The organism is Microvirga sp. RSM25 (assembly GCF_044784385.1).
GTDB classification, from domain to species: Bacteria; Pseudomonadota; Alphaproteobacteria; order Rhizobiales; family Beijerinckiaceae; genus Microvirga; species Microvirga tunisiensis.
The window spans coordinates 3,756,753-4,673,608 of record NZ_CP173039.1; the positions used below are offsets into that span (position 1 = coordinate 3,756,753).

Consider the following 916,856-nt stretch of genomic DNA (forward strand, 5'->3'; position numbering starts at 1 on the left):
ATCGAAGCTGATGCGTTCCACCGCGTGAACCCGTGCCACGACCCGACTGAAGATACCTTTATGGATATCGAAACGCGTGGCTAGATCCCGCACGCTTAGAAGGGGCTCTGCCGTCAACTTCACGGTGTCCTGCGGCGTCTCCAAACCAACATCTCCCTTGTCCGGCTCGGCGAGCGGGAAGCGGGCTGGCAGGCTGCGCCCCTTCATGGCGCCGAGTCTAGGGACGGCGCTCAGAAGCGATTTCGTATAGGGATGCTGCGGCGAGGCAAAGATCTGCTCGGTCGTTCCCTCCTCGACTTTCTGCCCCTTGTACATGACGACGACCCGATCAGCGATCTCGGCCACCACACCCATGTCATGGGTGATGAACATCATCCCCATGCCCATTTCCTCCTGCAGCTGGAGCATGAGCCGCAGGATCTGTGCCTGAATCGTCACGTCGAGGGCGGTGGTTGGCTCGTCGGCAATGAGAAGACCGGGTCGGCAGGAGAGCGCCATCGCGATCATCACCCGCTGGCGCATGCCGCCGGACAACTGGTGGGGGTGAGCATCCACCAGCCGCTTGGCCTCTGGAATCCGCACCTTCTCCAGAAGCCGGAGTGTCTCTGCGCGTGCCGCCGCACGGTCCATGTCCTGATGGAGAAGGATTGCCTCGCTGATCTGGTCACCGACGGTGAAGACCGGATTGAGCGATGTCATCGGTTCCTGAAAGATCATGGCGATCTCGTCGCCACGGATCTGCCGGAGATCAGACGCGGCCCCCTGCGAGAGGTCACGCACGGAACCGTCACGGATGCGATAATGCAAGCTGCCGCGGGAGATCCGACCGCCGCCATATTCGAGTAGACGCATGATGCTCAGAGCTGTCACCGACTTGCCGGATCCGGATTCGCCGACTACAGCAAGAGTTTCTCGCGGCCTGATGTCGAAGCTCACACCGTCGACCACGGTAACGGCGCCGGTCTCGGTGGGAAACTCCACCGCCAGATCCCGAACCGACAACAACGCTTCAGCAGCCATCATCCTTCTGAATGCCTCAGTTCGAAATCAATCATGCAATCGCGAGCCTTCAGGAAGCGTTACAATGTTATTGCGCACTGTTTCGCTCTGCAGCCATGCTGTTGGCCGCAAGTTCCAAATAGCGTCGCACTTGCGACACTACATGCCGCCTCTTTTGAGAAGCAAATTCCGAAAATGGGACACGTTATGCATCACTCGCATTATGGAAGATCCACTACATTTAGACATGCCCACCTGATCCCGGGGAGTATCGTCAGGAGATTACGAACCGTGTTGCGTCGTGACGGATCGGAAGAAGTCGGGATCTGGTTGAACGCGCCCCACCTCAAGGCCATTCCAGTTCTTGAGCAAAGGCCAAGCCAATGCCTCAACCTCCGTGCGCTCCCAATCGCTCAATGGCAGGAGGTGCAGGATAAGTGTCGCCATAACAGCAGCGGACGCCCGCGGCGTACCATCATCGATCTTGAGCGCAATACCGCAACCAAGTTCCGGCAAGGCGGCACAATAGACGCCCTCTGCACCGGATTTCACGAAGGCACGCTCCCGCAAAACCTGCATCAGCTTTGTATCGAAGCGATCTGTCCCGGCAACCATGAAGGGATATCGCGCAACCGCACGTCGGATCCGGCGTGCCGCAATCTGGCGCTCGCCGGGCAACCCGACGCCCGTGCCGAACCGCGCGAAACCCAGGGCGAGAGCCGAAAGCGGAATGGCGTAAGTCGGAATTGAGCACCCGTCGGTGCCCCGCACCGCCTCGGTATGAGGAGCGCCAGTTAGATCCTCCAGAGCGCGCCTCACCGTTTGCTGGACCGGGTGTTGCGCCGTCACATAGCCTCTTGGATTCTCGTCAAGCCCGCAGGACAGACAGACGAAACCCGAATGCTTGCCGGAACAATTGTTGTGAAGCGCACTTGGCTGCCCGTCCTGCGCCGCCAGGGCTCGGTTGGCCGCCTCGCCCGTGGGCCAGTGCGCACCGCATTCAAGGCATGACGCGTCCTGCCCTGCTTTGGCCAGGATAGAGGCAGCTGTCGCGGCATGCCTCTCCTCGCCCGAATGAGACGCACAGGTCAGCGCGATCTCCTCGTCCGACAGCCCATACCTGTCGGCGATCCCGCTCTCCACGAGGGGCAGAGCCTGTATCGCTTTGACGGCAGAGCGTGGGTAGATCCAGCGTTCGATATCGCCCAAAGCCAGGATCGGCGCACCATCGGCATCGACGATCGCTACGCTGCCGCGATGGCGCGACTCGATCAGCCTCCCGCGTGTTATTTCAATGAGAAACGGATTGATCATAGGAAGCTCGCCTGTTCAGATGACGGATCTACCCGCCCCAGGTCCGTTCGAGGACCCGGATCCAGTTCTCAGCGCAGATCTTCCGCACGGCTGCATCATCGTATCCCCTGACCTTCAGGAGATTCACGAGGGCCGGGAGGCGGCTGACGTCGCTCAGGTCACTCGGAACCGTCGTGCCATCGAAATCGGAACCAAGGCCGACCCGATCAAGCCCAATTCGGTCGACGAGGTAATCGATATGACGTATGAGTTCGTCGAGCTTGGTGTCTGGATCCTTGCGACCGTCCGCCCGGATGAACATCGTACCGAAATTCACGCCCACGAAGCCGTCCGTGTCCCGGATCGCATCGAGCTGGCGATCAGTCAGATTGCGCGAATGCGGCGTCAGAGCATGAACATTGGAATGGCTTGCTACGAGCGGAGCGTCCGAGAGGGCGGCTACATCCCAGAAACCCTGCTCGTTGAGGTGCGACAGATCGATGAGAATGCGCAATGCATTGCACGCCCGGATCAGCTCTCGTCCCTGATCTGTCAGACCGGGCCCGATATCAGGGAGTGAGGGGAAGCGAAATGGCACGCCGTGGCCGAAAATGTTCGAACGGCTCCAGACCGGACCGATGGAACGTAAACCCGTCTGATAGAGCACGTCGAGCATCTTCAAGTCGGGATCGATCATTTCGGCTCCTTCAATATGGAGCACCACGGCCAGGGCGCCGCTCGCCATAGCGGACCGGATGTCCCGTCCGCTTCGACATATGCGCATGCCACCCTCTGACGCCCGCTCCAGGCGCACCAGGAGCGAGATCAGGTCGAGGGTTGCCGTCTGCGCCTCTGCAAGGGATGGCGGCAGGGCCTGTGGCTTGCCGTCGCTTCCTATCCCATCGATCGATGAGGGGACAAAGACTGCGAACAGCCCGCCCGCGAAGCCTCCTACCCGCGCCCGCGGCAGATCCAAATGACCAGTCGTCCCTTCTTTAAGAAAACCGAGCTCAGGTGCCCCGTTTTCTGATCGCCAGAGACGAAGCAGCACATCATTATGTCCGTCAAAAACCGGTATGAGAGCTTCAGATGTCATGTTCGTCCAACACATTCGGCCGGGATATCATCACCCAGGGAAACTCGTGTAAGACCCCACGAGGCCCTTCGGCCAATTCAATTTTCGACAGAGTTGATACCGGACTTGCATAGGAGGCCAATTTGAACCCCTGTGATGCAAAGCATGCATAGGGAATGCCAATTTCCGAATTTGTCAGGCAAAACGTGCGCCGTATAGGTTCATTGCCCTGGCGAAGGGGCTCCCACCGGCCGCGTGTTCGGGATCGCATGTTTTTCGATGCAACACCGGTACAGAGTCTGGAGTCACCTGAACCAGTTAGAAATCGCGAAGGGCTGCCAGCCTGCGACGGCCGGTTGCGAGCGGCAGCAATAATGGCCTGGAAGGCCGAACCCTTCTTAACAGAGGTGATATGGGATGCTTAATCGGCGAACATTTCTTGCAAGCTCCGCAGCTGCGTCATTCTTCAGCTATTCGGGTCTATCGGCCGCCTTCGCGGACACGCCCAAAGACATTCTTGTCGTAGTGCAGCAGCTCGACAATATGACGAGCCTTGACCCGCACGAGAGCTTCGAGGCTGTGGGAAGCGAAATCAGCAGCAACTGCTATCAGAAGCTGGTCAAGGCAAATATCGACAAGCCTTCGGAGATCATTGGCGATCTGGCCGAATCCTGGGAGGCCGGCGCGGATGGGAAGACTATGACGTTCCGGCTGCGCAAGGACGCCAAGTTCGCAAGCGGACAGCCCGTGACGGCGGAGGACGCGGCCTTCTCGCTGCAGCGCGCTGTGATTATGAACAAGGGTCCGGCCTTCATCATCAATCAGTTCGGCTTCACGAAGGACAATGTTGCAGAACGCGTCAAGGCGGCTGACACCCACACCTTGGTGCTGACGCTGCAGGAACCGACCTCCCCGTCTTTCCTACTCTACTGCCTCTCCGCCAATGTCGGCAGCGTGGTCGATAAAAAGGTCACGATCGAGAAGGCTCAAGCCGACGATCTCGGCAATGGCTGGTTGCGTCAGAATACCGCCGGATCGGGAGCCTGGGTGCTTCGCTCCTGGAAGCCCAGCGAAAGCATCATGCTCGATGCGAATCCGAACGGTCAGTACAAAGGCAACATCAAGCGGATCATCCTGCGGCACATCGTCGATCCTTCTGCGCAGCTCCTGATGCTGCAGAAAGGTGATGCAGACGTCGCCCGCAACTTGACCACCGAGCAGCTCCGCACTCTTCAAGGTGACACCAACTACAACCTCGTCCAATCGGGTGTGGCTTCGCTCATGGTCATTTCCATGAACCAGAAGAATCCCAAGCTTGCCAAGCCACAGGTTTGGCAGGCGATCAAATGGGCTCTCGACTACCAGGGCATCCAGAAGAATATCGTGCCTCTTACGCATATTGTGCACCAGACCATGGTGCCGAAAGGTTTTCCTGGCGCGATCGAAGACAAGCCCTTCCAGAAGGATGTCGCGAAGGCGAAGGCCCTCATAGCAGAGGCGGGTCTGGCTGACGGATTCGAGGTGACGATGGATCACTATTCCGCCCAACCCTACCCGGATATCGCGCAGACCATTCAAGCGAACCTCGCCGAGATCGGCATCCGTGTGAAGCTGATGGCGGCGGAGAACCGTCAAGTTCTGACCAAGATGCGGGCCCGTCAGCATGACCTTATCCTGACGGCATGGGGCTCCGACTATTTCGATCCGAACACCAACGTGGAAGCCTTCTGTGTCAACACGGACAATGGCGAGGAGGCTCGCAACCGCACGCTCGCCTGGCGCTCGACCTGGCAGGACAAGCAGATGACGGATCGCTCTGCCGAAGCGCTCAAGGAGAGCGACCCAACCAAGCGCGTCGCCCTCTATGAGACGCTCCAGCGAGACCACATGGCCAATAGTCCCTTCGCGATCATGCTCCAGGGCATCACGACGGCTGCGTGCCGCAAGGATGTCACAGGCGTACGCCTCGGCACTCTCTCCGACACTCATTCCTATGCAGGAGCACGCAAGGCGTGAAGAAGCGGCTTGGAACGCTGGCGAGTGTCCTCGCCAGCGTCTCTCTCACTCTGTTCGGGCTCGTCGTCATCACCTTTCTGATCGGGCGCGTCATGCCGATCGATCCGGTTATCGCCGCGGTCGGCGATAACGCGCCTCAGGAAGTGGTCGAGAGAGCCCGTCAGGAAATGGGCCTCGACCAGCCTCTCCCGCAGCAATTTCTCTATTTCGTGGGGCAGTTGCTGCATGGAGATCTCGGCCAGTCGATTCTGACGAAGAATTCTGTCGCCAGCGATATCGCGCGGTATTTCCCGGCAACTCTGGAGCTTGCAACGGCCGCGATCATCGTCGCCGCTCTGATTGGGATTCCTCTCGGCGTGTGGGCCGCTGTCCGGCAAGGCACTTGGGTCGACCAGACAATTCGTGTCATCTGCCTCGCTGGCCATTCAGTGCCCGTTTTCGTCCTGGCTCTTTTGTGCCTTCTCGTCTTCTATGCGGTTCTCGAAATTGCGCCGGGGCCTGGGCGGCAGGATATCATCTATCAGGACATGGTTCCCCATGTGACGGGGCTTCTGACGGTCGATTCATTGATTGCCGGCGATTGGGGTGCATTCTGGGATGCTCTGGCGCATATGGTGCAGCCTGTCTGCATCCTGGCTTACTTCAGCATGGCCTATATCACCCGCATGACACGCGCGTTCATGCTGGATGCTCTGCATGGCGAATACGTCATTACCGCACGGGCCAAGGGTCTTTCCCCCGCGGCGGTGATCTGGCGCCATGCCTTCCCGAACGTAGGTGTGCAGCTCGTCACGGTTCTGGCTCTCACCTATGCGGGCCTGCTTGAAGGCGCGGTCGTCACCGAGACTGTCTTCAGCTGGCCGGGTCTTGGCCAGTATCTCACCGTTTCCCTCATGAACGCCGATATGAATCCGGTGATCGGTGCAACACTACTAGTCGGCTTGGTCTATGTCGGCCTTAACCTCCTGGCAGATGCCCTTTACCGGCAACTGGATCCCCGCATACGATGAGCACCGTTCTTTCTCGCGAGTGGCTCTTGGCGGAAACGCCGGAGTCCCGAACCCAAGCCGCATGGGGCCGGCGCTATCGCGCATGGCTCGACCTTCGGGCAAATCCATTGGCGATGATCGGCCTCATCATCATCGTCACTTTCGTCCTGCTGTCGCTGGCAGCTCCCATTCTGGCGACCCATGATCCCGGTGCGCAGGATCTGGCGAACCGCCTTGCCCGCCCCTCGGCGGCGCACTGGCTGGGGACGGACGAGTTGGGCCGTGACATCTACTCGCGTATTCTGTACGGCGGCCGGGTGACGCTCGGCATGGTGGTTGCCGTGGTGGTTCTCGTGGCACCGCTGGGACTCGCCGTCGGTTGCATTGCAGGCTATGCTGGGGGCACCGTCGATCGCCTCCTGATGCGGGTGACCGACATCTTCCTAGCCTTTCCTCGGCTGATCCTAGCGCTGGCATTCGTAGCTGCCCTGAGGCCCGGGGTGGAGAGCGCCATCCTGGCAATCGCTCTGACCGCATGGCCACCCTATGCGCGTCTTGCCCGGGCAGAAACCATGACGATCCGCAACAGCGACTTCATCGCCGCCTGTCGCCTGACCGGTGCTCCGGCCGGACGCATTGTACTCCGGCACGTAGCTCCTCTGTGTGTTCCAAGCCTTATCGTGCGCATTACTCTCGACATGAGTTCCATCATTATCACCGCCGCCAGCCTAGGCTTCCTTGGCATGGGCGCGCAGCCCCTTCCGCCGAATGGGGGGCGATGATCGCGACCACCAAGCGCTTCATTTTCGAGCAGTGGTGGGTTCCAACAATTCCAGGGCTCGCCATCTTCCTGGCTTCCCTCGCCTTTAACTTCCTGGGGGACGGCCTGCGTGATGTCCTCGATCCGAAGCAACGCTGATGCTGGTTGATATCGACAATCTCCGGGTTTCCTTCAAAACCCGGACGGGCACCTTCGATGCCGTGCGTGGCGTGTCGCTTGCCATCGGAACCGAGAAGCTTGGCATCGTCGGGGAGAGCGGTTCGGGAAAGTCGCTGACGGCTCGCGCCCTGATGCGCCTGCTGCCGCAAAACGCGAGCATTACGGCGGATCGGCTGGCTTTCGACGGCATCGACATTCTCAAAGCAGACGAGCGCGCCATGCGCCGCATCCGAGGCAAGCGGGCCGGGTTCATCCTTCAGGATCCGAAATATTCGCTCAATCCCGTCATGACGATCGGCCGGCAGGTGGCAGAAGCCTGGAGGACCCACAAGGGGGCGGGCGCAAGGAGGCCATGGAAGCCGCCATCGGGCTTCTCGATCAGGTGCGCATCCGGGATCCCCGCCGTGTCTACGATCTCTATCCGCATGAGGTATCCGGGGGCATGGGTCAGCGCATCATGATCGCCATGATGCTGGCGCCCGACCCGGCACTGCTGATCGCGGACGAGCCGACCAGTGCTCTCGACGCTACGGTGCAGGCCGAGATCCTGCGGCTGATAGAGGATCTTGTGTCGCAGCGAGGCATGGGCCTGATCCTTATCAGCCATGATCTGCCTCTCGTGTCTCATTTCTGCGATCGTGTCGCAGTCATGTATTCCGGGCGGATCGTCGAGGAAATTTCCGCGGGCAACCTCGCTCAGGCGAAACACCCCTATACCCGCGGCCTGCTCAACTGTCTGCCCTCCCTTATTCATCCCAAAGCGCGTCTCCCGGTTCTGAACCGCGATCCGGCATGGCTCCAATCATGATTGACGTTGATCAGCTGCGTATCCGCTTCGGCAGCAATGAGGTGGTCAAAGGCGTTTCATTTCACGTTCCGACCGGAGGCAGCTTCGGCATCGTCGGCGAGAGCGGCTCGGGCAAGTCGACCGTGTTGCGTGCCGTCGCCGGCCTGAATGCCGAATGGTCCGGAAACATCACGGTCGATAGGCAAGCCATGAGGCCACGCCGCGATCGTGCCTTCTTCCGGAAGGTCCAGATGGTATTTCAGGACCCCTACGGCTCCTTGCACCCCCGCCAGACGATCGACCGCATCTTGAGCGAGCCTCTGCTCGTGCACGGGATTGGCGAAATCGAGGCCCGCATTGAAAGGGTACTGTCCGAAGTCGCATTGCCGACCACAATGCGCTTTCGCTATCCGCACCAGCTCTCCGGAGGCCAACGCCAGCGCGTTGCGATTGCCAGAGCTTTGATTGCTGAGCCGGAAGTCCTGCTCCTCGACGAGCCGACCAGCGCACTCGACGTGTCGGTCCAGGCGGAGATTCTAAACCTGCTCGCCGATCTGCGGGAGCGACGCCGTCTGTCCTACATCCTCGTCAGCCACAATCTCGCTGTCGTTACCCATCTCTGCCCTCGAGTCGGGGTCATGATCGGCGGTGAGATGGTCGAGCAGCTGAGCGCCGAGGATCTGCGTGCAGGAAGCGTCCATCATCCGCATACGTCACAACTGCGGGCGCTCAGCGTCGATCTCGAAGAAGTACCTTAAGAATATCGCCGGTGAGAAACGGCAATCCCCTTCCTGCGAGGAACTGAAGAGTTCAGGAGATGACCATGTCTTTTGCCACGTCGGATTCGCTCTGGTCCTCAGCTGCGGAAACCGCGGCGCGCATCTCCGATGCCTGGAAGCAGGGGGCGGTCCCGGCGGTGCAATCGTGATCTTCGATGAGAAGAATATTCGGGTTGAATCCTGCGGCGGCCTGGAGAGTTTGGCAACCGCGGTTCCGTTCTCCCCCAACAGCGTGGTGCGCTACGCGTCCATAACCAAGCATATTTTCGCCGCGTTGGCCCTGCATCGCGATGACGTAATTGGCCTCGATGATCGCTTGGGCTCCCATCTGCCGGGTCTGCGGGGCCTCATGGCTGATGTGACCGTCGGCCGGGCTCTCGACATGACCGGCGGCCTGCCCGATGTGCGCGACACCCTTTCGTTGTTGGGCCTGTCCGTCCACACCGCGACCGAGGCACAGCCGATCCTGGATTTTCTCTACAGCTTGGAGAAGCTGAATTTTCCCGCCGGGCACGAGATTTCCTATTCCAACACCGGCTACCGCCTCGTCGAAGCGGCGCTGAAGTGCAAGGGTCTGCTGTTCAACGAGATGGTGCAGGAGCGGATCTCCCGCCCTCTCGGGATCGCCTTCCACGCACCCGAATTGTGGTTCGATCCCGTCCCTAACTTGGTTCCAGGCTATTGGCGTTCTGAGCAAGGCTGGCAATTGGGCAATGCCGGGCTACACCTCTCGGCTTCCGGCAGTTTGACCGGAAGCGTGCGCGACCTCGCAATCTGGCTGCAGGCTTTGATGAGTGGTCAGGGACCCGGCGAAGGGTGGATGGAGCGGCTATCCGCGACCCGCTTCCTCGCTGATGGACGCCCGACCCAGTATGGGCTTGGCCTCGCATGGTCGCGGATCGGCAACAACCGCCTCGTCGGCCATGGCGGCGCACATGCCGGCTACAAGAACTACTTCCTTCTCGACCCGCATCGCCGCGTAGGCGTCGCCCTCGTGTCCAACCGCGAGGACACCATGCCGTCGGGGCTCGTCCTTGAGATCATGGCAGCCCTGCTCGGCGAGACGCTCCCCCGCGCAGTGCGCGCATACCAGACGGTCTCTACGCGACCGCCGACGGTCCGTTCTGGCTTGAGATGAAGGATGGCGTTGCGACATTCCTTGGAGCTGGAGAAACTCTCTATGAGGGAGAGGACGGATATTCCGTTTCGCTCTCGGCCCATATGCCCATGCGGCTCCGCTGGACCGGCGAAGCCGTCGAGGGCGAGGTTGGCCATGCTGCGCGCCGTTTCGTTTCCGTCCAACCTGACGACTGCCTGTCACGTGCTCAGGGGCGTTGGGTGTGCCCGGCCTATCACTCAGATTTCGAGATCAAGGGCGACAGGCTCGAGATGGGCATCGGCCCTGCCCGGACGAGCGCGCCATTGGTATCTTTGGGCAGCAACCGGCTTCTCATGGAGGGAAAGGACGGCCCCTGGATGAAGCGCTCCAGTCTCGTTTTCGACGACGGTCGTGCGGGATTATTCCTCAATCGGAGCCGTGTCATTCAATTCGAGCGTGAGGCCTGAGATGGGGGGCGAGATCTCCGCAGTCCGGTCGGAAGACCTCGCCGCTCATCTTACTGTGACGTGGTGCGGGCAAAGTCTATATAGATCTCCCGCAGACGCTTCACGAGCGGGCCTGGCTTGCCTCCGCCCACTGGGGTGCCGTCAATCATCACCACAGGCTGCAGGAAGCTCGAAGCGCTGGTGATGAAGGCCTCTTTCGCATTCAGGGCCTCCTCGACCGAGAAGGCTCGCTCCTCGATACGGATCTGACGCTCCGCCGCCAAGGCGAGCAGCGCCTTGCGGGTGCATCCGGGCAGGATGGCATTGGAGTTCGGGCGAGTGACGATGACGTCATCTGGGGTAACGATGAAGACGGTCGATGACCCACCTTCCGTGACCAGCCCATCCTCAACCATCCAAGCCTCCTGGCAACCTGCTTCTGCCGCAGCCTGCTTCGCCAGAACCTGCGCAAGGAGAGCCACGCTCTTAATATCGCGGCGTGCCCAGCGGATGTCGGGCAGAGTTTTCACCGCGATGCCATTCTGTGCCGCCGGGGAATCAACGATGCTCTTCACCTGAGTGAACATAATGAGACTTGGCTTGACATCTTTAGGGAACGCGAAGTCTCGGTCGGCTGCGCCGCGCGTCACCTGCAGATAGACGACCCCTTCGACCAGGACGTTGCGGGCGATGAGCTCCTTCTGAATTTTCTCGATGCGCTCCAGCGTCTCCGGAAGAGGCAGGGCGATCTCCCCAACCGAGCGAGCTAGCCGCGCAAGATGCGCCTCATTGTCGACCAGCCTGCCAGCGAGAACCGCTGAAACCTCGTAGATCCCGTCTGCGAACAGAAACCCACGATCAAGGATCGACACACGGGCCTCCTCGAGCGGCAGAAACTCTCCATTCACATAAGCAATGCGGCTCAATTTCGTCTTCTCCTTTGCATGGCCGAACCAGCTTCTTCCCGGACCGTGCTGTTTCGATGAAGCCGCCTCTCCATGGCGGCATCGATGGCACGTTCATGAAAGAAAAGCGCCTCGCGAGCATGATCTTTAAGCATTCAAATCGGTCCCGCCCAATTCAGATTTGGAACCATTTCATGCTGGTCGTGCATAGACCGTGAATTCTTCGTAATATTCTTTCACCTGCCATTCACTTGTGCCACATTTGCAAGCTGAGCCGACTTGGATAGGGTGCGGCTGCGAAAACCATCACGCATGTGTCATCCGCGCCCGGAGCAGGGAATGGAAATCAAGTGGCTCGAGGACTTCATCAGTCTTGCTAATACGTTGAGCTTCTCGCGGGCCGCTGAAGAACGCCACGTCACGCAATCCGCCTTCAGCCGTCGCATCAAACAGCTTGAGACCTGGCTGGGGGTTCCTCTGGTCGACCGCGCTACCTTTCCAGCGCACCTCACTCAGGCGGGCCAAGATTTCCTGCCGGTTGCGCAGGAGACTGTGACCAACCTCAATCGGACCCGTAATGACATTCGAGAGAAACAGGGTATCAAAGCCAATACTCTCAGCTTTGCGGCGCTCCACACCCTCTCAATCACGTTTTTCCCGCGCTGGCTCCAAAGCATCGAGCCGCGGTTCGGCGCCCTCTCGACCCGCCTCAGCGCCGACAACAGCAGCATGGAAGGATTTGTGAACTCATTGACTGAGGGGGAAAGCGATTTTCTCCTCATCTATGCCCATCCTGCCGTTCCGGTCATGATCGACGAAGCCCGCTTCGCTTATCGAACCTTGGGACGTGAGAATATCATCCCCATATCGGCTCCGGATTCCGAAGGCCGCCCTCTCCACAGAATCGATGGCTCCGGCAACCCGGTCCGCTATCTCGCTTACGGTCCGGGCGCCTTCTTTGGTCATGCGCTGACAAACCTTTTCGAACACCGTCCGCTGGGCCGAACCCCGGTCTACGAGAACACAATGTCGGAAGGTTTGAAGGCTATGGCCCTCGCCGGTTGGGGTCTTGCCTGGATTCCGGAGAGCATCATCGTGGACGACTTGGCCGCCAAGCGCATTGTGCGAGCCGGAGACCCATCCTGGGATCTTAGTGTCAATATCCGTCTCTACCGCTTTCTTGCAAATGACCGCCCGATCGTTAGACGCTTTTGGAACCTGCTCGAAACCTAATTATCCGGCAAATCGCGGTCCGCAGAAGCAATAGGTAGATTTCCTTCTATCCAGGGAGACTGTCAGGTAAAGCCAAATGATCATGATATAGCTCCCTTCAAAGGGAATGTCGGCATTGGGTCAGACTCAGAAATTCCCCTGCCGTTCTGGAGCGTCCGGTTCTGCATTCTAAGCCGACCTTCAACTTGCTTATGTCTCGTGCCGATCATGCGATTTTCGTTGGTAAAATGGTCGAGGCAAGTTCCACCACTATCCAATGATGAAGCTTGCCACTGCCACAATGCTGCCAGCCGCGGAATTGGCCGGGTGTCCTAAATTGGATTTGTTATCCTTCCACGATTACAGGCACGATGTGCGTACAGCCTCCATCGTGCAAGAACGAGAAGAGTGCGGGGGAATTCGATTTCTGTGCACTTCTTTGCGATCTGATCCGGCGTAGAGTCTTCGAAGTCGCGGACATATATGGTAAGGCCGAGATCGCCCTGCTTGCAAATTGTTGTACGTCATCGCTTATGCTCGCCTTACCATGACAGGTACAGCAGATCGCGTTGGCTTGCGCTCAGCGATGTCCTGCTTTGTCCCGCCGCAGGCGTCGCAGATATTCGTGGGCAAGTTCCAGCGATGGCCGGTCACGCCACCTCTCCATCGATCGTCGGCGGCTGCGAAGGCGGCCTCAGACTAGCGGTTTGCACGGTGCCCTGCGTCGACTGTATGTGCGACAGCTTGCTACCGGGCTCGCGGATCGAGTCGATCAGCTGATTGCGGCGCCACAGCTCCTGCTCGTTGACCACGTTGCCCTCCTGCTGGGTCTTGTAGTCGAAGCCCCAGGCGCGGCGCTCGCCCTCCTGCGCCAACATCAGCGCCCGGGCGTCGGCATCGAACATGGCGCTCATCTTCGCCGCCTAGGTGATGCGACGGCTCAGCGTCAGCGTCTCCTTGCGCTCCAGAATCTTGCCGTTGTCGTCCTTCAGGTCGTGTTCGAGCGGCTTGGCCAGGATCTTCGTGGGCTCGCCGCGCAGCAGGCGCAAGGCGTGCGGCTGCGGAAGAATCCTTGGGTCGTAGGGCTTCGGGCCTGAAACGGCTGAGTATCCCGCTCCCTCCGCCACCTTGCAGGGCTAAGCGCCTACACCTGTTAGAAATTTTTCCTGCTCATTTGCGCGGCCCCAACATAGGTCCCAACAGCACCGCATGTAGCAGTTCAGAGGCTCAACAGGCCGTGTTGGCACTTCCTTGGCGTCGAGTGCTGATCGCGCCTGTTCAAGCAACTGGATTGCCTCAGCCGCACTCACGATTCGTGGCGTGCCGTTCGCGAGCGATAGACGCTCAGATCTATTCCAGATCCATTCCTCGAGTCGCGAGACGACGAGCGGGACAATGCGCTCAACTCCCTTGAAATCATAGTTTTTGCCCCGCGGTTTTGCCTTGATGAACTCCCCTAGGCTCAGCGCCTGTCCGACCTTCTCGTCAAGGCGCGCTTGGCGTCGTTGAAATGTAGAAATCTGGCCGAACTCGTAATCCAGGGGCCGTTCGATAGAGACGCATTCAAAAGCAAAAAGGAAGCAGCCATTGAAACAGGGCATCACAGTCTGAGAAAACCTTATCGGGAAGTCTGCGTTGGCTTTGCTCCGGCGCTAGAGGGATACAGGATTGGCCAACCTGCCGAGGGACATGAGCAGACGTTCCTGCACTCGTATCAGGAAACTCTCCATCTCAGCCTCATGCTTGAACGGTCCCCGTCTACTAGATCTGATGAGATAGAGCGTGCGCGTGATCGCTGGTTCGGTGATGCGTCGGCTCACTAACATCCCCCTCTTCAACTCCTCGATTGCAGTCCCATAGGGCATAATGCTAGCCGCTGCTCCTCGTGAGACAACCGCTTTCATGGCAGATACAGATTGTGCCTCGAAGGGAACATGCACTGGCAAAGACAGGCGCTCCGCGGAAGCCTCGACAAGACGGCGGATGCTGTCCTTTTCCCCTGCCAGCACCAAATCTTGGTTTAGAGCTTCCGAGAAAGTGATTGTTTCACCAGCGGGAGCTTTCGATGGAGCCGCCACATAAACCAGTTCCTCTCTCAGGATCGGCTGCAGGACCAACCCCGGTCGTTCGTTAACCTCATAGGCGAAAGCAAGATCCAGTTCGCCCCGCTCCAGCGCTTCGACGAGAACGAAGCTCAGTTCCTCGCTGAGGCTCAGAAAAACTCCCGGCATAGCCTCGCGGGCGTCCAGCAGCATATCGGAGCCGATCTGAAGCATGATGCTTGGGGTCAGCCCAAGCGCGACCACTTCACGCTCTATTGTGCCGAGCGACTTGATTTCCTGCTGTGTCTCCTGCACCAGCTGGAGAATGGTGTTGGCGCGATCAAACAGGATGCGCCCGGCTTCCGTCGGCAGCACGCCCCGGGAATGTCGGACTAGAAGATCAACCCCGAGTTCCTGCTCCAGCTGTCTGATCTGCAGACCCAACGCCGGCTGCGCAACGTTGAGTTGTTCTGCCGCCCGAGTGATGTTGCCAACCTCGATCACCCTCACGAAATAACGTATTTGCCGAAGATTAATGGCGTTGCCCTCCCCGCTGGCATGGCCGTCCGATGGGCAGTTTCGCCGCAGTCTCCCTGTTGTCAATGGGATGCGCCGAGCATGACTAGATGTATCAAGAGCTCCCATCATACATTCTTGATATGAGAGGCACCTTTTTTTGTCTTTGATCGACAAGGGGCCCGATCGTACCACTGCATTGTGGAATGACGAGGAGTGTCCGTCTTGGCGCAACTGCAATTATCCGTCGCCATCGGCGATTATGACCGGAACCGGCCGCTTATTGACGGCAAGGTCAGCATCGACGGGGTGAGCCCATTGGTGATGACGCTCGACCCAGAAGAAATTTTCTTCCGTGCGTTTCGACACTCCGAATTCGATATCTGCGAGTTGTCCTTCAGCAGCTACACTCTTAAGATTTCACAGGGACGCAGTGCCTATGTCGGCATTCCCGCTTTTCTATCCCGCGCCTTCCGGCATACCTCCATCTACATCAGGACCGATCGCGGCATCCGCGAGCCGCGCGACCTGATTGGCCGTAGGATCGGACTTCCGGAATACCAGCTGACAGCCTGCGTTTGGGCTCGCGCGCTCCTTCAGGACGATTACGGCGTCAATCCTTCGGACGTCACCTGGGTGCGCGGCGGCATCGAGCAACCCGGCCGGCCCGAAAAAATCCCTGTCGAGTTGCCATCAGATATCAAGGTCGTCAGCGCTCCGGAGGAAAAGTCCCTCAACGAATTGCTCGAAGCAGGCGAGATCGACGGCTTCATCGGCCCGCGCGCACCCTCCTGCTACGACCGTGGCCACCCACACGTCGATCGCCTCTTCCCAGATCCCACTGCGGCTGCGGCCGACTATTATACCCGGACAGGCATCTTCCCGATCATGCATATCCTTGGGGTCAAGCGCGAGCTGGCAGAACACCATCCCTGGTTACCGGCCGCCGTACTGAAGGCTTTCGAGCAGTCAAAAGCCATGGCCCTGGTACGTCTCAACGACACCTCCGCCACCAAGGTTACCCTCCCCTTCGTCGAGGAGCAGCTGAAGGCAGCCCGAAAGCTCATGGGAGCCGATTTCTGGTCATACGGTGTCGCGCCAAACCGCAAGGTACTTGAGAGCTTCGTGGCGCATCATCACAGGCAAGGCTTGTCGGCCCGTCAGGTATCGGTGGAAGAGCTTTTCCATCCCTCAACCCTTGAGGCCCACCGCATCTGATCTCCCGTTAAAATCCTGTTCGATCGAGGTTCATGACCATGTCTCACCACGCCCCTGCCATAACTCTGGAGGCATTGAGACTTCCGGAACAGCGGGATCTCTACTATGGCGGAGCCTGGCATTCGCCACGATCCGGCAGGTATGCAGATGTGCGCAGTCCGGCAACAGACGAGTCCTTGGGCCCTGTTGCCGAGGCGAGTGAAGCGGATGCAGCGCTGGCTGTTTCGGCGGCGCAGGAAGCCTTCCGGGAGTGGCGCAGGGTCCCACCCCTGGAACGGGCGAAGCTGCTGCGGCGCCTCAGCCAAGTGCTCCGCGATCATGCCCCGGAACTCGCCATGCTCGATGCGGCTGATTGCGGCAACCCGGTTCGTGAAATGGTGGGCGATGTGATGAACGCTGCCGCCCAACTCGAATTCTTTGCTGGCCTCGTGACCGAGATGAAGGGCGCCTCGGTGCCGATGGGTCCGGATGCGGTCAATTTCTCGATCCGCGAGCCGCTTGGCGTCGTCGTCCGCATCGTGCCGTTCAACCACCCTTTCATGTTCGCCGCCGCCAAATCGGCAGCGCCGCTGGCAGCTGGCAATACGGTCATTATCAAGCCCCCGGAGCAGGCTCCCCTCTCCGCATTGCGCCTTGCAGAACTCGTCGACGGCATCCTGCCTCCGGGTGTTTTCAACGTGGTCCCGGGCGGGCGGGAGGCCGGCGCTGCGCTCGCCAGCCATCCGGACGTTGCAAAGGTCGCCCTCATCGGCAGCATCGCCACAGGCCGTGCCGTCCTCCGAGCCGCGGCTGAGACGATCAAGCCTGTCCTTTTGGAGCTTGGGGGCAAGAACGCCCTGATTGCCTTTCCGGATGCAGACCCGGACGAGGTTGCAGCCGGCGTGGTCGCAGGCATGAACTTCACTTGGTGCGGCCAATCCTGCGGATCGACGAGCCGTGCGTTCATCCATCGCTCGATCTACGAGGCAGTGCTGGATCGGGTGAGAACCCGCTGTGCAGCCTACAGGCCCGGCCTCCCAACAAACCCCTCCACGACCATGGGCGCCATCATCAGCCGTACCCAGTATGACCGCGTTCTCGGCTATATCGAGAAGACCAAAGCCGAGGGCGCGCGGCTTGTCTATGGCGGGAAGACGCCATCTGATCCAGATCTTGCCAATGGATTTTTCGTCGAGCCCACCGTGTTCGCCGACGTCACTCCGGATATGACGCTTGCCCAGGAGGAGGTCTTCGGCCCGATCCTCGTGGTTCTATCCTGGGAAGCCGAAGCTGCGATGATCGAGCAGGTCAATGCGGTGCCTTATGGCCTGACCTGCTCCATCTGGACCAACGATCTCATCCGGGCCCACCGAACGGCTGCCGAGGTTGAGGCTGGGTTCGTCTGGATCAACGAGGTATCGAAGCACTTCCTGGGAACACCGTTTGGCGGCTACAAGCAATCCGGTACGGGCCGTGAGGAATGCCTCGGAGAGTTGCTGAGTTTCACGCAGGAAAAGAACATCCACGTGAACCTGAAGCGGCCGGCCCGAACATAGAGAGACCCTTTGAACAACCCAGAACGAGCCCGGCGCATCACCCGCGCCGGGCCCTTTGTTTGCGTGAATGGATCTACTTCAAGGTCTGGAACAGTTGCGCGAGCTGCTCCTTGGAGAGCGGAGCCTGCAGAACCTTGAGAGACACTGCATCGGCCATGACGGTATCGAGCTCCTCCGCCCGATCGGGATCGAGCATCTCCTTGGGATAGAACTCATCGCGGACCCGCTTAGCGGTTGCCTCGGGGATGCCAACCCACTCTGCGTACATCTTGATGGCTGCAGGATCCGAATACATCCAATTCAGCGTATCGCGATATCCGCGCATGAAACGGGTGAATACATCTCTCCGCTGTTCCAGGGCTGGAGCGTTCGCGATCACGAGGCGAACAGTCTGGTTCCTGAAGCTGGGAACGTCGCTGCCGTGGGCGATGATGCGGATGCGGTTCTGCCCCAGGGCATCGAGGCCGAATGGCGGCGAAGACCATCCTACATCCACCTGATTAGACATGACCTGCGTAAAGGTGCTGCTCGGGGTACCTGTCGCGACCGGCTTCGCCTGAACCTGGAACTGTCGTTGGAAGCCGAGCACGACCAAGTTCGTGGAGGATCCGTTGGTCGAGTAGGCAATCGTCCGGCCCGCAATGTCCTTCATCGACTGAATGGGAGAATCTGAACGAACATACCAGAAGAGGTCTGTCGATCCTGTCGTCTGCGCGCCTAGAGCACGGACCGGAGCACCCTTGGCGAAGGCGCTCATGACGGCGCCGGTGCCCACACCCGTTCCGATATCGACGCTCCCCGAGATCACCGCCTGCTGGGTCTCGCCGCTGCCCTGCGTGTAAAGGATATCAAGCACGAGGCTGTGCCTTTTAAAGATCCCTGCCTTCTGGCCGAGTTCGGCGATGGCGTTTTCCCAATTTCCCCGCTGCCCTACGGCCAGTTTCAAACTGTCTTCGGCCCTTGCAGTTGTCGCGCCCAGAGCCAGGGATGCAAACATAAAGCTTGCAACAATCCTGCGTCGACTGATCCTGTCCATGTTGTTCCTCCCAATTTTTTGTTTGTCCAAGGCGGAGCCGGAGCTCCGTCTCGGATCAATAATGGATCAGCTCTTGGGAGCAGGAATCTGGATCAGCTCGCTCAGCTGCTCCTTCGTCAGCGGAGCGGAAATGTTCTTGAAGGTGACGGCATCCTCCATGAGAGCATCGATGCCCTGGATCTTATCCGGCACGAGCATGGCCTTGGAGAAGAACTCGTCACGGATCCGCTTGGCCAGATCCTCCGAGATATTGTTGAACTGAGCATATTCCTTGATGACCTCTGGCGAGGAGTACATCCAGTCGACCGTCTCACGGTAGGCCTGAATGAAGCGGTCGATCACGTCCTTGCGGCGCTGAAGGGTCTGCACGTTTGTAATCAGGAGGCGGATCGTCTGATCCTTGATCTCGGGTAAGTCATTGCCGCGAGCCACAATCCGGATCTTATTTTGGTCGAGCGCGTCGACACCGAAGGGCGGGGCTGCCCAGCCGACATTGATCTGGCCCGACATGACCTGGGTGAAGGTGCCTGGAGGCCCACCGGTCGCAACAGTCTTCGCCTTCAGATCGTGCTGCTTGATGAGCGCTCGCACGATGGTGTGCGTGGAAGAGCCGTTGGTGGAATACGCAATCGTCGTATCGGCGGCTGCATCCTTGATAGTCTTCAAGGGCGAGTCGGCGCGGACGTACCAGTAATCGGCAGCACCGGTCGTCTGTGCGCCAATGATGCGCACCGGTGCCCCTTTGGCGAAGGCTCCAAACACGCCGCCGGTTCCCGCGGCAACGCCCACATCAACGCTTCCCGAGAGCACGGCCTGCTGGGTCTCGCCTCCCCCTTGGGTATAGAGGATATCGAGTTCGAGCCCATGCTTCTTGAAGATGCCCGCACGCTTTCCAAGCTCTGGCACGGACGTGTCCCAATTTCCGCGCTGTCCCACGGCAAGCTTCACTGTCTCCTGCGCCGCTGATGGCAGGATGCCGAATGCAATCGCCGAAGCGGTTACGGCCGCCATCACCAAAATCTGTCGTCTCTTCATGGCTTTTTCTTCCTCTCAAGCAGGTCGTTTTTGTTTTGAGACGCCCCGGTTGCTGAGGCGGCCGAAGGCGGTGTTAACAACTGCGGCGATCATGAAGACGATGATGAGCATCGCGTACATCTGCGGCATGTTGAACTGTGTATAGCTTTGGATGATCAGGTACCCGAGACCCTGGTTCGACAGCTTCGTCTCCGCCAGGAGGACGCCAATGATGGCGACGCCGAAGCCGAGGCGGATGCCATTGATCATGGGGATCAGCATCGCCGGCAGGTAGATTTTTGTAACCATCTGTGCCGTCGAAGCCCGGAAGCTGCGCCCGACCCGGATAAGCACCTTGTCGATCTGCCTCATGCCCGCCGTCGCACTCAGAGCGACGGGAAAGAAGCAAGACAGGGCGCCCATGGCGATCTTCGAGCCTGAACCAACCCCAAACCACATGATCATGATTGGGAAGAAAATGATCTTCGGCGTCGGGCCTAAATAATAAAGATAGGCCTCATAGGCCCGCGTCATGAAGGCGCTGCCGCCGACAGCGATGCCAACGACGATTCCCGCCGTTCCGCCAATGGTGAGGGCGAAGAATACTTCGAGTGCCGTCACCCAGAGGTTCTGGTAGAAGATCGAGCTAGACAGCAGCTGGATCATGGCCTGCACGATGCGGACGAGCGGCGGCACCACATCCTCGAACAGCAATCCGGAACGAGCCAGTAGCTCCCATGCGGCAAGCAGCGCAAGGATGATGACGATACGAAGGACCGTCACCTGGCTCGAGGCTGCCGTTCTTGTGGCTTGGCGGGTCAGGACGCCGGTCTGAGCCATTTTTCGACCCTCTCCAGTACGAGGAAGAAGCAAACGCTGATTAGGATGACGAAGCAGATGGCCGCGTAGGTGCCCGGCAGGTCGTAGCGCTCAGCCAATTCATTTATGAGTTGGCCCAGGCCACCGAAATTGATCAGGAACTCGACGCCGACCACGTTGATGAGGGCGACGATAAGCCCGAGACGCAAACCGACAAAGATCGTCGGAACGGCTGCCGGGAACTGGACCTTCCAGAATTGCTGGGCTGGCGTCAGGTTGAAGCTGCGGCCGACGTTCAAAAGCGTCGGCCGCACGCCAAGAAGTCCTTCAAGAGTCTTCAGGATCACGGGGGCTAGGCCGGATGCAAACCCCATCATGGCGATCGTCAATGCGCTGCGGCCGAAAATGACGAGAAAGAGCGGGTAGGCCAGCACGAGGGGAGCGGCTGCGAAAGCGGCAATCCAGGTCTCGATCGCCAGGCGAAGGATCCGGCTTCGGTACAGCAGAACACCAAGTGAAACGCCGACAAGAGTGGCAAGGACGCCCGCAATCAATGCCTCCCACATCGTGAGGAGAAAGCGCTGGAGCACGGCCTCTTCCGCAATCACCCGGCCGAAGCTTGCAAGCACGGTCGACGGCAGGGGAACGACGTATACATTGATGGCGCCAATGCGGATGAGAATTTCCACCAGGACGAAAAAGACGATCAATGTGGCGACGCCTGTCAGCTCAGGTCCCAAGCGTCGAGAAAGGCCCTTCGACATTGCCAATCTCCTCTCTTAAGTCTGGGACTCGGCGTCACGCATGCCGCGGCTCGCCTCTTCTCGGAGATCGCCCCAGATCTCCGCGACATAGCGGCCAAAGGCCTCGCTGCTCACCACCTCGGAACTGCGTGGACGCGGCAGGTCGATATCGATAATCCGTTTCACCCGCCCTGGCCGGTAGGTCATCACCACCACTCGGTCGGAGAGCTGAACCGCTTCGGTGATGCTGTGCGTGATAAGCAGCGTGGTCTGCTTTAGCTCCTGCTGAATCTGCAGCACCTTGTCGCCGAGAAGCAGGCGGGTCTGCTCGTCGAGCGCGCCGAAGGGCTCGTCCATGAGCAGGATCTTCGGCTGGAAGGCCAATGTGCGGGCGATCGAGACACGCTGACGCATGCCGCCAGAGAGCTCGGCAGGGTAGCGGCTCTCAAAACCGCGCAGGCCGACCATGTCGATGAAATGCCGCGCCCGCTCGAAGCGCTCCGCTTTCGGAACACCCTGAATTTCTAGGGGGAACGCGACGTTATCGAGCACCGTTCGCCAAGGGAACGTGGATTCCTCCTGGAAGACCATACCGATGGCCGCATGAGGTCCCGAGACCCGCTCGCCGGCGACGGTCACATTGCCTTCGTAGCCTCCGACGAGACCGCCTACGATGTTGAAGAGCGTCGACTTTCCGCATCCTGACGGACCGATGATCGAAACGAACTCGCCTGGTTTGACGCTGAACGACATATGGTCGACAGCAACAAGCGGCCCTTCCGGGGTCTGAAATTGCATGAGAACGTCATTGATGACGAGGGCAGGCTCCACCGGCTGCGCGTCACGCGGAAGGCTCGTCGACATGGTGGCTGGGATCGCGATCATCGTCAGGCGTTCCTTCAAAGAGCTCATTGGCTTGATCGGGTCAAGGCGGCCGTCATGGCTGGCGTGTATCCAGGCTGCACCCGCACATCGACCACCACGACGGATCCTGCTTCGACAGCCTTGATGGCCGCCTCGAAAGTGGACACGAGGTCCTCCGTGCTGTGCACCGGCCCGAATGCGACGGCACCCTGGGCCCGGGCGATACCGGCGACGTCGATCTCGGGATCGGTCATGCGTTGCCCGATCCACTTATTCTCGACAGGGCGACCGCGCATGTGCGCCATCCGCTCCTGATGGACCTCGTCGTTGAAGAAGGATTGGTTGTTGGCGACCACCATCAGGAGGGGGATCCGGTAGTGAACAGCCGTCCAGACAGCAGTGACGCCCATCAGGAAGTCGCCGTCTCCCAGGATGGAAACGGGAAGCCGCCCACTTCCCCGCAGGGCAAGAGCCGCACCGACGGAAATTCCAGGCCCGCCGCCGATGCCGCCGCCCCCATCCGAGCCGACGAAGTCGAGCGGGTGCCGGAATGGCCAGATCGCCCCATTCCACGACAGGGGTAGATGGAGCAGGGAGACATCGCGCGCGCCGCAGGCATGCCTCAGCACCTTGCCCATCTGCTCGACGGCAATCGGCCCCGACGGAAGATCAGATAGTTCCAGAGGATCCGCCTGACGGGCAGCGGTGATCACACCTGACGCGTTCAGGATCTCGAGCATCTCCGGTACAACCGCATCCGGCTCCGCCGCGAGAAAAAGGTCAACCGGCGGCAAGGCTTGATGGTCCATGCTCCAGCCATTGTGGATCTGGTGGTCCACTGACACCTGAATGACAGGAGGCGTCACATTCTCTTCGCCAAAGGCAGCCTTGAGGGTTCCGGAGAGATCCACCCAATCGAGACTGAGGATCACGTCGGCCTCGCGGATGGCCTCAATGGCTTGGGGAACGGCGTAGATGCCGGGTGCGCCGGCATGAAGGAAGTGATCGGTCGGGAACGAAGCCCCGACCTTGAGATCCGTGACCACCCTGGCACCGAGCTGCTCGGACAGCCTGACCCTGTCCTGCCAGGCCTGCTCGTCGCGGGAGACGCGACCGATCAGCATGACCGGTCGTTCGGCCGCACTCAGCATTTCGGCCGCCTCACGCACGAGGCTGCGGGGGGCGGCACTCGCTGCAGCAGGAAGATAGCGGGACGTTTCGATGGGCGGCAGCGGTTCCTCAAGCGCTCCTTCCTGCATCTCCGCATCAAGATTGATGTAAACGGGACCTCTTGGAGCGGTCTGCGTCAGCCAAGCTCCTCGCAGGAGCGCCTCTCGGGCCGCTCCAGCCGAAGCGGGCTGGTCATCCCATTTCACATATGGTCGAACGATCGCTCCCTGGTCACGTGCCGTGTGGATCCAATCAATCCAGGGCCGCCGCTTCGTCGCGTCGACCGGGCCGGTCGCTCCGATGACGACCATCGGCATCCGGTCGCACCAAGCGTTGAAGATCGCCATCGTCGCGTGGAAAAGGCCCACATTGGAGTGGACTGCCGCGGCCATCGGCTTGCCGGTGACCTTCGCGTAACCGTGGGCGATGGCGACCGCATGTTCCTCATGCAGGCAGAGCAGCAGGTTGGGGCGCTGGTTGCCAAGATAATTGACGAGGCTGTCGTGCAAGCCTCGGAAGCTCGCACCCGGATTGATGGCGATGTAGGGAATGTCGAGCGCGCGTAGCGCCTCGGCAACAGCGTCGCTGCCAAACTTGGGACCGCTCACAGGGGTCGGCACAGGCCGCTCCAGGGCGGACGCCGTCGAATAATCGACCGCGTGAGACGCAGCCGTCTTGCTGCCTGCAGAATTCCGCATGCTCGCCAGCTCTCCTTGCTGTTTCCTCTTGGACAGTCGCGTCTATCGAGGCCCTCTTTGCGGGGCGCCGCTTCTGCCTGATGGCCGATAGGATCGTTCGGGAGCTGTCTTGTCCAAAACTTTCTGGCTTGGCCTGTCCAAAGTTTTTTATGCCGGAGCCCTTATGAACGACCTGAGATGGACCGCTTCCACAGTTCCCAGGGACGTTGGATCACTCTGAGATTGACAGCATCGGCCAGCCTGCCCTCCTCCGGGCTAAGCGCCGCAATCGGCCCGCCTTGGCTCAGGATGGTCGCCTGGCTTTGAAGCTTGGCGTTCGTTTCGGTCATTATGGCCCGAAAAACTGCAGCCTCAAGGCTCGGCCCGACCGCGACACTGCCATGTCCTCGCATCAGCACGACAGATTTGTCGCCGAGGGATCGCGCCAGCGCCGCTCCCTTTTGCCAGCTGCCGACCAGCATGTCCGTAGCGCCGAACTCCTCCGCGATGTCGAATACCGGCACGCCCTCCGCCAGAAAAGCGGCGTTGTGATACATCGCGCGCATGGGTGTCTCGACCAGGCCAAAGGGGATCACCGAGGGCGAGTGGCTGTGAACCACGGAGGCGACATCGGCGCGCGCCCGATAGATCGCCCCATGGATGAAGCGCTCCAAGAAGACGCCTCGACCCTGCGGATCGCAGGCCTCGCCATCGAGATTGAATTCCATGATGTCGCCCGCTGTCACGAGCGCCGGCGCAAGCGAGCGCGACATCAGGAACCGATCCGGCGCCGTTGGATGGCGCATTGACACATGTCCAAAGGCATCCAGCACGCCCTGGACCGCGAGGATGCGGCTCGCCGAGGCAACCTCCTCGAAGATAGATGGATCAATGGGACCGCCCGATGCCGGCGGCTCCGAGCCGGACCGCAACGCGTCCGGCGGACCTGCCGCTGCTCCTGTCCAGTAGGAGAAGCCGGCATGGCAGGCGCATCGGATGAGCGGCATGAACTGTTCCTCGAATGCGAGCGGTAGAATGAAGGGGGATCCCATTGGAGGCGAAGCGCCTTATCCATGCCCGAGACCGCGAGCATGTCGAGTCCGACTTATTTCTCAGACCAGGGTAAAGGCTTCATGGACGGCTGACTGCACTGAGCTGACCGATCCGTTTCGACCGAGAGACATGCGGAGGTGACCTGCCAGCTGTGCTCGGAGAGGAGATGCGACAGCGTTTCGCAAAAGCCGGCAAGATTGATCTGCGGTGGTGGCGGTCGTAGGGGATCTTCGGCACGAATAGCCGATCTGCCTGCTATTGTGTCGAATCAACTGAAGGCATTTGCATAGGACCGCCTCATGAAGAAGATCGGCTTTCTCTCATTCGGGCACTGGTCACCCTCACCGCAGTCACAGGCGCGCTCGGCCCGTGATGCCCTCCTCCAATCCATCGACCTTGCCGTGGCAGCCGAGGAGCTTGGCGCGGACGGGGCTTACTACCGCGTCCATCACTTCGCGCGCCAGCTCGCCTCGCCTTTCCCACTGCTGGCGGCGGTCGGCGCGAAGACGAGCCGCATCGAAATCGGCACCGCGGTCATCGACATGCGCTACGAGAACCCTCTCTACATGGCCGAGGATGCGGGTGCTGCCGATCTGATCAGCGGCGGGCGACTCCAGCTCGGCGTCAGCCGTGGCTCGCCTGAGCAGGTGATCGATGGCTGGCGCTATTTCGGCTACGTGCCCCAAGAGGGTGAAACCGACGCCGACATGGGCCGCCGCCACGCAGAAGTGCTCCTGAACGTCCTTAAGGGCGAGGTCTTTGCTGAGCCGAACCCACGCCCGATGTTCCCCAACCCTCCTGGCTTGCTGCGCCTCGAGCCGCATTCGGAGGGCCTGCGCGAGCGCATCTGGTGGGGGTCTGCCTCCAACGCGACTGCGGTGTGGGCCGCGCAGCAGGGCATGAACCTCCAGAGTTCGACCCTGAAGGAGGACGAATCCGGCGAGCCCTTCCACGTCCAGCAGGCCAAGCAAATCCGCCGCTACAGGGAAGCGTGGAAGGACGCGGGGCATGCCCGCAGGCCCCGCGTCTCGGTCTCGCGCTCGATCTTCGCACTCGTGGACGACCGCGACCGGGCCTATTTCGGGCGCGGCAAGGACAACGACCAGATCGGTATCATCGACAACATGCGCGCGATCTTCGGCCGCTCCTACGCCGCAGAGCCGGACAAGCTCGTGGAGGAACTCAAGGCGGACGAGGCGATTGCAGAGGCCGACACGCTGCTTCTGACCGTGCCGAACCAGCTCGGCGTCGATTACAACGCCCATGTCATCGAGGTCATCCTGAAGCATGTCGCTCCGGCGCTGGGCTGGCGATGACGATCGGGTCGTGGATCAAGTCCGCAACCTAATCGGCGCGTTCTTGAGACCGACGCTGGAGGTCTTGAAGAACGGCGGGCGTTTTGCGGGAAAGCAATAATGTCGCCTGCGGGTCAGGCAGTGACGTTCGCCGAATTTTCTGAATGTCTGGTTGGCTGAGGATTGCGGCCCTCCGGCTTAGGTCTCAGGCGTGCCAGGAGAAGACATTCCTGGTGTCCCTCTAGAGCTGACCCTGAACGAGAGGCGCTTGGCTCTGGACGGCTGGCAAAACTTGGTCGGGAGTTCGCAAACCCCACGCCATTTGCGAACTCCGCCACGCGTACATTACGATAGATCTCCGCCTTATGGTGTCAAAATAGTATTATTGTCTGCCATGAATCGTGCTGGCACTCATCTGCGGCGGTAGGTACCGTAATGCGTATATGAGAGCCGAAACGAAAACCGGCCGACTGGGAGCGAGGGTCATTGCGGGATGCTCGCAGACGACCCGGAGGAAACGGACATGGAGCCGGATCTCGAAGTCGTTCAGATAAGGCCTGGCGAGTCATTTTCCGCCTGGTCCCACGGGTATCCCTACCGCACGGTGCGCTGGCACTTTCATCCCGAATACGAACTGCACCAAGTGGCGGCCACCACCGGCAGGTACTTCGTCGGCGATTTCATCGGTGAGTTCAAGCCTGGCAACCTGGTGCTGACAGGACCGAACCTTCCGCACAACTGGGTCAGCGATATCCCAAGGAATGCGAGCGTTCCGCTGCGCTGCCGTATCATCCAGTTCAACGAGGAGTTCATCAGCGGAGCCATGAAGACCTTTCCGGAACTCGCCGCTCTGGCGCCCATGCTGGAATCGTCACGGCGCGGAGTGCTTTTCAACCAAGAGACCAGCCGCCGGCTGACGCCGCTCATGGAAGAGATGATGCATGCCCAGGGTGTGCGCCGCATCGAGCTGTTCATGTTGATCGCCGGCTTGCTGAGCCGGGCACAGGGATCGCGGATGCTGGCCAGCGCCAGCTATCTGCCCGATCCTTCCGGCTACATGTCGGCGGGCATCAACAAGGCGCTTGCCTATCTTCGCGATAATCTGACGCGACCCTTCAATGAGGTTGATCTCGCCACGATAGCGGGCCAGTCAACGAGCGCCTTCTCGCGCGCTTTCCGCCAGCATACCGGCATGTCCTTGGTGCAATATGTGAAGCGGCTGCGCATCAATCTTGCATGCCAAATTCTCATGAGCGACGAGCAGGCTTCGATTACCAGCATCTGTTACGAAGTTGGCTACAACAATCTGTCCAACTTTAACCGGCAGTTCTTGGCCGAGAAGGGTATGACGCCCTCGCGGTTCCGGAGACTTCTGCTCGACAACATCACCACGGATAAGGCGGCAAACGGAGGGCCTCGGGAGGAACGTAACGATTATCAGGAAGATTACGGGAGCGCGCACGCGCGCTCACGAGAGAAAGCGTTTTACTCTGAAATTGGCCATACCAAGGAGCAATACCACAAACGGCCCTAAGCGCCTGGCGTTCTTATCCGCCGACCTTCGCGGGCGAACGCAGCACAATGCCATAGATAATATTCATCAGAGGGAGAAACACGAATGACAAAGTCTTCATGGAAATTCATCGGCTTGGGGGTGCTGGCTCTTTCGCTGCTCGCTGACACGGGCGACGCCATGGCCCAAAATGCGAAGGTTTCCAATGCCACTGTCGCATTCCTCATGCCCGACCAAGCCTCCACCCGCTACGAGGAGCACGACTACCCCGGCTTTAAGGCCGAGATGGAAAAGCTCTGCCCGACCTGCAAGGTGCTGTACCAGAATGCGGACGCCAACGTGTCGCGCCAGCAGCAGCAATTCAACTCCGCGATCTCGCAGGGCGCGAAAGTGATTGTGATCGATCCGGTCGACTCGGCCGCTGCCGCCTCGCTGGTCAAGCAGGCGCAGAGCCAGGGCATCAAGGTGATCGCGTATGACCGGCCAGTGCCCGATGCCAAGGCCGACTTCTACGTCTCGTTCGACAATGAAGCGATTGGCAAGGCGATAGCGGATTCGCTGGTGCAGCATCTGAAGGCCTCCAACGTGACTGCCGCCAGCGGAACGGGTGTTCTGCAGATCAACGGCTCGCCGACGGACGCCGCAGCCGGTCTCATCAAGAAGGGCATCCATGCCGGGCTCGACAGCAGTGGATATCCGATCCTGGCGGAATTCGACACGCCGGAATGGGCACCGCCAAAGGCCCAGCAATGGGCAAGCGGACAGATCACCCGCTTCGGCAAGAACATCCTGGGTGTCGTAGCGGCCAATGACGGCACCGCCGGCGGCGCGATTGCTGCCTTCAAGGCAGCTGGGGTCAATCCGGTTCCGACGGTCACCGGCAACGACGCGACGATCGCGGCGCTGCAGCTCATCATCGCCGGTGACCAGTACAACACGATCTCCAAGCCAAGTGAGATCGTGGCCGCGGCAGCGGCCAACGTGGCGATCCAGTTCCTGGCGGGTGAAACGCCGAAGGCGGAGACGACGCTCTTCAACACGTCCTCGCGGCTGTTTGTCCCGGCAGTGATCACGGCCCAGAACCTTAAGGCCGAGATCATTGACAAGAAGATCAACACGGCCGAACAGCTCTGCGGCGGCCGCTACGCCGAAGGCTGCAAGAAGCTGGGCATCAACTAGCCGGCAAAGTCCGGTCCGGCCGCCTTCCCGCGGCCGGACACTCTCATGGCGTCGGACGGATGCCTTCTGGGTAGGCCACATGATGGACACCAATCAACAGCAAAGCGATGGGCGCGAACGGGTGCTCGGCCTGCGCGGTATCTCGAAGAATTTCGGCGCTGTATCCGCCTTGACCGACATCGATCTGGACGTGCACGCCGGCGAAGTGGTGGCGCTGGTCGGCGACAACGGTGCCGGTAAATCCACGCTCGTCAAGATACTGGCCGGGGTGCACCAGCCGAGTTCCGGGTCGATCACCTTCCGCGGCAACCCGGTGACGCTCGACGACCCGAGCACCGCTCTCCGCCTCGGCATCGCGACCGTGTTTCAAGATCTCGCCCTGTGCGAGAACCTCGATGTGGTCGCCAACATTTTCCTCGGTAAGGAACTCAGCCCGTTCCGGCTCGACGAAGTGTCCATGGAGGTTAAGGCCTGGACCCTGCTCAACGAGTTGTCCGCACGCCTTCCCAGCGTGCGCGAACCGGTCGCATCGCTTTCCGGCGGGCAACGCCAGACCGTGGCCATTGCGCGCTCGCTGCTGCTTGAACCGAAGCTCATTCTCCTCGACGAGCCGACCGCTGCCCTTGGTGTCGCCCAGACGGCCGAGGTGCTGGATCTGATTGAGCGCGTGCGCGACCGCGGTCTCGGCGTGATCATGATCAGCCACAATATGGAAGACGTGCGTGCCGTCGCGGATCGCGTCGTCGTGCTCAGGCTCGGCAGGAACAACGGCGTCTTCGATCCCGACGCATCCAACCAGGAACTGGTCAGCGCCATCACCGGCGCTTCCAACAATTCGGTTTCGCGCCGCGCCAGCCGGCGCCAGGCTCAGAGCGTGCAGACCCGCGCGCCACAAGGGCAAGCACCAGAGGCACGCCGATGACCAAGAGCGTGGAACAGAACTCGCCGGTTGCTCCGATGCTCGACCGCAGGGATGAGCGCGTCAAGCATGCCCAGGGGATCGGCGGCGCAATCCGTGCCTTCCTGGACAGGGTCCGATCGGGCGACCTGGGCTCGCTTCCTGTCGTGGTCGGCCTAGTGATTATCTGGACGGTCTTTCAGAGTCTCAACCCGGTATTTCTGGCGCCGAACAATCTCGTCAATCTGCTGTTCGACTGCTCGACGGTCGGAGTGATCGCACTGGGCGTCGTCTGCATTCTGATCGTGGGCGAGATCGATCTGTCGGTCGGCTCTGTCAGCGGCTTCGCGTCGGCGCTCGTCGGCGTACTGTGGGTGAACCAAGGTTGGCCGGTCGCTGTCGCGATCATCGCTGCACTCGCGTTCGGCGCCCTGATCGGCGCAATCTACGCTTTCCTGTTCAACCACTTCGGCATGCCGAGTTTCGTATCAACGCTGGCGGGCCTTTTGTCCATTCTCGGCCTGCAGCTTTATCTCCTCGGCTCGACCGGCTCGATCAATCTTCCCTACGACTCGCCGCTGGTCAATTTCGGCCAGATGCTCGTCATGCCGGACATCGTCGCCTACATCCTTGCGGCGCTCCCCGGCATCGTCTTTTTCGTGCTGGAGTTCCGAACCGCGGCCCGTCGACGTCAGGCCGGGCTGTCCTCGCCGTTTCTGGGCAGCCTTCTTCTACGCGCCGTCTTCGTTACAGTCGTCCTGGAGTTCATCGTCTATTATCTGAACCTCGACCGCGGCATACCATGGATGTTCGGCCTGTTCGTCGGGCTCGTGGTGGCGATGAATTATGCGCTGACGCGCACCAAGTGGGGCCGCTCGATGATTGCGGTGGGCGGCAACCGCGAGGCCGCGCGCCGGGCGGGTATTAATGTCCGCTATATCTATACGACGGCTTTCATGCTGTGTTCCGCACTTGCTGCCACTGGCGGCATTCTGTCCGCCGCGCGCTTGGCCTCCGCCAGTCAGCAAGCCGGGACCGGTGACGTCAATCTCAACGCCATTGCGGCTGCCGTCATCGGCGGAACGAGCCTGTTCGGGGGGCGTGGCAGCGCCTATTCGGCACTGCTCGGCATCATCGTCATTCAATCGATCGCCAGTGGCCTGACGCTGCTCGATCTCTCCTCATCGCTTCGGTACATGATCACCGGCGCCGTGCTGGCTATCGCGGTCATCGTCGACTCGCTGGCACGCCGTTCGCGCGTATCCCACGGCCGGGCTTGAGCCGATTCAAACAAGAGAGAAAGCTATGGGCGCACAATTATCCGGGAAGGCCGCTGCAATCACCGGAGCGGCATCTGGCATCGGGCTCGAATGCGCCAGGCTTCTGCTGTCCGAGGGCGCACGTGTCGTGCTTGTCGATCGCGACGAGGGAGCATTGAAGACCGTCTGCGCGGACCTCGGCCCCCAGGCGATCCCCTTGAAGATCGACGTCACCGATCCGGAGAGCGTCACCCGCATGATGCCGCAGATCCTGGAGCAAACCGGACAGCTTGACATCTTTCACGCGAATGCCGGTTCCTACATTGGCGGCGAGATCCTGAACGGCGATCCCGATGCCTGGGACCGCATGCTCAACCTCAACATCAATGCCGTCTTCCGGTCTGTCCATGCCGTGCTGCCGCACATGGTGGAGCGTAAGACCGGCGATATCATCGTCACCAGCTCGATCGCTGGTCTCGTTCCAGTGGTCTGGGAGCCGATCTACACGGCCTCCAAGCATGCCGTGCAGGCCTTCGTGCATACGGTCCGGCGACAGGTCTCGAAACACGGGCTGCGCGTCGGCGCCGTAGCCCCAGGCCCGGTGGTCACCGCCTTGATCAAGGATTGGCCCAAGGAAAAGCTCGAGGAAGAATTGGCGGCGGGAGGCCTGTTGCAGCCCACGGAAGTCGCCGAAGCCGTTCTGTTCATGCTGACGAGACCGAGAAATGTCACCATTCGCGACCTCGTCATCCTGCCGCAAAGCAATGACTTGTAACATCCGTCGGATGCGCCACCTGCGACCTCTCTGGATGCCACTGAATGTCTGAACAATCACGGCAAGCCACTTTCTCGGCATCGGCACCGGCAGCGCACGCGCTGGAATTTTCGACGAGCGTGGCACCCTGCTGGCCAAGGCCAAGGCCGGCATCGCGCTATGGCACGAGGGTTGCAGTCGTCCCTGAGTTCCTCGGCAGGAGAAAGACCTAGTCGTTGGCTGAGCCGCGTACTCGGTGCCTCGGGATCACACAGCTATTTCACGAAGCCGCGCGATAGTCCCACGCTCCTTTGTACGACGAGCACGACGGCAAGCGTGATGCCAATCAGCAGGACGGATACCGCAGCGATCATCGGATCGGATCGTGAATCGAGACGCCGGAACATCTCAACCGGCAGCGTCGTCACCTGCGGTCCGGCCAGAAAAAGGGTGATTACGATCTCGTCGAAAGAGACCAGGAAGCTCAGAGCACTCGCCGACAGTACCCCCGGGGCGATCAGCGGAAGTGTTACCCGCCGAAAAGCCGTGAGAGGTGTAGCCCCAAGGGAGGCTGCAGCCTCTTCAAGGGTCACAGGCAAAGCACCCAATGACGTCGCCAAGATGCGCAACGCATAGGGCAGAGTCAGCACGAGATGTGCGAGAACGATACCATGGAACGTGCCAAGAAGACCCGCTGCGGCGAAGACAATCAGAATGGCGAGACCCAGTACGATCGTCGGCAGGAGGAGAGGAGCAGTGAACAGATTGTACAGAATCTCCGACCCCAAGGTCTTCATGCGCACGATGACATAAGCTGCGGGCAACGCGATGACTACGGTAAGAGCGGTTACGATGAGACCGATGAGCACGCTCGTCCGAAATGCGCGCCACATCAACTCGTTTGCCCAAAGTGCCTCATACCAGCGAATACCCCAGCTTGATGGGGGAAACCGCAGCGTATTCTCACCGCTGAAAGATAGGGGAATCACCATAAGCACTGGCACAAGCAGAAACACGAACAGGATCGCAACGAGAAGCTTCAGGGGCCAACTGGTTGTGCTCTCTTCCATCGGATCCTCAGTCTAGAGCTCGAATTGCACGGGTATACACGACAAGCGCCAACCCGAAGATGATCAGGACGAGAATGGACAGGGTACCAGCAGCGGGCCAATTCAAGGTCACGATCGCCTGGTCGTAGATTTCTGTCGCGAGGAGGAAGACTCGTCCACCGCCCAGGATACGCGGCGTGATAAAGGACGACACTGCGAGCACAAAGCAAAGCAAGCACCCCAACGCGATGCCAGGGGCTGTCAGAGGTACGATAATGCGCCAAAATGCCTGGATCGGCCGCGCGCCGAGAGTGAGGGCAGCCTCTTCGCACCGCGGATCAAGCCGGCCGAATCCCGCGAGCAATGCGAGGATCATATAGGGCATCAGGATCTCGGTCAGTCCGATTACGATCCCCGTCTGGTTGTAGATCAGGCGAAGCGGGGTGATCCCCACTGCTCCCAGGGCACTGTTGATGAGGCCCGTATCTGCCAGGACCGCTACCCAGCCATACGTGCGTACGACAGCTGATGTCAGCAGGGGTGAGATCACGAGAACAAAAAGGATAGTTCGCCACGTGCCCTGGGCGCGGTGGAGGTACAGCGCAATCGGATAGGAGCAGAGTAGCGTCAGGAACGTGATCAGAAGGCTCACACCCACTGAGCGAAGCAATGCCTCCATGTAAAATGGATCCTGGACAAGCTTGACCCAGTTCTCAAATGTGAACCCCGGACCAATGCCCCCTCCAGGAAGTGCTTCATTGAACGAGATCCTGAGAAGGTTGATGATAGGTACGAGAAAGACGGCCGCATTGACCAGTACGATGGGAAGCAGCAGCGCTGTGATGACGCCGTACCGTTTTGCCTTGCTAACTTCTGGATTGCCTGAGCTCTTCATCGGTCTCAAGCCGCCTTAGGAAAAGCCAGGGTATCCTCGATGCGCCACAGGAGACTGACCGTCGTCCCTATTGCGTTAGGGCTTCGGGCCGCGGTCGTCGGCTGTTCGACTGACCAGATCATGCCCTCAACATCGACGTCGTACTGGATAAGATCGCCAACGTACGTTGTGCGTCTGATGATCCCTTCAACCCGGTTCAGCGGTGGATCGAAATCCGAGCCAGCGGTGTCCAGCCGAATGCGGTGAGGACGGACCATCACTTCCACGGGTCCGTGCATCGGCCGTGTAAGCTGCAACTCATGGCGACCTACCTTCGCCTTCACTCCACTCGCTGTCCCAGGCAAGCGGTTGATGCGCCCGACAAAGGAAGCGACAAACGGATTGGCGGGGTGTTCATAGAGATCGAGCGGCGTACCCAACTGTTCCAGCCGGCCGGCATTCATGACCGCAACCTTGTCGCACATGGCGAGCGCCTCGGCTTGGTCATGCGTCACGAAAATAGCAGTGATTCCAAGTCGTTGCTGAATGTCCCGAATTTCGGTTCTCATTTCGTCACGCAGCTTGGCGTCCAAGTTCGAGAGGGGCTCGTCGAACAACAAGATAGAGGGTTGGATGACGAGCGCTCTCGCAAGGGCAACCCGCTGCTGCTGCCCACCTGATAGTTCACGTGGCCGGCGTTCCTCCATGCCAGTGAGGCGAACCATGACGAGTGCCTCTTTGACCCGCTGGGCAATTTCAGCCTTGGGAAGGCGGCGCATCTCGAGACCGAAGGCGACGTTGCGCTCAACGGTCATGTGCGGGAACAATGCGTAACTCTGAAAGACGACACCCATGTCGCGCCTGAAGGGCGGCTCCGCCGTCATGTCACGCCCGGCAACCAGAACCCTGCCATTCGTGGCCGTCGCCAGACCCGCGATCATGCGAAGGGTCGTCGTCTTACCGCATCCCGACGGCCCGAGAAGCGCAACCAGTTCACCCTGCGGTACATCAAGGTTCAGGTCGTGGACTGCTGTGAAGCCCACATAGCGCTTCTGGAGTCCGCGCAGGGACAGATAAGCGTCGACATTTGTGGTTTGAGCACCCACGACCTGATCCATTTTTTCGTGTGCCTTCACTTGCCTCGTTAGCGACTCAGGGGGATGACGCGACGGCGCCATTCCTGGGTGACCTGATCCCGAATTTTGGCGACCGCGAGCCAGTCTACATTCAGCACGTTTTCCATCTGCCCAGCCGACGTCCGCTCGAGAGCAGCCGGCGAGACCTGCGCCTTCGTGTTCGTCGGAGCGTAGAACATCGCCTCGGTAAACGCCTTCTGCGCCTCCGGGCTCAACATGTAGTCTACGAACTTCTTCGCAGATGCTGCATTGGGCGCGTTCTTGATGAGAACCACATCGTTGATCTGAAACATCGTCCCTTCCTTCGGAACGGACGCGGCGAGCACGCTGTTGGGCTGATCAGCGAAGACCTGAGCACGGGCATTGTACCCGACACCCATCGCCGCCTGTTGGGCCATGACCATGTTCCACAGATCGGGCTTCGGATCCCAGGTCATCACATGGGGAGCCAGGGTCATCATCTCCTGGATGCCCTTGTCGACGTTTGAGTTGTAGTTCGTTCCGCCTGCCATCTTCTCAAGCATGATCGTCAGCGCCACGCCCAAAATATCCGGCGTCGCATGCAGGGCGATCTTTCCCTTGAGCGCCGGGTCCCACAGCGCACGCCACGAGGTTGGCTTCTCTTTCACAACAGTCTTATCATAGACGAGCACGACGCTGTCGAACGTCATTCCGACGCCATTCACACCAGGCGTCTTGGCGAGAGGGTGCAGGTCTTTGAGGTGCGGGCTGACGCTTTCGTCAATCGGGTCGAAGAGGCCCTCATCCGTGCCGGCTTTCGCCAAGGTGACATCCATCATAGCCACATCGATCTGTGGGGCGCTCTTCTGAGCACGAAGTGCTCCGAGGATCGCGGCAGAATTTCCCGGCGTGATGTAGTTGATCTTGATCTCAGGATTGGCCTTCATGAAAGGCTCGATCACCGCCTTGGTATAAAGATCCTGGAAAAGCCCTACATACCCAGCGAAGTTAACTACGGTTTGGGTTTGAGCTGAGGCCGAGCCGGCAGTAAGTGCAACGGCCAATGCCGCTGTGCCAATTGTCTTCAAGCACCTGATCATTGTCGCTTCTCCCTCCGTTGACCGCGCTCTTACCAGGCGGTCTTCATCATTTTAGCCTCAACTATAGCTGTCGCCCCACTGATGTCAGGCAGCTTTTCTCCAGCTCGAAGACGCTCATGCATCTTCGCCTCCGCCTGCTGCATACCGATCGCCCGGTCTGCGGCCTCTCGAGCAAGTGCTGGAGGAAACACGAGAACCCCATTCTCGTCCGCAAGCACCGCATCGCCAGGATTAACCACCTGCCCTCCGACCGAGATGGGCACGTTCATCGCACCCTCAATGCCGAGAAGTCGGGTCGTGATGGAGGATAGGCCGCGGCACCACATCGGGAGGTCGAAGGTCTGGATTTCGGAAAGATCGGTTGCTGGACCGTCAATGATACCTGCCTTTACTCCGGCAAGTTTCATTGCCAATGTGAGCCCGCCTCCCCAACATGCGTACTTGGTGTCGCCGCACCGATCGATCAGCACGATGTCACCGGGACGAACTAGTTTGGTGGCGTAATGGAGAAGCGTGGAGTCGGCATGAGGCAGTCGCAATGTCACGGCCGTGCCGGCAACTCGTCGGCCGGGGAGCAGTGGCGTAAGGGCTCGATCGATGAAGCCTCGGTAAAGCACATGGCCGATCGTTGCGGTTTCAGCCTTTTCAAGCAGGTCGACCAGCGAAGCATCGATCTGTGGCGGCATGTCGTTTACGGTGAACATCGGAAAGCTCTATGTGAGAGTTGCTGTCTGGGTCTTGTGGCGGCCGACGATGGCCGCCCGACACGCTCTCAGTCGAGCACGTGGTGGTCAGCGACCGGGATGTTGCGGCGTGTCTCTTCGACGAGCGCACGATCAAGCCGCGTCGTCACGAACCCGGGCCGGTCGGAAACCTGCGAAACGATATGCCCCCAGGGGTCAATTGCCATCGTGTGACCCCACGAGGCCTTCTTGCCATCCGCGTACGTTCCGATCTGACCCGTCGCGAAGAAGTATGTTTGTGTCTCGATCGCTCGGGCGCGACAGAGAACCTCCCAGTGATCTTTGCCGGTTTGCAGTGTAAAGGCCGCGGGTAACGCGATGATGTCGGCTTTTGCGTCTCTCAGTTTGCGGAACAGTTCGGGAAACCGCAGGTCATAGCAAATGGCGCAACCAACAGTGAAACCGCCCACTTCATACGTGACGATCTCATCACCGCGCGAGACGGTCTCAGACTCGCCAAAGCGCGTTCCGCCCGGAACGACGACGTCGAAGAGATGAATCTTGCTGTACTTTGCCTTGCTCTTCCCGTCGGGGCCGAACACAACGGTCGTGTTGTAGAAATGGTTGCCGCGTTTCTCGACGACGCTGCCAGCGTGGATTGTCACCTTATGCTTTGCCGCGAGTGAGGACATCAGTCGGAACGAGTCGCCATCCGGGAACTCTTCACCGGTGGCCTGCTGCTGAATGGGATCCGCATTCAATCCGGCGTAATATTCTGGCAGAATGATCAGATCAGGCTTATCGAGTTCCATGGCCTGATCAATGAGCTGTTCCGCCGACCTCAGATTTGCTTCCTTGTCCTCTTGGCTGTTCATTTGCACCTGAGTGACTTTCATGAGCGCGTCTCCTTTGATTAGCGCTTATCATCCCCGTGCGACCGAACAGATCCAGCAAGAAATTGTGATCAAAGCCGATAGAATCTTTTAATAGGCTAATTAGCTGCGAGAATCTGTTTGTGCTTCGAATGTGTCCTCTCAGGGAGATCGCGACAGAATTCAGATGCTACCTCGGCCGCAATCTCTGTTATCAGAGCTGGGAGAAGGTGGTCTTCGGCCTGGAGGTATGCGGCAACGACGGGGATTGGGGGAAAAGGCTGGCGCAGCTTGATGACCCGCAAGGTTCCACTTTGGAGTTCGCTCGTGATTGCGGCCGCCGGAATCGCGGCCACGCCCGCTCCCTTCAAGGCGAGGCGGATCATCGTGCCGAGGGGCGCACAAATCATACGCGTCTCGTCGCCGCCGGCATCGCGGATGAGCTGAGATATTGTTGCATGAGGCTGAGAATCGCGCGGATATGACAACACCCGCAGATGCGCAATGTCTTCCATGTCGAGCGCACTATCGGGCACATCGAGATTGGGGCTCGCGACCCAGACACATGCCAACTCGCACAGCTTCTGGCTGACTACACCAGGGGCGAGTACCGGCCCCATAAGGAGACCCAAGTCAAGAACGCTCTTGCGCAGATGCTCCGCAATCTCGACGCTTGTATAGGAATCGATCATCAGGGCAACTTCAGGAAGTCGCTGACTGACTTGCTCAATGAAGGTTGGAAGCCACGTATAGGCCACTGACTCGATCACACCGATGCGCACCGTTCCCTGCAGTGCCTTTGTATCGCTAATCCTCTTCCTGAACTCGGCCGCTAACTGGACGAGACGTTCGGCTCGCGTGAAGGCATCCACGCCTTGGGGCGTCAGGGTGACGTCGCGGACGTTTCTATCCAACAGCCGGACGCCGAGCTCACGCTCTAGGCTGGCGATACGATGAGAAATCGCGGCTTGGGTTGTGTGCAGCTTCTCGGCCGTGAGGCTGAAGCTTTTCAACCGCGCAACCCACACGAATGTTTCGAGAAAACGTAGATTCAACTTCGCCTACCTTACCCGCATACTCGTAATCGAGAAGGATCATAGCCCTTTGGGCTTTGGTCGGCACGCTCAAAGCTCAGGTGGCGACATTTTTGTATGATACATCATGCAAATGGTATCGCCTTGGTGCTGCTGCAAACAAGCTGGCGGAAGATCGCTTTTCAGACTGCACCATTGCAATCATCGTCAGGGACAATGATGTCTACCCCGGCCGCCAACAGCGCCTCTCCGATAGTCCGTTCCGGTGCCCGCTCCGTCACGAGCCGGTCGATTGCCTCTAAGGGTCCGACCTGGAATAGCCCTGCCCTGCCGAACTTCGACGAGATCTGCAATTACTGTCACGCTGCGCGCTTGAGCAACCATCGCGCGGGCGACTTCCGCCTCGCCGAGGTCGTAATCCATGATGCCTCCGCTCTCGATAGCACCGACGGTCAGGACGGCATGGGCCGCGTGGAAACGCCTGATCTGCTCGACTGTAAGAGCCCCGACGGTCTCACCAACCTCTTCATGATACTCTCCGCCGATGAGGAACGAGCGATGCCCCGCTCCAGCGCGGGCAATGATCCCAACAATCGCAATCGAGTTGGTGATCACCGTCAGGCTTGGGCGCCGGGCCAGTTCCTCAGCAAAATACAGGGTTGTGGATCCTGCATCGATAAACAGCGTGTCGTCAGCACCGAACAATGATGCCGCTTTCCGGGCAATCGCACGCTTCGCCTGCAAATTCGCCTGCAGACGGAGGGCAAATGGGCTTTCGGAGCGGTCGGTAGGCAAGGAAAGTCCCGGCGTCGTTGCCCCTCCGTGCACTTTGCGAATGATGCCGCGTTCGGCCAGCTCCGTGAGATCCCGACGGATTGTCTCTTTGGAAGCCTGCAGAAGGTTCGCCAGCTGATCAACGGTAACTCTATTGCGGTCGCGCACTAGATCAACGATGCGCTCGCGCCGCTCCTTTGACTGCATCTTAGCCTATCCTCAGATTGACCGAATAAGCAGGCTATAATACCATGTGGGCGAATTTTATGCCCGTTCGGCCAATGCCAAATTATTTCCAATCTGACAATAGTCTGTTTGACGTCGTCGTGATCGGTGGTGGAGTGGTCGGTTGCGCGATCGCGCGTCGGTTCACCCTCGAGGGAGCCCGTGTTGCTCTTCTTGAGAAGGCGCCTGACATCCTTGCTGGGGCCAGCAAAGGCAACAGTGCAATCCTCCATACAGGCTTCGATGCTCCGCCTGGCAGCCTCGAACTCGCCTGCATTCAAGCGGGCTACGAAGAGTACATGGCTATCAAGGACGGCCTTAATCTTCCGGTCCTGGAGACGGGCGCAGCGGTTGTTGCATGGACAACCGAGGAACTCGCTAAGCTTGACGAGATTGAAGGCATAGCTCGTCAGAACGGCGTCGGCGACGTTGAGCGCCTACGCGCCGCCGAACTCCTGCAGCGGGAGCCGTATCTATCGCAAAGGTGCCTCGGGGCGGTCCTCGTTCCGCGAGAGCATGCAATCGATCCGTGGTCAGCTCCCCTCGCGTACTTGCATCAGGCGGTCGCCAACGGCGCCAAGGTGTACTTCAACACCGAGGTGCAGTGTGGCTCGTTCGATACCGGCGAATGGAAGCTGCACACGAATGCGGGATCGTTTCACGCCCGTTCGGTCGTCAACTGCGCTGGGTTGTTTGGTGACGTCGTTGACCAGAGGCTGCTCGGTCAATCCGAATTCATGATCAAGCCACGGAAAGGACAGTTTGTCGTCTTCGACAAGGTAGCGACGCGTTACCTGCGCACAATCATCCTTCCTGTCCCCACCGAGCGGACGAAGGGGGTTGTCGTGACGCGTACGATCTTTGGCAACCTGCTTGTCGGTCCGACAGCGGAGGAGCAGGATGAGCGCGAACGTGCCGCGACAGACAGCTCCGTTCTGAAGGCGCTTGTCGAGAAAGCAGCAGAGATCATCCCTGCCCTGCAGGGAGTTCCTGTTACCGCGACCTATGCCGGTCTGCGACCCGCCACTGAGAGAAAGGAGTACAGGATTTCCGTGCATCCTGATCGGCGTTGGATCACGGTCGGCGGCATACGCTCTACAGGACTGACAGCGGCGCTCGGGATCGCTAAGCACGTATTGTCTCTGCACTCTGAATTTGCCGGGCAGCACCAGCCTTCCAGCGACATCATCTGGCCAGTAGTGCCCAATTTGGCGGAGCACCGGCCGAGAGATTGGCAGCAACCCGGACGGGGGGAAATCGTGTGCCATTGCGAGCTCGTCACGCGCCGGGAGATCGAGGCCGCGATGGATTCACCCGTACCGCCGGGGGACCTGTCAGGCCTCAAGCGGCGGACCCGGGCAGGAATGGGCCGATGCCAGGGCTTTTACTGCAATGCTCGCCTCGCCGAGCTTACCCAAAAGCGTCTCGCAGATTCCCTCGCTATTGGAATCACCCATGATTAGCAGCACGCCGATCGATGTTCTCGTTATCGGCGGTGGACCCGCTGGGCTCGCTGCTGCGACCGAACTCCGGGCGAGAGGCGTCGTAAGGGTCGTCGTCGTCGAGCGTGAGAAGCAGGCCGGTGGAGTGCCTCGCCACTGCGGCCACCCTCCTTTCGGGATGCGAGAGTTCAAAAGGGTCATGACTGGCCCTTCCTATGCACGTCGTCTGACATCCATGGCCGAGCGAGCCGGAGTAGAAGTCCTGACGGAGCACACCGTGGTTTCTCTGGAGCCAGGAGGGGCGGTTAACATCTCGAGTGACGAAGGTTCCTTCACGATCAACGCAAGGCGCGTCGTCATAGCGACCGGCGTTCGCGAAACGCCGCGCTCCGCGCGATTGATCTCAGGCGACCGGCCTTTGGGCATCCTCAATACCGGAGCCCTCCAAGCCTATGTGTACCTTCACCGGCTTCTGCCATTCAGAAATCCTGTGATCGTCGGTACGGAGCTCGTCAGCCTTTCCGCGATCCTCACCTGCCTCAAGGCAGGAGCCAAGCCGGTCGCGATGATTGAGAAGGGACATCATCCGGTCGCTCAATGGCCGCTGCATCTTGCGCCTAAACTCTTAGGTATCCCGTTGTACTATCGGGCGGAAATCGCCGACATTCGAGGCAGGAACCGCGTGGATGCTGTCGATATCCGCCGAGAGGATGGGACCATCACCACGCTCTCGTGCGATGGGATCCTGTTCACAGGTGAATTCATACCGGAGGCAAGTCTCATCCGTGCCAGCCATCTGCGCTTGGACGATGGAAGCGGCGGCCCTGAAGTTGATCAGTATGGACGCTGTAGCGATCCCTCGTATTACGCCTGCGGCAATGTCCTCCACCCTGTCGAAACTGCAGGTTGGTCCTTTCGAGAAGGGCAGCGGATTGGAGGTCTCGTAGCGGACGACCTGACTGGGATGCTAGCATCAGGTGGCCGAAGCCTGACCATCCGGCGAGGCCGAGGGATCAAGTATGTCGTTCCACAACGGCTATCCCTACCCATCGGCGCGACGGGGCTGCCAGAGCTCCAACTGCGGGCGACAGGTAAGGTGGTAGCGGACCTCCGGGTCAAGGCAGACGGACGCGACGTGTGGGCACGACGGCTCTCCACCTTCCCGGAACGACGAGTGCTTATCTCTTTGAACGACCTCGAAATCCCAGGTGAGGTGCAGGAGCTGACGGTGACATTCGATAGCGAAGCGGATCGCTCATGACGAGGATTGCTGCGATCGACCAGGGGACTACAAGCACCCGGGTTCTTCTCATTGAGGAGGATGGGACCGCCCAACTCCGCCATGCCGTCCGCCATGAGCAGCACTACCCGCGTCCTGGATGGGTCGAGCACAATCCGCTCGAGATCCTGAAGAACATTCGTGAATGCATCGAAGCGGCAGGCGAGGTCCAGGCCATCGGCCTCGACAATCAAGGGGAGAGCTGCCTCGCTTGGGATGGCATCACGGGAGAGCCCCTCACTCCCATCATCGTGTGGCAAGATAACCGAACAAGTGAGAGGATCGCCAGTCTCCGGGCGGAGGGTGCCGAACAGCTCACTCTTTCGAGAGCAGGGCTGCCATTAGATGCATATTTCTCGGCGTCAAAGCTGGGTTGGATCATGCAGAACATCGATGCAGCCCGGCAAGCGCTCAAGGCCGGGCGGCTCAGGCTCGGCACGACGGATGCATTCTTCCTTGACCGCCTTACCGGTTGCTACGTCACGGACGTGACAACGGCTTCTCGAACATCGTTGATGAATATCGCCTCTGGAACCTGGGACCCAGAGCTGTGTGAGCTATTCGGCGTGCCGGTCGAAGCTCTGCCAGAGATTCGCCCGACCACAGGCGCAATCGGTTTCATTGGGCGTGCTCTTCTCACCGCGTCGGTGGTGGATCAGCAGGCTGCCCTGTTCGGGCACGGTTGTCGTCGTCCTGGCGAAGCGAAGATTACATTTGGAACGGGTGCGTTCGCCTTGGTGCTTACGGGTCCGGACATCATTCGCAAGCCGGACCAGGGTCTGTTGCCGACGGTTGCGTGGAATGTCGGAGGACAAACCCAATTCGCGCTCGATGGCGGCGTCTATAACGCTGGGTCGGCCGTTGAATGGGGTATGCGCATCGGCCTGCTGAATCAGGTCTCCGAGCTAGCCGAGTTCGCGAGCCCCCCTGCCATCTCGCGCGGCCTCGCTTTTGTTCCGGCCCTGTCCGGCCTCGCCTGCCCTCACTGGGATCGCAGTGCTTCTGCTCTTTGGATCGGTATGTCGACCGAGACAACGCGGAGCGACATGTGCCAGGCGCTACTCGAGGGCATTGCACTCCGGACGGCCGAGGTGATTGCGGCGATGGACGAGCATATTGAAATTTCTGAAGCAATCTCTATCGATGGCGGCTTAACGCGCAGTGCCTATTTCGTTCAGTTCCTAGCCGACTGCCTCGCGCGTCCGCTTGTCATTCCTAGCAGCGATGAACTGACCGCGTTAGGGTGTGCCGAACTCGCCTCTCTCGGCTTCGGATGCGGCACCGTTCGACGAGCGGGCGACGTCACGTGCGTGGAGCCTCGGATCGGGAAGCCGGAAGTGTGGCTGGAGACCTTCGCTGAAGCTGTCGCGCGAACTAGGAAATGGCGATGATCAGTATCCGGTGTTTCAGCTGCATTGAAGTCAGCGCTCAATAGTGCTCTTTGCCAATCAGTTAACCTCGCCAAGCTCCGAATCCACTGCGGTCAGCCATTTCTCCGAAGGTTGGAAGCTTACGTTCAACCGTCTTCTCATCGAGGGGGTTTCGGCCCTCGTTGAACAAGGATCAGGCTCGCGCCGCTCGGTCCCGCGCCTGTGCAAGGCTAATGGTATTCGCACTCTCTAGGCCCATTTCGCGAAGCTTGCCCGCACTCTTCCCGCCGGGAGCTTTCCAGCGGAACAGAAAGACCCACCGTCGCCTAGATCCATCAGGAGAGATGGAGAGATAGAAGCCTCCTTCGCCGCTGTGACGCCCGGGAACTTTCAGCGTCGCAATGGCTCGGGCGGAGAGCTTATTGACCACTGGAGCCATCACAGATCATCTGCTAGGCCCTAACGGCGGCCCCAACAAACAGCATGGATTGCACTGGACGACTATGGCCTATTATCGACAGGCCGCGACCCTAACCTTATTAGAATAAAAGAAACTTTGGATGAGGTGGGACATCTAAAGACGGCAGTATAGCGGACGCTCCCTCCGCCATTGTCTAAGAGACTGAAATTCCGGATTTTTCCGCTTAAGGGTCGTGCCCCTAAGCGACGGCAGTCATTAGGCAGCTTCTTGCGAATAATGAGCAACGAGTTCGCGCTTGAGAACTTTACCGCTCGGGTTGATCGGCAACGCGTCGACGAAGACGATGCGCTTCGGCCGCTTGAACGGGGCGAGATCATGACTAGCGCGGCAATGTTGATCGATGGCCTCGGCCGTGAGGTCGGGTGTCCCCTTGACGATGAACGCCGTGACGACGCTGCCCCATTTCGGGTCGGCCAGGCCGACGACCGCAGCCTCCTGCACGCCGGGGCAGCGGTACAGCACGTCTTCGACTTCGCGTGGATAGATGTTTTCCCCGCCTGAGACGATCAAATCGTCGGCGCGGCCGCGGAAGGTGTAAAAACCATCCGCATTCCGGCTGAACAGATCACCGGTGACAAGCCAGCCGCCACGCAGCTTCTTAGACGTTTCCATTGGCCTGTTCCAGTAACCTGCCATCATCTGCGGCCCGCGCACGAGGAGCTGACCAACCTCGCCGACATCGGCAATATTCTCCGGATCGCATTCGTCATTTTGGCCGATGCGGACGATACGGCAATTTGTGATCAAGGTCGGCTTGCCGCAGGATCCCAGATGGTTCAACGCCTCGTCCGGATGAAGCAGGAGCGTGAGGCTCGCCTCGGTCATGCCGTAGCCGTTGTAGATGTTAGGGCAGAAGCGTTCGATCACCTGCTGCATGGTGGTGCTGGCAATGGCGGCTCCACCGGTGGTGATCATGCGCAGGGACGATACGTCGAACTGACTGAAACTGGGGTGGAACAGCATTTCCTGGATTTGAGTCGGAACTGCAAAAAGGGTCGTGATCCGCTCGGCATCAATCGTCTTGAGGGTCTTCAACGCCTCGTAGCGCTCCATGATGACGTTGACGCCTCCCACCATCATGTGCGGGATGAAATAGGCCTGCATCCCGCCCACATGGTAGAGCGGCGCGATATGAAGCGCGACATCGCGATGGGACAGTTTGTATTCCATCGTGCAGTTCTGCGCGATGGCGACGTCATTGGCATGGGAATGCATGACGCCTTTCGGCTTACCTGTCGTTCCAGAGGTATAGACGAGCGCCGACAGGTGTTCCGGGCGGATGTTCGGAGCAACGGAGTCGAAGGGCGGGTGCTGTTCCGCCAGAGTTTCAAAATGAAAATGTCCTTCCGGAATCTCGGCTTTGCTGCCACCATACGCGATATAGGCATGGACGCTGCGGACGGTTTCGCTAAGCCGCAGCACATGATCCTGAAGATTGTGTCCATAAATCAGAACACGGGCACCGGCATCTTGCAGAATATATGCCACTTCACCCGACGCGAGGCGAAAGTTCATCGGCACAGCGACTGCCCCAAGAATCTGACAGGCGAAATATGTCGTGGCGGATGCTTCGGACGTATTCATATAGAACGCCACTCGATCGGTCGGCCTGACGCCCAGTTCGGCCAAAGCCCCCGCGAGACGCAGAATACGCCGATACCAAGCATCGTACGTCCAGCGGCTCTCACCTTGAACCAAGGCCGTTCGGCCCGGATACTTCTCAACGCTTTGCAGAAGAAGACTTGTGATCGTGATCATGAGTAGGCTGCTCTAAAGGGTGGGCTTCAAGGTTGGCAGGTCGGTGGACGCGATGAGGTAGCGCGCCATGTCGGAGGTGCCGCCGACGATCGGTAGCGCGCGCGCATCGCGATAGAGCTGCTCCGCACGGCCATACTCCTTGGTAATGCCATCGCCGCCGAGAATTTGAACGGCCTTGTCGGCACAGAAGACGGCTGTCTCCGTGGCAACGAGCTTCGCCATTGCCGCAGGCTTGGCCAACTCCTTGCCGACGATCCCCGCATCATAAAGTTTGGCGGCACGATAGGTAAGCAGCTCGGCCGCGTCGATGCGCCAGCTCATCTCGGCAATCGTACTCCAGACCAGCTGCTTGGCCCCGAGCTTCTGCCCGAACGCTTCGCGCGTTTGTGCATGCTCCTGCGCGATCTTGAAGGCGGCGCGCGCGACGCCCAGTCCGGAACCTCCGAGGATCGCCCGTTCGAAGTTGAACATGCTGACCATGATGCGGGTCCCCTGCCCCGGCTCGCCCAGCACGTGATCGCGCGGGATGCGCACATCCTTCATCTCCACTTCGCCGACCACGCATCCGCGACGCCCCATGAAGGTATAGCGCCGGGGGAAGGTCAGACCGGGCGTTCCTGAGGGTACGACCACTGCCGACAGGCCCTTGCCTGGCGGGGCGGCGGGATCGGTGACTCCATACACGATGTAGACATCGGCTACACCTGCATTGGAAATGTAGCGCTTGAGGCCATTCACGACCCATTCCTGGCTCGCTTCGTCGAACGTGATCCGTGTCTGCAGACGCGAGATATCGGATCCTGCTGCGGGCTCGGTAACGCCGATTGCCCCTACGCTCCGGCCGCCGACGATGTCACCCAGGTACCGTTCGCGAACCGGCTGCGTCGCGTAGCGATGGAGCGGATAGGCACAGCTCAAAGCCGTTCCGATCGTCGTCTCGAAGGCGTAGTTGATCGCTGCGGCCTCCTCGGACAGGATCGTCGCATGAGTTAGACCGGGCTTCGTCAACCATCCGCGATAGAGATCGCGAAACATGAGCGTGAGATAGCCGGCCTCGCCCAAGGCGCGCACCACCGCCTTCACCGAATCCCAACTGTCTTCATTCTCGATGGATGATGCGCGCGGCTCGAGCTCGCGCACCAGGAAGGCACGCGCCTCGGCACGGAAGCGCCGGTCTTCGTCATCGAGGATGAAGTCCTGCAAATGGTTCATCATGAGGCGCATTCCCCGGCAAGACGTGCGAAAGCGCGGGCAAGCAATGCCGCTGCCCCATCGCGCACGGTGGGCAATAGAAATCGCGCCTGGCGCACGCTCTCGTAGTCGATCTCGGCAGTGATCAGAGCCTCCTTGTCGCCCGCCTGGGCCAACATGCGACCCGTTGGGTCCAGAATGCGCGACCCGCCCCAAAAGGATAAATCGCCCTCCCGTCCGACGCGATTGGCGAGAACGAGGGGAAAACCGTAGGTCATGGCGTGGAAGCGGGCATTGACTGCCCACCCTTCGCTGTTGTCGAAAGCCTCGCCTACGGCCTCGCGGGCGGAGCTGATCGGGGCCAGAAGCAGGCTCGCGCCACTCATGGCTGCCACATGAACAAGGGCCGGGTTCCACAGATCGGCGCAGATCATGACGCAGGCCTGCCAGGATGAACCCATCGGGTGAAGCCGGACGTCCTTTCCGGCCCCGAAGAACTTTCCGTCCTCGAGCCGCCCATAGGTCGCGAGATTTATCTTGCGATAGACGAAGACGACCTTTCCGCCCGACAACCCGAAGGCACTGTTGAAGAACAGCGCGCCGGGCGCTTCTTCGACGCCCCCTACGACGGTCAACATGTCGCCGCTCGCCCGGCTCAGCTCACGCAACGTCGCGTGATCGGGCGTCAGCGCAAGACGTGGCGCTTCGCGCCCGCCGGAATGGCCGGCGAGCGAGAGTTCCGGAAACAGCAGCACCTGAACGCCTGCGGCACGCGCATCGTCGATCACGTCGAGATGCTTGCGACGGTTGGTGTCGAGTTCGCCAAGAGGCGTCTCGATTTGTGCGGCGGCAACTTTGAGAAGCGACATGATAAAGCGAGCTTCTGATGAGACTGGAGCAGAGGCTCCAGTCTCGATGGTCAAATGAGTCCGTTTGACTTCAAGAAATTCGCCGAAACCTCTTCGACGGACTTCTTCTCCACGTCAACGCTCGCATTGAGCTTCGCCATCGTATTGTCGTCGAGCTTCGCCGAGAGGCCGTTCAGCAAATCGGCAAGCTTGGGACTGGCATCAAGCGCCTGCTTGCGCGCCACGGGGGTGAGTGCGTAAGCCGGGAAGAAGTTCTTGTCATCCTTGAGGACCACGAAGTTGAAGGCCGGGATGCGTCCGTCGGTGGCAAAGGCCAGCGCTACGTCCACCTGACGCTCCTTGAGGGCCGAATAGGTGAGCCCGGAGTCCATGCGCTTCACATTCGCCCGACCGAACTCGAACTTGTAGGCTTCCTCCAATGGCTTGAGTCCGTCGGGACGCTCGGCGAACTCCGCGTTGCTTGCGAAGCTCATCTTGTTGCCTCCGCTGACCTTACCGGCGAGATCGCTGATCGACTTGATGCCGTTCTTCTCCGCGACGTCCCGATTCATGACGAGCGCGTAGGTATTGTTGGCACGTGACGGATTGAGCCATACAAGGCCCTTCTGGCCGTCCATGTCCTTCACGCGCTTATAGGTCTCCTCCGGCGACAGCTTGTCGCTGATCTTGTTGTACGTGATCAGCGACGTTCCGGTATATTCCCAATATACGTCGACCTGACCATTCTCTTGAGCTTGGCGAAGCACGGCGCTGCCCATGCCAGCTCTTTTATCGGCTTTGAAGCCCTTTGCGCTCAGAAGCTGAGACGTCATCTCGGCCATCAGCTGCTGCTCGGTGAAATTTTTGCCGCCCACGACCACGGGCGTCTGCGCAAGAGTCGGGCCGAAGCCCAGGGTGGCGAAAGCCAGAGTGGCTAGGACAAGGCGACGGTTGATGAATTGCATAGTAATTCCTCCCTTATAACCCGGGACGCCCGGGCCTGTTATGTCTCCGGCATCACGCCGCGCGGCACGACGAACCGCGTGACGAGAGCGATGACGAAGTCCGTGATGACGGCGAGAATCGCCGTTGGAATGGCGCCGGCCAGCATCATCCCTGGCTCGCTAAGGTCGATGCCGGTGAAGATCAGCTCGCCCAGACCACCGCCGCCGATCAGAAAGGCGAGTGGCACGGTGCCGACATTGACAGTCACAGCCGTGCGAATTCCAGCGAAAATGACGTAAAGGGCATTCGGAAATTCCACGCGCCAAAGGATTTCGCCCGGCTTCATGCCCATGCCTGTCGCGGCTTCGATGAGATGCGGCGGAACTTCAAGCAATCCGATATACGTATTGCGCACAACGGGCAGCAGCGTCATGAGCCAGAGAGCAAAGATCGCCGGCGGTGCGCCGATGCCAAGGACGCTCATCGAGAGGGCCAACACTGCCAGCGTCGGAATGGTAGTGCCGATATTGAGCGTCTGCATGACAGGCTCGGCAATCGAACGAAACGCTTTACGGCTCAAGACAATGCCGATGACCACTCCAACCAGAACCGCCAGGCTACCGGATATTGCCGCCAGCTCCATGTGCTGCACCGACAGGAAGACGATGTCATCCCAGCGCTTGAGAATATCCCTAAGCAGCCCCAGAGCATGCGCAATTGCTAGAGCTGTCCCCGTGGCGGCGACGATGACGAGGCCGCGCACAGGCAAAGTGATTTTGGACAGACGCCCGACCGCAAGCGCAGCCCCTGCTTCTTTGGTCACGCGACAGCTCCCTTCGGAATCGCAGCGGGCTCGATAGCCGGCCGGACGCGATAGGTGTCGCCGAGCCGGTGTGTGATGCTCGCCTGTGTAACGCGGCCGATGAAGCGCCCATCGGCATCGACACAGGCGAGCCAGGTCATGTCATGGGTGAACATCAGTGCTACGGCTGTGCGCAGATCGGCATCAGAGCGGATCACCACGGGCAGAGGGCGAAGTCTGGAAGCAACCGGTCCGATACGGCCGCCCGCCTGCTCGGCATGGATCCAGCCTGTGGGAACTTTCCGGTCGTCGACCACCACCAGGCTTTCGACCCGGCGTTCACGCATGAGCGCATCCGCATAACCAAGATCATCGGTATCGGATACGAAACCCATCCCGTCGTCCCGGACGTCTTCTACGGTAATCAGGCGCAACCGTTTGAGGGTACGGTCCGTGCCGACGAAATCAGCAATGAACTCACTGGCGGGGTGCGCCAAGATTCTATCGGGTGTATCGTATTGTTCCAGTTTCCCGGCTCTGAAGATTGCGATCTTGTCGCCCATCTTCACGGCCTCGTCGATATCGTGACTGACGAACAGAATGGTCTTGCGCAGGGTCTTCTGCATGCGCAGGAACTCATCCTGGATGATCTCGCGATTGATCGGATCGATGGCTCCGAACGGCTCGTCCATGATCATGATCGGCGGATCGGCTGCAAGAGCCCTTGCCACGCCCACGCGCTGCTGCTGCCCTCCCGAGAGCTCACGTGGAAAGCGATGAAGGAAGACCGCAGGATCAAGAGCGACAAGCTCCAGCAACTCAGCTGCGCGGCGCTTGGCCTTCGCATCGTCCCATTTCAGCAGGCGCGGAACGACGCAGATGTTCTCTTCGACGGTCATATTCGGGAATAGCCCGATCTGCTGGATGACGTAGCCCATGCCGCGTCGCACCTCGACCGGATTCATTGTGTCGGTATCGCGTCCCCCGATCAGGATCTTGCCCGAACTTTTCTCGATCAGCCGGTTGACCATTTTCAGCGTCGTGGTCTTTCCGCACCCTGACGGCCCGAGAAGGATGCAGATCTCCCCTTCCGGGACTTCCATGTTGATCCGGTCCGCTGCAACGACGGAGCCAAATTTCTTGGTAAGATCTTCAAGTCTGATCATATCGAAATCCTAGGCTCGCGTCCGCAGGCCGGCCGGAGTGAGCAGTCGCTGAATCCACAGAAGGGCATAATCGGCAGCAATGGCCAGGAGGCTCACGCAGAGAGCACCGGCGATGAGCTGCCTGCTGTCAGTTTGCGAAATCCCGCGACTGATCAGCGACCCTAACCCGCCGGCCCCGATATAGGTCGCGATGGCTGTAACCCCGATATTGATGACGACGGCAATCCGCACCCCCGCCATGATGACCGGCACGGCGATGGGCAACTCGACTTTCCAAAGCCGTTCGATCGCCGTCATCCCCATGCCCCGTGCGGCCTCGCGCAGGGCCGGATCGACATTGTTGATGGCCGTGTAGGTGTTCCGGATGATGGGAAGTTGCGAATAGAGCAGAACCGCGATCATGGCAGGCAGATAACCGATCCCTTGGCCGATGAGCGACAGGACCGGGATCAGCATCCCGAACAGGGCGATGGACGGGATCGTCATCACGATGGCGGCTATGTAGAGAACGATATCAGCCGCCTTCTTACTTTGGGTAATGGCTATTCCAATTGGCACGCCTGTAAGAATGGCAAGCCCAACCGCCAGACCCACGATGGATAGGTGCTGCCCGGTTAAAAATAGGATCGTCTGCGCATTGTCGCGCATGAAAGACAGCGTTTCCATCCCGTAGCCTTGGCGCATTTTTTACGCGCTCTAATCCTAAGGTTCGCACACTTCCCTGGAAGAAACTATTCTGAAGGCGACTTTACATAGTCTGAAACCGTCATTCGCTGCCGGGCTTCTCGGGGGTGGCCTGAAATGCTTGCCGGAAGCAGCGACCGAAATGAGAAGGACTGGTAAACCCGCAACGCAAAGCAATCTCGGTTAAAGGCATGTCTGTTTCGGCCAGGAGGCGCTTTGCTTCGCGCAGTCGAAGATTCATGTAGAAACGTGCCGGTGTCGTGCCCAGATGCCTGCCGAAGAGACGTTCCAACTGCCTCTCTGTGACGCCAGACCGAACAGCGATAAGCCTGATCTCGAGAGGCTGCTCGATGCTCTGCTCCATCATGGTCAAAGCCGTCACCAGGGCGTGGCTTGTGATTCCATAGCGGCCAACGACGTCGATCCTCTGACTGTCGTCGGCCGAGCGGATATGTGTATGAAGAAATTGCTCGGCGACGCCCGCAGCCAAGGAGGAGCCGAATTGACGTGCTATGAAGGTCAGCATCATGTCGAGTCCTGCGATGCCTCCGCCGCAGGTAAAGCGTTTGCGATCGATGACAAATAAAGTGCGGCTCGGCCTGAGATCCGGGAACTCCTCTATAAGATCCTGCGCCATCTCCCAGTGAATCGTGAACTTGTAACCCTTGAGAAGACCCGCGCGGGCGAGGAGAAGACTGGCCGTACTCACGGCTCCGATCTCGCTGCCTAAGCGCTCCTGCTGGCGGAGCCATTTGAACACTGCGGTTTCATGAAATTCTGCCACGTTCAGGCTGGCAACCACCACGACAGCGTCGAACTGCACCGGATAATTCAGTCCCCCATCGGGTTGAAGTCGAAAGCCGCTGCTCGACTGAACCGCTTCGCCTGTGGGGCCTATCAAATGCCAATCGTAGAGGCTGCGCGCTGCAAGCCTATTGGCAGCACGCAAAGGCTCGCTCGCAGCACTGAGTGCCATGAGAGAGAAGCCTGGCAGAATAAGGAAGCCAAACCGACGCGGTGTCTGTTTCTCGTTATTACCAGTCACTTCAGATTTTATTTCTTAGATTTGCCCTGGGGACCTGCCGGTAATTATTGATGAGTAAGTCGTACTCTACAATCCTCTATCTGAAACAAGCTTTCGATTGAAGGAGAAGTCCACGTTTCATCATGCAGCCACTCAGTTCCGCAGGCCCGGGGCTGTCTGGCGGGTGTGCGGAGCGAGTCCTGCCCTGCTTGCGGGAACGTCTCCTCCAGGAATTCGAACACGGTACGGTCGCCCTTCAGCACATTCCTGGCATGCTGGGCGAAGTAACCCAGTAGCCCATCTTCACGCTGCCGATGTGACCGTCCCGTCACTAGGCATGGCAGAGCCCGCTACCAGCCTCGGCAGGAACTGTTTTCATCCCGTCCGGACTCAAGCTTTCCTTGCGACCCTCCAGTCATGCTCTGAACTGCGCTTCAGGATCCAAACCTTCTCTTCGATTCCGGTTCCGCGGGCTGTCCGATACGGCCCGATCCTCAATACTATTTCTTGCGGACCGACCTGTTCAAGAACCGCCGGGACGATGACGCCATCGCTGAATTCCACGAATACCTCCTCCTGACCAATAGCGCCGTCCACTCGGACAATGACCCGGCAGCCAGGGTAGCTGTGTGTGTCGGCAAAACTGAGAAGCATCGTGACGTTCTCCATGAGACTTCCGGTCATTCCTCAATCGATCAACGGGAGCGAGCCAGAGAAGCAGTGACGCTCCGGATGATACGGTGGCGCGTGTCGCCGCAACCTTGCACTCGGCCATTCTCGCATCGAGCAGTTGTTCGGCCCCATGGATACCCCCTTCCGATCTCATTCCATTCGCTGCCGAGCTTTCGTTTCCCAGGGTTTCCTAGCAGGCATTGACTAAATATACGAACAAATATACGAACATGTATCTCCTAAATCGGACCGATCAGGATCGGTTTGGTCAGAGATGCCGGTTTCGTGCCTTTCGGTCTCTGCGAGAGCAGATCCGATGTCGGTCGATACGCGGCAGAACGGATCCGCCACACCCGAGGATACAATGTACTATTTCGGATATTGCACTTGGCTCGACGATGTTGAGATCAAACGTTTCATGCCCGCCGCGACGCCCGTCACGAAAGGCTATGCCGCCAACCATGCGTTGAGGTTTCACGCAGCAGGCGAGCGCACCGACCGAGGCTGGTGCCACTTCTCGAACACGGCCGAAGCCTGGGGAAATAAAGCCCTGGGTGTCGTCTTCGAGCACGATCCCAAGCACTTCGAGGAGGACTACGACGATTTCGAACGGTGCTGCGTCACGGTCTATGGCGACGATGGCAGAACCTACGATTGCTGGACGTACCGGCTCATCACTCCTGGAATCGCCATGCGGCCGCCGAACTTCTATTGGGAGCACATCCCGACGGGAATGAAGCAATGGAATTTCCCGGAAGACTACATTGCCCAGGTCCAAGCCGTGTTTGACGCAGCCGCGCCCTGTCCTCGCGCGGACCGGCCGAACCCTTCGGCCATCCCGGGCCGCAGCGCGGCATCTCGCTGACCTCCTCTGTGGCAGACGACAAGTCTGCCGCTCCTTCGTCGATCCACAAAAAACAGAAGGGAACATCACGATGAAGTTTACAAGGTCACTTCTCAGTCTCGTTGGCGCCGTTGCCTTGCACTGCCTCGGGTCCACCGCGTCCCACGCTCAGGATGCAGCATCGCTCGTTCCGCAGGACATCCGATTGCGCGGCACGCTCAAGGTGGGCTCGCAGCAGACCTTTCCCCCATCGAATTCCGCGAGCCGGGAAAGCAGGTCGTGACGGGCGCCAGCGCGGATCTCCTGGCCGAGATCGCCAAGCGCCTGAACCTGAAGCTGGAATACATCCAGGCCGAATATGCCGCCCTGATCCCGGGGATCGAGGCCGATCGCTTCGATGTCGCGTCGGGCGGCATCAGCGATACGGAAGAACGCGAAGAAAAACTGGACTTCGTCAACTACATGCGCTCGGGAGGAAGCATTCTCGTTCGCAGCGAGGAAGCAGGTCTCTACAAGACGATCAACGATTTCTGCGGCAAGGGCACCGCAACATTGCTGGGCGGCCGCGTGATCATGGCAGCCGTCGAAAAGGCATCGGAAGGTTGCGTGGCCAAAGGCTCACAACCCATTCGCGCCGAACAGCTTCCCTCGGCCCCCGATGCCCGGATGCAGCTCGATCTCAAGCGAGTCGACGGCTATCTTGGGGACTTTCCGGCCCTCGTCTACATGATGTCGCAATTTCCCGGACGCTATAAGATCGTTGGCGACAACTACATCCTCACGCCCTACATCACGTCGTGGGGCTTCGCGAAGAAACGGACCGGCCTGCGGGACGCCGTGCAGAAAGCGACGCAAGCCATGGTGGCGGACGGCACGTACAAGGCCATCATGGCAAAGTGGGGCGTCGACGGCGCGGGCCTGTCGGAGATCTCGATCAACCTGCCGGCCGGCAAGCGCCAGTAATCAGGGCTACGGGTCATGACGATGGTGACGTGACTCACATTCCGACAACGCCGGAACTCCCGATCGTCCATCGCCGGCGTTGGGGTTCGTGGCTTCTCGGTGCAGCGGCCCTCCTGCTCGTCGCGACGATCGTCGCGGCGGGCATCCAGGCCCGGATCCTCGATCTCCCTGTGTTCCTGGACTATCTGTTCAGTCCCCTCATCCTGACAGGCGCGTTCAACGCCGTCATGCTCGGAACCCTGGCTCTTCTCATCGCAACCGCGATCGGCTTCGTGGCGGCTCTCATGCGCGTGAGCGGCAATCCCATTCTCGTCGCGCTCTCGTCGACCTACGTATATCTCTTTCGCGGCACTCCCATGCTGATCCAGTTGATCTTCTGGTTCAATGCGGTGCCGATCATGTTCAAGACGATCACCATCTGGCTGCCGTTCATGGATGCGCCACTCGTGAGCATGCCGACCACCGCCGTCGTGACGCCGTTCATTGCGGCCCTTGCGGGGCTCAGCCTGGCCGAGGGCGCCTACATGAGCGAGATCATCCGAGGCGGCATCCTTGCCGTCGACCAGGGTCAGCGCTCCGCGGCTCGCGCCCTCGGCATGACACAGCGAAAGGTTCTCCAGCAGGTGGTGATCCCGCAGGCCGGCCGAATCATCATTCCGGCAGCCGGCAACCAGTACATCATGCTGCTGAAGTCCACGTCGCTTGCATCGGCTGTCGGATATCTCGAGCTCCTGCGGATCGCGACCGACATCTACTCGTCCAACTTCCGCGTGGTCGAGCTGCTCGCCGTTGCTGCCTTTTGGTATCTGGTCATGACGGCCTTCGCGACCGCATTGCAGACAGCCCTCGAGAAACTCTTCCCGCAGCGCTAAGGACATGATGATGAAAGCCGCCGTTTCTGTCATGGATATCTCGAAGGCGTGGGGAACCTACGCGGCGCTGACGAACGTTTCGTTCGATGTCGCTCCGGGAGAGGTCGTGGCGCTGCTCGGTCCGTCAGGAGCGGGCAAATCGACCATTCTGCGCTGCGTCAATCATCTCGACACGATCACCGGGGGCAGGATCTACGTTCACGGAAGCCTGATCGGGTATAGCGAACGCGAGGACGGGCTCTATGAGCTTTCGGATGTCGAGATCAGCCGGCAACGCCAGTCGATCGGCATGGTGTTCCAGAGCTTCAATCTGTTTCGCCATCTCACGGCGCTTCAGAACGTCATGAGCGGGCCCGTGCATGTGCTGAACATGCCAAAGGGCAAGGCCCGCCAGATCGCTCTCACTCTCCTGGAGAAAGTCGGTCTCGGCCAGAAGGGGGATTCCTATCCGTCCCAACTCTCCGGCGGACAGCAGCAACGTGTGGCCATTGCCCGGGCGCTCGCCATGTCGCCGAAGGTCATGCTGCTCGACGAGCCGACGAGCGCCCTCGATCCTGAACTCGCACAGGAGGTCGTCGTCACGATCAAGGCCCTGGCCGAAGAAGGTCAGACGATGTTGATCGCGACCCATGATATGGGCATCGCCCGGGACGTCGCCGATCGCGTGATCTTCATGGAGAGCGGCAGGATCGTCGAGGATGCCCCCTCGAACCAGTTCTTCACGAGCCCGCGCAGCGACCGGGCCAAGCAGTTTCTCTCCCGTTTCTCGGCTCACTGAGCTATGGGCCTATTGGATCAACCGGATACTGAATCATGAGCAGCAGGAAGTCATCGCCAGGAGATTCAATCGCCACCGACGTGCGCACAAAACTTCGCAGCATGATCCTGGCGGCGGAACTCAAGCCGGGTCAGAGGCTCGTCGAGGAGGATCTGTGCGAGACGCTCGGCGTCGGCCGGACCCCGGTCCGCGAGGGGCTTCTTCTCCTTCAGGGCGAGGGCTTCCTGGCGCGAGAGCGGGGCTGGGTCGTCCAGGACGTCGATCGCAGCAAGGTTCATGCAATCTTCGAGAGCCGGGCCGCGATCGAAGGCGCGACCGCACGACTGGCGGCGCGACACATCTCCCGCGAGACCTGTGACGAGCTGCTCGCCCTGATCGAGGCCATGGAGCCTGCCGGCACGCTCACACGGCCCGAGCTGAACCGGATGAACACCGAGTTTCATGCCCGCATCGTGGAGAGCGCGAACAACATCTTCCTGGCGCAGTTTCATGAGCGCACGCAGTTCTACTATTGGATGCTGCGGGTTCCTATTCTGTTTGCCGAGCACGAGCTCATTCAGATGAACATACAGCATCGCCGCATCGTTCAGGCCCTGATCGATCGTGACGAGGACACGGCCGACAGGGCCGCCCGCGAGCACGTCGAGGCGACAATGGCCATCGTCGAGCCGGCACTCCAATTCTGAAGCAATCCGTTCTTGCGGGCGAAGTCCGGGCTTCCAATCCTCCGAGAAGCGGGACAGACGCTGCCATCGTCGAAAAGGCCGAAGCAATGACACCCTTGTTCAACAAGCTCCACCATGTCTGCATCGTCGTGAACGATCTGGACAAAGCCGTTGCCTATTACGAAGCGCTTGGCGTCGGCCCCTGGTTCGATTACCCGAAATCGGGAACCTACGTGGAGTTCGAGGTTCCGAACAAGGCCGCATCGGATGCGATGCGCTACAAATGCGTCGATCTCGAGAACGTCCAGATCCAGCTATGCGAGCCCGGCCCGCTGGACTCGCCCCAGCGTCGATTTCTCGAGCAGAATGGCGAAGGGGTTTATCATCTGGGCTTCGAGGTCCCCGATCGTGACGAGGCAGAAGCAACAGGCCGAGCTCTCGGCCTCGGCGTGATGGCCCGTGGAAAGCGGACCGACGGCTCGGGCTTTTGCTACTTCGACACGCGGCGCGGCGCGGGTGTCGTTCTTGAGATCCGCAAAACGGCCGGTTCCGACCACCACTGACCCCAGCCCTTTTCGGTCGGTCTCAATCTCGGAGATTCATGACCATGCTGGACCGAATTGGATATCCTGATCGTTGCCTCGGCTGCGTGTTTCGCCCAAAATGGATCTACGAAAGATAGCTGGCCTGTTAGCCACTGCTTCCACTGACAGATGATGCTAACGGTTTAACTTCATACTTAAATTCAACTTGTGATTACAAGCCTTATGAAATCGCGAGCCAGCGCACCGAGGTTTCTTCTCGTCTCCGAATTCACGTGAGAGAGCCTGTCTCCCCACTGCGCGGAATGGCACGGCTCGCCTTCTTGAGCCACAGGGCCGCCTGCTCATGTCGCCAGTTCAGCCGCAAGGCGCATTTAAAGTCGCTGATGGCTTTGTCGTACTGGCGAAGGCCGAGCAGGATCCGCCCGCGGAAGAGGTGAAAGCGGACGGATCGGGAGACGCTGGCACTGATGAACTTAGGCAGGATCAATCGACTGCTCCAGCATCTAACGAAACCGTACAGAGGCATCCTTCGCTGGGTAACGCTATCCCGTTCATTAGGCATTGTTTTTCCAAGGATTTAGGCTGGTTTCAGCCCGTTCGAGTCGGTTAGCGGGATGCCTTTGTTCAAGGTCACAGGAAAAATGGCATAGCTCTTCCGAGGCGGAAATCGGGACAGCGCAAGGCTTGTCGGAAAAACGTACGTATCGTACTTTCCTAAGGGAACGGCTATCCTGGTAGACGCATCGATAGACCCAAACGGTCCTTTGGGCGGCTGTCGAGACGGGCATAATCATGGCGGGTGTTTATTCGGAGATGGAGAAGACGACTCCTCCCGTGGCGGGTAATGGCAATACCGAAAAGCCTGTCGCTCACGATAGCCCTGTAATCGATCTTGTGATCAGGTCGACTGAGCTCGATGAGATGGAGGATCTCACGAGTTCGCTGCTCACTCCCAACAGATTGAGACCGTTAACGAGGAACGGTGCTTTCGACAGTGTGTTCCAAATCCACGGCTTACAGGATTTCTGCACCTTTGTGACCGGCTATGGTTGCTCGGTCGGTGTCAACCTCCAATACGAGCAGACAGATGAGCGGATGGGTTTTATCTTGGCGCCCAAAGGGAAAGCCCGCTTGAGCCTGGACGGGCGCGAATATGAACTGTCCGACCAGCGTGGCATTGCGATGATTGCTGGTGCCCCTAGAACTCTCAACTACCTCGATGATTGCGAGACCTCCGTTCTCGTGATGAACATGCGCAAGATGGCAGATTATTGCGCGAAGCTGCTGGCCTGCGATCTCGATAGAGATCTCCAGTTCGATACCGCGTTTGATCTGAGCAGCGCCAACGGCCAGAGCTGGGTGCGGCTGTTCCAGTATGCCACCGCCGAGCTCGCAAATCCGCATTCGCTGTTCCGAACCATCGCGGCCGCCCGTCAGCAACTGGAGCAGACGGTTCTGACCGGCTTTCTGCTCGGACATTCCCACACCTATTCGGACGCGCTGCTGCGGCCGCAATCCGCCGCCGTGCCCTTCTACGTCAAGCGCGCCGAAGCCTTCATCGAGGCGCACTTTTCCGAGCCCCTGTCCCTGGCCGACATCGCGGCTCATGCCGGGGTGAGTGCCAGAAGCCTGCAGAACGGCTTCCAGAACTTCCGCAACACCACGCCGATGGGATTTCTGCGATCGCTGCGGCTGAAGCGGGCCTATGAGACCCTGCTGCTGTCGGATCCAAGCACCGTCACGATCACCGAGATCGCCTTGCGCTGCGGCTTCGGCCACCTGGGCGAGTTTGCAAGCCTCTACAAGCGCACTTTCGGCGAAACACCACGGCAGACCCTTGCCAGGACCAGGGCACCCTAGAACGTCGCACGATTCCGAAAGGGGTAGACCTGGCGGCGCGCCTCTTCTGTCCAAGCCATAGGCTTTCCAAGCCAGCGTCACGTGTCCCCGGCTGGAGACTTGCGCGATGAGATTCGCGATCGCCAATTGGCCTATGGTGTTGCGCGTGTGAACGGAGACGAGCGCAATCTGCGTCGACAGCATCACAGGCTCCAGGTCAAGCGGCTGTCGTGGAACGCGCGGATTGTCCTCTTACGCGCCGAGCCCTGCCGTGAGGATCCTGCCGGATTTCAGCGTTGCGACCAGCCCTGCCCGTGCACGACGGTGGCACCGCGTTGACGAACAGAACCCCAATCCCTCCGAAAACCTCTTGGCGGCACGAAAAAGCCCCGGCGTCGTGCGCAGCCGGAGCTCGTGTTCGCAAGGAAGGTGTCCTCAGATGAAGAACAGTTCCTTGTGGGTGAACTTCTTCATGGCGTTCTTGTCGAAGGTCGCAAGCTTAATCGCCGCATTCGAGCCGCTCCCGTCGGCATCGTAGGAAAGGGTATACTTCTTCTTATCGAGAACAAAGAAGTCATCCTTATCCTTCGCTTTCGATCCGATCGTGAAGAATTTGCTGGCCAGAGCGGCGGGCTTCATCTCGCTTTCCTTGCCGATGGCCTTGTAAAGAACCTTGTTTGCTTTCAACAGGGAGTTCTCAACGAAGATCCGATCCTCTGCAGCATTGTAAGTCGTGACCTTGTCGGCATTCGCAGTTGAGAAGCGACTGTCGAAGACGAATGTGTCGTAACCGGCATTGCCGCTCAACGTATCCTTGCCTATGCCGCCGGTAAGCCTGTCATCGCCGAGGCCACCCGAGAGAGTGTCCTTGCCGAGCAGGCCCGCAAGCACATCGTTCCCGCCCTCGCCGGACAGCAGGTTGGCTCCGTCGTTGCCCGAGATTGCGTTGGCGGTGGCGCTTCCCGTGAGAGTGATGGCGCTCGTCCCCGCTTTCGCCAGCAGGATTTCCACCTCCGACGCCGCACCGAGCGTGAAGCTCTCCGACGCCGTGACCGTGTCGACGCCTTGCCCCGCCAGCTCCGTCACCATGTCGAGACCGTCCACCACATAGCTGTCGTTGCCGACGCCACCACGTAGATCGTCCCTGCCGGCGCCCCCGTCGATAACGTCGTCGCCCCTCCAGTCGGTGATGGTATCGTCTCCGGCCCCGCCGAGCAGCCGGTCGGCCCCCTCGCCGCCATCGAGCTGATCGCGCCCTGCACCGCCGTCCAAAGTATTGGCGCCGGTATTGCCATACATCGTGTTATCGAGCTCGTTGCCGGTGCCCGAGAAATTCCCGCTCCCTTCGAAGGCGAGATATTCCAGGTTGGCCCCGAGCGTGTAACTGGCCGATGCGAGAACCCGATCGAACCCGGCGCCGGAATCGACGATCACGTCGCCGGCATTGTCGACCCAGTAAAGATCGCTGCCCGCGCCGCCGTCCATGCGATCCGCACCGGCGCCACCATGGAGAGAATCGTCCCCGGTCGATCCCACAAGCGTGTCGTTGCCCGCGTTGCCACGGATGAAATTGTTGAGTTCGTTGCCGGTGCCGCTGAAATTACCCGCACCGGTATAGGTCAGGTCCTCGACATTGCTCGCGAGCGTGTAGAGACTGAAGCCGACAAGAACCGTATCCCGCCCCTCGCCCGCCTCCTCGTGAACGGTGTCGCTGGCATCGATGATGTAGGTGTCGTTCCCCTTGCCGCCCCAGAGATCGTCGGTGCCAGCGCCGCCATTGAGAGTGTTGCTCCCGTCGTTGCCGATAATCGTATTGGCGAGGCTGTTTCCCACAGCGGTGAGATTGGCGGTGCCGGTCAATTCCAGATTTTCGACATTGGCGCCGCGCAGGCTCAGGTTGAAGCTGATGCTTGAGACGATCCGATCGGAGCCTTCGTTGACTTGTTCATGGATGATGTCGAGTTCGCTGTCGACGATATAGGTGTCGTCACCGGTCCCGCCATCGAGCTGGTCCAACCCTTCGCCGCCGACGAGGGTGTCAGCCCCAGCGCCGCCGATCAGGTGGTCGTCACCAAGGCCGCCGAGGAGGCTGTCGTTGCCGTCGCGCCCGTCGAGAGTATTGTCGCCGTCATTGCCGAGGATCGTGTTGGCGAGGGCATTGCCGAAGCCGTCGATATCCGCCGCCCCCTCCAGGGTCAGGTTCTCGATATTGGGAAAGTCTTCGAGGTCGACGGTCGAGGAACTGATGATGGTGTCGTTGCCGCCGCCATTCACCGCATCCTCGTCCTCGATCACGTCGTCGCCGCCGGCGAGGTGATAGACATCGTCGCCCCTGCCGCCGCGGAACGTATCGGCCCCGCCACCGCCGATCAGCGTGTCGTTACCCTCGCCGCCGTCCAGAAAATTGTCATTCTGGTTCCCGGTCAGAACGTTGTCGAGGTCGTTGCCCCAGCCGTTCGTCGCGCCGCCGACCAGGATCAGCTTTTCGACATTGTCTTCCAGCTTATAGGAGAAGGTTGCAATGGTGGTGTCGAAGCCGGAACCTTGAACCGCATCCTCGAAGACTCGATCTCCATCCTCATCGACAAGATAGGTGTCATCCCCCAGTCCACCGCGGAGCGTATCGGCGCCTTTGCCGCCGTCGAGCGAGTTCGCGCCTGCATTGCCGGTAATCTGGTTGTTCTGGTCGTTCCCGATCACATTGGCGTCGCCATCCTGCGGCAGCAGGGCGAAATCCACGTCCGTTGAAACGAGGGTATAGGTGTTTGTAACAGGATCGTGCGTCGCCATGATGAGAATGCCCCCGAAATATTATGATATTTCATATCTTGCCCCTTGGACAGGAACAAGCGGAAAGATGCGCTGCCTGGCGGCAGGACCAGAGGGGAGCGCGCCGTCCTGAGGATCGGCACCTCATACGGAACCGCACGCCCGGATTCAACGATGCGCTCATGATAGAGTGCGCATCGCCATCGATCCCGAAATGTGCGTCCATTTTTTCAGCTCCGACGCTTGAGGAGAGGGCCGCCCGGCACGGCCCGGCATCGCGTCGGATGCGGCAGCCGGCAAGCCCATGGTCTCCGAAAGCCTCGGACCTCACCTGAATCGTACGATCCGAGATGCCCTTTCGTGCCGTCAGGCCGCATCACCAACGACGATCCGGCGCCGGTCGTGCAGTTCGGCACGGCCAGTCCGCAAGTACTCGGACAAGATCGCGAAGGGCAGAGTCACCAGGACAGTCGAACCAAGCAAATCGCGTTGTGCTGGCTTCACGCCTCAGGATCGGCGCTAATGGGATGGCAAGCTCGAGAATGGTGCCCATCGCGCGACAACGATTCATGTCATCCAGACATCTTCCGCGTCCACTTCTTGCGGCCGCGGTAAAAAGAAGACCCCGGCGGTCAAGCCGCCGGGGTTTGCGATCGGATATTTCTCACCCTTAGATGATCTTGAAGTCGTCGAAGGTCAGCTTGAGGCCCTTCTTGATCGTGGCGATCTCGACGGCTGCAGACTTACCCGTGCCATCGGCATCGTAGTAAAGGATGCCCTTCTTCTTATCATAGATGGTGTAGTCCTTGCTGTCCTTGGCCTTCGATCCGGTGACGAAGGACACAGCATTCAGGGCTGCAGGCAATGCTTCCGAACCGGCCTTCCCGAGCTTCGTGAAGATTTTGTTCTCGAGCCAGATCGTGTCGTCCGCGACATTGAAGTCCATGATCTTGTCGAGGTTGGCCGTCTTGCTCGGCTTCTGGTTGAAGACGAAGACGTCCTTGCCCTTGCCACTATACAGCTGATCGTTGCCGGCCTCGCCGTAGAGGATGTCGTCGTCGGCGTCGCCCTTCAGAAGGTCGTTGCCTTTGCCGCCATACAGCTTGTCGTTGCCGGAGCCGCCATAGGCCTTGTCGTTACCCGCATCGCCCTTCACGAGATCCCTGCCGGCCTCGCCCTTCAGGGTGTCGTTGCCGGCACCGCCAAAGAGGCTGTCGATGCCGTCGCCGCCCTGGAGGGAGTCGTTGCCGTTCTCGCCATAGAGCTTGTCGTCGCCGGTGCTACCCTTGATGGTGTCGTTGCCGGTGCCGGAGCCACCTTTGAGGATGTCGTCCAAGAGGCCGCCATTCAGCTTGTCGTTCTTTTTCGTCCCCTTGATGTTCAAGGTGGTCTCGTCCTTGATGCCGATGGTGAAGACCTGCTCGGTCGTGGCTTTGCCGTCGCTCGCCTCGACCTTGATCTGGTGCGACGGGACGTCTTCGAAATTGACGCCCAGTCCTGCCAGCACGAGCTTGTTGCCGTCGATCGCGAAACGGCCCCCGGCATTGTCGAGGAGCTTGTAGGTGAGAGCATCGCCATTCGCATCGGTCGCCGAGAGCGTGCCGACGACATCCTTGCCCGGAACCGCGTACTCGGACAGGAGCGGAGCGTTCAGGCTCAGCGACAGGCCCGTCGGAGCCTGGTTCTGAGTCGGAGGCTGTTTGTTGACGACATCCGTGATCACCTTCAATTGACCGTTGGTGGCAGTCTTGTCGCCATCGGATACCTCGACTGTGAAAGTCGTCTCGACCGTTCCGGAGTTCTGATTAGGCCGGTCGGTGGCATTGAACCGGAGGTTGTCCAGGATCAATTCGAGCTCGCCGGCCGTCCGGTTGACGAACTTATAGACCTTCTGACCGGCGATGCGCTCAGGATTGGGAAGGTTGACGCCGACGAGATCGCCGTCATCCTCATCGAACTTGATCGTCACCGTGAGCTGATCGCGTTCGATGTCGTCCAGGTCGAAGCCGCCGAAGGCATACACAGCGTCGTTGATATCATTGACGTGGAATGTCTTAGGATCCGAGAGGTTGATTGTCGGCGCCCGATTCATCAGGGCCGTCGATACGGTGATCTGATTGTTCTGCGCCGGCGAGCCCTGATGATCGATGTCCCACACCTTGACGGTGAAGTTGGTGTCGACGATACCGCCGTCGCTCCGATTCTTCGCATCGAACTTCAGTTCGTCGAGGATCGCGTTCAGGACGTTCTTCCTGCCCGTGAATTCGTAGACCTTCGTGATCCCATCATCGCTCTTGACGGCGATGACCTGATTGTTCTGGTCACGCAACTCGCCATCATTGCTGGCGAACGAGATCGACATCGTCAGGGGGTCGTCTTCGAGGTCGCCTACCTGGATGTCGTAGAACGCCTTCACGGCTGGCCCATTCGCGGTGGCGCCAATGATTTGTATTCCGCCGTTCACGTCGATCGTCGGCTTCTGGTTCTGTGGCGGTGTCACGTCGTTGACGGTGATCGAGATCGGGGTGGTGCCCGAGGGCAAGGAGCCGTCGGTCGCCTTCACGTTGTAGGTGAAGGTGTGGCTGGCCTCGTTCACAACCTGGATCTTGGTCGCATCCTTGACCCTGACCACGCCCCCGACGATCTCGAAGGCGCCGTCCAAGCTGGTCGTGGTGTTGGTGTCCGCGAACACGAGGCTCGGAGCCGTCCCGTCCGGATCGGTCGCCGTGATGGTGCCCACCTGCGTGCCGTTGCCGGCGGTCTCGGCAATCGCACCGAGCGAGGTGTACTGCGGCGCATTGGGCGCCTCGTTCACGTTCGTCAGGTTGATCGTGAAGTTCTGCGTCGTGGACTGGCCGGTGCCGTTGAGGTCGGTCGCCGTCACGGCCACGACGAAGCTGTTGGTGCCCTCGAAGTTCAGCACCGCCCCGTTCTTGACCAAGATCTGGCCCGTCGTGGCGTTGATGTCGAAGTTGCCGTTGGCCGCCATCGCATAGCGCAGCGCCGCCGTGCCGCCGTTGTCGTCGGCCGTCACCGTGCCCACGACCGTGTTCGTGCCGGAGTTCTCGGCCAGGGCCGCCGTGGTCCCGCCCGTGGTCAGGCGGATGTTCGCCGGCGGCGTGTCCGCCGGCGGTCCCTCAGGCTCAATGTCTTGCATGTAAACGTCAAAGGAGGTCTGTCCAACGAAAGTATTCGGATTGCTAGCGTCTGTATAAAATTTAAAAGTTATAAATTCGAACCTGGCTCCTGTAAGACCTTCATTATAGCCGAAGTCTTCATCCTCATAGTTGAAGTTAGAATTTCCGCCATTGCTAGCAATCAAATAATAGCCCGTGACACCATTGTATGTTCCATACCAAAGATCAAACCGGCCATAATCTCTGACATCGGCTGCGAGCCGCGAAATCTGTAGTCCCGCGACCATTTCTCCTTGAGTGCCTACAATTTGGCCAAGGATGGTGCCTGTTGGAATATTCTCGTCAACGCCGATTTGGAAATTATTTATTTGCGTCTGGTGGGCGTTATTGTGAGAAACCGCCTTGAAGATGATAGACATCCTGTCCCCCTACGAATTGATATAACGTTAAGATACTTCTTAAAGGGAAGAAAGAGCTGATACAAGCCCCCTCTTCCTCAGGTTCAGATCACGAAAAAGAACTCATGCGTAAGCACTGGAGCCGGATTGCTGGCATTGATCCGGAATTGTGCGAACAGGATGGGGGCGTTTGTTCCGGCATTCCCGTTGAAATCGTAATAGAGCTTGCCGGTCGTTGGATCGTAGATGATCCGGTCGTCCGCATCCTGAGCTGTAGTTCCCTCACGGAAGGCGCCCTCGCTGAGCATGCCGACCTCACCGACGTTATTCCCGAAGACGGACCGTGACAGAAGGATCTTGTCTCCCTCGCTGATCTTGAAGTCCATGATCCGGTCCACGTTCCTCGTGCTCGACAATGTGGAGTCGAACACGAACGAGTCCGCTCCTAGACCGCCCGTCAGGATATCGTTATCGATGCCGCCACTCAGGCGATCATTGCCGTTGCTGCCGTTGAGGATGTCGTTGCCGGCACCTCCAGTAAGGGTGTCATTTTCCTGCGTTCCGGTGACGTTCTCCGAGAACGTATCCTCCACGTTGAGGGTGATCACGTGTTCGACTTCCGTATGGCCATCGCTGACCTTGACCGTGAAGGAGACCGTACCGCCGGTAGCGCGAACCTGTTCGAAATCGATCTTCGTGCGGTCCTTGACGCGAACCTCGTTTCGAACGATCTCAAACGCTCCATTCCAATCGGCGCCAGCCTTCATCGTCCAGGTGAGCGCATCCGTGTCGGTTGCCCGGAGGATGCCGACCAGATCTCCGGTGGGCAGATGTTCGCGGACGTATGTCTGACTGAGATGGATGTTCGTCGGAGCCTGATTGTCCCCGTCATCCACCGCGATCGACTTCACGTGGATGTTGGTGTTGCGGGCGGAGGAGTTGCCGTCGCTCACGGTGATGGCGAAGTCTGTGATCACCTGCGATCCGACCGGATCGTTGGGACGGCTCGCGGCGTGGAACTTCAGGCCCTGCACCGCAGCCTGGACGTCGGCGATCTTTCCCGAGACGGTGTAGACTCCGGTCTGAGTGTTGTAGATGCCGCCTCCGAGGAATTGGTCATCGAACCAGCCTTCGCTGGGCGAGTCGAGCGCGATCGTCACCGTGATGTCGGTGCTGTCCGGATCCATGAACTTCACATTCCCGAAGGCTTGCGCGAAGGGCGTAACGACCTTGTCGTCATCGACCGCGATCTGGATCCCGGCCGCCTCGATCGACGGGGATGCTTTGGACGGATCGTCCTTGACGTCCTGGACGTAGACCTTGAGGGCCTCCGTCAATGACCGGTTGGAGCTGTCCGTCACCTTGACCGTCACCTCGTAGTACTTGCCGTAGAAGTCGGTCTTCAGATCGTCCTTTTCCCAGTCGAGCTCCCCGAGGGTCTTGAGGACGACCTGGTTGTTGACAACGGCGAGGACGAAGCGGCTGTCCCTATCCCCCTCATTGCCGTTCTGATCCACGATCTTGTAGGTGAAGGTGTCGCCCACATCCGGATCGAAGGTCTTGAGGATGCCGATCTGCTGGTTGCCCAGGTTCTCGGCCACGAAGTTCGGCTCCAGGGCGATGTCGACCGGGGCGTTGCCGGGATTGGGGTGGTTCCGGCTCGTGGTCACCATGACCTCGTCGGACACGGCCGGGTGCCGGGAATCCTGCACCGACAGGGTGAAGGTGGTCGTGACGGCACCGTTGACGGCGAGATTGTCGGCCGGATTGAAGGCCAGGCCGTGCAGCAGGGCGTCGAGCTGATCCGCATTGCCTGTGAAGATGAAGGTGCGAATGCCCCCGCTGACGGAGCCGAGATAGCCGTTCGTGCCCTCCAACTTGCCGTGGCTGTCGGTGAAGGAGATCGTCAGAGTGAGGTTGTCGTCGTCCTTGTCCGACAGGTCGACCGTGAGGAAGGGCATCACGTTCGCGCCGTTGTCCACCGCATCCGTGGTGTCGTCGCCGATGACGATCGTCGGCGCCCTATTGCCGGGTTCCGGATCCGCGGTGGTGTGCACCTTCACTTCGTCCATCACCGGCGGATGGTGCCCGTCGTCGACGCTGATCTTGAAAGTGGTATCCCCCGCGACCTGCGGGTCGAAGCTCAGCTGCCGCAGCAGGACGTCCAGAGCGTCGGCCTTCAGATTCACGAAACGATAGGTGATGGTCAGGCCATCGGATGACAGCTCACCCTGGACCGTAGTGCCCTTGAGCTGACCCTTCCCTACCGCGAACATGATCGTCAGCGTCAGGTCGTCGTTCTCCTTGTCCGACAGGTCGACCCCGCGGAACAGGTACACCGACGCCCCATCGACCGTCGCGTCCGTCGTCTTCGTCGCGGGAGCGATCCAGAGGACCGGCGCCATGTTGTCCGGGCCGCCCGTGACCTTCGTATTCACCGTCACGTTCCGCGAGGTGTAGGCGAAGTCTTCGTCATAGAGCAAGACGCTGAAGCTAATCGGAACGACAGTGCCTAGTGGACCGAGATTGTTCGCGGGATTGAAGGCCAGGAGCTTGAAGTATTCGGTCACGCGGGCCTGATTGCCCCTCGCCCAGATCGTGCCGTACTCAACGTTGTCCTTATTTATCTCGATATCGGCGAAGTCGGCATCGTTCGGAAGAACGAACTGCCCGCCGTACGGCACATCCATGGCGATGTTCACGAGGATCGAATCACCGTCTATATCGACGAAGGTCAGATCCTTGAAGGGCGCGACAACATCCTTGTCCTCCACGGGCCATTCGGTTTTGCCATTCGGATCGACCACGATGACCGGGGCGATGTTGTCGACGTCGTTCATGAAGATCTTCAGCGTCTGAGACGCGGACCAGTTCCTGCCGTCCCAGGCCGAGACCTTGACCTCGTACCAGCGGAGAGTGCCGTCGGTGTGCGGAGCGTCATCGAATTCGAGGGCGTCGTTGACGTAAAGGCTCCAGGCTCCGTTCTCCTCCTTGAGGTAGAATTTGTCGGTCGGCTCGTCCAAGCGGTACGCGACGATGGGATCATTGTTGAGGTCATGCGCGCCGAGCGAGCTGACGATCTGGTTTACGCCGATATCGTCGTTGACCTCTGTGCTCGGGGTGCCCGTGATCGTGAGGACGATCGAATCGGGCGCGCGGTTGGCTACGACGGACGTGACCGTGATGTTCGGCATTAGCGAGACGCTGGCTCCAGCCTCATCGTGAACGCTGATCCAGAAGGTGACGATATCGGTCGCGTCCCTCGCGTCTCCGTCCCGATCCGCAGGGTTGAACTTCAGCGCCCTCACGGCCGCGAGCACATCCGCCACCGAGCCGGTGAGAGTGATCGGCCCGGAGACCATGCTTCCGTCGGCCTTGATGAAGGCGCCACCGTACTGGCTGTTGGCCGTGATACTGACGGTGATATCATCGTTGGCATTGGTATCGTTGAACGTGATGCCGGTGAAGGGCGTCACCAGATTGACGTTCTCATTGTCGGCGATGGTGAGGTTCGCGGTGGCATTCTCGATCGTGGGAGCGCGGTTCTCCACCTGGGAATTGACCACGATGCTGTCATTCGTGGCGAGTACTGTCTCCGTGGCATCGTCGACGAGAGACAGATGGAAGGAAATCGGCACCGAATTGCCGACCTCGCCGTCCGGGCGGTCCTTCGGGTTGAACTTCACATAAGGCAGAGCGGCGATGGTGTCCTGTATCGACCCCATAAGCTTCAGAACGCCCGGTGTCGTTGCATCGATAAAGTCTTCATACCACCACGGAATCTCGCTGAGATCGAAAGCGCCCTCGTTCGGGTCGAAGGTGATTTTCAGGTAGACGCCAGACTGGCCGCCGTCGAGAATCGTAACATTCGTGAACGGCGAAGCTATGCCGGTATCGAGCACATCCGTTTCCGGATCATCCACCCAGAGATAGGGTGCGCTTTCGACCGTGAACTGATAGGTCGCCGTGACGAAGTCATTTGGATGATCCTTGTCGTAGGTGATGACTTCGAGGGATTGCGGCCCGAGCTCATCCGGGCTCAAGGCTTCCTTCACGGTGATCTGGCCGGTGAACTCGTTGATCTTGAACTTCCCGGACTCCAGCAGGCCGTTCGAGAACTTGTACCTGTTCTGAAGGAAGCTGCTGTTACCGCTGTTCTGATCAGGATCGATGGCCTCGGCCCGGACGACGGATGAGTCCGGCGCCGCATTGATGAAGATCTTGGCCGGCGCATCCTTGAACTGGATCCCGGTGGGAACGTCGTTGGCGTCACGCAGGTTGATCGTGAGCTTCTGAACCGGACCCTGGAGGCCGTTGGGGTCCGTTGCCCGCACGTAGATATTGAGAGCCTGTGCGGTCTCGTAATCGAGATGCGCGTCCGGCGCCAAGGTGATCGCGCCCGTATCCTGATTGATCACGAAAAGGCTGTTGTTGTTGCCGGCTTCCGGCACGAAGCTGTATTTAACAGCTTGGCCTTCCGGATCCTGAGCCTTGATGAAATACGGGAAATTGATCGTATTCTCATCGACCTGAACAGACGTTCCTCCGGTGTCCCAGGTAGGCGCATTCGGCGCACCGTCGACGGAGGCCCTGACGATGATCTCCTCGTTCTTGACGGCTTGGTGAGAGTCGTCCTTCACGGCGATGGTGAAGTTGGTCTGCCTGACCACGCCATCCGACGGATTGAAGAAGACCTTTTGCTGAAGGGCGGCATCCAAGGGAGCCTGCTTGCCGATCAAGGTCCAGGTCCGAACGCCGTTCAGGACGCCGCTGTCAATGACCTGAACGCCGGTAACGGGTTGAATCTCCAGAGTACCGTTCACCTCGAGGAAGGAGATCGTCACCGTCAGAGTGTCGTCGTTCGCATCGAAGAGATCGACGCCGCGGAACGGCAGCGCGAGCTGTTTGTCCTTGACGTCCGTCACCTTCGTATTGTCCGCCACGGTGATCGTCGGAGCCGTATTGCCGTTGGGGCCGCCGGCGATCTCGGTGATGACCTTGATCTGCGAGTTCGTGACCGCGCTCTCGGCATCCTGAAGACCGATCGTGAACTGAGTCGTATTGGCCACCCCGTCCTTGGGGTTGAAGGTCAAGCCGTGCAGGATGGTTTCGAGGGCGCCCGCCTTCCCGGTGAAGGTATAGGTGACCACGCCGTTCAGTTCCGACATTCCTGTGGCGGCATTGGTGTTCAACAATTGTCCGTCCGCGGCACGGAAGGAAACTGTCATCGTCAGGAAGTCATCCTCGTCGTCCCCGAGGTCGACACCGGTGAAGGGCGACACGGGTGCGCCGGTATCGGTCGCGGGGGTCGTCTCGCTGTTCGCGGCGACTTGGATCCAGGGCGCGCTGTTGCTGCCGTCGCCATGAGTCGCGATGACCTTGATCTGGTTGTTGCCGACAGCCTGGTTCTTCGGGTCCTTCACCGTGATGGTAAAGCTGGTCGTCACATCATTGGGATCCGCCGAATCATTGGCGGGATCGAAGGTCAGGCTGTGCAGGACGGCATCGAGCCTATCGGCCTTGCCCGTGAAGGTGAAAGTTCGGATGCCGTTCACAACCGTGCTGGTGCCGGCTTCGGCATTGCCGAGTGTCCCCAGATCGTCGCGGAACGAGATCGTGAGCGTGAGCGTATCGCCGTCGGCATCGTAGAGATCGACGCCCCTGAAGGCGAAGACGGCCGGGCCGTTGTCCGTGGCTTCGGTGACTGCCGTGTCCGCCGCGACAGTGATGACCGGGGGCGTGTTCGTGCCACCACCACCTCCGCCAGCGACTTCCGTGATGACGGTGATCTCGTTGTTGGTAATAGCCTGATGCGCCCAGTCCTTCACCGTGATGGTGAAGTTCGTTGTGTTGGCGAAACCGTCAACCGGGTTGAAGGTCAAAGCCCGCACGAGGTTCTGAAGGTCCTGGGCAGAGCCCGTGAACTTGTAGGTTATCACGTCGCCGACGACGGTCGTTTGGAACGAACCGTTGATGTTTCCGATCTTGCCATGGGAATCGGCGAAGGAGATCCAGAGCTCCAGTTCATCGCCATCCGCATCCGACAGTTCGACGCCGCTGAACGGATTGACGGGCGTGCCCGTATCCGTCGTATGGGTGATTTCCGTGTTATCGATGACGTTGAGCACCGGCGCGGCATTCGAGCCGCCGCCGCCGGCGAGTTCGTTGACGACCTTGATCTGCGTGTTGACGACAGGCTGGCTGTCATTGTCCTTCGCCGTGATGGTGAAGGTCGTCGTGTTGGCGTAGCCGTCAACCGGGTTGAATTTCAGCCCGTGCAGGATCCCCTGAACGACGGAGGCTTTGCCCGTGAAGGTATAGGTGATGATGCCATTCACCGAGCTGCCCGTAACCGGCGAGCCGGTCAGGATACCTTCGCCATCGTTGAAGGAGACCGTCACCGTCAGGGAATCGTCCTCCGCGTCATGCAGGCTGACGCCGGTAAAGGGCGACACGGGCGCCTGGGCATCCTGTGTCGTCGTGATGTCCGTCCCCTGAGCGACCGTGATCGTGGGAGCCTTGTTGTTTTCGCTGTTGCTGGTCGATGTGATGACCGCGATACCGTTGGTTTCGACCGGCTGATGCTTCAGATCCGTCACGCCGATGCGGAAGTACGTGGTGTTGGCGACGCCGTTCCGGGGATCGAACGCCAACTGATCCATCACCGAATTCAGGTAGGCCGCCGATCCTTGCAGGGTATAGGTCCGAATACCGTCTGAGAGGGTGCTGCCAAGGTTGGGGCCGGTGAGGGTGCCGTGATCGTCCACGAACGAAATCATGACCGTCAGTTCGTCGCCCTCGCGGTCCGAAAACTCGACCCCCTTGAAAGGGTTCACCGCAGGGCCGTTGTCTACGGCGCGCGTGACTTTCGTCTCGGGGTCGATCGTGATCGCGGGAGGTGCATTGACGACTACCTGGAGTCCATCGTGCGTGATGAGGGAGAGCCCATCCGACAGGGTCATGTGGAAATGGGTTGCATCCATTTCCCCGTCTTCCTGGTTCCAGATCAACTCAGCCAGCAGGTTCTGAAGATGGCCTGCCGTGCCCTGAAACGTGAAGGTTCGTGTCAGACCGTCTGATGACAGAGTGCCTTCGACACCGCCTGTATTGCCCAGCTTGCCCTGCGCTTCCAGGAACGAGATCGTGAGAGTGAGTTGATCGCCTTCGCGGTCGAAGACCCGGACCTCGGCGAACGCGTTTACCGCAGGGCCATCATCGCTCGCATATACGGTCGGGTGCAACACTTGAAGCTGTGGAGCCGCATTGTCCACTGCCATCACATTGACCTGCGTATTCCTGCCCGTCATTCCCCACTGATCTTCGAGAGTAATGGTAAAGATGGTCGAGGCCGCGATGGCAGGATCAAACCCGATCTGGTGCAGGATATCCTGCAACTGGCTCGGTGTGTTGCCGGTGAAGGTGTAGGTCTTGGTGCCGTTATTGGTCTCGACCTTGGTCGGCAGCACGGGCGTGATCAGATCGCCTCTATCGCTAAGGAAGGCGATCCTCAGCGTCTGAGGGTGCGCAAGGTCGGGACGGTCCAAATCGTCGGGATCCGCCAGTGTGACGCCCGTGAAGGGATTGACGACCTGATTGTGGATCGTGGCGGAGGTGCTTTCCTTGCCCGCCTGGACCGTGATCGTCGGCGTCTCGTTCTCATCGCTGATAGACCAGGTGTAGCTCCCGGAGACCGACGCGTTCGCGTGGAGCGGATCCGTGACCGTGATTCCGAACGAGATTGATTTGAGCGTCGCATAGTCGATGGCGGGGGCACCCTGCTTGATCCTCAGGCCAAGCGTCGGGGAGGAGTTGTCGATCTCGAAATACTGGGCGCCCTGGCCCGTGACCGTGTATTGAAGATTGGGCCGGTCTTCAGCGTCGTCGTCGACAAAGATATCGGCAATTCTCCTACCCGGCTGAGCGCCCTCACGGACCCATTCTCCGAATTCTACGCTTCTCAATCGAAGATTGGACGGATTCTCCTGTTGATCGCGGAGCAGGAGACTGAACGTCGCGTCGGTCGTGGATGCTCCATTCGCACTCCGCGCCACCATATCGATGGGATAGCGGTGGTTAGCATAGGCTTCGTAGTTCAGAGCAGCCGGATCCTTCACCCTGAGGTAAGCGTTGGCCGTCCCGTTGTTGACGATCTCGAATGTTTGCCGATCGAGACTATCCCTGAAGTCCCAGACGAGAAAACCGCCTTCCCGGGACGTTCCGGACAAATTGCCGACAAACGTGCCCTGTTGCGAGTTCTCGTCGATGCTGGTCCCCGAGAAGGCGAGGCCTGTGGGCCCTTCCCAAGCATCCTCCAGTGTAATAAGGAAGGGTTGCTCGCCCTGGTTGTCAAAGAAGTCAGTCGCTAAAACGGTTATGGTGAACTGGTGGTTGGAGCTTGCATATGCTTCGTAGTCCAGTTTGGACGCGTCCTTGACGTACACTTCCCAAGTAGTTGACGCGCCAATCCTCCTCGCGCCGAGAGCTCCAGTCTGATCAAGGACCCCATAGAACTTGATGGGACTTGCATCCTTCGCAGACAAGATGCCGAGGCTGTCACCGGTGGCAAAGCGGCCTTCGGCAAACGTCTTGGGGCCGGCGAAGCTAATCTCCGTCGGCGGATCTTCTTCCCGCTCTGGAGGCGGCGGAGGGGCCGCCGTCACGACCGGCGCATCGCCCGTCGCCAGCGCGGTGTGCGAAGACGAAGCCGCGTGCTCGTCGCTGCGGGGCGCGGAATTCATGGGAGCAAGATCGGATGCTCCCGCCTCCGAGGCCGAGTGCTTCTCAGGCGAGGTCTTTTCAGTCGCGTTCGAGAGGACGACGGGTTCAACCTTGCCGGGCGTCAGGTCGTGACCAAAGGCGCGCGCCTCGGACTGCGCCGGAGCTTTCTGGGCCTTCCCACCGGCGCTCTTGTCGGCAATCGCCTCGTAAGCCTGGATCGACCGCCGCCCTTCATCCGGATCATGCGCCATGGCGAGACCCGGGGCACGGCTCGGATCGTCATCGTTGGGGGCGGGAGGCGTCTCGGTCGCCGACATGTGCGTTGCCGCACCGCCAGTGAGCGTATCCTCCAGCACGTTGCCGATATCGATAGACTCGCCGATGACATTCTCGAAAACGGGCTTGTTCATGGTGACGTCCCCCTTAGCCTCTGCCGCTACGCACACTCGCCCGGACCCAATAGGCCAGGCTGGAATGATCTAATATTACGTAACATATCCCGGCCGTCGAATTAGGCAATGATATAAAGTAAATTTACTTAATCTACCACTGGTTGTTACCGGTGCGCCGCAACTGACCATCAAAGGTTGCCGTAGGGGAGCTGAAAGGTGAGAAGCTCGGCCTAACCGCGATGGGCAAATTCCTGCGGCCGGCAGGCTGAACGGCTTGGATTCCCTGGAAATCTGCGACCTGTCGATCACGGCGGGCCGCTCGTTCGATCCGGTGGCGAGGCTCCGCCCATGACCGCCCGATCGTCCGCGCAGGACGCTACAGATTTGCAAGCAATCGTTTGCTTCGATGCAAACTCGCCAGCCGCTGCGTAGCTAGGGCGGACACAATGCCCGTGCGCATTTGTCCTTTCGGGCATGACAACCCTCCCCGTCATTCCGGGCGGCTCGCACGAGCCAGGACCGGTGGCGCGTCCGGCGCCGCCCCTCTCCCGTTCCGAAGAGAGGACGAGCGCTACACTGTCATCCCCGGCAGCCGCTGTGCGGGAAGGGGATCCACTGAAACGCCCTGCGTTATGGATTTCCGTCCCCTGCGATGGCGGCGCCCTCTCCAGCCGGGACCGACGCCCTCCCTGTCATTCCGATGCGCACCTCCGGTGCGAACCCGGAATGACAGCGGCATTCAAACCCTGCCCGTCATGGCTGGGCTTGTGCCGGCCATCCCGATGCTGAGAGGCGCTGCGCTTGACGGATCGGGATCACCGGCACAGGGCCGGTGATGACGGGAGATGATAACGGGGCGATATGTAATGTTCTCACTTTGTTCTTGACACGATGTTTCACCTGAGCTATATCGTTGCACAGATCTGCTTCTGAGAGGGGCGCGCTCGCGAGGCGTCGCAGTGTGGAAGCAGGCACGGTCCCGTGGCAGGGTTCGCACCCCTGTCGACGGGAGGCCCAGGATGTGGGCGGGTAGTCGGGATCGGTCGCAGGCCCCCGTCGAGCAGACGGACCACGCCTGCGGCGGTTGACTGAGCTTCCCTCTCCTGTCCGCCTAAAAAAGCCGTGCGCGAAGAGGCACTCCGGCTCTTCCATTCCACCATCCCCATCGAGCCGGGCTGCCCTTCGCGCCACCCTCGATCGTCTCAAGCCCAGGGCTTTCGAGCCCTGGGCCGCAGGCCCATGCCTTTGTCCCAACACTCCTTTTTCAGCCATTCATTCTTTCGAGGTTTTGTCATGAGCCGTGTTCAGCACATCCTGTCCCGCATGCCCGATGCCGACGATGCCCTGCGCCGTCTCGCCGATGTGATCCAGGTGCCGGAAACCTGCCGCCGGCGCGCCTGCCGCAACCAGGGGCGCTGCCAGGGCGGCTTCGGGCCACCCTGCTATCTCGAGAACCGCAAGCGCTTCGCCGATGCGGTGCTGGAGGAGATGCAGGAGCACCGCGAGCTCTGGATCAGGCAGCGCGCCAGCTTCGAGGCCGCGCTCAGAGGGCGCTAGAGCTGCTTCCATTTGCGTGGAATCATCTCTCTTCTTCGCTGCGCGGCATTTTTTGAGGCGAACCGGACCACTTCGCCGAAAAATGCTCCGGCGCATCGGGCCCAAAAGCGGATTGCCTTTTGGGGTCGATCCGATGCTCTTTTCCAACCGGCGCATCGTTCGGGGCGAAAACCGGGTCCCCTTTTCGCTACCGCGGCCCTATACGGGTTCGCACGATGCGCTAGAGAAGCCCTCGCCATATCCAAACAGCGGTCAGGACAAAAGAGATGGGGTCTAAGGGCTGGGCGGCCTTCCGCCACAGGGACTTTCGACTGTTCTGCGCAGCTCGGTTCGCCATGGCGCTTGCCGTCCAGGTCCAAACCGTTGCCGTCGCCTGGCTCGTCTACGATTCCAGCGGAAGCGCGCTGAACCTCGGACTGGTCGGGCTCGCCTCGTTCCTACCCACGATGGCCCTCGTGCTCCTGACCGGCCTCGTCGCGGACCGGTACAGCCGGCGATGGATCCTCATTCTGGTCTTCTCGGCGATGACGCTGACCTCGCTCGGCCTTCTCGCGCAGGTCCATGCGGGCGTGCCGAGCCTCCTGCCGATCTACGGCCTTCTGGTGGCGTTCGGCGCCGCCCGGGCCTTCGGCAACCCCGCCGCACAGGCCATCGTGCCGGCCCTCGTGCCTCCGGGCGACCTTGCGAACGCCATCGCGTGGAACTCCTCCGTCCAGCAGGTCGCCACCATCAGCGGGCCCGCGGTCGGAGGCATTCTGTACGCCGTGCACCCGACGGCGCCATTCCTAGGATCGGCCGTGAGCTTCGGACTGGCCGCCCTGCTCATCGCCGCATTGCGCCTGCGCCCTGCCGAGGTCAAACGGGAGCCGGTGACCTGGTCCCGCGTCATCGCAGGCCTCGTCTTCCTGCGGACGAAGCCGCTTCTGCTCGGCGCCATCTCCCTGGATCTCTTTGCCGTCCTGCTTGGAGGGGCGACGGCTCTGATGCCGATCTTCGCCCGCGACGTGTTCCATGTCGGGCCGTGGGGGCTCGGCCTCCTGCGCTCCATGCCGGCCGTCGGTGCCGTCACCATGGCCATCGTCCTGGCGCACTCGTCGCTCCTCGCCCGCCGGGCCGGTCTGCGCATGCTGCAGGCCGTGGGCGTCTTCGGCCTGGCGACGGTGGGGTTCGGATTGTCCACGAGTTTCGGCCTGACGCTGGTGCTGCTCGCCATCCTCGGCGCGGCCGACATGGTGAGCGTCGTCGTGCGTCAAACTCTCGTTCAGGCGGAGACGCCGGACGATTTGCGGGGACGTGTGGCGGCGGTGAATACGGTGTTCATCGGTGCTTCCAACGAACTCGGCGAATTCGAGTCGGGAACGCTGGCCTGGCTGGTGGGGGCCTCCCCGGCCGTCGTGATCGGCGGCATCGGGACGATCATGCTCGCGGCCCTATGGCGATTCTGGTTTCCGGATCTCGCCCAGCGGGATCAGCTCATCCGAAGCGAAGTGACGAGGAGCGGCGAACTTCAGAAGACATAGATCCTTGCGGGACCGTGCCCGTGTCACTTGGATGACGCCGAGGCATCGGCCTGGTGGCGGATCCGCTGAATATAGGAATCGTAGTAATCGTCGAGCCCGAAATCCTTGCCCGCCTCCCGACACAGGAGGATCATCTCAAGGGCCTGCGACCACTCCCGGCATCGATAGGCCGCGAGCATGGCCTCGTTCCGTTCCAACAGCTCGCCGAAGTCAGGGTCGGAGGCCTTGTCTGCGCGTCCGAGCAACGCGAAGATGCGTTCAGGATCCTGCTTGCCCCTGACCTGCAGATGGTCAAGCTCAAGAACGGCGAATTGGGGACCGACGGCCTGAGCGGTCTTCTCCCCGATGATGATCAGAACGCCATATTCCTTCGTCAACCCTTCCAGTCGGGATGCCAGATTGACCGTATCCCCCAGGACAGAATAGTTGAAATGCAGGTCGGAGCCGAAGTTGCCGACGACGCAGACGCCCGTATTCAAACCAATTCCGATCCGAAGAGGCGTCACCAGGTGCCCGTCTTCGGCCTCCCGCTGGCGTTGCGCATTGAGAGCCTCGAGACTCTCCTGCATCGCGAGAGCTGCTTCGCAGGCATTCGCTTCATGGGAAGAATCGGTGAGCGGGGCATTCCAGAAGGCCATGATCGCATCGCCCATGTATTTGTCGATCGTTCCATGATGCTTCACGATGTCCTTGGTCAACGGCGTGAAAAGGCGATTGATGAGAGCGGTCAATCCCTGCGGGTCGTCCTTGTACGATTCCGAGATGGCCGTGAACCCACGGATGTCCGAGAACAAAACGGTCAGCTCTCTTTGCTCTCCGCCCAGGGTTAGCTTCTCGGGCGAATGCGCCAGCTGCTCGATGAGATCGGGTGAGAGATACTGGCTGAAAGCCGATCTGATCCATCGGCGGTCCGCGGACACCGTCATATAATTCGTGCAGATCAAGACCGCGTAAACGAGGAAGCTTGAGGTCAGCGGGAAGGTGTAGTCGATCAGAAGATCGAGATACGCGAAGCAATACCAGGACAGACTCAAGGTGAGAGCGGCGATCATGCCGCCGAGCAGAAAGAGCGGCCCCGCATTCACCTTAGGGGCCAACGCGATGACGATCAGACTCAGCAGCGCTGCCAACATGATCTCGGCGAAGGCCGTGTAGCTAGGTCGGCTCAGGGTCGACCTCGTAAGAGCGCTTTCGAGGAGTTGAGCGTGGAGTTCGACTCCGGGAAGAGCCGCATGAATCGGGGTGACCTTGAGATCGAGAAGCCCGGCGGCAGAGGTCCCGATCAACACCATCTTTCCGGCAATACGGTCGGCGGGAACCCGGCCCTGCAAGAGATCGATGGCGGAGATGTACTTGCTCAGATCGGGGGCTGAGAAATGGATCCAGATTCGCCCCTTGCCATCTGTCGGAATTTCGAAATCGTGCACGCTGACGCTCCGCACACCGCTCAGATCCGTCTTGATGAGAATGACACCTGCCCCGGTGGCCACGCGGAGCATCTCAAGAGACAGAGACGGGACCACCGTTTGGTTTGCCACCGCCACGACCGGGATGCGGCGGACAGTACCGTCTCCTTCAGGGGTGATCGAAAAAAGGCCGTGCCCCTGAGCTGCCTCGTCCAAAACGGGAAGATTCCGCAGCAGATGCGGAAAATCGACCAGAAAAGAGCGAGGATCCGGACCGAGGGTGGCGATGGGTGCCTGAGCCGCTGGCCGTGTCATCGGCGCCGTTCCTGACACGCGATAGCCGGATTGTCCGAGTACGACCTTGGAAGCCTGAATGGCATCGGCGAAGACGGCATCGTTGCCGGGAAGACGTTGGAGCCTCTCCTTCGTGGCATCATCTAATCCCCGGAAGGTCGTCGCGGCAACCTCCGGGGAGCTGCGATCCGGTTCCGGAAAAAGCACGTCGAAGCCGATGACCGTGCCGCCAAGCTCAGTGATCTTCGAGACCATGTCCGCCATGACCGTGCGCGGCCACGGCCATTGCCCTAGAGCCAATAGGCTCCGCTCGTCGATATCCACGATGCCGACGAGATCCTGGCGCTCGGCGCGCGGATAGATAAGTTGATAGATGTCGAAGGACTTTTGGCGAAGGGCTTCGATAGGCCCGGGATCCCAGACGCGCAACGCAAGAAGGCTGACGAGAAGCAGGAGACCGACGATCCGTCCGATCCCGAAACGGCGCAGCCTTTTCAGAAGAGCGATCACAACGATGGTTCCGCTGGACCGCCCGTCCATGCAGTGGCGCATGCTTCCTCGATCGCCAGGATCCTCAATCGCTCCTCTCGAGGGCGATGACACTCGTAGCGAGAAACGAAACCATTCAATGAGTGAAGCATCGTTCCCTCACAGGATGAAGTCTGTCGAGCGGGGCAGAGCGCCTGAGATGGTCAGCTCCGTCGTAAGAACCTCTCCGCTCGCGAAGGTCACAGTCGCCAATACGGTATTGCTATCGCCCACAAGTCTCCTCAGGCCTCCGACAGACCCATCAAGGGCAAGTCCGTTGGGCGTCGAGACAAGATCCTCTGGGCCGATCTCGAGGATTTCAGTACCGTTTACGAAGATGTCGAGATCGGCGACAGTACCGCCTGGAAGCGGTCTTCCGAGCACGGCGATGTCGATCTGATCGGGGGAGGTCAGAAGCGAGGATCCGCCCGTGTTATCGATGTCATCGAGCTGAGAAAGGCTCGCATTCTCGCCGACGCCGAGAGCGGTGATCTTCGCTTCATAGACATCGTTCAGTGTCGCGAGCTCGGCATCAATCAAGCCTTGTCCGTTCCCGTCTGAAAGGAAATACAGGAAGTTCTTCTCCCCTCCCTGATCCAGACCCTGCAACCTGTCGTTAGCCGCTCGCAAGGCATCTGCGAAATTCGTTTCCCCACCTGCATTCAATCCTCTCAGATGGTTCGCGATCGCCTCTTCACCCACAGCTCCAAGGCTGAATGTCGCCGCATTCACGATGCCCCCTGCCGAGGCGTCGGCCGGATCGGCGCTGCCATTGAAAGGGATCACCGTAACCGTGACATCGGCAGGAGAGAATCCCAGCCCTCTAATTCGCTCGGTCAGTGCGATCAAGCTCGCGATTTCTGCATCGAGAATGGTATTGGACCGCCCATCGCCATTGAGATCGCCGACCGGCACCCCCTCGAACGAATCCGATGTGCTTCCTGAAATGTCGATCAGATAAAGGATATTCATCTGCGGTTGCAGAACCGGACCAAGACCAATGACGAGATCGAGGTTCGCGGTTGCGGTTGTCGTCGCTGATGGTGCGTCGATGATGAGCGAGACCGGTTGGTCGTTAAACTCGAGAATTCCACTGCTCAAAGCGGACATATGAGGCGAGGAGAACATCCCCGCGCCACGGACCTGCAAAGTGACATTCGCGGTATCGGCTCCTCCCTTGGCATCGGAAATCGTGTAGGCGAAGGTCACTGTTGCCGTCTCGCCGGTGCTCAGAGTCTGGAAATCGCGACCAGGATCGAAAACAAGATCTCCGGATGAGTTGCGGACGATGGAGCCTTCGAGCGGAGCTGTCCAGTGAACGATACTGACAGAGTCACCATCCACGTCGCGGTCGTTGGCGCGCACGGTCAGGATCCTGCGTCCGCTCTCGTCCATATTGCCGATGCGATCGCTCGCTGCAACCGGGGCATCGTTCCGGCCAGCGATGGTCCAGGAGATCGAAGCTGGAACCCGGATGTTATCATCACTCAGCAAAACGTAATCGACAGTGACGATTTCGGTCTCTCCTTGCCCCAGATGCTGATAGGACGGATGCGAAGGATTCAAAGAAAAACTTCGCGATCCACTAAGATATCTTACACCTGGCGGCAACGAGGCTGGTATGATCACGAGTGGCAGTGCCGTGTCGTCCAACGTGAGACTATCCGGCACCGCATCGAGCCGCGCGAGCGGTCCGTCCTCGACAGCCTTGCCAAACACCGGTGCAGGCTCGGATGTGAGTCCTGGAAGGATCAGGCTGCGGGACAACGTGCGTCCCGTGCCCACAGGAATGACGACGGCGAATTGCGATGGATCGGGCGTGTCGACCGGCTGAGGCAAGTTCACCGGAATGATGGGCGTGTCTTCAAAATCGCTGCTGCCCCTCCTCTGGCGAGGCTCAGGAGCAAACACCTGAAAGAGATCCCGGACGAAATCGCTTTCGCCGCGAATGTCGTCGCCTGACTTCGTGATCTGCGTGATGCGTGGCTCAGAACCGGCCACGGGAGTCAGGAGAGTCGAGGAGCGCGCATCCGACATCGACGCGATCACGCGAAACGGATTGCCCTTCTCCAGCAGCAGGAACGAGCCCACAGTCCCATCTGGTTCGGTGAGAAGCGAGAATCGCGTGGCGCCGCTGAACGAAGCGACCTCCGCCTGTACGGCCGTTCCCCTGATCGCCATGGTTGCAACAGGAGTATCGACCTTGAGGTCGCCTGTCTTGGCGATCCGACCTGCGACAAATCCAATGAGGCCTTGAACGAGGGTGAACAGTGCAGAGTTCGAGGTCGAATCCGCAGCATAGACCATATCGTTCAAAACCATTCGGGCACTGGCAGACAGGCTGAAGACCGTTCCGTCATTGAACTTGATAGACAATGAGGAACTTGCTCCCGTCTGAAGGACGTCACCTTTGGCGACCATGTCACCGACCTGCAGGTCGATCGGCACGCCGTTTCGCAGGACGGTTGCCGTTCCTGATACCTTCTCGACCCGACCGATAGGAGCACGAACCGCAGTTGCCCCTGAGAGCTGGGCATATTGTCCTTGCAGATCGGAGCCTGCCAGCGCCTCGACAGTCTCTCCCGAAAGGCTCGCACCTTCCGGCGTCGTGATGCTCAGACGCCGGTCGCCCCTGAAATAGTCGAGGATCACTGCCGTTGTCTCCTGCCTTGTCAGCAGCAGGTCGGCTCCAGATTTTTTGAAATCGGCGGTGAAAAGGACGTCCTTGTCCGGAAAGACAATGGATGCTTCTGGGTCAGAGCGACTACCCGACGCCTCGGCGGCGTCGATCCAGATGTCGAAAACACTGGCGCCGTCCTGGGACTGGTACACAGCTGAACCCTTGTGTTCAAGGGATGATAGCTCTTTCGCTCATTCATTCCTACCGGAATGAGATCTCAGAGGCTGGAATACTGGCAGCCGACTTTGCTACGGGTGCGAGCATGTCCGGGTGTTCACCGAGCAATCGCTTCTTTCTATTGGCCGCTCTGAAAACCGTGCGTATAGCATGGCAAACACGCCTCTACAGTTCTAAGAAAACTGTCCTGCACTTATATTACAGGACACAACTTGGATGGAGAACTTGCTCCGCAGCTTACGATACCAACCCGATGAAGGTTACGGTCTGTGTGTACGTCACCAAGATCCCGCCATTGAGAAAGGGGAGCGCGACAGGGCTCTAAAGGGCCATGTTCAGGTTCTGATCGGTATTAAAGATTGCGCGATCCAGACTGCTCGTGGACCAGATCACAAACGAGACGGAGCCAGAGTGACTTCTGTTCGGTCAAACCCAGACACGCACCATCCCGTCAACCGAGTTTACAACAATGGATTCCACGCGTTGCTCATAGCAGGAGCGGCTCGATCATCATCCTGCCCTTGGTGATCGAGAGGCAATGACCTTCAAGGCCTTCCGCTTACCGCAGCACCTTACAGGACGAAGTAGCTCTGGCTAAAATCGATGGCATCGTCGAAATGGACTGTAAAATCCGCGATCTTATCGCCATTCACATCACCGGACACATAAGTGTCACTAGACGCTTTCCTGTATTGCAGCTCTCCAGCCTCTCCGCTGAAAGCCCGGGTGCCAATGAACTCGAAGGCTTGGTTCCCTCCTTTGAGTGAATTGGCATCAATCGATGACAGATGGATCTTGTCCTTCTGCTGGACGGAGAAATCGAAGATCGTGTCCCGCCCGGAACTCTTGACGGTCGACTCTCCGACTGACTTGAAGATGAAGGTATCAGTTCCCTCTCCACCCCAGAGGTCGTCAGCTCCAGCCCCACCTGTCAGCTTGTCACTACCGGCACCGCCCTTGATGCGGTCACTGAAGCGGGTCCCGGTATAGGTATCGCTGCCGCTCGACCCGATAAGGTTGTGAGCCTCATCGGCAATCGCCGCATTGAGGATCGCCGGATTGGCCTTCCGGCTCGAACTGGCTCCTCCCATGAGGCCGGAGACCAGAGAGTGGAATTCGGCTCCGGCAATCGCCAACCCGGAGATCTGCACCTGCGCCGAGATATTCGTGATTCGTCCTGCGGGATCCTCAGTGAACTCGCCCGGCTCCTTGTAGCTGTTCCCGAGGGTGCCAAGGCGCACCGTGGTTACGGATCCGCTAACAATATGCTTTGCAAGATCATAAGATATGGAACTGCCGTCGAGAACGATGGCCTTGGTATTTCGGCCGTTCATGTTGTCGAGCAGAACAATCTGGGTTCCTTTGAACTCTCCCGAACCACCGAGAATGTAAGGCCATCCCTCAAATGAAAAATCTTTGAAATAAGTTTTCATATAGCTATTGAAGCTCACACCTTTGTTTGAGCTGCTTGCGGTCAATCTGATGGTCATTGTCATGCCTGCCTCCTCGAAGCAGCGTGGCCCATCCCACGCGTGACGTATCTCTTCTCTGTCCTCAATACAGTTTGACCGACAGAGACGCCTTGGCGTTGAAACCCGGGCTTGGATTCCCGTTCAGGTATTCGGTGTATTGTCGATCGAACAGGTTCTCGATCACGAGGCCCGTTGTCACTCGCTCGCTAACCTTCCAGTTGGCGAAGAGATCGACCACGGCATAAGGATCACCAACGAAACCGAAATCCTCTGCCTGATCCTTGGCGCCGACGAGGGACACGCGGGTTCCGAGCTCGAGCCGGCTGTCGTAAGCGCGAAAGCCGACGGTTCCTGTCAGGCGGTTCGGTGGCACTTTGACGAGATCTTCATTGGTTCGGCTATTCGTGCCGCGAAGAATATGGCCCGCGATTCCAACGAAATAGGAGCCGCCGTCGTAGATCCCCTCGGCTTCGAAACCGTCGATGACCGCCTCGGCGATATTCCGATACTGATAGCCCCCAGGGGCGGGGAAGCGCGTGAAAACCTGTTCGATATAGTCGTCCACACGATTGTGGAAGACACCGAATTTAATGCGCAGACGATCCTCTTCGGCGATAAGATTATCGAAACGCAGGTTGACACCACCTTCGATGTTATGAGCAATCTCAGGCTTCAGATCGGGATTGGGGAAGAAACGTCCGGCGCTGAGCGGCGGCGGATGGAACCCATCAATCAGGGTTTCGGTCAATGCAGGAGCCCGATAGCCCTCGGAATAGCTCGCATAGAACGTGACCGGCTGCCAGGGCGTAATCCCGACTGTGATCTTGGGTGAAAGGCGGCTGCCTTCATTCTCGATATCGACGCCTGTCAGGCGATAGGAATCATATCGTAGGGCACCGATGACTTCGAGCCATTCGGAAAATACGACGCGGTCTTGAAGGAATGCGCCATAGACAAGGCGTTCACCCGAAGGAGTAAGCTGGTCGCTATTTCCGAAGGGATCTTTCGTGTCGACGTTGTCGTTAAACAGATCGCCACCATAGGTTAGCTCGTGCTTAAACGATCCGGTATCGAACTTGGACGTGTTAAAGAGATCGAACCCGGTCGTGCCGATGTCGAAGGTCTTGGCGGCTCCCGCTGTGATACCCTCCAAGGTGGTTTGCTTTACATTCGTCCCGCTGAAATAGACCTTGGCACTTAGGTCCCAAACGGGGGAGTCCGGCGTCCATCGGTATCCTGCCGTCAAGGCATCGGCAACAGCCTGCGTCCGATAGAGGGTCGAAAGGCCGTTTTCAAAGTCGTTCGTAATCCGCAACCCCGATAGCGTTAGCTCTTGATCGGATGCCGGCCGAATCCGGATCTTGAACAGTCCGGAGAGAAGATCCTGCGCCGTATAATCGACCGTGGCTCCATCCCCCGATCTGTAATCCCCGGCATCGCGCCATGTTGCAGCCCCGAGGAGATCGAACATTTCGCTTGGGCGTGCGGCGACCTCTCCATGAAGAAGCGGGGTGTTTCCATTCGTTTCCCAGGTTCCCTTGATTCGTCCGCCGACATGGACTCCATCGGGCAGAACGTCTCCCGCATCGATCGTCGTGAAGCTCACGACGCCACCGATGGCACCCGATCCGTAAATCGACGAGGCCGGCCCGCGGGTCACATCGACAGACTTCATCATCTCGGGATCGAAGTAGAAAGTTCCTTTGGCGGAATGGCCTTCGCGCTGGAAGTTCTGCCGCGCTCCATCGACGAGAACATTTACGCGGCCGAAATCCTGGAGCCCGCGGACGTTGACGCCTATGCCCGGATCCCCTGGAGCCGACTGAGTCGTCACGCTTGGAATCAATCGCAAGACATCAGCCGTGCTGCTCGGCTGAATCTGGGTTTCAATCCGTTCGCGACCGATAACGCTCGATGGCGACAAGGAGTCGTATGCACGCTCACCCGCTTTGGTCGCCGTGACGGTGATGGCATCGAGGTCGATCGTCGTATCGTCGCCCGGCATCACCTCCTGCGCCTCGGCAGGCGCTGTCAGGCTCGCGAAAAGGGTCAGGATCAGGTGTAGTCCAAAACGACCAGGGCGAAGCGAAAACACAGGAGAAGCAGCCTTCGGGCAACGAGCGATCAATCGGAGGACCGGAGGCATGGCTCGCCTCCGGCCTCCAGCGATTAAAGGATGAAGTAGCTCTTTGAGAGGCTGACCCGATCATCGAGGTGGATCGTGAAATCCGCGACCTTGTCGCCATTCACGTCACCGTGGATATACGTGTCGCTCTTCGCCTTCTCGTAGCGCAGTTCTCCGGCCTTTCCGCCAAACGCCTTCGCCCCGATGAAGGAGAACGCCTGATTCCCGCCCTTTATCGCGCTGGCGTCGATGGCGGAGAGGTCGATCTTGTCTTTCTGCTTCGTTGAAAAATCGAATATCGTGTCTCGCCCAGCGCCCGAGACAGTCGTTTCCCTGATCGACTTGAAGATGAAAGTATCGGCGCCAGATCCTCCCCAGAGATCATCTGCTCCCTGACCACCCGTCAGCTTGTCGTTCCCGCTGCCGCCATAGAGATAATCATTGCCGCCATTGCCGGAGATCTTGTCAGCGCCGGCGCCGCCGGACAGTTTGTCCCGACCGATTTTGCCGGTCAGCACGTCGTTTCGATCCGTCCCGACCTTCGATTCCGTGACGTCGCCGACATCGATCTTGATCGCCTGCGTCGCCGACTGGCCAGTCGAGTCCTTTGCTTCGACGGTAATGATGCGGCTCTGCACCTTCTCGTAGTCGAGTGCCTTGGCAAGTGTTAGCTTGCCATCCGTCAGCTTGAAGTAACCACCTGGGTTCCCGATGAGGTTGTAGGTGATGCCCCCTCCCTCAGGGTCGACGGCGGAGAGCGTGCCGACACGGGTTCCCACCTCAGCCGTCTCGGAGATGATGGACTTCGAGATCGAAATGTTCTCCGGGCCCTCGTCGACATTCCGGACGCCGATCGAGAAGTCCCTGAAGATGACATGACCGTCCGCATCGCTGACCTTGAGCCTGATCTTGTGGGACACTGCAGTCTCGTAGTCCAGCTTGCCCTTGAGTTTTAATGACGTTCCGGCGATTCCGAAGAGGCCTCCAGCGTCATCGACGAGGCTGAACTCCAAGGCTTTACCTTCAAGGTCGGTAGCCGAGAGGTTCCCGATATCCTCCCCGATCTTGACGTTCTCCAGGACAGAATTAACGGAGAGGCTCACGTTCCTTGGAGGGGTGCCTGGAAGCTCAACGTCACGGATGGTATCAAGTGTCACATCCGAAAACGTGGCAGCCTCGATATTCTTTAGGGTCGTCGTACCCTTCTCACCCTTCAAGGCGATGGTGTAACTACCGTCCTGCAGCCGCGTGACCGTATAGTCGGCTCTGGCGCCGCTGAAGATGACTTGGTCGTAGTCACTCCCTCCATCAATCGCGTCACTGCCCTCGGTGGCGCCGAACACATCGTCACCGTTGCCTCCACTGATCGTGTCCGCGAACATCGTACCGGTATAAAAGTCGGCTTTGGACGAACCGATGAACTTCTGAGCATAAGTATCGAGCGCGTCAGCGTATATGCCCAAGGCCGTCGGGCTACTGGTGGAGGCGAAATTATGGACCGGGCCACTCACCCTAATTTCCGCAGCACCGGCGGTATCGCCCGGCCCCGCTGGTAGACCATTGAGCAACTCGAGGCCAGTTATCGTCAGTTGTGCGCTACCACCGATGAAGTAGCCATTACTGTCGAAGACGCCAGATCCCCTCACACCATACTCGATAGTGTTGATCGTCCCTCCAACAATGTGGTGAGGCATAAAGCTATACTCAATGTCGCCATGAGAGAGGATATATTTCGAAGCGGCGGTCAGCCCGAAGCCCAGGAACATTTCCTCGCCTTCGAACGCAGTCGAATTGTCGAAAGAGAAGCGGCCTCCACCCGTCGTCCCGGAGACGAAGCCACCACGAATGAAGGCTTCGAAATCCATCCCATCGGCGCCGCTTGCATCGATGGTGATGGCTCCCTGCTGGGCCAAAAGATTGTCGGAGGTGATGGAGGTATCGGAGAACTGGAAGTTCTCGACATGGCTGACCGTATCGGCCCCCTCCGATCCTGTCGTCCGCTCGTCTGTGACCGTGAAGCTGCCGTCACCGTTCTGGACGATGGTATAATCCGAGCGCCGGCCGGAGAAGATGGCGAAGTCATTGCCGTCGCCGCCGTCAATGACGTCACTGCCGCCGCCGCCTCGGATCGTGTCCTCATTCACAGTGGCGACGAAGGTGTCGGCGTGCTCGGAACCGATGATATTCTGCGCGTAGCTGTCCAGCACTGTATTAGCTGAATTGACAAGCGCCGCATCAGTACCGGCTTTGCGCAACGCGTTGTACAGGTTGTAGACGGGGTTGGTAGAAATGTTTCCTGAACCGGGTGCAGAACTGATGTCCCATCCGGAGATCACTAGGCCCGCAGTGACTCCAGTCAGTTCAGCCGGCCCTGCAGCCTGAGCGGTCCCCCGAGTACCGAACGTGATCGAATTGATCGTGCCCGAGATCCCGTGACCTTTATCCGCTCCATAATGAGCGTAGTCGTAGGCGAGATCCTCGCCCTCAATTAGAAGCTGCTTGTTGGTTTCGGCACCTGAAGCATCCTTGTACCGGAAGCCCACCTGGGTGCCGTTCTGGTATCCAAAGGGCGCGGGATCCGCTGTTCCACCGTAGTAGCTCGATGCCCCAGTCTGCAGCCCCTGGAAAAAGGTCGCGAAATAGGTGTCGAGATTGACGCTGCTCGCAGCGCTCGATGCATCGATGGTGATGGTTTTGGAAGTGGGCACGTCAGCTCCCCTTTGCTGTCTCGCATGCCCGCATGAGAGCGGGACTTGGAAATCGGCATGTGGATCGGCAGCGGCGATCCTGCTGGGGAGCAGCTTCTACTTGCAGATTCGAGTGGAGTCTATAGCAGTAGTAAATATTAGAATACATCTAGTCTGTCATATATAGGTAAGATTTAATTATAATTATTCAAAACTACGCCTATATATGGGCGTCTATCCTTATAATTGTAATAATTCTAGGTGATTGCCTCCGTGTTGATCACGGATTTCTTCCGCGGCTCATATCTCGAACAATAGGTTTCTCTCAAGATTCAGATCTTGCTGACGCAGGAGGCTCAAATTGAAGGAGGTGTTGCCCAATAGTTTGTCGGATGAGAGTGTTGCCCATCTCAATCATCTCTCGATGTCGGGCATGGTATTCTCACTGACGGACTGCAGCTTTTGGAGAGGCAACTGCAGTTCCTAAATGGGAATGCACTCGATCCTCTGCATCCAGATCTCGCGCGGGCTTCAAAAGAGTCTTTGGCCGTGCCATGACGAGAGCGGTCGATCATAAAACTTCTATAATCTAAAGCGTCTTAATCTCGGATGAGGTCTGAGGATGATGTGCGCGAGATTGCAATGCGTCAATCGACCAGCCGCCAGCTCCGAATGCGGCGAGAAGCAGAAAGCCGCCTCCAATCGCAAGATCCTTGTTGAAGTGAATGAACTCACTGATGTCCGCGATATTCCTATGAAACAGGATGGCGGTCAGAACGCAGAAGCCCCCTAGGGCTAATGCGGCCAGACGCGTCTGGAAGCCGAAAGCGATCAGCAGACCGCCACCCAGTTCTGTTAAGATGACGAGCGGTAGAAGCATTCCCGGTACGCCATGGTTTTCCATGTATTGTACCGTACCCTCGTAATATCCGATCTTGCTCCAGCCCTCGATAATGAAGATGAACGCCAACATGAGCCTTGCCGCGAATGAAAGCGGCGCCTGAAGCCTGATCATGGTCGTCGTCCTTAACCGCATCGGAGGACTATACAGCTTCCTATCGTCTCATCGAGGAGCGGCTTCTATAGCCTCGGACAGATCGCGGTATTCCTCGCATTCGGTACCACACAATGTCTGGATGACCTGCAACTGCTCTCGCGCAAGATTGAGCTTGCCCTGGATGACATAGGCTTCGCCCAGATACTCCCGCACTTGGGCGTATTGTGGATCCATGGCGACGGACTTGAGATAATAGCCGATACCCTCTTCGGTTTGCCCGAGCTTTCGTGTGATGTATCCGCGGTAATTGAGCGCCTTTGGGGTATCTGGGTTTCGAACCATGTTGAGCACCTCGAGCGCCTCATCGAAACGCTCGGCCCGCGCAAGGGCGAAGGCGTAATCTGTCACTGCCTCGTCCGTCAAAACCTCACTTCGGACTTGGACACATCGACGGGATCTCTGGCTATAAATCTGCCCCCTCGGGCAGGTCATCATGTTGAGGGAGCCAGCATCGCTGTCGCGCCCACCCTGCCGGCCGGCATTTGCATTGCCTCCGCCACCGCCGTCACCTCCACCACCGGCGTTGCCGCCGCCACCTCCCGAGTTCCCGCCCTCGCCTGCAGCCATGGCAGGTGTGAGAACGCATGCGGTACCGATCGATAGGACGAAGGCTCCTGCCAGCAATCCGAGACGGTGCATTGCTTCACTGCGACGTATCATCGTGTCCTCCTGGAATGTTTTAGTCCACTCACTCAGAACATCGGGACCTCGGGCTTCGCTCGGACCCGTCGGTCATTCATGGTTTCTCCTTCTACGAACTCATGTGCATTACGCTCTTTGACGCATTCTGGACGTGCCCCGGTCGACAGAGAGGGATGTCGAATACGATACGACAGCGCCCATTGCCTTCGATCTCGACGCTAGTTCCGTATTCAGCCAGAATGTCCTCCACGATACCAAGACCGAGCCCGCTGGAGCCTGGTTCGGATCGTCCTGGCATACCCCGCTCAGGCCTTTCTCCGTGAGCGTCACCTGAGAAACCGGGGCCATCATCCTCAACGCCGATCCGAGCCTTATCGCCCAGTCTCTCCACTTGGACATTGACGCAGGTCTTTGCCCACTTCCGAGCATTGTCGAGCAAATTGCCCATGACCTCACCGAAATCATGAGGATCCATGTCGACGGCCAGATCGGCAGGAATCCCGGTCCGCCAAATCAGCCGCTCGCCTCGTGGCATGTGCTGCATCAGTCTCAGAAGGCGAGCGATGGTTTCGTCCACTTGCGTATAGGCCCCGCAGCCAATCGATGCGCCACTGGTGCGGGCCCGCGCGACCTCGCGCTCAACATGCGTGTAGATCAATTCCAACTGCTCCTGCATGCATCCTGCGACATCCTGCAGGCCCGCTTGCTCAAGGCGACGCATCTCACCACCGAGGATTGTCAATGGCGTTTTCAACCCATGGGCCAACGCGCCAGCACGGTCCCGAGCCTTGCGCACGAGGCCTTCCTGCCGATCGAGGAGCTTGTTGATGCTGTCGACGAGCGGAGCCACCTCGTCAGGAAAGTGTCGGGTCATACGCCGGATCTGGCCGGTCTGAACCGCATTCAGCTCATGTCCTACGGCCCGCAGCGGACGAAGCCCCAGCGAAAGCTGAACCCAGGCAAAGAGAACAAGAACGGCGGCAATGGGGATGAGGACGCGGGTCACGTCCCATCCGAAGGCCTGACGCAATTCGACAACCTGTCCGTGATCAAGGGCGACGGCAAGACTGACGCGGCGAGGGCCTTGCTCGCTATCCACCGTGACCTCCCGTTCGATCACGTAGAGCTCAGAACCGTCAGGTCCGTCGATCTCGAATGCCTTGTCGCGCTCAGTGCCTTCGCGTGGGCCGGTCGCGGGGAGTTCCTTGTCCCAAAGCGAACGCGAGCGCATGACTGGGCGTCCATCTTCGGAGACTTGCCAATAGGCTCCACCATAAGGCTGGTGATAACGCGGGTCTGTCAGCTTCTGGCTGAGCCCAGTTTCTCCTTCCGTGCCGAAGGCCGTTGCCAGTTCCGTCCAGTGAATGTTGAGATCCTGCTCCACATACCGGAGAACTTGACGTTCGAAGAACACGACAAGAGAAGCGCCCGCGACGGCAATCGTTGCCACGATGGACATGACGGCGACAAGAAGCAATCGAAGCCGTATCGAATTTCGTGTCATGGCGCAGGCGTCTCCATGATGTAGCCGTGGCCGCGCCGGGTTCCGATCGTTTCCGACCCGATCTTGCGCCGGAGACGTGCCACCAAGGCCTCAACCGCATTGCTCTCCGGCTCGTCCGATCCATAAACGTGTTCAACGAGTTCGCTCTGGCCGACGACACGATCCCGGTTATGAGCCAGATATCTGAGCAGGCGAAATTCAAGGGGCGATAGCTCGATGGCCCTGCCATTGAGCATCACCCGCAGCCGCCGCGTATCGATGCGCAGAGCACCAACCTCGATGAGAGGAGTGACATGGCGCCCGACCCGACGCAGCAGGGCGGCCAGTCGAGCAAGGAGTTCCTCCATCTCGAAGGGCTTGGTCAGATAGTCGTCGGCACCGGCATCGATACCCTCGACCCTTTGCAGCCAGGAGCCCCGGGCCGTCAGGACGAGGATCGGAACAGTGCTGGTCCCTTCCCGCAACCGCCGCACCACCGACAGGCCGTCGAGCTTCGGCAGACCGAGGTCCAGGATGAGAGCATCATAATCTTCGGTCGAGGCCCGGAACCAGCCTTCCTCTCCATCCCGGACGATGTCCACGATATATCCGGTGTCAACCAAGGCATGCTGGATATCTCTGGCGATTGCCGGCTCGTCCTCGACGAGAAGAACCCTCATCAGCGTCTCCTGATCTGGAGGATTTGGTTATTACGGGCATCGACGACGACCTCCTGATAGCGGCGATCCCGGGTGAGAATGAGAAATTCATAGCGCCACTCGCCACCCCAGGATTGGCGCAGGTCAACCTCCAGGACCTGACCCGGAACAGCGCGTGAGACGGTCGGAAGCACCGCGCTCAGGGCTAGGGCCCAACCCTGCGATACGGCTTCCCGGGCATTCTCGGAAGAGGTGCTGCCCCATCCGTGAGGAGCTGGCATGTCGTCGCCGCGACCCCGACCGCGCCCACGCCCGGCATCGTCGTCCCCTCCGCGGCCCCGCCCCTGACCTCCTCCGTTGGATCCACGGTCAGAGCCGCTGTCGCCACTGCCTCTGCCGCTGTTATCTCCTCCCCCGTGGCCGCCATCTCCGCCATCGTGGCCTCCTCCGTCGCCCCCTCCACCGCTCCCGCCATCCTTCGCAAACGTGGCCATTGGGCAACCGGCCTCGGCCGCGACAAAAGCCAAGGTCGCCGAGAGCAGGACGATGAGGTGGCGCCGGATCATAGGAACTTCCAAAGCTCCTCAGCATAGCACGCCCAACCTGATATTTCGCTGACGCGCTCCATCAGGTTCGCATGGCCTGCTTCATCCATGCTGCCTTCTCACCGGCGCTCATTGCGCAGCGGATGAAGGGAGAGAGACGATGTTGAAGCGAACCAAGAATGGAGCGGGCATTGTGGTCCTAGGTACGATCCTGGCTTCGTTGACGGCTGCCATCCCGGCAATGGTCATTAGCGCAACACTATCGCCTGCAATAGCGAGAGGCGGCGATGACAATGGAGGGAGTCACGGAGGCGATGATAACGGCGGACGTGGCGACCCGGGTGGCCATGACCGGAGCGGACGCTCCAGCGACGACAGTGGCGGGCGCGGGGGACGTGGCGGAGATGATGGCGGCCGAGGCCAGGGCCGTGGAAGAGGCGATCAGGCCGATTCCCGCGCAGACGATGGCGGGCGGCGCAGCCGCGGGGCAGACGATCGCACACGAGCCGACACTCGGGCGAGAGAACAGACACGGGATCAGCACCAGACCCGGACACGCACCCGCGCGGTGGATGATCTCCTCGAAGTACGACAGGTCCGTGGACGTGGCGCAGACGATGCAAACGCCCTGGATGATAATGGGGGTCGCCTGGATCGCGATAGGCGCTTCGAGCCTGGAGATGATCGCAGGATCAATGGCCGCTAAGGGAACCATGCTATCGACGACCGTGGGATGCCTTCGCTCCCACGGTCGCAAAGATTAGGCCAACGGAGACGGTCTGTTCATCCTGAGACAGACCTCTCCCTAGGAACCGCGTGAGGTCGAATGCTGTGCCCCATCACCGCTGGTTTGGGTTGAAATGCTTCTTCAGCTTGTGTCCGTAGGCGCCGTAATCCTTCTGCAGCGACTCGGTGTTCGCGCCGAAGGCCGTCACCTTCTGCGGGAAGCGCGTCTCGAACATGAACGCCATCGTGCCTTCAAGCTTGTGCGGCTTCAGCTCCACATTGCTGGCCTTCTCGAACGCATCCATGTCAGGCCCATGCGGGAGCATCGTGTTGTGCAGCGACATGCCGCCCGGCACGAAGCCGCCGCCGGTCTTGGCATCGTACACGCCGTAGACCAGACCCATGAACTCGCTCATCACGTTCATGTGGTACCAGGGCGGCCGGAAGGTGTTTTCCGCCACCAGCCAGCGGTCGGAGAAGAGCACGAAATCGATGTTGGCGGTGCCGGGCGTTTCCGACGGCGAGGTCAGCACCGTGAAGATCGACGGGTCGGCATGGTCGTACAAAACCGGTCCCACCGGCGAGTAGCGGCGCAGGTCGTATTTGTACGGGGCGTAGTTGCCGTGCCAGGCCACCACGTCGAGCGGCGAGTGGTCCATCTCGGCCACCCACAGCGAGCCGCCCCACTTTACATACATCTTGGAGGGGGCGTCCTTGTCCTCGTAGGCCGCCACGGGCGTGAGGAAGTCGCGCGGATTGGCCAGGCAATTGGCGCCGATCGGTCCGCGCTCGGGCAGCGTGAAGGCGCCGCCGTAGTTCTCGCACATGTAGCCGCGCGCCGGACCGCCCGTGAGCTCGACCCGGATCTTCACGCCGCGCGGGATCACCGCGATCTCGCCCGGCTCGATGTCGATGATGCCGAACTCGGTCCACAGCCGAAGGGAGCCCTGCTGCGGCACGAACAGCAGTTCGCCATCGGCATTGTAGAAATACTCGTCCGCCATCGAGCGGGTGATGAGATAGACATGTGCGCCCATGCCCGCCTGGCTGCCGGCATCACCCGCCGTCGTGATGGTGCGGATGCCCTCCAGGAACGAGACGGACTCGCTCGGGATCGGGATCGGGTCCCAACGCATGGGCGCGATCGGCACCTCCACCTCGACGGCCGGCGCCGTGCGCCACAGGCCGATATCGGCCTTCTGGAACTGGCCCCAATGGGAGACGGTCGGGCGGATGCGGTAGAGCCAGGAGCGCTCGTTGGTGGTGCGTGGCGCCGTGAAGGGCGAGCCGGAGAGCTGCTCGGCATAGAGCCCGTAGGAGCACTTCTGGGGGGAGTTGCGCCCGATCGGCAGCGCCCCGGGCAGCGCCTCGGTCTCGAAGCCGTTGCCGAAGCCGGACATGTAGCCGGGCTGGATGGCGCTCTGCAGCCGGCCGGCGGCCTGGGTCTGTAAGGACGGGTTCTGGACATTCATGGTCGCGACCTCCTAGAGTTGGTCACGACTGTAACTGTCCATTTTGTAACCAACAACCAATGATCAAACTCGAACTCGAACACTTCCTCCCTTACCGGCTGAACCGGATCGCGGCGGCCGTCTCCCAAGACTTCCGCTCGGTCTATGGTCCGCATCATGACCTGACGATCCCGGAATGGCGGGTGCTGGCGACGCTGGGCCAGTTTGAGGCGATCAGCGCCAAGGCGATCGGCCAGCACTCATCCATGCACAAGACCAAGGTCAGCCGGGCGGTGCGGGCTCTGGAGGAGAGGCGCTGGCTCAGGCGCCGCCCGAGCGAGGAGGACCGGCGCGAGGAGATCCTGTCTCTCACAGCCCTCGGCCAGAAGACTTACCGAGAGATCGTCCCGAAGGCCGTGGCGTTCGAATGCCACATCCTGGACGCGCTCGGGCCGGAAGCCGAGGCGGTTCTAAACGCCTTGGAGCGGCTCGAGCATATATTCAATGTGCGTTGATATCGGGCAGGAAATTGCACAGCGTCGGAACCGTGATGGGCTCCGACGCCGCACTCCCAATAGAGTTGCGCTAGTCAACCCTTAACGCGGCGTGACGTCGAAGCCGAAATATTTCATCGAGAGCTTCTCGATCGTCCCGTCAGCCTTCGCTTCCGTGATGGCCTTGTCGAACATGGCCTTCAGCTCCGGATCGCTCTTGCGCAGGCCAACCGAGCTTCCGCGTCCGAGCATGCCACCCTGGAAGCGTGGTCCCACGAGCGTCATCTCCTCATTGCCAGCTTTCGCGGCAGCGCCGGACAGGTAAGCCGTCGATGCCATGATCAGATCGATGCGCCCCGCCGTGAGATCGAGGTCGTGCTGCTCGGTGGTCTTGTATTCCCTGATTTCGGCCGTACCCTTCAGATACTTGTCGAGGAAGTTCGCCGCAATCGACGAACCCTGTACGCCGATGGTCTTGCCCTTCAGAATCGGCTTCAGCTCCTCGACCGCAGCGGCGGCGCCCGCCTCATTGGTCGCCAGCGAGAAGATCTTGCCGTTCAGGGGCAGATTGGCGAGCGGACCCGACTTCAGCACTGCGAAGGTCTGGCCGGTCGTGCCGTAGGGCTGGGTGAAGGCCATCACCTCTTCGCGCTTGGCGGTCGCCGACATGCCGGCCATGATCGCATCGAACTTGCCAGCATTCAGCGCCGGGATGATGCCGTCGAAGGACTGCGCCTCGATGGTGCACTCAACCTTCATGCGGCTGCAAAGGTCCTTGTAGAGCTCGATCTCGAAGCCATCAAGGCTGCCATCGGGCTTGGTGAAGTTCCATGGCGCGAACGCTCCTTCCGTCGCAACACGGATCTTCGTCCAGGTTTTTTCCTGCGCCATCGCGCTTGTCCCGAGCGCGAGCGTCACGCCGGTGAGCGCGAGTGCCACAATCTTGCTGATGGTCTTCATGGTCTTCCCTCTGTTGATGATGGGCGAGCGTGTCGCGCTTAGACTGTGGGCGGTACTGAAATGCTAGCTGCCGATCCGTTATGCCTGGACTGAGCTTTCCTTCACGGTGACAGGTGGATCGACGTCATCCGGAATCGGGTTGACGAACGGTGTTCCAGCGAGGCGCTCGCGAAAGTCGGCTTTGGCCTCTTCGATCAGACCGGGATTGCGGAGAAGATCAATTGCCGTGCTGGCCATTACCTTCGCGGCATGTTCCATACCCTTGTGGGCTGCGGGCGCTTTTCCTTGTGCCACGAGCTGCCATGAATGACCGGGCGTACCGACGGCGTAGGTGGCGCCACGCATCTGGACGGTCGGAACCACCCAGCTGACAGTGCCGACATCAGTGGATCCCACGAGCGTTCCGTCCCCGCTCTCGGGCGGGAAAATCGTATCGCACAAAGTGACGCCCCTACGCGGCTTCAGCCCAAAGCGCTCAAAGGATGATTTGATGTCTTCATCCGTCAGCGTTTTCTGGATTTCTGCCGCGAAGGCTTTGTCCTTTTCGTCGAAGACAGGAGGCCCTAGCCGCTCCAGGTTCTGGTGCATCAACTGCTCCAGAGGCGTGTTGCCGACGAGGTTGGCATCGCCGCTGACGATCTCGCTGCGGACGCTCGTCTCCGTCATGAGCGCCGCACCCTCGGCAATCTTCTTCACACGGCGGAGCAATCCCTGCATTTCCGGCAGTTCGCGTGCACGGATCAGATAGCGCACCGTCGCGCTGGCCTGCACGACATTCGGCGCTGAGCCTCCTGTATCCGTGATGGCATAATGGATGCGGGCCGTGCTCGGCATATGCTCTCGCATATAGTTGACGCCGACATTCATGAGCTCCACCGCATCGAGCGCGCTGCGACCCAGATGAGGCGAGGCCGCCGCATGGGAGGCCCGTCCGCTGAAGTGAAAATTGATTTCGTTGCAGGCCAGAGAGATCGGATTATTGACACCTGCAAAAGGTGCCGGATGCCAGGATATCGCAATGTCGACATCGTCGAAAACTCCTGCCCGCACCATGAAGCCCTTAGCGGATCCTCCCTCCTCGGCCGGACAGCCATAGTAACGGATGCGTCCCTTGAGACCATGAGCTTCCAGATAATCCTTCACGGCAGTCGCGGCCATGAGTGAGCCGCTGCCGAGCATGTTATGCCCGCAGCCATGGCCGTTGCCGCCTTCGACGGCTGGCTTCTGCTCTGCAGTTCCTGCTACTTGGCTCAGGCCCGGCAGAGCATCGTACTCACCCAGAATGGCAATGACCGGTCCTTCCTCGCCCGCCTCGCCCATGACGGCGGTCGGAATGCCAGCGACGTTGCGGGCGATCCGAAAACCCTGCTGCTTGAGAACGGCTATGTGCTCAGCACAGGAGTGGTGCTCCTCAAAATTGAGTTCCGGCATTTCCCAAATGCGATCGCTGAGGGCAAGGAAGACCTCCCGCTTGGCTTCGACCAACCCCCAGATGTCCGAGGCATTTTTTCCCGACACTCCGTACCCTTCCTCGCGCCATTCCGCTTGAAACCGCTTCTCCTGACGTTTCAGCAAGTGTGGCATTGAATATTCACCAAAATTGGTACCAATATGATGCATGCTTGTTGGGGGGATGCAAGAGCAGGCCTGACGAATCATTTCGCAATCGTCTTGCTTTCTGCCTAAGGAAGTAGCAAAGCCAATCCATGGGACGTGACCACATTACATGACCACGATGGATGCACCCTTGAATAAGGCTTGGATGGCCGTAGCTGATCTGATCGCGCGCGACGTCCGAGCTGGCGCCTTCGCCCCAGGCACGTGGCTGAAGCAGATCGATCTTGAGCACCGTTACGGATTTGGCCGCTCAGATATTCGGCGCGCGCTCGACTATCTTACGCAAAAGCGCTTAGTGCAGCATGTACCCAATCGCGGATACCACGTTGTTCTGCCAGACAGCGATCAGACAGCCCATATTCTCGAGCTCCGCGTCATTCTCGAAACGGCTGCCGTCGACAGCATCGTCGCCAATGCAACCCCCGATGCAATCGAGCGGATAAACACTCTCGCCCGCAAGTTCGACGAGATGATTCTCCACGGCACAGTCCTGGAGCAATACGAGGCGAACCTCGCCTTTCATCGCGAGCTTCTCAGCCTGTGCTCCAATCCCGAATTATCCAATCTCGTGACCGATCTCCGCAGCAGAACATCATCCGCATTGGCTGGGCAATGGAGCACGCGGGTCCGCGTTGAACAATCGAGCCGAGAGCATCATGCCATGATCAAGGCCCTCGCCACAGGTGACGCGCAGCAGCTCAAAGACACGATTACACTGCATATCCGTCAGCCGAAGAGCTAGCGCATCGTGCGAAACCGAAAGTCCGCGTCAGCGAATAGCGAAACCGGTTTTCTGCGCCAAACGAAGCGCCAGCCAAGAAAGGGGCATCGGATGGGCGCCAAAAGTGGCGTCCCATTGGGGCTGATGCTCTAGCGAGCGACTGAATCGGCCTAGCCGTCATACGCCCGCAGCCACAGACCGAATGTCCCGAGCATCAACGAAGGCCTCCAGCGTTTCACCGAGCCTTCCGACGTCCTTCAGATAGGGAAAGGTGTTGTGCCCCGTCTCCAACGCGATGACGTCGGTCCGTGGAAATTCGCTCAATCGGCGCGCCACGGTCATATCGAATGCATTCTGCTTCCCGACTAGGACAGTGATTGAGCTTTTGGAGTTTGAGGACAGTGTAGGAGTCAAGTCCCCGCACTCGATTTGCGTATCTTTCAAGTGCCGTATGCTCAGACTGTTTGGCCTGTTCAGGATATATTCCGGAGCAGAAGCCAGGATGCGATCGGCCCCAATGCTTACGCCGATACCTAGAGCCGGGAAGCCACCCATCGAATGACCCAGGCAGAGAATTTCGTGGTCGGCGAAATTCGATTTCACGTCCTGAAGGAACGCAAGAAGACCCGAATAGGAGGATGCCACTCCCGGAACCCCCGTCTGGTACCATTCATTCAGGCCCGGATTCAGGAAAAGCTTTTTGCAATTGACATTACGCAAGAAGTTTGAATGCGACCGCGTTCCAAGCTTCTGGTTGATATACGCAAAAATAATCAGAAGTTTTTTACGATTGGATTCGGGCTCGAAAATAAGATGGCTCGAATCTTGGATGAAAATCGATTCAGTCCTTGTCGGTTCTTGCAACATCGCAGGATCAATCCTTCACAACTCTCTTCGCCCGTCCTCACCACTCACTTCACTTCCACCGCATGGAGCCTCCAACGCAATAAGCTCCGCCCTTCGCCTCTCATCAGCCGCCGCAGGAGACGAGGTATGCCAACAATCACCATCTAGAGCACCAGTGTCGTGCTGTGATGAGGCCGCACGCGACTGGTCTGCTCACAGTACTCTAAGGTTGTGGACGGCTTCCACTTCGAATCAGGGAGGAAGCGTCGGTATCAAGCGATCGGATCACTCATCTGAGGCTATGCCTCGATAGCGAACAGCATTGCTCCAAGCCTGTTCGATTCGCTTGAGAGTTCGGAACGTGGTTTCAAGGTCGCGAATCTCCGCCTCATTGCGCGCGACGAGTTGATGATAGGTCTTGTCGTTCCGCTTGATCATGTCACACAACTCACGCCCCTTGTCCGACAACCGGATGCGAGCGGATCTGCGATCCCGTTCCGAGGCCGTACGAATGACATACTCGGCTTCGACAAGCCTCTTGAGACTATAAGAGGCGTTCGACCCGAGATAGTAGCCGCGCTCAATCAAATCGCGGACCGACAGTTCGCTCGACCCGATCGTGAACAACATCATCACCTGAGATGGACTGAGGTCATCGACGCCGGCTTCGATTAGATCGGCCCGCACGAGATCGAGCGAGCGCCGATGCAGCCTCTCAACTACACGGACAATCTCGATATGAGTGATGCCTGTTGGCTCCGCCTGAGGAGCCTCAGGGCCTTCCGCGCGGCTCACGTGTTCGTCGCTTCTTCGATACAGAGCCTGCAACGTAGCATGCAAAGTGGGCTCCGGTTCATCCTGCGCGACAATCCAAGGCAAGGAGTTCGATATATTTTGCATGTTATACCCCATTATCAATCAAATAAATTAGTTCGAAATTCGAACTAATTTAATAGTGCTCTTGGCGTCTGAGGCTCATCCAAAGAGTAACTTGGATAAAGTTGACGACCCTTATTGTTGTTTCCTCAGCCAGAGACTTTTTATTGTTCAGAGAATCATACTTTATGGGTAGACGTTCTACCATCTGTGTTTCATAAATCCCTTCGAATAACTTTTAGGCAAAATTTAGATCTGCCGTACCATTGCCTCTTTTGGAGTCACTCCTGCATGAAGAAAACGGCCAATCCGGAAGCTGCCGATCTGATCCACCAAGGGCGCAAGGCATTTGCAGCCGGAGTTGTCTATGCCGCCGCCTTGAGTGCCGTCATCAACGTGCTTCAGTTGACGGTCCCTCTCTTCATGCTGCAAGTGCATGACCGTGTTGTGAACAGTCAGAGCACGGATACGTTGATCATGCTGATCATCGTCTCTGCTATTGGGTTGGCAATTTACTGCATCCTCGACTACGTGCGCGCCCTCACCTATCAGGTCATGGCGAGCAAGCTGATCAGGAAGCTGAACCTCCCGGTCCTGGAAGCTGCGATATCCGCCTCCGTGACGAAGGGCATCTCAAAGTCCGGTCAGGCGATTCGCGACCTCAACGACATCCGGTCATTCATCGTCGGAAGCGCTATCAGCGTTCCGCTGGAGGCATTTTGGGCACCCATCTTTCTTGCCGTCCTGTTCGCTCTCCATTGGCTTTATGGCTTGGTCGCGTTGATTTCGGCAATCATCATCATCTCTCTCTCCTTGTTATCCGATTTCCTGACGCGGAGAGCCGTGAAGCGCGCCAACGAATCCGCCATGCAGAATATCGGCGAAATCAGCGGCACTCTTCGACATGCAGAGGCGATTGAGGCCATGGGCATGCTTCCCGCCCTCTCTGAGCGGTGGCGTCAATCCCAACTGCATACGCAGGATCTTCTGGACGTCACGACCCGCCGAAGTCGCGCCATGGCTTCCGTCACCCGCACCTGTCGATATGCTATGCAGATTGCCGTTCTGTCGGTCGGGGCAATCCTGGTCATTCGGCAGGAGGCCAGCCCGGGATCGATGGTGGCCTCGAGCATCATCATGGGTCGCATGCTCCTACCCTTCGACTCGATGGTCGACGGCTGGCGGCAATGGATCCTCGCCATATCGGCGTGGAAGAATGTAGGCGATCTCATTGAGAACCAAGCGCCCAAGCGCGAAACCAAGCCGACGCCACGGACCCAGGGCGATCTCACGGTCGACCGGCTGGTCTATGCTCCTCCAGGTTCCGATGTTCCTGTTCTCAAGGGGCTGTCGTTCACACTATCGCCAGGCGAAGTGCTCGGCATTGTCGGCCCGTCGGCGGCCGGCAAGTCCACTCTGGCGCGCGCGCTCATCGGCGTGATCAAGCCCACATCCGGCGGCGTCTATCTCGATGGCAACAACGTCTATCTCTGGGAGCGCAGTTCATTCGGCGATATGGTAGGATATCTACCACAGAACGTATCCCTCCTTGACGGGACGATCCGAGACAACATCGCCCGGATGCGGGAAGCCGACCCGCGATTGGTGCTGGAGGCTGCCCGGCTCGCCGACGTTCACGAAATGATCGGCCGTCTGCCGCTCGGATATGATACGCCATTGGGAGATGGGGGGCATGCCCTGTCCGGCGGTCAGCGACAGCGGATCGGATTGGCACGGGCAGTCTATGGCAAGTCGCGCCTGGTCGTGCTCGACGAGCCCAATTCGAATCTCGATACCGATGGTGAGCGGGCGCTCGTGCGCACCATCGAGACCCTGCGCGCCGATGGGGCGATCATCATCCTGATCGCCCACCGCCCCTCCATCATGCAAGCCGCCGACAAGCTCATGGTCCTGCAGGAGGGCAGGATCAGCCAGTTCGGTCCGAGAACCTCGGTCGTCAGCGCGATCACCCCCGGCGAGAAGCCGATTGCTGCCGTGAAAGGAAGCGCATGAAGAAGCGTTCGGACATAGTGGAACGGACTGCGCTCGTGCCTGCCACGTACATGTCGGCAAACATTGGAGCCATGCGGGACCACTTGCGAAAGAAAGACCGAGGTGAGCCGTCGTATCGCGGGCCGGTGATTGCGGGCTTGGCGACGATCTTTCTTGGCCTCGGCGGCCTCACGACATGGGCCTTCTCGGCACATCTGGACAGCGCCGCGATTGCGACCGCAACTGTTGTGGTCGATTCCAAACGCAAGACCATCAGCCATCTTGAGGGTGGCATCCTCAAAACCCTGCTCGCTCATGAAGGCGAGGTCGTGAAGGCAGGGCAGCCGCTGCTGCGCCTTGACGACACAAGGGCAAAGGCCGAGCTTGAGCAGCTGCGCTCCAAACGGATCGGCCTTGAGGCACGGCTTGTGCGCCTGCGGGCCGAGCAGGCCGGCCTGACCGATCTCAGCTTTCCCGACAATCTGCTTCGGGCTGAAGGGCCGACGGCAGAGGAGATCCTGAAAGCCGAACAAAAGTACTTCATGGCCAGGCGCGAGATGTTCAATCGCCGCGTCGACATCCAGCGAAAGACAATCGAGCAGCAGGCGGCAGAACTCCAGGCCGTGAAATCACAAACTGACGCGAACACCCGGCAATCGGAACTGCTCGACCGGGAACTTAGGGCCATCGCGAGCCTCGTCGAGAAAGGCTATGCCCCGCGTCCCCGCCTTACGGAAATGCAGACGCGCGAAAGCCAGCTCCAGGGGGACGCCGGTGAGTTGGTCTCCCGCAAGGCAAAGGCGGAGCAGGCCAAGGCGGCGGCGGAACTTGAGATCCTTTCCCTTGGCAATGACTTTCAGCAGCAGGTCGCGTCAGATATTCAAACAGCTCAGCTCGAGTTGGCCGATACGATCGGACGTATAGACGCCGCAACCGACGTCCTGCGTCGCGTTGAGATCGTCTCTCCGGAGAGAGGAGTGGTGACCAATATCCGCTCCCATACCGTGGGCAGCGTCATTGCCGCCGGTCAATCGATCCTCGACATCGTGCCGGAGAACGAACCATTGATTGTTGAGGCGAAGATCGGTCTGCGGGACGTCGATTCCGTTCATGTCGGCGCACCGGTCCAGATTCGGCTGACCGCCTATAACAGCCGCAGTACCCCGCCTCTCGCGGGGAAGCTGACCTACCTTTCGGCCGACCAGCAGATGGACGACCGCAACAATTACGCCTACTTCGTCGCACGCGCTGAAATCGAGCCGGAAAGCCTTAAAGCTAATTCCAAAACGGTTCTCTACCCTGGAATGCCGGCAGAGGTTCTCATCATTAACCAGCCCAGGCGCGCCATCGATTATCTGCTAGGCCCCATCACCGAAAGCTTCGACCGGGCATTCCGAGAAGAATAAGACGAGCCGAGCCTTTCCAGCAGCTTCAATTATCGACAGCACACCTGCAGCGAGAGGCGAAGGAACGCCTCTCGCCAAACTTATTTCGAATTTAATTCCAAATTCCTTTTAATCAAGAAGTATAATTGAACAATAAAAATACTATATTGAAGAGCATATACTATTAAATTTGCACGAGAAGAGAATACTACTTTTTGATTTACAACTACTATTTATTGCTTTACTTAACAGAACACCGGGACCCACGCAGCACAAGCACCATCCCGGAAATCTCCTTGCGCAAATGGCGCTTCATTTTGGCTCGAACATGCAACCGGGTGCGTAGCGGCTTACCCGGAGCTGACAATAAGGATGAGAGATATGGCGACTATTGGTGGTGGAGCCTCAAGCGATTCCTTGCACGGCACTTCCGGCGCAGACGTGATCTTCGGCAATGGCGGCGATGACCTGATCCTAGGCGGCGGAGAGAGCGATGCAGTCTCGGGCGGGACTGGAGCTGACGTTCTCTTCGGCGGCTCCGGAGATGATTGGATCTCCGGCGGCGCCGATGATGATGTTCTGCTCGGTGGCGTCGGGGCCGACGTCCAACAGGGCGACAGCGGAAACGACATCCTGTTCGGCGGCAACAGCGATGACATCCTGCTCGGTGGCACGGGAGACGACTACCTCCGCGGCGGCAACGGCAATGACATCCAACGCGGCGGCGATGGCAGCGATGTTCTCGAAGGCGGGTCGGGCGATGACCTTCTTCAGGGTGGAGCGGACAGCGACATCCTGCGCGGCGGTTCAGGCACAGATATCCTGGATGGTGGCGCAGGCGACGACGTGCTTCATGGCGGCGCGGGCGGCGACACATTCATCTTCAGTGGCGGCGGTGGCAATGACGTCGTTCTCGACTTCAAGGCCGGCCAGGATATTCTGCAGATCTCCAAGGGGATCAACGGAACCGATATCACATCGGTCGACGATCTCACGGATCGAGTCCAGCAGGTCGGCAGCAATGCGATTGTCGATCTTGGTAACGGCGACACAATCACCCTCGTGAATGTGAACGCCGACGACGTCAACAGCAATCCGAGCGACTATTTCTCGGTTCACTGACCTGCAATTCCACAAAATCATGGATGCCGCGGAGTTCTCCGCGGCATCCCACTGGGACAAGTGGAGACAGAAAAGCGATGGCGGAGCTTGCCGTGCTCACATCACCAGCTGGTGATCTTGCCTCTCCGAAAATTTCATCTCTCGGACGCAACAACGTAGTTCTGCTCACCTGGGATATATCTCACGCCGCGCAGATCCGGTCACTCACGCTAACGACCTGTGACGGAGACATTTGGCCCCTCGCATCCCTGCGTCTGTCTCTACCTAGCGGCGGCACACGCCTCCTCTGGGTCTTTCAGCGCCCCAACGAGGGACAGATCACTGTAGACCTCACCCTTGGCGCGACTGATATTAGGACGGACGTTACCATCGATTCCGAAACGAACATTGCCTTGGTGGACACCGAAGAGCTAATCGACGGCATCGACAGGCATGGTCGCGTGGCTCTCGTCTCCGCTCTGTTCAATGTATGGGGCACTATGTTCCGCCTTCACCGGAACAGGGCTTTCATCGGGATTTTAGGTGATCTCCTTTCGCAGATTGCCCCGACACCTGGCCAAGCTGTCGCCGTCGCGCAGATTGCCGATGACTTCATTCTGACAAGAACCTCGCTCATATCAGGCTTCGGCAAGGTCGATGCGATCTATACGTTCGGCAAGAATGGCCCGACCCGCGTCCATGCGCGGCCCTACAGAGTTCCCAACGAGAAGGATGGACGGGACGTCGTCCATCTCCTGATTGATCGTGCACGGATCCCTTCCGACGAATCCTTCCTCATCTTGATTGGCCCCGGAGGATTGTCCGTCCGGCGTATGTTCAAGACAGATGCACGTCCCCCATCGATTGAGCGGTGGTTCCGCGAGCAGGCGCAAGCAGCATCTGGCTTGCGCGAGCATGTGCTGATGGAAATCGCCGATCGCTCCGCGGCAGGACCCGCCTACGCACTCGAGCTGCAACTGCGCTCACCATTGCGTCCCCGACGAATTTCGAGCAACCTCACGACACCATCGGCCGAAATCGTATCTGCGCTGGCAACGTCTGCAGGAACTCTGGTGACAGGCTGGTATCGCGACCCGGCCGGCCTCTTTGCGGGAATAGAAGCAAGTGGTCCGGACAACTGCGCACAAGATCTGACAGCACATCTTCGCACCTTTCCCGTTGAAGTGGCAGGACCAACGGAAGGGTCCCGTCTCAGCGCCACTGGCTTCGCCGTCCGCGCACGTGCGGCCCCCGGATCCGCACAAATCCTGCAACCGCGCTATTATCTTCGCCTGAAGTCGGGTGCACGATATGCCCTCGTGCCGAAACTCCAACCGCTCGACCCAGTTATCGCTCGCGGGGCCGCCTTGCGGGCGATCCCGGCGCAGCATGTCAGCCAAACCGTTTTGACGCAGGTTCTCAGCCCGGTGATTGCAAACCTTCACGAGCAGGCTCGGGGAAGAATTGGGCGGCCTACGCTCCAGAATATCGGGGCGCCCCTACACCGTCCAAAAGCGTCCGTCATCATTCCTCTCTACAGGAACTTGGAGTTCCTCCGATTCCAAATTGCGGCCTTTTCTACGGATCCGTGGTTTCGAACGAACGCAGAATTGATCTATGTCCTCGACTCTCCAGAGCAAGCTCAAGAAGTCGAACATCTGCTCGGCGGCCTTTATCTCGTCTACGGACAGCCTATCGTCCTTGCTATCATGGAGAAGAACGGTGGCTACGCGCGCGCCAACAATGTTGGCGCATCTGTTGCTCAAGGCGACGTTCTGGCGCTGGTGAATTCCGATGTCATTCCTGCCGCTCCCGGCTGGCTTGAGAAAATGGCGGCACGTTTGAACGGTCGCCGCCGTGTTGGCGCTGTTGGACCGAAGCTCCTATTCGAAGATGGATCCATCCAGCACGCCGGCATGTATTTCTCCCAAGATCACCGCGGATACTGGCTCAATCAGCACTTTCACAAGGGCATGCCTCGCGATTATGCACCTGCGTGCGAGGAACGTATTGTTCCTGCAGTGACCGGCGCCTGCCTCGTCACGTCCAAATCGATTTTCGACTCCGTTGGCGGCTTTACGGAAGACTATGTGGTGGGAGATTATGAAGATAGCGATCTTTGCCTCAAAATAACCATGACAGACCGCAAGATCGCATATGTTCCTGACATCGAACTCTACCACCTCGAACGTAGATCGATGTCTCTCAATGCCGAGTACATGCGCGGAATTGCGTGGCAGTACAATTGCTCTCTTCATACCGAGCGCTGGCGTGATCTCATGATTGCATCGATGCAGGCTGGACGTCCTCGCAAAGGAAGGAATGTCGCAATATGAATGTGCAGTTCGATTTAACGAATGCCTCAAGTACTCTGGATCTTCATGCTGAAGCCGAATCCCGCCTTGACCGATTGATGGAAGAGATTTCTCGAGATGGTTCTCTGCCCGCCCCGCCAGCGGAGAACGTTTTTGTCGGAGATGGCGACTATCGTGCAATCGGCGCAGAGTATCTTGGCCACTTCGTTCGAATTGGCGGTCTCAAACCGTTCGAGTCCGTACTCGACATCGGGTGCGGCATCGGCAGGATGGCCGTTCCTCTGACTCAGTATCTGGATTCGGGAACAGCCTTCTATGAAGGCGTCGATCCCGTGAATGCCGGTATTGAGTGGTGTGTGCAGAACATCACGTCAGCCTATCCGAATTTTCGGTTCTGTCGTGTGGATGTCGCTCACGAACTCTATAACCCGGGGGGCAATCGCCGGCCGTGAGATCGTCCTGCCGTTTGCAGATGCGAAATTCGATTTTGTGGCGATGGTATCCGTCGCAACCCATCTCCCGGAAGCAGAGATCTCCGCTTACGCTCGCGAGATCGCGCGGTTGCTGGCGCCCGGCGGGCGACTGTTTCTGACCGCCTTCATCGTTGCCGCAGGAGACCCGGATAGACCGACGGCTCGCCCTCGATTCACTCCGGGCAATCGGCCTGGCACGTGGTTTGGCGACCCTCTGGCTCCGCTCGGCGCAATCGGCTTCGACGCCGGGATCATTGAAGACATCTTGAAGAAAGCCGGGCTGCAGGTCCAACGCGTCAGCCTTGGCCATTGGCGAGGGATCGAGAGCAGCCACTACCAGGATGTCATCATCGCTGGTAAGCCGGAGTAGGTCATTTGACGACACGCGTACTGGTCGTTGCCCATAATCATCCCAACTTCCACCCTGGCGGGACGGAGATATTCGCCCATGACCTCTTTCGCGAGTACCGCTCGCGTCCGGATGTGGAGGCTCTGTTCCTGGCTGCAACGAATAATCTCCATCGTGAACAACGTCCGGGAACCAGCTTCCAGTCACCGGGAGACGCACCAGATGAAGTCGTCATGTGGTGCGGACACTTTGATGAGTTCAACCTGAGCCAAATAGACAACTATGGAGTCGTCCCTCACATCATCAGTTTACTCGAGGACTTTCGGCCCGATATCGTTCATATCCATCACGTTCTACTCATCGGAGTAGAGTTCATAGCGCTGGTACGTCGCGTTCTGCCAAACGCCCGCATCGTCATGACACTTCATGACTACTACCCGATTTGCGCTCATGAGGGATTGATGATGCGGACTAAGAACAAGGAAAGATGCGACCGCGCGACACCAAATCGTTGCAACGGATGCTTTCCGAACATTGCTGCGGATCGATTTCTCCTGCGCGAAAAGTACATTCAAACGCACTTCAGTCAGGTTCATCGCTTCATTGCTCCGAGTCGATTCATCAAGGAACGCTTCGTAAGTTGGGGTCTCCCGCCAGACTCGATTGAGATTGTTTCCAACGGGCGGCCAGCGGTTGTTCCGGCGGCACATCGATCCCCTATTTCAGGCAGGCGATCCATATTCGGCTATTTCGGCAACCTGAATCCCTGGAAGGGTATCCCAACTCTCCTGAAGGCGGCCCATCGCTTGATTGGGGACGGTTTTGGTGATTTCGAGCTCCGCCTGCACGGAGGGGCACCCTTTCAGTCACAGAAGTTCAATGAGGAAATCGACGCACTCCTGACAGCGACGGATTCTCAGGTCGTGAGGCTCGGGGCATACGGCCGTCAAGATATTTCGAACCTCATGGCTGCTGTCGATTGGGTGGTCGTGCCGTCGATCTGGTGGGAGAATGCGCCCTTGGTAATACAAGAGGCATTCATTCACCGGCGCCCCGTCATCGTAAGCGGCATCGGCGGAATGGCGGAATCCGTTGGAGATGGAATCGACGGTCTGCACGTCCGCCCGGACGATCCGGTTTCCCTCGCCAGTGCCATGCGACAGGCCATAGAGACACCCGATCTATGGCAGACGCTCGTCTCAGGAATCAAGCCGCCGGCCGATATCACAGTCGTCGCGGAGCGCCACCTTGCCCTCTATCATAGCCTTCTTAAAGGCGCCGAGATCATTCAACTGAAGGCAGACGCGGCATGAGCACTGCACAGCACAGTAGCGTAGTGGGCGTACCGGCGACACCAGTCAAAGCGCAGCTTCAAGGTCGCGTGGACGCAATCGAAGGTGGGCGCCTGTTCGGATGGGTTTGGGATCGCTCCCGCCCCACCGAGCGACTTCAGGTGTGTGTCATGCTGAACCAGCAAACCGTCGCATCGACCACTGCTGACATGCCTCGCGTCGACCTGCGTCGCAATGGGATTGGCGATGGCGGTTACGCCTTCGAGCTCGAACTCCCCGGCGCTGCCGCACACGAGGTGGCTGGCTTCTCTGTCATCGCAGTGTCCCCTTCCACCGGCGAGGAGCTCGCTTTGCGCTCTCCCAGCCAGGATGAACGCGCTGCCGAGACCGCTCTTAGTGCGCCGCTGAATCGAGTGCTTGATCGGCTGGAATTGCTCATAGAGGCACAACGGCGATCGCAAGTTCTGCAACGCGAGACCATTGAGGCATTTCGCGGCACTTCCAATCAGATCAAAGAGATCGTTGGCGAGGATGACGGCATCGCTGCAGCCCTCGATGTCGTGCGTTCCAATCAGTCCGATTTGGCCAAGAAGGTATCCGATATCGAAGTTTTCCATATGCGTTTCGACAGGATCCTTTCCGATTTTGGAAGACAGATTGAAGATCTAGGATCGTCGGTCGATCGTCCAATGCGCAGAGCCGTCGCGCTCCTGATTGCTTTCGGGGGGATCTCTGCCGCAAGCGCCGTCGCGGCGCTCGTCGTCCTTCTGCGTCACCCTCCTTGGTGATCTGAAGGCTTGTCAGGCAAGAAGCGAAACGATCATCGAAAGATTTAATAGGAAGCCCATGCAGTCCAATACGCAAATGGTGCAGGAGCTACGCGATCTTCCTCTCGACGGCGAGAGCGCGCTTGTTACTCCGATTGGTGATGACCTCGCGCTGATTGCCGGGGTGGCCGATGCGATGACGGACAATGTCGAAGCTCTGCTGAATGGCGATCCTTCCATGTCCATGAAGGCCGATACGGTCTACTGGGTTCGGAAGGATGCGCCTGCTGAAGCTGCCATTGGCTTTGTGGCCATCGTTCCGATCCGGCTGGCAAGCAAGGTCCGCTTGCGCTCGGTCGTCATGCGTCGCACTGGGCAGCCGATCCGTTACACCTTGATCAGACCGGCGGTACCCCTTCCAATACTGATCCAGAGCATCTCCGTCGATGCCGGGGATCGATCGGCATACATCGTCGACCGGATCGTTCATGCCTTGATCAGCGGGAAAGCCAATCAGAAACGACTTGACGCCGCCCTATCGGTACTGGCGTCGGCAGGATCCAATGATGGTTGGATTGAGGTAATCGGCTCGATTGATACAGGCCAAATCTTCCTGCAGGGTTGGGCCTCCGACCTGCCTTGCGACACGGTGCCCGTTCTTGCAGCGCACGAGGGGCTTCTCGCTGGAGAGTTCAAGTCGGCTTCGGTCCCTCGCAGCGACCTGGGGGAGCACGGCAAAGGTTTCGTGGGTCTGCTCGATACGAGAAAGTCCGCCGTCGATCCTGGCAAGCTCAAGAAGCTCTTCTTTCGTGGAAGGGACAGTTGGCGGACGCTCGATGTCTATGACCGTCGCGTCGTCCTGTCCTCAACCGACGTGCCCGCCCATATCCGGGATGGCTTGACCCACGCAAGCGCGAATGCGGATACGATGCTGACACTGCGACGTGCCGGGGAGCGTTTCGACGGCCGTGACACTGTGTCGGATCTCAAAGTGCCGGTTCGCATCGGTATGGATATGGTCGTTGAAGTGCCAGGCGGAGGAATTCTGGTCGCCGGTTGGATGCTCGACCCGGAGGGCCACGTCGATTCTCTCACTTTGCGTGCCGGTGCAAACAACCAGCGGATCGATCATACCTGGACCCGTCTTCCGCGCGCAGACGTGTCAATGGCATTCCAGCACAACAGCCTTTTCGCCGGACGCCTTGATCCAGCGCGGAATGATTATGGTTTCCTGGCCTTTGTCCCTGGCCCTCCATCCTTGGCAGAGACATCGGTCTATTTCGAGATGGCTATAGGTGAAACCTTTTCCTTTTATCCTCTCACACCTCTCCGGGGCATGTCCCGCCGGTCCCTAGAGAGATTGATCTCACCTCTCGACCCGAGGACCGCAGCCGCCGGAGCCGCAATCGAGCGTCATATCGGTCCGATGATGCAAGCAATGGCCTCGCCTGCACCGAGCGTCGCCGAGATCCGAGACTTCGACTTCGACGATACGGAAAGCGGCAAGGCCCTGGTTATTGGGGCTACCATGGATGCCGAGGAAGTGTCTGTGACGTTGTCTCTTCTGGCGTTGGATGCTGAGACGAGAGAAATGCCGATTATCGTCTCCGCTCCCGTGGAATCTTTCGACAACATTGCGCCAGAGGCGGAACGGCTTTCTCGCTTCTACGGCATCAGGATTCGCGTTATTGGCGCAACAGGCGTGCAGGATACCTGCGATGCATTTGAGGCTGCAGTTCAGGCAACGAAGGCAGAAACGCTGATCTTTCTTGCCGCAGGAGTTCTGCCGCGCCAAGCAGGCTGGATCTCCTTGTTGGAACGCGCCTATCGCAATCGTAGCGGCAGGGCATTGGTCAGTCCCACGATCCTCTACGAAGACAATTCGATCCGCTTCGCAGGCACCTGGCTCGATAATGGAGCACAGAAGCTTGTCGACCGGTATATCGGATACCCACGCGATGTCGTGCAGGGATCGCAACCGACGGAAGTCATCGCGGGCTCGCTCGCGTGCTGCATCGTCTCACGTGAATCTATCGAGTCTGCCGGGGGGTTCACACGGTCCTATCTGAACGTCAGCGAGAAGGGTCGCGATCTCTGCCTGAAGATGAGGCTAGGAGGTACGCCTGCCGTTTGGCTACCGGATGTCGAGATGATCTCAGCAGACAGCGACGTGAGTACTTCGGCACTTCCAATGCACCGTCTGGCTCAGAAGATCGACCGCTGGAGTTTCGACCGGAAGTGGTCGCTCCTCATCAACAACATGAGGTAGTGGAATAATGTCCAAGCACTCTCCCCGCGTTCTCATTGTCTCCCACGGCCATCCGAGCTTCTCTCTCGGAGGAGCTGAGATTGCTTCCTATAATCTCCACAAAGGTCTCAACCGGATAGGCGATGTCGAATCCCGCTTCCTCGCTCGCGTCGGCCACCCGGTCGCCCGTCATAGTGGAACGGCCCTGATGAGCCTTCGACAGACGGAGGGCGAATTCCTTTACCACGCTGACGAATACGACCACTTTCTCATTTCCAACCGCAATACGGAGGAAATCGAGCGTGATTTCCTCCGTGTCCTGAGAGGCCTGAAGCCCGACGTCGTTCACTTTCATCACTTTATCGGCCTTGGTCTCGAGATGATCTATGCCGTTCGCCGGGCCCTCCCGGATAGCGTGATCGTGATCACCTTCCATGAGTTCCTCTCGATATGCAGCCATCATGGGCAGATGGTAAAGACCGGCGGCACCAAGCTCTGTCACAGAGCATCGCCCTCAGATTGCAATGCCTGCTTTCCGGAAATTTCTCCGGCGCGCTTCCTGCGCCGCGAGCATTTTATACGCGGGCTGCTGGACGTTGCCGATTATTTCGTGTCACCCAGTCAGTTCCTCGTCGAGCGCTATGTCGATTGGGGTCTGGATCGCTCACGCTTCATCGTCATCGAAAATGGCCTCGACATTGCCGAACCGGCACCGCAACGAAGCCTTCCTCAACCGGGAGGAAGGCGCTCCCGATTCGGCTACTTCGGACAGATTACGCAATTCAAAGGTGTCGATATCCTTCTCGACGCAGTTACCTGCATCCCCGAGGCCGTCTGGGGAGATGATGCTCAGTTGATGATCTTCGGCGGCAATCTCGATCGGCAGCCGGAGCCATTCCAAGAGAAAATCAGGAAGCTGGTGGAACGTGCAGGGTCACGGGTCCGCTTCTACGGCGCTTATCAGAACACCGAGATGCCGCGCCTGATGCGCTCGATCGACTGGACGATCATTCCTTCCATCTGGTGGGAGAACTCACCGATCGTGATCCAAGAATCTTTCTTTCACGGTCGCCCCATGATCTGCAGCAATATCGGTGGGATGGCTGAAAAGATAACCGATGGTGTCAACGGATTGCACTTCCGGGTCGGCTCATCTCAGGATCTCGTCGATCGCATGACCGAAGCGCTGACTACGCCGCAGCTTTGGGAGAACCTGCGTGCAGGCATCCAACAGCCAATCAGCTACGAAGAATGCGCCCGGCAGCATCTCGACCTCTATCAGGAACTTGCCACGAAAAAGGCGACGTCCGCCTCGGCTGTCGCACTGACGGCCTAATGGAATCGCCGCGAACAAACTTGGAGATACTTCAGTGAAACGTATCCTCGTCATCAGCCCCTCAGGCGAAGTCTATAACCACGACAATGTCCGTTGGTACAGGCACAAGGAAATCCAGCGCAGCATCGATCATTATCACAACATCGGCGACGCGTTCGTTTTCGACTCTTCGCTGAAGCTTCTGAATTACGACAAGCTCGACGCATTGGAGATTGCCAATCCTGATCTCACCCAAATCGACCGGATCAATGCCGAATATGATTACGTATTTCTGCGTGGGTCCAACTATGTTCACAGAGACATGGTATGGAACCAAGCGATCGACGTCCTTAGGAAACTCAAGATTCCCGTTATTGCCTGGGGCATCGGCGCTCAGGCGCCTGTCAAAGGAAAGATCGAGCTATCGGAAGAGACCAAGACCGTCCTTCGCATGATGGCCGATTCCACCACATCCATTGGCGTACGTGGAGCCTATTCGGCGCAGGTCCTCTGGGATCTTGGAATCAAGAACATCCGCATCGTCGGTTGCCCAACCGCGTTCCGCCGGAACAAGCCGGATCTCAACATTCAATTGCCGCCTCTCGAGAGCATCCGGACCGCGGGCGTTACCGTTCGCCGTGAGGTGTCATCCACCTATGCCCGTGACATCAAGCAGTACCTGACGTTCCATCGAGATCTAGTGAAGAACCTGGCGACGCGATTTGACGTGGTGTTGATGGCACAGGGGGAAATCGAGGAAAAGAAAATCGTCCTCGGGACGGCGGAGCAAAGGGAGGAAGCTTTCGCAGCCTTGCGTGCCGACAAGCAGGTCAACGAATGGTATCTCGACGATATCATGGAGAAGCTGCACAGAGAAAGGTTGTTCTACTCGGATGTGGTCGCTGACTATGAGGATCTCGTGCAACAGAAGGATCTTGTTCTTGGATACCGACTCCACGGCAACCTGATGGCGCTCGCAAATGGCGTGCCGTCGATCTACTTCACCTATGACAGCCGGACGACCGAATTCGCCGAGACGTACCAGATTCCAAGCTTTGATGTGTTCTCAGGTAAGGAGTTCAGGCTCGAGGAGTATTGGGACCAGTCGCTCTTCGACAGGTTCAATCGCGCCTATCATCACACATATCGTGAAATGCATCAGTTTCTCGTAGAGAACGGGGCAGACACGAAAATGCTCCCCGTGATGAGACAGCCGGAACTCCGGCAACTGCAGGCGGCTTAGTTGTCTAATCAGGGATATCCATCAAGCTGCGGCATCCCTTTCGCTTTCCCGAAGTCACAGCCAAGAGCAAGAGGTCAGTCATGACTGTATTGGTAACGGGTGGTGCCGGCTATATCGGAAGCCATATGGTTTTGGCGTTGGCCGATGCCGGAAAGGATGTCGTCGTCCTCGACGATCTCAGCACCGGCTTTGAGTGGATGGTCCACTCTTCGGCGACCCTCATTGAAGGGGATGCGGGCGACGAAGCTCTCGTTTCAGATATCATACAGAAGCATGGCATCAAGGCTATTGCCCATTTCGCCGGGTCGATCGTGGTTCCGGAATCCGTCACGGATCCATTAGGCTACTATCTCAACAACACGGTCAAATCGCGATCTCTCATCAGCGCGGCGGTACGGAGCGGTGTCGAGAAGTTCCTCTTTTCTTCGACGGCTGCCGTCTACGGCGACGCCAGACTGAGCCCGATCTCCGAAACGACGCCCCTCAATCCGGTCTCGCCTTATGGTACATCGAAGCTGATGACGGAGATGATGCTGCGGGATGTCGCTCGTGCTCATCCCTTGCGCTTTGTAGCCCTTCGGTACTTCAACGTTGCCGGCGCCGATCCCTATGGCCGAAGCGGGCAAAGCACCCGGCAGGCGACGCATCTCATCAAGGTCGCGACCCAAGCAGCTCTCGGCGAGAGATCTCGGCTTGAGATCTTTGGGAACGATTATCCGACTCCCGACGGCACATGCCTGCGTGACTATATCCACGTCTCGGACTTGGCTCATGCTCATACGCTCGCTCTCGACTATCTCGACGCAGGCGAGGACAGCATCGTTCTCAACTGCGGTTATGGCCGTGGATACTCTGTCCTCGAAGTCGTCGAGGCTGTCAGGCGGGTATCGGGCGTCGACTTTGCCGTGAACCTTTCTGCGCGGCGGCCCGGAGATCCCGCGACGCTGATTGCAAGTGCGGCTCAGATTCACGACGTCTTGAAATGGTCTCCGAAGTTCGATGACCTGGAAGCGATCATCAGCCATGCATTGGCATGGGAGAGCAGCCTGAAGGTTCGCCGAGCGAGAGCAGCTTAATCGGGATCGCAACATTGAGTATCGCGCACTCACACGAGATCGTCCCCTTCAGGACATAAATCCTTTTGGGCGTCGGCACTCCCTATCTCCGAAACCAGCCTTCAGTTGCGCGGGCAACCAGACAGACAATCGATTTCAGGATGGAATCATATGCTAGACGAAATCACTAAAGATAAGACGCTTGATCAGCCCGCTCTAAAGATGGCACAGCCATCTAAGCCTCTGCGGGTTGCAATCCTATGGAAGCACCCATCTCTGGGTCTTTATTCGAACTCGGCTTTTGAAGACCTCTACAATGGCATCGGTCACAACAATGGGAATCTAGCCTTTGTTCATGCCATTGCCAGTCACATTTCCAATCCGGTTAAATTCTTCGGTTGGAGCGCGTCGGCGGAAACCCTGAGAGATAATGCCGATATCATCGTCATTCCGTGTGCCAACCAATTGGGACGCCACACGGATTACGGCAACATGGCGGACAACTTGGAAAAATCCGGCTTGCCGATCGTTGCCATTGGGCTTGGAGCTCAGGCCGACAGCTACGATCAGGACATCCAACTCACAGATGGGACGTACCGGTGGGCCCAGGTCATTGCGCGATCTAATCCGTCCTCGTCGACATCCAACATCTATACCCGCGGCGCCTTCACCAGTTCACAGCTCGATAAGCTCGGCATCCACGGCTCCGTTGCCGGAGGCTGTCCTTCGTACTTTACGAACCAGGAGCCTGGTCTAGGCAAGAAAATCCACAAGCAGTGGTCGCAGCTCCCCCTGCCGCGCTCCATCTCAGTCGCGGCAGGTCACCAGGCGTGGGTGAAGACCCGCAACATCGAACATCAGCTGATCGGGCTGATGATGGACCCGATGTATCCGGGTCAATATGTGGTCCAGTCGATGGGCGAGATGATCAGGGTATCTCGAGGCATTTTCGATGACATCGATCCTCATGCTCTCAAGGAGATCCATAACCACACCGTTCCTCATTATTCCTTCGAGGAGTTCAAGGCGTGGTGCCGGAACTATGTCCGCTCCTTCTACGACGTTCCGGCCTGGATGGACACATTGCGCCGGCATGACTTCACGATTGGATCCCGTTACCACGGGGTGGCCTTGGCTCTTCAGGCCGAGCGCATGGGCTTGACTGTCACAATCGATTCACGAACCCGCGAGCTCTGCGAGAATACGGGAGTTCCGTCCGTCGCCGCATCCGACCTGACCGCGCCGCTCACCCGTTCCAGCTTGAAGAAGATGATCAATTTCGATCCCGATGCATATGACAGGCATCGGAGTGAAGCGGCCTCGAGGTATCTCGACTTTCTAACGGCCAATAGAATCCAACCGGCTTCCTTCATACATCGGATTGCCGCCGGCAAGTGAAATGATGGAGCGTCAAGTCACGGTAGATCCTGTCCCTGTTGTCGACATCATGAGAAACGTCTCCCAAGGCCGCCGGACCGCGCAGAAGGGAGGCGCTGCATCGTGACCTACTTCAGGGATCTCACGAATAAGATCGGACGTTGGAACGCCTTCGCAGGGTCGCTGGTTCTGATGCTTATGATGAGTACGGCAGCGACCTCGGGTGGATCCCTTCACTTTTCAATCTCTTCCGAGGCTGAAGAGGTCTACAGCTATGAGCGTCAGCGATGCGACTGGCGCTCAATCCCCGACTCACCTGCCAGGGCCTATCGCCGCCGTGACGGTTCTGTGGCTCTAATTGCGGCTCACTTCCGGAACAGGGTCCTCGAAGGACCCAACTTTGCCGAGCTTCGCCCCGATTGCTCGATCGTCTCGCAAGGCGAGGAATCTGCCGATCCCTCTGCCTATGATGATCGCTTCTGGGTTCAGAGCCTCATCCCTCTCGGCGACGATCGTATTCTCGGATTGGCGAGCCAGGAGTTCTCCGGACTCCGCCACGACGGGCTTTGCGCCAAGGGACCCGGCAAGCCTGAGTGCTGGTATCTTTCGATTGTCGGATTGGAGGCGAACGAGCGGGATCTCTCATTCAAGCTGTTACCCCGCAACCAACGCCTCATTGCTGGATCGAACAAACCCTTCGACACGGGCGTCAACGCCGCAGGCTTTCTCACGCTCTCGAATACTGTTTTCGATGGAGACTATGCCTATTTCATCGCCTGGACGGAGGATGCCGCAGAACCGGGCGGGCGTGGGAACTGCCTGTTCCGTGCTCCCCGATCCGATCTCGTGACAGGCTGGCGGATGATGAGCGCAGGGCGCTTCGTTTCACCGCCGAACCCTTATCCGTCGAGCGGGGAAGAGCCCGCTCAGGCAAAATGCGATCGTCTCGGCAACGGCGATATAACCGGCAAGGTACGATCTCTCATCTGGCTGGACGCCAAGAACCTCTGGATGGTTGTCTGGTCCACGCGGACGAACGATACGGGCGGTGTCTTTTATGCGACCTCGCCGGATTTGAGGAACTGGTCGTCAGCAGCCCTGCTCGCCCCGTTCGATCCGCCGTGGGGAACCACCGAGAGAAAGACCTACTACGACTATCCCTCGATCATCGATCACGACAGCTCGTCTCCTGTCTTTCAAACAGCCGGAAACACGTTCTATCTGTATCTGACGCGCTTCAACTGGCGGACAAAGCGACCTACCATGAACAGGGACCTGGTGCGCTTCAAGGTGGTCTTGGACCGCTAGAACCCTGAAGCCGTTGGAATGATGCACGCGCCATTGACTGCCGAATGATCAGACAACAACCTGTCGTGGGAAGCCTCGTTACCGGTTTGAACTGCGCCCTTCCGCAACGACGAAGTTGAACAGTTCGTCCCTGGGATCGACACCAAGTCCCACCCCCGTCGGCACAGTGTATTGGCCCTGCGCACAACTCATATCGCCGTCTGTAAAGGCGAGATTGCGATCGAAAACGGAGTGCTGGTACTCGTGATAGGGGATCCGCTGAAGAGCCGAAGAGGTCACTAGGCTTGCCGCCATGAAGATACCGACGCTGATGGATGCGTGCGGGATGGTATTGATGTGGAAGGTCTGCGCCATCCGGCCGATCTGGATGAACTCGGAGATACCGGTATGACCGATCTCAGGCTGGATCACACCCATGCAGCGAGCTTCCAGCCTCGGGCGATATTCATAGACGGTTCGCCACTCTTCCCCGAGCGCCAGGGGCACGCCGATGCTCCGCGCGACCCGAGCCTGTCCTTCCAGGTCTTCCGGCTGGCACGGCGCTTCGGCGAAATAGAGGTTCGAAGCCTCAAGGCGTCGGATGAGGCGCACGGCTTCGGACGCTTCGAACTTCCAGTGCAGGTCGACCATCAGGTCGATGTCGGGTCCGACCGCTTCACGCAGGGCGAGCATCTCCTGCACGATGCCCTCGTCGGACACGACCGCCGCAAACTTGATGCCGCGATAGCCCTTTGCCACCCATTCGACGGCGAGATCGCAACGCTCCTGCAATGTGGCGCGCGGCAGTCCCGACACATAGGCTGGGATCGTGGAATGCCGCCGCCCGCCAAGCAGGGTGGAGACGGAAACGCCGAGGTTCTTGCCGGCCAGATCCCAGAGCGCAATGTCGACGCCCGCCAGGGCATCCACGTAATATCCGCCGAAGAACCCGCGCACCCGCATGAGATCGTAGAGATCCTCGTGGATCACGACGGCGTCTCCGGGATCGCGCCCGATGATCACGGGGCCTAAGACATCGTCGATGATGGCCTTCGTCGCTTCGGGTGCCACGATGCCGTAGCACTCGCCCCAACCAACGCGCCCACTCTCGCCGGTCACCTTGATGAGCAAGGTCATGTCCGTGGAGGGATAGATCGTGCGATTGCCCTTGCGCACGAGGTAACCGCGCTCGTTGATATGCTCCCCCTCTTTCAGCGGGCCGAGATAGGGCACCTCGCGCGGAATCGAGATGATGAAGGTTTCAACCTTGACGATGGCGTCGACCGAGTTGCTCATGATCGATCAGACCGGCCGGTGATGCTTGTAGGGAAGCACGGCCTCCTGAAGGAGAAGCGTCAGCTCGGCACGGTCTCCGTCGTCAAACTTGGGCCCCTTGCCGCGGACGAACGTGTTCCGGATCACGCCGCGTCGACGCAGGACTTCCTTGGTCATGTGCATCCGGAAGATCGCCTGGAAATTCAGAAGAGGCAGAGACGCGGAATAGAGTTTCCGCGCCGTCGCGATGTCTCCCTCACGCCAGGATTTCATCATCATGGCGTGAATGTCGGCCAGTTCGCAGGCCGGCATGGTGCCGGCGGCGCCTCTGGCCATCTCGTCCATCACATAGCGCCCCCCAGCGCCGCCAAAGATCGCATCCACTGAAGCGTTCGCTGCATTCCGGATGCGCGTGAGGTGCTGCCCGCAAGGCGGCGTTTCCTCCTTGACGTAGCGGATCATGTCGACGGCGGAGGCGACCGCCGCCACCTCCTCCGGTGTCAATCCGGCACCAATGGGCTTGGGCTGGTTCTGCAGCATGATCGGCACACCGGCATCGGCGGCCACCTGTTGGAAATACTCGATCTGAGCTTCGATCGAGTTGCCGAGATGTCCGGGCGCCATCACCATTGCCGCGGCAGCGCCGATTTCGGCACCATGGGCGACGTGACGAGCGGCGACAGCGGGATCGGGATCGCTCGCGCCTATAATGATGGGAACGCGATTGTCGATCTCGCGAGCCAGAAGATCGACCTGACGCCGTCGCTCCTCCTCGCTGAGGGTATCCACCTCGCTGGCAACACCAGGATAGACGACACCGTCGACGGAGCTCTCCAGTGCGAACCGGATGATCGCCCTGAAGTCAGTCTCGTCGATGGCTCCATTAGAGCGGAAGGGGGTCGGAAGTACCGGAAATGCACCGGAAAGCGGTGTCGTCATTTGACAGCTCCTGCCGTAACGCCTTGGATGAAATATCGCTGGAGGAAGAGGAATGCGGTCACGATGGGTGCCGATGCCAGGAGGGACGCCGCCATGGCTCCGCCCCAATCCGAGTTGACCTCGTTCAGATAGGTGAGGAGCAGGCCGGGGCCGATGGTGCGCTTGTCGTCGGACACGATGAGAGTCATCGAATAAAGAAGGTCGTTCCACGACCACATGAAAGAGTAGAGGAACACCGTGACGATCGGCGGGATCGAGATCGGAATGACGATCGTATGGAAGATGCGCAGATCGCTTGCTCCATCCGCGCGCGCCGCCTCGATCAGTTCGTCAGGAACCTGCGAGAAGTAGCTGTAGAGCATATAGGTCGAGACCGGCAGGGCGAACACGATGTAGCTCAGGATCAGCCCCGTGCGGGTGTCCAGTAGGCCGATCTCGCTCATGAGCGGATAGATGCTGATCAGAAGTAGCCCGAACGGGAACATCTGCGCGGAGAGCATGAAGAGCATCACTGGCTGACGGCCTGCGAAGCGGTATTTTGCGAAGCTGTAGCCGGCATAGAGCGCCAGGAGAGTGTTGAGGGCAGCGCTCGCCCCAGAGGCAACCAGGCTGTTGAACAGATACATCGGCAACTTGCCCGTCGTCAGCGCGGTCACGAAATGCGTCAGCGTCGGCGCAAGCGGGAACGGTGTCGGAACGATGCTGTAGAGCTCGGCATTCGACTTCACCGACGAGATCGCCAGCCAATAGAGCGGGAAGAACAGGAAGAGGCCTATCAGCCCTAGGAGCAGGCCGAAGACCACCTTGGAGACGGTGCTGGACAGATCAAACATGTCAGGCGCCTTTCACCAGCATGCGCAGGTACAGGAAGGCGGGCGGCAGCAGGGTCGCCACCCAGAGCACGCCGATGGCGGAAGCAAAACCGACATCCCATTGCTCGAAGGCGCGACGGTAGACCTCCACTGAGAGAACCGCGGTTGCGCGAACCGGACCACCCCGGTCAAGGCATAGATCGTATCGAATTGCTGCAGATTGCCGATGACACCGAGCACCACCACGACGATCAGAACCGGGCGGAGGTGGGGGAGAACATGGTCGCGCAGGATCGCCCAGTTATTGGCGCCGTCGACCCTAGCCGCATCGACCTGCTCACGGTCCATGTTCTGCAGCCCGGCCAGGAAGAACGCCATGAAGAGCGGGATCGACAGCCAGATCTTGGTGATGATCACCGCGATCATGGCCCCGGTGGATGTGGAAAGCCAGGCCTGCGGCATATCGATAACGCCGAGTTCCAGCAGGAACGCATTCAGCACACCGTAGCGGCTGTTGAAGATCCAGCCCCAGACGAAGGCGCTCACGGTGCTCGGCAGGACCCAGGGGAGAAGCGACATGGAGCGCAGCAATCCACGGCCACGAAACGGCTGATTCAGGATCAACGCCCAGCCGAGTCCCAGAATGAGGGTCCCTGTGGTCGTGAAGAACACATAGATGGCCGTGGTGACGAAAGCCTGCCAGACGTCCGGCGTTGCGGCGATCTTGGCGAAATTTCCCAGGCCATAGAACCGCGGCGCTGCCGTCTCGAGCGTGTACTCGAACAGGGACAGCGCCAGTGCCTGGAGGAATGGGTAGAGGATGACGAGGCCGAAGGCGATGGCCGCCGGAAGCAGGAGCAGCATGCCGATCCGGCGCTGGCCGGCCTTGAGCCCGCCGCGGACGGCATGCGGGGATACCTGGGCCGGTGCAGGAGCTGATGTGATCTCGGCGGCAACACTCATGGATTCATCACATGCGAGGAAATGAAGGAGAGTTCGGCTGGCCGCACCGGGATGTGCAGCCAGCCGGGAGGATCAGTTCTGCTTGTTGACGTTCGCCATGGACGTCTCGAGGCGCTTGTGCATCGCCTGGATTGCGTCGTCGACGCTCTTCTGACCGAGCAGCGCACCCTGTGCCTCTTCGCCGATGATCTGCGTCAGTTCGGCGGCATTCGGCCAGATTCCAACCTCGTTGCGGCGCGGGTTGCCCGCCGCCTTGGCCCAGGCCGTCAGGAACGCGTCTCCCGTCACCTTCGGATTGGCCCGCGCGGACTTCGTCACCGGCAGAGCGCTCTGCTCGAGCGGAAACTTGGATTGCGCGTCATCCGAGGTCAGATAGGTGATGAATTGGCTGGCCGGCGCGTCCGCTTTCGCCTTGCCATCGGCCGAAAATTGAACCAGCAGATGCCCCCACTGAATGGAAGCGGGTTCCTTTCCGGCAACGGCCACGGGCGTTGCCAGCGGCAGAACATTGGCGTCGAAAGCCGGACCCTGGCCGGAGAAGCTGCGCAGGTGCGTCCTTGCCTGAGGGGCATCGAAGAAGAAGGCCGAAGCGCCCTGGGCCACCAAGCGGCGGGCATCCGGCCGATCGATCTCGGGAGCGGCAAGGCGATCCTTCATCAGGCTGACCATGAAGCCGAGCGCCTGCTTGCCGGCATCGCCGTTGCCGATCTTGACCTTGCCCTGCTCGTCGATGATCTCGCCGCCGAAGGTCCAGGTCCAGATCATGAAGTCGAGAAGGATCGAACCGTTGTTCTTGGTCGCCATGGTGTAAGGCACCGAGTTCGGGACCTTGTCACGAACGGCGACCAGGGCGTTCCGGAACTCCTCGATCGTCGTCGGCGTCTTCGTGACGCCGGCCTTCTCCAGCACCGCCTTGTTGGCGATGAGGCCGATGGAACCGGAGATAAGCGGCAGAGCATATTGCTTGGATCCGATCTGCCCCATGGCAAGAGCATCCGGAGCGAATATCGCAGCCAGCTTGTCCTTGCCATAGACCTCGTTCAGGTCGACGAGACCGGCGACGTTGGCGAAGCTCGGAAGCCAGCGTTCCGAGAGCTGTGCGACGCTCGGCAGAGTCTTGGAGCGAGACCGCAGGAAAATGTTTTTCTGCATATCGCCCCAGGCATAGCCCAGCGGTTCAACCGTGAGCTTGGTCTGCGCTTCGAATCCCTTGAGCAATGCTTCCACGGAGGGCTTGGCGGCTTCCTCCGCATAACTGAAGCTCATGAAGCTGATGTCGGCTGCGTTCGCGGCTTGGCCCGAGAAGCCAAGCCCCGCTGCAAGCATCGCAACCGAAGCGATCGACTTGATCTTTTTCATCGTTCTTCCTCCCGATATGGAGCAAAGACCCCATATTCCCGCGCACATATTTTCCCTTAAGGGCGATTGTGCGCTAGACCGCCCCTGCGTCGACGATGAATGTCTGCGCGGTCACGAGACGCGAGTCGTCGGCAGCAAGCCAGAGCGCCATCCGGGCGATGTCCGGTGGCAGGAGATGTTCCTTGAGGCACTGCACCTCGAGATATTCCGCGAACTTGCCGTGATAGATGCGCTTGGCCCGCTCTACCTGGCGCTCGGTCAGAACCCAGCCGGGAGCGATGGAATTGACGCGGATGTTGCGCTCGCCAACCTCGCGCGCGAGCGATTTCGTCATCCCCATGACGGCGGATTTTGCCGTCGTGTAGAAGATCAGCCCGGCAGCTCCGCGCATCCAGGAGATCGATCCCATATTGATGATGGATCCGCCCCCGGCCCGGGCCATATCGCCGATCACCGCCTGCGCGGCAAAGAACTGGTGGCGCAGGTTCGTCTGAAAGCGCTCATCCCAATATTCGGGCGTCACGTCCTCAAGAGGCATCCGGTCGTCGTTGCCGGCATTGTTGACCAGAACCCGGACCGGTCCGATCCGCTCCGAGAGGGAGCTGATTGCAGAACGAAGTGCCCCGATGTCGCGCAGGTCCACCGCCTCGTGGAGCGGCGGATTGCCGGTCGCCGCTCCAATGCGCCGGGCTGTTTCATCCGCAGTGTCCGGGTTCAGTTCGATGAACCCGACACGGGCGCCTTGCACGCAGAAATGCTCGACCAGGGATGCGCCGATGCCGGACCCGCCTCCCGTGATCAGAACCCCCTTCCCTTTCAGGCTCGGATAGACGGCGCCCTCAACCATCACACGCGGGATGAGTTCAGGATGAATGCTCATGCTGCGTTCCTCGCCATCGGCTTCGCGGAAACCAGCGTCCGTCCGTCCGCCGAGAACACGTGGACTGCATCCGGATTGACCGAGACACCCACATGCTCGCCCTGACGGATCGACCGCTCTCCGTCGAGACGCACGACGATCATCTCTTCCGTGCCTTCAAGCCCCACATACGCATAGGTGTCGCTGCCGAGATGCTCGGTCATGACGATCGTGCCGCTCAGGGCATTGCTGCTCCCGGGCGCGCAAAATTCGAGATGCTCGGGGCGTACACCGATCTCGCTGGGGGCCTCGGGCGGCAGCGTATTCAGCGATACGAGCCCGCCGTGCACTCTCGCCCGGCTCCCTTCGAGTCTCTGCTCTTGGACAGACAGGAAGTTCATTCGTGGGCTTCCGATGAAGCCAGCGACGAAGCGATTGACCGGAGCGTTGTAAAGATCGAGCGGGGAGCCGATCTGCTCGACGCGACCGGCATTGAGCACCACGATCTTGTCGGCGAGCGTCATGGCCTCGATCTGATCGTGCGTGACGTAGATCATCGTCGTGCCGAGCCGCTCCTTCATGCGGGCGATCTCGATCTCGCATCTCGACCCTGAGCGCCGCATCCAGATTGGAGAGAGGCTCGTCGAACAGGAAGATCTTCGGGTCGCGCACGATGGCACGGCCAATAGCGACACGCTGGCGTTGACCGCCCGACAGCTGACGCGGCTTGCGGTCCACGTAATCGGAGATCCGCAGCACCTTCGCCGCCGCTTCGACCCGACGACGGATCTCATCGCGCGGCGTGCCTGCCAGCTTCAGGGCATAGCCCATGTTGTCGGCGACGGACATATGCGGGTAGAGCGCGTAGGACTGGAACACCATGGCGAGGCCGCGCTTGGCGGGTGGCACATCGTTCACCACCTGACCGTCGATCATCATCTGACCCGAGGTGATCTCATCGAGTCCGCAGATCAGCCGCAGCAGCGTGGACTTTCCGCATCCCGAAGGGCCGACAAAGGCGGTGAACTCACCATCCTCGACCGTCATGCCGATCCCTTTCAGCACATCGACATTGCCGAACGACTTGCGGATCTGATGGAGCTCTAGTCTTGCCATGTCGATTGCGCACCCTTGCGATATCTGTCATCCGCCGAAGACGTTCTCGGGCAGTCCCTTGATGCCGGTCTCAATCGCAAAGACGCTGCCCGACAGGGGAGCGTCGGCGATCTGCCCGGCGGACAGTCGAATGCGTGCGGAGGTCACGAACAGCGTCTGCATGTCCGCACCGCCGAACACGCAGCTTGTCGGGCGCGGCACGGGCAGGTTGATGACGCGCTCCACATGCCCGTTCGGGTCATAGCGCGTGACGCACCAGCCATCCCAATGCGCACTCCACACGAAGCCCTCGGCATCGATGGTCAGACCGTCCGGCTTTCCTTCGCTCTCCGGCACGGTCACGAAGACGCGCCGGTTCTCGATGGTGCCCGTCTCGCTGTCGAAATCATAGACGTAGATCGTCTGCTTGGCGGTGTCGGTGAAATAGAAGAGGCGGCCGTCGGGGCTCCAACCGAGACCGTTTGAGACATGGAAGCCACGGTCCATCTCGTGAACCTTTCCATCCGGATCGAGTCGCCAGAGCGAACCCTGGCCCGGCGTCGTATCGATGGCGAGCGTGCCGGCCCAGAGACGGCCGCGGCTATCGCATTTCCCGTCATTGAACCGGTTCCCGGGGCGGTTGATTTCCGGCTGGGCAAGCGTCACGCTCTCGTTCTTCACAGGATCGATTGCCCGCACCTCGCTCTGCATGCCGGCGATGAAGCCGCCACCTTGACGCGGGATGAGGAAGCTCGTGAGTTCGGGCATTGCCCAGGAGCGGTAGGATCCCTTGACCGGATCGCCTACGCAGACGGATGGCGCAAGAATATCGACGAAAAAGAGCTGCTGATCGTCGACGGACCAATGCGGCCCCTCGCCCAGGAAGAGGCTGGCAGGGATGGCACAGCGCACATCGTTTCGGTCGGCGCCGAGAGGTCGCGGGTTGATGGTCAGCGACATCGCCACCTCGCCAATATTGCCGGAAATCCGTCGGGCCGCCTCGATGACATCGCGTCCGAGAGCATGGAGACGCTCGGGCGGCAGCCGAAAGGATGGGCCGATCACGCCGATGGCACCAAGGGGCTTGGCCTCGTGGTCGAGAATGGGCGCCGCAACGGAGCTGATGCCGACATTCTGCTCGTCGATGGAAACCGCATAGCCGCGGGCCTTGGTGAGATCGAGCTGGCTGAACAGCTCGTTGAAATCGGCGATGGTGTGAGGCGTCAAGCGCAGCAGCTCCGCCTCACCCAGGAGCCGCCGCCGGGTCTCAAGTGAAAGATGGGCCAGGATCGCCTTGCCCAAGCCACTGGCATAAGGTTTCGCTCGGCTACCAACGCCATTGCTGAGGCGCACCGGCTGCGGCGCTTCTCGCTGATCGATATAGAGGATCTCATCGCCATCGAGAATGCCGAGGCGCACCGTCTCACCCGTAAGGTCCCGCAGACGCTCCAACTCGGGCTCGGCCGCGCCGCGGAGGTCGAAATCGTCCCAGACCCTGTGCGCCCATTGAAACAGCCGCGAGCCCAGACGGTAGGTCTGATCCCTGCTGTCGAGTTTCAGGAGCCGCTCATCGACGAGCGCTTGGAGGATGCGATGCAGCGTGCCCTTAGGCATGCCGGAACCCTCAAGCAGATCCATAAACCGGGGCGGGGCAGCAGCCGATGCGACAAGCTCAAGAAGCTGAACGCCCCGCGTAAGTGCCTGCACGCCGGGAACCGGCCCGGAAGCGCCGACCTCGGCCTCATCATCGGTTTTCAGCTCGGCCTGCATGCGTCTCATCAAAGCTCCGTCGAAAGGATGAGCCGGTTGCCCAATTGACCCTTCGGGACGGCTCCGATTATGTTGGAACTCAGTTCCAAGTCAACCCGCCTTTCGTTGAAGAGGCTTTTGCGATGAAGATCACGGCCATCCACCATACCCTCGTGCGGGTCCCTTTCACGGAGGACATCCTGTGGGGATCGGGCCGGAGGATCGGGACGACACGGCTCATCTGCCGGATCGAGACGGATGCCGGGATTGTCGGGTGGGGCGAGACGATCTCGCTGATCGCGGCCGTGCCAGCGGTCTTTTCGGACATCATCGCCAAGGTGGGGCTGGGCTATCCCGTTGCCGACGTGGAGCGGCTGCACCGGCACGTCCTGGGTGCCGGCTACTACCACCACAAGAGAGCGGCCGTGATGGCAATCGCGGCGCTCGAGATGGCCATGTGGGATGCTTTGGGAAAGCAAGCCAATCTCCCCCTGTCGAGCCTCTGGGGTGGGCGCTGGCGCAAGGATGTGGAAGCTGCAGCCTATCTGTTCACCAAAGATACCAAGCAGCTGAAGGAGCGGATCGGAAGATTCCTCGATGCCGGATATGAGACTTTCAAGGTCAAGATCGGCTTCGACGAAGCGAGCGACATCCTGCTGGCAGAAGCCTCCCGCAAGGCCCTCGGCGCACGGGCCCTGCGGCTCGACGTGAACGGCGCCTGGACGCTAGGCACCGCCAAACGGCAACTGGAAAAGCTGCGCGGTATCGATCCGGCCTATGTGGAACAACCCCTGGAACTCGACGATCTGGCGGGCCACGCGCTCCTGCGCCAATCCACGTCGGTCCCGATCGCTCTCGACGAGAGTGCTTACACCTTGTCCGACATCGGCAACATCGTGCGCGCCTATGCGGCGGATGTGGTGCTGCTCGATCCGCACGAGGAAGGCGGATTGTGGCAGACGATCAAGGCCGCCGCCATCTGTGAGGCCGTCGGAATCCCTGTGACCCTGCATTCTGGCGCCGAACTGGCCCTGTCCCAGGCGGCCTATATCCACCTCGCGGCGTCGATCCCCAACATGAGCCTCGCCATCGATACGGAACGGGCCTATCTCGGTGGGGACATCTCCCCCACTCCCCCTGCCATGTTGTCCGGACGTTTTCAGGTTCCAGATGCGTCCGGGCTTGGCGTCGAGGTCGATGAGGATGCCGTGCGACGCTACGCAGTCGACAACATCGTCGGTGCCTATCTCGATAGCGAGCGGCAAGACTGGTTTCCCGTCAAGCCTGCCTACTAAAGGGAGTTTCGCGTGTTCCTTGCCATCGAATGGACCTCGGCAGCCTTCCACGCCTTCCTGTTCGCCGCCGACGGAACCCTTCTGGGACAGCGACAGGAAGCCAGAGGCGTCAATCATATCACCGACGGCGCCTTCGAAACCGCGTTGCGCGAGATCGTCGGGGATTGGGGGGCAGAGGCAGGCTGCATCTATCTGTCCGGCATGATCACCAGCCGCAACGGATGGGTTGAGACACCTTACGCGCAAGCGCCCGCCTCGCTGACCGACATCGCTGCACGAACGGTCGTCAGACATATCGATGGCCTGGCGCCTCTCGTCTTTCTTCCAGGCATCTCAGTGCATGATCCTCTCCCCGACATGATGCGAGGAGAAGAGCTCAAGGTCTTTGGAGCGATGGGCCGAAACGGCGGTCTTGTCGCGCTACCTGGAGCCCACACCAAATGGGTGGCGGTCAAGGACGGTCGAATCGAACAATTTGCCACGTATATGTCGGGTGAGATCACCGCGCTGCTCAAGTCGACCTCGCTCGTCGGCAAGTTGATTCCTGCACAATCGGCTGACAACCCGGAAGCCTTTCTGCGCGGTGTCAGGCTTGCCCGGGATCGCCGCATCGGAGGCGAAATCCTGCGCCGCATCTTCTCGGCGCGCAGCTTGGTTCTGTTCGAGGAACTCTCTCCTGCCGATATCAGCGATTATCTGTCAGGCCTGATGATCGGCGCCGAGATCAACGAAGTGATCGGGGAATACAACTTGCCTGACAAGCACGTCACGTTGATCGGCGCACCCGCATTGTGCCAGCGCTATAGCCTGGCGCTTCTCGAGGCAGGATTGACATCGACCGTGGCCGACAATGCCGGTCGCGCGGGCTTTCGAGCCCTTTGCCTAGTTCATTCCTGAGCCACGCGACCATCAGAATCGATTTCGGGAAGATCGGCCATGGTTGGAGCTGAAGCCTGTCACTCAGCCGCAACGGATCTTGCCATCTTTCCTGCCGTTCTCCGCGAACGAAACGAGGCTTTGTGGCGGTCGTCGCGCGAGAAGATCTTGTGATGGAGCTTGTCCACATGGCGCACGGATTGCAGGGCTTCGAGCATCGGCTCGCAGATCAGTCGCTCGCCATAGGGCTCCAGATTGCAAACAGGATCCCAAAGGCCCATCGGTGTCCAGATCTTCGGGTCGTGCCACTCCGGCATTCCCAGGATCGGGTAGAGGCACACGCCCCGCAGCGGCACGCCGTCGAGAAGCAGTTCCTCCGATTCCTGCGCCACCTCTCGCAGCCAGCGGCCGCGGCTGTCGCCAATATGGCTGGTTTCGGTGATCATCATCTCGCCGCCATAGCGCTCCCATACCGAGCGGACGAGTGAGCTCAAGGGCCAACGGCGCGGGTCGTCGTCCGCAAGCGGCGGGATCACCCCATCCGCCTGCGGCGTTCCACCCAGCTCCCACTGATTGGTCCAATAGTAGTTGATCCCCACGATGTCCAAGTGGCTCCGACTGCCGCCAAGCTCCGGCAACAGGCGACCGCAGAGCATGTCCCAGCTCTGGAAGACGAGGCGTTCGTTGAAGTCCCGCGCCTCCTCCTCAAGCTCTGGGCGGTCAACCGGGCGGGCCACGCGGCACAAGGGATCAACATTCACCATGCGCGCGCCAGGACAGGCCGCCCACAGGGCGTCGATGCCTGAAATGGCCGCATGTGTCAGCGCTACCTTGAGGTCCCAGCCACGCCCTGCGACATGGGGCGAGAACAGCCCCTTCTCGCCAGCCGCGTAAGCCATGAACGAGGGTTCGTTTACCGGCGTGAAGGCGCAGATCCCATCCGTGCGCTGGGCGATGTAGCACCCGACGGCATAGCAGTAATCGGCAAATCGTCTTGGGAAATCCTCGCTCCAGAGGTCGAGCCGCTGCGGGTAGCCGTAGTGAAAGAGATCCCAGATAACTTCCACACGGTGACGACGCGCCGCCTCTATGAAGGGCTCGACTGTAGAAAAGTCATAGCGTCCGCGGCCGAGATCCACCAGGGGCCAGCGGATGGTTTCCCGCGCGGCATGAATCTCGAGTTCGGCGAGCTGCCGGTAATCCTCATCGACTGTCCTGTCATGCCCTGTCGCGACCACCTGATCGAACCAATGACCATGCCGGTTGTAGCCCGTGGACCCCTCGAACCCGGCCAGAAAGAAACTTTTGAACATCCCGCTCTCCCCATTGCTCTTCAGAGCCTCGCCGCAGCACGGAACGGGATTTCGGACAGCATGCCGATGCTCTCGGTTCCGCTTCGCACAAGGCGCTGATAGGTATCCACGGCCGAAGTTCGCACCCGGCGCAGCGGATCGGTCTCGTCCGGAACGATGTCCCACAATCCCATCTGGGCAAGATGATCCGTCACGGGACGGCGGCCCTGGCGGTACGCCCAAGTGACAAGTGCGAACATCGGCCACCAGGTATATCCCACCAATGGAATCCCCTCTTCGCGCAACTCCCGAGTGGCCATGACCGATGCATCGAGCCAATCGAGCCGGCGGCGCAGGGAGCCCATTGAGGCCGTCTCCGAGATCATGAGCGGTGCCCGGTAGCGCTCATAGTAGAGCCGCCCGAGACGGGAGATGAGATCGGCGCCGGCATAGGGCATGCGGATTCGGAAGCGCCCGCTAGTGTCCCGCAGCAGCTTCTTCTGCGTGAACATCGGGTAGAGGTTCATGCCAATCACAGGAAGTGCGACGGCGTTGTCGAGGAAGTAGGCGAGATCGGTCTCCCGCGCTCCGTTCTTCAACAGCCACGACCAGAGAGAATGGTGCTCGTCGATCCGCCCCGAGACGAGATCAAGAGCCAGAAAAACGATGTCCTGGCGGCGGCGGGCCTCCTCCTCGAATGCGGGATCGTCGGTATCAAACAGATCGGTAGCATCAACGAAGTACGGCACGATTTCGGGATCGACGCGCTCCAATGCCTTGACGGTTTCCACCATGCCTTTTGCGATGGCCAGCATCAGCGCGACGAAGCCGGGCCAGCTGCGCCGGAACGGCGGCCACCAGCCGAGGCGTCCGCAGTACCAGCCGGTGATGCGGGGCTCGTTGAGCGGGGTATACCAGGTGATCCGCCCCCGAAAGCGCTCGGCGAGACGCCCGGCATACTCGGCGACGAGCTTCGGGTAATCAGGATGTAGAAACGCATTCTCGATCCAGGCGGGTAGCCCGTAATGGACGAGATCGACCTGGGGCTCGACCCCAAGATCAAGCAGCCGTTCTAGGGTCTCATCGGGAAAGGTCCAGTCCCAGGTGTTCCGCTCGGGCTGGATCCGGTGCCAGGGCACGCCATAGCGGGCACAGGGCACACCGAGTTCCGCAATGAGGCCAAGATCGTCGTACCAACGGTCATAGTGGCCGGTCAGCTCATACTCGTCCAGGGTGCGCCCGGTGACCGGGTGCGGGGCCGTGATAAAGGTGTCCTCGATGCCGGCGGACCACCAGAATGCGTCTGGTTCCGTCAGGCGCGGGAGGTGGGATCGAGGCGGGAGCGCTTGGGTCATGCCGAGGCCGCCCCTTGAGCGTCAGTGCTGCCACTGCTGCACAGCTGTTGGGCCGCTGGCGAACCTCGGCCGTCATGTGATCCAAGTTAGGAAACCGCTCGCAGGCGCAAAGGTTGCATCGGATTTGGATCTCAAGAACCTCCCCCTGCCCTCCTGCGTTGGTGAAGTGAAGGGAGTGATCCGGCTTCCTTCGAATGGGAGGTGTGGCCATGCCAACAAGTCCCTTCGATCATCAGCGGCAGCCGGGCTCAAATGTTATTTCTTGTGAGCGAGAGAGCCACAGGGCCGACGGCCGGGATGGAATGCTGTCACCATGTCAGACCCGTACACCTCCCGGCTGGAGATGCTCTCGCGAGCAGCCCAGAGAAGAACGCCTGCAGCTCGTTACTTTACCTGCCGATCACCGGTTCCTGCGAGGACGGTACTGAGTGGAAAACACCATGACCGAGCCGACCACCCGAGCCGACCTCCATCCCCGCCCACAGCTGCGCCGGGAGCGCTGGATTGACCTGTGCGGCCGATGGGGCTTCGCCTTCGACGATGCCGATGAAGGTCTTTCTGAACGCTGGTTCGAACGGGCAGAGACGTTCGAACGCGAGATCTTGGTGCCCTTCGCTCCCGAAAGCAAACTGTCCGGTGTGCACGAGACCGGCTTTCATCCCGTGGTCTGGTATCGCCGCGAAGTGCAGGTGGACGAGGCGGATCGTCGCGAACGGCTCGTCCTTCATTTCGGTGCCGTCGACTACAAGGCCACGGTCTGGGTGAACGGCCGCATGGCGGTCGAGCACGTGGGCGGGCAGACGCCGTTTTCAGCCGACATCGCCCCCCTGCTCATTCCTGGGGAGACCCAGGTTGTCGTGGTTCGCGCCGAGGACGAGCCCCGGGATCTGCAGCAGCCGCGCGGCAAGCAGTACTGGGAGGAGAAGCCCGGCTATATCTGGTATCACCGCACGACGGGCATCTGGCAGCCGGTCTGGCTGGAACCGGTTCCAAAGATTGCAATTGCCGAGCTGCGCTGGACGCCCGATGTCGACCGCTTCGGTGCAGAGCTCATTCTCCGGCTCGACCGTAGACCTCCCGCCGGCTGGCGTGTCCGCGTGCGGCTCATCGGCGACAGGCCGGCGCGCACCCTCATCGACGACACGTATCTGCTCTCGGGGCGCGAGCTGCGGCGCGACATCCTTCTCGACATCAACGATGCTGCGATCCGCCGGCGCCGCACGATACTCTGGGCCCCTGAACATCCCAACCTCATCGAGGCCGTGATCGAACTGATCGATGGGAACGGTACCATCGTTGACCGAGTCGAAAGCTATTTCGGCTTGCGCCGGATTGAGGCCCGCGATGGGCGCTTCATCATCAACGGCATTCCCACTTTTCTGCGGCTCGTTCTGGCGCAGAACTACTGGCCGGATTCGCACCTGAGTGCTCCGGACGCGGATGCGCTCAGGCGTGAAGTGGAGCTGGCGCAATCGCTCGGCTTCAACGGGATCCGCATTCACCAGAAAGTGGAAGATCCACGCTTTCTGTACTGGTGCGACCGGCTCGGCATGCTCGTCTGGAGCGAGGCCGCCAATGCCTATGTGTATTCGGACCGCGCAGCGGAGATGCTGACTCGCGAATGGCTCGAAGCCGTGCGCCGTGACTACAATCATCCCGCGATTATCACCTGGGTGCCACTGAATGAAAGCTGGGGCGTTCCGGACCTCGACCGTTCGGCCCAACAGCGCGACTTCGTGCGGGCCCTTTATCACCTCACCCGGGCACTCGATGCCACTCGGCCGGTGATTGGCAATGACGGCTGGCAGCATGCGGTCGGTGACGTCTTCGGTGTGCATGATTATGCGCCGAACGGCGACATGTTGCGGGAGCGGTACGCCGACCGGCAGACCATCGCGCGCACCTTCCGCGAGGTGCGCCCGCACCATCACCCGCTGCTCGGCGAGGATGTCGAGATCGAGGACCAGCCCATTGTGATCAGCGAGTTCGGCGGGCTTGGCTTCGTGCCACAGGCCAGTGAGGACTGGTTCGGCTACGGCCAGTTCGACAACCCCGACGAACTGCTCACGCGTTATGAGGAACTCGTCGACGCGTTGCTTTCCTCCACCGCGCTGGCCGGGTTCTGCTACACCCAGCTCACTGATACGGCACAGGAAACCAACGGGCTCTTCACCGTGAACCGCGAGCCAAAATTCGATCTTGAGCGTCTGCGCGCGATCAACACCCGACCCTCGAAAGCCGTGCCGAGCGAGATCCTGGATGTTCTCATCAAACAGGAGGTGGAACGGCGGCGCCGTGAGCGCGGGCAGGAATAAAAATCTCAGCAGCGGCCGGGGGATTTGAGCGCTCACGATAAGTAGCAACTTCCGTCGCCGGCGCGACCCGTTGGAACCTTGTCTCAGGGCGCGGGTTTACCTCATACGGCCAAGCTTCCTTTAAGGCAGAAGCGGCCGTAGGTTGCTGAGATGGTGCACGACGACAGCGTTCCGGAGACGAACAAGGATTATGCCATTGGCCTCGGCCGTGCCTTTGGCGGCGCTGTCATCTTTGCCATACCGCTTCTGATGACCATGGAGATGTGGTGGTTGGGGTTCTCGATGGAGCCCGGTCGACTGCTCCTGTTCATGAGCATCAATGTCGCCATCCTGATCGGCCTGTCCTACTTCGCAGGCTTTGAGAAAACCTTCAGCTGGAAGGAGGATGCGATGGATGCCTTTGCTGCCTTCGGCGTCGGCATCCTCACCTCGACAACTATGCTCGCCTTGCTTGCGGTGATCACCTTCGACATGACGTGGAGCGAGATCGTCGGCAAGGTTGCCCTGCAGAGCGTGCCGGCAAGTATTGGCGCCATGCTCGGGCGCAAGCAACTCGGGGGCGGACAGGATACCCGGGCCGAGGAGGAGCGTAAGGCGGAAGCCGGTTATGGAGGAGAACTCTTCCTGATGCTGGCCGGAGCCCTGTTCATGGCCTTCAATGTGGCGCCCACGGAGGAGATGATCCTGATCGCCTATCAGATGTCCCCTTGGCATACATTGGCGCTTGGGGTCCTCTCCATCGTTTTGTTACATGTGCTTGTCTACACGGTCGGCTTCTCCGGCCAGGAGAGTCGACCGGAGGGTGGAACGTTTCGGTCGACCTTCTTCCACTTCACCTTGGCCGGCTATGGCATTGCCCTCCTCATCAGCTTTTATGTGCTCTGGACCTTTGGCCGTACGGAGGATGTGGCGCCGACAGAGATCGCGAATATGGTTGTGGTGCTTGGATTCCCGGCATCGCTCGGCGCAGCAACGGCCAGACTGGTGATATGAGGCAGCGATGGAGCAAAACCGAGCTATCGAGAACGAAAATCATCCTGCCTCCGGGAACCATATTCCTTGGATCGAGTGGCTTGCGTCAGGCTTGGGCCTCCTGATGGCTCTCTGCGTCTTCGGTTTCATCGGGTGGCAGGCACTACACGATGCGACCTCTCCACCCATGATCACTGTCACAGCAATCGAAACGACCCAGGTCACAGGCGGCTACCGTGTCATATTCGAGGCTCGCAATGTCGGCGGCGCGGCGGCTGCGCAGGTGCGGATTGAGGGGGCAGTGCCAGGGAGTGATGGTCCTGAGTTCAGCAGCGTGATCCTCGACTACATTCCCGGTCACTCGGCGCGCAAGGGAGGGTTGTTCTTCACCCTAAACCCACAATCCGAGAAGTTCACGTTGCGGGCCGCAGGCTTCGCCAAGCCCTGAGACGGGCAGATAGCGTTTCATCTGAGGGTGCGCGCCCCAAACTCGGAGACATTCCTTTGGTCGAGACGAGGCAGCTTCGAAACGCTGGGCATACGCCCTGGACAATAAGGCCTCCACCGCAATCGGAACCTAGTGCTCCGCTGGTGATTGCCCTTTACAGATATCCATACACGTCTGAACAGCGGAGCGCCGCCTGAATGCCCATTCCTCTGCCGAACCAGCCTTATCCGGAGCCGACACCGGCGGATCCCAATCCGGCGCCTGTAAGTCCACCCACGCCTCCTGAGGCACCTCAGCCCGAGCCTGTCGGCGTGCCTCCAACGACGCCTGGGGACATCCCGCCGCCAGGTGAGCCTGTCGGAGTGCCGCCCACGTTTCCCCAGGAGATCCCTGTCACGCCTACGATGCCCCAGCCCACCGCCTGATCCGTGCAGGAAGATCAGGCTGGCGAGGCGTTAGACCGATTAATACTTTTCATGCGCTCTGAACGAAGATGCTTCGTTAAAAGCGCTGTGCCGAGTATGGCTTTAGATCGATCTCGCTGGTCATGCCGTCGATCAAGTCTGCGACTAGCAGCGATGTGACCGCTGCCTGTGTCAGGCCATGATGGCCGTGCCCAAATGCGTAAACCACACGGTTATCCCGTCTGGACGACCCTATCACCGGCAGGGAATCTGGAATGGATGGGCGAAAGCCCATCCAGCGTCTTGCATCCTGATCGGCATCGAGGTCGGGAAGAAAGCGCTTGAGCCGCGCGATCATCGCGGATGTGCGACCATGATTGGGCTTGGCGTCCAGCCCCGCGAACTCAACGGCACCTCCGACCCTATCGCCCGTATCGAGAGGTGTCGTGACGAATCCCTCACCTTCGAACATAATGGGTCGATGGAGGCCGAATGAACCCTTGGGATAGGTCGCGTTGTAGCCGCGCTCCGTGTCGAGAGGAATGTGATCCCCCAACATCTTCGCAAGCGGCCGTGACCATATGCCCGCTGCGATGACGACCTTGTCGGCAATGACGGCTTTCGTAGAACCGGCCGTATGGACGTGGATTTCGTTATTCTTCGGCTCCACCCTCAGAGCGCGGGCCGCCACGTGCTGTGCGCTCCGCTCGAGAGCAAGTCTCATAAGATCGGACGCCAAATTGGCGGGATCGGAGATGTGGCATGCTTCCGGATAGAGCACACCAACTTCGACGTTATGGAGCGCCGGCTCCAGTTGTGTGAGATCGTTCCGATTGAGAATATCTATCCCGATGCCCAGGTCGCGCTGGCGATCGAGGGTATCTTTGGCTCGCAGAAAGGGTCCATGATTTTTCCACACGGACAGAATGCCATTCTCTCGCAGATGAGTGCTCAAATCCAGGGAGGAAAGCAGTTTCCTCCAAGAAGGCAGAGCCTCCGTGTTGATGGCTCGTATGGCAGCCATGCTCGTCCTGATCCGCACGGGAGAGGACGCCAGCATGAACCGGATCAGCCAGGGCATCAGGGAGGGCAGATAAGCAGGTCTGATAGTGAGAGGACCCAGCGGGTCCATCAGCCAAGTTGGAAGGTTCCTCCAGACTTTGGGAGACGCCAGCGGCATGATGTCGGTATGAGCGATCCAGCCGGCATTGCCGTCTGTAGGCCGTGCCGTCTGATCGCCCTGATCAATGAGAGTAACCTGATGCCCTCTATCGAGAAGGGCATGAGCGGCCGCGAGGCCGACGATTCCAGCACCGACAATCGCGATCCGCATCGTGCATCCTGTTCAAGGTGAAGATTAGGCTGTCGCTGAAGCTCCGGTCGTTATGCTCGTGTGGCCCGATCCACGACCTGGAACCCCTGCGCGAAAGGGTCGCGATCGTCGATGATAATCGTATTGAAGCCTGTCACCCGCGCCCATCCCTCGATCGAGGGAATGATGGCGTCGCGGTCTCCGACTGTCGCCCGCCCCTCGATGCGTCCGATGAAGGTGGACCCGATGATGCTCTCATGGACAAACGCGTCGCCCTCTCTCAGCTCGCCACGAGCCGCAAGATGAGCCATGCGAGCGGAAGTTCCTGTGCCGCAGGGTGAACGATCGATGGCCTTGTCGCCATAGAACACGGCGTTGCGGGCCGTGCCGTCCTTGGTCTGCGCACGTCCCGTCCACAGAACGTGGGTCAGGCGGTTGATTTCAGGATTCTCGGGATGAGCGATCCGGTAAAACGCATTGAACGCCTCCCGTAGCTTGGGGCTCCAACGCAGGACGTCCGACGGATTGATGTCTGCCAAATCGGAGTACAGTTTCTGCGGCTCGACGATGGCATAGAAGTTGCCCCCATAGGCGACATCCACAGTCAGATGTCCGAGCCCTTCCACTTCGACTTCATAGCCCGTTCCATAGAGAAAGGATGGAATGTTGGTGATGCGGACCCGCTCGATGAAAGGGCCATTCTGTTCGTAGCGGGCTTCTACGACACCGGCCGGCGTATCGAGGCGCAGGAGGCCTGGTGTCTTGGGGTGGATCAAACCGTTCTCAAGAGCGATGGTGACGGTGCCAATCGTTCCATGCCCACACATGGGGAGGCAGCCGGATGTCTCGATGAACAGAATTCCGACATCGCAATCGGGGCGCGTCGGCGGATAAAGAATCGAGCCGGACATCATGTCATGTCCACGAGGCTCGAACATCAAGCCGGTTCGAATCCAGTCGTATTCCGCGAGAAAGTGCTGACGGCGGTCAAACATCGTCTCTCCGCGCAATTGGGGAATACTGCCACCGGAAACCACACGAACCGGATTCCCGCAGGTGTGACCGTCGATGCAAAAAAAGGTGTGACGCGCCATCGCTTCACTCGCTGATCAGAGAGATTGCTAACTACCATAGAAAGGGCGAAGGACATCAAGGTCCTTCGCCGTGAGCTTGTCAGGCGGCAGATTTCAACCCGACATCGGGAAGGGCCGGACGGTGTCTCAGAGCCTTGTCCATAACCGCCTCCACCCCAGCCCGCTCCTGAGCACTCAGAGGAAGGCGCGGAGGGCGCGTCAATTCCGAACCCCGACCCATGATGGCCTCACAGAGTTTAATGCATTGCACGAGGTCGGGACGGGCATCGAGGTGCAGCAAAGGCATGAACCACTCGTACAGCGCCCTCGCCTCCTCATAGCGCCCCGCCTTCGCCAGACGGAACAGGGTTTCGCCTTCCTGAGGGAAGGCATTCGACATGCCGGAGACCCAGCCGGCGGCACCCAGCATCACACTTTCGACGACGACATCGTCGAGGCCCGCGAAGAGGACGAAGCGGTCTCCGACCATGTTCTTCGTATCGGTGAAACGTCGGGTATCGCCCGATGAGTCTTTAAAGCAGACGATCGTTTCGCAATCGGCAAGAGAGGCCAGAATGTCGGGCGTCACGTCATTCTTGTAGATGGGGGGATTGTTATAGACCATCACCGGCAGGTCGGTGGCGCTGGCGACGCCCCGAAAATGCGCGGCGGTCTCATGCGGCTTCGAGGAATAGACCAACGCGGGCATGACCATAACACCATCGAGCCCCACTCGCTCCGCCTCCTTGGCAACTTCTGATGCGAAGGCCGTCGTGAATTCGGCGATACCGGCAATCACCGGCACCCGACCGCGGGAGACATCCTTCGCGGCTTCCATGACTGCTGTCTTTTCGGAACGGCGAAGAGACGTATTTTCCCCAACCGTACCGCAGACGATCAACCCAGAGACGCCATCCCTAATCAACCCGTCGATCACCTTGGCCGTAGCGTCGATATCCAAGTCATAATTCGATTTGAACTGGGTGGTCACTGCTGGAAAAACCCCTTCCCATCCGATTCTAGCCATTCCGCCCTTCTCCCACACTGGACACTGATGCGCATTATTGTAGATTGTATAAAATCTACCTTGTCAAGACAACTCCTGGATGCCGTTATAAGAAGCGGGCCTTCCAGGTTCAGTGATATCCCGACCCATGACGCTCGAAACCAAGCCGGTCTCCAGACCAGCGCAAAAGTCTCTTCAGCATCGAACGATTGCTGCCGCGGTGGCAGAAAACCTGCGGCATCGCATTCTGGACGGTGACTTCAAGGCAGGATTTCCGCTACGGCAAGACGCTCTGGCAAACGAGTTCGGAGTGAGCCGCATCCCCATACGAGAGGCCTTGATGCAGCTCGAAGCAGAGGGACTCGTCAAGATTCACCCTCACCGAGGCGCCATCGTCTCCGAGCTTTCGACAGAAGAGGTCCAGGAGCTTTTTGAACTACGGTCGCTGCTTGAGCCGCGCCTCCTGAAAGCCTCCGCCCGCCATCTGACCCACGACGACTACGAGAAGCTCAATCACATCCTTCAGGAATACAGTGCAGAACTCCGGGCGAACCACGTCAGACGCTGGGGCGAGCTGAATACAGAGTTTCATATGCTTCTGTACCGTCACGCCGGGAAACCTCGCGCATTGGCGATCGTGGCCAACCTCCTTCAGGAATGCGATAGACATACCCGGCTTCAACTCTCTCTCACGGACGGCATGAAGCGCGCCGAGACCGAGCACGCCGAGCTTTTGCGTCTCTGCGAGAGCGGGCGGATCACAGACGCGTGTTCTCTTTTAGAAATGCATATCGAGGAGGTTGGAAGATCCCTGCAGGTATATATCGAGAACCATCAGAGAACTGATACGGCGCTGTAATTGTAGGCACTTACCGCGAATGTTCATTTCACTTTAAATGATCCACTTGGCAGCGGCTTCCAGAACAGAAATTGGAGCTGCTCCTGACGTTCTACCAAGATGTCCAGAACCCATATGACGCTTGCATGATGAGGCGGATGGACCGGAGCGGCGGTGCTCCGGTTCGATCTATGGCTATTCTTCACGGAACGCCTTGGCCATATTGTCTGCGATTGGCTTCGTGAGATACGAGAAGACCGTACGGTAGCCCGTCTGAATGAACCCTTCCACAGGCATGCCCGGCAGCAGTCTCGCTGAGCCGAGACGGTCACGCTCGCCGTCCGCGATGGCGATCCTGACCGGATAGTGGGACATGCCGCTGCGCTCGTCCGTCACGAGGTCAGCGGCAATGCGGATGACGTGCCCCTTGATCTCCGGCGTCGTGCGCTGATTGAAGGCCGACAGCCGCAGGACCGTGTCGAGTCCCTGCCGGAGCTGGTCAATGTCCTGCGGGGCGACCTTCACCTCGATCGACAGCTCGTCGCCCTCCGGCATAACGAGCATCAGCGTCTCGCCGGGCCCGATGACGCCGCCGACCGTGTGCACGGCCGACTGGTGCACGATGCCGTCCTGCGGCGCGCGGATGTCGATGCGCTTCAACTGGTCCTCGGCTGCGACCTTGCGCTCGACGAACTCGGCGATCTTCGCCTGAACCTCGCGCAACTCCGTGGAGACCTCGCTGCGCAGGTCCTGGTCGATCTGCATGATCTGGAGCTCGGTCTCGCTGATCTTTCCCTTGGCTTGCGCAACCGTCGAGATGAGTTGGCCGCGCTCACCCCGGAGCCGCGTCTCCTCGCGCTTCAGCGAGGTCACGCGGGTGATCGGGACGAGGTTCTTCTTCCACAGCTCCTGCACACCCGTCAGCTCCGATGCGATCAGGTCGATCTCGTCCGCCTTGGCCGCGGCCTGCAACTTGGTGCCGTCGATCTGCTCGGCGAGTTGCGCCACCCGTTCCCTGAGCTGCGACTTCTGGCCGGCGCGGGACTCCCGCCTGCTGTCGAACAGGCGCCGTTCGCCGCTCATGAGATCGGCCACCTCAGCATGGTCCGCGCGAGAGACCAAGTCCATGGGGAAGCGGATCGTCTCCACTCCATCCCGCTCGGCCTCGAGCCGGGCCCGGCGGGCGGTCATTTCGTCGATGCTTTTGGCAACCATCGCGAGGTTAGCGCGTGCCACCGTCTCGTCGAGGCGGACGATGACGTCGCCTGCCCTGACATGGTCGCCGTCATGGGCGAGGATCTCGCCGACGACGCCTCCGGTGGGATGCTGGACCTTCTTCACGTGGCTGTCGACCACGACCGTGCCCGGCGCGACGACGGCTCCCGACAGCTCGGTCGTCCACGCCCACCCGCCGAGACCGCCGACGAGAAGGGCGACACCCCCGAGCGCGAGACGGGTATGGCGGTTGATTGAGTGGCGTGCGTTCGATTTCATGGTCACGTTCATGACGCTGCTCCCCGTGCTCAGGCGGACTTGGCCGTGCTGGGCTGATTGACGTTGCTGGCCGGGACCGGACGGAGGACAGAGCTGAGGACCTCCTCCTTGGTACCGAACTTGCGGACCATGCCCTCGTCGAGGACGAGGATGTGATCGACCCCCGCGAGCGCGCTCGGGCGGTGGGCGATCACCACCACAATGCCGCCGCGCTCGCGGACACCCTGGATGGCGCGGGTCAGGGCGTGCTCACCCTCGTTGTCGAGATTGGAGTTCGGCTCGTCGAGCACGACCAGGAACGGGTTGCCGTAGAGCGCGCGGGCGAGGCCGATGCGCTGGCGCTGGCCGCCGGAGAGCGAGGCGCCGCCCTCTCCGACCTGCGTCTCGTAGCCCTGCGGCAGGCGCAGGATCATCTCGTGGACGTCGGCTGCCATCGCTGCTCTGATCACGGTTTCGGGGTTCGGATCGGCATTGAAGCGGGCGATGTTCTGCGCCACGGTTCCGGCGAACAGCTCGACATCCTGCGGTAGGTAGCCGATGTGCTGTCCGAGATCCTCGGGCAGCCATTGCTCGAGCGCCGCGCCGTCGAGGCGGACCTTGCCGCGCCAGGTCGGCCACACCCCGACCATCATGCGGGCGAGCGAGGACTTGCCGGAGGCGCTCGGGCCGATGATCCCCAATCCCATGCCGGCCTTCATCTCGAACGAGACGTCCTGCACCGCGAAGCGCTGGCCCTTGGGCGCGCCTGATCCGGCGTTCTCGACCGACAGCGAGGCCCTGGGGGCCGGAAGCTGGAGCGGTCGCACGTCCGAGCGGTCGTCCTCGAGAGTGGCGCGCAACCGCGACCAACCCTGTCGGGCGGCGACGAAGCCCTTCCAGTTGGCGATGGAGAGCTCGACCGGAGCGAGGGCCCGCGAGACCAGGATCGAGGAGGCGATCATGATGCCGCCCGTAGCCTGGTTGTTGATAACGAGGTAGGCACCGACGCCGAGTACGCCCGATTGCAGCGTCATGCGCATCACCTTCGAGAACGCGCCGAAGCCGCCGGACACGTCCGAGGCCTGCTGCTGGTGGGCGAGATACTGCGCATTCGCCTGGCCCCACATCAGCCCGAGCCGCCCGGCCATGCCCATGGCCTGCACGACCTCGGCGTTGCGGCGGGCGCCGTCGCCAATGCCGTTGCGCAGGGACGCCGCGCTGACCGCCGCCTTGGAGGCCTTGCGCGTCAGCACATCCGTCAGGACCGTGATCGCGACGAGGACCGAGGCGCCACCCACAGTGACCCAGCCGAGCAGCGGATGGAAGGCGAAGCAGATGAACAGGTAGAGTGGGATCCACGGCAGGTCGAACAGGGCCGAGGGGCCGCCGCCCGCGAGGAAGGCGCGGATCTGGTCGAGGTCGCGCAACGGCTGCTGCCCATCGCCTTCGGCCTTGCCCTTGATCGGCGCGGCGACCTGGCACCGGAAGACGCGCTGGCTCAGGTCCTCGTCGACGGCGGCTCCGACGCGGGCGAAGATGCGGCCGCGGAGCATGTCGAACAGGCCCTGGAACAGGAACAGGGCGAGAATGATGGCCGAGAGGCCGACGAGCGTCGGGATGCTGCGGCTCGGCAGGACCCGGTCGTAGACCTCCATCATGTAGAGGGAGCCGGAGAGATAGAGAATATTGATCAGGCCGCTGAGCAGGGCAACCCCGAGCAGGGCACCGCGGCAGGAAGCCATGAGGCTGATGCGGCCCTTGGCGGATGACTGGGACATGGCCGTTTCCTCGGAGGGTAGGAAGGGTAAGGAAGAGTAAGGCCGGATGCCGATGGGGGGTTATCGGCATCCGGTTCCGAAGCACCCGCCGGGAACACTTGGGGGGTACGAAGTTCCCGGCGGGGCACCGATCTCAGACGAACCGCATCAGAAGATGAAGTCGCTATTGTCGAGATCGGATACTGTGACACCCTTGAGGACGAGGATGTCGGTGCCATGGGCGAGCATCACGTCATGGTCGACCTGCACCATGTTCAGGTCGGACAGGCTGTCGACCCCGGACAGGCCCCTTGCATCGATCCGGTCGTGACCGTCGCGGAAGTCGGTGACCGTGTCCGAGCCACCGTTCTTCTGGAAGACGAAGGTGTCGTCACCCGCGCCGCCCGACAGCCGGTCGTTGCCGGCACCTCCCTTGAGCACGTCGTTGCCGGACCCGCCGGAGAGACGATCATTACCGGAACCACCCGACAATTTGTCATTGCCGGCGCCGCCATAGAGCTGATCGTTTCCACTGCCGCCCTCGAGCTGGTCATTGCCGCGACCACCATCGAGCCTGTCGTTTCCGGACCCGCCGTAGAGCTTGTCGTTGCCCGACCCGCCGTAGAGCTTGTCGTGGCCACGCCCGCCGTCGAGCTTGTCGTTGCCGATGCCGCCGTCGAGACGGTCGTTGCCGTCACCTCCGAGCAGCTTGTCGTTGCCCGACCCGCCGTAGAGCTTGTCCTGGCCACGTCCGCCGTCCACCCGGTCATCGCCATCACCGCCGCGGAGCGTCTCGCTGCGCGAGTGGCCCTTCAGGACGAGGTTGGCGGGTGCCTCCGGTTGAGCCGGAGCGACCGGGATCGGATCGCTCGGGGTCGTGGGAGTGACCGGATCCACAGGCTGCTCGGGCTGGACCGGAGTCTCAGGCTGGGTCGGGGTTTCCGGGTTGGCCGGAGTTTCCGGAACCGTCGGCGTCTCAGGATCGACAGGCTGCTCGGGATCGACAGGCTGCTCGGGATCGACGGGAACTTCCGGATTGGTCGGGACCGTAGCCTCGCAAAGGCTCGGCCTGCGACCTTCCTCGCACCGGAAGGTGATCCTGTGGTTGCCACAGGAGACACTGGTGCTGCCGTCCTCGTTCTCCTCCCACTCGTACTCGTCCGGCGTGCGGCCGGGTTCGAGTTCGATCACGTCCTGCTCCCGCAGTGTTCCGACGATGGTGTCGTTGCCTCCGTTGGTGCGGAACACGATCCGGTGTGCCGAAGTGAGCTGGGAGATGTCGACGACATTGTCATCCGACGAGCCGTTGATGGTGATCGTGCTGAAGTTCAGGCTGGTGGGATTGAAGTTGCCAATCGCCTGCACCGTGTCGGCACCGCCGCTGGTGTTGATGGTGATCTCCTCAATGTTGTCGAGCTCGGCGATGATGTTCCCGTTGCGGGTGATCACGATCTCCGTGTCCGGCTTGAGGCCGGCAGCGAGTGCCGCCGGGACGGAGGCGCGGGCATAGACCACGAAGGCCTCGGCCGCGTTGCTGCCCGTGACGACGAAGTGGTCGTTTCCAACACCGCCGTCGACGAAGTCGTGACCGTCGTTGCCGATCTCGAAGCCCAGGAACGTGGAGACACCCCAGGTGACCGTGTCATCGCCTGCTCCGGCGAAGACCAGGTCGTCGCCCTGGCCGCCGGTGAGGGTGCTGTTGGCCCCGTCGCCGATCAGGATGTTGTCGCCGGTGTTACCGTTGATGGCGCCGGCTATGTCCCGAGTGACCGTCACGCTGGCCGTATCGGTCGCATTTGCAGCGCCGGAGCCGTCGTTCGCCGTGTAGGTGAAGCTGCCACCGGCGGTGCCGGTGTCGGTCACGGTGACCGAACCCGTATTGGTCGTCAGAGACGCGGTGAGGCCGTTGACGGCGCTGAGCGCAGTGACATCCAGCGTGGCACCTTCTCCATCGGTGTCGTTGGCCAGCAATGCCCATTCCGGAAGAATGAACGATGCCGTCGTGTAGTTGGTGTACACGCTGTCGTTGTTGGCCGCCGGGGCATCGTTGACAGGCACGACGTTGACGACCGTGGTCGCCACGTTGCTGTTCAGGAAGCCGTCGTTGACGGTCACCTGGACGATACGGTCCACCGCGCTTGGATTCTGCGAGGTGTTCTCGAAGCGGATCGCCTGGATCGCCGCCTGGTAGTTGGCGATGGTCTCGATGCCGGTCAGGATCATCGTGATCTGGCCAGGCACCGAGGAGTCGATCGTGCGGGTGATGTTGCCGGGCAGGTTGGTCGGTGCCGTAAGCACGTCGCCGGCCTGGGCGTTGGTCAGCACGATCCGGGCCGAAACCAGTTCTCCGCTGTCCTCGACGATGCCGGGATTGTTGGCAATCGCGACCTCGTTCTGATCCTCGGTGAAGGTGGTCTCGTAGTTCACTGTGGGAATCGGAGCGGGCCTGAAGAAGTCGACCGTGACGTTGTCGATCTGCACCACGTCATTACTGAGGAAGCTGTTCTCGAATGACGTCGCGACGAACCGGATGGCGGCATTGGCATTGAACGGGCCGGTCAAGTTGAAGGACAGGTTCTCAGTCCCGCCATTCCCGGTGATCCGATCAAGTTCGATGAAGGTAACGCCGTCAGCCGAGAACTGGACCGAAACGTAGTCGTCGTTCTCGAGATTGTCCGGGTTGGCCGAGAAGCTCAGGAGAGCATTCTCGGCTCCGGCCAGGTTGACCGTCCGGGTGATCGTAGCGCCGTTGCCGTCTTCGAAGCGCAGGGCACCGTTGCTCACGAGGATCTGTCCGTTCGAGCTCGTGGCACTGCCGTCGTCGTCGGTTTCGACCCAACCCGGAGTCCAGGTCACCGTACCATCCGTCCCCTGGTAGTTCGAGGGCGAGAAGTCGTCGCGATAGTTCCCCGCGTCAAAGGCGTGGAGCGTCAGCTTCGGCGGGGTCAGAAGGACCTCGCCATCAGCGAACTTCAGCTTCTCGATGTTGAACAGGCGGTCGATGCCGTCCGAGACCCGGTTGTTGCCCGTGGTCGGGTCGGTCTCGACCGTCACCGTCACGTGCTCGACCGTAACGCTGCCGTCTGCGTTGCTCGTGATGACGTAGTTGGCCCGCAGGTCTCCATAGACCGCCGTATCGATGTCGCCCGCCTTGTTGCCGTCGACGATCTCGCGGACGATGCTGAGCTGGCCCGGGTTGAGGGTCGCGCTGAGCATCAGGGCATCGAGGGTCTTGCCGCCGAACTGGGCAACGGCATTGGTAGCCGGGGCTCCGTCGACGTACTGGGACTCCAGGTAGACCTTTCCGGTCATCCCGTCGGCCGTGTAGCTGACGCCGTCCTTGACGATCTTGATGCGGACGTTGAGCCACTTGTCGCCGTCGATGATGTCGTCGCCGGCGAAGCCCTTGATGGTGTCGCTGCCGCCACCGCCGAGGATGATGTCCGCGGCCAGGGAGGTGTCGAGCACGATCAGCTCGGGATTGCCGTTCGCATCAAGGACGGGCCTGTTTTGGGCGTCCACCACCGGGATACGGATGCGGTGCGCCACAAGTTCAGCGAGACCGTTGATGAGGGAGACGTTCTTCTGCAACAGGTCGTTGGAGAAGGACTCGAGCGGTGAGTTCGGCCCCGGGATGGCGGCCGTACCCGTGGCCTCTGCCCTCGTGTTCACCGCCACGACGCGTCCAGTGAGGATGTCGTTGTGCTTCCATCCGGACAGGCCCTCGACGAGGTCGAAGCGGTCACGGAGGATGAACGCCTCCTGGTTGTCGAAGATCGGGATGCCGAGGTCGGAGTTCGCCGCGACGCTGTCGCCCTTGTGGATCGCCCAGTCGAAGCCTGCCATGCCGTTGCTGCGCTGGATGCCCTCGCCCTGGAACATGATGTCGTCGCCGGACTCGCCGTCGTAGTCGACGTCGCTGGGGCCACCGTTGAGCACGTCATGGCCGATGATGGTGGAGTTGAAGAACAGCTCCGAATTCTCACCCGACAGGCTGTCGAAGCGTGGTCCGCCCTCGAGCCAGTCGTCGCCCTCGTTGCCGAGCAGAGCGTCGCCGCCGTCACCGCCGAGGATGAAGTCGTTTCCAGTGCCGCCGAAGGCCTCCTTTCCGTCAGGCCCGGTGATGATGAAGTCCTGACCCTGGTTGCCGAAGATCAGCGCCAGGCCGCTGCCGCCCTGGATGACGTCGTTGCCGCCCTCGCCGTGCAGGAAGTCGGTCGCGCCGATGTCGGTGCCGGCATTGGTGATAATGTCATCGCCGTCGCCGCCATGGATGAGGTCGACGCCATAGCCGGCCTCGATGGTGTCGTTGCCCTCGTAGCCCCAGACGGTGTCATCGCCCTCGCCAGCCACGATCAGGTCGTCCTCGGCCGAGCCGCCCATCACCACATGGTCGCCGCCGTTGTAGATGAGGACGTCATCGTCACCGTCCTTGTCGAGATCCTTGCGCACCACCAGCGGTGAGAGCGCCTGGAGGACGGGATTGTCCCAGATAGGGTCAGCCCCAATCTGCTTCGTCTTGATGATCTCGAGCGTATGGTCGGGCGTGGAGAAGATGTTACCCGGGAGCGCCGTCCGTCCCTCGTCGCCGAGATCTGTGTTGCGCATGATGATGTCGGTCATCGAGTTGTTCTCGAGCTCGTTCAGGAGGTTGAGGCCCTGAACACGCGAGAGGTAGTAGAACCGGTCGGCATCCTGGAGGCTCTCCAACTGGGCCTCGAAGACGAAGGCGAAGGTCGACCCGAGCATGCCGCCGAAGTCCATCTTCTTCTCGGCGAGGCCGCCCATCCAGAGGTCGATGTCGTTGAGACCCGACTCCTTGTTGGCCCATGTCCCTTCCGAATTCAGGAAGTCGAGACGGTCGGCAGGGGCGTCCGTGCCGCCGAAGACCAGCAGCGTCGCCGCGGCCCGCTTAGCCTCCATGGTAGACGCGGCTTCGATCAGCGGATGCTTGCCGTAGGCCGCGATGAAGTTGACGATCGACAAGGAGTTCTGGAGGTTGAGCGCGAAGTCGGTCCAGCTCACGTAAGGCTTGAGCTGCGAGTCTTGTCCCGACATCTGGTAGAACTGCGCGCGGGCCTCGTTGAGGGACGGCAGGCCAAGATCGCGGCCACGGGCGATGTTGAGCGCGGCGAGGTCGAGCGGGATGCCGACGAGCTGGTTGCGCAGCACATGGGTGATGAACTCGTCGATCTCGTTGGCGTGCTGACGGGACATGCCGCGGATGATCGCCCCGGCCGCCTGCTCGTGGTCGACGGTCACGGTGCCGTTCGCACTGGTCGCACCGAAGGCGAGCGGGTTGAGGAAGCCATCGAATAGCTTCATCGAGACCGTGTTGCCGTTGATGTCGATGGTGTCGATATTCTCGTTGAGCATCGAGTGGCCGAAGCGGTACACGGCCTGGGCGAACTCAGCGAAGATCGCTGGGTTGATGTCGACCGACGGCTCAAACACGAAGGCATCGACGTCGGGCTGCATCTTGCGGGCGAACTCTTCGAAGACCAGGTGCTGGTACTCCATCTCGTTGGTGAAGCGGGCAGCCTGGAACAGGCGCTCGCCGTCCCACTTGAGGGCGGCCTTGCCCTCATCCGTGGTCGGGATCGCCGTGACCGAGACGAGCAGCCATTCGTTCAGGAAGGCCAGATCGCCGCTCGAGAGGGCCAGCGACTTGACCTGGTCGACGAGGTGGTTGTGCTCGGAGTGGAAGACGTGGTGGATGGTGGTCAGGCCGACGTTCTCGTTGCCGCGTCCGTCGCCCGTGATGTAGTGGGCGTCGAGCAGCTCGTTGTCATAGGCGGTATTCGACCCACGCGAGTTGACGAGGCCGGTCGTGGTGCCGTCGGCATTGGCATAGCCGACGTCGGTGTTGCCGTCCTTCTGGAGGACACCGCCGACAATGACAGGCACCGCCGCGTGGGCAATGTCGTCGAGGAAGGCGTGGCCGGTGAGGACGGCGTTCACGAGGCTCACTGGAGAGCCCGGCGTGCCCGAGATCACCACGTCGTCCGACGTGTTCGGAACGCCGTCGGCACCAAGGCCGACGATGATCTGCGCGAAGCCAGTCTGGGGATGGGGGATGAAGTTACCGTAGGGGTCCGTGCGCAGCAGCGGAACGTTGCCGACATTGGCATCGGTCAGGTCGATGCCAAGCATGACACGGGCCTGCTCCTTGACGTCGGCCCATGTGGCGAGGCCCCTGTCGCCGTCGAGCAGCCTGCCGGTCGCGACCGTCTTACCGTCCGGGCCGGTCGTGTACTCGCGCAGGAAGACCTGGTGCGATGCATGCGAGGTGTAAGTCTGGTTCTGGTCGACCCACGGCGTAGTCACGTTCGTGTTCTCGCCGTCGGGTGTGGCCGCGCGCGTCAACACCATGAAGTTCGTGTGAGGTGTTGCCGGGTTGTAGAGCGGATCATCCGGAGACAGGGGGATGTAGACCGTGCCGCTGCCGCCCTTGGCGATCAGGTCGAGGCCGTGGTCGAAGAACTGGCCGAACAGGGTGAACAGGGAGTTGTAGGGTGCGGAGTCGCCGATGTCGGGCGAGACGTTCGGGATCAGGACGGTGTTGCCGTCCATCTGGATGCCCTTCTCGGCCAGAAGGTCGGCCAAGGCCTCCTTCGCGGCATCGATGGCGGCCGTCGCTCCCTGCGCCTCCTCGAGGGCGTCCTGGGCATTCGTCAGTGCCGTGGTTGCGGTCGTCACATCGCCTTGGGCGGTCGTAACTGCCGCGGCGGATTCCTCCGCATCCGTCCGAGCGTCGGCCTCGGCGGCCTGGCTGGCGGTCAGGGCCTGCTGTGCTTCAACGTAGTCGGCATTCGCCTCGACGAGCTGATGGCTGACGAAGGCATACACGGCCTCGGCATCGTTCAAGGCATCCGCCGCAGCGGCGAGGGTCGCCAGGGTCGTCGCATGCGCTGCCTGGTCCGCTGCCAACTGTGCCTGAGCCGTCACGACGGCAGCTTCGGCTTTCGCCAGCGCCGTGGATGCGTCGGTCACGATACCTTCGGCGAGATCGACTGCGGCATTGGAAAGATCCACCTTCGCCTGCGCGGCATCCACGACAGACTGCCTGTCGTCCACGATCTGCTGGGCGTCGGCGACCTTGGCGACCGCTTGCGTGTAGGCCTCGCTCTGCTCGTTGAGACTATTGAGCACGGCCTTCGCGTCTACCAGTTCCTGCTTGGCGGAAGCGAGGTTGATTTGAGCCGCATCAAGCAGGCCCTCATCCGTCGCTGACTGCGTCTGTGCCGCAGAAAGGTCCGCATTGGCCTTGGTCAGTGCCGTGAATGCTGCCGTCACGTCTTCCTGGGCGGCATCGGCTACCGCATCAGAGGCTTGGGCCGTCGCACGCGCATTGGCCTCCGCGGTCTTGCTCTCTGCGAGGGCCGTCTGGGCAGCCCTGTAATCCCTGTTCGCGGCCAGGAAGGCCGACCATTCCACGGGATCATTTTCGTCGACGCCGTCGGCCATGATGGCATCGTACGCTGCCTTTGCCTGGTCGTGTGCCTGCTGGGTGATGGCGAGTGCGTCCACGGCCGTCTGATGCAGAGCCTGGGCGGCATCAGCCTTTGCCTGGAGTGGCGCAAGGGCGGCCTCGGCATTGCTGAGAGCCGTGGTTGCGACATTCACGGCGCCTTCGGCGGACACGACCGCCGCAGCGGAGATCCCGACCTTCGCAAGCGCGGCGTCCACGGCAGCCTGTTTCTCGACCACGACCTGCTGGGCGGCATCGATGGCCACCTGCGCATCCGCGATCTCCGCACTCAGGTCGTCGGCACCGCTCGCGACGAGTCCGTCACGCACGGCTTCTGCATCTTGCAATGCCTGCTCGGCAGAGGTGAGATTGAACTTGGCCGTCTCGAGCAGGCCCTGGTCCGATGCCGCCTGCGTCTCTGCCTTGGCGAGAGCGGCCTCGGCATCCGCCTTCGCCGTGGTTGCGGCGGTCACGGCATCCTTGGCGTCCTCGAGCGCCGCAGCCGATAGCTCAACCTTCTCAAGCGCAGCGTCCACGGCAGCCTGGCCCGCGTCCAGGGTGTTCTGGACGGCAATGAGGTTAAGGGCAGCGGTCGCCTTCTGGCCGTCGATGGCGTTGAACACGGCCTTCGCGTCGTTGAAGGCCTGCTGGGCGGACGCGAGTTTCGTCTGGGCCGTTGCATGCGCGGTCTGGTCCGCAGCAGCCTGTGCCTTTGCCTCGACGAGGGCTGCCTGGGCCCCCGCGAGCGCAGCCCCTGCCGTGCCAACAGCGGTCTGAAGTCCCGGGATGGCACCGACTGCCGTTCCGGCATCCGCAATGGCATCGGTGATCGCCGCGCGGGCGGCCTGGATCTGCTGGATGGCGGTGATCTGGGCCGCACCCGTGATGCCGGCATAGGTTAGGGCCGCGCCGATGGCGGCCGGATTGCCCAGCGTCTGGTCGGCGATCAGGTTCGAGATCAGGCGCGGGTCAGCGTCGACGACGGTGCCGGGTGGCAGCATCGGCGATCCCGTGGACGATCCTGGCGTATAATTGCCGTTCGTCAGCCACACCGGGTTGGCGGGGGTGCCGAACATCATGCTGTCGTCGCCCTCGTTCACGTACTGGGGCGGCGTCAGGACCGGGAACGGCTGATCGGCAGCGCCCCAGGTCTCGCGGCCCTCGACGAGGTTGTTGTAGGTGCCGTCGACCGTGCGCAGGCCGTAGGGCAGCAGGTGTGCCTGGGTCGGGGTGGTGGGAGAATTGGGATCGAGTCCACCCGCTTCTGCCACGAGTTCGCGCAGATCCTCGCCTGCCGCGTGCCTCTCTGCGATCTCGATCTGCTTCAGGATAAATTCGAGATCGTGCTTAACCAGATTCACCATAGTCGTCCCCTCCAGTAATTGCCGCAGTGTCGACGGCATCTGGATACATTCTGGGCAAATTAAGGGGCTCTTAACTATACGGTCTGAAGTCCTACTCTGGGTCCTGGCACCTAAGTCCGATCAAGGTCTTAAGCACTCCCCAGACTTTGGTCGGAATACCGACCATGGTCCGACGCTGACTCAGCATTCAATGCAGCCTCTCTTCGAGAGAACTCGTCAATCGCTGAAAGCGCCAGAGAAGTTTGTGACCTCGTTTGCCTTCCGCTCGATGCGGAGGAGCCCTCCGCAGAAACCATCCAACCGATTAACGGCACTACCTCTTCGGGATAGGATTACCAATTGGAAGGCTCGGAATTACTTTAGAAGGTCTCTAGATCCTGACGTCATACAAGAAGGCTACGGTCCAGGGGTGGGGGATCGTCGCTGTGTATGCTGATGTAAGGTTTGATGCATCGTCAGAAGCAAAGCCTCGAAAGAGGAGAAGTCTTTCAGGGCAATTTCTCCTCGTGGCATTTGCCGTCATGCTAGTAGGTATGTTCGCCATGGGTACTCTGGTCTCATGGCAGATTGAGAAGAGTGTTGCCGAGGTCAAAGCCGCGTCCACAGCCCTGTATATCAACACCTTCATCGCCCCTCACCTTCAAGAACTCACAGCAGACGGCGCTCTTTCTCCGAACAGTATCCATGGCTTGAACCAAGCGATGGAGAGGCGCGATCTCCAGGCAAGTATCACCTCGGTCAGAATCTGGAACCATGACGGATTGATAGTTCATAGCGACGAGGCGGCTCTCATAGGTAAAAAGTTCACCCTCCCCTCTCCTTCCCGAAGGGCCTGGGCCGGAGCAATTGCGGCAGAGTTCGACGATATTCCCGGTGACGAAGAGATTACTGAACGCTTTACCGGTCTTCCCTTGCTTAAGGTCTTCGCCCCCATTCGGAAGTTCGAGAACGGTAATGTCATCGCCGTCGTTGAATTTCATGAGCGTGCAGAAGCATTGAACTCGGAACTCATCGCATCGGAATGGAAAACCTGGCTCTCAACCGCTTTGATCACCTTGAATATGATGGGATGCCTATTCGTCATCGTCGCCAACGGGAGCAAAACGATTGATCGGCAGCGCGCGGCATTGACGGAGCGTGTTTCTCAACTTTCAGAACTGTTGCGTCAGAATCGCATTCTACAGGGACGCATCGAGCGTGCCGCGCAGAACGCTACAGAGGACAACGAGCGTGTCCTGCGGCGCATGGGGTACGATCTTCATGATGGGATCGCTCAGCTGGTCAGCCTTGCACTTCTGCGGCTGGGGCGGATACAAGGCTCAAGGGATGATCATGACAATCTGCAAAAGATTCAAAAAGCGTTGTCGGACGCACTCAACGATACCCGCAACATTTGCAAAGGCCTCCTCCTTCCGGAGGTACAAACTCTGACACTTAGGGAGGCGCTATTGTTCATGATACGCCAGCATGAGCGCAGAACAGGGACAGAGATCACCTGTAAAGTTGCAGATCTCCCCGACGAAGCGCCGCAATTCGTCAAGATTGCCTTATGCCGGTATATCCAGGAAAGTCTCAACAATGCTTTCAAGCACGCCGACGGTCGGGAGCAGCACGTCGAAGTCAACTGGGATGGAGCAACAGTGACTGTTGAAGTAGCAGATAAGGGTCCCGGAATGCGTGATGCAAGCGGCGCGATCGGTGAACCCCGCCTGGGACTGGCCGGTCTGCGGGATCGAATCGAAAGCATCGGAGGAGCATTGAGCATCAAGAGTACGCCGGGTGATGGAACACGCATTAAAGCATCTCTGCCTCTGGTGGATGCAGGAGGAGCGGATGCAGCATAAGATCAGGGTCGCGGTTGTCGACGACCACCCGCTCTACAGGGATGGGGTCGTCTTCGCGTTGGAGTCAGAGCCTGACATCGAGGTTGTTGGCCAAGGAGAAACAGCCCTCGAGGCTCTTCAAATCGCTCATGACCATACCCCCGACGTCCTCCTCCTGGACATGAATATGCCGGGAGGCGGTATTAATGCTGTCGCCAAGATTGCGCAGCGTTGCCCTTCCACGAAAACTCTCATGCTAACAGTCGTCGATGACGAAGACGAAGTGCGCAGCGCCTTGAGAAAGGGGGCCAGGGGCTATCTTCTAAAAGGAACGAGCAGTTCGGAGCTCGTGAATGCAGTACGCTTGGTCAACAAGGGTCAGAATTACGTGTCTCCTGGCTTTGCTGCGCAACTCATCATGTCGAGAGGGGCTGAGGAAAACACTCCCTCAGAGACACCGAAGCAATTTCCTGAGCTGTCTGATCGAGAGGAGCAAATCTTGATGCTCATTCTTCAAGGGCTCAGCAACAGATTGATAGGCGGCGAACTCGGGCTGACTGAGAAGACCGTTAAAGGTTACCTGACATCCGTGATGGAGAAACTTCAGGTACGCAATCGTGTGGAAGCCGCGATGATCGCTGCAGAGCGCATTTCTGGGAAGAAATCATCTCTGAAGTAAAGCCTTGAGAGCCTATTGCAGCATGAAGTAGACACAGATTCTAATTCGATAGCCCGTGACTTTTGAGGTCATGGCCCTAATCTCTCGACGATCTGTGAATTTTACCCTTTAACCAGTATTTCTCATCAAGAGATATACCATGCGCCCGCGCCTTCTTCAGAATGCAGGATAGGTAAATATTTCCTACCCATTTAGGGATAACACGCAAGGGGTGCGTAAGAGACTATTCTCTCACTTCATAGATATTGCTGAATCTAATCTGAACTCGGTATCTTACAAGCCATGATGGAGCTCAATGAGAGTATTGTTGAGCGCATGAATATCTGCCGCATCTATAAGCTGCAGTCGAAATTGGAACTGGGGGGCTCCAATGATAGGGAAAATTCGCGTCGGTGTGATCGATAAGCACCCTCTCTTTCGGGACGGTGTGATCCTAGCCTTGAATTCTCAACCGGACATTGAGATCGTTGCCCAAGGCGCGTCGGTCTGGGATGCGATCGAGGTTGCTCACAAGTGCCAACCAGATGTAATTGTGCTCGATTCCAGCACCTTGGATTTCAGCATGGGAGCTGTGGAATCGATCCTCCAGCAACATCCCACGATCCGTATCCTCATACTTGCCGTTACAGCGGATGAAGAGCATGTCTACACCGCTTTGAAGCGTGGTGTACGCGGCTACTTACTGAAGGGCGCCAGCGGCACGGAACTGATACAGACGGTGCGAGTGTTGAACCAGGGGCAAAGCTTCATCTCGCCCAGCCTTGCGGCAAAACTGCTCATGAAATCCGGTCCGGGCAGCGCCAGCGAAGCGAGGGGCTCAGGTCATCTCCCTCATCTCACTCCGCGTGAGCAGCAGATCTTGTCAATCCTGGCTCAAGGCCGCAGCAATAAAGAGATTGGCAACAAGCTCGATCTGAGTGAGAAGACGATCAAGCATCATTTGACCAACATCCTGCAGAAATTACGCGTCCGAAATCGGGTGGAAGCTGCTCTCATGGCATCCAACCACCTTCCACAGAGCCTGTTGGCTTCATGACTGAAGCACACAGATCCATCAACCAACTGCATCAAGAATGAGGAACTCGGTGAGATTGCAGGCTCACATCTGGCTGAAATGACGAAGCATGCGATCCGCGTTTGGCTCCAGCCCAGTGAAGAGGCGGAAGGCACCAACGGCCTGAAAGACGGCCATGCCGCCACCAGACATCGTGCGGCAGCCGCGCGCCCGAGCTTGGCGCAGTAGCTCCGTCTCCAGTGGGAAGTAGACGATGTCGGCGACCCATAAGTCACGACGCAGCAGATCGGCGGGAACAGCCATGCCGGGATACTTGGCCATCCCGAGCGGGGTGGTGTTCACCATGCCATTAGCTCCAGCCAATGCGCCCGCAGGCGAGGAACTTGAGGAAGCTCGACCTTGGCCGAACCGATCACACAAGGCGGCGGCGAGATTCTGGGCACGAGCTTCATCGATGTCGATGACGATGACTTCACCCGCTCCCAATGTCAGAAGGGCGTGAGCCACAGCGGCGCCGGCCCCACCGGCACCGAATTGAACCACGCAATCGCAGCGGGCATCGGACAATTCTCGCCGGAAACTCTCTGTGAAGCCCCACCAATCGGTATTGTGCCCGACGCGGCGACCGCCTTTCAGAACGACGGTGTTGACGGCACCGAGTGCCGCCGCGTCGGACGAGAGCTCATCAAGCAGGGGGATTACCGCCTGTTTGCAGGGATGGGTGATATTGACGCCCGCAAAACCAAACCGTTCGGCAGCCGTGAGGATCTCAGGAAGAGAGCGTGCATCGAGACCAAGCACTTCCAGGTCAATCAGTTTGTAAATGTAACACAATCCCTGCTGAGCCCCCTCCCGTTCGTGAAGACTGGGCGTTCGGGATGCTTGGATACCGGCGCCTATCAGGCCGACGAGGACGGAGGGATAGGTCCACAGGCCTGAGGCTTCATCGACTTGAGGCTTGGCTCCCGATGGATCTTCGTTCGTCATAGAGTTCAGGCGCCTGTCGATGATCTTGAGATCATGTCGAGCATTGAACGAATGGCAACCGGATAGCCGTTGGTGCCTAGACCTGCAATGACAGCCGTTGCAACCGGGGAAATATAGGATTTGTGATAGATCGGCTCGCGTCGATGGATGTTCGAGATATGAAGCTCGATGATCGGGCCCGAAAACATCTTCAAGGCATCCATGATTGCCATGGAGGTGAATGTGAAGGCCGCCGGGTTGATGATGATCCCGCCCCCTCATCGATGGCTTCGTGCACCCATTCGATGATCTCGTACTCCCGGTTCGACTGCCGGAACACGATGGAATGATCGGATGCTGCCTCCCGGCACAGAGTCTCAACCTCGGCAAGCGTCGTACGGCCGTAGATCGCCGGCTCGCGTGTTCCCAGACGGTTGAGATTAGGCCCATTGAGAATGTAGATCGGCTTACTCATTGCAGTCATCTCTCAAATAGCGACGGTTCATCCCTGGTATCCGAACAGACGGGGCAACCAGAGCACGGTCTCGGGCACGAAAGTGAGAATCGCAAGTGCTATGAGCATGGCGAAGAGGAACGGGAGCGTGTCCCGCACAATATCGCGCAGAGGCTCACCTGAGATGTTTGCCATGATGAACAGGAGCAGTCCGTAGGGAGGCGTGATCAGTCCGATCATGATATTGACAACGACCACGACGCCAAAATGGACGAGATCGATCCCTAAGGCCTGCGCAGTCGGGATGAAGACCGGAACTACGATGAGCAAAATCGCGGTTCCTTCAAGAACACAGCCCAGGAGCAGAAGCAGCACGTTGACGAAGATCAGGAATCCGACGGGAGAGAGATCCCATCCGGCCAGCAGCGCCTTCACCCCCTCCGGAATGTTTTCGACAGTGACGACATAGTTGAACACAAGTGCGCCTGCGATCAACATGCCGATCGATGACGTCGTGCGTGCGCTCACCGCGAGAGAATGATAGAAGTCACGCCAGCTCACGCTTCGATAAAGCCCCGCCGAGATGATGAGGGCATAGGCTGCTGCAACCGCAGCCGCCTCGGTGGGCGTCATGACGCCACTATAGATCCCGCCGAGCAGAACAACAGGCATCATCAGCGATGGGAGCGCGTCCCAGGTGATGCGCGGCAGCTTGCGCAGAGGGACCGGCTTCTCGACTGGGAAGTTCTTGCGGCGGGCTGTGATGGCCACGATGATCATCTGGCTCAATGCCATGAGCAGTCCCGGGATGACTCCACCCAGGAATAGGAACCCGATGGATGCATCCGAGACCAAGGCGTAGAGCACCATTGGAATCGATGGCGGGATAATCGGCCCAATGACGGAGGAGACCGCGGTCACGGCGGCCGCGTAACTCGGCGTGTAGCGACCGTCCCGGGTCATCATGACCTGCATCATGCGTCCAGTGCCGGCAGCGTCCGCAATGGCCGAGCCGGACATCCCGGCGAAGATGATGCTCTGCAGAATGTTGACCTGTGCAAGGCCACCACGAAACCGGCCCACCAGCGCATTACAGAATGCCATGAGGCGGTCAGTCATGCTGCCGATATTCATGAACTCGGCTGCCAGAATGAACAGCGGCACCGATAGGATGATGTAGTTCGAGTACATCCCGTTGAGGAGTTGCTCGGCTGCCGTTCCCATGTCCTGCCCGGCCAGGAGCAGATACAGGATCGAGCCTGCGATCATCGAATGCCCAATAGGCAGTCCGAGAAAGGCAAGAGCGGTGATCGCGACGAGCGAGAGCGAGAAAGGACTGGTCAGGTTCATACGCCGGAGCTCGCCTTGGTAGGATCGAAGTCGACGGGTGCAACGCCGCGCATCGCCTGCCACGCAAGCCAGATGTAGCGGATGACCGTTGCAATAACGAAGAGGATGTAGATCGAAAACAGCCAGTCAAACCGGATCTTGAGATATCCGGTCTTTTCCACCTTCATGAAGGTGACATAGTCGAGAACCGCCGGAAACGAGATGAGGTACAGCGCGATGAGCGCCACGGCCGTGATGATGCACATGACCCGGCGAGCGCCGGGGCCGACAGCACCGTAGATAATATCGAACCGGATCTCTTCTCGCTCGGTTATGACAAACGAAGCGCCCCATAGGACGAGCCAGATCCACAGGACGACACTGATCTCATGAGTCCAGCCGATGGGAAGACCAAAGACATACCGGAAGACAATCTGAAGGAGAAAGGCCAGGAACATCGCACCCAGCATGGCGGCCGCCACATTCTCGGCACGGCGTGCGAGCCAGGAGCCGATCGCCTGTAAGGATGAAGTCATGAGAGCCATTCCCTTCCTGAGAAGGCACTGAGCGGAATTGACGGGCAGTCGCCGGAGCATCGCGCTCCGGCGACTGCAGGTTCGCCTTACATCGCGTTGATCTTGTCGAGCATGCCCGGCTGCCAGCCCTTGGCCAGATCGGAGGCCAAGTACTTCTTCTGAGCGAATTCGCGGAAGGCTTTCAGGTCAGGCGTATAGACGTCTAGGCCCTTCTCCTTGAAGAAGGCTGCAAGTTCCGTCTCCTTCTTCAGGTGCTCCTGCGTGCTCCACTCAATAGCCTTGTCAGCCGCAGCCTGGAACGCCGCCTGCTTCTCCGGCGACATGGCGTTCCAGACCTTGTTGGATACGGCCAGTACGTCGAAGCCCACGAGATGTGAGGTCAGGGCTACCTGCGACATGACCTCATAGAACTTCATGTTTTGAACGTTCGGCAGTGGGTTGTCCTGGCCGTCGATGGCGCCGGTCTGCAGACCGGTATAAACTTCCGCATAGGCCATGGGCGTAGGATTCGCGCCAAGCGACTGGCCCAGGAACTGCCAGGCATCGCCGCCGGGCATGCGCAGCTTGATGCCGGCGAGATCCTCGGGCTTGTTGATCTTCTTGTTCGGCTTCAGGCCCACATGCCGAGCGCCGAAATAGGTCGGCCCGAGAATATGAATGCCGAGCTGGTCCGAGGCCATCTTCCTAAGCTGCTGGCCAACATCGCTCGCAAACACCTTCTTCAGATGATCGGCATCGCGGAAGAGATAGGCAGACGTGACGATGGACCAAGCCGGGATCTGGTTGGAGATATCCTGAGGCGCGATATTGCCCATCTCAAGATTGCCGCGTTGCATCGCGACGAGCTCGGTCCCCTGCTTGAATAGGGTGCCGCCGTAATAGGGCTGGAGAGCGAAGCCTTGAGCCTTAACCTCTTCTCCGAACCGCTTCATCATCTCGGCCCGGATGTCCTGCTCCGAGAAGACGGCTGAGAACCTCAGATTCGTGGGTGCCTGAGCGCTTGCCGACCCACCCACGCCCCACGCCAGAAGAGCTGCGCCCGCAGCCATTAGGAAGCGACGATTGATACCGAATTCCATGATTTCCTCTCCTTGAATTGCCGCGCATTGATCTGCGTCTTGGTCGGCACTATCGACTCTGATAATTCAAGAATCAATAGTCATTTTTGGAAATATCTGATATTTGCCATTTCAACAGGCGTTCTGCGCCAGCTTTGCTGGAGAATCGCGATCTAGGAGGTTATTCGTGCTTAAGCGTGGGTTCGCGGTGGCCAGATGAGCGTCGAACTGCTGGCAACCTCCATCGCTGATCGGGCTTATGACCGGATCAGGACCGATATCGTTTTCGGCCGTCTCTCCCCCGGTACAAGGCTACGGCTGGATCGGCTCGCGAGCGGGTATGGAGTCGGCGTCAGCACCCTGCGGGAGATCCTGAGCCGCCTCTCCTCGGAAGGGCTTGTCATTGCGGAGGGGCAGCGCGGCTTCCGCGTTGCGCCGGTTTCACCCGCCGGTTTCGAGGACGTCGCGGCGATGCGACTGCTCCTGGAGACCTATGCGCTGCCCTTGTCCTTTGCCGCCGGCGATCTGGAATGGGAGAGCCGCATCGTCGCTGCGCATCACAAGCTCGCCTTCATGGAACGGCGGATGCTAGCTGGCGACCAGGAGGGAACGGAGCTCTGGAAGCGATATGACCGGGAATTTCACCAATCTCTCATCGAGGCCTGCGGCTCCCAGACCCTGCTTGATCTCTATGGCGGCGTTTTCGACCAGTACCTCCGATATCAGATGGTGGCGGTCGTTTTCCGGGGCGCGATTGCCGCCGAGGAACACAAAGCCCTGCTGGACTGCGCCCTCACGCGCAATGCCGACAAAGCCTGCGAGGTGCTGACCCAGCATGTAAATGGATGCGTCACCTATACTCTGAAGGGTGGAGCGTTGAAATGACAGATGACTGGCAAGTGGTTCCACAGCCAACGACAGTCGGGGAAAGCGCCTATCAAAAGATCAGGTCCGATATCGTATTTGGTCGCCTGCTGCCCGGCAAGAAGCTGAGGCTCGACCGGCTGAAGGCCGATTATGGCGCCAGTGTCAGCACGCTGAGAGAAATCCTGAACCGCCTCCACTCCGAGCGGCTGGTGGTCGCGGAGGGTCAAAAAGGATTCGAGGTCGCTCCCGTGTCGATTGCGAACCTGAGGGAAATTGCAGCCCTGCGCCAACTCCTCGAATGCCGGGCGCTGGATCAATCGTTCCGGGCAGGCGACATGGAATGGGAAGGCCGGGTCGTTGCCGCCCACCACCGGCTCGCCCGCATGGAGGAGCAGATGGCCCAGGGCGACAGGGCGCATTCCGAGGAATGGAAGCGGTACGACTGGCAGTTCCATCAGGCACTGATCTCGGCCTGCGGATCGAAGATGCTGATCGACAACCATGCTGCCGTCTTCGACAAGTATCTCCGCTACCAGATGATTGCCTTGAGCTACCGCGGTGAGATCGCCGCACAAGAGCATGCTCTACTCATGGAGTGTGCACTTGTGCGAGACTCGAAGCGAGCCTGCGAGATGCTGACTCGCCACGTCGCCGGTGGCGTCGAACATGCGCTCACCACCGGTACCATCAGCTGATGATAGAATGAGCAGGTCGGGAGAGCTCTGCTCCAAAAAACCTATAGAGGAAATGGACAAGTAGCATGCGCACAGCTATTGCCACCGTTTGCCTGAGCGGAACCCTCAGCGAAAAGATCGAGGCCATTGCGGCCGCGCAGTTCAAGGGCGTGGAGATCTTCGAGAACGATCTCCTATCCTTCAACGGCACACCGGCTGAAGCGCGGCGCATGATCGAGGGCCTCGGACTGGAGACAATCACGTTCCAGCCATTCCGTGACTTCGAAGGTATGCCAGAACCGCAGCGATCCAAGGTGTTCGCCCGCGCCGAACGCAAGTTTGACGTCATGGAAGAACTCGGCTGCGATCTCCTAATGGTGTGCAGCAACGTCTCTCCGGACTCCCTCGGCGGAATCGAGCGGGCAGCAGCCGATTTTCATGAACTCGGCGAGCGCGCTGCAAAACGAGGCATGCGCGTAGCCTTCGAAGCTCTGTCCTGGGGACGGCACATCCACGATTACCGTGACGCCTGGGAAGTCGTGCGGCGCGCGAATCATCCAGCGGTCGGACTGGTGCTCGATTCCTTCCACGTGCTTGCGCGTGGAACGGACCTGTCGGCCATCCGCTCCATCCCGTCAGACCGGATCTTTCTCGTGCAGATGGCCGATGCGCCGAAGCTTGACATGGATTACCTGTCCTGGAGTCGGCACTATCGCTGTTTCCCGGGACAAGGCGACCTTCCCATCGACGATTTCATGCTCGCGCTGAACGCGACCGGATTCGATGGGCTCCTGTCTCTGGAGATCTTCAACGACCGCTTCCGGGCAGGCTCGGCGCGCAGCGTCGCCGTCGATGGTCACCGGTCCCTGATCGTCACGCTCGATGAGTTGCGTCGGCGGACAGGAGCGGCTTCTCCCGATCTTCCGGCCCTGCGACCCAAGGCTGCTTGTTCCGGCGTCGAGTTCGTCGAGTTCGCCGTCGATGAGCGGGGTGCTGTGGACTTGGAGCGGACGTTGAGCGGGCTCGGTTTCCGGAAGGCAGGCATTCACCGTTCCAAGGCTGTAACGCGTTGGCGGCAGGGCGACATCAACATCGTTGTCAATGCGGACAAGGAGGGCTTCGCCCATTCCTTCAACATCACACATGGCACATCCGTCTGTGCCCTCGCTCTGCGTGTCGACGATGCACCGGGAACCGTGGAGCGGGCGGTCACGCTGCTGGATCAGCCCTTCCAGCAACCGGTGGGGCCGGGCGAGATGAATATCCCGGCCGTTCGCGGGCTTGGCGGAAGTCTCCTGTATTTCGTTGATCATAAGACCGGCCTGGATCGACTTTGGGATGTGGATTTTCAGTCCGCTGAGGGTGATGACTTCACCGGAGCGGGGCTGAACTCGGTCGATCACGTTTCCCAATCGATGCATTATGAGGAAATGCTGACATGGCTTTTGTTCTACACGTCTCTCCTCGACGTCCGTAAAACGCCGGTTCAGACCGTGATCGATCCAGGCGGCGTGGTTCAGAGCCAAGCCATCGAAACACAGGATGGCTCGCTGCGGCTGATCCTCAATGCATCCCAGAGCCAGCGCACATTGTCGTCCCGGTTCCTCAGCGATCTCTTCGGATCGGGAGTCCAGCATATCGCACTCGCGACCGGCAACATTCTTGCGACGGTCGAACGCCTCAAGGCGAATGGAGTCGATCTCCTGCCGATCCCAGAGAACTATTATGATGACCTCGAAGTGAGAACGGATTTGTCCGTGGAGGATGTGGAACGGCTACGGGCGAGCAACATTCTATACGACAAGGAAGGCGCCGCCGAGTACTTCCAGGCCTACACCAGGACCATGGAAGGCGGGTTCTTCTTCGAGATCGTGGAAAGACGCAGCTACCAGGGATATGGCGCGGTGAACGCACCTATCCGGCTCGCCTCGCAGACACACCTCACATCCGTGACTGCACCGCCGGAGCTTTAACGCCGACCATCGACTGAGAGTTGGCCCCAAGCCTTCTAACTCCCGATGAGCTTGCGGGCTTCCGCGACGCTTGCGCTGGCCGCGCTGGCGAGGAGGCGGACGTCGTTGGGCAGCGTCACAAGGTCGAAGCCCCACCCCACCGCCTTTGCCGCATAGCTCGGCGTTCCGCAGTGAAGTGCGGCACGGATACCGGCTTTGTGGGCCTTGGCCAGAATGCTCTGAATGGCATCGACCATCTCCAGTTCTTCCCGGTCGAAACCAACGGGGTAGCGCTTGCCCGTCAGCCCGAGGGTCAAATCAGCGGGGCCGATATAGATTCCATCCAATCCTGGCGTCGAAACGATTTCCTCGACGTTCCGAAATGCTTCCGCCGTCTCGATCATCGCAAAGCACAGGATGTTGTCGTCGGATTCGGCCGCATAGTTCGATCCTGCCGAGAAATTGGCGCGGGTTGGTCCGAGACTGCGGGTTCCGCCTGGCGGATAGCGGACATACGAGACGAGTTCCGCAGCTTCGGCGCGATTGTTGATCATGGGACAGATCACGCCATAGGCTCCGGCATCGAGCACCTTCATGATGGCAGCCGGATCCAGCCAGGGGACACGCACGAGCGGGGTGATTTCACTCGAGCGCATGGCCTGCAGCATGCCGACGGCAGCCTGGTAGTCGATGACCCCATGCTGCAGGTCGATTGTGAGGGAATCATAACCCTGCTCCGCCAGGATTTCGGCCGTGAAGGCATTTGCGATCGACAGCCAGCCATTCAAAACAGGTTTGCCGTCCGTCCAGAGCGACTTGATCTTGTTCGGCTTCATCTCGCCTCCTTGGGAAATCACTGGCTTGATGTTGTAGCTTGCAGGTCCGGTTTTCGTCAAAAGGGAACCGGCACAGCGTGAGGCGTGCCGGCTCTCCTCACATATTAGCGGCCTTTTGCTTTGCGCCAGGCAGCGAAGTCGATGTTGCTCTGCTCTTCCGTCGGCGGGTAGAGACCCAGGATGGAGCGGCCCTTCAGCACCTCCTCCTGTACGAAGTCCTCGAACGCCGTCATCTCGACGGCCTCGCTGGAGATTTCGTCCGCCAAATGCGCCGGAATGACCACCACACCTTCGCCGTCGCCGACGACGACGTCACCAGGCCATACCGGCACGTCGCCACAGCCGATGGGGACATTGATGTCGAGCGCCTGGTGATGCGTGAGGTTGGTCGGCGCCGATGGACGTTTGTGATAGGCGGGGATATCGAGCTGCGCGATCTCGGGCGAATCCCGAAAGCCGCCATCGGTCACGACGCCGGCGACGCCGCGCTTCATCAGGCGGGACACCAGAATGCCGCCGGCCGAGGCCGCGCGGGCATCCTTGCGGCTGTCGATCACCATGACAGCACCCGGCGGGCATTCCTCGACGGCCTTGCGCTGGGGATGGGCACGATCCTGGAACACGCTGATCGGGTTCAGATCCTCGCGCGCCGGAATATAACGGAGGGTGAAAGCCTCTCCCACCATGTTCCCGAGGTTGGGATTGAGCGGGCGAACATCCTGGATGAACTGGTTGCGCAGGCCGCGCTTATATAGAGCGGTGCACAACGTCGCCGTACTGACGGTCTTGAGCTTCTCGCGGGTTTCCGGTTTCAGTGTGGTCATGATCCTCTCCAGATGTCAGTAGATGGCAGGCTCGCCCGTGGGCGCACCGAAGCTCGTTTCCAGGAAGTCGAAGTCGCAGCCCTCGTGAGCCTGCTTGATGTGCCGCGTAAACATCCAGCCATAACCGCGCTCGAAGCGGGGCTCGGGTCTGGCCCAGGCGGCGCGGCGGCGCTCGAGTTCCTCGTCGGATACATTGAGGCTTATCGTGCGCTCCGCCACATCCACCGAGATCATGTCGCCGGTCCTCACCAAAGCGAGCGGCCCTCCGATATAGGCCTCCGGCGAAACATGCAGAATGCAGGCGCCATAGCTCGTGCCGCTCATACGGGCGTCCGACAGGCGCAGCATGTCACGCACGCCCTGTTTCACCAATTTCTTCGGGATCGGCAGCATGCCCCATTCCGGCATCCCGGGACCACCCTGAGGCCCCGCATTGCGCAAGATGAGGATGTGGTCGGCGGTCACATCCAGATCCTCGTCCTCAATGGCCGCTTTCATGGATGGGTAATCGTCGAAGACGAGAGCCGGCCCGGTATGCTTCAGATAACGCGGATCGCAGGCACTCGGCTTGATCACGCAACCATCAGGAGCGAGATTCCCCTTGAGGACCGCGAGCGCTCCCTCGGCATAGATCGGGTTGTCCACGCTGCGGATGACGTCGTCATGATAGACCTCGGCCCCGGCAATGTTCTCGCCGAGGGTTTGACCGCTGACGGTCATGGCGTCGAGGTGAAGATGATCCCTGATGCGGGTCATCAGCGCCGGCAGACCGCCGGCATAATAGAAATCTTCCATCAGGTACTTGTCGCCGCTTGGCCGTACGTTGGCAATGACCGGCACCCTGCGACTCGCTCTTTCGAAATCGTCGAGACCGATCTCCTGCCCTGCGCGGCGAGCTTGGGCGATCAGGTGGATGATGGCATTGGTCGAACATCCCATCGCCATGGCGACGGCAATGCCATTCAGGAAGGCTTCGCGCGTCTGAATCCGGTTCGGCGTCAGATCCTCCCATACCATCTCCACGATGCGCCGACCACATTCCGCGCTCATGCGGACATGGTTGGCGTCGGGGGCTGGAATCGAAGACGCACCCGGCAAGGTCATGCCGATGGCCTCTGCGATCGCCGTCATGGTGGAGGCGGTGCCCATGGTCATGCAGGTGCCATGGCTGCGGGCAATCCCCGCTTCCATATTGAGCCAATCCGCATCCGTGATCGTCCCGGCGCGGCGCTCGTCCCAGTACTTCCAGGCATCCGATCCGGATCCCAGGATCTTTCCCTTCCAATTGCCGCGCAGCATCGGTCCTGCGGGCAGGTAGATCGCCGGCAACCCGGCGCTGGTGGCGCCCAGAAGCAGCGCTGGCGTGGTCTTGTCACAACCGCCCATCAGGACGACGCCGTCGACAGGATGGGAGCGCAGCAGCTCCTCGACATCCATCGCCAGCAAGTTGCGGTAGAGCATGGTTGTCGGCTTGACGTATTGCTCTGCCAGTGAAATTCCCGGCAGCTCGACCGGAAAGCCGCCGGCTTGAAGGACACCACGCTTCACGTCATCGACACGCAGCTTGAAATGGGCGTGGCACGGGTTGATGTCGGACCATGTATTGAGAATGGCGATGACAGGTCGGTCCACCCAGTCCTTGGGAGCATAGCCCATCTGCATCATGCGGGAGCGATGGCCGAACCCCCGCAGATCATCGGGCGCGAACCAGCGCGCGCTCCTGAGCGACTCAGGCGTCTTTCTAGCAGTCATGTTGCGAACACTCATCGAAATTGAGGAGAGATGGGAAGAGCCGAGCGAAGCCTCAGCTCTGGAGGCCCCACTTCCGGATGGTCTTGCGCTCGATGGTCCGGAAGATCAGGTTCTCGACCACGAGACCGATAGTGATGACAGTCAGGAGCCCTGCGAAGACGGATGGGATGTCGAGCAGGTTGCGGTTCTCGAAAATGAACCAGCCCAATCCGCCCTGCCCCGACGACACACCGAAGACGAGCTCCGCCGCGATCAGCGTGCGCCAAGCAAAGGCCCAGCCGATCTTCAAGCCGGTCAGGATCGAAGGGAAGGCCGCAGGCACCAGGATCTTGAAGACGTAGGAAAGCCCTTTCAGACCATAGTTTCGTCCGACCATGCGCAGGGTCTGCGACACACCCAGAAAGCCGGAATGGGTGTTGAGTGCCACCGCCCAGAGGACGGAGTGGATGAGGATGAAGACCAGACTGCCGTTGCCGAGCCCAAACCAGATCAGGGCTAGCGGAAGCAGCGCGATGGCCGGCAGCGGGTTGAACATCGCCGTCATCGTCTCGAGAAAATCCGTACCAATGCGGGTGTTGATGGCGAGGATGGTCAGGATTGCTGCGAGGACAACGCCGGAGGCATAGCCCATCAGAAGCACCTTGAGCGAGGTCCAGGCCCGCAGCGGGAGAGTTCCATCCGCGACCCGGTCCGCCATGGTGGAGAGCGTATCGAGGAGCGTCGGAAAGAGGAGCGGGTTGTCGAGATACCGGCCGTAAGCCTCCCATACGATCCCGAGAAAGATGATGATGACTGTCTTGCGGACGAAGCCGTTGCCCCAAGCCAGTTCTAGGGTGCTAAGCTTGCGCTCGACCTCGCCCGTATTCGCCTGCGCCTGTCCCATGTCGGCGCGCATCACGATCTGTGCATTGCTCATGAGCGTCATCCTCAGTGTACGGCTTCTTCAGCGAACAGAAGTTCGTGGATATGTTTTTCAAGCTGCCCCGCACTTCCATCCGTCGGCGAGACACGGTCCACGTCGTTCACCTCGGCCTTGACGCGGCCAGGATGCGGTGACAGGAGCAGGATGCGGTTCCCGATCTTGATCGCCTCGGCAATCGAGTGAGTGACGAAGAGCACCGTGAATTTCGTGTCTTCCCAGAGCTGAAGAAGCTCGTCCTGGCAGGTCCTCCGGGTAAGTGCATCGAGAGCGGCGAAGGGCTCATCCATGAGCAGGATATCCGGCTCCATCGCCATGCCGCGGGCAATGGCGACGCGCTGCTTCATACCGCCAGACAGAGTATGCGGGTAGGAATCGACGGCACGGGTGAGATTGACCTTCTCGATATAGGCCCGCGCCCGTTCCTCAGCCTCCTTGCGCGGCAGCTTGCGGGCCACGAGCAAGGGAAACGTCACGTTTTCCAGAACCGTCTTCCAGGGGAGCAATTGGTCGAATTCCTGGAAGACCATCATGCGATCCGCGCCGGGTTCGGTGACTTCACGGCCCTTAATGCGGATCTTGCCTTCACTTGGGTTCAAGTACCCACCGACAGCCTTGAGCAGCGTGGACTTGCCGCATCCGGACGGCCCGAGAAGGACGAACCGATCCGATTGATTGACTTGAAAGCTGACCCTGTCGGTCGCCGTCACGAGAACGCTGGGCGTCTTGTAGCGCAGTGTCACGCCACTGACATCGAGAAGAGCGGACATGAATGAAAACCTGAAATGAAGAATGGAAGGTGCGCCCTGCCCTCGCGCAGGACGCACATGCTCTCAGCTGCCCTTGAGATCGTGCGCGATCGGCAGGTAGAAATCCGTCCACGATTTCGGCATCGTCTTCAGGGTGCCGATCTTGTAGAGGTGTTCGGCAAACTTCATCGTGCCCTGCGGCTCAAGATTCCATTCCATCATGCCGGGCTGCTTCAGCCATTCGAGCAGATCCTCGGGGCTGGTCTTGTCACCGGTGACTTCCTTATAGATGTCCACGGCTGCCTTGGTGTCGCTGCGGATGAAATCCTGTGCTTCCTTGGACGCAGCCCGAACGGCCTCGATCACCTTTGGATTGGCTTCCGCGAACTTTGTCGTCGTGAAGAACTGGCCCTGTGTGAGCGGGCCGCCGATGATGTCAGGCGACTGCAGGATGATGCGTGCGTTGGGCACGGTCTTCATCTCGATGTATTGGAAGGGCGGTGCAGCGAAGTGGTTCTTCACCTCGTGCTGCGAATTGGTCATCGCCACGACAGCATCGGGATGGCCGAGCTGGACCGTGTTCGCGTCGAGCTTCGACCACTGATCGGCGCCGAACTCCTTGGCGCTCGCCATCTGGAGAAGAATGGCCTGGGTCGACACCTTCACGGTCGGTACGGCAATCTTGTCACTGGGGCCGAAGTCTTTCAGGGACTTGATCTTGGGATCATGCGTAACGAAAGCCAGCGGCAAGGCTGACGACGCCACGATACCCTTCACGCCACCCTTTGTGCGATCCCAGAGCAGGAGCAGATTGCCGACGCCGGTATTCACCATGTCGACGCCACCGGAGAGGAGCGCATCCGTCTGTGCCCCGCCGCCGCTGAAGGTGATCCATTTGGTCTTCACCTCGGGCAGGCCAAGCCGGGCAGCATGTTTCTCGATAAGCTGCTGCTTTTCGATGACATGGGTCGGCAAATAGATAATGCCGGGCTGGCGGGTGATGGAAACTTCGTTCTTCTGCTGTGCCGAGGCGTTACTTGCAATGGCAAATAACCCGACGGCAGCCGCCACGCCGGCGCATAGGCGCCTCATCTGCTTCTTCATGGTGCTTCCTCGAAATGGCTCCTCTTGACGGGAGCCTTCATGGCTAGGATCGGCCGACCAGCCGACGTCTTATACACTAATGCATTAGTGCATCCGGCACAAGTGTGGTATAGAAGAGGTCGACGAAAGTTCAGGTTCTTCCGAATGGCACCCCCTCGCCCAGCCCTCAGCCAACAAGTTTCGACCGTAGCGGCAGATCGCCTCGAGCGCGGTCGCCAAGCCGCGCCTCAAGTGTTCGAGCGGCTGAGGGAAATGATCATTTCCCTCAGCTTGGCCCCCGGAACCGTACTGAACCGGCTCACCCTCCAGCAGGAATTCGGTCTCAGCTCGACTCCGATCCGTGACGCCCTCTTAAGGCTTCAGGAAGATGGACTCGTCGATATTTTCCCGCAGCATGCGACCGTCGTGAGCCCCATCGATCTTAAGCTTGCGCATCAGGCGCATTTCCTACGGCGTTCCCTAGAGCTCGAGATCGTCCGAAGCCTAGCGCTTACTCCAGACCCTCGGCTGATCGCCAGGCTTCAGGGATTCCTCGCGCAGCAGCAGGCCCTCATGGAGGCGGAAGACTTCGAAGCCTTTGCCGCAGCCGATCAGGCTTTCCACCAGCACCTCTATGAAGCCGCCCGAATGAACGACCTCTGGGTTCTCGTGCGCAGCCGAAGCGGACATATTGACCGCCTGCGCCGCCTTCACCTTCCGACCCCGGGCAAGGCTCAGGACATCGTGCAGCATCACAGGATGGTGGTACAGGCGATTGCAGATGGGCGTCCGGAAGAAGCCCAGAAGCACCTGCGACACCACCTTTCTGGCACCTTGTCTCATGTCGATGAGATCCGAGCGAAATATCCCGGCTATGTGAGAGGCTAGAGTGTGGAGAGGCGCTTCTTCCGCACCTCAGCGGAAGTCGACGAATACAGACCGTCCAGACTACAATCACGTTACGGCTGTCGAGACATTTCTCGTTGCCCAGAGCGCAGCTTGGGTGCGGTTGCAGGCCCCGATCTTCTTCAGAATGGCTTTGACGTGGACCTTCACTGTGGCCTCGGACAGATTGAGCTTGCGTGCAATGACCTTGTTGGGTGCGCCATCCCTCAGACAGGTCAAAATTTGCGCTTCCCTGCTGGATAACTTTCGGCTTTGATGGCCATTGATCTTCCCGTCAAACGTACCCTCCTCGGGCGTATGGCGAGCGGTGTGCGCACCCGTCCCTGCGATCGGGAGGACAATTGTTGCGGGAAGAATAGCCTCCCCCAACATCACCAATTCAAGTAATTTGACGATCACATCTTGTTTCTGCGTCGAGAGACAGAAACCGTGAACTCCGGCATCCCAGGCGGAAGGCACAATGTCTGGATCGAAGGCGTCTGCCAACATGACGATCCTTGCCGCAGGAGCATGAGCTTTCAACCGTCTAACCAGATCGATGGCTCCGCTGGTGAAGCTGTTTGCGTCAATAATGAAGAGAGCGGACGATTCGTCTTCGATAGCGGGCAGGCTTGAGAATCCATCGACGATGTCATGCCACACGACAAAAACTGTCTCGGAAAGGATACTTTCCAGCCCAATTCGAAGTAACGGATTAGTGCAGACGGGAAAGACGACAGCCGAGGAACAGCCCCTGCTGTCGAAGTCTAAACGTGCCCCGTTCGCGCTGTGCAATGACATGATCTGGCGCCTTTCCTTCGAGCAGGTATATTTATCTTCGTTGCGTAGGCTCCGGGCTTTCATTGTATGATGTAGACAACCTTCCGGGATGTCGCATCGACGATGACACGATGGCCGTCCACGACGGCATAGCGATACGTTTCATGCTTCGGGATTGGGTGTAACGCGACCAACTCGGACAGGCTTTCTCCGACAGATATCCCTTGGCCGAGGTGGACTGCCGGAGAACTCTCCTGCTTCGCATTCAGCCTCGCGGGCATATCCGCAGCAATGTTACCAACAGCATCGGGAATGGCATGCGATTGAATTGCCGATGTCGTGATTGGATCTGTCGCGTTCGGCGCCGTCGTGGGCGTCGCAACGGTGCCCACAGAGAATACGACAAAAGCCAGATGATACGCGGCTCTCATGCTCATCCTCTATCACTCGCCAGATTGGACAGAGAACGGAGCGGCTCGTAGATTTATTCCGCCCTTTTTAGAAAAATTCTCAAAAATGGCCGACATGCGCACTCGAGGGGCCTGAGACCTACGGCTTAGCGGTCGGTCTCGGCAAGAGCTCTGGTCTCCGCCTCGTCGACAAGCGGCTGACCTGCACCGATACTCTGCAAGTACGCTGCCACCGGGTCGCCTCCCCCGCTCGGAGTGTATTCGGCATTGTTGACGGCACTTGCCAGGGCGAAGGTCGCATTCCATTCACCGTTGCGGCAAGCAACGGCTTCTGCTCTCTCAGTGGACGACTGGAGTCGGAATTCACGGCACAAGGAGCCGTTTGCGAGACGATAGGTCGAAATCACCCGCAGACGGCCAAATGGCAGCTCGACATCTTTCCCGGACGCACTCCTGTTCAATTCATGCCGGATAAGAGGGTTTTCCAACTGCGCTATCAGACCGTCTGGCCCTGGTTTGCCTTGCCAGCCCATGAAGTAGCCCAAAGCAAGCGCGATGGCAGCAATGGACGCTGCCAAAGCCATTTGCATGAAGGGTCTCTTTCGCATGAGCCATTCGTTCTGCGGCGGCTTCATGTCCGACGCTGCTTTCGATTCGCTGTCAGCCTCATAGGACTTGACCTGAGCCAATACGGCAGCGCGCAATCCAGGTGGCACATCGGGCATCAAGGCAGGGGAAAAGGCTGAACGGGTCAAACGGCGGCTCTGCTGAAAATCCATGATCCGCTTGGCCACGGTGGCGTCGTCTGCCATCGCTTTGGCAACCGCAGCAGCCGTAGGCTCCTCAAGTTCACCGTCGGCAAAGGCCATCAGGATCTCATCGCTGAGATGTAGCTGAGACATTATTACTGCTCCGCTCTTGCTTTTCTTCAGCACCTAGGCAGCGGCTGTCATCTCCATCAACCGCTTGCGCGCTCGTGCAAGCCGGCTCATGACAGTCCCGACAGGAACGCCCAGGACCTCGGCGGCCTCTCGATAGCTGAGATCTTCGGCGCACACGAGAACGAGAACCTCCTGCTGCTCTGGAGGCAGATTATCGATGGCGCGTTGGACCTCGGACAGAACCAGTCGGTTCAGGATCGGCCCCTCGCCCGCGTCCCCGATAAGTTGCGTCTGCAGCGATACGTCTTCCATCATACCTTCGGTTCTCATCCGTCTCAGGTGATCAATCCAGTGATTGCGGAGAATGCGGAACATCCATGCGTCAAACTTGGTCCCCGGTGTCCAACTTCCCGCATTGGCAAGCGCACGCTCGCAAGCCCCCTGAACAAGATCGTCCGCGAGGGGCTGTGAGCGGCAAAGCACCAATGCAAAGCGCCTCAGCCGGGGCAGAAGCGCCACCAATTCCTGTCCTATGGCTGCCGGCATTCCTGCTCCGCAAAGCCTCTACGCATCATAACGGTGAACCTAGCCGTTTTATTCCAATCTCAAGTGGGGGGGAACTTTCGAATGCGCAACGAGAGTGGACAGCAGCACCTCTGCACCCGGAACGAAAGGCACGCGAGGGAAAACCTGCCATCTCTGCCAACACAAAAAAGGGCGGCCGAGATGGCCGCCCGTGGCTGAGATCAAGGAATAGCCGGCTTTAGCGGATGACCTGCACGACCTTGCGGCTGCTCGGCTCCACCAGCACGGGAGTATTGTTCACAACCGTGTAACGGTATCCCTTCACCTTATATTCGGCAGGAACTTCGTGATAGGTCACCCCGGATTCCGGGAGAACCGCACCGACACGAACCTCTTCCCTATAGGTATAGGACGGCACCTTCTGCGTGGTCACATACTGACGGAACTCCGGCTGCTGTTGATCGGCGATCCCACCGACGATGGCACCCGTGACACCGCCTACAGCGGCTCCGACCGGACCGCCAACGATCGCACCACCGACCGCCCCCGTGGCAGCCCCGGCAGCGGCACCGCCCGATTGTGCGAAGGCAGCGGCAGGCGCAAGAGTGGCGAGGACAGCGCTAGCAATAAGAAATTTCTTCGACATGATCGACTCCTAAATAAGTGTTCGGGCTTTGCACCCGGCAACCGACAACGCGGCATTCCTCAAGTAGTTTCAAAGCAGGCTACGGCCTCTTCAGCATAGTTCCCGCCGCTTTTAAGTATGAACAGATGATGAATGCGCTGGGTCATCAATATAGATTTCGCGGTTATTCATCTTCCGTTCATCAGATCCGGAAATTCATGCAAGCTTTCCGAAATAGCGCCCTCAGAACCGCTGACGGATCGTTGCCATTCTAGAAGTCCGATTTGTTCTCATTCAAGACTCCGATCTAACCTTGAAACAAACCCCATGCCTTAGCCGTTAGTGTCTTTTGGATGCGTTTCCCAAATTCGATTGCAGAACGCCTCGCTGAAGATCCAACTGCAAAGGTGAGCCGTTTCGATGAGACCAAAACAGCGCCATCTTCTCATTGCGGTATCGTGCCTTGCCATTGTCTGCCCGGTGAAGGTTCAGATCAATCTCGCCCACCACGGCGGCCTAGCCCTGGAGAACGCGCCGGCTGCCGCCAAGGAAGGCAACAATAGCGGCGGGAAAGGAAACGGCGGAGGCAACGGAAACGGCAATTCGGGCGGCAATGGCAACGCCGGGAACAATGGAAATTCCGGGAATAACGGGAACGCTGGCGGCAATGGTGCCGCGGGAAACACCGGAGCCGCAGGTAGTGCCGGGAACAACGGAAACGGCAAGGGGAACGGCAACGCGGGTGGAGCGGGCAACGGAAACGGCGGCAACGGGAATGCGGGACAAAGCAATTCTGGCAGCCGGGGAAGCGCATCAAGTCAGGGAGGCACTTCGGGCCCCGGAAAATCATCGAGCCAAGGAACCTCGTCCAGCGGGGGCAATTCAGCAAGTCAAGGAAAGGCCTCAGACAAGGGCAAGGCGTCGGGTCCGAAAGCAGGCAATACTCCCGGTGTCGGTCAGTCAGCATCCCCTATAACCGGCGGACTGACGGCCCTTTTCGGAGCGATCTCTGATAGCCTTCGCCCCCGTGTGGCGACGCCAGAGAGAGCCGTTGAAAAAGCTAAGACTCGCAAGAGCACCGCGAAAGAAAAGTTCAGGTCACCCATTTCCGAACCGAACCAATCTGCATCCCCTCGCGCGGGCCAAAAAAGCAAAGCAGAGGCTGCCATTGATAGCAGAGGTACGCGAAGGACAGAAACAAAGGCGCATGCAACAGAGCCAATGCGGCCCTCTCGTCCTGCTCCCCCAGCAGCAACGGCGGACCGACCTCTCCCCAAACCCGTTCGCGCCGAGCATTCGATTGTTGCGGTTGGCCTGACATCAACCAGCTTGGCTCGGTTGAGCGCACAAGGCTTCCGGACGGAGATGCAGACGAAGGGGACTCTCGCAAGCGTGGTTCGGCTTATGCCGCCGCGCGGAATATCTCTTGGCGAGGCACAGCGCAGGGTGCGTATGGTCGATGCGGGCGCGGCGGCCGATTTCGACCACTACTACTACACGGACGAAGGCTCGGCCTGCTCCGGGCCAAGCTGCGAGGCAATTTCGCTGGTCGGCTGGAGCGGATCCGCCTCCGAACAATGCGGCCCCGCTCCGACCATCGGCCTGATCGACACAGGCATCAATCGCGAGCATGAAGCCCTGAAAGGACAGGCGATCGAAGTCCTGTCAGGTCTCGAGCTTCGCGGCAGCCCGTCTCAGCAGGATCACGGCACAGCTATAGCGGCGATCCTCGTCGGCCGGAGCGGCAGCAGCACTCCCGGTCTCGTTCCCGGCGCGCGTCTTCTGGCCGTGGATGCTTTCTATCGCGATGGCGGGACCACGGATCGGACCGACGTGATCACGCTCGTCAGGGCGTTGGAGACGCTGGCAGAACACAACGTGCGTGTCGTCAACATGAGCCTGTCCGGTTCGCCCAATGAAGTCTTGAAGCGAGCGATTGCTTCCGCCCAAGCGAAAGGCATGGTCATTGTTGCGGCGGCTGGCAATAACGGCGCTGGTGCAGAGCCGTCCTATCCCGCCGCCTATCCCGGAGTGATCGCCGTTACCGCCGTGGACAAGAAGCTCGCCATCTACTCCCGGGCAACGCAGGGTGAGTATATCGACTTGGCCGCTCCCGGAGTGGACCTATGGGTCGCGTCCGCTGGTGGCGGCTCCTCCGTCAAGAGCGGCACATCCTACGCCGTGCCGTTCATATCGGCCGCGGCAGCGATCCTCAGCGCGTCCAGCGGCACGTTGAATGCGACAGATCTTCAGGCGATACTCGAGAGCAGCACCCTCGATCTCGGCGCGCCGGGCCGCGACAAGACTTACGGCTACGGGCTCCTGCAAGCTTCGAGCCTATGCTCGCCTGATCAAAGCGAGACGCCGGTTGCACATTCGTCAACAGATGGGAAATCCGAACTTCCTTGACTGGCATTCCTCACTCGTTCGAGTTCTTCAGTCGACATCGGAGAGCCGGGCAAGCACTCGGAAGTGCTAGGCACTTTCGCCCTGATAATGCAGACTGGGAACTCTCGAAAAGGAGAGTGGGTCATGAAGGCGCTGGTGCTGGAGCGCAAGGACGAACTCAGCTTGCGTGATATCCCGATCGAGGAAACATTGGGACCTCGGGATGTCCGGGTCGCCCTTCGAACGGTCGGGGTTTGCGGTAGTGACGTACACTACTACACTCATGGAGCCATCGGTCCGTTCGTGGTCAAGGAGCCTATGATCCTCGGACATGAGGCGGCCGGCCAGATCGTCGAGGTTGGTTCGGCCGTGACGGAGTTGAAGCCCGGAGACCGCGTCTGCATGGAGCCCGGCATCCCCGATCCGGCGAGCCGCGCAACCCGACTGGGAAAGTACAATCTCGATCCGGCCGTTCGCTTCTGGGCGACACCGCCGGTGCATGGCGTGTTGCGACCGACCGTCGTCCATCCGGCGGATTTCACCTTCAAGCTTCCGGATCATGTCTCGTATGCCGAAGGCGCCATGGTCGAGCCTCTGGCTGTGGGGGTGCACGCCGCCACCAAGGTGCAGGTGCAGCCCGGCGATCTCGCTGTCGTCATCGGTGCGGGCCCGATCGGCATGGTGACGATCCTGGCAGCTTTAGCCGCCGGCTGCTCGCGAGTCATCGTGAGCGACATCCACGAACCGAAACTCGCAATGGCGCGTACGCTTGGTCCCGTAATTCCGGTCAATGTCAGGAACCAAGATCTTCTGGGCGTTGTCAAACGTGAGAGCGACGATTGGGGCGCCGATGTCGTTTTCGAATGCTCGGGCTATCCGCCTGCCATGGTGGAGATCTTCGATCTTGTCTGTCCCGGCGGAAAGATTGCTCTTGTCGGCATTCCTCTCGAACCGTTTGCCTTCGATGTCAGCAAGGCACAGGTCAAAGAGGCCAGAGTCGAGAGCATCTTCCGTTACGCCCATGTATACCCGCGGGCAGTGGCGATGATCGCGTCCGGCAAAATTGACGTAAAGCCGCTGATCACTGACCGCTTCTCCTTCGAGGAGAGCGTCGAAGCCTTCGACCTAGCCAAGGCAATGCCGCCGGCATCCGTAAAGGTGCAGATCGACATGCCCGCCTGAGCGCGTTCAAGAACTCCCACTCAAGTAGCGCTGCAGAGTGGCGCGGGTTCCATCGCGCCATAGGCTCTGCAAAGCCGTCTCAAACCGGGATCGAAACTGCGGAGCATCCGCGACATCGCCGAAGATGTCGCGCAGATCGAGAAAGGATGTCGGATCGTCCTTTGCGGCCGAGGCTGCAGGTGTCAGGCGGCTGGCATTGGGATCATCAAGATTGAAAGGCTCACCGGCATCGGTGGTTCCTGCACAATAGCGGCACCACAAAGCCGATTCGAGGGCGAGACCCGTTACGTCGGCTCCGGCATTCAGACGGTCCCGCGTCGAGGGCAGGATGAACTTGGGTTGCCGATTGGAACCGTCCTGGGCCAGACGCGGGATCGTATCCCCCACATCCGGATTGGCGAAACGGCGGGCGATCAGCTGGTAATAGACCTGAAGATCGACACCAGGCACAGGCGGCACGCAAGGAATAATCTCTTCGGTCTCCAGCTTGTCCAGGAAACCCCGCACCAGCGGATCTGCCATGGCGTCGTGCACGAAGTGAATTCCCAGGAGCCCTGCCGGATAGGCGATGGTGGCATGCCCGCCGTTTAAAATTCTAAGCTTCATCAGCTCAAAGGCCGCCACATGCGGCGTGAACGTGACGCCGACGTCCTCCAGGGCCGGACGGCCCGTCGGGAAGTTGTCCTCCAGAACCCACTGGCGGAACGGTTCGCAGAAAACCGGCCAGTTGTCCTGGATGCCGAAGCGCTCCATCAGAATCGTACGCTCCCGGTCAGACGTCGCGGGTGTGATGCGGTCGACCATGCTGTTGGGAAAGGCTACCTGCTCTCGCACGTAAGCCGCCAGCGAAGGATCCACGAGATCGGCGAGACCTGCCACAGCATCCCTCGCCACCTGGCCATTGTGGGGAATGTTGTCGCACGACATCACGGTGAAAGGTGCTCGACCCTCATCGCGACGGCGCTTCAACGCCGCTAGGAGAACCCCGAACACGCCTCTGGGCGCATCCATGTGAGCGGCATCATAAACGATGTCAGGATGTTCCGGATTGAACGATCCCGTGGCTGGATCGATGCAATAGCCGCCTTCGGTGACGGTCAGGGAGACGATGCGCAGCGCGGTATCATCGAGAGCATCGACGATGGCACGTCCGTCCTCATTGACGGGCACGAAGCCTATCATGGCGCCGGTCACCCGGGCGATGTTGGCGCCGGGCTCGAGTTCCACTACCGTCGTCAACCAGTCCTGAGGCTCCAGCGCCTGCCGCATCGCCCTGTCGCCGGCGCGGATGCCCGCGCCGGTCAGAGCCCAGTCGAGATCTTTTCCGGCATTGAAGAGATCGTCCAGATAAACGGCCTGATGAGCGCGGTGGAAGTTGCCGACGCCGATGTGCAGGATGCCCGCCTTAAGCTCATCCCGGGCATAGCGAGGCTTGGCGACACTGGACGGCAGGTTCACGAGATTGGCGAGATTCAAGCTTTGGTTCATGAGGGATGGACCTGATCGGGCACGGAAGAAACTTGGTTCGATGGGGCTGTTGCCCCTTCATGGAACATGCGGGCATGACCTGTGATGATGTCAACGGCCTTTTCGGCAATTGCCAGCACCGGCGCATTCGTGTTGCCGCTGGGGATGGTCGGCATGATGGAGGCGTCGACGATCCTCAACCCTGTAATACCGCGGACTGCCAGATCCGGTGTGACCACGGCAAGAGGATCGGTGTCGCGCCCCATGCGGCAGGTGCCGACCGGATGGTAGTTGGTTTTGACCGTTTTGCGACAATGATCGGCGAGGTCCTCGTCCGAAGCGGCCTTCTCGCCTGGAAACAGCTCCTGTGTGACCATTTCCCTAACGGGACTTGTCGCGAGAACCTCTCGCGCATAACGCAACCCGGCAATGGTCAGGCGAAGATCGTCCGGATGGCCGAAGAACTGCGGATCCACCCGCGGCAAGACGGTTGGATCGGCAGATGCAAGCCGCACCGAGCCACGTGCCTTCGGACGCAGCAGACACGGGTTCAACGTCACCCCATGGGTCGGCTCGATGCCCGAGACATCGCGATCGAGATAGACCGTGGGAACACAATAGAGCTGGATCGTCGGCCGCTCGCCGCCATCAGGATCGATGAAGGCGCAGGCCTCCACACCTGTGGTGGTGACGGCACCCGATTTGAACAGCATGTACTGCAACCCGTTGCTCAGCATTGCGAGGCCGCGGTCCTGACCGAAATAGCCGAAGGGCCCGGAGGTCGCTGCAACGATGGGAACTTCATGATGATCCTGCAGGTTCTGACCGACGCCGGGCAAGTCCGTGGCAACTTTGATCCCATGGCGCGACAGTTCTTCGACAGGGCCGATGCCGGAGAGCATCAGAAGCTTCGGCGTCATGTAAGTGCCGGCTGCGAGAATTACCTCCGTATCGGCGAAAACAGTTTCCGATCCGGCAGGCCCGTGAAGCTCCACTCCTATCGCGCGGCTTTTCTCCAACCGGATGCGAGTGACCGTCGTCTCCGTCAGCACAGTCAATTTAGGATGGGACAGGACAGGCCGAAGGAATGCATCGACCGCGCTGCGCCGGCGGCGGGTGGTCCAATCTATCGTGTGCTGCATGAAGCCGACGCCGTTCTGCTGAGCTCCGTTGAAGTCGGCCGTATAAGGAACGCCCCGCTCCTGCATCGCCTGCACGAAGGCGCGGCTCATGGCCGAGTGCTGTCCCAGGTGAGACACCTTCAAGGGGCCGCTGACGCCGTGATAGGGCGCACCCAGATGATCGTTGCCTTCCTGCCGAATGAAATACGGAAGGAGATCCCTGAAGCTCCATCCCGTGCCACCCAAGGCCTCGTCCCACCCGTCGTAATCGGCAGCCTGGCCGCGGATATAGACCATAGCGTTGACGGCGCTTCCTCCACCCAGCACCTTGGCCTGCGGCACGACGGGCGCGCGGCCCCCGAGCTGCTTCTGGGGAAGGACATGGTGCATCGTCAGGTATGTATCGCGCGCGAGATACTTCATGTACCCCGCCGGCATTGCCAGGATCGGGCTTACCCGGCGGACCCCCGCCTCGACGAGCAGCACCCGAGCGTCATGCTCGGCTACAAGACGGCTTGCCACGACGCAGCCTGAGCTGCCGCCGCCGACCACGATGTAATCAAATCGCTTTGAGGCCATCAGCCGCCTCTGGAACGAAGGATTTCTCTCTTGAGTGGCGCAACGTGCGGAAAGCCAGGTCCACTTTTCACCGACGCGGATCGCCGGCTTCGCACGATACGCTAGCTCGCCTTACGGGTCGGTACTCGGCGCAGATTGGCCAGCGGATGCCGCTGCACGCGCTCGATCGCGAAGCCGTCATCATCGAACAAGTGACATGTTGCCGGATCGAGCTTGATGGCAATGCGCTCGTGCAGGCCAGTCGGAATTTCTCCATCCGCTTGCACGATCAGCATCGTTCCGTCCTTGATCTGAGTATAAAGAAACGTTTCGCCGCCAAGCCGCTCGACCACCATTACTTCGCCGACGATCTCCCCCTCTCCTGCCAGCCTCATGTGCTCGGGCCGCACACCAAGGGTCACTGCATCCCCGGCCTTTTGGCGTGCGGGTCGAACGGGAACCGCCAGACTTGCTCCGCTGGCAAGCTGGATGGTGGTTGCCGCATCCGCCACCGCCGTGACTGTCGCGGGGAAAAAGTTCATCTTGGGGCTGCCGATAAAGCCCGCGACGAACAGGTTTCTCGGATGATGATAGAGCTCCAACGGCGTACCGGCCTGCTCGACGATGCCTCCTTGCAGCACCACGATCTTGTCCGCCATCGTCATGGCCTCGACCTGATCGTGGGTGACATAGATCATGGTTGCCGCCAGTTCATCGTGCAGGCGGGCCAGTTCGATGCGCATCTGGACACGTAACGCCGCATCGAGATTGGACAATGGCTCGTCGAAGAGAAACACCTTGGGCTTGCGCACGATGGCCCGGCCGATCGCCACGCGCTGCCGCTGGCCACCGGACAGCTCCTTGGGTTTACGGTCCAGCAGCTTGTCCAGGTGCAGGATGCGCGCAGCCTCCGCCACCTTGGCACGCCGCTCGTCCTTGGACGCGCCGGCAAGACGCAGCGAGAATCCCATATTGTCCGCAACGGACATATGCGGATAGAGGGCGTAGGACTGGAATACCATGGCGAGGCCGCGCTCCGATGGAGGCACGTCATTGGCGCGTTGACCATCGATCAGCAAGTCACCTTCGGTGATCTCCTCGAGTCCGGCGATCATCCTCAGGAGCGTTGACTTCCCGCATCCGGAGGGACCGACAAAGACGCAGAACTCCCGGTCGTCGATGGACAGATCGACGCCCTTGATGACCTGCACCGCGCCGTAGCTCTTCTCAATGCCTTTGAGGACAATTGTCGACATGTTGCACTTCCCGTTTACTTGACGGCACCAAAGGTCAGGCCCCGCACGAGCTGGCGCTGGCTCATCCAGCCGAAGACCAGGATGGGTGCGATGGCGATCGTCGATGCGGCGGAGAGCTTGGCCCAGAACAATCCTTCAGGGGCGGAGAACGAGGCGATGAAGGTGGTCAGCGGAGCCGCCTCGGAGGTGGTGAGGTTCAGGCTCCAGAACGCCTCGTTCCAGCACAGGATGATGGACAGGAGCGCCGTCGATGCGATGCCGGGCAGCGACAGAGGCAGGAGCAGCATCCAGACCTCCTGCTTCGGCTTGGCTCCGTCCATGCGTCCAGCCTCAAGAATGTCCTTAGGCACTTCCTTGAAGAAGGTGTAGAGCATCCACACCACGATCGGCAGGTTCATGAGCGTGTAGACGACGATCAGGCCCCAGCGCGTATCGATGGCGCCGGTATCCCGGAAGAGCAGATAGATCGGGATCAGGACGCCGACGGCCGGCATCATCTTGGTCGACAGCATCCAGAGCAGCAGATCCTTCGTCCGCTTTCCCGGGAAGAATGCCATGGCGTACGCGGCCGGGACGGCAATGAGCGTCGCCAGAAGCGTGGCTCCGACCGAGATGACGATGCTGTTGATGGCGAAATGAATGTAATCCGCCCGCTCGCGCACGGTGACGTAATTCTCCAGTGTCGGTGTGAAGAAGAGTTTTGGTGGCGTCGCAATCGCCTCCACCTCGGTCTTGAAACTCGTCAGGATCATCCAGAAGATCGGGAAGAAGATCAGCCCGGCGGCGAACCATCCGACCAGTGTGAAGATGAGCTTATCACGGGTTTTTGGATGCATGGCTCAACCTCAATCGGCGATATTCTTGGCAATCGAGCGGACGAGGAAGATCGCCACGATATTGGCGAGGATCACGGCGATGACGCCGGCAGCCGATGCGCCGCCCACGTCATATTCACGCAAGGCCCGCAGATAGATCAGGAAAGCCAGATTGGTTGACGCGAGGCCAGGCCCACCCGAAGTGGTGACGTAGATCTCGGCGAAGACAGACAGCAGGAAGATCGTCTCGATCATGATGACGACGCTGATGGCGCGGCCGAGATGGGGCAAGATGATGAAGAAGAACATCGAGAACGGCCCGGCGCCGTCCATGCGCGCGGCCTCCTTCTGTTCGCTGTCGAGCGATTGAATCGCGGTGAGGAGGATCAGCAGGGCGAACGGCAGCCACTGCCATGCGACGATGATGATGACGGAGGTCAGCGGGAAGCTGCCGAAGAAGTCGATGGCCGGCAGGCCGAGGGAGCGGGCGAAGAATGCGAAGAGCCCGTTGACCGGGTGCATCAGCATGTTCTTCCAAATCAACGCACTCACCGTCGGCATGACGAAGAACGGAGCGATGGCCAGCAGGCGGGCAATGCTCCGGCCGTAAAAATCCTGATCGAACAGGACGGCAAGGAGAGTGCCCAAACCCACGGTGATCACGAGCACCCAGAAGACCAGGAAAAGCGTGTTCGCCATTGCCGTCCAGAGCGACGGATCGGTCAGCAGGAAGGTGTAGTTCTCGAAGCCCGCGAAGCCGCCAACCGACGGATCGAGCAGGTTGTAGTATTGAAACGAAAACCAGAGCGTCATCACCAGTGGCACAATCATCCAGAGAAACAGGATGACCACGGATGGCGCGATCAATGGCAGGGTTCTGACATTACGCTGGCTGCGCCGCCCAGCAGGAGCCGCGGCGCTGGGAACGGGGACGGTTGTGGTGGTGCTCGCCATCTCGGTTGCTCACACTGAAGAGAGCAATCGGCGGGTGCTAATGCCCGCCGATTGCGTGGCGATTGGCTTATTTCGGATAGCCTGCCTGCTTCATCGTGCGCTCCGTAGAGCGTTGCGCCGTTTCCAACGCCTGCTCCACGGTCGTCTGTCCAGCAAGTGCGGCAGCGATCTGCTGCCCGACGGCCGTGCCGATGCCCTGGAATTCGGGAATGGCGACATACTGGATGCCGATATAAGGGACCGGATCCTTCGTCGGTTTGGTCAGATCAGCATTGACGATCGCGTCATACACCACTTTCGCAAAGGGCGCAGCCTTCTGATACTCGGGATTGTCGTAGGTCGACTTGCGCGTGCCGGGAGGAGCGGCGACCCAGCCAGCCTCATTGCCCACCAGCGTGATATAGTCCTTCGACGTCGCCCATTTCACGAAGGACTTGGCGGCGTCGGCCTTCTTCGAGGAGGCAGGAATGCCAAGCGACCAAGCCCAGAACCAGCCCGATCCGTTGCTCGTGACCTGCACCGGCGCAGCCGTGAAGGCCGTCTTGTCCGCGACCTGGCTTTCCTTGGGATTGTAGATGTAACCCGCAGCCGACGTGGCATCGACCCACATGGCGCAATGTCCCGTCGCGAACAGGGCACGGTTCTCGTTGTGCCCGTTCGCCGTAGCACCAGGAGGTCCATACTCCCGCATGTTCTTGACGTAGTAATTGATCGCGTTCTTCCACGGCTCGGTCGTGAGCTGGGGCTCCCATTTCTCGTTGAACCAGCGTCCGCCGAAGGCATTCACCATGGGACCGATAAAGGCCATGTTCTCGCCCCAGCCGGGCTTGCCGCGCTGGCAGAAGCCGTATTGCTCCTTCGACTTGTCGGTCAGCTTGGCCGCATATTCCGCGATCTGATCGTAAGTGGGCTTATCCGGCATCTTGATGCCCGCCTGATCGAACAGATCCTTGCGATAGAATGTGAACGAGCTTTCGGCATAGAACGGCACGGCATAGAGCTTGCCGTTATAGGAAAGGCCATTCTTCACGGATGGGATGATGTCGGCATAGTCATAATCGGCGCCGAGATCATCGAGGGTGATGAGCCAGTTCTGCTTGCCCCAGATCGGCGCCTCATAGGAACCGATCGTGATGATGTCGAACTGCCCGCCCTTGGTGGCGATATCAGTGGTCGCGCGCTGACGCAGCACGTTTTCCTCGAGCACCACCCAGTTCAACTTGTTGCCCGTGGCCTGCTCCCACTTGGGTGACAGCCGCTGCATGATGATCATGTCAGCATTATTGACCGTTGCAATCGTCAAGGTTTGGCCTTGAGCGAAGGCCAGACCCGTGCCTGCAATCCAACCTACTGCAGACAATAGCGTAAGCTGTCTCAACTGCATTATTTCCTCCCGGCGGAAGTCAATTTGGATTGTATTTAGTTATAAGAATGAATGCTCGCACGGCCAGTAATGGCCGTCAATTACCGAAACAAAACCTGCTTTGACTTGGCATATATCAATATTTATTATCGATTTTGCCAGTATGCTTCTATTGTTTGATCTACCCCTTGAGAGGAGTTGTCACGTTCCTCAATATGCCTAGATAACGTCGCCACGCAGCAAGGCGGCTTTGTGTTCTTTCTTTAAAGCAGACGTGAACGGCATCGACCCTCGCGATCAGATCGTTTTGTATGCGCACTGGAGTTTAGCGTATTGCTGTCGGCGGAAGGCTTTCGTGGTTGGCGGAAGGTCCTCGGCGCGCAGATGATGTCTCTAACCCGAGCCCGCCTTACTGTAACGTTTGATCCTCCCCGTCAGCAACTGACACTCCGTTGATGCCCCCGAATTTCGGGAGGCTCGCCATGAGACAGCTGCTGTAGAGACTTTCCGTCGTCATCGTTTGGATGATGAATGCCCCGCAGCCAAAGCTGAAATCCTGATCGGCATGATCTCAACCTCAGATATGGAGTTCGTGTCCCAGCGCTTTGAGCGTTGCCTCCTGGAATGCCTCGCCTTGTGTCGGATGGGCGTGGATCGTGCCTGCGATGTCCTCGAGGCGCGCACCCATTTCGAGCGCCAAGCCGAAGGCGGCCGCCAGTTCGGAAACGCCATGGCCGACGGCCTGGATGCCAAGCACGAGATGATTGTCCGCGCGGGCGACGACCCGCACGAAGCCGTCTTCGCCCAGCTTGGTCATCGCCCGACCGTTGGCTGAAAACGGGAACTGACCAACGGCGATGTCGACATCCGTTCGGCGCGCTGCTTCCGGCGACAAGCCGACCGTGACGATTTCGGGATCGGTGAAGCAGACCGCCGGGATGCTGCGCTTATCCCAAGCGCGTTTGTGACCCGCGACGATTTCAGCCGTCATCTCGCCCTGCGCCATGGCACGATGGGCCAGCATCGGCTCGCCCGTCACGTCGCCGATGGCATAGATCCCGCGCATCGATGTCTGGCATCGCTCATCGATGCGGATGAAGGGACCATCCATGTCGAGGACGAGTTCGTCCAGCCCCCAGCCCTGCGTGACCGGCCTCCGGCCGACCGTGACGAGGATCTTGTCGGCGGCGGCGAGGATGCCTCCGATCCGTCTTCCGCCTCGACCAGCAACGTGCCGCCCGCTTTCGCCAGACCTTTCGCCTTGGCACCGGTCATCACCTCGATGCCGAGTGCCTGCAGCCTCTTGGACACCGGACGCGTCAGTTCGGCATCGTATTGCGGCAGGATGCGTGACTGAGCCTCGACGACCGCCACCTTCGAGCCCATCTTCGCGAAGGCCGTGCCGAGCTCCAGGCCGATATAGCCGCCGCCGACCACGACGAGGCGATCCGGAACCGAAGTCAGCGCCAGCGCCTCGGTGGAGGAAATCACAGGTCCGCCGAATGGCAGGTTCGGCAATTCGACGGGAGCCGATCCCGTTGCGATCACGACAGTCTCGGCGCGAATGATCTGACGGCCGGTTTCCGTCTCCACCTCGACCGTCTTGCCGTCGCGAAAGCGCGCGCGGCCCTGAACCACTTTCACCTTCGCCCGCTTGAGCAGACCCGACACACCGCTGTTGAGGCGCCCGACGATACCGTCCTTCCACACAATCGTCTGGGAGAGATCGAGCTCCGGCTTCGTCGTTCTGATTCCGAGTGAATTCCGACCGTTCGCCAGATGAACGATCCTGTCGTATTCCTCCGCCGCATGAATGAGCGCCTTGGAGGGAATGCAGCCGACATTGAGACAGGTTCCGCCGGGTTTTCCCGCCTCGACGATGACCGTGTCGATCCCCAGCTGCCCAGCCCGGATCGCGCAGACATAGCCTCCGGGTCCGGCTCCGATGACGAGGAGCTTGCAGGAAATATCCTTCATCGGGTTACGCCTCCACGAAGATCATGGCGGGTGTCTCGAGCAGCACCTTGATGCGCTGCACGAAGACTGCCGCGTCCCAGCCATCGATGATCCGGTGATCGAAGCTGGAGGACAGGTTCATCATTTTGCGAGGGATGAAGGTCGATCCATCCCAAACCGGTCGCACCACCATCTTGTTGACGCCGATGATGGCGACCTCCGGATAATTGATCACCGGCGTGGTGACGATGCCTCCCATGGCGCCGAGCGACGTGATGGTGATCGTCGATCCGCTCAGCTCCTCACGGGTTGCGAGACCGGACTTCGCCGCCTCCGCAAGCCGGTTCAGCTCGGCCGCGCACTCCCAGAGATCGCGGCCCTCCGCATGCTTCACCACCGGCACCATGAGGCCGGAGCCCGTCTGGGTCGCAATGCCGATATGCACGCCGCCATGCTGATGGACGACGCCGGCGTCATCATCGTAGATGGCGTTCAGATGTGGCTGTTCGGCGATGGCTCTCACCATCGCGCGCATCAGGAACGGGAGCAACGTCAGCTTCGCCCGGTCGGCCCGCTTGTTCGCATTGAGCGTCGCTCGCAGGTCCTCGAGCGCGGTCACGTCGACTTCTTCGACATAGGTGATGTGCGGAATGCGCGATTTCGCAATCGCCATCTTCTCCGCAATCTTGCGCCGCAGCCCGATGACCTTGACGTGCTCGACCGACGTGTTCTGGGACAGTCCCGGCGCCTTGGCGACTTGGCGGCCGTGAGCGAAGAAGGCATCCAGATCCTCATGGGTGATCCGGCCGGCGGGACCGGAGCCCGGAACCTGCCGCAGATCGACCCCAGCCTCGCGCGCTCTCAACCGGACGGCAGGCGAAGCAACCGGCTTATCACCTTCGGCGCGCGTCACGGGCGCGCGATGCATCCTCACGGGGGGAGCCGGCAGCTTCTCGACCGGTTGCGGCGGAGTGCTCTTCGCCTGCCGTTCGACAATGGCGTCCGAAACTTTGACCGCGCCATCCGCCTGGGCTTCGATCTCTCCGGTCCGCACGGGCGGCTCGGTTGCCTTCTCATTCTGACTGCGCTCGGAAGAGATACTGTCCTCTCCCTCCACCTTCAGGCGGATCAGGGGAGAGCCGATGGCTACCACGTCGCCGATTTCGGCGCCGAGCCACAGAATTTCGCCATCGACGGGCGACGGAATTTCCACCGTCGCTTTGTCGGTCATCACAGCCGCCAGAACCGCATCCTCACGGACGAGATCTCCGACCTTGACGTGCCATTCGACGAGCTCCGCCTCGGCGATGCCTTCGCCGACATCGGGCATTTTGATCAGGTGCTCGCCCATGTCAGGCCTCCATCGTCTCGACAAGGGCGCGCCCGACACGGGCCGGCCCTGGGAAGTAATCCCATTCCTGAGCATGCGGATAAGGTGTGTCCCATCCGGTCACCCGGGCGACGGGCGCCTCCAGCTGGAAGAAGCAGGTTTCCTGAACGAGGGCTGCCAGCTCCGCCCCGAAGCCCGACGTGAGAGTGGCCTCGTGGACGACCACGCAGCGGCCCGTCTTCCTGACGGATGCCACAATCGTTTCCATGTCGAGCGGAAGCAGCGTCCGCAGGTCGATGATTTCCGCATCGATGCCGGTCTCCGCCACCGCTGCCTGCGCGACATACACCATCGTTCCATAGGCCAGCACGGTGACGGCCGAGCCTTCCCGCACGATCGAGGCCTTTCCGAGCGGCAGGCTGAAATGACCCGTCGGCACTTCGCTCAAATCGTGCTTCGACCATGGCGTCACCGGTCGGTCGTGATGCCCGTCGAAGGGGCCGTTGTAGAGGCGCTTCGGCTCCAGGAAGATCACAGGATCGGGATCCTCGATGGCCGCGATCAGGAGCCCCTTGGCATCATGCGGATTGGACGGCACGACGGTTTTCAATCCCGCCACATGGGTGAACAGCGCTTCGGGACTCTGGCTATGGGTCTGTCCGCCGAAGATGCCGCCGCCGGTCGGCATGCGGACCACCATGGGACAGGTGAATTCGCCGTTCGAGCGATAGCGCAGCCGGGCCGCCTCAGAGACGATCTGGTCGTAAGCCGGGTACATGTAATCGGCGAACTGAATTTCGACGCAGGGGCGCAAGCCATAGGTCGCCATGCCGATCGCCGTCCCGACGATGCCGGCTTCGTTGATCGGCGCATCGAAGCAGCGCGTCTTTCCGTATTTCTGCTGGAGACCGGCCGTGCAACGGAAGACGCCGCCGAAATAGCCGACGTCCTCGCCGAAAACCACGACGCGCTCATCGCGCGCCATCATGACATCCATGGCGTCGCGAATGGCTTCAATCATCGTCATGCGCGCCATGGCTCAGACCCCCGCCTGCTGGCGCTGACGGCGCAGATGCGGCGGCATCTCGGCATAGACGCCGTCGAACATCTCGCGCGCGGACGGCTTGGCGCCGGCGTGAAGCGTGCCATAGCTCTCCGCCTCCTTCTGCGCCGCGATCACCGTATCGAGGATCTCAGCCTCGGCCTGCTTGTGCCGTTCCTCCGACCAGGCTCCCTGCAGGATGAGATGATTCTTCAGCCGAATGATGGGATCGCCTAGAGGCCAGGCATCGGACTCCGTCTTCGGACGATAAGCCGACGGATCGTCGGACGTCGAATGGGCACCGACCCGATAGGTGACGTACTCGACGAGAGTCGGGCCGAGATTGCGCCGCGCCCGCTCGGCCGCCCATTTCGCGACCGCATGGACGGCGAGATAGTCGTTGCCGTCGACCCGGAGCGAGGGAATGCCGAAACCGAGTCCGCGGGCAGCGAAGGTCCCTGCCCCGCCCCGCGCGATGCCCTGGAACGTGGAAATCGCCCATTGATTGTTGACGATGTTGAGAACGACCGGCGCCTTGTAGGTGGAGGCAAAGACGAGCGCCGCGTGAAAATCCGATTCCGCCGTCGATCCGTCTCCGATCCAGGCGGCCGCGATCTTGGTGTCATTCTGGATGGCCGAAGCCATCGCCCAACCGACGGCCTGGACATATTGGGTGGCGAGATTGCCCGAGATCGTGAAGAACCCGTGCTCCTTGGAGGAGTACATGACAGGCAACTGGCGGCCCTTCAGCGGATCCCGGGAGTTCGAATAGACCTGACACATCATGTCGACCATCGAATAGCCGCCGGCGATCAGGAGACCGGCCTGCCGGTATGTCGGAAAGTTCATGTCGCCCGGCAACAGGGCCTTGCGGAAGGCGGAGCTGATAGCCTCCTCGCCCAGGTGCTGCATGTAGAAGGAGGTTTTGCCCTGCCTCTGGGCGATCAGCATCCGCGCGTCGAAGGTGCGCAGCGTCATCATGTTGCGCATGCCCTCGATGAGTTCTTCATCGCTCAAGAGCCCGGCCCAGGGGCCGACCGCCTCTCCAGTGCGGTTGAGAACCCGGATGATGGAGAAGGCGAGATCGCGGATGGTTTCCGGATCCGCATCGACCTCCGGCCGGGGAACGGCTCCAGCCTTGGGAATTCTCACATTTGAGAAATCGGGGGTGCCTCCCGGTCGAACGGCCGGTTCGGGTACGTGAAGGGTCAGCGGTCCGTAGTCGGTCATGGTCTTTCGTTCTCCTCCCGAGAGAACTAGGAACGAAACACCATTCGGCCATAGGCTGAGCCGTTTCTAAAGAGGCGAATACCGGTTATCGACAGGCTCCGAGAGCATGCATAACGGCCCCCAAGGCAGCGCTATCAAGGTTTCACCGTCACCAGGACCTCGCCGGCTGTAATTTCAGGCTCTCCTTGAACCAGATCGGCCAAACTCGCACGGATCCATATCAAGGCCTTCTCGTTTGCTGCAAGCGCGGTGTCACGACTGTCGAACAGTGTAATAGAACCGCCGACACCGTTGCCGCAATCGAAGACATGGTACCCCTGGAATCCCGGAGATTGTCGCAGGATCTGTCCGATCCCGCTCTCGGCCCGCCGTGCCGCCTCGGGCAGCGAGCGCATGTGTCTGAATTTCCGAATGACGACATACATGGATGGCTCCATCTGCTGCAGACGATGCGCCCCCGAGCGCCAATAAAGCGGGCGTGATGCCTCATGAACCAGGATCAGAAAGGCCTGAAGCCAGCCCCATGCTCACGTCGAGCGCGCAACGCTTATCTCGGTGGCCTGTGGCGAGTGACCATGTCGTCTGGTTCGAGATAGAGTCGGTAGAGTTCGAAAGCGGCAATCGCCACAATGCAGAACCCAATGACCACATGAGCCCAGCGCGCGGAGAGCACATCCTCGAACCAGAGGAGCCAGGGCGCTCCTGCAATCCAGAGACCTGCGATCACATTGAGCCACTCCTCCCAGTCATGGGTCCGGACCAACGCCAGGAGTGCCAGCAGGACCACAATCCCTCCGCTGACCCTGGCATTCAGGGCAGCCCAGGTCTCCTGACCGAAGCCGAGCAGCCATGGGGAGAGAAACAGGATTCCGCCGAGCACGGCATTGGTGATGTTGATGGTCATGTCGGTGCGGTTGTCGACCATGATCCACGCCCTCCTTTGCCATCGGGCATATCACAGTGCCAGAGCCGGCCCCGCGTCTCCCCATTCCTAATGGGCCATCAGGACCGGAACGCCCGCATGGGCAATGATGTGGCTCGTGGCGCCGCCGAAAATCATCTGCCTCAGACGACTTTGGGTATAAGCCCCCTTGACGAGCAGATCCGCATGGAAAGAGGCTGCATCGTCCAGGATGGCTTCGCCTGGGGAACGCGTGTTTAACCTGCGCGCCGCCGTCTCGGCTCTGATACCGTTCCGTTGCAGGCGAAGAGCCAGCTCCGCGCCGCTCGGTCCTTCCACGCCCCACCCCTCCAGAGTCAGAACGACGACCCGGCCTGCCTTTTCAAGGATGGGCATGGCGAGTGCCACGGTCCGGGCTGTCTCCGTGCTGCCGTTCCAGGCAATCACGATGGTCTCACCAATGGATGCCGGAGACGAGGGCGGAACCATCAGCACGGGCCGTCCGCCCTCGAACAGGGCCGCCTCGAGAGTGGCCAGTCGCGGCGGCTCATCGCGCGCTCCGGGACGGCCGAGCACGATCAGGTCGAACACCCGGCCGAAGCTGCCGATATAGCTGTCCCCGAACAACTGCTGGCCGAGCCATCCGCAGGAGACCTCATCCGGCGCCTCCGTCTTTCGCGGCACCGCACAGGAGAGCATGAACTCCTCGAAGAGGTGTCGAGACCGTTCCACGAGTTCGCGCTGTTCCTTTTCGCTCAGGATGGTCCAGCCGACCGGAACGTCGAAGGCAATCACATCAGGAATATCGGGACCGAGGGCCAAGCCCTCCACGTGGCTCCCGAACCGGCCCGCGACCAGCAGGGTGGCGTCCAGGACCGAACGGATGAAGCTATGCTGCTCAACCGGAACCAGAATGGCTTTCATGGCAACCACCTCGGTTAGCCTGCGAGCCGATGCCTAGGGAATTACTATACTCCCGAAACCCGCATTCGGCCTATCATATCTTCGTGCCGCACCCTGCTCCGTCAGACGTGCACGTTGCCGAAGGCTAGCTCACCCTCGCCCACCGGCTTGCGCAGCGCAGCATAAAGGATCCAGCCATAGAAGAGCGCCAGCGCGACAATCACAGCCCATCCCGGAATGGGTCCGATGGCGGCATTCCGGACCCATTCCCCCACCGATGTGACAAGGTGAGCGTCGACGGCGTTCTCCTGCATCCTGATGAAGGTCGTCTTCACCACCCAAGCACACAGCAGGATCAGGAACAGCCAGCAATAGTTGCGCCGGAGGCGGCGCGACAGGGCTTGGCTGGTGCTCGTCAGGAAGAGAGGACGTCTGAGATCGTCTCCGAGCTTTTGGATCCACTCGTCCGTCGTTCCCTCTTCCGGGGCGAAGATCTGGGCAAAGTAATTGCGTTCCATCCGGCGTACGCGATTGCGGTAGACATCGAAAAAGCGGTACCGACGCGCCTCGATCACCAGAAGCAGCAGGACCAGGACCATGGCGAAGATCAGCACGCCGTGGTGAGCGGTCGGCGTGGAGAGCGAGACCGACAGCATGGCGGCTACCACCGTAATAGCCCAGTTGGTGGTCCGGTCGATCCGATCGCGCCAACCCGCCATACGAGCGATCTCGGCGCGATGATAATGCGCCATGACGTTGATGAACTCAGTCGAGGTGCTGGGAAAGACCGGCGCCTTCATGGACGGGCGCAGGGGCTGCACAGCGCCTTGATCGTTCTTCGGCAGCATGGCTTTACTCCCTCAGCCCCGACGGCATTTGGATAGACCGGTCAGCTCTGGAGGCTCGTCCTAATTTTCTAGGGTCTCACCGGACAAGGCTGTTATAGCGCCGGAAGGTGACATTCGAAGATCGAGGATTCGTGGAAGGACTTTCCAGATAGCTATCTTTTAAACGAGACACTTGTCCAAGGTGCTTTCCCGCTCCAGCCAAGCCGGAACAGGCAGATTCTTGGAGCGCAGAAAATCCGGGTTGAAAAGCTTCGACTGGTAGCGTGTGCCATAGTCGCACAAGACGGTTACGATCGTGTGTCCTGGCCCGAGATGCTGCGCGAGACGGATTGCACCTGCCACATTGATCCCCGAAGAACCACCCAGGCATAAGCCTTCCTGCTCCAGCAGATCGAAGACGATCGGAACCGCCTCCTCGTCCGGGATCTGGAAAGCCACGTCAGGCTCGAACCCTTCCAGGTTCTTGGTAATCCGACCCTGGCCAATGCCCTCCGTGATCGACGATCCCTCTGCCTTCAGCTCGCCCCGCGTATAATAATTGTAAAGGGCAGCCCCCATCGGGTCAGCGAGACCGATGGCGATCTTGGGGTTACGCTCCTTGAGGGCGATGCCGACCCCGGCCAGCGTGCCTCCCGTCCCGACGGCGCACACGAAACCATCGACCCGCCCGTTCGTCTGAGCCCAGATCTCCGGTCCGGTTGTAACGACATGCCCGTCACGGTTGGCGACATTGTCGAACTGATTGGCCCAGATGGCGCCATTCGGCTCGGTTTTCGCCAGGCTTTCGGCAATCCGACCCGAGACCTTCACGTAGTTGTTGGGATTGGCATAGGGGACGGCCGGAACTTCGATGAGCTCCGCGCCGCAGAGACGAAGCATGTCCTTCTTCTCCTGCGTCTGCGTTTCCGGGATGACAATGACGGTGCGATAACCCAGTGCATTGCCGACGAGCGCCAGACCGATCCCCGTATTGCCAGCGGTTCCCTCGACGATCACGCCTCCAGGCCGCAGGAGACCCCGCTTCTCTGCATCCTGGATGATGAACAGGGCCGCTCGGTCTTTCACCGATTGACCGGGATTCATGAACTCAGCTTTGCCGAAAATGGCGCACTTGGTCAATTCAGACGCACGGTGAAGCCGGATCATTGGTGTGTTGCCGATTGCGTCGACGATTCCATGATGAACGGACATATGCGGCCCTCCCGCTTCCGTCGATCTTACTTCCCAATGTCCGATGCCGTGTCAGTCCCAAACGGCATAGGGAAGCGTATCGAGCGGTATCTTGAGATAACGCGTTCCATTGCTCTCTGGCGCCGGCAACCGACCACCCGCCATATTTACCTGCAAGGCGTGCAGGATCAGCTTCGGCATCGGCAGCTTAGCATCCCGCGCCTGACGCATTGCAACGAACTCGTCCTCGGTGCGAGCCTGGACAAGATGGATATTTTGGGCCTTCTGGCTAGCAACCGTACTCTCCCATGCCGGGGCCCGTCCGCCCGGCATGTAATCGTGACCTGAGAACAGCCGGGTATCGCTGGGCAGAGAGAGGATGCGCTGAATGCTGCGCCATAAGGCTCTCGCGTCTCCGCCGGGAAAGTCGCACCGCGCCGTGCCGAAATCGGGCATGAAGAGCGTATCGTGGATGAAGGCGGCGTCTCCAACGACATAGGCAATCGATGCGAGAGTATGCCCTGGAGAGAAAACGACCCGGACGTCCATGTTTCCGATCTGAAAATCATCGCCATCGGCGACCAGGCAATCCCATTGCGAGCCATCCGCCTCGAAGCCGCCGAGATTGTAGATCTCCTTCCAGAGCTGTTGAACATCGACAATGCGCTCGCCAATGGCCGTCTTCGCTCCTGTCCGGTCCTTCAAATAGCCGGATGCAGACAAGTGATCCGCATGCGGGTGGGTATCCAGGATCCACTCGACCGTCAGGCCCTGCTCCTTCACGCGTGCAAGCAGGGCATCGGCCGACGTGGTCGCGACTGAGCCCGACTTCTCGTCATAATCGAGAACTGGATCGATGAGAGCGCAGCGTCCAGTTGCAGGGTCGGAGACGATGTACTGGACGCTGCAGGTGCGCTTGTCGAAAAATGCATCGACCTGTGGTCGGGCAGTGGAGCGATCGGACACCGACTGAGGGAAAGCCGCTGTGCTCATTGCTTCTACTCCTTCACACGCAGGCGCACGAAACCGTTGAGGCCCTTCGAACCGTTATGAAGGGCGACCCGGATCGACATGCAATGGACTTGGAACACCGGCATCCGCCACTCGAAGTGGCCCCCGTCAGGCGCCGGGCTGCGGCACGATCCGAATATAGGGTTTCGGAGCCTTCCAGCCCTGCGGATAGATCTTCTTGGCTTCTTCGTCGGGTACCGAACCTGCAATGATGACGTCCTCCCCCTGCTTCCAGTTCGCAGGTGTCGCGACCCGGTGTTTGGCTGTCAGCTGAAGAGAATCGATGACGCGAAGCACCTCGTCGAAATTGCGCCCTGTCGTCATCGGATAGACGAGAACCAGCTTGATCTTCTTATCCGGCCCGACAACGAACACGTTGCGCACGGTCTGGTTATCCGCGGGCGTCCTGCCTTCCGAAGTACCGCTCGCGCTTGCCGGAAGCATCCCGTAGAGCTTTGAAATCGTAAGATCGGAGTCACCGATCATAGGGAAGTTGGGCGCGGTGCCTTGAGTCTCCCTGATGTCCTCGGCCCACCGCGCATGATTGTCCACGGGGTCGACGCTGAGTCCGATGACCTTCACATTGCGCCGATCGAACTCGGGCTTGATCTTGGCCATGTATCCCAGTTCGGTCGTGCAGACCGGGGTAAAGTTCTTGGGATGGGAGAAAAGCACGCACCAGGAATCGTCGATCCAATCGTGGAAACGAATGCGCCCTTCCGTCGTCTCGACTTCGAAATCCGGCGCGACATCGCCAATCTGGAGTGTCATAAAAACCTCCTGCCACAAGCGAGCCCCTTCGCCGGTTGACATATATATACTGCGGAACAGCACCGGTGAAGTGCCGCTCGGCAAAGGGCGAAATGCGCGTCGGCGGTACTTCGCGGGACTCCAGGACAGTACCCCGAATCGCCCAGCCGACGTCTCCCTCCCTCTCAGGCCTGCACGAAGACTTCGGCGTGCTCGACCGAGAAGCGCTCCAACTCCTCCACGACAGCGTCCAAATGGGCCTCCATCGCTCGGCGGGCGGCCGGAGGGTCGTGGGTCTCGAGAGCGCGAAAGATCTCCCAATGCTCGGCAAGAGTTACAACATGACGCCGGGGCGAGGAGAGAAGACGGCGCACACGGTCGATATTAGCGCGCGAGGCGTCGATCACGGCGGCGACTCGCGGCATCTCCAGTCCCTCAACCAGGATCGTATGAAAATCGAGATCCAGGGCATGGAAGCCGGGACGATCTCCCCTTGAGACCGCCTCCTGCTGCGCCTCCAGGTTGCTGCGAAGGGCTTCGATCGCCACGGCGGAAAGATGCTTTGCGGCAGCCTCCGCCACCATTCCTTCCAGAGCCTGCCGGATCAGCATCGATTCCCTGACCTCCGAAAGGCGGATGCGTGCCGCGCGGGAGCCGCGCTGGGGCAGGATCTCGACGAGCCCCTCAGCCGCCAGACGCGCGAGAGCCTCGGAAACGGGAAAGCGAGACACCCCGAGCGTCGTGCAGACGGCACCCTTATCGATGAACTCGCCCGGGGCGAAATCAAGAGCCACGATGGCGGACCGGAGGCACCGTTCCACCTGTTCCGTCGTATGCCCCCGTGCTCCCCGCTCCAGGCGAGCAAGGAAATTGTATCTTTTTCTCTTGTCGATCGCGTCCATTTGCCTAACATGTTAGCCGAACCGATGGGCGGACGCCACAAGCTTGTCGGGTCCCTTACACGAGCGGAGCCGCTTGTGATCATTTTTCGACCGGCCGCAGAGCCGGCTTTTCGGAGAAACGCCTATGCCTTTTCTGACCCGCCGCCTAGCGTTCGGCCTCATCGCAGCCGCAACAGCCGTCCTTCCTGCTCTGCCCGCCAGCGCCCAGACGAAGCTGAAATGGGCCCATGTTTATGAGACCTCGGAGCCCTTCCATACCCAGTCGGTATGGGCGGCCCAGGAAATCGCCAAACGAACCAACAACCGTTACCAGATTGACGTCTATCCGGCATCGCAGCTTGGCAAGGAAAGCGACATCAATCAGGGGCTGTCGCTCGGCACCGTCGATATGATCATCTCCGGACCAAGCTTCGCCGCACGAAGCTATCCGCCGATCGGCATCGGGTACTATCCCTATATCTTCCGAGACTCCGCCCACCTGCTCGCCTTCGCGAAGAGTGACGTCTTCAAGGATCTCAGCGCCGGCTACGCCGATAAGACAGGACACCAGATGGTTGCACTCACCTATTATGGGGTGCGCCACAGTTCAACGAACAAGCCCTTCAAGACCTGCGCCGAAATGAAGGGCCTCAAGATCCGTGTGCCTGACGCTCCGGCCTATCTGGCAATGCCGCGTTCCTGCGGTGCCAATACTTCGCCGATCGCCTTCGCCGAAGTCTACCTGGCACTTCAGAATGGCACCGTCGACGCGCAAGAGAACCCGCTGACAACGATCGAGGCGAAGAAATTCTACGAAGTCCAGAAGAATATCGTGCTCACCGGCCACATCGTCGATCATCTTTCAACGATCATCTCCAAGCAACTCTGGGCCAAGCTCTCGGACGAAGACAAAAAGATCTTCACCGCCGTCGCTCAGGAAGCTGCGGTCCGTGCCTCGGGGGAGATCCAGGCGAAGGAGAAAGAACTGATCGAAACCTTCAAGCAGAAAGGCTTGACGATTACCGAGGTCAACAAGGACGATTTCAAGGAAGCGGTGATGAAGAACGTTACCTTGGAATCCTTAGGCTATCGGAAGGCGGACTACGACAAGATCCAGGCGCTGAAGTCAGAAGGTCTCTGAGTTCCTTGGAGGGCCGTCTGGAGACGGCCTTCCTTTCTCTTGGTCTACGGCCCCCACGACAAACCGCGCCGCTGGGGGATTGCTACAGGCATCTAAGGACGAGGTTCAATGAGACATGACGACTGAGGTCCACACACAAGTCAGCGCCGAGGAATTGGCGCAGACCTTTGATGAGAGCGAGCATGCACCGGTCGACCTGTCGGGCTATGCCTTCGAGGACTGGTTAGCCTTGGCTCTGTTCTGGGCGATGGCGTTCGCAGTCTTCGTTCAATTCTTCACGCGCTACGTGTTGAATGACTCCTTGGCCTGGACGGAGGAGATTGCAACCAACCTCAATGTAGCCCTGGTCTTCGTCGGTTCGGCCATGTGCGTGCGCATGAGCCGCCATATCCAGGTCGACTTTCTCTACCGCTATCTTTCTCCCGGTCTCGGCCGCGTGCTGGCGACTGTGATCGATATCATCCGAATCGCCTTCTTTGCCTATGGAGCCTTCCTCATCTGGCGCTTCATGAGCATCATTGGAGACGAGCAAATGACGACCATCGCTCTGCCGAAGAACCTCACCTACGGGTTTGTCTTTATCGGCTTCGTTCTAATGTGCTTCCGCTCCGTTCAGGTTGCTGTCGCTAACTGGCGCCGCGGCTATTCCGTGCTTGAGCGGCCCGAAGCATTCGATGCACCCTTAGTGGCGGAAACCTGATGCTCATCCTGATCGGTTCTTTCCTAGTATTGATGATCCTTGGACTGCCGGTGGCCCTCTCGATGGCTGTCGCCTCCCTGCTCTACATCCTCGCCAGCGGTACGGTGCCGGATGTCATCGTCGCGCAGCGCATGATTGCAGGTGTCGAGAGCTTTCCGCTTCTTGCGGTCCCATTCTTCATCCTCGCCGGCAATCTCATGAACATCGCCGGCGTCACCGGCCGCATCTACTCGTTTGCGGTCGCCCTCGTCGGCTGGATGAAAGGCGGCCTCGGTCAAGTGAACATCATCGGCTCGGTGATTTTTTCAGGCATGTCCGGGACGGCGATCGCCGATGCGGCCGGTCTTGGAACGATCGAAATCAAGGCCATGAAGGATCACGGTTACTCGACTGAATTCTCGGTCGGCGTGACGGCGGCATCCGCAACCCTCGGGCCAATCATCCCGCCCTCGTTGCCGTTCGTGATTTACGGGATGATGGCGAACGTCTCCATCGGGGCCCTCTTCCTGGGAGGCCTTATCCCGGGCATCGTGATGACGCTCCTGATGATGGGGACCGTGGCCTACTTCGCCTATAAGAACGGCTGGGGAGCAGATACACCCTTCTCATGGCGTCAACTTGGCAATGCCAGCATCGAAGTTGTCATCGTCCTCGCGTTTCCTGTCGCTGTCTGGCTGATGATCCTGGCGGGGCTTTCACCCAACGTTGCTATCGGTATCGCACTGGCCGTACTTCTCGCCCTTGACTGGTATTTTGACTTCTCGGCCGTGATGGCTCTGATGGCGCCTGTCATCCTGATCGGCGGTATGACGTTGGGCCTCTTTACTCCGACGGAAGCCGCGGTTGCGGCTGTTATCTGGTCGTTGTTCCTGGGCCTCGTTCGCTATCGTTCCATGACGTTCAGAAGCCTCGCCAAAGCGACCTTCGACACCATTGAGACGACGGCATCGGTTCTCTTCATTGTGACCGCGGCGTCGATCTTCGCATGGCTTCTGACGGTCAGCCAGGCGGCACAGATCCTCTCGGATGCTATCCTTGGATTCACGCAGAACAAATGGGTGTTCTTGCTGCTGGCAAACATTCTCATCCTGTTCGTCGGCTGCTTCATCGACACGATTGCAGCCATCACGATTCTCGTACCGATTCTGCTGCCGATTGTGCTGAAGCTTGGCATCGACCCGATTCACTTCGGGCTTATCATGACTCTCAATTTGATGATCGGGTTGCTTCATCCGCCTCTCGGCATGGTCCTCTTCGTCTTGGCGAGAGTGTCCGGACTTTCCGTCGAACGCACGACAGTCGCGATCCTTCCGTGGCTCGTACCTCTGATGCTCGCGCTGATCGCGATCACCTATATTCCGGAACTGACTCTTTGGCTCCCACAGCAGATGGGGTTGGGGCGGTAATGAATCGTTCGATAGCCACATATAACCAGTTTATGAGACGCCCATGAGCACCCCCCGCACCATTCGCCTCTCCCCCGATGATAACGTCGTCATCGCCATTGATCTCGTGAACCAGGGCGCCAGCGTGGCGGGATTGACTGCTCGCGAGCGCATTCTGCGCGGTCACAAGATGGCGGCGGAGCCGATCCGGGAGGGGGAGCCTATCCGGAAGTTCGGCCAGATCATCGGCTTTGCCAAGACCCACATCGCGCCGGGCGAATGGGTGCATGAGCACAACGTCGGCCTGCACGACTTCGAGCGCGACTACGCGTTCTGCGTCGACGCGCGGGAGGACGATCTGCTTCCGCCCGAAATGTGTGCCACTTTCCAGGGGTACCGCCGCGCCTCGGGGCGGACAGGCACCCGCAACTATATCGGCATCCTGACATCGGTGAATTGCTCGGCCTCCGTTGCGCGTTTCGCAGCGGCCGAAGTGGAGCGTTCCGGGGTCCTGCGCGATTATCCAGGCATCGATGGCATCGTGGCAATCGTCCACGGTACTGGCTGCGGACACGCGGCTTATGGTGAAGGGTTCGATATCCTGCGCCGCACGCAATGGGGCTATGCCAGCCACCCCAATTTCGCCGGCGTGATCATGGTCGGTCTCGGCTGCGAGGTGTTCCAGATCGGCCGGATGAAGCAGGAATACGGCCTCACGGAAAGCGAGACATTCCGCACGCTGACCATTCAGGAAACAGGCGGCACGAGGCGTACCGTACAGGCCATCGTCGATGCGGTGAAGGACATGCTCCCGATCGTCGCCAGGGCTCAGCGCGAGACACGCCCTGCATCGGAACTGGTGCTCGCTCTCCAATGTGGCGGTTCCGATGGTTATTCAGCCCTCACCGCCAACCCGGCTCTCGGCGTCGCCTCCGATCTGCTGGTGCGCCACGGTGGAACATCGATCCTGTCCGAAACACCTGAGATCTACGGAGCGGAGCATCTGCTCACCCGGCGCGCTGCCACCAGGGAGATCGGTGAAAAGCTGGTTTCGCGGATCAGATGGTGGGAGGATTACACGGCTCGCAACGGCGGAGAGATGAACAACAATCCGTCACCCGGCAACAAGGCAGGCGGATTGACGACAATCCTTGAGAAATCCTTGGGCGCTTCGGCGAAAGGCGGACGCTCCACGCTTCGCGCCGTTTACGAATACGCCGAGCCGGTGAAGGATCATGGTTTCGTCTACATGGATACACCGGGCTACGATCCCGTCGCAGCGACAGGCCAAGTGGCCGGCGGTGCAAACCTGATCGCCTTCACCACCGGACGGGGCTCGGCTTTCGGCTGCAAGCCCGTGCCATCCCTGAAGCTCGCCACGAACTCCGATATCTACCGCCGCATGCTGGACGACATGGACATCAATTGCGGCGATATCCTCGATGGTGTTTCCCTTGAAGAGAAGGGAAATGAGATCTTCGAGATCCTGCTGCGCGTCGCATCCGGGGAGCATACGAAGTCGGAGGATCTCGGCTACGGCGACCTCGAGTTCGTTCCCTGGCAGGTCGGCGCAGTCATGTGAGCGCACCCCTGCATTGGTACTAAGTTACAACAGAGTCGTGAACACGAGCTGACCACAGGGCCGTGCGACAAATCTTCCCCAGGGAAGCTCGTTAACCAAATGGTAACCATAACAAAGCGATGATCTTCGCGCTGATCCCGCAAGCGGATCAACACTCTCCCAAAGGCGAACGGGGCGCGGATGTACCGCCTCGCTTCGCTTTGGGATGCAGAGTTCAAGTGAAAAGCGATATCGATTCGGTACGAGAGTCGGGCTCAGCGGATCTCATTTGCTCCTTCGATATCCGATGGCGTCATTCAGGCCATTGAATGAGCCTATGACGGCAGGCCAAGTTCATCACTGCCTTTTAGCCGAGCACGTAAAAGGCCGCCCCAAGCGCTGTTATCACACCAACGAACGCATACGGATACCAAGCAGGAAAAGGCTTGTCGTGACCGTTGAAGCTCAAGCAGGATCTCCTGGATGAAGAAGGGCCCCCAACCCTTGTTCATGCAAAATGGTATTTTCGTGGAATCCGTTTGAAGATCCTGGATGTTCGCTCTCTTATCCCCAAACCTCCAAGAAGCGCAGCCGGCCCCCTCAGGCTTCACAAAGACATGACAAAATCCAAGAAAATTACTTTGAAGCTCCTTTAAGGAAGCGAATTTCAATCCGATCTCAAAGCGGTAGTGCCTCTTTTAGAATATCTCTGATCTTCTCCTAAGCTCTTGATCGATCTGAATTCTTTCAGATATCTCATCAGGGCTGTCCACGGGAACTCTCCCGGTCTTGGGCATTCGATTGATCTGCCGACGAAAGCTGCGCACAGCGCCTTCACTGAAGGCTCTCGAACTGCGCATCACGTCGGACAGTCGCTCGCCAGCATGAGGAGAATGAGTTCATGGGCATGAGCACCTGGAATGAGCCTGGGTTTACAGCCGGCAGCGTCTTCGCCTGCTTGGCCCTGCTCCTGCCTTTTAGCGGAACGGCTCTTGCTCAGGACAGGGCATCGCCTTCAAGCCCCTTGCGCATCGAGTTGAACAAGATCGAGGCATCCGGGGAAAGTTGCAGGACCTACTTCCTCATCGACAATCAAAAGGGCGAGAACTGGAAATCCCTGAAGCTCGATCTGTTCGCTCTCGATACCGATGGCGTGGCTGCCAAGAGGCTTGCAGTTGAAGTTGGCCCGGTGCCTCGCCGCAAGACACTCATCAAGCTCTTCGATTTTCCCGGACTGAACTGCTCCCGCTTCGGACGTGTTCTCCTCAACGATGTCCTGACATGCGAAGGCGCGATCAGTTCGCGGGAGGATTGCCTGTCGGTGATCGAGACCGCCTCCAAGATCGACACCGTATCCTTCGTGAAGTGAGAGATTGCCATCATGAACGAGATCATGCCTGCGGCGTCGCATGACATGTCATTCCTCGGTCTGTTTCTGCAAGCCGATCCGATCGTCAAGAGCGTCATGATCCTGCTCGTTCTGGCGTCGCTCGGCTGCTGGACCATCGTCTTCGAGAAGCTTCTGCGCTTCAGAAACATCCGTCGTCAGGCCCGCGCTTTCGAAGCGGCAGCCCGTTCGGGTGACAGGCTTCATCCGCAGATGGCGGGTGCCACGGGCCGGATCGTATCGGCCGGCCATGAGGCTTGGCGCGATCAAGACGCTTCCGAGAGTCGCGCGGAGCGGCGGGAACGTATCGAGCGAGCTATGCGGGCTGCGCTCTCCGTCGATATGCGCCAACTTCAGACCGGATTGCCCTTCCTGGCCACCACGGGCTCGGCCGCGCCCTTCATCGGCCTGTTCGGTACGGTGTGGGGAATCATGAACTCGTTCTCCGCCATCGCGGCAAGCCAGGATACGAGCCTCGCCGTTGTGGCACCCGGTATTGCCGAGGCCTTGTTCGCAACGGCCATCGGCCTCGTGGCCGCCATCCCGGCCGTGATTGCCTATAACAAGCTCACGACCGATCTTGGCCGCCTGCAGCAATCATTCGCCGCCGGCATCACGGCGCTCGGCGACCGCCTCGCCCGTGACCGCAAACCCCACGTTCGAGCAGAGGCGGCCGAATAATGGGTATGGGTTCAATCCAGACGCAGGACACAGACGACGAGTTCGGAGCTGCCCCCCTGTCCGAGATCAATGTCACCCCGCTCGTGGACGTGATGCTCGTACTGCTCATCATCTTCATGGTCGCAGCACCTCTCATGACCGTCGGCGTGCCCGTGCAGCTGCCAAAAACGGCCGCACCGAAGGTGTCGCAGCCGAAGCAGCCGGTCGTGGTCACCATCGATGCACAGGGTCAGCCGTTCCTCGACAAGGAGCCCCTTGCTGCTGAGACCATGATGCCGCGCCTGCGGCAGATCGCGAGCGTGGACCCGAGCCAGGTCGTCCTGGTCCGCGGCGACAAGGCTGTTCCCTACGGCCGCATCATCGAGATCATGGGCCAGATCAATGCCGCAGGCTTCAGCAAGGTGTCCCTGATCGCGCATGCCCCGAGCGGATCGCCGGCTCAGTAGCACCTGCAGCAGGTCCCATGTCCGTTCTAAGCCTAAGATCGACCCAGGAGCCGAGCCGGCTCGGGATCGCCTTCATCACGGCGCTTATCCTGCATGGCGCCGCACTGACGGCCGTGACCCTCTGGCCGTCCGATACCGCAGACACGCCTGGCGAGCAGGAGATCACCATCGATCTCGCGCCGGCCATGGAAGAGCCCGTGTCGGTGGCTCCATCGCTTGAGCAATCCCAGGAGGTGCAGCCTGTCGAGACGGAGCCCCTGCCGGTTGAGACGGGGACCGTCGAAGAACAGCCTCCCGAGGAGATCGTCGAGGCTCAGCCTCAGGAAGTAACCGAAGCTGTGCCCGTTGAGGCTTTGCAAGTCGAACAGGAGACAGCGCAGACAGAGGCCGTCATCCTTCCACCGTCTGAAACAGTGGTCGCAAAGCCCTTAGAAGAGAAGCCTGCACCCAAGCCTGAGAAGAAGCCTCCACCGAAGCCTGTCGAGCGCAAGCCCCCTGCACGCCGGGCGGCCGAGCAGAAGCCGCTTCCATCGGACGCGCGCCAGGGGCAGGCCTCAGCCTCGCGGGAAAATACGAGCGGTCAGGCAGCTTCGGCCGATCCGAACGCACGTAACCGCTACCTTGCGAGCCTTGCCGCGACATTGCGCAACCGTCTGCGCTATCCTGATGTTGCCCGCAGCCAGGGTGTCAGCGGTGTTGCACAGATACGGTTCACCGTGGACCGCTCGGGCCGCATTGTGAGTTCATCGCTTGTGCGCAGCGCCGGCCATCCCGCGCTTGATCAGGCTGCGCTTTCTACGGCAAGTCCTGGATCTTCTGTGCCGCCGGTGCCAGACTTCATCCCGCAACTCACATTCACCATACCGCTGCGCTTCAATCTGCGCTGAATCCGGCTCTGGCCGGTCGCAACCAACTTGACCGCTGGAGGATCGAGGCTACCCTGTCCCTCGATAACATGTGCCGTCCATTCAACGCGCAGAATGGGATAAGCTACATGTGACAACAGGGAGAAACGCCATGGCCGAGAAGGCTTTTGCCTCGACGGGGGACACAGCTGTGAAGACGGTGTCGTTTATCGAGATCGGGCCGGATCTTTATGCCTACACCGCCGAGGGTGATCCCAATTCCGGCATCATCGTCGGCGACGATGGCTGCATGGTCATCGATGCCCAGGCGACGCCCGCCATGGCCGAGGACGTGATCGCCCGCGTGCGAACCGTCACCGACAAGCCGATCAAATATGTCGTGCTCTCGCATTATCACGCGGTGCGCGTGCTCGGCGCCTCGGCCTACCAGGCGCAGGGCATCATCGCCTCGAACGCCACCTACGATCTCATCGTCGAGCGTGGCGAGCAGGACAAGGCTTCCGAGATCGGCCGCTTTCCGCGCCTGTTTCGCGGCGAGAGCAGCATTCCGGAAGGGCTGACCTGGCCGACGCTCACCTTCGAGAGCGGCATGTCCGTATTCCTGGGGAAACGCGAGGTGAAGCTGTTCCATCTCGGCGCCGGCCACACGGCGGGCGACATCGTCGCCTGGGTGCCGGACGCGGAGGCGATGTTCACCGGCGATCTGGTGGAGTATCACTCCGCCTGCTATTGCGGCGATGCCTATTTGCGCGAATGGCCGCAGACGCTCGACGCCATCCTCGACTTCCAGCCCAAGGCGATTGCGCCCGGCCGCGGCGATGCCCTGCAAGGCGAGCAGCAGGTGCGCGAGGCGGTGGCGATGACCCGTGACTTCGTCTCCACCCTCTATGGAGCAGCCGAGCTGTCAGTGGCTCGTGGGCGCTCCTTGAAGGAGACGTTTGCCGCCACGCGCGCGGTGATGGATCCGAAGTTCGGGGACTTCGCCATCTACGAGCACTGCCTGCCGTTCAACGTCTCGCGCGCCTTTGACGAGGCATCTGGGATCGATCATCCGGTGATCTGGACCGCTGAGCGCGACCGCGAGATGTGGGCGGCACTCCAAGGCTAGAACAAATGGGAGGAAAGGGAGGCACCATGAACAGCCGCAAGATCCTCTACCAGTTCGGCTACCGCCGCAGCGCGGATCAGGATCGCCCCTCCCCGACCCGACACCCCGTTATCGTCGTCGGAGCTGGCCCTGTCGGGCTTTGCACCGCCATCGACCTGGCGCAACGCGGCGTGCCTGTGGTCCTGCTCGACGATGCGGATCGGATCGGGGAAGGATCACGCGGCATCTGCTATGCGAAACGCACGCTCGAGATCCTCGACCGGCTCGGCGTTGCCGAAACCTGTCTTGAGAAAGGCGTGACCTGGAAGCTCGGCAAGGTGTTTCAGCGCAACGAACTGCTCTATGCCTTCGATCTGCTGCCCGAGGATGGCCACAAGATGCCGGCCTTCATCAATCTGCAGCAATATTATCTTGAGCACGCGCTTGTCGCACGCGCCGCGGAACTTCCCAATCTCGACATCCGCTGGCGCAACAAGGTGAGTGGCCTCAAGCAACGCAACGACGGCGTGACCCTCACCATCGAGACGCCGGAAGGCCTTTACGATCTCGATGCCGATTGGGTGGTCGCCGCCGATGGCGCGCGCTCCGCTTTGCGCGGGATGCTCGAACTCGCCTTCCAGGGCGAGGTCTTCGAGGACCGCTTCCTGATTGCCGACGTGAGAATGAAGGGCGATTTTCCGCCCGAGCGCTGGTTCTGGTTCGATCCACCCTTCCACAACGGCCGCTCCGCTCTTCTTCACAAGCAACCTGATGATGTCTGGCGCATCGACCTGCAGCTCGGACCCGACGCGGATGCTAAAGCGGAGCAGGCGCCTGAGCGCGTGATCCCCCGGATCCGCCAGATGCTGGGGCATGACGCCTTTACGCTCGAATGGGTATCGGTCTACACGTTTCAATGCCGGCGTCTGGAATGCTTCGTGCATGGCCGCGTGGTCTTTGCCGGCGACGCAGCCCATCAGCTTTCACCCTTCGGTGCGCGCGGTGCGAATTCCGGTATTCAGGACGCAGAGAACCTTGCCTGGAAGCTCGCGCTCGTCATCAAGGGTGAAGCGCCGGAGAGCCTGATCGACACCTATGAACTCGAACGCTCAGTAGCCGCGGACGAGAATATCGGCCATTCGACCCGCTCGACCGACTTCATCGCTCCGCGCTCGGCACAGGAGCTGCGCTTTCGCGATGCGACCCTTGCTCTCGCCCGTCACGCGCCTTTCGCCAAGCGGATGGTGAATTCCGGCAGGCTTTCGATGCCGTCGACCTATGAGACGCCTCTGTCGACTCCCGATGGCGATGCATGGTCCGGCTCCGCCCGCCTCGGTGCGCCACTGCCCGATGCTCCCATGTGCAACAGCAGCGGTCAGCCGATCTGGCTGCTCGAGGCGCTGGGTGGCGAGGAGACCCTCATCCATGTGCCCAACGGAGCCGCGGCGCCAGCCGGCAAGCGCGTTCTCGTCATCGGCGATGACCTGTTCGATGTGGAAGGCCTCTTCGCCCAGCGGTTCGACACAACACCGGGCAGTACCTATCTCGTACGTCCCGATCAGCATCTTGCGGCACGCTGGCGTCACGCGACGCCACTCCTGGTCGAGCGCGCCTCGTGCCGTCTGAGGGGCTTCGAGGGAGGTCACGCATGAGCGCACTCATCACGGAGAGCCGCTTTCCCGATGGGGACTTGGCCTATCGCTCGCTGATCGAAGCGCACAGGGGCTTGTCGGACGAAGCGAGCGCTGCGCTCAACAGCTCCCTCGTGCTGATTCTCGCCAATCACATTGGCGACCAAGCCGTGCTTCAGGAGGCTCTAGCCCTCGCAAAGCAGAGCGTGGAACAGATGCAATCGGCATCGGGTTGATGCTGCGGATCAATCACTCGATACCGAGATAGGCTGCCTTGACCTGAGGGTCGGCAAGCAGTGCGGAGCCAGCTCCGCTATAGGCGACCTTCCCGGTTTCCAGAACATAACCGCGGTCCGCAATCGCCAGTGCCGCGCTGGCGTTCTGCTCGACGAGGAGCACAGTGATGCCGTCCTTCTTGAGCGAAACGATGGCATCCAGGATCTGGTCGACAAGAAGCGGCGACAGACCGAGCGAAGGCTCGTCCAGCAACAGAAGCTTGGGCCGCCCCATGAGCGCGCGACCGATGGCGAGCATCTGCTGCTGACCGCCCGACAATCCGCCGGCCAGAAGATGCCTCTTCTCCGCAAGAATCGGAAACATCGCAAAGACGCGGTCGCGATCTTGATCAATTTCCTTGTCGCGCCGTCGATAGGCACCGAGCCGCAAATTGTCCTCGACGGTCAGCGGTCCGAACACCTGCCTGCCTTCCGGCGATTGTGTAATTCCCAGTTCCACCCTCTGGTGAGGCGGCAGGCGGTCGATGCGCTGTCCCTTGAAGCGGATCTCGCCGCTACTGATCGGCTGTACGCCTGAAAGCGCACGCAGCAGCGTCGTCTTGCCCGCGCCGTTGGAGCCGACCAGGGCGACGATCTCGCCGGTTCGAACAGCGATATCGATGCCCTTGAGCACCTCGATCCGTCCATAGGCGCTGCGCAGGTTTGCGACCTCAAGCACGGGCGGCCTCCCGTGCACCGTGTTGTCCCAAATAGGCCTCAAGGACCTTTGGATCATCGCGCACCTCCCGCGGCGTTCCTTCGGCAAGCGGTCGTCCGCGCTCGAGCACGAGGATCCTGTCGGAGATCTTCATCACGAGCTTCATGTCATGCTCAACAAGAACGACAGCCACACCTCGGTCGGCAACCTGGCGGATCAGGTGATCGATCTCCTCGGTCTCTACTGCATTGCAGCCGGCAGCGGGCTCATCGAGAAGGAGCACGCGCGGTTCGGTGGCGAGTGCCCGGGCTATTTCGAGGCGCTTGCAGGCGCCGTAAGGCAACGAACCAGCGGGAACGTCCGCAACATCCTTCAAGCCGACATAGGCCAGGAGGTCGAGGGCCGCCGTCCGTGTTTCGCGGTTCTGGCGCGTGACGGCAGGAGTCCTGAACAAGGCGGACAGAAGGCTGCATTTTTCTTGGAGATGGCGCCCCACCATCACGTTCTCGCAGGCGGTCATACGCTGGAAGATCTGCAGGTTTTGGAAGGTGCGGGACAAACCTCGTGCGGCCAGCTTGTGAGGAGCAAGCTCCGTCACATCCTCGTCAGCGAGATGGATCGACCCACGGCTCGCGGCATAAACACCGGATACGATGTTAAAAAGGGTCGTCTTCCCGGCGCCGTTCGGACCAATGATCGACAGGATCTGTCCGGGGCTGACAGAGAAGCTCACGCCATCGACAGCCTTCACGCCGCCGAAAGAAATGCCGATATCCGTCGCCTTCAGGATGCTCATGAGCGTGCCCTCCGAAGGACCAGAGCCGAGAGACTTGGCACGATGCCATTGCGCATGAAGATCATCGCCACGATGATGATGAGGCCGAGCAGAAGATGTTCGTATTCCTGAAAAACGGTCAGGGCCTGCGGAAGCGTCACGAGCACGGCAGCGCCAACGATGCTTCCGACGACGGATCCGAGCCCGCCTAGCACCACGATGGTGACGAGTTCCACCGAATGCAGAAAGCCGGCCTGATCCGGGTTGATGAAGCCGTTCATGAAAGCAAGCGCGGAGCCTGCCAGCGAGGCATAGACGGCGGCGATCACGAAGGCTTGCAGCTTGAAACGCGCCACATCGACACCGACCACCTGCGCAGCCACCTCACTGTCGTGAAGGGCGCGGAAGGCTCGCCCGGTCGGCGTCTCGTCCAGATTAAGAGCGATCCAGGTTCCGACGAGCAGAAGCCCTCCGGTTACCCAGTACCACGTATAGGAGCCGCTGACGCGCCAGCCGAACAGCGTCAAGCGTTCGACCGGCATGCCATCGGGTCCACCGGACCACCGACTCTCCGTGGTGATGACAAGGGCCACGAGCACGCCGAGCCCCAAGGTGGCGATGGCGAGATAATGCCCCTTCAGACGCAGGATCGGGCGCCCCACCAGATAAGCAAGTGCAGCCGAGAGAACCGCGCCGATGAGAAGAGCCGCCCAGGACGGAATGCCGAGATGCGCCGGCCCGATGGCAACCGCGTAGGCGCCGATGCCGAAGAACGCTGCGTGCCCCAGGCTGACCTGACCGGCCTGTCCCATGAGGATGTTGAGGCCGATGGCGGCGAGTGCGGACACCCACACGAGCGACGCCACGCGGAAGTAGTAACTTGACGGAAAGACGAGCGGGAGAACGGCGATCACGACCGCCAGCACAGCGAGTGTAATGAAGCGTTGGTTCACGAAGGCACGCATTCTCACACCCTCTCCACGGCACGGCGCCCGAACAGTCCCTGTGGCGCTGCGAACAGGACAATGAGGATGACGAGGAATGCAAAGGCATCCTTGTAGGTCGAGCTGATATAGCCGGCGCCAAATGCCTCCAGCAGGCCGAGCAACATACCGCCGACGACCGCGCCGACTGGATTTCCCATGCCGCCCAACATGGCGGCGGCAAACCCCTTCAGGGCCAGCAGCGTGCCGACATCGTAGCTCGTCAAGGTGATCGGCGTAACCAGAATCCCGGCGATCGCCCCGATGGCAGCGGAGCCGCCGAAGGCAAGCGCCATGATCGTAGTCGTATTGATACCGACGAGGCGCGCCGCCAGACGATTCGCGGCCGTTGCCAGCACGGCCTTGCCGAGGAGCGTATGCTCAAGAAAGATGTAAAGCGCCAGGACGACGACTCCCGTACCCCCAAGCACCCAGAAGCTCTGCGGCTGAACGGCGGCGCCCAGCACATCGACCGGCGTGTCGCCCGTGAATGCAGGCAGCTTGTGAAACTGCTTGTCGAAGACAATGGCTGCGAGGCCACGCAGCAGGATCGATGCACCGATGGTGATGATGATGAGCGTCACGGCCGATGCACCACGCGCCGGCTCGATGGCGAAGCGATGCAGCAGGAGCCCAATCACGATGGCCGCGCAGATGGCGATCACGCCTGCCAGCGGCAAGGGTATTCCGGCAGCCGACGCGAACACCGTCACCATGCCGCCGAGCATCACAAACTCGCCCTGGGCGAAATTCACCACGCCCGAGGCGTTATAGATTAGGGTGAAGCCGAGTGCGACCAGCGCATAGACGGCTCCCACCGTCAGACCGGAAATGAGGAACTGAAGGAACTCGGCCATGATGCTGTCCCGCGACGTTCAGGTTGCCGAACGGGAGGCTTATCGTCAGCCTCCCGTTCGATCGTTTGCAGCGAGAGATCAGCTTCCCGAGGCGACCAGATTCCAGTCGCCGCCTTTGATCTCGAGCACGCGGAACGCCGAAAGATCGAGGCCGAGATGGTCGGTGCCCGACATGTTCACGATGCCGCCGGTGCCGACGAAGCCCTTGGTCTTCTCGATCTCGTCGCGGATCTTCTTGGGATCGGTCGAGTTCGCGCGCTTCATAGCCTCGACCAGAATGAAGAGACCGTCATAGGCGTGGCCGCCGAAGGTTGAGACCGGCTGTTTCGTGGCGCTCTCGTAGCTCCGCTTGTACTCGGTCACGACCTTCTTCTGGGGATCGCTCTCCGGAAGCTTGTCGCCGACGAGGAGCGCCGCAGCCGGGAGCCGGACGCCTTCCGCCGCAGCGCCTGCCAGATCAATGAAGCTTTTCGAGGCTACGCCGTGGCTCTGGTAGAACGGGATGTTGGTCATCCCGAGCTGGGCATAATTGCGAGTCACGATAGCAGGTCCCTGGCCGAAGCCCGGATTGACCACAGCCTGCACGCCAGCCGTGTTCTTGATCTTCGTGAGCTGAGCGGTCATGTCGCTGTCGCGCGGGCCGTAGTTCTCGTCAATGACGATCTGCATGCCGTAGTTTGGTGCAACCTTGACGCATTGCGCGCGCATGGAGGCTCCGAAGCCATCCGTGCCCGAGATCATGCCGATCTTGGTGAGATTGCGCTTCTTCAGATCCTCGAAGATCTTTTCGCACGCCATCCTGTCGGTATGCGGCGTCTTGAAGACGAACTTGCGCACCGGGTCGATCACCTCGATGGCACCGGCGAGCGAAATGAATGGAACCTGCGCCTCTTCGAAGACGGGGATCATCGCCATGGTGCTGCCGGTGGTCGTGCCGCCGACCATGGCAATCACCTCGTCATCCTCGATGAGTCGGGTCGCGAAGGTGCGTGCCTTGTTGGCATCGCCGCCGTCATCGTAGATCACAAGCTCGATCTTCTTGCCGGCAACGCCGCCAGCCGCGTTGATCTTGTCGACATAGATCTTCAGAGTCTTGTCCTCGGGCTCACCAAGGAAGGACGAAGGTCCGGTTACAGAGAGAACCGATCCGATCTTGACGGTGTCCTGGGCGAGCGCCCCATGGGAGAGACCGACGCCCATGACACTGGCGGCCAGCAGCGTTTTGAGACTTGCTTTCGAGTTCATTTGTTTCCTCCGGGTTTCGTTGTTGTTTGTTGTTCTAATTGTTGCGCAAAGGATCAGGCTGCCAAGAGCCTGCGGATCGTTGCGGAAAGGGAACAATTGGACAGGAATGCGCAAAGCCGACGCAGCTGTGTGTGCGTATCCTGTCGGTCGTCGAAACATGCCATCCCGCTTTGCTCCGTGAAGGGCCCAGTGTTGGCTCATTGACGCTGCTTCTCCCATCAATATAATTGACCGGACGGTTGGTCAATAGTAAACAAGTCGCAAGACCATCCGCTTGCCATCGGCGAAAGTTCGGGAGGGCCATGGTGGAGAACGATCTCATCGTCACGGACCATCGAGAGGGCTATCGCGTCATCACCCTCAACAGGCCCGATCGCCTGAATTCCTTCAATGAGGCGATGCATGCGGCCCTGATGTCCGCCCTTGTCGACGCCGAAACCGACGGCAACTGCCGCGCTCTCATTCTCACCGGCGCCGGGCGCGGGTTTTGCGCCGGCCAGGATCTCTCGGACCGGGTCTTCAGCCCCGGTCAGGTTCCGGATCTCTCCTCCACTCTGGAGCGCCTCTACAACCCTCTCGTGCGTAAGATCCGTACGCTGCAGATGCCCGTCATCTGTGCAGTCAACGGCGTTGCGGCGGGAGCCGGCGCCAACATTGCCCTTGCCTGCGACATCGTTCTGGCGGCCCGTTCGGCCAAGTTCATCCAGGCCTTCGCGAAGCTCGGCCTCGTGCCCGATTCAGGCGGGACCTGGCTCCTGCCGCGCCTCGTCGGCACGGCCCGCGCCCGCGCTCTCGCCCTGCTGGCCGAGCCGGTTCCGGCCGAGCAGGCGGAAGCTTGGGGCATGATCTGGAAAGCGATCGACGATGCCGTCCTGATGGATGAGGCGCATCGCCTTGCCGCACACTTTGCGGTTCAGCCGACCGTCGGGCTCGGTCTGATCAAGCAGGCGCTCGATGCATCGGAGACGAACGATCTCGACCGGCAGCTCGATCTGGAACGCGATCTGCAAGGCCAAGCCGGCCGCACGCCGGATTATCTCGAAGGCGTGACCGCGTTCTTCGAGAAGCGTCAGCCGAAGTTCTCCGGGAGGCCTTGATGGACGTGCAATCGTCTCGCCCTAAAGATGGACCGCACGAGATCGCCGCTGCCTGCGCCGAGGCCATGTGGTCCGAGGATCAGGCGAGCCAGGGACTCGGCATGGTGGTCGAGCGCGTGTCACCGGGCGAGGCCGTCATCTCCATGACGATCCGCGCCGACATGACGAACGGACACGGCATCTGCCATGGCGGCTTCATTTTCACGCTTGCCGACTCGGCTTTTGCTTTCGCGTGCAACACCTACAACCAGCGCACGGTTGCTCAGCATTGCACAGTCACATTCCTGCAGCCGGGCCGGCGGGGCGACACGCTCACGGCCCACGCGGTCGAGCGCAATCGCTCGGGACGTTCCGGTATTTACGATGTGACCGTCCGTGACGGCAAAGGCGAGGTGGTCGCCGAATTCCGCGGCCATTCCCGCACGATCGCCGGCACGCTTCTCGCGTCAGATTCCGATCAAGACACCTAATAAGAACGAACGAATGGGAGGTTCCCTTGCTTCAGATTCCGCTTCGCAAGCTTTCCGAGCTCAAGCCCCAGTCGACGCTTCTCGATCGCTTCGAACTGGCATCACGGGATGAGCTTGCCGACTGGCAGCGCGAGCGCCTCGCCTGGTCGTTGCGCCATGCCTACGAGAACGTGGCGCACTACAAGGCGAAGTTCGATGCGGCGGGCGTTCATCCGGACGATTTCAGGGATTTGAGCGATCTCGCCAAGTTTCCCTTCACCACCAAGGCCGACTTGCGGGACAATTATCCGTTCGGCATGTTCGCCGTTCCTCAAGACCAGGTCGCCCGCGTCCACGGCTCGTCTGGCACGACCGGCAAGCCCACGGTCGTCGGCTACACCAAGCGCGACATCGACACCTGGGCCGATGTGGTGGCCCGCTCGATCAGGGCAAGCGGCGGCCGTCCGGGCATGAAGGTGCACGTGGCCTATGGCTACGGTCTCTTCACCGGCGGATTGGGCGCCCATTACGGCGCCGAGCGCCTTGGCTGCATGGTGATCCCCATGTCGGGCGGCATGACCGAGCGCCAGGTGCAGCTGATCCAGGACTTCCAGCCCGACATCATCATGGTCACGCCGTCCTACATGCTGGCGATCCTCGACGAGTTCCGGAAGCAGGGCCTCGATCCGCGCCAATCCTCGCTGAAGGTTGGCATCTTCGGCGCCGAGCCCTGGACGAATGCCATGCGGGCCGAGATCGAGGAAGCCTTCGACATTCATGCTGTCGACATCTACGGCCTTTCGGAAGTCATGGGTCCAGGCGTCGCCTGCGAATGCGTGGAGAGCAAGGACGGGCTGCACATCTGGGAGGATCACTTCTATCCCGAGGTGATCGATCCGCTGACGGGCGAAGTCCTTCCGGACGGCGAAGAGGGCGAGCTCGTCTTCACGTCCTTGACCAAGGAAGCGATGCCCGTCATCCGCTACCGCACCCGGGACCTGACACGTCTCCTGCCCGGCACCGCAAGAAGCATGCGCCGCATGGAGAAGATCACCGGTCGCACCGACGACATGATGATCATCCGCGGCGTCAACGTCTTCCCGACCCAGATCGAGGAAAAGCTCCTCACGATTCCGGTCCTGTCGGGTCATTACCAGATCATTCTGACCCGCGAGGGACGGATGGATCAGATGGAGATCAAGGCCGAGATCAGGCCGGATGCCGATTATCCCGAAACCCGGAAAGCGGCCGCCGAGCGCTTGAGCCAAGCGATCAAGGATACCATCGGCATCACGGCCCGGGTCAATGTCCTCGACCCTGAGGGAATCGAGCGCTCGCTCGGCAAGGCGAGACGCGTCATCGACCGCAGACCGAAAGAATAGAAGAGTCCCATGGCCCGCACCCGTGCCACCGATTACGACGACAAGCGCCGGGCGATCCTCGATCGCTCGGCCGAGCTCTTTGCCGAGCATGGCTACGACCGTGCGTCGATGAGCAAGATCGCAGAGGCCTGCGGCGTCTCGAAGGCCAATCTCTACCATTACTACAAGGACAAGGAGGAGCTGCTCTTCGACGTCATCCGCTTTCACCTCGAGGAACTGCTCGAAGTGGTTGAGGCGGCCGACAATTCGGATCTCTCCCCCGCAGACCGCCTGAAAGAGCTTGTCGCAGCGTTGCTCGAGGCCTATCGCGATGCCGATGCGCAGCACAACGTGCAGATCAACGGCATGCGCCTGCTTTCGGCCGACCGCCAGGGTGAGCTCAAGGCAGTGGAGCGCGAGCTGGTGAAAATCTTCTCCGAAGCGGTGGCAGGCGTCGCACCGCAACTCACGGGAACCAGGCTGCTCAAGCCCGTGACCATGTCCCTCTTCGGCATGATCAATTGGCATTATCTCTGGTTCAAAAGCACGGGCGAGGTGACACGCGCAGATTATGCCGAGCTCGTTTCGCGACTCATCGTGGACGGAACCCGCAATCTCCACGCGGAACCCGTCCCATCACGGCGTGTCAGCGCTGCGGAATAGAAAATAACTTAAACATCGTGCGGAAAACCGGATCCACTTTCGCTGAGCCGGTCCTTTGAGTCTGCACGAGACGCTCAGAGAAGGTCATCACCTCTCCTCCGTCATGGCCGAGCTTGTCCCGGCCATCCCGATGTGAAGAACGCCGCGCTTTACGGAATCGAGATCACCGGCACAAGGCCGGTGATGACGAAGTGGGTGACATCAAGAACTGTGCTGATCTTGGAGCGAGCCGAAATCTAGGCCCGCGAAAAGCAAGGGTCATTTTTTGAACCCGATGCTTTAGACTATCACTGCAGGGAGGCCTGGTCGCCAATCTCGATTGATGCATGTCCTGGAACACCAAGACCGAAGCGAGAGAGAATGGGACGAACGAGGCTCTGCCATTGGGCGAGAAGCTCTTGCCTGCCCCTCTGACGCAACCCGTATTTTCGATGCTGGGCGAAATGGTCCGACGTGCTGCTGCCGAAGGTATCGGCCACACGCGGATACCAGTAGTTGACTGAGGCCTGGGCATCCGTTCTGTCGTGGCCTCTCTCCAACGCGGTCTGCAATCCCTGCTCACCCAGCTCCGCATGGCGTTCTTCGACGGGAAGGATACTCGCCAACGTATCGGCGAGAGGCTGATAGGAAGAGCGTGTCAATTCGTCGAGCTGCACCACGGTGGCCTGCCCCATCAGGCAATTCATCACCACTGCGTCGACCCAGCCGTTGATCGGGTAATGGAACACGTTGAGGCGCATGTCGCCGTCCATCCGCCGCGTGCCGAGATTAACGCTGCGGTCGAGTCGAGACGCCCAGGGATGAGCGCCCACATACTGCGCCGTATTGGCTCCGAACTGCTCCATCAGATCCAGAACCTGACGGGCATGGTTGAACTTGTCGAACACAATGCGGGTCGCGATGATCCGCTCCTTCAGCCCCGGAGCGAGATTGATGCAGTCGGCGAAGCCCGAGGCGCCCGCCATCTCGGAATCGACGAAGATCGCCATCAGGCGCATGAGCTCGCCGCGGTAGCGCGGCGTGACATTGTCCGGAGCGCTTAAACGTCCACCACCGGCCACGAAGGTGACGAGGCTTTCTTCATCGACCATGGCAGTACCTCCCCGTCGCTTGCCTCATCACTTGTCGAAATCGACCAGGATCTTGTCGCTCACCGGATAACTCTGGCAAGTCAGAATGTAGCCCCGGGCGATCTCGTAATCCTCAAGAGCAAAATTCGCATCCATGTCGACTTCACCTTCGACCAGCATCGCCCGGCAGGTGGAGCAGACACCGCCCTTGCAGGCATAGGGAAGCTCGAGGCCCTCGTTCGCTGCCGCATCGAGCACCGACGCCGTACCCTTCTCGAAGGACAGGGTGCGGGCTCGCCCATCGATGACGATGGTCGCCTCACACAGGTTCTTCCTATCCGCCGCCGTCGCCTCCTCGGGCCTGCGCTGACGGCGGCCCGGAGTCGAGGTGGCAAACAATTCGAACTTGATCTGGCGCTTGTCGAGACCGTGCTCTTCGAGGCTCTGCGCGACTCCCTGCATCATGTCCTGCGGTCCGCAGATGAAGGCAGTGTCAATCGAAGAGGCATCGATCCAGTGATCGAGCAGCTGATCGCACTTCTCTTTGCTCAACCGGCCATTGAACAGATCGATATCCTGGTGCTCGCGGCTGAGAATATGGATAAGGCTGAACCGGTCGAGATGCTCGTTCTTGAGATCCTCGAGCTCCTCACGGAACATGATCGAGCTCGACGCGCGATTGCCGTAGAACAACGTGAAGGACGATTGCGGCTCGGCAACCAGCGTCGTCTTGACGATGCTGAGCAACGGAGTAATCCCGCTGCCCGCGGCAAATCCCACGAAATGCCGCTTGCGGGTCCGATCGAGGGGCACGAAGAAATTGCCCATGGGAGGCATGGCCTCGATCACCTGCCCGGGCGCGAGCTGCTCGCTGGCCCAATTGGAAAATGCCCCGCCCGCAATCTTCTTGATACCGACCCGAAGCCTGCCCTCCATCGGCGTTGCGCAGATGGAGTAGGATCGCCGCACCTCGTCGCCATCGATATGCGTCCGCAGGGTCATGTACTGCCCCGGCGAGAAGCGGAAAGCCTCCTTGTGCTCATCGGGCACATCGAGGGTGAGAATGATGGCGTCGCGGGTTTCGCGCCGTACATCGGCAACGGTGACGGGATAGAACTTCGTCATGGAGCATCCGCTCGTTTCAAATGCACTTGAAGTAGTCGAAAGGCTCGAGGCAATCACGGCACCGGTACTGAGCCTTGCATGGCGTCGAGCCGAACTCGCTCACCCGCTCGGTATTCTCGGACTGGCAACGGGGGCAAGCGATCACAAGGTCTTTCCGCAGAAAGCGGTCGAAGGGCGATGGCCCGCCTGCAGTCTCGGCCGGCGGCGCGATGCCATAGGCTTGGAGCCTCTGCCGTCCTTCCTGGGTGATCCAGTCGGTCGTCCAGGGAGGCGAGAGCCGGCGCTCGATCCGCAAGCGGTCGATCCCTTTTGCACGCAGAGCGGCCTCGATCTCGAAGGAGATGACGCTCGTTGCAGGGCAGCCCGAGTAAGTGGGCGTGATCGCGACGACGAGTTCATCGTCCTGCCATTGCACATCGCGCACGATGCCGAGATCCATGACGGAGACTGCCGGCACCTCCGGGTCGGGAACGTCCGCCAGCCAGCTTCTGATCTGGTTCGCATCCGGCCGTGTCAGGCTATCGATCATCGACCCCGCGCTCCTTACCACGTGGCGTTGGGATAGGCGCGCTGAAGGAATTGAAGATCGGCCAGGATGTAGCCGAGATGCTCGCTATGAATGCCGCGCTTGCCACCCTTCTGCGCCCAGCCCGGCTGCGGCAGGCTCAGCGTCGCTTCCTCGGCCGTTGCGCGAACGAGGTCGAGCCAAGGCTCGTGCAGCGTCGCGAGATCGGGCCCGAGACCTTCGCCAGCCATGGCTTGATCGATCTCGTCGCTCTCGAACAGCTCGCCCGTATACATCCAGAGATCGTCGATGGCCGTCTGCATGCGGCGATGGCTTTCCTCGGTGCCGTCGCCGAGGCGCAGCACCCAGTCGCGGCTCCGCTCAAGGTGATACGTGACCTCCTTGAGGCCTTTCGCAGCAATCTCGGCGATGCGGGGATCCTTCGAGCCGGCCAGTTCGCGCAGCAGCAGGTAATGCCAGGCATCGAAATAGAACTGTCGCGCCATTGTGACGGCGAAATCGCCGTTCGGCTGCTCGACGAGAAGGACATTGCGGAATTCGCGCCCATCGCGAAGATAAGCGAGCTTGTCGGCGTCCCGCCCCTTGCCTTCGACTTCGCCCGCAAGGTTCAACCAGAGCTGCGTCTGCCCGATGAGGTCGAGGGCAACATTGGAGAGCGCCAGATCCTCCTCGAGCGCCGGCGAGTGCCCGCACCATTCCGACAGGCGGTGCCCGAGGATCAGGGCATTGTCGCCGAGGCGCAGCAGATACTCGAAGAGAGCGTCCTGCTGGTTCATCACATATGCCCCAGCTCTTCGGGAATCTCGTAGAAGGTCGGATGGCGATAGACCTTGCTGTTGGCGGGATCGAACAGCGGTCCCTTCTCGCTCGGCGAGCTTGCCGCGATATCGGATGCCTTCACGACCCAGATGCTGACGCCTTCGTTGCGGCGCGTATAGACATCGCGCGCATTCATGATCGCCATCTCCGCATCGGACGCGTGCAGGCTGCCCACATGTCGGTGCGCGAGGCCATGCTGGCTCCGGATGAACACCTCCCAGAGAGGCCACTCCTTCTTGTCGGTCATTCCTACTCTCCCGCTTATGCCGCCTTGACTTGCGCCCGCGCTGCCTTCTTCGTCGCATAGGCGTCCGCCGCATCGCGCACCCATTGCCCCTCTTCATAGGCCTTCACGCGCGTGCGCAGGCGCTGACGGTTGCAGGGGCCGTTGCCGGCGATCACCTGATAGAACTCGTCCCAGTCGATCTCGCCGAAATCATAGTGCCCGCGCTCCGCGTTCCACTTGAGATCCGGATCAGGAACGGTGAGACCGAGATACTCGGCCTGCGGCACGGTCTGGTCGACGAATTTCTGGCGCAGCTCGTCGTTGGAATTGATCTTGATCTTCCAGCGCAGGGACTGGGCGCTGTGGACCGATTCCGCATCGGACGGGCCAAACATCATCAGCGACGGCCACCACCAGCGGTTCAGCGCATCCTGCGCCATCTGCTTCTGCTCGGGCGTGCCGCGGGCAAGCTTCGTCATCGCATCATAGCCCTGCCGCTGATGGAAGCTCTCCTCCTTGCAGATGCGGATCATGGCGCGGGAATAGGGCCCGTAGGAGCAGCGCTGCAGCGGCACCTGGTTCATGATCGCAGCACCGTCCACGAGCCAGCCGATGGCGCCGATATCGGCCCAGGTGAGCGTCGGGTAGTTGAAGATGCTGGAATACTTGGCCTTGCCGCTGTTGAGCTGCTCCAGGAGCTCGTCGCGGCTCACGCCGAGCGTCTCGGCGGCGCAGTAAAGGTAAAGGCCATGGCCCGCCTCGTCCTGCACCTTGGCGAGCAGGATGGCCTTGCGCTCCAGGGTCGGAGCACGGGTGATCCAGTTGCCCTCCGGCTGCATTCCGATGATCTCGGAATGGGCATGCTGGGAGATCTGCCGGATCAGGGTCTTGCGATAAGCCTCCGGCATCCACTCCTTCGGCTCGATCTTGATGTCGGCGTCGACGCGGTCCTGGAAGGCACGCTCCTCCGGAGACATCTCCTCCTTGGATTGGATGTGCGCGACGCCCGTTTTCACCATCTGTGCATACACGGCGCTTCTCCCTGACATTAAGGCCCTGGGGCTTCGTCCTGTCCCGAGCGGCTCTTCGACAGGCTGAGCCGTATGCGGCGAGGATCGGAGCCCTGCCCGCTGGAGCCACCCTTCAGCGCCATTTCAATTATAGCGCGCAGGCGGCACGCCTCACCGGCTTTCCACGAGTCTTTTTAATATGTCACAGAAATTGGATTATTCAAGAATTTTTTGTAACACTTTCGTCAGCCCGTCTTCACCTCCGCCACTGGCTCCAAGCTTGCGAAGCGCTGCTTGAAGTCTCTGTCGACTGTGGGCAGCGGGCCCCTATCGTTCAGAGCATGAGTGTCGATCCAGCGCTCCGCCGCTGGCAGTAGGGTCCGATAGATCGCGCCACATAGCGCGCGGGCCGCCGTGCCGGCCCAGGGTTTGGGGAGGAGCTGGGACGGCAGCAGTGGGTCCTTCAGGACGGCCCTGCGGTAATCGTGAATCAGGAGGATGCGGACCAACAGAGCATCGAGATTCGTGAAGCCTACACCCCGTTCCAGAGCGCCGAGGGGCCCCGAATAGGTATCGATGAAACGCCTGTAGCGGCTTTCGATCTCGGCCAGGGGCCACGCCCTTTCCACCAGCCTCCGGGCTGTCGGCAGGTCGGCTGGGGTCGCGGCAAGTCTCAAGAACGGGCCCGTCTTTCCGGCCGATGCCGCGGCCGCCATCAGAAGGTCCGGCCCGAGGGCACCGTAGCCTGCCGCCGAGAGCTCGGCCCGGAGTGCGCTCCGATCCTGGGCGTTCTCGAGCAGGAGGAGATCGAAGGAACCCTGCCAGTCCTGGGGCGGATCGGCATAGATCCGCTGCGTGGCTTCGGCGAAAGCCTCGTGTCCTTGAGGCGTCAGACGATAATAGCTGTTGCGCCCAACCTTCCAGCGCTCGAACCAACCCTCGGAGACGAGACGCGACAGGGCTGTCCTGACAAGCGTGTCGCTGATGCGGAATGCCCGCATGATCTCATGCAGCGACGTCAGGGACAGCACCCCGCCTCTGGGCACCACCGCGTCGCCGAAAACCGTCACGATCAGCGACCCCGCCCGGATCGGCGTCCGCTCGTGAAACCTGTCCAGGAGGTTCTCCACAAACGCTGCCATGCAAGCCTACTCCGGTTACCATATGGCGGAGGCGGCACTCGCCTCCTCGGCTCGTCTCTCCCTCACCTACTCACTGTTCCCCATGCCTGTCGAGCCATAGCTCCTGCACCGAGCGCCTCCAATATTCCTTGACTAACCGACCGGTCGGTCAATAATGCCTGAAACGTGCGACAATGCCAAAGCGGCCGCACATTCATCATTCCAAGGTGCCCCAATGAGACTCGAGAGCTTCGTTCGCGGAAGTTGGATGTCGCCCGGCCAAGAACTGGCCGAAATTCACAGCGCCGTCACCGGAGAAGTGGTCGCGCAGGTCGCCAGTGGCGGTCTCGATATGGGCGAGGTGCTGGCTTACGCCCGTCAGGTCGGAGGCCCCGCATTAAGGAAGCTGACCTTCCATCAACGTGCAGAACTTCTGAAACGTCTTGCCATTTATCTGTCAGAGCGCAAGGACCAGCTCTACACGCTCTCCTACCAGACCGGCACCACGCGATCCGACAACTTCATCGATGTGGATGGCGGCATCGGCACACTCTTCGTCTATGCCTCCAAAGGCCGTCGCGAACTGCCCAACGCCACCTTCCTCCTGGATGGGGCCATTGAACCTCTCTCCAAAGGCGGAAGCTTCGTCGGCCAGCATGTGATGACGCCGTTGAATGGCGTTGCGGTTCACATCAACGCTTTCAACTTCCCCTGCTGGGGCATGCTCGAGAAGCTCGCTCCTGCAATCCTGGCCGGCGTGCCGGTGGTCACGAAACCCGCGACGATCACATCCTACGTGGCGCACGCGCTCGTGCGCATGATCGCGGAATCGCGCATCCTCCCCGAGGGTACGCTTCAATGCATTGTCGGCTCCACAGGCGATCTCTTCGACCACCTGACCTGTCAGGATGTCGTGTCGTTCACCGGCTCCGCCGACACGGCGCAGAAGCTGCAGCGGCATCCGGTGATTGCCCGCGAATCCGTACGCTTCATCGCCGAGCGCGACTCTCTGAACGCGGCCATCCTTGCACCTGACGCTGGACCGGGCACGCCGGAGTTCGATCTCTTCATCAAGGAGGTCGCGAAGGAGATGACGGTCAAGGCCGGTCAGAAATGCACGGCCATCCGGCGTGCCATTGCCCCCAACGCGCATGTGCCTGCTGTGATCGAGGCTTTGGGCGAGCGGCTTTCCAAGATCAAGGTCGGTAATCCCGAGCTTGAGGGCGTCCGCATGGGACCGGTCGTCGGTCTCGGACAGCGCCGCGATGTGCTCGCGCAGGTGGCGAAGCTGCGGACGGAGGCAAATATCGTTATTGGCGATCCCGACAACTTCACAGTCGAGGGCGCGGACCGCGAGCGCGGCGCCTTCATCCCCCCTCTCCTGCTGCATTGCCCGGACCCGATCCGGGCCACCAACGTGCACGGCGTCGAGGCTTTCGGCCCTGTCTGCACCGTGATGGGCTATGACGGTCTCGATCAGGCCGTGGCGCTGGCCAATCGTGGCGACGGCAGCCTCGTGGCCTCCCTCTACACCTACGATCCCGCCTCGGCGGCCGATCTCGTCTTCGGCGTCGGCACCTTTCATGGCCGCCTGGTGCTGATCGACCGCGACTGCGCGAAGGAACAGACCGGTCATGGCTCGCCGATGCCGCACATGGTCCACGGCGGACCAGGACGCGCCGGCGGCGGCGAGGAACTCGGCGGCATGCGCGGCGTGCACCATTACATGCAGCGTACGGCTTTGCAGGGCTCGCCCGCCATGCTCTCACGTGTGACGCAAAGCTGGATCAAGGGCGCTCCGACCATCGAAGAGGGACGGCATCCCTTCCGCTACTATTTCGAGGATCTTGCGATCGGGCAGACCTTCGTGTCGAAGGAACGCACGATCACGCTTGAGGACATCGAGCACTTCGCGGAATTCACCGGCGACACCTTCTATGCCCATATGAGCGAGGAAGCTACGAAGAACCATCCGTTCTTCCCCGGCCGCGTGGCCCATGGCTATCTGCTTCTGTCCTTCGCGGCCGGCCTCTTCGTCGACCCGGATCTCGGACCGGTGCTTGCCAATTACGGCCTCGACTCCTTACGTTTCATCAAACCCGTGCAGCCGGGCGAGACCATCAGGGTTCGGCTGACGACAAAGTCGAAATCGCCGCGTAACGAGCAGTACGGCGAGGTCCGCTGGGACGTGGAGATCATGACAGACAAAGGCGAAACGGTCGCGACTTATGAGCTTCTCACGATGAATGCGGTGCGCCCATGACCGCAGCCGCGTCGCCCGAGCAGGCCGAGCCGGTCAGGCTGATTCCAACGGCTCCTGTCGCAGTGATCGAAATCGACAATCCTCCGGTCAACGCCACGTCGCACTCCGTGCGAGCCGGACTGCTCGAGGCGATCCATGACGTCGACCTCGATCCGCGGATCGAAGCCGTCGTGATTGCCTGTGCCGGCCGCACCTTCGTGGCGGGAGCCGACATCCGCGAGTTTGGCCAGACCCCACGCGAGCCGCACCTGCCGGATGTGATCAACGCCATCGAAGCCTGCTCCAAGCCGGTTGTTGCTGCCGTCCACGGCACGGCTCTCGGCGGTGGCTGCGAGATTGCGCTGGCAAGCCATGCCCGTGTTGCCGAGCCAGGAGCAAGCCTTGGTCTGCCGGAGGTCAAGCTCGGGCTGGTCCCGGGAGCCGGCGGCACGCAGCGCCTGCCTCGGCTCGTCGGGCTCGAAGCTGCCCTCGATCTCGTGACGAGCGGAAGAACCGTAAAGGCGGCGGAAGCTCTGCGTCTCGGCTTGGTCGACCGCCTCTCCTCCGGCGATCTGCGCCAGGACGCGATAGAGCTTGCGCGGGAACTGATCGGTCAGCCGCTACGCCGCACCGGGGAGCGACCTGTGGCGCCGATGGATGCCGAAGCTGCATCCGCAAAAGCCGCGGAGATCCGCAGGAAGGCGAGAGGCGCCGAGGCGCCAGGCAAGGCCGCGGAACTCGTGCTGTTGTCCGCAAGCCTTCCGCTCAAGGACGGCATGGCGCGTGAGCGTGAGACATTCCTGGAACTGCGCTCGTCCGAGCAGTCGGCTGCCCTGCGTCACGCCTTCTTCGCCGAGCGGGAGGTGACGCGTCTTCCGGGCCTCGATTCCGTTGAACCTCGCCCGGTTCAGAAGGTCGGGATCGTCGGCGCCGGAACCATGGGCTCCGGCATCGCCATCGCCTTTGCGGATGCGGGTTTCGACGTCAAGGTCGTCGAGGCGAGCGAACAGGCGCTTGCTGCCGGGCAGACCCGGATCGCAGATGTCTACGACAAGCAGGTTGCGAGCGGTCGGCTCACGGCGGCAGCGAGGGATGAGCGCCTGCGGACCATTGGGTATGCGCTTGGAACGAGCTCCCTGTCGGATCGGGATCTCGTCATCGAAGCGGTGTTCGAGGATCTGGAGGTCAAGCGGGCGCTGTTCCGCGATCTCGACGGGATTCTTCCGCCTGGAACAATCCTGGCAACGAATACCAGTTACCTCGACATATCACTGATCGCATCTGTCACTTCGCGGCCGGCCGACGTGGTGGGACTGCATTTCTTCAGTCCCGCCAACGTGATGAAGCTCCTCGAGATCGTGCGGACCGACAAAACGGCCGCCGACGTCGTTGCAACAGGCCTTAGTCTTGCCAAGCGCTTGCGCAAGATTGCCGTGGTCTGCCGGGTCTGCGATGGCTTCGTGGGGAACCGCATCCTGTCGCGCTATCGCCTGCAGGCGGAGTATCTGCTCGAGGAAGGCGCCCTGCCGCACGAAATCGACGCTGCCCTTGAGGCGTTCGGCTTCCCGATGGGACCTTTCGCCGTATCGGATCTCGCCGGCCTCGATATCGCCTGGGCGCGCCGCAAGCGCTTGGCGCCGACCCGCGACCCGCGCGAGCACTATGTCGACATCGCCGACCGGCTCTGCGAGGCGGGCCGCTTCGGTCGCAAGACCGGCGCGGGCTGGTATCGCTACGAGGGCGGCAAGCGGGAGGTCGATCCTTTCGTCACGACCCTCGTCGAGGAGTCTTCGCAGCGGCGGGGGCTGACGCGGCGCCAAATCCCGGCCGACGAGATCCAGTCCCGAATTCGGGCCGCCATCGTCAACGAAGCCTGCAAGATCCTCGACGAGCGCATCGTCGAGCGTCCGCTCGATGTCGATGTGGTGATGATGCACGGCTATGGCTATCCGGCCTGGCGCGGCGGTCCCCTGTTCGAAGCGGATCGTGTGGGGCTGCAGCCGATCCTCGCGCAGGTGAAAGAGCGTGCCGACCAGGATGGGCCCGGCTGGGAACCGGCCGACGGCCTTGTCGGCCGCGCCGCTTCGGGAGCGAAGTTCTATCCGTAGGCGCAGTCCCGCGATCGGGATCGCAAAACAGGAAGCGGGGGATGATTCATGTTCGATCGAGCGACCGCCGAACGGATGCTGACCGATGTCTTTGCGCCGTGGGTGCAGGACCTCAATCTCTCCGTCGCGAGCCTCGACAAGGAGGGCGCGACCTTACGCATGCGGTTCTCGGAGAAACTCTGCCGCGACAACGGCGTGATCTGCGGGCAGGCTCTCATGAGCCTTGCCGATACCGCGATGGTCTTCGCGGTCTCCTCCGCCGGCGGCGCCTACCGGCCTATGACGACCGTTGATCAGACCATGCACTTCCTTCGCCCTGCAGCCAATGCCGATGTGCTGGCCGACGCGAAGGTCGTTCGCCTCGGACGCACCATGGCGTTCGGGAGCGTGACGCTCACGACCGATTGCGACACACGGCCCGTAGCGATGGCGCAGCTCGCCTATGCCCTGTTGCCCGAGAGCAAGTAGAATAGCCTGCTGTCCTCGAAGACTGGCTCATCATATGCTTCCCTCATCGTCATGGCCGGGCTTGTCCCGGCCATCTCAATGGGAAAAGCGCTGCGCTTCAAGCCATCGGGATCACCGGCACGAGGCTGGTGATGACGTGAGGATGCTACCAGCTCCTTACGAGCCCGATTCTCAGAACGGCAGCGCCACGCTGGTCTTGATCTCCTTCAGGATCACGTTGGTGCGGACATAGCGGATGCCGGGCAGCCGGAACATGAACTCGTCGAGGAAGGCGTTGTAGGCGTGCATGTCGCGCACCACGACGCGCAGGTGATAATCGGCGTCTCCCGTGGTCGCGAAGCACTCCATGACCTCGGCGCGCTCTGTTACACGTGAAACAAATTCGTCGACGAATTTCGCATCGTGCCGCTCCAGCGACACATGCAGGATGGCGGAGGTGGCAAACCCCGCCTTTTCCCGATCCACTAGCGCCGAATAGCCCACGATCACGCCGGATTCTTCGAGCGCACGAACACGCCGCCAGCAGGCCGAGGTGGACATGCCCACATCCTCAGCCAGCTGCTGGTTCGTGGTGCGTCCCTCCTTCTGCAGCTGCGCCAGAATGTGTTCGTCCTGCTTCTCGATCATGGCACCCTTCGTCCGTGGTAGACCCTACCATTTATAGGGCTATTTTATACGCCTTCTACCACATGCACCGATCAGGAGAAATGAATAGGAAACACCTACCAGCCGTTCGGGATTATCCTTGAACAGCCAGCAAACGGCGTTTCTCGTTTCGGGATCAGGCCTATGAACCGCGCTCCGTCACTCGATGCCTACCAGCTTGCCGACCGCTACGCCCGGGAAACCGGCAGGGTCTTTATGACCGGCACACAGGCCATCGTCCGCATCGTGCTCGACCAGGCCACGCGGGACAAAGACGTGGGCCTCGATACGGCGGGCTTCGTGTCCGGCTATCGCGGCTCGCCGCTCGGCGGCGTCGATCTCGAACTCTGGCGCGTGAAGGATCAACTGAAGGCGCACCGGATCGAGTTCCTGCCCGCCGTTAACGAGGATCTGGCAGCCACGGCCGTCCTCGGCTCGCAGCAGGTCGAAACCAATCCCGACCGGCAGGTCCAGGGCGTCTTCGGTCTCTGGTACGGCAAGGGTCCCGGCGTCGACCGCTCGGGTGATGCCCTCAAGCACGGCAACGCCTATGGCTCGTCGCCGCATGGCGGCGTGCTGGTGATCGCCGGCGATGACCATGGCTGCGTGTCCTCGTCGATGCCGCATCAATCGGACGTCGCCTTCATGAGCTGGTTCATGCCGACGCTCCATCCGGCCAGCGTCAGCGAATACCTCGAATTCGGCGAATACGGTTATGCGCTGAGCCGCTTCTCCGGCATGTGGGTCGGCTTCAAGGCGGTGTCGGAGATCGTCGAGTCCGGCATCTCCGTCGAGCTGCGCCCTCCTCGCCAGTTCCAGGAGCCTGATTTCACGCCGCCACCCGGCGGCCTGCACTATCGCTGGCCGGATCTGCCGGGACCTCAGATCGAGGAGCGCATGGAGGCGAAGAAGCATGCGGTCTATGCCTTCGCCAAGGCCAACCCGATCGACCGCCGCCTTTACGATATTCCGAACGCCTCCTACGGCATCGTCACTGCCGGCAAGGCCCATCTCGATTTGATGGAGGCGCTGCGCCTGATCGGCCTCGACGAGTCCGCATGCCGTGCGCATGGCATCGACATCTACAAGGTCGGCATGGTGTGGCCGCTCGCCCTGCACGACGCCATGGAGTTCGTGAAGGGCAAGCGCGAGATCCTCGTGGTCGAGGAAAAGCGCGGCATCATCGAAAGCCAGTTCAAGGAATACTTTTACGATTATCCGGGCTCGAAGCCCGAGCGGATGGTCGGCAAGCATGACGAAACCGGCGAACGGCTCATCCCGTGGACAGGCGAGTTGTCACCGCGTTTCCTCGCGGGCGTTCTGGCGAAGCGCCTCGATCCGATTTTCCCCGATCTCGATCTCAACCGTCGCGCCTCAGCTCTGTCTCCGGAGCCCGAGCGGATCATAGCCGTGCCGGGCGCAACGCGCACACCCTATTTCTGCTCCGGCTGCCCGCACAACACCTCGACGAAAGTGCCGGAAGGCTCGAAGGCGCTCGCTGGCATCGGCTGCCACTTCATGGCAAGCTGGATGGACCGGGAGACCTCGTCCCTCATCCAGATGGGCGGCGAGGGCGTAAACTGGGCGGCCTCCTCCAAGTTCACCGGCCAGGGTCACATCTTCCAGAACCTCGGCGAAGGCACCTATTATCATTCAGGCTCCATGGCGATCCGGCAGGCCATCGCGGCGGGCGCCAACATCACCTACAAGATCCTGTTCAACGACGCGGTCGCCATGACCGGCGGCCAGCCTGTCGATGGACCGATCAGCGTCTATGCCATCGCCCATAGCGTCCGCGCCGAAGGTGTATCGCGCATCGCGCTGGTATCGGACGATCCGGAGAAGTTCGTTCCGGCGGATCTACCGAAAGGCGTGACGATCCATCCGCGCGAAGATCTCGATCCCGTGCAGAAGGAGCTGCGCGACATCCCCGGCGTCACGGTGCTGATCTACGAGCAGACCTGCGCGACGGAAAAGCGCCGCCGCCGCAAGCGCGGGCAGATGGAGGACCCGAAGCGGTTTGCTTATATCAACGACCTCGTCTGCGAAGGCTGCGGCGATTGCTCGGTGGCCTCCAACTGCCTGAGCGTCGAGCCGAAGGAGACGGCTTTCGGCCGCAAGCGCAAGATCAACCTCTCCACCTGCAACAAGGACTTTTCCTGCCTGGAAGGCTTCTGCCCCAGCTTCGTCACCGTGGAGGGAGCCACACGCAAGGCCAAGACCACGACGGGCTTTGACGCCGCCGCACAGGCCGCGACGCTACCATCCCCCGCCCTCCCCAGCCTCGCGCAGCCGTTCGATCTGCTGGTGACCGGCGTCGGCGGCACGGGCGTCGTCACCATCGGCGCGCTCATCAGCATGGCGGCGCATTTGGAAGGACACGGCGTGTCGGTGCTGGACTTCACGGGCTTTGCCCAGAAATTCGGGCCCGTCCTGAGCTACGTCCGGCTTGCGGCGAATCCCGAAGCCCTCCATCAGGTCCGCATCGATCAGGGCGCCGCCGATGCACTGATTGGCTGCGATCTCGTCGTCAGTTCCTCGCCCAAGGCGTCGGGCACCTATCGCAACGGCACGCGGGCCGTGATCAACACGGCGGAAATGCCGACCGGCGATGTGGTGCGCTTCCGCGATGCGGATCTCGCCGGCCGGACGCGCCTGCGGGCCATCGAGCGGGTGATCGGCGCCGGAAACATGGCGACGATCAACGCCAATGCGCTCGCCGAGTCGCTGCTCGGCGACACCGTCTATGCCAATGTGATGATGCTCGGCTTCGCATGGCAGCAGGGGCTGGTGCCGGTTTCGTTCGAGGCGCTGTCGCGTGCCATCGAGCTCAACGGGGTAACCGTCGAGCGCAACCGGCAGGCTTTCGCCTGGGGCCGTCTCTTGAGCGCCGATCCCGATGTCGTGCGCCAAGTTGCCGGCGACAAGCCGGAAGAGGTTGAGACGCTCGACCAAGTGATCGCACGCCGGGCCGCGTTCCTGACCTCGTACCAGAATGCCGCCTATGCGGCCCGTTTCGAGGCCATGGTGGCCCGCGTCCGCAAGGCGGAAAGCGCTCTTGGTTCCGAGACACTCACCGACGCCGTGGCGCGCTCGCTCTTCAAGCTCATGGCCTACAAGGACGAGTACGAGGTCGCGCGCCTCCACATGGAGACGGGCTTCCTCGACGAGCTGCGGCAGCAATTCGAGGGCGACTTCACGGTGCATTATCACCTCGCACCGCCGCTCCTCCCGTCGAAGCTCGATGCGCGCGGCCGCCCCCGCAAGCGCAGCTTCGGTCCCTGGATCCAGACGCCGATGTCCGTTCTCGCCAAGCTCAAGGTGTTGCGCGGGACGCCCTTCGACCTCGTCGGCTACACGGCCGAGCGGCGCACGGAGCGCGCCCTGATCGGCTGGTACGAGGGACAGATCGACAGGATTCTCGAAAGCCTCGATCGCCAGCGTTTCGCCGATCTGCTGGCTATCGCCAAGGCTCCGATGGACATTCGCGGCTACGGTCCGGTCAAGGAAGCCGCCATCCATCAGGTGCGGTCGAATGTCGAGCACCTGTGGGAACGTCTCGCGGTGGAACCTGCAGTGATCGACCCCCACCGGCCGGAAGCGATCCGCGCGTGATGGCCACCGCTCCACGTCATCACCGGCCTTGTGCCGGTGATCTCGACTGTGTGAGGCGCAGTGCCTTTCCGAATCGGGATGGCCGGGACAAGCCCGGCCATGACGGCAGAGGGTGGCATCCGAGACGCGCCAAATAGCAGCTGCGTTTCGATGACCCGGCCCTAGGAATCCTGGGTCACGCTGCTTTGCGGCGTTGTCGCCATCGCTTTCTGCAGGGCCGCCACCAGATCATCCGGGAGAATGGGCTTATGGAGGAAGGCGGCGTTGGGCGGCAGGTCGCCGGGGCCAGGCCCGGTTTTGCCGGAGATCACCAGCACTCCCACCTCGGGCCAGCCCTGCCGGACCAGCCGGGCGAATTCGAAGCCGTCGATGGAGCCCGGCATGTCCACGTCCGTGAGGACGACGGAAATGTCCGGCCGGCTCTTCAGCACCTCGAACGCCTCGTCGGCATCCTGGGCCTCGACGACCCAGAACTCGGCCTCTCGCAGAATATCGACCTGCGTCAGACGAACGAGAGGCTCGTCTTCGACCAGGAGAACGACAGGGTGTTTCACAACTCTGCGATGCGGTTTCATGCTCCAGGAAACGGGCCCGATCCGATCCAGTTCCCTCCGGTCGCACAGGCGCAGGCTTTTCGAACGTGCTGAAGCAGGGCAGGAACTTTGTCAGGCGCGTCTGGCTTTCGCCGTGAGCTGTCTGATCCGATCGATGACGTCCTGTGACGGATAAGGCTTCTTCAACAAGGGACCGGCCTCGCAGAGGGTCGCGGCGATATCCGCCGACCGCTCCGCCCCGGAGGTGAGAATCACCTGCGTTCCCGGCTTGTTGGCGCGGATCCAGCGCGCCAGTCCGAAGCCATCCATACTCCCGGACATCTCGACATCGCTGAACACCACATCGACGGACACCTCGGGCGACTGGAGGATCACCACCGCCTCTTCCGCGCTGACGGCCTCGTGGACCCGATAGCCGCACTCGCGCAGGTAATCCGCGATGACGAGACGGATCAGAACCTCGTCCTCGACGACGAGAACGGTCTGAAGGGAAGAATCGGCGTCAGCCGTGACATTTGTCGATATCGTGCTCACTTTCTGCTAACCGCCCAGCTTTTGTCTTGGTTCCACCCGCCCTGCCTCACGGGGGTTCCGGCCAGTTGAGACTGCGGATGACGAGGTCGACGACCTGGGACGCGCGATACGGCTTGCGAATGAGCAGACCGAGGTCACCGAGGTCCAAGTCTTCCGACCCGTCCCCATCCGCAGAAGCGACGATGATCCTGATGGGCTTCTGCTGGGCGCCGACGCGACGCGCCGTCTCCACTCCGCTCCCGGATCCCTGCGGGTCGAGGGCCATGAAGAGGAGATCGACCCGGACGGCCTCGAGCACCGTCAGGGCCTCCTCGGCAGACCCGGCCTCCAGGACCTTGAATCCCGAGCCGCGCAATTCGTCGCTGACAAGGCACCGGACCCGGACATCGTCTTCGACAACTAGGATGGTGGGAGGTGTCCGGCGTGGAAGAACCGTGACGGATGCAGCGCTCATTCTTGCCCCTGACGCGATACACTGGCGCATCGTGCGGAAAAGTGGACCCGGCTTTCCGCTCTGGACGATGCGCTGCTTGAGGAATTGAGCATCGGACCGATGCTTCAGGCGGACAACGTGCTTCTGCCTCAACGGTTCTCCCGGGGTTCAGTCGGGTTGTCCCCCTCAACCCGCTGGCCTCGGGGAGCGGAACCGTCTATCAATGGCCACGTTTCACTTTTGCCCTCTCCTGATGTCGCGTTGGTCCCTTGTCTGATCCGAAGCCCTTAGGCGTCATTCTCCTGGTGGAAGACGAACCGTTGGTGCGGCTGGTTGTGGCCGACATTCTCATGGAGGCGCAGTTCCGCGTGATCGAGGCGGCGGACGCGGAGGAGGCCCTGAGGGTTCTGAAGGCCGAGGTCGACGTGGACGTGGTCCTCTCGGATGTCGAGATGCCGCCCGGCATGAATGGCTATGACCTGGCCCGGCAGATCCACGAGAATTGGCCCTCGATGGGGATTCTCGTCGCCTCGGGCCGCGAGTGGCCGCGGGCCGATGATTTGCCCCCGGGAGCGGTCTTCCTGGGCAAGCCCTACTCCCACGCGACCCTGGTGTCCCATGTCCTAGCCGCCACGGAAAAGGCTCAAGCCGCCCGCGCCCTCGCCAAGCCGCAGGGAGGAACCGACGGGACCGCCGATGGCGCGGCTGCGCCCATTCCGAAGACCGCCTGATCGGCCTCATGGCATTCGGGCGCAGCTCATGAGAACTGCGCCCGATGATCGTTCGAGAATGCGATCCGCCCTTGGGTTCTAGGCGGCCCGCACTCCCTGGAGGAAGCCTTCGACTTCCTTGCTCAGCGCATTCGAGTTGGACGCCAGCTCGCCGGCCGCGGCGAGCACCTGAGACGCGGCCGAACCGGCATGGGTGGCCGCACCCTGGACCTGGACGATGCTCTCGCTCACGTCCTGCGTGCCCCTTGCCGCCTCGCTGACATTGCGCGCGATCTCCTGCGTGGCGGCCTGCTGCTCTTCGACGGCGGCGGCGACGCTGGTGGCGATCTGGTGCACCTCTTCGATGGTGAGACCAATGTCGCGGATGGCGTCGACCGCACCCTTCGTCGATTGCTGGATCTGATGGACATGGGAGCTGATGTCCTCGGTCGCCCGCGAGGTCTGGTTCGCGAGCTCCTTCACCTCGGCGGCCACCACGGCAAAGCCCTTGCCGGCCTCGCCGGCCCGCGCCGCCTCGATGGTGGCATTGAGCGCGAGAAGGTTGGTCTGGCTTGCGATCGTGTTGATCAGGGCGACGACGTCGCCGATCTTCTGCGCGCCGTCCGCCAGCGTTTCCACGAGTTCGTTGGTCTTGCGCGCATTCTGCACAGCTTTCGCCGCCGCAACCGATGTCTGCGACACCTGCGAGCCGATCTCGTTGGAGGAAGCCGCCAGCTGCTCGGCCGCAGCCGCAACGGCCTGCACGTTGCTGGACGTTTCCTCGGCCGCGGCCGCCACCGAGTTCGATTGCTGGTTGGTCTGCTGAGCCGTCGATGCCATCGAGCGGGCCGTCGCTTCCATCTGCTGGGCGGCGACCGAGAGATGCTGGACCAGACCGCCGACGCTGCCTTCGAAGCTTTGGGCGAGCGCCATCATCTCGATCCTGCGCCGCTCGCCTGCCTGCTTCTCGGCTTCGGCCTGGGCATGCCGAAGGTCCGCCGCTTCCTGCATGGCACCGGCGAACACCTGCGTCGCCTTCCAGATATCGCCGATCTCGTCCTTGCCGGCCTTGGCCTGCGGCAGGTTGTAGTCGCCCGAGGCGAGCTTCTGGATGGCATCGGTCACGCGCTTCAGCGGCTGCGCGATCTGTCGATGGCCGACGAGCCAGCCGATCAGCAGCGCAATGAGGGTGCCCGCCAGCGCAATCGAGATGAGCAGCATCAGCCGCTGGTCGTAGAGTTCGGTCGCACGACGCTCGACGGCTGCGATCTCTTCGCTGCCCCGCTTGGTCAAGGCGTCGATGCTGACCTGGAAGGCTTTCCGGTTGGCCCGGTTGGCGTCGTTGTTGCCCTGCGCATTGGCGGCCGCGGGCGAGACATCGGCGCCGAGCCTCACGGTCTCGGAGCGGAACTTCTTGAACTCCGCCGCATCTGTCACGACAGCATCGAACAGGGCCTTGCTGTCGCTTGGAACGATCGGCTCCCACTCCTTCAGGAGAGTGTCCATGTCCTTGAGTGTCGCGAGAAGCCCGTCACCGAACTTGCGTGCTTCGGTCGTATCCTTCGATGCATAGATGCCTCTGGCTTCCATGACGACATGGGTGACCAGGCGATTGAGGCGCTCTCCATAGAGAGCACGGGTGGCCGCGAGCCTCACGTCGTCGACAGCTTGGTTATACGTTTGCAGCGTGCTGATGCCGACGGCAGCCGTCATGACAGCAACAAAGCTCAACGCCGCGACGAGCGCGAAAATCTTCGTTCTAATCTTCATTATCAACCCCGAACGACCAAAGCCACCGCAACATCCACGAATGGCATTCGATGATATCGTGCGGATGCTTGCGTGAGGCTGCCTTATCCTTGCGGTGAATACAGCCAGGTTTCTCTGCGGCAGGTGACGAATTCTTAAGCATAAACCCATAGGAATGATTGCACGCGATTCTCAACCTGGCGGTTTCCATGGGCATTCGGTTCGATAAGGTATTGGAGCAGGTGGCCATGGCCGGAAGCGGCAAGGGGCCCGTCTCCACGGCTGAGAAACGAGAGCGGAAGGTTCAACGCATCGAAGAATCCATCCGCGCCCGCGAGGCGGTGGGCGACCGCATCGTGATGTGCTTGGGACTGGCCCTCACTCTCTCCGCAATCGGACTGCCGGTCTACGCCCTGCATTTGAGCGACAGCTATACTTATCTCAAGAGCGCCGTGACCAACACGACCGCCGGCAGAGCCGCCGCAAATTCGACGCGCCCCTCCGATCTGAGCCCCGCGACAACCGGCTCACTGACCAAGAAAGAGATTCAACCGGCTGCAGGTCAGAAGGGCGATGCGGCAGCGCAGACCGCCAGCAGAGGAGCGCTGTTCCAACGCTACGTCGTTCATCGGGCGACAGGCGGATCAGCCCTGATCGAAGGCCCCGAAGGCCTCTGGTGGGTTACGCCCGGCATGACGCTGCCCGGAATCGGCCAGATCATCTCCATCGAGCGTTCCGATGCGGGCTGGGTCGTCCTGACGACCGAGACCATGATCACTCAGTCGCCGTCGGCGCGGGCATCGAGCTAGCACATCAGGCTTGAACGTGGATTTGCCCTTTCGGGATCCGTTCGACGCCCTCGTCATTGATGAGCGCGTCGTGCGGCACTCGACCAAGTGCCTCGCCTGACATCGCCCCATCGTCCTGATCGAGATCGGAACAGGGCTTTGTTCGACAGGCCCGCCGCCTACTTCGTCGCCGTCACCATCGGCGCCGCCTGGTTTCCGAGCCAGACCCAGCCCGCACTGTCGGACCCTTCCCGCTTCACATAGCGATAGCCCGTCTGCTGCCAGGGGAGGACGGCATTGCGCTTGTTGTCGAGAATGTAATCGCCGCGATCCGTTCTCGCCATGAGCACGGCGTGCCCAGCGCCGATCTCGTCGATGACCACCGTCATGCGCAGGGCTCGCTGCGGCAGGCCTGATTCGGTGAGAAGGCGACGCTTCAGCAACTGGATGTCCTCGCAATCGCCCAGTCCGTCATCGGGATAATCCCAGCGATCCGCGACACCCCAGTGATCCTGGTCCGTCACCGGCAGGATCTCCTTGTTCACGCGCTCGTTCACGTCGGCAATGGTCTTCCAGATCGCCTGATTGAGAACGATCGTGTCAGGCTCTGAAGGATTGAGAGCGCATTCCCGCGGCATGTGCGTGCAGAACGCGACCCATGCCGGAGTCGGCCCGGCCGCCCCCACGGTCAGAATCGCATCTCCGGGCATCGGTGATTGGGGTAGCGCGAGAACCGATCCCGCACCGGCCATGGCGGACAGGACGGATGCGGCGAGCCCCGCCGCAGCGAAGATATGATTGAGGCGTTTACCTCGCCTCCGTATCGTCCTGAAAGTAATCACGCTCATGCCCCGCGTCTGTTCAGCTTTTTTCTTTTCAACAAAGCTGTCAGCAGCGGACGCTCGGCGCAAGCGCGAACTCGTCGCAAGGTCACGAACGACTCGTCACTGTTGACTTCCAGCAACAGAGCAAGCAACCGGCGTCATCGTGAGATGGCGACCTCTCTGAACGAAGAGGTAAGATCAGTATTGGGCGGGTTCGAATACAACCGGACCTGTTTGACGCCGGAATCCCGTCGAGAACCGATGAAATGGTGCGTCCGGCAACCGAGCGGCTGCCCTGTCTCGGCATCAACCGTGATCGTCGACGATCAATGCGGCGCCTTCGGCGCATCAAGGCCTCGTTTCATTCAATACCGGCTCTGCGCCACGCTGCGATGTCTCGCCCAATGCCTCGTCCTCGTCGAGGAGACCATGAGGCGGAAGACAGGCGTCCCGATCAGCCCGACCAGGGAAGCAGCAACGACGGGCACCAGAACGACAGCCATGGATCTTTCCTCATCACTTGGAGGTACTCCTTCCATATGACATCGCGAGCTTGCCCGAACCTGACGAAGCGTTTTCGCAGCCTCAACGGTTCCGGCATGAGGTTTACTACATTCACAGGAAGAGCTTCGGTCGCCCGGGATCGGCGTATAGTGTCGAACCGAAGTGAACATCGGTTTCCCTGGGAGATCTTCTTGAGAACGCTCTTCGTGACACTCGCGGCGGCTATCGGCGTCGGCGGCTGCGTGCCGACGACCTATGAAACGCTCGCCCTGTCATGTTCGGATTATATCGGGAAGCCGATTTCCGCGCGCATCGCCGCCTGGGGCCCGCCTCGGACGGTCTACCGGATCAGCCCGACCCAGATAGGCTACGTCTTCGAGAGCAAGCAGACCGCCTTCATCGGCGGCGAGCCCTATTACACGGTGAACTACATGGTCGGCGCCGACAAGCACCGCACGCCGATCCGCAAGGTCACGACCATCTGCAGCGGCGTCTTCGTCGTGAACGCACTCTCGGATGCAACACCCGTCACCGAGCGGATCGTCGTGGACGTCATTGCGAAGTAGTAGGTCAGAAGCCGCCGAGCCTGAGCTTCGTGATGCTCATCATCAGGTCGACGCTGAACCCCTGCTCCACTGACGACTGATCGAACAGGGTCAGAACGGGGGCCATCTGCGTCGTGCTCGCGTTTTTGATATCCCACATGGCACTGAAGCGCTGAATGAGCTTGTCGACCTTCTTCGGATCCTGGAGATCTTTTATGTTCAGATGCTTTTCCAGATTCCGGACCTGAATGTCGAGATCGGCCTTCGACGCGGATTCGGGAATGCCGAATGTCGTCTGAACAAACTTGAGAAGGGCCTTGTCGGCGAGGATTCCCATTGTCGTTGTCACGGACGACGCCTTGCGCTTGAAGTACATGGCAAGCTGAACGCCTTGGTTCTGTTCGCCCTCCTTCTTCTCGAGGGCCATCTGGACATACTTCGAGACTGCCTCGGTCGTTGCACTGGCGGCTGATGTTGCAGCAGCGCCCTTTCCCGCGAAGTCAAACGCCTTGGCGAACTCCTTATAGAGCGGGTTCGACATCTTGTTCGCCATGCTAGTCTTGCTTGAGATGCCCTCCTGAAGCATCTTCTTGAAGAGACCTTTGGCATAGGCCATGTCCTCGAGGCCATAGGCCTTCATGGCGAACTTGAAGAGCCTATCATTCTTGATGAACTCATCGATCGTTTTGATGTTCTTGATATTGGCCTGATAATACTCGATCTCGCGCTTGGTCGCAGGCTCCTTCTCGATCAGGGATTTCGTGCGCGCCATGTCCTTGTTGACGATTTGATAGCGTGTCGATGTGCTGATCATGGAGCAGCTTTCCGTAGCTTCGTTGCGGTCAAGCCCGACTCCGGGACGGGCGGCGTTTCGCGGAGAATATCCCGGCAATCCTTCCTGAACCTTTCGGCAACGTTACTGGTGTCCGCGGCATTGAGGCGAAACTCGACCGTCCGGGCTTCATAGCGGTAGTTCGACAGCTCGACGGTCAGGCTTTGTGCCTGGGCGAGCCTCTCGACGAAGGCATGGACCTGTTCGGGCTCCGGGATCTGGCCATGCCGGTCGCGATAGACCCAGTGGCCGACTTCCGGGGATCCCCCATCAAACCAGTAGACCGTGCTCCGCCCGCGAGGGTCGCTCCGGCCGAGATATTGCTTCTGGGCAACGGCCGCCGTGATGAACGACACCGGCGGCTGATCGCTGTCGAGCACCTGGCGCTGGCAGGTCAGCCACAGGAGGGAACCGTTCTCGCCACGCAGGCGGGCGAAGGCCGCCATGGGCTGTCCCTCGGCATCGTGCCTGAGGACGTAATCCCATGATCCGAACCAGTTCGCCACGGCGCCGGCTGCGGTCGGGATCGCGAGCAACGCCGCAACGGAGGCCAGTCCAGCCGCCAGTCTCGCGATCCGGGAGTGGGTATAGAACGACAGCTTCTTCAGCATCGCGACAATCCTTTCCAACGAAAGAAGCCTCGCCCTTTGCGAGGCGAGGCTCCCTTCAGGTGGATGCTGCAACTCTTACTGGAAGAGCTTCAGGATCATCTGGCTGTTCTGGTTCGCCATCGAGAGAGCCTGCACGCCGAGCTGCTGCTGGGTCTGCAGAGCCTGGTTGCGGGTCGAAGCCTCGTTCATGTCGGCATCGATGAAGGTGCTCACACCGGCCGTCAGCGAGTCAGAGAGAGCGCCAATGAACTCTTCCTGGGTCTCGAGCAGGGCCTTATTAGCGCCGAGCATTGCCGAGCCCTTCGTCACAGCGGTGATCGCCGTGTCGACCTTCTTGAGCTCAGCATCGATGGTGCTCAGATCCGTCACAGCCGAAATATCGATGGCTGCAACAGTGCCAAGGAGGCCACCCGTACCAGCGGTAGCATCCGTGAACAAGCGCGTTTCAGCAGTCGTGATCTGAAGAAGGCCAACCGAGTTGGTATTGCCGTCGTATGAGACAACCAGCTTGGGCTCTGCCGTAGGGGCCGCGCCGGCAAGCCAGTTCTGGCCGTTGAAGTTCGCGGAGCCAGCAGCGCTCTTCATACCTGCAATGTTGGCCTTGAACTCTTCCTGAATCTTCGCAAGGTCAGCGCCCGGCTGGGTCGCGGCAACGAGACCGGCCTTCATCTTGTTGAGGTAGGTCAGTGACTTGTCCATCGCCGAGGTGAAGGTGTTGATCATGGCTTTGGACTGGCCGATCGAGTCCTTGACCGCGCTCAGAGCGCCGTTGTCAGACTTCATCTGCGTGGAGATGGACCAGTAGGAGGCGTTGTGCGAAGCCTCCGAGACGCGCAGACCCGTGGAGATCTGGTTCTGGTTCTTGTTCATGGCATTCTGCGTCGACTTCAGCGACTGCAGGGCGGTCATGGCGGAGAGGTTCGTGTTGATCGAAGACATGTGCTTCTTCCTTGAATGATGTGATGGTTCAGGGAATGTCGGACTTTAACCGACCCAGCGGAGTGGCTTCATGCCTCGAGGGAAATCTCGATCCGCTGCTCACATGACATCCGGGCTTTTACCGGCAAAATGGATTGGCATCATGCCTGGCCTTCATCGGAAGGCGTACCATAGTGCTTTCTTAGGCACCTGAAGCGATGAGCGCTTCGTCTGCGGTGCTTGTGCTTCCTGTTTACTAATGGCCGTCCGATGCGTCAAGCAGAAAGACATTTCTTTTTGTAAAAAACTTTGTGTTTACAGTTTGTTAACTATAGTCATCCCTCCGCCTGAACGACAAAACGCTCAGCCCTGGGGCTGAGCGCTTCTGATGAACAAGAGGATCGTTCGTGTGCCGATGGCCTAGCGCGCTCCGACCGCAAACATCTTTGGCGCATTCGCCGTCGCGGTCTTCGAATAGAGACCGCGATGAGCCGGATCGAGCGTCAGCGCGTCGGTGACGCCGAGCACGGTCTCTGATGCGCCGAGCAGGAGCGAGCCGTCCGCCGCCATGATGTTGGAGATCCTGCGCAGGACATCGGCCTTGAGAGGCGCATCGAAGTAGATCAGAACGTTGCGGCAATAGACGATATCGAACTGCCCCAGGCGGCTGAAATCGTCGAGGAGGTTGAGATAGCGGAAGTCCACCATGGAGCGGATCTCGGATGAAATCTGCCATTGGTCTCCCATTTGGGCGAAGTACTTGACGAGGAGCCGGATCGGCAATCCGCGCTGCACCTCGAACTGGTTGTAGAGACCGGCCTTCGCCTTCTCCAGCACTTCCGTGGAAATGTCAGACGCGACGATATCGATGTGCCAGCCCGGCATACGGGCGGACGCCTCCTTCAGGAGCATCGCCAGCGAGTAAGGCTCCTGACCGCTCGACGCCGCGGCGCACCAGATCCGCAGCCTGCGGCTGGATGACCGCTCCTTGAGATACTTGGGAAGCAGGACATCCTGGAAGAGATCGAACGGCGACTTGTCCCGAAAGAAAAAGGTCTCGTTCGTCGTCATCGCTTCGATCGTCGCCTTCTCGAGCGCGATCGAGCGGCTGGTCCTGATCTCGCGGACGAGGTGGGACAGGCTCTCGAGCTTGAAGCGCGTGCAGACGGACGACAGGCGGCTTTCGACGAGATAGCGCTTCTCCGGAGAGAGCGCCAGGCCCGACCGGGCCTTCAGAAAGACGCGCAGGGCTTCGAATTCGGCTTCGGTCATTTCGAAGATCCCGTAATGAGGCCCTTCAACGAGCGGCCGATTGATTCCAAGGGGACGACCTCATGGGCGAGGCCCGCCTTCACGACGCTGCCCGGCATGCCCCAGACGATGCTCGTCGCCTCGTCCTGAGCGATCACGGTCGCGCCCGCCTTCGTGAGGAAGCGCGCGCCATGCGTGCCGTCCGAGCCCATGCCGGTCAGGACCACGGCAAGGGCCGAGGCGCCGTAGACCGTGGCAGCCTCCCGGAACAGGACATCGACAGCCGGGCGGCAGAAATTCTCGGGCGGCCCGTCATTGAGCCGGATCGTCGCCTTGCCTCCGGAGGATACGACGCCCATATGCCGCCCGCCGGGAGCGACGAGAATCGTTCCGGGAGCGACAGCGTCTCCATCCCTGGCCTCCCGTGCCGGAACCGACAACAGGGTTTGCAGATGCTCCGCGAACACTGCGGTGAACATCGCCGGCATGTGCTGAACGATCAGCACGGGGATATTCGCCAGCACCGGCTTCATGTCGAGGAGTACCCGCTCGACGGCTCGCGGACCGCCCGTGGACGATCCGATGAGCAGGCATTGGGGCTTCGTGGTACCTAGTCTTGCGGACGGTAGCGGGGTCGAGGAGACGACGGTCGGAGCCGGTGCCGTATGGGTCCTCAGCGGACGGACTTTCGTTTCACTGAGCGCCCGCAGCTTCTCGACGAGATCGCGGCGAAAATCCGCCGCTGCGCCTGCAGCGCGGGCGCTTTCCGGCTTCGCCAGATAATCGACCGCGCCGAGCGAGAGGCATTTCAGGGAGATCTCGGCGTTCCTCTGCGTGAGTGTCGAGATCACGATCACCTTACTCGCCGGATGCGCCTTCAGGATCAGCGGCAGAGCCGCAAGACCGTCGACTTCCGGCATCTCGATATCGAGCAGGATGATCTCAGGCTTCGAGCGTTCCGCCGCATCGACTGCCATGCGGCCGTTGGAGGCCGTGGCCACGATATCGAAACCGCCCGCTTCCGTCAGCCATCGGCCGATCATGCCGCGAATGACGGCACTGTCATCCACGATCATCACGCGGGTGAGGCGACCGGGAGCCTGGCTTGTCTGAGGTATTGGAGATAAAGCCATCGTCTCACACCGAATGCGATACAGGAAGAACACCCAGCTCCTGGAGCTTGGCAGCGAGAATGCCCTTATCGAAAGGCTTCATGACATACTCGTCCGCGCCCGCTTCCAGCGCGCGCGTGATATGGTCCAGGCCGTTCTCCGTCGTGCAGAAGACGACCTTCGGAGTTTGGCCCTCCGGTGTGCCGCGCAGCTCCTTGAGGAAGCTGTAGCCGTCCATGACAGGCATGTTCCAGTCGAGGAGGATCACGTCCGGCATCTCGGTTTGGCAGGCCTTCAAGCCCGCCTCCCCGTTCTCGGCTTCGGAGACTCGAAAGCCGAGGCTCTCGACGATTTCGCGGGATACCTTGCGGATCACGCGGGAGTCATCAATGATCAGGCAATAGCTCATAAAAAATTTCCCAGGCCCCATCGCCCCTGCCGCTTCAGATAGAATGTCGGCACTAGGAGCGGATGTCGGATTTATCGACGAAGTTGAAATTCTCGACCAAGATCTCTTTGACGATCTCGGCACCTAACCGCTTGTTGATCTTCTCTCGGACATTGCCGATCATTCCGTTGACGTTGTAGCGAGAGAGCTTCTTGAAATCGAGCGTCTCGTCGGCGTAGACGTAGCGAAAGACTTCGTCCTGGATGAAGGCCTCGGGAGGCACGGAGATCTCGCGAAGGGTCTTGGCGTCCGCCGTAAAGACCAGATTCGCGATCACATAACCCTGCACAGCCCCTTCCGCGACGATCGGGATATTCATCGGAGGCAGCTTCTTATACTGCAACCCCTCGTAGTTCCCCTTCTCCTCCGTGGGCGCCTTGCCGACGGTCCAGGTCACGGCCGCGTAGCAGGATGCCAGCGTGACGGCGCAAACCCAGAAGCCCGCCATGACGTTCTTCATCATGCGCCGAAGCTCGCCTTGTTCATGTGCGCCGAGTACGTGCTGTCGGACTCCGCGTTTTGGATCGCGTTCGAGATGATGCCTGCGACCTCCTGCACGGCATGCATGTGACGCCGCAGAATGTCCTGGTTGGCCTCGATCTTGACCTGGAGATCCTGGAGGCGCTTCGTCGCCTTCCGATCAAGCGCATGGATCTCGGCCGTCCGTACGATCCGGCTGATCTCAAGAAGGCATTGGCTCTTGCGCCGATTGAACTCCTCAAGATTGGACAGGTCCCGCGCCATGAGAGCCGCCGTTTCCATATCCAGAGTTTCTTCAAGGCGATCGAGGGACTTCATCAGCATCATGTTGCTTCCTGTTTTCTTGCGATGGTCGGCCGCCATCCTCGTCATATCTTTTGGGGTCAGATCTTACCGGAGAAGGACGGCGACGCCGGAGGAGCTAGGATATCTGCCGAGGGCCCACTCGACCGGGGGCCGAGAAGCTGCTTTGCAATGCCTATGCCGCCCACTCGCGATATCTGTGCTCCGATCTGCTCGGCCATCATGGACTTCCAGATGGATCCGGCATTGCCCTTGCCGTAGGTGTTCTCCGCATCCTTCGGGAGCATGGACTCGACAAATGTCTGAAGAATATAGGCTTCGAATTCCTGATGGGCCTTCTTCGTCTTGGCGGCACTGGTCAACTCGGCATCGTTACGAAGCGAGTTTCGCAAGGCATAGACATCGGCGCCGGACGTCATCAGAGGCTGGCCTGCCACCGACTTTACGGCATCCTCGAAGCTGGCGCCTTCCATGGCGGATGCGCCATCGAGAAGCTTCTGCGTGGCGGCTTGATAGCGCGCAGGATCCGCTGCCCTTGCGACGTCGTTGACAATATCTGAGGGCGGGCTGATCGCCATCTCGCATCTCTCAAGTTTCTATACTTGAGACAACATGTAACTCGGCTAGCTTACGGGAAGCTTGCGCTCTCGCCCTTTGCAAGCAACTCGAGAATAGAAGCGAGATCCTTCTTCTCAATCTCCCGGCGCTCCTGATCCTTGAGGCCGGACAACATCTTCTCCGTCCGCTTCGCCTGCATGGCCTTGTCGATGGTGACGGCCTTCTGCACCACCTTTGCCTTCTCTACGGCGCTGGCTTGAGATGCCAATCCTTGCAGGCGCTTAGCAGCGACATCGACGAAGAGGCCGTGAAGCGTCTCGTGATCGTTCATCGTCTGAATGAGCGTTTCTTGGGCGACCTTGAGCTCGGACGCTTCCCGCTCAAGATTGCCGAGCTTCAGCTCGGCCTCCTTCTGGAGGTGCTGCTGCACTTTAAAAATGCGGTCGATCTTCCGGATTCTCTGTCTCATCCAGCCTACCCGTCCCGAAGCCAGGTTGAGAAAGCCTCCATGAAGAGGAGCACATAGTCGCTTGCTGCGAAGTATATGATGAGCAATCCGCCGAGCATGATGAAAGGCGTCGCCAGGAAATAGACCGGGATCTGCGGCGTGAGCTTGTTTGTCAGTCCGACCGCTAAGTTGACGACAACCGAATATAAGATGAAGGGGCTGCTGATCCTGAGGGCAAGAACGAAAGCGACGCCGATCTGGTCGACCAGTTGCGTCAGCGAGAGCCTCATGCCCAGCCCCTCCCCCAGAGGCAGCCGTGAATACGAGGCAATGAGTCCCCGGAACAGTTCCCAATGAAGGTCGGACAGGAAGAGAACAGCCGTCGCCACCATCATGATGAAGGAGCTGATCGGAGGGAGAGGCTCCGCTTCATCGATCGGCGTTCCCGGCATGCCGCCGAGGCTCAGAGCCATCGCCACGGCACTCAACATGGTCTGCAGGGCCAGGAAATAAACGCGTCCCAGCAAGCCGATCAGGATGCCCGTCAGCAACTCCGAGACGATATAAACCAAAACCGCCGCGGGAGCCTGGGACGTGATGCCGGACTGAACCTTTTCGAGAAGAACCGGTGCCAGCGCCAGAGTGGTGGCCAACCCTATGAAGAGCCGCACATGAAGCGGAATCCGGTTGCTCGAAAAGCCCGGAGCGATCATCAGGCACCCGCCGATCCGACAGAAGATCAGGAAGATCCCCAGCAGGATCTCGGGGGTTACCTGGTTCACGAGACCGTACCAAGTGAGTTGACCTCAACTCCCCGGGCGATTTCCAGATGCGACAGAACAGGCAGGGAGGAGAACATGCGCTCGATGATCATGCGCACATAGGGGCGAGCATCCGGCGCCGTCACGATGGCGAAGGTATGAACCTGACCCATGCGGGTCTTGATGGCGTCGGAAGCCTCGGCTCCGAACTGTTCGACGAGACGCGGATCGATGTCGAACTCGACGACGTCGCCCTTTGCATCTCGCTTCAGGCTCTGATGGAATGCGATATCCCATCTGTTGCCGAGCCTCAGCACATTCAGAGCCCCCCCCTTCCGCGAGATCGCCGCAGATCTGCTGGGCAATCCGAACCCGCACATGCTCCACCAGTTGCTCGGCCCGACGCGCATGGGGAGCAATCTCGGCGATCGCCTCAAGAATCAGGCTCAAATTGCGGATGGATACCCGCTCGGCCAACAGGAGCTTCAATACCGATTGAAGACCGGAATAGGAAATCTGCGAGGGGCAGATATCATCAAGCAGTCGCTTGTACTCGGAATCGAGGCCATCCAGGAGATTTCGGACATCTTTGTAGGACAGAAGCTGAGGCAGGTTGTTGCGGATCACTTCGCTCAGATGCGTGAGGAGGACCGACGCCCCATCGACCGCGGTGAAGCCCTGTCGCTTGATTTCGTTCAAGTAGACGTCCGAAACCCACAGGGCCTTCATGCCGAAGGCCGGCTCCCGCACCTCATCCCCCGGCACATCGGGCATCGGACCATCGCCGAGCACGATGAGGAGATCGCCTGGGCGGATTTCCTGCGTCGCCACAACGGTACCGTGGATTTTGATCTGATAGCTCTTCGGCGGAATCATGAGACTGTCCGAGAGCTTCACGTCCGGCAGAACGAAACCGTAATCCTGGGCGAATTTCTTGCGCATCTTGCCCACGCGGTGCGCCAGATCTCCATGCGAACTCGCAAGATGCGAGGCCAGATGCTTGCCGAGACAAAGTTCAATCTCGGCGAGCTTCAGGGATTCCTTGACCGAGTCTCGCGATTCCACGAGATTCTTCTGCTGTTCCTGCGCAAGCTTGGCCTGGGCCTGAGTCTCCTGGTCGGCTCTGTGCTTGGGAATGGAGTAAGCGATGAAGCCCATACCGCCGCCGAGCAGGAGAAATGGGATCATCGGCAGGCCCGGCACAATGGCAAAGACGAACATCAGGGCCGAGGCGACCGTCAGGGCTCTCGGGTAGGCTCCGAGCTGATCGAGCACGGCCTTCTGCGCCTGCCCCCGTGTTCCTCCCTTCGACACCAGAAGTCCGGCTGCCAGCGAGACGACGAGGGCTGGGATCTGGCTGACCAAGCCGTCGCCAACGGAAAGCTGAGTAAAGACATCGGCAGCCTTGGACAGAGGCATGCCGTGGCGCGTGACGCCGATGATGATGCCGCCGAAAATGTTGACGGCGATCGTGATCAAGCTCGCGACGGCCTCGCCGCGGACGAATTTGGAGGCACCGTCCATGGATCCGAAGAAGGCGCTTTCCTCTTCAAGCTCGCGCCGCCTCTTCTGGGCCTCCTTCTCGTCGATCAGACCCGCGGACAGATCGGCATCGATGGCCATCTGCTTACCGGGAATGGCATCGAGCGTAAACCGGGCGCCCACCTCGGCGATACGGGTCGCACCCTTGGTGATGACCAGGAAGTTGACGGTGATCAGGATGATGAAGACGACGATGCCGATAACGAAATCGCCGCTCATCACAAATTGAGAAAAGCCGCTGATCACATGGCCGGCGGCATCGACGCCCTTATGGCCGTCTGACAGGATGAGACGGGTCGAGGCAATACTGAGCGCGAGGCGCAACAGAGTTGCGATAAGGAGGACAGTGGGGAAAGCGGAGAAATCAAGGGGCTTCTGAATCCAGAGCGCCACCATCAGGATCAGGACGGACAGCGCCACCGAGAAGGCGAGCCCCATGTCGATCGCAAGCGGCGGAATCGGGAGAAAGAGAATGGCAAGGATGCCGACCACAACGCCAGCAAATGCCAGATCCCTGCCGCGCCCCTGGGCTGTAACTTCAGTTGCTTCCATGTGCCTGCCAGCTCAACGAATGAACGTGAGACTGACACATGGACCATGAAGCTTGCGCGAGGGTCGCAAAGCCACCTTAAGGTGCCGTCCCTCACTCCGCATGCAGCTCGAGCGCCGGCAATCTAGAACCCAGTTACGATCTTTCCATAGACCAATTCGGTGAAGGCGAAGATCTGCGATCCGACGAAAGACCCGGTCACGAGGGCCACCACCAGAATGGCGATGATCTTCGGGATAAATGTGAGAGTGACCTCTTGGATCTGCGTCAGTGCCTGAATCAGGGCGATGACGATACCGATGATCATTGCTGCCGCGACCGCAGGTCCTGCAGCAATGATGACGGTCCAAATGGCTGCCCGTACAAGCTCGAGGGCATCGATTTCATTCATTGTCAGCTCACAATGATGCCGGGACCGAGAAGAATCTGTTCCCCGCCCTTGAGCTTGGCGACTGCACCGTCGCTGGCGATCGTGACGGACAATACCTCGCCCGAGATCTTGCCGTCAGCGGTCGAAACCGTGCGGCCGATGACGCTGTCGGCCTGTGCCCATGTCGACGAAGAAAGCAGCGCATCAAGCTTGGAATTGCTCTTAACGGTCTGCTCGACCTGGGAGAAGGTCGCAAGCTGAGCCATGTAATCAGTCGATTTCATCGGCTCGGTCGGGTCCTGGTTCTTCATCTGCGTCATCAACAGCTTCAGGAAGTTGTCGTAGGTCGCGGTCGACGACGTCTCAGTTGCGGCGGCTCGTTGAGTCGTAAAAGTGCTGGAGACAGAGGAGACGTTCATCATGAGGCTCCTGGATTATGCCGCTTGAACTGCGGCGGGCTCCGCTGGTGCGGATTGATGAGCCTCAATTGGCTCGAACAGGGTTCGGATGGCCTTCAGCGCCTCGAAGGTGCGGTCGGCTTCCACAAGGTCGCCGACCTTGCCCAGCGTGTCCTTCATCCCTTCATCGGTGATGACTTGGACCAAGGCGCCATGCAGCTTGCGGAACGCCTCCATGACCTTGCCCGCTTCCTGCGGATTGATCAGTAGGGACTGCACGACGAAATAGAGCTGACGCATCGGGGTCGTCGCCTCCGTGACCTGGAGGACATGGCTCTCAAGGAGGAAGCGTGCTTCGTTCAGGAGGCTCAACGTCACCTTCTGACTGACGGTCAGAACGGCTCCATTGATAAAGATGCGCTCGCCGGCCTTGAGGGAGAATCGCATTTTGGCTTTCATTTCAGACCCTCCTGGATCATGGCATTGATATCGATTAGCGCTTCAAGGCTCTTCTGCTCACCACGAACCACACGATCCGATTCGCGCATCACCCAGAGCCCGATGGAAATGAGCTGACCTTTCAGCTGGTCGGGAAACCCGTTATCTGGGTGCCCCAGGTCCTTGATCAGGAAGGTCCAAAGCCGTTGGACGAAAACGATCGCATCGATCATTTCAGGGGATTGCGCAGGCATCCCCTCGGCCGCCTTCATCATGTGAATGGCGCGGTCAAAGAGTTCGAATTCGCGTTGACGGAGGTCTCTGGAAGAGTCTTCGATAACTTCAGCGTAGGAAAAGCGATACATTACTGAACTCCGGCAATCAGATGAAGTTGATCAGACTCAAATTTTTGAGTTGGGCCGTCAAAGAATAAGATGTTTGAAGCTGCGTCGACAGCTGATCGATCCTGATCTTTGCTTCAGCAGGATCAACTGCTTCCAGGTGCGTGATCTTCTCGTCCAGGATATCTTTCTGCAGGCTCATTCTCTCACCTGCCTGCTCGATTTTCTCCTGTACGGTTCCCAGCTTCGCCTGCATGCCCGTCAAGCCTATGATGGCACCCGAGAAGGTTTCGAAAGCCTTATTGACCAGAACTCCTCTCGTCGCGTCATTGAGCTTACTGAGGCCGAGATCGAAGACCATCGTATAGGCCATCGCCAATTTCTGGATTGCCTCGTCGTTAGCATTGGCAGATGCCTCGAGTTTCTCTTGCGGAGAGATCCGGCTCTGGATGTTCTCGCTCGACGCATTCGACCAGTTTTGCCAGTTGGTCCCCTTGAAAAGGTCTGCAAAAGGGCCGTCCAGGAACGCTTCCATCTGAAGTGGGGTGATCGCCGATACGCCCGCTGCGTTCTGATCAAAGCCAAATCCGACAGGCGGCCCTGCCGTGAAAGCAGCATCGACAGCGGCTTTCGGAGCTCCGCCCGCATAGCTGTTGAGCGGTTTTTCCTGAGAATTCAGGCCCCCGAAGATGAATTGGCCTCCGGCAGTGGTATTAAGGGCGGATATCAAGCCATCAAGATTGGTTTTGGCTTGGTACCCGATCGTTCCAACGCTTGCTTGAGACATCGGCGTCGCGATCAGAGCGTCCATCAGCTTGTCCGCCGTGGTTCTAATTTGATCGAGCGCCTTGGTTGTGGATTTAATCCGCAGGAGAGCCGATGCATTGCTGTCGGTCAGAGCATCGAGCTCGGCTCGATCCTGGCGCAGGGACAACGTGGTCCCCGTCTTGTAGCCGAGCTTCAGCCCGACATCGGCCTCGCGACCGGAGACGAGTTCCTTGTTGGCCTTCACCAGATTGGCCTGGAGCTTATCCAGGGACGCCTTGGATGAGCTCCAAAGGGACATTGTTGAGACGAAAGTCGTTCTCATGGTTTAGCCTACGACGCTGAGAAGGGTTTTGAGCATTTGGTCGATGACCGACAGCAGTTTGGCCGATGCCGAATAGGATTTCTCCAACTGCAGCATGAGCGCGGTCTCATCGTCCATGTTGACATCAGTCGCATTCGAGAGCGCTTCAGACGCATGTCCGAGGAGCGTCGTCTGATAATCGACGCTCTGGCTTGCGCTCTGGCGCGTGGCTTCCAGCCAACTCCCAGACAGAGAGGCGAAACTCTGCAAGGAAGCGGTCGGCCCAAAGCCCAAAGTCGGATCGAATGGGCGCTGAGCGACCATGCCCTCCGCTAAGGCATAAAGCCGCTCGGAGAATGAGGCGCTGCCATCAGGGTTGTAAGCATAATCGGTGCCGTTGATGCCGCCGTCGCGGATAGTCTCGAACTTGCCGCCCTTTGTCGGATCGATGGCATCATTGACCCGGATCAAGCCGGCAAGGCCTGCAGAGGCGGGCATCGCGGGAACACTCGTGGCGCCAGCGAAGGTGAAGGCCCCGGGCTTGTCGGGTTTTCCCGCGCCGCTCTGATCGCTCTCGGCGAAGGTCTGGATCAGTCCGCGGGCGAGTTCATCGAGCTGTGTCTGGTAGGTAACCGCGACATCGTCCCGCAACCGCGCCAATCCGACAAGATTCCCGGAGTTCAGGGGCATGAGCGCCCCCGGCCCTGTCACGCGGATCCCATCGATGAGGACGTCTCCACCTGTTGTGGCCGGACCGTAAACCGTCGTCGGACTGAAGGTCACGGGCCGTGCCGTACGCTCGAACAGCGGCACCCCGCTATCCGTGTACAGCGCAATGTCATTACCGGCGCGGGGCACGACCGTAATCCCGATCTCCTCGGACAACTGTGCGATCAGGCCATCGCGTGTGTCCATGGCGTCGCTGACATCGGCTCCAAGAGCGGAACCGCTCATGATCTGCTGGTTTGCCTTCTCGAATTTGGAAAGAAGATCGTTGATCCGGGCAACTGATCCAGCCATTCCCCCGTCTGCCTCCAGGCGAACGGACTGGATTGTGGCAGTGGCCCGGTTCAGAGTATCCGCCAGATCCGTAGCAGCCTTGACGAATGCCTGTGCCAGGACTGGATTATCGGGCGCGTTGGCATATTGCAGCAGCGCGCCGTTCAGCGCGCCGACCCTTGCCGCGGCCGATTGATCCAGTTCCGTATCGCCTACGGTCTGACTGAGCTTCTGCAATCCTTCGAGCAGCGCCTTCTGCGTCGCAGAATCGGAGGTTGTTTCCAGCATCTTCGTCAGAAGCGCCTGATCGCTGGCCCGGAGAACCGTGATGCGAGCATACCCGCCCGTCGTCGTGAGGGCAGCGATCTTGCGCGAATAGTTCGGGTCGGAAGCCCCGGACGTGTTGCGTGACACGACCGCCATCTGCGATTGCGATGCCTGCAACGATGAGCGCGCCGTATTGTAGGCTACTGACAAAGACATGGATCAATGACCCTTGAGTAAAAGGAAAGGGTTACCGCTTCAGGTTCATCAGAACGTCGAGCAGCTCCGACCCGGTCTGGAAGACCTTCGAGTTCGCCGTATAGCTGGTCTGAGCCTCGATCATCGCAGTCAGTTCGGTGCCGATATCGACGTTCGATCCTTCGAGAGCACCGGACGCGATGGAGCCGAAGCCGGACATTTCCGGGAAGCCAACCTGGTATCCACCGGAACTCGCCGTCGTCTCGTAGACATTGCCTGCGCGGGGGCTCAGGTTGTCCGGGCTCGACACGTTTGCCAGCGGAATGCGATAGGCCCCGACACGGGTTCCATCCTCATAGACCGCATAGACCGTGCCATCTGCGGCAAACTCGACGTCCTTCACTGCGGACGGGGCGTTGCCGTTGGCCTCGCCTGTGACATTGTACTCGCCCGCCAACTGCGTCATGCCTACCATATCGAGGGCGAACGGTTCACCTCCAGGAATGCCAAAGCTCAGCACAGATGGACCAGTCAATTGGCCATCCGCGTCGAAGGTCAGAGTCATCGATGTCGTTCCGGTCAGCGGATCAGCACTCGTTCCATTAGCGACCTTGATGCTCCATTGCGTATCGCTGATCTTCGACAGAGAAATGTCGATTTTGATCGGATTACCGACCTTATCATAGACCTGGAGCGAGGATTGCTTGCTGACGGCCGGTAATGCGACGACTGCTTGACCGTCTGGCAGATTGCCCTTGAAGGTCCCCTTCGTCGACCCCGTTGCCTGCATGGCAAAGGACGCCATGTTGACAGGCTCGACGCCATCGAGGCTGTTCAAGGAGGGATTAACGGCTCCCGCTCCAAGCTTGTAGCCCATCAGGGTGAAGCCGGAGGCATTCACGAGGTTGCCTGTCCGCCCATCTTTGACGAAGTTGCCAGCGCGAGTCAGGTAGGGAGATCCGCTAGGGTCACTCACCACGAAGAAGCCATTACCGGAGATCGCCAGATCCGACGCGGATGTCGTGTAAGCAATGGGACCCTGATCCGCGATCGTATAGCGAACCCTGCTGGTGACGGAGCCGGAGTTATAGTTGCCTTCGCTTGAAGGAAGAATAAGGGATGAGAACTCCGTCGAAGCTCGCTTGTACCCATTCGTGCTCGAGTTCTGGATGTTCTCGGCGACGGTACCCAACTTGTTCGACTGGGCGTTCATACCAGAAACGCCACTACGAAGAACGCCATAAAGACTCATCTAAAGCTCCTACGGTTTCAAACTGGACCTAACACCATGACGCTTGTGCGAAGCTGTATTCCGATCCAGGGCTGATGCTGCGAGACGTGAACAATTCTATTGCTTGAGGGCCTGCGCCAGATCCATGAAGGCATCGCGACTGGCCGGCATGGATGGATCTTGCCGAAGCGCTTCGTAGATCTTCGGGACAAGAACGACAGCCTGGTCGAGCTCCTGATCATTGCCAGGGTGATAGCCGCCCATGAGCCTGAGATCCCGCGTATCCTCGAAGCGGGCGATCAACCCGCGAAGGCGACGCACGAGCTCCTTCTGGTCCGGCGACCAGACATGATCGGCCAGACGCGAGATCGATCCCAGGACATTGATGGCCGGATATCGTCCCTGATCTGCGATGGAGCGATCCAGAACGATGTGACCATCGAGCGTTCCGCGAATATTGTCAGCGACAGGATCGTTATGATCGTCGCCGTCGATGAGGACCGAGAATATGCCGGTGATCGAACCTTTTCCCTCTGCTCCGGGACCCGCCCTTTCCAGCAGTCGAGGCAGGTCGCTGAAAACGCTTGGCGTATAGCCACGGGCAACGGCAGGCTCTCCGGCCGCCAAGGCTACGTCGCGCGCGGCGTGAGCATAGCGTGTCACGGAATCCACGATGAGCAGGACCGAATCACCACAATCGCGGAAGTATTCGGCCAAGGCCACTGCCGTCCGCGGAGCCTGACGCCGCATCATCGGGCTCTCGTCCCCGGTGGACACCACCATGACCGACTTATGCAGGTTCGCCTGAATGGGCCCTTCCAGGAATTCCCGCACCTCGCGACCGCGCTCTCCCACCAGCGCGACAACGATCGTCTCAAAGCCTTCGCACTTGGCAAGCATCGTCAGCAGCGTGGACTTGCCGACGCCCGAGCCCGCGAAAATGCCGATGCGCTGCCCTTGGCAGATCGGCGTGAACAGATCGATGGCTTTAACGCCCGTTTTCAGAGGCGTCGTGACCCTTGCCCTCGTCATGGCGGACGGAGGCTCGGCATCGTTCTGTACCGGCTTGTGGCCCGGCACGAGAGATCCTAAGTCGTCCAGTGGCTCGCCAAGAGCGTTGATGACCCGTCCTCGCCAGCTGTGGTCGGGGCTCAAGCCCGTATCGCCCACAATGAAGGCAGGCGTTCCAATACCGGCCTCGATGCGGCCGTTGAAGGGTTTTATGGTAATGCCGCCGTCATCGATGCGAACGACTTCTCCGATCTGCGTCTTTCCCTGAGCTGCGAAGCCCACTCGGTCCCCGAGCCTCACGAACTGTGACAATCCAGCAACCCGATAATAGCTGGGATTCACTTCGCGAATGGTTCCGCTGATCTGGATCTTCCGACGCCCGACACCTTCGGTCAGAACGAACTCTTCGAGCTTTTGGAGAGCATTCATGGCTGCCATCAAGAACTGGGGCCAAGGGTCCGGATGGCGTCCATGAGGGTCGATTCGCTCTCCTGGATCGTCGTCGCGGCGCTATCGAAATTTCTTTGGACCGCGATCATCTTCGTCATCTCCAGAACGGGATTGACGTTCGATCCTTCGCTGTAGCCCTGTTGAACTCCGGTGGAGTTGAAGTCCTGAACGACTTCACCCGGAATGCTGGACATGACGCCGGAATTTCCGAAGCGACTGAGCCTGCTGTCATTTCTCAAGTTGAAGATACCGATTGCTCCAACCTGGTTGGCTCCCTGCATGATCGTTCCGTCACGGCCGACGGTTGGGGAACCCGCCATAGGATCGAGCGCGATGGGTGCACCGCCGGCGTCAAGAACCTGATAGCCTTCGACGGTCAGAAGATCGCCGTTCTCGTTCATCTTGAACCGGCCATCTCGAGTGTAGACCGCTCCATTGGGGCCGTTGAACGCGAACCAAGCCTCCCCCTGAATGGCAACATCAAGCGGGTTGTCGGTCTTGACGATCGGGCCGGTCCGCCGTGACACGAAGTTTTGCCCGGAGGAGGCGAAGGACACATTCTCCTTGGCCGCGAGCGAGAGAATTTCCTCGAACTTCACCTCGTCCGCACGAAAACCGCCCGTATTCATGTTTGCAACGTTGTTTGCTATCGTATTGAGGCGCTTTTCCATGGCCACCTGGGCGGATAACGCCACATAAAGCGAAGATTGCATCGAGGAGCTCCGGCCTTTGCTCTCATGAGGGTGGCTTCGTGAGACCAACCCTGATGGCGCGGCATCTGTCTGCCGCATGAACCTGGCCCGAGACGTAAGCGAACAGCCTTGCACGAGGCTTGCTCCCTCGTTTCCAGCTTCGCGCAAGCCTCCGCGCTTAAGACATCCTCAACGGGTTGGACTTTCACAAAAGGACCACAGCTTTGGGCGTTTTGATCGGACTGGCAGTCGCCATTGGCTCGCTTGTGAGCGGCTATGTCGCCATGGGCGGTCATCTGGCTGTTATTTGGCAGCCTTGGGAATACGTGATCATCTGCGGCATCGCGATCGGTACATTCATCATCGCAAACCCCATGCCCCTGGTGAAGGACACGGGCCGGGCTGCGCGTGAGGCGATCTCTGGGGCTGTGCCCAAGAGAGATCATTATCTTTCGATCCTGGGCCTTCTCTATGCTCTCATGCGGGAATTGAAGAACAAGCCGCGAAACGAGGTGGAAGGGCATATCGACCAGCCGGAAGAATCAGAGATCTTCAAGGCTTTTCCAAGCGTTCTCAAGGACAAGGATCTCACGCTCTTCATCTGCGACTATGCGCGGCTGATCATCATCGGCAATGCGCGCCCCCATGAGATCGAAGCTCTCATGGAGGAAGAGATCGCGACCCTCAAGCGCGACCGCCTGAAGCCCTATTACTCCATCAATACCGTATCGGAGGCGCTTCCCGCCCTCGGCATCGTGGCAGCCGTTCTGGGCATCGTGAAGGCTCTCGGCGCCATCGATCAATCGCCCACCATCCTGGGCGGGCTGATCGCCTCGGCGCTTGTCGGAACCTTCGGCGGCATCTTCATCTCCTATGCCTTCCTGTCGCCGCTTGCGAACAAGGTGAAGGCGACTCGCGAGAAACAGACCCGCGTCTATGTCATCGTCAAGCAGGCTTTTATCGCCTACATGAACGGCGCTCTCCCGCAGATCGCCGTGGAACATGGCCGCAAGGGCATCTCCGTGGAGTATCGCCCGACCATCGACGAGGTTGAAACCGCGACGACGACGGGCGGCCGTTCCGAAGACCTGAAAGAGGCTGCGTAATGATGAGCGGAGCACAAAGCGCCAACGATATTCGCGACATGCTTCTCGACGCGGCAGGCCTCTCCCTCGATCGCCTGCCGATGCTCCACGTGATTTTCGACCGTATGTCGACGAGCTGCGCCGAGCACCTGCGTCACATGGCGGCCTCACCCATGTACTACTCGCTCAGCGGACTTGAGAGCGGTCGCGTCACCGAAATCCTGGAGATGTACGAGGCAAACGCCGTCGCGGGAATCTTTCATGCCCCGGAGTGGGACAGCCATATCCTGATTGGCTTCGACCGTGACTTCATCTACACGATGGTGGAGGTGCTCTTTGGCTCCGACGGCTCAGAACCGCCGGTGGAGGAAGCGCGGGGTTTCTCGAGCATCGAGCTCAGGATGGCTCAAACGCTCTTCGAGCAGGTCGCAAAAGCTCTTCAGGCTTCCTTTTCACTCGTTGTCGATACGAAGTTCAAGCTCGAACGCATTGAGACCCGCATGGACTTCGCCATCATTGGACGGCGGAACAACCAGGCTATCGCAGCGAAATTCCTCCTCCAGGCGCTCAACCGCGGCGGCGAAATGTTCGTCATCATTCCGCAATCGGTTCTCAACCCGATGCGGAAGGCTCTCTCCCACGTGGTGACCGGCGAATCGTCGGGCCGCGACCCACGATGGATGAAGCAGATCGCCACCGAGGTGAAGAAGACCGAGGTGACTCTCAAGGCCGTTCTCGAGGAGCGATACCTCTCACTTGGCGAGATTGCGGACCTCAAGATCGGGGATGTCATCGAGCTGCAGGCAACCCCTCGCAGTCGCGTCAAGCTTGAAAGTAATCAGCAAGGTCTTTTCTGGTGCCATATCGGGCAGTCGGAGGGCTCCTATGTTCTGAAGGTCGATGAACTTATCGATCAGGAAAAAGAGTTTCTGGATGATGTCCTCCCTCGCTAACGCTATTCTCTTCCTCGCGCTTGTGACGACCAGCATCATGGTCGCTGTGATGTACCGGAAGCTCAAGAAGCTTGATCACTACCATGCCGAGTACCAACAAATATTCGATAAAACTGGAGCTGCACTGGTTGCTGCTCAGAGCGCAGTGACGAACTTCGGCACAGAGGGAAAGGAGACCATCGTCCTTCTCAGTCAGCGCATCGAGGAAGCCCAGGCAGTCGCCGAACGACTTGAGCACCTCACTCGAGAGGCCCGCCTGCAAGTGCAGTCACGCTCCGGCACATCTAACTCATAAGGTCAATTCCCATGACGAATCCTTTCGAACCAAAACCCCAGGACAAGGCCGTGTGGCAGCAGGAAAATGCATTCGAGAGTTCCGCACAGCACGACGACAGACTGGGTGGAGGGAAGAACCTCGACTCGATCCTGCGTATTCCTGTCACAATCCAGGTTGTCCTCGGCTCGGCGACGATGCCCGTTGCCAACCTGATGAAGCTCGGGCGCGGCGCGATCGTCCCGCTCGATCACAGGGTGGGCGAGCCTGTTGATGTCGTCGTGAATGGACGTATCATCGCCCGCGGTGAGGTCGTTGTCGTCGAAGACGACAACTCTCGATTTGGCATCTCACTGACCGAAATTGTCGGTCCTCCTACCAACGATATTAACGGCTAAGTTGGTTTTACGACATGGTCGCTCACGTCCCCATGAAGGCGAACGGCACGAAGGTTCTGAAAGGACCTGAGCGCGTCGCAACACTCCTTTTGCTATGGGAAAGCCTGCTGCGAGCAGGATCCTCAAGCACTTTAGCGAGGAGGAGATTCGCCTTGTCACCAAATCCGCTGCTCAACTTGGGCCTGTCTCCCCGACCCAGATCGAGCAATTAGTTGAGGAGTTCGCATCGAATTTCTCTGACGGAGCGGACTTGGTCGGCGGCGCGGCCCATATCGAGAAACTGCTGACGGGAATTTTGAGCCCGGAGCAGATCGCCAATATCATGAGCGAAGTTGTCGGGAGCGCTAACAAAAGCATATGGGAGCGCATATCGACCGTCAGTGAAAGTGCGATTGCCTCCTATCTCATGAAGGAGCATCCGCAGACTGCTGCTCTCATTCTATCGAAAGTAAAGCCATCTTGCGCCGCGAAGGTCATGACGCAGTTGCCGCAGCCTCTACGGAACAACCTCATGCGACGCATGCTGAGCATGAAGCCCATCGTCGATGAGACAATGAAGAACATCGAGAAGACATTGCATGAGGACTTCATGGCGAACTTCTCGAAAAATGCAGGATCTGACACGCACGCCAAGATTGCGGACATCATCAATAAGATGGAGCGGGATCACATGGAGGATGTGCTGAGCAGCCTCTCATCCGTTCGTCCGAAATCGGCGGAAATTCTGAGGGGCCTGCTCTTCACTTTCGACGATATCGTGAAGCTGACGCCGAGAGACCGTACAACCCTCTTCGACCAGGTGCCGCCAGATCGCGTTGTTCTGGCTCTGAAGGGTACAAATGACGAGTTCCGCAAAGTTGTCCTCTCTGCTCTCTCATCACGCGTTCGTCGCATGATCGAGCATGAACTCAACAGCAAGGAACCGTCCGCCCACCGCGACATCGCGGAGGCTAGACGAACCATTACGGATCTCGCGCTGGAGATGGCTGGTCGAGGAGAGATCGTCATCAACTCAGAGACCGAGGACGAAGCTTACTTCTAGCAGCCGAACCTTGGATCATGTCTGATACGGACGATAAAGACAGCAAAACAGAAGCGCCTTCCGATAAGAAGGTTCGCGATGCCATCGAGAAGGGCAATATTCCCTTCTCGAGAGAGGCACCCTTGTTCGCTTCTATTTTGGGAATTCTTCTCGTTCTGACATTCGCCGCACGCGGCGCTACCAAGAGCCTGACGGAAAAGCTGTCACTCTTTGTCAACCGCCCGCAGGATTTTCGATTGGAATCCGGGTCGGACGCGGCCGCCCTGATCCAGGCAGTGGCCCTTGAGGTCGGACAATTCCTCATCCCGACGATCGCTATTCTGGCAGCTTGCAGCTTGGCTGCATCGATATTTCAGAATGTACCGTCTGTTGTCTCCGAGCGGATCAGACCGCAATGGAACAGAATTTCACCCTTGAGCGGCTGGAACCGGATCTTCGGCCGGCAGGGGTTAGTGGAATTTTCAAAGTCATTGTTCAAGTTCGGAACGATGACTCTCGTCAGTCTCCTGCTTCTGAAGTCGGAGCAATACAAGGTTCTGAATGCCATGCTCACTGATCCCTCCCTCCTTCCGGAGCTGATGTTGACCATGGCCATGCGTCTTGTCTCCGCCATTGCCATCGCGACGATCGTCCTCGTTGCGGCTGATCTGCTCTGGGCCCGTTTCAAATGGCGCAGCGATCTGATGATGACTAAGCAGGAAGTTAAGGAAGAGTATAAGCAAATGGAAGGCGATCCGATGGTCAAGGCGCGGATGCGCTCCTTGGCTCAGGATCGAAGCCGCAAGCGAATGCTGGCTGCGGTTCCCAAGGCAACCTTCGTGATCGCCAATCCGACCCACTTTGCCATTGCCATGCGATATGAACGTAGTGAGGCGAACGCCCCGATCGTCGTCGCCAAGGGCAAGGATCTCATCGCGTTGAAGATCCGTGAGATTGCCGAAAAAAGCGGCATTCCCGTGATCGAGGACAAGCCTCTGGCAAGATCCATGTACGATCATGTTGAAGTCGATCGGGTGATTCCGCCCGATTTCTATAAAGCCGTCGCTCAGATCCTGTTCTACATCCTCACGAGGTCTAAATGAGAAGCCTTCGCGCCGTCGAAGTTGCTGCTCCGTTGAGAGAGCATTGGGATATTCAAGCCTTCGAAGAAGTATTGGCGTGCAATATCAAGGATGTAATCGCCGATTTTTGCCTCACGGATGCTGAGATTATCCGCTCCTATGCCGACAATCAGCTGCACGGCAATATGGACGAGATGGTGACGTCGTCTGCCGAACTCTATTTCAAAGGCGAGACGCTGTCTTACGGCCATGTCGCCCAAGTCAGCACTGGGCGCGGGGAGTCCTCGTGTGTCGTTCTCGACATGGAATTCGTGCACGATTCCGTCACGGTTTTCTTCCAGCTCATCTTCGGCAACTATTACATTGGCGTCAAAATCAGCGAAGTTCTTCTTGATGCGACGTTCCGCAGGGGCGATTTCAACCCGTCTTCCTTTGAAAGGATTCTCTCGTCCGCCCGCTTGAGGCCGCTCCCGGCCCGGTTCAAATCATCCTACTGTCTTGCCGGATCCGTCCGCCATTGAGCACCGGCCGGTCACAGACTCATCTGATGCAATATAAAATCTTAAAAGCGATAAGCTTGGTCACGGTGGCAGCCACGATTTCGGCCTGCAATTCGACCGACACCTTATACAATCAAGGGCCGTGGGGTCCGGGGTATGTTCGCAGGAACTACCCGGAGTATTCCGCACCATGGGGTCGACAGCTTTCCGGATCGCCCCAATATGGGGTCGGTGAACCTGTCGCAATCCCGGTCGATACGGTCGAATTCGACGTCGCTCGACCTGAAAGACGTCGCGAAATCTATCTTGAAGCAGATATTGGTCCTGCCACCACGGCTCGGGACGTCGGCTCCATGGATCCTCCTGAGCCGGTTATCCTGGCGACACCGACGCCGGTCGCGCCTGAGCGCCCCTCGCTTGCGACGGGCCCAGCCTCTGCCAGTGCCCAATCGAGCCCTGCAGGCGTTTTCACGGCGCCCCAACGCGCTTCTTCCTATTCAGGAACCTGGAATGCCAGGGTTGGTGCGTCCTCCTGCAAAGTGCAGCTCTCGAGCGTTCCATCGCTGGATCTCTACAGAGCCTCAACGCAAGGATGTGCGCATGAGGTCCTGCGAAGCGTTAATGGATGGAGCTTCCGCGAGAACCAAGTGATCCTTTTCTCGCGCGGTCAGCTGGTTGCCCGCTTGTCGGGAGCGGAAGCGGCACTCGCCGGAACGCTGAACGGATCCGGGTCGGAAGTCAGGATGTCACGGTAAGTGTCACGGCTTCAGCCGTCTGAGGCCGTCTGTCCACTGCTCAGGCCCGGAGCGTCCGCGCAGAAGGTCCGAGCTCCTGGCGTCCACTGGCCAAACCCAGTTGCAACCATGTTGGCGATTACGCGGCAGACGTAACGCTTTTGGGCGGGATCGTTGTTCGGCCCCGCGTGATAGCGTGCCACGGCCATCGTCCAAGTCTCGTGACGCGCCTTCAGCTCCCTCAGGAATCTCGCGGCATATTCCACATTGGTGCGCGGATTCAGCATGCCTTCCAGCGATGAAAAGTTTTCACGATGATAAAGATGGTTGATCTGCATGCAGCCAAGGTCTATGAGCCTCGCGCCGCCTCTGCTAGCTTCCTCAAAACGCTGTATCGCCTCAGCCGCGCTGTTCGAGAACACGGCCTTTCCTTCGACGTTCATGGCATAGGGTTGCAGGCTGCCGCGTCGTCCCGTTTCGGTAAGACCGACGGAATAGAGCATGCCTAACGGCACTCCATACTTGGACGAGGCTCGCATCATCTCTCGTTCGCATTGGCCCGCTGGAGACTGGGCCAGGGCCGGGGTCGAGATCCAGCTGCTAAAGGTAGATCCCGCCATAATGGCTACCGCCAGAAGGCAATCCTTCACTACCATCCTTGTGGATGTCCGATCCGCCTCTGCCATAACGGTCACCCTGGTTGCGGGAGGAGTTTCCCTGACCCGCTGCCGCACCTTGCTCGAAGGACTGGCTCTGCGCCTGATTTCCCTGCTGTGGACGTTGGAATGAGGAGCGGTCATGAGAGGCAGCTTCAGTGGATTGAATGTTAATCACATCGGGACGATAACCAGATACCCGGAGGAGACTGGTCAGCTTTTCCGCATCGTTCCGCAGGAGTTCGGCTGTATCCTCACTTTGAGCCTGGATTTCCATTTCAATACTGTCGCCGGCAAGCCGCATCCTGATCGTCAGGAGGCCGAGCTCCGCCGGCTTCAGCTGGAGATCCAAAACTCTGAGAACGCCAGCCGATGCTCTCGCAGTGGCTACCCGATTCAAACCATCATGCTGAAAGGATGGCTGCTGAGGCTCAGGCACCCCCTTGACATCATCGATGATGGACTTCGCGAGATGCTGGAGTGTTGAAGGAGGGAGAGAAGCGATTTCCGCTTTCGACCCGGCGATCGTCGACAGCTTTTGCATCTCTGAGCGATTGGAAATACGGTCCGAAGAAACGTCTTTTACAGTTCCCTGTTCTTCGCCCCTTCCTGCGACATCTGCTTCGACAGCCATATAGGTCGAGGCGTGAGCTAATCCCTCGCCGGCAGGTGGCTGCAGGCCCTTCACCCCAACGCCCTTGATTTTCCCGGTAAGCAGATTTTCAGATGCCGCGCTTGCATCTTCGTTGTAAACCGCCGTGCCCAATTCCGTTGGAGCGCTGCTTAGTCCTTCAACGATGGGTCTGAAATGCGTTTCCTGGTTTTGAACCGACACTGCAAGCTTGGATCCCAATCCAGAATTTGCTGGACTTAGCTCGCCCACATCCTGCGGCGGCATGGACAGATGGGCTGATGCAAGAGATGCGCTCGATTGTGCAGCATCGGCATCGCCAGCATTAGCGGTTCGCGCCAGAATGCGAGGGAGGAGATTCTCGAGAATTGAGAACGCAGGGCTTCCGGATTGGAGAGCTGACGTACCTGCAGAATTGTCACTCGGCGGCACCTCAGGCAGGAGAGCCTGCAGCGCATCGCCATCGGCGGCATCCGACTCCAGATATGCCTTGTTCGCTTCGTTGTCTAGAATGTTTGTTTTCTGCTGAGATGCCCCTACACCTTCCTTCTGCGACTTTCCTGAAAAGCCGTCCAGGAGTGACCCGAAGTCGGACGAGGCAGCGTTTCCACTGCTCTCCTGGGCGTCTGGATTCAGAGATGCGTTGCGCGACGGGGTGTCCACAAGCCTCGGCGTTGTCTGTGACAGAAGATCTAATCGGCTCATCGGCTTGTATACGCCTAATTCTTAATCAACTTGTCGACGCGACTGAGGGCGTCACGTGCTTTGGATAGCGCCTGAAGCTGTTCCAGCCCTTGCGCAGGAGCGGAAACGTCCATCGGTCGCTCGGCTACGACCTTGGCCGACTTCGTTCTCGCTTCAGCGACCTGCTGCGACTGAATCTCGGGCATTTTACGTATCTGGCCCGCCATTGCGAGAGCGGAATCCAGCAAGCCCAGATCGCTCGCCGCAAGAACGGTCCGGTCGAGACTGCGAAGATCGTTGACGGCATCATCGATGGCCTGAGGCGATGTGATCAACGATGCCGCGCGGTAGAGCTTTGCTCTTGCGGCGCTCATCCTGTCTGATCCCACCAGCTCCTGAGCCTTGTCGGCCAACAATCGGGCCGATGTGGTGAACCCCTGTTCAATCGATGAACGTGCTGCCAAAAGGTAAAGATCGCGCCTTGCATCCAGCTCAAGCTCGGACATCATCGCCACGAGGCCTTCAAACCGCGAGGACTCCTTCCCGAAGTCAATTCGCGTCAGCGCGGAGGCCAGCCTCTGCCTGAAGTTGCCGGAGTAGATCGAATGACGATAGCGTCGCAGATAGTCAGTGGCGAGCGTCTGGAACTTTTTCATATTGTTGGTCTGGCTCGCCACGAAGACCTGCCTGCGCAAGGCTGCCTCTTCAAGAAGGGTGCCAGGCGCCTGAAGTCGGACGAAGTCCAGCAACTCGTCTGATTTCGCAGCATCCTTCCGCACGACGAGAGCCGATTGAACCAAAGCCAACTGGGCTCCCAGAGTAGGAGGAAGGGAGCGAGGGTCCAAGGATGCGAGCGAATTCTGCGCAGCCTCCTCCCTACCCTCGACATAGGCCAGTGCGCCTTCGATCAATGGCCGGTCAATCTCTGCGATGACCGAGGAGCCTAATTCCAGAAGCCTTCTCAGGATCCCTGGATTACCGCCACTGAGGACGAAGGAGACCGCGGCTCGGGAATTCTTGCTCGTCTGCCAGGTCTCCGGCTCCAGATCCATGAACCTGTCGTCCAGGATCCCCAGTAGGCCACGCTGCCCGATATGAGCCTCGGTGGACCCGATTGCAATCTGGTCCTGCATCAGATGCAACGTTCGCACGAGTTGAACAGGGCTAGGAACTGTGGCGGGCTGAGCGTTCTGCTCTACAGTTTCCTGTGAAGGCGGCGTACTCTCGGCCATCGCCGCTTCCGCAACAAGGAGCAAAGAAATCGCAATGAGCGACAATGAAAGACCTTTCATCAGTGATCACTCCTGCAGAAGGATCTCAACCCGGCGGTTTTGATCCGCATTCGGATCGCTCGGGATCTTCGGCTCACGATCTGCATGCCCCTCGACCCGCACGATTCTGCTCTCGTTCAACCCACCACGGACGAGCATATAGAGCGCCATCTGAGCCCGCGCGTGGGACAGCCGCCAATTGTCATAATTGGCCGATTTGAAAGGCCGAGCATCCGTATGTCCCCGGATGACGATCTTACCCGGGCGGAACTGCAGAACTTTTGCGATCTCCGCCATCGCGCGCACAACCTTTGCATGCGGTTCGGCCGAGCCCACGGCAAACATCGTGAAGTCGAAATCATCCGTCAGGCTGATCAGGGTTCCAGCACCGGTCCGGCGAACTTCAATATGCGGCTGCGGCGAGAGATCCTTCGCCGGTTGAACAGCTTTCAGGATTTCCCTCTTCAACTCTGCCGCCTTCAGATCCGCCATCGTCGCTGCGTTCGGGTCGATATTCGATGCCTGACGCCCCGGATCAGAAGATGTACCATTCTGCTGCTCCTGGCTCTCGTCAGGCGTCCGCGCCTTGACGGAGGCTTTTGGATCCGACTTGCTGCCAGCCGGAGATTTCTGGCTCAAAGCTGCGACCGCATCCATGACAGCCTTCGAAGGAGCCGGCGCTGCCGTTCCTGGCTTCGATGGTGTATCGGTCTTCAGTTCTTCGACCGGCGCGACCTGCCAATACAGGGGATCGAATGGATCCCTGAAGGCCTCTCCTGCCTTGAGGCCAGGCACGTCGCTCTCGCCCGGCGTGACATCGGCGCCGAGCGTATCGTGAGGGTTTGCTTCAACCTCATCGGCGATCTTGGCGAGAACCGCGTAAGGATCCTGGAAGAGAGCACCCTCCTTGAATCGTGGCTTCTGGAGTTGATGAGACTTGCCCCCTGTCCCCTCGCCGCTTCCCTTTTCCTTCCCGTCCTTGGTGTTGTCCGTTTCATTGTCGGGAGGAACATTCTGAGGGTCGTCGAGCCCCTTCTTGTTTGGGGTCGATTCGGCCAGCTGAACTGGGTTGAAGTAATTGGCAACGCCGCTTCGGGTCTCTTCGTCGGTCAGGCCGATGAGCCACATCACGAGGAAGAATGCCATCATAGCCGTCATGAAGTCCGCATGAGCAATCTTCCATGCGCCTCCTTTGACGACATCCTCGCCATCGTCGTTTCTTCGGACGATGACGATCTCCTGCTTATCTGAATTCGCCATCAACCATCAGCCTTCTAACGCCTGGGCCAGGCGGACCGACCAGGAATTCAGTTGCGTTTGAACAAGCGTATCTTGCGTCGCGACACGAATCTCAACGTGTTCGCTCGAAAAAAACTCGATTGAATTCTCATAATGTCCAAGATGCGATTTCATGGCTGTGAGTAGATCTTTCGGTCCAGAAATCTTCAAAAGACTCGCGTCACGACCGGAAAGTAACGTCGCAAGAACATCCTTGAACTCAGCAAGAGTTTGCTGACGGAAAGCTTCCGACACAAAAGGCCTGAGGATATTTGCAATCCTCTCCGAGAGATTTGCTTCGATGCGCTCGAGCGCCGTCGCGATCTGGGCTGACATCTGAAGAGCCTGCTGTTCAACCCAGATCGTACGCTGATCATTCATATCCTCTAGATGGCGGACCTTCTCAGCCGCAATGGCATCCTCAAACTCTTTGCGCGCGATCTCTCTTTCCTCAGCCCGGACTCTTGCTTCTACCGACTTAATGAATTCCGCATGGCGGTCGACGACAGGCTGCTGCGGCTCCGGATCCGTCTCGGGCGTAACCTTTGCGGCGCGCAAAAGACCGATTCCCGAAGACTCGCGAGCGATTGGACTTGAGAAGTCCGCCAAAAGGCTGGCTATCGTCCCTGCCATTAGGCGGCCTCCCGTCCGAGCCATTGTTTCAGAACGGCGGCGGCCTGCTCCTCACTGAGTTCGATGATCTGCTCCAGTTTCCGTTGCGGAGTACGCGGCATCTCGATCAAGTTCTGTTCATTCGCTTCGGAAGTAACCTGCAAAGCGGTTTCCTTGCTGGCTTCAAGAGCTTCCTCAGCTTCGGCCGCAGCCAGCGCTGCCGCTTGCTCACGCTGGAGCTCGAGCTCAGCCTGGTGACGGGCCATGAGCATTCGAACAGCGGGGCGCAACCCGAACCAGATCATCATGGCGCACAGAGCAAGGATCGTCAGGGCGTTTATGACCGTTCCAAACTGACGCATGAGGATTTCAGTCAGTGACGGACCCGACACAGGCTGAAGCATTCCGCCATCGTCGACGAAGCTGACGGCGGCAACCTTGATCTGATCGCCACGGGACTTGCTGAAGCCCGTTGCGGACGATACAAGCTGCTCGATCTCTGCGACCTTAGCATCCATCTCGGCCGGCGTTGCATTCTCGCCGAGAAGCGATGTGATGCGGGACTTGTTCACTAGAACGGCAACGGAGAGATTCTTGATCTGATAGCCATCACTGATCGTCTGAACCGTCTTGGACGAAATCTCGTAGTTCGTCAGCTCTTCGCGTCGCTGGTTGTCCTCGCTCGCGCTGTCGCTCGAATCGGCCCGGACGCTTTCATCGGGCAGGTTCTGCTGAACAGTAGTCGGCTTCTGACCGCTCTTGTTCTGCGAAACCTCGGTTTCCTTAATCGTACGCGTCGAGCGCTCGACCTTCGATTCTGGGTTGAAGATCGTTTCGTTGGTGCTGACCTTATCCGTGCTGAGGCGGGCAGCCACGCTGATTTCGAAATTGCCGGTTCCGAGATACGGTGCGAGCGTGCGGCGCACATTGTCCTGGATTTCAAGACCAACGGTCTTCTCGAGCTTAGCCATCTTACCGGTCGAGGCATTGGAAGCATCATCGCCGGACATAAGAAGCGTGCCATCCGTGTTCATGACGGTGACCTTCTCAACCGCCATCCCCGGAATAGCTGCCGCGACGAGATGCCTGATGGCCTGCGCGGACGATGTGTCATCGGAGGGGGCGGTGCGGATGACGACGGAGGCGGAAGGCGGCTGCTGCTCGCGGCGGAATGAACCGCGATCCGGCAGAACGATGTGAACGCGTGCAGCCTTGATGCCCTTCATACCCTGGATCGTGCGGGCAAGCTCGCCCTCAAGAGCCCGTACTTTGGTGACCTCCTGCATGAAGGATGTGAGACCGAGTGAGCCGAGGTCGTTGAAGAGCTCGTAACCGGATTTCGTGCTGTGCGGCAGTCCCTTCTCGGCCAGAAGCATCCGCGCCTGGGCCGTATTGCCATAGCTGACGAGGAGGGCCGTTCCGTCGGCGCTCACATCGAAAGGAATGCCTGCATCCTTCAAGACTACTCCCATACGCCCGACATCCTCACGGTCAAGCCCCGTATAGAGTGTCTCTTGCGCGGGCCGGCTGAGGTAATAGGCACCGATACCGACGGACAGAAAAACAGCAAGACCGATCGCGGCCAAGGCAGCCAGACGGCGGGCGCCCAGCAGCATTAAACTACTCCACAGTCTTTCGGCGTGTTGACGACCAGGCATAGAGAATCTCGGTACGGGTAAGAGGTGTCGAGATCACTTGTGCGTCGTCAACCTTGTGCGAAGGTTGCTGCTTCTCCGCTGGCGTCCAAATTTTGTGCGATGCAGTAGAATGGAGGGCGCTCAGAAATACGATCTCACCAAGCCACTCACGAGAATGTTCCATCCATCGATGAGGACAAAAAACAGGATCTTGAACGGTAGCGCCAGGACGGTCGGGGGCATCATCATCATGCCCATGGACATCACCAGGGTTGCCACAATCATATCGATGACGAGGAACGGCAATGCGATCAGAAAGCCGATCTCGAATCCCCGCCTTAGTTCGGAGATCATGAAGGCCGGAATCAGGATCCGAAGGTCGATCTTCTCGCCCTCATTGGGCTTGGGGTAGTTGACCGCGGCCAGATCGCTGAACATCTGGAGATCCTTGGGCCGGACATGGGTCAGCATGAAGTCGCGGAAAGGCTCCGTTGTCCTGGTGAACGCCTCTGCCTCGGAAATGCGATTCTCCGTCAGCGGCCTGACCCCGTCATTCCAGGCGCGGTCGAAGGTCGGACCCATGACGAAGAAGGTCATGAACAAGGACAGGCTGATCAGGAAAAGGTTGGCAGGAGTGCTCTGAAGGCCGAGACCGGAGCGCAGGAACGAGAAGGCGACGACGAACCGGGTGAAGCTGGTCACCATGATTAGCATGCCAGGAGCCAGGGACAGAACAGTCAGAAGGACGACAAGCTGAATGATCCGGCCACTGACCGCACCATCGCCTGCGGGAATGAGAGACTCGAGGCCGGCAATCTGAGCGTGAGCACTCGTTGCCGCTAAAAAGAATGCACTGGTGAATATAAAACGTAGAGGCATTGGTCACTATGTCTTTCAGGAAAGTAGAGAGGCATTCACCAAACGAATTGCGAATGCAACAAAGACTGCATCCTACTGAACAATCAGGGTTTCAAGCACCAGCTCTTGGATCGCTCCCTTTGAGCGCAGTCTTGCGCGCTCGTTGAGATCCTCCCGCAGGTGAAGGAGGCCGCTCGGGCCTTGAATCTGCGCCAATGACATGGTGCGAATATAGGATAAGATGTCCTGCCTCGTCTCGGATACCAATACGTCGGGATTTTGCTCGTCACCCGGCTTATAAACGATGGACGCCTCGAGCCTGACCCAATCGCTTTCCGAGCCTGCCAGATTGGTCACGACAGGAGCGAGCTTTTTGAGCGTAATGCTGCCCGTATAAGGGCTGGAGACCTCAGCCTTCTGCGGCAAAGCCTTGTACTTTTCCTCGACCTGCTTCTCGATCCCGGACACCATGACCAAGCCAAACCCACCGCCGATGGCAGCGGACAGGAGGGTCAGGAGGCCGAGCGTCAGGAGCCATCGGAGCGATCCCTCCTTGCTTGGAACGGTTCCGGAAGGCGCTGGAAGTTCTAAGGTCTTGGCCATTCTTCTCTCGTCCCAATGATCTGACTAGAAAGGTGCCACAACGTCGTAGATCTGTTGTCCATAGGCAGGCTGCTGGACCTCCATCAGGCGCCCGCGACCACCATAGGACACGCGAGCCTCCGCAATCTTGTCGTAGCCGATCGTGTTCTTCGGCGAGATGTCCCTTGGCCGCACGATTCCGGCAATGTTCAGGACGCGGACTTCGAAATTCACGCGCACTTCCTGCGATCCGCTGATCACGACATTCCCGTTCGGAAGGACCTCATTGACGATTGCCGCAACGGAAAGGCGCAGTTTTTCCGATCGATCGATCGTTCCCTGTCCGGTCGATGACGATGACGAATCGACACCGATATCTCCGGTGCCGTCAGCGTTCCATCCCTTGAACGAAAACGCATAATCCAGCCCGGCACTGATCGAAGACTGCCTCGATCTGTCGCTTGCATTGTCGAATTCGGCCTTATCGTCGATCTGGATGTTGACCGTGACGATGTCGCCGACCTGCCTTGCCCGCGGACTCGTAAAGAGATCGGCGCTGGCATTGCTCCACGTGGAGTTTGCCGCAGTCCGGCCGCTGGCTTTGAACAGGTGAGGAAGGGGCTCCCTTTCGACGGCGATGCCCGACCCGACGGGGGTCATTCCCGGCTCGCGCCCAAGATCCTCAGGTCTCGTCGCACAACCGCCGAGGAAGCACAGGCCAACAATCAGGAGAAGACGTTTCAATTCTGCCTCACGGTGTTCTTGTCTCGCCTGGGGGCATCGGTGATGACATTCGCCAGCTGAGCGGCGCGCCCCGGCTCCATTTCATTCAGGACAGCGCTCGCCACTCGTGGGTTGAGCTTGGCGATGACGGCCGCCGCTATCTCTTCGTCCATATTGGTCAGCTGCAATGCAGCGGCATCCGGGCGCATGCGCGAATAGATCAGGACGATGGTCTCGTCCGCCTTCTCCAGGATCTCATTCCGGCGGCGCAGCCATTCCTCATACTCGGCGCGCTTGGCTTCAAGGACCTTGAGGCGACCCTCGATTTCCTTTTCCATATCGGCGAGAGCCTGCTTCTGAAGAGCAAAGCGCGCATCAGATGCCGCATCGGCAATATTGGCGCAGTACTGGTTGTTCTTGATGTCCGCTTTGACATCCTGCGCTAGGACAGTCTGGTGTGCAGTTGTCCCGAGAAGCACGCCGGCGAGCGCCATCGGCAGGAGAGCTTTGACGATCGTGGATTTGGTCATTGGATCACCAGTTCTGCTTGAAGGGCGCCGGCCGTTTTCACCGCCTGAAGAATAGCAATCACATCGGACGGCTTAAGACCCATCTGGTTGAGCCCCTTGACGAGCGTCTGCAGATCCGCTCCCCGGACAATCGCAAGCGGCACCCTATCCTCCGCAGCCGTGATCTGAGTGCGCGGCACCACGACGGTCTGTCCCATGGAAAATGGATCAGGCTGAGACACTTCAGGAGTTTCGGTCACTCGGATCGTCAGAGCTCCGTGTGTGATTGCCACCGTCGAGATCTGGACGTTCTTTCCAATCACTACCGTTCCGGTCCGTTGATCCACCACGATCCGGGCCGGCGTGTCCGGCCTGATTTCGAGGTCGCCCAGTTCGGCAATGAAGCGGGTCGCCGCGACATTCTTCGGCTTCTGCAAGACGACCGTGCGGTAATCGCGCGGAGATGCGACGCGGACCCCATACCGTTGCTGGGAGTACTGATTGATCGCATCGGTGATCAGCGTGGCAGTCTTATAGTCAGGATTCTTGAGCTCGAATGCCAAAGGTCCGACAGTATTGAAGCCCCCCTGAACTTCCCGCTCGATCAGAGCGCCGTTCGGAATGCGCCCTGCGGTGGCGACACCTGAGGTCAGCGTCTCGGCCTGACCTTGTGCAGAGAAGCCTGAAACGACGATGGCGCCCTGCCCGACTGCATAGACCTGCCCATCGCCACCCTGCAGGGCGGTGAGCATCAAAGTGCCCCCTTCAGAGAGGTTGCATCACCCATGGATGTGACCGTCACATCGATGCGCGATCCCGCGCCGACAAAGGGAGGAAGGTCAGCGGTGACGATGACAGCCGCGACGTTGCGGGTCCGCAGATTGATGTCGCGGACGTTGACCCCCATGCGGTCCAACATTGACTGAAGGGACTGCTCGGTAAACTGAGAGTTGCGAAGCGTGTCGCCCGTTCCCTGCAAGCCCATGACAAGGCCGTAGCCGATGAGCTGGTTGTCGCGCACACCTTGAACGGCCGCCACATCCTTGATGCGTGTCGCAGCATGGCTCTGGAAAGAGACAAGAACGGCGAAAAGGAAAAGGATCGTGCGAAACATTACTGAAATCCGATCCGAACCCGGCCATCGGGCTGAACCCGGCCGGTAATGATTCGGCCGCTATCGACGTTCTTGACCTGGATGGTTTCGCCCAGAGTGCCGGACTGCAGCGGGATACCGACCCCCATGATCGATAGCCCTCCTTCCTCAAACATGATCTGGGTCTGAGCGCCGCGTGTTACGAGTTTCGGATCATCGACAGCGTTCATCGGAATCGGCTCTCCTGGCAGGAGGGTCCGACGCGCCATCTTGCCGGCAAGAACCCGAGGAGACTCGATGACGGCCGTCCGGTAGCGATAGTTTTCCGGAAACGCTCGATCCTTGAGCATCGACTCGTTGATCGTGTCGCCGGGATAAATGGTGACCGAGGGAACCGGGAGAATGCGCTCTTCGGCCGAGGCAACCTGGGAGACCGCCAGGGCCATGGCGCTTGCCGTGAGAGCAATATGAAAGAAATGCTTCATGAGACCATCACCCGGCTTTCGATCTTATCGGATGCCCTTGGAAACTGTTCCGGCCATATCGTCGGCAGCCTGGATCACCTTTGAATTCATCTCGAAGGCGCGCTGCGCGGAAATCAGATTTGTGATCTCCTTGATCGGATCGACGTTGGAGGCCTCAAGATAACCCTGGTGAATCTTGCCGAAGCCTGGGTCAGACGGAATGCCCGCGGCCGGCGCACCGGACGCCAGTGTCTCGCGATAGTAGTTGCTGCCGATCGGCTCCAGGCCGGCGTCGTTTGCGAAGTTCGCGAGCGTCAGCTGCCCCAGATTTTGGGGTTGAGCCTGTCCGTCGACCTTGGCGAACACTTCACCTGATTCGTTGATCGTGACATCGACCGTGTTCGCCGGAATGATGATCGGCGGATTGAGCGTGTAGCCGTCGAGGGTGACGAGTTGCCCGTCGCCATTCTTGTTGAAGGAGCCCGCGCGGGTATAGACGATCTCGCCGCTGGGAGCATTGACCTGGAACCAGCCGCGACCGTTCAAGGCAAGATCGAACTGATTCGATGTATTCGTCAGAGACCCCTGACGATGCAGATTCCGGATTGCCGCCGTACGCACGCCGAGGCCCAGCATGGCGCCCTCCGGAACCGGGCTCGAGCCTGCCTGATTGGGAATGGCCTGGGACCGCTCGGTTTGGTAAAGAAGGTCCGTGAACTCGGCCCGTGCTCCCTTGAAGGCAGTGGTATTCACGTTCGAGATATTGTTTGCAATAACTTCGACGTTAAGCTGCTGTGCATTCATGCCTGTAGCAGCGATCGCGAGCGCTCTCATTTCAATCTCCTTAAATCGCCATCCGAGCAATTTCTTGATAAGCCGCAACCACCTTGTCACGGATCGCGATAGCCGTCTGAAGCGTCTGCTCCGCGGACATCACCGCCTCGACGACCTGCTGCACAGAGGCTTTCCCTTGGATTCCGGCGATCGACGCGGCCTCGCCCGCCTTCATGGTATCAACCGCCGACGTGGCCACTTGGGCCATCATGTCGGTGAAGCTCGTCTGGGACGCGCCGGACACAGCTCCTGCAACCGGTGAAGCGCCGAAGGCAGGAGTCGCTGTGACCGCCGCAGGGCGATCAATCATTGATGAGATTGAGGAAACTGCGCTGATCATATCAGCCTCTCATGAGATCGATTGTTGCAGAGATCATGGCTCTGGCCTGCTTCATCATCTGCAGGTTCGCCTGATAGGATCGATTGGCTTCCCGCATGTCTGCCATCTCGATCAACATGTTCACGTTCGGCTTCTTGACCATGCCGTTCTCATCCGCGGCCGGATTGCCAGGATCGTATTCGACTGGATAAGCGGACTCGTCCTGCCCAACGTCCTTGACGGTGACCGAGGCCGCGCCAAGCGTGCGGTCGAGCTCGGATTTGAAGGTGATCGTCTTGCGAGTATAAGGATCGGAACCGGGCGTGCGGCCCGTCGATTGCGCATTCGCGACGTTCTCCGAAATGACCCGGAGGCGGGCTGATTGTGCCTCCAGACCGGAACTCGACAGCTTGCTGGATGCAACTAAGGGATCGATCATTACGAAGTCCTCACGCTCGACATCAGCATCCGGTGGAATGACTTGACGATGCTTGTGTTCAAGGAATGCTGCCGGTTGACTTCACCGGACTTGATGAGTTCCTGTTCAAGGCTGACGGTATTCTTGGAATACACCGTATCCCAACTATCCGCTTTTTTGACCTTGCTCGCCTCGGCTCTCGACGGCGCGAAGCCGATATGACTGTCATTCGTCGCAGCCATGATCAGCTTGGTTTTGTCCAGAACGTCGGCGAAAGGCTCGACATCCCTGGCCCGATAGCCGGGGGTGTTGGCGTTGGCGACGTTTCCGGAAATCGTCGTTTGGCGAGCGGCTAGCCACTGAGCCTGTCGCGATGCCAAATCGAACAGATAGACAGGTGCCGTCACAGGAATCTCCAGGCGAATATGGTAAAGAGGCGTTTAACCCTCCAACCTTGCACGAGGCTGACCTGACTGCCGATCACAGGGCATTCGGGTTTTTGGACCTAAGGAGCGGCCTGCAGAATCGGGCCACCTCCCGATTACTCCCCGAAACAATGCAGCATCGACATTATAAACATCATGAAATGTCGTATAGTAACAATTTCGATGCTTCGCGTCCTCGACGCGACAATATTGCTCCCGGTTCAGTCGATTTTTCGATTGCTGGCTTCATGACGTTCATGCAATCGCAACAGTGACTTTTATTGCCGAACGGGCATATCAATATTGTTGTTCAAGGCGATTCTCCGCCATTAAGCTTAGATCCTGCATGCAACGCAGCACATGGGTTGGGGGGTAATGACTCATACTTCTGCGTTAAACGACAGATTCAATGTGCGATCAGGTCGAGATGCTCGCCAGGTCGCCGATGCCGGCCGTGTTCTCAACTCAATCCGCGACTTTGCATTGATCACGCTCGACCTCAATGGAAACATTGTATCGTGGAACCGGGGCGCGGAACACATCTACGGCTGGGAAGCAGATGAAGTTCTGGGTCGTCACTTCTCGCTCCTTTATCCATCGGATGATCTGAGCAGAAATAAATCCGTTCAGGATTTGAGAGTTGCCAGGAATCTGGGCCATTATGGAGATCAGGCTCGCTGCACGACCAAGGAAGGTGTCCATCTCTTGTGCAGAGTGACGATCGATGTCGTGGAAGATGGATCCGAAGATATATGCAGCTTTGTTCTGACATCCCGCGATGTCAGCGGCTTCATGGCTGCAGAAGCCGCGCTGAAAACCCAGGAGGAACGGTACAGAGCTCTGATCGAGGCGAGCGCGGCTGTGGTCTGGCGCGCCTCGCCAGATGGCTCGATCATTGATGGCGCATCGGGCTGGGGAAGCCCGGATAGTCAAGTCCTGAGCGATCTCAAAGATTATGCTTGGCTGGAGAATGTCCACCCCGATGATCGTGAACGGGCAACGTCGACTTGGCTGGAGACGCTTGCATCCGAAGAGCCCGGCACAAGTGAATATCGCATCCGCAAGTCCAACGGCGAGTACCGCTGGGTCCTGACGAGAGCGGTTCCCCTTCGGGATCCCGATGGCGTGGTGCAGGAATGGGTTGGCACGGTCGCTGATATTCACGAGCAGAAGTCAGCGGCCGAGCGGCTGCGTCAGAGCGAAGAGCAGTATCGCGCTCTGATCGAAGCGAGCGCCGCCATTGTCTGGCGCGCGACGACGGACGGCTCGATCACGAAGGTCTGGGGGTGGGAGGCGTTCAGCGGTCAGGCCAAAGGGGAATACACAGGTTACGGGTTCCTGGAAGCCGCTCATCCGGATGACCGCGACAAGCTGTTCACCCAGTGGCAGGCTGTTCGGACCTCGGACGAGCCGTGCATTTTTGAGTATCGTGTTCGGCACTCGGACGGGAAGTATCGCTGGGTGCTGACGAGAGCCGTTCCCCTTCTGAACGAATATGGATCTGTCGTGGAATGGGTGGGCACGATCACCGACATTCATGACCAGCGATTAGCGGAAATGAAACTGCGCAGCAGCGAGGAACGCCTGCGCTTGGCCATTGAAACGACGGCTCTGGGGATCTGGGATCAGGACCTCGTGACCGGTCGTCGTCAATGGATGCCAGAAGCCCGCCAGATCCTGGGCCTGGCACCGGATGTCGGCATCACCCGAGAGATCGTCCTCGGCTGTGTCCATCCCGACGACCGCGAGCATATGGAAAAGACATTCTATGCGGATGAACCTAGTGCCAGCTTAACCTATAGCGGTACGTTCCGGGTCATTCGTGCGGACACTGGCGGCGAGCGATGGGTTACGGCGATTGGCCGCACCATGGTCGATGAAAGTGGTCGGCCCATTCGCAAGATCGGAACGATCCAGGACATTACGGAACGAAAGCTCGCAGAAAATGCCCTACGCTCCAGCGAAGAGCGGCTGCGCACGAGAGAGGCTCACCTCAGGTCCATTCTTGAGACCGTCCCGGATGCCATGATTGTCGCGGATGAGAGCGGCATTATTCGCTCCTTCAGTGCCACGGCCGTGCATATGTTTGGATATCATCCAGAGGAAGTCATCGGGACAAATGTCAAGTTTCTGATGCCCCTCCCCTATAGGGAGCAGCATGACGGCAATATCCGCCGTTACCGCCAGACGGGGGAGCGCCGCATCATCGGAAGCGGTCGTGTGGCTGTTGCCCAACGCAAGGACGGCTCGACCTTTCCCATGGAGGTTCAGGTTGGCGAGATGGAATCCGATGGGCAACGCTTCTTCACGGCCTTCATTCGCGACCTGACCGAGCGCCAGAGGACCGAAACGCGGATGCAGGAGTTGCAATCCGAACTCGCCTACATGTCCCGCTTCACGGCCTTGGGCGAGATGGGATCGACCCTGGCCCATGAAATCAACCAGCCTCTGACCGCGATCACCAGTTATCTCAAAGGCTGCGGAATGATCCTGAGCGACATAGAGGGCGAGAAGGTTGCCCTCGTCCGGCATGCGGTGAACGAGGCGGCCGAAGAGGCCTTGCGTGCCGGCGAGGTCATCCGGCAGTTGCGCGAATTCGTGGCTCGTGGAGGCAGCGAGCACCAGATCGAAGGGCTTCAGCGACTTGTCGAGGAGGCCAGCGCCTTGGCTTTGGTTGGCGCCAAAGAGAAAGAAGTAAAGGTCGAGTTTGACTTTCCATCGGAAAACCCGTTGGTCTTCGTGAACCGCGTTCAGATCCAGCAGGTTCTGCTCAATCTCATCCGCAATGCCATCGAGGCAATGCAGGACGTGAGCCTGCGTGAACTGATGATCAGGGCCAGAGCCATACAGTCTGACTCTCTCGTTCAGATAAGCGTGCAGGACACCGGATCGGGGATCCCGCCGGAGGTCTTGAAGAACCTGTTCAAGCCGTTTACGACCACGAAACAGAGTGGCATGGGGGTCGGCCTCTCGATTAGCCGAACGATCGTGGAATCTCATGGCGGCAAGATCTGGGCAGAATCGATCCCCGGGGAGGGAACAACCTTCCATTTCACGCTTAGAACTGTCGATAAGGAGGACATGGCCAGTGTCGAACACGCCGATCGTGTATGTGGTGGATGATGACGTTGGAGTGCGGAAGGCTCTTTCGTTTCTGCTGGTATCGGCTGGCCTGAACGTTCGCGTCTACGAGTCCGCAAAAGCATTTCTCGATGAGGTCAAAGACCCTGGTGGATGTTGTATCGTTACGGACGTGCGCATGCCTGGGATCGATGGCTTAGAGTTCATTCGCCGTCTTCACGGTCGTGGGCTTAATGTTCCGGTTGTCGTCATGACAGGCCATGCCGACATTCCTCTCGCCGTGGAAGCCATGAAAGCGGGAGCTATCGATTTCCTCGAAAAGCCCTTCAGGGAAGATCGGTTTCTGGAAGTGGTGCGCTTCGCCTTGGTATGCGACGAGAAAAGCGTCCGCAAGAACCAAGAACTTCTTCGGACCCAAGCGCGGCTGCAGTCGCTATCTCAACGGGAGCGTCAAGTGCTCGATGGCCTCGTCGCCGGAAAAGCCAATAAGATGATCGCCCACGAGCTGAACATCAGCATCCGCACGGTGGAGATCCATCGTTCTAATGTGATGTCAAAGATGGAAGCGAAAAGCTTATCCGAACTGATCCGCATGGCTTTGTTTCTTGAGGTCGCGACCGGAAGCTAAGCGAGTAGGCCGGAATCGATGCCCAAAATCGAGGCGGCACCAACTCACAGTTCAAGTTTCAGTTCAGAGAATAGGCCGCTCTCATCAATAGCTGTACTGCAGTTAGAGACTGAACTGATAGAACTCCAAGCACTCTCGCTCAATAACGTTTCTCGATAAGGCTCTGGTATCTGCATGCCTGAAGTTAGACGCATTCTCCCGGCTCTTCGCGACCAGGCTGCGGAAGATTCGCCGAGCCCTACCGGCGACATTCATGTCGTTTCAAACCACAATCGCTGGTCCCGTATCGTCTTTGACTTCAAGGATGTTTCCGGCGACGCGTGGTGCGAACTCAATTTTCAGATCGCCTGGCATCAGGAAGAGGAGACTCGAGCCGTTCATGACTTTGCATCCGTCGGCATCGACTTCTTGACGGGAGACGGGTCAAGCATTGACTTCGCGTATGTTCCAGGGTTGTCGAGAACTCAGATCGACCCTCATAGCTACTACATAGCTGGGCCCGCTTATTATGATCGAAGCAGCGATCATTCACATTCAAGCCAGGTGAAGTTAAACTTTTTCGTCCCAGCTCCGGCACAGCACCTGACCGTCGCAATTCGCAGCTGGCGTAACTCGCATCCATTTACGATCAGCGATCTTGAAATCCACCAGATCGTTCAGCAACGGACGGCTGTTCAGGATCAGATAGTACCGGCTTCACGTCGCACTTGGTGGGACCTGAGCACAACACCGCGTTGGCAGAGCTACGGGATAGTTCCAGGGCATCCCCTTGTTGTTCGAGGACAACTCATTAATGAAAACTCAGAAAGTGATGGGGCTCTGGCCCGTGTCCTTTTCCGGGATGAGAAAGGCGAGGAGCTCGCACCTCCCTATGAAGGAGTTTCATCCTCTCCTGCAATTGGAACCTTTATCGACATTCCGATCCACCGGCAGGCAAGGCGTTTCACCCTTGAACTGACACCTCCTTCACAAGCAGCAACAGTCGAACTCGGTTTTCAGGTCCAGAGAGATGAGTCTCTGATCAGTTTAGTAACTCCCCTTGAAGTCTCGATTGGGGACGACCTCCTGCTCGAGAATATTCTAGGAGAAGACAATCCAAGCCCACTCAGCTTCGTGGAAGAGGTGTGCGGTCGGCTCCGATGCCTGCCAAGCTCCGAGACCTTTAAGATGCGTGCGAGTTTGGTTGATCAATTCATTGATCCCGAAACTCTCGGATCTCTCTTCACCTTTCACGATGGTCTCAGGGCCGTTCAACATGGCGAAGCACCGACAATTGTCGATCGTACCTTAGTTCTATGCGGCCTCGAGCCATGGCCCATTCCTGAGGCCATAGAGTGGACGGAAGATCCTTATAGATCCCCAGCTTGGCGCCTGGAATTCCAATCGCTATCGTGGCTTCTCGATCTTGCAACAAGGCCGGAACTCGGCGGCTACGTGAGAGCAGCGGATCTTGCAATTTCCTGGACACAATCCAATCCTTGGGGACAGCCCAGGGATACTTTAAGCACTTATCCTTTATCGATGGCTGTGCGCGCGGAGGTGTTGCTGCACCTGCTGGCTTTAGGCGCAACCTCGAAGAGCGCCAAGGATATCAAACGTCAACAAAAGCTCTTCGCGGAGATCATAAGATATGCCTTCGCGCTATCGGAGATCGTAAGTCAGAATATCTTCTCACCTTCAATCATTCAACTGCGCACAGCGTGCACACTGCTTGCTATATCCCGTGCAACTCGCCGCTTTCCTCTAGCTTCATATTGGAAATCCGTTGCCCTTACCCAGCTCCGTAGCGGGTTCGATCAACTGATCGGGCATGAAGGTTCATCCATCGAGCAATCTCTTCATCACCGACTTGAAATCGTCTCCATCGGCTTGCTTCTGGTACACAGCCTCAAGGATATGCCGGAGACCAGCGAGTTCCGAGAACACCTTAATGCACGGCTGAAGGATAGCCTTAAGATCATCGTTGGAATTACAGATCCTGCTGGCATGCTTCCGGCTTTGGGCGATACGCTTCGCGGCTATCATCATGCATCCTGGCTGCGTCGATTGATCTCCAATTACGGCCGATCTCTCCTATCCGACCCAAAGCTGACAGAAGAATTATCGTATCCAACAGGTCCACGGATGTTTGTCTCCGAAGGAGATGGCATCGTCGCCTTCAGAGACTATGAGCGCAAGCCGCATTGGAGCTATTTGTGTGCATCCTTCGGTGAGCAGCGCCATGAGAATGGCCATTTCAATTGCTCATCCTTTGTTTACACAGCTCGAGGCATCCGATGGATTACGGATCCGGGCGGTTCAGGCCTTCATGATTCCGGCTCAACCCGCCAATATTTAACGTCTTCGAAGGCCCACAATATCGCCATTCCCGATGGACGCGATCAATCATCAGGCTTTGGGTGGATCGAGGCCAGAGCATCACTCAACAACGCGAACATCATGCGTATTGGCACGAATGTATACGGCCCGGGTTACGAGCACGGACGAACCATCATATGCCTCGATAATCTTGACGCTATCGCCATCTTCGATCGCTTCAGAAGCTCTGGAGATTCCATCTCATTCGACGGGATTCTTCACTTCGAAGAGAATGTAGCAGTCGCTTTGGCGAACCCGGGTTTAGCGCTCGGCTTTCGCAATAAAAGTCGACTACGCATCATCCCGCACGTGATGACGGGGCAGTATAGCGGCATGGGTATAGACAATGGCCGCAATGACCGCCCCGGATCTCTGCAGGGCTTTGTCTCTCACCCGCTGGGAGGCCTCCAGCCAGCCAACGTACTGACCTACAAGTTCTCTGGCTCCGGCGATGTCTGCGGAGGGATGATCCTTACCATAAATGAGCATGGGCTTCGACGGATCATGGATCTGATGGCGGAACAAAAGATTAGAGAGCTGCTGATATGACGTCGTGAAGCATCATTGCAGCATTTGCCTTGGAGCATTCTATCGACCGCGATCGATCTCAAAGAGGATGCCCGAGCTCTGGCAGCCCGGGCATCCTCTTAGGGATAAAAAGATGCGTCAGTCGAAAAGGGCATCGATGGCGTCCTGAGACGTCACGCCCTTGTCACTTGCAAGAGCAGGACCGTTCAGGAGAGCCGCCTCCCCTCGCGGCTTTGAATCGTCTAGGGTTTCGACATCCTTGAAGCTCTCAAGACCGCCCCAGATGTCGATCATATGATGAACGCGCTCTTCAACGAATCTCATGGCATTGACGACCTTGCTGATACGTTGTCCGGTAATATCCTGGAAATTACAGGCTTCGAAGATGCCGATTACGTGATCCAGGATCTCGCGGGCAATCTCTTGATCTCCTCCAGATAGACGTGACGATAGATTGCTGGACAGATCATCAATCTTCTCGGCTGCGGCGAGAATTGAATTGGTCGCCGTCTCGGTGCCGAGAACGATGGCCCCGAGTTGATCGGTTACCCTTGTGATTTCTTGCCCTTGAGCTCCAGCATAGCGAAGAGTCGCAATTTCCCTCTTCGTTCGACTGATAGCCTCATAGATCGAGTCGAGTTCCACCTTCAGGCGAAGAGCCTCCTGCATGTCCCGCCGATGTTCTTCGAGCAGAGAGGTCGAGATCTCGCGCGCTGGAACGATCGATTCCTTGATCGTGCCGAGCATGCTCATAATCTCAGAGTGCCGATCGTGGGCTCCTTCATCATCCGAGAGCGCGCCCATACTCGCTTCGATACGATAGCTTTTCCGTGGCTTCATGGCCTTGCTCGTAATCACTTATCCGCTGAAGACAGCGCTAATCTTCGTCCGCAGCGTCTCAGCATTGAACGGTTTGACAATGTAGTTGTTGACGCCGGCTTTCTTAGCCGCGACGACGTTCTCGGTCTTCGCCTCCGCGGTGACCATGATGAACGGAAGTGAGCTCAGCTCAGCATCGGAACGCACCTGTTGCAGCAGCTCATAGCCAGTCATAGGGGCCATGTTCCAATCCGAAATCACAAGGCCGTATTTCTTGGCTCTCAGTTTCTCCAACGCCGCCTGCCCATCGGAGGCGTCGTCCACATCATTGAAACCGATCTGCTTAAGGAGATTGCGAAGAATTCTGACCATCGTCTGGTAATCATCGACGACGAGAACAGGGGTAGAAAGATCAAGACTCACTGGGTTGCATCCTCAACAAAACAGAGGTGGGAATAGGTTCGTAGAACCGCTTATGCGGCTTCCCGCTCGGTTTCGAACGCCAGAACGGCGTCGACATCGAGGACGATCAGTAGTTTGTCGTGTAGCTGATGCACCCCCTGCGATAGGCCAACCCAGCCTCGGTCCATGTGAACCGGGTTGGGCTGCATCTCATCCGGGTCGAGCTTAAGCACCTCTCCCACTTCATCCACAAGCAAGCCATAAGCCTCCCCGTGGTTTTCAAGACCGACTGCCATTCGCCGTTCTGCACTGCTCGAATCCCCTAAGCCTAGACGTCGGCGGAGCGAAACAGCGGTAACAACACGGCCGCGCAGATTCAGAAGACCCGCGATTTCTCCTGGCGCCAGTGGAACAGTCGTCATCTCACTGACGACAAAAACATCATGAACTCGGCTTATCGGAAGTCCGAGAAGTTGCCCTGCAACCGTGACCGTTACAAACTCCAATTGCCTGGAGGTCGCCTTCGTTCCACCGGATGTGATCGATTCGATCGGTTTCATTGTTATGCAGCCTCTTCAAGCGAAGTGTTGAGCTCAGCCAGTGCGGAGAGCAGACCCCGTCGATCGATCTTCGAAACGATCTCGGAAATCCGCAGCTTTCTCGCCAAAGCGATCTGCTGCGCATCAGGCTTGACAGTCATTCCGATAACAGGTGTTGCGCTATGGTGCGGGTCGGCCCGCAGAGAAGCGACAAGTGCGAACCCTGAATGTCCTGAGAGCTCCAGATCCGTCACGATCACATCAACCTGTAATCCATTGGACAAGAGACGCACTGCCTCCTGGGCCGTTGGCGCAGTCTGAACGCGGTAGCCTGAGGCCTTAAGGACTGGGACCAGCATGTCCCGGAAGAAGGTCGAACTATCGACCAGGAGCAGGGACTTGTCCGATCCGTCGCGTCGATCTTTGCGAGACCAAGTCTCGAGGACTAAAGGAAGATAATGCGCAATGTTAACGATCTCAGTCGTGCGGCCACGCACAACCGCGGAGCCAACCAGATCGGAGCGCTCCGCAAGGAGCTCGATGTCGAGCTTATCTTCGACGATGTCCACGATCTCGGCAACTGCTAGACCCATAGACACATCGCCATCGGAGAACACCAGAAGGGATTGCATTCCCTGCCGCTTGATCGCGAGCTCCTCGTCGCAGGATACCAGTGGCATCAAGCGTCCACGATATTGGACGACCGGCCGACCGCTCGACCATTCGATGGTGGAAGCCTCGATTTCCTCAAGCCGCGTCACTAATGAAAGCGGAACCGCTTTAAGGCTTTCCCCACCGCCACGGAAGACAAGCAGGCTTGTCATCTCCTCGGCCGCCGCGGTCGTCTGCTCAAAGCTAGCGTCACTCTGGAATTCGTTGCTGTCAGCTTCCGAGCCAACCATCCGGGCAAGCCCGTTAGGATCGATGATGAGCACGACGGCGCCGTCACCTAGAATCGTGTTACCGGAGAAAAGCTGAATATGTCTCAGCTTAGACGACATCGGCTTTACGACGATTTCTTCGGTATGGAAGACACCGTCAACAAGAATGCCGAAGCGCTGATGGGCAACCTGCGTCACAACGACGAAGCCACTGTTCGCATCCTCATTCCCCGAAAGCCCCATGACCTTCGAGAGCGGAACAATCGGCAGCAACCGGTCGCGCAGACGGAGAATGGGTGTCCCGTTAATGCGTTCGATGGAGTGTTCTGACGAGGGCGATACCCTTACAAGTTCGGAGACGGCGACCTGAGGAATAGCGAAGCGCTGATCCTTGGAGGCCACGATGAGCGCCGCGACGATAGCCAGCGTCAGCGGGATCTTGATCGTGAATGTCGTACCACGGCCCTGCTCGGAACGGATATCGACGGTTCCGCCGATCAGCTCAATATTCGTCTTGACGACGTCCATGCCGACGCCACGACCCGACACTGAGGTGACCTTCGCCGCCGTCGAGAAGCCAGGATGGAAGATAAACTTGGCCACCTGCGCATCGCTCATGCGCTCCACTTCGGCGTCGCCTGCGATGCCTCTTTCTACGGCCTTCTTCCGGATAGCAGCGAAGTTCAACCCCTTGCCGTCGTCGGAGATCTCGATGGTGATCGAGCCACCCTCATGATAGGCATTGAGGCGGATTGTTCCTTTCTCAGGCTTTCCGGCTGTCTTGCGATCGGCAGGGTTCTCGATACCGTGGTCGGCCGAATTGCGGACCATGTGAGTGAGAGGGTCTTTGATGACCTCCAAGACCTGGCGATCGAGCTCGGTGTCGGCGCCCTGCATGACAAGCTCGATTTTCTTCGAAAGCTCGTTGGAGAGATCGCGGACGACACGCGGGAGCTTCTGCCATGCATTACCGATAGGCTGCATGCGGGTCTTCATGACACCGTCCTGCAACTCGGCCGTCACCTGCGACAGGCGCTGCAATGGCACCTTGTAACCGTGATCCTCAGAGCTTCTCCGGGCAATCTCAAGCAGCTGATTTCGGGTCAGAACAAGCTCCGACACCATGGTCATCAGGTGCTCAAGCGTGTCCACGTTGACACGAATGGTCTGGACTTTCCCCGCGATCCCTTCGCCGCCTTCGCTTGTATCCGAGGACTCGGCACTCTTCTTTGGCACCTGAGAAAGAGGCGGCGGAGCGGCCGCCTCCACCTTCTGAGCGCTCGCAGCAGGTTTTTCGATAACAAGAGGGATGGGACCCGGTGCCTCGCGGAAGGCGCGCTCAAGTTCGTCGAGGGAAACCTCGCCGGACTTCAAAGGGCGTTCGAGCACTTGATATGTCAGCGTACCGGAGGTTGATGCCTTCCCCGGTCCAGGCGCCTCCTGGAAGGCCCGCTCAAGCTCGTCCAACGAGACTTCTCCCGGCTTCAGCTCACGTTCAAGAACCTGATAGACCATTTGGCCGGACGATTGCGGCGGTGCCGGCTGAGGAGCGACCTCCGGGGCAGGAGCTTCCTGCGACGCCATCTTGTCCAGCATCTCGATGAGATCGTTGTCAGACCCTTCCGGCTCTGCGCCTTGGCGCTCTAGCTCACCCAGAATTTCCTTGATCCGGTCAAGGGTCGCAAGAATCAACGAGACGGCGGGAGTCGTAACGGGCATGCCGTCGCGAAATTTGCCCATGAGGGTTTCGGCAGCATGCGCAAGCGCCTCAAGACGTGGCAAGCCAAGAAATCCACAGGTCCCTTTGATGGTATGAACCAGACGGAAGATGTTACTGAGGATAGCTTCGTTATTAGGATCTTGCTCGAAGCGGACCATCTCCACGTCGACCGTTTCGAGATGCTCGTTGGTCTCGGTTAGAAACTCAAGAAGAAGGTCGTCCATTGCGGTATCTCAACTCTTACTACGTGAACTGACGGGCACAGATCATCAAGCCCCTCAAGATGGATGAATCATGCGGCCTTCACGCCGGCAGTAAAGTGCTGAACTTCATGTCCATGCTTGGTAGATCGAAGGTCGGGAACCTGATCCGCGCTCAAGATCCGAGCAACATCCAGACCGACCGTGGATGCCGCTGAGTTGAGATCTGCTGTGTTCTTATTGTCATGCCCTGCCCCGATACGCCTTGTTCACTGCGCCAGATTTTTGCTGGTGTTCTTGTTGGGCTAGCCTGGGATAGTTCGGCGACTTCTGGAGTCGAGAACAAAGATCCTGTGCGCTTACCCTATCCTTTCAGCCTCACTCATGACGTTGGGGAAGAATAAGACTCTGTTTCCTGCAATAAAGTTAACAGACAGGGGGAGCGTCCAATTAATTTCAGAACTCAAGTCAAATGGCGACGAGCTTCTGCGGTTACATTCGGCGCCAGCTAGCATATCGGCGCAATCGAGGGAGCAATCGCCATCACGCAATGAGACCAAGCGCTTTCGTCTAGCGTGCCGGCCCTGAATATAAGAGTGTGAAATCCAGATTCTTTCGTCTGAGATGTGCGTGATGATCGCATCACGATGGCTGGCAACGAACAGCCACCCGGGAAAGTTCTACCTTTCTCGGGCGGCCTGTTACTATCTTTTTGATTGAAAAGATTATACCTGCTTGCGGCTCTACCGATCCATTATTTCCAGCAAGCCGTTAAGCATTAGATCTAGGAAGCCGCACCGACGTAGGAGTATCCGATGTAACGCTTTGCGTCGATGGGATCATACCCAAGGCGCTGTCGGAGCTTTTTACGCAGTTTGCTGATATGTCCTTCCACGACACTGTCTTCGACATCGTCGCTGTAGATCCCATAAACCGCGTCGAAGATCTGCTTCTTGGTCAGACGATGGCCTCTCTTCCGGACCAAGTACTCGAGAATGTGCCGCTCACGGCGTGGGAGCGCCAGAGGCAGACCATCGACCTCCGGATCGCGACCGTCGAAGAAGACCTTGAGCCGGTCCGCATCATTCTGCGTTTTCTTTCCAGCATTCGCATTCACCCGCCGCCAAACCGCCTCTGAGCGGGCCAGGATCTCCCTAACATGGACGGGCTTACGGACGACATCGTCGAACTTTGCCGTGAAGAGTTCCAGCGTCTCTTCGAGAGAGCGAACATCGCTCAGGGCGATGATCGGCGCTTTGGAATAACGGCGAATGCTTTCGGCAGAGTGAACCCGCTCATCGAAGCTGCCAAGTACGAAGCCTTGAATGGCTTCGAGATCCGCATCAGAGGCCGATTGCAGCCAATCGCTAAATTCATCTGCATATAAGCCAAGGGAGGATATGCCTTCACGCTTGAAACTTGCAACATATCCGGACGTTACCATCTGCCGGTCATCGACGACGATATACATTTTCTTCTGCCCCGCCTTAGTAATTAAGTGCGTTTTACGTATCTGCGCTTGCCGCTTACTATTTATTTACTCAACTCGTTCGCGTTTTGCGGCGACGTCCAGAAGGTATATTTTGTCGATTCCGCGGACAATACGTAAATAATGGGAGCGCGCCGTGGGTTATGGTTAATGCCCCTTAACAAACCTTAAGCTGTTCTTAAGATAGGTTTCTGGGCTGGCAATCGTCAAAAGATCCCACGGGTAGAAGGCTCAACGATTTGGCAAAGCAGGCGTTTTTCCGATGTCGAAGCATCAAAGTTGCGTAAATTTACACCTGCAGGACGCTTCTGAAACTTAATTACTAAGTAGTTTGCGAAGCTTTGCGATACGTAGAAGGACCTATTCACCGATACGTCCGACTTTCGGAAATGGGACCGGTTTGAGCGAATCCCACAGCTTCGAGGTCAGGATCCCGGACACTCTTCGCCCATCTAAACGACCGGAGAACATCATCGGTCTTAGCCATCGAGGCTCATTGTACCTCGATCCATTGCGTAGGGCTTTGTGCATGATGAAGGTTGCGTGAAGCATGCCTCCACTCAAGACCAAATTTTTAGGAACCTGCCCAAACTCTCGGGCTTCATTTGTTCTCGGAAGGCAGGGAGCACGCTCAAAGATCGCATCGACAGTCGATTGCCGCTCTTTGTTAACTGTAACTTCGTGAGGAACTTCGCCGCTCCTTGACTGCAATCTGAGGAGAACGTTATCCCTTGAGTCGACTATAGTTCAGATCATTGCGGACGATTCGTCAGTCGGCACTATGGCACGCGGCTCTTTGTGAGCCGGCATGGCGCTCTGCCATTTTACCGGGCTCAAGCCCGTATGTTCTGTGAGCAACGGATCGAGTTTCGCTCGAGGCATGATGCCATTCCGTTGTGTCGGTTTGACTCCGACATTTCCCGAACAACTCAGATGCTTCCGAGCGAGCAGTTTTCGAATGGTAGAATGTCCTGGCCCCATTAATCTACGTCCATGGAAGGAGGTCGACCGCCTTGCTGCACTTCAGAAATTCGACATTCTGGATACCGCTCCGGAGGTTGAGTTCGATAGCATCGCGAAGATTGCGGCCCAAATTTGTGACGCTCCGATTGCATTCATTTCTTTCCTCGACGAGTACAGGCAGTGGTTCAAGTCCAGGATTGGCCTTGAGATCTCTGAGACGCCCCGCGAAATCTCCATTTGCGACCGTGCCATTCACCAAGCGGGTGTGTTTACTGTTCCCGATATGGCCGCCGATCCCCGATTCCGGAAGGAATCCGCTATAGAGGAATGTTCCGGACTGTCCTTTTACGCCGGAGCCCCTTTAAGGACGAAGGACGGTTTGCCGCTTGGAATGCTGTGTGTGCTCGATCATAAAGCGCGTCCTCAGGGACTGAGCGAACAGCAGGAAGAGGCACTGACTGCCCTTGCTGAGACCGTTATTTGCCAACTCGAACTGAAACTCGCCAACAGGACGGCAACGGACAGCGAGGAACTCACACAACGCCTTCTGGCGAGTTCGGACGACTGCATCAAAGTCTTTGACTTGAATGGCCGCCTCCGCTTCCTGAGCCAGGGCGGCCTGAGGGCGATGGAGGTGGCGGACTTCGGTACAATCGAGGGCCGCAACTGGGCTGATCTCTGGAGCGGCATCGCCGGTAAGGAAGCGTACGAAGCATTTGAAAAGGCCAAAACCGGTGGAACCGGACGCTTTCAGGGCCCCTGTGCGACCGCGACAGGAGTACAGAAATGGTGGGATGTGGTTGTTACTCCCATCATGACTCGGAATGGCAGCCCTCAAGGTTGTCTGTGCATCTCTCGTGACATCACGGAGTTTCGACAGACGGAGCAGAGCTTGCGCAGAAGCGAGAAGCGTCTCCGCACACTTGTCGATGTCATGCCGCTCTCCTTCACATCGCCGCAGGTGGTCTGGTTCAGCGATCCGGATGGCGAGTTCACGTACTGCAACGATGTCTGGTACGAGTACACGGGCCTACGATCCGACACAGGAAGCAAGGAATGGCTCACGGTCGTCCATCCTCTCCACCGTGAACGGGTTCTGGAGCTATGGAAGGAGGCTCTTGGAAAGGGCACGTCCTTTGAAATGGAAATGCCCTTTCGCCGCGCATCCGATGGAAGGCATCGCTGGTTCATCGTCCGGGGACAGCCACTCAAAAATGAGCAAGGCAAGGTTGAACAATGGTTCGGCATTGCAATGGATATCCATGAACGTAAGCAATCCGAGCAGGCTCTAAGCGAGAGCGAGGAGCGCCTTCAGCTTGCGCTAAAGGCAGCGCGTATGATCGCGTGGGAGTTCAATCCACAATCAGGCGCCACGACACGGTCCGAAAACTCGCTTGCGCTCCTGGGCATCACGCCAGGAGCCGACAAGACCTTCATGACCGGCATCCATCCGGATGATCGTCAGAAGGTGGAAGATTTTCTTCAGCGGATACAGATCAGTGGCTCCGACTCGATAGAATGTCGCTATGTGATGCCGAGCGGCGAGATTCGATGGCTAAGAGCGCGAGCCGAACAGGCGGGGCACGACCGGATCGTAGGAGTGACGTTCGACATCAGCGAGCAGAAGGAAGCGGAAGAGGAGATCTGGCGTTCGGCCAATCACGATGCGCTCACGGGTCTTCCCAATCGCAATCTCTTCCAGCGTCGGCTCGAGACGGCCCTGACCGCGGCCAAGCAGAGCGGCACGAGTGTGAGCCTACTGCTGATCGATCTAGATGATTTCAAGGACATCAACGATACCCTCGGCCATGACGCGGGCGATGCCTTGCTGCAGGAGACGGCACGCCGTCTCTCTGCTATGGTACGGGGCTGCGATACCGTGGCTCGAATCGGCGGCGACGAATTTGCCGTGCTCGTTGTCGATCCGCTCAAACTTGAGAATGCCACGCGCCTGGGCACTCTGATCGCAGATATGCTGCGCCAGCCCTTTACTTATCAGAAGCGAACTCTCGTCAGCCGGGTGAGCATCGGTATCGCGGCTTTCCCAGATCATGACGGGACGCCGGCGGAACTGGTCAAGGACGCGGACATTGCGATGTACCAAGCGAAGTCGCAGGGCCGCAACCGGGTCATCACCTACTCACCTGAGATGCGTAGGGTCATTGAGCAGCGCGTTTCCCTGGGACGGGGAATGCGTGAGGCGATCGCCAACGATGAGGTCATCCCATTTTACCAACCAAAGGTGAGCCTCTCGACAGGCGAGATCGTCGGTCTCGAAGCGCTGGCGCGCTGGAAGCATCCGACCAAAGGCATTTTGACGCCGAGTTTCTTCGGAGCCGTTTTCGAGGATCATGAAATTGCAGCCTCTATCGGGAAGCTTCTGACCTCGAAGATTGCGGCAGATGTGCGTCAATGGCTTGACGATGATCTTCCGTTCGGCCGCATCGCACTCAACCTGTCTCCGGCTGAATTCGGTCAAACGGGTCTCGTCGATAACATGTTGAGAACTCTAGACTGGCTTAAGGTTCCTCCAACAGTCTTTGAGGTCGAAGTCACGGAGACCGTCCTCCTCGGAAGGAACTCCAACAACGTCTCCTCCGCTCTTGCACAGTTTCGCGAGCATGGTGTCCAGATCGCTCTCGACGATTTCGGCACTGGTTATGCCTCGCTGACCCATTTGAAACAGTTTCCGGTCGATCACATCAAGATCGACCGCAGCTTCGTGCGGGATCTGGAGCAGGATTCCGACGATGAGGCGATCATCGCCGCTGTTATCGGCCTTGGCAGAAGCCTTCAACTCCAAGTGACGGCAGAAGGCGTGGAAACTCACGGCCAGGCGCGGCGTCTGCGTGAGTTGGGCTGCGACCATGCACAGGGTTACCTCTATGCGAAGCCGATGGCCGCATCACAGATCCCGGATCTCTTGACACGATGGAGTGCGATGCTGGTGAAGCCTCGGCACGAGAAGAATGTAAAACTGCTGGGTATCTAGCCCTCTCAATCAATCGTGTCCGCGTCTCTCAATCCCGCATCGGCTTTAACCAACACTTCGTGCTAGGATCGGGATGACAGGCAAGGATTCGTCCGAATGAGCGTTTCCATTTCGAGCCCACATCTGCAGGCCCAGGTCTCCGAGAACGGCGCCGAACTCGTTAGGCTCCAGGACGGCGTAGGCCGGAATCTTTTGTGGGATGGCAACCCAGCCTTCTGGACCGGGCGCTCGCCTCTACTCTTTCCTATCGTCGGTCGTGTGCGAAACGATCGGATAAGAGTAGACGGATCAGAGTATGAGTTACCGAAGCACGGCTTTGCACGCACCTCCCGGTTCGAAATCGATGAGGTCGGCCCCTCCCAATGCCGCTTTCATCTACGCTCCGACGAGACCACGCTTGAGCGATATCCATTCCCGTTCGCGCTCAATATTTCCTACAGGATCGAGGACGCTACGCTGACGATCACGGCCTCGGTGACCAATACCGGCTCTACCGTCATGCCGGTCTCTTTCGGCTTTCACCCGGCCTTTCGCTGGCCGCTGCCTTTTGGGGCACCGCGGGAAGCGCACACAATCCGCTTCGAGCGCGAAGAAACGGCCCCCATCCGTCGGCCCGTCGACGGCCTAATCAGCCGGGATGCTGAGAAGAGTCCCGTTCACGGGCGAACACTTCCATTGCACGACGGCCTTTTCGAGACGGACGCCATCGTCTTCGACCGCATCGAGAGCAGCGCTGTCACATATGGAGCGCCAAGTGGCGGTTCGATCCGTGTCGATTTTCCGGAAATGCCGCATCTCGGTATTTGGACCAAACCCGGAGCCGGCTTCATCTGTATCGAGCCTTGGCAGGGCCACGCCGATCCGGAAGACTTCGACGGCGATTTTGCCGCCAAGCCAGGCGTTCTTCTTATCCAGCCAGACGAAACGCGAAGCTTCACAATGGGGATCACCGTCAGCAGCGCCGGCCTGTGAATTTTCTGGAATAGTTCTTGACTATGCCGCGTCGGGTCGTCCGGATGCTTGAGTGTGGGTCAATGGCTCGTCACGAGTTCGCGGATGTGCTGGACCACATCTTCGCTGGAATATGGCTTCGGTACGAAGCGCCCCTCATCCGGTATCTGCCCGGGACGCAGCTTGTGATAGGCGGAGGAGATCAATAGCGAAATATGCGGCCAGCGCTGCTGAACATTTTCGGCAAGGTCAAGGCCGTTCATGGACCCAGGCATGTCGATATCTGTGAAGAGCACCTGTACGTCATTGGAGCAGATTTCCAGCACGGCAAGGGCCACATCGGCATTGGCCGCTTCGAGCACATGAAAGCCGGCATCCTGCAGATCGTCAGCTGCCGCCATCCGCACTAGGAGCTCATCCTCGACGAGCAGAACGACTGGCGTGTCATCTGAATAATTGTTCATCATAAGGCATGGAACGAAACTAACTTATGTTAGTTCCTACTGCTCAGGTAGATTTTTGAGGGTGGACCAAGCGATGGCGTCGCACAAATTCAAGCTTGGAGATCAAGTACGATTGGTCAAGCTTGCGAGCGCGAACACTGTTGAGGCCTTTCTCAACATGGTAACGACCATCGACGTCACAAGGCCGGAGGATACATGGGAGGTGACCCGCCTCCTTCCGGCAGACAGCAACGGCTTCCAGTATCACATCAAGGGAAGTCAGGAAGGTCCAGAGCGCCTTGTACGGGAAGAACAGCTCCATCCCGTCTGACAAAACGGCCTCGACTGAATCAGGGCCATAAGCACCGCCTGGTGACTTCGCTGTCGGCGATGCTTTCCTTTAAACATCATGGCAACGGTCGGTTCAACCAGCCTTGCGAAGCGGACTTTCAGCAACCTGATCGGCCGCAGGCTGGTTCCTACGGTGCAAGTCATGCAGTTCCTGTCGAACCGTCTCGAGAACCGGATTGAAAGTCGGCCCGTGCTCCTTCGCAATCTCGACGAGCACATCGATTGCCCGGAGCAGACGCTCCTCGGTCACGGGTTCCCACTTGCGTCCTGACCACTCGTCCATCTCAGACCCTCCTCGTGGATTGAGAGAGACACTGGTCCAGAGAATCTTGCATCCGGGTTAAAGACGGCGATCAAAATGAGGGCACGCACAGGCCGCTGGACTGCCTCTGTTTCCGAGGCTGGAGTCTCGCATGAGGGCGCGCCAGAACCGCTTGTGCCCATAAGTGCGTGGAACCGCTGCGTTATTCGGAAGGTTTACGGTTGAACCGGGTCTTTTGGCCGGCAACCGATAAACGAGGCTGTGTCCGACTATGGCAGATAATCCGGCTATCCAGCAACCTGGAGCGCGGCAATCCTCCTCATCCTCGACCGTCACGACCATGTGGGCCGTGGTTCTCGGATGGGCTCTCGTGCGGCTCGTTGTTGGCGGGGAGCGTTCCACTCCGACCCAGGCCGGACGACCATCGTCAGACCCGGCACAGGCCAGGGGGCAGGCACGTAACGCCGATTCAGACTTTGCGGAAAAGCAGCATGCGTCACCGCAGGCGGCTGCCGAGAAGGGACGCGGGCGAAGCGCCGACGCGCCGACGGAGATCCCGGCACGCGGATGGAAAGACATCCTGTGGCGCACCTATGAAGAGTTCAACAAAGACCGTATCATGTCGGTTGCGGCCGGTGTCACTTACTATGCCTTGCTCGCTGTATTCCCCGCGATTGCGGCCCTCGTCTCTATCTATGGTCTCTTCGCCGATCCAGGCACGATTCAAGAGCATCTGAACACCCTGTCAGGCGTTTTGCCCGGCGGTGCGCTCGACATCATCCGCGAGCAGGTCATACGCATAGCATCGCAGGGAGGCGGCACCCTCGGGTTCGGATTCATCTTCGGATTAGGATTGTCGCTCTGGAGTTCCAATGCTGGGATGAAAGCCATCTTCGACGCGCTCAACATCGTCTATGGTGAGGAAGAGAAGAGAAGCTTCATTAAATTGAACTTGCTGTCCCTCTCCTTCACTCTTGGTGCCATCGCCTTCATTCTCATCGCTCTCGCCGGAATCATCGTTCTGCCGATCGTCCTAAATTTTATCGGCCTGGGTTCAGGAACCGAGTGGCTGGTGTCTCTTGCACGATGGCCGATACTCCTGATCGGCGTCATATTTGGCTTGTCGCTCATCTATCGTTTCGGACCCAGCCGTGACAAAGCGGAGTGGCGCTGGGTGACACCTGGAGGAATTGTGGCTGCCGTCTTGTGGCTTGCCGTCTCCATGATCTTTTCCTGGTATGTCGCGAATTTCGGAAGCTACAATGAGACTTATGGTTCACTCGGCGCCGTCATCGGCTTCATGACATGGATCTGGCTGTCGACGATTGTGGTTCTGCTTGGCGCCGAGATAAACGCCGAGATGGAGCACCAAACAGCCAAGGATACGACCGAAGGGAATCACCAGCCCATGGGAACTCGCGGCGCACGGATGGCTGACACGATTGGCGTGGCGAAGAGCTGAATTGCACCTGATATGTCATCATAAAGGGCGCCCCATGGGGACGCCCTTTGTCTTGCATGGCCGAGGACAAACTTGTCGAGGGGCTTTATGAATGAGTTGAGATCCGGTCGGATCAGCTTATCGAGCTAACGAAAATGCGCTGGTCATGGCCAGCGCATCATTCATCCTTTTGCACGTCTTGTATCCAGCTTCAGACCCGGCCGGCCGAGACTGCACCTCCCAAAGTCGCTACATTACGAGTTGCCTTATTGTCATCAGATTGATTTTCCGCGAACCAAGCAATTGTCGCCTTTAGACCGGCGTCCAGAGATGTGCGTGGCGCCCAGCCAAGCAGTTTTTTGGCAAGAGAAATGTCGGGGCGGCGGCGACGCGGGTCGTCGACCGGTAGTGGTCGCGTGACAATGCGAGATGAAGAGCCCGTCATAGCCAAGACCTTTTCGGCCAGGTCACCGACAGTGAGTTCAAGCGGATTACCGAGGTTCACGGCGCCAGGGAATGATTCGTCATAGGCCATGAGACGCATGAAACCGTCGACGAGATCTGACACATAGCAGAACGACCGCGTCTGGCTTCCGTCTCCATAGACTGTAATGTCGTCACCTGCGAGAGCTTGGCAGATAACATTTGAAACCACGCGTCCGTCGTCAGCTCGCATGCGCGGACCATAGGTATTGAAGATCCGCGCCACGCGGACATCAGCTCGCCTTGAACGGTCAAAATCGAACGTCAGCGTCTCCGCAGCCCGCTTGCCTTCATCATAGCAGGCACGTGGGCCTGTAGGATTGACATTGCCCCAGTAGCTCTCCGTTTGTGGATGAACCTCGGGATCGCCATAGATCTCGCTTGTAGAGGCGAGGAAGAAGCGCGCGCCAGTCGCCTCAGCGAAGGTGAGAAGGCTATGTGTACCGACGACGCTCGTCAGCATGGTATGCTCGGGATCTGCCTGGTAATGCGGAGGAGAGGCTGCACAGGCAAGATTGAAGATTTCATCGATCTTCACGCGTTTGGAACGCAACCGAGCTGGCAGTGGCTTGATGACATCGCTGTCAATGATATCGAAACGCGGCTCACGCTCTAGATGACGAATATTCTGCTTTCGTCCCGTTTGAAAATTGTCCAGAGCGATCACATGAGCGCCTTCACTAAGAAGGGCATCGCAGAGGTGAGACCCGAGGAATCCGGCCCCACCTGCTACGAGAACATGCTTACTATTGCCATTCTTCATGAGACGCTCTCCTTCTCAGACCCTCAAAGGGCCTCAAGGTACAAACCTACTCTGCCCAACATCGAAGCGTGGCATTTGTTCAATGCCACCTTTAGAATCTATTCATAGGATCAGGACTCAACTGCCAAAGCGAGCGGCTGTTCCTGACGTCTATGTCGAATGGCTTCAAAAAGGACCTGCTCCATCGACGCTGCACGATGGGCGGACGTATGCTCTTTGAGAATGCGATGCCGCGCGCGAGTGCCCAGAGCTCTTCTCTGATCATCGGACCATGTACCGAGTACTCTGAGAACATCGTCAGGGGTGCGAGCGAGGAGGATCTCGCGATCCGGATCAAGAAGCGTTTCGATTCCTTCCCATGTGTCGGAAATTATCGGCGTTCCACAGGCAGCGGCTTCGAAAAGACGAACACTCGGGCTGTATCCCGCCCGGATCATGTCTGCCCGTGTGACATTGAGGGTGTACCGGCTCCGGGCATAGAAGGCTGGATGATCGTTTGGCGGCACGTGATCGATACGCTCAACATTCTCCGGCCACTCAATTCCCATCGGATACTGCGGGCCAGCCACCGCGAAACGCAGATGAGGTGCTTTTCGGGCCGGCTCGATCAGGAGCCGTTCTAGCGTCGGCTGTCGATCCGGACTGTAAGTGCCGAGGTAACTGAGATCCCATCGCTTCTCTCGATCAAGCGTCGGATATGCCTCGGGATCGACGGAGCAGTACAGAGCTCTTGCGGCCGGCGAGCCATACCGCTCTATGAGCAGATTGAGGGTCGGTCCGCCGGTGAAGGAAAAATAGACATCGTAGTGAGGAATCAGGTTTGGCGTGAGATATTCGTAATCGCCTCTCTCCAGCTTCGCGAGTGTTACGGGCGTATCGATGTCATAGAATGCCACCACACCATTTGCCACCCGCTGAACGTAGCGACCGACATCCACACCTTGTGGCACATAGGAGCCGACGATAACTGCATCGGCACCTTTGATTGTCTCTCGATACCGCTCAAGATCCTCCAGATTGGAATAGAACTCCAGACGGCAGAAATCAGGATCCTGCAGATCGCGATGGGAGGCATACCAGGGCACGTCGCGCTCAAGGAACAGTACATCATGCCCGCGCGTCGCGAAGGCCCTCAATAACGCGCGGAAGGTTGTCGCATGACCGTTTCCCCACGAGGAGGACAAACTCAACCCCAAAACGACGACGCGGAGCTTGGTCACGCCACGCTCCTTTCGCGCTTCTGGGAGGCCTCCTCGCGCAGGATAACATCCACCTCGGCACCACGGCGGGTATAGGTATGCTCGGCCATGATGCGCGCCCGAGCGGCCTCGCCGATGGCGCGAGCTCGCTCCGGTGTCAGGGCCTCGATATGGTCGGCCACGTCCTTGCCGTCGCGCGCCACCAGAACCTCCTCTCCATCCTTCAGGAAGATTTCCAGACCGACCCAGGCATCGGTGATCAGGCATGCACCGGCTCCCGCGGCCTCGAAGACGCGGGTTGCGGGTGAGTAGCCCGTACTCGCCATTGAATCACGGGCAATGTTGAGAACGGCCAGCGGGCTCGTGTTGAAAGCGTTATGATCACGCGTATAGACATGGCCGATATGGCGTACGTTCGACGGCATACCCTTTGTTTCCCAGCCATTGCCTCCGATCAGGAAGCTGCGATCCGGCAGACGCGCGGCTGGTTCCAGGAAGAACTGCTCCACGCGCGCCTCACGATCGGGCAGGCGATTACCGAGGAAGGACAGATCCACCTTGAAGCGTTCATCTGCTGGGACCGGATGATGGGTTATCGGATCGCAGGCATTGTAGATCGGGATGCAACGGCGGGCGCCGAAACCCTCATAGGATTCGATCACCGGCGGACCGCCGCCATAGGTGAGCACAAGATCGAGAGCCGGCATCGCGCGATGAAGCGGATGGTGGGGGCTTTCGCGCATTTCGGCCAGGGTTGCAGGTGCATCCACGTCCCAGAAGATGCGGATGGCATCGGGACGCGAGGCAGCGACGAGCCCTTCCAGCAGTTCGCTATCGAATACACCGACACCGGAGGCCTTCACCACCACATCGGCCTTTGCTGCCTCGGCCACAACACCGCGCATGGCCTCTGCCGTCGCGGGGTAGACCTTCACCTCCGCCCAATCCGGTGGCTCGATGTCCCGGTGCTTCTGGCGATCGAAAGCATCGGGTTCATAGAACGTGATGCTGTAGCCGCGACGAGCGAGATCGCTGAGGAGACCGCGATAGTAGGTAGCAGCCCCATTCCAATACGATGACAGAAGGCTGGAGCCGTAGAAGGCGATCTTCATGCGGGTATCTCCATCGGCGTCGAGGCGCCGTGATTTGCAAGAATGGCGAGGAGTTGATCGGCCCGATGAGCACAGGAATGACGGCTCCGGATGGTCTTGAGTCCATTCTCTATCAATGCGCTGCGCAGATTGGGATCGTTGAGAACCGCTTTCATGTGGCGCTCCATCTGCACCTCGTCCTGGGCAACCAGATAATCCGTCCCGGGACTGAACAAGCCTTCTGAATCGCTCCACGGTGCGGAGATCAGCGGGATGCCGCAGGCGAGAGCTTCAAATACCCTGATGGTGGGAATACCCGGGAGCATGTCGACATAGAACCGCCGCGGCACATGCACAGTCGCCAGATGTCTTGCAAAGACCTCAGGTGCACGAGCGTTCGGCAGCCAGCCACGATAAGTCACACCATAGCGGGCGAGTGTTTCAAGAGCATCTTCCGGGTAACGGACACCATAGATATCGAGGGGCAGACCGACGGTCTGCGCAGGGCGGAAGAGGAAGCTTTCCAGTTCCACACCGCGCTCGTCGTCGCCCCAGTTGCCGATCCACACCACGCCCTTCCGTTCTGTCTCCTGCGCAGGAGGGTGAAAGAGCCGGGTATCGGCGGCCTCGTGCCAAACATGGACGCGCTCGCCCCAGCCCCAACGGCGGTACACCTCCGCGAGCGCTTCGCCAAAGGCGAGGACGCCGTCATAGCCGCTGAGATCGAACTGGCGGATGGCGTTGGGATCGCTCACCGCCCTGTGGTGCGTGTCGTGGAAGAGGAGCCTGAACCGGCCGCCCTGCCGCCGCACCTTCCCGATGGCAGCAACCAACCAGGGATCACTCCATTCGTGCACGATGACCGCGTCGGCATCGGCAAGCACCTCTTCGAGATCGAGGTCGGGATCAAAGACTGTCGAGGACAATTCAGGGTAAAGGCTGCGATAAGCGTCGAGTCCTGCCTCTCCGTGATCCTTCAGGAGGTTCTCCAGGCTCCAGGCTCCCCGCGGCTCATAGGCGATGACCGCATGTCCACGGTGAGCGAGTTCACGCAGAACTCCACGCAGGAAATGCGCGTTCCCATGGTTCCAGCATGAGGCAAGGGAATGCGTGAAATAGATAAACTTCATGCCGCAGCTCCCTCAGGGGAGGACATCTGAGATCTCTGACCTAAGACCGAATGGTAGGTGTTCAGAACACCCGCGCTCATGGCATCGACAGTGTAAGCATCAGCCCGTTCTCGGGCAGCGCGTCCCAGAGCCGCGCGGCCTTCAGGATCCTGCAAAAGGTGGTCGATCACTTCAACAGTTGCACTCTCATCGCTCGGATCAACGAAGAGTGCGGCACCCTCCCACAGTTCACGGAAAGTTGGAATGTCAGACAGGACAAGCGCACATTCCATCTGAGCGGCTTCCAGCACCGCGAGACCGAAGGGTTCATAACGAGCCATCGAGATGAAGATCGGCCTTGCGCTCAGATACTGCGCAATCTCTGCGTCGCTTAACCGGCCAAGCACTTTGGCGTGGGCAGCCTCAACATGCGTACCGTTTGGCCCTTCAAGAGACCCGGCGGCGAGAACCGGAACAGCGAGGTGAGATGCGAATCGATCAATGACTGCGAAATTCTTGCCTTCGTCCCAGAGGCGCCCAGCCGTGAAGATGATATGTTCACCGGGCACGCTTCTGCCCACCGGCATAGAACGTCTGCCATTACTGACGACTGTGGGTGTCTGCGCAAGACCGTATGCCTGAGCCGTAGCTTGAGCGAATGCCAGCGTTGGCGCGAGGAGTCGGTCGGAAGAGCCATACCCTTTCGCGACGAGCTCCGTCCGCCAGACGAATTCTTCTGGCAGCGAGCCGCCTTTGACTGCCTGCCACCAGGTTGCGACGCAGGAGTGACAGACCGCCACGACAGGAACGTCGAACGGAGCATTGGCCGCCAGAGCTGGGGAATTGAGATGAAGAAGATCCGGTCGGATTTGCGCTGCAATATGGGCAATCGTTCGGCTGGTCTCCTCAACCTCGCATCGATTGCGAGCCGTCCAATCAAGTGGAAGACCAGTCAGGATAAGCTTTGCACCAGTGCTTTCGGCCATAGCCAGCTGATCTGCAGAGGGGGAAGGCCCCAGCACTGCGATTGTCGTCGTGACACTGTGCGCACGCAGACCCTCCGAGAGATCCAGCGCATATTGCCAGACCCCACCGACTGCATCTGCTGTCATAAGCACATGCAGATCTGTTTTCTCGTCAGGCCATGCCATGGCTGCTCTCGATGTTACGCAACTTGAAAACGGAATGGGCCCTCATGACAGAGCCTCTGCATTCTGCAGGCTAGAAGGCGACGAACTCGGACGCGCGAGGCCCCTCTCCTCCTGCAGCCATTCCGCCAGTGTTGCCACACCCTTGAGCCAAGAAATCGGCTGCTTCAGCCCGAGCTCCCGAGTTGCGAGGCGGGTATCGGAGACGTAATAGCGCTGATCGCCGGCGCGCCAATCGGCGTAGATCGTCTCGACCGGACGGCCGATGACATCTTCAATATGGGTGATGAGCTGACGGAGGCTGATGGCATTTGCCGGGCCGCCGCCAAGGTTGAAAGCCCGCCCCTGAACTGCCTCGATAAGCTTCCATGCGGAAGCATAAGCAGCGACGGCATCGGAAATATCGAGCACATCGCGGACCTGACAGCCATCGCCGTAGATGGTAATCGGCTCGCCCTGAAGAGCTCGGATCAGGAAATGAGCCACCCAGCCCTGATCCTCGGTTCCCATTTGTCGCTGACCATAGATGCAGCTCATCCGCATGACGCAGGTCGGAAGCCCAAAGGAACGGGCATAATCCAGAACATATTGATCCGCCGCTCCCTTCGAGCAGCCATAGGGTGTGTGGAAGTCGAGAGGCCGATTTTCGCCGATACCCGTGTTCCTGATTGCAGGGTCACGGGGTTTGTAGGCATCGTTCGTTTTCTCCAACTCCACATCCCCAAGGTCCCCATAGACCTTGTTCGTGGAGGCAAAGATCAACGGCACCCTCTCGCCACGCTGTCTGAGCGCATCGAGCATATTCAGGGTGCCGCGAATGTTGATCTCGAAGTCCTCGCGGGGATCGACAAGACTGGTCGTCACCGCAACCTGAGCCGCCATGTGAAACACGGCTTGCGCTTCACACGCGGCATCGGCGACAGACGTCTCATCGCGGATATCACCGATCACAGTGGAGATCTTGCTCGGATGCCGTTTCTTGAGCCACTCGAGGTTGCGGTCGACGCCGGATCGGGCCAAGGCGTCATAGATCAGAACATCGTGTCCCTCGCTGGCAAAATGGTCGGCGAGATTGGAACCAATGAAGCCAGCGCCACCTGTCACCAGAACGGGTCGATGGCGAAGTACGGCTGGCGCAGCAGCCGATGTGTCTGATGCTTTCATGCCACCAAACCTCGTGCTTCCAGCTCCTTTCGGGCTTCGTTAACGAGATCCTTGGCTTCCTGCTTGGCAACCCATTCGGCAAGTTCCGCCAAGCCTTCCGCGAAGTCTTTTCTGGGCTGGTAGCTCAATTCCTGCTGGATCTTGCTGATGTCGGCGATGCAATGGCGAATGTCACCAATGCGTGCCTTGCCGGCAATCTCCGGCGCCATCGGCCGATTCATCGCCTGAGACAGAAGCTCCGCGACTTCGGAGACGGTACGGTCCTGCCCGCTTCCAACGTTGTAGACGCCGCCCGGCGCCTTTTCATGCTCTAGCGCCAGAACGAATGCCTGCGCGACGTCCTCTACATGAACGAAGTCGCGACGCTGTTGGCCGTCCTCGAAGATCATCGGCGGCTGGCCGTTGTGGAGCCGCGACGCGAAGATGGCGAGAACGCCTGTATAGGGATTGGACAGAGCTTGTCCTGGTCCGTAGGCGTTCCAGAGCCGGAGCGCCACACCCTCCATGCCATAAGCGGGGCACAGTGTCAGCGTCAGTCGCTCTTGAACGTATTTCGAGAGCGCGTAGACCGAGGCGAGCGCGGGCTTCTTCCACTCAGGCGTCGGCACCGGGATCAGAGAGCGCCCCTGTTCGTCCAATGGATCCCAAGGATCGCTTTCATTCGCGCGTGGCGTTCGAACAACATCCTCTCGGATTTTCCCATCCGGATCCTTATAGAGGCCCTCGCCATAGATGCTCATGGACGAGGCGACAACCACCCGCTTCACCGGATTGTCGATGAGCTGCTGGAACAGCACAGCTGTGCCGTAATCGTTGACGGACACATAGCGGTCGACCGCATACATGCTCTGACCGACGCCAACCTCGGCTGCAAGGTGGACTACCTTCGTGGCACCCTTTAGCGCCCGCAGGAGTGCTGCCTCATCGCGAACGTCCCCTACGACGACCTCGACGTCCGGATCAAGCCCATCGGCCTGCGTCCTGTCACCGTGCACCTGCTCGATGAGACTGTCGAGCACGCGCACCTTGTGTCCACGCTCCAAGCAGGCACGCGCAACATAGCGCCCGATAAAACCTGCTCCGCCGGTAATAAGGATCGTATCCGTCACAAGATGTCTCCAGATTGGCTTCTGGCCCAAGCGCCGATGAATCAGGCAGGAGACGACAGCCCATACCTCATCTGGAAATGTGACGCAGAACATGCACATATTCCAGCTTGGTCGCAGGCTTTGCAGCAGACCTCGCCAAACGAGGACTGCGCTACAGATCTCCTCCACAAGCTTGAGTTTGCGTTCAGAAAACTCCGAAGGATCATCTTTGTTCCTGACTTCGAAGCAGTAGTTTGGGCGCTCGGCTGTGAAGACAAGAGTCACAGGTGCGGAATCTGAGCGGAACAACCAACCTTCTTCAAACGTTGAAGGCCAAGCTTTTTGAGAAAGTCCAGGTCGGATGCCTGCGGCCTGCCGGTGTCTTTTTGTCTGAAAAGAGAGCATCCGTCCGGCCATACATGGGAGATCCGTCATGAGTTCGAGGAAGGTCCGCGTCGGGATCGTAGGCGTTGGCAATTGTGCCTCGTCCTTCGTGCAGGGCCTCTCCTATTACAAGGATGCGAAAGGCAACGCACCGGTCCCTGGACTGATGAATGTTGAGCTCGGCGGATATCATATCAGTGACGTCGAAGTGTCTGCGGCCTTCGACGTGAATGCCTCAAAGGTGGGGCGCGACGTGTCCGAAGCAATCTTCGCGGAGCCTAACAATACGCAGCGGTTCGCTACGGTCCCGCAGAGTGGGATTGTCGTCAATCGGGGCAGGACACTTGACGGGCTTGGCAAGTATTTGCGCGAGACGATCGAGGAATCGCCCGACGATGAGGCCGATGTCACGGCGATTCTGCGGCGGTCAAAAACGGATGTTCTCGTCTCTTACCTGCCTGTCGGTTCACAGAAAGCCACCGAGTGGTATGCCGAGCGGGCGCTTGAGGCGGGATGCGCCTTCGTGAACTGCATCCCGGTCTTCATTGCCTCAAATCCGGAATGGCGTAAGCGGTTTGAGGAGCGCGGGCTCCCCATCATCGGCGATGACATCAAGAGCCAGGTGGGCGCCACCATCGTTCACCGCGTACTCGCCAATCTCTTTCGTGAACGTGGCGTGCGACTCGATCGCACCTATCAGCTTAATTTCGGCGGCAATACCGACTTCCAGAACATGCTGGAGCGCGAGCGCCTCGAGTCGAAGAAGATATCCAAAACGCAGGCCGTCTCAAGTCAGCTCGACATTCCCCTGCCCGCTAGCGACATCCATGTGGGGCCGAGCGATCACGTGCCGTGGCTCACCGATCGTAAATGGGCCTACATCCGGCTCGAAGGCACGACCTTCGGGGGCGTGCCGCTGAACATGGAAGTGAAGCTCGAAGTCTGGGACTCCCCGAATTCCGCTGGCATCGTGATCGATGCAGTGCGCTGCGCGAAGCTCGCCATGGATCGTAAAATCGGAGGTGCACTCACTGGTCCGTCCAGCTACTTCATGAAGTCTCCGCCACAGCAATTCACCGATAACGAAGCCCGCGATAGAACCATCCGCTTCATTAACGGTGATGAAGATTAGGGCGCAGGAGGGTCAAGGTGACCACCACGTTTTTTCTCGTGCGCCATGCAGCCCATGATCGGGTCGGCACCATTCTGTGCGGACGCATGGCGGGAGTGAATCTCGGCTCTGCTGGCAAAGCCCAAGCAGAAAGCCTGGCTCAGCGCTTTGCCAACGAGAACGTGGCCTGCATTCGCACAAGTCCTCTTGAGCGGGCGCTGGAGACGGCACAGCCTATTGCATCCCGCCTCGGACAGCCTTTCCAGATTTGCGACGCCATCAACGAAATCAATTTCGGCAGATGGTCCGGTACGAGCTTCGACGCGCTGAGTCGGGACCCGCGCTGGTCCTCTTGGAACAGCGCGCGCAGCACCAATCGTCCCCCTGAGGGCGAGACGATGCTGGAGGCACAAGGGCGCATTGTCGGAGCGATGGAACAGTTGCGCAGCCTTTACGCTGAACGTTCGATCATCCTTGTGAGCCACGGCGATGTGATCAAGGCTGCCCTCCTTTACTATCTCGGCATGCCAATCGATGCCTATTGCCGCTTTGAGGTGGAGCCCGCCTCGATATGCACTCTCGTCGTGGGCGGCTGGGGTTCCAAGGTTCTGCGGTTGAACGAAGTGGTGGCCGCATGAAGATCGTCATATTCGGCCTGACCATCTCCTCATCTTGGGGCAACGGCCACGCGACCCTCTGGCGCGGCTTGTGTCGGGCGCTCGCGAAGCGGGGGCATAGGGTCGTGTTCTTCGAGAAGGACATGCCCTACTATGCGGCCAACCGGGACTTTTTCGAGCTTCCGGGCGGCGATCTCATTCTCTACCAGGATTGGGACGGCATTCGCCGACAAGCTGGGATGGAGCTCAAGGACGCGAACGTGGCCATGGTGACGTCCTATTGCCCGGACGGCATCGCCGCCGGCGATCTCCTGTTGACTGCACCACGCGCCACCCGCGTTTTCTACGATCTCGACACTCCGGTGACCTTCTCGCGTCTGGATGCAGGCGAGCCGATCACCTACATCGGCCCTCATGGTCTTGGCAATTTCGACTTGGTCTTGAGTTACACAGGAGGCCAAGCTCTTGGAAAGCTGCAGGCCGAGCTTGGGGCAAGACGCGTTGCTCCCCTTTACGGTCATGTAGACCCGGATGTGCATCGCCCGGTGCACATCATCCAGCATTACGTCTCCGATCTTTCCTACCTCGGCACCTATGCGGCGGATCGTCAGGATGCTCTGCAGCGTCTCTTCATCGATCCTGCGGCTCGCCGGCCGGATCAGCGCTTCCTGATCGGTGGGGCGCAGTATCCGGACACATTTCCCTGGCAGCCCAACATTCATTTCGTGCGGCATCTTCCTCCGCCAGAGCACCCCGCCTTCTTCTCGTCCTCACGCCTGACGCTCAATATCACGCGGCAGGCCATGGCGGAGATGGGCTGGTGCCCCTCCGGGCGCCTGTTCGAGGCAGCGGCTTGTGGTGCGCCCATTCTCTCGGATTGCTGGGAAGGCCTCGATAGCTTCTTCGAGCCTGGCAAGGAGATCCTGATTGCGGGGAGGACGGAAGATGTGGTCGCAGCTCTCGACCTCACGGACACCGAGTTGAAGCGTATTGCCAAGGCAGCCCTGGAGAGGGCGCTCGAAGAGCATACGTCGGAGCGCAGGGCAATGGAGCTTGAGATCTTGCTCGAAGGCTCCAGTTCCCTCTCGCCCTCGACCGGCGGCCGCGCCGCCATGATGGAGGCCTGATCATGTGGGGAATCATACCTGCGGCAGGGATCGGTAGCCGCATCCAGCCGCTGGCGTTCTCGAAGGAGCTTCTGCCCGTGGGAAGCCGTCTCGACAATGGCGTCGAGCGTCCCTGCGCCGTCAGTGAATACCTTGTCGAGCGCATGATTCATGGCGGGGCGGACAAGATCTGCTTCGTCATTTCCCCCGGCAAGTCTGACATCATGGAATATTATGGAGCAAGCTACGGCAGCGCGTCCATCGCCTATGTGGTCCAGCCGCAGGCTCGTGGCTTGTGCGATGCGATCTTCCAGGCGGCTCCGCTCATTTCCGCCGACGAAAGCGTGATCGTCGGCCTGCCCGATACGGTCTGGTTCCCTGAGAAAGCGCTGGCGGAACTGCCGGAAGAATCTCTCTCGTTCCTTCTCTTTCCGGTCGACAATCCGGAGGTCTTCGACGCGGTGATCCTGGACGAAACGATGCACGTCCAGGAGATCCAGGTGAAGCAGGCGGATGCCGCCTCGCGCTGGATCTGGGGTGCTTTCAAGATGCCGGGCCATGTTCTGGAAGAGCTCCGTCAGCTTTGGATTTCACGCAATCACGAGGACGAGTATTTCGGCACGCTCGTGAATGCCTATCTGGCTGAAGGAGGCAAGGCTATCGGCGTGAAGGCCGGCGAATCCTATGTCGATGTTGGAACCTTGCACGGCTACCGCGCCGCCATCGGACTGCTGAGCGAAGCGGCCCAGCACGACACCATGACCGGCGCCCGCGTAGCCCTTGGCTGGCCGGCGGGTCGGCTACCGCGCGGACTTCATGACTTGAACAGGGAGTAATCGTCACGATGAATGCCATCGATCCCACGCCGCCTGACGAAATCCGCCGGAAAGCCGAAGCGCTTGGGCCCTGGTTTCACAACATCGAGCTGAAGGGAGGCGTCTGGACCGCACCCAACCATTTCCTCGGCAATTATCCCGCCATCAAATGGCAACAATTTGCCGATGCCATTCCGCAGGATCTCACCGGGAAAAGCGTGCTCGACATCGGCTGCAACGGCGGTTTCTATTCCATGGAGATGAAGAAGCGCGGTGCGGAGCGCGTACTCGGAATCGACTTCGACGAAGCTTATCTCGCCCAGGCCCGCTTCGCTGCGCAGACGATGGACTACGACATCGAGTTCCGCAAACTCTCAGTCTATGATTTAGGGCAGCTCGGCGAGCGCTTCGATGTCGTTCTCTTCATGGGCGTACTCTACCACCTGCGTCATCCCTTGCTGGCACTCGACCTGATTCACGAGCACGTCGCCAAGGACCTCCTCGTATTCCAGTCGATGCAGCGTGGATCGACTGATGTCATGCCTGTCGAGGAGAACTATACCTTCTGGCAGACCGAACACTTCGACGATCCACGCTATCCGAAGATGCACTTCATCGAGCATCGCTACGCCGATGATCCTACGAACTGGTGGGCGCCGAATACCGCCTGCGTCGAAGCCATGCTCCGCAGCGCCGGGTTCGAGATCGTCCAGCATCCGGAAACCGAAGTTTACATCTGCCGCCGTGTCGATGCCCCACCCGGGGCGGGCGCCGTCTATCCGGCCCAAGGGAGAAATGCATGATCGAAGCTGCAATGATCTGGAACGAGCCCAACAACAAGTCCCATTGGGACCCGGAGATCGATCCGGATTGGAAGCTCTTCTCCGAGATGGCGATTGCCGCAGGTCAGGCGATCAAGGCCGAGAATACCAATCTGCCGCGCGTGCTCGGTGGCATCTCACCCATCGATCCAGGCTTCATCAAGAAGCTGGAAGGCCATGGTGCCATGGATCACTTGGATGTCGTGGCCGTCCACGGGTTCCCACTCGACTGGAATCTGTGGCAGATCCACGATTGGCCTGCGAAGATCGACGAAATTCGCGCGGTGACGGACAAGCCCATCTGGGTCAGCGAGGTCGGCATCTCGACCTTCGGTGCCGAGGAGGTTCAGGTTTGGGGTTTGAACCGGACTGCCGAACTCCTGATAGGCAAGGTGCCGAAGATCCATTGGTATAGCCTGTACGATCTTCCCCGCGCCTGGGAGGCCACGACGCGTCACAGGGAGGCCGAAGGCTCATCCTATTACAGGCATTTTTACATGGGCCTTCTGCGCGAGGACGGCTCGCCGAAGCCCGCTCTCGAGGAATTCGCGAAGTACACGCCGCAGATGGGCTTGTGCCAATGGTTCCACTATGAAGACCACCGCCTCGACGATGCAGTAACCTGGATGAAGCGCCTGGGCGTGAAATACCTGCGCACCGGCCTATCCTGGGCCGACAGCTTCCGCCCGAATGCCCTGGACTGGTTCGACCGTCAGATGGAAGCGCTTGCGGATTTCGATGTGACGGTAACCTTCTGCTTCACGCCGGAGCATCGTGGAATTGCGCCACATCACACCAGCGCACCGCAGGCAAAAGAAGAATTTGCGGAATTCTGCGCCAGCATGATTCGACGCTATGCACCTTCGAACAGGTCAGCTCAATCGGACAAGATTTTGGAAGTTCTCTGAACCTGTTTTGAGCAGCCCCCATAAGAAAGGCGACCGAACCTGGGGTTCGGTCGCCTCGGTATTTCCAGGATCAATTAGAACGGCGCCCTATCGTCCATAGATCCGATCGAGCACTCTTGCGACATCAACCAGCTGCTCCGCAGCCGGATCGAAACGTTCACCCGCCGCCAAGCGTGAGGCCCAGTCCGCAGCCGCGCGCCCGCCCCAGTCATCTGGTGGCACAGACAACGTCTCGCGCGACGTGCCGCGATAGCGCTCCGCAATGAAGTCATAGAAAGATCCGTTCACGTTGCGCAGTGACAGGCCACCCTGTGTCCCGTAGAACGTGGCTGAAATCATCGCATCGCATCCTGCCTGAAGCCGCCAGGAGCAGGCGAGTTGCACCACGGCACCCGTCTTCAGCTCCATGGTCGCGACGGCATAATCCTCCACCTGCGATGCAGTATCCTTCAGCGGCGCACCGCGTGTGAAGAGCTTGCCTGTGACACTCGCGATATCTGGATTGTTTAATGTCCACAGAGCGAGATCGACAAGGTGAACGCCAAGATCCATCACGCAGCCGCCGCCGGAAAGCTCCGGATCATAGAACCACGGCTTGTCTGGCCCATAGGCGTTGTGGAATACGAGATCCACCGCGTAGACGTGTCCCAGTTCGCCTGAATCGACGATTTCGCGGATGCGGCGCATCCCTTCCGTGAAGCGGTAAGAGAGATCGACGCATAACAGCCGGTCGGTGTTGCGTGCGGCATCGACCACCGCCTGCACCTCCGCCACCGTCCGGCCAAGCGGCTTTTGGCAGAAAACGGCAACGCCACGCTCCAGAGCCCGGATCGACTGTTCTGCATGCATGGCGCTTGGGGTCGCAATCACAACGCCATCAACTCCGAGATCCAGGATCTCATCGAGTGTCGAGACCAGCTTCGCGGCAGGAGCGAGTTTACCGGCCTCCGCGGCCATATCCGAGGACGGATCTGCGATAGCGGCGACATCGATGGCTCCAGTACCGAGGATCGCCTGCATGCGGTTCTGACCGATCCAGCCGACACCGAGGAAGCCTAGACGCGAGCGAGCGGGCGAGATTTCAGGAGGCGTCTCGTGCAAAATCTGTTGCGTCATCAGAACGTCACCAGAGCTTTGAGGAAACCGTCCGGCCGGTCGCGCGTGGCATTAAGCGCCTCGTCGAGCCTTTCCAAAGGATAGCGGTGCGTATAGAGAAAACTCGGATCGAGACGCCCGGACGCGATGGCATCCACCGCCTCGCGCAGGCCCTGGACATAGACTTTCGAATCGCGTTCATGGGCATTGATCACATCGATGCCACGCCAGTTCCAGAGCCACATGTTGACCTGTCGTGGACCATCCTGATGGTACCCAGCGACGATGAGCTTTCCGCGTTCACGGGTCAGTTCGCCCGCGAGATCGAGCGGCCATTGCTTTCCGACGGCCTCGATCACCCGGTCGCAGAATGTGCCACCGGTCAGCTCCTTGACTCGCTCAATGATCGCGGAGTGATCCTCCATCGGGATCGTCTCGGCTGCGCCCATGCGGCGGGCGAGATCAAGCGAGTAGGGCCGCCGTGAGATCGCAATCACGCGCGCACCGGCGTCTGTTGCAAGCTTCGTCAGGATTGCGCCGAGAAAGCCGATGCCGATGATCGCGACCGTTTGCCCAGTCTCGATTTCGCTGCGATGAAAGATATTCATCGCGCAGCCGAGCGGCTCGCCGGGAAAAGGCTGGCCCGCGAGGGCATCCGGCAGGCGCACCACCGCATCGGCCTCGGCCAGATCGTATTCGGCATAGGATTTGTAGGAGAGTGCCGCCACTCGATCGCCGATCGACAGCCCTTCGACACCCTCGCCGATAGCATCCACGAAGCCCCAGGCCTCGTGGCCGAGGGCGCCTGGCTCGGTGGGATACTGCATCCATTCGGGGCCGGCCCAAGGCGTCAGGTTCGAAGCGCATACGCCGCAACCTTCCAAGCGTAGCCGTACCTGACCGGGTCCCGGTTCCGGACGTGCAACCTCGCTGATCTGGATCTGACCAGGTCCCGTGACAATCGCGGCCCGCATGGTTCCCGGAACCCCGGCTTGCCCGTCGCTCCTCTTGGTCAAAGAAGCGGAAATGTCGCTGCTCGCACCATTCTCGTTCAGCAAGTTTGTCCCTCCACCCTACAGCCCGAGCAATTAGGGACGGGGGCGGGGACTTCAAGGCTTGGCTGTTTGTGTCATGATGCTGCCCGTTCCGTGGCAGCGCTCCCGGATCATGCCGTGGTCTGGGCACTCATTTCAGCAACGTATTTGATGCGCGCTGCGCTGTCGGGCTCCAAGCCCTTTTCCGTACACCACTTCGCGAAGGTATCGGGTTCGATCATGATGCGCGAGATCTGAAGACCGGCTTGGCGGCCGACATTCTCGTTGTTCTCGGCCGCTGCCAGCCAGGAATCGTAGGTCGAGGCAAGATTGTGCCGGTCGGTCATCATATCGCGGATGCGGAGATAATCCTCTCGGTTGTACCAGGGCAGGCCGATCCGGCGAGGCGGCGCATCCGTCATTCACAGTCTCCAGACAATGGGCACCGGGCCCGATTCATCACAGGGCTCGGTGCCGCAGCATTCCTTCAGCTCAACAGGTAGAACACCGCCGGCGCAGCCGTAAGGAGCCCGGCCGTCGTTAGCAGCATGAGCCGATGATCGGGATTCGCAATTCGATGAACCTTCCGCGCCGTGGAGCCGGCTTCCATGCTCCAGCCATTCATGCAGGAGCAGAGAAGGCGATGGGAGGCTCCCTCGGACAGTTCGAAGAACTCCATGGCATCCCCGAGCGTGTCACCCTTGAGGCCGGCAGCCCGCAGGACGGGATCCTCGAAGGCCACTGTGATGGGAGATTCGTCGGACCTCAGCTCCGGTCGCTTGTCCTTGGGGACGAACTCGATCTCACCCAGAGACCTCAAGCGCCGTTTCGGCTGGCGCTCCAACACTTCGGCCCAACGCTCGAGGCGTTCGCGCCGGGACAGGAAACCTTGCTTGAACTCATGCACTTCAGCGACGCTACGCAGCTTCTCTACAGGCTTGTGTTCCATAGGTATTCTCCTGCAAGGGAGCCGACCCTCGAAACCAGGGCCGAGCCCAGGGGAACCTATGATTGCGTGAATCCCTGGCTTTTTTGCGTCAAACGAGCGCATCGTGCGGAAAAGTGGATTTGGTTTTCCGCTCGAAACGATGCGCTCTTCAAAGAGTGGAGCATCGGAATGGATCCCAAAAGTGGGGCGCACTTTCGGGTCCGATTCTCAAGCCCTCAGAAGAGCGTTTCGTGCGGGTGGGCCACGTGCTCCTGGAAGATTGCTCCGGTGGCCGGCTCTACCTCTTTCAGCACGACCGCATAGCCCCAAAGATTGGCCACCATCTGAAGGACCCGCTGGGCGTCGTCCTTGTGCAGCAGGGTCCGGTTGAGGACGTGATGGTGCAGGATCAGGCGCCGGTCCCCGGCGAGATCCACATCGATCACCTGGATGTCGGGGTCGCTCCAGCCCACATCGTAATGGCGCGACAGTGAGCGCCGCAGGCGCCGGTAGCCCCGTTCGTCATGGATCGCCTCGATCATGAGCTCCGGCCGATCCGGATCGTCGACGAGATGGAACATGCGCCATTTCCGGATCAGGTGCGGGCTCAAGAATTGCGAGATGAAGCTCTCGTCACGGTAATTCGCCCACACGTCCCGCAGAACCGCCATGGCATCGCCGTTGCCCGCGATGTCGGGGAACCATTCCCGGTCTTCCGCCGTCGGCTTCGTGCAGATGCGCTCGATGTCCTGCATCATACCGAAGCCAAGCGCGTAAGGATTGATGCCGCCGTAGTGCGGATCGTCGAATTCGGGCTGCCGGGTCACGTTGGTGTGCGATTGCAGGAATTCGAGGAAGGCGCCGTCGCTGATCTGCCCTGTCTCGTGCAGGCGTGTCATGATGCGGTAATGGCAATAGGTGGCGCAGCCTTCGTTCATCACCTTGGTCTGACGCTGCGGATAGAAATACTGCGCGATCTGGCGCACGATGCGCAGGATCTCGCGCTGCCAGAGCTGCAGGCGCGGCGCGGACTTTTCGAGAAAGTACAGGAGATTTTCCTGCGGCAGTTCGAGAAGCGCGCGGCGGCGCTCCTCGCTCAATTGCGGCTTGGCGGCAGTTCCCTTGGTCGGCACCGTGCGCCACAGGTCGTTGAAGGTCTGCTCCTGATGAAGCTGGCGCTCCCGTTCCCGGCGCTCCTCCGAGCGCAGGTCGGGCCGCTTCTTGCGTGGATAGCGGTGAACGCCGTGGGACATCAGGGCATGGGCGGCATCGAGCATACGCTCCACGGCCGCATGCCCGTAACGCTCCTCGCAGCGCGTGATGTAGCCCTTGGCGAACTCAAGATAGTCGAGGATCCCATCGGCGTCGGTCCATTCCTTGAACAGGTAGTTGTTCTTGAAGAAATGGTTATGGCCGTAAGCCGCATGGGCGATCACGAGGGTCTGCATCGTCGCCGTGTTCTCCTCCATGATATAGGAGATGCACGGGTTCGAGTTGATGACGATCTCGTAGGCGAGGCCCATGAGCCCCTGGCGGTAGCTCGATTCATGCAGGGCAAAGCGCTTGCCGAAGGACCAGTGCTTGTAGAACAGGGGCATGCCGATGGAGGCATAGGCATCGAGCATCTGCTCGGCGGTGATCACCTCGATCTGGTTGGGATAGACGTCGAGTCCCAGCTCGCCGACGCCGATGGCCTCGACGGCATCATGAATGCGCTGGATCGTCCCGAAATCCCAATCCGGTCCATGGAAGAGCAGGTTGTCTTGCTCAATCACGCTCATGGAACTCTCACCCCGGCTTCCGCTTCGCGCCGGCGGAAGAGTTCGCGGAAGACGGGATAGATCTCTCGGCGGTGGTTCACCTTGCGCATGGCGAGATTGGCCCCCTCCTCCTGGAGCGTCTCATAGGTCTGCCACAGAGACGTCTTGTGATTGATGAACCCGGTCTGCATCCGGTCGCTGTCGCTGCCGACTTCGAGATAGGCATAATACTGGCAAACCGGCAGGATCACGTCGCGCAGCAGGGTCGCGCTGGTGGTGCCATCATTGGGTGAATTGTCGCCGTCGGAGGCCTGGGCCGCATAGATGTTCCACGCATCCGGCGAATAGCGCTCTTCCACGATCCGTTGCATCTCCCGCAAGGCCGAGGACACCACCGTTCCGCCGGTCTCTGGGCTGTTGAAGAAGGTCTCCTCGTCCACCTCCTTGGCCTCATGCGTGTGGCGGATGAAGACGATCTCCACGTGCTTGTAGCGCCGCGTCAGGAAGATGTAGAGCAGCATGTAGAAGCGTTTGGCGAGGTCCTTCATATGCTCGGTCATGGAACCGGACACGTCCATGAGGCAGAACATCACCGCCTGGGCGACGGGCTTCGCGACCGGCTCGAAGCGGCGATAGCGCAGATCGATGGGATCGATGTAAGGGAAGCGTTTGGTGCGCAGTTGCAGCTGTTCGAGTTCGAGCCGCAGCGCGGCCAGGCGCTCTGACGGCCCCTCCTGCTCCTCGAGACGATCGATCTCTTCCTGAAGGCGGAGCAGGTCCTCGGATTTAGGCCGCCGCATGGCGATACGGCGGGACAAGGCGTTGCGCATGGAGCGCAACAGGGCAAGGTTTACGGGAGAACCGGTAACCGTATAGCCTGCCCGGCGGAGCCCTTGCGTCTCCACCGTCGCGACGCGCCGCTTTGCCAAATCGGGCAGTTCCAGGTCGTCGAGGAAAAGATCGAGAAACTCGTCGCGGGTCAGGACGAAGCGGAAATCGTCCTCGCCCTCTCCGTTGTCACCGCCGGCCGCACTACCGCCACCGCCGGGCGGCCGGTCGACGGTGTCGCCTTCCACGAAGCGCTTGTTGCCGGGAAGGATGTGATCATGCACCCCGCCCTCGCCGGACCGCCGGAAGCTGGGCTCTCGAACACCGTCGGCCGGGATCGAGACCTCCCCTCCCCGTTCGAGATCGGTGATGTCCCGATCGCCTGCAGTCTGGCGTACGGCCCTCTGAATCTGCGCCTTGGCTCGGCGAAGAAAACGTTGGCGGTTGGCCAGACTCTTGCCCCCTGGGTTGAGGCGCCGGTCGATGATGTACATAGGAACGCCTGATCTGCCTCCGTCCTCTGTCAGCCCGCCTGCTTCACACGCATGTACCACTCCACCAGGCGCCGTACCTGACGCTCGGTGTAGCCGCGCTCCATCATCCGCAGCACGAACTCGCCGTGCTTCTTCTCGGTCTCGCTGTCCTTCTTGGAGCCGAAGCTGATCACGGGCAGCAATTCCTCGACCTGCGAGAACATGCGGCGCTCGATCACGTCGCGGATCTTCTCATAGCTCGTCCAGGACGGGTTGCGGCCATGATTGCCGGCCCTGGCGCGAAGCGAGAACTTCACCACCTCGTTGCGGAAATCCTTTGGATTGGCGATGCCTGCCGGCTTCTCGATCTTGGTCAGCTCCTGGTTCAGGAGCTCCCGGTTCAGGAGCTGGCCGGTATCGGGGTCCTTGAAGTCCTGATCCTCGATCCAGGCATCGGCATAGGCTACGTAGCGGTCGAAGAGATTCTGGCCGTAATCGTGGTAGGATTCGAGATAGGCCTTCTGGATCTCGTGGCCGATGAAATCGGCATAGCGCGGGGCCAGCTCGGCCTTGATGAACTCCAGATACCGCCGCTCCACATCCTGGGGCAGCTGCTCGCGCCGCAGGGATTGTTCGAGCACGTACATCAGATGGACCGGATCGGCCGCAACCTCGATGGTGTCGTGGTTGAAGGTGGCAGAGAGAACCTTGAAGGCAAAGCGGGTCGAGACACCGTCCATGCCTTCGTCGACGCCGGCGGAATCCTTGTATTCCTGCAGGCTACGCGCACGGGGATCGACCTCGCGCAGACTCTCACCGTCATAGACCCGCATCTTAGAGTAGAAATTCGAGTTCTCGTGCGCCCGGAGCCGCGACAGAACCGAGAACCGTGCCAGCATTTCCAGCGTAGCTGGAGCGCAGGGCGAACCCGCAAGCTCCGAGCCGCGGATCAGCTTCTCGTAGATCTTCTGCTCTTCCGTGACCCGCAGGCAATAAGGCACTTTGATCACGTAGATGCGATCAATGAAGGCCTCGTTGTTCTTGTTGGCCCGGAAAGTCTGCCATTCCGCCTCGTTGGAATGGGCCAGAATGATGCCGGTGAATGGTATGGACCCGATATTCTCCGTGCCGACGTAGTTCCCCTCCTGTGTAGCCGTCAAAAGGGGATGAAGCATCTTGATCGGCGCCTTGAACATCTCGACGAATTCGAGAATGCCCTGGTTGGCGCGGTTCAGGCCGCCGGAATAGCTGTAGGCATCGGGATCGGCCTGGGACAGAGTCTCGAGCTTGCGGATGTCGACCTTGCCGACGAGGGACGAAATATCCTGGTTGTTCTCGTCGCCCGGCTCCGTCTTGGCAACGGCGATCTGCCGCATGCGGGACGGATTGATCTTCACCACACGGAATTTGGAAATGTCGCCCCGGAACTCATCGAGCCGCTTGATGGCCCAAGGACTCAGAAGATTGGTCAGGCGCCGTTGGGGAATGCCATAGCGCTCCTCCAGCACGGAACCCATATGTTCCGGGTCGAAGAGCCCGAGCGGACTCTCGAAGACCGGGCTGATCTCGTCGCCCGCCTTCAGAACATAGATGGGATTAACCTCCATCAGAGATTTCAGGCGCTCGGCGAGGGAGGACTTGCCGCCGCCGACGGGGCCCAGCAGGTAGAGGATCTGCTTGCGTTCTTCCAGGCCTTGAGCGGCGTGGCGGAAGAAGCTCACGATCATCTCGATCGTCTCTTCCATTCCGTAGAATTCGGAAAAGGCCGGATAAACCCGGATCGTGCGGTTCATGAAGATGCGGCCGAGGCGCGCGTCCTTTGACGTATCGACAAGCTGGGGCTCGCCGATGGCTGCCAAGATGCGCTCGGGAGCGCTCGCATACATCATGGGATCGTTGCGGCACCCTTCCAGGTAGTCCGCCAGGGACATCTCCGCCTCGCGGCGGTTTTCATAGGTCTTCAAGAAACTCGAGAACAGGTCGTCGGAATGAAGCATGGCGCCACCGAAATCCAATCCCTCTCAGAGACAACTATTGTGCACCGCTAAGGTTGCCCAGACCATGCGATACTATGATGCGGTCGAAATGATGCGGCGTACTCCTTTTGTCATAGCGGAGAAAAAGCAGGTCGCGACAGGCTCGGTTCTGTTCGGGTTGAACCGTGCGACTTGAAAATATGCCCGCCCTCAACAACTAGCCTCGCGGATTGCGGGCATGACAGCAAGTTAAAGTTGCTCACAGATACTCGAAATCCACTGTGCCGCATTGCCGCCTACGCATGATGTGATGGTCTGCTGCGGGGGGCCGCAAGGCTTTCACCGGCAGGCAATCCATCAATTGAGCGTTACCATCATTAAATCGCGGCGGTTCTTAACCAAGGCTGAATCCGCCTAAGCGTCCATGGGATAAGCGGGTTCCAAGCCCCTTGCCGGCTCATCTCCTCGAACAAACATCCCGATCATCGGTTGACGCGGGTCCGATCGAACCTATCGTCTGTTGCGCTTGAGTGCTCAGCAGGGTTCTCGCGCTGTGGCAGGCCCCTGCTCCTTCCCACGACCGACAATTCGGAGAACTTTCCCGTGATCAAAGCTTTCGGCTACGCCGCCCAGGATGCGGCCACCCCTCTGGCCCCCTTCAGCTTCGAGCGTCGGGACCCCCGCGAATCCGACGTTCAGATCGAGATTCTTTTCTGCGGCGTCTGCCACTCCGATCTGCACACCGCCCGTGCAGAATGGGGTGGCACTCTCTATCCCTGTGTGCCAGGGCACGAGATCGTCGGCCGCGTCACACGCGTCGGACCGGGTGTGCAGAAGTTCAAGGAGGGCGATCTTGTCGGAGTCGGCTGCATGGTAGATTCCTGCCGCACCTGCCGCAGCTGTCGCGAGGGCCTGGAGCAGTACTGCGAGGTCGGCTTCACCGGCACCTACAACGGTCCGGAGCAGGACACAGGCGCCAATACCTATGGCGGCTATTCGAACACCGTCGTCGTCGATGAGAGCTTTGTCCTGAAGGTGCCGGAGGGAATGGATCTGGCCGCTGCAGCGCCTCTTTTATGTGCAGGGATTACCACCTTTTCCCCCCTGCGCCGCTGGCGCGTGCAGCCCGGCCACAAGGTGGGCGTAGTCGGCCTCGGCGGCCTCGGCCATATGGCCGTCAAGCTCGCCCGGGCCATGGGAGCGCATGTGGTGCTGTTCACCACCTCGCCCAACAAGCGGGAGGACGCACTCGCCCTCGGCGCGCATGAGGTGGTAGTGTCCAAGGATCCGGATGCCATGAGCGCGCACCGGAACAGCTTCGACTTCATTCTCGACACCGTTGCCGCGCCGCACGACCTTGACAGCTACCTCGTACTTCTTGCCCGCGACGGGGCCATGGTGCTGGTGGGCGCTCCGGCCGAGCCGCACCCTGCCACGACGGTGTTCAACCTGATCATGAAGCGACGCCAGCTCGCCGGCTCTCTGATCGGTGGCATCGCCGAGACGCAGGAAATGCTCGATTTCTGCGCCCAGCACGGCATCACCGCGGAGATCGAGATCATCCCGATCCAGCAGATCAACGAAGCCTATGAACGGATGCTCAAGAGCGATGTGAAGTACCGCTTCGTCATCGACATGGCGTCGCTGAATCAGGAGGCCGCGGCGTAAGCCTCACGGCACGCTTTCGATGCTGGTCTATGGGGATGTCGAGCACACCGAGACGGTAGGAGCCAAGCAGGCTTCCATCCGGGACGTCCTGTCGGAGATCCATTCCATGCCGCCCGGAATCGAGCGGCATGGAACGCTTGTGACGGCGTTCATCGGTACCGGCGAACTCGTCCAGGGCATGATCGACGCCGAGTTTCAGGTGCGCGGCTTCGATACGCTCTCCGACGTCCATCAAAATGGCATGGAATGCCTCTCCCTTCTTGCCTCTGCCATCGAGCGATCATGGCGAAGCGAGTTCAAGGAAGGCTCCTTGCCGCAGGATTTCCTCGAAAAGCTCCTCAGTTTCGATCCATCCCGTACAATCTGCACCAGGCAGGCGGAAGGCTATGCCTTCTACGCTCTCTATCCGGAATGCTATCTGGAAGCGGCCAAGGCTTCGGGTTTGGGCGCGAATACCCGGGTCATCGGCATCCGCAGCATCGGCACGGGCCTCAGCACCCTCGTCGCCGCCGCCATCGGCGCTCCGGCCCCTTTCACGCTTCGCCCGATCGGTCATCCTTTCAAGCGCGAGGTGAAGGTCGATCCGACACTTACGAAGACGCTGGCGGCAGACCGGGACGGGTCCTTCGCCATCGTCGACGAGGGGCCCGGCCTATCCGGCAGCTCGTTCGGGGCTGTGGCCGACTGGCTCGAAGAGGCCGGTGTGGCGCGCCAGAGGATTCATTTCTTCCCAAGCCACGATGGCCCGCTCGGACCCCAGGCCGGCACCCGCCATCGGGAGCGATGGAGCAGCGCTCCACGCCACATCCATACCATGGATGACCTCCTGCTTCGCGAATTGCCCCCTCACCATCTTGCCGCCTGGGTGGAAGACCTGATCGGCCCGCTGGACGGACCGCTCGAAGACCTTTCGGGCGGGGCATGGCGTTGGCATCGTTATCAGGACGAGGCGAGTTGGCCGCCGTCCAATCTCCAGCAGGAGCGCCGGAAATTCCTGGTGTCGACCGATGGCGCGCCGTGGCTGGTGAAATTTGCAGGCTTGGGGGAGACCGGCACCAGGAAGCTCTGGATGGCCCGGTACCTGCACGAGGCAGGCTTCGCGCCGGAAGTCGCGGGCTACCGCCATGGCTTTCTCGTGCACCGCTGGCATGAAGATGCGAGAAGCCTCGACCAGGTAGCTTTCGATCGCGATCAACTTATCGATCAGGTCGGAGCGTATCTGGGCTTTCGCGGCCGTCATTGTCCCGCAGCCGGGCATCAGGGCGCATCCTTGGGCGGGTTGCGCCACATGGCTGTCTACAACACCCGGCAGGCTCTAGGAGACGAGGCAGGATCGATCCTGGACCAATCCTTGCCGCATCCAGACAATCTGGATGGCAATGTACGCCGGGTCTGGACCGACAACCGGATGCATGCATGGGAGTGGCTGGTTTGCGGCGACCGCCTCATCAAGACCGACGCGCTGGATCACAGCGCAGCCCATGACCTGATCGGACATCAGGACATCGGCTGGGACATTGCCGGAGCCATCGTCGAGTTGGGTCTCTCGGAGGAGGAAGCCACCCGGCTTTGCACCATCGTCGAGCGGACGAGCGGTCACCCCGTTTCCCGCGAACTGCTGGCCTTCCTGCTCCCCTGCTATTGCGCCTTTCAAATGGGCGCTCACCTGATGGCTGCAGCCGCGCTTGAAGGAGGGGAAGAGACCCGTCTGCGCAAGGCAGCCGATCGCTACGGCCGCCTTCTGCGGCGGCACGAGGCCTGAATCCTAGCGCATCCTGCGGACAAGCGGCCCCGGCCTCCTGCCAAACGACGGACCATTGAAGGGATTGAGCACCGGACGGATCCCAGGAGCGGCGTCCTCTTTGGTTTGGGGCTCCGGCAGGAACAAGGGAAAGTTCCTGCCCGTTAACGGCCAAGTCAGCACTTCAGCGGTGGCGGGACGTTTCACCCGTCCGGATTGGTCCTTGCATGTTCTCCGAGACAGGGCGGCTTTTGAAGGCGGCATTCGCAGGCTGGTGGAACGACCGCGCCATGAGCCTTGGCGCCTCCATCGCCTTCTTCACCGTCTTCTCCCTTGCCCCCATGCTGCTCGCTGCCATTGCCGTTGCAGGGCTGGCCTTCGGGCGGGAAGCGGCCCAGGGTGCCATCGTTGGCGAACTCGGCGGCCTGATCGGGACCAATGAGGCGTCCGCCCTTGAAGCGATGATCGCCAGCGCCAGCAATGTGGGCTCCGGCATCCTCGGCACCGCGATCGGCATCGTGACCTTTCTTCTGCTGGTCACCGGAGCCGTAGTGGAACTGCAGGACAACCTGAACATCATCTGGAAGGCAAAGCCGCCGGCGAATTTCGGCATCCTGAGCTTCGTCCGCACCAGGCTCGTCAGCCTCGCTCTGGTGCTGGGAATCGGCTTTCTGCTGCTGGTGTCGCTCGTCATCGATACAGGCCTGACGGCCGTCGGACATTATCTCGAGGCGAATTTCTCGGGAGCCACCATCATCCTGCGCTTCCTGAACAGCCTCGTCGCCTTCGCGGTCGCGACCCTGCTGTTCGCGATGATGTTCAAGCTCCTGCCGGCCGTGGACCTGCGATGGAGCGATGTGTGGACCGGCTCACTGGTCACCGCGCTCCTGTTCACCCTCGGCAAGTTTCTGATCGGGTATTATCTCGGCAAGAGCAACGTCGCGTCGAGCTACGGTGCCGCCGCCTCCATCATCACGATCCTGCTCTGGATCTATTATTCGTCCCTGATCCTGCTCTTCGGCGCCGAATTCACGAAGGCCTATGCCGAGAGCCGCGGGAGCCTGGGCGCGGGGCAGACCACGGAGCCTCAACAAGAAACGAGCCAGGAGATCCCGGCTCGCTCCCCGTAAGCGATGGCTTGAGGCCTATTCGGCCGCCTGCCCCATTGCCGGGGCGGTCGGGACACCGCGCATGCCTCCCAAAACCTCCTCGGCCGAGGCCTTGTAGTTCTTCACGGAACTCGTCCACTGTCCCCAGACGTTCGGGTCGATCCTGTCGCCGTTCCTGCCGAGGTTCTGCAGGCGGCGCTTGTCCTCGTCGGTCAGGACCTGCTTCGGCAGCGGCGGGAGATTTTTCACGTCATCGGCTGTAATGCCGAGGATGTTCCCGACGCGGGTGCCGTAATCGTCATGCACCATCAGGAAGTGCCACACCATGCGCTCCTGCACGTCACGCTCGCACTGACCCAGCAGCGTGCCCATGTTGAGGACGAGATCGTCGCGCTCCCAATCCATCATGGTGCAGTAGCGCCCCCTGGCATGGATATAATCGTTGCGCCGCTCGATCACGCTGCGGGTCAGCCGTCCACGGATCTCGGGCGGGTTGTTGGGTTCCTCGCGGGGCGACTCGTGCAGGCCGTTGTGGATCGACGGCTCAAAGTTCACGTGCGGGTTCTGCCCGGGCGCCAGATCGCGGCGGTAGGACATCTGCCCACCGTTCAGGTTGGTGGACACCTTGGCATTCTTGGCTTGGTTCACCGGCAGCTGCAGGTAGTTCGTGCCAACGCGATAGCGCTGCGTGTCGGAATAGGAGAAGGTGCGGCCCACCAGCATCTTGTCGTCGGAGAAGTCGAGCCCGTCCACGAGCACGCCGGTGCCCATGGCGATCTGCTCGTTCTCATTGAAGTGATCCTCCACATTGCGGTTCAGGGTCATGACGCCTACGTGCCGCAGCGGGAAATCCTTTTCCGGCCAGATCTTGGTGTCGTCCAGCGGATCCCAGTCGAGTTCCGGATGATCGTGGTCTTCCATAATCTGCACGGACATGTCCCACTGGGGATACTCGCCACGCTCGATCGCCTCATAGAGGTCCTTGGAAGCCGAGCCGAGATCCTGCCCCTGCACCTTGGCCGCCTCCTCCGCTGTCAGACTGGCCAACCCGCAGCGTGGATGGAAGTGGTACTTGACCAGGAAGGTGCCTCCTTCCGCATTGACCATCTTGTAGGTGTTGACGCCGAACCCCTCCATGTGCCGGTAGCTCGCCGGGATTCCGCGCGGGCTGAACAGATGGGTCAGCATGTGCATGGATTCGGGCGTCTGGCTCATGAAGTCGAAGATACGGTTCGGCTCCTGGCGGAAAGTGATAGGATCCGGCTTCAGGGAGTGGATGACATCTGGAAACTTGATGGCATCGCGAATGAAGAAAACTGCCAGGTTGTTACCAACCAGATCCCAATTGCCATCCTCCGTGTAGAACTTCACCGCAAAGCCGCGCGGATCGCGCGCAACCTCCGAGGAATCGCGCCCGCCGATCACGGTCGAGAAGCGGATGGCGAGCGGCGTCTTCTTGCCGGCGGTCTGGAACAGCTTGGCCCTTGTGTACTTGGAGGCCGGCTCGTCGCCGATCTTGCCGGTCACCTCAAGTTCGCCATAGCACACGAAACCGCGGGCATGGACGACGCGCTCAGGGATGCGCTCACGGTCGAAATGGGTGATCTTCTCGAGGAATTGATAATTCTCCAGCGTGGCCGGGCCGCGACTGCCCACAGTGCGCTGGGACTGGTTGTCGGCGATGGGATGACCCTGTCTGTTCGTCAGGACCCGATCGGACGTTCCCGACGGTGCGTTAGGGTTCTTGGCCATGGCGATCTCCCTTGAATGACCGGATGATTGCAACGCGCCCCCAACGAGATCGTAAGGACTTACGGCAATCAGCACCAATCGATAATCTTGCGATGCATGATCAGATTATCTGATTGAGAGCTGCTCGCAGAAGGGAGCGTGTTTGCGGAGGCAACATCCGTAAACGGCAATGGTTGCGCGTCTCATCCAGATGTGGCGCGGGAACCGGTTAGATGCGGTTCAGGCCAAGTAGTCGGTATTCTCAAGGACGCTCGGGCGGGTCCATCGCCATGGCTTGGACTGTTTGAGAACAGGCTCTCAGCGAAAGATGCGGTCACCCTGCTCGTCGATGATCTGCTTGCCCTTGGTAATCGCAAAATTGGCGGCCTCGTCCTTACTGGGATGCGTCTCGGCCCTCACGAAGCGGTGCTCCTTCATGCCGGCCTCGAAATCCTTTTCGATCATACCCGCTGTCTGGTATCCACCTTTGGCGGAATAAGGTGCCGGCCGGATCCGAAACCCCTTGTATTCCACGGCCTCGGCGGCGGGCTCCTCATGCTCGCCTGCACTGCCTCCGCCTGCTAGACGGTTCCAGAGGTCTTTTAAGATCGATGCCATTGCCACCACTGAACAAAGGTTGATTCGTGAAGCCGCAGCATAGCCGGGACAACGCAGAGGTGCGAATCCTCCGGGCCGCCCATCACGATCCGATGATTTGAGAGAGCCCCGCTTTCAAACGCCTTGACGCCAAGCCTCCCGCAGCCAACTCTGACCGCCTGGTCTAGCTCAAGAGACACAGGGGTCCATCATGAAACTTCCTCTGTTCGGATTATGTCTCTCCGGGGCGCTCCTAACCGGCGGCATCGCCTTCGCCCATCACGGATGGGGCAGCTATGATGCGGCCCGCCTCATGACGATCACCGGCAATGTCGAGCGGGCCGACTGGGAGAATCCCCACGTCATGCTGGTCGTGCCCTCCCAGGGCAAAAACTGGGAAGCGGTGCTCGCGCCCCCGTTTCGCATGAGCGCACGCGGGCTCAATCCCGACATGATCAAGCCTGGAACGCAAGTCAGGCTCGAAGGCTATCCCTCTACTCGCGCGGCGACGGAAATGAGAGCCGAACGAATTATCGTGAGCGGCAAGACTTATGAACTGCGCTAGGCCACCATGTATCTCGATCTCCTTGCCGCACTGGAGAGCTCCTGGCTCGGCCATGCGGGACGTCATTCCGCCTGGCTCTACACAATCGCGAATCTGCTGCATGTGCTGGGAGCAGCCTTCGTCGTCGGCGGCATCGCGGTCTTCGACCTGAAGGTTCTGGCAGAGCACGGAAAGCACGCATGGCAGGTCGGGCGCTATGCCATTCCCCTGGCTGCCGCCGGTCTCGCGCTTCAGATTCCAACCGGAACGCTCCTCCTCGCGGTGGAGGCCCGTGCGCTCGGAGTGAACCCGGCTTTCTACCTGAAGCTCGCCTGCATTGCCCTGGGGCTCATCAACGTCGCCCTCTTTCACGCCCGCTTCGGAACGGCCCTGCGCGCAGGCGCCTTGCCGCCGGAAGCCCGTGTCTATGCCCTTGTCTCCCTCGTCGCCTGGATCGTCGCGCTCTTGGCAGGACGAATGATCGCCTATTTGTAGCTTGGCACGTGGCTTTCATTCATTCGATCATCCGCCCTTTCAGTGAGGTCCTTCATGCGCTTGTGGCTGGCGCTTTGCGGAATTGCCCTCTGCTGCGGCACCGCCTGGGCCAATCCGGGAGCGTCAACGGAGACCGTCGAGCAGGCCCTGTGCCGATTGATCGAGGGAGCCGCACGCACCCAGCAGATTCCACACGATCTGCTCACCAAGCTGATATGGCAGGAAAGCTCGTTTCGCCCGCGCGTCGTCAGTCCGGCGGGCGCGCAGGGCATCGCTCAGTTCATGCCGGGCACGGCCCGGGAACGGGGCTTGGCCGATCCGTTCGACCCCGAGCAGGCCATTCCAAAGGCCGCTGAATTCATCGCCCATCTGGCAGAGCAATTCGGCAATCTCGGGCTTGCGGCGGCCGCCTATAACGGAGGGCCCGCACGGGTGACGTCCTGGCTCGCAGGCCAGGGAGCATTGCCTGCCGAGACCAGGAATTACGTGATCGCGGTAACGGGCCGATCCGCCGAGGAATGGGCAGCCGATGCCAAGGAGCAGAGAAATGCCGGCACCCGGAGTTCATCCGGGCAAAGCTGCCAGCAGATCGTCGCCACGCTCCGTATCCCCGGGCGTGGCGAGACCCTCGAAGCGCCCTTTGCACCCTGGGGTGTTCAGCTTGCTGGCAACTTCTCGAAAGACCGAGCTCTCGCCACGTTCAGGCGCACGAGCCAAGCCTATGCTTCGCTCCTGAAGGATGTGCGGCCGATGATCATCGGGACACGGCTGCGCTATCGCGGCACACGCACCTTCTATCGTGTCCGCGCACCGGCAGAAACGCGGCAAGCGGCAGAGCAATTGTGCCGGAGCATTCGCACAGTTGGCGGCAGCTGCATCGTACTGCCGAGTTAAAAAAGCCTGCACACGCGAATGGTGCAGGCTTTTCTCAAAAGATTCTAAAGAGACCGAATGTCAGCGACGCTGGGGCCGGAGCGAACGAGCCAACTCGCGGATGACGTTGTCCTCGATGTTGAGGTTCAGATCGTTGTCATCGCCGGCGTCGTCATCGCTCAGATCCGCATCGACCGGAGCAGCGGGCCTCGACAGAACGCCCCGTTGAGGCTGCGCCGTTCTCTCGCTGGCTTGGGCAGGAGCGGCCGGTGGCGCATTGCGCTGTCCTGTCCCGGCTTCTGCCGAGGCACGAGCGGGTGCATGCGGAGTATAACCGCGTGGGGCGGAGTATCGATTTTCGAGCGTATCAAGCAGGCTGTTGAGAGCCGCGTTCGACATCGGAACATCGGGCGCCTGGGGTGCGCCTTCCAACGCGATGGACCGATTCTGATAGGCCACTTCCGTCGTTACATCCGGACCGAACCAGGACAGAGGACGGAAATCCCTGGCCTCTTCGTCGCTCTCGAACGGGACAGAGATCAGGTCCAAGGGCCCCGGCGTCACGAAGCGGACGATCTGAATGTCGCGCGTGCCGACAGTGAGATGGGTGAGCAGATAATCGAGCTTGCCGGGCGTGACATCGAGAAGCGCCTCGGCGTGAGCGCGCGGCACCTCCGTGCGCTCCTCGATCGGCCCGTTGGGTCCCGCATGAAGCAGAACGAGACTGCCCTTGTCGCCCTCCACAACCACGAAGGAGCTACGGTCAGCCTGGTTGGGGAAGTGGCCTTCCGTGACACGATTGCCTCCTCTGTCCTTGCGGATCAGACGCGCAAGCGAAGAAGCAATGAGATAACGCCGGGAAGTAACCATATTAAGTTCTCTACTAATGACGGAGCGCCACTCACCGGCTCGCAGAACTAGCAGCATTCATATTCAATAGAACGAAGTTGCAATTCATTTTTCCGCGCCGACAAGCATGGACTTGAACGCAACAATGTTTTGCCGCTGCAGGAGTTTGAGCCTGTAAGTACAAGTTCTCTTGGATGCCTATGATGGCGTTCCCATGGCAAAGTTCAATGGACAGAACAAAAAGCTGCCCGGGTTTTGTCGATAAAGTTAACGCTGGTTCGGAGTGCGATGCTGGCAGTGCGCTAGAATTCTGAGAACATGCACCACTGCATTTTAGCAGGATCGTCGATCGCACGAATTCAGCTATTACATAAATTAATGGCCACAGCATCTCGCAAATTGAGATGCTGTGGCCATGCGACGCGTAAGAGTAATTAAGTTACTCGCTCGACTTGGTCTTCGGCACGTAAGGGCCGTTTCCGTCAAAGGTGTAGGCTGTCTTCACCGTGGTGTAGAATTCCTGCGCATAGCGGCCCTGTTCGCGCGGGCCATAGGACGAGCTCTTCCGGCCGCCAAACGGCACATGATAGTCCACGCCTGCGGTTGGCAGGTTCACCATCACCATGCCGGCTTCCGCGTTGCGCTTGAAATGCGAAGCGTATTTCAAGCTCGTGGTGCAGATGCCGGACGACAGACCGAACGGCGTATCGTTGGCGAGTTCCAGTGCCTCGTCGTAATTCTTCGCGCGGGTCACGGTCGCCACCGGTCCGAAGATCTCTTCACGTGCCACACGCATCTGGTTGCTCACCTCTGTGAACAGCGCGGGCGCGAGATAGAAGCCGGGCGTGTCGCGCTTCAGAAGTTCGCCGCCGGCCACCAGCTTGGCGCCTTCCTCCTGTCCGATCCGGATGTACTTCAGATCCTGATCGAGCTGGCTCTGGTCGACCACCGGGCCGATATGCGTGCCCGCCTTCAAGGCGTCATCGATGACGAGCCCTTGCATCCGCTCCTGCATGGCGGCCACAAACCGGTCGTGAATGCCGTCCGTGACGATCAGACGCGAGGAGGCTGTGCAGCGCTGGCCGGTGGAGAAGAACGCGCTGTTGACGGCACATTCCACCGCTACCTTCAGGTCGGCGTCGTCGAGCACCACCATCGGGTTCTTGCCGCCCATCTCGAGCTGAACCTTCTTCATCGGATCGGCGGTGATGCAGGTCTGGGCAACCTTGCGACCCGTCGGCACGGATCCGGTAAAGGAGATGGCGGAGACCTTGGGGCTGTTCAGCATGGCCTCACCCACCACGGAGCCGCGGCCCATCACCAGGTTGAACACGCCCGCGGGGACACCGGCCCGGATGATGATCTCGGAGAGCGCATGGGCCGAACCCGGCACGAGGTCGGCAGGCTTGAACACCACCGTGTTGCCGTAAGCGAGCGCCGGCGCGATCTTCCATGACGGAATCGCGATGGGAAAGTTCCACGGCGTGATCAGGCCGACGACGCCCACCGGCTCGCGGGTGATCTCCACATCGACGAAGGGCCGCACGGACGGCACCTTCTCACCGGCCATCCGCAGGCATTCGCCGGAGAAGAAGAGGAAGATCTGTGCGGCACGAGTCACCTCGCCGATACCCTCGGGCAGGGTCTTGCCCTCCTCGCGCGAGAGCAGGCGGCCGAGTTCCTCCTTGCGGGCAAGAATCTCGTCACCAACGGCCTTGAGAATGTCGTGGCGCTGCTGGATCGAGGAACGCGACCAGGCCGGAAAGGCATCGTAAGCGGCGGCAATCGCGCGCTCGGCCTCGGCCACCGAAGCGCGGGCATACTCGCCGACCACGTCGTTGGTGTTCGATGGATTGATGTTCGCTGAGGCGTCTGACGCCGAGAGCCACTCGCCTGCAATATAGTTCTTTGTCATCGTTAACCTGCCTGTCTGGTGTTGATGAGGCCCCGTTGGGCCAGGTTGGACATGAGAGCGCTGATACCGAAGCTCCATGGCTCGCATTCGGAGCTCGGCTTCATGCGGTTCACCAGCGCCCCAAGCTTCGGAGCGGCAATGGTGACGATGTCGCCCCGCTTGTGCGTGAACCCCATGCCGGAATCGTCTCGATCCTGTGTGGGTGCGAACATCGTTCCAAGGAAGAGTACGAACCCATCCGGGTACTGATGGTGGGGACCGACGGTTTGAGCGACAAGGTCCTCAGGATCGCGGCTGATCTTCGTGATCGACGACGAGCCTTCGAGCTTGAACCCGTCCTCGCCTTCCACCGTCAGCGTTACATTGGTCTGGCGCACATCGTCGAGCGAAAAGGACTCGTCGAAGAACCGGACGAAAGGGCCGACCGAGCAGGATGCGTTGTTGTCTTTCGCCTTCGAGAGAAGCAGCGCGGAGCGCCCTTCGAAATCGCGCAGGTTCACATCGTTGCCGAGCGTGGCGCCGACGATCTTGCCTTGAGCGGTGACGATCACCACCACCTCAGGCTCGGGATTATTCCAGGTGGATTTGGGATGCAGGCCCGCATCCATGAAGGCTCCTACAGCCGAGAGAGTTGGGGCCTTGGTGAACACCTCCGCATCGGGACCGATTCCGACCTCGAGGTACTGGCTCCACGCTCCTTGAGCGACGAGAACGTCCTTTAGGGCCATGGCTTCGGGTGACCCGGGCCTGAGCCGGCTCAGATCGTCGCCCACGAGCCGCAGGACCTCGGCCCGAATGGCCGCTGCGGCACTGGCATCGCCCCGCGCCCGCTCCTCGATAACACGCTCCAGCATGGAGACCGCGAAGGTGACGCCAGCCGCCTTGATGACCTGAAGATCGATCGGAGCCAGAAGCCATGGCTTTGACCGATCCCGACTGTCCGGCGCGGTATTCCCCACGATCTCTTCGAGAGACCCGATTCTCTCGCCTCGAGCGGACCTCACCATGGCGGCTGGATTATCCATGGCGGCAAGCCCGCTCACCGTTGAACAGGTCGAGGAAATATCGAAGAGACCATCCTCCCGAACCACGACCACGGAAGGCCCGATGCCGGGGCGCCAGACGCGTCCGACAAGGGCTCCTTGGAACCCGTCGGCTGGCAGAATTCGGGCTATGTTCGTCGAAGACAGATGGTCCATCGGCTGGCGCTCGCTTTCCGTTTAGGGCCGTTTCCGCCCTCTTCCCTGAGCATCGCCCCAATGGGTCCAATGCTCCTTCTTTTGATGGGCGCATCGTGCGGAAAACCGGATCCCTTTTTCCGCACGATGCGCTCGTGCGCCCTTGATATAGCCACCAAGACGCGAGCGGCTATAGGTAAAATGACTTTCCGTGGCTTCGACCGGGGAAAGCTCGGAACAAACTTCGTCCGTCGTCCGTTGCGCAGCGCGGTTAAGAGGCCTCCATCCCTCGGAATCGGTGGGTGATCCACCTCTTGGACCGCATGAGGGTCCGTTCCCGTCGAAGGGGGAGTTAATCCGGCTTCGAAAGTGTGCTTTGTGCAGGCTGCGTGAAAGGAGTCCTATTCCATGGATGACAGCAAGCCTTCGAAACCAGCAAGCCTCAACTCGCCGTCCTATCGGCTGGCCGCAATGGACCAGGATTTTCTCCTGGGCGATTCCATGCGGGGCGTCCGGTTCATGCTGGAATACGCGAAAGCCGAGGAGAGCCTGCGCATCTGGGGCGTGCGCTCCACGATCGTCGTGTTCGGCAGCGCCCGCATCCGGGAGAACGGATCCGGAAAGCACCCGTTCTGGTACGAGCAGGCCCGCGCCTTCGGCGCCATCGCGTCACAGCGGGGCGGCGCCTTGACTGTTACCAGCGGCACTCGGGATAACGTGATCGCCACCGGCGGCGGCCCGGGCATCATGGAGGCGGCGAACAGGGGGGCGTCGGACGTGGGAGCCCCCTCCATCGGGTTCAACATCACCCTACCCCATGAGCAGGAACCCAATGCCTATTCGACCCCGGATCTGACCTTCCGCTTCCATTACTTCGCCATGCGCAAGATGCACCTGGCAATGCGGGCCAATGCCCTCGTGGTATTCCCTGGCGGGTTCGGAACCCTGGATGAATTGTTCGAGATCCTGACCCTTCGCCAGACCGGCAAGGCGCCTCCCCTGCCGATCGTCCTCTTCGACAAGGCCTATTGGCAATCGGTCATCAAGTTCGATGCCCTGCTCGAACATGGCATGGTGAGCGAGCACGACCGCAAACTCGTCAATTTTGCCGACAGCGCCGAGGACGTGTGGACCGCCCTCATTGAGAACGGTCTCGTCGTGCAGACTCTGGAAAGAGATTCCGAGCAGGATTTCTGATCGAGGCGGCCCTGTCGAATTGAGTTGACAAAACCGGAGGGTTGAATTGTGATCGGTCCCATGGGGATTGCGATCTCCCCACGAGGCGACATGCCCAAGCATCGCATCCGCTCTGAACCATTACGGATGCAACCATGTCGTCGTTCAACACCATCTCGCCTGAAAAACTCGCGCGCCTTATCGGCATGCCGAAACGCCCTCTCCTCATCGATGTGCGCACCGATGAGGACTTTGCCAGCGATCCTCGCCTGATCCCTGGTTCCAGCCGCCGATCATTCGAGACCGTTGCGGAATGGGCGCATGAACTTGCGGGCCATTCCGTTGTCGTGATCTGCCAGAAAGGCCTGAAGCTCAGCCACGGCGTGGCAGCTTGGCTGCGCCACGCCGGATCCTCGGCTGATTCCCTCGAAGGCGGAACGCTGGCCTGGGCGCAGGCCGGCTTGCCCATGGTCCCGGCAGACCGGATTCCAGCGCTCGATCGCCAAGGACGGACGATCTGGGTCACGCGCTCGCGCCCCAAGATCGACCGGATTGCCTGCCCCTGGCTGATCCGTCGCTTCGTCGACCCCGATGCCGTTTTCCTGTTCGTCCCGACCTCGGAGGTCCAGGGCGTGGCGGCACGCTTTTCAGCCACGCCTTTCGATATCGAAGGCGACGATGCCTTCTGGAGCCATCGTGGCGAGCTTTGTACCTTCGATGTCATGGTCGAGGAGTTCGGCCTCTCTACCGCTCCCCTGAAGCGCCTCGCCACCATCGTCCGTGGAGCCGATACGGCCCGGCCCGACCTGGCGCCGGAGGTGCCCGGGTTACTCGCCGCCTCGCTGGGCTTGTCACGGATGTACGCGGACGATCTCGCGCAGCTCGAGGCCGGGCTCATGCTCTACGATGCCTTCTATCGCTGGTGCCGCGATGCGACAGAAGAAACGCACAACTGGCCCTCGAAGAAGCCGGGGGCCTGACGTGAGCGAGACTCTGCAGAACTCAGACCAGCCTACCGCTCAGGCCTTGCCCAGCCATGGAGTCTCGCTGGGTGAGGCCTTTCGCGTCTGGCTGCGTGTCGCGGCCCTGAGCTTCGGCGGGCCGGCCGGGCAGATCGCCGTGATGCATCGGATCCTGGTCGAGGAAAAGCGCTGGATTTCCGAAGCTCGATTTCTCCACGCTCTCAACTACTGCATGCTGCTGCCGGGACCGGAGGCGCAGCAGCTTGCCACCTATGTGGGCTGGCTCATGCACCGCACCCTCGGCGGCATCATGGCGGGCGGGCTGTTCATCCTGCCCGGCATCGTGGCCATCATGGGGTTGAGCTGGATCTATGCCCTCTACGGCAAGATCGGCATCGTTGCGGCGCTCTTCTTCGGCCTGAAGGCCGCCGTGCTCGCCATCGTGCTTGAGGCGGTGGTGCGGATCGGCAAGCGGGCGCTGAAGAACCGCATCCTGATCGGGATCGCTGCGGCAGCCTTCGTGGCGATCTTCTTTTTCGATGCGCCGTTCCCGTTGATCATTCTCGCTGCCGGGCTGATCGGCTTTTTCGGCGGGCGAGCGGGTCTCCCGCAGTTCCAAGCCGGCAACCATGGTAATGACGCGCAGGATAACGACAATCTCCTGGGGGAGCATCTTCCCGCCCACGCTTCTCCGAACATGGGCCGAAGTGTACGTGTCGCGGCGACTTGGCTGACGCTCTGGCTCGTGCCGGTTTTGGCTCTCGTGCTGATCCTCGGGCGAGACGACGTCTTCAGCCAGATCGCGATCTTCTTCTCCAAGATGGCGATGGTCACCTTCGGCGGAGCTTACGCCGTTCTGGCCTATGTGGCTCAGCAGGCGGTCGAGACCTATGGCTGGCTGCAGCCCGGCGAGATGCTCGATGGCCTCGGCATGGCCGAGACCACACCGGGCCCGTTGATCATGGTGCTGCAATTCGTGGGCTTCATGGCCGCGTTCCGGGATGCCGGTGCGCTCCCGCCGCTTCTGGCGGGCACGCTCGGCGGTCTCCTCGCCACATGGGTGACCTTCGCACCCTGCTTTCTCTGGATCTTCCTGGGGGCACCCTACATCGAGGTGCTCCGCGGCAACAGAGCCTTGAGCGGTGCCCTGTCCGCCATCACGGCCGCCGTCGTCGGTGTCATCCTGAACCTTGCGATCTGGTTCGGCATTCACACGATCTTCGGCAATGTTCAGGCGGTGGAATGGGGGCCGTTCAGTCTCGATGCGCCGGTATGGGAGAGCGTCAACGGATGGGCGCTGCTTCTCTCAGGAGCAGCCATCCTTGCCATGTTCCGTTTTCACGTCGGGATGCTGCCGACGCTTGCAGCAACATCCATTGCGGGACTTGTCCTTTACTGGACGGGGATGATCGCTTGAAGAGGTGAGGCGGCCTTCCGCCTCACGCTCGTATCGGATCCGGCTCAGGTCGTCGAAGAAATCTGCCCGCCATCGACGCGCAGGATCGAGCCGGTCATGAACGAGGCCTTCTCGCTCGCGAGGAAGACGGCCGCTGCCGCGAATTCCTCGATCTCACCGTAGCGTCCTGCCGGAATGCCGGCGCGGGCGGCCTTCGCCACATCCTCAACGGAGCGACCGGTGCGCTCCGCATTGGCGGCATCGAGCTGCTTCAGGCGATCGGTGGCGATGCGGCCCGGCGCGATGGCGTTCACGGTGACGCCTGAGGATGCCACCTCGCTCGCCAGGGTCTTGCCCCAGCCTACGAGCGCGGGCCGAATGGCATTCGAGATTGCGAGATTGGGGATCGGCTGGATCACGCCGGAGGAGATCACGGAAATGATGCGGCCGAACTTGCGCTCGATCATGCCGGGGAGAAGCTGATCGGCAATCCGCACGAGATTGACGAACATGGCCTCGAATGACTGGCGCCATTGGTCGGACGACACTCCTTGCGCCTTGCCGGGTGGCGGGCCGCCGCTGTTGAGGACGAGGATGTCGACGCCGCCAAGCGCTCCCGTCACATCCTTGACCAGCGCATCGACCTGATCGACCTTGCCGGTATCGCAGATGAAGGGCAGGACGTCCTTGCTGATCTTGTCGGCTGCAGCCTTCGAGCCTTCCATCGTGCGGCTGGCGAGGGCGACGCGCGCGCCCTCCTCCGCCAAGCCCTGAGCGATCCCGAAGCCCAGCCCCTTGCTCGCGCCGAGAACGAGCGCGCGCTTTCCTTTCAACCCTGTTTCCATACGTGAAACTCCCTTTGTTGCATTACGAGCGCTCGATGCGCTCCATCAGCCATTCGATATCGACAATGGTTTCCGGGCTCAGCTTCGGCCCGGGCTTGCGCAGCGTGTCGGACGCGATGATGCCGCGCCGCTTCAGTACGTATTTGCGCACGGCGAGACCGACTCCGGGCTGAGTCTCGTATCGCACCAGCGGCAGGTGACGGTCGAAGAGATCGTGCGCCTCCTTCCGCTTGCCCTGGTTGATGAGATTGACCACCCCCACCAGCATTTCGGGATAGGCGTAGCCGGTCATGGCGCCGTCGGCGCCGCGCTCCATCTCGAAGGGGAGGAACATGCCGCCATTACCGCAGAGAATCGACACGCGGCGCGCCTGACCGGCATCGCTCGCACGGCGCAGGGTCGTGATCTTGTCGAGACCCGGCCAATCCTCGTGCTTGAGCATCGCGCAGGAGGGGTGCTGCTCAATGATCCGCATGATCACCTTCGGCGTCATGACCACATTGGTCGTGAGCGGGTAATCCTGGATCACGAAGGGCACATCCGTGCCGATGGCTTCCACCGCATCGGCGTAATAAGAGACGATCTGGTCGTCGGTCTTCAGGGTGGAGGGCGGCGCGATCATGACGCCGGCGGCGCCCGCATCCATCACCTTGGAGGATAGGCCCGACATGGCGGCAAAGCCCGCGGCCGACACGCCGACGATCACGGGAACGCGTCCTGCCACCGTGGCGATCACCTGACGGGCAAAGGCAAGGGCTTCATCCGCCGCCAGCTTGGGCGCTTCGCCCATGATGCCGAGAATCGTCAGCCCGGTGGCACCGGCTTTCAGATAGGCTTCGACCATTCGGTCGGTCGAAGCAACATCCACGCGCCCGTCGCTCTCGAAGGGCGTGGGGCAGATGACATAGACGCCGGCGGCAGAACTCGTGAGCAAGGCTTCCTCCGTGACAAGGCGGGGCGAGAGGTCAGGGCCCCTCCATACACCCGCTTTCCGCCCGGCGCACTACCTTAGCTGCTGCCGACGATACATCTTTAGCCGCGTCCGGAACCGCTCTTCTTGCCGCCGCCGTCCTGCTTGTTGACGGTGGCCCAGGCGCGCCGCTCGGCCTCCTTCTCGGAAACGCCACGGTTCTCGTAGCCTTCCTCGATATGCTCGGCCTTGCGTTTCTGCTTGTCGGTATAGGTAGACTTGTCGCCACGGGACATGGTGTTCTCCTCTCGCGCTAAGACCTTGGGATGCGCTCTCCAAGGCTTAACCGAGAAGCCCGAACACGGTTCCGAAACTCTGTTTCCTAGCCGCTGTTGCGCAATCCGGCCGCGATGCCGTTGATGGAGAGATGAATGCCCTGCACGACCTGCTCGTCCGCATCGCCAGAACGGTGACGCTTCAACAGTTCGATCTGCAGGTGATTCAACGGATCGAGATAAGGGAAGCGGTTGCGGATTGATCGGGCCAAGAGAGGATTGTCGTCGAGCAGGGATTGCTGCTGCATGATGGCGAGCAGTTGCCTAATCGAATCCTCCCACTCGTGGCGCAGGCGCGGGAAGATGGCCTCGCGCAGCGCCTCGTCCTCGACGAGCTTCGCATAGCGTGAAGCGATCGCGATGTTGCTCTTCGCCAGCACCATGTCCATGTTCGAGAGCAGCGCCTGAAAGAAGGGCCATTCGCGGTACATTTCCTGCAGAAGCGCCAAACCGGTATCGGGCCGCTTCTCGAGCCATTCGTTGACGGCTGATCCGAAGCCGTACCAGCCCGGCAGCATGAGGCGGCACTGCGCCCAGCCGAACACCCACGGGATGGCGCGCAGATCCTCGATGCGCCGCGAGTTCGTTCGCGACGCGGGCCGGCTGCCGATGTTCAGATTGGCGATCTCGCCGATTACCGTCGATTCCCAGAAATAGCGCTCGAATCCTTCGGTCTCATAGACGAGCGCCCGATAGGCCTTGAAGGCGCTGTTCGAGAGTTCCTCCATGGCCTTCAGGTACTCCTCGTTTGGAGCGGGCTGGCCTGAATGCAGGAGAGAGGCCTCAAGGGTCGCGGAGGCCAGGATTTCGAGGTTACGACGACCGAGATCCGGGTTCGAGTATTTTCCAGCGATCACCTCGCCCTGTTCCGTGATGCGGATCGCGCCCTGCACCGCCCCGCCCGGCTGCGCCAGGATCGCCTGATAGCTCGGCCCGCCGCCACGGCCCACGGATCCGCCGCGACCGTGGAAGAGCCGAAGGGCAACACCGTGGCGCTTGAAGACGTCGATCAGCTCGATCTCCGCCTTGTAGAGTTCCCACCCCGACGTGAGGAAGCCGCCGTCCTTGTTGCTGTCGGAATAGCCGAGCATCACCTCCTGAGCCTGACCGCGGCTGCGCAACAGCCGCATGTAATCTGGCAGCGTGAAAAGCGCATCCATCACACCGCTGCAATGGCGCAGGTCCGCGATGGTTTCGAAAAGCGGGATGATGTTCACATCCATCTCGCCTTCGCGTGGACGCAACAGACCCGCTTCCTTCAGGAGAAGAGCCACTTCCAGTATATCGGACGGGTCGCTTGCCTTGGAGATGACGTAGTTCGGCACGGCCGCGCGGCCATAGCGTCGATGGGCTTCAGCGGCTTCGTGAACGATGGCTAGCTCGGATGAGATTTCCGGCGAGTACTCAACATAGGGCGATGTGAGGAGGCGCGGCGTACGCAGCTCTTCGAGGAGCAGGGCGACACGCTTTTCTTCCGGCAGCCCTTCGTAGTCGGTGCCGGGAATCGCTCTCTCGAAGAGTTCGGCAACCACACGCTGATGAACGTCGGAGTTCTGACGCATGTCGAGGCTTGCAAGATGGAAGCCGAACACGTCGACGGCGCGGCGCAGTTTGCGCAGGCGGCCTCGCGACAGGGAGCCCGATCCGTTCGACCGCAGGGAACGGTGCAGGATCAGAAGATCGCCTTCGAATTCGTCGACGCTGTCATAGGCACGTGCCTCGCCCACCGCATGACGCGCCACATCGCCATGCCCCAACCGGGTGGCGGTTGCCGCAAGGCGCGCGTAGATGCCCGTGATCGCCCGGCGATAGGGCTCGTCCTGGCGATGAGGCGAAAGATCTGGAGACGCCTTGGCGAGCTCCTGGGCCTCGTCGGAAATGTTCACATAGCGCCCATCGAGCGACAGTTCGGCGCCCAGGCAATGGAGTTCCTCGAGATAGAAGCCGAGCGCGTGCTTGCTTTGCAGCAGCAGAGCCTGTCGCAATGCGTCCGCCGTCACGAAGGGATTACCGTCGCGATCGCCGCCGATCCAGCTTCCCATGCGCAGGAACGAGGGAACCTCCACCGTCCCCCAGGTAGGATCCATGGCCGCGAGCTGATCCTCCAGGGAGGCATAAACCCGCGGCAGTTCCTTGAAGAAAGTGTAGTCGTAATAAGAGAGGCCGTTCATGACCTCGTCGATCACCTTCAGCCTGTTACGTCGCAGGATGCTCGTCTGCCAGAGAGTGAGAATGGCGCGGCGAAGAGCCTCCTGGCAGGTCACTTCCTCCTCTGGGGTGAGGTGCTGCCGGTCACGCTGCGCCAGGATTTGGGAGATTTCCATCTCTCGGTCGATGGTGCTCTTGCGGCGCACTTCCGTCGGATGCGCCGTCAGGACCGGGCAGACAAGGGCGGAAGCAAAGAAGGCCTGCAGGGCCGTATGGCTGATGCCCGCTTCCTGGATAAGCTTGAGGGCTCGGGCCAGCGTTCCCTCACGCGGAGCCGCCGCCTCCATGGCATGAGCGCCCGCCATCGCATGGGCGCGGGAGCGGCGGACATGGTGCTGGTCCTCGGCAAGGTTCGCCAGATGCGAAAAGTAGCTGTAGGCCCGGATGATCTGGTTGGTGCGACCCCGCGAGAGGCTGTTCAGGATCGTCTCGAGCTCGCGGCGAGCGATTTCGTCCTCATCGCGATGAAAGCGGATCGAGGTCTGGCGGATGCGCTCGACGATCTCGAAGGTAGCCTCGCCCTCCTGCTCGCGAATCGTGTCGCCGAGGATTCGCCCCAGAAGCCGGATGTCGTCGCGAAGAGGAAAATCCTTTTCAGGCGTGACGTCAGGATTGATCAGGGACATGGGAGGGCTCCCGCTTCAGGCGCGTTTGCTGCACTGCGAAATAAAACCCTTTGCCACTGGACGGCAAGCGTAATTTTATTTTAAGTTTCGCCTAATTCGTGACGGCCCAACGCTCCGGCGCCTCCGTTTGGCCGATGAGGGCCAATCCATAGGCGATGGACTCGAACTGATCTGCGGATGTCAGGCGGGTCTCACCGAAGCGATCCACGAACAGGCGGCGGATGGCGGGGACAAAGGACGTGCCACCCGTGAGGAAGACTCGCTCAATCTCTCCCGGTTTCACGTCGGCCTTGGAAAGAGCCTCATCGACCGTTCCAGCGATCCGGTCAACGTCCTCCGCGATCCATGACTCGAAATTGGCGCGCGCGATCCGCGCCTTGATATCCACGCCTTCGCCCTGGAAGCGGAAGTCCGTTTCCTCGTTGCTCGAGAGTGCAACCTTCGCCGATGACACGGCGCGGTAGAGGGCAAATCCGAGATCGTACTCGATGATATCGATGAATTTTTCGAGCGGCTCTGGCTCGAGGGCGACGCGGGCCAGCTCGCGCAGTTCCTTCAGATCACCGCTGCCCTTCATCATCGCGAGCTGGTTCCACCGTGCGAAATTGGCGTAGTAGTGGTTGGGGATCGACAGGATCTTGTCCATGGAGCGATAGAGCCCGCCCTTGCCGAGACGTGGCGAGACGACCTTATCGACGATCCGGTAATCGAAGGCATCTCCGGCAAGGCCGATACCGGCATGCCCCAGCGGCTCGGCCCGCAGCACGCCGCCGGCTTTCGAGAACCTCATCACGGAGAAATCGCTGGTGCCGCCGCCGAAATCCGCCACGAGCACGGTGGCATCGTGATCGAGCTGCCGCGCATAGAAGAAGGCCGCCCCGACCGGCTCGTAGACATAGCGGGCCTGCTCCGCCCCGAGCCTGCCAAAGGCGGTCCGGTAACGCCGCATGGCGAGATCGTCGTCCGGATTGTAGCCGGCAAACCGGACCGGCCGGCCGATGACGACGTTTCTCGCCCCCCAATCCAGCCGGGAGCCGCCATGACGCGCGAGGGTGCGCAGGAACGCGCTCAACAGGTCCTCGAAGGCGTACCGTTCGCGGAAGATCCGGGTTTCCTTGAAGGTGGCGCTGGCCGCAAAGGTCTTGAACGACTGGATGAAGCGGTGGGCATGGAGCCCCTCCAGGAACTGCTCGATCGCCCAGGGACCGCCCTCGACCTCGGTGCGAAGGCCGTTGCCGTGCCGCTCGTCCCAGAAGCAGAGCGCCGTGACATAGACTTTGAGGCGCTCTCCGCCATGATCGAAGGTCAGCGCCTCCACGTGCCCGTCCGGATCCGCAATGGCCACGACCGTGTTGCTGGTTCCGAAATCGATGCCGATGGAAAAATCGTGGGACGGGGGCATGGGGACCTCGGAGGACGGCTTGGAGGGCCGGACGGTCTATACGCCAAGGCTTCCCGAGCCAAGAGGAATCGTCAGAAATTCGCCTTCCCTATCGGCACTGCGACCCTGGCGCTGTGGACGGGCCGTTGACCCGGTGGCATCGCGCACCGTAGAAGCCGCGCCTTATGCTTCTTCGGAGACTTTCATGCTATCCATCGGTCAGCGCATTGCGAACGAACTGAATGTTCAGGAATGGCAGGTCAAGGCAGCCGTCGAGCTGCTCGACGGCGGTTCCACCGTTCCCTTCATCGCGCGCTACCGCAAGGAAGTCACAGGCACCCTGGACGATGCCCAGCTGCGCACCCTTGACGAGCGCCTGCGCTACCTGCGCGAGCTGGAGGACCGCCGCAAGACGATCCTCGACAGCATCCGTGAGCAGGGCAAGCTAACCGATGAGCTGGCGCTTCAGATCAACACCGCCGACACCAAGGCGCGCCTCGAAGATCTCTACCTGCCCTACAAGCCCAAGCGGCGCACCAAGGCTCAGATCGCCAAGGAAGCGGGCCTTGAACCCCTGGCCGACGTGCTCCTGAGCGAGCCGGCCCGCGAGCCGAAAGAGACGGCGGCTGGCTTCGTGAATGCGGAGGAGGTTGCCACGCCCGAGGCCGCGCTGGAGGGCGCCCGCTCGATTCTGGTCGAACGCTTCGCGGAAAATGCGGAACTCCTGGGAGCCTTGCGCGAAACCTATTGGGAGCGCGGCAGCCTGACCTCGAAGGTGCGCGACGGCAAGGCAACGGATGGCGCGAAATTCGCCGACTATTTCGACTTTGCCGAGCCGCTGACAAAGCTTCCCTCTCACCGAATCCTCGCGCTCTTCCGCGGCGAGAAGGAAGAGATCCTCGATCTTCGCATGGAAGAGGACAAGGACAGCGCCGAACCCGGCTATATCAGCCGCTACGAGGGCCGCACGGCGCTAGCCTTCGGCATCGTCGATCAGGGTCGTCCCGGCGACAAGTGGCTTCTGGAGACGGTCCGCTGGGCTTGGCGCACGAAGCTGCGTTTCTCCATCGAGCTCGACATGAAGATGCGCCTCTGGCAGCTCGCCGAGGACGAGGCGGTGAAGGTGTTCGCGGGCAACCTGCGCGACCTGCTGCTCGCCGCTCCTGCCGGCGCCCGCCCGACGCTCGGCCTCGATCCGGGCTTCCGCACCGGCGTAAAGGTCGCCGTGGTGGATGCAACCGGAAAGGTAGTGGCCACTGATACCATCTACCCGCATGAGCCGAAGCGCCAATGGGATGAGTCCGTTGCAACGCTGGCGCGGCTCTGCCGCGTGCACAAGGTCGAGCTCGTCGCCATCGGCAATGGCACGGCTTCGCGCGAGACCGACAAGCTCGCGGGCGAGCTGGTCACGAAGCACCCGGATTTGAAGCTCACCAAGATCATGGTCTCGGAAGCAGGCGCCTCGGTCTATTCCGCCTCCGCCTTTGCCAGCCAGGAGCTGCCGGACCTCGACGTGTCCATCCGCGGCGCCGTCTCCATCGCGCGCCGCCTGCAGGACCCGCTGGCTGAACTCGTGAAGATCGACCCCAAATCCATCGGCGTCGGGCAGTATCAGCACGATCTCGCGGAATTTAAGCTCTCCCGCTCCCTCGACGCGGTGGTGGAGGATTGCGTCAACGCGGTCGGCGTCGACCTCAATACCGCCTCGGCCCCACTGCTCGCCCGCGTCTCAGGCCTCGGCGATTGGGTGGCACAGAACATCGTGACCCACCGCGACGCCAACGGTCCCTTCAAGACCCGCAAGGCGCTGACCAAGGTTTCAGGCCTAGGCCCGAAAACGTTCGAGCAGGCCGCGGGCTTCCTGCGCATTCCGAACGGCGATGATCCGCTCGATGCTTCCGGCGTCCATCCTGAGGCCTATCCGGTCGTGCGTCGAATTCTCGAGGCCACGAAGAGCGACATCAAGGTCGTGATCGGCAACGGCGCCGTGTTGAAGAAGCTTAACCCGCAGAGCTTTACGGACGAGAAGTTCGGTGTGCCGACGGTGAAGGACATTCTGAGCGAACTGGAAAAGCCCGGTCGCGATCCGCGCCCCGAGTTCAAGACCGCTACCTTCATGGAAGGCGTGGAGAAGATCAGCGACCTGAAGCCTGGCATGATGCTGGAAGGTGTTGTCACCAACGTGGCCGCCTTCGGCGCCTTCGTCGATGTGGGGGTGCACCAGGACGGGCTCGTGCATATATCGGCGCTGGCCGACACCTTCGTGAAGGATCCGCGCAGCGTGGTGAAGCCGGGCGACATCGTGAAGGTGAAGGTGCTCGAGGTCGATGTTCCGAGGAAGCGCATCTCGCTCACCATGCGCATGAGCGATCCGGCCGAGAAGCGCCCTGCGGGCCGCCAGGACGACAACCGGGCTGCATTCCAGAAGCACCGGGCTCAGAACGAGCGCAAGCCGGCGGCACAAGCCCCCTCGTCCGGTGGCGCTCTTGCCGATGCCCTGCGCCGGGCTGCCATGTCCAATGGCAAGGACAAGGGCAGCCGGAAGTAACCGCATTTGGGGCGGCTTGTCGCCGTCCCTGAATTAATCTAGAAGCAAAGCGTCTCACGGGGAGCCTCAATCGAGGCTGAGAGGTGGCAAGGCCGCCGACCCGTCGAACCTGATCCGGGTCATGCCGGCGGAGGGAATGAGCATGCGACATCGCCACAAAAGCCATGCCCCGTGCAATCTGCGCCGCCTGTCCGGCCTGCCTCATGCATGGGAGCGCCACTGATGCTACGCCGATTGCTTCTCACCATCGTTTCGCTCGGGCTCGCCGCAGGCCTTGCCCAGGCTCAGACCAAGCCGACGCTGACCGTTTACACCTACAGTTCGTTCGCGGGAAAATACGGCCCCGGCAAACCGGTCAAGGAGCGCTTCGAGGCGACCTGCGGCTGCGAGCTGAACTGGGTCACAGCCGAGGATGCCGGCAGCCTGCTCGGGCGCCTGCGCCTCGAAGGCGAGAACACCAAGGCCGATGCGGTCGTCGGTCTCGACATGAACCTCGTGGCCGAGGCCAAGTCGCTCAATCTCTTTGCGCGGCATGGCGCGGATGTGAAGCACCTGTCCCTTCCCATCGCATGGCAGGACGACACTTTCGTTCCCTTCGACTGGGGCTATTACGCCTTCGTCTACGATGCCAACAAGCTGACCAATCCACCCAAGAGTCTGAAAGAGCTCGTCGACAATGCCAATGGGCCGAAGTTGGTCCTGCAGGACCCCCGCACCAGCGCGCCGGGTCTCGGCCTGTTGCTCTGGATGCAGAAGGTCTATGGCGACAAGGCCGGCGAGGCCTGGAGCAAGCTGAAGCCGCGCATCGTCACCTTCACCAAGGGTTGGTCGGAAGCTTATGGCCTGTTCCTGAAGGGCGAGGCTGACATGGTGATGTCCTACACCACGTCTCCGGCCTATCACATCGTCGCGGAGAAGAAGGACAACTACAAGGCCGCCGCCTTCATGGAGGGCCACTACCTCCACGTGGAGCTTGCCGGCATGACCCGCACGACGAAGCAGCCGGACCTCGCCAAGAAGTTCATGGCCTTCATCCTCAGCGAGCCGTTCCAGTCCACCATTCCTGAGACCAACTGGATGTATCCGGCGAAGAATCCGCCCTCCGGCACACCGGCAGCCCTCAAGGGCATGATCGAGCCGAGCCAGGCGCTCCTGTTCACCCCCGAGGAAGTGCAGCAGAACCGCCGCGCCTTCACCGATGCCTGGCTCAATGCCACGGCGCGCTGATCGCACATCATGACGATGAAGCTGCCGCATCCCGGAAGCCTCGTGGCCTTTGCTATCTTGAGTCTGGTTGCAGGCGGCTTCATCGCTCTCGCCACCTTCGATGGAGGGACGCCGACGTTTCTCTCCATCGGTCCCTATCTCGGCCGCGTGTTGGCCTTCTCGGTGACTCAGGCCATTCTCTCGACCGTGCTGTCCCTCGTTCTCGGAATCGGCTTGGCCCTCGCGCTCGCCCGCCGCAGGTTTCCGGGGCGGGATCTCGTTCTGGCGATCCTCGGCACCACCATGGTGATGCCGACCATGGTCGCCGTCTTTGCGGTCTTTGCCGTCTATGGCCGGAGCGGGTGGCTCGCCGACCTGCTCGCGTTTCTCGGCTGGGAGGGCGGCTTCAGCGTCTTCGGCTATCCCGGCATCCTGATTGCCCATGTGTTCCTGAACGGACCTTTCGTGGCGCGGATCACCCTGGATGGCCTGAATCAGGTGCCCGCCGAGCACTGGCGCCTCGCCACCGCCTTCGGCTTCACGCCCTTCCAGATCTTCCGCCATCTCGACTGGCCGGTGCTGCGCGCGGGACTGCCCGGCATTGCCGGTCTCATCTTCCTGATGTGCTTCAAGAGCTTTGCCATCGTGCTGGCGCTCGGCGGCGGACCGAGTCGCTCCACACTTGAAGTAGCCATCTTCGAGGCGCTCAAGATCGACCTCGATTTCGGCCGCGTCGCCTGGCTCGCCCTGATCCAGCTTGCGATCTGCCTGTCGATGACGGCCCTGCTCCACTGGGCCTTCACGCGACCGCCGGTCGGCCACACGATCCGCAGCCTCGTTCACCGGCCGGATGCAAAGAACGACGGCCTGAAAGTCCTCGACACCGTCGTGCTCGCCGTCAGCGCCCTCTTCATCGCGCCCCTCGCCTTCAGCGTGCTGACGGGCATCCGGAACATGCTCGATGTGATCGATGTCGATCTTCTTCAGGCTTTTGCCACGAGCCTTGCCGTCGCGGCCGCCGCCGCCATCCTGGCCTGCATCCTGGCCCTTGCCTTGGCTTCCGCGGCGCGACGACGGCGCATCGTGCTACGTTCCCCGCGCATGGCCGCCTTCTACGACTTCCTGCCCGATACCCTCCTCGCGGTGCCGCCCTTTGCCCTGACCGCGGGCCTGTTCCTGATGATCCAGCGCTTCGGTGATCCGTCGACGGCAGGTCTCATTCTCCTGCCGCTCATCAACGGACTGGCCGCCGTGCCCTTCGCCTATCGCTATGTGGCGCCTCATCTGCTGACCACGGAGGAGCGCTACGGCCGCGTCGCGGCGTCCCTCGGTATCACCGGCTGGTCGAAGCTGACGATCATGGACTGGCCCGCTCTCAAGCGACCGCTTGCGGCGGGCTTCGCGTTGGCCATGGCCCTGTCCTTCGGCGATTTCGGCATCATCGCCCTCTTCGGCGGCACGGAACTGGTGACCCTGCCCTACCTTCTCTATGAGCGCCTTGGCGCCTACCGGCTTGACGAAGCAGCGGCCATCGGCCTCGTCATCGTCCTCTTCGCCGTTCTCCTTGCGCACGCTTCAGGTCGATTGTCCCATGCTGGTGATTGAGAATTGCCGCCTGACCTGGCCCGACTTCGAGGCGGATTACTCGCTGTCGGTGAAGACCGGAACTTTGTGCGCCGTGATCGGCCCATCCGGCGGCGGCAAGACCACCCTGCTCCACATGGTCGCCGGCTTCGAGCGGCCTGAAGGCGGCACGCTGAGCTTCAACGGACAGAACCTCCTGCCGCTTGAACCGGCGAAGCGCCCGGCCGCCATCGTGTTCCAGGACCACAACCTGTTTCCGCACCTGAGCGTAGCGGAGAATGTGGCGCTGGGTCTGCGCCCCTCTTTGCGGCTGAGTGCAGATGAGAAGCTTCTCGTGGGCGACATGCTGGACGCGGTCGGCCTCGCAGGCTTCGATGATCGCAAGCCAGGCGAGATGTCGGGAGGCCAGCGTCAGCGCGTGGCGCTGGCACGCGCTCTGATTTCCGGCCGCCCGTTGATCCTGCTCGACGAACCGTTCAGCAGTCTCGACCCCAGCCTGCGCCGCGACATGATCCTGCTCGTCGACGAGTTGCGGCGCAAACGCCCGGTCACCATTGTCATGACGATTCATACGCCGGAGGACGTGGCGGATGTGGCCGACCAGATGGCGTTTGTTGCAAGCGGCAGGGTCGTGGCATCGGGACGACCTGCGGACATTCTCAACAGTACGCTCGCGCCCAGGATTGCGGCGGCCGTCTCGGATTCGTGAAACGCATAAATTTCTACCTGTCATCACCGGCCTCGTGCCGGTGATCCGGATTAGAAGAGCGCCGCGCTTCAACTAATCGAGATGGCCGGGACGAGCCCGGCCATGACGTGAGAGCGTGTCACCCCCGCTCAGCGAGAACCGACACACCGGATGCGTCAAAGACATGCAAGGCGCGCGTTGGGACGTGGGCGGTGTAGGATCCGCCCGGCACCGCATCGGTCTCTCCGGGAGCGCGGACGATCACGTCGTCACCGCTTGCGAGCTTCATATAGACATAGCTCGACTCGCCTAATTGCTCGACGGCATCGATGGTGCCTCGCAGGGAGGCCGTGTCGGCCCCACCCTCTTCCATGTGCTCGGGCCTGATGCCGACCGTCACATGGTCGCCCGCCGCCACGCCAGCGGATCGCACATTCACCGCCGCTTCCGTGCCCGCAAAGCCGATGGTAGCACTGGTGCCCTCGAGGCGCAGAACCTGCCCCTTGATGAAGTTCATCCGCGGCGAGCCGATGAAGCCGGCAACGAACAGGTTGCGGGGGTTGCGATAGAGCTCCAGCGGTGCGCCGACCTGCTCGATCCGCCCATGGTTCATCACCACGATCTTGGACGCGAGCGTCATGGCCTCGACCTGATCGTGGGTCACATAGATCATCGTCGCACCGAGATCCCGGTGGAGCTTTGCGATCTCGAGGCGCGTGTTGACGCGAAGGGCTGCATCCAGGTTCGAGAGAGGCTCGTCGAAGAGGAAGACGCTCGGGTTGCGCACGATGGCCCGGCCGATCGCCACGCGCTGCCTCTGGCCGCCCGACAGCTCACGCGGCTTGCGGTCGAGAAGCGGCGTGAGCTTCAGGATCTCCGCCGCCTGACGCACGCGGCGTTCCACCTCCGCCTTGTTCGTCTTGGCGAATTTCAGGCCGAAGGCCATGTTCTTGTAGACGTTCATATGCGGGTAGAGCGCGTAGGACTGGAACACCATGGCGATCTTGCGATCCGCCGGCGGCAACTCGTTGACCCGCCTGCTGCCGATCCTGATCTCGCCGCCGCTGACCGTCTCGAGACCGGCGATGATGCGAAGCAGGGTGGACTTGCCGCAACCGGACGGACCGACGAAGACGACGAATTCCCCGTCCTCGACGGAAAGATTGATATCGCGCAGGATCTCCGTCGCTCCGAAGGATTTGGCGATACCGTGCAGGGAAACATCAGCCATTGCGGTCAATTCCTGGAGTAAGGCATTACTTCACGGCGCCGGCCGTCAGGCCGCGCACGAGATAGCGCGAGAAGAGAAGATAGAGAACGAGAACGGGCGCGATCGCCAGCGTCAGCGAGGCGAGCACGGCGTTCCAGTCCGTCACATACTGGCCGATGAATTGCTGCACCCCGAGCGTGATCGTCTGCTTGCCGTCTCCGGGAGCGAGGATCAGCGGGAACCAGAGATCGTTCCAGACCGGCACCATAGTGAACACGGCGACCGTCGCGATGGCGGGGCTGATCAGGGGCAGGATGATGCTGAAGAAAATCCGGTACTCGCTGACCCCATCGCACCGGGCAGCATCGCGCAGGTCCTTCGGGATCTGCTGGATGAACTCGCCCAGGATCAGGATGGCAAGCGGCAATCCTTGCGCCACATAGACGAGGATCAGCGCCGTCAGGGTGTTGACGAGGTTCAGCTCCACCATCATGCGCAGGATGCTGACGCTGCCCAACCTGATCGGCACCATGATTCCGATGGCGAGATAAAGCCCGATCAGCGTATTGCCGCGAAACTTGTATTCCGTCAGCGCCCAGGCGGCCATCGCGCCGATGAGGACGATCAACACGAGGGAGACCAATGTCACCGTGAGGCTGTTGAAGAAGTAAAGGCCGAAATCGGAATTGGCGAAAACCCGGCCGAACCCGATGGTCGTGAATGTCTGACCATCGGGAAAGCCGAGCGGATCGGCGAAGATCGCCCGCCGAGTCTTGAACGCGTTGATCAGGATGAGGAGGATCGGACCCAGCGCCAGGATCGTATAGAGGATCAAGGCGATGTGAACGGCAATGCGGCCGGGCCTGATGGTCATGTCCCGGTCTCCCTTAGAAGCTATGCCGCTGCAGCCGCCGCTGCACGCCGAAGAGATAGATCAGCACGCCCACCAGGATGATGACGAGCATCGCGGTCGCGACCGCCGCCCCCATGGTCGGGCTGCCGACCTGAAGCTGGAAGCCGAAGAAGGTGCGATAGAAGAAGGTGCCAAGGATGTCGGTCGAGAAGTTCGGACCCGCGAGCGCGCCCTTGATGGCATAGATCAGATCGAAGGCGTTGAAGTTGGCAACGAAGGTCAGAATCGACACGACACCCAGCGTCGGCAGGATCAGGGGCAGACGGACGAACCAGAACACGCTGAAGGGCCCCGCTCCGTCGACGGTGGCGGCATCGAGCAGATCGTCGGGAATGTTCAGGAGCGCCGCATAGATCAGCATCATGGGAATGCCGACGAATTGCCAGACCGAGATGAGAGAAACCGTCAGCAGGGCCGTCGATTCCTGGCCGAGCCAGGGCCCGAACACGCTTCCCAGGCCGACAGCTTTCAAAAGACTCGGCGCAATGCCCCAGAGCGGGTTGAGCATGAGCTGCCAGATGAAGCCGATGATAACGACAGACAGCATGGTCGGCAGGAAGATGAGGGTGCGATAGACGCTGCCGCCGATCAGACGCGGCAAGCTGAGCAGCATGGCGAGCCCCAAGCCGATGCCGTTCTGCACCACCATGTGAATGGCGAAGAAAATCAGGTTGTTGCGAAAGGCGTTCCAGAACTGGCTCGACCAGTTGGGGTCCGTCAGGAGTGTTTGGAAATTCTGGAGACCGACGAAGCTGCGCACTCCCGTCTCGTCGCCCGCATAAAGGCTCAGTCGGATCGTGTCGATCAGCGGATAGATCGAGAACAGGGTGTAGATCGCAAGCGCCGGCGCCAGGAACACAGCGATATGGACAGGGAAGCGCGAGCGGGTAGGCACCGCGTCCGCCGATTGAACCCGTGAAGCCGTAAGATCTGTCATGCTGCTCCAGGCCGAAGGAGTAGGGATGGCGGGCCGCACCTCGGGAGCGGCCCGCCTCGACGTGGTCAGCGATTACTTCTTGTGCGGCTCGTACCAGCTGGCAAGGCCGTCCTCGGCCTTCTTGGCCGCCTCTTCAGGCTTCATGCTGCCGTTCAACACCTGAGCGCTCACGTTCCAAAGCTCGTTCTCGAGATTCGGCGTGCCACGCGACAGGATCTGGTAGGAGTTGCGGATCGAGCTTTCGCAGGTGCCGCGCCAGCCGACGAACTTGGCCGCCACCGGGTCCTTTACCTCGACCTTGGCCTTGGAGAGCGGGAAGAAACCTGGCAACTCGTTGGCATAGATCTCGGCAAATTCAGGCGAAGCCACCCATGACAGGAAGGTCTTGGCTGCCTCGACATTCTTCGACTTGGCGTTGATGCCGACCGCAATGTCCGTGTGGTCGCTGATGTAGCATTTGTCGCCAGCCTTCACGACAGGCGGCGCGAAGGCATCGAACTCGAAATCCGCCTGCTTGCGGAAGATCGGCACATCCCAGGAGCCGGCCGGATAGATGGCCGCACGGCCGAGCGTGAACAGGTTCTGCGTGTCCGGATATTTCTGGGACTTGTAGCCGTCGCCCATATAGGGCGCCCAGGTCGCGAGCTCCTTGAACGCGTCCACATAGGCCGGATCGGTGAACTTCTGCTTGCCCTCGATGAGCGCCTTGCGGCCCTCCTCGCCCTTCCAGTAGTTCACACCGATATTCTGGAAGCCCATGGTGGCGGCCTCCCATTGATCGGCCGTGCCCATGGCAATCGGCGTGTACTTGCCGTCGGCCTTGATCTTGTCGAGCACCGCATGGAACTCGGCCACCGTCTTCGGCGGCGTGAGCTTCAGCTCGTCGAAGATCTCCTTGTTGTAGACGAAGCCGTGGATCACCGAGGCCATCGGCATGCAGAAGGTGGTCTTGCCGTCGTCCGTGGACCAGGCGCTCTTGGCAACGTCGGAGAAGTTCTCGATGCCCTTGACGTCGTTGACGGAGGTCAGGTTGCCCTTCTTGAACAGGTCGAGGGACGCATCGAACGGGCGGCAGGTGATGAGATCGCCTGCAGTGCCGCCGGCCAAGCGCGCGTTGAGGGCGGCGTTGTACTCGGTCGGCGGATCGGCCTTGAACTGAACCTTGATGTTGGGATGAGCCTTGTTGAAGGCTGGGATGATCTTGGTGTTCCAGACATCCGCGTCGTCGTTGCGCCAGCTCTCGATGGTGAGCGTCTGGGCCGAGGCGGCATTGGCGAAAGCAAGAGCCGCCGCAGCCACCGAGGCGCTCGCGAGCAACTGTCCTGCGCGACGCAGGAACGCTCTCGAATGAAGTTTCGTCATTGTCTTTGTCCTCCGTGATCGAGAGGCGCCTGGAAACGCCTCTGATAATGTATTCCTCTGATTGTCCCGTGCCGATTTTATTGCATTCTGCGCTTTCCGGCGGGCCAGCCTGACTGTTCCATCCGAAAGCTTTTTGGACAAGTGACCTCATATTGGTATCGGCAATATTCAAAGACAACTCTTCTTTGAAGCCGTCAGCCACAATTTGCCGGCTCTTCTTTTTCAAGCCTTTGCGCTCTTACCCCGTGAAGCTCGTCCGGGCTGTGGACAAAGCGGCTGGTTATTCCATGCCGGCGCCTCTTCCCGAACTGGACATTAAGTGGCATGGTACCTGTCCGTAAGACCGCTCCGAGATCCGTTTCCCTATGACCGACCTTTTGTTCCTTGGCATTGACGGCGGCGGCACCAAGTGCCGGGCCCGACTGCGCGATGCTCAAGGTACGCTGCTGGGTGAAGGAACGGGCGGGCCTTCCAACTTCCGCCTCGATCCCGATCTGGTCTGGAACTCGATTTTGACGGCCTGCCGCGAGGCTCTTGCCCAGGCAGGGCTTCACGAAAACGACCTGAAGCGGATTCATGCCGGCATGGGAGCCGCCGGCGCCGGGCAGACCAGCGCGGTCGAACGCCTTCTGTCGCGCGCCCATCCTTTCGCATCCTTCGAGATCGAGACCGATGCCCATACCGCCTGGCTCGGCGCCTTCAAGGGAGGCGACGGAGCCATCCTGATCGTCGGCACGGGCTCCTGTGGCTATGGCGGCACCAGCGGCCAGTGCCATTATGTCGGCGGCTGGGGCTACGAGATCTCGGATGAAGGCAGTGGCGCCGCCATCGGGCGCGAACTCCTGCGCCGCTGCATCTGGGCTCATGACGGACGCGCGCCATCGACGCCGCTTTCGGATACGGTTCTCGCCGAGTTCAATGACGATCTCGAGATCCTCGTGGATTGGGTCGGCAAGGCACGCCCGGCCGATTACGGACGCTTTGCGCCGCTTGTCCTGCAGCATGCCGAACGGCGCGACCCTCTCGGCACCGCCATCATCGAGGATGCCGCCGCCGGGCTGAGTGCGATCGGCACGCGCCTGCTCGACCTCGGGGCTCCGGCCATCTGCCTCTTCGGGGGCCTGGCGGAGCCGCTCCGGCCTTGGCTTTCGCCGCCCATCCAGCGAACCATCACGGCTCCTATGGCAGATGCGCTCGATGGTGCCATTCTCCTGGCTCGCATGGCTCTCCAGGGGAGAGCGCCATGAACGAACAATCCAGCGAGTCGCTCACCTTCGTTCCTCTCGATGAAGGAAATCCCACGCCGCTCTATCTCCAGCTCCAGCAATCCATCGAGGAAGCGGTCCGCAAGGGCGCGCTCAAGGCGGATGCCGCGCTTCCGGGCGAGCGGGACCTTGCCAAGCAGCTCGGCATCTCGCGCGTCACGGTGCGCAAGGCCATCACGGGGCTGGTGCAGAAGGGCGTGCTCGTCCAACGCTGGGGCTCGGGCACCTTCATCGCGCCGCAGATGCGGCTCGAACAGCCCCTCTCCCGCCTGTCGAGCTTTACCGACGACATGTCGGCCCGCGGCCTGAAATCCTCGGCCGTGATGCTGAGCCGTTCGACGGGACCGGCTTCGACGGACGAGCTGATGGCCCTTGGACTCTCGCCAGGCGATCTGGTGAGCCGCGTCAACCGCCTGCGCCTCGCCAACGGCATTCCCATGGCGATCGAGAATGCAGTCATTCCCTCGAAGGTCCTGCCCGATCCTTCCCTCGTCAGGCAGTCGCTCTATGCGGTTCTGCACGACCAGGGCTTCATGCCCACGCGTGCCTTGCAGAGATTGCACGCGGTTCTGCTGAACGAGGAACAGGCTTCGCTGCTCAGCGTTCCGCCTCAGAGTCCAGCACTTTACATCGAACGCCGCTCGTTCACCGCCACGGGCGAAGTCGTCGAATTCACCTCGTCCTATTACCGGGGCGATGCCTATGATTTCGTGGCCGAGCTGACCATCAGCCAGCCCGAACGGATGCACAATGATGATGCCTGACACGAATGCCACTGCCCTGACGGCCATGCTGCGCGAGGCCCAAGAAGCGCCGCAGGTGGTGGCGCACCTGCTCGAGAGCAACGCGCCCCTGTGCCGCGAACTCGGCGAGCGCCTGCGGGCTTCCCCGCCGCCTTTTGCTGTAACCTGCGCGCGCGGCAGTTCGGACAATGCGGCGACCTTCGTCAAATATCTTCTCGAAATTCATTCCGGTCTCGTGACGGCCTCCGTCGGCCCTTCGGTGACCTCCGTCTATGAAGCGCGTCCGCGCATGCGCGACGCTCTGTTCCTCGCCGTGTCGCAATCGGGCCGCAGCCCCGACATTCTCAATCTCGCCCGGGCCGGACGGGATGACGGAGCGCTGACGGTAGCACTCGTGAACGACACGTCCTCGCCGCTCGCTTCCACCTGCGAGGTCGTGCTGCCGCTCCATGCGGGCCCCGAGAAGAGCGTGGCCGCCACGAAATCGTTCATCGCAGCGCTCGCCGCAGGACTGCAGCTCGTGGCGCACTGGTCGCAGGATCGGGAGCTTCTAGACGCTCTCGACACACTGCCGGACGTGCTCGCCAAGGCTTCCAGGACCGACTGGTCGGTCGCGCTTCCGGTACTGTCCGAAGCGAACAACCTGTTCGTCGTCGGCCGCGGCGTGGGGTTTGCCGTTGCGCAGGAGGCCGCACTCAAGCTCAAGGAGACATCCGGCGTTCATGCGGAGGCGATGAGCGCCGCCGAACTGATGCATGGCCCTTGGACGCTCGCAGGCGATCACTTTCCGATCCTGGTGCTCAGCCAGCGGGATGAGACCCTGAGCGGCGTCAACGATCTGGTGGCCAAGCTGAACGAACAGGGTGTTCCCGTCATCGTCGCCGGCGCCGCCGAGGGCCCCGCCACCGTGATGCTCACGCCGGTCGAGGATGCGCATCCTTATCTCGCGCCCATCGCTCTCATCCAGAGCTTCTACCCTCTCGTGAATGCCATTGCCCTGGCGCGCGGCCGCAATCCCGACAATCCGCCGCGCCTGCGCAAGGTGACGGAGACCGTCTGATGTCCATTGCTCTCGTGGGAGCCCGCGTCTTCGACGGCGCGCACATGCTTGACGGGCGCGCCGTCGTCATCGCGAACGGCCGCATTCTCGGCTTGGTTCATGAACAGGATCTGGGCGCCGGAATCGAGCGCCGCCGGATCGAGGGCCTGTTGGCTCCGGGCTTCATAGACGTGCAGGTCAATGGCGGCGGCGGGGTGCTCTACAACGACATGCGGTCCGTCGGCGGCATCAGGACCATCGCCGAGGCTCACAGGACCTATGGCACGACGGGCCTGCTGCCGACTTTCATCACGGACACCCGTGAGACGATGGCGGAAGCCGTGGAGGCAATGCGCGAGGCGCTCGCCGCCCGCATTCCCGGCGTTCTCGGCATTCACCTTGAAGGCCCCTTCATCAGTCCCGAGCGCAAAGGCGTGCACAATCCCGCCTTCATGCGCCCGATGGAGGATGAGGACATCGCGATCATGACCTCCCTGCGCGAGGGCCGTACCCTCGTAACGCTGGCGCCCGAGCGCAACGGCATGGAGGCGATTGCCCGCCTTGCATCGGCGGGTGTGCTGGTCTGCGCCGGCCACACGGCCAGCGACTATGAAACCGTCATGGAGGCCATCCGCCATGGCCTGTGCGGCTTCACGCATCTTTACAATGCCATGCCGCCATTGGCCGGGCGCGATCCGGGCCCCGTCGGCGCCGCTCTCGACAGCCCGGATACTTGGTGCGGCCTCATCGTCGACGGTCACCACGTGAGCGATGCCGCCCTGCGGGTTGCCATCGCGGCCAAGGGCACGGAGCGGATGATGCTTGTGACCGATGCCATGGCGGTGACCGGCACCGATCTGACCAGCTTCGCGTTGCACGGACGCACGATCTACCGCAAGGACGGCCGACTCACCACGGCGGACGGGACCCTCGCCGGCTCCGATCTCGACATGGCCAGCGCCGTGCGCAACGCCGTGCAACGACTCGGTCTTCCTCTGCCGGATGTGCTGCGTATGGCTTCGCTGATCCCGGCCCAGTTCCTGCGCCTCGGTCGCGAGTTGGGTCGGATCGCACCCGGCTATCGCGCCGACCTCGTTCTGCTCGACGAGAGCCTCCAGGTGCGGCAGACTTGGATTGGCGGAAACAGCAACTGAGCAGGAATCGTTCGATGAGCGCACAAAGGGTTCTCGTGGTCGGGCTCGGGAACATGGGACTGTCCCATGCTCTCGCCTATGGACGTATTGATGGCTACGAGATCGCGGGGCTCTGCACACGCAACATCGAAAGCATGAATCTTCCAGTCGCTTTGCAGGGTGCGCCGCGCTTTACCGAGTTCGACGAAGCCCTTGAAGCCGTGAAGCCGGATGTGGTGTCGATCAACACGTGGTCCAACACGCACGCTCCCTATGCGATCCGCGCCATGGAGGCGGGCGCCCACGTCTTCGTGGAGAAGCCGCTCGCCGACACGGTGAAGGACGCCGAGCGCGTCGTCGAAACGGCGATCCGGACGAAGCGCAAGCTCGTCATTGGCTATATCCTCCGCCACCATCCCTCCTGGATCAAGTTCATCGAGATCGCCAAGACCTTGGGCACGCCCCACGTCTTCCGCATGAACCTCAATCAGCAATCGAGCGGAGCGGCCTGGGATGCGCACAAACGCCTGCTGCAATCCCTCTCCCCCGTCGTCGATTGCGGCGTGCATTACGTGGATGTCATGTGCCAGATCACAAAGGCGAAGCCCGTGCAGGTCCATGGGGTCGGCACGCGCCTGACCGAGGACATGCCCGCTGGCATGTACAATTACGGCCATCTCCACGTGACCTTCGACGACGGCTCCGTCGGCTGGTACGAGGCCGGATGGGGCCCGATGATGAGCGAGACGGCCTATTTCGTGAAGGATGTGATCGGGCCGAAGGGAAGCGTGAGCATCGTCATGGCCGAAACCGCCGGTGAGATCCGCTCGGACGACATCAATGCGCACACCAAGACGAACCAGATCCTGCTCCATCATGCCGCTCTCAAGGGCGACGGGACCTTTGCGAAGGCGGACGAGCGCATCGGCACCACGGACGAGCCGGATCACGATGCCCTCTGCGAGCGGGAACAGCGCTTCCTCCTGCGCGCGATCCAGGAGGATGTTGACCTGACGGATCACATGAACGATGCGGTCCGCTCCCTGCGCATCGTGCTCGCCGCCGACGAGGCGGTGCGGACGGGGCGGGTCATATCGCTATAAAAAGCGATAGAATTTATCCCCGACCCTCATCCTGAGGAGGATTGCATCAGCAATCCGTCTCGAAGGAGAGTTCAGTGTTCTATGGAGACTCCTTCGAGACGGCGCTACGCGCCTCCTCAGGATGAGGTGAGTGAATGTAACTGGCCTTCTTACCGACTGGCGATTAGCTCTTCTCATAAAGGACGAAGCTGCGGCTGCGCCCGACGAACTCGCGTTCGTATTCCCGTTCCACTCGCCAGCCATGACGCTCGTAGAAGCGTCGGGCGCCATAATTGTCGCGGAAGCACTCGAGACTCTTTGCCCCTAATGTTTCAGCCCGCTGCAGCAGAAGCGCGCCGCCCCCCGGCCACCCGCGTCAGGATCCATGAACAGCATGTCGATATGCCCATCGGTCATGAGCAGGAATCCGAGGGGCGTTTGGCCGGAAAGCGCCACCAGCATGCGCTCCCATGCGGCGGCGAACCGCTCTTCGAAATAACTGACACTCCGGCTTGCGAGCACATCCTCTTCCAGGATGTCCGCAAAGGCTGCCCGGTAGGATCTTTCGGCAATCGTGGCGAGAGTCTGAATATCCTCAATCTTGGCAGGCCGCACAATCACGGCTGTCCCCGCAGGCGCGGATCGAGCGTGTCGCGCAGGGCGTCGCCCAGGAGATTGAAGCCGAAGGACAGGAACAGGATGGCAAAGCCCGCGAAGATCGCGCTCCACGGCGAGAGCATGAGGAAGTTGCGGCCTTCCGACAGCATCAGGCCGAGCGACGGTGTCGGCGGCTGTGTGCCGAGACCGAGGAAGGACAATGAGGCCTCTACCAGGATGGCCGCGGAGAGCAGCAGGCTCGTCTGGACCAGGATGACGGAGGCGAGGTTCGGCAGGATGTGCAGGAAGATGATGCGGGCATCCGAAGCGCCGATGGCTTTCGCTCCCGCCACATACTCGCTCTCGCACAGAACGAGCGCCGGGCCGCGCAGGAGGCGGGCGAAGATCGGCGTGTAGACGACGGCGATGGCGGCGGCCGCGCTGTAGGTGTGCGGTCCCAGGACGGCGATGATGCCGATCGCGAGCAGCATCACTGGGAAGGCGAAGAGCACGTCCATGACGCGCATGATGATGCGGTCGAGCCAGCCGCGGTAATAGGCGGCGACAAGACCGAGCGCACCACCGGCGAGAAGCGCGACGCCGACGGCGAGCAGGCAGGCGATAAGAGAGGTGCGATAGCCGTAGAGGATGCGTGTCAGCACATCCCGACCCAATTGGTCGGTGCCGAACCAGTTCAGCTCGGACGGCGCGCGCAGGCGCCGTGCGACGCTCTGCGCCATGGGATCATAAGGCGCGAACAAGGGCGCCCCGATCGCGAGGATGAGCTGGACCGCCACCAGAATGACGGCGAAGGCGAGAAGCTTGTTCTTGGCCAGACGCGACACGGCTCAAGCCCTCACGCGGGGATCGACGATGATGTAGAGGAAGTCGACCAGGAAGTTCACGACGACGAAGCCCGCCGTCACCACGAGGATGGTGGCTTGGATCAGCGGATAGTTGCGCTCGGCGATAGCGCCGAGGATAAGCCGCCCGAGGCCCGGAATGGCAAAGACCTGCTCGACCACGATGGCGCCGCCAAGCAGATACCCGGTCATGATGCCGACACTGGTGAGAAACGGAATCAACGCATTGCGCAGGGCATGCTTGTAGACGACGCGCCGCTCCGGCAGACCCTTGGCGCGGGCGGTGCGGACGTAATCCTGCCCCAGCGCGTCGAGCATGGCCGAGCGCACCAGACGCGAGAGATTGGCAAGAATCGGCAGCGCCAGAGCAAAGGCCGGCAGCATCATGCGCTGGAGATTGCCCGCGGGATCCTCCGAGAAGGGCACATAGCCGAGCGATGCGAAACCAGGGGCCCAGCTGGAGAGGAACAGGATCAGCACGATTCCGAGCCAGAAGGACGGGATCGTCAAACCCGCGATGGCGGTGACACGCATGGCGACATCGGCCGCACCGCCGCGGGTCTGCGCCATCAGGCAGCCGACAGGAACCGCGAGCACGGCGCCGATGACGAGCGACAGAAGGGTGAGTTCCAGCGTCGGCCACAGATGGAGAAGAATTTCGGTCGAGACCGGCCGACCGGTCCAGAGGGAGGTGCCGAAATCGCCACGCAGGGCCGATCCGGCCCAGAGCAAATATTGCTCGACGATGGGACGATCGAGACCGACGCGGCGGTTGAGCTCCGCCATGCGCTCGGGCGTGATCTCGGTATTCGCTCCCAGCATGATCGCCACCGCATCGCCGGGGATCATCCGGATCATCAGGAACACGATGATCGACACGCCGAAGAGGACGATGACGAGATCGATGAGGCGTGCGAGCAGAACGCGGTTCATACGGGCAGGCTCTTCCAATAAAGATCCCGGCGCCGCGAGGACAGCGCCGGGACCATGAGTGATGTTCAGTAGGACGCGTTGCGCAGGTTCAGGAGAGAACGGTTCGGCATCGTATCAAAGCCCTGCAGCTTGCCGTTCATGGCCGAGAACAGGGTTCCGTAGGTGAGATGCGCCGCCGGTCCCGAGCAGGCGAGCTTCTGCTGCACCTTGTCATAGGCCGACTTGCGCGCAGCTTGGTCCTGCTGGGTACGGGCCTGGTCGAGCAGCCCGTCGATCTCCGCATCCGAATACTTGAACACGTTGGTCGAACCGCCCGTGCGGAAGGTGCGGTAGAAATAATCATCCGGATCGGGCTGTCCCGCATTGAGGGATGCGAACAGATCGAAGTTGCTGTTGCGCCAATCCTGGATGAACTGGCCCTGCTCCTGGTTGATCAATTCGACCTTGAAGCCCGCCTTGTTCAGCTGCTCCTGCACCACCTGGGCGATGTCCTTGATGTCCTGGCGCGGCAGGACCTTCATGGTGACGGCCACAGGCGTTGCCACGCCCGCTTCCTTTAGCAGCGCCTGCGCCTTGGCGGGGTCGGGCTTGTAGCAGGCGAATTGGTTCACATCGAGCGCCCAGGATTTCAGGGCAGGCGACAGCGGACCGCCGGGCACGCCGGCGCCGAAGAGAGCCGCGTCGACGATCTCCTGGCGGTTGATGGCATAGTTCACCGCCTCGCGCACCTTCGGATTGTCGAAGGGCGGCTTCGACACGTTCATGCCGATGAGCGTGTAGGCGAGATCCATGGTCTCGGAGAGCTTCACGTTCGGCTTGCCTTTGAGCTGCAGCGCCGTGGCCGCATCGATGTTGGGCAGAAGCGCATACTGGCCATTGCTCAGGCCGACCTGACGGGTGGCCGATTCCGGCACGATGTTGAACTTGAGACCTGCGAGCTTCGGCATGCCCTTGTCCCAGTAGGTCTCGTTCTTGGTCAGGAGGATGAAGCCGTTCGGCTGCCATTCCTGGAACTTGAACGGGCCCGTGCCGACCGGTGCCTTCTGCAGGGCATCCTTGTTCGCTTCCATGGCACTCGGCACGATGGCGATGGTGGCAAGCGAGCTCAGAAGGGCGGCGGACGGCTCCTTGAGCTTCAGCTCCATGGTTGTGCCGTCGACCGCGTTGGCGCTCTCGATGGCCGAGAGGCGACTTGCCAAGGGCGAAGCGATGTCCTTGCTCAGCACGCGTTTGATCGAGGACACCACATCCTCGGCCTCCATGGCGGAGCCGTCATGGAATTTCACGCCCGAACGCAGCTTGAAGGTGTAGGCCTTGCCGTCCGACGAGACGGTCCAGGATTCGGCGAGGCCGGGGACGATCTTCAGGTCCTTATCGATGGCGGTGAGGCCCTCGTAGATGTTGCCGTTCACCACCATGAAGCTCGGAAAGGCGGTGATGAGGTGCGGATCGAGACCCGTCGGGCCGTTATCCACGCCGATCTCCAGAACCTGAGCCGAAGCGGAAGCCATCGCGGCTACCATGAAACCTGCACCGATTGCGCTGCGCAGTGCTGACCTGATCATGCGTCTTTTCTCCCTTGGAAGCCGCAGGGGATTTATAGGCCATCGCCGGGAACCTGTCATGGTCCAATATCATACCACTCTGGACCAGTTCACCGCCTGTGCTATGGTCGGCAGGTAAACGAGAGCATTCCGGAGCAGAAGATGTCGCAACGCCCCATCGTCAAAGCCGTCGGCGTGATCAGCGGCACGTCCATGGACGGCATCGACGTGTCCGTCGTGGAAACGGATGGCGATACCGTCGTGAGGCCGGGACCGGGGCGGACCTTCTCCTACCCGGAGACTTTAAGAAAAACTCTCCAGGCGCTGATCGCCGAACCGACGCGGGCGCAGAGCGAGCCGCTGGAGGATCTCGAGCAGGCGGTGACGGACGCGCATATCGCGGCGATCCGGCGCTTCATGACGGAAGCCGGGATTCCGGCGAGTGACGTGAGCCTGATCGGCTTTCACGGACAGACGGTCTATCACCGGCCGGAAGCTCGCTTCACGCGCCAACTCGGGCTCGGCGACCGGGTCGCGGCGGCGCTCGGCATCGACACGGTCTATCGCTTCCGCCATGCGGATGTCGCCTCGGGCGGCGAAGGCGCGCCCTTCGTTCCGCTCTATCACCGCGCCCTGGCGAGCAAGCTCGCTCAGCCCGTCATGATCCTCAATCTCGGCGGCGTCGGAAACGTCACCTATATCGACGGCGATGTGGTGATCGCTTTCGACACAGGCCCTGCAAGCGCGCTGCTCGACGATTTCATTCTGCGCCGGCGCGGCCTGAGCTTCGACGAGAACGGACGGCTCGCCGCTTCCGGCAATGCGGACGCGAAGCTCGTCGCGGAGTTCATGAACAACCCGTTCTTCGACCGCCCTGCCCCGAAATCCCTCGACCGTCAGGACTTTCATGCCCGCGCTAAGGGTGTGGAGGCCCTGTCCGATGCGGACGGCGCCGCCACCTTGGCGGAGTTCACCATTCAATCCGTCATCGCCTCGCTGCGCCATGTTCCGCGCGCGCCGCAACGCTGGCTCGTCACGGGCGGCGGGCGGCGCAACGCGCATTTCATGACGCGCCTGCACGAGGAACTGGGCGTTGCCGTCGATCCGGTCGAAGCCGTGGGCTGGGACGGCGATTTCCTGGAAGCCCAGGCCTTCGGTTATCTCGCCGTGAGATCCACACTCGGGTTGCCCTTAAGCCTGCCCACGACGACGGGCGTGCCGCATCCCATGCCCGGCGGCGAACTGCACCGCGCCGCGTGAATCTGCCATGGGTCCGTCAGCTCTGATCGAACAGGCCTTCGCGCCTGCCGCCGCCTCCATTCGCGACGGCAACATTCCGGCCGCGGTGCTCGGCATCGTCTCCGCCGACGGCGAGCGTGCCGTGCAATGGGCGGGACATGCGCAGATCGAGCCGGAGCGGGAAATTGTTTCCCGTGAAACATGGTTCGATCTCGCCTCTCTCACCAAGGTCATCTTCACGACGACGCGCATTCTGCAACTGGTCGAGGCAGGCCGGATTGCGCTCGACGATCCGCTGGTGAAGGCCATCCCGGATCTGCGCCAATACGACATGAACGCTGCCGAGCGGCGTCTTACGTTCCGTCAATGTCTGGCGCATCAGACGCATCTTCCGGGCGTTGAGCCGCTCTACACCTACGGCCAGGACCCGAACACGTTGCGTGCCTTCATCCTGCAGCGCGTCTGGCAGGCCGGTCCGCCGGTCTATTCGGACATCAACTTCATGCTGCTCGGCATCGCTATCGAGCGCATCACGGGCCAAGCGCTGATCGATCAGCCGCTTCCCGAGAAGTTTTCGTTCCGGCCCGATCCGAACCTTTGCGCCGCGACGGAGAAGGATACGTGGCGCGGGCGTGTGATCCGCGGCGAGGTGCATGACGAGAATGCCTACGCGCTCGGCGGCGCCTCGGGCCATGCGGGACTGTTCGGAACCATCGACGGCGTGCTCGATTTCGCTCACTCGCTTTTCGACGGCTCCGCCCTTTCGTCCGATTCCATCAAGGCCATCCGCACACGTGAATCGGATAAGCGCACGGTCGGCTGGGAGGGCTTCTATCCCGGCTGGCACGGAGGCGATTCCTGCTCTCCCGATACCATCGGTCATACGGGCTTCACGGGCACCGGCTTATGGCTCGATTTCGAGCGCGGCCTCGCCTGGTCGCTGCTCACCAACCGCGTCCATCCGAGCCGGCACAAGGACAGCGGGATCCTGGCGCTTCGCCGTGCAACGGGCGAGCGGGTGATCGCGTTGTTCGACCAACACGCCCGACTTTAAGGATGCCAATAGAAAGTTGGCTGTTCCTCTCGCCTGACCTGCCTGCGGGCCATTGTTGCGGCACCCAACTGGTCCTATACTGGTCTGGAAGAAAGTTGGTATAATGGCGACAGAGCATTTCAGTACCCGCTACCAGGATCTCGACACCTGGCCGAGCCTTGATGTCCTCTCGGCCTTCCTTGAAGGTCAGCTCTCGGCGGTGGCGGCCGTCAGGCCATCCCTGCCGGCCATCGCGGCGGCGGCGGAAGAGGCGGTCAAGCGCCTGCGCCGCGGGGGACGGCTCGTCTATGCGGGCGCCGGCACGTCCGGCCGCATTGGCGTTCAGGACGGAACGGAACTGCCGCCGACCTTCAACTGGCCGGACGACCGGGTGGTCTATCTGATCGCCGGCGGCACGGGTGCCATCATGCAGGCGGTCGAAAACGCCGAGGATTCGGTCGAGGAAGGCATTGCCGGGATCCGCGGCAACAACATCGGCCCCGACGATGTGGTGATCGGCGTCGCGGCCAGCGGCCGCACGCCCTTCACCATCGCGGCCCTGAAGGAGGCGGCCTCCCGCGGGGCGCAGACCATCGGCATCTCCAACAATCCCGATACGCCCATTCTCGAAGCCTGCTCCCATCCGATACTCGCCGATACCGGCGAGGAGGTCATCGCCGGCTCGACACGCATGAAGGCGGGCACGGCGCAGAAGATCATCCTCAACCTGCTCTCGACCCTGATCATGGTGCGCCTCGACCGGGTCTATCGCGGCCTGATGGTCAACATGCGCGCGACGAATGCCAAGCTGCGCCGGCGCAGCGAGATCATGGTCTCGCAGATCACCGATTGCGACGATGCCACAGCCATCGAGGCGATCCGGCAATCGGACGGCGACCTGAAGATGGCCGTTCTCATCGCCCTGGGCGCCGGTCCGGCGGAAGCGCGTGGCGCGCTCGAGCGAAACGGCGGCAATCTGCGCAAAGCCCTGGCAGACTTCTCCAAGTCTCCCTAAACTTCTCAAAGTCTCCCTGACAAGGACGGCATAACGGGCCAGCCGGGCGACCGGCTGAAAGAAGAGGCAAGGGGTCATGGGGCTGGGGCTTGGCATCGACGCAGGCGGCACCGCTACGCGCTGGCGAATGGCGAATACGAATGGCCAATGTATTGCCCAAGGCTCCGTCGCCCCCCTGACCGGCCATCTCTTCTCCGCCGCCGCCGAAGAGCGCGCCCGCCAGATCGTCCTCGACATGGCCCAGGTGGTGATGAAGAAGGGGCGGCCTCTCGGCATCATCGCCGGCATCACGGGGCTGACCCGCGACACGCCGGCGGAAGCGACCATGCGCGCCCTGTTCGCGGAGATCTTCGAGCTCTCTCCCGCCAAGGTCTTCGTCGCGGAAGACATGTGGATCGCCTACCTGGCCTATTTCGCTCTCGGCGAAGGCATCCTGGTCTATAGCGGCACCGGCTCCATCGGCTATTACCTGTCCGAGGCCAAGGAGGTCATCCGGGTCGGCGGGCGCGGCAACCTGATCGACGATGGCGGCTCCGGCTTCTGGATCGCCCGTGAGGCCCTCAGGGCTGTCCTGCGCGCCGAAGAGGAAAAACCCGGCGCGGGCTGGACGACAACACTCGGCACATGCCTGGCCCAGGCGCTGGGCGGTACCGACTGGAATATCGTGCGCTCCTTCGTCTATGGAGGCGATCGCGGCAAAATCGGCTCGCTCGCCCGCGCCGTGGGCGAAGCAGCGCTCGCCAACGACAGAACCGCGCTGAAAATCCTAAAGGAAGCCGGCAAGGAGCTGGCCCGCCTCGCAAATGCACTCATCAAGCGTCTTGGCCCCCGGCCTGTGGCCCTGGTGGGCGGATCAACGCGGCTTCACCCTGTCCTGTCCGAGGCCTTCAGGAAGGAACTGGTGGCTCCCGTCGAGTTCATCGCGTCCGATCTGGACGCCGCGCTGACGGCGGCACGGCTGGCCGCGACGCTCAACAAGGCGTGACGGGTCCGTCCAGCGCATCGTGCGGACCCGAAGGGCCGCGTCAGCGACCCACAGGGCTACGCCAGTGAAAAGTGGCCCCGCTTTTCCACGAAGAACGATGCGCAGGCTCAATGGCAGACGCCTTCCCCTTCAGTCTGTCCTTCCGGAAAGACACCCTCCCCGTCATGGCCGGGCTCGTCCCGGCCATCCCGATTAGGAAAAGCGCCCTCTGATCGGGATCACCGGCACAAGGCCGGTGATGACATGGAACGGCGAGACACTCATCTCTTTGCAATCCAGACCCACAAGCCCGCCAGACCCACTAGTCCGCGCGGACCGGAAGAGCTTGCCTAAACGGCCCTGCTCGTCCAAGACTCCAGCGGCGAATCCATCCAAGACGAATTTGACCGATGCATGCTCTTTTCGTGGGCCAGACCTATATCGACGTGACCTTCCTGGCGGACGAGCTTCCGACCGGGGACGAGAAAACCGTGGCGCGGGATTACGCGATCTCGTTCGGCGGCAATGCGGTTACGGCCGCCTTCGCCTGCGCCAAGCTCGGCATCGCACCCGATCTCCTGACCTCGATCGCGGATGACTGGCTCGGCCGCATGTTCATCGACATGGCGGCGAAATACAGCATCTCGGTTCACCACCGGAAGGTCCACGAGTCATCCCTGTCCTTCATCATGCCGCGGGGCGGCAAGCGTGCCATCGTGCGCTGCCGCGATGACCACTATCTGCACCCGGTACCGCCGCTGAACCTCCAGGACTGCAAGGCCCTGCATCTCGACGGCCACCAGGCCGATGCGGCCATGCATTATGCCAAGATCTGCCGCGAATCCGGCATTCTCACCTCTCTCGACGGCGGTGGCCTGCGCTCCAACACCCATGAGCTTCTGGAATTCATTGACGTCGCCATCGTGGCCGAGCGTCTCTGCGAGCAGATGGACCTGACCCCGGCCGGGATGCTGGGCTATCTCAAGAGCCGCGGCTGCAAGATCGGCGGCGTGACCCTCGGCGAGCGCGGTCTCGTCTGGTACGACGAGACCGGCCAGGAAAGCGTCCTTCCGGCCCTCAACGTGCCCGGCGAGGCGGTGGTGGACACCAACGGCGCCGGCGACATCTTCCACGGCGCTTATGTCTATTCCGCCATGGCCCGTCCCGACCTGCCCTGGCGCGAACATTTCATCTTCGCCCGCGCCGCCTCGGCCTATGCCATCCAGCACCTCGGCAACGAGGCCAGCCTGCCGACCGCCGCTGACATTGCGCAGGTGCAGGAGCGTTACGCCGAGCGCAAGCTGGCGGCCTGAGCCGAGGCCGGCAGCAAAGGGCCCGATCAGATCTGCGCATGTGCGAGATCCAGCCGGCGTGAGACCCCGATGGCTTCCAGGAAGGTCTCATCGTGGCTGACGATAAGCAGGGCCCCGTCATAGGCCCGCAACCCGGCCTCGACCGCTTCGATGGAGTCGATGTCGAGATGGTTCGTCGGCTCGTCGAGGACCAGGAGAGCGGGAGGCCTCGGCCCGCCCAGCACGCAGGCGAGCCCCGCCCGCAGCAATTGCCCGCCGCTCAAGGTCGAGACGAGTTGCAGCGCCGCGTCGGCCCGGAACATGAATCGGGCCAGCGCCGCCCGGCAGGCATTCTCGTCCGCATCCGGGTTGATGCGACGGAAGTTGTCGCGGATCGAAACTGAAGCGTCGAGCAGGCTCACCCGCTGGTCGAACAGAGCGAATTCGGTCATGACCCTCACGCTCCCGCTCCAGGGCTGCAACTGCCCGCTCACGATTGCGAGCAACGTAGTCTTGCCAGACCCGTTCGGTCCGATCACGGCGACGCGCTCCCGCCCGGTGATGGCGAAGGAAAAGTCGCGCAGGATCGGCCGCTCCGGTTCGTAGCCGGCGCTTGCGGCCTCGATGGTCAGAACCGTCCTGCCGGCTGGCAGATGCGTCGGCGGAAGCACGATCGAAAACGGCTGCAGGATTTCGATGCGCTCGCGCGCCGAGGCGGCGGCCTCGAGAGCCTGCCCGCGGCGACGCTCCGTGAGACGAGCGTTCTTGCCGCCCGTTTCCTCGCTCCGACTTTTCAGCCCGTTCATGAGGATGCGCGGCATGCCACCCTTGGCTCGGTTCCTCTGGGCTGCGCCATCCTTGCGCACCTTTCTCTCGATGGTCTCCTGTGCTTTCCGGTCGATCTCGGCGACGCGCTTCTCCGCATCCACCAGATCGCGCCGGGTGGCAGCGAGTTCCAGCGCCTTGCTTTCGCGGTACCGGCTCCAGTTGCCGCCATAGCGCGTGGTGCCGAGCGAGGTCAGCTCGACGATGGCATCCATGATGTCGAGCAGCTCCCGATCATGGCTGACGACGATCGCACCGCCGCGCCAGCCGGCGAGAAGATCGAGCACCGCCTCGCGGCCGTCCCGGTCGAGGTTGTTGGTCGGCTCGTCCAGAAGCAGGAAGTCGGGCTCCGCGAAGACGAGCGCCGCCAAGCCGGCCCGCGTGCTCTGCCCGCCCGACAGGCTCGAGAGAAACGTGTCCGGCGGCGCATCCAGGCCGACCTTGGCGAGGGCGGAGGCCATGCGGGCCTCCAGCGTCCAATCCGCATGGGCCAGTTCCTCGGCCGTGGCTTCGCCGGTCTCGGCGCGGCGCAGGAGGGCCAGCGCATCGACGGCGCCGAACAGGGACGCGATGGTCTCGGTCCGATCGACCTGACCGATCTGGCGCAGGATGCCTAAGCTTCCATTGACGGCAACCGTCCCGGAATGGGCGCGCAACTCGCCCGAGATCAGCTTGAGGAGCGTGGTTTTGCCGACGCCGTTGCGACCGACAAGCCCTGTGCGTTCCGGACCGAAACTCAGTGCGAGATCGGAAAGGAGAGAGCGGCCGTCAGGCGTGGACCATGAAACATGGGAGAGAGTGATTGAGGCAGGCATGGATATTCCCCGTGGCAAGGCAGAGCGGCATTGCTGTCGGGTTGAAATCCATTGCGGCATACATCCTGTCGAAACGGACGCCTCTCGGGCATCCGGTGCCGAATATACGGAGGCCCGGGCTCGGCCGCAAGTTTGCGACCGGCACTCGGCATCTCCATAGAAGAAGAAGGCGCACCGTGCGGACGCGAAGGGCCGCGTCCGCACGGTGCGCCAGTTAGAAATGAGCATCGGACCCAAAAGTGGAATCCACTTTTGGGTCCGATGCTCTAAGCCGCCTTCTTCTGATAATCCTTCACGTCCGAGAACTGGATCGCCTTGTAACGATCGACTTCGTACTGAAGATTGAACGTGTTCGGCGCCATGAACACGGGCGCATCGTCGAGGTCGCGCGCCATGGACGACAAGTGGCTCTCGATGAACTTGTCGAGCTCCCTCGAATCGTCCGCCGTGATCCAGCGGCAGATGGAGAAGCGCGTCGGCTCGTAATCGATCGGCAGGCCGTATTCGGCCCCCAGGCGTTCCTTGAGCACATCCAGCTGCAGCGCGCCGACCACGCCGACGATGGCGCCGGAGCCGTCCTGCGGCACGAAGAGCTGCACGACACCCTCTTCCGCCATCTGCTGCAGCGCCTCGCGCAGCTTCTTGGCCTTCATGGCGTCCTGCAGCTTGATGCGGCGCAGGATTTCCGGCGCGAAACTCGGCACGCCGCGGAAGATGATGTCCTCGCCTTCCGTGAGCGTATCGCCGATGCGCAGAGTGCCGTGGTTCGGGATGCCGACCACGTCGCCGGCCCAGGCCTCGTCCGCAATGGCGCGATCCTGCGCGAAGAAGAATTGCGGCGAGTTCAGGCTCATGGGCTTGCCCGTGCGCACGAGCTTCACCTTCATGCCGCGCTGGAGCTTGCCCGAGCAGATGCGCATGAAGGCGATGCGGTCGCGGTGGTTCGGATCCATGTTGGCCTGGATCTTGAACACGAAGCCGGTCATGCGGCTCTCGCCCGCCTCGACAAGGCGCTTGTCGGCCTCCTGGCCGCGCGGCGGCGGCGCGTAGGAGGCGAGCGCGTCGATGAGGTCGCGCACGCCGAAATTGCGCAAAGCTGAGCCGAAGAACACGGGCGTGAGGTGACCCTCGCGAAACGCCTGAAGATCGAAGGGCTTGCAGGCCTCCTGGGCGAGGGACACCTCCTCCTGCCAGGCATCGGCCTCTTCCGGCGGCAGCAGGCTCAGGAGCTTCGGATCGTCGGGGCCTGGAGACCTGCGTCGGCTCCTCGTCCGTATCGATGCGCCGGACCATGTTGCGGCGAAGGTCGAAGGTGCCGGCAAAGCTCCTGCCCTGGCTGATCGGCCAAGTGACCGGAGACGTATCGAGAGCCAACGTCTTCTCGATCTCGTCGAGCAGGTCGAAGGGATTGCGCGCCTCGCGGTCCATCTTGTTGATGAAGGTCACGATCGGGATGTCGCGCATCCGGCAGACCTCGAAGAGCTTGCGGGTGCGCGCCTCGATGCCCTTCGCGGCGTCGATCACCATGATGGCCGAATCGACAGCGGTCAGCGTCCGGTAGGTGTCCTCCGAGAAGTCCTCGTGGCCCGGCGTGTCGAGCAGGTTGAAGACGCAGCCGCCATACTCGAAGGTCATGACCGAGGTCACGACCGAGATGCCGCGCTCCTTCTCGATCCCCATCCAGTCGGACCGGGTGGAGACGCGGTTCTTCTTGGCCTTCACCTCGCCGGCGAGCTGGATCGCGCCCCCGAAGAGCAGGAGCTTCTCGGTCAGCGTGGTCTTGCCCGCGTCCGGGTGGGAGATGATCGCAAAGGTTCGGCGGCGACCCACGGGGGCCGGAAGATCGGTCATGGCGGTTTAAAATTTCTCTGGGAACGAAGGTGGGGGACAGAACGCCGCAGCGCCCCGCCCTTCCGTTGGGCTCTTCTCAACCCATATGGGGGTTTCCCGTCAACAACGAAAGGAGGTGATCCAGTGTCTCATTGTCATACCCTACGGTCCCCGGTTGCCGTGACCTGGATCTTGGCCTCTGCCGAGATCGGTGCGTAACGCACAAAATGGCCGGCTCTAACGGGCCGTGGAACCGACAATGGAAAGGCCGCCTCTCGGGGCGGCCTTTCTTTTTGCGCTCGCAAGCCCTCATCCTGAGGAGGTCACGGAGTGACCGTCTCGAAGGGTCGGGGCGTCTCCAGCGTGCTCAGAAACCTCCTTCGAGACGCCGCTACGCGGCTCCTCAGGATGAGGTGAGAGCAGTCTGAGCCAGCCTTTCAGATGCTTCTACGCCCCGAGCAGCTTGCCCGTCCGCTTGGCGGTCGTGCCGGCAACCTTGGCGATCCGCATCCCCTGCGTGACGAAACGCACGGCGACCCGGGCGAACATCACGCCGTCGGAGGGAGCCTTGGCGAGAGTCACGGCGCCGGTCAGCGGATCGATCACCTCGGCGATCACCTCGCTCTCCTTCACCTTTGCTCCCACGTCGGCTTTGAACACCAGGATGCCGTAGGCCGGAGCCTGGACCGGCTCGGAGGCGGCCAGGGGGTCGCCTGGCAGCGAGCTTCGGGCACCTGGGGAGCCTCGCCGGCAATGGCACCGCGCAGGACCATGTAGTCGATCATGGCGGCGGCATCGGCCTTCCCCGTCTCATGATACACATCCCGCTCGCCCCGGAACTCGAGCGTCGTCGCATGGCAGCCGAACGGGATCGGATGATCCGGGAACCGGTCGGCCAGCTCCGCCCAAGGACGGCTGCAGGCTTCGTCGAACGGCTCGTCGCCCGATACATCGGCGATGAGATAGGCGCGAGAGCCGATGAGCGCCGAGAGCGGGGCGAATTCCTCGGCCGAACGGGTGTGGGTGTAGAGATGCACCACGGCCTCCGAGTCGCAGTGCATGTCGAGCACGACGTCCGCCTCCTGGGCCAGACCGAGCAGGGCCTTCTTCATGACCTCGGCCGCGTTCGACGGTTGCCAAGCTTCGAGCTCGGCCCGCAGCGCCTCGCGGATCAGACGGACATTCGCCTCACCGTCGTTCGCGAGCTCGCCTTCGATGCGCTCGGCGACCTTCGGCACGAGGTGGGGATAGCCGCGGTTGAAATTGACCCCGTCGGCCAAGTGGAAGCGGCCGATATGGTCTCCCATCACCCTTTGCGCGAGCCCGATGGGATTGGCGGAGGGCACGAGGATGATCTCGCCCTTGATGCGGCCCTCGGCCTCAAGCTTGGTCAGGCGCTCGCGCAGGTGATGCGCCGCGATCATGCCGGGGATCTCGTCGGCATGGAGCGAGGCCTGGATATAAATGCGCGGGCGCGCGCCTTCCGGACCGAAGCGCTGGACCGTCAGCGACAGGCTCGCTCCGGGGGCGAGGGGCGCAAGGGCGATATTTTCTGTTCTCATGTTCCGTCAATCAGGGTTTAGCCAGGACCCGTCAGGTAGCCTGCCACCCCTGAGATTGGAAGACGAAACGCTGCGGATTCGACACGATGGCGGCAAGTCCCTGTAGGGCCGGCTCCGGATTGACGATGGCGTAAACCGGCACCTTCCTGGCCCAGGCGTCATGCGGCGCCTTGTGGTCGAACGCCCCCGGAAATCGCCGGCCTGCAGGATGTCGATCATGCGGGGCGCAATGCCGCCGGCGATGAAGACGCCACCCGAGGCCTCGAAGGTCAGAGCCAGATCGCCGGCGAAGCGTCCGAGGAAGCGCGCGAAGAGGGAAAGCGCATCCGCAGCCATCGCATCGCCCTCGCGGGCCGCCGCCAGGACGTCGTTGGGCATCGTGTAGGGACAGTCGACGCAGCGATGGGCGGCCAGCGCCTTGGCGATGCGGAACAGGCCGGGACCGGACAGCACCACTTCTCCCGAAACCCGACCGCCCACCCGCTCCAGGTGCGGCCAGATCGCGGTTTCCTCGTCGGTCGTGGGGCCGAACTCCATGTGGCCGGCCTCCGTCGCCAGGATAGCGAAGCGGTCCTCCACGGGCATCAGTGCTCCCGCGCCGAGCCCGGTGCCGGGGCCCAGCACCACGCGTGGGCCGGGCCTGGGCGGCGGGAAGGCTCCGATGGGGGCGAGGTCGCCCTGCGCCGCGTCGAGCACGTCCACCGAGGCGGCCACGGGCGTGTAGTCGTTGACGAGGGTGACGCGCTCAAGATCCAGCGCCTTGCCGATGGCTTCGGCATCGATCACCCAGTGGGCGTTGGTGAGGCGAATTGCGGGTGCGTCTACCCGCGTTGCTACCGCCACGATAGCGGAACGAGGTGCAGGTCCCTCATAGGCCTCGAGCGCGATCCTGATTGCTCCGACCGGATCGGGCGTCTGCGCCGTCAGGGTCCGCGGCAGCAGCTGAACGGGCGCTCCGGGCGCGGGCAACACGGCGAAGCGGGCGTTGGTCCCGCCGATATCCCCGAGCAGAACAGGAAATGCGAACATCGAAACCTAGCGTCCTTTCCGCCTCGCGCTTCAAGCCAATGACCAAATGATCAGACCGCCTCTTCCCAGCTCCGGCTCAGGCGCACCGCAGAGTTGATGAGACCGACCATGGAATAGGTCTGGGGGAAGTTGCCCCACAGCTCTCCGGTCGTGTAGTCCGCATCCTCGGAGAAAAGCCCGAAGGAATTGCGCAAACTCAGAATGTGCTCGAACAGTTCCTTCGCCTCGTCCTTGCGCCCGATGACGTTCAAGGCATCCACGTACCAGAAGCCGCAGATCATGAAAGCCGTATGCATGAGGCCGAAATCGTCCTCCACATCATAACGCAGCAGAAGGTCGCCGCGCCGTAGCTTCGCGCCCACGGCTTCCACGGTCGCGATGAAGCGCGGGTCGTCCGGCTTCACGAAATCGAGCTCGGCCAGCAGCAGGAGCGTCGCGTCGAGATCCGCGCCGTCGAAGGAGGACGCGAAGGTGCCTGTCTCCGGATTGTAGGCGCGCTCGTTGATGACCCTGTGCATGTGATCGGCATTCTCGCGCCAGAACGCGGCCCGGTCTTCACGTCCCATGGCTTCGGCGATCTTGACGAGCCGGTCGCAGGCCGCCCAGCACATCACGCTCGGAAAGGTATGAACGGCCGCCTTGGTGCGCAGCTCCCAGGGACCGGCATCGGGCTGATCGAAGACCTCGATGGCCCTGTGCCCCAGCTTTTCCAGATGGGAGTACAAGGCCCTGTTGCCGGTGCGGATCAGGCGCTTGTCCAGGAAGGCGTGCACGGAGGCCAGGACGACGCTGCCATAGGCATCGTTCTGGATCTGCGTATAGGCCGCGTTGCCGACACGCACGGGGCCCATGCCGCGATAGCCGGCGAGCGCCGTCGCCTCCCGCTCCTCCAGATCGGGCGAGCGCGTGATGCTGAAGAGCGGCGGCATGTCCTTCTGATCGGGAATGGCCTCCATATCGTCGACGATGTTGGTGATGTAGGTGAGGTATTCCTCCATCGTCTTGGTGGTGCCGAGCCGATTGAGGGCCTGGATGACGAAATAGGCGTCACGCAGCCAGCAATAGCGGTAATCCCAGTTGCGCTTCGTGTGCGGCGCTTCCGGCACCGAGGTGGTGAGCGCCGCCACGATGGCGCCCGTTTCCTCGTAGTTGCATAGCTTGAGCGTGATGGCGGCGCGGATCACCGCGTCCTGCCAATCGAACGGAATGGAGAGCGACCGCACCCAGTCGCGCCAGAAATCGACCGTGCTGTCGAGAAAGGCCCGGGCCGTGGAATCCGTCTCTGACCGAAGCGGCTCGTCCTCGCCGAAGAAGAACGACAGGGGCCGGTCCACCACGAAGGGCCGCTCGTCCTGCACGTAGGACACGGAAGCGTCGGTGGTGAGCCTCAGCGAATAGGCCGGGCCGACGAAGCGCAGATGATTGCTGCCGCGGGTCAGGTTCGGCGGGCAGCCGCCCCAATCGTAATGGGGCCGCAGCCTCACGCGGATGCGCGGACGGCCCTTCACCGGATACACCCGGCGGATCAGCATCGGCGGGCGGAAGGTGCGGTCGTAATGCTTGAAGCGCGGCGCAAAATCGGTGATTTCGAGAATGTTGCCGAAGGAATCCGTCATCCGCGAGACGAGAACCGCCGTGTTCTCGAGATAGGTCTGCTCGCAGCTGACCATGCCGACCATGTCGATGGCGAAGATGCCCTTCTGCTCCGCATCGGTCTGGCCCTCGGGGCTGTCGAGCAGAGCGGAAAAGACCGGATCGCCGTCGAAGCGAGGGAAGCAGCTCCAGACGATCTGCGCGCGGCGATCCACCAGGGCCGAGATCGTGCAATTGCCGATAACGGCAAGATCTAGCGAACTCATATCAGCAATCATCCCCTTTAAAAGGCAGAGTTCCTTCGAAAGCCCACGTGGACAGGCAATGTCGCAAATCCGCAGGCGTTCCAAGGCGAACCTTGGCTATGGTTTCTCCCGCACCGATGCGCACCGACAAACCGCCATGCGCATTCACGGTCTTGAAACCGTTCTCGTCGGTCAGGTCGTCGCCGACGAAGACCGGGCGCCGTCCCTTATAGGGAGATTCGTGGAGAAATCTCTCGATCACTTTGCCCTTCCCCGCCGCCGAGGGAAGGATTTCTGCCACAGCTTTTCCGTGTTGAACACGGTAATCCGGGCCCAGCGCTTCGACGGCAGCTTGAGCGGTCGCGAGAGCGAAGTCCTTCTCATGGGGGGCGAGGCGCCAGTGAATGGCAACCGAGCAGCCCTTGTCCTCGACCAGGATACCCTCCTTGTCGGCAACGATCCGGCTCAGGCGCTCGACCATCTCGCGCAGGGCCGGGTGCTCGTCGGGATCGCACATGGACAGCCGCCCGGCAATGCGATGCTCGAGCCCGTGCAGTCCCGCCATATCGAACACATGGGGCATGAGGCGTCCGTCGAGGAAGTCGACGGGACGGCCGCTGATGATCGCGAGCGCACCGCCGAGCCGCCTCTGCAGCGTTGTGAGAACATCGGGCAAGGCCGCGTCCACGGCAACCGCATCGGGGCGCTCGACGATATCGACGAGGGTTCCGTCGAAATCGAGAAAGAGAGCATAATCCTCGTTCACGTCAGGCATCGGACCTTGTCCTGCAGGAGCTTCACGCATTGGCCGGTGCAAGCCTCCGGCCCCTGGCGATCAATCGTCTGATCCTCTGCTGCTTGCGCAGGCGGGAGGCGGCCAGCAGCATCTGGCCCGCCCAGCGATAGACGTTGCGCTCCTTGACCTGATCGCGCATCAGCCGCATCCGCTCGCGTTGCTCGTTCTGCGGCATGGTCAGCGCGCGGTTGATGGCCTCGCCCATGGCATGGGCATTGTAGGGATTGACGATCAGCGCCTCGGACAACTCACGGGACGCGCCCGCGAAAGCCGAGAGAATGAGCACGCCCTGCTCGTCGTCCCGTGCTGCCACGAATTCCTTGGCGACGAGATTCATGCCGTCGTGCAGGCTCGACACGATGCAGAGGTCCGCGGCACGGAAGAGTTCGAAAACTTCATCGGGCTCGTGATGACGGATGAGGAGCCTGATGGGCTCGTAGCCGTCACCACCATACTTTTCGTTGATGTCGCGAGCCAGAGCCTCGGCCTCCTCTTGAAGGAGGCGGTAATTGGCGAGCTTGCTGCGCGTTGGAGCGGCCACCTGAACGAAGGTGAAGTTCCCTCTCCATTCAGGATGCTCGCCGATCAGCGCGTCGATGGCCTGCATCCGGTCGAGAATGCCCTTCGTGTAATCGAACCGCTCGATGCCGACGCCGATGCGCATGTCCGGCGACAGCCCGAGACGCTCGCGCACGATCCTGCGGCACTCCTCCACGGGCCTCTGGCCTTCCATGGCGGTGGGCGGCCATTCGATCGAGATCGGATAAGGACGGATCAGGGTCTCCTCGCCGCCGAAGAACACCGAATCCTTCTCCCGGTCGATGCGGCTTTCCACGTAGGAATCGACCGAGTCCAGGAAGTTGTTGCAGTGCGCCTGGGTGTGGAAGCCGAGGATGGAGGAGCCCAGCAGCCCGTCGATGATCTCTTCCCGCCAGGGGCAGATCCCGAAGGTCTCGGCATTGGGCCAGGGAATGTGCCAAAAGGTGACGATGGTCGCCCGGGGGAGCCGGTCGCGAATCATGCGCGGCAGGAGCGCGAAATGGTAATCCTGCACGAGAATGATCGGGTCCTCGCGCTTGGCCTCGGCCACGATCGCGTCGGCGAACTTCTCGTTGACGGACCGGTAGAACTGCCAATCCGTCTCCCGGAAGATCGGCCGTACGAAGGCGATATGGCACAGGGGCCAGAGTCCCTCGTTGGCAGCGCCATAATAATATCCATCCTGCTCCTCTTCCGAGAGCCAGACGCGGCGCAGGGTGTAGGAGGGGTGATTCGGAGGCACGGGCACGCGGTCATTGGCGTCGACCGTGTCTCGGTCCGCCGTGCCGCTGCCATGGGCGACCCAGGTGCCGCCGCAGGCGCGCACCACGGGCTCCAGGGCCGAAACGAGGCCACTGGCCGGAATCTGCAGGGAAATCTCGCCGCTGTCGGTGCGGTTATGAATGTAGGGCTCGCGGTTCGAGACCACGATCACCTCCGAGCCCGACAGCTCGTTGGACAATGCCGCCCTCAGGGTCTCCGGGCTCCAATCCGTATGCGCCGCATCGATGGTCCGGCGCGAAGCTTCGAGTTCCTGGAGGACATCGCGGATTTCCTGCCCCAACGGGATGATGTTCTCCTCTACCGGCGGATTGCCATTGCCGGTGCGGGCGCTCTCGAGAGCCTGCCGGATGGATGAGAGCCACCGGCGCATGATGATGGCCGCGATCATGGCCGCGAGGGCAGCAGCCCCGAAGGCAACGCCTGCCAAGGCGAGGAAGAGATAGTTCCTCGCCTCTCCGCCGCGCTGGTCGGCATAGCTCAGGTCGTGCAGGACCACGAGATGTCCCGGCCGACCTCCTGCATTCAAGGGGAAGGAGCTGACCAGGACATTGTGATCCTGGTTCCTGACGACCGAAAAGCTTTCCGCGTCGGACCGGGATGCCTCGGCGCAGGAAAAGGACGGCGGCATGTTGCTGGTGGGGAAGCGGAGTTCCTGCCCGTCGCAATAGCCGATGGCGAGCACGCGCTCGTCCGAGGCGATGCGCTCGAACAGGATCCCGGCCTGCTGAGCGTCGTTGCGGGCGAGGAGGCCGCTGACCTGGTCTCGGACGGAGTTGAACACGAGACGCGATCGCAGCTCGACATCACGGCGCGTCCATTGCTCCACGAAGGATGTAGCAAAGGGCAGCACGGCCAGGATGACGATGGCCGCCACGAGCATTGCGATACCGCCAAAGCGGAAGATGATCCTCAAAATGCTAAGTTCCTCAAGAAAACCGACACTTTCATCAAGGCGGGCGAGCTGACCTTGCGGAGCGGCTTCAGACTTTGCCTTCGATGGAGGGCTGCGGGAGAACGCAGCCTTCGCCCTGTTTATGGGCTTGCTTGCGGAACTTTCCAGGCTTGACCGGCTCCTCGGCGAGGCTCACGGGAGGATTCAAATGAAAACCGCGGCCGATGCAGTCAGCATCGGCCGCGGTTTCCTGAAAAATCGCCAGAGGAAAGCTTAGTGCTCGCGGAACGCGCGGGCGATCTGCTCCTGCATCGGCTTGAAGAAATATTCGAACGGGGTGCGCTGGTTCACCTCGACGAACACCTCGGCCTGCATGCCTGCGATCAGGTGCAGGTTTTCCAGCTTCTTGATCTCGTCCTGCGGCAGCTCGATCCGGATCGTGTAGAAGGTCGCGCCGGTCTGCTGATCCCGCGACACGTCCGCCGAGATCCGGCTCACGGAGCCGTGCAGGTCCGGGATCATGCGCGCATTGGAGGCATGGACCTTCACGGTCGCCTTCTGGCCGAACTTCACCTGATCGATTTCGTTGGGCAGAACCTTGGCCTCGAGCTCGAGCTTGTCGTTCACCGGAACGATGTTCATCACCGGCTCAGCCGGGGAGATCACGCCGCCGATCGTGTGAACGTTCAGCTGGTGGACATAGCCGTCGCTGGGAGCGCGGATGTCGATGCGCTTCAGCTGATCGTCGGCCGCCACGCGCCGCTCGGTGTATTCCGCGATCTTGCCCTGGATCTCGCGCAGCTCCTGCATCGCCTCGGCGCGCATCTGCTCGTCGATCTGGATGATCTGGAACTGGGTCTCGGCAATGCGGCTCTCGGCCTGGGCGACGGATGCGATGAGCTGACCGCGCTGCCCCTCGATGCTCGCAGCGTCGCGCTCGAGCGCGTTCAACCGCGTGATCGGAACCAGGTTCCGATCATAGAGGTCGCGGACGCCCTTCAGCTCCGCCACGATCAGCTCGGCCTCGCGAGCCTTGGCCTGCTGCTGAGCCCTCAATCCCACGATTTCGTCCTGGGACTGGGCGATGCGCTTCCGGAGCTGGTCCTTCTGCGCGTCGCGGGAGGCGCCGCGCGCCGTAAACAACGTGCGCTCCGAGGATATGATCTTCGTCACGGCCGGTTCATTGAGCCGGCCGGCGAATTCCTCGGGAGTCTTGACCTCGGACGCGCCGTCGCGCTCCGCCTCCAGGCGAGCCTGGCGGCCGATATACTCGTCGAGCTGCTTGGAGACGACCTGCATGTTGGCGCGCGTCATCGTCTCGTCCAGGCGGACCAGGAGATCGCCCTGCGAAACGCGATCGCCTTCCTTGACCTTCAGCTCGCCGACGATGCCGCCGGTCGAGTGCTGGATCTTCTTGACGCTGGTATCGACCACGAACTGACCGCCGGCGACGACGGCGCCGGACAGGGTCGACGTGGCCGCCCAGAGACCGATCGTCCCGCCGAAGAGGGCGATCATGGCCACGCCGCCGATGGTCGACTGGCGCAGGATCCGCTGGTGGACGGAGGGTTTGCTTTGGGGAGCTTGAATGACCAACATTTAACCAACCTCTCGCAGGTTCGCAGCCTGAGCTGCCGGCGCCTGCTGCGGCCGCACCGGTGCAGGTGCCGGCGTCGCATTGCGTTTCATGACGGACTGCAGAACCTCGTCGCGCGGTCCCACGGCCTTAATCCGGCCCTCTTCCATGATGGCGACGTGATCGACTTGACCGAGAGCGGCCGGACGGTGCGTGATGACGACGACGACGCCGCCGCGCTTGCGCACCGCCAGGATGGCCTGGTTCAGGGCCTCGTCGCCGGCGCCGTCGAGGCTGGCATTCGGCTCGTCGAGAACGACCAGGAACGGGTTGCCGTAGAGAGCACGGGCAAGAGCCACGCGCTGGCGCTGACCGCCCGACAGGGAGGCACCACCTTCGCCGATCCGGGTATCGTAGCCGTCGGGCAGGTTGAGGACGAGCTCATGCGCGCCCGCCGTCTGCGCCGCGGCGATCACGTCCTCCGGCTTGGCGTTAGGCTGGAAGCGGGAGATGTTCTCGGCAATGGTGCCTTCAAACAGCTCCACATCCTGCGGCAGGTAGCCGACGTGGCGGCCGAGCGAATCCGGCTCCCACTGGTCGAGGGCCGCGCCATCGAGGCGGATTTCGCCGCGCAGGGTCGGCCACACGCCGACGAGGGCGCGGGCAAGAGTCGATTTGCCCGAGGCGCTGGGGCCGATGAGGCCGAGGCCCTGGCCGGCCTGAAGCTGGAGCGAAGCAGCCTGGACGATCGGCAGCGAGGCGCCGGGAGCACCGACATAAACCTCTTCCACCGACAGGGCGGCCTTCGGCGCAGGCAGCGGCATGCGCTGGCCCTGAGCCGGCACGAGGTTCATAATGTGCTGGAGGCGGCGATAGGCCTGACGGGAGGCCGTGAAGCCCTTCCAGTGGGCGACCGCGATTTCGATCGGAGCGAGCGCACGGGACATCAGGATCGAGCCGGCGATCATCAGGCCGCCCGACATCTGTCCCTGGATCACGTAATAGGCGCCGAGGCCCAGGATGGCCGACTGGAGCACCATGCGGAAGACCTTGGCGAAGGCGCTGATGCCGGCCGAGGACTCGCTGGCGACCAAACCGTCATTGACGTGACGGACATGCACCTCGTCATAGCGCTTGGCCAGGAAGCCCAGCATGCCGTTCGCGCGGATGGTCTCCGCATTGCGGCGGCTGGTCTCGGCCATGGCATGACGCTCGGCGCCGCTCTTGGTTACCTCGTAGGAGGGAGCCTTGCTCTTGGCGTCCGTGTAGAGGGTCAGGATGATGATCACCACGCCGCCGACCACCGACATCACGCCGATGCCGGGATGGATCATGAAGCAGCCGATGAGGAAGATCGGCATGAACGGCATGTCGAACAGAGCCGTGGGGCCCAGGCTCGAGAGGAAGCCGCGGATCGTATCGAGATCGCGGATTGGCTGCATGCTCTCTGCCTGCTTGGCGCCCTTGAGCGGCATCGTGGCCACCAGATCGAAGACCCGGTGCGAGAGCAACTCGTCGAAGCGGGCGCCGATGCGCGCCAGCATCCGGCCGCGCAGCATGTCGAGACCGCCGGAGAGCGCAAACGCCGCAAGGGTAATCAGGGAGAGACCAATCAAGGTCGGGATGCTCCGGCTCGACAGCACGCGGTCATAGACCTGGAGCATGTAGATGGAGCCCGTGAGAGCCAGAAGGTTGACCACCGCAGAGAATACGGCAACCCCGGTAAAAGAGGGAAGGCAGGACTTCAGAGCGTCTTGGACCTCTGTGCTTTCTTCCCGATTTCTCGATGCCTGCTTCATATCTTCTTTCCATAGGCCGACCAGTCACCCGGCGCCATCGTGGTTGTAGAGCCATTGTGCAAGGTTATACCCTACCACAATGTTTGCCATCTGGCGATGGCTGCGATGTCGGGGTCGTGGCCCCACAAGAGTATCTCGTTATAGTTAGGCCTGGAAGGCCATGTTTCTCAGCACTCTTATGGGTATCGAGATGCCCCTAAGGTGGTCGCTTTCCGTTACGCCACCTTTTGTAACCCTATTATATGTAACTATGTCAACAAAAAATTCTGAATGTCCGTGTGCAATGCTACATTCCCCTCAATCTGGAGAGGGTATGTAACGTAAGCACTTAACTCTAGAGATAATGCTTTGGTAAACTTTCAGGGTTAATGGTCTCTGACCTGAAAATGAGGTCGGAATATGGACATCAACATAGGTTCTCCGGATCGCAGCGAAGCCGCGAAGCAGGACGGCGCATTGTCCAAAACCGCCGTCCGGATCGACCCTACGGCCAGCGCAGCGCTGGAGGAGGCGATCAAGACCGCGAAGCTTGGCCTGAAGCCGGCGCCCTCCCCTGAAGTGTCAACGGATGAGCGCATTGCGACCGGTAGCCGGGCTTTTCCCAGCAAGTTCCTGAGCCAGGCCGCCATGGCCCTGCTCTTCGTGGGAGCCGGCTGGTCCGCTTCCTACATAGGGACACTGGCCAACAAGGATGCCATCCATCGTCTGGAGGCCGAGACGACCCGCAGCCGGGAGATCCTCGCGCGGCTGAGCACCGACCTCGATGCCCTCCGAGAAACCGTGGTGGCGTTCAAGGACGTCGAGCACACCGCGTCCACCTCTTCGGAGTCCGAACAGACGAAGCTGACAGAGAAGCTGGAACGCCTCACCATCAGCCTGCAGGAACCGGGCAAGAAGTTCTCCGCTCTCGAGGGCCGGCTCGACCGGATGGAGAGTCAGATCCTGACCACTCTGGCGGGGCTGAGCACGAAGCCTGCGACCCCTCCCGTTCCTGCAGTACCTCCGGCTGCCGAGGCTGCAAAGCGCGAGGAGCCCCCCGTTCCCACGCCGGTGAAAAGCGAACCTGTCGACGGATGGGTGCTGCGCGAGGTCTATAACGGTGCGGCTCTCGTCGAGAACCGCAATCGCCGCCTCTACGAGGTCATGCCCGGCGGCATTCTTCCCGGGGTCGGCCGCATCGAAGGCATCGAGCGCCGCGGCGCCCGCTGGGTCGTGGTGACCGACAAGGGTTTTATTGGCACCTACCGCTAGAGCATCGGACGGAGAGCCGGATCCGCTTTTCGCTGACGCGGACCTTCGGTTCCGCACGATGCGCTAGTGAGGGATGATTCCTCTCAGGCCATAGACGAGCCCCGCGAAGACCGCGAGGCTCGCGATATACAGGAACACGAACCAGAGCAGGCGTTTCGAGCGTCGTTCCGGCGGACGATGTGTTTCAGCTTGCATCAGTGATATCCGTAGCCGCCGCCTGAGATCTCGTCAGCCACCTTGCCGCGGAAGACGTAATAGGAATAGGCCGTGTAGGCGAAGGTCATCGGCAGCACGATCGCGAAGCCCACCAGCGCGAAGAGCTGGGAATTGACGGTATTCGCCGTATCCCAGATCGTGAGGTTGGGAGGTACAATGTATGGAAAGAGGCTGATGCCCAGGCCGAGATAGCCGAGCAGGAACAGGGCAATTGCCAGGAAAAACGGTCGGTAATGCCGCCCCTCCTCCAGGTCGCGGAAGAGCCTGTAGGCCACATAGGCCGTCACCAGAGGGATCGGCGCGAGAAACGCGATGTTGGGCCAGGAGAACCAGCGCGTTTCGATCTGCCTCTCTAAGAACGGAACCCACACCGACACGATGGCCATGGCGACGATGGTAGCGAGGAGAAAACGCACCGCCATGCGGCGCGCCCAGATCTCCAGTTCGCCCGTGGTCTTCATCACGCACCAGGTCGCGCCGAGCAGCCCGTAGCCGAAGATCAGACTGATGCCGGTGAGCACGCTGAACGGAGTCAAGAAATCGAAGGTGCCGCCGGTGAACTGGCGACCATCGGTGGCGAAGCCCTGCACGAAGGTGCCGAGCACCATGCCCTGGAAGAAGGTCGCCACCAACGAACCGAAGAAGAAGGCGTTGTCCCACAAGAATTTCGAACGATCCGCCTTGAAGCGGAACTCGAAAGCGACGCCGCGAAAGATGAGCGCGACGAGCATGAGGATGATCGGCAGGTACAAGGCCGGCATGAGCACCGCATAGGCGATGTGAAAGACGGCGAAGAGGCCGCCGCCGCCGAGGATGAGCCAGGTCTCGTTGCCGTCCCAGATCGGCGCGACCGAAAACATCATCCGGTCGCGCCAGTTGTCGCTGCCGGCCGCCTTGAAGAGGATGCCGACGCCGAGATCGAAGCCGTCGGCGATCACGTACATGGCAACCGCCACGGCGAGCAGCCCGGCCCAGATCACCGGAAGCCAGAAGGCCAGTCCCTCATATTCCATTCCGAAGCCGAACATGATCTTCAAGCCTCCTATCGCGCTGGTAGCGCCCTGTGACCGGGTCGGCCCTCAATCCCCTCGTCCGGCACGGAGAACGGACGCTTCGGCTTCTTGCCGAGATCGTCCCCGCGAATGTCCTCGACCGGATCCGGTCCGCGCCGCAGGATCTTGGCGAGATAGTAGGAGCCGAAGCCGAACACGAAGGCATAGACGACGATGAAAATCAGGAGCGACGCGGTGACCGCTCCTGCCGCGATAGGAGACACGGCATCGGCCGTGCGCAGATGGCCGTAGACAACATAGGGCTGGCGGCCGATCTCGGCGGTGAACCAGCCGAAGAGCACGGCACCGAAGCCGGACGGCGTCATGATCATGGCAGCCGTCAGGAAAGTTCTGTTGGTGAACAATGTGCCCTTCCAGCGCAGATACAGACTCCACAGTCCGATGCCGAGCATCGCGAAGCCGATGCCGACCATGATGCGGAAGGAGAAGAAGACTGGCCAGACCGGCGGACGCTCGTCCGGGGGGACCTCCTTCAGACCGGGCACGACGCCGTCGAAGGCGTGCGTCAGAACCCAGCTTCCGATCTTCGGAATGGCGATCTCGTAATGGTTCGTCTCCGCCACTTCATCGGGAAGGGCGAAGAGGCGAAGCGGCATGTTCGCCATCCGGTCCCAGTTGCCCTCGATGGCAGCGAGCTTGGTCGGCTGATATTTGAGCACGCCGAGACCGTGAAGATCGCCGATCACGATCTGGACCGGCACGAAGATGGTGGCGAACCACAAAGCCATGGACATGGAGCGCCGCGAGCCGGCGAGTTTCGCCTCCGGCGCATCGTGCGGATGGCGCAGCAGCATCCAGGCGGACATCCCGGCGACCGCGAAGGCCGTCGTCAGATAACAGCCCATGACCATATGCGCATAGCGTAAGGGGAAGGACGGATTGAAAACGACCTTGAACCAATCGACCGGCACAGCCTTGCCGTTCTCGATGGCGAAGCCGTCCGGCGTCTGCATCCAGGAATTGGCGGAGAGAATCCAGAAGGCGGAAATCAGCGTGCCCAAGGCCACCATGCAGGTGGCGAAGAAATGCAGGCGGTCGCCAACCTTTTCCCAGCCGAAGAGCATGATGCCGAGGAAGGCCGCCTCGAGGAAGAAGGCCGTGATGACCTCGTAGGCGATGACGGGGCCGAGCACGTTGCCGGTGAACTCGGAGTAGCGTGACCAGTTCGTTCCGAACTGGTAGCTCATGACGATACCGGAAACGACCCCCAGACCGAAGGAGACCGCGAACACCTTCACCCAGAAGCGGAAGAGGTTGCGGTAGAGCGGGTTGCCCGTGCGGAGCCAGTTGAACTCCAGGGCCGCGAGCCAGCTGGCAAGACCGATGGTGAAAGCCGGAAAGATGATGTGGAAGGCGATCGTGAACGCGAACTGGATGCGCGAGAGCATCAGGGCATCGAATTCCATTTCCGCTTCCCCTCATCAACCTACCTGCTTTTAGGGCGTCGGCAGGCAGGGACCAGAGGTGGGTGGCTCAATGAGCCCGCAGATTTGGACTATATTCCCCAGAAACCGGCCGCCATCCCGTGCTGAGGCGCTGCAGGGCTTCGAGCTCGATCGGGTCATGACTGCAGAAGATCTTGACGTTGCTGCGACCATCGTTGGCCAGAATTCGCAGCCGCTCCTGGTTGTGGAGGCGCAGCGGCCGGTCCTCCTCCATCATGCGCTGATAGGCGAGTAGCCCCGGCGTGCAGGACGAATCTTTGTCCATCTCATGCCGATAGAAATAGGCATCGCCTGCGTTGAGCAGCCATCCGTCCGGCGTATCGATGGCAATGCCGGCATGTCCCATGGTATGGCCGGGCAGCGGGATCATCAGGATCTCAGGCGGCAACCCATCGAGATCGCGCACCGAGCCGAAGCCGAACCAGCGCTCCCCGGTGGGGTCGTAGAAACGCCAGTCCCGCACCTCGTCCCATTGCTTAGGGCTGTAGCGGCGGCGATGGATGAAGCCGTGTCTCACCTCGGCTTCCTCAACCTCCGCGCGCAGGACATGAACGGTTGCGTCCGGAAAGTCCTCGAGGCCGCCGGCATGGTCGAAATCGAGATGGGTCAGCACGATGTGGCGCACGTCGCGGGGCGAGAAGCCGAGGCTCTTCACCTGTTCCAACGCCGTATAGCGATGCTCCAGCTGGATCCGATTCGTGTAGATAAAGAGCGGGCTGATCCGCCCGTAGGGATCCTCCACATCCCTGGAGCCGAAGCCCGTATCGACGAGAACAAGGCCGTTGCTGTCCGTCTCGACAAGCAGGCAGTGGCAGATCAATCGGCCCGTCAGGCCACGGCTGACACCATCCCAAAGCTTTCCCCCGACAGGACACATGCAGCCGCAATTGAGATGATGAATGCGCATGGAGGAGCCTCGCTGAAATGAAGGTGGCGAAGCCCTAACGGGCAAGACAGGAAAATGTTCGAACGGCTGACAGGACGTCTCGATCCCTGGCAGAAAGCAGATTTCCCGTCATTTTCTCGTCACTTGCGGCAGGAGAAGGGAGGAAAGTGCTCGCCGTTCCGGCGTTCATGGCAGCGACCACCATCATGTTGGCGAGGTCGAGTTCCTCCGCGGACCGGGGGCAGACATGCCCCCTCGTCGTGCAGTCCGAGGCCAGGAAAGCCTCGTGACGCTCGATGAACTCCTGACTCAGACCCTTCGTGCCCCGATGTGCAAGGGCGTCCGACCACGCTTTCTTATAGCGAGCGCACTTCACCTCAGGCCAGCTTCGGGGTTGAGAATCTTGCGCAAGGACGGGCGCAGTGCCGCTGGCTGCGGTGAAAGCCAGCAGGGCCGCAAAGGCAGCTAATGTCGGCGGACGTCTCATCGCATCCTCGGCTCGTTCAGCGCGGGTGCGATGGACCATGGGAGAGGCTTAAGGTCAAGCCGTCGGAGTGCTCGAATCCCGCCTGCCGCCCATCTTGATTCAAGCCCGCATCTCGGGCTGGGCCTTGCCCTCCTTCCTGCCCGACGATGCACGACGCTTCTTTGCGGGCTTCTTCTCCGCCGGCTTCTCGACTTCTCTGGAGAGGCGCTGCTCCAACAGTGCCAGAACGGCTGCCTCTTCGGGCTTGAGACTGGCGAGATCCTCGCGCAGCTCCGTCTCGATCTCTTCCTTGATGTCCAGAAGCAGGCCTCCGTCGAGATAGGAGGCGAACACTTCAGGATGAACGTAGCATTTGCGGCAGATGGTCGGCGTGTTGCCGAGCCGCGCTGAGACCTTCTCGATGGCGGCCCGAATGTTCTTCTTGGCCTTGGCATCGCTGTCGAACTCCTCGAACTCGGCAAGCGCGAGTGCCGCCAGCACCGTGCCGGCCCAGGTCCGAAAATCCTTCGCCGTGATCTCGCTTCCCGTGATCTCCTTCAGGTAGGCATTCACATCGGCCGAGGTGATCGATTGCTGCTCGCCGTTCTCGTCGAGATATTGGAACAGATCCTGCCCCGGCAGGTCCTGGCAGGCCTTCACGATCTTGGCGACGCGCCGATCCTTGACCTGCAGGCGCCAGGTCTTGCCGCTCTTGCCCTTGAACTGGAAGCGCAACGCGCTGCCTTCCACCTTCACATGCGGATCGCGCAGGGTGGTGAGGCCATAGCTCTTGTTCTGCCTGACATAATCGGAATTGCCGACGCGGATGAGCGTGTTTTCGAGGAGATGCACCACCGTCGCCAGCACCTTTTCGCGCGGCAGCCCGCGAAGACTCATGTGCTCGTCGATGGTCTTGCGGATCGCCGGCAGGCCCTTGGCGAATTCGAGCATGTGCTCGTATTTCGTGCTCTCTCGGACCTCGCGGAAGCCCGGATGGTAGCGATACTGCTTGCGGCCCTTGGCGTCGCGGCCCGTCGCCTGAATGTGGCCGTTGGCCTTGGCGCAGATCCACACATCCGTATAGGCGGGCGGGATCGCGAGGGACCTGATGCGCTCGAGGGTCGCCTTGTCCTCGACCTTTTTGCCGTCCGGCTTTGTATAGGTGAAGCCCTTGCCGGATTTCCCGCGCCGGATGCCTGGCTCCTCGTCGGAGACATAGAGCAGCCCCGCTGTCTCGGCGGCGTCGCGAGGGTCGACGACATTCTCGGTGGTGGCGTTCGATTCCGGCATGGGAAGCCTTGATTGAAGAGCAAGACGTCAACCGGGCCGCGCCAGTCCGGGTTCCCTGTGCGACCTCGCTCCGTGTGATTTGCGCCGGTCGTTCCGGAGCTTGAAGACCAGAATGGTGGCGCTCAGGATCAGGCTCAGGACGTTGAAGATCATCATGGGCCAACTGCCGATCAGGAACCCATAGGCCGACCACAGGACGAAGGCCGTGACCGTGACCATGTACATGTGCTTCGAGATGGCTCTCGTGTCCCGCTCCCGCCAAGCCTTGACCACCTGGGGAACGAAGCTCGAGGTCGAGAGGATGCCCGCAATCGTCGCCAGGAAGGTCGGCAGCCAATCCGGCATGTCTGTTGTCTCCCATGTTTCAAGATGACGGCAACGGGCCCTGATCGAGGGAGTTCCCTTTTGCCCTCCGTGGAGGGTAGAAGGGCGCAACCGTTTCAACCGGATCATCCCTTGTCTTCCTTGTCTCTGCCTGACGTCCAAGGCCGCAAACTCGTTTTCGTCATCACCGAAGACTGGTTCTTCGCCTCCCATTTCCTGCCCATGGCCAGGGCCGCGCGCGAGCTCGGGCTTCAAGTCACGGTCGTGACCCGGGTGCGCTCGCACCGGGATGTGATCGAGGCCACGGGCGCCAAAGTGATCCCGCTCGAAGCCGAGCGGCGCAGCCTGAACCCCATGGCGGCGGGCTATGCCGCCGGGCAGCTGGCTGCGATCCTGAAGGCTGAGAAGGCCGATCTCGTCCATTGCATCGCCCTCAAGGGCATCCTGGTCGGGGGCTTCGCGGCCGCCATGGCGGGCATCGGACGCCGTGTCTATGCGCTGACCGGCTCAGGCTTCCTGGGGGCCCGTACGGACATGATTGCGCGCCTCTCGCAGCGCGCCGTGCGCCTGCTCGTGCGCGGCCTTGAAACCGGCCGGACCCGCTACCTCTTCGAGAACACGGACGATCCCAAGCTCCTCGGCCTCGATCCCGCGAGCGACCGGGTTACCATTCTCGGCGGAGCCGGCGTCGATCCGGATCTTCTCAAACCCGCTCCCCTGCCCCACCAGCCGCCGCTCAGGGTCGCGGTGGTGGCCCGCATGCTCTGGTCCAAGGGCATCGACGTGGCGGTGGAAGCGGTCCGCGCCGCCAGAGCCCAAGGTGCCGACATCGAGCTGTCCCTCTACGGCGCCCCCGATCCCTCGAACCCGAAGGCAATTCCGGAAGAGACCCTGAAAACCTGGAGCGCCGAGCCTGGCATCTCTTGGTATGGGGCGACACGGGACGTCGCCGCCGTTTGGCGCGAGCATCATGTCGCCTGCCTGCCCTCGCGCGGTGGCGAGGGTCTGCCGCGAACGCTTCTGGAAGCCGCCGCCTGCGGCCGCGCCGTCGTCACTACGGACGTCCCCGGCTGCCGCACTTTGGTGCGGGAGAGCATCGAGGGGCGTCTCGTTCCGGCCAACGATCCGGCGAGCTTGGCCGAGACACTCGGGGCCTTGTCCCGCCGGCCGGAGGAAGTGGCCCGCATGGGCGAGGCCGCCCGCGCCCGCGTTCTTGCCGGATTTACGGAACGGCATGTGATCGAAAGCGTCAAACAGCTTTACCGCTCCATCCTCGCCTCATGATTCCCGATCCCGTCGCCTTCATCCAGTCCGAGACCAGGCTTCGTCCCGTGCCCCATACGCCCGAGATCTCCCTGCACGTGGCCGACGAAGCGACGGAGCTCTGGCAGAAGACCGAGGAGGAACTGGGCGAGATTGGTCTGCCGCCCCCCTTTTGGGCCTTTGCCTGGGCGGGCGGGCAGGCGTTGGCCCGCTACATCCTCGATCGACCGGAAACCGTGCGCGGGCGGCGCGTGCTGGATTTCGCCTCGGGCTCTGGCCTTGTCGCCATAGCGGCCATGAAGGCAGGCGCCGCCGAGGTGACCGCCAGCGACATCGATTCGTTTGCCATCGCGGCCATGGGTCTCAATGCCAAGGCCAATGGCGTTTCGATCAATCCGCTCGAGGCCGATATCGTCGGGCAGGATCAGGGCTGGGATACGGTACTGGCGGGCGATATCTGCTACGAGCGCGATCTCGCCAACCGGGTCGTCGATTGGTTGTTGGGCCTGAGCCAGAGAGGTGCCACAGTCCTGATCGGCGATCCAGGCCGCAGCTACCTTCCCAAGGATCGGCTGGAGAACCTTGCCGCCTACGAAGTACCGGTAACCCGGACGCTCGAGGATGCGGACATCAAGAAATCCAGTGTCTGGCGCTTCAGGCAACCTTGAACGCTTCTCCTCTGCAAATCTGCATCAATTTTACGCAGACCTTTGCAAATTTCCCTCTTCAATCATGTAGCGTTATAACCTACATATATGAGGTGGATTCGCGCTGCAGTCGCCGGGCGCGAGGACGACGGGGGCTTAACAGCGTCAGCAGCCGAAACAAGGAGTGATCCGATGGCTCATACACCATCTCTTCAGCACAGCTTGCCCCCTGAGGGTGCCCCGATCCGCTCTCCCAGAGCCTCTGAAAAGACTGAACGGGCCATTGTCCAGTCGGAGGCCCTCTGCCTGGCCAAGGGGGTGCGGCTGACCCCCATCCGCCGCCGCGTGCTCGAAGTGCTCCACGCCTCCGACAAGCCGCTCGGCGCCTACGATCTGGTGGACCTGCTCGGCTCGCAGGCACGGCGCATGGCGCCCATCACCATCTATCGCGCCCTGGACTTCCTCATCGAGCAGGGTCTGGTGCATCGGCTCGCGAGCCGGAATGCCTATATCGCCAGTTCCAACACCTCCCATGGTCGCAGGACTACGGCCTATCTGATCTGCGAAGGATGCGGAGATGTGAATGAGATCACGTCACCGGTTGTGGCCGATACCGTGCTCAAGATCCTGCAGGAGCAGGGCTACCAGCCCCGCACGAAGATTCTGGAGATCACGGGACGCTGCGCCGGTTGCCAGGACGTTCACTGAGGCTGACCCCGATTCCATTAAGCCGCGCTTGACGAAGAAGGCTTTTGGCATCAGCTAAACGGCGGCAGCCCGGAGCTGCCGCCGTGGATTGCAGCATGTCCTTCACCTCGCCTTCTGAGACCGCTCCCGCCCCTGAGAGCCTCGCCGGCCCCGCTCAGCGCCACCGCACGGTGGGCGTGCACGTCGGGTCCGTCATGGTCGGCGGCGGCGCGCCGATCGTGGTCCAGTCGATGACCAACACCGATACGGCCGATGTGGACGCGACCGTGGCCCAGGTCGCCGCGCTTGCCCGGGCGGGCTCGGAGATCGTGCGCATCACCGTCGACCGCGACGAGGCCGCCGCCGCTGTGCCCAAGATCCGCGAGAGGCTCGACCGACTTGGCGTGGCCGTGCCGCTCGTCGGCGACTTCCACTATATCGGCCACCAGCTTCTCGCCGATCACCCGGCCTGCGCCGAGGCGCTGGCCAAGTACCGCATCAATCCCGGCAATGTGGGTTTCAAGGAAAAAAAGGACCGGCAGTTCGGGGCCATCGTCGAGCAGGCGATCCGGCACGGCAAGGCCGTGCGCATAGGCGCCAACTGGGGTTCTCTCGACCAGGAGCTGCTGACACACCTGATGAACGAGAACGCGACCTGCGCGAATCCCCGCGACATGCGCTGGGTCACCCGCGAGGCCATGATCCAGTCGGCCCTGTTGTCCGCCGCCCGCGCGGAGGAGATCGGTCTGGGCCGCGACCGGATCATCCTCTCGGCGAAAGTCTCGGCGGTTCAGGACCTGATCTCCGTCTACCAGGATCTCGCTCGCCGTTCCGATTATGCCATCCACCTCGGCCTCACCGAGGCCGGCATGGGCACAAAGGGCATCGTGGCCTCCTCCGCCGCCATGGGTATCCTGCTCCAGCAGGGCATCGGCGACACGATCCGCTATTCCCTGACCCCTGAGCCCGGCGGTGACCGGACCCTGGAGGTCAAGACGGCCCAGGAACTGCTCCAGACCATGGGCTTTCGCACCTTCGTGCCTCTCGTCGCCGCCTGCCCCGGCTGCGGGCGGACCACATCCTCCGTGTTCCAGGAGTTGGCGCGGGACATCCAGAATTGGATCTCCACCTCCATGCCCGAGTGGCGCCGGACCTATCCCGGCGTCGAGAATCTGAACGTGGCCGTGATGGGCTGCATCGTGAACGGGCCCGGGGAGTCGAAGCATGCGAATATCGGCATCTCGCTGCCCGGAACGGGCGAGCAGCCGGCGGCTCCAGTGTTCATCGATGGCCGCAAGGCCATGACCCTGCGCGGCCCGACGCTCGCCCAGGACTTCCAGAAGCTCGTCCTCGACTACATTGAGAAGAATTACGGCCAACTCGGGCGCGATGCCGCCGAATGAGGCAGCAAGCGTGGCCATGGAACCTCCCGCGAAATTCCGTTTTAAGCTAAGGCGCGATGTGCTAGAGAGCCGCCGCGCCGGCATTGACGGCTGCTGCGCTCTTTGGAGAAGGGGCCGCCCTTCGTCGTTTGCAGAGTGATTCAACAAGAGCCGTCCGCGGGCACGTCCGCAAAGAAAAGCACACATGGCAGAACAGCACGCCGTTGCCTCGGGACATGCAGATTCCGCAGCCCCTGAGGCCACCTTACCGGACAGCCATTTCAAGGCGAGCTTCTGGACCCTGACCCTTGGCGCCATCGGCGTCGTCTACGGCGATATCGGCACCAGCCCGCTTTACGCCATGCGCGAGACCGTGATGGCCGCGACCGGCGGTCACCATGGTACTCCCGTCCCCCTGACCCGAGAACTGGTGATCAGCATCCTGTCGCTCCTGCTGTGGGCGCTGATCCTCACGGTGTCCGTCAAATACGTGTTCCTGCTGCTGCGGGCCGACAACAAGGGAGAAGGCGGCTCGCTGACCCTGGTGGCCTTGGCGCAACGTGCGCTTGGGCGGCGAAGCCTCCCGGTGCTCATGATGGGCATGGCGGGAGCGGCCCTCTTCTATGGCGATGCCGCCATCACGCCGGCCATCTCGGTGCTCTCGGCCCTGGAAGGCCTGAAGCTCGTCGCGCCCTCCTTCGAGAGCTATGTCCTTCCCGGCGCGCTGGCGATCCTGATCGCCCTTTTCGCCGTACAGAGCCGCGGCACAGGCAAGGTCGCGGCCTTCTTCGGCCCGCTCACGCTTCTGTGGTTCATCACCATGGCAGGCCTCGGCCTCCTCCATATCGCCGACGATTGGGAGGTTCTGCTCGCGTTCAACCCCTATTACGGCGTGTCCTTCCTGGTCACCCATCCGGGAACGGCCTTTGCGATCCTCGGCAGCGTCTGCCTTGCCGTGACGGGCGCCGAGGCCCTCTATGCCGACCTCGGCCATTTCGGCCGCAACCCGATCCGCGTGGCCTGGGGCACGGTGGTGTTTCCGGCACTTGCCCTGAACTATCTCGGCCAGGGCGCCCTTGTTCTGTCCAACCCCGAGTCCATCACCAATCCGTTCTTCCTGCTGGCCCCGCCCTGGCTGCTTCTCCCCCTGGTGATCCTCGCCACCCTGGCGACCATCGTGGCAAGCCAGGCCGTGATCACCGGCGCCTATTCCCTGACCCGGCAGGCGGTACAGCTCGGCATCCTGCCGCGCCTCGAAGTGCGATTTACCTCGGAGACGCACCAGGGACAGATCTACCTGCCGCGCGTGAACTGGCTGCTGCTGGCCGCCGTGGTCAGCCTGGTGCTGCTCTTCGGCTCCTCCAGCAGCCTGGCCAGCGCCTATGGCATCGCGGTGTTCGGCACCATGGTCGTCACGACCCTGCTCGCCTGCCTGGTCATGAGCCGGAGCTGGGGCTGGGGGCCGCTGAAGACCGGGCTCATCATGATTCCGCTGCTGCTGATCGACCTCACCTTCCTGTCCTCGAATCTGGTGAAGCTTCTCGACGGCGGCTATGTCCCGCTGGTCATCGCCGGCGTCTTCTTCGTGCTCATGTGGACCTGGGTGAAGGGAACCAGGATCCTGTTCGAGAAGACCCGCAAGATCGACGTGCCTTTCCTCGAATTGGTCCAGATGCTGGAGAAAAGTCCCCCGCACCGGGTGAAGGGCACCGCCGTCTTCCTGACGAGCGATCCGGACACGGCGCCGGCGGCTCTCCTGCACAACCTCAAGCACAACAAGGTGCTGCACGAGAAGAACGTGATCCTTACCGTCAACAGCGAGGACGTTCCCCGCGTGGAGGACGAGGATCGTGTCGCCATCGAGCATGTGGGCGATTCGTTCTGGCGCATCCGCCTGAGCTACGGCTACATGGAGACACCCAACATCCCGCGCGGCCTCGCGATCCTGCGCAAGCAGGGCTTCAAGTTCGACATCATGGCGACATCGTTCTTCCTGTCGCGCCGCTCGATCCGGCCCGCCAGCCAGTCAGGCATGCCGCTCTGGCAGGACAAGCTGTTCATCGGCCTGGCGAAATCCGCGAGCGACGCCACGGACTTCTTCCAGATCCCGACCGGGCGCGTGGTGGAAGTCGGCACCCAGGTGACCGTGTAAGCCTGTTGCTCTTGGCCTGACTCAATGTCAGTTTTGGCGATCCATGACTGATATCACCCTCATCCGCCCCAGCCTGGACTGGCTTCCTTTTTACGCCCGCGCCCTCGAACAGGGCTGGTCGCCCAACACGGACCAGGATGTCAGCCGCGAGCAGCTTCTGCAGTTCCGGCGCGACCCTAAGCGCTTTCTCCACGACCTCTACAACAGCCCCATGGTCCGGCTGCCGGACGGGCGTGAGGTGGCGCGTCTGCCAGCGCACGATTTCTGGATCAGCGACGGCGAGTTCTGCGGTCGCATCGGCTTTCGCTTTCAGAGGGGAACGGAAGATATGCCGACCGCCATCTACGGGCATATCGGCTACACCATCGTGCCCTGGAAGCAGAGACGGGGCTACGCCACCCAAGCGCTCCGCATGATCCTGCCGGTCTGCCGGTCGGAAGGTTTCTCGCGAGTGCTGATCACTTGCGACGACGACAACGAGGCCTCGCGAAAGGTGATCCTCGCCAACGGCGGCAAGCCCGCGGGCTCTCTTCCGCACAACCGCCGCCCCGGTCATGTCAAGCTGACGTTCTGGGTGCCGACAGCTTGACACGGAAGCACACGGGAGCGGTGGCGCCGAGGGGACTGACGCGTCGGATCTAAACCTGCCGCTCCACGACGAAGCGTACCGCCTCGCGCAGGATCTGCGCCTCCGGCCCGAAGCCGTCGAGAGCGCTTTCCGCCTTCGCGACGAGTTGCTGGCACTCGCGGCGGGCACCGTCCATCCCGAGCAAGTCGACAAGGGTCGCCTTGCCCTTCTCCTGGTCCTTGCCCGTGCGCTTGCCGAGAGCCTCTGCGGAGGCTTCCCGGTCGAGGATGTCGTCTGCGACCTGGAAGGCTACGCCGAGCGCGCGTCCGTATTCGACCAGCTTCCGGCGCGCCGCTGCATCGGCCTGCCCCAAAAGTGCCCCTGCCTCGACCGAGAAGGTGAGGATCGCGCCGGTTTTCATCATCTGGAGCAGTCGCACATCGGCTTCGCCCATGTCGGCGGCCCCGTAGCGCCCCTCCGCCGTCAGGTCGAGCAGTTGCCCCCCGATCATGCCGCCAAGGCCCGAGGCGCGGGCGAGGCCGAGCACGAGATCGGACCGGATGGCAGGCTCGGACGCGGTCGCCGGATCGGCGAGAACCTCGAAGGCGAGCGTCTGGAGCGCGTCTCCCACGAGAATGGCCGTGGCCTCGTCATAGGCCTTGTGCACGGTGGGACGCCCCCGGCGCAGATCGTCGTCGTCCATCGACGGCAGATCGTCATGCACCAGGGAATAGCAATGCAGGAGTTCGACGGCGCAGCCTGCCCGCAGGGGCCCTTGCCCTTCCACTCCGAAGAGGCGGGCTGCCTCGATGGCCAGAAACGGACGCAGGCGCTTGCCGCCTCCCAGGACCGCATGACGCATGGCGGCCATGAGGCGGGGCGGCCGGGCAATCTCGCCCGGAGCGGCTTTGTCTGATAGCAAGGCTTCGAGACTTGCTTCGACAACCCTCGCGGCGTCAGAGAGCCGCGTCGTGAAAGTGCTGGTGGATGGCGCCATGACGAGCCTGAATTCGGATGGAGCCGCCGCTCCGTCCGAGGGAAATGCTGATGAGCGATTGAGGCCAAAATGGATGCTGCGGTCGGGACGGCCGCGGGAGCCGATGACGGTCGCCCGCTTTTTCCGCCGCCTCATTCAGATCGGCCTTGGTCTCGTTCTCTTATGGGTCGGCGCGGTCTTTTGGCTAGGCCTATTGTACTGGGCCGTGCCGCCGGTTTCGACCCTGATGCTCGGCCGCTGGCTCACCCTGCAGCCCGTGGAACGGGATTTCGTCGAGACTCGACGAGATTTCGCCCAACCTGCCGCTCGCCGTCATGACCGCCGAGGACAGCCGCTTCTGCGAGCATAACGGCGTCGACTGGGATGCCCTTTGGGACGTGGTGGAGGCCGCCGATGAGGACGGCCCGTCCCGGGGAGCCTCGACTATCCCCATGCAGGTGGCGAAAAACCTCTTCCTGTGGCCGAGCCGCTCCTATGTCCGCAAGGGCCTTGAGATCCCGGTCGCGCTCTATCTCGACCTGATCTGGTCGAAGCGCCAGATGATGGAGGTCTATCTCAACGTCGCCGAATGGGGCGACGGTGTCTTCGGGGCCGAGGCGGCGGCCCGGAAGTATTTCCGCAAGTCGGCCAAGAATTTGACCCGTCAGGAGGCAGCCCTTCTGGCGCGGGCCCTGCCCAACCCTCTGGTCCGCAATCCGGCTCGCCCGCGGCCCGGCCACCGGGCCTTGGCGGGACAGCTGCAGGTGCGTATGGAGAGAGCTGCCCCCTTCAGCGATTGCCTGAAGCCTTGAGAGCCACCCTGCGGCAATGAAAAACCCTAGGATTACGTCAAAGGGCTAGATATTTGCCCAAAGACCTTGTATGAGGCGCAACCTCATCAAGTTTGAGATGTGAGCGTTCCCCGGTTGAGCGGGCGCTCCGCTATTTTAACCGGAGACGAGATATGGCCGTTCCAAAAAGAAAAACGTCGCCTTCGCGGCGCGGAATGCGTCGCTCCGCCGATGCCTTGAAGGCCCCGACCTACATCGAGGACAAGGATTCCGGCGAGCTGCGCCGTCCTCACCATGTTGACCTGAAGACTGGTATGTACCGTGGCCGTCAGGTTCTGAAGGTGAAGACCGACGCGTAATCCTACGCGGCATGCGACGATCCGAACCGGCGCCTCGGGCGCCGGTTTTTTTATGCCCATAATCCCCAAGCGCTCTGATTTTCCATCACTTTTTACCCTTCATTAAACCTGAAGGCCGATCCTGCATCCCTTGGTTTTCAGGGATTTCGGTCGGGCTTGCGAAGAGGTGTCTTCAGTCGTCCCTGATCCGTGCGTATTCGAGGGTGAGTGTGATGGCGACGAAGCGGCAGGGCCGGACGGGACTTTTCAAGGGCGGATCCCGGTCGCCGCGCCAACGCCAAGCCTCCCCGACCTCTCGCTCCCCCTGCCATAGGCGTCATCTATGCCTGGGACATGGTGTCCGACACCCTATCCTGGGGTCCCGGTGCCGCCGAGGCGCTCGGCCTGCCGTCGAGAGACCTGCCGAAGACCGGCCAGGCCTTCTCTCAACTTGTCGAGCCCGGCTGCGGTCTGTCGCGTCAGGATGCCATCGGTACAGCCGAGGGCCCAGGTCGCGCTTACGAGACCCGATTTGCCCTGCGGTTCGAACCGGACCGGGTGGTGATGGTCGAGGATGCAGGCCGCTGGCAACCGGATGTTCAGGGACGTCCGGCCTTTGCGCGCGGTCAGCTGCGTCTCGACGCGGCTTCGGGCGCAAGGGATCTGCTGCCTGCGGTGCTGAAACAGCGCTCGGAGCTACTGTGCAGTATCCAGAACGGCATCAATGAGGCTCTGAGGATATCCCAGACCTGCACGCTGATCGTCGGCGCGCTCGACGATGAAGAGGCCGACGCCATGGCGGAGATCGCCCGCAAGCTGCGCCCGATGATGCGCCGCCACGATCTCTTCACCGTTCTCGGCCCTCACCGCTTCGCCCTGACCCTGACCTGCTGCCCGGCCGCGGATGCTCCGAGCGCCATGAAGCGGCTCATCGGGCTCATGAAGGATCATCCAGCCGCAGCCTCTCTTCATCTGGGAGCGGCCTGCGCGCCGGATCACACCTTCAAGGCCACCAAGCTGCTGCGCTTTGCCGAGCGCGCTCTGGCCTCGGGAGTCGAGCGCGGGGAAGCCTGCAAGCTTTACGATGCGCGTCCGAAAGCTCCGTCGCCGGCCGCCGAGCAGGCGCCGTTCGATTGGATCGCTGCCCTCAACAGCCGCAGCCTGATCCTCGCCTGCCAGCCGATGGTGGAGGCTCACAGCCGAACCCCCGCCCTGATGCAGGCCTGTGCCTCCCTCTCGAGTTCCGAAGGCGGCCCGATCCCTCTCGGCCCGGTGCCGCGGCTGAAGGAGGCGAACCTCGCTCTTCTCGTCGACGGACGCATGCTGGAACTGGCGGCCGATCATCTGAAAGATCATCCCGGCGCGCGCCTGGCGCTGCCGGTCTCAGGCAATACCCTGCAGGATACCGAATGGCTGCCCATTCTGGCGGCGCATCTCGGCGCCCGTCCCGGCATCGAGTCGCGGCTCGTTATCGAGGTTCCCGAGGCTGCTCTGGCCGAGTGCCGAAAGACCCTGGGCCGTCTCCATGCCATGAAGGCCTTAGGGATCGGGCTCTCCCTCACCGGCTTCGGAGCAGGCTATGTTTCGCCGAGCCAGTTGCGGATGCTTCCCGTCGATCTTCTCAAGATCGACGGCGTCTTCATCCAGCCGCTCAAGCGTTCGACCGACGACCGCCTCACCATCAGAACCCTGGTCGATAGGGCCCAGCACCTCGGTATCGCCACAGCCGCCGAATGGGTGGATGACGAGGTCACAGCCCGCCTGCTGGCGAGCTGGGGCGTGGATTATCTCCAGGGCGCATTGTTCGGCGAGCCTGAGGCGGTGCTGCAGTCCTCGACCCTGCATCAAATGCTGAAGAAGGCGCGCGGCTAGAGCATCGGACGCAAAAGTGGAAGGCACTTTTGGGATCCACCCAATGCTCATCCTTTAACTGGCGCATCGTGCTCCTCGCAGAGCTACTTGGCAGAGCTACTTGCTCGCGAGCTTGTCGAGCTTGGCCTGCATGTCGGCCATCTGCTGCTTCAGACTGTCGAGGTCGTTCGTTTCCTCACCCTTCACAGCTGGCCTCGTCTCAGGCGCGCCCGGGGCCGATTGTGGAAAGGGCGAGAACATGCGCATGGCCTCTGTAAAGAAGCCCATATTCTTGCGCACCTGCTCCTCCATGGCCTGGAAGGCTCCCGGACCGAAGGCCTGCGCCATCTGGTCCCGGAGCTTCTGCTGCTCCTGGGACAGATTGTTCATGGAAAATTCGAGATAGCTCGGCACCACGGCCTGCATGCTGTCGCCGTAGAAGCGGATCAGCTGGCGGAGCACGGTGACGGGAAGGAGGTTCGGCCCCTCCTTGTTTTCCTGCTCAAAGATGATCTGGGCCAGGACCGAGCGGGTGATCTCCTCGCCCGACTTCGCGTCATAGACCACGAAATCCTCACCCTTGCGCACCATGCCGGCCAGATCTTCCAGCGTCACGTAGGTGGAAGTGCCCGTATGGTAGAGGCGGCGGTTGGCATATTTCTTGATGACCGTCGGTTTCTTGTCCGTCGCCATTTTGCCCGATACGCTCCCGGGAAATCCACCATGCCCGGCATCCTTCATCCCGATCCGTCGGGATGCCAGTCCTCAATGATTATAAGTCTTATGCTGAACGATCAAAGCGCCAAAAGTCTAAGGCGTCTCGGGGCAGGGTTGCGCGATCCGATCCTTGACATCCCAGCCTCTGGGGATTTGATCGGGTCAGCCCTACATTCATTCCAACATCAAATCATCAGCACAGGAGAGAGGCATGGCTCGAGACAGCATCGTCATCGTCGGCGCGGCACGTACCGCCGTCGGCTCGTTCAACGGAGCCTTCGCCAACACCCCGGCCCATGAGTTGGGCGCGATTGCCATCAAGGCGGCTCTCGAACGCGCCAAGGTCGACGGCTCGGAAGTGGACGAGGTGATCCTCGGCCAGATCCTTACCGCGGCCCAGGGACAGAACCCGGCCCGTCAGGCGGCCATGGCCGCGGGCGTGCCGCAGGAAAAGACCGCCTGGGGCCTCAACCAGCTCTGCGGCTCGGGCCTGCGCACGGTGGCCATCGGCATGCAGCAGATCGCCAATGGCGATGCCAGCATCATCGTAGCGGGCGGCCAGGAATCCATGTCGCTCGCCCCGCACGCGGCGCATATGCGCTCCGGTACCAAGATGGGCGACTTCAAGCTCATGGACACCATGCTGAAGGACGGCCTGATGGACGCCTTCAACGGCTACCACATGGGCAACACCGCCGAGAACGTGGCCCAGCGCTGGCAGCTCACCCGCGAGGAGCAGGACCAGTTCGCGACCTCCTCGCAGAACAAGGCCGAGGCCGCGCAGAAGGAAGGCCGCTTCAAGGATGAGATCACGCCTGTGACGATCGCGTCCCGCAAGGGCGACATTGTGGTGGACCAGGATGAGTACATCCGCGCCGGCACCACCATCGAATCTCTCGCCAAGCTGCGCCCTGCCTTCTCGAAGGAAGGCACGGTCACCGCCGGCAATGCCTCGGGCATCAATGACGGCGCGGCCGCCATCGTGCTGATGACGGAAGCCGAGGCCGAGAAGCGCGGCCTGACCCCGCTCGCCCGCATCGCCTCCTGGGCGACTGCCGGCGTCGACCCGGCCATCATGGGCACGGGTCCGATCCCGTCCTCGCGCAAGGCACTGGAAAAGGCCGGGTGGAAAGTGTCCGACCTCGAACTCGTGGAGGCCAACGAGGCCTTCGCGGCTCAGGCGCTCGCGGTCAACAAGGACATGGGCTGGGATCCGTCCATCGTGAACGTGAACGGCGGCGCCATCGCCATCGGTCATCCCATCGGCGCTTCGGGCGGGCGCGTGCTCGTGACCCTGTTGCACGAGATGGGCCGGCGCAACGCCAAGAAGGGCCTCGCGACCCTCTGCATCGGCGGCGGCATGGGCGTCGCCATGTGCCTCGAGCGCTAAAAGCCGCCTCGAGCGCTAAAAACTTGAAGAGGCGCCAGGAAATTCCGGCGCCTCGCCCTTCCCCGCTCTGCCAAATATCCTAAGCTATGTTGGGAGGCGGTCCGAATCCGAACGTCTCACAATGAATGGATCCTTGAGAGATCCACACGGAAACGGTGTTGGGAAGGAAACAGCATGGCACGCGTCGCATTGGTTACGGGCGGCACCCGCGGCATCGGTGCCGCGATTTCAAAAGGCTTGAAGGACGCAGGCTACAAGGTTGCCGCGAATTACGGTGGCAATGACGAAGCCGCCAATCAGTTCAAGACGGAGACCGGAATCCCGGTCTTCAAGTTCGATGTTTCCGATGCGGCATCCAGCGAGAGCGGCATCCGGGCGGTCGAAGCCGAGCTCGGCCCGGTCGACATCCTGGTCAACAATGCGGGCATCACCCGCGACGGCATGTTCCATAAGATGACCTACGATCAATGGTCGGCCGTCATCCGCACCAACCTCGATTCCATGTTCACCTGCACCCGCCCCGTGATCGAGGGCATGCGCGAGCGCGGCTTCGGGCGCGTCATCATCATTTCCTCCATCAACGGCCAGAAGGGACAGATGGGACAGGCGAACTACTCCGCTGCGAAAGCGGGCGTGGTCGGCTTTGCCAAGGCCCTGGCGCAGGAGAACGCCAACAAGGGCGTCACCGTCAACGTGATCGCGCCGGGCTATATTGCCACCGAAATGGTGAAGGCGGTTCCCGAAGAGGTTCTGAAGTCCAAGATACTGCCGCTCATTCCCGTCGGCCGTCTCGGAGAAGCCGAGGAGATCGCCCGCAGCGTGCTCTTCCTGGCCGCCGACGAGGCCGGCTTCGTCACCGGCTCGACCCTGTCCGTCAACGGCGGGCAGTACATGGCCTGACGTGCGGAGCATCGTCCCGGACGCAGTTCTACACTGCGCTCCGGGAGCGAAGCCCTGAATCCTGCCTGCAACACGGAGAACCTGAACGATGAACCGCATCGACATGGCGGGAAAAACCGTCGTGATCACAGGGGGGCTCGCGGCATCGGCTATGCGATCGGCGAGCGCCTCGTGCAATCAGGCGCCAAGGTCGCCATCTGGGATCTTCGCCTCGACGAATCCGAAGCGAGCGCCGCTGCGCTCTCGAAGGATTGTATCGGGCTGAGCGTCGACGTAGCGGACGGCCTGTCGGTCGACCATGCCGCGCAGCAGACCCGTGGCGCCTTCGGACGCATCGACGGATTGGTGAATGGAGCCGGGATCACAGGTCCAGTCAAACCACTGGCCGAGTACTCCGTCGACGAGTGGCGCAGCGTCGTCGAGGTCAACCTGACGGGCACGTTCAACTGCTGCCGGTCCATCGTACCGATCATGCTGGAGAACGATTACGGCCGCATCGTCAATATCTCGTCGGTCGCCGGCAAGGAGGGCAATCCGAACCTCTCCGCCTACAGCGCCGCGAAGGCCGGCATCATCGGGCTCACCAAATCCCTGGGCAAGGAGCTGGCCAAGACCGGCATCGCCGTGAACTGCATCACGCCCACCACCGCCAAGACGAAGATCCTCGATTCCCTCACGCCGGAGTTCATCGAGTACATGCGGGTGCGCATCCCGAGAGACCGCTTCGCCGAACTGCACGAGATCGCCGCCATGGTGGTCTGGATGCTGTCCGAGGAGAACTCCTTCACCACGGCTGCCACCTTCGATCTCAGCGGCGGGCGCACGACTTACTGAAGTCCCGGCAATTCGGCTCCCGGAGCTTCGCTTCTCCATAGAAGACGTGGTAGGTGGCGGCCATGACGACTCGCACCGCCACCACCATCGGCCTCATCGCCATCCTGCTCTGGTCCATGCTCGCCCTGTTCACGGCGGCAACGGGCACGATCCCCCCATTCCAGCTCAACGCCATGACTTTCCTCGTTGGCGGCCTGGTCGGCGTGGTGAGCTGGATCGTACGCCCTCAGGGTCTCAGGGCCCTGCGCCAGAAGCCGGTCGTCTGGGCCTTGGGGATCGGCGGCCTGTTCGGCTATCACGCACTCTATTTCGCGGCCCTGCGCTGGGCGCCGCCGGCTGAATCAGGCCTGATCAACTACCTCTGGCCGCTTCTGATCGTCCTGTTCTCCTCGCTGCTGCCGGGCGAGCATCTGCGGCGGTCGCATATCGCGGGGGCACTGCTCGGATTTGCCGGCGTCGTAGTGCTGATCGCCGGGCGTGGCGCCTTCGATGCGCGCGCCGAATACATGCCCGGCTACATCTGCGCCTTCATCGCAGCCTTCGTCTGGGCCGGATACTCGGTCCTGTCCCGCCGGTTCGGTCAAGTGCCCACGGACGCGGTGGCGGGCTTTTGCCTCATGACGTCGCTCCTGAGCCTCGTCTGCCATCTGATTTTCGAGACGACCGTCTGGCCAGAGACGAACGTACAATGGCTCGCCCTTCTGGCGCTCGGCCTTGGCCCTGTAGGTGCGGCCTTTTATGTGTGGGATATCGGCATGAAGCGCGGCGACATCCGCTTCCTCGGTGTCGCTTCTTATGCGACACCGGTTCTGTCGACCCTGCTCCTGGTGGTCGCCGGCTATGCCGAGCCGACCTTGACGCTGGCGCTGGCCTGCGGCCTCATCGTAGCCGGCGCCCTGATCGCTACTCTGACACCGAAGAAGACCGCCCCGGCATGACTCGATGGGTGTAGCGGTAGGCCGTCTCGAAGCCCAGCGCGCCATAGAGCGAGCGGGCGATCTCGTTCTCCTCGCGCACCTGGAGATAGGCGGTGTGCGCCCCCTGCCCGCAGCCCCAGGCCATGAGGCTCGCGACCACGCGACGACCTAAGCCGATGCCGCGCAGGTCCGGCGCGACAACGATGTCGTAGAGACCGATATAGCCGCGCTCGACCACGCCCAATCCCCAGGCCACCGGCCTGTCGTCGAGGCTGAGCGTGGCGAATGCCGCCTTCTGGCGAATGCGGGAGACGATCCTCATCAGCTTCTCGTCATCGGCCTTGTCGCCGCCATAGGATTCTGCCGCCGCCCGCACCCAGCGCTTGGAAACCTGTGGCTCCAGGCTCACTTCGGGATCGGCCTCGCAATCGCCGTTTTTGATGGGAGCCGTGAGGACATGCGTCGGCTCGATATCCTTGAAGCCGCGCTGCTTCAATAGTTCGTCGACATCGGGTGTCTCCACTCCGTTGAGACGGAAGGTCGGACGAACGTTGGCCTCCACGAAGCGCGCGATCATGTAATCGAGCAGTTCATCGTCGAGGCCGATATCCGGCCGGAACGGCGTCGCGGAATTGGCACGCTTCGAATAACCGTTCGCAAGGCGGAGGACCCAGCCGTCATAGAGCTGATAATCGAACGAGGGCCAAGCATTCAGGAGGCGGCTCTCAAGCCCGATGATGAGGCTGTGATCGTTCATACGGCTGTCCGCTCCTGGCAAGGTCATGCCTTCATCAGAACCTGTTCTTCCATTCGCGCAAGGCCTGAAACACCTCCACGGGCGCTGCTCCTTCCTTATGAACGGATTTCGCGAGCGCAGGCTCCCCGGCCCGCAGGAAAGGATTCGCCGCCTTTTCCTGCCCAATGGTCGTCGGCACGAGGAAGCGACCTTCGGCCTTGGCTTTCTCCGCTTCCGCCGCTCGCGCCTTCAGCGCCTCGTTGTCGGGATCGGCGGCGAGCGCGAAGCGTGCATTGGAGAGCGTATAATCGTGCCCGCAATAGACCCGGGCCTCGTCCGGCAGGGCAGCGAGACGCTGAAGCGAGGCCCAGAACCCGGCATAGGTTCCCTCGAACATCCGCCCGCACCCGAGAGTGAAGAGGGTATCGCCGGCGAACAGCGCGCGATCCGCCGCGAACCAGTAGGATACATGATCCATACAATGGCCCGGCGTCTCCCACACATGCGCCTGAAGACCGCCCACGATCACCGTATCGCCCTCGCGCACATAGGCATCGGCATACGGCACCGCCTCGCGGGCCTTGACCGGGGCCACCACCCGGCAGCCGGTGCTGCGCTTCAGGGGCTCGATGGCCTGCACGTGATCGGAATGGCGATGCGTGACCAGAATGTCGGTGAGCTTCCAGCCGGTCTTGGCGAGAGCCGCCATGATCGGGCCCTCCTCCGGCGCATCGATGGCCGCGCAGGCTCCCGTATTGGGATCATGGACCAGAACACCGATATTGTCCTGAAGGCAGAGAAAGGCGTGGATCTGGGCGGACATCGGGGCACCTTCTCTTGATGTGCTCTGAGCTATCATGGAACAGTCTGCGCGTGAAACCAGACCCGGATCCCTGCAATGCGCTTGCCGGACCGGATCGAGAGGCATCCTGTTGAGGCCATGAGCATCGACATCACCGATCTGCGCGGCTTCTACGCCAGTCCCCTTGGGTGTCGTGACGCGCCGCTTCGTCGGACGCGCCATCGACCGGTTCTGGGGCCCGCTCACGGGCCTACGCGTGCTCGGTCTCGGCTATGCGCCGCCCTATCTCTCGGCGGTCAAGGACGAAAGCGAGCGGACGCTGGCCTTCATGCCCGCGAACCAGGGCGTGGTGAACTGGCCCCGCACCGGCGCCTCGGCCTCGGCGCTCGTCGACCCGTTGATGATGCCCCTGCCCGATGCCTCGATCGACCGGGTTCTCGTGGTCCATGCCCTGGAAACCGTGGAGAGCCCGAGCGAACTTCTGCACGAGATCTGGCGCATTCTCACCCCCGGCGGGCGGATCATCCTGGTGGCCCCGAACCGGCGTGGCCTGTGGGCCCGCATGGACACGACGCCCTTCGGCTATGGGCAGCCCTACAGCCGCTCGCAGCTCAAAAGCCTCATGCGCCAGACCTGGTTCTCGCCGGAAGGCTGGGCGGAAACCCTTTATGTACCCCCCTTGCGCAACCGCCTCCTGCTCCAGAGCGCCCAGGCCTGGGAGCAGGTCGGCGCCGGGTTTTCGTTGCCGTTCGCGGGCCTTCACATCGTGGAGGCGACGAAGCAGCTTTACCGGCCCGGAGCCGTGCATGCGATACGCCGCTCCCGGCGCCTGTCCCCGGTTTTCGTTCCGGCCCCGGCGGCTCCCGCGTCGCGGGTGACCCCCACCCTCCTTGATTCCGCCGAGTTTTACGGGAGTAAGGCAGGGCTCAACTTGACTTGAGTCCTCCAAAACGCCAGTGTCCGCCCCGCTTCGGCAGGGCTATCCGGCCACGCCGGCCTTCATTTTCACAGAGTCTGATGCGCAGTTATCTCGATTTCGAAAAGCCCGTCGCCGAGCTGGAAGCCAAGGTCGAGGAGCTTCGGGCGCTTGGTGAGAACCGGGACGCCGTCTCCATCACCGACGACATCTCCCGCCTGGAGGTCAAGGCCGCCGACGCCCTGAAGGAGCTCTACGCCAAGCTCACGCCCTGGCAGAAGACCCTGGTGGCGCGCCATCCCCAGCGCCCGCATTTCGTCGATTACTGCGCCGGGCTCATCACCGAGTTCACCCCGCTCGCCGGAGACCGCAAGTTTGCCGAGGATGAGGCGATTGTCGGCGGCTTCGGTCGCTTCCGTGGCCAGCCCGTCTGCGTGATGGGCCAGGAGAAGGGCCACAACACCGAGACACGCATCCGGCACAATTTCGGCATGGCCCGCCCCGAGGGCTACCGCAAGGCCGTGCGTCTCATGGAAATGGCGGATCGTTTCGGCCTGCCGGTGATCTCCATCGTGGATACCGCGGGTGCCTATCCCGGCATCGAGGCGGAGGAGCGCGGACAGGCCGAGGCCATCGCCCGCTCGACCGAGATGCAATTGTCCCTGGGCGTTCCCAATGTCTCCGTCGTGATCGGCGAAGGTGGCTCGGGCGGTGCCATCGCCATCGCCACCGCCAACAAGGTGCTGATGCTGGAGCACGCCATCTACAGCGTGATCTCCCCGGAAGGCGCGGCCTCGATCCTCTGGCGCGATGCAGCTCGCGCGCAGGATGCGGCCACCAACATGAAGATCACGGCCCAGGACCTCCTGCGGCTCGGCATCATCGACGGCATCGTCACGGAGCCCGTGGGCGGCGCCCACCGGGAGCCTCAGGCGGCTATCCAGGCCACCGGCAATGCCATCGAGGAAGCCCTGCACGATCTCGGCAATATGGGCCCGGCTGAGATCCGCGATCACCGCGCCGACAAGTTCCTCAATATCGGCCGCAAGCTCTAGGATTCGCCTCGCCGATTTCGTGGCTCGCCCGGCTCGGGCGGGCTCCTTTCTGCCGCACGGGTCCGCTTTACCTCGGAAGAGATACGTTTCCCTCCGATAAGCGGTGCCAAAACCCTTCGCAGGCGGATTTTTTACCTTCCTTTAATCATAACTTCATCACGGCTCCGCTTGCAGTAATGACCAGTTAAGGCTAACGATTTAGGGGTTAAAGGGGAACTGACCGGCAAAACGTCCGGCAGATCAAAAATTGCGGGGTCCCCCATGATGAAGCGTTTTGCATTGGCCGCGAGCCTGGTGCTCGCGCTTACTGCCTGCCAGGACGACAATCTCTCCAGAGGCTCCACACGCCACCTGACGCCGATTCCGTCGGCCACCATGGCGTTGATGTCGACCAAGGGCATGTCCAAGGATGACCCGATCCTGGTCCGGGCCTACAAGAAGGAATCGGAGCTGGAGGTCTGGAAGCGCGGTTCCAACGGCAAGTACGCGCTCCTCAAGACTTATCCGATCTGCCGCTGGTCAGGCCAGCTCGGCCCCAAGACCAGGGAAGGCGACCGCCAGGTGCCGGAGGGCTTCTACACGGTCACCCCGGCGCAGATGAACCCGAACTCGGCCTATTACCTGTCGTTCGATACCGGCTATCCGAACGCCTTCGACCGGTCCTTCGGCCGCAACGGCGGCGACATCATGGTGCATGGCGCGTGCTCGTCGCGCGGCTGCTTTGCCATGACGGACCAGAACATCGCCGAGATCTACGCCATCGCCCGCGAGGCCCTGAGTGCCGGTCAGCGCGGCTTCCAGTTCCAGTCCTATCCGTTCCGGATGACGGCCGAGAACGTGGCCAAGCATCGTCTCGACCCGAATATCGGTTTCTGGAAGAACCTGAAGGAAGGCTCCGATACCTTCGAGGTCACGAAGGACGAGCTGCGTGTGGCGGTTGCCGACAAGCGCTATCTGTTCAATGTCGATGAGAGCGCCGCGTCCGCCGTGGCGCAGAAGCAGCGTCATGACGAGCAGGAGGTGGCCGATCTGATCGCCAAGGGCGAGAAGCCGATCAAGCTCGTCTACAACGATGGCGACACGCACGAATCCTTCCGCGCGGCGCTGGCCAATGCGACGGGCGTGTCCGACAGCAAGCTCGGTTTCGTGAGCCGCACAGAAGGCATCTCCTCGGGCCCGCAGCAGATCGCGCTCGACGACAGCGGCCGCGAGAAGATCGAGACGCCGTCGACCGCGCTCGCCTTCGCCTCGATGAAGGAGGTTCCGGCCTCGCAGCCTGAAACCCGTCAGGCCGAGAGCCGAGTGGCGGTAACGCAGCAGACCGCTCCGGTGGCGGCTGCCGCGGCAGGGGCCTCCTCACAGGAGACGCCGTTCTACAAGAAGATGTTCGGCAACGTGACGGATCTGTTCAGCACCTCGGCTTCACAGCCTGTGGCGGAGACGGTCCAGATCGCTCCGGCTCACCCCAAGGCGGCTCCGTCCACGAAGACCGTGCCTCAGAAGCGGGCTCAGGCTCCTGCGAAGGTCGATGTGGCAGCGGCCAACTGAGCGGCCGCCCATGCAAATTAAGACGCGAAAGCCCGCCTCACCGGCGGGCTTTTCGTTAATGCTGTCGCGTATTCATGCCGCGGTGCGATGATGGCTCGAACCTGCCGTCAGCAATTTGGCAGCACTCCGGCGCATCGTGCGGAACCGGAGATCGGCGTTAGCGAAATGTGGATCCGGTTTTCCGCTTTCAACGATGCGCCAGCCAAGAGAAGCGGTTTCGGATGGTGCAGAAGTGCGAAGTATCGGTTTGATGAGATCGACATGAACCTCGGTCGCTGCCTCAGACGCGACAATTACAGGCCCCATATGGCCAATCCCCAAGGGAGGCATCCGTGAACCGCCTTTCGCACCCGCTGTCTTGCGCCGTCATTCTCTTGCTCTGTGGAGCAACCGGGAGCGCGGGCGCTGCACCGTCTGTCTTCGACCTCTACGCCGGCTCCTTTTCCGGATCCGGAACCATCGTGGAGGGGCCGGATGCCGATTCCCACCAAGTCCGCTGCCGCTTCACCATCCTGCAGCAGGGGGCCACCGGTCTGTCGCTCCAGGGCACATGCTGGGCTTATCTGATCGTCGCGAGATCGGTCAGCGCTCGTTTGTCCTGGGATCTCCGTTCGGGCCAGGTCACCGGCACTTATACGGGTTCGCGGGTCGGGACGGCTCAACTCACCGGCCGTCAGCTTGGGAATGACTTTGATCTGGCGATCGAGTGGCCGAAGCCTCTTTATGGCGACACGACGGCCCGGATGAGAGTCGTGAGCCTCGATTCGGATCACTTTCGAATCGTTGTCACGGATCGCATCGGCCTGAATGGTCCTGTCCGAGCAACAACCGATCTGACCCTGCTTCGGCAGTGAAGGACAGCAAAAAGCCCGGCGCAACCACCGGGCTTTTATTTCGCTCGTAGCGCGGGCCTCGCGAAGGTCGAATCAACCGAACAAGGCGTCGATGGCGTCCTGGGAGGTGCGTGTCGGATCGCCGTCCAGAGCCGGCCCGTTCAGCAGGGCATCATCCCCCTCCCTCTCCGGCATCTTGAAGGATTCCACCTCGTTGAAGCTCTCCAGGCCGCCCCAGATATGCGCCATCTGGGTCACGCGTTCCTCGATGAACTTCATCGAGCTGACGACCTTGCTGATGCGCTGGCCGGTAATGTCCTGGAAATTGCATGCCTCGAAGATCGTGATCACCCGGTCGGAGATCTTCTGGGTCATCGCGGCGTCCTCGCCGGACAGTCGCGAGGAGAGCGTTCCGGTGATTTCGTCGATCTCCTCGGCCGCCGCCAGGATGCTGTTGGTGGCCGCTTCCGTGCCGGACACCACGGCTCCAAGCTCATCGGTGACGCTGGTCACCTGACCGCCCGGCGTGTGGGAATGCAGGGTTGCGATTTCCCGCTTCGTGCGCTGGATCGACTCCGTGATGGCGTCGAGTTCGTCCTTGAGCCTGAGCGCTTCGCGCAGATCGGTCCGGATCTGGTCCAGGAGAGCCTTTGAAGCTCCGCTGTTCGGCTCCAGCGCCGCATGAATAGCCGCCATGCCCCGCATGAGCTCGGCATGCCTTCGGGCAGCGATGCTCTCGCGGGACTGAGCCAGGAGGTCCAGACTCAAAGGGTCAAAAGAGACAGGTGGCGGGAGACGCATTGCGACTACTCACCCAGTACGGCGGCGATCTTCGAGCGCAGGGTTTCCGCGTTGAAGGGCTTCACGATGTAGTTGTTCACGCCCGCCTGCTTGGCCGCCACGACGTTCTCGGTCTTGGCCTCGGCGGTGATCATGATGAAGGGAAGTGCATTCAGCTCCGCATCGGCGCGGACCTTCTGGAGCAGCTCGAAGCCGGTCATCGGCGCCATGTTCCAGTCGGAGATCACGAGCCCGTATTTCTTCTCCTTGAGCTTGCCCAGGGCCTCCGAGCCGTCCTTGGCTTCGTCGACATCGTTGAAGCCGATCTGCTTCAGGAGGTTGCGGATGATGCGCAGCATCGTCTGATAATCGTCGACGATGAGCACCGGAAGGGACGTATTCAATGCCATGATGTTTAGGCCCGGAATTGAGAAAGGGTTGCGAAGAAGGATCTTTGACAGGACCATCTTCAAAAAGGTTGTTGTGGTTCCTGCCTTATCGGCGACGATGCTTGCCTAAAGCTGACGTCGCCATTCCATCTGCCGAGGTCGGGATACATTGCAGCAAAAAGCCCGGCACGATGGCCGGGCTCTTGTTTGGTTCCCAAGTCGAGCATCATGCGGAAAACCGGGTCCACTTTCGCTGGGGTGGACCTTCGGTTCCTCACGATGCGCTAGTCCGCTCAGTTCCGCAGGCCCGGCGCTTCCTGGCCGGTGCGCGCCACATACTCGGTATAGCCGCCGCCGTATTGGTGGATGCCCTCGGCCGTGAGCTCGAGAACCCGGTTCGACAAGGCCGCCAGGAAGTGGCGGTCGTGGGAGACGAAGAGCATGGTGCCCTCGTAGCGCGACAGGGCCTCGATCAGCATCTCCTTCGTGGCCATGTCGAGATGGTTCGTCGGCTCGTCGAGTACCAGGAAGTTCGGCGGGTCGTAGAGCATCTGGGCCATCACCAGCCGGGCCTTCTCGCCGCCCGAGAGCACGCGGCATTTCTTCTCCGCATCGTCGCCGGAGAAGCCGAAGCAGCCGGCAAGCGTGCGCAGCGAGCCCTGCCCGGCCTGCGGAAACGCCTCCTCCAGGAACTCGAACACCGTGCGGTCGCCCTCCAGCACCTCCATGGCGTGCTGGGCGAAATAGCCCATCTTCACAGAGCTGCCGACCGCAACAGTCCCATCATCGGGCGTTGCGGAGCCAGCCACCAGCTTCAGCAGCGTCGACTTGCCGGCACCGTTGACGCCCATGACGCACCAGCGTTCCTTGCGACGCACCGCAAAGTCCAGACCCTCGTAGATGCTGCGGCTACCATAGCGCTTGTGCACGCCCTTCAGGCTGACCACGTCGTCGCCGGAGCGCGGCGCCGGCAGGAACTCGAACGCCACCGACTGACGGCGCTTCGGCGGCTCCACCCGGTCGATCTTCTCCAGCTTCTTGACCCGGCTCTGCACCTGGGCGGCGTGGGAGGCGCGCGCCTTGAAGCGTTCGATGAACTTGATCTCCTTGGCGAGCATGGCCTGCTGGCGCTCAAATTGAGCCTGTTGCTGCTTCTCGTTGAGGGCGCGCTGCTGTTCGTAGAATTCGTAATCGCCGGAATAGGTCGTCAGCGAACCGCCGTCGATCTCCATGATCTTGTTGACGATGCGGTTCATGAAGGCGCGGTCGTGCGAGGTCATGAGCAGCGCGCCCTCATAGCCCTTCAGAAACTCTTCCAGCCAGATGATGCTCTCGAGATCCAGATGGTTGCTTGGCTCGTCGAGGAGCATGACATCCGGGCGCATCAGGAGGATACGACCGAGCGCGACGCGCATCTTCCAGCCACCGGACAGGGCGCCCACATCGCCGTCCATCATCTCCTGGCTGAAACCTAAGCCCGCCAGGACCTCACGCGCCCGGCCCTCGAGGGAATAGCCGTCCAGCTCCTCGTAGCGCGCCTGCACCTCGCCATAGCGCTCGATGATTCGGTCGAGATCATCCGCCTTGTCCGGATCGACCATCGCGGCTTCCAGCTCCCGCAGCTCGGCGGCAACGGCGCTCACGGGACCGGCGCCTTCCATCACCTCGGCCACGGCGCTGCGGCCCGCCATTTCGCCGACATCCTGGCTGAAATAGCCGATCGTCACACCGCGATCGACCGCGACCTGGCCCTCGTCGGGCTGCTCCTCCTTGTTGATCATCCGGAAGAGCGTTGTCTTGCCCGCGCCGTTCGGCCCCACCAATCCGACCTTCTCGCCCTTCTGGAGGCTCCCGGAGGCCTCGATGAAGAGGATACGATGACTATTCTGCTTACTGACATTCTCGACGCGAATCATGGGTCCCAAGGCCTGAAGGAGTTGCGGCGGCCTTATGACATGGCTTGCGCCCGCCCGCGAGCGCCCGAGGTCGGGCAAAATGTCAGAGGTCCAGGACAAGGCACCTCGGCCGAATAGCAGGCTCTAACCCACATTTCCTATGGCCCGATCAGCAGCGAGAGGACATTCTGCCACGGGGGAGAAAGGATGGTCGTCATGCGAAAGACCGTCATTGCTGCATTCATGGTGTTGACCACCAGCGGACTTGGAGTGCTGGCCCAATCGAGCGATCCGATCACCCAGCGCCAGAACCTGATGAAGAACAATCAGGAGCAGGTGCGCGCCCTCACCGGCATGGCCCGAGGACAGGTCCCGTTCAACGCCGCGACCGCCCAAGCGGCCTTCCAGCGGATTGCGCAGAACGCACAGCAGATCCCGGCCCTCTTTCCGGCAGGCTCGCAGCAGGGCAAGACCGCCGCACTCCCGGCCATCTGGGAGCGCAAGGCGGATTTCGACGCTCATGCGGCCAAACTCGAACAGGATGCCAAGGCGGTCCAGGCGTCGATCACGGATCAGGCCAGCCTGCAGGCGGCGATCCAGCGGGTCGGCCAGAACTGCGGCGGCTGTCACGAGCCCTATCGCCGCAAGGAAAGCTGACGTACCATCCGGAGATCCGAGGAGACCGAAGGTCTTCGACTAGCGCATCGTGCGGGACCGACGGTCCGCCCCGGCGAAATGTGGCTCTGGCTTTCCGTGTCAACGATGCGCCGCTCAAGGGATTGAGCATCGGATCGATCCAAGAGTGGAGCCACTTTTGGGTCCGATGCTCTAAGGGAGATCGCGATGCGGTATCCCAAGGCTCCATGGCTGCTCTCCGCTCTCGTGGCGGGGCTCCTGACCGTCGCTCCGGCCTGGCAACGGGCGCCTGACGAGGTCGATCTCGCCCTTGTGCTCGCCGTCGATGTCTCCACTTCCATGGACCCGGACGAGCAGGACCTGCAACGACAGGGTTATGTGGAAGCCTTCCGCTCGCCATCGGTGCATCAGGCCATTCACAGCGGCATGCTGGGGCGCATCGCGGTCACCTACGTGGAGTGGGCTGGGGCGCACCCGCATGTCCAAAATATCGTCGTGCCCTGGACCGTTCTGGAAAGCTCGAAGGACAGCCTCTCCTTCGCCGAGCGGCTCGCCCGCGCGCCCATCCGCCGTGGGGCCGGCACTTCCATCTCGGAAGCCATCGATTTCAGCCTGTCCCTCTTCTCCTCCGGGCCCGTCCTGCCCACGCGACGCGTGATCGACATTTCGGGCGACGGCTCGAACAATCAGGGCCCCCTTGTCACGGAGGCGCGCGACAAGGCGGTTGCGCGCGGCGTCACGATCAACGGCCTTCCCATCATGCTCAGACGGCCGGACAGGCGGGAGGACGCGACATTGGATGCTTATTACCGCGATTGCGTCATCGGAGGTTCAAGCGCGTTCATGATCCCTGTGCGGGAACGCAGGCAACTTCTGACCGAGACGAGGACCAAGATCGTCAATGAGATCGCAGGCCTGTTCGAAGCCGGCGGACTGGTTCAGCCTGCAGGAAATCCGCCGAAAACGGATTGCGACACCAGCGAGAGCCTGTGGGACGATATCGCCCCCACACCGCATACCCCAGAAGCCGATACCGGGCAGAAACTTTAGATGATCGGGCTGGAGAGCGCGGTATCACTGCCGGGATAGAGCCGCATCGCGGTGAGGTTTATGCCTCATCTCCAGACCCGCGGCAGAAAATCTCGCACCAGAGCGACGACTTCGGCAAGGTTTGTTTCCAACAACCAATGCCCGCCATCGAGCAGGTGCAATTCGGCGTCGGGGAGGTCGCGCAGATAAGCGCGCGCCGAGCCCTCGGGCATGTATCCGTCCTGAGGGCCCCAGACGATCAGGGTCGGCGGCCGGTGCTCGCGCAGGTATGCCTGATAACGCGGGAACCAGGCGAGGTTGTCCTTCAGGCCTGCGATCACCCCGATGGTGATCTTCCGCCGCCGATCCGTCATCAGCGACCAATGCAGCTTCCAAAGGTCAGGAGGGATCCGCTCGGCGAGTTCCGGACGAACGTCGTTCAAGAACTCATCGCGAAATCCCTCTTCGGTGATTGCTTCACCCAGCTTGGCGCGCATCTCCGGCGTGGGATTGCGGAAATACTCCTGAAGTGCCGCGTATTTCGGACCGAGTTGATCCTCATAGATATCGCCATTCTGAATGATCAGGGCGGCAATCCGATCCGGGCGCATGATCGCTAGCCGCAGCCCGATCTGCGATCCGAAATCATGCAGATAGAGTGCGAAGCGCTCGATTCCAAGCCGGTTCAGGAACCGATCGAGAAACGTGGCGTAACCGTCGAAATCGTAGACGAAGCCTTCGGGAGTGTCGCTGTATCCGCACCCCGGAAAATCCGGTGCGAGAAGCCGCCAGCCGTCCGCAAGAAGAGGCATGAAATTGCGGAACTCATACGAAGAACAGGGATAGCCGTGAGGCAGGAGGATTGCAGGCGCATCGGCGGGTCCTGCCTCACGATAAAAGGTGCCGACGCCATCCACGTCGATCCATCGATGCTTCACGGTGTTCGTATCGTCCATGTCGGTATTACCTCGTGCACGACCGACCAGGAGCTTGAACGCTGCCGTGCGGCAATTGGTTCACGGATCCCGTGACCAGCCTGGAGCAGCCCTTGACCTGCTGCGGCACGAGTCTCGACGGTGCATGCGCCAGAGCCTCATCTGCCCCACGCTCATCGTGCGGGAAAGTGTAGCCGGTTTTTCCATGCCGAACGACGCTCTAGATCGTCACTCGGCCATCATCTCACCGGTTCCCCCGGCCTCAGCGGGAAAGTCCTTCAGTTTTGGCAGACCGTCCCGCATGGGCAGCACTGTCTCCGCATAGTTGAAGTGGACGGCGGGGATGAAGTTGAGGGTCGGAATGGTCGCAGCAAACACATCGACGAGGCCCAGCGTCGGATGATTATTCATCAGGTGCCCGCCGCATTTCGAGCAATATTGCCGCTGGCTGAACTTCGTCTTCTGGAACGTCGCGAGATGCTCGGCGCCCGATGTGACACGCACCGCCTCGGGCTTCCATAGGCTGAAGGCGTTCACCGGCCCGCCGGACCATGAGCGGCAGGACTGGCAGTGACAATAGCCCATCGCCTCCGGAGATCCACTGACTTCGATCTGAACGGCACCGCAAAAACAGCTTCCGATGTGGGACATGGCTCTCTCCTTCGGTTCGCTCATCCGTAGTCGCGCCCGCCACGCACGAACGAAGCGGTGGAAGCGTTGGTTGGAACGTATCTTACCCCTTGCCGCCACAGAGATCTGCTGGCGCAACGGAGGTAGAAAGCGAGCTCGAAGCCAGCACGAGACCGCCACAGCAAAAAGCCCGGCGCGATGGCCGGGCTTTTCGTTGTTCGAGTGTCGTCGGCGCTTACGCCACGTATTGTCCGTGGCAGTGCTTGAACTTCTTGCCCGAGCCGCAGGGGCAAGGCTCGTTTCGGCTGACCCGGCCCCAGGTGGAGGGGTCGTTCGGGTTGCGGGACGAGGCCGGATCCATCTCGGCGGCAGCGGCGGCAAAGCCGAGGGCCGAAGCGGCTCCGAGAGCATTGCCCTGGGCCAGATCGAACTCGTTCTCGCCGGTGGCCGGATCGAGATGCTGGGCGAACATGGGCGGGAGTCCCTGCGGCTCCGGCTGCTGGAACACCACCTGGATGCGCATGAGCTGGCCCGTCACCTGCTCGCGCAGATGGCCGATCAGGGCATTGAACAGCTCGAAGGCCTCGGACTTGTACTCGTTCAGCGGATCGCGCTGGGCAAGGCCGCGCCAGCCGATGACCTGACGCAGATGGTCGAGGGTCACGAGATGTTCGCGCCACAGGTGATCCAGGCTCTGAAGCAGAACCTGCTTCTCCACGTAGTTCATGACCTCGGACGTATTGGCCTCGACGCGCTGGGCGTAAGCCTCGTCGGCCGCCTTGGTGATGCGCTCGCGGATCTCATCGTCGGCGATGCCCTCTTCCTTCGCCCAATCCTCGATCGGCAGATCGAGATTGAGGAAGTTGACGACGTTCTCCTTCAGGCCGGCCACGTCCCATTGCTCGGCATAGGCGTTCTCCGGGATGGCACGGGAGACGACGTCCTCGATGACGCCATGGCGCATGTCGTCGATGGTCTCGCGCACGCTCTCTTCCGCCATGAACTCCTTGCGCTGCTCGAAGACGACCTTGCGCTGGTCGTTCATGACGTTGTCGTATTTCAGGATGTTCTTGCGGATGTCGAAGTTGCGCGCCTCGACCTTCGCCTGCGCCCGCTCGATGGCCTTGTTGATCCACGGGTGGATGATGGCCTCGCCTTCCTTCAGGCCGAGCTTCTGCAGCATGCCGTCCATGCGGTCGGAGCCGAAGATGCGCATCAGGTCGTCCTGGAGCGACAGGTAGAACTTGGAGCGGCCCGGATCGCCCTGGCGGCCGGAGCGGCCGCGCAGCTGGTTGTCGATGCGGCGGGATTCGTGGCGCTCGGTGCCGAGCACGTAGAGGCCGCCGGCGGCCAGCGCCTTCTCCTTGAAGGAGGCAACCTCTTCGAGAATCTCCTTTTCGCGGCGGGCGCGCTCCTCGCCCTCGATGCCGACCAACTCGCGCTCGACGCGCATCTTGGCATTACCGCCGAGCTGGATGTCGGTGCCGCGGCCGGCCATGTTGGTGGCAATCGTGATCGCGCCCGGCACGCCGGCCTGGGCGACGATGAAGGCCTCCTGCTCGTGGAAGCGGGCGTTCAGCACGGCGAAGTGCTTGGTCCCCCGGCCCGCCCGCGCGTCGCGGTAGAGGGGCTCGAGCGCCTGCGGGTTCTCGAAATCGATGAGGGTATAGCCGTCCTTGATCAGAAGTTCGGCGAGAAGCTCCGACTTCTCGATCGAGGTGGTGCCGACCAGGATCGGCTGGCCCTTGGCCGAGGCTTCCTCGATATCGCGGATGACCGCCTGGTAGCGCTCGTCCATGGTCCGGTAGACCTCGTCGTCGTCGTCGATGCGAGAGACGGGACGATTGGTCGGGATCTCGACCACTTCGAGGTTGTAGATTTCCAGGAACTCGTCGGCTTCCGTCGCCGCGGTGCCGGTCATGCCCGCGAGCTTGTCGTAGAGGCGGAAGTAGTTCTGGAAGGTAATCGACGCGAGGGTCTGATTCTCGGGCTGGACCTGGACCTTCTCCTTGGCCTCGAGCGCCTGGTGCAGGCCTTCCGAGTAGCGCCGGCCCTGCATCATGCGGCCGGTGAACTCGTCGATGATCACTACTTCGCCGTTGCGGACGATGTAGTCCTTGTCGCGCTGGAACAGTGTGTGGGCGCGCAGCGCCTGGTTCATATGGTGGACGAGGGTAGCGTTCTGGGCGTCGTAGAGGTCGCCCTCCTTGAGCAGGCCGATCTCCCGCAGAAGCGCTTCGATCTTCTCGGTGCCATCTTCGGTGAGAGCCACGGAACGCTGCTTCTCATCAAGCTCGTAATCGCTCTTGTTGAGGCGTGGGATCACCACATCGATGGCATTGTAGAGCTCGGATCGGTCGTCGAGGGGACCGGAGATGATGAGCGGCGTACGCGCCTCGTCGACCAGGATCGAGTCCACCTCGTCCACGATGGCGAAGTTGTGGCCCCGCTGGACCATCTGCGCCATCTCGTACTTCATGTTGTCGCGCAGATAGTCGAAGCCGTATTCGTTGTTGGTGCCGTAGGTGATGTCGGCGGCATAGGCTTCGGCGCGCTCGACATCGTCGAGCCCATGGACGATCACCCCGACGGAGAGACCCAGGAAACGGTAGATCTGGCCCATCCACTCGCTATCGCGGCGGGCGAGGTAGTCGTTGACCGTCACCACGTGGACGCCCTTACCGGCCAGGGCGTTGAGGTAGACCGGCAGCGTCGCCACCAGGGTCTTGCCTTCACCGGTGCGCATTTCGGCGATCGAACCCTCGTGAAGCACCATGCCGCCGATAAGCTGCACGTCGAAGTGGCGCTGGCCCAAGGTGCGCTTGGCCGCCTCGCGGACGGTGGCGAAGGCGGGGACCAGGATATCGTCCAGGGTCTTGCCGGCGGCGAGCTGGGCCTTGAAGTCCTCGGTGCGGGCACGGAGCTGCTCGTCGGACAGGGCCTCCAGCTCGGCCTCCATCGCGTTGATGGCCGCAACCTTCGGCCGATAGGACTTCAGACGGCGATCATTGACCGAGCCGAAGATTTTCTTCGCGAGAGAACCGAACATCGAGAGCCTTCAGAATTCCAGAATGCACGAGAAAGGGGCGTTTGCGCCGCCTTATAGACCTAATTACGCCAGAACGCATCTTAAAGACTGTGCCCGAGTGGCGCAGCCTCAAGCCGGCCCGGAGGACCGTTCAAGACCCCGCGAGCGGCGATGCTGTGACATAAATATGCCATCACTTGCAAACGTAAACACATTCGGCCATCTGATCGTCGCTGTCCGTGGGCGATCACGCTCACCAGAGGAAACCACATGTCTCGCTCACTCACGTTCCGGAAGAGCCTTCTGACCCTCAGCGTCGCCCTGCCGATCATGGCTGGGGCTGCCCTCGCCCAGACCCCTCCCGCGCCAGCTACGTCCCCTGCGGCCGTGCCCGCCGTCGATCCGGCCAAGGTGATCGCCCGTGTCAACGGCGTCGACATCACGGAAGGGGATCTCGCCCTCGCCGCCGAGGATCCGGCCCTGCAGATGCCGAACGTTCCGGAAGCTCAGAAGCGCGACCTGCTGACCGGCTACATGATCGACCTGAAGCTCGGAGCCAAGGCTGCCGAGGCGGCCAAGGTCGGCAGCGGCGCCGAATTCACCCGCAAGCTCGCCTATAACCGGGACAAGACCCTGCTCGACGAATACCTCGACCAAGAGGCCAAGAAGGCCGTGACCCCGGAAGCCGCCCGCAAGCTCTATGACGAAACCGTCAAGAGCGTGCCCACCGAACAGGAAGTCCGCGCCCGCCATATCCTGGTCGAGAACGAGGACGAGGCCAAGAAGATCGCTACCCGCGTCAAAGGTGGCGAGGATTTCGCCAAGGTGGCCGGCGAGGTCTCGAAGGACCCCGGCTCCAAGACCGACGGCGGCGACCTCGGCTTCTTCACCAAAGACCGTATGGTCGAGCCCTTTGCCGAGACCGCTTTCAAGCTCGAGCCCGGCCAGATCTCCGATCCGGTGAAGAGCCAGTTCGGCTGGCACGTGATCAAGGTCGAGGAGAAGCGCGCCAAACCCGCTCCGACCTTTGACGAGACCAAGGACCAGGTCGAGACCTACCTTGCCCGCAAGGCGCAGCAGGACCTGATCATGGGCCTGCGCAAGAACGCAAAGATCGAGCGTCTGGACGACAAGGGCAACCTCGTCGAGCAGAAGCAGCAGTAAGCTTTTCTGTTTTCAGACACGTTCAGGGCGGCCTCCGGGCCGCCCTTTTCATTTGGAGCGTCATTCCCGGCTGGAACGAAGCGGAGAGGAAGGGGATCCGCTTGCCCGCTCAGCGCGCATCAGTAGATCCCCTCCCCTCGGCTTGAAGGCTCGCCGGGGATGACATGGCCTCAGCAGGTCATGTCACTTGTTCGTACGCCCCATCCGGTTCGGATTCACGCCGCCCTCGCGGTTGGTCTGGTTCTCGACATCGCCCTGGAAGGTCGAGCCGCCATCGAGGTCGCGCGGGTCTTCGCCGGTCATGTAGGAGCCCTTCGAGCGCCCGACGCCGGGATCGACATCGAGGTCGCTGCGAGGACGTTCTTGCGGTTGAGTCTTAGGATGCTTGCCGGTCACAGGATGTCTCCATCGTTCTCGGATCGGGTCAACGACGGCACCGAACGGTCGTTCCGACGTTTTCGATTCCATCGCGGTGAAGCTTTGACTTGACAAAAAGCCTTAAAAAACCACAGGTCGCGGCTCGCAACGTCGTATCCCAACAGCTCTCTTCGAGTTCGTCCATGTCCAAGACCGTGTCTCCGCTCGCGCCCAAGTCGTTTCCGACACTTCCCGCCATCGACGGCGTCAGAATCGCAACGGCGGAGGCCGGCATCCGATACAACAACCGAACCGACGTTCTCTATGTGACGCTGCCCAAGGACACGACCGTAGCGGGCGTGTTCACCCGCTCCAAATGCCCCTCGGCCCCGGTCGACTGGTGCCGCAAGAATCTCGCCAAGGGCGCTGCCCGGGCGCTGGTGGTCAATTCCGGGAATGCCAACGCCTTCACCGGCAAGAAGGGCTCGGAAGCCGTCAAGCTCACGGCCGACATCGCCGCCGAAGCGGCAGGCTGCCGGGCCTCGCAGGTCTTCATCGCCTCCACGGGCGTGATCGGCGAACCTCTCGATGCGACGAAGTTCGAGAACGTGCTAACAGCTTGCGAGAAGAAGGCTAAGCCCACCGCCTGGCTCGATGCTGCCAAGGCGATCATGACAACCGACACCTTCCCGAAAGTGGCGACCCGTACGGCCACCATCGGCGGTGTCGAGGTCACCATCAACGGCATCGCCAAAGGTGCCGGCATGATCGCTCCGGACATGGCGACCATGCTCTCCTTCATCTTCACCGATGCTCCTATCGCGGCCCCTGTGCTTCAGACCCTTTTGAAGAAGGGCGCCGACAAGAGCTTCAATTGTGTAACGGTGGACAGCGATACCTCCACCTCCGATACGCTCCTGTTCTTCGCGACCGGCGCGGCCGCCGCCAAGGGCGCGCCGACGATCTCCCTGCCGAGCGACCGGCGCTTGAAGGAGTTCCGCGGCGCGCTGGAAGGGCTGTTGTGCGACCTTGCCCAGCAGGTCGCCCGCGACGGTGAGGGCGCGCGCAAGTTCGTGACCGTGAGAGTGACGGGCGCCACCGGTGCGACCTCGGCGAAGCGCATTGCCATGGCGATTGCCAATTCGCCGCTGGTGAAGACGGCGGTGGCCGGCGAGGACGCCAATTGGGGCCGCGTGGTGATGGCCGTCGGCAAAGCCGGCGAGCCGGCCGAGCGCGACAAGCTCGCGATCTGGTTCGGCGACATCCGCGTCGCCGTCAAAGGCGCCCGCGATCCGGAATACGATGAGGCGAAGACCTCCGCCTACATGAAGGACGACGAGATCACGATTCGCGTCGACTTGGGTCTCGGTCGGGGCGAGGCCACCGCATGGACCTGCGACCTCACCAAAGCCTATGTGGAGATCAACGGCGACTACCGGAGCTGATCCTGATCACGGAACGACGGTGACTGTCATCTTCGAAGTGACACGCATCGGACCACCATACTGGTCCGTTCCGACGATTGCGTAGGAGAACTCGTCCGGCCCCTGATAACCGGGTTTGGCCACATAAAAGGGCATGATGCCACGCACGCCTGCCATTCCTGCCTTCGGCTTCTGGACAATGACTGCTTCGGTGATCGCGCCCTGGATGCCATTGAGGCCGAACCCGCAACCCTTGCCGGCCTTGACAGTCATCTCGCCTTCCACATTCGCGACATGCGAGTTGAACATCATGGGCGTGACGACACAATCTTGAGCTTGTGCATCGCCTCCAAAGGACGTGCAGGCAAAGCCGAGAATAGCCAGGAAGACGTGCTTTCTCATAGGATCCTCCAATGCGATAGATATGTTATCTCATATCACAAGCTATCTGTCGTGGAAGATCCGCTTAGCAAGAAGGCAATTGTGCCAGTGGAAACCGGCTTGTGCTCGGGTACACATGAAGCCGTCGGAGGGCACGCGAAATTCGATTCGCTCTGGCTCGTAAGCACGCTAAGAGACCAAGAACACTCATTCAACGCCACGCTCTCAAGCGGATCTCATACGTGCCCCCTCTCAAGCTCACCCTCGTCGTTGCCGTCGCCCTGATCGACACGGACAACCGCATCCTTCTGGCCCAGCGGCCGGAGGGAAAGCAGCTCGCCGGCCTGTGGGAGTTTCCCGGCGGCAAGGTAGAGCCAGGCGAGCGGCCGGAGGAGACGCTGATCCGCGAACTGCGCGAGGAACTCGGCATCGCGGTGAAGGATCCCTGCCTCGCGCCGCTGACCTTCGCGAGCTACCCGTACGAGACCTTCCATCTGCTCATGCCGCTCTATGTCTGCCGCCGTTGGGACGGGTTCGTACAACCGCTCGAGGGCCAGGCCCTGAAATGGGTCAAGGCGCAGGAGCTGCGCAGCTATCCCATGCCGCCCGCCGACGAACCGCTGATCCCATTCCTCGTCGATCTTCTCGGGCCTTGAAGGACGTCCATGTCCTCGCAGAATGCCGGAGCCATTGCGTTGACGCCTGCGCCAAGTGCGGCCTTCGTCATCTCCAACCTGCTGGTCTGCTCATTCCTGTGGGGCAGCTCGCTCCTGCTCGTGAAGTTGAGCGGCAACCTGAGCCCGTTCGTGCTCGCCGCCATGCGTGGCCTGATCGGAGCCGCCACTCTTTCGCTGTGGTTCAGTCTTCAAGGCAAGAGCATCCTGCCGCAGCGGCACGAATGGCGCATCTGGGCCGTGCTCGGCACCCTCAACGGCTGGCTGCCGAACGTGCTCCTGGCCTATGCCCTGACGCAGATCTCCACGGCTCCTGCCGCCATGATCCAGGCCTCGTCCCCGCTGATCGTCACCGTGCTGTCGCATCTGCTGTTCGCCGATGAGCGGCTAACGCCGCAGCGCTTCGTGGGCGTCCTCATCGGCTTCCTCGGCATGGGGATTTTAATCGGTCCCGCTGCCCTGCCGGACAGCGGCATCAATGCGACGGGCGCGCTCCTCATGGCGGCGGCGGCCTTCAGCTATGCGACGGCGAATGTCTTTGTCCGCACCGTCAAGCAGGCAGATCCGGCCAGGATGGCCCTCGGCCAGCAGATCTGCTCCGGCTTTGCCGCGACTTTGCTCGCCCTCATCGTGGTCGGCCCTGAAGCCTTTGCTCCCGTTCCGTCACGCCTCGGGCCGCTGCTCGCGCTCGGCGCCCTGTCCACGGCCCTGCCGATCCTGCTGTTCATGCACCTGATCCGCCGCATCGGCCCGACCCGCGCCTCGATGGTGGGCTATCTCGCGCCGGTCTGGACCACCATCATGGCGGTGCTGTTTCTCGATGAGAGCGTCGGCCTGCGCGAACTCGCCGGGGGCGCCGTAGTGCTGACAGGTGTGGCACTCGTGTCCTTGGGCGGAAGACTCAAGCCAGTTCGTTGAGCATCGCGCGCGTCGCAGGCGGGATCTCAACCGGACGGTGGGTGGCTCGGTCCACATAGACATGGACGAAATGGCCGTGGGCCGAGGCCTGATCGGCGCCGGCCTTGAAAATCCCGATCCGGTAACGCACCGAGGAGCGCCCGAGATGCGCGACAGCGATGCCGGCTTCGAGCACCTCCGGAAAAGCGACGCTCTCGAAATAGGTACAGCCCGATTCCACCACGAGACCGATGACAGGGCTGTCAGCGATGACGAGCAGACCTTTCTCGACAAGCAATCCGTTCACGGCGCTATCGAAGTAGGAGTAATAATGCACGTTGTTCACGTGCCCATAGGCATCGTTGTCCATCCATCGAGTCGCGATGGGGCGAAAGAGCCTGAAGGCGGAGCGGGCGGGACGCGCGGGCCGGTCTGACATGAGAGTTGTCACCAAGCCGCTTCATAGATTGCGCGCGCATCCTCCAGGGTGAGCGGACGCGGGTTGTTCACGAGAAGGCGCGTCTGCTTCATGGCGTCCTCGGCCATCATCGGCACCGCATCCTGCGGAATGCCCACGTCGCGCAGGCGTGGGGGAAGCCCGACCTTGGCGCACAAGGTGGAGAGCGCCTCGACGAAGGCCGATGCCGTGGCGCGGCCTTCGATCTCCGGAAAGGCATGAGGCGCAAGCTCCGCATAGGCTGTCTCGCAGGCACTGGCGTTGAAGCGCAGCACATGCGGCAGCACTAGCGCATTGGAGAGCCCGTGCGGAATGCCGAAATGGCCGCCGATGGGATAGGCCAGCGCGTGAACGGCGGCGACCGGCGAATTGGCGAAGGCTTGGCCCGCGAGCATGGAGCCGAGCAGCATGGCCGAGCGGGCCTCGATATCGTGGCCGTGGTGCACGGCGCGCTCGATGTTGCGGCCGAGCAGGCGCAGGGCTTCCTTCGCCAGCGCCTGCGAGACTGGATTGTTGTTGGGGCTCGTCGAGGTATAGGCCTCGATCGCATGAACCATCGCGTCTATGCCGGTTGCCGCCGTCACATGCGGCGGCAGGTTCATGGTGAGATCGGGATCGAGCAGTGCGATATCGGGAATGATGAGCGGCGAGACGACGCCCTTCTTCTCATGGGCGCCGGTGGTGACGATGGAGATCGGCGTGACCTCCGATCCCGTGCCGGCGGTTGTGGGAATGGCCAGCAGAGGCAGCCGCGGCCCTTTGGCGATGCCGACGCCGTAGATCTCAGGGAGCCTCTCGTTGCTCGCGGCGAGAAGCGCCACGAGCTTCGCCACATCGATGGAGGAGCCGCCACCGAAGCCGATGACGGCGCGCGCTTCGAAATCCCTCGCCTTGGCGACAGCCGCCAGCACCACGTCCTCGGGCGGATCGGCAACGACTGCATCGAACACGTCGACCGCGATGCCTGCCTCCTCCAGCACATGGAGAGCCGGGGCGATCAGCCCGGCCTTTACAAGTCCCACATCGGTGACCAGGAGCACGCGTGGTCCAAGGCGCTGGGCCGCGATCTCGCCCAGGCGCGCGATACTGCCGGAGCCGAAGATGAGCGAAGGGGCGGTGTTGAAGGTGAAGGGCGACATGGAATTTCCCAAGGTAGGGGTCCTTTGCGCCGGAGATTGCCTCGGCCTTGGCGGGCCAGCAACCCGCCTCCGCTTCAGCCATTAGGAGAAGGGCTACGGCAGCACTTCAAAAGGCGCATCTTTTTGTTCTCGGAAGACCAAGGCTGGTCTTCGCTGACGCGCCCTTCGGTTCTCACGATGCGCTAGTCCTGGAACTCCTCAATGGCATCCACCTTCTCCGGATAGAAGGCCAGGTGCTCCTTGATGGCGACGACGGAGGGAGCGGGCTCCTCATAAGTCCAGGCGGCGTTCTCCCGCACGAGCCCGCCGCCGTTCACGGTGAAGTAAGACGCGTCGCCCTTGTAGGGGCAATGGGTGTGATGATCGGTGGAGTCCAGCAGATCCATGTGCACGTCCTCGCGCGGGATATACAGCACGGGCGGGAGGGTCGCCTCCTGCAGGGTCAGGGCCTCGGTCGTTTCGGCGATGATGAAGCCGCCGAGCATGACACGGATACGGTGCGGGTTCTTCGTGACGGTGATCGGATGATCCGGGCCGGGCTCTTTCATGGCGTTCCACTTTCCAGGAGGGTCCTCTGGAGAATGAACATAGGGCAACCTGGTTGCAGCCAAAGGCCGCGAGGCTCACCCGCCTTTCGGCTCGTCCTCGGGCCCGCCCTCCTTCACGCCGAGCGCATCGGCGAGCCTAACCTTGGCGGAGCCGGGGCGCAGCGGCTTCTGCTGGCTTTCATGCGGCGTCCAGCCGGACAGCCAGACGATCTCGAAGGTCGCCGGAATGCGGCCATCCGCATCGCCGAACCTCTCCGCATAAATCTCCGCCGTCCGCATCAGGGTCGCGCGCCGGAGCGGGGTTTTGCGCCGGTCATGCAGGGCGTTGGTCAGTCCCATCCGGCGCAGGTCCTGCATGAGCGCGAAGGCATTGGCATAGCGGACCCGGACGACGTCCGAATCGGTAACCGGCAGGGCGAAACCCGCGCGCTGCAACAGGCCGCCGATGTCGCGAAGGTCGGCAAAAGGCGCCACGCGAGGGCTCACGCCGCCCTCGATCTCGGCTTCCGCCTGCGTCAGGGACTGGCGCAGCTCGGTCAGGGTCGAGCCGCCCAGAAGTGCCCCGATGAACAGGCCGTCGGCCTTGAGCGCGTGGCGAATCTGGATGAGCGCCCCCGGCAGATCGTTGACGCCGTGCAGGGAGAGAAGAGAGACCGCGAGATCGAAGCGCGCACCGGAAAACGGCAGGCGCTCCTCGTCTCCGAGAATGCTGCCCGCCTCCGGCACGGACGCCAGGCGGATCACGGTCTCGGCGCGTCCGGTCCGGCGCAACATCTCGGCGGCTATTGGCGTCGGCGTGCCGACATCGAGCGCCAGGGAAAAGGTCCGCAGCACCGTGGAAAGCCGCTCCTCCAGATCTTCGACCGCGCGAACCAGGAGAAAATCGGCATAGCCCTGGTTCAGCGCACGGGCCAGCCTGCGGCGGACGAGGGAGCGGTCGAAGACGAGGGGCGTGTTCATGTGGCGCTCGATATGGCGTGTGCCGGGCCAAGAACCAAGGATTTTTTGTCCTTTCAGGGAGAGAGATGTCAGGAGCCTGCTCATCGGCTAAGCTCGATCCATGCGCAAGCCTCTCGAAATCCAGTCAATCCCGCTGAGTGCCCGCCTCCGCTCGGGCACGAGAGGCATGGCGCGTGGCTCTCGGCCTTCTCTACCCGCCGACCTGCGTCACCTGCCAAGCCGCCACCGGGGAGCCTCATGCCCTGTGCGCCGCCTGCTGGTCGAGCATCCGCTTCATTGAGCGGCCCTTCTGCGAACGGTTGGGATTGCCCTTTGCCGTTGATCTCGGCCAGCCGCTCCTCTCGCCCGCCGCCATCGCAGACCCACCGGTCTTCGGGCGCGCCCGGGCCGTGGCGGAATATGACGGGACCGCGAGCCTGCTCGTGCACCGCCTCAAATACAACGATCGTCTGGAGCTCGCCCGTGCCATGGGCGGCATGATGGTCCGGGCCGGCGCGGAACTGCTGGCCGATGCCGACGTGATCGTGCCGGTGCCCCTGCATCGTTGGCGGCTGTGGTGGCGGCGCTTCAATCAGGCGATGGCCCTGGCTAGGGTGGTCTCGTGCGAAAGCTGCGTGCCCTGCGATCCCTTCCTGCTCGCCCGTGTCAAGCGCACCCGCCGTCAGGTCGGGCTCACCAAGGCGCAGCGGCAAGACAACCTCCAGGGTGCCTTCCGCGTCCCCACCGAGGCGAAGGCAAAGCTCAAGGGCAAGCGGGTGCTCCTCGTCGACGACGTGCTGACCACCGGCTCCACGGCCAATGCGGCTTCGCGGGCGCTCCTGCGCGGAGGCGCCGCCTCGGTGGATATTCTGGCCTTTGCCAGAGTTGTTCAGGAGTTGTGATGGGAGCCCAAAGCTTCCTATATCCTGACCATCAAAGGAGAAACCTCTGTCATGCCGTCCGTCACGATCTACACGAAGAACTGGTGCCCCTATTGCTCGGCTGCCAAGAAGCTTCTCGACGAGAAAGGTGCCGCCTTCACCGAGATCGACATCGAAAAGAAGCCGGAAGCCCGCGCGGAAATGATCCAGAAGGCAAACGGCCGCTCCACCGTTCCGCAGATTTTCATCGGCGAAAAACATGTCGGAGGCTGCGATGACCTGTATGCTCTTGATGACAGGGGCCAGCTTGAGCCTTTATTGCAGGCCTGACGGAGACCAGAATTCATGACCTCGACCCGCTTCACCGCCGCCTGCGTCCAGATGCGCTCCGGGCGCGATGTCCTCAAGAACCGTGACGATGCGGTAGCCCTTGTGCGCGAGGCCGCGAGCCAGGGGGCGCACTTCGCCCAGACGCCGGAGATGACCTCCCTCGTGTGCCGGGACCGGGCGGAGCTGTTCGACAAGGTCGGGCCGGAGGCGCAGGATCCGGTGCTCGCGGCCCTGCGCGAGGTGGCGCGGGAGCGGGGCATCGTGGTCCAGATCGGCTCCATCGCCGTCAAGGAAGGCGACAAGGTCGCCAACCGCGCCTTCCTCATTGGCCAGGATGGCGAGGTCATCGCCTCCTACGACAAGATCCACCTCTACGACGTGGACCTGCCGAACGGCGAGAGCTGGCGCGAATCGGCCACCTATACGGGCGGATCCTGGGCCGTGGCCGCCGAGACGCCCTGGGGCTATCTCGGCATGACCATCTGCTACGATGTGCGTTTTGCCGCCCTCTACAAGGCGCTCGCCGAGAACGGCGCCTCGTTCCTCTCGGCGCCGGCAGCCTTCACCAAGCAGACGGGCGAGGCGCATTGGCACGTGCTGCACCGGGCACGGGCCATCGAGACCGGCTCCTTCATGATCTCCGCCGCCCAAGGCGGCCTGCATGAGGACGGGCGCGAGACCTTCGGTCACTCCGTGATCATCGATCCCTGGGGCCGGGTGCTGGCGGAAGGCGGCACGGAGCCCGGCGTGTTCCTGGCCGAGATCGACACCGGCGTCGTCGCCGAGGTGCGCGGCCGCATTCCGACCCTCAAGAATGCCCGTCCCTTCAAGGTCGAGGTCGTTCCCACCATCGAGACGGATCAGGAGGCCAGAGCCTGATCCCCTTTCCTTTCCGAGCCTGAATTCCTACGTCTTACCAAGATATGATCAAGTATGCCCTGGCCTGCGAGCAGGCCCATGAGTTCGAGAGTTGGTTTCCCTCAAGCGAGGCGTTCGAGACGCAGCGCAAGCGCGGCTTCGTAACCTGTCCGTACTGCAACTCGGCCAAGGTCGAGAAGCAGATCATGGCTCCCTCCGTCGCGCGTACGGATAAGGCCCCGAAAGCGCCGACGCCGGAGGTCCAGCCCGTCGCGGTTCTCTCCGAGCGGGAGCGGGAGTTGCGCGCCGCGTTGAGGGCCCTGCGCGAGCACGTGTTGAAGAACGCCGAGGATGTCGGCAAAGGCTTCGTCGAGGAAGCGCGCAAGATGTATTACGGCGAGACCGAGGAGCGCTCGATCTACGGCGAGGCGGATCTCGCCGAAGCGCAGGCACTGCTGGAGGAAGGCATCGACGTTCTACCGCTGCCCGTCGTGCCGGACGACAGGAACTAGGCCAGCCTAAGCCTCCAGATCCGTCTTCAGCCGGTCGAGCATCTCCACCGCCCGGCCGGCATAGGCGCCGATCCAGCGGTCGTAAATATGCTTGATCGGGAGCGGATTGAGATGGTTCCACCGCTCACGCCCCTCGCGCTTGACGATCACGAGGTCCGCACCTTCCAGAATCTTCAGGTGCTCCATCACGGTGCAGCGGTCGAGCGCCGGGAACCGGTCGCACAGTTCGCCCGTGGTTTGCGGCTTATCTTTCAATGCATCGAGAATATCGCGGCGGGTCGCAGCCGATAAGGCCTTGAAGACTCGATCGCTTTCGTCGCTGGTCGACATGTTATATTTTTATAATATGATGGCACGGCACGCCAGGAGGTCCATTATGGATCTGACGTTCAAAGTGTCTGCCAGGATTGCGAAACCGGTGGCCGAAGTGTTCGAGGCCATCGCCGATCCCTCCGAGCTGTCGCGCTATTTCACGACGGGCGGCGCCAAGGGTCGTTTGGAAGCCGGGTCCACCGTCACCTGGGATTTCCACGACTTTCCGGGAGCGTTCCCGGTCTGGGTCATCGAGGTGGTGCCGGAGAGGCGCATCGTCCTGCAATGGGAGGCCGGCGATGAGCCTCCAAGCAATGCGAATGAAGCAAACGCCTCGGGCCGCTACAAAACGACGGTGACGATCACCTTCGAGCCGCTCGACGACGGGCAGCGGACGCTGGTCTCGATCTCGGAGGAGGGCTGGCGCGAGACGGAGGCCGGTCTGAAATCATCCTATGGCAATTGCCAGGGCTGGATGCAAATGCTCTGCGCGCTGAAGGCATACAAGGAATATGGCATCAACCTGCGGGAAGGCATGTTCAGGTAGGATGCCTGCAGGGCGTGTGCTCATCCCTGTCACCAGAGACGACAGGGATGAAGGCTTGCTTCGTCTTTCAAACCGGGAAAGAGGCGTGGGCTATTTCTTTGGCGTGATCAACTCGACACCGAGCTGCGTCTCGCCTTTGAAAGCCCAGATGCTCTTGTAGCCACCCTTCGTCTCATCGTCCTCGACGAGAAGGGCCGTACCGCTCGCGCCCTTGCTGCTGAAACTCGCAGCCAGAACGCGCTCGTCTCCGATGGCAAAACCGTCGTACCTGTCGCCGGCGATATTCCAGGTGAGCTTGAACGTATCCTTGCTCGTCTGGACGATCGTCAACGTGCCCGTGTAATCGCTGTCCGGCTCACCATTGTGACCTTTGACCGTATAGACGCCCGGGCCGCCCGCCATCGCGGGAACGCTTGCGCCGATGGCCAATCCGAGCATGGCCAATCCCAAAAGTTTCGACTTCATGATATCTCCTCCCGCAAGCGGGCCTTTAAAGAACAGCAGTGTCAGCGATGGTAGGTGAAGGTCGAAATCGAGCAGACGTTGATGGCGCGTTGCACGAGAGAGGTGCCATTGGTGAAGACGGCCTTGAAATCGAATTTGCAGGCGCCGGTGCCGTCGTCAATGTCGATCTCGAAGGTATCGCCTACCTCCAGCGTATCGGAGCCGAGAATGTCCTCTTCCCAGTCGTCCGCGCCGGTATTGGAGGCGTAGAACTCAGACATCGTCAGTCCGGTGTCGTTGACGATATCGACCTTCCGGTTGGCGGCGGAAGCGGCAGTGAAAGCGGACGCGGCAAGAAAGCCGGCCGCGATGAGAGTCGCGACAATCTTCATAGATAGCCCCAGGCTGTTGATGGATTCAGAACGAGTCGATGCTTTGCATCGTGACTGCAGCGAGCCTAGCTGTTGGGGACTTTTATTGTCTCGGTGGGCCTGACGCGGGGCATGGATATCAATGTTTCCGTTACGGAAGTACTACCGCCGCCCCATTTGCGACAAATATCTTAAAGGAATTCCGGCGGCTCTCCTTCGCTCTCGAAACCCGAACCTAAGCGGAACGGCCTTGCCTCTCATGACTTATGCTTGCGCTGAACCAGCTATCGGAGCAGTCATTCTTTGACGGTATTCTTCACCAGCGACACCCATTTCGGCGATCCCCGGGTGCTGCGGATCGACAAGCGCCCGTTCAAGACGATTCCCGAACACGATGCCGCCCTCATGGCCAATTGGAATGCCGTCGTCTCCCCCGAGGACGAGGTCTGGCATCTGGGCGATTTCGCCCTGCATGTGCGGCCGGAGCGTGTCGACGAATTGCTCGGCCTGCTCAATGGCCGCAAGCATCTGATCACCGGCAACAACGATGGCCCGGCAACACTTGCGGCGAAGGGCTGGGCGAGCGTTCAGGCCTATGCTGAACTTATGCTCGACGGCCATGCGCTCGTCATGTGCCATTATGCCTTCCGGACCTGGAAGAACATGGGTCGTGGCTGGATCGACCTGCACGGCCACTCTCACGCCAAGCTGAAGCCGCAGACGCGCCAATTCGACGTGGGCGTGGATGCCTTCGACTATCGCCCTGTCGACCTTGAAACGATCCTGGCCTCCCGGACACGTCGCCGGAAGGCCAGTGCTGACATGGTATCCGACTGACAGAAGCTGTCATATACCGGCTTTCACAGGTTTCCATTTCATCGATGCCTCGGCACGATCGAGCCTGCGACTCCACAGCGCCAGGAGAAGGCCGGAGGCCGGCAGCAGGGCTGCGACCCAGGTGACGGATCCCAGACCAGGGCCATGGTCGATCACGAAGCCGCCGAGCCAGGCCCCGAGGGCATTGCCGAGATTGAACGCCGCGATGTTGAGGCTGGACGCCAGGCTCTGGCCGGCACCTTCGGCCTTTTCCAGAACCCACATCTGCAGCGGCGGCACGGTCGCGAAGGCGGCGGCGCCGAGCAGGCCGACGAACGCGATGGCGGTAATCTTGTTGTGAATGCCCAAGGTCATCGCAGCGAGGACTACGGCCAGCAGGCCGAGGGATCCCAGCAGGGTGGCCATCAGCCGACGGTCGGCGAGCTTGCCGCCCAGAAGATTGCCCAACACCAATCCGCCGCCGAAGACGAGCAGGATCGGCGAGACGGCGTCCTCCGAGAAGCCGGTAATCTGCGTCAGGATCGGCGCGATATAGGTGAAGACTGCGAAGACGCCGGCATAGCCGAGTACCGTGGTGAGAAGGCCGAGCAGCACGGGGCGACGCGACAGCACCTTCAGTTCGTCGGAGAGACTGCCGCCCTCAGCGGTTTCCTGACGATCCTTCGGGACGAAGAGCGCGATCACGGCCAGCGCCGCAATGCCGACGAAGGTCACGGCCCAGAACGTCGCGCGCCAGCCATAGGCCTGGCCGAGCCAGGTGCCGAAGGGAACGCCAAGGATGTTGGCGACTGTCAGGCCGGTGAACATGATGGCGATGGCCGAGGCCTTCTTGTCGGCGGGCACGAGGCTCGTCGCCACCACGGAGCCGACGCCGAAGAAGGTGCCGTGCGCGAAAGCCGTCAGCACGCGGGCTGCCATCAGCGTCGCGTAATCCGGCGCGACCGCGCAGGCGAGATTGCCGAGAGTGAAGACGACCATGAGGGCGAGAAGCACGGTCTTGCGCGACCAGCGGCCCGTCAGCGTGGTGAGCAGCGGCGCACCGACCACGACGCCGAGCGCGTAGCCGGAAATGAGCAGGCCCGCCGCCGAGATCGAGACGCCGAGATCGGCGCTCACCTGAAGCAGCAGGCCCATGATGACGAATTCGGTGACGCCGATGCCGAAGGCACCGGCCGTCAGCGCGTAAAGAGCAAGAGGCATGGGAGACGTCCTTGAGCGAAGTGTCGCCGCAAGATGGACGCAACCCCGCTTATGAACTAGCCTGCCGGCAGGCACATCATTTATGAATTGAACTCACAATGGCCAGGATGGACATCAACCGGTCCGGCGAGATGGAGGTCTTCGTCCGGGCCGTCGATCTCGGCGGGTTCTCCGCAGCCGCGCGCGCCTTGCGCATGACGCCCTCGGCCGTGAGCAAGCTGATTGCAAGGCTGGAAGCTCGTCTTGGCGCCCGCCTCGTCAACCGCTCGACCCGCAAGCTCCAGCTGACGCCGGAGGGCTCGGCCTTCTACGACCGCGCCGTCAGCGTTCTGGCCGATCTCGACGAGGCCGAACGCAGCGCCGCAGTCGGTGCCGCGCCACGCGGGCGCCTCCGGGTGAACACGAACGTTCCCTTCGGCACCCATCATCTCATCCCCCTCCTGCCGGATTTTCTCTCCCGCCACCCGGAGGTGACTGTCGAAGTCACGCTGACGGACACAATCGTCGATCTGCTCGAGGACCGCGCCGACGTCGCCATCCGCGTCGGTCCGTTGAAGTCCTCGCAGCTCGTGGCACGCAAGCTCGGCGAGAGCCGGATGATGCTGCTGGCCGCGCCCTCCTATCTGGACAGGCACGGCACGCCGCAAAACCCGGAAGACCTCGCCCGCCACAACCTGCTCGGCTTCAGCTTCGCCCGCCAGAGCAACGGCTGGCCCTTCAGGGATCAGGGGGCAACGTCAGCGCCGTCGTGCCGACCGGCAACGCGCAGATCAGCGACGGCGAATCGATGAGGCTTCTCGTGCTCACCGGCCTCGGCATCAGCCGCCTGTCCCGGTTTCACGTCGGGCCCGACGTGGAGGCCGGACGGCTCGTACCCCTGCTGGAAGCCTACAATCCCGGCGACACGGAGAGCATTCACGCGGTCTATGTCGGCGGCGGCCACCTGCCCGCGCGGGTTCGTGCCTTCCTGGATTATCTCGTCGAGACGGTTCGGCTCGATTGAGCAGAGTTCCTCCTGGTTTCGTCATTGGACAGGGTTATTCTCGACACTTTAAGCCTCAGGCCAGTCACCGTAAGGTTCACCCCGCAAGGAGCTATCCATGGATCGGCCGGGACACAGCCCGAAATCTCAACGCCGCGTCTCCTTGATGCGCCGCTTCTTCGACAGCGAGGCCTCAGGCGGCATGATCCTCATGGGCGTGACGGTGGTCGCCCTTGTCATCGCCAACTCCCCCGTGGCCGACACCTATTTCGCCGTCCTGAAAACCTATGTTCTGGGCCTGAGCGTCCTGCACTGGATCAACGACGCGCTCATGGCGGTGTTCTTCCTGCTGGTCGGCCTCGAGATCAAGCGCGAGATGCTGGACGGGCAGCTCTCCACCTGGCCTCGCCGGATCCTGCCCGGCATCGCCGCCGTCGGCGGCATGGTCGTGCCGGCCCTGATCTATCTCGCCATTACCTGGAACGAGCCGCGGCTTCATTCCGGATGGGCGATTCCGACCGCAACCGACATCGCCTTCGCCCTCGGTGTGCTGGCCGTCCTCGGACCGCGGGTGCCGACCTCTCTCAAGATCTTCCTGACCGCACTCGCGATTCTCGACGATCTCGGCGCGATCATCATCATCGCGTTCTTCTACACGGGCGACCTCTCGCTCCCGATGCTCGGCGCAGCCGCCCTGTGCCTTGTCGTGCTCATCGCCTTCAACCGCTTCCATGTGACGGCGCTCCTGCCCTATCTCGTGGTCGGCGCGGTGCTGTGGTTCTTCGTGCTGAAGTCGGGTATCCACGCGACGCTCGCCGGCGTGGCGCTTGCCCTCACGATCCCGCTCCAGGCCCGTCCGAAGAAGACCAGGGCCGAGGACTCGTCCCTGCATCGGCTGGAACATGCCCTCCAGCCCTGGGTCGCCTATGCGATCATTCCGATCTTCGGTTTCGCCAATGCGGGCGTGCCGCTCTCAGGGCTGTCGTTCGACTCCCTCTCGAGCCCGCTGCCGCTGGGCATCGCCCTGGGGCTTTTCGTCGGCAAGCAGCTCGGCGTCTTCGTCTTCTCGGAACTGGCGATCAGACTGAACTTCGCCGACATGCCCGCGGGTGCAAGCCGTGCCCAATGTTACGGCGTCGCGCTGCTCTGCGGCATCGGCTTCACCATGAGCCTGTTCATCGGCGCCCTCGCCTTCCCGGGCCAGGAGGACCTGATGAACGCGACCAAGATCGGCGTGCTCATGGGCTCGGCCCTCTCGGCGCTCGCCGGCTATCTCGTGCTCAGCCTCGCGCCGCGGGAGCAGCCTCACGCCCGTGCGGCGAGGAGCATGTAGTTGACGCCCGTGTCGGATGAGAGCGACCAGGTATCCCGCAGCGGGTTGTAAGACACGCCCTCGAGATCATGGACGCCGAAGCCCGCATGTCGAATGGCATCGGTCAGCTCGTCGGGGGTGACGAACTTGTCCCATTCATGGGTGCCCTTGGGCAGCCAGCGGAGGATGTATTCGGCGCCCACGATGGCGGAAGCGAAGGAGCGCAGGGTCCGGTTGATCGTCGCCATGGCGAGGCACCCGCCCGGCTTTACTCCTTGAGCGCAGGCGTTCACGAAGGCCTGCCGGTCCGCCACGTGCTCGATCACCTCCATGGCGAGCACCATGTCGAAGGTCTCACCCCTGGCGACCACGGCCTCCACCGTCTCGTTGCGATAATCGATCGCGATCCCTGCCCGCTCGGCATGGAGCCGGGCGACCGAGATATTGGTGGGGGCCGGATCGAGCCCGGTGACCTTGGCGCCCAGCCGCGCGAGCGGCTCCGACAGCACGCCGCCGCCGCAGCCCACGTCGAGGATCGTGATCCCCTCCAGCGAGCGGGCCGAGCGCGGATCGCGCCCGAAGCGTCGGCAGGCCTCGTCCCGGATATAGGCCAGCCGCACCGGGTTGAACTTGTGCAGGACCTTCATGGGTCCCTTCGGGTCCCACCAGGCTTCGGCGATCGTCTCGAACCGCGCGACTTCGGCCGGATCGATGGTCGTGGATGCGCCTGCGGACATGGCGGACTCCTTTTTTCGTGCCGATGGAAAAAGGCAACAAAACAGCGCGTTGACAGGGCGCACCCCTCCCGTCATGTATACGCGCCTTTTCGCGGCGCGAAGGGGCAAAATTTCTCATTTTCTCATCACGGCCTTCCTCGCCCATGCCCCGTCTTGTCATGAAGTTCGGCGGAACATCCGTCGCCACCGTAGAGCGCATCCGCAACGTGGCGCGGCACGTCAAACGTGAGGTCGAGGCCGGTTACGACGTCGCCGTCGTCGTCTCCGCCATGGCGGGCAAGACCAACGAGCTCGTCGGCTGGGTGAAGGACGCCTCGGGCCTCTACGATTCGAAGGAATACGACGTGGTCGTCGCCTCAGGCGAACAGGTGACGTCCGGCCTTCTCGCCATCGCCCTTCAGGAAATGGGCCTCAAGGCCCGCTCCTGGCAGGGCTGGCAGATCCCGATCATGACCTCGGAAGCCCATGGCTCGGCGCGAATCGCCGCCATCGACGGCACCGGGATTCTCAAGAGCTTCACGGACAACAGGGAAGTCGCCGTCGTCTCTGGCTTCCAGGGCGTTCACCAGCCCACGGGCCGCGTCACGACCTTGGGCCGCGGCGGCTCGGATACCAGCGCCGTGGCGCTCGCCGCCGCCATCCAGGCCGAGCGCTGCGACATCTATACGGACGTGGACGGCGTCTACACCACCGATCCGCGCATCGTGCCCAAGGCCCGGCGCCTGGACAAGGTTTCCTACGAGGAAATGCTGGAAATGGCCTCGCTGGGGGCCAAGGTGCTTCAGGTGCGCTCGGTCGAGCTCGCCATGATGCATCGCGTGCCGACCTATGTTCGCTCCAGCTTCGACGATCCCGCCGACCCCAAGCTCGGCACCCTCATCTGCGACGAGGAAGACATCATGGAACAGCAGATTGTCACGGGCATCGCCTATTCGCGCGACGAAGCCCAGATCACGCTGCGGGACATTGCGGACAAGCCGGGCATCGCCGCTTCGATCTTCGTGCCCCTGGCGGACGCCAACATCAACGTGGACATGATCATCCAGGTCGTGTCCGACAACGCCGCCACCACGGACCTGACTTTCACGGTGCCGACCGCCGATTACGAGCGGGCGGTCGCGATCCTCAACACCCACCGGGACGAGATCGCCTTCAAGGAGCTCCAGGGAGCGACCGATGTGGTGAAGGTCTCGGCCATCGGCGTCGGCATGCGCAGTCATGCGGGCGTTGCGGCTCGCGCCTTCAAGGCCTTGGCCGACAAGGGCATCAACATCCGGGCAATCACGACCTCTGAGATTAAATTCTCAGTACTGATCGAGTCGGCCTATACCGAGCTTGCGGTGCGCACGCTCCACTCGCTATACGGCCTTGATCAAGCCTGATTGACGAGGGAACAGTCGGGCTGCGACACTCGTATTAGGTAGCCGCCGGTTCGCCTTGCCGGCTCTTGAAGGACGGGAACTGATAAGCTCATGCCAAGCGCTCCCGGCGGTCCGCGCCTTCTGCTGCGCCGCCTCCGCGAGATCATGGCGGAGCCGGTCGGGGCGCAGGACCGTCTCGACAAGATCGTCACCCAGATTGCCGCCAACATGGTCGCGGAGGTGTGCTCCGTCTATGTGATGCGCGGCGATGGCGTGCTCGAGCTGTTCGCCACCGAGGGTCTGAACCGGGAAGCCGTCCACCTCACCATCATGCGCTCGGGCGAAGGCCTCGTCGGCCTCATCGCGTCGACCGCCGAGCCTCTGGCGCTCTCCGACGCGCAAAGCCACCCGGCCTTCTCCTACAAGCCGGAGACGGGGGAAGAGATCTACCACGCCTTCCTCGGCGTGCCGCTCCTGCGCGCCGGCAACACGCTCGGCGTTCTCGTCGTCCAGAACCGCACCTATCGCGTCTATGCCGAGGAAGAAGTCGAGGCGCTTCAGACCACCGCCATGGTGGTGGCCGAAATGCTCGCGACCGGCGAGCTGCAGGCCCTGGCGCCCGTGGATACGGGCATCGCGCTCCGCCGCGCCGTCTATCAGAAGGGCGTCGCCCTCGCCGATGGCGTGGGCCTGGGCCATGTGGTGCTCCATGAGCCGCGCGTGGTCGTCAAGAACCTCATCGCCGAGAATATCGACGCCGAACTCCGGCGCCTGGATTCGGCCATCGCCGAGGTGCGGCTGTCCATCGACGAGCTGATCGAGCGCGGCGACGTCGCCCATCATGGGGAGCACCGGGAGGTTCTGGAGACCTTCCGCATGTTCGCCCACGACCAGGGCTGGCTCCGGCGCATGCGCGAGGCCGTGACGTCGGGTCTGACGGCCGAAGCTGCCGTGGAGCGGGTCCAGTCCGACAACCGCGCCCGCATGCTGCGTCAGACCGATCCTTATCTGCGCGAGCGCCTGCACGATCTCGACGACCTCGCCAACCGCCTGCTGCACCGCCTCGTTGGGCGCAATCTTGTGGCCGAGCGGGGACAATTGCCAGAGAACGCCATCCTGGTGGCCCGCTCCATGGGACCGGCGGCGCTCCTCGACTACGACCGCTCGAACCTGCGCGGCCTCGTGCTCGAAGAGGGTGGACCGACGAGCCACATCGCCATCGTCGCCCGCGCCCTCGGCATTCCGGCCGTGGGTGAGGTGTCGAACGCAACCTCACTGACGGAGCAGGGGGATGCGATCATCGTCGACGGTGCCGCCGGCGAGGTGCAGATCCGACCCAATCCCGACGTGGAGGCGGCCTATGCCGAGAAGGCGCGCCTTCGTGCCCGTCGGCAGGAGCAGTATCTCAAGCTGCGCGACGTGCCCTCCATCACCAAGGACGGCATCGAGGTCACCCTGCAGATCAATGCCGGTCTCGTGGTCGACCTGCCGCATCTGGCCGAGACCGGGGCTGCGGGCGTCGGTCTGTTCCGCACCGAGCTTCAATTCATGATCGCCGAGCGGATGCCATCGGCCTCCGAGCAGCAGGCGCTCTACAGCACCGTCTTTGCGGAAGCCGGCGACAGGCCCGTCACCTTCCGCACCCTCGATATCGGCGGCGACAAGATCCTGCCTTACATGCAGTCGGTCGAGGAGGAGAACCCGGCCTTGGGCTGGCGCGCCATCCGCATCGGCCTCGACCGGCCGGGCCTGCTGCGCGCCCAGGTCCGCGCCCTTCTCAAGGCCGCCGGCGGACGGCCTTTGAAGATCATGTTCCCGATGGTGGCGACCTGCGACGAGTTCGAGCGCGCCAAACAGATCGTGGAGCGGGAGAAGGCCCATCTCGCCAATCATGGGCACCCTCTCCCGAGCGACCTGAAGCTCGGCGTCATGCTGGAAGTTCCATCGCTCCTGTTTCAGCTCAAGGAAATCTGCGAGAGCGCCGATTTCATCTCGCTGGGAACGAACGATCTGATGCAGTTCCTGTTTGCCAGCGACCGCGAGAACCGGCGCGTGGCCGATCGCTTCGATCCCTTGAGCGCACCCATGCTCCGCGCCTTGAACATGGTCGTGGAGCAGGCCCAGGCGTCCGGCTGCCTGGCGACCGTCTGCGGCGAGATCGGCGGGCGCCCCCTCGAGGCCATGGCCCTGATTGGCCTCGGCTTCCGCTCGCTTTCCATGTCCCCGTCCTCCATCGGTCCGGTCAAGGCCATGCTGCTGGAAATGAACGTCGCGGAGCTCAGTGTCCTGATCCGCGAGGAACTGAAGAATGCCGGGGGCGGCGAAACGCTGCGCCCGAAGCTTGCCCATTTTGCGGAAACCCATGGTATTCCGGTCTGATGTCGATAGCGCCTCCCTCTGATCGCCTGAACGCCATTCTTGCCCGCCATGACATCATCACGGCGACGCTCAATGCAGGCCCTGATCCCGAAACCTTCGTCGCCCTGTCCCGCGAACTGTCAGAGCTCGACGGCGTGGCGGACGCCATCCGCGCCTATCGCGCGATGGAGGACAACCTGAACGGCCTTCAGGCCCTGATCGACGATGCCTCGACCGATGCCGAGATGCGCGGGCTCGCCGAGGACGAGCTGCCCCAGGCCAGGGAGGATCTGGAAAAGGCCGCGCAGGACCTGCGCATCAGGCTCCTGCCCCGCGACGAGGCGGACGAGAAGAGCGCCATCCTCGAAATCCGCGCCGGCACCGGCGGCGACGAGGCGGCCCTCTTCGCCGGCGACCTGCTGCGCATGTACACCCGCTATGCCGACCTGAAGGGCTGGAAGGTCGAGATCGTGTCCGAGAGCGAGGGCACGGCCGGCGGCTACAAGGAAGTCGTGGCCGAGATCAAGGGACGCGGCGTGTTCGCGCGGCTCAAGTTCGAGAGCGGGGTGCACCGGGTGCAGCGCGTGCCGGACACGGAAACGCAAGGCCGCATCCACACCTCCGCGGCCACCGTGGCCGTGCTGCCGGAGGCCGAGGACGTGGACATCGTGATCAACGACGCCGACCTGAAGATCGACACCATGCGGGCGCAGGGTGCCGGCGGTCAGCACGTGAACAAGACCGAGTCGGCGATCCGCATCACCCATCTCCCGACCGGCATGGTGGTGTTCGTCCAGGACGAGCGCTCCCAGCACAAGAACCGCGCCCGCGCCATGGCCCTGCTGCGCGCCCGCCTCTACGATGCCGAACGCACCGCCAAGGACGCCGTCCGCGCGGCCGACCGCAAGGCGCAGGTGGGCTCCGGCGACCGCTCCGAGCGCATCCGCACCTACAACTTTCCGCAGGGGCGCGTGACCGACCACCGGATCAACCTGACCCTCTACAAGCTGGAAGAGGTGATCGCCGGCAATGCCCTGGACGAGCTGATCGACGCGCTGGTCACCGAGCATCAGGCGGCCCAGCTCGCCTCTCAGGACCAGGCGGCATGATCGCAGGCCAGAGGGTCGAGGGCTTAAGCCACATCACGCTCATCACCCGAGATCTTGCCCGCATGAGCGCCATCGTCGAAGGGGCGCTCGGCGGCCGGGAGATCTACTCCTCCGGCGAGGCCACCTTCTCCCTGTCGCGAGAAAAGTTCTTCGATGTCGGCGGGCTCTGGATCGCCGTGATGGAGGGCAAGAGCCTTCCCACCCGCACCTACAACCACATCGCCTTCAAGATCCCGGCGTCGGCCATCGACGAATACCGGACGCGGATTGAGGCCCTGGGGCTGGAGATCCGCGAATCCCGCCCGCGGGTCGAGGGCGAGGGTCATTCGCTCTACTTCTACGACGACGACAACCACCTGTTCGAGCTGCATACCGGCACCCTGGAGGAGCGGCTCGAACGCTATCGGCAGGGCCGAAGCCGTGAAGACACGCGCTGAAGCGCTGAGGGAGCTGCGCCGGACCCTCAGCGAGGCCGGGTTCGAGACCGCGGCGCTGGATGCACGGCTCCTCCTGCTGGCCGCCCTTGGCATTTCAGCGACGGATCTTATCACCCGGCCCGATTCCAGCCTGTCACTGGACGAGGCCGAGACCCTCGCCGCCTTCACCCACCGGCGTCTTGGCCATGAACCCGTCGCCCGGATCGTCGGGGTCCGAGAGTTCTGGGGCTTGCCCTTCCGCCTTTCCCCCGAGACCCTGGTGCCCCGCCCCGACACGGAGACCGTCGTCGAGACCGCCCTCGACCTCCTGCCGGACCGGCAGGCGCCCCTCAGGATCGTCGATTTCGGCACCGGATCGGGCTGCATCCTGGTCGCGCTCCTCCATGAGCTGCCCCGGGCGACGGGCCTTGGGGTCGACTTGTCCTTTGGGGCCCTTGTGACAGCCCGTACCAATGCCGCCGACAACCGGGTCGGCAGCCGCTGCCATTTCGCCCTGTCCCGCTGGGCCGACGCGGTTTCGGGCCCTTTCGACCTTATCGTCTCGAACCCGCCCTATATCGCCTCCGGGGTGATCCCGACCCTCGACGAGGAGGTGCGGGAGCACGATCCGACGCTTGCCCTCGACGGCGGCCCGGACGGCCTCGAGCCCTATCGGATCCTTCTGAGCGAAGCCGGGCGGCTCCTTGCCCCTCAGGGCCTGCTCGTGGTCGAGATCGGCTATGATCAGGCCGAGGATTTAGTAAGCTTGGCAAGGATTTACGGCCTTGAAATCCTGCAGGTCGCCTACGATCTATCGGACAACCCCCGCTGCATCGCCATGAGGCGATCGTGATGAACGGGGTGCGGCTTTCTTGTCCCATGGCGGGATAAAGTCTGAAATAGCCCTTGTTGGACCGGACGGAACCCGCTAGATTCGGATCTAGAGATCGTCCTCGGTCTAAACAAATCGGCAGCCCTTGAGGGAATGCCGGAAGACCAAACGATATCAATCGCGCAGGCAGGGGCTTTTGAAACGGAACAGCCTGGCGCGATTATCTGAACCCGACACTGAAGGATGGCCAGGCCTGTCTTAGGCTATGGCCGAATGTCAGACGGTTGCCACGCGAACGGTGGGCGCTGAGCCCGTTCGGTGAATATTGGCTTGCATATCGCGTGGGCATGAAGAACCAGCGAGGCTCGTAGAGCGAACAATGAGACCAGGACAAAACAGGCGTATGCGCGGTCGTAACAACAACAACCGCAACAATAACAAGGGGCCCAATCCCTTGACGAAGAGCTATGAGTCGAACGGCCCGGACGTGAAGATCCGCGGCACGGCTCAGCATGTCGCCGAGAAATACAGCCAGCTCGCCCGCGACGCGCAGTCGAGCGGCGACCCGGTGGCGGCCGAGAACTACTTCCAGCACGCCGAGCATTATTTCCGCATCATCGCGGCCGCCCAGGAGCAGCTGCGCGAGCAGTACGGCTACCAGCAGCGTCCCTTCGACGAGGAAGGCGGCGACGAGGAGGGCTTCGGTCAGGGCGAGCGTCCGAACTTCGAGCGCGCCGGCGGCGGCCAGGATTTCGGCAACGGCGAGGAGCAGGATTTCGGCTCCCAGCCGCAGCCTTACGAGAACCGGGCCGACCGCAATGAACGCCCCGCCCGCTACGATCGCGGGGATCGCCAGGATCGCCCCGACCGTGGTGACCGGCAGGAGCGCAACGACCGTCAAGACCGGAATGACCGCGGCGACCGTCGGGAGCGCTTCCAGCGCGACCGTGGCCCGCGCCAAGACTTCCAGCGACCGGACTCGCAGCGTCCGGATTCCCAGCGTCAGGACGTCCAGCGCGACGAGCAGCCCTACGAGGCCCGCTTTGAGGGTGGCGAGCGCAACGAGCGCAATGAGCGCCCTGCCCGCTTCGATCGTGGCGATCGCCTCGACCGCAACGATCGTCAGGACCGGGGTGATCGCCCCGATCGCGGCGACCGGCAGGAACGCACAGACCGTCCCGAGCGCACAGACCGTCCCGAGCGTACCGACCGCCCCGAGCGTACCGACCGCCCCGAGCGTCGTGAGCGCTTCCAGCGCGACCGCCGCCGTGACGAGGCCGAGGCGCCCGAGCAGGGCACCCTGCCGGCGTTCCTGACGAACCCGGTCCGCTCGCCGGCTCCGGTTGCCGTCGAGGAGGCTCCCCAGGCAGCCCCGGTCGTGCAGGAAGCGGCCAATGACGAGGAAGCCCCCCGTCCGCGCCGCCGTCGTCGGACCCGCCAGGAAATGATCGATGCGGCCAATGCCGAGAACGCCGGCTTCACGCCGGATCCGGCCGAGACCCCGGCGGCTGAATAAGGCCTCATCACAGAACGATCAGAAAGGGAGAGCCTCGCTCTCCCTTTTTTATTGGCGCATGGCCGGGCCTCACTTGGCGATTTCGCTTGGAGAGGTGCGACGCCCTTGTGATCGATATCACCGGCACGGGGCTGGGTGATGAGGCGGTGCGCGCCGCATGGCCGGCTGTTTCCGCGGCGAGAGTCAGAGTGCCGGTCCAGCTTCCTGCTTGACTCACACATAACTCGCTGGTTATTGGTTTGATCAATAACCAGCGAGTTATGAATCTTCATGCCACAACCCCACGATGTCCTGTTCAGAGCGCTCGCCGATCCAACGCGACGGGCCATCTTCGAGCGCCTGTGCCGCGACGGAGACCAGACGGTGGCAGCCCTGACGGCTCGGGCCGAGGTCTCACAACCAGCCATCTCAAAGCATCTCGCCGTCCTGAAGCAGGCCGGATTGGTGCGTGACCGCCACGAAGGTCGTCAGACGCACTACAGCGCACGGCCCGGAGCCTTGGCCCCGCTGGTTGATTGGACGAGCCAAATGGCCGGCTTCTGGCAAAGCCGGTTCGACGACCTCGAAGATTTGCTGAAAAGGATGGACCAATGAATGAAATGCGGACCGAAACGCGCTCCGTCGTTGTCGAGCGGGAGATCCCTCATCCGCCGGAAAAGATCTGGCGTGCGCTCACCCAACCGCATCTGATCGCCGAGTGGCTCATGAAGAACGACTTCGAGCCTGCCGTGGGTCACCGTTTCAACCTTCGCGGAGATTGGGGCGGCGTGTTGGATTGCGAGGTCCTCGCCATCGAGCCGAACAACATGCTGTCCTACACGTGGAATTTCACACACGAGGATGCGGCCTACGAACTGAAGAGCGTGGTGACATTTACTCTGACCCCGACGAGCACGGGGACCCTCCTGCGCATGGAGCAGGTGGGCTTCCGGCCGGATCAGAAGCAGGCCCACGGGGGCGCCAAGGCGGGTTGGCAGGGGTTCCTGGCGAACCTGGAGCAGGTTTTGGCGCGCATCGATTGAAGCTTACCGCCGAACGGGTCGCTCGATCCGCTTCGGCTCATCTCAGGAGGAAGTCACAATGAACTGGAACACGTGGATTCGGCAGGGTCACCGCTGGCTGGCGATTGCCTTTACGGTGACTGTCGCCGCCAACTTCGTCGCCATGGGGCTGGGGGAACCTCCCGCCCTGGTGGTCTATTCGCCGTTGCTCCCGCTCTTCCTGCTCCTGTTCACCGGCCTCTACATGTTCGTTTTGCCCTATGCCGCCAAGGGGCGTAGCGGGCGACGTGCCGTCGGACAGGGATGAGCGGAGGAGTCGCCAGGACATCCAAGACATCGGCAAAGGTTGAAAGAAAGCCGGCAGGTGGGTCGATACGAAGCCGACCCTTCTCGACGCTCACTCGAGAGCCAGGGCGCCCTGCTCGGCCTCGAAATCCTCGCCGACTTCGAGCGTGCCCCCTTGAAGCACCTCGGCATAGATGCCGCAATCGAAGTGCCCATAGGCCTTCATGAGGCTTTTGGGGATCTCCAGATCGCGGATGCCGGTATCCGGGTCCACGTTGGTGGCGGCGCAGCGCTCGATGCGCTTGGTCACCTTGAGACGTGTCCCCGAGGTCGTGGTCAGCACCTGGCCGACGAGGTCGAACTCGGCGAAAGGAGCGAGACCTTCGAGATGAACGTTGCCGCGAAAGCGCAACGGATCGACCGGCGCCCCGATCCTGGCCTCCAGTTCGCGCACGCTCGCCAGGTTGATGAGCGAGACGAAGCCGCGCCGGGAATCGGTGAAGCGGAAGCCGTCGGGAGCGGTCAGCACCTTCGGCGCGCCACGCAGCTCCTTGGGCATGAAGCGGCGGAAGAAGGCCTCGATGGCAAGCCGCCCTTCCCGCGTGGAGAGATCGCCCCGCGCCACCTCGCGCCCGCCCTGCTCGATGAAGAGGGTCGTGATGGAATCGAGATAGCGGGTTTTGAGGCGCGCCAGGCTCTCGTTGCGCATCAGCATCAGGAACTTGATCTTGGGCTGATGCTGGGGGCTGTCCGGATCGAACCCGGCCGGGCCGTTCTCGATGGCGAACAGCCGGTCGCCGGGAAAGTAATCGCCCTTCGTGAGAACGGCCTGGGTCAGAGGTTCGGGCGACAGGCCCTTGACCGGATAGCGCTGGAGGGAGGCGATGCGGATGCTCATGGCCTATCGATAGAAGGCGGCTGCCGCGGGGGCAAGACGCGACACGTGAACCACGGGGTGTCATCCCCGGCCGGAGATGGCAAGGCCATCGCAGGGGAAGGGGATCCACTGTCAAGCGCTGCGCTATGGATCCCCTTCCCTCTATAGATCCCCTTCCCGGTCCTTCGAACCGCCGGGGGTGACACCGGGGCCGAGTACGAGGTCAAAAGAAAAAGCCCCGCCGATGGGCGGGGCTGTCTCGCAAGCGCAAACGCAACTCTTACGAAGCGTCGCCCGAGCGGGCCACCTTCGTGCGCTTGAGTTCGGGCTCGAAATAGCCTTCGCGAGCCGGGATGTGATCCTCGTTCGTCGTCTTGGGGTTCATGCCCTCATGGGCCGTCTGGTGCGGCGGGATGTGGGCGGAGGGGCCGGCCTCCTGCTTCATGCGCAGGGCCTTCTCGGCATTGGCCTTGAGCTCATCGCGCGCCTTCTCGGCTTGTTCCGCGCGGCGCCGGCTTGGGCTTAAACGGGCGAAAAGATCGGACAGGGCCATCATTGATCACTCCTTGGCGCGCGAGAGGACGCCGTCGCTCTCGTCACTGCGATGGGTTGGAGGGGTTTGAACGGTCTTCGGGGAGACGGGGATGTCCCGGGAGGTGGCGATGGTGCCGGTGGAATCGCCGACATCCCGATCCGCCTCGGCTTCCTCGAGCGTCTGACCGGGCAAGGGGGGCACCCGCCCGTTCTCAGTGCTGTCACCGAAGGTTTCCGGCGTAACCGAAGGTCCCTCCTCGAGCGGACTTTCCGGTACCGCCAAGCCGAGCTCCGCATTGCGGGCAAGGTCGGCGCGGGCTTTCTCGGCGTCTGAGCGCGGATCGCGCGTCATGGGAGCCTCCTCGAACTGCTGCAGGGTCAATGCCAGCGCCGCGAGCCGGTTCCTCCCTCTTGTTGTGACGAATTGGACACACCACCTAAAGCTCGCGGATGCTCCAGAAGGAGGTCCGACATCGCAGGATCGGCCTGTGCCTCGATGAGGGCGGGCGGATCCGAGGAGGGATGAGAATGAATTTTGAAAAGTATACCGAGCGGGCCCGGGGTTTCGTTCAGGCGGCGCAGAACCTCGCCGTGCGCGAAGGCCACCCGCAGCTCGCCCCAGGCCATGTGCTGAAAGTTCTGCTCGACGATCCGGAAGGTCTGTGCGCCGGTCTCATCGACCGTGCCGGCGGCCGCTCCCGCGACGCCCATGCGGCCGTCGAGCAATGGCTCGCCAAGCAGCCGAAAGTCTCCGGCTCGGCCTCGCAGCCGCAGGCCACGCGCGAGCTGATGCGCTTCTTCGACACCGCCGAAAAGGCGGCCGAGAAGGCGGGCGATTCCTTCGTCACCGTCGAGCGGATGCTGCTGGCGCTCGCCGTCGAAAAAGACACGGAGGCCGGAAAGATCTTAGGCCAGGCCGGCGTAACCGCCCAGGGGCTGAACACCGCCATCAATGCCTTGCGCAAGGGCCGCACCGCCGACAACGCAACGGCGGAGAACGCCTATGACGCGCTGAAGAAATATGCGCGCGATCTCACGGAGGCCGCGCGTGACGGCAAGCTCGATCCGGTGATCGGCCGCGACGAGGAAATCCGCCGCACGATCCAGGTTCTGTCGCGCCGGACGAAGAACAACCCGGTGCTCATCGGCGAGCCCGGTGTCGGCAAGACCGCCATCGTCGAAGGCCTGGCGCTGCGCATCGTCAACGGCGACGTGCCGGAATCCTTGAAGGACAAGCAGCTGCTCGCCCTCGACATGGGCGCGCTGATTGCGGGTGCGAAATATCGCGGCGAGTTCGAGGAGCGGTTGAAAGCCGTGCTCAGCGAAGTGACGTCGGCCGAGGGCGGCATCATCCTGTTCATCGACGAAATGCACACGCTGGTGGGCGCCGGCAAGGCCGACGGCGCGATGGATGCCTCGAACCTGTTGAAGCCCGCGCTCGCCCGCGGCGAGCTGCACTGCGTCGGCGCGACGACCCTCGACGAGTACCGCAAGCACGTGGAGAAGGACGCGGCCCTGGCCCGCAGATTCCAGCCGGTCTTCGTGAGCGAGCCCACGGTGGAGGACACCGTGTCGATCCTGCGCGGACTTAAAGAAAAGTACGAGCAGCATCACGGCGTGCGCATCACCGACTCGGCACTGGTTGCGGCCGCGACGCTCTCGAACCGCTACATCACCGACCGCTTTTTGCCGGACAAGGCGATCGACCTCGTCGATGAAGCGTCGTCGCGCCTGCGTATGCAGGTTGATTCGAAGCCGGAAGAGCTCGACAACATCGACCGCGAGATCGTGCGCCTCAAGATCGAGCAGGAAGCTCTTAAAAAAGAGACGGACACCGCGTCCAAGGACCGCCTCGAGCGCCTCACCAAGGAGCTTGCGGACCTGGAGGAGCAGTCGGCTTCCATCACGGCGCGCTGGAAGGCCGAGAAGGACAAGCTCGGCACCGCGGCCGATCTCAAGAAGAAGCTCGAGGAGATGCGCAACCAGCTCAGCCAGGCGCAGCGCAACGGCGATTGGGCGAAGGCGGGCGAACTCTCCTACGGGGTCATTCCGGGACTCGAGAAGCAGCTCTCCGACGTCGAGGCCAAAGCCGATGGCGGCGGCCTGATGGAAGAGGCGGTGACGCCCGATCACGTGGCGGGCGTCGTCTCGCGCTGGACCGGCGTGCCCGTCGACAAGATGCTCGAAGGCGAGCGCGAGAAGCTGCTGCACATGGAGCAGGATCTGGCCAAGCGCGTCGTCGGCCAGGCCGAGGCGGTCTCGGCCGTCTCGACTGCCGTGCGCCGCGCCCGCGCCGGACTGCAGGACCCGAACCGGCCCATCGGGTCGTTCATGTTCCTCGGCCCCACAGGTGTGGGCAAGACCGAGCTGACGAAGGCGCTCGCGGCGTTCCTGTTCGACGACGAGACGGCGCTCGTGCGCATCGACATGTCGGAATACATGGAGAAGCACTCGGTCGCCCGGCTCATCGGCGCGCCTCCCGGCTATGTCGGCTACGAGGAGGGCGGCGCGCTCACCGAAGCGGTCCGCCGCAGGCCCTACCAGGTGGTGCTGTTCGACGAGATCGAGAAGGCGCATCCGGACGTGTTCAACGTCCTGCTGCAGGTGCTCGACGACGGACGCCTCACGGATGGGCAAGGGCGCACCGTGGACTTCCGCAACACGCTCATCATCATGACCTCGAACCTGGGCGCCGAATATCTGGTGAACCAGCCCGAGGGCCAGGACACCGATGTGGTGCGGGAAGAAGTCATGGGCGTGGTGCGCTCGCATTTCCGGCCCGAGTTCCTCAACCGCGTGGACGAGATCATCCTGTTCCACCGGCTGAAGCGTTCGGAGATGGGCGCCATCGTCGACATCCAGATGCGCCGCCTGCAGAAGCTGCTGGAGGATCGCAAGATCGTGCTGCAGATCGACGAGGAGGCGCGCAACTGGCTCGCCGACAAGGGCTACGACCCGGCTTACGGCGCACGCCCCTTGAAGCGCGTGATCCAGAAGCACGTGCAGGATCCGCTGGCGGAACTGATTCTTGCCGGCGAGATCCGGGATGGCGAGACCGTGCCGGTGCATGCGGGCCCCATGGGCCTGATGATCGGCGACGTCACGGTGAGCGGCACGGAGCGGCCGCCGGAGGGCGTGCGGCTGAACTGAGCCGCGCACGGAAGGACGCATGACAATGGCCGGGCACAAAGCCCGGCCATTTTTGTTTTTCAGAGTATCTCCCGTGTCATTTCCGGCCGTAGCGCAGCGGAGGGGAAGGGAATCCATCAAGCGCTGAGCATGCGAGTCGATCCCCTTACCCTCGCCTGCGGCTCGCCGGGGATGCCACCCACCTCGTCATGGCCGGCCCCGTGCCGGCCATCCCGATACGGAGAAGTAATGCGCCTTTCACATCGAGATCACCGGCACGAGGCCGGTGATGACGTGCGATGGTGTCACTCCCGACAGGACGCGAAGCGGATAGAAAGCTACACGCCCTCAGCGCTACAGATCCCCTTCCCGGTTCTTCGAATCGCCGGGAACGACGGGAAACTACATTGTCGGATTATTCAGCGGCGACGCGGTAGTCGCCCTCGTCATTGGCTGCCGGGATGGCGCCTTCGTTGTTCCGCTCCCTGCGGCTTGGCGCCGTCGCTTCACGCAGGAGCATGTCCTTGTCGATGCGCTCGGCCTTGTCCTCGCGCAGCTCGCGCTTCGTCCGGCGAAGCTGCTTGGCCGTCTTCTGCAGCGCGGCGCGGAAGGCGGCATAGAGGTCCTTGTTCTTGGCCTCGCCGCTCATCATCTTGAGCGCGCCCATCTGCATGTTCACCGTGCAGCGATAGGTGATGCCCTCGCGCGTGACGTGAACGGACGCCGAGCTCAGGTGGCCAAAATATTTTGCGGCGACCTGACGGATGTTGGTTTTCGCATAGTCGGGAAACATATCGCCCAGATCGACTGCCGAGCTTTGCACCAGGATGTTGGGTTCGGTGCTATCAGGTGTCATTCGCTCCTCCGTTGGTGAAGGTTCGATGGCTAACGGCGGCACTCGGAGAAAGTTTCGGCGTCAGGAAACAAAACCGACATTGACGAGATTGTACGTAGTTCAGGGCCTGCGGTTATTCGGCGGCACCTGCTCTCCCACATCGACGATGCGCACATCGATCGTTCGCGACCGGTTGTCCCGCAGCACCGTCAGGGCGATGGTGTTGCCGACGCCTGTCTGCTCGAGCCTGTCCGTCAAGTCCGACAGGTGCCGCACGGGAGCATCTCCGACACCGACGATGACGTCGCCGATGATGCCCGCGCGCGGATCGACGCCGCGCAATCCGGCCTGATCCGCCGGCGAGCCCGGCACGACGCCTGCCACGATCACTCCGTTCACGCCAAGCTGAGCCGCGAGCGTCTCGTCGCCCGCCAGGATCCCGATGCCCGGCGTCGGCACGCGGCCGCTGCGGATCAGCTCCGGCACCACTCGGTTGACCACGTCGACCGGGATGGCAAAGCCGATGCCCGCATTGGTGCCGGAAGGCGAGAAGATGGCCGTGTTGACGCCGATGAGCCGCCCGACGGAATCGAGCAGCGGGCCGCCGGAATTGCCCGGGTTGATCGCCGCGTCGGTCTGGATCACGTCAGCGACTTCGCGCCCGCCGCTGGTGGGCAGGCGGCGCTTGAGAGCGCTGATGATGCCGGTGGTGAGCGACTGGTCGAGACCGAACGGATTGCCGATGGCGTAGGCCGTCTGGCCCACCTTGAGATCGGCCGAGCTTCCCACCGCGACCGGCGCGGGCAATCCGCCCTGGCGCTGGACCCGCAGCACGGCGAGATCGTAGTTCGGTGCGCGTCCGACGACCTCGGCCGGAAGGACTTCTCCGGAGGCCAGCCGGACCACGAACGAGGCGCCGTTCTCGACCACGTGGTGGTTCGTCACCACATGGCCCGCCGCGTCCCAGATGAAGCCCGTGCCCGAACCGGACGGCTCGCCACCGGCAGGTCCGCGCCCCGACAACCCGACCACCTGCACGACGGAAGGCGCCACCGTCTCGAAGACGCGGATCGTCGAACGCTCGTATTCGGAAAGGTCTCCGCGCGCCGCGACCGGCCGCGGCTCCCGGGCCGAGAAGAGATAAGTGTTCACGTAAGGCTGGAGCACGACGAGCGCGAGCAGCACCGCGATCACCAGCATCAACACCCTTGCCACCCTATCCCGCATCTCGCCTCCGTCGTTCGCGCCCTGTCTCACAACGGACGCGCTTGGCCGAAGTTCGACCCGACGAAGCTGAAGGTGGAGACAGAGACGTCTCGAACCAAATTGTCCCGCAAACGTTCGCCCTCACAACTCGTTCGCAGGAGAAACTTGATGTCACGCCGCCTCGTGATTGCCGGCCTCATGGCCGCTATCAGCCTTCCCGCCCTCGCCCAGCAGCAGAACCAGGCCATTCCCCAGTCCACCACGCCGCAGCCTGCGGAAACGCAGACCGATCCGGCCCTCGGCCAGAATGCGCAGCAGCGCCAGCAGCGGACGCAACAGGGCGGCGCGCCGCAGGATACGCAGACGCCCGCGCGCCAGGGCCAGGCCAGCACGCCGGCCGCCATGGGCCAGCAGCAATCGCAGGCTGACCGGCAGTACATCCAGCAGATGCTGGCGCTCAGCACCGTGTCGCTGCAGCAATCGAACTTCGCGCACAGCAAGGCTCAGAATCCGCGCGTGAAGCAGTTCGCGGAATTCGAGATCGCCGAGCAGAACCTGCTCACCGACATCATGCATTCCTTCGCCGATCCGAACGCGACGGCCTCCACAACGCAGGGCGCGCAGCAATCCGCCGCGACGGCGCCCGAACTGCCGCAGAAGGACGCCCAGGCCATGGAGCGCCTGTCGAAAGCGCAGCCGGGCGCGGCCTTCGACAAGGACTATGTCGCCCTGCAGATCGAGGGCCACCAGCAATTGCTGAAGCTTCAGGAGAGCCATCTCCAGCAGGCTTCCGGCAACCGCGAGATGGGGAACCTCGCCAAGCTCGCGCGCGGACAGATCAAGGAACATCTCGCGCTGCTGCAGGACATGCAGAAAGAGCTTGGCAAGTAAGGAGAGCCAGTCCCGCCTTTTCACGGCCGCGGGGCCGGAACACCCGTCCTCGAAAGGACGTTGCCTTTGCGCATCGTGCGGACCCAGAGGGCCGCGTCAGCGAAAACCGGATCCACTTTTCCGCACGATGCGCAAGTTGAGCGATGAGCATCGGATCGACCCCAAAAGTGGACCCCGCTTTCGGGTCCGATGCTCGGAGGCGCAGGCCGAAGGGCCTGCTTGAAACCCAAGAAGAGGAATAACCCATGGCGCAAGACAAACGTGGCCGCCCCCCGGAGCCACCTGTCGACGAGGTGCTGAACGAAGTCACCCAGGAAGAGACCGGCGACGATTTCGTTGCGGGCCCGACCCAGCGCAACGATGTCGGCAACACCAAGCGCGCGGCCGCGAAAGCCACCGGCATCATGGGTGCTTCGAAGAAGCTCGACCCGGATCTCGACATCGACCACGTGGACGACAATCGGCCGACGAGCGGCTCGAAGGCCGGCATCCACTCCTTCAAGGAAGTGCCGGAAGAGGAAGACGACGACGCCGGCTTCCAGATGTCGAACGAGGAGATCGCCGAGGGCGTGAACACGACCGCCGCCAAGAGCCCGGCGCCCCGCGCCGCGCAGACCGAAGGCACGACGGGCCCTACCGGCATGAGCGGCGGCGCGACCTCACGCGCCAGGGTCCCGGCGCCCGGCAATGCGGTGGACGTGCCCAAGGGCACCCTGGTGCGCGGTCATCCCACGGCGAGCCAGTCCGGCGGACGCTCGACGTCCTCCACCGGCGACGAGAAGCCGCCGAAGCGCTCCGCCCGTGCCCATAGCGGCCAGCAGCAGCGCCCGTTGTCCAAGGGCGGCAACGAGGAGCGGTGACAGTTCCGTGTCGTTCCCGGCCGGAGCGTAGCGGAGGGGAAGGGAATCCATCGGCGCTGAGCGGGTGGATGGATCCCCTTCCCAGCCTGCGGCCGCCGGGGATGACACCACTGCATAGCTTCGTCCACCCTGCCGCATATCTGCCTCTACGGAAGGCGGAGTGACAGCGGCCCTCCTCCCGCTTTATGGAATGTTCAGCCAAACCGGCAGTGACGACATAAATCGGTCGAGGAAATGCTCATGGATAGAAGAAAAGTTCTCAAAGGCGCGGGCTTGGCCGCCGCGGCAGGCGCCGTTGCGTCCCCGGCCATCGCGCAGGCGCAGCCCGAAATCCGCTGGCGTATGGCCTCGGCCTATCCGAAGAGCCTCGATACACTCTTCGGCGCGGGCGAGATGATCGCCAAGCGCGTGGCTCAAGCGACCGACAACAAGTTCCAGCTTCAGCCCTTCGCGGCAGGCGAGATCGTCGGCGCCCTCCAGACCCTCGATGCCACGCAGAATGGCACGGTCGAATGCTCCTACACCCTGTCGAGCTTCTTCATCGGCAAGGACCCGACCTTCATGTTCGACACCTCGGTGCCGTGGGGCATGAACGTGCGCCAGCACAATGCCTGGATGTTCTATGGCGGCGGCCTCGAGCTGATGCGCGAGTTCATGAAGGACTACAACGTGTTCCCGATCCCGGCCGGTCAGACGGGCGCGCAGATGGGCGGCTGGTTCCGCAAGGAGATCAAATCCATCGCCGACCTGCAGGGCCTCAAGATGCGCATCGCCGGCATGGGCGGCCAGATCATGCAGAAGCTCGGCGTGGTGCCGCAGGTGCTGGGCGCCGGCGACATCTATCCGGCGCTGGAGCGCGGCACCCTCGATGCGGTCGAGTTCTCGGGTCCGCACGACGACGAGAAGCTCGGCTTCGTGAAGGTCGCCCAGTACTACTACTATCCGGGCTTCTGGGAAGGCGGCGCGCAGCCCTCGCTCTACGTGAACATGAACAAGTGGAACGAGTTGCCTTCCAACTACAAGGCCATCCTCGAAGCGGCCTGCGCCGAAGCCAATGCCATGTGCGTGGCCAAATACGATGCGCAGAACGCCGATGCGATCCGCCGCCTCGTCGGCCAGGGCGTGCAGCTGCGTCCCTTCCCGCGCGACGTGATGGAGCAGAGCTACAAGGAAGCCTACAAGCTCTACGGCGAGATCGCTGCCTCCAACGCCAAGTTCAAGAAGGTGTACGATTCCTGGAACGCCTTCCGCGAGAAGGAGCTGACCTGGTTCCGCATCGCCGAGTTGCCGTTCGACTATTTCGTCAACCAGCAGCAGGGCCAGCCCCGCTGAGGTTTTCAAATGACTGAAGACGGCGCCGAAAGGCGCCGTCTTCGTTTGGGGATTCGGAAAGCGGATCGAAGCTTGGCCTGATGCGTTGTCGTCTCAACGGGAGTTTGCAATCCAACACGGGAGACAGATCATGACGAGCAAGAACCGCGATCAGGACAGTCCGCACGGCAAGGACGATCCTAAGGATACGCGCGACCGCAAGGACGAGAAGCAATCGGAGAACAACCGGAAGCACCAGGAGGATCTGCTCGACGAGGGCGTCGAGGAAACCTTCCCTGCCAGCGATCCGGTTTCCGTAAAAATATCGAAGTAAATCCAGTGTCGGGCGAAGCCCCGGAGCGCGAGTTCCGGGGCTCTTTAGCGTTTCAGTTCCGGCTTGCCACGGCGACCCCTATGGCGGCGAGCGCCATGCCGGCGAGCTGGATCGGGCTCAAGGTCTCGCCGAACAGCGCGAAGGCCATCAGCGCCGCGACCGGCGGCACCAGATAAAGCAGCGTCGCCACGCCCACGACCGCGCCCTGGCGAATGAGAAAGAGCAGCAGGCCGATGGCGCCGATGGACAGCCCCAGCACGGCCCAGGCCATGGCACCGAGAAGCGGCAGGGTCAGGTCCATGTGCCCTTCCTCCGTCAGAAGCACGAGGGGCAGGGTCACGGCGGCGGCGCCGATATACTGGATGGCCGCATTGACGCGCAGATCGAGGGTGCTGCCGGTCCGCTTCTGCCAGATTGTCCCGAAAGTGATGGAGAGCATCCCGAGCAGGCAAATGCCGAGCGCCAGGGGCGGCACGCCGCCTGCCCCAAGCTTCGGCGCCACGACGAGCGCGGCTCCTAAGAAGCCGATCCCGATTCCGACCCAGCGCCGTCGCGAGACCCGCTCCCCCAGGAGAGGCCCGGCCAGAAGTCCGGTCGCAAGCGGCTGAAGCCCGGCCACCAGGGCGGAGATCCCGGCAGGCAGCCCATGCTTCACCGACCAGAACACGCCGCCCAGATAGAGCCCGTGCAGGAGGATTCCGGCGATCAGGCTGTTGCGCCAATCGTGCCAGTTGCGCGGCCAGGACACCCGGGCCACGGTGACGATCGCAACGAGGACGAGCGTTGCCAGAACGTAGCGGACGAACAGAAAGGTCAGCGGCTCGGCATAGGGCGCCACGAACCGGGCCACGATGAACCCCGTCGCCCAGATGAGCACGAAAAGGGGCGGCGCAAGACGAGCGAAGAGGGTTGGGTTCATGGCTTTGAGAGCAGGATGGAGGCGGAAATGGATCACTGGCTTGTAGGCCTTAACCTCGGCCTTTGTCGATTACGAAGCCTTAGTCCAAACGTCGATAGGATGGAGCGGGAGACAGGCGCCGGTTCCTTGCCCTCGGCTCTCGGCGCACCATCTCCAGCAGCTTGGAGACCCTTCTTTTGAATCGCCTTCGCCTCTCGCTGGAACTCGTGGCCATCGCCTCCACCCGCTTCGTGCTGCACGATGCCTGGGCCATTGCGAGCCACATCGCCCTCTCGGTGCTGACGTCGCTGTTTCCGTTTCTGATCCTGGTCACGGCCCTGGCGAGCCTGTTCGGGACGGGCTCGCTCGCGGACGAGGTGGCGGACATCATTCTGGAGGCCTGGCCGCAGGAGATTGCCGGACCGATCGCAGGAGAGGTGCACAGCATCCTCACCGGCCGGCGCAGCGACGTGCTCACCCTAGGCCTCGTGCTCGCGCTCTATTTCGCCTCGAGCGGGGTGGAGAGCCTCCGGGTCGGCCTCAACCGCGCCTATGGCGTGCGCGAAACCCGTGCCTGGTGGCTGACGCGGCTCGAATCCATCGCCTTCGTGATCGCCGGCGCCTTCATGCTTCTCGCCCTGGCCTTTCTCGTCGTGCTCGGCCCGTTCATCTGGCGCGGCGTACTCTCGTGGGTGCCGGCGCTGAAACCCTTCGATGGGCTGATCGCCTTCCTGCGGATCGGCGTGGCGACGATCGTGATCGTGGCCGGGCTGCTCCTCGCCCACAAGCTCGTGCCCGCGGGACGCCGCCGCTTCCGCACGGTGCTGCCGGGGGTGGGCGTGACGCTGGCTCTGTGGCTTCTCGGCGGCTTCGCCTTCAGCTGGTATCTCGAATTCTATCCCGGCGCCTATGCCTCGACCTATGGGGGCCTCGCCACCGCCATGGTTGCCCTGATCTTTCTCTATACGCTCGGCGCCATCTTCCTCTTCGGCGGGGAACTCAACGGCACCATCCTCCTCGCCAAGCGCAAGCGCCTCGGCGAGGAGCCGAAGCCGGAAAGCATGAGCGATCTGATCCCGTTGCCTTAAGGCAATCGGCCTTCTGCGCCGACATAACGGGCAGAACGGAAGACTTCACCGATGAGTTCGATACCCTACACAAGACCCAGCTTGTAAACCCAAAGAAGCAAGCCGATCACAACGACGACCGCGAGCCAGTTCAAGGACCGGTCCAGCAGCATGTTGAAGGTCGCTTCGGCGGACAGAGCAGGTTTCTTGTTCGGGGGCAAATCGACTGGCATGCGTCATTCTCCAAAGCCCAGGAAGCTTCGAGACGCCTCATGCGCCCAAAAGGGCAGCGGCCGACTGGGGAACCGCCGATCAAACGAGCATACAGCTCCACCGAGTCATTTGTAAGTGCGCGCAGGACCAAACGGCGAGGGCACTAGCTGAACTGCTTTGCCGCCCGGTTCGACAGGGGCGGGAATGATCCGACAAGCTGGGCATTATGCCACAGTTCCACCCTGCACGACTGAGCCAGGCAACGGGCCCATTCATTGGCAAGCTCATGGTCTTCGCTGTTCAGATGATGGGTCGCAAAGTCGCCTGTCGATCAATTGATCACAAGAGCCTGATAACCGGCTATCGCATACGCTTGTCTGTTCATGGGTCACCTCGAAATTAAAAGTGCTTCGAGGGCAGAATCGCGCCTGAAAGAGCAGCAGCCGAATTCATGAGCTGCCGATGCCGTGGACCTAGACCGACAATACGGCTTTTGAGAGGTAACCTATCGGAATGATGGCTGTCGTCCCGAAGCGCTTGACGAGGGAGATTGGCGAGGGAGATGAGACAGACGGAGAACATCGGCGCTTCGATGATCGTCGAGCCGTCCGGTCGCATGCGGGCGTCTCCGATCTGGCGGACGAGTTTGCCGGCCTTTTCATCGCTCACATGAATCCGGACCGGAATCCAAGCATTCTCCGACGTCCGCAGGCAGCTTGAGTGCATGAACCCGTCGCGGTCCTTTGGCGCATCGGCATGGGCTGCATCGGGCAGATCGTACGGCCCAAGGCCATCGGCGGTCAGCTGTCCCACGTTTCTCTCCGGCCACGAGCACCATCATCAACGGGCAAGTACCCGGCAGGGTCGCAAGCCCATTGGGAGCGATGTGACCGCGGTGCCACTGCGTCGGCCCCTCGTCAGAGATTCGGGGCGATTCTCAGTTCGAGTCTCGCGGAAGCGACGGGCCGGGCATTGGGCGCGAGACCATAGCCCAATCTGACATTGAGTTCGGACCGAAAGCGGTCAGCGGGAGAGGTCAGCTGGGTCTGGCCAACGATCTCCGACAAAAGGCCGGTGCTGATGTCCCCCTTCAGGCCGTCCAGGTTCATGCTGGGGGACAGACGCAGCCCCGTGCTCCACGTGTGAAGGGACAAGTCGAGCGGAATATCCATGGTGCCGATGACGGATTGCGAATAGCCGTTCGCCACGCTGTCGACGAATCCTGCCGTCGATAGACCGAGCGTCATTCCGAGGCGCTCCCAATCCCGCTTCAGGAAGGCCTCCCAGCTCGCTTTCGACGACAGAAAGCGCGACTCGCCGCCATGGACCAGTTCGGTCCCGACCAGGAAATTGTAATCCTGAAAAGGCTGCATCTTGGCCCCGACCGCGCGATCGAAATCCGTCGGCATGAAGGCCTGCATATCGGAGCGAGCGATGTTGCTCGCCCAGACCTGGGTTCGACTCAAGCGCGCCGGCGGACGCGGACGGATGGAACGCCGTGCAGCCACATGGTTGTCCAGCCACGCGGAGGTGATGCTTTCGCTCCAGATCTCCACCTCGTCGGCGACGGCTGCAGCGGACATCGCCATCAATGCGAGCAGAAGGCTCACCCATCTGCGAAAAAGAAAAATCATCGAGAAAACCAGAATGAGTTCGTAATCGAGGAAGCAGCAATGCCGTCATTCGAACTGTCGCTGGTTAACGCGGAGTTACCCTCGCTTCAACCGTCAGAGGTGGCGATTCATGAGCCAAGGCATCATCGAAAAACAGGCAGGCGATTTTGCCTTCAGGAACAGTCGCATGGCACGAGAGGATGTTTCTTTCCCGGCATGAGCCGAAAGGACGCATCGTGCGATCATTTAAATGTGATGGCCTTCATATCGGCTGAGCCGCCAAAGCAAAGCGGCCGGGCATGAACCCGGCCGCCTCGCGTGTCGATGAGAGGAGCGATCAGCTCACGATGCGGTACTTCACGAAGCCTTCCGGAGCATCGCCCATCTTCTCGATCTTGATGCCGGCCGGCTGATAATGAGCGGCGTTCGGGCCGGTGGTGAAGGTCATGGTGACGCCAGCAGGCGCGACGAGCGACCAGGACCCGTCCGCCTTCGGCGCCACTTCCTTCTTCTCGACGATGTAGCGCATGATCGCATCGCGGGTCAGGTCGGGCGCCTCGAACACGATGGTGCTGCCGTCCGCGCCGGGGAAGTTGCCGCCGCCGCCCGCGCGATAGTTGTTGGTCACGACGATGAAGGGCTGATCGTCCGTCACGGGCTTGCCGTTATAGGTCAGGTCCTTGATGCGATGGGCATCGGCATTCACGACCTTGCCGTTGTCGTCGTAGCGGGAGGCCTGGCTGGGATCGATCTTGTACTGCACGCCGGCGATCACGTCGAAGTTGTAGGCCGGGAATTTCTGGTTGATGAGCTCCTGCTCGCCGCCCTTGGCCACATCGATCTGGTTGTAGATGCCAGCCGAACGCTCGAGCCATTCGCGCACCTGCGCGCCGGTGATCTTCACCACGCGGATCGTGTTCGGATAGATGTAGATGTCCGCCATGTCCTTGATGGCGAGCGGGCCGGGCTTGATCTCGGTGAAGTAGTTCGGACCGCCGCGTCCGCCGGCCTTGAAGGGCGCCGCCGCCGAGAGGATCGGCAGGTCCTTGAAGGGCGAGGCCTTGAGCTGATCCGCCACGTACCAGGCCTGCGCTTCGGCCACCAGTTTCACGGAGGCATCGTCCGCCACGAGCGAGTAATAGGAATGGATCGGCACCGCCGTCGTGCCGACGGGCTCGCGCACGTATTTCAGCGTCGCGTCGTGACCGGCCTGCGCTGCCGCCATCACGGCCGTGTCGGAATCGACCTTCGCCACCACCTTGCGGTCGACGCGGTCGTAGATCGGACGCGCCTCGGTGCGGAAGTTCGCGACCTTCCAGGCATTGCCGTCCTTGGCCAGTTCGAGATCGATGAGGCCGAGATGGCTGCCCCAGAAGCCGGCCATGACGGCGGGCTTGCCGTGCAGGGTGCCGGCCTTCACGTCGACGCCCAGAATGTTGTTGAATTCCTTGCCGCCCGGGAACGTGAAATGCTGGTGGCCGGTGAGGATCACGTCGATGCCCTCGACCTTCGCGAGATGCAGCGCCGCGTTCTCCTCGCCGCCCTTGCGCTCGCCGCCGGCGATGCCGGAATGGCAGAGCGCCACGACGATGTCGGCGCCGGCCTTCTTCAGGTCGGGCACGTGCTTGTTCGCGGCATCGACGATGTCGATGGTGGTGGCTTTGCCGTCGAGATGCGCCTTGTCCCACTGCACGATCTGCGGCGGCACGAAGCCGATCACGCCGACCTTGATCGCCTGCTTCGCGCCGCTCTCATCGACGAACTCCCGGTCGAGAACGAGCCAGGGCTTGAGCAGCGTCTCGCCATTCGCCTTGATGACGTTGGCGCAGACCAGCGGAAATTTCGCCGCGCCGAGCGAGTTCTGCAGGAATTCGAGTCCGTAGTTGAACTCGTGATTGCCGAGCGTGCCGCAATCGTAGTTGAGCTCGTTCATGGCGGCGACCATGGGATGCACGTCGCCCTTCTTCATGCCCTGGCGGTAGGCGACGAAATCGCCGAGCGGCGAGCCCTGGATCAGGTCGCCGTTGTCGAAGAGCAGGCTGTTCTTGGCCTCGGCCCGGGCCCCCTTCACGAGGGTCGCGGTGCGCGCCAAGCCCACCGTGTCGTCGGCGGCATCGCGATAATAGTCGTACGGGAAGATGTTCACGTGAAGGTCGGTGGTCTCCAGGATGCGGAGCTTCACGACCGGACCGGCCGCCCAGGCGAACCGGGGCATTCCGGCAATGGCGGCAGCGGACACGCCGGTCTGCAGGACGCGGCGGCGGGTGATGGATTGTATCATGGTCTTCCCTTGGCTTGTCTTTTTGCGAAACAGCGCTCGCCTGTAGCCGAGAGAAGCACAGGTTTTGTGACAAGATCAATATAGCTGGCTAAGGGGCGCCCACAATCCACCGCCCTCTAACTCAGCCGTCATCACCGGCCTTGTGCCGGTGATCCCGCTCTCAACACCCTCTCACCTCATCCTGAGGAGCAAACAGAGTTTGCGTCTCGAAGGAGGGTCCGGAGAGCACTGGATCCTCCTTCGAGACGGTCGCTTCGCGACCTCCTCAGGATGAGGACGTAGGATTGGAGAAGGATGGGCATGACAAGGAGGGCGTCAGCCCCGCAGCGCCGTATCGAGATCCCGATAGAGATCCTCCACATCCTCGATGCCGGTGGAGAGGCGCAGGAGGTCCGGCGGGCACGGGGTGCCTGGACCCTCGATGGAGGCCCGGTGCTCGATCAGGCTCTCGACGCCGCCAAGCGAGGTCGCCCGCTTCCACAGGCCGACCCGCGCGGCCGTGCGGATCGCCGCGGCTTCGCCTTCCGAGACCTGGACCGAGAGCATGTAGCCGAAGCCGTTCTCCATCTGCCGGGCGGCGATGTCATGGCCCGGATGCTGCGGCAGGCCGGGATAGAGCACACGGGCGATCTTGGGATGGGCCGAGAAGCGCTGCGCGAGATCGAGCGCGCTCTTGGCCTGCGCCGCTGCCCGCACATGAAGCGTGCGCATGCCGCGCATGAGGAGATAGGCCTCGAAGGGGCCGAGGATCGCGCCCTGCATCTTGCGGATGGAGGCGATCCGCGTCCAGAACGCATCGGCCTTCGCGCCCGCGAGCGCGCCCGCCACCACGTCGGAGTGGCCGTTCAGCACCTTGGTCGCCGCATGCATGACGATATCGGCGCCGAGGTTAAGCGGCCTTGTATGGATCGGCGACGCGGTGGTGGAATCGACGGCGAGTTGCGCGCCGGCCGCGTGGGCGATCTCGGCGGCGGCCGCGATGTCGGTGATGGTCCAGAGCGGGTTCGAGGGCGTCTCGACCCAGACCAGCTTGGTTTCACCGGGCTTCACGGCGGCCCTTAAGGAATCGAGATTGTCGGTCTCCACGAAATCGACCTTCAGCCCCCAGCGCACGGCCTCCGTCATGAGCCAGCTGCGCAGGGCCCAGTACATGACCTTCGAGGCCACGATGTGATCGCCGGGATCGAGCGCCTGGAACACGGCGGTCGCCGCCGCCATGCCGGACGAGAACAGCAGCGCACCGGCGTCCGCCTCCTCCAGCATGGCCAGAACCTCTTCCGCCTCGCGGATGGTGGCGTTGTCGGGCCGGCCATAGACGAAGCCGGACGAATAGGCGTTGTCCTCGTCGCGGATATAGGTGGTCGCCACATGGATCGGCGGCACGACCGCCTTGGTGATCGGATCCACATGGCCCATGGCCTGAGCGGTCAGGCTGCGCTTCGACCATGGGGAACGCGATGACGACATGGGGGAACCTCCGCAAGCGTGACAGGTTGCGTCACAGGGATAACGATGCGCATCTCATAAAGGGATTTCGAGCATGCATACAGACGAAACTGCGCCGGGCAGCCATGCAATGCCGCGGCTGCCGCGGTTCCTGGTGGCCGTGCTGCCCGTGGTCGCGGTGGCCGTGTCGGCGAGCCTCGTCACGCAGCCGAACATCCCGACCTGGTATGCGGGCCTTCAGAAGCCCGGCTTCACCCCGCCGAACTGGGCGTTCCCGGTCGCCTGGACGCTGCTCTACGCCATGATGGCCTATGCGCTCTGGCGCATCCTGAGCCTGCCGGAGAACCGGCCCGGACGCTCGACGGCCATCGTGGCGTTCTTCGTGCAGCTCGCGCTGAACGGGCTCTGGTCCTTCGCCTTCTTCGGCGGCAAGAGCCCGCTCGCGGGCCTCGTCGTCATCGCGGCCCTGATCGTGGCGATCATTGCCACGATCCGCGCCTTCTGGAGGCTCGACCGCGCCGCCGGCCTCCTGCTCGTGCCCTATCTCGCCTGGGTGGCCTATGCGACCGTGCTCAACGGGACGATCTGGCAGCTCAACGGTTAGCCTCACCCTGAAGGGCGAGCCTGCCGGAGTCTCGAAGGGCAAGGCGCGGCCAGCGCGCACTGAACTCTCCTTCAAGACAGCCTACGGCCTCCTAGGCCTTGCTCATCATGCGCTTCCCCGCCGTCATGGCCGGGCCTGTCCCGGCCATCTCGATGCGAAAGGCGCCGCGCTTCAATCTATCGGGATCACCGGCACAAGGCCGGTGATGACGTGGGAGGGTAAGATGCCCCTCGACGAGCCAGCCTCTCAGAATGGGAGTCGTGCTTTGGGAAATGCGCCCTATTCCGGCTTGTCGAACAGGTCCGGGCTGTTGTCGAGATGATCGACCACGCCGACGAAGGGAAGCTGGCGATAGGAATGGGCCACGTCCATGCCATAGCCGACGACGAAGACGTCGGGGCAGGTGAAGCCCACGTAATCCGGATGGATCTGCACGGCGCGCTTGCCGGGCTTTTCCAGCAGCACGGCAGTCTTCACGCTCTTGGCTCCGCGCGCCATGAGGAGGTCCTTGGCGAAGGTAACCGTGCGGCCGGATTCCAGAATGTCGTCCACGAGCAGCACGTCGCGTCCGCGCACGTCGCTTTCCACGTCGCGCAGGATCGTGACGTTGCCGGTGGAGATCGTGCCGTCGAGATAGCTCGACAGGTGCACGAACTCGACCTGCGGCGCCAACCCGCTGCGGTGCAGGGCGCGGATCAGGTCCGCGGCGAACATGAAGCTGCCCTTGAGCACCGCGACGACGAGCAGGTTCTCGGGCTTGGCAGCCGCGATCTCCTGGGCCAGCGCCTCGTTGCGCTTGGCAATCGTGTCTTCGTCGAACAGAACCCGGATGCGGGGGGCAGCGGTCATCGTCATCATCCAGAAAGTTTATGAAAGGCCTTCGAGGCTTCTCTCTTCACGACCATGCTTGGCTAAGGATGTCAAACGGACTTGATGTCTTTTCGGGCGAATAGAAGCACTCGGGTGTCGTTCCCGGCCGGAGCACAGCGGAGGGGAAGGGAATCCATTCACGCTCAGCGCTATGGATCCACTTCCCTCGCCGACGGCTCGCCGGGGATGACACGGCACGCCGCTCCTGCGGCAATGTCCCGCGAAACGCTCGCTTCCCGTCGCCACCCGGCAAGTTTATGGCTTGCTAACCATGCAGGGGCGATAAGAAAGCGAATCGCGGTCTTCATCCGCCACAAGAACCGACACCTCCAAGGATGGCTTGAGCACGCGTGAAGGCGCTTTACGACGAGGACTACGATGAGGGCGCGGCTCCGTCCGTGCACTTCGAGAATGTGGGCGTGCGTTACGGCATGGGGCCCGAGGTCCTGCGCGACCTGACCTTTTCCATCGAGCCCAATTCCTTCCAGTTCCTCACCGGCCCCTCCGGCGCCGGCAAGACGACGCTCCTGCGTCTCATCCTGCTCTCGGTGAAGCCGACCCGCGGCCTGATCTCCCTGTTCGGCGAAGACGTGTCGCGGATCTCCAAGGACGAGCTGACCGGGGTCCGCCGCCGCATGGGGGTGGTCTTCCAGGATTTCCGCCTTCTCGACCACCTCACCACCTACGAGAACGTGGCCCTGCCTCTCAGGGCGCAGGGGAAGGACGAGTCGAGCTACCGGTCCGAGGTGGTCGAGCTTCTGCGCTGGGTGGGCCTTGGCGACCGCATGCACATGCTGCCGCCCGTGCTCTCCGGCGGCGAGAAGCAGCGCGCCGCCATCGCCCGTGCGCTGATCGTGCGCCCCGACCTGCTGCTCGCGGACGAACCCACCGGCAACGTGGATCCGTCGCTCGCCCGCCGCCTGCTGCGCCTCTTCATCGAACTCAACCGGCTCGGAACCTCGGTGGTCATCGCGACCCACGACTTCAGCCTCATGGATCAGCTCGACGTGCGCCGCCTCGTGCTCGGCGACGGCCGGCTGCATATCGACGAGTGAGCCGGATGAGCGCCGCGTCCCAACCCCGCCCGAGGAAGGCTGCCGCTTCCGACGGGCAGAAGCGCTCCCTGCCTGCCTCCCTGAGCCGGAACGCCCCGCTCGTCCCGGTGGATTCGGCGGGCGGACAGGCGCTCGCCGCGGTCATCGCCATCCTGACCTTCCTTGCCGCGCTCTGCGCCGGCGGCGCCGAACTGGTCTCGGCCTCCTCCGCCCAATGGCGCTCCGAGATCGCCCGGGAAGTCACCATCCAGATCCGCCCCAATCCCCAGCGCTCCATCGACCAGGACGTGGAACGCGCCGTGGCGCTGGCCCGGCAGGCGTCGGGCGTGGAGCAGGCCCAGGCCTTTTCCAAGGAGGAATCCGAACGCCTGCTCGAGCCCTGGCTCGGCACCGGCCTCGATTTCAAGGATCTGCCGGTTCCCCGCCTGATCGTGATCAAGATCAAGGAAGACGCGAAGCCCGATTTCAGTCCGTTACGGCAATCCCTGCAGCGCGACGTCCCCGGCGCGACCCTCGACGATCATGCCCTCTGGGTGTCCCGGCTCTCGACCATGGCCAACACGATCATCGGCGTCGGGGTATTTCTGGTGGCCCTGGTGCTCGTGGCCGCCGGCCTTGCCGTGATCTTCGCGACAAGAGGCGCCATGGCCGGCAACCGGGAGGTGGTGGAGGTGCTCCATTTCGTCGGCGCGAACGACGATTTCATCGCCAAGGAATTCCAGCGCCGCTTCTTCCGCTTGGGCCTGCGCGGCAGCGCCATCGGGGCGGCCGCGGCCCTGATCCTCACCCTGATCCTGGGCTTCGTGACCCGCTCCTGGCGGGCAAGCCCCACGGGCGACCAGCTCGAGGCGCTTTTCGGCGCCTTCACCATCAGCTGGACCGGCTACGCGGTGGTGATCCTCATCGCGCTGCTCGTCGCGCTCATCACCGGCATCGTCTCGCGCCTGACCGTGAGACGCTTTCTTAACGAAAATGGTTGATGGTGATAGTTAACCGGGAAAAAGCGGGTTGCCTCTCCGTTGCCGCATTCTCCATTATTGTCATCCAAGATGACCTCGCGAACACAGAGTTGGGGTGCGACGGGCGCCATGGATTCCACAGAGGCCGTAGGCTGGGGCTGGACGATGTCGGAATCGACTAGGCACCCTGTCCGGCGGTCTCTGCTGAGCCGCCTGCTGGCCCTCGGATTCTGGAGCTGCGTCGCGACCCTCGTCGTCGGTTTCCTCGGCTTCCTCGGCTTCGTCTATCACCTCGACCGGTTCGAACAGGCTCCCGAGACCCGGGCGGACGGCATCGTTGCCATGACGGGCGGCGCGCAGCGGATCGGCGACGCCATCGACCTTCTCGCCAAGGGCTATGCCAAGAGGCTCCTGATCTCCGGTGTCAACGAGAAGACGAGCCGGGATCAGATCGCCAATCTCAATCCTGGGCAGCGGCGGCTGTTCGATTGCTGCGTGGATCTGGATTATCGGGCCCGCAACACCATCGGCAACGCTATCGAGACCAGGCGCTGGGCCGAAGCGAACGGGTTCGACGCCATCATCGTGGTGACCTCGAACTACCACATGCCGCGCACCCTGGTGGAGCTCGACCACGCCCTGCCGAACCTCCAGAAGATCCCCTATCCGGTCGCGGCCACCATCGATCCGCACGATTGGTGGCACAATCCGGCCGTGGCCCGGGTGATCTTCACCGAATACCTGAAGTTCCTGGCCGTCTGGGTCCGGACCCGCTTCGAGGGCGACCCCGAACGCTCCTCGGTGGCGAACATCATCAGCGGCGGGGCTCCCATCAAGGCGCAGGTCGTCGCCGAGCCGCTCTGGCGCTAGAGAAACCGGCGGAAAACCGGGTCCACTTTTCCGCACGATGCGCTAAGGTGCCGCGCCCGCGGAGCGTCATGCTCCGCCTTTCGTTTTTCAAGAAGCCATGCTGATCGTCCGCTCCCTGCTGTTCAACGTCGCCTTCTACGCCAACCTGATCCTGTGGCTGATCATCCTGATCCCGGGCTTCCTGGTGCCGCGCCGGTTTTTCATCGGCATGGTCAAGCTCTGGGGCCGCACCTCCCTCTGGCTTCTGCGGGTCATTGCCGGCACGCATGTCGAGATCACGGGTCGGGACAAGATCCCGCCGGGCGGAGCGCTGGTGGCGGCCAAGCATCAGTCCTTCCTGGAAACCTTCGCCCTGGTGACGATCTTCGACGACCCGACCTACATCCTCAAGCGGGAGCTGATGTGGATCCCCTTCTTCGGCTGGTATCTGGCGAAGGCGCGCTGCGTGCCGGTCAACCGCAAGGCGGGATCGATGGCGCTGGTGCAGATGACCGCGCGGGCCAAGGACGAGGCCGAGCACGGCCGCCAGATCATCATCTTTCCCGAAGGCACCCGCCGTCCGCCGGGCGCGCCCCCCGACCTACAAGTACGGCGTGGCGCATCTCTATCAGAATCTCGGCTTTCCCTGCATTCCGGTCGCCATGAATTCCGGCCTCTACTGGCCGCGCCGCCAGTTCATCCGCCGCCCCGGTACGGTGAGGATCGAGGTTCAGGATTCCATCGCTCCAGGACTGCCGCGCGAAGAGTTCTTCAAGCTGGTACAGGAGCGGATCGAGGTCGCCTCCAATCGGCTGCTGGAAGAGGGCCGGAAGGAGCTCGGCCTCGTCCCTGCTTCATCGTCAGAGGCTTCGCTGTCCAAGGTCTCTTAAGAGCAGAGGCAGTGTCGTTCCCGGCCCAAGCGTCAACCGAGGAGGACGGAATCCCCAGCGCAGCGCGTAGCCGTGGATTCCCTTCCCGGCCTGCGGCCGCCGGGGAGGACAAAGACGTCAAAAAATCCGCAAACCCAAGCACAGCCAAGCTTTCAGCAATCTTGACGACTCACCCGGCTGTTCCTACATATAAGAACATATGGCGAACAAACGAACCATATCCTGGAATGCGGCCATGCGGGATCTCCGCAACGACCGAATGCGGAGGGCTGGCGTGCGCGAGGAAAGGCTACGGGCGACCGCTGGGCTTCGCTCCTCTTCCACCTTGAGTTCCTGGCGCGGTCGATCGGGACGCCGCTACATCGTCGGCGTGCATCCGCTGAACGAGGCGGAGCTTCTCGAGGTCACCGACGCCGTGATCCTTGCCGTGAAGCGGGACCGGACCGGCAACGGCATCGTCGTCGATGCCGCCATGGCGGCATCGGATCCGAGCGAGCAGACCCGGATGCGCTGGCTCGCCAAGGTTCAGGGCCTGGGCGCCACCGAACTCCACATCCACCGACTCGCCGCAACGGAAGACGACCGCCGCGCGATCTTCGAGGACCTGCGCGAGAACGAGACTCAGGATTCCTGATCGAGCGCGTCGACGATCCTGTGCAGCAGGGGATCGACCACATGCATGCCGATGAGATGCTCGTAGGTCGAGCGCACGTAATCGGGATTGCGGCCCGATACGCCTTGGCCCTGGCGCACGAGCCTCAAGACCTCCTCATAGGAAAGCCTGCCCGCATATTGCCCATGGTTGCGGTCGACCACATAGGCAAGCGCGCGCACTCGACGCGCATCGGCCAGTCGCACGGGCAGATGCCTCTCCAGATAAACCGAGGTGACCTGTTCGCGCTCGCGCAAATACTGGATAGCGGCCTCGGCTTCCTCGGGTGCGACCCGGAAGGCCACCCCGTGGCAGCGTCCACCCCGGTCGAGACCCAGGACCAGACCCGGATGCTCCGGCGTTCCGCGATGAACGTGAGAGAAGACACACAAAGACCGGTGGTACCCGTAGAGATGGGCGTGGACCCGTTCGACAAAGGGAAAGCCCGGCCGCCACATGAGCGAGCCGTAGCCGAAAACCCATAAATCCTTCGTGAGGTCCTTCATGCCGCCCCGCCCGAACCTTGCCTGCTTCGGGCCTATAGCATCGAACCTGAAAGTGGGAACCACTTTTGGGAGCGATTCGATGCTTTGTTCGAGGAGCGCATCGTTCTCGCGGAAAAGTGGGGTCCCCTTTTCCGCACGAGGCGCTAAGCAGTAACCGAGCGCCAGCACAACAGGAGATCGCGCATGGATCAGGCCGCCCCGACGGGGAATGTTCGCCGCAGCCGTTTCTGGCTCTACACGCCATTCGTTCTGCTGCTGCTGCTCGCCATCGCCTGGAGCATCGCCTGGTTCGTGATCCGCAGCCGCACGGCCGAAGCGCTCGACGGCTGGATCGCCGCGGAGGCGAGAAGCGGACGGCAATGGACCTGCGGCGACCGCACCATCGTCGGCTATCCGTTCCGCATCGAGGTGATCTGCAAGACCCTCGACGTGAAGCGAGGGGCCGTGTCCGCCTCATTCGGGCGCACCGAGGCGGTCGCTCAAGTCTATCAGCCCCGTCGCATCATCACGGAGGTGGCCGGCCCCTTGCGCGTGACGGACGGGACCGTGACGGTCGATGGGACCTGGGATCTCCTGCAGACCAGCATCCATGTCTCGCAGAGCGGGCTGCAGCGCCTGTCGCTGGCCGCCAATGCCCCCAAGGTGACGATCACGGGCCTTGGCGGCGGCGAGATCGCCGGATCGGGCAAGCACCTGGAGCTTCATGTGCGGCCCAACCCCTCGAGGCGGGCCGAATTCGCGGGCGACGTGGCGGCCTCGGTGACGGAGGCGCGCATTCCCATCCTCGATGCCCTGGTCGGCGGCGCGGAGGCCACCAACCTGAACATGGATGTCACGGTGACCCAGGCCGACGGCTTCAAGGGCGGCACCATCGCCGAGGAGCTGGAGCTCTGGCGCAAGGCGAACGGCAAGCTCGAGATCCTGATGCTCTCGGCCACCAAGGGCTCCCGCCAGATCGAGACCAAGGGCGAACTGCGCCTCGACGAGCAGCATCGGCCTGCGGGCCAACTCACCATCGCGGCCGCAGGCCTCGACGGTCTTCTGGGCAACCTCACCGGCGGGCGGGCCAGCGGCAACCTTCTGGGCATGCTGCTCGGGCAGAACCCGCGGGCCAATGCGCCTCAGCCCAATGCGAAGCCTCAGCTCGCGTCCCTGCCCCCGCTCCGGCTCGACAACGGCTTTCTCGCCATGGGACCTTTCGTGATCCCGAACGTGAGGCTGCAGCCGCTCTATTGATGGCCCTCCCCCTTGTCATCACCGGCCTCGAGCCGGTGATCTCGATGCGAGAAGTGCGGTGCTTATCCAATCGGGATGGCCGGGACAGGCCCGGCCATGACGAGGGCGGATGTCATTCCCGGCCGGAGCGTCAGCGGAGGGGAAGGGAATCCATCAACTGAGCGCCTGATCGTGGATCCCCTTCCCGGTCCTGCGGACCGCCGGGGATGACAAGCGTTCCAACTAAGTCTTGTCTTCCCTCCGGCGGCCGAAATCCGGCTCCGGCGTTTCCTGGCCCGATGAGATGATGCCGCGGCGGATGGCGCGGGTACGGGTGAAGAGATCGAAGAGCTTGTCGCCCTCGCCCCAGCGGATGGCGCGGGCCAGAAGCGCGATGTCCTCGTTGAGGCGGCCGAGCATCTCCAGCACGGCTTCCCGGTTGTGCAGGAAGACGTCGCGCCACATGGTCGGGTCGGACGCCGCGATGCGGGTGAAATCGCGGAAACCGCCGGCGGAGAACTTGATGACTTCGCCCTGCGTGACGGTCTCCAGATCCGCCGCCGTTCCGACGATGTTGTAGGCGATCAGGTGCGGCACATGGCTGGTGATGGCGAGCACCAGGTCATGATGCTGCGCGGTCATCACTTCCACATTGGAGCCCATGGCCTCCCAGAAGGCGCGTACGCTCTCGATGGCCGTCTCGTCCATGCCCTCCGGGGGCGTAAGAATGCACCAGCGATTGTGGAAGAGCGTCGCAAAGCCGGCATCCGGCCCCGAATGCTCCGTGCCCGCCACCGGATGAGCCGGCACGAACGATACGCCGTCAGGCAGATGCGGCTGCACCTGACCGATGACGGAGGCCTTCACCGAGCCCACATCCGACACGATGCAGCCAGGCTTCAAACCCGGTCTCATGGCCTCGGCCACCGTTCCGCAGACGCCGACCGGCACGCAGAGGATCACGAGATCCGCATCGCTCACGCCCGCAGCCACATCGGTGGTCGCCTCGTCGGCGATCCCGAGTTCCCGCACCCGCTCAACGACAGCCTCGCTCGCATCGACGGCCACGATGGAGCGCGCGAGATTGAGATGCCGGGTCGCGCGGGCGATCGACGAGCCGATCAGGCCGAGGCCGACGAGGGCGACGCGCTCGAAGAGCGGCGTTTCGCGGGGAGGACCGAGACGCTCAGGCATTTTTCCCGCCCATGAAATCACGCAAAGCCGCCACCACGAGACCGTTCGCCTCCTCGTCGCCCACGGTCAGGCGCAGCGCGTGAGGCAGGCCGTAAGCATCGATCCGGCGCAGGATGAGCCCGCGGCTGGAGAGGAAGGCATCGGCGTCCTTCGCGGTCAGGCCCTCTTCCTGAGGGAAGTGGATCAGCAGGAAATTGCCGACGCTCGGCGTGACCTTCAGGCCCAAAGCCGCGATTTCGCGGGTGAGCCAGGCGAGCCATCTCTCGTTGTGCTCGACCGCCTTCGCGAGATGAGCCTCGTCCTGGATCGCCGCGATGCCGGCCGCCATGGCCGGGCCGCTGACGTTGAACGGCCCCCGAATGCGATTGACCGCGTCAGTGATATGAGCCGGCGCCACCATCCAGCCGAGGCGCAGGTTCGCGAGGCCGTAGATCTTCGAGAAGGTGCGGGTCATCACCACGTTCTCGGACGTGGCGACGAGCTCGAGGCCCGACTCGTAGTCGTTGCGGCGGACATATTCCGCATAGGCTGCATCGAGCACCAGCACCACATGGGGCGGCAACCCCGCATGCAGGCGCTTCACCTCGTCGAACGGGATGTAGGTGCCGGTCGGGTTGTTGGGGTTGGCGAGGAAGACGATCCGGGTCTTGTCCGTCACACAGCTCAGAATCGCATCCACATCCGTGCGGAGATCCTTCTCCGGCGCCACGACAGGCGTGCCGCCGGCGGCCAGGATGGCGATGCGATAGACCAGGAAGCCGTGCTCGGTGAAGATGCCCTCGTCGCCCGGACCCACATAGGCATGGGTGATCAGAGCCAGAAGCTCGTCCGAGCCCGCGCCGCAGATGATCCGGTTCGGATCGAGCCCGTATCTCGCGGCGATCGCCTCCCGCAGCTTGGTGGCCGCACCGTCCGGATAGAGCTCGAGATGATCGAAGGTGCGGATCGCCTCCGCGGCCGTCGGCGAGGGGCCGAGCGGGGTCTCGTTCGAGGAGAGCTTGTAGACCTTGGCAACCCCTGCGGCCTTGCTCTTGCCGGGCACATAGGCGTCGATCTGCATCACGCCGGGACGGGGCTGGGGACGAGCGGACATCTTGACTTCCTAGCAATCAACCAATGGGAGAGGCTCTAGCGCAGGTCGGATTTCATTTCACGCGGAAACGTTCGGCATGGCTGCCGATCTCGACCAGCTGGGCAAGGCTTGCGCCCGCCTTGGTCAGGGTCTGGCGCAGCTGGGTGGGCTCGACCGTGCCGGGCACGGCGATGAGCTCGGAGAGGCCGTTGGTGTCGGCCGCGCTCGCCACCACTTCGCCGCCGAGCTGGATCAGGGCCTCATTGGCACCCTTGTGCCAGCGCTCGAACTGGGCGGCATAGAGCACCACGTCGCGCACGGCCGCATCGGTCAGGGGCTTCGAGATGACGAAGACCGGGGTGCCGGCCGGATGGTCGGGCCGCTCGATGAAGGGTAGGCGCGCGATGATCTTCGGGCGGCGCTTGTCGGCCAGCGTGCGCCACCAGGCGCCGCTCGTCGCGCCCTGATCGAGCCGGAAGATGCCGAGATCGCCGCGCGAGGAAGCGACAGCCTCGATCACCGCGGCTGCGCTCGGATGGGTGATGTATGGCACGGTGAAGCCGAAATGGAACCGGGCTGTGTCGCGCATGGGCGCGTCGCCCGCCGAGACATCGGCGTGAACGGAATAACTGGACTGGACATAGGTGAAGGTGCCGATGATCACCCGCCAGATGCCCTCCACCGTGTCGAGCGGCAGCAGGCCCTGATGGCGCTCGGCCAAGGCCTTCATCATCGAGGCCTCGCGTCCGGGCCGGAAGGCGGAGCTCAGGCCCGCCTCGGAGGCTTTCTTGGAAGCGATCAGCCGGTCGATGATGGTGCCGCGCTCCATGAGCAGCCGGTGCATCGCCTCGTCGATCCGGTCGATCTCCTGGCGCAGATCGGCAAGGGAGGGAGCGGGCTGTTCGGCGGACATGGTCGGGATCCTTAAAGTCTGGCTCGTCACTGGCGCACACCTAGCCCTCATCCTGAGGAGGACCGCAAGGTTCGTCTCGAATGAGCGGGACGTCTCCAGCGAGCACTGGATCCTCCTTCGAGACGCCTGCCGTAGGCTCCTCAGGATGAGGGAGAGATTGATGAGCCAGCCTCTCAGGTCGGGCGCCCTCTTCTTTGGCGGTTTTGGCCCTGCTTGTCATCACCGATTGCACGACGGCTCGTGGAGCAGGCCTGCCCATGAGGGAACGCTCCCTCCCCGGGTGGGGCTGGCGGCTTCCGGCCGGTCCTGGCTTGTCTCGGAGATCGAGGGAAGCGCGGGACTGAGGTGTGCTTCGCCGCTCCAGCGGAGCGCGAAGGGGTTCGGGACGGGAGATCCGCCCGGACGGGAAGACAACCCGCCTCCCGCGCACGGCTTTTTCATCCTGAGCCTCGCACTCCCACGCCTCAGGGACGACACCCTCAGAGGCGCTTTACGGCGCTTGATTGCGCGGCCCCGGAGATTACACCGGTGCCGGCGAGGCTTGGGAGGGGGCGGCCACCGCCTGCCCGAACAGGTCGATCGTCGCGCCGCCTCCGCTCAGGACCCCGACCGCCGGAGGGTGCGACTCCCCCGCCCTGTCAGAACCGTATCCGGTCTCCGTCACCGACGCCTCGGGCGCGTCCCTCGTGAGACCGGACCTCCCATCCATAGCCAAGGTTAGGACAATTGTCAAGAACAAAATAGGAACATACCCACCCCCTGCCCGGCACGTCTGCCTCTGCCCTCATCCTGAGGAAGCGTGGCTGACGAAGACGTGGATTCCCGGGACGAGCCCGAGGATGACGCGGCGGGTACCGTGGCTGGAGGAGCGTGAGGGCTGCGGGAGTGTCATTCCCGGTCGGAGCGAAGCGAGGGAGAAGGGAATCCACTCTCACCTCAGCGCCATGGATCCCCTTCCCGGCCTTCGGCCGCCGGGGATGACACCCTAAGCCTGTTGCCGGGCGTTATGCTCGTTGACGCGGCAGGCACTCCGCAGTACCGGTTGTTCGAAAGAACGAACATTTCCATTAAACCATGTCATTTGCGCCCCTGTCCTCCGAACCGCGAAGCCAGGTCGACGACCCGTCGAGCCTGGTCATGCGCTTTGGCGCGGACGAGCCCCTGATGATGGATGCAGGCATCGCGCTCGCGCCCTGGCAGATCGCCTATCAGACCTACGGCACGCTCAATGCCGACAAGTCCAATGCAGTCCTGATCTGCCACGCACTCACCGGCGATCAGCACGTGGCGAACGAGAACCCGGTCACGGGCAAGCCCGGCTGGTGGCTCCCCATGGTCGGCCCCGGCAGGCCGGTGGACACGAACCGCTTCTTCGTGATCTGCGCCAACGTGATCGGCGGCTGCATGGGCACCACGGGCCCCGCCTCGATCAATCCGGCCACGGGCGAGCCCTATGCGCTCGACTTTCCGGTCGTGACCGTTCGCGACATGGTGCGGGCGCAGGCCGCCCTCATCGACCGGCTCGGCATCGAGAGCCTGTTCTGCGTCGTCGGCGGCTCCATGGGCGGCATGCAGGTGCTGCAATGGGCCGTGAGTTACTCCAACCGGGTCTTTTCCGCCCTTCCCATCGCGACAGCCGCCCGCCATTCCGCCCAGAACATCGCCTTCCACGAGGTTGGCCGCCAGGCGGTGATGGCCGATCCGGAGTGGCGCAGCGGTCGCTACCTGACCGAGGGCACGCGTCCCTCCAAGGGCCTCGCCGTCGCGCGGATGGGCGCGCACATCACCTATCTCTCCGAGATGGCCCTGCACCGGAAATTCGGGCGCAACTTCCAGGACCGCAGCGCGCCGACCTTCTCGTTCGACGCCGATTTCCAGATCGAGAGCTACCTGCGCTACCAGGGCATCGCCTTCGTCGAGCGGTTCGACGCCAATTCCTACCTCTATGTCACGCGGGCGATGGATTACTTCGACATCGCGGCGGAGCATGGCGGCTCGCTCGCCAAGGCCTTCAAGGGATCGACCACGCGCTTCTGCGTGATCTCGTTCACCTCCGACTGGCTGTTCCCCACCTCCGACTCGCGGGCCATTGTCCACGCTCTGAATGCGGCCGCGGCCTCCGTCGGCTTCGTCGAGGTGGAGAGCGACAAGGGTCACGACGCCTTCCTGCTCGAAGAGCCCGAGATGTTCGCGGCAGCAGCCGGCTTCATCGACGCGGCGGCGCGGGTGCGGGGCATCGCATGACGTTCGCCACCCTTCCCGCAACCGATCTCGAGACCGGTCACCGCCTCGACTTCCTTCTCGTGGCCGACATGGTCGAGCCGGGCTCCCGCGTGCTCGACATCGGCTGCGGCGACGGCTCGCTGCTGGCGATCCTGCGCGACCGCAAGGGCGTCGACGGGCGCGGCATCGAGATCTCGCGCGAGGGCGTGAATGCCTGCCTCGCCAAGGGCCTGCCGGTGATTCAGGGCGATGCGGACACGGACCTTGCCGATTACCCGGACGATGCCTTCGATTACGTGATCCTCTCGCAGACGATCCAGGCGACGCGCCAGCCCAGGGTGGTGCTGGAGCATCTCCTGCGCATCGGCCGCCGGGCCATCGTGTCCTTCCCCAATTTCGGCCATTGGCGCGTGCGCTTCGACCTCGGGATTCGCGGCCGGATGCCGGTGACCGAGAACATGCCCTATTCCTGGTACGACACGCCCAACATCCACTTCTGCACGATCCGCGATTTCGTGGAACTGTGCCGCGAGGTCGGCGCGCAGATGGAAAAGGCAGTCGCGCTCAATGCCGGCGGTCAGCCCATGCGCGTGACCCTGCCCTGGTGGGTGTGGAACCTGCTCGGCGACCAGGCCGTATTTTTGCTCAAGCGGCGGTAATTCACTTTCTGTCATTCCCGGCCGGAGATGGCGAAGCCATCGCAGGGGAAGGGAACCCATCGGCTCAGAAGGGGAGTGGATCCCCTTCCCGCGCCTTCGGCTCGCCGGGGATGACACTCGCCACGTCATGACCGTCCCCGGACTTGATCCGGGGATCGGTCCCGGCCATCCCGATACGGTAAGGCTCGGCGCTTCATGCAATCGAGATCACCGGCACAAGGCCGGCGATGACGTGAGCGCGCGATTACCCCTCCGTCTCCGCCAGCGGGTGCAGATCGCGCACCATGCTCTTCAGGCGCTCGTCGAGCACGTGGGTATAGATCTGCGTCGTCGAGATGTCGGAATGACCCAGCAGTTCCTGCACCACGCGTAGGTCGGCTCCGTTCTGGAGCAGATGGCTGGCGAAGGCGTGGCGGAGCACGTGGGGGCTGATCTTATCGGCTCTCAGGCCGGCTGCCCCGGCCACCACCTTCAGGTCGCGGGCAAAGGCCTGGCGGGTGAGATGGCCGCTCTCGCTGTCGGCCGGAAACAGCCAAGGGCCGACGGCCTTTGTCCGCTCCTCCAGCAGGGCGAGATAGGCGCGGGCCGCGTCCTGCGCCGCATCGGTGAGCGGAACGAGCCGTTCCTTCGCCCCCTTGCCGCGCACCACGAGGAACCGGTCGCGGGTCTTGGCGGCGCTGCGCGGCAGGGCGATCAGTTCCGAGACGCGCAGGCCCGTGGCGTAGAGCAGTTCCAGCAGGCAGGCCATGCGGGCGGCGCGCAGGCGCTCGCCGGGCGCGGCTTCCGGGTGCTGGACGCTCTCGTAAGCCACCTGCAGGAGACGGTCGACTTCCGCGACCGACAAGACCTTCGGCAGCGCCCTTCCCCGCTTCGGCGCCGAGACGGCAGCCGTCGGGTCGGCGGGGGCATAGCCTTCCACGTAAAGGAACTTGTGGAACTGGCGCACGGCCGAGAGCCTGCGGGCGGCAGAGGAGGCCTTCAGGCCCCGCTCCTCCAGGCTCGCCATGAAGCCCCGGACGGTGGCGGAAGTCGCGTTGTCGGGCTGACAGCCTGCTTCCTTCAGGTAAGCGAGATAATCGTCGAGATCGCGCCGGTAGGCATCGAGCGTGTTCTTGGAGGCGCCGCGCTCCGCGGCCAGCATGTCGAGAAAGAGGCTGGCATGGCGCGCGCCGCTCATGAAGACGAAGGCGTGCGGCTGGTGGGAACCGGAACCGTGATCTCGCGCGGATCGGGCTTGACGAAGGTCGCCAGGGCGAACATGGCGGCAAAGCCAAGGCCCGCGAGAATGGCGACGATGAGGAGAAACCGGAACAGGGTGGGCACGTGAGCCTCTTGAAGCGTTGAAACGCTAGAACCATGCCCGAACGGCGAAGGCAAGTCCTTCTCTTCGGTTAAGTTTGAGAGGAATAGGGGGATAACGCCCTTGTGACAGGGCGCCGCGCCCGTGCTAGGACTGACCCATGAACAATATCAGCCGCTTCAATTCGCTCGATGAAGTCGGCGGGCAAGACCAGGCAAGCCAGCGCGGCCATCCCATCAGCCGCCAGCTCGGCACGCGATCGCTTGTGCTCGTCGGGCTCATGGGCGCCGGCAAGAGCACCGTGGGCCGCAGGCTCGCACAGACGCTCAAGCTGCCTTTCCGTGACGCCGATCACGAGATCGAGGCCGCGGCCGGCATGACGATCCCCGAGATCTTCGCCATTCACGGCGAAGACCATTTCCGCGACGGCGAGCGCCGCGTGATCGCCCGCCTCCTGCAGGAGGGACCGATCGTGCTCGCCACCGGCGGCGGCGCCTTCATGAACGAGGAGACCCGTCGGCGCATCGCCGAGCATGGCATCTCGCTCTGGCTCAAGGCGGATCTCGACATTCTCATGCGTCGTGTCCGCAAGCGATCGACCCGCCCCCTTCTGCAGAATCCCGACCCGGAAGGAACCATGCGCCGCCTGATGGAGCTGCGCCATCCGGTCTATGCCACGGCGGACATCACCATCGATTCCCACGAGGCGCCGCATGACCGGGTGGTCGCCGACGCCATCAAGGCTCTCGCCGAGTGGTTCGCACGCGAAAAGCAAGGGAGCGCCGAGCCATGACGAGCGCAGCCGCCCGGATGGAGAGCCCATCCTTCATCACGGTTCCAGTCCCGCTCGGCGACAGGGCCTATGACATCCTGGTCGGGCGCGGCCTGATCGCGACGGCCGGATCGCGGATTGCCGGCTTAAGCGCGCGCGCCGCCGCCATCGTGACGGACGAGCACGTGGGGCCGCTCTACGCCGAGGCGCTTGCGAAGTCCCTGGACGCGCAAGGGCTGCGCCCCTCCGTCGTCACGCTTCCTCCGGGCGAGGCCACCAAATCCTATGCGAGCCTGGAACAGGTCTGCGATGCGGTGCTGGCTGCCCGGATCGAGCGCGGGGATCTCGTGGTGGCGCTCGGCGGCGGCGTGATCGGAGATCTCGCGGGCTTTGCGGCCGCGGTGGTGCGCCGGGGCGTGCGCTTCGTCCAGGTGCCGACCAGCCTGCTCTCCCAGGTCGATTCCTCCGTCGGCGGCAAGACCGGCATCAATTCGCGCCACGGCAAGAATCTCGTCGGCGCCTTTCATCAGCCGAGCCTGGTCCTCGCCGACACCGCCCTCCTCGACACGCTGCCGATCCGCGAAATGCGCGCAGGCTACGCGGAGGTGGCGAAGTACGGCCTCATCGACGACGAGCGCTTCTTTGCCTGGTGCGAAGCCAATTGGCAGGGCGTTTTCGCCGGCGGGCCTGAGCGGGACGAGGCCGTGGCGCAGAGCTGCCGCGCCAAGGCCGACGTGGTGGTGCGCGACGAGCACGAGAACGGTGATCGTGCGCTGCTCAATCTCGGCCACACCTTCGGCCATGCGCTCGAGCGGATCACGCGTTACGATTCCGCGCGCCTCGTCCATGGCGAAGGCGTCGCGATCGGCCTGGCCCTCGCCTTCCGCTTCTCCGCCTCGCTCGGGTTGTGCCCGGCGGCGGATGCGCAGCGCGTCGAAGCCCATCTGTCGGCCGCTGGACTTCCCACGCGCCTTTCCCATGTTCCCGGTGGCTGCGGCACGGTCGACGAGCTGCTCGACGCCATGGCCCAGGACAAGAAGGTGAAAGGCGGCGCCCTGACCTTCATCCTGGCCCGGGGCATCGGGCAGAGCTTCATCGCTCCCGGCATCGAGGCCGACAAGGTCCGCACCTTCCTGGAAAGCGAACTCAACCCGTCACGGTCATGATCGAAGAATCCTCCGGCGATCTCTGGTTTGCCGCCCTGGTCGTCATCTTCTGCCTTCTGCTCTCGGCCTTCTTCTCGGCCGGCGAGACGGCCTTCACGGGCGCATCGCGGTCCCGCATGCTGGTTCTGGAGAGGAGCGGCGACCGGCGCGCCAAGCTGGTCAACCGCCTGCTCGAAATCCGCGAGCGCTTCATCGGCACGGTGCTGATCGGCAACAACATCGTCAATATCGGCGTCTCGGCCTTCGCCACCAGCGTGCTCGTCGCGATCTTCGGCGACGAGGGCGCGATCTACGCCACCGTCATCATGTCGATCCTGGTGATCGTCTTCGCCGAGGTTCTGCCGAAGACCCTTGCGATCTCGTCTCCAGAGACCGTGTCGCTCTTCCTCTCGCGGCCCATGTCCTGGGCCGTGGCGCTGCTGGGACCGCTCGCCATCGCCATCGAGCGGATCGTGCGGCTCATGCTGCTGCCCTTCGGCATACGGATCGGGGAGAACACGCCCATCCTCTCGGCCAGCGAGGAGATCCGCGGCCAGGTCGCCTTGCTGCACAAGGAAGGCGGCGTCGCCAAGGTGGAGCGCGACATGCTGGGCGGCCTTCTCGATCTCGAAGACCTGACCGTTTCGGAGGTCATGGTTCACCGCACCAAGATGCGCACCATCAACGCGGATCTCACCTCGGAGGAGATCGTCCGTGAGGTGCTCTCCTCGCCCTATACCCGCATGCCGCTCTGGCGCGAGAGCCAGGAGAACATCGTCGGCGTGCTCCACGCCAAGGATCTGCTGCGGGCGCTCGATGCGGTCGGCGGCGACGCGAGCAAGCTGAAAGTGGAAGCGATTGCGCTCGAGACCTGGTTCGTGCCGGACACCACCTCCCTGCGCGATCAGCTAAAGGCCTTTCTCGCCAAGAAGACCCACTTCGCCCTCGTGGTGGACGAATACGGCGAGGTGATGGGTCTGGTGACGCTCGAGGACATCCTCGAAGAGATCGTCGGCGACATCAAGGACGAGCACGATCTCTCGGTTCAGGGCGTGCGGCCCCAGCCCAACGGCTCGGTGAACGTCGACGGCTCCGTGCCGATCCGCGACCTCAACCGCGCCATGGACTGGAACCTGCCGGACGAGGAGGCGACCACCATCGCGGGTCTCGTCATCCATGAGGCGCAGACCATTCCCGACACGGGCCAGATCTTCACCTTCCACGGCTTCCGCTTCCAGGTGCTGCGCAAGTCGCGCAACCGGATCATGGCGGTGAGGATTACGCCGCTTACACACGTGCGCGCCAAGGCTGAGTGATCCTCGCTGCTTTAAGGTGTGACCGGTATTCATTTCCGACGTCATCACCGGCCTTGTGCCGGTGATCCCGATGGTCTGAAGCGCCGCGCCTCACCGGATCGGGATGGCCGGCACAGGGCCGGCCATGACACAAAAAAGTACGTCCCCGGATTGCCGGTCGGACTCTCGGGATGAGGGCAGAGATCGCTGAATCAGGTTTTCAGAAACCCCACCAGCGCCGCGTTGACGGCGTCAGGCTCCTCGTGTTGGACCCAGTGGGTGGCGTTCTCGATCCAGCGAACGTCCCCGGTCTCACAAAGGGAAAGACTCGCCTCCGCCAATCCCTTCTCCAGAAATCGGTCGCGTGTTCCCCAGATGACGAGCGTCGGCGAACGGACCGTGGAATCCGGCATGCTGGGTTTCAAGGGCAGAGCCCGATACCAGTTCAGCATGGCGGTGAGCGCGCCGGGCTGCGACCAAGCTTTCTCGTATCGAGCGACATCCCCGTCCGAAAACGTGCCGCGGCGGCTCGTGCGCACAAGGGCATCCTTGAGGCTGCGATAACCATTGGCCGAGAGCATGGCCTCGGGCAGACGCGGGATCTGGAAAAACCCGACATAGAGGCTTCTCAGCATCTGGCCCGGATGTGAGCGCATATAGGAGCCGGCAACGCTCGGATGAGGCGCATTGAGAACAACAAGCTTTGCGACGCGATCCGGATAGCGGGAGGCCGTCCACCAGGCGACGAGCCCGCCCCAATCGTGGCCGATGACAGAAAACGTCCCGCGCCCGAGCGCATCGGCCAGTCCGACGACATCCTTCGCCAGCGTGTCGAGGTCGTAGGCCCGTCGGCCTTCAGGTTTGTCGCTGAGATGGTAGCCGCGCTGATCCGGCACGAGCACCCGAAAGCCGGCATCCGTCAAGGGACCGATCTGATAGCGCCATCCCCACCAGAATTCGGGAAAGCCGTGGAGCAGGATCACGAGCGGTCCGTCCGCAGGCCCCGCCTCGACGGCATGAAGCGTCACGCCGTCGACCCGGTGGCGGACGCCTGCCGTTTGAGGATCGAACGTCTGGATCATGCGTGCGCCGACACCTTCACGCGCTTCGGAGGCTCTTCGACAGCCATGAACTGCGCCTTCGCGAGCTCCGCGAAGCGGCCGCCCTTCGCCACGAGCTCCTCGAAGGTCCCGGTCTCGATCACGCGTCCCTGATCGAAGACGAGAATGCGGTTGGCGTTGCGGATGGTGGCAAGACGATGGGCGATGACAAAGGTCGTGCGCCCCTTCATCACCTCGTCCAATGCCCTTTGCAGCTTCTGCTCCGTTGCGGCATCGAGCGCGCTCGTCGCCTCGTCGAGGATCAGGATCGGCGGATTCTTCAACAACGCGCGGGCGATCGACAGGCGCTGGCGCTCGCCGCCGGAGAGGGAGCGCCCGCGCTCGCCGATGACCGTGTCGAGCCCCTCCGTCTGGCGCGAGATGAACTCGATGGCCTGCGCACGCTCCAAAGCCTCGATCATCTCCGCGTCGGTGGCATCGGGCCGCCCGACCTGCAGGTTCTCGCGGATGGTGCGGGCAAACAGCATCGGCTCCTGGAACACCACGCCGATGTTGCGCCGCAGGGACGAGAGCGTGACATCCCGGATGTCGAGACCGTCGATGCGGATGCTGCCCGATTGCGGATCGAAGGCCCGGTGCAGAAGCCCCAGGGTGGTCGACTTGCCGGAACCGGTGGCGCCGACCAGCGCCACGTTCTCGCCCGCTTGAACGCTAAAGGTCAGATCCTGCACGGCGGAGCGCTTCCCGTCATAGGAGAAGCTCACATTGTCGAAGACGACGTCGCCCTGGTAGCGTTCCACGTTCCTGGCATTGGCGCGGTCGTGAACGACGGGCGCCGTGTCCAGGATCTCGAAGAATTCCTGCAGCTTGGGCGCCTGCATGAAGAGCTGGTTGATGAAGCTCACCGCCTGCTCCAGCCGACCGATCAGCATGGTGGCCATGCTCATGAACATGACGATCTCGCCGATGGTGGCCAATCCGTTCAGATGCAGCCAGGTGCCGAGGAGAAAGACCGCCGTGACCGTGATCGTGGCCGAGGCCCGGGAGGCGACGGATGCCAAAGCCCACCAGGACAGCACCGGGTTCTGCGCCTGGAGCAGTTGCTGGATGATGGTCCGCAGCGAGCGGCTCTCGGCCTCGACGCGGGTGAAGGACTGGATGACCGGCACGTTGCCGAGCGCGTCGGAGGCATGCTCGGCGAGGCTCGAATGATAGCGCTCGACCGTCCCCTGCAGGGTTTCCGTCTTGCGCAGCACGATGGCGGTGAGAAGCGCGAACACCGCCACGAGCGCCACGAGGAGCAGGCCGAGGCGCCAGTTCAGGAACACGGTCAGCGGCAGGAGGACGACGAGCGCGATGATCGCCGAGAGATGCTCACGGAAGAAGCCGAGCCAGAGCCAGGACATGGCGCCCGAGCCTTCCAGCATGACCTTCAGCACACGGCCCGAATGGGTCGAGGTGTGGAAGGCGAGCGGCAACTCGAGCACATGCTCGAAGTAGTTCGCCACCACGGCCAGCCGACGGCGGTGCGCGAGGCGGTCTGCATGCAGTGCCACGAGCGCGCCCGCTCCGATGGAGAACAATCCGAAAGCCACCCAGGCGAGAATGAGCGGCATGAGAACGCCGAACGTTACAGGCGATGAGTTCGGCATCTGGGCGCGGGTGAGCACGTCGATGATGCGCCCGAACAGGATGGGCTCCGCGAAAGCCGATATGGCGAGGGCGATATTAGCCAGGGCCAGCAAGGCCCCGATCCTCATATCGGACCCGAGCTGGCCCAGAACACGGATATATAGCCTGATCAGCCGCATGGGGATCTACCTGCGAACGTGACGAACTCCGCGAAGGACACTGCGCCTCCGGTCGAGATTTGCGCACTTCATGCCGCTTGAAAAGCCGGGACTTTCCGGACCGTGTCTTTTCATGCCCTGCTCCGGGCCGGCTTCAGGCTCCGGCGAAAGCGCCCGATCCATTTCGGCCCGAGCTTCGATGGAGAGCGCCCGTTCCGCCGCGACCGGGACCGGGCCAGGAGAATGGCTCCTTCCCTGGTCTTGCGGATGTGAAGCGTGCGGGTGTGGAACTCCTCGAGGCCGGGCCGGTGTCCGATCGACAGGACGCTCGCACCTTTCAGCTCGTTCTCGAACAGCGCCAGCATGGAGGCCTGATTCTCCTCGTCGAGCGCGGAGGTCGCCTCGTCCATGAACACCCATTTGGGCTTGTGCAGGAGAACACGGGCAAAGGCCACCCGCTGCTGCTGGCCAAGGGACAGGCTCCTGTCCCAGCGCTCGTGCCTGTCGAGCATCTCGATGAATTCGCCCAAGCCAACGCGCTCGAGCGCCTGGCGTACCCGGGCATCGTCGAAGGTCTCGGGCGAGGCCGGATAGCTGATGGCGGCCCGCAGGGTTCCCAAAGGAAGATAGGGCCGCTGCGGCAGGAACATCATCTCCTCGGGCTTGGGGATGCGGATCCGGCCCGATCCCCAGGGCCAGAGGCCCGAAATGGCCCGAAATAGCGTGCTCTTGCCGGCGCCGGACTCGCCCATGATCAGCACCCGCTCGCCGGGCCGGATCTCCGCCGTCGCATCCTCGATGAGGATGCTGCCGTCGTTGAGCGCGATCGAGACGCCCTCGAAGCTGAGCCACCCCTTGGGATGAGGACCGGTTTCGATCTTGCGGCTCTCGGCCGTGACCTCGTCGAGATCGATGGCGGCCTGCCGGAACGTGGCGACGCGCAGGACGGCGGAGCGCCAATCGGCGATCTTCGGGAAGTTGTCGACGAAATACCGCAGGGCCGCCTGCACCTGGTTGAAGGCGCCGACCACCATCATCATCTCGCCGAAGGACAGACGCCCGCTGAAATAATCCGGCGCGGCCGCGAGAATCGGCACCACGATGGCAAGCCAGCCATAGCCCGAGGTGATCCAGGTCAGCCGGGCGAGACCGCCGGACAGACGCCGCGAGGCCTTGAGAACCGCATCGACGAATTCATCGAGGTTGCGGCGCTCGTCCGGCTCTCCATTGTAGAGGGCGACGCTCTCGGCGCTCTCGTTCACGCGAACGAGGGCGAAGCGCAGCTCGGCCTCGCGGGCATAGCGAAGCGTATTGAGGCGGATCATCGGCCGGCCGACGAGCCATGTGAGCCCGGAGCCGATCCCGGCATAGCCGACCGCGACCCAGACCATGTAGCCGGTGATCGTGATCTCGCGACCGCCGAGATTGAAGCTCACGGGCCCCGACAGCGCCCACAGGACGCCGATGAAGCTCACGAGGAGGAGGAAGGCCTGCAGCATGCCGACTCCGAGCTCCGTCGAGAGCTCGGAAAAGAGGCGGCAATCCTCCTGCATGCGCTGGTCCGGCTGGGCGCTGTTCTCGCCCATGAAGCCCATCTGGTAGGCCCGGTTCGGCTTGAGCCAGATGTCGAGCAGCACCTGCGTCAGGCGCTGCCGCAACCGGATCTTGAGACGCTCCTGCAGCCAGGTCTGCGCCACCACGAGGGCCAGGAGCACGACCACGATGACGAGAAAGATCAGGAGCTGGTGGAAGAAGGCGGAGGCATCCCGCCTCTCGACCGCGTCGAAGAAGGCGCCGTTCCACTGGTTGAGCCGCACCTGGCCGAACATGTTGCCGACGAGGATGACGAGAATGGCGGCGCCCAGCCGCAGCATGGGCCAGCCCTTGCCGTTGCGGAGCATGTCGCGAAAGAGCTGGAACAGCTCCCGCAGGATACTGGGGGCTATTTCATGAGCATGTGGCGGCTCCGGATGATGGGCCGCGGCGGTGGCCGCCTCCTTCGCCAGCGTATTGCCTTGACCGGGACCGACTTCCTGTTCGCTTCCAGTCGCGGGGGGCGGAGGCAGTTGTCTGCCCAGTTTGGGATCGAAGTCCGGCATCGGTTCGTGACGCATACTCGTCCAGCTTGAGAGTTCCTCAAGCTAAAGCCTGCTCACATAGGTTAAGTTCCGGAATGGTTCCGTCTCGGACTGCCGCCTTCGGCTCCGATGCTGTGCCGATCAACGCCTGTCGGCTGCGACGGCGAGTACCCAATAGACCTTGTATTTGGAATTCGGCGCATAGGCCGTGGCGATGCCGATCCGGGTCGCCCTGGCATCCAGGAGAACGCGGTTATGCTGCGGACTCTCCCGCCAGCCGGAGAAGGCCTCGGCCAGGGTGTGGTAGCCGGCCGAGAGGTTTGCCGCCGGTGCGGCAAAGCCCGTCGAGGCCAGCCGGGCCTTGAAGGCCTCGGCCGAACTCGGCTTGTCGGCCCTGGCCATGGCCTCGGCTTCCGCCTGGGCCGCAGCCTGCAGATCCGGATCGAGGGTCAGGGGCCGCAAGCCGTTGTTGCCGCGATAGGCGCCGATCATGTCGCGCGCCATGGCGGAATCCACCTCGGCACCGGCCCTCGCCATGGAGACGTAAAAGCTCGGGGTCTGGCTGCGCTGGACGGGCTTCTCGCTCTGGCAGGCGGCAAGAGCGAGAGCGGGAAGGATCAAGGGGATGAGACGCTTCATGCAGGCGTCTTATCCTTGAGAAGGGTTAAGGTTTCGTCCTCTTTCTCCTCCGCCTTCGGAGCCTTGTCCTGCGGCTCTTCGTCCGGTTCTGGAGCCGGTGCCGGCGCGGGAACGCCGATGCCGGCCTTTCGCAGGCCGCGGAAGATCTCGAAATAGATGTCGCTCGAAACACGGCCGGCCGCATCGATATCGTCCACGAAGGAGATGAGATCGAAATCGATGGTGTTTTCCGTCACCTTCTTGAACAGCACCCGGGGCGCAGGCTCGCTCATCACCTCGCGGTGGGCGAGCGCCGCCTTGCGCATGATCTCGGCGACCTGATCCGGATCGGACGCCCGGGGAACCGGGACCGAGACGAGCACGCGCCCCACGCGATCGTTGCGCACGCGGTTGCGCACGATGCCGGAGATCAGGTTCGAGTTCGGCACGATGAGCGTCGAACGGTCGAAGGCCTGGATTTCCGTCGAGCGCACATTGATCCGGCGCACATAGCCCTCGCCGTCGCCGACGACCACGAGATCGCCGACGCGGATCGGGCGCTCCCAGAGCAGGATCAGGCCGGAGATGAAATTGTTGACGATGGATTGCAGGCCGAAACCGATACCGACCGAAAGCGCACCGGCCACGATGGTCACCCGCTCCAGGCTGAGGCCGAGATAGGTAAAGGCGATCACGCCGGCGGTGATGATGCCGACATAGCCCGCCGCCGTGCTGATCGAGTTGCGCAGGCCCGCATCGAGATCGGTCGCCGGCAGGAAGGTGTTGTTGAGCCAGCGCTGGATGATGCGCGTGACGGCGAAGCCCGCGGCGAACAGCAGGGCCGCAAGGAGGATCGACGACAGGGAGATCGTGACGTCGCCGACGTTGAACCCGAAGAACACGGCCCGCAGGGAGCCCGTCACATCGGTGGATTCGATGCCCCAGGGGGCCAGCACCAGCAGGATGCCGACGATGATGAGAGCCAGCCGCGCGACGCCGCTGCCCAGAACGCCGATCTGCTCCAGGGAGCGGCGGCGCAAGCCCGTATTGGCCTGCAGCGTCGTGGCAAGCCTGGTCTGGCCGCGCAGGGAGCCGCCGATGAACTCGTCGGCAAGCGCGATGCACAGGACCAGCAGCGCGACGACGATGGAGATCCAGACCGCTTGGTCGATCACGAAGGAGGCCAGCGCCACGTAGCCGCCGATCGCGCTGCCGACGACGAGGGCAACGAGGAACCAGCCGAAACTGCGCAGGGGCCCGCCGATGTCCACGTCCTGCGCGACGTAGGGCCCGAGGCAGGCTTCATCCTGCGTTTCGCGGGCCGCGAAGCGCCGCAGGAGTTCGGCGAACACGAAGGCCTCCGCCAAGGCGAAGATCGCCCGGGTCATGACGGTGACGGGCAAGGCGGCGGCAATGGCCGTGTTGAATGCCTCGATCACCTTGCCGGCGACCATGACGGTCGCCAGGGTCACGGAGAAGCTCATGATCCGCACGGCGGAGGCGTCCCGAACCGGGATCAGGCGCCAGGAGGTATGATCCGGTGCCAGGATCGCGTCGATCAGGGCACGCACGAAGGCAATGAAGGCCAGACCGCTCAGGAGTGCCCTGACGATCTGCTCCAGTCGAGGCGGGACGATATCGGCGGAATCGAAGGCGACCCAGACGATCCAGCTGCCGGCAATGGCCGGGGCCGCCCCCAGGATGAGGACGCCCAACGCTGCCAGAAGGCGGCTGCGGCGCGAGGGATCCGCGACAGCCGGATCGCGCCTGACGAGACGCGGGGCAATGGAACGCCGCCCGACGTAAAGGGCGATCGCCGCACCGATCGCCAGGCCGAGGAGGAGCAGGACGCCAAGCGACGTGCTGCGCCGGAGCTGTTCCAGGGCATCCCCCAGGACGATCCCTAGTGCCCGCAGCTCCCGCGGAACGGCCTGCACCACGTTCATCCACAGGTTGGGGCTGAAGACGCCGTCGCTCTGCTCGAACAGGGCACGGGTGAAGCCCGCCCGACGCAGGTCGCCGATCTGGGTATTCAGCTGCTCGGCCTGGACGAGCAGGGCGCGTCCGAGCCGCTGGGTCTCGTCGAGTTCCGCCACGGCCGCCTCGCGCTCGGCGCGATCCCGGGCGACATCGGCACTCTCCTCGGGCTGGCCCTTGTCCGGCTTGGGCCCGAGCTGGGTCAGGCGCTGCTTGCTCGCCTCGAGCTTCGGGGTCAGCTCGTCGACGACGGTGCGGATCTCGCCGATGATCGGTTCGATCTGCACACGAATGTTCTGCAGATCCGCGTCGGACATAGTCCGGCCCTGGATCGCGGCTTCCTTCTGGTCGAGATCGGCTTTGAAGCCGTCGAGCTTGGCGCGGACGGCCTTGGTCTCGGCCGAAATCGAGGTGGCCGGTGCCGCCGCTGCAGGAGCCGGCGCGGCCTGGGGGGCGGCCTGGGGCTGAGCCGAGGCCGGGGTTTGAGCCTGAGGCTGGGTATTGGGCGAGGTCTGAGCCTGCTGCGCATAGGACGTGCCGCTCGCTGCAATGCTCAACGCGATCATAGCAGCCCGAAGGAGCCGCTTCATGCCAATACTCGTCATTCAGTCTACCCTATCGCATTCCCTGGAGCACCGGATCGACCCGATGCTCCTCTTTTCGAAGAGCGCATCGTTCCCTGCGAACCGGAGGTCCGCGTCAGCGAAAGACCGGCTCCGCTTTTGCAGCACGATGCGCCAGCGGGCCGGTTCTTTGCGAATCATTACGGCGAAAAGTCGCCGCCCGACGGACGAAGCGCAACAAAAAAGCCGGGAGAGGCGAACACCTCTCCCGGCTTCCCTAAGGGAAAACCCGTTATTGTTTCGGCGGTTCGTTGGCCGAAGGCTGGGCGCCAGGCGCAGGATAGGCCGGATTGGCGGGAGTGATCCGGTTGGTGGGGTTGGCATCGGACGAGCCGGTCGTGGAACCCGTCACGTTGGCGCGGGCCGCATCGGTGCCCGGATCGTCAGGAGATGTCGAGCCAGCCCAGATCATGTAACCGGAAATGGCAACGGCGAGGAGCAGAAGCGACCCGATCAGAACGCCCAGAACGGGGCGTCCGGATGCTCCCTGTCGGGCTCGATCGTCGGGAATCTGTTGAGCCATCTGTAGCCTCTTTGAAGAATGCGGTTTGTCGGGCGAGCAGCAAGGCTCGGTCTCATCAGGGCAACGCGAGATGGAAGAGCCGGTTCCTGGACGGTCTGCCTCCCGGCCGGACGGAGGCTCTCAGCCCGTCCCTGGGATCAAAAGAAGCGTTTCTCCGTTGTTCGAAGCGGGTCACTAATTACAGTCAGAGACGAGGGGCCAATGGTTCGAACGCGCTTCAGCGACACGCGATGTCGCAGACGGGATGCCTTCCCGCACCACTCGCTTTCAGCCATGTTTTCGCCGTTTTCGAAACCCTTGGGTAATCTCTGATTCAAGGAGATGTCATGCAGGACAATCGCATCAGTCTGGACGGGACTTGGGAATTTTTGCACGTGGCCGACGACCGTCTGTCGGGCCCGGCGGAGGTTCGCCAGATCACGGTGCCAAGTCCATGGCAGGCCCAGTTCTCGGATCTACGCATGCGGGCCGGCATCGGAATCTATCGCAGGACTGTCGAAATCGACGAAGCTTGGCTGCACGACAGCATCTGGATCCGCCTGGGCGCGGTCTTCCACAACACCAAGGTCTTCGTCAATGGCGAGGCAGTGGGCCATAACGAGGGCGGATTCCTGCCCTTCTCGTTCGATGTGACCTCTCACCTCAAGCCGGGTGCGAACGAGATCAAGGTCCGGGTCGACAGCCCGACCGACAACCCGGCCGAGTTTCCGGATTCGCCCTTCGCCGAAATCCCGTTCGGCAAGCAGAGCTGGTATGGCCCTCTCTCCGGCATCTGGCAGCCGGTCTATCTCGAGCGCCGCATCTCCGATCACATGACCCGTGTCCGCCTCGTTCCCAATCTGACGACGGGACGGGTGACCTCGGGAGTGTTCTTCGCGCGCCCGCTCATGGACGCGACCCAGATCCGCATCGAGGTCACGGACCCTTCGGGCGATGTCGTGCTCGACGAGATGCACGAGACGCAGGTGGGCGTCACCTCCATGCCGTTCGAGTTCACCCTCGACGACGTGCGCGCCTGGTCGCCGGACCACCCCAACTTGTACCGCATCCGTCTCGAACTCATCCGCAATGGCGAGGTGAAGGACGAGATCGCGGACCATTTCGGCTTCCGCTCCATCGAGACGCGCAACGGCAAGTTCTATCTCAACGGCGAGCCGCTCTACCTGCGCTCCGCTCTCGACCAGGACTACTATCCGGATACGATCTGCACCGTTCCGTCGGTGGAGTTTCTGGAAGATCAGTTCCGCAAGGCCAAGGAGCTGGGCCTCAATTGCCTGCGCTGCCACATCAAGGCGGCCGATCCGCGCTATTACGAGGTGGCGGACCGGATGGGGATCCTCATCTGGACCGAGCTTCCCAATGGCGGCATGGCCACCGATCGCTCGCGCGGGCGCAAGGAAAAACTGCTGAAGGGCATCGTCGACCGCGACGGAAACCATCCCTCGATCGTCATCTGGACGATCATCAACGAAAACTGGGGCGTCGATCTCGTCAACGATGCCGATCACCGCGATTGGCTCAAGCGCACCTTCGCCTGGCTAAAGGCCTACGATCCGACGCGCCTCGTGGTCGACAATTCGCCGCTCGCACCGAGCTTCCACGTGGAATCCGACATCGCGGATTATCACTTCTACGCCGCCTATCCCGATCACCGGAACCAGTGGGACCAGTTCGTCGACGAACTGTCGAGCCGCACCTCCTGGCTCTACTCGCCCCATGGCGACGCGGTGATCACGGGGCGCGAGCCGCTGATGTGCTCCGAGTTCGGCAATTGGGGCCTGCCTTATCCGAAGGACCTGCGCGACGCCAAGGGCGAGGAGCCCTGGTGGTTCGAGACCGGACACGACTGGGGCGAGGGCGTGATGTACGCCCACGGCGTCGAGAACCGCTTCTCGGACTGGAGCCTGGACCGGGTTTTCGGCGATCTGCGCCGCTTCGTCATTGCGGCTCAGTGGCAGCAGTTCCGCGCCTTGAAATACGAGATCGAGTCCATGCGCCGGAAGCCGAATCTCGCCGGCTACGTGATCACCGAGCTGCATGACTGCCACTGGGAATCCAACGGCCTTCTCGACATGCGCCGCAACCCGCGCGTGTTTCACGAACTCTTCCACATCATCAATTCGGACACGGTGATCGTGCCGAAGTGGGAGCGTGCCGCCTACTGGTCCGGCGAGACGGTCGCCCTCGACCTGGCGATTGCCCATGGAGCCGGGCCGGTTCTGGAAGACTGCAAGCTGGAGATCTCCGTCTCCGGCGAGACCCAGACACTGTCCCTGCCCCGTCTTGAGGCACCGAACGTGCTCGATCTTGGCCGCATCGAGGTTCGCCTGCCCGAGATGGACGAGCCCTCGCTGCGGCGCATCGGCTTCGACCTGCGCACCGCAGACGGCCGGGTCATCGCGCACAACCATCACGACATCGCGATTCACCCCAAGCGCACGCGGCCGGTTCATGCGCGCGAACTGGTGTGGTCGCCGGATGAGGATATCCGGGAGCGCTTCCGGGCTCTTGGCTACAATCTCGCCCGCGCCTTCGAGGAATCGACCCTGATCGTCTCCCGCACGCACAACAAGGCCATTGCGGATCATGTGCGCGCGGGTGCCAAGCTTCTGCTCCTGCCGGAAGAGGATATGACCCTCTATCCGTTCTTCCCGCACTGGCAGGCGGTGAAGGTGCAGGCCCGTGCCGGCACGCTCTGGTCCGGCGACTGGGCGTCGTCGTTCGGCTGGCTGCGGCGCTCGGGCCATTTCGCCCGCTTCCCCTCAGGTCCCCTGCTCGACGAGACCATGGACCGGGTGCTGCCGGATTATGTGATCGCGAACTGCAACCTGCTCGACTTCCAGGCTCGCGTGTTTGCCGGTCTCGTGGTCGGCTGGATCCACAAGCCGGTGGCGCTCGGCGTCGAACGGTCCTACGGCCGCGGGCGTCTCGTCGCTTCGACCCTGCGCCTGTTCCGCGACGAGCCTCTGGCCGATCCGACCGCCACGATCCTGATGGACGCTCTGGTGGAGCTGGCCATCGAGTCTCGGGCAGCTCGCTTGGAGGAAGCCGTTCGAGCCGCGGAGGCAGCCGCGTAAGGCTTCCCATCGCGAACATCAAAAGGCGGCCAGATCGTTCTGGCCGCCTTTTCATTCACTCTCAAGAAGCATGTCGGGCATAAGGTCAGCCATGCCTGGAATGCCCGACCAGGAAGGTTTTACTCGGCAGCCGTCTTCATCACTTCGTCCGACCACTCCACTTCACTATCGATGAAGAACCGGTCGAGGGCGCTTTCGAGTCGTGGCATCAGGATGCCACGTTCCGTGGACAGGGCCGTATTGAGGCCGGGGATATCGTCCGCATCCGTCACGAGTTCCGGATTGAAGCCTGCACGCTCGGCCGCCATGGCAGCCAGATCGCGCCAGGAGGTCTCGCCGATATTGGCCATGTGCCAGATGCCTGTGCCGCCGTCGATCAGGAGATCGAGCGAGGTATTCACGAGGTCGGGCACATATGTGGGAGACACGACATCGACGCTGGCTTCCACGCGTTCCCGCCGCTGCTTAAGGTATTGAGGATCGACCAGATGAAGTTGTAGCGGTCCCACGGGCCGAAGAAAGCGCTCGTGCGCAAGACGAGAGCCTTGTCGTGCGCCTCCAGAACCCTGCGCTCTGCCTCGGCTTTGCTCTCGCCATAGACTGTCGTGGGATTGACCTTGTCGCTCTCCACGTAAGGCCGGTCCAGCGTTCCATCGAAGACGAGGTCGGACGAGAAGGTGACGAGAGGAATACCGAGATCGGCACAGGCCTTGGCCAACACCTCCGCTCCCGTGGTGTTCTCCCTGAAGCAAGCCTGTCTGTCGTTCTCGGCTTCCGCCACGCGCACATACCCGGCCGTGTTGATCACGGCCCACGGGCGATAGCAGTCAAGGGCCTTGGCGACGCTCTTGGGGTTGACGATGTCCATGTCCTGGCGTGAAAGCAGCACGTGGTTGAGCCCGCGGAAGTCGCACAGACGGGAATAGGCGCGGCCAAGGGTTCCCGTGGCGCCCGTGATCAGAAGCTTTCGCGGCTCGTCGGCCAGCCAGCAGGACTTCGACTGCTTCGCCGGCGGCTTGTAGAAACGAATGTCACGCTTCCACCAGCCTGCGCGATCAAGCACCGGATGATCGAAGGTGCCGGTCTTGGCGAGTGCCTCCGCGGCATGGGCGAGCGCTGTGCGCCGCGGCTCCGGAGCCCGCACGTCGAAGGGCCCCGGCTCGTAGAAGCCGTTGCGGCAGGTCAGCAGGCTGTTCCAATCGACAGCGCCATACAGAGACCAGACGGTGACGGCCCGGATGTCGGCTCCTTCGTCACGCAGCGTGTTGACGTCGTTCCACACCTGCATGAGCCAGCGCAGCTGATCGTCACGGGTGCTGCCATGATGCACCTCGGTCACGGCCACCGGCCGCCTGTAGCGTTCCCACACCTCCCGAAGCCGGGCCGCAGGTCCGAGGTCGGCGGATGGCAGGGGCATGCGAACGGCTTCCGCATCCGCATATCGATGCCGGCCGTTGCCACCCCAATGGTGCTCGGGGTAGCGCACCATGCGCTCGTCGAGGTAGCGCTCGCTCGTCAGGTAATGATTGATGCCGATGATGTCCGGTGCGGCATCCGCCTCGAGAAAGAGCTCGAGATCGGCTTGCGCGACACCGTTGCGGATGAATGTATCCCACCAGGGATGACCCCGATCGACCATGCCGCACAGGAGATCGAAGCTCAAGAAGCGCCGCTGGTTCTCGTGCTCGGCCTGATAGGCGAGCGCGGGCGTCGAGAAGGTCTTGCCCATGTCGTCCGTCTGCACCAGCTGCGCATCGGGCCGAACCTTGCGGATGGCGCGCATGGACAGGACGGTCGCCTTGCACTCGTTCACGAGGATCTTGAGGAAGGCCTCGTAGCTCGTGCCATGAGGATACCAATGGCCGTAGAGGCCCGAGAACCGGGCTGTGGTGAGCGGCTCGTTGACGGGGGTATAGAGATCGAGATGCGGATAACGCTCCGCAACGTTGGCGGCATGGCGCGCCAATAACTCGGGCCAGGCCGGATCGAGCATATGGGTGTAACGCGGGCCGCTGCCATGATGGCACAGGCCCGCAATGGCACGAATGCCAAGCGCCTGGAGGTGCTTCAGACGCGGATCGTGCCAGGAGAAGTCCGTGCGGTCCGGGCTCTCGGGAGAGATCCGCTCCCAGAGCACCGGATGACGCAACGTCCGGATGCCGAGTTCGGCAATGCGGTCGAGATCCTCGATTCGATCATGATGACCGGTTTCTGAGCTTTGATCGCGGTAATCGTCGCCAACTCTCGCGACGGTACATTCCAGACCGCCCCAAAGCTCCAGTGGTCGTTTCATCATGCAACTCCGAGCTATTATAACAGCTCTTCCACAACTATTCTTAGCGTGGAATGTTCAATGCTCTTTGTCGGTTAGGAAACCAAAGCCGCCGAGGGCGATACGACTTTGACGGCCGATGTATCCGCTCCAACGGGCAGGGATTCGTTGATGCGCCGGAAGGTTGCAAGCGCCTGACCGACGATCTGGTCCATGTTGTAATAGCGATAGGTGGCCAGACGGCCTACGAACCACACGTCGGGCGTCGCCTGGGCAAGCCGCTCATATTTCTTGAACAGTTCCTGGTTCTCCGCCTTCGGGATCGGGTAGTAGGGGTCGCCTTCGGCGGATGGATACTCGTATGTCAGCGCCGTCTTGGCATGCTCCTGACCCGTCAGGTGCTTGTATTCCGTGACTCGGGTATAGTCACGGGTCTGCGGGTAGTTCACGACGCCCACGGGCTGGTGCCAGGCCTTGTCGAGGGTGACATGCTCGAAGCGCAGCGAGCGATAGGGCAACTTGCCGAACTGGAAGTTGAAGTATTCGTCGATCGGCCCGCAATAGATGACGCGGCGATGGGGAACGACGTTCTTCACGTCGTCATATTCGGTCTGCGTCATCACATGGATGTTGGGATGGCCGACCATCTTCTCGAACATCCGCGTGTAGCCGTTCTTCGGCATGAACTGGAATTCGTCCGTAAAGTAGCGGTCGTCCCGGTTCGTGCGCGTCGGCACGCGTGAGGTCACCGACTTGTCGAGTTCGGAGGGATCAAGCCCCCATTGCTTGCGCGTATAGCCGCGGAAGAACTTTTCGTAGAGTTCGCGCCCGACGACGGAGACCACCACGTCTTCCGACGTCCTGATCTCGCCGATCTTTTCCGCCCGCTCGGCGAACCAGTCCTGCAGTTGCTCGGACGTAAGGTTCAGCCCATAGAGTTTGTTGACCGTATCGAGATTGATCGGAATCGGCACGAGCATGTCATCCACGTCCGCCAGCACCCGATGCTCGTAGAAGCGCCATTCCGTGAAGCGGGACAGATAATCGAAGATCTGCTTCGAATTGGTGTGGAAGATATGGGGGCCATATTGGTGAATGAGCAGGCCGTCATCGTCGTATCGGTCATAGGCATTGCCGCCGATATGAGGACGGCGATCGATGAGAAGGACGCGCTCGTTGCGCTCGGTGGCAAGACGTTCCGCCAGAACGCTGCCCGCAAAGCCGGCGCCGACAATCAACCAATCATACATTCCAGATCACTCCGCAGGCGTGGTGGCATAAACGGGAAGGGACGAGGCGGGACGATCGGCCGTGCTGCTGTCGCCGGCGGCATCCAGCATGAGCTTGTGCATGGAAGCCCAGGTCTTGTCCCACGATCCGGCCATGAGATGACGGTCGACCTTGGCGAGCCACGCGTCCTTCGGCCGGGCCAGGATAACCTCGACCTTGGCAACCACGTCCTTCGCGTCCTTCGCGATCTCGACGAGACCTTTCTCGCCGTAAGGCCGCACCACGTCGGTGATCGGCGTCGAGACGACCGGCACGCCCGCGGCCAGGAATTCAGGCGTCTTCGTCGGGCTGATGAACTTCGTCGCCTCGTTCAGCGCGAAATTCATGAAGCCGACATCCCAGCCGGACAGGTAATGCGGCAGTTCATTGTAGGATTTTCCGCCGAGCCAATGAATGTTGGGCCGCTGCGGCAGAGCCGAAGGGTCGATCTTCACCACAGGGCCGATCATCACGAACTGCCAGTCGGGGCGCAGATCGGCGACCTTGGCCAGGAGATCGATATCCATGCGTTCGTCGACGACGCCGAAGAACCCGAGACGAATATGCGGGATCTGCGCCTGATCGTCGGGGTCCTGGTCGATCGAGCGCGCCTGGGAGAAGTGATGGAAGTCGATGGAGGACGGGAAGCCGTGGACGCTGCGATGGCGATGGCGCTTGGCCTCATAGAGACTCATGCCGCCCGTAAACACCAGGTCGCAGCGCGCGAAAAGTGCATTTTCCAGATCAAGCAGTTCCTGTGACGCGCCCCGGAAAAGCGAGAGTTCGTCCATGTTGTCGTAGACGCACAGGTCGCATTCGAGATCGCTGGTAAAGGCCATGGCCATCGGCGTGTAGTACCAGAACATGCGCGGGCTCTTGGCCTCCCGGCCGATCAATTCCTCGATCAGGTCGTGCTGCTCTGCGAGAATATCCTCATGCGACAGGCCCTCAGGAAGAATCGGCACGGCAATGGTGACACCCTGAGGCCGATCGCTCACATCCATATGAGGCTTCGCGCCGGCCTTGAACATGGGCTCTTCGATGATCAGCACGTCGTAATGCTTGACGGCCCGACTGAGGAGATGCTGAGGCCGCTGCCAGACGAAATCCCAGCGAAGGTGGGAGAAACAGACAAGGAGCGGTTTTTCTGAACTGGCTTTGATAGGCGAACGAAGGGCATAGGACTGCGGCATCAAACGCTCATGCATAGCGCCATCCTCAAATACAGGTGTGTTGTCGCGGTCGGACGGAAGAACACGGCCCGGGGTGAATAAAGCGATGTCTTAAGTGAAGCGCACCAACGAAGGGTCGTGGTCGCAATCGATTACAGAACGCAGACGGAGCCGTTTGGTTCCATCTGTGTTCATCTTCATGAACGCCTATTCATGGCTATAGCCAGCATCATTTCTTCTCAAGCATCAGTGTTCCTTGCTTTTGGATGAAGGTCTTCGCCTTCTCTGCAATCACTGCAAGGATCCACGGCAACTGCACTTCGACGCGCACTTGATCTTGCATCACTTCAAGGTGGCCATTGACGTTCTGTCCCATGGCTCCGACGCGAAAATCCATGCGGTTCCCGTTCCAGGTTTCGTTGATGGACGCGACCTTGTCCCCGAACTGGGATTTCAGACCTGTCATGCCGCCGTGCAACCGGCGCATGGCTTCGGCTTGGCCGAGGTCGTGGGGGATGGAAATGATCAGTGGCTTGGCCATTGGGATGCTCCGCTTTTCAACGACAAGCGAAGCGGCGCTGCTCAGGTTCCCTCGTGAGACCATCGGTGGGAGCGCAACACCGAGTCCACTTTTCGCCGACGGAGACCTCTGGTTCTGCACGATGCGCTACAGCATTTCCACCCTGATGGCGCGAATCACGATGGTTTCCTGCACGAATCGGCGCTCCAGTTCCGCGCGGTAGCGCTCCCACCAGGGATGATCGAGTTCTCGGGCCATGACTTCGAACACGACGATGTCGTCGTGGGACGTATGGCCGCCCTCTTTCCAGACGCCATGTGCCGGTGCGCGGGTGAAGCTCGTAATGCCGCCGAAGCGCTCGGATAATTCCGTGCGAACCCGTCCATAGGCTGCACCGTCGAAACGGCGGCCGGCATTGTCGGCGAGCGGGAGCAGAATCTGAACCAGATGCATCGACATCCCCTGAGGCGCCATAAGCTGAGGCAGGAAAATAGTTCAGGGGAGGGAAAAGGCGAGGCCTCTAGAGCATCGGCCCCAAAAGTGGGATGCACTTTTGGGGCCGATGCTCCCTCTACAAGTGGCGTATCATTGACCGCGCAAAGCCGGGGCCATTGTTCCGCGCGATACGCTGGCCCGGATCAGGCCTGCAGAGCGGCAAACAACTCGCGATCCGTTTCAGGCCATTCCTCATCGAGCCGATAGCGGCTCGACGGTTTGGAGACGCGCCACGGGCAAGCCATGGACGTATGAACCGCTTCGGAAGGCCGGAGCCGGCGCACAGTGCCATCCGCCTGCAATTCATCGATGACGACGAAGCCGAAGATGGTGAGCCGCGTTGCCATGATCTTGGTTGCGCGATCGCTCGCCGCAATCGGCAGCGAGCCCGCGGTATAAACCGCATCCATTAGGCTTCGTTGATCGCGGCTTGGATTGGCCGACGAGCGCGCGCCCGGAAAGCGGATGACGTTCGTCGCCTGAGACGATCTCGATTCCATGTAAGCAACCCTTGGTCCCGAATCGAGCCAAGAATCGCCGGAAGGGATTAAGAAGCGCCTAATCGATCCTGTGCAGGGAAACATAACCCGTGCCGGAGGCCGTCAGCCCCAGCGCCAAGGCAGGGCCTTTGGCGAGATCGATGATTCGCCGATGAGCAAATGGACCGCGATCGTTCACCCGGACGACGACCGAGCGGCCATTGGTTTCGTTTACGACCTTGAGTCTCGTGCCGAACGGCAGAGAGCGATGGGCGGCCGTCATGTCATAGGAATTGAAGCGCTCGCCGCTGGCGGTTTTGCGACCATGAAATCCCGGTCCGTACCAGGAGGCGGTGCCGCGCTGAATGGCTTTGCCGGTCTCGATATTCGCTTGTGAGATGGATCCCGTGATGGCGGGGTCGTTTGAGGCGGTTGTATTGCAGGCTGCTACGAGAAGAAGAGGCACCATTGCGGATGCCCGGGTGAGGATATTCTTCAAGGACAGTCTCCCCTTCCGTTTCGGTTGAAAGTGAAACTGAGCCTTAAAAAGGCAAGAATAAGGCGTTGAGAAATTTTTCTACGTTCAGTTATCCTTCAGAGTTATAGAACTATTCGCAATACTAGCCTGGAGAAGGGTTCCCTTCGGCTTTTATAGCCTGAATAACGTTACTTTTCCGCGGGGAAAAGTTTCACCTTTTCGTGATCCTGCGCCGCGACCTCTGGTCGACCGACAGGTCCGGTCTAGTTCAGACAGCCATTGTTTCACGACAGCTGAGGGCTGCCGGCTCATGCTCGAATCCGCCCGCTTGCCCCAGGTCGCCATCGTTGGCTCCGGGCCGGGAGGCTTGGCCTCCGCCATGCTGCTGGCACGAGAGGGCGTGCCGGTCACCGTGTTCGAACGCGAATCCGCCGTTGGCGGGCGTACCCGGACCATTCACGCGCCCGGAGGCTACAAGTTCGATATCGGCCCAACCTTTTTCCTGTACCCTCGCGTCCTGAAGGACATCTTCGAGGCCTGCGGCGAACGGCTCGAAGATCATGTCGAACTCAAGCGCCTCGACCCGCAATATCACCTCGTCTTCGAGGGCGGCGGCTCCATTCGCGCCACTTACGATCTGGACCGGCTCGAACAGGAAATCGGTCGTCTTGCGCCTGCCGATGCGCGCAACGTGCGCCGGTTTCTCGACGACAACCGCGACAAGCTCGAAGCCTTTCGGCCGGTTCTGGAACAGGCCTTCTCAAGCCCGGCGGATCTCTTCTCCCCGGCGATGCTGGCGGCTCTGCCGAAACTAAGGCCTTTCTCCAGTGTCGACAGCGATCTCAAGCGCTATTTCGCCGATCCGCGTGTGCGCCTCGCGTTTTCGTTTCAGACGAAATATCTCGGCATGTCGCCATTCCAATGTCCGAGCCTGTTCACGATTCTCTCGTTCCTCGAATACGAGCACGGTGTCTTTCATCCCATGGGCGGCTGTGGCGCGGTCTCGGACGCGATGGCGAATGTCGCGCGCAAGATGGGCGTCGACATCCGCTTGAACACGCCGGTGGAGCGCATCGTCTACGAGAACGGCGAAGCGGTCGGAGTCGAGGCGAACGGCGAGTGCTTTGCGGCTGGCTCCGTGGTGGTGAATGGCGATTTCGGCCATGCCATGCGCCGCCTTGTTCCGGAAGCCATGCGGCCACGCTGGAAGAACAAGAAACTCGATCGCGCAAAGATCTCCTGCTCGACCTTCATGCTCTACCTGGGCATCGAAGGCGGTGTCGGCGATCTGGCCCATCACACGATCCTGCTGTCGCGGGATTACGAGCGCAACATCCACGAAGTCACCAACGGGATCCTGCCCGAAGAGCCGTCGGTCTATGTGCAGCATGCCGGTGTAAGCGATCCATCGCTCGCACCCGAAGGCCACACGAGTCTCTATGTGCTCGTCCCTGTGCCGAACCTGCGTTGCGGGATCGATTGGGCGCGCGAGGCGCCGCGCTATCGCAAGCTTGCACTCGAGCGGCTGAAAGTTCTGGGACTCGGCGACATTGAGAACCGCATCCGCTTCGAGCGCGTGGTGACGCCACGCGGCTGGCAGGACGAGTTCGCCGTATTCGAGGGCGCCACCTTCAACCTCGCGCACAATCTCACGCAAATGCTCTATTTCCGGCCGCACAACCGCTTTGGCCGCAACGTCTATCTGGTCGGCGGCGGCACGCACCCCGGCAGCGGGCTGCCCGTGATCTATGAAGGCGCACGCATCACGACGCGCCTGTTGCTGGAGGATCGAGAGCGCCGCAGAGCGGGCCACGCAGAAACGGAACCCGCAATCGCTCCACTCGGCGAAGCGGCCTTGTAAGGGAGAATCGGATGAGGTCTGTTGGACTGACTGCGGTTCTTCTCCTTTCTGTCTCATCCGCTCACGCGGCAACGCTCACGATCCGCGCACAGGGCGTACAGCCGGATCGGAGCATGGTCTATGCCGGGATCTGCGACACGAGCTTCGACGAGGCCACCTGCCCCTACAAGGATCGCGGCCGGGCCACGTCGGGAACGGTCGAGCTGCGCATCCGGAACGTGAAGCCCGGCTCGTATGCCATCGCGGTCTTTCATGACGTGAACGGCAATGGCAAGCTCGACCGAAGCTTCATCGGCCTGCCCAATGAACCTTACGGTTTCTCGAACGATGTGGGCCGCCGTGGCCCTCCGAACTTCGAGGCCGCCCGGATCGTCGTCACGGAGCCCGCGACGACGGTCGTGATCCCGATCCGATAGGGCTGTCATGCTGTGGCGCGCCTATGCTCTCCTGTCTCACGGAGGAGACCGTATGGGGCTTGGCTCCATCGGCCTCAGTTCCTGGCATAGGCCGACGGCCCCGTCGTTCCGGCGGCCGGGCGCAGTGCTGAAAGTTCTTGAGGAAGCCGATTGTGCCATCTGGTCGGCCAGTGCGCTTTCAGCCTGTGCCGAGAGCGGTCTTCTCGGCCATCTCGGCAAGCCGGCAGCGATCGATGAACTGTCACGCGTTGCGTCGCTGCCGTCAGAACTCGTACGAACCTTGATCGACGTTCTCGCAAGTTATGGATTCGTGGTGTGGGAGCAGGATTGCGTTTGCGCAGCCCCTACCCTGATGCCCTTCACCACGCCCGAAGGTGTGCTGACCTTTCGTGCATCCCTTCGGGCTCCTCTCCTGCAAGCCGACAGCTTTCGGCGCAGACTTGCAGACGGCACCCTGACCCTCGACGGCTGGACCCATACGGACGAAGCCATCATCGAGGCCCAAGGCATCCTGACCCGGCTCTGGACGACCCGGGCCCTTCCCAAATTGAAATTCCTGCCGGGCCTCATCCCCCAGCTCGAAAGGCCCGGTGCGAGCCTTCTCGATGTGGGAGCGGGAGCCGCGGGCCTTTCGATTGCGCTCTGCAAGCACTTTCCTCATTTGGCAGCGGTAGCGCTCGAGCCCGCGTTACACCCGGCCGCCATCGGCGACCGCCACGTGCAGGAGGCTGGATTGGCGGCGCGGGTCGTCGTTCGGCGGGAGCGGGTGGAAGATATGACGGATGAGCAGGCATTTGATCTTGCCTTCGTGCCCCAGATGTTCCTGCCCGACGCCATTATCCAGGAGGCGATGAAGCGGATCTTTCGCGCCTTGAGACCCGGGGGCTGGCTTCTCGTCGCCGTTCTGTCCCAGGAGGGGCATGGGACGATCTGCGCGATCAACCGACTGAAGAACCTGCTCTGGGGCGGGAGCATGCGCGACGTGAGCCACCTCAAGCCACGCTTGGCCGCCGCCGGGTTCGTCCCGGTGATCCGTGCGCCCGGTGGGCATTCGCTGCGCATGATCTGCGCCCGCCGCCCAAACCTTCGTGACCCGACTTGAACTGGCCCCTGCCCTTCCTAGAACCAACACGACTGGACGCGGGCCCATGACGGATCGGTTCGTGCCTTGCGGGAGGAATGCGTGAAGGCTCAAGGAACTTCGGTTGCGGTCGTCGGCGGAGGATTGGGCGGATTGGCGGCGGCCTGTGTCGCGGCGGCGCGCGGGCATAAGGTCACTCTCTACGACAAGAATGCCTGGGTCGGCGGCAAGGCGGCTGTTCTGCACGAGGACGGCTTCCGCTTCGATATGGGACCGACGATCCTGACCGTGCCGCGGGTTCTGGAACGCATCTTCACGGAGGCCGGTCGCAACCTCACCGATTATCTCGACCTCGTCCGGCTCGATCCACAATGGCGCTGCTTCTTCGATGACGGCACGCAGATCGATCTGCAGGAAAACATCGACGCCATGGCTGAGACCATGGATCGCTTCGCTCCCGGAAAGAACGCCGGCGACGGATACAAGCGCTTCCAGGAAATCTCCGCTCACCTTCACGACATCTCGAACCGGTTCTTCTTCTGGAAGCCGGTGGAAGATCTCTTCGACACCATCAACATCCGGGCCAACATGAATCCCGCAACCCTGCGGGATGTTTTGTCCCTGCGCATGGGTTCCTCCGTTGCCGGAACCATCCGCTCCAAGGTGAAGGACGAGCGTCTGGCGCAGATGCTCGACCACTTCACGCAATATGTCGGCTCCTCTCCCTACGGCTCGCCCGCCGTGCTCTGCGCCATCGCCCACATGCAGGCGGCCGACGGCGTCTGGTATCCCATGGGCGGCACCCGTGCCGTGGCGGAGGCCCTGGCGAAACTTGCCGCCGAACTTGGCACCACGATCAAGACCGACAGCGATGTTGCATCGCTTAGGATCGAGAACGGCGAAGTCACGGGTCTCGTGCTCGCAACCGGCGATGTCGTGGCCTACGACAACGTCATCTCCAACATGGATTCCGTCCGCACCTATCGCGAGCTCGTCGGCGGCGAGGTGGGCGAGCATTATGCTCGGAAGGATTTCGAGCCCGCCTGCTCCGGCGTGGTGCTCTATCTCGGCTTGAGCAAGCGCTACGACCATATCCTCCATCACGACTTCGTGTTCTCCCGCGATCCGGAGGAAGAGTTCGACTTCATCTACCGACGCGGCGAGCCTGCGCCCGATCCCACCTGCTATCTCGCGGCGCCTGCCGCCACCGATCCGAGCGTCGCGCCGGACGGCGGCGAGGCGCTCTATGTTCTCGTCCACACGCCTTACCTTCGCCCGCACCACGACTGGTCGCAGATGTTCCCTGCCTATCGCCAGGTGATCCTCGACAAGCTGAAACGCACGGCCGGAATGGGCGATATCGAAGAGCGCATCGTCGTCGAACGCCACCTGACGCCGCAGGACATTCACGACCGCTACAAGGTGCTCAACGGCGCCATCTACGGGTTGGCGAGCCACGGCAAGTTCATGGGCGCGTTCAAGCCGGGCAACCGCAGCCGGCAGGTGCGCGGCCTCTATCTCGCCGGCGGCGCGGCCCATCCGGGTCCCGGCATGCCGATGGTCATGATGTCGGGTTGGATCGCCGCCGACGCCCTCGACGCGGATTGCAAGGTCGAGAATCTACGGAACGTGTCTTGAGGCAGGAAGCGAGCACAGAAGCCACAAAGCCCTCGTCTTCTCAGCGCGCGGGAGGCACGCCCGTCGCGCGCCGCTCCGCCCTGCTTCATCGCTTCATGGTCTCGACCTTCCGGCGCTATTTCACCCGCCACATGAATGCCCTGCGGATCGCTCCATGGGGCATGCCGGCCGTGCCCCCGCAGGGTCCTGTCATCATCTATTCCAATCATCCAGCGTGGTGGGATGCGGCTGTCTACATCCTGGTGGCCGATCGCTTCTTTCCCGCTTACGAGAGCTATGCGCCCATCGATGCCGCGATGCTGAAGCAATACGGCATCTTCGGGCGCATCGGGGCCTTCGGCGTCGATCTCGAAAGTCGGCGCGGCGCAGCGGACTTTCTCAAGGTGGGTGCGGAGATACTCTCCGCCCGCAACCGAACACTCTGGATCACCGCGCAGGGCCGCTTCGGCGACGTGCGGGAGCGTCCTCTCGGCCTCAAGCCCGGCGTGGCGCGCCTCGTCGAGAGGGCGCCCGATTGCACCATCCTGCCGCTCGCCGTCGAATACGGCTTCTGGCTGGAGCGCGGGGCGGAAGCCTTCATCGCCTTCGGTGAACCCATGCACGGGCAGGACCTTTTGAACCTCCCGCGTCCTGCTCGCCTGGAGCGGCTTGAGAACGAGTTGACCGCAACTCTCGATCACTTGAGTGCCGATGTGCAGAGTCGCGACCCGGCCCGTTTCCGGGTCGTCCTCGAAGGGCGCGCCGGCGTCGGAGGATTCTACGACGGATGGCGGCGAATGGCGGCGGCCTTGCGCGGGCGCACCTTCGACCCGTCCCATGAGGGGCGTCCCTCATGATAATAGTTGGCTTTATCCTGTTTGCGCTGGCAGCCATCCCGTTCGTGCTCACCCTCATGAATCTGAGCATCTTAAGCGCAACGCCCCGCCACGCGCCGCAAGGACACGTCCTCGTCTCGATCCTCATCCCGGCGCGCAACGAGGCGAAGAATATAGGCCCCGCTCTCGATGCGGCTCTCGGCAGCATGGGCGTGCCGGTCGAAATCCTGGTCATGGACGACGGGTCGACGGATGCAACGCCCGACATCGTGCGCGCCTATGCGGCGCGCGACACCCGTGTGCGCCTCCTCACCGCACCGCCTCTGGAGGAAGGATGGACCGGCAAGATCCATGCCTGCCACCATCTCTCGGAAGCCGCTCGTGGCACGCATTTTCTGTTTGTGGATGCCGACGTGCGCTTAGGCTCCGATGCGGCGGCTTTGCTGGCAGGCCATGCGCAGGCCACCGATTCCGGACTTGTCAGCGCCGTGCCGCGCCAGATCATGATCACTCTCGGCGAACTATTGACGGTGCCGACCATCAACCTGCTTCTGCTCGGCTATCTGCCCATGGGCTTCATGCGCCTCTCGCGCGACCCTGGTCTGGGCGCCGCCTGCGGCCAGCTCATGCTCGTCGAGCGCGAAGCCTATCGCGCGAGCGGCGGACACGCGGCAATCCGCTCTCGGATTCACGACGGTATCCAGCTGGCGCGGCTCTTGCGCCGCAAGGGGATCATGACGGATCTGGTGCCCGGACAGCGCCTCGCTACCTGCCGGATGTATGCAGGCTTCGACGAAGCCTGGGCCGGCTTTGCCAAGAACGCCCATGAAGGGATGGCGACGCCGGTCGCCCTGCCGATCTGGACCGTGCTGCTGTTCGGTGGCCATGTTCTGCCGTTCATGCTTCTACCGTTTGTCCCGATCCTTCCGCTCGCCTGCGCGGCCCTTCTCTCGCTTGTCACGCGTACTCTCGTGACCGTCGCGATGCGGGAGAATCCCTGGTCCATTCCCTTGCATCCTTTCACGACTCTCGTCGGCCTCGCGATCCAGTGGAGCGTGCTCTTGCGGATCGGCAATGCGCGCCGCGCCGGGTGGAAAGGCAGGCTTTATCCTGTGGGGGAGAAGTCATGAGCGCCGGTGCCGGGCAACCCTCGAAGCGGCCGCGGGACGAGAACTTTCCGGTGGCTTCCCTCGTGCTCTCTCCCCAGCATCGCGACGCGGTTCTGGCCTTTTATGATTTTGCCCGCATGGCGGATGATATCGCCGACGCGCCCGACCTCGCGGCTGCCGAGAAGCTGATGCGTCTCGATGCTCTCGAACGGGCGCTCGTTTCCGGCGATCGGGCGTTTCCCCAGGCCGCGCGCCTGCATGCTATCGACAAGCAGCACAAGACCGGTCTGATCCAAGCCCGCGATCTGCTGCGGGCCTTTCGTCAGGATGTGGTCAAGGCCCGCTACAACGATTGGGCAGAACTGATCGATTATTGCCGCTTCTCCGCCAATCCGGTCGGCCGTTTCCTGCTGATCCTTCACGGTGAGCGCGATTCGGCTCAGGGGCCGGCGGATGCCCTCTGCACGGCGCTCCAGATCCTCAACCATCTGCAGGATTGCGGCGAGGATCGTGAGCAGATGGGGCGTATCTACATCCCGATCCGGTGGATGCTGGCAGCGGGCTCCGAGACGGCTTTCTTCGATCCATTGCACACGGCGATCCGCCGCGATGTCTTCGATGCCATGCTCGACCGGGTCGACTCGTTGATCGATCAGGCGCAATCCCTGCCGGAGCATCTGCAGAACAAGCGCCTGCGGGCCCAGAGCATCGCGACCATCGTTCTCGCCCGACGCCTGAGCCAGCGCCTGCGCCACACGGATCCGATTCTCGCGCGTGTGCAGGTGACCAAGGCCGATGCTTGCATGGCGTTCCTGCGTGGCCTTCGCGCCACAATTCAAAAGCCTCCTCCCAGAGACAGTCACGTGACGGCGGCAGTGGTGCGGCGCTCGGGCTCGTCCTTCCGTCTCGGCATGCAGAGTCTCGGTCCGGAGCGCCGCCGCGCGATTCATGCGGTCTATGCCTTCTGCCGCGTGGTGGACGATATCGCCGACGGCGCGGCTCCTGCTTCCGAAAAGCGTGTCTTCCTGCGCGAGTGGCGGCGCGAGCTCGACCGGCTGCACCGTGCTCCGGGAACGCCCATCGGACGGGAGCTCGCTCGCTCCTCGACACTCTTCAAGCTGCCTCTGGAGGAATGCCACGCCCTGCTCGACGGCATGGAGACGGACAGTGCCGAGCGCGTGCGCCTGGCCGACGATTATGAGCTTGGTCTCTATGGGCGCCGTGTCGCCGGCTCGGTCGGCGCCCTCTCGATCCGCATCTTCGGAGCGCCTTCGGCCCATGACTTCGCGCTCCATCTCGGACGCACCCTGCAGCTCGTGAATATTTTGCGCGATGTGGACGAGGATGCCTCTTGCGAGCGCGTCTACGTCCCCCTCTCACGGCTCGCTCAGCTGGGATTGCGCGATGCACCGGCCGCGACCCTCGTGGCCGATCCGCGTTTTGCACGCGTCTGCGAAAGCCTGGCCGATGAAGCGCGTTCCGGTTTTGAGGTGGCGGATGCGGCCCTGATGCATCTTGATCGCAGGGCGCTGAAACCGGCGATCCTGATGATGGAGAATTACCGCCGTGTGCTCGACCGGCTGCAGGCGCGCGGCTGGGGCAAGCGCGAGGGCAGATTGCGCTTGAGCACCGCCGACCGGCTGCATCTCATCACCCGCGCCATGAGGCCCGCATGACAAGGCGCACCCATATCGTCGGAGCGGGCATTGCGGGCCTGAGCGCGGCGCTCGCCGTGACGGCCGATGGCAACGACGCTGTCGTCTACGAGGCGGCACCGCAGCCGGGCGGACGCTGCCGGACGCTCCAGCCGGTCGATGGCTTCATCCATGACAACGGCACCCACGTGCTGTTCACGGCCAATGCGCACGCAATCAACCTCCTCAAAGCCATCGGCGCCCGTGGCCGTTGGTTCGAGCCCGAGCCCCAGGGGCTCCCGCTCTATGATGGACGGACGGGAGAGATGCAGCACGTGGGCCTCTCCCCTGGTCATGGCTTCTCCCCTCGCGCCGTCCGCAGGGACTGACCCTGCCCGATCTCGCGCGCATCCTGCGCCTTGTCTTTACTGTGAAGGATCGTCCGGTGGCTTCCCTCATCGGCAACCGTCCGATCATGGACAGCTTGATCGAGCCTTTGACGGTGGCGGTGCTCAACACCGCAGCCGCGCAGGCTTCCTCGCAGCGGCTCGCCTGCGCCCTTCGGAAGCTCCTCCGGCCAGGCGCCGGACGGCTCCTGGTGGCGAGAAACGGCTTGAGCGAAGACCTGATCGAGCCGGCGGTTGCGACCCTTGAGGCGAGAGGCGCATCCATTGTCACCGGACAGCGCCTGCGCATGCTTCTGACTAGCCATGAGCGCGTGATCGGGCTGGCGCTGACGGACCGTACCGTGATGCTCGGTCCCGACGACCGGGTCATCCTGGCGCTTCCGCCCTATGAGGTGGAGCGGCTCTTGCCGGCACTTCCTGTGCCGACCTCCTTCGAGCCCATCCTCAACGTTCACTATCGCATGCCAGGTTTGGCAAACCCGCGCTTCATCGGCTTCACGGGCACGCTTGCGCAGTGGGCGCTGATCCGCCCCAACCATGTGAGCGTCACCGTCTCGGCCGCCGATGCGGTCGTCGATCAGAACGCATCCGATGTAGCAGAGCGGATCTGGCGCGAAGTCGTGCCGGCTCTGCGCGGCCTTGGGCTCGATGCGACAAGCGGCCGCCAACCCGAAACCCGGGTGGTGAAGGAGAAGCGCGCGACGATCCGACAAGCGGCGGAGATTCTCCCGCAGCCGCCCCTGCAGCCTCTCGCAAATCTTGCTCTGGCGGGCGACTGGCTCGGCTCCCAGCCCGCCACCATCGAGAGCGCCGTCATGGCTGGCGAGCAGGCCGCTTTCATCCTGCGCCATGCCCGCGGCACCCGCCCTCTCACTCCGCGCGACCGCCCCTTGAAGACGGAGGATGCGGCATGATCCAGGACCACCCGCCGCTCACCGTGCTGCTCGCGGCGCCACGCAGCTTCTGCGCGGGCGTCGAGCGCGCCATCCGCGCCGTGGAGGACGCCCTCGAGCGGACGGGCAAGCCCGTCTATGTGCGCCACGAGATCGTGCATAACGGCCGCGTGGTGGAAGAGCTCAAGCGCAAGGGCGCGATCTTCGTCGAGGACATTGCCGAAATTCCGGACGGTGCCGTGGCCATCTTCAGCGCGCATGGCGTTCCGCGCACGGTGGAGCGGGAAGCGGCGGGACGCGGGCTCTCCGTGCTCGATGCCACCTGTCCGCTCGTGCGCCGCGTTCACCTCGAAGGGCAACGCCATGCCAAGGCGGGGCGCGAGGTCATCGTCATCGGCCATCGCGGCCATGTGGAGATCGAAGGAACGACCGGACAGATCGACGGCATCGTCCATGTGATCGAAAGCGTCGCGGAAGCCCTGAGCCTGCCGATCGGCCACCCGGAGCGCATCGCCTACATCACCCAGACGACGCTCTCCGTAGACGACACGCGGGAGATCATCGCAGTCTTGAAGAAGCGCTTTCCGGAGATCCAGGGACCCGACGTCAAGACGATCTGCTACGCCACGCAGAACCGGCAGATGGCGGTCCGCGTGATCGCGAAGCGCGCGGAGCGGATCATCGTGTGCGGCGCGCGCAATTCATCGAACACGAATCGCCTGTGCGAGGTGGCCGTCAACGAAGGTCGCCAGGCCCTCCTCATGCAGGATCCGAAGGACCTGACGCTCTCCTTCATCGACGGCGCCGCCGTGATCGGCCTCACCGCGGGCGCCTCCGCGCCCGAAGATCTGGTGCAGGATGCCTTGGCCCAGCTCGCGCAATGGCGGCGGCTCACGGTGGAAGAGGTCCGCGTGACCCGTGAGGACGCGCAGTTCGCGCCCGTCGATCTGTCGCGTCTGGTATCTCAGCTTGCAAATGCTTCCTGAACGTCGCGTGGGGTCGCCGTGACCAGCCCCAGCCTGTCGCGACGGAGCCAGCGCCACAGCATCAGCAAGGCCACCACCGCAAGAGCAGTGGCGAGCCCGATCCAGATGCCGACGCCGCGGAGATTCGTGCCGAAGGCCAGGATGGCGCCGAGCGGAAGGCCGATCCCCCAGTAGCCAAGCGCCGCATAGAGCATCGGAACGCGGGTATCCTGCAATCCGCGCAGCATCCCGGCTCCGACGGCCTGAGCGCCGTCAGCCAATTGGAAGATGGCAGCGAGCACCAGGAACGAGCGCGCCAGATCGAGGACGAGTGCGTTCTTGGGATCGCTCACGTCGAGAAATGCGCCGATCAGGAAATGGGGCGCAAACAGCATGAGCGATGCCGTCACGGTCATGAAGCCGGTGCCCAGCGCGAACGAGGTCCAGCCGGCGCGGGTGACACCCGCCGCATCCCTCGCGCCATAGGCCCGGCCCACGCGCACCGTCACGGCCTGCCCGATGCCCAGGGGGACGGAGAAGCAGAAGGACGCGATCTGCAGGGCTATCGCATGAGCCGCCAGTTCGCTCGCGCCGATCCGGCCCATCAGCATGGCGGCCGCATTGAAGATCGTCACCTCGAAGGTCAGCGTCAGACCGATGGGGAGGCCGATCTGCCAGAGGGTGCGATAGCGCGGCCAGTCGGCTCGCCAGAAGCGCCCGAAGATGTGGTAGCGCTTAAGCCTGGGATGAAAGGCGATCACCAGGGCGAGCGCAACGAACATGAAAGTGCTTGAGAGCACCGTCCCGAGCCCAGCCCCGACCAGCCCCAGGGCCGGCAGGCCGAAGGAACCGAACATCAGAGCATAGGCGGCGCCGAAATTGACCGGAATGGCGAGCAGACCGATGAACAGGGCCCAGCCTGGGCGCTCCAGGGCCGCCAGGAACGAGCGCAGCACCAGGAAGAGCAGAAACGGCAGAAGGCTCCACTGCAGCGCGCGCATGTACGCGCCGGCATTATGAGCGAGTCCGGGCTCCTGCCCGATGACCAGCAGGATTCTTTCTCCGTTCCAGGCCACGATCCAGATCGGGATGGCGACGGTGACCGCGGCCCAGAGGCCCTGGCGCACCGTGCGCCGGACCTCGCGCACGGAATGGCGCTTGCGGCCAAGCTCCTCGGCGATCATCGGCGAGGTCGCGTTGATCAAGCCGATCCCGAAGATCAGGAAGGCGAAATAAAGATTGGTGCCGAGCGCACCCGCCGCCAGTGCCTCCGACCCCATCCAGCCCATCAGGATGACGTCGGATGTGATCAGGGCGTTCTGGGCGATGGTTGCAAGAACCAGGGGCCAGCCGAGGGCCAGCGTCGCACGCACCTCCGCCATCCAGGCGGCGCGCTCGAGGGTCGATTCTCTGGAAATCATGATGGTGGCCTTGTAGCCAACCCGAAGTCGGAAAGCCACACCTGCAGGGGCACGAGGATCTCTCCTTGAACGAAGGAACCTGAGCGGAAGCGCACCCGTTCATCCCATTGCTCATGTTTTCGTCTTGTTTTCCGGAGCTTTCGATGGCGCAGCCTGCGCTCTCAACCGAGATCGAGTTCGCCCTGCCGCCCGTCGTGCATAACGAGCAGGGGCAGGTGCGCACGGTCGGAATCGAGATCGAGTTCGTCGGTCCCTCCGCCGAGAGGACCGTGCAGGCTTTGCAGGAAGCGCTCGGCGGCCGGCTCGTCGAGGAGGATCCGCATGCCTTCGCGTTGAAGGAATCAGCCATCGGCGATCTGACGGTCGAGCTCGACAGCCGGATCCTGCATCCGGGCAAGCAGGCCGGAACGCAAAGAGGCGTCCTGCCCAAGATCGCCGCCCTTTTCGGCTTCGCGGCCCGCTATCTCGTTCCGTGCGAACTCGTGACGGCGCCGATCCCCGTGGATCGACTGCAGGAGCTCAATCGCATCCTGACGATCCTGCGCGGGGCTGGCGCCAAGGGCACGCAGGATGCGCCCTTCTATGCCTTCGGCCTGCATTTCAACCCGGAGATCCCGCGCCAGGATGCGGCGACAGTCACGGCCTTCATGAAGAGCTTCGCCCTGCTCAATCCATGGCTCCGGCGCGAGGCCTCGCCGGATGCCACCCGCAATCTTCTGGGCTTTGCCGATCCATTTCCGGCCGAGTACGTCCGCAGGATCGCCGATCCGGATTACCGGCCGGACATTCCCACCTTCATCGACGATTATCTCGCCTTCAATGCGACCCGGAACCGGGACCTCGATCTCCTGCCGCTCCTGCATCATTTCGATGCCCAGCGGGTGCGTGCCGTTCTGCCGAACGAGAAGATCAACGGCCGACCCACCTTCCATTACCGCCTGCCCGATGCGCGGGTGAGCGATCCCGGCTGGAGCATCGCACCGGACTGGAACCGCTGGGTCTGCGTCGAGCGGCTGGCGAGCGACCGCGAGAGATTGGATGCCGTCGGCTCCACCTATCTGTCATTCGAAGGGGAGGACAAGAGCTGGGCCAACGTGGTGGAGCAGATCGTACGGTCATGACGAGCCCCCTGATCGGCGTCACCACATCCCGGCATGGCGGATGGCGCAGCTACCTCATGCACCGGTTGGCGCTTTATCGGGCGGGGGCGCGCTCCGTTCGCCTCATGCCCGGTCATCCGCTGCCGACAGAGCCGCTGCAGGGCCTCGTGATCGGCGGTGGCGACGATATCGGCGCGGAAATCTATGGCGGAAAGGTCCTGCCCGATGTGCGCATCGATCCCGAACGCGACAAGCTGGAGCTCGGTCTTTTGAAGGCGGCTCTCCCGGCGGGGCTGCCGATCCTCGGAATCTGCCGCGGATCGCAGATGATCAACGTGGCGCTCGGCGGCACGCTGCACACGGACATCTACGAGGTCTACGTTCAGGCGCCGAAGATGCGCACGGTTCTGCCGCGCAAGACGGTGACCGTCGAGTACGGCTCCCGGTTGGACCGCATCCTGAGCTGCAATCCCTGCCTGGTGAATGCGCTGCATCACCAATCCGTCGACCGGCTTGGGCAGGGATTGAAGATTGCCGCCCGCGACGAGAGCGGCATCGTGCAGGCCATCGAGAGCGAGAGCGCGCTGTTCCTGCTCGGCGTCCAATGGCATCCGGAGCTTCTGGTCTGGAAGAAGCCGCAGCAGCGGCTGTTTGCAGCTCTGGCCGAAGCGGCGCGCGAGGCGACAGCCCCACTCTCGGCAACAGCGCTTGCTGGGTAGATCAGCGCATCGTGCGCAAAAATGGACCGGTTTTCCGCTCGACCGATGCGCCAGCATAAAGACCAGCGATCGAATGGAGCCCGAAAGGGGTGTCCGCTTTCGGAGCCGACGCTCTAGCGAGCCCGCCTCGATGCGCGCGGGAACAGCGGGATGACCTTGTTGTCGCTCCGCGCGTTCAGGTGCCGCTGGATCGCAACGTGCAGGTCACGGCTGACGATGGGCTTCTGGAGCAGCGGGAACTCGCTGTCCTCGCCGGCGACGACGGGATTGCCGGTGATCAAAAGCACGGGCAGGCTCGGGAAGACCTGCCGCACTTCGCGCGCCAGCATGACCCCGCTCATCGTCCCGGGCATGGCGACGTCGGCCAGCACGAGCGCGGGCCTGCGCGTGCTCAAGGCTTTCACGGCCTGTGCCGCGTCGGTCGCGATGCTGGTCACGTAGCCGAATTCTTCCAGGGTCGATTGCAGCGCGAGCGCGACCTCGAGCTCGTCATCCACCACGAGGATTTCCGTGTGGTTCTGTACGCCCTCGTCCAGCGCGTCATCCTCGCTCAGCAGACCGATCGGCAACAGGGTCGCCGCATCGGTGCGGGGGATGTAGAGGATGATGGAGGTTCCACCTCCATCCCGGCGCACTTCCGAGGCACCGCCGAGACCCTGCAGGAAGTGCAGGCCCTGGCGCAGGGACAACCAGGATGACAGATCGAGATCCCGCAAGGCGAAGGCGTGTTCCAGCTCGGTCTCCGGAGCCTGGCGCCCTTCGAAGTCAGGACCGGCGCTGCGGATGGTGAGCTGCACGAAGTCCCCCTCGCGCGTCAGGTCGGGCAGCGAACCTTTTTCGACCTGCACGTTCCGGGCCTCGAGCGTGATGGTGCCTCCCTGAGGCAACGCATCCCGAACATGGGCGCTCAGGGTCACGATGGCCGTTTGGATGTCGTCGGGATTGGCCTCGATGGACCAGAGATCCTCCGCGAGAGAGACGCGCAGTTCGACCGTGTCGCGCAAAAGCGAGCGGCTCATCAGATCGGCCACCGAGCTCACCTGTTCTGCAATGTTCACATATTGCAGCTTCGATTCGCCCTGCCGGGCGAAGGCCGTCGATTGGGCAATGAGCTTGGCGGCCTGATCGGAGGCCACGAGGGCCGAGAGCAGCTTGCGCTGCAGGATCGGCTGATCCTTCAGCTGGCGTGCTGCCGCATCGATATTGGCGCTGATCACCATGAGCCGGTTGTTGAGGTCGTGTGTGATGCCGTCCCGCAACCGGTCGACGGCCTGCGCCTTCTGAATGCGGCGCAGGGCATCGTCCTCGTCAGGTGCAGGTGTTTCCTCGAACGCGGAGAATTCAGCGAAGGAGAGGGATGCATCAGCGGACGGCTGGAAGGGAGCGGCCGTCACGTCTTCGAACACGGACAACTCGTCGGATGCGCCGTCATCCCTGTCCCGGAGAGCCTGCCTGATCTGCCGTCCGATCAGCAGGGGAGCCCCGGCGGCGAGCAGCAGAAAAAGCCCCATTGCGGCAGCAACGAGAGCCGGATTCCTGACATAGGCGGCAACCGCCAGCGCGAAACCCGACATCATCAGGGCGCAGGACAGGCTCAGCAGAGACAGCTTCAACGAGACAGGCAGCAGATGCATAACGCTTTTCTAAAATATGATTGACCTGACGGCCCCCAGACGCCACTTGCACAACTTATCTTGTGTAGCACGAGCGGGCGGCAAGCGAGGGCGCCCTCGCGATAAAGTGTTATTGTTCCATGAAGGAGATAATTGTGCGGCTTTCTGATGTCCCTGGCTTGACGCAAATGGCGCTTGCGCTGGCTTTGACGGCCTCGTTCCTCCCGGCGGCAGGCGCCCAGGAAGCCAGTGGGCAAGCCATCGAGCGCCGTGTGAACGAGCTTCTCGGGCAGATGACCCTGGAAGAGAAGGTCGGCCAGCTGAATCTTGTCTCCCACGGTCCGCCGCTGCGTTGGGAAGACATCTCCGAGGGGAAGGCCGGGGCCCTCCTGAACTTCAACAGCGCTCAGGATGTGGCACGCGCCCAGGCTCTGGCGCGCCAGAGCCGCCTCAAGATCCCGCCGCTCTTCGGGCTCGACGTCCTGCACGGCTTTCGCACCCAGTTTCCGTTGCCGCTGGGCGAGGCTGCAGCGTTCAGCCCACGCGTTTCCCGCCTCGCCTCCGAATGGGCCGCGAAGGAAGCGGCCTATGTCGGCGTGAACTGGACCTTCGCGCCCATGGCCGACCTGTCGCGCGACAGCCGCTGGGGCCGCATCGTCGAGGGCTTCGGCGAAGATCCCACGCTGGGTGCCGCCGTCACGGCGGCCCGCGTGGAAGGCTTCCGCAAGGGCGGTCTCGCCGCAGCTGCCAAGCATTTCGCAGGCTATGGCGCTCCGCAGGGTGGGCGTGATTACGACACCACCTACATTCCGCGTGCGGAGATGTACGACACCTATCTGCCGCCGTTCCGGGCAGCGGTGGAAGCGGGCACGGCGAGCTTCATGGCTGCCTTCAACGCCTTGAACGGCGAGCCCTCGACGGCAAACCCGTGGCTGCTGACGGATGTGCTGCGCACCCAATGGGGCTTCGACGGCTTCGTCACCTCCGATTGGGTCGGCATCGGCGAACTCATCAACCACGGCATCGCGGCGGATGGCGCGGAAGCTGCCCGCAAGGCGATCCTCGCCGGCGTCGATATGGACATGATGGGCCAGCTCTACATCAAGCACCTGCCTGACGAAGTGCGTGCAGGCCGGGTGCCGGAGAGCGTGATCGACGAATCCGTGCGGCGCGTGCTGCGCACCAAATTCCGCATGGGACTCTTCGACCGCCCTGACATCGACCCGTCCCGTCTCGATACGGCCTTCCCGTCGCCGGAATCACGCCAAGTGGCCCGCGAAGTCGCCCGTGAAACCTTCGTGCTGCTGCAGAACCGCGACAATGTGCTGCCGGTGCCCTCGAGCGTCCGCTCCATCGCCGTCGTCGGCCCCCTGGCCGATGCGCCTCACGACCAGATGGGCCCTCACGCGGCCCGCGGTCACAAGGAGGACAGCGTCACGATTCTCGAAGGCATCCGCCGCCGCGCCCAACCGGCGGGACTTTCGGTGCGCCATGCCCCGGCGTGCGACCTGTTCTGCCGCAACACGGACGGGCTGCCCGCAGCGCTCGAGGCGGCAAGGCAATCGGATTTCGTCATCGCCGTCTTCGGCGAGCCGCAGGAATTGTCCGGCGAGGCCGCCTCCCGCGCCCATATGGAGCTCAGCGGCAAGCAGATCGAGGTGCTGGAGGAACTCGCCAAGACCGGCAAGCCCATAGCCCTTGTCATCATGGGCGGCCGCCCGCAGATTCTCGGCCCGGTGGCGGAGCGCATTCCATCGATCCTGATGGCCTGGTATCCGGGGACGGAAACCGGCCCAGCGGTGGCCGATGTGCTGTTCGGCGACGTGAGCCCGAGCGGGAAGCTGCCGGTCACGTGGCCCCGCGCCACGGGCCAGCTGCCGCTCTACTACAACCGTCTTCCCACCGGACGTCCGACCCTGCCCAACAACCGCTTCACCCTGAACTACATCGACGAGGCGATCACGCCGCTCTACCCCTTCGGCTGGGGCCTGAGCTACACGCAATTCGCCTATTCCGATGTGAGGATGGGCCAGAAGCAGCTCGACGAGGGCCAGATTCTGGAGGTCTCGGTCGGCGTGAAGAACACGGGCGCGCGGGAAGGCCAGGAGGTCGTGCAGCTCTACACCCGCGACCCGGTGGCAAGCCGCAGCCGGCCGCTGCGCGAACTGAAGGCCTTCGAGAAGATCGCGCTCAAGCCTGGCGAGACGAAGCAGGTCACGCTGCGCGTGCCCGTCGAGTCCCTCGGTTTCCATCTCGATGACGGCACCTATCTCGTCGAGGCTGGCACCATTCAGGTCTTCGTCGGCGGCTCGTCGCTCGCCGATCCCGTCGGCGAGGCCGAGATCCTCAAGACCTTCCGCGTCCCGCCCATGGAGCGACGCGCCTCGGCCTCGACCAGCGTTGCGCAATAAGGATGGAATCGGGCTGCCCGGCCGCCGCGGCCGGGCAGCCTTCGATTTGATGGATCCATGGAGCGACCGGCGCTGAAGCGTCGGACCCGAAGATGGATCTGCACTATTGGGTCCGATGCTCAATTCCTTCACTTGCGCATCGTTCGGGGCGAATAACCGGGTCCACTTTTCCGCACGATGCGCTAGGCTGATCGCAATGAGCGCCCAGTCGACGAAACCGGAGACTCGCGACTTCACCATCCGAGCGGTGAAGGCCATCGCGGCCTTCGAGCGGACGAACGTTGCGGACACGCTCCTGGGCATGGCCCTTACCTTCGTGGCCGGCGCCATCAATGCCGGCGGCTTCCTCGCCGTCGGCCAGTACACGTCGCATATGTCCGGCATTTTTTCATCGATGGCCGACAGCCTGGCTCTGGGCTCCCTCGGCCTTGCGGGCTTAGCGCTTTTAGCCTTCCTGCTCTTCGTCATGGGCGCGGCCTGTTCGGCCATGCTGATCAACTGGGGCCGACGGCATCACCTGGGCAGCCGCTACGCCATGCCGCTGATGCTTGAAGCCTTCCTGCTTCTCGGTTTCGGCATTCTGGGCTGGATCGCCCATCCGTCGCCGGACTTCGTTGCCGTCGCGGTGCCCCTGCTCTGCTTCATCATGGGTCTGCAGAACGCCACCGTCACGAAAATCTCGGGTGCGCGCATGCGCACCACCCATGTGACCGGCATCATCACCGATATCGGAATCGAGCTCGGCAAGCTGCTCTACTGGAACCGGAATGTTCACAATCCGGATCGCATCCTGGCGGACCGCGGCAAGCTGTGCCTGCTCGTCCTGCTGCTCGCCTCCTTCTTCATCGGCGGCGTCATCGGCGCCATCGGGTTCAGCCAAATCGGCTTCCTGTTCGCGCTTCCCTTCGCGCTCCTCCTGCTCCTGCTTGCCGGGCCGCCTCTCGCCGAAGATGCCGCGACCCTGGCCCGGAAAATGGCAAAGCGCTGACCCACTATTGGCCAGCGTCAGGCGGAGCCTAGATTCCGCCCATGCCCGAAAAAACCGCGGCCTCTTTTCCCCAGCAATCCGACGGTGATGCCCCCGATGCCCGTGGCCGGCGGGTGACGCGCCTGATCGGCGCGGCCGTGCTCCTGGGGCTCACTCTCTGGATGATCCGCTCCTATCTCACCACCCTCGGCTGGGCGGGGATCATCGCCATCAGCGTCTGGCCGCTTTATCGCCGGATCCAGGCTCGCCTGGGGGGCTCGCGCATCGCCGCCCCCCTGCTTGTGACAATCAGTCTTGCCGTTCTCCTTCTCGTGCCGATCGCTCTTGCGCTGACCGAGATCGGCCGCGAAAGCCAGTTCATCATGCAGTGGCTGACGCGGCTGCAGCAGAACGGCATGCCCGTGCCGGAATGGATCCATCGCCTGCCGCTCGTCGGCCAGCATTTCGACGCCTGGTGGCAGGCGCATCTGGGGGGCCGCAATCCGCCGAGCAGCTTTTGAACGGCATCGACAGCCAGACCCTGACCGAATGGTCGAAAACCCTCGGCGGCGCCCTGGTTTCGCGCCTTCTTCATACCTTCCTGACGTTCCTGGCCCTCTTCATTCTCCTGCGTAATGGCAACGAGATCGGCCAGCACGTGCTGGCCGCCACCGATCGCTGGTTCGGCAGGCCGGGCGAACGCCTGGCGGAGAGCATGGCGTCCGCCGTACGGGGGACGGTGAATGGAACGATCCTCGTGGCCGTGGGCGAAGGCATCCTGATCGGCATCGGCTTCATGCTCGCCGGCGTGCCGAACGCGGCTCTGTTCGCGGTTCTCACCACCGCTTTCGCGATGCTGCCCTTGGGCGCCTGGCTCGCCTTCGGCACCGCGGCCATCGTGCTGATCCTCGCCGGCGGTTCCATCCTGGCCGCCGCCGCCGTGGCGGGATGGGGGGCCGTCGTCATGCTGATCGGCGACAACTTCGTCCAGCCGGCCCTGATCGGCGGAGCAGTCCGCCTTCCCTTCCTGTGGACTCTTTTCGGCATTCTCGGCGGCCTCGAGACCTTCGGCCTGATCGGTCTCTTTCTCGGCCCGGTCCTCATGGCCGCTCTCCTGACGATCTGGCGCCAGCAGAGCGGGCCCGCCCCGGACCAGCCATCCTGAGGAAGGCCGGCTGTCATGAGGAACATCCGTGAAGGCTTGACGGTTCTCTCGTGACAGAACGGAGCCGCCACCCATGCCCAGAATCAGCCATAACCCCGTCGAGGCCCTGGCCCGTTTCGGCTATGGAGCGCGGGGCGCGGTTTATGGCCTCGTCGGCGGCTTGGCTCTCCTTGCTGCCGTCGGATCGGGCGGACAGACGGGGGGCAGCCGCAGTGCGTTGCAGACGCTCCTGTCACAGCCCTTCGGCAAGCTCTGGCTCGTCCTGATCGCCCTCGGCCTGTTCGGCTTCTGCGCCTGGCGCGTTCTGGAAGCGCTGACCGATGCCGACCGTCGAGGTTCCGACATGAAGGGCCTGGGTATCAGAGCCGCGCATCTGATCAGCGGCTTTGTCTATGCCGGTCTTGCCATCTCCGCCCTGAACCTTGCCCTCGGCCGGGGCTCCGGCGGCGGCGAGGACCAGGCGGCGCAGGACTGGACCGCCTGGCTCATGAGCCAGCCCTTCGGTCAATGGCTGGTCGGTCTCGTCGGCCTTGCCGTGGCAGGAGCAGGTCTCGCCTTCCTCTGGAAAGCCTGGCGCGGCGATGTGGCGGAGCGCCTCTCGCTGCCCGCCGACAAGCGGGACTGGATCGTCACCCTCGGCCGCATGGGCTTTGCCGCCCGCGGCGTCGTTTTCCTGGTGATCGGCGGCTTCCTGATTCTTGCCGCCCTTCACGCCTCGTCCTCGGAAGTGCATGGCCTGGGCGGCGCGCTCAAAACCCTTCAGCAGCAACCCTATGGCTGGGCCCTCCTGGCGCTGACGTCGCTGGGCCTCTTCGCGTTCGGCCTCTTCGGCCTCGTCCAGGCCCGCTACCGCCACATCGATGCGCCCGATCTCGACGACGCCAAAGCTGCCGTCGCGCCGTTGGGGCGATGAACCTTAACAGCCACTGGAAATATTGGCGATCCCGGGAAGACTCGAACTTCCGACCTTCGGTTTAGGAATCGACGATTCGTGTCGTTGTTACAATTAATGCTGGTCGATGGAATTCGACATGATTACGCAAAATTGCATCAACCCGGTCAGGCGCGGGCCGTTTGGATACTCGTGAAATGACGTAGAACGTAGCAAAGTCACGTGTAAGCCGGTGCAGGCAGAAAACTGCAACCACGGAGTAACCGCCAGGCTGCGAGCTCCGCTTGATATCTCGCAAGCAACGAGAAATTCATGTGCTGGATGAAAGTTAAAGATCCCCCACCCCAGGTCGGGCTCAGTGAGCCACTATTTCTTGGATCCAGTGCTTGAGCTCACCGATCCCTTTGTAGAAGGCGCAGCGGCATTGGTCTTCGGCTTTGCTGCCTTCGGTTTTTTGGCTTCGCGGTTTCCGCGTTGTTCGCCCTTTGCCATCTCTGCTTCTCCTGGTCTCGTCCTCGAGGGTAACACCTGCCGACCCGCAGGGGAACGTTGATGCCCTTAAAGAAACCCTGATCGCCGCTGGAACGAAAGGTGGTGTGTTAGTCTCTCAGCCAGGGGGCTGCCCAAGAAATCTGAGTTGGATCCATGTGCAGAGGATGCCGCATCTGGAGCCTTTCGGATCATTGTAGTCCTCTAGGCGGCCTCATATCCTTATGGCGCTGAGACCGAAGCTCGCGCCAGCCCTGGACATGGGCATGAACCGCCTCGCCTGTTTCCGCATTGCGCCACGCTCCATCGGCGTATTCACACCGGAATGGAAGGATGTATGTCCCTACATGATCTTCAGCCAGGGCTTCAACGTGCTGACCGGAGGCAGGCGCCCGGTCAGTGACGAATTCTTCTAGGCGTGCCTTTCGTGTGACCATACTCTCGTTTGTCTCAGCAGGTGATGTTATGGAGCAGCGAGGCCGTGACCGGCGATAAGAGCTGCATCGGCTTATGAAGGTAAAGAGTAGTCCCTTCGTCTCGCAAAGCCACACCAAAAGCAATTCCTCTAACTTCGCTGAACCTTAAAAGAAAAGGCCGCCCGATGGGCGGCCCTCATTACTATCGGCGTTAAGGAAGGGCTTAGAAGTCCATACCGCCCATGCCGCCCATGCCGCCGCCGCCCGGCATCGCCGGACCGTTGTCGCGCTTGGGAGCCTCAGCCACCATGGCCTCGGTGGTGACCAGCAAGCCAGCCACCGACGCTGCATTCTGCAGAGCCGTGCGCACGACCTTGGCCGGGTCGACGATACCAGCCTGAAGCAGATCCACGAACTCTTCGGTTTGAGCGTTGAAGCCGAAGGTGTCGGACTTCGTGTTGTCGTTGATCTTGCCAACAACCGTGGAACCCTCGACGCCGGCGTTCTCGGCGATCTGGCGGATCGGAGCTTCAAGAGCGCGCATCACAATGCTGATGCCGGCCTTCACGTCCGGGTTGTCGCTCTGGAGCTTCGACACCGCAGCCTTGGCGCGGAGCAGAGCCGTGCCGCCGCCGGGAACGATGCCTTCCTCGACCGCCGCGCGGGTGGCGTGCATCGCGTCATCCACGCGGTCCTTCTTCTCCTTGACCTCGATCTCGGTCGAGCCGCCGACGCGGATCACCGCGACGCCGCCTGCGAGCTTGGCGAGACGCTCCTGCAGCTTCTCACGGTCGTAGTCCGAGGTGGTCTCCTCGATCTGAGCCTTGATCTGCTGCACGCGGGCCTCGATGTCTTCCTTCTTTCCGGCACCGTCGATGATCGTGGTGCTTTCCTTGTCGATACGAATGCGCTTGGCGCGGCCGAGCATGTCGAGGGTGACATTCTCGAGCTTGATGCCGAGGTCTTCCGAGATCGTCTGACCGGCGGTCAGGATCGCGATGTCCTCGAGCATGGCCTTGCGGCGGTCGCCAAAGCCCGGAGCCTTGACGGCGGCGATCTTCAGGCCGCCACGGAGCTTGTTGACCACCAGCGTCGCCAGAGCCTCGCCCTCGATATCTTCCGCCACAATCAGCAGGGGCTTGCTGGTCTGAACGACAGCCTCAAGGATCGGGAGGAGCGACTGCAAAGAGGACAGCTTCTTCTCGTGGATGAGGATGTAGGGATCCTCGAGCTCCGCAATCATCTTCTCGGCGTTGGTGATGAAGTACGGCGAGAGGTAACCGCGGTCGAACTGCATGCCCTCGACCACATCGAGCTCAGTCTCAGCAGTCTTAGCTTCCTCGACGGTGATGACACCCTCGTTGCCGACCTTCTGCATTGCTTGAGCGATCATCTCGCCAATCGAAGCGTCGCCGTTGGCCGAGATTGTGCCGACCTGGGCGATCTCTTCAGACGAGGCAACCTTCTTGGCGCGAGCCTGGATGTCCTTCACGGCCTCTGCCACGGCCAAGTCGATGCCGCGCTTGAGGTCCATCGGGTTCATGCCGGCGGCAACCGCCTTGGCGCCCTCGCGGACGATGGCCTGAGCCAGAACCGTCGCGGTGGTGGTGCCGTCACCAGCCACATCGCTCGCCTTCGAGGCCACTTCACGCACCATCTGGGCGCCCATGTTCTCGAACTTGTCGGAGAGTTCGATCTCCTTGGCGACGGTGACGCCGTCCTTGGTGATGCGCGGAGCGCCGAAGCTCTTCTCAAGCACCACGTTGCGGCCCTTGGGGCCCAGCGTGACCTTTACGGCGTTCGCCAGAATATCGACACCACGCAGCATCCGATCGCGTGCGTCAGTAGAGAATTTTACGTCTTTGGCAGCCATGAGCTGAACTCCTGTTATTATCTGTTCGGGCTGGGCTGGTTAAGCCGCCTTCTGAGCCGCGGCGGACTGTTCGATCACGCCCATGATGTCGGATTCCTTCATGATCAGGAGATCCTGGCCATCGATACGCACCTCGGTGCCGGACCACTTGCCGAACAGCACGCGGTCGCCGGCTTTCACGTCGAGGGCAGCAATCTTGCCGCTCTCGTCACGGGCGCCGGGGCCGACGGCGACGATTTCGCCCTCTTGCGGCTTCTCCTTGGCGGTGTCCGGGATGATGATGCCGCCGGCCGTCTTCTCTTCGGCTTCGATGCGGCGGACGACAACGCGGTCGTGCAGCGGACGGAATTTCATGGGTGTGCCTCCTCGGTCTTCAAATTGGGGGCACTCGTCTGCGCCGAGCAGCACGTTTAGCACTCGACGCATGAGAGTGCTAAGACGAGTTGATAGACCGATGTTCGGGCTGAGGCAAGCTTGTCCTTGAGGATAGATAAGGCCTGAGCGAACCGTAACCATTTTAGCAGCGTTGAGCCCTTAGAGGCCGCTTGGTCGCTCAGAAATGGGGTTCAGTCGTGTTGAGTTTTGAGGCCGTTGAAGAGGTCTGCGACAGCAAGCGGACAACTCTTGTGATCCACCCGGCCATCCGACAGGCCATCAAAGGGTACGAGGAAAGCTTCTATGTCGGACTCCGCTGCTTTCTTACTGGGGAAACCGACGGCCTCTTTTTTCTCCCTCTTCCGAGCAGCGGGTATGTGCGCTTGGTTTTCTCAAAGCGCGTCTCGTCCGGAGGGTACAATCTTCTCAGGATTGACCCACTCACGAACGAGGGCCTAAGTCAGATTAAAGCTGCCTTTTCCGAGTAGACAAAGATCGCACCTCCCGAAGGTTATCGACGGTTGCTACAATAGCTACATGATTACGGATGACCTCAGAGCACCCACTTGAACGCCGCATTATAGCGGAATGATGTACCGGTCGCTCGCTCAACCTCGATCTACAACAACAGTGTTGTTGAATGTCTCTGGTTTCAAAGAGCAGTGGACCGCTACCGCTGGATATAAAAGAACATCGCTGTTCCTTTGATCATGAGGGCGGATGTAACTATGAGGCATCCAGCTCCTCAAGCGTGGCCAGTTCTCCGCTTGATAGGGAGCAATCGTCCACCCAGGCAGTTCGGGTATTCCCCTAACCGTGTAACCGAGTGGTAACCACAGCCTCTACAGCAACGCTGAAATACTGGCGATCCCGGGAAGACTCGAACTTCCGACCTTCGGTTTAGGAAACCGCTGCTCTGTCCTGCTGAGCTACGGGACCGCTTGAGACCACGGGATGTAGCATGGTCGGCATGGTCATTCCAGAGGGTTGAGGCCCTGGAAAGTCGCATCGGCACGCGATCGCTCATGCCTCGCGGAGGGTGCGAAGGAACTCCGCATGGCCAGCCCGGTTTGTTGAAGGCAACCGGAGGCATATCATGGCGCTGACGCTTCGAGAGTTTCTGAAACAGGTGGAGAAACTTCCTCCCGATACCCTGCTCTGCGTGGCTGAGGTGGATGAGGCATTTGCCGCTCACATAGAGGAAATCGAGATCGTCGAAGACGCGAAGGCGCAAAACCGGAAAGCGGAAGGCACCGAGGCCATCGAGCTCGGAAACGGCAATCAGAGAGTCGTGGTGATCCGCTGGTAGGGGCCTGAAGCGCCTGCTTGTCTGAAGCAGAAACCTGCCGATCTTGGCCGCAACAATTTGCGCCCTCTGCAATTGAACTCCCAGGAAGCGGCTCGCGCCAGCATGCGGTTTTCTCCTGAGGAGCGGAGATCCTGCGTCCCGCCGTTATTCCATCACCGCACGAAAACCAGTCAGGATTTCACCATGACGAAGAACATCCCAGGCTCCCGCACCAACCCTGAGGGTATTCCGCAGGAAGGCCATGGCGGCTCGAATGTGCGCGGCACCCAACATCAGCAGGGCAAGGACGGCAACGGCGCCCAGAAGCGGCAACAAGAGAAGAAATCATGAGCAGCACCGGTAATCGCAGTAATCCGAACGAAACCCGCGTTGCGGGCCATCAGGAGAACGATCAGGCTCACGTCAATGCGAGCGGCCAGCCTGACATCGGCAAGCAGGGCGGCGTGACACACCAGGAGACCCGCGACCACAACAAGCACAACAATGCGGGGCAAAGCGGTCACAAGCCGCAGCAGCACAGCCCGGCGCAGGAAAAGCACTGATCCGATCGCTTCAAGCGTAGCCGTTCTCGGCCAAAGGGGTATGATCCCGTCCGATGACGGGATCGATCCTGCGAATTTTCTTGAGCGCGAGCCTCGGGATCGTCCTTACGGTCCCGGCTGGCTGGGCGCAGCCCGTTGCGCCGACACGACCGAGAACAGACTGCACGGCCGAGGCGCAGCCTGATCGGCTGCAGAGCCTCTCCCAGGAGGGAGACCTTGTCCTGGCATCCGGCCGCCTTGCCAAGCTCGCCGGTATCCGGCTCCCGGACGGGGCGCCCTATCGGGAGCAAGCCATATCCTGGCTGCAGGTCCGCATGGGCGAGGCCATCGTGGTCCAGGCGGCGGCCGGTCCCGACCGCTGGAACCGGATTTCCATCCGCATCCGATCTCTCGACAAGACGTCTCCGTTCGATTGGAGCCATGGCTTGATCGAAGCGGGCCTCGCGATCACCGACGCGGGCCTGGATGAAACCTTCTGCCAGTCGGAATTGCTCGCCCTCGAGTCCACGGCCCGCGAACGACGCCTTGGTCTTTGGGCCGATGACCGCTATAAGCCCATGGACGTCAATCAACCCGAGCGTCTGCGGGACCGAATCGGCAGCTTCGTGCTGGTCGAGGGTCGCGTCAGAAGCATCGGCGAGCGCAAGCAACGTACCTATTTGAACTTCGGGGGGCTCTGGGCAGAAGACTTCACGATCATCATTCCCCGGAAGACCTGGAAACAGATGTCGGACCGCGGCATGGGCGCCGAGGCGCTCAAGGGCCAGCGAATCAGAGCCCGAGGCATTTTGCAGCCTTGGCAAGGGACAGTCTTCTCCATTGTTATACCGGACATGATCGAGCGTCTTGAAGGCGGTCGCCTGCCACGATGAACGAGCATGAGCACAACACGTCAGACAGGCAGAGCATCGTGCGGAAAAGTGGTCCCGGTTTTCCGCGAAGAACGACGTGCTCTTCAAGGGCAGGAGCATCGGATGAATTCCAAAAGTGCATCCCGCTTTTGGGGCCGATGCTCTGGCCTTCGAATCCTCGCCAGCGTGATACTCGGTACCCTCGTTGCAGGGTGCTCCGGCTTCGGCGGGGACATTTCGCTGCCTGCCAACGCGCCGCGCGTGATCGGCTCGGACCGGGACCGCGACCACATCCGGCTTGTGAGAGCCTTCGGCGGCGAAGGCCGGGCGCCACAGCTTCAGCAGATGCTGACCGATGTGACGAACCGGCTGGTCATGGCCACCGACAGGCCCGACGAGGCCTTCCAGGTGACGATCCTCAACTCGCCCGTGGTCAATGCCTTCGCCCTGCCGAACGGGCGCCTCTACGTCACGCGCGGGCTCCTGGCGCTCGCCAACGACACCTCCGAGGTGGCGGCCGTGCTGTCGCACGAGATCGCCCACGTCACCCTCCGTCACGCCACCCAGCGCAGCGAATTGCAGGCGCGCTCAGACCTGATCGAGCGCGTGGCCGAGAATGTGCTGAACGATGCCGAGGAGGCCGCCGTGGCGCAGAGCCAGGCCCGTTCGACGCTGGCAAGCTTCTCGCGTGCGCAGGAGCTCGAGGCGGACCAGACAGGGGTCAAGGTTTTGGCCCGGGCCGGCTTCGATCCTTTCGGCGCTCCGCGCTTCCTGACGGCGCTGGGGCGCTCGGGCACGAGTTCGGATGCCTCGACGGCCGAGCGGAACGCTTCGCATCCGCGCACCGACGACCGGGTGGCGCGAGCGCTGCAGGCGGCGCGGCGCACAGGCATGCAGGGAACCGGCGAAACGGGACACCTCGCCTATCTGACCGCCCTCGACAGCCTCTCCTATGGCGACGATCCGGCCGACGGTGTCGTGAAAGGCCGCCGCTTCATCCATTCGCGGCTCGGCGTCGCCTTCGAGGCACCGGAGGGCTTTACCCTGGAGAATACCTCCCAGGCCGTGCTTGGTGCTTCAGGTGACGGCGAGCGCCGCCTCCTCTTCGATGCGGCCGACACGCCGGAGGGACAGAGCCTGGAGGATGTGCTGCGCTCGACCTGGACGGATACGGTCGAGCCCGGCACCCTGACGACCGGAACCGTAAATGGCCTGCCCGTGGTCACGGCCCTGTCCAACGGCAAGGAATGGATCTTCCGCCTCTCGGCCATCCGGATCGGCAACACCACCTACCGGCTCATCATGGCGACCCGCGGGAACAGGGGGACCTGGAAGGGATCTTCCAGCAGACCCTGAACAGCGTCCGGCAGGTGCAGCCCGATGAGGCCCGTCGAATCAGGCCCCTGAAGCTGCAGATCGTCACCGCCCAGCGGGGCGATACGGCACAGACGCTTGCCGCCCGAATGCCGATCGACCGGGCCCTCGAGAAATTCCTGCTTCTCAACGGTCTCGACAGGAATGCCGCGCTCAAAGTGGGCGAGCGCTACAAGATCGTCGTGGAATAGCCGTTTCGGCTCCCGAAAAAGATTGGCGAGGCAGTGAACCCTGCCTCGCCGAATGAACAGCCGATCTCAAGACGCTCGGAAGAGCCCGAGCGCCCTACACGAAGGCGCCGGAGGCCTGGGGATATTTCTCGACCAGGGCGCGCTTGAGCTTTTCCAGCGCCCGGTTCTCGATCTGACGCACGCGCTCCTTCGAAATCCCGAGCCTGTCGCCGAGGAACTCCAGGGTCACCTGCTCATCGTCGAGGCGACGGGCGCGCAGGATCCGCAATTCGCGTTCGTTGAGAACTTCGAGCGCCTGCTGCAGCCAGCGCACGCGCCGCTCGGTATCGATCACGTCGCTGACGCTCTCATCCGGCAGCGGGCTGTTGTCGACGAGGAACTCGACGCGCTCGGCGGAATTGGACGGATCGGCATCCAGAACCGGGGCGTTGAGGGATGTATCGGGCGCCGAGAGACGGGCATCCATGAGCGCCACATCGGCCTTCGACACGCCGATCGCCTCGGCGATCTTCGCATGCACGTCGGAGGAGATGCGCTCCTCCCCGCCGCGGGTCAGGCGGGCGCGCAGGCGGCGCAGATTGAAGAAAAGTGCCTTCTGGGCGGAACTCGTTCCGCCGCGAACGATTGACCAATTGCGAAGGATGTAATCTTGCACGGAGGCACGTATCCACCAGGTCGCATAGGTTGAAAAGCGGACTTCGCGCTCAGGCTCGAACCGGGCGGCCGCCTCGAGAAGACCCACATGGCCTTCTTGAACGAGATCGGCCATCGGCAAACCGTAATGACGGAATCGAGCTGCCAGCGCGATCACAAGGCGCATATGGGCAGCGGTCAGTTGATGAAGCGCCGCTTCATCGCGGTTCTCCTTCCAGCGCACAGCAAGAAGATGCTCCTCCTGTCTTTCGAGAAAAGGTGCATTCATAGCAGCGCGGACGAACCGGCGGCGAACCCCTGAGATTTCTCCCATTGTGTGCTCTCCCTTGGCAGAGACACAACGAGCGAGGCCGCAAAAAGTTCACTTCTAACAGCCAAGTTCTGCAAAATAGATTCCGGCCTTTGAAAAACAAGGCTTTGGCCACAAAAAAGCCCAGCGTGAAGCCGGGCTTTTTAAATGATCGTTCGACCTTTCGATCAGGCGGCCTCTTCCTGAAGGTCGTCGCCCTCGGCATCGGCCTCAGCGCCCTTCGCGCGGCGCGGGGACTTGGCGAGGCTCTGCTCGATGAGCTTGAGGGCTTCCGTATCCGTGATCTTGTTCACGGCGGCGATTTCGCGAACGATGCGGTCGAGGGCGGATTCGTAGAGCTGACGTTCGCTGTAGGACTGCTCGGGCTGAGCCTCGGAGCGGTAAAGATCGCGCACGACTTCCGTTACGGCAATCAGATCGCCGGAATTGATCTTGGCCTCATATTCCTGCGCGCGACGCGACCACATGGTGCGCTTCACACGGGCACGACCCGTCAGCACGTCCAGGGCCTTTTGGATCTGGGCCGGTTCGGCAAGCTTGCGCATGCCCACGCTGGAAGCTTTACCGGTCGGAACGCGAAGGACCATCTTGTCCTTGTCGAAGGAGACCACGTACAGCTCCAGTTTGAAACCCGCGATTTCCTGCTCTTCGATGGTCGTGATGCGGCCGACACCGTGAGCGGGATAAACGATCGCTTCACCGGACTTGAACCCAAGGCGCTGGGCGGACTTCTTGGCGGTTGTCATGCGAGAGAGGCCTCCTTGCATGGCCCTCACCGATGGTGAGGGAGCTGTGGTTCCATTGGGCAGGGCCCCAGGGGAACGAGGATAGGATGTGAGTGTCGCGGAACTTGACTATTCCGCTCGTCTCCCTGATGTAAGCCAGCGGCTACAAACGCTCATGCCCTTGACCAAGGCAGCGATGCTCCCTTAAGTCAAAGGACGCGAATCTTTGCTTCATTATGTGAACCGCCGGTCGGCAGAGACGGTGCACGGGCTTGAGCGCAAGCGACGGCATTAGCGGACCCTATCACAGTCCGGCCGAAAAAGCAAAAATATTTCAAGGGATAGCGTAAAGAGGGCCTGTTCATGGCCGCGCTTGAAGCCTGTCGCTTCGTGCGGGAAAGGCGCCCCGGTCTCCCGCTTTCAACGATGCGTTCACTAAGGAAAGAGCATCGGGTCGAGCCCAAAAGGGCCTTCCACATTGGGCCCGCTGCTAATCGCCGTCACCCGGATTGGCCGAGAAATACGTCTCGAACTTGCCGGCAACGCCGTCGAATTCCTTCGCATCGGCGGGCGGATCCTTCTTGATGGTGAGGTTGGGCCAGCTCTTCGCCATATCGGCATTGAGCTTCAGCCATTGCTCAAGACCCGGCTCCGCATCCGGCTTGATGGCCTCGGCGGGGCATTCCGGCTCGCAGACGCCGCAATCGATGCACTCGTCGGGATGAATGACGAGCATGTTCTCGCCCTCGTAGAAACAGTCGACCGGGCATACCTCGACGCAGTCCATGTATTTGCACTTGATGCAATTTTCAGTGACGACGTAAGTCATGAACGGTCCTTGAGGGTCTGTTCGAAAGTCAACGAAATGGCGATATGCCGCCGCTCTAGCCGTTGTCGCCGTCGCTGACAAGCGCCGCGTTGTCCTGGCTGAGATCTAGGTAGAGCTGCCTTGCTTCCGGTGCAGGACCACGTCGCTCGCCAAGGCCTTCGACGCGGACCACGAGCGTGGCCCTGGTCAATGCGATGGTAATCACGTCGCCGACGGCAACCGCTTTCGCGGCATTGTCGGTGCGCTGGCCGTTGAGGCGGACGAAACCGCTGGCGACCAGCTTGGCCGCCAACGTCCGGGTCTTCGCGAAGCGCGCGAACCACAGCCACTTGTCGAGCCGCTGCCGGTCCTCGCGCATGCGCTTCACACCCTCACTTCTTGCTGTCCTCAAGCTGTGCCTTGAGAGCCAACAGCTTCGCGAAGGGCGAGTTGGGGTCCGGCTGCTTCTCGCGGCGCTCAGGCCCGCCCTCGCGCCGGTTGTCGGGGCGCTTGTCGGGACGGGGACCGCGACGGTCCTCCCCACGGCCGGGACCGCGCGGCGGACGGTTCTGCGGACGCCCGCCCTCCCCTTGCGCCTCGCGCCGATCCTGGCGTGGACGACGTTCGCCGACGGGCTGCTGCTCGCCCTGGGCCTCGCCATGGCGTGGGCGCCGATCGCCACGCTCCTGCCGCTCGCCGCGCTCCTGATGATGGCGGCCGCCGCGGGCGTCGCGACCATGACGGGCCTGCCCGCCCTCGTGATGGCGGCGACCCTGGCGCCACACCTCGATCGTCTCGGGCTCGGCAGGTGTCTCAATCGGAGTCTCGGCAGGGATCGTCTCGCCGGAAGCTTCGGCGGGAGCCAGAGCTTGGCCCTCGGGCGAAGCCACGGCCTCGGCGGCGCTCGTTTCCACTTCCTGCTCGGAGACGCTTGCCTCGGGAGCCTCCACGGCGACGGCGCCGATCTCCTCCGTACCGACAGCCGTCTCGGGCACCTCCACCGGGGCCTCCTGCGCCGGGGCCTCCTCCGCCGGGACCTCTTGCGCCGGAGCGGGAGCCTCTCCCTCGGCGGCAGCGCCCTGCGGCTCGATAGCCCTCGGAGCCTCGACCAACGGCACCGTGATGGCGGGGCCGGTGCGGCGCTCCATCACATAGCCGAGGGATTTCAGGATCGTGGCGAAATCCTCGCCGGCGCAGCCGACGAGGGATGTCATGGAGACGGTCGGAACGAAGCCTTCGCCATCGGCGGCACCGGCCGGCGGCGCGCCAGGGGTGATTCCGGGACGATAGGCGATGGCGGGACGGATCAGGTCGGCCAGACGCTCCAGGATATCGACGCGCACGGCGCGACCGCCCAGAACGCGGAAGCCTGCGGCGCGATAGAGCCCATGTCCGATCTCGGGATCGACCGGGATCGAGGTGCGGCCGGATTGGGCAAGATGGGCGATCTCATCGATGCCCTTCTGGTCGAGTCCGCCGTTCTGCAGCGCCCAGAGCTGGGTCGCCAGAACGCGGGGCGCCGGCTTCAGAAGAGCCGGCAGGTAAAGGTGATAGGCGCCGAACCGGATCCCCGCCTTGCGTAAGGCACCCCGGGCGTCCTGGTCGAGGCTGCGCACGTCGTTGAGAACCTTCGCGCGCTCCAGCACGCCCAGGGCCTCGCCGATCTGGAACCCGATGCCGCGGGCAAGACCCGTCAGCTCGGCGCTGTCCTCGAGCTGCAGCAGTGGTCCGAGCAGGCGCACCACATAGGCCTTCAACCAGGCGCGCAGACGGTTATCCACCTTGTCCCGGGCCGGGCCCGTCAGATGCTCGTCCGAGAGGATGCGCACCTTAGGGTCGAACAGCTTGTCGCCGGCCTCCAGCTTGGCGACCGGATCGCCCATCCAGCGGATGGTGCCGTCGTTCGACAGCACGAGCATGGCATCGGGGGTTTCCGCAAACCGGTCCGCCCGCGCGTCGATTTCCCCGGCCAGCGCCTTGCTGGCGGCATTGCGCAGGGTTTTGGCCTCCGTGGTGTCGGCCTGGGGATCGGGCACGAAATGGAAGCCGTGCAGGTGACCGATGTGCTGACCCTCGACGGTGACGTCGCCGGTGGTCGTGATTTCCGCTTCGAGCATCGTTTTCTCTCTCAAGCGCCGCATGAGAACGCTCGTCCTCCGGTCGATGAACCTTTGGGCGAGGCGTTCATGGAGCGCATCCGATAGCTTGTCCTCTACCTGACGCGCAACATCCTGCCAATGCTCTGGATCCTTCAACCAGTCGGGACGGTTGGCGACGAAGGACCAGGTCCGGACCTGGGCGATGCGGTTGGAGAGGGTGTCGATATCTCCATCGGTCCGGTCCATGGCGGACAGATGGCGGGCGAACCAATCGGCCGGGATGGCCCCATCCTTCATGAGGAAACGATAGAGCTGGCCGACGAGATCCGCATGGGTCTGCGGAGAAACTTTCCGGTAATCCGGCACCTGGCAGATCTGCCAGAGCCGCTCCACGGCATATTGGGAGCGGGCAAAATGCTGAATGTCGTCGTCCCGCGCCAGCACCTCGAGGGCCGCCACGTCCTCGCCCGTGGGCGCCCGCACGAGGCCGTGCTCCCTCGGCTGCCGGCCGAGCGAATCGCGCAGGCGGGCGAGCGACGAGAATTCGAGATCCGGGTTGCGCCATTGCAGGATGCGTACCGGGTCGAAGGTGTGGTTCTCGAGCGCCTCGACGGTTTCGGCATCGAAAGACGGGCAGCGGGCCGTGGAACCGAAGGTGCCGTCGCGCATGTAGCGGCCGGCGCGGCCGGCGATCTGGGCCAGTTCCGGGTTGTTGAGCTTGCGGAACTGGAACCCGTCGAATTTCTTGTCGGACGCGAACGCCACATGGTCCACATCGAGATTGAGGCCCATGCCGATGGCATCGGTGGCGATCAGGTAGTCCACGTCCCCGTTCTGGTAGAGCTCGACCTGGGCGTTGCGGGTCCGGGGCGAAAGGGCACCCAGCACCACCGCGGCGCCGCCGCTCTGGCGGCGGATCAGCTCGGCGATACCATAGACCTCCTCGGCCGAGAAGGCGACGATGGCCGAGCGGCGGGGCAGGCGCGACACCTTCTTCTCGCCCGCGAAGGATAGTTTCGACAGGCGCGGCCGCGTCACCACGTGAACACCGGGGATCAGCGCCTCGATCAGCGGACGCATGGTGGCCGAGCCGATGAGGAGCGTCTCCTCGCGCCCGCGCTGGTTCAACAGGCGATCGGTGAAGACGTGGCCCCGGTCGAGGTCGCTGGCGAGCTGGATCTCGTCCACGGCCACGAAGGCGAGATCGAGATCGCGCGGCATGGCCTCGACCGTCGAGATCCAGTAGCGCGGCCGGTCCGGCTTGATCTTCTCCTCGCCCGTGATCAGGGCGACGTTGTGATGACCCGCCTTCTCCACCACGCGGTTATAGACCTCGCGCGCGAGCAGGCGCAGCGGCAGACCGATCATGCCGCTGTCGTGGCCGAGCATGCGCTCGATGGCGAGGTGGGTCTTGCCGGTATTGGTGGGGCCGAGCACGGCGGTCACGCCGCGCGCACGCACTTGCGGGGGAAGGGAACGGCGGGCCATGCCTGGATGACGGGTGATGCGGAAAGGTCCCGGATAGAGAGCCGAGAGGCTGCAGGGCCGGAGACCGACACGAGCAGACTTCTCTTCCAAGCAGCCTGAAGCCCATCGGGCAGCTGCGGTTAGCCCCTTATATGGTGCCGCAGGCCGCTTTCGCTACCGGAAACGACATGAATGCCTAAGGATTTTCATGACTTACTGAACGGCTCCGGCCTCGATGGCTTCGTCGGCCCTGACGGCCTTGCGGATCGGCGGCGACGCCTTGCCATCCTCCTCGAGCGACCAGAGGGAGGCCTGCATCTCGCCCATGCCGATCATGGTGCGCACGGAGACCTTGAGCGGAAAGAGCAGGCGCGGCCCCTCGACGGGTGCCAGCCATACGGAAATGTCCTTGTTCTCCTGCATGAACTTGGTGGCCGGACGCTCGCTCCGATGGCCGGAAATCGGCACATAGCGGGCATTGCAGACGAGAACGGGCCCGGAATAGCCGGGCACCTCGACATTCTTCGTCTCCCCATAGGAGAGGACCACGTTCATCCGGGAGGCCCCGTCGAAGACCGGGATGGTCCGGTCGCAATTGGCCGGATCCGTCAGATTCTTCGAGGCCACGGCCGGCATGAGCAGCGCGCTCATGGGATCGACCACGCCCCGCTTGTCGGCCGCCTTGACCGGGACCCGGTCGGGCCTGGGCTCCAGGGGCGGATCGATCTCGACCTTGGCCACCCGTCCGCTCTTCAATCCCATGCGGACGCTGCGCTGATTGTCGGAGGTCTTCGAAACCACGGCGAAACTGCTTGAGCGGGGCGGCGCGTCGTCGGCAAGAGTGCCCGACGCACTGGCCTCGCCCTTGCCGCCGGTGAGGATCATGGCGAGCCCGGTCAGCTTCGCCCTTCCTTCCATCTCGTATTTCGATCCCGCGAAGGAGGACGACAGGTCCGCCTTGCCCAAGGGCAGGCCAGCAAGCGTGATGTCATAGCTCACCTTCAAGGTTCGAGTCTTGAGGGGCTGGGCTTGCGCGATAGAGCCCGATCCGGCAAAGGCCAAGGTCACGAGAGCTGAGGCGATGAGGCGCATAAGGCTTTTCCGTTAGTCTATTCTGTTGCATCGCACGAGATTCAGAATAAAACATGACCATGGTGCTTCAAAAAAACGAGGTGCGACGTCGCACTATTCTTGACGTCCTCCCCTTTTTTGGCCTATAGGCTCGCACCTTCCAAGGACTTCTGGTGTCCGGCCGCACGGGATCTGCGATAAGGCAAACCCGCGAATTCGAGGTCGCGACCTTTTAATAGACGAATAGGATTGAACCCATGTCGCGCCGTTGCGAACTGACCGGCAAGGCCGTGCTGAGTGGCCACCTGGTGAGCCACTCTAACCGCAAGACGAAGCGGAAGTTCCTGCCGAACCTCTGCAATGTCACGCTCCAGTCTGATACCCTGCAGCGCTCCGTGCGCCTGCGCGTCTCCGCCAATGCGCTCCGCTCGGTCGAGCATCGCGGCGGCCTCGACGCCTTCCTGGCCAAGGCCAAGGCTGACGAGCTCTCCACCACCGCCCTGGGGGTGAAGCGCGAGATCGAGAAGAAGCTCGCCGCTGCGAGCTGATCTCGAATCGCTGAAAAAATCTGCTTTGCGGGCGGCTCGATGCCGCCCGTTTTGCATTGGTGTAAGGCTTAAGCATTTGCCTGGACGAGGCCGCTCATGACCCAAATCGACCGCCGCGACTTTGTCATTGCCCTGACGGCCATGACCCTGGTCGTCCTCTCGTCGAACATCCTGGTCCAATACCCTTTCCAGCATCTGGGTCTGGGCGACTACCTGACCTGGGGCGCCTTCAGCTATCCGTTCTCGTTCCTTGTCACCGACCTGTCGAACCGGCGCTTCGGCACGCAAGGGGCACGCCGGGTGGTCTATGCCGGCTTCGTCCTGGCCGTTATCCTCTCGATCATCCTGGCCACGCCGCGAATCGCCATTGCGTCGGGCGCGGCCTTCCTCGTGGCCCAGCTCCTCGACATCAGCATCTTCGCCCGCCTGCGCGACCGGGCCTGGTGGATGCCGCCCTTCATCTCGTCGGTGATCTCGTCGGGCCTCGATACGGCGATCTTCTTCTCGTTTGCCTTCTACTGCGGCGTCGTGCCGGGCTTTGGGCTGACGATCAGCGACATGCTGGGACAGGTCGGCATTGCGGACCAGTGCATCGCGCTGCCGTGGACCAACCTCGCCATGGCCGATTACCTGGTGAAGCTCGCCCTCGCGGCGATCGCGATTGCCCCTTACGGCGCGGTCCTTGCCCTGATGCGCCCGAGGCTCCAGCGGGCGGCCTGATCAGGCCGCTCCAGCACCTCTCCTCAAAGCGCATCCTCTGCATAGGGAGGATGCGGAATGGCCTGGTGCGCTGCGCGTAGGGCCGCCGACCAGCGTTCGCGCAGGTCGCGGAAATAGGGCTCGTCCTCCTGGATCCGGTAGGTGATCCCGGCCTTCAGGGCATCGTGCTTGGCCACGACGATATCGATCGGCAGGCCGACGCCCAGATTGGATTTCAGCGTCGAATCCATGGAGATGAGGCCCAGCTTCAAGGCCTCCACGAGGCTGGTGCCGTGGGAAATCGCCCGGTCGAGGATCGGCTTGCCGTATTTCGGCTCGCCGATCTGCAGGAAGGGCGTATCGATGGTGGCCTCGATGGCGTTGCCGGCCGAATAGATCTGATAGAGCCGCATCGGCGTCGACCCGATCTGCCCGCCGAGCAGCATGGTGACGTCGAACGTCATCTGGCGCTTTTCGATCTCGACCCCGTCCATTTCGTAGACCTGGCGGATGGCGCGGCCGACGAGCTGGGCCGCCTTGAACAGGCTGGGCACCGTCAGAAGCGTCTCGACCATACCGGTTTCAGGATTTTCCAGCCCCTCGGTCAGCAGGGACAGGACGGATTGGCTCGCCGAGAGATTGCCGGCGGTCGCAAGCGTGACAATGCGCTCGCCGGGCTTCTCGAACAGATGCAGCTTGCGGAAGATTGCGATGTTGTCGACGCCGGCATTGGTGCGCGTGTCGGCGATCATGACGAGACCATCCCGCACGAGGATGCCGACACAATACGTCATGGGGGTTCCTCCAGGGGCCTTCTGGTCGAGTTGCTGCGTTGTCGAGGCCATTCTCACGCCTGTGCTTGACGGGCGCTTTCGATCCTCAAACGAACGTCGAGCGCTTCACGGGTGATTCCGTAATAGCTTCCTCGAACCGGGGCCGCATCAAGATAATCGAGCCCGACGGCCAATCTGACGTAGTGTTCCGTTGCGGAAATGGCGTTGGCGGGATCGAAACTCACCCAGCCGAGATCTGGTAGATAGGCCTCGGCCCAGGCGTGCCCCGCCTCCTGTTCGGTCTCGCCGGGCTTGTGGAGATAGCCGGACACATAGCGTGCGGGGATTCCCAGCGACCGCGCCGCGCCTAAGAAGACATGGGTGAAATCCTGGCAGACCCCATGTCCCGCCGCAAAGGCGTCGGCTCCTGCGGTTGTGGCGCTCGTGGCCCCCGTGTCGAAGCGCAGGCGCTCCGGGATCGCGTTCAAAAGCGCATGGGTCTGATCCAGCGGACCCGTAAAGCGCCCGGCGGTCGTCTCGGCGAACTCACGGATGGCGGCATCGGGCCTGGTCAGGGGCGTTTCCCGCAAATAGAAGATCTCCGGGAAGCGTTCGACCCCTCCCCGAATGAGTCCAGCCGTATCCGTCGTCTCGATCTCGCCGGCCACGTGGAGGGCGATCTGGCTCACGGGACCCGAAACCGACAGGCTGTGGACAATGTTGCCGTACCAGTCCTCCCGGCGCATCAGTCGGGCGTCACCGTCCATGTCGATGTTCCAGGAGAGGACCGTTTGACCGTCATGACCGCGCGGTGTGAGCCGCAGGAGCTGGACCGCGGACTTGGCGGGCTCGCTGTAGTGATAGACCGTCTCGTGTGTGATGCGGATGCGCATGGGTCAGCACAGATACTGGTTCGTGATGGCGTGCCCGAGCCGGTTGTTCTCGGCCAGGAAGTCCTGCAGGAATTCATGCAGCCCGTGCTGGAAGATATCCTCGATGTTCCGGTTTGTCAGGCGGGCATGGGTCGCCCGCGCCTGACGCTGCGCGACGCCCGATGTGCCATAGCGGTGCGAGATGTCGTCGAGATGGCGCGAGAGCGCCGCGTAGCAGGCTGACAGCGAGCGCGGCATCTCCTCGCGCAGGATCAGGAGATCCGCCACGAGCCAGGGCCTCAGGTTCTGGTGATAGACCCATTGATAGCTCACGAGCGCGGAGACCGAGCGCAGGATGGCAGCCCATTGGTAATAATCGATGCCGCCGCCGACCGCCGCGTCCTGCGGCAGGAGCACATGGTATTTCACGTCCAGCACCCTGGCGGTGTTATCGGCGCGCTCGAGATAGAGGCCGAGACGTGAGAACCAATAGGCATCGTTGCGCAGCATGGTGCGCATGGCGGAGCCGTCATAGCGGAGCGAGGCTTCCTTCACGAGGTTCAGGAAGCGGGGAAGGTCCTCCACCTTGATCTTCCTGGCCTTGTAGCGACGCAGATCGAGCCAGGCGGAGTTGATCGCTTCCCACATCTCGGAGGTGAGCGCAGAACGCACCGAGCGCGCATTCTGCCGGGCCGTGTCGAAGCAGTTCTGGATGCTCGAGGGGTTCTCCTCGGAAAAGGCCAGGTACTCGATCACGTTCTCAGGGGTGGCATCCCCATAGACGGCGCGGAACTGATCAACGCCGCCGGCGGTGATGAGGGCGGACTCCCATTCATTGGTCTCGACGCCGTTGTAGGAAATCGGCATCGACGCCATGCGGTAGGCGACATCGAGGACGCGGGCGGTGTTCTCGGCCCGCTCCACATAGCGGGAGAGCCAGTAGAGGCTGTCGGCATCACGACTCAGCACGCGAAACGCTCCCGCTCATTCACTCAGCACCCAGGTATCCTTGGTCCCGCCGCCCTGGCTCGAATTGACCACGAGCGACCCCTCCGTCAGCGCCACGCGGGTGAGGCCGCCCGGCACGAGCCTGACGCCATCGCGTCCGGTCAGGACGAAGGGGCGCAGATCCACATGGCGAGGGGCAAGACCCTTCTCCGTGAAGATCGGGCTTGTCGACAGGGCCAGCGTCGGCTGGGCGATGTAGTTGTCGGGCGCCGCGAGGATCCGGGCCTTGAAATGCTCGCACGCCTCTGTCGTCGCATGGGGCCCTACGAGCATGCCGTAGCCGCCCGAGCCGTTGACCTCCTTCACGACGAGTTCGTGCAGATTGTCGACGACATAGGAGAGAGATTCCCGCTCGCGGCAGCGCCAGGTCGGCACGTTCTTCAGGATCGGCTCCTCGCCCATGTAGAAGCGCACGATGTCGGGCACGTAGCTGTACATGGCCTTGTCGTCGGCAATGCCCGTCCCGGGCGCGTTGGCGATGGCGACATTGCCGGCGCGGTAGGCGGCGATCAGGCCCGGCACGCCGAGAGCGGAATCGGACCGGAAGACCAACGGGTCGAGGAAATCGTCGTCGATGCGGCTGTAGATCACGTCGACGCGCTTCGGCCCCTCGGTGGTGCGCATGTAGACCATGTCGTCGCGCACGAAGAGATCGCGTCCTTCGACCAGTTCCACGCCCATGCGGTCGGCCAGGAAGCTGTGTTCGTAATAGGCCGAGTTGAGAGAGCCAGGGGTGAGGAGAACGACGGTCGGATCCCAGGGGCTGCTCGTCGGGGCGACGGATTTGAGGGTGCCCAGAAGCTCGTCGACGTAGTTCTCGATGGGCCGGATGCGCTGCATTCCCACGAGTTCGGGGAAGAGGCGCATCATCACCTCCCGGTTCTCCAGCATGTAGGAGACGCCGGAGGGCGTGCGCAGGTTGTCCTCGAGCACGTAGAAATCCTGGTCGTCGACCCGGACGATGTCGATCCCCGCCACCTGCACGTAGATGTCGCTGTTCAAGGACAGTCCATGCATCTGCGGCCGGTAATAAGGGTTGAGATAGACGAGCTCCGGCGGGATGATCCCGGCGCGCAGGATCTCACGCGCGCCATAGATGTCCTTGAGGAACATGTTGAGCGCCTTGACCCGCTGTTCGAGTCCGCGCGAGAGCCGGGCCCATTCCTTGCCGGACAGAATGCGCGGAATGATGTCGAAGGGGATCAGCCGCTCCTCGGCTTCCGTATTGCCGTAAACCGCGAAGGTGATGCCGACCCGGCGGAAGAAGAGCTCTGCCTCCTCGCGGCGATGTTCCAGCAGCTGCGGCGGGGCCGATTTCAGCCAGTCCTGGAGGATGCGGTAGGCATCCCTGCTTTCGCCGTCATGGCCGCTCATTTCATCGAAGATCGCCTGCGCCGCCACCGGGTCTCCTCAGCCTCTCGAGGCGGACACCCGGCGCAAAGATTGGCATCGGGCCCGCATGAAAGAAGCTTAGTTGCCTAAAACCTAGGGCTTCAAGCGAGACGAAGGGATAGGGGCAGGCAAAGGATGATGAGAAAAACGGCAGATGCCTATCCGGAAGGCAACGCTCGCTGCCGGCTCAGCCAGGCAGCGAGAACTCGAGCAGCAAGGTTTTCTGCAGAGAGCTGAAATTGTCGTCGGAGATCAGGGAAAGAACGACATCGCCGCCTTCCCGATGGATGGCGAGTCCCTCCATGTTGTCGACCTGATGCGAGGCTTCGCTCTCGTAGAGGGTCTCGCCATCGACGCGGGCGCCGGACTTGAGCGCACTCGCGTCGATGCGGCGAAGCCGGCAGCCGAAGCCCCCGAAGAGCGAGAAGCGGCGCTCCAGGATCACGGCATCGCCATCGGGCAGGAAAGCGAGGTCGGTGACGTCATAGCCCCCGGAGAGAACCATCTGGAAGGCGCCCTGCCGCGGGCCCGTCAGGATGAAGCCGCTGCCGCCTTCCGCGAGCCCGACGAGCGCCCCATTCAGGGGCGAGCGCTGGGGCGCGACGCCGAGCGCCTCCAGGCCGCCGTTGCTGGGCAGGTCTTTCAGCTCCTTCGGCACAGGAATGGGAACGCCGCGGATGATGGTCCCTGCACCGGTGCGCTCGAAGCGGATCACGGCGTGGTTGCGCTCGACGCCGACGAAGGCGGCATTGCCCGCAAGCGCAAAGCTCTCCGTGTCGTAGTAGCGCGAGCGCCTCAGCGGGACGCCGTTGCTCAGGATCAGAGGAGACAGAACCGGGCTGGACAGGCCCGAGAGCCGGCCGTCCGATGTCTCGACCCGGGCTTTCAGCAACTGCGCATTGTCGGCGAGCGCAATGATGTCCTGGCCATTGGCTGAGCGCCAGAGACCGGAAAAGCCGCCGAAGGCCGAGACCCGGGAGCGCAGGTCGGCCCCGGAGCGGAATATCAGAGCTCCGAACCGGGAGCGGTCGGGATCTGTCGTGGAGAGGTGGCTGATCGGCTGCGCCTCCACGTCGATGGAGGTCGCGCCCCTGAAAGCCTGCGGGCGCTGTGCCAAAGCAACGCCCGTGCAGGCTATCGTCGCGGCCGCGGCACCGCCGCCGATCAGGAAGTTGCGCCGGGTGAGCCTCAAGCGACGGCCCTGCGCCGGGGAGCGCCACGGGCCGGCGGCCCGGCATTCTCCTCGAACAGCTCCGCGAGCTTCTCGGTCATGACGCCGCCGAGCTCCTCGGCGTCGACGATGGTCACTGCGCGGCGGTAATAGCGCGTCACGTCGTGGCCGATGCCGATGGCGATAAGCTCCACGGGGGAACGGGTTTCGATTTCCTCGATGATGAAGCGCAGATGCCGCTCGAGATAGTTGCCGGGATTGACCGAGAGCGTCGAGTCGTCCACCGGCGCGCCGTCCGAGATCACCATCAGGATGCGCCGCTGCTCGGGCCGCCCGAGCAGGCGCTTGTGGGCCCAGTCGAGAGCCTCGCCGTCGATGTTTTCCTTCAGCAGGCCCTCGCGCATCATCAGGCCGAGGTTCTTGCGCGCGCGCCGCCAGGGCGCATCCGCAGATTTGTAGATGATGTGGCGAAGATCGTTCAGGCGGCCGGGATTGGCCGGCTTGCCGTTCTGCAGCCATGTCTCGCGGGCCTGCCCGCCCTTCCAGGCGCGGGTGGTGAAGCCGAGGATCTCAACCTTCACGCCGCAGCGCTCCAGCGTGCGGGCGAGAATGTCCGCGCAGGTGGCGGCGACCGTGATCGGGCGCCCGCGCATGGAACCGGAATTGTCGAGAAGCAGCGTCACCACCGTGTCGCGGAAGTTCGTGTCCTGCTCCTGCTTGAAACTGAGAGGCTGGAACGGGTCCATGATGATGCGCGGCAGGCGCACGGGATCGAGCGTGCCCTCTTCGAGGTCGAACTCCCAGGACCGGTTCTGCTGCGCCATCAGGCGGCGCTGCAGGCGGTTCGCCAGACGCCCGACCACGCCCTGAAGATGAGCGAGCTGCTTGTCGAGATAGGCGCGAAGGCGCGTCAGCTCGTCCGCATCGCAGAGGTCTTCCGCGTGGATGATCTCGTCGAACCTGTTGGTATAGGCCTTGTAGTCGGGTCCGCGCGCCTCGTTGGAGCGCGAGGGCGGACGCCAGGATTCGCCGGCATCCTCCGAATCCGCTTCCTCGGATTCCTCGGGCAGCTCGCCGGAAGGCCCATCGGCTTCTTCCGAAGCGCCATCCTCCATCTCGTCGCTCGAATCCTCGCTGATTTCCACATCGGCCCGGTCGCCTTGGCTCTCCTGCTCGGATTCGCCCTCGCCCTGCTGCTCCTGCTCGTCGGATTCGTTATCGTCCTCGTTCTCCTCGTCCTCGGAATCGAGAGCCGCCTCGTCGGCCATGTCGAGGGAGGAGAGCAGGTCGCGGATATTGCGGGCGAAGCTGCGCTGGTTCTCGATGTTCTTGAGCAGGCCATCGAGGTCGCGCCCGGCGCGGTCCTCGATGAAATCGCGCCAGAGATCGACGATCTTGGCAGCCGATGCGGGCGGCTTCGCGCCGGTCAGGCGCTCGCGCACCATGAGGGCAACCGCATCCTCCAAGGGAGCATCGGCGCGGTCCGTGATTTCTTCGTATTTGCCGCCACGATGGTAGCGATCCTCCAGCATGGCCGAAATGTTGGAGGAGATGCCGGCCATGCGCCGCGAGCCGATGGATTCCACGCGCGCCTGCTCGACCGCATCGAACACGGCACGGGCGGCCTGGCCGTCGGGGGCGAGCTTGCGGTGAAGATTCGTGTCGTGGCAGGCGAGGCGCAGGGCCATGGCATCGGCATTGCCACGCAGGATCGCCACGTCCTGTGCGGTCAGCCGCCGGGGCGGCTCCGGCAGGCGTGCCTTGTCCTGCCCCATGAGCACCGGACGGTCGGACGCGAAGGCGACCTCGAGATCGGGCTTGCGGGCAATCGCCTTCATGGTGCCGGCGATGGAGCGCTTCAGCGGCTCCGCCGGCGCTTCCTTCTTCTCACCCGGCTTGCGGTTCGAGATGGACATCTCACCTCTCCTGACACCCGTTTCGTGTCATCCCCGCGAAGGCGGGGATCCATAACCACGACAGAATGAGGATGGTTGCTGCGTATGCACCTCATCCCGAAACGTTAGCGGTTATGGATTCCGGGCTCGGCTGTGCCGACCCGGAATGACAGGATTAGCTTTACGACAGCACCATGTTCACGGCGCTCTCCGGCAGTTCCTTGCCGAAGGAGCGCTGGTAGAACTCGGCCACGAGAGAGCGCTCGAGCTCGTCGCACTTGTTCAGGAAGGTGACGCGGAAGGCGAAGCCCGTGTCGCCGAAGATCTCGGCGTTCTCGGCCCAGGTGATCACCGTGCGCGGGCTCATGACGGTCGAGAGATCGCCGTTCATGAAGGCCGAGCGGGTGAGATCGGCCACGCGCACCATCTTGTTGACGATGTCCCGACCTGACGCATCCTCCTGGTAGTGCTTCGCCTTGGACAGGACGATGTCCACTTCCTTGTCGTGCGGCAGGTAGTTGAGCGTCGTGACGATGGACCAGCGGTCCATCTGGCCCTGGTTGATCTGCTGCGTGCCGTGATACAGGCCCGAGGTATCGCCCAGGCCCACCGTATTGGCGGTGGCGAAGAGGCGGAAGGCCGGGTGAGGCCGGATCACGCGCTTCTGGTCGAGCAGGGTGAGCTTGCCCGACTGCTCCAGCACGCGCTGGATCACGAACATCACGTCCGGGCGGCCGGCATCGTATTCGTCGAACACGAGAGCCACATTGTTCTGCAGGGCCCAGGGCAGGATGCCGTCCTGGAAGGCGGTGACCTGCTTGCCCTCCTGCAGCACGATGGCGTCCTTGCCGACGAGATCGATCCGGGAGACGTGGCTGTCCAGGTTCACGCGTACGCAGGGCCAGTTGAGGCGAGCGGCGACCTGCTCGATATGGGTCGACTTGCCGGTGCCGTGATAGCCGGTGATCATGACGCGGCGGTTGCGCGCGAAGCCCGCAAGGATCGCAAGGGTCGTATCGCGGTCGAAGAGATAGTCGGGATCAAAATCGGGCACATGCTGCTCGGCTTGCGAAAAGGCCGGGACCTCAAGATCCGAGTCGATGCCGAAGACCTGTCGCACGGACACCTTCATGTCCGGCGTAAGGGTCGCTGTCTCGGTATGTGCCGTCATAGGGGCCTCTTGGTCTTTGGAGTGTGTCTCGAAAATGTCATGGGCTTCTTAACCCCCATGACGGAACGGTGCAATTTCCTAATCCGCCTAGCTGCCTTGCCTAAAAGGATATCGTTTCAGCACAGGCCGGCGCTTTTGAGGGCATCGTGCGCCTTGATGATGTCGCGCAGGCGCTCCTCGAAGGACCGGTCGCCGCCATTGGCGTCCGGGTGGAATCGCTTCACCAGGGCCTTGTACTGGGCCTTGATGGCGGATCCGTCGGCCGTCTCGTCGAGGCCGAGGATGTCCAGGGCCCGGCGCACGGCCCCCGTATAACGCGGGCGCTTCGGCTCGGGCCGGGCCCGGCTGGTCCGCGCCTGGGTGAAATCCTCGCCCCTGAGGATTCCCAGAGGATCGACATAGGCCCAGTCCCGGGTCTCCTGTTGAGCGCTCTGCCCCTCGCCGCTCCCGGCGGCGTTCACGCCCATGGCCCAGGTCGGGCGATGACCGATGATGGCATCCTTCTGGAAGGCCGCGACGGCGCTGTCGGACATGCCGGTGAAATAGTTGTAGGAGGCATTGTACTCGCGCACGTGCTGCAGGCAGAAGCGCCAGTACTGGCCTTCCCGGTCCCGCCCCTTGGGCGCGCGGTATTCGCCCGCGGCCTTGCAGGAGGGGTGCTCGCAGACGGGTCCCTTGGCCTCCTGCGGTTCGTCGGAGGAAGGCTTGATGCGGATGCTGTCGAAAAGTGGCGAGTTGAGATCCATGATTCAGCGATTATGAGTGGCTTGGGGCCTTGAGCCAAGGCCTGAACGCTTTTCGCCGCAGACCCGTTCAAAAAGGTTTACAAAACAGCATGACCCTTCAGCACTGGATCACACAAAATTTGCAGGAGAGCCTGCAGCCGACCGAACTGACCGTCACCGACGAATCAGAAAAGCATCACGGCCATGCCGGATGGCGGGAGGGCGGAGAAACTCATTTCCAGGTTTATATCGTATCGGAAGCCTTTTCCGGCAAGAGCCGGGTCGAGCGCCACCGCCTCGTCAATGACACCCTGAAGGGTGCCTTCGACAGGGGCCTGCACGCCCTGGCCATTCAGGCCAAGGCGCCGGGGGAATAGGCGAAAAACCTCCTGACCTGCCACGGCCGGGCTTGTCCTGGTCATGATGATTGGAAGGGGACTATGCCGCTCTGATCGGGATCACCGGCACGAGGCCGGTGATGACTTGTGGTGTGGCATTCCAAGCCCGCAAGGCGCCTTGTACCCGCTCACTTGATCCGCTCGAGCACGCTCACGTAGTTCGCCACCGCGGCGCCGCCCATGTTGAAGATGCCGCCGAGCACCGGGTTCTTCACCTGGATGCCGCCGGCCTCCTCGCAGAGCTGCATGGCGGACAGGGCATGCATGGAGACGCCGGTCGCCCCGATGGGGTGACCCTTGGACTTGAGGCCGCCGGAGGGATTCACCGGCAGCTTGCCGTCGCGATTCGTCCAGCCTTCCTTGATCGCGGTCGCGCCCTGGCCTCGAGGGGTCAGGCCCATGGCCTCGTATTCAATGAGCTCCGCGATGGTGAAGCAGTCGTGGGTCTCGACGAAGGACAGATCCGTCAGCTGGATGCCGGCCTGGGACAGGGCGCGCCGCCAAGCCTCGGCGCAGCCCTCGAACTGGATGATGTCACGCTTCGACATGGGCAGGAAATCCTGCGCATGGGCCGTGGCCCGGAAGGCGACCGCACGCTTCATCCGAAGCGCCGTTTCGGTATCGGCCAGGACCAGTGCTGCGGCACCGTCTGACACGAGCGAGCAGTCGGTGCGCTTCAAGGGGCCCGCGACGAAAGGATTCTTCTCGCTCTCGGCGCGGCAGAAATCGAAGCCCAGGTCCTTGCGCATCTGAGCGTAAGGATTGTCGACGCCGTTCTTGTGGTTCTTGGCCGCGATCATCGCCAGCGCATCGGACTGGTCGCCGTGACGCTGGAAGTAGGTGCCCGCGATCTTGCCGAACACGCCGGCAAATCCGCCCGGCGTATCGCCGTCCTCGGGCAGGTAGGAGGCCTTGAGGAGAATGTTGCCGATCTCGGGACCCGGCGTCTTCGTCATCTGCTCGACGCCGACCACCAGCACGGTCTTGGCGCGCCTGGCCTCGATGGTCTTGATCGCCTGGTGCACGGCGGCCGAGCCTGTCGCGCACGCGTTCTCGACCCGGGTCGCCGGCTTGAACCGGAACTTGTCGTTGGCCTGGAAGACGAGGGAGGCGGTGAAATCCTGAGCCGAGAAACCGCCATTGAAATGACCGAGCACCACCTCGTCCACATCCTCGGCGGCCAAGCCCGCATGCTCCAGCGCCTCGTTGGCGACGCGGACGATCAGGCTCTCGACGGTCTCGGTATCGAGCTTGCCGAAGGGGGTGTGCGCCCAGCCGACGATGCAGGCAGTCATGGATGTCTCCTCGATGATTGTGTTGTTGGAAGACAAGGTGGCCCTCTTTGGGGCATTCAGCAAGCCACATGAGCGCATGTCAGATACGCCCATGAACATGGTCTTGAGCTTGGCCTCGTCCTGTCGTTCATCGATGCATGACGCGAATCACGAAGGAAAGTCCCATGCGCCTGTGTGTCTTCTGCGGCTCCAGCAGCGGCCAGGATCCGGTTTATCGCGAGGCGGCGCGGGCGCTCGGCGAGACCATGGCGGCCCAGGGGATCGAGCTGGTCTATGGCGGCGCCTCCGTTGGCCTGATGGGAGCGGTCGCCGATGCGGCTCTCGCCAGGGGCGGCCATGTGATCGGGGTGATGCCGCAGGCGCTGATCGACAAGGAGATCGCCCATGGCGGATTGAGCGACCTGCGGGTGGTGGGCTCCATGCACGAGCGCAAGGCGCTGATGGCGGAACTCGCGGACGGCTTCATCGCCCTGCCGGGCGGCCTCGGCACCTTCGAGGAATTGTTCGAGGTCTGGACCTGGGCGCAGCTCGGCTACCATCGCAAGCCCTGCGCGCTCCTGAACGCCGGCGGCTTCTACGACAAGCTGACGGATTTCCTGGACGATGTGGTCGAGCGCGGTTTCGTGAAGCCGATTCACCGGGCGATGCTGATCGTCGAGAACCAGCCTGCCGGCCTGATCGAGGCTGTTCGTGCCTATGAGCCGCCGAAGGTGGACAAATGGATCAAGGCGGGCGAGCGGTGATCGAGATCGTCGCGGCCCTCATCCGCAACCAGCATGGCCATGTTCTGCTCGTGCGCAAGCGCGGCACGGAAAGCTTCATGCAGCCCGGCGGCAAGCGCGAACCGGGCGAGAGCGATCCGGATTCGCTCGCACGGGAATTGCGCGAGGAACTCGGCTGCGGCGTCGTTCCAGGGTCCACGAAGAAGCTCGGCGTCTTCGAGGCTCCGGCGGCAAACGAACCGGGGCAAAGGGTGCGGGCCACGATGTATGCGGCCAGCCTTGCGGGAGACATCGCCTGTCAGGCCGAGATCGAGGAATATACCTGGGTCGATCCGCGTGAGCCGGGCGACACGCCGCTCGCCCCGCTCACCCGAGACGCCATCCTGCCCCTGGCATTGTCGCTGAATGACGGCATTCATGCCTTGTAGGCGCCCACGCCCTCGCCGAGATGAGCATTGTTCGCCTCACGGATCTTGGCGGCTTCCTCGTCATAGAGGAAGGGCAGGAAGGCGAAACGGCGCCCCTGCGTGACGCGAGACACCGCATGAAGAAGCGGGCATGAGAACACCACGGCCCCGCCGGCTGGAGCCTTGTAGCTGCGCGGTCCGTATTCCGGGAAACTGATCTCGCCACCCTCGAAGTCGCTGTTGAGGTTGATCGAGACCGCAAATCGGCGATGAGCCGTGCCGCTCGTCGTGTTGTCCCGGTGCGCACGGAAATGCCCACCGTCTTCGGCCGCGTAGCAGGAGACGATGTAGCGCTCCATGCGCGAGGGCTTGAAGAAATGCACCCGCTCGATCTCCGGATTGATGCGGCGGACGATGCGGTGCTGCACCTGCCGGACCAGGTTCGGATCCGTGATCGTGTAATCCTTGCGCCGCTTGTGGTTCGGATCGTGGGTGGCGACGGTCTTGCCGTCAACCTCGCGCATGAAGCCCGATTCCTCGCCGCCATGCTGTTCATAGAGACCGATCAGGTGGCGGCAGAATTCAGGCTCAAACACGTCCGGGATGACCAGCACGGGGGCGGGTATCTCGAAACCGGAGAACTGGCTCACCGGCGGCAGGGCCCGCAGGTAAGCGATCACCTTCCCACGATCGCTGCCATCCTGTTCGAACGGGAAGATGGCGCGCACGCGCAGGGTGGGGTTGAGCACCATCCAGAAGCGGCGGATCGGGATCTGCGACTGGGCCGGCAGGGTGTTGCGCGGAAGAGCCCCGTAGAGGCGTCCGACAGCGCCGTCGAAGTCCCAGAAATGGCGGATACCGGGGATGATCTGCTTCGCCCGCATGTCCGACTCGTCCGACGGATCGACGCTCACGCCGAACAGGGTGATCTTGTCGTCGTCGAACAGGTCACGATGCTCCTCCTGGAACGACATCAGCGTCGCGCGCCCGACCTCGTCCGAACCCGTTCCGTAGAAGCACAGGACGACGTAGCGGCCGGCCGCCGTGTCGAAGCTGTAGTGCGGATTGCTGGTCGAGTTCTGCTTGAACCACGGAACCGGATCGCCGACCTGGAGGACGCGATAGGCGGGTTGAACAGTCTCAGGGGCGGCGGCATCGGTCATGAAAGGTGGGCCCGAACACGTTCAGATGAAATGTAACGTTGTTCGATATCATGCGACTGCCGCAGCGACAAGCTACCGCTGCGCCAGCAGCAGCAGGCCGACGCCGGCGAGAATCAGCAGCATGCCGGCCAGTTCCCGCCGGGTCGTCGCCTGCGCTAGGAAGCGATGGGACACGGCCTGCGCCATCAGCACCTCCACGAGAGCAAGCGTGCGCACATTCGCCGCCGTCGTGAGCGCGAAGCCGATGAACCAGAACTGGGAGGCGAGCGCCCCGAGAAAGCCTGCCCCCAGCGAAGGACGCCAAGCTTTGAAGCTCGCCATCAGCGCCTTGCGGTCGAAGAGCCCGAGCCAGATCAGGAGAATGGTCGTCTGCAGGCCCAAGCCCCAGACCAGGGTCGTGGAAGCCCGGATCAGGGGGAGCCCTCATCGAGCGACAGGATGGCGCCGCGAAATCCGATCGCCGCCAGAGCGAAGAAGGCTCCCGAGGCGAGGCCGAAGAGAACGGGCTTCGCCCCCGATGACGTGAGGCTCGTGCCCGGCTTCACGGACATGAGCAGAACCCCTGACGTCGCAACGGCAATGGCCAGTCCCATGGCCGGCGTCAGATGATCCCCGAGCAGCACCAGACCGAACAGGGCCACCTGGACCGGCTCGGTCTTGGTATAGGCCGTGACCACCGAGAAGGCACGCTCGCGCATGGCCGCAAGCATGAGGGCCGTGGCAAGGATCTGGGTGACGGCACCGGTGAGGGCATAAGTCAGGAAGGTTGCGTTGGGCCCTGGAACAACCTCCCCGGTCACAAGGTTCATCACAGCCAGGGCGAGAAGCGCGAAGGGGAATCCGTAGAGAAACCGGACCTGGGTCGCTCCCACGGTTCCGATGGTCTCGGTCAGGCGCCGCTGCGTCGCGTTGCGGCCGGTCTGCGCGGCCGCGGCGGCCAGTGTCACCGGAATCCAGAGAAGGGATGTTGTCATATCGATCTTCAAACCGCACCGCTCTTGCCACTCTCTTGCCACGGATTTCGTTAAGAAGGGCGGTACAAACAAGCAAAAAGCCCCCCAGCCTAGCCAAGGTCAAGGTTTGGGACTAAAAATAGCCCAGCTGACAGGCGGGGCTTGATCGAGATCCTCTCCTATCGTTGGACGAAGCCAAGGAGTCGTTCCGCATGAACGTTAGCCGAGCCCTCCGCGTGACAGCCTTTGCCTTTGCCGCTCTGATGAGCGGTTCGGCTCTGGCCGCCGGCGGCCCTGCTCTTGTCGTTGAACTCGAATCCGGCCGCGTTTTGCACGCGGAGCGGGCGACCGACCCCTGGTTTCCGGCCTCGATCACCAAGCTGATGACGGTCTATGTGGCTCTCGACAAGGTCCGCTCCGGCCAGATGAGCATGGAGACGCTGCTCACCGTGTCCGACGGCGCGGCGGCCCTGCCCCCGTCCAAGATGGGCTTCAAGCCCGGCACGGAGATTCGTCTCGACAACGCCCTCAAGATCTTGATGGTCAAGTCGGCGAACGATATTGCCGCGACCATCGCCGAGAACATCGGCGGCTCGATCGACGGCTTTGCGGAATTGATGAACGCCCAGGCCCAGCGCCTCGGCATGGTCAGCAGCCACTTCGCCAACCCCCATGGCCTTCCCGACGAGCGCAATCAGACCTCGGCCCGCGACATGGCGATTCTGGCCCGCGCGCTGCTGCTGGAATTTCCCGAGCATAAAGATCTGTTCGACATCGGGGCGGTCCAGTTCGGCCGGCGCATCATGCGCAACACCAACGGGCTCATCGGCCGCTATCCCGGCGCCGACGGCATGAAGACCGGCTTCATCTGCTCGGCCGGCTTCAACGTGGTGGCGAGCGCCACACGCAACGGACGCCATCTGATCACGGTCGTGCTCGGCGCCCAATCCGCCAATGAGCGCACGATCAAGGCCGCCGAGCTGTTCGACCGCGGCTTCAACAGCAAGGTGAACTTCACCAATCCGGAACTCACGGCCCTGCCCACCTCGGCCAATGCCACGCCGCCCGACATGCGCCCCGTCATCTGCGACCGACGCGGACCGATGCCGCAGGAAGAGGATGCTCCGGCCGTCGCCGAGACCGACAGCAACATCCCGAACCTGTTCTCCTCCGAGGTCATGGCCTTTGCGGGGGATCGGCCGAGAAGCCGGTGCGCACCGTGCTCGGCCCCCGCACCACTGTTCAGCCGGAACGCGTCTGGATCGGGCTTAATCCCCCCTCCGAGGCCGAGCTTGCCGCTCAAGCCGCAGCGGAAGAGGCCGCCGAGCAGGCCCGCAAGGCGAAGACCAAGAAGGCCACCGCTTCCAAGAAGACGCTGACCAAGGACGCCGATGCCAAGGACGCCGATGCCAAGGACGCCGATGCCAAGGACGCTAATGCCAAGGACGCTGATTCCAAGACGTCGGACGATAAGAAGGCGGCCGACAGGGAGCCTGTGAAGGCCACGGCGAAGGGCAAGGAGCAGCCGCGCGCCAGCGTCGCCGTCAAGCCGGTGACCGGCAGCGCCAAACCCGCCTCCAAGCCTGCTGCCAAGGCCCCCGCCGACACGAAGGCAAAGGCTCCTCAAAAGGCCGATGCCGCCGCGAAGCCCAAATCCGTCGCGAACTGATCTGCGAGACAAAAGATCTTCCGCAACGCCCGGTCGACGACCGGGCGTTTTGCTTGCTCCCTTGCTTTCGCAGGCGATCCGCGCGAACGGTGCAGCGTCCCAATCCAAAATGTCGTGATGACTCGCTCCTCCTCTCCCGCCAACGGCCTCCTCTTCGCCCTTGCCTCGGCCAGCCTCTACGGCTTCAACATCGTCTATGCGCGCATCGCTTCCTTCGCGGGCGCCAGCGGCTCGGCCATCGTGGTCTACCGGGTCTTCCTGATGCTTGTGCTGGTCGGCATCGTCGCCGCTGTCACGAGAAGCTCCCTGAAGGCGGCGCGGGAGGAGCGGGGCACGCTCCTTCTGCTCGGGGTTTCCACCGCCTTCGTGGGCCTCTGCTATCTCTCGTCGGTCGCCTTCATCCCGGTCACCGTGGCGGCGGTGGTGTTCTACACCTTTCCGATCCTGATCGTGCTCGCGAGCCCCTTCGTGGAGGGAACCAGACTCACGCCCGCCCTGCTCGGCGTGGTGGCGCTGGCCACCCTCGGCGTCGCCCTCGTCGTCGGGCCCGCCTTTGGAGTTCTCGACTGGCGCGGTCTGGCGCTGGCCTTCGCGGCGAGCATCGCCACGGCGATCCAGTTCTTCGCCGCTGCGCGCTGCCGCAGGACCGGCGTCATCGCCAAGACCTTCTGGATTCATCTGCTCGTTCTCCCGACCGCAGCCCTCATCAGCCTGGCGGCGGGGCAGCTCGCGCCCCCTTCCGCACTGGCGCTCGCTCCCTTCGCGGTCGCCATGACCATCGGGGGCTATATTATCGGCTTCGTGCTGCAGTTTCTGGCACTCGGGCGCATCACGGCGGTGGCGGCCGGGATCGTCTACTGCGCCGAGCCCGTGGTGGCGGCTTTGTCCTCGGCCCTCATCCTGAACGAGACCCTGGCTCCTCTGCAGGTTGCGGGCGGGGCTCTTGTGCTGGCAGCCATCATTGCCAACGTATTGTTGGACCAGCGACGCCTGAAGAACGCACCTCTGGTGCCGATTGCGGATTGATATGACAACGACCATGACCCCTCCCGCGCCGATTCCGCTCACCATCCTCACCGGCTTCCTGGGCTCCGGGAAAACGACGCTGCTCAATCGGCTCCTGAAGGATCCGGCGCTGCAGGACACGGTGGTCATCATGAACGAGTTTGGCGAGATCGGCCTCGATCACCTGCTGGTGGAAACCATCGACGAGGGCATGGTGCTGCTCTCCGCCGGCTGTCTCTGCTGCACCGTGCGCGGCGACCTCATCGCGACGCTCGAGGACCTGCTGCGCAAGCGCGACAACGACCGCATCCTGCCGTTCAAGCGCGTGATCATCGAGACCACGGGCCTCGCCGATCCGGCACCGATCCTCCACGCCGTGCTTTACCACCCCTATCTTTCGATGCGTTACGCGGTTGAAGGCGTGGTGACGGCGGTCGATGCGGTCAACGGCTCCGCCACCCTGAATGCCCATCGTGAAGCCGTCAAGCAGGCCGCCGTTGCCGAGCGGATCGTCATCACCAAGACCGATCTCGTTCAGGACCAGGAGAGCCTCACGCGATTGCGTGAGAGGTTGCACCAGCTCAATCCAGGCGCTGCACTTCTGGAAGCGAGTGCCCCGGCTGAGGCGGTAATTGCGGGCGGCCTCTTCGGCCTCGACGGCAAGATCGCCGACGTGGCCGAATGGCTGAAGACGGAGGCCGTGGAGGAGGCGGAACGCGAGAGCCATGCGCACCAGCACGGACATCACCACCATCACGGCCACGATCACCACCATCATCACGACGTGAACCGGCACGACGAGCGAATCCGCGCCTTCTGCCTCACCAGCGACCAGCCGATCCGCCAGGGCACGCTCGACATGTTCCTGGATCTCCTGCGCTCGTCTCAAGGATCGAAGCTGCTGCGCGTGAAGGGCCTCGTGGCCTTGGCGGAGGATCCCGAACATCCGGTCGTCATTCACGGCGTCCAGCATATCGTCCACGTTCCCGCCGTACTGCCGTCCTGGCCGAGCGAGGACCGGCGCAGCCGCATCGTCTTCATTGTCGACGATCTGGAGCGTGAGACGGTGGAAAAGCTCTGGAACGCCTTTCTCGGGCGCCCCGCCGTCGATCAGCCCGATGCGGCGGCATTGTCGGACAATCCGCTGTCGTTGAGGAGGTAGGACTTGGCTTTGGTCTTCGCAGAAGGCCGACCCAGCGCTCTTCCGATCGGGACGGCCGGGACGAGCCCGGCCATGACGTGAAGGCCTAAGCCGCTCAAGAGCTCTTTAAAAGGCGAGAGCGTATCTCATGCCGCCATCTGCGAGCGCTGCGCCCAGCCGGTCATGGACCGCTCCGCATAGGCCGTGATCGCGTACATGATGACTCCGAGCACCGCGAGCACCAGGAGGGCTGCCCAGACGAGGGGCACCTCGAAGGCCGCGGAAGCGCGGGTGAGCAGGTTGCCGATGCCGACATTCGAGGCGTTCTGCTCGCCGATGACGGAGCCCACATAGGCCAGCGTGATCGCGACCTTCATCGAGCCGAAGAAATACGGCATGGCACGTGGCAAGCCGACCTTGAACACGATGTCGCGCTTCGAAGCGCCGAGCGCTCGCAGCACGTCCTCCATTTCCGGCTCCACCGTGGAAATGCCCGTGGCGACGTTCACCACGATGGGAAAGAACGAGATCAGGAAGGCCGTCATGACCGGCGGCACCCAGCCGACGCCGAACCAGAACACGAGGATCGGCACCACGGCCACCTTCGGGATCGAGTTGAAGCCCACGAGTAACGGGTAGGAGCCGGCATTGATGAGGCGCGAGGAACCAAGCACCATGCCGAGCAGCAGGCCAAACCCGACCGCAAGGCCGAAGCCTGCCAGCGTCATCCAGAGGGTGTGCATGGCATGGTAGGCGAGCTGGCTCCGGTACTCCCACACGGCGAGAAGAATCGTAGAGGGCGCCGGCAGGATGAAGCTCGACACTTTGAGCCCGCGGCAGACGATCTCCCAGAGCACGAAGAAGCCGATGGTGAAGACCCAAGGTGCAAGGGCGAGCTGATTCTTGGTTTTCATGGGTCTCTCAGGCCGCCTTGCGCGCCTGCGCGATGTGGCCGCGCAATTCATGGACGAGAGCGGAGAATTCCGGCGTGTAGGTGATTTCGAGATCGCGCGGCCGCGCGAACTCCACCTCCCGCTCGGCAACGATCCGGCCCGGCCGCGCGCTCATGCAGAAGATCCGGTCCGACAGGAAGGCGGCCTCGCGCAGATCGTGGGTGACGAGGATGATCGTGACATTCTGCGCCGCGTGGAGATCGCGCATCACGCACCACAATTCCTCGCGGGTGAAGCTGTCGAGCGCACCGAAGGGCTCGTCGAGCATCAGGAGCTTCGGCTCATGGATCAGCGCGCGGCAGAGGGAGGCACGCTGCTGCATGCCGCCGGAGAGCTGCCAAGGAAACCTATGCCCCTGCCCTTTCAGGCCTACCTGGGCAAGAAGGCTCTCGGCCTTGGCGACATATTCCGCCTTGTGACGGCGCAGCCGCGAGCGGTGCGGCTCCACGATCTCCAGCGGCAGGAGAATGTTGTCGAGAGTCGTGCGCCAGGGCAGCATGGTGGGATTCTGGAAGGCCATCCCGGCGAGTTTGACAGGAGCTCCCACTTCCCTGCCATCCACGATCACAGTGCCTTCGCGGGGAAACTGCAATCCGGTGGCGAGCTTCATGAGCGTGGACTTGCCGCAGCCCGAGGGGCCGACGATGGCGGCGAACTCGCCCTCGTTCACCTTGAGGTTCAGGTCTCTGACAGCGGGCAGGCCATCTTCCGCCCGCGCATAGACGTGGGTGACGTCGTGAATGTCGACAAAGGGTTTCATGAAATAAAGCCGGTGAGCCAAAAGAAGAGCCCGGCTGCCGTGACAGCCGGGCTCGCGATATCAGTCTATTTTGCGCTGGTCGGCAGCCGGGAGGAACTCCTCCGTAAACACGGCGCCGACCTCAGGCTTGGCCTTGTAGGCGAAGGTCAGGCCGATCTGGTCGAGGGCCTTGGCGAAGCGGTCCTTGTCGATGCCGCCGAAGCCATTCTCCTTCACCCAAGGAGTGATCATGTTCTGCTCCAGCACCATCTTGAGGCGCTCGAGTTCCACGTCCTTCTTGGCCACGTCGTTGCGCTTGATCACCGAATCGACCGCACTCGACGGGTCCTTCACCGTGTCCTGCACACCCTTCATGATCGCGCGCAGCAGGCCCTTCACGGCCTCGGGCTTCTCCTGGGCGAATTTCTGCGAGACGATGATCGTATTGCCGTAGAGATCGACACCATAATCGCTCATGAGCATCACGACGATATCTTCCGCCGGCACGCCACGGGATTTCAGGTTGATGTAGGAGGACATGGAGAAGCCGAACACCCCATCGACTTCGCCCTGCGCCAGCATAGGCTCGCGGACCGGGAAGCCCACGTTCTCGAACTTCATGGTGGAATCGTCGATCTTGTTGACCGTCTTGAAGATCGGCCATTGCGCATAGGCGCCGTCGGCCGCGGGAGCGCCGAGCTTCTTGGCCTGAAGGCTCGATACCTCCTTGGTGATGCCGCGGCTCTTGCGCCCGATGATGGCAAAGGGCGGACGATCGTAGATCACCATCACGGCCTTGATGTCGGTGCCCGGGTTCTCGTCGCGGAAGCGCACGAGGGAGTTCACGTCGCCGAAGCCCACATCGTAGGTGCCGGAAGCCACGCGGGAGATCGGCTCGCGGGAGCCCGCCGCCGGATCGATCGTCACATCGAGCCCCTCAGCCTTGAAGTAGCCCTTGTCGATCGCAACGGCGAAGGGGGCCGCCGGCCCCTCCCAGCGCCAGTCCAGGGAGAACCGCACCGGCGTCTGAGCCTGGGCGGCAGCGGACCCGAGAAGCGCTGCCGCACCTGCCAGCATCCCCCTGATCCACGTCGCCTTCGTCGAACGATCCGCAAACATCACCGTCACCTCTGTCTTTATGGTTTGGAGCCTCGTGGCACTCTTTTTGGCCGCCTGCCCGGTTCTTGACCATGCAATCAGATCGGCTCTCCGGGTCAAGTCTCTTGCCCGGGCATCCCTGCCCTCGGGGCGTGCACTTGACGCAAAATTGAGCAGAAGTTCTCAGGTTCGAGACCCTTGAAGGCTGCGAGAACGCTTCCCACGTTGGACCCATCGGCGCCCGGGCCCCTCTGGCAGGACGTAAGCATGCGACTGTGATGTCGGAGCCGATGCTTGAACAGAAGCAATCAAAGGTCCGGTTATGCCAGAATTCCTACTTGTGGAATGGCTGGGAAAGCCCGTCTGGATGTGGACGGCTTTCCTGAGCCTTGTCGTTTTTCTCCTCGCTTTCGATCTCGGTGTCCTGAACAGAAAGGACAAGGAGCTCGGCGTGAAGGAGAGCCTCCTGCTGTCCGCCTTCTATATCGGCATCTCGGCACTTTTCGGCGCCTATATCTGGTGGTCGTTCGAGACCGGCCTCCTGGTGACCCAGGACGGCAGCCATGCGGGCATCGCCTACTTCACGGGGTTCTTCATCGAGAAGTCCCTGTCCATCGACAACGTCTTCGTGATCTCGCTGATCTTCAGCTACTTCGCGATCCCTCGGAAATACCAGTACCGCGCCCTTGTGTGGGGCATCATCGGCGTCATCGTTCTGCGCGGCATCATGATCGCGTTGGGCGCCGCCTTGGTGCAGGAATATGCCTGGATTCTCTACGTCTTCGGCGCCTTCCTGATCGCGACCGGCATCAAGATGCTGGTCGTTCCCGAAAGCGATCCCGACATCGAGAAGAACCCGCTCGTCCGTACCCTGCGCAAGCACATGCGGGTGACGAACCGCCTTCACGATCAGCACTTCTTCGTGCGCGAGCCCGATCCGAAAACGGGCAGGATCGTCACCTGGGCAACACCGCTCTTCCTGGCCCTGGTTGTGATCAACGTCGCCGACCTGATCTTCGCGGTGGACTCGGTGCCGGCGATCTTCGCCATCACCACGGACACCTTCGTGGTCTATACGGCCAACATCATGGCGATCCTCGGCCTGCGGGCGCTCTATTTCGCCTTGGCCGCCATGGTGCACCGGTTCCACTACCTGAAATACGCTTTGGCACTGGTGCTCATCTTCATCGGTGGCAAGATCTTCTGGAACCAGATCGTGGGCAAACTCGATCCCACCATCTCGCTCGGCGTGACTCTCGCCCTGATCGCCGGCGGCGTCGTCTTCTCCCTCTGGAAGACGAAGGACGAGGAAAAGACCGCTACCGGCTAAATGCGCCCTTTTTGATCGTCATCACCGGCCTTGTGCCGGTGATTCCCATCTGCATTTCCAATCCCCCCGCCCTCATCCTGAGAAGGTCACGGAGCGACCGTCTCGAAGGAACATCCAGAGTGCACCGGATCCTCCTTCGAGACGCAGCCTCACGGCTGCTCCTCAGGATGAGGTAAGAGGACGGAAAAGCGGCAAGGCGAAGATGGCCGGGACCGATCCCTGGACCGAGTCCGGGGACGGCCACGACATGGTGCGGAGGTCACACCGGCAGCATCCCGTCGCTCTTCACCTCCTCCATCACCGCATAGGTGCGGGTCTCCTTCACGCCCGGCAGGGCGAGGAGGATCTCGCCGAGAAAGCGGCGATAGGCGGCCATGTCGGCCACCCGGGTCTTCACCAGATAATCGAAGCCGCCCGCCACCATGTGGCACTCGAGAACCTCGGGGGCTCGCTTCACGGCAGCGGCGAACTTCTCGAAGACGTCGGGCGTCGTCTTGTCGAGGGAGACTTCGACGAAGACCAGGAGTTCGAGGCCGAGCCGGTGCGGATCGAGCCTCGCGCCGTACCCGGCAATGACCCCCTCGCGCTGGAGACGTTTCACACGCTCGCCGGTCGAGGTGGGCGACAATCCCACCTTTTCGGCAAGCTCCACGGTGGCGATGCGGCCATCGGCCTGGAGAGCTTTGAGGATCTTGCGATCGATCCGGTCCAAATCCGTCATTTTCACGGTCTTCCTACAGTCTTGCCGCTGCTCCTAAGGCAAATCCGGCAATTTTGCCATCGAAACGCGGTCATCAGCCTCATATATTCCGGGAACCATCCAGAGGATTTCCGATGAGCCCTGCCCCCAGCGCCGCCCTGCCCTTCAACCCGCCCTTCGCGGAAGACGACAAGGCCATTGCGGCCCGGCTTCTCGCCGGTTCGCGTCTCTCGCCGGAGAGGGAGACACGCGTGGACGAGCAGGCCGCCCGCCTGATCGAGGCGATCCGCGCCAAAGGCGGCGGCCTCGGCGGCGTCGAGGAGATGCTGCGGGAATACGCGCTCTCCACCAAGGAAGGCCTTGCCCTGATGGTTCTCGCCGAGGCCCTGCTGCGGGTGCCGGATGGGGCCACCGCCGACCGGCTGATCGAGGACAAGCTGGGTCAGGCCGATTTTGCCGGTCACGAGTCGAAGTCGGATGCCTTCCTCGTCTCGGCCTCGGCCTGGGCGCTCGGCATTACGGCGCGCATCATCCAGCCCGGCGAGACGCCGGAGAGCATTCTCGGCCAGCTCACCAAGCGCCTCGGCCTTCCTGCCGTGCGCACCGCCACCCGTCAGGCCATGCGGGTCATGGGCAACCACTTCGTGCTCGGCCAGACCATCGAGGAGGCGCTCAAGCGCGCTACGTCGTCCAAGGGACGCCTCTACCGCTATTCCTTCGACATGCTGGGCGAAGGCGCCCGCACTGCCGAGGATGCGCGCCGCTATTTCCAGTCCTACGCCTCCGCTATCGACGCCATCGGCCGCTCGGCCGGCAACGAGCCGCTCCCGAATCGTCCCGGCATCTCGGTGAAGCTCTCGGCGCTTCATCCGCGCTATGAAGCCACGAGCCGCGACCGGGTCCTGCGCGAACTGGTGCCGCTCGTGATCGAACTGGCTCGACAAGCGAAGTCCTACGACCTCAACTTCACCATCGATGCCGAGGAAGCCGACCGGCTCGAACTCTCGCTCGAAGTGATCGAAGCCGTGCTCGCCGATCCGTCCCTCGCCGACTGGAAGGGCTTCGGCCTCGCCATCCAGGCCTATCAGAAGCGCGCCGGCTCGGTGGTCGACGCCATTGCCGCCATGGCGGAGCGCTACGACCGTCAGCTCATGGTGCGCCTCGTGAAGGGCGCCTATTGGGATACGGAGGTGAAGCGCGCCCAGGAGCGCGGCCTCGACGATTATCCGGTCTTCACCCGCAAGGCGATGACGGACCTGCACTACATGGCCTGCGCCGAGAAGATGCTGAGCTTGCGCCCGCGCATCTACCCACAATTCGCCACGCACAACGCGTTGACCGTCGCATCCATCATTGAGCGCGCCGGCGGCACGGAGGGCTACGAGTTCCAGCGCCTGCACGGCATGGGGGAGGCCCTCTACGCGCGCCTTCTGGAGGACAATCCGGGCTTGGCGTGCCGCGCCTACGCGCCGGTGGGCGGCCATCGCGATCTTCTCGCCTATCTCGTGCGCCGCCTGTTGGAGAACGGCGCGAATTCCTCCTTCGTCTCGGTCGCGGCCGATACCAACGTTCCGATTCAGTCCCTCTTGAAGCGTCCGGCCGACATCATCGTGTCCGCCGACAAGGCGCGCCATTCCAGGCTTCCCCTGCCGCGTGATCTCTATGGCCCCGAGCGTACCAATTCGAAGGGCGTGGAGTTCGGCCACCATGCCTCGCTCGATGCGTTCCTCGCCGAGATCAAGCGCGGCGCGCAGCAGAGCTTCAAGGCCGAGCCGCTGATCGATGGCAAGGCGGCATCCGGCTCGTCACGTCCTGTCATCAGCCCCATCGACGGCACGACGGTGGCCGGCCAGGTGACGGAAGCCTCACCGGAAGTGGCCGACCGCGCCATGGCTGCGGCCAGTGCCGGCTTCGCCAAGTGGAGCCGTACGGACGCAAATGCGCGTGCCAAGGTGCTCCAGCGCGCCGCCGATCTTCTGGAGGAGCGACGCGGTGCGCTGCTGCACCTGCTGCAGGTCGAAGCCGGCAAGACCCTCGACGACGCGCTCTCCGAGGTACGCGAAGCGATCGATTTCCTGCGCTACTACGCCGTTCAGGGTCGCAGTCTCTTCGGCACAGGCGAGGCGATGCCGGGGCCAACGGGCGAGAGCAACGTGCTGCGCCTGCGCGGCCGCGGCGTGTTCGTGGCGATCTCGCCCTGGAATTTCCCCCTTGCCATCTTCCTCGGTCAGGTCGGCGCCGCGCTGATGGCCGGCAATGCGGTCGTGGCGAAGCCTGCCGAGCAGACGCCGCTCATCGCGGATCTCGCCGTGCGCATCCTGCATGAGGCGGGAGTGCCGAAGGCGGCGCTTCATCTTGTGCCCGGCGATGGACGCGTGGGTGCGCGTCTCGTGGAGCACAAGGATGTGGCCGGTGTGGTCTTCACCGGATCGACCGAGGTGGCCCGCATCATCAACCGCACGCTCGCGAACAAGGATGCGGCTATCGTGCCGCTGATCGCCGAGACCGGCGGCATCAACGCCATGATCGTCGATGCGACCGCTCTGCCCGAGCAGGTCGCCGACGATGTGGTGATGTCCGCCTTCCGCTCCGCCGGTCAGCGCTGCTCGGCCCTGCGCCTGCTCTGCGTGCAGGACGATGTGGCCGATCGCATGATCGAGATGATCGCCGGCAATGCACGCGAATTGAAGATCGCCGATCCACGCGAAATCGCGACCCAGGTTGGTCCCGTGATCGACCGCGAGGCGAAGGACAAGCTCGATGCGCATGTCGAGGCCATGAAGCGCTCCGCCAAAGTGCATTATGCCGGCGAGGCCCCTTCGGTCGGGACTTATGTGGCGCCGCACATCTTCGAACTCAACAAGCCCCACGATCTCGCGCAGGAGGTGTTCGGTCCGGTTCTGCACGTCGTGCGCTACAAGGCGGATCGCCTGGAGGACGTGCTGCGGGCCATCGAGGGCTCCGGCTATGGCCTGACGCTCGGCGTCCACTCGCGCATCGACGCGACCGTGGAGCGCGTCGTGCAGGCTTTGTCGGTGGGCAATGTCTACGTGAACCGCAACATGATCGGTGCTGTCGTCGGCGTGCAGCCCTTCGGCGGTCACGGGCTGTCCGGTACCGGCCCTAAGGCCGGCGGTCCGCACTACCTCCTGCGCTTTGCCACCGAGCAGACGGTGACGATCAACACGGCGGCCGCCGGCGGCAACGCGAACCTGATTGCGATGGGGGAGTGAGGCGTAGCGCCTTTCCCCGATCCTTCGGTGTTCTATACCTGTTTCACGTCATCACCGGCCTTGTGCCGGTGATGACGATTTGTCGGACACCGGAGCTTTTCCTCGTCGAGATGGCCGGGACAAACCCGGCCATGACATAATGGACTCATGGTGTGAACCGGAAACCTCGCACGCGCTCCCAGGGCCCGCCGCGATACCACCACAACTCCAGCCCGACGGCCTCGGCCCGAAACGGCTCGAAACTGTCGCTCAGCTCTTCCAGAAGAGCCCTCGCGGCAGTCGGAGCGACCTTGTTCTGCACCGTCACATGCGGCAGGTGGTTCTGGCGATCCTGAGGTTTGAGCCAGTCATTCCATTGCATGGCAAGATGCCGGCGCATCTCGGCCAGCTCAACGGACTCGAGCGTGTAGGCGACACCGCGTCCGAGGGAGCGCAGGCCTTTCACATGGAGAGTGAAGGGATGCTGACGTGAGGCATAAGCCTCGATGTCCTGCCGGATGGTTCCGGCGTGCTCGCCGGGCAGATGATGGAACAGTGTCAGATGCGCCGGGATGAAGTTCCGTTCCGGCGGAAAGTAGCGCCGCCTTTGCTCGTCGAAGAACGCGAAGGAGCGTTCGTCGAACTGGAGCGTCAGGATGAGCGGTGCGGCGTGGTCCATCAAAGAAAAACCCGGCTCGGGGCCGGGTTGTTTCAAGCTTTAGAAGTTCAGGGCAGCCTTCGCCTCGCGCAATTGCGCGACCGCCGATTCCGCCGCGTGCTTGGCTGCCGGATCATTGGTGGCATCGTAATGCATTTCGGCCGTCAGGATTTCCTGGTCGAGGATATCCTGGGTCAGCTCTTCCTCAGGAAGTGCGCGTTCGGCGAGAACCGTCAGGCCGTTCTGGTTCACATCGGCGAAGCCGCCACGAACGAGAACCCGCCGTCCGTTGCCAGGGGTGCTGGTAATGACGAGGAACCCGGTCTTGAGGGCCGTCATCACCGGCGAGTGGCCGGCCAGAACCGTCATGTCGCCCTCGGTCGCCGGCAGCACGACGGCATCGACGTCGCCGGAGAACAGCACACGCTCGGGGGAGACGAGTTCGAAGTTGAAGGTAGCCATCTGAGCTCCTCGTCATCCCGATGAGTGTTCGGGAATCGTTTGGGAGATACGCTTTGGACAAAGTTATCCCGGAGCGTGCAGGCACGTCTCCGGGATAGCACGAACTTTGATTAAGCCGCTTCGGCCGCGAGGCGCTGAGCCTTCTCGACCGCCTCTTCGATGCTGCCGACCATGTAGAAGGCAGCCTCAGGCAGATGATCGTACTGGCCTTCCACGAGACCCTTGAAGCCCTTGATGGTGTCTTCGAGAGCAACGAGCTTGCCCGGCGAGCCGGTGAACACTTCGGCCACGAAGAAGGGCTGCGACAGGAAGCGCTCGATCTTGCGGGCGCGGGCCACGGTCAGCTTGTCCTCTTCCGACAGTTCGTCCATGCCCAGGATCGCGATGATGTCCTGAAGCGACTTGTAGCGCTGCAGGATCTGCTGGACCGAGCGCGCCACGTTGTAGTGCTCCTCGCCGAGGATCGCGGCGGAGAGCATGCGCGAGGTCGAGTCGAGCGGATCCACCGCAGGATAAATACCCTTCTCGGCGATCGAGCGCGAGAGCACGGTCGTGGCGTCGAGGTGGGCGAAGGAAGCGGCCGGAGCAGGATCGGTCAGATCGTCGGCGGGCACGTAGATGGCCTGCACCGAGGTGATCGAACCCTTGTTGGTGGTGGTGATGCGCTCCTGCAGCATGCCCATGTCGGTGGCCAATGTCGGCTGGTAGCCCACCGCCGAAGGAATACGGCCGAGAAGCGCCGACACCTCGGAGCCCGCCTGCGTGAAGCGGAAGATGTTGTCGACGAAGAACAGCACGTCCTGGCCCTGGTCGCGGAAGTTCTCGGCAACCGTCAGGCCGGTGAGCGCGACGCGGGCGCGGGCGCCCGGGGGCTCGTTCATCTGGCCGTAGACGAGGGCGCATTTGGAGCCTTCGCCGCCGCCATGCTTGTTCACGCCCGACTCGATCATCTCGTGATAGAGGTCGTTGCCCTCGCGGGTGCGCTCGCCGACGCCGGCGAACACGGAGTAGCCGCCGTGAGCCTTCGCGACGTTGTTGATGAGCTCCATGATGAGCACGGTCTTGCCGACGCCCGCGCCACCGAACAGGCCGATCTTGCCGCCCTTGGCGTATGGAGCGAGCAAGTCGACGACCTTGATGCCGGTGACGAGGATCTGAGCCTCGGTGGCCTGCTCGGCATAAGACGGAGCGGGCTGGTGGATGGCGCGGACGCCTTCCGACGGGATCGGTCCGGCTTCGTCCACCGGCTCTCCGATGACGTTCATGATGCGGCCGAGCGTTCCGGCGCCGACCGGCACCGAGATCGGTGCGCCGGTGTCGGTGACCGGCTGGCCGCGCACGAGGCCTTCGGAGGTGTCCATGGCGATGCAGCGCACCGTGCTCTCGCCGAGCTGCTGAGCCACTTCGAGCACCAGGCGGTTGCCGCCGTTGGTGGTCTCGAGAGCGTTCAGGATCTCCGGCAGGTGGCCTTCGAACTGCACGTCGACGACGGCGCCGATGACCTGGGTGATGTGTCCGGTTGCGATGCCGGGGGTAGTGGCGGTGTTGGCCATAGGTGGCTCCTCTCGGATGTCGTCAGAGCGCCTCGGCGCCCGAGATGATTTCGATCAGTTCCTTGGTGATCATCGCCTGACGCGACCGGTTGTAGGTCATCGTCTGCTTCTTGATCATTTCGCCCGCGTTGCGGGTCGCATTGTCCATGGCGCTCATGCGGGCGCCCTGTTCGGAAGCGGCGTTCTCAAGCAGCGCGCGGAAGATCTGCACGGTGAGATTCCGCGGCAGGAGCGTCGTCAGGATCTCGCCTTCATCGGGTTCGTACTCGTAGACCGCGTCGGTCGCGCCGGCGCTGGCCTCGAGCTGGGCCGGGATGATCTGCTGCGCCGTCGGGATCTGGGCGATCACCGAGCGGAAGCGCGAGTAGAACAAGGTCGCCACGTCGAACTCGCCGGCCTCGAAACGGGCAAGCACCTTCTGGGCGATCATGTCGCCCTGCTCGAAGCCGAGTTGGCGCACGGAGCGCAGGTCGATGAGCTCGATGATCTGTTCGGCGAACTGCCGACGCAGGATGTCGTAGCCCTTCTTGCCGACGCAGATGATCTTGACCGTCTTGCCCTCGGCGAGCAGCCGGTTGGCATGGTCGCGGGCAAGACGCGCGATCGAGGAGTTGAAGGCACCGCAGAGACCACGCTCCGCGGTGCAGACGATCAGCAGATGAACGCGGTCGGAACCGGTGCCGGCGAGCAGGCGCGGCGTCTCGGGTCCGACGGTGATGCCGGACGCGAGGTTGCCGAGCACCACAGCCATGCGCTCCGCGTAAGGACGCGCGGCTTCCGCCGCGCTCTGCGCGCGGCGCAGCTTTGCGGCGGCCACCATCTGCATGGCCTTGGTGATCTTCTGCGTCGCCTTGACCGAGGCGATGCGGTTACGAAGGTCTTTTAAGCTCGGCATCGAGCGGCCCTACCCTCTCCGGTAATCCGGCTGGATCTTGCGAGAACGGAAGTCTTTACGAGAAAGACTTGGCGTAGTTCTGGACGACGTCCTTGAGCTTCGCCTCCGAGTCGCTCGACAGGTCCTTCGAAGCGCGAACGGCTTCGAGAAGATCGGTGTGCTTGCCGCGCAGGAGCGAGAGCAGACCGTCCTCGAACGCACGGACCCGGTTGAGAGGCAGGTTGTCGAGGTAGCCGTTCACGCCGGCATAGATCACGGCGACCTGCTCTTCCATCTTCAGCGGCGAGAACTGCGGCTGCTTCAGGAGCTCGGTCAGACGCGAACCGCGGTTCAGCAGGCGCTGGGTCGTGGCGTCGAGGTCGGAGCCGAACTGGGCGAAAGCCGCCATCTCGCGGTACTGGGCCAGCTCGCCCTTGATCTTGCCCGCGACCTTCTTCATCGCCTTCGTCTGGGCCGAAGAGCCCACGCGCGACACCGAGAGGCCGACGTTCACCGCCGGGCGAATGCCCTGGTAGAACAGGTCCGTCTCGAGGAAGATCTGGCCGTCGGTGATCGAGATCACGTTGGTCGGGATGTAGGCCGACACGTCGTTCGCCTGCGTCTCGATGACCGGCAGAGCGGTGAGCGAACCCGAGCCGTTGTCCTCGTTGAGCTTCGCCGCGCGCTCCAGGAGCCGCGAATGCAGGTAGAACACGTCGCCCGGATAGGCCTCGCGGCCCGGCGGACGGCGGAGCAGCAGGGACATCTGGCGGTAGGCGACGGCCTGCTTGGACAGATCGTCATACGTGATCACGGCATGCATGCCGTTGTCACGGAAGAACTCACCCATGGCGCAGCCGGCGAAGGGCGCCAGGAACTGCATCGGGGCCGGGTCCGAAGCGGTGGCCGCGACGATGATGGAATATTCCAGCGCGCCGTTCTCTTCGAGAACCTTCACGAATTGGGCAACCGTGGAGCGCTTTTGGCCGATGGCGACATAGACGCAGTAGAGCTTCTGGCTCTCGTCGTCGCCCTGGTTCAGCGGCTTCTGGTTGAGGATCGTGTCGAGGGCGATGGCGGTCTTGCCGGTCTGGCGATCGCCGATGATCAGCTCGCGCTGGCCGCGGCCGACCGGGATGAGGGCGTCGATGGACTTGAGGCCCGTCGCCATCGGCTCGTGAACGGACTTGCGCGGAATGATGCCGGGAGCCTTCACGTCCACGCGGCGGCGCTCGGTGGCCACGATCGGACCCTTGCCGTCGATGGGGTTGCCGAGCGCGTCGACGACGCGGCCGAGCAGGCCCTTGCCGACCGGCACGTCCACGATGGCGCCCGTGCGCTTCACGGTCTGGCCTTCGGCGATCTCGCGGTCGGAGCCGAACACCACGATGCCGACATTGTCGGTCTCGAGGTTGAGGGCCATGCCCTGCACGCCCGACTCGAACTGCACCATCTCACCGGCCTGGACATTGTCGAGGCCGTAGCAACGGGCGATGCCGTCACCCACGGACAGGACCTGCCCGACTTCGGTGACTTCAGCCTCGGTGCCGAAGTTCTTGATCTGCTCTTTGAGGATCGCGGAGATCTCAGCGGCTCGAATGTCCATCAGTGGACCTCTTTCATCGCTAGACGAATGGAATTGAGTTTGGTGCGCACCGAAGCATCCACCATGCGGGAGCCCATCTTCACGATGAGACCGCCGATGAGGCTCGGGTCGATTTTGACGTCGACGGAGACGTCAGCCTTGGCGACGTCGCGCAGCGCCGCCTTGATTTCGTTCAGGACTGTGTCGGACGGCGCTTCCGCCAGGGTGACCTGCGCCCGGACAATGCCCTTCGCATCGGACACGAGGTCCTGATAGGCGCGGATCATGTCGGGCAGCACGAAGAGCCGGCGCTTGGCCGCCACGAGGCGGATGAAGTTGCCCGCAAGACCCGAAATGGCGGCCTTGTCGAGAATGGCTCCGATCGCGTTCGACTGCTCTTCAACCGTAAAGATGGGGTTTTGGATCAGGCGCTGCAAGTCGTCGCTGCCGCGGATCAACTCACCGAAGCGGGCGAGATCGCCGGCAACGGCATCCACGGCATTCGCTTCCCGAGCGAGTTCGAACAGCGCCGACGCATAGCGCAATGCTACGCCCGACAGGAGGGGTCCTTCTTGCGAACCGCTTTGCGCCACGTAACCGTCTCTCTCGTGTCTTAACGGGCCTCGGACCGGGAAAGCCTGCGAACAAGGCCCTCGGGAAACCCGTCAGGTGTGGAAATGAGCCCGGAGCGAAAGCCTTCTCCGCCCGTCAGGCGAGGGTGCACTAGCATGGGTTTTTCCGAGGCGCAAGGCGAGCTGGGCCCTGTCTGGCCGGGAAAAAACCGGGCACCCGGTTAAGGTAAAGGTCCAGAGGAGCCCCTTCGCCGAAAAATGCTCTAGAGCTCCAGGGTGGCAACTTCGCAGTTGTTCAGAAACCGTCCGGTGAGCTTGCTGAAGAAGGTGCCGTGCCCGACGACGGCGATCATGCTTTCCGGCCGCTCGGCGAGCCAGCCGCGGAACCGCTCGACCCGCTCCTCGAACACATGGGCCGGCTCGTAGACGAAGCCCCGCTCGTTCACCTCGCCCTCGTTGTGCCACCAGACCTCATCCAGATGCCCGAAGGAGAGATGGGGAAACTCCTGCGACAGGCAGGAGACGGCGCGGCCCACGTCGCAGCTGCTCTCCAGGGACTCGCGGTGGAGGCATTCCACGAGGATCGACGGAGAGGCGGGATGGTCCCCGAACAGGCCCATGGTGGTCTGGATCGCCCGGGTCAGCGGCGAGGTCACGACGAGCTCATAAGGATACTGGCGCAGCTCGGGCGCCCGCTCGGCCACTTGGCGCCGGCCGAGCTCGGTCAGGGGCGCATCGATGTGGAGCGGATCCTCGCCGTGTTCAGCCCAGTGGGCGTTGAAGGTGGACTGGCCGTGGCGGATGCAATGGACGATCTTGGTCATGGTGCCTTGTCTTGATGATGCGCTTTTGCTTGATCACAAAAAGCTCTGCGGGTCCACGTCGATGGAGACGCGGGTGTTGCCGCGAATCTTCGGGCAGCGGGCCATCCAGCCTCGCAGATAGGCCTGAAGGTCCACCTCCCGTTCCGTCTTGACCAGGAGCCGGAAGCGATAGCGGCCGCGGATCAGGGCGAGCGGCGCTTCGGCGGGGCCGAGCACCGTGACACCGGGCGGAGGCTCCGCCACCAGGGCCATGGCGCGGGCATGGGCTTCCGCCGCCTCGCGCTCGGCGGCCGAGACGATGAGGGACGCCAAGCGCCCGAACGGAGGTAGGCCCGCCATTTCGCGGACGCGGGTCTCCTCCTCGTAGAACCGCTCCGCATCGCCGGAGATCAGCGCCGCGATCACCGGATGGTCCGGCTGCCAGGTCTGGACGAGGGCCCGGCCCGGTTTTTCCCCACGCCCGGCGCGGCCCGTGACCTGCTGGAGCATCTGGAAGGTGCGCTCGGCCGCGCGCGGATCGCCGGAGGTGAGGCCGATATCGGCGTCGAGCACGCCCACCAGCGTCATGAGCGGGAAGTTGTGTCCCTTGGCGACGAGCTGCGTGCCGATGACGATGTCGAACTCGCCCGCAGCGATCGCGGCGAGTTCCGTCCGCAGCCGCTCCGTGCCGCCAGGAAAGTCGCTGGAGAGCACGATGCAGCGCTTGTCCGGAAACAGTTCCGCCGCCTCCTCTGCAATCCGCTCCACGCCGGGGCCGCAGGGCACCAGCGAATCGACGCTGCCGCATTCGACACAGGCGTGCGGCGTACGCTCCACATGGCCGCAATGATGGCACACGAGGGAGCGCCGGAAGCGGTGCTCGACGAGCCAGGAGGAGCAGTTCGGGCATTCGTAGCGATGGGCGCAGGCCCGGCAGAGGGTGAGCGGGGCGTAGCCGCGCCGGTTGAGGAAGAGCAGCGCCTGCTCGCCTCGGGCGACCGTGTCCTCCACGGCCGTCACCAGGGCCGGCGAGAGCCAGCGCCCTTTCGGGATAGCTTCCCTACGCAGGTCCACGGCCCAGATCTGCGGCATGGAACGCCCGCCGAACCGCTCAGGGAGGCGCACATGGCGGTAGCGCCCGCGCTCCACGTTGACCCGGCTCTCGATGGAAGGCGTCGCGGAGGCCAGCACCACCGGTGCATTCTCGATCTTGCCGCGCACCACCGCCATGTCGCGGGCATGGTAATGCACCCCGTCGTCCTGCTTGTAGGCGGTCTCGTGCTCCTCGTCGACGATGACGAGGCCGAGATCCGCGTAGGGCAGGAACAGGGCCGAACGTGCGCCCGCCACCACCTTCACCTCGCCCGCCGCGATGGCCGCATAAAGCCGCTCGCGCCGGCGGCCGGTCACGCCGGAATGCCAGGTGGCGGGCTTGACGCCGAAGCGGGCCGCGAACCGGTCGAGGAATTGCGCCGTGAGGGCGATTTCCGGCATGAGGATCAACGCCTGCCGGCCGGTCCGCAAGGCCTCGGCGACCGCCTCGAAATAGACCTCGGTCTTGCCGGAGCCCGTGACGCCTTCGAGCAGGATCACGGGCGGGTGCTCCTCGCCCATGGCGGCGACGAGTTCGTCCGCCGCCTCGCGTTGGCCATCGGAGAGGGCCGTGTGGCCGAAGGCGGGATCGGGCATCTCGGCGACGGGCTCGGCCAGAAGCGCCACGGTTTCCAGAGTTCCCTCGTCGATGAGGCCGTCGACGACGCCGCTGCTGACGCCGGCCGCATGCGCCAGCTCGCTTTTGAGCCGGACGATTCCGTCCTGGGCGATCTCGACCACCTTCTGCCGCGCGGGCGTCATGCGCTTCGGCAGGGCGCCCGCCATCCTCACGCCGACGCGCGCCACCTCCTGCCGGTCCGGATCCGGGATCTTCAGCCCCATGGCGAGGGCCGATCCCTTGGGCGCCAGGGTGTACCACGCGATCCAGTCAAGGAACTTGCGCATCTTGGACGACAGGTTCGGCGCCTTGATGACGCCGGTTACCTTCTTGAGGTTCCCCCCCTGCCCGTCCCGCAAGCCCCAGACGACGCCGGCCACCTCGCGGTTGGCGAGCGGCACCTGCACCACGTCGCCCTCCTCGAGGGCGAGGCCGTCCGGCACGGCATAGGAATAGGCCGTGTCCAGCGCCAGCGGGATGAGGACATCGGCAATGCGGCTTGTCATTCGAAAGGAGTTAACCTGTGACTGTTATGGTTCTGCCCTTGCATAAATGGGACTCATGTCAAGCAGCGTCACGCAAAATGCTCTCGATCTCGTCCTTCCCGGCGCGGATGACACCCGCCGCGAGGCGATGGCGTGGCTCGCCTCGCTCGCCAAGGAGCGGCGGCTCTCAGGCAAAACCGTCGAGGCCTATGCCCGGGATCTGCGCCAGTTCCTGGCCTTCCTGACCAACCATCTCGGCGAGCCGCCGAGCGTGAAAGGCATCCTCGGCCTGAAGCCTCTCGACATCCGGGCGTTTCTCGCCGCCCGTCGGATGAATTCGGTCGGCAGCCGCTCGCTCATGCGCCAGCTCGCGGCCCTGCGCTCCTTTGCCCGCCATCTGGAACGGGAGGGCTTCGGGACGGCCTCGGCCTTTGCGGCGATCTGCACGCCGAAGGTGGACAAGAACCTGCCGCGCCCCCTCTCGGCCTCCTCGGCTGTAGCGGTGACGGATGCCGCGACGCGGGCGTCCGAGAACCGCAAGCCCTGGATCCTGGCGCGCGATGCCGCCGTGCTCTCCCTGCTCTACGGCGCAGGCCTGCGCATTTCCGAGGCGCTGGGGCTGCAGCGGCGCGATGCCCCGGTCAACGGGATCGACACGATCACGGTCACCGGCAAGGGCAGCAAGATGCGCAGCGTGCCGGTCATCTCAGCCATCCAGCGCGCCGTGGAGGAGTATCTGCAGCTCTGCCCCTATGCGATCCCGCCGGAGGGTCCGCTCTTCGTCGGGGCGCGGGGCGGTCCGCTCTCGCCGCGTATCATCCAGCTCGCCGTCGAGGAACTGCGTGGCGCGTTGGGTCTGCCGGACAGCGCCACGCCTCATGCCCTGCGCCATTCCTTCGCGACACATCTTCTCGCCAAGGGCGGCGACCTGCGCGGCATCCAGGAGCTCCTGGGCCACGCCTCGCTCTCGACCACGCAGCTTTACACGAAGGTGGATGCCGCCCGTCTGATGGATGCCTTCAACGCGGCGCATCCGCGGGCAAGGGTGAAGCAGGACGTTTCGTAACGCCGGCCGCGGGCAGACAGGGATGACATCTCCCGCTTCGCCACGTCATCACCTCCCCGGACTTGATCCGGGGATCGGCGCCGGTGATCCCGATGGATAGCCGGCGCCTGGTTCCGCTTGCGGTTTCATTGGGCCCTCGCACCCTCCGACTGCACCCTCCGGCGTCATCACCGGGCTTGTCCCGGTGATGACGTTGGATCGAAGCGCTGCGCATTTCCGCATCGGGATGGCCGGGACAGGCCCGGCCAAGACGTGGTGGGTGTGAGGTCGGGCGCGGGAATGATGTGTGTCACAGAGCCAGCACCTGTGGGCCCAGGGCTGGAGAGCCCTGAGCCTGAGATTGATCGAGGGTGGCGCGAAGGGCAGCCCGGCTCGATGGGGATGATGGAATGGAAGAGCCGGAGTGCCTCTTCGCGCACGGCTTTTTTAGGCGGACAGGAGAGGCAAGCTCAGTCAACCGCCGCAGGCGTGGTCCGTCTGCTCGACGGGGGCCTGCGACCGATCCCGACTACCCGCCCACATCCTGGGCCTCCCGTCGACAGGGGTGCGAACCCTGCCACGGGACCGTGCCTGCTTCCGCACTGCGACGCCTCGCGAGCGCGCCCCTCTCAGAAGCAGGTCTGCGCAATGATATAGCTCAACTCACACCCGCCGTCAGGAACAAAGTGAGAACATTACACACCCGCCCGTCATCACCTCCGCGTCATCACCGGCCCTGTGCCGGTGATCCCGATCCGTCAAGCGCAGCGCCTCTCAGCATCGGGATGGCCGGCACAAGCCCAGCCATGACGGGGGAGAGGATGCACGGGAACCAGCAGATGTCATTCCCGCCAGGCGCGCAGAGAAGGGAACGGAAATCCATCACGCAGGACGCAGCAGGGGACCCCGTCCCAGCCTGCGGACCACCGGAGACGACGCGCACCCGATGACCTTCGGGACGACCTGGCAGTGCGGTGGCTGGCCCCGGTGGGGCGAAGGTCGGTCCTTACTCCGCCGCCACGGGCTGGGCCAGCATCTGCCGTGCGGCGGGGCCGATATCGCCCTTCGTCCAATGGGGGCGGCAGACGGAGACGTAGCGGCCCTCGCCGCCGATCTCGACCACCTCGCCGGAGCGTACGGCCTCGCCGTTGCGGTCGTATTTGAGGATCATCGTCGCCTTGCGGCCGCAATGGCAGAGCTGCTTGATTTCCTGGAAATCGTCGGCGAGCGCCATCATGGCGATGATCGCGTCGCTGAACAGCGTGCCGTAGACGTTGTTCTTGAGCCCGTAGGCCATGACCGGGATCCTCAACTCGTCGACGATCCAGGCCAGTTGGCGGACCTGGTCCGCCGTCATGAACTGGACCTCGTCGATGAGAACCGCCGTCACCGGCCGTCTCGCATGCTCCGCCGCCACGACGTCGTGGATGGCGTCTTCCTTCCGCAGCGGGATGGCATCGGCTTCGAGGCCAAGGCGGGACTTGACCTTACCGACTCCGAAGCGGTCGTCGATCACACTCGTGAACAGCAGCACGTGGCCGCCGTTCTCGATGTAATTGTAGCGAACCTGCAGGAGATGGGTGGTCTTGCCTGCATTCATCACCGAGTAGAGGAAGTGGAGCTTTGCCATCCGCCAATCTTACATGTGGATCGCGCGCTTTTCGACCGCCAGCGCCGCTTCCTTCACAGCTTCCGCAAGCGTCGGATGCGCGTGGCAGGTGCGGGCCATGTCTTCGGACGATCCGCCGAACTCCATGGTGATCGCGGCCTCGTGGATGAGGTTGCCCGCCTCCGCGCCGATGATGTGGACGCCCAGCACCTTGTCGGTCGTCGCATCGGCCAGGATCTTCACGAAGCCGTCCGTGGTGCGGTTGACCTTGGCGCGTCCATTGGCGGTGAAGGGGAACTTGCCGATGTTGTAGGCGATGCCCGCGCTTTTGAGCTCCTCCTCGGTCTTGCCGATGGAGGCGACCTCGGGGAACGTGTAGACCACGCTCGGGATCACGTCGTAATTCACGTGGCCCGCCTTGCCGGCGATGATTTCAGCAACGGCAACGCCTTCGTCCTCGGCCTTGTGAGCGAGCATGGGGCCGGCGATCACATCGCCGATGGCGTAGATGCCGGTGACATTGGTGGAGAAATGCGCGTCCGTCTGGATGCGGCCGCGATTGTCGAGCTGGACGCCCACATGATCGAGGCCGAGGCCCTGCGTGTACGGCACGCGGCCGATGGCCACGAGCACCACGTCGGCCTCGATGGTTTCAGCCGCACCGCCGGCAGCCGGCTCGAAGGTGAGCGTCGCGCCCTTGGCGGTCTTCTCGACCTTGGTGACCTTGGAGCCGAGCTTGAACTGGAAGCCCTGCTTGCCGAGGATGCGCTGGAAGTTCTTGGCGACCTCGCCGTCCATGCCGGGCAGGATGCGGTCGAGATATTCCACCACCGTCACCTCGGAGCCGAGGCGGCGCCACACGGAGCCGAGCTCCAGGCCGATCACGCCGGCGCCGATGACCACGAGGCGCTTCGGCACGCTCTCGAGTTCGAGCGCGCCCGTGGAGGACACCACGATCTTCTCGTCGATGTCGATGCCGGGGAGGCGCGTCACGTCGGAGCCCGTGGCGATGATGATGTTCTTCGTCTCGAGCATCTGGTTCGAGCCGTCCTCGCCCGTCACCTCGACCTGACCGGCCGCCGCGATGCGCGCGGTGCCGATGAAGGCATCGATCTTGTTCTTCTTGAGCAGGAACTCGACGCCCTTGGTGTTGCCGTCGACGCCTTCCTGCTTGAAGGCCTGCATCGTCTTGAGGTCGAGCGTCGGGGCGCTGACGCCGATGCCGAGGCCGGCGAAATGATCGCGCGCCTCCTCGAACATGTGCGAGGAATGCAGCAGCGCCTTCGACGGGATGCAGCCCACATTGAGGCAGGTGCCGCCATGGGTCTTGCGTTTCTCGACGACGGCGGTCTTCAGGCCGAGCTGCGCGGCCCGGATGGCGGCCACATAGCCGCCGGGGCCGGTGCCGATGACGATGACATCGTAGGACATTGCTTGTCTCCACTTAACGGCATGCCCGGAGGTGATCCGGGCATCCACGTCTTTAGCGTTGCGTTTGAAGGCGTGGATGCCCGGGAGAACCCGGCCATGACGCTGAAGGGATTGTTGGTCTTAGAGATCGAGAACGAGGCGGGCCGGATCTTCCAGCGCTTCCTTGACCCGCACGAGGAAGGTCACGGCTTCCTTGCCGTCGACGATGCGGTGATCGTAGGAGAGCGCGAGATACATCATCGGGCGCACGACGACCTGGCCGTTGCGAACCACAGGACGGTCCTCGATGCGGTGCATGCCGAGAATGCCCGATTGCGGCGCGTTGAGGATCGGCGTCGACATCAGAGAGCCGTAGATGCCGCCATTGGTGATGGTGAAGGTGCCGCCCTGCATCTCGTCGATGGAGAGCTTGCCGTCACGGGCGCGCTTGCCGAAATCGGCGATCTTCTTCTCGATGCCGGCGACCGACAGATCGTCCGCGTCGCGCACCACGGGAACCACGAGGCCCTTCTCGGTGCCGACCGCGATGCCGATGTGGTAGTAGTTCTTGTAGACGAGGTCCTGCCCGTCGATCTCGGCATTCACGGCCGGAACGTCCTTGAGCGCCTGGATCACCGCCTTGGTGAAGAAGCCCATGAAGCCGAGCTTGGTGCCGTGCTTCTTCTCGAACACGTCCTTGTACTGGCTGCGCAGCTGCATCACCGCACTCATGTCCACGTCGTTGAACGTGGTGAGCATGGCGGCACTGTTCTGGGCATCCTTCAGGCGGCGCGCGATGGTCTGGCGCAACTTGGTCATCTTCACGCGCTCTTCGCGCTCGGCATCGACCGGAGCCGAGGGGGCGCGGACCTGGACCGGAGCGGCAGGCGCGGGAGCCGCAGCCCCGCCCGTCGCGATGGCCGCGAGCATGTCACCCTTGGTGACGCGGCCGTCCTTGCCGGAGCCGGCGACACCCGCCGGGCTCACGCCGCTCTCGGCTGCCAGGCGGGCGACGGCCGGACCATTGTCGCGGGACGCTGCTGCAGCCGGAGCGGGAGCCGCTGCGGGAGCGGGAGCAGGAGTCGGTGCAGGCGTCGGTGCAGGCGTCGGTGCCGCCTTGAGAGCCTCGGCCTTCGGGGCGGGAGCAGCCGCAGCGCCGCCCTCGACGATCGAGCCGAGGACCGCACCGGGGCTCACCGTCTCACCGTCCTTGGCAACGATGTCGCCGAGGGTGCCGCTCGCGGGAGCGTTGACCTCAAGCGTCACCTTGTCGGTCTCGAGCTCGAGCACGGGCTCGTCGGCCTTCACGGGATCGCCGGGCTTCTTGAACCAGCGGCCGATGGTGGCCTCTGACACGGATTCGCCAAGGGTGGGTACGCGGATTTCGGTTGCCATGGTCGTCTTTGGGTCTTGCGGGACTCGGTGGAGCCCCTCGGAGTCGGGTGAGAGCCGCCGCGGTTTTTAAGCCGCGTAAGCCTCGTCGAGGAAGGCCTGCAATTGGGCCGTATGCTTGGACATGAGGCCGGTGGCGGTGGCGGCGGAGGCGGGGCGGCCCACATAGCGCGGGCGATCCACCTTGGAGCCGGCCGTCTTGAGCACCCATTCGAGATAGGGCTCGACGAAGGTCCAGGAGCCCATGTTCTTGGGCTCTTCCTGGCACCACACCACGTCGGCCTTCTTGAAGCGGGAGAGCTCGGCGGCCACCGACTTCGCCGGGAACGGATAGAGCTGCTCGACGCGCAGCAGGTAGACATCGTCGATGCCCCGCTTTTCGCGATCCTCGAGAAGGTCGTAGTAGACCTTGCCCGTGCAGATCACCACGCGCCGGATCTTCTCGTCCTTCACCAGCTTGATGCCCTCGGAGCTGCGCTGCGCATCGTCGTGCAGCACGCGGTGGAACGAGGTTCCCTCCGCGATGTCGGCGATGGTCGAGGTGCAGCGCTTGTGGCGCAGCAGGGACTTCGGCGTCATCAGGATCAGCGGCTTGCGGAAATCGCGCTTCAGCTGACGGCGCAGGATGTGGAAGTAGTTCGACGGCGTCGAGCAGTAGCCGACCTGCATGTTATCCTCGGCGCACATCTGCAGCCAGCGCTCCAGACGGGCGGAGGAATGCTCCGGTCCCTGGCCCTCGTAGCCGTGCGGCAGCAGGCAGACGAGGCCCGACATGCGCAGCCACTTGCGCTCGCCCGACGAGATGAACTGGTCGAACACCACCTGGGCGCCGTTGGCGAAGTCGCCGAACTGGGCTTCCCACAGGGTCAGCGCGTTGGGCTCGGAGAGGGTGTAGCCGTACTCGAAGCCGAGCACCGCCTCTTCCGACAGCATCGAGTTGATGACCTCGTAGCGGGCCTGGTTCTCGCTGATGTGGTTGAGGTTGGTGTAGCGCTCCTCGTTCTCCTGGTCGATGAGCACCGAGTGGCGCGACGAGAAGGTGCCGCGCTCCACGTCCTGACCGGAGAGGCGCACGCGGTGGCCTTCGAGCAGGAGCGACCCGAAGGCGAGCGCCTCGGCCATGGCCCAGTCGAATCCTTCGCCGGTCTCCAGCATCTTCTTGCGGTTGTCGAGGAAGCGCTGGATCGTCCGGTGGAGGTGGAAGCCCTCCGGAATCGTGGTGAGCGCCTTGCCGATCTGCTGCAGGGTCTCGACCGACACGCCGGTCTGCCCGCGACGCGGATCGTCCTGATCCTCGCGCACCGCCTTGAGGCCGGACCAGCGTCCGTCGAGCCAGTCGGCCTTGTTGGGCTTGTAGCTGCCTGCGATGTCGAACTCGGCGTCGAGCTTCGAACGCCAGCCCGACTTCATCTCCTCGACATCGGACTCGGTGACGACGCCCTCGGCGACGAGCTTCTTGGAGTAGAGCTCCACGATGGCCGGATGCGACCGGATCTTGCGGTACATGAGCGGCTGGGTGAACGCCGGCTCGTCGCCCTCATTATGGCCGAAGCGGCGGTAGCAGAACATGTCGATGACGACGGGCTTCTGGAAGCGCTGGCGGTATTCCGCCGCCACCTTCGCGGCGAACACGACGGCTTCCGGATCGTCGCCGTTCACGTGGAAGATCGGCGCCTCGACCATCTTCGCCACATCCGACGGATAGGGCGAGGAGCGCGAGAAGCGCGGATCGGTGGTGAAGCCGATCTGGTTGTTGATGATGAAGTGGATCGAGCCGCCGGTGCGGTGACCGCGCAGACCCGACAATCCCAGGCACTCCGCCACGACGCCCTGGCCCGCGAAGGCGGCATCGCCGTGGATGAGGAGCGGCATGACGGCGACGCGGTTGTCGGGCGTGCAGCCGTGCTGGTCCTGCTTGGCGCGGACCTTGCCGAGCACCACGGGATCGACGATCTCGAGATGCGACGGGTTCGCGGTCAGCGACAGGTGGACGTTGTTGCCGTCGAAGGTGCGGTCGGACGAGGCGCCGAGGTGGTACTTCACGTCGCCCGAGCCTTCCACGTCGTCCGGCGCGAAGGAACCGCCCTTGAACTCGTGGAACAACGCCCGGTGCGGCTTGCCCATGACCTGGGTGAGCACGTTGAGGCGGCCGCGATGGGCCATGCCGAGCACGATTTCCTTCACGCCGAGATTGCCGCCGCGCTTGATGATCTGCTCGAGCGCCGGGATCAGCGACTCGCCGCCGTCGAGACCGAAGCGCTTGGTGCCGGTGTAGCGGACGTCCAGGAACTTCTCGAAGCCTTCCGCCTCGACGAGCTTGTTGAGGATGGCGCGCTTGCCTTCCTTGGTGAAGGTGATCTCCTTGTCCGGCCCCTCGATGCGCTCCTGGATCCAGGCCTTCTCGACCGGATCGGAGATGTGCATGAACTCGACGCCGAGCGTCTGGCAGTAGGTGCGTTCCAGGATCGCGACGATTTCGCGGATCGTGCCGAACTCGAGGCCGAGCACGTTGTCGAGGAAGATCTTGCGGTCCCAATCGGCTTCCGTGAAGCCGTAATGGGATGGATGCAGCTCCTGGTCGTTCGGGCGCGGATTGATGTCGAGCGGATCGAGCTTCGCATGCAGGTGGCCGCGCACGCGATAGGCGCGGATCAGCATGATGGCGCGAATGGAGTCGCGGGTCGCCTGCTGCACGTCGATCTGGCTGATCTCGACGCCCTTGGCTTCCGCCTTCGCCTTGATCTTGTCGCCGACCGCCTTCTCGACCTGGGCCCAGTTGCCGTCGAGGGCGGAGACGAGTTCGCCATTGGCGTGGATCGGCCAGTTCGGCTTTTCCCAGGACGGGCCGTTGGCCGCCTTCTCGACAGCCTGCTTGTCGTCCCTCAAGGCGCCGAAGAAAGCCTGCCACTCGGCATCGACCGAGGAGGGATCCTTCTCATAGCGGGCCTGAAGATCCTCGATATAGGACGCGTTCGCCCCGTACAGGAAAGCGGTGTTCAGGAGGTTTTGGTTGGCGTCTTGGCGTGCCATGGCAATTGTCGATCCAAATGAGGGATGGCCGCCCCGGAGCCGGGGCGGCTCATTGCTTGGTTATTGGCCCTTGAGAACCTCGACCAGGGTCTTGCCGAGGCGAGCCGGCGACGGCGACACGCGGATGCCCGCGGCCTCCATGGCGGCGATCTTGTCCTCGGCACCGCCCTTGCCGCCGGAGATGATCGCACCGGCGTGGCCCATGCGGCGGCCGGGAGGAGCCGTGCGGCCGGCGATGAAGCCGACCATCGGCTTCTTGCGGCCCTTCTTGGCCTCGCGGGCGATGAACGCGGCTGCCTCTTCCTCGGCCGAGCCGCCGATCTCGCCGATCATGACGATCGACTCGGTCTTGGGATCGGAGAGGAACATGTCGAGCATCTCGATGAACTCGGTGCCCTTCACCGGGTCGCCGCCGATGCCGACTGCGGTCGTCTGGCCGAGGCCTTCATTGGTGGTCTGGAACACGGCCTCGTAGGTGAGGGTGCCGGAGCGCGACACGATGCCGACGGAGCCGGGCTTGAAGATGTTGGCCGGCATGATGCCGATCTTCGACTCGCCTGCCGTGACGATGCCGGGGCAGTTCGGGCCGATGAGGCGCGACTTGGAGCCCTCGAGCGCACGCTTCACGCGCACCATGTCGAGCACCGGAATGCCCTCGGTGATGCAGACGATGAGCGGGATCTCCGCCTGGATCGCCTCGCAGATGGCGTCCGCCGCGCCCGGCGGCGGAACGTAGACGACCGAGGCGTCGGCGCCGGTCTTCTCGCGCGCTTCCATGACCGTGTCGAACACGGGCAGGTTCAGGTGCGTGGAGCCGCCTTTGCCCGGCGAGGTGCCGCCGACCATCTTGGTGCCGTAGGCGATGGCCTGCTCGGAATGGAAGGTCCCGTTCTTGCCGGTAAAGCCCTGGCAGATGACCTTGGTGTCTTTGGTGATGAGGATGGACATCAGCTCGAAACCTTACTTTCCGCCGCGCACGGCGTTCACGATCTTCTGGGCGGCGTCGTCGAGGTCGTCCGCCGGGATCACGTTGAGGCCGGATTCGCGGATGATCTGCTTGCCCTCTTCCACGTTGGTGCCCTCGAGGCGCACCACCAGCGGAACCTGCAGGCCGACCGTCTTCACCGCCGCGATCACGCCGCGGGCGATGACGTCGCACTTCATGATGCCGCCGAAGATGTTGACCAGGATGCCCTTCACGTTCGGATCGGCGGTGATGATCTTGAACGCCGCCGTCACCTTCTCCTCGGACGCGCCGCCGCCGACATCGAGGAAGTTCGCCGGCTCTTCGCCGTAGAGCTTGATGATGTCCAGCGTCGCCATGGCGAGGCCGGCGCCGTTGACCATGCAGCCGATGGTGCCGTCGAGCGCGATATAGGCGAGGTCGTACTTGGAAGCCTCGATTTCCTTCTCGTCCTCTTCGGTGATGTCACGCAGTGCGATCACGTCGGGGTGACGATAGAGGGCATTGCCGTCGAAGGAGATCTTGGCGTCGAGGCACTTGAGGTGCTGGTCCTTGGTGACGATCAGCGGGTTGATCTCCAGCATCTCCATGTCCTTCGCGATGAAGGCCGTGTAGAGCTTGGTCACCAGATCCTCGGCTTCCTTGGCGAGCACGCCCTTCAGGCCGAGCGCCTTGGCGACCGTGCGGCCGTGGTGAGGCATCACGCCGGTGGCCGGATCGACGGAGAAGGTCAGGATCTTCTCAGGGGTGTCGTGAGCGACCTGCTCGATGTCCATGCCGCCTTCCGTCGACACGACGAAAGCGACCTGGCCGGTGGCGCGGTCGACGAGCATGGAGAGATAGAGCTCGGTGTCGATGTCGGAGCCGTCCTCGATGTAAAGACGGTTGACCTGCTTGCCGGCCTCGCCGGTCTGGATCGTCACCAGGGTGTTGCCGAGCATCTGACGGGCGAATTCCTTGACCTCGTCGATGGACTTGGCGAGACGCACGCCGCCCTTTTCGCCGGCAGCGGCTTCCTTGAACTTGCCCTTGCCGCGGCCGCCCGCGTGGATCTGGGACTTCACGACCCAGAGCGGGCCGCCGAGTTCCTTGGCCGCGGCCTCCGCCTCGTCGGCGGAGAAGATGGCCTTGCCGCGGGAGACAGGCAGGCCGAATTCCTTCAGGACTGCTTTGCCTTGATATTCATGGATGTTCATTCGTTTCTCTCCGCATCAGCGGTTGAAGGCATTGTGGCCGGGTCGAGCCCGGCCATGACGTCCTTGAGGAATCTTAGGCGAGAGCCGAGTTGATCTGTTTGCAGGCGTCGACGAGGCCCTGCACCGAAGCGACGGACTTCTCGAACATGGCCTTCTCGTCGGCGGAGAACTCGACCTCGACGATACGCTCGACGCCGTTCTCGCCGATCACGATCGGAACGCCCACGAACATGTCCTTCACGCCGTACTGGCCGTTCAGGTAGGCCGCGCAGGGCAGGACGCGCTTCTTGCCCTTGAGGTAGCTCTCGGCCATCGCGATGGCCGAAGCGGCGGGTGCGTAGAAGGCGGAACCGGTCTTGAGCAGGTTGACGATCTCGCCGCCGCCCTTGCGGGTGCGCTCGACCATGGCGTCGAGCTTCTCCTGGGAGGTCCAGCCCATCTTCACGAGATCGGGCAGCGGAACGCCGGCAACCGTGGAATAGCGCACCAGCGGCACCATGTCGTCGCCGTGGCCGCCGAGCACGAAGGCGGTCACGTCCTCGACCGACACGTTGAACTCTTCCGCCAGGAAGTGACGGAAGCGGGCCGAGTCCAGCACGCCGGCCATGCCGACGATCTTTTCCGGCTTCAGGCCGGAGAACTTCTGGAGCGCCCACACCATGGCGTCGAGCGGGTTGGTGATGCAGATGACGAAGGCGTTCGGGGCATATTGCTTGATGCCGTTGCCGACCGCTTCCATGACCTTCAGATTGATGCCGATCAGGTCGTCGCGGCTCATGCCCGGCTTGCGCGGCACGCCGGCGGTGACGATGATGACGTCGGCGCCTTCGATGGCCGCGTAGTCATTCGCGCCCTTGTACTTGGCGTCGAACCCATCGACCGGGGCGGATTCCGCGATGTCGAGACCTTTGCCCTGGGGGATACCTTCCGCGATGTCGAAGAGAACGACGTCGCCGAGTTCCTTCAAGCCGACGAGATGGGCGAGCGTTCCGCCGATCTGGCCTGCACCGATGAGCGCGATCTTTTTCCGGGCCATGGTCTGTCCTTGGGTTTTGGCATGCCTTGGGTTTTGGCATGCCATTTTTGAGGTGGCGCTGTTTGCCATGAGAAATGGGCCGCCATCAAGCGACCAAAAGGTTAACAGGCACGGCTTTGAGCCTTCATGAAAGTCTCGACAAGCTTAACACTTCGGAAATACTTCGCGTTTACAGCAACTTGAGTGGCTTGAGGGCCCCTGAATTTTCTTGTTACAATTTCCGAAATTTGTAACTGATGTTACACGCTACCATTCGCCAGCGCCCGCAGGATGGCCCGGATCATGGTGGCGAGACGCTGGTCGAGGATATCCTGCGGCACGTCCGCATCGAGCCGGACGGTAAGCGGGTTGATGAAGCGATAGACCGCGTCGCTGATGAAGGCATGCGCCTTCTCCCGGTCCCTGGGGTCGAACTTTCCGGTCGCGATGCCCTCGTCCAGCACCCGCTCGATCAGCAGGCGCATCCGGGACCGGTGCTTGCGGATGAGGGGACGGGCGGTCTCGGTGGCCGTGCAATAGACGTCGAAGAGATGCCGGTCCGCCTTCAGGAGGTCCCGATGGATCCGCGCCCAGGCCTGGATCAGCCGTTCCAGCTTGTCGTCGGCGGGATCGGGGAATCCGCGATGTCGGCAATGGTCGCTTCCATCCGGCGCAGCCATTGCCCGGCGACCGCATCGATGAGGGCCGCCTTGTTGGCGAAGTAGCGATAGACATTGGCGTGAGTCATGCCGGCCGCATCGGCGATCCCGACGACCGTGATGTGCTTGGGCCCGAATTCCTTGAGCTGGTCGGCCGCGATGGCGAGAAGCCGGGTGTCGGCCGGAGAGGCCTCCGCGATCCGCAACGATCCGCCGGAGGGCCGCTTCATGTCTCGGCGAGCCCGGTCGTGCTGCCCGAGGCTTCCGAATCCGAGCGCCCATGCGGCAGGGACAGGTATTCCTCGGAGCGCATCTCGATGAGGCGGGACACGGTGCGGTCGAACTCGAAGGCCTCGCGGCCGGTATCGGCGTGATAGAGTTCCGTCACCTCGGCCTCGGCAGAGGCCAGGAGCTTCACATGGGCATCGTAGAGGGCGTCGATGAGCATGATGAAGCGCTTCGCCTCGTTGCGACGCTCGAAGGACATCGTCGGGATGTTCTCCAGGACGACCGTATGAAACTCCTCGGCGACGGCGAGGTAATCGGCGGCCCCGAGCGGTTTGGAGCAGAGGTCCTCGAAGGAGAACCGCGCCACGCCGCCGGCGGCCTGGGGCACCTCGACCGGATGTCCCTTGACGGTCAGGGACAGGGGCTTGCCCTGCTCGCGGCCCGTCAGGCTCTTGAAGGCGCGGGTGAGCGCCGCACGGGAGTGCTCGTCGGCCGGCGTATAGAAGACCGGGCTGCCGGCCAGCTTCTCGAGCCGGAAATCTGTGCGGGATTCGAGCTTCACCACCGCCATCCGCTCCTGTAGCAGCCCGATGAAGGGCAGGAAGAGCGACCGGTTGAGGCCGCCTTCATAGAGCCGGTCGGGTTCCACGTTGGAGGTGGCGACCACCACCACGCCACGGGCGAAGAGAGCCGTGAACAGGCGCCCCAGGATCATCGCGTCCGCAATGTCGGTGACGGTGAACTCGTCGAAGCAGAGGACCCAGGCCTGGTCGGCCAGCGCCTCCGCCACGGGACCGATGGGATCGTCGCCGGAGACCTCCCCGCTTTTCAGCCTCTGCCGGTACTCGTGGATGCGCTCGTGCACATCGGCCATGAAGGCGTGGAAATGGACCCGGCGCTTGCGCCGCACCGGCAGCGCCTCGAAGAACAGGTCCATCAGCATGGTCTTGCCGCGTCCGACCGAGCCCCAGACATAGAGGCCTTTCGGGGGTGCGGCGCTCTTCTTGCCGAAGAGCCAGCCGAGCGCGCTTGGCTTGCGGGCCAGACGGTGGTTGGCGAGGCTCCCGGCGAGCGCCTCGAGCCGTTTGAGCAGGGCCACCTGCGCCGGATCGCGCTCGATGGCACCCGACGTGACCAGGGCGTTGTAGCGGGCCGTGATGGATTGAGGCGAGGAGAAGGGGGTGTCGTTCACGGGATGACCGATACCCCTCCGCGCTTTGGAGCGCAAACGTCTTGAGGCCGTTTGTCTTGAAAAAGCAGCCCACTTTCAAAACCTGTCCGGCATTCATCCCTTCGTCATCACCGGGCGCGTCCCGGTGATCCCGATTGCATAAAGCGCCGCGCCTCACCGCATCGGGATGGCGGGGACAGGCCATGACGACAGAGGTTCGCTCGCGGAAGGCTGATGCGTCCTTGTTGCCCGATCGTCAGCGCGCCAGCGTCAGCGGTGCGCCGGATTTGGCGAGTACGCCGCTGAGCGCCGAGGACGATCCGCGCAGGCGCGCCGTCACGGCGCCGCCCGTCTGGTAGAGGTAGACCTCGCCGTCGCGGTAGTCCCAGGCATTGACCTTGGACAGGTCCTGGTTCGAGCAGCCGGACGCCGACGCCCGGTAGAGATCGAGCGCGGGCGAGCTCGAAAGCTGGAGGCGGCAATTGCCTCCCGACGTCTGGACGCTCCAATTGCCGACCATGGCGGTGCGGCTCGACGGAGCCGGGGCGGGCGCGGGCGCCGGCGCCGCGACGGTCGGCGGCGGGGGCGCAGGCGGCAGTCCGGCGATATCGGTCCCGCCGGCCGGGGGAGCCGTCATCTCGGGCGCAACGGGCGATCCGGCGAGCGGCGGCAGCGGAGCCGCCTCGATCGGCCCCGACGGGACGGCTTCGACCGGCGGCACCTCGGTGATCGGCGCCATCCCGGCCCCGCGGGACGGCGGCCCGCCGAGGCGGGTCGAGGAGCACGCGCCGAGCGCCAGGGCGGAGCAGATTACAGCAGTCGTCAGCCACAGCGGCTTCGTCATCTTGGTCCTCTCATGCATGTCCGTCCGTTCGGACGGGTTATCGCCTAGAGCATCGGACCCATTAGTGCACTCCACTTATGGGTCCGATGCTCAATCCTAAGCGGCGCATCGTTCTTCACGGAAAACCGGGTCCACTTTTCCGCACGATGCGTCAGCCTAGGCTAAAGGGAGGAATATGAACCCAGGCCAACATGATTCCGGCTTCGACATATGGGATAGCAACCCACAAAAAAAGGCGCCCGAGGCGCCTTTTCGTGAAGTTGTTGCAAGGAAGCGTCACCGACGTTACGTCACACGACCCGCGCGATCATCATCTTCTTGACCTCGGCGATGGCCTTGGCCGGATTCAGGCCCTTCGGGCAGGTGTTCGCGCAGTTCATGATCGTGTGGCAGCGATAGAGCCGGAACGGATCATGCAGGTTGTTGAGGCGCTCGCCGGTGTTCTCGTCGCGGCTGTCGATAAGCCAGCGATAGGCCTGGAGCAGGGCCGCGGGACCTAAGAACCGGTCGCCGTTCCACCAGTAGCTCGGGCAGGAGGTGGTGCAGCAGGCGCAGAGAATGCACTCGTACAGGCCGTCGAGCTTCGAGCGCTCTTCCGGCGTCTGGCGCCATTCGGTCTCGGGCGCGGGCGTCTCCGTCTGGAGCCAGGGCTCGACGGAGGCGTGCTGGGCGAAGAAGCTCGTCAGGTCCGGCACCAGATCCTTCAGCACCGGCATGTGCGGCAGCGGATAGATCTTGATCGAGCCCGATCCGCAATCGTCGATGCCGAGCGTGCAGGCGAGCGTATTGCCGCCCATGATGTTCATGGCGCAGGAGCCGCAGATGCCTTCGCGGCAGGAGCGGCGGAAGACCAGCGTCGAATCGACGTTGTTCTTGATCCACAGCAGCGCGTCGAGAACCATCGGGCCGCAATCGTCCCGGTCGACATAATAGGTGTCGATGCGCGGATTGGCGCCGTCGTCCGGGTTCCAGCGGTAGATGCGGAATTCCTGAAGGTTCGCGGCTCCAGCCGGCTTCGGCCAGGTCTTGCCTTCGGTGTACCGGGAGTTCTTGGGAAGGGTAAATTGGGCCATTTAGGTCTTACCTTGCCTCTACTTCGTCATGCCCGGCGCTTTAAGCCGGGCATCCACGCCTTTGCTCCGCTCCAGCGTGGGAAGACGTGGATGGCCGGAACGAGCCCGGCCATGACGGGTGTTGGTTAGTACACGCGAGCCTTCGGCTCGATGTACTGGATGTCGTTCGACATGGTGTAGGTGTGCACCGGCCGGTAATCGAGGGTCACCTTGTGGGAGGTGTCGTCGAGCCAGGCGAGGGTGTGCTTCATCCAGTTCTTGTCGTCGCGCTCGGAGAAGTCCTCGCGGGCATGCGCGCCGCGGGATTCCTGACGGTTCGCGGCACCCTCCATGGTGACCACGGCCTGTCCGATCAGGTTGTCGAACTCCAGCGTTTCGAGAAGGTCGGTGTTCCAGATCAGCGAGCGGTCCGTGACCTTGATGTCGGCGGCCGCATTCCAGACGTCGTGGATGAGCTTCCGGCCCTCTTCCAGAACCTCGCCGGTGCGGAACACCGCGCAGTTGTTCTGCATGGTTTTCTGCATCTGGAGGCGCAGGTCCGCGGTCGAGGTCGAGCCGTTGGCATAACGGAACTTGTCGAGGCGCGAGAGCGAGAGCTCGTCGGCGTTCTTCGGCAGATCAGCGTGACGGGCGTTCGGCTCCAGGATCTCGGCGCAGCGCAGGCCCGCCGCGCGGCCGAACACCACGAGGTCGATGAGCGAGTTCGAGCCGAGACGGTTCGCACCGTGCACGGACACGCAAGCCGCTTCGCCGAGCGCCATCAGGCCCGGCACCACCGTGTCCGGGTTGCCGTTCTTCAGGGTCAGCACTTCGCCGTGATAGTTCGTCGGGATGCCGCCCATGTTGTAATGGACGGTCGGCAGGACCGGGATCGGCTCCTTCGTCACGTCGACGCCCGCGAAGATCTTGGCACTTTCCGAGATGCCGGGCAGGCGCTCGTGCAGGATCTTCGGGTCGAGGTGATCGAGGTGCAGGTAGATGTGGTCCTTGTTCTTGCCCACGCCGCGGCCGGCGCGGATCTCCATGGTCATCGCGCGCGAGACCACGTCGCGGGAGGCGAGGTCCTTGGCGGACGGCGCATAGCGCTCCATGAAGCGCTCGCCTTCCGAGTTGGTGAGGTACCCGCCCTCGCCGCGCGCGCCCTCGGTGATGAGGCAGCCCGAGCCGTAGATGCCGGTCGGGTGGAACTGCACGAACTCCATGTCCTGCAGCGGCAGGCCGGCGCGCAGCACCATGGCGTTGCCGTCGCCGGTGCAGGTATGGGCCGAGGTCGCCGAGAAATAGGCGCGTCCATAGCCGCCCGTGGCGAGGATCGTCATGTGGGCGCGGAAGCGGTGGATCTCGCCGGTGGACTGGTTGAGGGCCACGACGCCGACGCAGCGGCCGTCGGAATCCATCATCAGGTCGAGGGCGAAATACTCGATGAAGAAGTTGGTCTGGTTGCGGACCGCCTGGCCATAGAGCGTGTGCAGGATCGCATGGCCGGTGCGGTCGGCGGCCGCGCAGGTGCGCTGCGCGGTGCCCTTGCCGAAATCGGTCGTCATGCCGCCGAAGGGGCGCTGGTAGATCTTGCCCTCGGCCGTGCGGGAGAAGGGAACGCCCCAGTGCTCCAGCTCATAGACGGCCGCGGGGGCATTGCGGACGAGGTACTCGATGGCGTCCTGGTCGCCGAGCCAGTCCGAGCCCTTCACGGTGTCGTACATGTGCCAGCGCCAGTCGTCCGGCCCCATGTTGCCGAGCGAGGCGGAGATGCCGCCCTGAGCCGCCACCGTGTGCGAGCGGGTCGGGAACACCTTGGTGATGCAGGCGGTGCGAAGGCCGGCCTGCGAACAGCCGACGGTGGCGCGAAGACCCGCGCCGCCGGCGCCGACGATCACCACGTCGAACGTGTGATCGATGATCGTATAGGCCTTGCCGTTGGTTGCTTGAGCCATGAGAGAATTCCTTAAACGAGGATGCGGCCGAGGCTGACCTTGAGGATGGCGTAGAGGCAGGCCACCCCGACGATCACGGCGTAGAAATTGTTCGCGATGACGGCAGCGATCTTCGGGCCCTTGTCGTGGACGTAGTCCTCGATGACGATCTGCATGCCCAGACGCATGTGGTTCGTGACCGAGATCACCGCGAGGATCAGGATGATCGCGATCAACGGGTGCGAGATGATGGCAATGGCTTCCTCGTAGGAGCTGCCGGCCAGTGCCGCGATGATGATCACGAAGGAAATGATGAGCGGGATGTTCGACACCGCCGTCATGCGGTGGATCCACCAATGCTCGACGCCGTGCCCGGAAGCGCCGAGGCCCTTCACGCGGGCGAGCGGGGTGCGCATGGAAACGCGGGTGTCAGCCCTGTTGTCGGCCATGGTCCGGTCTCCTTAGAAAGCAATGAAGGCGACAACCCAGATCGCCAGCGTGAGCACGATCGAGCCGACGAGGGTGAAGCGGGCCATGTTGATGCGCTGCGCCGGCTCCATGCCATGGCCGAAATCCCACACCAGGTGGCGCACGCCGCCCAGCATGTGGTGCATCAGGATCCAGGTATAGCCGAACAGGATCAGGTACCCGATGGGTGAGCCGAAGAACCATTGCACGGCGTCGAAAGCCGAAGGGCCGGAGGCCAGCGCCACGAGCCAGATCGCGAAAAGCGCGATGCCGCCATAGAGCGCGATGCCCGTGATGCGGTGGGCGACGGACATCGCCATCGTCCAGCTCCACTTGTAAACCTGAAGATGCGGGGACAAGGGCCGCGGAGCCACTTTCGCCTCAGCCATGGTGTTCACTCCTGATCGGCGACGTCGGCCGCCCGTAGTTTGGAATGGTTCGTAACGGAAGCGCGGCAACACCGCAATGTGCCTTCTGCCCAACCGGTCGACAGGAGACACACTTCGTCAGCCGCGAAGTTTGCTACAGGCTCGCTTATCGCACAATTTTTAATTATTCTTATCTCCCTTCGCGAATGACGAAGGATACCTATGCAATTCGATCTCACCGATCTGAGCGTCTTCCGGCATGTGGTCGAGGCCGGCAGCATCACCCACGGAGCCGAGCGGGCTCATCTGGCGCTGGCGGCTGCGAGCACCCGCATCCGCAATATGGAAAAGTCCCTCGGCGCGCCCCTCCTGCTGCGAACCCGGGCGGGGGTGACCCCGACGCCCGCCGGCCGGACCCTGCTCCAGCATGCCCGCGGCCTCCTCGCCCAGGCCGAGCGCCTGCGGGAGGATCTGGGCTCCTATACGGGCGGACTGACCGGCCAGATCCGGATCCTCTCCAACACCAACGCCCTGACAGAGTTCCTGCCGGAAGCGCTCGGCGCCTTCCTTGCCGGGCACCCGCAGGTCTCCATCGACCTGGAGGAGCGCCTGAGCGACGAGATCGTCGGCCTGATCGCCGAAGGCGTCGGCGATCTCGGCATCGTGGCCGGCACCGTCGATACGGGGCGGCTCGAGACCTACCCGTTCCGCAGCGACCGCTTCGTGCTTGTGGTGCCGAAAGGTCATCCCCTCGCCTCCCGCTCCAGCATCTCCTTCGCCGAAGTGCTGGAGCACGATTTCGTCGGCCTCGACCGGGCGAGCGCTCTCCAGCGCTTCCTCGCCGGCAAGGCGACGCGCATCGGCAGGCCCATCCGCCTGCGGGTGCAGCTGCGCAGCTTCGACGCGGTCTGCCGCATGGTGGAGGCCGGCGTGGGCCTCGGCATCGTGCCCGAGACCACCGCCCGCCGCGCCGCCCGCACCACGGCCATCATCCCGGTCGAACTCGAGGACGCCTGGGCTGCGCGCGATCTCACCCTGTGCATCCGCTCCTTGAAGGACCTGCCGCCTTCGGCACGACAGCTCGTGGAGCATTTGCGCAAGGAAGCGTGACCGATCACGCAATTGGGAACTCACCTCCCTGCCTGTCCGCCGTCAAAACGCCGTGAGGAGGGAATGATTGTTCCACCTGGATTGTCTGTAGAACCGTCCGTCTCGAACAAGGACGGTTTCAATCCATCACAGGAGGAAACAATGCGCGGAACGAATGGCGGTTGGCTTATCGCCTCAATCGGGTTTTTTGCCCTCGCTCCCATGGGCGCCGCTCAGGCCCAGAGCGCCCAGGACACCACGTTCTTCGTCACCAGCGTCGGTTCCGGCAAGGGCGCGGATCTCGGCGGTCTCGAAGGAGCGGACCGGCATTGCCAGACCCTGGCCGAGGCCGCCGGCATTCGCGGCAAGATGTGGCGCGCCTATCTCTCGACTCAAACCGCGGGCGGCGGAACGGCCACGAACGCGAAGGACCGCATCGGCCGCGGTCCATGGCAGAACGCCAAGGGCACTGTCATCGCCAAGGACGTGGCGGACCTGCACGGCGCCAGCAACAATCTCACCAAGCAGACGGCCCTCACTGAGAAGGGCGAGATGGTGAAGGGGCGCGGCGACCAACCGACCCAGCACGACATCCTCACCGGCTCTCAAGCAGACGGCACCACCTTTGCCGGCAACGAGGACATGACCTGCGGCAACTGGACGAAGAGCGGCACCGAAGGCGCCGCCATGATGGGGCACCACGACCGCACGGGCCTGGACGAGTCGCCGCCGGCCAAGTCCTGGAACTCGTCCCATGCCTCACGCGGCGGATGCAGTCAGGACGCCCTACGCGGCACCGGCGGGGCCGGCCTGTTCTATTGCTTCGCGGCGAACTGACGAGCCCGTCGAACGGATCCCAAAAGTGGAATCCACTTTTGGGATCGATGCTCAGGCGGCGAAATCCACCGCCGGCATCGTGATCCCGCGCCGGAGGCAGGCGGCCTCCAGGGTGTTGCGCAACAGGCACGCGATGGTCATCGGGCCGACGCCGCCCGGCACCGGCGTGATGGCGGAAGCGACCTCGGCCGCTTCCGCATAAGCCACGTCGCCGACCACCTTGGTCTTGCCTTCGCCGGCAGCCGGGTTCGGCACCCGGTTGATGCCCACATCGATCACGATGGCGCCCGGCTTGACCCAATCGCCGCGCACCATCTCGGGCCGCCCGACGGCGGCCACGAGGAGATCCGCGCTGCGGCAGACCTCGGCAAGATCGCGGGTCCTGGAATGGGCCACCGTCACCGTGCAGCTCTGGGCGATGAGCAATTGCGCCATGGGTTTGCCGACGATGTTGGAGCGTCCGACCACGACAGCATTGAGCCCGGCGAGATCGCGCCGCACCGACTGCGCGAGCAGAAGGCACCCTAAGGGCGTGCAGGAGACGAGACCGGGCACGCCGGTCATGAGCCGCCCGGCATTGATCGGATGGAAGCCGTCCACGTCCTTCGCCGGATCGATGGCCTCGATCACCTTCTGCGCATCGATCTGCTTCGGCAGCGGCAATTGCACGAGGATGCCGTCCACCGCCGAGTCCGCATTGAGCCGGGCGACGAGATCCAGAAGCTCCGCCTCGCCGGTAGAGGCCGGCAGCGTGTGCTCGAAGGAGCGCATGCCGACCTCGACGGTCTGGCGCGCCTTGTTCTTCACATAGAGCTGGCTCGCCGGATCCTCGCCGACGATCACCACGGCAAGGCCGGGCGTCACACCCTGCCGCGACAGGCCGGAAACGGCATCGGCGATGCGGGCGCGCAGGCCCTGGGCATAGGCTTTTCCGTCGATGATCGTGGCGCTCATGGATCTGTCCGTCCTGTCAAAGCGGCAAAGGCGGCGGCCAGCGCCTCGCCTTCGCCTGAAATCACAAACGTCTTCAGCCGGGCCGTGGCGCCGGTCTCGAGGCTGACCGCCGAGGCCGGAACCTTGAGCGCCTTCGCCAGCAGGCGCCGGACGCCCTCGTTGGCGGCCCCATCCTCCGGCACGGCCCTGACCCGGACTTTGAGCACCGGCTTGCCGTCCGAGAGAGCCTCGACTCCGTCGATGGCATCGCGCCCGCCCCGGGGCGTCACCCGGACCCGGACTTCGAGCCCGTCGGGGCGGATGCGCCAGGCCACGCGGCGCGCCCTTTTAGAAGGCGATCGGCATCAGGTAGTCGACGATCAGGTTCTGGATAAAAATGATCAGCAGAATCAGGATGATGGGCGAAATATCGACCCCGCCGAGATTGGGCAGGATGCTCCGGATCGGCCTCAGGACTGGCTCCGTCACCGCATCCAGGAAGTTCCAGATCGAGCGGACGAAATTGTTACGGGTGTTGACCACGTTGAAGGCCACCAGCCAGCTCAGGATCGCCGAGGCGACGATGAGATAGGTATAGAGCTGCAGAGCCAGCAGAATGACGTTGAGAAGCGCGCGCATGAGGAACCTGTCAGGGATCGGCGTTGCTCATGTAGCGTTTGAAGCGGGGCTGAACAACCCATAACCGCCTCGCAGGGCCGCCCCTTCCCGCCCCGATGCCATCTCCAGCCCCTCACCGACCGATTGACAGACCAAAGCCGGCAGGCCTAAAACTTGCGCCACTTGGCTCGATGGAATCGACCGGGGCTGTAGCTCAGATGGGAGAGCGCTGCAATCGCACTGCAGAGGTCAGGGGTTCGATTCCCCTCAGCTCCACCAAGTCTTGCAATGACCTCGATTTGGGGCGCCTTGATATCTGCTTGACCGGGTAACCAATAGGCAAGCAGTCGAACCCGGTCTATTTCTTCGGCGAGCTTACGACTCCTTATCCTCGGCGACCGGAAAATGACCTAGAGCTCGTCGACGATGCTTTTTGTCGGAACCCGCTGCGGCGATCCACGTGCCAATAGTTTTCCCGGAATGGTTATCCCGGTCAAACCGGCGATGCTCCCGACATCGGCGGCTCGATAAGGATGGGACAGCCTCTTCGAGAAGCGTCCTCGAACTTGTGGGCGCTAGCCACGTTGGAGTGGTCGGGAAGTCTTCTCGCATTCAGTTGAGGAGCCGCGAATGAGCATCAACCGGAACGCAATTTTGGCGCGCTTAGAAGTCGTTGCCGACTGTCTCGACCTCTCCGAACAAGACTTGAGAGCCATTGCCGAGGATGACGAGCGCATCATTGAGTTTGCCACCGAGCATGGCCAAAGCCTCGATTGGTTATTTATGGGTGATGTTCGGAGCTACATCCGAATGGCTGCATTGAGCCACTGACGGCGTAGGCTGTGGCATTGCCGTCATAGCCCGATCGGCGATATGGGCCGGGATCAGATCCCAAGGTGCCTGAATGGCGCCCCATTCCGCTTTGCGCTCAAGGCTATAGGCATGAAGAATCAGCTGGCCAATGGAGCATCGACTGAGCATAGAACACCCGTTGGAGCGAACTCGATCCGAACGTCACCCGCCAAGTCGTGAGCCAAGCTCCGCTCGATGAGCCGTGTCCCGAAGCCGCGCCGAACGGGTTCGTGAACAGGCGGCCCATCCAATTCCTCCCACATCAGGTTCAGGCGATTTGGCGCGCTCGCGCTGTTGAGTCTCCAGAGGACCTTGATTTGTCCGGTGCCATTCGACAGCGCCCCGTACTTCACCGCGTTGGTGGCCAATTCCTGCAAGGCCATGGCAAGGGCAAGCGCCATGCGTGGCGGCACCTGGACGGGGGGCCCCTGCACGTGGATACGGTTTTCCCCGCGGCTGCGGTACGGCTCCACTGCTTGCGCGACGATGTCGTGAAGTCTCACGTCCGCCCAGCTTTGGTCGGTGAGGACGTTATGAACTTGCGACAGGGCGATGAGGCGGCTCTCCATCGCGCGTGAGGCGTGATCCAGGTCTGGCGCGTTGCGGAGGGTCTGCGAGGCAATGGATTGTACCGTCGCCAGCGTGTTCTTCACCCGATGGTTCAACTCGCCGATGAGAAGGTCCTTGTCTCTCAATGCAGCCCGCAATTGATCCACGACACGCAGACGCTCGATGGCGGCTCCGAGGAGATTGGCGTAGCTCCTGAGGAACTCGATGTCCGATTGCGTGAAGTCTCGTGGCGTCTGACTGTCCACTTGGAGGACACCGAAAGGCGGGCGCCCGTTACTGCTCAAGATCAGCACGTTCACGAAAGCTTTCACGCCATCCGCTTTCATGAAGTCGTGATACTCGAACCGCTCCTCCTTCTCGATGTCGTTCGAGATGACGGCGCCGTCCTTAAGGGTCAGGCCCTCCGGTGAATTCTCGGCAGCAGTGACGGTCACGTGCCCGATGACCCCCGGCTTCCAACCAAAGCCGGCGCGAGCTTTGAAAGTCTTGCCGTCAGGCAGGAGTTCCATGACCTTCGCGAGCGCCGTGTCGAGGGCACGGCCAACGAGTTCGCAGCCCTTGTTGAGAATGTCGTCCAGGGCCTCCGACTTGAGCGCGAGTTCGCCGAACTCTGCCAAAACGCGCTGCTGTTCCATCAAGTTGTCTTGGTTTGTATTCTGTTGGTCAGCCATCTCGCGTCGTGCCAAGGTTTATACAGCAAGGTTTCCAATCCTGCTGATCAGCTTATGGTTCCAAGCAGGTATGGCTGGAAGCCTTGTGGGATGGCTTGGCGGACAAGCCGATGCAGTGCTTTAAAGCTCGTTCTGGCACCTTGGAGCTTGTCGGATAGAGCCGCAGCCTTTCCGGAACGGCGACATGCCCATTCCGGAAAGCGACGGGCAACGGTCACGCACCGCGGCTCTCCAGATAGACCCTCGCGGCTTTAATGGCGCCATCGCATTGGGCCGAGGTGCCGCCGAGCACCTCCTCGGGCGCGGTACGACCGGTCCAGACGTCCAAGGTGGTCGTGACGACCCAGAGCGGCTCGGCCATCGCGCGCTCCGCCAGCTTTGGCAGGGAGGCCTCGGCGCAGGTCCTCACATCGGCAATCACGGCCTGAGGAGCGCGGACCTGGGCCAGGCGCTCGTTCATCTCCGCCTGGAGCGGATCGACGATCAGCGCGCCGACAAGGGTGGCCAAAAATTCTTGAAGCATTGTCGCCTCTGCGCCAGCGATCGGATCGGGAAGGATCCGACATCACGCAAGGGCCGGCACGGCTCGCGTCAGAGGGGCCCGGATCGGGGTCATCTGAGATTTAAGCAGTGCGGACGAAGGTTCAAGGTCGCACCGTTCGCCGTGCTCCGTTGGCAGAAGGCGCCGATTCCCTTTTCGCTCGATAATCCTAAGGCAAGGGAAGAATTCCGCTGCGACCAAACGTACTTACCCGATGCGGTGCAAGAGCCTCAAAGTTGCCTGGATTGCTCTTGTATGACCGGACCTGTGTCGAAAGCGATTTGCGGATCGGATCATCAGCCTCATGAGCAGCCCGCCTCAGTCTCGAAGTGACTTCACCTTCCCCTGGTCCGTCGATCATCAACCGCAAAACGCCCTCCTCGAGAAAGTCGAGCAATTCTACAGGCTGTGTCTTCTGCGTTGGCGGTTCATCGAGACCTGCAGGCAGGCGGCGCGCCCCACGTTCGAGCGCACCGGCGCCGTGCTCGACCAGACCGTTCTCGCGACCGCCCTGATCGTTTTGCCCAAGGTGTTCGCCGGGTGGGATGCGCTGCGCCCCGCTTTGCTCTCGCCACACGGGCGCTGCTGCCCTTCATTCCGATTGCCAGCGCGGAGGACGAGGCGCTGGCATCCGATCCGGTTTGGGACCTCCTGGCCGAGTTCCAGGCGCTTGCACCGGACCAGCAGGACAAGGCCGCCAAGAACCTGGCTCTCCTGTGGGACCATTTCGAGCACCTGTTCGGGGGCTTGAGCGGCTTTCTGGCGGAGCCGCAGATCGAACAATCCCTGTACCTCGACAAGCTGATGACGGCTTCGCGGCGGATGAAGGTTGCCCGCGGGTCGGACGTGGCTTTTCATTACGTCACGGTCGAGCTGATGCGGCATTACGTGCACTGCCTGCAGCTCGGACGGTCGGACCGGGCCGCGCTGACGCTGGCATCCAGCGTCGCTGCCCTGATCAACCACGGGCGCATGATGACGCCGGCGATTACGGCCGATGTGGAATCCTACCGGACAGAGCATGCGGCGGCCGCCTGAGCGCTAGCGCACGTGCGGTGTTGAGATGAGTCCACGCGACGAGAAGGGCCCGAGAGGCAGCGCTCCTCTCGGGCCCTTCTCAAGGATCGTTTGTGGACGTTAACGGCAGCGGCGCACGCGACGCGTGACGATGTCACCGTCAGGCTCTTCCTCGCGAATCACGACCGTCCGACACCGTTCGACGCTCCCGGTCGACAGGTCGTCCCTGTCGTAGCCGCGGCGGCGTTCGATGTAACGGCGCTCATAGCGGTCGTTATCCGGCCCGACGCGGACGCTCGGGCCATCGGGACCAACGCCGAACTGCACTTGAGCAGACGACGGGGTCGAAACTACGACGGTCGATCCAAGTAAAGCGGCAGCCAATAGCCAAGTTGACGTCTTCATCATTCCATCTCCACGCCTGTGGCACATGGAAGCTCAACGCATTACTTTGCTTTACGTTTCATGAAACAAAAATGTCTTTGGCGACCCGCCGCGCAACCTTCAATGATCAGCGCGGTGCCGCCTCGATCTCGTTCTGCTCGACGACCCGCTCGATCAGCTCCGCCTGGCTCTTGATGCAGTAGAGCGGGACGCCTCCTGCCGTCGACGGCAGGAGGCGGAGAACCCGAAATAGGTCGTTCGGCAGATTGTGATTGGTCGATCGGGGCCGCACGACCTGGCCGACTTTGAACACATGCTCCATCATGGCACCCTCCAGGGACCAGGGGACGAAGCCATCATATCAGTCCCGCGCTCCCACCGTGAGGTGTTGTCGGGAGAAAGCGCGGCTCCTGCGGGTCAGGCTCTGCGATCAGATCGGACCTCTCGGGATGTCGTGCCAGTAATCCCGCATCTCCTGCTCACGCTTGCGGTCGGGCCAGATCCGGTCGTCGCCATAGAACGCGGGAGCGCTCTGCACCTGAGCTTCCGTCACATCCGTGCGGTAGCCCTCGAGCTCCTTGTCGTAGGACAGCTTGTCCCACGGGACCGTATGATGATGAACCCCGATCCCCAGGAAGCCGCCGAAGGTCACGTCGACATAGAGAACCCGTCCACTCACCTTCTCGATCAGCAGGCGCTTGATGGTGCCGATCTGCGTCCCCTCCGGGCCGTAGACGGCCGTGCCTTCCACGCGGTCGCTCTCAATCACCGGATGCCAGGCCGCCGTCTGGTTGATCGGACCCCAGAGATAGAAGCCGTTCTCGATGATCCCGGCCGCCACGACGGCCCGGCTGACATTGAGCGTCCACTCGTCATCGGGACCGACCTGCCGGTCGAGAGCCCAGGGCCCGTGTTCGACCGGCAGCGTGTCGCCCGCCGCACTCTCCGTGAAGCCGCGCAGATCGGGAGTCGTCGTGGACTGGAACACGTAATACGTTCTCATGGGCGCCTCCATCCGACAGGATCGATCGCTCCGCACCCCTTCCCTCATGACCGCATTCGTCGTGCATGAGGCGATTTAAGTTTCAACCTCAAGGTCTTGAGCGCGGTTCCTCGCATCTGCGAAAATCAAGGCACGACGCTGCCTTGCGCAACCTGCTTTGCCGCGTTGGAGCGCAGGTCGTTCGGTGATAGGCTCTCCTCAAGAAGCGCTTCGGGGCTCAGGGAAACTACAAGTGGTCACAGACTTGGCAATATCCTTGCTCGTCGTTCTGGCCGGCGCCATCGGGATGCTCCTGCTGCTTCTCACGTGGTTCGGCGGCAGAACCATCACGCCCGAGATCGAGGACGATCTCGACCCCATTCTCGGGGCCCGGGACCCCATGGCCATCTACGAATCCCATGGCCCCTTCATCCCCATGCCGGCCCATCTGAAAACCAACGACCAGATGATCGACTGGATGACCAAGGAACTTCCCAGGCTCACGGCGGAAATCGCGAACCCTCGGCCGTAGAGCATCGGACCCAAAACCGAACCCGCTCTCGGGTTCAGTTCCGATGCTCCTTCTCTCAAATGAGCGCATTGTCGGGGGCGAAAAACCGGAGCCATTTCTCGCTGACGCGGATCTCCGATTCCGAACGGTGCGCCAGAAAGCCAAGCGGCCCGACACCGGAGGGTCGAAATCGGCCTCAATCGCAGCGACGGACCCGCCGCGTGACGATGCGGCCCCACTCGTTCTCTTCCTGAATGGTGATGTTGCGGCAGCGACTCTCGTAGCGATCGTATCGGCGCTCTTCACGCAGAGCGTCCCGGCGGCCGGCCTCATAGGCGCGGGAACGATCCTCCTGTCGACGCTCACGCCAGCGCTCGCGGCGCTCATAGCGCTCCTGCTCGGGATCGCGCACGCCGACCTGCGGACGACCATCGGGTCCGATGCCGAATTGGATCTGGGGCTGGGCCAAAGACGGCGAGGCGACGAAGAGACATGAACCCATTGCGGCAGCGGCAAGGAAAACGATTTTTCGCATTGGAAAAGTCCTATTCAACAATCGCAATCCAACGCCCGCTCACAAATGCGGTTCCAAACCAGACCGCTGCATGTCGTCAGTTAATTGCTCAATCAAAAAACAATGGAAGCGATAACGTTTCAGGGAAACATCAAGGCCGAGATCAATACACTCATTGCATAGGCCAATGCGAGCAGAAGCGGCGCAAGCATCGCGGCAGACGCAAGCAGGAATACCGACAAGCTGAGGCTGCGCATGATGTGGCTCCTTCAATGATGAAGCCTGCAGCCTACCCGGAACCTGGGCCGCAACATGGCACAACCTTGGCCAAACATGAGAGGCGCTGCAAAGACAGCGCTCTTATATAGCCTTGCCGAATGACGATGCGCGCTCCGATCCTATCGATCGTGAACATCCGATAACGTGACATCAGCATGGTCGCGCGGTGTCGGGCGTGTTGCGATGTAGAGAGCGACACTGCCCATGATCGCCGCGAGAATGACAGGCAGGATGCGGCTTTCCATGAGCCACAGGATCAAGGCATAGGACAGGGCAAGCGTCGTCAACGCATAGATTTTGGCATGCCGCGGAATGGCCCTTTGATCGCGCCATGCGGTCAGCAGCGGGCCGAACCGAGGATGGCGATAAAGCCGCTCGGCCAGGGCCGGATTCGAACGCGCGAAGCACCAGACCGCCAGGAGCACGAAAGGCGTCGTCGGCAGAACCGGCAGGAAGATCCCGACGATGCCGAGTGCCAGGCTTGCATAACCGAGACAGAGATAAAAGCGACGCCTCATCCAGTTTCTCGCAAGGACCGATCCGGATTGAGCATAACGCCCCATCGTTCGATCCTGTGCCTCAACGCGGCGTGCTGAAATATCGTCCCCGTTCTCGCTGGCGCGGACCTTCGGCTCGCATCGCGATGCTCCTTCACGATCCCTGCGCCAGCATCGTCTCGACGCTTGCGGCGATCTCCAGAAGCCGCCGGTCGTGACCATTTCGCGCCACGAGCATGAGGCCCACCGGCCGTTCGGTGCCGGGGATCGGCAGGGAGATGCCGGTGAGATCGAACTGGTTGCCGAACATGGTGTTGCGCAGGATCAGCCCGTCGGTCTTGTTGTAGAGCTTGTCGTCAGCTTCGAGAGGCGCGGTCAGCGGCGCCGAGATGGCCGTGCTCGGCAGCGCCAATACGTCGAGAGACGACAAACGCTCGTCCATGGCCGCGACAAGCGCATGTCGGCGGCGCAGCATGCGGATATAGACCGGCGCCGGCACGGTGCCGCTGCGCGCGATCCACCAGCGTACGCGCGGATCGATGTTCGCCGCCTTCGCGTCCAGCCAATCCGCGTGAACTTCGGCCGCCTCGATGGACGCGATGGAGGCTGAGACGGTGGCGTCCGCCATGATCTCGAGCAGATCCTCTATGCCGTGATCGACGATTCTCGCACCTGACTTGGACAGGAGCGTCAGCGAAGCCTCGAAAGCCCGCTCCACCATCGGCTCGGTTTGCGAGAACAGGCGTCCGCGCGGAACACCGATCCGCAGTCCCGCCAAGGGATGCGGATTCAACACGCGCGGCTCTTCGCCCGCCATGACCGCATCCGTGAAGGCGCAGTCCTGAACGGAGCGGGCCAGAGGCCCAATGGAATCGAGGCTGGGCGAGAGTGGAAACGCGCCGTCCAGCGGCACGCGATGCGCGGTCGGCTTGAAGCCGACGACGCCGTTGAGTGCAGCCGGAATGCGGACGGAGCCGCCGGTATCGCTGCCGACGGCAATCTCGCTCGTGCCCTCCGCCACGGAGACGCCCGCGCCTGAGGACGAGCCGCCTGGAATCCGCAGGGGATCGGCGGCATTGCCCGGCGTGCCGTAATGGGGATTGAGGCCGAGGCCCGAGAAGGCGAACTCCACCATGTTGGTTTTGCCGATGATGACGGCACCCGCCTGGCGCAGGCGGCGAACGACGACCGCGTCCCTGTCGGCGGGAGGCGCGTCGCGCAGAGCAATCGAGCCTGCAAGCGTCGTCTTGCCCGCCACGTCGAAGAGATCCTTGATCGAGACGATTGCGCCGTCGAGCGGGCCGAGCGAGAGACCTGCGCGATGTCGTGCATCGGCTGCATCGGCGGCAAGACGCGCCGCATCCTCATAGAGGCGCAGAAACACCCGCTCGTCGGCCGCACGGCCGGCAAGGCGCGCCAGAATGGTTTCGAGCTTGTCTCTGATCGTCGTCATGAGGGCACCGGATAAGTGGACAATGGCTTAGAGCATCGGCCGGGAATGACACCAGTGCATTCCCTCCGTCGTCATGGCCGGGCCTGTCCCGGCCATCCCGATTGTTCGAAGCGCCGCGCTTAACCGATTGAGATCACCGGCACAAGGCCGGTGATGACGTGGCGTGTTATCCTCAAGCTAATAGGCTCTTAAAGCTGACGCCCTCTTCCCTCACCGGGAACGACACGGCGTGTAACATGCGGTTCCTCATCACGATGCATAGCGCCCGCGGGCTTCATCCATGTCGTTCTGATCGGATGTCATGGTCGAAATCGGGAAGGTGATGACGCAGCGAATCCCCGTCGGCACGAAATCGAGCTTGATCTCGCCTCCCAATTGCTGCGCGAGGCCGCGTTGGATCAGCTTGGATCCGAAGCCCTGACGCTCGGGCTTCTTCACGGGCGGGCCGCCGCTCTCGACCCATTCCACGAGAAGCGCGGACTGGTTAGACCCCGCAGTGACGGCCCACATCACATGCACCTTGCCGTCCGGAACCGACAGAGAGCCGTACTTGACGGCGTTCGTCGCCAGTTCGTGGACCGCAAGCCCCAGGGCCAGGACGGCGCCCGGTTGCAGGTTGATCTTCGGGCCCCGCAGGCGGATGCGCTGCCGCATCCCATCCTGATAGGGCTCCAGTTCGTTCTTCAGCACGTCTTCCAGCAGCGCACCCTGCCATTGGGTGGCCGTGAGAAGGTCGTGGGTTTTGGCCATCCCATGCAGCCGGTCCATGAACGCGTTCCAGGCGGCCGGATCGCTGCTCTCGGCAGAGCGTCTGGTCAGAGAGGCTATCGATTGAACGGTCGCCAGGGTGTTCTTGACCCGGTGATTGAGCTCGTGGAGCAGAAGCGCCTGCCGTTCTTCCGCAAGCCGCCGCTCGGTGATGTCCTGAGACACGCCGACCATGGAAGGCTGTTCGTCCGGTCCGCTTCTCATCCGGCCGCTGACCCTGATCCAGCGTTCGCAGCCGTCGCGCCGGATCACACGATACTCCGCGTGCAGATCCGACCGGGTTGCGAGCGCCTGCGCGACGGCTTCAGCCTGCATGGCGCGGTCGTCGGGATGGATCGACGCGACCAGATCGGCATACGAGAAGGGCTCATCGGGTTCGCGACCGAAATGGGCGCGGCACGTGGGAGATGCGGTCAGAGCCCCCGTGGACGGCGTGTACTCCCAGGAGCCGAAATTGCCCGCATTGAGGGCGAGACGCAGGCGCGCCTCGCTCTCGGCCATGTGGGCGAGCACCTCCTCCCGGTCCCGTTCGTGCTTGCGGATGCCGGTGGCCGCCTCCACGAGCGCCTTCTTGATGGCGTCGAATTCCAGAACCCGTGTGGTGGCCGGATCGAAGACCTCCTCCCCGCGTCCGAGGGCGTGGGCCGCGGCCACGAGCTGGTCGACCGGTTTGGCGATGGAGCGGGAGAGCAGAACCGCCAGGAGAATGCCGCCGAGGATGACGGCACCGAGAATCGTGAGCCAGAAGAGGGAGCGCTGAGCCGATTTCGCCAGCTCCGCTTCCGGTATGCTGATCACGAAAGTCCAGCCATAGGCCGGCGACTGGCTGAAATAGGTGCGCACCGGGATGCCATCCAGCGTGACGCTCCGAAGACGTCCTTCCTGCGAGGCCGCGAGGGCATCCTGAACGTAAGGGCTGGCGGGCTGCCCGACATACCGCTCCGGCGATCGGGAGCGAGCCACGATCCTCCTGCTGCGATCGAGCACCGCGGCGTTCCACCCATTGTCGATTCTCTGATCGCGGATGATGTCCTGGAAAGCATCCGGCGTGATCGCCAGCGACAGGATATAGGCGACGCGCTCATCGAGGATGACTGGGGCATCGATGGTGATCAGACGCTGCCCCGTCAGTGAGCCCACATAGAGATCGGACACGAGCGGCCTGCGGGTTTCCTGAACGCGCCGCAACAGCTCCGGGCGATTGCTGTTCGGCAGGATAACGCCGTAGGGCACACGGGTGTTGAAGACGGTCCTGCCGCCGGGCTCGAAAAGAGCGATCCAGGAGGGTTCTGCGAGACCGGTGTTCTTCGCCCGGTGATAAAAATCTTCGAAGTCTCCTCTGGCGAGGCTGGACGACTGGGCCAGAACCTGCAGCGCCACCGCTGACTTCTCTATCTCGCGATCGAGCGACAGGCTCAGCGCGCGCGCCGTCTCCTGCATGCGCAGATCGGTGGCCTGCTGCTCGGCCCGGTAGCTGGAATAGAGACCCGCTGCGGCCACCAGAATGGTCGGCAGCGCGAGAACGAAAACCAGCCCCCACAACACCTGCCGCAACGAGGTGCGGGCTCCTTCAGGATGATTCCGGTTCGCTTGTCCAGATCTGTCTGCCGCCTCGGATCTTCGCCCTGTCATGCTAGCTGTCCTGAACCGGCATCAGGACACGCACGAGGGTCGCCGGATCGTCGCGCGGCCATTCTACGTGAGCATCGAGCTGGCGCGCCAAGGCTTTCAGGATGGTGCCGGAGGCGCTTTTCTGCGCGGCCTCCTTTTCCTCCAGGCTGAAAGCGTCGTCCGAGAGTTGGAAGAGCAGGGTCCCATCCTGGACGCGGAGCAGGAGCTTCAGCTTCCCATGACGCTCCTTGTAGGCATGGGTGAGTGCGTTGACGACGATCTCGTTGAACAGGAGCGCCATGGGGGCCGCCTTCGCGGCTTCGACGTCAACGTTCTCGACGTCGAATTCCAGGGTGATCCTCACGTCCGGGACGGACGAGGTCAGTTCCTCGCATATCCCTTTGGCGAAACTCGAAGCATCGAACCGCGTCGATCCCTGCCCGTCATAGAGATCGCGATGCGCGGCCGCGAGGGCCTGCATGCGTTCCTTCATGCGCCCGAGCACCTGGCGCACCTGTTCATCCTCGGCCTGACGGACCTCGATGCCGATCAGGGAGAGCAGCAGCTGGAGATTGTTCTTCACCCGATGATCGAGCTCATGCAGCAGAGCCGTGCGCTCGTCGAGCATCTGTTGCAGGGCATCCTGGGCCCGTCTCCTCTCGCCGCGTTCGCGGGCTTCCGCCAAGGCGCGCAGGACGGTGGCAGGCAGCCGGTCGAGCTTGTCCTTCAGCACGTAATCCGTCGCCCCGCGCTTCAGGGCCTCAACGGCCACCTCTTCGCCGAGGGCGCCGGAGACGAAGACGAAGGGCGTGGCGCGGGCCATCTCCTGGGCGATCTCGAGCGCGTTCAGGCCATTGAAGGCAGGCAGGAGGTAATCGGCCAGGATGAGATCCCAGCTTTCGTCCCGGACCGCCCTGGTGAACTCATCGGCGGACACCACGCGCTCGATCGACACGGGAAGACCGGCTTCGATCAAGGCTTCCGTCACCAATTCAGCATCGAGGGCGCTGTCCTCCAGGAGGAGGATGCGCAGCACCCGATCGGCTTGGATGACGGTCGCCTGATCCATCGACGTTCCTAAGCTCCGCTGCGCTGCGGCGGCGGCTCGTTGAGGATGGCCCAGAACACACCGAGGTCCTGGATCGCATCGAAGAATTCCCGGAAGCCCACGGGCTTCACCACGAAGGCGTTCACCCCGAGCTCGTAGCTGCGCACGAGATCGCTTTCCTCCCGCGAGGAGGTGAGCATGACGACCGGCGTCTGCCTTAAGCGCGGGTCGGCCTTGACCTTCTCCAGAACCTCGAGCCCGTCGACCTTTGGCAGCTTCAGATCGAGCAGGACGACGGCCGGATCGCTGGTGTTGCGGCTCTCATGCGCGCCGCGCCGATAGAGGAAATCGAGCGCCTCCGCGCCGTCGCGCACCACGACGACCTCGTTGGCGAGCTGGCTCTGCTCCAGGGCCGCCATCGTCAGTTCGAGGTCCTTCGGATTGTCCTCAACCAGCAGGATTGGTTTCAACTCCGGCATTCACGCCGCTCCTTCTTGATGATCCGGCAGGGCAATGGAGAAGGTCGCTCCCTTGTCGAGCTCGCCCTCGGCCCAGGCCCGGCCTTCGTGCCTTTCGACAATACGCCGAACATTGGCCAGCCCGATTCCGGTGCCCTCGAATTCTTCCATCCGGTGGAGACGCTGGAAGACGCCGAACAGCTTACCGATGTACTTCATATCGAACCCGACGCCGTTGTCGCGCACGAAATAGACCGTCTCCCCGCCCGTGCGGGTGGAGCCGATCTCGATGCGCGCTTTCTCCCGGGTGCGGGTGTACTTTACCGCATTGTCGAGCAGATTTTCAAATACCAGCCTGATCAGCACCGGATCCGCATTCACCGGGGCTAAGTCCCCGATGACCCATTGGATTTTGCGGTCGCCGATCCCCATGGTCAGCTTCTGCCTGATCTCGTCGACGAGGCTCGCCACGTCCACATGCCGGGGCTTCAGGGCCGTGCGGCCCATATGCGAGAAGCGCAGCAGGTTGTCGACGAGGGTTCCGGCCGTGTAGGCGGCCTCGATGATCGTGTCGACGTAGCGCTTGCCCTTGTCCGACAATTTGCTCGCTTCCTGCTTCTTCAGGAGCTCGGAATAGCCGACGATGTGCCGGAACGGGGCCCGCAGGTCGTGGGACACCGAGTACGAAAACGCCTCCAGCTCCTTGTTGCTGCGGCGCAGCTCCTCCGAGAGCGATGCCAGCTCCTCGGCCCGGCGCAGGACGATGCCCACGATGGCATTGCGCAGCTCCTTGACCGCCTCGATCTCGCTCTGGTTCCAGGACAGGGAGCGGTTTCGCACGGTCTCCTTCCAGATCTCGAACGACCGCCTTGGATGAAGTCTCAAGGAGCCCGCCTCCTCCTGAACGGGTTTTTGCGGATTGCCGCCCCATTTGACGGTCTGCACGACCTCGGGCCGGAACCAGAGCACGTAGCTCGAATGCGCCTTCGAGATCGAGATGGAGACCAGGCCGCTCGCCCGATCGGCATAGGCTCGCGCCGGTGGATAGACTTCCGACAGATTGTCGGTGGCAAAGACGTCTTCCTGGTGGTTTTCCGAGAGCCAGTCGAAGAGCGCTCTGACCTGATCCTTGTCGGGAGCTTGCCCCAAGCACCAGCAATGGTCCTGCGTCAGGACGGCCGCTCCTTGCGCGCCCGCCAGCATCATCAGATCGTCCGAATGATTCACCAGCCCTGCAATGAAATGCTCCTCCGCCGCCATGTGGGCGAGGAGCCGCGTCTGCACGGCGCCGAGGCGCACGCGGTTTTCCGCCAGCATCGTGTTCTCCCGCGCATCGAGCTGCAGCGAGAAGATCTGCGTGAGGAAATCGCAGGCGTTGCGCACCTGGAGCGAGACTCGCTTCGGCTCCTTGTTGTGACAGGAGATCAGGCCCCACAGCTTGCCGCCGCGCAGGATCGAGATCGACATGGAGGCGAGCGTCCCCATGTTGCGCATGTATTCGAGATGTACCGGCGAGACGCTGCGCAGCACCGAGTCGCTGAGATCCAGCGGCGCCGGATCACGCGACTGGATCGGGACGGGCGCGTAGTTGGCGTCGGGAATGATGCGCAGACGGTTGCGCCGGTAGAGTTCCCGCGCCTGGGCGGGAATATCGGAAGCCGGGAACCGCAGGTCGAGGTAGGAGGGCAGCACCTCGTTGCGGTCCTCGGCGATGACGGTGCCGTTCCACGCGTCGTCGAACCGGTAGATCAGGACCCGGTCGAAGCCGGTCATGCGGCGGATGTCCTGCGCGGCCAGATCGAACAGGAACTCGATGGTCGACGCTTCCTGCAGCTGGCCCACGAAACGGCGCAAGGTGGGATTGTGCGCATCGATGCTGGAGACCGCGTCGGACGGCGGCTCCTCCAGTTCGAGAATCGCGCAATCGCCCGAGCGGGAGATCGCCGTCTCGAAGAACTTTTCCTCCCGCGCCGTCCTGACCTGGATGGTCCTGACGAAGCGGGTGCTGCCGGCCGATGGCGGGTCATCCAACTGCGCGGCGAATTCTGCGCTCAAAGCCGGCAGCACCTGTTCGAAGGGACGGCCGAGAGCATCCGCCGGATCGAATCCGAAGGTCTCGGCGATGTTGGCGCTGGCATAGGCGATCGTCCTGTCGGAGAGCCTGATCGCGAGAAGGATTCCGTGCGGCTGGATGCTGCCTGGAATGTGGATCGGCTCCCGCTCGCAGGCGGTCAGATCGATGTCTTCGGGCGTTTGCAGGGTCATGGGGTCTCGCACAGCCAGTCATGCATCACATTGAAGGTTTCTTGCGCGGCCCCGACGATGAGATCGTCGGCCTCCGGCGACGAAGCCTCCAGGAGCTTCGCGCCGAACGACTTCCACATGGCAGCAACGTCACGTCCGTAGCTGCGGAAATAGGCGCATCCCGTTTCCGCGGTCAATCCGAGTCGGTTCTCCACCTCGCGCGCAATGATGGCGCCGCCCAGCGTCGAGCCCTCGACCACATACATGCTCCCCAGCACCGCCTCCGGCGCCGGCAGAGGCATGAGAGGCTGGCATTGTGGCAACCGAATGATGTCGTCCGATTCTAGTCCTAGGGTCTCGAGATCCCTGGCGAGAAGCTGCGTCTTGCAGCGGCTCTGAAAGAAGTCCCGATCGGGCGCCATAGCGGCGGCTTCGCTCTCCCAGGCCTTGTGGAAGCCATAGAAGCGGGCCAGCAGATCCCTGTAAGCATCGCACGATGCGATTCGGCGCTCGAGATCGATGGCGGCCTCGATCCGGTCATGCGCTTGGCGGGTTTCGACTTTCAGTCGTTCGAGCAGCGTCATGAGACCTCGTCCACAGGGCGGCCCAGCCGTCTCGCGGCCATCCGTTCGGCCATTCCCAATCCGTCGTGGATCAGGACGGCGAGCAGCGCAACCACCAGCCCGCCCTGCAGCACGAAGGCGACGTTGTTCGATTGAAGACCGGCGATGATGACCTCGCCCAAACCCTTGGCCGCCACCGTCGAACCGATCGTGGCGGTGCCGAGGCTGATGATCACGGAAAGGCGGATGCCGGCCAGGATAACCGGAAGAGCGAGCGGCAGTTCCACCTGGAGAAGGCGCTGACGCGGATTCATGCCCATGCCCTTGGCCGCCTCCAGGGTCTGGGGCGATACTTCCATCAGGCCGGTGAGCGTGTTCTCGAAGATCGGCAGGAGGCCGTAGAGAAAGAGCGCAATGAAGGTCGGTTTTTCCCCGAAGCCCACGAGCGGCACCGCAATCGCCAGAACCGCGATGGGCGGGAAGGTCTGGCCGATGTTCACGAGGCTGCGCGACAGCGGCAGGTACTCCTGGCCCGAAGGCCGCGTGACGAAGATGCCGAGTCCCACGGCCAGGATCGTGCTGGCCAGCGTCGCCAGAAACACGATGCGCAGGTGCGACAGGGTCAGGGCGAGCAGGCTGCCCTGGTTGTAGATCGCCGGCGCGTTGTTCGTGGTCAGCGGCCTGAAGGCGAAGGCGAAAAGCTGCGGCGCCGTGATGAAGAGCACCAGCAGGAGCAGCGCTGCCCCACGCAAGACGAACGACCGTGCCCTCATGCGAAGGACCGCCCGTGTTCCATGATGCCCTTCACGCTGACCCGCCCGACGAGGGCACCGGATGCATCCGCGACGGGCAACACGTCCCGTCCCATCCAGATCAGCCGCGAGAGAGCATCCCGTAAGGAGTCGGTGACGAGGATGGGTTCTCCCTCGGCGCCTCCCGGCTCGAGGGCCTCCTGCACGCACACTAGAGACAAGAGACGGAAGGGCCTTTCCGCCGTTCCCACGAGCTGCTCGACGAAGGCCTCGGCCGGACGCGTCAGCAGCTCCGCGGGTGTCGCATATTGCAGGAGCCGCGCCCGATCCATCACGGCAATCTTGTCGCCGAGCTGGAAAGCCTCGTTCATGTCGTGCGTGACGAGAACGATGGTGGTGCCGAAACGGCGCTGGATCGCGAGCAGATCGTCCTGCGCCTTGCTGCGGATGACCGGATCCAGCGCACCGAAAGGCTCGTCCATCAGGAGGAGCGCGGGCTTCGCCGCCAGCGCGCGCGCGACGCCCACGCGCTGCTGCTGTCCGCCGGACAATTCGTGCGGGAATTTCCGGGCGAACTCCGCGGGGTCGAGCTGAAACAGGTCGAGCAATTCCTCGACGCGGGCCGCGATCCGCCCCTTGTCCCAGCCGAGAAGGCGCGGCACGGTGGCGATGTTCTCGGCGACATTGCGGTGAGGAAACAGCCCGTAGCCCTGGATGACATAGCCGATCCGGTGCCGCAGCTCGTCTTCCGGAATCGACATGGTGTCCTGGCCGTCGATGAGCACGCGGCCCGCGCTCGGCTCGATGAGGCGGTTGATCATGCGCAGCAGGGTCGACTTGCCCGCCCCCGACGTGCCGACGACGACGGCAATCGTTCCCGCATCGACCCGGAAGGACACGTCGTCGACGATCGTGGTGGCGCCGTAGCGCTTGGTAAGGTGCTCAATCTCGATCATACGAGCCCCGCCTGGTGAGATCGATGATCGCGTCGAGGATGATGGCCGCCGCAAACGACAGGACGACCGTCGGAATGGCGCCCAGGAGCACGAGGTCGATGGCCGTCTGGCCGATGCCCTGAAAGACGAAGGTGCCGAAGCCGCCTCCCCCGATCAGCGCCGCCACCGTGGCCAATCCGAGGTTCTGGACCAGCACGATGCGGATGCCGGCGAGGATGACGGGAATCGCCAGGGGCAGTTCGACCTGCCACAGGCGCTGGCGCGCGGACAATCCCATGCCGCGCGCCGCATCGGTGACAGTGGCCGGCACCTGGTTCAATCCGGTCACCGTGTTGGCGACCACCGGCAGCAGGGAATAGAGAAAGAGCGCGATGAAGGCGGGCGCTGCCCCGATGCCGCGAATGCCCAAAGCCGCCGCCAGGGGCACGTGCGTGGCCAGGAACCCGAGCGGCGCGATCAGAATGCCGAAGAGCGCGATGCTCGGGATCGTCTGGACGATGTTGAGCACCTGAAGGATCGCCGTTCTCAAACGGCGGATGCGATGGGCCAGGATGCCGAGCGGCAGCCCGACTAGGCAGGCGGCGACCATCGAGCCGAAGGCGAGCCACAGATGCTGGCGCGCCTCACGCCAGAAGGTGTCCTGCCGGTTGGCATATTCCTTGAGCAGGGAGAGATTGTCCCAGGCGCCGGAGGAAAGCAGAAGCGCAATCGCGCCCGCCGCCACGGCGATGGCGGCGAGCCGCGCCCAAGGCCCCAGGCGCAGGCGCGTCAGCGCATCGGCCGCAAGCAGCGCGAAGGAGAGGGTGAGAAGCCAGAAGCCGAGAGACGGCGATACGCGCGCGAAGGTGTTGCCGGCCGGCGTGACGAACCCGGCCGACCATCCGACCGCGGGAAAGATCACGCACAGGCCGATGGAAGCGGCCGCGAGGCGGAGCAGCGGCGCGCGAAGCAGCGCCGCACAAAGCGCCACGCCGAGCGTCACGATCATCACACCGATGGCGCCCGAAGGAGGCAGCGCGTCGACCAGCATCCGCCCTTCGCCGGCCGCGATGCGGTTGGCGCGGTAGATGACGAAGGGTGAGGCGAAAAGCGCCACGCCGATCAGGACGGCGATCACGCTCCCGAGTCGGTCGAGGGACAGGGATGGGCGCAACGAAGGCATGCCGGGCGCGGTCGTTCGGGAGGAGATCGTGTTCACAAAACTTCCGGTCTTTATCGCGCCGCCTGCGTCCTGGGTGTGTGTCCCATCAATCTCTCCCTCGTCCTGCCTCGTCATCACCGGCCTTGTGCCGGTGATCCCGATTGCATGAAGCGCCGAGCCTTTCATGATCGGGATGGCCGGCACAAGGCCGGCCATGACGGGAAGGTCTCAATGACGAAACAAACTCTTGGGAGCAGCGTAGCTGCGTCTCAAGGGCGTTTCCAGTGTCCACTGGATACGCCCTCATCCTCCGAAATCAGACCCTCAGATCATTTCAGGAAGCCCTTGGACTTCAAGTACTCCGTTGCCACGGCCTTCGCCGGCTCGCCGCCGACCTGGACACGGGCGTTCAGCCCCTGGAGCGTGGCGAGGTCGAGGGATGCGAAGACAGGCTTCAGGATCTCGGCGATTTTCGGGTTCTCCTTCAGGACCGACTCGCGGATGATCGGCGCCGGGGCATAGACGGGCTGCACGCCCTTGTTGTCCTCCATCACCACGAGGCCCGACGGGGCGATGCCGCCATCGGTGCCGTAGACCATGGCCGCATTGGCGCCGTTGGTCTGTTCGGCCGCCGCCTTGATGGTGGCCGCCGTATCGCCGCCGGAGAGCACGATCAGCTGTTCCGGCTTCATCTTGAAGTCATAGGTCTTCTGGAAGGCCGGCAGGGCCGCGTCCGAATTCACGAACTCGGCGGAGGCCGCCAGCACCACCTTGCCGCCCTTGGTGACCCATTGGCCGAAATCGGCGAGGGTCTTCAGCTTGTTGGAATCGGCCACGTCCTTCCGCAGCGCGATGGCCCAGGTGTTGTTGGCCGGCGACGGATCGAGCCAGACGATCTTGTTGGCATCGTAATCGAGCTTCTTGGCCATCTCGAAGCCCTTGGCCGCGTCCTTCCAGACCGAATCGTCCGCCTTGTTGAAGAAGAAGCCCGCATTGCCGGTATATTCCGGATAGATGTCGATCTCGCCCGCCGTGATGGCCTTGCGGACCACCGGAGTCGCGCCGAGCTGGATGCGGTCCTGGGTCTTGATGCCGTTGGCATTGAGCGTCAGCAGGATGATGTTGCCGAGAACCGAGCCTTCCGTGTCGATCTTCGACGAAACGACCACGTCGGCCTTGGCGGCGCCCACCACTGCCAACGCTAGGGCAGCAGCCAATGTCAGCGACTTGAGGACGGTCTTCATGGAAATCCCCTTATGGAACCTTGCCCTGCTGTTTCTAGGACAGTCGGGCGGTTTAGGCAGGGGGATCCGTAAGAAGAATCGACCGGAAAATAAAAACTGCGTGTGACGGTAAAAGATCCCGAAGGAGTTCTGAGCCCGGGATGCTCGCCCACCAAGCGCCCGACTGTTCCCTCCCTCTGCTGGGGAGGGATTGAGGCGGGGTTGGAAGGTCAGAGCAGGTGCTTGATGAATTCAGCAACGCTCCCCCGCCACGTCATCACCGGCCTTGTGCCGGTGATCTCGATTGGAAAAGCGCCGCGCTTCACGAAATCGAGATGGCCGGGACTGATCCCCGGATCAAGTCCGGGGACGGCCATGACGGACAGGTTGCATCCCATCAGACCTTCTCAGGCGTTCAAGGTCATCGGAGGCTCCTGGGCGATGGTGAAGCGAACCTGGGCCTGGGGACGGTGATCCTCCGACAGGGTGCGCCAGGTGCGCTCGGCCTCCATGCGGTTCTCGAAGGGGCCGACCACCCTCTCGGTGCCCTGGACGATGGTTTCACAGTCGCAGGAGGTGTACTCGCCGCCGACCACCCAGAAACGTGACTTGTGCATTGTCGATCTCCATTGCTGAAAAGGGTTTGGGGTTGGTTGAACTCACTCGGCCGCCTGAAGCTTGGCCGAGGTCTGGAACTGGGCGGTTTCGGTCGATTCCGCCATGGCCGTGGTGGAGGACTTGCCGCCGGTGATGACCACCGAGACCTGGTCGAAATAGCCCGTGCCGACCTCGCGCTGGTGGCGGGTGGCGGTGTAGCCCTCCGACTCGGCGGCGAATTCGCGGACCTGGAGCTCGGAATAGGCCCCCATGCCGCGGTCGCGGTAGCCGCTCGCCAGATCGAACATGCCGTAATTGAGCTGGTGGAAGCCGGCGAGCGTCACGAACTGGAACTTGTAGCCCATGGCGCCGAGCTCGCGCTGGAACTTGGCGATGGTGGCGTCATCCAGCTTCTTCTTCCAGTTGAAGGACGGCGAGCAGTTATAGGCCAGCAGCTTGCCCGGGTGGCGCTTGTGGATCGCCTCCGCGAACTTGCGCGCATCGTCGAGATCCGGGTGCGAGGTCTCCCACCACAGGAGGTCGGCGAGTTCCGCATAAGCCAGGCCGCGGGCGATGCAATGATCGAGGCCGGTGCTGTCCTTCAGGCGGTAGAAGCCTTCCGGCGTGCGGCTGTCGGACTCGATGAAGGGCCGGTCGCGCTCGTCCACGTCCGAGGTGATGAGCTTGGCCGATTCCGCATCCGTGCGGGCCATGATGAGGGTCGAGGTGCCCATCACGTCGGCGGCGAGCCGCGCGGCGATGAGATTGCGCTCATGCGCGGCGGTCGGGATCAGCACCTTGCCGCCGAGATGGCCGCACTTCTTCTCCGAGGCGAGCTGGTCCTCGAAATGCACGCCCGCGGCGCCGGCCTCGATATAAGCCTTCATGATCTCGAAGGTGTTGAGCGGCCCGCCGAAGCCCGCTTCCGCATCCGCCACGATGGGCAGGAACCAGTCGCGCTTCGCGCCGCCTTCCGCATGCTCGATCTGGTCGGCGCGCTGGAAGGTGCGGTTGATGCGCCGGCAAAGCTCGGGACCGGAATTGGCCGGATAGAGCGACTGGTCGGGATACATGGCGCCGGCGACGTTCGAATCCGCCGCCACCTGCCAGCCGGAGAGATAGATCGCCTCGAGACCAGCCCGGGCCATCTGCATGGCCTGGTTGCCGGTCATGGCGCCGAGCGAATGGACGTAGGGGCGCTCGTGCAGGAGCTGCCACAGGCGCTGCGCGCCGCGCTCGGCCAGGGTGTGCTGGATCTGGACCGAACCCCGCAGACGGGCGACGTCCTCGGCCGAATAGGGTCTGCGGATGCCGTCGAAGCGTCCCTCGGGAGCGGCAGGGATCAGATCTTGCGGCGAACCCGGGTTCGGCTGGGCGTTCATGGGGCATCCTTCCTTTTACATTTCTTGACAAAACCGTCCTGCGAGCCAGAATTGTTGCAGAGCAGCAGGACGTCTTGATTACATAATCCGCGAAGAAGCTTTTGTTTCAACGGTGGATTTCAAAAGAAAAGTCGTCTTGTAAAGCTTTGACTCAACGAGTCGTGTAAACTTGTAAAAAGATTTACAACATGGATGAGAGCCGAAAGCTTTTCGTAGGTCCCCGCCTCAAGCGGCTGCGGCGCGAGCTCAACATGAGCCAGTCCCGCATGGCCGAGGAGCTCGGCCTCTCCCCGAGCTACCTGAACCTGATGGAGCGCAACCAGCGCCCGATCACCGCGCAGGTGCTGATCCGCCTCGCCCATGCGTATCAGCTCGACCCACGCGAATTCGCCAACGACGATCACGAGCGCACCGTGTCCGAGCTGGAGGAGGTGTTTGCCGATCCGCTCTTCCGCAGTACGCCGGTGGCGCGGCTGGAGCTGCGCGAGACGGTCGAGAGTGCTCCCTCCCTGGTCGATGCCATCAACCGCCTCTACCGCGCCTATCAGGCCATGCGCGGCGCCCGCGAGGCGGTGACGCCGAGCCTCAGCGACCGCGACCGGGCGGAGGACGCACCGCAGGTCAATCCGGTCGACCGAGTGCGGGAGCTGATCCACGACGCCAAGAACCATTTCGCCGAGCTGGACGAGGCCGCCGAGTCCCTGGCGTCGGATCTCGCTGTCACGGGCCACGAGCCCTTCTTCGCCATCGCCGAGCGCCTGCACGCCAAGCACGGGATCCGGGTGCGCGTGATGCCCATCGACGTGATGCCGGATTCATTGCGTCGCTACGACCATCACCGGCGCCAGCTCCTGATCTCCGAACTGGTCGATCCTTCCGGAAGGACCTTCCAGGCCGCCTACCAATTGGCCTTCGCCGAGATGCGCGAGACCATCGATGCGCTCGCCGTCCGCCTCGAGCCTACGGACGGACCGGCACGGCGGCTGCTGCGCGTCTCTTTCGGCAATTACTTCGCCGGTGCCCTCATGATGCCCTACGGCAAGTTCCATGCGGCGGCCGAGGCGCTCGGCTATGACGTGGAGGTGCTGGGCGCCCGCTTCGGCGCCAGCTTCGAGCAGGTGGCGCACCGGCTCACCACGCTGGCCCGTCCGGGCGCCCGGGGCATCCCCTTCTTCCTGGTGCGGGTGGATTCGGCCGGCAACGTGTCGAAGCGCTTTTCCTCGGGCCGCTTCCCGTTCTCGCAATTCGGCGGCACCTGCCCGCTCTGGAACCTGCACTCCACCTTCCGGACGCCGGGCCAGGTAGCGACCCAGATCGTCGAACTGCCGGATTCCTCGCGCTGGTTCTCCATCGCCCGCACGGTCAAGCGCGCCTTCAACCCCTGGAGCGCACCCGATCCGCAATTCGTGGTCGGCCTCGGCTGCGAGCTGAAATACGCCCATCGCCTCGTGTATGCGCGAGGGCTCGACCCGGCCACGTCGGATGCCACGCCCATCGGGATCAATTGCCGCCTGTGCGAGCGCGCCGCCTGCCCGCAGCGCGCTGCCCCTCCCCTGATGCACGCGCTGATCGTCGACGAGATGAAGCGCGGCGTCTCGCCCTTCGAGTTCGATGCGACGTGAACCTGAACTGCCTCAGACCGGACGGTTGTGGCGGTAGAAGGCGTTGGGGATTCCATCGACATTCCGGATGCCGGTGAACATCATCCCGGCCTTTTCCAGGACCCGGCGGGAGGCTTCATGCTCGGCCACCGCGAACCCGATGACGTGATCGACGGGCTCAACCCTGTAGATCCAGTCCAGCAGCGCCCCGGCAGCCTCCGTTGCATAGCCTTGGCCCCAGAGGGAACGCATGAAGGTGTAGCCAAGCTCGAGCTCCTGGGTCGCTTCAAATCGCCCGAAACCTGCCCGACCGATGAAGGTCCCTTGCCGGTCGGTGATCTTGAACTTGGTCCAGCCGCGGGCCGCGTAATCCGCCCGGAAACCCTTGAACTTCGCCTGGAGGAACACCTCATCCCAGGGCGGATCGCCCATCTGCAGAAAGTGCTGTACCTGCGGATCGCGATGAAGGGCGGCCAGCAGAGGGAAATCCTCAGGCTCCCAAGGATGAAAGCAAAGGCGCTCGCTCACCAGAACCGGGGTCTTCACCATCGGGTGTTATCATCTCTTCTCATCGAGCCAGTGGTCGAGGAACCGGTCGAGCCAGCGCGAGACATGGGGGTCGTGCTGGAAGCGCCCCGCAAGCTGCCGCACGCGATCCTGTGCGCCCGGCATACGCAACCGCTCCTCGGCGTGAACCGTCCAGCGGCAGAGCATGGCATGGGTGACCTCCGGGTGGAACTGGAGGCCGAACGCCCTTTTCCCAACCCGAATCGCCTGCGTCGGAAAATCGTCGCCCGTCGCCAGGGTCTCGGCACCGGAGGGGCAGTCGAAGCCTTCCCGGTGCCAGTGATAGACGTGGCTCGGCCAGGGAACGCCCCAATCGCTGCTGAGGGCCTCGCCGGCGGCCGTCGGCAGTAAGGGGTAATAACCGATCTCGGCCCGGCCTTCTGGATGGGTCCAGACGGGGGCGCCGAGGTGCTTCGCCATCATCTGCGCACCCAGGCAGAGGCCGAGATAGGGCTTGTTCTCCTTGAGCGGCACTTCGATCCAGTCGATCTCAGCCTTGACGAAATCGTCCGGATCGTTGGCGCTCATCGGGCCGCCGAAGATCACGGCCCCCGTGTGCCCTGCGAGCGTTTCCGGCAGCGGATCGCCGAAGCGGGGGCGGCGGATGTCGAGGCGATAGCCGCGCTCCACGAGCAGGCGCCCGACCCGGCCGGGCGTCGAGTGCTCCTGATGCAGAACGATGAGAACGGGTGCCTTGGAACGCCGCCTAGGCATGGCTTCGATCCGATAGGGAGGCGTTCATGACGAAACGGGGGCAATCACGCGAGAACATGGGCCGATTATTCGGGATAAGGCGCGTTCTCCGCAAGGGGCAGCCGCCGATTTTGGCCATTCCCTTTACCGGATCATTTCAAAGAGCAAGAGACAGGGGTAAGAGACCTAGGCAAAGCCCCGCCGCCGCTCTAAGATTAGATAACGATATCATGGATCAGACCGGCTCCGCCCGGTTTTTGCATGGATGCGCAAAAATGATAGAAGCGTCTGATTCTCCAGGCTTGAAGTTCAGACCATCCAGCGCATCTTGTTCCGTGCTCTGCTGAGCCATCGGCCAGCGCCCCAGCGTGAAAGAAAGTGACCCCGTGACCGACAGCGTTACCAGCGACGGCGATCTCAACGGCCTGCGTATTCTCGTCGTTGAGGATGAAGCTGCGATCTCCCTGCTCCTGGAAGACATGCTTCTCGACTTCGGTTGCGAGGTGGTCGGCCCGGCAGCCCGGCTGTCGGCAGCTCTCGACGCCGTGGCACGCGAACAGGTCGATCTGGCCATCCTCGACGTGAATGTCGCCGGCGAGCCGATCTACCCGGTGGCCGAGGCCCTGGCGCAGCGTTCGATTCCCTTCGTGTTCTCCACGGGCTACGGCAGCGCCGGCATCCGCGATGCCTTCCGGGACCGCCCCGTTCTGCAGAAACCCTTTGCCCAGCACGATCTGAAGCAGAAACTGCTGGTCGCACGCGGCAAGATGGCCTGAAATCGGCATCGTCGCCCGATCCGACGCCTCATCTGTGGCCTTAATGCCGCAATCGTTCACCCTGTGCTGCAAAACACATCATTCATGATGTGAATCGGCTTTGTTCCTAGGCTCTTCCTGCTAAGTTCCAGTAACGTTAGAGCAGGTAACCTTTCGATCGAGCCGACCTTCCATGTCTTTCCGATCCCTCAGACTTTTGGCCGCCACAAGCGTCCTGGCGCTTTCTCTTGCCGACGCGCAGGCCCAATCCCCCATGCCGCGTCAAGCCCCCGCCGCAGGCGCCATCGTGGCGGCCAAGGGCGGCGAGGAGATGCGCTTCGTGCGCGAGGATCTCTGGCGGGCCGCCCAGCTCCAGCAAAGCCTCGTCGGCGGCGATACCCTGCGCACCAACGCCATCGGCAACCTGGCGATCCTGTTCAACGACCAGACCCAGATCCGCGTCGGTCGCAACTCGACCCTGACGGTGAACGACGTGGCGAACGGGCCGGCCGACGCGACCCAGCTCAGCCTCCAGGGCGGCAACATCTGGGCCCGCGCGGCCCGTGGCGGCTCGGGTGTCGACGTCAAGACGCCGGCAGCCGTCGCGGCGATCCGCGGCACCGACTGGTCGCTGTCGGTGGACGGCTCGGGCAAGACCTCGCTCGTGGTGCTCGAAGGCGTCGTCGAGCTCAAGAACCCGCAAGGCGCCGTGACGGTGCGCCAGGGCGAAGGGGCCGTAGCGGCCGTCGGTCAGGCGCCGACGAAATTCGTGCTCGTCAGCCCCAACGACCGCGAGCAGATGCTGTTCTACATGTCGATGCGCGAGGTGTTCATCAACCTGCCGACGACAACCTTGGAGAACAAGCCGTTCGAAGCCGAGAGCACCAGAATCCAGGCTCTTCCGGCTGAAACCCGCACGACGGAAGATTGGCTCACCCTCGCCGAGAGCGTCATGAATTCCAACGGCAGGCGTGCCGCGGCAGCTCCCCTCGCGGAAGCCCGTAGCCGCCCGATGACCAGGGCGCAGCGCGCCCGTGCCGATTATCTGGAAGCCCTGATGGCCGGTGCGGACCGCCGCTGGCAGGACGCCATCAAGCTGTTCGAACGCGCGAAACCTGGCCTCGATCCTCGGCGGCGAGGCTGGGCTGAGTATGGCCGCTATGCCGCGGCCTCCCTGGCGGATCCGAAGCGGGTTCAACCGGCACCGAGAGTTCCGGTCAAGGATGCCAGAACGGCGGAGATCAGCGCCTACCTCACGGGCTTCCGTCAGGATCTCAAAGCCGCCGCTGCCGAAACGGCGGCTGCCGAGAAGAAATTTCCGAACGATGCCGGGCTTGCCATTCTCTCGGCGTCGCTCGCCCAGGATCTCGACCATCGCGAGGACATGTACGCGGCTTATGAACGAGCCCGGGCGATCGACCCGACCGATCCGAACGTGATCGCGTTCGGGGCGACGATCAAGGCGGATTATGCCCGCGACATCGATGGGGCTCTTGCCGATCTCTACAAGGTCGTGAAGACCGATCCGAATTTTTCGCTTCTGAACCAGATCGGCCTGCTCGAACAGAGCCGGGGTGCGCTCATCGAAGCCGAAGCCGCGTTCCGGCGCGCGCTCGAGATGGAGCCGCAGAACCCGATTCCCTACACCAACCTGGCCATCCTTCTTCTCGATCAGAGCCGGGTGGACGAGGCAGGCGCTCTCATCGACAAGGCGCTGGCGCTCGATCCCCCCACAGCCTACTCGGCCCGCGGGCGCTATCTTCTGCAGAAAGGCAAAATGGCGGAAGCGATCGAGTCCATGCTGGCCGGCTCCGCCGTCAATCCGGCTCTTTCCAACGATCAGCTGATGCTGGCCGACACTTATTTTCAGAACGGCGATTACGAACTCGCCTGGCAGACCCTCGACAATGCGGATCGGCTCGATCCCAGGGCACCCATCGTCCCCATCCTGCGCACGGCCTTCGCTCTCGATCTCTATCTGGCCGACGAGGCGATCCTTGCCGCGCGCGAGGCCCTGCGGCGCTACCGGGATCGCGGCGGGGACTACACCGGGATCTCGGTCAGCAAGCAGACGGGCTCCTACCCTGTCGAGGCCTACCGCTTCATCAACCTGCACGATTGGGCGCGATTCTATGCCGACCGCACGTTCGATCCTTTCGAGGCGCAAGGGTATTTCGATCAGGCGATCGTCAGTCGGCCGGGCCTGTTCCCGACGGAGCCGACGCTCGACGCCGCGGAAGGAACGGAGCTCAACAGTGCGGCTCTGAACCTCTCGATTCAGGGACTTCTTCTCGATCCCCTGGCCGTTGCCGGCCGCATCGGACGCTTCGATCCGATCCGCCGGCCTTTCCTCGACACCGAGATCGGGGGCGGTGCGATCGTGCGCGGCGGCCAGGTTGGCTGGCAATCGGGCGTGCTGGTCAACGGCTTCTCCAACGAACCGCTGCCGACGAGCTTCAGCCTGTCTGCGAGCGCCAATGAGGCCCGTGGCAATCTGACCGCCGATAACGAGAGGGGACGGGGGATCACGTTCAGCATCGGCACCGCCCCCAATGCCGCCGACCGATTCATGTTCATGGGCTGGGCGAACGAGGGACAGCCGGGCCTGACGGATATCGACCGCTTTGACTACACCGAGCATATCGAGCGCGACACGACCAACCTCTTCGGGATGGCCGGCTGGAGCCACACCTTCGGCTACCGGAACGTCCTCTCGGCCGCCGTGTTCGCGACCCGGAACGATACGCTCGATCGCGGGGAGCTCTGGAACTATAGTGCGTTTCCGACCATCCAGACGCTATGGCAAGAGAAGCAGCGTGTGGATGGTGTCGTCGGAGCCGTGAGCCATGCCATCGGAATCGGTGATTTCAATTTGCGCTATGGCTTGGAGGCTCAGGCAGGACAGGCGCGATACAGCAGCTTCAGCGATACCCGCTACATCTACGCCGGGGGATATGAGGAATACGGGCAGGATGGGTCGGCCTTCGACAGCCCGTTCCGGGGCGGCCGTGCTTATGCCGATCTTTTATGGCGCCCCAATGATCGGTTCGAAGCTCAAGCAGGCATTCATCGCACCTTCCTCGATGTGAAGTACGCCAAGCCCGATGTTTGGGCATCCCCTCGCTTCGGCATCGGCGTCTCGCCGCTGGAAGGGCAATGGCTTCGCGCCGCCTACATCGAGAACGCCGATACCTTCCTGAGCTACTCTCTCGCGCCCACGACGACGGTCGGACTGATCCCGAACGATACGCCGGCAAGCGGACCGACGAAGAGCCTGGTGCTGCGCTGGGACGCGGAATGGACGCCGCATGTCTTCACGGCCCTGGAGTATCAGCGGCAAACACTGAACGATCTCAACGTTCCAAGGATCAACACGTTGACCAGCCTCGACGACATCGACAAGGCCCGTGCCGAATGGCTCGCCGCCACGGTCAATGTCTGGCTGGGTCATGGAATCGGCGTCTTCGGCACCGTCGGCGGAGCGACCTCGAAAATTCTGGAGAGCTCGGCAACGCCTGAGCCAAGAGGCGTCGGAGAGCCGGTCCCCTATATTCCGGAGCGTTTTGCACGCTTCGGAATGACCTTCGTCCATCCGAGCCGCCTGCGGTTTACGCTGACACAGAATTTCATCGGCGAACGTTCGGGCTCCTATGAGAACGACCGCCTGGACTCCTTCTGGACGACCGACGCCGCGCTGACCTGGGAGACGCCGGACCGGCGCTTCCAGGTCGGCCTGACGGCGCTCAACCTGTTCGACCAGAGATATGATTTCGGGTTCGACATCCCGGCACCGGGCCGCACCGTTGCGGCCAGCGTCAAGGCTCGGTTCTAGGTGAACGGGAAGCAGACAACCGCAAGCGACCATGCCAGAGGGGAGCCCCTCTGGCGCCATTTCGCCATGGCCGGTCTCGTTGCGGCTCTGCTGATCCCGGTTCTGTTCTTCCCGCCCTTTCGCCTCATCGAAGCGCGGCTCTACGATATTCTCTCGGTCATCTCACCGCCTCTGCCTGCGCAGCCGGGCGCCGTGATCGTGGCCGTCGACGAGCCGTCCATCGGCGAAATCGGCCAGCGCTGGCCATGGTCTCGGGAACTTCACGCCAAACTGGTCGAGAGCCTGCGTGCGGCAGGTGCGAAGGTGATCGCCTTCGACATCATCTTCGCCGACCCCACCACAGAGGAAGCCGATACGGCTTTCGCAAAGGTGCTCGGCCCTGACGTGGTGCTGGCAGCGGACGACGTGACCACCCCGCTAGCGCAGGGAATCCAGGTCACTCGGGTCAGTCCTCTCGATCCGTTCCTGGACGCCGGCGCGGCAATCGGCGTGGCCTCCGTTCATCTCGACGGGGATGCCTATCTGCGTCGCATGCCGCCGGCGCGGGAGAGTTTCGCCGCCGAAGCGCTTCGCCTGAAGGGCGAACCGCAAGCATCCGCACCCGATGGGGCCCTGATCCAGTATTTCGGGCCGGCCCGCTCCTACCCGACGGTTTCCTATTATCAGGCTTTGGATCCGGAGAATTTTCTGCCGCCCGGATTCTTCAAGGATCAGACCGTGCTGGTGGGCTTGAGTCTGAAGCAGGCGACCTCTGCCGATATCGGCGCGCCCGATACCTTCCCGACACCCTATACGCTGACCGAGGGCACGCTCACGGCAGGCGTGGAGGTCCAGGCCACGATCCTCGACAATCTCCGGCATAATCTCTACGTGCTGCCCGTGCCTCGGCTCGTCATGGTGCTTCTGGTGGTCGCCGGAGCTTTTCTGGCCGCAGCCTTTTCGACTCATGGCGTCTCCTGGCGGACCGGGCTGGCGGTGGCCTTCCTGGTCGCCTTCTTCTTCGTCGGAGCATGGGCCGTGTTGCGCCTCGGCCGGGTCTGGGCATCACCGGCCCTGCCGGCCGCGGCGGCGCTCGCCGTCTTCGGGACACGATTCGGGCTCGACTATGCGCGCGAGCGGCATCTGCGGCGCACCGTGTCGGAGGCCTTCTCGCGCTATCTCTCGCCGGATCTCGTGGCGCAGCTCGCGCGCGATCCGAGCGCCCTGAAGCTCGGCGGCGAGCGCCGCAATCTCTCGATCCTGTTCTGCGACGTGCGCGGCTTCACGACCTTGTCGGAGACACTGAAAGACGAGCCGGAGCGGCTGACCACCCTCATCAACCGCCTGCTCGATCCGCTCTCCGAAGCGGTGCTCGCGGAAGGCGGCACCATCGACAAGTATATCGGCGATTGCGTCATGGCGTTCTGGAACGCGCCGCTACCGAGCCCGGATCATCCCCTTCGCGCCGCACGCGCGGCCATGCGCATGCTGGAAGCGGTCGACACCCTGAATGTCGAGCTGCGGCAGGAACAGGGCGAGGATGCACCTCGCTTCGCGGTCGGCGTCGGCATCAACACCGGCGATTGCGTGGTTGGCAATGTGGGCTCGCGCTGGCGCTACGATTACTCGGTCCTCGGCGACACGGTGAACCTCGCTTCACGCCTGGAGAGTCTGTCGAAGGAATACGGTGTCTCCATCGTGCTCGGTCCCACGACGGCGAAAGCGCTGCAGGAACATTTCGTGTTGATCGAACTCGACCGCATCGCCGTGAAAGGACGCGCCGAGAAAACCGCCATCTTCACCATTCTGGCGCCAGCCGCGCAGCATCAGGATCCGGCGCTTGCGAAGCTGATGGAGCTGCATCCCACGGTTCTCGCCAGCATCGGTGCGGGACGGCGGGTGGAAGCCCTCGAACTTGTCCGGCATTGTCAGACGCTCGCTCCCTCCCTGTCGAAATATTATGGGAAGCTTCTGCTCAAGGCGACGGCCATCCCGGAATGACCGGATCCCGCCGGAGCCCGGTCCCGGCGATATCGATCTGTTCATCTTGTGCGATCAGGCTTGACTTGCAGAGAGGATGTCATTCCGCAAACGTGATTTTGCGAACGAATTGCAAGTAAAAACAAAGTCTTGCGCTTGAGAGAACACGGTCTATAAGGTCGCGTCATTTCCCGCAGAGCCCTCTCGTTATGCATCGCGCCATGGACAAGATTCAAAAGCTTGCCCTCGGCAGCATATTCGTCGGAACCGTTGTTTTCGTCCTGAAATATGCCGCCTATTACATCACGGGCAGCATCGCGCTTTATTCGGATGCGCTGGAGAGCGTCATCAATGTGGTGACGGCGGTCTCGGCCTTCATGGCCGTGCGCCTGAGCGCCGCGCCGGCAGACGCGAACCATCCTTACGGGCACCACAAGGTGGAATATTTTTCGGCCGTCCTTGAAGGCGTGCTGATCATCGTGGCGGCGCTGGCGATCCTGCGGGAGGCTTATTTCGGCTTCTTCAATCCGAAAATCGTCGACGCCCCCATGCAGGGGCTTGCCATCAACGCGCTGGCCGGTGTGATCAATGCATTCTGGTCCTGGCTCCTGATCAGCCGGGGACGACGCCTGCGCTCGCCCGCGCTGGTGGCCGACGGTCGCCATCTCCTGACCGATGTGATGACGTCGGCGGGCGTCATCATCGGCCTTCTGCTCGTTCCGTTCACGGGATGGGTCTGGCTCGACTCCGCTCTCGCCGCCTTCGTCGCCCTCAACATCCTCTGGTCCGGCTGGGGCCTGATCAAGGAAAGCGTCGGCGGTCTCATGGACGAGGCCCTCCCCGAGGCGACCCTGAGCCGCGTTCGCGAGATCATCGCCATCAATGCGCAGGGTGCCATCGAAGCCCACGATCTGCGCACGCGCCATGCGGGCCGGATGACCTTCATCGATTTTCATCTCGTGGTGCCGGGCCACATGAGCGTTACCGACGCCCATGACATCTGCGACCGCCTGGAGCGGGCTCTCAAGGCCGATGTGGAGGATGCGCTCATCACGATCCATGTGGAGCCCGACAACAAGGCCAAGCACGCCGGCATCGTGGTTCTCTAGGTTCTTTGGGCTCGTGCGGGAGCGCAGCTCCCGTGGCATTCCTGCACGTTCGCCAATCTTCGAGAAAACGGGCTTACGTTATGGCGCCTCCCCACGCCTGAAAATATTAACGACAAGTAAATACTAAATATTACGTTAAGATTGCTCTATAGATCGCACTCATTTTATTTCGGAATTCAGCTTCACTAAGTAATTTCCCGTAATGTGCGCTGCAGCATAGAACGATTATAAACGAGAGACCTGTTTCATGCGCGTCGTGGGGGCGCGCGCCTCTCGCGGCGATGCGGGCAGGTCACCGAAGGACCATGCGTTTTCTCAATAACCTGAAGCTGATCGTCAAATTAGCTATACCCACTATCGTCTTCGTCGCGATCAGCGTTGGCCTGATCGTGATGGCGGATCGCGGCCTGAACAACCTTGCGGCCGATACCAAGGATCTGGTTGAGCACGACATGGCCCGTTTGACAGCCATCCTGCAGATCAATGCCGAGGTGAACGAGGCGAGCATCCAGGAGAAGAACCTCATTCTCCTCAATGCGGGCCAGCAGGATCGCCTGAAGAGCGGCGAGAGCGTTTATCAGGAATACAAGAAACTGGCTCTTCAACATGCAAAAGAGCTCGTAGATCTCTCTGATACGGCCGAACGCCGCAAGATCAACGAGGAGATTCGGGCTACTCTGGCCACCTATTTTGACCTCATGGATAAGAGCGTTGCTCTTGCCATGCAGGACAATGATCAGTCTGCCTTGACGATTTCCAACGGCGAAGGACGTGATGTCCGAAAGAAGGTTCGTGAGCAGCTCACCGCACGGATCGATGCAAATCAGAAGACTCTGGCTAAATCGGCAGACGACGGCGCCGAGCTTGCTGGCGAGACGTCGACAACTCTCATCATTTCTGCGGTCGTCGGTATTCTTGCTGCTCTTGGTTTGATCAGTGCCATTGTGATCTTCGGCATCACCCGTCCGCTGACGGGCATGACCTCTGCGATGGGGCAGTTGGCGAACGGCGATCTGTCCGTGGCCGTAGCCGGCACGGAGCGCAAGGACGAGGTCGGGGCACTCGCCCGCTCGCTGCAGGTGTTCAAGGACAACGCCATCGAGGCCCGCCACCTCGCTGCCGCACAGGACGCCGAGAACCAGGCCAAGATGCGCCGGGCCGAGGTGCTGGACCAGCTCACGAAGCGCTTCGAGATGAACGTCTCGGCCCTGACGCAAGGCCTGTCCTCGGCTGCCACCGAGATGGAAGCCACCGCGCAGTCGATGACGGCGATCGCCGGCCAGACCACCCAGCAATCGGTCACCGTCTCGTCGGCGGCCCAGCAGACCTCGGCCAACGTGCAGACGGTAGCGGCCGCCACCGAGGAGCTGTCGATCTCGATCCGTGAGATCGCCTCCCAGGTGGCGCAATCCTCGCAGATCGCCGACCGCGCCGTGCAGGGCGCGCGGCGTACCGATGCGGCGGTGCAGGACCTGGCCGCGACCGCGGCCAAGATCGGCGACGTGGTGCAGCTGATCAACACCATCGCGGGCCAGACCAACCTCTTGGCGCTCAACGCCACCATCGAGGCGGCTCGTGCCGGCGAGGCCGGCAAGGGCTTTGCCGTGGTGGCCACCGAGGTCAAGGAGCTGGCGAGCCAGACGGCCAAGGCGACGGAGGAGATCTCGGCCCAGATCGGCTCGGTGCAGCAGGCGACGCAGCAGACGGTCTCGGCGATCCAGGAGATCGCCCGCACGATCACCGAGATGAGCCAGATCTCGACCTCGATTGCCGCCGCCATGGAGGAGCAGGGCGCGGCGACCGCCGAGATCGCCCGCAACGTGCAGGAGGCGGCGCGCGGTACGGAAGCGGTGACCGGCAGCATCGGCGACGTGCAGCAGGGCGCCGGCGAGACCGGAGCGGCGGCCTCTCAGGTGCTGGGCGCGGCGCAGGAGCTGTCGCGTCATTCCAACGATCTCGGGCGCGAGGTCGAAACCTTCCTCCACGGCGTCAAAGCAGCCTGACCCGGTCCACACAACCACGGAACATCGCACGACAAGGGCCGCTGCAAACAGCGGCCCTTGTCATTGTCTACTTACGGAGCATCGTCTGTCCGCCGGGCAACTCACAAAGATGGCACGGCAAATGATGGTTATTAGCCGGCGCAACATTCCCGATCGCCGACCAGCCTGACGCAAGCTACAGGAGCTAATTCCTGTGATCCCGACTTCCTGCGCGTCGTGGGGCGCGCGCACCGTCCGTGGGAATGCGGACAGATCACGAGACGACAATGAGAGTGCTCAATAATCTCAAACTGATCACGAAGCTCGCCGTTCCGGTGGCTCTGTTCATCGCGGTAACGATCGGACTGATCGTTTTCGCCAAATCCAGCCTCGACACACTTGCGAGCGAGACGCAGCTGATCGTCGACACTCATGCGGCGCGGCGCAGCACGGCGCTAAGTGCCAAGGCTAATGTCAATGACGCCGCGATTCAGGAAAAGAACCTGATCATCGAAACGCGGGTCGAACAAATCCTGATCTATGACAAGCGCTTCAACGATGCGAAGGAAGCAGCTCTCAGAGATTTCGACAATCTTATTGCACTTTCTGATTCGCCCGATATCCGCAGTTCCAATGAGGCATTGAAGAAGACTATCGAAGAATACTTTGCGGTCATGGGTCGGAGCATTGCCCATACGCAGCTGAACGAAAGCGAAGAAGCTTTTAAGTTGTCGACCGGTGAGGGGCAGGCTCTGCGCGACAAGGCGATGCAGGCGCTCGACCAGAGGATTGAAGCAAACATCCAGGCCCTCACTCGGGAGAAAACCGAGGCGGCTGATCTAGCTTCCAGCACTTCGAAGCATCTGATCACTGCCTCCGTTATCGGTCTTACGATCGCTACCGGTCTGCTGGGGGCGATCATGGTCTACGGCGTCGCGCGTCCTCTGAACGGCGTGACCGGTGCCATGGGACAGCTCGCCAACGGCGACCTGTCCGTGGATGTAACCGGCACGGAGCGCAAGGACGAGGTCGGGACGCTCGCCCGCTCGCTGCAGGTGTTCAAGGACAACGCCATCGAGGCCCGCCGCCTCGCTGCCGCACAGGACGCCGAGAACCAGGCCAAGATGCGCCGCGCGGAGGTGCTGGACCAGCTCACGAAGCGCTTCGAGCTGAACGTGTCGGCCCTGACGCAAGGGCTGTCCTCGGCCGCCACCGAGATGGAAGCCACCGCGCAGTCGATGACCGCCATCGCCGGCCAGACGACGCAGCAATCGGTCACCGTGGCTTCGGTGGCCCAACAAACCTCGGCCAACGTGCAGACGGTGGCGGCCGCCACCGAGGAGCTGTCGATCTCGATCCGTGAGATCGCCTCCCAGGTGGCGCAGTCCTCGCAGATCGCCGACCGGGCGGTCGAAGGTGCCCAGCATACCAATGGCACCGTTCAGGAACTGGCGGCAATGGCGGCCAAGATCGGCAATGTGGTGCAGCTGATCAACACCATCGCGGGCCAGACCAACCTGCTGGCGCTCAACGCTACCATCGAGGCGGCACGCGCCGGCGAGGCCGGCAAGGGCTTTGCCGTGGTAGCCTCGGAGGTGAAGGATCTGGCCAATCAGACGGCCAAGGCGACGGAGGAGATCTCGGCTCAGATCGGCTCGGTGCAGCAGGCGACGCAGCAGACCGTGGCGGCGATCCAGGAGATCGCCCGCACCATCACCGAGATGTCGCAAATTTCCGTATCCATCGCGGCCGCAATGGAGGAGCAGGGCGCGGCGACGGCCGAGATCGCCCGCAATGTGCAGGAAGCGGCACGGGGAACCGAGCAGGTGACCGGCAACATCGTCGATGTGCAGCACGGGGCCGGAGAAACTGGTTCGGCGGCGAGCCAGGTGCTGGGCGCAGCCCAGGAGCTGTCGCGTCACTCCAACGATCTCGGGCGCGAGGTCGCGACCTTCCTCCAGGACGTCAAGGCGGCGTAATCAGAGCCTCTCCGTTCGACACGGTTCAAGACCACCAAAGCCCGGCAATCGTTAGCCGGGCTTTTTTCTTTTCCGCTACGCTGAAACAAGCAGTGTGCGAGATCTTTTTATCTCTGACGGCACACGATCTCACTCTTGGAGAAAGGTCCGTCGCAGAGAGCGGAGCGGCATGCTTGTTCGAGCGGGTTCCTGACCGAAGCCTGTTCCGCAACATCGATGAACCGGGCACCCGCCCCGGCTTGAACGGATGGAGGCTCGCATAGCGATATCGCCTGGGCTGAAGACCCCCTCCGCGTCGAGACATTGAGCGTTGGAGGCACCCTTCAGCTCGACATTTCATATTCTATGACCGGTTTACCCGGATGAACGTCAATGACGTGTGACTTCGAGTCACCGCGGGCCCGTTCCACCCATGGAATGGGCCCGTTTGCTTCATGAGCGCAAAAACACGAAAGGCGCCCGAAGGCGCCTTGTCGATGCATTCCTTATTGAAGGAATTGGAGCGGGCGAAGGGATTCGAACCCTCGACCCCAACCTTGGCAAGGTTGTGCTCTACCCCTGAGCTACACCCGCACGCTCCGTCTCTCGTCTTAGCAGGATGGTGGAGCCAGGCGGAATCGAACCGCCGACCTCTTGAATGCCATTCAAGCGCTCTCCCAACTGAGCTATGACCCCCTGCCACGCCTTCCAGCCCGACGCTGCCGCCAGGAGTGGAATGGTGCCGCAAGAGGGATTCGAACCCCCGACCCCCTCATTACGAATGAGGTGCTCTACCAGCTGAGCTATTGCGGCATCGCAATTCTGCGATCCGAGAGGCCGCCCTCTTACCCCCTCCCCCGCTGCTTGGCAAGGGAGGGAAAGATCGGAATGGCCTACCAGACCGAAAAAACGCTGCGACGTGCCGACGCCTGCTCCTTCGGTTTCGGCACGTCGGGCGGCGTGGTCGGGAAGACGACCGGCCCGGGCTGCGGAAGAGGCGTTTCCTCCTTCACCGCTCCCATGACCGGCTCGGCGATGACGGCCTCGGTTCTGACCTCCGTCTCTGCCGGCGGGGCCTCAGGCGCGGAAACGGGTTCGCTGGAGGGAGGCGGAGAAACAGGCTCTTCGACTGCCGCAATGGGCAACGCCCTGACCTCGTCGTCGAGGTCCGCCGTCACGTCGTCATGGAGGGTGAGCTCGGGAGCGATCAGCACATCCGGCGGCGCCTGCCAGACGAAGGCGTCGAGACGGCCGGTCACCGGCGAGATCGGCGCCCAGTGGTCCGACACGACCCCGTCGGCGATCCAAGCCGGATCCCGCGGCGCGCGGGTAGCGCGCGCAAGCCATTCCCGGCCCTTGCCCGTAGCGCCATGCTCCGCCTGCTCCAGATCGGACATGAGCAGGCACACCCGCATGCTCGGCCGGTCCTGCAGCAGGGGCTCCAGTGCATCGCGGGCCCGGTCGAACTCGCGTGCTTCCAGGGCGGAGCGCGCCACGGCGAGCCGGCCTTCCGGCGCACCGTTGGCGAGGCGGGAGAGAGTTTCAGCCCGCTTGAGACGGTCGAGCCCCGAATCGCCGGGGCGCAGGTTGAGATAGACCTCCGCCAGATCCGGATGCGGTAAGCTTTGCCAAGCGGTCTCCACCACCTTGGCCGCCTTGCGCAGATCACCCTTTCGCGAGAGCAACCGACCGGCGAGCGCCGCGGCCGGCACAAGGTCGGGAGCGAGCTTCACCGCATCCTGAGCGCTTCGGAGTGCGCCCTCAGGATCGTGATCCACCCTCTCCAGGGCATCCGCCGTCAGAAGCACGGCCCTGTGGCGTCTGGCCGTCTTCTTGTCGAGGAGGCCGAGCGAGGTCCGCCGCTCGACGGTTTCGAGCGCTCCGCGCCAATCCCGTTCGGCGCAGCGCGCCTCGAGAACCGCGTCGCTCGCCCAGGCGGCGGCGGGCGCCAGGCGCACGGCCTCGGAGGCAAATTGATGGGCCGACGCCGCATCGCCCCGGCGCCGTGCCTCGACGAAGAGGCCGCGCAGGCCGAGGACCCGGGTCTCGTCCTCGCCCATCATCTGCGTGAAGGCGGCTTCGGCGGCCTCCCGATTGCCGGAGACCTGGGCGGCCTGTGCCTTGAGCAGGAGCGTCAGCGGCTCCTTGCCCAGCAGGCGCTCGGCCTCGTTGGCATAGCGACGGGCCGCGATGGTATCGCCCGCGCCCACGGCCAACATGCCCCTGGAGACGGCCTGGTAGCCCCGAGAGCGGCGGCGCGCTCGCGACGCGAAGGTCAGGCGGGAGGGAAGCTGGATGAGGCCGGTGACCAGGGACCAGAGCACGGCCAAGGCCAGCGCAACGCCGGCCAGCGCGATGGCGGCCACCGCCACCGACATCTGGATCTCGTAACCGCCGAAGGTGATCAGAACCGTACCGGGCCGGTCGGCCAGCCAGACCGCGGCAAAGGCCGCGACGCAGAGAAGACCGATGAAGACAAGAGCGCGCCACATGCGGGGCTGATCCTTTTATTGCGTCGTACGATTGAGGGTGGCCAGAGCATCAGCGCTGATCGCCTGCGCGGCCTGGTGCGCTTCGGCGACTGCCCTGACCTGCCGGCCCCAGTCTTCGGAGAGCCTTCGCGACGGTTCCGGTAAGGCATTCCAGGCGGCGGCGGCTTCCACCACATCGCCGCGCTCCAAGGCCTGCCTGATGCGGGCGACAAGAGCCGGAACGCCGGTCGAGCCCGGTTCGTTCACCGGCTTGACCGTCACCACGCGGTCGGCCATGCGCAGGAGCCGGTCGGTCCAGCCCTCGGCCGGGCCGCGGCTCTCGCGCAGGATCGCTGTCTCGATCGGCTCGAAGCCCTGGGTGAGGGTGGCTGCTGTCGGAGCTCCCTGCTGGGCGAAGGGCTCCAAAGGTGCCACGCGGCCGGCGTCGGCTCCGGCCTTCTTCACGCCATCGAGCACCTCGGCATAAGGCGTTCCGCTTTTCAGCGCATCGTTCAGGCGTCCGGCGAGAACGACCTTGGTTCCGGTCTGGCTCGCCGCCTCGGCGTTCCGGGTGTTCTCCGCCGCCTGCTGGGAGAGCGTCGCAAGGCGCTGCTCCTGCTCGGTGAAACGACGGTCGGTATCCGCGAATCGACGCTCCGTCTCCCCGAGACGCCGTTCCGCCTCGCCGAACCGGCGGTCCTGATCGGAGAAGCGCCGGTCCAGGTCCGCAATGCGGCGGTCGAGCTCCTGCGTGACGCTTGCGGCATTCGTTACGTTCTGGGCGTTCGCCCGGACCTGCTCCTCCAGGGCCGAGAGGCGGCTGGACAGGTCGGTGAGCGCCGCCTCGTTCTGGGGCGACGGTTGCGGGGCCTCCGGCGCGGGACGGTTCAGGGCATCCTGCGCCTGGGTGGCAGCCTGTTGAGCCGTGCCCTGAACGGTCTGGAGCCGCTGATCCAGTTCTCCCCGGGCGGATTCGAGTGCCTGGAGCCGGCCTTCCAGCGCCTGCGTGTTGGCCTGCGGCTGCCCGGAAGGAGCCGGCTGCTGCCGCAGGGCGTTCACGCGCTGCTCCAGTTGCGCGAGCCGCGGGTCGTCCTGAGCCGGAAAGCCCTGCCAAGCCTGCAATCCATAAAGAAGCCCCGCTCCGATCAGGCCGCCGAGCAAACCCGAACCGATGAGGGCGCCGGCTGAACTGCGCCGCTCGGGAGCCGGTGGCGGCGCGGTTTCTTCGCGCGTCCGGGATGCGGAAGGCTCCTGGAAGGAGCTTTCAGATGAAATGGTATCCTGTCTTCCAGACCCCTCGCCAAGCCCCTCGCCAGACTCCTCGACGGATGCCCCGGACGGAAGCGTGTCGGTGCCGATCCCGGAATCGAGACTGGCTTCCGGCGAGGCCACCACGTCCTCGGCCGGAGGCTCGCTGCCGCTGGCAATGGTCTCCTCGGGCGTGCGAACGTCCGCGTCGAGGGTGTCGCCGAGGGTATCCTGGGCGCCACCTTCGGGACCGGTCTGAACGGAGCCTTCGTCGATCACGGTTGCCTTAAGGTCAAGGGTCGCCGGCTCACGCGAGGGCTTCTTGCGGGACGATTTCGGACGTCGGGAATCAGATGAATCGGTCACGGGTCACTCTTGCACGGGTCGCCAGGGGAAGATTCGCGTAAGGCGAGATCTTCGAAGGGTCAGTGTGAAATGCAATTGAGGCAAGCTTGGGCGCAGCGTTTCGTTCCCTCTCTCCGGTACGATCCTCAAAACGGACGGGCCCATCGGACCACGATCCTCTCCGTATGGCAAAGCTCCCTAACGTCCGAATCGTAAACGAAGCGGCGACAGGGTTCATGGGAGCGGATCGAGGAGCCTGAGAAGCGCATCCTCGGAAGGATCTCCCGCCACGAGGGTCGCGGCGCCGGCCGTGGTCAGGGGCGCGGCCACATCGGCCGAGAGGCAGAGATGGGGAAAGGCTCTGAGGTGGGATGCCAGTCCCGCCTCCTCCGCCAGCCGGACGACGAGATCCGCGCTCCGCCGTGAATAATGGAGCGCGGCGCCGATTTGGCCAGAGCGCAGGGCCTCGATGGCGGCTTCGGGAAGACGTTCGACGGCTTTCGCCTCATAGGCTTCCCATGGCAGCACGGTGAATCCGGCCGCGCGCAGGGACGCCGCCGGCTCCTCCTTGTGATGGCGGGCCGTCACATGAAGAAGAGCAAGGCCGGGCGGCAATCGCCCGCGAATCAGCCGCGACAGCGACACCGCATCGCCGTCCGCCACGGTCACGTCGGCAAATCCCTGCGAGCGCACCGAGTCCGCCGTGCGCTCGCCGACGGCGAAGACCGGCTTCTGCCGATCGAAGGCCGCCAGGGCCTCCGCCGCATGGGCGCTGGTGACGATGAGGGCGTCACAACGCGCTTCGGGCGCGGGATCGCCCGTGGGCACGATCCGGGTCACGGGCGCAAGGCACGCCGCGTGACCGAGGCCCGCCAGCCTCTCGGCCGTGCGCCCGGCATCGTGGGCGGAGCGGGTGACGAGAACCCGCATCAGGCTTTCAGGAAGTCGGGCGGCATGCGGGCGCGCAATTCCGAGCCGGCCTCGCGCCCGAGCGCCACCGCGTCGTCCGGCGAGCCGCGGCGAACCGCCTCCAGGCTCTCCGACCCGTCGGGGCGCAGCACGAGGCCGCGGATTTCGAGGTCGTTGCCGATCAGCCGCGCATGGCCCGCGATGGGCGTGCGGCAGGAGCCGTCGAGGATGGTGAGAAAGGCCCGCTCGGCGGAAAGCGCATGGCCGGTCGGCGCATCGAGGATCGGCTGCAGGGCCGCCCGCACCCGCTGGTCCTCGGCGCGGATCGCGACCGCGATGGCGCCCTGCCCGACGGCGGGGAGAAAATCGTCCGTCTCGAGAACGGTCGTGACGTGATCGGTGAGCCCGAGACGGCGCAGGCCCGCCATGGCGAGCAGGGTCGCGTCGACCTCGCCGCGTTCGAGCTTGGCGAGCCGCGTCTGCACGTTGCCGCGCAGCAGCGTGACCTGGAGGTCGGGCCGCAGGCGGCGAACCTGCGCCTGGCGCCGCAGCGAGGCCGAGCCGACGACGGCGCCCTGCGGCAGATCGTGCAGGCTCTTGAAGCGATGGCTGATGAAGGCGTCGCGCACGTCCTCGCGCGGCAGGAAGCCGGCGATGACGATGCCTTCCGGCAGGGTCGTCGGCAGGTCCTTGGCGGAATGGACCGCAAGGTCGATGGAGCCTTCGAGCAGCGCGATGTCGAGCTCCTTGGTGAAGAGCCCCTTGCCGCCGGCCTCCGAGAGGGGCCGGTCCTGGATGGCATCGCCCGTGGTCTTGATGATCGACAGGGGCAGGTGCTCCACGGTCCAGCCATGGGCGGCGACCAGCCTGTCTTGCGTCTCGTGAGCCTGTGCGAGGGCGAGCGGACTGCCTCGCGTACCGATGACCAGGGTAGGTGAAGAGGCCATTCTGGCTGGGTTCTCCAATCAAAGGTTCCTGACGAAACTCACCTTAAGCCTCATCCTGAGAATCTGGCTCATCAGAGACCGACGCCCTCTCACGTCATCACCGGCCTCGTGCCGGTGATCCCGATTGAGAAAAGCTCAGCGCTCTTCTGGTCGGGATGGCCGGGACAAGCCCGGCCATGACGGCGAGGGAAGCTCATGACGAGCCAGCCTCTCAGGAGGCCGGTGTTTTGTCAGATCTTCCAAAAACAACATCCGCGTTTGATCTTGTGCGGCGCGGCGGACTATAGGGGGAGGAGCGCCGGGCCGGAAGTCCGGACAACACCTTAATCGAGCAGCCAACGATCATGCGCATTCTAGGCATCGAGACCACCTGCGACGAGACCGCGGCCGCCGTGGTCGGCGTCGGCTTCGATGGACGCGGCGAGATCCTCTCCAACGAGGTCTTGAGCCAAATCGCCGAACACGCCCGCTACGGCGGCGTCGTGCCGGAGATCGCGGCCCGCGCCCATGTGGAGGTGATCGACCGGCTCATCGCCCGCGCGCTGAAAAGCGCCAACTGCTCCGTGAAGGACCTCGACGGTATCGCCGTGGCGGCCGGCCCCGGCCTGATCGGCGGCGTCCTGGTGGGCCTGACCACCGCCAAGGCCATCGCGCTCGTAACCCGCAAGCCCCTGATGGCCGTGAACCATCTCGAGGCTCATGCGCTCACCGCGCGCCTCACCGAGGGCATCGGCTTTCCCTATCTCCTGCTGCTCGCCTCCGGCGGCCATACCCAGCTCGTGGCGGTGCGCGGCGTCGGCGATTACGTGCGGCTCGGCACCACCATCGACGACGCCATCGGCGAGGCCTTCGACAAGGTCGCCAAGATGCTCGGTCTGCCCTATCCCGGCGGGCCGCACGTGGAGCAGGAGGCGGTCAAGGGCAATCCGGAGCGCTTCGCCTTCCCCCGTCCCATGCAGGGCCGCGCGGAACCGAATTTCTCGCTCTCCGGCCTCAAGACTGCGGTGCGGATCGAGGCGGAAAAGATCGCCCCGCTCACGGCCAGCGACATCTCCGATCTCTGCGCCAGCTTCCAGGCCGCCATCGTCGACGTGGTGGTCGACCGCACCCGCGTGGGCCTGCGCGCCTTCCGCGAGATTGCGGGCCACCCGACTGCGCTGGTGGTGGCAGGCGGCGTCGCGGCCAACCAGGGCATGCGCCAAGGGCTTCAGCGCCTGGCCGTCGAAGCCGGACTCAAGCTCGTCGCACCACCGCTGCATCTGTGCGGCGACAACGGCGCCATGATCGCCTGGGCGGGCCTCGAGCGCATGCGCCTCGGCCTCATCGACGACATCGCAGCCCCGGCCCGCGCCCGCTGGCCGCTGGACACCAGCCGCGACGAGGCCGGAGCGAAGGCGTGACATGGTCGTCCGAGGAGGCTCGCTCATCGACCGTCCGCCCCTCCCCCGTCATGGCCGGGCTCGTCCCAGCCATCCCGATCCCGTGAGGCGCCGTGCTTTTCGGATCGGGATCACCGGCACAAGGCCGGTGATGACGAAAGCGGGGAATATACGACCCGATCTTGAGGAGCGGCGAAGCACCGGCCGGCAGTCTCTGACATGACCGTGCAAGTTCAACCCATCGGCATCGCCGGAGCCGGCGCTTGGGGAACGGCGCTCGCCAATGCCGCGGCAAGCGCCGGCAACGACGTGGTGCTCTGGATGCGCTCGCCCGAGCACGCCGCGGCCCTGGCGGCGACGCGAAGCAACGAGCGCTTCCTGCCCGGCGTGAAACTGCATGACCGCATCCATCCGACCGCGGACCTCTCCGACCTCGCTTCTTCTCGCGCCGTCCTTCTCGTCACGCCCGCGCAGACGACGCGGGAGATGAGCGCGGCACTCGCGGCCGTGCTGCCGGTCGAGACGTCGCTCGTGCTCTGCGCCAAGGGGATCGAGCGGGAGAGCGGGGCCTTTCTCGGCGACGTGGTGGAAACCGTGCGCCCCGGCTCGCCCGTGGCCGTGCTCTCGGGCCCCAGCTTCGCCGACGACGTGGCCCGCGGCCTGCCCACCGCCGTGACGCTCGCCTGCCGGAACGCGGATCTCGCCGAAGATCTCGCGACGGCCCTCTCCGGTCCGACGCTGCGTGTCTATCACCACCGGGATATACGCGGCGTCGAGATCGGCGGCGCGGCCAAGAACGTGCTCGCCATCGCCTGCGGGGCCGTGGCCGGAAAGGGCCTCGGCGAGAGCGCCAAGGCGGCTCTCATCGCCCGCGGCTTCGCCGAGCTTCTGCGCTTCGCCCGCGCCTATGGGGCCAAGGCCGAGACCCTGATGGGTCTCTCGGGGCTCGGCGACCTGGTGCTCACCTGCTCCTCGGCCCATTCCCGCAACTTCGCCTTCGGCCAGCGCCTCGGCCAGGGCCTGAGCGTCGTGGACGCCGCCGGCGGCAAGCTGGTGGAAGGGGCCGCGACCGCCAGCGCCCTCGTGGCGCTCGCCCGCGCAAAGAACATCGACATGCCGATCGCGGAAGCCGTCGAGCAGATCCTGTCCGGCGCATGGACCCTCGATCAGGCGGTCGATGCGCTCATGAACCGTCCCATCAAGTCCGAGCACTGAGCATCATGTGGGACCGAAGGCGAGGAAAGAGGATCCAATCGGTTTTTTGCCCTGGATTCCTCCTTCACGTCATCACCGGCCTCGTGCCGGTGATCCCGATCGGAAACGCGTGGCGCTCCACAGCATCGGGATGGCCGGGACAAGCCCGGCCATGACGACGAGGGCATAGAGCATCGAAAACGACAACCTCGGATCCCACTCCAGACGCTCCCGACATCGAAGAGATAAAAGTACAATGGCCTACTGGCTCTACAAGTCCGAACCCTCCGTCTGGTCGTGGGATGCCCAAGTGGCTGAAGGCGACAAGGGCACCCACTGGAACGGCGTTCGCAACCACGTCGCCAAGCAGAACCTGATGGCCATGAAAAAGGGGGAACAGGGCTTCTTCTACCATTCCAACGAGGGCAAGGCCGTCGTCGGCATCGTCGAGGTGATCAAGGAATACTACCCCGACCACACGGACGAGACCGGCAAGTTCGGCATGGTCGACATCAAGGCGGTGAAGCGCTTTCCGAAACCCGTGACGCTCGACGACATCAAGAAGCAGCCCGGCCTCGAAAAGATGATCCTCGTCAACAATTCCCGCCTCTCGGTGCAGCCGGTGACGGACGAGGAATGGGCGATCGTGTGCCGGATGGGCGGGCTGTAAGACCCCTCATCGCGTCCTCCCGGCACCGCTAGCGGAACCCGGGAGGATCGGGCGTGTGGGGCGCCGACAGGCTCTCGCCGCTATGAGAAATGGAGCGGGGCCTCAAGGATGTTAAAGGTCGAACGCGGAGGGCTTGTTCGATCGCGGCTTCGTCTCCGATGGCGTCCCAGCCTTTCCCTGTACTGTCCCGTTCGGCTGCTTCACCCTCTAAAGCACCGGATAAGCTTGAATTTCGCCGAACGCAGCCGCCGGAGGCCTTTCGCCTCTCTCGCAATGGATCGCGCACCTGCTGGCGCCATCGACCGGCCGGTGTCGTCGAACAGGTCGAGCGGGTAGATCGCGTCCCCCGGCACATTGGCGCCAAGCCCGAGCCGGGTCACAATGGCCGCCTGGGATAGTCGTTGCCGTACACACCCATCGTGTCGGTGTTCATCGGCCAGCCGTTCAGAAGGTGGTCCACCCGCGTCCGTGCGCAATGCGCAGAAACTCATTCATGAAACGGCCAAGTACAACCTATGTGGACGACCATCCGGGTCAGATCACCTATGGTGCAGTTTGTTGTAAAGGGTGTCCGGCCATTTGGCATTGACCTTTCGCCCCAACTTGGAAGGCGAAGGCTATGTCCCCCCCCCGGCATTTCATTCCAGCCTATGCGCGTGCTCATCGACGGCCACGACAGCGAAGGCAGGCTCATCCTCGCAGACAGCCAGCTCGCGGCCGTGATCGTCCGCCTCGACGGCAAGACCCATGACCCTGAACATCAGGGGCGGTGGCACCTGGAAGCCGGGTTCGGCAAGTGCAACACTCGGGAAGCGCGCCTGTTCGAGACGCCTGATGAAGCCGGAGCCTGGGTTCAAGCAATCCTGACGAGACAAGCCGCGTAATTCCGCGAAGATGCTCCTAGGAATCGCATAGCGCTGTCCGGGATAACGATCCTCATGGCTCTGCCCCGAAAGGAGCAACGACCAAAGTCCGATCCAGGACCCGCTTGCCCACCCCCTCTCTTCTTCCGTAAACCTAGACCTAAATCCATCAGGCAAGCGTCTGGGAGAAGCGCCATGGAAGAGAAGATCTACGACGTGCCGGCCGAGTGGACGCATCGCGCCTATCTGGACGATGCGGGCTACCGGGCGAAGTACGAGGCTTCGATCAGGAACCCGGAGGCCTTCTGGGCCGAGGAGGCCAAGCGCATCCATTGGTTCAAGCCCCCGACCCGGATCAAGAACACCAATTTCGGCCCCGACAACGTGGCGATCCGCTGGTTCGAGGACGGCGTCACCAACGTGGCCTATAACTGCGTCGACCGGCATCTCCACACCCGCGGCGATCAGGTGGCGATCATCTGGGAGGGCGACGACCCGTCGGAATCGAAACAGATCACCTACCGCGAGCTGCACGCGGAGGTCTGCCGCATGGCCAACATCATGCGCAACCGCGGCGTCGAGAAAGGCGACCGGGTCACGATCTACATGCCGATGATCCCGGAAGCCGCCTATGCCATGCTGGCCTGCGCGCGGCTCGGCGCGATCCACTCCGTGGTGTTCGGCGGCTTCTCGCCCGATTCGCTCGCCAGCCGCATCCAGGACGCCAAAACCGCCTTCGTCATCACGGCCGACGAGGGCCTGCGCGGCGGCCGGAAAGTTCCGCTGAAGGTGAACGTGGACGCCGCCATCGAGCGCGTCGGACCCGGCGTGGTCGATCACGTGCTGGTGGTGCGCCGCACGGGCTCCGACGTCAACATGGTGCCCGGCCGCGACGTGTATTACCACGAGGCGGCGGAGCTCGTCTCCGACGATTGCCCCGTTGAGGAGATGAACGCGGAGGACCCGCTGTTCATCCTCTACACGTCAGGATCGACCGGAACGCCGAAGGGCGTGCTGCACACCACCGGGGGCTATCTCGTCTACGCGGCGATGACGCATCAAGTCGTGTTCGATTACCACGACGGCGACGTCTATTGGTGCACCGCCGACGTGGGCTGGGTGACGGGCCATTCCTACATCCTCTACGGGCCGCTGGCGAACGGCGCCACGACGCTGATGTTCGAGGGCGTGCCGACCTATCCGACGATCTCCCGCTTCTGGGAGGTGATCGACAAGCACCAGGTCAACATCTTCTACACCGCGCCGACCGCCATCCGCTCCCTGATGCAGGCCGGCGAGGAGCCGGTGAAGAAGACCTCGCGCAAATCCCTGCGCCTCCTCGGCTCGGTCGGCGAGCCGATCAATCCGGAAGCCTGGGAATGGTACCATCGCGTGGTCGGCGACGACCGCTGCCCGATCGTCGACACTTGGTGGCAGACCGAGACCGGCGGCATCCTGATCACGCCGCTTCCCGGCGCCACCCGGCTGAAGCCCGGCTCGGCCACCCATCCGTTCTTTGGCGTGAAGCCGCAGATCGTGGACGCGGACGGCAAGGTGCTGGAGGGCGCCGCCGAGGGCAACCTCGTGATCGCCGATTCCTGGCCGGGCCAGATGCGCACGGTCTACGGCGACCACGAGCGCTTCGTGCAGACCTACTTCTCGACCTATCCGGGCAAGTATTTCACCGGCGACGGCTGCCGGCGCGATGCGGACGGCTATTACTGGATCACCGGACGCGTCGACGACGTGATCAACGTGTCCGGCCACCGCATGGGCACGGCGGAGGTGGAATCCGCGCTCGTCGCCCATCCGAAGGTCTCGGAGGCCGCCGTGGTGGGCTACCCGCACGACATCAAGGGCCAGGGCATCTACGCCTATGTCACCCTGATGGCCGGCGAGGAGCCGTCCGAGGAGCTGCGCAAGGAGCTCGTCGCCTGGGTGCGCAAGGAGATCGGCCCCATCGCGTCTCCCGACCTGATCCAGTTCTCGCCCGGCCTGCCCAAGACCCGTTCCGGCAAGATCATGCGCCGGATCCTGCGCAAGATCGCCGAGGACGAGTTCGGCTCGCTCGGCGACACCTCGACGCTGGCCGACCCCACCGTGGTCGACGACCTGATCACCAACCGCCAGAACAAGCGCACCCAGGCGGCGTGAGCGTTGACTTGAACGCCATGCCATGGCCGGGTGCTGTCCCGGCCATGGTTCGATCGGCGGACGATCCCAGGTCTGAATGGTGATCTAAGGTCTGGATGGTATGAACGCGCGGACGATCGTGACGTGACAGGGCGCACAACTTGGCTGGAGGAACGCTGTTGAGCTCCTCTTGATCCAAGCGTAGGATTTGGACTCGTTATTCCGGGAGCACGGTCCATGGCCTTGAAGCAGTTTTTCACAGAGCATCCGGAGTCGGTCGGCGAGAGCTATCTGGAGCATATGAACGTTGCTCTGAGCTTCGCTGTCCCTCTGCTCGCTGCTGGTCTTGCGGCCCTGATCCACGCCTTCCTGCCCTTCCTCTTCCTCACGACCGCCAGCCGCACGGTGAAGCAGCTGCATGCCCGGATGGTGAACCGCCATCCGCACGCGGTTTCGCGTGACACCCACGACCGGATGCTGGCCTGGGACCCGGTGATCTGAACCTGCTCCAGCAGAACAGGCTGGAACCGTAGCCGTTCCTTTCGCGTCTCACCCTCACCTGTTTCCGCAGGAGGGTTCGAGACATGAGCATCCGCGCCGCATTCACACTTGCCGCAATCATCGGCATCGCCGCCACGAGTACTGGCGCGTCCGCCCGGGAGGTCGTGCCCTTCGAGGCGCGCGTCTCGCCCGGCACCGTCGTCATCAGGACGGCTGAGCGGCGGCTCTATTACGTGCGCGGCGACGGAACCGCCCTGCGCTACCGCGTGGCCGTGGGCAAGCCCGGCAAGCAATGGTTCGGCGAGGCGCGGATCGACGGCAAATATGTCCGCCCCGCCTGGTCGCCGCCGGACGAGGTGAAGCGCGACAACCCCCGCCTGCCCGACGTGATCCCCGGCGGCGCCGCGAACAATCCCATGGGCGCGCGGGCGCTCACCCTCGATCTCGACGAATACGCCATCCACGGCACCAACCGCCCGAGTTCCATCGGCACCTATGCGTCCTACGGCTGCATCCGCATGCTCAACGAGGACATCGTCGATCTCTACGAGCAGGTGAGTGTCGGCACGCGGGTGGTGGTGGTGCCGTGACAGGCCATCCTGGCCGGGACGAGCCCGAGGCCGACGGAGAAGGGCGGCGACGGAATAAGGATCACTCGGCCCTGACCCCATAAATCGACCGGCCGGACAGCTTGTCGGGTTCGCTATGCCCTGATAGCGAACCAAATTCCGCGTCGGGGCCAGCAGAAGCTGAGGGCTTGCCCGTCAACCACCATCAGCCGTTCTCGCATCGACGTCCATCACCACCTCATTGCTGGTCTTCGAAGTCATCCCCCGGCCGCCATCCCCACTCGCACCCAAGGCGCGATCCCTAAACCGCAGGAAAAAGCGCAAAGTGGGTATCGACTTGCGAAATCGGTCTCACTTCGCGGCGTAATTGCCTTGCAAGATCAGGTGCATGGGAGTGATTCACTGACGACGATGTGCCAAAGGCGGATATCCAGGAAGGTCCGGATCGGCCGGGTTGTGCATTGTCAATCATCGCAGTGGTCGGTAGCCTTCCGCTGCCTACGCGTGCGCGTCCAGAAGCTGTGAACCGCAAGGAAGTGTTCAGATGCTGACGAAACGCGAGCTGCTTGACTCTGCTGCAATGGCCGTACTCGCCGCCACGATGGCGAAGTTCACCCCGGCCATGGCGCAGAACAACGCCGAATGGCCCAACCTCCTGGAGGCCAAGGACATCGCCGAGGAAGGCTTCGTCTACGGCCTGCCGCTCGTGATGTTTTATGCGGTCATGCAAGAGTTCGCCGTGGACAGGAACTCGGGGCAGTTCAAGGCACTGTTCAACGAAATCAACAACCAGCACCGCGTCGCCACCCCGGCGGACACGGCCGTCATCACGCCGAACAGCGACACCCCTTACTCGATCCTCTGGCTGGATTTGCGCGCCGAACCGATGGTCATCTCGGTGCCGACGATCGAAAAGGACCGCTACTACTCGGTCCAGTTGATCGACGGCAACACCTACAATTTCGGCTACATCGGCAGCCGCGCCACGGGCACCGAGGCGGGCGACTATCTGGTGGTCGGCCCCGATTGGAAAGGCGGAACGCCCACCGGGATCAGGCAGGTCTTCCAATCGACGACGCCGTTCCCCCTCGCGCTTATCCGCACCCAGCTCTTCAATCCCGACGATATGCCGAATGTCGAGACAATCCAGTCCGGGTACAAATCGCAGCCGCTCTCTGCCTTCCTCAAACAACCGGCCGCGCCCGCCGCGCCGAAGATCGAGTTCGTTCCTGCCACCACGGCCGGGATCAAGGAGAACTTCTTCGAGTATCTCGACGCGGCCCTGCAATACGTCCCTGAGACGCCAAGGGACAAGGCGATCCGCGCGAAACTCGCGAGGATCGGCATCGGTCCCGGCAAGACCTTCACGTTCAAGGATCTATCGCTCGAACACAAGGCCGCAATCCTGGTGGCCATGAAGCAGGGCGACGACAAGGTCGACACGTGGCTGGCCAGCGGCAACAAAGACATCAATGGCTGGAACGTCGGCGCATTCTTCGGCGACGAGGCCTTCTACAACGGCGACTGGGTGATGCGGGCAGGCGCCGCCAAGGGCGGGCTCCTGGGCAACGATGCCGTAGAAGCGATGTATCCCTATACCCGAACGGACGCGACTGGTGAGCCGCTCGACGGCAGCAAGCACAAGTACACCATCACCTTCCCGCCTGGCCAGTTGCCGCCGGTGAATGCGTTCTGGTCGGTGACGATGTACGACGGCAAGAGTCAGTTCCTGGTCAAGAACCCGATCAATCGCTACCTCATTAACTCTCCGATGGTGTCGGCGATGAAAAAGGACGCGGATGGCTCGCTGACGCTGTACATCCAGAAGGACAGCCCCGGCGCGGACATGGAAGCGAATTGGCTTCCGGCGCCGGATGACACAATCTATCTCGTGATGCGCCTCTATTGGCCGAAGCCTGCGCCACCGTCGATCCTGCCGGCTGGCGAAGGGACATGGCGGCCACCCGGTGTGAACCGGGTTTCATAGAAGGGGCAGATAGCGCCTTGCCGCCCACCCGATGTTGCTCGCGGGTCGCGGCTACGATGCCGATTGGATCAGGGAGCTTGCTGCCCGCAAGGACCCGATCTGCTTCAGCCCCAACCTCGATCACGCATGCAACCTGATCGAACGGTTCTTCAACAAGATCAAGCAATGGCGGCGTGTCGCGACCCGGTACGACAAGCTCGCAGCCGACTATCTGGCGCTCGTCAAAGTCGCATCGATCCGGATCTTGCTACGCGCGAACGAGTCCACGCCTTAGTCGTACCGATACAGATCCGCCCGGCTCGACGGCACCCCAGAGGGCCCGCGGGTGCGCTTGGAGGCGAGCGTCTGGTTTACGCCGATGACGCCGCGCTCGAAGCCGAGGGAGACGCCTGACAGGTAGAGCAGCCAGGCGCGGGTCTTCTCAGCGCCGACCTCGGCTTCCGCTTCCTGCCGGCGGGCATTCAGGTTCTCCCACCAGAGACGGGTCGTGCGCTGATAGTGCTCGCGCCAGGCCTCGACATCATGCACCTCGAAGCCGAAGCGTTCGAGATTGGCCACCGACATGCCGAGGTGATCGAGCTCCGCGCCCGGAAAGATGTAGCGCATGACGGCCTTGGCCTCGGGCCTCAACCGGCCAAAGGCCTTGTCCGAGCGTTTCGCGCGCCGGGCGATGGTGTGATGAAGATAGAGCCCGCGCGGTTTCAGCAGGCGGTGGACGGTCTGGAAATAGACCGGGTGATTGGCGATCCCCACATGCTCGAACATGCCGATGGACGAGATCTTGTCGAACTCGCCTTCCATTTGCGTGAAGTCCTTGAGGATGACGTCGACCCTGTCCTGCAGGCCGAGCCGCGCGATCTTCTCCCGCGCCAGCGCCGCCTGCTCCTCGGCCAGCGTCACGCCGGTGGCCTTGACGCCGTAATGCTGCGCGGCGTGGCAGATGAGGGCGCCCCAGCCGCAGCCGATGTCGAGCAGGCGTTCGCCGGGTCTGAGCCGCAGCTTGCGGCAGATCATGTCGAGCTTGTCCCGCTGCGCGCGGGCGAGATCGTCATGCCAGTCCGGCTGAAAGTAAGCGCAGGTATAGACCATCTCCGGATCGAGAAAGAGCCGGTAGAAGGCGTTCGACACGTCGTAGTGGTAGGCGATGTTGGCCTTGTTGGTGGAAGGCTTGCCGTCGCGCGTTCCGGTATCTTCGGCCGGCCGGACGAGGGGACGCGGCATGTCGGCCGGCGCGCGCAGGAAATGGTAGGCGACTTTCAGCGCTTTCAGCTTGTTCAAGGTCCTCAGGCGCCTGCCGGCCTTCTGCGGGCGCTGGGAGGCGAGGTCGAAGATGGTGCCGTTCTTGAGATCGAGCAGCCCCGCCACATAGGCGTTGAGCGCCGTATCCAGGTTCGGGCGGCGCAGGAGGGAGGCGATCACGCTCTCGCGTCGGATGACGAGCCGCATGGCATAGGACGGCAGATCCGCCGGGATCGTCGAGCCGTCCCACAATTCGAAGCCGAACTGGAGGTCGAGCGCCCGGTGCGCATCGCCCAAAAGATCCCGGAACATCTCCAGTCGTGCCGTCTCGCCCGCCCCAGCCATGAGCTCTCCCTTTTGGGGCAAGGTAGCGGGAGGGCGGCGAGGGAACAACAGTCGCTTTCGCACGCCGGCATTCCCTCAACGTTTAACTCGCCAGACCGGACAGATGCCCTAGCTTCTCGGGATTGCGGACGACGTAGACCCCGACGATGCGGCCATCCTCGATATCGAGGGACGTGGTCTGCACCATGCCGTCCTTTTCGAGGGTGACGAAACCGGGCAATCCGTTGATCAGCCCCCTGTAGAGAACCGGAGGCAATTGGCCTTCGTCCTTGCGCGCCACGCCCATGAAGAGGCCCGCCACCCTGCGGAAGCCGAAGAGCGGGTTGAGGGCGGCGTTCCGGATGCCGCCGCCATCCGTGTAGGAGACGACGTCCTCCGCCAGGAGATTGCGCAGCGCCGTCAGGTCGCCGCTGCGCGAGGCGGTGAAGAACGCGTCGGTCATCCGCTCGCCTTCCTGGCGGTCGATGGGGTAGCGGGGGCGCTCGGCGCGCACGTTCTTTCTGGCGCGCGCCGCGAGCTGGCGGCAGGCGGCGGGATCCCGGTCGAGAGTCGCGGCGACCTCGTCGAAGCCGAGCCCGAACACGTCGTGCAGGAGGAAGGCCGCGCGTTCCAGCGGCGAGAGCCGCTCCAGCGCCATCATCAGGGTCAGCGACAGATCCTCGCTCAAATCGTCCTCCCCGGCCGTTTCCAGAACCGGCTCGGGCAGCCAGGGACCGATATAGGTCTCGCGCCTGACCCGCGCCGATTTGAGGATGTCGAGGCACAGGCGGGTCACCGTCTTGGACAGGAAGGCGCCCGGTTCGCGGATGGCGGACCGGTCCGTCTGGTGCCAGCGGAGATAGGCCTCCTGCACCACGTCCTCGGCCTCGGCGATGGAGCCGAGCATCCGGTAGGCCAGGCGGACCAGCCCCGGCCTGAGGGGCTGGAACCGGTCCGCGGCATCACCGTCAGGCGGCAGCACGGCTTGCCTCGACCGGATGGATGGACCGGAAGCCGATGGCCAGCCGGTTCCAGGCGTTGATCGCGCCGATCATCAGGGTCAGGTTGACCTGCTCGACGGGGGTGAAGTGCCGGCTCAGCTCGGCATATTCCTCATCGGGAGCGTGAGTCTCGGCGACCAGCGTCAGGGCCTCGGTCCAGGCGAGCGCTGCGCGTTCGCGGTCGCTGTAGAGCGGAGATTCCCGCCAGGCGCTCAGAAGATACAGCCTCTCCTCGCTCTCGCCATTGGCGCGCGCGTCCTTGGTGTGCATGTGGATGCAATAGGCGCAGCCGTTGATCTGCGAGGCGCGGGTCTTCACCAGCTCGAGCAGGTTGTGCTCCAGACCGCTGTTCTTGAGGGTCTTTTCCAGCTCCACCATCGGCTTCAGGGAGCCGGGGGCGACTTCGAAGGGAATCAACCGGGCTTTCATCGTCTTGGTCCTCATGTGTCGTGTTGCTGACGATGGTAAGACGAGACGGGAAAGCCCAATGTGACATGAGGCTGAAGATTTTTTAGAAATCGCTCGCCAGGCCCTTCACTTCCCAATCCTCGTAGCGAACGGGCTCGAGGCCGCCGCGGCCCTGGAACTCCTTCTGCTGGGCGAGTTCGGCCGCGCGGGCATCGATCTCGAGCCGGCGCTGGGCGGCTTCCGCGAGAGCCCTCTGGGCGGCGGGGGACAGGGGCTTGCCGGGGGCTGCGCCCTCGATGGGGCGATCCGGAGGGGTGTTGTCGTTCGTACTCATGAGGTGCCTTATGCCAGAGTCCCGCTCCTCTTGGGAGGGAGCTGGACCATTCCCACATAGGGTTCAACGGATGGATTTTCGTTGACCACGAGGTGGAGACCCCGATGAACACCGTCAAGACCGGAATGCTGCTCGCGGGCCTGATGGCCCTGTTCGGCGTCGTTGGTTATTTCCTGGGCGGCGGCACCGGCATGATGATCGCATTGGGATTCGGCCTCGCGACGAACCTCTTCGCCTATTGGAACTCGGACCGGCTGGCGCTCGCCGCCCATCATGCCGTCGAGGTGGACGAACACACGGCGCCCGAGCTGGTCCATATGGTGCGCGATCTCGCAGGGCGTGCCGGCCTCCCCATGCCGCGGGTCTATCTCATCGACAACCCGCAGCCCAATGCGTTTGCCACCGGGCGCAACCCGGAGAACGCGGCGGTCGCCGCCACCACCGGCCTCCTGCACATGCTGTCCCATGACGAGGTGGCGGGCGTGATGGCGCACGAGCTCGCCCACATCAAGAATCGCGACACCCTGATCATGACGGTGAGCGCGACCATTGCCGGCGCCATCGCGACGCTGGCGCAGTTCGGCTTCCTCTTCGGCGGCCGGGGCGAGAACCGGCCGAACCCGATCGTGATGATCGGCACGGCGCTGCTGGCGCCCCTGGCCGCCATGATCATCCAGATGGCGATCAGCCGCTCGCGGGAATACGACGCCGACCGGATGGGCGCGCAGATCTCCGGCCAGCCGCTGGCGCTCGCCTCGGCGCTCGACCGCATCGCGGGCGGCGTCGCGCATATTCCCAACCCCGATGCGGAACGCCGTCCCGCGACCGCCTCGCTCTTCATCATCAACCCGCTCTCGGGCCAGGGCGTGGACAACCTGTTCTCGACCCATCCCGCGACGGAAAACCGGATTGCGGCCCTGCACGCTTTGGCGCAGGAGATGGGCGCGTCGGCGAAGCCACCCGGCTTCGTCGCACAGAATTCATCGAGTCCGTGGGGTTCCCCGGGGGCTCAATCGGAGGCTCGACCGGCACTCGCCGCGGGCCCTGGGGATAAAATTTTGAATCAATCGGACGAACAGGCAGGCCTCGGGCCCCGCCGCCTTGCCTGGATGGCGGTGGCGGAGACCATGAAGCGGCGGGTGCCGCTCGACGACGTAATGGAGGAGCTGGCGCGGGCGGAAAATCTGTCCGCCCGCGACGAGGCGCTCGCCCGCGCCATCGCCATCGTGACCTTCCGGCGGCTCGGAACCCTCGGACGGGCGCTGAACGAGCGGCTCAACAAGCCACCGAAGGACGAGCGCCTGATGCATCTGCTCGCCACCGGCGCGGCGCAGATCCTGTTTCTCGACGTGCCCGACCACGCCGTCGTCGACAGCGCGGTGCAACTCGCCCAGAACGATCCCAAGCTCCATCACGCCGGCGGCTTCATCAACGCCGTCCTGCGCCGCATCGCCCGCGAGCGCGAGGCCATTCTCGCCGAGGCCGATCCCTGGCTCGACACGCCGACCTGGCTGGAGGAGCGCTGGATCGCCCAATACGGCGAGCCGCTCGCCACCAAGATCGCCGAAGCGCACCGGTCGCTCGCCTCCGTCGACCTGACGGTGAAGAGCGCCCCGGAAGCCTGGGCCGAGCGTCTCGGTGGCGTTCTCCTGCCCACCGGCAGCATCCGTCTGAAAGAGCGCACCGCCATCCGCGAGCTGCCCGGTTTCGAGGAAGGCGAATGGTGGGTGCAGGATGCCGCCGCCGCCCTGCCCGCCCGCCTCCTGCAGGCACAGCCCGGCGAGCGCATCGCGGATCTCTGCGCCGCGCCCGGGGGCAAGACGGCACAACTCGCGGCGGCCGGTGCCGAAGTGCTCGCCGTCGACCGCTCGGCGAAGCGCCTGCAGCGGCTCGAAGAGAATCTCGCCCGCCTCCACCTGAAGGCCGAGACCCGCGCCATCGATGCGGAAAAGCTCGATGTAAGCCCCTTCGACGCCATCCTGCTCGATGCCCCCTGCTCGGCCACCGGCACCATCCGGCGCCATCCCGACGTGGCCTGGACCAAGAGCGAGGAGGACATCCGCAAGCTCTCCGGGTTGCAGGCCCGCCTGCTCGACAAGGCCGCGGGCCTGCTGAAAGCCGGCGGACGGCTGGTCTACTGCACCTGCTCGCTGGAAGCCGAGGAAGGCGAACGGCAGGCGGAGAGTTTTCTTGCCCGCCATCCCGAATTCGCCCGCAAGCCCATCACATCCGACGAGATCGGCGGCTTTGCCGAGTGCATCACGCCGCAGGGCGATATTCGCACCCTGCCGAGTCACTTGGCGCTTTCGGAACATGACCGCAGCGGCCTCGACGGATTCTTTGTCGCACGGTTTGTGCACAAGGGTTCGTGATCATAGTGAATCCTCCCTTACCTGTTGTTAACCGGTCAGCAGGAACTCCTCACCTAAGTTGGCTGGGATTCAAGCGAACAAGGGGAGCGCCACGGGTGGATTTCGGGCCGGATCGCTGGCGTTTGTACAGGCTTGCCGCTCGCGAGGCAGGCCGCGCCATGCGCGAAAGCGCGGTCTGGAGCCTGTCCAGGCTCTCGAGCGCGCCGGCGCCGACGCGGCTGCTCTTCGCGCCCCAGGATCTGCGCACGGCCGATCCCACCATCGCCACCGACATCTATTCCGGCTTCTTCGCCTTTTCGGGCCGCGCCATCACCACCGGCGGGCGCTCGCCCTTCGCGTTCACGCCGCCGAGCCGCGCCTGGGGCGAGGCGCTCTACGGCTTTGGCTGGCTGCGGCATCTGCGGGCGGCCGGCACGGCGCTCGCCCAGGCCAATGCTCGCTCCCTGGTGGACGAGTTCGTCACCTCGAAGCTCGGCGACAAGCGCATCGCCTGCAGCCCGGAGATCACGGCGCGCCGGCTCATGTCCCTCATCAGCCAGTCGCCATTGATCCTGGAAGGTGCGGACCACGCCTTCTACCAGCGTTTCCTGCGAATCATCGGCCAGCATGTGCGCAAGCTCGAGCGCCAGGTCAGCTCCGGCGCCCTGCCCTTCCAGCAGCTGATGGCCGCCATTGCGCTCTGCTATGCGGGCCTGTGCTGCGAGGGCCTCGACCGCAATTTGCGGCGCGCGAGCCGCCTGCTCGCCCGCGAGCTCGAACGGCAGATCCTGGCCGATGGCGGGCATGCGAGCCGCAATCCGCGCATCGTCGTCGATCTCCTGTTCGATCTTCTGCCCCTGCGCCAGATGTTCGCCAGCCGCGAGGTCGACACGCCCGACGCCCTGCTGCACGCCATCGACCGGTTGCTGCCGATGGTGCGCCTGTTCCGGCACGGGGACGGCACCCTGTCGCATTTCAACGGTATGGGCGTGACCGCGGCCGATCATCTGGCGACGCTGCTCACCTATGACGACATGCGCAGCCAGCCGATCCACCACGCGCCCCATTCGGGCTACGAGCGGCTGGAGGCCGGGCGCACGCTGCTCGTGGCCGATGTAGGGGCTCCGCCGCCGCGGCCCCTGTCCCAGGATGCCGGCGCCGGCTGCCTGTCCTTCGAGTTCTCGAGCGCCGCGCAGCGCATCGTGGTCAATTGCGGCACGCCCTATATCGCGGGCAATGCGATCATCCAGGCCTCGCGCTCGACGGTGGCGCATTCCACCGCCTCCATCGACGACATCTCCTCCTGCCAGATCGTCGACAAGAAGGGGAGCTGGCTGCAGCGCCGCATCTCCGCCTGGATCCTGCGCCGCGTCGGCCCCGTGGTCATCAGCGCCCCTGAGCACGTGACGGCGGAGCGCAGCGAACGCGAGCACGCGCAGCTGCTGAGCGCCAGCCACGACGGCTATAAAGCCCGCTTCGGGATCACCCACGAGCGGCGCTGGCAGCTTGCCCCCAAGGGCAATGTGCTGGAAGGCGAGGACAATTTCTGGATCGAGGGCAGCCAAAGTGGAAACTCCGGCGCGGCGCAGGCCATTATCCGCTTCCATCTGGCGCCCGGCATCAAGGCGAGCCGCGCGCAAGGCGGCCGCGTGGTGATGCTGGTGCTGCCCAATCGGGAGGCCTGGCAGTTCTCGGCCGCCCCGGTCGAGGCGGAGCTCGAGGACAGCGTGTTTCTCGCCACCGCCGAGGGCATGCGGCGCACGGAGCAGATCGTTCTGACGATCCGCCCGGGCGAGACCCAGACCGTGCGCTGGCGCTTCGAGCGCCTCGCCCGCACGTTCAGCTCCGAGCAGGCTGCGGAGCCCGGGCCAGAGCTGCTCTGAACAAGGTTCCAAATGGCGGCGACGCGGTTCCCATCCTCGGCCTACCGTGGTATCGCGCCCGCATCTTCCAACCCTTGAAGGGAGCGGCCGCCATGCCGAGCGACCTGAAGCGCGTGTCCCGCGCTCTGCTTTCCGTATCCGACAAGACGGGTCTCGTGGACTTCGCCCGCGCGCTCTCCGAGCGCGGCATCGAGCTGGTGTCCACCGGCGGCACGCACAAGGCCCTGAGCGAGGCGGGGCTGCCCGTGAAGGACGTGAGCGAGCTCACGGGCTTTCCGGAGATGATGGACGGGCGCGTGAAGACGCTGCATCCGTCCGTCCACGGCGGCCTGCTCGGCATCCGGGAGAACCCCGAGCATCAGGCGGCGATGCTCGCCCATGGTATTCAGCCCATCGACCTCCTGGTGGTGAACCTCTATCCGTTCGAGGCGACGGTGGCCGCCGGCAAGCCCTACGACGATTGCATCGAGAACATCGATATCGGCGGCCCCGCCATGATCCGCGCGGCGGCCAAGAACCACGGCGACGTGGCCGTGGTGGTGGACGGCGGCGATTATGCGGCCGTTCTCGACGATCTTTCCGCTTACGACGGTTCGGTCACGCTGACCCTGCGCCGTCGCCTGGCCCAGAAGGCCTATGCCCGCACGGCCGCCTACGATGCGGCGATCTCCAACTGGTTCGCCGCCGAGCTCGGCGAAGAGACGCCACCCTTCCGCGCGCTCGGCGGCGCTATCGCGGAGGTCATGCGCTACGGCGAGAACCCGCACCAGAGCGCCGCCTTCTACCGCACGCCGGAGAACCGCCCGGGTGTCGCCACCGCGCGCCAGGTGCAGGGCAAGCAGCTCTCCTACAACAACATCAACGACACCGATGCGGCCTACGAGGCCGTGGCGGAGTTCGTCCCGGAGCGCTCCGCCGCCATCGTGATCGTCAAGCATGCCAATCCCTGCGGCGTCGCGGAAGGCACCACCTTACGCGAAGCCTATCAGAAGGCGCTGCGCTGCGATCCGGTCTCGGCCTTCGGCGGTATCGTGGCCATGAACCGGCCGCTCGACGCGGAGGCCGCCAAGGCCATCACCGAGATCTTCACGGAGGTGATCATCGCGCCCGATGCGACCGAGGAAGCCATCGCCATCGTGGCGGCCAAGAAGAACCTGCGCCTGCTGCTCGCGGGCGGCTTGCCCGATCCGCGCCAGGAGGGCCTGACCCTGCGCACGGTCGCGGGCGGCTTCCTGGCGCAGAACCGGGACAATGCTGTGGTCGATGCCATGGACCTGAAGGTGGTGACGAAGCGCGCGCCCACCGACCGGGAGCTGGAGGACCTGCGCTTCGCCTTCCGCGTCGCCAAGCACGTGAAGTCGAACGCCATCGTGTATGCCAGGGACCTCGCAACCGTGGGCATCGGCGCCGGCCAGATGAGCCGCGTCGATTCCTCCCGCATCGCCGCCTGGAAAGCCGCCGAGGCCGCGAAGGCCGCGAACCTGCCCGAGACCCTTGCCAAGGGCTCGGTGGTGGCCTCCGATGCCTTCTTCCCCTTCGCGGACGGCCTGCTCGCCGCGGCGGAGGCCGGCGCCACCGCCGTGATCCAGCCCGGCGGCTCCATGCGCGACGACGAGGTCATCAAGGCGGCCGACGAAGCCGGCCTCGCCATGGTGTTCACGGGCCACCGCCACTTCCGCCACTGACGCGGCATCCCCACATCAGGGTCTCCACCTCATGGAGACCCTGATGATCATCACCACCACGCCGAGTATCGAAGGCCGCCGCATCGCCTCCTATCGCGGCATCGTTTCGGGCGAGGCGATTCTCGGCGCCAACGTGTTCCGCGATTTCTTCGCCTCCATCCGCGACGTGGTCGGCGGGCGCGCGGGTTCCTACGAGCGCGTTCTGCGCGACGGACGCGACACCGCCCTGCAGGAGATGATCGAGGAGGCCCAGCGCCTCGGCGCCCACGCGATCGTCGGCGTTCACCTCGATTACGGTGCGCTCGGCAAGAACGAGGGCATGATGATGGTGTCGGTCAGCGGCACGGCGGTGACGCTGGAGTGATTCCCGCCGTGTCATCCCCGCGAAGGCGGGGATCCATGACCGCTGACGCCCCAAGAAGTGGCGCTGCGGTAATGCCTCCGCCTTTCCGTGAATGTCGTGTTTATGGATCCCGGGCTCCGCTGCGCGGCCCCGGGATGACGGTGGGGCGTTTCACACCCGCCTCACACCACTCAACAGCCAGAATCCAACGAGCAGGAACAGGATCAGCACCGCCGGTCCTGCCGCCTGCGTCTGAAAGATTGCCGTCGCAACGGCGACCGCGAGCGGCGCCAGGAAGGACGTGACTTTTCCTGAGAGCGCCAGCAGGCCGAAATAGCGCCCGGCCTCGTGCGCCGGAACCAGCCGCGCGAGCAGGCTGCGCGAGGAGGCCTGCAGCGGTCCCGCCACGGAGCCGATGACGAGGCCGAGCAGCACGAACAGCTTTTCGGGCGCGGAGGCGTAGAGGCCATCGTCGGGAGCGGACGGGGCTGTCGGAATCACGAAAAGAATATGATCGCGCCCGAGCGAGAGAACGCCGACGCAGACGAGTGCGAGAATGGCGATCGATCCGAGGATCACCGGCTTTGCCCCGATGCGATCGTCGAGCCGTCCGCCGATCAATGCGCCGAGCGTGCCGGTGACGGTGAGCAGGATGCCGAAGATGCCGAGCTCGATGGCCTGCCAGCCGAACACGCCCGCCCCGTAGATGCCGCCGAAGGCGAACAACGCCACCAACGCATCCTGATAGACCATGTTGGCGAGGAGAAAGCGGCCGATGCTCTCGTGCCGCCGCGCATCGGCGATGGTGCTCCTCACCTGCTCGAGCCCCTTTCGCGCGGCCTCCTTCAGGCCCATCCCCGAGCGCGGGACATCGGGGGTGAAGAGGAAGAGCGGCAGCACGAAGACGAGGAACCACAGGGCCGAGAACGGTCCTGTGATGCGGTCGCCCTCGCGCGTTGCCGGGTCGAGGCCGAAAAGCGGGTTCAGGCCGAAGACCGTCTTCATCGTCACCGGATCGGCGGCGAGAAAGCCGAGCACGATCACAAGCGACACCAGACCGCCCAGATATCCCATCGCCCAGCCAGTGCCCGAGAGGCGGCCGAAACGTTCCGGCGGCACGAGGTGCGGGATCATGGCGTTATTGAACACCGCCGCGACTTCCACCGCTACCGTGCCGAAGGCGAAGCCCACAAGGGCAACCGCGATGGCATGGGGCTGTCCCGGCGCCGCGTACCATAGCGCGAAGGAGGCGATGAACAGCACGAGACCGCACGCTGCGATCCAGGGCTTTTTCGGCCCGGTCGCGTCGGCGATGGAGCCGAGCACCGGCGACAGGATGGCGAGCACGAGCCCCGCGGCCGCCGTCGCATAGCCCCACAGGCTCTGTCCGCTCACGGGATCGGGCGCGAGGGCGGAGGCGAAATAGGGCGCGAAGACGAAGGTTGTGACCAGGGTGAAGAAGGGCTGGCAGGCCCAGTCGAACAGGAGCCAGCCCAGAATGGCCGGGCGCGAGGCTTTGCGCGAGGGAGCGAGGGGATTGATGTCTCTCACCGGGCTTTGCTTTCCACGCTGTTGCTGAATTGTCGTCAACGCTCGCCTTCTCTCGTCATCATCGGCCTTGTGCCGGTGATCCCGCTTGGAAAGCGTGGCGCTTCACAGGATCGGGATGGCCGGGACTGATCCCCGGATCAAGTCCGGGGACGGCCACGACGGAAAGGTCTTACTCAGCTTTGCACGCGGCCCCTTCCCCCGCATTCAACGCCACTTCACAAGGGAAGAGGAGAATTTGCGGGCTCAGCTCATGCGCGCGAGATCGCCGAGCAGGCTCGCCGCGACGGTGATCTTCGACAGCGTGAGGCCCGACGACACGATGCCGTCGACCGCGCTTCTGATGCGGTTGACGTCGGCGCCACGCTTCTCGCCCCAGGCCCGCACGGCCTCGATGCCGGACAGATCCTGGGACGACACTTCCGCCGTCAGACCGCGATGCGCATAGGCGATGCTGTCGACGGCACGATCGAGCGCCAGCCGGTCGAAATAGTCGCTGACGTTGATCTGCTGTGCCGCACTGATGAGGGCGCCGAGCCGGAACGAGGCCTCGAGCGCGAAATGGGTGCGGGCGATGTCGCTGACCGGCTTGCCGGTCTTCTGCGCCGTCTGCACGATGTCGGGAGCCGCCACGAGATCGGGCAGCGACGCGATGCGGCGTGCCAGATCCTCCGGCGTGCCCTCATCCGCCAATGCCTTGGCGCGTGCATCCCAGGCAGCCTGCGCCTCCGGCGACAGCGTCTCGGTGAGGCTGCGCTCCACCTCGGCGATTCCGGCCCGGTAGGTCCCGATGATCTCGTCGAGGGAGTGGTTGACGAAATCCACGTTGCGGATGAACCAGACGATCCGGTTCATTAGGAGATCCTGCAGCTCGCCATAAAGATGCAGCTGCATCTTGCCCGGAACAACGCCGTCGAGAGCATCGATGGCGACATTCATCTCGGTGAGGCCGAACGAGTCGCGGGTGGCCGCATAGGCTGCCGCGATGGTGGGCGCATCCGCACCGGTCTGGTCGACGAGGCGGGCCACCATGGTCGGCCCGCCCCGGTTGATGATCGCGTTGGCGAGCTGCGTCGCGATGATCTCGCGGCGCAGGCGATGGGTTGCGATCGCATCCGGGAAGCGCTCGCGCATCTCAGCCGGGAAATAGCGTTCCAGCTCCTTGCCGAGATACGGATCGTCGGGCACCGGGCTTTCCAGCAGCTCGTCGTGCAGGGAGAGTTTGGCATAGGCCAGAAGCACCGCGATTTCCGGCCGCGTCAGAGCCTCGCCGCGACGTCCGCGCTCGGCCAGCGTGCTGTCGTCCGGCAGATACTCCACGGCGCGATTGAGGCGTCCCTGCGCTTCCAGCATGTGCATGAGCCGGCGGGCGAAGCCGAGATCGGCGACGCCGAGTTGCTCGGAGAGCGAGATGGCCAGGGTCTGCAGGTAGTTGTTGCGCAACACGAGGGCGGCGACATCATCGGTCATATCTGCCAGAAGTTCGTTGCGCTGCTCCTGTGTCAGGCGTCCGTCGCGCTCCGGTGTGGTCAGCGCGATCTTGATGTTCACCTCCACGTCGGAGGTGTTGACGCCCGCCGAATTGTCGATGGCATCCGTGTTGAGGTGAACGCCGCTCTGCGCCGCCTCGATGCGCCCGCGTTGGGTCACACCCAGATTGGCGCCCTCGCCGATCACCTTGGCGCGCACCTCCGGACCGGTGATGCGGATGGCATCGTTGGCGCGATCGCCCACCTGCTCGTCCGTCTCGGCGGATGAGCGGATATAGGTGCCGATGCCGCCGAACCAGAGCAGATCGACACGGGCTTTCAGGATCGCGTTCATCACTTCGGCAGGCGTTGCGTGCGGCTTGTCGATGTCGAGAAGCGCGCGCATTTCGTCCGAGAGCGGAATCGATTTCGCATTGCGCGGGAACACGCCGCCGCCGCTTGAGATCAGCCCCTTATCGTAGTCCTGCCAGCTGGAACGGGGCAGATTGAAGAGCCGTTCGCGTTCCTTGAAGGAGCTTTCAGGATCCGGTTTCGGATCGATGAAGATGTCGCGGTGGTCGAAGGCGGCCACGAGCTTCAACGCCCGCGACAGCAGCATGCCGTTGCCGAACACGTCACCCGACATGTCGCCGACGCCCGCCACCGCCACCGGCGTGGTCTGGATGTCGATGTCCATCTCGCGGAAGTGGCGCTTCACCGCCTCCCAGCCGCCGCGGGCGGTGATGCCCATCTTCTTGTGGTCGTAGCCCTGGCTGCCGCCGGACGCGAAGGCATCGCCGAGCCAATGACCCTTCTCGATGGAGAGCGCATTGGCGATGTCGGAGAAGGTGGCCGTTCCCTTGTCGGCGGCGACCACGAGATAAGGATCGTTGCCGTCGTGGCGCACGGTGTCCGCCGGCGGGACCACGCTGTCGCCGACGATGTTGTCGGTGAGCTGCAGCAGCGTGCGCACGAAGATGCGGTAGCTCTCGGTGCCCTCCGCCAGCCAGGCCTGCCGGTCGCTCGCCGGCGGCAGGTGCTTGGGCACGAAGCCGCCCTTGGCGCCTACCGGCACGATGACCGCGTTCTTGACCTGCTGCGCCTTGACCAATCCGAGGACTTCCGTCCGGAAATCCTGCGGACGGTCGGACCAGCGCAGGCCGCCGCGCGCCACCTTGCCGAAGCGCAGATGCACGCCTTCGACGCGGGGTGAATAGACGAAGATCTCGTAGAGAGGCTTCGGCAGCGGCAGCCCTTCCAGCTTCGCGCATTCGAATTTGAACGCGATGGTCTGGCGCGGCAGGCCGTTGTCTTCGAGCTGGAAGAAGTTGGCGCGGATGGCGGCTTCGATCAGGTTGACGAAGCGGCGAAGAATCCGGTCGTCATCGAGGCTCGTGACCTCTTTGAGCTGCTCCTCGATCCGCTCGCGGATCGCAGCCTCCGTAGCAGCACGTCCCTCGTCCTTGCGCGGGTCGAAACGCGCATAGAAGAGCTTGACGAGATCGGCCGCGATCGCGCCGTGACGGGCGAGCGTTTCGGCCAGATAATCCTGCGCGTAAGTGACCTGGATCTGGCGGAGGTAACGGCCGAGCGCCCGCACCATGGCGACATCGCGCCAGCCGAGACCGGCTTCGAGCACGAGGCGGTTGAAGCCGTCGGATTCCGCGAGGCCCCGGAAGAGCGCGAGCAGTGCCGCCTCGATCAGAGCCTGGATCTCGTCGATCTTGATCGTACCGCCGGAAGCGCGCTCCAGGGTCATGTCATGGAGCCATACCCGGTCCGTCGCGCTGAAGGCGACCCGGTAGGTCCGCTCATTGACGACGCGGAAGCCGAGATTTTCCAGAAGCGGCACGCGCTCCGACAGCGGCAGCGCCACATTGAGCGAGAACACCTTCAGGTTCACCCGGGTCTCGTCGTCGCCTTCGCGGCGATAGAGATCGACGGCGCGGGGACGTGCCTCCGAGAGCTGCTCCAGAAGAGCGATATCGGCAATGGCCTGGTCGGCCCCGAAGGCCTCGCGGTAGGCCGCGCTGAAGGCTTCGGCATAGCGGGATGCCAGCGCGCGCGCGCGCGCCGCCGACGCTGCCATCGAGCGCGTCGCGCAACGCATCGCTCCAGGTGCGGACGATGGCGGCAATTCCCTTCTCGAGGGTCTCGCGCGGCACATCCGGGGTCTCGCCCTCGTCGCGGCCGATGATGTAATGGGTGCGCGCGAGCGGGCCTTCCGGATAATCGGGATAGGATGCGGAGACGCGGCCCTCATAGATGCCGGCCAGGAATTGGCCGATGCGCTGGCGTGCCTGGGTGTCGTAACGGTCCTTGGGCACGAAGACGAGCACCGAGACGAAACGGTCGAATTCGTCGGTGCGGGCGAGCGCCCTCACCCGCGGACGCTCCGACAGGTTCATGATCTCGATGGCGAAGTGGTAGAGCGTGTCCTCGTCGATCTGGAACAGCTCGTCGCGTGGATAACTTTCGAGTACGTTGAGAAGCGCGCGGCCGGCATAACTCGCCGGATCGAAGCCCGCACGGGCGAGGACCTTCGCCACCTTGAGGCGCAGATAGGGCACTTCGCCGGTGGTGTTGGTGTAGGCGCTTGCCGTGAACAGGCCGACGATGCGCAACTCGCCCCGCAGATGCCCGCTGTCGTCGAACAGCTTGACGCCGACATAGTCGAGATGGGCACGGCGGTGGACGCGGGATTTCACGTTCGCCTTGGTGATGATGAGCGCCTGAGGACGCGCCAGGAAGGCGCGGATTTCCGGCGTCATCCCGACCAGTTCGCGGCCGCGGCGCAGCACGCGCACGGAGGGATCGCGCAACAGGCCGAGACCCGAGCCCTCGACGGGATCGGCAGCAGTGTCGCCGGAGGGCAGACGGTATTCGCGCACGCCCAAGAACGTGAAGTTGTCCCGCGACATCCAGTCGAGGAAGGCGACGGCCTCCTTCACCTCGTCCTCCGGCAGCGGCGGGGGATTGAGGCGGTAATTGTGGACGATCTCGGCGATCTGGGCACGCATGCCCGGCCAGTCGTGCACCGCAACGGAGACGTCCCTGTGAACGAGGCGCATGGTCTCGATCAGGCTGGTCCGGGTCTCGGGATCGTCAAGGCGGGGCAGGTGGATATGGATGAAGCTTTCGCGCTTCACGCCGAGTCGCAGGGCGGCGGTGGCCTCGCCGACAAGGCGCACGAGAGCGCCGTTCGAACCCCGCTCCACCGCCAGGATGGGGTGGGCGACGAGCAACGGCTCATAACCCTGGTCCACGACCTCGGCGAGGGTCGAATCGAGCAGGAAGGGCATGTTGTCGTTGACGATCTCGAGCACCGTCACGTCCTGGCGCCGGCCGTCGCGCTCGATCTCGAAATCGAAGAGGCGGATATCCGCGCCGTCGGCGGTACGGGAAGCCTTGAGATGCTCGAAGGCTTCCGCAGCGAGATCCGCCAGCGTCTGCGGCGAATAGGGCGCCAGATCCTCGGGCGGGACACGCCCGTACAGATCGCGCACGAAGGTTGGCGGAATGGCCTTATGACCTTTTTCCAGCACGGCGACGGCTTCCGCCGTCAATTCGCTTCCGCTGGTCGGTGTATCCAGCTTCATGCGCGCATCCTCTTATGTATTTGGCTGCGGGAGCGTTGCCACAGTGCGGCAGGTTGCGCAACAAAAGCATAAGTTTCTAAACAAAGTTAGGTAAAGTTGCTGCATTGCACAGGCACTTTACGCTGCCTTGGCCTCCAAAGACGACAGATTTGCGTCGCCCCATTCCTTCATCGCCATCAGAACAGGCTCCAGAGAGCGGCCGCGGACCGAGAGCGTATATTCGACCCGGGGCGGCACCTGGGCATAAACGGTCCGGACGACGAGGCCGTCGGCCTCGAGCTCGCGCAGCTGGTGGGTGAGCATGCGCTGGGTGATGGACGGGATGAGTCGGCGCAATTCGTTGAAACGCAAGGTTCCGCGCAGGAGCTTGTAGAGAACGATGATCTTCCACTTGCCGTCGATTAGGCTCATCGTCCGCTCGACGGAGCATCCTTGAACCCTCGGCACTTTCTGCGGCATCACGGTATCCTTTTTGACACTATGGGCTGTTTTTGTGCGTTCTTGCGTGATCATACACTATGCCCAACTATGTCCCCGTCAACAGGAGACATGCCATGCGCGCCGTCGGTTACCAGCAATCCCTTCCCATCGATCAGGACGCCGCTCTGATCGATGTCGACCTGCCCCGTCCCGGGCCGGGCCCGCGCGACCTGCTCGTCGAGATCAAGGCGGTGTCCCTCAACCCGGTCGACACGAAGGTCCGCATGCGGGCTCAACCGGAGCCGGGCGGCGTGAAGGTCCTGGGCTTCGATGCGGCCGGAATCGTCCGTGGGGTGGGCAAGGACGTCTCGCTGTTCAGGGAAGGCGACGAGGTCTTCTATGCCGGCGCGATCACGCGACAGGGCACCAACGCGGAATTTCATGTGGTCGACGAGCGGCTGGTGGGCGCGAAGCCGAAATCCATCAGTTTCGAGGAAGCGGCCGCCCTTCCGCTGACCACGCTGACCGCCTGGGAAACCCTGTTCGACCGGCTGGAGATCAACCGTCCTGTGAAGGGCGCGGCCAACGCCATCCTGATCGTGGGCGGCGCCGGCGGTGTCGGCTCCATCGCGATCCAGCTCGCGCGCCAGCTCACTGATCTGACCGTGATCGCCACCGCCTCGCGGCCGGACACGCAGGCCTGGTGCCGGGAGCTCGGCGCCCATCATGTGATCGATCACAGCAAGTCTCTCGCGGCACAGGTGGAAGCGTTGGGAATCGGCGCGCCGGCCTTCATATTTTCGATCACTCATACGGAGACGCATTTCGTCGAGATCGCGAAAACCATTGCGCCGCAAGGCCGCTTCGCCCTGATCGACGATCCGACGGCGCCGCTCGACATCAGCCTGCTGAAGGGCAAGAGCGTCTCGATTCATTGGGAATCCATGTTCACGCGCTCCACGTTCCAGACCGCCGACATGGAGCGGCAGCACGAGATCCTGAACGAGGCTTCCCGCCTCGTTGATGCAGGCACGATCAAGACGACGCTGGCCGAAGTCATCGGGCCGATCGACGCCGCCCATCTCAAGCGTGCGCATGCCTTCATCGAAAGCGGCCGCGCGCGGGGCAAGATCGTGCTATCGGGATTTTAGATCGGTCGCACACGAACCTGATTGCGGTCCGCCTTTAAGAGAATGTTAACCGACAAAAAAAGAGGGCTTTGCGATCTGGACCATCGCAAAGCCCTTTGAATAAAGGAAAAGGCTGCCTTGGGAGGCAGCCCTGTGTCTCGAGGGTGGCCCGGCTCCTCAAGCAACTCAGAGGGCTGGGGGGCTGACGTGTCCAAGCCGTTCGATGAGCCGGGCCGTCGAGGCAACTTGAGCATTAACGGCATTCAGTTTGGCTCCATCGCGGCACGAATGAGGCAGGAATAAGATTTGCAAAAGAACCGGTGATTCATTGTGTCATGATGGGTTGATCCCTCAGCCGCCGAAGCCCATCATCAGGGCATGTTGACCAGAGCATCGGAGCCAGAAGTGGAGCCGCTTTCAGGATCGATCCAATGCTCATCTATTAACTTGCGCATCGTTCTTCGCGGAAAACCGGGTCCACGTTTCCGCACGGTGCGCCAGCCATGGGAGGCGTCATGAGCGAAGGTGACATCGCAGAGCCGCTGCGCGGCGGCTCGATGCAGGGCTCGGCCCACATCGTTCCTTTCCCCGCCGCGCCGAAACAGGTGTCCTTCGACCGTGCCGAGTTGCAGGCCATTCTCAATCTCTACGGCCGCATGGTGGCGGCCGGCGAATGGCGCGATTATGCGATCGACTTCATGCCCGAAAAGGCCGTCTTCTCCATCTTCCGGCGCACATCCGAGGTGCCCCTCTACCGGATCGAGAAGGACCCGAAGCTTGCCAAGAAGCAGGGTGCCTATTCGGTCATCGTCTCGACTGGCCTGATCCTCAAGCGCGGACATGAACTCGCTCGCGTGCTGCGCGTGCTCGACAAGCCGAAGGTTGTATCGAACTAGGGGTTGCACATCGGCCTGCCGTTTCCGAGCCAATGCCTCGATGAGCGGTCAAGCGGATTCGCTCGCATGGTGGCCGCCGCGCTGCCCGGAACACCCCAGTGCTCATCGCGTTGCACGAATGACGCCACTGAGGCTGGACCGGCTTCGACAACGACTCGGCCCAACCTCAGCAGCGACGAGGCACTTTCATGACGCGCGAGATAGCCGGCCTTTCCATCGTGATCACCGGCGCGTCGAGCGGCATCGGACGTGCCGCGGCGCTCGCATTCGCCAGGCGCGGTGCCCGCGTGGCGCTCGCGGCACGCCGGACGGAGTTGATCGAGGAAGTCGCCCGTGAGTGCCGGAATCTCGGCACACAGGCCATCGCGGTACCCACCGACGTGACCGACGCCGTAGCGGTCGATCATCTGGCCCAGGCGGCACGGCGCGCCTTCGGGACCATCGACGTCTGGATCAACAATGCCGGCACGGGTGTGTTCGGCCCTTATCAGGATGCGGATCTCGCTCTCCACCGCCGTACGATCGAGGTGAACCTGCTCGGGTCCATGCACGGCGCCTATGCGGCCCTGCCTGTCTTCCTCGGCCAAGGCCATGGCATCCTCATCAACAACATCTCGCTCAGAGGCTGGGCGCCAAGCCCCTTTGCCGCAGCCTACACGGCCTCCAAATTCGCGCTGCGGGGCTTCTCGGCAAGCCTGCGGCAGGAACTGAGTGACCGTCCCGATATCCATGTCTGCGGCGTGTTCCCCGCCATCATCGACACGCCCGGCTTCGAGCATGGGGCGAATGTCTCGGGTCGGCAGATCGATCTGGGACCGCTGATCTACGCTCCTGAGGACGTGGCCGAAACATTCGTTTCGCTCGTGCGCCGGCCGCGCGACGAGGTGGCTGTCGGGTGGCCGGCGCGCGCGGTGCAGATCGCCTATGCGCTGGCTCCTGGCCCGACGGAGCATCTGATGGGTGCCGCGATGCGTCGGGCGCTCAAACGCGCGGCGCCTGCACCACGGACGCAAGGGGCGCTGCTGCAACCCGTTCCGACAGGCCGGGGCGTGAGTGGTGGGTGGCGCGATCGGAAAGGCCTGCCCTTTTCGGCGCGCCGGACCAGCACCACTGTGGGCGTCATAGCACTGGCAGGCTTGGCCCTGCTCTTTGGGACGAGAGCCGCGGCGCGCGTGCGCCGCTGATCAGATCGGACGCGTCGGCGGTTCCTGCATGCCGCGTCCGAGAGGTCGCTGCATCAGCACGGTGGAAAGCCAACGCCCGTGCTTGTAGCCGATGCCCTTCAGGATGCCGACCGGCTCGAAGCCCATGCGCCGGTGCAGGCCGATGGACCCCTTCGATTCCTCATCGCCGATGACGGCCACCATGAGCCGGAAATCCCGTCTCTCGCATTCCTCGATCAGAGCAGCGAGCAGCAGGCGCCCGACGCCTTGCCCCTGGGCGGACGGCGCGACATAGATTGAGTCCTCCACCGTCGAACGATAGGCCGGGCGCGTTCTGTAGGCGCCCGCATAGGCATAGCCGAGGATCGCGCCGTCCTTTTCCGCCACGAGATAGGGATAGCCGCCCTCCAGAAGGGCGGCCCGGCGGCGCACCATCTCCAGCTTGTCGGGAGGCTCGAGCTCGAACGAGGCCGTGCCATGCGTCACCGCATGGGCATAGATGGCCGAGATGGCATCGAGATCGGATTCGGACGAAGGACGGACGAGAATGCTCATGGGATTTTTCTAACGCATTTTCAGAGCGAGAGGGAATAGTATTCCGGATTGGGAAGACTGTCTTTTCATCTCCCCTTTGCCTTAGCATGGGGCATCCTCAGAAAGGCTTGCGCGTGAACGAGCTCAGCCCAAGCAAGTCGCGGCCATACACCGCCTCCAGGACGCAGGTTTATGTGGTCTGGACCGCGATTCTGGCTTCCAGCATGGTTTTTGCCGATGGCGCCATCGTCACCGTCGCGATGCCGCAGATGCGCGAGAGCCTGCAGGCCTCCCTGTCCGAGATGCAATGGATCACCAATGCCTATGCGCTGACGCTGTCCGCGTTCCTGCTTCTCGGCGGTGCGGCCGGCGACGCCTACGGCCTGAGACGGATCTTCATGATCGGCATCGCCTTCTTCGGCCTGACCTCCCTATGGTGCGGCCTGTCCGGATCGGCCGGGATGCTGATTGCCGCCCGGGCCTTTCAGGGGATCGGCGGCGCCTTGCTGGTGCCGGGATCGCTCGCCCTGATCAGCGCTCATTTCCCGAAGGATGCGCGGGGCAAGGCCATCGGCACCTGGGCGGCGGCCTCCGGAATCGCCGCAGCCCTCGGGCCGATTCTCGGCGGCTGGCTCATCGATATCGGCCCCTGGCAGGCGATTTTCTGGATCAACGTCCCCACGGCCGCGCTGGCGCTCTGGCTGTGCTGGCGACATGTGCCGGAAAGCCCGGTGATGGCAGAGACTGCCATGGACTGGCTGGGTGCCATCCTGGCGGTCGCCGGGCTCGGTCTCCTCGCCTATGGGCTCACGGCGCTGGGCGAATGGGAAAGCCATCGGACCATCGCTATCCTGCTGACGCTCGCCGGTGCGACGGTCCTTGGCCTCTTCGTGCTGCACGAGAAGCGCAGTGCCGCTCCGATGATGCCGCTCGATCTGTTTCGCGTGTCCGCTTTCGCCAATGTCAATGCGCTGACCCTGCTGCTCTATTTCGCGCTCAGCGGCGCTTTGTTCTTCCTGCCGGCGGCGCTGATCGAGGCCCATGGCTATTCGGCCGCCAAGGCAGGCTCCGTGTTTCTGCCCTTCACCATCCTGATGGCCGTGCTCTCCCGGCTCGGCGGCGTGATGGCCGACCGGTTCGGCACCCGCATGCTCCTCACGATGGGTCCCCTCATCACGGCCTTGAGCTTCGCGCTTCTGGCTCCTGCCGTCCTTCATGGCGGCTACTGGTTCGCGGTGGTGCCGGTCATGGCTGTCATGGGGCTGGGCATGGGAATCACGATCGCGCCGCTGTCGACGACGGTGATGAATGCCGTGCCCGACGAGCGCATCGGCGTGGCCTCCGGGATCAACAACGCGATCTCCCGCGTCGCGGGGCTGATCGCCGTCGCAGGATTGGGCATCGCGGCCACGTTCGGATTTCGGCAGGCTGCGCTATGGGCAGCTCCGGAGATGGCGGATCTCTTCGCACGGGCGACCTTCGGCGCTCTCCCGCTAATATCGGCCTCGCCACCCGACGCCTCAAGGGAAATCTATGCCACGGCCATGATCGGCGGTTTCGGGCTGGTGGCCCTGATCTGCGCAGGTGCAGCCGTTGCGAGCGCCTATTTCGGCTATCGCTGCTCCGCGCCCTCGGGGCAGGCGTAAGTCCATGGTCTCGTGGCGTTGTGCGTTTGCTGATCCCGCATTTACAAATGACTCGCCGCTTTTGCGGTTTGAGCGTTAACTGCGTTCGCTGGGGCCAAACTCCGACGGACGAGGTGAGCCATGGCCATGTATCTTACGCGCTTCAGCTACACGCCCGAGACGTGGGCGCGCCTGATCCAAAACCCCGAGGACCGACGCGCGGCGGCTCGTTCGTACATCGAGTCGGTGGGCGGCAAGCTGCACGGGTTCTGGTACGCCTTCGGCGAACACGATGGCTGGAATCTATGGGAGGCTCCGGACAACGTGTCGATGGCGGCCGTTGTGCTTGCCATCGGCGCAGGAGGCGCGCTTCGCTCGAGCGAGACGACCGTCCTCCTCAGCGTGGAGGAACTGATGGACGCCCTCGGGAAGGCGAAGTCGGTCGGCTATCGCCCTCCGGGAGCCTAGAGCATTTTCGGCGAAGCGGAGCAGCGCCAGAGGTTCGCCAAGCCTATGCCCACGAAAACAAAAGCCCCGGCCTTTCGGCCGGAGCTTCGTGATCGTTCGATCCGCTCGTCCTTACTCGTTGCGGTTGCCCACGAGCGCGAGGAGGAACTGGAACATGTTGATGAAGTCCAGGTAGAGCGTCAGGGCGCCCAGCACGGAAGCCTTGCTGGCAGCCTCGGAGTCGAGGTTGCCGTACAGGTACATCTCCTTCAGCTTCTGCGTATCGTAGGCCGTCAGGCCTGCGAAGATCAGAACGCCGATCACGGAAATGCCGAACTGCAGCATGCTCGACGCGACGAAGATGTTCACGATCGAAGCCAGGATCAGGCCGACGAGGCCCATGATCAGGAACGAGCCCATGCCCGACAGGCTGCGGCGGGTGGTATAGCCCCACAGCGACAGCGCGCCGAAGGACGCGGCCGTGATGAAGAACACCTGCACGACGCTCGCGCCGGTGTAGCGGATGAGAAGCGTCGAGAGCGAAGCACCCATCACCGCCGCGAAGGCGAAGAAGGTGCCGCGGGCCGCAGCCGCCGACATCCGGTCCATGCGGAACGAGAAGAAGAAGATGAACGCCAGAGGCGCCAGCGCCACGACCCACATCAGGGGCGTGCCGTACAGAATCCGACCGAACTCAGTCAGGCCGACGCCGCCCATGCGGGCAACGGCCATCGACGGATCGCTGGTGACCGCCAGCATGTTCACGCCGAGCGCGACCAGGGCCGAGATGGCAAGGCCCAGGATCATGTTGTTGTAGACGCCGAGCATGAAGGTACGCAGGCCCTGGTCGACCTGTGCCTCCGTCCGGGCAAAGCCGGTGCCATAGGCGGTTTGGTTTTGCTCATACGGTTGCATCGGAGCCCTTTCTCACGGTGTCCCGTTGATGTTCCCTCGAAAGGCTGGGAAGTCAGCCCTCGGCCGGCGCAAGTTTTCGACGGCACCTGAAATATGAGAGGGCTGACTTCATTCCGCAAGGGGGAGCGCCAAGCTTCAAACCTTCGTGAAGAAGAAGAATGAAGAGCAGAATGAATGCTGCTCCTCGTCCGGCTTTCCGCGATCCTTTATAACGGCCCGAGCCGAGCTCGGCGTTAAAGACTTCTTAAGTATGAAGCTGGCTTTTGACTTAAGATCCGCCAGGTTCCCATCAGGCCTAATCCGACGCTCACGAGCACGGCGAGCAGAGATGCCAGCACGGCTCCCGAGAGATCTAAAGTAAAGCTTAGGTTCATGACCCGGGTGATGATGAAATAGGACGCGACCGTGCCGGCCAGCAGGCCGAACACGGCCGTGGCAAGGCCCAGCAGTCCATATTCGAGCGCATAGGCCGAGATCAGCCGGAACCGCGTGGCGCCCAGGGTCTTCAGCACCACCGCATCGTAGAGGCGCGCCCGGTGGCCCGCCGCCAGGGCGCCCGCGAGAACCAGGAGGCTTGCGATCAGCGCGATGGAACTGGCGCCGCGAATCGCCATGACGAGCTGCGAAACCACGTCGTTCACCGCCTCCAGCGCATCCTTCACCCGCACGCTCGTGACCATTGGGTAGGCCTGGGCGGAGCTTCTCAGGATACGGGCGTCGAGCGCCGCGTCCGAACCGTTCGGGAAGGTGACGGTGGCCAGATGCGTATGCGGCGCGCCGGCAAAGGCGTTGGGCGAGAACACCATGACGAAGTTGATGCCCATGGAGCGCCATTCGATCTCGCGCAGGTTGGCGATGGTGGCGCTGATGTTGCGCCCGAGCACATTGACGGTGATCTCGTCCCCGATCTTCAGCCCGAGACCTTCCGCGATCTTGCGGTCGAAGGAGACGAGCGGTCTGCCGCGATAATCCTCCGGCCACCACTCGCCCTGCACCACCTTCGAGCCTTCCGGCGGCGCCTTGGCATAGGTGATGCCGCGGTCGCCCTCCAGCACCCAGGACACGTCCTCGTTCGCCTTGATCTCGGCCACAGGCCGCCCGCCGAGCGTCACGAGGCGCCCGCGCATCATCGGCACACGCTCGATATGGGCCTCCGGGGCCTGGTTCTTGAGGAAGCCCTCGAAGGCATCCGCCTGCTGGTTGGGGATGTCGAGGAAGAAGAAGCTCGGCGCCCGCTCCGGCAGGCTCTGTGTCAGCTGACGGGTCAGGTTGGTGTCGATGAGCGCAAGGGTGACCAGCAACGTGATCCCGAGCCCCAGGGACAGCACCAGGGAGGGGGTGAGCGCACCAGGCCGGTGGATATTGGCAAGCGCGAGCCGCGGCGCGGTGCCGCGAGGACGCGGCAGGCGGCGGGCGAGCGCCATGATTCCCAGCGCGACGAGGCGCAGGAGCACGAAGGATCCGGCCGCCGCGCCCACGAACATCAGGGCGATGCGCCGGTCATAGGCGGCGAGCAGCGACAGCCCTACGAGGGCCGCGACGGACAGCAAGAGGGCCGTCAGGTAGCGTTTGCGCGGCCAGCGCCGCTCCGGGTCGATCTGATCGCGGAAGAGACCGGAGACCGGCACGTCATGGGCCCGTCCTAGGGGAGCGAGCGCGAAGACGAGGGCCGTGAGAACGCCGTAGAGCAGCGCGATGCCGAGCTCGCTCCAGGCGAGGGTCGGCTGGAGCGGGATCGGCAGGAGGTGTCCGAAGAGCCCGGTGATCACGAAGGGAAGCGCAGCCCCGAAGGCCAGGCCGATGCCGATGCCGACCAGCGCGATCAGCATCACCTGCGTGAGATAGAGCAGCACCACCTGCCCGCCGGGAGCGCCGAGGCTCTTCAAGGTGGCAATCGAAGCACGCTTGCGGTCGACGAAGCCGCGCACCGCATTGGCGACGCCCACGCCGCCGACGAGGAGCGCCGTCAAGCCGACGAGGGTGAGGAACTGGGTGAAGCGCTCGATATTGCGGGCAAAGCGCGGATCCGCGTTGAGGCGCGTGCGGATGTTCCAGCCGGCCTCGGGCAGGACGCGATTCGCCTCCGTGTCGATCCGCGTCAGCCCCTCTTCGGTCGATTGTTCCGGCGGCAGGGTCAGCCGGTACGTCCAGCGCACGAGGCTGCCCGGCTGCACGAGGCCGGTCGCCTGCAGGGCATCCTGCGAAAGCAGGAGCCGCGGCCCGAAGCCGATGCCGTCGGCGATCTTGTCGGGCTCGGAGACGAGACGCGCCCGCAATTCCACGTTGGCCGCGCCGACCGTGACGCGATCACCCACCTTCAGGTCGAGGCGAGCGAGGAGCGCCGGATCGACCGCGGCCCCGAAGGCGCCATTGCGCTCGGCGAAGAGATCGGCGGGGGCAAGCTGCGGATCGGTTTCGAGCATGCCGACATTGGGGTAGCCGCCGTCGACGGCCTTCATCTCCACGAGACCGGAGCCCTTCTCGCCGGCCACCGCCATGGCCCGCATGGTGGCAACGACGTTGACGCGGCCTTTCGATTCGAGGAACGCCCGCTCAGGCGCACCCGCCTCCCGCTGGAGCAGGGAGAAAGCCATGTCGCCGCCGAGAATCCGCCGGCCTTCGCGGGAAATCCCTTCGGTCAGCGAGCGGGACAGGGACGAGACGCTGGCAATCGCCGCCACGCCGAGCGCGATGCAGGCGAGAAAGATGCCGAACCCTCTCAGGCCGCCGCGCAATTCACGGAAAGCGAGGCGGAGCAGGAGGGGCAGGCGCGACGCGGATGCCGGGCGTCGCTGCGGCGTGGTGGGAAGGGAGCCGTGCATGACGAGCCCCCTCAAACCGCGACCGAGGCCGCGCCGGCCTCCACCTGCCCCGAGCGCAGGCGCACCATGCGATCGCAGAGGTGGGCGAGATTGAGATCGTGGGTCACGAGGACAAGGGTCGCACCCCGGTCGCGCTTCAGGGCAAAGAGCAGGTCGATGACGGACCCGCCCGTGTTCTCGTCGAGATTGCCCGTAGGCTCGTCCGCCACGAGAATGGCGGGATTGGGCACGATGGCCCGGGCGATCGCCACGCGCTGCTGCTCGCCGCCCGAAAGCTGCGCCGGATAATGGTGAAGGCGATGGCCCAGGCCCACCGCCTGCAGTTCCGCCTCGGCGCGCTCGAAGGCCTCATTTTCGCCGGCGAGTTCCAGGGGCAGCGCCACGTTCTCCAGCGCCGTCATGGTGGGTACGAGGTGGAAGGACTGGAACACGATGCCGATCCGCCGGCCGCGAAAACGAGCCAGCGCATCCTCATCCAGGCCCGACAGATCGGTGCCGTCGACGATCACCTTCCCCGAATCGGGACGCTCGAGCCCGGCCATGGTCATGAGCAGGGTCGACTTGCCCGAGCCCGAGGGCCCGATCAGGCCCACCGCCTCGCCTTTGTCGACGCTCAAGGAAATTCCTTTGAGAATATGCACCCGTGCGGGCCCGCGCCCGAGGCTCAAATCGACATCGTGCAGCGCGATGGCCTTGTCCTGCATACCCATTCACCCGATCTGTTGGAAAATCCGAAGCTACCCGGTTCTAGTCCGGCATAGATGGGAAGCCTATCGATGAAGCGCCAATCCGGCCCATTCATGACGATCATTTTTGCGTGTGCGGCGGTCCTCGCCGCCGTGATCGCCCCCTCCCCGCAGCCCAGTCGCAAGGCCAGCCGATCCGTCTCGTCGCGCTGGGCGACAGCCTGAGCGCCGGCTACAACCTGCCGCAGGAGGCCGCCTTTCCGGTGGCGTTGGAGCGCGCGCTCAAGGCCAAGGGCTACAAGGTGGAGATCGTCAATGCGGGCGTCTCCGGCGACACCTCCTCCGGCGGCCTCGACCGGCTCGACTGGTCCGTGCCCGACGGCACCGACGGGGTGATCCTGGAACTCGGCGCCAACGACATGCTGCGCGGCCTTGATCCGGCCGGGACCCGCAAGAACGTCGAGGCCATCGTCGAGCGCCTTAAAAGCCGCAACATCCCGGTGATGCTCGCGGGCATGTATGCCTCGCGCAATCTCGGGACGGAATATGTGCAGAAATTCGACAGCATCTATCCGGACATTGCGAAGAAGCACGACCTTGTGCTCTATCCCTTTTTCCTGGATGGAGTCGCCGGCGACCGGTCCCTCAACCTGCCCGACGGGATGCACCCGACGGCCAAGGGCGTCGAGATCATCGTCGAGCGCATCCTGCCCAGCGTCGAGAGCTTTCTCGCCCGCCTTTCTCAGCGCTGACCTAATTCAGCGCCTCATTCTCGCCTGAACGCGGCGGATCATGTCCCCGCGAGGAGCTTATGCCCATGGAATACCGCCGCCTCGGCCGCACGGACCTCAATGTCAGCCTCATCTGCCTTGGCACCATGACCTGGGGCCAGCAGAACACCGAGGCCGATGGCCACGCGCAGATGGATTATGCCCTCGAGCAGGGGATCAACTTCTTCGACACGGCCGAACTCTACTCGATCCCGCCCCGCCCCGAGACCCAAGGCTCCACCGAGCGGATCATCGGCTCATGGTTCAAGGCGCGGGGCAGCCGCGACAAGGTGATTCTGGCATCAAAAGTGATCGGCCGCTCCGACAGCACCTGGTACCGGGATGACGGCTCCAAGGGCGAACTCTCGCGCGCCCAGATCGAGGAGGCGGTGAACAAGAGCCTCAAGCGGCTCCAGACCGACTATATCGACCTCTACCAGATCCACTGGCCCGACCGCCCCATGCCCTGGGGCTCGAACCCGACGATCTTCCGCCACCAGGAAGGCCAATCCCACCCCATCGCCGAGACGGTCGAGATCATGACCGACCTGGTGAAGGCCGGGAAGATCCGCCATTTCGGCCTCTCCAACGAGAGCGCCTGGGGCACCATGACCTTCCTCAAGCACGCGGATGCCAAGGGCCAAGCCCGGGTGCAGTCGGTGCAGAACGCCTACAACCTCCTCAACCGCACCTATGAGGTCGCGCTGGCGGAGGTCACCATGCACGAGAATGTCAGCCTGCTCGCCTACTCGCCGCTGGCGCAAGGATATCTGACAGGCAAGTACCTCGACGGCGCACGCCCGCCGGGAGCGCGCACGACCCTGTTCAGCCGCGGCCAGCGCTACGAGAACCCGACCGCCGAGGCCGCCATCCGCAAATACATCGCGCTCGCGAAGGAATTCAGCCTGGATCCGGCCCAGATGGCCCTCGCCTTCGTCAATTCCCGTCCCTTCCTCACGTCGAACATCATCGGCGCGACCTCGATGGAGCAATTGAAGACGGATATCGCGTCGATCGACGTGACGATCACGCCGGAGCTGGAGGAGCGCATCAACGCGATCCATGTCGAGCACTGCAATCCCTGCCCGTAATTCACCCTCTCGCGTCATGGCCGTCCCCGGGCTCGATCCGGGGACGGCCATCCCGATCGGAACAGCGCGGCGCCTCGCCGATCGGGATCACCGGCACAAGGCCGGTGATGACGAGGAGGGTCTCTGATCGGAACAAACCCTTCTCACCAATCGTCTGAATCGACACCGGCAAGCCTCGGGAGGTGCCGTATGCCCCGTCTGTTCACCGGCATCGAGATTCCAGCCGAGATCGCCCTGGCCCTCTCGACGTTCCGCGGCGGCCTTCCCGGAGCGCGCTGGATCGATCCTGAAAACTATCACCTCACCCTGCGTTTCATCGGCGATATCGACGACCGCATGGCGGACGATGTCTATTCGGCCCTTGGGGAGAGGCGCCAACGCACTCCGCTCACCGTCACCATCGACGGGCTCGACACCTTCGGCGGCGGGAAGCCCCGCGCCGTCTTCGCCCGCACCTCCGGCAATGGCGAATTGAACGAGCTGCAGGCGGAGCAGGAACGACTGCTGCGCCAGATCGGCCTGCCCCCGGAGACACGCAAGTTCACGCCGCACGTGACGCTGGCTCGCCTGCGCAACGTCTCGCCCATCGATGTTGCAGACTACATCGCGACCCGAGGCCATTTCCCGAAGCTGACCTTCACGGCCGACTGCTTCGTTCTGTACTCCTCCCGGAACTCCGTCGGCGGCGGGCCTTACATCATCGAGGCAGCCTATCCCTTGAGCTAACTCGACGCGCGGGCGTGGGAAGGTTACATCGCGTCCATGGCTTCGCTCGTCTTCATCACCCATCCCGAAGTGGTCATCGATCCCGACCACCCCATCACCGAATGGCCTCTGAATGCCACCGGCCGCTCCCGCATGGAGCGTTTCGCCGGGCTGCTCGCGGACAGGGACGTCTCTGCCGTCTATGCCAGCACCGAGCGGAAAGCGCGGGACGGTGCCGCCATCGTGGCGGAGAGCCTCGGCCTCTCCGATCGGACCGACGAGGATTTGGGCGAGAACGACCGTTCCGCCACGGGCTACATCGCGCCGCCGGAATTCTGGGACGTGGTGCGCGAGTTCTTCGGCCGCCCGCATGAGAGCATCCGCGGCTGGGAGCGCGCCGTCGACGCGCAGACGCGCATCGTGAATGCCGTCAGCCGGATCCTGCGGGAGGACGAGACCTCCGGCGATATCGTCATCGTCTCCCACGGGGCGGTCGGATGCCTGCTCACGGCACACCTGCAGAAGGTCGAAATCGGGAAGGAGAGCCGTCCTCGACATCCGGGCGGCGGCTGCTTCATCGTCATCGACCGTCATTCGTTCACGCTGACGCAGGATTGGCGCGCCATCGAGGACGGATTTGCGGATTGAGGAAGTTCTCCTCATGCTGCGGTTCCCATCGCCGTCATGGCCTGTCTTGTCCCGGCCATCCCGTTTCTGTGAGGCACGGCGCTTCATGCAAGCGGGATCACCGGCACGAGGCCGGTGATGACAATGTGAGTTTCGCGCTTGCATCCTGCCGGCCTTGAGACTAGCCCCTGAGCCAGGGGCCTGAAGCAGAACGACTTTCCATGATCCGTAACCGCATCGCGCAACTGGCGCCCGGCATAGCCTTGTGCGCAGCGATCGCGCTTGCCGCGATGGGCCTGCAATGGGTCGAGGAGCACTGGGCCGGCCGGCCGTGGCTGGAGGCGCTCGTCATCGCGATCCTGCTCGGCACCGTCGTGAGGACCCTTTGGACGCCCGACAGGCGCTGGGGTCCCGGCATCGGCTTCTCCGCCAGGACCCTGCTCGAGATCGCCGTGATGCTTTTGGGCGCCTCGATCAGCTTTCAGGCCGTTCTCGATGCAGGTCTTGGCCTCATCCTCGGCATTGCCGTCGTGGTGGTGCTGGCCATCGGGGCGAGCTACGGGCTCGGCCGATGGCTCGGCCTGCCGAAGCGCATGGCGATGCTGGTCGCCTGCGGCAACTCGATCTGCGGCAATTCGGCGATTGCCGCCGTGGCGCCTGTCATCGGAGCGAAGCCGGAGGACGTGGCTTCCTCCATTGCGTTCACGGCTATTCTCGGCGTGATCGTCGTGCTCACCCTCCCCCTGCTGGTGCCGCTCCTCGACCTGTCGGTGACCCAATACGGCGTGCTCGCGGGGCTCACGGTCTATGCGGTACCCCAGGTGCTGGCCGCCACCGTGCCGGTGAGCCTCGTCAGCACGCAGCTCGGCACCCTGGTGAAGCTCGTGCGCGTGCTGATGCTGGGGCCGGTGGTGATCGCGCTGTCGCTCGTCGCAGGCCACGGAAGAAAGAACGCGAAGCCGAGCCTGTCCTGGAACCGGCTCGTACCCTGGTTCATCATTGGCTTCCTGAGCCTCGCAGTGCTGCGTTCCCTCGGCGCCGTTCCCGAGGCGATCCTGCAGGTCATCGTGCCGACGGCAACGCTCCTGACCGTCATTTCCATGGCGGCATTGGGCCTCGGCGTCGATCTCAGGGTCCTGAAAAGTGTCGGCGCCCGGGTGACGCTCGCCGTGACGCTCTCGCTCCTGGTGCTGATCGCGATCAGCTTGAGCCTCATTCGGCTCCTCGGCATCGCATGAGGCCTTGAAACCTCGCCCTGCCGCTTCATCACTAAGGCGACCCTTGTCCTCACGATGAAGTGCGCTCATGCCTCGCCTGACCGAAACCGAACGTTCCGAACTCCTGCCGGCCCTCGATGGCTGGGCGCTCGTCGAAGGCCGCGACGCCATCCATAAACGCTTCGTCTTCGACGATTTCAACGCGGCCTTCGGCTGGATGACCCGCGTCGCGCTCGTGGCCGAGGCCATGAATCACCACCCGGAATGGTCGAATACCTACAACAAGGTCGAGGTGACGCTCGCCACCCATGACGCCAAGGGTCTGACGCGCCGCGACATCGAACTGGCACAGCGCATGGACCAGATGACGACAGGAATGGTAAAGCGATAGACCATGACCGAGACCCGCATCCGGACGGGCGGCTGTGCCTGCGGGCAGCTGACCTTCAGGACCCGAGGCGAGCCGAAGCGCGTGGGGCTCTGCCATTGCATGACCTGCCGCAAGATCAGCGGCGCGCCCTTCAACGCCTATGTGATCTTCGCCATCGATCAGGTGACGATCTCAGGCGACTTTCGGGGCTGGTCCGCCACGCCGGAATCCGAGCGCTGCTTCTGCACTTCGTGCGGCTCGCAGGTCTTTGACCGGGACTCCGACACCGAGATCGAAATCAAGCTCGGGGCCTTCGACGAGCCCAACCTTTTCACGCCGACCTATGAAGCCTGGGCCAAGCGTCGAGAGCACTGGCTCCGCACCCCGGATCTCGAGAGCTTTCCCGAGAACCGGGGCAAAGCGTCGTGAAAGGCCACTTTCTATTCTCAACCTCATCCTGGAGGAGCCTGCGCAGCAGGCGTCTCGAAGGAGGGCTCATTGATGCACCAATGCTGGAGTTCCTATTTCGGCTGCATGCGCAACGCGCCGTCGAGACGGATGCCCTCGCCGTTGAGCATGTCGTTCTCGATGATGGCCTTCACCAGCGTGGCATATTCCTCGGGGCGGCCGAGGCGCGAGGGGAACGGCACGTTGGCTTCGAGCGCCTTGCGGTAATCCTCCGCGATGCCCTCGAACAGAGGCGTGTGGAACAGGCCGGGCATGATCGTCATCACGCGGATGCCGAAGCCGGACAGGTCGCGGGCGACGGGAAGCGTCAGTCCCAGTACGCCGCCCTTGGAGGCAGCGTAGGCGGCCTGCCCGATCTGCCCGTCCTGCGCGGCCACCGACGACGTGTTGACGATGACGCCGCGCCCGCCGTCGGGTGTCACCGGGTCGAGCCCGGCTATCGCCGTGGCGCATTTCGCGATCATGGCATAGGTGCCGATCAGATTGATCTCGACCGCGCGGCGGAAGCTTGCCACGTCGTGCGGGATCAGCTCGCCCGTTTCGCGTTTCTTCGAGACCGTGCGCCTGCCCGGCGCAATGCCGGCGCAATTGACGAGAACGCGCTCGATGCCGTTGGCGGCGCGGGACGCGGCAAGGGCCGAATCGATGGAAGCCTCGTCCGTGACGTCGGCCTTGCAGAAGACCGCCCCGATGTCCCGGGCAACCTCCTCGCCGCGCTCGGCGTTCATATCGAGGATGGCGACCTTTGCGCCGTTGGAGGCAAGCATGCGCGCCGTGGCCTCGCCGAGGCCCGAGGCGCCTCCCGTGACGATGGCTGCCATCAATTTGTCGAGCTTCATCGCTTTTCTCCCACTCTCTGGAGACCTCTTAAGCTATCCTCGACGCAACGGGAACGCAGACCATGGAAGGAGCAGATTACATGAGCGAACCCTTCACGAAGCCTTTTACCAAGGCCGAGATGGAGGCCATGCGCATGGCGACCCGTGACGAGGAGGGCCTGAAGCGTCGGTTCTGGGACAAGCTGAAGCGGGTTGCCGGCAAGGTTCCCTTCGCGGAAGACCTCGTGGCCGCCTTCTTCTGCGCCACGGATCCATCGACGCGGGGCCGCGTGAGGCTCATCCTCCTCGGAGCCATCGCCTACTTCGTGTTTCCTGCGGATGCAGTCACCGACCTTCTGCCCCTGTTCGGCTTTGCCGACGACGCCGCTGTTCTGGCAGCCGCCATCAGCCAGGTGGCCGGTTCCATTACGGAAGAGCACAAGGAAAGGGCGCGGAATGCCCTGAGGGATGCGACCGGACGAGGCTAATGCCGTCTTGGAAGGATTCTATTCAGGAGAAAGAATATTGACTTATTGCAATGTTATTATAATTGCCGTAAAGATGTCTTGTTCGCAAAAAAGTTATTTCGTTTCCTCGGGCTTTTAAAGACGAACAAGCTTTTCAAAACACCTCTGGGCCGCTTCGGCGGCCCTTTTTATTGGGCTGCGGTTCAGCTGCAACCGCCATGCTTGTCCCACCGCCACGTTTCGACGCATCGCCAATTCCCTGGCGCAGCCTTAACGGAGATGGTGAAGAGTTCTTAACCATCCGCCTATATGGTCCGCCCCATGATTACTGCATCTCTCCAGCGCGGCATCGCCGCGGGCATCCTTTCCGCCATTTTCGCCATCGGAACCGGGCCTGCAGTTCTGGCTCAGTCCCAGCGTGGGCAGCAATCGACGCGGCCCGCCGCAGCCAAACCGGCGCCGACGGCAAAGCCCAAGCCTGCGACGACGGGGACCAATGCGGCCAAGCCCGCAGCGGCAGGAGCCGCAGCTGGCGCGTCGGCGGCCAGTGCCGCAAGGCCGGCCCAGGCGGCGACGGGCCCGGGCGGCGCTTCGCTCCTCACCTCCTATGGCGACTGGGGCGTCTATACGGCTCAGACCGGCCGATCAAAGATCTGCTATGCCCTGAGCCAGCCCAAGGACAGGCTGCCGAAGAACGTGAACCGGGATCCGGCCTATCTCTTCGTGTCCTTCCGCCCGGCGGAGAACGTGAAGAACGAGGTCGCCCTGGTGCTCGGCTTCGCCGCCAAGGAGAACGGCCCGGCGGAAGCCGCCATCGGCAATGCATCCTATGCTCTGATCGCCAAGGCGACGAATGCCTGGCTCAAAAACCCCGCCGAGGAAGGTCAGGCCATCGCCACCATGGCACGCAGCGGAACCGTGACCGTGAAGATGCAATCGGCCCGCGGCTCGAGCCTGACGGACCGCTACTCCCTCACCGGCTTCGGCAAAGCTTTGGAGCACGCCCGCAAGGAATGCGCTTCTTAAAGGCTTGGCTCTCGTTGTCGTTTACCCAAGCCCCCTCCTGAGGGCCGCCGAAGGCGGCGTCTCGAAGGACGAGGGCGCCTCCAGCGCACTCTGGATCCTCCGTCGAGACGCCTGCCGCGCAGGCTCCTCAGGATGAGGTGAGAGTTTTACATGCGAAACTCTAAGGGCGAGGCATCGCCCGCACCGTTGAAAATGACGGCCTCGATGCGCATGTTCCGGGCCTGAAAGCCCGGAATTTTGCGTTGCGAGGCTCACGTTTCCGACGCAATCGTGTTATAGGACCCGCTCATTCCCAACAACGAGGCTGAATTTCCCATGGCGACGGTGCTCGACATCGCCAAGCGTAACCCCAATGCGGCCCCCGTGGCCGTGAGCGATGCCGCGCGCGCGGCCGGGTTCATCGAAAAGAAAGCGGAGCTGAACGTGGCGGCGGGAGCAGCCCCCGGCGGCGCTTCGCTCATCGGCCTTACGCGCGACCAGCTCAAGGATTCGCTTTCCGCCATCGGCGTGCCCGAGCGCGAGCTCAAGATGCGCGTCGCCCAGCTCTGGCACTGGATCTATTTCCGCGGGGCGAAAGACTTCGCCGAGATGACCAATATGGGCAAGGAGCTGCGCGCCAAGCTGGCGGCCGCTTATACGCTTGCCCGCCCGCAGGTCGTGTCCGAGCAGGTGTCGAAAGACGGCACCCGCAAGTGGCTCATCCGCATGCCCTCCACCGGCCCGCTCGACAAGGGCGCGGAGATCGAGTGCGTGTACATTCCGGAAGTCGACCGTGGCACGCTCTGCGTGTCGAGCCAGGTCGGCTGCACGCTCACCTGCTCCTTCTGCCACACGGGCACCCAGCGCCTCGTGCGCAACCTGACCTCGGCCGAGATCGTGGCGCAGCTCATCGTCGCCCGCGATTCCATCGGCGACTGGCCCGACGCCACCCCGCCGGAAGGCGCGTTCGTGCCCAACGACGGCGGACGATTCGTGTCCAACATCGTGTTCATGGGCATGGGCGAGCCGCTCTACAACATCGGTGACGTGATCGCCGCCATCGACGTGATGTCGGATGGCGAGGGTCTGACCCTGTCCCGCCGGCGCATCACCGTCTCCACCTCCGGCGTCGTGCCGCAGATGGAGCGTCTGGGTGCGCAAGCGAACACCATGCTGGCGATCTCGCTCCATGCGGTGCGCGACGAGTTGCGCGACGAACTGGTGCCGATCAACCGCAAATACGACATCAAGCAGTTGCTCGACGCCTGCCGCGCCTATCCCGGCCTGTCGAACGCGCGCCGCATCACGTTCGAATACGTGATGCTGAAAGGCGTCAACGACTCGGATGCGGACGCCCGCGAGCTGGTGCGTCTGCTGAAGGGCATTCCGGCGAAGATCAACCTGATCCCGTTCAATCCCTGGCCCGGCTCAAAATACGAGTGCTCGGACTGGGAGCGGATCGAGCGCTTCTCCGAGATCGTCTACCGCGCAGGCTACGCCTCGCCCGTCCGCACCCCGCGCGGCCGCGACATCCTCGCCGCCTGCGGCCAGCTCAAGAGCGAGACCGAAAAGCTGCGCGCCCGCGCCCGCATGATGGCCGAACAGGGCATCGGGGCCGAAGGCGTCTATGCCCTGGGGGACGGGGAGTAGCGCCCCGACTTTCCACGCCTCCGCTCAGAAGAGATCATACCTCTCCTCGTCATGGCCGGGCTTGTCCCGGCCATCCCAATCGGAAAAACGTGACGCTTCAATTCATCGGGATCACCGGCACAAGGCCGGTGATGACGGAAGAGGAAGCGGAGCATCCCCTAAGCATTGTCCCGCACCGCCTGCGCGCGTTTGCCCGCCTGCGAGACGCGCCCGGCGTCCATGGGATTGACGATCCGCTCGCGGCGGGTGCTCGGGTTCTTGCGCATGCCGGTCCGGGGCGTCCGTCCGGAACCGGGACGCTCCGCGGCCTCTGCGCCCTGCCGCAGGAGCAACGCACGGCGGGCGTTCGTCCGGAATTCGTCCGCTTTCCGGTGCATGCGCTCGCTGTTGATCCGGGTCAGGGCCTCGCCCAGGATGCCCGCCTTCTGACGGTTGCCGGCATCCTGCTTCTCGAAGGTCGTGGCCTGCCGGCCCTTGCCGCGGACGTCGCGGCGCTGGCGATGGGCGATGTCCCGGGCCCGGTCGCGCCGCTCCCGCAGGCGCTGGGTCAGGTCCTTGAGCGCCGCATCCTCCAACTTGCCCAGCACGGGATAATGGGTCTGCTCGACGAGGGTATATTCCTCGTCGCTCATGAGCCGTCGCTCGTCCAGCTTCGACGTGGCCATGGCGTCCTCCTCCTGCATGGATGCCCGCCGCCCTGTTCCTTAACTAGAGCATTTTTCGGCGAAGCGGCTCCGGTTCGCCGAAAAATGCCGCAAGGCAAGGAAGGGGGCTATCTCCAGGCAAGGGGAAATAGCTCTAGCGCATCGTTCGGTGGGGAAACCGGTCGGTTCCGCGGGGGCCTCTGGCGGGGCGATGCGAACTTTGCCACTATGCGCCGGCATGTTCCGCTGGCTCCTCCTCATCCCCTTCGCGCTCCTCATCGCCATCGGCGCGAGCGGCACCTTTTTCCTCATCGCCACCGTCGTCGATCCAGTCATGGCGATGCTGACGGGGGATACGCTCTTCGTCGGCTTCTGGTCGCTGGTGGACGCGGTGTTCGCCGCTGAGGATCCCGGCCCTATCGTGGAGGACGCGTTCCTGGCCGTCGGCCGCATCATGTTCACGCTGCTCATCTTCCCGCCGCTGCTGATCGCGATCATCAGCGAGGTTCTCGGGCTGCGAAGCCTGCTCTGGCATGCGCTTGCCACCGGGATTCTGACGGCAGCGGTGCCATGGATTTTGCGCGGATCGGCGCGGATCACCTCGCCGGCGGAGCTGCATGTGAGTCTCGTGCTCGGCCTGACCGGAGCCGTGGCGGGCTTGGTCTATTGGCTTATCGCCCGGCGCGAGCCTCGGCGTCCCGATCCTACCGCGCCGATGTCGTCAGGATCTTGATCGCGAAGGCCGAGAACAGGCCGGCGAAGGAATAATCGATTCCGCGCATGAATTTCGGGTGCCCGCGCAGGAGCGCGATCACCTTGTCGGCGCCCAGAATCATGAGCGCGCCCATGGGTGCCGTGAGCGCGATGAAATAGAGGCCCAGGAACATCAGTTTGTCTGCCGCATGCGGATCGGCCGAGTCGACGAATTGCGGCAGGAAGGTCACGAAGAACAGGACGACTTTCGGGTTCGTGAGATTGATCCCCACCCCCATGAAGAAGGTCTTCCAGAACGGAACCTCCGCCCGCCCTTCCTCTCTCACATGCAGCGCCGAGCCGTTGCGTACGGCATCGAACGCCATCCACAGCAGATAGAGCGCACCGACGACTTTCAGCACCGTGAAGGCGGTCACGGAAGCCGCCAGAAGCGCCGAGAGACCGAGCGCCGCCAGCACGGTATGCACGCCGCATCCTGCCATCGCGCCCAGCATCGAGGCCATGCCCGCCTTCCGCCCACCCGCCATGGTTTTCGCCAGGAACAGGCTCATGTCCGGACCCGGCGTGATGAAGAGCAGGGTCGCGGCCAGCGTATAGGTGAGCAGGGTGCTGACGTCAGGCAGGAAGGTCATGCGGAGAATCCGACAGGTAAACCGGCGGGATCATGCCTCAATCCCATGTGTACGGCCACCGAAAAGCAGCTTGTTGAAACGCCCCCCTGCTCCATGTGTTGAACCCAGCAAAGGTTCGAAAAAACCGAATCGCGGGAAGGACAAAGATGAAGGCTTTGCTCTCAAGGATGCACATGGCGCTGATCGGCATGATCCTGGCATTCGGCCTGTCCGCCTGCGGCATCAACAATGTCCCGACCCTGCAGGAACAAGCCAAGGCCGCCTGGAGCGAGGTGCAGAACCAGTACCAGCGCCGGGCCGACCTCATCCCCAACCTCGTCGAGACCGTGAAGGGCTTCGCCCAGCAGGAACGCGAGGTGCTGACCCAGGTGACGGAAGCTCGGGCAAAGGCCACGCAGGTCCAAGTCGATGCCTCCACCGTGACGGACCCTGAGAAATTCCGGCAGTTCCAAGAGGCGCAGAACCAACTCTCCGGTGCGCTGGGCCGGCTGCTCGCCACCGTCGAGCGCTATCCGGAACTGAAATCAAACGCCAACTTCCTGGCCCTGCAATCCCAGCTCGAAGGGACGGAGAACCGCATCGCGGTGGCGCGGCGCGACTATATCGCGGCGGTGCAGGGCTACAACACGGAGCTGCGCACCATTCCCGGCCGCTGGATCGCCTCGATCGTCTATCCCGACGCCAAGCCGATGGAGACGTTCACCGCCACGGCCGGCTCCGATCGCCCGCCAGAGGTGAAGTTCTGACGTGCTTCGTCCGATGAGGGGTGGCCCTTCCGTCCTGCCCTTCTCCGCTTGGCAGAGGGTCATGGTGGCGCTTGGCGTCATGGTCTTCCTTGGGCTCAATCCCGCCCTCGCTCAGACCTTTCCGCAGCTCACCGGCCGTGTCGTCGATGCGGCGAATCTCCTGAAACCCGAGGAGCGGGCAGCACTCGAAGCGAAATTGAAGGCCCATGAGGACAAAACCACCGATCAGGTGGTGGTCGCGACATTGCGCTCCCTCGAAGGCTACGAGATCGAGGACTACGCCAACCGGCTCTTCCGGCACTGGCAGCTCGGCCGGAAGGGCAAGGACAACGGCGCATTGCTCCTCGTCGCGCCGCAGGAGCGGAAGGTACGCATCGAAGTGGGTTACGGGCTGGAAGGTGCGCTGACGGATGCGCTCTCCAAGGTCATCATCACCACGGCCATCGCGCCACAATTCCAGAAAGGTAATTTCGCCGGCGGCATCGATGCAGGCGTCGACGCCATGCTGTCGATCCTCACCGGCGACGCAGAGGAATGGCATCGCCGGGCCGAAGTGCGCGAGGACAACACCACGAGCATCGATCCCGTCATTGCCTTCATCATTCTCCTGATGCTGTTCTTTCTGATCTCGCGCCTGATGGGAGCAGGACGAGGGCGCGGCGTCAGGCGGGGACGCCGTGGTCCCTGGATCGTCACGCCCGGCGGATGGTCGGGCGGAGGGGGCTGGTCCGGTGGCGGCGGTGGATGGTCAGGCGGGGGAGGCTTCTCGGGAGGCGGCGGCTCGTCGGGCGGCGGTGGCGCTTCGGGGAGCTGGTAGATGATTTCACCCGAGGATCAGATGCGGCTCGCCCATGCGATCAGCGACGTGGAGGACAACACCTCCGGCGAGGTCGTGCTCGTCATCGCCGAGCAGGCGGGCCATTACCGCGCGATCCCGCTTCTCTGGGCGCTTCTCGCGGCGCTGATCACGCCCTGGCCGCTGATCTGGCTGACATCGATCAGCACGTCGCGGATCTTCCTGACCCAGCTCGCGGTGGCGCTGACTTTGAGCCTCGCCCTCTCCTGGCCGAAGCTGCGCTATGCCCTGGTGCCGCGCTCGATCAGGCGTGCCCAGGCCCACGAGGCCGCCTCGCACGAGTTCCTGCGCCGGGGTCTCACCCGCACCCGGGAGAAGACGGGTGTGCTGATCTATCTGGCGCTCGCCGAGCACCATGCCGAGATCCTGGCCGATACGGGCGTCGCGGACCGGGTCGATGCGGGACTATGGGCCGACATCGTCGCAGACCTGACCGCAGCGATTAGAGACGGGCGCATGACGGAAGGTCTGATCGAGGCCATCCGGCGCACGGGCGCGATCCTGGCGGAGCACGCCCCTCCCCGCCTTGACGACGTGGACGAGCTGCCCAACAAAGTCATCATTCTGATGTGACTAGAGGCCGGGGCCTTTCGCGGCGCCCAGGATGACGCCGGGCCGCGCCGCGTCGGTGCTCTGCAGGAGCACCACATAGGCGTCCCCGCCGCTGCGCGCGGTTTCGAGCGGCACCTCGAAACGGGCCGAGCCGCCGAGCCATTCGCCGACGCGCGTCAGGCCGCGCACCACATTGGCATAGGTGATCGTCTTGCCGCGGTTCTCGCCGCGCTCGATCGGCACCGTCTGTGACTTCAGGACGGGCAGCACCCACAATTCGGCCGAACGCTGCGCGGTGTCCAGGGTCTCCTCCACGGCAATCGTCAACATGCCGTTCTGCTCACCCACGGTCACGTTCACCGGCAGGGACTTGCGCCCCTTCGAGGTGGCCTGGATGGCCGTCTCGATCTGGTCCCGGTCGGAGCCGATGCAGGATTTCTTGCCGTTGACGATCATCTGCGGCGTGAAGACCTGCCGGTCCTTGCGGGAATGGGCGTAGGCTTTCTGGCGCTCGGTGAAGGCCACATGGGCGAGCGTGTCCTTCCAGCCGAGATAATCCCAATAATTCACGGGCATGGACAGCGCGATGACGTCCGGCTGGCGAGAATATTCAACCAGGAGCTCATCCGCCGGTGGGCAGGAGGAGCAGCCCTGGCTCGTGAACAGCTCGACGACCGCACGCGGGGGGTCCGCCAGAGCAGGCTGAAGGAGAGCGGCCAGACCGAGGGCCGCCAAAGTCAGTGTCAAACGGGACGCCATGGTGCCGCTATCGAACACGAAATCGACCTCAAGGGAAACTCACGTTACCTTGAACGGCGGCCGGAACCCGCCAGCGGCGGTGCATCCACAGCCATTGCTCGGGATATTCCCTCACCCATTCCTCAACGACGGAGGTCATGGCCTGCATGGCGCCCTGCACGTTGATCTGCCCGTCGGGATCGCGGGGCAGATCGAGCGGCGGCGTGAGCTGCAGGCGGAAGCGATGGTCGGCTAAGCGGATCACCCGCACGCCGTGAACCGGACAATCGAACCGGCGGGCGAACTTGCCGAGGATCGGGTTCACCAGGGCCGGGCGGCCCATGAAGTTCACGATCACGCCCCTGGTGAAATGCTGGTCGATGAGCATGCCGAGATGGCCGCCCTTCTCCAGCGCGCCCTGCATGGCGAAGGCCGCACCCTGGCGGGCCGCTTCCAGATTACCCATGGTCTCGCTGCGGATCTCGTGCAGGACGCGGGCGATGGCCGGATCGTTGGGCGCGCGGAACACCGCCGTGGTGTCGAGCCCGAAGCGCGCGGCGCAAATGGCGGGCAGCTCCCAATTGGCCAGATGGGCGGAAAAGATGAGCCCGGGCTTGCCGTCGTCACGAAGGGCCAGGAAGTGGTCGATCCCGTCGACCTCGGTCCGGCCGGGTGTCGTGCTGTCCGGATCGAAATCGAACAGGCGGCCGAGATGGGGATACTCGCCGCCCGTGCGGCCGAGATTGTCCCAGGCGGCGAGCGCCAGAGCCTTCACCTCGACGTCGGATTTGTCCGGATAAGCCGCTCGGATATTGGCAAGGGCCGTCCTGTGGGCCCGCAGCAAGGGACCGAAGGTGCGGGTGAGCGCAGCCCCCACGGCGCCGGAGCGCTCAGGACCCAGCGCCCGCGAGAAAGCAAAGACGCCACGCACGATGCCGACGACGACCGATCCGATGAAACGCGAGACAAGGTTGCGGGAGCGGTGGGGCTGCTGCACGTCGTTTGAGTCCTGGCATCATGAGCCGGCGCCGGGCCGGCATTAAAAAGAAAAGGCCCCGCGGGTTTTTCGCGGGGAGCCCGTTTCGTCAAGATCTGTAGCTGCGCGGCCGTTTGTACCAGAGGCCGGGTCAGAAAGTCACGACGACCTTGCCGAAGACCTTTCGGCCTTCTAGCCGCTCCAGGCCCTTCTGGAATTCGTCCAACGGGAAGACAGCGTCGATGACCGGCGTCATGCCCCCGGCCATCTTGTCGAGCGACTGCGCAATGTTCTCGATCCGGCAGCCGAAGGATCCGAAGATACGGTATTGCTGCTGGAAGAGCTGCATCAGGTTCATGGTCGTGGAGACGCCCGATGTCGAGCCGCAGGTTACGAGGCGCCCGCCGCGCTTGAGGCAGAGGAGCGAGCCGTTCCAGGTCTCGGCGCCCACATGCTCGAACACCACGTCGACGCCCTTGCGCTTGGTCAGGCGGCGCACCTCGCCCTCGAAACGCTCGGTGCGATAGTTGACGACGTAATCGGCGCCGAGCGCCTTCGCCTTCTCGCCCTTCTCGTCGTCGCCCACCGTCGTATAGACCGTGCAGCCGATGGCCTTGGCCATCTTGATCGCCGCCGTGCCGATGCCCGAGCCGCCGGCATGGACGAGGATCGCCTCGCCAGGTTCCAGCTTGGCGTTGTCGAAGAGCATGTGCTGCACGGTGCCGAAGCCGATGGGCGCGCAGGCCGCCTGCTCGAAGGAGACGCCCTGCGGCACCGGGATAACGAGCCGCTCCGGCCGGTTGATGAGCTCGCGCGCGAAGCCGTCGATATGGAAGCCCATGATGCCGGCGACGTTCTCGCACAGATTGTCCCAGCCCTTTTGGCAGGCCTTGCAGTGGCCGCAGGTCTCGGCCCCGTACATGGTCACCGGATCACCCGCCTTGAACCGGGTCACACCCTCGCCCACCGCGGCGATCTCCCCCGAGGCTTCGACGCCCACGGCCTGAGGCATCTTGCGCTTGGCAAAGGCCATGCCGCGAAAACCCCAGACATCGAGGAAATTGAGAGCCAGCGCCTTCACCCGCACCTGCACCTCGCCGGGAGTAGGCGGCGGAGGCGCCTCCATCTCGGTGATGCGAAGGTCACGGTCGCCGAAGAGCTGAAGGGAGCGCATGAAAACCAATCCTGGTCGTGTGACCGCCTGCGTCTCAAAGTGCAGCGTTCACAGAGAAATTCTTTTCCGGCGGCTTAAAGGGCCGAGGGGCGGATGACAAGTTTTGTGTCGTTCCCGGCCGGAGCGGGAAAGACGATCCATCATCGCCCGCAGCGCTTGTCAGTGGACCCTCTCCCGGCCTTTCGGCTGCCGGGGACGACACCCTCCACGTCACGGCCGGGCTTGTCCCGGCCATCCCGATAAGGGAAAAGCGCGGCGTTTCAATCCATCGGGATCACCGGCACAGGGCCGGTGATGACGTGAGAGGTTTCATTCTCTCGCAAAGCATCAGCGCCGAGGACGACAGGGGAGACTACCGATGCACACCCAGCATCGAAGTCAGGCCGCCGTCGATCGGCAGTACTGCGCCCGTGATGTAGGCGGCGGGCTCGCTCAGGAGAAATGCGGCGAGGCCAGCGACCTCCTCCGGCTTGGCGAAGCGTCCTGCCGGGATCTGCTTCTCCATGTTTTCACGGTAGGCCGCGTAAGGGGCCATCATGTCCGTGTCGATGAAGCCCGGCGCGATCACGTTGACGGTGACACCCCGCTTGGCGGTCTCGACGCTGAGCGTGCGGCAATAGGAGATCAGCGCGCCCTTGGAGGCCGCGTAAGCCGCGTTGCCGGGATTGCCCTGGAGCGCCGCGACGGACCCGATGGTGACGATGCGGCCGGCCTTGGCGCGGATCATGCCGCGCATGAGCGCCTTGGCGATCCGGGTGAGCGACCAGAAGTTCACCTGCATGGCGGCTTCGGCCTTGTCCTGCTGCATCATGGCGGCGAGCGCGTCGTAGGGCTGGCCGGCATTGTGCACGAGGCCGAAGAAGCCCTCGCCTTCGATGCTCTCGCAGAAGGCGTCCAGGGCTGCCTTGTCGGCGAGATCGATTTCATGCGCCGTGATGGTGCAGCCGGGATGGGCCTGCATCAGCTCGTCGGCCAGCGCCTTCGCGGCATCGCCCGAGGAACGGTAGGTGAAATCGACATCGTGGCCGGCCGCAACCAGCGCCCGCACGATGGCGGCGCCCACACCCTTAGCCCCGCCCGTTACCAGAACCCGGGTCATGATCTAAGCCCCTTTCGGCTCGGCCCCGAAGACGAGGCAGGTGTTCTGGCCGCCGAAACCGAAGGAATTCGAAAGCACGTAATTCACTTTCGCGTCGCGGGCGACGTTCGGAACCACGTCGAGCGGGATCGCAGGGTCCGACACCTGATAGTTGATCGTCGGCGGGATGCGGCCGGTGGCGAGGGTGAGCAACGACATCACGGCCTCGACCGCACCGGCGGCCGTGAGCGTGTGGCCGATCATAGACTTGTTCGAGGAGATCGGGAGATTCGCCATGCGCTCGCCGAACACGGCGGTGCAGCTCATGGCCTCCATCTTGTCGTTCTCCGGCGTCGAGGTGCCGTGGGCGTTGATATAGTCGATGTCCTCAGGGACAACGCCCGCATCCTCGAGCGCCTGGCGGATCGCCGTGATGGCCGGCATGCCGTCAGGCGAGGAGCGGGTACGATGGAAGCCGTCGCCCTTCTCGCCGCAGCCGAGCACATAACCGAGGATCTTGGCGCCGCGCGCCTTCGCGCTTTCCGCGTTCTCGAGCACGAGGGCCGCGCCGCCCTCGCCCATGACGAAGCCGTCGCGGTTCTTGGAGAAGGGCTTCGAGGCGCCTTCCGGGTTCTCATTCTGGGTCGAAAGCGCCGAGAGCAGCGAGAAGCGGATGAGAGATTCCGGATTGACCGAGCCGTCGGTGCCGATGCAGAGCGCCGCATCGGTCTCGCCCCGGCGGATCGCCTCGACGCCGAGCTGGATGGCGGTGGCGCCGGACGAGCAGGCGGTGGAAAGGGAAATCGGCGAACCCCTGGTGCCGAAGCGGTCGGCGACCCGGTCAGCGACGGTGCCGAAGATGAAGAGGTCGTGCCAGGGCTTGAACTCGCCGGAAGCCGCCGCCTTCAGGAGGTCCTTGTAGGTGACGTCACCCTCCTGACCGGAAGCCTTGGCCAGTGCCTCGCGCTGCGGCCATTCCATTTCGACCGGCGGCACGGCGATGAACAACGCCCCCGGAAAATCCTCTTGGGCGAGGCCGGACTGGCCGACGGCTTCCTCGGCCGCCAGCATGGCGAGGCGCTCGGAGAGCATGGGAGCGCAGAAGGGCTCCACATCGACCGAGTCGATGGTGCCGGCAATCGTGGTGCGCAGGCCTTCCGTGGGGAAGCGGTTGATACGGTGAATGCCGGATTTGCCGGCCGTGAGAGCGGCCCAGGTATCATCCTTGCCCTGGCCGAGGGATGTGACCGTGCCCATGCCGGTGACGGCGACGAGCGGGCGACCCTGATTATCACGAAGCGCCATAGCCTTCTCCTCAAGCCTTGGTGAGCCGGATGGCGCCCTCGCCGCGCCAATGGCCGACGGAGGTGACAAGCGCCTCGCCTGCGTTTCCTTGTGCAATCAGGCCAGCGGCCAGCGCGACGCCTGTGGGAGCCTGCGCCTCCATCGTATGGCCGACGAGATCGCCAGTGGCGTGAACCGCTGCACCCGGCGCGATGTCCTTGAGCGCCGCCTGCTCCTCGTCCGTGAGGCCCTTGATGCCGGTGGCGCCCGACAGCACCACATCGGGCGTCGCGCCGAGCTGCTTCGACAGGGCATGGAGCGCCCCCTCGATGCTGCCTGCCTTGCGGCGGGAGCGGTCCGAAGCGATGCCCGCGACGGCAGCAAGCGGCTTTACGCCGCGCGATGCCGCGTGCTCGCGGGATTCGAGCACCATGAAGCAGGCGCCGGACCCGAGGATCATGCCGCCGCCATCCGCAGGGCGTTCCCAGACCGGACGATAGGGCTTCTTCCAGAGGAAGCCGCCCATCTCATAGATCAGGAGCACATCGGCCCGCTCGGCATTGTAAGCGCCGCCGACGAGAAAGATATCGTCCTGCCCCGAGGCGATGCGCTCGCGGGCGATGCGGATCGCATCGACGCCGCTCGATTCCTCGCCCATGAAGGTGCGCGAGGCTCCCGTCACGCCGTGGACGATGGAGATGTTGCCCGCCAGGAGGTTCGAGAGCTGCGCGAGAAACAGGGTCGGGCGCAGGTCGCCCATCAGGCGCTCGTTGAGGAAGACGCCCGGGTTTTCGGCCTGCCGCAGCCCGGTGAGGATCTGCCCGTCGACCGCATAATCCCGCTCGCCGCCGCCGGCTGAGACGATGAGCTGCATGCGGCTTTTCAGGGTTGCATCCTCCTTCGCGCCGGCCGCGTCGAGGGCGAGGCCTGCGGCATAGCAGCCGAGCTTCTGCCATGCCTCCATCTGGCGCTGGTCGGACTTCTTCGGGATCTGCCGGTCCCATTCCAGAGCCGTGATCCGATGGACCGGGAAGGGTTCGAAGGTGGTGGTGTCCGTGTTCGGAGCACCGCCGCCCGCAAGCGCTGTCAGATGCGCCTCCAGTCCCTCTCCGGCACTGGAGACCAGGCCGATCCCCGTAATGACGACATCCCGCATCAAACCGCCTCCTCCAGGAGGCCGATGCGCTTGGCTTGCGCACGCATCAGGCCGTCCATGCCTTCGGGGAAGGGCATGATCCGGAAGCGCAGCTCCGCATCGCAGATCGGCTTGCCCTCGGCCGTGATCCTGGCCTTGGTCACCGCGTAGCCCGAGCCTTCATGCTCCAGCTGGGCCGTGACGGTGAGCACCGTACCCGGTCCGACGAAGGTGCGAAAGCGCGCCTTGTCGACGCCCATCAGGAACGGCATGTGGGTGAAGCCCATGAGGCCGAGCACGAGATAGCCGGAGGCCTGGGCCATGGTTTCGGTCAAAAGGACGCCGGGAACGAGGGGATGCCCAGGGAAATGTCCTTCGAAAACCGTGCTTTCCATTGGCACGGTGGACGATACCTCGATCCGCTTGGTCTCGCGGTCGAGGCTCGTCACCCGGTCGATCATTTCAAAATATTCGAGGCGCATCCGGATCTCGTACCCTCTAGAGCATCGGACCCAAAAGTGGATTGCACCTTTGGGTCCGATGCTCATTTTAAACTGGCGCATCTTTGATGCGGAAAACCGGGTCCACTTTTCGCTGACGCGGACCTCTGGTTCCGCACGATGCGTTAGGCTCCCGGCGGGTTCGATGGGAAGATAATCCATGAGGCGGAGCGCTGATGGATCGCCTCTTCGAGCCGGCCTCAATCGGCCGGCCCGCCGGGATGATTTGTCTTTAGGCTTGCTTCGCGGCCACGAGTGCGTCAATGCGCGCCACGAGGTTCTTCAGGACGAAGTACTCCTCGGCGGGAGCCTTGCCCTCGTTCACTTCCTGCGTCCACTGCTCCAGCGGCAGCTTGATCCCGAAGGCCTTGTCGATGGCAAAGGCGATATCGAGGAAGGCCAGGAGTCGATGCCGAGATCCTCGATGGCATGGCTCTCGGGCGTGATCTGCTCGCGCGGGATATCGGCGGTCTCTGAAATGATGCCGGCGACGGTCTCGAAGGTGGACGACATGACGCCGCTCTCCTGAACTGCTTGTTGATCTCAACGATCCAGCGCCGGCAAGCTCTCAAGGCCCGGTGTCCAGCCGCTCTTTTCGTCGAGGAGGGTTGTTTCGAAACGCACCCCTTACACGACCGGCCGCAGGGCGGCAACCGATTGGTTGCATCTCTGAGGACCCGTTTCGGCCCAAGCGTCGGAATTTTACCTGCGGCAACTACTTAAGGGGCAAGCGATTGATTAATCGGCTCCCATCGCCGATAAGGGCCGCCTTCGGTCGCAAACCGAATTATCTTACATTTAGACAGATTGCTTGGATCGACGTGTTCAACAGGTTTCTCAAGCCTGAAATCCGCTATGCCCGGCGCATGGCTCGCATCGCGCGCTGGGACAGGCCCGTGGAGGGGCTGCCCGGTCGCCTGCGCGCCTGGGCGAACATGCTGCTCGTCGATCATGGGGTCTTCCGCCTCTTCTACCTGAACAAGCACCGGGTGACCGACCGCCTATGGCGCTCGGCCCAGCCCGCTCCGCATCAGATCGCCGCCCTTAAAAGTGAGGGCGTGCGCACCATCATCAATCTGCGCGGCGGCCGCGAGCACGGCTCGTGGCAGCTCCAGAAGGAGACTTGCGAGCGGCTCGGCATCCATCTGGAGGAGTTCATCGTCCGCTCCCGAGGGGCGCCGGACCGGGAAACGCTGCTGTCCGCAAAGGAGTTCTTCGACAAGATCGAGTATCCGGCCGTCCTGCACTGCAAGTCGGGCGCAGATCGGGCGGGCTTCGTCGCAGCTCTCTACCTTGTCGTCTTCGAAGGCAGATCCATCGATGAGGCTCAGCGCCAGCTCTCCGTGCGCTTCGGCCATTTCCGCTTCTCGAAGACGGGCATCCTCGATGAATTCTTCGATCTTTACCGCCGAGAGGGCGAGGCCAAGGGCATCCCGTTCCTCACCTGGATCGAGACGCAATACGATGCCGAGGCCCTGGAGCGGAACTTCCGCCCGAGCTTCTGGTCGAGCCTACTGATCGACAGGATCATGCGGCGCGAATAGGCCGCAGCAACGGTGGCCTAGCCCGGACACCTTCTCGAACCTCATCCTGGGGAGCAGACGTGGTCTGCGTCTCGAAGGAGGATCCAGCGCCCCCTGGAGACGCCTCGCCCTTCGAGACGCTTCCTTCCTCGGAGTGAGGCTCTGAAGGCTGTTCGCAGAGTTTAAGACGCCACGAGGCTGTGCTCTCCGTCGTCGGAGAGCTGCAGGCGGTGCAGGCGGGCGTAGGTGCCCCTCTTCGCAATCAGAGCCTCGTGCGACCCCGTCTCGGCAACCCGCCCGTTCTCCATCACCACGATCTTCTCCGCATTGCGCACGGTCGAGAGGCGGTGGGCGATGACGAGGGTGGTGCGGCCCTTCATGAGGCGACGGATGGCATCCTGCACCAGGCGCTCCGATTCGGAATCGAGAGCACTGGTCGCCTCGTCGAGCAGCAGGATCGGGGCATCCTTCAGGAAGGCGCGGGCGAGCGAGATGCGCTGGCGCTCACCGCCCGACAGGCGTCCGCCACCGGGGCCGACCACCGTGTCGTAGCCTTCCGGTTGCTTCAGGATGAAGTCATGGGCCGCTGCCGCTTTGGCCGCCGCAACGATGTCTTCCTCGGACGCATCCGAGCGGCCGAAGGCGATGTTGGCCCGGATGGTGTCGTCGAAGAGGATCACGTCCTGGCTCACGACCGCGACGGCGCGGCGCAGGCTGGGCAGGGTCACGTCCCGCACGTCCTGCCCGTCGATCAGGACGGCGCCCTGGTTGACGTCATAGAGGCGCGGCACAAGCGACAGGAGGGTCGATTTGCCAGAACCGGAGCGGCCCACCAGGGCCGTGGTCTGGCCGGCCTTGGCCACCAGATCGACGCGGTCGAGCGCCACGGCCTCGCCGTCGTAGGAGAAGGTGAGATCCGAAAACTCGATCTCGCCGCCTTCGAGCATGAGCGGCTTGGCTCCGGGCTTGTCCTGGATCCGGGGCGCCTCGTCCATGATAGTGAAGGTACGATGGAGAGCCGCCGCCGCCTCCTGCACGATGGCGTTCAGGTTCCCGAGCGCCCGAATCGGCTGCGCCGCCATGACAAGGGCGCTGACGAAGCCGGTAAAGTCGCCGATCGTGCTGTTGCCGGACAGGATCCTGTGGCCGATCAGCATGAGCACGATGGCGACGGCGAGGCCGCCGCCGGTCTCGAGGATAGGATCCATGCGCCCGCGCGCATTGGCGGCCTTCATCTTGAGGTCGCGCACATTGTCGAAGGTTCTGGCGGCCTTGGTCTTGAGATAGCGCTCGAGCCCATAGGTCTTGGCGATGCGGGTTCCGGCCAGGCTCTCGGTGATGAGGCTTGCCATCAGGCCCGTCTGCTCCTGGGTCGAGACGGCGACGCGGCGCAGCTTCCGGCCGATCTTGTTCACCGGATAGGCGAAGAAGGGCGCGATGATGGCCGCCACCAGGGTCAGGACCGGGTCGATCCAGAGCATCGCCGCGACCAGGGCGATGATGGTTGTGATCTCGCGCAGGAACACCGTCGAGAGACGGGTGAGCGCCTCCCGGATGAACGCGAAATCCGTGGTGAAGCGCTGGGTCAGGGCAGCCGGGCTCTCGCGTCCGATCTGGGCGAGATCGGCCTCGATCAGGTGGCCGTAGAGCGCCGTCTGCATGTCGGCCTCGATCCGCGTCACCACCTTGTTGGTGAGGATCGTAAGGGCCAAGAGCGAAAAGCCCTTCACGGAGGTGACCGCAATCACGAAGAGCGGCGCCAGCATGATGGCCTGCGCGTCCTTGGCGTCGAAGGCATCGAAGGCCGCCTTGATCAGCACCGGGTAGAGCCCCGTCGCGCCCGAGACCAGAGCCACGAGCACGAGCACCAGGGACAGCGTCTTCGCGTGCGGACGCATCCAGTCGCGCCACAGGCGGACGATCAAGGGAAGGGTGTCGCCCCGAAGGAGGCTTTGACGGGCCATGCTCTGTCTTAAGATTCTCGAGATTCTCGTGCCGAAGGGCTCGCGGTTAGCACGCAAAGCCCCTCGGCGGCAAATCCTGTGCAGGCCCGGAATTCCACGAGCGCCGCTTTGCCGCTTTCAGCCAACCGCACTCCTTCTCTCGACACGGATCTGAATCCATGGCTGCATGACCGGACCATCGAACAGGAAATGCCATGACCCTCGAGACCTGGCTCGCCTTCACGGCGGCCTCCGCCGTGTTGCTCGTCATTCCGGGACCAACCATTCTGCTGGTCGTGTCCTATGCCCTCGGACAGGGCTGGCGGACCGCCCTGCCCATGGCCATCGGCGTCGCGCTGGGCGATTTCACCGCCATGACATTATCGCTTCTCGGCCTCGGAGCGCTGCTCGCTGCCTCGGCCACGCTGTTCACGGCGCTCAAGTGGGCAGGCGCCGCCTATCTGATCTGGCTCGGCATCAAGCTCTGGCGGGCCGGCGGAGCCCTCGATGCCAAGCCGCGCACGGATGCTGCGTCGGCCTTGAAGATGCTGAGCCATGCCTGGCTCGTCACGGCGCTCAATCCGAAGGGCCTGACCTTCTTCATCGCCTTCCTGCCGCAGTTCATCGATCCGAAGCTCGCGCTCCTGCCGCAGGTCAGCGTCTTTGCAGCAACCTTCCTGATCCTCGCCTTCGCGAACGTCATCACCTATGCCCTCATCGCATCGCGGGCGCGCAACGTGGTGCAGAGCCCGCGGACGATGCGCGTGATCAACCGAACCGGCGGCAGCCTTCTGATCGGTGCCGGCGTCGCAACGGTAGCTTTGCGGGCGGGGCAGACTTAAAGGCCCCGCCGCGTTTCACACGGCCTTGAGATGCCGGATCGGCCGGCCGGGCGCGATCATCTCGGCGGCTGAGATAATGCCTTGCGCGTCGATGCCGAAATGGCGGTAAAGGTCCTTGATCGTGCCCGTCTGGCCGAAATGCTCGACGCCCAACGAGCGCGTGCGGTGGCCCATGACGGAGCCCATCCAGGCGAGCGTCGCCGGATGACCGTCGATCACCGTGATCAGCCCGCAATGGGGCGGCACGTCGGCAAGCAGGCGCTCCACATGGGACCGCGCATGGACAAGCCCGCGCTCGCGGGCGCGCTGCGCCGCCGTCCAACCGGCATTGAGCCGGTCGGCCGAGGTGATGGCGAGCAGGCCGATGTCGCGTCGGTCCTCGGCCATGAGTCCGACGGCCTCGATGGCCTCCGGCGCGACCGCGCCCGTATAGGCGACGACCACCTGGGCATTGGGGCCGGGCTTTCGCAGCCAATAGGCGCCGGCCCGAACGTCTGAGGCGAGGTCCGGGGTCATCTCACGCTGCGGCTGTTCGAGGCTGCGGGTCGACAGGCGCAGATAGACCGAGCCGCCGGTCTCGTCGCGCAGCCAGGTATTCTCGTCCGCCTCGCCCTCCCCGTTGCGCTGCATGTAGTCGAAGGCCCAGCGCATGATCACGGCAAGCTCGTCGACGAAAGCGGGCTCGAAGGAGGCGAGCCCGTCCTGCGCCATGCCGACGAGCGGCGTACCGATCGACTGATGTGCGCCGCCCTCAGGCGCCAGCGTCACGCCCGAGGGCGTGGCGACGATCATGAAGCGGGCATCCTGGTAGCAGGCATAGTTCAGCGCATCGGCGCCGCGGTAGATGAACGGATCGTAGAGGGTGCCGATGGGCAGGATCCGCTCCCCGAAGAGCGAATGCGAGAGGCCGAGCGCCGAGAGCACGATGAAGAGGTTCATCTCGGCAATGCCGAGTTCGATATGCTGGCCCTTCGGCGAGAATTCCCAATTGTAGGTCGAGGGAATCCGCTCCTTCTTGAAGGTATCGACGAGACTCTCGCGGGCGAACAATCCACGCCGGTTCACCCAGGCGCCGAGATTGGTCGAGACGGTCACGTCCGGCGCCGTGGTGACCACGCGCGAGGCGAGCGCGTGATCGGAGCGGGCGAGTTCGTTGAGGATGAAGCCGAACCCCTGCTGGGTCGACATGGCGGGATTGGCCGGGAAGGCGAGCTTCTCGGGGACCGGCACCTGCGGCGCGGTGTAGCGCCGGATGCCCTTCTGGATGAACGGGATCTCCTTCAGGAATCGCTCGATCTCAGCCTGCGGGAGCTTCAAACCCTCGAACTTGTCCCATTCGTGCCCTGCGCGCACGCCTTGGGTGGCGCGCCAAGCCTCCATCTGGGTCGGCGTCAGCATGCCGGAATGGTTGTCCTTGTGGCCGGCGAGCGGCAGGCCGAAGCCCTTGATCGTATAGGCGAGGAAGCAAACCGGGCGGTCATGCCGGCGCGCTTTCTCGAAGGCGTCGAGCAGGCTCGGCAGGTCGTGCCCGCCGAGATTGGACATGAGCTGCGCCAGCTCCTCGTCCGAGCGCTTCTCGATCAGGCGCGTCACCGGACCCTGATCGCCGAGATCGTCGAGGAGACGCTTCCTCCAGGCAGCCCCGCCCTGGTAGGTCAGGGCCGAATAGAGCTGGTTCGGGCAGGAATCGATCCAGTCGCGCAGGCGTTCGCCGCCGGGCTCCTTGAACGCCTCCTGCATCAGGGCGCCATGCTTGAGGATCACCACGTCCCAGCCGAAATTGCGGAACAGCGCCTCGAAGCGCTCCCACAATCCCTCGCGGATCACGGCGTCGAGGCTCTGGCGGTTGTAGTCGATGATCCACCACGTATTGCGGATGCCGTGCTTCCAGCCCTCGAGCAGCGCCTCGAAGATGTTGCCCTCGTCCATCTCCGCATCGCCCACGAGGGAGATCATGCGGCCTTCGGGCATGTCCTTCGCCCAGCCGTGCGCCTTCACGTAATCCTGCACGAGGCTGGCAAAGAGGGTCTGTGCGACGCCGAGGCCCACCGAGCCGGTGGAGAAATCCACATCGTCGATGTCCTTGGTGCGGGACGGATAGGATTGCGCGCCCTTGTAGCCGCGGAAATTCTCCAGCTTCTCACGGGTCTGGCGGCCGAAGAGGTACTGGATCGCGTGGTAGATCGGGCTGGCATGGGGCTTCACCGCCACCCGGTCCTCCGGCCGTAGCACCGAGAAGTAGAGCGCGGTCAGGATCGTGGAGAGGGAAGCCGACGAGGCCTGATGGCCGCCGATCTTCAACCCGTCTTCGTTGGAACGCAGGTGATTGGCGTTATGAATCGTCCAGGTGGAGAGCCAGAGCACCTTGCGCTCGAGTTCCTTCAAGATGCCCAGGTGCCGCGCGTCCGCCATGTGTTTTCTCCCGTTTGGCCGAGATATACGCTCGAAGCTACGGGGAGGCGAGGCCCAAGCCGGCGGCCGCGCGCATCGTGCGGAAAAGGGGCCCGTTTTTTCGCATCAACGATGCGCCGCAGAAGGGATTGAGCGTCGGATCGGCTTTTCGGAGGAGCTTGAGAAAACGAAAAGCCCGCCAAGCGGCGGGCCTTCGTAAAACTCTCGATTGTGAGAGAAATTGGAGCGGGCGAAGGGATTCGAACCCTCGACCCCAACCTTGGCAAGGTTGTGCTCTACCCCTGAGCTACACCCGCGCTCCGCGATGCGCGAGGCATCGTTGCGAGGCCGTTGATGTGCCCCAAAACGGCTCGTTTTGCAAGTGGGTCCTGCAGAAGTTTTTCAGTAGACCCTTGAGCCTGCTTCATCCGGTCGCTAGAAGCCGGGTGCATTTGGAGGATCATCTTGGCCCATCTGTCTCCGCAGGAACTCCTGGATCGTCTGTCCTCGCTCGGGATCAGGGCCGAGACGGTGGAGCACGAGCCCGTCTTCACGGTGGCCGAATCGAAATCCGTCAAGGAGCAGGTTCCGGGCGCCCATTCCAAGAACCTGTTCGTGAAGGACAAGAAGGGCCGCTACTTCCTGATTTCCGCCAAGCACGACACCGCCATCGATCTCAAGCGCACGCATGAGGCCATCGGCGCCTCCGGCCGCCTCTCCTTCGGCTCGGCCGAGCAGCTGCGTGCCCTGCTCGGGGTCGAGCCCGGTTCGGTCACCGCTTTCGCAGTGGTGAACGATAGGGAAGGCAGGGTCACGATGGTGCTCGACGCCAATCTCATGGAGCATGAGCGGGTGAATTTTCACCCCCTGGTCAATTCCATGACCACCGGCGTGTCACGGGAGGATCTGGTGACATTCCTGCGGGCCACGGGGCACGATCCGCTCATTCTGCGCCTCCCAGAGCCGCCGGTGGAATTGCCAGACAACGCTTAAGCTCCCATTTAAGGAGCGTCTTTCTCACGACTCTCACCTTTCGAGGATCGCATGCTGTCCGATACCCCTGTTCCCGGAACCTCCTCCGACGATCTCGTGAAGGACACCACCACGGCGAATTTCCGCCAGGACGTGCTGGCCGAATCCATGCAGCAGCCTGTGCTGGTCGATTTCTGGGCTCCCTGGTGCGAGCCCTGCAAGCAGCTCACCCCGATTCTGGAGAAGGCCGTGCGTGCCGCCGGCGGCAAGGTGAAGCTCGTGAAAATGAACATCGACGAGCATCCGCAGATCGCGGGCCAGCTCGGCGTGCAGTCGATCCCAGCCGTCTTCGCCTTCCAGCGCGGCCAGCCGGTGGACGGCTTCATGGGCGCCCTGCCCGAAAGCCAGATCAAGAGCTTCATTGAGCGCCTGGTCGGTCCGCTCGGCCCCAACGCGGCCGAGGAGATCCTGGCCGAGGCCGACCGCCTTTTTACCGAGGGCGATATCGGCGGGGCGGCCGAACTCTATTCCGCCGTCCTCGCCCAGGACCCCGAGAACGTCGTGGCGCTGGCGGCACTCGTGAAGCTGCATGTGGAGGTGAGCGATCTGGAGGGCGCCAAGCGCTTCCTCGCCATGGCGCCCGAAGCCAAAGCCAACGATCCGGCTCTCGCCGGCGCTCGGGCGGCGATCGAACTCGCCGAGCAGGCAGGCTCTCTCGGCGACCTGGCGGATCTCCAGCGCAGGGTCGAGACCGACCCCACGGACCATCAGGCCCGCTTCGATCTGGCGGTGGGGCTGAACGCCCGCGGACGGCGTGAAGAAGCTGCCAACCACCTCCTTGAAATCGTCCGCCGCGACCGCAATTGGAACGATGATGGCGCGCGCAAGCAGCTCGTCCAATTCTTCGAGGCCTGGGGCCCTATGGATGCGATGACGCTGGCAGGGCGGCGGAGGCTCTCCTCGCTCCTGTTCTCTTGACGCCCGACGGTTTGGGAGATCGGAATGGGAATGAACGCGGTATACCGAGGGCCGGAGGATTGCCCGTCGGTCATTCCCGTTTTCCCGCTCCCTGGCGCCCTCCTCCTGCCGCGCGGGCAGATGCCCCTCAACATCTTCGAGCCACGTTACCTCGCGATGGTCGATGAGGTGCTGAAAACCAACCGCATCATCGGCATGGTGCAGCCCGATGCGGACAACGATCCCCTGGCGAATGTGCCGAAGCTCTACCGGGTCGGTTGCGCCGGCCGCATCACGCAGCTCGCCGAGACCGGCGACGGGCGCTATCTGATCACGCTCATCGGCATCGCACGCTTCCGCATCGAGGAGGAGCTGCCGCCGGTCAACCTGTTCCGCCAGTGCCGGGTGACGTTCGAGCCGTTCGCCAACGACTTCACCGCCCGCTTCGGCGAGAACGACGTGGATCGCGCCGGTGTGGTGAAGGCCCTGCGCGATTTCGTCAACGCGGTGCATGTGAAGGTCGACTGGCGCGGCATCGAGGAGGCTCCCAACGAGGCCCTCGTCAATGCGCTCTGCATGATGAGCCCCTTCGGCGTGCGCGAGAAGCAGGCGCTGCTCGAAGCGCCCAATCTGAAAAGCCGCGCGGAGGTGCTCATCGCACTGACCGAGATCGAGCTCGCCCGCGGCGGTGCCGGCTCCGACTCGACCCTGCAATAGGAATGACGACGATGGTTCCGGATACGACTCAAAGCGAGACGCCCCAGCCCGTGGAGGCGACACGGATCGACCCCAAACTCCTGGAGCTTCTCGTCTGCCCGCTCACCAAGGAAACCCTCGAATACGATGCAGCCCGGCAGGAGCTGATCAGCCGGCGCGCCAAGCTCGCCTACCCGATCCGCGACGGCATCCCGATCATGCTGCCCGAAGAGGCAAGGCAATTGGCCGATTGAGCGATTTCAGAGGCATCTCGAACGCCTCAGGCGATCCGGGTTCTCGCAGAAGCAGACATCACCCTTCTCTCATGTCATCACCGGCCTTGTGCCGGTGATCCCGATCGAGCAGAGCGCAGCGCCCTTGTGAATCGGGATGGCCGGGACAAGCCCGGCCATGACAGGAGGTTCCGGCGAACAACCCCCATATTCCGCGCCCCGGCCCGGGATGACCTTCACGGCGCCTGTTCTGCGATCGCCTCGGCCAACGCCATTGTCCGCTTCGCCATCTCGGCATGAAGTCGCTCGACCATGCGGCCGTTGAGGCTGATCGCGCCCTTGCCTGCGTTCTCCGGTTCCTCGAAGGCCGCGACGATGGCACGGGCGCTCTCGATCTCTTGCCGTGACGGTGCATAAATCTCATTGGCAGCCGCGATCTGATCAGGATGGATCAGAGTCTTGCCGTCGAACCCGCAATCGCGCCCCTGCTCGCACTCTGTGCGAAAGCCGTCCGCGTCGGACAGGTTGTTGTAGACCCCGTCGAGAATGTCGATGCCGTGCGCCCGCGCGGCGGCGAGCGCCGTCATCAGCCAGGGCAGCATCGCCGCGCGGTCCGGCAGCAGGCGGGCACGGGTGTCCTTGGCGAGATCGTTGGTGCCCATGACGAAGCAGGCCAGCCGCGTGTCGACGTCACGAGCCGCGCTGGCGATGTTCTCCGCCCGGAGAATGGCGAGCGGCGTCTCGATCATCGCCCAGATCTTGGTGCGCTCCGCGGCTCCGAGCTTGCGCAGGCGCAGGCCCACCGCCGCGAGCGTTTCCGCAGAGGAAACCTTCGGTACGAGGATCGCATCGGGAGCGGCCGCGATGGCGGCCGCGAGATCCGCTTCGCCCCAGGGCGTTTCGAGCGCGTTGATGCGAATCACCAGTTCCCGCAGGCCGTAGCCCCCGCCTGCACGGCCGCGCAGACCTGGTCGCGCGCCTGCGCCTTCGTGTTGGGCGCCACCGCATCCTCCAGGTCGAAGATCACCACATCGGCCGCCAGCGTCTTCGCCTTCTCGATGGCACGGGCATTGGAGCCGGGCATGTAGAGGGCGCTACGGCGCGGGCGAATCGGAATCATGGCTTTTTCCTTAGGCGACCGATCGGTTGTAATGCTCTCGGGAGTGTCAGCAAAGGAGATGCCGAAGGATGTGGGTTGCAGGAGTCGACGGCTGCCGGGCCGGGTGGATCGCGGTGCTCATGCGGGTGGACGATCCGAACGCTCACCGCGTCGTGACTGTCCGGACGCTTGAAGCTATCGCCGACGCGCTGGAGCAACCTGCGATCATCGCCGTCGACATGCCCATCGGCCTGCCCGACCGGACTGAAGGATCGGGCCGCCTGCCGGAGCAGCTGATTCGTCCCCTGCTCGGCGAACGGCAATCCTCCGTCTTCGCCATTCCGTCGCGCCGCGCCGTGGAGGCGACCGACTACGCGCAAGCCTGCACGATTGCCGCCGCCACCTCCGATCCGTCGCGGAAGGTGTCGCGGCAGGGTTTTGCCATCTTCCCGAAGATCCGCGAGATCGATGCTTTGTTGCGGGCGCGGCCCGATCTGGTGGCGCGCGTCTACGAGGTGCATCCTGAACTCGCCTTCTGGGCGTTGAACGGAGGCCAGGCGCTCGGCCAGCCGAAGAAGGTGAAGGGAACACCTTACGGGCCCGGCATGGCGCTTCGTCGCGAGCTTCTCAGGCGCTCCGGGCTTCTTCCCGAGGCCCTCATCGAGGCTTCCCCTCCTCAAGGCGCCGCGGCCGACGACCTGCTCGATGCGCTTGCGGGGTTGACCGTGGCGCTGGATCTCGCGAGAGGTGGGGGACAATCCTTTCCCGATCCGCCCGGCCGTGATGCGCACGGCCTTCCGGTCGCCATCTGGACGCTCCGCATGTTGCCCCAATGTTCAACCATGCCCATCACCCGCACCGATATCGAAGCGGCTCATGCCCGCATCGCCCCTCATATCCGCCGCACGCCGGTTCTGAACTTGGGAAACGCCTTCGGCCATGACGGGCCGGTGAGCCTGAAGCTGGAATTCCTGCAGCATGCGGGCTCGTTCAAGACCCGCGGTGCCTTCAACACTCTGCTGTCGAAGGAGGTCCCGGCCGCCGGCGTTGCAGCCGCGTCCGGGGGCAATCACGGCGCGGCCGTGGCCTATGCGGCGAAGCAGCTGGGTGTGAGAGCGCGCATCTTCGTGCCGGAGATCTCGAGCCCGGCCAAGATCGCCGTCATTCGCTCGCACGGGGCCGAGGTGGTGATCGGCGGCGCGCGTTATGCGGATGCCCAAGCCGCCTGCGACCTCTATGTGGCCGAGAGCGGCGCCCTGCGCATCCATCCCTTCAGCGCCGAGAGCACCGTGATCGGACAGGGCACGGCGGCGCTCGAATGGGAGCAGGATGCCCCAGCCCTCGATACCGTTCTCGTCGCGGTGGGCGGCGGTGGGCTCATCAGCGGCGTGTCGAGCTGGTGGGCCGGTCGCGTGAAGGTGGTGGGTGTCGAGCCGGAAGGATCGCGGGCGCTTCACGCCTCCCTCGAGGCCGGGCGGCCTGTGGACGTGGAGGTCGATTCCGTCGCCGCCGATTCGCTCGGCGCGAAGAACACGGGCGATCTGGTCTATTCCATCTGCCGCGAAACCGTCGATCACGTGGCGCTCGTCACCGACACGGCGATCCGCGATGCGCAGAGGCTGCTCTGGCGAGACTATCGCGTCGCGTCCGAGCCCGGTGGCGCGGCGGCACTGGCGGCGCTGATCTCGGGGGCCTATAAACCCCGTTCGGGCGAGCGGGTTGGCGTGCTCCTTTGCGGCGCCAATGTCGAACTCTCCAAGCTCGCCGAGATAACTCACCCGTAATGGAAGGACGCCCATGTTCCCGCAACGTCTGACCGAAGGCTACCGCGCGTTCCTCGACGAGCGCTTCCCGCGCGAGAAGAACCGCTTCGAGGCTCTCGCGGAAAAAGGCCAGTCGCCGGAGGTGATGGTGATCGGCTGCTGCGACAGCCGCGTCTCGCCGGAGGTGATCTTCGACGCGAGCCCCGGCGAATTGTTCGTGGTGCGCAACGTGGCGAACCTGGTGCCGCCCTTCGAGACGGGCGGCGATTACCACGGCACCTCCGCGGCGCTCGAATTCGCCGTGCAGGCGCTCAGGGTCAAGCATATCGTGGTGCTGGGCCATGCCCGCTGCGGCGGCATCCGCGCCTTCGCCGACGACAAGGCCCCCCTGTCGCCCGGCGACTTCATCGGCGGCTGGATGAACCTGATCGCACCGGCCGCCGATCGCATCGGCCCACGGGCAAACACGGATTTTTCCGATTATCTCGCCCGGCTGGAACTCGCCGCCATCGAGAACAGCCTCAACAATCTGATGACGTTCCCTTGCGTCCGCATTCTCGTGGAGCGTGGCAAGCTGCAGCTCCATGGCGCCTTTTTCGGCGTAGCATCCGGCGTCCTGATGGTGCGCGATCCGGAGACCGGGGAATACAGATCCATGGTCGAGGATATGCCCCATCGCGTCTCGATGTTCAGCGCCCGCCGCGTCGACGCGCCGTAGACGCGGTTACCGATCGGCTGGCAGCCGTTCGGTTTATTCCTAGACTGTTTAGATGTTGACGGCCCTAGGACATGTAATAACATGTCTAAGATTTTAGGGGGCCATCATGTCTACTTTATTCGTTTCCAGCGCGCGAACCACCGCAGTTAACCTCGACGCGTTGCCCTATGACGTGCTTCACGTCACGCAAAGCGGATCGATCACGACCGTCAACACGGCGGTCACGGGAGATCCTGGATCGGAGGTTGTCGTCGACGGCTCGCTTCGCTCAGAGGTTCAAGCCATTGTATTTTGGGGGGCCGGTTGCGCCATCACCGTCGGCAGCACCGGGACCGTCCGTGGTGGCACACATGGTATATCCCTGGCAGACAATGCCAATGTAGTGGTCAACAATGGACAGATTTCCGCTTCGTTGACCATCCCCACCACTGCCGCCATCCTCCTCGACGGTTCCGACAATCGTATTTTCAATCACGGAATTCTGTCGGGCTATTACGGCATCAGCGGCACCGTCGACGCAATCAACGGCAGTCTCGACCACATCGCCAATATCGGCAGGATCGAGGCAACCGATACCGGCATTTTCCTTTGGGGAGTGTCGAGCCTCGTGCCCTCCGTCGCATCTCCCGATACTCCCTACGGCGTGTTCAACAGCGGCACGATCGTAGCCGGTGTTACGGGGGTCTTCGTCGAGTCCTCAGGCGATGTAACCAATAGCGGCCTGATCCAGGCTGGCAGCTTCGGCGTTGCCTTCGCCACCGGCGACTCCTTCCTGAGCAATACCGGCACCATCGTGGCGCAGACTGCGGTTTTCGGCTCCGACAGCCGCGACACCCTGCTCAATCAAGGCACGCTCCAGGGCGACATCCTCCTCAACGAGGGCGACGATCTCTATGATGGACGCACAGGAACGGTGACCGACATCGTGAACCTGGGCAAGGGCGACGACGTCGGCCATGGCGGCAGCGGTGTCGAGACTCTCAATGGCGGAGACGGCAAGGATTCCCTCTTCGGCCATGGCGGCGACGACAGCCTCGTTGGCGGCTTTGGGATCGATTATCTCGACGGCGGCGAAGGCGCCGATCTGATGGTCGGCGGCGAGGGCGATGACACCTACGTGATCGACGACGCCAACGACGTTGCGATGGAAGCATCCGGTGGCTTTGAAGGGATCGATCTCATCCGCGCGTCAATCTCCTACGCGCTCGGCACGAATCTCGAGAATCTCTGGCTGACGGGCAGCGCCAACCTCAACGGCACGGGCAACGCACTGGCCAACAGGATTACCGGCAATGCCGGCAGCAACCTTCTCGATGGCGGCATTGGCGCCGACAATCTTGCGGGTAGTGCGGGCAACGACACCTATGTGGTCGACGACCGAAACGACGTCGTGACGGAAGCGGCCGACGAGGGCACCGACGCGGTGCGCGCTTCCGTGTCTCACACGCTCGGGGTGAATGTAGAGAATCTCCTTCTCACGGGCGCAGGCGATATCGACGGCACCGGCAACGACCTCGCGAACAGCATCGTCGGCAACGGCGGCAGCAATCATCTCGACGGCGGCGCAGGGGCGGACGTTCTCGCCGGTGGCGAGGGCAGCGACACCTATACCGTCGATCATGAAGGCGACCTCGTGACGGAGCAGGCCGGCGAAGGCACCGACTCGGTGAGCGCCTCCGTGTCCTATGCGCTCGGCGCGCATGTGGAAAATCTCGTTCTCACCGGATCGGGCAACATCAGCGGCATCGGCAACGAACGCGCCAACGAGATCACCGGCAACGCAGGCAGCAACCTCCTCGACGGTGGTGCGGGGGCAGACCGCTTGGCCGGCGGGCTCGGCAACGATACCTACATTGTCGACGATGCGAGCGACATCGTCACCGAGGGTCTTGACGAGGGCACCGACGCGGTGCGCGCCTCGATCTCCTACGCGCTTGCCGACAATGTGGAGAACCTCGTCCTCACCGGCGCCGGCGACAGCAACGGCACGGGCAATAATCTTGCCAACATCATCGCCGGCAACGGCGGCAGCAACCGTCTCGAAGGCGGCGGCAACGATGACCAACTCGACGGCGGCGCCGGCCAGGACACGGCGGTGTTCTCAGGACTTCTGTCCGACTACACCATCACACGTAGCCCCGACGGCACCCTGACGATCATCGACAACACGGCCGCCCGCGACGGCACGGACACGCTGAAGAACATCGAGTTCCTGCAATTCCAGGACGGCACGATCACCGTACCGACGCGGGCGCCTGTCGCGCCCGCGGTGCAAGGGTCCGTGAACCCGATCAACGAGAACGCCGCGCCGTTCACCCCCGTGGCGAGCGTGCTATCGCCTGGACTTGCGGCCGGGTCTGTCGCTTACTCGATCGCGTCCAATCCCGGCAGCAAGTTCGTCATCGACCCGACAAGCGGCGTGATCAGTCTCGTGGGCGCCGTCGATTATGAATCAACGGAGGATCCCGATCTCCAGACCGAAATGGTCGGGACGCTGGTGCGCAAATTCTATGTACTCAGCGTCAAGGCCACCGAGTCCCTCACCGGCTGGTCCTCCGCGGCCACCCAGGTAAAAGTCTATGTGAGCGACGTCAACGAGGCGGCGACGGGCTTCTCCTTCACGGATGGGACGACGAAGGCCGCGATCAGCGAATCTGCTGCCGACGGCGCCCTCATCGGCGCCCTGCGGGCAAGCGATCCGGAAGGCGATGCGGGGCTCCTCTACGCCTTCGACACCACGGGTGCCAATGGTACGAGCGGCGCCGGCAATGCGGGCGGGCGATTCAGGATCGAGAACGGCCAGCTGAAAGTGGCGGCTCTGACCGACATCACCAAGACCGAAACCTATACGATCACCCTGAAGGTCACCGACAGGAACGGCGGCCCCGGCGCGGTCTCGACCTACAAGGATTTCCAGATCACGGTGAACCCGGTCGGTGACGGCAACGCGCCGCCGTCGGCGCCTCAACACGGCTCGGTCACGGAACTCAGCGAGAACGGCGGACCGGTCGCGACCGTCGCGACGGTGCAGTCGACCGACGACGGTTTCGGCGGGACGACGATCCTCTACGAGCTCGTCGGCAATCCCGGCAGCCTGTTCTCCATCGATCAGAATACCGGCGCGATCTCGTTCAAGGGCGGAGCGAATTACGAAGCTTCCAACATCGAACTTCAAACCGAAAATGCCGGTCAGTCGAACGAGAAGAAGTACTTCAACGTTGTGGTTCGCGCCCGGGAGAGCGGGCAAAACGGGCAGGTTTCCGGCAACACGACCGTGAAGGTTTATCTCAACGACGTGAACGAGGCGCAGACGGGCGCGAATTATGCAGTCAATGCGGTGTCAAAGGACGCTCAGCCCGGCACCGCTCTGGCGACCCTGCAAAGCGTGATCGACCCGGACACGCAGCCGGCCTTCCACAGCTTCTCCTATACCCTGGTGAACGCCGATGGCAGCGCCTACACGGGCAACGAGTTCTCGATCGATGCCGGCGGAAACGTGAAGGTGGGCACAGGCGGGCTGCGCGACGTGCTCGGCTCCACCGTGGTTCCGGTGCACGTGAAGATCACGGATCAGAGCAATGCGGCCTTCACCGTCACCAAACAGATCGATCTGACGATCAAGCCGATCAACCATGGACCGACCGACATCACCCTGTCGAACACCTCCATCCGCGAATTGTCGGCAGCAGGCGACTTCGTGGGCGATCTGGGCGCTGCCGACCAGGATGTCGGCGAGACGTTCACCTACCAGCTCATCGACACCGCCGGCGGCCGCTTCAAGATCGTCAACGGACACGACATTGTGGTCGACAACGGCTTCCTGCTCGATTTCGAGCAGGCGGCTGCGCACAGGATCAAGGTCCAGGTGACCGACAGCGCCGGAGCCTCCTTCGTCAAGGACATCGCCATCGGCGTGATCGACTGGAATCCCGAATCCACGGCTGGCTCGATCGCCAACGACGTGTTCTTTGGCGGCGCCGGCAACGACACGCTCTCGGGCGGGCTCGGCAACGACCGGCTGGTCGGCGGAGCAGGCGCCGACATGCTCAAGGGCGATGGCGGCAACGACACGATCGGCGGCGGCGCCGGCAAGGACAAGCTCTACGGCAGCACCAGCGCGACCAAGGGCTTGAAGGACGCCGACGTCTTCCTCTTCGACACCAACCTAAAGAACAGCAAAACGGAAGCGAACAAGCACAAGGACATTGTCTACGGCTTCGAGCACAAGAAGGATGCCATCTGGCTCGACGGCGACGTGTTCAAGACCCCGGTCTTCACGAAGCTGGACAAGAAGGGCCACGACCTGAAGGCCCAGAAGATCAGCGCCGCCAACGTCGCCTTCGACAGCGCGAAGGACGGGAACGACTACATCATCATCAAGAAGACCGGGGCCAGGAAGGCGCAGATCCTGTTCGATGCCGACGGCACCGGCCGCAAGGCCGCGGTCGAGGTCGCGACGATCAACTACGAACCCAATCCGAAGAAGATGGGCGGGGTGCTCGATCACACCGACTTCTTCATCATCTGATCGACGATCGTCGCGACGAATTCGGCCCCGGCAGGGGTTCTACCGAGGCCGAGTTCGAGACGGGAAGCCGCTCCCTCTAGCGCTGCGGACGTGAAAAGAGCCGCTGTCGCATCCAACAGCGGCTCTTTGCTTCCATGCGTTAGAACGGACGCCTTGCGTCCAATCGGCGCTTAGACCGCCTGCTTCTTCGGCTTCAGCAATCCGCGATTGGCCATGGCTTCGGCGATCTGCACGGCGTTCAGCGCCGCGCCCTTGCGCAGGTTGTCGGAGACGCACCAGAAGGACAGGCCGTTCTCGACCGTGATGTCCTCGCGGATGCGCGAGATGTAGGTGGCGTCCTCGCCGGCCGCCTCGTGGGGCGTGATGTAGCCGCCGGGCTCACGCTTATCGATCACCATGACGCCGGGCGCCGCGCGCAGGATGTCGCGGGCCTCGTCGGCGGTGATCGGATTCTCGAATTCCACGTTCACCGCCTCCGAGTGGCTGATGAAGACCGGCACGCGCACGCAGGTTGCGGTGAGCTTGATCTTCGGGTCGAGAATCTTCTTGGTCTCGACCATCATCTTCCACTCTTCCTTCGTGTACCCGTCCTCCATGAACACATCGATGTGCGGGATCAGGTTGAAGGCGATGCGCTTGGGAAACTTCTTTTCCTGCACGTCCTGCAGCGAGTAGAGCGCCTTGGTCTGGCGGTCGAGCTCGTCCATGCCGTCCTTGCCGGCGCCGGAGACCGACTGGTAGGTGGCGACGACCACGCGCTTGATGGTGGCGCGCTCATGCAGCGGCTTGAGGGCCACGACGAGCTGGGCCGTGGAGCAGTTCGGGTTGGCGACGATGCCCTTGCGGATGTCGCGGAGGGCCTCGGCATTCACCTCCGGCACCACCAGCGGCACGTCCGGGTCGTAGCGCCAGGCGGACGAGTTGTCGATCACGACTGCGCCCTGGGCAGCGATCTTGGGCGACCATTCCTTCGAGACCTCGCCCCCGGCGGACATGAGGCACAGGTCGACATCGGAGAAATCGTAGGTGTCGAGGGTCTTCGTCTTCAGGATCTTGTCGCCGTAGGAGACTTCCGACCCCTGGCTGCGGCGGGAGGCCAGTGCCACGACTTCATCGGCCGGGAAGGCCCGCTCGGCGAGGATGCTGAGCATCTCGCGGCCCACATTGCCGGTCGCACCGACGACGGCGATCTTGAAACCCATTGAACTTCTCCTGTTGTCGCTCTCCCCGGAAAACCAAAAACCCTGTTGGGGTGTCGCCTCTCGCCCCGAGGGAGAGAGGACCGGGGACGACGAGGCTTATTCGGCCGTTTTTGCAGCCGTCGTGGCGGTTTTCGTTTTGCTCGTCGTCAGGGTGAGCAGCGCCATTGCCATCGTCCATCCAAAAGCCCTGACCGGGCTTCGATACGCCGCCAGAAACACACCAAAGACACGCTTTCGTCAAGTGTTCTCTTTTGTGGCAAGCGTTCAATCGCCCGTCAGCACGTCGGTCGAGAGGTTGAACCGATAGAAGACCTTGTTCATCCGCTCGGCTCCGAGGCGTTCATAGAACGCCTGCGCCCCGGTGTTGGTGCCGTCGGTCGTCAGGTCGATTCGCGTCAGCCCCTGGGCACGGGCATGTTCCGCCAACCACCGCATGAGCACGACGCCCACGGCCTGTCCGCGTGCGTGGCTCTCGACGAAGAGCTCCTTGACGAACAGGAGACCCGAGAGCCTGAAGCCGGGCCGCAGCACCGCAAAGCAGGCGAGGCCGACAGCGCGGCCGTCACGGGAGGCCAGCGCATAGCGCGTGCCTTCCGCCTCCCGCATGGAGCGCTCGACCATGGCCAAGGTCGGCTCGATGGGCCGGGCGACGTCGGGGCCGACATAATGCAGATCCACAGCCCGAACCAAGGCCGCAACATGCGCAGCATCCTCAAGCGTGGCAAGACGAACGACGGTCTGGGACATGGGAGCGCTCGGGTCGGTTAAGCTTTGGTTTACCCTGCTTAGCAAAACCTTTCGAAGCCTGGCCAGCGTCACGGTAGAACATGTGGATGATCTGACCACTGGACTTGATTGGTTTGAGCGATGCCGCGGGCGGTTTATGCCGAATGGGATGAGGACGACGTTGCCGATTGGGTCGACGAACGCCCCGCTCGTCGCCTGCGTCGAAAACCCCTGCCCTGGTTGCGCGTCGTTCTGATGTCGTCCTGCAGCATCGCAGGCCTCGTCTATTTCGCCCTCGAGCAGGAGCAGAACATTCGTCCGGCCGAGCGCCAAAAAGCGATTCCGTCCTCTGTTCTGGTCGCGCCGGCGCCGGTCTGGAAATCGCTGCCTCCCTCCCCGGCTGTCTATGCATTGGCAGGCACGTCCGGCCCCGTGACGTCGGAAGCACGCGAGCATGCGAACGGAGCCCGGGAGGACACCCTGATCCTGGGGCGCTTCGGCGATTTCCGGTATGCGCAGCTTGTTCTGGTCCAAGGACCGGCTGAGCCTGCCGGAAGCTTCTATATCGAGACGGTTCGGCGGGCGGCGCGCTCTGGCCTCGCGGTCGCCCATCAGGGCCAAAGCCGGGTTGTCGCGACGAAATTCGGCCCCGTGGAAGCCGCCCCTATGATCCTTGCGAACAAGGGTGAGCAGACCTGCGAGGCCTTCCGTTTTTCGGATGCGATGGCTGAATTCAGCTTCCAGGGCTGGTTGTGCGGATCCTCACCTCCCGACGAGGTGCAGCTCGCCTGCTTCATCGACGGGATCACCCCGGCAGGCGGCGCCGGTCCGTCATTAAAAGCGGTTTTCGCCCAGGCCGAGCGCAATCGCCCAGACGCCTGTGGCCCGAGTGCCCGCACCGCGTCGGTTACGGTCAGACCTCCGGCCCGACCGTAACCGCCACGCGGTGCATGACATTGCAGCCATAACCGTTCGGATTCCAGTTGGCGGCCCGGAAGGGCTGAGCGCGCCCCTGCGAGTCAGTGGCACGGGCGACGATCTCATAATAGCCGTTGCCGGGCAGAGTGAGAGAAGCGTGCCAGCGCACCCAGTCGTAGCGGTTGCGCGGCAGCGTCGTTGCCGCCTCGGTCCAGGTCGCGCCACCGTCGACGGTCACGTCGACCCGCGCCACATCGTCGTCGCCCGCCCAGGCGGCGCCCCGGACCTCGATCAAGCGCGTGCCTTCAGGATAGCGCCTGCCATCTGCCGGCGCTGTGACGATGCTGCGCACGGGCATCGATTCGAGGATCCGGGTTTCGATGCCTTGCCCGTTCGAGCCCGGCGGCAGGGGACGGATCGGAAGGCGATAGGACAGCCCCGTCATGCCCGGTCCATCATGCTCCCGATCACGGATCCAGATCCGCGTGAGCCATTTCTGGCTCAAGGACCCTGGCCAGCCCGGCACGACGAGGCGCAAGGGGCCGCCATGGACGAAGGGCAAGGGCTCGCCGTTCATCGCCCAGACCAGCAGCGTATGCTCCTCCAGGGCTTTGGCGATCGGCACGCCACGCGACATAGCCTGCCGCTCATGACTTCCGTGCTTGTCCGGATCGGCGCCGAAATGGCCCGTGAACAATGCCGTCTCTTTCAGGCCCGCCTCGCGCAGAACGTCACCCAGCGAGACACCTGTCCATTCCGCGCAGCCAACGCCGCCATGGGTCCAGGGATTGCCTTCCGCCTCAGGCTCGAAGAACGAGCGGCCGTTGCCGCCGCATTCGAGCACCATGCGAAAGGTTTTTTGCGGGAAGCGGCACTTCAGTTGCGCGACGGTCAGGTCGAGCCGGCGCTCGACCTCGCCATCAATGGTGAAGGTCCAGGACTCAGCGTCGTCCACCGGTTGTGGCAGCAATCCGTTATTGCGGACGAAGAAGCGCGCAATCGGCGTCGTCTCGTCGTCGAGAAGCTCCTCGGGGGTTTCAGCGACCAGTGGAGTCTCGCCCAACAGGCTCAAGCCTTCCTTCGCTGAGAGGTCGAAACGGGCCTTCTTGTCCTGCATCGGCTGCTGTCCTTCTCACCTGTTGGTGAATGTCACGCTTCGACGGAACCATTTTAAGGGGGGCCGTCTTGTTTTGACATCATCGCACACGATGATCGCGCACAGCACAAGGACTGGGCGCCGTTCTTGGAGGATTACCCATGCGCCGCTTCGCACTTTTGGGTCTGGCTTCATTGGCTGCGCTCACGATCGTCTCGGGAGTGGCGGAGGCGCAGACCCGGAACCGCCCCCTCGTCCTCAGGGTCCAGCCCCGCAGCTTCCTCGATCCGGGTCCCGTCGTTCCGGTCGGCTCGATCAATCCGGGTTACACGGGTTACGGGCAGGCGCAATCCTATCTGCTGAGCCCGCCCTATGCCCCCGCCGGCGCGGGCTTCGGCGTCGGCACCCTGCCCGATCCGATCACCAACGGACCCTTCGTAGGGTCACGTAATCCGTTCCCCATGTTCGGCGTTCCGGACGTCGAGGCGACAGGCTCGATCCGATAAATCGATCCCTGAAACGGAAAGCCCCGGGCATGACCCGGGGCTTTTGCGTTTTACGAGAGAGCCTCGAGTTCCTTGACGATGGCATCGCCCACATCCTGCGTGCCGACCGCGTTCATGCCGGGACCTGCAATGTCCTTGGTGCGAGTGCCGGAGGCGAGCACGTTGGCGATGGCCTTATCGAGACGGTCCGCCTCGTCGAGGAGACCGAAGGAATAGCGTAGGGCCATGCCGAAGGAGCCGATCATGGCGATGGGGTTGGCAAGGCCCTTGCCGGCGATGTCCGGCGCGGAGCCGTGCACGGGCTCGTAGAGCGCCTTGCGCTGGCCGGTCGCCGGATCCTCCGCGCCGAGCGAGGCGGAGGGCAGCATACCGAGCGAGCCGGTGAGCATCGCGGCGATATCCGACAGGATATCGCCGAAAAGGTTGTCGGTGACGATCACGTCGAACTGCTTCGGATTGCGCACAAGCTGCATGGCGCAGTTGTCGGCGAGCACGTGCTCGAGTTCCACGTCCGAGAACTCGGCCTTATGGATGCGGGTGACGACCTGGCGCCAGAACACGCCGGTCTTCATGACGTTGAATTTCTCGGCTGAGGAGACCTTGTTGCGACGCTTCCCGGCGAGATCGAAAGCAACGCGCGCGATGCGCTCGACTTCATGCGTGTGATAGAGCTGCGTGTCGACGGCGCGCTGGGAGCCGTCCTCCAGGGTCACGATCTCCTTCGGCTCGCCGAAATAGACGCCACCGGTGAGCTCGCGCACGATCATGATGTCGAGGCCTTCCACCACCTCGCGCTTGAGCGAGGAGGCATCGGCCAGCGCCGGATAGCAGATCGCCGGGCGCAGGTTGGCGAAGAGTCCGAGATCCTTGCGCAGACGCAGCAGACCGGCCTCGGGACGCACCGCGTAAGGTACGCTGTCCCATTTCGACCCGCCGACCGCGCCGAAGAGAACCGCATCGGCCGCCTGAGCGCGATCCATGGCGGCTTCGGAAATCGCCGCGCCATGCGCGTCGTAAGCCGAGCCGCCGACGAGATCCGTCTCCGTCTCGAAACCGACGCCGCGCTTGCGGAACCAGCCCACAATCTTCTCGACCTCGCGCATGACCTCCGGACCGATGCCGTCGCCGGGGAGAAGGAGAAGCTTGTGCGTTGCCATGGGTGACCCCTGTTCTATCGTGATCGAATGCAGGCCCTTAAAGGGCCGAATGGACGGCTTGGCAAGCTCTTGTCGTGTTGGCCGTTAGGCGAAGGCGTCGGGGCTGTTCTCTGCCCGCCGGTCCTTCGAAGTCCTCACGACCGTCACCGAACAGGGCGCCTCCGCCACGACGCGGGACGAAACGCTGCCCAGGTAGCGGCGCAGGGCGGAAGAGGCCCGCGCGCCGATGACGATGTGGTCGACATTGTTGTGGCGGGCGTAGTCGACGAGCGCGGAGGCCGGATCGGGCGCCTCCAGCACGCTGTAGGTGATCTGCTCCTTCGGAATGTTGAGCGACGCGCCCCAATGACGAAGCAGGACGAGGCGCTGGACATGGAGGCTTCTCCCCTCCTCGTCCTCCAGGATGTCGACGGCGATGCGCGAGGTTTTCAGGATATTGACGCAGGCAATCCGCGCCTCGCCCTCGATGGAGAGAATGCGGCCGATCATCATGCGCAAGGATTCGGCAAGATCCTCGTTTCCCGGTGAAAGATCGACGGCGGCAAGGACGATGGGCGCCCGGGACAGCTGTCCGGCAATGTTGGGCGTCTCGAGAGGTTGCGCCTTGCGGGCCTTGAGCCAGCGCCGGAAGGTCTTCACGCCGCCGTCCCGCTCCAGCCGTTCGGCCCGCTCGGTGAGCCGAACCTGTTCCGGGTTCTCCAGGTCCAGAGCGAGCTGCGCCGCCGTGGCGTAACGATCGTCCGGATCGATCTCCAGGCAGTGCAGGATCACCTCCTGCAGCCAGGGCGGACAATCGGCAGCCAGCGCCCGCGGCGGTACCGGATCCCGCCACAGGCGGCGGCGGATCTGGCCGCCGCGCGGATTACCGAAAGGGCGCTCGCCCGTGACGAAGAAATACAGCATCGCGCCGAGCGCGAAGAGATCGCTGCGCGGATCGGCCCTGTCCTGCAACACCTGCTCCGGCGCCATGTAGGGCGTGGTTCCGAACGGCTCACGAAACTCCTCGGCCAGGAGATCGGGCAGGCGTTCGTGCCGGGCAAAGCCGTAATCGATGAGAACCGCCTCGCCGGTGTCCCGGATCATCACATTGCTCGGCTTGATGTCGAGATGGATCACGTGTTGGAGATGCAGGTCGTGCAGGGCATGCGCCACCTTCGCTCCGATCGTGACGACTTCAGGCCAGGGCAGAGGAACCTCGTCGAGCCGGCTCTTGAGCGATTCGCCAGGGATCCGCTCCATGACGACGTAGGGCATGGGATCGAGCGGGCCCGTCGCGACGAAGCGGGGCACATGCGGACCCACGAGACGCGGCATGATCATCTGCTCGGTCTCAAAGCAGACGATGGGCAGCGGATCATCGCTGTCGATCAGCATCGGGATCTTCATGATCAGCGGCGCGGGCTCGCCACCTCGGGAAACGGCCCAGAGCTGCGCCATTCCGCCGGTGCCCAGATTTTCCTGGAGCTCGAAGCCGTCGATCACCATGCCCGGGCTCAGGCGCCACCGCATGTTCAGCGGCCCTGCTCGAGGCGCAGGGCCAACTTTTCCGGCAGACCCGCCTCGCGCACCTTGCGGGCCGCGGTGGCCGTATCGTAGGGCACGCGCAGGTAGCGCAGGGTCTGACGGGCGGTGTCGAAGACCGCGTAATTCGCCGCCGCGACCCCATCCCGCGGCTGCCCAACAGCACCGATCACCGCGAGCCAGGTCCGGGTCGGCAGAAGCGGGATGTCATTGTTGGCAACCGGCGAGAAGGTGCCGACCTTGGCAGTGGTGCTCATGTGGTAGAGCATGGGCACATGCACATGCCCGCAGAAGGTGATGTGTGAGTCCACGCGGCTGAAATGCCGGATGGCCTCCATGGGACCTGCCATGTAGTCCCAGTTGCGGGGGGCATATCCGTTGGCATGAACGTAGAGGACGCTCCCCTCCTCATGGGTGAGGGGAAGGTCGGCCAGGAAACGGCGCTGCTCCGTGCCGAGCTGGTTGCGAGTCCAGCGAATCGCCTCCCGGGCCACGCTGTTCATATCCTCGTCGGAGCTGTCGATCGCCGCATCGTGATTACCGAGCAGCGCAACGGCGCCCTTGTCCACGAGCCCCCTGATCGTATCGACCACCCAGGCCGGATCGGCGCCGTAGCCGACATAATCGCCCAGAAACATCAGGCGATCGACATGAAGCAGGCGCGCGTGGGCGAGGCAGGCCGACAATGCCTCGCGGTTACCGTGGATATCAGTGAGAATGGCGATGAGCATGAAGTCAGTACAACTCCAAACTCACTGTCACTGCAACTGGCCGATACTGGGAATTGGGGTGCGCGGGCTCAACCCCGCAGGGCTTCCAGCACCTTGCCGCCGGGCCGACCGCGCGGCTCGAGGCCGATGCGGCGCTCCACGTCCTTGATGGCCTCGCGGGTCTTTGCGCCGATCTTGCCGTCCGGCTCGCCCACATCGTAGCCGCGGGCAGTCAGGAGCTGCTGCAGCTCGCGGCGCTGGGCGCGAGAGAGCGGCGGATCGTCCGTGGGCCAAGCGGTCTGAATGCCAGGCAGGCCTTTGAGGCGATCGCCCAGCAGAGCGATGGCGAGGCCATAGGATTCGGCCGCGTTGTAGGAATAGACCGCGTCGAAATTCTTGGTGACGATGAAGGCCGGGCCGTTCACGCCGGCCGGGGTGATGATGCCGGCGGCATAGCTGCCCGAAAGCGGACGCCCGTCGACGCGCCGCACCCCCATGGCGGCCCAGGTGGCGAGCGGCTTCTTGTTCTTGCGCCCGGCGAGGCCCGCGTTAAAGTTCGACGGCAGGCGTACTTCGTAGCCCCAGGGCAGGCCGTTCACCCAGCCGGCCTTCTTCAGGAAGTTCGCCGTCGAGTGAACCGCATCCGGCACGGAGGTCATGACGTCCCGGTGCCCGTCCCCGTCGCCGTCGACGGCGAGGCGCTGGAAGGTGGATGGCATGAACTGGGTATGGCCGAAAGCACCGGCCCAGGAGCCGCGCAGGTTCGCCGGGTTGATGTCGCCGTCCTGCACGATCTTGAGCGTCGCCATCAGCTCGCCCTTGAAGTAGTCGTTGCGGCGCGGCGCATAGCAGACAAGCGTCGACAGTGACTGAATCAGCGGCCGTCCGCCGATATCCTTGCCGAAATTGGACTCCACGCCCCAGACGCCGGCGATGGCATGGCGATCGACGCCGAAGCGCGCCTCGGCCGAGGCGAGCGCCTGCCCCCACTGACGCATGGCGGTCCGGCCGTCCTGCACCCGCTCCTCGTCGACGAGCGCCGAGAGATAATCCCAGATCGCCGTCTTGAACTCGGGCTGGTTGTTCATGAGGTCGAGGATGGTCAGGTCCGGCGTGAGGCCGCGGGTCGCGACATCGAAAGCCTGGCCGGAGATGCCCTTGGCGGCAGCTTGGGCACGCAGGCCGGACAGGCATGAGCCGAAATCCGCCTGGGCCGAGGCCGGGGTGGCGGAAGCAAGGCCGGCGAGAACGAAGAGAGCGGGGGCAAGAATGTTCTTCATGCCCCGCACATTGCAGGGAATTTGGTTAATCTTGTGAAAACGGGGCAGGAGTCGGTTCATCCTCGTCATCCCCGGCGGTCCGCAGGACCGGAAAAGGGATCCATCAGTATGGATCCGCTTCCCCTCCGCTTCGCTGCGGCCAGGAATGACACGCCGGTCTCAGGCCCAGGCGCGTTCGGACAGCTTCTTCTCGAAGCTGTCGATGGCCGAGGCCTTCTCCATGGTCAGGCCAATGCCGTCGAGGCCATTGAGCAGGCAATGCTTCTTGAACGGATCGATGTCGAAGGTGACCGTACCGCCGTCGGGGCCGCGGATTTCCTGCTTTTCCAGGTCGATGGTGAGGGTGGCATTGGCGCCGCGCTCCGCATCGTCGAAGAGCTTCTCCAGGTCCTCGGGCGAGACCTTGATCGGCAGGATGCCGTTCTGGAAGCAGTTGTTGTAGAAAATGTCGGCGAAGCTGGTGGAGATCACGCAGCGGATGCCGAAGTCGAGCAGCGCCCAGGGGGCATGCTCGCGCGACGAGCCGCAGCCGAAATTATCGCCCGCCACCAGGATATTGGCCTTGCGGTAGGCCGGCTGGTTGAGCACGAAATCCGGGTTCTCTGAGCCATCCTCGCGGTAGCGCATCTCCGAGAAGAGCCCCGTGCCGAGACCCGTGCGCTTGATCGTCTTCAGGTACTGCTTGGGGATGATCATATCGGTGTCGATATTGATGATCCGCAACGGCGCCGCGACGCTTTCCAGCACAGTGAACTTGTCCATGGTCCTCACATCCCTGAAGGCAGCAGCCGGGCCGCTGTCAGGTGCCTCATATCAAAGGCTTGTGAAGACGGCTAGGCCAACGATGGTCGCGGCGGGATGGTACGGCCCTCAGCGCCAGAGATTCGTCCGGGCGAGGTCATAGACCTCGTCGGCGCGGCCGTTCAGCACGGCCTTCACCATGTAGAGGGTAAATCCCTTCGCCATCTCCAGAGTCACCGAGGGCGGCATTGCCAGCTCCGTCCGGTTCACCACCGCATCGATCAGGACCGGTCCGTCATGGGCCAGCGCGGCGGCAACCCCCTCCTCCACCTCGGCCGGATCCTCAAGCCTGATCCCGCGAATGCCGATGGCCTCGGCCATGGCGGCGAAGTCCGGGTTCTGAAGCTCCGTGCCGAAATCCAGGAAGCCGGTGGATTTCTGCTCAAGTTCGACGAAGCCAAGGGTGCCGTTGTTAAACACCACGACCTTCACCGGAAGGCGCTGCTGCGTCAGGGTGAGGAGGTCGCCCATCAGCATGGCGAATCCGCCGTCGCCTGACAGCGAGATCACTTGCCGGTCGGGAAAGGCCGCTTGGGCGCCGATGGCCTGAGCCATCGCGTTCGCCATCGAGCCATGCCAGAACGACCCGAGAAGCCGCCGTTTCCCGTTCATCGCGAGATAGCGCGCAGCCCAGACCGTCGGCAGGCCGACATCGCAGGTGAACACGGCATCCGCCGCGGCTTGGTCGCTGATCGCCTTGGCGACCTGCTGCGGATGGATCGGCCGCTTGCCGGGTGTCCCGACGGCGAGATCGTCGAGCGCCTGGCGAGCTTTGGCATAATGTTCCCGCGCCCGGACGAGATGGGTTCCGTCGCGCTTTCGATCAAGCCGCGGCAGTAGGGCCGCCAATGTCGCGCGGACATCGCCCACGACACCGACATCGACCGCCGCACGGCGGCCGATGTTCTCGCCCCGGAGGTCGACCTGCGCGATCCGAACGCCGGCGTCGTCCGGGTAGAACTGACGATAGGGAAAGTCGGTGCCGAGCATCAGCAGAACATCGCAATCGCGCATGGCGTAGTAGCCAGACGAGAAGCCGATCAGCCCGGTCATGCCGACATCGTAGGGATTGCCCCACTCCACGTGCTCCTTGCCACGCAAAGCGTGCACCATGGGCGCCTGGAGGTGCTCTCCCAAGGCCAGCAGCTCGTCATGAGCACCGGCGCAGCCCGAGCCGCACAGGATCGTGATGCGATCGCCGCCATTGAGCAGCGCCGCGAGACGGTCGAGATTATCCGGTGCCGGCGTGATGACGGGAGCGGAGGGCAGCAGCCCGTCGAGTTTGACTGGGGGCGCAGCGGCAGCCGGCTGGAGGGCAACTTCGCCAGGGATCACCAGCACCGATACGCCGCGTTTGGCTCTCGCCTCCCGGATGGCGACCTCAAGGGTGCGCGGCATCTGACTGGCACCGGAGACGAGTTCGCAATAGTGGCTGCATTCGCGAAAGAGATTCTCAGGGTGCGTCTCCTGGAAATAACCGCTGCCGATCTCGGCCGAGGGGATGTGCGCGGCGATGGCGAGCACCGGCACACGGGAGCGGTGACAGTCGAACAGGCCATTGATGAGATGCAGATTGCCCGGTCCGCAGCTCCCGGCACAGACGGCGAGCTCACCGGTCAGATGCGCCTCGGCACCGGCCGCAAAGGCGGCGACTTCCTCGTGCCGGACGTGGATCCACTCGATCTGGCCCTGGCGGCGGATGGCGTCCGTCAGCCCGTTGAGGCTGTCGCCGACGATGCCGTACATGCGTTTGATACCGGCAGCGGCCAGGATCTCGACGAACTGTTCGGCCACAGTCTTTGCCATGGGGGATTCTCCTGAACCCGGGTGGATCGCGGCTGCCGGAGCGGCTGAGTGGGTAGGGCTGTTAATCTCAAGAGCTATGTGGCGCGGCTGTGGGCCGATGGTAGCCTGCAAAACGTGGCAGGGCCTTTCGCAACAAAGCGCTTTACCCAGCCGCCGCCTCGATCGCTTCCATGTCCTCGTCCGAGAGGCCGAAATGGTGGCCGATCTCGTGGACCAGCACGTGGGTCACGACACCGCCTAAGCTCTCCTCGTGCTCGGCCCAGTAGTCGAGGATCGGACGGCGGTAGAGCCAGACCATGTTGGGGAACTGGCCCGTGTGCATCATGCCGCCGCCCTGGGCGAGGCCGATGCCGCGAAAGAGGCCGAGCAGGTCGAAGGGCGTCTCGCAGCCCATCTCCTGCATGGTCTCGTCATCGGGGAAATCCTCGACCCGGATCACCACACCCTCGCAGAGGCGACGGAATTCCTCCGGCAGGCGGGCATAGGCATCCTGCGCCAGAGCTTCGAGATCGTCGAGGGAGGGTGCCTGAAGATGGGCTGGAACGATCATGGGGTCAGAGAATTCCAAGTTGAACCAAGAGCCACAGGCCCAAGATCACCACGCCGACGAGCGACAGGGCACGGCCGATGCGGCGCCCCCAGAGTTCGATCGGATCGGTACCACCATCCTTGGCCGAGCCGACGGCATCCTTGGCGCCGAAGTGATCGCCGGCCCGCCGGCCCATGCGGGCGAGCGCCGATGAGCCGAGTGTCTCCGAATCCCTTTGGACGCGCTCCAGCGCCTCGCGGGCTTCCTGGTCCCGATCGCTCATGAAACCCTCCTCAAAAGCCTTTACCGTTGCTTTACCATGGCTATCGGATTGCTTCTTCGCAACGGAACGCCTCGCACGCTTGGCCGTTAACAGCCCCGAGTAGACAACTGATCAAGAGGCAACAATGCGTAAAGTGTTTGGTATCCTGGCTGCGGCCGGGCTGGTGGTTTTCGGCGCCGGTGCGGCGTCGGCTCAGGGTGTCGATGTGCGGATCGGCCCGTCGGGCGTTCGCGTGGCACAGGAACGGCATCATGGGCCCTATTATCGCGATCGCGTGGTCGAGCGCCGCGTGGTACGTCCGGCCCGAACCCGCACCGTGTGCCGCACGGTGATGGAAGAGCGCGTCCGCCCGAGCGGCGTGGTCGTCCGCCGTCCGGTCGAGCGTTGCCGCCAAGTCGTGGCCGGCGGTCGCCGGGTCTATGTGGACTAAGCTTTAGGCATTTCTCATGAAAAAGGCCGTGGCTCGGGTGAGCCACGGCCTTTCTGTTTGTCTGAGGTTTCGGATCAGCCGAAGGTGCGGATGTCCACGAACCGACCCGCGATGGCCGCAGCCGCCGCCATGGCCGGAGACACCAGATGGGTGCGGCCCTTGAAGCCCTGGCGGCCCTCGAAGTTGCGGTTCGACGTTGAGGCGCAGCGCTCGTGGGGCGCGAGGCGGTCGGCGTTCATGGCGAGGCACATGGAGCAGCCGGGCTCACGCCAGTCGAAGCCGGCGGCCTTGAAGATCTTGTCCAGACCTTCGGCCTCGGCCTGCATCTTCACGATGCCGGAGCCGGGCACGATCATGGCGTCGACGCTCTCGGCCACGCGCTTACCCTCGACCACCTTCGCCACTTCGCGCAGGTCCTCGATGCGGCCGTTGGTGCAGGAGCCGATGAAGACACGGTCGAGGGCGATGTCGGTGATCTTCATTCCCGGCGTGAGACCCATGTACTCGAGCGCCCGCCACTTGGAGCGGCGCTTATTCTCGTCGGGGATGTCGTCCGGGTTCGGCACCACGCCGGCAATCGAGACCACGTCCTCAGGCGATGTGCCCCAGGTGACGATGGGCGGGAGATTGGCGGCGTCGAGGCGGATCTCGGTGTCGAAGAAAGCGCCTTCATCCGTACGCAGGGAATCCCAGTAACGCACCGCCGCCTCCCAGGCCTCACCCTGCGGCGCCTTGGGGCGACCTTTCAGATAGGCATAGGTCTTCTCATCGGGCGCCACCATGCCGGCGCGGGCACCGCCCTCGATCGACATGTTGCAGATCGTCATGCGGCCTTCCATCGACAGCGACCGGATGGCCTCGCCCGCATATTCGATCACGTGGCCTGTGCCGCCCGCGGTGCCGATCTCGCCGATGATGGCAAGGATGATGTCCTTGGCGGTGACGCCGGCGGGCAGCTGCCCGTCCACGGTCACGCGCATGTTCCTGGCCTTCTTCTGGATCAGCGTCTGGGTGGCGAGGACGTGTTCGACCTCCGAGGTGCCGATGCCATGAGCGAGCGAGCCGAAGGCGCCGTGGGTCGAGGTGTGGCTGTCGCCGCACACGATGGTCATGCCCGGCAGGGTGAAGCCCTGCTCCGGGCCCACCACGTGGACGATGCCCTGGCGGGTGTCGAGCTCGTTGTAGTACTCGACGCCGAAATCCTTGGCGTTCTGGGCGAGAGCGGCAACCTGGGTCGCGGCTTCGGGATCCTCGATTCCGTGCGAGCGGTCGGAGGTCGGCACGTTATGGTCGACCACCGCCAGCGTCTTGTGCGGCTGACGCACCTGTCGGCCGGTCATGCGCAGGCCCTCGAAAGCCTGGGGGCTGGTCACCTCATGGACGAGGTGACGGTCGATGTAGAGAAGGCACGTCCCGTCATCCTGCTGATCGACGACGTGATCGTCCCAGATCTTGTCATAGAGGGTGCGGGGCTTGGCCATGTGTCTCTTCCAACGGTCGTAAAAAAGTGGTTTGGCGTATTTAGCGGCCTATCGCCCGGACGGGAAGATGTCCTGAGCGCACACCGCCTTGAAACGATCGCATAGCAGACGCGGGTCATCGCGCAATTATATTTTTGTCGCGATGGCTTGCCGCCAAGCCTGCCTCGTCAGCAAAAAGGCGCGGTTTGAGCCGCGCCTTTCGAATTCTCTGATGAGACGAGAGCCTTACTCGGCCGCAGCCGGGGTCGCGGTCTTCTTCTCGGCGCGCTCGGCGATACGGGCCGACTTACCGCGACGATCGCGCAGGTAGTAGAGCTTGGCGCGGCGGACGGCGCCGCGGCGCACGACCTTGATGGACTCGACCAGCGGCGAGTAGAGCGGGAACACGCGCTCGACACCTTCGCCGTAGGAGATCTTGCGGACCGTGAAGCTCTCGTGGAGGCCGCCGCCGGAACGGGCGATGCAGACGCCTTCATAGGCCTGCACGCGGGTACGCTCGCCTTCCTTCACCTTTACGTTGACGATAACGGTATCGCCGGGCTGGAAGACGGGGATGGTCTTGGCGAGCCTGGCAATCTGCTCCTGCTCGAGCTGCTGAATGAGGTTCATCGTCTATACTCCTGCCGTTGCGAGGCCCTGAGCGATCTCAAAACCCGCGGGATTTCGGCGTCCTGTTTTAAGTTGAGGCCGCGCCTATACAGGAGATTTGGAGGATTGTCGAGCCTATGGGCCGGCTGTCATCCCGGATGCAGTCAGGCGATCCGGACCTCGCGAGGCCCAGATAACATCCCCAGCCGACGGCCGCCGGGGATGACACTCCTCTCACTCCTAAACGGCAGGTGCGACCTCGGCAAACAGGTAGCGCTCGAACCAGTTCGGAAACGCCCGTGCCAGCACCCTCGGCCCCTCCACCGTCAGTCCCATCCGCTGCACCTCGGCGAAGCTCACGTCTCCCCGCCACCAGGCGACCAGCGCAGGGAGACGGGTCCGAATGCAGAGCGGCTCCGGAAAGCCTGGGTTCTGCGTGCAGAGCGAAACCTCCGCCGCTTTCAGCAGCATGAAGCGCGGCTGGGGCTGCCCCTCGATCGCGAAGCGGATGACGATCGGGTCCTTGGGCAACATGTCGGTGCGGACGCGCCGCTGCATGTCGACGAGCAGGGGTTCCAAATCGAGATCCTCATCCTCGGCGCGCCGCGGCAGCCATCTTTGACCCCAGGTGCCGAGAGCGCCCACGATACCCATCAGCTCCCTGCCTGCCTCCGTCAGCGCATATTCCGGCCCATTCTCGCCGTCGATGCGCGTGATGGCTCCGACATGCGCCAATACCTGCAGACGCTCCGAGAGCATGGTGCGGGAGATGCGCGGGATGCCGCGGCGGATGTCGTTGAAGCGCCGGCTGCCGCACAGAAGCTCGCGCGCGACGAGAAGGGTCCAGCGCCCGCCGATGGCCTCATGGGCGCGCGCCACGGAACAGAACTGACCGTAATCTGCCATGGGTTAAGCGCTAGCATGGCCTTGTGCCCAACAGAAGTCCGGATTCCGGACCTGACAGGCCGATCGCCGCAGCCTACAAGGCAGACGTTTTTGGACAACGCCCATGATCGACCGCCCCAGCACCATCCTCGACCGTATCGGCAACACGTCTCTCATCGCTCTGCGCAACATCCGGCCTGCCCATGGCGGCCGCGTCCTGCTGAAGCTTGAAAACGAGAATCCCACCGGCAGCATGAAGGATCGGATGGCGCTCGCCATGATCGAGGCTGCCGAAGCAGATGGGCGCCTCGAACCTGGCGGCTCGGTCGTCGAATACACCGGCGGCAGCACTGGCGTATCCCTGTCGCTCGTCTGTGCGGTGAAAGGATATCCGCTCGACATCGTGACCTCCGATGCCTTCGCACAGGAGAAGCGCGATCACATGGCGCTTTTGGGCGCGACGCTGCACATCGTGCGGAGCGACAGCGGGCGCATGACCGAGAGGCTGACGAAGGACATGATCGAGCAGGCCCGCATCATCGCCGAGGCGAAGGGCTCCTTCTGGACCGACCAGATGAAGAACCGGGATCAGATCGGCGCCTATCACAGGATGGCCGATGAAATCTGGCAGCAGACGAATGGTCGGATCGACGGCTTCGTGCAGAGCGTCGGAACGGCGGCGTCCTTGCGCGGAATCGCGGAAGGCCTGCGGTGGCACCATTCGCCCATCCAAATCATGGCCGTCGAGCCTGCGGAATCGCCTGTCCTGTCGGGCGGACCATCGGGCGCCCACAAGATCGACGGAATCGGCGCGGGCTATGTGGTGCCGCTCTGGCAGGCGAGCATCGCCGATAGGATCGAGCGGGTCACGACGGAAGAAGCCACGGCGATGGCGCTCCGGCTGGCCCGCGAGGAAGGCCTGTTCGCCGGCACTTCGACGGGCGCCAATGTCGTCGCGGCCCTTCGTCTGGCCGAATGGCTGGGGCCCGATGCGATCGTCGTCACCGTCATGTGCGATACGGGGATGAAATATCTGAAGATGTTTGGGGCGAGGCTCGAAGCAAATCGCCTCTAGAGTTGTTTCCAAGGACCTGGAAGCAACTCTCTTCTTTGCCGTGTCGCATCTATTGACGGCGAACCGGATCCGCTCCGCCGAAAAATGCTCCAGGTGTGACGATCACACACGCTCCAGGAATTCGACGATGATTCCGTCCGGATCCTTGCAGAACGCCACCTTGCGGATCAGTTCGCTGTTCGCGGCCGTCCGGGGAAGAACGGTGAACTCCACGCCGGCGGAACGAAGCTTTTCATAAATCGCGTCGACGTCATCGACCCGAAAGGTGATGTGGCGAATGCCGGCCTCGGTGACGGGAACCTCGCGCGCCGGCGTTTGGATCGATGCGGCCGGCTCGACGATTTCGAGCATGACGCCGCCGATCTCGAGAAACGCGATGCGCCCGCCCTCGCCCGTACCCTTGACCAGCACCTCCTTCAGCCCCAACAGGCCGCAATAGAACGCGATGGTCTCGTCCAGATTGCTGCTGGTCATGCCCACATGCTCGAAACCCTGGACCACTAAGGCGTCTCCCTTGCGTTGTTTGAAGGATCTTGGGCGTTTGAAGGATTTTGGGCAGAGCGGAGCACACATCAAGATCGGTGGCAATGCGGCCGGCCTCAAACCGCCCGCACGCCGACCGGAGAGCACTTGGTCTTACTTGGTGGGTGGCGGAGCCATGGCGCCGATCTTGCTGGCCATGTCCATGCATTCGGCTTCCTTGCCCTGCTGATCGAGCTGTTTCGCCTGCTGGATCATTTGCATGGCCTGATTGTGGCCTTGGCTCTGCCCTGTGACGTTTGCACCTTGTCCCTGACCGGGGGTTGAGCCCTGCACTGCAGAACCTGTCGTCGCAGGCGCATCCAGCGCAGGTCCGGCGCCCTCCTGCCTTGCCGAGATGGATTTCTCCAGATCGGTAAGCCGTTGCGTGCATGGTCCCGCGAAGCCAGGGCTGACAAGAATGACGGCAAATGCCGTGCCAAGAATGATGCGACCGACCATATCGATCTCCTATGATCGAGGCCCCGTCCATTAAACCCTTGGCTGTGGTCGGCGTTCCGCGTGCGGGGCAGTGTCCATTTTGCCCAAAGCCCGCCCTGCAGGGAGATCCTAACGCTCCAGCAGATCCGGTCGCCGCTCCCGCGTGATCCGCTCCGATTCGTTACGGCGCCAGCGCTCGATCACGGCGTGATTGCCGGAGAGCAGCACGTCCGGAATGGGCCGCCCCTCCCATTCGCGCGGCCTCGTGTAATGCGGGTATTCAAGGCGGTTTGACTCGAAACTCTCCTCGGTGCCGGAGGACTCCTTGCCCATGACCCCGGGGAGCAGCCGCACGCAGGCATCGAGCACGATCATCGCCGCCATCTCGCCACCGGAGAGCACGTAATCGCCGATGGAGACTTCCTCCAGGCCCCGCGCCTCGATCACGCGCTCGTCCACGCCCTCGAACCGGCCGCAGACGATCACCACGCCGGGACCCGCCGCCAGTTCCCTCACACGGGATTGCGTCAGCGGCTTGCCGCGCGGGCTCATCAAAAGCTTCGGGCGCGGATCGTCGGCCGGAACAGTGGCGTCGATGGCGGAGGCCAGCACGTCGCAGCGGATCACCATGCCAGGTCCGCCGCCGGCGGGCGTATCGTCCACCGTGCGGTGACGGCCGAGACCATGGTCGCGGATGTTCTTCGCCGTCAGGGACCACACGCCGCGCGCGAGCGCATCGCCCGACAGGGACATGCCGAGCGGACCTGGGAACATGTCGGGATAAAGGGTGAGAACGGTGGCGGAAAAACTCACGCCTCGTCCTCAGGTTCCGGCGCCGATTTCGCAGGCTCGAACAGATCGTCCGGCGGCACGGCCACAATGCGTTTGTCCGCGATATCCACTGTCGGCACGAAGGCCTTGGTGAAAGGCAGGAACGCGGTCGGGCCTTTTTGCGCCGGTGCGATCTCCAAAAGGTCGCCACCGCCGTAATTGGGCACGTCGACCACGGTGCCGATGATCTCGCCTGCTTCGTTCTGAACCGAGAGGCCGATCAGGTCCGCGAGCAGGAATTCGTCATCCTCATCGGGCGGAGAAAGCTTGTCGCGCTCCACATAGAGCTGAACGCGGTTGAGCGCCTCAGACGCTTCGCGCGTGGTGACGCCATCGACGATGGCGATGAGGAGATCCGGGGCGCCGCCGGGAGCGGGCCGCACGTTTTTGAGAGAAATGGATCGGCCGTCGGATGCGATCAGCGGCCTGTAATCGGCAATCGCCTGCGGATCGCCAGTATGGGATTTCAACCGCACCTCGCCTTTGAGGCCATGGGCGCGACCGAACTCACCGACGAGGACGAGATCGTCCCGGACGGGCGCAGATCTGCGCTCATCCCCCTTGTGGGGAGGTGGGGGTGTTGGCGTACCCTTAGGCAGGTTTGCGCCAACACCACCACCCCTGCCCTTCTCCAAAGAGAAGGAAGAAGTGGAGCGCTGGTTGAAGCGCTCCTTCTTCATGATGCTTACGCAGCCTCGCCTTCGCCGGCGGCAGCCGCGGCGGCCTTGGCGTCGGCGCGCTCCTGGGCCTTCTTGCCCGGGACGGCCTTGTTCGGGTTGTTGCGGGCCGGACGCTTCAGGAGGCCGGCGGCATCGAGGAAGCGCAGGACGCGGTCGGTCGGCTGGGCGCCCTTGGCGAGCCAGGCCTGGATCTTCTCGTTGTCGAGAACGACGCGGCCGGCATCGTCCTTCGGCTTCATCGGGTCGTAGGTGCCGACCTTCTCGATGAAACGGCCATCGCGCGGGGAGCGCGAATCGGCAACGACGATGCGGTAGTAGGGACGCTTCTTCGCACCACCACGGGTGAGACGGATCTTCAGGGACATTCTTTAGCTCCTAGTGTTTAGGCTTTTCACCAAATTCGCTGATCAGGCGTTCGATAGAGGACTCGTCCTCCAAGTCACCCGCGGTTCGGAACACTTCCACATCGGTCGTGCCGTCCTCGAGGAGATCGATCTCCCAGTATTCACCGGGAACACGTGCGAGAACGGTAATACCGTCCTCTCGGAAGAGGCGGATCTGATTCCAGATGCCCGCACCTTCCAGTCTCTGGGACAGCGCATGAGCGCGCTGAAGCAACTCTGCCGCCGTCAAACCTTCGGTCACTTCTTCTTACCCCCGAACGGGAAGCCGCCGATGCCCGGAAGACCCGGGATCTTGCCGCCGCCGAGACCGGGCAGGCTCGGGCCGCCCTTCGGCATCGCGGGAAGGCCGCCGGCACCGCCGGGGAAGTCGGGCAGCTTGCCGCCCATCTGCTTCTGCAGGGCCTCGATCTGCTCCGGCGTCGGCTGGGGCATTCCGCCCATTCCACCGCCACCGATGCCGAACATCTTGCCGAGCGCGCCCGCCATGCCCTTGCCCTTGCCGCCGCCCATCATCTTCATGACGTCGGCCATCTGACGGTGCATCTTCAGGAGCTTGTTGATCTCCTCGACCTTCGCGCCGGCACCCGCCGCAATGCGCTTCTTGCGCGAGGCCTTGAGGATATCCGGGTTGCGGCGCTCAGCCGGGGTCATGGAATCGATGATGGCGCGCTGGCGCTTGATGATCCGGTCGTCGAGATTGGCGCTCTCGAGCTGCGACTTCATCTTGGCGACGCCCGGGAGCATGCCCATCATGCCGGAGAGGCCGCCGATCTTCTCCATCTGGGCGAGCTGATCGCGCAGGTCTTCGAGATCGAACTTGCCCTTGCGCATCTTCTCGGCCATGCGCTGGGCCTGCGCCTGGTCGAAATTCTCGGCCGCCTTTTCGACCAGCGAGACGATGTCGCCCATGCCGAGGATGCGGTTGGCGACGCGCGAGGGGTGGAACTCCTCCAGCGCATCGACCTTTTTCGCCCGTGCCGATGAGCTTGATCGGCTTACCCGTCACGGCGCGCATCGAGAGCGACGCGCCGCCGCGGGCATCGCCGTCCATTCTCGTCAGCACGATGCCGGTGACGCCGAGGCGCTGATCGAAGGCGCGCGCGGTGTTGACCGCGTCCTGGCCGGTGAGCGCATCGGCGACGAGCAGCACCTCGTGCGGGTTGGTGGCGGCGCGCACTTCGGCGGCCTCCACCATCAGGGCCTCGTCCACGGTCACGCGACCGGCGGTGTCGAGCATCACCACGTCGTAGCCGCCGAGACGGGCGGCCTCCATGGCGCGGCGGGCGATCTGCACCGCCGACTGGCCGGCCACGATGGGCAGCGTATCCACGCCCACCTGCTTGCCGAGCACCGCGAGCTGCTCCATGGCGGCCGGACGGCGGGTGTCGAGGGAGGCCATGAGCACGCGCCGCTTCTCGCGGTCGGTCAGGCGCTTGGCGATCTTGGCCGTGGTGGTCGTCTTACCGGAACCCTGCAGGCCGACCATGAGGATGCCGACGGGCGGCAGCGCGTTCAGGTCGATGACCTCGGCGTCCGCGCCCAGCATCTCGACCAGCTGGTCGTGGACGATCTTGACCACTTGCTGGCCGGGAGAGACGGACTTGACCACCTCGGCGCCGACGGCGCGGGCACGAACCTTGTCCGTGAAGGAACGCACGACCTCGAGCGCCACGTCGGCCTCGAGCAGGGCGCGGCGGACCTCACGCAGAGCCGCGTTGACGTCCTCCTCGGTGAGCGCGCCGCGGCGCGTCAGCGAGTTGAGGATATTGGAAAGCTTGTCGGAAAGGCCTTCGAACATGGTCACTCAATTCCTTTTGCGATGAGGGGTACATCGCGATCGGCAAGGGCCTTTTCAAAGTGGCGGATGGCCGCCTCGAACTTGTCGCGGCAGCCCGGATTGCAGAACCCGACCACCTCGCCGCGATAGAGGGTGAGCGAATCCGCCGCGATCGGCTTTCCCGACCACGGGCAGGTCTCGTTGACCGCGTCCTCGATGCGCAATGTGTCGTCCGACATCCGTTCGTCCTCAAGGCGAAACCCAAATGAAAGCGCGCCCGAGGGCGCATCGCGCTGTCGGACGTTGACCTCCAGCCTCTCGGGCTGGGCGGCGGCTCAAAAGGGCTCGCTCTACAGATTTGCGGCCAGCGCTTAAGGGGAAAAGGGGCAAGAGTCAAGGAAAAGACCGAAAATGGAGAGTCTTGGGGGCTTCATCGCTCCCTTCCCGGACAAGGCGGAGTCTCCTCCGCGTCATCACCGGCCTTGTGCCGGTGATCTCGACGTGTGAGGCGCGGCGCTTCAAACAACCGGGATGGCCGGGACAAGCCCGGCCATGACGTGGCGGATGACATGGCGGGACGATGCTGAGGCCCCTTGCCGATCCGCACCAGCATCCCCACGCTTAAAGCTTCGCTGGACCCGACGCCCCTATGAACCGCCGCACCCTTCTCAAAGCTTTAGGCCTCCCCGTCATCGCCGCTACTGGCGCCCTTGGCTGGATGACCGCCGCCCGGGCGGCGAACCGCTATTACGAGGGTCCGGTCACGGATCATTTCGACGGGGTGCGGTTCTTCTCGCCGGGCCAGCCTCAGGACAAGGGATTTCTGGAGCTCGCCCGCTGGCAGCTCGGCGGGGGGCGTAAAGGTTGGCCGGACAGCTTTCCAAGCCCCTTCCAGGACAAGCCTCCGGCCGAGGTGCAGGGACTGCGCACGGCGCTGATCGGCCATGCCTCATTCCTGATCCAGGTGGCCGGGCTCAACATCCTCACCGATCCGGTACTCTCCGACCGAGCAAGCCCGGTCTCCTTCGCGGGTCCCAAGCGGGTCAATCCGCCGGGCATCGCCTTCGACGACCTGCCACCGATCCATGCGGTGCTGATCACGCATAATCATTACGACCATCTCGACACCGAGACCCTGGGGAGGCTCTGGCAGCGGCATCGCCCCAAAATCATCGCGCCGCTCGGCAACGATGCGGTGATCCGGGCCGAGCATCCAGAGATCCCGGTCGAGACGCGGGACTGGGGTGGGTCGGTTGATCTGGGGAACGGCGTCACGGCCCATGTCGAGCCGGCCTATCACTGGTCCGCGCGGGGCATCAACGACCGGCGCATGGCGCTCTGGTGCGCCTATGTGCTCACCACGCCCGCGGGCACGATCTACCATATCGGCGATACGGGCTTCGGCGACGGCAGGATCTTCCATGCCGTGCGTGAACGCTTCGGCCAGCCCCGTCTCGCCCATCTGCCCATCGGCGCCTATGAGCCGCGCTGGTTCATGGAACCGCAGCACATGAACCCGGAGGATGCGGTGAAGGTGCTGCGCATCATCGAGGCGGAGCAGGCGTTGGGCCATCATTGGGGCACGTTCCGGCTCACCAACGAGGGCGTCGACGAGCCGCCGCAGGAACTGGCGGCGGCGCTCCAGGCGGCCGAAATTCCGGACGGGCGGTTCAGGCCGTTACGGCCCGGGGAGGCGTGGACGCCGTCAGGGTGAGGATCGGTGCCTCCAGTTCACGAGGTTCGTCCACGAGGCAGGCGGCGCCTGCGTCCAACAACTCCCGCCGGGAACCATAGCCCCAGGTGACGCCGATGGTGGCGATATCGTTGGCCCTGGCGCCGATGACATCATGCTCCCGGTCGCCGATCATGACGGCGCGCGTAGGGTCGAAGCGCTCCCGGTCGAGAATGTGCCGGATGAGATCGCGCTTGTCGGCATTGCGATTGTCGAGTTCCGAGCCGTAGATCTCGACGAAAAACCGTGACAGGTCGAAATGGTCGAGGATCCGCCGCGCGAAGACGTGAAGCTTCGAGGTTGCGACGAAGAGGCGGACATCCTTTTCCTGAAGTTCCAGAAGCAGGCTCGGGATGTCCTCATAAACCTCGTTCTCAAACAGCCCGATATCGCTGTAGCGCTCCCGGTAGAAGCGCACCGCGTCCGGTACTTCGGCCGGCCCGCCCAGAAGCTTCGTGAAGCCCGCAATCAGCGGCGGACCGATCATCCAGGTCAGCTCGTCCCCCTCCTGTATCGGGCGGCTGAGCCTCTCAAGGGCGTACTGGATCGAACGGGTGATACCCGCCTTCGGGTCCGTCAGGGTCCCGTCAAGGTCAAAGAGAGCGATCATTGAGGGCGATTATTCCTTGGGCTGAACGTAGATGTTCACCTCGAAATTGGTGTCCTGCGAATCCGTGAAGTCGCTCACGTATTCCTCGATGAAGGCGTCCTTGGCGACGATCTCCTTGATGTCGAGATAGGCCGTGATCGTCTCGTAGGTGCCGTCGATCTCGTCATAGGCGTCCTTGTGCACGAAGCGGAACGACTTGCCCTCCGGCGTCTTGCCGAACTTGATCTCGGGGGTGAGCTCGGTCTTGCCCTCCGGCACCTGGGCGATCGGCACCATCGCCTCGTATTTGAACCCGTTGTCGTCGGTATCCACGAAGATCGTCAGCGGCCGGCCCGTGGGCGCGATCCCCGCCTTCTTCAACTCGCCCTCGATCTTGGCGAAGGCATTTTTCAGGTTGGTGAAGGCCTCGTCCCAGGTGCTGATGCCGTTGAGCACCACCGTGGGCTTTGCAGCCAGAACGCCTTCCTCCACGCCTGTCGGATCGCTCGGGTTCGGGAACAGGGTCGTGCGGCCTGCCTGCTGCGCGGGCGCAGGTGTGGTCGGCGCAGGTGTGGTCGGCGCGGGGGTGGCTGGCGCCGGAGCGGCTGGCGCTGGCTGCGCCGTTGCTGGTCCTTGAGGAGCTGCGCCGGGCTGTGCCGGAGCCGGTGCCTCGGGCGCGGCTGGCGACGGATTGGCAGTCGGTGGCGTCTGCGCAAGGGCGACGCTCGAGCAGAGGGCAAGAACGAGAAGAAAACCTGAAGAGCGCAGCCGCATGAGTAGGACGCCTCACCCGCGAATCACGAATCACGAAGGGATATAATGCAGCACCATAGGGAGGTTTTGGTGCAGCGGCGAGGCCGTCCGCGCGCGTCTGTGGAGGACGGATTGCAGCAGGCCCGGAGGCCTCGGGTTTCTAGCCATCTGACGATATTGCCGCAGACAATCGCGATCCCTCTCGCGATTGTCTGCATTTTAAGCCATATACGCCCCCATGACTTCCCTTTCGAACAGCCGTTTTCTGAAAATGAACGGTCTCGGCAACGAGATCACCGTGCTCGACCTGCGCGGCTCCGCCCATCGCGTGAGCGCGGCGGAAGCGCGAGCCATCGCGGCCGATCCGCGCTCGCGCTTCGATCAGCTGATGGTGCTGCACGATCCCGTGACGCCCGGCACCGATGCCTTCATGCGCATCTACAACACTGACGGCTCGGAAGCCGGCGCCTGCGGCAACGGCACCCGCTGCGTCGCCTGGGCGCTGACGGCCGATCCGGTCATGAGTCGTCCGGTTCAAGGCGATCTCGTGCTCGAGACCGGGGCCGGCCTGCTGCCGGTGGAGCAGGTCTCCGATACGGTCTTCACCGTCGACATGGGCCCGCCGCGCTTCGGGTGGAACGAGATTCCCCTGCGCGATCCTTATCCGGACACCCGCACGATCGCGGTCGACACGACGCTGCCCGACGCCCCCGAGCTTCAGGGGCCTTCGGCGGTCAGCATGGGCAATCCGCACGCGATCTTCTGGGTCGAGGATGCGCAGGCCTATGACCTCGCCGCCATCGGGCCGAAATTCGAGCATGATCCGGTCTTCCCGACGCGCGCCAACATCTCGTTCGCTCAAGTTCCGAGCTCCGAACACATCGTGCTGCGCGTCTGGGAGCGCGGTGCCGGCGCAACCCGTGCCTGCGGTTCCGCCGCCTGCGCGGCCCTCGTGGCAGCTGCCCGCAAGGGGCTGACCGGGCGCAAGGCCGTGGTGACGCTCCCGGGTGGCGATCTCATCATCGAATGGCGCGAGAGCGACGGCCACGTGCTCATGACCGGCCCGACCGAACTGGAGCACGAGGGCACCTTCTCCCCTGCCCTCTTTACACGCTTCGAGACGCAACCTCATCCTGAGGAGCCGCCGCAAGGCGGCGTCTCGAAGGACGAGGTCGCTCCTCAGCATGAGAGGGTTCGATGAGCGTCGAGGTCGTCACCTTCGGCTGCCGGCTCAACACCTACGAGTCGGAGGCCATGCAGCGCCACGCGGAAGAGGCGGGCCTTGGCGAAGTCGTGATCGTCAACACCTGCGCGGTCACCGGCGAGGCAACGCGCCAAGCGCGTCAGTCGATCCGCAAGCTCGCCCGCGAGAAGCCCGGTGCCCGCATCATCGTGACGGGCTGCGCCGCGCAAGTGGAGCCTGAAACCTTCGCGGCGATGCCGGAGGTTTCCCAAGTCGTCGGCAACCACGAGAAGATGAAGGCCGAAACCTGGGCCGGCATGCGCGATTTCGGCGTGGGCGTGAGCGAAAAGGTTTTGGTCAACGACATCATGGCGGTGAAGGAAACCGCCGTGCATCTCATCGACGGCATGCGCGGGCGCACCCGCGCCTTCGTGCAGGTGCAGAACGGCTGCGACCATCGCTGCACCTTCTGCATCATCCCTTACGGCCGCGGCAATTCCCGCTCCGTTCCCATGGGCGCGGTGGTGGACCAGGTGCGCAATCTCGTGGAGCACGGCTCCCGCGAGGTGGTGCTCACCGGCGTCGACATCACGAGCTACGGCAAGGATCTGCCGGGCGAGCCGAAGCTCGGCACGTTTGTGAAAGGTCTGCTGCGCCATGTGCCGGACCTGGAGCGCCTGCGCATCTCTTCCATCGATTCCGTCGAGGCGGACGACGATCTTCTGGATGTGATCGCCAGCGAGAACCGCCTGATGCCGCATCTGCATCTCTCGCTTCAGGCCGGTGACGACATGGTGCTGAAGCGCATGAAGCGCCGCCACCTGCGCAACGACGCCATCGCCTTCTGCGAACAGGTGAAGCGCCTGCGCCCCGACATGGTGTTCGGTGCCGACATCATCGCGGGCTTCCCGACCGAAACCGAGGAGATGTTCTCCCGCTCCCTCGACATTGTCGAGGAATGCGGCCTGACCCATCTCCACGTCTTCCCGTTCTCACCCCGCCCCGGCACGCCGGCCGCACGCATGCCGCAGGTGGCGCGCGATGTGGTGAAGGATCGCGCGCGTCGCCTGCGCGAAAAGGGCGAGGCCGCGCTGCTGAAGCATCTCGGGGAGGAAATCGGAGCGAGACGCAACGTACTGATCGAGACGAACCAGCTCGGCCGCACGGAGGGCTTTACCCTGGTGCGCTTCGACAAGCCCGTGACGCCGGGCGAGATCGTGCCTGCGACCATCGCCGGCCACGACGGCAAGGACTTGCTGGCGGCTTAAATTACGCCGCCGCAGGCCGCGATTCGCTCCCGCATGTGCTCCGGCACCGGCGCCTCGGCCGTGATCGGCGGCTTCCTCGGATAGAGCGGCACGGTGACGCTTCTCGCGTGCAGATGCAGGCCCGGACCATGAAAGCGCGGGGCCGTGCCGTAGATCGGATCGCCGAGAATCGGAAAGTTCATGGCCGCGCAATGGACCCGCAACTGATGGGTGCGGCCGGTGATGGGGCGCAGTTCGAGGAGGGTCAGGCCCTCGCCCCGGCCAAGCACCCGCCATTGCGTCAGGGATGGCTGGCCCTTGGGATCGACCTTCATCCACCAGCCGCGATCAGGCGATTTCGGCGCGAGTGGAAGATCAATCTCGCCGTCGCCTTCGTGAGGCCCGCCCTCGACGACGGCCCAATAGACCTTGTCGACCTCTTTCTTGCGGAACAGTTCGTTGAGCCGCGCGATGGCCTTCGGATGGCGGCCGAGAACAAGGCAGCCGGAGGTGTCCTTGTCGAGGCGGTGCGCGGCCTCCGGACGGCGCGGCAAACCGAAGCGGAGGGCATCGAGGTGATGAAACAGCGTCTCGCCTCCCTTGGGGCCGGGATGCACGGCTAAGCCGGTGGGCTTGTCGATCACGAGCATCAGGGCATCGCGATACAGCAATCGGGACACTATCTCTTCCGCATTCATGATCCCTCGGCTATCGAGGCACGCGCATGAATGCAAGCACGAGATTTTTAAGAGGCGAGAGCGAGACCCATGGCCGAAACCAAGCCCGACAAGCCCGGATTCCTCTCCCGTCTGTTCGGGCGCAAGGCTGAAGCTCCTGTGGTCCCCGAACCGGCGCCAGAGACACCGCGGGCCGGCGGCCATCCCGATACGATGCCCTCGCCGCCGGCGAATGCCGCAGACGATCTGACGGCCGCGCCCCCGACCGTGACCACCGCCTCCCCCGATACGACGGAGGAGGACAAGACGCCGCCGGAGCTGGCCGGGGCCGATCTCCAACCCGTGGAGGGCCTGGACCCGGAGGGCACCAACCCGCAGGAGCCGCTGCCGCGCATCGTGACCGAGGCCGGACCCGAGCTGCGCCCCGACATTGCAGCCGCGGACCTGCCGGCCCCTGAACCTGCGCCCGCGGAGATCCTTCCCTCTCCCGCGCCCGAGATCAAGCCAGCCCCGGCCCGAGGCTGGTGGCAGCGTCTTACGGAGGGCATGCGCCGCACGTCCTCGTCCCTCTCCGACAGCGTGACCGGTCTCTTCACCAAGCGCAAACTCGACGACGCGACGCTCGAAGAGCTGGAGGACGCCCTGGTCCAGGCCGATCTCGGCGTGCCCACCGCCATGCGGATCACGGAGGCGATCGCGTCGGGCCGCTACAACAAGGAGATCTCTCCGCAGGAGGTGAAGACCATTTTGGCGGGCGAGGTGGAGAAGACTCTCCAGCCCGTCGCCCAGGCGCTGACCATCGATCGCACGAAAAAGCCCTTCGTCATCCTCATGGTCGGCGTGAACGGGGCGGGCAAGACCACGACCATCGGCAAGCTCTCGCAAAAGTTCCGGCAGCAAGGCCTGACGGTGATGCTGGCTGCCGGCGACACCTTCCGCGCCGCGGCCATCGAGCAGCTCAAAATCTGGGGCGAGCGGGTCGGCGCGCCGGTCCTGGCCCGCGGGCAGGGTGCCGATGCGGCCGGCCTCGCCTATGATGCGCTGCAGGAGGCTAAGGCCGACGGCACGGATGTGCTCCTCATCGACACGGCGGGTCGTCTGCAGAACAAGGCCGGGCTGATGGCCGAGCTCGAAAAGATCGTGCGCGTCGTGAAGAAATTCGATCCGTCCGCGCCGCATGCCACCCTCCTCGTGCTCGACGCGACGGTGGGCCAGAACGCCATGAGCCAGGTCGAGCTGTTCCAGAAGGCGGCGGGCGTGACCGGCCTCGTGATGACCAAGCTCGACGGCACCGCTCGCGGCGGCATCCTGGTGGCGCTGGCCGAGAAATTCCGCCTGCCCGTGCACTTCATCGGGGTCGGCGAAGGGGTCGAGGACCTGGAACCTTTCACCGCACGGGATTTCGCAAAAGCCATCGCCGGGTTAGAAGCAACCTCATGACCGACGCAAAGCGCCTCCCTCCTCTGCTCAAGCTCGCCCTTGAACTCGGGCCCCTCGCCCTGTTCTTCCTCGGCAACGCCTATGGCGACCGGTTCGGCTTCCCGGAAGGCCAGCGCATCTTCGCCGCCACGGGCGTCTTCATCGTGGCGACGGTGATCGCCTTGGGGATCAGCTACCTGCTGGTCCGCAAGCTGCCGATCATGCCGGTGGTATCGGGCATCGTCGTGGTGGTCTTCGGCGGGCTCACGCTGTTCCTGCAGGACGAGACCTTCATCAAGCTCAAGCCCACCATCGTGAACACGATGTTCGGGCTCGCGCTGCTCGGCGGCCTCTATTTCCGCAAGCCCCTGCTCCAGATCGTGCTCGACAGCGTGTTCGATCTCACGGACGAGGGCTGGCGCAAGCTGACTTTGCGCTGGGCCCTGTTCTTCTTCGCGCTCGCCGCGTTGAACGAGATCGTCTGGCGCACGCAGACCACGGATTTCTGGGTCAGCTTCAAGGTCTTCGGCATCATGCCGCTCACCATCGCCTTCGCGCTGGCGCAGACGCCGCTGCTGCTGCGGCATGAAATCAAGAAGGCGGAAGAGGTTTAAGCTGCTCTCCAACCCTACGTCATCACCGGCCTTGTGCCGGTGATCCCGATCGGTAAGGCGCGGCGCCTCACAGAATCGAGATGGCCGGGACGAGCCCGGCCATGACAAGGGAGCGTTCGGTGCGCCTCACCCCACCGGCTTCATCAGCACCATCTTGCGGGTGACGCCCGGGAGGGGTTCGCACTCGACCTCCGTCCAGAGCGACTCCTCGCCCGCAGTCACGACAGTCTCCTGCGAGGCCAGCAGTTCGCAGTCGGCGGCTTTCGTCGCCTGCTCGATCCGCGAGGCGATGTTGACGGTCTCGCCGACCACGGTGAATTCAAGGCGGCTCTCGTCACCCACCACGCCGCAGAAGACGTCGCCTGTATGGATGCCGATGCCGAGGCGCACCGGTGGGTTGAAGCCGCGCTTGGCGTTCCAGCGTTCGATCAGGGTCAGAAGTGTGCGGCCGCAGGCGAGCGCCCGGCTTGCATCGCCTTCCCGCGCACCAGGCACTCCGAACAGGATGAGCGCCCCGTCGCCGGTGAACTTGTCGATGACGCCGCCATGCCGGGAAGCCGCCCTCAAGACTCGCCGGCGGAACGATGTGATGAAGACGGCAAGCTGCGCCGGCTCCATGGTCTCGCCGAAGGTCGTCGAGGCACGGATGTCGACGAAGAGCAGGGTCACCGGGATGCGCCGTCCCTGACGCAGGGAGGCGAAGGCCTGATCGGTGAGGATCGGCGCGAGTTCGCGCGGCAGATAGCGAGTGAGCGTCACGCGCAGGGTGGTCTCGCGCACGGCCCGTTCCAGCATGAGGCGTCCCTGGCGCGCCACGAGGATCAGGATCAAGGCGGCGGCGAAGATCATGACGAGGCGGACCAGATTGGCCTGCGGCGAAAACAGCCCGACGAGTTCGACCAAATCCTCCTGACGCTGCGCGGGGCTTAAGAAACCGCCGCCGAAGGCGAGCAGCGAGAGGCCCACCACATAGACGGCTGCCACGAAGGCCTGAAGCCGCGGCTGATAGTGAATGGCCGCGGCCGCCATGGTGATCGGTACGACCCAGGCCACCGGAAAGACCGCAAAGAGGCTGCCGGGAATGCCGAGGCCCCAATGGGTGTAGCCAAGATTGCCGAGGATGAGACACGCGTCGAGAATGGCGGTGATGACCGGCAGTTTTTCGATGGCGATCCGCTTCGAGGCGAGCCAGGCTCCGACCCATCCGAGGGCTCCGAACAGCATCAGGGTCAACTCCGCGGCCCAAAGCTGCTTGAGCGCCATGGGATTGGTGAGCTCGACGCTCGCCGTGGTGACCAGGACGGCGAGCAGCAGCAGCCCGGCCGTGACCATGCGCGCGAGCCCCGCCCGCTGCAGCGCGCCCGTATCGGCCTCGCGGATCAGGCGATGCGTGGCATCGCTCAGGACCGGAGTCGTCCGTAAGTTATCGATAAGGCCGAGAGCGGCGCGGATGCGGGATCGAGGGGTCACGGGTTTCTTTTTGCTCCCGGATGGGTTGATCTTTCAGGCCGACACGTGCGTCAACGTCGATTACCGAATGGTTACGCCATCATGACCTGCCGGAACGATCCGGCATCATCCCCGCATCCCACAGGAATATATGGATCATGAACGAAGCCTTCCAAGCGATCACCCTCTATGTGGATGCGGATGCCTGTCCGGTGAAGCCCGAGATCTATCGCGTCGCCGGCCGTCATCGGGTCAAGGTCTTCGTGGTGTCCAATTCCTTTCTACAGGTGCCGCAGAATCCGCTGATCGAACGCATCGTGGTGAGCGCAGGGTTTGACGCAGCCGACGACTGGATCGCCGAGCGCGCCGGGCCCGGCGCCATCGTGATCACCGCCGACATCCCGCTCGCGAGCCGCTGCGTGAAGGCGGGCGCCGAGGTGATCGGCCCGACCGGAAAGCCCTTCACGGAAGCCTCCGTCGGCATGGCGCTTGCGACCCGCAACCTGATGGAGGACCTGCGCGCCATGGGTGAGATCACCGGTGGCCCGAAGGCCTTTTCACCCAAAGACCGTTCGGCCTTCCTCTCGGCGCTGGACGTGGCGATCAACCGCCTCAAGCGCGCGGGATTTGGCTCAAGCGCTCCTTGAACGCCGAAAAATTCTCTGGCGTCAGCGGGCCGATATGCTTGTGGCGGATGGTGCCGTCGGGGCCGACGATGAAGGTCTCGGGCACGCCGTAGACGCCCCAGTCGATGGAGGCGCGGCCGTTCGGATCGACACCGACGGCCGCGTAAGGGTTGCCGAGCGCGCCGAGGAAGCGGCGGGCGTTGTCGGGATTGTCCTTCTGGTTGATGCCGACCACGCGGACCGACGGATCCCTGGCGAGATCGACCAGCAGCGGATGCTCCTGCCGGCAGGGCGCGCACCACGAAGCCCAGACATTCACCACCGTCACGCGGCCCTTGAGATCCGCATTCGAGAAGCCAGGAACGGCCTGACCATTGGCCAGAAGACCTTCGAGCGGCGCGAGATTGAAGTTGGGAACAGGCTTGTTGATGAGGACCGAGGGCACCTCGGCGGGATTTTTTCCTGAGATCAGCTGTACCCCGAAGAGCACCACCAGCGCGACGAAGACGAGCGCAGGCAGGAGGAAGAGGAGGCGGGAGCGCGGGCGCTCGGCGGCTTCAGCCACGGCGGGACCTCCGGCCGATGCCGCGCGCTTCGAGTTCGGCCAGCGCACGGACCTGGATGCGATGATCGATGATTGCGCGCAGGATCAATCCGACGACGACCAGCGCCGTCAGGATATAGGAAAACGCGATGAAGAACGTGTGCGCCATGGGTCAGGCCGCCTGTGCATCGAGGCGCTCGGCCTCGAGGATGGTGAGCGTGCGCACCCGGCGGCGCAGGATCTCGGTGCGCATGCCCGACAGATGCAGCGCGAGGCCCGTCAGGGTGAAGGCGATGGCCATGATCAGGAGCGGCACCAGCATGGAGGGATGGATCGTCGGCCCGCCGAGCCGGAACACGGAGGCCGGCTGGTGCAGGGTGTTCCACCAGTCGACGGAGAATTTCACGATTGGCACGTTCACCGCGCCCACAAGCGTCAGGATCGACACGGCGCGGGCGGCGCGGTTCGGCTCCTCGATGGCGCGCCAAAGGGCCAGGATGCCGAGATAGATCAGCAGCATCACCAGCATGGAGGTGAGGCGCGCATCCCACTGCCAGTAAGTGCCCCACATGGGCTTGCCCCAGAGTGAGCCGGTGACGAGGCAGATCAGCGTGAAGGCGGCGCCGATGGGCGCGGCCGCCTTCTGCGACACGTCGGCCAGGGGATGGCGCCAGACCAGCGTGCCGAGCGCTGAAGCGGCCATGATCATGTAGAAGAACAGGGACAGCCAGGCCGCCGGGACATGGATGTACATGATCTTGACCGTCTCGCCCTGCTGGTAATCGGCCGGCGCCGTGAACCAGACCATGTAGAGGCCGACCGCCAGGAGCAGTGCCGCTAGGCCTGCCAGCCAGGGCAGAATCGCGCCGCTGAGGCTCATGAAGCGGGTCGGATTGGCAAGCTCTCGGATCATGAGGTCGATGTAGCGGCCTTGGACTGCGCCTGCAACGTGGAGATCGTCGCAAGGCGCATAACGTTTTCGCCAGAGTGATAGTTTTTAGGCGGTTTGGCGAGGTTTGAGCATTCCGGGATTGTGCGTCGGACCTTGGCTTTAGTGTCTCTGAGATCCAGCCCACACTCACGTCATCACCGGCCTTGTGCCGGTGATCCCGATGAATTGAAACGCAGAGCCTTACCTTATCGGGATAGCCGGGACAGGCAGGCCGTGACGCGGTGGATGTCATCCTCGGCGGCCGCAGGCCGGGAAGGGGATCCACGGTCAGGCGCAGAGCTATGGATTCCCTTCCCCTCCGCTGACGCTCCGGCCGGGAATGACATCAAGCCAATTGCCCTGCCCTTCATCCGCCCCAAGAACCAGCCTATAATCCCGCATCATTGTTGCGGAGCGATCATGCGCCTTGGATTCTTGAGCCTCTTCGGCCTTACGTTCGCTCTTCCCGCAGCCGCGCAAGACATCACCTTGCGCCTGCCTGTCGCCTGCGAGATCGGTCGCAGCTGCTTCATCCAGCATTACGTTGACCGCGATCCGTCGCCTGCCGCAAGCGACTACCAATGCGGCACCCTCACCTATGAGGCCCACGACGGCACGGACATCCGGATTCCGACTATGGCCGCGCAGAAGGCCGGCGTCGATGTCATCGCTGCGGCCGATGGCAAGGTGCTGCGGATCCGTGACGGCGTGGAGGATGCCTCGATCACCGGACGCGGTCGGGAGAGTGTTGCCAACACCGAATGCGGGAACGGCGCTGTCGTCGATCACGGTAATGGCTGGGAGGCGCAGTACTGCCATCTGGCGAAGGGCAGCCTCGCCGTGAAGCCGGGCGACGGGGTGAAGACCGGCGACCGGATTGGAAAAATCGGATTGTCGGGCATGACGGAATTTCCGCACCTGCATTTCACCCTGCGCAAGGACGGCAAGCCGGTCGATCCCTTTGCCTATGGTGCGCCCGAAACGTCGTGCGGCGGCGGCAGCTCGTTGTGGGAGGCCTCGCTCCAGCGGACGCTCGCCTATCAGGGCGGCAGTGTCCTCAACAAGGGCTTCGCCCCTGGTCCTGTGACGATGGATTCCATCGAATCCGGCGCGGCCGAGCAGGAGATGCCCACGACCAAGTCTCCTGCGCTCGTGGCCTATGTCCGCGCGATCGGCCTGAAGGGCGGCGACGTGCAGACGCTCACCCTGTTCGACCCCGACGGCAAGCCGCTCGCCCAGAACAAGGCCCCACCCCTCGACCGCGCCAAGGCGCAATGGATGGCCTTTGCCGGGGTGAGGCAGCCGGCGGGCGGTTTCCGCCCCGGCCTCTACCGCGCCATCTACCAGGTCGAGCGCGATGGAAAGCCCGCCATCGAGCAGGCCTTCGGGATCAGCCTCCGGCCGTGATGCCTTCATGCGCCTGCCGGCTATCCGCCGGAGCCTCATTGCGCTCGTTCAAGCCGTAGTCGCGGATCACGGCCGCGACCCGCAGGCGGTAATCGCGGAAGACGCCGGTGCGGCCGGCCCCTTGGGTCGCGCGATGGGACGGGAGATTGCGCCAGGCCCGCACCGCCTCCTCGTCGCGCCAGAACGACAGGGACAGGAGCTTCCCGGGTTCGGCGAGGCTCTGGAAGCGCTCGACGGAGATGAAGCCGTCCATGGCCGTCAGGTCGGAGCGGAGCGCGGCGGCAAGACCCAGATAATCCCGCTTTCCGCCATCCCCGTCCGGCCACACCTCGAAGATCACAGCGATCATGGTTTCAAGAGCTCCGCATGAGGGGCCGAGACCAGCCGCAGGAAGATCCGGTCTTCCCGGCGGATGAACTGCTCCCTTTAGCGAATTCGTAATTGGCGCGCCCTGCGGAATCGCCGCGCAGGCGCTCGCGATAGGCCTCGTATTCGGCGAGGTTCCTGATGTTGTAGAGCCCGTAGGCCGTCGTGGCGGAGCCCTCGTGCGGCGCGTAATAGCCGATGAGATCGGCGCCGCAACGGGGAATGGCTTGCCCCCAGTTGCGGGCATACTCGTTGAAAGCCTCCACTTTGAAGGGGTCGATCTCATAGCGAATGAAGCAGGTGATCATCTCAACACATCCTGTCTGCTGGAACGCATCCCCGTCTTAGCACATTGCCGGACGTCAATGGTTCGGCTATGATCGAACTATGAAAGATGGTCCCGTCATCGCGTCCGTGGCTGCCCTCCTGGGCGATCCGGCCCGGGCCAATATCCTCACCGCCCTCATGGATGGGCGAGCGCTCACCGTGAGCGAGCTCGCAGAAGCCGCGGGCGTCACGATTCAGACCGCAAGCGGTCATCTGTCCAAGCTCGATGCCGCCAACCTGCTGACCGCGGAGAAGCAAGGACGGCATCGCTATTTCCGGCTCTCGGGACCGGACGTGGCCCAGGTTCTGGAGGCCCTGATGGGCCTCGCCCAGCGCACCGGGGCGACCCGCGTCAGGACCGGCCCGAAGGATGCCGCGCTCAGATCCGCCCGTGTCTGCTACGATCATCTCGCCGGGGAGCGCGGCGTCGCGATGCTGAACGGAGCCCTGCGCCGGGGCCTCATCGAAGGCGGGCACGATCTCGCCCTCACGGACAAGGGCCGCGTCTTCTTCGCCGATTTCGGAATCGATCTGTCCAGGTTGGAAAGGGGCCGCCGCCCGGTCTGCCGGGCCTGTCTCGACTGGAGCGAGCGGCACAGCCATCTCGGCGGCGCATTGGGTGCCGGGATCCTTTCCACGATGATCGACAGGAAATGGGTCCGGCGCGATGCGGGCCGCGTTCTCACCTTCACCTGCGAGGGCGTGGAGGGATTCGAAGCGGCGTTCGGCCTGTCATAGAGAGTTCGATCCCAGCCGCTTCTCGAACCAGTGATGCGCATAAGGCTCGCTGTTGAAGGGGGTGACTTCCCGATAGCCTTCCTGGCGATAGAGCGCCTGAGCCTCCGTCAGGGTGCGGTTGGTCTCCAGGTGCAGCCTCTCAAGACCCGCGTCGCGGGCCTTTTGCTCGAGCAGGCGCAGCACTTTTCGCGCAATCCCGAGACCGCGCGCGGAGGGCGACGTCCACATCCGCTTGATCTCGCCCGTGATGCCGTCCCCCGCTTTGAGCGCGCCGCACCCCACGGGATGGCCGTCGAGCCGGGCGACGATGAAAAAGCCTGCCGGCGGCGTCATTTCCTCGATGGTGGCCGGGTTGCTTCTGGCAGGGTCGAAGCCGATCTCGAAACGCTCGGCAAGCTCCCTGAAATACTGCTCCAGACATGAGCGCGCCGCGGCGCTGTCCGGCCTCTCGAGGCGCAGCTCCACCGCGCCTGCACGCAGCAACCGCTCGACATCCGCCATGGCGTTCACCAGACGCTCGCGCTGAACCGGGTCGAGGGGTGAGAGGAACGAGGCTGCGAGATCGTCCGACAACGAATCGTAAGTCGCACGTTCCGTACGCCCCTTCGGTGTCAGGACGACGCGCCGGACCCGTGCATCGCCCGTCCGGCCGTGGGTCTTCACAAGCCCTTGGGCTTCCAGCGAACGCAGCAGGCGGCTGACATAGCCCGAATCGAGCTTGAGCCTGTCGCGCAGGGCCCGCACATCAATGCCGTCCGGTCCAATCTCGTGCAGGAGCCGCGCTTCGCCCAGGGGGCGACCGCGCCGAAGATAACTGTCCTCCAGCGCGCCCACATGCTGCGTGACGACGCGGTTGAAGCGGCGAACCTGCTCGATCTGGCGCTCGTTCATTATCTGACTCTAGTCAGAGGATCAGGGCGACGCAAGCTTTCGTCCGCTTCTAGCCAGTCGGATAGGACTCGATCTCGTCGAAGCCCAGCGAGCGATAGAGCCGCAGCGCTCCGGATGGATTGCCGGTATCAACCTTCAGGTCGACGAAAAAGGCCCCTCTTTCCGAAAAGGCACGGAGCACGTGGCACAGCAGGGCCGAGCCCAGTCTCTGCCGACGCATCGCCGGAGCGACCGCCAGATCCTTGATAAAGGCGCTCGTCCAGCACTGCGCCACCCCCAGAATCTCACCTTGCTCATCCGCCGCGATAAAGCAGAGCGTCGGATCATACTCCGAATCATCTCGCAGGCTCGGCCACCAGATCGCGAAGGGCTCCACATAGCCGCCGCCCTGCGCGTAAGCCTTCCCAAGGAGCGCATGGACTTGCCCCGCATGCAGGTCCGGCTCGAAGGGAATCAATCCGATTCCCGCCGGCCATGCAGTCTCCGGCACGGGTTCGGCCAGAGAGCGGCGCATGCGCAGGACGAGGCGCTCGGTCATCGGCTATTCCCCCGACCGCAGGGCGGCAGCAGCCCCGACCGTGCCGACCACCGCGGCGATCAGCGACAGGGCAATCAGGATCAGGAACGGCGTTGCGAACGGGATCGTGCCGCCGAGAGCCGCATTGGCCGCCGAGACGCCGAAGATCAGGGTCGGGATCATGAAAGGCAGGACGAGGATCGCCAGGATCAGCCCGCCGCGCCGTAAAGAGGAGGTAAGCGCCGCGCCCACCGCCCCGATGAAGGTGAGCGCGGGCGTGCCGACCAGAAGGGTCGCCACCATGGCGAGCATGCCTTCCGGCGAGAGGGCGACGAGCAGGCCGAGGAAGGGCGCCGCGACGGCGAGCGGCAGGCCGGTGACGAGCCAATAAGCCACCACCTTCGCCAGCACGACGATCTCCAGGGGCGCGGGCGACAGGCGCAGAAGATCGAGGGACCCATCCTCCTGATCGGCCTGGAACAGCCGGTCGAGACCGATGAGCGTGGCGAGTAACGCGGCGATCCAAAGGATCGCCGGGCCGATGCGCGAGAGCAGGTTGAGGTCGGGCCCGAGCGCGAAGGGAATGAGCGTCACGATCATCAGGAAGAAGATGAGCCCCATGACGCCCGAACCGCCGACGCGGGCGGCGAGCTTCAGGTCGCGGATCAGGAGCGCGCGGAAGGAGCGAATCATGCTCCCTCTCCCGCGAGGGCTACGGGAGAGAGGCTCCGCTCGATCCGGATCTCCTTCGCGTCCGTCAGGAAGAGCGGCGAATGGGTCGTGGCCGCGATCATGCCGCCGTTCTCCCGATGGCTCTCGAGCAGGAGGCGCAAGGTCTCCTGAGAGGCGGTGTCGAGGGCGGAGGTCGGCTCATCCAGAAGCCAGAGCGGCCGTCTGGCCACTAGCAGACGGGCGAGCGCGACCCGTCGGCGCTGCCCGGCCGAGAGATAGGCGACCGGCAGCCGGGCCGCGTGGGCCAGTCCGACCGCTTCAAGGGCCTCCCTCGGCAACAAATCCGGGTTGCCGAGGAAATCGCGGGCAAAGGTCAGGTTCTCTTCCGCCGTGAGCGCCGCCTTCAGGCCATCGCGATGGCCCACATAATGCAGGCATTCGGCCAGGGTTCGCTCGCCGGCACCATCGAAGAGGATCATGCCGGCTGCGGGGTGCAGCCGGCCGGCCAGGATGTCGAGGAGGGAGGACTTGCCGGCGCCGTTGCGGCCGGTGATCACCAGGGCCTCGCCGGCCTGCAGGGTAAACGAAACGCCTTCGAAGATCCGGCGCTCCCCCCGCTCGCAGGCCAAATTGTTAACGCTCAGACGCAAACCCTGCACCCCTGCCCTGATTGCACCCCAGAATGGTTCTAAACCGTGTAGCGGGATGGTTCGAAATGATCTATAGCACCCCTGGCTGCGCCGCGCGCCAAGGCGTCCAATCCGCCTCGCGCGCTTACTCCCCTGTCCGGGCGCCCCCGGAGCGGCGCGCGCATATCGCGCTTTCGGCCGAACACAATGTTCGTAACCCAAATGCACGCGAGGATTCGCCGTGACGCTCAACAATAGCTTCAATGCCCGCCAGACCCTTCAGGTCGGTGACAAGTCCTACACCTATTACTCCCTCGTCGAGGCCGAGAAGAACGGTCTCACCGGCGCCTCGAAGCTGCCCTTCTCCATGAAGGTGCTGCTCGAGAACCTTCTGCGCTACGAGGACGGCCGCACGGTCACCAAGGCCGATATCGAGGCCATGGCCGCCTGGCTCAACAACAAGGGCAAGGACGAGAAGGAGATCGCCTATCGTCCCGCCCGCGTCCTGATGCAGGACTTCACCGGCGTTCCGGCCGTGGTGGATCTGGCCGCCATGCGCGACGCCATGAAGAACCTCGGCGGCGACCCGCGCAAGATCAACCCGCTCGTGCCCGTCGACCTCGTCATCGACCATTCGGTGATCGTCGACGAGTTCGGCACCCCGAAGGCCTTCGATCGCAACGTGGAGCTGGAATACCAGCGCAACGGCGAGCGCTACCGCTTCCTCAAGTGGGGCCAGACCGCCTTCGAGAACTTCTCCGTCGTGCCCCCCGGCACCGGCATCTGCCACCAGGTGAACCTGGAGTTCCTGTCCCAGACCGTCTGGACCCGCAAGGACACGGCGACCGGCGAGGAGACCGCCTATCCGGACACGCTCGTCGGCACCGATTCGCACACCACCATGGTCAACGGCCTCGCCGTTCTCGGCTGGGGCGTGGGCGGCATCGAGGCGGAGGCCGCCATGCTCGGCCAGCCGGTCTCCATGCTCATCCCCGAGGTGATCGGCTTCAAGCTCACCGGCAAGCTCCGTGAGGGCGTGACCGCCACCGACCTCGTGCTCACCGTCACCCAGATGCTGCGCAAGAAGGGCGTGGTCGGCAAGTTCGTGGAATTCTACGGCCCCGGCCTCACCGACATGTCGGTCGCGGACCGTGCCACCATCGGCAACATGGCTCCCGAATACGGCGCCACCTGCGGCTTCTTCCCCGTCGATGCCAAGACCATCGATTACCTGCGCACCACGAGCCGCAGCAACGAGCGCGTCGCCCTCGTCGAGGCCTATGCCAAGGCGCAGGGCATGTGGCTGACCCCCGACATGGCGGACCCGGTCTTCACGGACACCCTTGAGCTCAACCTTAACGACGTGGTTCCCTCGCTCGCCGGTCCGAAGCGTCCGCAGGATCGCGTCACGTTGGACACTGCCAAGCCCGAGTTCCTCGGCGCCATGGAGAAGGAATTCCGCAAGGCCGGCGAGATCGGCAAGCGCGTGAAGGTGGACGATGCCAATTACGATCTCGGCCACGGCGACGTGGTGATCGCGGCGATCACCTCCTGCACCAACACCTCGAACCCGAGCGTGATGATCGGCGCCGGCCTGCTCGCCCGCAACGCGGTGAAGAAGGGCCTGACCTCCAAGCCGTGGGTGAAGACCTCGCTCGCGCCGGGATCGCAGATCGTCGAGGAATACTTCAAGAAGGCCGGCCTCCAGGGCGACCTGGATGCGCTCGGCTTCAACCTCGTGGGCTTCGGCTGCACCACCTGCATCGGCAACTCGGGCCCGCTGCCGGAAAACATCTCGAAGGCGATCAACGACAACGACCTCGTGGCCGTGTCGGTCCTCTCAGGCAACCGCAACTTCGAAGGCCGCGTGAACCCGGACGTGCGCGCGAACTACCTCGCCTCGCCGCCGCTGGTGGTGGCCTATGCGCTCGCCGGTTCCATGCTGGTGGATCTCGTCAACGATCCGCTGGGCACGGGCTCGGACGGAAAGCCGGTGTACCTCAAGGACATCTGGCCGTCGTCCGTGGAAGTGCAGGAGTTCATCGACCGCACGATCACCAGCGAGCTGTTCAAGACCCGCTACGCCGACGTGTTCTCGGGCGACGCCAATTGGAAGAAGGTCACCTTCGAGCCGGGGCTCACCTACGAGTGGGACATGGGTTCGACCTATGTGCAGAACCCGCCTTACTTCGAGGGCATGACCAAGGAGCCCAAGCCCGTCACGGACATCCTGAACGCGCGGATTCTGGGCCTCTTCCAGGACTCGATCACCACCGACCACATCTCCCCCGCAGGCAACATCCGCGCCGCCTCGCCGGCCGGTGAATACCTGCAGTCGCACCAGGTGCGCGTCGCCGACTTCAACCAGTACGGCACCCGTCGCGGCAACCACGAGGTCATGATGCGCGGCACCTTCGCCAACATCCGCATCAAGAACCAGATGGTGAAGGACGAGAGCGGCCACGTGGTCGAGGGCGGCTACACCATCCACCACCCCTCCGGCGAGCGGATGTTCATCTACGACGCCGCCATGCGCTACAAGGCCGAGGGCGTTCCGCTCATTGTGTTCGCCGGCAAGGAATACGGCACCGGCTCGTCCCGCGACTGGGCGGCCAAGGGCACGAACCTGCTCGGCGTGCGCGCCGTCATCGCCGAGAGCTTCGAGCGCATCCACCGCTCGAACCTCGTCGGCATGGGGGTCGCCCCCTTCGTGTTCGAGCAGGGCACGTCCTGGGAGACCCTCGGCCTCAAGGGCGACGAGACCATCACCATCAAGGGGCTGGCCGGCGAATTGAAGCCGCGCCAGCGCATGGAGATGGAGGTCACCTTCGCCGACGGCTCGGTGCGCAAGGTGCCGGTGCATTGCCGCATCGATACGCTGGAGGAGGTCGAGTACTTCCGCAACGGCGGCATCCTGCACTACGTCCTGCGCCAGCTCGCGGCTTGAAGCAAATAACGAAAGGCCCGCTCTTCGGACGAGGAGCGGGCACTTTTGCGTCGGTGAGGATGTCAAAGTCATCCGCCAAGCTGTTTGCGAGAGCGAGTCGGACCCTCGTCAGCGAGGGATGCCTTCATGCCTGCCAAGGCAGGCGTCGGAGGATTGCTGATCTAAACGTGTCAAAAGTTGATGGTGGACGGATACCTCCAGGGCAGAGACCTGACAGCTCTCCCGCGAGGATCACATGTGATACGGCACACCCTTCTACAGCATGGGAAAGTCGTCCATTCTGCGCAGCCTCTTCAACGACGGCTTTGGCCTTTTCCAGGTAGTCCCTCGGGAATAAACCTGTTTTGCGCATGTTGTCATAATGTGAGAGAAAGTCAGCTCGGAGCATGCAGAGTGCTTTTTGTCTGGTGAAATCTCCATTAGTCACTTGCTCCGGCTCTGCTGCGAAGACCCGTCCGCTCGTGCGAGCCGAACGGATTGCCTCGGAGGCGTCGAGCAGCTCAGAAAAATGACCCGTATCAAAGGATTTCTCAGGACTATCGAAAGGCATGGATGCAAGTTCCTGACTCGCATTGATGAGGATATCGGCCACGACCTGCCGGCGATCGAGTTGCTCAGGTGTGCAGAGGGAAGAGGCCTTTCTCAGAGCGGCGCTGGATAGAGGCGAAAGCAGGTTCGTATACTGCGGCGCACGGCCTCCGTGACAGCGATCCCGAAAGTGTCGGTAGTGCAGGACCATGGGGTCGACCGAAGCTTCAGGTCCCTGTTGCAAGAACCTGAGATCCTCAGCGATGTCGTTCTTCAGCGTCCTGAAGTGGGCCGCAGACGGAATATGGCTTCGACGGATCGCGAGAAATCGATCCAATCCGATGTCGGGATAGAAGCGCCGATGCCCCTCGCCGCCGGAGCCTCCGAACACGATTGAGGTTGGAGTCGGGCGGCTCTGCGGAAAGTAGATGGGCGCATAGACCCCGAGGCAGAGAGACTTCCATTTCTCATACGCCTCGGTCAGCCCGAGCAATGGAGGACCCCGCCGTTCTCCATCCCACTTCATGAAGCGCAGATGAAACCTGTCTGCAATCTGGCGTGCGACCGCAAAGTCGGTCGATTGACCTTCATTACTTGTGAAGTTGATCCGTTGAATCAAATCGTTCCCGATCAGCCGAGATGCCGCCAACATCAGCGCTAGAACGGTCCGCGAATCCTGTCCTCCCGTCAGTTCACTGCTCATGGTTAAATCTGATTGCAGCACCGTGGCCATACGGCCGACCCACAGTTTCAGGTAGTCGCGCAGGGCGTCGCCATAACGGCTATGGTCTTGCTCCATCTTGGTGACAACTGACGTTCGCCGCAAAGTCACGTTGCCACCCTGGAGGGACCGAGAGACAACGACTTCCATCGTGGAAGGAACCAGCCGGATCTCGCTCACGCTGGTTCGCAAAGATGTCAGTTGATTCCCGAATGCTCCCCTTATGAAGAAACTCGCAAGATGACTCTCGTTGATGGTTGTCGGCAGCCCTTTGCGAGCAGCGAAGCGCGCCGTTTCTATGAGTGAGTTGGAGAGGATCCAATGATCGGCGTGTTGGTAGAGGAACAACTTGCAATAGCCGCTGAAGTCGGTCCCTATGACGGCTTCCTGCTCCGAAGCATTGACGACGATGTATGAACCGTCCTGACCGGCCTGGATTTCGGACTTTCTGGCAGATCGGTACTTCTCATACCCTCCATTACCCAAAATGAGGTCTTCGTCCTGCCAGCAGATTCCGTGCAGATGATGCTGTGGCAGAACATCGTAGCTAGAGATCAAGAAAAAATGTGGGACCGTCATTTGGTTCTGCGCGGGTTCCGGAGCTGTTGGTCATTCGGCTATTTATAAGATTGCAAATAGCTGTTCAATAATCAGCCATTACCCTGTAGTTTTCTGCGCCCGACAGGCTTGGCTGTAACGTGAACCTCGCCGGCGAGCTGAAGCCGCGCCAGCGCATGGAGATGGAGGTCACCTCCGCCGACGTTTCGGTGAAGCGCGTGCTGGTGCATTGCCGCATCGATACGCTGGAGGAGGTCGAGTACTTCCGCAACGGCGGCATCCTGCATTACGTCCTGCGCCAGCTCGCGGCGTAAGAACGGCAAGCCTCCCGAAACGAACGAGCCCGCCCCTGCGAAGGGGCGGGCTTTTCTTTAGGGCGTCTTCCGATGGGCCTCGGGCCTGATCGATGAAGCGCTGCCCTTGCTCCGAGAGGCGGGGCCTTCACCTTCTTCGTCATCACCGGCCTTGTGGGTGCCCGGTCGAACCTTCCCGTCATGGCCGGCCTCGTGCCGGCCATCCCGATCCTGTGAGGCTCGGCGCTTCACTTCATCGGGATCACCGGCACAAGGCCGGTGATGACACAGGAGGGGGATTTCCAGCTTCTCAGGATGGGTTCGCGGCGAACTCCTTCGTTCAGACGAAGAGGAAGTCCTTGTAGGTGAGCGCTGTGCCCTCGCCCTTCTGAAGCTTCACGGTGCCGATTTCCAGCATGGCTTTCGAGCCGGAACCGTCCGCGTCCCAGTACAGCTTGACCTCGGTCGGCTTGACCTTCTTGGCGATGAAGAAGTCGTCCCGGTCGAGCGCCTTGTCGCCGACGCGGAAGAAGCTGCTCTTCATCTTGTAGGCATGGTCGAGCCCCGCCCCTTTCCCCTTCAGGTACTTGGCGATCGTCCTGTTGCCGAACGCGGCGTCGTCGAGGAAGATCGAGTCGTATTTCGGCCCGAAATCGACGACCGTGTCCTTGTTCTTGGCGGCCACGCTCCTGCTGGTGAGCTTGGTGTCGAAGACGAACGCGTCCCGGCTCGCCGAGCCTTTCGTGCCGTAGAGCTTGTCCAGCCCTGCGCCGCCCGCGAGCGTGTCGTTGCCGGCCTCGCCTTTGAGCGTGTCGTTACCCACCCCGCCGAACAGGCGGTCGTTGCCGAGATTGCCGAGCAGGACATCGTTCTTCACGCCGCCGTGGAACACGTCATTGCGCGCCGTGCCACCCGTGAATTCCGGATCGATGTTGCCGACGTCGATGGTGAAGGCCTGACTCGTGACACCACCCCGGCCGTCCGACGCCTGCACGGCAATCGTGTGCGAGCGCGCCTGCTCGAAGTCGAGGCGGAAGCCGTCGGCGACCAGGATCCGGTTGCCGGAGAGCATGAAGCGGCCGCCGGCATCGTCGAGGAGCGCATAGGACAGGACATCGTTGTTGGCATCATAGGCCGACAGGGTGCCGACCTCGCGCCCGGTGATGGCGTATTCGTCGGCCATGTGCCCGGACAAGGTCACCCCGGTCGGCGCCTGGTTCGGCGGGGTCTCGTCCAGATCGGCGACGGCGATCGTGAAGGCCTGCGTGGCGCTGGTCCCGCCCGCCTTGCCGTCATCGGCCTTCAGGTAGACCGTCACGTATTTCTGACCGGCCGGCAGAGCCTCGTAGTCGATCCCGGCCTTCAGCTTGAGAAGCTTGTTGCCGGTACCCGAATTGTCGATCTCGAACAGGCTGTTGGCATGGCCCGCGACGCTGTCGTCGAAGCTCCAGGTCAGGTTGGCGTCGTTGTCCCGGTCCGACGCCGACAAGGTTCCGGTGAACAGGGCGTTCTCGTTGATCGAGACCTGCGTGGCGTCATTGAGGCGCAGGGTCGACGGCGCATGGTTGCCGTTCACCACGTCCTTCACTGTGATGGTGAAGGTCTGGTAGGTCGAAAGGAGTCTGCGCCACCGTTCTTGTCCGTGACCTTCAGCGCCACCTGGAAGGTCTGGTCTCCGTTTCTGTCCTGAAACGCCTTCGCGACGGTCAGCTTGCCGGTGGTTGGGTCGACTGCGAACAGACCGTCCGCATCGGCTGCATTGCCCTGCTGATCCTTCAGCTCGAAAACCAGACCGGCTTGACCGTCCTCGGGATCGTGGGCCGAGAAGGTGCCGACCTCGGCCCCTGGACCCTTGTCCTCATTGACGCTGGCGCCGGACAGATTGTCGATCACCGGAGCCTTGTTGACGGTTCCGGGCGTGAGGGCTTCGGTGACATCGTTGAACTTTACCCACTCGATATTCGTGAGCCTGTCGTTGCCGTCGAGACCTGTGACCGTGAAGGTGCCGTCGGGGTTGGCAGTGATGGTGTAGGCGCTGCGCAGGCCGGAGAACACGGCGGTATCGCTGTCGCTGCCGCCATCGAGCACGTCGTCGCCAGCGTCGCCGTTCAGCATGTCGTCGCCGTCGCCGCCGAACAGCCGGTCGCCGCCGCCCTTGCCGATGAGGGTGTCGCTGCCGCCCGCGCCATGCAGCTCGGCTCCGGTGCCGCCGCCCCGGTCGATGCTGATCAGCGTATCGACCTGGTTGGTGCCCTGCACGCTCTCGATGTCGGTCAGGGTGTCGCCGGCCGCCCCGCCGCCGTTGTGGTGGGTGGTGAGGTCGACGGTCACCCCTTGGTCGGTGACGTTGATATAGGTGACGAGGTCCCAGTCGCCGCCGCCGTTGAGCTCGTCGCTGCCGACGCCGCCGCCCTCCAGAATGTCGTTACCAGCCTCACCGAAGAGCCGGTCGCCGCCGCCCTTGCCGATGAGGGTGTCGTTGCCGCCAGCGCCGTGCAGCTCGGCCCCGGAGCCGCGGCCCCGGTCGATGCTGACGAGGGTGTCGTCCTGGTTGGTGCCCTGCACGCTCTCGATATCGATCAGCGTGTCGCCGGCCGCCCCGGCGCCGCCCTGCTTCGTCGTAAGATCGACCGTTACCCCTTGGCCGGTGACGTTGATGTAGGTGACTTGATCCCAGCCCCCGACGCCGCCGTCCAGGATGTCGCCGCCGGCGCCGCCCTCCAGGTAGTCATCACCGGCTTCGCCATAAAGCCTGTCACCGCCGCCCTTGCCGATGAGGGTGTCGTTACCGCCTGCGCCATGCAGTTCCGACCCGCTTCCATCCTGGCCGTCGCCGGAGACGCTGGTGAGAATATCGCGCTGATTGGTGCCCTGGACGCTTTCGATGCCGATCAGAACGTCGCCCGCCGCGGCGCCGCCATACGAATTGGTGGAGAGATCGATGATCACACCGCCCTGGGCGTCCGGCGTGTCGATATAGATCGCGAGATCCCAGCCGGCGCCGCCATCGAGCGTGTCGCCGCCGGCGCCGCCGTTCAGGTTGTCGTTCCCGTCCCACCCGAACAGCTTATCGTTGCCGCCGGCGCCGCGGAGGTGGTCGCCGCTGAACTTCGTTCCGGCATATTGCTCTCCTAAAGTGCCGCCCGTCCAATCGACGGCACCCTGCCGGGGATCGTAGATCTGAGCTTTGATTTGACCGTTCGCGACCCACTCGACCTGGAATCGCCCATCTGCCAGGCTGGACACTTTCTGACTGTCGTAATTTTTGCCGGCCGCGGATACAATGAAGTTGCTCTCGACCGTTCCATCCGGATCGACGACCTTGGTGCAAAGGCCCTCGGTTTTGCCATATGCGATGACGAACTTCCCGTCGGATGTTCCGCTGAGCTCAAATCTCGGCCGTCCTGCACCCGAATCGATCGCGAATACCCCGCCCGCGGGTTGCCCGGATGCCGCAAAAATCTGGCCGACGATCCCGTCGGCCAGTGAATTCCACACGATGGCAAACTGACCGGTGCTCAAGGCAACGACTTTGGCAGACGCTCCATTATTCATCTCGAAGGGCGCAATCGTCGAGAAGCCTCGCGTCGGCGAACCATTGAAGCGAAGATCGAAGCCTATCGAATAATCCCAAGAACTTCCGTTCCAGTGGGCATGCGCTAGCAGAGTAACGGATTGTCCAACCGAGAGGCTCTCCGCATCTTGCAGATAATAGCGATCATCCGTGCCTGGCTTGTAGATGAGGGATTCGGTTTGGTTTCCTTGAGCGTCGATTAAAAGCTGATTTACTCCATAAAGACCGTCCGGCATTTGACTGGCATACGAAATGGCGAGGCCGCCATTAGGAGTGGCTACGACGTTTTCGAACGGGTCGCTGGCGGTTTTCTGAATGGCCGTCTCTCCGAGAGAGATGCCTTCGGGCGTAAAGCGATGCCAAACGAGATTGTAGGCATTGGTGGGATTCTTCTGATGGTAGACGATGGCGAAGTCGCCGTTGCTCATAACAACCGCTTCGGGGATGCCCGGATCGCCTTCACGCTGGTTCACCTTGAAGGCGGGCTTGGCCACGCTGCCATCGGCATTCAAGATCATGGCCTGGACGGAGACGGCATCCGTCACGGTCCTCCAGGTCACCAGGATTCGCCCGTCCTGCAACTGCTTTGCGGATTTCATGGCCGTGTTAGAACCGCCTGGTAGGTTCAGGACTGGACCCCAAGTTTCCGGCTGAGCCATGATCGTCTCCTCTTTCATCGGTTCGACTGTGCTTTAGCCATCGTCCCGTGAACGGTCGGTGCGCTGGAACACAAGCGGTATAACGTTTCGACTCGAGTGACTATGTATCGACCTTCACCAGTTTTTCAACCCTCCATTTCGTTAGGGAAATTGGCACGGGGAAGCCCAGGGATCGCTCGAACCGGGCCGGCATGGGCGTCGCGAATACGTCCACGATGGCCCTGTCGCTCTGCTCTGGTCGGCCTAAAGTACACCGACAGGAGAACAAGATTGCGGATGACGTGCCTCTCCTTGCGTCCTTTTGCCCGCCCCAGCCAGCCGGCCAATCCTTTATAATGCCAGGCTTCCGCGACCGGAGGGCGCGGCGCCGTTAATGGCCCGTTAACCCCGTTGGGCGGACACTTCATCCTGACTTTCCTCTCGCCCGCCTTCGTGTCCATGAGCGACCTTCTCGTCAGTATCCGTCACGCCAAGCCCGGTGACGCCCCGGCCCTCTCGCGGGTCTTCGATGCGGCCTGGCGGGAGGCTTATCTCGGCATCATTCCCGGCGTGACCCTGGAAAAGATGTTCTCCCGGCGCAGCCCGCGCTGGTGGCGCTCCACCGTGTCGCGCGGACGCCCGCTCGTGGTGCTCGACATCGGCCAGGGCGCCGTCGGCTACGCTTCCTACGGCCGCTGCCGCGACCGGTCGCTGCCGGCGAACGGCGAGATCGACGAGCTCTACCTGCTGCCGGAATACCAGGGCATCGGCTTCGGGCGGCGCCTGTTCAACGCGGTGCGCAACGACCTCAAGGCCCGGGAGATGGACAGGATCGTCGTCTGGGCGCTTGCCGACAACGAGCGCGCCTGCGCGTTCTACGAGAGCATGGGCGGGCGGACGATCGCCCGGGTCGAGGAGCGCATCGGCGGAACGCCGCTCGCCAAGGTCGCCTTTCTCTTCCGCTGACGTCCGAAACGGCCTTCATTCGGTCGAAAGCCCGAAAAATCAGGCTCTCGGTCCTTGTTGCCGGAGCTTCGTCCGGCTAGTGAAGCGTCCAAGCTTCAGGAGCGGCCACTCGGTCATCGGGCCTAAGCCGCTCTCAAGTCTCGCTTTTGCCGCATTTTCACCGGTGTGAAGGCGCCCCTGCATGGCAGGACGGCTCACCCGAGACAATGCTTCAAGCCTCGTTCCGGAGAACAGCTCTATGCGCCTTGACGCGATCAAGATTGGAAAGAACCCGCCGGACGACGTCAACGTCGTGATCGAAGTGCCGCTCGGCGGCGAGCCCATCAAGTACGAGATGGACAAGGAATCCGGCGCGCTCTTCGTCGACCGCTTCCTCTACACCTCGATGCGGTATCCGGGCAATTACGGCTTCATTCCCCATACGTTGTCGGGCGACGGCGACCCCTGCGACGTGCTGGTGGCCAACACCCGCGCCATCGCGCCGGGCGCCGTCATCAACGTGCGCCCTGTCGGCGTTCTCGTGATGGAGGACGACGGCGGCCAGGACGAGAAGATCATCGCGGTTCCGTCGAGCAAGCTGACCCAGCGCTACGACCGGGTCTCGACCTATACGGATCTGCCCGAGATCACCATCAAGCAGATCGAGCACTTCTTCGAGCACTACAAGGACCTCGAGCCCGGCAAATGGGCCAAGATCATCCGCTGGGGCGACGCCGAAGAGGCCCGCCGCCTGATCGTCGAGGCGATCGAGCGGGCGAAGAAGTAAGATCGCCCTAGGAAAAGGAGTGATCGACTGTTGCGCCGATCACCGAAGCATACGGCCCGGCTCTCCTCTGAGCCGGGCCTTTCTGTTGAGCCCGACGAGCATCAGAAGATGAAGAAGTCCTTGTGGGTGATCGGGAGCTTCTGCGAGATGTTGGCGAACTGGATCGCCTTTGCAGGGCCTGATCCGTCCGGGTCGTAGAAGAGCGCGCCGGCGCTCTTGAGGTACAGGATTCGATCGTCCTTGTCCTTGAAGTGATCGCCGACGACGAAGGCCTTGCTCGACAAGGTGCCTCTGGAGATTTTGGAGAAGATCGTTTTCGACAAATGAATGGTGTCATCCTTCGGAACGAAATCCTGGACGTAGTCGAGGTTGGATTTCACGCTCAGCTTCTTGTCGAACACGAAGACATCCTTCTCCGTCCCGCCGACGAGGGTGTCGTTTCCTAATCCTCCGTTGAGCGTATCGGCGCCGATCTCACCGAAGAGCTTATCGTTGCCTCCCAGGCCGAATAGCCGATCGTTGCCCGATTCTCCCGACAGCTGGTCGACCTTCGCCGTGCCATAACGGATAAGGGGGTCGTCTCGACCACGTTGAACAGATAGATGGTGAAGGCTTTGGTGAGGGTGCCGCCATAGGGGTCTTTCGCCGTGACGGAGATCGTGTGCTGAGTGGCCTTCTCGTAATCGAATGCCTTCACCAGAATGATCTTCGTGCCGGTGCTGTCCAAACCGAACAGGCCATCCGGATTCGACGCGAGGCCAAAGGCCAGGGCATCGCCGTCCGCGTCGCTTCCGGAGAGAGTCGCGACGGTGGCTCCAACCGTCAGGCCCTCCGACACGAAGGTGTTCGACAGGAAGACGTTGGATGGATTGCTGTTGGCAAGAGCGATGGTCTGATCGGAGAATTTCACCAGCCGGACATCTTCCAACCTGTCGGTGCCATCCCTTTGGGCTCCTTGAGCATCGGCAATGGTGACGGTGCCATCGGGATTGTGCGTGATCGTGTAATCGGCCCTCGCGCCGGAAAATACCGCGGTATCCTGGCCGGCGCCGCCATCGAGCGCGTCATTGCCCTTGCCGCCCTGGAGCGTGTCGTTGCCCCCGTTGCCCGCCAGCCGGTTGTCAGCGTCATTGCCGGTGAATTTATCGCTACCGAAGCCGCCTTCGAGATTGGCGATCTCGACGAGGGTGTCGGAGCCGAAGCCGCCGGTGTCCTGAGCGCCTGTCTTCGAGAGATCAACCGTGGCTGCCGAGAAGCCGCTGTAGCGGGCCGTATTGGTTCCGCCTCCGCCCTCGAGCCGGTCGCTGCCCAGCCCGCCATCGAGAATGTCATCGCCACCTCCGCCACGGAGCGTGTTGTTGCCCGTGCTGCCGATGATCGTGTCGCTATGCGCGCTCCCAGTGACGTTCTCGATATCGACGAGGGTGTCGAAGCCCTGCCCGCCGCCGATGAACTGCAACGTGGTCCTGCTGAGGTCGACACTGACGCCGCTGGTCGAGTCCGAATAGTCCACCGTGTCGTCGCCGCCGCCGCCGTCGAGGACGTCCTCGCCTTCTCCGCCGGAGAAGATCTCGGCTCCATTCCCGCCATAGGCGGTGTCGTTGCCGGTTCCGAGCTTGATCGCACCGCCGGTCGCCTGGCCGAGAATGCCGTCGTAGAAGTCATTCCCGTCCTTCAGGTCCAGGAGAACCGCATTGGCTGCACTTGAGGTGGTTTGCAGGGTCCCGGTATTGATGATCCGCTCGGCTCCGACATTGCCTTCGATCACGAGAGCCGCGGCCTTGAGCGTGCCGGCATTGTTGACTGTATGGATCCCGCCTGCGGCGAAGCGGATCGCGGCCCCGGCGGCCGTCTGGGACTCGATGGTGCCCTCGTTGGTGACGACGCTCGACGTGCCGAGGAGGTGCAGGCCGTCGATCTGGCTGATCACCGCCCTGGTCTTCCGAACGAGGATGTGACCGGTATTGGTGGCCTTGATCGCCGTCGCGTTGCTCGTGACATCGAGGTCGATCACGACCAAGTCGAAAGCAGTCAGGTCGCCGGCGGCCGGAAGAGGATTGGAGGAATCAAAGATCGTGCTGGGCATGAAACATCCGGAATATCTGATCAGCTAAAGATGCCTCCTTTATATATTATTACATAACGGAAAGAAACAGCTCGACACCGCGCCTGTCCGAGCAGCCCACATCCGTCCCGCGATCCGACGGAAATGGACAGCTCGCCCCTCTCTGAGAGGAAAATGACCGGACACCCGCCCGGCCTTTTCGATGGGTCACTCGGCAGGAACAGCGGCGCCTGACCCGGCGCTGCGATACTCGGCCCAGGCCTGTCGCAGGATCTGCACCGCCGAGGACAGGAACAGGCCGGCCATGATGCCGGCCACAATGAGGTCGGGCCAGGCGCTCGTGCTCCACCAGACCGCAACGGCCGCCACCATGACCACGACATTCCCGATGGCATCGTTGCGCGAGCACAGCCAGACCGAGCGGACATTGGCGTCCCCGTCCTTGTAGCGCATCAGCAGGAGCACGCTCGATACATTGGCTGCGAGCGCCAGGATCCCGACTCCGCCCATGATCTCCGCCCGCGGCAGGCCGAGGATCAGCACGTGATAGAGCGTGGAGCCCAGCACCCAGGCGCCCATGAGCGACAGGCTCAATCCCTTGAACAGGGCGGCGGTCGCGCGGGTGCGCAGGGATGCGCCGATCACCGCGAGGCTGAGGCCATAGGTGACGGTATCGCCGAGAAAATCGAGCGCATCGGCCTGCAAGGCCTGCGAGCGCGCGAGATGGCCGGCCACGATCTCGGTGACGAACAGGGCGGCATTGATCGCGATCACGGTCCAGAGCACGCGCTTGTAGCGGGGATCGACGCCGTCGAAGATCGGCACGCCGCCGTGGCAGCCGCAGGTTTCCTCCGCATGCTCGGGGCCCTTCGCGGGATGGGTCGAAAGCTCGTGACCATGGTGGTCCTTGTGAGCATGGTGCTCATGGGAGGCGCAGCACGCCCCGTGCTGGTGGCCGCGGGACTCGCTCATCCGGTTCTCCTTTTCATGTGGCGGACAGGACCGTACAATCTCTAGCGACTAGAGGTTCAAGAGGAAAAATGAAGGGTCTGTCCATCGGGGAACTGTCACGCCGGGTCGACGTGAAAGTCCCCACCATCCGCTATTACGAGCAGATCGGCCTCCTCCCGGTCCCGCCGCGCACGGAAGGCCGCCAGCGGCGCTACGGAGCGGAGGACGTGTCCCGCCTCAGCTTCATCCGCCATGCGCGGGAGCTCGGCTTCGACGTGGAAGCCATCCGCGAGCTCATGAGCCTGAGTGCCAAACCGGAGCAGCCCTGCGAGCCGGCCGATCGAATCGTCATCCGGCATCTGGAGAGCGTCGAGCGCCGCATCGCCCAGCTGACGCTTCTCCGCTCGGAGCTGCGGCACATGCTGGCCGATTGCCGGCACGGGCAGGTGGGCGAATGCCGGATCATCCAGGTGCTGGCCGATCACGAGCAGTGCCGGCACGAGCATGGCAAGGTGAGCTAAAAGGCCGTACAACGCCGCAGCCCTCATCCTGAGGAGCCTGCGGAGCGACTGTCTCGAAGGAGGGTCCAGAGAGCACTGGAGACGCCCTCGTCCTTCGACACGGCCTGGTGGCCTCCTCAGGATGAGGGCACTTCGGAGTTTCGAAAGTTGCTTTTACAGCCCCTCGCCCCGCAACAGCTTCGGTTGTCGCTCGCGGATCCCCGCCGCCTCGCGGATGAAGAAGCGCTTCAGGCCCGGCATCCGGTCGACGAGACCCAGTCCCAGGTCGCGGATCAGGCGCACGGGCAGGACGTCGTTCGAGAACAGGCGATTGAGGCCGTCCGTCATGACGCCCATCGTGGTGATGTCGGTGCGGCGCGCCCGTTCGTACTGATCGAGCACGTCGGCCGCACCCGGATCCATGCCGAGGCGCATGGCATCGGTGATGATCTCGGCCAAGGCCGCCGCATCGTGCAGGCCGAGATTGAGGCCCTGGCCCGCGATGGGGTGGATCACGTGGGCGGCATCGCCGAGAAGCGCCAGCCGCTCGCTCACGAAGGAGCGCGCCACGCCGAAGGACAGCGGAAAAGCCTGCGGCTTGGTTTCGAAGGTGAGTTTTCCGAGCTGCAGCCCGAAGCGGCGCTCGAGTTCGACGAGCAGGTCCTCGGGATGCGATTCCAGCAGGGCGGGCACGTTCTCGCTGCGCTCGGTCCAGACGATGGAGGAGTGGTGCTTGAGGCTGCCGTCGGCCTGGGACTCGGGCTTGAGCGGCAGGATTGCGAACGGACCGGAGGGCAGGAAATGCTCGATGGCCTTGCCCTCGTGATCGCGCTCATGGGCGATGGTCGCGACGATCCCGGACTGCCGGTAGGGCCACGCGATCCAGCCGATCCCCGCCTGCTCGCGCAGGCGCGAGCGAGCGCCGTCGGCAGCGACCAACAGGGAGCCCTGCAGGCTGTCGCCATTCGCCAGAGAGATGTCCGTCCGCGCCCCATGAACGGCGAAACCCGCCACGCCCTCGGAGCGCAGATCGACCCCGGCCTCGCGGCAGGCCTCCAGCAGGGCGGCGGTCAAATCGCCCGCCGTGATCATGTGCGCAAACGGCTCGTTCCCGTCCACGTCGCCTCCGAAGGTGAGGAAGGTCGGCCGCACCGGGTCCTGCAGGCGGCTGTCGGTGATCACCATGTCGAGGATCGGCTGGGCCTTGTCCGCGACCTGAGCCCAGATTTCGAGCGCCTCCAGCATCCGGCGCGCCGCTGCGGCAATGGCATAGGAGCGCTTGTCGCCATGGGGATCGCGCCTGAGGGCCGGATCGCACATGACCACGTCGATCCCATCGGCAAGCGCCTTTTTGAGCGCCAGCGACAGGGACAGTCCGGCGAGCCCCCCGCCTGCGATGACGATGCGCGGTCGCTCCAGGGCCGTTGCTGCGCTCATCGCTCCATCTCCATGCTTTCAACGTTATAGGTGGGTGTCAGCGATCCATTGACCAGCGTCAAGCTTGACCTTCTCGAAGCGCTCGCCGATGGATGGCTGTTGCCGATCGAAGGACCTTGAATCCATGTCCCGTGCCGTCACCGATCTTCTCTCCATTCTCGACCTCGAACAGCTCGAGGTGAATCTGTTCCGGGGGCAGAGCCCGAAGAGCGGTTGGCAGCGCGTGTTCGGCGGGCAGGTGATCGGCCAGGCGCTGGTCGCCGCGACCCGGACGGTCGACGGACGCCCGCCCCACTCGCTCCATTGCTATTTCATGCTCCCGGGCGATCCCAAGATCCCGATCATCTACGAGGTGGAACGCATCCGCGACGGCAAGAGCTTCAGCACGCGCCGGGTCTTGGCAATCCAGCACGGGCAGGCGATCTTCGCCATGTCGGCCTCGTTCCATCGCGAGGAGGAGGGCTTCGAGCATCAGGCCGAAATGCCGAAGGTGCCGGGTCCCGACGAACTCCCGAGCGAGGAGGACGTGAAAGGCCGGCTCCTGCTTCAGATGCCCGAGCCCATGCGCACCTATTACGAGCGCGAGCGCCCGCTCGAAATCCGCCCGGTAGAAATCAAGCGCTACACCTCCCGCGATCCGGGCGAGCCGCGTTTCCATGTCTGGATCAAGACCCTCGGCCGCCTGCCGGACGATCCTGCGATCCACCAATGCGTCCTCGCCTATGCGTCCGACATGACGCTCCTCGACACCTCCCTCTTCCCCCACGGCCGGACGGTGTTCGATCCGTCGATCCAGCCCGCGAGCCTGGATCACGCCATGTGGTTCCACCGCCCATTCCGGGCCGACGAATGGCTGCTTTATGCCCAGGACACACCGAGCGCCGGCGGCGCCCGCGGCTTCTCGCGCGGGCTCATTTTTAAGCAGGACGGGACCCTGGTGGCGTCCGTTGCTCAGGAAGGGCTCATCCGCGAGCGCCGCTCCTGATATTTTCTGCCTAAAATTTAATCAATAAGCCTGTTTTATAGCCCAGCTTCGGCTGCCTATGAAAGAGGCAGAGGCCCTTTGCCTATAACGGGCATAGCTTGGCATGCTTCTTGCGTAAATGCCCCCGACACCCGTCCATGAGGCCGGGTTCACGTTGGAAACCGCCGCCTGAGTGATCGGGCGGACGTCTCAAAAGGGGGCCTAACCCATGAAAATCGTGATGGCGGTCATCAAGCCGTTCAAGCTGGAAGAGGTGCGCGACGCGCTCACCGCTCTCGGTGTGCACGGCCTCACCGTGACTGAGGTGAAGGGATACGGACGGCAGAAGGGTCATACCGAGATCTATCGCGGCGCCGAATATGCCGTGAGCTTCCTGCCGAAGCTGAAGATCGAAGTGGCGGTGGCGAGCGAACTGGTGAACCAGGTGATCGATGCGATCACGGCGGCCGCGCGCACCGGCCAGATCGGCGACGGCAAGATCTTCGTCACCTCGCTCGAAAGGGCGGTTCGCATCCGCACGGGCGAGACCGACATCGACGCCCTTTGATTTTCCATTCATTCGATCATTCCGGAGTTTGAATCCGATGAAGTTCCGTCCACTCCTCCTGCCGGCGCTCGGTGCGCTGGGATTAGGCCTCGCGGCCCTCAACCCTGCTCTGGCGCAAGACGCCGCCGCCGCCGCTCCCACCGTCAACAAGGGTGACACCACCTGGATGCTCGTCTCGACGATCCTCGTGATCCTCATGACGATCCCGGGCCTGGCCCTGTTCTATGGCGGCCTCGTGCGCACCAAGAACATGCTCTCCGTGCTCATGCAGGTCTTCGCGGTATTCAGCCTGGTGGCCATCCTGTGGGTGTTCTACGGCTACTCGCTTGCCTTCACGTCCGGCGGCGAGGGCATCGGCGCCTTCATCGGGGGCTTTTCCAAGGCCTTTCTCGCCGGCGTGACCACCGATTCCACCGCCGACACCTTCACCAAGGGCGTGGCAATCCCGGAATTCACCTTCATCGCCTTCCAGCTCACCTTTGCGGCCATCACCCCGGCCCTGATCGTCGGCGCCTTCGCCGAGCGCATCAAGTTCTCAGCCGTGATGCTATTCACGGGTCTGTGGCTGACCTTCGTCTATCTGCCCATCGCCCACATGGTGTGGTTCTCGGAAGGCTATCTCTTCACCATGGGCGCTCTCGACTTCGCGGGCGGAACGGTGGTTCACATCAACTCCGGCGTGGCCGGCCTCGTCGGCGCCCTGCTCATCGGCAAGCGCATCGGCTATGGCCGCGACCTGCTCGCCCCGCATTCGCTGACGCTCACCTTCGTCGGCGCCTGCCTTCTGTGGGTCGGCTGGTTCGGCTTCAACGCCGGCTCCAATCTCGAAGCCACGGGCGGTGCTGCTCTCGCGCTCATCAACACCATCCTGGCCCCGGCGGCAGCCGGCCTCGCCTGGATGACCGTGGAAGCCATGAGCAAGGGCAAGGCCTCGCTGCTGGGCATCGCCTCGGGCGCGGTCGCGGGCCTCGTGGCGATCACGCCGGCCGCCGGTCTCTCCGGCCCGATGGGCTCGATCGTGCTCGGCCTCGTGGCCGGCGCGGTGTGCTACTTCGCCGTGACCGGCGTGAAGAACGCGCTCGGCTATGACGATGCCCTCGACGTCTTCGGCATCCACGGCGTCGGCGGCATCATCGGCGCCATCGGCACGGGCATCGTGGCGGCTCCGTCGCTCGGCGGCTACGGCGTCGGCGAGTACAGCATCGGCGGCCAGGTGGTGACCCAGATCATCGCCGTGGCGATCACCCTGGTCTGGACCGGTATCGGCTCCGTGGTGCTCTACAAGATCACCGACCTGATCGTCGGGCTGCGCGTCACGCAGGACCAGGAGCGCGAAGGCCTCGACCTCGCGGACCACGGCGAGCGCGCCTACAACTACTAAGCTGAACCCTGCAGCGCCCGAGGGAGCATCGAGACCCCACCTCGGGCGCTGCGGCAACGAAGCCTTCCAGAGGCTCACACAGAAAAGCCCCGGACAAAGAGGCCGGGGCTTTTCTTGTTCTTCCAGTGTCATTCCCGGAAGGACGCAAAGCGGAGGGGGAGGGAATCCATAGCGCTGCGCCTGATCATGGATCCCCTTCCCGGTCCTATGGACCGCCGGGGACGACACTCTTCCGTCATGGCCGGGCTCGTCCCGGCCATCTCGATTTGTCTAAAGCGCAGCGCTTTTCCGATCGGGGTCACCGGCACAAGGCCGGTGATGACGAAGATATTTTGTGAAGACCGGCCTCACCCGTTCTTCACGAGCTGCCGCAGCTTGGAGCGCCGGGTCTCCTCCGGCTCCTGGAAGTTGGACGTGCCGTAGAACTCGCCCTTGCTGTCCATCAGGAACAGGGTGGCGGAATGGTCCATGGTGTAGTCCTGGCCCTCCGTCGGGACCTTGCGGTAATAGATCTTGTAGGCGCGCGCAGCGGCGGCAATCTCGTCCTCCGTTCCCGACAGACCGACGATGCGCGGATCGAAGGAGGAGAGATAGGTCTTCATCAGCTCCGGCGTGTCGCGCGCCGGGTCGACCGTGATGAAGGCCGCCTGCAGCCTGTCGGCATCCCGGCCCAGAGCCGCCATGTCCTGCGTAAGGTCATAGAGGGTGGTCGGGCAGACCTCCGGGCAGTGGGTGAAGCCGAAGAAGACCACGAAGGGCTTGCCCTTCAGGTTCTCCTCCGTGAACGGCTTGCCCTCGTGACTCGTGAGCCGGAACGGGCCGCCGACCGGCACTTTGCCGGCGCTCTGCTGCTGCCCGGACGGGAACAGGAGCAGGCCTGCCGTCACCACCAGCACCAGGAGGCCGGCGGTGAAGACGAGGAGCGGCACGACGAGGCGTCTGAAATTCATGGTCGATCTCCCGCGCTGGAGCATCTTTCGGTGAAGTGGATCCGGTTCGCCGCCAAAAAATGCGGCAAACCGAAGATGAGAGCTGATTCCATGGCCATGGAACGAACTCTAGTGCTTGTGCTCTGCGGGCGCGCCGCCGCCCATCCCGCGCACCGCGTACTCCACCTCGACGGAACCCGCCTTTTCGAAGACGAGCGTTCCTTTGACCGTCTGGCCTTCCTTGAGCGGTTCCTTCAGGTCCATGAACATGAGATGGAACCCGCCCGGCTTCAATTCGACCGTGGCGCCCGGCTTGATCTCGAGCCCGCCCTCGACCGGCTTCATGCGCATGACGTCTCCGTCGAGACGCATCTCATGCAGCTCGACCTTGGAGGCAAGCGGAAACGAGCCGCCGATCAGGCGGTCGGGCGTCGCGCCCGTGTTGGCGATGCTCACGTAACCGCCCCCGACCTTGGCGCCGCCCGGTGTCGCCCGCGACCAGGGCTGCTCGAGGGTGAGCGCTCCGACTTTCACGGTCGACGTCGTGGCGGCGGCGCCGGCGATCCGCACGCCGGGGGCGGGCGATTTCAGGCTGTGGGGGTCCTCGCCCGCGGCCGGGACCTGGGTCCATTCCTCGGTCGCGCCGTCGCATTCCTGCACCACGGGGAAATAGACCGTCGCGCCCGGCTGATAGGCGTCGGTGAAGCGGGCCTGGAACACGAACTCGTCGTAATGGGCATCGTCGAGGGAGCCCGTCCAGACGATGTCCGTCACGCCCTCGGAGACCGCCTCGCCATTGACCTGGTAGGCCTTCACATAGGAGCCCTTGGTGATCTCCAGCTTCCAGCCGGCCTTCGGCATGGGTTTGACGGCAACGATGCCCTCCGGGATGCGGACCCGCACCTTGAGGGTCGGCTTGCCGTCGCAGCCATGCGGGATGCGCAACGCGGCCTTGTAGGTGGAATTCGGCGCCGCCTGCCCGTTCTCGAAGGAGACATGGGCGAAGACGGGCGAGGAAATCATGAGGGCGGCAGCGGTCAGCGCGCCGCCGAAGCGTGACGAAGTCATGGAAAGTGTCCTTGCAGAATCGGGGAATCGGCGAGTGATGATCAGCCGAGGCGCGGTGGCGCGCGCGATCCCAGAGGCAGGACGTCGGAGGTGAGGCGCAGATGCGGCGGATCGACGATCCGATCGCCCGATCCTGCGGTGGGCGCAATCCGATCCGGAACGGCCGCGATCGGAGCAGGGCCCGCCGCGCCCGAGCCGTGACAGCTCAGGGTGCAGCAGAGGTTCTCGTGGGCCTTCTTCGGCCCGTGGTCCGGCGCGGAGGAACCGTCCTGGAGACAGATGATCCCCTGCGCGTCGGCCGCCGCCGCGGCATGGAACGCGCCGCCGACGGAGAGAAGCAGGGCCTGCAGGACGAACGCATAGGCCATCACCGCCACGATGGCGGCGCGCGTCCAACCGGTCCGGGGCCCTTTGCGTGTCATGGGCCGGACACTGGTCTTTCGCAGGCGCAACGTCAACAGCGCAAAAAGGCCGTTACGGTTAAAGGACCCTTAACCCGGCTTCGCTAGCATCTTAGCAACATTGTCCCGTCCTATTGGTTTTTTAGAGTGGTTTGATGCGTACGGCCCGCCGTTCTTCTTCCGCCTATGATGGCCTCTTCAGCACCTTCCGAGCCTTCCTGGCCCGCCGGGCGCAGGAGTTGACGGGCCTGTGCCTGATCGCCGTTTCAGGCGCGGTGGCGGTGGCGCTCGCCACCTGGTCGGTCGACGATCCGAGCCTCAACAACGCCACCGACCTTCCCGTCCGCAACCTTCTCGGCTGGCCCGGCGCCATCGTGGCCGACCTGCTGATGCAGCTCCTGGGGCTCGGCGCGATCGCCGCCGTGCTGCCGCTGGCGCTCTGGGGCTGGCGGCTCATGAAATCGGGCGATCTCGGCCGCCTGCAGCTGCGCTTTGCCCTCTGGGTCATCGGCGCGGGCGCCGCCACGGCGCTTGCCAGCGCCCTGCCCCCGACGCAGAGCTGGCCGCTGCCGACGGGCCTCGGCGGCGTGGTCGGCGATGCGATCCTTGCCGGGGCGAAGGCCGTGACGGGTCTCTCCAGCGGCTCGGCCAGCGCAGTCCTCGGCTTCCTGTTCGCGGGCGTTGCGATCTTCAGCCTCACGGCCGCCTGCGGTCTCGGCCCGGAGGAGGAGCGGCACCACGAGGAACTGGACGAGATCGAGGAACACCAGCCCGTCAGGCGGCGCAGGATCCAGGATTGGGACGAGGCGGAAGAGATCAGCCATGACGAACCCGGCTGGGGCATCGTCTCGCTGGGCGCCCTCGCCCACGGCGTCATGAGCCTGCGCGCCACAGCCCGGCGCTGGAAGGAAGGCCGCCGCGCCGCCCTCGACGAAGATTACTATGAGGATGCGCCCGCCCAGGTGAAGCGCCCTGCCCGCCAGCCCGGCCTGCGACGCGAGCCCGTTCTCGACGGCGCCCCTCTCCGCCCGCGGCCCGCGCCGGCTTCCGTGCCGATGCACGACGAGGACGAGGCCGGCTGGGACGAGGACGACGTTGCCCCGTCCGCACCCCGTGCGGCCGCCCGGCCCGAGCCGTTGCCGGCACGCGTCGGACCGGCGCATGCTGCGCCGAAGCCCGGCAAGCGCATGGGCCGCGAGGCCCAGCCTTCGCTGCTGGACGAAGAGAATTACCAGCTGCCGCAGCTCAACCTCCTGGCCGAGCCGAAGCGGCCGTCCGTCCCCACGATCTCGGCCGAGGCGCTGGAGCAGAACGCCGCCCTGCTCGAAGGGACGCTCGAGGATTTCGGCGTCCGGGGCGCCATCACCAAGGTCAATCCCGGTCCGGTTGTGACGCTGTATGAGCTTGAGCCTGCGCCTGGGACGAAGTCGTCGCGGGTGATCTCGTTGGCCGACGACATCGCGCGCTCGATGAGCGCGGTCTCGGCCCGCGTGGCGGTGGTGCAGGGCCGCAATGCCATCGGCATCGAGCTGCCCAACCACAAGCGCGAGACCGTGTTCCTGCGCGAGCTCCTCGCCTCCCAGGACTTCGAGACCTCGAAGCAGAAGCTGGCGCTCTGTCTCGGCAAGACCATCGGCGGCGAGCCGGTGATCGCCGACCTCGCCCGCATGCCGCACCTCTTGGTCGCCGGCACCACCGGGTCGGGCAAGTCGGTGGCGATCAACACCATGATCCTGTCCCTGGTCTACCGGCTCTCGCCGGCCGAGTGCCGCCTGATCATGGTCGACCCGAAGATGCTCGAGCTCTCGGTCTACGACGGCATTCCCCATCTGCTCACCCCCGTGGTCACCGACCCGAAGAAGGCGGTCGTCGCCCTCAAATGGGCGGTGCGCGAGATGGAGGACCGCTACCGCAAGATGTCGAAGCTCGGGGTGCGCAACATCGACGGCTTCAACGCCCGCGTGGTCGAGGCCAAGGCCAGAGGCGAGACCATCACCCGCACGGTGCAGACCGGCTTTGCCCGCGAGACCGGCGAGGCGATCTACGAGGACGAGGTGATGGATCTCGATCCGTTGCCCTACATCGTGGTGATCGTCGACGAGATGGCCGACCTGATGATGGTGGCCGGCAAGGAGATCGAGGGCGCGATCCAGCGCCTGGCCCAGATGGCGCGGGCTGCCGGCATCCACGTGATCCTGGCCACCCAGCGCCCGTCGGTGGATGTGATCACCGGCACGATCAAGGCGAACTTCCCGACCCGGATCTCGTTCCAGGTCACCTCGAAGATCGACAGCCGCACGATCCTGGGCGAGATGGGCGCCGAGCAGCTCTTAGGCCAGGGCGACATGCTGTACATGGCCGGCGGCGGCCGGATCACGCGCGTACACGGGCCGTTCTGCTCGGACGAGGAGGTCGAGAAGGTGGTGGCGCATCTCAAGCGCCAGGGCCGGCCGCAGTACCTGGACGCGGTGACGGCCGACGAGGACGAGGGCGGTGGTGCACCTGACACAGCCGTGTTCGACCAGGGCGAGTTCGGCTCCCCCAGTGGTGACCTGTACGATCAGGCGGTGGCGGTGGTGCTGCGCGACAAGAAGGCGTCGACGAGCTACATCCAGCGCCGGCTGCAGATCGGCTACAACCGCGCCGCCTCGCTCATGGAGCGCATGGAGCACGAGGGCATCGTCGGCCCCGCAAACCACGCCGGGAAACGCGAGATTCTGCTTGAAACTCCGGGGACGGGAGACGATTAAGGCTCCGCCGGAACCTTGGCCGCTGCCCTGCGTCATCAGTGACCGCTGCTTGGCCATCGCACATGGCCCAGGATGGTTCCGAAGGAGATCGAATCGGATGCGTCCCGTCCCTCTTGCCAGCCTGGTGACGGCGCTCTTCGCGGGTGCCCTGCCGGCCATGGCACAGACGCTTCCGATCGAAATGATCCTGCCCCCCGCCCGGCCGGCTGCGACTCAGGGCTTCAGCCCGTCGCCCCCTCATCTGCCGACAGCTTCCTTCCATCGCGCCACACCCGAGACCCAACCGTCTCGGCCCGTCATCCCCAGACCGGCGAATGCGGAGCAGGTTCTGGCCGTGACCGCGCCCCTTCCGCCGAGCCGCCCCGTGACGGCGGAGAGTCACGAAGCACCCGAACCGCATCCTATCGCCATTGCACCCAAGCCCATCGTCACCGCCGCCATGGGGCCTGTGGCCCTCCGCCAGCCGCTGCCGAACGACGTGGTGGTGGAGCGAGCCAATGCCTATTTCACGAACCTGAGCACTCTGGTGGCCGATTTCACGCAAGTGGGCGGCGATGGGCGCAGGCAGGGCGGCACCCTCTATCTCCAGCGTCCCGGCAAGGTACGGTTCGAATACGACCCGCCCGCCACCCTCCAGGTGATCGCCGACGGCCGGTCCGTCGCCGTGCGCGACCGCAAGCTCGCCACCCAGGATCTCTATTCGATCTCCCAGACGCCGCTGAAATTCCTCCTGCGCGAGCGGGTCAATCTCGGCCAGGACATCAGGATCACAGGCATCATCAATGATGGCGATTCGGTGCGAGATCAACCTGGAAGACTCCTCGACCCTCGGCGGCACGTCCCGCATCGCGCTCTATTTCGACAGCCAGGTGGAGAGCCTGAACCAATGGCGCATCGTCGACGCCCAGGGCTTCCAGACGGTGGTGGTGCTGGGCAGGATCGAGCGCGGCCGCCGGATCGACCAGGACCTGTTCAAGATCCAGTACGAAGCCCTCGTGGGCGGGAACAAGTAGGATCGCCTTCGCGGCTGTTTCAAATGGGTTTGATTTGAACCTGAGCAGGCTCCTGAGACCTTCGTCCTGAGAGTTCGATCCTGGGGGTTTCTCAGACACCCACCTCCTTCGTCATCACCGGCCTTGTGCCGGTGATCCCGATTGTCCGAGGTGCAGCGCTTTTTTGTATCGGGATGGCCGGCACGAGGCCGGCCATGACACAAGAGATGTGGCGTCATTCCCGGCTGGAGATCGCGACGAGACACCTTTCCGCTTCTCTCGCCGGCTTCTCTCGCCGGGGATGATAAGACCGCCCTTCCCTCCGGCGAAAATCTGTCGTAGCCGGAACAGATCTTCCGAAGGGCCACACCCCGTGCAACTGACCGTCTCGACCTGGAACATCAATTCCGTTCGCCTGCGCATCGACCAGGTGGGCCGCTTCCTGAAGGAGCGGCGTCCCGACATCCTGTGCCTGCAGGAAACCAAATGCCCGAACGACAAGCTGCCCCTGAAGGAGCTGCAGGCGTTCGGTTACCCTTTCGTCGTCCATATGGGCCAGAAGGGCTATAACGGGGTCGCCATCCTGTCGCGCTATCCCTTCACGGAGACCGGCGTGATGGAGATGTGCGGCCGCCAGGATGCGCGCCACATCACCGTCACCTTGAGCCGCGAAGCCAAGGCGGCGGCAGGCGTCACGATCCATAACTTCTATGTCCCCGCCGGCGGGGACATCCCCGATCAGGGACTCAACGAGAAATTCAAGCACAAGCTCGACTTCATGGCCGAGATGCGCTCATGGGGCAGCCGTTCGAAGCCCACCTCCGCGCCGGCCATTCTCGTGGGTGATCTCAACGTGGCGCCGCTCGAACACGATGTCTGGAGCCACAAGCAGCTTCTCGACGTGGTGAGCCACACCCCGGTCGAAACGCAAGCGCTGGAGGAGCTGCGCCAGGAGGCGGAATGGGTCGACGCCATGCGGGCCCTCCGCCCCGAGCCGGAGAAGATCTACTCCTGGTGGAGCTACCGCTCGCCGGACTGGGCCGCCGCCGACAAGGGCCGCCGGCTCGATCACATCTGGCTGTCGAAGGACATGAAGGACACCCTGCGCTCCATCGACGTCAGCCGCGAGACCCGCGGCTGGGACCGGCCCTCCGACCACGCGCCCGTGACGGCGGTGCTGGAGCTGTAAGGGCTTCCGCGGAGCGGCAAAACCGCCCAGCCGTTTCGTGGCGGAAAAACTCTGCTATGGTTTTCCCATGACTCAAGGGAATGCCGTCGCTCGCGATGAATCGGGCACAGAGCAGGACGATAGCGCGGCCGTCGAAGCGGTCGGCCGTATCGATGCCGTCGCCTCCATCCTCGAACTCGTGCTGGACAGCACCGGCCTCGGATTCGGGGCCGTTGCCCGGGTGACCGACACCTCCTGGACCGCCTGTGCGGTGCTCGACCGGATCGGCTTCGGCCTTCCCGTCGGCGGAACGCTCGAGGTCGCGACCACCTTCTGCTCGGAGATCCGCGCCTCCAGCACGCCCATCGTGATCGATCAGGCCAGCACGGACCAAGTCTATTGTTCCCACCGGACGCCCAAGATGTACGGCTTCGAAAGCTACATCGCGGTTCCGATCATCCTGCGCTCAGGCGAAATCTTCGGCACGATCTGCGCGCTCGATCCCAAGCCGGCCAAGCTGTCCGACCCCAAGACCCTGAAGACCCTGCAGCTCTTTGCCGACCTGATCGGCTCGCAGCTCGAGCTCGACGAGACGCTGGCCGATCTCAGAGCTGAGCGGGAGCACCTGCACACATTGTTCCGGCAGATGCCGAGCATGATGAGCGTCGTCCGCGGGCCGGATCACATCCTCGAAATGGCCAACGACGCCTATCGCCGCTTCGTGGGCGAGGAGCGGGCGCTCATCGGGCGTTCCATGCGCGAGACCCTGCCGGAGCTCGCGGGCCAGGGTTTCTTCGAGCTGAGGGACCAGGTTTACCGGACCGGGCGGCCCCATATCGGGCGCGGCCAGCGCGTGCTGCTGGCGGGCGATGCCGAGGGCACTCTCGAAGAGCATTTCCTCGATTTCATCTATCAGCCGATGAAGGATGCCGAGGGGAGCGTGATCGGGATCTTCAGCGAGGCCATCAACATCACCGATCACAAGCGGGCGCTCGACCACCAGGGCCTGCTGATCAACGAGCTGAATCACCGGGTGAAGAACACGCTCGCGACCGTGCAGTCCATCGCGTTCCAGTCGCTCAAGAACGCCGAGACCCTGGACCATGCCCAGGAGAGGCTGGAGAGCCGGCTGATGGCGCTCGCGCGCGTCCACGACGTGCTGACGCGGGAGAGCTGGGACAGCGCCGAGCTGCGCACCATCGTGCACCAGGCGATCTCTCCCTTCGAGAGTGTGGATCTGCAGCGCTTCGTCCTGTCCGGCCCGGCGATCAAGCTGCCTCCGCGCCAGGTGCTGCCCCTGTCCATGGCGATCCACGAGCTTCTGACGAACGCCCTGAAATACGGGGCCCTCTCCGTGCCGTCCGGCTGGATTTCCATCTCGTGGGACCTCGCCGCAGAGGGCGAGGAGGTGACGCTCCGATGGGACGAGAACGGCGGGCCTCCTGTCCAGCCGCCATCCGCCCGCGGCTTCGGCACCCGTCTGATCGAGCGTGGCTTGGCTCAGGAACTCGGCGGATCCGTCGTGATCGACTTCGACCCGTCCGGTGTGATTTGTACCATCGTGTTTCCGCTTGCGGGCTAGCGTATCCGGCCGCCCGCTGAAAGTGAGGGTCACTCTGGAAGCACATTGCGGAAAAGCGGCCCTTCAACCCGGCCTTTGACGGGTTGTTAACCGGTTTTTGCGAAGGCTTCTGCACGACTTTCCCTAAGGTAAACAACCGTGCAGTTCCTCGCCCATCGGAAGCTTTCCCACCTCACGACGGCCGCCATGGTGGCTTTCGTCGTGATGACCGCCGCCGCTCTCTTCGCAGCCGTCTCTCTTCAGACCCGTTCCGACGTCGAGACCAAAGCGCTGGCTCAGCTCCAATCCAATGTGCGCACCTTCGTGGGGATCCTGCGCGGCTCGATCGACAATCTTACGGTGAAGAAGGATGCCGCGGGCGCCGTCACCGGGATCACCGTGAACGACGACGCGGTGTTCTACAGCGACGAGCTGGCCGACCGGATCGCCGAGGCCACGCAGGCTCCGGCGACCCTGTTCGTGAAGGACAAGACGAGCGGAAACATGGTTCGCCGCGCCACCAACATGCGCAATCCCGACGGCTCCCGCGCCGTCGGCACGGCGATGGACCGCAACGGCGTCATCTTCCCCATCGTGTCGGCGGGCGGCACCTATGTGGGCAAGGCCACGATTCTCGGCAGCGACTATCTCCTGGTGAACCTGCCCGTCTTCGGCCAGAGCGGACAGGTTCTGGGCGTCCTCGGCAGCGGCTTCCAGGTCACCGCCCTCCAGGCCTCGGCCAACCGCCTCCTGTGGCAGGTGGGGGTCGTGTCCCTGGCCGCCGTCCTCGTGCTGACCCTGGCGGCGATCCTGTCGGCCCGGATGCTGTTCCGGCCGATCCCGAAGCTGGCCCAGACCATGAAGAGCCTGGCCCACGGAGAGACCGCGCTGACGGTTCCCTACCTCGCCTGGAGGAACGAGATCGGCGAGATGGCTCGCGCGGTGGAAATCTTCCGCGAGAACACGGCTGAACGTCAGCGGCTCGCCGTCGAGCAGGCCAGCGAGAGCGGCGCGAAGATGCAGCGCGCCATGAAGCTCGACGAGCTGACGCGCCAGTTCGAATCAATGTCTCGGCGCTGACGCAAGGGTTGGCTGCCGCGGCCTCGGAAATGGAGGCGACCGCCCAGACCATGACGACCACGGCCGATCGGACCAATCGACAATCCGTCAGCGTGGCGGCGGCAGCCGAGCAGACATCGAGCAGCGTGCAGACCGTCGCGGCGGCGACGGAAGAGATGTCGATCTCGATCCGGGAGATCGCCCGCCAGGTCAACCAGTCGTCCCAGATCTCCTTCGAGGCGGTCGAGAGCGCCAAGCGGACCAACGGCATCGTGCAGGCCCTGTCGAGCAGCGCCGAGCGCATCGGCGACGTGATCACGCTGATCAACAATCTGGCCGCCCAGACCAACCTCTTGGCGCTCAACGCCACCATCGAGGCGGCGCGCGCCGGCGAGGCCGGCAAGGGCTTCGCCGTGGTGGCCTCCGAGGTCAAGAACCTGGCGACCCAGACCGCCAAGGCCACCGACGAGATCGGCTCGCAGATCGCCCAGATCCAGGGTGCCACCCACGAAGCCGTCGGTGCGATCCACGGCATCCAGACGATCATCGATCAGATCTCGACCATCTCGACCGGGATTGCCGCCGCGATGGAGGAACAAGGCGCCACGACGGGCGAGATCTCGCGCAGCGTCCAGGACGCCGCCCACGGCACTGGTCAGGTGACGGAGAGCATCGAGAGCGTGAAGCATGGTGCGGGCGAGACCGGCGCGGCGGCAACCCAGGTCCTGGGTGCGGCCCAGGAGCTTGCCCGCTATGCGGAGAACCTCAGCCGCGAGGTCGACGTCTTCCTGACCGACGTCAAGGCCGCGTGAGGGGCAAACCCCTCACGCCTCATCCGGCGCCTTTGCCGGGATGTCCTCGCCGTCGATGGCGATGAGTTGCTGGCGGACCCGCTCCAGGCCCTCCGTGAGGCGGGTCAGCTCCTCGGCCATGGCCTCCTGGATCGCCGCGGCGGCGTCCGGGAATTCCTCCAGCACCCGGCGCATGAGGCTCGGCGTCACGCGGATGATGGCCGAGGGCTCGCGGGCGGTCGCGGTCGCGCGGCGCTCGATGCGGGCGAACAAGGCCGCCTGCCCGATGAGAGAGCCGGGACCGGCCAGGAAGGTTTCGGGCGAACCGTCGTCGCTGGCGTCGAGCGCGATGGCGCCGCGGCTCACCACATAGCCGCCGTCCGCGCGGTCTCCTTTTCGGAACAGCACGTCGCCTTCGCGGTAGGTCCGGCTCTCCGACGCGAAGGCGACGAGGCGCAGGGCATCCCGCTCCAGCAGGTTGAACAGCGGAGCCTGGCTTAAGACTGTGATGTCGTCGTCCAGCGCCATGATGCTTTTTTACGGAATCAGCTTGTAGCCACCGGGCTCGGTGACCAGGATGCTGGCATTGGACGGATCGGTCTCGATCTTCTGGCGCAGGCGGTAGATATGCGTCTCGAGGGTGTGCGTGGTGACGTTGGAATTGTAGCCCCAGACCTCGGTGAGCAGGGTGTCGCGTCCGACCACCGCCTGACCGGCGCGGTAGAGATAGCGCAGGATCGCCGTTTCCTTCTCGGTCAGCTTGAGCTTGGAGCCCTTGTCGGTGGTGAGAAGCTTCGAGCCGGGGCGGAAGATGTACGGCCCGATCTGGAACACCGCATCCTCGCTCGCCTCGTATTGGCGCAGCTGCGCCCGGATGCGGGCGAGCAGTACGGCGAACTTGAACGGCTTGACCACATAGTCGTTGGCCCCCGCCTCCAGGCCCATGACCGTATCGGACTCCGAGCCCTGGGCGGTCAGCATGATGATCGGGCTGCGGAAGCCGTTCTGGCGCATAACCTTGACCGCCTCGCGCCCGTCCATGTCGGGCAGGCCCACGTCCATGATGGCGAGATCGATCCGGTCCCCCTTCACCGCCTCGATGGCGCCCATGGCCGTCTCGGCGGTCGCGACCTGAAACTCGTCATAGAATCCGAGCTGTTCGGCTAGGGTGTCGCGCAGGTCCTGATCGTCATCGACGACGAGGAGGCGGCTGGCATTCGACATCTCAAACCCTTCAACACGATGGACTGCACAAGTCGCGTAAGCGGCCTTCGAAAAGCGGGAACCGCTTGAGCCTCAAGCCGGTCCGTCCGCCCCATTACCGCCGCGCACGATCCCGGACCGAAAATCGCCGCCTGGCCTTCGGCCGGCGCGAGCCTTGAGCTTTGGATCATGCTCGACGCATAACAGTAGTCATTCCCAGCTTGACAACAAGAGGGACCTTGCGTCCCTTCCACTGCCCATGAAACTCTCTCGCGTCAATGTCATCCGCGTCTTCCGCTCCCCGCTCGACCACAGGCGCGGGCGTCTCGAGGCCGGCAATCTCGTCATTCCCTGCGCCCTCGGACGCTCGGGCACTGCCTACGCCAAGCGCGAGGGCGACGGTGCCTCGCCGGTCGGGCGCTTCGCAATCCTGCAGGCCTTTTACCGCCCCGACCACATTCCCCGGCCCCGAACCGGCCTTCGCTTAAGGCCGATACGCCCCACCGACGGCTGGTCCGACGACGTGAAGGATCGCCGCTACAACCGCCTCGTTCCCCTGCCCTGCCCCACCGGCCACGAAAAGATGTGGCGGGACGACCATCTCTACGACGTGGTGCTCGACATCGCCTGGAACCGCCGGCCGATCCGACGAGGCCGCGGCAGCGCCATCTTCCTGCATCTCGCCCGCCCGGGCCTCCTGCCCACGGAAGGCTGCGTCGCCGTCGACAAACGCATGATCCGCCGCCTGCTGGAGCGGATCGGGCCGAACACGCGGATCGAGATCGTGGGCTGACCATGGGCCCTCATTACCCCTCCCGTCATGGCCGGGCCTGTCCCGGCCATCCCGATGAGGAAAAGCTCAGTGCCTCACTTCATCGAGATCACCGACACGAGGCCGGTGATGACGTCTTTCACTCAATTTCACGTCCGGTACTAAATTAAGCGCGGCTCTCACCCCTCACCCGACCACGCTCTCGTAAAACGTCTCCGGCCCGTCGATCTCGCGCAGCCGGCCCTTGTCGATGAGCAGGAAGCGGGTGCCGATGGTTTTGACGAAGCTGCGATCGTGGGACACGACGATGCATGTGGCTTCCGCGTCGAGGATTTCGGATTCCAGCTGCTCGCGGCCCGGAATGTCCACGTGGTTGGTGGGCTCGTCCATGAGGTAGAAGTTCGGTTCGGTCAGGCGCAGAGCGAGCAAACCGAGCCGCGCCTTCTGGCCCGGCGACAACTTTGCGATGGGAAGCCCCTGCCTCTCGATGGAAAAGCCCGCCTCCGCCAGCACCGCGCGGCTGCGCTGATCGCCGAGGCGAAAGCGCGACAGAATGAAATCGTGCGCGGTGCTTCTCTCGGGCAATTGCTGCATATCCTGATCCACATAACCGAGGGCGAGGCTCGGAGTCACGCGGATGCCGGGCAGGCCCTCGGGCCGGTTCATCGCCTCGTGCAGCAGGCGAACGAGTTGCGACTTGCCGGCGCCGTTGCGGCCGAGCACCGCGATGCGGTCGCCCTGGGCCACGTCGAGCTTCGGAACCGCGAAGAGCTTGCGCCCATCCGGCGTCTGCACGGTGACGTTCTCCAGCGCCACGAGCACCCGCGCATGGGTGCCGCGATTGGCCAACCTGATCTCGCCCGGCCGCTCCTTGTGCACGGCGCGCGCATTCTGCTCCAGAGCATCGGCCCGGCGCTTGATCTGCGCGGATTTTATCTGCGCCGCATCGCTGCCGCTGTTGATGCCGACATTGCGCAGCGCCGAGGCGCTCTGCCGAAGGCGCTTCACCTCGCGCAGGGTCTTGTCCCGTTGCGTCTGCAGGGCCGCATCATGCGCATCGAGCAGGTCACGGGCGCGGCGATAGGGATGCGCGAAGGAGATCGATTCCTCCGGCCTCAGGAAAAGGGTTCTTGTCGTGCAGGCGTCGAGGAAATCGCGGTCGTGGCTCGCCACCACGATGGGCGCCGTATAGCCCGCCGCGTTGATCCAGGCCTCCAGCTTGAAGAGCTTTTCGAGATCGAGATGGTTCGTGGGCTCGTCGAGAAGCAGCAGATCGGGCTGTGTGATCCATGCACGGGCGATCAGCGCCAACCGCTGCCAGCCGCCGCTGAGCGCGCGCATCGGGAGGCTGCGCAGGTCGGCGGGCGTCTCGAACTCGTCGAGCACCATGTCGACGCGCCATTCCTGCCCTTCGCGCTCGTCAGCCGGGAGCGCCCGATGCAGCAGGTCATGGAAGGCAAGGTCGAGCAGGTTTGCCGGAACGTCCTGCTCCACGAGGGCGACGCGCAGGCCGCGCGAGCGGACGATGTCTCCCCCGGTTGGCTCGGTCAGGCCCGCAAGGCATTTGAGCAGCGTCGTTTTTCCGGCGCCGTTGGCCGCGACGAGCCCAAGGCGATCGCCCTCGCCGATGACGAGGTTCAGGTTCTGGAACAGGGGAGTGTGGGCGACGACGCCGACATTGCGAAGGGTCAGGGAAGCCATGCGATCAATCTCACTGGTGCAACGCGCTCGGGCGACAGCCATCGAAAGCGCGAGAAGTCTCGAACGTGTCGGACGCGCGGGAGCCTTGCGGAGCCACAAGCGCGATAAGCCGTTCAGAGCTGACCAGGATGAGATGAGGACGCGGGACGCATTTTCAGCGAAAGGGAAGCCGGTTCCGCTTCAAGAAAATGCGGCAAGGAAAACCCGCCGTCAGATCCGTTCGATGGTCGGCCCTGCAACAAGCTGCTGCAGGGCATGCCAGGGGCCGAACGTGCGTTGATGCATCGCTTCAAACATGCAGCCCTCCCTGGTTTCGAATGGTGATCGGGATCCGAGGCTTAACCGGAAAGAGCCACGGGCGCAATCTCGGGTGAGGGCCGCTTCTTGATGAAATCCACGAAGGCGCGCAGGGGTGCCGGCATGTGACGGCGGCTTTGATAGTAGAGGACGGGCCCGGAGAAGGGCTGCAGCCAATCCTCCAGCACGGGCACGAGGGCACCGCTCTTCAATTCCTGCTCGATGAATCCCTCGAAGGTGGCGATCAGGCCGAGCCCCTGAATCGCGGCGCTGATTTCCAGGTCGATGTTGTTGGCGATCACCCGGGCCGTGGGAGTGATCTTCACGATCTCGCCGTCGCGCTCGAACTCCCAGGGGTGCATCACGCCGCTGGCGAAGCGGTGGCGGATGCAGGCATGGTTCAGAAGGTCCGTCGGATGCGAGGGCCGGCCATGGGCAGCGAGATAAGCGGGCGCGCCGGCGACCAGGAAGCGCTGCACGCGCGGGCCGATGGGCACGGCGATCATGTCCTTCTCCAGTCGCTCGTCATAGCGGACACCCGCATCGAATCCGGCCGCCAGAACGTCGACGAAGCTGTCCTCGGTGGTTACCTCCAGGGCGATGCCCGGATGGGCGGCCAGGAACGGGCCGATGATCGGCGGAAGCACGAGACGGGCCACCGCTGTCGGAACGTTGAGCCGCAGCGTCCCGGTCGGCGAATCGCGAAAGCCGTTCACCGCGTCGAGCGCGGCGGCGACCTCGCTCAGAGCGGGGCTCAGGCGTTCGAGCAATCGCTGCCCGGCCTCCGTCGGCGTGACGCTGCGTGTGGTCCGATTCAGAAGCCGCACGCCGAGCCTCGTCTCTAGCCGGCGCAGGGCTTCGCTCAAGGACGAGGCCGAGACGCCGCGCAATCGCGCCACGCTGCGGAAGGAGCGCGCCCGCGCCACCGCTGCGAAGGCTTCGAGATCTGTGAGATCGACATCGCTCATTGTTCGAAAATCCAAACAGCCTGTTCTCGTTATGCCGGATTATCGCACGAACAGGAAGCGGGCATGATCCGTTGACGTCAGCGAAGAGCCGCCGGCCGCCATTTTTCGGGAGATCATCAGATGCAACACCGCCGCTTAGGGAAAACCGGTCCCTCCGTGTCCGCGCTCGGCCTCGGCTGCATGGGCATGTCGGGCATGTACGGACCGGCGGACCGGGCCGAGGGAATCGCCACCATCCATGCAGCGCTGGAGGCCGGCATCACCCTACTCGATACCGGCGACTTCTACGGCATGGGCCATAACGAGATGCTGGTCGGCGAGGCGCTCCAGGGGCGCGACCGCGATCAGGCCCTGATCAGCGTCAAGTTCGGCGCCATGCGCGATCCCGCCGGAGCGTGGCTCGGCTACGACGCCCGCCCGCAGGCCGTGAAAAGCTTTCTCGCCTATACCCTGCAGCGCCTGAGGGTCGACCATATCGACATCTACCGCCCGGCGCGGCTCGATCCGAACGTGCCGATCGAGGACACCATCGGGGCCATCGCCGACATGGTGAAGGCGGGTTACGTGCGCCATATCGGCCTGTCCGAGGTCGGCCCCGACACCATCCGCCGGGCCGCCGCCGTGCATCCGATCTGCGACCTCCAGATCGAGTACTCCCTGATCTCGCGCGGCATCGAGGACGCCATCCTGCCGGTCTGCCGCGAACTCGGCATCGGCATCACGGCCTATGGGGTGCTTTCGCGCGGTCTGATCAGCGGCCATTGGCAGGGCGAGACCACCGGCCCCGGCGATTTCCGCACCCATAGCCCTCGCTTCCAGGAGGGCAATGTCGAGAAGAACCTCGCGCTGGTCGAGGGTCTGCGGCGTCTGGCCGAGGCCAAGGGCGTCAGCGTCGCGCAGATCGCCATCGCCTGGGTGGCGGCGCAGGGCGATGACATCATCCCGCTCGTCGGCGCCCGCCGCCGCGATCGCCTCGCCGAGGCTCTCGGGGCCCTCGACGTCAAGCTCACCGAGGAGGATCTCGCGGCCATCGAGCGGATCATCCCCAAGGGCGCGGCCGCCGGCGACCGCTATCCGTCCGCCCAGATGGCCATGCTGGACAGCGAGAGGGTGTGAGGAGGCGTGAGCGACCGCTCCCCTCGTCCTGCGCGTCCCTCGCCGTCGTCCACCACTCCACCACGTCATGGCCGTCCCCGGACTTGATCCGGGGATCAGTCCCGGCCATCCCGATCGGAAGAGCCCGGCGTTTCAGGCCACCGGGATCACCGGCACAAGGCCGGTGATGACGAGCGAGGAGGTTGTCAGTTCTTGATCTCAGGGTGAGGCGAAGCCTCGGCTTCAGCACCGAGGCGCTGATCCGCGGTTTACTTATTCGGCCTTTGGCCGACTCCCGAAGATCGCGCTGCCGACCCGCACATGGGTGGCGCCGAGCTGGATCGCCGCGTCGAAATCGGCGCTCATGCCCATGGACAGCATGGCGAGGCCGTGGCGCCTGGCGATGGTGTTGAGCAGCGCGAAATGGGGCGACGGCGGGTCCTCCGCCGGCGGGATGCACATGAGGCCCGCGATCTCCAGGCTGTATTTGCTGCGGCAGGCCTCGAGGAAGGCATCGACCTCGGCCGGGATCACGCCGCCCTTCTGCGGCTCCTCGCCGGTGTTCACCTGTACCAGCAGGCGCGGCCTCTTACCCTGCCTGACGATCTCCTTGGCGAGCGCTTCGGCGAGCGACGGGCGGTCGAGGGTGTGGATCACGTCGAAGAGCTCCACCGCCTCCCGGGCCTTGTTGGACTGCAGCGGGCCGATCATGTGCAGCTCCACATCGGCAAAGCGCTCGCGCAAGGCCGGCCATTTGGCCTTGGCTTCCTGTACGTAATTCTCGCCGAACACCCGCTGGCCTGCGGCGAGCACCGGCTCGATCTCCTCCGCCGGGAAGGTTTTGGAGACCGCCACGAGGGTGATGGAGGATGGGTCGCGGCCATAATCGGAGGCCGCGCGCCGGATGCTCTCCTGCACCTGTTTCAAGCCTTCGACCGCGCCGTTCTCGCTCATGGCATCCTCTCTCGCTCCGCACTGTCATCCCCGGCCCGAGATGGCGAACGCCATCACGCGAGAAGGGGATCCATGGTCAGCCACACCGCGATAGTCCCCTTGCCGGCTCTGCGAGCCGTCGAGGATGACACACCGCGTCGGATCTTGACCGTCTCGCCCGCGCGAAACCGTTGACCGCGCGGGAGAGCTGTGTCCTAGTCCGCGCCAACGCTGCGGCGCAAGCCGCTTGAATCGCTAAACGACGGATGTGCTGAGAAAAATGAGGCCCGAGCGCTACAACGCCAAGGAAGCCGAGCTGAGATGGCGGCAGGTCTGGAACGACCGCGACCTGTTCAAGACGAACAACGACGACCCGCGTCCGAAATACTACGTGCTCGAGATGTTCCCGTATCCGTCGGGACGCATCCATATGGGTCACGTGCGCAATTACACCATGGGCGACGTGGTGGCGCGCTACAAGCGCGCGCGTGGCTTCAACGTGCTCCACCCCATGGGCTGGGACGCTTTCGGGATGCCGGCGGAGAACGCTGCCATGCAGAACAAGGTCCACCCGAAGGAATGGACCTACGCCAACATCGCCACCATGCGCTCCCAGCTGCAATCGATGGGTCTCGCCATCGACTGGAGCCGCGAGATCGCGACCTGCGATCCGAGCTATTACAAGCATCAGCAGCGCATGTTCCTGGACTTCCTGGAAGCAGGCCTCGTCGACCGCAAGACCGCCAAGGTGAACTGGGATCCGGTCGATCACACCGTGCTCGCCAACGAGCAGGTGATCGACGGCCGCGGCTGGCGCTCGGGCGCCCTGGTCGAGCAGCGCGAGCTGACCCAGTGGTTCCTGAAGATCACCGATTTCGCCCAGGATCTCGACGACAGGCTCGACACCCTCGACCGCTGGCCGGAGAAGGTGCGCCTGATGCAGCGCAACTGGATCGGCCGCTCGGAGGGCCTGCTGGTGCGCTTCGCGTTGAAGCCGGAGACGGTCCCGAACGGCGACACCGAGCTGCAGATCTACACCACGCGTCCGGACACCCTGTTCGGCGCGAAGTTCATGGCCGTTGCGCCCGATCATCCGCTCGCCAGGGCGGCTGCCGAGAAGAACCCCGAGCTGGCTGCCTTCATCGAGGAATGCAAGCGCATGGGCACGGCGCAGGAAGCCATCGACAAGGCCGAGAAGCTCGGATTCGACACAGGGGTTCGCGCCGAGCATCCGTTCGACCCGAATTGGACGCTGCCGGTCTATGTGGCGAACTTCATCCTGATGGAATACGGCACGGGCGCCATCTTCGGCTGCCCGGCGCACGACCAGCGCGACCTGGACTTCGTCAACAAATACGGGCTGGGCAACACGCCGGTGGTCTGCCCGCCGGATGTCGAACCGAATGCCTTCGTCATCACCGATACGGCCTATGACGGCGACGGCCGGATGATCAATTCCCGCTTCCTCGACGGCATGACCATCGAAGAGGCCAAGGAGGAGGTCGCCCGCCGCCTGGAATCGCAGACCCGCGGCAACCGTCCGGTGGCCGAGCGCAAGGTGAATTTCCGCCTGCGCGACTGGGGCATCTCGCGCCAGCGCTACTGGGGCTGCCCGATCCCGATTATCCATTGCGATGAATGCGGCGTCGTGCCGGTGCCGAAGGATCAGCTGCCGGTGGTGCTGCCGGAGGACGTGTCCTTCGACGTGCCGGGCAACCCGCTCGACCGTCACGCGACCTGGAAGCACGTGGATTGCCCGCAATGCGGCGGGAAAGCCCGCCGCGAGACCGACACCATGGACACCTTCGTGGATTCGTCCTGGTACTTCGCGCGCTTCACCGACCCGACCCTGACGGACAAGCCGACGGACCGCGCGACCGTGGACCATTGGCTGCCCGTCGACCAGTATATCGGCGGCATCGAGCACGCGATCCTGCACCTGCTCTATTCGCGCTTCTTCACCCGCGCGATGAAGAAGACGGGCCATGCCGGCGTCGACGAGCCCTTCGCGGGCCTGTTCACGCAAGGCATGGTGGTGCACGAGACCTACAAGGATGCGAGCGGCGGCTGGGTGCTGCCCGCGGACGTGCGCTTCGAGACGCAAGGCGCGGCACGCAAGGCGTTCCATGTGGAGACCGGCGCACCTGTCGAGATCGGCTCCATCGAGAAGATGTCGAAGTCGAAGAAGAACACGGTCGATCCGGACGAGATCATCGCATCCTACGGCGCCGATACGGCGCGTTGGTTCATGCTCTCAGACTCGCCGCCGGAGCGCGACGTGATCTGGACCGAGGAGGGTGTGCAGGGCGCGGGTCGCTTCGTCCAGCGCGTCTGGCGCCTCGTCGGCGATCTCGCCGAGCGCATGGCGGCCGGGGATTCCGCTGCCGCGGAAGGCCCCATCGCCACCGCCGTCCGCAAGGCGGCGCACAAGGCGCTGGCGGCTGTCGAGGACGATGTCGAGCGTCTGCGCTTCAACCGCTGCGTCGCCCATCTCTACGAGCTCGCCAACAGCCTGCAGGATCTGTCGAACCAGGCCAAGACCAGCGACGAGCCGGGCTTGGGCCAGGCCTTCGCTGAGGCCGGGCGCATCTTCGTGCAGCTGCTCGCCCCGATGATGCCGCATCTCGCCGAGGAATGCTGGGAATCCCTGGGCCAGCAGGGCCTCGTGTCCGACACGGCCTGGCCGGTGGTCGACCGGTCGCTTCTGGTGGAGGACACGGTCACCCTCCCCGTGCAGGTCAACGGCAAGAAGCGGGCTGACGTGACGGTTGCCCGCGATGCGGATCAGGCTACTGTCGAGGCGGCTGTGCTCTCGCTCGATGCCGTGCAAAAGGCGATGGAGGGAAAGCCCGCCCGCAAGATCATCGTGGTTCCCCAAAGGATCGTGAATGTCGTCGCTTAAGTTCAAAGGCCTTGCCCACGTCGTTCTCGTGGCAGGCCTGTCTCTCGGCCTGTCCGCCTGCTTTCGGCCGCTCTATGGCCCGACCGCCTCGGGCCAGTCGCTCCAGACAGTCCTGGCCTCCATCGACGTGCCCGAGCTGCAATGGCCGCCGGCGCTCGCCAATACGGGGCATTACCTGCGCAGCGAGTTGGTCTACCTCCTCAACGGCTCGGGATCGGACACGCCCAAGCGCTACAAGCTTGCATTGCGCATGAGCGAGACCCAATCGAGCCCGGTGGTCGACATCGAGACCGGCACGGCCAGCTCCGTCATCGTCGGCGGGACCCTGACCTATACGCTGACGAGCCTGGACGGAAAGACGGTGGTCGCACAGGGCACGGCCACATCGGCCACGAGCTTCGACCGCTTCCCGCAGCGCTTCGCCAATATCCGGGCGGCGCGAGACGCGGAAATCAGGCTCGCCAAGGATCTGGCGCAGCAGGTGAGGACGCGCTTGTCGGCGACGCTCGCAACCCAAAGCTGACCCGATGGTCGCCGTCAAAGCAGGTGACGTGGACGGAGCACTGCGGCGCCCCGATCCGCGCATCGGCGTCTTCCTGTTCTACGGGCCCGACATGGGCCTGATCAACGAGCGTGCGCGCGCCGTCGCCGAACGTTCGGTGGATGATCCCTCGGACCCGTTCCAGCTCATCCGCATCGATGGCGACGACATCGCCTCGGACCCGGCCCGTCTCGCGGACGAGGCCGGGACCATAGGGCTGTTCGGCGCTAAGCGCGCGATCTGGGTGAAATCGACCTCGCGCAACATCGCACCGGCGGTCGATGCGGTTCTGAAAGGCGAATTGCAGGATACGGTGATCATCATCGAGGGCGGCGATCTGCAGAAATCCTCGCCGCTGAGGACATTGTGCGAGCGTTCGCAGAAAGCGCTCGCCCTGCCCTGCTATGCGGATACGGGCCGCGATCTCGGCGCGGTCGTCGACGAAGCCTTGAAAGCCGACGGTTTTTCGATTCAGCGCGAGGCCAGAGCGGCGCTGATCGCGAGCCTCGGCGGCGACCGGCTTGCCACCCGCGGAGAACTCGCCAAGCTCATGCTCTATGCCCATGGCCAGCGCGAGATCACGCTGGCCGACGTGGATGCGATCATGAGCGACGTGTCGAGTCTCGCCATGGATGCGGTGGTCGACGCCGCCTTTGCCGGCGAAGGCACGGGCCTGGAGACCGGTTCCCGGCGTCTCGCAGCGGAAGGCGTGAATGCATCCGTGCTGCTCGGCGCCGCGCTCCGCCATGCCTTGATGCTGCTGACGGCGCGGCTTTCCGTAGAGGAAGGACGCCCGATCCCCGCTGTGATGGAAAGCATGCGCAGCCTGCACTTCCGGCGCAAGCCCCTGGTCGAACGCCATCTCCAGCGCTGGACGAGCGACAGCCTCAAGGATGCCATCGCGTTGCTTCAGACCAACCTGCTGCAAACCCGCCGTCTCGGCGATCTCGCCGATACGATCGCGGCCAAGACCCTGCTCGACATCGCAAGAGCGGCAAGGCGGTAGGTGCTGACCCAGTAAGCAAATTCTACTGTGTCATGGCCGTCCCCGGACTCGATCCGGGGATGGGTCCCGGCCATCTCTCTTGGAAAAGTTCGGCGCATCAATCAAACGGGATCACCGGCACAAGGCCGGTGATGACGACAGAGCCATAGTGCCGTGAAGAGCAACTCTTACGGATTCAACCGCCGGCACAGGCCGTCGAGCTGCTCCAGGGTCTTGTACTTGATGCGCAATTCACCGCCCTTGCCCTTGTGATCGATGCTGACGGTGAGGCCGAGCACGTCCTGCAGGGCCTTTTCGAGCGCGCGGGTGTCCGGGTCCTTTTCCACCTTGGCGGGCTTCGCCGTCGCGGCCTCCGTCTTCGCAGGATCGGCATTGTCGTTCTGCGCGATCTCCTCGACCTGGCGCACGCTCAGGCCTTCGTCGAGGACCCGCTTGGCGACCTGCAACGGATCCTTCACGGAGAGCAGGGCGCGGCCGTGGCCGGCGGTGAGCTTGCGCTCCATCAGGAGCTTGCGCACCCCGACGGGGAGATCGGCGAGGCGCAGCATGTTGGCGATGTGGCTGCGGCTCTTGCCGATGATCTTCGAGAGGTTCTCCTGCGTATAGGAGAACTCGACCATCAGCCGGGAATAGCCTTCCGATTCCTCGATCGGGTTGAGGTCGGCGCGCTGCACGTTTTCGAGGATCGCGTATTCGAGCGAGGTCTTGTCGTCGATCGTGACGACGACCACGGGCACCTTGTGCAGGCCCGCCTTCTGCGCCGCGCGCCAGCGGCGCTCACCGGCGACGATCTCGTATTCCTCCCGGTGGTTCGGAATCGGCCGCACCACGATGGGCTGGATGATGCCGCGATCCTTGATCGACTGGGTCAGCTCCTGCAGATCGTCGTCGTCGAATCGCTTGCGCGGATTGCGCGGGTTCGGGCGCAGGAACTCCACTGGCACGTGGCGGGGTACAAAGCCCTTTCGCTCGAGGTTGCCCATTTCGTCCCCGACCTCGCCGATCAGGGCGGCCAATCCACGGCCGAGACGCGACTTACCTTCTTCTGCCATTGTCTCTCTCAAATGTTCTTAAGCCGCGCGCAGGGCGCGTTCACGCTGAATGACTTCGGACGCCAAACGGAGATAGGCCTGCGAGCCGGCGCATTTCAGATCGTAGAGCAACACCGGCTTGCCGTGCGACGGAGCCTCGGACACGCGGACGTTGCGCGGGATCATGGTCTCGTAAACCTTGTTGCCCATGAACTGGCGCACGTCGGCGACGACCTGCCCCGAGAGGTTGTTGCGCGGGTCGAACATGGTCAGCACGACGCCGTGGATCGTGAGATCCGGATTGAGCGCCGAACGGACCTGCTCGACCGTCTTGATCAGCTGGCTGAGGCCTTCCAGAGCGAAAAATTCGCATTGGAGCGGTACCAGAACCGCGTCAGCAGCGGTCAAGGCATTGATGGTCAAAAGATTGAGCGATGGCGGGCAATCGATCAAAATATAGGTAAAAGGTTCACTTACCTCGGAGGCCGAAAGGCTCTGAATCGCCGAGCGAAGTCGATGCGACCGATTCCGCTCGTTCGCGATCTCCAACTCGACACCAAGCAGGTCGAGAGTCGAGGGCGCGACCGATAATCCGGGCACCACGGTCTCGGTGATGCTCTCGGCCAGCGAGGCTTCACCGGCTAGCACATGGTAGGTCGAGATCTGGCGGCTCTTCCGGTCGATGCCGAGACCTGTCGAGGCGTTGCCCTGCGGGTCGAGATCGATGATCAGCACCTTCTCGCCGATGGCGGCGAGCGCCGTGCCGAGGTTGATCGCCGTCGTCGTCTTCCCGACGCCCCCCTTCTGGTTGGCGAGCACGAGAACGCGCGGCGTCACGCCACGCGCGCCTGCTTCGGGTCCGTTGCGGTCGGTCATCATGAATGGCTCTCGATGGAGGTTATGCGAAGAATCCTGGCCTCAGGATCGGTCAGGCTTGGCAGGATCTCTGCCTCGAATGTCCACTTTTTCCGGGCCTCGGTCAATTCAATCTCGGCGTCGCGCCCCTTGGGAAACAGGCCCATTGTCCCCGCTTTCAACAAGGGCTCGGTCCAATCCAGCAGCATAGTGAGCGATGCCAGGGCGCGAGCCGAGACCACGTCGGCCTTGCCGACGAAGTCGGGCACCTGGGTTTCCAGCCGCGCTTCGTGCACCTTGGCCGGGGCTCCCGTCAGCCGGGCGATGTGACGGAGGAAGGCGCACTTGCGCGAATTGCTCTCGACGAGGTGGACCTGGAGCCCCCTCTCCGCCCCCGCGATGGCGAGGACGAGACCGGGAAATCCGGCGCCGGCGCCCAGGTCGAGCCAGGTTCCGGCGTCCGGCGCGAGGTCCAGAAGCTGGAGCGAATCGACGATATGACGATCCCAGATCCGGTCGAGCGTGGCCGGGCCGACGAGGTTCTTGATCGCCTGCCAGCGGCGAAGTTCGCGCTCCAGCAACTCGAGCTTCTCGAATGTTTCACGTGAAACATTTAGGTCCGATGCAGTGATCATGGCGGATTTCGTCACGACAGCGCCTCGGCCATACGGATGTTTCGGCTTGGCGACTTGCGGGCATGGGCGGCGAGCAACGTCAGGGCCGCCGGCGTGATACCCTCGATCCTCGCCGCCTGACCCAGGGTCTTCGGACGGATCAGGGCGAGCTTGGCCTTGATCTCGTTCGACAAGCCGGGAAGCCCCTGGAAATCGATGCTCTCCTCCAGAACCACACTCTCGTCACGGCGATAGGCGGCGATGTCCGCCTGCTGGCGGTCGAGATAAACCGCATAGGTGGCATCCGTCTCCAGCCGTTCCCGCACGGGGATGCTCACGGCTGACAGGTCGGGCCACACCTGTGTCAGGTCGTTCCAGCCGACGCTCGGATAGGACAGAAGCTGATAGGCCGAGCGGCGAATGCCGTCCTGATTGAGTTCCAAGCCGTGGCGGGACCCTTCCTGCGGCGTCAGGGTCAGGGCGTGCAGCCGCTGCCGCGTCTCGCGGATCTCGTCCTGAGAGCGCCGGAAATGGGCCGCGCGCTCCGAGCCGACGCAGCCGAACTCCATGCCCTTGCCGGTCAGGCGCTCGTCCACATTGTCGATGCGCAGGCTGAGCCGGTATTCGGAGCGGGACGTGAACATGCGGTAAGGCTCACTCACCCCGCGGGTGATCAGGTCGTCGATCAACACACCGATATAGGATTCGGCCCGGTCGAACACGATACCGTCCTGGCCGCAAGCCCGGCGCGCCGCATTGAGGCCCGCGACGAGACCCTGGGCCGCCGCTTCCTCGTATCCAGTCGTTCCATTGATCTGGCCGGCCAGAAAGAGGCCCTGCACCGCCTTGGTTTCGAGCGCAGCATTCAGGTTGCGTGGATCGACGTAATCGTACTCGATGGCATAGGCCGGCTGGAGCATCCGCACCTGCTCCAGGCCCGGAATGTGCTTCAGGAACGCGAGCTGCACCTCCTCGGGCAGGGAGGTCGAGATGCCGTTCGGATAGACGGTGACGTCGTCCAGGCCCTCCGGCTCGAGAAAGATCTGGTGGCCGTCCCGGTCGCCGAAGCGCACGACCTTGTCCTCGATGGACGGGCAGTAGCGCGGTCCCCTGCCCTGGATCTCGCCGGAATACATGGCCGAGCGATGCAGATTGTCCCGGATCAGCTCATGCACCTTGGCCGTGGTGCGGGTAATGCCGCACTCGATCTGCGGGTTCGCAATCCGGGTCGTGAGCAGGGAGAACGGCACCGGCTCGTTGTCGGCCGCCTGCTTGTCGACGCCGGCCCAGTCGATGGTGCGGCCATCGAGGCGGGGCGGGGTGCCGGTCTTCAGCCGTCCGAGGGTGAAGCCGAGCCGCTCGAAGGTCTTCGGCAGGCCGAGCGAGGGACGTTCGCCCATGCGACCGGCCGGGATCTTCTTCTCGCCAATATGGATCAGCCCCGATAGAAAGGTGCCGGTAGTGATGATTACGGCTGCGGTTGCGAGCACACGGCCATCCGTGAGCAGGAGGCCCGTGACGCGGCCATCCTGGACGACGAGATCGTCGGCCTCCCCTTCCACGACGGTCAGATTCGGCGTCTGCAGCAGTTCGCCCTGCATGGCGCGGGCATAGAGCTTGCGGTCGGCCTGGGTGCGCGGCCCGCGGACCGCCGGACCCTTGCGCCGGTTGAGCAGGCGGAACTGGATGCCGGCCCGATCGGCGATACGGCCCATGACTCCGTCGAGGGCGTCGATCTCACGCACGAGATGGCCTTTACCCAGGCCACCGATGGCCGGATTACAGGACATGGCGCCGACGGTGGACAGTTTGTGCGTGACCAGGGCCGTGCGCGCGCCCATGCGGGCCGACGCGGCGGCCGCCTCGGACCCCGCGTGGCCGCCTCCCACGACGATCACATCGAACACCTGACTCATGTTGATCTCCATGCCGGAGCCGCGGATCCAGAGGTGGAGTGTACCTCATGGAACCGATCCGACGCTCGCTTTCCAGCCAAACACATCGCCCGGCGCGGAAAACCGAAAACACTTTCTCGCGCGATAGGCTTGGATCTAAATCCCGACGGGACAGAGGTCAAAAGGGCAAAATGTTTCACGTGAAACATTTCGGGCCCGGCCTCGCTTCTGCACATCCTGTTCACAGGCTGTACCCATCCGATTCAGCATTGTTCCACCGATTCGTGAACAGCCGAAAATCAACTCTCGCCGATTCGACTCAGCGTTACCGCAGGGACCGGTCATTTCCCGATGCAGAAGCTGGAGAACAGGCGGTCCAGCACATCCTCCACATCGACCCGGCCGGTGATCTCGCCAATGGCACGCGCGGCAAGCCGCACCTCTTCGGCCGCCAGTTCGAGCGGTCCATGGCCGACGAGCATGGCACGAGCCCGTTCCAGGGCCGCATGGGCGCGCTCCAGGGCCTTGCGGTGACGCTCGCGGGTGAGGATGGCATCGCCCTGCCCCATCAGCGCCGAGGCCTCCTCCTCGAGACGGGCGATCAGCTCCGGCAATCCCTCCCCGGTCGCGGCCGCGATCGTCAGATCGCAATCGTGTCGGACCCGATTCAAATCCGACTTCGTGCCTACCCTCAAAAGACGTTGAGCCTGAGGCGGTTCACTCTCCTCGCCTTCCGGCGGCATGAGCCAAAGCACGAGATCCGCATCCTGCGCCCGGGCCCGGGCCCGGGAGACGCCCTCCTGCTCGATCATATCGCCGCTCTCCCGCAGGCCCGCCGTATCGACGATGATCACAGGCAGGCCGCCGAGATCGCAATGGACCTCGATCACGTCGCGGGTCGTGCCGGCGACGGGCGAGACGATGGCCACGTCCCGACGGGCGAGCGCATTCAACAGGGTCGACTTGCCCGCATTCGGCGGTCCTGCCAGCACGACGGTCAGACCCTCGCGCAGACGCTCGCCGCTGCGGTTCGCCATGGCGCCTCCGATCTCGCCCCGGACCCGGTCGATCATCCCGAGGATCTCCTGCTCCAGATCCTCCGGCACGTCGCCCTCGTCGGAGAAATCGAGGCTCGCCTCGAGCAGCGCCAGGACCTGCAGCACGCTCTCGCGCCAGTTCTCGGCGGCGTTCCCGAGCCGTCCGCCGAGCTGGAGCATGGCCTGCCGGCGCTGCGCCTCGGTCTCGGCATCGATGATATCGGCGAGGCCTTCGACCTGGGCGAGGTCCATGCGCCCGTTGAGAAAGGCGCGGCGGGTGAACTCGCCGGCTTCCGCCGGGCGGCAATTGTCGATGCCGCCGAGAGCGCGCAGCACCGCGGCCCTGGTCGCCAATCCGCCATGGATCTGGAGCTCGGCCTGATCCTCGCCGGTAAAGCTCCCCGGCCCCGGCATCCACAGGACGAGGGCCTGATCGAGGGGTTCGCCGGTCGTCGGGTCCTTCAGCGTCCGCACGACCGCGCGCCGGGGCTCAGGCATTCGCTCTGTCATCCGCTCCAGCACGGTGCGGCTCTCCGGTCCGCTGATCCGGATCAGGCACACGGCGGCGCGGCCGTGACCGGAGGCAGTGGCGAAGATGGTGTCGTCCGAACGCATGAGGATGAACCTCGTGAGGAGAAGAGGATTTAAGGTTGATGAAGTCTTAAAACATGAAGCGCGGTCAGGATCGGTTCTGATCCGAATCGATCGAACTTGGAAGCCTTCGCCGGAGCAGACATGATGAACCGCCTGAATGAGGCCAGTTCCCCCTACCTTCTGCAGCACAGGGACAACCCTGTCCATTGGTGGGAATGGGGTCCGGAAGCCCTGGCCGAGGCCAGGCGGCTCGATAAGCCGATCCTCATCTCGATCGGCTACGCCGCCTGCCACTGGTGCCATGTGATGGCCCATGAGAGCTTCGAGGATCCGGACGTCGCCGCGGTCATGAATGAGCTCTTCGTCAACATCAAGGTCGACCGCGAAGAACGGCCGGATGTGGACCATGTCTATATGAGCGCGCTCCACCTGCTGGGCGAGCCCGGCGGCTGGCCCCTCACCATGTTCCTGACACCCGAGGGCGAGCCGTTCTGGGGCGGCACCTACTTTCCGAAGGAGGCCCGCTTCGGCCGCCCCGGCTTCGCCGGCGTGCTGCGTGAGATCAGCCGCCTCTACCACGCCGAGCCCGAACGCATCCTCAAGAACCGGGATGCGATCAAGCAGCACCTCGCCAAGACCGACCGGAGCGACGGCGGCACGCTTGGGCCCGACGATCTCGACCGCATGGGCCTGCGGCTCTCCGAGCTGATCGATACGGAAAACGGAGGTCTGCAGGGCGCGCCGAAATTCCCCAACCCGCCGATCCTCGAATATCTCTATCGCTATGCTGGCCGCACCGGTGACCAGGAGGCGAAGAGGCGTTTCCTCCTGACCCTGGAGCGCATGGCCCTCGGCGGCATCCGCGATCATCTCGGCGGCGGCTTCGCACGCTACTCCGTCGACGAGCGCTGGCTCGTGCCGCATTTCGAGAAGATGCTCTACGACAATGCGCAGCTCCTCGAGCTCTACGCGCTTGGCTTTGCGGAGACCGGCCGCGCCCTTTTCCGGGATGCCGCGGAGGGTATCGTCACTTGGCTCGACCGGGAGATGACCACACCCGAGGGCGCCTTCGCGTCGAGCCTCGATGCGGACTCGGAAGGCGAGGAGGGCCGCTTCTATGTCTGGAGCCTGGGCGAAATCCGCGAGGTCCTGGGCGCGGAGGATGCGGCCTTCTTCGCCAGGGTCTACGACATCTCGGAGGAGGGAAACTGGGAAGGCACGAACATCCCGAACCGGCTCATCTCCGGTGAGGCTCCATCCGCCGTGGAAGAACGGCTCGCGACCATGCGCGAAAAACTTCTGGAGCGGCGGGCCTCGCGGGTCAGGCCCGGCCTCGACGACAAGGTGCTGGCGGATTGGAACGGGCTGATGATCTCGAGCCTCGTGCGCGCCTCTCCCCTCCTCGGCCGGCCAGACTGGATCGGCCTCGCAGCCCGATCCTATCGTTTCGTGTCTGAATCGATGAGCCGCGACGGCCGGCTCGGCCATTCCTGGCGCGGCGGCGCGCTGATCTTCCCGGGCTTCGCCCTCGACCACGCCGCGATGATGCGGGCGGCGCTCGCCCTCTACGAAGCGACCTCCGAGCCCGCCTATCTCTCAAATGCGCAGACCTGGCGCGACGGGCTGCTCTCGGATTTCATGGTCACGGAGACCGGCTGCCTCGCCATGACTGCCCAGAATGCGGACCCACTGGTCGTCCGTCCCCGGCCGACCCATGACGATGCCGTGCCGAACGCCAACGGGGTCTTCGCCGAGGCTCTGGTCCGCCTGGCCCAGATCACGGAGACGCAGGACGATCTTCAACGGGCCTCGGAGATCCTGAGCCAGCTCGTCGGCATCGCCCGCTCGGCGCCGCTGGGCCATACCTCGATCCTCAACGCCCTCGACCTGCACCTGCGCGGCCTGAGCATCCTCGTCACGGGAAACAACGCGCAGGACTTGTTCGAGACCGCCCTGCAGGTCCCCTATCCCGACCGCAGCGTCCGCCGGCTGCGCGAGGATGAGACCCTCGACGAAAATCATCCGGCCAGCGCCCTCGCCTCCTCGGGCATGGACGCACAAGCCCTCGTCTGCGCCGGCATGCGCTGCTCGCTCCCGGTCACGGATGCGGACGGGTTGAAGACGCAGATCGCGGAGATGCTGACGCCGGTGCAAGGGCACGATCCCGCGAGCGGGCATTAGATCAAGTGTGAGAACTTTCTTCCCAATGTTATCACCGGCTTTGTGCCGGTGATCCCGATGCGAGTGGTACGGAGTTCTTCGAAGCCGGATGGCCTGGTCAAGCCCGGCCATGACGAGGAGGGTGTCATTCCCGGCCGGAGCGCAGCGAAGGGGAAGGGATCCATAGCGCTGAGCGTGCGGCTGGATCCCCTTCCCGGTCCTGCGGACCGCCGGGGATGACAGCGGAGCGCTTACTCAGCAATCCGGCTCGCGTTTTTCCGCCTCGCGGTTGAGATGCGTCAGAGGCAGAACCGCGTCGGATTTCACCCGGGTAAGGGCGAAGTTGGAGCGAATGTCGCCGATCATCGGCAGGACCAGGAGCTTTTCCGTCAGGAAGTTCTCATAGGCTTTGAGATTGGCCACCACGATCTCGGTAATGAAATCGGCCGTACCGGACACCATGTGGCAGGCCACCACCTCCGGCATGGCGGCGAGCGCCTGCTGGAGCGCCTGCGCGTTGTCGCGGGAATGTTTTTCGACCTTGATCTCGACGAAGACCGTGAGGCTCAAGCCCACCGACTCCCGCTCGAGGACAGCCCGGTAGGTGCGGATAAAGCCGTCGCGCTCCAGGCGCCTGACCCGCCGCAGGCACGGAGAGGGCGAGAGGCCAACCTGATCAGCCAGTTCCTGGTTGGTCAAGCGCCCGTCAGACTGAAGCGCATTCAGGATCCGCAGGTCGATGGCGTCGAGATCGATAAAGGGCATGGCTGCGCGAACCCCGCTTTCACGCAATTTTCTGCCAAGAATGCGCAACCTTCAAGCCGAACTTCGCAAGGACGTGCCCTGGCCTGAAAGCCTATGCTCAGGGTTGCTCATGGAGGCTTGTCATGTCCGATCTTGCTTATCCCCCGTCTCAGGCTCAGACGCGCCCTAGCGTGATCGGATGGCCTGCCGCCTTCGCCACCGTGACGATCTGGGCCGTCTGGGCCGTCGCGACACGCCATGCGGTGACGCATGATCTGCCCCCCGCCGCAATCGGCCTGTTGCGGTTCGGAGTCCCTGCCCTCCTGCTGCTCCCGATCAGCTGGAGGACCGGCCTGTTCCCGAAAGGGCTCGGTTTCCGGAAAGGCCTCGGGCTTCTCGGGTCCGGCGCTCCGTTCTTCCTCATCGTCGCGCTCGGCATGCAGTTCGCCCCGGCGGCCGAAATCGGTCCGTTGTTGCCGGGAACCATGCCGCTCTTCGTGGCGCTGATCGGCTGGCTCGTCTTCGGCGAGCGCCTCGGGCGATTCAGGATCGCGGGCTTCGCCCTGATCCTGATCGGCGTCGCCTGCATCGGCGGCTATGGCCTGCTGTTCGCCGGCAACGGCACCTGGCGCGGACATGTGCTGCTTCTCAGCGGAGCCTTCCTGTGGGGGATCTATACCCACGCCTATCGTCGCAGCGGATTGTCCGCCCTTCAGGCCGCCGCTCTGATCGGATTGTGGTCCTTCCTTATCCTTCTGCCCTTCGGTGCTCCGTCACTGGCTCGTGCGCTCGGCGACGGATTGGCCGGACCTGTGATCCTGCAGGCTGTCGTGCAGGGATTTTTCTCAGGCGTCGCAGGCGTCGTTCTCTACGGGATCGCGGTCGACCGTCTCGGCGCTTCGCGCGCGGCCGCCGTCTCGCCCCTGTCGATCGTGATGGCGGCTTTGATCGCCGTTCCCGTCCTCAACGAGATCCCGGATCGCGCAGCATTGCTCGGGATAACATTGGCGACGCTCGGCGTTGTGCTGGCGAGCGGCGTCTTCAGCCAGCCTTCGTCGAGCGGAACGGCGAAGGTTTGAGGGTGCCTGAATTTCACCGGGCACAGGAGCGGCGATGTTCTTTTTCTTCTCCAACCGATTGGGCTGTGCAGGCTCGCTCCTGGTCTCCGCCGCCCTGACCTTGATCGTGCTGTGGCTGATGGGCGTGTTCTGACGTCAGGCGAGGTCAGCGCGTCCTTCCGGGAACGACACCGTCCCTGTCACGCGCTTTCCCAATCGGGATCACCGGGACAAGCCCGGTGATGACGAGGGAAGCCAATCTCCGACTTCATCGTCAGGAGCCGCAAAGCGACTGTCTCGAAGGAGGGTCCGGACTGCGCCGGAAACGCACCAAACGAAAAAACCCCACCCTCCAGGTCGGAGGATGGGGCCCATTGTCGGATACGGAATTTCCGGATCAGGTATTCATCGAATCGAAGAAGTCGCCGTTCGACTTGGTCTGGCGCAGCTTGTCGAGCAGGAACTCGATGGCGTCGACCGTGCCCATCGGGTTGAGGATGCGGCGCAGCACGTACATCTTCTTGAGCGTGTCGCTCGGCACCAGCAGCTCTTCCTTGCGGGTACCGGAGCGGGTGATGTCGATGGCCGGGAAGGTGCGCTTGTCGGCGACCTTGCGGTCCAGAATGATTTCCGAGTTGCCGGTGCCCTTGAACTCTTCGAAGATCACCTCGTCCATGCGCGAGCCCGTGTCGATGAGCGCGGTCGCGATGATGGTGAGCGAACCGCCCTCCTCGATGTTGCGCGCCGCACCGAAGAAGCGCTTCGGGCGCTGCAGGGCGTTGGCGTCGACACCGCCGGTGAGCACCTTGCCGGAGGACGGCACCACCGTGTTGTAGGCACGTCCCAGACGCGTGATCGAGTCGAGCAGGATCACCACGTCGCGGCCGTGCTCCACGAGGCGCTTGGCCTTCTCGATCACCATCTCGGCGACCTGTACGTGACGCGTCGCCGGCTCGTCGAAGGTGGAGGCCACGACCTCGCCCTTCACGGAGCGCTGCATGTCGGTCACTTCCTCGGGCCGCTCGTCGATGAGCAGCACGATGAGGTAGCACTCGGGATGATTGGTGGTGATCGACTGCGCCACGTTCTGCATCAGCACGGTCTTACCGGTGCGCGGCGGCGCAACGATGAGCGCGCGCTGGCCTTTGCCGATGGGCGAGACGATGTCGATGATGCGCGGCGAGAAATCTTTTCGCGTCGGATCGGCGATCTCGAGATTGAAGCGCTCGTGCGGGAAGAGCGGCGTCAGGTTGTCGAAATGGACCTTGTGCCGGATCTTCTCCGGATCCTCGAAATTGATCGTGTTGACCTTGAGCAGCGCAAAATAGCGCTCGCCTTCCTTGGGGCCGCGGATCGGGCCGTCCACCGTGTCGCCGGTGCGCAGGCCGAACTTCCGGATCTGCGAGGGCGAGACATAAATGTCGTCGGGACCGGGCAGATAGTTCGAATCGGCCGAGCGCAGGAAGCCGAAGCCGTCCTGCAGCACCTCGACGACGCCGGCGCCGATGATTTCCACCTCGCGCGCCGCCAGCTGCTTGAGGATGGCGAACATGAGCTCCTGCTTGCGCATGGTGCTCGCATTCTCGACCTCGAGCTCTTCGGCGAAGGTGATGAGTTCAGTGGCGGATTTCGATTTCAGGTCTTGAAGCTTGATTTCCCTCATCGGGGAACACTCTCGGGGTAAAATCGCGGGCAGGTGGGCTGTACGCGGAGGAGATTAAGGGAAACGTCGACAGGGCCGCTCAGTTCACGAGGGTGACTTGAGAGAGCCCTGAGGGCCCCTGCAGCGCACCTGTCTTTGAGGAAGAGAATTCTTATTTAGCCCTATTCGGGCCAAGGCTCAAGACCTCGCGTTCAAAAATACGAAGAGGTTTTCAGGGCCTGTCCTGGCGGTGCCAGATTCTGAGATCTCCCACGGCCTCGAAACCGTTCCGGCACGCCACCGTGAGATCCGATCCCGTCTCGTAGCCAACGAGAGGCAGCCCGGGAAACCGGTTCGAAGCAAGCGCCGTCAATCCCTGCCAGACCTGATCGACAGCGTCGGCCGGGCCGAAGACGTTGGAGAGACCGACAACCCCGGCTCCCCGATTCAGGATGCCCCCGCCCACGATCACGCCGTCCCATAGGAGCGAGGCAAAGACGATATCGGGATCGCTCAGAAGCTCCGGCCTGAACGGTCGCGCATCCGGTCCCGTCTCGGGACCGGCCCACGCCCGCTCCCAGGCCGTCAGCTCCGTCTCGCTCGCGACGATCGCAAGATCATCCGGACCGATGTTCCCGGCAGGGGATTCGAGGAAAAGCCATTGCGCATCGAACAATACCTCGAAGCCCAGACAGGACAGCTCCACCCCGTTGAAGCTGTCCTTGATGGCCCAGCCGCGCCGGTGATCCGACGCGACCAGGGCAGCCACCACCTCGACGAGGTCGGCTTCTGCCGCAGCATCGGTAAGCGTCACCGCATCCGGATAAAACCGGGGGTGCCGTGCCGGTTGAACCAGAGGCTCGCCTGAAACTCACCCGGTCCGCCATTCACGCGGCAGACGGCATCGCACCAGAGAGCATTATTGCGGGCAGCTTGTACGACGGGATCGTTCTTCATCGAAGCGGCCCATGAGGCTGAGATCAGAGAGGCCGAGATCAGAACGGCTTCACGATCACCAGGATCACGATGCCGATCATGAGGATCGTCGGGACCTCGTTGATCATCCGGTAGAACTTCGCCGGGCGCGTGTTCTTGTCGGCGGCGAAATCCTTCACGGTCTTCGACAGGAACCCGTGCACGCCGGACAGGATGAGCACCAGGAGCACCTTCGCGTGCAGCCAGCCGGAGGTGTACCAGCCGCCCTGCCAGACCAGGATCAGGCCGAGGATCCAGGTAAGTCCCATGGCCGGGTTGATGATCGCCTTGAGCAGGCGACGCTCCATGATCTTGAACGTCTCGGACTGGATCGAGCCCTTCGGCACCTCGCTATGATAGACGAAGAGACGCGGCAGATAGAGCATGCCGGCCATCCACGCGATGATGGCGACCACGTGGAACGCCTTGATCCAAAGATACAACATGTCATGCCCCCCGCACGCGAGCGATCAGCTGCTCGACGTGTTCGACCGGTGTCTCCGGCAGAATGCCGTGCCCGAGATTGAAGATGTGCGGGCGGCCGCGCACCGCCTTCAGGATATGTTCCGTGCCCCTGGTCAGCGCCTCGCCTCCGGCGATCAGCGCCAGCGGATCCAGATTGCCCTGGGTCGCCACATGAGTGGGAAGACCCGGCAGCACGTTCACGGGATCGAGCGTCCAATCGAGGGCAAGCCCGTCGCCGATGCCGGCAGCCGCGAAGCGATGGAGATGCGCACCGCCGCCGCGCACGAAGACGATGACCTTCGCCTGCGGCCGCGCGCTTTTGAGGCCTTCGACCATCCTGCGGATCGGGTTCAGCGACAACCGCTCGAAGAGCGCAGGCGGCAGGGCCGACCCGAAGCTCTCGAAGATCTGCACCGCTTCGGCACCCGCGTCGATCTGGCGGATGAGATAGGCCGTGGAGGCCCGCACCAGCCTGTCGATCAGCGCATCCATGAAAACCGGGTCGCGATAGGCGGTGAGCCGGGCCGGCGCCTGGTCGGGCGTGCCCTTGCCGGCGATCATGTAGCTCGCCACGGTCCAGGGCGCGCCGCAGAAGCCGAGAAGCGTCGTCTCCTTCGGCAGAGATCGGCTCAGGCGGTCCAGGGTCTCGAAGACGGGATTCAACCGCTCCAGCGGCAGCTCGTCGGCCAGCCGAGCAAGATCCGTCTGCGAGGTGACCGGATCGAGCTTGGGCCCCTCGTTCTCGACGAAGCGCACGTCCTGGCCGAGCGCATGGGGGATGACCAGGATGTCGGAGAACAGGATCGAGGCATCGAAGCCGAAGCGGCGGATCGGCTGGAGCGTCACCTCCTCGGCAAGCTTCGGATTGTAGCAGAGATCGAGGAAGGAGCCGGCCTGCTTCCGGGTCTCGCGGTATTCCGGCAGATAACGGCCGGCCTGGCGCATGATCCAGATCGGCAATGGCCAGACCGGTTCGCCGTTCAGCACGCGCAAAATCGCTTTGGTGGGACGCTCGCTCACAGGCCCTCTCTAATAAAATAGAATCTTTGAATCTTAGAATCTGATGTTTCTCTTGGGCCGTGAATCACGAAGCCGCAACCCCGTCCACAGACGGTCCACACCGGGTCGGTCGTTAACGGTTCATTAACGGATGGGGCGGGCCCGCCACAATCCTTTCCGAATTGTTAAACCTTAACAGCCCGTTAACGAACCTTAACCAAACCTAAATCGAAAACTTTTGGGTGATTCGTGCCGGATTCTCCCAATTCGACATTTTAAGAGTCGCACAACAGGCAGCCTTGTTGATGGATTGAGACGAATCCCACAGGCCCTTGCGCTGGACCTCTTGAAGCAAGCGATCTATCCACATTGATCGACTCCTTGTCCGCAGAGAGACCGATCGTGGGACGCAGCTATTTTCATCTCCATCTCGTCTCGGATTCGACGGGCGAAACGCTCATCACCGTCGCCCGCGCGGTGGTCGCACAATATGAGGGCGTCGCCGCCATCGAGCATGTCTATCCGCTCGTGCGCTCCAACACCCAGCTCGAGCGCGTGCTCAGCGAGATCGAAAACGCACCGGGCATCGTGCTCTATACCCTGGTGGAGCAGGATCTGGCACAGCGGCTCGAGGAGGTCTGCCGCAACACGAGCTCGCCGCATCTCTCCGTGCTCGAACCGGTGCACGCCCTGCTCTCCTCCTATCTCGGCACCCATTCGACGGCGCGGCCCGGCGCGCAGCACATGCTGAACGCGGAATATTTCAAGCGCATCGATGCGATGAACTTCACGCTTCTCCATGACGACGGGCACCTGCCGCACGATCTCGACGAGGCGGATGTGATCCTGGTGGGCGTGAGCCGCACGTCGAAGACGCCGACTGCCATCTATCTCGCCAATCGCGGCCTGAAAACGGCGAATATTCCTCTCGTTCCCGGCGTGCCGCCGCCGACGGTCCTGGGGACGGCCCGGAAAGCACTGATCGTCGGCCTGGTCGCGACGCCGGAGCGCATCGTGCAGATCCGGCAGAACCGTCTCCTCAGTCTCAATGCCGATGACGACACCTCTTACGTGGATCGCGACGCGGTGGCGGAGGAACTCGCAGCCTCCAGACGGCTTTTCGCCCGCAACGGCTGGCCGGTGATCGACGTGACCCGCCGTTCCATCGAGGAGACGGCGGCGGCGATCATCGACCTCTATCGCGACCATCGTCTGCGCTTCATCGCGGAATAAGTTCATGCCGGCGCTCTGGACCCATTCCGAAAAGCTGCTTCTCGCCTCGCTGAGCGCGACCCGGCTCACGCTGCTGGTGAGCGCGGGTCTTCCCGTCGAGACGCAGAATTCGAGCATCGACGAGCGGGCCGTCGAAGAGGCGGCCGCCCATGAGGGGCTCGACCCGCCGACGCTTGCCGGACGCTTGGCGGCGGAGAAGGCACTCGCCGTCAGCCGTCGCCATCCGGAACGGGTCGTTCTCGGCGCCGATCAGGTGCTCGAATGCGAAGGCGAGGTGTTTCACAAGCCTGTCGACGGTGCGGCGGCACGGGCGCAGCTGATGCGGCTGTCCGGACGGCGCCACGCCCTGCATTCGGCCGGTGCCCTCGCCATCGGCGGGCAGGTGGTCGAACGCTTTTTAGGAAGCGCCCATCTCACCATGCGGCCTTTGACCGAGGAAGCGGTCGACCTCTATCTCGACCTTGCCGGGCCCGATGTGCTGAAAAGCGTCGGCGTTTACCAGCTCGAAGGGTTCGGGGTTCATCTCTTCGAGACGGTCGAGGGGGATCATTCGACCATTCTGGGGCTCCCTCTCCTTCCGCTTCTCGCCGCCCTGCGCCGCCTCGGCTGCTTGGCTCTTTAAGGACTGTCTCTTCATGGCGAAGGCCTTCGTCGTCGGCCATCCGATCAAGCATTCCCGCTCGCCCCTGATCCACGGGTATTGGCTGAAGCAATACGGGCTCGATGGAAGTTACGAGCGCATCGAAGTCGCTCCTGTGAATTTCGGGGATTTCCTGAAGAGCTTCCCCACCCGGGGCTTCGCCGGCGGCAACGTCACCATCCCGCATAAGGAGATGGCCTTCCTGGGCGTCGATCGTCGCACAGAGCAGGCGGAGCGCGTGGGAGCCGTGAACACCCTCTGGATCGAGGACGGCGTGCTCTGGGGCGACAACACCGATGTCACCGGCTTCATGGCCCATCTCGATGCGAGCCTGGGGACGGGCTGGGAACAGGATGTGGAAACGGTTCTCGTGCTCGGGGCCGGCGGAGCCGCCCGCGCCGTGGTGGCAGGTCTCCAGAACCGGCCTTGCAAGCGCATCTTCGTGGCGAACCGCACCCTGTCGAAGGCCGAGGACCTGGTCCGCGATCTCAGGCGGGGCAGCCCTGTCGGTCTGGAGACCTCGGCGTGGGAGGCCCTCGGGCGGGTGATCCCCCATGCCCAGCTCATCGTCAACACCACGTCGCTCGGCATGGCCGGCCAGCCGCCGCTTACCCTCGATCTGGGCAAAGCGCCGCGCAACGCCGCCGTCGCGGACATCGTCTATGTTCCGCTCGAGACCCCGCTTCTCGCCGCCGCGGCCGCGCATAACCTGAGAACCGTCGACGGGCTCGGCATGCTGCTGCATCAGGCGGTGCCGGGCTTCCGGCGCTGGTTCGGCGTGACGCCGGAGGTGACGCCCGAATTGCGGGCGTTGATCCTCGCCGACATCGAGGCCCAAAGATGACCTTCGTGCTCGGCCTCACCGGCTCCATCGGCATGGGAAAATCGGCCACCGCCGATCTCTTCCGCCGGCTCGGCGTTCCGGTCCACGATGCCGACGCCACCGTGCACAGGCTCTACCGCGGCCGCGCCGCGCCGCTGATCGAAAAAGCCTTTCCAGGCACCGTCACGGAGGGAGCCGTCGACCGGGCACGCCTGGGCGCTGCCGTTCTCGACAGCCCGGAGCGCATGCAGCAGCTCGAGGCAATCGTGCATCCGCTCGTGCGGGAGGAGGAGGAAAGCTTTCTCAAGAGACTCGCGGCCCTTGCGCCGGTGGCCGTGCTGGACATCCCGCTCCTGTTCGAGACCGGCGGCGAGACGCGCTGCGATGCGGTTCTCGTCGTCACCGCGCCTGGAGCTGTGCAGCGCGACCGGGTGCTTGCCCGTCCGGGCATGACGGAGGCGAAATTTCATGCCATCCTGGCCAGGCAGATGAGGGACGAGGACAAGCGCACCCGGGCTCATTTCCTGGTCGATACAAGCCGCGGCTTTTCTTCCGCCGAGGCGCAGGTCAAATCGATTCTCGCCTGTCTCGCCGGCCGGCCGGGCCGACGCCGCCATTTTAATGAAGAGTTTTCGTGATGTTGCGTGAAATCGTTCTGGATACCGAAACCACCGGCACCGACCACGCCAAGGGCGACCGGGTGATCGAAATCGGCTGCGTCGAGCTTCTCAATCACATCCCCACGGGCAAGAGCTATCACGTCTACATCAACCCGGAATGTCCGGTCTCGCCCGGCGCCTTCGCGGTGCACGGGCTCTCCAACGAGTTTCTCAACGACAAGCCCGTCTTCGCAGCCATCGCGGACGAGTTCGCCGAGTTCGTCCGCGATGCGCGGCTCGTCATCCACAACGCCGCCTTCGACATCGGCTTCCTCAATGCGGAATTCGCCCGCACCGGGCACACGCGGTTCAACCTTCCGGACGCGGTCGACACGCTCTCGATGGCCCGGCGCAAGCATCCGGGTGCGGCGAACAACCTCGATGCGCTCTGCACGCGCTACGGGATCGACAATTCCAGGCGCACCAAGCACGGGGCGCTCCTCGACGCCGAAATCCTCGCCGAGGTCTATATCGAGCTGATCGGCGGCCGGCAGGTTGGCTTCGACCTGTCGCTGCGGCCCGCCGCACGGGGCCGCGCGGCAGCGCAGGGCCAGATCGCGGCACAAGACGCCCGTCCGCGCACCCTGATCTCGCGGTTGACCGAAGCCGAGCGCGCGGCGCACGAGGCCTTCATCCAGTCGCTGGGACCCAACACCCTCTGGCGCGAATATCTCGGCGAGACGACGCCCGAGGCATCTTAAAGACCATCATCCCGCAGCAGCCTCATCCTGAGGAGCGCAGCCGTCTTGAACCTCTCTCCCGTCATGGCCGGGCTTGTCCCGGCCATCTCGATTCTGAAAAGCGCCGCCTCTCACAAATCGGGATCATCGGCACAGGGCCGGTGATGACGTGGAGGGTGAATGGCCGGCCAGTCTCTGAAGAGGTCTGCGCGCATAAAAAATCGGACGAAACGATCCCCGCCTCGCCCGATTGGAAAACCGCGAATTCGGCCGACTGTTTACGATAGCGTCTGGCCGCCGTTCGGCTGACCCTGCACTTCGGCGGCGCGCTGGCGGTAGAGGGCCACGAAATCGATCGGGTCGATGTAGAGGGGCGGGAAGCCGCCGTTGCGCACGGCATCGGCCACCATCTGGCGGGCGAAGGGGAAGAGCAGGCGCGGGCACTCGATCATCACCACCGGGTGCAGCTGGTCCTGCGGGATGTTCTGGATGCGGAACACGCCCGAATAGGTCAGCTCGAAGGCGAACAGCACGTCCTTGCCGCCGATCTTGGCATCGCCCTCGAGGGTGAGGTCGACCTCGAAATCGGCCTCGGCGAGCTGCTTGGCATTCACATTGACCTGCAGGTTGATCTGCGGGCCTTCCGATTGCTGCTGCAGGGAGCGGGGGGCGTTGGGGTTCTCGAAGGAGAAATCCTTGCAGTACTGCGCAAGGGCGTTGAGCGCGGGCGCTCCGTTGGTTGCCGGGTTCTCGGCCATGGGTTCATGCTCCCTTAAGGGTGTCTTGTCGGGCCCGGACGAAACACGTCGTCAGGCAAAGCGCCGGCTCGCTTCGGGCCATGGATCTTCGCGCTATCAGCTTCTCCTACACGAAGCAAGATTTGAGCCGACTCATTCGCTTGTCGGGGGCAAAGGTGGATGTTACGACCTCAAGACCCCATATGCGAAGGATGACACCTTCGCCTCCTTGATACAACGCCCGGCGAAACCCGGGCGCGGGCAGGCTCACAACGGATCGACGATGCAGGATTCCTTCGACATCACGACCCTCATATTTATTGGACTCGCCGTTTTCGTGATCTGGCGTTTGCGCTCCGTTCTGGGGCAGAAGACCGGCAGCGAGCAGCCGCCTTTCGACCCGATGTCGCGCCGCGATGCGCCTCTTCGTCCGGGCAATGCGCCGGCCGAGCCGGATCACAATGTGGTGCGCCTGCCTGGCGCCAATGGCACCCGTCCCGCCGCCGAGGTCCCGTCGGCCGAGCGTTGGAAGGGCATCGCCGAGCCCGGATCGCCCATGGCCCAGGCCCTCGACGGCATTGCCCGTGCCGAGCCGAACTTCAACCCCGCCGAGTTCCTGGAAGGCGCCAAATCCGCCTATGAGATGATCGTCACCGCCTTCGCGCAGGGTGACCGCAAGACCCTCAAGGATCTCCTCGCCAAGGAGGTCTATGAGGGCTTCGAGAGGGCGATCACCGAGCGCGAGCGCCGGGGGAGACGGTGGAAACCACCTTCGTTTCCATCGACAAGTCCGAGATGGCCGGAGCCGAGCTCCAGAACAAGACGGCCCAGATCGTGGTGCGCTTCCATTCGAAGCTGATCACCGCGACCCGCGATGCCTCCGGCAGCGTGGTCGATGGCAGCCCCGAGACCGTGGCCGACGTCACCGACGTGTGGACCTTCGCCCGCGCGCTCGGCAGCCGCGATCCCAATTGGCAGCTCGTGGCGACCGAAGCGGGGCAATGAGGCATGCCGGGCAGGCCCTCCTCGCTTGTCTCATCTCTTGGACGCTGAGCATGTCAGCCGAAGCGGCATCGGGGCTGAAGGATCAGGCGCGCCTCGAGCCCCTGCCCTTCCAGGACCTTGCCGGTTGGGAGACGGACGATCACGCCGCTGCCTTCCAGGCCTTTCTGCGCTCCTGCCGCGCTCTCGATGCCAGCACCGCCGAGCTGCGCCCGGCCCAGGCGCCTCGAGGAGACCTCCTGGCCGCTTGCCGCGAAGCCTTGAAGACGCCTCGACTCGGCAGGAGTGAAGCCCGGCACTTCTTCGAGACGCATTTTCAGCCCGTTGCCGTCATTCCCCATTCCGGCAACGGCTTTCTCACCGGCTATTACGAACCCGAATTCCAGGGCTCGCGCACGCCCGATGCCACTTATCGCGTCCCCCTGCTCGACCGGCCCGCGGATCTCGTCACCCTTGCGCAAGGAGAAGCCCTGCCCGGCCTTGAGAAGGGTCTCCAAGCCGCCCGGCGCGCCAAGAACGGCTACGAGCCCTATCCCGACCGCGCCGCCATCGAGAACGGAGCCTTAGGGAGGCTCGCCAAGCCCATCGTGTATCTGCGCGAGCCGGGCGAAGCCTTCATCATCCATGTCCAGGGCTCGGCCCGCATCCGCCTCGATGACGGGTCGGTGATGCGGGTGGCCTATGCCGGCCGCAACGGTCGGCCCTACACCTCCATCGGACGCCTCCTGGTGCAGCGGGGCGAGATGGATCTGGAGACCATGACGCTGGCCAAGCTCATGGGCTGGCTGAAGGATCATCCGGAACCGGCCAGGGCCCTGATGCGGCAGAACCAATCCTACATCTTCTTCCGCGAAGCGAGCGAGCTCGCCCCCGAGGACGGGCCGATCGGCGGTGCGGGCACCCCGCTCGTGCCCGGCCGGAGCCTCGCGGTGGATCGCTCCCTTTGGGCCTATGGCCTGCCTGTCTGGCTCGACGGGCATTTGCCGCTCACTCTCGACAAGACCGAGCCCCTGCGGCGGCTGATGATCGCGCAGGATACGGGCTCGGCCATCGTCGGCCCGGCGCGGGGTGATTTCTTCTTCGGCAGCGGCGAGGAGCCGGGGCGCCGGGCCGGCCTCCTGCGCCATGCCGTGCGCTTCGTGGTTCTGCAGCCCAAACCCCGTTCATGACCAAAAAAAGCCGCACCCGCCAGCTCAGCTCAGAGGAGAAGCGGCTCTGGTCCCATGTGGCCAGGCACGTGAAACCCATGAAGGGCAAGCCCCTGCCGCCCGAGCCGGAACCCGAGGACAAGCCCGCCACGGCCCCTGCCCCGCAGATCGCTGCACTCGCCCCCGTTCTGCCCCCGCTTCCACCCCAGACGAAACCGGCCGTGCCCCCGCTCGCTCCCGTCGAGCGCAAGACGCTCCAGGCCCTCCGGCGCGGCCGCAAGGACGTGGACAGCGTCATCGACCTGCACGGGATGCGCCAGGAGGAGGCCCATTTCGCTCTCCTGCATTTCCTTCATCGGGCGCAAAGCTCCGGCCACGGGCTCGTTCTGATCATCACCGGTAAGGGCGGCGCGGCCGCCGGCAGCGGCATGTTCGAGGAACGCGGGGTTCTCAGGCGCATGGTGCCGCACTGGCTGCGCCTGCCCGATCTCCGCTCCCTGGTGATCGGCTTCGAGGAAGCCTCTCCCCAGCATGGCGGATCCGGTGCACTCTATGTCAGGCTCCGCCGGCGGCGGGGTGCGGGATAAACAGATGACTCCCTTCGGTGAACGGGTACGGCAGCTGCGCGGCGAGCGCGGGCGGATGTTGAAGGACATGGCCGCTCACCTGGGCGTGTCGAGCGCCTACCTCTCGGCGCTCGAGCGCGGCGAGCGCGGCAAACCCACCTGGGCTCTGATCCAGGGGGTTCTGCAGTATTTTCACATCATCTGGGACGAGGCCGACGAGCTCGCTCGCCTTGCGGACTTTTCCGATCCGAAAGTGAAAATCGATACGTCCAACACCGATCCCGTGGCGACCCTTTTCGCCAACCGTCTGGCGCGGGAGATCCGCGGACTCACGTCCGAGGAACTCAACCAGATGATCGCCGTCCTCGATCAGGCTCAGGAGCGGGAGCGCAAGGCTGCTTGTGCCATTCCAGGCGACGCCCAGGCACCTGTCTCACCCCGGTAAGAGCTTGACCTCCCTTACCGTGGATGCGAAAGCGCCCCGTCTTTCCCCAACCGTGGTGGCTTATGTCCCAGACCCGCATCGACGTTCTCACCCTCGGCAACGCCATCGTTGACGTGCTCGCCCATACGGACGAGGCCTTCCTCATCCAGAAGAAGGTCCACAAGGGCGCCATGCAGCTCATCGACGAGGCCCGTGCCGAGGAGCTTTACGGCGACATGGGCCCGGCGATCATCGTGTCGGGCGGCTCGGGCGCCAATACGGCGGCGGGCGTCGCCTCCTTCGGGGTCAAGGCGGGCTTCATCGGCAAGGTGAAGAACGACGAGACCGGCAAGCTCTTCGCCCATGATCTCAAGGCGATCGACGTGCATTACGACGTGACGCTCGCCGAGGATGGTCCCGCCACCGCCCGCAGCTTCATCCTGGTGACGCCGGACGGCGAGCGCACCATGAACACCTATCTCGGCGCCTGCCAGAACCTGACCCCCGACGACGTGAACCCGGACACGGTGCGCGCCTCGAGCATCGTCTATCTCGAAGGCTATCTCTGGGATCCGCCGGCCGCCAAGGAGGCATTCCGCAAGGCCGTGAAGATCGCCCACGAGGCCGGCAACAAGGTGGCCCTGACCCTCTCCGATGCCTTCTGCGTCGACCGCTATCGCGACGAGTTCCTGGGGCTGATGCGCGACGGCAGCCTCGACATCCTGTTCGCCAATATCCACGAATTGCAGAGCCTCTACGGCACGTCCGACGCCGACACCGCATTGGCTGCGTTGCGCGAGGAAAACGTGCTCGGCGCGATCACCCGCTCGGCCGAGGGCGCGTTGATCGTCAGCCGCGGCGAGACCAAGGCCGTGCCGGCCTTCCCCGTGGAGCGCGTGGTCGACACCACGGGCGCCGGCGACCTCTTCGCCTCGGGCTTCCTCGCCGGCCTCGTTAACAACCTGGACCTCACCGACTGCGCTCGCCTCGGTGGCCTGGCCGCCGCCGAGATCATCAGCCATCTCGGCGCCCGCCCGCAGGCGAACCTCAAGGAGCTGGCGCAGCAGGAAGGGCTGCTCTCGTAAGGATCGCCCTCCCCGTCATGGCCGGCCCTGTGCCGGCCCTCCACCTCTTGAATCCATCAAGTCTCGCTCTGTCCTCATCCTGAGGCGGATTGCGTGAGCAATCCGTCTCGAAGGAGCTTCCAGTGCTCTCTGGATCCTCCTTCGAGACGCAGACCACGTCTGCTCCTCAGGATGAGGTGAGAGCTTGTGGCAAAAGGGTCTAACCCCTTCCCGTCTGCCCGAACCACAGTCCGAACAAAGCCGCGAGCGAGACGAGCGCCAGGAAGCCGTTGAACATCACCAGGAGGAACGGCGGAATGCGCTGCACGTCCGGATGCGGCGGTTGCGATCCCGTAAAGATCTGACGCCAGACGGCGGAGGCGAAGCAGAAGGCGCTGAACAGGATCAGCACCGAGCCGGTGGAAAGGATCATCCAGCCCGGCACCACGCCCGCGAGCAGCTTCTGCGCGCCGATGCCCGAGGCGAGCGACGCGAGACCGGTGCGCACCCAGGCCGCATAGGTGCGCTCGGCGGCGAAGACCGTGCGGTTGGCGGCCAGTTCCGTGCGCCGGTCGGCGCTGTCCTTCATCTGCACGCTGGCGGTTGCGGTCGTCTTGGCGGCGGCCTGCGTGTGTTCGGCCGCCTCTTGCGTCTGCTCGGCGGCCTCCTGGCTCTGGGTTGCCGCTTCCTTCGCGTGCTCGGCGCTTTGCTTGAGTTTTTCGTCGACCGGCTGCGTCGCCATGCATCCTCCTTATCGAAGGCACAACGCCCAAGGTTGCGGAATGGTTGGCGTCACTCCGTTTACCTCGATCGCCGTATTCTGCCCGCTGCGGCAGAACGCTTCCACTGAAGGGGTTGAGCTCCGTCATTTGCTATAGGAAGGTGTCGGCAGGGGGGCGCAGAAGAGGATCGACCAATGCGGGTGGTCGCCTTCGTCGCTTGCCTTGCCATCCTGGGCGCGGTTCTGCGCCCTGAGACATCCCTGGCGCAACCGAGCGGACCATCGGAGTCTCGCTCTGTGGCCCGAGCGAAGGGGCACCATGCGAGAACGCCTGTGGTCGCGTCCGCCACGGCTATGCCGACCACGCAAGCGAGTCTCCGAGCAGCCCCGGTCCCTCCGACATTCTACTCATTCAGCCAGCTGGGCGATCATCTGCATGCGATCCGGTGGGAGCTGGCCCTCGTTGGAGCAGGATTTGCCATCGTCGGCTTCAAGGACTGGGATTGGGGCAACACTTCCGGGTTTCAGACCATCGAAGAGGGTTGGTTTTCCAAGAACACTCGCCACGGCGGAATGGACAAGATCGGCCACTCCTTCTCGACCTATGTCATTGCCGACCTCCTGACAGACAGGATTCGGGCTAATGCGTCGAATCCCACGGGCGCCCCGATAACAGCCGCACTCGTCGCATTCAGCATTATGGGCCTTGCCGAAACGATGGACGGGTTCACGGGTCGGCACCGCTTCTCGCGCGAGGACATCGTGGCGAACGGCGTCGGTGCGCTCTTCTCCGTGTTCCGGAATACCATTCCCGGGCTGCGGGAGAAGCTGGACTGGCGCTTCATGTACACGCCCGCAAGCTATGAACGTCCGGGCATCACAGGAGAGAACGGCATCCTCCCCCGTACGAGCGCCAGCGCTACATCATGGCGCTGAAGGCCAGCGGATTTGAAACGCTCAAAGATACGCCGCTGCGCTATGCCGAACTGCATGTCGGCTTCGATGCGCGCGGGTTCGAGGAGAAAGAGCGCGAACTCGGCTATCCTATCGAGCGCTCTTTCTATGTAGGGGTAGGGCTGAACCTCAACGAGGTGCTTTTCGGAACGGGACCCAATCCGAACTTCGCCAGATACAGAGATACCCTCCCGGGTTGGGCTGTCCGGAAGACCTTGGAATACGTCCAGGTGCCTTACACGTCGGTTTATGCCAAGAGCCGTTTCTCGACGATCCGCCGGGTGGGCACGACGCTCCAGGACTAACGCATCGTACGAACCTCCGGTTCGCCCCCGAACGATGCGCCACTTATAGGGGAGCAGCGGATTGGATCCCAAAAGTGGGGCCCACTTTTGGGATCCAATCCGCTGCTCTAGAGTCTTCTCAGCGCCACCGTCTCGATCCGGTGGCTCGGGCCCTTCTTCAGGATCAGGCTCGCACGCTGGCGGGTCGGAACGATGTTTTCCTGCAGGTTCACCAGGTTGATGCGGTTCCACAGGCCGTCGGCGATGTTGATGGCCTCGTCCTCGCGCAGCTCCGCATAGCGCCGGAAATAGGACAGCGGATCGCGGAAGGCCGTGTGGCGCAGGCGCAGGAACCGGTTCACGTACCAGCGGTGCAGGTCGTCCTCGTCAGCGTCGATATAGACCGAGAAGTCGAAGAAGTCCGACACGAAGGGAATGGCCGTGCCGTCCTTGGGCATGCGCGCGGGCTGGAGCACGTTGAGCCCTTCGACGATCAAAATGTCCGGCCGGTCGACCATCGTCTCCTCGCCGGGCACCACGTCATAGACGAGGTGGGAATAGAGCGGCGCCTTCACGTTGCGCTTGCCGGCTTTGATGTCGGCGAGGAAATGCAGGAGCTTTCCCGTGTCGTAGCTTTCCGGAAAGCCCTTGCGCTCCATCAATCCGAGCCGCGTCAGCTCCGCATTGGGCAGGAGAAAGCCGTCGGTGGTGACGAGGTCGACTTTCGGGGTGTTGGGCCAGCGGGCCAGGAGTGCTTTGAGCACGCGGGCCGTGGTGGACTTGCCGACCGCGACCGAGCCCGCCACGCCGATGATATAAGGCACTTTCTCCTGATGCTCCGCGAGAAGGAAGCGCTGGGTCGCCTTGAACAACCCTTGCGTGGCCGCGACGTAGAGGGACAGAAGGCGTGAGAGCGGCAGGTAGATCGCCGCCACCTCGTCGATGGAGATCGGATCGTTGAGGGATTGCAGCCGCATCACCTCATCGACGGTCAGCGTCATCGGCGCGTCGGCGCGGAGGCGAGCCCATTCGTCACGGGGGAATGTGCGGTAGGGCGAGAGGCCGTCGTCGTCCTCGTCGGCGGACATCAGGTTGGGCTGGTCCATGCGAACCACCTCTTTTCCATGTTAGGTCTCGCGCGCGGCCTTCTCCGCAAGACCCGACTGCGCCGTGCGGCGCTCCAGTTCGGCCATGACGTCACTTAGCGGAATGTTTGCGCCCTGCAACACGACCAAAAGATGATACAGCACGTCCGCCGCTTCCGCCGTGAGGTTCTGCCGGTCGCCCTCGACGGCCGCGATGGCCGCCTCCACCGCCTCCTCGCCGAGCTTCTTGGCCGCCTTGGCCGGTCCGCCGGCGATGAGCTTGGCCGTATAGGATTCGGTGGCCGGCGCCGCCGCGCGCTCGGCCACGATGCGGGCGAGGTCGTCGAGGGTGAAGGAGGTCATGTCGCTTTCACTGTCATTCCCGGCCGGAGCGTAGCGGAGGAGAAGGAATCCATCCTCCGTGCTTAATCGTAGATCCCCTTCCCGGCCTTTCGGGCCGCCGGGGATGACACTCGGTCCTTATTCTCTGTTCTCAGGCCGCCTTGTCCAGCCGCATCTTCAAGCCTCTGTCCGCCATGTAGCCCTTGGCCTCGCCGATCGTGTGTGTGCCGAAGTGGAAGATCGAGGCGGCGAGCACGGCGCTGGCATGGCCCTTCTCGACGCCGTCGACCAGATGATCGAGATTGCCGACGCCGCCGGACGCGATGACGGGCACGGAGACGGCATCCGCGATGGCGCGCACGAGAGCGAGATCGTAGCCGCCCTTGGTGCCGTCCCGGTCCATGGAGGTGACCAGAAGCTCCCCTGCCCCCCGTTCAGCGACCTGCCTGGCGAACGCGATGGCGTCGATGCCCGTGGCGTTTCGCCCGCCATGGGTGAAGATCTCCCAGCGCGGAGCCTCGCCCTCCTCCGACACCTTCTTGGCGTCGATGGCCACGACGATGCATTGGTTGCCGAATTTTTCCGCGGCCTCGCGCACGAAATCCGGGTTTTTCACCGCCGCCGTGTTGATCGAGACCTTGTCGGCCCCGGCGAGCAGAAGCCTGCGGATGTCCTCCACGGTGCGAACGCCGCCGCCGACGGTGAGCGGCATGAAGCAGGCCTCCGCCGTGCGCTGCACCACGTCGAGCAGGATCCCCCTCGCCTCGTGGCTTGCCGTGATGTCGAGGAAGCAGAGCTCGTCGGCCCCGGCGGCATCGTAGGCCTTTGCCGCTTCGACCGGATCGCCCGCATCGACGAGATCGACGAACTGCACGCCCTTCACGACGCGCCCGTCCTTCACGTCCAGGCAGGGAATGAGACGCACTTTGAGCATCAGGCAGGTTCCTTGCGCACGGAGCGGAGCAGCGCCAGCGCCTCTTCCGGGTCGATGCGCCCGTCATAGAGGGCGCGGCCGGAGATGGCACCGTTGAGGACGCTGCAATCGGGCCTCGTGAGGCGCTCGATATCGGCCATGGAGGCAAGGCCGCCCGAGGCGATGACCGGGATCGAGACGGCGCGGGCCAAGCCTAAGGTCATCGGGAAGTTGAGGCCTTTCAGGATGCCGTCCCGGGCGATGTCCGTGTAGATGATGGCGGCGACGCCCGCATCCTCGAAGCGGCGCCCGAGCTCTTCCGCCGACAGGGTCGATGTCTGGGCCCAACCCTCGACGGCGACCAGCCCGTCCTTGGCGTCGATGCCGACCGCGATCTTGCCCGGATGGAGCCGGGCAACTTCCCGCACGAAGGCGGGATCGCGCACGGCGGCCGTGCCGATGATGACGCGGGACACGCCCTTCCCGAGCCAGCCCTCCACGGTCTTCATGTCGCGGATGCCGCCGCCGAGCTGCACGGGGATCGTGACCCGCGTCAGGATGTTCTCGACGGCAGCGGCATTCATCGGCTTGCCGGCGAAGGCTCCGTCGAGATCGACCACATGCAGCCACTCGAAGCCCTGAGCCTCGAAGGTGGCGGCCTGGTCGGCCGGGTCGTCGTTGAACACGGTCGCCTGGTCCATGTCGCCTTGAATGAGGCGGACGCAGCGGCCCTCTTTGAGATCGATTGCGGGGTAGAGGATCACGGGCGCCACCTCAAGAAATTGGCGATGAGCTTGAGGCCGAGCGCCTGGCTCTTTTCGGGATGAAACTGGGTGCCGACGAGATTGTCCCGTCCGACGATGGCCGTGACCGGGCCGCCGTAATCGGCGGTTGCGACCACGTCGTCCGGGCTGGCGGGCGAGAGCGCGTAGGAATGCACGAAATAGGCGTGCAGCCCGTCCGGCCCGGTCGGAATGCCGTCGAGCAGCGGGTGCGGCTTCGCCAGCGTCAGAGTGTTCCAGCCCATATGCGGGATCTTCAGGTGAGGATCGCTCGGCCGGATGGGCTTCACGTCGCCGTGGATCCAGTCGAGGCCGTAGCTCGTGGTGTGCTCGAGACCCCGTGTCGCCATGAGCTGCATGCCGACGCAGATGCCGAAGAACGGACGCTTGTCCTCATGGACGCGCCGCTGCAGCACCTCCACCATGCCGGGTACGGCATCGAGGCCGCGGCGGCAATCGGCGAAGGCGCCGACGCCCGGCAGCACGATCCGGTCGGCCCTGGCGACGAGGCTCGGGTCGGACGAAACGGTAATGGAGAGGTCGAGCTCCGCCTCGCGCGCCGCCCGCTCGAAGGCCTTGGCGGCGGAGTGCAGGTTGCCGGACCCGTAATCGATGATGACGACGCTCACCGGGGACGCTCCGCATCGGGAAAGAGGCCGATCACCGGCTCGGGCCTCCGGGGGGTGGACAGAACGGCTGACGGCGCCGGGTTGCGGGGCAGGGCGGACGGCTTGGCCTCGAGCCAGCGGGCGAAGGCCCTGGCCTCCGCCTCGTCCTGGTCTTCCGCCGTGACCGCGTCGACCATGGGCAGGCCGCGGCGCGCCAGGGTCCAGCGCCGGAGGCTGTTGGCCTCGAGCCCGATCAGGGCCTGCAGCAGAGCTTGAGCGATGGAGCCGGCGAGGGGATGCACGTCCAGCACGGCCATGAGGCCGCCGAAGGCGAAGACGACGATCAGCACGCCGATCCCGGCGAGCCAGAGCCGGTGGTAGAAGAACCAGAGGAAGGTGAAGAAGAAGGCCCCCCAGGAGAAGGCATCCTTCACGAGCTCGGATTCGTCCAGAGCTGTCGGATCGCCCGGCCGCGCATCGCGCGGAAGGTGCAGGGTATAGGTGGTCATGGCGACGTTTCCTCAAGCCCCGTCCGGTGAGGTGACGACAAGTGTCTCGCCGGACAAGGCGTTCTCTTGTTTAGAACTAGAGCGTACCCTTGGTGGAGGGAACGCGGCCCTCTTCCCTTGGGTCCAGTGCCACGGCCTGACGCAAGGCCCGTGCCAAGCCCTTGAAGCAACTCTCGGCAATATGGTGGCTGTTCTCGCCGTAGAGCGTTTCCACGTGCAGGGTCAGCCCCGCATTGATGGCAAACGCCTGATAGAACTCACGCACCAGCTCGGTGTCGAAAACGCCGATCTTCTCCGTGGGGAAGGTGGTCCGGAACACCAGGAAGGGGCGGCCCGATATGTCGAGCGCGACGCGCGTCAAGGTCTCATCCATCGGACAATGGATGTCGGCATAGCGCGAGATGCCCTTTTTATCGCCAAGCGCCTGCAGGATGGCCTGACCCAGCGCAATCCCGGTATCCTCGGTCGTATGATGATGGTCCACATGCAGGTCGCCGGTCACCTTCACGGTCAGGTCGAAGAGACCGTGTCGGGCAAACAGTTCGAGCATATGGTCGAGGAAGCCGACCCCCGTGGAGATTTCGGCCTTGCCGGTGCCGTCCAGGGCAATCGACACGGCGACATCGGTCTCGGCGGTGCGACGGCTAACGCTCGCGGAGCGCATCATCAAAATCCTTTGCGGAACAGGAGACGAGGCCTTCTAGCAAGCCGCGACGAGAAATGCCACCCGCGTTGCTTTTGGCCGATGAATGATTAAGTCAGCCCTGAAATGGCCTTGTGGCCGATGCTGAGTTATTCCCGCCCGCCGGAGTTCTATCCTCGTGTCCGAAGACGCCACCCCCCGCATGCATGCCACTACCATCCTCATGGTCCGGAAAGGAGGCCGCGTCGTCATCGGCGGCGACGGTCAGGTGAGCCTGGGGCAGACCGTCGTGAAGGGCAATGCGCGAAAAGTCCGCCGCCTCGCCAAGGGCGGCGTGATCGGCGGCTTCGCCGGCTCCACGGCCGATGCCTTCACCCTGTTCGAGCGCCTCGAGGCCAAGCTCGAGCAATATCCCGGCCAGCTCACCCGCGCCTGCGTCGAGCTCACCAAGGACTGGCGCACCGACCGGTATCTGCGCCGCCTAGAGGCGATGATGCTCGTCGCCGACAAGGACGTGGGCCTGCTGCTCTCCGGCGCCGGTGACGTGCTGGAGCCGGAAAACGGCATCATGGCCATCGGTTCCGGCGGCAATTATGCCTTGGCTGCCGCGCGCGCCTTGGCCGATTCCGAGATGGATGCGGAAGCCATCGTGCGCCGGTCCCTTGGCATCGCCGCCGAGATCTGCGTCTACACGAACTCGAATATTGTCATTGAGACCTTGGACATCGAATGACCACGTTTTCTCCCCGCGAAATCGTCTCCGAACTCGACCGCTACATCGTCGGCCAGAACGACGCCAAGCGCGCGGTCGCCATTGCGCTGCGCAACCGCTGGCGCAGACAGCAGCTCGAAGGTAGCTTGCGCGAAGAGGTGGCGCCGAAGAACATTCTCATGATCGGCCCGACCGGCTGCGGCAAGACCGAGATCTCGCGTCGCCTCGCCAAGCTCGCGGGCGCGCCGTTCATCAAGATCGAGGCGACCAAGTTCACGGAGGTCGGCTATGTCGGCCGCGACGTGGAGCAGATCGTGCGGGATCTCGTGGAGATCGGCATCGGCCTCGTGAAGGACGAACGCCGCCGTCAGGTCCAGGCGAAAGCGCATGTGGCGGCGGAAGAGCGCGTGCTCGATGCGCTCGTCGGCTCCACGTCCAGCGCCGCGACCCGCGATTCCTTCCGCCGCAAGCTGCGCGCCAACGAACTCGACGACAAGGAGATCGAGGTCGAACTGCAATCGGGCGGAGGGCAGGGCATGCCCATGTTCGATATCCCCGGCATGCCCGGAGCATCGGTCGGCGCGATCAACCTGTCCGATATGTTCGGCAAGGCCTTCGGCGGAGGACGCGCGAAAACTCGCCGCACCACCGTGCGCGAGGCTTATGAGCCGCTCGTGATGGAGGAGGCCGACAAGCTGCTCGACCAGGACGCCATCGTGCAGGAGGCGCTGCGCCAGGTGGAGAACAACGGCATCGTGTTCCTCGACGAGATCGACAAGATCTGCGCCCGGGAAAGCCGTGGCGGAGCCGATGTCTCCCGCGAGGGCGTGCAGCGCGATCTTCTGCCGCTGATCGAAGGCACCACCGTGTCGACGAAATACGGCCCGGTGAAAACGGACCACATCCTGTTCATCGCCTCCGGCGCGTTCCACGTGTCGAAGCCGTCGGATCTGCTGCCCGAACTGCAAGGCCGTCTGCCGATCCGCGTCGAGCTCGCACCGCTGACGGTGGAGGATTTCAAGCGCATCCTGACCGAGACGGAGGCAAGCCTCATCAAGCAGTCGGTTGCGCTGATGCAGACCGAGGGCGTGGGCCTCGTCTTCACGGATGATGCCATCGATGCGCTGGCGCAAGTGGCTGTCGACGTGAACAACTCGGTCGAGAACATCGGCGCGCGTCGTCTGCAGACGGTGCTCGAGCGGGTGCTCGACGACGTGTCGTTCACGGCGCCCGACCGTTCGGGCGAGACGGTGACCATCGACGCCGCTTACGTGCGTGGCGAGGTGGAAACGCTGGCGAAGAACACGGACCTGAGCCGGTTTATTCTTTGATGTGAACAAGCACGACGTCATGGCAGGACCTGCTGCGGCCATCCCGATGATGTGAAGCGCTGCGCTTTGCGAATCGGGATCACCGGCACAGGGCCGGTGATGACGGTCGTGTGGAACCACTTTCCCGACTCGCGACTTGCATCGGGATGAATCCGGACCTGCAGGATCTGAAAGCGAAGGCGCTGATCATCCACCAGCGCCTCTGCGAGGTCTATGGCTGTCCCATTCCATATTTCCACTCCCTCGATCCTCTGAGCGAGCTGATCTCCTCGCTGCTGTCCCACCGCACACGCAACGCGGATTCGGGCCGCGCCTTCAAGGCGTTGCGAGCGCGCTACGGCGATTGGCGCGCCATGATGAACGCGCCGACGGAGGAGGTGGAGGAGACCATCCAGGGCGTGACATGGCCCGAGCAGAAGGCACCACGCCTGCAAGCGGCGCTTCGCGCCATCGAGGAGCGGCATGGCAGCCTCTCGCTCGATTTCCTTAGCGCCATGCCGGTCGCGGAGGCGAGGGCGTGGCTCGAGAGCATTCCGGGAATCGGCCCGAAGACGAGTGCTGCGGTGCTGTCGTTCTCGATGCTGCGGAAGGCGGCTCTGCCCGTCGACAGCCACCATCATCGGGTCGCGCAGCGCACCGGCCTCGTTCCGCAATCGGCGGCGGTCGGCCCGTCCCATGCGGCGCTCGCCGGCCTGCTGCCCGAGGACTGGAACGCGCAGCAGGTCTACGACCATCACGAGGTCATGATGCTGCACGGTCAGCGCTGCTGCTTCTTCAAGAGCCCGGCCTGCGGGCGCTGCGCCATTCTCGATCTCTGTCCGACGGGGCAAGGGCGGATGGAGGACAAGCGGGCCAGCATGAGGCTCGTCAACCCGGCTCAGGACCGTCAACCCTCACGTTCGCGCGAGAGATAGACCGAAATTCCTCAAAAACGGAACGACTTTTGGGTGTCCGGCGTTCGCATCCCAAGATTGGAGGAGTGATCCCATGCGTAAATTCTTCCTGGCTGTCGCAGCCACGGCTATGCTCGGCACTTTTGGCTTCGCCGCTCCGGCTTCGGCCGCCCAAACGCAGACCGCGCCGGTGAACGATCTGGTGGCAGCGATCCAGAACGGCACTGTGCAAGCCGAGTACGTGCAGCGCCGGGGTGGAGGGCGCCATGTCTCGCGCGGCGGCGCGTACCGCGGCTCTCGTCATGTCTATCGCGGCGGCCGTAACGTGTACCGCGGCAATCGCTATGTGAATCGCGGGTATTACGGGCGCCGGTATTATGGCGGCGGGCGCTATTACGGTTCCGGTTACAACTACGGCTCGGCCGCCGCAGCTGGTGCCATCGGCCTGGCGACCGGCGCCATCGTCGGCGGCGCCATCGCCCAATCGCAGGCCGCGCCGGCTTATGGCGGCAGCGCCTATTGCGCCCAGCGCTTCCGGTCCTACGATCCGGCTTCGGGTACTTATCTCGGCAATGACGGCCGTCGCCATCGCTGCCCATAAGAGCGCGGATGCATGAATGGACGAAGCGGGCCGATGAGGCCCGCTTCTTTTTGGAGAATTTACTTAGCCGCGATGACGGCGATCTCGACCTTGAAGGCGGGAGTGGCGAGCTTCGCCTCGACGGTGGCGCGGGCCGGGGTGTTGCCGGCCGATACCCAGGCATCCCACACGGCATTCATCTCTTGGAACGTGCCCATGTCGGTGAGCCAGATATTGGCCATCAGGATCTTCGACTTGTCGGTGCCGGCCTCAGCCAGCAGGCTGTCGATGATCGCGAGGATTTCCGTCGTCTGCTCGGTGACGCTTTGCCCGGCGCTCTGGTTGGCGACCTGGCCGGCGAGATAGACCGTGTTGCCGTGAACGACGGCGCCGCTCATCCGCGGGCCGGGCTTGATGCGTTGAATTGTCATGGGATGTCCTTGTGCCTTTTGCAGAACAAGTGGAACCTGCCTTTTCGGGGGCAGGGGACCTCAGGTCAAGCGCATCCTGCGTCAATAGAGGGTTGTCCGCTGCCTTTCCGGCAGTTCCTTGTCGTAAGCTTCGCCGCCCACCTGGTTGTTCGACAAGGCCGCGAGGATCTGGCCGGCGCTCGGCAATGAGCCGCGCGCCACATGCTTCTGCGGGTTCCACAGCTCCGACCGCAGGATCGCGCGGGCGCATTGGAAATACACCGCTTCGACCGTGATCGCGATCACCGATTTCGGCGCCTTGCGGTCGATGGCGAAGCTTTCGAGCAGATCGGGGTCAATCGAAATTGTGGCGTGGCCATTAACCCGCAGGGTCTCGCCGATGCCGGGAATCAGGAACAGCAGCGCCACGCTCGGATCGCGCACGATGTTGCGCAGGGAATCGATGCGGTTGTTGCCGCGCCGGTCCGGCAGCAACAGGGTTTTTTCGTCCCGCACGCGCACGAAACCCGGTCCATCGCCGCGCGGCGAGCAATCGAGCCCCTCCGGCCCCCGGGTGGCCAAGGCCACGAAGGGCGCGGCTTCGATGAAGGCGTGGTATTCGGGCACGACCCGATCCGTCTCCTTCAGCAGCGAGCCCTTGTTGACCTCGCCGTAAACGGCTTCAAGTTCGGAGAGGGTGGTGATTGTGGTCGACATGTCTCGAGGAGCCGGTGCAGGGAACGTGATTTGACAATCGACACCTTGGTGCAACTGCATAGCTGCCGGCAAGCCCGAAAGCCTTTGAGGCTGGTCCGATGTGAAAGACGCGTATGAATAGTTTTCAAGGCAAACCGGCACCTGAGGCAGCGGTCTCCGAGATCCACATTCGGACGCGCGAGATCCGCCTGGTCACGGGCCTCGTGCTTAGTGCCTTTCTCCTCAGCCATTTTTCCAACCATGCCCTCGGCCTTGTTTCGGTCGACGCGATGGAGGCCGGACGCGCCTGGTTCAACCGTCTGTGGCGAAACCCCATCGGCACCGTGATCCTGTACGGGTCGGTTCTCGTGCATTTCCTGCTGGCGCTGCTGGCGCTCTACCGGCGGCGGACCCTGCGCATGCCCTTTCGCGAGGCGGCGCAGCTGATCCTCGGCCTGAGCCTGCCGTTTCTCCTGATCGGCCACGTGGTCGGAACCCGGATCGAATGGGCCCTGACCGGGCACGATTCCGGCTATCCCGAAGTGGTTCGAAATCTCTGGATCCTCAATCCGGAAATCGGCGCCCGGCAAGCCGCTGCCCTCGTCATCGCCTGGCTGCACGGATGCCTTGGAATTTATTTCTGGCTGCGCCCGAAAACCTGGTTTCCGCGCTCCGGGCTGCTTCTCTACACGGGCGCCGTTCTCGTCCCGGTTCTCGCGCTGCTCGGCTTTGCGGAGGCCGGGAGGGAGATCGCCGAAGCACCGGAGCAGTTTACCCGGATTCCGGCTCCTCCCACCTCCGACATCCTGCCCATGTTCGGGCCTGGCCTCTATGCCGCCTTCGGAGGATTGATCGTGGCCACGCTGGCCGCCCGTTTTCTCCGCAGCGTGCCGCTATGGTCGCGGCGGGTGCGCGTCTTCTATCCCGGCGACCAGGTCGCCACCGTGCCGCTCGGCTTCAGCGTGCTGGAAGCAAGCCGCAGCGCCGGCATTCCGCACATCTCGGTCTGCGGCGGACGAGGACGCTGCTCCACCTGCCGGGTGAGGGTGCTCGATGGCCACCAGAGGCAACCGCCGCCGAGCGCGCAGGAGCGCGGTACGCTCGCGCGCATCAAGGCCGGTCCCCATGTGCGGCTCGCCTGCCAGTTCAGGCCGACCCACGACGTGTCGGTCGTGCCGATCCTGTCCACGGGGCGCAACGGCGTGACCTCCCTCGTGCGCAGCGGCAGGGCCCAGGGGCAGGAGCAGGAGATCGCGGTGCTGTTCTGCGATCTGCGCGGCTTCACAAGTCTTGCCGAACGGCGCCTGCCGTTCGACACGGTCTTCATCCTCAACCGCTATTTCGAGGCGGTGGGCGAGTCCGTCGAGGAAGCGGGCGGCTATATCGACAAGTTCATCGGTGACGGCGTGCTCGCCCTCTTCGGCCTCAAGGCCTCGCCGCAGCAGGCGGCCAAACAGGCGCTCGATGCCGCGCTCCGGATCAAGGCGGCGCTCGTGCATCTCAACGAGGAATACGAGAGCGAGTTCGAGCACCCGTTGAAGATCGCCATGGGGCTCCACGCCGGTCCCGCCATCGTCGGGCAGATGGGTTACGGCCAGGCCACGAGCCTGACCGCCGTGGGCGACACCATCAACGCCGCAAGCCGCCTCGAAGGGCTCGCCAAGGAACTCAACGTCGAACTCGTGATCTCCGAGGACCTCGCCTCCCGCGCCGGCCTCGACCTCTCCGACCGCGACCGCCAGATCGTCCAGATCCGCGGCCGAGCGGCGCCCCTGGGGAGTTGGATCATCCCGCAGGCGGATAGAACTCTCTCGCTGACACAAAAGAGCAGGATTTATCAAAGGCGCTCCGCTTAAGGTTGGTTCAACGACCTTGAAGACGGATGCCGGGCAATGGAACAAGCGACTTCTGAAAGCTATGCGAGCCGCCTCACGCGGGTATCCGCCTACATCCACGATCACCTGGACGAGGAACTCAGCCTCGACGTGCTCGCCAGAATCGCATGCCTCTCCCCCTATCACTGGCATCGGATCTACCACGCTCATTTCGGCGAAACGGTTGCGGCCACCGTCCGGCGCTTGCGATTGCAGCGCGCTGCCGCCGATCTCGCCTATACCGACAGGCCGATCCTGAAAGTGGCGGAGCGGGCCGGCTATGACAGCCAGGCGGCGTTTACGCGCGCCTTCTGTGCTGCCTTCGGCCTGCCTCCTGCCAGATATCGCGAGGTCGGCAGTCACTCCGTCTTCAAAGCCAGCACGCCACAAGGAGTCCATGTCATGTATGATGTCGGCATCACGACCATTGCGCCAAAGTCACTGATCGCCGTCGAGCATCGCGGTTCCTACATGGCTATCGGCAAGAGCTTCGACCTGCTCTTCACGACGCTCGCGCACCGCAACCTGATCAGGCCTGGCCTGCGCATGGTCGGCGTCTATCTCGACGATCCGACGAGTGTTCCCGAAGCCGAATTGATGTCGCAGGCCTGTGTCGTCGTGGATGAGCCCATGACTGTCGAAGCACCTCTTTTCAGCACGCACATTCAGGGCGGCGATCACGCAGTGCTGAAATATAAAGGTCCTTACGGGGACATGCGCGCGGCCTATGACTGGCTCTATGGCCAGTGGCTTCCCTCGTCGGGGTGTGACGCCGCCGATGCGCCGGTCTTCGAGCATTATCTCGACAGCCCGCGCGACACGCCGCCGACCGAGCTGCGGACGGACATCTACCTACCGCTGAAGTAAGGTCTTTCCTTCAGGCAAAGAAAAAGGCGCGGTTTCCGCCGCGCCTTTTTAGTTCTCAAGGAGGCTGGAGTCTTACTCCCCAGCAGCCTTCTGCTGATCGCGCTGGGTGCGTTCGGCGTCGCGCTCGGCCTTGAGCTGCTCGGTGATGTCTTCGCCAGTCTCCTGGTTGACGACCTTCATGGAGAGACGGACCTTGCCGCGCTCATCCATGCCGAGGAACTTCACCTTCACCTTGTCGCCCTCTTTCACCACATCGGTGACCTTGCCGACGCGGTTCTTGGCGAGCTCGGAGATGTGGACGAGGCCGTCGCGGGAACCGAAGAAGTTCACGAAGGCGCCGAATTCCATCACCTTCACGACCGTGCCCTCGTAGATCGTGTTGATCTCGGGCTCGGCCACGATGGAGCGGATCCAGTTGTAGGCCGCCTTGATCGACTTGCCGTCGGCCGACGCGATCTTGATGAGACCGTCGTCGTTGATGTCGATCTTCGCGCCGGTCTTCTCCACGATCTCGCGGATGACCTTGCCGCCCGAACCGATGACTTCGCGGATCTTGTCGACCGGGATCTGCATGGTCTCGATGCGCGGAGCATGCTCGCCGAGTTCGGCGCGCGGAGCGGTCAGAGCCTTGTTCATCTCGGCGAGAATGTGCGTGCGGCCGGCCTGAGCCTGCTCGAGCGCCACGCGCATGATCTCTTCCGTGATGCCGGCGATCTTGATGTCCATCTGGAGCGAGGTGATGCCCGCTTCCGTTCCGGCCACCTTGAAGTCCATGTCGCCGAGGTGATCCTCGTCGCCGAGAATGTCGGACAGGACCGCGAAGCGCTCACCTTCGAGGATGAGGCCCATGGCGATGCCCGCCACCGGACGGCGCAGCGGCACGCCTGCATCCATCAGCGCCAGCGAGGCGCCGCAGACGGAGGCCATGGAGGAGGAGCCGTTCGACTCGGTGATCTCCGACACGACGCGGATCGTGTAGGGGAAGTCGTGAGCCGCCGGCAGCATCGGGTGGATGGCGCGCCAGGCGAGCTTGCCGTGGCCGATCTCGCGGCGGCCGGGCGAGCCCATGCGGCCGGTCTCACCGACGGAGTAGGGCGGGAAGTTGTAGTGCAGCAGGAAGGTTTCCTTGCGGGTGCCTTCGAGCTGATCGATGAACTGCTCGTCCTCGCCGGTGCCGAGCGTGGTCACGACCAGGGCCTGGGTCTCGCCGCGGGTGAACACGGCCGAGCCGTGGGTGCGCGGCAGGATGCCGACTTCCGACTGGATCTGACGAACGGTCTTGAGATCGCGGCCGTCGATGCGGGAGCCGGTGTCGAGAATGTTCCAGCGCACGACCTTGGCCTGGACTTCCTTGAAGGCCGCCTTGACCTTCTCGGGATCGAACCTGGGCTCGCCGTCGGCGGGAAGAAGCTCGGCCATCACCTTCGCCTTCACGGCGTCGACGGCGGCATAGCGGTCCTGCTTCTTGGTGATCCTGTAGGCTTCGCGCAGGTCCTTCTCGGCGATGGCGAGAACGGCCTGCTCGACCTCGGACATGTCCGCGGGCTGGTAGTCGCGCGGCTCCTTGGCGGCCTTCTCGGCGAGGCGGATGATCGCCTCGATCACCGGCTGGAAGTGCTTGTGGCCGAACATCACGGCGCCGAGCATCACATCCTCGGCCAGTTCCTTCGCCTCGGATTCGACCATGAGCACGGCGTCGGCGGTGCCGGCGACCACGAGGTCGAGGGAGGTCTGATCCATTTCCTGAAGCGGCGGGTTCAGCTTGTACTGGCCGCCGATATAGCCGACGCGGGCTGCGCCCACGGGGCCCATGAAAGGCACACCGGACAGCGTCAGGGCCGCAGAGGCGGCCACCAGGCCGACGATGTCAGGATCGTTCTCGAGATCGTGCGAGAGCACGGTCACGACGACCTGGGTGTCGTTCTTGTAGCCCTCGACGAAGAGGGGGCGGATCGGACGGTCGATGAGGCGGGAGACGAGGGTCTCCTTCTCGGTCGGACGGCCTTCGCGCTTGAAATAGCCGCCCGGAATGCGGCCGGCCGCATAGGTGCGCTCCTGGTAGTTCACCGTGAGCGGGAAGAAATCGATGCCAGCCTTCGGCTCCTTGGCCGAAACGACGGTGGCGAGAACGGTGGTTTCACCGTAGGTGGCGACGACGGCGCCGTCGGCCTGGCGGGCCATCTTGCCCGTTTCGAGCACGAGCTTGCGCCCGGCCCAGATCAGTTCTTCGCGTTGAGTATCGAACATGGCGTGTCTTTCATGACAGCGGGGCGGGGGCTCGATGCCATGAGCAAGACGGCGAGAGGCTCGCGCCGACGGACAAGCCCGCCTCGTAAGCCTCTTGCGATCCTGCCATGGTCATCGTGTCTGCCGCCTCCTTAGAAAACACCGGGACGTGGATCGTCTTAACCAGTGCCAGAGCGAGGTGCTCGGACCTTGTCCGAGCGTCCGCTCCATTCGTGTTTGGGCATGATCTGGTCGAAAAAACGGAATGCACTTTTCGGACCATGCCCGGAGGCCGTCCGGAGCCGGGCTCCGGACGGACGTTTTCAGATCAAGCTTAGCGGCGGATGCCGAGCTTCTCGATCAGTGTGCGGTAGCGGCTCTCGTCTTTCTTCTTGAGATAGTCGAGAAGCGAACGGCGTGCCGACACCATCTTCAGGAGGCCACGACGGGAGTGGTTGTCCTTCGTGTGGCTCTTGAAGTGGCCGGTCAGGTTGTTGATACGCTCGGTCAGAATGGCGACCTGCACCTCAGGGGAGCCGGTATCGCCCGCCTTCTGGGCAAATTCCGTTACAAGCGTGTTCTTGCGCTCAGCCGTAATCGACATCGTGTGTCCTTTCAGGTTGGCTTTATAAGGAGACCTTGGCCTTCAGGGCTTCAGGTCCGGGGCATCCGCAAGGGCCGGGCCGGGATGTCGTCCAGCGCGGTCCGAACTCGGACGCGTCTTTCGAGGCATAGCCTTCGAAAAGATGGCGCACCATACATGAAATGCGCACAAGTGCCAGAGAAATCATTTTCTCCAAGCAGAGCAATAGGATGGCCTGTTTGGGACGGTCTCTGCTGGAACAAGTTTTTCAGGTCACGGTTGGTGAACCGAACACCCCCAATATAGGAAGCCCACCACATGGTTACCAACACAGCCGACCTGGCATCGTCCGAAACCGTCAAAAATATCTTCATCACTGGCGTTCAGAACGCCCATGCGCTCGAGAAGGAAGCGCTCCAGCTCATGCAGCGCCAGGTGGAGCGTTTTGAGAACTATCCGGAAATGTCGCAGATCCTGCGTACGCATATCGTGGAGACGGAAGGGCAGATCCGCCGCCTCGACGAGATCCTGCACAATTTCGGCGAGGACCGCTCGCTTCTGAAAGATATGGCCACCCAGTTCATGGCCAACATGGCGGCGGCCGGCCACATGCCGATGGCGGACGAGGTGATCAAGAACACCTTCGCCAACCATGCCTTCGAGAATTTCGAGATCGCCGCCTACACGTCGCTGATCGCCATGGCCGAGGCTTCCGGTCATCAGAGGTTCGTCCCGGCTCTCGAAGAAACCCTGCGCGAGGAGCAGAAAACCGCACAGCTGATCCGCGACCAGATCGTGCCGATCACGCAAAAATACCTGATGCGTGAGGCGCAGGGCCTGAAGGCGGACCGTTAAACCTGCGATCGCCTCCTGCCGTCATGGCCGCCTCCGGACTTGATCCGGGGACGGCCATTTTCGTTTCCGAAATGCTCTTCACTGTCGTTCCGGGCTCTCGCTGCCTTCACGCCGGAACGACAGCCGGACGGAGGAATCAGGCGCCCAGGTTGAACACCCGGTGCGGCACCAGCTCACCGCGCTCCACGTCGCCCACGGCAACGAGCACGCCGTTGCAGGTGGCGTAGACCTTGCCCGACAAGGGTGTCTCGCGGCCGCGTAGGATGATGGATTGGCCGCGCATCAGGCGGCCGGCCATGTCCCGGCTCACCGGAACCGAGGGAATTTCGCTCAAGGCGATCTCGACCGGGCGGAGCGCCGCCGGGTCGGTTGCGATATCATCCACGGTGACGGCATCGTGCTCGGTGAACGGGCCGACACGCGTGCGCCGCAGCGCCGCGATATGGCCGAGGCAGCCAAGCGCACGACCGAGATCGCGTGCGATGGCGCGTACGTAAGTGCCCTTGCCGCAATCGGCTTCGATGATCGAGCGGTCGCCCGCGTGGTGGATCAAGGCCAGCCGGTCGATTTCCACCGTGCGCGGCTGCAGTTCCACCACTTCGCCGTCGCGGGCGAGATCATAGGCGCGCTCGCCTTGAATCTTGATGGCGGAAAAACGTGGCGGCACCTGCTGCACCTTGCCGGTGAAGCGGGGCAGGAATGTCTCGATCTCCGCCGGACCAGGCAGCCTGTCCGTCCGCTCGACCACGTCGCCTTCCGTATCGTCCGTGGTGGTCTCCGCGCCCCAGGCCACGGTGAAGACGTAGGACTTGCGTCCGTCCATGACGAAGGGCACGGTCTTGGTCGCCTCGCCGAGCGCAATCGGCAGGATGCCGGAGGCGAGCGGATCGAGGGTGCCGGCATGACCCGCCTTCTTGGCCGACAGCCCGCGTTTCACCACCGCGACCGCGTGGGTCGACGTCATGCCAACGCCCTTGTCGAGGATGATCCAACCGTTGACGTCGCGCTTCTTCGGGCGGTCGCCATGCGGCCTCCGCTGCGGGCGTTCTTCGCTCATCGCTTCTTACTCGCTGTCGTCGTCGGGGGAGTCGGCTGCGGGCTTGACCGTGTCGCGGGCCACGCGCTCGGAGCGCAGCAGCGCGTCGATCCGGGCGGCCTCGTCGAAGCTCTCGTCGCGGCGGAAGCGCAGATCGGGCGCGAATTTCAGGTTCACCCGCCGGGCCACCTCCTGGCGCAGCAGCTTCCTGTTCTTGTCGAGTGCTTTTAGCACTGCCTCCTCGTCCCGGCCGCCGAGCGGCATGACGTAAGCGGTCGCGAGCTTCAGGTCCGGCGACATGCGCACTTCGGGGATCGTGATGACATTTCTCGTCAGCACGTCGTCTTGCAGATCGCCGCGGGAGAGAACCTCGGCCAACGCGTGGCGGATGAGCTCGGCCACGCGCTGCTGGCGCTGCGAGGGACCGGTGGTTTGTTCGAAACGTTTAGCCATTTTCACTTCTCCGGGATTGGACCGGACCGATCAAAAGGGATCATGGCCGGGAGTGACCCGGCCATGACGATTGAGGTGCGATTGTGGGACGAAGACGGAGGCTTTTTTACAGCGACCGCTTCACCTCTTCCACGCGGTAGCATTCGATCTGGTCGCCGGCGCGCATATCCTGATAGTTCTCGAAGGACATACCGCATTCCTGACCGGACGTGACCTCGCGGGCATCGTCCTTGAAGCGCTTGAGCTGCGAGAGCCTGCCTTCGTGGATCACAACGTTGTCGCGGATCAGGCGGACATGGGCGCCGCGCTGGACCACGCCGTCGAGGACGCGGCAGCCGGCGATCTTGCCGACCTTCGACACGTTGAACACCTCGAGGATCTGCGCCTCGCCGAGCCGCTCCTCGCGGAGCGTCGGAGCGAGCAGACCGGACATCGCCGCCTTCACGTCATCCACGAGGTCGTAGATGATGTTGTAGTAGCGGATCTCGATCCCGGCACGCTCGGCCGCCTCACGTGCTTCCTTGTGAGCGCGCACGTTGAAGGCGAGGATGATGGCGCCCGAGGCTTCCGCCAGGGTGACATCGGATTCCGAGATGCCGCCGACGCCGGCCTGAATGATGCGGGCGGCAACTTCCTCGTTGCCCACCTTCTCGAGCGCGCCGACGATGGCTTCCGCCGAACCCTGCACGTCCGCCCGGACCACGAGCGGGAATTCCTTGCGGCCCGCTCCGGCCTTGAGGTCGCGCATCATGTCGGCCAGCGTCCGTCCGGCCGAGCCCATGCGGGCCGCCTGACGCTCGCGCTTCTGACGGGTGCGGTACTCGGTGACCTCGCGGGCACGGGCCTCCGACTCGACCACCGCAACGCGGTCGCCGGCCTCAGGCGTGCCGTTGAAGCCCAGAACCTCGACGGGGACGGAGGGACCTGCCTCCTTCACGTTGGCGCCGAGATCGTTGATCAGAGCGCGAACGCGACCCCATTCGGCGCCGGCCACCACGATGTCACCGGTGTGGAGCGTGCCGCGCTGCACGAGCACGGTCGCCACCGGACCGCGACCACGATCGAGCTTCGCCTCGATGACGGTGCCTTCCGCCGACCGCTCGGCATTGGCCTTGAGCTCGAGGATTTCGGCCTGGAGCTGGAGACCTTCGAGCAGGGTCTCGAGACCCTCGCCGGTTTTGGCCGAGACTTCGAATTCGAGAGTCTCGCCGCCCATCGACTCGACGACGATGGAGTGCTGCAGCAATTCGGTCCGGACCCGTTGTGGGTTGGCGTCGGGCTTGTCCACCTTGTTGATCGCCACGATCAGCGGCACGCCGGCCGCCTGCGCGTGGTTGATCGCCTCGATGGTCTGCGGCATGACGCCGTCATCGGCCGCCACCACCAGGACGACGATATCCGTCACCTTGGCGCCGCGGGCGCGCATGGCCGTGAAGGCCGCGTGGCCAGGCGTGTCGATGAAGGTGATCTTGCCGCCGAGCGGCGAGGTCACCTGATAGGCGCCGATATGCTGCGTGATGCCGCCGGCTTCGCCGGAGACCACGTTGGTCTTGCGGATCGCATCGAGCAGCGAGGTCTTGCCGTGATCGACGTGGCCCATGATGGTCACGACCGGCGGACGGGTGACGAGGTTCTCGTCCGTGTCCGGCGTATCGAAGAGGCCTTCCTCGACGTCCGATTCCGCGACGCGCTTCACCGTATGACCGAACTCCTCAGCGACGAGCTGGGCGGTATCGGCATCGATCACGTCCGTGATCTTGTGCATCTCGCCCTGCTTCATCAGGAACTTGATCACGTCCACGGCGCGCTCCGACATGCGGTTGGCGAGCTCCTGGATGGTGATCGTCTCCGGAATCGTCACCTCGCGGGCGATCTTTTCCTTCTGTTCCACCTGGCGGTGGCCCATGAGACGCTGATTGCGGCGCCGGAAGGCGGCGAGCGAGCGGGTGCGCTCATCCTCTCCCGAGGTCGCATTGGCCAGGGTCAGGCGGCCGCGGCGCTTTTCTTCGCCGGGAGCGGTCTTGGGCGTCTTCGGCAGAGCCGCCGGCTTGGCTGCAACGCCGGGACGACGGATGGTGCGTGCACCCTCCTCGTCATCGGCCGCGACGGCGCGGGCGGCAACGGGCGGGGCCGTGCGGACGTTCGGCTTCGCCGTTTCCGGATCGGGCGCGACCGGCGCGGCAGGGCGTGCCATATGATTCAGGCTCGGCGGACGGCCACCCATGGTGCCGCCACCGCTGCGCGGGCCGCCAAAGCCGCCCTGACGGGGACCGTCGGAGCGAGGTCCGCCGGTGCGCGGGCCATCGAAACGGCCGGCAGGCCGGGGGCCATCCGAGCGCGGACGGTCGGAGCGAGGAGCATCGGAACGCGTGCCCGGTCCACGGCCGGCCGGAGCCGGTGCGGAAGCCTGGCGCGGGGCCTCTTCGCCCAGACGGCGGCGGGCTTCGTCCTCGGCGCGGCGCTTGCGCTCCTCGTCCTGACGGCGGCGTTCGTCTTCCTCGCGCTTGCGGGCTTCGGCCGCTTCACGCTCCTTGGCTTCCGCAACCTCACGCTCGGTGCGGCGGACAGCCTCTTCGGCCTGCTTCTTGCGGTCTTCCTCGTCACGGCGGCGCGCATCGACGAGCGCGTTCATGCGCGCATCGCGCTCCTGCTCGGAGAGCGTCTGCAGCACCATGCCGCCAGACCGGGGGGTGTTTGGCGCGCTGCGCTGCGGACGGCCGCCTTGAGCCGGGGCAGCCGGCTTCGGTGCCGGAGCGGCAGGCTTCGGCGCGCTCGCGGGCGCCGCAGCCTGTTGGGGTGCGGGCCTTTCATCTTTGGTCCCGCTGCCGTGGCCGACAGGAGGGCGACGCTTGACCGTCTCCACCACGACCGACTTGGACCGGCCATGGGAGAAGCTTTGGCGCACCACGCCCTGTTCGACGGGGCGCTTCAGAGAAAGCGTCTTGGACGACACATGGAGAGTCTTGTCGCCCTGGTTTTTCGTATCACTCATTCCGCCTCAGTTCCTGCGGGTTTCATAGTCGTGGGTTCGCCGGTCCCGTTTCCGAGGCCAGTTTGATCGGCGTCGATGCCGCGAAAGGAGCGGTAACGATGCCATCGGTTCAGAAAGCCGTCGCTCCCAGCGCCCGCGACGAGGGCAGCATGTATCACATGTGACCGGCCTAATGCCAAATCCAATTCGTCATTCGACAATTCTTGGATGACCGGAAAGCTAGATATTGCCTCGCCGAGGCGTTTTCGCAACTGGTTCGCCAATTTTCTTCGCCCATCTTCGGCCGCCTCTGCGGCATGAATAAGGGCAACGATGGGCTTATCCGTGATCGCCGACTCAACCTTGAAGAAGCCGGTGATCACCGCGCCCGCCTTGTTGGCAAGGGCCAAGCCCTGGCGAAGATCGTCCCGGAGAAGGCGTTCGATATCCTGGGCCAGGGTCTCCGGGGCCTTGGCTTCGGTTTTGAAGGCGCGGGAGAAGAGGCGACGTTTGGCCGCTTCTTCCACCAGATCGGACCGGGCCGTGACCCAGACGCCGCGACCCGGCAGCTTGTGTCTGAGATCGGGAACGACCTGATGGTCGGGCCCGAGGACAAAGCGGATCAGTCCCGCGGGGCCTTTGGCCTCGCGGGTGACGATGCAGGTGCGCTCCGGTTCGTGCCGCGGCACAGGTGCTGACCTCGCTTTGCCATTGCCGGACTTAGGACGGCTGAGCTTCGGTCTCGGCCTCTTCGGCCGATTCCTCAGTCTCAACGATCTCTTCCGGCTGCTCGATCCAGCCCGCTTTCACGCGAGCGGCCATGATCATGTTCTCCGCATCCGCACGGGAGATGTCGAAGCCGTCGAGCGCGCCCTTGTAGCGCGTCGCGTCGGCGCCGCGGCCTTCCGTCCAGCCGGCGAGATCGTCGGTGGCGCAGCCGGCCAGATCCTCGACATTCTTGATGTCGTTCTCGCCGAAGGCCACGAGCATGGCGGTGGTGACACCGTCGATCTCCTTCAGATCGTCGGCGACGCCCAGCTCCTTGCGGCGGGTCTCGTTCTCGGCCTCGATCCGGGCGAGATATTCCTGAGCGCGGCTCTGGATCTCGGCGGCGGTGTCCTCGTCGAAGCCCTCGATGGAGGCCACTTCGGCGGCGTCCACATAGGCGATTTCCTCGACGGAGCGGAAGCCTTCCGAAGCTAGGAGCTGGCCCACCACCTCGTCCACGTCGAGGGCGTTCATGAACAGCTCGGTGCGCTCGAGGAATTCCTTCTGGCGGCGCTCGGACTCTTCGGCCTCCGTGAGGATGTCGATGTCCCAGCCGGTGAGCTGCGAGGCCAGACGCACATTCTGGCCGCGGCGGCCGATGGCGAGCGAGAGCTGATCGTCGGGCACCACCACCTCGATGCGGTCGGCCTCCTCGTCGAGCACCACCTTGACCACTTCCGCGGGCTGGAGCGCGTTGACGATGAAGGTCGCCTGATCCGGGGACCAGGGAATGATGTCGATTTTCTCGCCCTGCAACTCGCCGACCACCGCCTGGACGCGGGAGCCGCGCATGCCGACGCAGGCGCCGACCGGGTCGATGGAGGAATCGCGTGAGATCACGGCAATCTTGGCGCGGGAGCCCGGATCGCGGGCGACCGCCTGCACGGAGACGATGCCGTCATAGATCTCCGGCACTTCGGAGGCGAAGAGCTTCGCCATGAACTGCGGATGGGTGCGCGACAGGAAGATCTGCGGCCCACGGGCCTCGCGGCGCACATCGAAGAGATAGGCGCGGATGCGGTCGCCCGGACGGAAGGTCTCGCGCGGAATGAGCTCGTCGCGGCGGATGATGGCCTCGCCACGGCCGAGATCGACGATCACGTTGCCGTATTCGACGCGTTTGACCGCCCCGTTCACGACATCGCCGATGCGATCCTTGTATTCCTGGTACTGGCGATCGCGCTCGGCGTCGCGCACCTTCTGCACGATCACCTGCTTGGCCGACTGGGCCGCGATGCGGCCGAAATCGAACGGCGGCAGGGTGTCGGCGATCACGTCGCCCACCTGGGCGGCCGGATTGTGGCGGGTACGGGCCTCGGCGAGGGTGATCTCGCGTGAGTCGTTTTCCACCGCGCCGTCGTCGACGACGAGAAGATGCCGGGCCAGGCGCAGCTCGCCGGTCTTCGGGTTGATCTCGGCATGGATGTCGGTTTCGGCGCCGTAGCGGGATCGGGCTGCCTTGGCGATGGCATCCGCCATGGCGTCGAGCACGATTTGCTTGTCGATCACCTTCTCGCGCGCGACCGCATCGGCGATCTGCAAGAGTTCCAGCCTGTTGGCACTGATAGCCATCGAGGTCGCTCCTTAATTCGGTTTCGTCTTATCGGATGGGCCGCGCGGCTCGGGCGCTTCCACCACATCCGTATCTTCATCGAGCTCGTCCGTGGTCGGCGCCGTTCCCCGGCGCAGCGATTCACGGATCAGATCGTCGGTCATAACGAGGTGCGCCTCGCCCAGATCCGTCAGAGGCAGATGCGCGATGGGCTCGAGGCCCTCCTTCACATCAGGCAACTCGACAACCAGCTTCCCGTTCTCCACGCCCCGAAGAAAGCCCCGGAAACGCTTGCGGCCTGCCAGTGGCACGGCCATCTCGATCTTCGCGTCGTAGCCTGTCCAGCGTTCGAAATCGCTGACGCGCACGAGGGGACGGTCGATCCCCGGCGAGGAAATTTCCAGATAATAAGCCTGCGGAATCGGATCCTCGAGGTCGAGAACCGGCGAAATCGCCCGGCTCACGGTCTCGCAATCGGTCACCGACATGGTGCCGTCCGGCCTCTCGGCCATGATCTGCACGGTGCATCCATTCGTGCCGGTGACCTGCACCCGCACGAGGTTGAAGCCCAGATCCTCGATCACAGGCTCGACAATGGCCGCCACCCGGGCGGCGACGCCGTTCTCCGTAATCAGCCGCTTGTCGCGTTCGTTCGTCATGGCTCTCCGCACGCTCTGGCATTCAAGCAATAAAAAAGAGCGGACCCGGCGGGGTCCACCCTTGACCAGCAGCTTAACGCTGCAACCAGAGCTGACAGGGCCAAAAATAACCTTTCGACCCGTCAGATGCAAGTCTTTTCCATCAAACGATCAGGAAGTCCTTTTCCGAGATCGCGCGCAGATTCTTTTGCAGGATTGCGATCTGAGCAGCAGCGAGCCTGCCCGAGCCGTCAGAATCGTAGAGGATCGAGCCGGTCTTGTCATTGTAGATGATCCTGTCGGATCCGTCGTGCGCCCTCGCTCCGATCCAGAAGGCATCCTTCGATAGATCCCCCTTGCGGCCGATAGTGGAGAAAACCGATCTGGCCAGGGATATCGTATCGTCAACAGGTCTGAAGTCCTTGATCGTATCCACGTTGCTTCGGTCGGGCTTCGTATCGAATGCGAAGACGTCCTTACCCCGCCCACCGGTAAATGTGTCGCGGCCGAGCTTGCCGTAGAACGTGTCGTTCCCCCGTCCGCCGACAGCCACGTCATTGTGACTCGTGCCAATCACGACCTCCTTGGCAACATCCTGCACCCCGATCGTGAAGGTCTGATCGAGGAACAACCCGTGCTTGTCGGTCGCGCGGACGACGACCTGATGCGATTTCGCCTGTTCGTAGTCCAGCTTGACGCCTTCCTTGACGATCAGCCTGCCGCCCTCCAGGGCAAAGCGGCCGCCCGCGTCGTTCAGGAGCTGGAAGGAGACGGCGTCGCCCGTGTTGGAATCGGTCGCCGTGAGCGTACCGATGACCGAGCCATCGGCGGCCACTTCCTTGATCGAGGCATTGCTCAGCTGGATCGCGCTCGGCTTGATTGCGGCTTCGACAAAGACCGATACTTCCGCCACATGGGAGGTGATATCGTCGACCCTGACCTTGATCTCCCGCTGGCCGTTGAAATGATCGGATGTGTTGCGATAGGTGATCGCCCGCAGCACTTCCTGCGCGAGTTCAGGCGTCGCGCTCGAATTGAAGGATATGTCGAGCCGGGGCGAGCCGGCAGACGCGAGCAGCACGAAGCCGATATCGACGCCATCGACCGAGATCCGATCAAACCCGTCGACCTGGGTGAGGCTGATGCGCCCGCCCGGCGCAAGGGCGATCTTGTCGAACGCGGTACCGTCGACGACGCTCACCGAGAGGGTGCTCAGGCGCCCGTCCTCGTCACTGAGCGTGGCGTTGCGACCGGCATCGATGAAGATCGGGGCCGCGCCTGTTCCGACGGTCCGGTCTCCGCCTAGACCGTTCAGGACAGGCGCTCGATTGCTGTAAGTGCCGCTCGCATCGGAGATCGTCTCGATATGATGCTGGAAGAGCAGCGCCCGCTCGGCCTCCGTGAAGGTCTGCCCGGAAAGGATGACGTGATCGCGGGCACTGGCTAAGCCGTCCAGGAGGACGGCAATGGCCTTGTCGTCCACCTTGACGATGGCCTCGTCGGTCAGGAGCTTGATTCCCTCGATGCTCGTGAGCGTCTTGCCGCGCAGGTCGATCAGATCGCCGAGGATCGCGATCGAATCGTGAACCGATGTCTCGCCGTCGTCGGGGCCGCCGTCGATGGTCGTGACATCCTTCAGGTGGGCGGCATCGAGCTTGATGTCATCGTTCTGGGAGGTTCCTTTGATGATCTCGACCCCGGAGAATCCGGCTAAAGGGGTCAGATCGAAGGCATTGGTGACCTCGGGACCGAGGAGGCGAGCAGGCGAGGTCGGGTTGAAGGCGCCGCCGCCGACAAGAGCCAAGGTGTCGACGCCGCCGCCGCCCAACACGACGTCGCCCGCTCCCACGCCTGCCGCATCGGTGGCGAAGGTGTCATCATCCGCTGTGCCGATCAGCAGATCAGCCTCTCGGTCGGGGGTGGAGGGATCGCCATCGGGCGTGAGGAATTGAACATTCTCGCCGCCCGCCGATACGGTCAGGTTGGCAAGGACCGTCCGTCCACCCTCATCCGACAGGGACAGCGAAAGGATGGACGTCTTGACGAGACTGCGATCGGGATCGCGATTGACGTAAGCGAGCGCGTGAACGAGGGCCTCGACAGACCCGGACGTGGCATCGTTGGTGAAGGTGATCTCCAAGGTGGTATCCGTGCGGTCCAGGGTTCCGATGACAGTTCCGTCATAGAGGATCGTGGCGCCCGCATCGGTCCCGTCCGGAAGAGAGATTTTGCCCTGCGCGACGATGTCGATCCATGCGCTCGGATCGAATTCATCCATGCCGACTGTCAAGGATTTGAATGCGTCGTCGGACGGTCCGACGATGGCGTCGGACCGCCAATCGAGAAAGGCTTTGGCGTTCGAGGTGTAGACCTTGTCCTGGTTGAGATTGCTCAGGCGAGGAGCCTCGTTCGTGGACGCTCCCGTCTCGTCGATGATCGTATCGACGCCCTGGCGGTGGAGCTGCTCCCGTTCCGCGTCGGTAAACGATCTGCCAACGAGCGTGAGCGTGTCGTTTTGGCTCCTGGTGGCCCAAACCAGCAGCGCCGTCGCCTTGTCGGTGAAAGTGGCCGCAAATCCTTTCGAGGTGACCTCGAGGCGCGAAAAGCCGGAGACGGTCGTCTGGCTGAAATCGAAGGCCTTGCTGATATTGCCGCTCAGTTGCAGCACGTCCGTGCCGCCGGCGCCTTCCAGGCTCGTCAGTCCGGCAAGAGACGAGGGGGCGAGAAGGATGGTATCGTCCTCGGTCGAGCCGCGGACGATTTCAATGCTCGACAGGACGGCGCTCGACAGATCGAAGTTTCCGCCTCCGATCAATTCCACCGTGTCGGTGCCGCCAAGTCCGTCAAAGGTGGCTTCGAACAACTCCTCCGCGGTGACGGTGAAGACGTCGTCACCGTCGGTTCCGCCTTGAAGCAGGGTGTCAAGGCGCGCAGCCGGGGTCATCGCGAAATCCTCCTTGGATTTGATACGAGATATCGTAACTTATATCCGAAAGAGGAAAGTCAATGGCAGCGCCGCGTCAGACCCGCGCGAAGGTGAGATAGCTGGGCACCCGGCCTTCGCGGATCGCCTTGGCCTCGTACCGCGTGCCTGGCCAGCCCTCGTACGGCTTGCGCCAATCGTCGGCGCGGGTGGCGGTCCAGCGGAAATGCGGGGACCGCAAGGCTCGGGCGAGCACCCAGCCGATGTAATCGTCGATGTCGCTGGCAAAGCGCAGCTCGGCGCCGGGCTTCATCACGCGGGCGAGCACATCGATGGTCTCGTCCGACACGAGGCGGCGCTTTCGCTGCCGCCGCTTCGGCCAGGGATCGGGATAGAGGATATAGACCCGGTCGAAGCAGGCGTCGGGCAGGGTCGGCAGCAGGTCGGTGACGTCGTCGTCCCAGACACGGACGTTGTCGAGGTGCTCGTGCTCGACCACGGCCAAGAGCTTCGCCATGCCGTTCACGAAGGGTTCGCACCCGATGAAGTTGACGTCGCGACGGGTACGGGCCTGGGCGGCGAGATGCTCGCCGCCGCCGAACCCGATTTCGAGCCAGGTTTCCCGTTCCTGAGAGCTGGGAAACTGGCTGGAAGGTGCGCTGCCCGGAATCACGCGGATCGCGGGCAGCAGATTCTGAACCAGTTCGTCCTGGCCGGCGCGAAGCTTCTTGCCTTTCCGGCGCCCGAAGAAGGCGCCGGCCCGTTCCGATGCTTCGCTCATGAGCCGATATCTTTGAACATGATCTTGCCGGAAACCGGATTCCATTTTTCCGGATTGTGCCCTTAGCGGAAAGCGGCCTTGAGGCGATCGGCGAGATCCGTGCGCTCCCAGGAGAACCCCCGTCGGCGTCGGGCTTGCGGCCGAAATGACCATAGGCCGAGGTGCGGGCATAGATCGGCCGGTTGAGGCCGAGATGCGTGCGGATGCCGCGGGGCGAGAGGTCCATGGCGTCCGTGAGGACGGCCTCGAGCTTGCCCTCGTCCACCTTGCCGGTGCCGTGGAGATCCACATAGATCGACAGGGGCTTGGCCACGCCGATGGCATAGGAAAGCTGCAGGGTGCAGTTCTCGGCGAGACCCGCCGCCACCACGTTCTTGGCGAGGTAGCGCGCGGCGTACGCGGCCGAGCGGTCCACCTTGGTCGGATCCTTGCCGGAGAAGGCACCGCCGCCGTGGGGGCCGCGCCGCCATAGGTGTCGACGATGATCTTGCGACCGGTGAGGCCGCAATCGCCATCGGGACCGCCGATCACGAATTTGCCCGTGGGATTCACGTGCCAGATGGTCTGGGCCGAGATCCAGCCCTCCGGCAGGGTCTGGCGGATGTAAGGCTCGACGATGGCGCGCACGTCCTCGGAGGAGAGGTTCTCGTCTAGGTGCTGGGTCGACAGAACGATCTGGGTCGCTGCGACGGGCTTGCCGTTCTCGTAGCGCACCGTGACCTGGCTCTTGGCGTCCGGACCGAGCTTGGCCGCATCGCCGACCTTGCCTTTGCGGGCAGCGGTCAGGTTCTCGAGGATCTTGTGGGCGTAGTAGATCGGTGCCGGCATCAGCTCGGGCGTCTCGTTGCAGGCATAGCCGAACATGATGCCCTGGTCGCCCGCGCCTTCGTCCTTGCTGCCGGCAGCATCGACGCCCTGGGCGATATGCGCCGACTGAGCATGGAGGTAGACCGAAACGTCGGCGTTCTTCCAGTGGAAGCCTTGCTGCTCGTAGCCGATGTCCTTGATCGCATCGCGGGCGAGCTGGATCACCGTGTCCTTGGTGATGGAGGCGGGGCCGCGCACCTCGCCGGCGATGACGACGCGGTTGGTGGTGGCAAGCGTCTCGCAGGCCACGCGGGCTTCGGGCTCAGCGCCCAGGTAAGCGTCGACGATGGCATCGGAGATCCGGTCGCAGACCTTGTCCGGATGGCCTTCGGAGACCGACTCGCTCGTGAAAAGATAGCTCGAACGCCGCACGATGGAATTCCTTCGGCAATAAAGATCGCCGCCCGCAACGATCCGCGGGCTCTAAAGCATGCTCATGCCGCAGGCTGAAAGAAAGGTCAAGCGAACGTGTTCTTTATGACGAACGCTCTACCTCTTCCTGGGTGGCGAGTGCGCTCACGAGCTGAACGATGCTTTTGCGAACCTTCGGGCTTTTGATGCTCGCAAAAGTCCGGACGAGGTGAAGTCCTTCAGGGGTCGACATCATGTCAGCGACATAAGGAGGTGCGCCGCTTTCGGCGAAACCTGCCTCAGCCTTGCCGGCTTTGATCCCATCGAAGAAGAAACCGATCTCGACATTGAGGATCTTGGCGATTTCAACGAGACGGGCAACACTGATTCGGTTCATGCCCTTTTCGTATTTTTGAACCTGCTGGAAGGTCAGCCCAAGCATATCGCCAAGTTTTTCTTGGCTCATTCCGATAGAAACACGGCGCATACGCACTCTGCTTCCGATTTCCTTATCGATAGAGCCCGTCGATTTCTTCATTATGGCCTGTCCCCGTGCCGAAACCCACGCAACGCCAAGGCAATATTTACTTAAGGAGAGGGATTTGGCGCCTGCGACGTGCAATCAAGATGATTAAGCAGATCGCAAGCGTGGCCGTCAAAGAAAACCTGCTCCACTTCCTATAAAGAGTAACGGGTTCGGCAACTGGAAGAGAAGTGTCGATAATGCCTTCAACTGCTAGTGGAAGAGCATCCACGCTTCGGCCGAAAGGGTCGACGACGGCTGAGATTCCCGTATTGGCTGCCCTAATCATTGGCAGCCCTTCCTCAATAGCCCGCAGCCGGGCTTGAGCGAAGTGCTGGTAAGGCCCCGGCGTCTGCCCGAACCACGCGTCATTGGTCACATTGAGGATCAGGTCGGGGCGTGGACCTTCGGCCAGGATTTCACCGGGAAAGATGGCCTCGTAGCAGATGGTCGCAGCGACCGGAGGCAGACCCGGAATGGACAAGCTGGCGCGCTTTTCGCTCGGCTCGAATCCACCCGGAATATGCACGAACTGACGGAGCCCAGCCGCCCGGATCAAGGTGTCGAGGAATTTCGGCACGTATTCGCCGAAAGGCACCAGATGGACCTTGTCATAGGCACCAAGGATTGTGCCCTTTTCGTCGATTACCTGAATGGCATTGTAGAACTTGCCAACCGCCTCGCCCGGCAAGGGGGCATCCATGCGGGCCGCGCCCGTGATGAGCACCGAGCCCGGTCCGAGCAGTGTCGCGATCTGCGCGAGCGAGCCGGCATCGCGGTGAAGCAGGAAAGGAAAGGCCGATTCCGGCCAGATGATGTGCGTTGGTGTCGCAGCGCTGCCGTCCCGGCCCGGGCGCGCGCTCAAGGTCAGGTAGCGCCGCATGATGGCGTCCCGGTTGCGCGGGTTGAACTTGGCGTCCTGAGGCAGGTTGGGCTGCATAATGCGCAAGCGCACGTTGTCGACGATCGGTGAGGCATCCGACGGGACGCGCCAGAAGCCGAAGGCTGCAAGACCAACGAGGAGACCCGCCGCGATGCCCGGTGCCGTCCAGCGGGCACGTGCCGTCCTTCCCGTGATAAGGACAGCGGGCGCAGCGCCAATCGCGAGGCTCAGGAAGGTCAAGCCGTAGAGACCCACCAGTGAGGCCGTCTGCATCAGCCAGATGTTCTGGCCGAGCGCCAGCCCAAGATTGTTCCAGGGAAAGCCGGTGAAGAGGTGGCCCCGCAGCCATTCACTCACCGTCAGGCCGAAGGCGAAGGCCAGGATCCGCCAGGCATCGGGCAGCCAGAACAGGCGGGCGAGAGCGAAGCCGAGGGCGGGAAAGAAGGCGAGCAGGGCGGGCAGGCCCAGCACTCCGAACGGCATGGCCCAGGCGAACTGGTCCGCTTCCACGAGAAAGGCCGCGCCAAGCCACCAGAGCCCGGCGACGAAATAGCCGAAGCCCCAGAACCAGCCGAGGACGGCGGCGGATTTGAACGGAGCCCATCGCGAGGGCTCGTCCTTGACGGTGCCGTCCAGGAGCAAGACCGCAGGAGCAAGGGAGAGAACGAGAGCAGGCAGAAAGCCGAAAGGCGGCATGGCCAGGGCGCCGACGGCCCCGGCTGCAAAGGCCATCAGCCATCGGCGCCATCCTCGAGCGAGGATAGCGCGATCAGCCAGCCGCATCATTCTGCGGCAGCGCTTTCAGGTCGCGGGGCGTTCGCCTGGCCTTCTCCGGCCCCGGTCTCGGGTGCGAATGTGCGGCGATGGACACGCAGGCGCTTCACGCGCCGTGGATCGGCGTCCAGAACCTCGAATTCCAGGCCCGAGGGTCCCTCGATCACCTCGCTCCGGGATGGAACGCGGCCGGCAAGCGTCACGATGAAGCCGCCGATCGTGTCGATGTCCTCGGCGCCTTCCTCCTCGGTGAGGTCGAGCCCGAGCACTTCCTTGACCTCATCGAGGCTGGCGCGCGCATCGGCGATATAGGTGCCGTCGGCGGCCGCCACTATGGTGAGGGTGGCATCCTCATCGTGCTCGTCCTCGATGTCGCCCACCACCATTTCGACCAGATCCTCGATGGACACGAGGCCGTCGGTGCCACCGTACTCGTCGATCACGAGGGCCATGTGCGTGCGGGTGGCCTGCATGCGCACCAGAAGGTCGATGGCCGGCATGGAACGCGGCACGAACAGGACCGGGCGCAGGATGTTGGCGGAGGACAGCGCCATCGACAGGTCGATCTGACCGAGGCTCGGCAGGGGTGTCTCATCGCCCGACCCCGCTTCCGAGGCGCCGCCATCGGCGCGCATAGCGATGAAATCGAGGAAGTCGCGGATATGGACCATGCCCTTGGGGTCGTCCAGGGTCTCGCCATAGACCGGCAGGCGGGAATGGCCGGCCGTGCGGAACAGGCTGAGCAGCTCGCCGAGATTGGTGTCGGCCGCGACCGCCACTATGTCGGCACGAGGCACCATCACGTCCTCCACGCGGATCCGGTGGAAGGAGAGCACGTTCTTGAGCATCGCCCGCTCCTGGGGCGAAAAGTCGGTGTCCTCGACGGTCTCTGCGAGGACGTCCTCAAGATCGTGGCGGATGGATTCGCGGGGTTTCAGGCCGAGACGGGTCAGAACCCGGTCGTACCAGTGGTCGCGTGTGTCGTCTGTCTCGGTGAGCGTTCGGACAGGTCGGTCGCTACGACTTCGATCTTCGTTCATTGCTTTGGGTTGTCAGCCGTTCATGCTGCCATATCGCGATAGGGATCGGCGATGCCAAGGGTGGCGAGCGCCTTTACCTCAAGACCTTCCATGATTTCCGCTTCCGCTTCGACCTCGTGGTCGTAGCCGAGAAGATGCAGAACTCCATGGATTATCAAATGAGCAAAATGATGCGCGAGCTCCTTGGATTCCTCCTCGGATTCGCGCACCAGGGTTTCGTAAGCTAAAGCAATATCGCCCAAATGGCGAGGGCCTGTCGCACCGGGTTGCTCGGGCGCCGGGAAGGAGAGCACGTTGGTGGGCTTGTCCTTAGCGCGCCACGTGCGGTTCAACTCCTGGATCTGGGCATCGTCCGTGAGCATGACGCTCGCCTCGTAATCGCCGTCCGCTTCGTAGGTCACGGCGAGCGCGGCCTGAGCAGCCTTCTGGGCCAGGGCTTCTGCGTCCTCGAGACGGCCCCAGTCGCCCGCCTCGATCATGATATCGAGCGTGATCACGGCCTGCGGTCCCGATCGTAACGGGGTTGATCCTGTTGAGGCGGCGCCTCGCGGGCCGCCTTGTCGTAGGCCGTCACGATGCGGCGCACGAGATCGTGGCGCACCACGTCCGCCTCCTTGAACGTGACGCGGGCGATGCCTTCGACTCCATTCAAGATGCGCACGGCCTCGACAAGCCCCGACTTCTGGCCCGGCGGCAGGTCGATCTGTGTCGGGTCGCCGGTGATGATCATCCGCGAGCCCTCGCCGAGACGGGTCAGAAACATCTTCATCTGCATCGACGTGGTGTTCTGCGCCTCGTCGAGCAGCACCAGGGCATTGGTGAGCGTGCGTCCGCGCATGAAGGCGAGCGGCGCGATCTCGATCATGCCGGTCTGCAGGCCGCGGTCCACGTGCCGGGCCTCCATGAAATCGTAGAGCGCGTCGTAGATCGGGCGCAGGTAAGGATCGACCTTCTCGCGCATGTCGCCAGGCAGGAAGCCGAGGCGCTCGCCTGCCTCTACGGCCGGACGGGTGATGATCAGGCGGTCCACCTGTCCCGCTTCGAGCAGCGAGACCGCATAGCCCACCGCGAGCCAGGTCTTGCCGGTGCCGGCAGGACCTTCGGCGAAGACGAGTTCGTTCGTTTTAAACGCCTTGATATAGGTGTTCTGCGATGCATTGCGGGCGCGAACCGGCCCGCGCCTCCGGGTGGAGATCTGGTCGAAGGAGGTCAGTCCCGGAACGGGCTGCTCCTCGGCGGCCGGGAAGAGGCTGCCCTGCAGCGTGCTTTCCTCGATTGCGCCGTCCACATCGCCAGGGCCAAGCGCTCCGCCTTCGCGGGCGCGCTCGTAGAGCCCCTCCAGAACCCGGCGTGCCATCTCGGAGGCCTCGGGCGTGCCTTTGACGGTGACCCGGTTGCCGTTGGCAATGGCCGTCACATTCAGGCGCCGCTCCAGATGGGCGAGGTTCTGGTCGTATTGTCCGAAAACCAGACTGGCGAGACGGTTGTCGTCGAAGGTGAGGATGATCTCGGCCTCTTCGACGACGCCGGGATGCAAGCTGTTGGCGTTCCGTCCCTTTTGTGCTCGTGCGGTCACATTGTCCGCTGGGCTCAAATGCCTCTCCTCTGAATATGCGCCGCAGGCCGTGCGGCCAACGGATATGGGGTCTCATCGGATAAGGAACTAGGCCGCGGCTTGACTGCCGGGCTCAGATACTTCTCCGAACAGGCTGTTGGAGCCAGCCTGCATGATCCGCACCGTCACGATCTCGCCGATCTGGTGGCGGTCGCTCTGAAACTGCACCGGCTGCAGATAGGGCGACTTGCCTGCCATCTGGCCCGGATGACGACCCGGCTTCTCCAAGAGAACGTCGAGGGTCTGGCCCACGGTTCCGTGATTGAAGGCCTGGCGCTGCATTTCCAGCAGATTTTGCAGCCGGCCTAAGCGCTCGGCCTTCACGGCCTCGGACACTTGCGCCTCGATCTCCGCCGCCGGCGTGCCCGGGCGGGGGCTGTATTTGAATGAGAAGGAGCTGGCAAAGCCCACATCGGCCACGAGCCGCATAGTCTCCTCGAACTCCGCATCCGTCTCGCCGGGGAAGCCGACGATGAAGTCGGAGGAGAGCGCGAGATTGGGCTGAGCACCTCGGATGCGCTCGATCAGGCGGCGGTATTCGTCACCCGTGTGTTTGCGGTTCATGGCGTCGAGGATGCGGTCGGAGCCGGACTGCACCGGCAGATGCAGGTAGGGCATCACCGCGGGCAGATCGCGATGGGCTGCGATCAGCTCGTCGTCCATGTCACGGGGATGGCTCGTGGTGTAGCGCAGCCGTGCAATGCCAGGCACTTCCGCCAGACGATGAAGCAGGCGGCCGAGCGACCAGACGGAGCCGTCCGGCCCCTCGCCGTGATAGGCGTTCACGTTCTGCCCGATCAGAGTCAGCTCGCGCACGCCCGCATCGGCGAGGCGCAGGGCCTCGTCAAGGATCTTAGGCACAGGGCGCGAGACTTCCGCGCCGCGGGTATAGGGCACCACGCAGAAGGTGCAGAACTTGTCGCAGCCTTCCTGGATAGTGAGGAACGCCGACACGCCACGGCTCTGGGTCTTGGCCTTGCTCGGCGCAGGCAGGTGATCGAACTTGTCCTCGATCGGGAATTCCGTGTCGACGATGCGATCAGTGCGCGACTTCTTCAGCAGCGCCGGCAGGTTGTGATAGTTCTGCGGGCCGACCACCACGTCGACGGCGGGCGCCCGACGCAGGATCTCCTTGCCCTCGGCCTGGGCGACGCAGCCGGCCACCACGACCTTCGTCTCCTGGCCGTTGACCTCGCGCTCCTTCTTCAATTCGCGCACGCGGCCGAGCTCGGAATAGACCTTCTCGGCGGCCTTCTCGCGGATGTGGCAGGTGTTGAGGATGACGAGATCCGCCTCCTCCATCGCCTTGGTTTCGCTGTAGCCCTCAGCCGCCAGCATGTCCGCCATGCGCTCGGCATCGTAGACGTTCATCTGGCAGCCATAGGATTTGACGAAGACTTTTTTCACGAGGTCGGCCTGTTCTGCTTGCAATCGGGCGGGCGAAGATGGAGGCCCTTTTAAGCCTTTTTATGCGTGCAAGAGAATAGCGGCTGTTTGGCTCTAGGATTGAGGCTGTTTTTATTCGGGTGCCATTCCCGGCCGGAGCGTAGCGGACGGGAAGGGAACCAGAGCATTGAGCCCGGTCGTGGAACCTCTTCCCGGTCCTGCGGACCGCCGGGGACGACAGCAGGCGCTTACTCCCGAAAAGCCCCCTCCACGGGCGCCGACAGTTCCGCATCGGCGGCAAGGATTTCGGCGACGACCTTCGCGAAAGCCGGACGCGCGCTGAGCCTCGCATACCAGGAGGCCAGGGCCTCACGCCCTTTCAGGGACGGGCCGCCGAGGCGGCGGGTCCAGAACACGGGCATGAAGACGGAAATATCGGCGGCCGAGAAGGCGCCGCAGAGATAGTCCTTGCCCTGGAGCGAGCGATCGAGCTCGTCGAAGTGGCCGGCGAGAACCGGCTCGGCCTCCTTGGCCTTCTCTTCCTTCTCATGCCACCGCTCCAGATCGTCCGGCTTCGGTTCGGTCCGATGCATCAGGAAGCGCAGCGAGGCCAGCATGACCTCGTCGCCAAACACATCGAAGAGCCGGCATCGTGCCCGCTCCATCGGGGATTTCGGATAAAGCGCCGGGTCGGGATGGGCATCTTCCAGGTATTCGAAGATCACGGTCGAATCGTAGAGGGACAGGCCTCCGTCGATGAGGACCGGGACCTGTCCCTTGGGATTGATGGCCAGCACGTCCGGGTTCCTGGGGCTGTAGCCCTTCGTCTGGGTGAACGGCACCAGGACCTGCTCGAAGGCGAGCCCCTTCTCATGAAGCGCGATCTCGACCTTGCGGGAGAAGAGGCTCACAGGACCGGTATAGAGCTTCATCGGGGGGCCTTTCTGGACATCATCGGCTGAAAGCGGGCGGCAGGTGATCCTGCCAGGATTCGGCATTCAAGCCTTCCACATCGGCCCGCGACAACCCGATATCGGCGAGCGCCCGGTCGTCCATCCGGTACAGGGCCTTGGAGCTCCTGCGCTCGTCGAGCCAGGCCTCGTAGCTGAGCAGGAGCTGCAGCAGGATGCTCTTATGCTCGCGGCGGGTGGTATGAAGCCCAAGATTTACTGCGGCATGTCCGATCGCCATGACGGTTCTCCTTCAATGGCGTTTCATTGAAGATAAATGTGCTCCTGTGGTAGGTTGCAAGCAAATGAGAAGTTCTTGCGTGACGCCCAAGGAAAGCTTGGGCAAAAGACCCTGGATCCACCATGTCCCGTCGACGCCTTCCGCCCCTGAATTCCCTGCGTGCCTTCGAGGCGGCGGCCCGCCACCTGAGTTTCGAGAAGGCGGGCGACGAGATCGCCGTCACGGCGAGTGCCGTGGGCCAGCAGGTGAAATCGCTCGAAGCTTGGCTCGGGCGTCCTCTCTTCGTGCGCCAGCCGAGCCGCGGCGTGGTGCTGACGCCGCTGGGCGAGCATTATGCCGCCTCCCTGTCCGACATCCTCGATCGGCTCGACGGCGCGACCGCGCAGGCCCTGCGGTCCGACCGCTCCAACGTGATCACGGTGAGTTCCATGCCGAGCTTCGCCGCGGGCTGGCTCATTCCCCGGCTGGGCTCCCTCAAGGAGCAGCATCCCGATCTGGAGGTGCGGGTTTCCGTCGACACGCGGCTGGCGGATTTCGCCCGCGAGGACGTGGACGTGGCGATCCGCTTCGGCCGGGGGAATTATCCGGGATTGAGGACCGATCTGCTGATGGAGGAATTCTTCTTTGCCGTCTGCAGCGCGTCCCTGCTGGGCAATCCCTCGCGTCCCATGAACGAGCCGGCGGATCTGCGCCATCACACCCTGCTGCACGAGAGCGTGGAGAGCATTCCCGACTACACCACCTGGGAGCGCTGGCTCGCGGCTCTCGGCGTCACGGGCGTCGACACCTCCCGCGGCCCGCGCTTCACCCATACCTATCTCTGTCTCCAGGCCGCCGCCTCAGGCCAGGGCGTGGCGCTCGCGACCAATGTGCTGATCGGCGATTACCTGCAGGCGGGCCGCCTCGTTCAGCCGTTTCCGCAGCAGGTGAAGGGGTCGTATCAGTATTATGTGGTCTGCCCGGAAGCCACCGCCGACCGGCCGGCCCTTGCGGCCTTCCGGGGCTGGCTTCTGGAGGAGGCGAGGGTGCACGCCGCCGAGGCGGCGCGGCAGCAACTCGCATGAGCGCTCCGACGTTGTTCCCGGCCGGAGCATCGGTGGAAGGGAAAGAAATCCATCAGCGTTGAGCGTGCAAGTGGATCCCCTTCCGGCCCTTTGGGCCGCCGGGGATGACAAGCCTCACGCCGCCTTCAGCGCGCGGCGCACCTCTGCCTCGGCCGAAGCAGTGGCCTGTTTGCGGTTGCCGTTGAAGGGGATCGGCTCGCCCCAGGTCACGACGACGTCGAGCGGCACGCCTCGGATGAACATTTTCAGGTGGGGCCCGAGATCCATATCGCCGTACCAGGCGATGAACGGGCGATCGCGCCGGGTCACGGGCAGGCCGTTGCGGCGGATGTAGGAGACGGCGAGGGGCTGTAGATAAACCCGCTCGACGCTGTCATGCATAAGGGCGGTCTGGGCCGCGCCCACGAGCGAGGAGCGGAAGGGCAGGAGGCGGTTGCCGTCGCTGGTGGTGCCTTCCGCAAACAGCACGATCGCCTCGCCCTTCACCAGCCGGTGGGCGAGCGCGTCGTTCACCTCCGCCGTGGCCTTGCGGCGCTGGCGGTCGATGAAGACCGTGCGCTGGAGCTTTGCGAACAGGCCGACCACCGGCCAGCCTTCCACCTCCGATTTGGCGATGAAGGAGAGCGGATGCAGCGAGCCGATGACCGGGATGTCGAGCCAGGAGACGTGGTTCGACAAGACGATGGTCGGCGCGTCCGTCGGCGGCGTACCCTGCTCGATCACGCGCACGTTGAAGATTGCCAGGAGCGCCTTGTGAAACCACATCGGCACCACATGCAGCATCGACGACCAGTTGAGGCGCAGCGCCAGCATCTGCAGCGGCACGAGCACGAGGCTGCACAGGCCGAGCAGCAGGAGCCGGAAGACGACGCCGATTCTTGTCACACGTCGTCCTTGTCCAGCGGCACCGCGTAGAGCTCGAGCCGGTGATAGACGACCTTGTAGCCGAGCCGCTTGGCGATCTCGTTCTGGAGCGCCTCGATTTCCTCCGACCGGAACTCGATCACGTCGCCCGTCTCGAGATTGATGAGATGGTCGTGGTGTTCCCGCGCCGCCTGTTCGTAGCGCGAGCGCCCGTCGCGGAAATCGAGCCGCTCCAGAATGCCCTCGGTTTCGAACAGCTTCACCGTGCGATAGACGGTCGAGAGCGAGATGCGGTCGTCCACCTCGGCCGCGCGGCGGTGCAACTCCACCACGTCGGGGTGATCCTCGGCGGAATCGAGAACTCGCGCGATGATCCGGCGCTGGCCTGTCATGCGCAGGCCCTTGTCGCGGCAGGCGCGCTCGATGGCGTCCGACCGGCGCGGTTTTGCGGATGTGCTGTTCCGAAGTGCCAAGGCTTAATCGACTCCTTGCCGAGGCTTATAAGCGAGGGAAGCGAAGCGGGCTATAGGTCCAAAGCCATGGTGAGCGCCGCAGCCTTGGTCCCATCGGCCTTCTGATAATATCCCTCCCGCCGTCCGATGTCCCGGAAACGCAGGCGGCGGTAGAGGGCGATGGCTGGCGCATTGCCCTCCTCGACCTCCAGATGCACCCGGCTCACGCCGCGGCGGGAGAGGGCGTCGAGATGATGGAGGAGCAGCGGGCGGGCATGGCCCTTGCCCCGCGCCTCCAAGGCGATCGCGACCGTGATGATTTCCGCCTCGTCGAGCACGATCCGCGACAGAGTGAAACCCGCCGGCTTGGTGGCACGCCCGAGAAAGAGCCCATCGGCCACGACGCCTCTCTCACTGAGCAGGCGCTCGAAATCGAGCGTGCTCCAGGCCCGCGCGAAGGCGGAGGCATGGATGGCCGCCAGACGGGCGGCGGCCTCGGTGCCGACGGCCTCGATGCGCGGAGCCGGCGGGTGGATGAAGCGAGTGAGAATGCTCATTGCGAGAATTCTCATTGCCTCGCGATTCGGGCCCCGTCCTGCGGCTTGGCATCGGGCTCGCGCAGGTAAAGCGGCTTCGGCAGTGCCTGGTTCGGATCGGCAAGGGCCCCCAGCCTGGCCACCCAGGCGATCTCGGGAAAGCCTGAGACGTCGCTAATATGGGCCTCGACCCCTTGCGCGCGCGCCTCCGCGGCCAGCATGGCCGAGGCCGATCCGGCGATGAGGATCGGACCGGAGCCGAGAAGCCGGATGGCATCGCGGTAGGTCATGAGACCCGGCGGAATGATGGTGCGCCCGCCAGGCGCGATGGCCTGGATGTAGATATGGCCGTGCTTGGCATCGATGGCGGCGGTGAAGAGGCCACGCCTGTCGCCCACCATGAGCGGTGCCAGGAAGGCGGAGAGCGTCGCTACGCCCACGACCGGGATCCCGGCTGCCAGACCAATGCCGCGGGCGGCACTGATGCCGACCCTCAGGCCCGTATAGCTGCCGGGCCCGATGGTGACGGCAACCCGATCCAGGCTCTCGAAGCCGCCTTCGACCCGCGCGGAGAGCCGGTCGAGGAGCGGCATCAGGGCCTCGGCATGGCCGCGGTCCATGGGAATGGTCTCGGCGGCCAGCGCCACGGGCTCTCCGGCTTCAACGATGGAGGCCGAGCAGGCGCCGAGGGCGGTATCGATGGCAAGGACGCGCAACGTTCGTCTCCGTCAGGTCTGCAGAATCCTTTAGAGCATGAAGCGGACCGGAGGAAACCCGGTTTCACGCTTCTGTGGTTCGGGCCGGAGAGTTTCAGCTTGAGCAGGCAGGAAGGCCGGTGCCATGATCGGCCCATGACCACATCCGACCCTTTTTCCCCCGAACCCAAGCCCTGGACCGTGAAAACCTCACGGGACGTGATTCGCGACCGTTGGGTCAAGCTTCGCGCCGACGACTGCCTGACCGCCGAGGGTGTGGAGGTGGCACCCTATTACGTGCTCGAGTATCCCGATTGGGTTCACGTGGTGGCACTCGACGACGAGGACCACATCATCCTGGTCGAGCAATACCGCCATGCCTTCCGGGGCATATCCCTCGAAGTGCCGGCAGGGGCGATCGACCAGGAGGATCCATCTCCGCTCGCAGCGGCCGCCCGCGAGCTCGAGGAGGAAACGGGATATGTTGCGGAGCACTGGCGCTATTTCGGCAAGCATTCGCCGAACCCCGCGACCCACACGAATTTCTGCCATACCGTGCTGGCGCAAGGGGTGCGCCTGACCGGCAAGAAGCTGAACGACCCGACCGAGCAGATCAAGGTGGTGCGGGTGCCGGTTCAGGACGTCATTCGGCTTGCTGCCAATGGCACCATTACGAATGCGATGCAGATCGCCTCCCTGGCCATTGCCCTGAGCGCCATCGGCAAGTGGCACCTGTGAACCTCATTCGATCCGGCAGAACTCCTCGAAGGCGAAGCGCGGTTGGCGCCGATGGAGCTTTTCGGGGATGCCGTAGCCGAGATTGATCAGGAAGTTCGACTTCAACTTGCCGCCCGGAAGGAACGTCTCGTCGACGCCGTTGAGGTCGAAGCCGCCCATGGGTCCGCAATCGAGCCCGAGCGCACGGGCGGCCATGATGAGATAGGCCCCCTGGAGGCAGGAGCCCTGGAAGCCCGTCCTCTCGATGGCCTCGGGCTTGCCGGCGAACCAGCTGCGCGCATCGGGGCTGTTCGGCGCGAGGAAGGAGAGCTTTTCATAGAACTCCGTGTCGTAGGCGACGATCACCGTCGCCGGCGCGCTCATGGTCTGGCGCACATTGCCTTCGTCGAGATGGGGCTTGAGCCTCTGCTTGGCCTCCGCAGACACCACGAAGACAAAGCGGCCCGGTGAGGAATTGGCACTCGTCGGACCCAGCCTGGCGAGATCGGCGACAGCGCGCAGGGTCGTCTCCGGGATCGGGCGGTCCTCCCACCAGCGATGGGTGCGGGCTTCGCGAAAAAGCTGGTCCAGGGCGGCATCGGGCAGGGCGGGCAACGGACGGTCTCCAAACGAAAAGCGCGGCTGACAAAGCCGCGCTTCGATAGCTGAATTCCTAAGGTCTGATCAAACGGCCTGTTAGACCGCCTGCACCTCGCGCACGTCCGGCAGGAAGTGCCGCAGCAGGTTCTGGATGCCGTGGCGCAGGGTGGCGGTCGAGGACGGGCAGCCCGAGCAGGCGCCCTTCATGACCAGATAGACGGTGCCATCCTTGAAGCCCCGGAAGGTGATGTCGCCGCCGTCGCCGGCCACCGCCGGGCGGATGCGGGTTTCGAGCAGTTCCTTGATGGTCTCGACCGTGGCGGCGTCCTGCTCGTCGAAGAACTCCTCGCCATCCTCTTCTGCCGCGCCATAGCCGTTGGCGAAGACCGGCGCGCCGGTCATGAAGTGCTCCATGATCGCGCCGAGGATGGCCGGCTTCAGATGCTGCCATTCGCCGTCCGCCTTCGTCACGGTGACGAAGTCGTAGCCGAAGAACACGGCCGCGACGCCCGGAACGGCGAAGAGCCGCTGGGCGAGAGGGGAGACTTCGCCAGCTTCAGGAGTCTTCGCCTCGAACGTGCCTTCCGGCATCACGACACGGCCGGGCAGGAATTTCAGGGTGGCAGGATTGGGAGTCGCTTCGGTCTGGATAAACATGGCTTCTTTCGTCCTCTGCGCCGGTTCAAGGCCGGCCGAGTGGGGTGTTAGAATCGTTCTAACAGGTTCCAGGCTCAATGTGGAATGGAACAAGGTGGATTCCAAGGGGAGAATATATGCCGGTATGGCATCCCGGGGCTGCACGGCGGACCCCGGAATGACAACCTTTTAGCCGGCCAGCGCGTCGATTTCCTCATCCGTGAGGCTGCCCGGCACGATGACGATGGGAATCGGAAAGGAGGCGGCGGCGCGGCCGGCAAGGGTCGACACCAGCGGACCTGGGCCTTCCTTGGCACTGCCCGCGGCGAGCACCAGGAAGGAGATGTCCTCGTCCTCATGGATGAGCTTCATGATCTCGTCGGCCCGGTTGCCGACGCGGATCACCTGCTCGGGCTCGACGCCTGCGGCATTGCGCGCCTCACGGGCGGCGGCGTCGAGCTGCTTCTGGGCTTCCTCGCTCGCCTCCTCGATCATGGCTTCGCCGACGCCGAGCCATTCGAAATTGTCGGGCGGGTCCACGACCGCGAGCATGAGCAGGCTCGCGCCGGTGCGAACCGTTCGCCGCGAGGCGAAGTGAACCGCCCGGGCGCATTCCGGAGGTCTTGTCGACCACCACCATGAATTTCGGACGGTGGCCCGATTCGTAGGATCGGCGCTTGCCGCTCACAGCACGCTCTCCTGCATGATGCTTGATGCTGCCCTGCCATAACGGCAAGAGCAAGCCGGAGCCTCAGCGCGAACGCACGAAACCGACGATGTCCTTGACCGCATCCATGGTCACGGACGCGAGGGCACGGGCCCGTGCCGAGCCGTCGGCCAGGACGGCATCGATATGGCCCGGATCGGCCATCAGGCGGCGCATCTCGTCGGCGACGGGCGAGAGCTTCGTCACCGCGACATCCACGAGAGCGGCCTTGAAGCCCGAGAACTGCGCGCCGCCATGCTGGCGCAGCACTTCTTCCGGCGTGGTGTCCATGAGGGCCGCATAGATCGCCACGAGGTTCTCGGCCTCGGGGCGGGCTTTCAGGCCGTCCACCTCGCTCGGCAGGGGCTCGGGATCCGTCTTCGCCTTGCGCACCTTCTGGGCGATGGTGTCGGCGTCGTCCGTCAGGTTGATGCGCGAGTAATCGGACGGGTCCGATTTCGACATCTTCTTCGAGCCGTCGCGCAGCGACATGACGCGGGTCGCAGGACCCTGGATCATCGGCTCGGTCAGCGGGAAGAAGGCATCGCCGAAGCCCTGGGCGGCAATCGATTCGGCCCAGTCGTTGTTGAATTTCTGAGCGATGTCGCGGGTCAGCTCCAGATGCTGCTTCTGGTCCTCGCCCACCGGCACATGAGTGGCGCGGTAGACCAGGATGTCGGCCGCCATCAGGTTCGGATAGGCGTAGAGGCCGACGGAGGCGTTTTCCCGGTCCTTGCCGGCCTTGTCCTTGAACTGGGTCATCCGGTTGAGCCAGCCGAGACGGGCGACGCAGTTGAACACCCAGGCGAGCTCCGCGTGCTGAGGCACCTGGGACTGATTGAAGACGATGTGGCGCTCAGGGTTGATGCCGGCGGCCAGGAACGCGGCCGTCACCTCGCGGATCTGGCGGATGAGGTCGGTCGGATTCTGCGGCATGGTGATCGCGTGCATGTCCACGACGCAATAGATGCAGTCGTAGTTCTCCTGCATGGCGACGAATCGCTTGATGGCGCCGAGATAATTCCCGAGATGGAGATTGCCGGTGGGCTGAACGCCCGAGAACACCAGCTCCTTGAACTGCGCCATCGTCTTGAACTCCCGCAGGGGTGCATGCGCGGTTTAAGGCTGAACCGCCGACCGCCCCAGATTGTCTTGATCACCGCATTGTTCCGCAGCGAACCGGAGGCCGCTTGGCTCGACAATGCTCCATTGAGGCGCGGGTTATGACAGGGCGGCGCTACGATGCAAGGGTCCTCACGATTTTTTCATGAGAGCGGCCCAATCGTCGCGGGTCACGGCGCCGGTGGCCCAGGCCGCGAGCGCATAAAGTGCAAGGCCCCCGAGGCAGAGAGTGGTGAGGGAAAGTACTCCCGCCTGTGGGAAAAGGCGGCCTGCACCGGCGAGACCCAGGCTCATTGCGAGAACCGCCACGGCGATCCGGGCCATCCGCGCCATCAGCGTCCGGTCCGCTGACCAAAGGCCGAATCGACGAAGGCCGGAGACCACGGCGACCGCGTGGCCGAGGCACCCGACGCTGACCCCAAGCGCGATCCCCGTCGGGCCGAGCGGCCAAGCCAGGGCCACGGAGGCGGCGACGGTCAGGGCCAGGCCAAGGATCGCCGCTGCCAGCGCCGCTCTCAAGGAACCACGGGCGAAAAGGGTCTGGCTCAGCACCTTGGCGGCCGTCGCGAAGGGAAGGCCCACGCTCAAGGCCATGAGAACGAGAGTCGTGCCCTCCGCGTCAGAAGACTGGAACGCGCCGCGCTCGAACAGCACGCTGCTCATCGGACGGGCGAGAATGAACAGAGCGGCGCTGGCCGGCAAGGCGAGCAGCAGCGCCACTTCCAGCGCCCGGTTCTGCGCCGCCACGATGGCCCGCGTCTCTCCCGCCTGATGCCGGCGGGCGAGTTCAGGCAGGAGCAGGCTCGAGCCGAGAGCGGCCATCAGCCCGAGCGGCAGCTGCATCACCCGCTCGGCATAGTAAAGCCAGGAGACGCCGGAGGGCCAGAACGAGGCGATCTGGGTTGCGGCCAGCATGAAGAGCTGCATGGCGCCGCTCGCCACGAGCACGGGAAAACCGGCGAGGAGAAGACTTTTCAGGAGCGGGGACCAGCGAGGTCTTCGGAAACGGACGAGCCGGATTTTGCCGCTTCGCAAGGCTGCGGCCACGAGGGCGAGCTGGATCAGACCGGCAAGGCTCGACGCCGCCGCGAGCCATGCGGCCTTCTGCACGAGCGGCAAGGAAAGACCGGCTTCCATCACGACGAGTGCCAGAATCAGCCCGCCATTGACGGCGAGCGGCGCAAGCGCCGTCGCGCCGAAGCGCCCGCGCATGTTCAGGATCGCGGCGCCGATGGAGGCGAGCGTGATGCACGGCACGATGGGAAAGGACAGGCGGGTATAGAGCGCGACCAGCGCCAGCGTCTCGCCATCGTCGTGCAGCCCCGGGACGAGGATGAAAGCCAGAAGTCCTGCCCCGATCTCGACGAGACCCGTCAGCCCAAGCAGCGCCAGCCCGAAGACGCTCAGCACATCGCCGGCCGTGGCTGCCGCATCGTCAGGCTCCAGGCGGCTGAGGGCCGGAATCAAAGCCGGATTGAGCCCGCCTTCGCCGACGATGCGGCGCACCAGGTTGGGCAGGCGGAAGGCGGCGAGAAATGCATCCGCCACGGGGCCCGCCCCCAGCGCCTGCGCGAACAATACGTCCCGGACGAAGCCGAGAACGCGCGAGGCCATCGAGCCGAGGCCGACCAGAAGCGAGGAGCGGATGAGCGACATTCCCTTCGGGGCTTAACCGGTCCCGAAGGGAATGTCTAAGGAATGACTTGCACTGACGTTTCCACTGTCATTTCGGGGCGGCCATAGGCCGAGCCCGGAATCCATAACCGCTGATGGTGCGGAAAGAGACCCAACGCTGCTCGCCCCTTCCTGAGACGTCGTGTTTATGGATCCCGGGCTCCGCTTCGCGGCCCCCGGGGTGACAGTGAGGAGTCAGCCCCTTGCCCGTGCAATCGCCTCGCGCTTCTGCTCCAGGCTCATGCCGCCGATATAGGCCTCCGTCCCGATCAGGAAGGACGGAGTTGCAACGAGTCCGAGATCGTTTCCGGTGGCAAACGCGTCCTTCATCCAACCGGTGGTCTGATCGCTGTTGGCCATCTCGGTCATGCGCTGGCGGTCGCCACCGAGCCGTTCGGCCTCGGCCAGTGCCCGTTCGCCATCGACCGTGCCGCGCATGTTGAACAGCGCAAGATGCAGGGGCAGATAGCGTTCGGGGCCATAGAGCTGCAGATAGGCCAGGGCCGCGCGCGTCGCGGCGACGGATTGCGGGCTGAGCACGGCGAAATTCACCAGCACATAAGAGAGATCGGGCTCCGCCTTCAGCAGATCGGGCAGGCCTTGAGCCGAGCGTTTACACCAGGGGCAGTTGTAATCGAAATACTCCACCATGATCACGTCGCCATGCTTGTGGCCGATGCGCACGATGGAGGGCAGGTTCAGGGTGTTCTCGATCAGCTCCACCGGGATCATCTGCGACTCCGGCGCGGATTGCGCAAAGGCGGGAGCTTTCGTGCCGGACAGGGCGAGACCAGCGAGAAGAACGCGGCGGGACAGGATCATGAACGGAACTCTCGTAAGGAGAGACCCTCGTGCCGGTCGATGATGGCGATGGCAAGGCCAAGGTTCTTTTTCTCGCAGACTCGTGACGGTGAGGAGGCGCATTCATCCGGTTGCAACCCGTACCGATCCTGCGGACGATCGCCGCAACCAAAGGGGAAGCAGCCTAATGGAATCCGTTTTCGACGAGCACGAACCGGCCGTGATCCGGCGCGTCTTCGCCAACCAGATCTTTCGTCTGCACGGAAGGCAGTCTCTCGCCAGCAGGAGCTGAATGGAAGGCGCTCCAGGCCGCCTTCGAGCGCGGCGGCATCGAGTTCGTGCGCAGTCTGATCTGGAAGAAGAACGCTTCGCCCGGACGGTGCTGGTTCACCGGATCCGGCCGGGCCTTGTCCTATGACGAGGTCGCAGGATGACGGATGTCACATCCCCGCCCATGACGTGACGAAGGGCGTGACGTCCTCGGCCTGCATGGGGCGTCCGAAGTGGTATCCCTGTACGAGGTCGCAGCTCATGCGCTGCAGGAAAGTCGCCTGAAAGGCATTTTCGACGCCCTCGGCGACGACCTCGATGCCGAGATTGCGGCCGAGGCTCAGGAGAGCCCTGACGATGGCGGCATCGCCCGCATCCGATTCCAGACCGCTCACAAAGGTCCGGTCGATCTTAATCGCATCGACCGGGAAGCGCTTGAGATGCGACAGCGACGCGTAGCCGGTGCCGAAATCGTCGAGCGCAATCGTCACGCCCTCCGCGCTCAGCGTGCGCAGAGCACGCTCCACGAACTCGGCGCCCGAGCCGAGAAACACGCTCTCGGTGACCTCCACTTCAAGACACCGGGCAGGCACGTCCATCCGCCTCAGGTCGTCGAGCACGCGCTCGGCATAATTGTCGCGCCGGAACTCCGCGCCCGACGCGTTGACGGCGATGCGGCCAAACGGGAGGCCGGCATCGAGCCAGCCGCGCATATCCTTGAGGATGCAGGACCGCATGCGCTCGCCGATGGCCGTTCCAAGTTCGGTATCGTCGAAAGCGGGAGCGATCTTTTCCGGCGACTGGATTCCGCCGCGGGGATGATGCCAGCGCAGAAGCGCCTCGAACCCGCCGAGCGCGCCCGTGGCAAGGACCACCTTGGGCTGGTAGAACGGCACGATCCAGTCGGACGCGATTGCTCTTGCGGCCACCTCCAGGGCCGAAGCCGTTCTTTGCGACTCCTCCCGCATGGTCGGGACGAACATCTTGAACGAGCCCCGCCCGGAGGTCTTGCTGCGATAGAGCGCCAGATCGGCCTGCTTCTGAAGCTCCTCGGGACTCATGCCGAAGCCGACGGAGATGGCGCCACCGATGCTCGTGCGGCAGTCCAGCAGCTTGCCATCGCGTTTCAACGGCTCGTGCATGCGGGACAAGATGGCGTCGGCCATGGCGACCACATCGCATTCTCCGGCGATCGCGGGCAGAATCACGGCGAACTCGTCGCCGCCAAGACGGGCGATGGTGTCGACCGATCGCACGACGCTGCGCAGCCGCTGCGCGAATTCCTTCAGGAGATCGTCGCCGGCGTCATGGCCGAACCTGTCGTTGATCTGCTTGAGGTGATCGAGATCCATGACCAACAGGCCCGTGGCATAGGGCGAGCCGGATGTTTCCGAGCCGGATGCTTCATGGAGCGCCTTTTGCAGACGTTCGCGGAAAAGCCTGCGGTTGGCGAGACCCGTGAGATCGTCGTTGTGGGCAGCCCAGCGGAGGGTTTCCTCCGTGAGCTTCCGGTCGTGGATGTCCTCAAGCGTGCCGTACCAGCGGATGATGCCATCCCGGCCGTGCCGTGCAGCCGCGCGGCCGCGGAACCACCGATAGCTTCCGTCCGACATGCGCAGGCGGTAATCCACATCGAGAGCCTCACCGGTCGCCACAGAGTGGGACCAACGATCGCGGATGAAGGCGATGTCCTCGGGATGCATCACCCTGCTCCAGCCGGAGCCCAGGGCGTCTTCCACTTTCATGCCGGTGCGATCGTGCCAGCGCGAGGAGACGTCGAGGAGGTTGCCCTGCGGATCGGCCGTCCAGGAAATCTGAGGGTTGAGCTCGACGGAATGACGGTGGTGCTCTTCACTCTCGCGCAAGGCCGCATCGCTGCGCTGCCGCTCGAGGGCGAGTGCCGCAAGGTGCAGCACGGCGTCCATGCGCTCCATCTCGTCGCATGTCGGGGTGCGGGGCTCGCCGTAATAGAAGCCGAAGGAACCGAGCACCTCGCCGGAGCGCGAGAAGATCGGCTTCGACCAGCAGGCCCTCAGACCATGGGACAGTGCAAGGTTGCACCAGTTGGTCCATAACGGATCGGATGCGATATCGGTGACGATGACGCTGTTGCGTGTATGAATGGCCGTTCCGCACGAACCCACGGCGGGCCCGATGCTCAGGCCGTCGATGGCGGCATTGTAGGCGGCCGGAAGGCTGGGGGCGGCGCCGTGCCGGAGCCGTCCGGCCTCCGGATCGTGCAGGAGGATCGAGCATTTCGCGCCGGGAAGCTGCGCTTCCGCCAGCCGACAGAGCGCAGCCAGAATCTCGCCGATGGGCTGGCCGGCGGCGACCATTTCCAGGACGCGGGCGTGGCCCTGCAGGGCGAGCTCCGCCTCTTTCCGGTCGTGGATGTCTTCCGTCGTGCCATACCAGGAGACGATGGCTCCGGTCTCATCGCGTCGTGCCGCCGAACTGGAGCGGCACCAGCGGTAGCCGCCGTCGGCCGTCTTGATCCGATATTCGCATTGATAGGGAGTCCCGGCAGCAAGACTTTCGCGCCTCGACTGGACCAGGCGAGTCAGGTCATCTGGATGAACCAGCTTCACCCAACCGTTGCCGACCAGCTGCTCGGGAGGCTGGCCGATCAATTCGGCCCAGCCGGGCCCGATCTGAACGACCTTTCCGTCCGCGTCGGCGAGCCAGGGAATCTGCCGGCTCAGGGCGAATGCGTAATGATACAGACTATCATAGCTGGTCTGGCTATTCCTTTGCGGCATAATCAAATCTTCACGAGATTTCTCATGTGCAGAAGCAAGGCCGACGTCTTTATTCCAATACATATCGCAAACCAGAGTGCCGCGAATATCGAATAAATTCTTGGCCTATATTACAATGCCTGTCCATTAGGAGAAATGGACTAACGTGCCCTATCCAAGAGCCTGGAGAAGCCGTTTTTTATTGATGATTTATTAGTAAGGTTAAGCGTCGGTCCGAAGCGTCGGCACTTCGACGTGATGCTTCAAAGTCTGGAGAAGCAGCTCTTATGATCGGCGACGTCCGGAGACTTGCCGGCTGATGCACTCCGATACCCGCTCAGCCGCAGGGAGCGTCGAACGCAATCGTTTGAACTGTCGGAGGATCGCGGAAGAGGGCCTTCAGCCCTCTTCGCCCGTCACGCCTGCGGCATCCTGGGCCTTCAGCACCTCGGGGCGTGGCATCGAGATGGTGTTGTAGCCGGAATCCACGTAGTGGATCTCGCCGGTCACGCCGTTGGAGAGGTCGGAGAGCAGATAGAGAGCCGAGCCGCCGATATCCTCGATGGTCACCGTGCGGCGCAAGGGAGCATGGGCCTTCTGGTACGTGAACATGAGGCGGGCGTCCGAAATGCCGGCGCCGGCGAGCGTGCGCACCGGGCCTGCCGAGATGGCGTTGCAGCGGATGCCCTGGGGGCCGAGGTCGGAGGCGATGTAGCGCATGGAGGCTTCCAAAGCCGCCTTGGCCACGCCCATCACGTTGTAGTTCGGCATGACCCGGGTCGAGCCGCCATAGGTCAGGGTCAGGAGCGATCCGCCGTTCCTCATGCGCTTGGCGGCGCGCTGCGCGATCTCCGTGAAGGAGAAGCAGGAGATCACCATGGTGCGCGAAAAGTTCTCGCGGGTGGTGACGTCCACATAAGAGCCCTTGAGCTGCGACTTGTCGGAGAAGCCGATGGCGTGGACCACGAAGTCGAGGCCGTCCCAGGTCCTGTCGAGGGTGTCGAACACCGCATCGACCGAGGCGATGTCCTCCACGTCGCAGGGAATGACAAGGTTGGAGCCGAGCGACTGCGCCAGGGGCGTCACGCGCTTGCCCAGGGCCTCGCCCTGATAGGTGAAGGCGAGCTCCGCCCCGTGCTGGGCCAGGGTCTTGGCGATGCCCCAGGCGATGGAATGGTCGTTGGCGACGCCCATGATGAGGCCGCGCTTTCCTTGCATCAGACCGGTCACTTGGGTCCCCCTATGCATCGGCTCCATGGTGCGACGCCAATTGTTATGAAAGTGTGCATCGCGAGCCGGAATGTCGGTGTGATTCAGCATGTCCATGCGAGGTCCCCGTGAATGTGTAGGGGCATCGCATGGAGCTGTCTCAGGTTTATGACGGCGTCTTACCCGTTATAGCGGCTGAAGACGAGTGTGGCATTGGTGCCGCCGAAGCCGAACGAGTTCGACAGGACCGTGTCCATCTTGGCGTCGTCGATCCGCTTGCGGACGATGTTCATGTCGGCGAATTCGGGATCGAGCTCGTCGATATGGGCACTTTCGCAGATGAAGCGGTTGTTCATCATCAGGAGCGAGTAGATCGCCTCCTGCACGCCTGTGGCGCCGAGCGAGTGGCCGGTGAGCGATTTCGTCGCGGAGATCGGCGGGCACTTGTCGCCCGAGCCGAAGACCGTGCGGATCGCCTCGATCTCCTTCTGGTCACCGACCGGAGTCGAGGTGGCATGCGGGTTGATGTAGTCGACCGGGTTGTGCACGTCCTTGAGGGCCATGCGCATGCAGCGGATCGCGCCCTCGCCCGAGGGGGCCACCATGTCGTAGCCGTCCGAGGTCATGCCATAGCCGACGATCTCACCGTAGATGCGGGCGCCTCTGGCCTTGGCGTGCTCCAGCTCCTCCAGCACCAGCACGCCTGCGCCGCCGGCGATGACGAAACCATCCCGGTTGGCGTCATAGGCGCGGGAGGCGCGTGACGGGGTGTCGTTGTACTTGGTGGACATGGCGCCCATGGCGTCGAAGAGATTGGACATGCTCCAGTCCAGATCTTCGCAGCCGCCGGCGAACATCACGTCCTGCTTGCCGTACTGGATCATCTCGTAGGCGTTGCCGACGCAATGGTTCGAGGTCGCGCAGGCCGAGGATATCGAATAGTTCACGCCCTTGATCTTGAACCAGGTCGCAAGCGTCGCCGAGGCGGTGGAGGACATGGCCTTGGGCACCGCAAACGGACCGATGCGCTTCGGGCCTTTGTCGCGGGTGATGTCGGCCGCTTCCACGATGATTCGGGTGGACGGACCGCCCGAGCCCATGATGATGCCGGTGCGCTCGTTGGAGATCTCGTTCTCCTCGAGGCCTGCGTCCCGAATGGCCTGATCCATGGCGACATGGTTCCAGGCGGTGCCTTTGGCGTGGAAGCGCATGGCGCGCCGGTCGACGATCTCTTCCGGGTTCAGGCTTGGAGCGCCGTGAACCTGGCATCGGAAGCCGTATTTCGTGTAATCCTCGGCCTTGCTGATGCCGGACTTCGCTTCGCGCAGAGAGGCAAGCACCTCCTGCGTGTTGTTGCCGATGGACGACACGATGCCCATTCCGGTGACGACGACGCGCCTCATAGCCTACCTCTTCAAAGGACCTTACTGCCAGCCTTAACGTCTCAACACGTAAGGTCGACCCTGCTCATTCTCAACACTGAGCCATGCGAATGGGATGAAAGCGTGTTCCCAAGGTCGAAGGCCCGGCCGCTAGAGCATCGGACCCAAAAGTGGCGGGCCCTTTTGGGATCGCCCCGATGCTCATTTTTCACTGGCGCATCGGTCGGAGCGGAAAACCGGATCCACTTTTCCGCACGATGCACTGGGCGGCAAGGCCGGTTCTTTAAAAAAGACCGCGCTTTGTCAATAGGATGGAACAGGCACTGACCTTAGGTCAGTGCCAGAAAGCCTAGCCGCCTGCGGCTGCTTCCGACTGGAACAGGCCGACGCGCATGTCCTTGGCCTCGTAAATCCGGCGGCCATCGGCCTCCAGCCAGCCGTCGGCGATGCCGAGCACCAGCTTCGAGCGGAAGACGCGCTTGAGATCGACGCCGTAGACCACTTTCTTGACCGTGGGAAGCACCTGGTCGGAGAACTTCACCTCGCCGACGCCGAGTGCCCGGCCCCGTCCGGACGAGCCGCCCCAGCCGAGGAAGAAGCCCGTCATCTGCCAGAGCGCGTCCAGGCCGAGGCAGCCCGGCATGACCGGATCGCCCTGGAAGTGGCAGGGAAAGAACCAGAGATCCGGTCGCACGTCGAGTTCCGCCAGCACGTGGCCCTTGCCATAGGCGCCGCCGTCCTCACCGATGGAGGTGATGCGGTCGAACATCAGCATGGGCGGAAGCGGCAATTGCGCATTGCCGGGGCCGAACAATTCTCCGCGCCCGCAGGCAAGGAGCTCTTCATAAGTAAAGCTGGACTGGCGGGCCATTCCGGATGCCGATCCTTTCATCGCGTCTTCAAGAAACGGCCTCGAGGAAGCCTCGGGACCTGGGTGCGGGCTCTGGTAGCACAGGCTTGGCCATCCATCAAAGGACCTGCGCCCGGATTCTTTGGCGGTGTTGAGGAGCATTTCAGCCGCCATCCCAGGGCAGCCTTGCAGTAACCCTCTCGCTTTCCTATGATTGTGATGTTAGAAGCGCCCATCCGATCATTCAGTTCCGCCAATGACCGATCCTTTGTCTGCCTATATCGAGTCCACCACCGCTCCGGCTCACCGGAAAGGGTGCCCCGTGTCCGAATTGCGGGACAAGCTGCGCCGCGTAGGCCTGCGCCCGACCCGGCAGCGCGTGTCCTTGGGCTGGCTTCTGTTCGGCAAGGGCGACCGGCACATCACGGCTGAACTGCTTTTCGACGAGGCGTCCCGCGCCCGCGTCCCGGTCTCGCTGGCGACCGTCTACAACACCCTGCACCAGTTCACGGAAGCGGGCCTGCTGCGCCAGCTCGCGGTGGACGGGGCCAAGGCCTATTTCGACACCAACCCGACCGAGCACCACCACTTCTTCCTGGAGGAAGAGGGCGAGCTCGTCGACATGCCGCTCACGTCTGGCGTCAGCGTCGCGGAACTGCCCGAGCCCCCGGACGGCATGGAAGTGGCAGGTGTCGAAGTCATCGTGCGTCTCCGCCGCAAGAGCGTTTAAGGCCCCGCCCCTCCTTGACTTCTGAGAGAGCGGCCCTCCGGTCTTTAGCAGATGCCGCTCAGCCATAGCCTCGTTGCCCTTCTCGTCACCGCCATCTGGGGCCTGAGCTTCGTGGTCATCAAACTCGGGGTCGGCACCACGCCGCCCCTGCTGCTGGCTGCACTCCGCTTTCTCTTTGCAGCCCTTCCTGCGGTCTTCTTTGTTCCGCGGCCCAAGACCGATTGGCGTAACGTCGTCGGCTACGGTTTCTTCCTCGGCGTCGCCCAGTTCGGGCTGCTGTTTGCAGCGCTTGCCGTCGGTATGCCGGCGAGCCTCGCCTCCGTGATCATGCAGGCGCAGGTCTTCTTCACGATTCTCTTTGCGGCCCTGCTCATGGGCGAGCGTCCTGGGCCGCATCAGGTGATCGGCGGCTTTGTGGCCGGCCTCGGACTCGTGCTGATCGCCTGGCCGCGCATGACGAGTGGCGGTGCCGTCCCCTTTCTCATGACGGTACTGGCCGCCGCCGCCTGGGGCGTGGCCAACATCATCTCCAAGCGGGCCGGCCGGGTCGACATGCTGGGCTTCATCGTCTGGTCGAGCCTCGTCGCGCCGCTGCCGCTGTTCGGCCTGTCGCTCTGGCTCGACGGTCCTGTCCAGGCGTTCACGGCGCTGACGCAGCTCAACGGCGGCACCATGGCGGCGGTGGCCTATCTTGCCTATCCGACGACGGTCTTTGCCTTCGGCGTTTGGGCGTATCTCCTGTCCCGATACCCGGCGGCCACCGTGACGCCCTTCGCCCTGTTCGTTCCGGTCGCCGGCATTCTGGGCTCGGCCCTCATCCTCGGTGAGGCCATGCACCCGATCGAGGCCGTCGGCGGAGCGGTGATCGTCCTGGGCCTCGCGTTCAACGTCTTCGGTCGGCGTTTGATGCGGCGGCGGCTGGTTTGAAAATTTGCGGCGGCCAGGTCCTGTCATTGCGGGGCGAGCGTAGCGGCGGCACCGCAATGACGAAGGACAAGATGTTCAACGAATGAAGCCGAAGCCGACCAGAGCGTAGGCGATGAGGAAGATCGCCACGAAGATGTTCAGGAAGCGCGGAGCGACGATGGACGCGATGCCGAGAACCAGGGCCAGGATCGGCAGCAGCTTGAAGCTCAAGTTGAGGGACATAGAGGCAGGCTTTCAGATTCGACGAAACGATGTTTCTTTCTAAAACCCAAAAGCTTGATAAATCGGAAAGGTCCTACTCGACCGTCTCGTTGGGATAGACACCCCACAGCTTCTCCTGCTGGATATAGCCGTCCACGTCGCGCGCGCCGTCCATCACGATCGTGACGCGGCACCATTTGCCGTCACAGCCCTTGATATTGGTGATCACGCCGGGCTGCAGATGAGCCACCACGCCGCCTTTCTCCTCCGCCCGATCCAACAGGCTGATCGGGGGCTGCTGGTTCTTGGCCCAGGGCATCACGAGGGCGGTGCGCCGTCCCGACAGAAGGGAATGGAGAACCCAGCCTTCCGTGCCTTCCGAATCGCGGATGCGCCGCCAGGTCTCGTACTCGGCGATGATCTCCACCGGCAGGCCGGCACGCTGGAACACCCAGGCCGTCCTGTGATCCTTGGACGGGCCCTCGCGGAGGTTCACCCGGTCCGTCTTGAGGCTGACGTAACGCGGCACCGGCAGGCCCGTGCCAAGACGGCCGCCCGGTGACTGCTGCGCCAGCGCCGATGCGGCGCTCAGGCTGACAAGAGCAAGGGCAAGGACGATCTTGCGCATGGTTCCCCCGGATAGTGGCTTTGTCTTGGGTTGAGGCTCTGGTAGAGAAGCTTGACGGAGACCGCCACGCGGCGGGTCGTCACCTTTGATCGCCGAAGCAGAGTTAAGAGAGCGTGAAACTCTTTGAACTTCGCGGGTTTTTCAGTGCTGGGGACGCTTGAAGTCGATGAAAAAGAGACCTGTCGTCGTTGTCACCCGCCGCCTGCCCGATGTGATCGAGACGCGCTTGCGCGAATTGTTCGACACGCGCCTCAACCTCGAGGACAAGTCTCTCTCCCCGGAGGAACTGGCCGCGGCCGTCAAGACGGCCGATGTGCTCGTGCCGACCATCACGGACGAGATAGACGCCGCGGTGCTGGAGCAGGCCGGTCCCAACCTGAAGCTCATCGCCAATTTCGGCAATGGCGTCGACAACATCGACGTCCCGGCGGCGGTCGCCAAGGGCATCACCGTCACCAACACGCCCGGCGTGCTCACCGAGGACACGGCCGACATGACCATGGCGCTGATCCTGGCCGTCGCCCGCCGCCTCCCGGAGGGAGTGCGGGTGATCCCCGATGGGGAATGGACCGGCTGGTCGCCGACCTGGATGCTGGGTCGACGCATCACGGGAAAACGCCTCGGCATCGTCGGCATGGGTCGCATCGGCCAAGCGCTGGCCCGGCGCGCCAAGGCCTTCGGCTTGTCGATCCACTACCACAACCGCCGCCACGTACCTCCGAAGATCGAGGCGGAACTCGAGGCGACCTACTGGGAATCCCTCGACCAGATGCTGGCCCGCATGGACATCGTGTCCGTGAACTGCCCGCATACACCGGCGACCTATCACCTGCTCTCCGCACGGCGCCTGAAGCTGATGAAGCCAGACGCGATCCTGGTGAACACGGCCCGTGGCGAGATCATCGACGAGGGCGCGCTCACCAAGCTCATCGAAGCCGGCGCCATCGCGGGGGCCGGTCTTGACGTGTTCGAGGAGGAGCCGGCGGTCAACCCGCGCCTCGTGCGGCTCGCCAAGCAGGGCAAGGTGGTGCTGCTGCCCCATATGGGCTCGGCCACTCACGAGGGACGCGTGGCCATGGGGGAAAAGGTCATCGTCAACATCCGGGCCTTCGTCGATGGCCACAAGCCGCCGGATCGCGTTCTGCCCAGCATGCTCTGACGCCATTTTGAGCGCGAAGCATGTCTCTGTCGGCGGGCTGCACGCCCTGCCGAACTTTTTCCTTGTTCCGGAATTGCGATAACATATGTTAATTCAGGCGATTCGCATTGTTCGACCTGCGTAACCTTCAACCATCCTATGGTGAGCGCTCCCGGTTCGATGAACGGCCATACGTCACCCTTGCGACCTGTCGTGCTCCTTGTGGAGGATGAGCCCTTCGTTCGAATGGCGACGGCTGATGCGCTTGAAGATGCCGGTTTTGAAGTGATCGAGACCGCCAATGCCCACGCCGCGCAAGAGGTTCTGCTGCGCCGCGCGGATATCCGGGTCCTGTTCACGGACGTGCGGATGCCCGGCTCCATGAACGGCCTCGAACTGGCTTCCCTCGTCCGCAGCCGATGGCCTCACATCTCCGTCGTCATCACCTCCGGCCATCTCGATCCGGACAACGGCATGCTCCCGCACGAGGCTGTCTTCATCGCCAAACCCTACGGCGAACAGGCCCCTGCCAAGGCGATCCGCGCCCTCCTGGACTGACGTTCCAGGGCCACAGGACGACCTCACCCCATTCCTTCGTCGATCAATCGGCCGACCCCTTATCCTCTTCACGAGCGCGAAGATGTGGGCTGCGGCTCCATGCAACCAAAATCCATCCTGAGCATAAACATATGTGAGTGCGGCCAAGAAGGGAGTTTGGCCAGAACAGGATCGTGTTGACACCTGAACGGCCCGTATGACCAACCCTCTGATTCTAAAGCTCGAACAGCGTGATCAGCTTTCCGACGATGAGAAGAAGGCGCTGGAAAATGCGGTCGCGCGAATTCGGGTCGTCGAGGCCGACGAGGACATCGTGCGCGAGGGCGACCGCCCGACGGAGAGTTCCCTGCTCTTGGACGGCTTTGCCGCCCGCTACAAGATCGTCTCGAACGGACGGCGGCAGATCTCGGCGCTTCATGTTCCCGGCGACTTCATCGATCTGCACAGCTTCCTCTTGAAGACAATGGACCATGGTGTGCTGGCACTGACCACCTGCCGCATCGCCGCCGTTCCGCACACGACTCTCGAGAAGATCACCGACGAGTTTCCTCATCTCACGCGGATGCTGTGGCTCAACACGCTGATCGACGGCGCCATCCACCGGGAATGGCTGACGGCCATGGGCCGCCTCTCCGCCACGGCCCATATGGCGCACCTGATCTGTGAGCTTTTCCTGCGCCTGAAGGCAGTCGGCCGAGCCGAGGGGGACACGGTCCAGCTGCCTGTCACCCAAGCCGAGTTGGGCGATACCCTGGGCCTCTCGACCGTTCACGTGAACCGCGTGCTGCAGGAACTGCGCAAGGAGGGGCTGATCCGTTTCCAGGGTGACGCATTGACCATTCTCGATTGGGAGCGGCTGAAGAAGGTGGGCGAGTTCACCTCGACCTATCTCAGCCTGCAAAACGAAGATCGATAGCCCTGACCGGCGGATCAACGATGCGCGATATCACTCTTCAGGCGATGCCGGTCATGGCGGACGGTGGCAGGCACGAGGGACGGCTTGTTCTCGCGGATGGGCAGCTGGTGGCCGTCTTCACCTGGGTGACGCCGGAGGAAACCATCGGCGGGCAAGAGCGTGCGGGAGGCTGGTTTCTGGAAGCGGGCTTCGGTCCCTGCGGCGATCTGATCAGTGCGAGGCCGCCGGTCCTTGCCGATCTCGACGAGGCCGTGACTTGGGTGCGCGCCCGGTTGGAGAACGGCTTGACTCAGCCCTGACGCCGATCAGCGCAGCTGCGCGATGATCTCCCCGGCCGCCCTCTCGCCCTCTTCCCAGGCTCCTCCGGCCGTGCCCCATTGGGCGCGCGAGAGCGCCTCGCCGGCAAACCAGACCCGCTCCCCGACCGGCGCCTTCAGGACATCACGGATGGCATAAAGCCCCGGTGGCACTACGGCCCAGGAAGCGCGCGACCAGGGATCGTGCCGCCAGGCAGTGCTGTGAACGGCGGAGAGATTTTGGATCGCCCGATAGCCGAACTGCTCCGCCAGCACCTCGCGCGCATAACGATAAGGCGCATGGATATCGCGCCGGTCAAATGCGGCCGCGGTGGGCTGGTCGAGCTCGAAGAAATGGAACGGCGTGCCGTCGATGCGGGTCAGGAGTCCCGGGGGCTGCCGGTGCGTTCCCGTGAGGCTCGCCAGCCGGTCCGCACCGCGAAACGGTGAATCCGGCCAATGCAGGATCACATGTTCGTAAACGCCCTGCGTGAAGCCGTGAACGGCCTCCCCAACGGTGTTGGGAAGGGCAGGCGCGAAGCGGATGGCACCCTGCTGCAGCACCGCCATCGGTATGGTCACGATGACGGCACTGGCCTGGAGCGTCCCGGCGGAACTATCGATCCGCACGCCCTGTCCGGACCAATCGATGGCGCGGACGGCGGTGTTGAGCCGCACGGGCAGGTCATGGCCGAGACGGCGCACATAGGCGCCGAGGCCGCCGGCGATGAACAGGTTGTCCGAATATTCCATGCTCGGAAAATCGTGCAGGCTGACTTCGTCGAGGGGCCGGCCCGAGACGAGGCCGTGGATGGCGGCGACCCGCCGCCCTTGCGGTCCCATCGGCGGAAGCGTCCTGGCCGCCGGCTGGTCCTCGTGGGCTTTCGCAGCCTGGGTCATCGCCCGGTCGGCCATGGCGAAGGCGCGGTCGAGTGCTGCGCGCTGGGCTCGGCTGCCCGGCCTGCCGTGTACGAAGAAATGCCCGTTCACCGGCGCTCGGCGCAGAGGCTCGCCGCGCCCATGCCCGAGCTTCACAAGAGGATTGATCGGACCCGCATGAAGCCAATGGGCGCCGAGATCGAGCGGGTGGCCCTTGAAGAGACGCGTGACCGTGCGTCCGCCGATGCGGCCCCGCGCCTCCAGCACCGTCACCGACAGTCCAGAGGCCAGCAGGCGTCGCGCCGCGGCGATCCCGGCGCTTCCCGCGCCGACGATCACCACATCCGGATTCGCGTTCAAGCTCGTCGACGTTTCACCGTCCAATGACACGCTGGTCTCCACCCTCGCTTTGCAGCGGGTTCGTTCATAAGTAAGGTCCGCCTCCCACATCAAGGGATGCCCTGCAAGGAGACGAACGACAGATGCTGATCCAATCGGTTTTCGCGGCAGCCCGCGAGGTTTTCTCGCCCGCTTTGCGGCGCATTGTCTGGAAATCGATTGGTCTGACCGTGGCGCTGCTCGTTCTGGTCTGGCTCGGGCTGACCAAGCTGTTCGATATCTTTCTCAACAACCATGATCTGAGCGCCACCTATCCGATCATCGACAGCTTCGCATTCTTCCTCGCGGGCTTCGGCCTCTTCGTCGCCCTGATCTATCTGCTGCCGGCGATCTCTGCCATCGTGGCGGGCTACTTCCTCGACGACGTGGCCGAAGTGGTGGAGCGCAAGAATTATCCTGCCGACCCACCCGGCCAGGCCCTGCCCTTCGGGAAGGCCGTCTTCTATGGCCTTCGTTTTGCCGGCCTGTCCCTTCTCGTGAACCTCGTTGCCCTGCTCCTGTTCTTCATCCCCGGCATCAATATCGGGGTGTTCTTCATCGCCAACGCCTATCTGCTGGGCCGGGAATATTTCGAGCTGGCGGCGGGCCGCTTCTGGCCGGCCGAGGACGTGACGCGCCTGCGCGCGGAGCACCGGGGCACGGTGCTGGCCGCCGGTGCCGTGGTGGCGGCTCTGTTGCTTGTGCCGGTGGTGAACCTGATCACGCCGATCTTCGGCGCGGCCCTGATGGTTCATCTGCACAAGAAGCTTACGCAGAATCCGGCGAAACGGATGCCGCTTCGCCGAGACAATCATGCGTCGATCGAGAAAGCCTGAAGGATTTGCCTTTCAGTCCCTTCAGTGACTCGCCTGCTGGCCCACAGCCGGACCAGATGCCCGCTCCGGGTGGAAGTCGGACGCAGGCCCCCTGAGTGTGGCGCGAGCAGGTCCGGATTCGTTGTCGTCGCGTTGCGCTTGAGGTCGAACTGGCCGGTCCTGCGGAAGCGCAGGAGATAGCTCGGCACGATCGCCTCGATGGTGGTGGGCGTGAGGCCAAGGCCCTGGAGCGTGCGGCCCTCGCGCAGGGCGTCTTCCGAGACCACGTTGTCCGTCTCGAGCAGGATCGCCTGGTCGCGGGTGGTGACGAGTTCGTTCGGGATGAGCCCCAGCGTCAGCCGGTCGAGCGTTCCCAGGACGCTGCCCTGCACCCGCGCGATCTTGCCTGGCATTGGAATGATGACGCGCTTGCGCTCGGTGACCTTGAGGACGAATTCCATCATCTGGCGCATGGTGCGGATCTCGGGTCCGCCGAGCTCGTAGACCCGGCCGCCCGGAATGGCGCCGTCCACCGCCCGCACGATGGCCTCGGCCACATCACCCGCATAGATCGGCTGGAAGCGGGTCTCGGCGCCCGGCAGCGGCAGCACGGGAAGCATGCGGGCGAGCGTCGCGAAGCGGTTGAAGGAGCTGTCGCCCGGCCCGAACATCAGAGAGGGACGCAGGATCACGGCATCCGGCCGCTCCTGGAGCAGGGCGGCCTCGCCCTCAGCCTTGGAGAGCGCATAGGCCGATTCGGAATTCGCATCGGCGCCGATGGCCGAGACATGGATGATGGACACAGCCTTCTTGGCGAGCCGTGCGATCATTGCCGGCGCCTTGGCCTGGAGCGTATCGAAGCGCTGGCGGCCGGTTTCCTGCAGGATGCCGACGAGGTTGACCACATGGTCCGCCCGCGCCACGGCATGAGCCACCGAATCCTCGTTGCGCAGGTTGGCGTGGATCGGGTTGATCTGCCCCACCTTGCCCAGGGGCAGGAAGTTCGCGAGGTTCGGCTGCCGGGTCGGCACGAGGACGCGATAGCCGCGCTCGGCCAGACGGCTCACCACGTAGCGGCCGAGGAAGCCCGATCCGCCGAAGACCGTGACGGTTTGCTGCTCAGGCGTGCGAAGGGCACCGATCATGAAACTCTCCTGCCCTGGGAGGGACTTGCATGGAGCTTGGGTGTGAAATTCAAAATGTCTCTAGTCAAACGCTGCTCCCCTGTGAAGAGGTGCATGATAAAGAAAGCACATCGGACGCATTTTCAGTGATTGACGTGCCGCCAGAAGCACCGTAAACGAAGCCTCGCCGAACAGGCAGGCCCAGGTGGCGGAATTGGTAGACGCACTGCTTTCAGGTAGCAGCGGGTAACACCGTGGAGGTTCGAGTCCTCTCCTGGGCACCAACAACCCTCTGAGGGTTCGATCCGCAAAGACATCCAGATCAAGCGAGCATTGAAGTTGCCCGTATGGGCCAAATGGCTCGTCGTGTTCGAATCCTCACTCATTTTCCAGTCGGCCGTTGTCACCGGGCGAGAATGGGCCTGATCTCCTGAAGGTTCTCGATGGTGTGCTCCAGGTGCCGTCGGAGCGCCTGTGAGGCGTCCTCGTTCTTGCGGCACTCCAGGAGTTCGAGAATCTGGAGGTGTTCCTCGCATTGCTGGCGATAGCGCTTGCGGTCGATCATCGAACGATAGGAGAGCAGACGCCGGACGCGGTTGATGCGCCGGACCGCTTCCAGGAAGAACGGATTGCCGGATGCGCCGATGATCGCCTCATGAAACCGCACGCCGCGCTCATGAAGTGCGTCGGCGCTGTCGGTCTCGATGGCGCCATTGAGAAGCCGGAGCTCCGCCTCGCGGCAGCGGGCTGCCGTCTCAGAGTCGAGACGGTAGGTCGGTTCCAGCAGCGCAGCCGGTTCGAGAGCCAGGCGGACCCGATAGGTCTGCTCCAGGCTCTCCGGGGTCGTCAGCATGGGCGAGAAAGACCAGCCGTAGCCGGGGCGGCGCTCGGCCCAGCCTTCTTGTGCGATCCGGCTGAGAACCGTGTTCAGCTGTGCCTTCGTGACCGTATAGGTTTCCTTGAGGTAGGCCTCCGAGGCCGGGTCCGGCAGGCGGCCATGAAGATGATCCTCGGCGATCCTGAAATAGACCTCGGAGATGTCGTCCCTCCGGGCCAGGCCCAAGGCCTCCGCCGAGGGAGTCTTCACATCGGATACGAAATAGCCACGGTTGCGCTCGTGGATGAGGACGCCCTTCGCGGCAAGGAGCTGGAGGGCCTGGCCCACCGGAAAGCGGGAGACGCTGAACCGCTCCGCCAGTTCCTGTGCGGTGATGTGCGTCCCAACAGCCAGCCCGGACCCCCGGATATGGTCGAAGATCTGCGCGGCCAGCCCGTCGGTCATTTCACGCTTGCTGCCGGCTGAACGTTCACTGATGGGGAAATTCATCGAAAAACCTGACTTCGCCATTGGGAGCCGCTTTTCCTCTACGCGATTCCCATCGGTATAGCACCGCACTTCGGCGTCTGCCGGGAGTGGGCCGGGAGATCGAGGGTCGATCTCCCGGCCGGCATTCATCAGGACTTCACGAGGCCGATCGACTTCAGGACGTCGCCGACGCGGGCCTGCTCTTCCTTGAGGAAGGTTTCAAACGGCGCACCTGCCAGATAGAAGTCCTCCCAGCCGCGCTGCTTCAGGATCTCGGCCCATTCCTTCGACTTGACCAGCTTGTCGACGGTCTCGGCATGCGCCTTGCGCTGGTCCGCCGTAATGGCGGGAGGAGCCACGATCGCGCGCCAGTTGACGACCTCCACGTCCATGCCCTGCTCTTTCAGAGTGGGGACGTCGGTGCCAGAGAGCCGCTTGCCGGACGAGATGGCGAGCGCCCGCAGCTTGCCGGCCTTGATCTGGCTCTCGAACTCGCCGTAGCCGGAGACGCCGGCCGTCACCCGGCCGCCGAGCATGGCCGCCAGGGCCTCGCCACCGCCCGAGAAGGCGATGTAGTTGACCTTCGACGGATCGGAGCCGGCCGCCTTCGTGAACAGGGCCGCGAGGATATGGTCCGCGCCGCCCGCGGAGCCGCCCGCCCAGGTCACCTTGGCCGGATCGGCCTTGGCGGCGGCGGCCAATTCCTGAACATTCTTGATCGGCGAGTTGGCCGGCACCACGATGACCAGCGGGTCGCCGGTCAGGCGCGCGATCGGGGTCACCTGATCGAGGCTGACCGGCGACTTGTTGCTCAGGATCGCGCCGATCATGGTGATGCCGTTGACCATGAGCTGGCTCGGATCGCCTTTCGCATTGTTGACGAATTGCGCCAAGCCGATGGTGCCGCCGGCGCCGGTCACGTTGATGACCTGAACGCTCTTGGCGAGACCTGTCTGCGTGAGCACCTGCTGAATGGAGCGGGCGGCCGAGTCCCAGCCGCCGCCCGGTCCGGCCGGAGCCATGATCTTGAGTTCCTGCTGCGCGAAGGCCGATGACGCGACGAGCGTCAGAGCGGCAACGGCAACGCCGCGAATCGTCTTGGTGAAGTGGCTCACGAGTTCCTCCCTTAAGGTTGCGTGAGATGGTGAACGCGGAGTGGACTTTTGCCGCTCAGCGTCTGGTGATCGGCGAAGCCTTTCGCCGGGTGCTTTCACCGGTGCCGGTGAAGTCTGGTGCAGGTGTCTCGCGGCTTGTGCCCTCCGCGTTGACGACACGCTGCAGGATGAGGGGGATGATGCCGCCGCCGCGCAGGATCTCGACCTCGAGGCCGGTCTCGATCGCGGCAATGGCCATGAATGTCTCGCTCGTCCCCGATGCGCGCTGGATCGTGACGGGCACGGGGCCGCGCGGGATGATCGTCGCGGCATCGGCATCGATCAGGATCTGATCGCCAAGACGCAGATGCAGGGTGCTCGGGTGTCGATCTTCTGGGAGCCGCAGAGGCAGAAGGCCCATGCCGATCAGGTTCGAGCGATGGATGCGCTCGAAGCTCGAGGCCAGAACGGCTCGTGCGCCGAGAAGCGCCACACCTTTCGCCGCCCAATCGCGCGACGATCCCATGCCATAGCGTTCGCCGGCGACCACCACCACGGACGCGCCCTCGGCGGCGTAGCGCCCGGCGGCCCGGAACAGGGGCAGGTGCTCGCCCGAACCCATATGGATCGTGAAACCCGGCGCGATCTGCGGATCGAGCAGATTGCGGACGTTCTTGTTGGTGAACAGGCCGCGCACCATGGCTTCCCAGTTGCCGCGGCGGGAGGCGAAGACGTTCAGGTCGCGGCGGTTCTCGCCACGCGCGACCAGATACTCGGCCGCCTCGCCCGTTTGCGGAACCTGACCGGCCGGGGAGATATGGTCCGTGGTGATGTCGTCGCCGAGCACGAGCAGCGGATGCGCCGCATAGGTGCCGAGCCGCGTGCCCTTGCCGAAGCCCGCGAAGGGCGGACGGCGGATATAGGTCGAGCCGGGATTCCAGGGGAAGAGATCGGTGGCCGGAGCATCGAGCACCCGCCACGTCTCGCTGGCCTCGGCCTCGTCGTATGACGTGTCATAATCGGCGGCGTCGATGGCCTGGGCCAAAGCCGCATCGATCTCGTCGCCGATCGGCCAGAGATCGGCGAGCCTGATCTCCTCGCCTGAGGACGAACGACTGATTGGATCGGTGAGGATGTTGCGGTTGACGTCGCCTGCCAGCGCGAAGGCGACGACGAGGGGAGGCGAGGCCAAGAAGCCGGCTTCGAGCTGCGGGTGCACGCGGCCCGGAAAGTTGCGGTTGCCGGACAGAACGGCGACCGGAACGATGCCGCGCTCCGTCATGGCCTGTTCGATGGCGGCGGGCAGGGGGCCGGAATTGCCGATGCAGGTGGTGCAGCCGTAGCCGACGATGCCGAAGCCCACCGCTTCCAGATCCTCCAGCAGACCGGCGCGACGCAGATAACGCTCGGCGGTCGGCGAGCCAGGCGCAAGCGAGGTCTTCACCCATGCGGGCGGCGCGAGGCCGAAGCGACGCGCCTTGCGGGCGACGAGGCCCGCGGCGACCAGGAGCCGCGGATCGGACGTGTTGGTGCAGCTCGTGATCGCCGCGATGGCGACGGAGCCGTTTCCGAGTTGGCCCTCCGACGCCGGACAGTCTGCGAGCAGCGGCGCGAGAGCGTGGACCGTCGCTCCGGCGGGAATGCGATCCTGCGGCCGGCGCGGTCCGGCAAGGCTGACCTCGACCTCGTCGAGGTCGATCTCGACCGTGCCCGTATAGCGCGGTGCTGCTTTCGGATCGAACCAGAGTCCCTGCCGCTTGGCGTATTCCTTCACGAGGCGGACGTGATCGGCGCTGCGGCCCGTTTCGCTTAAATAACGCAGCGTCTGGTCGTCGATGGGAAAGAACCCGGAATTGGCGCCGAATTCCGGGGTCATGTTGGCGATGACGGCGCGGTCGCCGGCGGAGAGCGTCGAGATGCCCTCGCCGTAGAACTCGACGAAGCGGTCTGCGAGGTCGATGCGGCGCAGGCGCTCGGTGACAGTGAGTGCGAGGTCGGTCGCGAGCACGCCCTGCTTCAAGCGCCCCGTGAGGCGCACGCCGACGATGTCCGGCACCCGGATCATCACGGGCATGCCGAAGAAGACGCTCTCGGCCTCGAGTCCACCGACGCCCCAGCCGAGCACGCCGATGCCGTTGATCATGGGCGTGTGGCTGTCGGTGCCGATCAGGGTGTCCGGCATGGCCCAGGACACGCCATCCCGCTCGGCCGTCGTGACGACGCTGGCCAGGCGCTCGAGATTGAGCGTGTGCATGATGCCGGTGCCGGGCGGGTGGACGCGAAATCCGGTGAGGGCACGCGTGGCCCACTTCATGAAACGGTAGCGCTCGGCGTTGCGCCCGAACTCACGCTCCATGTTGCGCCGGAGAGCATCGGGCGAGCCGAACACGTCCACACCCAGGGAATGGTCGGTCGAGACATCGACCGGAAGCACGGGGTTCAGCCGGCTCGGATCGTGCCCGGCTTCGGCGAGGGCTGCGCGCATGCCGGCAATGTCGACCAGAGCCGGTCCGCAGGTGGTATCATGCATCATGACCCGGCCCGGCAGGAACGGGATCTCCTCCTCGCTGCGCCCAGTCTCGAGCCAGTTCAGAATCGCGGCCTTGGCCCGTGGAGCATCGTCGCCTGCGGTGCGAAGGACATTCTCCAGCATGACCCGCAGGATATGCGGCAACCGTTCGAGGCTACCGCCGGCCGCTGCCGGAAGATCGACGATCCGATGTTGCCGCCCATCGACCGCAACGGTCGCCACGGCAGCTCGCAATTTGGGGTCACAGGACATGCTCGAACGATTGCATAACACGCGATATAAATGCAAATTATTTTTGCATTTCAACTTATGAATATGCCAAGCGGCCAATGCCGACGAGCTTGGCAGAAGGCAGGACCAGCAAAAGGGATGTTGTTGCAGGAATGCCCTTAAAAGTATTGATTCCAGCCGACTTTCAGGGCGACGGCCGTCAGGTCATCCGAAAATGCTGAACCGGATCAAGCGATGCATGTCCTCATGCAGGACGGCGTGAGCGAAGCCGCTGTCGCGCAGGCCATTCCACGCCGCCAACTTTGCGACCGCCATCGAACGCCGCTTCGGCATTTCGCCGAAGCACGTCAGGGCTCGTTGAAGACGGACGCTGCTAGAGCTGTTTCCACCGACGCGCGATCAGCCCTCTTCGTTGCTTTGCCGTATTTTTGACGGTGAACCGGACCACTTCGCCGAAAAGCGCTCTGGTCGGGCGCAAGCGTGTGATCTTTGCAGGTCCCTCCGGTGCTTCGGGCTCATATCCTCCGGCCGAGCGCCATGTAAGCCGCGGCCGTCCAGGAGAAGGTATCTCCGCCCAGGCCCTCGCCCGTCGTCGGATCGAAATACTCGCAGAAGCCTGACGTCTCGATAGCACGGACGGTACTCTGCTCGATCCGGCGGGCGAGATCCGCGGATCCGTTCAGGCGCAAGCCATCCGAGATGAGCCAGTTGATGACGGCCCAGACCGGGCCACGCCAATAGCGCTTCGGCTCGAAGGACGGTGAGAAGGACGGCGCTGAGGGGACGCCGACGACCATGCCGTCAAGCCAGCGCTCGATCTCCGCCACAATGGCGCTTCGCTGCCCATCGTCGAGCGTCAGAGCGACAAGAGGAATGAAGCCCGCCTGCGTCGGCGTTTCGATGTCGCGGCCCGAAATCAGGTCGAGGTTGACGAAGCGGGAAAGCTCCGGGCGCCAGCGGCGGGACAGGCCGTCGAGCAGCCTCCCGTGCATGCGCGTAAGTTCGACTTTCTCCTCGTCGGTCCCAAAGGTTTCAGCCAAGTGCATAAGATCGGCTGTCGCACGCGCCAGGATGCCGGTCATCTGCACGTCGGCCACCTTGAAGGGGGCGGCCGCCCATTGCCGCTTCGGATCCCAGCCGCAATCGCGATAGGTATCGACGAGATGGATGAAGCGCTGATAATCCTCGTCACGGGGCCGCATGGAGGCGTCCACGTGGCCCGTGTCCTTGCGGCGGATCGTGGTCGTCGTGGTGGTCGGCACGCGGGCCAACGCCTCGTCCCAGGCGGGCGAGTTGTCGCTGCCGCTCTCCCAGGGGTGAAGGATCGACACGAGGCCGAGGCCTTCCGGATCGCGTGCGGTCAGCCACCAGCGATGCGAGCGCAAGGCTGCCTGAAACAGCACCCTCGTGCGCTCCGTCGCGGCGGCCTCGCCGGTTGCGAGAGCGGCCTCGTGAACGTGGCGCAGGGCCATGCCGAAGACCGGCGGCTGCGTGATGCCGGAGGTCGGAATGCGGTGCCGCGTGCCCCACACGTCCGGGCCGGGGAAATAGGTATCGCTGGGCGCGTGGAACACGATATGCGGGATCATGCCGTCGTCCCACTGCCCCTCGATCAGGCGCTCCAGCTCGCGATAGGCCCGGTCCACGTCGAAGAGGGCAAAGCCCATGGCCACGAAGGCGGAATCCCAGTTCCACTGGAACGGATAGAGCCTGTCGGTGGGCACCGTGTAACCGCCGCGATCGTTGCGCGCGAGAATGGCGCGCGCCGCCTCTTCCTTTGGAAGCGTGTTCATTTGAAAAAATCCTTCAACTCAAGGCCGGGCGAGGGCGCGCCCGGTGGTGCTGTCGATCCAGGTCACGCGCGCAGGATCGACGGTAAGGCCCACACGCGCGCCGGCGTCCACTTTCGCCGTCGGTGGCGCGACGATGCGGGCAAGCTGGCCATCGATGGAGCCTGTCAGGAGCAGGTGCGAGCCCATCGGCTCCACGACGCGTACATCGAACGGAATGCCGGAACCGTTGGCGCTGAGGGCCGCATCCTCGCCGCGCAGGCCGAGTTCCAGGGTCTGTGCCGTCGTTGGGCACGGCAGCACGGCGTCGCCGATCTTGGCCGTGCCCTGGCTGCACTGGACCTTGATGAAGTTCATCGGCGGCGAGCCGATGAAGCCGCCGACGAAGCGGGTTGCCGGCGTGGCATAGATTTCGAGCGGCGATCCGATCTGGTCGATCTTGCCGCCATACATCACGGCGATGCGGTCGGCGAGGCCCATGGCCTCAGTCTGGTCGTGCGTCACGTAGATCGTCGTGGTCCCGGCTTCGCGCAGGACCGCCTTCAGTTCCGTGCGCATCTCAAGGCGCAGAAGCGCATCGAGATTAGAGAGCGGCTCGTCCATGAGCAGCACGGCGGGCTCGACGGCGAGCGCGCGGGCCACCGCCACGCGCTGGCGCTGGCCGCCCGAGAGTTTCGCCGGATAGCGGTCAAGATAGCTCTCGATGTGGAGCAGGGCCGCCGCGCGTTCGACCTTGCGCTTGACCTCCGCCTGCGGGGCCTTCTGCATCCGCAACCCGAAGGCGACGTTCTCGAAAACGGTCATGTGCGGGAAGACGGCGTAGTTCTGGAACACCATCGCGAGACCACGCTTGCGGGGTGCGAGGTTGCTCACGTCCTGCCCGCCGATGATGACGCGTCCGGCGGTTTGCGTCTCGAGACCGGCGATGATGCGCAAAAGCGTGGTCTTGCCGCAGCCCGAGGGGCCGAGCAGGGCCACGAACTCGCCATCGTTGACGGTGAGCGAGACTTCCTGGAGGGCGCGGAAGGAGCCGAATTCCTTGACGACGCGGTCGATGACGATGTCAGCCATGAGGTGATCCGTTACTTGCTCGCGATGCCCCACACCGCGAAGAGATATCGTCTCACGGCGAAAATGAAGAGCACGGAGGGGATGATGAGAATGAAGCCGCCGGCGAAGCGGTAATGGAGCGGGCTCTCGGCCAGAATCCGCAGCAGATAGGCGGTGAGCGTCCGCTCGCGCACGGTGAGGATCGAGGCCGCGAAGACCTCGTTCCACGAGATCACGAAAGCGAAGATGGCGGTTGCGGCAAGGCCCGGCAGGGCCAGCGGCAGAACCACCTTCATGAAGGCCTGGAAGCGTGTGCAGCCGAACACCCAGGCGGCTTCCTCGTATTCGCGCGGGATGCCCATGAAGAGGCTCTGCGTGACGAGCGCCGCGAAGGGCAGGGCCAGCACCGTATGGATCAGCGAGACGCCGAAGGGCGTGTCGTAAAGCCCCAGGCGGATGAACGAGACCGTGAGCGGCAGCGCCAGGATGGCGAGCGGGAAGGCGCGGGTGAGGAGGACCAGCAGCCGATAGGCGTTCTGCCCGCGGAAGGTGTAGCGCGCCAGCGCATAGCCCGCAGGAGCGCCGAGCGCGATGGAGAACACCACCGTCAGGCCCGCGGCGATGAGCGAGTTGACCAGGGCGTTGAACACGCCCTCGATGGCGAGAAACTGGCTCATTGCCGCAAACGACAGGTCCGTGGGCCAGATCGATTTCGGCCAGCGGAACACGCCGAGTCGGCCGCCGAAGGCACCAAGCGCCACGAGATAGATCGGCACCAGCACCCAGGCGATCAGCACCGCAAGACCCGTCCAGAGTAGCAGGCGGCGCGCGGAGGGAAGAGCCATGCCGCGGCTCGCCGAGGTTGGTTTAAGTTCGGCAGCGCTGGTTGTCATGGGAGCTGCTCCGGACGCGTTCTCAGCACGCGCAGATAAACGGCGGTTGCGGCGAGCGAGATCGCCATGATGAGCACCGCGTAGGCCGCGGCGACGCCGTAATTCTGGTTGTCGTTCTGCCAGACATAGGCCTCACCGGCGAGAACCGGGAAGTTGCGCCCGCCCAAAGCATAGACGACGGCGAAAACTTCGAAGGCGAGCACCGTGCGCAGGATCAGCGCCGATTGCAGGCTGGGCTTCAGGAGCGGCAGGGTGATCTTGGTAAAGCGCGTCCAGGGTTTCGCACCGAAGATCTCGGCGGCTTCCGCGAATTCCTTCGGGATCAGCTGCAGGCCCGCGATCAGGATCACCAGCACGATTGCCGTGGCACGCCAGAGTTCGGCAAGCACGATGGCGAAGAACAGGGCAACAGGGGTCTCCTGCGAGAGCCAGCCGACGGGGCCCTGGATGATGCCGAGCGCATAGAGTGCCGAGTTCAGGTAGCCCGTATTCTGCAGCAGCGCGAGCCAGGCGAGACCGGCTGCGAGGTCCGAGATTCCCAGCGGAATGGTGAGCACCCACAGGACCAGGTCACGGCCCTTGTCGAGTTTCGACACCATGGTGGCCATGCCGAGCGCCAGCACGACCTGGAGCGGCACGACCACGAGCGTCAGGAGGAACGTGTTGCGGACGGCGAGCGAGAAATTCAGGTCGCCTGCCATGCGCTGGTAGTTTTCCAGCGACAGGCCTTCGCCGGCGGAGAACGACAGCCAGACCGTCTGCACGAGCGGCACGAGAAAGAGCGCGCCGAGGAAGACGACCGAGGGCGCGATCAGCGCATAGGGAATCCAGGATGTGCGCGCAGGCATGGAGCCGCTCCACTCGCAAGGGACGGCCCGGCGGAGCCTTATCCGCCGGACCCAGGTGTCAGGTTACTGAACCGGGCAGGCGCCCTGGCTCGGCTTGTCCGGAGCCCAGCAGGGTGCGCCGGTTTCCTTCATGAGCGTGTCGAGGACCTTCGCCTGGGCTTCGAGCACGTCCTTGACCGGCTCGCTGCGCAGCACGATGCGCTGGAACGAGTCCATGTAGACCTTGTTGAACTCGCCGCCCTTGGCCCCGAGGCCGACAGGCAGGAGCGACACGAGTGCATCCTTCGCGTTCTGCGTCGCGGCGACCGCGCCGGCGAGCGCCTTGATGCCGGGAGCGAGATCCGGCGGCAACTCGGCCTTCACGACCGGGAAGAAGCCGACTTCCGCTGCCGTCGCCAGCTGCGTCTGGGGCTTGGTCATGTGCTCGATCACCGCCACGGCGCCGGCGCGGTTCGGCGCATCCTTCGGGATGGCGAGACCCGCGATCACCGGCATGTAGCCGCGCCCCTTCGGACCGGCGGGTGCCGGGAAGGCGACGAACTGATCGGGCTGCAGGGTGAGCGCTTCCTTCACGCGGGCGATGTGATCCCACGCGATCCACACTTCGCCGGCCAGAAGCGGCTCCTGCATGAAGTTGTAGTTGGTGGAATTGGGGTTCGACACGGCCCACAAGTCCTTCAACGCGTTCCATCCGGCCTCGGCATCGGCAGACTTGAAGGTCGTCACCACGCCGCCGGTGAAGGACGGATAGAAATAGCCCTGGAAGAACCGCGGCAGGAGGCCCGTCGGGCCGGCCGGGAAGCCGAGGCGACGCTGGCCGGTCTTGTCGACGATGTTCTTGCCCCATTGCTGCAGCTGCGCATAGGTGAGGGTGTTCACGTCAGCACCCGCCGGCAGGTATTGCAGCGCCTGCTTGTTGGCGACCATCACGTAGGTGGCCTGCATCCACGGGATGTATTGCTGCTGACCCGTGCCGAGCTTGCCGAGATCCATGAGGCTCGCGGGAATGCCGCGATCGGTCAGCTTCGCGGCGACATCGTCGACCGGCTGGAGATCGGCTGGAACGTGCGGCTGCAACTCGCCGTGAAGGGCCCCGACGACGCTTGCCGTGCGCTTGCCGGCCTGCGTCTCCGCCTTCATGCGCACGGCAAAGGCAGGCGGCTCGTCCACCACATAGGTGGTCTTGCCCGGAAGACCTTTCAGCAGAACTTCGCGGACCTTGGTCGCTTCCTCGATGGGACGAAGCTGTGTCGAGTAAAAAATCGTTTCCTGCGCCTGTGCAACGGTGAGCCCTCCGAAAAGGGCTGCCGCGGTGGCAATGGCGCGAAGCGATACAGGATGCGTCATGTCCTTCCTCCATCGGTCCCTTCTTGGTGCCGCTCGACCCGGGGCCGGAAGGTCGAGGGCATCGGACTCAGTTCGCCGGTCCGTGGGTCGCCCTCGGAACCTGCCGAACCGGCAGAATGGTTTGCAACTCGCGGCCATCGCGCCCGCCGAGCCGCGCAATCAGCATTTCCGCCAGTTGCCGACCCACATCGGGAGCCGCGATCTCCATGCTCGAGAGCGGCGGATCGGTGAAGGCGGCGGAGGGCAGATTGTCGTGCCCGATCACGGCGATATCGCGCCCAGCGGCAAGACCGCGCTCCCTGAGGGCACTCAGGGCGCCGATCGCCATGCTGTCGGTCGCGCACAGGAGAGCGGTGGGCGGTGCACCCTGCTGAAGCAGCCATTGCGTGGCTTCATAGCCGCCGGCTTCCGTCGGTTGCGCCGTGTATTCGAGGGGCTCCGAGGAGCCGACGTCTTCGAGAGCGGCCAGCCAGCCTTTGCGGCGCAGATGGGCGAAGGTCAGATCCTGCGGAGCCGCGATATGAGCGATCCGCCGATGGCCGGATGCTGCGAGCTGCCGAGCGGCGTCCCGGAAGCCGGCCTCGCCGTCGCCGTCGATGAAGGCATGCTGCTCCGAGCGGGCTGTGCGGCCATGGGTGACGAAGGGGATGCCGCGCTCCTTCAGGAAGCCGACGCGCTCATCCTCGAGCCGCGTGCGCACCACGATCACCGCATCGGCCCGGCGGCCATCCAGAAGTCGCCGGTACGTGTCCATCTCGCCCGCGCGTCCGGCGGTCGGCAGCAGCATCAGGTCGAGGCCTTCCTCGGCAAGTCGCTGCCCGCAGGCCGCCAGCATGTTCAGGAAGATGGGAGGTCCGAACTGGCCCGGTTCCGTCGGCAGGGTCACGGCAACGGCTTCGGCCTTTCGCCGCCGCAGACTGCGGGCCGCCGGATTTGGCCGGTAATTCATCGCCTGGGCTGCCGCCTGAACGCGCTCGCGGGTGGCGGGCGCCACGTCGGAATAGCCGTCGAGGGCCCTCGACACCGTCGTAATCGACAGGCCGAGCGATCGCGCGAGAAGCTTCAGGTTCGACACAGGGCGTAGACTCTCCCGGAGCATCGGGTGGATCCGATGCTTCTTTCTCTTGCTGAGCGCATCGTTCGGAAAACTGAACCCGCTTTTCGCTGACGCGGATCTCTGGTTTCGCACGATGTGTGCCGCCTCTAACTAGATCTCCAAAACGTTTTGGAAAGTCAATATTCCCACAATAGATCATTGGTATAATGTTCTCCTGTCGGGAGCAGCAGAGACGGCAGGCCTCAGAAGGGTCTGAGCTAAACGGAATGCAGGCCGGCCGATGACAACGTCCAGGGGCTCGGCGGCAGCACGGATGGGATCAGGCTCACGCCGAAGACCTCCACGAGCCTGGCGGGCGTCAGCACCGCCTCGGCTCGTCCGCGTGTGACGAGCCGCCCTCCATGCATCAGGACGAGATCGTCCCCCATGCCGGCGGCGAGCTGCAGGTCGTGCAGCACGGCCACGACCGCGAGCCCGCCTTGTGCAAGGCTCTTCGCCGTCTGCAGCACGGCAAGCTGATGCTTGAGGTCGAGGCTTGCGATGGGCTCGTCGAGAAAGAGCACCTGCCGCGGCTCGACGGTCCGGCCGGCCTGCAGCTGCGCCAGCACGCGGGCGAAATGAACCCGCTGCCGCTCCCCACCGGAGAGCGTCTGATAGTTGCGACGGGCGAGATGCGCCACGTCGGCCTGCGCGAGCGCATCGAGGGCGATGCGCTGCCGGTCGCTGCGCGACAACCCGCGCCCGATTCCCTCGACCCCGAGGCAGGCGACCTCGAAGACCGTGAAGGGAAAGCCGAGATCGGAGGCTTGCGGCATCACCGTCCGGCTGTGCGCGAGGCGCCATGGCGGAATGGAGCGCAGGGGCTGGCCGTCGAGGCGAACCTCGCCCTCCGTCGGAGAGAGTTCGCCGGACAGGATGCGCAGAAGCGTCGACTTGCCGGCTCCGTTGGGGCCGATGACGATGGTGAAGGAGCCGCCTACGATGGACAGATCGACGGCCCCGACCAGCATGCGTCCGCCGCTGCGATAGGAAACACCCTCCGCCTCTAGAAGCGTGCTCACAGGGCGATGCCTCCCTGACGCCGGAGCAGGAGCCAGAGGAAGAACGGCGCGCCGATGGCGGCCGTGAGAATGCCGATGGGCAGTTCGGCCGGCGCAGCGATGGTGCGTGCCATCGTATCTGCCGCGACGAGCAGTGCGGCTCCCAGCAGGGATGAGGCCGGCAGCAGCATCCTGTGGTCTGCTCCGGCCATGAGGCGCAGCACATGCGGCACGACGATCCCAACGAAGCCGATCATGCCGGCCGCTGCGACGGACGCACCGACAGCGATCGCGACGAGCAGGACCGCGATGGCCTTCACCCGCTGCACCGGCACGCCGAGATGAAAGGCTTCCGCCTCGCCGAGGGACAACGCGTTCAACCCTCGCGCCAGGAAGGGCATGGTCAGAAGCGTCGGCAGGATGAACGGGGTCACGGCCATGACCTTCGTCCAGGTCGCGCCGCTTAAGGAACCGAGAGACCAGAACGACAGATCGCGCAATTGCCGGTCATCGCTGAGATACGAGAACAGCCCCATGACGGCGCCTGCGAGCGCACCGAAAGCGACGCCGGCAAGCAGCATGGTCGCAATCGAGGTGCGGCCGCTGCGGGTGGCGACGAGATACAGGCCGAGCGTCGTCAGCAAGCCGCCGGCAAAAGCGCCCACGGGCAGGGCGCCGAAGGGCAAGGGGCCGATGAGCGGCGCGAGCAGCTTGTCGCCAAGCGTGATCGTCGCGGCGGCCGCCAGGGCCGCCCCGGCCGAGACGCCGACAAGGCCGGGATCGGCCAGCGGATTGCGGAACAGCCCCTGCATCAGCGCGCCCGACGAGGCGAGCGCCGCGCCGATCAGCAGCCCGAGCAGCAGGCGTGGCAGGCGCACCTGCAGGATGATCAGGGCATCCCCTCCTGTGGCGGCCGCACGCCCGGACAATGCATCCGTGATGATGGCGAACACGCGGGACAGGGACACACCCGTTGCGCCGAGGCCGAGGGCCAGAACGCTCACCAGGAGAAGCAGCATGGCCAGCACCGCCATCAGAAAGATCCGGCGCTCGCGAAACGCTCGGCGGAAATGTTCCTGCTCTAGGGCCAGAGCGGTCATGGCTTGGCTGCGAGGATCTGATCGGGATGCAGCGCCGCCATCAGGTCGCGCGCCGCGGACGGCGTGCGCGGACCGAAGCCGAGAAGATAAAGCGAATCCATGACGATGAGACGCCGCTGTGCCGCCGCGGGCGTCGCGGCGAAAGCCGGATAGGTGAAGGGATCCGACGCCGCGCCGCCGGGACCGTGGTTCATCATCACGATGGCGTCCGGAGCCGCCGCGATCAGGCCCTCATCCGACAGGGGTTTCCAGCCGGTCAGGGACGACGCGACATTGGTGGCGCCGGCAAGCGCGAACATGGCATCGGCGGTCGTTCCCTGCCCGCCGACGAGCGGCCGTCCGTTCTGAAGCGACAGGACGAAGAGCGCCTTGGCCGGCCGCGTCACCCGCGCCCTGGCTTCCGCCAATCGGGCGAAGCCCTTCTCGATCTCGGCCACGAGTGCGGCGCCCTTCTCGGCCGCGTTCACCGCCTTGGCGATCACCTCGACCCGCTTCGCAATCCCAGCCGGATTGGGCTCGTCCGTGACGCGGACGATCGGAATGCCGGCCTGCTCGACCAGGCGCAAGGCATCGGGCGGGCCTGCTCCTTCCGAAGCGATGACGAGCGTCGGGTTGAGCGACAGGATCCCCTCTGCCCCGAGCGCGCGGACATAGCCCACATTGGCTTTGGATTTCAGCGCCTCTTCGGGATACAGGCTCGTGGAATCCACGCCGACGATCTCATCGGCGCGGCCGAGGCGGTAGAGGATCTCGGTTGCCGCCCCGCCGACGCTGACGATGCGGTGCGCGGGTTCGGCGCGAAGTCGCGAGGCATAGAGCAGGACGGTCGGTGCCAGGAGCAGCGTGCGGCGTGACAGGACAGGCATGAAAGCGGCTTTCTATTTCGTGAGGATCAGTTTGCCACTGGCCGTGATCCGCAGGCGGTAGCGCTCGCCCCTGTGAACCAGAACGACTTCGCGCCCGCTCCCGACGAGGCTCGCGACATCGATCTCTTTCGCGAGCGTCGGCCGGTCGGCTTTGACGTCCGAGGGCGATGACGGGTCGTGCACGGATGTCTCCAGTTTCTACTTGTTCTAAATTGCCGAATATTCATCATCAGTCAGTATTCGTAGTTTAGAATTGTGTAAAACTACGCATATCAGAGTTCATGTTGACGCAGTTACTTGATTTGGATATCGGATGTAAACCCTCCTCCACACGGAGAGGGTGAGATAGCCAGCCAGCGCGAACCCGATTTCTGCGCGAGCCAGCCAGCCGTCAAGAACACCAATGTGAAAGACCGGGATCGTCGGGATGTTTACCTTCCTGCGCGAAGGGCCTCGCGCATCCACGTCACCCCTCGCCCTTCAGGTTTCCACACCTCCGGCTCCGACTGATCAGGCGCATGGCGCGCCTGTTGCGCGGTTGAGCCATGACCGCTCCGGCCCTGGAGCATCGGACCCAGAGGCGGACACCACTTTCGGGACCCGCACGATGCGCTGGTCCGAGCGGACCGTGACATTCACCAGTGCTCGATCCCATTCCATCCGATACGGAGACAGTTTTCGATGTTCATCGCCATGAACCGCTTCAAGGTCCTGAAGGACGTCACACAAGAATTCGAGCAGCGCTGGCTGACCCGTGAGAGCTATCTGCACGAACTCGACGGCTTCATCGAATTCCATATGCTGCGCGGGCCGGCGCACGAGGATCACGTGCTCTATTCCTCGTATACGCTTTGGATCTCTAAAGCGCATTTCGAAGCCTGGACGCGCTCCGAGCAGTTCCGCATCTCCCACATCCGTGCCAGCAGCGGCTCGGACAAGCCGATGACTCTCGCCCATCCGGAGTTCGAGGGCTTCGAGGTCATCCAGTCCATCGGACGCATGCCCACGGCGGCGGAGTGAGGACGATGGCATCGGTGGACGACCTGATCCGGCAGGATCTTGCGGCAAGGCCGGATGGTATTCTCGAGGCGATCGCAGAAGAGCGCGATGTTCCCATGCAGGCCGTGTTGGATTGCCTTGGCCCTGCGAGCGCGCAATGCGTTGCCGGCACCAGCTTCGAGGAGATCTGGCAGGATCTGACGAGTTGGGGCGGGATCACCTTCGTGGTCCATACCCGCGACGGCGTCTTCGAGTGCAAGGGCAGCGTTCCTCCCGGAACCCTGGGCCGCGGCTACTTCAACATTCACGGCGACAGCCCCATCGGCGGGCATCTGAGGCTGGATCGCTGCCGGTTCGTCTATTTCGTCGACCGGCCCTTCTTCGGCAAACGCTCCTGCTCGGTGCAGTTCGTCAACGAGGATGGCGGCGTGATGTTCAAGGTCTTCGTCGGCCGCAGTGAGGATCGGGGCCTGAAAGAGGACCAGCTCGTCCGGTTCGAGGCGCTGCGCGAACGGCATCGCTAACGCATTGTGCGGAACCAGAGGTCCGCGTCGGCGAAAAGTGGATCCGGTTTTCCGGATCGAACGATGCGCCATCGAAGGGGCTGAGCATCGGAGCTAAAAGTAGGTCCACTTTCGGGTCCGGTGCTCTAGGGTGTATAATCCTGATATCGAAAGCCGGAGGATGCGAGATGGCAAAAGACCCGACTTTGCCCGTCGATGACGAAGCTCGCGCGCTGGCCAAGAGGCTGATGCGCACCGCCCGCTCCGGTGCGCTCGCCACCAACGAGGCTGAAAGCGGCATGCCGTTTGCAAGCCTCGTTCAGGTCGGAACGGATCTCGACGGCTCTCCCATCATGCTCACCTCGCAGCTCTCGGTGCACACGAGGCTGATGGAGGCCGACCCGCGCTGCTCCCTGCTTCTCTCCTCCATTGGCAAGGGCGATCCGCTGGCGCATCCGCGCCTGACCGTGCTGGCAACGGCAGAGCGGCTCGACCGGGAGACGGACGAGGCGAAAAGCATCCGCCGCCGCTATCTGCTGCAGCATCCCAAGGCCGAGCTCTATGTGGACTTTCCCGATTTCAGCTTCTGGCGCCTCAAGGTTGCATCCGGCAGCCTCAACGGCGGCTTCGGTCGGGCCTATCGCATGGCGGCGGAGGATCTCCTCACCGACGTGTCCGAATTCTTCGATTTCTACGAATTCGAAGCCGGGGCCGTCGATCACATGAACGCGGAGCACAGCGATGCGGTCGCGCTCTATGCCACCCAACTCTGCGGTGCCCGCGAGGGTGCCTGGCATTTGATCGGAATCGATCCCGAAGGCATCCAGATGGCCATGGGCGACGAAATCCTGCGCCTATCCTTCCCGAAGGCCTTGGCAGGACCGCACGAGGTGCGCCCGATGCTCATCCGCTTGGCGAACGAGGCCCGGAGCAGGATCTCATAGGAATGTCGGATTCTGAGTCTGGGTGGGACACCATGGGTCTTGCCATGCCTCGCCCTTGACCGCATCAAGGGAACGGATCGCGCAACAGCTTTGGCACGATCTCCCGATCCACGCTTGCCAAGCCCACCATGCGACCAATCTCTTTCCCGCCCCGCGCCCGTTCGATCCTCGCCCCCATGGCCGATGCGGGATCAAGCTTTGCGCGCAACGACGGCCTGGCCATGGCAAGCCATGTGGCCCTCTCGCTGGTCATCGCCCTGTTTCCGTTCCTGATCTGCGTCGCCGCTCTCGCGGCCTTTCTCGGGGCCGGGCGCATCTCGACCCATATCGTCCATCTGCTCTTCGATTTCTGGCCCGAGGGCGTTGCCGGTCCCCTGGCGCGGGAGGCCGACAAGGTTCTGATTCCGCGAAGGAACGTGCTGACGGTCAGTATCGTCCTGACGCTGCTCGTCGCCACCAACGGCGTCGAGAGCCTCCGGGTCGCTCTGTGCCGGGCCTACGGCGTCGAACGGTTCCGACCCTGGTGGCAGGCGAGGCTCATCGGCATCGGCTTCATCCTGATCGGCGCGGGGGCGCTCGTCGCGTCCTCGGTCCTGGTCGTCCTGTGGCCGTCGATCTGGCGCGGAGCCGTGTCCTACATGCCGGATCTCAAGGGACTCGGCCCGACCTATGACGTGGTTCGCTACGGCCTCGCTTCGATCGTTCTGGTGGTGGGCCTTTCCGCCACCCATCTGTGGCTGCCCGATACCCGCCCGCGCTCGTGGGATGTGGTGCCGGGCATCGCCGCAACCCTGGTCCTGTGGCTCGCAGGGGCGAGCCTCTATGGCGAGTTTCTCGCAAACATGACCCACCTGAAATCAACCTATGCAGGTTTGGCGGGCATCCTGACGGCTCTGATCTTCCTGCAGATCTCCGCCGCGATCTTCATCTTCGGGGCCGAGCTCAATGCCGCGCTGCGCCGTCAGAAGCAGCCGATTGGCAAGGCTCAGGAAGTCGTTTCCGGACCCGTAGACCGTGAGCTACTGTCCGCATCGCAGCTTTAGGAGCTCACGCCCTCATCCCGTTTCCTCTCGCAATCGCGCTTCGGGGTCTGCTGCGGAGCCTGCTGCTGCTGGGCGATGATCGTATCGTCTCGAGAGATCTCCGTCGCATGGGACGGAACGGCGAAGGCTGTCAGAACGACAAGGGAGAGGATGCGAAGCATGGTCTGTCTTTCCTTGGTCTAAGCGACGTGATCCTAACGCCCGGCCGATGCGATGGCCAGCCCATCCTAAAAGCGTTCCGGCCGATGCCGATCGGGTGTTCAGGACCCTCTTGAAATCCGGAAAAAGCGTTCCTAAGATCAATATTGCCGAGGCCTTTCAGGGGCTTGGCATTGCGGGCGCCGGCGGGTGTCCGGCGCTCTCGTGTCCATGTTGCTCAATGGAGGATATGGTGATGAGATCAGCTTTCGACTTCTCTCCCCTGTATCGTTCGACGGTCGGCTTCGACCGGCTGTTCGATATGCTCGACCAGTCTGCCCAGATCGAGCCCATGACCAACTGGCCGCCCTACAACATCGAGAAGGTGGGCGAAGACCAGTATGTCATCACGATGGCCATCGCGGGCTTCTCTCCCGATGAGATCGAACTCACGCAGAAGGAGAGCCAGCTTCTCGTGGCCGGCCAGAAGAAGGGCTCCGAAGAGGGCAAGCAATATCTGCATCGCGGCATTGCCACCCGCGCCTTCAAGCAGACCTTCAACCTTGCCGATCATGTGAAGGTCACGGGGGCGAGCCTCGAGAACGGCCTTTTGACGGTCGAGCTCAAGCGCGAGGTGCCTGAAGCGCTCAGGCCCCGTCGCATCGAGATCAATGCCGGCACTGGGGCGACGAATCTAGGCCGGCATCCGCAGCAGATCGAGCACGGCAAGGCTGCTTAGGGCGAGTTGCTCATCTTGGCGGCGCCGGTGGTGCACCGGCGCTGCACTTGAACGCCTGAGTGAAAGGAGGATGACACCATGAACATGCGCGATCTCATTCCCTGGGGTCGCAGTCATCAGACGACCCCAAGCCGCTATCGCGACGAGGGCGATCCCTTCATGACCTTGCATCGCGAGATGAACCGGCTCTTCGACGATGTTTTCCGCGGCTTCGACATGGCTCCGTTCGGCGGCGTGAGCCGGATGGCCAGCTGGCCGCATGTGGAAGTCGTCGACAACGACAAGGATGTCCGCATCTCGGCGGAGTTGCCGGGCCTCGAGGACAAGGACGTTGAAGTCCTGATAGGCGACGGCGTACTCACCATTCGCGGCGAGAAGAAATCCGCGATCGAGGACAAGGAGCGCGCTTTCAGCGAGCGCACCTACGGCCGCTTCGAGCGCCGTATTCCACTGGCCTGGGAGGTCGAGGAAGACAAGATCGAGGCCAGTTTCAAAAACGGCGTTCTCACCGTGACCCTGCCCAAGTCGGCCGAGAGCCGCTCGGAGGTGAAGCGCATCGCGGTCAATCGCGCCAGCGAGGAAACCAAGCACTAATCATCGATCAGGGGCGTCCGGACAAGCCGGACGCCCGCATTTCAGAGCGGCCCGCGAGTTTGGCAGCATTCAAGGCGAGGCATGCATGAACAGGGCGGCCTTGACCAGATTGTCGGGACCGAGGTCGTCCTCGGCGTCGAAGTTCAGCATTTCCGACAGCCGGTTGCGGGCGCGATTGATCCGGCTCTTGATGGTCCCGATATTGGTGCCGCAGATCCGCGCCGCGTCCTCATAGGATAAACCTTCCGCGCCGACGAGCAGTAGCGCCTCGCGCTGATCGACCGGGAGTTTGCTCAAGGCCTTGAGCATATCGGTGAAATCGAGCCGCGCGCCCTGTTCGGGCATCACCGCCACCTTCTCGGCCCACGATCCTTCCGGATCCTCGACCTCGCGCTTCCTCCGACGGGTCTGGGTGAGGAAATCGTTGCGCAGGATCGTGAAGAGCCAGGCCTGCATGCTGGTGCCGGGCTGGAATTTGTCGAGATTGCTCAGGCCCTTGAGCAATGTGCTCTGGACGAGATCGTCTGCCCTGTCGACGCTGCCGGAGAGGGAGATGGCGAAGGCTCGCAGATGGGGGACGGCATTGAGCATCTGCTGTTTCAGGGAGTTTTCGACTGACACTCTTCCAACTCCTCAGATTCGGACCCGTAAGAAGACCCTCCCCGGACGCTTGCCGCATTAACCTATGCGAAGCCTTTCGCTATTCTGTGATCAATGCTGAAAAACGATGCTGAAAACCGCACGGGAAGCAGGTAATGCCGTCTCTCTTCGAATGATGGTTTTCAAGGATGTGACCGTTCGGCGTCGTTCGCGATGGAGATCAGCGCCTGATTTACGGCCAAGACTTACATGCATCAATGAAGCAGGCAGTCGACTGAACTCGTTGAGGTGGCAGGCGTCTTCATGAGCAATGTCCAAGCTTTGCGATGGCTTGAGGGCGATGCGCCGGACGGTGCCATCCTGGATATCATGATCAGGGACGGCACCTCCCTGGAGAATGCCCGGGCGCTGAAGTGCCGGGGTGTGCCCTTTGCCGTCTATTCCGGCCTGCCATCGAAGGCGGAATGCCCGCCGAAGCTGCAGAACGTGCCCTGGCTCGAAAAGCCCGCCAGCCGCGAAACCCTCCTGAGCGTTCTCGGTGGCCTCGCCCGGCCCGAGAACGACGCGATCGTCCTGAACTCCGAACTATCCTAAAACCCTGACAAGACGGCATCCCGGCATCGGCTCTTGGGCGTAACGCCGAAGACAAAAGCGGAACATCGAGGCTTGGCATTCCGTTGTCATAGAAGTTCCGCTCTTTGGAGGGCGCCATGGGCGTTTCGTTCAAAACTTGGATGGCTGCGGGCCTTGTCCTTGTCGGTGCCGTGGCCGTTCAACCTGTTCCGGCCGAAGCCCAGCCTCGCTGGGGGCGCTATCAGGGCGATGGCTACGCTCCACACGGGTTGAGACAACGCTATTATGCCCCGCGCTACTACGGCGGCGCTCGTTCCGCCTATTACGGGCCTCGCCGCTACTACGGCTACGGGCCTCGCCGGTCTTACGGTTATGGCTATCCGTACGGCTATTACCGGCGTCCTAATTACGGCGGCGCCGTTGCGGCCGGCGTGATCGGCGGCCTTGCTCTGGGAGCCATCGCGAGCGCGGCGGCCAATCCGTATTACAGTCCAGGTTACTACAGGCCAGCCTATTACGCTCCTCCGAGATGCGTCTTCGAGCGTCGCCGGGTTGTCAATCCCTATGGCCGGGTGGTCGTGCGCCGGATCCGGACCTGCTATTGAACCCCTCTGAACGGCCAGAATCGGGAAAGCCCCGTCCATAGCGGGGCTTTTCTCATCCGTTGAAGCCGCCGCCGAGACGGGTTAGAGGCATTTTACAAGCATTTTTGGATGTACCATGACAGTACGCTTCCATCGCGGTGACCTGCCCGCCAGCTACAAGCCCGGCTCTGCGATCGCCGTCGACACCGAGACGCTCGGTCTCAATCCGCATCGGGATCGGCTGTGCGTGGTGCAGATCTCGACCGGGGACGGCACGGCGGACGTGGTGCAGATCCTCAAGGACGGGCCTCTGCCGGAGAACCTGATCCGCGTGCTCTCCGACGAGAGCGTGCTCAAGATCTTCCATTATGCCCGTTTCGATCTTGCGGTCATCTTTCACACCTTCGGAATCATGCCGCGTCCGATCTACTGCACCAAGGTCGCGTCGCGGCTCGTGCGCACCTATACCGATCGGCATGGGCTGAAGGAGCTGGCGCGCGAGCAGCTCGGGGTGGAACTGTCGAAACAGCAGCAATCCTCCGACTGGGGCGCCGAGACCCTGACGACGGCCCAGCTCGATTACGCCGCTTCCGACGTGCTGCATCTCCATGCCCTGAAGGTCAAGCTCGATCGTCTCCTGGAACGGGAGAACAGGCTCGGCATTGCCCATCAATGCTTCAGCTTCCTGCCGACTCGCGCCCAGCTCGACCTTCTCGGCTGGCCGGATACGGATATTTTCGCCCATTCTTGACGCGCGCTTAAACTTTCCCGCATAAAACCCATATCCGTCATAACATCGCCATGTCCCTCCGGCATGGCGCCGTGCCGATGGTCAAGCGGCCGTGGATCAGACCGAAGGGGTTGGACGAAAGTGGCGGGAATTCAGGGCACCACGATGCGTGATGGCCCGACCTCGAGGTCGGCCGTACGGTCGCGCGCCTTCAACAAGGCTCGTCGCCATTCCCGCTGGGTCCGCTTCGCCAAGATCGCCATCCCCCTCGGCTCCCTGCTGGGCATGGCCGGTGTAGGGACCATGGCCTATTACAATCCGTTCCAGCAGATCGAGAACCTGAGCTTCAGCTCCATTGGGGTGAGCGGCACCAATGTCACCATGGAAAGCCCGAAGCTGAACGGCTTCAAGAACGACAACCGACCCTACGAGGTGACCGCCAGCGCCGCCACGCAGGATGTGCGCAAGCCCGACCTCGTGCAGCTCAAGGATCTCAAGGCGCGTATCGTGACCGATGAGCGTGGCGGGGTTGCGAGGCTTCAGGCCGATTCCGGTGTCCTCGACACCAAGAAGGAGCAGTTGAGGCTGCGCCAGAACATCGTGGTCACCACGGATGCCGGCCATGAGGTCAAGCTCCGTACGGCCTTCGTGAGGTTCAAGGCCGGTTCGGTGGTCTCCAACGATCCCGTCACCGTCTCCTTCGGCAACGGCACCATCGAGGCGGAGGGGCTCGATGTCGCCGACAACGGCAAGGTCATGAGCTTCAAGGGCCGTGTCCGTACGGTCATTCAGCCCTCGTCCGGTTCCACCCCATCCTCCTCGGAAGCTGCCGGCACGGGCTCCACGGCTCCTTCCAAGGCTCCTGCACCCCAACAGACAAGTATCCGTCCATGATGAGTCTCACACGCGCCGCCCTGGCCATCGCGCTTCTCTCCCCGGTTCCGATGCAGGTTGCCTGGGCCCAGGCCAGCAAGGAGCGCGCCGTCGGCTTCGGCAATTTCGGCTCCAGCAAGGAGCCGATCAAGATCGATGCCAACAAGCTCGACGTCTTCGACAAGGAAGGCCGCGCGGTCTTCACCGGCGACGTGGTGGCGGTTCAGGGCGAGAGCACCATGAAATGCACGGTCATGACCGTGTTCTACGAGCAGCGGGACCCGAACGGCGGACAGGCGGCCCCGGCTGCGCAGACGGCCGACGACAGCGCCATCAAGAAGATCGATTGCAAGGGCCCGGTCACCATCGTGTCGCGGACCCAGGTCGCCACCGGCGAGAACGCGACCTTCGACCGCGGCTCCAACAAGATCATGCTGACCGGCAACGCGACCCTGAGCGACGGACCGAACGTCACCAAGGGTGAGCGGGTGCTCTACGACATCAATACCGGCGTGGCGAATATCGAAACGACGCCCGGCGGACGCGTGAGGGCGCTGTTCGTGCCCGGCAATGGCGGGCCTGCCCCGACCGGAGCCGGTGGAACTCCTGCCGCAGGCGCCGCCAAGCCGAAGCCTCAGCAAAGGCCGGCCACGAACTAAAGCGGGAGGCCGTCTCCCGCTTTTCCCTTTTTCATGATCGACGATGAGCCTGTGAAACCTCTTTTCAACCGTTCTCAAACCGGTCCCTCCGACGTGAGCCTCCTGGAACCCCATCCAGCCGGGTCGAGCCCGCATGTCTTTCATCGCGCCGAGAGCGAAGCCGTGTTCGGCGGTCCCGGAATCCTGGCGGTCAAGGGCCTGCAGAAGAGCTATCGCGGCCGCACCGTGGTGCAGGACGCAGGCCTGAACGTGCGTGCGGGCGAGGCCGTCGGCCTGCTCGGACCCAACGGCGCGGGCAAGACCACCATCTTTTACATGATCACGGGACTCGTCGGCGCCGATCGCGGCGTCATCAGCCTGGACGGGCACGACGTGACGAGCCTGCCCATGTATCGCCGCGCCCGTCTCGGCATCGGCTATCTCCCGCAGGAAGCCTCGATCTTCCGCGGCCTCAACGTGGAAGACAATATCCGCGCCGTTCTCGAGATCGTTGAGCCGAGCCGCAAGGAGCGCGAGCGCAAGCTCGATGCGCTGCTCGAAGAATTCAACATCACGCGCCTGCGCAAATCGCCGTCCATTGCGCTCTCGGGCGGCGAGCGGCGCCGCTGCGAAATCGCCCGGGCGCTCGCGGGCGAGCCGACCTTCATGCTCCTCGACGAGCCCTTCGCCGGCATCGATCCCATCGCGGTGGGCGACATCCAGAACCTCGTGCGGCACCTGACCCGGCGCGGCATCGGCGTGCTCATCACCGACCACAACGTTCGCGAGACGCTCGGTCTCATCGACCGCGCCTACATCATCCATTCCGGTCGCGTTCTGACCGAGGGCGCGCCCGATGCCATCGTGTCGAACGAAGAGGTGCGCCGCCTGTATCTGGGCGAGGACTTCCGCCTTTAGGACCATTCCCCTTTTGACCTAAGGGGAGTGCACGCAGTAAAACCGTTTAGGCAGGCAAGAAGCATGCCTGAACGTCTTCGGGTGCTTTCATGGGAGCGATGCAACGACTGGAGCTGCGCCAGGGCCAGTCTCTGACCATGACTCCCCAGCTCGTTCAATCCATCAAGCTGCTGCAGCTCTCCCATGCGGAGCTCGCGGCCTATGTGGAAGCGGAGCTCGAGCGCAATCCCCTCCTGCAGGAGGGCGAGACCCCTGTCGATGCGCCCGTGCCGAGCCTCGCCGATTTCCTGCGCGCCAAGCAGAAGGCGGAAGCCGCAGGACCGAGGATCGTTCCCGGCCCGCCTCCGTCGCGCGCAGATGCCGCACCGGCATCATCGGGACAAACCGCAAGCGCGGGCCACAGCGAGCTCAAGCCAGAGATGGGGGACGTGCTCGCCCAGGCGACGAGCCTGAGCGAACATCTGGAGGCGCAGCTCGATCTCGCCACCGCCGATCCGAGGCTTCGTGCGATCGGCGAGCACCTGATCCACAATCTCAACGAGGCCGGATATCTCACCGAGGATCTGGCGGAGTTCTCGGCCCGGCTTCGGATTGCATCCGAGGAGGCCGAGGCCGCCCTGCGGCTGATCCAGAGTTTCGAGCCGTCCGGCGTCGGTGCACGTGACCTCGCCGAATGCTTAGGCCTTCAGCTGCGCGAGCGCGACCGGCTCGATCCGACGATGCAGACCCTGCTCGCCCATCTCCATCTCGTCGCCCGGCAGGATTTCGCAGGCTTGCGAAAGGTCTGCGGCGTCGACCAGGAGGATCTCGCCGACATGCTGGCCGAGATCCGCCGCCTCGAACCCAAGCCTGGCCTCGCCTTCACGCCTGCTGCCATCGACGTGCTCGTGCCCGACGTGCTGGTGCGGAGCGCCTCCGACGGCAGCCTCACGGTCGAGCTCAATCCGGAAACTCTTCCCCGCATCCTGCTCAACCGGACCTATTATGCCGAGGTCGCGAAGGTGGTGCGCAAGGATGAGGACAAGAGCTTCCTCTCCGACTGCCTGCAGACTGCAAGCTGGCTGACCCGCAGCCTGGACCAGCGCGCCAAGACGATTCTGAAGGTCGCCGCCGAGATCGTCCGCCAGCAGGAGGAGTTTTTCAAGGAAGGGATCGCCGCCTTCCGTCCGATGACGCTCAGGAGCGTGGCGGAGGCGATCGGCATGCACGAATCCACCATCTCCCGCGTGGCCGCGAACAAGGCGATCGGAACCGAGCGCGGCACCCACCCGATGAAGTTCTTCCTCAGCGCTGCCACCGGAGAGGGCGAGCATTCGGCCAAAGCCGTTCGTCACCGAATCAGGCAGCTGATCGAGGCCGAGAGTCCAGCCGATGTGCTCTCGGATGAGGCAATTGCCCAGAAATTGAAATCAGACGGGATCCAGGTCGCCCGGCGCACGATCGCGAAATATCGGGAGGCCCTGCGCATCCCCTCCTCAGCGGACCGGCGCCGGAGGCACAAGCTGAAGGCCTGACCTGTCCGATCCACGCCATTTCAAGGCTTGCATTGGCCTCCATTCGGATCATCATCGGCTCCAAGCGTCACCCTGAAGGATCGCAGCGAAGCGACGGCGCAAGAGGAGGAGGACACGATGACATTGAGGGTGTCGGGGAAGAATCTCGATATAGGCGAGGCCCTTAGGTCTCAGGTCCAGGATCGGGTGGCCGGTGCGCTCTCGAAGTATTTCGACGGGGGCTACTCGGGCCATGTGACCGTCACCCGCGATGGTACAGGTTATCGAACCGACTGCGTGCTTCACCTGACCTCGGGTATGACCCTGGAGGCCTCCGGGGCCGCTCAGGACGCCTATGCCAGCTTCGATCAGACGGCGGGCCGGATCGAGAACCGCCTGCGCCGCTACAAGCAACGTCTCAAGGGCCGTTCCGGTCCGGTCAGCGGCCGCGCGGGCAACAGCCTCGAAATGGCTTATTCCGTCCTGGAGGCCCCCAGCGACGAGGCGGTCGAGGAGGAGGCCTATCATCCCATGGTGATCGCCGAGACCACGAAGCCCCTCCACAAGCTTTCCGTCAGCGACGCTGTGATGCAGCTCGATCTCACCGGAGCGGCCGCTCTCGTGTTCATCCATGCTAGCACCGGCCGCATGAACGTCGTATACCGCCGCGGCGACGGGGCGATCGGTTGGGTCGATCCGCCGCTCGCACAGCCTTGATGGGGGCTACCTCTTCTTGGCCCGGTTCTTGCGTGGAACGGTGAGAGGCCTTCCAGGCTTCACATCAAAATGCGGCGTGATCGATGCCTTTGCTGGATTTTCTAGACCCTCGGGCCGTTTTGCCCGCCCTGCGCGTCAACGGCAAAAAGCAGGCCCTTCAGGAACTGGCCTCCCAGGCGGCCCGGATCACGGGTCTCCCCGACGGCGCCATCTATGAGGCTCTCCTGCAGCGCGAACGCCTCGGCTCGACCGGGATCGGCGAGGGCATTGCCATTCCCCACGGCAAGCTGCCGGGTCTGACCCGCATCTTCGGCCTGATGGCAAGGCTCGACAAACCGGTCGATTTCGAGGCCCTCGACGGTCAGTCGGTCGACGTGCTCTTCCTGCTTCTCGCCCCCGAAGGGGCCGGGGCCGATCATCTGAAGGCCCTGGCGCGGGTCGCTCGCGTCCTGCGCGAGCCGGGACTGATCGAGCGGGTGCGCGCCACCCGGGATGCCACTGCGCTCTATGCCATCATGACCGAGCTGCCGAAGGCCGCTTAAGTCGCACGGGTGCACGCGGATTTCTAACCTAACGTAAATCTCTCTTTAACACGTCCGCCCCAATCTTGCCGCAAAGTCCTAAAGGGGGATTCGGGGGAATGTCGTCTCTTGCTCGTGTGAGGCGGCCGTCGGTCCGGGTGCGCGTCGCCACGTTGAGTGGTGTCATGGTGCTCGGCTTTGCGGTCATCGGTGCGGTCTTTCAGACAGGCCGCAATGAGGTCGAACAGGCGCTGTCGGCGCAGCAGACCTATTCCGCCCTGGCTGAGAAAGCCAATCAGTTCCGGGGGCGGGCCGATGCCCTGAAGGTCACGGCCGGAGAATGGACGGCAAGCCGCCTGAGCCATCATGGCCAGGCCTTCATCGATCAGCACAAGGCTCTTGCCGCCCAGCTCGATGAAATGAGCACATCCACCGGTGCCGGCCTGATCGAACCCGAGGTCACGGCCCTGAAGCAGCACTCGGCGGCCCTGATCGGTCAAGGCAATGCTCTCGACAAACTCTATGCCGCCGTCGGCAGCAAGCCCGATGAAGGCGCGCAGGGACGTCTCCTCAAGGCGGAGTCGAACCTTGAAAAGCTCGTGCGCCCTCTGACGGGCAGCGGCGAGGCCATCACCTGGCGCCTCTGGGCGGCCATGCTCGGCATGTTCAATCAGGAGGCCCGCGCCCGCATTCTGCTCGAGGAAAGCATTCTGGGTGCCTTCGAGGTCGAGCAGGGTCGGTTCACGCGCGCTTTGGCCCAGCTCCCGGGTGACCCGAAGGACAAGGCGGCGATCGAATCTGCAAGCGTTTCGTTCCAGGAATCCTTCCATGCCTGGGGCGAGCTGGAACAGCAGGTCTCCGGCCAGGGCGAGAAGCTGATGGGGCAGTTCGATCTGCTTGTGCCCGTTCTCGACCAGCTCTTGGCCAAGGTGCGCGCCGAGGCGCACAAGACGGAAGAGCAGCTCACCGCTTCCCAGCATCGCACCTTCGCCCTGATCCTGTGGGCGATGGGCGCCACGCTGCTGTTCGGCCTGATCCTCAATTTCATCGTCGGACGGTCGATCTCCCTGCCGCTGACCCGCCTCCAGCAAGCCATGCGGCGGCTTGCCGACGGCGATGCGGCGAGCGAGATCCCCTTCACCGGCACCACCGACGAGATCGGCGCGATGGCCCGTACGGTCCTGGTCTTCCGCGACAACGCCCGCGAGCGCGAGCGGCTGACGCAGGAGCGCGAGGGCATGGCGGCCGTCGATGCCGAGCGAGCCCAAGCGATTTCCGACGCGATCATGGCCTTCGACACCTCGGTCGAGCAGATTCTTTCGGAGGTTCGGCAGGTCACGGGCGATCTCGCCAAGGCCTCCGGGCAGCTGGAGGGATCGGCCAATCACGTCACCCGGCAGGCGCAGATCGCGGGAGCGGCTTCGACCCGCACGGCGCACAACATGTCGGCGGTGGCGAGCGCCGCGGAGGAACTCGACGCCTCCCTCGCCGAAGTCGCCGCCCAGACCAATGCCTCGGCGCAGGCCTCCGAGCGCGCGGTGGCGGAAGCCCGGGGCGCTTCCGGCAGCATGTCGACGCTCTCGACGGCGACCTCGCAGATCGGCGAGGTGGCAAACCTCATCCGCTCCATCGCGGCGCAGACCAATCTGCTTGCGCTGAACGCCACCATCGAGGCCGCGCGGGCCGGCGAGGCCGGCAAGGGCTTTGCCGTGGTGGCCAGCGAGGTGAAGGACCTCGCTGGCCAGACCGCCAAGGCGACCGAGGAGATCGCTCGGCAGATCGAGGCCGTGCAGGCGGCCTCGCGCGAGACGCTGGTGGCGCTCGGCACCGTGCAGGCCTCCGTCGAGGATCTGGCGGGGGTCGTCTCCACGGTGGCCGGAACCGTCGGCCAGCAGACGGCGGCGGTGTCGGAGATCGCCCGCTCCGTGGCTCAGGTGTCCACGGAAGCGCAGGCCGGCACCTCCGCCATCGAGACGACGCAGGGCGTCGCCTCCGAGTCGCTCGACGCTGCCCGGAACGTGGCGGATCTCTCGGTCGCCCTGGAGCGGCAGGCCCAGCGCCTCGGTGCCGAGATCGGCCAGTTCCTTCAGAGCGTCAGGGCTGCCTGAAAACGTGACATCGGCCGGGATGCCTCAGGGCTTACCGGCCATCTCCCAGACGAGCTGAACGTTGGCCGTGTATCGGATCGTGGCCGGCGGCACGATCGGAACCGACTCGGCGCCCTTGGCCATCGCCATGGACATGCGCATGTCCGGCTGCGGCTCGAAGGGCTGGGCCGAGCCGTCCCGGATCTCCAGAAGGCGGCCTAGGGAGACGCCGGCGGCAGAGGCATAAATCTCCGCCTGACGACGGGCATCGCGCACGGCCGCCTCGCGGGCCTTGTCGCCGCCCTCTTCCTGTTTGTCGAGGCCGAAGGTGACCGACTGGAAGGTCATGTCACCGCTGGCCAGGATCTCGCCTGCCAGGCGCCCGACGCCGTCGAGGTCGCGGGTGGTGATCCGCAATTGATGATTGGCCGAGAATTTCGGGGTCTTCATTTCCTTGCCGTCCGGGCCGACTTGCTGGGGCGTCTGGAAGACCTGGAAATTCGCGGTCCGGATGTCCTCCCGCTTGATCCCGAGGCCCTGGATGCGGGCGAGAACCCGCTCCGTGGCCGTGTTGTTGGCGGCGGTCGCCTGCGCGACGGTCTCGGCTTGCGTCGCCACGGTGACATGGATGCGGGCGAAGTCCGGCTTCAGCTCCGCCTCGCCCGACCCCATCACGCTGATCGTCGGCTGGCGCGGCGTGGGAGCCTGGGCGAGCGCCGGGGACGCGAGACACAAGGCTGCAAGAGCGGCGGCAACGGCAAGGCGCATGGGAACGTCCTTCTTCAAACGAAAAAGCTTCGCCGAAGCATCGACTGGCTCCCAAAAGCGGACACCACTTTTGGGAGCCAGTCGATACTCATTCTACGCTAGCGATCGTTCTTCGCGGAAAACCGGATCCACTTTTCCGCACGATGCACCAAGGCGAAGCTTCAAGGGTCACGGGACAATGCCCGGGCGAACCTGAGCGGCGGATTAACGGCCGGTCTTCACCTTGGTCCAGAGCCGGGTGACGATGCGCTGCGAACGCTCGTCATAGGCCGTGTTGGTGAACAGGCGCTTCATGGTGGCCTCGTCCGGGTAGATGCCGGGATTGTCGAGGATCGCCTTGTCGACGTGCTGCTTGGCGGCGAGGTTGCCGGAGGCATAGGACACGAAGTTGGTGTTCTTGGCGGCAATCTCGGGACGCAGCATGAAGTTGATGAATTCATGCGCCTCGGCCGCGTTCTTGGCATCCGCCGGGATCGCGAAGCTGTCGAACCACATCAACGCACCTTCGCGCGGAATGACATAGCCGACCTCGACGCCGTTCTTGGCTTCCTCGGCGCGGTTCTTGGCCTGGATCATGTCGCCCGAATAGCCCACCGCCACGCAGATGTCGCCGTTGGCCAGAGCGTTGATGTACTCGGACGAGTGGAACTTCTGGATGTTGCCCCGGATGCGGAACAGGGCATCGCCCGCCTTGTTCAGATCCTCGATGCGCTTCGAATCCGGGTTGAGGCCGAGATAAGCCATGACGCCCGGGAAGAGATCCTCCGGGCTGTCGAGCATATAGATGCCGCAGGCCTTCAGCCTGGAGGAGATCTCCGGCTTCATCACCAAGTCCCAGGTGTTGAGCGGCACGTCGCCGAGAATCTCCTTCACCTTCTTCACGTTGATGCCGATGCCGGTGGTGCCCCACATGTAGTTGACGGCATATTGGTTGCCCGGATCGAACACGGCCAGACGCTGCGTCACCTCCGGCCATTGGTTGGCGAGGTTCGGAAGCTTGGTCTTGTCGAGCTTCTGGAACACCTTGGCGCCGATCAGGCGCTGCACGAAGGGTCCCGAGGGCACGACGATGTCGTAGCCGGACTTGCCGGCCAGAAGCTTGGTCTCGACGATCTCGTTGTTGTCGTAGGTGTCGTAGACCACCTTGATGCCGGTCTGCTTCGTGAACTCGTCCAGCGCCTTCGGATCCACATAGTCGGACCAGTTATAGACGTTGACCACGCGCTCCTGGGCGGTGGCGGCGGTGACGAGGCTTAAGGTCAGAGCAACCGAAGCGAGAAGACGGATCATCAGGGGTGGGACTCCTGGGATTGAGAGTGGCAACGGGGGAAGGCTAGGAAATTCCGGGCAAAGAAACAATGTCCGAATTGGCGGCAGGGGAGCCGGGACTCAGGCTGCCTTTCTGATCGCCTTCGCCAACCGCTCCAGCCCGGCGTCGAGGGTGGAATCCTTCTTGGCAAAGCAGAAGCGCACCACGTTCTTCACCGCGCCCTCCGCATAGAAGGCCGAGACCGGGATCGCCGCGACACCGTGCTCCATCACGAGGCGGCGGCAGAAGGCGACGTCGTCGGTTTCGCCCAAGGGCGCGATGTCGATGTTGAGGAAGTAGGTGCCCTGGCTCGGGATCACGTCGAAGCCTAGCGTCCGCAATCCATCGGTGAAGCGGTCGCGGCTCCGGGCGAAGTTTTTCCGCATGCCCTCGAAATAGGCGTCGTCCTTGGCCAAGCCGTAGGCCACCGCGGCTTGCAGGTTCGGCGCCGTCGTGAAGGCGAGGAACTGGTGCGATTTCGCCAGCACCTTCATGATGTGGGGTGCGGCGCACACGAACCCGACCTTCCAGCCCGTGAGGCTGAAGATCTTGCCGGCCGAGCCGATCTTCACCGAGCGCTCGCGCATGCCTTCGAGCCCCAGCACCGGCTGGTGCTTGCGGCCGTCGAAGACCACGTGCTCCCAGACCTCGTCCGAGATCGCGATGGCGTCGAACTTGCGGCAGAACGCGGCGAGCAGATTCAAATCCTCGTTCGAGAACACGGTCGCGGTCGGGTTGAGCGGATTGTTGAACACCACCGCCTTGGTCTTGGGCGAGAAGGCGTTGGCGAGCGCCTCCTCCGTCAGGCGGAAATGGGGCGGCTGCAAGGTGACGAATTTCGGCACGCCGCCGGCGAGCCGCACGAGGGGCAGATAGGCATCGTACATGGGCTCGAACAGCACCACCTCGTCGCCCGGCTCGATGATGCCGAGGATCGCGCCCGCGAGCGCTTCCGTGGCGCCCGACGTCACCATCACCTCGGTGTTCGCATCGAGATCGACGCCCTGCCAATGCTTGTAATGGGCCGCGATGGCGGAGCGCAGCTCCGGAATGCCCATCATCGAAGGATACTGGTTGTAGCCGTTGAGCACCGCATCCGCTGCCGCCCGCCGCACGTCCTCGGGACCGGGATCGTCCGGGAAGCCCTGGCCGAGATTGATCGCGCCGGTCTCCCGGGCAAGGCTCGACATGACTTCGAACACGGTGGTGGGAAGGTTGGCGAACAGTCGGTTCATGCCGCTCTCTCATGGATGGATGTTCGTGGCGTTGACGTGCTTCGTATCATGGAGCGGGCGAAGATCGAACCGGCAATCCTTTCAAAAAAGCCAGCACCCGTAGGCCCAGGGCTTGAGAGCCCTGAGCCGTGGGGTGATCGAGGGTGGTGCGCTGGGCAGCCCGGCTCGATGGCTATGGTGGAATGGGAAGAGCCGGACGGCGCCTCGCACGCGGGACTGTTAGGCGTTTACACTTGGTCCAGCCCAGGGCTGCCAAGGGCCTCCCGCCAACCGGCGTGCGAGGCCTGCTGCAGGACCGCTCCCCGCCCCACTCTTGCGACGCCTCGCGAGCGCCCCCGTCGGGCCAGGATGAACAAGGGTCTAGCCCAGATGAAACAGAGTGTCAAGAACAAAGTGAGAACATAGTCCGCAGACCTGGTTAAACCCTCCACGTCATCACCGGGCTCGTGCCGGTGATCCCGATCCGTAAAGCACTGCGCCTCACCGGATCGGGATGGCCGGGACAAGCCCGGCCATGACGGGGGAGCGTGTCTAGTAGGGCAGCGATCCCGATTGGATGAAGCGACCAAGCCTCACAGCATTGCGATGGCCGAGACAGGCCCGGCAATGACGGGAGAGGGTGTCCAGGGCCGTGATCCCGTTCGTCTCGCTCGCCCTCATCCTGAGGAGCAGCCGTGAGGCTGCGTCTCGAAGGCGTGTCCACAGAGCACTGAACTCCTCCTTCGAGACGCAGCTTGCAGCGGCTCTTCAGGATGAGGGCGGTGAGTCTGAACGCGGGATGGCCGGGACGGATCCCCGGATCGAGTCCGGGGACAGCCATGACGGGGAGCAGGACAAAGGAGAGTGTGATGAAGGATCGGGTCCTGCCCGGAGGGGGCGGAGGGGACGGGGATCCGCCCCCCACCTGCGACAGCCTGCCCGTGTCCCGTTCGCCTGAAGATGCCGCCTGTGCCGGTCTCCCTCTCCACACGGGAGAGGAAGAATGCACCACACTCGTCACAGGATCTGAATTCTGCTCCTCAGCCCCGGGACGGCGCCATGAGGCATGTTTGTCATCCGGGCATTTCGTGCTCTATCCGGAGGACGCAACGAAGCCGCCAACCGGTCCCTTGCATGTCCCTCGCCCGGTCGCCCCTCATCCCCGGCCTGATCGTCCTCATCGGGGCCTTGAGCCTCACCTCCCTGGTCATCGGCCCGGCGCCGATCACGGCGCCCTTGGCGCTGAAGGCGCTCGTGTCGGATCAGGGGGCGGTCAGCATCGTGGTGCGCGAGATCCGCCTGCCACGGACGGCGCTCGCCCTGCTGATCGGCTGGATCTTCGGTCTCTCGGGCGCAGGACTGCAGGGCCTGTTGCGCAATCCGCTCGCCGATACGGCGGTGTTCGGCGCGCCGCAGGCGGCGGCCTTCGGGGCCGTGCTCGTGATCTATTCCGGGCTGATCGGCACCCTGTCCTGGGCCCTGCCCTTCGCGGCGATTGCGGGGGCTCTCCTGTCCATCGCCCTGGTCGTGGCGGTCGCGGGACGGGGGGCCACCATCGTGGTGCTTGTTCTCGCGGGGCTTGCCGTCGGCTCTCTGGCAGGGGCGGGCACGTCGCTGGCCGTCAGCCTCTCGCCCAATCCCTTTGCCGTCACGGAGATCGTGTTCTGGCTCCTCGGCTCGTTCGAGGACCGGTCCATCGTCCATGTGCTGCTCGCAGCGCCCTTCATTCTCCTGGCCTCGGGGCTGATCCTGTCGGCGGCGCCGGGCCTGCGGGCGCTGGCGCTCGGCGAGGACACGGCGCAAAGCCTCGGGATCAACGTGCCGCTCCTGCGGGGTCTGATCGTCGCAGGCGCCGCCATCGGGACGGGAGCCTCGGTGGCCGTGGCCGGCTCCATCGGCTTCGTCGGCCTCGTGGTGCCCCATCTGGTGCGCCCCTTCGTGGGCTACGATCCGGCCCGCACCCTCGTTCCGGCGGGCCTCACTGGTGCAGCCCTTCTGCTCGCCGCGGACTGCGCCGTGCGCCTCATTCCCTCCGGCGCGGAGGTCAGGATCGGCGTGCTGACCGCCCTGCTCGGCGTCCCGTTCTTCCTCTGGGTGATCGCCCGGCGCAAGGCGGAGCTCGTGGAGACGCCCGCATGATGCGTCTCGAAGCCCGCTCCCTGTCGGTGGATCTCGGTGCCCGCCGGGCTCTCGACCGGATCGACCTGTCCCTGGAGCCGGGCCGCCTCACGGTCATCGTCGGCCCCAACGGCGCCGGCAAGACGACCCTGCTGCGAAGCCTGGCCGGGCTGACAGAGCCTGCACGGGGCGAAGTCATCCTGGACGGTGCTGCCCTCGCCAGGATGCGCGCCTCCGAGCGGGCGCGCTCCATCGCCTACCTGCCCCAGGGCGGCGGCGTGGCCTGGCCCCTGCCGGTGGCGAGCGTCGTCGCGCTCGGCCGCCTGCCCCATGGAGAAAAGCCGGACAGCCTGTCGGAGGCCGGCCGGAAGGCGGTCGCGACTGCGCTCCAATCGGTCGGGCTGCAGGGCTTCGCGCAAAGGCCTGCCACGGCCCTTTCCGGCGGCGAGCGCGGCCGGGTGCTTCTGGCCCGCGCTCTCGCGACGCAGGCGCCAGTGCTGCTGGTCGACGAGCCCGTCGCGGCCCTCGATCCGCGCCATCAGCTCGTCGTGCTCGATGTCCTGAAACAGCGCGCCCAGGCCGGCGCAACGGTGGTCGCCATCATGCACGACCTGACGCTGGCTGCCCGCTTCGCCGATATCATCGTGCTGCTGCACCAGGGGAAAATCGAAGCTTTCGGTCCACCGGAGACGGTTCTGACCGAGGCACGGCTCGCCGCGATCTTCGGCATCCGGGCTCGGGTTCTGAGGCAGGCGGGCAGCCTCCTGGTGGTGGCGGAAAGCCCTTTACCAGGCGCCGGATAACGGCATTTGCGCGCATGCCGCCTGTGACGGTCTTACATTGACAAAGAGGTGAGCCCAGCCGATACCCCGAGACTGGGGTATGGCAGGGCTATGAAGCGACAGGGTCTCAAGAAAGCGCTTATCATCGTGCACGATCTCGTGATGACGGGTGTGGCCGTCCTCGCGACCTTTTACGTACGCTTCGAAGGCTCGCTCCTGAACGAGCGCCTTGCTCATCTGCCGGTCTTTCTGCCGCCCTTCATCGCCTTTGCCGGCGTGGTCTACTGGTTGTCCCAGCTCTACCGGTCCAAATGGCGCTTTGCGTCCCTGCCGGATCTCTTCAACATCTTCCGGGCCGCGACCATTCTGGCTGTCGCCCTGCTGGTGGTCGACTACGTTCTCGTCTCGCCGCAGTTCCGGGGCACCTTCTTCTTCGGCAAGATCACGATCGCCCTCTACTGGCTGATCCAGATGTTCCTGCTGGGCGGCCCGCGGCTGGCCTTCCGCTATATGAAATATGCCCGCTCACGCCATACCCTCGAGCGCGATGCCAGCACCCCGACCCTGCTGCTCGGGCGCGGCAGCGACATCGAGGTGATCCTGCGGGCCATCGAGGCCGGCACGGTCAAGAAGACGCAGCCCAAGGGCATCCTGTCCTGGCGCACCGACGACCTCGGGCAATCCATGCGTGGCGTCCCGGTGCTGGGCACCTTCGGCGATCTCGACCAGGTCATTCAGGATTTCCACGAGCGCGGCACGCCGATCCGCCGCCTGCTGGCGACGCCGAGCGCCCTGCTGCCGGAAGCGCACCCGGACATGCTGCTCGCCCGCGCCCGCCGTCTCGGCCTGCCGCTGGTGCGGGTCACGAGTCTCGGAGAGGGCATGCGCGATGCCGAGCTCGCGCCGCTGGAGATCGAGGATCTGCTCCTGCGTCCCACGGTGCAGATCGACCGGAAACGGCTCGAAAACTTCATCCGCGGCAAGCGCGTGCTGGTCACCGGCGGCGGCGGTTCCATCGGATCGGAGATCTGCACCCGCGTCGTTGCCTTTGGCGCCAGCGATCTCCTGATCCTCGAAAGCTCCGAGCCGTCCCTGCACCACATCCTGGAAAACCCGACACTTCTGTCGAGCGACACCAACGTGGACGGCGTCATCGCCGACGTGCGCGATCGGGAGCGGGTGCGCGAGGTGATGACCGAGTTCAGGCCCGAGGTGGTCTTCCACGCGGCGGCCCTCAAGCACGTTCCCTATCTCGAGAAGAACTGGACGGAAGGGATCAAGACCAACGTCTTCGGCTCGGTGAACGTATCCGATTCGGCGGTGGAAGCCGGTGCCGACACCATCGTGATGATCTCCACGGACAAGGCCATCGATCCGGTCTCCATGCTCGGCGCCACCAAGCGATTCGCCGAGATGTACGGGCAGGCCCTCGATGCCGAGTTCATGGGCCGCAACGGCGCCACCCGCATCATCGCCGTGCGCTTCGGCAACGTGCTGGGCTCGGTCGGCTCCGTGGTGCCGAAGTTCAAGGCGCAGATCGCCCGCGGCGGGCCGATCACCGTCACCCATCCCGACATGGTGCGCTACTTCATGACCACCCGCGAGGCGGCGGATCTCGTGCTCACCTCCGCTTCCCATGCGGAGGAGAGCCGCGCCGTGACGGAGCGCACCAACGGCGACGAGCGCGCCTCGGTCTACGTCCTGAAGATGGGCCAGCCGGTGCGCATCTATGAGCTCGCCGAGCGCATGATCCGGCTTGCCGGCTACGAGCCCGGCGAGGACATCGAGATCGCCGTCACCGGCACGCGCCCCGGCGAGCGGCTGCACGAGATCCTTTTCGCCCGCGAGGAGCCGCGCACGGAAATCGGCATCGACGGTGTCATGGCGGCCAAGCCCATCTTCGCCGACCGGGACCGGGTCGATCAGTGGCTGCAGGTCCTCGCCCGCGCCATCGCGAGCGGCGACCGTGCCCTGGCGGAGCAGGTGTTCGAGGATGCGATTCCGGAGTTCAAGCGCCGGAAGCCTGCGCCTCAGTCTGTCGCGCCAGTTCCGCAAGCGCGTCTCGCGTCGAACTGACCGGCCGCCAGCCCAGATTCCTCAATGCTTCGGGACTCGCGACCAGCGAGCCCGCCAATCGCTCATAGGCCTCGCCCCGGCCGACGAGGGCGGCGGCTCCCTTCAGGACGAAGGACGGCACCGGGATCAGCCCCGGTCCGCGCCCGAGACCGCTGCGCAGCGCCGTGACCATTTCGGGAATCGTAACGGGCTCCGGATCGGCCACGATGAAGGGACGCCGCAAGGGGCCGGGCGCCTTCAGCACCGTGTCCACGGCGGCCGCCAGATTGTCGAGACAGAGCAGCGAGCGCTTGGCGCTCAGGCCGCCGAGCGGCAAGGGCCAGGGCGACTGCGCCAGGGCCAGGAGCGCCGCCATGTTGCCCTTCACGCCGGGCCCGTAGACGAGGACGGGACGAAGCGCCGCCCAGTCGAGCTTGAGTTCGCCGAGGCCCCGCTCGGCTTCGAGCTTCGAGCGGCCGTAAGGATCGGTGGGCTGCGGTGCCTCAGCTTCGGTCAGCACGCCCTCGGCTGTCGGACCGGTCTGGGCGCGGATCGAGGACAGGAACACGAAGCGCTTCACGCCCGCCCGCTCGGCCGCCTGCGCGAGCCTGACGGTCGCCTCCGTGTTGATGGTCCGATAATCGTCCTCCGGCCGTCCCGACATGGCATGGGCGAGACCCGCCGAGTGGATCACCATGTCCACGTCGCGCAGGGCCGCCGCCATGTTGTGAGGGGACGCGATGTCGCCGATCACCGCGCTCGAAGCGCCGACCGGCACCTCGGACGGGCGGCGCAGCAGCACCCGGACCCGATAGCCGCGCTTCGGCAGCTCGTTCAGAAGGTGCTGTCCGATGAAACCCGTGGCGCCGGTCAGGGCAATCAGGGGTGCGTTCATCGGGAAACCTCCAGTCTGGGCTGAGAAAAGCGCCTGAGAACCAGGCCGACGAGAACGGCGCCTGCGACGAGCGTCGCGATTTGCACCGCGCCCGAGGGCCAGACAAGGGTCATAGCGGCGAGGCCGGCCAGGACAAGGTTGAGTCCGAACACATGCGCGTCGACCCCAAGGACGGAAAAGCCGTTGTCGGTGGCCTTCTGGTAGAAGTGGCTGCGATGCGCCTCCCACACCTTCTCGCCGCGGGCGAGGCGGCGCAGCAGGGTGATCGTGGCATCCATCAGGTAATAAAGCGGCAGCAGGATCGCCGCGGCGAGCGCCCCCGTGCCCGCGAGCTGCAGCAGCATCCAGCCGACGAGAAGCCCGATGGGCAGCGAGCCGACATCGCCCAAAAAGAGCCGGGCGACGGGCCTGTTGAAGGGGGCAAAGCCGAGAAGCGCGCCGCAGAGGGCAAGGGCCAGGCCGACCACCGGCATCGGCGCGCCGGCCATCATCGCCAGCATGGCGACGGCGGCGGTCACGGGCACCATCTCGGCCACTGTGATCCAGTCGATGCCGTCCATGAAGTTGACGAGGTTCACGAACCATACGCCGCCGACGATGAGAACCGCGCGCTCGAGGCTCAAGGGGATCGCGTCCGGCAGGACACGGGCCTCGCTGACCCAGACCACCGCTCCCACCGCCAAGGCCTGGAGCAGGAGGCGCGGACCCGCCGGCAGCGGCCGGATGTCGTCGACCGCGCCGACCAGCGCGAGCGCCACGGCGGCGGCGGCCACAATGGCAAAGATGCCTCCGGGCCAGCCGTGGATGAGCAGGGCGATGCCTGTCACCAGGAGGCTTGCTCCGATGACGGCGATGCCGCCCCCCTGGGGGTTGGAACCCGGTGGCTGGAGCGCGCATTGGGGCGTGCCAGCGCATAGCGCACGAGCAGCGGCTTCAACACGACGATCAGGAAAGCCGAGAGGAGAGCCGAGGCTGGCAGGGCAAGAAGGAGCATGAGCGGACTTTACGGGGCGGACGCATGACGACAGGCGGGGCCGTCGCCGGGGTTCGGCTTAGAGTATCGGACCCGAAAGTGGAAACCGCTTTTGGGATCCATCCGATGTCATTTGCTGTGTGGCGTATCGGTGGGCGCGGAGAACCGGGCCCACTTTCCGCTGATGCGGACTTCGTGACGCGGACTTCGGGTCCCGCACGATGCGCTAGGCGCCATGATAGCCGCGATACCATGCGACGAAGCGTTTCACACCCTCTTCGAGAGTGGTGGACGGCGCAAAGCCCACGTCCCGGCGCAGGTCGGTCACGTCGGCGCGGGTCTCCAGCACGTCGCCGGGCGGCAGCGGAACGTTCACGCGTTTCGCCTTCTTGCCGAGCGCATTTTCGATCAGGGCGATGAGGTCGTTCACTTCTTCGGGTGAGTCGTTGCCGATGTTGTAGACCCGGTGCGGCGCCGGGCTGATGGCCGGGTCGGGCAAGTCCGCGTTCCAGGCAGGATCGGGCACGGGCACCCGCTCGACCAGCCGCACGATGCCCTCCACGATGTCGTCCACGTAAGTGAAGTCGCGCCAGACCTGTCCCGCATTGGCGACCTGGATCTCGCGCCCCTCCGCGATGGCATGGGTGAACTTGTAGACCGCCATGTCGGGGCGTCCCCAGGGGCCGTAGACGGTGAAGAAGCGCAGGCCCGTCGCGGGCAGCCCGAACAGGGAGGCATAGGAATGCGCCATCATCTCGTTCGCCTTCTTGGTGGCGGCATAGAGGCTGATCGGGTGATCGGCGATATCGTGCTCGGAGAAGGGCAGCTTGCGGTTGGCCCCGTAGACCGAACTCGACGAGGCATAGACGAGGTGCCGGACCTCTCCGTGCCGGCAGGCCTCCAGCATGTTCATGAAGCCCATCAGGTTCGAGGCGGCATAGGGCTGCGGATCGACGAAGCGCACCCCCGGCTGGGCCGCGAGGTGGATCACCTTCTCGAAACGGTGGTGCTGAAACAGGTCGCGGGTCGCCTGCGCGTCGGAAAGATCCAGGCGCTCGCCCAGAAAGGTGTTGTGCGGGGTCAGGTTCCCGAAACGGGCCTCCTTCAGGCTCACGTCGTAATAGGGCGTGAAGCTGTCGACGCCGACCACCTGATGGCCGTCGGCCAGAAGCCGCTGCACCACGTGATAGCCGATGAAGCCTGCCGCGCCGGTAACCAGGATGGGAGCTGTCATGAAAGGACCCGCCTTATAAGGTGGCGGGAACCTTAGCGGCCTTGGCCCGATCCGCAACCATCTCTTCTTCCACCGGCTCGAAGGCGAGCGCCTGGCGCTCGCGAGCCATGAAGGCAGTGGGCATGACGGCCTGCATCTCGGCCTCCGCGGCTTTCAGGAAGGCGTCGTCATGGCCGGGATAGAGATGGAAGATCGCCAGCGCCTTCACGCCGGCGCTTTGCGCGAGCTCGACACCTTTCTGCCACGTGGAATGGCCCCAGCCGCGGCAATAGGAATATTCGGCGTCGGAGAACATCCCGTCGAAGATCATCAGGTCGGTGTCGCGCACGAAATCGGCGAGGCCGGGGTCGGGCCAGGGGTCGCTGTGCTCCACGTCGCTGACGTAGCAGATGCTGCGCCCCCGATGGCTGATGCGAAAGCCTGTGGCCCCGCCGGGATGGTTCAGAAGATGGGTCTCGATCCGCGTCCCATCGTCGAGGATGAGCGGCTCGCCCGCCCTGAAGCCGTGATGCTCGAAACGGGCGGGGAGCTGGCCGAGGCGCACGGGGAAGAGCGGCGGTGAGAAGAGGCGGCTCAGGGGCTCCATGGCGCTTTCCCCCTCCAGATGGCCGCAATAGGTGCGGATCACCCGCTCCTTGGCGAGAAGAGCGGGTTTGAAGAAGGGAAGGCCGCTGATGTGGTCGAGATGAAGATGGCTCAGGAGAATGTCGATCTTCTCGGGGGCGGCAGGGCCGAGTTCGCTGCCGAAGGCGGACAGGCCGGTGCCCGCATCGAGGATGAACAGGCGCTCGCCGCAGCGGACCTCGATGCAGGGGGTGTGCGAGCCGAACTCGACGAACTGAGGACCGGATGCGCAGGTGGAGCCGCGTATGCCCCAGAACCGGACCTGCAACGCGTCAGAGGATGCAACACGCCTTATCATTTCAGGATCATGGCCAATCGAAAACCCTGCTTATGTGCGCTAGCGCACATCAATAAGCTGCCCCCGAGCGGGACGGCAGGTCAAGGTAAATATATCACGCACTCAGCGCCTCCAGGGTTCTGGTGCGGCGATCCATCACCGGCTCGCCCCGCTCGAAATGGATAACAGCGTCGAAGGGCGGTTGATCCATGGCCGGTGAGATCGACGGCGTCACGAGGATCAGCCCGCGTCCGACGAGGGCGCGGCGCAGATTGACGACGAGCTTGTCGGCGGCGGGGCCGGGCAGCCCGTCGAGCGCTCGCTGCACCACCAGGATGCTCGACCGGCGCACGAGGCCGCGCACCAGGTCGACGGCGGCGACCTCGCTCAGGGTGAGATCGTCGCCATGCGGATCGATGGGCGTGTCGAGCCCGATGCGCGAGACCTCGCCGTCGAGGCCCCTTTGCGTCAGGACACGGCGCGTCACCTCCTGCACCGACTCGAGAGCGCCCGCCTGATCGGCGGCGATGCGCCCGAAGAGCAGGTTGTCCTGGATGCTGGCCGCCGCGCAGAAGCGCTCTTCGTCGTAGAACTCGATCGAGGACTTCAGGCTCACCGGCAGCATGCGGGCGAAATCGGCGCGGGCGACGAGGATCTGTTCCTCCAAGCCGGCTTCGAGCAATCCCAGGCGATGCCGGCTCTCGTTGTAGCGCAAAGCGAGGCCGATCAGGCGCCCCCGGTCCCGCGAGGTCTGGTCGCTGCGCCGCTGCTCGTTCTTCCGGTCGACGAGATCCTGGAAGTAGGGCCGATCCGCCGCAGAGAAAAACGAGAAGCGCTCGAAAAGTGGGGATCCATCCGGGATGTCGGAGAAGATCTCGATCATGCTCGTGGCGATCGAAAGCCCCATCCGGGCGAGCGGCTTGGTCAGCTCGTTGGCTTCCAGGATCGCCCGGACGAAGGGATGGCTCGACAGGCGATCCTCCTGGAACGAGTCGCCGATGGGCTTCCCGAACAGCAGGTTCTCGCCGATGGTCGCATAGCGGTTGTAGCGCATGGCGCTGAAGGGATCGACGAAGCGGTCGAGCTGCTCGGCCGCCAGCGCCGCCTGCACGGCGCGGCGCGCTTCCACGATGGCGGCGGCGAACTTCGGCTCCCGTGCCGGATCGATGGTTCCCGACAGGCCGCGGGCATGGGTCAGACGGTCGAGACCCGCGACCGCGATGGCCTCGGAGAGACGGTGGTCGAGTTCGCTCTCCGGCGCGGAGGCGCCGTAGAGCAGATTGTCTCTCAGGCTGCCTTCGATCAGGACCGTGTTGCCGGAAAAGGCGATGCGCCGGCTGCGTTCCACCGGATCGGCGGCGGAGAGATCGATGCCGCCATAGGTGAGGCGGCCCAGCGACGGCGGGATCTGACCGCTCATGAGCGCCGCGAGAAGCCGCGGGCCGGCATCCCCGTCGCCGACCAGGGCCACATGGGACGGGAAGGCGAGGGTGAGGTTGACCGAGGAGACCCGCGCGCCGCTCGCCGGGTCGTAGGCCGAGACGCCCTGCGCCACGAGGGCGCCGCTCTCGGGCAGGGCAGCCTTTCCTTTCAGCGCCGCGCGCAGCTTCAAGGGACCCAATCCTCTGCCGAGATCGATGAGCAGCGCCCGCGCCCTCAAGGTGAGCCGGTGCCACTGGACCACCTCCCGGGTGCCATAGGCGGCAAGCGCCGCCGCGAGCACGCAGGCCGCGACCGTTCCCGCCGTCACGGGACGGGTCTGCGAGAACCAGGCGCCCAGGGCCAGCACCGACAGGGGGGCGATCATGAGCACGGCCGCAGTGGCCGCCTCGGCCAGGGCCAGGCGGTATTCCCACTTCATCACCGGGCGATGACTCAGCACCAGCGCCTCACGCACCCGGTTCCGCTCGTAGGGAGCGGTGCCGTGCGCGCGCAGGGCCGGGATGCGGTGCTCCAGCTCCGCGAACACGCCCTCGGCCTCGTCGCCTTCCCGGTGTCGGGCGGCGGTGGCGTCGAACCGCAGCAGGGAGCGGCGGGCGCTCACGATGGCGCCCAGCGCCAGGACCAGTGCCAGGGCGGCGCCGAGATGCCAGTCCATGACGAAGACATAGGCGCAGGCGAGCCCGATCATCCCGCCCAGCTTCACCGGCATGAGAAGGCTGGAGCCCAGCACGCCGCTCTCGCGGGCCAGGCCCCGGGCGGCGAGCGCCGTCACCACGGCAATCTCGTCATGGGAGGCGGAGGGAACCTTCAGGATGACGTCGAGGGCCGCAGACTGAGTTTTCGTGAGCATCCTCAAACCGATGCCGACCACGAGCCATTCGAATCCGATCAGGATCAGGCCAAGGAGCACGGGAATGAGCAGGATGCCGACAATCGAGGCCAGTGCAAAAGCCT

823 protein-coding genes, 7 tRNA genes, 30 pseudogenes and 1 riboswitch (2 of these 861 cut by a window edge) are annotated in these 916,856 nt (G+C 62.7%); of the genes and pseudogenes, 354 read left to right on the top strand and 506 right to left on the bottom strand.

Translation table 11 applies throughout. From position 1 onward, the window contains the following. From ACD578_RS17935 to ACD578_RS17945, 3 genes are all read right to left on the bottom strand, one after another. Positions 1–1,020, bottom strand: the 5' portion of a protein-coding gene (locus ACD578_RS17935; RefSeq protein WP_404293934.1) for a dipeptide ABC transporter ATP-binding protein. It extends 822 nt beyond the left edge of the window; 1,020 of the gene's 1,842 nt are visible here — the first part of the coding sequence; it begins with the start codon at positions 1,018–1,020; its stop codon lies beyond the left edge, outside the window. A gap of 261 nt (positions 1,021–1,281) precedes the next feature. Continuing rightward, positions 1,282–2,313, bottom strand: a complete 1,032-nt coding sequence (locus ACD578_RS17940) for an asparaginase (RefSeq protein ID WP_404287140.1) — start codon at positions 2,311–2,313, stop codon at positions 1,282–1,284. Positions 2,314–2,341: 28 nt separating this feature from the next. Beyond that, entirely contained in the window at positions 2,342–3,388 is a 1,047-nt protein-coding gene (locus ACD578_RS17945) for a dipeptidase (RefSeq protein ID WP_404287142.1), read from the bottom strand. Between the two features lie 396 nt (positions 3,389–3,784). Here ACD578_RS17945 and ACD578_RS17950 point away from each other — a divergent pair, with 396 nt between their 5' ends. The 7 genes and pseudogenes from ACD578_RS17950 to ACD578_RS17980 all read left to right on the top strand — a co-directional run bounded on the left by ACD578_RS17950 (position 3,785) and on the right by ACD578_RS17980 (position 10,444). Further along, positions 3,785–5,383 (top strand): ABC transporter substrate-binding protein, encoded by a 1,599-nt coding sequence (locus ACD578_RS17950; protein ID WP_404287144.1) that lies wholly within the window; start codon positions 3,785–3,787, stop codon positions 5,381–5,383. Further along, positions 5,380–6,393 carry an ABC transporter permease gene (locus ACD578_RS17955; protein WP_404287146.1) on the top strand — a complete coding sequence of 338 codons (1,014 nt, stop codon included), beginning with the start codon at positions 5,380–5,382 and terminating at the stop codon, positions 6,391–6,393. Before ACD578_RS17950 ends, ACD578_RS17955 begins: the two co-directional genes overlap by 4 nt. Further along, positions 6,390–7,291 (top strand): annotated as a pseudogene (locus tag ACD578_RS17960) (ABC transporter permease). Before ACD578_RS17955 ends, ACD578_RS17960 begins: the two are co-directional and overlap by 4 nt. A gap of 152 nt (positions 7,292–7,443) precedes the next feature. Then, positions 7,444–8,120 (top strand): annotated as a pseudogene (locus tag ACD578_RS17965) (ATP-binding cassette domain-containing protein). After that, on the top strand, positions 8,117–8,857 hold the full coding sequence (locus tag ACD578_RS17970) for an ABC transporter ATP-binding protein (protein WP_404287148.1): 741 nt from the start codon (positions 8,117–8,119) through the stop codon (positions 8,855–8,857). Before ACD578_RS17965 ends, ACD578_RS17970 begins: the two are co-directional and overlap by 4 nt. A gap of 166 nt (positions 8,858–9,023) precedes the next feature. Next, a complete protein-coding gene (locus ACD578_RS17975; protein ID WP_404287150.1) occupies positions 9,024–10,016 on the top strand; it encodes a serine hydrolase domain-containing protein in 993 nt (330 codons plus the stop codon). Then, complete coding sequence (locus ACD578_RS17980) at positions 10,013–10,444, top strand: hypothetical protein (protein ID WP_404287152.1); 432 nt, start codon at positions 10,013–10,015, stop codon at positions 10,442–10,444. Before ACD578_RS17975 ends, ACD578_RS17980 begins: the two co-directional genes overlap by 4 nt. A gap of 50 nt (positions 10,445–10,494) precedes the next feature. Here the strand turns inward: ACD578_RS17980 and ACD578_RS17985 are convergent, their stop codons facing one another. Then, the gene (locus ACD578_RS17985; RefSeq protein WP_404287154.1) at positions 10,495–11,349 is read right to left on the bottom strand and encodes a D-amino-acid transaminase; all 855 of its coding nucleotides are present in this window, start codon (positions 11,347–11,349) and stop codon (positions 10,495–10,497) included. 318 nt (positions 11,350–11,667) lie between these two features. Between ACD578_RS17985 and ACD578_RS17990 the strand changes: the two genes are divergently transcribed. After that, positions 11,668–12,561, top strand: a complete 894-nt coding sequence (locus ACD578_RS17990; RefSeq protein WP_404287156.1) for a LysR family transcriptional regulator — start codon at positions 11,668–11,670, stop codon at positions 12,559–12,561. 629 nt (positions 12,562–13,190) lie between these two features. Here ACD578_RS17990 and ACD578_RS17995 read toward each other — a convergent pair. From ACD578_RS17995 to ACD578_RS18005, 3 genes are all read right to left on the bottom strand, one after another. After that, entirely contained in the window at positions 13,191–13,454 is a 264-nt protein-coding gene (locus ACD578_RS17995; RefSeq protein ID WP_404287158.1) for a hypothetical protein, read from the bottom strand. A 9-nt stretch (positions 13,455–13,463) separates the two neighbouring features. Then, the gene (locus ACD578_RS18000) at positions 13,464–13,589 is read right to left on the bottom strand and encodes a hypothetical protein (protein ID WP_404287160.1); all 126 of its coding nucleotides are present in this window, start codon (positions 13,587–13,589) and stop codon (positions 13,464–13,466) included. 603 nt (positions 13,590–14,192) lie between these two features. Beyond that, entirely contained in the window at positions 14,193–15,119 is a 927-nt protein-coding gene (locus ACD578_RS18005) for a LysR family transcriptional regulator (RefSeq protein WP_404293936.1), read from the bottom strand. 195 nt (positions 15,120–15,314) lie between these two features. On the opposite strand from ACD578_RS18005, the gene ACD578_RS18010 reads away from it, so the two are divergent. Both ACD578_RS18010 and ACD578_RS18015 read left to right on the top strand, forming a co-directional pair. Next, positions 15,315–16,316, top strand: a complete 1,002-nt coding sequence (locus ACD578_RS18010) for an ABC transporter substrate-binding protein (RefSeq protein ID WP_404287162.1) — start codon at positions 15,315–15,317, stop codon at positions 16,314–16,316. A gap of 32 nt (positions 16,317–16,348) precedes the next feature. Beyond that, positions 16,349–17,851, top strand: coding sequence for an aldehyde dehydrogenase family protein (locus ACD578_RS18015; protein ID WP_404287164.1), 1,503 nt, complete (start codon positions 16,349–16,351; stop codon positions 17,849–17,851). Between the two features lie 73 nt (positions 17,852–17,924). Here the strand turns inward: ACD578_RS18015 and ACD578_RS18020 are convergent, their stop codons facing one another. The 7 genes from ACD578_RS18020 to ACD578_RS18050 form a co-directional block, all read right to left on the bottom strand. Next, positions 17,925–18,887, bottom strand: a complete 963-nt coding sequence (locus tag ACD578_RS18020) for an ABC transporter substrate-binding protein (protein WP_404287166.1) — start codon at positions 18,885–18,887, stop codon at positions 17,925–17,927. A 66-nt stretch (positions 18,888–18,953) separates the two neighbouring features. Then, complete coding sequence (locus ACD578_RS18025; RefSeq protein ID WP_404287168.1) at positions 18,954–19,922, bottom strand: ABC transporter substrate-binding protein; 969 nt, start codon at positions 19,920–19,922, stop codon at positions 18,954–18,956. Between the two features lie 15 nt (positions 19,923–19,937). Beyond that, the gene (locus ACD578_RS18030; RefSeq protein WP_404287170.1) at positions 19,938–20,741 is read right to left on the bottom strand and encodes an ABC transporter permease; all 804 of its coding nucleotides are present in this window, start codon (positions 20,739–20,741) and stop codon (positions 19,938–19,940) included. After that, positions 20,720–21,484 carry an ABC transporter permease gene (locus ACD578_RS18035; protein WP_404287172.1) on the bottom strand — a complete coding sequence of 255 codons (765 nt, stop codon included), beginning with the start codon at positions 21,482–21,484 and terminating at the stop codon, positions 20,720–20,722. The genes ACD578_RS18030 and ACD578_RS18035 overlap by 22 nt, the downstream gene beginning before the upstream one ends. A 15-nt stretch (positions 21,485–21,499) precedes the next feature. Next, positions 21,500–22,327, bottom strand: a complete 828-nt coding sequence (locus ACD578_RS18040; RefSeq protein WP_404293938.1) for an ABC transporter ATP-binding protein — start codon at positions 22,325–22,327, stop codon at positions 21,500–21,502. Between the two features lie 44 nt (positions 22,328–22,371). After that, entirely contained in the window at positions 22,372–24,195 is a 1,824-nt protein-coding gene (locus ACD578_RS18045) for a thiamine pyrophosphate-binding protein (RefSeq protein WP_404287174.1), read from the bottom strand. A 161-nt stretch (positions 24,196–24,356) separates the two neighbouring features. Then, on the bottom strand, positions 24,357–25,181 hold the full coding sequence (locus ACD578_RS18050) for a class II aldolase/adducin family protein (RefSeq protein ID WP_404287176.1): 825 nt from the start codon (positions 25,179–25,181) through the stop codon (positions 24,357–24,359). A 345-nt stretch (positions 25,182–25,526) separates the two neighbouring features. Between ACD578_RS18050 and ACD578_RS18055 the strand changes: the two genes are divergently transcribed. The 6 genes and pseudogenes from ACD578_RS18055 to ACD578_RS18080 all read left to right on the top strand — a co-directional run bounded on the left by ACD578_RS18055 (position 25,527) and on the right by ACD578_RS18080 (position 32,146). Next, entirely contained in the window at positions 25,527–26,543 is a 1,017-nt protein-coding gene (locus ACD578_RS18055; RefSeq protein WP_404287178.1) for an LLM class flavin-dependent oxidoreductase, read from the top strand. 502 nt (positions 26,544–27,045) lie between these two features. Then, a pseudogene (locus ACD578_RS18060) lies at positions 27,046–27,927 on the top strand (helix-turn-helix domain-containing protein); the annotation flags it as partial. 213 nt (positions 27,928–28,140) lie between these two features. Continuing rightward, a complete protein-coding gene (locus tag ACD578_RS18065; RefSeq protein WP_404287180.1) occupies positions 28,141–29,214 on the top strand; it encodes a sugar ABC transporter substrate-binding protein in 1,074 nt (357 codons plus the stop codon). A gap of 79 nt (positions 29,215–29,293) precedes the next feature. Beyond that, the gene (locus tag ACD578_RS18070) at positions 29,294–30,136 is read left to right on the top strand and encodes an ATP-binding cassette domain-containing protein (protein WP_404287182.1); all 843 of its coding nucleotides are present in this window, start codon (positions 29,294–29,296) and stop codon (positions 30,134–30,136) included. Next, a complete protein-coding gene (locus ACD578_RS18075; RefSeq protein ID WP_404287184.1) occupies positions 30,133–31,392 on the top strand; it encodes a sugar ABC transporter permease in 1,260 nt (419 codons plus the stop codon). The genes ACD578_RS18070 and ACD578_RS18075 overlap by 4 nt, the downstream gene beginning before the upstream one ends. A gap of 25 nt (positions 31,393–31,417) precedes the next feature. Next, complete coding sequence (locus tag ACD578_RS18080) at positions 31,418–32,146, top strand: SDR family oxidoreductase (protein ID WP_404287186.1); 729 nt, start codon at positions 31,418–31,420, stop codon at positions 32,144–32,146. A 254-nt stretch (positions 32,147–32,400) separates the two neighbouring features. On the opposite strand, the gene ACD578_RS18085 is transcribed toward ACD578_RS18080, so the two are convergent. The 8 genes from ACD578_RS18085 to ACD578_RS18120 form a co-directional block, all read right to left on the bottom strand. Next, entirely contained in the window at positions 32,401–33,195 is a 795-nt protein-coding gene (locus tag ACD578_RS18085) for an ABC transporter permease (RefSeq protein ID WP_404287188.1), read from the bottom strand. A gap of 7 nt (positions 33,196–33,202) precedes the next feature. After that, positions 33,203–34,069, bottom strand: coding sequence for an ABC transporter permease (locus tag ACD578_RS18090; RefSeq protein ID WP_404287189.1), 867 nt, complete (start codon positions 34,067–34,069; stop codon positions 33,203–33,205). Between the two features lie 5 nt (positions 34,070–34,074). Further along, positions 34,075–35,166 carry an ABC transporter ATP-binding protein gene (locus ACD578_RS18095; protein WP_404287191.1) on the bottom strand — a complete coding sequence of 364 codons (1,092 nt, stop codon included), beginning with the start codon at positions 35,164–35,166 and terminating at the stop codon, positions 34,075–34,077. 26 nt (positions 35,167–35,192) lie between these two features. Next, a complete protein-coding gene (locus ACD578_RS18100; RefSeq protein WP_404287193.1) occupies positions 35,193–36,245 on the bottom strand; it encodes an ABC transporter substrate-binding protein in 1,053 nt (350 codons plus the stop codon). A gap of 29 nt (positions 36,246–36,274) precedes the next feature. Beyond that, positions 36,275–36,949, bottom strand: a complete 675-nt coding sequence (locus ACD578_RS18105; RefSeq protein ID WP_404287195.1) for an RraA family protein — start codon at positions 36,947–36,949, stop codon at positions 36,275–36,277. A gap of 68 nt (positions 36,950–37,017) precedes the next feature. Continuing rightward, complete coding sequence (locus tag ACD578_RS18110) at positions 37,018–37,824, bottom strand: carbon-nitrogen hydrolase family protein (protein WP_404287197.1); 807 nt, start codon at positions 37,822–37,824, stop codon at positions 37,018–37,020. A gap of 95 nt (positions 37,825–37,919) precedes the next feature. After that, positions 37,920–38,855: a LysR family transcriptional regulator gene (locus ACD578_RS18115; RefSeq protein ID WP_404287199.1), complete on the bottom strand. Its 936-nt coding sequence runs from the start codon at positions 38,853–38,855 to the stop codon at positions 37,920–37,922. A 186-nt stretch (positions 38,856–39,041) separates the two neighbouring features. Then, positions 39,042–39,815 carry a DeoR/GlpR family DNA-binding transcription regulator gene (locus tag ACD578_RS18120; protein ID WP_404287201.1) on the bottom strand — a complete coding sequence of 258 codons (774 nt, stop codon included), beginning with the start codon at positions 39,813–39,815 and terminating at the stop codon, positions 39,042–39,044. A 74-nt stretch (positions 39,816–39,889) separates the two neighbouring features. Between ACD578_RS18120 and ACD578_RS18125 the strand changes: the two genes are divergently transcribed. Genes ACD578_RS18125 through ACD578_RS18135 form a run of 3 tightly spaced genes read left to right on the top strand, consistent with a single transcriptional unit; the run spans position 39,890 to position 43,945 of the window. Then, complete coding sequence (locus tag ACD578_RS18125) at positions 39,890–41,296, top strand: NAD(P)/FAD-dependent oxidoreductase (protein ID WP_404287203.1); 1,407 nt, start codon at positions 39,890–39,892, stop codon at positions 41,294–41,296. Continuing rightward, positions 41,289–42,536 carry an NAD(P)/FAD-dependent oxidoreductase gene (locus ACD578_RS18130; RefSeq protein ID WP_404287205.1) on the top strand — a complete coding sequence of 416 codons (1,248 nt, stop codon included), beginning with the start codon at positions 41,289–41,291 and terminating at the stop codon, positions 42,534–42,536. Before ACD578_RS18125 ends, ACD578_RS18130 begins: the two co-directional genes overlap by 8 nt. Then, positions 42,533–43,945 carry a glycerol kinase gene (locus tag ACD578_RS18135; protein ID WP_404287207.1) on the top strand — a complete coding sequence of 471 codons (1,413 nt, stop codon included), beginning with the start codon at positions 42,533–42,535 and terminating at the stop codon, positions 43,943–43,945. Before ACD578_RS18130 ends, ACD578_RS18135 begins: the two co-directional genes overlap by 4 nt. A gap of 172 nt (positions 43,946–44,117) precedes the next feature. Here the strand turns inward: ACD578_RS18135 and ACD578_RS18140 are convergent, their stop codons facing one another. From ACD578_RS18140 to ACD578_RS18185, 10 genes are all read right to left on the bottom strand, one after another. Next, positions 44,118–44,363, bottom strand: a complete 246-nt coding sequence (locus ACD578_RS18140) for an integrase arm-type DNA-binding domain-containing protein (protein ID WP_404287209.1) — start codon at positions 44,361–44,363, stop codon at positions 44,118–44,120. A gap of 237 nt (positions 44,364–44,600) precedes the next feature. Continuing rightward, on the bottom strand, positions 44,601–46,163 hold the full coding sequence (locus tag ACD578_RS18145) for a class I adenylate-forming enzyme family protein (protein ID WP_404287211.1): 1,563 nt from the start codon (positions 46,161–46,163) through the stop codon (positions 44,601–44,603). A 12-nt stretch (positions 46,164–46,175) separates the two neighbouring features. Then, positions 46,176–47,378, bottom strand: a complete 1,203-nt coding sequence (locus ACD578_RS18150; RefSeq protein WP_404287213.1) for an acyl-CoA dehydrogenase family protein — start codon at positions 47,376–47,378, stop codon at positions 46,176–46,178. Beyond that, entirely contained in the window at positions 47,375–48,223 is an 849-nt protein-coding gene (locus tag ACD578_RS18155) for a nitrilase-related carbon-nitrogen hydrolase (protein ID WP_404287215.1), read from the bottom strand. The genes ACD578_RS18150 and ACD578_RS18155 overlap by 4 nt, the downstream gene beginning before the upstream one ends. Positions 48,224–48,273: 50 nt before the next feature. Continuing rightward, positions 48,274–49,167, bottom strand: coding sequence for a glycine betaine ABC transporter substrate-binding protein (locus ACD578_RS18160; RefSeq protein WP_404287217.1), 894 nt, complete (start codon positions 49,165–49,167; stop codon positions 48,274–48,276). A gap of 38 nt (positions 49,168–49,205) precedes the next feature. Then, a complete protein-coding gene (locus ACD578_RS18165) occupies positions 49,206–49,970 on the bottom strand; it encodes an ABC transporter permease (RefSeq protein WP_404287219.1) in 765 nt (254 codons plus the stop codon). Beyond that, positions 49,967–51,115 carry an ABC transporter ATP-binding protein gene (locus ACD578_RS18170; protein ID WP_404287221.1) on the bottom strand — a complete coding sequence of 383 codons (1,149 nt, stop codon included), beginning with the start codon at positions 51,113–51,115 and terminating at the stop codon, positions 49,967–49,969. The genes ACD578_RS18165 and ACD578_RS18170 overlap by 4 nt, the downstream gene beginning before the upstream one ends. Positions 51,116–51,124: 9 nt before the next feature. Beyond that, on the bottom strand, positions 51,125–51,781 hold the full coding sequence (locus tag ACD578_RS18175; protein ID WP_404287223.1) for an ABC transporter permease: 657 nt from the start codon (positions 51,779–51,781) through the stop codon (positions 51,125–51,127). Between the two features lie 100 nt (positions 51,782–51,881). Beyond that, positions 51,882–52,775, bottom strand: coding sequence for a GlxA family transcriptional regulator (locus tag ACD578_RS18180; protein ID WP_404287225.1), 894 nt, complete (start codon positions 52,773–52,775; stop codon positions 51,882–51,884). Positions 52,776–53,213: 438 nt separating this feature from the next. Further along, positions 53,214–53,492: a hypothetical protein gene (locus tag ACD578_RS18185; RefSeq protein ID WP_404287227.1), complete on the bottom strand. Its 279-nt coding sequence runs from the start codon at positions 53,490–53,492 to the stop codon at positions 53,214–53,216. Positions 53,493–53,811: 319 nt separating this feature from the next. Here ACD578_RS18185 and ACD578_RS18190 point away from each other — a divergent pair, with 319 nt between their 5' ends. The 6 genes from ACD578_RS18190 (at position 53,812) to ACD578_RS18215 (ending at position 58,180) form a co-directional block, all read left to right on the top strand. Then, positions 53,812–54,360 (top strand): gamma-glutamylcyclotransferase family protein, encoded by a 549-nt coding sequence (locus tag ACD578_RS18190; RefSeq protein ID WP_404287229.1) that lies wholly within the window; start codon positions 53,812–53,814, stop codon positions 54,358–54,360. A 258-nt stretch (positions 54,361–54,618) separates the two neighbouring features. Beyond that, positions 54,619–55,302, top strand: coding sequence for an ABC transporter substrate-binding protein (locus ACD578_RS18195; protein WP_404287231.1), 684 nt, complete (start codon positions 54,619–54,621; stop codon positions 55,300–55,302). A gap of 29 nt (positions 55,303–55,331) precedes the next feature. Beyond that, positions 55,332–56,174 carry an amino acid ABC transporter permease gene (locus tag ACD578_RS18200; protein ID WP_404287233.1) on the top strand — a complete coding sequence of 281 codons (843 nt, stop codon included), beginning with the start codon at positions 55,332–55,334 and terminating at the stop codon, positions 56,172–56,174. A 10-nt stretch (positions 56,175–56,184) separates the two neighbouring features. Beyond that, positions 56,185–56,952 (top strand): amino acid ABC transporter ATP-binding protein, encoded by a 768-nt coding sequence (locus tag ACD578_RS18205; protein WP_404293940.1) that lies wholly within the window; start codon positions 56,185–56,187, stop codon positions 56,950–56,952. 35 nt (positions 56,953–56,987) lie between these two features. Continuing rightward, positions 56,988–57,638 (top strand): GntR family transcriptional regulator, encoded by a 651-nt coding sequence (locus tag ACD578_RS18210; RefSeq protein ID WP_404287235.1) that lies wholly within the window; start codon positions 56,988–56,990, stop codon positions 57,636–57,638. A gap of 86 nt (positions 57,639–57,724) precedes the next feature. Continuing rightward, entirely contained in the window at positions 57,725–58,180 is a 456-nt protein-coding gene (locus ACD578_RS18215; protein ID WP_404287237.1) for a VOC family protein, read from the top strand. Between the two features lie 250 nt (positions 58,181–58,430). Here ACD578_RS18215 and ACD578_RS18220 read toward each other — a convergent pair whose 3' ends face one another. After that, on the bottom strand, positions 58,431–58,649 hold the full coding sequence (locus ACD578_RS18220) for a hypothetical protein (RefSeq protein WP_404287239.1): 219 nt from the start codon (positions 58,647–58,649) through the stop codon (positions 58,431–58,433). Between the two features lie 434 nt (positions 58,650–59,083). On the opposite strand from ACD578_RS18220, the gene ACD578_RS18225 reads away from it, so the two are divergent. Beyond that, entirely contained in the window at positions 59,084–60,022 is a 939-nt protein-coding gene (locus ACD578_RS18225) for an AraC family transcriptional regulator (protein WP_404287241.1), read from the top strand. A gap of 414 nt (positions 60,023–60,436) precedes the next feature. On the opposite strand, the gene ACD578_RS18230 is transcribed toward ACD578_RS18225, so the two are convergent. The 3 genes from ACD578_RS18230 to ACD578_RS18240 all read right to left on the bottom strand — a co-directional run bounded on the left by ACD578_RS18230 (position 60,437) and on the right by ACD578_RS18240 (position 75,433). Further along, on the bottom strand, positions 60,437–62,791 hold the full coding sequence (locus ACD578_RS18230) for a calcium-binding protein (RefSeq protein WP_404287243.1): 2,355 nt from the start codon (positions 62,789–62,791) through the stop codon (positions 60,437–60,439). Positions 62,792–63,440: 649 nt separating this feature from the next. Further along, complete coding sequence (locus ACD578_RS18235; protein WP_404287245.1) at positions 63,441–65,927, bottom strand: cadherin domain-containing protein; 2,487 nt, start codon at positions 65,925–65,927, stop codon at positions 63,441–63,443. A 482-nt stretch (positions 65,928–66,409) separates the two neighbouring features. Continuing rightward, complete coding sequence (locus ACD578_RS18240) at positions 66,410–75,433, bottom strand: hypothetical protein (RefSeq protein WP_404287247.1); 9,024 nt, start codon at positions 75,431–75,433, stop codon at positions 66,410–66,412. Positions 75,434–76,708: 1,275 nt separating this feature from the next. On the opposite strand from ACD578_RS18240, the gene ACD578_RS18245 reads away from it, so the two are divergent. Beyond that, positions 76,709–76,972, top strand: coding sequence for a hypothetical protein (locus ACD578_RS18245; RefSeq protein WP_404287249.1), 264 nt, complete (start codon positions 76,709–76,711; stop codon positions 76,970–76,972). 266 nt (positions 76,973–77,238) lie between these two features. Next, a complete protein-coding gene (locus tag ACD578_RS18250; protein ID WP_404287251.1) occupies positions 77,239–78,492 on the top strand; it encodes an MFS transporter in 1,254 nt (417 codons plus the stop codon). A 23-nt stretch (positions 78,493–78,515) separates the two neighbouring features. On the opposite strand, the gene ACD578_RS18255 is transcribed toward ACD578_RS18250, so the two are convergent. The 12 genes from ACD578_RS18255 to hmgA form a co-directional block, all read right to left on the bottom strand. Next, on the bottom strand, positions 78,516–80,744 hold the full coding sequence (locus tag ACD578_RS18255; protein ID WP_404287253.1) for a CHASE2 domain-containing protein: 2,229 nt from the start codon (positions 80,742–80,744) through the stop codon (positions 78,516–78,518). 96 nt (positions 80,745–80,840) lie between these two features. Next, a complete protein-coding gene (locus tag ACD578_RS18260; protein WP_404287255.1) occupies positions 80,841–83,552 on the bottom strand; it encodes a cadherin-like domain-containing protein in 2,712 nt (903 codons plus the stop codon). A 597-nt stretch (positions 83,553–84,149) separates the two neighbouring features. Next, positions 84,150–85,073: a M10 family metallopeptidase C-terminal domain-containing protein gene (locus ACD578_RS18265; protein ID WP_404287257.1), complete on the bottom strand. Its 924-nt coding sequence runs from the start codon at positions 85,071–85,073 to the stop codon at positions 84,150–84,152. Between the two features lie 58 nt (positions 85,074–85,131). Beyond that, positions 85,132–87,195, bottom strand: a complete 2,064-nt coding sequence (locus tag ACD578_RS18270) for a TonB-dependent hemoglobin/transferrin/lactoferrin family receptor (protein WP_404287259.1) — start codon at positions 87,193–87,195, stop codon at positions 85,132–85,134. 23 nt (positions 87,196–87,218) lie between these two features. Next, complete coding sequence (locus ACD578_RS18275) at positions 87,219–89,717, bottom strand: cadherin domain-containing protein (RefSeq protein ID WP_404287261.1); 2,499 nt, start codon at positions 89,715–89,717, stop codon at positions 87,219–87,221. A gap of 733 nt (positions 89,718–90,450) precedes the next feature. Next, complete coding sequence (locus ACD578_RS18280; RefSeq protein WP_404287263.1) at positions 90,451–90,876, bottom strand: DoxX family protein; 426 nt, start codon at positions 90,874–90,876, stop codon at positions 90,451–90,453. A 48-nt stretch (positions 90,877–90,924) separates the two neighbouring features. Then, positions 90,925–91,578: a tetratricopeptide repeat protein gene (locus ACD578_RS18285; protein WP_404287265.1), complete on the bottom strand. Its 654-nt coding sequence runs from the start codon at positions 91,576–91,578 to the stop codon at positions 90,925–90,927. A gap of 91 nt (positions 91,579–91,669) precedes the next feature. Next, entirely contained in the window at positions 91,670–93,064 is a 1,395-nt protein-coding gene (locus tag ACD578_RS18290; RefSeq protein WP_404287267.1) for an ATP-binding protein, read from the bottom strand. Beyond that, the gene (locus ACD578_RS18295) at positions 93,061–93,723 is read right to left on the bottom strand and encodes a response regulator transcription factor (RefSeq protein ID WP_404287269.1); all 663 of its coding nucleotides are present in this window, start codon (positions 93,721–93,723) and stop codon (positions 93,061–93,063) included. Before ACD578_RS18295 ends, ACD578_RS18290 begins: the two co-directional genes overlap by 4 nt. Further along, complete coding sequence (locus ACD578_RS18300) at positions 93,723–93,983, bottom strand: PepSY domain-containing protein (protein ID WP_404287271.1); 261 nt, start codon at positions 93,981–93,983, stop codon at positions 93,723–93,725. Before ACD578_RS18300 ends, ACD578_RS18295 begins: the two co-directional genes overlap by 1 nt. A gap of 523 nt (positions 93,984–94,506) precedes the next feature. Further along, the gene (locus ACD578_RS18305) at positions 94,507–94,962 is read right to left on the bottom strand and encodes a hypothetical protein (RefSeq protein ID WP_404287273.1); all 456 of its coding nucleotides are present in this window, start codon (positions 94,960–94,962) and stop codon (positions 94,507–94,509) included. 124 nt (positions 94,963–95,086) lie between these two features. Continuing rightward, entirely contained in the window at positions 95,087–96,445 is a 1,359-nt protein-coding gene (gene hmgA / locus ACD578_RS18310) for a homogentisate 1,2-dioxygenase (RefSeq protein WP_404287275.1), read from the bottom strand. Between the two features lie 59 nt (positions 96,446–96,504). On the opposite strand from hmgA, the gene ACD578_RS18315 reads away from it, so the two are divergent. Further along, the gene (locus ACD578_RS18315) at positions 96,505–96,939 is read left to right on the top strand and encodes a MarR family winged helix-turn-helix transcriptional regulator (RefSeq protein ID WP_404287277.1); all 435 of its coding nucleotides are present in this window, start codon (positions 96,505–96,507) and stop codon (positions 96,937–96,939) included. An 81-nt stretch (positions 96,940–97,020) separates the two neighbouring features. Here the strand turns inward: ACD578_RS18315 and ACD578_RS18320 are convergent, their stop codons facing one another. Both ACD578_RS18320 and ACD578_RS18325 read right to left on the bottom strand, forming a co-directional pair. Continuing rightward, positions 97,021–97,878 (bottom strand): transporter substrate-binding domain-containing protein, encoded by an 858-nt coding sequence (locus tag ACD578_RS18320; RefSeq protein WP_404287279.1) that lies wholly within the window; start codon positions 97,876–97,878, stop codon positions 97,021–97,023. Positions 97,879–97,956: 78 nt separating this feature from the next. Continuing rightward, positions 97,957–99,396, bottom strand: coding sequence for a M20 family metallopeptidase (locus ACD578_RS18325; protein WP_404287281.1), 1,440 nt, complete (start codon positions 99,394–99,396; stop codon positions 97,957–97,959). A gap of 208 nt (positions 99,397–99,604) precedes the next feature. Here ACD578_RS18325 and ACD578_RS18330 point away from each other — a divergent pair, with 208 nt between their 5' ends. Further along, positions 99,605–100,237 carry a GntR family transcriptional regulator gene (locus tag ACD578_RS18330; RefSeq protein WP_404287283.1) on the top strand — a complete coding sequence of 211 codons (633 nt, stop codon included), beginning with the start codon at positions 99,605–99,607 and terminating at the stop codon, positions 100,235–100,237. A 156-nt stretch (positions 100,238–100,393) separates the two neighbouring features. On the opposite strand, the gene ACD578_RS18335 is transcribed toward ACD578_RS18330, so the two are convergent. Together ACD578_RS18335 and ACD578_RS18340 are read right to left on the bottom strand one after the other, a co-directional pair. Next, positions 100,394–101,083 carry a hypothetical protein gene (locus tag ACD578_RS18335; protein ID WP_404287285.1) on the bottom strand — a complete coding sequence of 230 codons (690 nt, stop codon included), beginning with the start codon at positions 101,081–101,083 and terminating at the stop codon, positions 100,394–100,396. A gap of 264 nt (positions 101,084–101,347) precedes the next feature. Beyond that, a complete protein-coding gene (locus ACD578_RS18340) occupies positions 101,348–101,857 on the bottom strand; it encodes a MarR family transcriptional regulator (protein WP_404287287.1) in 510 nt (169 codons plus the stop codon). A gap of 372 nt (positions 101,858–102,229) precedes the next feature. On the opposite strand from ACD578_RS18340, the gene ACD578_RS18345 reads away from it, so the two are divergent. From ACD578_RS18345 to ACD578_RS18405, 13 genes and pseudogenes are all read left to right on the top strand, one after another. Then, on the top strand, positions 102,230–103,951 hold the full coding sequence (locus ACD578_RS18345) for a type I secretion system permease/ATPase (protein ID WP_404287289.1): 1,722 nt from the start codon (positions 102,230–102,232) through the stop codon (positions 103,949–103,951). Beyond that, complete coding sequence (locus ACD578_RS18350; protein ID WP_404287291.1) at positions 103,948–105,336, top strand: HlyD family type I secretion periplasmic adaptor subunit; 1,389 nt, start codon at positions 103,948–103,950, stop codon at positions 105,334–105,336. The genes ACD578_RS18345 and ACD578_RS18350 overlap by 4 nt, the downstream gene beginning before the upstream one ends. Before the next feature lie 360 nt (positions 105,337–105,696). Continuing rightward, positions 105,697–106,437, top strand: coding sequence for a calcium-binding protein (locus ACD578_RS18355; RefSeq protein WP_404287293.1), 741 nt, complete (start codon positions 105,697–105,699; stop codon positions 106,435–106,437). A gap of 77 nt (positions 106,438–106,514) precedes the next feature. Next, entirely contained in the window at positions 106,515–108,752 is a 2,238-nt protein-coding gene (locus ACD578_RS18360) for a glycosyltransferase (protein ID WP_404287295.1), read from the top strand. Beyond that, a pseudogene (locus ACD578_RS18365) lies at positions 108,749–109,574 on the top strand (class I SAM-dependent methyltransferase). Before ACD578_RS18360 ends, ACD578_RS18365 begins: the two are co-directional and overlap by 4 nt. A gap of 5 nt (positions 109,575–109,579) precedes the next feature. Continuing rightward, positions 109,580–110,866, top strand: a complete 1,287-nt coding sequence (locus tag ACD578_RS18370) for a glycosyltransferase family 4 protein (protein ID WP_404287297.1) — start codon at positions 109,580–109,582, stop codon at positions 110,864–110,866. Between the two features lie 149 nt (positions 110,867–111,015). Continuing rightward, positions 111,016–111,633, top strand: coding sequence for a hypothetical protein (locus tag ACD578_RS18375; RefSeq protein WP_404287299.1), 618 nt, complete (start codon positions 111,016–111,018; stop codon positions 111,631–111,633). Positions 111,634–111,691: 58 nt separating this feature from the next. Then, positions 111,692–113,881: a hypothetical protein gene (locus ACD578_RS18380; RefSeq protein WP_404287301.1), complete on the top strand. Its 2,190-nt coding sequence runs from the start codon at positions 111,692–111,694 to the stop codon at positions 113,879–113,881. A 7-nt stretch (positions 113,882–113,888) separates the two neighbouring features. Further along, on the top strand, positions 113,889–115,196 hold the full coding sequence (locus ACD578_RS18385) for a glycosyltransferase family 4 protein (RefSeq protein ID WP_404287303.1): 1,308 nt from the start codon (positions 113,889–113,891) through the stop codon (positions 115,194–115,196). Between the two features lie 34 nt (positions 115,197–115,230). Further along, a complete protein-coding gene (locus ACD578_RS18390; RefSeq protein ID WP_404287305.1) occupies positions 115,231–116,418 on the top strand; it encodes a polysaccharide pyruvyl transferase family protein in 1,188 nt (395 codons plus the stop codon). An 80-nt stretch (positions 116,419–116,498) separates the two neighbouring features. Then, positions 116,499–117,494, top strand: a complete 996-nt coding sequence (galE, locus tag ACD578_RS18395) for a UDP-glucose 4-epimerase GalE (protein WP_404287307.1) — start codon at positions 116,499–116,501, stop codon at positions 117,492–117,494. Positions 117,495–117,599: 105 nt separating this feature from the next. Continuing rightward, entirely contained in the window at positions 117,600–118,871 is a 1,272-nt protein-coding gene (locus tag ACD578_RS18400) for a polysaccharide pyruvyl transferase family protein (RefSeq protein ID WP_404287309.1), read from the top strand. Positions 118,872–118,973: 102 nt separating this feature from the next. Next, entirely contained in the window at positions 118,974–120,158 is a 1,185-nt protein-coding gene (locus ACD578_RS18405; RefSeq protein ID WP_404287311.1) for a hypothetical protein, read from the top strand. A 78-nt stretch (positions 120,159–120,236) separates the two neighbouring features. Here ACD578_RS18405 and ACD578_RS18410 read toward each other — a convergent pair whose 3' ends face one another. The 8 genes and pseudogenes from ACD578_RS18410 to ACD578_RS18445 all read right to left on the bottom strand — a co-directional run bounded on the left by ACD578_RS18410 (position 120,237) and on the right by ACD578_RS18445 (position 129,218). Continuing rightward, entirely contained in the window at positions 120,237–121,433 is a 1,197-nt protein-coding gene (locus ACD578_RS18410) for a mandelate racemase/muconate lactonizing enzyme family protein (protein WP_404287313.1), read from the bottom strand. A gap of 6 nt (positions 121,434–121,439) precedes the next feature. Beyond that, the gene (locus ACD578_RS18415) at positions 121,440–122,351 is read right to left on the bottom strand and encodes a dihydrodipicolinate synthase family protein (RefSeq protein WP_404287315.1); all 912 of its coding nucleotides are present in this window, start codon (positions 122,349–122,351) and stop codon (positions 121,440–121,442) included. Then, positions 122,348–123,184, bottom strand: a complete 837-nt coding sequence (locus ACD578_RS18420; protein ID WP_404287317.1) for a carbohydrate ABC transporter permease — start codon at positions 123,182–123,184, stop codon at positions 122,348–122,350. Before ACD578_RS18420 ends, ACD578_RS18415 begins: the two co-directional genes overlap by 4 nt. A gap of 12 nt (positions 123,185–123,196) precedes the next feature. Continuing rightward, a complete protein-coding gene (locus ACD578_RS18425; protein ID WP_404287319.1) occupies positions 123,197–124,126 on the bottom strand; it encodes a carbohydrate ABC transporter permease in 930 nt (309 codons plus the stop codon). Positions 124,127–124,198: 72 nt separating this feature from the next. Then, entirely contained in the window at positions 124,199–125,485 is a 1,287-nt protein-coding gene (locus ACD578_RS18430) for an ABC transporter substrate-binding protein (protein WP_404287321.1), read from the bottom strand. Positions 125,486–125,558: 73 nt separating this feature from the next. Further along, on the bottom strand, positions 125,559–126,365 hold the full coding sequence (locus ACD578_RS18435) for an SDR family NAD(P)-dependent oxidoreductase (RefSeq protein ID WP_404287323.1): 807 nt from the start codon (positions 126,363–126,365) through the stop codon (positions 125,559–125,561). Further along, positions 126,362–127,460: pseudogene (locus tag ACD578_RS18440) on the bottom strand (ABC transporter ATP-binding protein). Before ACD578_RS18440 ends, ACD578_RS18435 begins: the two are co-directional and overlap by 4 nt. A gap of 27 nt (positions 127,461–127,487) precedes the next feature. After that, positions 127,488–129,218 carry an SMP-30/gluconolactonase/LRE family protein gene (locus tag ACD578_RS18445; RefSeq protein ID WP_404287325.1) on the bottom strand — a complete coding sequence of 577 codons (1,731 nt, stop codon included), beginning with the start codon at positions 129,216–129,218 and terminating at the stop codon, positions 127,488–127,490. Positions 129,219–129,331: 113 nt separating this feature from the next. Between ACD578_RS18445 and ACD578_RS18450 the strand changes: the two genes are divergently transcribed. Next, a complete protein-coding gene (locus ACD578_RS18450) occupies positions 129,332–130,483 on the top strand; it encodes a mandelate racemase/muconate lactonizing enzyme family protein (protein ID WP_404287327.1) in 1,152 nt (383 codons plus the stop codon). A 12-nt stretch (positions 130,484–130,495) separates the two neighbouring features. Continuing rightward, on the top strand, positions 130,496–131,380 hold the full coding sequence (locus ACD578_RS18455) for a 2-dehydro-3-deoxygalactonokinase (RefSeq protein ID WP_404287329.1): 885 nt from the start codon (positions 130,496–130,498) through the stop codon (positions 131,378–131,380). 59 nt (positions 131,381–131,439) lie between these two features. Here the strand turns inward: ACD578_RS18455 and ACD578_RS18460 are convergent, their stop codons facing one another. Together ACD578_RS18460 and ACD578_RS18465 are read right to left on the bottom strand one after the other, a co-directional pair. Then, a complete protein-coding gene (locus ACD578_RS18460) occupies positions 131,440–132,672 on the bottom strand; it encodes a glycoside hydrolase (protein ID WP_404287331.1) in 1,233 nt (410 codons plus the stop codon). A gap of 20 nt (positions 132,673–132,692) precedes the next feature. Continuing rightward, on the bottom strand, positions 132,693–134,006 hold the full coding sequence (locus ACD578_RS18465) for a family 1 glycosylhydrolase (protein WP_404287333.1): 1,314 nt from the start codon (positions 134,004–134,006) through the stop codon (positions 132,693–132,695). Between the two features lie 440 nt (positions 134,007–134,446). Between ACD578_RS18465 and ACD578_RS18470 the strand changes: the two genes are divergently transcribed. From ACD578_RS18470 to ACD578_RS18480, 3 genes are all read left to right on the top strand, one after another. Then, positions 134,447–136,321 carry a glycoside hydrolase family 2 protein gene (locus tag ACD578_RS18470; RefSeq protein ID WP_404287335.1) on the top strand — a complete coding sequence of 625 codons (1,875 nt, stop codon included), beginning with the start codon at positions 134,447–134,449 and terminating at the stop codon, positions 136,319–136,321. 150 nt (positions 136,322–136,471) lie between these two features. Continuing rightward, entirely contained in the window at positions 136,472–137,314 is an 843-nt protein-coding gene (locus ACD578_RS18475; protein ID WP_404287337.1) for a TIGR02587 family membrane protein, read from the top strand. 166 nt (positions 137,315–137,480) lie between these two features. Continuing rightward, complete coding sequence (locus ACD578_RS18480; protein WP_404287339.1) at positions 137,481–137,741, top strand: hypothetical protein; 261 nt, start codon at positions 137,481–137,483, stop codon at positions 137,739–137,741. Positions 137,742–138,242: 501 nt separating this feature from the next. Here ACD578_RS18480 and ACD578_RS18485 read toward each other — a convergent pair. The 3 genes from ACD578_RS18485 to ACD578_RS18495 form a co-directional block, all read right to left on the bottom strand. After that, positions 138,243–139,478 (bottom strand): NAD(P)/FAD-dependent oxidoreductase, encoded by a 1,236-nt coding sequence (locus ACD578_RS18485; RefSeq protein ID WP_404287341.1) that lies wholly within the window; start codon positions 139,476–139,478, stop codon positions 138,243–138,245. Between the two features lie 50 nt (positions 139,479–139,528). Beyond that, a complete protein-coding gene (locus ACD578_RS18490) occupies positions 139,529–140,551 on the bottom strand; it encodes a 4-hydroxyproline epimerase (RefSeq protein ID WP_404287343.1) in 1,023 nt (340 codons plus the stop codon). 79 nt (positions 140,552–140,630) lie between these two features. After that, positions 140,631–141,557 carry a dihydrodipicolinate synthase family protein gene (locus ACD578_RS18495; protein WP_404293942.1) on the bottom strand — a complete coding sequence of 309 codons (927 nt, stop codon included), beginning with the start codon at positions 141,555–141,557 and terminating at the stop codon, positions 140,631–140,633. Between the two features lie 127 nt (positions 141,558–141,684). Here ACD578_RS18495 and ACD578_RS18500 point away from each other — a divergent pair, with 127 nt between their 5' ends. After that, positions 141,685–142,395, top strand: a complete 711-nt coding sequence (locus ACD578_RS18500; protein ID WP_404287345.1) for a GntR family transcriptional regulator — start codon at positions 141,685–141,687, stop codon at positions 142,393–142,395. 174 nt (positions 142,396–142,569) lie between these two features. On the opposite strand, the gene ACD578_RS18505 is transcribed toward ACD578_RS18500, so the two are convergent. The 3 genes from ACD578_RS18505 to ACD578_RS18515 all read right to left on the bottom strand — a co-directional run bounded on the left by ACD578_RS18505 (position 142,570) and on the right by ACD578_RS18515 (position 154,439). Further along, entirely contained in the window at positions 142,570–143,880 is a 1,311-nt protein-coding gene (locus ACD578_RS18505) for an HlyD family type I secretion periplasmic adaptor subunit (protein ID WP_404287347.1), read from the bottom strand. A gap of 17 nt (positions 143,881–143,897) precedes the next feature. Beyond that, positions 143,898–145,625 carry a type I secretion system permease/ATPase gene (locus tag ACD578_RS18510; RefSeq protein ID WP_404287349.1) on the bottom strand — a complete coding sequence of 576 codons (1,728 nt, stop codon included), beginning with the start codon at positions 145,623–145,625 and terminating at the stop codon, positions 143,898–143,900. Positions 145,626–145,772: 147 nt separating this feature from the next. Further along, the gene (locus ACD578_RS18515) at positions 145,773–154,439 is read right to left on the bottom strand and encodes a peroxidase family protein (RefSeq protein WP_404287352.1); all 8,667 of its coding nucleotides are present in this window, start codon (positions 154,437–154,439) and stop codon (positions 145,773–145,775) included. A gap of 425 nt (positions 154,440–154,864) precedes the next feature. Between ACD578_RS18515 and ACD578_RS18520 the strand changes: the two genes are divergently transcribed. The 3 genes from ACD578_RS18520 (at position 154,865) to ACD578_RS18530 (ending at position 157,977) form a co-directional block, all read left to right on the top strand. Continuing rightward, positions 154,865–156,283 (top strand): sensor histidine kinase, encoded by a 1,419-nt coding sequence (locus ACD578_RS18520; protein ID WP_404287354.1) that lies wholly within the window; start codon positions 154,865–154,867, stop codon positions 156,281–156,283. Then, a complete protein-coding gene (locus tag ACD578_RS18525; protein WP_404287356.1) occupies positions 156,273–156,941 on the top strand; it encodes a response regulator in 669 nt (222 codons plus the stop codon). The genes ACD578_RS18520 and ACD578_RS18525 overlap by 11 nt, the downstream gene beginning before the upstream one ends. A 370-nt stretch (positions 156,942–157,311) precedes the next feature. After that, positions 157,312–157,977, top strand: a complete 666-nt coding sequence (locus tag ACD578_RS18530) for a LuxR C-terminal-related transcriptional regulator (protein ID WP_404287358.1) — start codon at positions 157,312–157,314, stop codon at positions 157,975–157,977. 63 nt (positions 157,978–158,040) lie between these two features. On the opposite strand, the gene ACD578_RS18535 is transcribed toward ACD578_RS18530, so the two are convergent. From ACD578_RS18535 to dctP, 5 genes and pseudogenes are all read right to left on the bottom strand, one after another. Then, positions 158,041–158,943 (bottom strand): shikimate dehydrogenase, encoded by a 903-nt coding sequence (locus tag ACD578_RS18535; RefSeq protein WP_404287360.1) that lies wholly within the window; start codon positions 158,941–158,943, stop codon positions 158,041–158,043. 5 nt (positions 158,944–158,948) lie between these two features. Then, positions 158,949–159,397, bottom strand: a pseudogene (aroQ, locus tag ACD578_RS18540) (type II 3-dehydroquinate dehydratase). Positions 159,398–159,424: 27 nt separating this feature from the next. Then, positions 159,425–160,726, bottom strand: a complete 1,302-nt coding sequence (locus ACD578_RS18545) for a TRAP transporter large permease (RefSeq protein WP_404287362.1) — start codon at positions 160,724–160,726, stop codon at positions 159,425–159,427. After that, positions 160,723–161,241 (bottom strand): TRAP transporter small permease, encoded by a 519-nt coding sequence (locus ACD578_RS18550; protein ID WP_404287364.1) that lies wholly within the window; start codon positions 161,239–161,241, stop codon positions 160,723–160,725. Before ACD578_RS18550 ends, ACD578_RS18545 begins: the two co-directional genes overlap by 4 nt. An 86-nt stretch (positions 161,242–161,327) precedes the next feature. Beyond that, entirely contained in the window at positions 161,328–162,320 is a 993-nt protein-coding gene (gene dctP, locus ACD578_RS18555) for a TRAP transporter substrate-binding protein DctP (protein WP_404287366.1), read from the bottom strand. A 195-nt stretch (positions 162,321–162,515) separates the two neighbouring features. Between dctP and ACD578_RS18560 the strand changes: the two genes are divergently transcribed. The 3 genes from ACD578_RS18560 to ACD578_RS18570 all read left to right on the top strand — a co-directional run bounded on the left by ACD578_RS18560 (position 162,516) and on the right by ACD578_RS18570 (position 165,813). Then, positions 162,516–163,184 carry a GntR family transcriptional regulator gene (locus ACD578_RS18560; RefSeq protein ID WP_404287368.1) on the top strand — a complete coding sequence of 223 codons (669 nt, stop codon included), beginning with the start codon at positions 162,516–162,518 and terminating at the stop codon, positions 163,182–163,184. Next, complete coding sequence (locus tag ACD578_RS18565) at positions 163,181–163,861, top strand: GntR family transcriptional regulator (RefSeq protein ID WP_404287370.1); 681 nt, start codon at positions 163,181–163,183, stop codon at positions 163,859–163,861. Before ACD578_RS18560 ends, ACD578_RS18565 begins: the two co-directional genes overlap by 4 nt. A 65-nt stretch (positions 163,862–163,926) precedes the next feature. Then, the gene (locus ACD578_RS18570; RefSeq protein WP_404287372.1) at positions 163,927–165,813 is read left to right on the top strand and encodes a bifunctional sugar phosphate isomerase/epimerase/4-hydroxyphenylpyruvate dioxygenase family protein; all 1,887 of its coding nucleotides are present in this window, start codon (positions 163,927–163,929) and stop codon (positions 165,811–165,813) included. A 35-nt stretch (positions 165,814–165,848) separates the two neighbouring features. Here ACD578_RS18570 and ACD578_RS18575 read toward each other — a convergent pair whose 3' ends face one another. The 6 genes from ACD578_RS18575 to ACD578_RS18600 form a co-directional block, all read right to left on the bottom strand. Then, positions 165,849–166,628, bottom strand: coding sequence for an HpcH/HpaI aldolase/citrate lyase family protein (locus ACD578_RS18575; protein WP_404287374.1), 780 nt, complete (start codon positions 166,626–166,628; stop codon positions 165,849–165,851). A 104-nt stretch (positions 166,629–166,732) separates the two neighbouring features. Then, positions 166,733–167,452: a ribonuclease activity regulator RraA gene (locus tag ACD578_RS18580; RefSeq protein ID WP_404287376.1), complete on the bottom strand. Its 720-nt coding sequence runs from the start codon at positions 167,450–167,452 to the stop codon at positions 166,733–166,735. Between the two features lie 15 nt (positions 167,453–167,467). Then, a complete protein-coding gene (gene araD, locus ACD578_RS18585; protein WP_404287378.1) occupies positions 167,468–169,204 on the bottom strand; it encodes an L-arabinonate dehydratase in 1,737 nt (578 codons plus the stop codon). A gap of 52 nt (positions 169,205–169,256) precedes the next feature. Then, positions 169,257–170,120 (bottom strand): ABC transporter permease, encoded by an 864-nt coding sequence (locus ACD578_RS18590; protein ID WP_152712850.1) that lies wholly within the window; start codon positions 170,118–170,120, stop codon positions 169,257–169,259. A gap of 11 nt (positions 170,121–170,131) precedes the next feature. Beyond that, positions 170,132–170,893 (bottom strand): ABC transporter ATP-binding protein, encoded by a 762-nt coding sequence (locus tag ACD578_RS18595; RefSeq protein ID WP_152712851.1) that lies wholly within the window; start codon positions 170,891–170,893, stop codon positions 170,132–170,134. A 63-nt stretch (positions 170,894–170,956) separates the two neighbouring features. Beyond that, positions 170,957–171,964 (bottom strand): ABC transporter substrate-binding protein, encoded by a 1,008-nt coding sequence (locus tag ACD578_RS18600; RefSeq protein WP_404293944.1) that lies wholly within the window; start codon positions 171,962–171,964, stop codon positions 170,957–170,959. Between the two features lie 156 nt (positions 171,965–172,120). Between ACD578_RS18600 and ACD578_RS18605 the strand changes: the two genes are divergently transcribed. Further along, positions 172,121–172,843: a GntR family transcriptional regulator gene (locus ACD578_RS18605; protein ID WP_404287381.1), complete on the top strand. Its 723-nt coding sequence runs from the start codon at positions 172,121–172,123 to the stop codon at positions 172,841–172,843. A gap of 66 nt (positions 172,844–172,909) precedes the next feature. Here the strand turns inward: ACD578_RS18605 and ACD578_RS18610 are convergent, their stop codons facing one another. The 6 genes from ACD578_RS18610 to ACD578_RS18635 all read right to left on the bottom strand — a co-directional run bounded on the left by ACD578_RS18610 (position 172,910) and on the right by ACD578_RS18635 (position 176,847). After that, a complete protein-coding gene (locus ACD578_RS18610) occupies positions 172,910–173,641 on the bottom strand; it encodes a LuxR C-terminal-related transcriptional regulator (protein ID WP_404287383.1) in 732 nt (243 codons plus the stop codon). A 59-nt stretch (positions 173,642–173,700) separates the two neighbouring features. Beyond that, positions 173,701–174,051 carry a DUF1236 domain-containing protein gene (locus ACD578_RS18615; protein ID WP_404287385.1) on the bottom strand — a complete coding sequence of 117 codons (351 nt, stop codon included), beginning with the start codon at positions 174,049–174,051 and terminating at the stop codon, positions 173,701–173,703. A gap of 125 nt (positions 174,052–174,176) precedes the next feature. Then, positions 174,177–174,932: a hypothetical protein gene (locus tag ACD578_RS18620; protein WP_404287387.1), complete on the bottom strand. Its 756-nt coding sequence runs from the start codon at positions 174,930–174,932 to the stop codon at positions 174,177–174,179. A gap of 33 nt (positions 174,933–174,965) precedes the next feature. After that, a complete protein-coding gene (locus tag ACD578_RS18625; RefSeq protein ID WP_404287389.1) occupies positions 174,966–175,457 on the bottom strand; it encodes an RNA polymerase sigma factor in 492 nt (163 codons plus the stop codon). A 217-nt stretch (positions 175,458–175,674) separates the two neighbouring features. Next, positions 175,675–176,082, bottom strand: a complete 408-nt coding sequence (locus tag ACD578_RS18630; RefSeq protein WP_152718312.1) for a DUF1236 domain-containing protein — start codon at positions 176,080–176,082, stop codon at positions 175,675–175,677. A 495-nt stretch (positions 176,083–176,577) separates the two neighbouring features. Further along, positions 176,578–176,847: a hypothetical protein gene (locus ACD578_RS18635; protein ID WP_404287391.1), complete on the bottom strand. Its 270-nt coding sequence runs from the start codon at positions 176,845–176,847 to the stop codon at positions 176,578–176,580. Between the two features lie 666 nt (positions 176,848–177,513). Here ACD578_RS18635 and ACD578_RS18640 point away from each other — a divergent pair. Together ACD578_RS18640 and ACD578_RS18645 are read left to right on the top strand one after the other, a co-directional pair. After that, positions 177,514–178,470, top strand: a complete 957-nt coding sequence (locus ACD578_RS18640; RefSeq protein WP_404287393.1) for a S8 family serine peptidase — start codon at positions 177,514–177,516, stop codon at positions 178,468–178,470. 123 nt (positions 178,471–178,593) lie between these two features. Next, positions 178,594–179,631 (top strand): NAD(P)-dependent alcohol dehydrogenase, encoded by a 1,038-nt coding sequence (locus tag ACD578_RS18645; RefSeq protein WP_404287395.1) that lies wholly within the window; start codon positions 178,594–178,596, stop codon positions 179,629–179,631. A 6-nt stretch (positions 179,632–179,637) separates the two neighbouring features. Here ACD578_RS18645 and ACD578_RS18650 read toward each other — a convergent pair whose 3' ends face one another. The 18 genes and pseudogenes from ACD578_RS18650 to ACD578_RS18735 all read right to left on the bottom strand — a co-directional run bounded on the left by ACD578_RS18650 (position 179,638) and on the right by ACD578_RS18735 (position 199,208). Continuing rightward, the gene (locus tag ACD578_RS18650; RefSeq protein ID WP_404287397.1) at positions 179,638–181,119 is read right to left on the bottom strand and encodes a mannitol dehydrogenase family protein; all 1,482 of its coding nucleotides are present in this window, start codon (positions 181,117–181,119) and stop codon (positions 179,638–179,640) included. Further along, positions 181,116–182,798 (bottom strand): GMC family oxidoreductase, encoded by a 1,683-nt coding sequence (locus ACD578_RS18655; protein ID WP_404287399.1) that lies wholly within the window; start codon positions 182,796–182,798, stop codon positions 181,116–181,118. Before ACD578_RS18655 ends, ACD578_RS18650 begins: the two co-directional genes overlap by 4 nt. A 101-nt stretch (positions 182,799–182,899) precedes the next feature. Continuing rightward, positions 182,900–184,033, bottom strand: coding sequence for an ABC transporter ATP-binding protein (locus tag ACD578_RS18660; RefSeq protein ID WP_404287401.1), 1,134 nt, complete (start codon positions 184,031–184,033; stop codon positions 182,900–182,902). 14 nt (positions 184,034–184,047) lie between these two features. Then, positions 184,048–184,869 (bottom strand): carbohydrate ABC transporter permease, encoded by an 822-nt coding sequence (locus ACD578_RS18665; protein ID WP_152714506.1) that lies wholly within the window; start codon positions 184,867–184,869, stop codon positions 184,048–184,050. A 9-nt stretch (positions 184,870–184,878) separates the two neighbouring features. Further along, positions 184,879–185,679 carry a carbohydrate ABC transporter permease gene (locus ACD578_RS18670; RefSeq protein ID WP_404293946.1) on the bottom strand — a complete coding sequence of 267 codons (801 nt, stop codon included), beginning with the start codon at positions 185,677–185,679 and terminating at the stop codon, positions 184,879–184,881. Positions 185,680–185,869: 190 nt separating this feature from the next. Then, positions 185,870–187,186, bottom strand: coding sequence for an ABC transporter substrate-binding protein (locus ACD578_RS18675; RefSeq protein WP_404287403.1), 1,317 nt, complete (start codon positions 187,184–187,186; stop codon positions 185,870–185,872). 556 nt (positions 187,187–187,742) lie between these two features. After that, positions 187,743–189,142 (bottom strand): annotated as a pseudogene (gene lpdA, locus ACD578_RS18680) (dihydrolipoyl dehydrogenase). 4 nt (positions 189,143–189,146) lie between these two features. Beyond that, positions 189,147–190,472, bottom strand: a complete 1,326-nt coding sequence (locus ACD578_RS18685; protein ID WP_404287405.1) for a dihydrolipoamide acetyltransferase family protein — start codon at positions 190,470–190,472, stop codon at positions 189,147–189,149. 1 nt (position 190,473) lies between these two features. After that, positions 190,474–191,487 (bottom strand): alpha-ketoacid dehydrogenase subunit beta, encoded by a 1,014-nt coding sequence (locus ACD578_RS18690; RefSeq protein WP_404287407.1) that lies wholly within the window; start codon positions 191,485–191,487, stop codon positions 190,474–190,476. Positions 191,488–191,490: 3 nt separating this feature from the next. Further along, entirely contained in the window at positions 191,491–192,723 is a 1,233-nt protein-coding gene (locus tag ACD578_RS18695) for a 3-methyl-2-oxobutanoate dehydrogenase (2-methylpropanoyl-transferring) subunit alpha (protein ID WP_404287409.1), read from the bottom strand. A gap of 134 nt (positions 192,724–192,857) precedes the next feature. Continuing rightward, the gene (locus ACD578_RS18700; RefSeq protein ID WP_404287411.1) at positions 192,858–193,148 is read right to left on the bottom strand and encodes a hypothetical protein; all 291 of its coding nucleotides are present in this window, start codon (positions 193,146–193,148) and stop codon (positions 192,858–192,860) included. A 122-nt stretch (positions 193,149–193,270) separates the two neighbouring features. Then, complete coding sequence (locus ACD578_RS18705; RefSeq protein WP_404287413.1) at positions 193,271–193,648, bottom strand: SPW repeat protein; 378 nt, start codon at positions 193,646–193,648, stop codon at positions 193,271–193,273. A 66-nt stretch (positions 193,649–193,714) separates the two neighbouring features. Beyond that, positions 193,715–194,548 carry a universal stress protein gene (locus ACD578_RS18710; protein ID WP_404287415.1) on the bottom strand — a complete coding sequence of 278 codons (834 nt, stop codon included), beginning with the start codon at positions 194,546–194,548 and terminating at the stop codon, positions 193,715–193,717. Positions 194,549–194,649: 101 nt separating this feature from the next. Beyond that, entirely contained in the window at positions 194,650–195,375 is a 726-nt protein-coding gene (locus tag ACD578_RS18715; protein WP_152714497.1) for a DUF2270 domain-containing protein, read from the bottom strand. A 159-nt stretch (positions 195,376–195,534) separates the two neighbouring features. Further along, positions 195,535–196,566, bottom strand: a complete 1,032-nt coding sequence (locus tag ACD578_RS18720; RefSeq protein WP_404287417.1) for a cysteine synthase A — start codon at positions 196,564–196,566, stop codon at positions 195,535–195,537. 51 nt (positions 196,567–196,617) lie between these two features. Then, positions 196,618–197,538: an MBL fold metallo-hydrolase gene (locus ACD578_RS18725; RefSeq protein ID WP_404287419.1), complete on the bottom strand. Its 921-nt coding sequence runs from the start codon at positions 197,536–197,538 to the stop codon at positions 196,618–196,620. A 126-nt stretch (positions 197,539–197,664) separates the two neighbouring features. Continuing rightward, a complete protein-coding gene (locus ACD578_RS18730) occupies positions 197,665–198,327 on the bottom strand; it encodes a peroxiredoxin (RefSeq protein WP_404287421.1) in 663 nt (220 codons plus the stop codon). A gap of 164 nt (positions 198,328–198,491) precedes the next feature. Beyond that, complete coding sequence (locus ACD578_RS18735; RefSeq protein WP_404287423.1) at positions 198,492–199,208, bottom strand: GntR family transcriptional regulator; 717 nt, start codon at positions 199,206–199,208, stop codon at positions 198,492–198,494. 133 nt (positions 199,209–199,341) lie between these two features. Here ACD578_RS18735 and ACD578_RS18740 point away from each other — a divergent pair, with 133 nt between their 5' ends. From ACD578_RS18740 to ACD578_RS18790, 11 genes are all read left to right on the top strand, one after another. Continuing rightward, positions 199,342–200,328: a sialic acid TRAP transporter substrate-binding protein SiaP gene (locus tag ACD578_RS18740; protein ID WP_404293947.1), complete on the top strand. Its 987-nt coding sequence runs from the start codon at positions 199,342–199,344 to the stop codon at positions 200,326–200,328. Positions 200,329–200,443: 115 nt separating this feature from the next. Next, complete coding sequence (locus tag ACD578_RS18745) at positions 200,444–201,028, top strand: TRAP transporter small permease (RefSeq protein WP_404287425.1); 585 nt, start codon at positions 200,444–200,446, stop codon at positions 201,026–201,028. Next, positions 201,028–202,434 carry a TRAP transporter large permease gene (locus tag ACD578_RS18750; protein WP_404287427.1) on the top strand — a complete coding sequence of 469 codons (1,407 nt, stop codon included), beginning with the start codon at positions 201,028–201,030 and terminating at the stop codon, positions 202,432–202,434. The genes ACD578_RS18745 and ACD578_RS18750 overlap by 1 nt, the downstream gene beginning before the upstream one ends. 43 nt (positions 202,435–202,477) lie before the next feature. Further along, complete coding sequence (locus ACD578_RS18755) at positions 202,478–203,995, top strand: UxaA family hydrolase (RefSeq protein ID WP_404287429.1); 1,518 nt, start codon at positions 202,478–202,480, stop codon at positions 203,993–203,995. 886 nt (positions 203,996–204,881) lie between these two features. Further along, positions 204,882–205,343 (top strand): Tat pathway signal protein, encoded by a 462-nt coding sequence (locus tag ACD578_RS18760; RefSeq protein ID WP_404287431.1) that lies wholly within the window; start codon positions 204,882–204,884, stop codon positions 205,341–205,343. A 12-nt stretch (positions 205,344–205,355) separates the two neighbouring features. Beyond that, the gene (gene tolQ, locus ACD578_RS18765; RefSeq protein ID WP_404287433.1) at positions 205,356–206,042 is read left to right on the top strand and encodes a protein TolQ; all 687 of its coding nucleotides are present in this window, start codon (positions 205,356–205,358) and stop codon (positions 206,040–206,042) included. After that, complete coding sequence (tolR, locus tag ACD578_RS18770; RefSeq protein WP_404287435.1) at positions 206,042–206,488, top strand: protein TolR; 447 nt, start codon at positions 206,042–206,044, stop codon at positions 206,486–206,488. Before tolQ ends, tolR begins: the two co-directional genes overlap by 1 nt. Positions 206,489–206,505: 17 nt before the next feature. Beyond that, positions 206,506–207,375: a TonB family protein gene (locus tag ACD578_RS18775; RefSeq protein ID WP_404287437.1), complete on the top strand. Its 870-nt coding sequence runs from the start codon at positions 206,506–206,508 to the stop codon at positions 207,373–207,375. A gap of 130 nt (positions 207,376–207,505) precedes the next feature. Continuing rightward, positions 207,506–208,462: an MBL fold metallo-hydrolase gene (locus ACD578_RS18780; protein WP_404287439.1), complete on the top strand. Its 957-nt coding sequence runs from the start codon at positions 207,506–207,508 to the stop codon at positions 208,460–208,462. A 26-nt stretch (positions 208,463–208,488) separates the two neighbouring features. After that, positions 208,489–210,093 carry an FAD-dependent oxidoreductase gene (locus ACD578_RS18785; RefSeq protein WP_404287441.1) on the top strand — a complete coding sequence of 535 codons (1,605 nt, stop codon included), beginning with the start codon at positions 208,489–208,491 and terminating at the stop codon, positions 210,091–210,093. Next, on the top strand, positions 210,090–210,308 hold the full coding sequence (locus tag ACD578_RS18790; protein WP_404287443.1) for a DUF2783 domain-containing protein: 219 nt from the start codon (positions 210,090–210,092) through the stop codon (positions 210,306–210,308). The genes ACD578_RS18785 and ACD578_RS18790 overlap by 4 nt, the downstream gene beginning before the upstream one ends. A 13-nt stretch (positions 210,309–210,321) precedes the next feature. Here ACD578_RS18790 and ACD578_RS18795 read toward each other — a convergent pair whose 3' ends face one another. The 5 genes from ACD578_RS18795 to ACD578_RS18815 form a co-directional block, all read right to left on the bottom strand. Then, complete coding sequence (locus tag ACD578_RS18795; RefSeq protein ID WP_404287445.1) at positions 210,322–211,026, bottom strand: ABC transporter ATP-binding protein; 705 nt, start codon at positions 211,024–211,026, stop codon at positions 210,322–210,324. After that, positions 211,019–211,801, bottom strand: coding sequence for an ABC transporter ATP-binding protein (locus ACD578_RS18800; RefSeq protein ID WP_404287447.1), 783 nt, complete (start codon positions 211,799–211,801; stop codon positions 211,019–211,021). The genes ACD578_RS18795 and ACD578_RS18800 overlap by 8 nt, the downstream gene beginning before the upstream one ends. Then, positions 211,798–212,745 (bottom strand): branched-chain amino acid ABC transporter permease, encoded by a 948-nt coding sequence (locus ACD578_RS18805; protein ID WP_404287449.1) that lies wholly within the window; start codon positions 212,743–212,745, stop codon positions 211,798–211,800. Before ACD578_RS18805 ends, ACD578_RS18800 begins: the two co-directional genes overlap by 4 nt. A gap of 2 nt (positions 212,746–212,747) precedes the next feature. After that, a complete protein-coding gene (locus ACD578_RS18810) occupies positions 212,748–213,620 on the bottom strand; it encodes a branched-chain amino acid ABC transporter permease (RefSeq protein ID WP_404287451.1) in 873 nt (290 codons plus the stop codon). A gap of 78 nt (positions 213,621–213,698) precedes the next feature. Then, complete coding sequence (locus ACD578_RS18815; protein WP_404287453.1) at positions 213,699–214,865, bottom strand: ABC transporter substrate-binding protein; 1,167 nt, start codon at positions 214,863–214,865, stop codon at positions 213,699–213,701. A gap of 302 nt (positions 214,866–215,167) precedes the next feature. Between ACD578_RS18815 and paaG the strand changes: the two genes are divergently transcribed. Genes paaG through ACD578_RS18835 form a run of 4 tightly spaced genes read left to right on the top strand, consistent with a single transcriptional unit; the run spans position 215,168 to position 218,435 of the window. After that, entirely contained in the window at positions 215,168–215,962 is a 795-nt protein-coding gene (paaG, locus tag ACD578_RS18820) for a 2-(1,2-epoxy-1,2-dihydrophenyl)acetyl-CoA isomerase PaaG (RefSeq protein ID WP_404287455.1), read from the top strand. Continuing rightward, positions 215,962–216,432 carry a hydroxyphenylacetyl-CoA thioesterase PaaI gene (paaI, locus tag ACD578_RS18825; protein ID WP_404287457.1) on the top strand — a complete coding sequence of 157 codons (471 nt, stop codon included), beginning with the start codon at positions 215,962–215,964 and terminating at the stop codon, positions 216,430–216,432. The genes paaG and paaI overlap by 1 nt, the downstream gene beginning before the upstream one ends. Before the next feature lie 26 nt (positions 216,433–216,458). After that, the gene (paaK, locus tag ACD578_RS18830; RefSeq protein WP_404287459.1) at positions 216,459–217,793 is read left to right on the top strand and encodes a phenylacetate--CoA ligase PaaK; all 1,335 of its coding nucleotides are present in this window, start codon (positions 216,459–216,461) and stop codon (positions 217,791–217,793) included. Between the two features lie 9 nt (positions 217,794–217,802). Further along, positions 217,803–218,435 carry a TetR/AcrR family transcriptional regulator gene (locus ACD578_RS18835; RefSeq protein WP_404287461.1) on the top strand — a complete coding sequence of 211 codons (633 nt, stop codon included), beginning with the start codon at positions 217,803–217,805 and terminating at the stop codon, positions 218,433–218,435. A 287-nt stretch (positions 218,436–218,722) separates the two neighbouring features. Here the strand turns inward: ACD578_RS18835 and ACD578_RS18840 are convergent, their stop codons facing one another. From ACD578_RS18840 to ACD578_RS18870, 7 genes are all read right to left on the bottom strand, one after another. Continuing rightward, a complete protein-coding gene (locus ACD578_RS18840) occupies positions 218,723–219,526 on the bottom strand; it encodes a Phenylacetic acid catabolic protein (RefSeq protein ID WP_404287463.1) in 804 nt (267 codons plus the stop codon). Between the two features lie 27 nt (positions 219,527–219,553). Next, positions 219,554–220,630: a 1,2-phenylacetyl-CoA epoxidase subunit PaaE gene (gene paaE, locus ACD578_RS18845; protein ID WP_404287465.1), complete on the bottom strand. Its 1,077-nt coding sequence runs from the start codon at positions 220,628–220,630 to the stop codon at positions 219,554–219,556. Between the two features lie 16 nt (positions 220,631–220,646). Next, on the bottom strand, positions 220,647–221,159 hold the full coding sequence (gene paaD, locus ACD578_RS18850) for a 1,2-phenylacetyl-CoA epoxidase subunit PaaD (RefSeq protein ID WP_404287467.1): 513 nt from the start codon (positions 221,157–221,159) through the stop codon (positions 220,647–220,649). 14 nt (positions 221,160–221,173) lie between these two features. After that, on the bottom strand, positions 221,174–221,932 hold the full coding sequence (gene paaC, locus ACD578_RS18855) for a 1,2-phenylacetyl-CoA epoxidase subunit PaaC (protein WP_404287469.1): 759 nt from the start codon (positions 221,930–221,932) through the stop codon (positions 221,174–221,176). Beyond that, on the bottom strand, positions 221,932–222,222 hold the full coding sequence (gene paaB, locus ACD578_RS18860) for a 1,2-phenylacetyl-CoA epoxidase subunit PaaB (RefSeq protein ID WP_152712580.1): 291 nt from the start codon (positions 222,220–222,222) through the stop codon (positions 221,932–221,934). Before paaB ends, paaC begins: the two co-directional genes overlap by 1 nt. Positions 222,223–222,236: 14 nt before the next feature. Then, positions 222,237–223,232, bottom strand: a complete 996-nt coding sequence (gene paaA, locus ACD578_RS18865) for a 1,2-phenylacetyl-CoA epoxidase subunit PaaA (RefSeq protein ID WP_404287472.1) — start codon at positions 223,230–223,232, stop codon at positions 222,237–222,239. Positions 223,233–223,456: 224 nt separating this feature from the next. After that, positions 223,457–224,353 carry a PaaX family transcriptional regulator C-terminal domain-containing protein gene (locus tag ACD578_RS18870; protein WP_404287474.1) on the bottom strand — a complete coding sequence of 299 codons (897 nt, stop codon included), beginning with the start codon at positions 224,351–224,353 and terminating at the stop codon, positions 223,457–223,459. A gap of 214 nt (positions 224,354–224,567) precedes the next feature. Between ACD578_RS18870 and paaZ the strand changes: the two genes are divergently transcribed. The 3 genes from paaZ to ACD578_RS18885 are packed head-to-tail and all read left to right on the top strand — an operon-like array spanning position 224,568 to position 229,150. After that, positions 224,568–226,595: a phenylacetic acid degradation bifunctional protein PaaZ gene (paaZ, locus tag ACD578_RS18875; RefSeq protein WP_404287476.1), complete on the top strand. Its 2,028-nt coding sequence runs from the start codon at positions 224,568–224,570 to the stop codon at positions 226,593–226,595. Further along, on the top strand, positions 226,592–228,682 hold the full coding sequence (locus ACD578_RS18880; protein ID WP_404287478.1) for a 3-hydroxyacyl-CoA dehydrogenase NAD-binding domain-containing protein: 2,091 nt from the start codon (positions 226,592–226,594) through the stop codon (positions 228,680–228,682). The genes paaZ and ACD578_RS18880 overlap by 4 nt, the downstream gene beginning before the upstream one ends. Positions 228,683–228,730: 48 nt before the next feature. After that, positions 228,731–229,150 (top strand): PaaI family thioesterase, encoded by a 420-nt coding sequence (locus ACD578_RS18885; RefSeq protein WP_404287480.1) that lies wholly within the window; start codon positions 228,731–228,733, stop codon positions 229,148–229,150. A gap of 171 nt (positions 229,151–229,321) precedes the next feature. Here ACD578_RS18885 and ACD578_RS18890 read toward each other — a convergent pair whose 3' ends face one another. Further along, positions 229,322–229,777, bottom strand: a complete 456-nt coding sequence (locus ACD578_RS18890) for an Lrp/AsnC family transcriptional regulator (RefSeq protein WP_404287482.1) — start codon at positions 229,775–229,777, stop codon at positions 229,322–229,324. Between the two features lie 162 nt (positions 229,778–229,939). On the opposite strand from ACD578_RS18890, the gene ACD578_RS18895 reads away from it, so the two are divergent. After that, positions 229,940–233,410 carry an indolepyruvate ferredoxin oxidoreductase family protein gene (locus tag ACD578_RS18895; RefSeq protein WP_404287484.1) on the top strand — a complete coding sequence of 1,157 codons (3,471 nt, stop codon included), beginning with the start codon at positions 229,940–229,942 and terminating at the stop codon, positions 233,408–233,410. Between the two features lie 161 nt (positions 233,411–233,571). Here the strand turns inward: ACD578_RS18895 and ACD578_RS18900 are convergent, their stop codons facing one another. The 3 genes from ACD578_RS18900 to ACD578_RS18910 form a co-directional block, all read right to left on the bottom strand. Next, entirely contained in the window at positions 233,572–233,985 is a 414-nt protein-coding gene (locus tag ACD578_RS18900) for a response regulator (protein WP_404287486.1), read from the bottom strand. 90 nt (positions 233,986–234,075) lie between these two features. Next, positions 234,076–234,498, bottom strand: coding sequence for a response regulator (locus tag ACD578_RS18905; RefSeq protein ID WP_404287488.1), 423 nt, complete (start codon positions 234,496–234,498; stop codon positions 234,076–234,078). A gap of 46 nt (positions 234,499–234,544) precedes the next feature. Next, complete coding sequence (locus tag ACD578_RS18910; protein ID WP_404287490.1) at positions 234,545–234,952, bottom strand: response regulator; 408 nt, start codon at positions 234,950–234,952, stop codon at positions 234,545–234,547. Between the two features lie 248 nt (positions 234,953–235,200). On the opposite strand from ACD578_RS18910, the gene ACD578_RS18915 reads away from it, so the two are divergent. Beyond that, entirely contained in the window at positions 235,201–235,662 is a 462-nt protein-coding gene (locus ACD578_RS18915; protein ID WP_404287492.1) for a response regulator, read from the top strand. A 78-nt stretch (positions 235,663–235,740) separates the two neighbouring features. Here the strand turns inward: ACD578_RS18915 and ACD578_RS18920 are convergent, their stop codons facing one another. After that, on the bottom strand, positions 235,741–237,411 hold the full coding sequence (locus ACD578_RS18920) for a methyl-accepting chemotaxis protein (RefSeq protein ID WP_404287494.1): 1,671 nt from the start codon (positions 237,409–237,411) through the stop codon (positions 235,741–235,743). A 188-nt stretch (positions 237,412–237,599) separates the two neighbouring features. Here ACD578_RS18920 and ACD578_RS18925 point away from each other — a divergent pair, with 188 nt between their 5' ends. Then, on the top strand, positions 237,600–238,199 hold the full coding sequence (locus ACD578_RS18925; protein WP_404287496.1) for a hypothetical protein: 600 nt from the start codon (positions 237,600–237,602) through the stop codon (positions 238,197–238,199). 158 nt (positions 238,200–238,357) lie between these two features. Here the strand turns inward: ACD578_RS18925 and ACD578_RS18930 are convergent, their stop codons facing one another. Then, positions 238,358–239,026 carry a transglutaminase-like cysteine peptidase gene (locus ACD578_RS18930; protein WP_404287498.1) on the bottom strand — a complete coding sequence of 223 codons (669 nt, stop codon included), beginning with the start codon at positions 239,024–239,026 and terminating at the stop codon, positions 238,358–238,360. Between the two features lie 341 nt (positions 239,027–239,367). Next, positions 239,368–239,505, bottom strand: a complete 138-nt coding sequence (locus tag ACD578_RS18935) for a hypothetical protein (RefSeq protein ID WP_404287500.1) — start codon at positions 239,503–239,505, stop codon at positions 239,368–239,370. A 192-nt stretch (positions 239,506–239,697) separates the two neighbouring features. On the opposite strand from ACD578_RS18935, the gene ACD578_RS18940 reads away from it, so the two are divergent. Next, complete coding sequence (locus ACD578_RS18940; protein ID WP_404287502.1) at positions 239,698–240,072, top strand: hypothetical protein; 375 nt, start codon at positions 239,698–239,700, stop codon at positions 240,070–240,072. A 4-nt stretch (positions 240,073–240,076) separates the two neighbouring features. Here ACD578_RS18940 and ACD578_RS18945 read toward each other — a convergent pair whose 3' ends face one another. The 21 genes and pseudogenes from ACD578_RS18945 to flgF all read right to left on the bottom strand — a co-directional run bounded on the left by ACD578_RS18945 (position 240,077) and on the right by flgF (position 257,347). Beyond that, a complete protein-coding gene (locus ACD578_RS18945) occupies positions 240,077–240,865 on the bottom strand; it encodes a DUF1217 domain-containing protein (RefSeq protein WP_404287504.1) in 789 nt (262 codons plus the stop codon). Next, positions 240,862–241,494: a hypothetical protein gene (locus tag ACD578_RS18950; RefSeq protein ID WP_404287506.1), complete on the bottom strand. Its 633-nt coding sequence runs from the start codon at positions 241,492–241,494 to the stop codon at positions 240,862–240,864. The genes ACD578_RS18945 and ACD578_RS18950 overlap by 4 nt, the downstream gene beginning before the upstream one ends. A 75-nt stretch (positions 241,495–241,569) precedes the next feature. After that, the gene (locus tag ACD578_RS18955; protein ID WP_404287508.1) at positions 241,570–242,433 is read right to left on the bottom strand and encodes a flagellin; all 864 of its coding nucleotides are present in this window, start codon (positions 242,431–242,433) and stop codon (positions 241,570–241,572) included. 399 nt (positions 242,434–242,832) lie between these two features. Beyond that, positions 242,833–243,684 (bottom strand): CheR family methyltransferase, encoded by an 852-nt coding sequence (locus tag ACD578_RS18960; protein ID WP_404287510.1) that lies wholly within the window; start codon positions 243,682–243,684, stop codon positions 242,833–242,835. Continuing rightward, on the bottom strand, positions 243,681–244,796 hold the full coding sequence (locus ACD578_RS18965) for a chemotaxis response regulator protein-glutamate methylesterase (protein WP_404287512.1): 1,116 nt from the start codon (positions 244,794–244,796) through the stop codon (positions 243,681–243,683). Before ACD578_RS18965 ends, ACD578_RS18960 begins: the two co-directional genes overlap by 4 nt. A gap of 4 nt (positions 244,797–244,800) precedes the next feature. Continuing rightward, positions 244,801–245,184 carry a PleD family two-component system response regulator gene (locus tag ACD578_RS18970; RefSeq protein WP_404287514.1) on the bottom strand — a complete coding sequence of 128 codons (384 nt, stop codon included), beginning with the start codon at positions 245,182–245,184 and terminating at the stop codon, positions 244,801–244,803. A gap of 52 nt (positions 245,185–245,236) precedes the next feature. Beyond that, complete coding sequence (locus tag ACD578_RS18975) at positions 245,237–245,686, bottom strand: hypothetical protein (RefSeq protein WP_404287516.1); 450 nt, start codon at positions 245,684–245,686, stop codon at positions 245,237–245,239. Beyond that, the gene (locus ACD578_RS18980; protein ID WP_404287518.1) at positions 245,683–246,030 is read right to left on the bottom strand and encodes a hypothetical protein; all 348 of its coding nucleotides are present in this window, start codon (positions 246,028–246,030) and stop codon (positions 245,683–245,685) included. Before ACD578_RS18980 ends, ACD578_RS18975 begins: the two co-directional genes overlap by 4 nt. A 56-nt stretch (positions 246,031–246,086) precedes the next feature. Then, on the bottom strand, positions 246,087–246,584 hold the full coding sequence (locus tag ACD578_RS18985; RefSeq protein ID WP_404287520.1) for a rod-binding protein: 498 nt from the start codon (positions 246,582–246,584) through the stop codon (positions 246,087–246,089). Between the two features lie 50 nt (positions 246,585–246,634). Beyond that, positions 246,635–247,033, bottom strand: coding sequence for a hypothetical protein (locus tag ACD578_RS18990; protein WP_404287522.1), 399 nt, complete (start codon positions 247,031–247,033; stop codon positions 246,635–246,637). A 5-nt stretch (positions 247,034–247,038) separates the two neighbouring features. Next, on the bottom strand, positions 247,039–247,794 hold the full coding sequence (fliR, locus tag ACD578_RS18995; protein WP_404287524.1) for a flagellar biosynthesis protein FliR: 756 nt from the start codon (positions 247,792–247,794) through the stop codon (positions 247,039–247,041). Beyond that, positions 247,791–249,867 (bottom strand): annotated as a pseudogene (gene flhA / locus ACD578_RS19000) (flagellar biosynthesis protein FlhA). The gene fliR and the pseudogene flhA overlap by 4 nt, the downstream one beginning before the upstream one ends. Positions 249,868–249,989: 122 nt before the next feature. Beyond that, a complete protein-coding gene (locus tag ACD578_RS19005; protein ID WP_404287526.1) occupies positions 249,990–250,256 on the bottom strand; it encodes a flagellar biosynthetic protein FliQ in 267 nt (88 codons plus the stop codon). Between the two features lie 2 nt (positions 250,257–250,258). Further along, positions 250,259–250,654, bottom strand: coding sequence for a flagellar hook assembly protein FlgD (flgD, locus tag ACD578_RS19010; protein ID WP_404293948.1), 396 nt, complete (start codon positions 250,652–250,654; stop codon positions 250,259–250,261). Between the two features lie 15 nt (positions 250,655–250,669). Then, on the bottom strand, positions 250,670–251,092 hold the full coding sequence (gene flbT / locus ACD578_RS19015) for a flagellar biosynthesis repressor FlbT (protein WP_404287528.1): 423 nt from the start codon (positions 251,090–251,092) through the stop codon (positions 250,670–250,672). After that, entirely contained in the window at positions 251,089–251,436 is a 348-nt protein-coding gene (flaF, locus tag ACD578_RS19020) for a flagellar biosynthesis regulator FlaF (RefSeq protein ID WP_404287530.1), read from the bottom strand. Before flaF ends, flbT begins: the two co-directional genes overlap by 4 nt. 16 nt (positions 251,437–251,452) lie before the next feature. Then, positions 251,453–252,502, bottom strand: coding sequence for a flagellar hook-associated family protein (locus ACD578_RS19025; protein ID WP_404287532.1), 1,050 nt, complete (start codon positions 252,500–252,502; stop codon positions 251,453–251,455). 3 nt (positions 252,503–252,505) lie between these two features. Continuing rightward, a complete protein-coding gene (flgK, locus tag ACD578_RS19030; protein WP_404287534.1) occupies positions 252,506–253,963 on the bottom strand; it encodes a flagellar hook-associated protein FlgK in 1,458 nt (485 codons plus the stop codon). Positions 253,964–253,994: 31 nt separating this feature from the next. Beyond that, entirely contained in the window at positions 253,995–255,194 is a 1,200-nt protein-coding gene (locus tag ACD578_RS19035; protein WP_404287536.1) for a flagellar hook protein FlgE, read from the bottom strand. Between the two features lie 96 nt (positions 255,195–255,290). Further along, positions 255,291–256,613, bottom strand: coding sequence for a flagellar protein export ATPase FliI (gene fliI / locus ACD578_RS19040; protein ID WP_404287538.1), 1,323 nt, complete (start codon positions 256,611–256,613; stop codon positions 255,291–255,293). A gap of 8 nt (positions 256,614–256,621) precedes the next feature. Then, on the bottom strand, positions 256,622–257,347 hold the full coding sequence (gene flgF, locus ACD578_RS19045; RefSeq protein ID WP_404287540.1) for a flagellar basal-body rod protein FlgF: 726 nt from the start codon (positions 257,345–257,347) through the stop codon (positions 256,622–256,624). Between the two features lie 203 nt (positions 257,348–257,550). Here flgF and motA point away from each other — a divergent pair, with 203 nt between their 5' ends. The 7 genes and pseudogenes from motA (at position 257,551) to ACD578_RS19080 (ending at position 262,660) form a co-directional block, all read left to right on the top strand. Then, positions 257,551–258,432, top strand: coding sequence for a flagellar motor stator protein MotA (gene motA / locus ACD578_RS19050; protein WP_404287542.1), 882 nt, complete (start codon positions 257,551–257,553; stop codon positions 258,430–258,432). Next, complete coding sequence (locus ACD578_RS19055) at positions 258,432–259,364, top strand: flagellar motor switch protein FliM (protein WP_404287544.1); 933 nt, start codon at positions 258,432–258,434, stop codon at positions 259,362–259,364. The genes motA and ACD578_RS19055 overlap by 1 nt, the downstream gene beginning before the upstream one ends. Next, on the top strand, positions 259,345–259,659 hold the full coding sequence (locus ACD578_RS19060) for a hypothetical protein (protein WP_404287546.1): 315 nt from the start codon (positions 259,345–259,347) through the stop codon (positions 259,657–259,659). The genes ACD578_RS19055 and ACD578_RS19060 overlap by 20 nt, the downstream gene beginning before the upstream one ends. An 11-nt stretch (positions 259,660–259,670) precedes the next feature. Beyond that, on the top strand, positions 259,671–260,036 hold the full coding sequence (gene fliN, locus ACD578_RS19065; RefSeq protein WP_244627436.1) for a flagellar motor switch protein FliN: 366 nt from the start codon (positions 259,671–259,673) through the stop codon (positions 260,034–260,036). A gap of 32 nt (positions 260,037–260,068) precedes the next feature. Continuing rightward, positions 260,069–261,078: pseudogene (locus ACD578_RS19070) on the top strand (flagellar motor switch protein FliG). A 17-nt stretch (positions 261,079–261,095) separates the two neighbouring features. Next, positions 261,096–262,160, top strand: a complete 1,065-nt coding sequence (gene flhB / locus ACD578_RS19075) for a flagellar biosynthesis protein FlhB (protein WP_152715527.1) — start codon at positions 261,096–261,098, stop codon at positions 262,158–262,160. Then, on the top strand, positions 262,157–262,660 hold the full coding sequence (locus tag ACD578_RS19080) for a hypothetical protein (RefSeq protein ID WP_404287550.1): 504 nt from the start codon (positions 262,157–262,159) through the stop codon (positions 262,658–262,660). Before flhB ends, ACD578_RS19080 begins: the two co-directional genes overlap by 4 nt. A 745-nt stretch (positions 262,661–263,405) precedes the next feature. On the opposite strand, the gene ACD578_RS19085 is transcribed toward ACD578_RS19080, so the two are convergent. The 16 genes and pseudogenes from ACD578_RS19085 to flgB form a co-directional block, all read right to left on the bottom strand. After that, positions 263,406–263,993 (bottom strand): transglycosylase SLT domain-containing protein, encoded by a 588-nt coding sequence (locus tag ACD578_RS19085; RefSeq protein ID WP_162003287.1) that lies wholly within the window; start codon positions 263,991–263,993, stop codon positions 263,406–263,408. Next, on the bottom strand, positions 263,974–265,323 hold the full coding sequence (locus ACD578_RS19090; protein WP_404287552.1) for a flagellar hook-length control protein FliK: 1,350 nt from the start codon (positions 265,321–265,323) through the stop codon (positions 263,974–263,976). The genes ACD578_RS19085 and ACD578_RS19090 overlap by 20 nt, the downstream gene beginning before the upstream one ends. 56 nt (positions 265,324–265,379) lie before the next feature. Next, positions 265,380–266,636, bottom strand: coding sequence for a chemotaxis protein MotC (locus ACD578_RS19095; protein ID WP_404287554.1), 1,257 nt, complete (start codon positions 266,634–266,636; stop codon positions 265,380–265,382). Positions 266,637–266,642: 6 nt separating this feature from the next. After that, positions 266,643–267,875: a MotB family protein gene (locus tag ACD578_RS19100; protein WP_404287556.1), complete on the bottom strand. Its 1,233-nt coding sequence runs from the start codon at positions 267,873–267,875 to the stop codon at positions 266,643–266,645. A 6-nt stretch (positions 267,876–267,881) separates the two neighbouring features. After that, complete coding sequence (locus ACD578_RS19105; RefSeq protein WP_404287558.1) at positions 267,882–268,526, bottom strand: hypothetical protein; 645 nt, start codon at positions 268,524–268,526, stop codon at positions 267,882–267,884. Further along, positions 268,526–270,163, bottom strand: coding sequence for a flagellar basal-body MS-ring/collar protein FliF (fliF, locus tag ACD578_RS19110; protein ID WP_404287560.1), 1,638 nt, complete (start codon positions 270,161–270,163; stop codon positions 268,526–268,528). Before fliF ends, ACD578_RS19105 begins: the two co-directional genes overlap by 1 nt. 120 nt (positions 270,164–270,283) lie before the next feature. Then, complete coding sequence (gene fliP / locus ACD578_RS19115) at positions 270,284–271,021, bottom strand: flagellar type III secretion system pore protein FliP (protein ID WP_404287562.1); 738 nt, start codon at positions 271,019–271,021, stop codon at positions 270,284–270,286. A gap of 72 nt (positions 271,022–271,093) precedes the next feature. Then, the gene (locus tag ACD578_RS19120; protein ID WP_404287564.1) at positions 271,094–271,603 is read right to left on the bottom strand and encodes a flagellar basal body-associated FliL family protein; all 510 of its coding nucleotides are present in this window, start codon (positions 271,601–271,603) and stop codon (positions 271,094–271,096) included. A 24-nt stretch (positions 271,604–271,627) separates the two neighbouring features. Then, a complete protein-coding gene (gene flgH / locus ACD578_RS19125) occupies positions 271,628–272,326 on the bottom strand; it encodes a flagellar basal body L-ring protein FlgH (RefSeq protein ID WP_404287566.1) in 699 nt (232 codons plus the stop codon). Beyond that, the gene (locus ACD578_RS19130) at positions 272,323–272,835 is read right to left on the bottom strand and encodes a MotE family protein (protein ID WP_404287568.1); all 513 of its coding nucleotides are present in this window, start codon (positions 272,833–272,835) and stop codon (positions 272,323–272,325) included. Before ACD578_RS19130 ends, flgH begins: the two co-directional genes overlap by 4 nt. Then, positions 272,832–273,928, bottom strand: a pseudogene (gene flgI / locus ACD578_RS19135) (flagellar basal body P-ring protein FlgI). The gene ACD578_RS19130 and the pseudogene flgI overlap by 4 nt, the downstream one beginning before the upstream one ends. Continuing rightward, complete coding sequence (gene flgA / locus ACD578_RS19140; protein WP_404287570.1) at positions 273,928–274,392, bottom strand: flagellar basal body P-ring formation chaperone FlgA; 465 nt, start codon at positions 274,390–274,392, stop codon at positions 273,928–273,930. The pseudogene flgI and the gene flgA overlap by 1 nt, the downstream one beginning before the upstream one ends. 24 nt (positions 274,393–274,416) lie before the next feature. Continuing rightward, on the bottom strand, positions 274,417–275,205 hold the full coding sequence (gene flgG / locus ACD578_RS19145; RefSeq protein WP_404287572.1) for a flagellar basal-body rod protein FlgG: 789 nt from the start codon (positions 275,203–275,205) through the stop codon (positions 274,417–274,419). Positions 275,206–275,215: 10 nt separating this feature from the next. Further along, entirely contained in the window at positions 275,216–275,545 is a 330-nt protein-coding gene (locus ACD578_RS19150) for a flagellar hook-basal body complex protein FliE (RefSeq protein ID WP_404287574.1), read from the bottom strand. Between the two features lies 1 nt (position 275,546). After that, the gene (gene flgC, locus ACD578_RS19155) at positions 275,547–275,963 is read right to left on the bottom strand and encodes a flagellar basal body rod protein FlgC (protein WP_404287576.1); all 417 of its coding nucleotides are present in this window, start codon (positions 275,961–275,963) and stop codon (positions 275,547–275,549) included. Continuing rightward, a complete protein-coding gene (gene flgB, locus ACD578_RS19160; protein ID WP_404287578.1) occupies positions 275,963–276,349 on the bottom strand; it encodes a flagellar basal body rod protein FlgB in 387 nt (128 codons plus the stop codon). Before flgB ends, flgC begins: the two co-directional genes overlap by 1 nt. A 393-nt stretch (positions 276,350–276,742) precedes the next feature. Between flgB and ACD578_RS19165 the strand changes: the two genes are divergently transcribed. The 3 genes from ACD578_RS19165 to ACD578_RS19175 all read left to right on the top strand — a co-directional run bounded on the left by ACD578_RS19165 (position 276,743) and on the right by ACD578_RS19175 (position 282,983). Continuing rightward, entirely contained in the window at positions 276,743–279,490 is a 2,748-nt protein-coding gene (locus tag ACD578_RS19165; RefSeq protein WP_404287580.1) for a PAS domain S-box protein, read from the top strand. Further along, a complete protein-coding gene (gene fixJ, locus ACD578_RS19170) occupies positions 279,456–280,076 on the top strand; it encodes a response regulator FixJ (protein ID WP_404287582.1) in 621 nt (206 codons plus the stop codon). The genes ACD578_RS19165 and fixJ overlap by 35 nt, the downstream gene beginning before the upstream one ends. Positions 280,077–280,250: 174 nt before the next feature. Then, entirely contained in the window at positions 280,251–282,983 is a 2,733-nt protein-coding gene (locus tag ACD578_RS19175; protein ID WP_404287584.1) for a heparinase II/III family protein, read from the top strand. Between the two features lie 117 nt (positions 282,984–283,100). Here ACD578_RS19175 and ACD578_RS19180 read toward each other — a convergent pair whose 3' ends face one another. The 5 genes from ACD578_RS19180 to ACD578_RS19200 form a co-directional block, all read right to left on the bottom strand. Next, positions 283,101–283,607 (bottom strand): protein phosphatase CheZ, encoded by a 507-nt coding sequence (locus tag ACD578_RS19180; RefSeq protein ID WP_404287586.1) that lies wholly within the window; start codon positions 283,605–283,607, stop codon positions 283,101–283,103. Positions 283,608–283,820: 213 nt separating this feature from the next. Continuing rightward, on the bottom strand, positions 283,821–284,204 hold the full coding sequence (locus ACD578_RS19185) for a response regulator (RefSeq protein ID WP_036353862.1): 384 nt from the start codon (positions 284,202–284,204) through the stop codon (positions 283,821–283,823). A 50-nt stretch (positions 284,205–284,254) separates the two neighbouring features. Then, a complete protein-coding gene (locus tag ACD578_RS19190; RefSeq protein ID WP_152715731.1) occupies positions 284,255–284,743 on the bottom strand; it encodes a chemotaxis protein CheW in 489 nt (162 codons plus the stop codon). Positions 284,744–284,745: 2 nt separating this feature from the next. After that, positions 284,746–287,547, bottom strand: a complete 2,802-nt coding sequence (locus tag ACD578_RS19195) for a chemotaxis protein CheW (RefSeq protein ID WP_404287589.1) — start codon at positions 287,545–287,547, stop codon at positions 284,746–284,748. A 760-nt stretch (positions 287,548–288,307) separates the two neighbouring features. After that, positions 288,308–288,994, bottom strand: a complete 687-nt coding sequence (locus tag ACD578_RS19200; RefSeq protein ID WP_404287591.1) for a response regulator transcription factor — start codon at positions 288,992–288,994, stop codon at positions 288,308–288,310. A gap of 976 nt (positions 288,995–289,970) precedes the next feature. Between ACD578_RS19200 and ACD578_RS19205 the strand changes: the two genes are divergently transcribed. Next, positions 289,971–292,967, top strand: coding sequence for an EAL domain-containing protein (locus tag ACD578_RS19205; protein ID WP_404287593.1), 2,997 nt, complete (start codon positions 289,971–289,973; stop codon positions 292,965–292,967). A 96-nt stretch (positions 292,968–293,063) separates the two neighbouring features. Beyond that, positions 293,064–293,939: an aldose 1-epimerase family protein gene (locus ACD578_RS19210; RefSeq protein ID WP_404287595.1), complete on the top strand. Its 876-nt coding sequence runs from the start codon at positions 293,064–293,066 to the stop codon at positions 293,937–293,939. 59 nt (positions 293,940–293,998) lie between these two features. Here the strand turns inward: ACD578_RS19210 and ACD578_RS19215 are convergent, their stop codons facing one another. Then, positions 293,999–294,385 carry a response regulator gene (locus ACD578_RS19215; RefSeq protein ID WP_404287597.1) on the bottom strand — a complete coding sequence of 129 codons (387 nt, stop codon included), beginning with the start codon at positions 294,383–294,385 and terminating at the stop codon, positions 293,999–294,001. A 400-nt stretch (positions 294,386–294,785) separates the two neighbouring features. Further along, the gene (locus tag ACD578_RS19220) at positions 294,786–294,995 is read right to left on the bottom strand and encodes a hypothetical protein (protein ID WP_404287599.1); all 210 of its coding nucleotides are present in this window, start codon (positions 294,993–294,995) and stop codon (positions 294,786–294,788) included. 250 nt (positions 294,996–295,245) lie between these two features. Here ACD578_RS19220 and ACD578_RS19225 point away from each other — a divergent pair, with 250 nt between their 5' ends. Next, positions 295,246–296,436 (top strand): YihY/virulence factor BrkB family protein, encoded by a 1,191-nt coding sequence (locus tag ACD578_RS19225; protein WP_404287601.1) that lies wholly within the window; start codon positions 295,246–295,248, stop codon positions 296,434–296,436. A gap of 190 nt (positions 296,437–296,626) precedes the next feature. Here ACD578_RS19225 and ACD578_RS19230 read toward each other — a convergent pair whose 3' ends face one another. The 7 genes from ACD578_RS19230 to ACD578_RS19260 form a co-directional block, all read right to left on the bottom strand. Then, complete coding sequence (locus ACD578_RS19230; RefSeq protein ID WP_404287603.1) at positions 296,627–297,661, bottom strand: UDP-glucuronic acid decarboxylase family protein; 1,035 nt, start codon at positions 297,659–297,661, stop codon at positions 296,627–296,629. Positions 297,662–297,771: 110 nt separating this feature from the next. Continuing rightward, positions 297,772–298,881 carry a glycosyltransferase gene (locus ACD578_RS19235; RefSeq protein ID WP_404287605.1) on the bottom strand — a complete coding sequence of 370 codons (1,110 nt, stop codon included), beginning with the start codon at positions 298,879–298,881 and terminating at the stop codon, positions 297,772–297,774. Further along, positions 298,878–299,972 (bottom strand): glycosyltransferase, encoded by a 1,095-nt coding sequence (locus ACD578_RS19240; RefSeq protein WP_404287607.1) that lies wholly within the window; start codon positions 299,970–299,972, stop codon positions 298,878–298,880. The genes ACD578_RS19235 and ACD578_RS19240 overlap by 4 nt, the downstream gene beginning before the upstream one ends. Continuing rightward, on the bottom strand, positions 299,969–301,081 hold the full coding sequence (locus ACD578_RS19245) for a glycosyltransferase (RefSeq protein ID WP_404287609.1): 1,113 nt from the start codon (positions 301,079–301,081) through the stop codon (positions 299,969–299,971). Before ACD578_RS19245 ends, ACD578_RS19240 begins: the two co-directional genes overlap by 4 nt. Further along, complete coding sequence (locus ACD578_RS19250; RefSeq protein ID WP_404287611.1) at positions 301,078–302,211, bottom strand: glycosyltransferase family 4 protein; 1,134 nt, start codon at positions 302,209–302,211, stop codon at positions 301,078–301,080. Before ACD578_RS19250 ends, ACD578_RS19245 begins: the two co-directional genes overlap by 4 nt. A 42-nt stretch (positions 302,212–302,253) precedes the next feature. Then, positions 302,254–303,372, bottom strand: a complete 1,119-nt coding sequence (locus ACD578_RS19255; protein ID WP_404287613.1) for an NAD-dependent epimerase/dehydratase family protein — start codon at positions 303,370–303,372, stop codon at positions 302,254–302,256. Then, positions 303,369–304,481 (bottom strand): NAD-dependent epimerase/dehydratase family protein, encoded by a 1,113-nt coding sequence (locus tag ACD578_RS19260; RefSeq protein WP_404293949.1) that lies wholly within the window; start codon positions 304,479–304,481, stop codon positions 303,369–303,371. The genes ACD578_RS19255 and ACD578_RS19260 overlap by 4 nt, the downstream gene beginning before the upstream one ends. Before the next feature lie 412 nt (positions 304,482–304,893). Here ACD578_RS19260 and ACD578_RS19265 point away from each other — a divergent pair, with 412 nt between their 5' ends. Genes ACD578_RS19265 through ACD578_RS19290 form a run of 6 tightly spaced genes read left to right on the top strand, consistent with a single transcriptional unit; the run spans position 304,894 to position 310,222 of the window. Further along, the gene (locus ACD578_RS19265) at positions 304,894–305,976 is read left to right on the top strand and encodes an inositol-3-phosphate synthase (protein WP_404287615.1); all 1,083 of its coding nucleotides are present in this window, start codon (positions 304,894–304,896) and stop codon (positions 305,974–305,976) included. 17 nt (positions 305,977–305,993) lie between these two features. Continuing rightward, the gene (locus ACD578_RS19270) at positions 305,994–306,593 is read left to right on the top strand and encodes a histidine phosphatase family protein (RefSeq protein WP_404287617.1); all 600 of its coding nucleotides are present in this window, start codon (positions 305,994–305,996) and stop codon (positions 306,591–306,593) included. After that, entirely contained in the window at positions 306,590–307,699 is a 1,110-nt protein-coding gene (locus ACD578_RS19275) for a glycosyltransferase (protein WP_404287619.1), read from the top strand. The genes ACD578_RS19270 and ACD578_RS19275 overlap by 4 nt, the downstream gene beginning before the upstream one ends. A 2-nt stretch (positions 307,700–307,701) precedes the next feature. Further along, positions 307,702–308,514 carry a nucleotidyltransferase family protein gene (locus ACD578_RS19280; RefSeq protein WP_404287621.1) on the top strand — a complete coding sequence of 271 codons (813 nt, stop codon included), beginning with the start codon at positions 307,702–307,704 and terminating at the stop codon, positions 308,512–308,514. A gap of 8 nt (positions 308,515–308,522) precedes the next feature. Next, positions 308,523–309,296, top strand: a complete 774-nt coding sequence (locus ACD578_RS19285; RefSeq protein ID WP_404287623.1) for a TIGR04290 family methyltransferase — start codon at positions 308,523–308,525, stop codon at positions 309,294–309,296. Continuing rightward, complete coding sequence (locus ACD578_RS19290; protein WP_404287625.1) at positions 309,293–310,222, top strand: beta-xylosidase; 930 nt, start codon at positions 309,293–309,295, stop codon at positions 310,220–310,222. Before ACD578_RS19285 ends, ACD578_RS19290 begins: the two co-directional genes overlap by 4 nt. 87 nt (positions 310,223–310,309) lie before the next feature. Here ACD578_RS19290 and ACD578_RS19295 read toward each other — a convergent pair whose 3' ends face one another. From ACD578_RS19295 to ACD578_RS19325, 7 genes are all read right to left on the bottom strand, one after another. Then, complete coding sequence (locus ACD578_RS19295; RefSeq protein ID WP_404287627.1) at positions 310,310–311,338, bottom strand: Gfo/Idh/MocA family protein; 1,029 nt, start codon at positions 311,336–311,338, stop codon at positions 310,310–310,312. Next, on the bottom strand, positions 311,338–312,291 hold the full coding sequence (locus tag ACD578_RS19300; protein ID WP_404293951.1) for a zinc-binding dehydrogenase: 954 nt from the start codon (positions 312,289–312,291) through the stop codon (positions 311,338–311,340). Before ACD578_RS19300 ends, ACD578_RS19295 begins: the two co-directional genes overlap by 1 nt. Before the next feature lie 191 nt (positions 312,292–312,482). Beyond that, entirely contained in the window at positions 312,483–312,773 is a 291-nt protein-coding gene (locus ACD578_RS19305) for a hypothetical protein (RefSeq protein WP_404287629.1), read from the bottom strand. A gap of 65 nt (positions 312,774–312,838) precedes the next feature. After that, the gene (locus ACD578_RS19310) at positions 312,839–313,300 is read right to left on the bottom strand and encodes a hypothetical protein (RefSeq protein ID WP_152710219.1); all 462 of its coding nucleotides are present in this window, start codon (positions 313,298–313,300) and stop codon (positions 312,839–312,841) included. A gap of 215 nt (positions 313,301–313,515) precedes the next feature. After that, positions 313,516–315,060, bottom strand: a complete 1,545-nt coding sequence (locus tag ACD578_RS19315) for a SpoVR family protein (protein WP_404287631.1) — start codon at positions 315,058–315,060, stop codon at positions 313,516–313,518. Then, the gene (locus ACD578_RS19320) at positions 315,057–316,361 is read right to left on the bottom strand and encodes a YeaH/YhbH family protein (RefSeq protein WP_404287634.1); all 1,305 of its coding nucleotides are present in this window, start codon (positions 316,359–316,361) and stop codon (positions 315,057–315,059) included. The genes ACD578_RS19315 and ACD578_RS19320 overlap by 4 nt, the downstream gene beginning before the upstream one ends. A 29-nt stretch (positions 316,362–316,390) precedes the next feature. After that, on the bottom strand, positions 316,391–318,337 hold the full coding sequence (locus tag ACD578_RS19325) for a PrkA family serine protein kinase (RefSeq protein ID WP_152710222.1): 1,947 nt from the start codon (positions 318,335–318,337) through the stop codon (positions 316,391–316,393). A gap of 582 nt (positions 318,338–318,919) precedes the next feature. Here ACD578_RS19325 and ACD578_RS19330 point away from each other — a divergent pair. The 3 genes from ACD578_RS19330 (at position 318,920) to ACD578_RS19340 (ending at position 322,855) form a co-directional block, all read left to right on the top strand. After that, a complete protein-coding gene (locus ACD578_RS19330) occupies positions 318,920–319,984 on the top strand; it encodes an NAD(P)-dependent alcohol dehydrogenase (protein ID WP_404287638.1) in 1,065 nt (354 codons plus the stop codon). A 19-nt stretch (positions 319,985–320,003) separates the two neighbouring features. Further along, the gene (locus tag ACD578_RS19335; RefSeq protein WP_404287640.1) at positions 320,004–321,746 is read left to right on the top strand and encodes a hypothetical protein; all 1,743 of its coding nucleotides are present in this window, start codon (positions 320,004–320,006) and stop codon (positions 321,744–321,746) included. A 206-nt stretch (positions 321,747–321,952) separates the two neighbouring features. Continuing rightward, the gene (locus ACD578_RS19340) at positions 321,953–322,855 is read left to right on the top strand and encodes a YihY/virulence factor BrkB family protein (protein ID WP_404287642.1); all 903 of its coding nucleotides are present in this window, start codon (positions 321,953–321,955) and stop codon (positions 322,853–322,855) included. 15 nt (positions 322,856–322,870) lie between these two features. Here ACD578_RS19340 and ACD578_RS19345 read toward each other — a convergent pair whose 3' ends face one another. Further along, positions 322,871–324,586 (bottom strand): catalase, encoded by a 1,716-nt coding sequence (locus ACD578_RS19345; RefSeq protein ID WP_404287644.1) that lies wholly within the window; start codon positions 324,584–324,586, stop codon positions 322,871–322,873. 297 nt (positions 324,587–324,883) lie between these two features. After that, the gene (locus ACD578_RS19350; protein ID WP_404287646.1) at positions 324,884–325,183 is read right to left on the bottom strand and encodes an HlyU family transcriptional regulator; all 300 of its coding nucleotides are present in this window, start codon (positions 325,181–325,183) and stop codon (positions 324,884–324,886) included. A gap of 190 nt (positions 325,184–325,373) precedes the next feature. Between ACD578_RS19350 and ACD578_RS19355 the strand changes: the two genes are divergently transcribed. From ACD578_RS19355 to ACD578_RS19365, 3 genes are read left to right on the top strand one after another with little or no spacing between them, the layout of a single operon-like run. Beyond that, positions 325,374–325,727, top strand: a complete 354-nt coding sequence (locus ACD578_RS19355; RefSeq protein WP_404287648.1) for a DUF6152 family protein — start codon at positions 325,374–325,376, stop codon at positions 325,725–325,727. A 6-nt stretch (positions 325,728–325,733) separates the two neighbouring features. Then, a complete protein-coding gene (locus ACD578_RS19360) occupies positions 325,734–326,201 on the top strand; it encodes a hypothetical protein (RefSeq protein ID WP_404287650.1) in 468 nt (155 codons plus the stop codon). A 54-nt stretch (positions 326,202–326,255) separates the two neighbouring features. Then, positions 326,256–327,095 carry a lytic transglycosylase domain-containing protein gene (locus ACD578_RS19365; RefSeq protein WP_404287652.1) on the top strand — a complete coding sequence of 280 codons (840 nt, stop codon included), beginning with the start codon at positions 326,256–326,258 and terminating at the stop codon, positions 327,093–327,095. A gap of 60 nt (positions 327,096–327,155) precedes the next feature. Here the strand turns inward: ACD578_RS19365 and ACD578_RS19370 are convergent, their stop codons facing one another. From ACD578_RS19370 to ACD578_RS19380, 3 genes are all read right to left on the bottom strand, one after another. Beyond that, the gene (locus ACD578_RS19370; RefSeq protein WP_404287654.1) at positions 327,156–327,944 is read right to left on the bottom strand and encodes a hypothetical protein; all 789 of its coding nucleotides are present in this window, start codon (positions 327,942–327,944) and stop codon (positions 327,156–327,158) included. A 418-nt stretch (positions 327,945–328,362) separates the two neighbouring features. Further along, entirely contained in the window at positions 328,363–329,838 is a 1,476-nt protein-coding gene (locus tag ACD578_RS19375) for an aldehyde dehydrogenase family protein (protein ID WP_404287656.1), read from the bottom strand. Positions 329,839–329,840: 2 nt separating this feature from the next. Beyond that, positions 329,841–331,037 (bottom strand): fumarylacetoacetate hydrolase family protein, encoded by a 1,197-nt coding sequence (locus tag ACD578_RS19380; RefSeq protein ID WP_404287658.1) that lies wholly within the window; start codon positions 331,035–331,037, stop codon positions 329,841–329,843. Positions 331,038–331,424: 387 nt separating this feature from the next. On the opposite strand from ACD578_RS19380, the gene ACD578_RS19385 reads away from it, so the two are divergent. The 3 genes from ACD578_RS19385 (at position 331,425) to chrA (ending at position 334,571) form a co-directional block, all read left to right on the top strand. Continuing rightward, the gene (locus tag ACD578_RS19385) at positions 331,425–332,213 is read left to right on the top strand and encodes a TIGR00730 family Rossman fold protein (protein ID WP_404287660.1); all 789 of its coding nucleotides are present in this window, start codon (positions 331,425–331,427) and stop codon (positions 332,211–332,213) included. A 134-nt stretch (positions 332,214–332,347) separates the two neighbouring features. Then, positions 332,348–333,172, top strand: coding sequence for a chromate resistance protein ChrB domain-containing protein (locus ACD578_RS19390; RefSeq protein ID WP_404287662.1), 825 nt, complete (start codon positions 332,348–332,350; stop codon positions 333,170–333,172). Further along, positions 333,123–334,571, top strand: coding sequence for a chromate efflux transporter (gene chrA / locus ACD578_RS19395; RefSeq protein ID WP_404287664.1), 1,449 nt, complete (start codon positions 333,123–333,125; stop codon positions 334,569–334,571). The genes ACD578_RS19390 and chrA overlap by 50 nt, the downstream gene beginning before the upstream one ends. 44 nt (positions 334,572–334,615) lie before the next feature. Here chrA and ACD578_RS19400 read toward each other — a convergent pair whose 3' ends face one another. From ACD578_RS19400 to ACD578_RS19420, 5 genes and pseudogenes are all read right to left on the bottom strand, one after another. Further along, complete coding sequence (locus tag ACD578_RS19400; RefSeq protein ID WP_404287666.1) at positions 334,616–335,395, bottom strand: SDR family oxidoreductase; 780 nt, start codon at positions 335,393–335,395, stop codon at positions 334,616–334,618. Between the two features lie 22 nt (positions 335,396–335,417). Further along, the gene (locus ACD578_RS19405) at positions 335,418–336,329 is read right to left on the bottom strand and encodes a dihydrodipicolinate synthase family protein (protein ID WP_404287668.1); all 912 of its coding nucleotides are present in this window, start codon (positions 336,327–336,329) and stop codon (positions 335,418–335,420) included. Positions 336,330–336,430: 101 nt separating this feature from the next. Continuing rightward, positions 336,431–336,601, bottom strand: a pseudogene (locus ACD578_RS19410) (plasmid stabilization protein); the annotation flags it as partial. Positions 336,602–336,687: 86 nt separating this feature from the next. After that, positions 336,688–339,474: a phosphoenolpyruvate carboxylase gene (gene ppc, locus ACD578_RS19415; RefSeq protein WP_404287670.1), complete on the bottom strand. Its 2,787-nt coding sequence runs from the start codon at positions 339,472–339,474 to the stop codon at positions 336,688–336,690. Positions 339,475–339,565: 91 nt separating this feature from the next. Next, the gene (locus ACD578_RS19420; protein WP_404287672.1) at positions 339,566–340,876 is read right to left on the bottom strand and encodes an Hsp70 family protein; all 1,311 of its coding nucleotides are present in this window, start codon (positions 340,874–340,876) and stop codon (positions 339,566–339,568) included. A gap of 184 nt (positions 340,877–341,060) precedes the next feature. On the opposite strand from ACD578_RS19420, the gene ACD578_RS19425 reads away from it, so the two are divergent. The 4 genes from ACD578_RS19425 (at position 341,061) to ACD578_RS19440 (ending at position 346,902) form a co-directional block, all read left to right on the top strand. Next, entirely contained in the window at positions 341,061–343,403 is a 2,343-nt protein-coding gene (locus ACD578_RS19425; protein ID WP_404287674.1) for a Tex family protein, read from the top strand. Between the two features lie 47 nt (positions 343,404–343,450). Beyond that, a riboswitch (TPP riboswitch) is annotated at positions 343,451–343,557 on the top strand. 68 nt (positions 343,558–343,625) lie between these two features. Continuing rightward, positions 343,626–344,630 carry a thiamine ABC transporter substrate binding subunit gene (gene thiB, locus ACD578_RS19430; RefSeq protein ID WP_404287676.1) on the top strand — a complete coding sequence of 335 codons (1,005 nt, stop codon included), beginning with the start codon at positions 343,626–343,628 and terminating at the stop codon, positions 344,628–344,630. Between the two features lie 9 nt (positions 344,631–344,639). Then, positions 344,640–346,214 carry an ABC transporter permease subunit gene (locus tag ACD578_RS19435; protein WP_404287678.1) on the top strand — a complete coding sequence of 525 codons (1,575 nt, stop codon included), beginning with the start codon at positions 344,640–344,642 and terminating at the stop codon, positions 346,212–346,214. Beyond that, positions 346,201–346,902 (top strand): ATP-binding cassette domain-containing protein, encoded by a 702-nt coding sequence (locus ACD578_RS19440; RefSeq protein WP_152710242.1) that lies wholly within the window; start codon positions 346,201–346,203, stop codon positions 346,900–346,902. The genes ACD578_RS19435 and ACD578_RS19440 overlap by 14 nt, the downstream gene beginning before the upstream one ends. 118 nt (positions 346,903–347,020) lie before the next feature. Here ACD578_RS19440 and ACD578_RS19445 read toward each other — a convergent pair whose 3' ends face one another. From ACD578_RS19445 to ACD578_RS19460, 4 genes are all read right to left on the bottom strand, one after another. Continuing rightward, complete coding sequence (locus ACD578_RS19445) at positions 347,021–348,112, bottom strand: ABC transporter ATP-binding protein (protein ID WP_404287681.1); 1,092 nt, start codon at positions 348,110–348,112, stop codon at positions 347,021–347,023. 25 nt (positions 348,113–348,137) lie between these two features. Next, a complete protein-coding gene (locus ACD578_RS19450) occupies positions 348,138–348,965 on the bottom strand; it encodes a carbohydrate ABC transporter permease (protein ID WP_404287683.1) in 828 nt (275 codons plus the stop codon). Between the two features lie 13 nt (positions 348,966–348,978). Beyond that, complete coding sequence (locus ACD578_RS19455) at positions 348,979–349,941, bottom strand: carbohydrate ABC transporter permease (RefSeq protein ID WP_404287685.1); 963 nt, start codon at positions 349,939–349,941, stop codon at positions 348,979–348,981. Between the two features lie 72 nt (positions 349,942–350,013). Beyond that, the gene (locus ACD578_RS19460) at positions 350,014–351,303 is read right to left on the bottom strand and encodes an ABC transporter substrate-binding protein (protein WP_404287687.1); all 1,290 of its coding nucleotides are present in this window, start codon (positions 351,301–351,303) and stop codon (positions 350,014–350,016) included. Positions 351,304–351,668: 365 nt separating this feature from the next. On the opposite strand from ACD578_RS19460, the gene ACD578_RS19465 reads away from it, so the two are divergent. From ACD578_RS19465 to ACD578_RS19485, 5 genes are read left to right on the top strand one after another with little or no spacing between them, the layout of a single operon-like run. Next, a complete protein-coding gene (locus ACD578_RS19465; protein ID WP_404287689.1) occupies positions 351,669–352,550 on the top strand; it encodes a BadF/BadG/BcrA/BcrD ATPase family protein in 882 nt (293 codons plus the stop codon). After that, complete coding sequence (locus ACD578_RS19470) at positions 352,547–353,332, top strand: GntR family transcriptional regulator (protein ID WP_404287691.1); 786 nt, start codon at positions 352,547–352,549, stop codon at positions 353,330–353,332. The genes ACD578_RS19465 and ACD578_RS19470 overlap by 4 nt, the downstream gene beginning before the upstream one ends. Continuing rightward, on the top strand, positions 353,319–354,371 hold the full coding sequence (locus ACD578_RS19475; protein ID WP_404287693.1) for an SIS domain-containing protein: 1,053 nt from the start codon (positions 353,319–353,321) through the stop codon (positions 354,369–354,371). The genes ACD578_RS19470 and ACD578_RS19475 overlap by 14 nt, the downstream gene beginning before the upstream one ends. Then, positions 354,371–355,504 (top strand): N-acetylglucosamine-6-phosphate deacetylase, encoded by a 1,134-nt coding sequence (gene nagA, locus ACD578_RS19480; protein ID WP_404287695.1) that lies wholly within the window; start codon positions 354,371–354,373, stop codon positions 355,502–355,504. Before ACD578_RS19475 ends, nagA begins: the two co-directional genes overlap by 1 nt. A 14-nt stretch (positions 355,505–355,518) precedes the next feature. Continuing rightward, entirely contained in the window at positions 355,519–356,586 is a 1,068-nt protein-coding gene (locus tag ACD578_RS19485) for a Gfo/Idh/MocA family oxidoreductase (RefSeq protein ID WP_404287697.1), read from the top strand. Positions 356,587–356,889: 303 nt separating this feature from the next. On the opposite strand, the gene ACD578_RS19490 is transcribed toward ACD578_RS19485, so the two are convergent. The 4 genes from ACD578_RS19490 to ACD578_RS19505 all read right to left on the bottom strand — a co-directional run bounded on the left by ACD578_RS19490 (position 356,890) and on the right by ACD578_RS19505 (position 360,523). Then, positions 356,890–357,186, bottom strand: coding sequence for a hypothetical protein (locus ACD578_RS19490; RefSeq protein ID WP_404287699.1), 297 nt, complete (start codon positions 357,184–357,186; stop codon positions 356,890–356,892). Further along, a complete protein-coding gene (locus ACD578_RS19495; RefSeq protein ID WP_162002953.1) occupies positions 357,183–358,007 on the bottom strand; it encodes an ABC transporter permease subunit in 825 nt (274 codons plus the stop codon). Before ACD578_RS19495 ends, ACD578_RS19490 begins: the two co-directional genes overlap by 4 nt. A gap of 3 nt (positions 358,008–358,010) precedes the next feature. Further along, positions 358,011–358,958, bottom strand: a complete 948-nt coding sequence (locus ACD578_RS19500; RefSeq protein ID WP_404287701.1) for an ABC transporter permease — start codon at positions 358,956–358,958, stop codon at positions 358,011–358,013. A gap of 65 nt (positions 358,959–359,023) precedes the next feature. After that, positions 359,024–360,523: an ABC transporter substrate-binding protein gene (locus ACD578_RS19505; protein WP_404287703.1), complete on the bottom strand. Its 1,500-nt coding sequence runs from the start codon at positions 360,521–360,523 to the stop codon at positions 359,024–359,026. Between the two features lie 141 nt (positions 360,524–360,664). Between ACD578_RS19505 and ACD578_RS19510 the strand changes: the two genes are divergently transcribed. The 5 genes from ACD578_RS19510 to ACD578_RS19530 all read left to right on the top strand — a co-directional run bounded on the left by ACD578_RS19510 (position 360,665) and on the right by ACD578_RS19530 (position 366,066). After that, complete coding sequence (locus tag ACD578_RS19510; RefSeq protein WP_404287705.1) at positions 360,665–361,762, top strand: anhydro-N-acetylmuramic acid kinase; 1,098 nt, start codon at positions 360,665–360,667, stop codon at positions 361,760–361,762. 7 nt (positions 361,763–361,769) lie between these two features. Continuing rightward, complete coding sequence (locus ACD578_RS19515) at positions 361,770–362,795, top strand: serine hydrolase domain-containing protein (RefSeq protein ID WP_404287707.1); 1,026 nt, start codon at positions 361,770–361,772, stop codon at positions 362,793–362,795. Positions 362,796–362,898: 103 nt separating this feature from the next. Next, positions 362,899–363,789, top strand: a complete 891-nt coding sequence (locus ACD578_RS19520) for an N-acetylmuramic acid 6-phosphate etherase (protein ID WP_404287709.1) — start codon at positions 362,899–362,901, stop codon at positions 363,787–363,789. Between the two features lie 76 nt (positions 363,790–363,865). Continuing rightward, positions 363,866–364,774: an N-acetylglucosamine kinase gene (locus tag ACD578_RS19525; RefSeq protein ID WP_404287711.1), complete on the top strand. Its 909-nt coding sequence runs from the start codon at positions 363,866–363,868 to the stop codon at positions 364,772–364,774. 389 nt (positions 364,775–365,163) lie between these two features. After that, on the top strand, positions 365,164–366,066 hold the full coding sequence (locus ACD578_RS19530) for a sugar kinase (protein ID WP_404287713.1): 903 nt from the start codon (positions 365,164–365,166) through the stop codon (positions 366,064–366,066). Positions 366,067–366,092: 26 nt separating this feature from the next. On the opposite strand, the gene ACD578_RS19535 is transcribed toward ACD578_RS19530, so the two are convergent. The 10 genes and pseudogenes from ACD578_RS19535 to ACD578_RS19580 all read right to left on the bottom strand — a co-directional run bounded on the left by ACD578_RS19535 (position 366,093) and on the right by ACD578_RS19580 (position 380,330). Then, on the bottom strand, positions 366,093–367,685 hold the full coding sequence (locus ACD578_RS19535) for an ABC-F family ATP-binding cassette domain-containing protein (protein ID WP_404287715.1): 1,593 nt from the start codon (positions 367,683–367,685) through the stop codon (positions 366,093–366,095). A 266-nt stretch (positions 367,686–367,951) separates the two neighbouring features. Then, a pseudogene (locus tag ACD578_RS19540) lies at positions 367,952–369,536 on the bottom strand (peptide chain release factor 3). A gap of 426 nt (positions 369,537–369,962) precedes the next feature. Further along, on the bottom strand, positions 369,963–370,148 hold the full coding sequence (locus ACD578_RS19545; RefSeq protein ID WP_404287717.1) for a hypothetical protein: 186 nt from the start codon (positions 370,146–370,148) through the stop codon (positions 369,963–369,965). Continuing rightward, complete coding sequence (locus ACD578_RS19550; RefSeq protein ID WP_404287719.1) at positions 370,145–371,077, bottom strand: succinylglutamate desuccinylase/aspartoacylase family protein; 933 nt, start codon at positions 371,075–371,077, stop codon at positions 370,145–370,147. Before ACD578_RS19550 ends, ACD578_RS19545 begins: the two co-directional genes overlap by 4 nt. Positions 371,078–371,083: 6 nt before the next feature. Next, positions 371,084–372,049, bottom strand: coding sequence for a glucokinase (locus ACD578_RS19555; protein WP_404293953.1), 966 nt, complete (start codon positions 372,047–372,049; stop codon positions 371,084–371,086). A 107-nt stretch (positions 372,050–372,156) separates the two neighbouring features. After that, positions 372,157–373,965: a glycoside hydrolase family 15 protein gene (locus ACD578_RS19560; RefSeq protein WP_404287721.1), complete on the bottom strand. Its 1,809-nt coding sequence runs from the start codon at positions 373,963–373,965 to the stop codon at positions 372,157–372,159. A 1-nt stretch (position 373,966) separates the two neighbouring features. Next, positions 373,967–374,719 (bottom strand): trehalose-phosphatase, encoded by a 753-nt coding sequence (gene otsB, locus ACD578_RS19565; protein WP_404287723.1) that lies wholly within the window; start codon positions 374,717–374,719, stop codon positions 373,967–373,969. 22 nt (positions 374,720–374,741) lie between these two features. Continuing rightward, on the bottom strand, positions 374,742–376,943 hold the full coding sequence (locus tag ACD578_RS19570) for a trehalose-6-phosphate synthase (protein WP_404293955.1): 2,202 nt from the start codon (positions 376,941–376,943) through the stop codon (positions 374,742–374,744). 285 nt (positions 376,944–377,228) lie between these two features. Then, positions 377,229–378,554: an HlyD family type I secretion periplasmic adaptor subunit gene (locus tag ACD578_RS19575; protein ID WP_404287725.1), complete on the bottom strand. Its 1,326-nt coding sequence runs from the start codon at positions 378,552–378,554 to the stop codon at positions 377,229–377,231. Further along, positions 378,555–380,330 (bottom strand): type I secretion system permease/ATPase, encoded by a 1,776-nt coding sequence (locus tag ACD578_RS19580; protein WP_404287727.1) that lies wholly within the window; start codon positions 380,328–380,330, stop codon positions 378,555–378,557. Positions 380,331–380,729: 399 nt separating this feature from the next. On the opposite strand from ACD578_RS19580, the gene ACD578_RS19585 reads away from it, so the two are divergent. Then, positions 380,730–381,581: a hypothetical protein gene (locus tag ACD578_RS19585; protein WP_404287729.1), complete on the top strand. Its 852-nt coding sequence runs from the start codon at positions 380,730–380,732 to the stop codon at positions 381,579–381,581. A gap of 63 nt (positions 381,582–381,644) precedes the next feature. Here the strand turns inward: ACD578_RS19585 and ACD578_RS19590 are convergent, their stop codons facing one another. The 6 genes from ACD578_RS19590 to ACD578_RS19615 form a co-directional block, all read right to left on the bottom strand. After that, complete coding sequence (locus ACD578_RS19590; protein WP_274597168.1) at positions 381,645–381,776, bottom strand: hypothetical protein; 132 nt, start codon at positions 381,774–381,776, stop codon at positions 381,645–381,647. Then, entirely contained in the window at positions 381,776–382,825 is a 1,050-nt protein-coding gene (gene cydB / locus ACD578_RS19595; RefSeq protein WP_404287731.1) for a cytochrome d ubiquinol oxidase subunit II, read from the bottom strand. The genes ACD578_RS19590 and cydB overlap by 1 nt, the downstream gene beginning before the upstream one ends. A 14-nt stretch (positions 382,826–382,839) precedes the next feature. After that, complete coding sequence (locus ACD578_RS19600; protein WP_404287733.1) at positions 382,840–384,276, bottom strand: cytochrome ubiquinol oxidase subunit I; 1,437 nt, start codon at positions 384,274–384,276, stop codon at positions 382,840–382,842. A gap of 67 nt (positions 384,277–384,343) precedes the next feature. Next, entirely contained in the window at positions 384,344–385,222 is an 879-nt protein-coding gene (locus ACD578_RS19605) for an MBL fold metallo-hydrolase (RefSeq protein WP_404287735.1), read from the bottom strand. 565 nt (positions 385,223–385,787) lie between these two features. Beyond that, on the bottom strand, positions 385,788–386,957 hold the full coding sequence (locus tag ACD578_RS19610; protein ID WP_404287737.1) for a DNA topoisomerase IB: 1,170 nt from the start codon (positions 386,955–386,957) through the stop codon (positions 385,788–385,790). Positions 386,958–386,984: 27 nt separating this feature from the next. Further along, entirely contained in the window at positions 386,985–387,302 is a 318-nt protein-coding gene (locus ACD578_RS19615) for a SemiSWEET family sugar transporter (protein WP_152712074.1), read from the bottom strand. A gap of 111 nt (positions 387,303–387,413) precedes the next feature. Here ACD578_RS19615 and ACD578_RS19620 point away from each other — a divergent pair, with 111 nt between their 5' ends. From ACD578_RS19620 to ACD578_RS19645, 6 genes are all read left to right on the top strand, one after another. Then, complete coding sequence (locus ACD578_RS19620; protein ID WP_404287739.1) at positions 387,414–388,565, top strand: glycosyltransferase family 4 protein; 1,152 nt, start codon at positions 387,414–387,416, stop codon at positions 388,563–388,565. Beyond that, positions 388,562–389,212 (top strand): class I SAM-dependent methyltransferase, encoded by a 651-nt coding sequence (locus tag ACD578_RS19625; protein ID WP_404287741.1) that lies wholly within the window; start codon positions 388,562–388,564, stop codon positions 389,210–389,212. The genes ACD578_RS19620 and ACD578_RS19625 overlap by 4 nt, the downstream gene beginning before the upstream one ends. A 171-nt stretch (positions 389,213–389,383) precedes the next feature. Continuing rightward, a complete protein-coding gene (locus ACD578_RS19630; protein ID WP_404287743.1) occupies positions 389,384–389,899 on the top strand; it encodes a Fur family transcriptional regulator in 516 nt (171 codons plus the stop codon). Positions 389,900–389,994: 95 nt separating this feature from the next. Beyond that, the gene (ispG, locus tag ACD578_RS19635; RefSeq protein WP_404287745.1) at positions 389,995–391,281 is read left to right on the top strand and encodes a flavodoxin-dependent (E)-4-hydroxy-3-methylbut-2-enyl-diphosphate synthase; all 1,287 of its coding nucleotides are present in this window, start codon (positions 389,995–389,997) and stop codon (positions 391,279–391,281) included. 184 nt (positions 391,282–391,465) lie between these two features. Then, a complete protein-coding gene (locus ACD578_RS19640) occupies positions 391,466–393,412 on the top strand; it encodes a potassium transporter Kup (protein WP_152712064.1) in 1,947 nt (648 codons plus the stop codon). A gap of 43 nt (positions 393,413–393,455) precedes the next feature. Beyond that, positions 393,456–394,001 carry a GNAT family N-acetyltransferase gene (locus ACD578_RS19645; RefSeq protein ID WP_404287748.1) on the top strand — a complete coding sequence of 182 codons (546 nt, stop codon included), beginning with the start codon at positions 393,456–393,458 and terminating at the stop codon, positions 393,999–394,001. A 49-nt stretch (positions 394,002–394,050) separates the two neighbouring features. On the opposite strand, the gene ACD578_RS19650 is transcribed toward ACD578_RS19645, so the two are convergent. Then, on the bottom strand, positions 394,051–394,977 hold the full coding sequence (locus ACD578_RS19650; RefSeq protein ID WP_404287750.1) for a polyprenyl synthetase family protein: 927 nt from the start codon (positions 394,975–394,977) through the stop codon (positions 394,051–394,053). Positions 394,978–395,080: 103 nt separating this feature from the next. Here ACD578_RS19650 and mtgA point away from each other — a divergent pair. The 3 genes and pseudogenes from mtgA (at position 395,081) to ACD578_RS19665 (ending at position 397,957) form a co-directional block, all read left to right on the top strand. Continuing rightward, positions 395,081–395,768, top strand: a pseudogene (gene mtgA / locus ACD578_RS19655) (monofunctional biosynthetic peptidoglycan transglycosylase). Positions 395,769–395,920: 152 nt separating this feature from the next. Further along, positions 395,921–396,106, top strand: a complete 186-nt coding sequence (gene rpmF, locus ACD578_RS19660) for a 50S ribosomal protein L32 (protein ID WP_152712060.1) — start codon at positions 395,921–395,923, stop codon at positions 396,104–396,106. 333 nt (positions 396,107–396,439) lie between these two features. Beyond that, a complete protein-coding gene (locus ACD578_RS19665) occupies positions 396,440–397,957 on the top strand; it encodes an EAL domain-containing protein (RefSeq protein ID WP_404287753.1) in 1,518 nt (505 codons plus the stop codon). Positions 397,958–398,053: 96 nt separating this feature from the next. On the opposite strand, the gene phaR is transcribed toward ACD578_RS19665, so the two are convergent. Then, complete coding sequence (phaR, locus tag ACD578_RS19670; RefSeq protein WP_404287755.1) at positions 398,054–398,629, bottom strand: polyhydroxyalkanoate synthesis repressor PhaR; 576 nt, start codon at positions 398,627–398,629, stop codon at positions 398,054–398,056. Between the two features lie 235 nt (positions 398,630–398,864). Between phaR and ACD578_RS19675 the strand changes: the two genes are divergently transcribed. The 4 genes and pseudogenes from ACD578_RS19675 (at position 398,865) to ACD578_RS19690 (ending at position 402,715) form a co-directional block, all read left to right on the top strand. After that, the gene (locus ACD578_RS19675; RefSeq protein ID WP_404287757.1) at positions 398,865–400,043 is read left to right on the top strand and encodes an acetyl-CoA C-acetyltransferase; all 1,179 of its coding nucleotides are present in this window, start codon (positions 398,865–398,867) and stop codon (positions 400,041–400,043) included. A gap of 174 nt (positions 400,044–400,217) precedes the next feature. Next, positions 400,218–400,943 (top strand): acetoacetyl-CoA reductase, encoded by a 726-nt coding sequence (gene phbB / locus ACD578_RS19680; protein WP_404287759.1) that lies wholly within the window; start codon positions 400,218–400,220, stop codon positions 400,941–400,943. An 88-nt stretch (positions 400,944–401,031) separates the two neighbouring features. After that, a pseudogene (locus ACD578_RS19685) lies at positions 401,032–401,777 on the top strand (SDR family NAD(P)-dependent oxidoreductase). 62 nt (positions 401,778–401,839) lie between these two features. Then, positions 401,840–402,715, top strand: a complete 876-nt coding sequence (locus ACD578_RS19690; protein ID WP_404287761.1) for a DMT family transporter — start codon at positions 401,840–401,842, stop codon at positions 402,713–402,715. Here ACD578_RS19690 and ACD578_RS19695 read toward each other — a convergent pair. Further along, complete coding sequence (locus tag ACD578_RS19695; RefSeq protein ID WP_404287763.1) at positions 402,681–403,451, bottom strand: GNAT family N-acetyltransferase; 771 nt, start codon at positions 403,449–403,451, stop codon at positions 402,681–402,683. The genes ACD578_RS19690 and ACD578_RS19695 overlap by 35 nt on opposite strands. A gap of 34 nt (positions 403,452–403,485) precedes the next feature. Then, positions 403,486–404,253 carry a hydroxyacylglutathione hydrolase gene (gene gloB, locus ACD578_RS19700; RefSeq protein WP_404287765.1) on the bottom strand — a complete coding sequence of 256 codons (768 nt, stop codon included), beginning with the start codon at positions 404,251–404,253 and terminating at the stop codon, positions 403,486–403,488. A gap of 117 nt (positions 404,254–404,370) precedes the next feature. Between gloB and ACD578_RS19705 the strand changes: the two are divergent. The 4 genes and pseudogenes from ACD578_RS19705 to ACD578_RS19720 all read left to right on the top strand — a co-directional run bounded on the left by ACD578_RS19705 (position 404,371) and on the right by ACD578_RS19720 (position 408,605). Further along, positions 404,371–405,172 (top strand): annotated as a pseudogene (locus tag ACD578_RS19705) (class I SAM-dependent methyltransferase). A 77-nt stretch (positions 405,173–405,249) separates the two neighbouring features. After that, a complete protein-coding gene (locus ACD578_RS19710; protein WP_152714387.1) occupies positions 405,250–406,203 on the top strand; it encodes an acetyl-CoA carboxylase carboxyltransferase subunit alpha in 954 nt (317 codons plus the stop codon). Positions 406,204–406,464: 261 nt separating this feature from the next. Then, positions 406,465–407,751, top strand: a complete 1,287-nt coding sequence (locus ACD578_RS19715; protein ID WP_404287768.1) for a L,D-transpeptidase family protein — start codon at positions 406,465–406,467, stop codon at positions 407,749–407,751. Between the two features lie 332 nt (positions 407,752–408,083). Continuing rightward, positions 408,084–408,605: a hypothetical protein gene (locus ACD578_RS19720; protein WP_404287770.1), complete on the top strand. Its 522-nt coding sequence runs from the start codon at positions 408,084–408,086 to the stop codon at positions 408,603–408,605. A 72-nt stretch (positions 408,606–408,677) separates the two neighbouring features. Here ACD578_RS19720 and ACD578_RS19725 read toward each other — a convergent pair whose 3' ends face one another. The 3 genes from ACD578_RS19725 to ACD578_RS19735 all read right to left on the bottom strand — a co-directional run bounded on the left by ACD578_RS19725 (position 408,678) and on the right by ACD578_RS19735 (position 411,669). Then, positions 408,678–409,280: a protein phosphatase CheZ gene (locus tag ACD578_RS19725; RefSeq protein ID WP_404287772.1), complete on the bottom strand. Its 603-nt coding sequence runs from the start codon at positions 409,278–409,280 to the stop codon at positions 408,678–408,680. Between the two features lie 110 nt (positions 409,281–409,390). Next, positions 409,391–409,774 (bottom strand): response regulator, encoded by a 384-nt coding sequence (locus ACD578_RS19730; protein ID WP_036355449.1) that lies wholly within the window; start codon positions 409,772–409,774, stop codon positions 409,391–409,393. Positions 409,775–410,046: 272 nt separating this feature from the next. Beyond that, the gene (locus ACD578_RS19735) at positions 410,047–411,669 is read right to left on the bottom strand and encodes an ABC-F family ATP-binding cassette domain-containing protein (protein ID WP_404287774.1); all 1,623 of its coding nucleotides are present in this window, start codon (positions 411,667–411,669) and stop codon (positions 410,047–410,049) included. 195 nt (positions 411,670–411,864) lie between these two features. On the opposite strand from ACD578_RS19735, the gene ACD578_RS19740 reads away from it, so the two are divergent. Next, complete coding sequence (locus ACD578_RS19740) at positions 411,865–412,305, top strand: c-type cytochrome (protein WP_404287776.1); 441 nt, start codon at positions 411,865–411,867, stop codon at positions 412,303–412,305. 186 nt (positions 412,306–412,491) lie between these two features. Beyond that, entirely contained in the window at positions 412,492–413,334 is an 843-nt protein-coding gene (locus ACD578_RS19745) for a DUF1194 domain-containing protein (protein ID WP_404287778.1), read from the top strand. 65 nt (positions 413,335–413,399) lie between these two features. Here ACD578_RS19745 and ACD578_RS19750 read toward each other — a convergent pair whose 3' ends face one another. From ACD578_RS19750 to secA, 3 genes are all read right to left on the bottom strand, one after another. Continuing rightward, positions 413,400–414,269, bottom strand: a complete 870-nt coding sequence (locus ACD578_RS19750) for an alpha/beta fold hydrolase (RefSeq protein ID WP_404287780.1) — start codon at positions 414,267–414,269, stop codon at positions 413,400–413,402. A gap of 207 nt (positions 414,270–414,476) precedes the next feature. Continuing rightward, positions 414,477–414,899 carry a GFA family protein gene (locus ACD578_RS19755; protein WP_404287782.1) on the bottom strand — a complete coding sequence of 141 codons (423 nt, stop codon included), beginning with the start codon at positions 414,897–414,899 and terminating at the stop codon, positions 414,477–414,479. A gap of 214 nt (positions 414,900–415,113) precedes the next feature. Beyond that, positions 415,114–417,927 carry a preprotein translocase subunit SecA gene (gene secA, locus ACD578_RS19760; protein ID WP_404287784.1) on the bottom strand — a complete coding sequence of 938 codons (2,814 nt, stop codon included), beginning with the start codon at positions 417,925–417,927 and terminating at the stop codon, positions 415,114–415,116. A 249-nt stretch (positions 417,928–418,176) separates the two neighbouring features. Between secA and ACD578_RS19765 the strand changes: the two genes are divergently transcribed. After that, entirely contained in the window at positions 418,177–419,070 is an 894-nt protein-coding gene (locus ACD578_RS19765; protein ID WP_152714395.1) for a peptidylprolyl isomerase, read from the top strand. Positions 419,071–419,253: 183 nt separating this feature from the next. Here ACD578_RS19765 and ACD578_RS19770 read toward each other — a convergent pair whose 3' ends face one another. Then, a complete protein-coding gene (locus ACD578_RS19770; RefSeq protein WP_404287786.1) occupies positions 419,254–419,466 on the bottom strand; it encodes a hypothetical protein in 213 nt (70 codons plus the stop codon). Between the two features lie 164 nt (positions 419,467–419,630). On the opposite strand from ACD578_RS19770, the gene argJ reads away from it, so the two are divergent. Then, positions 419,631–420,872: a bifunctional glutamate N-acetyltransferase/amino-acid acetyltransferase ArgJ gene (argJ, locus tag ACD578_RS19775; protein ID WP_404287788.1), complete on the top strand. Its 1,242-nt coding sequence runs from the start codon at positions 419,631–419,633 to the stop codon at positions 420,870–420,872. Between the two features lie 6 nt (positions 420,873–420,878). Here argJ and ACD578_RS19780 read toward each other — a convergent pair whose 3' ends face one another. Continuing rightward, positions 420,879–421,253 carry a hypothetical protein gene (locus ACD578_RS19780; RefSeq protein ID WP_404287790.1) on the bottom strand — a complete coding sequence of 125 codons (375 nt, stop codon included), beginning with the start codon at positions 421,251–421,253 and terminating at the stop codon, positions 420,879–420,881. Between the two features lie 221 nt (positions 421,254–421,474). Here ACD578_RS19780 and ACD578_RS19785 point away from each other — a divergent pair, with 221 nt between their 5' ends. Further along, on the top strand, positions 421,475–421,888 hold the full coding sequence (locus ACD578_RS19785) for a (deoxy)nucleoside triphosphate pyrophosphohydrolase (RefSeq protein ID WP_404287792.1): 414 nt from the start codon (positions 421,475–421,477) through the stop codon (positions 421,886–421,888). Positions 421,889–421,897: 9 nt separating this feature from the next. Next, positions 421,898–422,824, top strand: coding sequence for a DMT family transporter (locus tag ACD578_RS19790; RefSeq protein ID WP_404287794.1), 927 nt, complete (start codon positions 421,898–421,900; stop codon positions 422,822–422,824). On the opposite strand, the gene ACD578_RS19795 is transcribed toward ACD578_RS19790, so the two are convergent. The 4 genes from ACD578_RS19795 to ACD578_RS19810 all read right to left on the bottom strand — a co-directional run bounded on the left by ACD578_RS19795 (position 422,808) and on the right by ACD578_RS19810 (position 425,907). Next, positions 422,808–423,242, bottom strand: coding sequence for an acyl-CoA thioesterase (locus ACD578_RS19795; RefSeq protein WP_404287796.1), 435 nt, complete (start codon positions 423,240–423,242; stop codon positions 422,808–422,810). The genes ACD578_RS19790 and ACD578_RS19795 overlap by 17 nt on opposite strands. Positions 423,243–423,250: 8 nt before the next feature. Further along, positions 423,251–424,399, bottom strand: coding sequence for an iron-containing alcohol dehydrogenase (locus ACD578_RS19800; protein WP_404287798.1), 1,149 nt, complete (start codon positions 424,397–424,399; stop codon positions 423,251–423,253). A 182-nt stretch (positions 424,400–424,581) separates the two neighbouring features. Next, the gene (locus tag ACD578_RS19805) at positions 424,582–424,947 is read right to left on the bottom strand and encodes a DUF427 domain-containing protein (protein WP_404287800.1); all 366 of its coding nucleotides are present in this window, start codon (positions 424,945–424,947) and stop codon (positions 424,582–424,584) included. A gap of 75 nt (positions 424,948–425,022) precedes the next feature. Then, on the bottom strand, positions 425,023–425,907 hold the full coding sequence (locus tag ACD578_RS19810) for a class I SAM-dependent methyltransferase (protein WP_404287802.1): 885 nt from the start codon (positions 425,905–425,907) through the stop codon (positions 425,023–425,025). Positions 425,908–426,080: 173 nt separating this feature from the next. On the opposite strand from ACD578_RS19810, the gene ACD578_RS19815 reads away from it, so the two are divergent. From ACD578_RS19815 to ACD578_RS19830, 4 genes are read left to right on the top strand one after another with little or no spacing between them, the layout of a single operon-like run. Continuing rightward, positions 426,081–426,788 carry a ComF family protein gene (locus ACD578_RS19815; RefSeq protein WP_404287804.1) on the top strand — a complete coding sequence of 236 codons (708 nt, stop codon included), beginning with the start codon at positions 426,081–426,083 and terminating at the stop codon, positions 426,786–426,788. 51 nt (positions 426,789–426,839) lie between these two features. Further along, on the top strand, positions 426,840–427,097 hold the full coding sequence (grxC, locus tag ACD578_RS19820) for a glutaredoxin 3 (RefSeq protein WP_404287806.1): 258 nt from the start codon (positions 426,840–426,842) through the stop codon (positions 427,095–427,097). Between the two features lie 15 nt (positions 427,098–427,112). Continuing rightward, positions 427,113–427,976 (top strand): carbon-nitrogen hydrolase family protein, encoded by an 864-nt coding sequence (locus ACD578_RS19825; protein WP_404287808.1) that lies wholly within the window; start codon positions 427,113–427,115, stop codon positions 427,974–427,976. Between the two features lie 44 nt (positions 427,977–428,020). Next, positions 428,021–428,467 (top strand): DUF1178 family protein, encoded by a 447-nt coding sequence (locus ACD578_RS19830; RefSeq protein ID WP_404287810.1) that lies wholly within the window; start codon positions 428,021–428,023, stop codon positions 428,465–428,467. Positions 428,468–428,473: 6 nt separating this feature from the next. Here the strand turns inward: ACD578_RS19830 and ACD578_RS19835 are convergent, their stop codons facing one another. Then, positions 428,474–428,797 (bottom strand): ArsR/SmtB family transcription factor, encoded by a 324-nt coding sequence (locus tag ACD578_RS19835; protein ID WP_404287812.1) that lies wholly within the window; start codon positions 428,795–428,797, stop codon positions 428,474–428,476. Positions 428,798–428,843: 46 nt separating this feature from the next. Between ACD578_RS19835 and ACD578_RS19840 the strand changes: the two genes are divergently transcribed. After that, positions 428,844–429,326 (top strand): SRPBCC family protein, encoded by a 483-nt coding sequence (locus ACD578_RS19840; protein WP_404287814.1) that lies wholly within the window; start codon positions 428,844–428,846, stop codon positions 429,324–429,326. A 90-nt stretch (positions 429,327–429,416) separates the two neighbouring features. Here the strand turns inward: ACD578_RS19840 and ACD578_RS19845 are convergent, their stop codons facing one another. Both ACD578_RS19845 and ACD578_RS19850 read right to left on the bottom strand, forming a co-directional pair. After that, a complete protein-coding gene (locus ACD578_RS19845; RefSeq protein WP_404287816.1) occupies positions 429,417–429,791 on the bottom strand; it encodes a hypothetical protein in 375 nt (124 codons plus the stop codon). Positions 429,792–429,832: 41 nt separating this feature from the next. Then, positions 429,833–430,162: a hypothetical protein gene (locus ACD578_RS19850; RefSeq protein ID WP_152714108.1), complete on the bottom strand. Its 330-nt coding sequence runs from the start codon at positions 430,160–430,162 to the stop codon at positions 429,833–429,835. 282 nt (positions 430,163–430,444) lie between these two features. On the opposite strand from ACD578_RS19850, the gene ACD578_RS19855 reads away from it, so the two are divergent. Continuing rightward, positions 430,445–430,978, top strand: a complete 534-nt coding sequence (locus ACD578_RS19855) for a metallophosphoesterase family protein (protein WP_404287819.1) — start codon at positions 430,445–430,447, stop codon at positions 430,976–430,978. Positions 430,979–430,987: 9 nt separating this feature from the next. Here the strand turns inward: ACD578_RS19855 and ACD578_RS19860 are convergent, their stop codons facing one another. Further along, positions 430,988–432,178 carry an MFS transporter gene (locus tag ACD578_RS19860; protein WP_404287821.1) on the bottom strand — a complete coding sequence of 397 codons (1,191 nt, stop codon included), beginning with the start codon at positions 432,176–432,178 and terminating at the stop codon, positions 430,988–430,990. A gap of 98 nt (positions 432,179–432,276) precedes the next feature. On the opposite strand from ACD578_RS19860, the pseudogene ACD578_RS19865 reads away from it, so the two are divergent. Together ACD578_RS19865 and nhaA are read left to right on the top strand one after the other, a co-directional pair. After that, positions 432,277–433,181: pseudogene (locus ACD578_RS19865) on the top strand (LysR family transcriptional regulator). 97 nt (positions 433,182–433,278) lie between these two features. Beyond that, on the top strand, positions 433,279–434,493 hold the full coding sequence (gene nhaA, locus ACD578_RS19870) for a Na+/H+ antiporter NhaA (RefSeq protein WP_404287823.1): 1,215 nt from the start codon (positions 433,279–433,281) through the stop codon (positions 434,491–434,493). Here nhaA and ubiG read toward each other — a convergent pair. Then, a complete protein-coding gene (gene ubiG / locus ACD578_RS19875) occupies positions 434,466–435,209 on the bottom strand; it encodes a bifunctional 2-polyprenyl-6-hydroxyphenol methylase/3-demethylubiquinol 3-O-methyltransferase UbiG (RefSeq protein WP_404287825.1) in 744 nt (247 codons plus the stop codon). The genes nhaA and ubiG overlap by 28 nt on opposite strands. 143 nt (positions 435,210–435,352) lie before the next feature. Here ubiG and ACD578_RS19880 point away from each other — a divergent pair, with 143 nt between their 5' ends. The 9 genes from ACD578_RS19880 (at position 435,353) to ACD578_RS19920 (ending at position 444,109) form a co-directional block, all read left to right on the top strand. Further along, positions 435,353–436,591, top strand: coding sequence for an aspartate kinase (locus ACD578_RS19880; RefSeq protein ID WP_152714102.1), 1,239 nt, complete (start codon positions 435,353–435,355; stop codon positions 436,589–436,591). Between the two features lie 90 nt (positions 436,592–436,681). Next, a complete protein-coding gene (ptsP, locus tag ACD578_RS19885) occupies positions 436,682–438,949 on the top strand; it encodes a phosphoenolpyruvate--protein phosphotransferase (protein ID WP_404287827.1) in 2,268 nt (755 codons plus the stop codon). Continuing rightward, entirely contained in the window at positions 438,949–440,037 is a 1,089-nt protein-coding gene (gene prfA, locus ACD578_RS19890) for a peptide chain release factor 1 (RefSeq protein ID WP_404287829.1), read from the top strand. The genes ptsP and prfA overlap by 1 nt, the downstream gene beginning before the upstream one ends. Continuing rightward, the gene (fosX, locus tag ACD578_RS19895; protein WP_404287831.1) at positions 440,034–440,474 is read left to right on the top strand and encodes a FosX/FosE/FosI family fosfomycin resistance hydrolase; all 441 of its coding nucleotides are present in this window, start codon (positions 440,034–440,036) and stop codon (positions 440,472–440,474) included. Before prfA ends, fosX begins: the two co-directional genes overlap by 4 nt. Beyond that, positions 440,458–441,306, top strand: a complete 849-nt coding sequence (prmC, locus tag ACD578_RS19900; protein WP_404287833.1) for a peptide chain release factor N(5)-glutamine methyltransferase — start codon at positions 440,458–440,460, stop codon at positions 441,304–441,306. The genes fosX and prmC overlap by 17 nt, the downstream gene beginning before the upstream one ends. Before the next feature lie 382 nt (positions 441,307–441,688). Next, on the top strand, positions 441,689–442,801 hold the full coding sequence (locus ACD578_RS19905; protein ID WP_404287835.1) for a DUF4167 domain-containing protein: 1,113 nt from the start codon (positions 441,689–441,691) through the stop codon (positions 442,799–442,801). A gap of 270 nt (positions 442,802–443,071) precedes the next feature. Further along, positions 443,072–443,395: an ArsR/SmtB family transcription factor gene (locus ACD578_RS19910; RefSeq protein WP_404287837.1), complete on the top strand. Its 324-nt coding sequence runs from the start codon at positions 443,072–443,074 to the stop codon at positions 443,393–443,395. Next, positions 443,392–443,823 carry an SRPBCC domain-containing protein gene (locus ACD578_RS19915; protein WP_404287839.1) on the top strand — a complete coding sequence of 144 codons (432 nt, stop codon included), beginning with the start codon at positions 443,392–443,394 and terminating at the stop codon, positions 443,821–443,823. Before ACD578_RS19910 ends, ACD578_RS19915 begins: the two co-directional genes overlap by 4 nt. A 58-nt stretch (positions 443,824–443,881) precedes the next feature. Further along, positions 443,882–444,109, top strand: coding sequence for a hypothetical protein (locus ACD578_RS19920; protein WP_404287841.1), 228 nt, complete (start codon positions 443,882–443,884; stop codon positions 444,107–444,109). 90 nt (positions 444,110–444,199) lie between these two features. Here the strand turns inward: ACD578_RS19920 and ACD578_RS19925 are convergent, their stop codons facing one another. The 3 genes from ACD578_RS19925 to ACD578_RS19935 all read right to left on the bottom strand — a co-directional run bounded on the left by ACD578_RS19925 (position 444,200) and on the right by ACD578_RS19935 (position 445,850). Continuing rightward, positions 444,200–444,985 carry an MOSC domain-containing protein gene (locus ACD578_RS19925; protein ID WP_404287843.1) on the bottom strand — a complete coding sequence of 262 codons (786 nt, stop codon included), beginning with the start codon at positions 444,983–444,985 and terminating at the stop codon, positions 444,200–444,202. Positions 444,986–445,244: 259 nt separating this feature from the next. Further along, positions 445,245–445,520 carry a hypothetical protein gene (locus tag ACD578_RS19930; protein WP_404287845.1) on the bottom strand — a complete coding sequence of 92 codons (276 nt, stop codon included), beginning with the start codon at positions 445,518–445,520 and terminating at the stop codon, positions 445,245–445,247. Positions 445,521–445,523: 3 nt separating this feature from the next. Continuing rightward, positions 445,524–445,850 (bottom strand): hypothetical protein, encoded by a 327-nt coding sequence (locus tag ACD578_RS19935; protein ID WP_152718384.1) that lies wholly within the window; start codon positions 445,848–445,850, stop codon positions 445,524–445,526. Positions 445,851–446,026: 176 nt separating this feature from the next. Here ACD578_RS19935 and clpB point away from each other — a divergent pair, with 176 nt between their 5' ends. Beyond that, a complete protein-coding gene (gene clpB, locus ACD578_RS19940; RefSeq protein ID WP_404287847.1) occupies positions 446,027–448,648 on the top strand; it encodes an ATP-dependent chaperone ClpB in 2,622 nt (873 codons plus the stop codon). Positions 448,649–449,042: 394 nt separating this feature from the next. On the opposite strand, the gene hpf (ACD578_RS19945) is transcribed toward clpB, so the two are convergent. Together hpf (ACD578_RS19945) and ACD578_RS19950 are read right to left on the bottom strand one after the other, a co-directional pair. Then, on the bottom strand, positions 449,043–449,483 hold the full coding sequence (hpf, locus tag ACD578_RS19945; protein WP_404287849.1) for a ribosome hibernation-promoting factor, HPF/YfiA family: 441 nt from the start codon (positions 449,481–449,483) through the stop codon (positions 449,043–449,045). A 99-nt stretch (positions 449,484–449,582) separates the two neighbouring features. Beyond that, positions 449,583–450,689: a S1C family serine protease gene (locus ACD578_RS19950; RefSeq protein WP_404287851.1), complete on the bottom strand. Its 1,107-nt coding sequence runs from the start codon at positions 450,687–450,689 to the stop codon at positions 449,583–449,585. Positions 450,690–450,836: 147 nt separating this feature from the next. Here ACD578_RS19950 and ACD578_RS19955 point away from each other — a divergent pair, with 147 nt between their 5' ends. The 4 genes from ACD578_RS19955 to ACD578_RS19970 all read left to right on the top strand — a co-directional run bounded on the left by ACD578_RS19955 (position 450,837) and on the right by ACD578_RS19970 (position 454,064). Beyond that, positions 450,837–451,559, top strand: coding sequence for a DUF4142 domain-containing protein (locus tag ACD578_RS19955; RefSeq protein WP_404287853.1), 723 nt, complete (start codon positions 450,837–450,839; stop codon positions 451,557–451,559). Positions 451,560–451,804: 245 nt separating this feature from the next. Then, entirely contained in the window at positions 451,805–452,419 is a 615-nt protein-coding gene (locus tag ACD578_RS19960; protein WP_404287855.1) for a hypothetical protein, read from the top strand. Positions 452,420–452,659: 240 nt separating this feature from the next. Continuing rightward, positions 452,660–453,751, top strand: coding sequence for a TRAP transporter substrate-binding protein (locus tag ACD578_RS19965; protein ID WP_404287857.1), 1,092 nt, complete (start codon positions 452,660–452,662; stop codon positions 453,749–453,751). Between the two features lie 130 nt (positions 453,752–453,881). After that, entirely contained in the window at positions 453,882–454,064 is a 183-nt protein-coding gene (locus ACD578_RS19970; RefSeq protein WP_404287859.1) for a hypothetical protein, read from the top strand. Between the two features lie 52 nt (positions 454,065–454,116). Here the strand turns inward: ACD578_RS19970 and ACD578_RS19975 are convergent, their stop codons facing one another. Next, positions 454,117–454,983 carry a DMT family transporter gene (locus ACD578_RS19975; RefSeq protein WP_404293957.1) on the bottom strand — a complete coding sequence of 289 codons (867 nt, stop codon included), beginning with the start codon at positions 454,981–454,983 and terminating at the stop codon, positions 454,117–454,119. Positions 454,984–455,159: 176 nt separating this feature from the next. Between ACD578_RS19975 and ACD578_RS19980 the strand changes: the two genes are divergently transcribed. Beyond that, complete coding sequence (locus tag ACD578_RS19980; RefSeq protein WP_152711217.1) at positions 455,160–456,050, top strand: YihY/virulence factor BrkB family protein; 891 nt, start codon at positions 455,160–455,162, stop codon at positions 456,048–456,050. Positions 456,051–456,115: 65 nt separating this feature from the next. Here the strand turns inward: ACD578_RS19980 and ACD578_RS19985 are convergent, their stop codons facing one another. The 5 genes from ACD578_RS19985 to ACD578_RS20005 form a co-directional block, all read right to left on the bottom strand. Continuing rightward, complete coding sequence (locus tag ACD578_RS19985; RefSeq protein ID WP_153885296.1) at positions 456,116–456,262, bottom strand: hypothetical protein; 147 nt, start codon at positions 456,260–456,262, stop codon at positions 456,116–456,118. Between the two features lie 379 nt (positions 456,263–456,641). Then, complete coding sequence (locus tag ACD578_RS19990; protein ID WP_404287861.1) at positions 456,642–457,055, bottom strand: hypothetical protein; 414 nt, start codon at positions 457,053–457,055, stop codon at positions 456,642–456,644. Positions 457,056–457,159: 104 nt separating this feature from the next. Next, complete coding sequence (locus ACD578_RS19995; RefSeq protein WP_404287863.1) at positions 457,160–457,876, bottom strand: hypothetical protein; 717 nt, start codon at positions 457,874–457,876, stop codon at positions 457,160–457,162. A gap of 316 nt (positions 457,877–458,192) precedes the next feature. Continuing rightward, positions 458,193–460,136, bottom strand: coding sequence for a bifunctional 2',3'-cyclic-nucleotide 2'-phosphodiesterase/3'-nucleotidase (locus ACD578_RS20000; protein WP_404287865.1), 1,944 nt, complete (start codon positions 460,134–460,136; stop codon positions 458,193–458,195). Positions 460,137–460,451: 315 nt separating this feature from the next. Next, entirely contained in the window at positions 460,452–461,603 is a 1,152-nt protein-coding gene (locus ACD578_RS20005; protein WP_404287867.1) for a trans-sulfuration enzyme family protein, read from the bottom strand. Positions 461,604–461,676: 73 nt separating this feature from the next. Between ACD578_RS20005 and ACD578_RS20010 the strand changes: the two genes are divergently transcribed. Beyond that, a complete protein-coding gene (locus ACD578_RS20010; RefSeq protein WP_404287869.1) occupies positions 461,677–462,186 on the top strand; it encodes a TspO/MBR family protein in 510 nt (169 codons plus the stop codon). 279 nt (positions 462,187–462,465) lie between these two features. Here ACD578_RS20010 and hpt read toward each other — a convergent pair whose 3' ends face one another. After that, positions 462,466–463,035, bottom strand: coding sequence for a hypoxanthine phosphoribosyltransferase (hpt, locus tag ACD578_RS20015; RefSeq protein WP_152711226.1), 570 nt, complete (start codon positions 463,033–463,035; stop codon positions 462,466–462,468). 452 nt (positions 463,036–463,487) lie between these two features. On the opposite strand from hpt, the gene ACD578_RS20020 reads away from it, so the two are divergent. The 5 genes and pseudogenes from ACD578_RS20020 (at position 463,488) to ACD578_RS20040 (ending at position 467,443) form a co-directional block, all read left to right on the top strand. Further along, positions 463,488–464,111, top strand: coding sequence for a cell division ATP-binding protein FtsE (locus ACD578_RS20020; RefSeq protein WP_404293959.1), 624 nt, complete (start codon positions 463,488–463,490; stop codon positions 464,109–464,111). 5 nt (positions 464,112–464,116) lie between these two features. Then, positions 464,117–465,091: a cell division protein FtsX gene (locus ACD578_RS20025; RefSeq protein WP_404287872.1), complete on the top strand. Its 975-nt coding sequence runs from the start codon at positions 464,117–464,119 to the stop codon at positions 465,089–465,091. A gap of 144 nt (positions 465,092–465,235) precedes the next feature. After that, positions 465,236–465,940 (top strand): YdcF family protein, encoded by a 705-nt coding sequence (locus tag ACD578_RS20030; RefSeq protein ID WP_404287874.1) that lies wholly within the window; start codon positions 465,236–465,238, stop codon positions 465,938–465,940. 97 nt (positions 465,941–466,037) lie between these two features. Continuing rightward, positions 466,038–466,809, top strand: a pseudogene (locus tag ACD578_RS20035) (lysophospholipid acyltransferase family protein). 235 nt (positions 466,810–467,044) lie between these two features. Next, the gene (locus ACD578_RS20040; protein WP_192926267.1) at positions 467,045–467,443 is read left to right on the top strand and encodes a hypothetical protein; all 399 of its coding nucleotides are present in this window, start codon (positions 467,045–467,047) and stop codon (positions 467,441–467,443) included. Here ACD578_RS20040 and ACD578_RS20045 read toward each other — a convergent pair. Further along, positions 467,431–467,967, bottom strand: a complete 537-nt coding sequence (locus ACD578_RS20045) for a gamma-glutamylcyclotransferase (RefSeq protein ID WP_404287876.1) — start codon at positions 467,965–467,967, stop codon at positions 467,431–467,433. The two genes, ACD578_RS20040 and ACD578_RS20045, sit on opposite strands and share 13 nt — an antisense overlap. Positions 467,968–468,150: 183 nt before the next feature. Between ACD578_RS20045 and ACD578_RS20050 the strand changes: the two genes are divergently transcribed. Beyond that, entirely contained in the window at positions 468,151–469,203 is a 1,053-nt protein-coding gene (locus ACD578_RS20050; protein WP_404287878.1) for a DUF2125 domain-containing protein, read from the top strand. Between the two features lie 222 nt (positions 469,204–469,425). On the opposite strand, the gene ACD578_RS20055 is transcribed toward ACD578_RS20050, so the two are convergent. From ACD578_RS20055 to ACD578_RS20065, 3 genes are read right to left on the bottom strand one after another with little or no spacing between them, the layout of a single operon-like run. Beyond that, positions 469,426–470,376, bottom strand: a complete 951-nt coding sequence (locus ACD578_RS20055; RefSeq protein ID WP_404287880.1) for a prephenate/arogenate dehydrogenase family protein — start codon at positions 470,374–470,376, stop codon at positions 469,426–469,428. Then, on the bottom strand, positions 470,369–471,469 hold the full coding sequence (gene hisC, locus ACD578_RS20060) for a histidinol-phosphate transaminase (RefSeq protein WP_404287882.1): 1,101 nt from the start codon (positions 471,467–471,469) through the stop codon (positions 470,369–470,371). Before hisC ends, ACD578_RS20055 begins: the two co-directional genes overlap by 8 nt. A gap of 52 nt (positions 471,470–471,521) precedes the next feature. Then, positions 471,522–472,361 (bottom strand): chorismate mutase, encoded by an 840-nt coding sequence (locus ACD578_RS20065; protein ID WP_404287884.1) that lies wholly within the window; start codon positions 472,359–472,361, stop codon positions 471,522–471,524. Between the two features lie 1,074 nt (positions 472,362–473,435). On the opposite strand from ACD578_RS20065, the gene ACD578_RS20070 reads away from it, so the two are divergent. Then, positions 473,436–474,605: a homoserine O-acetyltransferase gene (locus ACD578_RS20070; RefSeq protein ID WP_152711244.1), complete on the top strand. Its 1,170-nt coding sequence runs from the start codon at positions 473,436–473,438 to the stop codon at positions 474,603–474,605. Further along, entirely contained in the window at positions 474,602–475,243 is a 642-nt protein-coding gene (gene metW, locus ACD578_RS20075; RefSeq protein ID WP_404287887.1) for a methionine biosynthesis protein MetW, read from the top strand. The genes ACD578_RS20070 and metW overlap by 4 nt, the downstream gene beginning before the upstream one ends. A gap of 244 nt (positions 475,244–475,487) precedes the next feature. On the opposite strand, the gene xerD is transcribed toward metW, so the two are convergent. Further along, complete coding sequence (gene xerD, locus ACD578_RS20080; protein ID WP_404287889.1) at positions 475,488–476,420, bottom strand: site-specific tyrosine recombinase XerD; 933 nt, start codon at positions 476,418–476,420, stop codon at positions 475,488–475,490. Continuing rightward, on the bottom strand, positions 476,417–476,566 hold the full coding sequence (locus tag ACD578_RS20085) for a histidine kinase (RefSeq protein WP_162002912.1): 150 nt from the start codon (positions 476,564–476,566) through the stop codon (positions 476,417–476,419). Before ACD578_RS20085 ends, xerD begins: the two co-directional genes overlap by 4 nt. 137 nt (positions 476,567–476,703) lie before the next feature. Here ACD578_RS20085 and ACD578_RS20090 point away from each other — a divergent pair, with 137 nt between their 5' ends. From ACD578_RS20090 to ACD578_RS20100, 3 genes are read left to right on the top strand one after another with little or no spacing between them, the layout of a single operon-like run. Then, positions 476,704–477,336, top strand: a complete 633-nt coding sequence (locus tag ACD578_RS20090) for a shikimate kinase (protein ID WP_152711251.1) — start codon at positions 476,704–476,706, stop codon at positions 477,334–477,336. Continuing rightward, entirely contained in the window at positions 477,333–478,481 is a 1,149-nt protein-coding gene (gene aroB / locus ACD578_RS20095) for a 3-dehydroquinate synthase (protein WP_404287892.1), read from the top strand. Before ACD578_RS20090 ends, aroB begins: the two co-directional genes overlap by 4 nt. Beyond that, the gene (locus tag ACD578_RS20100; protein ID WP_404287894.1) at positions 478,478–479,776 is read left to right on the top strand and encodes an HlyC/CorC family transporter; all 1,299 of its coding nucleotides are present in this window, start codon (positions 478,478–478,480) and stop codon (positions 479,774–479,776) included. The genes aroB and ACD578_RS20100 overlap by 4 nt, the downstream gene beginning before the upstream one ends. A gap of 191 nt (positions 479,777–479,967) precedes the next feature. Here ACD578_RS20100 and ACD578_RS20105 read toward each other — a convergent pair whose 3' ends face one another. The 6 genes from ACD578_RS20105 to ACD578_RS20130 form a co-directional block, all read right to left on the bottom strand. Beyond that, the gene (locus ACD578_RS20105) at positions 479,968–480,837 is read right to left on the bottom strand and encodes an alpha/beta fold hydrolase (RefSeq protein ID WP_404287896.1); all 870 of its coding nucleotides are present in this window, start codon (positions 480,835–480,837) and stop codon (positions 479,968–479,970) included. Continuing rightward, the gene (locus ACD578_RS20110) at positions 480,834–482,627 is read right to left on the bottom strand and encodes a glucan ABC transporter ATP-binding protein/ permease (RefSeq protein WP_152711256.1); all 1,794 of its coding nucleotides are present in this window, start codon (positions 482,625–482,627) and stop codon (positions 480,834–480,836) included. The genes ACD578_RS20105 and ACD578_RS20110 overlap by 4 nt, the downstream gene beginning before the upstream one ends. A 110-nt stretch (positions 482,628–482,737) precedes the next feature. Continuing rightward, complete coding sequence (locus ACD578_RS20115; RefSeq protein ID WP_404287898.1) at positions 482,738–484,720, bottom strand: ABC transporter ATP-binding protein/permease; 1,983 nt, start codon at positions 484,718–484,720, stop codon at positions 482,738–482,740. A gap of 105 nt (positions 484,721–484,825) precedes the next feature. Next, the gene (locus ACD578_RS20120) at positions 484,826–485,323 is read right to left on the bottom strand and encodes a CAP domain-containing protein (protein ID WP_404287900.1); all 498 of its coding nucleotides are present in this window, start codon (positions 485,321–485,323) and stop codon (positions 484,826–484,828) included. Next, positions 485,320–487,869: a DUF3772 domain-containing protein gene (locus ACD578_RS20125; RefSeq protein WP_404287902.1), complete on the bottom strand. Its 2,550-nt coding sequence runs from the start codon at positions 487,867–487,869 to the stop codon at positions 485,320–485,322. The genes ACD578_RS20120 and ACD578_RS20125 overlap by 4 nt, the downstream gene beginning before the upstream one ends. Positions 487,870–488,134: 265 nt before the next feature. After that, entirely contained in the window at positions 488,135–488,425 is a 291-nt protein-coding gene (locus ACD578_RS20130) for a hypothetical protein (protein ID WP_404287904.1), read from the bottom strand. Between the two features lie 326 nt (positions 488,426–488,751). Between ACD578_RS20130 and ACD578_RS20135 the strand changes: the two genes are divergently transcribed. Then, positions 488,752–491,502: a glycoside hydrolase family 2 protein gene (locus ACD578_RS20135; RefSeq protein WP_404287906.1), complete on the top strand. Its 2,751-nt coding sequence runs from the start codon at positions 488,752–488,754 to the stop codon at positions 491,500–491,502. Between the two features lie 119 nt (positions 491,503–491,621). Here ACD578_RS20135 and ACD578_RS20140 read toward each other — a convergent pair whose 3' ends face one another. The 8 genes from ACD578_RS20140 to ACD578_RS20175 all read right to left on the bottom strand — a co-directional run bounded on the left by ACD578_RS20140 (position 491,622) and on the right by ACD578_RS20175 (position 498,208). After that, a complete protein-coding gene (locus ACD578_RS20140) occupies positions 491,622–491,930 on the bottom strand; it encodes a hypothetical protein (RefSeq protein ID WP_404287908.1) in 309 nt (102 codons plus the stop codon). Further along, positions 491,900–493,798, bottom strand: coding sequence for a family 1 glycosylhydrolase (locus ACD578_RS20145; protein ID WP_404287910.1), 1,899 nt, complete (start codon positions 493,796–493,798; stop codon positions 491,900–491,902). The genes ACD578_RS20140 and ACD578_RS20145 overlap by 31 nt, the downstream gene beginning before the upstream one ends. Positions 493,799–493,869: 71 nt before the next feature. Continuing rightward, positions 493,870–495,024 carry a UDP-galactopyranose mutase gene (gene glf / locus ACD578_RS20150; protein WP_404287912.1) on the bottom strand — a complete coding sequence of 385 codons (1,155 nt, stop codon included), beginning with the start codon at positions 495,022–495,024 and terminating at the stop codon, positions 493,870–493,872. 6 nt (positions 495,025–495,030) lie between these two features. After that, positions 495,031–496,251, bottom strand: coding sequence for a glycosyltransferase (locus ACD578_RS20155; protein WP_404287914.1), 1,221 nt, complete (start codon positions 496,249–496,251; stop codon positions 495,031–495,033). A 193-nt stretch (positions 496,252–496,444) separates the two neighbouring features. Then, positions 496,445–496,756: a polyhydroxyalkanoic acid system family protein gene (locus tag ACD578_RS20160; protein WP_152711270.1), complete on the bottom strand. Its 312-nt coding sequence runs from the start codon at positions 496,754–496,756 to the stop codon at positions 496,445–496,447. A 126-nt stretch (positions 496,757–496,882) separates the two neighbouring features. Further along, positions 496,883–497,188 (bottom strand): hypothetical protein, encoded by a 306-nt coding sequence (locus tag ACD578_RS20165; RefSeq protein WP_152711271.1) that lies wholly within the window; start codon positions 497,186–497,188, stop codon positions 496,883–496,885. A gap of 185 nt (positions 497,189–497,373) precedes the next feature. Next, positions 497,374–497,730: a hypothetical protein gene (locus ACD578_RS20170; RefSeq protein ID WP_404287917.1), complete on the bottom strand. Its 357-nt coding sequence runs from the start codon at positions 497,728–497,730 to the stop codon at positions 497,374–497,376. 58 nt (positions 497,731–497,788) lie between these two features. Continuing rightward, positions 497,789–498,208: a septal ring lytic transglycosylase RlpA family protein gene (locus ACD578_RS20175; RefSeq protein ID WP_404287919.1), complete on the bottom strand. Its 420-nt coding sequence runs from the start codon at positions 498,206–498,208 to the stop codon at positions 497,789–497,791. A 289-nt stretch (positions 498,209–498,497) separates the two neighbouring features. Here ACD578_RS20175 and crtI point away from each other — a divergent pair, with 289 nt between their 5' ends. The 10 genes from crtI (at position 498,498) to ispH (ending at position 509,027) form a co-directional block, all read left to right on the top strand. Further along, on the top strand, positions 498,498–500,048 hold the full coding sequence (gene crtI, locus ACD578_RS20180) for a phytoene desaturase family protein (RefSeq protein ID WP_404287921.1): 1,551 nt from the start codon (positions 498,498–498,500) through the stop codon (positions 500,046–500,048). Between the two features lie 11 nt (positions 500,049–500,059). Further along, on the top strand, positions 500,060–500,464 hold the full coding sequence (locus tag ACD578_RS20185; protein ID WP_404287923.1) for a DUF2141 domain-containing protein: 405 nt from the start codon (positions 500,060–500,062) through the stop codon (positions 500,462–500,464). 52 nt (positions 500,465–500,516) lie between these two features. Then, entirely contained in the window at positions 500,517–501,566 is a 1,050-nt protein-coding gene (locus ACD578_RS20190) for an SAM-dependent methyltransferase (protein WP_404287925.1), read from the top strand. Between the two features lie 81 nt (positions 501,567–501,647). Then, on the top strand, positions 501,648–503,183 hold the full coding sequence (locus tag ACD578_RS20195) for a phytoene desaturase family protein (RefSeq protein WP_162003165.1): 1,536 nt from the start codon (positions 501,648–501,650) through the stop codon (positions 503,181–503,183). 95 nt (positions 503,184–503,278) lie between these two features. Continuing rightward, the gene (locus ACD578_RS20200) at positions 503,279–504,019 is read left to right on the top strand and encodes a lysophospholipid acyltransferase family protein (RefSeq protein ID WP_404293961.1); all 741 of its coding nucleotides are present in this window, start codon (positions 503,279–503,281) and stop codon (positions 504,017–504,019) included. After that, positions 504,016–505,128 carry a glycosyltransferase gene (locus ACD578_RS20205; protein WP_404287928.1) on the top strand — a complete coding sequence of 371 codons (1,113 nt, stop codon included), beginning with the start codon at positions 504,016–504,018 and terminating at the stop codon, positions 505,126–505,128. The genes ACD578_RS20200 and ACD578_RS20205 overlap by 4 nt, the downstream gene beginning before the upstream one ends. After that, on the top strand, positions 505,125–506,783 hold the full coding sequence (locus ACD578_RS20210; protein ID WP_404287930.1) for a squalene/phytoene synthase family protein: 1,659 nt from the start codon (positions 505,125–505,127) through the stop codon (positions 506,781–506,783). The genes ACD578_RS20205 and ACD578_RS20210 overlap by 4 nt, the downstream gene beginning before the upstream one ends. Continuing rightward, a complete protein-coding gene (locus ACD578_RS20215) occupies positions 506,780–507,130 on the top strand; it encodes an NAD(P)-binding protein (protein ID WP_404287932.1) in 351 nt (116 codons plus the stop codon). The genes ACD578_RS20210 and ACD578_RS20215 overlap by 4 nt, the downstream gene beginning before the upstream one ends. Before the next feature lie 56 nt (positions 507,131–507,186). Continuing rightward, the gene (locus ACD578_RS20220) at positions 507,187–508,062 is read left to right on the top strand and encodes an FAD-dependent oxidoreductase (RefSeq protein WP_404287934.1); all 876 of its coding nucleotides are present in this window, start codon (positions 507,187–507,189) and stop codon (positions 508,060–508,062) included. After that, a complete protein-coding gene (gene ispH / locus ACD578_RS20225; RefSeq protein ID WP_404287936.1) occupies positions 508,059–509,027 on the top strand; it encodes a 4-hydroxy-3-methylbut-2-enyl diphosphate reductase in 969 nt (322 codons plus the stop codon). Before ACD578_RS20220 ends, ispH begins: the two co-directional genes overlap by 4 nt. Here the strand turns inward: ispH and ACD578_RS20230 are convergent. Then, a complete protein-coding gene (locus tag ACD578_RS20230; protein ID WP_404287938.1) occupies positions 509,006–510,427 on the bottom strand; it encodes an MATE family efflux transporter in 1,422 nt (473 codons plus the stop codon). The two genes, ispH and ACD578_RS20230, sit on opposite strands and share 22 nt — an antisense overlap. A 143-nt stretch (positions 510,428–510,570) precedes the next feature. Between ACD578_RS20230 and ACD578_RS20235 the strand changes: the two genes are divergently transcribed. Beyond that, positions 510,571–511,548, top strand: a complete 978-nt coding sequence (locus tag ACD578_RS20235) for an amidoligase family protein (RefSeq protein ID WP_404287940.1) — start codon at positions 510,571–510,573, stop codon at positions 511,546–511,548. After that, complete coding sequence (locus ACD578_RS20240) at positions 511,545–512,246, top strand: gamma-glutamyl-gamma-aminobutyrate hydrolase family protein (protein WP_404287942.1); 702 nt, start codon at positions 511,545–511,547, stop codon at positions 512,244–512,246. The genes ACD578_RS20235 and ACD578_RS20240 overlap by 4 nt, the downstream gene beginning before the upstream one ends. A gap of 113 nt (positions 512,247–512,359) precedes the next feature. On the opposite strand, the gene ACD578_RS20245 is transcribed toward ACD578_RS20240, so the two are convergent. Further along, complete coding sequence (locus tag ACD578_RS20245) at positions 512,360–513,880, bottom strand: response regulator (protein WP_404287944.1); 1,521 nt, start codon at positions 513,878–513,880, stop codon at positions 512,360–512,362. A gap of 134 nt (positions 513,881–514,014) precedes the next feature. Between ACD578_RS20245 and ACD578_RS20250 the strand changes: the two genes are divergently transcribed. The 6 genes from ACD578_RS20250 (at position 514,015) to ACD578_RS20275 (ending at position 520,199) form a co-directional block, all read left to right on the top strand. Continuing rightward, the gene (locus ACD578_RS20250) at positions 514,015–516,270 is read left to right on the top strand and encodes a glycoside hydrolase family 3 N-terminal domain-containing protein (RefSeq protein WP_404287946.1); all 2,256 of its coding nucleotides are present in this window, start codon (positions 514,015–514,017) and stop codon (positions 516,268–516,270) included. Between the two features lie 196 nt (positions 516,271–516,466). Then, positions 516,467–517,258 carry a YoaK family protein gene (locus tag ACD578_RS20255; protein ID WP_404287948.1) on the top strand — a complete coding sequence of 264 codons (792 nt, stop codon included), beginning with the start codon at positions 516,467–516,469 and terminating at the stop codon, positions 517,256–517,258. 41 nt (positions 517,259–517,299) lie between these two features. Further along, on the top strand, positions 517,300–517,758 hold the full coding sequence (locus ACD578_RS20260) for an AI-2E family transporter (protein WP_404287950.1): 459 nt from the start codon (positions 517,300–517,302) through the stop codon (positions 517,756–517,758). Further along, on the top strand, positions 517,755–518,402 hold the full coding sequence (locus ACD578_RS20265) for an AI-2E family transporter (protein WP_404287952.1): 648 nt from the start codon (positions 517,755–517,757) through the stop codon (positions 518,400–518,402). Before ACD578_RS20260 ends, ACD578_RS20265 begins: the two co-directional genes overlap by 4 nt. 73 nt (positions 518,403–518,475) lie before the next feature. Further along, positions 518,476–519,315 carry a DUF1206 domain-containing protein gene (locus ACD578_RS20270; protein ID WP_404287954.1) on the top strand — a complete coding sequence of 280 codons (840 nt, stop codon included), beginning with the start codon at positions 518,476–518,478 and terminating at the stop codon, positions 519,313–519,315. 692 nt (positions 519,316–520,007) lie between these two features. Next, positions 520,008–520,199 (top strand): hypothetical protein, encoded by a 192-nt coding sequence (locus ACD578_RS20275; RefSeq protein ID WP_404287956.1) that lies wholly within the window; start codon positions 520,008–520,010, stop codon positions 520,197–520,199. Between the two features lie 223 nt (positions 520,200–520,422). On the opposite strand, the gene groL is transcribed toward ACD578_RS20275, so the two are convergent. The 3 genes from groL to ACD578_RS20290 all read right to left on the bottom strand — a co-directional run bounded on the left by groL (position 520,423) and on the right by ACD578_RS20290 (position 523,386). Then, complete coding sequence (gene groL / locus ACD578_RS20280) at positions 520,423–522,072, bottom strand: chaperonin GroEL (RefSeq protein ID WP_404287958.1); 1,650 nt, start codon at positions 522,070–522,072, stop codon at positions 520,423–520,425. A 39-nt stretch (positions 522,073–522,111) separates the two neighbouring features. Next, positions 522,112–522,426 (bottom strand): co-chaperone GroES, encoded by a 315-nt coding sequence (groES, locus tag ACD578_RS20285; protein WP_404287960.1) that lies wholly within the window; start codon positions 522,424–522,426, stop codon positions 522,112–522,114. Positions 522,427–523,309: 883 nt separating this feature from the next. Then, positions 523,310–523,386: transfer RNA gene (locus ACD578_RS20290), tRNA-Arg, on the bottom strand. A gap of 157 nt (positions 523,387–523,543) precedes the next feature. Between ACD578_RS20290 and ACD578_RS20295 the strand changes: the two genes are divergently transcribed. From ACD578_RS20295 to ACD578_RS20320, 6 genes are all read left to right on the top strand, one after another. Beyond that, on the top strand, positions 523,544–523,756 hold the full coding sequence (locus tag ACD578_RS20295) for a sugar phosphorylase (protein WP_404287962.1): 213 nt from the start codon (positions 523,544–523,546) through the stop codon (positions 523,754–523,756). Between the two features lie 183 nt (positions 523,757–523,939). Beyond that, positions 523,940–524,086 carry a hypothetical protein gene (locus tag ACD578_RS20300; RefSeq protein WP_213563268.1) on the top strand — a complete coding sequence of 49 codons (147 nt, stop codon included), beginning with the start codon at positions 523,940–523,942 and terminating at the stop codon, positions 524,084–524,086. Further along, a complete protein-coding gene (locus ACD578_RS20305; RefSeq protein ID WP_404287964.1) occupies positions 524,083–524,298 on the top strand; it encodes a hypothetical protein in 216 nt (71 codons plus the stop codon). The genes ACD578_RS20300 and ACD578_RS20305 overlap by 4 nt, the downstream gene beginning before the upstream one ends. A 53-nt stretch (positions 524,299–524,351) precedes the next feature. After that, positions 524,352–525,170, top strand: coding sequence for a hypothetical protein (locus ACD578_RS20310; protein ID WP_404287966.1), 819 nt, complete (start codon positions 524,352–524,354; stop codon positions 525,168–525,170). A gap of 165 nt (positions 525,171–525,335) precedes the next feature. Then, positions 525,336–526,505 carry a M48 family metalloprotease gene (locus tag ACD578_RS20315; protein WP_404287968.1) on the top strand — a complete coding sequence of 390 codons (1,170 nt, stop codon included), beginning with the start codon at positions 525,336–525,338 and terminating at the stop codon, positions 526,503–526,505. A 14-nt stretch (positions 526,506–526,519) separates the two neighbouring features. Further along, a complete protein-coding gene (locus tag ACD578_RS20320; RefSeq protein ID WP_404287970.1) occupies positions 526,520–526,714 on the top strand; it encodes a hypothetical protein in 195 nt (64 codons plus the stop codon). A gap of 94 nt (positions 526,715–526,808) precedes the next feature. Here the strand turns inward: ACD578_RS20320 and ACD578_RS20325 are convergent, their stop codons facing one another. From ACD578_RS20325 to ACD578_RS20350, 6 genes are all read right to left on the bottom strand, one after another. Continuing rightward, entirely contained in the window at positions 526,809–527,681 is an 873-nt protein-coding gene (locus tag ACD578_RS20325) for an RNA polymerase factor sigma-32 (protein WP_152710060.1), read from the bottom strand. Positions 527,682–527,845: 164 nt separating this feature from the next. Further along, positions 527,846–528,424, bottom strand: coding sequence for a CarD family transcriptional regulator (locus tag ACD578_RS20330; RefSeq protein ID WP_404287972.1), 579 nt, complete (start codon positions 528,422–528,424; stop codon positions 527,846–527,848). Positions 528,425–528,893: 469 nt separating this feature from the next. Beyond that, entirely contained in the window at positions 528,894–529,232 is a 339-nt protein-coding gene (fdxA, locus tag ACD578_RS20335) for a ferredoxin FdxA (protein WP_404287974.1), read from the bottom strand. Between the two features lie 55 nt (positions 529,233–529,287). Further along, complete coding sequence (locus tag ACD578_RS20340) at positions 529,288–529,590, bottom strand: RNA-binding S4 domain-containing protein (protein ID WP_404293963.1); 303 nt, start codon at positions 529,588–529,590, stop codon at positions 529,288–529,290. 13 nt (positions 529,591–529,603) lie between these two features. Beyond that, on the bottom strand, positions 529,604–532,798 hold the full coding sequence (locus ACD578_RS20345) for a helicase-related protein (protein WP_404287976.1): 3,195 nt from the start codon (positions 532,796–532,798) through the stop codon (positions 529,604–529,606). A 192-nt stretch (positions 532,799–532,990) separates the two neighbouring features. After that, positions 532,991–533,869 carry a DUF3108 domain-containing protein gene (locus ACD578_RS20350; RefSeq protein WP_404287978.1) on the bottom strand — a complete coding sequence of 293 codons (879 nt, stop codon included), beginning with the start codon at positions 533,867–533,869 and terminating at the stop codon, positions 532,991–532,993. A 236-nt stretch (positions 533,870–534,105) separates the two neighbouring features. Here ACD578_RS20350 and rpmB point away from each other — a divergent pair, with 236 nt between their 5' ends. Both rpmB and ACD578_RS20360 read left to right on the top strand, forming a co-directional pair. Continuing rightward, positions 534,106–534,396, top strand: a complete 291-nt coding sequence (gene rpmB, locus ACD578_RS20355) for a 50S ribosomal protein L28 (protein WP_152710048.1) — start codon at positions 534,106–534,108, stop codon at positions 534,394–534,396. Between the two features lie 96 nt (positions 534,397–534,492). After that, the gene (locus ACD578_RS20360; protein ID WP_404287980.1) at positions 534,493–535,116 is read left to right on the top strand and encodes a queuosine precursor transporter; all 624 of its coding nucleotides are present in this window, start codon (positions 534,493–534,495) and stop codon (positions 535,114–535,116) included. Between the two features lie 23 nt (positions 535,117–535,139). Here ACD578_RS20360 and ACD578_RS20365 read toward each other — a convergent pair whose 3' ends face one another. The 8 genes from ACD578_RS20365 to ACD578_RS20400 form a co-directional block, all read right to left on the bottom strand. Further along, complete coding sequence (locus ACD578_RS20365) at positions 535,140–535,889, bottom strand: peptidase (RefSeq protein WP_404287982.1); 750 nt, start codon at positions 535,887–535,889, stop codon at positions 535,140–535,142. A 53-nt stretch (positions 535,890–535,942) separates the two neighbouring features. Continuing rightward, positions 535,943–536,761, bottom strand: a complete 819-nt coding sequence (locus tag ACD578_RS20370; RefSeq protein ID WP_404287984.1) for a transglutaminase domain-containing protein — start codon at positions 536,759–536,761, stop codon at positions 535,943–535,945. 3 nt (positions 536,762–536,764) lie between these two features. Then, positions 536,765–537,709 carry an alpha-E domain-containing protein gene (locus ACD578_RS20375; protein WP_404287986.1) on the bottom strand — a complete coding sequence of 315 codons (945 nt, stop codon included), beginning with the start codon at positions 537,707–537,709 and terminating at the stop codon, positions 536,765–536,767. 15 nt (positions 537,710–537,724) lie between these two features. After that, positions 537,725–539,122: a circularly permuted type 2 ATP-grasp protein gene (locus ACD578_RS20380; protein ID WP_404293964.1), complete on the bottom strand. Its 1,398-nt coding sequence runs from the start codon at positions 539,120–539,122 to the stop codon at positions 537,725–537,727. A 205-nt stretch (positions 539,123–539,327) separates the two neighbouring features. Further along, positions 539,328–540,332, bottom strand: a complete 1,005-nt coding sequence (locus tag ACD578_RS20385) for an esterase-like activity of phytase family protein (RefSeq protein ID WP_404287988.1) — start codon at positions 540,330–540,332, stop codon at positions 539,328–539,330. Next, entirely contained in the window at positions 540,329–542,227 is a 1,899-nt protein-coding gene (gene cobT / locus ACD578_RS20390; protein WP_404287990.1) for a cobaltochelatase subunit CobT, read from the bottom strand. The genes ACD578_RS20385 and cobT overlap by 4 nt, the downstream gene beginning before the upstream one ends. A gap of 160 nt (positions 542,228–542,387) precedes the next feature. Further along, a complete protein-coding gene (gene cobS, locus ACD578_RS20395) occupies positions 542,388–543,377 on the bottom strand; it encodes a cobaltochelatase subunit CobS (RefSeq protein ID WP_152710035.1) in 990 nt (329 codons plus the stop codon). A 116-nt stretch (positions 543,378–543,493) separates the two neighbouring features. Next, the gene (locus ACD578_RS20400; protein WP_404287992.1) at positions 543,494–544,123 is read right to left on the bottom strand and encodes a J domain-containing protein; all 630 of its coding nucleotides are present in this window, start codon (positions 544,121–544,123) and stop codon (positions 543,494–543,496) included. 89 nt (positions 544,124–544,212) lie between these two features. Between ACD578_RS20400 and ACD578_RS20405 the strand changes: the two genes are divergently transcribed. Next, entirely contained in the window at positions 544,213–544,479 is a 267-nt protein-coding gene (locus tag ACD578_RS20405; protein WP_404293966.1) for a BolA family protein, read from the top strand. A gap of 149 nt (positions 544,480–544,628) precedes the next feature. Here ACD578_RS20405 and ACD578_RS20410 read toward each other — a convergent pair whose 3' ends face one another. After that, positions 544,629–545,795 (bottom strand): acetyl-CoA acetyltransferase, encoded by a 1,167-nt coding sequence (locus ACD578_RS20410; protein ID WP_404287994.1) that lies wholly within the window; start codon positions 545,793–545,795, stop codon positions 544,629–544,631. A 164-nt stretch (positions 545,796–545,959) separates the two neighbouring features. Here ACD578_RS20410 and ACD578_RS20415 point away from each other — a divergent pair, with 164 nt between their 5' ends. Together ACD578_RS20415 and ACD578_RS20420 are read left to right on the top strand one after the other, a co-directional pair. Next, positions 545,960–546,538, top strand: a complete 579-nt coding sequence (locus ACD578_RS20415; protein WP_404287996.1) for a TIGR00730 family Rossman fold protein — start codon at positions 545,960–545,962, stop codon at positions 546,536–546,538. Then, positions 546,535–546,945 carry an NUDIX domain-containing protein gene (locus ACD578_RS20420; RefSeq protein ID WP_404287998.1) on the top strand — a complete coding sequence of 137 codons (411 nt, stop codon included), beginning with the start codon at positions 546,535–546,537 and terminating at the stop codon, positions 546,943–546,945. The genes ACD578_RS20415 and ACD578_RS20420 overlap by 4 nt, the downstream gene beginning before the upstream one ends. On the opposite strand, the gene ACD578_RS20425 is transcribed toward ACD578_RS20420, so the two are convergent. Together ACD578_RS20425 and ACD578_RS20430 are read right to left on the bottom strand one after the other, a co-directional pair. Beyond that, on the bottom strand, positions 546,933–548,087 hold the full coding sequence (locus tag ACD578_RS20425) for a 2OG-Fe(II) oxygenase (protein ID WP_404288000.1): 1,155 nt from the start codon (positions 548,085–548,087) through the stop codon (positions 546,933–546,935). The two genes, ACD578_RS20420 and ACD578_RS20425, sit on opposite strands and share 13 nt — an antisense overlap. A 72-nt stretch (positions 548,088–548,159) precedes the next feature. After that, positions 548,160–549,061: pseudogene (locus ACD578_RS20430) on the bottom strand (EamA family transporter). A 191-nt stretch (positions 549,062–549,252) separates the two neighbouring features. Between ACD578_RS20430 and ACD578_RS20435 the strand changes: the two are divergent. From ACD578_RS20435 to ACD578_RS20450, 4 genes are all read left to right on the top strand, one after another. Beyond that, positions 549,253–550,419 carry a D-alanyl-D-alanine carboxypeptidase family protein gene (locus ACD578_RS20435; RefSeq protein WP_404288002.1) on the top strand — a complete coding sequence of 389 codons (1,167 nt, stop codon included), beginning with the start codon at positions 549,253–549,255 and terminating at the stop codon, positions 550,417–550,419. Between the two features lie 116 nt (positions 550,420–550,535). After that, entirely contained in the window at positions 550,536–550,709 is a 174-nt protein-coding gene (locus ACD578_RS20440; RefSeq protein ID WP_404288004.1) for a hypothetical protein, read from the top strand. A gap of 117 nt (positions 550,710–550,826) precedes the next feature. Continuing rightward, positions 550,827–551,735 carry an EamA family transporter gene (locus tag ACD578_RS20445; protein WP_404288007.1) on the top strand — a complete coding sequence of 303 codons (909 nt, stop codon included), beginning with the start codon at positions 550,827–550,829 and terminating at the stop codon, positions 551,733–551,735. Between the two features lie 13 nt (positions 551,736–551,748). Further along, entirely contained in the window at positions 551,749–552,876 is a 1,128-nt protein-coding gene (locus tag ACD578_RS20450; RefSeq protein WP_404288009.1) for a CobW family GTP-binding protein, read from the top strand. Between the two features lie 125 nt (positions 552,877–553,001). On the opposite strand, the gene ACD578_RS20455 is transcribed toward ACD578_RS20450, so the two are convergent. The 3 genes from ACD578_RS20455 to ACD578_RS20465 are packed head-to-tail and all read right to left on the bottom strand — an operon-like array spanning position 553,002 to position 555,666. Next, positions 553,002–553,769 carry an ABC transporter permease gene (locus ACD578_RS20455; RefSeq protein ID WP_404288011.1) on the bottom strand — a complete coding sequence of 256 codons (768 nt, stop codon included), beginning with the start codon at positions 553,767–553,769 and terminating at the stop codon, positions 553,002–553,004. Between the two features lie 7 nt (positions 553,770–553,776). Next, a complete protein-coding gene (locus ACD578_RS20460) occupies positions 553,777–554,568 on the bottom strand; it encodes an ABC transporter ATP-binding protein (protein ID WP_404288013.1) in 792 nt (263 codons plus the stop codon). Positions 554,569–554,628: 60 nt separating this feature from the next. Next, positions 554,629–555,666, bottom strand: coding sequence for an ABC transporter substrate-binding protein (locus ACD578_RS20465; RefSeq protein WP_404288015.1), 1,038 nt, complete (start codon positions 555,664–555,666; stop codon positions 554,629–554,631). Positions 555,667–555,967: 301 nt separating this feature from the next. Between ACD578_RS20465 and ACD578_RS20470 the strand changes: the two genes are divergently transcribed. Next, positions 555,968–556,975, top strand: a complete 1,008-nt coding sequence (locus ACD578_RS20470) for a TerC family protein (protein ID WP_404288017.1) — start codon at positions 555,968–555,970, stop codon at positions 556,973–556,975. A gap of 259 nt (positions 556,976–557,234) precedes the next feature. On the opposite strand, the gene ACD578_RS20475 is transcribed toward ACD578_RS20470, so the two are convergent. Next, positions 557,235–557,696, bottom strand: a complete 462-nt coding sequence (locus ACD578_RS20475; protein ID WP_099510218.1) for an Lrp/AsnC ligand binding domain-containing protein — start codon at positions 557,694–557,696, stop codon at positions 557,235–557,237. Between the two features lie 113 nt (positions 557,697–557,809). On the opposite strand from ACD578_RS20475, the gene putA reads away from it, so the two are divergent. Continuing rightward, entirely contained in the window at positions 557,810–560,908 is a 3,099-nt protein-coding gene (gene putA, locus ACD578_RS20480; RefSeq protein WP_404288019.1) for a bifunctional proline dehydrogenase/L-glutamate gamma-semialdehyde dehydrogenase PutA, read from the top strand. Positions 560,909–561,053: 145 nt separating this feature from the next. Here the strand turns inward: putA and ACD578_RS20485 are convergent, their stop codons facing one another. The 8 genes from ACD578_RS20485 to ACD578_RS20520 form a co-directional block, all read right to left on the bottom strand. After that, positions 561,054–561,566: a 2'-5' RNA ligase family protein gene (locus ACD578_RS20485; protein WP_404288021.1), complete on the bottom strand. Its 513-nt coding sequence runs from the start codon at positions 561,564–561,566 to the stop codon at positions 561,054–561,056. Positions 561,567–561,605: 39 nt separating this feature from the next. Next, positions 561,606–562,007 carry a F0F1 ATP synthase subunit epsilon gene (locus ACD578_RS20490; RefSeq protein WP_152710004.1) on the bottom strand — a complete coding sequence of 134 codons (402 nt, stop codon included), beginning with the start codon at positions 562,005–562,007 and terminating at the stop codon, positions 561,606–561,608. A gap of 110 nt (positions 562,008–562,117) precedes the next feature. Beyond that, the gene (gene atpD / locus ACD578_RS20495) at positions 562,118–563,560 is read right to left on the bottom strand and encodes a F0F1 ATP synthase subunit beta (protein ID WP_152710002.1); all 1,443 of its coding nucleotides are present in this window, start codon (positions 563,558–563,560) and stop codon (positions 562,118–562,120) included. A 22-nt stretch (positions 563,561–563,582) separates the two neighbouring features. After that, complete coding sequence (locus ACD578_RS20500; RefSeq protein ID WP_404288024.1) at positions 563,583–564,455, bottom strand: F0F1 ATP synthase subunit gamma; 873 nt, start codon at positions 564,453–564,455, stop codon at positions 563,583–563,585. A 55-nt stretch (positions 564,456–564,510) separates the two neighbouring features. Beyond that, on the bottom strand, positions 564,511–566,040 hold the full coding sequence (gene atpA, locus ACD578_RS20505; RefSeq protein WP_404288026.1) for a F0F1 ATP synthase subunit alpha: 1,530 nt from the start codon (positions 566,038–566,040) through the stop codon (positions 564,511–564,513). Beyond that, positions 566,040–566,612 (bottom strand): F0F1 ATP synthase subunit delta, encoded by a 573-nt coding sequence (locus ACD578_RS20510; protein ID WP_404288028.1) that lies wholly within the window; start codon positions 566,610–566,612, stop codon positions 566,040–566,042. Before ACD578_RS20510 ends, atpA begins: the two co-directional genes overlap by 1 nt. Positions 566,613–566,854: 242 nt before the next feature. Next, positions 566,855–567,415 carry a histidine phosphatase family protein gene (locus tag ACD578_RS20515; RefSeq protein ID WP_404288030.1) on the bottom strand — a complete coding sequence of 187 codons (561 nt, stop codon included), beginning with the start codon at positions 567,413–567,415 and terminating at the stop codon, positions 566,855–566,857. A 33-nt stretch (positions 567,416–567,448) separates the two neighbouring features. After that, positions 567,449–569,611 carry a primosomal protein N' gene (locus ACD578_RS20520; protein WP_404288032.1) on the bottom strand — a complete coding sequence of 721 codons (2,163 nt, stop codon included), beginning with the start codon at positions 569,609–569,611 and terminating at the stop codon, positions 567,449–567,451. Positions 569,612–569,657: 46 nt separating this feature from the next. On the opposite strand from ACD578_RS20520, the gene ACD578_RS20525 reads away from it, so the two are divergent. Next, complete coding sequence (locus ACD578_RS20525; RefSeq protein ID WP_404288034.1) at positions 569,658–570,656, top strand: tyrosine recombinase XerC; 999 nt, start codon at positions 569,658–569,660, stop codon at positions 570,654–570,656. Positions 570,657–571,641: 985 nt separating this feature from the next. Here ACD578_RS20525 and ACD578_RS20530 read toward each other — a convergent pair. The 15 genes from ACD578_RS20530 to sdhC all read right to left on the bottom strand — a co-directional run bounded on the left by ACD578_RS20530 (position 571,642) and on the right by sdhC (position 587,996). After that, positions 571,642–572,265 carry a thymidine kinase gene (locus tag ACD578_RS20530; RefSeq protein WP_404288036.1) on the bottom strand — a complete coding sequence of 208 codons (624 nt, stop codon included), beginning with the start codon at positions 572,263–572,265 and terminating at the stop codon, positions 571,642–571,644. Positions 572,266–572,274: 9 nt separating this feature from the next. Continuing rightward, positions 572,275–573,675 carry a dihydrolipoyl dehydrogenase gene (gene lpdA / locus ACD578_RS20535; RefSeq protein WP_404288038.1) on the bottom strand — a complete coding sequence of 467 codons (1,401 nt, stop codon included), beginning with the start codon at positions 573,673–573,675 and terminating at the stop codon, positions 572,275–572,277. Between the two features lie 120 nt (positions 573,676–573,795). Further along, entirely contained in the window at positions 573,796–575,049 is a 1,254-nt protein-coding gene (gene odhB, locus ACD578_RS20540) for a 2-oxoglutarate dehydrogenase complex dihydrolipoyllysine-residue succinyltransferase (protein ID WP_404288040.1), read from the bottom strand. 66 nt (positions 575,050–575,115) lie between these two features. After that, positions 575,116–578,076: a 2-oxoglutarate dehydrogenase E1 component gene (locus ACD578_RS20545; RefSeq protein ID WP_404288042.1), complete on the bottom strand. Its 2,961-nt coding sequence runs from the start codon at positions 578,074–578,076 to the stop codon at positions 575,116–575,118. Positions 578,077–578,136: 60 nt separating this feature from the next. Further along, positions 578,137–579,024 (bottom strand): succinate--CoA ligase subunit alpha, encoded by an 888-nt coding sequence (sucD, locus tag ACD578_RS20550; RefSeq protein ID WP_152709981.1) that lies wholly within the window; start codon positions 579,022–579,024, stop codon positions 578,137–578,139. Between the two features lie 12 nt (positions 579,025–579,036). Continuing rightward, complete coding sequence (gene sucC / locus ACD578_RS20555) at positions 579,037–580,236, bottom strand: ADP-forming succinate--CoA ligase subunit beta (protein WP_404288044.1); 1,200 nt, start codon at positions 580,234–580,236, stop codon at positions 579,037–579,039. Positions 580,237–580,309: 73 nt separating this feature from the next. After that, complete coding sequence (mdh, locus tag ACD578_RS20560; RefSeq protein WP_404288046.1) at positions 580,310–581,272, bottom strand: malate dehydrogenase; 963 nt, start codon at positions 581,270–581,272, stop codon at positions 580,310–580,312. Positions 581,273–581,511: 239 nt separating this feature from the next. Then, complete coding sequence (locus ACD578_RS20565; protein WP_404288048.1) at positions 581,512–581,931, bottom strand: hypothetical protein; 420 nt, start codon at positions 581,929–581,931, stop codon at positions 581,512–581,514. Then, a complete protein-coding gene (locus ACD578_RS20570) occupies positions 581,853–582,140 on the bottom strand; it encodes a TetR/AcrR family transcriptional regulator (protein WP_404288050.1) in 288 nt (95 codons plus the stop codon). Before ACD578_RS20570 ends, ACD578_RS20565 begins: the two co-directional genes overlap by 79 nt. Next, positions 582,137–583,330, bottom strand: a complete 1,194-nt coding sequence (gene zapE / locus ACD578_RS20575) for a cell division protein ZapE (RefSeq protein ID WP_404288052.1) — start codon at positions 583,328–583,330, stop codon at positions 582,137–582,139. The genes ACD578_RS20570 and zapE overlap by 4 nt, the downstream gene beginning before the upstream one ends. Positions 583,331–583,565: 235 nt before the next feature. Then, positions 583,566–584,228, bottom strand: a complete 663-nt coding sequence (locus ACD578_RS20580) for an AprI/Inh family metalloprotease inhibitor (RefSeq protein WP_404288054.1) — start codon at positions 584,226–584,228, stop codon at positions 583,566–583,568. 215 nt (positions 584,229–584,443) lie between these two features. Beyond that, positions 584,444–585,226: a succinate dehydrogenase iron-sulfur subunit gene (locus tag ACD578_RS20585; protein WP_152709971.1), complete on the bottom strand. Its 783-nt coding sequence runs from the start codon at positions 585,224–585,226 to the stop codon at positions 584,444–584,446. Between the two features lie 125 nt (positions 585,227–585,351). Further along, positions 585,352–587,160 carry a succinate dehydrogenase flavoprotein subunit gene (gene sdhA / locus ACD578_RS20590; RefSeq protein WP_152709969.1) on the bottom strand — a complete coding sequence of 603 codons (1,809 nt, stop codon included), beginning with the start codon at positions 587,158–587,160 and terminating at the stop codon, positions 585,352–585,354. Between the two features lie 11 nt (positions 587,161–587,171). After that, positions 587,172–587,588 carry a succinate dehydrogenase, hydrophobic membrane anchor protein gene (gene sdhD, locus ACD578_RS20595; protein ID WP_404288057.1) on the bottom strand — a complete coding sequence of 139 codons (417 nt, stop codon included), beginning with the start codon at positions 587,586–587,588 and terminating at the stop codon, positions 587,172–587,174. Between the two features lie 12 nt (positions 587,589–587,600). Then, entirely contained in the window at positions 587,601–587,996 is a 396-nt protein-coding gene (gene sdhC, locus ACD578_RS20600; protein WP_404288059.1) for a succinate dehydrogenase, cytochrome b556 subunit, read from the bottom strand. A 201-nt stretch (positions 587,997–588,197) separates the two neighbouring features. Here sdhC and ACD578_RS20605 point away from each other — a divergent pair, with 201 nt between their 5' ends. Together ACD578_RS20605 and ACD578_RS20610 are read left to right on the top strand one after the other, a co-directional pair. Beyond that, complete coding sequence (locus ACD578_RS20605; RefSeq protein ID WP_404288061.1) at positions 588,198–589,085, top strand: LysR substrate-binding domain-containing protein; 888 nt, start codon at positions 588,198–588,200, stop codon at positions 589,083–589,085. 201 nt (positions 589,086–589,286) lie between these two features. Continuing rightward, positions 589,287–589,901 (top strand): hypothetical protein, encoded by a 615-nt coding sequence (locus tag ACD578_RS20610; protein ID WP_404293968.1) that lies wholly within the window; start codon positions 589,287–589,289, stop codon positions 589,899–589,901. 51 nt (positions 589,902–589,952) lie between these two features. Here ACD578_RS20610 and folD read toward each other — a convergent pair whose 3' ends face one another. From folD to ACD578_RS20625, 3 genes are read right to left on the bottom strand one after another with little or no spacing between them, the layout of a single operon-like run. Then, positions 589,953–590,855: a bifunctional methylenetetrahydrofolate dehydrogenase/methenyltetrahydrofolate cyclohydrolase FolD gene (gene folD, locus ACD578_RS20615; RefSeq protein WP_404288063.1), complete on the bottom strand. Its 903-nt coding sequence runs from the start codon at positions 590,853–590,855 to the stop codon at positions 589,953–589,955. After that, a complete protein-coding gene (locus tag ACD578_RS20620) occupies positions 590,852–591,169 on the bottom strand; it encodes a DUF167 family protein (protein WP_404288065.1) in 318 nt (105 codons plus the stop codon). Before ACD578_RS20620 ends, folD begins: the two co-directional genes overlap by 4 nt. A 13-nt stretch (positions 591,170–591,182) precedes the next feature. Next, positions 591,183–591,473 (bottom strand): YggT family protein, encoded by a 291-nt coding sequence (locus ACD578_RS20625; protein WP_152709959.1) that lies wholly within the window; start codon positions 591,471–591,473, stop codon positions 591,183–591,185. A gap of 182 nt (positions 591,474–591,655) precedes the next feature. Here ACD578_RS20625 and ACD578_RS20630 point away from each other — a divergent pair. Both ACD578_RS20630 and ACD578_RS20635 read left to right on the top strand, forming a co-directional pair. Continuing rightward, positions 591,656–591,731: transfer RNA gene (locus ACD578_RS20630), tRNA-Ala, on the top strand. A gap of 351 nt (positions 591,732–592,082) precedes the next feature. After that, positions 592,083–592,283 (top strand): hypothetical protein, encoded by a 201-nt coding sequence (locus tag ACD578_RS20635; RefSeq protein ID WP_152718324.1) that lies wholly within the window; start codon positions 592,083–592,085, stop codon positions 592,281–592,283. A gap of 119 nt (positions 592,284–592,402) precedes the next feature. On the opposite strand, the gene ACD578_RS20640 is transcribed toward ACD578_RS20635, so the two are convergent. Together ACD578_RS20640 and ACD578_RS20645 are read right to left on the bottom strand one after the other, a co-directional pair. Further along, positions 592,403–593,509 carry a sensor histidine kinase gene (locus tag ACD578_RS20640; RefSeq protein WP_404288068.1) on the bottom strand — a complete coding sequence of 369 codons (1,107 nt, stop codon included), beginning with the start codon at positions 593,507–593,509 and terminating at the stop codon, positions 592,403–592,405. 250 nt (positions 593,510–593,759) lie between these two features. Continuing rightward, positions 593,760–594,068 carry a hypothetical protein gene (locus tag ACD578_RS20645; protein ID WP_152718328.1) on the bottom strand — a complete coding sequence of 103 codons (309 nt, stop codon included), beginning with the start codon at positions 594,066–594,068 and terminating at the stop codon, positions 593,760–593,762. 558 nt (positions 594,069–594,626) lie between these two features. Here ACD578_RS20645 and ACD578_RS20650 point away from each other — a divergent pair. After that, positions 594,627–595,124 carry a hypothetical protein gene (locus ACD578_RS20650; RefSeq protein ID WP_404288070.1) on the top strand — a complete coding sequence of 166 codons (498 nt, stop codon included), beginning with the start codon at positions 594,627–594,629 and terminating at the stop codon, positions 595,122–595,124. A 99-nt stretch (positions 595,125–595,223) separates the two neighbouring features. Here ACD578_RS20650 and ACD578_RS20655 read toward each other — a convergent pair whose 3' ends face one another. The 3 genes from ACD578_RS20655 to ACD578_RS20665 form a co-directional block, all read right to left on the bottom strand. Then, positions 595,224–595,511, bottom strand: a complete 288-nt coding sequence (locus tag ACD578_RS20655) for a hypothetical protein (RefSeq protein WP_404288072.1) — start codon at positions 595,509–595,511, stop codon at positions 595,224–595,226. Between the two features lie 103 nt (positions 595,512–595,614). Next, positions 595,615–595,812 (bottom strand): hypothetical protein, encoded by a 198-nt coding sequence (locus ACD578_RS20660; RefSeq protein ID WP_404288074.1) that lies wholly within the window; start codon positions 595,810–595,812, stop codon positions 595,615–595,617. 105 nt (positions 595,813–595,917) lie between these two features. Continuing rightward, positions 595,918–596,490, bottom strand: coding sequence for a PRC-barrel domain-containing protein (locus ACD578_RS20665; RefSeq protein WP_404288076.1), 573 nt, complete (start codon positions 596,488–596,490; stop codon positions 595,918–595,920). Between the two features lie 244 nt (positions 596,491–596,734). On the opposite strand from ACD578_RS20665, the gene ACD578_RS20670 reads away from it, so the two are divergent. Further along, entirely contained in the window at positions 596,735–597,001 is a 267-nt protein-coding gene (locus ACD578_RS20670) for a hypothetical protein (protein WP_404288078.1), read from the top strand. Positions 597,002–597,176: 175 nt separating this feature from the next. On the opposite strand, the gene ACD578_RS20675 is transcribed toward ACD578_RS20670, so the two are convergent. The 15 genes from ACD578_RS20675 to aceA all read right to left on the bottom strand — a co-directional run bounded on the left by ACD578_RS20675 (position 597,177) and on the right by aceA (position 612,466). Further along, a complete protein-coding gene (locus ACD578_RS20675) occupies positions 597,177–597,515 on the bottom strand; it encodes a hypothetical protein (protein WP_404288080.1) in 339 nt (112 codons plus the stop codon). Between the two features lie 377 nt (positions 597,516–597,892). Then, positions 597,893–598,291 (bottom strand): YbaN family protein, encoded by a 399-nt coding sequence (locus ACD578_RS20680; RefSeq protein WP_404288082.1) that lies wholly within the window; start codon positions 598,289–598,291, stop codon positions 597,893–597,895. Between the two features lie 133 nt (positions 598,292–598,424). Further along, complete coding sequence (locus tag ACD578_RS20685; protein WP_404288084.1) at positions 598,425–599,723, bottom strand: amidase; 1,299 nt, start codon at positions 599,721–599,723, stop codon at positions 598,425–598,427. Positions 599,724–599,972: 249 nt separating this feature from the next. Further along, positions 599,973–602,036 (bottom strand): sensor histidine kinase, encoded by a 2,064-nt coding sequence (locus tag ACD578_RS20690; protein ID WP_404293970.1) that lies wholly within the window; start codon positions 602,034–602,036, stop codon positions 599,973–599,975. A gap of 88 nt (positions 602,037–602,124) precedes the next feature. Continuing rightward, the gene (locus ACD578_RS20695; RefSeq protein ID WP_404288086.1) at positions 602,125–603,171 is read right to left on the bottom strand and encodes a sensor histidine kinase; all 1,047 of its coding nucleotides are present in this window, start codon (positions 603,169–603,171) and stop codon (positions 602,125–602,127) included. A gap of 8 nt (positions 603,172–603,179) precedes the next feature. Beyond that, positions 603,180–603,629 carry a response regulator gene (locus ACD578_RS20700; RefSeq protein ID WP_404288088.1) on the bottom strand — a complete coding sequence of 150 codons (450 nt, stop codon included), beginning with the start codon at positions 603,627–603,629 and terminating at the stop codon, positions 603,180–603,182. Continuing rightward, positions 603,630–605,873, bottom strand: a complete 2,244-nt coding sequence (locus tag ACD578_RS20705) for an ATP-binding protein (protein ID WP_404288090.1) — start codon at positions 605,871–605,873, stop codon at positions 603,630–603,632. After that, the gene (locus ACD578_RS20710; RefSeq protein ID WP_404288092.1) at positions 605,870–606,436 is read right to left on the bottom strand and encodes a biliverdin-producing heme oxygenase; all 567 of its coding nucleotides are present in this window, start codon (positions 606,434–606,436) and stop codon (positions 605,870–605,872) included. The genes ACD578_RS20705 and ACD578_RS20710 overlap by 4 nt, the downstream gene beginning before the upstream one ends. Next, positions 606,433–607,188, bottom strand: a complete 756-nt coding sequence (locus ACD578_RS20715) for an ABC transporter permease (protein WP_404288094.1) — start codon at positions 607,186–607,188, stop codon at positions 606,433–606,435. Before ACD578_RS20715 ends, ACD578_RS20710 begins: the two co-directional genes overlap by 4 nt. After that, positions 607,185–608,123 (bottom strand): ABC transporter ATP-binding protein, encoded by a 939-nt coding sequence (locus tag ACD578_RS20720; RefSeq protein ID WP_404288096.1) that lies wholly within the window; start codon positions 608,121–608,123, stop codon positions 607,185–607,187. Before ACD578_RS20720 ends, ACD578_RS20715 begins: the two co-directional genes overlap by 4 nt. Then, a complete protein-coding gene (locus ACD578_RS20725) occupies positions 608,110–609,285 on the bottom strand; it encodes an ABC transporter permease (protein ID WP_404293972.1) in 1,176 nt (391 codons plus the stop codon). The genes ACD578_RS20720 and ACD578_RS20725 overlap by 14 nt, the downstream gene beginning before the upstream one ends. Before the next feature lie 308 nt (positions 609,286–609,593). After that, positions 609,594–610,508 carry an ABC transporter substrate-binding protein gene (locus tag ACD578_RS20730; RefSeq protein ID WP_404288098.1) on the bottom strand — a complete coding sequence of 305 codons (915 nt, stop codon included), beginning with the start codon at positions 610,506–610,508 and terminating at the stop codon, positions 609,594–609,596. A gap of 209 nt (positions 610,509–610,717) precedes the next feature. Beyond that, positions 610,718–610,885: a hypothetical protein gene (locus tag ACD578_RS20735; protein WP_404288100.1), complete on the bottom strand. Its 168-nt coding sequence runs from the start codon at positions 610,883–610,885 to the stop codon at positions 610,718–610,720. 9 nt (positions 610,886–610,894) lie between these two features. Continuing rightward, positions 610,895–611,104, bottom strand: a complete 210-nt coding sequence (locus tag ACD578_RS20740; protein WP_152712865.1) for a hypothetical protein — start codon at positions 611,102–611,104, stop codon at positions 610,895–610,897. A 42-nt stretch (positions 611,105–611,146) separates the two neighbouring features. Next, positions 611,147–612,466: an isocitrate lyase gene (gene aceA, locus ACD578_RS20745; RefSeq protein WP_404288102.1), complete on the bottom strand. Its 1,320-nt coding sequence runs from the start codon at positions 612,464–612,466 to the stop codon at positions 611,147–611,149. Between the two features lie 188 nt (positions 612,467–612,654). Here aceA and ACD578_RS20750 point away from each other — a divergent pair, with 188 nt between their 5' ends. Then, positions 612,655–614,088, top strand: coding sequence for a short-chain fatty acyl-CoA regulator family protein (locus ACD578_RS20750; protein WP_404288104.1), 1,434 nt, complete (start codon positions 612,655–612,657; stop codon positions 614,086–614,088). 12 nt (positions 614,089–614,100) lie between these two features. Here ACD578_RS20750 and ACD578_RS20755 read toward each other — a convergent pair whose 3' ends face one another. Further along, the gene (locus ACD578_RS20755) at positions 614,101–614,616 is read right to left on the bottom strand and encodes a GNAT family N-acetyltransferase (protein ID WP_404288106.1); all 516 of its coding nucleotides are present in this window, start codon (positions 614,614–614,616) and stop codon (positions 614,101–614,103) included. Between the two features lie 9 nt (positions 614,617–614,625). Next, positions 614,626–615,348 carry a glutamine amidotransferase gene (locus ACD578_RS20760; RefSeq protein ID WP_404288108.1) on the bottom strand — a complete coding sequence of 241 codons (723 nt, stop codon included), beginning with the start codon at positions 615,346–615,348 and terminating at the stop codon, positions 614,626–614,628. 365 nt (positions 615,349–615,713) lie between these two features. Between ACD578_RS20760 and ACD578_RS20765 the strand changes: the two genes are divergently transcribed. The 6 genes from ACD578_RS20765 to ACD578_RS20790 all read left to right on the top strand — a co-directional run bounded on the left by ACD578_RS20765 (position 615,714) and on the right by ACD578_RS20790 (position 626,943). Beyond that, positions 615,714–616,103: a response regulator gene (locus ACD578_RS20765; protein WP_162003024.1), complete on the top strand. Its 390-nt coding sequence runs from the start codon at positions 615,714–615,716 to the stop codon at positions 616,101–616,103. Positions 616,104–616,275: 172 nt separating this feature from the next. Beyond that, the gene (locus tag ACD578_RS20770; protein WP_404288109.1) at positions 616,276–619,914 is read left to right on the top strand and encodes a FecR domain-containing protein; all 3,639 of its coding nucleotides are present in this window, start codon (positions 616,276–616,278) and stop codon (positions 619,912–619,914) included. Positions 619,915–619,980: 66 nt separating this feature from the next. Continuing rightward, positions 619,981–621,894 (top strand): CHASE2 domain-containing protein, encoded by a 1,914-nt coding sequence (locus tag ACD578_RS20775; RefSeq protein ID WP_404288110.1) that lies wholly within the window; start codon positions 619,981–619,983, stop codon positions 621,892–621,894. Between the two features lie 200 nt (positions 621,895–622,094). Next, the gene (locus ACD578_RS20780) at positions 622,095–622,982 is read left to right on the top strand and encodes a cation diffusion facilitator family transporter (RefSeq protein ID WP_404288112.1); all 888 of its coding nucleotides are present in this window, start codon (positions 622,095–622,097) and stop codon (positions 622,980–622,982) included. 305 nt (positions 622,983–623,287) lie between these two features. Next, the gene (locus ACD578_RS20785) at positions 623,288–624,985 is read left to right on the top strand and encodes a methyl-accepting chemotaxis protein (protein WP_404288114.1); all 1,698 of its coding nucleotides are present in this window, start codon (positions 623,288–623,290) and stop codon (positions 624,983–624,985) included. A gap of 266 nt (positions 624,986–625,251) precedes the next feature. Beyond that, complete coding sequence (locus ACD578_RS20790) at positions 625,252–626,943, top strand: methyl-accepting chemotaxis protein (RefSeq protein ID WP_404288116.1); 1,692 nt, start codon at positions 625,252–625,254, stop codon at positions 626,941–626,943. 498 nt (positions 626,944–627,441) lie between these two features. Here ACD578_RS20790 and ACD578_RS20795 read toward each other — a convergent pair. The 7 genes from ACD578_RS20795 to hemC all read right to left on the bottom strand — a co-directional run bounded on the left by ACD578_RS20795 (position 627,442) and on the right by hemC (position 632,842). Further along, positions 627,442–627,516 (bottom strand) — tRNA-Gly (locus ACD578_RS20795). Between the two features lie 26 nt (positions 627,517–627,542). Next, positions 627,543–627,618, bottom strand: a tRNA-Ala gene (locus ACD578_RS20800). A 41-nt stretch (positions 627,619–627,659) separates the two neighbouring features. Beyond that, positions 627,660–627,735 (bottom strand) — tRNA-Thr (locus tag ACD578_RS20805). An 80-nt stretch (positions 627,736–627,815) separates the two neighbouring features. Beyond that, positions 627,816–629,414, bottom strand: a complete 1,599-nt coding sequence (locus ACD578_RS20810; RefSeq protein ID WP_404288118.1) for a heme biosynthesis protein HemY — start codon at positions 629,412–629,414, stop codon at positions 627,816–627,818. A gap of 15 nt (positions 629,415–629,429) precedes the next feature. Beyond that, the gene (locus tag ACD578_RS20815) at positions 629,430–631,007 is read right to left on the bottom strand and encodes a mitofilin family membrane protein (RefSeq protein ID WP_404288120.1); all 1,578 of its coding nucleotides are present in this window, start codon (positions 631,005–631,007) and stop codon (positions 629,430–629,432) included. Positions 631,008–631,220: 213 nt separating this feature from the next. Then, positions 631,221–631,916 (bottom strand): uroporphyrinogen-III synthase, encoded by a 696-nt coding sequence (locus tag ACD578_RS20820; protein ID WP_404288122.1) that lies wholly within the window; start codon positions 631,914–631,916, stop codon positions 631,221–631,223. After that, on the bottom strand, positions 631,916–632,842 hold the full coding sequence (gene hemC / locus ACD578_RS20825) for a hydroxymethylbilane synthase (RefSeq protein ID WP_404288124.1): 927 nt from the start codon (positions 632,840–632,842) through the stop codon (positions 631,916–631,918). Before hemC ends, ACD578_RS20820 begins: the two co-directional genes overlap by 1 nt. Positions 632,843–633,186: 344 nt before the next feature. Between hemC and tsaD the strand changes: the two genes are divergently transcribed. The 9 genes and pseudogenes from tsaD to ACD578_RS20870 form a co-directional block, all read left to right on the top strand. Next, positions 633,187–634,242, top strand: a complete 1,056-nt coding sequence (gene tsaD / locus ACD578_RS20830) for a tRNA (adenosine(37)-N6)-threonylcarbamoyltransferase complex transferase subunit TsaD (RefSeq protein ID WP_404288126.1) — start codon at positions 633,187–633,189, stop codon at positions 634,240–634,242. A 198-nt stretch (positions 634,243–634,440) separates the two neighbouring features. Beyond that, a complete protein-coding gene (locus ACD578_RS20835) occupies positions 634,441–635,436 on the top strand; it encodes an NAD(P)H-dependent glycerol-3-phosphate dehydrogenase (protein ID WP_404288128.1) in 996 nt (331 codons plus the stop codon). A 235-nt stretch (positions 635,437–635,671) separates the two neighbouring features. Next, a complete protein-coding gene (locus tag ACD578_RS20840; protein ID WP_404288130.1) occupies positions 635,672–636,085 on the top strand; it encodes an EVE domain-containing protein in 414 nt (137 codons plus the stop codon). Positions 636,086–636,735: 650 nt separating this feature from the next. Next, positions 636,736–636,969 carry a hypothetical protein gene (locus ACD578_RS20845; RefSeq protein ID WP_404288132.1) on the top strand — a complete coding sequence of 78 codons (234 nt, stop codon included), beginning with the start codon at positions 636,736–636,738 and terminating at the stop codon, positions 636,967–636,969. 174 nt (positions 636,970–637,143) lie between these two features. Then, a complete protein-coding gene (acs, locus tag ACD578_RS20850; RefSeq protein ID WP_404288134.1) occupies positions 637,144–639,102 on the top strand; it encodes an acetate--CoA ligase in 1,959 nt (652 codons plus the stop codon). A gap of 216 nt (positions 639,103–639,318) precedes the next feature. Continuing rightward, a complete protein-coding gene (locus tag ACD578_RS20855; protein WP_404288136.1) occupies positions 639,319–639,582 on the top strand; it encodes a DUF6356 family protein in 264 nt (87 codons plus the stop codon). Between the two features lie 83 nt (positions 639,583–639,665). Next, positions 639,666–640,172, top strand: a complete 507-nt coding sequence (locus ACD578_RS20860) for a L,D-transpeptidase (RefSeq protein ID WP_404288138.1) — start codon at positions 639,666–639,668, stop codon at positions 640,170–640,172. A 523-nt stretch (positions 640,173–640,695) separates the two neighbouring features. Then, entirely contained in the window at positions 640,696–642,138 is a 1,443-nt protein-coding gene (locus ACD578_RS20865) for a DUF1254 domain-containing protein (protein ID WP_404288140.1), read from the top strand. Between the two features lie 130 nt (positions 642,139–642,268). Beyond that, positions 642,269–642,412, top strand: a pseudogene (locus ACD578_RS20870) (IS5/IS1182 family transposase); the annotation flags it as partial. Here the strand turns inward: ACD578_RS20870 and ACD578_RS20875 are convergent. The 4 genes from ACD578_RS20875 to ACD578_RS20890 form a co-directional block, all read right to left on the bottom strand. Further along, entirely contained in the window at positions 642,409–643,722 is a 1,314-nt protein-coding gene (locus tag ACD578_RS20875) for a class I SAM-dependent methyltransferase (RefSeq protein WP_404288142.1), read from the bottom strand. The pseudogene ACD578_RS20870 and the gene ACD578_RS20875 overlap by 4 nt on opposite strands. 82 nt (positions 643,723–643,804) lie before the next feature. Beyond that, the gene (locus tag ACD578_RS20880) at positions 643,805–644,683 is read right to left on the bottom strand and encodes a sigma-70 family RNA polymerase sigma factor (RefSeq protein ID WP_404288144.1); all 879 of its coding nucleotides are present in this window, start codon (positions 644,681–644,683) and stop codon (positions 643,805–643,807) included. After that, positions 644,670–645,131: a carboxymuconolactone decarboxylase family protein gene (locus ACD578_RS20885; protein WP_404288146.1), complete on the bottom strand. Its 462-nt coding sequence runs from the start codon at positions 645,129–645,131 to the stop codon at positions 644,670–644,672. The genes ACD578_RS20880 and ACD578_RS20885 overlap by 14 nt, the downstream gene beginning before the upstream one ends. Before the next feature lie 82 nt (positions 645,132–645,213). After that, on the bottom strand, positions 645,214–645,444 hold the full coding sequence (locus tag ACD578_RS20890; protein ID WP_404288148.1) for a DUF1674 domain-containing protein: 231 nt from the start codon (positions 645,442–645,444) through the stop codon (positions 645,214–645,216). A gap of 143 nt (positions 645,445–645,587) precedes the next feature. Here ACD578_RS20890 and htpX point away from each other — a divergent pair, with 143 nt between their 5' ends. The 4 genes from htpX to ACD578_RS20910 all read left to right on the top strand — a co-directional run bounded on the left by htpX (position 645,588) and on the right by ACD578_RS20910 (position 651,727). Beyond that, the gene (htpX, locus tag ACD578_RS20895) at positions 645,588–647,816 is read left to right on the top strand and encodes a zinc metalloprotease HtpX (protein ID WP_404293973.1); all 2,229 of its coding nucleotides are present in this window, start codon (positions 645,588–645,590) and stop codon (positions 647,814–647,816) included. A 95-nt stretch (positions 647,817–647,911) separates the two neighbouring features. Beyond that, positions 647,912–649,678, top strand: coding sequence for a heparinase II/III family protein (locus ACD578_RS20900; RefSeq protein WP_404288150.1), 1,767 nt, complete (start codon positions 647,912–647,914; stop codon positions 649,676–649,678). Between the two features lie 92 nt (positions 649,679–649,770). Next, positions 649,771–651,363: a bifunctional phosphoribosylaminoimidazolecarboxamide formyltransferase/IMP cyclohydrolase gene (gene purH / locus ACD578_RS20905; RefSeq protein ID WP_404288152.1), complete on the top strand. Its 1,593-nt coding sequence runs from the start codon at positions 649,771–649,773 to the stop codon at positions 651,361–651,363. 43 nt (positions 651,364–651,406) lie between these two features. Continuing rightward, on the top strand, positions 651,407–651,727 hold the full coding sequence (locus ACD578_RS20910) for a heavy metal-binding domain-containing protein (RefSeq protein ID WP_009493654.1): 321 nt from the start codon (positions 651,407–651,409) through the stop codon (positions 651,725–651,727). A 150-nt stretch (positions 651,728–651,877) separates the two neighbouring features. Here the strand turns inward: ACD578_RS20910 and ACD578_RS20915 are convergent, their stop codons facing one another. The 3 genes and pseudogenes from ACD578_RS20915 to ACD578_RS20925 form a co-directional block, all read right to left on the bottom strand. Then, entirely contained in the window at positions 651,878–653,257 is a 1,380-nt protein-coding gene (locus ACD578_RS20915; protein WP_404288155.1) for an MFS transporter, read from the bottom strand. Positions 653,258–653,500: 243 nt separating this feature from the next. Then, a pseudogene (locus tag ACD578_RS20920) lies at positions 653,501–658,322 on the bottom strand (NAD-glutamate dehydrogenase). 117 nt (positions 658,323–658,439) lie between these two features. After that, positions 658,440–658,781 (bottom strand): winged helix-turn-helix transcriptional regulator, encoded by a 342-nt coding sequence (locus ACD578_RS20925; protein ID WP_404288157.1) that lies wholly within the window; start codon positions 658,779–658,781, stop codon positions 658,440–658,442. Between the two features lie 95 nt (positions 658,782–658,876). On the opposite strand from ACD578_RS20925, the gene ACD578_RS20930 reads away from it, so the two are divergent. The 3 genes from ACD578_RS20930 to ACD578_RS20940 all read left to right on the top strand — a co-directional run bounded on the left by ACD578_RS20930 (position 658,877) and on the right by ACD578_RS20940 (position 661,952). Next, positions 658,877–659,893 (top strand): zinc-binding alcohol dehydrogenase family protein, encoded by a 1,017-nt coding sequence (locus ACD578_RS20930; RefSeq protein WP_404288159.1) that lies wholly within the window; start codon positions 658,877–658,879, stop codon positions 659,891–659,893. A 494-nt stretch (positions 659,894–660,387) separates the two neighbouring features. Continuing rightward, positions 660,388–660,768, top strand: a complete 381-nt coding sequence (locus ACD578_RS20935; protein ID WP_152717686.1) for a DUF2794 domain-containing protein — start codon at positions 660,388–660,390, stop codon at positions 660,766–660,768. 188 nt (positions 660,769–660,956) lie between these two features. After that, positions 660,957–661,952 (top strand): SDR family oxidoreductase, encoded by a 996-nt coding sequence (locus ACD578_RS20940; protein ID WP_404288161.1) that lies wholly within the window; start codon positions 660,957–660,959, stop codon positions 661,950–661,952. On the opposite strand, the gene ACD578_RS20945 is transcribed toward ACD578_RS20940, so the two are convergent. Next, complete coding sequence (locus ACD578_RS20945) at positions 661,953–662,486, bottom strand: GNAT family N-acetyltransferase (protein WP_404288163.1); 534 nt, start codon at positions 662,484–662,486, stop codon at positions 661,953–661,955. Positions 662,487–662,599: 113 nt separating this feature from the next. On the opposite strand from ACD578_RS20945, the gene ACD578_RS20950 reads away from it, so the two are divergent. Both ACD578_RS20950 and ACD578_RS20955 read left to right on the top strand, forming a co-directional pair. Further along, the gene (locus ACD578_RS20950) at positions 662,600–664,111 is read left to right on the top strand and encodes an MFS transporter (protein WP_404288165.1); all 1,512 of its coding nucleotides are present in this window, start codon (positions 662,600–662,602) and stop codon (positions 664,109–664,111) included. Between the two features lie 120 nt (positions 664,112–664,231). After that, positions 664,232–664,558, top strand: coding sequence for a GYD domain-containing protein (locus tag ACD578_RS20955; RefSeq protein WP_404288167.1), 327 nt, complete (start codon positions 664,232–664,234; stop codon positions 664,556–664,558). Positions 664,559–664,669: 111 nt separating this feature from the next. Here ACD578_RS20955 and ACD578_RS20960 read toward each other — a convergent pair whose 3' ends face one another. From ACD578_RS20960 to ACD578_RS20970, 3 genes are all read right to left on the bottom strand, one after another. Continuing rightward, positions 664,670–665,452: a Bax inhibitor-1/YccA family protein gene (locus ACD578_RS20960; RefSeq protein ID WP_404288169.1), complete on the bottom strand. Its 783-nt coding sequence runs from the start codon at positions 665,450–665,452 to the stop codon at positions 664,670–664,672. Positions 665,453–665,685: 233 nt separating this feature from the next. After that, positions 665,686–668,274, bottom strand: a complete 2,589-nt coding sequence (locus ACD578_RS20965) for an ABC transporter permease (protein ID WP_404288171.1) — start codon at positions 668,272–668,274, stop codon at positions 665,686–665,688. A gap of 11 nt (positions 668,275–668,285) precedes the next feature. Continuing rightward, positions 668,286–668,978, bottom strand: coding sequence for an ABC transporter ATP-binding protein (locus tag ACD578_RS20970; protein ID WP_404293975.1), 693 nt, complete (start codon positions 668,976–668,978; stop codon positions 668,286–668,288). 113 nt (positions 668,979–669,091) lie between these two features. Here ACD578_RS20970 and ACD578_RS20975 point away from each other — a divergent pair, with 113 nt between their 5' ends. The 7 genes from ACD578_RS20975 to ACD578_RS21005 all read left to right on the top strand — a co-directional run bounded on the left by ACD578_RS20975 (position 669,092) and on the right by ACD578_RS21005 (position 674,169). Continuing rightward, positions 669,092–669,712, top strand: coding sequence for an arylesterase (locus tag ACD578_RS20975; protein ID WP_404288173.1), 621 nt, complete (start codon positions 669,092–669,094; stop codon positions 669,710–669,712). Between the two features lie 65 nt (positions 669,713–669,777). Next, complete coding sequence (locus ACD578_RS20980) at positions 669,778–670,821, top strand: aldo/keto reductase (RefSeq protein WP_404288175.1); 1,044 nt, start codon at positions 669,778–669,780, stop codon at positions 670,819–670,821. Between the two features lie 189 nt (positions 670,822–671,010). Continuing rightward, complete coding sequence (thpR, locus tag ACD578_RS20985) at positions 671,011–671,547, top strand: RNA 2',3'-cyclic phosphodiesterase (protein WP_404288177.1); 537 nt, start codon at positions 671,011–671,013, stop codon at positions 671,545–671,547. Positions 671,548–671,583: 36 nt separating this feature from the next. Further along, the gene (locus ACD578_RS20990) at positions 671,584–672,174 is read left to right on the top strand and encodes a histidine phosphatase family protein (RefSeq protein WP_404288179.1); all 591 of its coding nucleotides are present in this window, start codon (positions 671,584–671,586) and stop codon (positions 672,172–672,174) included. Positions 672,175–672,374: 200 nt separating this feature from the next. After that, entirely contained in the window at positions 672,375–673,391 is a 1,017-nt protein-coding gene (locus tag ACD578_RS20995) for a YeiH family protein (RefSeq protein ID WP_404288181.1), read from the top strand. 67 nt (positions 673,392–673,458) lie between these two features. Further along, positions 673,459–673,761: a 4a-hydroxytetrahydrobiopterin dehydratase gene (locus ACD578_RS21000; protein ID WP_404288183.1), complete on the top strand. Its 303-nt coding sequence runs from the start codon at positions 673,459–673,461 to the stop codon at positions 673,759–673,761. 3 nt (positions 673,762–673,764) lie between these two features. Next, entirely contained in the window at positions 673,765–674,169 is a 405-nt protein-coding gene (locus ACD578_RS21005; protein WP_404288185.1) for a GFA family protein, read from the top strand. 92 nt (positions 674,170–674,261) lie between these two features. Here the strand turns inward: ACD578_RS21005 and ACD578_RS21010 are convergent, their stop codons facing one another. Continuing rightward, on the bottom strand, positions 674,262–675,047 hold the full coding sequence (locus ACD578_RS21010; protein WP_404288187.1) for an SDR family NAD(P)-dependent oxidoreductase: 786 nt from the start codon (positions 675,045–675,047) through the stop codon (positions 674,262–674,264). Positions 675,048–675,127: 80 nt separating this feature from the next. Between ACD578_RS21010 and ACD578_RS21015 the strand changes: the two genes are divergently transcribed. The 3 genes from ACD578_RS21015 (at position 675,128) to rlmN (ending at position 678,148) form a co-directional block, all read left to right on the top strand. Beyond that, positions 675,128–675,514: a YkvA family protein gene (locus tag ACD578_RS21015; RefSeq protein WP_404288189.1), complete on the top strand. Its 387-nt coding sequence runs from the start codon at positions 675,128–675,130 to the stop codon at positions 675,512–675,514. A gap of 300 nt (positions 675,515–675,814) precedes the next feature. Then, complete coding sequence (locus ACD578_RS21020) at positions 675,815–676,519, top strand: hypothetical protein (RefSeq protein WP_404288191.1); 705 nt, start codon at positions 675,815–675,817, stop codon at positions 676,517–676,519. 315 nt (positions 676,520–676,834) lie between these two features. Then, the gene (rlmN, locus tag ACD578_RS21025) at positions 676,835–678,148 is read left to right on the top strand and encodes a 23S rRNA (adenine(2503)-C(2))-methyltransferase RlmN (protein WP_404288193.1); all 1,314 of its coding nucleotides are present in this window, start codon (positions 676,835–676,837) and stop codon (positions 678,146–678,148) included. Between the two features lie 158 nt (positions 678,149–678,306). On the opposite strand, the gene ACD578_RS21030 is transcribed toward rlmN, so the two are convergent. Further along, a complete protein-coding gene (locus ACD578_RS21030; protein WP_404288195.1) occupies positions 678,307–678,813 on the bottom strand; it encodes a hypothetical protein in 507 nt (168 codons plus the stop codon). Between the two features lie 217 nt (positions 678,814–679,030). Here ACD578_RS21030 and ACD578_RS21035 point away from each other — a divergent pair, with 217 nt between their 5' ends. Continuing rightward, the gene (locus tag ACD578_RS21035) at positions 679,031–679,525 is read left to right on the top strand and encodes a hypothetical protein (RefSeq protein WP_152709621.1); all 495 of its coding nucleotides are present in this window, start codon (positions 679,031–679,033) and stop codon (positions 679,523–679,525) included. On the opposite strand, the gene ACD578_RS21040 is transcribed toward ACD578_RS21035, so the two are convergent. Then, positions 679,497–680,138: a LysE family translocator gene (locus ACD578_RS21040; protein ID WP_404288198.1), complete on the bottom strand. Its 642-nt coding sequence runs from the start codon at positions 680,136–680,138 to the stop codon at positions 679,497–679,499. The two genes, ACD578_RS21035 and ACD578_RS21040, sit on opposite strands and share 29 nt — an antisense overlap. Positions 680,139–680,284: 146 nt before the next feature. Here ACD578_RS21040 and ACD578_RS21045 point away from each other — a divergent pair, with 146 nt between their 5' ends. The 3 genes from ACD578_RS21045 (at position 680,285) to ACD578_RS21055 (ending at position 682,313) form a co-directional block, all read left to right on the top strand. Then, positions 680,285–680,884, top strand: a complete 600-nt coding sequence (locus ACD578_RS21045; protein ID WP_404288200.1) for a LemA family protein — start codon at positions 680,285–680,287, stop codon at positions 680,882–680,884. A gap of 61 nt (positions 680,885–680,945) precedes the next feature. Further along, positions 680,946–681,701 carry a TPM domain-containing protein gene (locus ACD578_RS21050; RefSeq protein ID WP_404288202.1) on the top strand — a complete coding sequence of 252 codons (756 nt, stop codon included), beginning with the start codon at positions 680,946–680,948 and terminating at the stop codon, positions 681,699–681,701. Further along, positions 681,702–682,313, top strand: coding sequence for a TPM domain-containing protein (locus tag ACD578_RS21055; RefSeq protein ID WP_404288204.1), 612 nt, complete (start codon positions 681,702–681,704; stop codon positions 682,311–682,313). Here the strand turns inward: ACD578_RS21055 and ACD578_RS21060 are convergent, their stop codons facing one another. From ACD578_RS21060 to ACD578_RS21095, 8 genes and pseudogenes are all read right to left on the bottom strand, one after another. Next, complete coding sequence (locus ACD578_RS21060) at positions 682,314–683,051, bottom strand: DUF1223 domain-containing protein (RefSeq protein ID WP_404288206.1); 738 nt, start codon at positions 683,049–683,051, stop codon at positions 682,314–682,316. Positions 683,052–683,079: 28 nt separating this feature from the next. After that, complete coding sequence (locus ACD578_RS21065) at positions 683,080–684,027, bottom strand: lipid A biosynthesis lauroyl acyltransferase (RefSeq protein WP_404288208.1); 948 nt, start codon at positions 684,025–684,027, stop codon at positions 683,080–683,082. Positions 684,028–684,157: 130 nt separating this feature from the next. Next, positions 684,158–685,180, bottom strand: a complete 1,023-nt coding sequence (locus tag ACD578_RS21070; RefSeq protein ID WP_404288210.1) for a zinc-binding dehydrogenase — start codon at positions 685,178–685,180, stop codon at positions 684,158–684,160. Positions 685,181–685,532: 352 nt separating this feature from the next. Then, a complete protein-coding gene (locus ACD578_RS21075; RefSeq protein WP_152709633.1) occupies positions 685,533–686,279 on the bottom strand; it encodes an SDR family NAD(P)-dependent oxidoreductase in 747 nt (248 codons plus the stop codon). Between the two features lie 3 nt (positions 686,280–686,282). Next, entirely contained in the window at positions 686,283–687,563 is a 1,281-nt protein-coding gene (locus ACD578_RS21080; RefSeq protein ID WP_404288212.1) for a beta-ketoacyl-ACP synthase, read from the bottom strand. A gap of 10 nt (positions 687,564–687,573) precedes the next feature. Beyond that, positions 687,574–688,698: a beta-ketoacyl-ACP synthase gene (locus ACD578_RS21085; protein ID WP_404288214.1), complete on the bottom strand. Its 1,125-nt coding sequence runs from the start codon at positions 688,696–688,698 to the stop codon at positions 687,574–687,576. Next, positions 688,698–689,159 carry a 3-hydroxyacyl-ACP dehydratase FabZ family protein gene (locus tag ACD578_RS21090; protein WP_404288216.1) on the bottom strand — a complete coding sequence of 154 codons (462 nt, stop codon included), beginning with the start codon at positions 689,157–689,159 and terminating at the stop codon, positions 688,698–688,700. The genes ACD578_RS21085 and ACD578_RS21090 overlap by 1 nt, the downstream gene beginning before the upstream one ends. Positions 689,160–689,409: 250 nt before the next feature. Next, a pseudogene (locus ACD578_RS21095) lies at positions 689,410–689,690 on the bottom strand (acyl carrier protein). Between the two features lie 308 nt (positions 689,691–689,998). Between ACD578_RS21095 and ACD578_RS21100 the strand changes: the two are divergent. Beyond that, complete coding sequence (locus ACD578_RS21100) at positions 689,999–690,721, top strand: tyrosine-protein phosphatase (RefSeq protein WP_404288218.1); 723 nt, start codon at positions 689,999–690,001, stop codon at positions 690,719–690,721. Positions 690,722–690,882: 161 nt separating this feature from the next. Here the strand turns inward: ACD578_RS21100 and ACD578_RS21105 are convergent, their stop codons facing one another. Continuing rightward, a complete protein-coding gene (locus ACD578_RS21105) occupies positions 690,883–692,664 on the bottom strand; it encodes an ABC transporter ATP-binding protein (protein WP_404288220.1) in 1,782 nt (593 codons plus the stop codon). A 194-nt stretch (positions 692,665–692,858) separates the two neighbouring features. Here ACD578_RS21105 and ACD578_RS21110 point away from each other — a divergent pair, with 194 nt between their 5' ends. Continuing rightward, positions 692,859–693,485: a LysE family translocator gene (locus tag ACD578_RS21110; protein ID WP_404288222.1), complete on the top strand. Its 627-nt coding sequence runs from the start codon at positions 692,859–692,861 to the stop codon at positions 693,483–693,485. A 15-nt stretch (positions 693,486–693,500) separates the two neighbouring features. Here the strand turns inward: ACD578_RS21110 and ACD578_RS21115 are convergent, their stop codons facing one another. Both ACD578_RS21115 and ACD578_RS21120 read right to left on the bottom strand, forming a co-directional pair. Further along, on the bottom strand, positions 693,501–695,897 hold the full coding sequence (locus ACD578_RS21115; protein WP_404288224.1) for a transketolase-like TK C-terminal-containing protein: 2,397 nt from the start codon (positions 695,895–695,897) through the stop codon (positions 693,501–693,503). A 221-nt stretch (positions 695,898–696,118) separates the two neighbouring features. Further along, positions 696,119–696,193, bottom strand: a tRNA-Gly gene (locus tag ACD578_RS21120). 148 nt (positions 696,194–696,341) lie between these two features. Here ACD578_RS21120 and ACD578_RS21125 point away from each other — a divergent pair. Genes ACD578_RS21125 through ACD578_RS21140 form a run of 4 tightly spaced genes read left to right on the top strand, consistent with a single transcriptional unit; the run spans position 696,342 to position 698,755 of the window. Beyond that, positions 696,342–696,869, top strand: a complete 528-nt coding sequence (locus tag ACD578_RS21125; RefSeq protein WP_404288226.1) for a prolyl-tRNA synthetase associated domain-containing protein — start codon at positions 696,342–696,344, stop codon at positions 696,867–696,869. A gap of 51 nt (positions 696,870–696,920) precedes the next feature. Further along, on the top strand, positions 696,921–697,826 hold the full coding sequence (gene trxA / locus ACD578_RS21130) for a thioredoxin (protein WP_152709650.1): 906 nt from the start codon (positions 696,921–696,923) through the stop codon (positions 697,824–697,826). Between the two features lie 24 nt (positions 697,827–697,850). Then, positions 697,851–698,522 carry an LON peptidase substrate-binding domain-containing protein gene (locus ACD578_RS21135; RefSeq protein ID WP_404288228.1) on the top strand — a complete coding sequence of 224 codons (672 nt, stop codon included), beginning with the start codon at positions 697,851–697,853 and terminating at the stop codon, positions 698,520–698,522. An 11-nt stretch (positions 698,523–698,533) separates the two neighbouring features. After that, positions 698,534–698,755 carry a Trm112 family protein gene (locus ACD578_RS21140; protein ID WP_404288230.1) on the top strand — a complete coding sequence of 74 codons (222 nt, stop codon included), beginning with the start codon at positions 698,534–698,536 and terminating at the stop codon, positions 698,753–698,755. A gap of 215 nt (positions 698,756–698,970) precedes the next feature. On the opposite strand, the pseudogene ACD578_RS21145 reads toward ACD578_RS21140, so the two are convergent. Further along, a pseudogene (locus ACD578_RS21145) lies at positions 698,971–699,854 on the bottom strand (HpcH/HpaI aldolase/citrate lyase family protein). 68 nt (positions 699,855–699,922) lie between these two features. On the opposite strand from ACD578_RS21145, the gene ACD578_RS21150 reads away from it, so the two are divergent. The 3 genes from ACD578_RS21150 (at position 699,923) to ACD578_RS21160 (ending at position 706,842) form a co-directional block, all read left to right on the top strand. Next, positions 699,923–701,617, top strand: a complete 1,695-nt coding sequence (locus ACD578_RS21150; protein WP_404288231.1) for a serine/threonine dehydratase — start codon at positions 699,923–699,925, stop codon at positions 701,615–701,617. A 13-nt stretch (positions 701,618–701,630) separates the two neighbouring features. After that, a complete protein-coding gene (locus ACD578_RS21155) occupies positions 701,631–702,314 on the top strand; it encodes a carbonic anhydrase (RefSeq protein WP_404288233.1) in 684 nt (227 codons plus the stop codon). Between the two features lie 106 nt (positions 702,315–702,420). Beyond that, entirely contained in the window at positions 702,421–706,842 is a 4,422-nt protein-coding gene (locus tag ACD578_RS21160) for a hypothetical protein (protein WP_404288235.1), read from the top strand. A gap of 170 nt (positions 706,843–707,012) precedes the next feature. Here the strand turns inward: ACD578_RS21160 and ACD578_RS21165 are convergent, their stop codons facing one another. Together ACD578_RS21165 and ACD578_RS21170 are read right to left on the bottom strand one after the other, a co-directional pair. Further along, positions 707,013–708,044: an aspartate-semialdehyde dehydrogenase gene (locus tag ACD578_RS21165; RefSeq protein ID WP_404288237.1), complete on the bottom strand. Its 1,032-nt coding sequence runs from the start codon at positions 708,042–708,044 to the stop codon at positions 707,013–707,015. A gap of 264 nt (positions 708,045–708,308) precedes the next feature. After that, positions 708,309–708,791 carry a GNAT family N-acetyltransferase gene (locus tag ACD578_RS21170; protein ID WP_162002822.1) on the bottom strand — a complete coding sequence of 161 codons (483 nt, stop codon included), beginning with the start codon at positions 708,789–708,791 and terminating at the stop codon, positions 708,309–708,311. A gap of 120 nt (positions 708,792–708,911) precedes the next feature. Here ACD578_RS21170 and ACD578_RS21175 point away from each other — a divergent pair, with 120 nt between their 5' ends. Next, on the top strand, positions 708,912–709,706 hold the full coding sequence (locus tag ACD578_RS21175) for a hypothetical protein (protein ID WP_404288240.1): 795 nt from the start codon (positions 708,912–708,914) through the stop codon (positions 709,704–709,706). Here ACD578_RS21175 and ACD578_RS21180 read toward each other — a convergent pair. After that, entirely contained in the window at positions 709,684–710,805 is a 1,122-nt protein-coding gene (locus tag ACD578_RS21180; protein ID WP_404288242.1) for a sulfite oxidase, read from the bottom strand. The two genes, ACD578_RS21175 and ACD578_RS21180, sit on opposite strands and share 23 nt — an antisense overlap. A 140-nt stretch (positions 710,806–710,945) precedes the next feature. On the opposite strand from ACD578_RS21180, the gene ACD578_RS21185 reads away from it, so the two are divergent. After that, positions 710,946–711,290: a hypothetical protein gene (locus ACD578_RS21185; RefSeq protein WP_152709679.1), complete on the top strand. Its 345-nt coding sequence runs from the start codon at positions 710,946–710,948 to the stop codon at positions 711,288–711,290. Between the two features lie 50 nt (positions 711,291–711,340). Here ACD578_RS21185 and leuB read toward each other — a convergent pair whose 3' ends face one another. The 8 genes from leuB to ACD578_RS21225 form a co-directional block, all read right to left on the bottom strand. After that, on the bottom strand, positions 711,341–712,447 hold the full coding sequence (leuB, locus tag ACD578_RS21190; protein ID WP_404288244.1) for a 3-isopropylmalate dehydrogenase: 1,107 nt from the start codon (positions 712,445–712,447) through the stop codon (positions 711,341–711,343). Positions 712,448–712,531: 84 nt separating this feature from the next. Further along, complete coding sequence (locus tag ACD578_RS21195) at positions 712,532–713,956, bottom strand: serine/threonine protein kinase (protein WP_404288246.1); 1,425 nt, start codon at positions 713,954–713,956, stop codon at positions 712,532–712,534. Between the two features lie 2 nt (positions 713,957–713,958). Then, positions 713,959–714,699: a metallophosphoesterase family protein gene (locus tag ACD578_RS21200; RefSeq protein WP_404288248.1), complete on the bottom strand. Its 741-nt coding sequence runs from the start codon at positions 714,697–714,699 to the stop codon at positions 713,959–713,961. 68 nt (positions 714,700–714,767) lie between these two features. Beyond that, positions 714,768–715,958, bottom strand: coding sequence for a lytic murein transglycosylase (locus ACD578_RS21205; RefSeq protein ID WP_404288250.1), 1,191 nt, complete (start codon positions 715,956–715,958; stop codon positions 714,768–714,770). A gap of 159 nt (positions 715,959–716,117) precedes the next feature. Continuing rightward, positions 716,118–716,720 (bottom strand): 3-isopropylmalate dehydratase small subunit, encoded by a 603-nt coding sequence (gene leuD / locus ACD578_RS21210; protein ID WP_152709691.1) that lies wholly within the window; start codon positions 716,718–716,720, stop codon positions 716,118–716,120. A 108-nt stretch (positions 716,721–716,828) separates the two neighbouring features. Then, the gene (poxB, locus tag ACD578_RS21215; RefSeq protein ID WP_404288252.1) at positions 716,829–718,565 is read right to left on the bottom strand and encodes a ubiquinone-dependent pyruvate dehydrogenase; all 1,737 of its coding nucleotides are present in this window, start codon (positions 718,563–718,565) and stop codon (positions 716,829–716,831) included. Positions 718,566–718,707: 142 nt separating this feature from the next. Continuing rightward, positions 718,708–719,115 (bottom strand): metallopeptidase family protein, encoded by a 408-nt coding sequence (locus tag ACD578_RS21220; RefSeq protein WP_404288254.1) that lies wholly within the window; start codon positions 719,113–719,115, stop codon positions 718,708–718,710. Positions 719,116–719,119: 4 nt separating this feature from the next. Further along, complete coding sequence (locus tag ACD578_RS21225) at positions 719,120–719,377, bottom strand: hypothetical protein (protein ID WP_404288256.1); 258 nt, start codon at positions 719,375–719,377, stop codon at positions 719,120–719,122. A gap of 124 nt (positions 719,378–719,501) precedes the next feature. Here ACD578_RS21225 and ACD578_RS21230 point away from each other — a divergent pair, with 124 nt between their 5' ends. Beyond that, positions 719,502–719,807, top strand: coding sequence for a hypothetical protein (locus tag ACD578_RS21230; RefSeq protein ID WP_404288258.1), 306 nt, complete (start codon positions 719,502–719,504; stop codon positions 719,805–719,807). Between the two features lie 74 nt (positions 719,808–719,881). Here the strand turns inward: ACD578_RS21230 and leuC are convergent, their stop codons facing one another. The 3 genes from leuC to ACD578_RS21245 form a co-directional block, all read right to left on the bottom strand. Beyond that, positions 719,882–721,288, bottom strand: coding sequence for a 3-isopropylmalate dehydratase large subunit (leuC, locus tag ACD578_RS21235; RefSeq protein WP_404288260.1), 1,407 nt, complete (start codon positions 721,286–721,288; stop codon positions 719,882–719,884). Between the two features lie 225 nt (positions 721,289–721,513). Beyond that, positions 721,514–721,897, bottom strand: coding sequence for a 50S ribosomal protein L19 (rplS, locus tag ACD578_RS21240; protein WP_152709703.1), 384 nt, complete (start codon positions 721,895–721,897; stop codon positions 721,514–721,516). A 219-nt stretch (positions 721,898–722,116) separates the two neighbouring features. Then, positions 722,117–722,782: a winged helix-turn-helix transcriptional regulator gene (locus ACD578_RS21245; RefSeq protein ID WP_404288263.1), complete on the bottom strand. Its 666-nt coding sequence runs from the start codon at positions 722,780–722,782 to the stop codon at positions 722,117–722,119. Positions 722,783–722,885: 103 nt separating this feature from the next. Between ACD578_RS21245 and ACD578_RS21250 the strand changes: the two genes are divergently transcribed. Continuing rightward, positions 722,886–723,836: a PLP-dependent cysteine synthase family protein gene (locus ACD578_RS21250; RefSeq protein WP_404288265.1), complete on the top strand. Its 951-nt coding sequence runs from the start codon at positions 722,886–722,888 to the stop codon at positions 723,834–723,836. 102 nt (positions 723,837–723,938) lie between these two features. Here ACD578_RS21250 and ACD578_RS21255 read toward each other — a convergent pair whose 3' ends face one another. From ACD578_RS21255 to ACD578_RS21290, 8 genes and pseudogenes are all read right to left on the bottom strand, one after another. After that, positions 723,939–724,337 carry a VOC family protein gene (locus ACD578_RS21255; RefSeq protein WP_404288267.1) on the bottom strand — a complete coding sequence of 133 codons (399 nt, stop codon included), beginning with the start codon at positions 724,335–724,337 and terminating at the stop codon, positions 723,939–723,941. 135 nt (positions 724,338–724,472) lie between these two features. Further along, complete coding sequence (locus ACD578_RS21260; protein WP_152709711.1) at positions 724,473–724,817, bottom strand: hypothetical protein; 345 nt, start codon at positions 724,815–724,817, stop codon at positions 724,473–724,475. A gap of 108 nt (positions 724,818–724,925) precedes the next feature. Then, positions 724,926–725,609, bottom strand: coding sequence for a tRNA (guanosine(37)-N1)-methyltransferase TrmD (gene trmD / locus ACD578_RS21265; RefSeq protein WP_404288269.1), 684 nt, complete (start codon positions 725,607–725,609; stop codon positions 724,926–724,928). Further along, positions 725,606–726,307, bottom strand: coding sequence for a ribosome maturation factor RimM (rimM, locus tag ACD578_RS21270; protein WP_404288271.1), 702 nt, complete (start codon positions 726,305–726,307; stop codon positions 725,606–725,608). Before rimM ends, trmD begins: the two co-directional genes overlap by 4 nt. A gap of 5 nt (positions 726,308–726,312) precedes the next feature. Further along, on the bottom strand, positions 726,313–726,672 hold the full coding sequence (gene rpsP, locus ACD578_RS21275; RefSeq protein WP_152709715.1) for a 30S ribosomal protein S16: 360 nt from the start codon (positions 726,670–726,672) through the stop codon (positions 726,313–726,315). Positions 726,673–726,682: 10 nt separating this feature from the next. Then, the gene (locus ACD578_RS21280) at positions 726,683–726,952 is read right to left on the bottom strand and encodes a hypothetical protein (RefSeq protein ID WP_404288273.1); all 270 of its coding nucleotides are present in this window, start codon (positions 726,950–726,952) and stop codon (positions 726,683–726,685) included. Beyond that, positions 726,949–728,509 (bottom strand): annotated as a pseudogene (gene ffh, locus ACD578_RS21285) (signal recognition particle protein). The gene ACD578_RS21280 and the pseudogene ffh overlap by 4 nt, the downstream one beginning before the upstream one ends. A 2-nt stretch (positions 728,510–728,511) precedes the next feature. After that, a complete protein-coding gene (locus ACD578_RS21290) occupies positions 728,512–728,727 on the bottom strand; it encodes a glutathione S-transferase (protein ID WP_152709721.1) in 216 nt (71 codons plus the stop codon). 410 nt (positions 728,728–729,137) lie between these two features. Between ACD578_RS21290 and ACD578_RS21295 the strand changes: the two genes are divergently transcribed. Next, positions 729,138–730,202, top strand: coding sequence for an MBL fold metallo-hydrolase (locus tag ACD578_RS21295; protein ID WP_404288275.1), 1,065 nt, complete (start codon positions 729,138–729,140; stop codon positions 730,200–730,202). Here ACD578_RS21295 and ACD578_RS21300 read toward each other — a convergent pair. Further along, complete coding sequence (locus ACD578_RS21300) at positions 730,159–730,830, bottom strand: HAD family hydrolase (RefSeq protein ID WP_404288277.1); 672 nt, start codon at positions 730,828–730,830, stop codon at positions 730,159–730,161. The two genes, ACD578_RS21295 and ACD578_RS21300, sit on opposite strands and share 44 nt — an antisense overlap. 9 nt (positions 730,831–730,839) lie before the next feature. Continuing rightward, positions 730,840–731,583, bottom strand: a complete 744-nt coding sequence (locus ACD578_RS21305; RefSeq protein WP_404288279.1) for a GyrI-like domain-containing protein — start codon at positions 731,581–731,583, stop codon at positions 730,840–730,842. Positions 731,584–731,800: 217 nt separating this feature from the next. Between ACD578_RS21305 and dapF the strand changes: the two are divergent. Beyond that, a pseudogene (gene dapF / locus ACD578_RS21310) lies at positions 731,801–732,670 on the top strand (diaminopimelate epimerase); the annotation flags it as partial. An 89-nt stretch (positions 732,671–732,759) separates the two neighbouring features. Then, positions 732,760–734,013: a tRNA (N(6)-L-threonylcarbamoyladenosine(37)-C(2))-methylthiotransferase MtaB gene (gene mtaB / locus ACD578_RS21315; RefSeq protein WP_404288280.1), complete on the top strand. Its 1,254-nt coding sequence runs from the start codon at positions 732,760–732,762 to the stop codon at positions 734,011–734,013. On the opposite strand, the gene ACD578_RS21320 is transcribed toward mtaB, so the two are convergent. Beyond that, entirely contained in the window at positions 734,010–734,690 is a 681-nt protein-coding gene (locus ACD578_RS21320; RefSeq protein ID WP_404288282.1) for an RluA family pseudouridine synthase, read from the bottom strand. The two genes, mtaB and ACD578_RS21320, sit on opposite strands and share 4 nt — an antisense overlap. A gap of 69 nt (positions 734,691–734,759) precedes the next feature. On the opposite strand from ACD578_RS21320, the gene ftsY reads away from it, so the two are divergent. Next, positions 734,760–736,109, top strand: a complete 1,350-nt coding sequence (ftsY, locus tag ACD578_RS21325; protein WP_404288284.1) for a signal recognition particle-docking protein FtsY — start codon at positions 734,760–734,762, stop codon at positions 736,107–736,109. After that, complete coding sequence (locus ACD578_RS21330; protein WP_404288286.1) at positions 736,106–736,702, top strand: septation protein A; 597 nt, start codon at positions 736,106–736,108, stop codon at positions 736,700–736,702. Before ftsY ends, ACD578_RS21330 begins: the two co-directional genes overlap by 4 nt. Before the next feature lie 126 nt (positions 736,703–736,828). Here ACD578_RS21330 and ACD578_RS21335 read toward each other — a convergent pair whose 3' ends face one another. Next, positions 736,829–738,172: an adenylate/guanylate cyclase domain-containing protein gene (locus ACD578_RS21335; protein WP_404288288.1), complete on the bottom strand. Its 1,344-nt coding sequence runs from the start codon at positions 738,170–738,172 to the stop codon at positions 736,829–736,831. A gap of 137 nt (positions 738,173–738,309) precedes the next feature. Here ACD578_RS21335 and ACD578_RS21340 point away from each other — a divergent pair, with 137 nt between their 5' ends. Next, on the top strand, positions 738,310–738,798 hold the full coding sequence (locus ACD578_RS21340) for a YaiI/YqxD family protein (protein WP_404288290.1): 489 nt from the start codon (positions 738,310–738,312) through the stop codon (positions 738,796–738,798). On the opposite strand, the gene ACD578_RS21345 is transcribed toward ACD578_RS21340, so the two are convergent. From ACD578_RS21345 to ACD578_RS21355, 3 genes are read right to left on the bottom strand one after another with little or no spacing between them, the layout of a single operon-like run. Then, positions 738,764–739,342, bottom strand: a complete 579-nt coding sequence (locus ACD578_RS21345; protein WP_404288292.1) for a DsbE family thiol:disulfide interchange protein — start codon at positions 739,340–739,342, stop codon at positions 738,764–738,766. The genes ACD578_RS21340 and ACD578_RS21345 overlap by 35 nt on opposite strands. Then, positions 739,335–739,490, bottom strand: a complete 156-nt coding sequence (ccmD, locus tag ACD578_RS21350) for a heme exporter protein CcmD (RefSeq protein WP_404288294.1) — start codon at positions 739,488–739,490, stop codon at positions 739,335–739,337. The genes ACD578_RS21345 and ccmD overlap by 8 nt, the downstream gene beginning before the upstream one ends. A gap of 3 nt (positions 739,491–739,493) precedes the next feature. Next, positions 739,494–740,234 (bottom strand): heme ABC transporter permease, encoded by a 741-nt coding sequence (locus ACD578_RS21355; protein WP_404288296.1) that lies wholly within the window; start codon positions 740,232–740,234, stop codon positions 739,494–739,496. Positions 740,235–740,672: 438 nt separating this feature from the next. Here ACD578_RS21355 and ACD578_RS21360 point away from each other — a divergent pair, with 438 nt between their 5' ends. Continuing rightward, a complete protein-coding gene (locus ACD578_RS21360) occupies positions 740,673–741,659 on the top strand; it encodes a M23 family metallopeptidase (protein ID WP_404288298.1) in 987 nt (328 codons plus the stop codon). On the opposite strand, the gene ACD578_RS21365 is transcribed toward ACD578_RS21360, so the two are convergent. Together ACD578_RS21365 and ACD578_RS21370 are read right to left on the bottom strand one after the other, a co-directional pair. Continuing rightward, positions 741,643–742,008 carry an antibiotic biosynthesis monooxygenase family protein gene (locus ACD578_RS21365; protein ID WP_404288300.1) on the bottom strand — a complete coding sequence of 122 codons (366 nt, stop codon included), beginning with the start codon at positions 742,006–742,008 and terminating at the stop codon, positions 741,643–741,645. The two genes, ACD578_RS21360 and ACD578_RS21365, sit on opposite strands and share 17 nt — an antisense overlap. Then, positions 742,005–742,333: pseudogene (locus ACD578_RS21370) on the bottom strand (NIPSNAP family protein). The gene ACD578_RS21365 and the pseudogene ACD578_RS21370 overlap by 4 nt, the downstream one beginning before the upstream one ends. A 79-nt stretch (positions 742,334–742,412) precedes the next feature. On the opposite strand from ACD578_RS21370, the gene ACD578_RS21375 reads away from it, so the two are divergent. Further along, positions 742,413–743,090, top strand: a complete 678-nt coding sequence (locus ACD578_RS21375; protein ID WP_404288302.1) for an ArsR/SmtB family transcription factor — start codon at positions 742,413–742,415, stop codon at positions 743,088–743,090. Here the strand turns inward: ACD578_RS21375 and ACD578_RS21380 are convergent. The 4 genes from ACD578_RS21380 to ccmA are packed head-to-tail and all read right to left on the bottom strand — an operon-like array spanning position 743,085 to position 745,820. Further along, positions 743,085–743,981: a GNAT family N-acetyltransferase gene (locus ACD578_RS21380; RefSeq protein WP_404288304.1), complete on the bottom strand. Its 897-nt coding sequence runs from the start codon at positions 743,979–743,981 to the stop codon at positions 743,085–743,087. The genes ACD578_RS21375 and ACD578_RS21380 overlap by 6 nt on opposite strands. A gap of 49 nt (positions 743,982–744,030) precedes the next feature. Continuing rightward, a complete protein-coding gene (locus ACD578_RS21385) occupies positions 744,031–744,519 on the bottom strand; it encodes a GNAT family N-acetyltransferase (protein WP_404288306.1) in 489 nt (162 codons plus the stop codon). Positions 744,520–744,522: 3 nt separating this feature from the next. Then, positions 744,523–745,191: a heme exporter protein CcmB gene (ccmB, locus tag ACD578_RS21390; RefSeq protein WP_404288308.1), complete on the bottom strand. Its 669-nt coding sequence runs from the start codon at positions 745,189–745,191 to the stop codon at positions 744,523–744,525. Beyond that, positions 745,188–745,820 (bottom strand): heme ABC exporter ATP-binding protein CcmA, encoded by a 633-nt coding sequence (ccmA, locus tag ACD578_RS21395; protein ID WP_404288310.1) that lies wholly within the window; start codon positions 745,818–745,820, stop codon positions 745,188–745,190. Before ccmA ends, ccmB begins: the two co-directional genes overlap by 4 nt. 220 nt (positions 745,821–746,040) lie before the next feature. On the opposite strand from ccmA, the gene acnA (ACD578_RS21400) reads away from it, so the two are divergent. Beyond that, positions 746,041–748,746: an aconitate hydratase AcnA gene (acnA, locus tag ACD578_RS21400; RefSeq protein WP_404288312.1), complete on the top strand. Its 2,706-nt coding sequence runs from the start codon at positions 746,041–746,043 to the stop codon at positions 748,744–748,746. A 124-nt stretch (positions 748,747–748,870) separates the two neighbouring features. Here the strand turns inward: acnA (ACD578_RS21400) and ACD578_RS21405 are convergent, their stop codons facing one another. Further along, a complete protein-coding gene (locus ACD578_RS21405) occupies positions 748,871–750,574 on the bottom strand; it encodes a hypothetical protein (protein WP_404288314.1) in 1,704 nt (567 codons plus the stop codon). Positions 750,575–750,693: 119 nt separating this feature from the next. On the opposite strand from ACD578_RS21405, the gene ACD578_RS21410 reads away from it, so the two are divergent. Beyond that, positions 750,694–750,867, top strand: coding sequence for a hypothetical protein (locus ACD578_RS21410; RefSeq protein WP_404294059.1), 174 nt, complete (start codon positions 750,694–750,696; stop codon positions 750,865–750,867). Between the two features lie 319 nt (positions 750,868–751,186). On the opposite strand, the gene ACD578_RS21415 is transcribed toward ACD578_RS21410, so the two are convergent. Both ACD578_RS21415 and ACD578_RS21420 read right to left on the bottom strand, forming a co-directional pair. Beyond that, positions 751,187–752,422 carry a calcium-binding protein gene (locus ACD578_RS21415; protein WP_404288316.1) on the bottom strand — a complete coding sequence of 412 codons (1,236 nt, stop codon included), beginning with the start codon at positions 752,420–752,422 and terminating at the stop codon, positions 751,187–751,189. Between the two features lie 8 nt (positions 752,423–752,430). After that, complete coding sequence (locus ACD578_RS21420; protein WP_404288318.1) at positions 752,431–755,079, bottom strand: cadherin domain-containing protein; 2,649 nt, start codon at positions 755,077–755,079, stop codon at positions 752,431–752,433. Positions 755,080–755,517: 438 nt separating this feature from the next. Here ACD578_RS21420 and ACD578_RS21425 point away from each other — a divergent pair, with 438 nt between their 5' ends. Together ACD578_RS21425 and ppa are read left to right on the top strand one after the other, a co-directional pair. After that, positions 755,518–756,024 (top strand): GNAT family N-acetyltransferase, encoded by a 507-nt coding sequence (locus ACD578_RS21425; protein ID WP_404293977.1) that lies wholly within the window; start codon positions 755,518–755,520, stop codon positions 756,022–756,024. Positions 756,025–756,262: 238 nt separating this feature from the next. After that, on the top strand, positions 756,263–756,790 hold the full coding sequence (gene ppa / locus ACD578_RS21430) for an inorganic diphosphatase (protein WP_152709767.1): 528 nt from the start codon (positions 756,263–756,265) through the stop codon (positions 756,788–756,790). Between the two features lie 101 nt (positions 756,791–756,891). Here the strand turns inward: ppa and ACD578_RS21435 are convergent, their stop codons facing one another. The 3 genes from ACD578_RS21435 to ACD578_RS21445 all read right to left on the bottom strand — a co-directional run bounded on the left by ACD578_RS21435 (position 756,892) and on the right by ACD578_RS21445 (position 759,827). Further along, positions 756,892–757,329: a M10 family metallopeptidase C-terminal domain-containing protein gene (locus tag ACD578_RS21435; protein ID WP_404293980.1), complete on the bottom strand. Its 438-nt coding sequence runs from the start codon at positions 757,327–757,329 to the stop codon at positions 756,892–756,894. After that, entirely contained in the window at positions 757,233–758,876 is a 1,644-nt protein-coding gene (locus tag ACD578_RS21440) for a hypothetical protein (RefSeq protein ID WP_404288320.1), read from the bottom strand. Before ACD578_RS21440 ends, ACD578_RS21435 begins: the two co-directional genes overlap by 97 nt. 186 nt (positions 758,877–759,062) lie before the next feature. Further along, a complete protein-coding gene (locus ACD578_RS21445) occupies positions 759,063–759,827 on the bottom strand; it encodes a cation transporter (protein WP_404288322.1) in 765 nt (254 codons plus the stop codon). A gap of 68 nt (positions 759,828–759,895) precedes the next feature. Between ACD578_RS21445 and ACD578_RS21450 the strand changes: the two genes are divergently transcribed. Further along, a complete protein-coding gene (locus ACD578_RS21450) occupies positions 759,896–760,327 on the top strand; it encodes a helix-turn-helix domain-containing protein (protein ID WP_404288324.1) in 432 nt (143 codons plus the stop codon). A 153-nt stretch (positions 760,328–760,480) separates the two neighbouring features. On the opposite strand, the gene ACD578_RS21455 is transcribed toward ACD578_RS21450, so the two are convergent. Then, positions 760,481–761,743 carry a ubiquinone biosynthesis hydroxylase gene (locus ACD578_RS21455; RefSeq protein ID WP_404288326.1) on the bottom strand — a complete coding sequence of 421 codons (1,263 nt, stop codon included), beginning with the start codon at positions 761,741–761,743 and terminating at the stop codon, positions 760,481–760,483. A 124-nt stretch (positions 761,744–761,867) separates the two neighbouring features. Between ACD578_RS21455 and tesB the strand changes: the two genes are divergently transcribed. The 3 genes from tesB (at position 761,868) to ACD578_RS21470 (ending at position 764,656) form a co-directional block, all read left to right on the top strand. Beyond that, a complete protein-coding gene (gene tesB / locus ACD578_RS21460) occupies positions 761,868–762,728 on the top strand; it encodes an acyl-CoA thioesterase II (RefSeq protein ID WP_404288328.1) in 861 nt (286 codons plus the stop codon). Positions 762,729–762,936: 208 nt separating this feature from the next. Next, positions 762,937–763,275, top strand: coding sequence for a P-II family nitrogen regulator (locus ACD578_RS21465; protein ID WP_009490630.1), 339 nt, complete (start codon positions 762,937–762,939; stop codon positions 763,273–763,275). A gap of 37 nt (positions 763,276–763,312) precedes the next feature. Continuing rightward, a complete protein-coding gene (locus ACD578_RS21470; RefSeq protein WP_404288330.1) occupies positions 763,313–764,656 on the top strand; it encodes an ammonium transporter in 1,344 nt (447 codons plus the stop codon). Between the two features lie 347 nt (positions 764,657–765,003). On the opposite strand, the gene ACD578_RS21475 is transcribed toward ACD578_RS21470, so the two are convergent. The 3 genes from ACD578_RS21475 to ACD578_RS21485 all read right to left on the bottom strand — a co-directional run bounded on the left by ACD578_RS21475 (position 765,004) and on the right by ACD578_RS21485 (position 767,075). Beyond that, positions 765,004–765,606, bottom strand: coding sequence for an SCO family protein (locus tag ACD578_RS21475; RefSeq protein ID WP_404288332.1), 603 nt, complete (start codon positions 765,604–765,606; stop codon positions 765,004–765,006). Between the two features lie 108 nt (positions 765,607–765,714). Next, positions 765,715–766,653 (bottom strand): DUF1775 domain-containing protein, encoded by a 939-nt coding sequence (locus tag ACD578_RS21480; RefSeq protein WP_404288334.1) that lies wholly within the window; start codon positions 766,651–766,653, stop codon positions 765,715–765,717. A 41-nt stretch (positions 766,654–766,694) separates the two neighbouring features. Continuing rightward, positions 766,695–767,075 (bottom strand): hypothetical protein, encoded by a 381-nt coding sequence (locus tag ACD578_RS21485; RefSeq protein ID WP_404288336.1) that lies wholly within the window; start codon positions 767,073–767,075, stop codon positions 766,695–766,697. Positions 767,076–767,209: 134 nt separating this feature from the next. Between ACD578_RS21485 and ACD578_RS21490 the strand changes: the two genes are divergently transcribed. The 7 genes and pseudogenes from ACD578_RS21490 to ACD578_RS21520 all read left to right on the top strand — a co-directional run bounded on the left by ACD578_RS21490 (position 767,210) and on the right by ACD578_RS21520 (position 775,396). Next, positions 767,210–769,804: a DNA translocase FtsK gene (locus ACD578_RS21490; RefSeq protein WP_404288338.1), complete on the top strand. Its 2,595-nt coding sequence runs from the start codon at positions 767,210–767,212 to the stop codon at positions 769,802–769,804. Between the two features lie 439 nt (positions 769,805–770,243). Beyond that, positions 770,244–770,537, top strand: a pseudogene (locus tag ACD578_RS21495) (outer-membrane lipoprotein carrier protein LolA); the annotation flags it as partial. Positions 770,538–770,589: 52 nt separating this feature from the next. Further along, complete coding sequence (locus ACD578_RS21500; protein ID WP_404293982.1) at positions 770,590–770,817, top strand: outer-membrane lipoprotein carrier protein LolA; 228 nt, start codon at positions 770,590–770,592, stop codon at positions 770,815–770,817. Between the two features lie 352 nt (positions 770,818–771,169). Then, the gene (gene xth, locus ACD578_RS21505) at positions 771,170–771,985 is read left to right on the top strand and encodes an exodeoxyribonuclease III (RefSeq protein WP_404288340.1); all 816 of its coding nucleotides are present in this window, start codon (positions 771,170–771,172) and stop codon (positions 771,983–771,985) included. Between the two features lie 67 nt (positions 771,986–772,052). After that, entirely contained in the window at positions 772,053–773,546 is a 1,494-nt protein-coding gene (locus ACD578_RS21510; protein ID WP_404288342.1) for an HWE histidine kinase domain-containing protein, read from the top strand. Between the two features lie 138 nt (positions 773,547–773,684). Next, positions 773,685–774,605: a Cache 3/Cache 2 fusion domain-containing protein gene (locus ACD578_RS21515; protein ID WP_404288344.1), complete on the top strand. Its 921-nt coding sequence runs from the start codon at positions 773,685–773,687 to the stop codon at positions 774,603–774,605. A 50-nt stretch (positions 774,606–774,655) separates the two neighbouring features. Beyond that, positions 774,656–775,396, top strand: coding sequence for a methyl-accepting chemotaxis protein (locus ACD578_RS21520; protein WP_404288346.1), 741 nt, complete (start codon positions 774,656–774,658; stop codon positions 775,394–775,396). 12 nt (positions 775,397–775,408) lie between these two features. On the opposite strand, the gene ACD578_RS21525 is transcribed toward ACD578_RS21520, so the two are convergent. Beyond that, a complete protein-coding gene (locus ACD578_RS21525; RefSeq protein ID WP_152710864.1) occupies positions 775,409–775,903 on the bottom strand; it encodes a cyclic nucleotide-binding domain-containing protein in 495 nt (164 codons plus the stop codon). A 9-nt stretch (positions 775,904–775,912) separates the two neighbouring features. Further along, the gene (locus ACD578_RS21530) at positions 775,913–776,599 is read right to left on the bottom strand and encodes a response regulator transcription factor (RefSeq protein ID WP_404288348.1); all 687 of its coding nucleotides are present in this window, start codon (positions 776,597–776,599) and stop codon (positions 775,913–775,915) included. A gap of 238 nt (positions 776,600–776,837) precedes the next feature. Here ACD578_RS21530 and ACD578_RS21535 point away from each other — a divergent pair, with 238 nt between their 5' ends. After that, on the top strand, positions 776,838–777,371 hold the full coding sequence (locus ACD578_RS21535; protein WP_404288350.1) for a L,D-transpeptidase: 534 nt from the start codon (positions 776,838–776,840) through the stop codon (positions 777,369–777,371). Between the two features lie 165 nt (positions 777,372–777,536). On the opposite strand, the gene ACD578_RS21540 is transcribed toward ACD578_RS21535, so the two are convergent. Both ACD578_RS21540 and ACD578_RS21545 read right to left on the bottom strand, forming a co-directional pair. Continuing rightward, entirely contained in the window at positions 777,537–779,051 is a 1,515-nt protein-coding gene (locus ACD578_RS21540) for an ABC-F family ATP-binding cassette domain-containing protein (RefSeq protein ID WP_404288352.1), read from the bottom strand. 338 nt (positions 779,052–779,389) lie between these two features. Continuing rightward, complete coding sequence (locus ACD578_RS21545) at positions 779,390–780,316, bottom strand: LysR family transcriptional regulator (RefSeq protein ID WP_404288354.1); 927 nt, start codon at positions 780,314–780,316, stop codon at positions 779,390–779,392. 120 nt (positions 780,317–780,436) lie between these two features. Here ACD578_RS21545 and ACD578_RS21550 point away from each other — a divergent pair, with 120 nt between their 5' ends. Further along, positions 780,437–781,432: an aldo/keto reductase gene (locus tag ACD578_RS21550; protein ID WP_404288356.1), complete on the top strand. Its 996-nt coding sequence runs from the start codon at positions 780,437–780,439 to the stop codon at positions 781,430–781,432. Between the two features lie 252 nt (positions 781,433–781,684). On the opposite strand, the gene ACD578_RS21555 is transcribed toward ACD578_RS21550, so the two are convergent. Further along, complete coding sequence (locus ACD578_RS21555) at positions 781,685–782,365, bottom strand: YggS family pyridoxal phosphate-dependent enzyme (protein WP_404288358.1); 681 nt, start codon at positions 782,363–782,365, stop codon at positions 781,685–781,687. A gap of 259 nt (positions 782,366–782,624) precedes the next feature. Between ACD578_RS21555 and leuS the strand changes: the two genes are divergently transcribed. The 3 genes from leuS to holA are packed head-to-tail and all read left to right on the top strand — an operon-like array spanning position 782,625 to position 786,793. Next, a complete protein-coding gene (leuS, locus tag ACD578_RS21560) occupies positions 782,625–785,246 on the top strand; it encodes a leucine--tRNA ligase (RefSeq protein ID WP_404288360.1) in 2,622 nt (873 codons plus the stop codon). Further along, positions 785,233–785,769 (top strand): LPS assembly lipoprotein LptE, encoded by a 537-nt coding sequence (gene lptE, locus ACD578_RS21565; RefSeq protein ID WP_404288362.1) that lies wholly within the window; start codon positions 785,233–785,235, stop codon positions 785,767–785,769. Before leuS ends, lptE begins: the two co-directional genes overlap by 14 nt. A gap of 4 nt (positions 785,770–785,773) precedes the next feature. Then, positions 785,774–786,793, top strand: coding sequence for a DNA polymerase III subunit delta (gene holA / locus ACD578_RS21570; RefSeq protein ID WP_404288364.1), 1,020 nt, complete (start codon positions 785,774–785,776; stop codon positions 786,791–786,793). 167 nt (positions 786,794–786,960) lie between these two features. Here holA and ACD578_RS21575 read toward each other — a convergent pair whose 3' ends face one another. The 5 genes from ACD578_RS21575 to mnmE form a co-directional block, all read right to left on the bottom strand. Further along, a complete protein-coding gene (locus ACD578_RS21575) occupies positions 786,961–787,845 on the bottom strand; it encodes a ParB/RepB/Spo0J family partition protein (RefSeq protein ID WP_404288366.1) in 885 nt (294 codons plus the stop codon). An 18-nt stretch (positions 787,846–787,863) separates the two neighbouring features. Continuing rightward, a complete protein-coding gene (locus tag ACD578_RS21580) occupies positions 787,864–788,703 on the bottom strand; it encodes a ParA family protein (RefSeq protein WP_404288368.1) in 840 nt (279 codons plus the stop codon). Further along, positions 788,700–789,314: a 16S rRNA (guanine(527)-N(7))-methyltransferase RsmG gene (gene rsmG / locus ACD578_RS21585; RefSeq protein ID WP_404288370.1), complete on the bottom strand. Its 615-nt coding sequence runs from the start codon at positions 789,312–789,314 to the stop codon at positions 788,700–788,702. The genes ACD578_RS21580 and rsmG overlap by 4 nt, the downstream gene beginning before the upstream one ends. Positions 789,315–789,325: 11 nt before the next feature. Further along, on the bottom strand, positions 789,326–791,209 hold the full coding sequence (gene mnmG / locus ACD578_RS21590) for a tRNA uridine-5-carboxymethylaminomethyl(34) synthesis enzyme MnmG (RefSeq protein WP_404288372.1): 1,884 nt from the start codon (positions 791,207–791,209) through the stop codon (positions 789,326–789,328). Positions 791,210–791,529: 320 nt separating this feature from the next. Further along, a complete protein-coding gene (mnmE, locus tag ACD578_RS21595) occupies positions 791,530–792,840 on the bottom strand; it encodes a tRNA uridine-5-carboxymethylaminomethyl(34) synthesis GTPase MnmE (RefSeq protein WP_404288374.1) in 1,311 nt (436 codons plus the stop codon). A 123-nt stretch (positions 792,841–792,963) separates the two neighbouring features. On the opposite strand from mnmE, the gene ACD578_RS21600 reads away from it, so the two are divergent. After that, the gene (locus tag ACD578_RS21600) at positions 792,964–795,000 is read left to right on the top strand and encodes a thioredoxin domain-containing protein (protein WP_404293984.1); all 2,037 of its coding nucleotides are present in this window, start codon (positions 792,964–792,966) and stop codon (positions 794,998–795,000) included. A 234-nt stretch (positions 795,001–795,234) separates the two neighbouring features. Here the strand turns inward: ACD578_RS21600 and ACD578_RS21605 are convergent, their stop codons facing one another. Beyond that, complete coding sequence (locus tag ACD578_RS21605) at positions 795,235–795,744, bottom strand: Lrp/AsnC family transcriptional regulator (RefSeq protein WP_404288376.1); 510 nt, start codon at positions 795,742–795,744, stop codon at positions 795,235–795,237. A gap of 122 nt (positions 795,745–795,866) precedes the next feature. Between ACD578_RS21605 and ACD578_RS21610 the strand changes: the two genes are divergently transcribed. Continuing rightward, complete coding sequence (locus tag ACD578_RS21610) at positions 795,867–796,802, top strand: DMT family transporter (protein ID WP_404288378.1); 936 nt, start codon at positions 795,867–795,869, stop codon at positions 796,800–796,802. A 376-nt stretch (positions 796,803–797,178) separates the two neighbouring features. On the opposite strand, the gene rho is transcribed toward ACD578_RS21610, so the two are convergent. The 5 genes from rho to hemE all read right to left on the bottom strand — a co-directional run bounded on the left by rho (position 797,179) and on the right by hemE (position 800,883). Next, positions 797,179–798,444, bottom strand: coding sequence for a transcription termination factor Rho (gene rho, locus ACD578_RS21615; protein ID WP_152710897.1), 1,266 nt, complete (start codon positions 798,442–798,444; stop codon positions 797,179–797,181). A 211-nt stretch (positions 798,445–798,655) separates the two neighbouring features. Further along, entirely contained in the window at positions 798,656–799,237 is a 582-nt protein-coding gene (locus tag ACD578_RS21620; RefSeq protein ID WP_404288380.1) for a hypothetical protein, read from the bottom strand. Continuing rightward, positions 799,234–799,380, bottom strand: a complete 147-nt coding sequence (locus ACD578_RS21625) for a hypothetical protein (protein ID WP_404288382.1) — start codon at positions 799,378–799,380, stop codon at positions 799,234–799,236. Before ACD578_RS21625 ends, ACD578_RS21620 begins: the two co-directional genes overlap by 4 nt. A 38-nt stretch (positions 799,381–799,418) precedes the next feature. Further along, positions 799,419–799,844 carry a protoporphyrinogen oxidase HemJ gene (hemJ, locus tag ACD578_RS21630; protein ID WP_404288385.1) on the bottom strand — a complete coding sequence of 142 codons (426 nt, stop codon included), beginning with the start codon at positions 799,842–799,844 and terminating at the stop codon, positions 799,419–799,421. Between the two features lies 1 nt (position 799,845). Further along, positions 799,846–800,883: a uroporphyrinogen decarboxylase gene (gene hemE, locus ACD578_RS21635; RefSeq protein WP_404288387.1), complete on the bottom strand. Its 1,038-nt coding sequence runs from the start codon at positions 800,881–800,883 to the stop codon at positions 799,846–799,848. A gap of 381 nt (positions 800,884–801,264) precedes the next feature. Between hemE and ACD578_RS21640 the strand changes: the two genes are divergently transcribed. From ACD578_RS21640 to dnaQ, 5 genes are read left to right on the top strand one after another with little or no spacing between them, the layout of a single operon-like run. Beyond that, positions 801,265–802,095, top strand: coding sequence for a pyruvate, water dikinase regulatory protein (locus ACD578_RS21640; protein ID WP_404288389.1), 831 nt, complete (start codon positions 801,265–801,267; stop codon positions 802,093–802,095). Positions 802,096–802,099: 4 nt separating this feature from the next. Next, the gene (locus tag ACD578_RS21645; protein ID WP_404288391.1) at positions 802,100–802,717 is read left to right on the top strand and encodes a Maf family protein; all 618 of its coding nucleotides are present in this window, start codon (positions 802,100–802,102) and stop codon (positions 802,715–802,717) included. A 13-nt stretch (positions 802,718–802,730) separates the two neighbouring features. Next, complete coding sequence (locus ACD578_RS21650; protein ID WP_404288394.1) at positions 802,731–803,579, top strand: shikimate dehydrogenase; 849 nt, start codon at positions 802,731–802,733, stop codon at positions 803,577–803,579. Beyond that, the gene (coaE, locus tag ACD578_RS21655) at positions 803,576–804,196 is read left to right on the top strand and encodes a dephospho-CoA kinase (RefSeq protein WP_404288396.1); all 621 of its coding nucleotides are present in this window, start codon (positions 803,576–803,578) and stop codon (positions 804,194–804,196) included. The genes ACD578_RS21650 and coaE overlap by 4 nt, the downstream gene beginning before the upstream one ends. Beyond that, positions 804,196–804,918, top strand: a complete 723-nt coding sequence (dnaQ, locus tag ACD578_RS21660; RefSeq protein WP_404288398.1) for a DNA polymerase III subunit epsilon — start codon at positions 804,196–804,198, stop codon at positions 804,916–804,918. Before coaE ends, dnaQ begins: the two co-directional genes overlap by 1 nt. A gap of 257 nt (positions 804,919–805,175) precedes the next feature. Here dnaQ and secB read toward each other — a convergent pair whose 3' ends face one another. Then, positions 805,176–805,655 carry a protein-export chaperone SecB gene (secB, locus tag ACD578_RS21665; RefSeq protein ID WP_404288400.1) on the bottom strand — a complete coding sequence of 160 codons (480 nt, stop codon included), beginning with the start codon at positions 805,653–805,655 and terminating at the stop codon, positions 805,176–805,178. 262 nt (positions 805,656–805,917) lie between these two features. Here secB and ACD578_RS21670 point away from each other — a divergent pair. The 5 genes and pseudogenes from ACD578_RS21670 to ACD578_RS21690 all read left to right on the top strand — a co-directional run bounded on the left by ACD578_RS21670 (position 805,918) and on the right by ACD578_RS21690 (position 809,859). Beyond that, positions 805,918–806,639: pseudogene (locus ACD578_RS21670) on the top strand (Tim44/TimA family putative adaptor protein). A 50-nt stretch (positions 806,640–806,689) separates the two neighbouring features. Next, positions 806,690–807,805: a murein transglycosylase A gene (locus ACD578_RS21675; RefSeq protein ID WP_404288402.1), complete on the top strand. Its 1,116-nt coding sequence runs from the start codon at positions 806,690–806,692 to the stop codon at positions 807,803–807,805. Further along, on the top strand, positions 807,802–808,371 hold the full coding sequence (locus ACD578_RS21680) for a Smr/MutS family protein (protein ID WP_404288404.1): 570 nt from the start codon (positions 807,802–807,804) through the stop codon (positions 808,369–808,371). The genes ACD578_RS21675 and ACD578_RS21680 overlap by 4 nt, the downstream gene beginning before the upstream one ends. A gap of 4 nt (positions 808,372–808,375) precedes the next feature. Beyond that, a complete protein-coding gene (locus ACD578_RS21685) occupies positions 808,376–808,795 on the top strand; it encodes a helix-turn-helix domain-containing protein (RefSeq protein ID WP_404288405.1) in 420 nt (139 codons plus the stop codon). Between the two features lie 62 nt (positions 808,796–808,857). Continuing rightward, entirely contained in the window at positions 808,858–809,859 is a 1,002-nt protein-coding gene (locus ACD578_RS21690) for an adenosine kinase (protein WP_152710916.1), read from the top strand. Between the two features lie 199 nt (positions 809,860–810,058). Here the strand turns inward: ACD578_RS21690 and ACD578_RS21695 are convergent, their stop codons facing one another. Then, positions 810,059–810,580, bottom strand: coding sequence for a YidH family protein (locus ACD578_RS21695; RefSeq protein ID WP_404288407.1), 522 nt, complete (start codon positions 810,578–810,580; stop codon positions 810,059–810,061). 174 nt (positions 810,581–810,754) lie between these two features. On the opposite strand from ACD578_RS21695, the gene ACD578_RS21700 reads away from it, so the two are divergent. Both ACD578_RS21700 and ACD578_RS21705 read left to right on the top strand, forming a co-directional pair. After that, positions 810,755–811,495 carry a DUF2279 domain-containing protein gene (locus ACD578_RS21700; RefSeq protein WP_404288409.1) on the top strand — a complete coding sequence of 247 codons (741 nt, stop codon included), beginning with the start codon at positions 810,755–810,757 and terminating at the stop codon, positions 811,493–811,495. Then, positions 811,486–811,818: a hypothetical protein gene (locus ACD578_RS21705; protein ID WP_404288411.1), complete on the top strand. Its 333-nt coding sequence runs from the start codon at positions 811,486–811,488 to the stop codon at positions 811,816–811,818. The genes ACD578_RS21700 and ACD578_RS21705 overlap by 10 nt, the downstream gene beginning before the upstream one ends. Positions 811,819–811,925: 107 nt before the next feature. On the opposite strand, the gene coaA is transcribed toward ACD578_RS21705, so the two are convergent. The 7 genes from coaA to hisB form a co-directional block, all read right to left on the bottom strand. Then, on the bottom strand, positions 811,926–812,903 hold the full coding sequence (gene coaA / locus ACD578_RS21710) for a type I pantothenate kinase (protein ID WP_152710920.1): 978 nt from the start codon (positions 812,901–812,903) through the stop codon (positions 811,926–811,928). 21 nt (positions 812,904–812,924) lie between these two features. After that, entirely contained in the window at positions 812,925–813,245 is a 321-nt protein-coding gene (locus ACD578_RS21715; protein ID WP_404288413.1) for a phosphoribosyl-ATP diphosphatase, read from the bottom strand. Between the two features lie 130 nt (positions 813,246–813,375). After that, positions 813,376–814,158: an imidazole glycerol phosphate synthase subunit HisF gene (hisF, locus tag ACD578_RS21720; protein WP_404288415.1), complete on the bottom strand. Its 783-nt coding sequence runs from the start codon at positions 814,156–814,158 to the stop codon at positions 813,376–813,378. Continuing rightward, a complete protein-coding gene (hisA, locus tag ACD578_RS21725) occupies positions 814,158–814,910 on the bottom strand; it encodes a 1-(5-phosphoribosyl)-5-[(5-phosphoribosylamino)methylideneamino]imidazole-4-carboxamide isomerase (RefSeq protein WP_404288417.1) in 753 nt (250 codons plus the stop codon). The genes hisF and hisA overlap by 1 nt, the downstream gene beginning before the upstream one ends. Further along, the gene (gene hisH / locus ACD578_RS21730; protein WP_404288419.1) at positions 814,898–815,548 is read right to left on the bottom strand and encodes an imidazole glycerol phosphate synthase subunit HisH; all 651 of its coding nucleotides are present in this window, start codon (positions 815,546–815,548) and stop codon (positions 814,898–814,900) included. Before hisH ends, hisA begins: the two co-directional genes overlap by 13 nt. Beyond that, a complete protein-coding gene (locus ACD578_RS21735; RefSeq protein WP_152710925.1) occupies positions 815,545–816,036 on the bottom strand; it encodes a DUF2628 domain-containing protein in 492 nt (163 codons plus the stop codon). The genes hisH and ACD578_RS21735 overlap by 4 nt, the downstream gene beginning before the upstream one ends. 76 nt (positions 816,037–816,112) lie before the next feature. After that, positions 816,113–816,700: an imidazoleglycerol-phosphate dehydratase HisB gene (gene hisB, locus ACD578_RS21740; RefSeq protein WP_404293987.1), complete on the bottom strand. Its 588-nt coding sequence runs from the start codon at positions 816,698–816,700 to the stop codon at positions 816,113–816,115. A gap of 181 nt (positions 816,701–816,881) precedes the next feature. Here hisB and hslV point away from each other — a divergent pair, with 181 nt between their 5' ends. The 4 genes from hslV to ACD578_RS21760 all read left to right on the top strand — a co-directional run bounded on the left by hslV (position 816,882) and on the right by ACD578_RS21760 (position 820,216). Next, on the top strand, positions 816,882–817,412 hold the full coding sequence (gene hslV / locus ACD578_RS21745; RefSeq protein WP_152710951.1) for an ATP-dependent protease subunit HslV: 531 nt from the start codon (positions 816,882–816,884) through the stop codon (positions 817,410–817,412). Next, positions 817,409–818,722 (top strand): ATP-dependent protease ATPase subunit HslU, encoded by a 1,314-nt coding sequence (gene hslU / locus ACD578_RS21750; RefSeq protein WP_152710927.1) that lies wholly within the window; start codon positions 817,409–817,411, stop codon positions 818,720–818,722. The genes hslV and hslU overlap by 4 nt, the downstream gene beginning before the upstream one ends. Before the next feature lie 146 nt (positions 818,723–818,868). Continuing rightward, positions 818,869–819,636 (top strand): endonuclease III domain-containing protein, encoded by a 768-nt coding sequence (gene nth / locus ACD578_RS21755; RefSeq protein ID WP_404288422.1) that lies wholly within the window; start codon positions 818,869–818,871, stop codon positions 819,634–819,636. 73 nt (positions 819,637–819,709) lie between these two features. After that, positions 819,710–820,216, top strand: a complete 507-nt coding sequence (locus tag ACD578_RS21760) for a BA14K family protein (RefSeq protein ID WP_404288424.1) — start codon at positions 819,710–819,712, stop codon at positions 820,214–820,216. Between the two features lie 59 nt (positions 820,217–820,275). On the opposite strand, the gene ACD578_RS21765 is transcribed toward ACD578_RS21760, so the two are convergent. Further along, on the bottom strand, positions 820,276–820,626 hold the full coding sequence (locus ACD578_RS21765) for a RidA family protein (RefSeq protein ID WP_152710931.1): 351 nt from the start codon (positions 820,624–820,626) through the stop codon (positions 820,276–820,278). Between the two features lie 81 nt (positions 820,627–820,707). Beyond that, a complete protein-coding gene (locus tag ACD578_RS21770) occupies positions 820,708–821,322 on the bottom strand; it encodes a pyridoxamine 5'-phosphate oxidase family protein (RefSeq protein ID WP_404288426.1) in 615 nt (204 codons plus the stop codon). Between the two features lie 113 nt (positions 821,323–821,435). Here ACD578_RS21770 and ACD578_RS21775 point away from each other — a divergent pair, with 113 nt between their 5' ends. Together ACD578_RS21775 and ACD578_RS21780 are read left to right on the top strand one after the other, a co-directional pair. Beyond that, positions 821,436–823,157: an adenylate/guanylate cyclase domain-containing protein gene (locus ACD578_RS21775; protein ID WP_404288428.1), complete on the top strand. Its 1,722-nt coding sequence runs from the start codon at positions 821,436–821,438 to the stop codon at positions 823,155–823,157. A 36-nt stretch (positions 823,158–823,193) separates the two neighbouring features. After that, positions 823,194–824,042, top strand: coding sequence for a GyrI-like domain-containing protein (locus tag ACD578_RS21780; protein WP_404288431.1), 849 nt, complete (start codon positions 823,194–823,196; stop codon positions 824,040–824,042). Positions 824,043–824,114: 72 nt separating this feature from the next. Here ACD578_RS21780 and pnp read toward each other — a convergent pair whose 3' ends face one another. Together pnp and rpsO are read right to left on the bottom strand one after the other, a co-directional pair. Next, a complete protein-coding gene (gene pnp / locus ACD578_RS21785) occupies positions 824,115–826,289 on the bottom strand; it encodes a polyribonucleotide nucleotidyltransferase (protein ID WP_404288434.1) in 2,175 nt (724 codons plus the stop codon). A 313-nt stretch (positions 826,290–826,602) separates the two neighbouring features. Then, positions 826,603–826,872: a 30S ribosomal protein S15 gene (gene rpsO, locus ACD578_RS21790; protein ID WP_152713968.1), complete on the bottom strand. Its 270-nt coding sequence runs from the start codon at positions 826,870–826,872 to the stop codon at positions 826,603–826,605. 297 nt (positions 826,873–827,169) lie between these two features. Between rpsO and ACD578_RS21795 the strand changes: the two genes are divergently transcribed. Further along, positions 827,170–827,706 (top strand): ferritin-like domain-containing protein, encoded by a 537-nt coding sequence (locus ACD578_RS21795; protein ID WP_404288437.1) that lies wholly within the window; start codon positions 827,170–827,172, stop codon positions 827,704–827,706. Positions 827,707–827,842: 136 nt separating this feature from the next. Here the strand turns inward: ACD578_RS21795 and truB are convergent, their stop codons facing one another. From truB to ACD578_RS21880, 17 genes and pseudogenes are all read right to left on the bottom strand, one after another. Next, a complete protein-coding gene (gene truB / locus ACD578_RS21800) occupies positions 827,843–828,763 on the bottom strand; it encodes a tRNA pseudouridine(55) synthase TruB (RefSeq protein ID WP_152713970.1) in 921 nt (306 codons plus the stop codon). A gap of 6 nt (positions 828,764–828,769) precedes the next feature. Next, positions 828,770–829,195 carry a 30S ribosome-binding factor RbfA gene (gene rbfA / locus ACD578_RS21805; protein ID WP_404288440.1) on the bottom strand — a complete coding sequence of 142 codons (426 nt, stop codon included), beginning with the start codon at positions 829,193–829,195 and terminating at the stop codon, positions 828,770–828,772. Between the two features lie 106 nt (positions 829,196–829,301). Continuing rightward, on the bottom strand, positions 829,302–832,187 hold the full coding sequence (gene infB, locus ACD578_RS21810; protein WP_404288442.1) for a translation initiation factor IF-2: 2,886 nt from the start codon (positions 832,185–832,187) through the stop codon (positions 829,302–829,304). Further along, positions 832,184–832,855 (bottom strand): RNA-binding protein, encoded by a 672-nt coding sequence (locus ACD578_RS21815; RefSeq protein ID WP_404288444.1) that lies wholly within the window; start codon positions 832,853–832,855, stop codon positions 832,184–832,186. Before ACD578_RS21815 ends, infB begins: the two co-directional genes overlap by 4 nt. Positions 832,856–832,886: 31 nt before the next feature. Next, a complete protein-coding gene (gene nusA / locus ACD578_RS21820; protein WP_152713973.1) occupies positions 832,887–834,506 on the bottom strand; it encodes a transcription termination factor NusA in 1,620 nt (539 codons plus the stop codon). Positions 834,507–834,518: 12 nt separating this feature from the next. Continuing rightward, on the bottom strand, positions 834,519–835,145 hold the full coding sequence (rimP, locus tag ACD578_RS21825) for a ribosome maturation factor RimP (RefSeq protein ID WP_404288446.1): 627 nt from the start codon (positions 835,143–835,145) through the stop codon (positions 834,519–834,521). Between the two features lie 142 nt (positions 835,146–835,287). Continuing rightward, positions 835,288–838,068, bottom strand: a complete 2,781-nt coding sequence (locus tag ACD578_RS21830) for a hypothetical protein (RefSeq protein ID WP_404288448.1) — start codon at positions 838,066–838,068, stop codon at positions 835,288–835,290. A gap of 76 nt (positions 838,069–838,144) precedes the next feature. Beyond that, positions 838,145–838,873, bottom strand: a complete 729-nt coding sequence (locus tag ACD578_RS21835; protein ID WP_404288450.1) for a tRNA (guanine(46)-N(7))-methyltransferase TrmB — start codon at positions 838,871–838,873, stop codon at positions 838,145–838,147. A 17-nt stretch (positions 838,874–838,890) separates the two neighbouring features. Continuing rightward, positions 838,891–840,067: pseudogene (metK, locus tag ACD578_RS21840) on the bottom strand (methionine adenosyltransferase). Between the two features lie 103 nt (positions 840,068–840,170). Continuing rightward, positions 840,171–840,584: a helix-turn-helix domain-containing protein gene (locus tag ACD578_RS21845; protein ID WP_404288452.1), complete on the bottom strand. Its 414-nt coding sequence runs from the start codon at positions 840,582–840,584 to the stop codon at positions 840,171–840,173. Positions 840,585–840,630: 46 nt separating this feature from the next. After that, positions 840,631–842,184: an apolipoprotein N-acyltransferase gene (gene lnt / locus ACD578_RS21850; RefSeq protein ID WP_404288454.1), complete on the bottom strand. Its 1,554-nt coding sequence runs from the start codon at positions 842,182–842,184 to the stop codon at positions 840,631–840,633. A gap of 50 nt (positions 842,185–842,234) precedes the next feature. Next, positions 842,235–843,266, bottom strand: coding sequence for a hemolysin family protein (locus ACD578_RS21855; protein WP_404288456.1), 1,032 nt, complete (start codon positions 843,264–843,266; stop codon positions 842,235–842,237). A gap of 20 nt (positions 843,267–843,286) precedes the next feature. Further along, positions 843,287–843,745, bottom strand: a complete 459-nt coding sequence (ybeY, locus tag ACD578_RS21860) for an rRNA maturation RNase YbeY (RefSeq protein WP_404293990.1) — start codon at positions 843,743–843,745, stop codon at positions 843,287–843,289. 14 nt (positions 843,746–843,759) lie between these two features. Further along, positions 843,760–844,860 (bottom strand): PhoH family protein, encoded by a 1,101-nt coding sequence (locus ACD578_RS21865; RefSeq protein ID WP_404288458.1) that lies wholly within the window; start codon positions 844,858–844,860, stop codon positions 843,760–843,762. Positions 844,861–844,929: 69 nt separating this feature from the next. Next, positions 844,930–846,288, bottom strand: coding sequence for a tRNA (N6-isopentenyl adenosine(37)-C2)-methylthiotransferase MiaB (gene miaB, locus ACD578_RS21870; RefSeq protein WP_404288460.1), 1,359 nt, complete (start codon positions 846,286–846,288; stop codon positions 844,930–844,932). A gap of 227 nt (positions 846,289–846,515) precedes the next feature. Beyond that, positions 846,516–847,199, bottom strand: coding sequence for a glutathione S-transferase family protein (locus ACD578_RS21875; protein WP_404288462.1), 684 nt, complete (start codon positions 847,197–847,199; stop codon positions 846,516–846,518). A gap of 19 nt (positions 847,200–847,218) precedes the next feature. After that, on the bottom strand, positions 847,219–847,458 hold the full coding sequence (locus ACD578_RS21880) for a DUF1127 domain-containing protein (RefSeq protein ID WP_404288463.1): 240 nt from the start codon (positions 847,456–847,458) through the stop codon (positions 847,219–847,221). A gap of 122 nt (positions 847,459–847,580) precedes the next feature. Here ACD578_RS21880 and ACD578_RS21885 point away from each other — a divergent pair, with 122 nt between their 5' ends. Continuing rightward, entirely contained in the window at positions 847,581–848,522 is a 942-nt protein-coding gene (locus ACD578_RS21885; protein WP_404288464.1) for a transcriptional regulator GcvA, read from the top strand. Between the two features lie 114 nt (positions 848,523–848,636). Here ACD578_RS21885 and ACD578_RS21890 read toward each other — a convergent pair whose 3' ends face one another. The 4 genes from ACD578_RS21890 to tsaB are packed head-to-tail and all read right to left on the bottom strand — an operon-like array spanning position 848,637 to position 851,090. Further along, entirely contained in the window at positions 848,637–849,407 is a 771-nt protein-coding gene (locus ACD578_RS21890; RefSeq protein ID WP_404288465.1) for a lysophospholipid acyltransferase family protein, read from the bottom strand. Then, positions 849,404–849,859 carry a Fur family transcriptional regulator gene (locus tag ACD578_RS21895; protein ID WP_152715693.1) on the bottom strand — a complete coding sequence of 152 codons (456 nt, stop codon included), beginning with the start codon at positions 849,857–849,859 and terminating at the stop codon, positions 849,404–849,406. Before ACD578_RS21895 ends, ACD578_RS21890 begins: the two co-directional genes overlap by 4 nt. A 50-nt stretch (positions 849,860–849,909) precedes the next feature. After that, entirely contained in the window at positions 849,910–850,395 is a 486-nt protein-coding gene (locus tag ACD578_RS21900; protein WP_404288467.1) for a GNAT family N-acetyltransferase, read from the bottom strand. An 11-nt stretch (positions 850,396–850,406) separates the two neighbouring features. After that, entirely contained in the window at positions 850,407–851,090 is a 684-nt protein-coding gene (gene tsaB, locus ACD578_RS21905) for a tRNA (adenosine(37)-N6)-threonylcarbamoyltransferase complex dimerization subunit type 1 TsaB (protein ID WP_404288469.1), read from the bottom strand. 135 nt (positions 851,091–851,225) lie between these two features. Between tsaB and ACD578_RS21910 the strand changes: the two genes are divergently transcribed. Continuing rightward, entirely contained in the window at positions 851,226–851,807 is a 582-nt protein-coding gene (locus ACD578_RS21910) for an NUDIX hydrolase (RefSeq protein ID WP_404288471.1), read from the top strand. A 3-nt stretch (positions 851,808–851,810) separates the two neighbouring features. Here ACD578_RS21910 and ACD578_RS21915 read toward each other — a convergent pair whose 3' ends face one another. The 10 genes and pseudogenes from ACD578_RS21915 to fabA all read right to left on the bottom strand — a co-directional run bounded on the left by ACD578_RS21915 (position 851,811) and on the right by fabA (position 863,795). Further along, entirely contained in the window at positions 851,811–852,401 is a 591-nt protein-coding gene (locus ACD578_RS21915) for a malonic semialdehyde reductase (protein ID WP_404288473.1), read from the bottom strand. Positions 852,402–852,482: 81 nt separating this feature from the next. Beyond that, the gene (locus tag ACD578_RS21920) at positions 852,483–853,043 is read right to left on the bottom strand and encodes a NifU family protein (protein ID WP_404288475.1); all 561 of its coding nucleotides are present in this window, start codon (positions 853,041–853,043) and stop codon (positions 852,483–852,485) included. Between the two features lie 168 nt (positions 853,044–853,211). Continuing rightward, a pseudogene (locus ACD578_RS21925) lies at positions 853,212–853,710 on the bottom strand (universal stress protein). Between the two features lie 63 nt (positions 853,711–853,773). Next, positions 853,774–854,814: a tryptophan--tRNA ligase gene (gene trpS, locus ACD578_RS21930; protein WP_404288477.1), complete on the bottom strand. Its 1,041-nt coding sequence runs from the start codon at positions 854,812–854,814 to the stop codon at positions 853,774–853,776. Between the two features lie 168 nt (positions 854,815–854,982). Continuing rightward, entirely contained in the window at positions 854,983–856,506 is a 1,524-nt protein-coding gene (gene murJ / locus ACD578_RS21935; RefSeq protein ID WP_404288479.1) for a murein biosynthesis integral membrane protein MurJ, read from the bottom strand. 213 nt (positions 856,507–856,719) lie between these two features. Beyond that, positions 856,720–857,346 (bottom strand): thioredoxin domain-containing protein, encoded by a 627-nt coding sequence (locus tag ACD578_RS21940; RefSeq protein WP_404288481.1) that lies wholly within the window; start codon positions 857,344–857,346, stop codon positions 856,720–856,722. 419 nt (positions 857,347–857,765) lie between these two features. Then, on the bottom strand, positions 857,766–860,354 hold the full coding sequence (locus ACD578_RS21945; RefSeq protein WP_404288483.1) for an EAL domain-containing protein: 2,589 nt from the start codon (positions 860,352–860,354) through the stop codon (positions 857,766–857,768). Positions 860,355–860,732: 378 nt separating this feature from the next. Beyond that, the gene (gene fabI, locus ACD578_RS21950; RefSeq protein WP_162003276.1) at positions 860,733–861,563 is read right to left on the bottom strand and encodes an enoyl-ACP reductase FabI; all 831 of its coding nucleotides are present in this window, start codon (positions 861,561–861,563) and stop codon (positions 860,733–860,735) included. A gap of 158 nt (positions 861,564–861,721) precedes the next feature. After that, entirely contained in the window at positions 861,722–862,945 is a 1,224-nt protein-coding gene (fabB, locus tag ACD578_RS21955) for a beta-ketoacyl-ACP synthase I (protein ID WP_404288485.1), read from the bottom strand. Positions 862,946–863,273: 328 nt separating this feature from the next. After that, positions 863,274–863,795, bottom strand: coding sequence for a 3-hydroxyacyl-[acyl-carrier-protein] dehydratase FabA (gene fabA / locus ACD578_RS21960; protein WP_192926352.1), 522 nt, complete (start codon positions 863,793–863,795; stop codon positions 863,274–863,276). A gap of 235 nt (positions 863,796–864,030) precedes the next feature. Here fabA and irrA point away from each other — a divergent pair, with 235 nt between their 5' ends. Both irrA and ACD578_RS21970 read left to right on the top strand, forming a co-directional pair. Further along, entirely contained in the window at positions 864,031–864,504 is a 474-nt protein-coding gene (gene irrA / locus ACD578_RS21965; RefSeq protein WP_152715409.1) for an iron response transcriptional regulator IrrA, read from the top strand. Positions 864,505–864,555: 51 nt separating this feature from the next. Further along, positions 864,556–865,431, top strand: a complete 876-nt coding sequence (locus ACD578_RS21970) for an EamA family transporter (protein ID WP_404288487.1) — start codon at positions 864,556–864,558, stop codon at positions 865,429–865,431. Positions 865,432–865,506: 75 nt separating this feature from the next. Here ACD578_RS21970 and ACD578_RS21975 read toward each other — a convergent pair whose 3' ends face one another. Then, positions 865,507–865,653 (bottom strand): DUF3096 domain-containing protein, encoded by a 147-nt coding sequence (locus ACD578_RS21975; RefSeq protein WP_152715407.1) that lies wholly within the window; start codon positions 865,651–865,653, stop codon positions 865,507–865,509. Positions 865,654–865,726: 73 nt separating this feature from the next. Further along, the gene (locus tag ACD578_RS21980; RefSeq protein WP_152715405.1) at positions 865,727–866,260 is read right to left on the bottom strand and encodes an SH3 domain-containing protein; all 534 of its coding nucleotides are present in this window, start codon (positions 866,258–866,260) and stop codon (positions 865,727–865,729) included. 166 nt (positions 866,261–866,426) lie between these two features. Here ACD578_RS21980 and ACD578_RS21985 point away from each other — a divergent pair, with 166 nt between their 5' ends. The 4 genes from ACD578_RS21985 (at position 866,427) to ACD578_RS22000 (ending at position 869,171) form a co-directional block, all read left to right on the top strand. Continuing rightward, entirely contained in the window at positions 866,427–867,419 is a 993-nt protein-coding gene (locus tag ACD578_RS21985) for a D-glycerate dehydrogenase (RefSeq protein WP_192926351.1), read from the top strand. Between the two features lie 159 nt (positions 867,420–867,578). Beyond that, entirely contained in the window at positions 867,579–867,956 is a 378-nt protein-coding gene (locus tag ACD578_RS21990) for a response regulator transcription factor (protein WP_404288491.1), read from the top strand. 196 nt (positions 867,957–868,152) lie between these two features. Next, the gene (locus tag ACD578_RS21995) at positions 868,153–868,872 is read left to right on the top strand and encodes a Crp/Fnr family transcriptional regulator (RefSeq protein WP_404288493.1); all 720 of its coding nucleotides are present in this window, start codon (positions 868,153–868,155) and stop codon (positions 868,870–868,872) included. 20 nt (positions 868,873–868,892) lie between these two features. Further along, positions 868,893–869,171, top strand: coding sequence for a hypothetical protein (locus ACD578_RS22000; RefSeq protein WP_404288495.1), 279 nt, complete (start codon positions 868,893–868,895; stop codon positions 869,169–869,171). A 6-nt stretch (positions 869,172–869,177) separates the two neighbouring features. Here the strand turns inward: ACD578_RS22000 and ACD578_RS22005 are convergent, their stop codons facing one another. Next, positions 869,178–870,437: a flavin monoamine oxidase family protein gene (locus ACD578_RS22005; protein WP_404288497.1), complete on the bottom strand. Its 1,260-nt coding sequence runs from the start codon at positions 870,435–870,437 to the stop codon at positions 869,178–869,180. A 92-nt stretch (positions 870,438–870,529) separates the two neighbouring features. Here ACD578_RS22005 and ACD578_RS22010 point away from each other — a divergent pair, with 92 nt between their 5' ends. Next, positions 870,530–871,261: a sulfate transporter family protein gene (locus ACD578_RS22010; protein ID WP_404288499.1), complete on the top strand. Its 732-nt coding sequence runs from the start codon at positions 870,530–870,532 to the stop codon at positions 871,259–871,261. Here ACD578_RS22010 and ACD578_RS22015 read toward each other — a convergent pair. Then, positions 871,237–872,385 carry a complex I NDUFA9 subunit family protein gene (locus ACD578_RS22015; RefSeq protein WP_404288501.1) on the bottom strand — a complete coding sequence of 383 codons (1,149 nt, stop codon included), beginning with the start codon at positions 872,383–872,385 and terminating at the stop codon, positions 871,237–871,239. The genes ACD578_RS22010 and ACD578_RS22015 overlap by 25 nt on opposite strands. Positions 872,386–872,563: 178 nt before the next feature. On the opposite strand from ACD578_RS22015, the gene ACD578_RS22020 reads away from it, so the two are divergent. Further along, positions 872,564–872,648: transfer RNA gene (locus ACD578_RS22020), tRNA-Leu, on the top strand. Between the two features lie 119 nt (positions 872,649–872,767). Here the strand turns inward: ACD578_RS22020 and ACD578_RS22025 are convergent. The 13 genes from ACD578_RS22025 to hemP form a co-directional block, all read right to left on the bottom strand. After that, positions 872,768–873,646, bottom strand: coding sequence for an FCD domain-containing protein (locus ACD578_RS22025; protein WP_404288503.1), 879 nt, complete (start codon positions 873,644–873,646; stop codon positions 872,768–872,770). 173 nt (positions 873,647–873,819) lie between these two features. Beyond that, positions 873,820–874,785 (bottom strand): Bug family tripartite tricarboxylate transporter substrate binding protein, encoded by a 966-nt coding sequence (locus ACD578_RS22030; protein ID WP_404288505.1) that lies wholly within the window; start codon positions 874,783–874,785, stop codon positions 873,820–873,822. A 55-nt stretch (positions 874,786–874,840) separates the two neighbouring features. Continuing rightward, positions 874,841–877,546, bottom strand: a complete 2,706-nt coding sequence (gene acnA, locus ACD578_RS22035; protein ID WP_404288507.1) for an aconitate hydratase AcnA — start codon at positions 877,544–877,546, stop codon at positions 874,841–874,843. Positions 877,547–878,040: 494 nt separating this feature from the next. Beyond that, a complete protein-coding gene (locus tag ACD578_RS22040; protein ID WP_404288509.1) occupies positions 878,041–879,318 on the bottom strand; it encodes an MGH1-like glycoside hydrolase domain-containing protein in 1,278 nt (425 codons plus the stop codon). 18 nt (positions 879,319–879,336) lie between these two features. Then, a complete protein-coding gene (locus ACD578_RS22045) occupies positions 879,337–880,386 on the bottom strand; it encodes an ABC transporter ATP-binding protein (protein WP_404288511.1) in 1,050 nt (349 codons plus the stop codon). A gap of 11 nt (positions 880,387–880,397) precedes the next feature. After that, entirely contained in the window at positions 880,398–881,258 is an 861-nt protein-coding gene (locus ACD578_RS22050) for a carbohydrate ABC transporter permease (protein ID WP_404288513.1), read from the bottom strand. Continuing rightward, a complete protein-coding gene (locus tag ACD578_RS22055; RefSeq protein ID WP_404288515.1) occupies positions 881,255–882,106 on the bottom strand; it encodes a carbohydrate ABC transporter permease in 852 nt (283 codons plus the stop codon). Before ACD578_RS22055 ends, ACD578_RS22050 begins: the two co-directional genes overlap by 4 nt. A 63-nt stretch (positions 882,107–882,169) precedes the next feature. Next, a complete protein-coding gene (locus ACD578_RS22060) occupies positions 882,170–883,453 on the bottom strand; it encodes an ABC transporter substrate-binding protein (RefSeq protein WP_404288517.1) in 1,284 nt (427 codons plus the stop codon). 67 nt (positions 883,454–883,520) lie between these two features. Beyond that, positions 883,521–884,528, bottom strand: a complete 1,008-nt coding sequence (locus ACD578_RS22065; protein ID WP_404288519.1) for a LacI family DNA-binding transcriptional regulator — start codon at positions 884,526–884,528, stop codon at positions 883,521–883,523. Between the two features lie 239 nt (positions 884,529–884,767). Further along, on the bottom strand, positions 884,768–885,571 hold the full coding sequence (locus ACD578_RS22070; protein ID WP_404288521.1) for a heme ABC transporter ATP-binding protein: 804 nt from the start codon (positions 885,569–885,571) through the stop codon (positions 884,768–884,770). Beyond that, positions 885,568–886,650 carry a FecCD family ABC transporter permease gene (locus tag ACD578_RS22075; protein ID WP_404288523.1) on the bottom strand — a complete coding sequence of 361 codons (1,083 nt, stop codon included), beginning with the start codon at positions 886,648–886,650 and terminating at the stop codon, positions 885,568–885,570. Before ACD578_RS22075 ends, ACD578_RS22070 begins: the two co-directional genes overlap by 4 nt. Further along, on the bottom strand, positions 886,647–887,516 hold the full coding sequence (locus tag ACD578_RS22080) for a hemin ABC transporter substrate-binding protein (RefSeq protein ID WP_404288525.1): 870 nt from the start codon (positions 887,514–887,516) through the stop codon (positions 886,647–886,649). Before ACD578_RS22080 ends, ACD578_RS22075 begins: the two co-directional genes overlap by 4 nt. Positions 887,517–887,528: 12 nt before the next feature. After that, positions 887,529–887,699 (bottom strand): hemin uptake protein HemP, encoded by a 171-nt coding sequence (gene hemP, locus ACD578_RS22085; protein WP_162003568.1) that lies wholly within the window; start codon positions 887,697–887,699, stop codon positions 887,529–887,531. 498 nt (positions 887,700–888,197) lie between these two features. Here hemP and ACD578_RS22090 point away from each other — a divergent pair, with 498 nt between their 5' ends. From ACD578_RS22090 to ACD578_RS22105, 4 genes are all read left to right on the top strand, one after another. After that, entirely contained in the window at positions 888,198–888,536 is a 339-nt protein-coding gene (locus tag ACD578_RS22090) for an antibiotic biosynthesis monooxygenase family protein (protein ID WP_404288527.1), read from the top strand. A 5-nt stretch (positions 888,537–888,541) separates the two neighbouring features. Further along, positions 888,542–889,039, top strand: a complete 498-nt coding sequence (gene hutX, locus ACD578_RS22095; RefSeq protein ID WP_404288529.1) for a heme utilization cystosolic carrier protein HutX — start codon at positions 888,542–888,544, stop codon at positions 889,037–889,039. A 167-nt stretch (positions 889,040–889,206) separates the two neighbouring features. Beyond that, on the top strand, positions 889,207–889,962 hold the full coding sequence (locus tag ACD578_RS22100) for a HugZ family protein (protein WP_404288531.1): 756 nt from the start codon (positions 889,207–889,209) through the stop codon (positions 889,960–889,962). A 128-nt stretch (positions 889,963–890,090) separates the two neighbouring features. Continuing rightward, positions 890,091–891,005, top strand: a complete 915-nt coding sequence (locus ACD578_RS22105) for a YihY/virulence factor BrkB family protein (protein ID WP_404288533.1) — start codon at positions 890,091–890,093, stop codon at positions 891,003–891,005. Here ACD578_RS22105 and ACD578_RS22110 read toward each other — a convergent pair. Beyond that, positions 891,002–891,166, bottom strand: coding sequence for a hypothetical protein (locus ACD578_RS22110; protein ID WP_153885381.1), 165 nt, complete (start codon positions 891,164–891,166; stop codon positions 891,002–891,004). The genes ACD578_RS22105 and ACD578_RS22110 overlap by 4 nt on opposite strands. A gap of 233 nt (positions 891,167–891,399) precedes the next feature. Here ACD578_RS22110 and ACD578_RS22115 point away from each other — a divergent pair, with 233 nt between their 5' ends. Both ACD578_RS22115 and ACD578_RS22120 read left to right on the top strand, forming a co-directional pair. Then, positions 891,400–891,882: an Hsp20 family protein gene (locus ACD578_RS22115; protein WP_152717337.1), complete on the top strand. Its 483-nt coding sequence runs from the start codon at positions 891,400–891,402 to the stop codon at positions 891,880–891,882. A 78-nt stretch (positions 891,883–891,960) separates the two neighbouring features. Beyond that, positions 891,961–892,476, top strand: coding sequence for an Hsp20/alpha crystallin family protein (locus ACD578_RS22120; RefSeq protein ID WP_404288536.1), 516 nt, complete (start codon positions 891,961–891,963; stop codon positions 892,474–892,476). 69 nt (positions 892,477–892,545) lie between these two features. On the opposite strand, the gene ACD578_RS22125 is transcribed toward ACD578_RS22120, so the two are convergent. After that, on the bottom strand, positions 892,546–893,097 hold the full coding sequence (locus tag ACD578_RS22125) for a sigma-70 family RNA polymerase sigma factor (RefSeq protein ID WP_404288538.1): 552 nt from the start codon (positions 893,095–893,097) through the stop codon (positions 892,546–892,548). 282 nt (positions 893,098–893,379) lie between these two features. Between ACD578_RS22125 and ACD578_RS22130 the strand changes: the two genes are divergently transcribed. From ACD578_RS22130 to ACD578_RS22175, 10 genes are all read left to right on the top strand, one after another. Then, a complete protein-coding gene (locus ACD578_RS22130) occupies positions 893,380–893,670 on the top strand; it encodes a hypothetical protein (protein ID WP_404288540.1) in 291 nt (96 codons plus the stop codon). Positions 893,671–893,786: 116 nt separating this feature from the next. Beyond that, a complete protein-coding gene (locus tag ACD578_RS22135; RefSeq protein ID WP_404288542.1) occupies positions 893,787–894,254 on the top strand; it encodes a hypothetical protein in 468 nt (155 codons plus the stop codon). Between the two features lie 115 nt (positions 894,255–894,369). Then, complete coding sequence (locus ACD578_RS22140; protein WP_404288544.1) at positions 894,370–894,984, top strand: ribonuclease D; 615 nt, start codon at positions 894,370–894,372, stop codon at positions 894,982–894,984. Positions 894,985–895,128: 144 nt separating this feature from the next. Further along, positions 895,129–895,857 carry an LPS export ABC transporter periplasmic protein LptC gene (lptC, locus tag ACD578_RS22145; protein ID WP_404288546.1) on the top strand — a complete coding sequence of 243 codons (729 nt, stop codon included), beginning with the start codon at positions 895,129–895,131 and terminating at the stop codon, positions 895,855–895,857. Beyond that, a complete protein-coding gene (locus ACD578_RS22150) occupies positions 895,854–896,495 on the top strand; it encodes an LptA/OstA family protein (protein WP_152713153.1) in 642 nt (213 codons plus the stop codon). The genes lptC and ACD578_RS22150 overlap by 4 nt, the downstream gene beginning before the upstream one ends. Positions 896,496–896,528: 33 nt before the next feature. Further along, positions 896,529–897,392 (top strand): LPS export ABC transporter ATP-binding protein, encoded by an 864-nt coding sequence (gene lptB / locus ACD578_RS22155; protein ID WP_404288548.1) that lies wholly within the window; start codon positions 896,529–896,531, stop codon positions 897,390–897,392. Positions 897,393–897,481: 89 nt separating this feature from the next. Further along, positions 897,482–898,906, top strand: coding sequence for an RNA polymerase factor sigma-54 (gene rpoN / locus ACD578_RS22160; protein WP_404288550.1), 1,425 nt, complete (start codon positions 897,482–897,484; stop codon positions 898,904–898,906). A gap of 117 nt (positions 898,907–899,023) precedes the next feature. After that, entirely contained in the window at positions 899,024–899,602 is a 579-nt protein-coding gene (gene hpf, locus ACD578_RS22165; protein ID WP_152713156.1) for a ribosome hibernation-promoting factor, HPF/YfiA family, read from the top strand. An 83-nt stretch (positions 899,603–899,685) separates the two neighbouring features. Then, complete coding sequence (gene ptsN / locus ACD578_RS22170; protein ID WP_404288552.1) at positions 899,686–900,144, top strand: PTS IIA-like nitrogen regulatory protein PtsN; 459 nt, start codon at positions 899,686–899,688, stop codon at positions 900,142–900,144. A gap of 98 nt (positions 900,145–900,242) precedes the next feature. Beyond that, positions 900,243–902,231: a methyl-accepting chemotaxis protein gene (locus tag ACD578_RS22175; protein WP_404288554.1), complete on the top strand. Its 1,989-nt coding sequence runs from the start codon at positions 900,243–900,245 to the stop codon at positions 902,229–902,231. 24 nt (positions 902,232–902,255) lie between these two features. On the opposite strand, the gene ACD578_RS22180 is transcribed toward ACD578_RS22175, so the two are convergent. The 3 genes from ACD578_RS22180 to ACD578_RS22190 form a co-directional block, all read right to left on the bottom strand. Further along, positions 902,256–902,978: an SIMPL domain-containing protein gene (locus ACD578_RS22180; protein ID WP_162003062.1), complete on the bottom strand. Its 723-nt coding sequence runs from the start codon at positions 902,976–902,978 to the stop codon at positions 902,256–902,258. 204 nt (positions 902,979–903,182) lie between these two features. Then, the gene (locus tag ACD578_RS22185; RefSeq protein ID WP_404288556.1) at positions 903,183–904,268 is read right to left on the bottom strand and encodes a polyamine ABC transporter substrate-binding protein; all 1,086 of its coding nucleotides are present in this window, start codon (positions 904,266–904,268) and stop codon (positions 903,183–903,185) included. Positions 904,269–904,367: 99 nt separating this feature from the next. Next, the gene (locus ACD578_RS22190) at positions 904,368–905,522 is read right to left on the bottom strand and encodes an aminotransferase (RefSeq protein ID WP_404288558.1); all 1,155 of its coding nucleotides are present in this window, start codon (positions 905,520–905,522) and stop codon (positions 904,368–904,370) included. Positions 905,523–906,635: 1,113 nt separating this feature from the next. Between ACD578_RS22190 and ACD578_RS22195 the strand changes: the two genes are divergently transcribed. From ACD578_RS22195 to ACD578_RS22205, 3 genes are all read left to right on the top strand, one after another. After that, entirely contained in the window at positions 906,636–907,640 is a 1,005-nt protein-coding gene (locus tag ACD578_RS22195; RefSeq protein ID WP_404288560.1) for a FecCD family ABC transporter permease, read from the top strand. Then, a complete protein-coding gene (locus ACD578_RS22200; protein ID WP_404288562.1) occupies positions 907,637–908,422 on the top strand; it encodes an ABC transporter ATP-binding protein in 786 nt (261 codons plus the stop codon). Before ACD578_RS22195 ends, ACD578_RS22200 begins: the two co-directional genes overlap by 4 nt. A gap of 90 nt (positions 908,423–908,512) precedes the next feature. After that, positions 908,513–910,477: an SDR family NAD(P)-dependent oxidoreductase gene (locus ACD578_RS22205; protein ID WP_404288564.1), complete on the top strand. Its 1,965-nt coding sequence runs from the start codon at positions 908,513–908,515 to the stop codon at positions 910,475–910,477. On the opposite strand, the gene ACD578_RS22210 is transcribed toward ACD578_RS22205, so the two are convergent. From ACD578_RS22210 to ACD578_RS22230, 5 genes and pseudogenes are all read right to left on the bottom strand, one after another. Further along, a complete protein-coding gene (locus ACD578_RS22210; protein WP_404288566.1) occupies positions 910,410–911,351 on the bottom strand; it encodes an NAD-dependent epimerase/dehydratase family protein in 942 nt (313 codons plus the stop codon). The genes ACD578_RS22205 and ACD578_RS22210 overlap by 68 nt on opposite strands. Next, positions 911,348–912,345: pseudogene (locus ACD578_RS22215) on the bottom strand (glycosyl transferase). The gene ACD578_RS22210 and the pseudogene ACD578_RS22215 overlap by 4 nt, the downstream one beginning before the upstream one ends. A 205-nt stretch (positions 912,346–912,550) precedes the next feature. Then, the gene (locus ACD578_RS22220; protein WP_404288568.1) at positions 912,551–913,558 is read right to left on the bottom strand and encodes an NAD-dependent epimerase/dehydratase family protein; all 1,008 of its coding nucleotides are present in this window, start codon (positions 913,556–913,558) and stop codon (positions 912,551–912,553) included. Between the two features lie 13 nt (positions 913,559–913,571). Further along, positions 913,572–914,480, bottom strand: a complete 909-nt coding sequence (locus ACD578_RS22225) for an MBL fold metallo-hydrolase (protein WP_404288570.1) — start codon at positions 914,478–914,480, stop codon at positions 913,572–913,574. 94 nt (positions 914,481–914,574) lie between these two features. Beyond that, positions 914,575–916,856: the 3' portion of an ABC transporter ATP-binding protein gene (locus ACD578_RS22230; protein ID WP_404288572.1), read on the bottom strand. 265 nt of this gene lie beyond the right edge of the window; the window shows 2,282 of its 2,547 coding nt (coding positions 266–2,547); its start codon lies beyond the right edge, outside the window; the stop codon is at positions 914,575–914,577.

Bases quoted from the DNA above. Each gene is read 5' to 3' on its own strand.
- ACD578_RS17940 (WP_404287140.1), bottom strand. From the start codon at position 2,313: ATGATCAATCCGTTTCTCATTGAAATAACACGCGGGAGGCTGATCGAG.
- ACD578_RS17945 (WP_404287142.1), bottom strand. From the start codon at position 3,388: ATGACATCTGAAGCTCTCATACCGGTTTTTGACGGACATAATGATGTG.
- ACD578_RS17950 (WP_404287144.1), top strand. From the start codon at position 3,785: ATGCTTAATCGGCGAACATTTCTTGCAAGCTCCGCAGCTGCGTCATTC.
- ACD578_RS17970 (WP_404287148.1), top strand. From the start codon at position 8,117: ATGATTGACGTTGATCAGCTGCGTATCCGCTTCGGCAGCAATGAGGTG.
- ACD578_RS17980 (WP_404287152.1), top strand. From the start codon at position 10,013: ATGAAGGATGGCGTTGCGACATTCCTTGGAGCTGGAGAAACTCTCTAT.
- ACD578_RS17990 (WP_404287156.1), top strand. From the start codon at position 11,668: ATGGAAATCAAGTGGCTCGAGGACTTCATCAGTCTTGCTAATACGTTG.
- ACD578_RS17995 (WP_404287158.1), bottom strand. From the start codon at position 13,454: ATGAGCGCCATGTTCGATGCCGACGCCCGGGCGCTGATGTTGGCGCAG.
- ACD578_RS18015 (WP_404287164.1), top strand. From the start codon at position 16,349: ATGACCATGTCTCACCACGCCCCTGCCATAACTCTGGAGGCATTGAGA.
- ACD578_RS18020 (WP_404287166.1), bottom strand. From the start codon at position 18,887: ATGGACAGGATCAGTCGACGCAGGATTGTTGCAAGCTTTATGTTTGCA.
- ACD578_RS18025 (WP_404287168.1), bottom strand. From the start codon at position 19,922: ATGAAGAGACGACAGATTTTGGTGATGGCGGCCGTAACCGCTTCGGCG.
- ACD578_RS18030 (WP_404287170.1), bottom strand. From the start codon at position 20,741: ATGGCTCAGACCGGCGTCCTGACCCGCCAAGCCACAAGAACGGCAGCC.
- ACD578_RS18035 (WP_404287172.1), bottom strand. From the start codon at position 21,484: ATGTCGAAGGGCCTTTCTCGACGCTTGGGACCTGAGCTGACAGGCGTC.
- ACD578_RS18040 (WP_404293938.1), bottom strand. From the start codon at position 22,327: ATGTCGACGAGCCTTCCGCGTGACGCGCAGCCGGTGGAGCCTGCCCTC.
- ACD578_RS18045 (WP_404287174.1), bottom strand. From the start codon at position 24,195: ATGCGGAATTCTGCAGGCAGCAAGACGGCTGCGTCTCACGCGGTCGAT.
- ACD578_RS18050 (WP_404287176.1), bottom strand. From the start codon at position 25,181: ATGCCGCTCATCCGATGCGCCTGCCATGCCGGCTTCTCCTACTGGACA.
- ACD578_RS18055 (WP_404287178.1), top strand. From the start codon at position 25,527: ATGAAGAAGATCGGCTTTCTCTCATTCGGGCACTGGTCACCCTCACCG.
- ACD578_RS18065 (WP_404287180.1), top strand. From the start codon at position 28,141: ATGACAAAGTCTTCATGGAAATTCATCGGCTTGGGGGTGCTGGCTCTT.
- ACD578_RS18070 (WP_404287182.1), top strand. From the start codon at position 29,294: ATGATGGACACCAATCAACAGCAAAGCGATGGGCGCGAACGGGTGCTC.
- ACD578_RS18075 (WP_404287184.1), top strand. From the start codon at position 30,133: ATGACCAAGAGCGTGGAACAGAACTCGCCGGTTGCTCCGATGCTCGAC.
- ACD578_RS18080 (WP_404287186.1), top strand. From the start codon at position 31,418: ATGGGCGCACAATTATCCGGGAAGGCCGCTGCAATCACCGGAGCGGCA.
- ACD578_RS18085 (WP_404287188.1), bottom strand. From the start codon at position 33,195: ATGGAAGAGAGCACAACCAGTTGGCCCCTGAAGCTTCTCGTTGCGATC.
- ACD578_RS18090 (WP_404287189.1), bottom strand. From the start codon at position 34,069: ATGAAGAGCTCAGGCAATCCAGAAGTTAGCAAGGCAAAACGGTACGGC.
- ACD578_RS18095 (WP_404287191.1), bottom strand. From the start codon at position 35,166: ATGGATCAGGTCGTGGGTGCTCAAACCACAAATGTCGACGCTTATCTG.
- ACD578_RS18100 (WP_404287193.1), bottom strand. From the start codon at position 36,245: ATGATCAGGTGCTTGAAGACAATTGGCACAGCGGCATTGGCCGTTGCA.
- ACD578_RS18105 (WP_404287195.1), bottom strand. From the start codon at position 36,949: ATGTTCACCGTAAACGACATGCCGCCACAGATCGATGCTTCGCTGGTC.
- ACD578_RS18110 (WP_404287197.1), bottom strand. From the start codon at position 37,824: ATGAAAGTCACTCAGGTGCAAATGAACAGCCAAGAGGACAAGGAAGCA.
- ACD578_RS18120 (WP_404287201.1), bottom strand. From the start codon at position 39,815: ATGCAGTCAAAGGAGCGGCGCGAGCGCATCGTTGATCTAGTGCGCGAC.
- ACD578_RS18125 (WP_404287203.1), top strand. From the start codon at position 39,890: ATGCCAAATTATTTCCAATCTGACAATAGTCTGTTTGACGTCGTCGTG.
- ACD578_RS18130 (WP_404287205.1), top strand. From the start codon at position 41,289: ATGATTAGCAGCACGCCGATCGATGTTCTCGTTATCGGCGGTGGACCC.
- ACD578_RS18135 (WP_404287207.1), top strand. From the start codon at position 42,533: ATGACGAGGATTGCTGCGATCGACCAGGGGACTACAAGCACCCGGGTT.
- ACD578_RS18140 (WP_404287209.1), bottom strand. From the start codon at position 44,363: ATGGCTCCAGTGGTCAATAAGCTCTCCGCCCGAGCCATTGCGACGCTG.
- ACD578_RS18145 (WP_404287211.1), bottom strand. From the start codon at position 46,163: ATGATCACGATCACAAGTCTTCTTCTGCAAAGCGTTGAGAAGTATCCG.
- ACD578_RS18150 (WP_404287213.1), bottom strand. From the start codon at position 47,378: ATGATGAACCATTTGCAGGACTTCATCCTCGATGACGAAGACCGGCGC.
- ACD578_RS18155 (WP_404287215.1), bottom strand. From the start codon at position 48,223: ATGTCGCTTCTCAAAGTTGCCGCCGCACAAATCGAGACGCCTCTTGGC.
- ACD578_RS18160 (WP_404287217.1), bottom strand. From the start codon at position 49,167: ATGCAATTCATCAACCGTCGCCTTGTCCTAGCCACTCTGGCTTTCGCC.
- ACD578_RS18170 (WP_404287221.1), bottom strand. From the start codon at position 51,115: ATGATCAGACTTGAAGATCTTACCAAGAAATTTGGCTCCGTCGTTGCA.
- ACD578_RS18175 (WP_404287223.1), bottom strand. From the start codon at position 51,781: ATGGAAACGCTGTCTTTCATGCGCGACAATGCGCAGACGATCCTATTT.
- ACD578_RS18180 (WP_404287225.1), bottom strand. From the start codon at position 52,775: ATGGCACTCAGTGCTGCGAGCGAGCCTTTGCGTGCTGCCAATAGGCTT.
- ACD578_RS18185 (WP_404287227.1), bottom strand. From the start codon at position 53,492: ATGGAGAACGTCACGATGCTTCTCAGTTTTGCCGACACACACAGCTAC.
- ACD578_RS18190 (WP_404287229.1), top strand. From the start codon at position 53,812: ATGTCGGTCGATACGCGGCAGAACGGATCCGCCACACCCGAGGATACA.
- ACD578_RS18205 (WP_404293940.1), top strand. From the start codon at position 56,185: ATGAAAGCCGCCGTTTCTGTCATGGATATCTCGAAGGCGTGGGGAACC.
- ACD578_RS18210 (WP_404287235.1), top strand. From the start codon at position 56,988: ATGAGCAGCAGGAAGTCATCGCCAGGAGATTCAATCGCCACCGACGTG.
- ACD578_RS18215 (WP_404287237.1), top strand. From the start codon at position 57,725: ATGACACCCTTGTTCAACAAGCTCCACCATGTCTGCATCGTCGTGAAC.
- ACD578_RS18225 (WP_404287241.1), top strand. From the start codon at position 59,084: ATGGAGGATCTCACGAGTTCGCTGCTCACTCCCAACAGATTGAGACCG.
- ACD578_RS18230 (WP_404287243.1), bottom strand. From the start codon at position 62,791: ATGGCGACGCACGATCCTGTTACAAACACCTATACCCTCGTTTCAACG.
- ACD578_RS18235 (WP_404287245.1), bottom strand. From the start codon at position 65,927: ATGCAAGACATTGAGCCTGAGGGACCGCCGGCGGACACGCCGCCGGCG.
- ACD578_RS18240 (WP_404287247.1), bottom strand. From the start codon at position 75,433: ATGAACAAGCCCGTTTTCGAGAATGTCATCGGCGAGTCTATCGATATC.
- ACD578_RS18245 (WP_404287249.1), top strand. From the start codon at position 76,709: ATGAGCCGTGTTCAGCACATCCTGTCCCGCATGCCCGATGCCGACGAT.
- ACD578_RS18250 (WP_404287251.1), top strand. From the start codon at position 77,239: ATGGGGTCTAAGGGCTGGGCGGCCTTCCGCCACAGGGACTTTCGACTG.
- ACD578_RS18255 (WP_404287253.1), bottom strand. From the start codon at position 80,744: ATGCGCCACTGCATGGACGGGCGGTCCAGCGGAACCATCGTTGTGATC.
- ACD578_RS18265 (WP_404287257.1), bottom strand. From the start codon at position 85,073: ATGACAATGACCATCAGATTGACCGCAAGCAGCTCAAACAAAGGTGTG.
- ACD578_RS18270 (WP_404287259.1), bottom strand. From the start codon at position 87,195: ATGCCTCCGGTCCTCCGATTGATCGCTCGTTGCCCGAAGGCTGCTTCT.
- ACD578_RS18280 (WP_404287263.1), bottom strand. From the start codon at position 90,876: ATGATCAGGCTTCAGGCGCCGCTTTCATTCGCGGCAAGGCTCATGTTG.
- ACD578_RS18285 (WP_404287265.1), bottom strand. From the start codon at position 91,578: ATGATACGTCGCAGTGAAGCAATGCACCGTCTCGGATTGCTGGCAGGA.
- ACD578_RS18290 (WP_404287267.1), bottom strand. From the start codon at position 93,064: ATGACACGAAATTCGATACGGCTTCGATTGCTTCTTGTCGCCGTCATG.
- ACD578_RS18295 (WP_404287269.1), bottom strand. From the start codon at position 93,723: ATGAGGGTTCTTCTCGTCGAGGACGAGCCGGCAATCGCCAGAGATATC.
- ACD578_RS18300 (WP_404287271.1), bottom strand. From the start codon at position 93,983: ATGCCAGCTCCTCACGGATGGGGCAGCACCTCTTCCGAGAATGCCCGG.
- ACD578_RS18305 (WP_404287273.1), bottom strand. From the start codon at position 94,962: ATGGTTCCCTTAGCGGCCATTGATCCTGCGATCATCTCCAGGCTCGAA.
- hmgA (WP_404287275.1), bottom strand. From the start codon at position 96,445: ATGAATGTCCAGAACCCGTCCTTACAGACCCAGGCCGCCGGCCGGCTG.
- ACD578_RS18315 (WP_404287277.1), top strand. From the start codon at position 96,505: ATGATCAAACTCGAACTCGAACACTTCCTCCCTTACCGGCTGAACCGG.
- ACD578_RS18320 (WP_404287279.1), bottom strand. From the start codon at position 97,878: ATGAAGACCATCAGCAAGATTGTGGCACTCGCGCTCACCGGCGTGACG.
- ACD578_RS18330 (WP_404287283.1), top strand. From the start codon at position 99,605: ATGACCACGATGGATGCACCCTTGAATAAGGCTTGGATGGCCGTAGCT.
- ACD578_RS18335 (WP_404287285.1), bottom strand. From the start codon at position 101,083: ATGTTGCAAGAACCGACAAGGACTGAATCGATTTTCATCCAAGATTCG.
- ACD578_RS18345 (WP_404287289.1), top strand. From the start codon at position 102,230: ATGAAGAAAACGGCCAATCCGGAAGCTGCCGATCTGATCCACCAAGGG.
- ACD578_RS18350 (WP_404287291.1), top strand. From the start codon at position 103,948: ATGAAGAAGCGTTCGGACATAGTGGAACGGACTGCGCTCGTGCCTGCC.
- ACD578_RS18355 (WP_404287293.1), top strand. From the start codon at position 105,697: ATGGCGACTATTGGTGGTGGAGCCTCAAGCGATTCCTTGCACGGCACT.
- ACD578_RS18360 (WP_404287295.1), top strand. From the start codon at position 106,515: ATGGCGGAGCTTGCCGTGCTCACATCACCAGCTGGTGATCTTGCCTCT.
- ACD578_RS18375 (WP_404287299.1), top strand. From the start codon at position 111,016: ATGCTGAACCAGCAAACCGTCGCATCGACCACTGCTGACATGCCTCGC.
- ACD578_RS18380 (WP_404287301.1), top strand. From the start codon at position 111,692: ATGCAGTCCAATACGCAAATGGTGCAGGAGCTACGCGATCTTCCTCTC.
- ACD578_RS18385 (WP_404287303.1), top strand. From the start codon at position 113,889: ATGTCCAAGCACTCTCCCCGCGTTCTCATTGTCTCCCACGGCCATCCG.
- galE (WP_404287307.1), top strand. From the start codon at position 116,499: ATGACTGTATTGGTAACGGGTGGTGCCGGCTATATCGGAAGCCATATG.
- ACD578_RS18410 (WP_404287313.1), bottom strand. From the start codon at position 121,433: ATGAGCAACTCGGTCGACGCCATCGTCAAGGTTGAAACCTTCATCATC.
- ACD578_RS18415 (WP_404287315.1), bottom strand. From the start codon at position 122,351: ATGACGACACCGCTTTCCGGTGCATTTCCGGTACTTCCGACCCCCTTC.
- ACD578_RS18420 (WP_404287317.1), bottom strand. From the start codon at position 123,184: ATGTTTGATCTGTCCAGCACCGTCTCCAAGGTGGTCTTCGGCCTGCTC.
- ACD578_RS18425 (WP_404287319.1), bottom strand. From the start codon at position 124,126: ATGAGTGTTGCCGCCGAGATCACATCAGCTCCTGCACCGGCCCAGGTA.
- ACD578_RS18430 (WP_404287321.1), bottom strand. From the start codon at position 125,485: ATGAAAAAGATCAAGTCGATCGCTTCGGTTGCGATGCTTGCAGCGGGG.
- ACD578_RS18435 (WP_404287323.1), bottom strand. From the start codon at position 126,365: ATGAGCATTCATCCTGAACTCATCCCGCGTGTGATGGTTGAGGGCGCC.
- ACD578_RS18445 (WP_404287325.1), bottom strand. From the start codon at position 129,218: ATGAGACGCATGCAGGCCGAGCTGAAAACCGATGATGAGGCCGAGGTC.
- ACD578_RS18450 (WP_404287327.1), top strand. From the start codon at position 129,332: ATGAAGATCACGGCCATCCACCATACCCTCGTGCGGGTCCCTTTCACG.
- ACD578_RS18460 (WP_404287331.1), bottom strand. From the start codon at position 132,672: ATGTTCAAAAGTTTCTTTCTGGCCGGGTTCGAGGGGTCCACGGGCTAC.
- ACD578_RS18465 (WP_404287333.1), bottom strand. From the start codon at position 134,006: ATGACCCAAGCGCTCCCGCCTCGATCCCACCTCCCGCGCCTGACGGAA.
- ACD578_RS18470 (WP_404287335.1), top strand. From the start codon at position 134,447: ATGACCGAGCCGACCACCCGAGCCGACCTCCATCCCCGCCCACAGCTG.
- ACD578_RS18475 (WP_404287337.1), top strand. From the start codon at position 136,472: ATGGTGCACGACGACAGCGTTCCGGAGACGAACAAGGATTATGCCATT.
- ACD578_RS18480 (WP_404287339.1), top strand. From the start codon at position 137,481: ATGATCACTGTCACAGCAATCGAAACGACCCAGGTCACAGGCGGCTAC.
- ACD578_RS18485 (WP_404287341.1), bottom strand. From the start codon at position 139,478: ATGCGGATCGCGATTGTCGGTGCTGGAATCGTCGGCCTCGCGGCCGCT.
- ACD578_RS18490 (WP_404287343.1), bottom strand. From the start codon at position 140,551: ATGGCGCGTCACACCTTTTTTTGCATCGACGGTCACACCTGCGGGAAT.
- ACD578_RS18495 (WP_404293942.1), bottom strand. From the start codon at position 141,557: ATGGCTAGAATCGGATGGGAAGGGGTTTTTCCAGCAGTGACCACCCAG.
- ACD578_RS18500 (WP_404287345.1), top strand. From the start codon at position 141,685: ATGACGCTCGAAACCAAGCCGGTCTCCAGACCAGCGCAAAAGTCTCTT.
- ACD578_RS18505 (WP_404287347.1), bottom strand. From the start codon at position 143,880: ATGAACGTGACCATGAAATCGAACGCACGCCACTCAATCAACCGCCAT.
- ACD578_RS18510 (WP_404287349.1), bottom strand. From the start codon at position 145,625: ATGTCCCAGTCATCCGCCAAGGGCCGCATCAGCCTCATGGCTTCCTGC.
- ACD578_RS18515 (WP_404287352.1), bottom strand. From the start codon at position 154,439: ATGGTGAATCTGGTTAAGCACGATCTCGAATTTATCCTGAAGCAGATC.
- ACD578_RS18525 (WP_404287356.1), top strand. From the start codon at position 156,273: ATGCAGCATAAGATCAGGGTCGCGGTTGTCGACGACCACCCGCTCTAC.
- ACD578_RS18530 (WP_404287358.1), top strand. From the start codon at position 157,312: ATGATAGGGAAAATTCGCGTCGGTGTGATCGATAAGCACCCTCTCTTT.
- ACD578_RS18535 (WP_404287360.1), bottom strand. From the start codon at position 158,943: ATGACGAACGAAGATCCATCGGGAGCCAAGCCTCAAGTCGATGAAGCC.
- ACD578_RS18545 (WP_404287362.1), bottom strand. From the start codon at position 160,726: ATGAACCTGACCAGTCCTTTCTCGCTCTCGCTCGTCGCGATCACCGCT.
- ACD578_RS18550 (WP_404287364.1), bottom strand. From the start codon at position 161,241: ATGACTTCATCCTTACAGGCGATCGGCTCCTGGCTCGCACGCCGTGCC.
- dctP (WP_404287366.1), bottom strand. From the start codon at position 162,320: ATGGAATTCGGTATCAATCGTCGCTTCCTAATGGCTGCGGGCGCAGCT.
- ACD578_RS18560 (WP_404287368.1), top strand. From the start codon at position 162,516: ATGAGCGTCGAACTGCTGGCAACCTCCATCGCTGATCGGGCTTATGAC.
- ACD578_RS18565 (WP_404287370.1), top strand. From the start codon at position 163,181: ATGACAGATGACTGGCAAGTGGTTCCACAGCCAACGACAGTCGGGGAA.
- ACD578_RS18570 (WP_404287372.1), top strand. From the start codon at position 163,927: ATGCGCACAGCTATTGCCACCGTTTGCCTGAGCGGAACCCTCAGCGAA.
- ACD578_RS18575 (WP_404287374.1), bottom strand. From the start codon at position 166,628: ATGAAGCCGAACAAGATCAAGTCGCTCTGGACGGACGGCAAACCTGTT.
- ACD578_RS18580 (WP_404287376.1), bottom strand. From the start codon at position 167,452: ATGACCACACTGAAACCGGAAACCCGCGAGAAGCTCAAGACCGTCAGT.
- araD (WP_404287378.1), bottom strand. From the start codon at position 169,204: ATGACTGCTAGAAAGACGCCTGAGTCGCTCAGGAGCGCGCGCTGGTTC.
- ACD578_RS18590 (WP_152712850.1), bottom strand. From the start codon at position 170,120: ATGAGCAATGCACAGATCGTGATGCGCGCCGACATGGGACAGGCGCAG.
- ACD578_RS18595 (WP_152712851.1), bottom strand. From the start codon at position 170,893: ATGTCCGCTCTTCTCGATGTCAGTGGCGTGACACTGCGCTACAAGACG.
- ACD578_RS18600 (WP_404293944.1), bottom strand. From the start codon at position 171,964: ATGAGGCGCCTATGCGCCGGCGTGGCGGCTGCCGTCGGGTTATTTGCC.
- ACD578_RS18605 (WP_404287381.1), top strand. From the start codon at position 172,121: ATGGCACCCCCTCGCCCAGCCCTCAGCCAACAAGTTTCGACCGTAGCG.
- ACD578_RS18610 (WP_404287383.1), bottom strand. From the start codon at position 173,641: ATGTCATTGCACAGCGCGAACGGGGCACGTTTAGACTTCGACAGCAGG.
- ACD578_RS18615 (WP_404287385.1), bottom strand. From the start codon at position 174,051: ATGAGAGCCGCGTATCATCTGGCTTTTGTCGTATTCTCTGTGGGCACC.
- ACD578_RS18620 (WP_404287387.1), bottom strand. From the start codon at position 174,932: ATGTCTCAGCTACATCTCAGCGATGAGATCCTGATGGCCTTTGCCGAC.
- ACD578_RS18625 (WP_404287389.1), bottom strand. From the start codon at position 175,457: ATGCCGGCAGCCATAGGACAGGAATTGGTGGCGCTTCTGCCCCGGCTG.
- ACD578_RS18630 (WP_152718312.1), bottom strand. From the start codon at position 176,082: ATGTCGAAGAAATTTCTTATTGCTAGCGCTGTCCTCGCCACTCTTGCG.
- ACD578_RS18640 (WP_404287393.1), top strand. From the start codon at position 177,514: ATGGTCGATGCGGGCGCGGCGGCCGATTTCGACCACTACTACTACACG.
- ACD578_RS18645 (WP_404287395.1), top strand. From the start codon at position 178,594: ATGAAGGCGCTGGTGCTGGAGCGCAAGGACGAACTCAGCTTGCGTGAT.
- ACD578_RS18650 (WP_404287397.1), bottom strand. From the start codon at position 181,119: ATGAACCAAAGCTTGAATCTCGCCAATCTCGTGAACCTGCCGTCCAGT.
- ACD578_RS18655 (WP_404287399.1), bottom strand. From the start codon at position 182,798: ATGGCCTCAAAGCGATTTGATTACATCGTGGTCGGCGGCGGCAGCTCA.
- ACD578_RS18660 (WP_404287401.1), bottom strand. From the start codon at position 184,033: ATGTCGACAATTGTCCTCAAAGGCATTGAGAAGAGCTACGGCGCGGTG.
- ACD578_RS18665 (WP_152714506.1), bottom strand. From the start codon at position 184,869: ATGCATCCAAAAACCCGTGATAAGCTCATCTTCACACTGGTCGGATGG.
- ACD578_RS18670 (WP_404293946.1), bottom strand. From the start codon at position 185,679: ATGATTGTGCCACTGGTGATGACGCTCTGGTTTTCGTTTCAATACTAC.
- ACD578_RS18675 (WP_404287403.1), bottom strand. From the start codon at position 187,186: ATGCAGTTGAGACAGCTTACGCTATTGTCTGCAGTAGGTTGGATTGCA.
- ACD578_RS18685 (WP_404287405.1), bottom strand. From the start codon at position 190,472: ATGGGCGAGCACCTGATCAAAATGCCCGATGTCGGCGAAGGCATCGCC.
- ACD578_RS18690 (WP_404287407.1), bottom strand. From the start codon at position 191,487: ATGGCGCGCATGACGATGATTGAAGCCATTCGCGACGCCATGGATGTC.
- ACD578_RS18695 (WP_404287409.1), bottom strand. From the start codon at position 192,723: ATGACCGACTACGGACCGCTGACCCTTCACGTACCCGAACCGGCCGTT.
- ACD578_RS18700 (WP_404287411.1), bottom strand. From the start codon at position 193,148: ATGTATGTCGTCATTCGGAAATTCAGACACATGCGCTCGCTGCCCGAG.
- ACD578_RS18705 (WP_404287413.1), bottom strand. From the start codon at position 193,648: ATGGTCGACAACCGCACCGACATGACCATCAACATCACCAATGCCGTG.
- ACD578_RS18710 (WP_404287415.1), bottom strand. From the start codon at position 194,548: ATGAAAGCCATTCTGGTTCCGGTTGAGCAGCATAGCTTCATCCGTTCG.
- ACD578_RS18715 (WP_152714497.1), bottom strand. From the start codon at position 195,375: ATGCTGCCGAAGAACGATCAAGGCGCTGTGCAGCCCCTGCGCCCGTCC.
- ACD578_RS18720 (WP_404287417.1), bottom strand. From the start codon at position 196,566: ATGTCCGTTCATCATGGAATCGTCGACGCAATCGGCAACACACCAATG.
- ACD578_RS18725 (WP_404287419.1), bottom strand. From the start codon at position 197,538: ATGAGCACAGCGGCTTTCCCTCAGTCGGTGTCCGATCGCTCCACTGCC.
- ACD578_RS18730 (WP_404287421.1), bottom strand. From the start codon at position 198,327: ATGACACTCCAGATTGGCGATGTCGCGCCGGATTTCGAAGTCGAGACG.
- ACD578_RS18735 (WP_404287423.1), bottom strand. From the start codon at position 199,208: ATGGACGCGATCGACAAGAGAAAAAGATACAATTTCCTTGCTCGCCTG.
- ACD578_RS18745 (WP_404287425.1), top strand. From the start codon at position 200,444: ATGACGACTGAGGTCCACACACAAGTCAGCGCCGAGGAATTGGCGCAG.
- ACD578_RS18750 (WP_404287427.1), top strand. From the start codon at position 201,028: ATGCTCATCCTGATCGGTTCTTTCCTAGTATTGATGATCCTTGGACTG.
- ACD578_RS18755 (WP_404287429.1), top strand. From the start codon at position 202,478: ATGAGCACCCCCCGCACCATTCGCCTCTCCCCCGATGATAACGTCGTC.
- ACD578_RS18760 (WP_404287431.1), top strand. From the start codon at position 204,882: ATGAGCACCTGGAATGAGCCTGGGTTTACAGCCGGCAGCGTCTTCGCC.
- tolQ (WP_404287433.1), top strand. From the start codon at position 205,356: ATGAACGAGATCATGCCTGCGGCGTCGCATGACATGTCATTCCTCGGT.
- tolR (WP_404287435.1), top strand. From the start codon at position 206,042: ATGGGTATGGGTTCAATCCAGACGCAGGACACAGACGACGAGTTCGGA.
- ACD578_RS18775 (WP_404287437.1), top strand. From the start codon at position 206,506: ATGTCCGTTCTAAGCCTAAGATCGACCCAGGAGCCGAGCCGGCTCGGG.
- ACD578_RS18780 (WP_404287439.1), top strand. From the start codon at position 207,506: ATGGCCGAGAAGGCTTTTGCCTCGACGGGGGACACAGCTGTGAAGACG.
- ACD578_RS18785 (WP_404287441.1), top strand. From the start codon at position 208,489: ATGAACAGCCGCAAGATCCTCTACCAGTTCGGCTACCGCCGCAGCGCG.
- ACD578_RS18790 (WP_404287443.1), top strand. From the start codon at position 210,090: ATGAGCGCACTCATCACGGAGAGCCGCTTTCCCGATGGGGACTTGGCC.
- ACD578_RS18800 (WP_404287447.1), bottom strand. From the start codon at position 211,801: ATGAGCATCCTGAAGGCGACGGATATCGGCATTTCTTTCGGCGGCGTG.
- ACD578_RS18805 (WP_404287449.1), bottom strand. From the start codon at position 212,745: ATGCGTGCCTTCGTGAACCAACGCTTCATTACACTCGCTGTGCTGGCG.
- ACD578_RS18810 (WP_404287451.1), bottom strand. From the start codon at position 213,620: ATGGCCGAGTTCCTTCAGTTCCTCATTTCCGGTCTGACGGTGGGAGCC.
- ACD578_RS18815 (WP_404287453.1), bottom strand. From the start codon at position 214,865: ATGAACTCGAAAGCAAGTCTCAAAACGCTGCTGGCCGCCAGTGTCATG.
- paaG (WP_404287455.1), top strand. From the start codon at position 215,168: ATGGTGGAGAACGATCTCATCGTCACGGACCATCGAGAGGGCTATCGC.
- paaI (WP_404287457.1), top strand. From the start codon at position 215,962: ATGGACGTGCAATCGTCTCGCCCTAAAGATGGACCGCACGAGATCGCC.
- ACD578_RS18835 (WP_404287461.1), top strand. From the start codon at position 217,803: ATGGCCCGCACCCGTGCCACCGATTACGACGACAAGCGCCGGGCGATC.
- ACD578_RS18840 (WP_404287463.1), bottom strand. From the start codon at position 219,526: ATGGTCGATGAAGAAAGCCTCGTCACCTTCGTGGCCGGTGGTGGACGT.
- paaE (WP_404287465.1), bottom strand. From the start codon at position 220,630: ATGACGAAGTTCTATCCCGTCACCGTTGCCGATGTACGGCGCGAAACC.
- paaD (WP_404287467.1), bottom strand. From the start codon at position 221,159: ATGATCGATAGCCTGACACGGCCGGATGCGAACCAGATCAGAAGCTGG.
- paaC (WP_404287469.1), bottom strand. From the start codon at position 221,932: ATGAACCAGCAGGACGCTCTCTTCGAGTATCTGCTGCGCCTCGGCGAC.
- paaB (WP_152712580.1), bottom strand. From the start codon at position 222,222: ATGACCGACAAGAAGGAGTGGCCTCTCTGGGAGGTGTTCATCCGGAGC.
- ACD578_RS18870 (WP_404287474.1), bottom strand. From the start codon at position 224,353: ATGGCAGCGTTTGTGGAGAACCTCCTGGACAGGTTTCACGAGCGGACG.
- paaZ (WP_404287476.1), top strand. From the start codon at position 224,568: ATGAGACTCGAGAGCTTCGTTCGCGGAAGTTGGATGTCGCCCGGCCAA.
- ACD578_RS18880 (WP_404287478.1), top strand. From the start codon at position 226,592: ATGACCGCAGCCGCGTCGCCCGAGCAGGCCGAGCCGGTCAGGCTGATT.
- ACD578_RS18885 (WP_404287480.1), top strand. From the start codon at position 228,731: ATGTTCGATCGAGCGACCGCCGAACGGATGCTGACCGATGTCTTTGCG.
- ACD578_RS18890 (WP_404287482.1), bottom strand. From the start codon at position 229,777: ATGATCGAGAAGCAGGACGAACACATTCTGGCGCAGCTGCAGAAGGAG.
- ACD578_RS18895 (WP_404287484.1), top strand. From the start codon at position 229,940: ATGAACCGCGCTCCGTCACTCGATGCCTACCAGCTTGCCGACCGCTAC.
- ACD578_RS18900 (WP_404287486.1), bottom strand. From the start codon at position 233,985: ATGAAACCGCATCGCAGAGTTGTGAAACACCCTGTCGTTCTCCTGGTC.
- ACD578_RS18910 (WP_404287490.1), bottom strand. From the start codon at position 234,952: ATGAGCGCTGCATCCGTCACGGTTCTTCCACGCCGGACACCTCCCACC.
- ACD578_RS18920 (WP_404287494.1), bottom strand. From the start codon at position 237,411: ATGAAGATTAGAACGAAGATTTTCGCGCTCGTCGCGGCGTTGAGCTTT.
- ACD578_RS18925 (WP_404287496.1), top strand. From the start codon at position 237,600: ATGGGCATTCGGTTCGATAAGGTATTGGAGCAGGTGGCCATGGCCGGA.
- ACD578_RS18930 (WP_404287498.1), bottom strand. From the start codon at position 239,026: ATGAGCGTGATTACTTTCAGGACGATACGGAGGCGAGGTAAACGCCTC.
- ACD578_RS18935 (WP_404287500.1), bottom strand. From the start codon at position 239,505: ATGGCTGTCGTTCTGGTGCCCGTCGTTGCTGCTTCCCTGGTCGGGCTG.
- ACD578_RS18945 (WP_404287504.1), bottom strand. From the start codon at position 240,865: ATGATCAGCACATCGACACGCTATCAAATCGTCAACAAGGACATGGCG.
- ACD578_RS18950 (WP_404287506.1), bottom strand. From the start codon at position 241,494: ATGCTGAAGAAGCTGTCGTTCTATACCCACTCCCGGATCGCGAGACTG.
- ACD578_RS18955 (WP_404287508.1), bottom strand. From the start codon at position 242,433: ATGTCTTCGATCAACACGAACCTCTCCGCCATGACCGCCCTGCAGTCG.
- ACD578_RS18960 (WP_404287510.1), bottom strand. From the start codon at position 243,684: ATGACCGAAGCCGAATTCGAAGCCCTGCGCGTCTTTCTGAAGGCCCGG.
- ACD578_RS18965 (WP_404287512.1), bottom strand. From the start codon at position 244,796: ATGGCTTTATCTCCAATACCTCAGACAAGCCAGGCTCCCGGTCGCCTC.
- ACD578_RS18970 (WP_404287514.1), bottom strand. From the start codon at position 245,184: ATGAGCTATTGCCTGATCATTGATGACTCCCGCGTGATCCGCAAGGTA.
- ACD578_RS18975 (WP_404287516.1), bottom strand. From the start codon at position 245,686: ATGATGAAGAACGTCATGGCGGGCTTCTGGGTTTGCGCCGTCACGCTG.
- ACD578_RS18980 (WP_404287518.1), bottom strand. From the start codon at position 246,030: ATGATGCTGATGAAGTCCCTCGATCGCCTTGAAGAAACTCTGGATATG.
- ACD578_RS18985 (WP_404287520.1), bottom strand. From the start codon at position 246,584: ATGGCGATCAGCCCGCCCTCAGATATTGTCAACGACGTCGCAAGGGCA.
- ACD578_RS18990 (WP_404287522.1), bottom strand. From the start codon at position 247,033: ATGAGACAGAGAATCCGGAAGATCGACCGCATTTTTAAAGTGCAGCAG.
- ACD578_RS19005 (WP_404287526.1), bottom strand. From the start codon at position 250,256: ATGAATGAAATCGATGCCCTCGAGCTTGTACGGGCAGCCATTTGGACC.
- flgD (WP_404293948.1), bottom strand. From the start codon at position 250,654: ATGAACGTCTCCTCTGTCTCCAGCACTTTTACGACTCAACGAGCCGCC.
- flbT (WP_404287528.1), bottom strand. From the start codon at position 251,092: ATGAAAGCCAAAATGCGATTCTCCCTCAAGGCCGGCGAGCGCATCTTT.
- flaF (WP_404287530.1), bottom strand. From the start codon at position 251,436: ATGTATCGCTTTTCCTACGCTGAAGTTATCGAAGACTCTTCCAGAGAC.
- ACD578_RS19025 (WP_404287532.1), bottom strand. From the start codon at position 252,502: ATGAGAACGACTTTCGTCTCAACAATGTCCCTTTGGAGCTCATCCAAG.
- flgK (WP_404287534.1), bottom strand. From the start codon at position 253,963: ATGTCTTTGTCAGTAGCCTACAATACGGCGCGCTCATCGTTGCAGGCA.
- ACD578_RS19035 (WP_404287536.1), bottom strand. From the start codon at position 255,194: ATGAGTCTTTATGGCGTTCTTCGTAGTGGCGTTTCTGGTATGAACGCC.
- fliI (WP_404287538.1), bottom strand. From the start codon at position 256,613: ATGAATGCTCTCCAAAAGCTCGAAGAGTTCGTTCTGACCGAAGGTGTC.
- flgF (WP_404287540.1), bottom strand. From the start codon at position 257,347: ATGCAATCTTCGCTTTATGTGGCGTTATCCGCCCAGGTGGCCATGGAA.
- ACD578_RS19055 (WP_404287544.1), top strand. From the start codon at position 258,432: ATGATGAGCGGAGCACAAAGCGCCAACGATATTCGCGACATGCTTCTC.
- ACD578_RS19060 (WP_404287546.1), top strand. From the start codon at position 259,345: ATGATGTCCTCCCTCGCTAACGCTATTCTCTTCCTCGCGCTTGTGACG.
- fliN (WP_244627436.1), top strand. From the start codon at position 259,671: ATGACGAATCCTTTCGAACCAAAACCCCAGGACAAGGCCGTGTGGCAG.
- flhB (WP_152715527.1), top strand. From the start codon at position 261,096: ATGTCTGATACGGACGATAAAGACAGCAAAACAGAAGCGCCTTCCGAT.
- ACD578_RS19080 (WP_404287550.1), top strand. From the start codon at position 262,157: ATGAGAAGCCTTCGCGCCGTCGAAGTTGCTGCTCCGTTGAGAGAGCAT.
- ACD578_RS19085 (WP_162003287.1), bottom strand. From the start codon at position 263,993: ATGGCGGGATCTACCTTTAGCAGCTGGATCTCGACCCCGGCCCTGGCC.
- ACD578_RS19095 (WP_404287554.1), bottom strand. From the start codon at position 266,636: ATGAAAGGTCTTTCATTGTCGCTCATTGCGATTTCTTTGCTCCTTGTT.
- ACD578_RS19100 (WP_404287556.1), bottom strand. From the start codon at position 267,875: ATGGCGAATTCAGATAAGCAGGAGATCGTCATCGTCCGAAGAAACGAC.
- ACD578_RS19105 (WP_404287558.1), bottom strand. From the start codon at position 268,526: ATGGCAGGGACGATAGCCAGCCTTTTGGCGGACTTCTCAAGTCCAATC.
- fliF (WP_404287560.1), bottom strand. From the start codon at position 270,163: ATGCCTGGTCGTCAACACGCCGAAAGACTGTGGAGTAGTTTAATGCTG.
- fliP (WP_404287562.1), bottom strand. From the start codon at position 271,021: ATGCCTCTACGTTTTATATTCACCAGTGCATTCTTTTTAGCGGCAACG.
- ACD578_RS19120 (WP_404287564.1), bottom strand. From the start codon at position 271,603: ATGGCCAAGACCTTAGAACTTCCAGCGCCTTCCGGAACCGTTCCAAGC.
- ACD578_RS19130 (WP_404287568.1), bottom strand. From the start codon at position 272,835: ATGACCAAATCCACGATCGTCAAAGCTCTCCTGCCGATGGCGCTCGCC.
- flgA (WP_404287570.1), bottom strand. From the start codon at position 274,392: ATGAAGCATTTCTTTCATATTGCTCTCACGGCAAGCGCCATGGCCCTG.
- flgG (WP_404287572.1), bottom strand. From the start codon at position 275,205: ATGAGAGCGCTCGCGATCGCTGCTACAGGCATGAATGCACAGCAGCTT.
- ACD578_RS19150 (WP_404287574.1), bottom strand. From the start codon at position 275,545: ATGATCAGCGCAGTTTCCTCAATCTCATCAATGATTGATCGCCCTGCG.
- flgC (WP_404287576.1), bottom strand. From the start codon at position 275,963: ATGATCGATCCCTTAGTTGCATCCAGCAAGCTGTCGAGTTCCGGTCTG.
- ACD578_RS19165 (WP_404287580.1), top strand. From the start codon at position 276,743: ATGACTCATACTTCTGCGTTAAACGACAGATTCAATGTGCGATCAGGT.
- ACD578_RS19175 (WP_404287584.1), top strand. From the start codon at position 280,251: ATGCCTGAAGTTAGACGCATTCTCCCGGCTCTTCGCGACCAGGCTGCG.
- ACD578_RS19190 (WP_152715731.1), bottom strand. From the start codon at position 284,743: ATGAAACCGATCGAATCGATCACATCCGGTGGAACGAAGGCGACCTCC.
- ACD578_RS19195 (WP_404287589.1), bottom strand. From the start codon at position 287,547: ATGGACGACCTTCTTCTTGAGTTTCTAACCGAGACCAACGAGCATCTC.
- ACD578_RS19200 (WP_404287591.1), bottom strand. From the start codon at position 288,994: ATGTATATCGTCGTCGATGACCGGCAGATGGTAACGTCCGGATATGTT.
- ACD578_RS19205 (WP_404287593.1), top strand. From the start codon at position 289,971: ATGGTAGAATGTCCTGGCCCCATTAATCTACGTCCATGGAAGGAGGTC.
- ACD578_RS19210 (WP_404287595.1), top strand. From the start codon at position 293,064: ATGAGCGTTTCCATTTCGAGCCCACATCTGCAGGCCCAGGTCTCCGAG.
- ACD578_RS19215 (WP_404287597.1), bottom strand. From the start codon at position 294,385: ATGATGAACAATTATTCAGATGACACGCCAGTCGTTCTGCTCGTCGAG.
- ACD578_RS19220 (WP_404287599.1), bottom strand. From the start codon at position 294,995: ATGGACGAGTGGTCAGGACGCAAGTGGGAACCCGTGACCGAGGAGCGT.
- ACD578_RS19225 (WP_404287601.1), top strand. From the start codon at position 295,246: ATGGCAGATAATCCGGCTATCCAGCAACCTGGAGCGCGGCAATCCTCC.
- ACD578_RS19230 (WP_404287603.1), bottom strand. From the start codon at position 297,661: ATGAAGAATGGCAATAGTAAGCATGTTCTCGTAGCAGGTGGGGCCGGA.
- ACD578_RS19240 (WP_404287607.1), bottom strand. From the start codon at position 299,972: ATGAAGATCGCCTTCTACGGCTCCAGCCTTCTGTCATCGTATTGGAAT.
- ACD578_RS19245 (WP_404287609.1), bottom strand. From the start codon at position 301,081: ATGAAGTTTATCTATTTCACGCATTCCCTTGCCTCATGCTGGAACCAT.
- ACD578_RS19250 (WP_404287611.1), bottom strand. From the start codon at position 302,211: ATGGCATGGCCTGACGAGAAAACAGATCTGCATGTGCTTATGACAGCA.
- ACD578_RS19255 (WP_404287613.1), bottom strand. From the start codon at position 303,372: ATGAAAGCATCAGACACATCGGCTGCTGCGCCAGCCGTACTTCGCCAT.
- ACD578_RS19265 (WP_404287615.1), top strand. From the start codon at position 304,894: ATGAGTTCGAGGAAGGTCCGCGTCGGGATCGTAGGCGTTGGCAATTGT.
- ACD578_RS19275 (WP_404287619.1), top strand. From the start codon at position 306,590: ATGAAGATCGTCATATTCGGCCTGACCATCTCCTCATCTTGGGGCAAC.
- ACD578_RS19280 (WP_404287621.1), top strand. From the start codon at position 307,702: ATGTGGGGAATCATACCTGCGGCAGGGATCGGTAGCCGCATCCAGCCG.
- ACD578_RS19285 (WP_404287623.1), top strand. From the start codon at position 308,523: ATGAATGCCATCGATCCCACGCCGCCTGACGAAATCCGCCGGAAAGCC.
- ACD578_RS19290 (WP_404287625.1), top strand. From the start codon at position 309,293: ATGATCGAAGCTGCAATGATCTGGAACGAGCCCAACAACAAGTCCCAT.
- ACD578_RS19295 (WP_404287627.1), bottom strand. From the start codon at position 311,338: ATGACGCAACAGATTTTGCACGAGACGCCTCCTGAAATCTCGCCCGCT.
- ACD578_RS19300 (WP_404293951.1), bottom strand. From the start codon at position 312,291: ATGCGGGCCGCGATTGTCACGGGACCTGGTCAGATCCAGATCAGCGAG.
- ACD578_RS19305 (WP_404287629.1), bottom strand. From the start codon at position 312,773: ATGACGGATGCGCCGCCTCGCCGGATCGGCCTGCCCTGGTACAACCGA.
- ACD578_RS19310 (WP_152710219.1), bottom strand. From the start codon at position 313,300: ATGGAACACAAGCCTGTAGAGAAGCTGCGTAGCGTCGCTGAAGTGCAT.
- ACD578_RS19315 (WP_404287631.1), bottom strand. From the start codon at position 315,060: ATGAGCGTGATTGAGCAAGACAACCTGCTCTTCCATGGACCGGATTGG.
- ACD578_RS19320 (WP_404287634.1), bottom strand. From the start codon at position 316,361: ATGTACATCATCGACCGGCGCCTCAACCCAGGGGGCAAGAGTCTGGCC.
- ACD578_RS19325 (WP_152710222.1), bottom strand. From the start codon at position 318,337: ATGCTTCATTCCGACGACCTGTTCTCGAGTTTCTTGAAGACCTATGAA.
- ACD578_RS19335 (WP_404287640.1), top strand. From the start codon at position 320,004: ATGCTGGTCTATGGGGATGTCGAGCACACCGAGACGGTAGGAGCCAAG.
- ACD578_RS19340 (WP_404287642.1), top strand. From the start codon at position 321,953: ATGTTCTCCGAGACAGGGCGGCTTTTGAAGGCGGCATTCGCAGGCTGG.
- ACD578_RS19345 (WP_404287644.1), bottom strand. From the start codon at position 324,586: ATGGCCAAGAACCCTAACGCACCGTCGGGAACGTCCGATCGGGTCCTG.
- ACD578_RS19350 (WP_404287646.1), bottom strand. From the start codon at position 325,183: ATGGCATCGATCTTAAAAGACCTCTGGAACCGTCTAGCAGGCGGAGGC.
- ACD578_RS19355 (WP_404287648.1), top strand. From the start codon at position 325,374: ATGAAACTTCCTCTGTTCGGATTATGTCTCTCCGGGGCGCTCCTAACC.
- ACD578_RS19360 (WP_404287650.1), top strand. From the start codon at position 325,734: ATGTATCTCGATCTCCTTGCCGCACTGGAGAGCTCCTGGCTCGGCCAT.
- ACD578_RS19365 (WP_404287652.1), top strand. From the start codon at position 326,256: ATGCGCTTGTGGCTGGCGCTTTGCGGAATTGCCCTCTGCTGCGGCACC.
- ACD578_RS19370 (WP_404287654.1), bottom strand. From the start codon at position 327,944: ATGGTTACTTCCCGGCGTTATCTCATTGCTTCTTCGCTTGCGCGTCTG.
- ACD578_RS19375 (WP_404287656.1), bottom strand. From the start codon at position 329,838: ATGACAAAGAACTATATTGCAGGCGAGTGGCTCTCGGCGTCAGACGCC.
- ACD578_RS19380 (WP_404287658.1), bottom strand. From the start codon at position 331,037: ATGGACCATCTGTCTTCGACGAACATAGCCCGAATTCTGCCAGCCGAC.
- ACD578_RS19385 (WP_404287660.1), top strand. From the start codon at position 331,425: ATGGATGACAGCAAGCCTTCGAAACCAGCAAGCCTCAACTCGCCGTCC.
- ACD578_RS19390 (WP_404287662.1), top strand. From the start codon at position 332,348: ATGTCGTCGTTCAACACCATCTCGCCTGAAAAACTCGCGCGCCTTATC.
- chrA (WP_404287664.1), top strand. From the start codon at position 333,123: ATGCGACAGAAGAAACGCACAACTGGCCCTCGAAGAAGCCGGGGGCCT.
- ACD578_RS19400 (WP_404287666.1), bottom strand. From the start codon at position 335,395: ATGGAAACAGGGTTGAAAGGAAAGCGCGCGCTCGTTCTCGGCGCGAGC.
- ppc (WP_404287670.1), bottom strand. From the start codon at position 339,474: ATGTCCCTGATCAATCCTGACGTCACGCCTGAAAAGGATTTTCCTCTT.
- ACD578_RS19420 (WP_404287672.1), bottom strand. From the start codon at position 340,876: ATGCCCCCGTCCCACGATTTTTCCATCGGCATCGATTTCGGAACCAGC.
- ACD578_RS19425 (WP_404287674.1), top strand. From the start codon at position 341,061: ATGCTATCCATCGGTCAGCGCATTGCGAACGAACTGAATGTTCAGGAA.
- thiB (WP_404287676.1), top strand. From the start codon at position 343,626: ATGCTACGCCGATTGCTTCTCACCATCGTTTCGCTCGGGCTCGCCGCA.
- ACD578_RS19435 (WP_404287678.1), top strand. From the start codon at position 344,640: ATGACGATGAAGCTGCCGCATCCCGGAAGCCTCGTGGCCTTTGCTATC.
- ACD578_RS19440 (WP_152710242.1), top strand. From the start codon at position 346,201: ATGCTGGTGATTGAGAATTGCCGCCTGACCTGGCCCGACTTCGAGGCG.
- ACD578_RS19445 (WP_404287681.1), bottom strand. From the start codon at position 348,112: ATGGCTGATGTTTCCCTGCACGGTATCGCCAAATCCTTCGGAGCGACG.
- ACD578_RS19450 (WP_404287683.1), bottom strand. From the start codon at position 348,965: ATGACCATCAGGCCCGGCCGCATTGCCGTTCACATCGCCTTGATCCTC.
- ACD578_RS19455 (WP_404287685.1), bottom strand. From the start codon at position 349,941: ATGACAGATCTTACGGCTTCACGGGTTCAATCGGCGGACGCGGTGCCT.
- ACD578_RS19460 (WP_404287687.1), bottom strand. From the start codon at position 351,303: ATGACGAAACTTCATTCGAGAGCGTTCCTGCGTCGCGCAGGACAGTTG.
- ACD578_RS19465 (WP_404287689.1), top strand. From the start codon at position 351,669: ATGACCGACCTTTTGTTCCTTGGCATTGACGGCGGCGGCACCAAGTGC.
- ACD578_RS19470 (WP_404287691.1), top strand. From the start codon at position 352,547: ATGAACGAACAATCCAGCGAGTCGCTCACCTTCGTTCCTCTCGATGAA.
- ACD578_RS19475 (WP_404287693.1), top strand. From the start codon at position 353,319: ATGATGATGCCTGACACGAATGCCACTGCCCTGACGGCCATGCTGCGC.
- nagA (WP_404287695.1), top strand. From the start codon at position 354,371: ATGTCCATTGCTCTCGTGGGAGCCCGCGTCTTCGACGGCGCGCACATG.
- ACD578_RS19485 (WP_404287697.1), top strand. From the start codon at position 355,519: ATGAGCGCACAAAGGGTTCTCGTGGTCGGGCTCGGGAACATGGGACTG.
- ACD578_RS19500 (WP_404287701.1), bottom strand. From the start codon at position 358,958: ATGAACCGCGTTCTGCTCGCACGCCTCATCGATCTCGTCATCGTCCTC.
- ACD578_RS19505 (WP_404287703.1), bottom strand. From the start codon at position 360,523: ATGATCAGGTCAGCACTGCGCAGCGCAATCGGTGCAGGTTTCATGGTA.
- ACD578_RS19510 (WP_404287705.1), top strand. From the start codon at position 360,665: ATGTCGCAACGCCCCATCGTCAAAGCCGTCGGCGTGATCAGCGGCACG.
- ACD578_RS19515 (WP_404287707.1), top strand. From the start codon at position 361,770: ATGGGTCCGTCAGCTCTGATCGAACAGGCCTTCGCGCCTGCCGCCGCC.
- ACD578_RS19520 (WP_404287709.1), top strand. From the start codon at position 362,899: ATGGCGACAGAGCATTTCAGTACCCGCTACCAGGATCTCGACACCTGG.
- ACD578_RS19525 (WP_404287711.1), top strand. From the start codon at position 363,866: ATGGGGCTGGGGCTTGGCATCGACGCAGGCGGCACCGCTACGCGCTGG.
- ACD578_RS19530 (WP_404287713.1), top strand. From the start codon at position 365,164: ATGCATGCTCTTTTCGTGGGCCAGACCTATATCGACGTGACCTTCCTG.
- ACD578_RS19535 (WP_404287715.1), bottom strand. From the start codon at position 367,685: ATGCCTGCCTCAATCACTCTCTCCCATGTTTCATGGTCCACGCCTGAC.
- ACD578_RS19550 (WP_404287719.1), bottom strand. From the start codon at position 371,077: ATGAGAACAGAAAATATCGCCCTTGCGCCCCTCGCCCCCGGAGCGAGC.
- ACD578_RS19560 (WP_404287721.1), bottom strand. From the start codon at position 373,965: ATGAGTTCGCTAGATCTTGCCGTTATCGGCAATTGCACGATCTCGGCC.
- otsB (WP_404287723.1), bottom strand. From the start codon at position 374,719: ATGCCTGACGTGAACGAGGATTATGCTCTCTTTCTCGATTTCGACGGA.
- ACD578_RS19570 (WP_404293955.1), bottom strand. From the start codon at position 376,943: ATGCTCGTGGCGGCCATCGTCATCCTGGCCGTGCTGCCCTTTGCTACA.
- ACD578_RS19575 (WP_404287725.1), bottom strand. From the start codon at position 378,554: ATGTTGGTCATTCAAGCTCCCCAAAGCAAACCCTCCGTCCACCAGCGG.
- ACD578_RS19580 (WP_404287727.1), bottom strand. From the start codon at position 380,330: ATGAAGCAGGCATCGAGAAATCGGGAAGAAAGCACAGAGGTCCAAGAC.
- ACD578_RS19585 (WP_404287729.1), top strand. From the start codon at position 380,730: ATGGACATCAACATAGGTTCTCCGGATCGCAGCGAAGCCGCGAAGCAG.
- ACD578_RS19590 (WP_274597168.1), bottom strand. From the start codon at position 381,776: ATGCAAGCTGAAACACATCGTCCGCCGGAACGACGCTCGAAACGCCTG.
- cydB (WP_404287731.1), bottom strand. From the start codon at position 382,825: ATGTTCGGCTTCGGAATGGAATATGAGGGACTGGCCTTCTGGCTTCCG.
- ACD578_RS19600 (WP_404287733.1), bottom strand. From the start codon at position 384,276: ATGGAATTCGATGCCCTGATGCTCTCGCGCATCCAGTTCGCGTTCACG.
- ACD578_RS19605 (WP_404287735.1), bottom strand. From the start codon at position 385,222: ATGCGCATTCATCATCTCAATTGCGGCTGCATGTGTCCTGTCGGGGGA.
- ACD578_RS19610 (WP_404287737.1), bottom strand. From the start codon at position 386,957: ATGCCGGAATCGAACGCCACCACCGAGAATGTCGTCGACCCTCGCGAC.
- ACD578_RS19615 (WP_152712074.1), bottom strand. From the start codon at position 387,302: ATGCCGGATTGGCTGCCGACCTTCCTGGCGACGATTGCGGGCATCCTC.
- ACD578_RS19625 (WP_404287741.1), top strand. From the start codon at position 388,562: ATGATTCCCGATCCCGTCGCCTTCATCCAGTCCGAGACCAGGCTTCGT.
- ACD578_RS19630 (WP_404287743.1), top strand. From the start codon at position 389,384: ATGGCTCATACACCATCTCTTCAGCACAGCTTGCCCCCTGAGGGTGCC.
- ispG (WP_404287745.1), top strand. From the start codon at position 389,995: ATGTCCTTCACCTCGCCTTCTGAGACCGCTCCCGCCCCTGAGAGCCTC.
- ACD578_RS19640 (WP_152712064.1), top strand. From the start codon at position 391,466: ATGGCAGAACAGCACGCCGTTGCCTCGGGACATGCAGATTCCGCAGCC.
- ACD578_RS19645 (WP_404287748.1), top strand. From the start codon at position 393,456: ATGACTGATATCACCCTCATCCGCCCCAGCCTGGACTGGCTTCCTTTT.
- ACD578_RS19650 (WP_404287750.1), bottom strand. From the start codon at position 394,977: ATGGCGCCATCCACCAGCACTTTCACGACGCGGCTCTCTGACGCCGCG.
- rpmF (WP_152712060.1), top strand. From the start codon at position 395,921: ATGGCCGTTCCAAAAAGAAAAACGTCGCCTTCGCGGCGCGGAATGCGT.
- ACD578_RS19665 (WP_404287753.1), top strand. From the start codon at position 396,440: ATGGTGTCCGACACCCTATCCTGGGGTCCCGGTGCCGCCGAGGCGCTC.
- phaR (WP_404287755.1), bottom strand. From the start codon at position 398,629: ATGGCGACGGACAAGAAACCGACGGTCATCAAGAAATATGCCAACCGC.
- ACD578_RS19675 (WP_404287757.1), top strand. From the start codon at position 398,865: ATGGCTCGAGACAGCATCGTCATCGTCGGCGCGGCACGTACCGCCGTC.
- phbB (WP_404287759.1), top strand. From the start codon at position 400,218: ATGGCACGCGTCGCATTGGTTACGGGCGGCACCCGCGGCATCGGTGCC.
- ACD578_RS19690 (WP_404287761.1), top strand. From the start codon at position 401,840: ATGACGACTCGCACCGCCACCACCATCGGCCTCATCGCCATCCTGCTC.
- ACD578_RS19695 (WP_404287763.1), bottom strand. From the start codon at position 403,451: ATGAACGATCACAGCCTCATCATCGGGCTTGAGAGCCGCCTCCTGAAT.
- gloB (WP_404287765.1), bottom strand. From the start codon at position 404,253: ATGTCCGCCCAGATCCACGCCTTTCTCTGCCTTCAGGACAATATCGGT.
- ACD578_RS19710 (WP_152714387.1), top strand. From the start codon at position 405,250: ATGCGCAGTTATCTCGATTTCGAAAAGCCCGTCGCCGAGCTGGAAGCC.
- ACD578_RS19715 (WP_404287768.1), top strand. From the start codon at position 406,465: ATGATGAAGCGTTTTGCATTGGCCGCGAGCCTGGTGCTCGCGCTTACT.
- ACD578_RS19725 (WP_404287772.1), bottom strand. From the start codon at position 409,280: ATGGCGGCTATTCATGCGGCGCTGGAGCCGAACAGCGGAGCTTCAAAG.
- ACD578_RS19730 (WP_036355449.1), bottom strand. From the start codon at position 409,774: ATGGCATTGAATACGTCCCTTCCGGTGCTCATCGTCGACGATTATCAG.
- ACD578_RS19735 (WP_404287774.1), bottom strand. From the start codon at position 411,669: ATGATTCGCGTCGAGAATGTCAGTAAGCAGAATAGTCATCGTATCCTC.
- ACD578_RS19740 (WP_404287776.1), top strand. From the start codon at position 411,865: ATGCGAAAGACCGTCATTGCTGCATTCATGGTGTTGACCACCAGCGGA.
- ACD578_RS19745 (WP_404287778.1), top strand. From the start codon at position 412,492: ATGCGGTATCCCAAGGCTCCATGGCTGCTCTCCGCTCTCGTGGCGGGG.
- ACD578_RS19750 (WP_404287780.1), bottom strand. From the start codon at position 414,269: ATGGACGATACGAACACCGTGAAGCATCGATGGATCGACGTGGATGGC.
- ACD578_RS19755 (WP_404287782.1), bottom strand. From the start codon at position 414,899: ATGTCCCACATCGGAAGCTGTTTTTGCGGTGCCGTTCAGATCGAAGTC.
- secA (WP_404287784.1), bottom strand. From the start codon at position 417,927: ATGTTCGGTTCTCTCGCGAAGAAAATCTTCGGCTCGGTCAATGATCGC.
- ACD578_RS19765 (WP_152714395.1), top strand. From the start codon at position 418,177: ATGTCTCGCTCACTCACGTTCCGGAAGAGCCTTCTGACCCTCAGCGTC.
- argJ (WP_404287788.1), top strand. From the start codon at position 419,631: ATGTCCAAGACCGTGTCTCCGCTCGCGCCCAAGTCGTTTCCGACACTT.
- ACD578_RS19780 (WP_404287790.1), bottom strand. From the start codon at position 421,253: ATGAGAAAGCACGTCTTCCTGGCTATTCTCGGCTTTGCCTGCACGTCC.
- ACD578_RS19790 (WP_404287794.1), top strand. From the start codon at position 421,898: ATGTCCTCGCAGAATGCCGGAGCCATTGCGTTGACGCCTGCGCCAAGT.
- ACD578_RS19795 (WP_404287796.1), bottom strand. From the start codon at position 423,242: ATGTCAGACCGGCCCGCGCGTCCCGCCCGCTCCGCCTTCAGGCTCTTT.
- ACD578_RS19800 (WP_404287798.1), bottom strand. From the start codon at position 424,399: ATGTCGCCCTTCACCTTCAACACCGCCCCTTCGCTCATCTTCGGCTCC.
- ACD578_RS19805 (WP_404287800.1), bottom strand. From the start codon at position 424,947: ATGAAAGAGCCCGGCCCGGATCATCCGATCACCGTCACGAAGAACCCG.
- ACD578_RS19810 (WP_404287802.1), bottom strand. From the start codon at position 425,907: ATGAACACGCCCCTCGTCTTCGACCGCTCCCTCGTCCGCCGCAGGCTG.
- grxC (WP_404287806.1), top strand. From the start codon at position 426,840: ATGCCGTCCGTCACGATCTACACGAAGAACTGGTGCCCCTATTGCTCG.
- ACD578_RS19825 (WP_404287808.1), top strand. From the start codon at position 427,113: ATGACCTCGACCCGCTTCACCGCCGCCTGCGTCCAGATGCGCTCCGGG.
- ACD578_RS19830 (WP_404287810.1), top strand. From the start codon at position 428,021: ATGATCAAGTATGCCCTGGCCTGCGAGCAGGCCCATGAGTTCGAGAGT.
- ACD578_RS19835 (WP_404287812.1), bottom strand. From the start codon at position 428,797: ATGTCGACCAGCGACGAAAGCGATCGAGTCTTCAAGGCCTTATCGGCT.
- ACD578_RS19840 (WP_404287814.1), top strand. From the start codon at position 428,844: ATGGATCTGACGTTCAAAGTGTCTGCCAGGATTGCGAAACCGGTGGCC.
- ACD578_RS19845 (WP_404287816.1), bottom strand. From the start codon at position 429,791: ATGAAGTCGAAACTTTTGGGATTGGCCATGCTCGGATTGGCCATCGGC.
- ACD578_RS19850 (WP_152714108.1), bottom strand. From the start codon at position 430,162: ATGAAGATTGTCGCGACTCTCATCGCGGCCGGCTTTCTTGCCGCGTCC.
- ACD578_RS19860 (WP_404287821.1), bottom strand. From the start codon at position 432,178: ATGCCTCTTGCTCTTTACGCGCTGACGGCCGGTGCCTTCGGCATCGGC.
- nhaA (WP_404287823.1), top strand. From the start codon at position 433,279: ATGGATCGGCCGGGACACAGCCCGAAATCTCAACGCCGCGTCTCCTTG.
- ubiG (WP_404287825.1), bottom strand. From the start codon at position 435,209: ATGTCCGCAGGCGCATCCACGACCATCGATCCGGCCGAAGTCGCGCGG.
- ACD578_RS19880 (WP_152714102.1), top strand. From the start codon at position 435,353: ATGCCCCGTCTTGTCATGAAGTTCGGCGGAACATCCGTCGCCACCGTA.
- ptsP (WP_404287827.1), top strand. From the start codon at position 436,682: ATGCCAAGCGCTCCCGGCGGTCCGCGCCTTCTGCTGCGCCGCCTCCGC.
- prfA (WP_404287829.1), top strand. From the start codon at position 438,949: ATGTCGATAGCGCCTCCCTCTGATCGCCTGAACGCCATTCTTGCCCGC.
- fosX (WP_404287831.1), top strand. From the start codon at position 440,034: ATGATCGCAGGCCAGAGGGTCGAGGGCTTAAGCCACATCACGCTCATC.
- ACD578_RS19905 (WP_404287835.1), top strand. From the start codon at position 441,689: ATGCGCGGTCGTAACAACAACAACCGCAACAATAACAAGGGGCCCAAT.
- ACD578_RS19910 (WP_404287837.1), top strand. From the start codon at position 443,072: ATGCCACAACCCCACGATGTCCTGTTCAGAGCGCTCGCCGATCCAACG.
- ACD578_RS19915 (WP_404287839.1), top strand. From the start codon at position 443,392: ATGAATGAAATGCGGACCGAAACGCGCTCCGTCGTTGTCGAGCGGGAG.
- ACD578_RS19920 (WP_404287841.1), top strand. From the start codon at position 443,882: ATGAACTGGAACACGTGGATTCGGCAGGGTCACCGCTGGCTGGCGATT.
- ACD578_RS19925 (WP_404287843.1), bottom strand. From the start codon at position 444,985: ATGAGCATCCGCATCGCCTCCCTCCAGCGCTATCCGGTCAAGGGCCTG.
- ACD578_RS19930 (WP_404287845.1), bottom strand. From the start codon at position 445,520: ATGATGGCCCTGTCCGATCTTTTCGCCCGTTTAAGCCCAAGCCGGCGC.
- ACD578_RS19935 (WP_152718384.1), bottom strand. From the start codon at position 445,850: ATGACGCGCGATCCGCGCTCAGACGCCGAGAAAGCCCGCGCCGACCTT.
- clpB (WP_404287847.1), top strand. From the start codon at position 446,027: ATGAATTTTGAAAAGTATACCGAGCGGGCCCGGGGTTTCGTTCAGGCG.
- hpf (WP_404287849.1), bottom strand. From the start codon at position 449,483: ATGACACCTGATAGCACCGAACCCAACATCCTGGTGCAAAGCTCGGCA.
- ACD578_RS19950 (WP_404287851.1), bottom strand. From the start codon at position 450,689: ATGCGGGATAGGGTGGCAAGGGTGTTGATGCTGGTGATCGCGGTGCTG.
- ACD578_RS19955 (WP_404287853.1), top strand. From the start codon at position 450,837: ATGTCACGCCGCCTCGTGATTGCCGGCCTCATGGCCGCTATCAGCCTT.
- ACD578_RS19960 (WP_404287855.1), top strand. From the start codon at position 451,805: ATGGCGCAAGACAAACGTGGCCGCCCCCCGGAGCCACCTGTCGACGAG.
- ACD578_RS19965 (WP_404287857.1), top strand. From the start codon at position 452,660: ATGGATAGAAGAAAAGTTCTCAAAGGCGCGGGCTTGGCCGCCGCGGCA.
- ACD578_RS19970 (WP_404287859.1), top strand. From the start codon at position 453,882: ATGACGAGCAAGAACCGCGATCAGGACAGTCCGCACGGCAAGGACGAT.
- ACD578_RS19975 (WP_404293957.1), bottom strand. From the start codon at position 454,983: ATGAACCCAACCCTCTTCGCTCGTCTTGCGCCGCCCCTTTTCGTGCTC.
- ACD578_RS19985 (WP_153885296.1), bottom strand. From the start codon at position 456,262: ATGCCAGTCGATTTGCCCCCGAACAAGAAACCTGCTCTGTCCGCCGAA.
- ACD578_RS19995 (WP_404287863.1), bottom strand. From the start codon at position 457,876: ATGATTTTTCTTTTTCGCAGATGGGTGAGCCTTCTGCTCGCATTGATG.
- ACD578_RS20000 (WP_404287865.1), bottom strand. From the start codon at position 460,136: ATGATACAATCCATCACCCGCCGCCGCGTCCTGCAGACCGGCGTGTCC.
- ACD578_RS20005 (WP_404287867.1), bottom strand. From the start codon at position 461,603: ATGTCGTCATCGCGTTCCCCATGGTCGAAGCGCAGCCTGACCGCTCAG.
- ACD578_RS20010 (WP_404287869.1), top strand. From the start codon at position 461,677: ATGCATACAGACGAAACTGCGCCGGGCAGCCATGCAATGCCGCGGCTG.
- hpt (WP_152711226.1), bottom strand. From the start codon at position 463,035: ATGACCGCTGCCCCCCGCATCCGGGTTCTGTTCGACGAAGACACGATT.
- ACD578_RS20020 (WP_404293959.1), top strand. From the start codon at position 463,488: ATGGGGCCCGAGGTCCTGCGCGACCTGACCTTTTCCATCGAGCCCAAT.
- ACD578_RS20025 (WP_404287872.1), top strand. From the start codon at position 464,117: ATGAGCGCCGCGTCCCAACCCCGCCCGAGGAAGGCTGCCGCTTCCGAC.
- ACD578_RS20030 (WP_404287874.1), top strand. From the start codon at position 465,236: ATGTCGGAATCGACTAGGCACCCTGTCCGGCGGTCTCTGCTGAGCCGC.
- ACD578_RS20040 (WP_192926267.1), top strand. From the start codon at position 467,045: ATGCGGGATCTCCGCAACGACCGAATGCGGAGGGCTGGCGTGCGCGAG.
- ACD578_RS20045 (WP_404287876.1), bottom strand. From the start codon at position 467,967: ATGAAGGACCTCACGAAGGATTTATGGGTTTTCGGCTACGGCTCGCTC.
- ACD578_RS20050 (WP_404287878.1), top strand. From the start codon at position 468,151: ATGGATCAGGCCGCCCCGACGGGGAATGTTCGCCGCAGCCGTTTCTGG.
- ACD578_RS20055 (WP_404287880.1), bottom strand. From the start codon at position 470,376: ATGCCTGAGCGTCTCGGTCCTCCCCGCGAAACGCCGCTCTTCGAGCGC.
- hisC (WP_404287882.1), bottom strand. From the start codon at position 471,469: ATGTCCGCTCGTCCCCAGCCCCGTCCCGGCGTGATGCAGATCGACGCC.
- ACD578_RS20065 (WP_404287884.1), bottom strand. From the start codon at position 472,361: ATGTCCGCCGAACAGCCCGCTCCCTCCCTTGCCGATCTGCGCCAGGAG.
- ACD578_RS20070 (WP_152711244.1), top strand. From the start codon at position 473,436: ATGTCATTTGCGCCCCTGTCCTCCGAACCGCGAAGCCAGGTCGACGAC.
- metW (WP_404287887.1), top strand. From the start codon at position 474,602: ATGACGTTCGCCACCCTTCCCGCAACCGATCTCGAGACCGGTCACCGC.
- xerD (WP_404287889.1), bottom strand. From the start codon at position 476,420: ATGAGCGGCGCGCGCCATGCCAGCCTCTTTCTCGACATGCTGGCCGCG.
- ACD578_RS20090 (WP_152711251.1), top strand. From the start codon at position 476,704: ATGAACAATATCAGCCGCTTCAATTCGCTCGATGAAGTCGGCGGGCAA.
- aroB (WP_404287892.1), top strand. From the start codon at position 477,333: ATGACGAGCGCAGCCGCCCGGATGGAGAGCCCATCCTTCATCACGGTT.
- ACD578_RS20100 (WP_404287894.1), top strand. From the start codon at position 478,478: ATGATCGAAGAATCCTCCGGCGATCTCTGGTTTGCCGCCCTGGTCGTC.
- ACD578_RS20105 (WP_404287896.1), bottom strand. From the start codon at position 480,837: ATGATCCAGACGTTCGATCCTCAAACGGCAGGCGTCCGCCACCGGGTC.
- ACD578_RS20110 (WP_152711256.1), bottom strand. From the start codon at position 482,627: ATGCGGCTGATCAGGCTATATATCCGTGTTCTGGGCCAGCTCGGGTCC.
- ACD578_RS20115 (WP_404287898.1), bottom strand. From the start codon at position 484,720: ATGCGTCACGAACCGATGCCGGACTTCGATCCCAAACTGGGCAGACAA.
- ACD578_RS20120 (WP_404287900.1), bottom strand. From the start codon at position 485,323: ATGAAGCGTCTCATCCCCTTGATCCTTCCCGCTCTCGCTCTTGCCGCC.
- ACD578_RS20125 (WP_404287902.1), bottom strand. From the start codon at position 487,869: ATGAAGCGGCTCCTTCGGGCTGCTATGATCGCGTTGAGCATTGCAGCG.
- ACD578_RS20130 (WP_404287904.1), bottom strand. From the start codon at position 488,425: ATGGCTCAACAGATTCCCGACGATCGAGCCCGACAGGGAGCATCCGGA.
- ACD578_RS20135 (WP_404287906.1), top strand. From the start codon at position 488,752: ATGCAGGACAATCGCATCAGTCTGGACGGGACTTGGGAATTTTTGCAC.
- ACD578_RS20145 (WP_404287910.1), bottom strand. From the start codon at position 493,798: ATGATGAAACGACCACTGGAGCTTTGGGGCGGTCTGGAATGTACCGTC.
- glf (WP_404287912.1), bottom strand. From the start codon at position 495,024: ATGTATGATTGGTTGATTGTCGGCGCCGGCTTTGCGGGCAGCGTTCTG.
- ACD578_RS20155 (WP_404287914.1), bottom strand. From the start codon at position 496,251: ATGCATGAGCGTTTGATGCCGCAGTCCTATGCCCTTCGTTCGCCTATC.
- ACD578_RS20160 (WP_152711270.1), bottom strand. From the start codon at position 496,756: ATGGCCAAGCCACTGATCATTTCCATCCCCCACGACCTCGGCCAAGCC.
- ACD578_RS20165 (WP_152711271.1), bottom strand. From the start codon at position 497,188: ATGCATCTGGTTCAGATTCTGCTCCCGCTCGCCGACAATGCCGGCCGC.
- ACD578_RS20170 (WP_404287917.1), bottom strand. From the start codon at position 497,730: ATGGAATCGAGATCGTCTCAGGCGACGAACGTCATCCGCTTTCCGGGC.
- crtI (WP_404287921.1), top strand. From the start codon at position 498,498: ATGCTCGAATCCGCCCGCTTGCCCCAGGTCGCCATCGTTGGCTCCGGG.
- ACD578_RS20185 (WP_404287923.1), top strand. From the start codon at position 500,060: ATGAGGTCTGTTGGACTGACTGCGGTTCTTCTCCTTTCTGTCTCATCC.
- ACD578_RS20190 (WP_404287925.1), top strand. From the start codon at position 500,517: ATGGGGCTTGGCTCCATCGGCCTCAGTTCCTGGCATAGGCCGACGGCC.
- ACD578_RS20200 (WP_404293961.1), top strand. From the start codon at position 503,279: ATGGTCTCGACCTTCCGGCGCTATTTCACCCGCCACATGAATGCCCTG.
- ACD578_RS20205 (WP_404287928.1), top strand. From the start codon at position 504,016: ATGATAATAGTTGGCTTTATCCTGTTTGCGCTGGCAGCCATCCCGTTC.
- ACD578_RS20210 (WP_404287930.1), top strand. From the start codon at position 505,125: ATGAGCGCCGGTGCCGGGCAACCCTCGAAGCGGCCGCGGGACGAGAAC.
- ACD578_RS20215 (WP_404287932.1), top strand. From the start codon at position 506,780: ATGACAAGGCGCACCCATATCGTCGGAGCGGGCATTGCGGGCCTGAGC.
- ispH (WP_404287936.1), top strand. From the start codon at position 508,059: ATGATCCAGGACCACCCGCCGCTCACCGTGCTGCTCGCGGCGCCACGC.
- ACD578_RS20230 (WP_404287938.1), bottom strand. From the start codon at position 510,427: ATGATTTCCAGAGAATCGACCCTCGAGCGCGCCGCCTGGATGGCGGAG.
- ACD578_RS20235 (WP_404287940.1), top strand. From the start codon at position 510,571: ATGGCGCAGCCTGCGCTCTCAACCGAGATCGAGTTCGCCCTGCCGCCC.
- ACD578_RS20240 (WP_404287942.1), top strand. From the start codon at position 511,545: ATGACGAGCCCCCTGATCGGCGTCACCACATCCCGGCATGGCGGATGG.
- ACD578_RS20245 (WP_404287944.1), bottom strand. From the start codon at position 513,880: ATGCATCTGCTGCCTGTCTCGTTGAAGCTGTCTCTGCTGAGCCTGTCC.
- ACD578_RS20255 (WP_404287948.1), top strand. From the start codon at position 516,467: ATGAGCGCCCAGTCGACGAAACCGGAGACTCGCGACTTCACCATCCGA.
- ACD578_RS20260 (WP_404287950.1), top strand. From the start codon at position 517,300: ATGCCCGAAAAAACCGCGGCCTCTTTTCCCCAGCAATCCGACGGTGAT.
- ACD578_RS20270 (WP_404287954.1), top strand. From the start codon at position 518,476: ATGCCCAGAATCAGCCATAACCCCGTCGAGGCCCTGGCCCGTTTCGGC.
- ACD578_RS20275 (WP_404287956.1), top strand. From the start codon at position 520,008: ATGGCGCTGAGACCGAAGCTCGCGCCAGCCCTGGACATGGGCATGAAC.
- groL (WP_404287958.1), bottom strand. From the start codon at position 522,072: ATGGCTGCCAAAGACGTAAAATTCTCTACTGACGCACGCGATCGGATG.
- groES (WP_404287960.1), bottom strand. From the start codon at position 522,426: ATGAAATTCCGTCCGCTGCACGACCGCGTTGTCGTCCGCCGCATCGAA.
- ACD578_RS20295 (WP_404287962.1), top strand. From the start codon at position 523,544: ATGGCGCTGACGCTTCGAGAGTTTCTGAAACAGGTGGAGAAACTTCCT.
- ACD578_RS20300 (WP_213563268.1), top strand. From the start codon at position 523,940: ATGACGAAGAACATCCCAGGCTCCCGCACCAACCCTGAGGGTATTCCG.
- ACD578_RS20305 (WP_404287964.1), top strand. From the start codon at position 524,083: ATGAGCAGCACCGGTAATCGCAGTAATCCGAACGAAACCCGCGTTGCG.
- ACD578_RS20310 (WP_404287966.1), top strand. From the start codon at position 524,352: ATGACGGGATCGATCCTGCGAATTTTCTTGAGCGCGAGCCTCGGGATC.
- ACD578_RS20325 (WP_152710060.1), bottom strand. From the start codon at position 527,681: ATGGGAGAAATCTCAGGGGTTCGCCGCCGGTTCGTCCGCGCTGCTATG.
- ACD578_RS20330 (WP_404287972.1), bottom strand. From the start codon at position 528,424: ATGACAACCGCCAAGAAGTCCGCCCAGCGCCTTGGGTTCAAGTCCGGT.
- fdxA (WP_404287974.1), bottom strand. From the start codon at position 529,232: ATGACTTACGTCGTCACTGAAAATTGCATCAAGTGCAAATACATGGAC.
- ACD578_RS20340 (WP_404293963.1), bottom strand. From the start codon at position 529,590: ATGCGCGAGGACCGGCAGCGGCTCGACAAGTGGCTGTGGTTCGCGCGC.
- ACD578_RS20345 (WP_404287976.1), bottom strand. From the start codon at position 532,798: ATGGCCCGCCGTTCCCTTCCCCCGCAAGTGCGTGCGCGCGGCGTGACC.
- ACD578_RS20350 (WP_404287978.1), bottom strand. From the start codon at position 533,869: ATGCGCCTCATCGCCTCAGCTCTCGTGACCTTGGCCTTTGCCGGATCG.
- rpmB (WP_152710048.1), top strand. From the start codon at position 534,106: ATGTCGCGCCGTTGCGAACTGACCGGCAAGGCCGTGCTGAGTGGCCAC.
- ACD578_RS20360 (WP_404287980.1), top strand. From the start codon at position 534,493: ATGACCCAAATCGACCGCCGCGACTTTGTCATTGCCCTGACGGCCATG.
- ACD578_RS20365 (WP_404287982.1), bottom strand. From the start codon at position 535,889: ATGACGTATTGTGTCGGCATCCTCGTGCGGGATGGTCTCGTCATGATC.
- ACD578_RS20370 (WP_404287984.1), bottom strand. From the start codon at position 536,761: ATGCGCATCCGCATCACACACGAGACGGTCTATCACTACAGCGAGCCC.
- ACD578_RS20380 (WP_404293964.1), bottom strand. From the start codon at position 539,122: ATGAGCGGCCATGACGGCGAAAGCAGGGATGCCTACCGCATCCTCCAG.
- cobT (WP_404287990.1), bottom strand. From the start codon at position 542,227: ATGTCCATCTCGAACCGCAAGCCGGGTGAGAAGAAGGAAGCGCCGGCG.
- cobS (WP_152710035.1), bottom strand. From the start codon at position 543,377: ATGACGGCACATACCGAGACAGCGACCCTTACGCCGGACATGAAGGTG.
- ACD578_RS20400 (WP_404287992.1), bottom strand. From the start codon at position 544,123: ATGGATCTCAACTCGCCACTTTTCGACAGCATCCGCATCAAGCCTTCC.
- ACD578_RS20405 (WP_404293966.1), top strand. From the start codon at position 544,213: ATGACCCTTCAGCACTGGATCACACAAAATTTGCAGGAGAGCCTGCAG.
- ACD578_RS20410 (WP_404287994.1), bottom strand. From the start codon at position 545,795: ATGACTGCCTGCATCGTCGGCTGGGCGCACACCCCCTTCGGCAAGCTC.
- ACD578_RS20415 (WP_404287996.1), top strand. From the start codon at position 545,960: ATGCGCCTGTGTGTCTTCTGCGGCTCCAGCAGCGGCCAGGATCCGGTT.
- ACD578_RS20425 (WP_404288000.1), bottom strand. From the start codon at position 548,087: ATGACCGATGCCGCCGCCCCTGAGACTGTTCAACCCGCCTATCGCGTC.
- ACD578_RS20435 (WP_404288002.1), top strand. From the start codon at position 549,253: ATGAACGTTAGCCGAGCCCTCCGCGTGACAGCCTTTGCCTTTGCCGCT.
- ACD578_RS20445 (WP_404288007.1), top strand. From the start codon at position 550,827: ATGACTCGCTCCTCCTCTCCCGCCAACGGCCTCCTCTTCGCCCTTGCC.
- ACD578_RS20450 (WP_404288009.1), top strand. From the start codon at position 551,749: ATGACCCCTCCCGCGCCGATTCCGCTCACCATCCTCACCGGCTTCCTG.
- ACD578_RS20455 (WP_404288011.1), bottom strand. From the start codon at position 553,769: ATGAAAACCAAGAATCAGCTCGCCCTTGCACCTTGGGTCTTCACCATC.
- ACD578_RS20460 (WP_404288013.1), bottom strand. From the start codon at position 554,568: ATGAAACCCTTTGTCGACATTCACGACGTCACCCACGTCTATGCGCGG.
- ACD578_RS20465 (WP_404288015.1), bottom strand. From the start codon at position 555,666: ATGTTTGCGGATCGTTCGACGAAGGCGACGTGGATCAGGGGGATGCTG.
- ACD578_RS20470 (WP_404288017.1), top strand. From the start codon at position 555,968: ATGCCAGAATTCCTACTTGTGGAATGGCTGGGAAAGCCCGTCTGGATG.
- ACD578_RS20475 (WP_099510218.1), bottom strand. From the start codon at position 557,696: ATGACGGATTTGGACCGGATCGATCGCAAGATCCTCAAAGCTCTCCAG.
- putA (WP_404288019.1), top strand. From the start codon at position 557,810: ATGAGCCCTGCCCCCAGCGCCGCCCTGCCCTTCAACCCGCCCTTCGCG.
- ACD578_RS20485 (WP_404288021.1), bottom strand. From the start codon at position 561,566: ATGGACCACGCCGCACCGCTCATCCTGACGCTCCAGTTCGACGAACGC.
- ACD578_RS20490 (WP_152710004.1), bottom strand. From the start codon at position 562,007: ATGGCTACCTTCAACTTCGAACTCGTCTCCCCCGAGCGTGTGCTGTTC.
- atpD (WP_152710002.1), bottom strand. From the start codon at position 563,560: ATGGCCAACACCGCCACTACCCCCGGCATCGCAACCGGACACATCACC.
- ACD578_RS20500 (WP_404288024.1), bottom strand. From the start codon at position 564,455: ATGCCGAGCTTAAAAGACCTTCGTAACCGCATCGCCTCGGTCAAGGCG.
- atpA (WP_404288026.1), bottom strand. From the start codon at position 566,040: ATGGACATTCGAGCCGCTGAGATCTCCGCGATCCTCAAAGAGCAGATC.
- ACD578_RS20515 (WP_404288030.1), bottom strand. From the start codon at position 567,415: ATGACCAAGATCGTCCATTGCATCCGCCACGGCCAGTCCACCTTCAAC.
- ACD578_RS20520 (WP_404288032.1), bottom strand. From the start codon at position 569,611: ATGACAAGCCGCATTGCCGATGTCCTCATCCCGCTGGCGCTGGACACG.
- ACD578_RS20525 (WP_404288034.1), top strand. From the start codon at position 569,658: ATGGGACTCATGTCAAGCAGCGTCACGCAAAATGCTCTCGATCTCGTC.
- ACD578_RS20530 (WP_404288036.1), bottom strand. From the start codon at position 572,265: ATGGCAAAGCTCCACTTCCTCTACTCGGTGATGAATGCAGGCAAGACC.
- lpdA (WP_404288038.1), bottom strand. From the start codon at position 573,675: ATGTCCTACGATGTCATCGTCATCGGCACCGGCCCCGGCGGCTATGTG.
- odhB (WP_404288040.1), bottom strand. From the start codon at position 575,049: ATGGCAACCGAAATCCGCGTACCCACCCTTGGCGAATCCGTGTCAGAG.
- ACD578_RS20545 (WP_404288042.1), bottom strand. From the start codon at position 578,076: ATGGCACGCCAAGACGCCAACCAAAACCTCCTGAACACCGCTTTCCTG.
- sucD (WP_152709981.1), bottom strand. From the start codon at position 579,024: ATGTCCATCCTCATCACCAAAGACACCAAGGTCATCTGCCAGGGCTTT.
- sucC (WP_404288044.1), bottom strand. From the start codon at position 580,236: ATGAACATCCATGAATATCAAGGCAAAGCAGTCCTGAAGGAATTCGGC.
- mdh (WP_404288046.1), bottom strand. From the start codon at position 581,272: ATGGCCCGGAAAAAGATCGCGCTCATCGGTGCAGGCCAGATCGGCGGA.
- ACD578_RS20565 (WP_404288048.1), bottom strand. From the start codon at position 581,931: ATGGCTGCGCCGGATGGAAGCGACCATTGCCGACATCGCGGATTCCCC.
- ACD578_RS20570 (WP_404288050.1), bottom strand. From the start codon at position 582,140: ATGAAGCGGCCCTCCGGCGGATCGTTGCGGATCGCGGAGGCCTCTCCG.
- ACD578_RS20585 (WP_152709971.1), bottom strand. From the start codon at position 585,226: ATGGCCCAATTTACCCTTCCCAAGAACTCCCGGTACACCGAAGGCAAG.
- sdhA (WP_152709969.1), bottom strand. From the start codon at position 587,160: ATGGCTCAAGCAACCAACGGCAAGGCCTATACGATCATCGATCACACG.
- sdhD (WP_404288057.1), bottom strand. From the start codon at position 587,588: ATGGCCGACAACAGGGCTGACACCCGCGTTTCCATGCGCACCCCGCTC.
- sdhC (WP_404288059.1), bottom strand. From the start codon at position 587,996: ATGGCTGAGGCGAAAGTGGCTCCGCGGCCCTTGTCCCCGCATCTTCAG.
- ACD578_RS20605 (WP_404288061.1), top strand. From the start codon at position 588,198: ATGCAATTCGATCTCACCGATCTGAGCGTCTTCCGGCATGTGGTCGAG.
- ACD578_RS20610 (WP_404293968.1), top strand. From the start codon at position 589,287: ATGGGCGCCGCTCAGGCCCAGAGCGCCCAGGACACCACGTTCTTCGTC.
- folD (WP_404288063.1), bottom strand. From the start codon at position 590,855: ATGAGCGCCACGATCATCGACGGAAAAGCCTATGCCCAGGGCCTGCGC.
- ACD578_RS20625 (WP_152709959.1), bottom strand. From the start codon at position 591,473: ATGCGCGCGCTTCTCAACGTCATTCTGCTGGCTCTGCAGCTCTATACC.
- ACD578_RS20635 (WP_152718324.1), top strand. From the start codon at position 592,083: ATGAGCATCAACCGGAACGCAATTTTGGCGCGCTTAGAAGTCGTTGCC.
- ACD578_RS20640 (WP_404288068.1), bottom strand. From the start codon at position 593,509: ATGGAACAGCAGCGCGTTTTGGCAGAGTTCGGCGAACTCGCGCTCAAG.
- ACD578_RS20645 (WP_152718328.1), bottom strand. From the start codon at position 594,068: ATGCTTCAAGAATTTTTGGCCACCCTTGTCGGCGCGCTGATCGTCGAT.
- ACD578_RS20655 (WP_404288072.1), bottom strand. From the start codon at position 595,511: ATGATGAAGACGTCAACTTGGCTATTGGCTGCCGCTTTACTTGGATCG.
- ACD578_RS20660 (WP_404288074.1), bottom strand. From the start codon at position 595,812: ATGATGGAGCATGTGTTCAAAGTCGGCCAGGTCGTGCGGCCCCGATCG.
- ACD578_RS20665 (WP_404288076.1), bottom strand. From the start codon at position 596,490: ATGAGAACGTATTACGTGTTCCAGTCCACGACGACTCCCGATCTGCGC.
- ACD578_RS20675 (WP_404288080.1), bottom strand. From the start codon at position 597,515: ATGCGAAAAATCGTTTTCCTTGCCGCTGCCGCAATGGGTTCATGTCTC.
- ACD578_RS20680 (WP_404288082.1), bottom strand. From the start codon at position 598,291: ATGAGGCGTCGCTTTTATCTCTGTCTCGGTTATGCAAGCCTGGCACTC.
- ACD578_RS20685 (WP_404288084.1), bottom strand. From the start codon at position 599,723: ATGACGACGATCAGAGACAAGCTCGAAACCATTCTGGCGCGCCTTGCC.
- ACD578_RS20695 (WP_404288086.1), bottom strand. From the start codon at position 603,171: ATGGATCAGGCGACCGTCATCCAAGCCGATCGGGTGCTGCGCATCCTC.
- ACD578_RS20700 (WP_404288088.1), bottom strand. From the start codon at position 603,629: ATGCCGGAGTTGAAACCAATCCTGCTGGTTGAGGACAATCCGAAGGAC.
- ACD578_RS20705 (WP_404288090.1), bottom strand. From the start codon at position 605,873: ATGACCCTGCAAACGCCCGAAGACATCGATCTGACCGCCTGCGAGCGG.
- ACD578_RS20710 (WP_404288092.1), bottom strand. From the start codon at position 606,436: ATGACGCTGCTCGAACGACTGAAAGTCGAAACCCGCCAAGCGCATGAC.
- ACD578_RS20715 (WP_404288094.1), bottom strand. From the start codon at position 607,188: ATGAGGGCACGGTCGTTCGTCTTGCGTGGGGCAGCGCTGCTCCTGCTG.
- ACD578_RS20720 (WP_404288096.1), bottom strand. From the start codon at position 608,123: ATGATCGAGATTGAGCACCTTACCAAGCGCTACGGCGCCACCACGATC.
- ACD578_RS20725 (WP_404293972.1), bottom strand. From the start codon at position 609,285: ATGCCTTCGTTGCGCCCATCCCTGTCCCTCGACCGACTCGGGAGCGTG.
- ACD578_RS20730 (WP_404288098.1), bottom strand. From the start codon at position 610,508: ATGAAGACCGTCCTCAAGTCGCTGACATTGGCTGCTGCCCTAGCGTTG.
- ACD578_RS20735 (WP_404288100.1), bottom strand. From the start codon at position 610,885: ATGGGATGCAACCTGTCCGTCATGGCCGTCCCCGGACTTGATCCGGGG.
- ACD578_RS20740 (WP_152712865.1), bottom strand. From the start codon at position 611,104: ATGCACAAGTCACGTTTCTGGGTGGTCGGCGGCGAGTACACCTCCTGC.
- aceA (WP_404288102.1), bottom strand. From the start codon at position 612,466: ATGAACGCCCAGCCGAACCCGGGTTCGCCGCAAGATCTGATCCCTGCC.
- ACD578_RS20750 (WP_404288104.1), top strand. From the start codon at position 612,655: ATGGATGAGAGCCGAAAGCTTTTCGTAGGTCCCCGCCTCAAGCGGCTG.
- ACD578_RS20755 (WP_404288106.1), bottom strand. From the start codon at position 614,616: ATGGTGAAGACCCCGGTTCTGGTGAGCGAGCGCCTTTGCTTTCATCCT.
- ACD578_RS20760 (WP_404288108.1), bottom strand. From the start codon at position 615,348: ATGCCTAGGCGGCGTTCCAAGGCACCCGTTCTCATCGTTCTGCATCAG.
- ACD578_RS20770 (WP_404288109.1), top strand. From the start codon at position 616,276: ATGTCTTTCCGATCCCTCAGACTTTTGGCCGCCACAAGCGTCCTGGCG.
- ACD578_RS20775 (WP_404288110.1), top strand. From the start codon at position 619,981: ATGGCCGGTCTCGTTGCGGCTCTGCTGATCCCGGTTCTGTTCTTCCCG.
- ACD578_RS20780 (WP_404288112.1), top strand. From the start codon at position 622,095: ATGGACAAGATTCAAAAGCTTGCCCTCGGCAGCATATTCGTCGGAACC.
- ACD578_RS20785 (WP_404288114.1), top strand. From the start codon at position 623,288: ATGCGTTTTCTCAATAACCTGAAGCTGATCGTCAAATTAGCTATACCC.
- ACD578_RS20790 (WP_404288116.1), top strand. From the start codon at position 625,252: ATGAGAGTGCTCAATAATCTCAAACTGATCACGAAGCTCGCCGTTCCG.
- ACD578_RS20810 (WP_404288118.1), bottom strand. From the start codon at position 629,414: ATGTGGCGCGCTCTTGTCTTCATCGGTCTTCTCTGCGTCGCGGCCTTT.
- ACD578_RS20820 (WP_404288122.1), bottom strand. From the start codon at position 631,916: ATGCGGGTTCTCGTCACCCGCTCCGCCCACGATGCCGGGCGCACGGCC.
- hemC (WP_404288124.1), bottom strand. From the start codon at position 632,842: ATGGCCTCTTCACCTACCCTGGTCATCGGTACGCGAGGCAGTCCGCTC.
- tsaD (WP_404288126.1), top strand. From the start codon at position 633,187: ATGCGCATTCTAGGCATCGAGACCACCTGCGACGAGACCGCGGCCGCC.
- ACD578_RS20835 (WP_404288128.1), top strand. From the start codon at position 634,441: ATGACCGTGCAAGTTCAACCCATCGGCATCGCCGGAGCCGGCGCTTGG.
- ACD578_RS20840 (WP_404288130.1), top strand. From the start codon at position 635,672: ATGGCCTACTGGCTCTACAAGTCCGAACCCTCCGTCTGGTCGTGGGAT.
- ACD578_RS20845 (WP_404288132.1), top strand. From the start codon at position 636,736: ATGCGCGTGCTCATCGACGGCCACGACAGCGAAGGCAGGCTCATCCTC.
- acs (WP_404288134.1), top strand. From the start codon at position 637,144: ATGGAAGAGAAGATCTACGACGTGCCGGCCGAGTGGACGCATCGCGCC.
- ACD578_RS20855 (WP_404288136.1), top strand. From the start codon at position 639,319: ATGGCCTTGAAGCAGTTTTTCACAGAGCATCCGGAGTCGGTCGGCGAG.
- ACD578_RS20860 (WP_404288138.1), top strand. From the start codon at position 639,666: ATGAGCATCCGCGCCGCATTCACACTTGCCGCAATCATCGGCATCGCC.
- ACD578_RS20865 (WP_404288140.1), top strand. From the start codon at position 640,696: ATGCTGACGAAACGCGAGCTGCTTGACTCTGCTGCAATGGCCGTACTC.
- ACD578_RS20875 (WP_404288142.1), bottom strand. From the start codon at position 643,722: ATGGCTGGGGCGGGCGAGACGGCACGACTGGAGATGTTCCGGGATCTT.
- ACD578_RS20885 (WP_404288146.1), bottom strand. From the start codon at position 645,131: ATGAAAGCCCGGTTGATTCCCTTCGAAGTCGCCCCCGGCTCCCTGAAG.
- ACD578_RS20890 (WP_404288148.1), bottom strand. From the start codon at position 645,444: ATGAGTACGAACGACAACACCCCTCCGGATCGCCCCATCGAGGGCGCA.
- htpX (WP_404293973.1), top strand. From the start codon at position 645,588: ATGGCCCTGTTCGGCGTCGTTGGTTATTTCCTGGGCGGCGGCACCGGC.
- purH (WP_404288152.1), top strand. From the start codon at position 649,771: ATGCCGAGCGACCTGAAGCGCGTGTCCCGCGCTCTGCTTTCCGTATCC.
- ACD578_RS20910 (WP_009493654.1), top strand. From the start codon at position 651,407: ATGATCATCACCACCACGCCGAGTATCGAAGGCCGCCGCATCGCCTCC.
- ACD578_RS20925 (WP_404288157.1), bottom strand. From the start codon at position 658,781: ATGCCGCAGAAAGTGCCGAGGGTTCAAGGATGCTCCGTCGAGCGGACG.
- ACD578_RS20930 (WP_404288159.1), top strand. From the start codon at position 658,877: ATGCGCGCCGTCGGTTACCAGCAATCCCTTCCCATCGATCAGGACGCC.
- ACD578_RS20935 (WP_152717686.1), top strand. From the start codon at position 660,388: ATGAGCGAAGGTGACATCGCAGAGCCGCTGCGCGGCGGCTCGATGCAG.
- ACD578_RS20940 (WP_404288161.1), top strand. From the start codon at position 660,957: ATGACGCGCGAGATAGCCGGCCTTTCCATCGTGATCACCGGCGCGTCG.
- ACD578_RS20945 (WP_404288163.1), bottom strand. From the start codon at position 662,486: ATGAGCATTCTCGTCCGTCCTTCGTCCGAATCCGATCTCGATGCCATC.
- ACD578_RS20955 (WP_404288167.1), top strand. From the start codon at position 664,232: ATGGCCATGTATCTTACGCGCTTCAGCTACACGCCCGAGACGTGGGCG.
- ACD578_RS20960 (WP_404288169.1), bottom strand. From the start codon at position 665,452: ATGCAACCGTATGAGCAAAACCAAACCGCCTATGGCACCGGCTTTGCC.
- ACD578_RS20965 (WP_404288171.1), bottom strand. From the start codon at position 668,274: ATGCACGGCTCCCTTCCCACCACGCCGCAGCGACGCCCGGCATCCGCG.
- ACD578_RS20970 (WP_404293975.1), bottom strand. From the start codon at position 668,978: ATGCAGGACAAGGCCATCGCGCTGCACGATGTCGATTTGAGCCTCGGG.
- ACD578_RS20980 (WP_404288175.1), top strand. From the start codon at position 669,778: ATGGAATACCGCCGCCTCGGCCGCACGGACCTCAATGTCAGCCTCATC.
- thpR (WP_404288177.1), top strand. From the start codon at position 671,011: ATGCCCCGTCTGTTCACCGGCATCGAGATTCCAGCCGAGATCGCCCTG.
- ACD578_RS20990 (WP_404288179.1), top strand. From the start codon at position 671,584: ATGGCTTCGCTCGTCTTCATCACCCATCCCGAAGTGGTCATCGATCCC.
- ACD578_RS20995 (WP_404288181.1), top strand. From the start codon at position 672,375: ATGATCCGTAACCGCATCGCGCAACTGGCGCCCGGCATAGCCTTGTGC.
- ACD578_RS21000 (WP_404288183.1), top strand. From the start codon at position 673,459: ATGCCTCGCCTGACCGAAACCGAACGTTCCGAACTCCTGCCGGCCCTC.
- ACD578_RS21005 (WP_404288185.1), top strand. From the start codon at position 673,765: ATGACCGAGACCCGCATCCGGACGGGCGGCTGTGCCTGCGGGCAGCTG.
- ACD578_RS21010 (WP_404288187.1), bottom strand. From the start codon at position 675,047: ATGAAGCTCGACAAATTGATGGCAGCCATCGTCACGGGAGGCGCCTCG.
- ACD578_RS21015 (WP_404288189.1), top strand. From the start codon at position 675,128: ATGAGCGAACCCTTCACGAAGCCTTTTACCAAGGCCGAGATGGAGGCC.
- ACD578_RS21020 (WP_404288191.1), top strand. From the start codon at position 675,815: ATGATTACTGCATCTCTCCAGCGCGGCATCGCCGCGGGCATCCTTTCC.
- rlmN (WP_404288193.1), top strand. From the start codon at position 676,835: ATGGCGACGGTGCTCGACATCGCCAAGCGTAACCCCAATGCGGCCCCC.
- ACD578_RS21030 (WP_404288195.1), bottom strand. From the start codon at position 678,813: ATGGCCACGTCGAAGCTGGACGAGCGACGGCTCATGAGCGACGAGGAA.
- ACD578_RS21035 (WP_152709621.1), top strand. From the start codon at position 679,031: ATGTTCCGCTGGCTCCTCCTCATCCCCTTCGCGCTCCTCATCGCCATC.
- ACD578_RS21040 (WP_404288198.1), bottom strand. From the start codon at position 680,138: ATGACCTTCCTGCCTGACGTCAGCACCCTGCTCACCTATACGCTGGCC.
- ACD578_RS21045 (WP_404288200.1), top strand. From the start codon at position 680,285: ATGAAGGCTTTGCTCTCAAGGATGCACATGGCGCTGATCGGCATGATC.
- ACD578_RS21050 (WP_404288202.1), top strand. From the start codon at position 680,946: ATGGTGGCGCTTGGCGTCATGGTCTTCCTTGGGCTCAATCCCGCCCTC.
- ACD578_RS21055 (WP_404288204.1), top strand. From the start codon at position 681,702: ATGATTTCACCCGAGGATCAGATGCGGCTCGCCCATGCGATCAGCGAC.
- ACD578_RS21060 (WP_404288206.1), bottom strand. From the start codon at position 683,051: ATGGCGTCCCGTTTGACACTGACTTTGGCGGCCCTCGGTCTGGCCGCT.
- ACD578_RS21070 (WP_404288210.1), bottom strand. From the start codon at position 685,180: ATGCGCTCCCTTCAGCTCTTCGGCGACCGTGACCTTCGCATCACCGAG.
- ACD578_RS21075 (WP_152709633.1), bottom strand. From the start codon at position 686,279: ATGACCCGGGTTCTGGTAACGGGCGGGGCTAAGGGTGTGGGCGCCGCC.
- ACD578_RS21080 (WP_404288212.1), bottom strand. From the start codon at position 687,563: ATGGCGCTTCGTGATAATCAGGGTCGCCCGCTCGTCGCCGTCACCGGC.
- ACD578_RS21085 (WP_404288214.1), bottom strand. From the start codon at position 688,698: ATGCGGGATGTCGTCATTACGGGGATCGGCCTGGTCTCCAGTGCCGGA.
- ACD578_RS21090 (WP_404288216.1), bottom strand. From the start codon at position 689,159: ATGCGCCTCGAATATTTTGAAATGATCGACCGGGTGACGAGCCTCGAC.
- ACD578_RS21105 (WP_404288220.1), bottom strand. From the start codon at position 692,664: ATGGCCCGTCAAAGCCTCCTTCGGGGCGACACCCTTCCCTTGATCGTC.
- ACD578_RS21110 (WP_404288222.1), top strand. From the start codon at position 692,859: ATGACCCTCGAGACCTGGCTCGCCTTCACGGCGGCCTCCGCCGTGTTG.
- ACD578_RS21115 (WP_404288224.1), bottom strand. From the start codon at position 695,897: ATGGCGGACGCGCGGCACCTGGGCATCTTGAAGGAACTCGAGCGCAAG.
- trxA (WP_152709650.1), top strand. From the start codon at position 696,921: ATGCTGTCCGATACCCCTGTTCCCGGAACCTCCTCCGACGATCTCGTG.
- ACD578_RS21135 (WP_404288228.1), top strand. From the start codon at position 697,851: ATGGGAATGAACGCGGTATACCGAGGGCCGGAGGATTGCCCGTCGGTC.
- ACD578_RS21140 (WP_404288230.1), top strand. From the start codon at position 698,534: ATGGTTCCGGATACGACTCAAAGCGAGACGCCCCAGCCCGTGGAGGCG.
- ACD578_RS21150 (WP_404288231.1), top strand. From the start codon at position 699,923: ATGTGGGTTGCAGGAGTCGACGGCTGCCGGGCCGGGTGGATCGCGGTG.
- ACD578_RS21155 (WP_404288233.1), top strand. From the start codon at position 701,631: ATGTTCCCGCAACGTCTGACCGAAGGCTACCGCGCGTTCCTCGACGAG.
- ACD578_RS21160 (WP_404288235.1), top strand. From the start codon at position 702,421: ATGTCTACTTTATTCGTTTCCAGCGCGCGAACCACCGCAGTTAACCTC.
- ACD578_RS21165 (WP_404288237.1), bottom strand. From the start codon at position 708,044: ATGGGTTTCAAGATCGCCGTCGTCGGTGCGACCGGCAATGTGGGCCGC.
- ACD578_RS21170 (WP_162002822.1), bottom strand. From the start codon at position 708,791: ATGTCCCAGACCGTCGTTCGTCTTGCCACGCTTGAGGATGCTGCGCAT.
- ACD578_RS21175 (WP_404288240.1), top strand. From the start codon at position 708,912: ATGCCGCGGGCGGTTTATGCCGAATGGGATGAGGACGACGTTGCCGAT.
- ACD578_RS21180 (WP_404288242.1), bottom strand. From the start codon at position 710,805: ATGCAGGACAAGAAGGCCCGTTTCGACCTCTCAGCGAAGGAAGGCTTG.
- ACD578_RS21185 (WP_152709679.1), top strand. From the start codon at position 710,946: ATGCGCCGCTTCGCACTTTTGGGTCTGGCTTCATTGGCTGCGCTCACG.
- leuB (WP_404288244.1), bottom strand. From the start codon at position 712,447: ATGGCAACGCACAAGCTTCTCCTTCTCCCCGGCGACGGCATCGGTCCG.
- ACD578_RS21195 (WP_404288246.1), bottom strand. From the start codon at position 713,956: ATGCGGTGGCGCCTGAGCCCGGGCATGGTGATCGACGGCTTCGAGCTC.
- ACD578_RS21200 (WP_404288248.1), bottom strand. From the start codon at position 714,699: ATGCTCATCGCCATTCTCACTGATATCCACGGTAACCGCGAGGCATTG.
- ACD578_RS21205 (WP_404288250.1), bottom strand. From the start codon at position 715,958: ATGAAGAACATTCTTGCCCCCGCTCTCTTCGTTCTCGCCGGCCTTGCT.
- leuD (WP_152709691.1), bottom strand. From the start codon at position 716,720: ATGGACAAGTTCACTGTGCTGGAAAGCGTCGCGGCGCCGTTGCGGATC.
- poxB (WP_404288252.1), bottom strand. From the start codon at position 718,565: ATGGCAAAGACTGTGGCCGAACAGTTCGTCGAGATCCTGGCCGCTGCC.
- ACD578_RS21220 (WP_404288254.1), bottom strand. From the start codon at position 719,115: ATGATCGTTCCAGCCCATCTTCAGGCACCCTCCCTCGACGATCTCGAA.
- ACD578_RS21225 (WP_404288256.1), bottom strand. From the start codon at position 719,377: ATGAGCGATCGGGACCAGGAAGCCCGCGAGGCGCTGGAGCGCGTCCAA.
- ACD578_RS21230 (WP_404288258.1), top strand. From the start codon at position 719,502: ATGCGTAAAGTGTTTGGTATCCTGGCTGCGGCCGGGCTGGTGGTTTTC.
- leuC (WP_404288260.1), bottom strand. From the start codon at position 721,288: ATGGCCAAGCCCCGCACCCTCTATGACAAGATCTGGGACGATCACGTC.
- rplS (WP_152709703.1), bottom strand. From the start codon at position 721,897: ATGAACCTCATTCAGCAGCTCGAGCAGGAGCAGATTGCCAGGCTCGCC.
- ACD578_RS21245 (WP_404288263.1), bottom strand. From the start codon at position 722,782: ATGGCAGATTACGGTCAGTTCTGTTCCGTGGCGCGCGCCCATGAGGCC.
- ACD578_RS21250 (WP_404288265.1), top strand. From the start codon at position 722,886: ATGATCGACCGCCCCAGCACCATCCTCGACCGTATCGGCAACACGTCT.
- ACD578_RS21260 (WP_152709711.1), bottom strand. From the start codon at position 724,817: ATGGTCGGTCGCATCATTCTTGGCACGGCATTTGCCGTCATTCTTGTC.
- rimM (WP_404288271.1), bottom strand. From the start codon at position 726,307: ATGAAGAAGGAGCGCTTCAACCAGCGCTCCACTTCTTCCTTCTCTTTG.
- rpsP (WP_152709715.1), bottom strand. From the start codon at position 726,672: ATGTCCCTGAAGATCCGTCTCACCCGTGGTGGTGCGAAGAAGCGTCCC.
- ACD578_RS21290 (WP_152709721.1), bottom strand. From the start codon at position 728,727: ATGTCGGACGACACATTGCGCATCGAGGACGCGGTCAACGAGACCTGC.
- ACD578_RS21295 (WP_404288275.1), top strand. From the start codon at position 729,138: ATGAACCGCCGCACCCTTCTCAAAGCTTTAGGCCTCCCCGTCATCGCC.
- ACD578_RS21300 (WP_404288277.1), bottom strand. From the start codon at position 730,830: ATGATCGCTCTCTTTGACCTTGACGGGACCCTGACGGACCCGAAGGCG.
- ACD578_RS21305 (WP_404288279.1), bottom strand. From the start codon at position 731,583: ATGCGGCTGCGCTCTTCAGGTTTTCTTCTCGTTCTTGCCCTCTGCTCG.
- mtaB (WP_404288280.1), top strand. From the start codon at position 732,760: ATGAGCGTCGAGGTCGTCACCTTCGGCTGCCGGCTCAACACCTACGAG.
- ACD578_RS21320 (WP_404288282.1), bottom strand. From the start codon at position 734,690: ATGAATGCGGAAGAGATAGTGTCCCGATTGCTGTATCGCGATGCCCTG.
- ftsY (WP_404288284.1), top strand. From the start codon at position 734,760: ATGGCCGAAACCAAGCCCGACAAGCCCGGATTCCTCTCCCGTCTGTTC.
- ACD578_RS21330 (WP_404288286.1), top strand. From the start codon at position 736,106: ATGACCGACGCAAAGCGCCTCCCTCCTCTGCTCAAGCTCGCCCTTGAA.
- ACD578_RS21340 (WP_404288290.1), top strand. From the start codon at position 738,310: ATGAACGAAGCCTTCCAAGCGATCACCCTCTATGTGGATGCGGATGCC.
- ccmD (WP_404288294.1), bottom strand. From the start codon at position 739,490: ATGGCGCACACGTTCTTCATCGCGTTTTCCTATATCCTGACGGCGCTG.
- ACD578_RS21355 (WP_404288296.1), bottom strand. From the start codon at position 740,234: ATGATCCGAGAGCTTGCCAATCCGACCCGCTTCATGAGCCTCAGCGGC.
- ACD578_RS21360 (WP_404288298.1), top strand. From the start codon at position 740,673: ATGCGCCTTGGATTCTTGAGCCTCTTCGGCCTTACGTTCGCTCTTCCC.
- ACD578_RS21365 (WP_404288300.1), bottom strand. From the start codon at position 742,008: ATGATCGCTGTGATCTTCGAGGTGTGGCCGGACGGGGATGGCGGAAAG.
- ACD578_RS21375 (WP_404288302.1), top strand. From the start codon at position 742,413: ATGAAAGATGGTCCCGTCATCGCGTCCGTGGCTGCCCTCCTGGGCGAT.
- ACD578_RS21380 (WP_404288304.1), bottom strand. From the start codon at position 743,981: ATGAACGAGCGCCAGATCGAGCAGGTTCGCCGCTTCAACCGCGTCGTC.
- ACD578_RS21385 (WP_404288306.1), bottom strand. From the start codon at position 744,519: ATGACCGAGCGCCTCGTCCTGCGCATGCGCCGCTCTCTGGCCGAACCC.
- ccmB (WP_404288308.1), bottom strand. From the start codon at position 745,191: ATGATTCGCTCCTTCCGCGCGCTCCTGATCCGCGACCTGAAGCTCGCC.
- ACD578_RS21405 (WP_404288314.1), bottom strand. From the start codon at position 750,574: ATGACGGTCCCACATTTTTTCTTGATCTCTAGCTACGATGTTCTGCCA.
- ACD578_RS21420 (WP_404288318.1), bottom strand. From the start codon at position 755,079: ATGGCTCAGCCGGAAACTTGGGGTCCAGTCCTGAACCTACCAGGCGGT.
- ACD578_RS21425 (WP_404293977.1), top strand. From the start codon at position 755,518: ATGAGCGACCTTCTCGTCAGTATCCGTCACGCCAAGCCCGGTGACGCC.
- ppa (WP_152709767.1), top strand. From the start codon at position 756,263: ATGCGCCTTGACGCGATCAAGATTGGAAAGAACCCGCCGGACGACGTC.
- ACD578_RS21440 (WP_404288320.1), bottom strand. From the start codon at position 758,876: ATGCCCAGCACGATCTTTGATTCCTCCAATCCTCTTCCGGCCGCCGGC.
- ACD578_RS21445 (WP_404288322.1), bottom strand. From the start codon at position 759,827: ATGAGCGAGTCCCGCGGCCACCAGCACGGGGCGTGCTGCGCCTCCCAT.
- ACD578_RS21450 (WP_404288324.1), top strand. From the start codon at position 759,896: ATGAAGGGTCTGTCCATCGGGGAACTGTCACGCCGGGTCGACGTGAAA.
- ACD578_RS21455 (WP_404288326.1), bottom strand. From the start codon at position 761,743: ATGAGCGCAGCAACGGCCCTGGAGCGACCGCGCATCGTCATCGCAGGC.
- tesB (WP_404288328.1), top strand. From the start codon at position 761,868: ATGTCCCGTGCCGTCACCGATCTTCTCTCCATTCTCGACCTCGAACAG.
- ACD578_RS21465 (WP_009490630.1), top strand. From the start codon at position 762,937: ATGAAAATCGTGATGGCGGTCATCAAGCCGTTCAAGCTGGAAGAGGTG.
- ACD578_RS21470 (WP_404288330.1), top strand. From the start codon at position 763,313: ATGAAGTTCCGTCCACTCCTCCTGCCGGCGCTCGGTGCGCTGGGATTA.
- ACD578_RS21475 (WP_404288332.1), bottom strand. From the start codon at position 765,606: ATGAATTTCAGACGCCTCGTCGTGCCGCTCCTCGTCTTCACCGCCGGC.
- ACD578_RS21480 (WP_404288334.1), bottom strand. From the start codon at position 766,653: ATGACTTCGTCACGCTTCGGCGGCGCGCTGACCGCTGCCGCCCTCATG.
- ACD578_RS21485 (WP_404288336.1), bottom strand. From the start codon at position 767,075: ATGACACGCAAAGGGCCCCGGACCGGTTGGACGCGCGCCGCCATCGTG.
- ACD578_RS21490 (WP_404288338.1), top strand. From the start codon at position 767,210: ATGCGTACGGCCCGCCGTTCTTCTTCCGCCTATGATGGCCTCTTCAGC.
- ACD578_RS21500 (WP_404293982.1), top strand. From the start codon at position 770,590: ATGGCGATTCGGTGCGAGATCAACCTGGAAGACTCCTCGACCCTCGGC.
- ACD578_RS21510 (WP_404288342.1), top strand. From the start codon at position 772,053: ATGACTCAAGGGAATGCCGTCGCTCGCGATGAATCGGGCACAGAGCAG.
- ACD578_RS21520 (WP_404288346.1), top strand. From the start codon at position 774,656: ATGACGACCACGGCCGATCGGACCAATCGACAATCCGTCAGCGTGGCG.
- ACD578_RS21525 (WP_152710864.1), bottom strand. From the start codon at position 775,903: ATGGCGCTGGACGACGACATCACAGTCTTAAGCCAGGCTCCGCTGTTC.
- ACD578_RS21530 (WP_404288348.1), bottom strand. From the start codon at position 776,599: ATGTCGAATGCCAGCCGCCTCCTCGTCGTCGATGACGATCAGGACCTG.
- ACD578_RS21535 (WP_404288350.1), top strand. From the start codon at position 776,838: ATGAAACTCTCTCGCGTCAATGTCATCCGCGTCTTCCGCTCCCCGCTC.
- ACD578_RS21540 (WP_404288352.1), bottom strand. From the start codon at position 779,051: ATGGCTTCCCTGACCCTTCGCAATGTCGGCGTCGTCGCCCACACTCCC.
- ACD578_RS21545 (WP_404288354.1), bottom strand. From the start codon at position 780,316: ATGAGCGATGTCGATCTCACAGATCTCGAAGCCTTCGCAGCGGTGGCG.
- ACD578_RS21550 (WP_404288356.1), top strand. From the start codon at position 780,437: ATGCAACACCGCCGCTTAGGGAAAACCGGTCCCTCCGTGTCCGCGCTC.
- ACD578_RS21555 (WP_404288358.1), bottom strand. From the start codon at position 782,365: ATGAGCGAGAACGGCGCGGTCGAAGGCTTGAAACAGGTGCAGGAGAGC.
- leuS (WP_404288360.1), top strand. From the start codon at position 782,625: ATGAGGCCCGAGCGCTACAACGCCAAGGAAGCCGAGCTGAGATGGCGG.
- lptE (WP_404288362.1), top strand. From the start codon at position 785,233: ATGTCGTCGCTTAAGTTCAAAGGCCTTGCCCACGTCGTTCTCGTGGCA.
- holA (WP_404288364.1), top strand. From the start codon at position 785,774: ATGGTCGCCGTCAAAGCAGGTGACGTGGACGGAGCACTGCGGCGCCCC.
- ACD578_RS21575 (WP_404288366.1), bottom strand. From the start codon at position 787,845: ATGGCAGAAGAAGGTAAGTCGCGTCTCGGCCGTGGATTGGCCGCCCTG.
- ACD578_RS21580 (WP_404288368.1), bottom strand. From the start codon at position 788,703: ATGATGACCGACCGCAACGGACCCGAAGCAGGCGCGCGTGGCGTGACG.
- rsmG (WP_404288370.1), bottom strand. From the start codon at position 789,314: ATGATCACTGCATCGGACCTAAATGTTTCACGTGAAACATTCGAGAAG.
- mnmG (WP_404288372.1), bottom strand. From the start codon at position 791,209: ATGAGTCAGGTGTTCGATGTGATCGTCGTGGGAGGCGGCCACGCGGGG.
- mnmE (WP_404288374.1), bottom strand. From the start codon at position 792,840: ATGCGTTCGGACGACACCATCTTCGCCACTGCCTCCGGTCACGGCCGC.
- ACD578_RS21600 (WP_404293984.1), top strand. From the start codon at position 792,964: ATGAACCGCCTGAATGAGGCCAGTTCCCCCTACCTTCTGCAGCACAGG.
- ACD578_RS21605 (WP_404288376.1), bottom strand. From the start codon at position 795,744: ATGCCCTTTATCGATCTCGACGCCATCGACCTGCGGATCCTGAATGCG.
- ACD578_RS21610 (WP_404288378.1), top strand. From the start codon at position 795,867: ATGTCCGATCTTGCTTATCCCCCGTCTCAGGCTCAGACGCGCCCTAGC.
- rho (WP_152710897.1), bottom strand. From the start codon at position 798,444: ATGAGGGAAATCAAGCTTCAAGACCTGAAATCGAAATCCGCCACTGAA.
- ACD578_RS21625 (WP_404288382.1), bottom strand. From the start codon at position 799,380: ATGAAGAACGATCCCGTCGTACAAGCTGCCCGCAATAATGCTCTCTGG.
- hemJ (WP_404288385.1), bottom strand. From the start codon at position 799,844: ATGTTGTATCTTTGGATCAAGGCGTTCCACGTGGTCGCCATCATCGCG.
- ACD578_RS21645 (WP_404288391.1), top strand. From the start codon at position 802,100: ATGCCGGCGCTCTGGACCCATTCCGAAAAGCTGCTTCTCGCCTCGCTG.
- ACD578_RS21650 (WP_404288394.1), top strand. From the start codon at position 802,731: ATGGCGAAGGCCTTCGTCGTCGGCCATCCGATCAAGCATTCCCGCTCG.
- coaE (WP_404288396.1), top strand. From the start codon at position 803,576: ATGACCTTCGTGCTCGGCCTCACCGGCTCCATCGGCATGGGAAAATCG.
- dnaQ (WP_404288398.1), top strand. From the start codon at position 804,196: ATGTTGCGTGAAATCGTTCTGGATACCGAAACCACCGGCACCGACCAC.
- secB (WP_404288400.1), bottom strand. From the start codon at position 805,655: ATGGCCGAGAACCCGGCAACCAACGGAGCGCCCGCGCTCAACGCCCTT.
- ACD578_RS21675 (WP_404288402.1), top strand. From the start codon at position 806,690: ATGTCAGCCGAAGCGGCATCGGGGCTGAAGGATCAGGCGCGCCTCGAG.
- ACD578_RS21680 (WP_404288404.1), top strand. From the start codon at position 807,802: ATGACCAAAAAAAGCCGCACCCGCCAGCTCAGCTCAGAGGAGAAGCGG.
- ACD578_RS21685 (WP_404288405.1), top strand. From the start codon at position 808,376: ATGACTCCCTTCGGTGAACGGGTACGGCAGCTGCGCGGCGAGCGCGGG.
- ACD578_RS21690 (WP_152710916.1), top strand. From the start codon at position 808,858: ATGTCCCAGACCCGCATCGACGTTCTCACCCTCGGCAACGCCATCGTT.
- ACD578_RS21695 (WP_404288407.1), bottom strand. From the start codon at position 810,580: ATGGCGACGCAGCCGGTCGACGAAAAACTCAAGCAAAGCGCCGAGCAC.
- ACD578_RS21700 (WP_404288409.1), top strand. From the start codon at position 810,755: ATGCGGGTGGTCGCCTTCGTCGCTTGCCTTGCCATCCTGGGCGCGGTT.
- ACD578_RS21705 (WP_404288411.1), top strand. From the start codon at position 811,486: ATGGCGCTGAAGGCCAGCGGATTTGAAACGCTCAAAGATACGCCGCTG.
- coaA (WP_152710920.1), bottom strand. From the start codon at position 812,903: ATGGACCAGCCCAACCTGATGTCCGCCGACGAGGACGACGACGGCCTC.
- ACD578_RS21715 (WP_404288413.1), bottom strand. From the start codon at position 813,245: ATGACCTCCTTCACCCTCGACGACCTCGCCCGCATCGTGGCCGAGCGC.
- hisF (WP_404288415.1), bottom strand. From the start codon at position 814,158: ATGCTCAAAGTGCGTCTCATTCCCTGCCTGGACGTGAAGGACGGGCGC.
- ACD578_RS21735 (WP_152710925.1), bottom strand. From the start codon at position 816,036: ATGACCACCTATACCCTGCACCTTCCGCGCGATGCGCGGCCGGGCGAT.
- hisB (WP_404293987.1), bottom strand. From the start codon at position 816,700: ATGCGCTCCGCGAGCGTTAGCCGTCGCACCGCCGAGACCGATGTCGCC.
- hslV (WP_152710951.1), top strand. From the start codon at position 816,882: ATGCATGCCACTACCATCCTCATGGTCCGGAAAGGAGGCCGCGTCGTC.
- hslU (WP_152710927.1), top strand. From the start codon at position 817,409: ATGACCACGTTTTCTCCCCGCGAAATCGTCTCCGAACTCGACCGCTAC.
- nth (WP_404288422.1), top strand. From the start codon at position 818,869: ATGAATCCGGACCTGCAGGATCTGAAAGCGAAGGCGCTGATCATCCAC.
- ACD578_RS21760 (WP_404288424.1), top strand. From the start codon at position 819,710: ATGCGTAAATTCTTCCTGGCTGTCGCAGCCACGGCTATGCTCGGCACT.
- ACD578_RS21765 (WP_152710931.1), bottom strand. From the start codon at position 820,626: ATGACAATTCAACGCATCAAGCCCGGCCCGCGGATGAGCGGCGCCGTC.
- ACD578_RS21770 (WP_404288426.1), bottom strand. From the start codon at position 821,322: ATGTCGACCACAATCACCACCCTCTCCGAACTTGAAGCCGTTTACGGC.
- ACD578_RS21775 (WP_404288428.1), top strand. From the start codon at position 821,436: ATGAATAGTTTTCAAGGCAAACCGGCACCTGAGGCAGCGGTCTCCGAG.
- ACD578_RS21780 (WP_404288431.1), top strand. From the start codon at position 823,194: ATGGAACAAGCGACTTCTGAAAGCTATGCGAGCCGCCTCACGCGGGTA.
- pnp (WP_404288434.1), bottom strand. From the start codon at position 826,289: ATGTTCGATACTCAACGCGAAGAACTGATCTGGGCCGGGCGCAAGCTC.
- rpsO (WP_152713968.1), bottom strand. From the start codon at position 826,872: ATGTCGATTACGGCTGAGCGCAAGAACACGCTTGTAACGGAATTTGCC.
- ACD578_RS21795 (WP_404288437.1), top strand. From the start codon at position 827,170: ATGGTTACCAACACAGCCGACCTGGCATCGTCCGAAACCGTCAAAAAT.
- truB (WP_152713970.1), bottom strand. From the start codon at position 828,763: ATGAGCGAAGAACGCCCGCAGCGGAGGCCGCATGGCGACCGCCCGAAG.
- rbfA (WP_404288440.1), bottom strand. From the start codon at position 829,195: ATGGCTAAACGTTTCGAACAAACCACCGGTCCCTCGCAGCGCCAGCAG.
- infB (WP_404288442.1), bottom strand. From the start codon at position 832,187: ATGAGTGATACGAAAAACCAGGGCGACAAGACTCTCCATGTGTCGTCC.
- nusA (WP_152713973.1), bottom strand. From the start codon at position 834,506: ATGGCTATCAGTGCCAACAGGCTGGAACTCTTGCAGATCGCCGATGCG.
- rimP (WP_404288446.1), bottom strand. From the start codon at position 835,145: ATGACGAACGAACGCGACAAGCGGCTGATTACGGAGAACGGCGTCGCC.
- ACD578_RS21830 (WP_404288448.1), bottom strand. From the start codon at position 838,068: ATGACCCCGGCTGCGCGCCTTGACACCCTGCTTCAAGGCGGAACCGAC.
- ACD578_RS21835 (WP_404288450.1), bottom strand. From the start codon at position 838,873: ATGGAATCCGGTTTCCGGCAAGATCATGTTCAAAGATATCGGCTCATG.
- ACD578_RS21845 (WP_404288452.1), bottom strand. From the start codon at position 840,584: ATGAAGAAATCGACGGGCTCTATCGATAAGGAAATCGGAAGCAGAGTG.
- lnt (WP_404288454.1), bottom strand. From the start codon at position 842,184: ATGGCCTTTGCAGCCGGGGCCGTCGGCGCCCTGGCCATGCCGCCTTTC.
- ACD578_RS21855 (WP_404288456.1), bottom strand. From the start codon at position 843,266: ATGAACGAAGATCGAAGTCGTAGCGACCGACCTGTCCGAACGCTCACC.
- ybeY (WP_404293990.1), bottom strand. From the start codon at position 843,745: ATGATCGAGGCGGGCGACTGGGGCCGTCTCGAGGACGCAGAAGCCCTG.
- ACD578_RS21875 (WP_404288462.1), bottom strand. From the start codon at position 847,199: ATGAAGCTCTATACCGGTCCTGTGAGCCTCTTCTCCCGCAAGGTCGAG.
- ACD578_RS21880 (WP_404288463.1), bottom strand. From the start codon at position 847,458: ATGGCGATCGGACATGCCGCAGTAAATCTTGGGCTTCATACCACCCGC.
- ACD578_RS21885 (WP_404288464.1), top strand. From the start codon at position 847,581: ATGTCCCGTCGACGCCTTCCGCCCCTGAATTCCCTGCGTGCCTTCGAG.
- ACD578_RS21900 (WP_404288467.1), bottom strand. From the start codon at position 850,395: ATGAGCATTCTCACTCGCTTCATCCACCCGCCGGCTCCGCGCATCGAG.
- ACD578_RS21910 (WP_404288471.1), top strand. From the start codon at position 851,226: ATGACCACATCCGACCCTTTTTCCCCCGAACCCAAGCCCTGGACCGTG.
- ACD578_RS21920 (WP_404288475.1), bottom strand. From the start codon at position 853,043: ATGTTTATCCAGACCGAAGCGACTCCCAATCCTGCCACCCTGAAATTC.
- trpS (WP_404288477.1), bottom strand. From the start codon at position 854,814: ATGGCGCAGTTCAAGGAGCTGGTGTTCTCGGGCGTTCAGCCCACCGGC.
- murJ (WP_404288479.1), bottom strand. From the start codon at position 856,506: ATGTCGCTCATCCGCTCCTCGCTTCTGGTCGGCCTCGGCTCGATGGCC.
- ACD578_RS21940 (WP_404288481.1), bottom strand. From the start codon at position 857,346: ATGATCCTGTCCCGCCGCGTTCTTCTCGCTGGTCTCGCCCTGTCCGGC.
- ACD578_RS21945 (WP_404288483.1), bottom strand. From the start codon at position 860,354: ATGCCGCAAAGGAATAGCCAGACCAGCTATGATAGTCTGTATCATTAC.
- fabB (WP_404288485.1), bottom strand. From the start codon at position 862,945: ATGAGGCGCGTCGTCGTCACCGGAATGGGCATCGTGTCGTCCATCGGC.
- fabA (WP_192926352.1), bottom strand. From the start codon at position 863,795: ATGGCCCGCCAGTCCAGCTTTACTTATGAAGAGCTCCTTGCCTGCGGG.
- irrA (WP_152715409.1), top strand. From the start codon at position 864,031: ATGACCGATCCTTTGTCTGCCTATATCGAGTCCACCACCGCTCCGGCT.
- ACD578_RS21970 (WP_404288487.1), top strand. From the start codon at position 864,556: ATGCCGCTCAGCCATAGCCTCGTTGCCCTTCTCGTCACCGCCATCTGG.
- ACD578_RS21975 (WP_152715407.1), bottom strand. From the start codon at position 865,653: ATGTCCCTCAACTTGAGCTTCAAGCTGCTGCCGATCCTGGCCCTGGTT.
- ACD578_RS21980 (WP_152715405.1), bottom strand. From the start codon at position 866,260: ATGCGCAAGATCGTCCTTGCCCTTGCTCTTGTCAGCCTGAGCGCCGCA.
- ACD578_RS21985 (WP_192926351.1), top strand. From the start codon at position 866,427: ATGAAAAAGAGACCTGTCGTCGTTGTCACCCGCCGCCTGCCCGATGTG.
- ACD578_RS21990 (WP_404288491.1), top strand. From the start codon at position 867,579: ATGAACGGCCATACGTCACCCTTGCGACCTGTCGTGCTCCTTGTGGAG.
- ACD578_RS21995 (WP_404288493.1), top strand. From the start codon at position 868,153: ATGACCAACCCTCTGATTCTAAAGCTCGAACAGCGTGATCAGCTTTCC.
- ACD578_RS22000 (WP_404288495.1), top strand. From the start codon at position 868,893: ATGCGCGATATCACTCTTCAGGCGATGCCGGTCATGGCGGACGGTGGC.
- ACD578_RS22010 (WP_404288499.1), top strand. From the start codon at position 870,530: ATGCTGATCCAATCGGTTTTCGCGGCAGCCCGCGAGGTTTTCTCGCCC.
- ACD578_RS22015 (WP_404288501.1), bottom strand. From the start codon at position 872,385: ATGATCGGTGCCCTTCGCACGCCTGAGCAGCAAACCGTCACGGTCTTC.
- ACD578_RS22025 (WP_404288503.1), bottom strand. From the start codon at position 873,646: ATGACCGACGGGCTGGCCGCGCAGATCTTCGACCATATCCGGGGGTCC.
- acnA (WP_404288507.1), bottom strand. From the start codon at position 877,546: ATGTCCTGTGACCCCAAATTGCGAGCTGCCGTGGCGACCGTTGCGGTC.
- ACD578_RS22040 (WP_404288509.1), bottom strand. From the start codon at position 879,318: ATGAACACGCTTCCAAAGGAAGAGGCGGCGCGCGCCATTCTCGCGCGC.
- ACD578_RS22045 (WP_404288511.1), bottom strand. From the start codon at position 880,386: ATGGCTGACATCGTCATCGACCGCGTCGTCAAGGAATTCGGCTCCTTC.
- ACD578_RS22050 (WP_404288513.1), bottom strand. From the start codon at position 881,258: ATGACAACCAGCGCTGCCGAACTTAAACCAACCTCGGCGAGCCGCGGC.
- ACD578_RS22055 (WP_404288515.1), bottom strand. From the start codon at position 882,106: ATGCCTGCGCGCACATCCTGGATTCCCTATGCGCTGATCGCGCCCTCG.
- ACD578_RS22060 (WP_404288517.1), bottom strand. From the start codon at position 883,453: ATGACGCATCCTGTATCGCTTCGCGCCATTGCCACCGCGGCAGCCCTT.
- ACD578_RS22075 (WP_404288523.1), bottom strand. From the start codon at position 886,650: ATGACCGCTCTGGCCCTAGAGCAGGAACATTTCCGCCGAGCGTTTCGC.
- ACD578_RS22080 (WP_404288525.1), bottom strand. From the start codon at position 887,516: ATGCCTGTCCTGTCACGCCGCACGCTGCTCCTGGCACCGACCGTCCTG.
- ACD578_RS22090 (WP_404288527.1), top strand. From the start codon at position 888,198: ATGTTCATCGCCATGAACCGCTTCAAGGTCCTGAAGGACGTCACACAA.
- hutX (WP_404288529.1), top strand. From the start codon at position 888,542: ATGGCATCGGTGGACGACCTGATCCGGCAGGATCTTGCGGCAAGGCCG.
- ACD578_RS22100 (WP_404288531.1), top strand. From the start codon at position 889,207: ATGGCAAAAGACCCGACTTTGCCCGTCGATGACGAAGCTCGCGCGCTG.
- ACD578_RS22105 (WP_404288533.1), top strand. From the start codon at position 890,091: ATGCGACCAATCTCTTTCCCGCCCCGCGCCCGTTCGATCCTCGCCCCC.
- ACD578_RS22110 (WP_153885381.1), bottom strand. From the start codon at position 891,166: ATGCTTCGCATCCTCTCCCTTGTCGTTCTGACAGCCTTCGCCGTTCCG.
- ACD578_RS22115 (WP_152717337.1), top strand. From the start codon at position 891,400: ATGAGATCAGCTTTCGACTTCTCTCCCCTGTATCGTTCGACGGTCGGC.
- ACD578_RS22120 (WP_404288536.1), top strand. From the start codon at position 891,961: ATGAACATGCGCGATCTCATTCCCTGGGGTCGCAGTCATCAGACGACC.
- ACD578_RS22130 (WP_404288540.1), top strand. From the start codon at position 893,380: ATGAGCAATGTCCAAGCTTTGCGATGGCTTGAGGGCGATGCGCCGGAC.
- ACD578_RS22135 (WP_404288542.1), top strand. From the start codon at position 893,787: ATGGGCGTTTCGTTCAAAACTTGGATGGCTGCGGGCCTTGTCCTTGTC.
- ACD578_RS22140 (WP_404288544.1), top strand. From the start codon at position 894,370: ATGACAGTACGCTTCCATCGCGGTGACCTGCCCGCCAGCTACAAGCCC.
- lptC (WP_404288546.1), top strand. From the start codon at position 895,129: ATGCGTGATGGCCCGACCTCGAGGTCGGCCGTACGGTCGCGCGCCTTC.
- ACD578_RS22150 (WP_152713153.1), top strand. From the start codon at position 895,854: ATGATGAGTCTCACACGCGCCGCCCTGGCCATCGCGCTTCTCTCCCCG.
- lptB (WP_404288548.1), top strand. From the start codon at position 896,529: ATGATCGACGATGAGCCTGTGAAACCTCTTTTCAACCGTTCTCAAACC.
- rpoN (WP_404288550.1), top strand. From the start codon at position 897,482: ATGGGAGCGATGCAACGACTGGAGCTGCGCCAGGGCCAGTCTCTGACC.
- hpf (WP_152713156.1), top strand. From the start codon at position 899,024: ATGACATTGAGGGTGTCGGGGAAGAATCTCGATATAGGCGAGGCCCTT.
- ptsN (WP_404288552.1), top strand. From the start codon at position 899,686: ATGCCTTTGCTGGATTTTCTAGACCCTCGGGCCGTTTTGCCCGCCCTG.
- ACD578_RS22175 (WP_404288554.1), top strand. From the start codon at position 900,243: ATGTCGTCTCTTGCTCGTGTGAGGCGGCCGTCGGTCCGGGTGCGCGTC.
- ACD578_RS22180 (WP_162003062.1), bottom strand. From the start codon at position 902,978: ATGCGCCTTGCCGTTGCCGCCGCTCTTGCAGCCTTGTGTCTCGCGTCC.
- ACD578_RS22185 (WP_404288556.1), bottom strand. From the start codon at position 904,268: ATGATCCGTCTTCTCGCTTCGGTTGCTCTGACCTTAAGCCTCGTCACC.
- ACD578_RS22190 (WP_404288558.1), bottom strand. From the start codon at position 905,522: ATGAACCGACTGTTCGCCAACCTTCCCACCACCGTGTTCGAAGTCATG.
- ACD578_RS22195 (WP_404288560.1), top strand. From the start codon at position 906,636: ATGTCCCTCGCCCGGTCGCCCCTCATCCCCGGCCTGATCGTCCTCATC.
- ACD578_RS22200 (WP_404288562.1), top strand. From the start codon at position 907,637: ATGATGCGTCTCGAAGCCCGCTCCCTGTCGGTGGATCTCGGTGCCCGC.
- ACD578_RS22205 (WP_404288564.1), top strand. From the start codon at position 908,513: ATGAAGCGACAGGGTCTCAAGAAAGCGCTTATCATCGTGCACGATCTC.
- ACD578_RS22210 (WP_404288566.1), bottom strand. From the start codon at position 911,351: ATGAACGCACCCCTGATTGCCCTGACCGGCGCCACGGGTTTCATCGGA.
- ACD578_RS22220 (WP_404288568.1), bottom strand. From the start codon at position 913,558: ATGACAGCTCCCATCCTGGTTACCGGCGCGGCAGGCTTCATCGGCTAT.
- ACD578_RS22225 (WP_404288570.1), bottom strand. From the start codon at position 914,480: ATGATAAGGCGTGTTGCATCCTCTGACGCGTTGCAGGTCCGGTTCTGG.